The 913,548-nt window shown below is 64.6% G+C and carries 804 protein-coding genes, 8 tRNA genes and 21 pseudogenes (2 of these 833 only partly in view); 419 read left to right on the top strand and 414 right to left on the bottom strand.

Features of this window, described 5'->3' with window-relative positions; all coding sequences use genetic code 11:
• A pseudogene (locus ACVW1B_RS37690) lies at positions 1-2,049 on the top strand (efflux RND transporter permease subunit); it begins 1,120 nt to the left of the window's first position.
• Between the two features lie 225 nt (positions 2,050-2,274).
• Positions 2,275-3,261 (top strand): annotated as a pseudogene (locus tag ACVW1B_RS37685) (IS30 family transposase); the annotation flags it as partial.
• A 27-nt stretch (positions 3,262-3,288) separates the two neighbouring features.
• Here ACVW1B_RS37685 and ACVW1B_RS37680 read toward each other — a convergent pair.
• The 4 genes from ACVW1B_RS37680 to ACVW1B_RS37665 form a co-directional block, all read right to left on the bottom strand.
• On the bottom strand, positions 3,289-5,268 hold the full coding sequence (locus ACVW1B_RS37680) for an acetyl/propionyl/methylcrotonyl-CoA carboxylase subunit alpha (protein WP_253605104.1): 1,980 nt from the start codon (positions 5,266-5,268) through the stop codon (positions 3,289-3,291).
• Entirely contained in the window at positions 5,265-6,881 is a 1,617-nt protein-coding gene (locus ACVW1B_RS37675) for an acyl-CoA carboxylase subunit beta (protein ID WP_253605106.1), read from the bottom strand. The genes ACVW1B_RS37680 and ACVW1B_RS37675 overlap by 4 nt, the downstream gene beginning before the upstream one ends.
• Positions 6,881-8,479, bottom strand: coding sequence for an AMP-binding protein (locus tag ACVW1B_RS37670; protein WP_253605108.1), 1,599 nt, complete (start codon positions 8,477-8,479; stop codon positions 6,881-6,883). Before ACVW1B_RS37670 ends, ACVW1B_RS37675 begins: the two co-directional genes overlap by 1 nt.
• A 111-nt stretch (positions 8,480-8,590) precedes the next feature.
• Positions 8,591-9,457: a BKACE family enzyme gene (locus ACVW1B_RS37665; RefSeq protein WP_253605110.1), complete on the bottom strand. Its 867-nt coding sequence runs from the start codon at positions 9,455-9,457 to the stop codon at positions 8,591-8,593.
• A gap of 214 nt (positions 9,458-9,671) precedes the next feature.
• Between ACVW1B_RS37665 and ACVW1B_RS37660 the strand changes: the two genes are divergently transcribed.
• On the top strand, positions 9,672-10,895 hold the full coding sequence (locus ACVW1B_RS37660; protein WP_076834865.1) for an ABC transporter substrate-binding protein: 1,224 nt from the start codon (positions 9,672-9,674) through the stop codon (positions 10,893-10,895).
• 142 nt (positions 10,896-11,037) lie between these two features.
• Here the strand turns inward: ACVW1B_RS37660 and ACVW1B_RS37655 are convergent, their stop codons facing one another.
• The 4 genes from ACVW1B_RS37655 to ACVW1B_RS37640 form a co-directional block, all read right to left on the bottom strand.
• Positions 11,038-11,868 carry a helix-turn-helix domain-containing protein gene (locus ACVW1B_RS37655; protein ID WP_057021202.1) on the bottom strand — a complete coding sequence of 277 codons (831 nt, stop codon included), beginning with the start codon at positions 11,866-11,868 and terminating at the stop codon, positions 11,038-11,040.
• Positions 11,869-12,042: 174 nt separating this feature from the next.
• The gene (locus ACVW1B_RS37650; protein WP_253605112.1) at positions 12,043-12,699 is read right to left on the bottom strand and encodes a glutathione S-transferase family protein; all 657 of its coding nucleotides are present in this window, start codon (positions 12,697-12,699) and stop codon (positions 12,043-12,045) included.
• Positions 12,699-13,868, bottom strand: a complete 1,170-nt coding sequence (locus ACVW1B_RS37645; RefSeq protein WP_253605114.1) for an acyl-CoA dehydrogenase family protein — start codon at positions 13,866-13,868, stop codon at positions 12,699-12,701. Before ACVW1B_RS37645 ends, ACVW1B_RS37650 begins: the two co-directional genes overlap by 1 nt.
• A 246-nt stretch (positions 13,869-14,114) precedes the next feature.
• Positions 14,115-15,266 (bottom strand): acyl-CoA dehydrogenase family protein, encoded by a 1,152-nt coding sequence (locus tag ACVW1B_RS37640; RefSeq protein WP_456822833.1) that lies wholly within the window; start codon positions 15,264-15,266, stop codon positions 14,115-14,117.
• Between the two features lie 215 nt (positions 15,267-15,481).
• On the opposite strand from ACVW1B_RS37640, the gene ACVW1B_RS37635 reads away from it, so the two are divergent.
• Positions 15,482-17,023 (top strand): acyl-CoA synthetase, encoded by a 1,542-nt coding sequence (locus ACVW1B_RS37635; protein WP_253605118.1) that lies wholly within the window; start codon positions 15,482-15,484, stop codon positions 17,021-17,023.
• Between the two features lie 125 nt (positions 17,024-17,148).
• Entirely contained in the window at positions 17,149-18,369 is a 1,221-nt protein-coding gene (locus ACVW1B_RS37630) for an ABC transporter substrate-binding protein (RefSeq protein ID WP_253605120.1), read from the top strand.
• A 271-nt stretch (positions 18,370-18,640) separates the two neighbouring features.
• Here the strand turns inward: ACVW1B_RS37630 and ACVW1B_RS37625 are convergent, their stop codons facing one another.
• Positions 18,641-19,405, bottom strand: a complete 765-nt coding sequence (locus ACVW1B_RS37625; protein ID WP_253605122.1) for a helix-turn-helix domain-containing protein — start codon at positions 19,403-19,405, stop codon at positions 18,641-18,643.
• Between the two features lie 253 nt (positions 19,406-19,658).
• Here ACVW1B_RS37625 and ACVW1B_RS37620 point away from each other — a divergent pair, with 253 nt between their 5' ends.
• The 3 genes from ACVW1B_RS37620 (at position 19,659) to ACVW1B_RS37610 (ending at position 25,087) form a co-directional block, all read left to right on the top strand.
• Positions 19,659-21,878 (top strand): marine proteobacterial sortase target protein, encoded by a 2,220-nt coding sequence (locus ACVW1B_RS37620; RefSeq protein WP_375167119.1) that lies wholly within the window; start codon positions 19,659-19,661, stop codon positions 21,876-21,878.
• A 225-nt stretch (positions 21,879-22,103) separates the two neighbouring features.
• Positions 22,104-22,694, top strand: a complete 591-nt coding sequence (locus tag ACVW1B_RS37615) for a class GN sortase (RefSeq protein ID WP_253605127.1) — start codon at positions 22,104-22,106, stop codon at positions 22,692-22,694.
• 170 nt (positions 22,695-22,864) lie between these two features.
• Positions 22,865-25,087, top strand: a complete 2,223-nt coding sequence (locus ACVW1B_RS37610) for an acetate--CoA ligase family protein (RefSeq protein ID WP_253605129.1) — start codon at positions 22,865-22,867, stop codon at positions 25,085-25,087.
• Between the two features lie 163 nt (positions 25,088-25,250).
• On the opposite strand, the gene ACVW1B_RS37605 is transcribed toward ACVW1B_RS37610, so the two are convergent.
• Complete coding sequence (locus ACVW1B_RS37605; RefSeq protein ID WP_253605131.1) at positions 25,251-26,012, bottom strand: S1 family peptidase; 762 nt, start codon at positions 26,010-26,012, stop codon at positions 25,251-25,253.
• Positions 26,013-26,147: 135 nt separating this feature from the next.
• Here ACVW1B_RS37605 and ACVW1B_RS37600 point away from each other — a divergent pair, with 135 nt between their 5' ends.
• From ACVW1B_RS37600 to ACVW1B_RS37585, 4 genes are all read left to right on the top strand, one after another.
• Positions 26,148-26,780 (top strand): HAD-IA family hydrolase, encoded by a 633-nt coding sequence (locus tag ACVW1B_RS37600; protein WP_253605133.1) that lies wholly within the window; start codon positions 26,148-26,150, stop codon positions 26,778-26,780.
• A 167-nt stretch (positions 26,781-26,947) separates the two neighbouring features.
• Positions 26,948-27,265 (top strand): hypothetical protein, encoded by a 318-nt coding sequence (locus tag ACVW1B_RS37595; protein WP_253605135.1) that lies wholly within the window; start codon positions 26,948-26,950, stop codon positions 27,263-27,265.
• 295 nt (positions 27,266-27,560) lie between these two features.
• Positions 27,561-28,508: an AAA family ATPase gene (locus tag ACVW1B_RS37590; RefSeq protein WP_253605136.1), complete on the top strand. Its 948-nt coding sequence runs from the start codon at positions 27,561-27,563 to the stop codon at positions 28,506-28,508.
• Between the two features lie 6 nt (positions 28,509-28,514).
• A complete protein-coding gene (locus tag ACVW1B_RS37585) occupies positions 28,515-29,891 on the top strand; it encodes a vWA domain-containing protein (protein WP_253605137.1) in 1,377 nt (458 codons plus the stop codon).
• Between the two features lie 15 nt (positions 29,892-29,906).
• On the opposite strand, the gene ACVW1B_RS37580 is transcribed toward ACVW1B_RS37585, so the two are convergent.
• Positions 29,907-30,434, bottom strand: a complete 528-nt coding sequence (locus ACVW1B_RS37580; RefSeq protein ID WP_253605138.1) for a hypothetical protein — start codon at positions 30,432-30,434, stop codon at positions 29,907-29,909.
• 414 nt (positions 30,435-30,848) lie between these two features.
• Here ACVW1B_RS37580 and ACVW1B_RS37575 point away from each other — a divergent pair, with 414 nt between their 5' ends.
• Positions 30,849-32,069, top strand: coding sequence for a DUF2235 domain-containing protein (locus ACVW1B_RS37575; RefSeq protein WP_253605139.1), 1,221 nt, complete (start codon positions 30,849-30,851; stop codon positions 32,067-32,069).
• Positions 32,070-32,371: 302 nt separating this feature from the next.
• On the opposite strand, the gene ACVW1B_RS37570 is transcribed toward ACVW1B_RS37575, so the two are convergent.
• Genes ACVW1B_RS37570 through ACVW1B_RS37560 form a run of 3 tightly spaced genes read right to left on the bottom strand, consistent with a single transcriptional unit; the run spans position 32,372 to position 36,422 of the window.
• Complete coding sequence (locus ACVW1B_RS37570) at positions 32,372-34,594, bottom strand: xanthine dehydrogenase family protein molybdopterin-binding subunit (protein ID WP_253605140.1); 2,223 nt, start codon at positions 34,592-34,594, stop codon at positions 32,372-32,374.
• Positions 34,591-35,082, bottom strand: coding sequence for a (2Fe-2S)-binding protein (locus tag ACVW1B_RS37565; protein WP_076834854.1), 492 nt, complete (start codon positions 35,080-35,082; stop codon positions 34,591-34,593). Before ACVW1B_RS37565 ends, ACVW1B_RS37570 begins: the two co-directional genes overlap by 4 nt.
• The gene (locus tag ACVW1B_RS37560; RefSeq protein ID WP_253605142.1) at positions 35,079-36,422 is read right to left on the bottom strand and encodes a cytochrome c; all 1,344 of its coding nucleotides are present in this window, start codon (positions 36,420-36,422) and stop codon (positions 35,079-35,081) included. The genes ACVW1B_RS37565 and ACVW1B_RS37560 overlap by 4 nt, the downstream gene beginning before the upstream one ends.
• Before the next feature lie 132 nt (positions 36,423-36,554).
• On the opposite strand from ACVW1B_RS37560, the gene recQ reads away from it, so the two are divergent.
• Positions 36,555-38,423 carry a DNA helicase RecQ gene (gene recQ, locus ACVW1B_RS37555; protein WP_253605144.1) on the top strand — a complete coding sequence of 623 codons (1,869 nt, stop codon included), beginning with the start codon at positions 36,555-36,557 and terminating at the stop codon, positions 38,421-38,423.
• 67 nt (positions 38,424-38,490) lie between these two features.
• Here recQ and ACVW1B_RS37550 read toward each other — a convergent pair whose 3' ends face one another.
• Positions 38,491-39,438 carry a DUF1186 domain-containing protein gene (locus tag ACVW1B_RS37550; protein WP_253605146.1) on the bottom strand — a complete coding sequence of 316 codons (948 nt, stop codon included), beginning with the start codon at positions 39,436-39,438 and terminating at the stop codon, positions 38,491-38,493.
• Between the two features lie 211 nt (positions 39,439-39,649).
• Here ACVW1B_RS37550 and ACVW1B_RS37545 point away from each other — a divergent pair, with 211 nt between their 5' ends.
• Together ACVW1B_RS37545 and ACVW1B_RS37540 are read left to right on the top strand one after the other, a co-directional pair.
• Positions 39,650-41,398 (top strand): flavin-containing monooxygenase, encoded by a 1,749-nt coding sequence (locus ACVW1B_RS37545; protein ID WP_253605149.1) that lies wholly within the window; start codon positions 39,650-39,652, stop codon positions 41,396-41,398.
• An 82-nt stretch (positions 41,399-41,480) separates the two neighbouring features.
• On the top strand, positions 41,481-42,422 hold the full coding sequence (locus ACVW1B_RS37540) for a metallophosphoesterase (RefSeq protein WP_253605151.1): 942 nt from the start codon (positions 41,481-41,483) through the stop codon (positions 42,420-42,422).
• A 163-nt stretch (positions 42,423-42,585) separates the two neighbouring features.
• On the opposite strand, the gene ACVW1B_RS37535 is transcribed toward ACVW1B_RS37540, so the two are convergent.
• A complete protein-coding gene (locus ACVW1B_RS37535; protein ID WP_253605153.1) occupies positions 42,586-43,851 on the bottom strand; it encodes a S1C family serine protease in 1,266 nt (421 codons plus the stop codon).
• Between the two features lie 467 nt (positions 43,852-44,318).
• On the opposite strand from ACVW1B_RS37535, the gene ACVW1B_RS37530 reads away from it, so the two are divergent.
• The gene (locus tag ACVW1B_RS37530; RefSeq protein WP_225643050.1) at positions 44,319-44,630 is read left to right on the top strand and encodes a hypothetical protein; all 312 of its coding nucleotides are present in this window, start codon (positions 44,319-44,321) and stop codon (positions 44,628-44,630) included.
• A gap of 1,013 nt (positions 44,631-45,643) precedes the next feature.
• Here ACVW1B_RS37530 and ACVW1B_RS37525 read toward each other — a convergent pair.
• Together ACVW1B_RS37525 and ACVW1B_RS37520 are read right to left on the bottom strand one after the other, a co-directional pair.
• The gene (locus tag ACVW1B_RS37525) at positions 45,644-45,889 is read right to left on the bottom strand and encodes a hypothetical protein (protein ID WP_233475642.1); all 246 of its coding nucleotides are present in this window, start codon (positions 45,887-45,889) and stop codon (positions 45,644-45,646) included.
• A 502-nt stretch (positions 45,890-46,391) separates the two neighbouring features.
• Complete coding sequence (locus tag ACVW1B_RS37520; RefSeq protein WP_253605155.1) at positions 46,392-47,405, bottom strand: 1-aminocyclopropane-1-carboxylate deaminase; 1,014 nt, start codon at positions 47,403-47,405, stop codon at positions 46,392-46,394.
• 161 nt (positions 47,406-47,566) lie between these two features.
• On the opposite strand from ACVW1B_RS37520, the gene ACVW1B_RS37515 reads away from it, so the two are divergent.
• A complete protein-coding gene (locus ACVW1B_RS37515) occupies positions 47,567-48,031 on the top strand; it encodes an Lrp/AsnC family transcriptional regulator (protein ID WP_028335254.1) in 465 nt (154 codons plus the stop codon).
• Positions 48,032-48,209: 178 nt separating this feature from the next.
• Positions 48,210-49,367, top strand: a complete 1,158-nt coding sequence (locus tag ACVW1B_RS37510; RefSeq protein WP_253605157.1) for a LysM peptidoglycan-binding domain-containing protein — start codon at positions 48,210-48,212, stop codon at positions 49,365-49,367.
• Between the two features lie 20 nt (positions 49,368-49,387).
• On the opposite strand, the gene ACVW1B_RS37505 is transcribed toward ACVW1B_RS37510, so the two are convergent.
• The gene (locus ACVW1B_RS37505) at positions 49,388-49,768 is read right to left on the bottom strand and encodes a c-type cytochrome (RefSeq protein WP_253605159.1); all 381 of its coding nucleotides are present in this window, start codon (positions 49,766-49,768) and stop codon (positions 49,388-49,390) included.
• 153 nt (positions 49,769-49,921) lie between these two features.
• Here ACVW1B_RS37505 and ACVW1B_RS37500 point away from each other — a divergent pair, with 153 nt between their 5' ends.
• Complete coding sequence (locus tag ACVW1B_RS37500; protein WP_253605161.1) at positions 49,922-50,725, top strand: NAD-dependent protein deacetylase; 804 nt, start codon at positions 49,922-49,924, stop codon at positions 50,723-50,725.
• 157 nt (positions 50,726-50,882) lie between these two features.
• Here ACVW1B_RS37500 and ACVW1B_RS37495 read toward each other — a convergent pair whose 3' ends face one another.
• The 6 genes from ACVW1B_RS37495 to ACVW1B_RS37470 all read right to left on the bottom strand — a co-directional run bounded on the left by ACVW1B_RS37495 (position 50,883) and on the right by ACVW1B_RS37470 (position 54,009).
• Positions 50,883-51,179, bottom strand: a complete 297-nt coding sequence (locus ACVW1B_RS37495) for a hypothetical protein (RefSeq protein WP_057021179.1) — start codon at positions 51,177-51,179, stop codon at positions 50,883-50,885.
• Positions 51,176-51,454 carry a cell division topological specificity factor MinE gene (minE, locus tag ACVW1B_RS37490; RefSeq protein WP_026192121.1) on the bottom strand — a complete coding sequence of 93 codons (279 nt, stop codon included), beginning with the start codon at positions 51,452-51,454 and terminating at the stop codon, positions 51,176-51,178. The genes ACVW1B_RS37495 and minE overlap by 4 nt, the downstream gene beginning before the upstream one ends.
• The gene (gene minD / locus ACVW1B_RS37485; RefSeq protein WP_057021178.1) at positions 51,454-52,269 is read right to left on the bottom strand and encodes a septum site-determining protein MinD; all 816 of its coding nucleotides are present in this window, start codon (positions 52,267-52,269) and stop codon (positions 51,454-51,456) included. The genes minE and minD overlap by 1 nt, the downstream gene beginning before the upstream one ends.
• A 21-nt stretch (positions 52,270-52,290) precedes the next feature.
• Entirely contained in the window at positions 52,291-53,007 is a 717-nt protein-coding gene (minC, locus tag ACVW1B_RS37480; protein WP_028335249.1) for a septum site-determining protein MinC, read from the bottom strand.
• 179 nt (positions 53,008-53,186) lie between these two features.
• Entirely contained in the window at positions 53,187-53,528 is a 342-nt protein-coding gene (locus ACVW1B_RS37475; protein ID WP_456822832.1) for a hypothetical protein, read from the bottom strand.
• A 220-nt stretch (positions 53,529-53,748) separates the two neighbouring features.
• On the bottom strand, positions 53,749-54,009 hold the full coding sequence (locus tag ACVW1B_RS37470) for a hypothetical protein (protein WP_076834843.1): 261 nt from the start codon (positions 54,007-54,009) through the stop codon (positions 53,749-53,751).
• Between the two features lie 578 nt (positions 54,010-54,587).
• On the opposite strand from ACVW1B_RS37470, the gene ACVW1B_RS37465 reads away from it, so the two are divergent.
• Together ACVW1B_RS37465 and ACVW1B_RS37460 are read left to right on the top strand one after the other, a co-directional pair.
• Positions 54,588-54,824 carry a DUF6894 family protein gene (locus ACVW1B_RS37465; protein ID WP_028335246.1) on the top strand — a complete coding sequence of 79 codons (237 nt, stop codon included), beginning with the start codon at positions 54,588-54,590 and terminating at the stop codon, positions 54,822-54,824.
• A 621-nt stretch (positions 54,825-55,445) separates the two neighbouring features.
• Entirely contained in the window at positions 55,446-55,862 is a 417-nt protein-coding gene (locus ACVW1B_RS37460; protein ID WP_092079104.1) for a VanZ family protein, read from the top strand.
• Between the two features lie 52 nt (positions 55,863-55,914).
• Here the strand turns inward: ACVW1B_RS37460 and ACVW1B_RS37455 are convergent, their stop codons facing one another.
• The gene (locus tag ACVW1B_RS37455) at positions 55,915-56,571 is read right to left on the bottom strand and encodes a LuxR C-terminal-related transcriptional regulator (RefSeq protein WP_225162391.1); all 657 of its coding nucleotides are present in this window, start codon (positions 56,569-56,571) and stop codon (positions 55,915-55,917) included.
• 461 nt (positions 56,572-57,032) lie between these two features.
• Here ACVW1B_RS37455 and ACVW1B_RS37450 point away from each other — a divergent pair, with 461 nt between their 5' ends.
• The 8 genes from ACVW1B_RS37450 to ACVW1B_RS37415 all read left to right on the top strand — a co-directional run bounded on the left by ACVW1B_RS37450 (position 57,033) and on the right by ACVW1B_RS37415 (position 69,045).
• A complete protein-coding gene (locus ACVW1B_RS37450; protein ID WP_253605165.1) occupies positions 57,033-57,953 on the top strand; it encodes a LuxR C-terminal-related transcriptional regulator in 921 nt (306 codons plus the stop codon).
• A gap of 97 nt (positions 57,954-58,050) precedes the next feature.
• Positions 58,051-59,061 (top strand): UDP-glucose 4-epimerase GalE, encoded by a 1,011-nt coding sequence (gene galE / locus ACVW1B_RS37445; protein ID WP_253605168.1) that lies wholly within the window; start codon positions 58,051-58,053, stop codon positions 59,059-59,061.
• Positions 59,062-59,340: 279 nt separating this feature from the next.
• Entirely contained in the window at positions 59,341-61,956 is a 2,616-nt protein-coding gene (locus ACVW1B_RS37440) for an AMP-binding protein (protein ID WP_253605170.1), read from the top strand.
• Between the two features lie 378 nt (positions 61,957-62,334).
• Positions 62,335-63,498, top strand: a complete 1,164-nt coding sequence (locus ACVW1B_RS37435; RefSeq protein WP_229157720.1) for a GNAT family N-acetyltransferase — start codon at positions 62,335-62,337, stop codon at positions 63,496-63,498.
• 249 nt (positions 63,499-63,747) lie between these two features.
• A complete protein-coding gene (locus ACVW1B_RS37430; RefSeq protein ID WP_225643069.1) occupies positions 63,748-64,659 on the top strand; it encodes a 4'-phosphopantetheinyl transferase family protein in 912 nt (303 codons plus the stop codon).
• A 47-nt stretch (positions 64,660-64,706) separates the two neighbouring features.
• Positions 64,707-65,747 carry a thioesterase domain-containing protein gene (locus ACVW1B_RS37425; RefSeq protein WP_253605172.1) on the top strand — a complete coding sequence of 347 codons (1,041 nt, stop codon included), beginning with the start codon at positions 64,707-64,709 and terminating at the stop codon, positions 65,745-65,747.
• A 41-nt stretch (positions 65,748-65,788) separates the two neighbouring features.
• Positions 65,789-67,801 (top strand): non-ribosomal peptide synthetase, encoded by a 2,013-nt coding sequence (locus ACVW1B_RS37420; protein ID WP_253605174.1) that lies wholly within the window; start codon positions 65,789-65,791, stop codon positions 67,799-67,801.
• Positions 67,802-67,866: 65 nt separating this feature from the next.
• Positions 67,867-69,045: an acyl-CoA dehydrogenase family protein gene (locus tag ACVW1B_RS37415; RefSeq protein WP_253605176.1), complete on the top strand. Its 1,179-nt coding sequence runs from the start codon at positions 67,867-67,869 to the stop codon at positions 69,043-69,045.
• A 227-nt stretch (positions 69,046-69,272) separates the two neighbouring features.
• Here the strand turns inward: ACVW1B_RS37415 and asnB are convergent, their stop codons facing one another.
• From asnB to ACVW1B_RS37400, 3 genes are read right to left on the bottom strand one after another with little or no spacing between them, the layout of a single operon-like run.
• Positions 69,273-71,003, bottom strand: a complete 1,731-nt coding sequence (gene asnB / locus ACVW1B_RS37410) for an asparagine synthase B (protein WP_253641411.1) — start codon at positions 71,001-71,003, stop codon at positions 69,273-69,275.
• 22 nt (positions 71,004-71,025) lie between these two features.
• Entirely contained in the window at positions 71,026-71,244 is a 219-nt protein-coding gene (locus ACVW1B_RS37405) for a hypothetical protein (RefSeq protein WP_253610079.1), read from the bottom strand.
• Entirely contained in the window at positions 71,231-72,610 is a 1,380-nt protein-coding gene (locus tag ACVW1B_RS37400) for a polysaccharide biosynthesis/export family protein (protein ID WP_253605181.1), read from the bottom strand. The genes ACVW1B_RS37405 and ACVW1B_RS37400 overlap by 14 nt, the downstream gene beginning before the upstream one ends.
• A gap of 426 nt (positions 72,611-73,036) precedes the next feature.
• On the opposite strand from ACVW1B_RS37400, the gene ACVW1B_RS37395 reads away from it, so the two are divergent.
• From ACVW1B_RS37395 to ACVW1B_RS37380, 4 genes are all read left to right on the top strand, one after another.
• The gene (locus ACVW1B_RS37395; protein WP_456822831.1) at positions 73,037-74,290 is read left to right on the top strand and encodes an undecaprenyl-phosphate glucose phosphotransferase; all 1,254 of its coding nucleotides are present in this window, start codon (positions 73,037-73,039) and stop codon (positions 74,288-74,290) included.
• 121 nt (positions 74,291-74,411) lie between these two features.
• Positions 74,412-75,584, top strand: coding sequence for a GumC family protein (locus tag ACVW1B_RS37390; protein ID WP_253636010.1), 1,173 nt, complete (start codon positions 74,412-74,414; stop codon positions 75,582-75,584).
• 390 nt (positions 75,585-75,974) lie between these two features.
• A complete protein-coding gene (locus ACVW1B_RS37385; RefSeq protein ID WP_253605188.1) occupies positions 75,975-77,399 on the top strand; it encodes an oligosaccharide flippase family protein in 1,425 nt (474 codons plus the stop codon).
• 17 nt (positions 77,400-77,416) lie between these two features.
• Positions 77,417-78,424 carry an FkbM family methyltransferase gene (locus tag ACVW1B_RS37380; protein ID WP_253605191.1) on the top strand — a complete coding sequence of 336 codons (1,008 nt, stop codon included), beginning with the start codon at positions 77,417-77,419 and terminating at the stop codon, positions 78,422-78,424.
• Between the two features lie 114 nt (positions 78,425-78,538).
• Here the strand turns inward: ACVW1B_RS37380 and ACVW1B_RS37375 are convergent, their stop codons facing one another.
• On the bottom strand, positions 78,539-79,552 hold the full coding sequence (locus ACVW1B_RS37375) for a polysaccharide deacetylase family protein (RefSeq protein ID WP_229157725.1): 1,014 nt from the start codon (positions 79,550-79,552) through the stop codon (positions 78,539-78,541).
• Positions 79,553-79,887: 335 nt separating this feature from the next.
• On the opposite strand from ACVW1B_RS37375, the gene ACVW1B_RS37370 reads away from it, so the two are divergent.
• The 8 genes from ACVW1B_RS37370 to ACVW1B_RS37335 all read left to right on the top strand — a co-directional run bounded on the left by ACVW1B_RS37370 (position 79,888) and on the right by ACVW1B_RS37335 (position 92,618).
• Positions 79,888-81,108: a glycosyltransferase family 4 protein gene (locus tag ACVW1B_RS37370; RefSeq protein ID WP_253605192.1), complete on the top strand. Its 1,221-nt coding sequence runs from the start codon at positions 79,888-79,890 to the stop codon at positions 81,106-81,108.
• 9 nt (positions 81,109-81,117) lie between these two features.
• The gene (locus tag ACVW1B_RS37365) at positions 81,118-82,251 is read left to right on the top strand and encodes a radical SAM protein (RefSeq protein WP_225162373.1); all 1,134 of its coding nucleotides are present in this window, start codon (positions 81,118-81,120) and stop codon (positions 82,249-82,251) included.
• A 17-nt stretch (positions 82,252-82,268) separates the two neighbouring features.
• Positions 82,269-83,450: a glycosyltransferase family 4 protein gene (locus ACVW1B_RS37360; protein ID WP_253605195.1), complete on the top strand. Its 1,182-nt coding sequence runs from the start codon at positions 82,269-82,271 to the stop codon at positions 83,448-83,450.
• Between the two features lie 93 nt (positions 83,451-83,543).
• Positions 83,544-84,893: an O-antigen ligase family protein gene (locus tag ACVW1B_RS37355; RefSeq protein ID WP_253605197.1), complete on the top strand. Its 1,350-nt coding sequence runs from the start codon at positions 83,544-83,546 to the stop codon at positions 84,891-84,893.
• 64 nt (positions 84,894-84,957) lie between these two features.
• On the top strand, positions 84,958-86,166 hold the full coding sequence (locus ACVW1B_RS37350) for a glycoside hydrolase family 5 protein (protein ID WP_253605199.1): 1,209 nt from the start codon (positions 84,958-84,960) through the stop codon (positions 86,164-86,166).
• A 369-nt stretch (positions 86,167-86,535) separates the two neighbouring features.
• Positions 86,536-87,978, top strand: coding sequence for a hypothetical protein (locus tag ACVW1B_RS37345; RefSeq protein ID WP_253605200.1), 1,443 nt, complete (start codon positions 86,536-86,538; stop codon positions 87,976-87,978).
• 577 nt (positions 87,979-88,555) lie between these two features.
• Positions 88,556-91,204, top strand: a complete 2,649-nt coding sequence (locus tag ACVW1B_RS37340) for a type I secretion system permease/ATPase (RefSeq protein WP_244559016.1) — start codon at positions 88,556-88,558, stop codon at positions 91,202-91,204.
• The gene (locus tag ACVW1B_RS37335) at positions 91,191-92,618 is read left to right on the top strand and encodes an HlyD family type I secretion periplasmic adaptor subunit (RefSeq protein WP_253605201.1); all 1,428 of its coding nucleotides are present in this window, start codon (positions 91,191-91,193) and stop codon (positions 92,616-92,618) included. The genes ACVW1B_RS37340 and ACVW1B_RS37335 overlap by 14 nt, the downstream gene beginning before the upstream one ends.
• A 124-nt stretch (positions 92,619-92,742) precedes the next feature.
• Here the strand turns inward: ACVW1B_RS37335 and ACVW1B_RS37330 are convergent, their stop codons facing one another.
• From ACVW1B_RS37330 to ACVW1B_RS37315, 4 genes are all read right to left on the bottom strand, one after another.
• Positions 92,743-95,598, bottom strand: a complete 2,856-nt coding sequence (locus ACVW1B_RS37330) for a coiled-coil domain-containing protein (RefSeq protein ID WP_253605202.1) — start codon at positions 95,596-95,598, stop codon at positions 92,743-92,745.
• 123 nt (positions 95,599-95,721) lie between these two features.
• Positions 95,722-96,336, bottom strand: coding sequence for a DsrE family protein (locus tag ACVW1B_RS37325; protein ID WP_253605204.1), 615 nt, complete (start codon positions 96,334-96,336; stop codon positions 95,722-95,724).
• Positions 96,337-96,373: 37 nt separating this feature from the next.
• Complete coding sequence (locus ACVW1B_RS37320; RefSeq protein ID WP_253605205.1) at positions 96,374-96,967, bottom strand: hypothetical protein; 594 nt, start codon at positions 96,965-96,967, stop codon at positions 96,374-96,376.
• Between the two features lie 32 nt (positions 96,968-96,999).
• Complete coding sequence (locus ACVW1B_RS37315; RefSeq protein WP_057021156.1) at positions 97,000-98,004, bottom strand: TAXI family TRAP transporter solute-binding subunit; 1,005 nt, start codon at positions 98,002-98,004, stop codon at positions 97,000-97,002.
• A gap of 487 nt (positions 98,005-98,491) precedes the next feature.
• On the opposite strand from ACVW1B_RS37315, the gene ACVW1B_RS37310 reads away from it, so the two are divergent.
• Positions 98,492-99,676: an IS481 family transposase gene (locus tag ACVW1B_RS37310; protein ID WP_253605208.1), complete on the top strand. Its 1,185-nt coding sequence runs from the start codon at positions 98,492-98,494 to the stop codon at positions 99,674-99,676.
• Positions 99,677-100,501: 825 nt separating this feature from the next.
• Here ACVW1B_RS37310 and ACVW1B_RS37305 read toward each other — a convergent pair.
• On the bottom strand, positions 100,502-100,603 hold the full coding sequence (locus ACVW1B_RS37305) for a hypothetical protein (RefSeq protein ID WP_375167120.1): 102 nt from the start codon (positions 100,601-100,603) through the stop codon (positions 100,502-100,504).
• Positions 100,604-101,253: 650 nt separating this feature from the next.
• Between ACVW1B_RS37305 and ACVW1B_RS37300 the strand changes: the two genes are divergently transcribed.
• Positions 101,254-102,255, top strand: a complete 1,002-nt coding sequence (locus tag ACVW1B_RS37300; RefSeq protein ID WP_253605210.1) for a helix-turn-helix transcriptional regulator — start codon at positions 101,254-101,256, stop codon at positions 102,253-102,255.
• Between the two features lie 277 nt (positions 102,256-102,532).
• Here ACVW1B_RS37300 and ACVW1B_RS37295 read toward each other — a convergent pair whose 3' ends face one another.
• The 3 genes from ACVW1B_RS37295 to ACVW1B_RS37285 all read right to left on the bottom strand — a co-directional run bounded on the left by ACVW1B_RS37295 (position 102,533) and on the right by ACVW1B_RS37285 (position 105,701).
• Entirely contained in the window at positions 102,533-102,964 is a 432-nt protein-coding gene (locus ACVW1B_RS37295) for a hypothetical protein (protein ID WP_253605213.1), read from the bottom strand.
• A gap of 61 nt (positions 102,965-103,025) precedes the next feature.
• The gene (locus ACVW1B_RS37290; RefSeq protein WP_229189067.1) at positions 103,026-104,150 is read right to left on the bottom strand and encodes an HlyD family secretion protein; all 1,125 of its coding nucleotides are present in this window, start codon (positions 104,148-104,150) and stop codon (positions 103,026-103,028) included.
• Between the two features lie 111 nt (positions 104,151-104,261).
• Positions 104,262-105,701 (bottom strand): DUF1254 domain-containing protein, encoded by a 1,440-nt coding sequence (locus ACVW1B_RS37285; protein ID WP_253609824.1) that lies wholly within the window; start codon positions 105,699-105,701, stop codon positions 104,262-104,264.
• 389 nt (positions 105,702-106,090) lie between these two features.
• Here ACVW1B_RS37285 and ACVW1B_RS37280 point away from each other — a divergent pair, with 389 nt between their 5' ends.
• Complete coding sequence (locus ACVW1B_RS37280; protein WP_253605216.1) at positions 106,091-107,521, top strand: DUF1254 domain-containing protein; 1,431 nt, start codon at positions 106,091-106,093, stop codon at positions 107,519-107,521.
• Positions 107,522-107,719: 198 nt separating this feature from the next.
• Positions 107,720-108,157 (top strand): DUF2721 domain-containing protein, encoded by a 438-nt coding sequence (locus ACVW1B_RS37275; protein WP_076826362.1) that lies wholly within the window; start codon positions 107,720-107,722, stop codon positions 108,155-108,157.
• Between the two features lie 196 nt (positions 108,158-108,353).
• Here ACVW1B_RS37275 and ACVW1B_RS37270 read toward each other — a convergent pair whose 3' ends face one another.
• The 5 genes from ACVW1B_RS37270 to ACVW1B_RS37250 form a co-directional block, all read right to left on the bottom strand.
• Positions 108,354-109,010, bottom strand: coding sequence for a hypothetical protein (locus tag ACVW1B_RS37270; protein ID WP_310881711.1), 657 nt, complete (start codon positions 109,008-109,010; stop codon positions 108,354-108,356).
• Positions 109,011-109,098: 88 nt separating this feature from the next.
• Positions 109,099-109,845, bottom strand: coding sequence for an outer membrane protein (locus ACVW1B_RS37265; RefSeq protein ID WP_225164029.1), 747 nt, complete (start codon positions 109,843-109,845; stop codon positions 109,099-109,101).
• A 129-nt stretch (positions 109,846-109,974) separates the two neighbouring features.
• Complete coding sequence (locus ACVW1B_RS37260) at positions 109,975-110,841, bottom strand: helix-turn-helix domain-containing protein (protein WP_253605227.1); 867 nt, start codon at positions 110,839-110,841, stop codon at positions 109,975-109,977.
• Positions 110,842-111,052: 211 nt separating this feature from the next.
• Complete coding sequence (locus ACVW1B_RS37255; protein ID WP_076826357.1) at positions 111,053-111,406, bottom strand: HdeA/HdeB family chaperone; 354 nt, start codon at positions 111,404-111,406, stop codon at positions 111,053-111,055.
• Positions 111,407-111,605: 199 nt separating this feature from the next.
• Positions 111,606-112,325, bottom strand: a complete 720-nt coding sequence (locus tag ACVW1B_RS37250) for an outer membrane protein (protein ID WP_253605229.1) — start codon at positions 112,323-112,325, stop codon at positions 111,606-111,608.
• A gap of 48 nt (positions 112,326-112,373) precedes the next feature.
• On the opposite strand from ACVW1B_RS37250, the gene ACVW1B_RS37245 reads away from it, so the two are divergent.
• Complete coding sequence (locus tag ACVW1B_RS37245) at positions 112,374-112,601, top strand: hypothetical protein (protein WP_253605232.1); 228 nt, start codon at positions 112,374-112,376, stop codon at positions 112,599-112,601.
• A gap of 9 nt (positions 112,602-112,610) precedes the next feature.
• On the opposite strand, the gene ACVW1B_RS37240 is transcribed toward ACVW1B_RS37245, so the two are convergent.
• From ACVW1B_RS37240 to ACVW1B_RS37225, 4 genes are all read right to left on the bottom strand, one after another.
• Positions 112,611-113,552 (bottom strand): hypothetical protein, encoded by a 942-nt coding sequence (locus ACVW1B_RS37240; protein ID WP_456822830.1) that lies wholly within the window; start codon positions 113,550-113,552, stop codon positions 112,611-112,613.
• Positions 113,553-113,780: 228 nt separating this feature from the next.
• Positions 113,781-114,083, bottom strand: a complete 303-nt coding sequence (locus ACVW1B_RS37235) for a hypothetical protein (protein WP_253605236.1) — start codon at positions 114,081-114,083, stop codon at positions 113,781-113,783.
• A 54-nt stretch (positions 114,084-114,137) separates the two neighbouring features.
• The gene (locus ACVW1B_RS37230; protein WP_305884488.1) at positions 114,138-114,623 is read right to left on the bottom strand and encodes a helix-turn-helix domain-containing protein; all 486 of its coding nucleotides are present in this window, start codon (positions 114,621-114,623) and stop codon (positions 114,138-114,140) included.
• A 405-nt stretch (positions 114,624-115,028) separates the two neighbouring features.
• Positions 115,029-115,439 carry a helix-turn-helix domain-containing protein gene (locus ACVW1B_RS37225; RefSeq protein WP_253605238.1) on the bottom strand — a complete coding sequence of 137 codons (411 nt, stop codon included), beginning with the start codon at positions 115,437-115,439 and terminating at the stop codon, positions 115,029-115,031.
• A 267-nt stretch (positions 115,440-115,706) separates the two neighbouring features.
• Here ACVW1B_RS37225 and ACVW1B_RS37220 point away from each other — a divergent pair.
• Positions 115,707-116,174: pseudogene (locus ACVW1B_RS37220) on the top strand (AraC family transcriptional regulator ligand-binding domain-containing protein); the annotation flags it as partial.
• Positions 116,175-116,487: 313 nt separating this feature from the next.
• Here the strand turns inward: ACVW1B_RS37220 and ACVW1B_RS37215 are convergent.
• The gene (locus ACVW1B_RS37215) at positions 116,488-116,973 is read right to left on the bottom strand and encodes a DUF992 domain-containing protein (RefSeq protein ID WP_253605240.1); all 486 of its coding nucleotides are present in this window, start codon (positions 116,971-116,973) and stop codon (positions 116,488-116,490) included.
• Positions 116,974-117,389: 416 nt separating this feature from the next.
• On the opposite strand from ACVW1B_RS37215, the gene ACVW1B_RS37210 reads away from it, so the two are divergent.
• The 3 genes from ACVW1B_RS37210 to ACVW1B_RS37200 all read left to right on the top strand — a co-directional run bounded on the left by ACVW1B_RS37210 (position 117,390) and on the right by ACVW1B_RS37200 (position 119,774).
• Positions 117,390-117,659, top strand: a complete 270-nt coding sequence (locus ACVW1B_RS37210; RefSeq protein WP_375167038.1) for a hypothetical protein — start codon at positions 117,390-117,392, stop codon at positions 117,657-117,659.
• Positions 117,628-118,038 carry a hypothetical protein gene (locus ACVW1B_RS37205; RefSeq protein ID WP_375167039.1) on the top strand — a complete coding sequence of 137 codons (411 nt, stop codon included), beginning with the start codon at positions 117,628-117,630 and terminating at the stop codon, positions 118,036-118,038. Before ACVW1B_RS37210 ends, ACVW1B_RS37205 begins: the two co-directional genes overlap by 32 nt.
• A gap of 968 nt (positions 118,039-119,006) precedes the next feature.
• Positions 119,007-119,774 carry a LysR substrate-binding domain-containing protein gene (locus tag ACVW1B_RS37200; protein ID WP_253605241.1) on the top strand — a complete coding sequence of 256 codons (768 nt, stop codon included), beginning with the start codon at positions 119,007-119,009 and terminating at the stop codon, positions 119,772-119,774.
• A 136-nt stretch (positions 119,775-119,910) separates the two neighbouring features.
• Here the strand turns inward: ACVW1B_RS37200 and ACVW1B_RS37195 are convergent, their stop codons facing one another.
• From ACVW1B_RS37195 to ACVW1B_RS37160, 8 genes are all read right to left on the bottom strand, one after another.
• Positions 119,911-120,582 (bottom strand): NrsF family protein, encoded by a 672-nt coding sequence (locus tag ACVW1B_RS37195; RefSeq protein ID WP_253605243.1) that lies wholly within the window; start codon positions 120,580-120,582, stop codon positions 119,911-119,913.
• A 3-nt stretch (positions 120,583-120,585) separates the two neighbouring features.
• Entirely contained in the window at positions 120,586-121,149 is a 564-nt protein-coding gene (locus ACVW1B_RS37190; RefSeq protein WP_253636011.1) for a sigma-70 family RNA polymerase sigma factor, read from the bottom strand.
• A gap of 1 nt (position 121,150) precedes the next feature.
• Entirely contained in the window at positions 121,151-121,858 is a 708-nt protein-coding gene (locus ACVW1B_RS37185; RefSeq protein WP_253609825.1) for a cytochrome c biogenesis CcdA family protein, read from the bottom strand.
• Positions 121,859-121,896: 38 nt separating this feature from the next.
• Positions 121,897-122,298: a thioredoxin family protein gene (locus ACVW1B_RS37180; protein ID WP_253605246.1), complete on the bottom strand. Its 402-nt coding sequence runs from the start codon at positions 122,296-122,298 to the stop codon at positions 121,897-121,899.
• 164 nt (positions 122,299-122,462) lie between these two features.
• Complete coding sequence (locus ACVW1B_RS37175) at positions 122,463-123,200, bottom strand: SDR family oxidoreductase (RefSeq protein ID WP_309144999.1); 738 nt, start codon at positions 123,198-123,200, stop codon at positions 122,463-122,465.
• A gap of 75 nt (positions 123,201-123,275) precedes the next feature.
• Positions 123,276-123,497 (bottom strand): hypothetical protein, encoded by a 222-nt coding sequence (locus ACVW1B_RS37170; protein WP_375166738.1) that lies wholly within the window; start codon positions 123,495-123,497, stop codon positions 123,276-123,278.
• A gap of 62 nt (positions 123,498-123,559) precedes the next feature.
• A complete protein-coding gene (locus tag ACVW1B_RS37165) occupies positions 123,560-124,021 on the bottom strand; it encodes a RidA family protein (protein WP_253605259.1) in 462 nt (153 codons plus the stop codon).
• Positions 124,022-124,219: 198 nt separating this feature from the next.
• Positions 124,220-125,386 carry a multidrug effflux MFS transporter gene (locus ACVW1B_RS37160; protein WP_253605262.1) on the bottom strand — a complete coding sequence of 389 codons (1,167 nt, stop codon included), beginning with the start codon at positions 125,384-125,386 and terminating at the stop codon, positions 124,220-124,222.
• Between the two features lie 152 nt (positions 125,387-125,538).
• On the opposite strand from ACVW1B_RS37160, the gene ACVW1B_RS37155 reads away from it, so the two are divergent.
• Positions 125,539-126,411 (top strand): LysR family transcriptional regulator, encoded by an 873-nt coding sequence (locus ACVW1B_RS37155; protein ID WP_253605266.1) that lies wholly within the window; start codon positions 125,539-125,541, stop codon positions 126,409-126,411.
• 752 nt (positions 126,412-127,163) lie between these two features.
• Here ACVW1B_RS37155 and ACVW1B_RS37150 read toward each other — a convergent pair.
• The 5 genes from ACVW1B_RS37150 to ACVW1B_RS37130 form a co-directional block, all read right to left on the bottom strand.
• Positions 127,164-127,577: an MAPEG family protein gene (locus ACVW1B_RS37150; protein WP_253605268.1), complete on the bottom strand. Its 414-nt coding sequence runs from the start codon at positions 127,575-127,577 to the stop codon at positions 127,164-127,166.
• 45 nt (positions 127,578-127,622) lie between these two features.
• Complete coding sequence (locus ACVW1B_RS37145; protein WP_253605270.1) at positions 127,623-128,108, bottom strand: SRPBCC family protein; 486 nt, start codon at positions 128,106-128,108, stop codon at positions 127,623-127,625.
• On the bottom strand, positions 128,105-128,422 hold the full coding sequence (locus tag ACVW1B_RS37140; RefSeq protein WP_253605271.1) for an ArsR/SmtB family transcription factor: 318 nt from the start codon (positions 128,420-128,422) through the stop codon (positions 128,105-128,107). The genes ACVW1B_RS37145 and ACVW1B_RS37140 overlap by 4 nt, the downstream gene beginning before the upstream one ends.
• A 105-nt stretch (positions 128,423-128,527) precedes the next feature.
• A complete protein-coding gene (locus ACVW1B_RS37135; RefSeq protein WP_253605272.1) occupies positions 128,528-129,352 on the bottom strand; it encodes a nucleoside phosphorylase in 825 nt (274 codons plus the stop codon).
• A 20-nt stretch (positions 129,353-129,372) separates the two neighbouring features.
• The gene (locus ACVW1B_RS37130; protein ID WP_253605275.1) at positions 129,373-130,041 is read right to left on the bottom strand and encodes an ArsR/SmtB family transcription factor; all 669 of its coding nucleotides are present in this window, start codon (positions 130,039-130,041) and stop codon (positions 129,373-129,375) included.
• A gap of 73 nt (positions 130,042-130,114) precedes the next feature.
• On the opposite strand from ACVW1B_RS37130, the gene ACVW1B_RS37125 reads away from it, so the two are divergent.
• Genes ACVW1B_RS37125 through ACVW1B_RS37110 form a run of 4 tightly spaced genes read left to right on the top strand, consistent with a single transcriptional unit; the run spans position 130,115 to position 133,632 of the window.
• Positions 130,115-130,855: an MBL fold metallo-hydrolase gene (locus ACVW1B_RS37125; RefSeq protein WP_253605277.1), complete on the top strand. Its 741-nt coding sequence runs from the start codon at positions 130,115-130,117 to the stop codon at positions 130,853-130,855.
• A 4-nt stretch (positions 130,856-130,859) separates the two neighbouring features.
• Positions 130,860-132,119 (top strand): MFS transporter, encoded by a 1,260-nt coding sequence (locus ACVW1B_RS37120; protein ID WP_253605279.1) that lies wholly within the window; start codon positions 130,860-130,862, stop codon positions 132,117-132,119.
• On the top strand, positions 132,116-132,502 hold the full coding sequence (locus tag ACVW1B_RS37115; protein ID WP_253605284.1) for a GFA family protein: 387 nt from the start codon (positions 132,116-132,118) through the stop codon (positions 132,500-132,502). The genes ACVW1B_RS37120 and ACVW1B_RS37115 overlap by 4 nt, the downstream gene beginning before the upstream one ends.
• On the top strand, positions 132,499-133,632 hold the full coding sequence (locus ACVW1B_RS37110; RefSeq protein WP_253605286.1) for a cysteine desulfurase family protein: 1,134 nt from the start codon (positions 132,499-132,501) through the stop codon (positions 133,630-133,632). The genes ACVW1B_RS37115 and ACVW1B_RS37110 overlap by 4 nt, the downstream gene beginning before the upstream one ends.
• A 9-nt stretch (positions 133,633-133,641) precedes the next feature.
• Here ACVW1B_RS37110 and ACVW1B_RS37105 read toward each other — a convergent pair whose 3' ends face one another.
• Both ACVW1B_RS37105 and ACVW1B_RS37100 read right to left on the bottom strand, forming a co-directional pair.
• A complete protein-coding gene (locus ACVW1B_RS37105) occupies positions 133,642-134,259 on the bottom strand; it encodes a class I SAM-dependent methyltransferase (RefSeq protein ID WP_456822829.1) in 618 nt (205 codons plus the stop codon).
• 218 nt (positions 134,260-134,477) lie between these two features.
• A pseudogene (locus tag ACVW1B_RS37100) lies at positions 134,478-134,709 on the bottom strand (integrase); the annotation flags it as partial.
• Between the two features lie 68 nt (positions 134,710-134,777).
• Between ACVW1B_RS37100 and ACVW1B_RS37095 the strand changes: the two are divergent.
• On the top strand, positions 134,778-135,014 hold the full coding sequence (locus ACVW1B_RS37095; protein WP_375167121.1) for a zinc-binding dehydrogenase: 237 nt from the start codon (positions 134,778-134,780) through the stop codon (positions 135,012-135,014).
• A gap of 358 nt (positions 135,015-135,372) precedes the next feature.
• On the opposite strand, the gene ACVW1B_RS37090 is transcribed toward ACVW1B_RS37095, so the two are convergent.
• The 4 genes from ACVW1B_RS37090 to ACVW1B_RS37075 all read right to left on the bottom strand — a co-directional run bounded on the left by ACVW1B_RS37090 (position 135,373) and on the right by ACVW1B_RS37075 (position 139,892).
• A tRNA-Ser gene (locus ACVW1B_RS37090) sits at positions 135,373-135,462 on the bottom strand.
• A gap of 448 nt (positions 135,463-135,910) precedes the next feature.
• The gene (locus ACVW1B_RS37085) at positions 135,911-137,362 is read right to left on the bottom strand and encodes a trehalose-6-phosphate synthase (protein ID WP_253605292.1); all 1,452 of its coding nucleotides are present in this window, start codon (positions 137,360-137,362) and stop codon (positions 135,911-135,913) included.
• Positions 137,363-137,564: 202 nt separating this feature from the next.
• Positions 137,565-138,398, bottom strand: a complete 834-nt coding sequence (gene otsB, locus ACVW1B_RS37080; protein WP_375166737.1) for a trehalose-phosphatase — start codon at positions 138,396-138,398, stop codon at positions 137,565-137,567.
• Between the two features lie 3 nt (positions 138,399-138,401).
• Positions 138,402-139,892 carry an MFS transporter gene (locus ACVW1B_RS37075; protein WP_253605295.1) on the bottom strand — a complete coding sequence of 497 codons (1,491 nt, stop codon included), beginning with the start codon at positions 139,890-139,892 and terminating at the stop codon, positions 138,402-138,404.
• 184 nt (positions 139,893-140,076) lie between these two features.
• Between ACVW1B_RS37075 and ACVW1B_RS37070 the strand changes: the two genes are divergently transcribed.
• Positions 140,077-140,445 carry a DUF3175 domain-containing protein gene (locus tag ACVW1B_RS37070; protein WP_253605298.1) on the top strand — a complete coding sequence of 123 codons (369 nt, stop codon included), beginning with the start codon at positions 140,077-140,079 and terminating at the stop codon, positions 140,443-140,445.
• 167 nt (positions 140,446-140,612) lie between these two features.
• On the opposite strand, the gene ACVW1B_RS37065 is transcribed toward ACVW1B_RS37070, so the two are convergent.
• Positions 140,613-142,646 carry a methyl-accepting chemotaxis protein gene (locus tag ACVW1B_RS37065; RefSeq protein ID WP_057021126.1) on the bottom strand — a complete coding sequence of 678 codons (2,034 nt, stop codon included), beginning with the start codon at positions 142,644-142,646 and terminating at the stop codon, positions 140,613-140,615.
• Between the two features lie 465 nt (positions 142,647-143,111).
• Between ACVW1B_RS37065 and ACVW1B_RS37060 the strand changes: the two genes are divergently transcribed.
• Positions 143,112-144,284 (top strand): FIST N-terminal domain-containing protein, encoded by a 1,173-nt coding sequence (locus tag ACVW1B_RS37060; RefSeq protein ID WP_253605300.1) that lies wholly within the window; start codon positions 143,112-143,114, stop codon positions 144,282-144,284.
• Positions 144,281-145,654: an ATP-binding response regulator gene (locus tag ACVW1B_RS37055; protein WP_253605302.1), complete on the top strand. Its 1,374-nt coding sequence runs from the start codon at positions 144,281-144,283 to the stop codon at positions 145,652-145,654. The genes ACVW1B_RS37060 and ACVW1B_RS37055 overlap by 4 nt, the downstream gene beginning before the upstream one ends.
• A gap of 267 nt (positions 145,655-145,921) precedes the next feature.
• Here the strand turns inward: ACVW1B_RS37055 and ACVW1B_RS37050 are convergent, their stop codons facing one another.
• From ACVW1B_RS37050 to ACVW1B_RS37035, 4 genes are all read right to left on the bottom strand, one after another.
• Positions 145,922-146,662 carry a LuxR C-terminal-related transcriptional regulator gene (locus ACVW1B_RS37050; RefSeq protein ID WP_253605304.1) on the bottom strand — a complete coding sequence of 247 codons (741 nt, stop codon included), beginning with the start codon at positions 146,660-146,662 and terminating at the stop codon, positions 145,922-145,924.
• Between the two features lie 280 nt (positions 146,663-146,942).
• Entirely contained in the window at positions 146,943-147,623 is a 681-nt protein-coding gene (locus tag ACVW1B_RS37045; RefSeq protein ID WP_057021122.1) for a response regulator, read from the bottom strand.
• A gap of 135 nt (positions 147,624-147,758) precedes the next feature.
• Positions 147,759-148,964 (bottom strand): c-type cytochrome, encoded by a 1,206-nt coding sequence (locus tag ACVW1B_RS37040; RefSeq protein ID WP_309145045.1) that lies wholly within the window; start codon positions 148,962-148,964, stop codon positions 147,759-147,761.
• 26 nt (positions 148,965-148,990) lie between these two features.
• Positions 148,991-150,706: a PQQ-dependent dehydrogenase, methanol/ethanol family gene (locus ACVW1B_RS37035; protein WP_225643218.1), complete on the bottom strand. Its 1,716-nt coding sequence runs from the start codon at positions 150,704-150,706 to the stop codon at positions 148,991-148,993.
• Positions 150,707-151,110: 404 nt separating this feature from the next.
• Here ACVW1B_RS37035 and ACVW1B_RS37030 point away from each other — a divergent pair, with 404 nt between their 5' ends.
• The 4 genes from ACVW1B_RS37030 (at position 151,111) to ACVW1B_RS37015 (ending at position 156,186) form a co-directional block, all read left to right on the top strand.
• Positions 151,111-151,596, top strand: a complete 486-nt coding sequence (locus ACVW1B_RS37030; RefSeq protein WP_028335209.1) for a (2Fe-2S)-binding protein — start codon at positions 151,111-151,113, stop codon at positions 151,594-151,596.
• A 90-nt stretch (positions 151,597-151,686) separates the two neighbouring features.
• Positions 151,687-154,026 carry a xanthine dehydrogenase family protein molybdopterin-binding subunit gene (locus ACVW1B_RS37025; protein WP_253605309.1) on the top strand — a complete coding sequence of 780 codons (2,340 nt, stop codon included), beginning with the start codon at positions 151,687-151,689 and terminating at the stop codon, positions 154,024-154,026.
• 13 nt (positions 154,027-154,039) lie between these two features.
• Positions 154,040-154,840, top strand: a complete 801-nt coding sequence (locus ACVW1B_RS37020) for an FAD binding domain-containing protein (RefSeq protein ID WP_253605311.1) — start codon at positions 154,040-154,042, stop codon at positions 154,838-154,840.
• Positions 154,841-155,073: 233 nt separating this feature from the next.
• Complete coding sequence (locus ACVW1B_RS37015) at positions 155,074-156,186, top strand: CaiB/BaiF CoA transferase family protein (protein ID WP_253605313.1); 1,113 nt, start codon at positions 155,074-155,076, stop codon at positions 156,184-156,186.
• Positions 156,187-156,351: 165 nt separating this feature from the next.
• On the opposite strand, the gene hppD is transcribed toward ACVW1B_RS37015, so the two are convergent.
• The gene (hppD, locus tag ACVW1B_RS37010; protein ID WP_253605315.1) at positions 156,352-157,470 is read right to left on the bottom strand and encodes a 4-hydroxyphenylpyruvate dioxygenase; all 1,119 of its coding nucleotides are present in this window, start codon (positions 157,468-157,470) and stop codon (positions 156,352-156,354) included.
• 123 nt (positions 157,471-157,593) lie between these two features.
• Here hppD and ACVW1B_RS37005 point away from each other — a divergent pair, with 123 nt between their 5' ends.
• Together ACVW1B_RS37005 and ACVW1B_RS37000 are read left to right on the top strand one after the other, a co-directional pair.
• Complete coding sequence (locus ACVW1B_RS37005; RefSeq protein WP_253605317.1) at positions 157,594-158,070, top strand: Lrp/AsnC family transcriptional regulator; 477 nt, start codon at positions 157,594-157,596, stop codon at positions 158,068-158,070.
• Between the two features lie 81 nt (positions 158,071-158,151).
• A complete protein-coding gene (locus tag ACVW1B_RS37000; RefSeq protein WP_253605318.1) occupies positions 158,152-158,463 on the top strand; it encodes a DUF1272 domain-containing protein in 312 nt (103 codons plus the stop codon).
• A gap of 100 nt (positions 158,464-158,563) precedes the next feature.
• Here the strand turns inward: ACVW1B_RS37000 and fahA are convergent, their stop codons facing one another.
• From fahA to ACVW1B_RS36975, 5 genes are all read right to left on the bottom strand, one after another.
• Positions 158,564-159,835, bottom strand: coding sequence for a fumarylacetoacetase (gene fahA / locus ACVW1B_RS36995; RefSeq protein WP_253605321.1), 1,272 nt, complete (start codon positions 159,833-159,835; stop codon positions 158,564-158,566).
• A gap of 126 nt (positions 159,836-159,961) precedes the next feature.
• Positions 159,962-161,308: a homogentisate 1,2-dioxygenase gene (gene hmgA, locus ACVW1B_RS36990; RefSeq protein WP_057021113.1), complete on the bottom strand. Its 1,347-nt coding sequence runs from the start codon at positions 161,306-161,308 to the stop codon at positions 159,962-159,964.
• A gap of 2 nt (positions 161,309-161,310) precedes the next feature.
• Entirely contained in the window at positions 161,311-162,264 is a 954-nt protein-coding gene (locus ACVW1B_RS36985; protein WP_057021112.1) for an MBL fold metallo-hydrolase, read from the bottom strand.
• 231 nt (positions 162,265-162,495) lie between these two features.
• Positions 162,496-162,723, bottom strand: coding sequence for a DUF2783 domain-containing protein (locus ACVW1B_RS36980; RefSeq protein ID WP_050401747.1), 228 nt, complete (start codon positions 162,721-162,723; stop codon positions 162,496-162,498).
• A gap of 9 nt (positions 162,724-162,732) precedes the next feature.
• Positions 162,733-164,361: an FAD-dependent oxidoreductase gene (locus tag ACVW1B_RS36975; RefSeq protein WP_253605324.1), complete on the bottom strand. Its 1,629-nt coding sequence runs from the start codon at positions 164,359-164,361 to the stop codon at positions 162,733-162,735.
• Positions 164,362-164,530: 169 nt separating this feature from the next.
• Here ACVW1B_RS36975 and ACVW1B_RS36970 point away from each other — a divergent pair, with 169 nt between their 5' ends.
• On the top strand, positions 164,531-165,091 hold the full coding sequence (locus ACVW1B_RS36970; protein WP_375167041.1) for a MarR family winged helix-turn-helix transcriptional regulator: 561 nt from the start codon (positions 164,531-164,533) through the stop codon (positions 165,089-165,091).
• A 265-nt stretch (positions 165,092-165,356) separates the two neighbouring features.
• Here the strand turns inward: ACVW1B_RS36970 and ACVW1B_RS36965 are convergent, their stop codons facing one another.
• Together ACVW1B_RS36965 and ACVW1B_RS36960 are read right to left on the bottom strand one after the other, a co-directional pair.
• Positions 165,357-166,316 carry an NAD(P)-dependent oxidoreductase gene (locus ACVW1B_RS36965; protein ID WP_309145204.1) on the bottom strand — a complete coding sequence of 320 codons (960 nt, stop codon included), beginning with the start codon at positions 166,314-166,316 and terminating at the stop codon, positions 165,357-165,359.
• On the bottom strand, positions 166,313-167,119 hold the full coding sequence (locus ACVW1B_RS36960) for an N-acyl homoserine lactonase family protein (protein WP_253605326.1): 807 nt from the start codon (positions 167,117-167,119) through the stop codon (positions 166,313-166,315). Before ACVW1B_RS36960 ends, ACVW1B_RS36965 begins: the two co-directional genes overlap by 4 nt.
• 387 nt (positions 167,120-167,506) lie before the next feature.
• Here ACVW1B_RS36960 and ACVW1B_RS36955 point away from each other — a divergent pair, with 387 nt between their 5' ends.
• The 4 genes from ACVW1B_RS36955 (at position 167,507) to ACVW1B_RS36940 (ending at position 174,190) form a co-directional block, all read left to right on the top strand.
• Positions 167,507-169,066, top strand: a complete 1,560-nt coding sequence (locus tag ACVW1B_RS36955) for a caspase family protein (RefSeq protein ID WP_253605328.1) — start codon at positions 167,507-167,509, stop codon at positions 169,064-169,066.
• 142 nt (positions 169,067-169,208) lie between these two features.
• On the top strand, positions 169,209-169,859 hold the full coding sequence (locus tag ACVW1B_RS36950; RefSeq protein WP_253605330.1) for an OmpA family protein: 651 nt from the start codon (positions 169,209-169,211) through the stop codon (positions 169,857-169,859).
• Positions 169,860-170,106: 247 nt separating this feature from the next.
• The gene (locus ACVW1B_RS36945) at positions 170,107-171,024 is read left to right on the top strand and encodes an efflux RND transporter periplasmic adaptor subunit (protein ID WP_456822828.1); all 918 of its coding nucleotides are present in this window, start codon (positions 170,107-170,109) and stop codon (positions 171,022-171,024) included.
• A gap of 13 nt (positions 171,025-171,037) precedes the next feature.
• Positions 171,038-174,190 carry an efflux RND transporter permease subunit gene (locus ACVW1B_RS36940; protein ID WP_253588560.1) on the top strand — a complete coding sequence of 1,051 codons (3,153 nt, stop codon included), beginning with the start codon at positions 171,038-171,040 and terminating at the stop codon, positions 174,188-174,190.
• A gap of 403 nt (positions 174,191-174,593) precedes the next feature.
• On the opposite strand, the gene ACVW1B_RS36935 is transcribed toward ACVW1B_RS36940, so the two are convergent.
• The 6 genes from ACVW1B_RS36935 to ACVW1B_RS36910 all read right to left on the bottom strand — a co-directional run bounded on the left by ACVW1B_RS36935 (position 174,594) and on the right by ACVW1B_RS36910 (position 181,728).
• Positions 174,594-175,229 carry a pyridoxamine 5'-phosphate oxidase family protein gene (locus tag ACVW1B_RS36935; RefSeq protein ID WP_253605331.1) on the bottom strand — a complete coding sequence of 212 codons (636 nt, stop codon included), beginning with the start codon at positions 175,227-175,229 and terminating at the stop codon, positions 174,594-174,596.
• A gap of 107 nt (positions 175,230-175,336) precedes the next feature.
• Positions 175,337-176,638 carry an ArgE/DapE family deacylase gene (locus ACVW1B_RS36930; RefSeq protein WP_253605333.1) on the bottom strand — a complete coding sequence of 434 codons (1,302 nt, stop codon included), beginning with the start codon at positions 176,636-176,638 and terminating at the stop codon, positions 175,337-175,339.
• On the bottom strand, positions 176,635-178,323 hold the full coding sequence (locus ACVW1B_RS36925) for a dipeptide ABC transporter ATP-binding protein (protein ID WP_253605335.1): 1,689 nt from the start codon (positions 178,321-178,323) through the stop codon (positions 176,635-176,637). Before ACVW1B_RS36925 ends, ACVW1B_RS36930 begins: the two co-directional genes overlap by 4 nt.
• Positions 178,320-179,153 carry an ABC transporter permease gene (locus ACVW1B_RS36920; RefSeq protein WP_057021099.1) on the bottom strand — a complete coding sequence of 278 codons (834 nt, stop codon included), beginning with the start codon at positions 179,151-179,153 and terminating at the stop codon, positions 178,320-178,322. Before ACVW1B_RS36920 ends, ACVW1B_RS36925 begins: the two co-directional genes overlap by 4 nt.
• A complete protein-coding gene (locus ACVW1B_RS36915) occupies positions 179,153-180,154 on the bottom strand; it encodes an ABC transporter permease (RefSeq protein WP_456822827.1) in 1,002 nt (333 codons plus the stop codon). The genes ACVW1B_RS36920 and ACVW1B_RS36915 overlap by 1 nt, the downstream gene beginning before the upstream one ends.
• Positions 180,151-181,728, bottom strand: coding sequence for an ABC transporter substrate-binding protein (locus tag ACVW1B_RS36910; RefSeq protein WP_253605338.1), 1,578 nt, complete (start codon positions 181,726-181,728; stop codon positions 180,151-180,153). Before ACVW1B_RS36910 ends, ACVW1B_RS36915 begins: the two co-directional genes overlap by 4 nt.
• Before the next feature lie 185 nt (positions 181,729-181,913).
• On the opposite strand from ACVW1B_RS36910, the gene ACVW1B_RS36905 reads away from it, so the two are divergent.
• Complete coding sequence (locus ACVW1B_RS36905; protein WP_028335183.1) at positions 181,914-182,774, top strand: AraC family transcriptional regulator; 861 nt, start codon at positions 181,914-181,916, stop codon at positions 182,772-182,774.
• Between the two features lie 246 nt (positions 182,775-183,020).
• Here ACVW1B_RS36905 and ACVW1B_RS36900 read toward each other — a convergent pair whose 3' ends face one another.
• Positions 183,021-183,695: a Crp/Fnr family transcriptional regulator gene (locus ACVW1B_RS36900; protein ID WP_057021095.1), complete on the bottom strand. Its 675-nt coding sequence runs from the start codon at positions 183,693-183,695 to the stop codon at positions 183,021-183,023.
• A 211-nt stretch (positions 183,696-183,906) separates the two neighbouring features.
• On the opposite strand from ACVW1B_RS36900, the gene ACVW1B_RS36895 reads away from it, so the two are divergent.
• The 5 genes from ACVW1B_RS36895 to ACVW1B_RS36875 all read left to right on the top strand — a co-directional run bounded on the left by ACVW1B_RS36895 (position 183,907) and on the right by ACVW1B_RS36875 (position 192,134).
• Positions 183,907-185,955: an AsmA family protein gene (locus ACVW1B_RS36895; RefSeq protein WP_253605341.1), complete on the top strand. Its 2,049-nt coding sequence runs from the start codon at positions 183,907-183,909 to the stop codon at positions 185,953-185,955.
• 129 nt (positions 185,956-186,084) lie between these two features.
• Positions 186,085-188,532, top strand: coding sequence for an adenylate/guanylate cyclase domain-containing protein (locus ACVW1B_RS36890; protein WP_253605344.1), 2,448 nt, complete (start codon positions 186,085-186,087; stop codon positions 188,530-188,532).
• A gap of 188 nt (positions 188,533-188,720) precedes the next feature.
• The gene (locus ACVW1B_RS36885; RefSeq protein WP_076824845.1) at positions 188,721-189,824 is read left to right on the top strand and encodes an IS4 family transposase; all 1,104 of its coding nucleotides are present in this window, start codon (positions 188,721-188,723) and stop codon (positions 189,822-189,824) included.
• A 527-nt stretch (positions 189,825-190,351) separates the two neighbouring features.
• Positions 190,352-191,248, top strand: a complete 897-nt coding sequence (locus tag ACVW1B_RS36880) for an alpha/beta fold hydrolase (RefSeq protein WP_456822826.1) — start codon at positions 190,352-190,354, stop codon at positions 191,246-191,248.
• 7 nt (positions 191,249-191,255) lie between these two features.
• Positions 191,256-192,134, top strand: coding sequence for an efflux RND transporter periplasmic adaptor subunit (locus ACVW1B_RS36875; protein ID WP_456822825.1), 879 nt, complete (start codon positions 191,256-191,258; stop codon positions 192,132-192,134).
• Positions 192,135-192,342: 208 nt separating this feature from the next.
• On the opposite strand, the gene ACVW1B_RS36870 is transcribed toward ACVW1B_RS36875, so the two are convergent.
• Entirely contained in the window at positions 192,343-193,194 is an 852-nt protein-coding gene (locus ACVW1B_RS36870) for a caspase family protein (RefSeq protein WP_092090585.1), read from the bottom strand.
• A gap of 372 nt (positions 193,195-193,566) precedes the next feature.
• On the opposite strand from ACVW1B_RS36870, the gene ACVW1B_RS36865 reads away from it, so the two are divergent.
• From ACVW1B_RS36865 to ACVW1B_RS36845, 5 genes are all read left to right on the top strand, one after another.
• Positions 193,567-195,297 carry a hypothetical protein gene (locus ACVW1B_RS36865; RefSeq protein WP_253609826.1) on the top strand — a complete coding sequence of 577 codons (1,731 nt, stop codon included), beginning with the start codon at positions 193,567-193,569 and terminating at the stop codon, positions 195,295-195,297.
• Between the two features lie 248 nt (positions 195,298-195,545).
• Positions 195,546-196,271: a thermonuclease family protein gene (locus ACVW1B_RS36860; RefSeq protein ID WP_016845489.1), complete on the top strand. Its 726-nt coding sequence runs from the start codon at positions 195,546-195,548 to the stop codon at positions 196,269-196,271.
• Positions 196,272-196,415: 144 nt separating this feature from the next.
• The gene (locus ACVW1B_RS36855) at positions 196,416-197,249 is read left to right on the top strand and encodes an LssY C-terminal domain-containing protein (RefSeq protein WP_229191476.1); all 834 of its coding nucleotides are present in this window, start codon (positions 196,416-196,418) and stop codon (positions 197,247-197,249) included.
• A gap of 131 nt (positions 197,250-197,380) precedes the next feature.
• The gene (locus ACVW1B_RS36850) at positions 197,381-198,565 is read left to right on the top strand and encodes a pyridoxal-phosphate-dependent aminotransferase family protein (RefSeq protein ID WP_253605354.1); all 1,185 of its coding nucleotides are present in this window, start codon (positions 197,381-197,383) and stop codon (positions 198,563-198,565) included.
• 262 nt (positions 198,566-198,827) lie between these two features.
• The gene (locus ACVW1B_RS36845) at positions 198,828-199,136 is read left to right on the top strand and encodes a GIY-YIG nuclease family protein (protein WP_253605357.1); all 309 of its coding nucleotides are present in this window, start codon (positions 198,828-198,830) and stop codon (positions 199,134-199,136) included.
• A gap of 138 nt (positions 199,137-199,274) precedes the next feature.
• Here the strand turns inward: ACVW1B_RS36845 and ACVW1B_RS36840 are convergent.
• A pseudogene (locus ACVW1B_RS36840) lies at positions 199,275-200,111 on the bottom strand (IS5 family transposase).
• A gap of 244 nt (positions 200,112-200,355) precedes the next feature.
• On the opposite strand from ACVW1B_RS36840, the gene ACVW1B_RS36835 reads away from it, so the two are divergent.
• The 4 genes from ACVW1B_RS36835 (at position 200,356) to ACVW1B_RS36820 (ending at position 206,721) form a co-directional block, all read left to right on the top strand.
• Positions 200,356-201,408 (top strand): ABC transporter ATP-binding protein, encoded by a 1,053-nt coding sequence (locus tag ACVW1B_RS36835; protein WP_253609827.1) that lies wholly within the window; start codon positions 200,356-200,358, stop codon positions 201,406-201,408.
• A gap of 22 nt (positions 201,409-201,430) precedes the next feature.
• The gene (locus tag ACVW1B_RS36830; RefSeq protein WP_456822824.1) at positions 201,431-202,495 is read left to right on the top strand and encodes an extracellular solute-binding protein; all 1,065 of its coding nucleotides are present in this window, start codon (positions 201,431-201,433) and stop codon (positions 202,493-202,495) included.
• A 272-nt stretch (positions 202,496-202,767) separates the two neighbouring features.
• The gene (locus tag ACVW1B_RS36825) at positions 202,768-204,429 is read left to right on the top strand and encodes an ABC transporter permease (RefSeq protein ID WP_253605363.1); all 1,662 of its coding nucleotides are present in this window, start codon (positions 202,768-202,770) and stop codon (positions 204,427-204,429) included.
• Positions 204,430-204,612: 183 nt separating this feature from the next.
• Complete coding sequence (locus ACVW1B_RS36820; RefSeq protein WP_456822823.1) at positions 204,613-206,721, top strand: S9 family peptidase; 2,109 nt, start codon at positions 204,613-204,615, stop codon at positions 206,719-206,721.
• Between the two features lie 418 nt (positions 206,722-207,139).
• Here ACVW1B_RS36820 and ACVW1B_RS36815 read toward each other — a convergent pair whose 3' ends face one another.
• From ACVW1B_RS36815 to ACVW1B_RS36805, 3 genes are all read right to left on the bottom strand, one after another.
• On the bottom strand, positions 207,140-207,859 hold the full coding sequence (locus ACVW1B_RS36815; protein ID WP_253605368.1) for a ribonuclease activity regulator RraA: 720 nt from the start codon (positions 207,857-207,859) through the stop codon (positions 207,140-207,142).
• A gap of 101 nt (positions 207,860-207,960) precedes the next feature.
• Complete coding sequence (araD, locus tag ACVW1B_RS36810; RefSeq protein ID WP_253609828.1) at positions 207,961-209,700, bottom strand: L-arabinonate dehydratase; 1,740 nt, start codon at positions 209,698-209,700, stop codon at positions 207,961-207,963.
• 175 nt (positions 209,701-209,875) lie between these two features.
• The gene (locus ACVW1B_RS36805) at positions 209,876-210,508 is read right to left on the bottom strand and encodes a response regulator transcription factor (protein WP_018269422.1); all 633 of its coding nucleotides are present in this window, start codon (positions 210,506-210,508) and stop codon (positions 209,876-209,878) included.
• A 154-nt stretch (positions 210,509-210,662) separates the two neighbouring features.
• Here ACVW1B_RS36805 and ACVW1B_RS36800 point away from each other — a divergent pair, with 154 nt between their 5' ends.
• A complete protein-coding gene (locus ACVW1B_RS36800) occupies positions 210,663-210,971 on the top strand; it encodes a hypothetical protein (RefSeq protein WP_253605371.1) in 309 nt (102 codons plus the stop codon).
• Positions 210,972-211,110: 139 nt separating this feature from the next.
• On the opposite strand, the gene ACVW1B_RS36795 is transcribed toward ACVW1B_RS36800, so the two are convergent.
• The 6 genes from ACVW1B_RS36795 to ACVW1B_RS36770 form a co-directional block, all read right to left on the bottom strand.
• Positions 211,111-211,428, bottom strand: coding sequence for a hypothetical protein (locus tag ACVW1B_RS36795; RefSeq protein WP_028338017.1), 318 nt, complete (start codon positions 211,426-211,428; stop codon positions 211,111-211,113).
• A 3-nt stretch (positions 211,429-211,431) separates the two neighbouring features.
• Entirely contained in the window at positions 211,432-212,289 is an 858-nt protein-coding gene (locus ACVW1B_RS36790; RefSeq protein WP_253605373.1) for a CheR family methyltransferase, read from the bottom strand.
• 37 nt (positions 212,290-212,326) lie between these two features.
• A complete protein-coding gene (locus ACVW1B_RS36785; RefSeq protein ID WP_018269419.1) occupies positions 212,327-212,716 on the bottom strand; it encodes a response regulator in 390 nt (129 codons plus the stop codon).
• A gap of 43 nt (positions 212,717-212,759) precedes the next feature.
• On the bottom strand, positions 212,760-213,233 hold the full coding sequence (locus ACVW1B_RS36780) for a chemotaxis protein CheW (protein WP_456822822.1): 474 nt from the start codon (positions 213,231-213,233) through the stop codon (positions 212,760-212,762).
• 73 nt (positions 213,234-213,306) lie between these two features.
• Positions 213,307-216,066, bottom strand: coding sequence for a hybrid sensor histidine kinase/response regulator (locus tag ACVW1B_RS36775; protein WP_253605375.1), 2,760 nt, complete (start codon positions 216,064-216,066; stop codon positions 213,307-213,309).
• Positions 216,067-216,454: 388 nt separating this feature from the next.
• Positions 216,455-217,978 carry a flagellin N-terminal helical domain-containing protein gene (locus ACVW1B_RS36770; RefSeq protein ID WP_253605377.1) on the bottom strand — a complete coding sequence of 508 codons (1,524 nt, stop codon included), beginning with the start codon at positions 217,976-217,978 and terminating at the stop codon, positions 216,455-216,457.
• A gap of 550 nt (positions 217,979-218,528) precedes the next feature.
• Between ACVW1B_RS36770 and ACVW1B_RS36765 the strand changes: the two genes are divergently transcribed.
• The 3 genes from ACVW1B_RS36765 (at position 218,529) to ACVW1B_RS36755 (ending at position 220,552) form a co-directional block, all read left to right on the top strand.
• Entirely contained in the window at positions 218,529-219,239 is a 711-nt protein-coding gene (locus ACVW1B_RS36765; protein WP_253605379.1) for a Crp/Fnr family transcriptional regulator, read from the top strand.
• Between the two features lie 189 nt (positions 219,240-219,428).
• Positions 219,429-220,148 carry a Crp/Fnr family transcriptional regulator gene (locus ACVW1B_RS36760; protein WP_057020884.1) on the top strand — a complete coding sequence of 240 codons (720 nt, stop codon included), beginning with the start codon at positions 219,429-219,431 and terminating at the stop codon, positions 220,146-220,148.
• 155 nt (positions 220,149-220,303) lie between these two features.
• Positions 220,304-220,552 carry a hypothetical protein gene (locus ACVW1B_RS36755; protein ID WP_253605381.1) on the top strand — a complete coding sequence of 83 codons (249 nt, stop codon included), beginning with the start codon at positions 220,304-220,306 and terminating at the stop codon, positions 220,550-220,552.
• 117 nt (positions 220,553-220,669) lie between these two features.
• Here ACVW1B_RS36755 and ACVW1B_RS36750 read toward each other — a convergent pair whose 3' ends face one another.
• On the bottom strand, positions 220,670-221,272 hold the full coding sequence (locus ACVW1B_RS36750) for a helix-turn-helix domain-containing protein (protein WP_253605384.1): 603 nt from the start codon (positions 221,270-221,272) through the stop codon (positions 220,670-220,672).
• A 602-nt stretch (positions 221,273-221,874) separates the two neighbouring features.
• Here ACVW1B_RS36750 and ACVW1B_RS36745 point away from each other — a divergent pair.
• Entirely contained in the window at positions 221,875-222,270 is a 396-nt protein-coding gene (locus tag ACVW1B_RS36745) for a hypothetical protein (protein WP_253609829.1), read from the top strand.
• A gap of 97 nt (positions 222,271-222,367) precedes the next feature.
• Here ACVW1B_RS36745 and ACVW1B_RS36740 read toward each other — a convergent pair whose 3' ends face one another.
• Positions 222,368-222,550: a hypothetical protein gene (locus ACVW1B_RS36740; protein ID WP_092090013.1), complete on the bottom strand. Its 183-nt coding sequence runs from the start codon at positions 222,548-222,550 to the stop codon at positions 222,368-222,370.
• A gap of 96 nt (positions 222,551-222,646) precedes the next feature.
• Positions 222,647-223,648 carry a glycoside hydrolase family 3 N-terminal domain-containing protein gene (locus tag ACVW1B_RS36735; protein ID WP_253605387.1) on the bottom strand — a complete coding sequence of 334 codons (1,002 nt, stop codon included), beginning with the start codon at positions 223,646-223,648 and terminating at the stop codon, positions 222,647-222,649.
• A 182-nt stretch (positions 223,649-223,830) separates the two neighbouring features.
• Between ACVW1B_RS36735 and ACVW1B_RS36730 the strand changes: the two genes are divergently transcribed.
• Both ACVW1B_RS36730 and ACVW1B_RS36725 read left to right on the top strand, forming a co-directional pair.
• Complete coding sequence (locus ACVW1B_RS36730; RefSeq protein ID WP_253605390.1) at positions 223,831-225,876, top strand: acetoacetate--CoA ligase; 2,046 nt, start codon at positions 223,831-223,833, stop codon at positions 225,874-225,876.
• A 38-nt stretch (positions 225,877-225,914) separates the two neighbouring features.
• The gene (locus tag ACVW1B_RS36725) at positions 225,915-227,048 is read left to right on the top strand and encodes a threonine synthase (protein WP_253605393.1); all 1,134 of its coding nucleotides are present in this window, start codon (positions 225,915-225,917) and stop codon (positions 227,046-227,048) included.
• 27 nt (positions 227,049-227,075) lie between these two features.
• Here ACVW1B_RS36725 and ACVW1B_RS36720 read toward each other — a convergent pair whose 3' ends face one another.
• Both ACVW1B_RS36720 and ACVW1B_RS36715 read right to left on the bottom strand, forming a co-directional pair.
• Positions 227,076-228,269: a methyl acetate hydrolase AcmB gene (locus tag ACVW1B_RS36720; protein WP_253605396.1), complete on the bottom strand. Its 1,194-nt coding sequence runs from the start codon at positions 228,267-228,269 to the stop codon at positions 227,076-227,078.
• Positions 228,270-228,399: 130 nt separating this feature from the next.
• Positions 228,400-230,040 carry a flavin-containing monooxygenase gene (locus ACVW1B_RS36715; RefSeq protein ID WP_456822821.1) on the bottom strand — a complete coding sequence of 547 codons (1,641 nt, stop codon included), beginning with the start codon at positions 230,038-230,040 and terminating at the stop codon, positions 228,400-228,402.
• Between the two features lie 303 nt (positions 230,041-230,343).
• Here ACVW1B_RS36715 and ACVW1B_RS36710 point away from each other — a divergent pair, with 303 nt between their 5' ends.
• Positions 230,344-231,246: a helix-turn-helix transcriptional regulator gene (locus tag ACVW1B_RS36710; protein ID WP_253605401.1), complete on the top strand. Its 903-nt coding sequence runs from the start codon at positions 230,344-230,346 to the stop codon at positions 231,244-231,246.
• Positions 231,247-231,265: 19 nt separating this feature from the next.
• Here ACVW1B_RS36710 and ACVW1B_RS36705 read toward each other — a convergent pair whose 3' ends face one another.
• Together ACVW1B_RS36705 and ACVW1B_RS36700 are read right to left on the bottom strand one after the other, a co-directional pair.
• Entirely contained in the window at positions 231,266-232,300 is a 1,035-nt protein-coding gene (locus tag ACVW1B_RS36705; RefSeq protein WP_253605403.1) for an aldo/keto reductase, read from the bottom strand.
• A gap of 22 nt (positions 232,301-232,322) precedes the next feature.
• Positions 232,323-233,504 (bottom strand): MFS transporter, encoded by a 1,182-nt coding sequence (locus tag ACVW1B_RS36700; protein ID WP_253605405.1) that lies wholly within the window; start codon positions 233,502-233,504, stop codon positions 232,323-232,325.
• 100 nt (positions 233,505-233,604) lie between these two features.
• Here ACVW1B_RS36700 and ACVW1B_RS36695 point away from each other — a divergent pair, with 100 nt between their 5' ends.
• Entirely contained in the window at positions 233,605-234,561 is a 957-nt protein-coding gene (locus ACVW1B_RS36695; RefSeq protein ID WP_253605407.1) for a LysR family transcriptional regulator, read from the top strand.
• A gap of 7 nt (positions 234,562-234,568) precedes the next feature.
• On the top strand, positions 234,569-235,057 hold the full coding sequence (locus ACVW1B_RS36690; RefSeq protein WP_456822820.1) for an SRPBCC family protein: 489 nt from the start codon (positions 234,569-234,571) through the stop codon (positions 235,055-235,057).
• A 6-nt stretch (positions 235,058-235,063) separates the two neighbouring features.
• Here the strand turns inward: ACVW1B_RS36690 and ACVW1B_RS36685 are convergent, their stop codons facing one another.
• Together ACVW1B_RS36685 and ACVW1B_RS36680 are read right to left on the bottom strand one after the other, a co-directional pair.
• Complete coding sequence (locus tag ACVW1B_RS36685; protein ID WP_456822819.1) at positions 235,064-235,597, bottom strand: class I SAM-dependent methyltransferase; 534 nt, start codon at positions 235,595-235,597, stop codon at positions 235,064-235,066.
• Between the two features lie 23 nt (positions 235,598-235,620).
• On the bottom strand, positions 235,621-235,815 hold the full coding sequence (locus ACVW1B_RS36680; protein WP_456822818.1) for a hypothetical protein: 195 nt from the start codon (positions 235,813-235,815) through the stop codon (positions 235,621-235,623).
• A 340-nt stretch (positions 235,816-236,155) separates the two neighbouring features.
• On the opposite strand from ACVW1B_RS36680, the gene ACVW1B_RS36675 reads away from it, so the two are divergent.
• From ACVW1B_RS36675 to ACVW1B_RS36650, 6 genes are all read left to right on the top strand, one after another.
• The gene (locus tag ACVW1B_RS36675; RefSeq protein ID WP_456822817.1) at positions 236,156-238,531 is read left to right on the top strand and encodes a glucose/quinate/shikimate family membrane-bound PQQ-dependent dehydrogenase; all 2,376 of its coding nucleotides are present in this window, start codon (positions 236,156-236,158) and stop codon (positions 238,529-238,531) included.
• Between the two features lie 245 nt (positions 238,532-238,776).
• Entirely contained in the window at positions 238,777-240,096 is a 1,320-nt protein-coding gene (locus ACVW1B_RS36670; RefSeq protein ID WP_253605415.1) for an Hsp70 family protein, read from the top strand.
• A 132-nt stretch (positions 240,097-240,228) separates the two neighbouring features.
• The gene (locus tag ACVW1B_RS36665; protein ID WP_253605417.1) at positions 240,229-241,818 is read left to right on the top strand and encodes an ABC-F family ATP-binding cassette domain-containing protein; all 1,590 of its coding nucleotides are present in this window, start codon (positions 240,229-240,231) and stop codon (positions 241,816-241,818) included.
• A gap of 172 nt (positions 241,819-241,990) precedes the next feature.
• Positions 241,991-242,401 carry a hypothetical protein gene (locus tag ACVW1B_RS36660; RefSeq protein WP_253605419.1) on the top strand — a complete coding sequence of 137 codons (411 nt, stop codon included), beginning with the start codon at positions 241,991-241,993 and terminating at the stop codon, positions 242,399-242,401.
• A gap of 278 nt (positions 242,402-242,679) precedes the next feature.
• A complete protein-coding gene (locus tag ACVW1B_RS36655) occupies positions 242,680-243,318 on the top strand; it encodes a flavodoxin family protein (RefSeq protein WP_253605421.1) in 639 nt (212 codons plus the stop codon).
• On the top strand, positions 243,315-244,199 hold the full coding sequence (locus tag ACVW1B_RS36650; RefSeq protein ID WP_253605422.1) for a sigma-70 family RNA polymerase sigma factor: 885 nt from the start codon (positions 243,315-243,317) through the stop codon (positions 244,197-244,199). The genes ACVW1B_RS36655 and ACVW1B_RS36650 overlap by 4 nt, the downstream gene beginning before the upstream one ends.
• Positions 244,200-244,369: 170 nt before the next feature.
• Here ACVW1B_RS36650 and ACVW1B_RS36645 read toward each other — a convergent pair whose 3' ends face one another.
• On the bottom strand, positions 244,370-245,785 hold the full coding sequence (locus ACVW1B_RS36645; protein WP_253605424.1) for an MFS transporter: 1,416 nt from the start codon (positions 245,783-245,785) through the stop codon (positions 244,370-244,372).
• 251 nt (positions 245,786-246,036) lie between these two features.
• Between ACVW1B_RS36645 and ACVW1B_RS36640 the strand changes: the two genes are divergently transcribed.
• Together ACVW1B_RS36640 and ACVW1B_RS36635 are read left to right on the top strand one after the other, a co-directional pair.
• Complete coding sequence (locus ACVW1B_RS36640; RefSeq protein WP_253605426.1) at positions 246,037-246,792, top strand: ArsR/SmtB family transcription factor; 756 nt, start codon at positions 246,037-246,039, stop codon at positions 246,790-246,792.
• Between the two features lie 300 nt (positions 246,793-247,092).
• Positions 247,093-248,276: pseudogene (locus tag ACVW1B_RS36635) on the top strand (IS481 family transposase).
• Positions 248,277-248,516: 240 nt separating this feature from the next.
• Here the strand turns inward: ACVW1B_RS36635 and ACVW1B_RS36630 are convergent.
• The 16 genes from ACVW1B_RS36630 to ACVW1B_RS36555 all read right to left on the bottom strand — a co-directional run bounded on the left by ACVW1B_RS36630 (position 248,517) and on the right by ACVW1B_RS36555 (position 267,750).
• Positions 248,517-249,980 (bottom strand): serine/threonine-protein kinase, encoded by a 1,464-nt coding sequence (locus ACVW1B_RS36630; RefSeq protein WP_456822816.1) that lies wholly within the window; start codon positions 249,978-249,980, stop codon positions 248,517-248,519.
• 97 nt (positions 249,981-250,077) lie between these two features.
• Entirely contained in the window at positions 250,078-250,794 is a 717-nt protein-coding gene (locus ACVW1B_RS36625; RefSeq protein ID WP_456822815.1) for a hypothetical protein, read from the bottom strand.
• 230 nt (positions 250,795-251,024) lie between these two features.
• The gene (locus ACVW1B_RS36620; protein ID WP_456822814.1) at positions 251,025-252,845 is read right to left on the bottom strand and encodes a DUF3363 domain-containing protein; all 1,821 of its coding nucleotides are present in this window, start codon (positions 252,843-252,845) and stop codon (positions 251,025-251,027) included.
• Between the two features lie 827 nt (positions 252,846-253,672).
• Positions 253,673-255,064, bottom strand: coding sequence for an AAA family ATPase (locus tag ACVW1B_RS36615; protein ID WP_456822813.1), 1,392 nt, complete (start codon positions 255,062-255,064; stop codon positions 253,673-253,675).
• 56 nt (positions 255,065-255,120) lie between these two features.
• Positions 255,121-255,402 carry a helix-turn-helix domain-containing protein gene (locus ACVW1B_RS36610; protein WP_456822812.1) on the bottom strand — a complete coding sequence of 94 codons (282 nt, stop codon included), beginning with the start codon at positions 255,400-255,402 and terminating at the stop codon, positions 255,121-255,123.
• Between the two features lie 184 nt (positions 255,403-255,586).
• Positions 255,587-256,834 carry an anion transporter gene (locus ACVW1B_RS36605; RefSeq protein ID WP_456823086.1) on the bottom strand — a complete coding sequence of 416 codons (1,248 nt, stop codon included), beginning with the start codon at positions 256,832-256,834 and terminating at the stop codon, positions 255,587-255,589.
• 171 nt (positions 256,835-257,005) lie between these two features.
• On the bottom strand, positions 257,006-258,268 hold the full coding sequence (locus ACVW1B_RS36600) for an MFS transporter (protein WP_456822811.1): 1,263 nt from the start codon (positions 258,266-258,268) through the stop codon (positions 257,006-257,008).
• Between the two features lie 56 nt (positions 258,269-258,324).
• Complete coding sequence (locus tag ACVW1B_RS36595; protein ID WP_456822810.1) at positions 258,325-258,945, bottom strand: hypothetical protein; 621 nt, start codon at positions 258,943-258,945, stop codon at positions 258,325-258,327.
• A 44-nt stretch (positions 258,946-258,989) separates the two neighbouring features.
• Positions 258,990-259,727 carry a hypothetical protein gene (locus ACVW1B_RS36590; RefSeq protein WP_456822809.1) on the bottom strand — a complete coding sequence of 246 codons (738 nt, stop codon included), beginning with the start codon at positions 259,725-259,727 and terminating at the stop codon, positions 258,990-258,992.
• Positions 259,728-259,800: 73 nt separating this feature from the next.
• The gene (locus ACVW1B_RS36585) at positions 259,801-261,219 is read right to left on the bottom strand and encodes a sigma-54-dependent transcriptional regulator (RefSeq protein WP_456822808.1); all 1,419 of its coding nucleotides are present in this window, start codon (positions 261,217-261,219) and stop codon (positions 259,801-259,803) included.
• Positions 261,204-262,769: a sensor histidine kinase gene (locus tag ACVW1B_RS36580; protein ID WP_456822807.1), complete on the bottom strand. Its 1,566-nt coding sequence runs from the start codon at positions 262,767-262,769 to the stop codon at positions 261,204-261,206. Before ACVW1B_RS36580 ends, ACVW1B_RS36585 begins: the two co-directional genes overlap by 16 nt.
• A gap of 81 nt (positions 262,770-262,850) precedes the next feature.
• On the bottom strand, positions 262,851-263,507 hold the full coding sequence (locus ACVW1B_RS36575; protein WP_456822806.1) for a CHASE3 domain-containing protein: 657 nt from the start codon (positions 263,505-263,507) through the stop codon (positions 262,851-262,853).
• 12 nt (positions 263,508-263,519) lie between these two features.
• Positions 263,520-264,794: an MFS transporter gene (locus ACVW1B_RS36570; RefSeq protein ID WP_456822805.1), complete on the bottom strand. Its 1,275-nt coding sequence runs from the start codon at positions 264,792-264,794 to the stop codon at positions 263,520-263,522.
• 39 nt (positions 264,795-264,833) lie between these two features.
• Positions 264,834-265,976, bottom strand: coding sequence for a metallophosphoesterase family protein (locus ACVW1B_RS36565; protein WP_456822804.1), 1,143 nt, complete (start codon positions 265,974-265,976; stop codon positions 264,834-264,836).
• 286 nt (positions 265,977-266,262) lie between these two features.
• Entirely contained in the window at positions 266,263-267,498 is a 1,236-nt protein-coding gene (locus ACVW1B_RS36560; RefSeq protein ID WP_456822803.1) for a tyrosine-type recombinase/integrase, read from the bottom strand.
• A gap of 162 nt (positions 267,499-267,660) precedes the next feature.
• Positions 267,661-267,750: transfer RNA gene (locus ACVW1B_RS36555), tRNA-Ser, on the bottom strand.
• A 213-nt stretch (positions 267,751-267,963) separates the two neighbouring features.
• On the opposite strand from ACVW1B_RS36555, the gene ACVW1B_RS36550 reads away from it, so the two are divergent.
• Positions 267,964-268,839 (top strand): alpha/beta fold hydrolase, encoded by an 876-nt coding sequence (locus ACVW1B_RS36550; protein WP_253605428.1) that lies wholly within the window; start codon positions 267,964-267,966, stop codon positions 268,837-268,839.
• A 469-nt stretch (positions 268,840-269,308) separates the two neighbouring features.
• On the opposite strand, the gene ACVW1B_RS36545 is transcribed toward ACVW1B_RS36550, so the two are convergent.
• Positions 269,309-270,454: an ROK family protein gene (locus ACVW1B_RS36545; protein WP_253605430.1), complete on the bottom strand. Its 1,146-nt coding sequence runs from the start codon at positions 270,452-270,454 to the stop codon at positions 269,309-269,311.
• Positions 270,455-270,566: 112 nt separating this feature from the next.
• Positions 270,567-271,385 carry an SDR family NAD(P)-dependent oxidoreductase gene (locus tag ACVW1B_RS36540; protein WP_456793226.1) on the bottom strand — a complete coding sequence of 273 codons (819 nt, stop codon included), beginning with the start codon at positions 271,383-271,385 and terminating at the stop codon, positions 270,567-270,569.
• Between the two features lie 125 nt (positions 271,386-271,510).
• Here ACVW1B_RS36540 and ACVW1B_RS36535 point away from each other — a divergent pair, with 125 nt between their 5' ends.
• The 4 genes from ACVW1B_RS36535 to ACVW1B_RS36520 all read left to right on the top strand — a co-directional run bounded on the left by ACVW1B_RS36535 (position 271,511) and on the right by ACVW1B_RS36520 (position 274,308).
• On the top strand, positions 271,511-272,461 hold the full coding sequence (locus ACVW1B_RS36535) for a GlxA family transcriptional regulator (RefSeq protein WP_253605435.1): 951 nt from the start codon (positions 271,511-271,513) through the stop codon (positions 272,459-272,461).
• Between the two features lie 255 nt (positions 272,462-272,716).
• Positions 272,717-273,178: a 50S ribosomal protein L21 gene (gene rplU / locus ACVW1B_RS36530; RefSeq protein WP_253605436.1), complete on the top strand. Its 462-nt coding sequence runs from the start codon at positions 272,717-272,719 to the stop codon at positions 273,176-273,178.
• Positions 273,179-273,270: 92 nt separating this feature from the next.
• Entirely contained in the window at positions 273,271-273,540 is a 270-nt protein-coding gene (gene rpmA, locus ACVW1B_RS36525; protein ID WP_016847848.1) for a 50S ribosomal protein L27, read from the top strand.
• 171 nt (positions 273,541-273,711) lie between these two features.
• Complete coding sequence (locus tag ACVW1B_RS36520) at positions 273,712-274,308, top strand: GNAT family N-acetyltransferase (protein ID WP_310882757.1); 597 nt, start codon at positions 273,712-273,714, stop codon at positions 274,306-274,308.
• Positions 274,309-274,487: 179 nt separating this feature from the next.
• Here the strand turns inward: ACVW1B_RS36520 and ACVW1B_RS36515 are convergent, their stop codons facing one another.
• Positions 274,488-275,402 (bottom strand): DMT family transporter, encoded by a 915-nt coding sequence (locus ACVW1B_RS36515; RefSeq protein ID WP_253605440.1) that lies wholly within the window; start codon positions 275,400-275,402, stop codon positions 274,488-274,490.
• A gap of 154 nt (positions 275,403-275,556) precedes the next feature.
• Here ACVW1B_RS36515 and ACVW1B_RS36510 point away from each other — a divergent pair, with 154 nt between their 5' ends.
• From ACVW1B_RS36510 to ACVW1B_RS36455, 12 genes are all read left to right on the top strand, one after another.
• Complete coding sequence (locus tag ACVW1B_RS36510) at positions 275,557-276,036, top strand: MaoC family dehydratase (RefSeq protein WP_137484028.1); 480 nt, start codon at positions 275,557-275,559, stop codon at positions 276,034-276,036.
• A gap of 101 nt (positions 276,037-276,137) precedes the next feature.
• Positions 276,138-277,187: a GTPase ObgE gene (gene obgE, locus ACVW1B_RS36505; RefSeq protein WP_038384668.1), complete on the top strand. Its 1,050-nt coding sequence runs from the start codon at positions 276,138-276,140 to the stop codon at positions 277,185-277,187.
• Between the two features lie 82 nt (positions 277,188-277,269).
• Positions 277,270-278,412, top strand: coding sequence for a glutamate 5-kinase (gene proB, locus ACVW1B_RS36500; protein WP_456822802.1), 1,143 nt, complete (start codon positions 277,270-277,272; stop codon positions 278,410-278,412).
• A gap of 121 nt (positions 278,413-278,533) precedes the next feature.
• Positions 278,534-279,826, top strand: a complete 1,293-nt coding sequence (locus ACVW1B_RS36495; protein WP_253605444.1) for a glutamate-5-semialdehyde dehydrogenase — start codon at positions 278,534-278,536, stop codon at positions 279,824-279,826.
• Positions 279,827-279,871: 45 nt separating this feature from the next.
• Positions 279,872-280,495 carry a nicotinate-nucleotide adenylyltransferase gene (locus tag ACVW1B_RS36490; protein WP_080583350.1) on the top strand — a complete coding sequence of 208 codons (624 nt, stop codon included), beginning with the start codon at positions 279,872-279,874 and terminating at the stop codon, positions 280,493-280,495.
• 186 nt (positions 280,496-280,681) lie between these two features.
• Positions 280,682-281,050: a ribosome silencing factor gene (rsfS, locus tag ACVW1B_RS36485; protein WP_256558599.1), complete on the top strand. Its 369-nt coding sequence runs from the start codon at positions 280,682-280,684 to the stop codon at positions 281,048-281,050.
• Between the two features lie 50 nt (positions 281,051-281,100).
• Positions 281,101-281,583: a 23S rRNA (pseudouridine(1915)-N(3))-methyltransferase RlmH gene (gene rlmH, locus ACVW1B_RS36480; protein ID WP_092087094.1), complete on the top strand. Its 483-nt coding sequence runs from the start codon at positions 281,101-281,103 to the stop codon at positions 281,581-281,583.
• Between the two features lie 40 nt (positions 281,584-281,623).
• Entirely contained in the window at positions 281,624-283,033 is a 1,410-nt protein-coding gene (locus tag ACVW1B_RS36475) for a murein hydrolase activator EnvC family protein (RefSeq protein ID WP_253605445.1), read from the top strand.
• The gene (locus ACVW1B_RS36470) at positions 283,030-284,397 is read left to right on the top strand and encodes a S41 family peptidase (protein WP_018269401.1); all 1,368 of its coding nucleotides are present in this window, start codon (positions 283,030-283,032) and stop codon (positions 284,395-284,397) included. Before ACVW1B_RS36475 ends, ACVW1B_RS36470 begins: the two co-directional genes overlap by 4 nt.
• 150 nt (positions 284,398-284,547) lie before the next feature.
• Entirely contained in the window at positions 284,548-285,762 is a 1,215-nt protein-coding gene (locus tag ACVW1B_RS36465; RefSeq protein WP_253605447.1) for a divergent polysaccharide deacetylase family protein, read from the top strand.
• An 83-nt stretch (positions 285,763-285,845) separates the two neighbouring features.
• Positions 285,846-286,349 carry an RNA pyrophosphohydrolase gene (locus ACVW1B_RS36460; protein WP_028336325.1) on the top strand — a complete coding sequence of 168 codons (504 nt, stop codon included), beginning with the start codon at positions 285,846-285,848 and terminating at the stop codon, positions 286,347-286,349.
• Between the two features lie 33 nt (positions 286,350-286,382).
• Positions 286,383-286,883: an RNA pyrophosphohydrolase gene (locus ACVW1B_RS36455; protein ID WP_092087086.1), complete on the top strand. Its 501-nt coding sequence runs from the start codon at positions 286,383-286,385 to the stop codon at positions 286,881-286,883.
• Here the strand turns inward: ACVW1B_RS36455 and ACVW1B_RS36450 are convergent.
• From ACVW1B_RS36450 to ACVW1B_RS36420, 7 genes are all read right to left on the bottom strand, one after another.
• A complete protein-coding gene (locus ACVW1B_RS36450) occupies positions 286,841-287,836 on the bottom strand; it encodes a helix-turn-helix domain-containing protein (RefSeq protein ID WP_253605449.1) in 996 nt (331 codons plus the stop codon). The two genes, ACVW1B_RS36455 and ACVW1B_RS36450, sit on opposite strands and share 43 nt — an antisense overlap.
• Before the next feature lie 104 nt (positions 287,837-287,940).
• Positions 287,941-288,165 carry a hypothetical protein gene (locus ACVW1B_RS36445; protein ID WP_253610080.1) on the bottom strand — a complete coding sequence of 75 codons (225 nt, stop codon included), beginning with the start codon at positions 288,163-288,165 and terminating at the stop codon, positions 287,941-287,943.
• Positions 288,166-288,301: 136 nt separating this feature from the next.
• Positions 288,302-288,709, bottom strand: a complete 408-nt coding sequence (locus ACVW1B_RS36440) for a F0F1 ATP synthase subunit epsilon (protein ID WP_028336321.1) — start codon at positions 288,707-288,709, stop codon at positions 288,302-288,304.
• A gap of 116 nt (positions 288,710-288,825) precedes the next feature.
• Positions 288,826-290,268 (bottom strand): F0F1 ATP synthase subunit beta, encoded by a 1,443-nt coding sequence (gene atpD / locus ACVW1B_RS36435; protein WP_016843821.1) that lies wholly within the window; start codon positions 290,266-290,268, stop codon positions 288,826-288,828.
• 25 nt (positions 290,269-290,293) lie between these two features.
• Complete coding sequence (locus tag ACVW1B_RS36430) at positions 290,294-291,172, bottom strand: F0F1 ATP synthase subunit gamma (RefSeq protein WP_057020916.1); 879 nt, start codon at positions 291,170-291,172, stop codon at positions 290,294-290,296.
• 91 nt (positions 291,173-291,263) lie between these two features.
• Complete coding sequence (atpA, locus tag ACVW1B_RS36425) at positions 291,264-292,793, bottom strand: F0F1 ATP synthase subunit alpha (protein ID WP_225645261.1); 1,530 nt, start codon at positions 292,791-292,793, stop codon at positions 291,264-291,266.
• Complete coding sequence (locus ACVW1B_RS36420; RefSeq protein WP_028336317.1) at positions 292,793-293,353, bottom strand: F0F1 ATP synthase subunit delta; 561 nt, start codon at positions 293,351-293,353, stop codon at positions 292,793-292,795. Before ACVW1B_RS36420 ends, atpA begins: the two co-directional genes overlap by 1 nt.
• Before the next feature lie 629 nt (positions 293,354-293,982).
• On the opposite strand from ACVW1B_RS36420, the gene ACVW1B_RS36415 reads away from it, so the two are divergent.
• Positions 293,983-294,471: a septal ring lytic transglycosylase RlpA family protein gene (locus ACVW1B_RS36415; RefSeq protein ID WP_253605451.1), complete on the top strand. Its 489-nt coding sequence runs from the start codon at positions 293,983-293,985 to the stop codon at positions 294,469-294,471.
• Between the two features lie 247 nt (positions 294,472-294,718).
• Here the strand turns inward: ACVW1B_RS36415 and ACVW1B_RS36410 are convergent, their stop codons facing one another.
• Complete coding sequence (locus ACVW1B_RS36410) at positions 294,719-296,929, bottom strand: primosomal protein N' (RefSeq protein ID WP_253605453.1); 2,211 nt, start codon at positions 296,927-296,929, stop codon at positions 294,719-294,721.
• A 235-nt stretch (positions 296,930-297,164) separates the two neighbouring features.
• Here ACVW1B_RS36410 and ACVW1B_RS36405 point away from each other — a divergent pair, with 235 nt between their 5' ends.
• Positions 297,165-298,136, top strand: coding sequence for a tyrosine recombinase XerC (locus ACVW1B_RS36405; RefSeq protein WP_253605455.1), 972 nt, complete (start codon positions 297,165-297,167; stop codon positions 298,134-298,136).
• Between the two features lie 144 nt (positions 298,137-298,280).
• Positions 298,281-298,871, top strand: a complete 591-nt coding sequence (locus ACVW1B_RS36400; RefSeq protein ID WP_028336314.1) for a DUF4337 domain-containing protein — start codon at positions 298,281-298,283, stop codon at positions 298,869-298,871.
• A gap of 144 nt (positions 298,872-299,015) precedes the next feature.
• Here the strand turns inward: ACVW1B_RS36400 and ACVW1B_RS36395 are convergent, their stop codons facing one another.
• The 12 genes from ACVW1B_RS36395 to ACVW1B_RS36340 form a co-directional block, all read right to left on the bottom strand.
• On the bottom strand, positions 299,016-299,555 hold the full coding sequence (locus tag ACVW1B_RS36395) for a hypothetical protein (protein WP_225163860.1): 540 nt from the start codon (positions 299,553-299,555) through the stop codon (positions 299,016-299,018).
• Positions 299,556-299,595: 40 nt separating this feature from the next.
• A complete protein-coding gene (gene lpdA / locus ACVW1B_RS36390) occupies positions 299,596-300,996 on the bottom strand; it encodes a dihydrolipoyl dehydrogenase (protein WP_253605457.1) in 1,401 nt (466 codons plus the stop codon).
• A gap of 84 nt (positions 300,997-301,080) precedes the next feature.
• Complete coding sequence (locus ACVW1B_RS36385) at positions 301,081-301,830, bottom strand: SDR family oxidoreductase (protein WP_028336311.1); 750 nt, start codon at positions 301,828-301,830, stop codon at positions 301,081-301,083.
• Between the two features lie 72 nt (positions 301,831-301,902).
• Positions 301,903-303,144 carry a 2-oxoglutarate dehydrogenase complex dihydrolipoyllysine-residue succinyltransferase gene (gene odhB, locus ACVW1B_RS36380; protein ID WP_253605459.1) on the bottom strand — a complete coding sequence of 414 codons (1,242 nt, stop codon included), beginning with the start codon at positions 303,142-303,144 and terminating at the stop codon, positions 301,903-301,905.
• Positions 303,145-303,311: 167 nt separating this feature from the next.
• A complete protein-coding gene (locus ACVW1B_RS36375; RefSeq protein ID WP_225645265.1) occupies positions 303,312-306,272 on the bottom strand; it encodes a 2-oxoglutarate dehydrogenase E1 component in 2,961 nt (986 codons plus the stop codon).
• Positions 306,273-306,527: 255 nt separating this feature from the next.
• Positions 306,528-307,409, bottom strand: coding sequence for a succinate--CoA ligase subunit alpha (gene sucD, locus ACVW1B_RS36370; protein WP_028340814.1), 882 nt, complete (start codon positions 307,407-307,409; stop codon positions 306,528-306,530).
• 95 nt (positions 307,410-307,504) lie between these two features.
• Positions 307,505-307,981, bottom strand: coding sequence for a DUF1579 family protein (locus ACVW1B_RS36365; RefSeq protein ID WP_057020925.1), 477 nt, complete (start codon positions 307,979-307,981; stop codon positions 307,505-307,507).
• A gap of 2 nt (positions 307,982-307,983) precedes the next feature.
• Positions 307,984-309,180 (bottom strand): ADP-forming succinate--CoA ligase subunit beta, encoded by a 1,197-nt coding sequence (sucC, locus tag ACVW1B_RS36360; RefSeq protein WP_253605461.1) that lies wholly within the window; start codon positions 309,178-309,180, stop codon positions 307,984-307,986.
• Positions 309,181-309,341: 161 nt separating this feature from the next.
• Positions 309,342-310,310 carry a malate dehydrogenase gene (mdh, locus tag ACVW1B_RS36355; protein ID WP_028336306.1) on the bottom strand — a complete coding sequence of 323 codons (969 nt, stop codon included), beginning with the start codon at positions 310,308-310,310 and terminating at the stop codon, positions 309,342-309,344.
• Between the two features lie 236 nt (positions 310,311-310,546).
• A complete protein-coding gene (zapE, locus tag ACVW1B_RS36350) occupies positions 310,547-311,734 on the bottom strand; it encodes a cell division protein ZapE (protein ID WP_456822801.1) in 1,188 nt (395 codons plus the stop codon).
• Between the two features lie 222 nt (positions 311,735-311,956).
• Positions 311,957-312,493: an RNA 2',3'-cyclic phosphodiesterase gene (gene thpR, locus ACVW1B_RS36345; protein ID WP_057020928.1), complete on the bottom strand. Its 537-nt coding sequence runs from the start codon at positions 312,491-312,493 to the stop codon at positions 311,957-311,959.
• A gap of 166 nt (positions 312,494-312,659) precedes the next feature.
• Complete coding sequence (locus ACVW1B_RS36340) at positions 312,660-313,319, bottom strand: arylesterase (protein ID WP_375167123.1); 660 nt, start codon at positions 313,317-313,319, stop codon at positions 312,660-312,662.
• A 55-nt stretch (positions 313,320-313,374) separates the two neighbouring features.
• On the opposite strand from ACVW1B_RS36340, the gene ACVW1B_RS36335 reads away from it, so the two are divergent.
• The 3 genes from ACVW1B_RS36335 to ACVW1B_RS36325 all read left to right on the top strand — a co-directional run bounded on the left by ACVW1B_RS36335 (position 313,375) and on the right by ACVW1B_RS36325 (position 317,687).
• Complete coding sequence (locus ACVW1B_RS36335) at positions 313,375-314,094, top strand: ABC transporter ATP-binding protein (protein ID WP_028336302.1); 720 nt, start codon at positions 313,375-313,377, stop codon at positions 314,092-314,094.
• Complete coding sequence (locus ACVW1B_RS36330) at positions 314,091-316,661, top strand: ABC transporter permease (protein WP_253605465.1); 2,571 nt, start codon at positions 314,091-314,093, stop codon at positions 316,659-316,661. Before ACVW1B_RS36335 ends, ACVW1B_RS36330 begins: the two co-directional genes overlap by 4 nt.
• Before the next feature lie 234 nt (positions 316,662-316,895).
• A complete protein-coding gene (locus tag ACVW1B_RS36325; RefSeq protein WP_021078796.1) occupies positions 316,896-317,687 on the top strand; it encodes a Bax inhibitor-1/YccA family protein in 792 nt (263 codons plus the stop codon).
• A gap of 220 nt (positions 317,688-317,907) precedes the next feature.
• Here ACVW1B_RS36325 and ACVW1B_RS36320 read toward each other — a convergent pair whose 3' ends face one another.
• The 3 genes from ACVW1B_RS36320 to acnA form a co-directional block, all read right to left on the bottom strand.
• Entirely contained in the window at positions 317,908-318,279 is a 372-nt protein-coding gene (locus ACVW1B_RS36320; protein WP_028336300.1) for a DUF2794 domain-containing protein, read from the bottom strand.
• 527 nt (positions 318,280-318,806) lie between these two features.
• The gene (locus ACVW1B_RS36315) at positions 318,807-319,568 is read right to left on the bottom strand and encodes a DUF1223 domain-containing protein (protein WP_057020930.1); all 762 of its coding nucleotides are present in this window, start codon (positions 319,566-319,568) and stop codon (positions 318,807-318,809) included.
• Positions 319,569-319,794: 226 nt separating this feature from the next.
• The gene (gene acnA, locus ACVW1B_RS36310) at positions 319,795-322,515 is read right to left on the bottom strand and encodes an aconitate hydratase AcnA (protein WP_253605466.1); all 2,721 of its coding nucleotides are present in this window, start codon (positions 322,513-322,515) and stop codon (positions 319,795-319,797) included.
• Between the two features lie 240 nt (positions 322,516-322,755).
• Here acnA and ccmA point away from each other — a divergent pair, with 240 nt between their 5' ends.
• The 5 genes from ccmA (at position 322,756) to ACVW1B_RS36285 (ending at position 325,661) form a co-directional block, all read left to right on the top strand.
• Positions 322,756-323,358, top strand: coding sequence for a heme ABC exporter ATP-binding protein CcmA (ccmA, locus tag ACVW1B_RS36305; RefSeq protein ID WP_253605467.1), 603 nt, complete (start codon positions 322,756-322,758; stop codon positions 323,356-323,358).
• Positions 323,355-324,023, top strand: coding sequence for a heme exporter protein CcmB (gene ccmB, locus ACVW1B_RS36300; RefSeq protein ID WP_168857728.1), 669 nt, complete (start codon positions 323,355-323,357; stop codon positions 324,021-324,023). The genes ccmA and ccmB overlap by 4 nt, the downstream gene beginning before the upstream one ends.
• 75 nt (positions 324,024-324,098) lie before the next feature.
• Positions 324,099-324,887: a heme ABC transporter permease gene (locus tag ACVW1B_RS36295; RefSeq protein ID WP_092087037.1), complete on the top strand. Its 789-nt coding sequence runs from the start codon at positions 324,099-324,101 to the stop codon at positions 324,885-324,887.
• A 4-nt stretch (positions 324,888-324,891) separates the two neighbouring features.
• Positions 324,892-325,071: a heme exporter protein CcmD gene (gene ccmD / locus ACVW1B_RS36290; protein ID WP_092087034.1), complete on the top strand. Its 180-nt coding sequence runs from the start codon at positions 324,892-324,894 to the stop codon at positions 325,069-325,071.
• Positions 325,068-325,661 (top strand): DsbE family thiol:disulfide interchange protein, encoded by a 594-nt coding sequence (locus ACVW1B_RS36285; protein WP_057020936.1) that lies wholly within the window; start codon positions 325,068-325,070, stop codon positions 325,659-325,661. The genes ccmD and ACVW1B_RS36285 overlap by 4 nt, the downstream gene beginning before the upstream one ends.
• Before the next feature lie 223 nt (positions 325,662-325,884).
• Here ACVW1B_RS36285 and ACVW1B_RS36280 read toward each other — a convergent pair whose 3' ends face one another.
• A complete protein-coding gene (locus ACVW1B_RS36280; RefSeq protein WP_253605468.1) occupies positions 325,885-326,487 on the bottom strand; it encodes a septation protein A in 603 nt (200 codons plus the stop codon).
• A gap of 82 nt (positions 326,488-326,569) precedes the next feature.
• Positions 326,570-327,517, bottom strand: a complete 948-nt coding sequence (gene ftsY / locus ACVW1B_RS36275) for a signal recognition particle-docking protein FtsY (RefSeq protein ID WP_038384709.1) — start codon at positions 327,515-327,517, stop codon at positions 326,570-326,572.
• A 49-nt stretch (positions 327,518-327,566) separates the two neighbouring features.
• Between ftsY and ACVW1B_RS36270 the strand changes: the two are divergent.
• Positions 327,567-328,269: pseudogene (locus ACVW1B_RS36270) on the top strand (RluA family pseudouridine synthase).
• A 104-nt stretch (positions 328,270-328,373) separates the two neighbouring features.
• A complete protein-coding gene (locus ACVW1B_RS36265) occupies positions 328,374-329,513 on the top strand; it encodes a DUF2336 domain-containing protein (RefSeq protein ID WP_253605469.1) in 1,140 nt (379 codons plus the stop codon).
• Between the two features lie 262 nt (positions 329,514-329,775).
• Here the strand turns inward: ACVW1B_RS36265 and mtaB are convergent, their stop codons facing one another.
• Together mtaB and dapF are read right to left on the bottom strand one after the other, a co-directional pair.
• A complete protein-coding gene (mtaB, locus tag ACVW1B_RS36260) occupies positions 329,776-331,050 on the bottom strand; it encodes a tRNA (N(6)-L-threonylcarbamoyladenosine(37)-C(2))-methylthiotransferase MtaB (protein WP_253605471.1) in 1,275 nt (424 codons plus the stop codon).
• Positions 331,051-331,068: 18 nt separating this feature from the next.
• Positions 331,069-331,956 carry a diaminopimelate epimerase gene (gene dapF / locus ACVW1B_RS36255; RefSeq protein WP_253605479.1) on the bottom strand — a complete coding sequence of 296 codons (888 nt, stop codon included), beginning with the start codon at positions 331,954-331,956 and terminating at the stop codon, positions 331,069-331,071.
• Positions 331,957-332,139: 183 nt separating this feature from the next.
• Here dapF and ACVW1B_RS36250 point away from each other — a divergent pair, with 183 nt between their 5' ends.
• Together ACVW1B_RS36250 and ACVW1B_RS36245 are read left to right on the top strand one after the other, a co-directional pair.
• A complete protein-coding gene (locus ACVW1B_RS36250; RefSeq protein ID WP_028340834.1) occupies positions 332,140-332,850 on the top strand; it encodes a GyrI-like domain-containing protein in 711 nt (236 codons plus the stop codon).
• A 5-nt stretch (positions 332,851-332,855) separates the two neighbouring features.
• Positions 332,856-333,596, top strand: a complete 741-nt coding sequence (locus ACVW1B_RS36245; protein WP_456778436.1) for an SIMPL domain-containing protein — start codon at positions 332,856-332,858, stop codon at positions 333,594-333,596.
• A 248-nt stretch (positions 333,597-333,844) separates the two neighbouring features.
• Here the strand turns inward: ACVW1B_RS36245 and ACVW1B_RS36240 are convergent, their stop codons facing one another.
• Positions 333,845-334,909: an MBL fold metallo-hydrolase gene (locus ACVW1B_RS36240; protein WP_253605483.1), complete on the bottom strand. Its 1,065-nt coding sequence runs from the start codon at positions 334,907-334,909 to the stop codon at positions 333,845-333,847.
• Positions 334,910-335,335: 426 nt separating this feature from the next.
• Between ACVW1B_RS36240 and ffh the strand changes: the two genes are divergently transcribed.
• The 3 genes from ffh to rimM all read left to right on the top strand — a co-directional run bounded on the left by ffh (position 335,336) and on the right by rimM (position 337,840).
• Entirely contained in the window at positions 335,336-336,883 is a 1,548-nt protein-coding gene (ffh, locus tag ACVW1B_RS36235; protein WP_253605485.1) for a signal recognition particle protein, read from the top strand.
• A gap of 85 nt (positions 336,884-336,968) precedes the next feature.
• Entirely contained in the window at positions 336,969-337,301 is a 333-nt protein-coding gene (rpsP, locus tag ACVW1B_RS36230) for a 30S ribosomal protein S16 (protein ID WP_016847621.1), read from the top strand.
• A 17-nt stretch (positions 337,302-337,318) separates the two neighbouring features.
• Positions 337,319-337,840 (top strand): ribosome maturation factor RimM, encoded by a 522-nt coding sequence (gene rimM / locus ACVW1B_RS36225; protein WP_225163579.1) that lies wholly within the window; start codon positions 337,319-337,321, stop codon positions 337,838-337,840.
• 13 nt (positions 337,841-337,853) lie between these two features.
• Here rimM and gcvA read toward each other — a convergent pair whose 3' ends face one another.
• Entirely contained in the window at positions 337,854-338,765 is a 912-nt protein-coding gene (gene gcvA, locus ACVW1B_RS36220) for a transcriptional regulator GcvA (protein WP_253605489.1), read from the bottom strand.
• Positions 338,766-338,936: 171 nt separating this feature from the next.
• On the opposite strand from gcvA, the gene ACVW1B_RS36215 reads away from it, so the two are divergent.
• The 6 genes from ACVW1B_RS36215 (at position 338,937) to ACVW1B_RS36190 (ending at position 344,744) form a co-directional block, all read left to right on the top strand.
• Positions 338,937-340,142, top strand: coding sequence for an MFS transporter (locus tag ACVW1B_RS36215; protein WP_456822800.1), 1,206 nt, complete (start codon positions 338,937-338,939; stop codon positions 340,140-340,142).
• 128 nt (positions 340,143-340,270) lie between these two features.
• On the top strand, positions 340,271-341,353 hold the full coding sequence (locus ACVW1B_RS36210; RefSeq protein WP_456822799.1) for a zinc-binding dehydrogenase: 1,083 nt from the start codon (positions 340,271-340,273) through the stop codon (positions 341,351-341,353).
• A 9-nt stretch (positions 341,354-341,362) separates the two neighbouring features.
• Positions 341,363-342,124: a tRNA (guanosine(37)-N1)-methyltransferase TrmD gene (gene trmD / locus ACVW1B_RS36205; protein WP_253605495.1), complete on the top strand. Its 762-nt coding sequence runs from the start codon at positions 341,363-341,365 to the stop codon at positions 342,122-342,124.
• Positions 342,125-342,233: 109 nt separating this feature from the next.
• A complete protein-coding gene (gene rplS, locus ACVW1B_RS36200; RefSeq protein ID WP_018269387.1) occupies positions 342,234-342,614 on the top strand; it encodes a 50S ribosomal protein L19 in 381 nt (126 codons plus the stop codon).
• A gap of 344 nt (positions 342,615-342,958) precedes the next feature.
• On the top strand, positions 342,959-344,365 hold the full coding sequence (leuC, locus tag ACVW1B_RS36195; RefSeq protein ID WP_038387216.1) for a 3-isopropylmalate dehydratase large subunit: 1,407 nt from the start codon (positions 342,959-342,961) through the stop codon (positions 344,363-344,365).
• Positions 344,366-344,534: 169 nt separating this feature from the next.
• The gene (locus tag ACVW1B_RS36190; protein ID WP_016847629.1) at positions 344,535-344,744 is read left to right on the top strand and encodes a hypothetical protein; all 210 of its coding nucleotides are present in this window, start codon (positions 344,535-344,537) and stop codon (positions 344,742-344,744) included.
• Between the two features lie 115 nt (positions 344,745-344,859).
• Here the strand turns inward: ACVW1B_RS36190 and ACVW1B_RS36185 are convergent, their stop codons facing one another.
• The gene (locus ACVW1B_RS36185) at positions 344,860-345,426 is read right to left on the bottom strand and encodes a hypothetical protein (protein ID WP_456822798.1); all 567 of its coding nucleotides are present in this window, start codon (positions 345,424-345,426) and stop codon (positions 344,860-344,862) included.
• Positions 345,427-345,584: 158 nt separating this feature from the next.
• On the opposite strand from ACVW1B_RS36185, the gene ACVW1B_RS36180 reads away from it, so the two are divergent.
• A complete protein-coding gene (locus tag ACVW1B_RS36180; RefSeq protein ID WP_253605496.1) occupies positions 345,585-345,878 on the top strand; it encodes a DUF1330 domain-containing protein in 294 nt (97 codons plus the stop codon).
• Positions 345,879-345,953: 75 nt separating this feature from the next.
• On the opposite strand, the gene ACVW1B_RS36175 is transcribed toward ACVW1B_RS36180, so the two are convergent.
• Together ACVW1B_RS36175 and ACVW1B_RS36170 are read right to left on the bottom strand one after the other, a co-directional pair.
• Positions 345,954-346,289, bottom strand: a complete 336-nt coding sequence (locus ACVW1B_RS36175) for a hypothetical protein (RefSeq protein ID WP_253605498.1) — start codon at positions 346,287-346,289, stop codon at positions 345,954-345,956.
• 127 nt (positions 346,290-346,416) lie between these two features.
• Entirely contained in the window at positions 346,417-346,650 is a 234-nt protein-coding gene (locus tag ACVW1B_RS36170) for a hypothetical protein (protein WP_057020951.1), read from the bottom strand.
• Positions 346,651-347,044: 394 nt separating this feature from the next.
• On the opposite strand from ACVW1B_RS36170, the gene ACVW1B_RS36165 reads away from it, so the two are divergent.
• On the top strand, positions 347,045-347,206 hold the full coding sequence (locus tag ACVW1B_RS36165; protein WP_253605500.1) for a hypothetical protein: 162 nt from the start codon (positions 347,045-347,047) through the stop codon (positions 347,204-347,206).
• Here the strand turns inward: ACVW1B_RS36165 and ACVW1B_RS36160 are convergent.
• On the bottom strand, positions 347,203-347,529 hold the full coding sequence (locus ACVW1B_RS36160) for a hypothetical protein (protein ID WP_057020952.1): 327 nt from the start codon (positions 347,527-347,529) through the stop codon (positions 347,203-347,205). The genes ACVW1B_RS36165 and ACVW1B_RS36160 overlap by 4 nt on opposite strands.
• Positions 347,530-347,644: 115 nt before the next feature.
• Between ACVW1B_RS36160 and ACVW1B_RS36155 the strand changes: the two genes are divergently transcribed.
• The 3 genes from ACVW1B_RS36155 (at position 347,645) to ACVW1B_RS36145 (ending at position 349,615) form a co-directional block, all read left to right on the top strand.
• On the top strand, positions 347,645-348,043 hold the full coding sequence (locus ACVW1B_RS36155) for a metallopeptidase family protein (RefSeq protein ID WP_016847635.1): 399 nt from the start codon (positions 347,645-347,647) through the stop codon (positions 348,041-348,043).
• An 87-nt stretch (positions 348,044-348,130) separates the two neighbouring features.
• Complete coding sequence (gene leuD / locus ACVW1B_RS36150; protein WP_028336269.1) at positions 348,131-348,733, top strand: 3-isopropylmalate dehydratase small subunit; 603 nt, start codon at positions 348,131-348,133, stop codon at positions 348,731-348,733.
• Between the two features lie 93 nt (positions 348,734-348,826).
• A complete protein-coding gene (locus ACVW1B_RS36145; RefSeq protein WP_253605501.1) occupies positions 348,827-349,615 on the top strand; it encodes a glycosyltransferase family 32 protein in 789 nt (262 codons plus the stop codon).
• 130 nt (positions 349,616-349,745) lie between these two features.
• Here ACVW1B_RS36145 and ACVW1B_RS36140 read toward each other — a convergent pair whose 3' ends face one another.
• Positions 349,746-350,624 (bottom strand): HpcH/HpaI aldolase/citrate lyase family protein, encoded by an 879-nt coding sequence (locus ACVW1B_RS36140; RefSeq protein WP_253605503.1) that lies wholly within the window; start codon positions 350,622-350,624, stop codon positions 349,746-349,748.
• A gap of 143 nt (positions 350,625-350,767) precedes the next feature.
• On the opposite strand from ACVW1B_RS36140, the gene ACVW1B_RS36135 reads away from it, so the two are divergent.
• Positions 350,768-351,424: a carbonic anhydrase gene (locus tag ACVW1B_RS36135; protein WP_168858194.1), complete on the top strand. Its 657-nt coding sequence runs from the start codon at positions 350,768-350,770 to the stop codon at positions 351,422-351,424.
• Position 351,425: 1 nt separating this feature from the next.
• Here the strand turns inward: ACVW1B_RS36135 and ACVW1B_RS36130 are convergent, their stop codons facing one another.
• Both ACVW1B_RS36130 and ACVW1B_RS36125 read right to left on the bottom strand, forming a co-directional pair.
• Positions 351,426-351,986 carry a TIGR00645 family protein gene (locus ACVW1B_RS36130; RefSeq protein WP_253605505.1) on the bottom strand — a complete coding sequence of 187 codons (561 nt, stop codon included), beginning with the start codon at positions 351,984-351,986 and terminating at the stop codon, positions 351,426-351,428.
• Between the two features lie 40 nt (positions 351,987-352,026).
• Positions 352,027-353,061, bottom strand: a complete 1,035-nt coding sequence (locus ACVW1B_RS36125) for an aspartate-semialdehyde dehydrogenase (RefSeq protein WP_028337877.1) — start codon at positions 353,059-353,061, stop codon at positions 352,027-352,029.
• A 116-nt stretch (positions 353,062-353,177) separates the two neighbouring features.
• Between ACVW1B_RS36125 and ACVW1B_RS36120 the strand changes: the two genes are divergently transcribed.
• Complete coding sequence (locus ACVW1B_RS36120; protein WP_253605507.1) at positions 353,178-353,972, top strand: hypothetical protein; 795 nt, start codon at positions 353,178-353,180, stop codon at positions 353,970-353,972.
• A 176-nt stretch (positions 353,973-354,148) separates the two neighbouring features.
• The gene (locus tag ACVW1B_RS36115) at positions 354,149-354,553 is read left to right on the top strand and encodes a hypothetical protein (RefSeq protein ID WP_253605509.1); all 405 of its coding nucleotides are present in this window, start codon (positions 354,149-354,151) and stop codon (positions 354,551-354,553) included.
• 160 nt (positions 354,554-354,713) lie between these two features.
• Here ACVW1B_RS36115 and leuB read toward each other — a convergent pair whose 3' ends face one another.
• On the bottom strand, positions 354,714-355,826 hold the full coding sequence (gene leuB / locus ACVW1B_RS36110; RefSeq protein ID WP_253605511.1) for a 3-isopropylmalate dehydrogenase: 1,113 nt from the start codon (positions 355,824-355,826) through the stop codon (positions 354,714-354,716).
• A 262-nt stretch (positions 355,827-356,088) separates the two neighbouring features.
• Between leuB and ACVW1B_RS36105 the strand changes: the two genes are divergently transcribed.
• Positions 356,089-356,952 carry an EamA family transporter gene (locus ACVW1B_RS36105; RefSeq protein WP_253605513.1) on the top strand — a complete coding sequence of 288 codons (864 nt, stop codon included), beginning with the start codon at positions 356,089-356,091 and terminating at the stop codon, positions 356,950-356,952.
• 89 nt (positions 356,953-357,041) lie between these two features.
• Positions 357,042-358,220: a YbfB/YjiJ family MFS transporter gene (locus ACVW1B_RS36100; protein ID WP_253605514.1), complete on the top strand. Its 1,179-nt coding sequence runs from the start codon at positions 357,042-357,044 to the stop codon at positions 358,218-358,220.
• 93 nt (positions 358,221-358,313) lie between these two features.
• Here the strand turns inward: ACVW1B_RS36100 and ACVW1B_RS36095 are convergent, their stop codons facing one another.
• The 3 genes from ACVW1B_RS36095 to ACVW1B_RS36085 all read right to left on the bottom strand — a co-directional run bounded on the left by ACVW1B_RS36095 (position 358,314) and on the right by ACVW1B_RS36085 (position 360,479).
• A complete protein-coding gene (locus ACVW1B_RS36095; protein WP_253605516.1) occupies positions 358,314-359,099 on the bottom strand; it encodes a molybdopterin-binding protein in 786 nt (261 codons plus the stop codon).
• Between the two features lie 11 nt (positions 359,100-359,110).
• The gene (locus ACVW1B_RS36090) at positions 359,111-359,743 is read right to left on the bottom strand and encodes a cytochrome b/b6 domain-containing protein (protein ID WP_253605518.1); all 633 of its coding nucleotides are present in this window, start codon (positions 359,741-359,743) and stop codon (positions 359,111-359,113) included.
• Between the two features lie 181 nt (positions 359,744-359,924).
• Positions 359,925-360,479: a fasciclin domain-containing protein gene (locus tag ACVW1B_RS36085; protein ID WP_253605520.1), complete on the bottom strand. Its 555-nt coding sequence runs from the start codon at positions 360,477-360,479 to the stop codon at positions 359,925-359,927.
• 327 nt (positions 360,480-360,806) lie between these two features.
• Between ACVW1B_RS36085 and ACVW1B_RS36080 the strand changes: the two genes are divergently transcribed.
• A complete protein-coding gene (locus ACVW1B_RS36080; RefSeq protein WP_456822797.1) occupies positions 360,807-362,234 on the top strand; it encodes an MFS transporter in 1,428 nt (475 codons plus the stop codon).
• A gap of 231 nt (positions 362,235-362,465) precedes the next feature.
• Here the strand turns inward: ACVW1B_RS36080 and ACVW1B_RS36075 are convergent, their stop codons facing one another.
• Positions 362,466-363,227, bottom strand: a complete 762-nt coding sequence (locus ACVW1B_RS36075) for an SDR family oxidoreductase (RefSeq protein WP_456822796.1) — start codon at positions 363,225-363,227, stop codon at positions 362,466-362,468.
• 86 nt (positions 363,228-363,313) lie between these two features.
• Here ACVW1B_RS36075 and ACVW1B_RS36070 point away from each other — a divergent pair, with 86 nt between their 5' ends.
• Together ACVW1B_RS36070 and ACVW1B_RS36065 are read left to right on the top strand one after the other, a co-directional pair.
• The gene (locus ACVW1B_RS36070) at positions 363,314-364,843 is read left to right on the top strand and encodes a malonate--CoA ligase (protein WP_253605526.1); all 1,530 of its coding nucleotides are present in this window, start codon (positions 363,314-363,316) and stop codon (positions 364,841-364,843) included.
• 26 nt (positions 364,844-364,869) lie between these two features.
• Positions 364,870-365,394: a DUF3658 domain-containing protein gene (locus ACVW1B_RS36065; protein ID WP_253605528.1), complete on the top strand. Its 525-nt coding sequence runs from the start codon at positions 364,870-364,872 to the stop codon at positions 365,392-365,394.
• On the opposite strand, the gene ACVW1B_RS36060 is transcribed toward ACVW1B_RS36065, so the two are convergent.
• Positions 365,372-366,232 carry a sulfite exporter TauE/SafE family protein gene (locus tag ACVW1B_RS36060; RefSeq protein ID WP_253605530.1) on the bottom strand — a complete coding sequence of 287 codons (861 nt, stop codon included), beginning with the start codon at positions 366,230-366,232 and terminating at the stop codon, positions 365,372-365,374. The two genes, ACVW1B_RS36065 and ACVW1B_RS36060, sit on opposite strands and share 23 nt — an antisense overlap.
• A gap of 13 nt (positions 366,233-366,245) precedes the next feature.
• On the bottom strand, positions 366,246-366,494 hold the full coding sequence (locus ACVW1B_RS36055; RefSeq protein WP_253605532.1) for a hypothetical protein: 249 nt from the start codon (positions 366,492-366,494) through the stop codon (positions 366,246-366,248).
• 104 nt (positions 366,495-366,598) lie between these two features.
• On the opposite strand from ACVW1B_RS36055, the gene ACVW1B_RS36050 reads away from it, so the two are divergent.
• From ACVW1B_RS36050 to ACVW1B_RS36030, 5 genes are all read left to right on the top strand, one after another.
• Complete coding sequence (locus ACVW1B_RS36050; protein WP_168858183.1) at positions 366,599-367,519, top strand: LysR family transcriptional regulator; 921 nt, start codon at positions 366,599-366,601, stop codon at positions 367,517-367,519.
• Between the two features lie 229 nt (positions 367,520-367,748).
• On the top strand, positions 367,749-368,147 hold the full coding sequence (gene sdhC, locus ACVW1B_RS36045; RefSeq protein WP_028337891.1) for a succinate dehydrogenase, cytochrome b556 subunit: 399 nt from the start codon (positions 367,749-367,751) through the stop codon (positions 368,145-368,147).
• 14 nt (positions 368,148-368,161) lie between these two features.
• A complete protein-coding gene (gene sdhD, locus ACVW1B_RS36040) occupies positions 368,162-368,536 on the top strand; it encodes a succinate dehydrogenase, hydrophobic membrane anchor protein (RefSeq protein ID WP_085964893.1) in 375 nt (124 codons plus the stop codon).
• Positions 368,537-368,539: 3 nt separating this feature from the next.
• A complete protein-coding gene (gene sdhA, locus ACVW1B_RS36035) occupies positions 368,540-370,378 on the top strand; it encodes a succinate dehydrogenase flavoprotein subunit (protein ID WP_229192491.1) in 1,839 nt (612 codons plus the stop codon).
• Positions 370,379-370,396: 18 nt separating this feature from the next.
• Complete coding sequence (locus tag ACVW1B_RS36030) at positions 370,397-371,182, top strand: succinate dehydrogenase iron-sulfur subunit (RefSeq protein ID WP_028337893.1); 786 nt, start codon at positions 370,397-370,399, stop codon at positions 371,180-371,182.
• 31 nt (positions 371,183-371,213) lie between these two features.
• Here ACVW1B_RS36030 and ACVW1B_RS36025 read toward each other — a convergent pair whose 3' ends face one another.
• From ACVW1B_RS36025 to ACVW1B_RS36015, 3 genes are all read right to left on the bottom strand, one after another.
• Positions 371,214-373,964 carry a bifunctional acetate--CoA ligase family protein/GNAT family N-acetyltransferase gene (locus ACVW1B_RS36025; protein ID WP_253605536.1) on the bottom strand — a complete coding sequence of 917 codons (2,751 nt, stop codon included), beginning with the start codon at positions 373,962-373,964 and terminating at the stop codon, positions 371,214-371,216.
• A 128-nt stretch (positions 373,965-374,092) separates the two neighbouring features.
• On the bottom strand, positions 374,093-375,967 hold the full coding sequence (gene feoB / locus ACVW1B_RS36020) for a ferrous iron transporter B (RefSeq protein WP_253605538.1): 1,875 nt from the start codon (positions 375,965-375,967) through the stop codon (positions 374,093-374,095).
• Positions 375,964-376,251 (bottom strand): FeoA family protein, encoded by a 288-nt coding sequence (locus tag ACVW1B_RS36015; protein ID WP_026192088.1) that lies wholly within the window; start codon positions 376,249-376,251, stop codon positions 375,964-375,966. Before ACVW1B_RS36015 ends, feoB begins: the two co-directional genes overlap by 4 nt.
• A gap of 333 nt (positions 376,252-376,584) precedes the next feature.
• Between ACVW1B_RS36015 and ACVW1B_RS36010 the strand changes: the two genes are divergently transcribed.
• From ACVW1B_RS36010 to ACVW1B_RS35985, 6 genes are all read left to right on the top strand, one after another.
• Entirely contained in the window at positions 376,585-378,729 is a 2,145-nt protein-coding gene (locus ACVW1B_RS36010) for a hybrid sensor histidine kinase/response regulator (RefSeq protein ID WP_253605544.1), read from the top strand.
• A 159-nt stretch (positions 378,730-378,888) separates the two neighbouring features.
• Complete coding sequence (locus tag ACVW1B_RS36005; RefSeq protein WP_253605546.1) at positions 378,889-380,940, top strand: ABC transporter ATP-binding protein/permease; 2,052 nt, start codon at positions 378,889-378,891, stop codon at positions 380,938-380,940.
• A gap of 30 nt (positions 380,941-380,970) precedes the next feature.
• Positions 380,971-381,828, top strand: a complete 858-nt coding sequence (locus ACVW1B_RS36000) for an FkbM family methyltransferase (RefSeq protein WP_253605548.1) — start codon at positions 380,971-380,973, stop codon at positions 381,826-381,828.
• A 186-nt stretch (positions 381,829-382,014) separates the two neighbouring features.
• Positions 382,015-382,401: a VOC family protein gene (locus tag ACVW1B_RS35995; RefSeq protein WP_253605550.1), complete on the top strand. Its 387-nt coding sequence runs from the start codon at positions 382,015-382,017 to the stop codon at positions 382,399-382,401.
• A 109-nt stretch (positions 382,402-382,510) separates the two neighbouring features.
• On the top strand, positions 382,511-382,801 hold the full coding sequence (locus ACVW1B_RS35990) for a hypothetical protein (protein WP_233475705.1): 291 nt from the start codon (positions 382,511-382,513) through the stop codon (positions 382,799-382,801).
• A 172-nt stretch (positions 382,802-382,973) separates the two neighbouring features.
• The gene (locus tag ACVW1B_RS35985) at positions 382,974-385,307 is read left to right on the top strand and encodes an OmpA family protein (RefSeq protein ID WP_253605552.1); all 2,334 of its coding nucleotides are present in this window, start codon (positions 382,974-382,976) and stop codon (positions 385,305-385,307) included.
• 298 nt (positions 385,308-385,605) lie between these two features.
• On the opposite strand, the gene ACVW1B_RS35980 is transcribed toward ACVW1B_RS35985, so the two are convergent.
• Positions 385,606-387,363 (bottom strand): alkaline phosphatase, encoded by a 1,758-nt coding sequence (locus ACVW1B_RS35980; protein ID WP_253605554.1) that lies wholly within the window; start codon positions 387,361-387,363, stop codon positions 385,606-385,608.
• A 119-nt stretch (positions 387,364-387,482) separates the two neighbouring features.
• Positions 387,483-387,848, bottom strand: a complete 366-nt coding sequence (locus tag ACVW1B_RS35975) for a nuclear transport factor 2 family protein (RefSeq protein WP_253605556.1) — start codon at positions 387,846-387,848, stop codon at positions 387,483-387,485.
• Positions 387,849-387,945: 97 nt separating this feature from the next.
• On the opposite strand from ACVW1B_RS35975, the gene ACVW1B_RS35970 reads away from it, so the two are divergent.
• Positions 387,946-388,533 (top strand): TetR/AcrR family transcriptional regulator, encoded by a 588-nt coding sequence (locus ACVW1B_RS35970; RefSeq protein ID WP_225163120.1) that lies wholly within the window; start codon positions 387,946-387,948, stop codon positions 388,531-388,533.
• Between the two features lie 178 nt (positions 388,534-388,711).
• On the opposite strand, the gene argG is transcribed toward ACVW1B_RS35970, so the two are convergent.
• The 6 genes from argG to ACVW1B_RS35940 all read right to left on the bottom strand — a co-directional run bounded on the left by argG (position 388,712) and on the right by ACVW1B_RS35940 (position 394,655).
• Positions 388,712-390,049, bottom strand: coding sequence for an argininosuccinate synthase (gene argG, locus ACVW1B_RS35965; protein ID WP_253605560.1), 1,338 nt, complete (start codon positions 390,047-390,049; stop codon positions 388,712-388,714).
• Between the two features lie 90 nt (positions 390,050-390,139).
• A complete protein-coding gene (locus ACVW1B_RS35960; RefSeq protein ID WP_253605562.1) occupies positions 390,140-390,922 on the bottom strand; it encodes a phosphatase PAP2 family protein in 783 nt (260 codons plus the stop codon).
• A 157-nt stretch (positions 390,923-391,079) separates the two neighbouring features.
• A complete protein-coding gene (locus ACVW1B_RS35955; protein ID WP_456822795.1) occupies positions 391,080-391,580 on the bottom strand; it encodes a hypothetical protein in 501 nt (166 codons plus the stop codon).
• 150 nt (positions 391,581-391,730) lie between these two features.
• Complete coding sequence (gene rlmN / locus ACVW1B_RS35950) at positions 391,731-392,945, bottom strand: 23S rRNA (adenine(2503)-C(2))-methyltransferase RlmN (protein ID WP_092087850.1); 1,215 nt, start codon at positions 392,943-392,945, stop codon at positions 391,731-391,733.
• A 125-nt stretch (positions 392,946-393,070) separates the two neighbouring features.
• Positions 393,071-393,631 (bottom strand): invasion associated locus B family protein, encoded by a 561-nt coding sequence (locus ACVW1B_RS35945; protein WP_253609830.1) that lies wholly within the window; start codon positions 393,629-393,631, stop codon positions 393,071-393,073.
• A 187-nt stretch (positions 393,632-393,818) separates the two neighbouring features.
• Positions 393,819-394,655, bottom strand: a complete 837-nt coding sequence (locus ACVW1B_RS35940; protein WP_253605566.1) for an SDR family oxidoreductase — start codon at positions 394,653-394,655, stop codon at positions 393,819-393,821.
• A gap of 105 nt (positions 394,656-394,760) precedes the next feature.
• Between ACVW1B_RS35940 and ACVW1B_RS35935 the strand changes: the two genes are divergently transcribed.
• Positions 394,761-395,741, top strand: coding sequence for an NADPH:quinone oxidoreductase family protein (locus ACVW1B_RS35935; RefSeq protein WP_253605567.1), 981 nt, complete (start codon positions 394,761-394,763; stop codon positions 395,739-395,741).
• Positions 395,742-396,096: 355 nt separating this feature from the next.
• Here the strand turns inward: ACVW1B_RS35935 and ACVW1B_RS35930 are convergent, their stop codons facing one another.
• Entirely contained in the window at positions 396,097-396,474 is a 378-nt protein-coding gene (locus tag ACVW1B_RS35930) for a YkvA family protein (protein ID WP_253605571.1), read from the bottom strand.
• A 91-nt stretch (positions 396,475-396,565) separates the two neighbouring features.
• Positions 396,566-396,872: pseudogene (locus ACVW1B_RS35925) on the bottom strand (4a-hydroxytetrahydrobiopterin dehydratase).
• Between the two features lie 212 nt (positions 396,873-397,084).
• Here ACVW1B_RS35925 and ACVW1B_RS35920 point away from each other — a divergent pair.
• From ACVW1B_RS35920 to ACVW1B_RS35910, 3 genes are all read left to right on the top strand, one after another.
• The gene (locus ACVW1B_RS35920) at positions 397,085-398,488 is read left to right on the top strand and encodes a TAXI family TRAP transporter solute-binding subunit (RefSeq protein ID WP_253605573.1); all 1,404 of its coding nucleotides are present in this window, start codon (positions 397,085-397,087) and stop codon (positions 398,486-398,488) included.
• Positions 398,489-398,726: 238 nt separating this feature from the next.
• The gene (locus ACVW1B_RS35915) at positions 398,727-400,289 is read left to right on the top strand and encodes an alkaline phosphatase D family protein (protein WP_253605575.1); all 1,563 of its coding nucleotides are present in this window, start codon (positions 398,727-398,729) and stop codon (positions 400,287-400,289) included.
• 547 nt (positions 400,290-400,836) lie between these two features.
• Positions 400,837-401,598, top strand: coding sequence for an N-acetylmuramoyl-L-alanine amidase (locus ACVW1B_RS35910; protein WP_375167124.1), 762 nt, complete (start codon positions 400,837-400,839; stop codon positions 401,596-401,598).
• A gap of 22 nt (positions 401,599-401,620) precedes the next feature.
• Here the strand turns inward: ACVW1B_RS35910 and ACVW1B_RS35905 are convergent, their stop codons facing one another.
• On the bottom strand, positions 401,621-402,742 hold the full coding sequence (locus ACVW1B_RS35905) for a hypothetical protein (protein ID WP_456793269.1): 1,122 nt from the start codon (positions 402,740-402,742) through the stop codon (positions 401,621-401,623).
• 92 nt (positions 402,743-402,834) lie between these two features.
• Positions 402,835-403,209 carry a response regulator gene (locus ACVW1B_RS35900; RefSeq protein WP_225163131.1) on the bottom strand — a complete coding sequence of 125 codons (375 nt, stop codon included), beginning with the start codon at positions 403,207-403,209 and terminating at the stop codon, positions 402,835-402,837.
• A 201-nt stretch (positions 403,210-403,410) separates the two neighbouring features.
• Here ACVW1B_RS35900 and ACVW1B_RS35895 point away from each other — a divergent pair, with 201 nt between their 5' ends.
• Positions 403,411-404,175 carry a Crp/Fnr family transcriptional regulator gene (locus tag ACVW1B_RS35895; RefSeq protein ID WP_225163132.1) on the top strand — a complete coding sequence of 255 codons (765 nt, stop codon included), beginning with the start codon at positions 403,411-403,413 and terminating at the stop codon, positions 404,173-404,175.
• Positions 404,176-404,211: 36 nt separating this feature from the next.
• On the opposite strand, the gene ACVW1B_RS35890 is transcribed toward ACVW1B_RS35895, so the two are convergent.
• Positions 404,212-405,561 carry an IS701 family transposase gene (locus ACVW1B_RS35890; RefSeq protein WP_225648232.1) on the bottom strand — a complete coding sequence of 450 codons (1,350 nt, stop codon included), beginning with the start codon at positions 405,559-405,561 and terminating at the stop codon, positions 404,212-404,214.
• A gap of 265 nt (positions 405,562-405,826) precedes the next feature.
• On the opposite strand from ACVW1B_RS35890, the gene ACVW1B_RS35885 reads away from it, so the two are divergent.
• Together ACVW1B_RS35885 and ACVW1B_RS35880 are read left to right on the top strand one after the other, a co-directional pair.
• Positions 405,827-406,411, top strand: a complete 585-nt coding sequence (locus ACVW1B_RS35885; RefSeq protein ID WP_244559035.1) for a hypothetical protein — start codon at positions 405,827-405,829, stop codon at positions 406,409-406,411.
• Positions 406,412-406,616: 205 nt separating this feature from the next.
• A complete protein-coding gene (locus ACVW1B_RS35880; protein WP_253605580.1) occupies positions 406,617-407,387 on the top strand; it encodes a response regulator transcription factor in 771 nt (256 codons plus the stop codon).
• Between the two features lie 15 nt (positions 407,388-407,402).
• Here the strand turns inward: ACVW1B_RS35880 and ACVW1B_RS35875 are convergent, their stop codons facing one another.
• From ACVW1B_RS35875 to ACVW1B_RS35860, 4 genes are all read right to left on the bottom strand, one after another.
• Positions 407,403-408,875 carry an HlyD family type I secretion periplasmic adaptor subunit gene (locus ACVW1B_RS35875; RefSeq protein WP_253605582.1) on the bottom strand — a complete coding sequence of 491 codons (1,473 nt, stop codon included), beginning with the start codon at positions 408,873-408,875 and terminating at the stop codon, positions 407,403-407,405.
• The gene (locus tag ACVW1B_RS35870; RefSeq protein WP_456823085.1) at positions 408,872-410,611 is read right to left on the bottom strand and encodes a type I secretion system permease/ATPase; all 1,740 of its coding nucleotides are present in this window, start codon (positions 410,609-410,611) and stop codon (positions 408,872-408,874) included. The genes ACVW1B_RS35875 and ACVW1B_RS35870 overlap by 4 nt, the downstream gene beginning before the upstream one ends.
• Positions 410,612-410,768: 157 nt before the next feature.
• On the bottom strand, positions 410,769-411,227 hold the full coding sequence (locus ACVW1B_RS35865) for a hypothetical protein (RefSeq protein ID WP_225163137.1): 459 nt from the start codon (positions 411,225-411,227) through the stop codon (positions 410,769-410,771).
• Positions 411,228-411,491: 264 nt separating this feature from the next.
• On the bottom strand, positions 411,492-412,871 hold the full coding sequence (locus tag ACVW1B_RS35860) for a hypothetical protein (protein WP_253605586.1): 1,380 nt from the start codon (positions 412,869-412,871) through the stop codon (positions 411,492-411,494).
• A 303-nt stretch (positions 412,872-413,174) separates the two neighbouring features.
• Between ACVW1B_RS35860 and ACVW1B_RS35855 the strand changes: the two genes are divergently transcribed.
• The 7 genes from ACVW1B_RS35855 to ACVW1B_RS35825 all read left to right on the top strand — a co-directional run bounded on the left by ACVW1B_RS35855 (position 413,175) and on the right by ACVW1B_RS35825 (position 419,633).
• Positions 413,175-413,894: a prolipoprotein diacylglyceryl transferase gene (locus tag ACVW1B_RS35855; RefSeq protein WP_253605588.1), complete on the top strand. Its 720-nt coding sequence runs from the start codon at positions 413,175-413,177 to the stop codon at positions 413,892-413,894.
• The gene (locus tag ACVW1B_RS35850) at positions 413,875-415,320 is read left to right on the top strand and encodes a radical SAM protein (RefSeq protein ID WP_253605590.1); all 1,446 of its coding nucleotides are present in this window, start codon (positions 413,875-413,877) and stop codon (positions 415,318-415,320) included. The genes ACVW1B_RS35855 and ACVW1B_RS35850 overlap by 20 nt, the downstream gene beginning before the upstream one ends.
• Positions 415,317-415,598 carry a hypothetical protein gene (locus ACVW1B_RS35845; RefSeq protein WP_253605592.1) on the top strand — a complete coding sequence of 94 codons (282 nt, stop codon included), beginning with the start codon at positions 415,317-415,319 and terminating at the stop codon, positions 415,596-415,598. Before ACVW1B_RS35850 ends, ACVW1B_RS35845 begins: the two co-directional genes overlap by 4 nt.
• Positions 415,599-415,616: 18 nt before the next feature.
• A complete protein-coding gene (locus tag ACVW1B_RS35840; protein ID WP_253605594.1) occupies positions 415,617-415,868 on the top strand; it encodes a hypothetical protein in 252 nt (83 codons plus the stop codon).
• Positions 415,869-415,881: 13 nt separating this feature from the next.
• Positions 415,882-416,118, top strand: coding sequence for a hypothetical protein (locus ACVW1B_RS35835; RefSeq protein ID WP_456822794.1), 237 nt, complete (start codon positions 415,882-415,884; stop codon positions 416,116-416,118).
• A 276-nt stretch (positions 416,119-416,394) separates the two neighbouring features.
• Entirely contained in the window at positions 416,395-418,221 is a 1,827-nt protein-coding gene (gene typA / locus ACVW1B_RS35830; RefSeq protein WP_016847242.1) for a translational GTPase TypA, read from the top strand.
• A gap of 164 nt (positions 418,222-418,385) precedes the next feature.
• Entirely contained in the window at positions 418,386-419,633 is a 1,248-nt protein-coding gene (locus ACVW1B_RS35825) for a flavin monoamine oxidase family protein (RefSeq protein WP_253605599.1), read from the top strand.
• Positions 419,634-419,654: 21 nt separating this feature from the next.
• On the opposite strand, the gene ACVW1B_RS35820 is transcribed toward ACVW1B_RS35825, so the two are convergent.
• The 5 genes and pseudogenes from ACVW1B_RS35820 to ACVW1B_RS35800 all read right to left on the bottom strand — a co-directional run bounded on the left by ACVW1B_RS35820 (position 419,655) and on the right by ACVW1B_RS35800 (position 423,033).
• Positions 419,655-420,008, bottom strand: a complete 354-nt coding sequence (locus ACVW1B_RS35820; protein ID WP_253609832.1) for an HNH endonuclease — start codon at positions 420,006-420,008, stop codon at positions 419,655-419,657.
• Positions 419,951-420,559, bottom strand: a complete 609-nt coding sequence (locus ACVW1B_RS35815; RefSeq protein WP_253610081.1) for a hypothetical protein — start codon at positions 420,557-420,559, stop codon at positions 419,951-419,953. The genes ACVW1B_RS35820 and ACVW1B_RS35815 overlap by 58 nt, the downstream gene beginning before the upstream one ends.
• A gap of 85 nt (positions 420,560-420,644) precedes the next feature.
• Positions 420,645-421,052 (bottom strand): thiol-disulfide oxidoreductase DCC family protein, encoded by a 408-nt coding sequence (locus tag ACVW1B_RS35810; protein WP_253605601.1) that lies wholly within the window; start codon positions 421,050-421,052, stop codon positions 420,645-420,647.
• Positions 421,053-421,110: 58 nt separating this feature from the next.
• Positions 421,111-422,440: pseudogene (locus ACVW1B_RS35805) on the bottom strand (SDR family oxidoreductase).
• A gap of 125 nt (positions 422,441-422,565) precedes the next feature.
• Positions 422,566-423,033, bottom strand: coding sequence for a DUF2269 family protein (locus tag ACVW1B_RS35800; RefSeq protein ID WP_253605604.1), 468 nt, complete (start codon positions 423,031-423,033; stop codon positions 422,566-422,568).
• A 374-nt stretch (positions 423,034-423,407) separates the two neighbouring features.
• On the opposite strand from ACVW1B_RS35800, the gene ACVW1B_RS35795 reads away from it, so the two are divergent.
• Complete coding sequence (locus ACVW1B_RS35795) at positions 423,408-423,917, top strand: GNAT family N-acetyltransferase (RefSeq protein ID WP_028343770.1); 510 nt, start codon at positions 423,408-423,410, stop codon at positions 423,915-423,917.
• A gap of 165 nt (positions 423,918-424,082) precedes the next feature.
• A complete protein-coding gene (gene ppa, locus ACVW1B_RS35790; protein ID WP_028337382.1) occupies positions 424,083-424,613 on the top strand; it encodes an inorganic diphosphatase in 531 nt (176 codons plus the stop codon).
• A gap of 154 nt (positions 424,614-424,767) precedes the next feature.
• Here the strand turns inward: ppa and folD are convergent, their stop codons facing one another.
• Genes folD through ACVW1B_RS35775 form a run of 3 tightly spaced genes read right to left on the bottom strand, consistent with a single transcriptional unit; the run spans position 424,768 to position 426,302 of the window.
• Positions 424,768-425,649 (bottom strand): bifunctional methylenetetrahydrofolate dehydrogenase/methenyltetrahydrofolate cyclohydrolase FolD, encoded by an 882-nt coding sequence (gene folD / locus ACVW1B_RS35785; RefSeq protein ID WP_456823084.1) that lies wholly within the window; start codon positions 425,647-425,649, stop codon positions 424,768-424,770.
• A 5-nt stretch (positions 425,650-425,654) separates the two neighbouring features.
• Positions 425,655-425,990 (bottom strand): DUF167 domain-containing protein, encoded by a 336-nt coding sequence (locus ACVW1B_RS35780; protein ID WP_016847251.1) that lies wholly within the window; start codon positions 425,988-425,990, stop codon positions 425,655-425,657.
• A 21-nt stretch (positions 425,991-426,011) separates the two neighbouring features.
• On the bottom strand, positions 426,012-426,302 hold the full coding sequence (locus ACVW1B_RS35775) for a YggT family protein (RefSeq protein ID WP_016847252.1): 291 nt from the start codon (positions 426,300-426,302) through the stop codon (positions 426,012-426,014).
• A gap of 297 nt (positions 426,303-426,599) precedes the next feature.
• On the opposite strand from ACVW1B_RS35775, the gene ACVW1B_RS35770 reads away from it, so the two are divergent.
• Positions 426,600-426,675, top strand: a tRNA-Ala gene (locus ACVW1B_RS35770).
• Positions 426,676-426,785: 110 nt separating this feature from the next.
• Here ACVW1B_RS35770 and ACVW1B_RS35765 read toward each other — a convergent pair.
• From ACVW1B_RS35765 to ACVW1B_RS35735, 7 genes and pseudogenes are all read right to left on the bottom strand, one after another.
• The gene (locus ACVW1B_RS35765; protein WP_253605611.1) at positions 426,786-427,595 is read right to left on the bottom strand and encodes an enoyl-CoA hydratase; all 810 of its coding nucleotides are present in this window, start codon (positions 427,593-427,595) and stop codon (positions 426,786-426,788) included.
• A 116-nt stretch (positions 427,596-427,711) separates the two neighbouring features.
• A complete protein-coding gene (locus ACVW1B_RS35760; protein WP_456822793.1) occupies positions 427,712-428,521 on the bottom strand; it encodes a glutamine amidotransferase in 810 nt (269 codons plus the stop codon).
• Between the two features lie 146 nt (positions 428,522-428,667).
• Positions 428,668-429,448: pseudogene (locus ACVW1B_RS35755) on the bottom strand (SDR family NAD(P)-dependent oxidoreductase).
• 226 nt (positions 429,449-429,674) lie between these two features.
• Positions 429,675-430,178 (bottom strand): tellurite resistance TerB family protein, encoded by a 504-nt coding sequence (locus ACVW1B_RS35750; protein ID WP_016847256.1) that lies wholly within the window; start codon positions 430,176-430,178, stop codon positions 429,675-429,677.
• Positions 430,179-430,455: 277 nt separating this feature from the next.
• Positions 430,456-431,865: an adenylate/guanylate cyclase domain-containing protein gene (locus tag ACVW1B_RS35745; protein ID WP_225642287.1), complete on the bottom strand. Its 1,410-nt coding sequence runs from the start codon at positions 431,863-431,865 to the stop codon at positions 430,456-430,458.
• Between the two features lie 41 nt (positions 431,866-431,906).
• Positions 431,907-433,292, bottom strand: a complete 1,386-nt coding sequence (locus ACVW1B_RS35740) for a cytochrome P450 (protein WP_456822792.1) — start codon at positions 433,290-433,292, stop codon at positions 431,907-431,909.
• Between the two features lie 84 nt (positions 433,293-433,376).
• Positions 433,377-434,738 carry a hydrolase gene (locus tag ACVW1B_RS35735; RefSeq protein ID WP_456822791.1) on the bottom strand — a complete coding sequence of 454 codons (1,362 nt, stop codon included), beginning with the start codon at positions 434,736-434,738 and terminating at the stop codon, positions 433,377-433,379.
• 171 nt (positions 434,739-434,909) lie between these two features.
• On the opposite strand from ACVW1B_RS35735, the gene ACVW1B_RS35730 reads away from it, so the two are divergent.
• Positions 434,910-436,589, top strand: coding sequence for an MFS transporter (locus ACVW1B_RS35730; RefSeq protein WP_456822790.1), 1,680 nt, complete (start codon positions 434,910-434,912; stop codon positions 436,587-436,589).
• Positions 436,590-436,726: 137 nt separating this feature from the next.
• On the opposite strand, the gene ACVW1B_RS35725 is transcribed toward ACVW1B_RS35730, so the two are convergent.
• On the bottom strand, positions 436,727-436,942 hold the full coding sequence (locus ACVW1B_RS35725) for a cysteine rich repeat-containing protein (RefSeq protein WP_016842076.1): 216 nt from the start codon (positions 436,940-436,942) through the stop codon (positions 436,727-436,729).
• A 312-nt stretch (positions 436,943-437,254) separates the two neighbouring features.
• On the opposite strand from ACVW1B_RS35725, the gene ACVW1B_RS35720 reads away from it, so the two are divergent.
• Together ACVW1B_RS35720 and ACVW1B_RS35715 are read left to right on the top strand one after the other, a co-directional pair.
• A complete protein-coding gene (locus ACVW1B_RS35720; protein WP_057021319.1) occupies positions 437,255-438,307 on the top strand; it encodes a polysaccharide deacetylase family protein in 1,053 nt (350 codons plus the stop codon).
• Between the two features lie 599 nt (positions 438,308-438,906).
• On the top strand, positions 438,907-439,932 hold the full coding sequence (locus ACVW1B_RS35715; protein ID WP_456822789.1) for a hypothetical protein: 1,026 nt from the start codon (positions 438,907-438,909) through the stop codon (positions 439,930-439,932).
• Between the two features lie 160 nt (positions 439,933-440,092).
• Here the strand turns inward: ACVW1B_RS35715 and ACVW1B_RS35710 are convergent, their stop codons facing one another.
• The 8 genes from ACVW1B_RS35710 to ACVW1B_RS35675 all read right to left on the bottom strand — a co-directional run bounded on the left by ACVW1B_RS35710 (position 440,093) and on the right by ACVW1B_RS35675 (position 448,464).
• On the bottom strand, positions 440,093-440,491 hold the full coding sequence (locus ACVW1B_RS35710; RefSeq protein WP_456823083.1) for a very short patch repair endonuclease: 399 nt from the start codon (positions 440,489-440,491) through the stop codon (positions 440,093-440,095).
• 47 nt (positions 440,492-440,538) lie between these two features.
• On the bottom strand, positions 440,539-441,612 hold the full coding sequence (locus tag ACVW1B_RS35705) for a DNA cytosine methyltransferase (protein WP_456822788.1): 1,074 nt from the start codon (positions 441,610-441,612) through the stop codon (positions 440,539-440,541).
• 12 nt (positions 441,613-441,624) lie between these two features.
• Positions 441,625-443,571 carry a Z1 domain-containing protein gene (locus tag ACVW1B_RS35700; protein WP_456822787.1) on the bottom strand — a complete coding sequence of 649 codons (1,947 nt, stop codon included), beginning with the start codon at positions 443,569-443,571 and terminating at the stop codon, positions 441,625-441,627.
• Positions 443,558-444,079, bottom strand: a complete 522-nt coding sequence (locus ACVW1B_RS35695; RefSeq protein ID WP_456822786.1) for a hypothetical protein — start codon at positions 444,077-444,079, stop codon at positions 443,558-443,560. The genes ACVW1B_RS35700 and ACVW1B_RS35695 overlap by 14 nt, the downstream gene beginning before the upstream one ends.
• A 277-nt stretch (positions 444,080-444,356) precedes the next feature.
• A tRNA-Thr gene (locus ACVW1B_RS35690) sits at positions 444,357-444,432 on the bottom strand.
• 108 nt (positions 444,433-444,540) lie between these two features.
• Positions 444,541-446,322 carry a heme biosynthesis HemY N-terminal domain-containing protein gene (locus ACVW1B_RS35685; protein WP_456822785.1) on the bottom strand — a complete coding sequence of 594 codons (1,782 nt, stop codon included), beginning with the start codon at positions 446,320-446,322 and terminating at the stop codon, positions 444,541-444,543.
• 20 nt (positions 446,323-446,342) lie between these two features.
• A complete protein-coding gene (locus ACVW1B_RS35680; protein WP_456822784.1) occupies positions 446,343-447,602 on the bottom strand; it encodes a hypothetical protein in 1,260 nt (419 codons plus the stop codon).
• A 112-nt stretch (positions 447,603-447,714) separates the two neighbouring features.
• On the bottom strand, positions 447,715-448,464 hold the full coding sequence (locus ACVW1B_RS35675) for a uroporphyrinogen-III synthase (RefSeq protein ID WP_253609833.1): 750 nt from the start codon (positions 448,462-448,464) through the stop codon (positions 447,715-447,717).
• A 174-nt stretch (positions 448,465-448,638) separates the two neighbouring features.
• Between ACVW1B_RS35675 and tsaD the strand changes: the two genes are divergently transcribed.
• From tsaD to ACVW1B_RS35655, 4 genes are all read left to right on the top strand, one after another.
• Entirely contained in the window at positions 448,639-449,712 is a 1,074-nt protein-coding gene (tsaD, locus tag ACVW1B_RS35670; RefSeq protein ID WP_253609834.1) for a tRNA (adenosine(37)-N6)-threonylcarbamoyltransferase complex transferase subunit TsaD, read from the top strand.
• Between the two features lie 188 nt (positions 449,713-449,900).
• Positions 449,901-450,878 carry an NAD(P)H-dependent glycerol-3-phosphate dehydrogenase gene (locus ACVW1B_RS35665; RefSeq protein ID WP_253605640.1) on the top strand — a complete coding sequence of 326 codons (978 nt, stop codon included), beginning with the start codon at positions 449,901-449,903 and terminating at the stop codon, positions 450,876-450,878.
• A gap of 117 nt (positions 450,879-450,995) precedes the next feature.
• Complete coding sequence (locus ACVW1B_RS35660; RefSeq protein ID WP_253605642.1) at positions 450,996-452,108, top strand: alpha/beta hydrolase; 1,113 nt, start codon at positions 450,996-450,998, stop codon at positions 452,106-452,108.
• An 86-nt stretch (positions 452,109-452,194) separates the two neighbouring features.
• Complete coding sequence (locus ACVW1B_RS35655; protein WP_057021328.1) at positions 452,195-452,608, top strand: EVE domain-containing protein; 414 nt, start codon at positions 452,195-452,197, stop codon at positions 452,606-452,608.
• Positions 452,609-452,767: 159 nt separating this feature from the next.
• On the opposite strand, the gene ACVW1B_RS35650 is transcribed toward ACVW1B_RS35655, so the two are convergent.
• On the bottom strand, positions 452,768-453,946 hold the full coding sequence (locus tag ACVW1B_RS35650) for a DNA topoisomerase IB (protein ID WP_076835000.1): 1,179 nt from the start codon (positions 453,944-453,946) through the stop codon (positions 452,768-452,770).
• Positions 453,947-454,673: 727 nt separating this feature from the next.
• Between ACVW1B_RS35650 and acs the strand changes: the two genes are divergently transcribed.
• Together acs and ACVW1B_RS35640 are read left to right on the top strand one after the other, a co-directional pair.
• Positions 454,674-456,626, top strand: coding sequence for an acetate--CoA ligase (acs, locus tag ACVW1B_RS35645; protein ID WP_253609835.1), 1,953 nt, complete (start codon positions 454,674-454,676; stop codon positions 456,624-456,626).
• A gap of 339 nt (positions 456,627-456,965) precedes the next feature.
• Complete coding sequence (locus ACVW1B_RS35640) at positions 456,966-457,481, top strand: L,D-transpeptidase (protein ID WP_168858081.1); 516 nt, start codon at positions 456,966-456,968, stop codon at positions 457,479-457,481.
• Between the two features lie 80 nt (positions 457,482-457,561).
• Here ACVW1B_RS35640 and ACVW1B_RS35635 read toward each other — a convergent pair whose 3' ends face one another.
• Positions 457,562-458,158 carry a thermonuclease family protein gene (locus ACVW1B_RS35635; protein WP_253605643.1) on the bottom strand — a complete coding sequence of 199 codons (597 nt, stop codon included), beginning with the start codon at positions 458,156-458,158 and terminating at the stop codon, positions 457,562-457,564.
• A gap of 40 nt (positions 458,159-458,198) precedes the next feature.
• Entirely contained in the window at positions 458,199-458,426 is a 228-nt protein-coding gene (locus tag ACVW1B_RS35630; protein ID WP_057021331.1) for a DUF1674 domain-containing protein, read from the bottom strand.
• Positions 458,427-458,601: 175 nt separating this feature from the next.
• Between ACVW1B_RS35630 and ACVW1B_RS35625 the strand changes: the two genes are divergently transcribed.
• The 3 genes from ACVW1B_RS35625 to purH all read left to right on the top strand — a co-directional run bounded on the left by ACVW1B_RS35625 (position 458,602) and on the right by purH (position 463,698).
• Complete coding sequence (locus tag ACVW1B_RS35625) at positions 458,602-459,948, top strand: RsmB/NOP family class I SAM-dependent RNA methyltransferase (RefSeq protein WP_253605645.1); 1,347 nt, start codon at positions 458,602-458,604, stop codon at positions 459,946-459,948.
• A gap of 140 nt (positions 459,949-460,088) precedes the next feature.
• Positions 460,089-461,840 carry a heparinase II/III family protein gene (locus ACVW1B_RS35620; RefSeq protein WP_253605647.1) on the top strand — a complete coding sequence of 584 codons (1,752 nt, stop codon included), beginning with the start codon at positions 460,089-460,091 and terminating at the stop codon, positions 461,838-461,840.
• A 265-nt stretch (positions 461,841-462,105) separates the two neighbouring features.
• Positions 462,106-463,698 carry a bifunctional phosphoribosylaminoimidazolecarboxamide formyltransferase/IMP cyclohydrolase gene (gene purH, locus ACVW1B_RS35615; protein ID WP_253605648.1) on the top strand — a complete coding sequence of 531 codons (1,593 nt, stop codon included), beginning with the start codon at positions 462,106-462,108 and terminating at the stop codon, positions 463,696-463,698.
• Between the two features lie 227 nt (positions 463,699-463,925).
• On the opposite strand, the gene ACVW1B_RS35610 is transcribed toward purH, so the two are convergent.
• On the bottom strand, positions 463,926-465,305 hold the full coding sequence (locus ACVW1B_RS35610; protein WP_310883104.1) for an MFS transporter: 1,380 nt from the start codon (positions 465,303-465,305) through the stop codon (positions 463,926-463,928).
• 126 nt (positions 465,306-465,431) lie between these two features.
• Between ACVW1B_RS35610 and ggt (ACVW1B_RS35605) the strand changes: the two genes are divergently transcribed.
• From ggt (ACVW1B_RS35605) to ACVW1B_RS35595, 3 genes are all read left to right on the top strand, one after another.
• Entirely contained in the window at positions 465,432-467,177 is a 1,746-nt protein-coding gene (gene ggt, locus ACVW1B_RS35605; protein ID WP_456822783.1) for a gamma-glutamyltransferase, read from the top strand.
• 321 nt (positions 467,178-467,498) lie between these two features.
• Entirely contained in the window at positions 467,499-468,797 is a 1,299-nt protein-coding gene (locus ACVW1B_RS35600; protein WP_456822782.1) for an MFS transporter, read from the top strand.
• A 111-nt stretch (positions 468,798-468,908) separates the two neighbouring features.
• A complete protein-coding gene (locus ACVW1B_RS35595) occupies positions 468,909-469,784 on the top strand; it encodes an SDR family oxidoreductase (RefSeq protein ID WP_076833615.1) in 876 nt (291 codons plus the stop codon).
• Position 469,785: 1 nt separating this feature from the next.
• Here ACVW1B_RS35595 and ACVW1B_RS35590 read toward each other — a convergent pair whose 3' ends face one another.
• Positions 469,786-470,121: a GIY-YIG nuclease family protein gene (locus ACVW1B_RS35590; RefSeq protein WP_456822781.1), complete on the bottom strand. Its 336-nt coding sequence runs from the start codon at positions 470,119-470,121 to the stop codon at positions 469,786-469,788.
• A 102-nt stretch (positions 470,122-470,223) separates the two neighbouring features.
• On the opposite strand from ACVW1B_RS35590, the gene ACVW1B_RS35585 reads away from it, so the two are divergent.
• Positions 470,224-470,652: a DUF1330 domain-containing protein gene (locus ACVW1B_RS35585; protein WP_253605651.1), complete on the top strand. Its 429-nt coding sequence runs from the start codon at positions 470,224-470,226 to the stop codon at positions 470,650-470,652.
• A gap of 8 nt (positions 470,653-470,660) precedes the next feature.
• Here ACVW1B_RS35585 and ACVW1B_RS35580 read toward each other — a convergent pair whose 3' ends face one another.
• Positions 470,661-471,326, bottom strand: a complete 666-nt coding sequence (locus ACVW1B_RS35580) for a glutathione S-transferase family protein (RefSeq protein ID WP_076833619.1) — start codon at positions 471,324-471,326, stop codon at positions 470,661-470,663.
• Between the two features lie 131 nt (positions 471,327-471,457).
• Here ACVW1B_RS35580 and ACVW1B_RS35575 point away from each other — a divergent pair, with 131 nt between their 5' ends.
• From ACVW1B_RS35575 to panE, 4 genes are all read left to right on the top strand, one after another.
• Complete coding sequence (locus tag ACVW1B_RS35575) at positions 471,458-472,042, top strand: DUF2239 family protein (RefSeq protein ID WP_057021341.1); 585 nt, start codon at positions 471,458-471,460, stop codon at positions 472,040-472,042.
• 116 nt (positions 472,043-472,158) lie between these two features.
• Complete coding sequence (locus tag ACVW1B_RS35570) at positions 472,159-473,508, top strand: MATE family efflux transporter (RefSeq protein WP_253605652.1); 1,350 nt, start codon at positions 472,159-472,161, stop codon at positions 473,506-473,508.
• A 110-nt stretch (positions 473,509-473,618) separates the two neighbouring features.
• Positions 473,619-474,224, top strand: a complete 606-nt coding sequence (locus ACVW1B_RS35565; RefSeq protein WP_253605653.1) for a 2-hydroxychromene-2-carboxylate isomerase — start codon at positions 473,619-473,621, stop codon at positions 474,222-474,224.
• A 111-nt stretch (positions 474,225-474,335) separates the two neighbouring features.
• A complete protein-coding gene (panE, locus tag ACVW1B_RS35560) occupies positions 474,336-475,256 on the top strand; it encodes a 2-dehydropantoate 2-reductase (RefSeq protein WP_253605654.1) in 921 nt (306 codons plus the stop codon).
• A 106-nt stretch (positions 475,257-475,362) separates the two neighbouring features.
• Here the strand turns inward: panE and ACVW1B_RS35555 are convergent, their stop codons facing one another.
• From ACVW1B_RS35555 to ACVW1B_RS35530, 6 genes and pseudogenes are all read right to left on the bottom strand, one after another.
• Positions 475,363-475,944, bottom strand: a complete 582-nt coding sequence (locus tag ACVW1B_RS35555) for a c-type cytochrome (RefSeq protein ID WP_092081280.1) — start codon at positions 475,942-475,944, stop codon at positions 475,363-475,365.
• 198 nt (positions 475,945-476,142) lie between these two features.
• Positions 476,143-477,417 (bottom strand): annotated as a pseudogene (locus ACVW1B_RS35550) (PQQ-dependent sugar dehydrogenase); the annotation flags it as partial.
• Between the two features lie 268 nt (positions 477,418-477,685).
• Positions 477,686-478,198 (bottom strand): DUF2865 domain-containing protein, encoded by a 513-nt coding sequence (locus ACVW1B_RS35545; protein WP_253605655.1) that lies wholly within the window; start codon positions 478,196-478,198, stop codon positions 477,686-477,688.
• Positions 478,173-478,409: a hypothetical protein gene (locus ACVW1B_RS35540; RefSeq protein WP_253605656.1), complete on the bottom strand. Its 237-nt coding sequence runs from the start codon at positions 478,407-478,409 to the stop codon at positions 478,173-478,175. Before ACVW1B_RS35540 ends, ACVW1B_RS35545 begins: the two co-directional genes overlap by 26 nt.
• Positions 478,410-478,619: 210 nt before the next feature.
• A tRNA-Gly gene (locus ACVW1B_RS35535) sits at positions 478,620-478,694 on the bottom strand.
• 160 nt (positions 478,695-478,854) lie between these two features.
• Complete coding sequence (locus tag ACVW1B_RS35530) at positions 478,855-479,346, bottom strand: SRPBCC family protein (protein ID WP_253605657.1); 492 nt, start codon at positions 479,344-479,346, stop codon at positions 478,855-478,857.
• Between the two features lie 221 nt (positions 479,347-479,567).
• Between ACVW1B_RS35530 and trxA (ACVW1B_RS35525) the strand changes: the two genes are divergently transcribed.
• Positions 479,568-480,488 carry a thioredoxin gene (gene trxA, locus ACVW1B_RS35525; protein WP_026192069.1) on the top strand — a complete coding sequence of 307 codons (921 nt, stop codon included), beginning with the start codon at positions 479,568-479,570 and terminating at the stop codon, positions 480,486-480,488.
• A gap of 30 nt (positions 480,489-480,518) precedes the next feature.
• Positions 480,519-481,193 (top strand): LON peptidase substrate-binding domain-containing protein, encoded by a 675-nt coding sequence (locus ACVW1B_RS35520; protein WP_456822780.1) that lies wholly within the window; start codon positions 480,519-480,521, stop codon positions 481,191-481,193.
• Positions 481,194-481,263: 70 nt separating this feature from the next.
• Here the strand turns inward: ACVW1B_RS35520 and ACVW1B_RS35515 are convergent, their stop codons facing one another.
• The 6 genes from ACVW1B_RS35515 to ACVW1B_RS35490 all read right to left on the bottom strand — a co-directional run bounded on the left by ACVW1B_RS35515 (position 481,264) and on the right by ACVW1B_RS35490 (position 486,629).
• Complete coding sequence (locus ACVW1B_RS35515; protein ID WP_253605658.1) at positions 481,264-481,818, bottom strand: cytochrome b/b6 domain-containing protein; 555 nt, start codon at positions 481,816-481,818, stop codon at positions 481,264-481,266.
• A 10-nt stretch (positions 481,819-481,828) separates the two neighbouring features.
• Complete coding sequence (locus tag ACVW1B_RS35510) at positions 481,829-482,125, bottom strand: PepSY domain-containing protein (protein WP_092081268.1); 297 nt, start codon at positions 482,123-482,125, stop codon at positions 481,829-481,831.
• Between the two features lie 220 nt (positions 482,126-482,345).
• Positions 482,346-484,880: a bifunctional diguanylate cyclase/phosphodiesterase gene (locus tag ACVW1B_RS35505; protein ID WP_253605659.1), complete on the bottom strand. Its 2,535-nt coding sequence runs from the start codon at positions 484,878-484,880 to the stop codon at positions 482,346-482,348.
• A 161-nt stretch (positions 484,881-485,041) separates the two neighbouring features.
• Positions 485,042-485,464 (bottom strand): PaaI family thioesterase, encoded by a 423-nt coding sequence (locus tag ACVW1B_RS35500; RefSeq protein WP_225161889.1) that lies wholly within the window; start codon positions 485,462-485,464, stop codon positions 485,042-485,044.
• A complete protein-coding gene (locus tag ACVW1B_RS35495) occupies positions 485,461-486,267 on the bottom strand; it encodes a crotonase/enoyl-CoA hydratase family protein (protein WP_253605661.1) in 807 nt (268 codons plus the stop codon). Before ACVW1B_RS35495 ends, ACVW1B_RS35500 begins: the two co-directional genes overlap by 4 nt.
• Before the next feature lie 11 nt (positions 486,268-486,278).
• Positions 486,279-486,629 carry a hypothetical protein gene (locus ACVW1B_RS35490; protein ID WP_018269338.1) on the bottom strand — a complete coding sequence of 117 codons (351 nt, stop codon included), beginning with the start codon at positions 486,627-486,629 and terminating at the stop codon, positions 486,279-486,281.
• Between the two features lie 94 nt (positions 486,630-486,723).
• Here ACVW1B_RS35490 and ACVW1B_RS35485 point away from each other — a divergent pair, with 94 nt between their 5' ends.
• Both ACVW1B_RS35485 and ACVW1B_RS35480 read left to right on the top strand, forming a co-directional pair.
• Positions 486,724-487,260, top strand: coding sequence for a TetR/AcrR family transcriptional regulator (locus ACVW1B_RS35485; protein ID WP_253605663.1), 537 nt, complete (start codon positions 486,724-486,726; stop codon positions 487,258-487,260).
• Between the two features lie 46 nt (positions 487,261-487,306).
• Positions 487,307-487,504, top strand: a complete 198-nt coding sequence (locus tag ACVW1B_RS35480) for a Trm112 family protein (protein ID WP_018269337.1) — start codon at positions 487,307-487,309, stop codon at positions 487,502-487,504.
• A gap of 144 nt (positions 487,505-487,648) precedes the next feature.
• Here the strand turns inward: ACVW1B_RS35480 and ACVW1B_RS35475 are convergent, their stop codons facing one another.
• Positions 487,649-488,869 carry a ubiquinone biosynthesis hydroxylase gene (locus ACVW1B_RS35475; protein ID WP_253605665.1) on the bottom strand — a complete coding sequence of 407 codons (1,221 nt, stop codon included), beginning with the start codon at positions 488,867-488,869 and terminating at the stop codon, positions 487,649-487,651.
• Between the two features lie 206 nt (positions 488,870-489,075).
• Here ACVW1B_RS35475 and tesB point away from each other — a divergent pair, with 206 nt between their 5' ends.
• Positions 489,076-489,939, top strand: a complete 864-nt coding sequence (tesB, locus tag ACVW1B_RS35470; protein WP_016841424.1) for an acyl-CoA thioesterase II — start codon at positions 489,076-489,078, stop codon at positions 489,937-489,939.
• Positions 489,940-489,982: 43 nt separating this feature from the next.
• Here the strand turns inward: tesB and ACVW1B_RS35465 are convergent, their stop codons facing one another.
• Positions 489,983-490,873, bottom strand: a complete 891-nt coding sequence (locus ACVW1B_RS35465) for a DUF4339 domain-containing protein (RefSeq protein WP_225161893.1) — start codon at positions 490,871-490,873, stop codon at positions 489,983-489,985.
• 330 nt (positions 490,874-491,203) lie between these two features.
• Here ACVW1B_RS35465 and ACVW1B_RS35460 point away from each other — a divergent pair, with 330 nt between their 5' ends.
• The 5 genes from ACVW1B_RS35460 (at position 491,204) to ACVW1B_RS35440 (ending at position 494,534) form a co-directional block, all read left to right on the top strand.
• Positions 491,204-491,542, top strand: coding sequence for a P-II family nitrogen regulator (locus ACVW1B_RS35460; protein WP_028335836.1), 339 nt, complete (start codon positions 491,204-491,206; stop codon positions 491,540-491,542).
• Positions 491,543-491,689: 147 nt separating this feature from the next.
• A complete protein-coding gene (locus tag ACVW1B_RS35455; protein WP_253609837.1) occupies positions 491,690-493,009 on the top strand; it encodes an ammonium transporter in 1,320 nt (439 codons plus the stop codon).
• 178 nt (positions 493,010-493,187) lie between these two features.
• Positions 493,188-493,502 (top strand): ArsR/SmtB family transcription factor, encoded by a 315-nt coding sequence (locus ACVW1B_RS35450; protein WP_253605667.1) that lies wholly within the window; start codon positions 493,188-493,190, stop codon positions 493,500-493,502.
• Positions 493,499-493,855 carry an SRPBCC family protein gene (locus ACVW1B_RS35445; RefSeq protein ID WP_225161894.1) on the top strand — a complete coding sequence of 119 codons (357 nt, stop codon included), beginning with the start codon at positions 493,499-493,501 and terminating at the stop codon, positions 493,853-493,855. The genes ACVW1B_RS35450 and ACVW1B_RS35445 overlap by 4 nt, the downstream gene beginning before the upstream one ends.
• 52 nt (positions 493,856-493,907) lie before the next feature.
• Complete coding sequence (locus tag ACVW1B_RS35440; protein WP_092081250.1) at positions 493,908-494,534, top strand: ATP-dependent Clp protease proteolytic subunit; 627 nt, start codon at positions 493,908-493,910, stop codon at positions 494,532-494,534.
• Positions 494,535-494,561: 27 nt separating this feature from the next.
• Here the strand turns inward: ACVW1B_RS35440 and ACVW1B_RS35435 are convergent, their stop codons facing one another.
• From ACVW1B_RS35435 to ACVW1B_RS35410, 6 genes are read right to left on the bottom strand one after another with little or no spacing between them, the layout of a single operon-like run.
• On the bottom strand, positions 494,562-496,367 hold the full coding sequence (locus ACVW1B_RS35435) for an alpha/beta fold hydrolase (RefSeq protein WP_253605670.1): 1,806 nt from the start codon (positions 496,365-496,367) through the stop codon (positions 494,562-494,564).
• Entirely contained in the window at positions 496,364-498,874 is a 2,511-nt protein-coding gene (locus tag ACVW1B_RS35430) for a glycoside hydrolase family 2 protein (protein WP_253605672.1), read from the bottom strand. Before ACVW1B_RS35430 ends, ACVW1B_RS35435 begins: the two co-directional genes overlap by 4 nt.
• A gap of 44 nt (positions 498,875-498,918) precedes the next feature.
• A complete protein-coding gene (locus ACVW1B_RS35425) occupies positions 498,919-499,917 on the bottom strand; it encodes a DUF1839 family protein (protein WP_253609838.1) in 999 nt (332 codons plus the stop codon).
• 1 nt (position 499,918) lies between these two features.
• Entirely contained in the window at positions 499,919-500,842 is a 924-nt protein-coding gene (locus ACVW1B_RS35420) for an amino acid--[acyl-carrier-protein] ligase (RefSeq protein WP_253605673.1), read from the bottom strand.
• A gap of 1 nt (position 500,843) precedes the next feature.
• On the bottom strand, positions 500,844-502,046 hold the full coding sequence (locus ACVW1B_RS35415; protein ID WP_253605675.1) for an acyl-CoA dehydrogenase family protein: 1,203 nt from the start codon (positions 502,044-502,046) through the stop codon (positions 500,844-500,846).
• 4 nt (positions 502,047-502,050) lie between these two features.
• Positions 502,051-502,296 (bottom strand): acyl carrier protein, encoded by a 246-nt coding sequence (locus ACVW1B_RS35410; RefSeq protein WP_057020315.1) that lies wholly within the window; start codon positions 502,294-502,296, stop codon positions 502,051-502,053.
• 660 nt (positions 502,297-502,956) lie between these two features.
• Between ACVW1B_RS35410 and ACVW1B_RS35405 the strand changes: the two genes are divergently transcribed.
• The 3 genes from ACVW1B_RS35405 to ACVW1B_RS35395 all read left to right on the top strand — a co-directional run bounded on the left by ACVW1B_RS35405 (position 502,957) and on the right by ACVW1B_RS35395 (position 505,419).
• Positions 502,957-503,295 carry a P-II family nitrogen regulator gene (locus ACVW1B_RS35405; protein WP_024583097.1) on the top strand — a complete coding sequence of 113 codons (339 nt, stop codon included), beginning with the start codon at positions 502,957-502,959 and terminating at the stop codon, positions 503,293-503,295.
• A 40-nt stretch (positions 503,296-503,335) separates the two neighbouring features.
• Complete coding sequence (locus tag ACVW1B_RS35400; RefSeq protein ID WP_057020316.1) at positions 503,336-504,784, top strand: ammonium transporter; 1,449 nt, start codon at positions 503,336-503,338, stop codon at positions 504,782-504,784.
• Positions 504,785-505,014: 230 nt separating this feature from the next.
• Positions 505,015-505,419: a GFA family protein gene (locus tag ACVW1B_RS35395; RefSeq protein ID WP_253605677.1), complete on the top strand. Its 405-nt coding sequence runs from the start codon at positions 505,015-505,017 to the stop codon at positions 505,417-505,419.
• Positions 505,420-505,583: 164 nt separating this feature from the next.
• Here the strand turns inward: ACVW1B_RS35395 and ACVW1B_RS35390 are convergent, their stop codons facing one another.
• Positions 505,584-506,099 (bottom strand): NUDIX domain-containing protein, encoded by a 516-nt coding sequence (locus ACVW1B_RS35390; RefSeq protein WP_253605679.1) that lies wholly within the window; start codon positions 506,097-506,099, stop codon positions 505,584-505,586.
• Positions 506,100-506,229: 130 nt separating this feature from the next.
• Here ACVW1B_RS35390 and ACVW1B_RS35385 point away from each other — a divergent pair, with 130 nt between their 5' ends.
• The 4 genes from ACVW1B_RS35385 to ACVW1B_RS35370 all read left to right on the top strand — a co-directional run bounded on the left by ACVW1B_RS35385 (position 506,230) and on the right by ACVW1B_RS35370 (position 511,935).
• On the top strand, positions 506,230-507,456 hold the full coding sequence (locus ACVW1B_RS35385; protein WP_253605681.1) for an aminotransferase class I/II-fold pyridoxal phosphate-dependent enzyme: 1,227 nt from the start codon (positions 506,230-506,232) through the stop codon (positions 507,454-507,456).
• A 16-nt stretch (positions 507,457-507,472) separates the two neighbouring features.
• Entirely contained in the window at positions 507,473-509,953 is a 2,481-nt protein-coding gene (locus ACVW1B_RS35380; protein ID WP_253605683.1) for a DNA translocase FtsK, read from the top strand.
• A gap of 100 nt (positions 509,954-510,053) precedes the next feature.
• Positions 510,054-510,872 carry an outer membrane lipoprotein carrier protein LolA gene (locus ACVW1B_RS35375; RefSeq protein ID WP_028335823.1) on the top strand — a complete coding sequence of 273 codons (819 nt, stop codon included), beginning with the start codon at positions 510,054-510,056 and terminating at the stop codon, positions 510,870-510,872.
• A gap of 247 nt (positions 510,873-511,119) precedes the next feature.
• The gene (locus ACVW1B_RS35370) at positions 511,120-511,935 is read left to right on the top strand and encodes an exodeoxyribonuclease III (protein WP_253605685.1); all 816 of its coding nucleotides are present in this window, start codon (positions 511,120-511,122) and stop codon (positions 511,933-511,935) included.
• Between the two features lie 145 nt (positions 511,936-512,080).
• Here ACVW1B_RS35370 and ACVW1B_RS35365 read toward each other — a convergent pair whose 3' ends face one another.
• A complete protein-coding gene (locus tag ACVW1B_RS35365; protein WP_076833662.1) occupies positions 512,081-512,521 on the bottom strand; it encodes a cyclic nucleotide-binding domain-containing protein in 441 nt (146 codons plus the stop codon).
• A gap of 57 nt (positions 512,522-512,578) precedes the next feature.
• Positions 512,579-513,265, bottom strand: a complete 687-nt coding sequence (locus ACVW1B_RS35360) for a response regulator transcription factor (RefSeq protein WP_016841446.1) — start codon at positions 513,263-513,265, stop codon at positions 512,579-512,581.
• A 241-nt stretch (positions 513,266-513,506) separates the two neighbouring features.
• On the opposite strand from ACVW1B_RS35360, the gene ACVW1B_RS35355 reads away from it, so the two are divergent.
• A complete protein-coding gene (locus ACVW1B_RS35355; protein WP_253605687.1) occupies positions 513,507-514,046 on the top strand; it encodes a L,D-transpeptidase family protein in 540 nt (179 codons plus the stop codon).
• Positions 514,047-514,149: 103 nt separating this feature from the next.
• Positions 514,150-514,935 carry a 2-keto-4-pentenoate hydratase gene (locus ACVW1B_RS35350; protein ID WP_253605689.1) on the top strand — a complete coding sequence of 262 codons (786 nt, stop codon included), beginning with the start codon at positions 514,150-514,152 and terminating at the stop codon, positions 514,933-514,935.
• A 336-nt stretch (positions 514,936-515,271) separates the two neighbouring features.
• Here ACVW1B_RS35350 and ACVW1B_RS35345 read toward each other — a convergent pair whose 3' ends face one another.
• Entirely contained in the window at positions 515,272-515,976 is a 705-nt protein-coding gene (locus ACVW1B_RS35345) for a YggS family pyridoxal phosphate-dependent enzyme (protein ID WP_253605691.1), read from the bottom strand.
• A 109-nt stretch (positions 515,977-516,085) separates the two neighbouring features.
• Here ACVW1B_RS35345 and ACVW1B_RS35340 point away from each other — a divergent pair, with 109 nt between their 5' ends.
• The 4 genes from ACVW1B_RS35340 to holA all read left to right on the top strand — a co-directional run bounded on the left by ACVW1B_RS35340 (position 516,086) and on the right by holA (position 522,455).
• Positions 516,086-517,777 carry a sensor domain-containing diguanylate cyclase gene (locus ACVW1B_RS35340; protein ID WP_253605701.1) on the top strand — a complete coding sequence of 564 codons (1,692 nt, stop codon included), beginning with the start codon at positions 516,086-516,088 and terminating at the stop codon, positions 517,775-517,777.
• 350 nt (positions 517,778-518,127) lie between these two features.
• Positions 518,128-520,764, top strand: a complete 2,637-nt coding sequence (gene leuS, locus ACVW1B_RS35335; RefSeq protein ID WP_253605703.1) for a leucine--tRNA ligase — start codon at positions 518,128-518,130, stop codon at positions 520,762-520,764.
• Entirely contained in the window at positions 520,751-521,308 is a 558-nt protein-coding gene (gene lptE, locus ACVW1B_RS35330) for an LPS assembly lipoprotein LptE (RefSeq protein WP_253605705.1), read from the top strand. Before leuS ends, lptE begins: the two co-directional genes overlap by 14 nt.
• Positions 521,309-521,423: 115 nt before the next feature.
• Entirely contained in the window at positions 521,424-522,455 is a 1,032-nt protein-coding gene (gene holA, locus ACVW1B_RS35325; RefSeq protein ID WP_172646191.1) for a DNA polymerase III subunit delta, read from the top strand.
• Between the two features lie 107 nt (positions 522,456-522,562).
• On the opposite strand, the gene ACVW1B_RS35320 is transcribed toward holA, so the two are convergent.
• The 5 genes from ACVW1B_RS35320 to mnmE form a co-directional block, all read right to left on the bottom strand.
• Positions 522,563-523,453 (bottom strand): ParB/RepB/Spo0J family partition protein, encoded by an 891-nt coding sequence (locus ACVW1B_RS35320; protein WP_057020329.1) that lies wholly within the window; start codon positions 523,451-523,453, stop codon positions 522,563-522,565.
• 144 nt (positions 523,454-523,597) lie between these two features.
• A complete protein-coding gene (locus tag ACVW1B_RS35315; protein ID WP_028335813.1) occupies positions 523,598-524,449 on the bottom strand; it encodes a ParA family protein in 852 nt (283 codons plus the stop codon).
• Positions 524,450-524,480: 31 nt separating this feature from the next.
• A complete protein-coding gene (gene rsmG / locus ACVW1B_RS35310; protein WP_253605707.1) occupies positions 524,481-525,146 on the bottom strand; it encodes a 16S rRNA (guanine(527)-N(7))-methyltransferase RsmG in 666 nt (221 codons plus the stop codon).
• 133 nt (positions 525,147-525,279) lie between these two features.
• Positions 525,280-527,163 (bottom strand): tRNA uridine-5-carboxymethylaminomethyl(34) synthesis enzyme MnmG, encoded by a 1,884-nt coding sequence (mnmG, locus tag ACVW1B_RS35305; protein WP_253605709.1) that lies wholly within the window; start codon positions 527,161-527,163, stop codon positions 525,280-525,282.
• A 234-nt stretch (positions 527,164-527,397) separates the two neighbouring features.
• A complete protein-coding gene (mnmE, locus tag ACVW1B_RS35300; RefSeq protein WP_253605711.1) occupies positions 527,398-528,723 on the bottom strand; it encodes a tRNA uridine-5-carboxymethylaminomethyl(34) synthesis GTPase MnmE in 1,326 nt (441 codons plus the stop codon).
• Here mnmE and ACVW1B_RS35295 point away from each other — a divergent pair.
• Complete coding sequence (locus tag ACVW1B_RS35295) at positions 528,659-528,889, top strand: hypothetical protein (RefSeq protein WP_456822779.1); 231 nt, start codon at positions 528,659-528,661, stop codon at positions 528,887-528,889. The genes mnmE and ACVW1B_RS35295 overlap by 65 nt on opposite strands.
• A 52-nt stretch (positions 528,890-528,941) precedes the next feature.
• A protein-coding gene (locus ACVW1B_RS35290) for an IS5 family transposase (RefSeq protein ID WP_256558577.1) occupies positions 528,942-529,699 on the top strand; the annotation gives its coding sequence in 2 pieces (ribosomal slippage) (positions 528,942-529,278 and positions 529,278-529,699; 759 coding nt in all).
• Between the two features lie 177 nt (positions 529,700-529,876).
• On the opposite strand, the gene rho is transcribed toward ACVW1B_RS35290, so the two are convergent.
• On the bottom strand, positions 529,877-531,142 hold the full coding sequence (rho, locus tag ACVW1B_RS35285) for a transcription termination factor Rho (RefSeq protein WP_028341998.1): 1,266 nt from the start codon (positions 531,140-531,142) through the stop codon (positions 529,877-529,879).
• Positions 531,143-531,394: 252 nt separating this feature from the next.
• A complete protein-coding gene (gene hemJ, locus ACVW1B_RS35280) occupies positions 531,395-531,817 on the bottom strand; it encodes a protoporphyrinogen oxidase HemJ (protein ID WP_028335809.1) in 423 nt (140 codons plus the stop codon).
• A gap of 473 nt (positions 531,818-532,290) precedes the next feature.
• On the opposite strand from hemJ, the gene ACVW1B_RS35275 reads away from it, so the two are divergent.
• Genes ACVW1B_RS35275 through dnaQ form a run of 4 tightly spaced genes read left to right on the top strand, consistent with a single transcriptional unit; the run spans position 532,291 to position 535,142 of the window.
• Positions 532,291-533,127, top strand: coding sequence for a pyruvate, water dikinase regulatory protein (locus ACVW1B_RS35275; RefSeq protein ID WP_016841463.1), 837 nt, complete (start codon positions 532,291-532,293; stop codon positions 533,125-533,127).
• Positions 533,128-533,137: 10 nt separating this feature from the next.
• Positions 533,138-533,746 (top strand): Maf family protein, encoded by a 609-nt coding sequence (locus tag ACVW1B_RS35270; RefSeq protein ID WP_253605715.1) that lies wholly within the window; start codon positions 533,138-533,140, stop codon positions 533,744-533,746.
• 40 nt (positions 533,747-533,786) lie between these two features.
• Entirely contained in the window at positions 533,787-534,386 is a 600-nt protein-coding gene (gene coaE / locus ACVW1B_RS35265) for a dephospho-CoA kinase (RefSeq protein ID WP_057020333.1), read from the top strand.
• 30 nt (positions 534,387-534,416) lie between these two features.
• Positions 534,417-535,142, top strand: coding sequence for a DNA polymerase III subunit epsilon (dnaQ, locus tag ACVW1B_RS35260; protein ID WP_050383510.1), 726 nt, complete (start codon positions 534,417-534,419; stop codon positions 535,140-535,142).
• Positions 535,143-535,309: 167 nt separating this feature from the next.
• Here dnaQ and secB read toward each other — a convergent pair whose 3' ends face one another.
• Positions 535,310-535,798 (bottom strand): protein-export chaperone SecB, encoded by a 489-nt coding sequence (secB, locus tag ACVW1B_RS35255; protein ID WP_069279084.1) that lies wholly within the window; start codon positions 535,796-535,798, stop codon positions 535,310-535,312.
• 412 nt (positions 535,799-536,210) lie between these two features.
• On the opposite strand from secB, the gene ACVW1B_RS35250 reads away from it, so the two are divergent.
• From ACVW1B_RS35250 to ACVW1B_RS35240, 3 genes are all read left to right on the top strand, one after another.
• Positions 536,211-536,915 (top strand): Tim44/TimA family putative adaptor protein, encoded by a 705-nt coding sequence (locus ACVW1B_RS35250; protein ID WP_057020336.1) that lies wholly within the window; start codon positions 536,211-536,213, stop codon positions 536,913-536,915.
• 148 nt (positions 536,916-537,063) lie between these two features.
• Positions 537,064-538,509 (top strand): murein transglycosylase A, encoded by a 1,446-nt coding sequence (gene mltA / locus ACVW1B_RS35245; RefSeq protein ID WP_456823082.1) that lies wholly within the window; start codon positions 537,064-537,066, stop codon positions 538,507-538,509.
• Positions 538,506-539,099: a Smr/MutS family protein gene (locus tag ACVW1B_RS35240; protein WP_168856142.1), complete on the top strand. Its 594-nt coding sequence runs from the start codon at positions 538,506-538,508 to the stop codon at positions 539,097-539,099. The genes mltA and ACVW1B_RS35240 overlap by 4 nt, the downstream gene beginning before the upstream one ends.
• A 2-nt stretch (positions 539,100-539,101) precedes the next feature.
• Here the strand turns inward: ACVW1B_RS35240 and ACVW1B_RS35235 are convergent, their stop codons facing one another.
• From ACVW1B_RS35235 to hslV, 5 genes are all read right to left on the bottom strand, one after another.
• A complete protein-coding gene (locus tag ACVW1B_RS35235) occupies positions 539,102-540,226 on the bottom strand; it encodes a hypothetical protein (RefSeq protein ID WP_456822778.1) in 1,125 nt (374 codons plus the stop codon).
• 157 nt (positions 540,227-540,383) lie between these two features.
• Positions 540,384-541,688: an ATP-dependent protease ATPase subunit HslU gene (gene hslU, locus ACVW1B_RS35230; RefSeq protein ID WP_253605718.1), complete on the bottom strand. Its 1,305-nt coding sequence runs from the start codon at positions 541,686-541,688 to the stop codon at positions 540,384-540,386.
• A 61-nt stretch (positions 541,689-541,749) separates the two neighbouring features.
• Positions 541,750-542,346 carry a DUF2585 domain-containing protein gene (locus ACVW1B_RS35225; RefSeq protein ID WP_253605720.1) on the bottom strand — a complete coding sequence of 199 codons (597 nt, stop codon included), beginning with the start codon at positions 542,344-542,346 and terminating at the stop codon, positions 541,750-541,752.
• A complete protein-coding gene (locus tag ACVW1B_RS35220; protein ID WP_253605721.1) occupies positions 542,343-542,828 on the bottom strand; it encodes a GNAT family N-acetyltransferase in 486 nt (161 codons plus the stop codon). The genes ACVW1B_RS35225 and ACVW1B_RS35220 overlap by 4 nt, the downstream gene beginning before the upstream one ends.
• Before the next feature lie 2 nt (positions 542,829-542,830).
• Positions 542,831-543,388, bottom strand: coding sequence for an ATP-dependent protease subunit HslV (hslV, locus tag ACVW1B_RS35215; RefSeq protein WP_057020343.1), 558 nt, complete (start codon positions 543,386-543,388; stop codon positions 542,831-542,833).
• 245 nt (positions 543,389-543,633) lie between these two features.
• On the opposite strand from hslV, the gene hisB reads away from it, so the two are divergent.
• From hisB to coaA, 7 genes are all read left to right on the top strand, one after another.
• On the top strand, positions 543,634-544,227 hold the full coding sequence (gene hisB / locus ACVW1B_RS35210) for an imidazoleglycerol-phosphate dehydratase HisB (protein WP_016841476.1): 594 nt from the start codon (positions 543,634-543,636) through the stop codon (positions 544,225-544,227).
• A gap of 86 nt (positions 544,228-544,313) precedes the next feature.
• Positions 544,314-544,844, top strand: a complete 531-nt coding sequence (locus ACVW1B_RS35205; RefSeq protein ID WP_057020344.1) for a DUF2628 domain-containing protein — start codon at positions 544,314-544,316, stop codon at positions 544,842-544,844.
• Positions 544,841-545,491 (top strand): imidazole glycerol phosphate synthase subunit HisH, encoded by a 651-nt coding sequence (hisH, locus tag ACVW1B_RS35200; protein ID WP_028341984.1) that lies wholly within the window; start codon positions 544,841-544,843, stop codon positions 545,489-545,491. The genes ACVW1B_RS35205 and hisH overlap by 4 nt, the downstream gene beginning before the upstream one ends.
• A complete protein-coding gene (gene hisA / locus ACVW1B_RS35195; protein WP_028335795.1) occupies positions 545,488-546,216 on the top strand; it encodes a 1-(5-phosphoribosyl)-5-[(5-phosphoribosylamino)methylideneamino]imidazole-4-carboxamide isomerase in 729 nt (242 codons plus the stop codon). Before hisH ends, hisA begins: the two co-directional genes overlap by 4 nt.
• 9 nt (positions 546,217-546,225) lie before the next feature.
• Positions 546,226-547,002 (top strand): imidazole glycerol phosphate synthase subunit HisF, encoded by a 777-nt coding sequence (gene hisF, locus ACVW1B_RS35190; protein WP_038382736.1) that lies wholly within the window; start codon positions 546,226-546,228, stop codon positions 547,000-547,002.
• 150 nt (positions 547,003-547,152) lie between these two features.
• The gene (locus ACVW1B_RS35185; protein ID WP_028335793.1) at positions 547,153-547,476 is read left to right on the top strand and encodes a phosphoribosyl-ATP diphosphatase; all 324 of its coding nucleotides are present in this window, start codon (positions 547,153-547,155) and stop codon (positions 547,474-547,476) included.
• A 35-nt stretch (positions 547,477-547,511) separates the two neighbouring features.
• On the top strand, positions 547,512-548,468 hold the full coding sequence (gene coaA, locus ACVW1B_RS35180; RefSeq protein ID WP_026192056.1) for a type I pantothenate kinase: 957 nt from the start codon (positions 547,512-547,514) through the stop codon (positions 548,466-548,468).
• Positions 548,469-548,834: 366 nt separating this feature from the next.
• Here coaA and ACVW1B_RS35175 read toward each other — a convergent pair whose 3' ends face one another.
• The 3 genes from ACVW1B_RS35175 to ACVW1B_RS35165 all read right to left on the bottom strand — a co-directional run bounded on the left by ACVW1B_RS35175 (position 548,835) and on the right by ACVW1B_RS35165 (position 553,367).
• Entirely contained in the window at positions 548,835-551,084 is a 2,250-nt protein-coding gene (locus ACVW1B_RS35175) for a PAS domain-containing hybrid sensor histidine kinase/response regulator (RefSeq protein ID WP_253605724.1), read from the bottom strand.
• Between the two features lie 103 nt (positions 551,085-551,187).
• Positions 551,188-551,709, bottom strand: a complete 522-nt coding sequence (locus ACVW1B_RS35170) for a protease-associated domain-containing protein (RefSeq protein WP_253605725.1) — start codon at positions 551,707-551,709, stop codon at positions 551,188-551,190.
• A gap of 119 nt (positions 551,710-551,828) precedes the next feature.
• Positions 551,829-553,367 (bottom strand): YifB family Mg chelatase-like AAA ATPase, encoded by a 1,539-nt coding sequence (locus tag ACVW1B_RS35165; protein WP_456822777.1) that lies wholly within the window; start codon positions 553,365-553,367, stop codon positions 551,829-551,831.
• Positions 553,368-554,089: 722 nt separating this feature from the next.
• Here ACVW1B_RS35165 and ACVW1B_RS35160 point away from each other — a divergent pair.
• Together ACVW1B_RS35160 and fsrB are read left to right on the top strand one after the other, a co-directional pair.
• The gene (locus ACVW1B_RS35160; RefSeq protein WP_253605729.1) at positions 554,090-556,081 is read left to right on the top strand and encodes a TonB-dependent siderophore receptor; all 1,992 of its coding nucleotides are present in this window, start codon (positions 554,090-554,092) and stop codon (positions 556,079-556,081) included.
• 26 nt (positions 556,082-556,107) lie between these two features.
• Positions 556,108-557,398: pseudogene (gene fsrB, locus ACVW1B_RS35155) on the top strand (siderophore utilization protein FsrB).
• A 95-nt stretch (positions 557,399-557,493) separates the two neighbouring features.
• Here fsrB and ACVW1B_RS35150 read toward each other — a convergent pair.
• The 4 genes from ACVW1B_RS35150 to rsmI all read right to left on the bottom strand — a co-directional run bounded on the left by ACVW1B_RS35150 (position 557,494) and on the right by rsmI (position 560,954).
• A complete protein-coding gene (locus ACVW1B_RS35150; protein ID WP_456822776.1) occupies positions 557,494-558,465 on the bottom strand; it encodes an MBL fold metallo-hydrolase in 972 nt (323 codons plus the stop codon).
• Between the two features lie 187 nt (positions 558,466-558,652).
• Positions 558,653-559,600 (bottom strand): glutathione synthase, encoded by a 948-nt coding sequence (gene gshB, locus ACVW1B_RS35145; protein ID WP_253605733.1) that lies wholly within the window; start codon positions 559,598-559,600, stop codon positions 558,653-558,655.
• A 30-nt stretch (positions 559,601-559,630) separates the two neighbouring features.
• Positions 559,631-560,014, bottom strand: coding sequence for a YraN family protein (locus tag ACVW1B_RS35140; RefSeq protein ID WP_028335783.1), 384 nt, complete (start codon positions 560,012-560,014; stop codon positions 559,631-559,633).
• Positions 560,001-560,954, bottom strand: a complete 954-nt coding sequence (gene rsmI / locus ACVW1B_RS35135) for a 16S rRNA (cytidine(1402)-2'-O)-methyltransferase (RefSeq protein ID WP_253605735.1) — start codon at positions 560,952-560,954, stop codon at positions 560,001-560,003. Before rsmI ends, ACVW1B_RS35140 begins: the two co-directional genes overlap by 14 nt.
• 220 nt (positions 560,955-561,174) lie before the next feature.
• Here rsmI and ACVW1B_RS35130 point away from each other — a divergent pair, with 220 nt between their 5' ends.
• Complete coding sequence (locus ACVW1B_RS35130) at positions 561,175-562,380, top strand: penicillin-binding protein activator (protein ID WP_092081173.1); 1,206 nt, start codon at positions 561,175-561,177, stop codon at positions 562,378-562,380.
• A gap of 119 nt (positions 562,381-562,499) precedes the next feature.
• Here the strand turns inward: ACVW1B_RS35130 and hemW are convergent, their stop codons facing one another.
• The 3 genes from hemW to rph are packed head-to-tail and all read right to left on the bottom strand — an operon-like array spanning position 562,500 to position 565,004.
• On the bottom strand, positions 562,500-563,657 hold the full coding sequence (gene hemW, locus ACVW1B_RS35125; RefSeq protein WP_253605737.1) for a radical SAM family heme chaperone HemW: 1,158 nt from the start codon (positions 563,655-563,657) through the stop codon (positions 562,500-562,502).
• Positions 563,644-564,279 carry an RdgB/HAM1 family non-canonical purine NTP pyrophosphatase gene (rdgB, locus tag ACVW1B_RS35120; protein ID WP_253605739.1) on the bottom strand — a complete coding sequence of 212 codons (636 nt, stop codon included), beginning with the start codon at positions 564,277-564,279 and terminating at the stop codon, positions 563,644-563,646. The genes hemW and rdgB overlap by 14 nt, the downstream gene beginning before the upstream one ends.
• 11 nt (positions 564,280-564,290) lie before the next feature.
• Positions 564,291-565,004: a ribonuclease PH gene (gene rph, locus ACVW1B_RS35115; protein WP_016841497.1), complete on the bottom strand. Its 714-nt coding sequence runs from the start codon at positions 565,002-565,004 to the stop codon at positions 564,291-564,293.
• A 182-nt stretch (positions 565,005-565,186) separates the two neighbouring features.
• On the opposite strand from rph, the gene hrcA reads away from it, so the two are divergent.
• Both hrcA and grpE read left to right on the top strand, forming a co-directional pair.
• On the top strand, positions 565,187-566,275 hold the full coding sequence (gene hrcA / locus ACVW1B_RS35110; RefSeq protein ID WP_016841498.1) for a heat-inducible transcriptional repressor HrcA: 1,089 nt from the start codon (positions 565,187-565,189) through the stop codon (positions 566,273-566,275).
• Positions 566,276-566,440: 165 nt separating this feature from the next.
• The gene (grpE, locus tag ACVW1B_RS35105; protein ID WP_028341763.1) at positions 566,441-567,046 is read left to right on the top strand and encodes a nucleotide exchange factor GrpE; all 606 of its coding nucleotides are present in this window, start codon (positions 566,441-566,443) and stop codon (positions 567,044-567,046) included.
• 48 nt (positions 567,047-567,094) lie between these two features.
• Here the strand turns inward: grpE and ACVW1B_RS35100 are convergent, their stop codons facing one another.
• From ACVW1B_RS35100 to ACVW1B_RS35085, 4 genes are all read right to left on the bottom strand, one after another.
• The gene (locus ACVW1B_RS35100) at positions 567,095-567,520 is read right to left on the bottom strand and encodes a VOC family protein (protein WP_253605741.1); all 426 of its coding nucleotides are present in this window, start codon (positions 567,518-567,520) and stop codon (positions 567,095-567,097) included.
• Between the two features lie 68 nt (positions 567,521-567,588).
• A complete protein-coding gene (locus ACVW1B_RS35095) occupies positions 567,589-568,443 on the bottom strand; it encodes a helix-turn-helix domain-containing protein (RefSeq protein ID WP_253605743.1) in 855 nt (284 codons plus the stop codon).
• Between the two features lie 22 nt (positions 568,444-568,465).
• Positions 568,466-569,176, bottom strand: a complete 711-nt coding sequence (pncA, locus tag ACVW1B_RS35090) for a bifunctional nicotinamidase/pyrazinamidase (protein ID WP_253605745.1) — start codon at positions 569,174-569,176, stop codon at positions 568,466-568,468.
• 84 nt (positions 569,177-569,260) lie between these two features.
• Complete coding sequence (locus ACVW1B_RS35085) at positions 569,261-570,196, bottom strand: hypothetical protein (RefSeq protein WP_253605746.1); 936 nt, start codon at positions 570,194-570,196, stop codon at positions 569,261-569,263.
• Between the two features lie 92 nt (positions 570,197-570,288).
• Here ACVW1B_RS35085 and ACVW1B_RS35080 point away from each other — a divergent pair, with 92 nt between their 5' ends.
• The 9 genes from ACVW1B_RS35080 (at position 570,289) to ACVW1B_RS35040 (ending at position 577,883) form a co-directional block, all read left to right on the top strand.
• The gene (locus tag ACVW1B_RS35080) at positions 570,289-570,558 is read left to right on the top strand and encodes a hypothetical protein (RefSeq protein ID WP_253605748.1); all 270 of its coding nucleotides are present in this window, start codon (positions 570,289-570,291) and stop codon (positions 570,556-570,558) included.
• A 205-nt stretch (positions 570,559-570,763) separates the two neighbouring features.
• A complete protein-coding gene (gene dnaK / locus ACVW1B_RS35075; RefSeq protein ID WP_026192053.1) occupies positions 570,764-572,665 on the top strand; it encodes a molecular chaperone DnaK in 1,902 nt (633 codons plus the stop codon).
• A gap of 170 nt (positions 572,666-572,835) precedes the next feature.
• Positions 572,836-573,963, top strand: coding sequence for a molecular chaperone DnaJ (gene dnaJ / locus ACVW1B_RS35070; protein WP_050383491.1), 1,128 nt, complete (start codon positions 572,836-572,838; stop codon positions 573,961-573,963).
• A gap of 99 nt (positions 573,964-574,062) precedes the next feature.
• Positions 574,063-574,665 carry a class I SAM-dependent methyltransferase gene (locus tag ACVW1B_RS35065; protein WP_026192052.1) on the top strand — a complete coding sequence of 201 codons (603 nt, stop codon included), beginning with the start codon at positions 574,063-574,065 and terminating at the stop codon, positions 574,663-574,665.
• Positions 574,666-574,713: 48 nt separating this feature from the next.
• Positions 574,714-575,292: an NADPH-dependent FMN reductase gene (locus ACVW1B_RS35060; RefSeq protein ID WP_253605750.1), complete on the top strand. Its 579-nt coding sequence runs from the start codon at positions 574,714-574,716 to the stop codon at positions 575,290-575,292.
• Between the two features lie 6 nt (positions 575,293-575,298).
• Positions 575,299-576,009: an orotidine-5'-phosphate decarboxylase gene (gene pyrF, locus ACVW1B_RS35055; protein WP_253605751.1), complete on the top strand. Its 711-nt coding sequence runs from the start codon at positions 575,299-575,301 to the stop codon at positions 576,007-576,009.
• A gap of 21 nt (positions 576,010-576,030) precedes the next feature.
• The gene (locus ACVW1B_RS35050; protein WP_028335765.1) at positions 576,031-576,333 is read left to right on the top strand and encodes a DUF1330 domain-containing protein; all 303 of its coding nucleotides are present in this window, start codon (positions 576,031-576,033) and stop codon (positions 576,331-576,333) included.
• A gap of 66 nt (positions 576,334-576,399) precedes the next feature.
• Entirely contained in the window at positions 576,400-577,212 is an 813-nt protein-coding gene (dapB, locus tag ACVW1B_RS35045) for a 4-hydroxy-tetrahydrodipicolinate reductase (protein WP_016841511.1), read from the top strand.
• A gap of 47 nt (positions 577,213-577,259) precedes the next feature.
• On the top strand, positions 577,260-577,883 hold the full coding sequence (locus ACVW1B_RS35040; RefSeq protein WP_253605753.1) for a 2,3-bisphosphoglycerate-dependent phosphoglycerate mutase: 624 nt from the start codon (positions 577,260-577,262) through the stop codon (positions 577,881-577,883).
• 62 nt (positions 577,884-577,945) lie between these two features.
• Here ACVW1B_RS35040 and ACVW1B_RS35035 read toward each other — a convergent pair whose 3' ends face one another.
• Together ACVW1B_RS35035 and ACVW1B_RS35030 are read right to left on the bottom strand one after the other, a co-directional pair.
• The gene (locus ACVW1B_RS35035; protein WP_028335763.1) at positions 577,946-578,842 is read right to left on the bottom strand and encodes a methylated-DNA--[protein]-cysteine S-methyltransferase; all 897 of its coding nucleotides are present in this window, start codon (positions 578,840-578,842) and stop codon (positions 577,946-577,948) included.
• Positions 578,843-579,115: 273 nt separating this feature from the next.
• The gene (locus ACVW1B_RS35030; protein ID WP_253605755.1) at positions 579,116-579,676 is read right to left on the bottom strand and encodes a DUF2244 domain-containing protein; all 561 of its coding nucleotides are present in this window, start codon (positions 579,674-579,676) and stop codon (positions 579,116-579,118) included.
• 22 nt (positions 579,677-579,698) lie between these two features.
• On the opposite strand from ACVW1B_RS35030, the gene nth reads away from it, so the two are divergent.
• The 6 genes from nth to ACVW1B_RS35000 all read left to right on the top strand — a co-directional run bounded on the left by nth (position 579,699) and on the right by ACVW1B_RS35000 (position 586,628).
• Positions 579,699-580,484, top strand: a complete 786-nt coding sequence (gene nth / locus ACVW1B_RS35025; RefSeq protein WP_253605757.1) for an endonuclease III — start codon at positions 579,699-579,701, stop codon at positions 580,482-580,484.
• Positions 580,485-580,590: 106 nt separating this feature from the next.
• Positions 580,591-581,736 (top strand): HlyD family secretion protein, encoded by a 1,146-nt coding sequence (locus ACVW1B_RS35020; RefSeq protein WP_168856183.1) that lies wholly within the window; start codon positions 580,591-580,593, stop codon positions 581,734-581,736.
• On the top strand, positions 581,723-583,351 hold the full coding sequence (locus ACVW1B_RS35015; RefSeq protein WP_253605758.1) for an MFS transporter: 1,629 nt from the start codon (positions 581,723-581,725) through the stop codon (positions 583,349-583,351). Before ACVW1B_RS35020 ends, ACVW1B_RS35015 begins: the two co-directional genes overlap by 14 nt.
• A gap of 153 nt (positions 583,352-583,504) precedes the next feature.
• The gene (locus ACVW1B_RS35010) at positions 583,505-584,557 is read left to right on the top strand and encodes a type III polyketide synthase (protein WP_253609840.1); all 1,053 of its coding nucleotides are present in this window, start codon (positions 583,505-583,507) and stop codon (positions 584,555-584,557) included.
• A complete protein-coding gene (locus ACVW1B_RS35005; protein ID WP_253605759.1) occupies positions 584,554-585,066 on the top strand; it encodes an isoprenylcysteine carboxyl methyltransferase family protein in 513 nt (170 codons plus the stop codon). The genes ACVW1B_RS35010 and ACVW1B_RS35005 overlap by 4 nt, the downstream gene beginning before the upstream one ends.
• Before the next feature lie 59 nt (positions 585,067-585,125).
• Positions 585,126-586,628 carry a DHA2 family efflux MFS transporter permease subunit gene (locus ACVW1B_RS35000; protein ID WP_310880949.1) on the top strand — a complete coding sequence of 501 codons (1,503 nt, stop codon included), beginning with the start codon at positions 585,126-585,128 and terminating at the stop codon, positions 586,626-586,628.
• Here the strand turns inward: ACVW1B_RS35000 and ACVW1B_RS34995 are convergent.
• The 3 genes from ACVW1B_RS34995 to ACVW1B_RS34985 form a co-directional block, all read right to left on the bottom strand.
• Positions 586,625-587,377, bottom strand: a complete 753-nt coding sequence (locus ACVW1B_RS34995; RefSeq protein ID WP_057020368.1) for a sulfate transporter family protein — start codon at positions 587,375-587,377, stop codon at positions 586,625-586,627. The genes ACVW1B_RS35000 and ACVW1B_RS34995 overlap by 4 nt on opposite strands.
• Before the next feature lie 104 nt (positions 587,378-587,481).
• Positions 587,482-588,894, bottom strand: coding sequence for an MFS transporter (locus ACVW1B_RS34990; RefSeq protein WP_253605760.1), 1,413 nt, complete (start codon positions 588,892-588,894; stop codon positions 587,482-587,484).
• A 184-nt stretch (positions 588,895-589,078) separates the two neighbouring features.
• The gene (locus ACVW1B_RS34985) at positions 589,079-590,002 is read right to left on the bottom strand and encodes a LysR family transcriptional regulator (RefSeq protein ID WP_092081141.1); all 924 of its coding nucleotides are present in this window, start codon (positions 590,000-590,002) and stop codon (positions 589,079-589,081) included.
• Between the two features lie 169 nt (positions 590,003-590,171).
• Between ACVW1B_RS34985 and ACVW1B_RS34980 the strand changes: the two genes are divergently transcribed.
• Positions 590,172-591,341 (top strand): CaiB/BaiF CoA transferase family protein, encoded by a 1,170-nt coding sequence (locus tag ACVW1B_RS34980; RefSeq protein WP_456778307.1) that lies wholly within the window; start codon positions 590,172-590,174, stop codon positions 591,339-591,341.
• A 7-nt stretch (positions 591,342-591,348) separates the two neighbouring features.
• A complete protein-coding gene (locus tag ACVW1B_RS34975) occupies positions 591,349-592,296 on the top strand; it encodes a hydroxymethylglutaryl-CoA lyase (protein WP_253605762.1) in 948 nt (315 codons plus the stop codon).
• A gap of 112 nt (positions 592,297-592,408) precedes the next feature.
• Here ACVW1B_RS34975 and nikR read toward each other — a convergent pair whose 3' ends face one another.
• A complete protein-coding gene (nikR, locus tag ACVW1B_RS34970; protein WP_225642498.1) occupies positions 592,409-592,846 on the bottom strand; it encodes a nickel-responsive transcriptional regulator NikR in 438 nt (145 codons plus the stop codon).
• 189 nt (positions 592,847-593,035) lie between these two features.
• Here nikR and ACVW1B_RS34965 point away from each other — a divergent pair.
• Positions 593,036-595,203: pseudogene (locus ACVW1B_RS34965) on the top strand (TonB-dependent receptor).
• 3 nt (positions 595,204-595,206) lie between these two features.
• Here ACVW1B_RS34965 and ACVW1B_RS34960 read toward each other — a convergent pair.
• The gene (locus ACVW1B_RS34960) at positions 595,207-596,088 is read right to left on the bottom strand and encodes a YiiX/YebB-like N1pC/P60 family cysteine hydrolase (protein ID WP_253605764.1); all 882 of its coding nucleotides are present in this window, start codon (positions 596,086-596,088) and stop codon (positions 595,207-595,209) included.
• A gap of 199 nt (positions 596,089-596,287) precedes the next feature.
• Between ACVW1B_RS34960 and ACVW1B_RS34955 the strand changes: the two genes are divergently transcribed.
• Entirely contained in the window at positions 596,288-597,697 is a 1,410-nt protein-coding gene (locus ACVW1B_RS34955) for a flavin monoamine oxidase family protein (RefSeq protein WP_253605765.1), read from the top strand.
• 268 nt (positions 597,698-597,965) lie between these two features.
• Here the strand turns inward: ACVW1B_RS34955 and ACVW1B_RS34950 are convergent, their stop codons facing one another.
• The 4 genes from ACVW1B_RS34950 to pheS form a co-directional block, all read right to left on the bottom strand.
• The gene (locus ACVW1B_RS34950; protein ID WP_253605766.1) at positions 597,966-598,910 is read right to left on the bottom strand and encodes an MBL fold metallo-hydrolase; all 945 of its coding nucleotides are present in this window, start codon (positions 598,908-598,910) and stop codon (positions 597,966-597,968) included.
• 35 nt (positions 598,911-598,945) lie between these two features.
• A complete protein-coding gene (locus ACVW1B_RS34945; protein ID WP_456822775.1) occupies positions 598,946-599,722 on the bottom strand; it encodes a sulfite exporter TauE/SafE family protein in 777 nt (258 codons plus the stop codon).
• Between the two features lie 215 nt (positions 599,723-599,937).
• On the bottom strand, positions 599,938-602,346 hold the full coding sequence (gene pheT, locus ACVW1B_RS34940) for a phenylalanine--tRNA ligase subunit beta (protein WP_253605768.1): 2,409 nt from the start codon (positions 602,344-602,346) through the stop codon (positions 599,938-599,940).
• Positions 602,347-602,509: 163 nt separating this feature from the next.
• The gene (pheS, locus tag ACVW1B_RS34935; protein WP_253605770.1) at positions 602,510-603,592 is read right to left on the bottom strand and encodes a phenylalanine--tRNA ligase subunit alpha; all 1,083 of its coding nucleotides are present in this window, start codon (positions 603,590-603,592) and stop codon (positions 602,510-602,512) included.
• Positions 603,593-603,799: 207 nt separating this feature from the next.
• On the opposite strand from pheS, the gene ACVW1B_RS34930 reads away from it, so the two are divergent.
• A complete protein-coding gene (locus tag ACVW1B_RS34930) occupies positions 603,800-604,210 on the top strand; it encodes a hypothetical protein (RefSeq protein ID WP_057020377.1) in 411 nt (136 codons plus the stop codon).
• A 15-nt stretch (positions 604,211-604,225) separates the two neighbouring features.
• Here the strand turns inward: ACVW1B_RS34930 and rplT are convergent, their stop codons facing one another.
• The 3 genes from rplT to infC form a co-directional block, all read right to left on the bottom strand.
• Entirely contained in the window at positions 604,226-604,585 is a 360-nt protein-coding gene (gene rplT, locus ACVW1B_RS34925; protein WP_018269297.1) for a 50S ribosomal protein L20, read from the bottom strand.
• A 74-nt stretch (positions 604,586-604,659) separates the two neighbouring features.
• Positions 604,660-604,860, bottom strand: a complete 201-nt coding sequence (gene rpmI, locus ACVW1B_RS34920; protein ID WP_008539890.1) for a 50S ribosomal protein L35 — start codon at positions 604,858-604,860, stop codon at positions 604,660-604,662.
• A 378-nt stretch (positions 604,861-605,238) separates the two neighbouring features.
• Positions 605,239-605,778: a translation initiation factor IF-3 gene (gene infC / locus ACVW1B_RS34915; RefSeq protein ID WP_253609842.1), complete on the bottom strand. Its 540-nt coding sequence runs from the start codon at positions 605,776-605,778 to the stop codon at positions 605,239-605,241.
• A gap of 229 nt (positions 605,779-606,007) precedes the next feature.
• On the opposite strand from infC, the gene ACVW1B_RS34910 reads away from it, so the two are divergent.
• Positions 606,008-606,802: an alpha/beta hydrolase gene (locus tag ACVW1B_RS34910; RefSeq protein ID WP_253605772.1), complete on the top strand. Its 795-nt coding sequence runs from the start codon at positions 606,008-606,010 to the stop codon at positions 606,800-606,802.
• Between the two features lie 178 nt (positions 606,803-606,980).
• On the top strand, positions 606,981-607,448 hold the full coding sequence (locus ACVW1B_RS34905; RefSeq protein WP_253605773.1) for a nuclear transport factor 2 family protein: 468 nt from the start codon (positions 606,981-606,983) through the stop codon (positions 607,446-607,448).
• Between the two features lie 150 nt (positions 607,449-607,598).
• Here ACVW1B_RS34905 and ACVW1B_RS34900 read toward each other — a convergent pair whose 3' ends face one another.
• The 3 genes from ACVW1B_RS34900 to ACVW1B_RS34890 are packed head-to-tail and all read right to left on the bottom strand — an operon-like array spanning position 607,599 to position 610,262.
• Entirely contained in the window at positions 607,599-608,396 is a 798-nt protein-coding gene (locus ACVW1B_RS34900; protein WP_253605775.1) for an acyl-CoA thioesterase domain-containing protein, read from the bottom strand.
• 34 nt (positions 608,397-608,430) lie between these two features.
• Positions 608,431-609,621, bottom strand: coding sequence for a tRNA epoxyqueuosine(34) reductase QueG (gene queG, locus ACVW1B_RS34895; protein WP_253605777.1), 1,191 nt, complete (start codon positions 609,619-609,621; stop codon positions 608,431-608,433).
• Positions 609,570-610,262 (bottom strand): glutathione S-transferase family protein, encoded by a 693-nt coding sequence (locus ACVW1B_RS34890; protein ID WP_092081119.1) that lies wholly within the window; start codon positions 610,260-610,262, stop codon positions 609,570-609,572. Before ACVW1B_RS34890 ends, queG begins: the two co-directional genes overlap by 52 nt.
• Positions 610,263-610,525: 263 nt before the next feature.
• Here ACVW1B_RS34890 and ACVW1B_RS34885 point away from each other — a divergent pair, with 263 nt between their 5' ends.
• Complete coding sequence (locus ACVW1B_RS34885; protein ID WP_028341730.1) at positions 610,526-611,332, top strand: undecaprenyl-diphosphate phosphatase; 807 nt, start codon at positions 610,526-610,528, stop codon at positions 611,330-611,332.
• 299 nt (positions 611,333-611,631) lie between these two features.
• Here the strand turns inward: ACVW1B_RS34885 and ACVW1B_RS34880 are convergent, their stop codons facing one another.
• Entirely contained in the window at positions 611,632-612,600 is a 969-nt protein-coding gene (locus tag ACVW1B_RS34880) for a complex I NDUFA9 subunit family protein (RefSeq protein WP_092081117.1), read from the bottom strand.
• Between the two features lie 146 nt (positions 612,601-612,746).
• Here ACVW1B_RS34880 and ACVW1B_RS34875 point away from each other — a divergent pair.
• Positions 612,747-612,833, top strand: a tRNA-Leu gene (locus ACVW1B_RS34875).
• A gap of 387 nt (positions 612,834-613,220) precedes the next feature.
• On the opposite strand, the gene ACVW1B_RS34870 is transcribed toward ACVW1B_RS34875, so the two are convergent.
• Together ACVW1B_RS34870 and styA are read right to left on the bottom strand one after the other, a co-directional pair.
• A complete protein-coding gene (locus ACVW1B_RS34870) occupies positions 613,221-613,748 on the bottom strand; it encodes a flavin reductase family protein (protein ID WP_253605779.1) in 528 nt (175 codons plus the stop codon).
• A 129-nt stretch (positions 613,749-613,877) separates the two neighbouring features.
• On the bottom strand, positions 613,878-615,128 hold the full coding sequence (gene styA / locus ACVW1B_RS34865; protein ID WP_253605781.1) for a styrene monooxygenase subunit StyA: 1,251 nt from the start codon (positions 615,126-615,128) through the stop codon (positions 613,878-613,880).
• A 93-nt stretch (positions 615,129-615,221) separates the two neighbouring features.
• On the opposite strand from styA, the gene ACVW1B_RS34860 reads away from it, so the two are divergent.
• Complete coding sequence (locus ACVW1B_RS34860) at positions 615,222-616,118, top strand: LysR family transcriptional regulator (protein WP_456822774.1); 897 nt, start codon at positions 615,222-615,224, stop codon at positions 616,116-616,118.
• A 256-nt stretch (positions 616,119-616,374) separates the two neighbouring features.
• A complete protein-coding gene (locus ACVW1B_RS34855; RefSeq protein WP_253605783.1) occupies positions 616,375-617,586 on the top strand; it encodes a GNAT family N-acetyltransferase in 1,212 nt (403 codons plus the stop codon).
• 40 nt (positions 617,587-617,626) lie between these two features.
• Here the strand turns inward: ACVW1B_RS34855 and ACVW1B_RS34850 are convergent, their stop codons facing one another.
• Entirely contained in the window at positions 617,627-618,892 is a 1,266-nt protein-coding gene (locus ACVW1B_RS34850) for an MFS transporter (protein WP_253605784.1), read from the bottom strand.
• Positions 618,893-619,335: 443 nt separating this feature from the next.
• Between ACVW1B_RS34850 and ACVW1B_RS34845 the strand changes: the two genes are divergently transcribed.
• The 11 genes from ACVW1B_RS34845 to ACVW1B_RS34795 all read left to right on the top strand — a co-directional run bounded on the left by ACVW1B_RS34845 (position 619,336) and on the right by ACVW1B_RS34795 (position 629,927).
• A complete protein-coding gene (locus ACVW1B_RS34845; RefSeq protein ID WP_456822773.1) occupies positions 619,336-621,174 on the top strand; it encodes a hypothetical protein in 1,839 nt (612 codons plus the stop codon).
• Between the two features lie 4 nt (positions 621,175-621,178).
• Positions 621,179-622,120, top strand: coding sequence for an autotransporter family protein (locus ACVW1B_RS34840; protein ID WP_456822772.1), 942 nt, complete (start codon positions 621,179-621,181; stop codon positions 622,118-622,120).
• 231 nt (positions 622,121-622,351) lie between these two features.
• Positions 622,352-622,966 carry a ribonuclease D gene (locus ACVW1B_RS34835; RefSeq protein WP_253605786.1) on the top strand — a complete coding sequence of 205 codons (615 nt, stop codon included), beginning with the start codon at positions 622,352-622,354 and terminating at the stop codon, positions 622,964-622,966.
• Positions 622,967-623,120: 154 nt separating this feature from the next.
• A complete protein-coding gene (gene lptC, locus ACVW1B_RS34830; RefSeq protein WP_225161448.1) occupies positions 623,121-623,843 on the top strand; it encodes an LPS export ABC transporter periplasmic protein LptC in 723 nt (240 codons plus the stop codon).
• Between the two features lie 5 nt (positions 623,844-623,848).
• A complete protein-coding gene (locus ACVW1B_RS34825) occupies positions 623,849-624,571 on the top strand; it encodes an LptA/OstA family protein (protein ID WP_253605787.1) in 723 nt (240 codons plus the stop codon).
• Between the two features lie 341 nt (positions 624,572-624,912).
• On the top strand, positions 624,913-625,890 hold the full coding sequence (gene lptB, locus ACVW1B_RS34820) for an LPS export ABC transporter ATP-binding protein (protein ID WP_253605788.1): 978 nt from the start codon (positions 624,913-624,915) through the stop codon (positions 625,888-625,890).
• A 205-nt stretch (positions 625,891-626,095) separates the two neighbouring features.
• Positions 626,096-627,751, top strand: coding sequence for an RNA polymerase factor sigma-54 (gene rpoN / locus ACVW1B_RS34815; RefSeq protein WP_168856202.1), 1,656 nt, complete (start codon positions 626,096-626,098; stop codon positions 627,749-627,751).
• Between the two features lie 185 nt (positions 627,752-627,936).
• Positions 627,937-628,536, top strand: a complete 600-nt coding sequence (gene hpf / locus ACVW1B_RS34810) for a ribosome hibernation-promoting factor, HPF/YfiA family (RefSeq protein ID WP_456822771.1) — start codon at positions 627,937-627,939, stop codon at positions 628,534-628,536.
• Between the two features lie 231 nt (positions 628,537-628,767).
• Positions 628,768-629,229, top strand: coding sequence for a PTS IIA-like nitrogen regulatory protein PtsN (gene ptsN / locus ACVW1B_RS34805; protein WP_016843543.1), 462 nt, complete (start codon positions 628,768-628,770; stop codon positions 629,227-629,229).
• Positions 629,230-629,284: 55 nt separating this feature from the next.
• Positions 629,285-629,581: a nucleotidyltransferase family protein gene (locus ACVW1B_RS34800; protein ID WP_057020394.1), complete on the top strand. Its 297-nt coding sequence runs from the start codon at positions 629,285-629,287 to the stop codon at positions 629,579-629,581.
• A gap of 70 nt (positions 629,582-629,651) precedes the next feature.
• Complete coding sequence (locus tag ACVW1B_RS34795) at positions 629,652-629,927, top strand: HepT-like ribonuclease domain-containing protein (RefSeq protein ID WP_456822770.1); 276 nt, start codon at positions 629,652-629,654, stop codon at positions 629,925-629,927.
• Positions 629,928-630,036: 109 nt separating this feature from the next.
• Here ACVW1B_RS34795 and ACVW1B_RS34790 read toward each other — a convergent pair whose 3' ends face one another.
• On the bottom strand, positions 630,037-630,642 hold the full coding sequence (locus tag ACVW1B_RS34790; RefSeq protein WP_026192040.1) for a TetR/AcrR family transcriptional regulator: 606 nt from the start codon (positions 630,640-630,642) through the stop codon (positions 630,037-630,039).
• Between the two features lie 372 nt (positions 630,643-631,014).
• Here ACVW1B_RS34790 and ACVW1B_RS34785 point away from each other — a divergent pair, with 372 nt between their 5' ends.
• The 4 genes from ACVW1B_RS34785 (at position 631,015) to ACVW1B_RS34770 (ending at position 635,096) form a co-directional block, all read left to right on the top strand.
• Positions 631,015-631,818 carry an SDR family NAD(P)-dependent oxidoreductase gene (locus tag ACVW1B_RS34785; protein ID WP_092081097.1) on the top strand — a complete coding sequence of 268 codons (804 nt, stop codon included), beginning with the start codon at positions 631,015-631,017 and terminating at the stop codon, positions 631,816-631,818.
• Between the two features lie 36 nt (positions 631,819-631,854).
• A complete protein-coding gene (locus ACVW1B_RS34780) occupies positions 631,855-632,985 on the top strand; it encodes a DUF5938 domain-containing protein (protein ID WP_253605790.1) in 1,131 nt (376 codons plus the stop codon).
• Positions 632,986-633,109: 124 nt separating this feature from the next.
• On the top strand, positions 633,110-634,642 hold the full coding sequence (locus ACVW1B_RS34775; protein WP_253605792.1) for an AMP-binding protein: 1,533 nt from the start codon (positions 633,110-633,112) through the stop codon (positions 634,640-634,642).
• Positions 634,643-634,748: 106 nt separating this feature from the next.
• Positions 634,749-635,096 (top strand): DUF6665 family protein, encoded by a 348-nt coding sequence (locus tag ACVW1B_RS34770; RefSeq protein WP_253605794.1) that lies wholly within the window; start codon positions 634,749-634,751, stop codon positions 635,094-635,096.
• Positions 635,097-635,175: 79 nt separating this feature from the next.
• Here the strand turns inward: ACVW1B_RS34770 and ACVW1B_RS34765 are convergent, their stop codons facing one another.
• The 8 genes from ACVW1B_RS34765 to ACVW1B_RS34730 all read right to left on the bottom strand — a co-directional run bounded on the left by ACVW1B_RS34765 (position 635,176) and on the right by ACVW1B_RS34730 (position 642,489).
• Complete coding sequence (locus tag ACVW1B_RS34765) at positions 635,176-635,445, bottom strand: BQ00720 family protein (protein WP_016843536.1); 270 nt, start codon at positions 635,443-635,445, stop codon at positions 635,176-635,178.
• Between the two features lie 50 nt (positions 635,446-635,495).
• Positions 635,496-635,921, bottom strand: coding sequence for an Hsp20 family protein (locus tag ACVW1B_RS34760; protein WP_021082592.1), 426 nt, complete (start codon positions 635,919-635,921; stop codon positions 635,496-635,498).
• 170 nt (positions 635,922-636,091) lie between these two features.
• Positions 636,092-637,174 (bottom strand): sn-glycerol-3-phosphate import ATP-binding protein UgpC, encoded by a 1,083-nt coding sequence (locus ACVW1B_RS34755; RefSeq protein WP_253605796.1) that lies wholly within the window; start codon positions 637,172-637,174, stop codon positions 636,092-636,094.
• On the bottom strand, positions 637,174-638,022 hold the full coding sequence (gene ugpE / locus ACVW1B_RS34750; RefSeq protein WP_253605798.1) for a sn-glycerol-3-phosphate ABC transporter permease UgpE: 849 nt from the start codon (positions 638,020-638,022) through the stop codon (positions 637,174-637,176). The genes ACVW1B_RS34755 and ugpE overlap by 1 nt, the downstream gene beginning before the upstream one ends.
• Positions 638,022-638,903 carry a sn-glycerol-3-phosphate ABC transporter permease UgpA gene (gene ugpA, locus ACVW1B_RS34745; RefSeq protein WP_225161440.1) on the bottom strand — a complete coding sequence of 294 codons (882 nt, stop codon included), beginning with the start codon at positions 638,901-638,903 and terminating at the stop codon, positions 638,022-638,024. Before ugpA ends, ugpE begins: the two co-directional genes overlap by 1 nt.
• Positions 638,904-639,060: 157 nt before the next feature.
• A complete protein-coding gene (gene ugpB, locus ACVW1B_RS34740) occupies positions 639,061-640,377 on the bottom strand; it encodes a sn-glycerol-3-phosphate ABC transporter substrate-binding protein UgpB (protein ID WP_253605799.1) in 1,317 nt (438 codons plus the stop codon).
• 290 nt (positions 640,378-640,667) lie between these two features.
• A complete protein-coding gene (locus tag ACVW1B_RS34735; RefSeq protein ID WP_076833791.1) occupies positions 640,668-641,873 on the bottom strand; it encodes a CaiB/BaiF CoA transferase family protein in 1,206 nt (401 codons plus the stop codon).
• Between the two features lie 190 nt (positions 641,874-642,063).
• Positions 642,064-642,489, bottom strand: coding sequence for an organic hydroperoxide resistance protein (locus tag ACVW1B_RS34730; RefSeq protein WP_026192038.1), 426 nt, complete (start codon positions 642,487-642,489; stop codon positions 642,064-642,066).
• A gap of 168 nt (positions 642,490-642,657) precedes the next feature.
• Between ACVW1B_RS34730 and ACVW1B_RS34725 the strand changes: the two genes are divergently transcribed.
• Positions 642,658-643,119 (top strand): MarR family winged helix-turn-helix transcriptional regulator, encoded by a 462-nt coding sequence (locus ACVW1B_RS34725; RefSeq protein ID WP_057020441.1) that lies wholly within the window; start codon positions 642,658-642,660, stop codon positions 643,117-643,119.
• 15 nt (positions 643,120-643,134) lie between these two features.
• Here ACVW1B_RS34725 and ACVW1B_RS34720 read toward each other — a convergent pair whose 3' ends face one another.
• The 3 genes from ACVW1B_RS34720 to ACVW1B_RS34710 all read right to left on the bottom strand — a co-directional run bounded on the left by ACVW1B_RS34720 (position 643,135) and on the right by ACVW1B_RS34710 (position 644,210).
• On the bottom strand, positions 643,135-643,374 hold the full coding sequence (locus ACVW1B_RS34720) for a GIY-YIG nuclease family protein (protein ID WP_225642551.1): 240 nt from the start codon (positions 643,372-643,374) through the stop codon (positions 643,135-643,137).
• Between the two features lie 257 nt (positions 643,375-643,631).
• Positions 643,632-643,707: transfer RNA gene (locus ACVW1B_RS34715), tRNA-Ala, on the bottom strand.
• Positions 643,708-643,802: 95 nt separating this feature from the next.
• The gene (locus ACVW1B_RS34710; RefSeq protein ID WP_057020408.1) at positions 643,803-644,210 is read right to left on the bottom strand and encodes a TIGR02300 family protein; all 408 of its coding nucleotides are present in this window, start codon (positions 644,208-644,210) and stop codon (positions 643,803-643,805) included.
• A 145-nt stretch (positions 644,211-644,355) separates the two neighbouring features.
• Here ACVW1B_RS34710 and aroA point away from each other — a divergent pair, with 145 nt between their 5' ends.
• The 12 genes from aroA (at position 644,356) to ACVW1B_RS34650 (ending at position 656,880) form a co-directional block, all read left to right on the top strand.
• Positions 644,356-645,693 carry a 3-phosphoshikimate 1-carboxyvinyltransferase gene (aroA, locus tag ACVW1B_RS34705; RefSeq protein ID WP_253588355.1) on the top strand — a complete coding sequence of 446 codons (1,338 nt, stop codon included), beginning with the start codon at positions 644,356-644,358 and terminating at the stop codon, positions 645,691-645,693.
• Positions 645,690-646,319: a (d)CMP kinase gene (cmk, locus tag ACVW1B_RS34700; protein WP_057020410.1), complete on the top strand. Its 630-nt coding sequence runs from the start codon at positions 645,690-645,692 to the stop codon at positions 646,317-646,319. The genes aroA and cmk overlap by 4 nt, the downstream gene beginning before the upstream one ends.
• A 394-nt stretch (positions 646,320-646,713) precedes the next feature.
• Positions 646,714-648,423 carry a 30S ribosomal protein S1 gene (gene rpsA, locus ACVW1B_RS34695; protein WP_028337539.1) on the top strand — a complete coding sequence of 570 codons (1,710 nt, stop codon included), beginning with the start codon at positions 646,714-646,716 and terminating at the stop codon, positions 648,421-648,423.
• Positions 648,424-648,890: 467 nt separating this feature from the next.
• On the top strand, positions 648,891-649,868 hold the full coding sequence (gene sppA, locus ACVW1B_RS34690; protein WP_168856666.1) for a signal peptide peptidase SppA: 978 nt from the start codon (positions 648,891-648,893) through the stop codon (positions 649,866-649,868).
• A 174-nt stretch (positions 649,869-650,042) separates the two neighbouring features.
• Positions 650,043-650,372 (top strand): integration host factor subunit beta, encoded by a 330-nt coding sequence (locus ACVW1B_RS34685; RefSeq protein ID WP_016847379.1) that lies wholly within the window; start codon positions 650,043-650,045, stop codon positions 650,370-650,372.
• An 84-nt stretch (positions 650,373-650,456) separates the two neighbouring features.
• Positions 650,457-650,843, top strand: coding sequence for a lipopolysaccharide assembly protein LapA domain-containing protein (locus ACVW1B_RS34680; RefSeq protein ID WP_253605800.1), 387 nt, complete (start codon positions 650,457-650,459; stop codon positions 650,841-650,843).
• Positions 650,844-650,918: 75 nt separating this feature from the next.
• The gene (locus ACVW1B_RS34675) at positions 650,919-651,578 is read left to right on the top strand and encodes a phosphoribosylanthranilate isomerase (RefSeq protein ID WP_253605801.1); all 660 of its coding nucleotides are present in this window, start codon (positions 650,919-650,921) and stop codon (positions 651,576-651,578) included.
• On the top strand, positions 651,575-652,792 hold the full coding sequence (gene trpB, locus ACVW1B_RS34670; protein ID WP_057020413.1) for a tryptophan synthase subunit beta: 1,218 nt from the start codon (positions 651,575-651,577) through the stop codon (positions 652,790-652,792). The genes ACVW1B_RS34675 and trpB overlap by 4 nt, the downstream gene beginning before the upstream one ends.
• Complete coding sequence (gene trpA, locus ACVW1B_RS34665; protein WP_253605802.1) at positions 652,789-653,625, top strand: tryptophan synthase subunit alpha; 837 nt, start codon at positions 652,789-652,791, stop codon at positions 653,623-653,625. The genes trpB and trpA overlap by 4 nt, the downstream gene beginning before the upstream one ends.
• A 104-nt stretch (positions 653,626-653,729) precedes the next feature.
• Positions 653,730-654,671: an acetyl-CoA carboxylase, carboxyltransferase subunit beta gene (gene accD / locus ACVW1B_RS34660; RefSeq protein ID WP_057020415.1), complete on the top strand. Its 942-nt coding sequence runs from the start codon at positions 653,730-653,732 to the stop codon at positions 654,669-654,671.
• 95 nt (positions 654,672-654,766) lie between these two features.
• Entirely contained in the window at positions 654,767-656,011 is a 1,245-nt protein-coding gene (locus ACVW1B_RS34655) for a bifunctional folylpolyglutamate synthase/dihydrofolate synthase (RefSeq protein WP_256558884.1), read from the top strand.
• A 128-nt stretch (positions 656,012-656,139) separates the two neighbouring features.
• Positions 656,140-656,880 (top strand): metallophosphoesterase family protein, encoded by a 741-nt coding sequence (locus ACVW1B_RS34650; RefSeq protein ID WP_253605805.1) that lies wholly within the window; start codon positions 656,140-656,142, stop codon positions 656,878-656,880.
• Positions 656,881-656,993: 113 nt separating this feature from the next.
• Here ACVW1B_RS34650 and ACVW1B_RS34645 read toward each other — a convergent pair whose 3' ends face one another.
• The 6 genes from ACVW1B_RS34645 to ACVW1B_RS34620 all read right to left on the bottom strand — a co-directional run bounded on the left by ACVW1B_RS34645 (position 656,994) and on the right by ACVW1B_RS34620 (position 666,751).
• Entirely contained in the window at positions 656,994-657,452 is a 459-nt protein-coding gene (locus tag ACVW1B_RS34645; RefSeq protein WP_253605807.1) for a DUF2231 domain-containing protein, read from the bottom strand.
• A gap of 83 nt (positions 657,453-657,535) precedes the next feature.
• Positions 657,536-658,600 carry an ATP-dependent DNA ligase gene (locus ACVW1B_RS34640; RefSeq protein WP_256558610.1) on the bottom strand — a complete coding sequence of 355 codons (1,065 nt, stop codon included), beginning with the start codon at positions 658,598-658,600 and terminating at the stop codon, positions 657,536-657,538.
• Positions 658,601-658,696: 96 nt separating this feature from the next.
• Entirely contained in the window at positions 658,697-659,017 is a 321-nt protein-coding gene (gene trxA / locus ACVW1B_RS34635) for a thioredoxin (protein ID WP_016847387.1), read from the bottom strand.
• Between the two features lie 116 nt (positions 659,018-659,133).
• Positions 659,134-662,610, bottom strand: coding sequence for a double-strand break repair helicase AddA (gene addA / locus ACVW1B_RS34630; RefSeq protein ID WP_456822769.1), 3,477 nt, complete (start codon positions 662,608-662,610; stop codon positions 659,134-659,136).
• Positions 662,604-665,750: a double-strand break repair protein AddB gene (gene addB / locus ACVW1B_RS34625; protein WP_456822768.1), complete on the bottom strand. Its 3,147-nt coding sequence runs from the start codon at positions 665,748-665,750 to the stop codon at positions 662,604-662,606. Before addB ends, addA begins: the two co-directional genes overlap by 7 nt.
• Before the next feature lie 80 nt (positions 665,751-665,830).
• A complete protein-coding gene (locus ACVW1B_RS34620; RefSeq protein WP_456822767.1) occupies positions 665,831-666,751 on the bottom strand; it encodes a LysR family transcriptional regulator in 921 nt (306 codons plus the stop codon).
• A 90-nt stretch (positions 666,752-666,841) separates the two neighbouring features.
• Between ACVW1B_RS34620 and ACVW1B_RS34615 the strand changes: the two genes are divergently transcribed.
• A complete protein-coding gene (locus ACVW1B_RS34615) occupies positions 666,842-667,765 on the top strand; it encodes a hypothetical protein (RefSeq protein WP_253605817.1) in 924 nt (307 codons plus the stop codon).
• Positions 667,762-668,775: a DUF2891 domain-containing protein gene (locus tag ACVW1B_RS34610; protein WP_456822766.1), complete on the top strand. Its 1,014-nt coding sequence runs from the start codon at positions 667,762-667,764 to the stop codon at positions 668,773-668,775. The genes ACVW1B_RS34615 and ACVW1B_RS34610 overlap by 4 nt, the downstream gene beginning before the upstream one ends.
• Positions 668,776-668,787: 12 nt before the next feature.
• Here the strand turns inward: ACVW1B_RS34610 and ACVW1B_RS34605 are convergent, their stop codons facing one another.
• The 8 genes from ACVW1B_RS34605 to ubiE all read right to left on the bottom strand — a co-directional run bounded on the left by ACVW1B_RS34605 (position 668,788) and on the right by ubiE (position 679,013).
• Positions 668,788-669,510: a nucleotidyltransferase family protein gene (locus ACVW1B_RS34605; RefSeq protein ID WP_092081309.1), complete on the bottom strand. Its 723-nt coding sequence runs from the start codon at positions 669,508-669,510 to the stop codon at positions 668,788-668,790.
• 125 nt (positions 669,511-669,635) lie between these two features.
• On the bottom strand, positions 669,636-669,956 hold the full coding sequence (locus ACVW1B_RS34600; RefSeq protein WP_028337556.1) for a PilZ domain-containing protein: 321 nt from the start codon (positions 669,954-669,956) through the stop codon (positions 669,636-669,638).
• An 87-nt stretch (positions 669,957-670,043) separates the two neighbouring features.
• Positions 670,044-671,567, bottom strand: a complete 1,524-nt coding sequence (tsaE, locus tag ACVW1B_RS34595) for a tRNA (adenosine(37)-N6)-threonylcarbamoyltransferase complex ATPase subunit type 1 TsaE (protein ID WP_253605821.1) — start codon at positions 671,565-671,567, stop codon at positions 670,044-670,046.
• Positions 671,564-674,074 (bottom strand): ATP-binding protein, encoded by a 2,511-nt coding sequence (locus ACVW1B_RS34590; protein ID WP_456822765.1) that lies wholly within the window; start codon positions 674,072-674,074, stop codon positions 671,564-671,566. The genes tsaE and ACVW1B_RS34590 overlap by 4 nt, the downstream gene beginning before the upstream one ends.
• Before the next feature lie 518 nt (positions 674,075-674,592).
• Positions 674,593-675,051 (bottom strand): dUTP diphosphatase, encoded by a 459-nt coding sequence (dut, locus tag ACVW1B_RS34585; protein WP_076833820.1) that lies wholly within the window; start codon positions 675,049-675,051, stop codon positions 674,593-674,595.
• Positions 675,052-675,102: 51 nt separating this feature from the next.
• A complete protein-coding gene (gene coaBC, locus ACVW1B_RS34580; protein WP_253605824.1) occupies positions 675,103-676,569 on the bottom strand; it encodes a bifunctional phosphopantothenoylcysteine decarboxylase/phosphopantothenate--cysteine ligase CoaBC in 1,467 nt (488 codons plus the stop codon).
• Positions 676,570-676,680: 111 nt separating this feature from the next.
• Positions 676,681-678,255: a 2-polyprenylphenol 6-hydroxylase gene (ubiB, locus tag ACVW1B_RS34575; RefSeq protein ID WP_253605825.1), complete on the bottom strand. Its 1,575-nt coding sequence runs from the start codon at positions 678,253-678,255 to the stop codon at positions 676,681-676,683.
• On the bottom strand, positions 678,252-679,013 hold the full coding sequence (gene ubiE, locus ACVW1B_RS34570; RefSeq protein WP_028337562.1) for a bifunctional demethylmenaquinone methyltransferase/2-methoxy-6-polyprenyl-1,4-benzoquinol methylase UbiE: 762 nt from the start codon (positions 679,011-679,013) through the stop codon (positions 678,252-678,254). Before ubiE ends, ubiB begins: the two co-directional genes overlap by 4 nt.
• A 162-nt stretch (positions 679,014-679,175) precedes the next feature.
• On the opposite strand from ubiE, the gene mutM reads away from it, so the two are divergent.
• The 3 genes from mutM (at position 679,176) to ggt (ACVW1B_RS34555) (ending at position 682,423) form a co-directional block, all read left to right on the top strand.
• Entirely contained in the window at positions 679,176-680,057 is an 882-nt protein-coding gene (gene mutM, locus ACVW1B_RS34565; RefSeq protein ID WP_253605826.1) for a bifunctional DNA-formamidopyrimidine glycosylase/DNA-(apurinic or apyrimidinic site) lyase, read from the top strand.
• 1 nt (position 680,058) lies between these two features.
• A complete protein-coding gene (locus ACVW1B_RS34560) occupies positions 680,059-680,622 on the top strand; it encodes a GNAT family N-acetyltransferase (protein ID WP_253605827.1) in 564 nt (187 codons plus the stop codon).
• Positions 680,623-680,743: 121 nt separating this feature from the next.
• A complete protein-coding gene (ggt, locus tag ACVW1B_RS34555; RefSeq protein ID WP_456823081.1) occupies positions 680,744-682,423 on the top strand; it encodes a gamma-glutamyltransferase in 1,680 nt (559 codons plus the stop codon).
• Positions 682,424-682,584: 161 nt separating this feature from the next.
• On the opposite strand, the gene ACVW1B_RS34550 is transcribed toward ggt (ACVW1B_RS34555), so the two are convergent.
• On the bottom strand, positions 682,585-683,943 hold the full coding sequence (locus ACVW1B_RS34550) for a serine protease (RefSeq protein WP_253605830.1): 1,359 nt from the start codon (positions 683,941-683,943) through the stop codon (positions 682,585-682,587).
• Between the two features lie 225 nt (positions 683,944-684,168).
• Between ACVW1B_RS34550 and ACVW1B_RS34545 the strand changes: the two genes are divergently transcribed.
• Positions 684,169-684,972 carry a HesA/MoeB/ThiF family protein gene (locus ACVW1B_RS34545; protein ID WP_456822764.1) on the top strand — a complete coding sequence of 268 codons (804 nt, stop codon included), beginning with the start codon at positions 684,169-684,171 and terminating at the stop codon, positions 684,970-684,972.
• Positions 684,973-684,981: 9 nt separating this feature from the next.
• Here the strand turns inward: ACVW1B_RS34545 and ACVW1B_RS34540 are convergent, their stop codons facing one another.
• Positions 684,982-685,989, bottom strand: coding sequence for an aldo/keto reductase (locus ACVW1B_RS34540; protein ID WP_253605832.1), 1,008 nt, complete (start codon positions 685,987-685,989; stop codon positions 684,982-684,984).
• 120 nt (positions 685,990-686,109) lie between these two features.
• On the opposite strand from ACVW1B_RS34540, the gene ACVW1B_RS34535 reads away from it, so the two are divergent.
• Positions 686,110-687,021 (top strand): LysR family transcriptional regulator, encoded by a 912-nt coding sequence (locus ACVW1B_RS34535; RefSeq protein ID WP_253605833.1) that lies wholly within the window; start codon positions 686,110-686,112, stop codon positions 687,019-687,021.
• Between the two features lie 577 nt (positions 687,022-687,598).
• Here the strand turns inward: ACVW1B_RS34535 and ACVW1B_RS34530 are convergent.
• The gene (locus ACVW1B_RS34530) at positions 687,599-688,603 is read right to left on the bottom strand and encodes a 2-hydroxyacid dehydrogenase (RefSeq protein WP_253605834.1); all 1,005 of its coding nucleotides are present in this window, start codon (positions 688,601-688,603) and stop codon (positions 687,599-687,601) included.
• 347 nt (positions 688,604-688,950) lie between these two features.
• On the opposite strand from ACVW1B_RS34530, the gene ACVW1B_RS34525 reads away from it, so the two are divergent.
• Complete coding sequence (locus ACVW1B_RS34525; RefSeq protein WP_092081303.1) at positions 688,951-689,478, top strand: SH3 domain-containing protein; 528 nt, start codon at positions 688,951-688,953, stop codon at positions 689,476-689,478.
• Positions 689,479-689,550: 72 nt separating this feature from the next.
• On the opposite strand, the gene irrA is transcribed toward ACVW1B_RS34525, so the two are convergent.
• Positions 689,551-690,042 (bottom strand): iron response transcriptional regulator IrrA, encoded by a 492-nt coding sequence (irrA, locus tag ACVW1B_RS34520; RefSeq protein WP_026192029.1) that lies wholly within the window; start codon positions 690,040-690,042, stop codon positions 689,551-689,553.
• A gap of 327 nt (positions 690,043-690,369) precedes the next feature.
• Between irrA and fabA the strand changes: the two genes are divergently transcribed.
• The 3 genes from fabA (at position 690,370) to fabV (ending at position 693,409) form a co-directional block, all read left to right on the top strand.
• A complete protein-coding gene (gene fabA / locus ACVW1B_RS34515) occupies positions 690,370-690,891 on the top strand; it encodes a 3-hydroxyacyl-[acyl-carrier-protein] dehydratase FabA (protein ID WP_057015289.1) in 522 nt (173 codons plus the stop codon).
• A gap of 43 nt (positions 690,892-690,934) precedes the next feature.
• Positions 690,935-692,158: a beta-ketoacyl-ACP synthase I gene (fabB, locus tag ACVW1B_RS34510; protein ID WP_092081034.1), complete on the top strand. Its 1,224-nt coding sequence runs from the start codon at positions 690,935-690,937 to the stop codon at positions 692,156-692,158.
• A 78-nt stretch (positions 692,159-692,236) separates the two neighbouring features.
• On the top strand, positions 692,237-693,409 hold the full coding sequence (gene fabV, locus ACVW1B_RS34505; protein ID WP_253605835.1) for an enoyl-ACP reductase FabV: 1,173 nt from the start codon (positions 692,237-692,239) through the stop codon (positions 693,407-693,409).
• A gap of 121 nt (positions 693,410-693,530) precedes the next feature.
• Here the strand turns inward: fabV and ACVW1B_RS34500 are convergent, their stop codons facing one another.
• The 11 genes from ACVW1B_RS34500 to rimP form a co-directional block, all read right to left on the bottom strand.
• Positions 693,531-694,127 carry a glutathione S-transferase family protein gene (locus ACVW1B_RS34500; protein ID WP_253605837.1) on the bottom strand — a complete coding sequence of 199 codons (597 nt, stop codon included), beginning with the start codon at positions 694,125-694,127 and terminating at the stop codon, positions 693,531-693,533.
• Positions 694,124-694,600: a GNAT family N-acetyltransferase gene (locus ACVW1B_RS34495; protein ID WP_253605839.1), complete on the bottom strand. Its 477-nt coding sequence runs from the start codon at positions 694,598-694,600 to the stop codon at positions 694,124-694,126. The genes ACVW1B_RS34500 and ACVW1B_RS34495 overlap by 4 nt, the downstream gene beginning before the upstream one ends.
• Positions 694,601-694,723: 123 nt before the next feature.
• The gene (locus tag ACVW1B_RS34490) at positions 694,724-695,458 is read right to left on the bottom strand and encodes a superoxide dismutase (protein WP_092081026.1); all 735 of its coding nucleotides are present in this window, start codon (positions 695,456-695,458) and stop codon (positions 694,724-694,726) included.
• 203 nt (positions 695,459-695,661) lie between these two features.
• The gene (gene pnp / locus ACVW1B_RS34485) at positions 695,662-697,824 is read right to left on the bottom strand and encodes a polyribonucleotide nucleotidyltransferase (RefSeq protein WP_050383431.1); all 2,163 of its coding nucleotides are present in this window, start codon (positions 697,822-697,824) and stop codon (positions 695,662-695,664) included.
• 314 nt (positions 697,825-698,138) lie between these two features.
• Positions 698,139-698,408, bottom strand: a complete 270-nt coding sequence (rpsO, locus tag ACVW1B_RS34480) for a 30S ribosomal protein S15 (protein WP_016844725.1) — start codon at positions 698,406-698,408, stop codon at positions 698,139-698,141.
• Between the two features lie 2 nt (positions 698,409-698,410).
• On the bottom strand, positions 698,411-699,520 hold the full coding sequence (gene truB / locus ACVW1B_RS34475; protein ID WP_253609844.1) for a tRNA pseudouridine(55) synthase TruB: 1,110 nt from the start codon (positions 699,518-699,520) through the stop codon (positions 698,411-698,413).
• Positions 699,520-699,930, bottom strand: coding sequence for a 30S ribosome-binding factor RbfA (gene rbfA / locus ACVW1B_RS34470; RefSeq protein WP_253605841.1), 411 nt, complete (start codon positions 699,928-699,930; stop codon positions 699,520-699,522). The genes truB and rbfA overlap by 1 nt, the downstream gene beginning before the upstream one ends.
• Before the next feature lie 174 nt (positions 699,931-700,104).
• Positions 700,105-702,801, bottom strand: a complete 2,697-nt coding sequence (infB, locus tag ACVW1B_RS34465) for a translation initiation factor IF-2 (protein WP_225164079.1) — start codon at positions 702,799-702,801, stop codon at positions 700,105-700,107.
• A 107-nt stretch (positions 702,802-702,908) separates the two neighbouring features.
• Positions 702,909-703,595, bottom strand: coding sequence for an RNA-binding protein (locus ACVW1B_RS34460; RefSeq protein WP_069278999.1), 687 nt, complete (start codon positions 703,593-703,595; stop codon positions 702,909-702,911).
• Positions 703,596-703,610: 15 nt separating this feature from the next.
• Positions 703,611-705,227 (bottom strand): transcription termination factor NusA, encoded by a 1,617-nt coding sequence (gene nusA / locus ACVW1B_RS34455; RefSeq protein WP_057015297.1) that lies wholly within the window; start codon positions 705,225-705,227, stop codon positions 703,611-703,613.
• A 3-nt stretch (positions 705,228-705,230) separates the two neighbouring features.
• A complete protein-coding gene (rimP, locus tag ACVW1B_RS34450) occupies positions 705,231-706,019 on the bottom strand; it encodes a ribosome maturation factor RimP (protein WP_253605842.1) in 789 nt (262 codons plus the stop codon).
• Positions 706,020-706,366: 347 nt separating this feature from the next.
• Between rimP and ACVW1B_RS34445 the strand changes: the two genes are divergently transcribed.
• Positions 706,367-707,437, top strand: a complete 1,071-nt coding sequence (locus ACVW1B_RS34445) for a DUF2336 domain-containing protein (RefSeq protein ID WP_076824503.1) — start codon at positions 706,367-706,369, stop codon at positions 707,435-707,437.
• A gap of 217 nt (positions 707,438-707,654) precedes the next feature.
• Complete coding sequence (locus tag ACVW1B_RS34440) at positions 707,655-708,497, top strand: phytanoyl-CoA dioxygenase family protein (protein ID WP_253605846.1); 843 nt, start codon at positions 707,655-707,657, stop codon at positions 708,495-708,497.
• 92 nt (positions 708,498-708,589) lie between these two features.
• Here ACVW1B_RS34440 and trmB read toward each other — a convergent pair.
• The 16 genes and pseudogenes from trmB to murJ form a co-directional block, all read right to left on the bottom strand.
• Positions 708,590-709,331, bottom strand: a pseudogene (gene trmB, locus ACVW1B_RS34435) (tRNA (guanosine(46)-N7)-methyltransferase TrmB).
• Positions 709,328-710,452 carry a M20 family metallopeptidase gene (locus ACVW1B_RS34430; protein WP_253605850.1) on the bottom strand — a complete coding sequence of 375 codons (1,125 nt, stop codon included), beginning with the start codon at positions 710,450-710,452 and terminating at the stop codon, positions 709,328-709,330. Before ACVW1B_RS34430 ends, trmB begins: the two are co-directional and overlap by 4 nt.
• A gap of 179 nt (positions 710,453-710,631) precedes the next feature.
• Positions 710,632-711,048 carry a helix-turn-helix domain-containing protein gene (locus tag ACVW1B_RS34425; protein WP_028335515.1) on the bottom strand — a complete coding sequence of 139 codons (417 nt, stop codon included), beginning with the start codon at positions 711,046-711,048 and terminating at the stop codon, positions 710,632-710,634.
• A gap of 261 nt (positions 711,049-711,309) precedes the next feature.
• A complete protein-coding gene (lnt, locus tag ACVW1B_RS34420) occupies positions 711,310-712,923 on the bottom strand; it encodes an apolipoprotein N-acyltransferase (protein ID WP_253605852.1) in 1,614 nt (537 codons plus the stop codon).
• A complete protein-coding gene (locus ACVW1B_RS34415; protein ID WP_253605854.1) occupies positions 712,920-714,032 on the bottom strand; it encodes a hemolysin family protein in 1,113 nt (370 codons plus the stop codon). Before ACVW1B_RS34415 ends, lnt begins: the two co-directional genes overlap by 4 nt.
• A 1-nt stretch (position 714,033) precedes the next feature.
• Positions 714,034-714,531: an rRNA maturation RNase YbeY gene (gene ybeY, locus ACVW1B_RS34410; RefSeq protein ID WP_212057937.1), complete on the bottom strand. Its 498-nt coding sequence runs from the start codon at positions 714,529-714,531 to the stop codon at positions 714,034-714,036.
• 68 nt (positions 714,532-714,599) lie between these two features.
• Positions 714,600-715,670 carry a PhoH family protein gene (locus ACVW1B_RS34405; RefSeq protein WP_375166712.1) on the bottom strand — a complete coding sequence of 357 codons (1,071 nt, stop codon included), beginning with the start codon at positions 715,668-715,670 and terminating at the stop codon, positions 714,600-714,602.
• 5 nt (positions 715,671-715,675) lie between these two features.
• The gene (gene miaB / locus ACVW1B_RS34400) at positions 715,676-717,064 is read right to left on the bottom strand and encodes a tRNA (N6-isopentenyl adenosine(37)-C2)-methylthiotransferase MiaB (RefSeq protein ID WP_253605860.1); all 1,389 of its coding nucleotides are present in this window, start codon (positions 717,062-717,064) and stop codon (positions 715,676-715,678) included.
• Positions 717,065-717,242: 178 nt separating this feature from the next.
• Positions 717,243-717,923 carry an HAD family hydrolase gene (locus tag ACVW1B_RS34395; RefSeq protein WP_253605861.1) on the bottom strand — a complete coding sequence of 227 codons (681 nt, stop codon included), beginning with the start codon at positions 717,921-717,923 and terminating at the stop codon, positions 717,243-717,245.
• 5 nt (positions 717,924-717,928) lie between these two features.
• Entirely contained in the window at positions 717,929-718,381 is a 453-nt protein-coding gene (locus ACVW1B_RS34390) for a Fur family transcriptional regulator (RefSeq protein ID WP_016840396.1), read from the bottom strand.
• A 77-nt stretch (positions 718,382-718,458) separates the two neighbouring features.
• The gene (gene rimI, locus ACVW1B_RS34385) at positions 718,459-718,944 is read right to left on the bottom strand and encodes a ribosomal protein S18-alanine N-acetyltransferase (protein ID WP_057015309.1); all 486 of its coding nucleotides are present in this window, start codon (positions 718,942-718,944) and stop codon (positions 718,459-718,461) included.
• Positions 718,941-719,636 (bottom strand): tRNA (adenosine(37)-N6)-threonylcarbamoyltransferase complex dimerization subunit type 1 TsaB, encoded by a 696-nt coding sequence (gene tsaB / locus ACVW1B_RS34380; RefSeq protein WP_253605863.1) that lies wholly within the window; start codon positions 719,634-719,636, stop codon positions 718,941-718,943. Before tsaB ends, rimI begins: the two co-directional genes overlap by 4 nt.
• 88 nt (positions 719,637-719,724) lie before the next feature.
• Positions 719,725-720,294, bottom strand: coding sequence for a NifU family protein (locus ACVW1B_RS34375; RefSeq protein ID WP_253605865.1), 570 nt, complete (start codon positions 720,292-720,294; stop codon positions 719,725-719,727).
• 201 nt (positions 720,295-720,495) lie between these two features.
• Entirely contained in the window at positions 720,496-720,990 is a 495-nt protein-coding gene (locus ACVW1B_RS34370; protein ID WP_028335525.1) for a universal stress protein, read from the bottom strand.
• Between the two features lie 88 nt (positions 720,991-721,078).
• Positions 721,079-722,131, bottom strand: coding sequence for a tryptophan--tRNA ligase (trpS, locus tag ACVW1B_RS34365; RefSeq protein WP_076824511.1), 1,053 nt, complete (start codon positions 722,129-722,131; stop codon positions 721,079-721,081).
• A gap of 66 nt (positions 722,132-722,197) precedes the next feature.
• Entirely contained in the window at positions 722,198-723,736 is a 1,539-nt protein-coding gene (murJ, locus tag ACVW1B_RS34360) for a murein biosynthesis integral membrane protein MurJ (protein WP_253605866.1), read from the bottom strand.
• 266 nt (positions 723,737-724,002) lie between these two features.
• Between murJ and ACVW1B_RS34355 the strand changes: the two genes are divergently transcribed.
• Positions 724,003-725,004 (top strand): adenosine kinase, encoded by a 1,002-nt coding sequence (locus ACVW1B_RS34355; RefSeq protein ID WP_253605868.1) that lies wholly within the window; start codon positions 724,003-724,005, stop codon positions 725,002-725,004.
• 170 nt (positions 725,005-725,174) lie between these two features.
• On the opposite strand, the gene ACVW1B_RS34350 is transcribed toward ACVW1B_RS34355, so the two are convergent.
• Together ACVW1B_RS34350 and ACVW1B_RS34345 are read right to left on the bottom strand one after the other, a co-directional pair.
• The gene (locus ACVW1B_RS34350; protein WP_253605870.1) at positions 725,175-726,887 is read right to left on the bottom strand and encodes an AMP-binding protein; all 1,713 of its coding nucleotides are present in this window, start codon (positions 726,885-726,887) and stop codon (positions 725,175-725,177) included.
• A 316-nt stretch (positions 726,888-727,203) separates the two neighbouring features.
• Entirely contained in the window at positions 727,204-728,397 is a 1,194-nt protein-coding gene (locus ACVW1B_RS34345) for a serine hydrolase domain-containing protein (protein ID WP_092080985.1), read from the bottom strand.
• A gap of 345 nt (positions 728,398-728,742) precedes the next feature.
• Between ACVW1B_RS34345 and ACVW1B_RS34340 the strand changes: the two genes are divergently transcribed.
• The 3 genes from ACVW1B_RS34340 (at position 728,743) to ACVW1B_RS34330 (ending at position 733,493) form a co-directional block, all read left to right on the top strand.
• Positions 728,743-729,066, top strand: a complete 324-nt coding sequence (locus ACVW1B_RS34340; protein ID WP_092080983.1) for a hypothetical protein — start codon at positions 728,743-728,745, stop codon at positions 729,064-729,066.
• 241 nt (positions 729,067-729,307) lie between these two features.
• On the top strand, positions 729,308-730,804 hold the full coding sequence (locus tag ACVW1B_RS34335) for an NAD-dependent succinate-semialdehyde dehydrogenase (RefSeq protein WP_253605871.1): 1,497 nt from the start codon (positions 729,308-729,310) through the stop codon (positions 730,802-730,804).
• 622 nt (positions 730,805-731,426) lie between these two features.
• Positions 731,427-733,493, top strand: coding sequence for a TonB-dependent receptor (locus tag ACVW1B_RS34330; protein WP_253605872.1), 2,067 nt, complete (start codon positions 731,427-731,429; stop codon positions 733,491-733,493).
• A 102-nt stretch (positions 733,494-733,595) separates the two neighbouring features.
• On the opposite strand, the gene ACVW1B_RS34325 is transcribed toward ACVW1B_RS34330, so the two are convergent.
• A complete protein-coding gene (locus tag ACVW1B_RS34325; RefSeq protein WP_253605873.1) occupies positions 733,596-734,492 on the bottom strand; it encodes an amino acid ABC transporter substrate-binding protein in 897 nt (298 codons plus the stop codon).
• A 143-nt stretch (positions 734,493-734,635) separates the two neighbouring features.
• On the opposite strand from ACVW1B_RS34325, the gene ACVW1B_RS34320 reads away from it, so the two are divergent.
• Together ACVW1B_RS34320 and ACVW1B_RS34315 are read left to right on the top strand one after the other, a co-directional pair.
• The gene (locus ACVW1B_RS34320) at positions 734,636-735,337 is read left to right on the top strand and encodes a GntR family transcriptional regulator (RefSeq protein WP_253605874.1); all 702 of its coding nucleotides are present in this window, start codon (positions 734,636-734,638) and stop codon (positions 735,335-735,337) included.
• Positions 735,338-735,391: 54 nt separating this feature from the next.
• Positions 735,392-736,768 (top strand): NAD(P)/FAD-dependent oxidoreductase, encoded by a 1,377-nt coding sequence (locus tag ACVW1B_RS34315; RefSeq protein WP_253605875.1) that lies wholly within the window; start codon positions 735,392-735,394, stop codon positions 736,766-736,768.
• 120 nt (positions 736,769-736,888) lie between these two features.
• Here the strand turns inward: ACVW1B_RS34315 and ACVW1B_RS34310 are convergent, their stop codons facing one another.
• From ACVW1B_RS34310 to ACVW1B_RS34295, 4 genes are all read right to left on the bottom strand, one after another.
• A complete protein-coding gene (locus ACVW1B_RS34310) occupies positions 736,889-739,042 on the bottom strand; it encodes a SulP family inorganic anion transporter (protein ID WP_456823080.1) in 2,154 nt (717 codons plus the stop codon).
• Positions 739,043-739,384: 342 nt separating this feature from the next.
• The gene (locus tag ACVW1B_RS34305; protein WP_253605876.1) at positions 739,385-740,191 is read right to left on the bottom strand and encodes a crotonase/enoyl-CoA hydratase family protein; all 807 of its coding nucleotides are present in this window, start codon (positions 740,189-740,191) and stop codon (positions 739,385-739,387) included.
• Between the two features lie 198 nt (positions 740,192-740,389).
• Positions 740,390-741,304, bottom strand: a complete 915-nt coding sequence (locus ACVW1B_RS34300) for a phosphoribosylaminoimidazolesuccinocarboxamide synthase (RefSeq protein ID WP_253605878.1) — start codon at positions 741,302-741,304, stop codon at positions 740,390-740,392.
• 84 nt (positions 741,305-741,388) lie between these two features.
• Positions 741,389-742,306, bottom strand: a complete 918-nt coding sequence (locus tag ACVW1B_RS34295) for a pirin family protein (RefSeq protein ID WP_028335539.1) — start codon at positions 742,304-742,306, stop codon at positions 741,389-741,391.
• Between the two features lie 293 nt (positions 742,307-742,599).
• Here ACVW1B_RS34295 and ACVW1B_RS34290 point away from each other — a divergent pair, with 293 nt between their 5' ends.
• The 4 genes from ACVW1B_RS34290 to ACVW1B_RS34275 all read left to right on the top strand — a co-directional run bounded on the left by ACVW1B_RS34290 (position 742,600) and on the right by ACVW1B_RS34275 (position 746,456).
• Complete coding sequence (locus ACVW1B_RS34290; RefSeq protein WP_253605880.1) at positions 742,600-743,175, top strand: GNAT family N-acetyltransferase; 576 nt, start codon at positions 742,600-742,602, stop codon at positions 743,173-743,175.
• Positions 743,176-743,206: 31 nt separating this feature from the next.
• Positions 743,207-744,280 (top strand): helix-turn-helix domain-containing protein, encoded by a 1,074-nt coding sequence (locus ACVW1B_RS34285; RefSeq protein ID WP_456822763.1) that lies wholly within the window; start codon positions 743,207-743,209, stop codon positions 744,278-744,280.
• 328 nt (positions 744,281-744,608) lie between these two features.
• Positions 744,609-746,036, top strand: coding sequence for a serine hydrolase domain-containing protein (locus ACVW1B_RS34280; RefSeq protein WP_456822762.1), 1,428 nt, complete (start codon positions 744,609-744,611; stop codon positions 746,034-746,036).
• Positions 746,037-746,165: 129 nt separating this feature from the next.
• Positions 746,166-746,456: a DUF1330 domain-containing protein gene (locus ACVW1B_RS34275; RefSeq protein ID WP_253605886.1), complete on the top strand. Its 291-nt coding sequence runs from the start codon at positions 746,166-746,168 to the stop codon at positions 746,454-746,456.
• Between the two features lie 273 nt (positions 746,457-746,729).
• On the opposite strand, the gene ACVW1B_RS34270 is transcribed toward ACVW1B_RS34275, so the two are convergent.
• A complete protein-coding gene (locus ACVW1B_RS34270) occupies positions 746,730-748,100 on the bottom strand; it encodes an MmgE/PrpD family protein (RefSeq protein WP_253588327.1) in 1,371 nt (456 codons plus the stop codon).
• 162 nt (positions 748,101-748,262) lie between these two features.
• On the opposite strand from ACVW1B_RS34270, the gene ACVW1B_RS34265 reads away from it, so the two are divergent.
• The gene (locus tag ACVW1B_RS34265) at positions 748,263-749,402 is read left to right on the top strand and encodes an FUSC family protein (RefSeq protein ID WP_253605888.1); all 1,140 of its coding nucleotides are present in this window, start codon (positions 748,263-748,265) and stop codon (positions 749,400-749,402) included.
• A gap of 14 nt (positions 749,403-749,416) precedes the next feature.
• Here ACVW1B_RS34265 and ACVW1B_RS34260 read toward each other — a convergent pair whose 3' ends face one another.
• The 9 genes from ACVW1B_RS34260 to rpsT all read right to left on the bottom strand — a co-directional run bounded on the left by ACVW1B_RS34260 (position 749,417) and on the right by rpsT (position 761,582).
• Positions 749,417-749,890: a DUF2867 domain-containing protein gene (locus ACVW1B_RS34260; RefSeq protein WP_310882974.1), complete on the bottom strand. Its 474-nt coding sequence runs from the start codon at positions 749,888-749,890 to the stop codon at positions 749,417-749,419.
• Complete coding sequence (locus ACVW1B_RS34255) at positions 749,887-751,284, bottom strand: MATE family efflux transporter (protein ID WP_092080955.1); 1,398 nt, start codon at positions 751,282-751,284, stop codon at positions 749,887-749,889. Before ACVW1B_RS34255 ends, ACVW1B_RS34260 begins: the two co-directional genes overlap by 4 nt.
• A 57-nt stretch (positions 751,285-751,341) precedes the next feature.
• Positions 751,342-752,634, bottom strand: a complete 1,293-nt coding sequence (murA, locus tag ACVW1B_RS34250; RefSeq protein ID WP_016842674.1) for a UDP-N-acetylglucosamine 1-carboxyvinyltransferase — start codon at positions 752,632-752,634, stop codon at positions 751,342-751,344.
• A gap of 322 nt (positions 752,635-752,956) precedes the next feature.
• Positions 752,957-755,392 (bottom strand): DNA topoisomerase (ATP-hydrolyzing) subunit B, encoded by a 2,436-nt coding sequence (gene gyrB, locus ACVW1B_RS34245; protein ID WP_018269243.1) that lies wholly within the window; start codon positions 755,390-755,392, stop codon positions 752,957-752,959.
• Between the two features lie 228 nt (positions 755,393-755,620).
• Positions 755,621-756,757: a DNA replication/repair protein RecF gene (gene recF / locus ACVW1B_RS34240; protein WP_456822761.1), complete on the bottom strand. Its 1,137-nt coding sequence runs from the start codon at positions 756,755-756,757 to the stop codon at positions 755,621-755,623.
• A 73-nt stretch (positions 756,758-756,830) separates the two neighbouring features.
• Complete coding sequence (locus ACVW1B_RS34235) at positions 756,831-757,196, bottom strand: endonuclease domain-containing protein (RefSeq protein WP_076824746.1); 366 nt, start codon at positions 757,194-757,196, stop codon at positions 756,831-756,833.
• A gap of 78 nt (positions 757,197-757,274) precedes the next feature.
• The gene (gene dnaN, locus ACVW1B_RS34230; protein WP_074126563.1) at positions 757,275-758,393 is read right to left on the bottom strand and encodes a DNA polymerase III subunit beta; all 1,119 of its coding nucleotides are present in this window, start codon (positions 758,391-758,393) and stop codon (positions 757,275-757,277) included.
• 264 nt (positions 758,394-758,657) lie between these two features.
• Complete coding sequence (gene dnaA / locus ACVW1B_RS34225) at positions 758,658-760,088, bottom strand: chromosomal replication initiator protein DnaA (protein WP_057015334.1); 1,431 nt, start codon at positions 760,086-760,088, stop codon at positions 758,658-758,660.
• Between the two features lie 1,227 nt (positions 760,089-761,315).
• Positions 761,316-761,582: a 30S ribosomal protein S20 gene (rpsT, locus tag ACVW1B_RS34220; RefSeq protein ID WP_057015335.1), complete on the bottom strand. Its 267-nt coding sequence runs from the start codon at positions 761,580-761,582 to the stop codon at positions 761,316-761,318.
• 373 nt (positions 761,583-761,955) lie between these two features.
• Here rpsT and ACVW1B_RS34215 point away from each other — a divergent pair, with 373 nt between their 5' ends.
• The 3 genes from ACVW1B_RS34215 to ACVW1B_RS34205 all read left to right on the top strand — a co-directional run bounded on the left by ACVW1B_RS34215 (position 761,956) and on the right by ACVW1B_RS34205 (position 764,000).
• Complete coding sequence (locus ACVW1B_RS34215; protein WP_016842666.1) at positions 761,956-762,273, top strand: hypothetical protein; 318 nt, start codon at positions 761,956-761,958, stop codon at positions 762,271-762,273.
• Positions 762,274-762,403: 130 nt separating this feature from the next.
• Entirely contained in the window at positions 762,404-763,060 is a 657-nt protein-coding gene (gene msrA / locus ACVW1B_RS34210) for a peptide-methionine (S)-S-oxide reductase MsrA (RefSeq protein WP_069278970.1), read from the top strand.
• A 184-nt stretch (positions 763,061-763,244) separates the two neighbouring features.
• Positions 763,245-764,000, top strand: coding sequence for a polysaccharide biosynthesis/export family protein (locus ACVW1B_RS34205; protein WP_168856621.1), 756 nt, complete (start codon positions 763,245-763,247; stop codon positions 763,998-764,000).
• Positions 764,001-764,131: 131 nt separating this feature from the next.
• On the opposite strand, the gene ACVW1B_RS34200 is transcribed toward ACVW1B_RS34205, so the two are convergent.
• The 3 genes from ACVW1B_RS34200 to ACVW1B_RS34190 all read right to left on the bottom strand — a co-directional run bounded on the left by ACVW1B_RS34200 (position 764,132) and on the right by ACVW1B_RS34190 (position 766,066).
• Complete coding sequence (locus tag ACVW1B_RS34200) at positions 764,132-764,806, bottom strand: dienelactone hydrolase family protein (protein ID WP_253605896.1); 675 nt, start codon at positions 764,804-764,806, stop codon at positions 764,132-764,134.
• A gap of 139 nt (positions 764,807-764,945) precedes the next feature.
• Entirely contained in the window at positions 764,946-765,281 is a 336-nt protein-coding gene (locus tag ACVW1B_RS34195; RefSeq protein WP_253605897.1) for a hypothetical protein, read from the bottom strand.
• On the bottom strand, positions 765,278-766,066 hold the full coding sequence (locus tag ACVW1B_RS34190; protein ID WP_253605899.1) for an alpha/beta fold hydrolase: 789 nt from the start codon (positions 766,064-766,066) through the stop codon (positions 765,278-765,280). The genes ACVW1B_RS34195 and ACVW1B_RS34190 overlap by 4 nt, the downstream gene beginning before the upstream one ends.
• A gap of 309 nt (positions 766,067-766,375) precedes the next feature.
• On the opposite strand from ACVW1B_RS34190, the gene ACVW1B_RS34185 reads away from it, so the two are divergent.
• The 4 genes and pseudogenes from ACVW1B_RS34185 to ACVW1B_RS34170 all read left to right on the top strand — a co-directional run bounded on the left by ACVW1B_RS34185 (position 766,376) and on the right by ACVW1B_RS34170 (position 772,073).
• Positions 766,376-766,867 carry a (2Fe-2S)-binding protein gene (locus ACVW1B_RS34185; protein ID WP_026192016.1) on the top strand — a complete coding sequence of 164 codons (492 nt, stop codon included), beginning with the start codon at positions 766,376-766,378 and terminating at the stop codon, positions 766,865-766,867.
• Positions 766,864-769,150, top strand: a pseudogene (locus tag ACVW1B_RS34180) (molybdopterin cofactor-binding domain-containing protein). Before ACVW1B_RS34185 ends, ACVW1B_RS34180 begins: the two are co-directional and overlap by 4 nt.
• Positions 769,151-769,441: 291 nt before the next feature.
• Entirely contained in the window at positions 769,442-770,539 is a 1,098-nt protein-coding gene (locus tag ACVW1B_RS34175) for an HD-GYP domain-containing protein (protein WP_092080939.1), read from the top strand.
• A gap of 244 nt (positions 770,540-770,783) precedes the next feature.
• The gene (locus ACVW1B_RS34170; RefSeq protein WP_456793381.1) at positions 770,784-772,073 is read left to right on the top strand and encodes a cytochrome P450; all 1,290 of its coding nucleotides are present in this window, start codon (positions 770,784-770,786) and stop codon (positions 772,071-772,073) included.
• A gap of 102 nt (positions 772,074-772,175) precedes the next feature.
• Here the strand turns inward: ACVW1B_RS34170 and ACVW1B_RS34165 are convergent, their stop codons facing one another.
• Both ACVW1B_RS34165 and ACVW1B_RS34160 read right to left on the bottom strand, forming a co-directional pair.
• Positions 772,176-773,756: an AMP-binding protein gene (locus tag ACVW1B_RS34165; protein WP_253605905.1), complete on the bottom strand. Its 1,581-nt coding sequence runs from the start codon at positions 773,754-773,756 to the stop codon at positions 772,176-772,178.
• Between the two features lie 209 nt (positions 773,757-773,965).
• On the bottom strand, positions 773,966-774,385 hold the full coding sequence (locus ACVW1B_RS34160; RefSeq protein WP_057015344.1) for a VOC family protein: 420 nt from the start codon (positions 774,383-774,385) through the stop codon (positions 773,966-773,968).
• A gap of 204 nt (positions 774,386-774,589) precedes the next feature.
• On the opposite strand from ACVW1B_RS34160, the gene ACVW1B_RS34155 reads away from it, so the two are divergent.
• From ACVW1B_RS34155 to ACVW1B_RS34095, 13 genes and pseudogenes are all read left to right on the top strand, one after another.
• Positions 774,590-775,561, top strand: a complete 972-nt coding sequence (locus ACVW1B_RS34155) for a Bug family tripartite tricarboxylate transporter substrate binding protein (protein WP_057015345.1) — start codon at positions 774,590-774,592, stop codon at positions 775,559-775,561.
• Positions 775,562-775,733: 172 nt separating this feature from the next.
• Positions 775,734-776,021, top strand: coding sequence for a DUF3551 domain-containing protein (locus ACVW1B_RS34150; RefSeq protein WP_375166783.1), 288 nt, complete (start codon positions 775,734-775,736; stop codon positions 776,019-776,021).
• A 130-nt stretch (positions 776,022-776,151) separates the two neighbouring features.
• Positions 776,152-776,607 (top strand): ArsR/SmtB family transcription factor, encoded by a 456-nt coding sequence (locus tag ACVW1B_RS34145; protein WP_310882975.1) that lies wholly within the window; start codon positions 776,152-776,154, stop codon positions 776,605-776,607.
• A pseudogene (locus ACVW1B_RS34140) lies at positions 776,592-776,954 on the top strand (SRPBCC family protein); the annotation flags it as partial. The gene ACVW1B_RS34145 and the pseudogene ACVW1B_RS34140, both read left to right, overlap by 16 nt.
• 18 nt (positions 776,955-776,972) lie before the next feature.
• Complete coding sequence (locus ACVW1B_RS34135; protein ID WP_310882976.1) at positions 776,973-777,710, top strand: DUF899 domain-containing protein; 738 nt, start codon at positions 776,973-776,975, stop codon at positions 777,708-777,710.
• A 113-nt stretch (positions 777,711-777,823) separates the two neighbouring features.
• On the top strand, positions 777,824-778,180 hold the full coding sequence (locus tag ACVW1B_RS34130; protein ID WP_456822760.1) for a DUF1428 domain-containing protein: 357 nt from the start codon (positions 777,824-777,826) through the stop codon (positions 778,178-778,180).
• Between the two features lie 128 nt (positions 778,181-778,308).
• Positions 778,309-778,926: a hypothetical protein gene (locus tag ACVW1B_RS34125; protein ID WP_057015349.1), complete on the top strand. Its 618-nt coding sequence runs from the start codon at positions 778,309-778,311 to the stop codon at positions 778,924-778,926.
• Entirely contained in the window at positions 778,913-779,335 is a 423-nt protein-coding gene (locus ACVW1B_RS34120) for a transcriptional regulator (protein WP_057015410.1), read from the top strand. Before ACVW1B_RS34125 ends, ACVW1B_RS34120 begins: the two co-directional genes overlap by 14 nt.
• Before the next feature lie 30 nt (positions 779,336-779,365).
• On the top strand, positions 779,366-780,106 hold the full coding sequence (locus ACVW1B_RS34115; RefSeq protein ID WP_057015350.1) for a di-trans,poly-cis-decaprenylcistransferase: 741 nt from the start codon (positions 779,366-779,368) through the stop codon (positions 780,104-780,106).
• Between the two features lie 113 nt (positions 780,107-780,219).
• Positions 780,220-781,746, top strand: coding sequence for a magnesium-protoporphyrin IX monomethyl ester anaerobic oxidative cyclase (gene bchE / locus ACVW1B_RS34110; protein WP_456793382.1), 1,527 nt, complete (start codon positions 780,220-780,222; stop codon positions 781,744-781,746).
• Positions 781,747-781,957: 211 nt separating this feature from the next.
• Complete coding sequence (locus ACVW1B_RS34105; protein ID WP_456793383.1) at positions 781,958-782,281, top strand: aminoacyl-tRNA deacylase; 324 nt, start codon at positions 781,958-781,960, stop codon at positions 782,279-782,281.
• Between the two features lie 54 nt (positions 782,282-782,335).
• On the top strand, positions 782,336-782,491 hold the full coding sequence (locus ACVW1B_RS34100) for a response regulator (protein WP_225162097.1): 156 nt from the start codon (positions 782,336-782,338) through the stop codon (positions 782,489-782,491).
• A 318-nt stretch (positions 782,492-782,809) separates the two neighbouring features.
• Positions 782,810-784,033, top strand: coding sequence for a threonine ammonia-lyase (locus ACVW1B_RS34095; RefSeq protein ID WP_253605914.1), 1,224 nt, complete (start codon positions 782,810-782,812; stop codon positions 784,031-784,033).
• A 139-nt stretch (positions 784,034-784,172) separates the two neighbouring features.
• Here the strand turns inward: ACVW1B_RS34095 and ACVW1B_RS34090 are convergent, their stop codons facing one another.
• The 3 genes from ACVW1B_RS34090 to ACVW1B_RS34080 form a co-directional block, all read right to left on the bottom strand.
• On the bottom strand, positions 784,173-784,694 hold the full coding sequence (locus tag ACVW1B_RS34090) for a DUF1697 domain-containing protein (protein ID WP_253605916.1): 522 nt from the start codon (positions 784,692-784,694) through the stop codon (positions 784,173-784,175).
• Positions 784,695-784,697: 3 nt separating this feature from the next.
• The gene (locus ACVW1B_RS34085) at positions 784,698-785,003 is read right to left on the bottom strand and encodes a hypothetical protein (RefSeq protein WP_092080911.1); all 306 of its coding nucleotides are present in this window, start codon (positions 785,001-785,003) and stop codon (positions 784,698-784,700) included.
• A gap of 153 nt (positions 785,004-785,156) precedes the next feature.
• The gene (locus ACVW1B_RS34080; protein ID WP_253605918.1) at positions 785,157-786,269 is read right to left on the bottom strand and encodes a helix-turn-helix transcriptional regulator; all 1,113 of its coding nucleotides are present in this window, start codon (positions 786,267-786,269) and stop codon (positions 785,157-785,159) included.
• 669 nt (positions 786,270-786,938) lie between these two features.
• Between ACVW1B_RS34080 and ACVW1B_RS34075 the strand changes: the two genes are divergently transcribed.
• The 4 genes from ACVW1B_RS34075 to greA all read left to right on the top strand — a co-directional run bounded on the left by ACVW1B_RS34075 (position 786,939) and on the right by greA (position 793,329).
• Positions 786,939-788,075: a hypothetical protein gene (locus ACVW1B_RS34075; protein ID WP_253605920.1), complete on the top strand. Its 1,137-nt coding sequence runs from the start codon at positions 786,939-786,941 to the stop codon at positions 788,073-788,075.
• Positions 788,076-788,387: 312 nt separating this feature from the next.
• A complete protein-coding gene (locus ACVW1B_RS34070; protein WP_375166536.1) occupies positions 788,388-789,623 on the top strand; it encodes an efflux RND transporter periplasmic adaptor subunit in 1,236 nt (411 codons plus the stop codon).
• A complete protein-coding gene (locus ACVW1B_RS34065) occupies positions 789,620-792,766 on the top strand; it encodes an efflux RND transporter permease subunit (RefSeq protein ID WP_225646657.1) in 3,147 nt (1,048 codons plus the stop codon). Before ACVW1B_RS34070 ends, ACVW1B_RS34065 begins: the two co-directional genes overlap by 4 nt.
• Positions 792,767-792,846: 80 nt before the next feature.
• Entirely contained in the window at positions 792,847-793,329 is a 483-nt protein-coding gene (greA, locus tag ACVW1B_RS34060) for a transcription elongation factor GreA (protein ID WP_057015361.1), read from the top strand.
• 228 nt (positions 793,330-793,557) lie between these two features.
• On the opposite strand, the gene ACVW1B_RS34055 is transcribed toward greA, so the two are convergent.
• A complete protein-coding gene (locus ACVW1B_RS34055) occupies positions 793,558-794,196 on the bottom strand; it encodes a GntR family transcriptional regulator (protein WP_168856607.1) in 639 nt (212 codons plus the stop codon).
• 124 nt (positions 794,197-794,320) lie between these two features.
• Here ACVW1B_RS34055 and bioB point away from each other — a divergent pair, with 124 nt between their 5' ends.
• The 4 genes from bioB (at position 794,321) to ACVW1B_RS34035 (ending at position 798,424) form a co-directional block, all read left to right on the top strand.
• Positions 794,321-795,316, top strand: a complete 996-nt coding sequence (gene bioB / locus ACVW1B_RS34050) for a biotin synthase BioB (protein WP_253605921.1) — start codon at positions 794,321-794,323, stop codon at positions 795,314-795,316.
• Between the two features lie 65 nt (positions 795,317-795,381).
• Entirely contained in the window at positions 795,382-796,536 is a 1,155-nt protein-coding gene (locus ACVW1B_RS34045) for an 8-amino-7-oxononanoate synthase (protein WP_253605923.1), read from the top strand.
• Complete coding sequence (gene bioD, locus ACVW1B_RS34040; RefSeq protein ID WP_253605924.1) at positions 796,533-797,165, top strand: dethiobiotin synthase; 633 nt, start codon at positions 796,533-796,535, stop codon at positions 797,163-797,165. The genes ACVW1B_RS34045 and bioD overlap by 4 nt, the downstream gene beginning before the upstream one ends.
• The gene (locus tag ACVW1B_RS34035) at positions 797,162-798,424 is read left to right on the top strand and encodes an adenosylmethionine--8-amino-7-oxononanoate transaminase (protein WP_253605925.1); all 1,263 of its coding nucleotides are present in this window, start codon (positions 797,162-797,164) and stop codon (positions 798,422-798,424) included. Before bioD ends, ACVW1B_RS34035 begins: the two co-directional genes overlap by 4 nt.
• A 115-nt stretch (positions 798,425-798,539) precedes the next feature.
• Here ACVW1B_RS34035 and ACVW1B_RS34030 read toward each other — a convergent pair whose 3' ends face one another.
• Positions 798,540-799,691, bottom strand: a complete 1,152-nt coding sequence (locus ACVW1B_RS34030) for a YXWGXW repeat-containing protein (RefSeq protein WP_253605927.1) — start codon at positions 799,689-799,691, stop codon at positions 798,540-798,542.
• Positions 799,692-799,989: 298 nt separating this feature from the next.
• Here ACVW1B_RS34030 and ACVW1B_RS34025 point away from each other — a divergent pair, with 298 nt between their 5' ends.
• Positions 799,990-801,399, top strand: a complete 1,410-nt coding sequence (locus tag ACVW1B_RS34025; RefSeq protein ID WP_253605934.1) for an MFS transporter — start codon at positions 799,990-799,992, stop codon at positions 801,397-801,399.
• Here the strand turns inward: ACVW1B_RS34025 and ACVW1B_RS34020 are convergent.
• A complete protein-coding gene (locus ACVW1B_RS34020; protein ID WP_253605936.1) occupies positions 801,396-802,298 on the bottom strand; it encodes a LysR family transcriptional regulator in 903 nt (300 codons plus the stop codon). The two genes, ACVW1B_RS34025 and ACVW1B_RS34020, sit on opposite strands and share 4 nt — an antisense overlap.
• 94 nt (positions 802,299-802,392) lie before the next feature.
• On the opposite strand from ACVW1B_RS34020, the gene ACVW1B_RS34015 reads away from it, so the two are divergent.
• From ACVW1B_RS34015 to ACVW1B_RS33995, 5 genes are all read left to right on the top strand, one after another.
• Positions 802,393-803,094: a haloacid dehalogenase type II gene (locus ACVW1B_RS34015; protein WP_456822759.1), complete on the top strand. Its 702-nt coding sequence runs from the start codon at positions 802,393-802,395 to the stop codon at positions 803,092-803,094.
• On the top strand, positions 803,081-804,319 hold the full coding sequence (locus ACVW1B_RS34010) for a CaiB/BaiF CoA transferase family protein (RefSeq protein ID WP_253605940.1): 1,239 nt from the start codon (positions 803,081-803,083) through the stop codon (positions 804,317-804,319). The genes ACVW1B_RS34015 and ACVW1B_RS34010 overlap by 14 nt, the downstream gene beginning before the upstream one ends.
• 137 nt (positions 804,320-804,456) lie before the next feature.
• Positions 804,457-805,269, top strand: a complete 813-nt coding sequence (locus ACVW1B_RS34005; RefSeq protein ID WP_168856595.1) for a pentapeptide repeat-containing protein — start codon at positions 804,457-804,459, stop codon at positions 805,267-805,269.
• A gap of 120 nt (positions 805,270-805,389) precedes the next feature.
• A complete protein-coding gene (locus ACVW1B_RS34000; RefSeq protein ID WP_176937234.1) occupies positions 805,390-805,860 on the top strand; it encodes an aminoacyl-tRNA deacylase in 471 nt (156 codons plus the stop codon).
• A gap of 251 nt (positions 805,861-806,111) precedes the next feature.
• The gene (locus ACVW1B_RS33995) at positions 806,112-806,531 is read left to right on the top strand and encodes a CBS domain-containing protein (protein ID WP_057015376.1); all 420 of its coding nucleotides are present in this window, start codon (positions 806,112-806,114) and stop codon (positions 806,529-806,531) included.
• 191 nt (positions 806,532-806,722) lie between these two features.
• On the opposite strand, the gene ACVW1B_RS33990 is transcribed toward ACVW1B_RS33995, so the two are convergent.
• Positions 806,723-808,531, bottom strand: coding sequence for an NAD(P)/FAD-dependent oxidoreductase (locus tag ACVW1B_RS33990; RefSeq protein WP_253605942.1), 1,809 nt, complete (start codon positions 808,529-808,531; stop codon positions 806,723-806,725).
• Between the two features lie 283 nt (positions 808,532-808,814).
• On the opposite strand from ACVW1B_RS33990, the gene ACVW1B_RS33985 reads away from it, so the two are divergent.
• The 3 genes from ACVW1B_RS33985 (at position 808,815) to ACVW1B_RS33975 (ending at position 816,282) form a co-directional block, all read left to right on the top strand.
• Positions 808,815-810,746 (top strand): sigma-54-dependent Fis family transcriptional regulator, encoded by a 1,932-nt coding sequence (locus ACVW1B_RS33985; protein ID WP_253605944.1) that lies wholly within the window; start codon positions 808,815-808,817, stop codon positions 810,744-810,746.
• Positions 810,747-811,066: 320 nt separating this feature from the next.
• A complete protein-coding gene (locus ACVW1B_RS33980; protein WP_456822758.1) occupies positions 811,067-815,890 on the top strand; it encodes an NAD-glutamate dehydrogenase in 4,824 nt (1,607 codons plus the stop codon).
• Between the two features lie 71 nt (positions 815,891-815,961).
• A complete protein-coding gene (locus ACVW1B_RS33975; RefSeq protein WP_253605948.1) occupies positions 815,962-816,282 on the top strand; it encodes a hypothetical protein in 321 nt (106 codons plus the stop codon).
• A gap of 54 nt (positions 816,283-816,336) precedes the next feature.
• On the opposite strand, the gene ACVW1B_RS33970 is transcribed toward ACVW1B_RS33975, so the two are convergent.
• Positions 816,337-816,413: transfer RNA gene (locus ACVW1B_RS33970), tRNA-Arg, on the bottom strand.
• Between the two features lie 130 nt (positions 816,414-816,543).
• Here ACVW1B_RS33970 and ACVW1B_RS33965 point away from each other — a divergent pair.
• The 3 genes from ACVW1B_RS33965 to ACVW1B_RS33955 all read left to right on the top strand — a co-directional run bounded on the left by ACVW1B_RS33965 (position 816,544) and on the right by ACVW1B_RS33955 (position 819,126).
• Complete coding sequence (locus ACVW1B_RS33965) at positions 816,544-817,623, top strand: LLM class flavin-dependent oxidoreductase (RefSeq protein ID WP_253605950.1); 1,080 nt, start codon at positions 816,544-816,546, stop codon at positions 817,621-817,623.
• A gap of 95 nt (positions 817,624-817,718) precedes the next feature.
• A complete protein-coding gene (locus ACVW1B_RS33960; protein WP_253605951.1) occupies positions 817,719-818,759 on the top strand; it encodes an alpha/beta hydrolase in 1,041 nt (346 codons plus the stop codon).
• Positions 818,760-818,868: 109 nt separating this feature from the next.
• Complete coding sequence (locus ACVW1B_RS33955) at positions 818,869-819,126, top strand: GCG_CRPN prefix-to-repeats domain-containing protein (protein ID WP_156436045.1); 258 nt, start codon at positions 818,869-818,871, stop codon at positions 819,124-819,126.
• Positions 819,127-819,308: 182 nt separating this feature from the next.
• Here ACVW1B_RS33955 and ACVW1B_RS33950 read toward each other — a convergent pair whose 3' ends face one another.
• Positions 819,309-819,713, bottom strand: a complete 405-nt coding sequence (locus ACVW1B_RS33950; RefSeq protein WP_016843571.1) for a YccF domain-containing protein — start codon at positions 819,711-819,713, stop codon at positions 819,309-819,311.
• A gap of 219 nt (positions 819,714-819,932) precedes the next feature.
• Here ACVW1B_RS33950 and ACVW1B_RS33945 point away from each other — a divergent pair, with 219 nt between their 5' ends.
• The gene (locus ACVW1B_RS33945; protein WP_253605953.1) at positions 819,933-820,571 is read left to right on the top strand and encodes a carboxymuconolactone decarboxylase family protein; all 639 of its coding nucleotides are present in this window, start codon (positions 819,933-819,935) and stop codon (positions 820,569-820,571) included.
• A 168-nt stretch (positions 820,572-820,739) separates the two neighbouring features.
• On the opposite strand, the gene ACVW1B_RS33940 is transcribed toward ACVW1B_RS33945, so the two are convergent.
• The gene (locus tag ACVW1B_RS33940; RefSeq protein ID WP_253605954.1) at positions 820,740-822,512 is read right to left on the bottom strand and encodes a putative bifunctional diguanylate cyclase/phosphodiesterase; all 1,773 of its coding nucleotides are present in this window, start codon (positions 822,510-822,512) and stop codon (positions 820,740-820,742) included.
• A gap of 204 nt (positions 822,513-822,716) precedes the next feature.
• The gene (locus tag ACVW1B_RS33935) at positions 822,717-823,679 is read right to left on the bottom strand and encodes a sensor histidine kinase (protein WP_253605956.1); all 963 of its coding nucleotides are present in this window, start codon (positions 823,677-823,679) and stop codon (positions 822,717-822,719) included.
• 179 nt (positions 823,680-823,858) lie between these two features.
• Here ACVW1B_RS33935 and ACVW1B_RS33930 point away from each other — a divergent pair, with 179 nt between their 5' ends.
• Positions 823,859-824,701 carry an SDR family NAD(P)-dependent oxidoreductase gene (locus ACVW1B_RS33930; protein WP_225648490.1) on the top strand — a complete coding sequence of 281 codons (843 nt, stop codon included), beginning with the start codon at positions 823,859-823,861 and terminating at the stop codon, positions 824,699-824,701.
• Positions 824,702-825,165: 464 nt separating this feature from the next.
• Here the strand turns inward: ACVW1B_RS33930 and ACVW1B_RS33925 are convergent, their stop codons facing one another.
• Complete coding sequence (locus tag ACVW1B_RS33925; RefSeq protein ID WP_253605958.1) at positions 825,166-826,407, bottom strand: LLM class flavin-dependent oxidoreductase; 1,242 nt, start codon at positions 826,405-826,407, stop codon at positions 825,166-825,168.
• Between the two features lie 271 nt (positions 826,408-826,678).
• Here ACVW1B_RS33925 and ACVW1B_RS33920 point away from each other — a divergent pair, with 271 nt between their 5' ends.
• Together ACVW1B_RS33920 and ACVW1B_RS33915 are read left to right on the top strand one after the other, a co-directional pair.
• Complete coding sequence (locus ACVW1B_RS33920) at positions 826,679-828,085, top strand: MFS transporter (RefSeq protein ID WP_253605960.1); 1,407 nt, start codon at positions 826,679-826,681, stop codon at positions 828,083-828,085.
• A gap of 209 nt (positions 828,086-828,294) precedes the next feature.
• On the top strand, positions 828,295-829,470 hold the full coding sequence (locus tag ACVW1B_RS33915; RefSeq protein ID WP_253605962.1) for an extracellular catalytic domain type 1 short-chain-length polyhydroxyalkanoate depolymerase: 1,176 nt from the start codon (positions 828,295-828,297) through the stop codon (positions 829,468-829,470).
• Here the strand turns inward: ACVW1B_RS33915 and ACVW1B_RS33910 are convergent, their stop codons facing one another.
• Entirely contained in the window at positions 829,471-830,139 is a 669-nt protein-coding gene (locus ACVW1B_RS33910; RefSeq protein ID WP_057015387.1) for an MBL fold metallo-hydrolase, read from the bottom strand.
• A gap of 175 nt (positions 830,140-830,314) precedes the next feature.
• On the opposite strand from ACVW1B_RS33910, the gene ACVW1B_RS33905 reads away from it, so the two are divergent.
• Positions 830,315-831,127, top strand: coding sequence for an RMD1 family protein (locus tag ACVW1B_RS33905; protein ID WP_057015413.1), 813 nt, complete (start codon positions 830,315-830,317; stop codon positions 831,125-831,127).
• A gap of 120 nt (positions 831,128-831,247) precedes the next feature.
• The gene (locus ACVW1B_RS33900; RefSeq protein ID WP_253605963.1) at positions 831,248-832,855 is read left to right on the top strand and encodes an alpha-amylase family glycosyl hydrolase; all 1,608 of its coding nucleotides are present in this window, start codon (positions 831,248-831,250) and stop codon (positions 832,853-832,855) included.
• Here the strand turns inward: ACVW1B_RS33900 and ACVW1B_RS33895 are convergent.
• Positions 832,843-834,543: pseudogene (locus tag ACVW1B_RS33895) on the bottom strand (alpha-amylase family protein). The gene ACVW1B_RS33900 and the pseudogene ACVW1B_RS33895 sit on opposite strands and share 13 nt — an antisense overlap.
• 217 nt (positions 834,544-834,760) lie before the next feature.
• Between ACVW1B_RS33895 and ACVW1B_RS33890 the strand changes: the two are divergent.
• Positions 834,761-835,246, top strand: coding sequence for an MmcB family DNA repair protein (locus ACVW1B_RS33890; protein ID WP_253605965.1), 486 nt, complete (start codon positions 834,761-834,763; stop codon positions 835,244-835,246).
• A gap of 328 nt (positions 835,247-835,574) precedes the next feature.
• On the opposite strand, the gene ACVW1B_RS33885 is transcribed toward ACVW1B_RS33890, so the two are convergent.
• Positions 835,575-836,129 (bottom strand): ActR/PrrA/RegA family redox response regulator transcription factor, encoded by a 555-nt coding sequence (locus tag ACVW1B_RS33885; protein ID WP_016845514.1) that lies wholly within the window; start codon positions 836,127-836,129, stop codon positions 835,575-835,577.
• Positions 836,130-836,263: 134 nt separating this feature from the next.
• Positions 836,264-837,583 carry an ActS/PrrB/RegB family redox-sensitive histidine kinase gene (locus tag ACVW1B_RS33880; protein ID WP_253605971.1) on the bottom strand — a complete coding sequence of 440 codons (1,320 nt, stop codon included), beginning with the start codon at positions 837,581-837,583 and terminating at the stop codon, positions 836,264-836,266.
• A gap of 141 nt (positions 837,584-837,724) precedes the next feature.
• Between ACVW1B_RS33880 and ACVW1B_RS33875 the strand changes: the two genes are divergently transcribed.
• The 4 genes from ACVW1B_RS33875 (at position 837,725) to ACVW1B_RS33860 (ending at position 841,847) form a co-directional block, all read left to right on the top strand.
• Positions 837,725-838,531, top strand: coding sequence for an ABC transporter ATP-binding protein (locus ACVW1B_RS33875; protein WP_253605972.1), 807 nt, complete (start codon positions 837,725-837,727; stop codon positions 838,529-838,531).
• Positions 838,528-839,352, top strand: coding sequence for an ABC transporter permease (locus ACVW1B_RS33870; protein WP_253605973.1), 825 nt, complete (start codon positions 838,528-838,530; stop codon positions 839,350-839,352). The genes ACVW1B_RS33875 and ACVW1B_RS33870 overlap by 4 nt, the downstream gene beginning before the upstream one ends.
• 128 nt (positions 839,353-839,480) lie before the next feature.
• On the top strand, positions 839,481-840,809 hold the full coding sequence (locus ACVW1B_RS33865; protein ID WP_028341465.1) for a polyhydroxyalkanoate depolymerase: 1,329 nt from the start codon (positions 839,481-839,483) through the stop codon (positions 840,807-840,809).
• A gap of 198 nt (positions 840,810-841,007) precedes the next feature.
• Positions 841,008-841,847, top strand: coding sequence for a M48 family metallopeptidase (locus ACVW1B_RS33860; protein ID WP_253605974.1), 840 nt, complete (start codon positions 841,008-841,010; stop codon positions 841,845-841,847).
• Between the two features lie 149 nt (positions 841,848-841,996).
• Here ACVW1B_RS33860 and ACVW1B_RS33855 read toward each other — a convergent pair whose 3' ends face one another.
• Positions 841,997-843,100, bottom strand: coding sequence for an IS5 family transposase (locus ACVW1B_RS33855; RefSeq protein ID WP_456822757.1), 1,104 nt, complete (start codon positions 843,098-843,100; stop codon positions 841,997-841,999).
• A gap of 189 nt (positions 843,101-843,289) precedes the next feature.
• Positions 843,290-845,545: a transglycosylase domain-containing protein gene (locus ACVW1B_RS33850; protein WP_253605976.1), complete on the bottom strand. Its 2,256-nt coding sequence runs from the start codon at positions 845,543-845,545 to the stop codon at positions 843,290-843,292.
• 247 nt (positions 845,546-845,792) lie between these two features.
• Between ACVW1B_RS33850 and ACVW1B_RS33845 the strand changes: the two genes are divergently transcribed.
• Positions 845,793-846,218 carry a DUF1330 domain-containing protein gene (locus ACVW1B_RS33845; protein WP_253605977.1) on the top strand — a complete coding sequence of 142 codons (426 nt, stop codon included), beginning with the start codon at positions 845,793-845,795 and terminating at the stop codon, positions 846,216-846,218.
• A 211-nt stretch (positions 846,219-846,429) separates the two neighbouring features.
• On the opposite strand, the gene ACVW1B_RS33840 is transcribed toward ACVW1B_RS33845, so the two are convergent.
• The 3 genes from ACVW1B_RS33840 to ACVW1B_RS33830 all read right to left on the bottom strand — a co-directional run bounded on the left by ACVW1B_RS33840 (position 846,430) and on the right by ACVW1B_RS33830 (position 849,823).
• A complete protein-coding gene (locus ACVW1B_RS33840) occupies positions 846,430-847,656 on the bottom strand; it encodes an ABC transporter substrate-binding protein (RefSeq protein WP_018269220.1) in 1,227 nt (408 codons plus the stop codon).
• Between the two features lie 380 nt (positions 847,657-848,036).
• On the bottom strand, positions 848,037-849,257 hold the full coding sequence (locus tag ACVW1B_RS33835) for an ABC transporter substrate-binding protein (RefSeq protein WP_076824752.1): 1,221 nt from the start codon (positions 849,255-849,257) through the stop codon (positions 848,037-848,039).
• 203 nt (positions 849,258-849,460) lie between these two features.
• The gene (locus tag ACVW1B_RS33830) at positions 849,461-849,823 is read right to left on the bottom strand and encodes a DUF1304 domain-containing protein (protein WP_028335620.1); all 363 of its coding nucleotides are present in this window, start codon (positions 849,821-849,823) and stop codon (positions 849,461-849,463) included.
• A gap of 189 nt (positions 849,824-850,012) precedes the next feature.
• On the opposite strand from ACVW1B_RS33830, the gene ACVW1B_RS33825 reads away from it, so the two are divergent.
• Positions 850,013-850,537 (top strand): methylated-DNA--[protein]-cysteine S-methyltransferase, encoded by a 525-nt coding sequence (locus ACVW1B_RS33825; RefSeq protein ID WP_310882210.1) that lies wholly within the window; start codon positions 850,013-850,015, stop codon positions 850,535-850,537.
• A 423-nt stretch (positions 850,538-850,960) separates the two neighbouring features.
• Here the strand turns inward: ACVW1B_RS33825 and ACVW1B_RS33820 are convergent, their stop codons facing one another.
• The 4 genes from ACVW1B_RS33820 to ACVW1B_RS33805 form a co-directional block, all read right to left on the bottom strand.
• The gene (locus ACVW1B_RS33820; RefSeq protein WP_253636014.1) at positions 850,961-851,266 is read right to left on the bottom strand and encodes a hypothetical protein; all 306 of its coding nucleotides are present in this window, start codon (positions 851,264-851,266) and stop codon (positions 850,961-850,963) included.
• Between the two features lie 40 nt (positions 851,267-851,306).
• A complete protein-coding gene (locus ACVW1B_RS33815; RefSeq protein ID WP_225164070.1) occupies positions 851,307-851,681 on the bottom strand; it encodes a response regulator transcription factor in 375 nt (124 codons plus the stop codon).
• A gap of 103 nt (positions 851,682-851,784) precedes the next feature.
• On the bottom strand, positions 851,785-852,459 hold the full coding sequence (locus ACVW1B_RS33810; RefSeq protein WP_168858259.1) for a response regulator transcription factor: 675 nt from the start codon (positions 852,457-852,459) through the stop codon (positions 851,785-851,787).
• Positions 852,453-854,147 (bottom strand): PAS domain-containing sensor histidine kinase, encoded by a 1,695-nt coding sequence (locus tag ACVW1B_RS33805; RefSeq protein WP_456822756.1) that lies wholly within the window; start codon positions 854,145-854,147, stop codon positions 852,453-852,455. The genes ACVW1B_RS33810 and ACVW1B_RS33805 overlap by 7 nt, the downstream gene beginning before the upstream one ends.
• A gap of 425 nt (positions 854,148-854,572) precedes the next feature.
• Between ACVW1B_RS33805 and ACVW1B_RS33800 the strand changes: the two genes are divergently transcribed.
• The 3 genes from ACVW1B_RS33800 (at position 854,573) to ACVW1B_RS33790 (ending at position 858,526) form a co-directional block, all read left to right on the top strand.
• Entirely contained in the window at positions 854,573-854,839 is a 267-nt protein-coding gene (locus tag ACVW1B_RS33800; RefSeq protein WP_225649284.1) for a hypothetical protein, read from the top strand.
• A gap of 388 nt (positions 854,840-855,227) precedes the next feature.
• The gene (locus tag ACVW1B_RS33795; RefSeq protein ID WP_253605982.1) at positions 855,228-856,583 is read left to right on the top strand and encodes an HlyD family efflux transporter periplasmic adaptor subunit; all 1,356 of its coding nucleotides are present in this window, start codon (positions 855,228-855,230) and stop codon (positions 856,581-856,583) included.
• Positions 856,580-858,526, top strand: a complete 1,947-nt coding sequence (locus ACVW1B_RS33790; protein ID WP_253588291.1) for a glycosyltransferase — start codon at positions 856,580-856,582, stop codon at positions 858,524-858,526. Before ACVW1B_RS33795 ends, ACVW1B_RS33790 begins: the two co-directional genes overlap by 4 nt.
• A gap of 247 nt (positions 858,527-858,773) precedes the next feature.
• Here the strand turns inward: ACVW1B_RS33790 and ACVW1B_RS33785 are convergent, their stop codons facing one another.
• Positions 858,774-861,566 carry a [protein-PII] uridylyltransferase gene (locus ACVW1B_RS33785; RefSeq protein ID WP_253605983.1) on the bottom strand — a complete coding sequence of 931 codons (2,793 nt, stop codon included), beginning with the start codon at positions 861,564-861,566 and terminating at the stop codon, positions 858,774-858,776.
• 199 nt (positions 861,567-861,765) lie between these two features.
• Between ACVW1B_RS33785 and ACVW1B_RS33780 the strand changes: the two genes are divergently transcribed.
• The 5 genes from ACVW1B_RS33780 to ACVW1B_RS33760 all read left to right on the top strand — a co-directional run bounded on the left by ACVW1B_RS33780 (position 861,766) and on the right by ACVW1B_RS33760 (position 866,212).
• Positions 861,766-862,740 carry an aliphatic sulfonate ABC transporter substrate-binding protein gene (locus ACVW1B_RS33780; protein ID WP_253605984.1) on the top strand — a complete coding sequence of 325 codons (975 nt, stop codon included), beginning with the start codon at positions 861,766-861,768 and terminating at the stop codon, positions 862,738-862,740.
• A 230-nt stretch (positions 862,741-862,970) separates the two neighbouring features.
• Positions 862,971-863,804 (top strand): ABC transporter permease, encoded by an 834-nt coding sequence (locus tag ACVW1B_RS33775; protein WP_253609849.1) that lies wholly within the window; start codon positions 862,971-862,973, stop codon positions 863,802-863,804.
• Positions 863,804-864,589: an ABC transporter ATP-binding protein gene (locus tag ACVW1B_RS33770; RefSeq protein ID WP_253605985.1), complete on the top strand. Its 786-nt coding sequence runs from the start codon at positions 863,804-863,806 to the stop codon at positions 864,587-864,589. The genes ACVW1B_RS33775 and ACVW1B_RS33770 overlap by 1 nt, the downstream gene beginning before the upstream one ends.
• Before the next feature lie 157 nt (positions 864,590-864,746).
• Positions 864,747-865,256, top strand: coding sequence for an OsmC family protein (locus tag ACVW1B_RS33765; RefSeq protein WP_076824652.1), 510 nt, complete (start codon positions 864,747-864,749; stop codon positions 865,254-865,256).
• Positions 865,257-865,414: 158 nt separating this feature from the next.
• Entirely contained in the window at positions 865,415-866,212 is a 798-nt protein-coding gene (locus ACVW1B_RS33760; RefSeq protein ID WP_253605986.1) for a hypothetical protein, read from the top strand.
• Positions 866,213-866,304: 92 nt separating this feature from the next.
• Here ACVW1B_RS33760 and mutS read toward each other — a convergent pair whose 3' ends face one another.
• Complete coding sequence (mutS, locus tag ACVW1B_RS33755) at positions 866,305-869,034, bottom strand: DNA mismatch repair protein MutS (protein ID WP_253605987.1); 2,730 nt, start codon at positions 869,032-869,034, stop codon at positions 866,305-866,307.
• A gap of 213 nt (positions 869,035-869,247) precedes the next feature.
• Here mutS and pcaF point away from each other — a divergent pair, with 213 nt between their 5' ends.
• The 3 genes from pcaF (at position 869,248) to pcaG (ACVW1B_RS33740) (ending at position 871,866) form a co-directional block, all read left to right on the top strand.
• A complete protein-coding gene (gene pcaF, locus ACVW1B_RS33750) occupies positions 869,248-870,456 on the top strand; it encodes a 3-oxoadipyl-CoA thiolase (protein ID WP_028337987.1) in 1,209 nt (402 codons plus the stop codon).
• A gap of 105 nt (positions 870,457-870,561) precedes the next feature.
• Positions 870,562-871,263 (top strand): protocatechuate 3,4-dioxygenase subunit beta, encoded by a 702-nt coding sequence (gene pcaH, locus ACVW1B_RS33745; protein WP_253605988.1) that lies wholly within the window; start codon positions 870,562-870,564, stop codon positions 871,261-871,263.
• Complete coding sequence (gene pcaG / locus ACVW1B_RS33740) at positions 871,264-871,866, top strand: protocatechuate 3,4-dioxygenase subunit alpha (RefSeq protein ID WP_456822755.1); 603 nt, start codon at positions 871,264-871,266, stop codon at positions 871,864-871,866. It begins immediately after the preceding gene.
• Between the two features lie 8 nt (positions 871,867-871,874).
• Here the strand turns inward: pcaG (ACVW1B_RS33740) and ACVW1B_RS33735 are convergent, their stop codons facing one another.
• On the bottom strand, positions 871,875-872,852 hold the full coding sequence (locus ACVW1B_RS33735; RefSeq protein WP_076824662.1) for a LysR family transcriptional regulator: 978 nt from the start codon (positions 872,850-872,852) through the stop codon (positions 871,875-871,877).
• 232 nt (positions 872,853-873,084) lie between these two features.
• On the opposite strand from ACVW1B_RS33735, the gene ACVW1B_RS33730 reads away from it, so the two are divergent.
• From ACVW1B_RS33730 to ACVW1B_RS33685, 10 genes and pseudogenes are all read left to right on the top strand, one after another.
• A complete protein-coding gene (locus ACVW1B_RS33730; protein WP_456822754.1) occupies positions 873,085-874,314 on the top strand; it encodes an ABC transporter substrate-binding protein in 1,230 nt (409 codons plus the stop codon).
• The gene (locus ACVW1B_RS33725) at positions 874,290-875,018 is read left to right on the top strand and encodes a nitroreductase (RefSeq protein WP_092090654.1); all 729 of its coding nucleotides are present in this window, start codon (positions 874,290-874,292) and stop codon (positions 875,016-875,018) included. Before ACVW1B_RS33730 ends, ACVW1B_RS33725 begins: the two co-directional genes overlap by 25 nt.
• 13 nt (positions 875,019-875,031) lie before the next feature.
• Positions 875,032-875,571 carry a 4-hydroxylaminobenzoate lyase gene (locus tag ACVW1B_RS33720; RefSeq protein WP_028344386.1) on the top strand — a complete coding sequence of 180 codons (540 nt, stop codon included), beginning with the start codon at positions 875,032-875,034 and terminating at the stop codon, positions 875,569-875,571.
• Between the two features lie 38 nt (positions 875,572-875,609).
• Positions 875,610-876,311, top strand: a complete 702-nt coding sequence (pcaH, locus tag ACVW1B_RS33715) for a protocatechuate 3,4-dioxygenase subunit beta (protein ID WP_456822753.1) — start codon at positions 875,610-875,612, stop codon at positions 876,309-876,311.
• Positions 876,312-876,914, top strand: a complete 603-nt coding sequence (gene pcaG, locus ACVW1B_RS33710; RefSeq protein WP_456822752.1) for a protocatechuate 3,4-dioxygenase subunit alpha — start codon at positions 876,312-876,314, stop codon at positions 876,912-876,914. It begins immediately after the preceding gene.
• A 140-nt stretch (positions 876,915-877,054) separates the two neighbouring features.
• On the top strand, positions 877,055-877,378 hold the full coding sequence (locus tag ACVW1B_RS33705; protein ID WP_456822751.1) for an ArsR/SmtB family transcription factor: 324 nt from the start codon (positions 877,055-877,057) through the stop codon (positions 877,376-877,378).
• A gap of 11 nt (positions 877,379-877,389) precedes the next feature.
• Positions 877,390-877,584 (top strand): annotated as a pseudogene (locus ACVW1B_RS33700) (SRPBCC domain-containing protein); the annotation flags it as partial.
• An 88-nt stretch (positions 877,585-877,672) separates the two neighbouring features.
• On the top strand, positions 877,673-877,855 hold the full coding sequence (locus tag ACVW1B_RS33695; RefSeq protein WP_456822750.1) for an SRPBCC domain-containing protein: 183 nt from the start codon (positions 877,673-877,675) through the stop codon (positions 877,853-877,855).
• A gap of 21 nt (positions 877,856-877,876) precedes the next feature.
• Complete coding sequence (locus ACVW1B_RS33690) at positions 877,877-878,728, top strand: shikimate dehydrogenase (protein WP_456822749.1); 852 nt, start codon at positions 877,877-877,879, stop codon at positions 878,726-878,728.
• Between the two features lie 16 nt (positions 878,729-878,744).
• Positions 878,745-879,914 (top strand): Gfo/Idh/MocA family protein, encoded by a 1,170-nt coding sequence (locus ACVW1B_RS33685; protein WP_456822748.1) that lies wholly within the window; start codon positions 878,745-878,747, stop codon positions 879,912-879,914.
• 443 nt (positions 879,915-880,357) lie between these two features.
• On the opposite strand, the gene ACVW1B_RS33680 is transcribed toward ACVW1B_RS33685, so the two are convergent.
• The 4 genes from ACVW1B_RS33680 to ACVW1B_RS33665 all read right to left on the bottom strand — a co-directional run bounded on the left by ACVW1B_RS33680 (position 880,358) and on the right by ACVW1B_RS33665 (position 885,251).
• Complete coding sequence (locus tag ACVW1B_RS33680; protein ID WP_456822747.1) at positions 880,358-881,668, bottom strand: ABC transporter substrate-binding protein; 1,311 nt, start codon at positions 881,666-881,668, stop codon at positions 880,358-880,360.
• Positions 881,669-881,952: 284 nt separating this feature from the next.
• Complete coding sequence (locus ACVW1B_RS33675; protein WP_253606006.1) at positions 881,953-883,509, bottom strand: MDR family MFS transporter; 1,557 nt, start codon at positions 883,507-883,509, stop codon at positions 881,953-881,955.
• A 97-nt stretch (positions 883,510-883,606) separates the two neighbouring features.
• Positions 883,607-884,779, bottom strand: a complete 1,173-nt coding sequence (locus tag ACVW1B_RS33670) for an HlyD family secretion protein (protein WP_253606008.1) — start codon at positions 884,777-884,779, stop codon at positions 883,607-883,609.
• Entirely contained in the window at positions 884,772-885,251 is a 480-nt protein-coding gene (locus ACVW1B_RS33665) for a MarR family winged helix-turn-helix transcriptional regulator (protein ID WP_085970781.1), read from the bottom strand. Before ACVW1B_RS33665 ends, ACVW1B_RS33670 begins: the two co-directional genes overlap by 8 nt.
• A gap of 167 nt (positions 885,252-885,418) precedes the next feature.
• Between ACVW1B_RS33665 and ACVW1B_RS33660 the strand changes: the two genes are divergently transcribed.
• Both ACVW1B_RS33660 and ACVW1B_RS33655 read left to right on the top strand, forming a co-directional pair.
• Positions 885,419-885,907, top strand: coding sequence for a Fur family transcriptional regulator (locus ACVW1B_RS33660; protein ID WP_026191999.1), 489 nt, complete (start codon positions 885,419-885,421; stop codon positions 885,905-885,907).
• A 231-nt stretch (positions 885,908-886,138) separates the two neighbouring features.
• Positions 886,139-887,095: a DMT family transporter gene (locus ACVW1B_RS33655; protein ID WP_028343556.1), complete on the top strand. Its 957-nt coding sequence runs from the start codon at positions 886,139-886,141 to the stop codon at positions 887,093-887,095.
• Between the two features lie 187 nt (positions 887,096-887,282).
• On the opposite strand, the gene ACVW1B_RS33650 is transcribed toward ACVW1B_RS33655, so the two are convergent.
• Entirely contained in the window at positions 887,283-888,551 is a 1,269-nt protein-coding gene (locus tag ACVW1B_RS33650) for a DUF805 domain-containing protein (RefSeq protein ID WP_253606010.1), read from the bottom strand.
• 164 nt (positions 888,552-888,715) lie between these two features.
• Between ACVW1B_RS33650 and ACVW1B_RS33645 the strand changes: the two genes are divergently transcribed.
• Entirely contained in the window at positions 888,716-888,904 is a 189-nt protein-coding gene (locus ACVW1B_RS33645) for a hypothetical protein (protein WP_253606011.1), read from the top strand.
• Between the two features lie 201 nt (positions 888,905-889,105).
• On the opposite strand, the gene ACVW1B_RS33640 is transcribed toward ACVW1B_RS33645, so the two are convergent.
• Positions 889,106-889,981: a sulfurtransferase gene (locus ACVW1B_RS33640; RefSeq protein ID WP_253606013.1), complete on the bottom strand. Its 876-nt coding sequence runs from the start codon at positions 889,979-889,981 to the stop codon at positions 889,106-889,108.
• A 259-nt stretch (positions 889,982-890,240) separates the two neighbouring features.
• On the opposite strand from ACVW1B_RS33640, the gene ispG reads away from it, so the two are divergent.
• The 3 genes from ispG to ACVW1B_RS33625 all read left to right on the top strand — a co-directional run bounded on the left by ispG (position 890,241) and on the right by ACVW1B_RS33625 (position 894,139).
• Positions 890,241-891,530 (top strand): flavodoxin-dependent (E)-4-hydroxy-3-methylbut-2-enyl-diphosphate synthase, encoded by a 1,290-nt coding sequence (ispG, locus tag ACVW1B_RS33635; RefSeq protein WP_028338143.1) that lies wholly within the window; start codon positions 890,241-890,243, stop codon positions 891,528-891,530.
• Between the two features lie 271 nt (positions 891,531-891,801).
• Positions 891,802-892,695: a TauD/TfdA dioxygenase family protein gene (locus tag ACVW1B_RS33630; RefSeq protein ID WP_229192010.1), complete on the top strand. Its 894-nt coding sequence runs from the start codon at positions 891,802-891,804 to the stop codon at positions 892,693-892,695.
• A 103-nt stretch (positions 892,696-892,798) separates the two neighbouring features.
• Positions 892,799-894,139 (top strand): Rieske 2Fe-2S domain-containing protein, encoded by a 1,341-nt coding sequence (locus ACVW1B_RS33625; protein WP_253606014.1) that lies wholly within the window; start codon positions 892,799-892,801, stop codon positions 894,137-894,139.
• Positions 894,140-894,286: 147 nt separating this feature from the next.
• Here ACVW1B_RS33625 and ACVW1B_RS33620 read toward each other — a convergent pair whose 3' ends face one another.
• Entirely contained in the window at positions 894,287-895,894 is a 1,608-nt protein-coding gene (locus tag ACVW1B_RS33620; protein WP_253606015.1) for a Na+/H+ antiporter, read from the bottom strand.
• A 108-nt stretch (positions 895,895-896,002) separates the two neighbouring features.
• A complete protein-coding gene (locus ACVW1B_RS33615; protein WP_016847513.1) occupies positions 896,003-896,377 on the bottom strand; it encodes a nuclear transport factor 2 family protein in 375 nt (124 codons plus the stop codon).
• A gap of 165 nt (positions 896,378-896,542) precedes the next feature.
• On the opposite strand from ACVW1B_RS33615, the pseudogene ACVW1B_RS33610 reads away from it, so the two are divergent.
• Positions 896,543-897,014: pseudogene (locus tag ACVW1B_RS33610) on the top strand (GFA family protein).
• A gap of 78 nt (positions 897,015-897,092) precedes the next feature.
• On the opposite strand, the gene ACVW1B_RS33605 reads toward ACVW1B_RS33610, so the two are convergent.
• Together ACVW1B_RS33605 and ACVW1B_RS33600 are read right to left on the bottom strand one after the other, a co-directional pair.
• Positions 897,093-897,773: a DUF1345 domain-containing protein gene (locus tag ACVW1B_RS33605; protein WP_253606017.1), complete on the bottom strand. Its 681-nt coding sequence runs from the start codon at positions 897,771-897,773 to the stop codon at positions 897,093-897,095.
• A gap of 18 nt (positions 897,774-897,791) precedes the next feature.
• Entirely contained in the window at positions 897,792-898,712 is a 921-nt protein-coding gene (locus ACVW1B_RS33600) for a polyprenyl synthetase family protein (RefSeq protein WP_092090496.1), read from the bottom strand.
• A gap of 198 nt (positions 898,713-898,910) precedes the next feature.
• Between ACVW1B_RS33600 and mtgA the strand changes: the two genes are divergently transcribed.
• The 3 genes from mtgA (at position 898,911) to ACVW1B_RS33585 (ending at position 900,707) form a co-directional block, all read left to right on the top strand.
• Positions 898,911-899,582, top strand: a complete 672-nt coding sequence (gene mtgA, locus ACVW1B_RS33595) for a monofunctional biosynthetic peptidoglycan transglycosylase (protein ID WP_253609851.1) — start codon at positions 898,911-898,913, stop codon at positions 899,580-899,582.
• A gap of 157 nt (positions 899,583-899,739) precedes the next feature.
• Entirely contained in the window at positions 899,740-899,925 is a 186-nt protein-coding gene (rpmF, locus tag ACVW1B_RS33590) for a 50S ribosomal protein L32 (protein WP_021077536.1), read from the top strand.
• A 143-nt stretch (positions 899,926-900,068) separates the two neighbouring features.
• Positions 900,069-900,707: a hypothetical protein gene (locus tag ACVW1B_RS33585; RefSeq protein ID WP_057015581.1), complete on the top strand. Its 639-nt coding sequence runs from the start codon at positions 900,069-900,071 to the stop codon at positions 900,705-900,707.
• A gap of 7 nt (positions 900,708-900,714) precedes the next feature.
• Here the strand turns inward: ACVW1B_RS33585 and ACVW1B_RS33580 are convergent, their stop codons facing one another.
• Entirely contained in the window at positions 900,715-900,999 is a 285-nt protein-coding gene (locus ACVW1B_RS33580) for a hypothetical protein (protein WP_069279792.1), read from the bottom strand.
• Between the two features lie 219 nt (positions 901,000-901,218).
• Between ACVW1B_RS33580 and ACVW1B_RS33575 the strand changes: the two genes are divergently transcribed.
• Positions 901,219-902,910, top strand: a complete 1,692-nt coding sequence (locus tag ACVW1B_RS33575) for a bifunctional diguanylate cyclase/phosphodiesterase (protein WP_253606018.1) — start codon at positions 901,219-901,221, stop codon at positions 902,908-902,910.
• A 212-nt stretch (positions 902,911-903,122) separates the two neighbouring features.
• On the opposite strand, the gene ACVW1B_RS33570 is transcribed toward ACVW1B_RS33575, so the two are convergent.
• On the bottom strand, positions 903,123-904,577 hold the full coding sequence (locus ACVW1B_RS33570; RefSeq protein ID WP_253606019.1) for an acetamidase/formamidase family protein: 1,455 nt from the start codon (positions 904,575-904,577) through the stop codon (positions 903,123-903,125).
• 385 nt (positions 904,578-904,962) lie between these two features.
• On the opposite strand from ACVW1B_RS33570, the pseudogene ACVW1B_RS33565 reads away from it, so the two are divergent.
• Positions 904,963-907,342: pseudogene (locus ACVW1B_RS33565) on the top strand (acetamidase/formamidase family protein).
• A 76-nt stretch (positions 907,343-907,418) separates the two neighbouring features.
• Here ACVW1B_RS33565 and phaR read toward each other — a convergent pair.
• On the bottom strand, positions 907,419-908,009 hold the full coding sequence (gene phaR / locus ACVW1B_RS33560; protein ID WP_057015574.1) for a polyhydroxyalkanoate synthesis repressor PhaR: 591 nt from the start codon (positions 908,007-908,009) through the stop codon (positions 907,419-907,421).
• Positions 908,010-908,322: 313 nt separating this feature from the next.
• Here phaR and ACVW1B_RS33555 point away from each other — a divergent pair, with 313 nt between their 5' ends.
• From ACVW1B_RS33555 to yddG, 3 genes and pseudogenes are all read left to right on the top strand, one after another.
• Positions 908,323-909,501 (top strand): acetyl-CoA C-acetyltransferase, encoded by a 1,179-nt coding sequence (locus tag ACVW1B_RS33555; protein ID WP_016841132.1) that lies wholly within the window; start codon positions 908,323-908,325, stop codon positions 909,499-909,501.
• A 268-nt stretch (positions 909,502-909,769) separates the two neighbouring features.
• Positions 909,770-910,496, top strand: a pseudogene (gene phbB, locus ACVW1B_RS33550) (acetoacetyl-CoA reductase).
• A 187-nt stretch (positions 910,497-910,683) separates the two neighbouring features.
• Complete coding sequence (yddG, locus tag ACVW1B_RS33545; protein WP_253606025.1) at positions 910,684-911,556, top strand: aromatic amino acid exporter YddG; 873 nt, start codon at positions 910,684-910,686, stop codon at positions 911,554-911,556.
• A 201-nt stretch (positions 911,557-911,757) separates the two neighbouring features.
• Here the strand turns inward: yddG and ACVW1B_RS33540 are convergent, their stop codons facing one another.
• Positions 911,758-912,210, bottom strand: a complete 453-nt coding sequence (locus ACVW1B_RS33540) for a cupin domain-containing protein (RefSeq protein ID WP_253606026.1) — start codon at positions 912,208-912,210, stop codon at positions 911,758-911,760.
• On the bottom strand, positions 912,210-912,977 hold the full coding sequence (gene gloB, locus ACVW1B_RS33535; protein ID WP_253606027.1) for a hydroxyacylglutathione hydrolase: 768 nt from the start codon (positions 912,975-912,977) through the stop codon (positions 912,210-912,212). Before gloB ends, ACVW1B_RS33540 begins: the two co-directional genes overlap by 1 nt.
• A 185-nt stretch (positions 912,978-913,162) precedes the next feature.
• Between gloB and ACVW1B_RS33530 the strand changes: the two genes are divergently transcribed.
• Positions 913,163-913,548 carry the 5' portion of a class I SAM-dependent methyltransferase gene (locus tag ACVW1B_RS33530; protein ID WP_028343579.1) on the top strand. 367 nt of this gene lie beyond the right edge of the window, so only the first 386 of its 753 coding nucleotides appear in the window; the start codon lies at positions 913,163-913,165; its stop codon lies off the right edge, out of view.

The following is a 913,548-nucleotide window of genomic DNA, read 5'->3' as shown; positions in this document are numbered from 1 at the left end:
TGCCGGTCACGATCATCGGCGCGTTCGCGGCCATGGCCGCGCTCGGCTTCACCATCAACCTGTCGACGCTGTTTGCGATCGTGCTGGCGATCGGCATCGTGGTCGACGACGCCATCGTCGTGGTCGAGGGCGCGGCGCACAATATCGAGCGCGGCATGTCGGGCCACGACGCCGCGATCAAGGCGATGGACGAATTGTTCGCGCCGATCGTCGGCATCACGCTGGTCTTGATCTCGGTGTTCCTGCCGGCGGCGTTCCTGCCCGGGCTGACCGGGCGGATGTACGCGCAATTCGCGCTGGTGATCGCCGCCACCGCGCTGCTCAGCGCCGTCAACGCCGCGACGCTGAAGCCGACACAATGCGCGCTATGGCTGCGTCCTCCCGCGCCGCCCGAGCAGCGCAATTTCTTCTATCGCGGCTTCAACGCGGTCTATGACCGGCTGGAGCGCGGCTACACACGGCTGGTCAGCGGCATCGCCGGGCATGCCAAGACCTCGGTCGCCGTTGCGCTTGTCATCATCGGGCTTGCCGGCTACGGCCTGTCGCGGGTGCCGACCGGATTCATTCCGATCGAGGACCAGGGCTATCTGCTCGCCGCGGTGCAATTGCCCGACGGCGCGGCCCTCGACCGCACCCCAGCACGTGCTCGACGAGGTCACCACGATCGCCGGCAAGACCCCCGGCGTCGACCAGGTGATCAGCATCGCCGGCATCTCGGCGCTGGACAATTCCTCGAGCCTCGCCAATGCCGGCGTCGCCTATCTGATCCTGAAGGACTGGAGCGCGCGCGGGCCGGGCGAGGACCTGCGCTCGCTGGTCTACGGGCTCAACGACAAGCTCGCGGTGATCCCGGAGGCGCGCATCCTGGTGATCCCGCCGCCGCCGATCCAGGGCATCGGCAACGCCGCCGGCTTTGCCATGCAGATCGAGCTGCGCGACGGGAATGCCGACTACGGCAAGCTGCAGGCGGTCACGGGGGCGATCGTGGCCAATGCGCAGACCCAGAGCGCGCTGCAGCGGGTCCAGTCGTCGTTCCGCTCGATGGTGCCGCAGTTCGACGTCGACGTCGATCGCATCAAGACGCAGACCCTGCACGTCACCCCCGACCAGATCTTCGCGGCGCTGTCGTCCTATCTCGGCGCCAGCTACGTCAACCAGTTCACCAAGTTCGGCCGCACCTTCCAGGTCTATACCCAGGCCGAGGCACAGTACCGCCTGAGCCTGCGCGACATCGAGAATATGATGGTGCGCAACAGCAACGGCGACATGATCCCGCTCGGAACGGTCGCCAAGATCACGCCCTCGATCGGACCGTCGCTGATCAGCCTCTACAACCTCTATCCGTCCGCCTCCATCATCGGGCTGCCGGCGCAGGGTTACTCGTCCGGCCAGTCGATGGCGCTGATGGAGGAGATCGCGGCAAAGACGCTGCCGCCCGGCTCGGGTTTTGAGTGGACGGCGATGTCGTACCAGGAGAAGGAGGTCGGCAGCCAGATCTACTACGTGTTCGCGCTGGCGCTGCTCCTGGTCTATCTGGTGCTCGCCGGGCAATATGAGAGCTGGTACGCGCCGATCTCGGTGATCCTGGCCGTACCGCTGTCGCTGCTCGGCCCGACGCTGGTGCTGCTGAGCCTGAATATCGAGAACAACCTCTACACCCAGATCGGCACCATCCTGCTGATCGCGCTGTCGGCCAAGAACGCGATCCTGATCGTCGAGGTCGCGCTGGAACGTCATCTGCGCGACGGACGGTCGGTGCTGGATGCGGCGATCGACGCGGCACGCGCGAGATTCCGGCCGATCCTGATGACGTCGTTTGCCTTCATCCTCGGCGTGCTGCCGCTGGTGATCGCGACCGGCGCCGGCGCCAACGCCCGCAAGTCGATCGGCATCACCGTGTTCTCCGGCATGATCGCCTCGACCTGCCTCGCCGTGCTGTTCGTGCCGGCGTTCTTCGTCGTGGTGCAGAGTTTTGAGAACTGGCGCAAGGCGAAGAAAGGCAAGACGGCGCCGCAAGCCGCTCCACAGGCGTCGGGTACGGCGCATTAGGGCTGCGCATTCAAACCTATCAGCGTGCCCCTGAGAGGCCGTGAATGTATGACTCTCGATGACGCAACATACTCGATGTCGTCCCGGCGAAAGCCGGGACCCATAGCCACCGAAGGTCATTGTTGCACGACGCTGGGGCCACAGCTTTCTAACGACTCAACCCTGTGGTTATGGGTCCCTTGAGTTCACAAACGAAGTGCAACACTTCCTTGAGGAGGTGTTGCCATGGGGCGGACTTACAAGCAGCTCTCTCTGGACGACCGATGCGAGATTGCCTGCCTATCGGCCAATGGCAGCTCGGTCCGGCAAATCGCGGCAGCTCTGGATCGCTCGCCATCAACGATCTCGCGGGAACTGAGGCGCAATCGGGGGAGCCAGGTCGGCTACAAGCCGAGCTATGCCCAGCACCAGATGCGAGCGCGGCGCTGGACGGGCGGACGCCTCGAACGGGAGCCCGGCCTGCGCCGCGCGGTGTTGCAACGCCTTCGCCGCGGCTGGTCGCCCGAGCAGGTCGCTGGCCGGCTGGCCCGCGAGCACGGGCGCAAGGTGATCTCCCACGAGACCATCTACCGCTTCATCTATGGCCAACTCAGGCGCACCACGGACTTCAACTGGCGGCGCTATCTGCCGCGCGCCAAGAGCAAGCGCGGCTGCCGCGGCAAGCGGGGCGGCAGCCCCGCAAGCTTCATCGAAGGCCGTGTATCCTTGGCAAATCGGCCGCTCGAAGCGGCCGACCGCAGCGTGCCCGGACACTGGGAGGCCGACCTGATGATGTTCTCGAAATACGGTCAGGCCGTGCTGACCGTGCACGAGCGCACCTCGCGGCTGCTGCTCGGCATCCGCCTTGCCAGCAAGGTCGCGCGCGGTGTCGCCCGCCATCTCGTGGGCTTCTTCGCGCCCCTTCCACAAGAGCTGCGCCAGAGCGTTACCTTCGACAACGGCACCGAGTTCGCCGGTCACCTGGCGCTGCACCGCCTCTCGATCGCGACCTTCTTCTGCGATCCCCATGCCCCCTGGCAGAAGGGTGGCATCGAGAACGCCATCGGCAGGATGCGCCGCTTTATTCCCCGCAAGACGGATCTCGTAACCCTCTCGACCGCCAGGTTCCGCCAGTTCATCGCCGCCTACAACAACACCCCGCGCAAATGCCTTGACTACCGCACGCCTGCCGAGTCCTTTGCTCAAGTGTTGCACTTCGAATGTGAATCCACCTCCCGGCTTTCGCCGGGACGACAGTCTTTATGCCGCCGCCTCGATCTCCACCACGATCTTCCCCGTCGTCACCTGCTCGCCCTCGGCGACATCGATCGACGACACCGTGCCCGCGACGCCGGCGGTGTGGACATGCTCCATCTTCATCGCTTCCAGCGTCATCACCGGCTGGCCGGCCGCGACCTTGTCGCCCGGCTTCACCAGCACCGCGACGACCCGGCCGTTCATGGCGGCGCGGACCTTGCCGTCACCGCCGGCCGCCGTCGCGCTCTCCGGCGGCGCGAGGGTGAGATCGCGCACCGACAGCGTGACGCCGCGATGCAGGATATAGAGCCGGTCGCCATCGCGCAGAAATTGGGCATGCTCCATCACCCCATCGTGGTGGAAGCGGATGCTGTCTTGACCAAGCTCGTCGATCACGAAGCTGAAGCGATCGCCGTTGCGGGTCGCGATGTAGCTGCCGTCGCGCTCGCGGACAATCTCGATCTCCTGCACGCCGTGGCCGAGATCGATCCGCAGGCCGAGCGGGAATGTCGCTGCGAGCGACCGGCCGCGCTGCCATGGCGGAGCGTGGGGATTGGTGACGTAAAGCAGCAGCGCCGCAAGCGCGAGATCGCTGCCGCGATCGGGCCGGACCGCCAGCAGTGCATCGCGGTTGTCGCCGATGAAGGCCGTGGTCGCCTCGCCCCTGGCAAAGACCGGATGGCGCAAGCAGTCGATCAGAAAACCCTGGTTGGTGGTGACGCCGAAGGCCGTGAGCTGCTCCAGGGCGCAGATCAGCTTGCCGCGTGCCTCCTCGCGGGTCGTGCCATGGCTGATGACCTTGGCGATCATCGAATCGTAGAACGGCGGAATCTCCGAGCCGGACTGCAGCGCGTGCTCGACGCGGATGCCATCAGGCATCTGCCACCGCGCCATCCGGCCGGATTGCGGCATGAAATCATGCCCGGCATCCTCCGAGCAGAGCCGGACCTCGATGGCATGGCCGGAGAACTTGACGTCCTCCTGGGTCAAGCCGAGCGGCGCGCCACTGGCGACACGCAGCTGCAATTCGACCAGATCGAGCCCGGTGATCGCCTCGGTGACGGGATGCTCGACCTGCAGCCGCGTGTTCATCTCCATGAAGTAGAAATTTCCGGCGCGATCGAGCAAAAATTCCAGCGTGCCCGCACCCTCGTAGCCGATCGCCTTGACCGCCTGCACCGCGACCGCGCCCATCCGCGCGCGCAGCTCCGGCGTCACCGCCGGCGACGGCGCCTCCTCGACCAGCTTCTGGTGCCGCCGCTGCACCGAGCAATCGCGCTCGCCGAGATGGATGGCGTTGCCATGGCGGTCGCCGAACACCTGGATTTCGATGTGGCGGGGATTGACGATCGCGCGCTCCAGAATGACGGTGGGATCGCCGAACGCGCCCTGCGCCTCCGACCGCGCACTGCGCAGCCCGTCGGGAAATGCCGCCGCATCGGTGACCAGCCGCATGCCGCGGCCGCCGCCGCCGGCGACCGCCTTGATCATGACCGGAAAACCAATGGCCCTCGCTTCCGCCAGCATCACGGCATCGCTCTGGTCGGCGCCCTGATAGCCGGGCACGCAGGGCACGCCGGTCTTCTGCATGATCTCCTTGGCGCCGGCCTTGTTGCCCATCGCAAGGATCGCTTCCGGCGACGGACCGATGAACACCAGACCCGCATCGCGGCAGGCCCGCGCAAAATCCTCGTTCTCGGCGAGGAAGCCATAGCCGGGATGCACTGCGCCGGCGCCGCTCGCCTTGGCGGCGGCGATGATCGCGTCGATCTTCAGATAGGATTGCGCCGGCAGCGCCTCGCCGATCCGCACCGCCTGGTCGGCCTCGCGCACATGCAGCGCGTCACGGTCGGCGTCCGAATAGACCGCGACGACGCCATGGCCGAGCCGCCGTGCCGATCGCATGATGCGCAGCGCGATCTCGCCGCGATTGGCGATCAGGATCTTGAAGAACGGCGTCCGCTTCACGATTGCCCCGCTCATGGCCGCGCCACCGAGAACTGCATGCGCTGCGGGCTGCGGGCCTCGGCCTCGCGGCAGATCGAAAGCACCTCTGACAGCACCGTCCGCGTGTCGCGCGGATCGATCACGCCGTCGTCGAGCACCCGGGCGCTGGTCGAGAACACGTCCATCTGGCTGTCGAACACCCCGGTGATCTGCGCCTTCATCGCGTCCAGCTTCTCCTTCTCGATCGGCTTGCCGCGCCGCGCGGCGGCGGCCTCAGTCACGATCGCCATGGTTTCAGCGGCCTGCTCGCCGCCCATCACGGCGGTCTTGGCGTTGGGCCAGGAGAAGCAGAAGCGCGGGTGGAAACCGCGCCCGCACATGCCGTAATTGCCGGCGCCGAACGAGGCCCCGCAATACAGGGTGATCTGCGGCACCGTCGCCGAGGTCACCGCCTGGATCATCTTGGAGCCGTGCTTGATCATGCCGGCCTCTTCATAGGCCTTGCCCACCATGTAGCCGGTGGTGTTGTTCATGTAGAGGATCGGCGTGCGCGACTGGCAGCAGGCCTGGATGAAATGCGTCGCCTTGTTGGCGCCGGGCACGTCGAGCGGGCCATTATTGGTGATGATGCCGATCGCTTGCCCCTGGATGCGGGCTTGGCCGCAGACCGTCGCCGGACCGTAATTGGCGCCGAACTCGGTGAAGTCGGAATCGTCGACGAAGCGCGCGATTGTCTGGCGCATGTCGACGGGACGCTTGTGGTCCATCGGCATGATGCCGAGCAGTTCCTCCGCGTCGTAACGCGGCGGTTTGAACGCGGCCGGCGCCGGTGCCGGCCGGTCCCAAGGCAACTTGGCCATGATGTCGCGCGCGATGCGCAGCGCGTCGCGGTCGTCCTCGGCGAGATAATCGCCAAGGCCCGAGACCTGGGTGTGCATCTCGGCGCCGCCGAGCTCCTCCTCGGTCGCGATCTCGCCGGTGGCGGCCTTGAGCAGAGGCGGCCCGGCGAGGAAGGCGCGGGTGCGGCCGCGCACCATCACGATGTAGTCGGACAGGCCCGTCTGGTAGGCACCGCCCGCGGTCGAGGAGCCGTGGGTGACGGTAACGACGGGAAGCCCTGCCGCCGACAGCCGCGCCAGGTTGCGGAAGATGTTGCCGCCACGGACGAAGTCCTCGACGCGGTAGCGCAGCAGATTGGCGCCGGCGCTTTCGACCAGCTGCACATAGGGCAACTTGTTCTCCAGCGCGAGCTCCTGCACCCGCAGCGTCTTGTCGAGGCCGTAAGGCTGCAATGCGCCCGCGTCGATGCCCGCATCATTGGCGCTGACCATGCAGCGGATGCCGGAGACGAAGCCGATGCCGGCGACCAGTCCGCCGCCGGGCACGCTCTTGTCCGCATCCGCTACGTCGAACATGTAGCCGGCGAGCGTCGACAGCTCGAGGAAGGGCGAACCGGGATCGAGCACCAGCGCGACGCGCTCGCGCGGCAACAGCTGGCCGCGCTTGTGGAACCGGTCCTTTGCCGCGGCGGAGGCTGCGCGCGTCCGCTCCTCCAGGGCGCGCATCCGGGCGATCAGCGCCAGCATGCCGTCGCGATTGCCCTGGAAGGCGGCGCTGCCGGTGGAAATCGTGTTCTCGATGATGGCCACTAGGCGCGCTCCACAAAATGCCCACTGTATTGCTGCCGCAGCTCGACCTTGCGCAGCTTGCCGGTCGCGGTCATCGGCATCTCCTCGAGGATACGCACCAGCTTCGGCACCTGGAAGCCACCGAGATGCTTTCTGCAATGCGCCTCGATGCCGGCCTCGTCGGCCACCGCGCCGGGCTTCAGCTTGACGAAAGCGGAGACCGCCTCGCCCCATTGCGGATGCGGCAGGCCGACCACGGCGGCGTTCTGCACGGCGGGGTGCGCCAGCAACGTCTCCTCGATCTTGACGGAGGCAACGTTCTCGCCGCCCGACTTGATCATATCCTTCTTGCGGTCAAGGAACAGCACCTCGCCATTGCCGTCGATCAAGGCTAGATCGCCGGTATGGTGCCAACCGAACTTGCGCGCCTCCTCGGTCGATTTGGGGTCCTTGTAGTAGCCCATCATCACGTTGGGCCCGCGATGCACCAGCTCGCCGATCTCGCCGCGCGGAAGCAGGTTGCCATTGTCGTCCATGATCGCGGTCTCGTTGACGATCAGCGATTCGCCCCAATAGTTGCCGTAGCGGTCGAGCTGCACCTCCGGGCGGGACATCGTCGTCGCCGGATACATCTCGGTCTGGCCGCTGGACAGCACGAAGTTCGGACAGAGATCGGCCATGGCGCGCTCGAGCAACGGCTTGCCCATCGGCGCCATGGTGTAGATGCAGCAGCGCAGGCCCGACAGGTCGTAGTCGCGGCGGCGCGGATGATCGAGGATCGCCTGATACATCAAGGACAGGCCAACGAACACGGTGAGCTTGTCGCGGACGATCGCCTCCATGCAAACCACCGGATCGAAGCCGCGCATCAGCGCCATGCGGCCGCCGACCGAGAGATAGCTGAGCAGCAGCACGTGGCCGGCGCAGTGGAACAGCGGAAACTGCCCGGTGATTCCGTCATCTCGCGAGAGCTGCATCTCGATACAGTTGCTCATCACGGCCATGACAACGGCGAGGTGGCAATGCATCGCGCCCTTCGGCCGCGAGGTCGTGCCTGACGTATAGATGATCATCGCGAGGTCGCGGTCGTTGATCTCGATGTCAGGCTCGATATCGGACTGTCCCTCCAGCAGACCGTTGAACTCCTGCAATCCGGTCTTGCCGGCATTGCCGGTCAGATCGATCGCGATCATCTCCATGCCGCGCGCTTCCAGCGCGGCGCGGCGGTCGGCCTGGGCATGAAGGGCGTCATCGATGATGGCGAAACGCACCTCGGCATGGCCGAGGATGTAGTCCATATCAGCCGGTCCGAGCATGGTGTTGATGGGCACCCAGACCAGCCCGGCGCGGTGAATGCCAAACAGCGCTTTGACGAATTCGACAGAGTTGTTGCAGATGGTCGAAATCTTCTCGCCCGGCTTCAGCCCGCGCTGCACCAGATGATTGGCGAAGCGATTGGCGTCGCGCTCGAGTTCGGTGAAGGTGACCTGCCTGCTGCCGTCGGTCAGCGCGATGCGATCCGGAAACCGCCGCGCGGCGCGCTTCAACAGGTCGCCGATCGCGACCCGGCCGATACGACCCGGCCCGGTGACGCCGCCGGTTGCTGCGAGATTGTGCATGCGTTTCTCCTCCCGGGCTCCGTCATTCCGGGATGCGCGAAGCGCAGACCCGGAATCCAGAGGTGTGGCGCGAGATTCCGGGTTCACGCTTCGCGTGCCCCGGAATGACGGTCAGTGTCGCGTTCCAAAAATCTGCCGAGCTTCCGCCGGGCTCGCAATCTCGCGGCCGGCGCGGCGCGCGCAGGCGGCGAGCCCTTCGACGAGTTGCCCGTTCGACGTCACCTTGGTGCCGTCGCCGAGATAGAACGTATCCTCGAGCCCGCTGCGCAGATGGCCGCCGAGGTCGGCGGCGCGCTGGTGCAGCGGCCAGATCTCGGCGCGGCCGATCGCGGTGACCTGCCAATGCGCCTCCGGCACCTTCAGCTTCAGGAGGATCGGCAACAGCTCCGGATCGGCCGGCATGCCCGAGGCGACGCCCATCACGAAATTGTATTCGAGCGGACCGGAATACATCCCGGTCTGCCGGTACATGCCAACGCAACGCACGATGCCGACATCGAAGCACTCGAATTCGGGAATGGTGCCGGCCGCCTTCATCACGTCGAGATAGTCCTGCACCTTCTCGACCGCGTTATCGAACATCATGGGCGGCCAGGCCCAGGTGTTGTCGGCCTTCACCTTCAGATAATTCAGCGAGCCGGCGTTGCAGGCGGCGATCTCGGGCCTGGTCTCGCGCACGCAATCGAGCGCGCCCTGGTAGTTCGGGCCAGAGGTACCGGTGGTGTGGTTGATGATCACGCCGGGGCAGGCCTCGCGGATCGCCTGCTGGATCTCCTTGCTGACGCCGACATCCCACGACGGCAGGTGGCCCTTGTTCGGCTCCTGCTGCCGCAGATGGATGTGCATGATGCTGGCGCCGGCGTTGAACGCGGCCTTGGCCTCGCGCGCCATCTGTTCCGGCGTCACCGGAACGTTGTGCTGCTTCGGGTCGGTAAGCACGCCGTTCAGCGCGCAGGTGATGACGGCCTTGTCGCTCATGGGTCTCTTGTCCGCTTTGCAGCGCACATGCGCTGCTGATTTCGCCATGATGAGAACTTTGCCTTCGCGCCATCTTGCGTTGACTGGCTAAGTGGATGCGCTCACGGCACAATCCGTCGCCAGCCGGTTAACACAAGACGCGGCACAAGCGTCATGCCTAACCTTGGTTCTAAGCAGAAGCGGCGCAACAAGCCGGCATCACGGGGAGAACGTCATGGTCTCGATCAACCGGCGCACATGGCTCACCGGCGCGGCAGGCGCGGGACTTGCCGCGGTCGCGGGTCTTAAGCCGTCGCTGGCCGACGACACGCCAGGCGTCACCGCGACCGAGATCAGGATCGGCAGCACCACTTCGCTCAGCGGCCCGGTGTCCGCGCTCGGCGTGCAGGCGCGCTGCCAGGAAGCCTATTTCAAGATGCTGAACGAGCAGGGCGGCATCGCCGGCCGGCAGATCAAGTACATCTACTATGACGATGCGTTCAACCCGGCGAAGACGGTCGAGCAGGTGCGCCGACTGATCGAAAGCGACAATGTCGCCTTTCTGTTCAACATGCTCGGCACCGCGCCGAACTCGTCGGTCGTCAAATACATCAACGCCGCCAAGGTGCCGCACTTGTTCCTGTCGGTGAATGGCGACAAATGGGGCGACTACAAGACCTATCCCTGGACCATGGGCTTTGCGCCGAGCGCGCGGACCGAGGCGCAGGTGTTCGTCAAGTATGCACTGAGCCAGAACAAGAACGCGAAATTCGCGGTGCTCTACCAGAACGACGACCTCGGCAAGGATTTCGTCGCCGGAGCCAAGGACGTGCTCGGCGAGCGGTTCGCGACCGCGGCCGTGGTGGCCTCGCACGAGGTTACCGATCCCACGATCGATTCCCAGATCGTTGCGCTGCGCGGCGGCAACCCAGATGTGCTGATCTCCGGCACCACGGCAAAGTTCTGCGCGCAGTCGATCCGCAAGATCTATGAGCTCGGCTGGAAGCCGATGCACTTCATCGCCAGCGGCGCCGCCTCGATCTCCTCGACCATCGCGCCTGTCGGCCTCGACAAGTCGCAGGGCACGATCTCGTCGGCCTATGTCAAGGACGTCGCCGATCCCGCCTGGGCCAATGATCCCGGCGTGAAGAACTTCCTCGCCTTCATGGAGAAGTACTTCCCCGACGGCAATCCGAAGGAAGGCTACAACCTCTACGCCTACACGGTGGCGCAGGTGCTGAAGATCGTGCTCGAGCAGTGCAAGGGCAATTTCACGCGCGACAACATCATGGCGCAGGCCAACAACCTGAAGGACATCGAGGTGCCGACGCTGTTGCCCGGCATCCGCGTCAACACCAGCCCGACCAATCATCACCCGCTGCAGCAGCTTCAGCTGCAACGGATCGAAGGTCCGGGCTGGCTGCGGTTCGGCGAGGTGATTCAGGGCGCGAACTTGTGAACGCAGAACAACCCAAGTGTCATCCCGGCGAAAGCCGGGACCCATAACCACAGCCGTCAATTGCTTCGCGAGATCTCTGCCATCCCGCGTCACGGATAGATCACGCGGTATGGGTCCCGGCTTTCGCCGGGACGACGGATGGTTAAGTCAGCGCGCGCTCGCTCGCGGTTTGCCCGGTGCGGTAGATCGCAAGGTCCCGCGAGCCGGAGAAGATCGCGCGCGGCTTCAAGCCATAGAAGCGGCGGATCGAGTGGCTGAAATGCGTGCTATCGGGATAGCCGATATCCTGCGCGAGATGCGCGAGGTTGATGTCCTGGTTGGCGAAGTGCAGCAGATGCCGCGCGCGCTTCCAGGCGCGGAAGGAGCGGAACGAGATCCCGGTCTCCTCCTTGAACAGATGCAGGAAGCGCGAGGGCGATAGCCCGGCCTCGGCGGCGCAGCCTGCCGCGGTCACCGGCTCGCCGGAGAATTGCCCGATGCGGCCGATCGCGCGCACGACACGCGGATCGAGCACGCGCTGCGGCAGCGCGTCGCCGAAGCACATGGTGTCGAACTCGGCATTCGCGATCGCGTCGCGATGCTGCATCTCGGCGAGCGTCGCATAAGCGTTGCGAATGCGATTGGCGAACAGATGGGAGTCCGATCCTTGCAGACGGCGGGCGACGGCTTCGAGCGTGCCGTCGGGCACGCTTTCCGGCTCGATCGCGACGCAGATCGCCGAGCGATATTCGCTGGTGATGGTGTGGCGCAGGTTCGGCATCGTCACCGCGAGCTCGCCATGCGACTCGCGGCCTTCGCTGGTCGACAGATGCAAGCCGTCGCGGATCGCGACATAGACATGGAATGCACCGGGACAGCGCTCGCGCGGGCGTCCAAGCAGCCCGGCATAGAACACCCGTTCCGGCGTGATCAGCATCCGGTGACCGGATTGCTGGCTGGAGCTCTGGCACTTCGCGTCCACGATCGCGTCCATGGCGGTTCCTCCTCGCGCGGCTCTTTGGGCCGCTGCGGCGGAGCTACCATAACGCAAATTCGCACGCTGTCACTGCAACGAAACGTCGTCATTCCGGGGCGATGCGACAGCATCGAACCCGGAATCTCGAGATTCCGGGTCTGGTGCTAACGCACCATCCCGGAATGACGAGCGCTAAAGCCGCGCCCGCGGCGCAACGTTCTGTTCCTGACCGGCTTTTTGCTCCGCCGCGACCGCGCGCTGGTAACCGTCGCGCTGCTGCAGCCGCGCCCAATAGGCCGCGACATTCGGCCCGAAATCCTTGGCGAGGCCGATATTGCTGGCGAGACGGAGCGCATAACCGTTGGCGATGTCGGCCGCGGTGAAGCGTTCCGCGCAGAGGAATTCCGACTTCGCGGCGGCGGCCTCGACCGCGCGCAGGCGGCCCAGGAACCATTTTGCATAATCGCCCGAGACCTGCGGGTTGCGCCGCTCCTCCGGCTCAAGCTGGCTGTAGCGGAGCACCAGCGTCTGCGGGAAGGTCAGCGTCGCGTCGGAAAAATACATCCAGTTCAGGAACGCGCCATAGGCCGGCTCGTCGACGCCGACGATCAGCGGCGTCGGGCCGTATTTGGTGCCGAGATAATGGCAGATGCCGGAGGACTCCGTCATCCTGGTCTCGCCATCGATCATGAACGGGATGGTGCCGAGCGGATTGATGCCGAGATATTCCTTGGCGAACACGCGCGGCGGGAACGGCAGCATCTTGAGCTCATAGGGTAGCCCGAGCTCCTCCAGCATCCACAGCGGACGGAACGAGCGCGCGGCGTCGCAGTGATAGAGCGTGATCATCAGGCGTTTCCCTTTTGCTTCAGGCCAGGCAGCGTGCCCATCATCTTGCACAATACCATGAGCATGACCTCGTCGGCGCCGCCGCCGATCGAGGTCAGGCGGCTGTCGCGATAGGCGCGGCTGACCGGCGTCTCGTTGGTGAAACCCATGCCGCCCCAATATTGCAGGCAGGCATCGGTAAGCTCGCGGCCGAGCCGGCCGGCCTTCAGCTTGGCCATGGTCGCGAGCCGCGTCACGTCCTCGCCGGCCACCAGCGCCTCGCCGGCACGATAGATCAGCGAGCGCAGCAGCTCGACCTCGGTCTGCATTTCCGCGAGCTTGAAGTGCACCACCTGGTTGTCGAGGATCGAGCCGCCGAACGCCTTGCGGTTGCGAGTGTAGTCGATGGTCTCGTTGATGATGAATTCATGCGCCTTCAGGCAGGCGGCCGCACCCCACAGCCGCTCCTCCTGGAACTGGATCATCTGGTAGGTGAAGCCCCGGCCCTCCTCGCCGATCCGGTTACGCTTGGGGACCCGGACATTGTCGAAGAAGATCTGCGCCGTATCCGACGAACGCATGCCGAGCTTGTCGAGCTTGCGCGCGATCTGCACGCCCTTGGTCTTCATGGGCACACAGATCAGCGACTTGTTGCGATGGACCGGGCCGTCGCTGGTGTTGGCGAGCAGGCAGATCCAGTCGGCCTGGGTGCCGTTGGTGATCCACATCTTGCCGCCATTGATGACGTAGTCGTCGCCGTCGGCGCGCGCACTGGTCTTGATCGACGCGACGTCGGAGCCGGCGCCGGGCTCGGAGACGCCGATGCACGCGACCTGATCGCCGGCGATCGCCGGCACCAGGAATTCGCGCCGCACCTCGTCGGAGCCGAACCGCGCCAGCGCGGGCGTCGCCATGTCGGTCTGCACCCCGATCGCCATCGGCACGCCGCCGCAGGTGATAGCCCCCAACTCCTCGGCCATCATCAGCGCGTAGGAATAATCCAGGCCCTGGCCGCCGAACTCGACCGGCTTGTTGAGGCCGAGGAAGCCGAGATCGCCGAGCTTCTTGAACAGCTCATGCGCCGGGAAGATGTCGGCCTTCTCCCATTCGTCGACATGGGGATTGATCTCGGCCGCGATGAACTTTTGTAGAGCGCGGCGCGGTTCGTCGTGGTCGGCGGTGAAGAGCATGTTCTCGAACCATCCTTTGTCATTCCGGGGCGATGCGAAGCATCGAACCCGGAATCTCGATCCATTACCTCTGGATTCCGGGTTCGCGCTGGCGCGCGCCCCGGAATGACCTTTCCTTCTCACCCCCCCCTGAAAGGGGGAGGTCGGAACGCAAGCTAGCAGTCGAACGCGCGGCTTGACCCCCACCCTGCCCTCCCCCTTTCAGGGGGAGGGTTCACAATCCGCCTTTTCGCCGCGACCACATCATCACCTGACGCGATCACAACCCCCCATCTGCCGGCTCGCGAGGTCCTTCATGATCTCCTCGGTGCCGCCGCCGATGGCGTTGACCTTGACCTCGCGGTAGATGCGCTCGACCTTGACGCCGCGCATGAAGCCGGCGCCGCCGAAGATCTGCACCGCCTCGGAGGCGCAATGCGCCATGGTCTGGGTCGCCTGATTCTTCATCATGCAGATCTCGGCGACCGGGCTTTCGCCCTGGCCGAGCCGCCATGCCAGCATTTCCAGCATCGCCTGCGAGGCCGCGACCTTCTGTGCCATGTCGACGATCTTGTGCCTGATCACCTGGTGCTGCGCGATCGGCTTGCCGAACGTCTTGCGCTCCTTGGCATAGGCGACCGCCTCGTCGAGGCAGACGCGCGCATAGGCGGTGCAGCTCGCCGCCATGCCCATGCGCTCGCTGTTGAAGTTCTGCATGATGATCTTGAAGCCCTGGCCTTCCTCGCCGATCAGGTTCTCGACCGGCACGCGGCATTCGTCGAAGTGAAGCGTCGCGGTATCCGACGCCCACCAGCCCATCTTCTTCAGCTTGGTGCGGGACAGGCCCGGCGTATTGCCTTCGATCAGCAGCAGGCTGACGCCGCCGGGACCTTCGCCGCCGGTGCGCACCGCGACCGTCAGATAGTCGGCGCGCATGCCCGAGGTGATGAAGGTCTTCTCGCCGGAGACGACATAATGGTCGCCGTCACGCCGCGCCCTGGTGCGCAGGTTCGCGACATCGGAGCCGCCGCTCGGCTCGGTGATCGCGAGCGCGGAGATCTTCTTGCCAGCGAGCACGTCCGGCAGCACCCGGGCCTTAACCTCGGGCCGCGCGGCGCGCGCGATCGGCGGCGAGCCGATGGTGTGGCTCATCAGGCTCGAGGAGACGCCGCCGGCGCCGGCCCGCGCCAGCTCCTGCGAGGCCACGATCTTCATGAACTGGTCGGCGGCGATGCCGCCATATTCTTCCGGGAAGCCGAGGCCGAGCAGCCCGATCGCAGATGCCTTGGCATAGAGCTCGCGCGGAAACTCGCCGTCTTCGTCCCATTGATGGGCATAAGGCTCGATTTCTTTGGCAACAAAGCGCCGCATCACCTCGCGAAAGGCCTCATGCTCGCCGGTGTAGAACGGGTTTGCCATCCGCGTGCTCCGTTGATTCTTCCCTCCGACGATGTCCGGATTTCTCCCGGTTCACTTGCGTCGAGTGGCTGCCATCGGCGCCGACGCCCGATCCGGCGATTTGCCAGCCACTAAACGCAAGACAGTATCCTTATACGCCCCCTCCACTGCCAATTCATGGCATCAATTGAGCCAGGAACAGGCGGCGCAAGACTGCCGTTCCGGAGGAGGGAAATTTGCCGGTTCGTTATTACGACTGGATCGCGCATCATCGCCGGCGCACGCCGGACAAGATGGCGCTTGTCGATCTCGCCAGCGGACGCCGCTTCAACTATGCGGAGCTCGACGCCCGCGTGTCGCGGCTCGCGGCCTGGCTGCGCGATGGGCTCAAGGTTGCCAGCGGCGACCGCGTCGCGGTGCTGGCGCTGAACACGACGGATACGCTGGAGGTGCAGTTCGCCTGCTTCCGGATCGGCGCGATCTTCCTGCCGCTCAACACCCGCCTCACCGTTCCCGAGCTGCGCTACATCACCGACGACGCCGCGCCGAAGGTGATGATCCACGACGACGATCTCGCCGAGACCGCGCTTGCGGTGGCAAGGCTCTGCAATGTCGCTGCGACCGTGAGGCTCGGCCCGGGCGGCGCCTATGAGGCCGGCATCGCGGCAGCCACGCCGCTCGAACGGTTCGAGGAGGTCATGCTCGATGACATCTCGACCATCATGTACACCTCGGGGACGACGGGCCAGCCCAAGGGCGCGATCATCACGCATGGGATGACGTTCTGGAATTGCGTCAATCTCGGCGGCCCCGCCTACATCTCGCCGGCCTCGGTGCTGCTGACGGTGCTGCCGCTGTTCCACACCGGCGGGCTGAATTGCTACACCAACCCGGTGCTGCATGCCGGCGGCACTGTGCTGATCATGCGCGCCTTCGATCCCGGCGAGGCGCTGAAGCTGATCGGCGACCCGGCGCAAGGCATCAACGTATTCTTCGGCGTGCCCGCGATCTACCAGTTCATGGCGCAGCATCCCTCCTTCGCCACAGCAGACTTCAGCCGCCTCGTGATCGGCGGCGTCGGCGGCGCGCCGATGCCGGTGCCGCTGCTCAAGACCTGGGAGGCGCGCGGCGTCGCGCTGCAGCAGGGCTACGGCATGACCGAGACCTCGCCGGCGGTGATGGTGCTCGACCGCGAGGATGCCGCGCGCAAGGCCGGCTCCTCCGGCAAGCCGGTGCTGCACACTGAGGTCCGCATCGTGCGGCCCGACGGCAGCGACGCCGCAGTCGGCGAGCTCGGCGAGCTCTGGGTCAAGGGCCCGAACATCACGCCGGGCTACTGGAACAGGCCGGACGCCAATGCCTCCTCCTTCACCGACGGCTGGCTGCACACCGGCGACGCCACGCGGATCGACGAGGAAGGCTTCTACTACATCGTCGACCGCTGGAAGGACATGTACATCTCGGGCGGCGAGAACGTCTATCCGGCCGAGGTCGAGAGCGTGCTGCATCAATTGGCCGCCGTCGCCGAAGCCGCCGTGATCGGCATCCCCGACGAGCAATGGGGCGAAGTCGGCATGGCGATCATCGCCGTGAAATCCGGCCATTCGCTGACCCCGGCCGAGGTTCACGCGCATTGCCAGGCCAATCTGGCGCGGTTCAAATGCCCCCGCCTGATCGAATTCATCGAGGTCCTGCCGCGGAACGCGACAGGCAAAATTCATAAGCCGACGCTCCGGCAACAATTCAGCCGGCCGAAGCCAACCGATACCGCGGCGTGAGCCAGACGCGCGCCGCGCGTTCCGGGATTCGCCCCGACAAGGATTGCCCCGCTGCCGTCTGCCGGGACCGGCTGCGGGTTCGTTGCGTAAGTCCCCAACCAAGATCAATCGAGGAAATTGCCTTTATGAAAACAACAACACTGTCGCGGCTGGCAGCCGCCACGGCGCTCTGCCTGCTCTCCACCCAGGCCGCCTTTGCACAAAAGAAGTATGATACCGGCGCCTCCGACACCGAGATCAAGATCGGCAATGTCGAGGCCTATAGCGGTCCCGCCTCCGCCTACGGCGTCATCGGCAAGACCGAAGAAGCCTATTTCAAGATGATCAACGACCAGGGCGGCATCAACGGCCGCAAGATCAACTGGATCTCCTATGACGACGGCTACTCGCCGCCGAAGACCGTGGAGCAGATCCGCAAGCTGATCGAGAGCGACGAGGTCTTCCTGGTGTTCAACGCGCTGGGCACGCCGACCCAGACCGCGGTGCAGAAGTATCACAACGCCAAGAAGGTGCCGCAGTTGTTCCTCGCCACCGGCGCCAGCAAGTGGAACGATCCGAAGGATTTCCCGTGGACCATGGGTTTCCAGCCGAGCTATCGCGTCGAGGCGCGGATCTTCGGCAAGTACATCCTGAAGGCCAAGCCGGATGCCAAGGTCGCGATCTTCTACGCCAATGACGACTTCGGCAAGGACTACCTGGTCGGCTTGAAGGAGATCCTCGACAAGTCGAGCGTCAAGATCGTCGCCGAAGAGAGCTACGAGACCACCGAGCCCTCGATCGACTCCCACATCGTCAAGCTGAAGGACACCGGCGCCGACGTGTTCGTCAACATCTCGACGCCGAAATTCGCGGCGCAGGCGATCAAGAAGATCGCCGAGCTCAATTGGAAGCCGATGCAGGTGATGACCGACGTCTCGATCTCGATCGGCGCGGTCATGAAGCCTGCCGGGCTCGAGGCCTCGGAAGGCGTGCTGTCGGCCGGCTATCTGAAGGACGCGTCCGATCCGCAATGGAAGAACGACGAGGGCATGAAGAAGTTCATGGCCTTCGCCGAGAAGTACATGCCGGGCGCCAACCTCGCCGACGCCAATCTGGTCTATGGCTACGCCGCGGCCCAGACCATGGTGCAGGTGCTGAAGCAGGCCGGCGACAACCTGACGCGTGAGAACGTGATGAAGCAGGCCGCGAGCCTGAAGGATTTTGCGCCCGACACGCTGATCCCCGGCATCAGGATCAACACCAGCGCGACCGACTTCGCGCCGGTCGAGCAGCTCAAGATGATGCAGTTCAAGAACGGGCAGTGGGAGCTGTTCGGTGACATCATCAGCGCCGAGACCGGCGGCTAGCGCGACGCGCACCGCCACCAAACATCAGCCATCGCGAAGCCGCCCATCCGGGCGGCTTCGTTGCTTTTTGCGGATCGCGGGTGAAGCCGAGCGACGCGCAAGCTATCTCACCGTCACCCTGAGGAGCCGCGAAGCGGCGTCTCGAAGGGTCGACGGCCGGGCTCTCTCCCGAGTCGATGCATACGGGCCGTGCATCCTTCGAGGCTCGCCCAGCGGCGTAATCGCGCCGCAAGGCTCGCACCTCAGGATGACGGACCTAACTCTGCCGTTGTCATCCCGGCAAGAAAATCGCGAACGGCTCATCGATCGTTCGACGCAAATGCTCGCGATAGGCGGCGTAGTTCGCATCATCCGCCGACACCCGGCCGAGGCTTGGCTTGGGCACGTTCTTCACCGGCAGGAACGCGATCGGCGCGGCGACCGGCGTCAGCAGCGAGCCGCGGCCGGCGAGCAGCGTCGTGATGATGCCGTACATCTCGCCGGAATTGCGCGGGCGCGACACCGTGATCACGCGATGCTGGCCATGCCTGTTTGTGACGAGGTAGACGAAGCCGGATTCGTTGGGCACCGCGACTTCGCCGTACTGCGTATAGTCGGCGTCCTGCCGCTCGCCTTCGCGGAAGCCGAGCGACGACGACGCCTCGTCCCAGGTGATCTCCGTCCGATAGGCATAGAGCGCGCCCTGCTCGCCGAACGACGGCCGCACCGTGATGTAGGTCCCTTCGATCCGCGCCACCGCGCGGCGCGAATAAGACCCGAGGCTGTCGGGTGCGATCCCGCCATTGGCGGGTGCGGCCACCGTGATCGTCTCCGGCAGCTTGCGTAAGGACACACCCAGCGCCTGCTCCAGCCGCACGGTGGTCGCCAGCGTGAACGGGCGGCGGCCGCCGAGCACCTTCTCCAGCGTCGAGAGGCTCAGCTTCGCCTGCTCGGCCAACGCCTGCCGCGAGATGCGGCGGCGCGCGATTTCCTCGCGGATGGTCTCCGCGACCTGCTGGCTCTGCTCGGCGGATAGCTGCTTGTCAGGCGTCGGCATCCAGATTCCTGCCCGGTTCCCCTTGATTCCGCGCAGTCTAGCAGACCGGACAATCCATCACCAAACCGCACAAACCCGCCTCCCGCGGCGGCGGGCCGCGCCGGACGGCGGCCAATCATTGCCGATCATTCTGCTCGCGCCAAAACCGCCGTTCTCCATGATCGCGAGGCAGCGAAAGCCTCGCTCGGGAGTGACGAAAATGACGATTTACGATGCATGTGAGAGCAGCCCGCAGATCCGCCTGTCGCGCAGGATGCGCATTGCGCTGTTCTTTCTGGTGGAAGGTGTGGCCGCGCTGGCGATCGGCTTTGCAGCCTTGTTCGTGAGCTTCGATCCGGTGTGGTCGGCCGAGCTGCCGCGACAGGCGGTGCTGCGGCCGAGCGATGCGCGTTCCGGCTCGCTGCTGTTCAAGACCGACGACGGCTATGCCGACGCGACCAGGCTCGGCATTGACGTCGACCTCACGGTGTCGGGTCCGACGGTCCGCGCCCGCGTCACGCAGATCTTCCGCAACCCGACCAAGGACTGGGTGGAGGCGACCTATGTCTATCCGCTGCCGGCGGGCGGCGCGGTCGACACGCTGAAGATGGTGGTCGGCGACCGCGTCGTGGTCGGCGACATCAAGGAGCGGCAACAGGCTCGCGCCGTCTACGAGCAGGCCAAGCAGAACGGCCAGAAGGCCGCACTGACCGAACAGGAGCGGCCCAACATCTTCACCAATTCGGTCGCCAATATCGGCCCCGGCGAAACCGTGCTGGTGCAGATCGAATATCAGGAGCCGGTGCAGCAGAACGGCAGCGAATTCTCGCTGCGGGTGCCGATGGTGGTCGGCCCGCGCTACAATCCGCGCCCGGTGGTGCAGAGCGTCGACCTTCGCGCCGACGGCAACGGCTGGGGCGCCACGTCAACCGATCCCGTGCCGGACCGCGACCGCATTGCGCGCGAAGTGCTCGATCCGGCGGAAAATGCGCCGGTCAATCCGACCAACATCACGGTGCACCTGAACGCCGGCTTCGCGCTCGGCGAGGTGAAGAGCCATTTCCACCAGGTCAGGATCGAGAGCCCCGACGGCACCACGCGCATCGTCAAGCTCGCCGAAGGCCCGGTGCCGGCCGATCGTGATTTCGAGCTGACCTGGAAGCCGGCCGCCGAGAAGGCGCCGTCGGTCGGGCTGTTCCGCGAGCATGTCGGCAATTCCGACTACCTGCTCGCCTTCGTCACCCCGCCGTCGGTCGAGCAGGCGCAACAGAAGCCGTTGCCGCGCGAAGTGATCTTCGTGATCGACAATTCCGGCTCGATGGGCGGCACCTCGATCATCCAGGCCAAGGCGAGCCTCATTTACGCGCTCGGCCGCTTGCAGCCGACCGATCGCTTCAACGTGATCCGGTTCGACGACACCATGGACACGCTGTTCCCGTCGCCGGTCGCGGCCAACAGCGCCAATATCGGCAATGCGACGGCGTTCGTCAGCGCGCTGCAGGCCCGCGGCGGCACCGAGATGGTGCCGGCGATGCGCGCGGCGCTGTCCGACACCAACCATGGCGACGCCAATTACGTCCGCCAGGTCGTGTTCCTGACCGACGGCGCCATCGGCAACGAGCAGCAATTGTTCGAGACCATCGGCGCGCTGCGCGGCCGCTCGCGCGTCTTCATGGTCGGCATCGGCTCGGCGCCGAACACCTATCTGATGACGCGCGCCGCCGAACTCGGCCGCGGCACCTTCACCCATATCGGCTCGGTCGAGCAGGTCGACGAGCGCATGCGCGGCCTGTTCGCCAAGCTGGAAAATCCCGCGGTGACTAGCCTCTCCGCGAAATTCTCCGAGGCGACGGCCGACCTGACGCCGTCGGCACTGCCTGACGTCTATCGCGACGAGCCGCTGGTGCTGGCCGCCAAGCTCGACAAGCTGGCCGGCTCAGTCGAGATCAAGGGCCGCATCGGCGACCGCTCGTGGAGCGTGACGCTGCCGCTCGCGAATGCCGCTGAGGGCAAGGGCCTGTCGAAACTATGGGCGCGCCGCAAGATCGCCGATGCCGAGGTCGCGCGCACCACGCGGCAGGAGAGCCCCGAGGACGCCGACAAGACCATCCTCGCGCTGGCGCTGGAGCATCAGCTCGTGACGCGGCTGACCAGCCTTGTCGCGGTCGACAAGACGCCGAGCCGCCCGGAAGGCGAGCCGCTGAAGTTGAGCGAACTCCCGCTCAACCTGCCCGCCGGCTGGGATTTTGCGAAGGTGTTCGGCGAGCGTCCGAGTCTGCCGGCCGTACCGGGCGAGCGGCGCGCCGACGGTGGCGACGGCAAGGTGCAGCTCGCTGCGCTGAAGCGGTCACCGGTCGCCACACAAGGTCCCGGCACGATCCAGCTGCCGAAGACCGCGACCGATGCGGAGCTGAAGATGATCGCGGGCGTGATCCTGCTCACGGTCAGTCTTCTCCTCCTGGTGTTCAACCGGCGTCAGACGTCGCCCCAATGACGTCGGATGAAAGGAGGAGGTGTCCCCCAGCCTCCTCCTTCAAGAGCGCGCGCGGCCTTCCACCCGTCCCCCAGGGGCCGCGCGCGCAACTCTTCCTCAACCCGCAATGTCATTCCGGGGCGATGCGCAGCATCGAACTATGGTGCGCGCTTGCGCACCTGAGAATCTCGAGATTCCGGGTCTGGTCCTTCGGACCATCCCGGAATGACAGCAACAGGCGCAACAATGCCCCGCTTCATCCCAGCCCTCGGCTTCGCCCTCATCGGCCTGATTCTGTTCGGCCAGGGCGCCTATATCCATGCCAAGGCGCTGCTCGCGCAGGTGCTGCTGGAGCGCGCCTTCGCGCAGAGCATCGCGACCGGCCAGCCGGTGAAGCCGTGGAACTGGGCCGATACCTGGCCGGTGGCGCGGATCGAGGTGAAGCGCCTGCACGCTTCCGCGATTGCGCTTGCCGGCAGCAGCGGCCAGGCGCTGGCGTTCGGCCCCGGCCATGTCGAACAAACTGTCGATGCCGGCGAGCGGGGCGTCGCGGTCTATTCCGCGCACCGCGACACGCATTTTCGCTTTCTGAGGGATGTCACAATCGGCGACGAGATCGACGTCACGCGCAGCGACGGCAAGATGTTTCGCTATCGGGCCGATCGCAGCTCGGTGGTCCGATTCGATCAATCCGGCATCGATCCGATGACTGACCGACATGAACTGGTGCTGTCGACCTGCTGGCCGTTCGACGCGCTGACATCGGGGTCCGAGCGTTACTTGCTGCACGCGACCTTGATCGAAACGGATTCGCGCCCGCGCGAATCGGGTTCCTGATAGGCAATCAATTTTGCGCCTGCCGGGATATTGCGCGCGGTGCCCTGACCTGCGCCAGCATGAGTTGCTACCCCCTTTCCCTCGCCATAAAAACAATGAAAAATCGCGCGCCTCACGGTGATCCGCCGTGGCCAGAGGAAACAAAGACAACAAGGATAAGGGCAGGCTCCATGGAAGCTTTCGCAAGCACCGCGTCTCATGTGTCCCACGAATGGGCGCCGCCCGCTGACGCCAGCGATATCGTCAAGAGCATCCACGCGATGCTGCATCCGCGCAACATCGTGCTGGTCGGTGCCACCGACAAGCCCGGCAATTACGCCGAACGGATCTGGAACAATCTGGTCAAATACGGCTACGCCGGCGGCCTCTATCCGATCAACGCCAAGCGCGAAGCGATCTGGGGCGTCACCTGCTACAAGGACTTCGCCAGCCTTCCCGAAAAACCCGACCATGTGCTGGTGCTGGTGCCGGCCCGGTTTGCGGTGCAGGTGATCCGCGATGCGGCCGCGGCCGGCGCACGCTCGGCGACCATCGTCACCTCCGGCTTCAGCGAATTGCAGGATGAAGAGAGCCAGCGGCTCGCGGTCGAGCTGAAGCAGGCGATCAAGGAGACCGGGCTTGCGGTCACCGGTCCGAATTGCCTCGGCAATCTCAGCGCCGGCGAGAACCTGTTCACCAATATCGACGACCGCATCGTCACCATGGAGCAGGGCGCGGTGGCGATCGCCGGCCAATCCGGCGCGATCGTGATGGCGATCCGCCAGGCGCTGGAGGATCGTGGGGTCGGCGTCGGCTACATGGTCACGACTGGCAATGAATCCGGCCTCGAGACCCCGGACCTGATGAGCTATTTCGCCGCCGATCCGAGCATCCGTGTCATCGTGGTCTATCTCGAAGGCGTCAGGAACACGAAGGTGTTCCGCGATGCCTGCAAGGCCGCGCGCGCCGCCGGCAAGCCGGTGATCGCGCTCAAGCTCGGCGCCTCCGAAGGCGGCCGCGCGGCGGCGATGGCGCATACCGGCGCGCTCGCCGGCTCGATCGAGACCTTCGATGCGATCTCGACCCGCGAAGGCGTGATCCGGGTGCGTGGGCTGGATGAACTGATCGAAACCACCGAGTGCTTCGTGCATGCCGATCCGCCGAAGGGCAATCGCCTCGCGGCGGTGTCGCTGTCGGGCGGCAAGCGCGGGCTCCTGATCGACGCGTTCTATTCCGCCGGGCTGAACTTCGCGCCGCTGAGTCCGAACGCCTCGGAGCAGCTGGCGAAGATGCTTGGCCCCGGCAGCATCGTCGGCAATCCGCTCGACGCCGGCTTTGCCGCGGTGGTCGATCCCTCCGTCTACATGAAGTCGATCAAGATCATGATCGACGATCCCGACACCGATATCGTCATCATCGATGCCGAACTGCCGAAGGCGCCGCACGAGCTGCGCGAGCGCAATTTGCGAATCGTCAACGAGATGGCGGGCGAGGCCAACAAGCCGGTGATCTATATCAGCGCGATGTCGATCGGCTTCACCGAATTCACCAAGGGACTGCGCAAGTCGCTGCCCGATATCGCGGTCATGCAGGGCCTCGACCGCGCGGTCGGCGCGATCAAGTCGCTGATCGAATATGCCGGCCTGCGCAAGGAGGTACCCGATATCGCCTCGAGCTCGAAGGCATCGGCGCGCGCGGTGCTGGAGAAGACGCTGAAGGCCGCCAACGGCGCCGCCGCGCTCGACGAGGTCGCCTCGAAGAAGCTGCTCAAGGCCTACGGCATCCCGATCTCAAAGGAAGAGGTCGCGCAGACCGCGGCCGAGGCCGTGAAGATCGCCAAGCAGATCGGCTTCCCGGTGGTCGCCAAGGTGGTCAGCCCCGACATCCTGCACAAATCCGATATCGGCGGCGTGGTGCTGAATCTCGCCAATGCGGCCGAGGTGAAGAAGGCGTTCAACGACATCACTGCGCGGGCGAAGAAGCTGAAGGGCAAGCCTAAGCTCGAGGGCATCCTGATCGCGCAGCAGGTCAAGGCCGACCTCGAGCTCGTGGTCGGCGCCTCGCTCGACGCCGAGATGGGCCCCGTCGTGCTGTTCGGCACCGGCGGCGTCGACATCGAGCTGATGAAGGACGTCGCGCTCGCCGGCGCGCCGCTCGACGCCGCCGAGGCCAAGGAGCTGATCGCCAGGACCAAGGCCGGCGTCAAGATGAAGGGCTATCGCGGCAAGCCCGCGCTGCACGAGCCGTCGGCAGTGAAGGCGCTGGTCGGGCTCTCCAACCTGATGGCGGACGCCAACGGCCGCATTGCCTCGATCGACGTCAATCCGTTCCTGATCAACAGCAAGCTCGGCGTCGCCGTCGACGGCCTGATCGTGCTGAACAACGCCGCCGCGAACAAGGCCGCGGGGCATTAGGTTCATCGCAAATTCATCACCGTCATCCTGAGGTGCGAGCGAAGCGAGCCTCGAAGGATGAATCGGCCCGGCTCTGGGCCGTTCATCCTTCGAGACGCGCTACGCGCTCCTCAGGATGACGGAACTGCGAGTGTGCGGTCTGTCCGAAGCATGCATCTTGGGGCTAAAAGCTCGCACCCCACTGCCGCGCGGTCTGCATCACCCAGTCGCGATAGAGTGTCAGCGGCGTCACGCCGGTGATGCCGCCGCAGCCGGCGGCGCCGTTCGGTCCCGTCGACCAACTCACCACGCCGACGATTGCGGGGCCGCCTTGCTTGTCCTCGAACACCGGCGCGCCGGAATCGCCGGTGCAGGCCCCGAGCCCGTCGCGCACGCCCTGCCCGACCGGATCGACGAGACGGATCTGCAACGTGCCGGGCTTGCCGCTCGCGATCAGGCCGGCGACGCGGGTGGCGCCGCCGCTTTTACCGTCACCACGCAGGGTGACGCCGACGCCCGCGATGGTGAAGCGGCCGCCGACCTGGATCGGAATGTTTGGCATGCCGAGCGCGGCCGGCGCCTTGCCTGCGGCCGGCGCCGCGAGCTGCAGCAGCGCGACATCGGCGGTCGCGACATGATTGGTCATCGCCTGCATCCGAAAACCGGGATGGATCGCAACCGTCCTGACGTCCTGCAGCTTCGGCTGCCTGTCCGCGCCATATTCAACAATCTTGTAATCGGCGCCGGGCTGCACGCAATGTGCCGCGGTCAGCACGACCTTCGGCGCGATCAGCGCGCCGGTGCAGAAATTGCCACGCGAGCCGACGATGGTGACGACGGAGCGCGCAACGCCATCCGTCGACGGCGCGCCGCCGCCGACGATGGCGAAAGCCGGAGGGCAGACCAGCGACACGAGAACGGCGAGGATCAGGCGGGATGTCTTCATCGGCGAAGCAATAGCCCGCTCCGCGCGGGTCGCCAAGCGCCGAACGAGCACCGAACAAGCGCCGGGATCGGGCTGGTCCCGGTCTGCGATCCGTGTTAGCCGCTCCTCAAGCAACGCATCATTGGGCAGGAAAGCATGATCGAGGCAGTGATCTGGGATTTCGGCGGCGTGTTGACCACCTCGCCGTTCGAGGCGTTCGCGCGCTATGAGACCGAGCGCGGCCTGCCGATCGACATCATCCGCCGCACCAACGCCGCCAACCATCTCGAGAACGCCTGGGCCAAGTTCGAGCGCGCCGAGATCGATATCGACGCATTCGACGCGCTGTTCGCCACGGAATCGAAGGCGCTCGGCGCCGAGGTGCGCGGCAAGGACGTGCTGCCGCTGCTCTCCGGCGACCTGCGCCCCGAGATGGTCGAGGCGCTGAAGCGCACCAAGGCGAAATTCAAGACCGGCTGCATCACCAACAACTTGCCGGCGAACGCGATCGGCAGCCGCAGCGGACGCACGCTCTACGTCGCCGAGGTGATGGCGCTGTTCGACCACGTCATCGAGTCCGCGAAGATCGGCCTGCGCAAGCCCGACCCGCGCATCTACCAGATGATGGTGGAGACGCTGCAGGTGAACCCGAAGAACTGCGTTTATCTCGACGATCTCGGCGTCAATTTGAAGCCGGCGCGCGAGATGGGCATGACCACGATCAAGGTCGGTAATGCCGCGCAGGCGATCGGCGAGCTTGAAGCCGCGACCGGCCTCACGCTGAGGTGAAGCGGGCTACGCGCCTGTTCATGCCGCATTCACGCGGCGGCTTCTAATTGTCGGCCTCCCCCCGGGTCACGGCGCGATCGCATCGTGACCCCTTTCCTGGTCTGAGCATGACGTTCCGGAAAACCGACGTCCACTTCTCCGGATCATGCCTCGCGGAGGCACTTCCCATGAAACGTCTTGTCGTCGCCCTTGTCTCCGCTGGTTCGCTGCTGATCCCGGTCGCAGCGCTCGCGCAGACAACACCAGCCCCCACAACAGCGCCGGTGGCAGCTCCCGCGCAACAGAGCGCGTCGACGGCGGCGCCCGTGCCCGGCGCGAAGCGCGCGGCCTGCCAGAGCGCGGCGAAGGCGCTGAAGGGTCAGGAGCGGCACGACCAGATGCAGCTCTGCATGGCGCAGGCGCATCTCGACTGCCTGAAGCAGGCCATCGACCAGAAGATCACGGGCCCTCAGCGCAAGGATTTCGTGAAGAGCTGCGCGGGTTGACGGTAGCCGGGCTACGAGATTCTTCTCCTTCCCCCTGAAAGGGGGAAGGTCGGGATGGGGGTCAGCCGCAGACGCCGGCGTTGATGGAGAGAGTAGATCCCCACCCGCTTTGCTCTGGCGAGCAAAGCGACCTCCCCTTGGGGAGGTTCGAACTACACGCTAACAAGCGTAGCCCGTATTGCGCTTGGCGGAATACCCCGGAACCATGCGCTATGCGGGCCAAACGAGCCTTGTGCTTTGTCCGCAACGGGCGCAGAACAGATCCGAGTTCAAGGCAAATTCGGAGCTGATCCTCGTGGCTGACACTAGGCCCACCGCCTCGATCGAGGCCGTGGAAAGCGGCCTCGCCGCGCAAGGCTATATTGCGAACCGGCAGATCGCGACCGCGGTCTATCTGTCGCAGCAGATCGAGAAGCCGATCCTGGTGGAGGGCCCTGCCGGCGTCGGCAAGACCGAGCTGGCGAAGGCGATCGCCGCATGGCGCGGCATGAAGATGATCCGCCTGCAATGCTATGAGGGCCTCGACGAGGCCAAGGCGCTGTATGAGTGGAAATATGCCAAGCAGCTGCTCTACACCCAGATCCTGAAGGACAAGCTCGGCGAGGTGCTCGGCGGTGCGCAGTCGCTGGCGGCTGCGCTCGACCAGCTCCACACCTTCGGCGATGTGTTCTTCTCCAAGGAATTCGTCGAGCCACGGCCGCTGTTGCAGGCGCTGGAGCAGCCGGCCGGCTGCGTGCTCCTGATCGACGAGATCGACAAGTCGGATGCCGAATTCGAATCGCTGCTGCTGGAAATCCTCTCGGACTTCCAGGTCACGATTCCCGAGCTCGGTACCGTCTCCGCGGTGGCGCCGCCGACCGTGATCCTGACCTCGAACAGCGAGCGCGATCTTGGCGACGCCTTGAAGCGGCGCTGCCTGCATCTGCACATCGGCTTCCCCGAGCAGAAGCTGGAGGAGCGCATCGTCGAGAGCCGGGTGCCCGGCATCTCGCAGACCCTGCGCAAGCAGATGGTCGGTTTCATCCACGAGATCCGCTCGCTCGACCTGAAGAAGCTGCCCTCGGTCAGCGAGGCGATCGACTGGGCGCGCGTGCTGGTGCTGCTGCAGGCGAGCGAGCTCGACCACGAGATCGTCAGGGACACGCTCAACGTGCTGCTGAAATACGAGGCCGATATCGAGGCCGCGACGCCGCAGATTTCGTCCTTCATCGCCAAGGCGTCGCGCCAGGGCGTGTTCAGCTAGACCAAGATGCGCGAGAACCTGCATCGCTTCTTTCGTGCGGCGCGGGGGGCCGGGGTCCGGGTCTCGCCCGCCGAAAGCATCGATGCGATGCGGGCGGTCGCCCAGGTCGGCTTTGCCGATCGCGACATCCTGCGCGACACCTTCCTGCTGACGCTGGCCAAGACGCAGGACGAGAAGCGCGCACTCGGCGAATGCTTCGATCTGTTCTTCAGCCAGCCCGAGCCGCAGCAGGACAACGCCGAGCAGGACAAGACCGACGACGGCAGCGAATCCGGCGCCAACCCGTCGGCCGACGAGCATGGCGATGCGTCGGGCGGCGCCGCCAGCGAGAACGTCGGGCCGCTGGCGCAGATGCTGCTGTCGCAGGATCGCTCCGCGATTTCGAGCGCGATCGCCAATGCCTCCGGCGCCGCCTCGCTGCCGGATATCCGCTACTTCACCCAGCGCGGCATCTTCCAGACCCGCATCCTCGATGCGATGGGAATCCAGCGCCTGCGCGACGACATCGACGACCAGACCACGCGCAATCCCGCGCTCGCCGAACGGCTGCAGGAGGCGCTCAACGGCCTGCGCGGTACCGTTCGCGACGCCGTCTCGCAGGCCCTGCTGCTCTACGGCCGCGAGGAAGCGGAGAATCTGCGCAACGAGATCCTGCGCAATGCGCCGCTGGCGCGGATCGAGCCGCGGCAGGTCGAGCAGATGCGCGCGCTGATCCGGCAGATCGCGCGCCGGCTGCGCGAGCGCTATTCCAAGCCGCGCAAGCGCCCGCGCCGCGGCCATCTCGACGTCCGCCGCACGCTGCGCCGCAACGCGGCCTGGGGCGGCGTCCCCTTCCTCACCGCCTGGAAGCGCAAGCATCGCGACCGGCCGAAGATCGTCGCGCTGTGCGACGTCTCGGGCTCGGTCGCCCGCGTCTCGGACTTCTTCCTGCTCCTGATCCACAGCCTGCACGAGGTGGTCGACGACGTCCGCTCATTCGCCTTCTCGGGCCACCTGATCGAGGTCAGCGACATCCTGGAATCGAAATCGCCGGAAGAGGCGATGAAGGAGATCATGTCCAAGGTCGGCTTCGGCTCGTCCGACTACGGCAATTCCTTCGCCGATTTCGAGGACAATTGGATGAGCGCGATCACGCCGCAGACCACGGTGATCGTGCTCGGCGACGCCCGCAGCAACAATCTCGATCCGCGCGCCGACATCCTGCGCCGGATCGACGAGCGCTCCAAACGGCTGGTCTGGCTCAATCCCGAGGGCCGCATGGTCTGGGGTTTTGGCGATTCCGAGATGCCGCGCTACGCGACCTTCTGCAGCGTGTTGCGGCAATGCGCGACCGCGCAGCAGCTCGAGCGCGCCGTGTCGGATATCGTCGCGACGTATCAATAGGCCGCTAGCCGCGCTTTAGATGGCAAGCGACTCGCCGTGGAACAGCCATCCGACGAATGCAGCCAATGTCAGCGCGATCGAGGCGAAGATGCCGACCAGCTTGATCGTCGTGATCGCCTTCAGGATAGAGACCGATCGCGCCGCCGCATGCGGGTCGCCGTGCAGCAGCAGCCATGCCAGGAGACAATCCTCGATCAAATCGCTGAGCAGGTACACCGCCGGCACGACCAGGCCGAGCCACGCCGCGGACGGATAGATCCGGCTGAGCCAGTGCGATGACGCCGCGCCCATCGCGCCCGCCAGCGCCAGCATGACGATCAGATCGAACGGAAACAGGATCGGAAAGACATATTTCATCCGCAGATCCGACTGCACCAGCTCGCCAAGCTGGTCGCCGGTGTAGCTCAGCGTCTTCTCCGGAAAGCGGGTTCGGAACCTGTTTGCGAACACGCGATCGGAATAGCTGCCGACCCACCAGAACAGTCCGAACGCCGCCACCACAAGTCCTAGGAGAATGGCCGTCACGAGAGCTTGAGGGCTCATGCCGACCTGTTCCTGTTGTTGCTGAGGAAGCTGCGGCAGGCAGCCGGAAAGATGATCGCGTGCACCGCGGAGTCCCTGAAAGGGAGAAAATGCCGACGCATATAGCAATGATCGACGAGCAGATTTCCATCTTTTCCGAAGTGTTGCAATGGATCTCTCACGGAAACTCCGTCATAGCCGGACATCGGCGAGCCGAAGTGACGCGCTCCTCGGTGCAGCCTTGGCCGGCCGTGGCGAGATTCAATTCGAGAGCCAACGGCAGGCAGCGTCGACGCGCGCTCGCGCTTCGGCTACCCGGCACCACCGGCGGTCACGCCGCCGCCACAGAACCGTCTTCAATTGGAGATTGAATTTTCACCACGTTCTGCCGTACATAGAGGCCGCGAATTTTCACGGCGGCCGCGAGGGCAACGGATGCCGAAGGATATTGTGATTTGTTGCGACGGCACCGGCAACGAGATCGGTGACAATATCTCCAACGTGCTGAAGCTGTTCCGCGTCGCCGACAAGAATGACCGGCAGCGGATCTACTATCATCCCGGCCTCGGCACCATCGGCCTGCAAAACGCCTGGGGCCGCTTCAAGCAGCAGATGCGCGGCTTGTTCGGGCTGGCCTTCGGCGCCGGTCTCGACCAAGACACACTCGGCGCCTACCTGTTCCTGTGCCGAACCTGGGAGCCCGGTGACCGGGTCTGGATGTTCGGCTTCAGCCGCGGTGCCTACACGGTGCGCGTGCTCGCGGCCTTCGTCCATGTGATGGGCCTGCTGCCCGTCGACCAGCTCGACCTCGCGAGCTACGCCTTCGGCACCTACAAGAAGGCCAGCTCCGACGCCCAGAAATCCGACGGCACGTTCGACTATGCTCCGTTGAAGGAGGCCTGGCATTTCAGCCAGATTGCCGGCGGCCGCAACATCGACATCGAGTTCGTCGGAGTCTGGGACACCGTGGCCTCGATCATCGTGCCGCGACAGGACAATTTCCTGTTCGACTTGCAGACGCTGCTGTTCACCCGCACCAATTCCAGCGTCAAACGGTTCCGCCAGGCGATCTCGATCGACGAGCGCAGGCGCATGTTCCGACTCAATCGCTGGATCGAGCCGCAGAAATTTCGCTCGGATCCATTCGATCCGGCAACGGAGGTGGAGCAGGACATCCGCCAGGTCTGGTTTGCCGGCGTGCACTCCGACGTCGGCGGCGGCTATCCGGAAGACCAGAGCGGGCCGTCGAAGTTTCCGCTGATCTGGATGCTCGAGCAGGCCAAGGCGGCCGGACTGCACATGGATCAGGCGCTGATCGATCATCTCGCCTGGGGGATGCCGTTGCCGCCGCACAAGCACGAATATGTGCCGCCGAGCGCGACCGCTCCGCTGCACAATTCGCTGACCGCCGCCTGGGAAATCCTGGAATGGATTCCGAAGAGCGACAAATGGAAGGAATGGCCGGAGCGGAAATCCTTCCTCGGCTTCTATCTGCCACGCGGCGAGCCGCGGCCGATTGCGGACGGCGCGACCATCCATGCCTCGGTGCTGGAGCGCATGGAGAAGGATCCAGCTTACAAGCCGATCAATATGCCGAAGACCTACAAGATCGAGCCGATGACGCCGCCCCCGGCGCCACCCGCGCCGACGGCTTGACGGCCAGAGTTGAATTTATTTGAGGCCGGGCAACGGCCTCTGCTTCACCTCGCCCCGCATGCGGGGAGAGGCATAGGCCGCCTTTGGCGGCCGTTCTCAAGAACGCCGAAGCGGAGCTTCGGCTATGACGCATCGCTAGATGCGTTCCGGGTGAGGGGAGTCTCCGCAAACGCAACTATCACGGTATGCGCGGAGAAGGCCCCTCACCCCACCCTCTAAGAGCGAGCTTCGCTCGTCTCGACCCCGTAAGCACGGGGAGAGGGAGCGTAGCGCCGTCGCATTCGACCTAATCTCGCCACGCGCTACGTATCGATCGCGTCCTTGATTCGCTTGCGGCTGAGCGGCAGCTCGCGCAGCCGCTTGCCGGTTGCGTGCGCGATGGCATTGGCAAGCGATGCGGCGGCCGGGCCCTGCCCGGTCTCGCCGCTGCCGAGGAACGGCTGGCCGGGACGGTTGATGATATGGACGGCGATGCTGTCGGGCACCGCATTGAAGCGCAGGATCGGGTAGGTCTGCCAGTCGATGCTGGTGATCCTTGTCTCATCGAAGGTGACACTTTCATAGAGAGTCCAGCTCGTCGACTGCACGATCGCGCCCTCGATCTGGTTGGTGATGCCGTCCGGATTGACGACCTGGCCGGCATCGACGGCGGCGACCGCGCGCACCAGCCGGGCCCGCCCGGTTTCGCGATCGACCTCGACCTCGGACGCGATGGCGCAATAGGCAGCGAGATTCTTGTAGCGCGCGAACGCGAAGCCGTAGCCGCGATTTCGCGGCGGCTGCTGCCCGCGCGTCCAACCGAACTCCCCCGCGGCCTTCTCGACCACCGCCCGGCCGCGCTGGTCGTCGAGATGTTTGAGACGAAACTCGACCGGATCGGCGTCGGCGAGATCGGCCAGTTCATCCATGAAGCTCTCGGTCGAGAACACGTTGTGATAGGCGCCAAGCGCGCGCATCGCGGAGATCCGCAGCGGCATCGCGGGGACGAAATGATGCATCACATGCGCGTTCGGAAAATTGTAGATCGGGATCGCGTTGCGATCGCCGCCACCCTCCGGCAGCGGCAACGGCTTTGGTGCCGGCACCGCGAATGATCGCGCCATGTGCTGGGCCGCAAGCAGCGCGCCGGCGCCGCCCGGCCGCATCGAATGGGTATTGCTCCACACCGCGAAATTCCAGTCGGCAATCTTGCCGTCGGCCGTGAGCGACGCGCTCAATTTCGTCACCATCGCCGGACCATACGGCTCCCAGCCGTGCTCCTGCTCGCGCATCCACTGCACCCGAATCGGGCGCCCTGGCAGCGCCCGGGCGATCAGCGCGGCGTCGGCCGCGGCATCGTCGGCGCCATTGTGGCCGTAGCAGCCGGAGCCTTCGACATGGATCAGGCGGACGCTGGTGGGCGTCATACCGAGCATCTCGGCGATCGCCTGCCGGTCGGGATAGACGCCCTGCGTGTGCGTCCACACCGTCATCGCACCATCGACGAATTGCGCGACCGCGCAGGACGGCCCGATCGAGCCGTGCGACTGGTAAGGTCGCGTGTAGGTCGCTTCGAGCGACCGCGCGCCGCTCACCGTGGGATCGCTACGCTGCAAGATCGCGAAATCCTGAGAGGGCAGCGTGGTCAGCACGTTGGCCAGATCGTGCTGGTTCGGCAGCTTCGCGCTCTCCCGCCACTTCGCCGCGGCGGCCAGCGCGTGCATGGCCTTGACCGCCGAAAATTCCTTCTCCGCCACCACGGCCAGGAAGTTGCCGTCGCGCACGATTTGAATCACGCCGGGCATTTTCTTGATCGCGGCCGTGTCGCATTCCACGAGCTGCGCGCCGTAGCTCGGCGGGCGCACCACGCGCGCATGCACCATGCCGGGAAGCCGCATGTCCTGCACATAGGCGGCGCCGCCCGTGACCTTGGCCGGAATATCGACGCGTGGCACCGGCTCGCCCATCACCTTGAAGCTCGCCGGATCCTTCAGGCTCGATGTCGGTTGCGCCTGGACGTGCAACATGTCCGCGGCGACAAGCTCGCCATAGCCCAGACGCCGGCCATCGGGAGCAACGACGGCCGCATTCTCGGTTCGCAAGCCGTCGGGCGGCAAGCCGAAACGCTTTGCCGCCTCCGAAACCAGCAGCGCGCGCGCCTGCGCCGCGGCATGCAGGATCGCCGTGCCGCTGTCCTGCATCGAATGACTGCCCGATGTGTAGCCCTCATTCGCCGTGAGCTTGGTGTCGGCGGTGATCACCTTCAGCGCATCGAAGGGAATATCGAGTTGCTCGGCCGCGATCTGCTGGAACGCGGTGCGGAATCCCTGGCCGAGTTCGGCCTTGCCCGTGAAGGCCGTGACCTGGCCGTTGGCATCGATACGGATCCAGGAATCCAGATTGGGCGATTTGGCCAGGCTGCCCGGCAACGCCGGGCTCTGTGGCTTCTGCTCCTGTGCGATCGCGCCGCGCAGCGAGAAGCTGACGATCAGCGCGCCGGCGCCGGCCAGCACGCTGCGGCGGTCGAGAACCACCGGCGCGGTCATCGGACGCTCCTGTCGCTTGCGGCGTCGGCCGTATCCATCAACCTGGCGGCGCGGTGCACTGCGCGCAGGATGCGCATATGGGTGCCGCAGCGGCAGAGATTGGGCTCCAGCTCGGCGCGGATCTGCGCATCCGATGGCTTCGGGTTGCGCATCAGCAGCGCCTGCGCGCGCATCATCATCCCGGCGATGCAGTAGCCGCACTGCGCCGCCTGCTCCTCCATGAAGGCGCGCTGGATCGGCGCCGGCGCGGCCACGGTGCCGAGCCCCTCGAGCGTCGTCACCTGCTTGCCCTCGACCAGGACCAGCGGCGTGACGCAGGACAGCACCGCCTTGCCGTCGACGATCACCGTGCAGGAGCCGCATTGCCCGAGCCCGCAGCCGAACTTGGCGGCGTTGAGCGCCAGATCATTGCGCAACACATAGAGCAGCGGCGTATCCGGCTCCGCATCGACCTGATGATCCCGGCCATTGACCTTCAATGTCATCATGGCTTGCCTCGCTGTCTGGATTCCGCCGGCGCGTCGCGCGCTGCAAGCGACGTCGACTGCACCGCCCGCGCATCGCGCACCGCCTTGTCGAGATTGGCCCACGCCGGCCGCTTGCCGAACCGCTCGCGCAGATAGGCCATGAGCGCGACCATCTGCGCATCATCGATGCTGCTGGCGAAGCCCGGCATGATCGGGCTGCGCTCGCCTTCGACGGCGCCAACGCCCGACAGCACGATATTGAGGAGGTTGCGCGGGTCGGGGCTTGCGATCGCCGTGCTGAGCGCGAGATTGACGCCGCCATAGGGCAGCGCGCGGCTCCCTTCATGGCAGGAGGCACACGCCGCGGCATAGATCGCTGCGCCGGCCGAATGGGTCTGTGCCGCATCATCGGAAGACGATTGCGCGATGACGTCGGCCGGCCGTTTGCGATCCGGCGCCGGCGTACCCGAAATATCGGCCATGTACACGGCGATGGCCCGCACGTCGCTGTCGGGCACCGTCGCCAGATTGCCGACCACTTCAGCCATCGGCCCGCGCGCGGTGCCATGATCGGCCTGCCAGCCGTGGCGCAAATAGGCGTAGAGCGCGTCGGCGGTCCAGCGCACCGGGGCGTGCGAGGTGTCGTTCAGCGCGTAGGCGTGCCAATTGTCGACCTCGCCGCCGGAGAACTGCGCATTCACCCGCTCGGCGCCGAGCGCGTTGCGCGGCGTGTGGCAGGCGCCGCAATGCGCGAGCCCCTCCACCAGATAGGCGCCGCGGTTCCATTCCGCGCCCTTCGCCGAGTCCTGAGGGGCATCGCCGCTGCGCAGATACAGCAGCTTCCACCCTGCAATCAGCGGTCGATAGTTCAACGGAAACGAAAGCTGATTCGCCGGCGGCGACGCGTGGACCGGCTGTCGCGTCATCAGGAACGCATAGAGTGCCCGGTCGTCCGCATCCGAGACGTTGGTGAAATGGTCATAGGGAAAGGTCGGGTAGAGATGCTGGCCATCGCGCGCCACGCCCGAGCGCATCGCGCGGACGAACGCCTCTTCCGGCCAGCGCCCGATGCCGGTTTCGGCATCCGGCGTGATGTTGGATGAGAAGACGATGCCGAACGGCGTTGGAACCGGGAGCCCGCCGGCATAAGTCGCGCCGCCCTGCACGGTGTGGCAGGTGTTGCAATTGCCGATCGCGGCGAGTTCGCGGCCGCGTTTGACCACATCAGGGTCGAAGGTATCGGCCCGCGGCGGCGCAATGGCGGCAATCTGCGGCCGCCAGGCGACGGCAAAGGCTGCCGCCGCGCCCGCGACCAGCACGATCGCGGCAATGCCTGTGATGATCCGCAGCTGACCAGTCATGCTGAATTGAGTTTGTTGTTGGGACGTGTATTAACACCTTTCATTCCGGTATCGTTCGGCCAGAAGACCTCGATCACCGCCTGTTGACCTCAAGGAATCCTGGAAAATCCCAAAGGGATCGCGCAAGGGATCATGACCGCCCAGCCCGCCCTCGATCGCGCCTCCGCCCCGTCTCGCGATGCGCTGTCCGTGCTCAGTTCCGTGTTCGGCCTGTCGGGCTTCCGCGGCGCGCAGGAAAACATCATCCGTCACGTCACCGATGGCGGCAATTGCCTGGTGCTGATGCCGACCGGCGGCGGCAAGTCGCTGTGCTACCAATTGCCGTCGCTGCTGCGCGACGGCTGCGGCATCGTGGTATCACCTTTGATTGCGCTGATGCGCGACCAGGTCGCGGGCCTCACTGAAGCCGGCGTCAACGCCGCGGTGCTGAACTCGACGCTGTCCTATGAGGAAGCCTCCGAGGTCGAGCGGCGGCTGATCGCGGGCGATCTCGACCTGCTCTATGTGGCGCCGGAGCGGCTGCTGACGCCGCGCTGTCTCGGTTTGCTCGGCCAGGCGCAGATCGCGCTGTTTGCGATCGACGAGGCGCATTGCGTCTCGCAATGGGGCCATGACTTCCGCCCGGAATATATCGGCCTGTCCGCACTCGCCGAGCGCTTCCCCAAGGTGCCGCGCATCGCGTTGACCGCGACCGCGGACGCGCTGACCCGGAGGGAGATCGCCGAGCGGCTGCAGCTTACCGACGCACCGCAATTCGTCGCGAGCTTCGACCGGCCCAATATCCGCTACGAGATCGTCGACAAGCAGAATGCGACCACGCAGCTGAAGAACTTCATCAAGGAGCGGCATGCCGGCGACGCCGGCGTGGTCTATTGCCTGTCCCGCGCCAAGGTCGAGGATGTCGCGGCGGCGCTCAGCGAGGCCGACATTCCGGCGCTGCCCTATCATGCCGGGCTCGATGCCGGCGTGCGCGCCCGGCACCAGGACCGCTTCCTCAACGAGGATGGGCTCGTGATCGTCGCCACGATCGCCTTCGGCATGGGGATCGACAAGCCCGATGTGCGCTTCGTCGCGCATCTCGATCTGCCGAAGAGCATCGAAGCCTACTACCAGGAGACCGGGCGTGCCGGCCGCGACGGCAAGCCGTCGGCGGCATGGATGGCCTACGGCCTGTCCGACATCGTGCAGCAGCGCCGCATGATCGATGAATCGACCGGCTCCGACGCCTTCAAGCGCGTCTCGGTCGGCAAGCTCGACGCGCTGGTTGCGCTCGCTGAAACGGTGCATTGCCGCCGGCAGCGCCTGCTCGGCTATTTCGGCGAGAGCCGCGCAGAAGAAAGCTGCGGCAATTGCGACAACTGCCTGACGCCGCCGCGCGTCCGCGACGGCAAGGTGCTCGCACAAAAGCTGCTGTCCTGCGCCTACCGCACCGGGCAACGTTTCGGCGCCATGCACCTGATCGACGTGCTGGTCGGGCGGCTGACCGAACGGGTCAAGCAGTTCAACCACGACCAGCTGTCGGTGTTCGGCATAGGACGCGAGCTCAACGAGAAGCAATGGCGCGCGGTGCTGCGCCAGCTAGTGGCGATGGGCCATCTGCGTGCCGACAGCGACGCCTTCGGCGCGCTTGTTCTGACCGACAGCGCCCGCGGCGTGCTGAAGGGCGAGACCGCGGTGATGCTGCGCGAGCAGCCGGAAGGCGCGCGCAACCGCGCGGTCCGCGGCAAGTCGCGCCGCGGCGAGCTCGTGCCCGCGGCCGACAGCCCGGGTGGCGTCGCAAATCCCGCCCTGCACGCGGCGTTGCGCGCCTGGCGCTCGGACGTCGCGCGCCAGCGCGGCGTGCCGGCCTATGTCGTGCTGCACGATTCCACCATCGACGGCATCGCCGCGATGCGGCCGGACACGCTCAGCGAGCTGCGCAACATCGCAGGGATCGGCGACAAGAAGCTCGAGCATTACGGCGACGAGCTGATCCGCATCGTGAAGACGACAGGAGCGTGACCGGTCCTCTCTACGCCGAAGCGACGACAGTCGCTTTGGCCGGCGCTGAGACCGAGGGAGCCGCAGCTCAACGCTGGTCAGCGAGACAGCATTTCTTGTATTTCTTGCCGCTGCCGCACGGGCATGGGTCGTTGCGCCCGACATGGCGCAAGGGATTCCTCACGGGTTCGGTGTGGCTCCACAATGTATCGAGATCGTCCCCAAAGGGGGCATCCAGATCGTCGAAGGTCTCGTTGTAGCCGTAGTCGGTCCCTTCCATTTCCTGGACCGCATCCTTGATATAGCCGAGGCCAACTTCCTCGAATCGTGCGATTTCCTCGGGTCGCTGCTCGGCATCGACGAGCATCTCGTCGAACTCGCGGCGTTCTGTCATCCAATCGGGTATACGCCCGTCATCGAAAGCGCGATACGCCAACGGCGCCAGCTCGCGCAGCCCCAGGAGGGCAATTGCCTGCTGCCACGCGTACCAGGCATGGTTCTCGTCATCCGCCAGGTTTTGCTCGTGGAATGCTTTGAGCAGGCGCTGCATGCGCTCCCGCCCGATCATCCCATTCCATGTGAGGAAGGTGGCCGCGCCGAGAACCTGCTCGCGCGCAAATTGATCGACGGACTGATCCACGACCAGACTCAACAAGGCGTCGACATCCCCGTCAAAGACACCCGCGACAATGCGCGCCATGCTTTCGGTCAGGCAGTCACCCAACAGGTCATCAAGTTCGCTTTCGGGTCTGCGCAGCAGTCGCAGCAGGTCGCGGCAAACATCCGTGTCACGAGCTCCACCGAGGATGTAGACACCTCGGAACAGCAGCCTGGCCTCATCGTCGGACAGTTCCTCGCCGTTCCCTGCCCGGGCGACGATGGCGCGCAGCGCGGGGGCCGCTTCTTCCATTCTGATCAGGCACATTCCGACTGCGGCCGCAGGCAATTGTTCCTCGGTCGCGACGGCCTCAAGATAGTCTTCGATCGGCCCCAAATCGCCCCGCTCGAAGATAGCTTCTACTTCTTCCTTCTTCATGGGACCTCGATCTTTGCGGGCAGATGAACGGTCACGACAGAACAACTACCCGATCACCGCCTATCCTCATCCTCTCCCAGAGACAGCATAGGAGCTATTCGCTGGACGGCAATACGCTTGCTTGCGGGCCGCGCCGCCCTCGCCCTAATCTTTGCCCATCGCGTCCAACGAGACGCGGGCAAGACATAACGATATAGGGAAGAGACGGCCCATGGCTCAGGAGAGCACCGCGCGCAAGGCTGCGCGCCCTGCCGAGACCGGAACGTTCGATGCCGTGGTGATCGGCGCCGGGTTCGCCGGCATGTACATGCTGCATCGGCTGCGCGGACTCGGCTTCACCGCGCGGGTCTATGAAGCCGGCGGCGGCGTCGGCGGCACCTGGTACTGGAATCGCTATCCCGGCGCGCGTTGCGACGTCGAGAGCCTGCAATATTCCTTCTCGTTCTCCGAGGAACTCGATCAGGACTGGAGCTGGTCGGAGAAATATTCTCCGCAGCCCGAAATTCTCGCTTACGCCAATCACGTCGCCGATCGCTTCGACCTGCGCGGCCAGATCGTGTTCGACACCCGCGTCACCGCGGCGACCTTCGACGAGCAGGCAGGCGCATGGCTGATCGAGACCGACCGCGGCGACAGGGTCACTGCAAAGTTCTGCATCATGGCGGTCGGCTGCCTGTCGGCGCCGAACCGGCCGGCTTTCCCAGGCATGGCGGATTTCCGCGGGCCGATCTATCACACCGGCGAATGGCCGCATGAGGGCGTCGACTTCACCGGCCTGCGCGTCGGCGTGATCGGCACCGGCTCATCGGCGATCCAGTCGATTCCGATCATCGCGCAGCAGGCCTCCGAGCTCACCGTGTTTCAGCGCACCGCGACCTGGTCGGTGCCGGCGTGGAACGAGCGGCTGTCGGCCGAATATCTCAAGGAAGCGAAGGCGCATTATCCGGAGCTGCGCGCCAAGGCCCGTGCGCGCCCGACCGGCTTCTATTTCCAGTTCAACGCCCAGCCCGCCTTGCAGGCGAGCGAGCGGGAGCGCGAGCAGCAATACGAAGAAGCCTGGCAGCGCGGCGGCCTGCCCTTCCTCGGCGCGTTCGGCGATCTCCTGTTCGAGAAGGCCGCCAACGACACCATCGCCGATTTCGCGCGCGAGAAGATCCGCGGCATCGTCAAGGATCCCGCGACGGCCGAGCTGCTGTGCCCGCGAAACGTGTTCGGCTGCAAGCGGCTCTGCGTCGACACCAATTACTTCGAGACCTACAATCTGCCGCATGTGAAACTGGTCGACGTGTCGACGACGCCGATCGATCGCTTCACGACGGAAGGCATTGTCGTCGACGGCACCGAATACAAGTTCGACGCGATCGTCTCCGCCACCGGCTTTGCCGCCATGACCGGCTCGTTCGACAAGATCGCAATCACCGGCCGCGGCGGGCAGACGCTGGCCGAGAAATGGCGGGCGGGCCCGCGTGCCTATCTCGGCCTTGCCTCCGAGGGCTTTCCGAACCTGTTCATGATCACCGGGCCCGGCAGCCCGTCGGTGCTCGCCAGCATGATCCAGGCGATCGAGCAGCATGTCGACTGGCTGGCGGATTGCATCAGTCATATGCGCGACATCGGCGCCGGCACGATCGAGGCGGTCCGCGACGACGAAGACGCCTGGGTCGCCCATGTCAACGACGTCTCCACGGTCTCGCTGCGCTCGACCTGCAGCTCGTGGTATGTCGGCGCCAACATCCCGGGCCGTCCCCGCGTGTTCATGCCCTATATCGGCGGCTTCCCGATCTATGTGCAGAAGTGCAATGAGGTGATGAACTCGGGTTACGACGGCTTCGTGCTGCAGGGCGGGCGCAACGGCAATGCGCCGCCGCAGGTGCGCTTCACCGAGCGCTGGCAGGTGCCGCTCGACATCGAGGTGATCTCGCCGGCCGCGGTCGCCGCGAAGCGGGTTCCCGTGGTCTGAGGGCCGGCGGTATCCCCACCGGGATTGCGCATGATAGTGTCGCGTCGGTCCGCGCTTCGCATCGCGGACCGCACGGGAGACGATGGCCGACACGGCATTGCAGGGACTGGTCGAGCGGATCGGCGCGGATCACGTCGTGCGCCGGCTTGGGATCGAGGCCGCGCATGAGAAGCAGGTGTTCGGCCAGGGCACGCTGCTGTTCAATGTCGAGAACTGGAAGCTGGCGCCGCGGATCATCGAGACTGCGCTCAAGGTGACCGGCCTGCACGGCCGCGCACGGCGCAACGCCGACCAGGTTGAGGTGCGGCACAATCTGGTGACGTCGGCGCGCCTGCCGGCGGCGTTCGACGGCTTCGCCATGCTTCAGCTCAGCGATCTCCATGCCGACATCAGCCAACGCGCGATGCGGCATCTGATGGACATCGTGAGCGATATCGCCTGCGATATCTGCGTTCTCACGGGCGACTACCGCGGCAAGACCTATGGTCCGTTTGAAACGAGCCTCATGTTGATGCGGGATCTGTGCGCGCGGATCAAGCTGCCGCGCTACGGCATCCTCGGCAATCATGACAGCATCCGCATGACGCCGGCGCTGGAGGCGATGGGCATCAGGATGCTCTTCAATGAGCAGGAGCCGATCACGCGCGATGGCGCGACGATCCATCTCGCCGGCGTCGACGACGCGCATTTCTACCGCACCGACGACATCGCAAAGGCTGCCGCGGCGATCCCGCGCGACGCATTCTCGATCCTGCTGGCGCATACGCCGGAATCCTACCGCGCGGCAGCCGCGGCCGGCTTCGACCTGATGCTGAGCGGCCATACCCATGGCGGCCAGCTCTGCCTGCCCGGCGGCATCGCGATCAAGCTGGAGGCGCGGCTGCCGCGCCGGATGGGCCGGGGCGTATGGCGGTTCGGTGAACTTGCCGGCTACACATCGGCCGGCGCCGGCACCAGCCTGGCGCCGGTGCGGCTGAACTGCCCGGCCGAGATCACGGTGCATACGCTGCGGCGGCTCGGTTGAGCATACTCCGCTCGTACGTCGCAGGCGCCCATTGCCAAAATATCGAAAACAACCCCATGCAAAGGAGTCGGCGGCTGCCCGGACGTCGCAAGGAAAGACGTGTGGCCGGTAGCCAGATGCAGTCGCCCTGCCGTAAGGACGGGAAGAGGGCGTAGCGGAGGTCTCAATTGCCCTTCTTCGCACTCGCGCTCTGCTCGTTCACCGTGCAGGTGATCAGCAGCGTGTAGCCGCGCGCATTCTTGGCAATCTCGGCGGTTTCCTTCTTCATCTCCTCGCGCCACTCGGCGGTCCGGTACGCCACCGCGCTGTTGTCGAGGAAGTCGCGCAGCGCGCCGGTCTTGATCGCGAAATTGATGTTCTCCGGGATGGTCCCCGTCGCCCGCGCCATCCTGACCGCGTCGAGCTTGGCAGCCACCACGCCGACCACCGCGCCGGTGAGGTCGAACAGCGGACCGCCGCTGTTGCCCGGCTGCACGGCGGCGCTGATCTGCAGATGACGGGTATCGTTGAGGATGCCACTCAGCGAAGAGACAATGCCCGTGGTGACCGTGAAATCGGATGTCAGCAATCCGTGATAGGGATAACCGATCGCCACCACGCCGTTGCCGACCAGGATGGGGTTTTGCCTGAGGCTGACGACATCCTTGAACGGGGTCGGCGCCTGCAGCAACGCGAGATCGTTGGTCTCGTCATCGGACACCAGGCGCAGCTTGACCGGCGCCTCGCCGCTCAGGTTGCCCGTGATCTCGCTGCAGCCGCCGACGACATGGTGATTGGTGACGACGTGGCCGCTGCTGCTGACCACAAAGCCGGTCCCCGTCCCCGATCTCGCCTGCTTCGCCGGCGGCGCGCTGGGTGCTGCCGCCTGCTGCGGCGGCGCCGCCGCAGGCTTTGTCGCGACCGCGAACTCGCCGGCATTGGAGACGCCGTTCTTCTTCACCGAGACGACGCAGTTGAGCAGTGCCGGCAGCAGCTGCGCGGTCTGATTGAGGTTGAACTGAAACAATTGTCCCTGCGCGAATGCCGTCATCTGGCGCGCCTTGCGGAACTGGTTGATCAGGCTGGAATTCACCGGCATCTCAACATTCACGAGCTGGGTGCCGAGCGGCATGCCGTAGACGTTGAACGCCGGCTGGCCGTCGAAGGTCAGCGCCAGCGGAAAGGCCTCGCCCGGCGTCAGACGCCAGCTGTCATGGGCAAAGCCGAGCCGCCAGCTGCCATTCTCGGCGATCGACACCATGAAGAAGATGCCGCTTTGATACGTGGTGCCCGCCGAGCAATGGGTGAAGGCGCCATTCTTGTCGTTGGTGAAAGCACCGCCCTTCCAGTTGCCAACCGTGATCGAGCCGTAGGGACCGCGGGCGCTCGACGGAGTTGCAGACGCAAACAGCCACGCGGCCGCAACGGCCGCCCAGATCGCAACTCTCATGACGCGCACTCCCCCAGCCACAACCCATCATAGGAGGCGGCGAAATTCATCCGCAAGTGGTGCGCGGCTTGGTCTTTGGTCCTGCGGCCACGCAAGTCCGCCGCGGATGAGGCGATCGCCACACCCTCAGGTTACAGAACCTATGTTCCTATTATGTTCCTATGTCAACCGAGGTACTGGCCGTATTTAAGCCCCGTGTCCCAAGTTGAATCTTGGAGTGTCTTAATTCCGATTAAGCGAACGAAAACCGTAACTTGGCCGATGTTCTCGGCAAGACTACTGAGTCGCGGGCCAGATGTTCTGGCTTTTGCAATCCGCCAAGTGTTCTCCCTCCACAGGGCAGAAGTGTTACCGGGGTTCTCCGTGGGTGAACGGAGTTCCAGCCTCCGCTACCGTCCCGCTTAGCATTCCGCATGGAATAAGCCCGCCATCGCAGGGGTTGGAAGCTGAGGGAGGTCGAGCAAGCCATGGAAAGCGAAAGCGCGCCTTCAGGGCCGGGTGAAGCCGCATGGGAAGCGTTGACATTCGATGAGCCGGTCAACGTCGCGCTAGCCATCTGGGCGGCGCTATTGGTGGCCCACGTCATCGCGGCGTCGGTGTATTATTGGCGGGAGCAGCGCAGCCCGGAATGGTTGGCCGCTCTTGCGATTTTGGCATACTTGCCGATCTTGGTGCCGATCGTCTGTCTCGGCCTAATTCTAAAATATCTGATCCGACCGCTGATCGGACAAATAAAACTGTTCCGGCGAAGGTCCGATATCAAAGGCGTCGTTGAGTAAGGCCGCCTCAGTTGGCGGCCTCTCCGTTTATGATCTCGATCCATCGGCGCAAGCTCGATTCAAATCGCTCGCGCACTTCTGCTTCCGAGTTAGCCGTCACGCCAAATGAGAGCGGCGCGTCCCTTCCTGTGGTTGCGATCCATTCTCCGCAAGCTCGCGGCTGAATCTCCGGCACAATCCCCAGCTTGGGGCTGAAACATGGGCAAATGCAGCCCCGGTCGAAGCGCCCTCTAATACGACAGCATGACGTCGGAAGAGATGCGAGCGATGGCAGCGCAGTGTGATGATGTGGCCTTGAAGCTACTCGCTCCCGAGCGCGCCATTGTCCGGAACGTCGCAGCCCAATCGCGTATGCTGGCACACCAATCCGAGACGGCGACGTAGAGAGTGGCGATCAATCAGGCCCTCCAGCGAAACTGTTCCCCGTGACGCCCTCAAGGAAACGGCCCCAGCACTCGGGCAAGGAGGCTGAGGCCGAGGAGCGCCCGTGGGGTAGGGAAAGATTATGGACACCCCCGCGTGAGCTAGAACCTCGATGGTACGGAAGGGCATTTGCATATGTGAATGAGTGTCCTGATTTCCCCAAGCGAATGTCCTAACTGGGACAGCATCTCAACCGGGGTGCTGTCCGCATTTAGGCCCCGTGTCCCAAGTTGATTTTGGAAGTGTCCTGATTAGAAAACGGCCCCAGCGCCGGGAGAGCGCTAAGGCCAAGTTGACGTTTCCAATGAGCTACGGCAGTTCAGCCGATCAGAAGCCAGCCTAAGCTGATGATGAACGCGACGAGCGATATCCCCGCCAAGCCTATGAGGCTGAACTCGACGCCATCTAAATCGGTCCTGAACATAATGTTCAAAGCATTACACGTCGGATCGGCGGGCGCTTTAGCGTATGTCAGTCAGCGGCTGTGTCCAATTTCCAGATTCCACCGGGCATCAGATGTCCGAATTCCCCTCTCCGAGTGCCCTAACCAGGACAGCACCTCAACCGGAGCATTGCCGCCAAGGCGGACGCTACTGCGGCTCCCCGACCGAGGAGCGCGCCGGCGGATTTGGATCGCTGAACCAGTACCAGGATGCGAGGGCATGGACGCCGACGCCGATCAGGAAGATGCCGGCGTAGAGCTCGACCGCATGATTCATCGCCAGCAGGCGGGGATGCGGCGCGGCACCCTGGCCCTGGTAGGTCCAGACCCAGTGCCCCACGGCGACGATGCCAACGCCGAGCGCGGCGATGGCTCGGCCGGCCGCATTCATCATCCTCACGCGATGGTCTCCCAACTCGCCCGGCCCAGTGAAATTACCGGGCGAAGCTGACGCGGACCTGACGTGGGAAATGGAACGTAGCCCGGATGGAGCCAACGGGTCGCGCGAACGCGTGCCCGACGACAGGCTCCGCGAAATCCGGGACTTTCTATCCGCGCTGCTGAAGCCTGCCGGACTACGCTTTGCTTCATCCGGGCTACGGACTTCTCTTCCCCTTCCCCCTGAAAGGGGGAAGGTCGGGATGGGGGTCAGCTACAGGCGACGCTGCAAGCGGAGAGAGCAGATCCCCACCCGCTTTGCTCTGCGAGCAAAGCGACCTCCCCTTTTCAAGGGGAGGTAAGAATGCATAGCCCGGATGCAGCCAACGGGTCGCACGAACGCGCGCCCGATGACAGGCTCCGCGAAATCCGGGGATCTCGCGCCGCCGAGAGACCTACCCGGATTGCGCTTCGCTTCATCCGGGCTACGAAGCCACGAAATCAGAGGCCCGCCCGCCTCAGCCGTTCCTGAACGCGTAGGCGTAGCCGTTGAGCGCAGGTGCGCCGCCGAGATGGGCGTAGAGCACCTTCGATCCGGCCGGGAAATAACCCTTCTGGACCAGATCGATCATGCCCTGCATCGACTTGCCCTCATAGACGGGGTCGGTGATCATGCCCTCGAGCCGCGCGCTGAGGCGGATCGCCTCCTTGGTCTCCTCCGACGGCACGCCGTAGGCGGGATAGGCGTAGTCCTCGATCAGCACGACATCATCCTCGACAATGTCGCGGCCGAGCTCGACCAGCTTTGCGGTGTTCTGCGCGATCGACAGCACCTGCGCCTTGGTCTGCGCGGGCGTGAACGAGCCGTCGATGCCGATCACGTTGCGCGCGCGCCCATCGGCGGCGAAGCCGACCAGCATGCCGGCATGGGTCGAGCCGGTCACCGTGCAGACGATGATGTAGTCGAACTTGACGCCGAACTGGCGCTCCTGCGCGCGCACCTCCTCGGCGAAGCCGACATAGCCGAGCCCGCCAAATTTGTGCACGGAGGCGCCGGCCGGAATCGCGTAGGGCTTGCCGCCCGCCGCCTTGACCTCCTCGATCGCCTGCTCCCAGCTCTTGCGGATGCCGATGTCGAAGCCTTCGTCGACCAGCCGCACATCGGCGCCCATCACGCGCGAAAGCAGGATGTTGCCGACGCGATCATAGACCGCGTCCTCATGCGGCACCCAGCTTTCCTGCACCAGCCGGCACTTCATGCCGATCTTGGCCGCGACGGCCGCGACCATGCGGGTGTGGTTCGACTGCACGCCGCCGATCGAGACCAGCGTGTCGGCATTGGAGGCGATCGCATCGGGGATGATGTATTCAAGCTTGCGCAGCTTGTTGCCGCCATAGGCGAGCCCGGAATTGCAATCCTCGCGCTTGGCATAGAGCTCGACCTTGCCGCCGAGATGCTTTGACAGCCGATCGAGCTTCTCGATGGCGGTCGGCCCGAATGTGAGTGGATAGCGCGCGAACTTCTCCAGCATGCTGGCATCCTCTTTGGTGGTCTGAAACGGCGGCCACAGCTATCACCCCTGGCGCGAAAGGTGCTCTCTAACTCAGCTCACGTAGTTCCTGAAGATTGCTGGATTTGGCCAAGATGATATGTTTTCTTTCATGAAATTCGCCACTGATGAGAGATTCTTCCATGCCCGCCCGGCTCGACCGCATCGACCTCAAGATGTTGAGATTGCTGCAAAAGAACGGCCGGCTCAGCAATGCCGAGCTGGCCGATCAGGTCGGCGTCAGCCCCGCCACCTGCCATCGCCGGACGCAAGCGCTGTTCGACGAGGGTTATCTCAGCGGCGTCCGCGCCATGGTGGCGCCGCGCAAGCTCGGCAAGGGCACGTTGGTGATGGTCGGCGTCGTGCTCGACCGCTCGACGCCGGAAAGCTTTGCGAGCTTCGAGCAGGCGGTGGCAAAGCTGAAGTGCGTGCTCGACTGCCACCTCGTCGCCGGCGATTTCGACTACTTCCTCAAGATCCGCGCCGGCGACGTCGACGACTTCAAGCGCATCCATGGCGATCAGCTGATCGCGCTGCCCGGCGTGCGGCAGACCCGCACCTTCTTCGTCATGAAGGAGGTGGTGGACAATGCGGCGCTGGAGTTCTGAACCTGACGTGATCCCGCCGCGGGCCGAGCGCCGTGAGCCGCCAGGGCCTGCCCGAGAGAAGTAATCCCTTCATCCGACTTGATGGCCGGCGCAAACCGGCGCAGTCTCTCACTAAATCCCCGCGGGGGGCGGGGGTCGCGCGCGGATGCGCGGGGGACATCATCCGCGGATGACAATCATGAACGCCACGGCGATCCGACTGGTCATTCCGTTGCTGGCACTTGCCGCCGGCGGCACGGCGGCGCTCGTCTTCGGCATCCGCCAAACCCAGCAAATCCTGGGCGGGAGCACGCCTTTGACGGCGACGGCACCATCCGCGCCAGCGGCTCCGGCGCGAGACCAAAACAAGACCGCGCTGGCAAAGGCGCAAACCGAGACCGCGGCCCTGGCCGACGTGCTGGCAGGACCGGCGCCGGCACCAGGCGGCGACGCGGTGCCGGAGTTCGACGTCGTCAACATCGAGCCGACCGGCGAGACCGTTGTCGCCGGCCGGGCGCTACCGGGCACGACGGTGGAACTGCTGCGCAATGGCGAGGTGCACGATCGCGTCGTGGTGGACAAGTCCGGCCAGTTCGTCATGGTCCCGCGCCCGCTTCCGCCGGGAAACTATGACCTCACCCTGCGCATGACGCGCGACGGCAAGCAGGTGACCTCCAAGCAAAGCGTGGCGGTGGCGCTCGAGGCTGCGACGAGGGAGCGGCCGATGGTGGCGCTGATGGCACCGGACAAACCGGTCCGCGTGCTGTCGCAACCTGCTGCCACGGCGCCGGCGGCTGGGAAAGTGGCCATCGAGGCCGTCGAGACCGAACCGGACGGCAAGCTCCATGTGAGCGGTCAGGCAGCTCCCGGCGCGACCGTCAGGCTCTATCTCAACGGCAGCTTGATCACGTCCGCGACGGCCGACGAGGCGGGGCACCTCTCGGTCACGATCAACAAGGGCGTGACCGTCGGCAACTATCAGGTGCGGCTTGACGACGTCGACCCCACTTCCGGCAAGGTCCGCGCGCGGGCCGAGGTGCCGTTCAACGTTCCGGACACGATGACGACCGCATCGATCCCGGCATCGCCAACCTCGTCCGGCCGTGCGGATGTGGCCAAACCGCAGCTCGCCGCGGCGGCAACCGCCACCGCATCTGATGTGAAGTCCCCCTCCGCTGTGATCGTGCCGAAGATCACCACGACCACCGTCGCCCGCGGCGACAGCCTGTGGCGGATCAGCCAGCGCGCATTCGGCGCCGGACAGCGCTACGCCGTGATCTATCGGGCCAATTCGCAGCAGATCCGCAATCCCAATTTGATCTATCCCGGCCAGGTCTTCGTCGTGCCGGCAAAGTGAGACCGGCCTACCGCCAACGGTCACTTGCCGGGAGATTTCAAGAACGCCACGATCCTGGCGCGATCTTCCGCCGAGCGCACGCCGGTATACGGCTTCATGCCGTTGCCCGACACCACGGCCTCGGGATCTTCGATGAAGCGCAGCAGCGTGCTCTCATCCCAGACGATGTCGGATGATTTCATCGCCTCCGAATAAGGAAAGCTCGCAACCGATCCGGCCTTGCGGCCGACGACATTGTGCAGGTTCGGGCCAACGCGGTTGTCGCCGTCCTTGACCGTATGGCAGGTGCGGCAGGAGTTGTTGAACGCCTGCTCGCCGGACACGCCCGCATCCTGACCATGGGACGGCGATGACGCCAACGACACCAGTCCGCAAACGACGATGATGAATCCCGGCCGCATCGATCACTCCGTCGGCAATTGCGCCAGGCAAACGGGCGCGCGCAGCACCACGTCTCGGATGCCATGCCGTCAACGCAGAGGCGGCGTGAAAGGTCCGCTCGCGGCAGGCCCCACATCTGGCGCAGGTGCGTGCGCCGCACTAGATGTGCTGCCATGCCACACCCCGCCCTCGAGGATTTCGTCGCCGGCCACCAGCGCCTGTTTGTCCTGACCGGAGCCGGCTGCAGCACCAATTCCGGCATTCCTGATTATCGCGACAGCGACGGCAACTGGAAGCGGACGCGCCCGGTCACCATCCAGGCGTTCTTGGGCGAGGCGGCGACGCGGCAGCGCTACTGGGCGCGCAGCATGGTGGGCTGGCGGCGGTTCGGCCGCGCCGCGCCGAACGGCGCGCATCGCGCACTGGCCAAGCTCGAACAGCAAGGGCGCTGCGAGCTGCTGCTGACCCAGAATGTCGACCGCCTGCACCAGGCCGCCGGCAGCCAGCGGGTGATCGACCTGCACGGCCGGCTCGACGTAGTGCGCTGCCTCGGCTGCGGCGCGACGATGCCGCGCGAACAATTCCAGGACGAGCTGGTGCGGCGAAACCCCGCCTGGCTCACGCTCGATGCCGCCGACGCACCCGACGGCGACGCCGATCTCGATCTGGATTTCTCGTCGTTCGTGGTGCCGGCCTGCGAGGCCTGCGGCGGCGTGCTGAAACCCGACGTGGTGTTCTTCGGCGAGAACGTGCCGCGCGATACGGTCGCGTCGGCGCAGGCGCATCTCGAGCAGGCCGACGCCGTGCTGGTGGTCGGCTCCTCGCTGATGGTCTATTCCGGCTTTCGCTTCGTCCGGATGGCAGAGCAGCGCGGCCTGCCGATTGCCGCCGTCAATCTCGGCCGCACCCGCGCCGACGAGCTGCTCACCCTCAAGATCGAGGATAGTTGCGAGAGCGCGCTGGCTTTTTTGCTGTAGGCCGCTGCTCTCTCCACGTCATTGCGAGGAGCGATAGCGACGAAGCAATCCATCGAGCCGCCTATGCGGAAAAATGGATTGCTTCGCGGAGCCTGTCATCCGGCGGCGCCTTGCGCCGACCGGGTGGCTCGCAATGACGATGGGCCAGGTTATCGCACTACGCGCGGTGGCGCGGCGCCTTGGCCATCGGCATATTGGCGTTCCAGTGCGTCCAGCTGACGCTGGCGAGGCTGCCGAGATCCGTCGCCAGCGGGCGACGGGTGCGGCGCTCGTACTCCGCGATGCAGCGGCCCGACTCGCCGATCTTGCGCTGCAATTCGTCGATCGTCATCTGCGTCGCGCGGCCGCAATTGGCCTTGCCGAGCTGATCGGCCTCGATCGCCCTCAACGCCGCCCGCAGCTTCTTGAGCTGCGCGCGCTGCCAGGCAATGTGACTATCGCTGTCTGCCGTCATGTGGCCGCCACCATCTTCGATCGTTGCACGCCATTGGGAACCTCGATGTCGACCTCGAGCATCGAGACGAACTTGCCACGGTCCATCCGGACCACGACCTTGTCGGGGTCGACGTCGATATGCTTGGAAACCACGCTCAGGATTTCCGAGCGAAGTGTCTCCAGGAGATCTGGCGCGCCGGTCCGGCCACGCTCATGCGAAAGCAGGATCTGCAACCGCTCCCGCGCGACGGGCGCCGATGCGGCGCGGCCGCCGAACAGCCGCATTACGTTCATCATGCCGCCCTCCGTCGCAGTAGCCGATCCATCAACCCCTTGCGTTGAACCGGCACGGTCATCTCCACGGCCTCGCCCATCAGGCGGCGCACCGCATCGGTATAGGCCCGCGCCGGCGCGCTGCTTGCTGCGTTCAGCGTGACCGGGCAGCCGACATTGGAGGCGCGCAGCACGTCCTGGCTTTCCGGGACGATGCCGAGCAAGGGAGTCGCAAGGATCTCCAGGATATCGTCGATCGAGAGCATCTCGCCGCGCGCCGCGCGGCCGGCATCATAGCGGGTGACCAGAAGATGCTTCTCGACGCGCTCGCCGCGCTCGGCGCGGACCGTCTTGGAATCGAGCATGCCGATGATGCGGTCGGAGTCGCGCACCGACGACACTTCCGGATTGGTGACGATAACGGCCTCGTCGGCGTAGCGCATCGCGAGCGTCGCGCCGCGCTCGATGCCGGCCGGGCTGTCGCACAGGATCCAGTCGAACTTGGTCTTGAGGTCGGCGATCACGTGCTTGACGCCCTCTTCGCTCAGCGCGTCCTTGTCGCGGGTCTGCGACGCCGGCAGCAGCCAGAGATTCTCCAGCCGCTTGTCGCGGATCAGCGCCTGCGGCAGCTTGGCGACGCCCTGCACCACGTTGATGAGGTCGAACACCACCCGACGCTCCGCGCCCATCACCAGATCGAGGTTGCGCAGGCCGACGTCGAAATCGATGACGACGACGTTCTGACCCATTTGCGCGAGCGCCGCGCCGAGCGCGGCGGTTGAGGTCGTTTTGCCGACCCCGCCCTTTCCAGACGTCACGACCAATACCTTGGCCATTCTCTCTCTCCTTGTGGTCGGTCAGTTCAATGGTGTAATGCGCAGCATTTCGCCCTCGAGCCACGCCTGGGCGGGCCGGTTGCGCAAGCTGTCGGCGATTTCTTCCGCAGTCTGGTAGTAGCCGTCGATCGCGAGCAGCTCGGCCTCGATCCTCTGGCAGAAGATGCGGGCCGCCGAATTGCCGTTGATGCCGGCCATCGCGCGGCCGCGCAGCGTGCCGTAGACATGGATCGAGCCGCCGGCGACGATCTCGGCGCCGGAGCCGACCGAGCCGAGCACGGTGACGTCGCCCTCGGCAAACACGATCGACTGGCCGGAACGGACCGGGCTCTCCAGCAGCAGCGACGGCAACTTGGTCTTGTCCTTGTCCTTGTTTTTTTCCTGCACCTGCGGCTTCTGCGGCTCGACATGGGTGATCGCGCAGGCCCTGCCGCCGGTCAGAAGCGGCGGCATGTTGGCGCCGAGCTTCGATTCGTCGACGCCCTCGATGCCGAGGATGCGGATGTTGCGCTCACCGAGGCTGCCGATCAGATGCGCGATCGCGGTCTGGCTGAGATCGACCGCCGAGAGGTCGAGCACGATGGGCTTTCCGGTGAAGAAGCCCGGCGACTTGGCCAGCGTCGCGTCGATCTCGGCCAGCCAGGACACGACCGGCACGACCGGCGAGAAAACGAACGCAACGTAGGAACGGCCGCGCATGCGGACCTGCTGACGTGCGACCTGTTGAGTTGCGTCCATCGCCCCTGACTCGGTTGTCTTGTCGAATGGTTAACAATCGGACCGCATGGTTAATCAAAGGTTAACGCGGTCAGGGTTTTCACCGATTTGGACAGCGCTCGCCCCGGGGCCTCGAAACGCGCTTTGGCGTTTGAACAGATGTGAAATTGGGGGAGATACGGCCGCGTTTTTGAGCTGGATCAATTTTCGTCGCGCCAGACGGGGTTATCATTCCGCGAGCGTTTGCAGACGACGCCATGACCCACTCCAGCTGGATTGAGATCCTGCGGTGCCCGAAATGCCGACGCACGGGCCACGCTGAGCTGTCCGAGGTCGCCCCGCTTCGCAACCGAATTGTTCGGGTTTCGGAGGAATTCGAAGTTCGCGCCGACGAGCGCGGCGACGATTTCCAATGCCGAGCCTGCAAGCTGCCAGCCCTGCCATGACAGCGGATGCCTTAACGCGCATCTGCCGATCACGCCGAAAATCATCGTTGTAGCTATTCCGCCTTGATATTCGCCGACTTGACGATCGGCCACCATTTCTCGACCTCGGCGACTGCCTCAGGTCGATCACCCGGACGAGGTCGACGCCGCAATCAAACTCCACCTGCGGGAGTTCGCGCCAACGGCGTGAGGCGCCACTTGGCGGCGGCGAGCGGCACGAGCTTGCGTCGGACGCAGCTGAGCGCGCGATGTATTTGCTCTACGCCCGAGGGAGGCCCGCGCTTCGTCGCGGGCCTCCCGGGAACGGCTATGCCGATCAGTGGACCGAACGGTCGGTGCGGGCAGCGGCCCGCGCGGTCGTCATCTTGTTACGGGGCGTCAGAACGCTGAGCTGATGCGGCGTCGCCGAAGTGGTCGCAACAGGCGCCTGCTCGCGGGCATTGGCGGCGCCAATCACGCCGGCCTGCACCGCCGAGATCGGCAGGCCCGCAGCCTCATAGGTCGGAAGTTCCGCAGCGGACGCGGCGGTTGCGATCGCGAGAGCGGCGGCAAGGGTGGAGAGGGAAATCTTGATCACGGAAGGCTCCTCAATGGCACGTGAGAAGCAGAGTTAGTCAGCTATTATTGCAATGCAATATTAATATTGCCGCACCGCACAAATAATTGATCGCCGACGTCCCTGGCGAGCACCGGGGGCCGTCGTGAAATGCTGCTCGTTAGCTTCGGCTGTTAGGTAGTGCCGCATGCTTCCCTGACCATCCGAGAGATCTCGGCGCGACCGGTGGGCCGCAGCCGTTTCCTGCTGGTCGGCCGCCTGCCTCAGCTTCTGTAATGGCGTGATTGTATTCGCGGTGACGAGCGGCGCTCTCTGCTTCCCGCCGGCCGCTTGCCATTGTCTCGAAATCACGATGACCGAATCGCTGGCTCATTGCCGACAAGCCCGCACGAATTCGGCTGGTCTCCTCTGTCGACCCGATGCGTCGCTCGACCTTCCGAACCGATGATGGTGCAGGTCCACGTCGGGGTACCCAACAATGATGATCCGCCCTCCTAGAATAGCGGCTTGCCGTCCGCCTCACCGTGGTGCGATGACACCACTTTGATGCGTCGAGCTCGTCGCAGTCGTCGGAATGTTCGCCTCATCCGGAGACACCAATGCCGCGGTATTTTTTTCATATCCACGGCGGCCATTCAGTGCTCGATGATGTCGGCCTGGATCTTCCCGACATTTTCGCCGCACGGACGACGGCGATTGAACTGAGCGGCGAGATACTCAAGCACGACGTGACGGAGCCATTCTTGCGTCATCTTCGCTGGCATGTCGAAATCAGCGACAGCCCCGAGCCGGGCGGCCAGTCACTGTTCGTCCTTCAGTTTTCCATTGCGGCATGAATAGCAGCGAACGCAGCGCTCGCTTGCGGCGCCTCGTGGCCATCTTAAAACTTCGCGATGGAACGAAGCGTGCAAGCTTGATGTCCAGGAGGAGTACTCTGAAAGCCCCGGCGACACGCTGAGCGAAAGCTGCAATTCCCGTCCATTGTGGACGGACCAATCGCCGGCCTGCTTTGGCTCGCAGAAACCAATCACGACTCCACAATGGAGAAGAAGCTTTCTGCCGATTCGCTTTCAGGTATCACCGCCTGGTGTCTCGAATTTGTATTCGCGCCTAGACCTGACCTCGGAGGTCCCGCATGACAGCAAGGCACATCTGGTACGTCTCCTTCATTGATCAACGCGATGCTCCGCCCGACAGGCACGCACGAAGGACTGCGACATTCGTATCCGAACAGGATGCGAAGCAGTTCACAAGGAAACTGGCGGAGGACCAGCGCATCGAGAGACTTTCAGCTGGAACGATCAACCCGTACCGGCCCAAACGGGTCATCGGATCCAGAGACATTGGCCAGTGGCTTGGCAAAACCTAGCCCGCCATGGTGATCGGCAATTGAGCTTGACCCCATCGTGCAACGACGATCCATCTTTAAAACGGCCACGCCTGAAGAGTAGTTGCGAATGCGAATGATGAAACCAGGTTACTGCGCTCTTGCCGAACCACAAGGGATGACGCAAACCGTATTCCGATGCTTGGCCTGGGGTTTGATCCTAGGCCTCTTCATCGTCACCGACACACCGCTGGCATTCCGTCCGCACACGTTGATATCGGCGAACATCGATCGTTTTGCAGCTCTGTTCATTATCGGGGTCGCCTTTTCGCTCGCCTATCCGAAGCATGTGCTGCCAATCCTGCTCGTCCTTCTCGCTATAGTCGTCGGCTTCGAACTCATCCAAAGACTGCTCCCCGACAGACATGGATACGTAAAGGACATGTTCGTCAAAGGCGCCGGCTGCTGTGCAGGCGTTTTCATCGCAACTGCCTTGCGACGCTCGTTTTCTGTAATCTCCAGGCGTACAGACAGCCCGTTGGCCTAGCGGGGATGATCATCGCGCACGAAGCTCGATGAAAAACGCCGGTCCGTCGCCGCTATTCGACGGATGGAGACCCGGTCGGCCCGGAATATGAGACGGCAAGCGTAGCAAGGACGGTCCTGTTGCTGATCTCGAGCTTGCGGAAGATGTGGTGCAGATGAACCTTGATGGTACCGTCGGCCACCTTCAGACGGCGGCCAATCTCCTTGTTCGACAAGCCCTCCGACACCAAGCGCATGATCTGACGCTCGCGGTCCGTCAGCACCGCAAGATATTTCTCCGGGATCGTCGTTTGCGCATAAGGGATGGCTTCTTCGTACGAGGGCGGAGGCAATGTCTTCTGGCCGTCGGCGACTTGCCGCAACGTCTGCAAGAGCGTTTCGGGCTCCTCCTCGCTCAGAAGAACACCGCAAGCTCCCGCTGCTGCGAGCATGGCGAGATCGCGATCCTCAACCGAGGCGGCAAGAAACACGAGCCGCACACCAAGCGCCCCGGAGTTTGCGACCTCGAGCATGGCCTGCCCAGAAATGTCAGGCATCGACATGTCCAAAATGGCGATGTCGGGCGCGAGGCTCTGTATTGCCTTGAAGCAGCTCGCAATATCATTGCAGCGAGCAACAACTTTGAAATCACGCTCTGCTTCGAGCAGGCAGTTCAGACCCAATAAAACGACTGGATATCTACTGGCAATGACTACACGACTGAAATGCATTTCCGATCAACCCTCAGTCCCCCTCAGTTCAGATCGGCGCCCATGTCATTAATAAGTTACTCCAATATGAGACATTTCAGTAAGGTTTTGTTGTCGCTTGGTCCCGTGAATCTACCGCCTGGAGCGCGCCGACAAACATGATTCCACAACGCGTAATCGCGGCGACGATCCAACACACCCTCAGCGCGTACCTGTCGACCAGGACCGAGAGACCACCCTCGTCAGTTTGGCGGCCCCAAATGCCTATAACCAACGGTATATAGGGATATTGGGGATTAGCATCTAACATTCTTAAATATTTTGAGAGTGGGTTAAGCGCTTTTCGTCCCAGGTTTGTTCTATCGACCGAATCTGAGGAAGCTTGTTTTTACGTCGTTCTTTTCAGCTGGGCGGGCCACCAAAAATGAACCGGGTTCAACCCTTCAACCGCTTGTATCATTGTAGCGTCCGGGAGAGTTTCCATGAGACGACGATATCCTTTTGCCATTGCACTGGTTGGTGAAAATAGTCTTCGCAAAGAAGGCCTTGCAAGAATTCTAAATTCGGAGAATTTCGTCCTAACCTCGATATACGACGCCGATGATTGGCCCAGCGACGAGGCGCTTCAGAAAGCCCCCGCCAGTCCGGCATTGTTCCTCATAGTTCATAGTGGCGATGATTTTCGCCCGACAGTCGAGCAAATCGACTCGTTCAAGCGCCGTCACGCGGAAGCACGTGTCGCAGTTGTAGCGGATCACTTTCATCTGAATGATCTGGTTGCCGCATTCCGAGCCGGCGCCACCGGATATTTCATCGACGTGATGAACTGCGACGCGTTCATCAAGTCCATCGAACTCGTCATGATGGGTGGGACGGTATTCCCGCCGGCATTCTTGGAGTCCGCTCTCGAGACCGAGAAACGCGAGGTGGACGATGCTCCTGTACCCAACGATGACGATCATGCCGTCGCAACGGCAGATGACACGCTGGCTCAGCAACTATCGCCGCGCGAAGTTTCAATTGTGCAGTGCCTGATTGAAGGCGATTCCAACAAGTGCATTGCGCGCAAGATCAAGATTGCCGAAGCCACGGTGAAGGTTCACATCAAGGCGATCCTTCGCAAGATCCGGGTTCAAAACAGAACGCAGGCAGCAATCTGGGGATTGAACCATCGATCTGCGGCTTGGTCGAGAAACAGCAGTTCGGCGCATCAGATCGTTGACGTGACCGAGCGGCTCCTCCCACCTGGCCGGGAAATTCCCAAGATTGCGAGAGCGGGCCGGCCGGCGCCACTTGGCGCGATCGACCATGCGGAGAACTACTTCGAAGTCTCCCTCGCCAACGGCCATACCCGCAAGGACATGAGCTCAAAAGTCGACGGGGCGATCCGACTGCGGAAATAGCTGAGACTCGTCCGGTCTGGCGCATCGACATCACCGCGCGGGATGATTTCCCGCGCGCGGCGAGCATTGACCACGCAGACGCGAAACGGAAGCGGAAATGATCTTGTTGACCGGCGGTGCCGGCTATATCGGGTCCCATATCGCTGTCGCGCTACTCGACGCCGGGCTCGATGTCGTCGCGGTCGACAATCTTTCCAACAGCAACAGCGCCTCCCTCGAACGGATACGAGCCATCTGCGGACGATCGGTCGTTTTCCGGCATGCCGATATCCGCAATGAAGAGGCGATCTACCAGATCCTGCGCGCCCACGACGTGACCGCGGTCATTCATCTCGCCGGGCTCAAGGCGGTGGGCGAGTCCAGCGCTCAACCCATCACCTATTACGACAACAACGTCGTGGGAACGATGCGGCTCGTGTCGGCCATGACGCGAGCATCCGTCAAGACGCTGGTCTTCAGTTCATCCGCAACCGTTTACGGGACACCCGCGTACCTGCCGCTGGACGAGAAGCATCCTGTCGCACCGATCAATCCGTACGGCCGCACAAAATACTTCATCGAAGAAATCCTGAGGGATCTTCATCGGTCCGACAAGGATTGGCGGATTGCCATCTTGCGCTACTTCAATCCGGTTGGCGCCCACGAAAGCGGACTGATCGGAGAAGATCCCCTGGATGTGCCGAACAATCTGCTGCCGATCGTGGCACAAGTGGCGATCGGACGACGTCCGACGGTGCATGTTTGGGGAAACGACTATGATACGCCTGATGGCACCGGGATCCGTGACTACATTCACGTTGTCGATCTTGCATCCGGACATCTGAGCGCGCTGCGCCAACTGAGACAGCCCGGCCTTCTGACGGTCAATCTCGGAACAGGAAGCGGCAGTAGCGTCATGGACGTGATCCGGACATTCAAGGAAGTGAGTGGCCGACCAATTCCGCATGTGATCGACCAACGCAGGGTCGGTGACGTCGCAATCTGCTATGCCGATCCAACTCTCGCGAAGAACCTGTTGGGCTGGACATCAACGCGATCGCTGACGCAGATGTGTGCCGACCATTGGCATTTTCAGATGAAGAACCCGAATGGCTATCGCGGCGCCTAGTCGGCGAGAGCCGTCTGCGCCTTCGAGAATTTCAGTCCTGTTCGAGGCCTGCTCAATCCCGCGCAAGCCAGACGACTGCTCGCATCGGCAAGCTCAAGTCGCGCCGCTGCCTGTTACGCCACCACTCACCAATGGTCGCGATCGGCAGGATGGCAGGATGACGCACCGACTATTGGCTAATCCCTAATTGCTGCCATCACTTGCTGTACAGCAAGGCATCTTCGGGAGCGGCGCGCTATGGTTGTGCGAGCCGACTTACGTTGTTCAAGGTAGGACGGAATGCTTCTGGACAACGAGACGCCTGGCGCCACCATGTGTTCCGAGAGCTTCCACGCTCGCGACCATGGGGAGTCGGAAGCCCGACTCACGATAGGCCAGGTCATCGGTCGAACTGCCAGTCGGTTTCCGAACCAGCCGGCGATCGTCTCGAGCGCTTTCGAGCCTCTGACATACAACGGTCTTGAACGCCAGTTGAACGCAATCCGCCGGCGGCTGCGCCTGGCCGGCTTCGATTGCAATACCCGGATCGGGGTCTTGATGCCGAGCGGCCCGGAGGCGGTTCTCGCCATCGTGGCAGTCGCCTGCTGTAGTGTCGCGGTGCCCCTCGACCCACGCCTCTCGCAGCCTGAGATCGAGCAGCGTCTCGACATGCTGAACCTGAGCGCGCTCGTTGTGCTGCAGGGCAGTGCCCCTGAAGCTCGCGAGGCCGCAGCCCGCAGAACGCTTGCGATCGTAGAAGCCGCGCCGATCGGACAGGGCCAGCTTGGACTCGAGATCGCCGTGCAAGTTGCTGGCTCCCCTGCCATAGACGCCGAGCCGGATCCGCACTCCCCCGCCTTCATTCTGCAGACGTCGGGCACGACCGCGCAGCCGAAGCTCATTCCGTTCAGTCATGACAATATGCTGGCGGCGGCCGAACGCCTTCAGGCCTGGTTCGGCCTCACATCCCGGGACCGATGCCTGAGCGTGTCGCCCCCGTACTATTCCCATGGGCTGAAAGTGACGGTCTTCACGCCGTTGCTGACGGGAGGCAGCATTGCGATCCCGGCGAACAGTGCGATCGTCGCACTCGATGAGTGGTTCGATGTCCTGCGGCCGACCTGGTACTCGGCAGGCCCGACGCTTCACGCCACGGTGCTCGACAAGGCACAGAGCCTCGAGAATGCGCAGGCTGCGCACACTCTACGGTTCGCCATGTCAGGCGGCGCGCCGCTCCCGAGGATCGTGCAGGAAGACCTGCAACACGCTCTCGGCGTGCCGGTGCTGGAGCATTACGGCTCCAGCGAGGCGGCGCAGATCGCCGCCAACCAACTGCCGCCCGGTCCGAACAGACCGGGCACCTGCGGGAGACCCTGGCCCGATACCGTGGCGATCGTTGGTGAAGATGGACATCCCCTGGCAGCCGGCGAGCGCGGAGAGATCTGGATTCGTGGACCGACCGTGACGTCGGGCTATCTCGATGAGCCGGAACTCAATCAAGCCGCTTTCACGAAGGGTTGGTTTCACACCGGCGATATCGGCAGCCTCGACGAAGACGGCTTCCTTTCGCTGCACGGCCGCCTGAGCGAGCTGATCAATCGCGGCGGTGAGAAGATTTCTCCCGCCGAGATCGAAGCCGCGCTATTGCGACATTCGGCCGTCGCCGAAGCTGCGGCCTTCGCGATCTCACATCCGCGCCTGGGCGAGGACGTCGCAGTCGCCATCGTCCCTCATTGCGGGGCGCAGCCGACCGCTGCGGAGCTTCGCCAGTTCCTGCAACGCGAGTTGGCCTCGTTCAAGATTCCGAGACACATTCTGACGCTCGACCATCTGCCAAAGGGGGTGACGGGAAAGGTTCAGCGGCGACGTCTGCGCGAGTTGGCCGACCGGCCACGGGGTCATCTGGCGCCGATGCCGGCGTCCGTCGCGAACGGGCCGTTGAATCTAGAAGCCGAGTTGCTGACGCTCTGGCGCAGGCTGCTCAAGAACCAGGCCGTGACCGTTGACAGCGATTTTTTTGCCAGCGGCGGAGACTCCCTTCTCGCGATGGAGATGCTGATCGAGGTCGAGCGGCTCGTCGGCTATCCCGTGCCGGAAACCATCATGTTCGGGGCAGAAACCATCCGGCAATTTGCCGCAAGGGTTTCCGCACAGACGGACACGTGGGCGACGGCGTTCTTCCAGCCCCATGAGTGTGGCACGCGGTCTCCGCTGTACTTTTTTAACGGCGACCTTGTCAGCGGCCACGCGAGTGTGCGGCGGCTGGTAGAGCTTCTGGGGCCGGATTATCCGATCATCTCGATCAATCCCCACGGTCTTCATGGGGAGCCGATTCCGGCCTCGATCGAGGCGATGGCCGCCGACCGCCTGCCGTTCATCCTGGCAAGGCAAGCGAGCGGTCCCTTTCTTCTGGGCGGCAAGTGCAATGGCGCCATGGTGGCGTTCGAAGTGGCCCGCCAGCTGATGGCAGCCGGCCACACGGTTGATTTGGTCACGATGGTGGACCCGCCGACTGTCAGTGCCCGTCCGATGCCACGGGCGATCCTGGGGCTGCTGAAGCCGCTGGTTTCCCCTTATCTCTTGCGTTGGACCTTCGAGCAAATGGTGAGACTGGAGCGATATCTGAAGCTCCCCGCGAACGGACAGACTGCGAGCGCCAAGGTCGCAATTCCGACGGCGTTGTGGGACGCTCATTCAATCGCAATGGCGCAGTATTGTCCGGCACCGCTCGAGATCCCTGTGGCCTTTTACGCGGCCGACCACGATGGCCGAGCGTGGCGGCATCTCAGCTCTCAACTGGAATTGATACAGGTGCCTGGCGGACACCCAGGCTGCCTGTTGATCGGTGCGGAACGGCTCGTGGATCACCTGCGGCGGAGATTTGAAAAACTCACCTCTGGATCGAGCGCCACGTGACAAACCGGACGTCAGCCATGGCAGGCCCTGGTGAGCGGGCGAGGGATCAAGGCCGTCGGACGCCGAAGGCTGGAGCGCGCTGCACCAGCCCTGAGCCCGGTCGATCACAGCTTCACCTCGGCACAGTTGCTCGGCCGGCACAAGAGGCTAGCGTGGGTACTCAGGAAGGGTCCGCACCTCGATCAAATTCCGGATATAGTTCGCGTTATCGGGTTCCGCCGAGGCAACGGTCGGAGACGCCCAATCACGACGTGTCCGTCAGAGGGATGCCTGTGTGTGACCAGCCACCCGTCGGATCTTGCGCGAGCGTTGCAGCTTGGTCCTTCGGTCTTCCCGTCGCGGCGCGCGTTCGGTCCTCTGGCGTTGGAACGGGAAAGCATGCCTGAGACGGTTACCGATGTCAGCCTGGATGCCCTGGAGAGCATTGCGTGGCTTGAAGCCTCCTGGAAGGAGCTCGAAGCGCGAGTGACTCACTCGTTCTTCCTGTCCTGGCTCTGGATCGGCACCTGGCTACGGCATATCCCGAAGGGCGCGCAACCACACGTCCTCGTGGCCCGGTCATCAGGCAAGATCGTTGGCCTGGCGATTATTTGCCGGCGGAGAACGTGGAGTCTCGGGCCGCATGCACGGACGCGCTGGCTGCTCAATGAAACGGGAGATACCCGTTTCGACCGATTGTTCATCGAGTACAACGGTATTCTTGCAGAGCAATCCGATGCCATCATGTCGGCAGGTCTCAATGCGTTGACGTCCCGCCTGCGCCGCTCGGATCAGTTGGTGCTCTCCGGAATTGATCCGGACCTTGAGGCGACTGCCAGTCGCGCCGCAGGCCGGGCTGGGCTCGTGACCGAGGTGAAACAGGCTGATGCGGCATTGTGGGTCGATTTTGCCCCGGTCCGCCAGCGCGGGGGCGATTATCGCGCCACATTGGGCCGCAGCACGCGCCAGGCCGTGAGCCGTGCCATGCGGCTGTATGCCGAACGCGGCCCCGTTGAACTCCGCATCATGGAAACGACGACGGAGGCCCTCGCCGCGTTCGATCTGCTGAGCGACTTTCATCGGTCGCGATGGGGACGCAGGGGAGCCTTCGCCAATCCCGGCTTCCGTCCGTTTCACGAGGACCTCATTGCGCGCGGCGTCCCCACGGGGGCCGTTCGCATCTCACGGACGTTGGTTGGGAACGAGACAATTGGGGTCGTGTACAATTTCGTGCATGACGGCCGTGTCCTGAACTACCAGAGCGGCTTTCTCTATGAGAGCGACAGCCGGCTCAAGCCCGGGCTCGTCAGCCATGTGCTGGCTATTGAGGACAGCATTGCACGCGGGGAAAGCGGCTACGACTTCCTGGCTGGTGGCGGCGGGCACAAGTCCCATCTGGCCAATCGGGAGCAAGCCATGACGTGGATCGCTGTAGGCAAAGACAGTCCGGAGCGCCACATCGAGGCCAAGCTGCGCAGCGCCAAGCGGATGCTACGGACCATTGCCACGAATCTTCCAAAGAAGACTGCGGCTCTGTATTCCGTATTCGGGGCTGGTTCCTAGCCGGTCGGTTTAGGCTCCTTGGCGAGAACCAACGTCCGGTCGGCGATGTGGCCATGTCGGTGCTGCCCCTTTTTGACCGCCGACCCGGGGCAGGCGCTGACACCCGGACTGCATCCATTGACCGGCTAGCGGTCCATTCCCCTAGGAATATTCCCCCGTTTGCGCTCTTGGCGGAAGAACGCTGCGCTTGCCACCGGGTCACTCAACCCGAGCCGTACAATCCGGGCACGGGATGGGGACTGGCAAAAAATGGGTAATTACGATGGTCCATTGAGCCATGGCGGTGCGCGATTAAAATTTCAATCAGCAGTCCGCTCGAATGCCCATCGCAATACCGTTCGCAACCTACCGGCGGCAATCCGGATCGAGGCTAATAGAAAGCAAGTTGTGATGGCTTTTCGCACAGGTGCCTGTGAACAGAGCGAGTGGGAAAATAGTCGTTCCTTTGACGGGCCAGGCTATCGCAGACTTGAACGCGGGGCTCGCGGAGCCTCCACCGCCCCTTCGAGCTTTCTGGACAAAGCAGTCGAGCTGAGACCCGAGGTCATCACGCCGGTTGTCGAGAATGATGGTCTGGAGGTCCTGGCATTCATGCTCCATGTGGAGCGGGACGCCATCCGGGAGCTAAGCGCATGCCTCAACGAAGAGGAACATCGGCGCGCCGCGGGATTGAGATTGGAGCGCGATCGCCGCCGCTTCATTGTTAGCCGCGGGCAGCTGCGCCGGGTCCTCGCTTCCAGACTGGGAATTTCACCTTCAGAGATCGAGCTGGAATATGGACGGCTGGGCAAACCCCACCTCTCTCGCCGCATGCCCGCCCGCGACTTGCGCTTCAGCGTCTCGCGATCTGGAGAAGTAGCGGTCATCGCCCTCTCGATCAGGCAAGAGGTCGGGGTGGACGTCGAGGCGGTTCTCCCTGTGCCCGAAGCGGACGAGATCGCAGCGCTCTGCCTTTCCACCTCCGAATACGAGTCCTACGCCGCCCTCGATCCGGAAGACCGGCTGGAAGGCTTCCTCCAGCGCTGGACCCGGCTGGAGGCTGTCTCCAAGGCGCTGGGGTGCGGCTTGGGACAGCCGATTTCCTGGGATGAAAGGGATTGGGCTGTCCGAAGCTTCGTACCGCAACCTGGATATGTTGGGAGCGTGGTCGTCCGTAAATGAACTGTCATCCGGAGTCGAAGTCACCGCGATGGCGCACGGAACAGGAAATGTCAGCTTCATCGATGAAAAGCCCGATGTCAGCGCACGTGATGCAGTTTTCGGAGCTGCTCGCAGACCTCGCGGTCAAGGACATCAAGGTCTGGGTGGATGGCGACCGGCTGCGCTGCAACGCCCCGGCCGGCGCGCTGACGGCGGAGCTTCGCGATCAGTTGCAGGGTCGGAAAGGCGAGATCATCGCGTTTCTGAACATGGCCACGGCGGCGGCCACCCAACCGCCTGCAATCATTCCGTTGCAGTCTCGCGGCACACGCACGCCCATTTACGCCGTACCCGGTCATGTCGGGGCACCGTCCTCATTCCTGGATCTCTCGAAGCACCTGGGCGGCGATCAACCGTTCTACGCCCTCCAACCGCCTGGCTTCGATGGGCAGAGCGAGCCGATGGATCGCGTCGAAGATATCGCCGAGTACTTCGCCCGCCAGATCGTCGAATATCAGCCGAGCGGTCCGTATATCATCGTTGGCTATTGCTCGGGCGCTCCAACAGCTTTTGAACTGGCGAAAATCCTGGGACAGCGCGAGTCCGAGGTCTCATGCGTTGCGCTGTTTGGCCCGCTTCACCCCACCACCTATGGGGAATGGCCGCGCCGGCTGTATTTTATTGCCAGGGGCAAGGCGGAATCGTTCCTGCATGAGACAGCGAAGCTGCCGACATTCGGCGCCCGTCTCCGATATTTCGGCAGTCGCCTGCGCGAGCACGTCCGCGCCCTCGTACCCCTCGTTGGCAAGAGCAATGAGCCTGTCGCGACAGACCCGGTATTGGCGAGCAGGGCTCTGCTCAAATCCACGGCGATCGCGGCCTTTCAGCGGTACACTCCCACTCCGTATTCGGGTCGGGTTTGCATCATCCTTCCCAACAAAGCCTGGCTGCGATCGGGTGCCGCGCCACACCGATGGCTGCGAGTAGTGCCGCATGCCGAATTTTACTTCGGGCCCGATGACTGCAACGAAGCCTCGATGCTGATGGAACCTGACGCACCTGCCATTGCGAACCTCTATCGCCAGGCAACCCAAAAGCAGAACGATTGACGTGATTTTCGTTTTTAGTTTTCCCGACGGGAGCGTATTTCATGAACGAAGTCCTACCTAGCGCGCCGGAGGGCGTAGCGCTTCCCCTGCTGAAGGATTCCGATCATCAGGCGCTGGTTGTCGATTACAACGCCACGGCGGCACGCTATCCGTCGGACAGGACGATCATCGATCTCTTCCGCGACCAGGCGACGCGTAGTCCCGACGCTGAAGCGATCCGCTTTGGCGATGCAACGCTGACCTACCGGCAGCTCGACGAACGCTCCAACCAGATGGCCGCGTATTTGAGCTCGACCGGCGTGGGCCCGGGCCGGATTGCCGTTGTCTTCATGGAGCACTCCATTGAAGTCGTCGTTGCGATCCTGGGCGTCCTGAAGTCCGGCGCAGCCTACGTGCCGGTGGATGCGGCAACGCCGAAGGGGCGTATCACAACAATCCTGCAGGACATTTCCAACGGGACCGACGGGCGGGCGCCCGTGGCGATCACCCAATCGCGCATGCGTTCGGGCATCGCCTCGAACCTTGCCGACATTTTCGTACTCGACGCCGATCTCGAGTCGATCTCGAATCAGCCGGCCTCGGCCCGACCGTCCGCTGCGACGCCGGACGGCGCCGCCTATATCATCTTCACCTCCGGCTCGACCGGCACTCCCAAGGGCGTCGAGATCGAGCATCGGAGCCTGGTGAACTACATCTGGTGGGCCGCCCGGGTGTACAGTTCCGGCGAAAGTCTCGCATGGCCCCTTTTCTCATCCCTCGCATTCGACCTGACCGTCACAACGCTCTTTACGCCACTCATCACCGGCGGCCGCATCGTGGTCTATCTTGGTGATCCCGGAGTGCAGAGCATGGTCGTGCTGAAGGTGATCGACGACAATGCGGTGGACATCATCAAGCTGACGCCGGCGCATCTCGCGATGATCCGCGACCGCAATCTCGAGACCACAAGACTGCGCAAGTTCATCGTGGGCGGTGAGGACTTCAAGGCCGCGCTGGCTCGCGATATAACCAGCGCTATTCCCCATCCTATCGAGATCTACAACGAGTATGGACCAACCGAAGCCACGGTGGGCTGCATGATTCACCGTTTCGACACCGATCGGGATCAATCCGCATCGGTGCCGATCGGCGTTCCGGCCGCGAATGCAGGAATCTACGTCCTCAGCATAGAATATCAGCCCACCGGCCCCGGAATCATCGGTGAGATGTTCATTGCCGGCGACGGTCTCGCGAGAGGCTATTTCAATCGCCCCGATCTGACCGACGAGCGCTTCCGCACGGTCGCCGATCCCCGAGATGGGCGCTCGAAGCTGCGGCTCTATAAAACGGGCGATCTCGCCCGCTGGAACTCGGAAGGACGCCTGGAATTTCTCGGCCGCGCCGATCATCAGGTGAAGGTCGGCGGCACCCGTATCGAGCTCGGCGAGATCGAAGCACGGCTTCTCAAGCACCCGGACGTTCACGAATGCGCCGTCACCACCTCGATGACGAAAGCAGCGACACAGAAAACGACCCAGATCGGCCATGGCGAACCGTCGACGCCCGAAGACGGCATCGCACGACTTGTAGCCTACTATGTCGCGTCGAAACCCCTGACCGTGGCGGACCTGCGCGCGCACCTCGCCGAAGAACTGCTGGAGTCCATGATTCCGACCCACTACGTTCGCCTCGAGCGGATGCCGCTCACGTCCAACGGCAAGATCGACCGCTCATCGCTTCCCGAGCCGACGGCGGAAAACATCCAGCCGGCGCAGGTCTTCGCCGCCCCCGCGACAGAGACCGAGAAGGCGCTAGCCGCTCTATGGTGTCAACTCCTGAAGCTCGAGTCGATCGGACGCCACGACAACTTCTTCGAACTGGGCGGGGAGTCGCTGCTGGTGGTGCGGGCGGTGTCGCGCATGCGAAAGATCTTCGGCGTCGACGTGCAGCTTCGCAACCTCTTTGAGCGGCCGACACTGGCCGAACTGGCGGAAGTCATCGACGGAATGCGCTGGGTGGCCGATTCCAATGCCCCTTCCCTCTCGGAGGGACCGAGAGAGGAGGTCGAACTCTAGCCGGAAGGTCTCCGCCTGGTCTTGGGCGGGACAGGAGCCTTTGAGTCAGGCTCACAGCAGATCGGATGAAGATGATGGACAAAGCTTGGAACGCGGCGCGAGAGCCGGAGCTGCCCTGGATGGCGGCGGAGTATGAGCTCTTGCGGGACCAGGTCCGCCGGTTCGTCAAGGAGGAAATCAAGCCCTGCGCGGATCACTGGGAAGAGAACGGGTTCATTCCCCGTTCGATCCTGCGCCGCATGGGCGAACTCGGTTTCTTCGGCATCCGCTACCCGGCTGAGTATGGTGGCGCCGAAATGGATGCTGTCGCGTCAACGGTCTTCGCCGAGGAGCTCGGGCGCTCGACCTATGGCGGCGCCGCCGACGCGATGCTCGTGCATGCCGACATGGCTTCCTCGTACGTCTTTCACGACGGGACCAAAGCCCAGCGGGCGCGCTGGATGCCGGGCATTATCAGCGGCGAGGTGATCACCGCGATCGCCATTACGGAGCCGGATGCGGGCTCCGACGTGAAGGCCATCCGCACGCGCGCGGTGCGAGATGGCGACTCTTACGTGCTCGACGGCACGAAGCTCTACATCACAAACGGCGTCCACGCGGATCTCTACTGCGTCGCGGCCAAGACTGATCCCTCGGCCGGAAGCAACGGGATCACGATGTTCCTCGTCGAGAAGGGAACGCCAGGCTTCAGCGTCGCGCGCGAGCTGGACAAGCTCGGCTGGCGCTCCTCCGACACGGCGGAACTTGTCTTCGACGGTTGCCGCATCCCCGCCGAGAACGTGCTCGGCGCGGAGGGACAAGGCTTCTACTCAATCATGCGCAACTTGCAGAACGAACGCCTTGTCCTCGCCGCCATGGCGATAGGGATGGCCGAGGCAGCGATCGACATGACCCTCACCTACGTGAAAACCCGCCGGGCATTCGGGGGCGTCCTTTGGGACATGCAGGCGATCCGTCAGCGGCTCGCGATGCTTTCTGCGAAAGTGGAGGCAAGCCGCGGGTTTCTCTATGCCACCGCTTGGCGCATGGCGGCCGATGACGATTGCCTGCGCGAGATCTCGATGCTGAAGGCCATCTGTGGCGAGCTCGTCAACGAGGTCGCGTATGATTGCGTGCAGTTCCACGGCGCCATGGGCGTCATGCGCGAGAGCGCGATCGAGCGCGTCGCGCGTGACGCCCGCGTCCTCTCCATCGCCGGCGGCGCGACTGAAGTGATGCTTGAGGTGGTCGCGTCGATGTCATGATCCTGACGCGGCGTTGAGGCGTCGCTCTGGCGTTGCTTGCAGAAAGGCCAAGTGCCGGCGCTTCGCGCGGCGGGCCGGGCTTTGAATGGTCTCGGCATCCGGGCCGGGTCGCGGCGACCGACGCAGCATACGGCGCGCCGGATTCACCCACGAAATCCGGCAGGCGTCATTGCCGCCGAACACCGGGCGACGCTGTGTGGAATCCGAAATTCACTTGAAGGACGATTTCACTCCGCCGCTGCAACCCGTTCGCCCGATGGGGCCTTCGAACTGTTGAGGTTTTCAACTGACCGAACATGATCAATGGCCTGAACGTGGATCCCTTTCACTGCCCTTCCGGATGGGTCATTCATGCTCGCAAATTGCTGAGACCAAAGAAACGCGGTCGGCGTGGAGCATGCGATCGAAGGACCGACGGGCACAGTCAGGCAGGCTGTCGGGTTGTTGAAAATGCCATCAAAGATGGTCCTGTAGAAATAGCCTTCCTTGGACGTCGGCGTTTGCCGCGGAAAGCGCTTGCTCGCCTCTGCGAGCATCTGATCCGAGACTTTATTCTCGGCTTGATGCTTCAAGCTTTCAATCCAGCTGTACCCTACCCCGTCGGAAAACTGCTCCTTTTGACGCCACAAGATCGCTTGCGGCAACAGATCGGTAAATGCTTCCCGCAATATGCCCTTCTCGATTTTCTCGCCAGGGCACATCTTCTCGGCGGGGTTTATCGACATTGCGTAGTCCAGAAATTCCTTGTCCAGGAAGGGCACACGGGCTTCGACCCCCCACGCCGCCATTGCCTTGTTCGCGCGACAGCAATCATACTTGCTGAGCGCAAAGATCTTTCGGACAGTCTCGTCGTGGAATTCTTCTGCTGACGGCGCCATGTGGAAGTAGAGATAGCCGCCGAATACCTCGTCAGCGCCTTCTCCGGACAACACCATTTTGATGCCCATTGATTTGATTTTGCGCGCCATGAGATACATCGGCGTGCCGGCACGAATGGTGGTGACGTCAAAGGTCTCCAGGTGCCGGATCACGTCCGGCAATGCGTCCAATCCTTCCTGCACGGTAAAAACAATCTCGTGATGGACCGTGCCGATGTGAGCCGCCACGTCTCGCGCATGCCTCATGTCGGGTGAGTTTTCGAGGCCGACAGAGAACGAGTGCAGCCTCGGCCACCATGCTTCCTCGGTTTCTCCCGACTCGATCCGCTTGAAGCGGTGGCGCGCTGCAAGCGCCGCGATAAGCGACGAGTCGAGCCCGCCGGAAATAAGCACCCCGTAAGGCACATCGCACATCATCTGCTGCTTGACCGCAGCTTCGAGCGAAGATCGGAGCTCCTGCAGGGACACCTTCCTGCTTGGAAGAGTATGTGCCCATTGTGGATCATACCACTTGACGAACTTTCCGGCCTTAGCGCTGTAATGATGTCCCGGAGGAAACTCCCGGATCGTCTCGCATACGCCATCGAGGGCTTTCATTTCGCTCGCGACGTAAGTCGTGCCGTCGCTGCCCCATCCGATGTAAAGCGGAACAATGCCGATGTGGTCTCGGGCGACGAAGAAATCGCCACTGCGCTCATCGAAGAGGGCAAATGCAAAGATGCCACTCAGCATATTGCACACGGCAGGACCGTACTCATCGTAGAGATACAGGATGATTTCGCAGTCGGACTTCGTTTTCCATGCGTGCGGCAGCTTCAGCGCCGCGCGCAAACCGACATGATTGTAGATCTCTCCGTTCACGGCCAAGGCGCGACCCGCGGTCACGTCGAGAAGGGGTTGAGCGCCGTGCTCCACGTCGACGATGGAAAGGCGCTCGTGCGCGAGCACTGCGCCGTCGCTGGAATAAATGCCGCTCCAGTCCGGCCCGCGGTGCCTGACCGTCTTGGCCATCTCGAGTGCCCGGCTGCGCGCCGACTCAAGCGATTCTTTAAATCCAAAGATGCCAACGAAGCCGCACAAGGAGGTTGCCCCTTCTGTAAGTTCAGATCGCAGCGAAGCGGAACAGCGGATCGAGAACGGCAAAAGTCACAAAATATTCAAGGTTCAGATCAAGCGGAATTACCTTATGCCTAAGCGGCGACACCGTCGCATAGGCTAAAAATATACGGACAAGCGGCATCAAACTCCGTGGCTGCTCGTGTCTTCTCGACGTGCCAATCCCGATCACTCTGCCGCTTCCGGCTTTGTCACCTGCTGTCACGCCGCGAGTCTGCCGCGGTCACGTCGGTCCGGCCTATCACGACCGGAACGTTTGAACTGCTCAGCTTTCGGGGTGCCGCGTCGGGACCATCCTGATATCGCAGCGAGACCTCAATGGTGTCACCGGGCTGCAACTCGGCATCCTCGTTCACGACAATCCGTTCCGGTCCTTTCTCGCTCTTTCTAATAATAGCAATATCGGGCTTACTGCCGGCTCCCCGTGCGAGCTGCGATCGAACCATCGAAGTGTATTGAAGCTTCTCACCGACGCTCTGCAGTTTCTCGCGAATCTGATTGAGCTTTAAGCTGGTCTCTTGCAGCTCACGGAACAGATCAAGCTTCCGCTGATCGTCGAGCTTTGCCAACCGTCTGGCGTACTCGTCCTGCAATTTCTTGACCTGGAGCAATTGCGCAGAGGTTTGCAGCCTCCGGGTCGCCGACAGCAGAACCGCGCGACGCGCATCCGTCACGCGAGGGCTGATCAACGATCCCTTGCCGAACAGGTCGGTCGCCTTCTGAAGGTCCTCGACGTCGGACTGAAGTCCCTCTTCATCTTTCTTTTGCTGCTCCGATAGCACGCGGACCTCGTCGTCTCCCTGCCGAACGCTGCGCTGCAAGTACGCCTTTTCCTGCTGATAGTCGCTCTGCTTCGTCTTCAGATATTCGGCTTCCGCATTGACGATTTCCGAAACCGCCGACCGGGCTATCGGCAGGTCGGCAAGAGACGCGCTTGGATTGATCTGCGTCCCCTCCCCGAGCTCGCTCTTGATGCGCCACATCCGCGCCTGTTCCTTGGCGAGTTCTGTCCAAAGCGAACCATACTCGCTTCTCAGGTCGGCTGACTCGAGATACGGGTTGTTCATCCTGATATGCATGATGTCGTAGCCACCCGCCATGGCGATGAGCTGGCGCGCGGTGCTCGCCGGACGATAAGGGTACTCCCCCGGCTTCGACACGTCCCCGTTGACGTAGACAGGCCTGTACTCCGCCACGATCGCCGTGACCTGATCTGCATCTATCACGACCACGACCTCGCGGCCGTCCACGGTCCTCTGTCGAAAGACCTTGCTCGTCATTGCGGCCCCGACCTTGGCCCGAATCTCCTGCAACGGCAGGCCGGCGACCGGGACCATCCCGACCAGCGGCAACGAGATATTGCCATCGACCTGGACGGGCGCGCGCTGCCGCAGCTCCGGCACGCCGGCCACCGCGACCTCCAGAACATCTCCGACGCTCACTCGATATTCGGCTTTCGCCTGCGCGGAAATCGTCAGGCCAACAGCCACCAGGCCCCACCTGACGCAATGGCCTGGATGACCGCGACGGTTGTCAAGACGGAGGAAATTACGCAGCTTGGCGTGCGGCATGGCGTGCTCGATGGCTCGGTCTCACGGATTGATCGACAATCTAATCCCGCAGCGCCTCGGCTCAACTGACCATCGTAGTTACTCCCGGCTACCCATTTATTGCCAATCCGCCTCCTGACCCGAATGCTATGTTTTTGTCAGGGGGACGGACTGCGTGACGGACTGCTTGGGAGTAACCGGTGAGTTATGCGTTTTTCACCAATTCGCCGGCCCCTACCGAGCGTTCGGCGCATTCGGTCACTGGCCGCAAGGCAATTGCGGCTGACCTTGGCAAGAACAGATTGGCCGCCTTGCTGGTGCTGGCGGCAGGCGCCGAGTTCCTCCTCGTAGCCGTTGGGGCTTTTGCCGCTGCCGTCCTCTATTATCGGCTGGTCCTTGCCCTCGACTATCCGGACACTCCCAAATACATCCTTGAATCTCTTCTGATTGCCACGTTGCAACTGCTCGTATCCGTTGGGCTCCGGCAGTATTCGCGGATCCAGACGCAGCCCCGGCACATCTTCCTATGGAGCGGCGTCAGCGCCGTCTCTCTTCGTATTCTCCTTCTTCATCTCAACGATATTTCTTCTCAAGATCTCGGACGGCTACTCGCGCGCGACCGTGATGGCCCAGGCGGCAAGCGTTATCGTCATGGTGCTCTTCGCGCGGGCAGTATGCTTCTCGTTGCTGCAACCTGCCATCGCATCCGGACTGATCGACGCCAGGCGCGTCATCCTCATAGGTGAACCGAGCCACTGCCTGGATTTTTCCGCACGAGTAAGCGCCACCGGAATCCGGACCATTCGCTCGTTCGAGTTGCCGACCTTTCGCAAGGGCTCTTCGGCATCGGAGCATTTCGGGGCGGTCGAAGTGCTATCCCATGTCCGCGAACTGATCGCAGAGTGCCGGCCCCTGCGAGCGGATGACATTGTCATTCTGACTTCGGAGTCGGATGTTCGGGCGGCCCTCGCGCTCGCCGGCGCCCTGTCAGAGCTCCCGGTCGACGTTCACGTCGTCCCGGTCGGTGCAATCGACCTCATGGCCGTGTCGCGCATCACGCAATTCGGCAACATGGTGACGATGCGCATCTTCCAGTCTCCCCTGACGCCGTTCCACCGGGCGATCAAACGAGCCTTCGACATCGCGGCCGCAATTGCCGGACTTGTCATCATCAGTCCCCTCTTCGTCATCATTCCAATCGCAATCAAGCTCGATTCGCCCGGGCCGGTGCTATTTCGTCAGACGCGGCACGGCTACAACAACGAGACTATTCGCGTGTTGAAATTCAGATCGATGACCGTGACGGAGGACGGCGACAATTTCAAGCAGGTGACCAGACACGATCCACGTGTGACCCGGTTGGGACGCTTCATGCGCCACACCAATATCGATGAGCTTCCACAGCTCTTCAACGTGCTGGTCGGCGATATGTCACTCGTCGGGCCTCGTCCGCACGCGACCTCGCAGAACGAGAGCTTCGCCCGGATGATTTCGTCATTCTCCCGCCGCCACAACGTCAAGCCCGGCATTACCGGCTGGGCACAGGTCAACGGCTATCGTGGCGAAACCGACACCCTGGAGAAGATGCAACGTCGTGTCGAGCATGACCTCTATTACATCGACAATTGGTCATTCCTTCTCGATCTCAAGATCATCGTCATGACCCTCTTCTCCAGAAAGGTCTATTGGAATGCCTTCTAGCGCGATGACGATTGCTGCATGCAGTCCGTACAGCAAGATCGCAAGGGCATTGCAGTCGATCCCGTTCCCGTTTGATCGGCGGAGGCTTCGGTAGGCCACCAGTAACTGCAGGTTCGAGACAATGCTGCAAACTCACAGAACTGACAATTCGGCACCTCAGGACACGATGCCGCCTGAATTTGGTTCGCCGGCCGAATTCGTGGCGGAGGGTCTCGCCTTCTTGCGCCGCCGCCTCTCGGTCATACTGCTGACGTGTTTCGTGATGTTTGGCGCCGGCTTGCTCTATCTCGTTGTCGCAGTTCCGACGTTTACGGCAACCGCGCAACTCATCGTCGACGCCAAGACGACTTCTTCCAACGACACGGCCTCGGCAACGACAGCCGTCGAAAGTCAGGTCGCAATCTTGAAGTCGGAGAGCGTCGCTCGCGCAGCGATCGCGAAGCTCGGTTTGGCGGGAGACCGGGAATTCTCCGGCGGCGCCCTGCACCACCTCAGTCGGTCGACATCCCGGTTGCTCGGCTGGAGCAGGCAGGACACGGACGTCGTCACGCGTGATGCGATGGAAGCATTCGCGCGCAAGCTCTCGGTGAAGCGCGCCGGTCTCACCTACATAGTCGATCTCGCCTTCAGCTCCGCCGACCCCGATCGGGCCGCGCAGGTCCTGGACACCGTCGTAGAGACCTACATCACGACGCAAATGGACGCGAAATACAAATGGGGCCTGCAAAACGAGAAATGGGTCAAGGAACGTGTCAACGAATTGAGCAACCAGGCGTCGACTGCCAAAAAGGCCGTAGCGGATTACAACAGGGCCAGGAATGGCATCGCGGCTCCTGCGAACACCGCCGAGGCAGGTCCACCCTCGTCGCAGTCGACCGGAACGGCGCAAGACGAACTCCGCGAACTGGAAGCCACGGCTGACGCCGCCACCAGAACGTACGACAATTTCCTCCGGATGTTGCGTTACATGGACGCCATGCAGCAGCAATCCGCGCCGGTGTTCGAGGCTCGTCTGCTCACCGGGGTGTCTCATCCCTACACGGCCAGTTCGCCGAACGCCCGTTTGATACTTGGATCAGCGATCCTCGGCGGCATGCTTCTGGGGATAGGAATAGGATTGCTGCGTGACAGGTCGGACCGGGAACGCGCGCACGCGCGCAGGTCTGCAGCCACCGCATCCGGAGGAACTGCAGTCGTCCAGGGACTCAAGGCGAACGGCGTGAAGCCCCATTTCGATGGTTCGTTCAAGGTCGAGAAACAACACACCTACAAGGAGGCCAATCCTGACTTATAGTCGCATGAATTGGCTCCCGATCGCGATACCGCAAGCTCGATTGAAACGCCCCGTACATCACCCGTCGAACAATGCTCGTCGGCGAACCGCCTTCATCGCGACGAAGGCAGCATGTTTCTCGTTACGGCCACCGGAGTGGGTAATCCAGAAGGGCCGGACGCTCTCCCCAGCCGTGGGGTTATATTCGACCCTGCGACAATGTGCCGATTTGACAATGTGTAACATTTGAACGCTCAGCCTCCGCGCAGTCCGCTCCTCCGCCCACGAGGTGCGCCGAACCGGGAATTCCGGGCAAGAGCTCGATCACAATTACTGGGCGCCGCGTGGCGTCCACCAACGTTGGCTTGAGCAATGACGAGCTTTACTCGACCGTCCGGCGGACCGGCGACCATGTTCAGCAATGTCTTCCGGCAGTCATGGCTGGCTTTGGCATACCGATGCTCGGGCGCCGTCGTCTCCCTCCTCTTCGGCGTAAGTTTTGCGCGGATGATGAACATAGAGGAATACGGTGCGCTCATGTCGTTGATGACGTTCGCGCTCGTAGCCTCCACGGTCGGCCTCATCGGTCAGCAATTTCGCGTGTTGCGGGAAATACCAAGCATCGCCGCCCGGAAAGACTACCCGGAGATCGGCTCGATTGTCGCGAAGCGGGTTCGCGTGGCATGTCTGGGCAGCGTTGCCGTGGCCGTACTCGCCCTCCTTCCGTTCGTCGCCGCTCACGGCCGCGACGGAATATTCGGAGGCTGGCAATATGCCACGAGCGTGCTCCTGATATTGCCGTTGTCCTTGATCGAAATGCAGAGCTCGCTGGGGCGCGCGCTCGGCTCGGTCAATCTCGCACTCGTGTCGAAGGATGTGCTGTGGAGATTTCTCATCATATTGTTGGGCGCCGTTCTCTTCGCGACGTCTGGCCATCCGCTGCCGGCTGAAGACGTTCTGCTGATTGCGACTGGAATCCTGATCGTGTTGATCGCCGCCCAGAACATCTACCTGCGGCATCTCGCGGAGGGGTGTAAGGTATTCACCATGGCGGTGGGGCGATCGAATGACCGGCTCCGCGACATCGTTTCCACTTCGGGACCGTTCTGGGTAACCAGCGTCACGAGCATCATGGGCGGCACGGTCGACCTCGTCGTCATCTCGGTCATGGTCGGCCCGGAAGCCGGAGGATATTACTACGCTGCCAGCCGGATCGCGCTCCTTCTCGATTTCTTCCTGGCGACCTTTTGTATTCCCGCGGCGCCCCTCATCGCACGTCTGTTCGATGAGAATCGTCATGCGGAAATCACGCGCGTCACGTCGGGAGCGTCATTGGCTGCGTTTGTCGCTGTCCTCGGCTGCGTTGCGACGTTGGCGCTTGGCGGCGACCTCGCGCTGATGGCGTTCGGAGCGACTTTCACCCGCGCCTACGGCGTCCTGATGGTCCTGGCAACCGGCATGCTGGTGTCGACATATTTCGGGATCGGCCCCATCGCCCTGAATATGACAGGCCATCAGCGCGCCGCGATGCACATCGTGGTGATCACTTGGGTGTCGGGGATCCTGGCCATGGTCGGCGCGACTTGGGCCTTCGGGACGATAGGAGCAGCGGTTGCTGGCTCCTGCGCGGGCATCGCAACCAGGGTGTGGACTGCGGCCTACATTTATTCGGCGGAAGGGATCGATATCACCGCCACCACGGCGCTCCGCGCGTTGGTTAGGCGCGCAACGAGCCGAGGAGTATCCGAACCGCGTAGCGAGGCAATACGGCCAGAAGCCAGCGGCACCATTCTTGACCTGCAGCCTGCTCGCGGCAGTCGGGACACACGTACATGAATTGGGGAGATAGTTGAATGCGTTCGCTGTCATCCGAGGACGCGACTGCTGCAATTGGATTTACGCGCGGGAGGCGGTACCTGATGGGCCGGTCTACATTCGATTACGAGGTGTCAGGAAGCCGGCTTTCCATGGGGCTGGTGAGGCTTCTGCACACCGTTGTTGCGCGGAGTACCGGGCGCGGTATGGGACTTGCCATGCGGGCGGTCAAGCCGCTTCTGCATTCCCAGCTGTCTTGCGTCCATTTCGCCGACGGTAGCCGCTTGTACTTCGAGCTGAACGACGTCTATTGGAATGCGTTCTTCATCGGCCAGCCCGGCATGACCTACGAGCCGGACATAGCGACGCTTCTGCTGCGGCTGAAGGATACCGACTATACGTTCTTCGATTGCGGTGCAAACATCGGATACTGGTCCGTTCTCGTCACGTCGGAAATGCTGGGTCGCAAGCGCGCGATTGCCGTCGAGGCTTCACGGGAGACGCTTGCAATTCTCGAGCAGAACCGTGACGCGAATGATCAGCGCTTCGAGATCTGCCGAAGGGCATTGTTCGAGTACGACGGGCGCAGCCTGTTCTTCTCCGACGACGGACCTCATTCGGCCCGGCACATCGTAACGTCGCAGAGCAGCCGTCCGTCACACACCGAACCCGTCATGTCGATAACGATCGATGCGTTGGCAATGGACCAGCAGCTGACCGACAGCGATCGGCTCGTCATCAAGCTCGACGTCGAGGGCCAGGAGGTTGCGGCCCTGAAGGGCGCTCGGCAGGCTCTGAAGCGCGACACGCTGATCATCTACGAAGATCATGGCCAGGATCGCAGCCACGCGACCACGAGGTATGTGTTCGAGGCACTTGGACTTCCGGTGTTTGCTCTTGCTGCAGACGGATCAATCACGAAGGTCAGTGACCTCGGCACACTGGATCGCCTGAAGGTGAACCCCAAAATCGGCTACAATTTCGCGACCTGCCCACCCGGATCCGGCTTCCACCGCTGGATATCAGGTATCGCCAGTCAGGCCTGATCGTGTCGGGCGCCGATCCTGGCGCACGAGATCGCCGGCGGCTCAACCTACTTCGCGTGCCCGAGCCAGAATTCGCGTGCCCTCGACTCTTCGACGCGATCGGAATGCACGATATCAGTCGCCGCGGCCGAACAGCATCTGGACCGCCGACTGGACGCCATTCATTCGCCCCTCGAACGGAATTCTCCCGTCGGAAGGACCTCCGACCGCGATGCGGGGGAGTCCAAAAGGATTCAGCTTCCGATCAGATATCTGTCCATGCCGGGTTGTGACTGCGGTCGAAAAACCGACCTCCACCGCGAGATGTTGTTCTCGATCACCGCATGCCCTGGAGTTGCCGTAGGGAAAAGCGACGTGCCGAACCGGGCGCTGAAGCAGTCTCTCCAGATAGGTGCGATTACCCGCCATTTCGGCGCGCGCTGAAGCTGCATTCAGGTACGCGAGCGCTGGATGCGATTCCGTATGCCCGCCAATCGTAGCCAGGGGGTGTCGTGCCAGGAGCTGAAGCTCCCGCTCGTTGATGAAATAGGCGTCGTTCAAGGCCTCCAGCGACAGATCGGCCTTGCTGAACGTAGGGGCGAGCATCTCGACTCGTTGGTAATCTTCATGGACCCAGTTGCTCACCTTCTCCAGGGCCGATGCTTTCTCGTCAAAATCGCGACAGCTGAATCGCATGTTCATTGCGTCGATCGCAAGACTGTCTCTCGAGCGAAATAGGTCGCGCAAGCCCAGCCACCACGGTTGCAGCGTCCGCTTCACCGCACCCGTTGGAACATATACGGTGAAGGGCGCGTTATTTCGCTCAAGGATCGGCAATGCCGTCGTGACGTTGTCCTTGTAGCCGTCGTCGAAGGTAAGCACCGCATAGCGGCGGGGTTCAGGATCCACCGCCAGCCGCTCGAGACATGCATCGAGACTGACAATCTCCCATCCTTGCTGGCGTAGCCACTTCAGGGTGTATTCAAAGAAATCAGGCGATGCACCGGTCTTCAGCTCCGAGCGCCAATCCGGCTGAATCTCGTGGAACATCAGGATAGTGGCCCTGCCGGCAAATGCCATGCGCAAAGCAGGCGCAAGTCCCGCCCAACTTGCCGCATGGAATATCGTTCGGCTGAGTAGTCGCTTCACGCGAAATCACCACCGGACAGGTTGATTGCGCGCAAGCCGACCAAGCGTCTTCGGTGCTCATGTGATTGCGTGCGCGATCTGCCCATGCTCATCTCAAATAGCCCTCGTGAACACAGCAGTGTTTCCGATGGGAAACACCCCTCCATTTATCGACAAACCGCGGCGCTCTGGCAACCACGGCGCTGGTACTCACTACTGGGTACCCCAGATTTCATCGCCTCCACTCTGAATGCGCCGCCTGCATCGAACTGCTTTCACGGTAGCTTTTCGTCAGACACAGAGTGCACCGGCCACTGGTGATGCCGGCCTTCGTGATGCGCGTGTCGAGGGCCTCAATGAAAGTACTGCTCGCCAATAAGTTTCTGTTCAACAACGGTGGCGCAGAGGCAGTGCTGCTTCAGGAAAGAATGTTCCTGACGAGCAGCGGGGCAGACGTCATTGACTTTGCGATGCAGCACGAGCGGAACATCGAGTCCCGCTACGCAAATCACTTCGTGTCTCGCCAGGAATACCGGACCGGCGGCCATCTCGCCAAAATCAAGAGCGCGCTCTCATTGATTCACTCGCGCGAAGCCGTGAGCAAACTCGCATCTCTGATCGAGGAGACCCGACCGGACCTGATGCACTGCCACAACATCTATCATCAGCTGACCCCGTCGATTGTCGGCGTCGCCAAGTCGCGCGGGATTCCGGTCGTGCTCACACTGCACGATTCGAAGCCGGTGTGTCCGGTGCACACCCGCATGCGAGAGGACCAATTGTGTTCATCGTGTCTCTCAGGCGATTTCCATCACGTGCTGATGCACCGTTGCGCTGACGGCTCGATCGCACAGAGCGCCACGCTTTACATGGAAGCGGTCATTCAGCGCTGGTTTGGCAGCTACGAGAAGGTGGATCGCTTCCTCGCGCCGAGCCGGTTCATGCGGGAGTCGGTGTTGCCTCGGTTCGCCGCGGACCGGGTACAGGTGCTCTACAACGGCGTGGATGTCAGCGGCATTTCGGCGAGCGATCGGGACAAGGGATACGTGCTTTATTGCGGCCGGCTCGCGCCGGGAAAAGGTGCGGAGACGCTGTTGCGCGCCCACGAAGCAGCGGACTGCCGGTGGCCTCTCGTCATCGCAGGCTCCGGCCCGCTGGCGGATAGTTTGAAGACGCAATTCACCCGGAATGTGCGTTTCGCGGGCCAGCTATCCGGCGAGACTTTAAACGAGACGATCGCCGAGGCTTCCGTGGTGGTTGTGCCTTCGGAGTGGTGCGAGAACTGTCCGATGTCGGTGCTGGAGGCGATGGCCTATGGCAAGGCGGTCATAGCGACCCGCGTCGGCGGCATTCCGGAGCTTGTGGACGATCAAGTGACGGGGCTTTTGTTTGAGCCCGGCAATACGGACGAGCTTCGTCAGCACCTCGACTGCCTGATGAACGACGCCGCACGCCGTGCAGGCATGGGGGCAGCAGGAAGAAGTCGCGTCGAAGCGGACTTCTCCCTCGAGAAGCATAACACCGAGCTGATGGCCGTCTACCGATCACTGGTGAGCGAGCGGCATTCATCGCATTGAGGATTGCAAATGGACCTCACCGTAATCTCCACGTTTCGTTGCAACTCGAGATGCCAGATGTGTTACATCTGGAAGAATCCGACCGATCCAAAGGAAGAGGTCACGCTCGAGACCCTCGCGAAACTTCCTGCGGGGTTCGACAATCTCAATATCTCCGGCGGAGAGCCGACCCTGCGGAAGGATCTGGCCGAGATGGTGGACCTGCTCCACCCAAAGGCCCGGATCATAGAGATCAGCTCGAACGGCCTGCATCCCGAGCGTCTCCTGCCCATCGTCAAGAAGCACCCGAAGATCAAGGTTCGTTTCAGCCTCGAGGGTGACGCGACCACCAGCGACTGCATCCGCGGCGAGAAGGACGGCTACGCCACGAAGGTCGCCGGACTTCGCATGCTGCAGGAGGCAGGCGGGCAAGACCTGGGATTCGCCTTCGTCATCCAGGACGAGAATGTGGCTCAGCTCGTTCGGACCTATGAACTGGCGCGTTCGATGGGGTTCGAACTTGCGACCTCGACGCTGCACAACGCGTGGCAGTTCTACAAGAACGACAATTATTTCTATGAACGCGTCGCGGTGGCCCGGCAAGTCGAAGGGCTTATCACTGCGATGCTCAAGAGCAACAAGCCGAAGAACTGGTTTCGCGCCTACCTGAATCTGGGCTTGATCGAAAAGATCCTCGGCCACCCGCGGTTGATCCGCTGCAGCGCGGGGACGGATTTCGCATTCATCGACCCATGGTCCGATGTGTGGGCCTGCAATGTGCGGTCGGACCTGCCGCTGGGCAATTTGGCGCGCCAGTCCTGGAGCGAGATCATGGCCAGCGACACGGCCAAGAACTCCGTCGCCAAGGTCCACGCTTGCCAACAGAACTGCTGGATGGTGACGACCGCGCGCACGGCAATGCGCTCAACGCTGATTCCGCAGGCACCGAAGATGGGACCGCTCATCTGGGTGCTGAAGAACAAGCTGAAGGTCGAGCTCGGCCGGCCGATCTGTTTCGATCAATACATTGATTATTCCAACGTCGCGCCTACTCCGCGCGTCCAGCGAACGTCATTCCTCAACGAAAAGCAAAAGGCACGGTTGGTGCGCGGGAGAGACACGGCCGACGCCCGATATCCACTCAAGGAATTTATCAATAACTAATTCGACAGGAGGGTGCAGTGAGTGCGGATCATCTGGTACTGCGGGTGATCATGCTTGGCTTGCGTGGATTTCCCAATGTGCAGGGAGGAGTGGAAGTTCACGCGGAGCACCTGTGCCCCCATCTCAAGGAACTGGGCTGCGATGTCGAGGTGATCGTTCGCTCCTCCTATATGCCACCTGATCGCGGCGACGAGTGGCACGGTGTACGCTACCAGCGGGTATGGTGTCCGAAGACCTCGGGTCTTGAGACAATCGTCCATTCGTTCCTCGGAGTGCTTGTCGCTGCATGGCAGCGGCCGGACGTGTTGCACATCCAGGCCATCGGGCCAGCCTTGATGGCGCCACTCGCGCGATTGCTGGGACTGCATGTTGTGGTGACGCACCACGGCCCGGATTACGAACGGGAGAAGTGGGGCCGATTGGCCAGGATGGCCCTGCGCGCCGGCGAGGCCTGGGGCATGCGATTTTCCGACGGCCGCATCGTCATCTCCCAGACCATCCGAAAGCTGGTGCGGGAAAAGTACGGCCTGAATTCGGACCTCATTCCAAACGGCGTCACCTTGCCCGACGTGCCGAAAAGCACTTCGGTGCTGGACAAGCTTGGGCTTACGCCGGGACGATATGTGTTGATGGTGGGCCGGCTGGTGCGGGAGAAGCGGCACACCGACCTGATTCAGGCCTTTGCCGATGCCAGGCTCACCGGATGGAAGCTCGTGTTCGTCGGCGCCTCCGAGCATCCAGACGCCTATACCGAGATGCTTGCGGCACGCGCTGGGGCGACCGCTGGGGTCATCATGGCGGGCTTCCAGTGCGGCCTCGCACTGCGGGAGCTATACGCCCACGCGGGCATTTTCGTTCTGCCATCCTCGCACGAAGGCTTGCCGATCGCGCTGCTGGAAGCTCTGAGCTTCGGTTTGCCCGTGGTGGCCAGTGACATTCCCGCTCACCTGGAGATCGGATTGAATGACGCGCACTATTTTCATGTGGGAGATGTATCAGGGCTCGCGGATCGCCTGGCATCGTTTGCACACAGTCCGTGGCCGTTGGAGTTGCGCGAGAAGACACGCAACTGGTTGGCCGAACGGGAAGACTGGCGCTCGATCGCAGAGCGCACTCTCGGATGCTATCGCAGGGCGATTGAACCTCGTCGAGGCGGTCCTCATGCGCGGTCCCGGACGGCGCCGCCCAGCACCGCCTAGCGAGCTGCGCACGCGGCGCATCGGCCAACGCGCGATTTCCGTCCCGCAGTTGAGGTATCGCCTCAAACCGATCGAACCAAAGCGACGTTCAAGATGAATATGCTTTTGCTGTATTTCCTCATCTATACGTTCTTTCGATCGATCTCCAACGGCCTCGACCGTCTGTCCGGGACGAGCTTTTCCATGATCCTGTCGCTCACCGTCATCGGGATCGGTGTTGTGGCCGCCTGGCATGCGCGACATGTCAGGATACATAAAAGACTGTTCGTGCTCTTGATAGCCATGTCCGTCTTTGTTGCCGCTTGCATCCTGTCTTTTGTCACCAATGGCTTCGGAGCCGGCAAGATCGTCAACCAGTATGCCGCCTTGTACGAGATGTTCAGGTACGTGCACCTGATCATGTTCGTCACACTACTTGCTGCCTTTTATCGTCATCCGGATTTTTGCCCGCGCCTCCATCGTGTTTATATGTGGCTGTTGTTCGTCATTTCCGCGGTGGGGCTCGGTCAATACCTGACCGGTCATGCAGAGCTCGTCACGCAATACGACAAGTTTGAACGGGTGGCGGGTCTTTCCTCGCACCCCGTACCCTACAGCCTGGAGATCGTGCTGACCTTTTTCGTTTGCGAGCTGTCGCGCCGGAAAATGCGGCTTCCCATTCAGCACGTTCACCTCGCGGTGTACTTGCTGTTTGTTGTTGCCCTGGTCCTTTCTGCTTCAAGGACCGGCGTCGCGCTGCTCGGGGTGGCCCTCAGCGTATACCTCTTCATCCAGAGGCCCGGCCTCCTTCCCGCGTTCGCGGCAGCATTCGCGATCCTCCTATGGCTGTCTCCATTTGGAGAGCTGTTTTCGGACCTGAAAACCGTTCCGGACTACATCATGAACGGCGAATATGTGGTGTGGGACTGGCAAACCGCAGTGACCTCGGTCCATTGGCGCATTCACCACTGGTACTATCTGTCCACGCTTGGGTTGGAACGAGCATGGATCGGATATGGCCCCGGTCAAACCCCGATCTACAGTCCGTTCCTTCTGCAGGCACACAATCAGTTCGTGGAGATATTCTTCGATACGGGCATGGTAGGCCTGATCTCCTTTGCCGCGTTTTGGTTCAGCCTTCCGCTGGCTGCAATGTCCGACCGGCGACGGATCATCAACACATTCGGAAAGAAATCAGCGGAAGCCGGAATTCTGCACTTCTGGGTTGCCATCTTTGTCGGCGTGACGCTGGTTGCATTGCTCGATCAAAGCTTTAACCGGGAAACAGTGGCGTTCTCGCATTTGATCGTCACCGTTTTCATCGTCCTGTCTCAGCCGGAAGCGGTCACCGCGCGAAACCCCGGATGGTCCTTCCGCCAGCTTTTGATGACTGCCGGTTCGCCGGCCGGCGCAGCATTTGGAGAACGTAACCTTGCAGTCGCGGAAGAACGGCGTTCCACCTAGATCTCGACCTGGATTGAGCCGGCGTCACGCACTTCGGGCCGCCGCCTGCGCGGCTGCGTACGGCGTGACGCGATCGTTCGGACAGCCAACCGCCGCGCCGTCCCTTGATCGCCAGTCGGACGTCGCGTTCACGTCGTCGCACGACCGCCTGCGCGGCATAAACATCCAGCAGCCTTTCGCGCATTGGCAGAAAGGTGAGCCCTGGAACATCCGCAGGGGCTGGGACAGCTGGATGCCGAAACAGCGGCTCGAAAGAATCGCTGCCAGCGGAGTCGACTTCCTGCGCATCTGTGTCGATCCAGCGCCGCTGCTCGCTGTCGAGACCAAGGCCGATTTGACCTCGGGCATCGAAACTGTCCTTCGATCGGTCGACGCCGTCCTTCAGGCCGGCATGAAGGTGCTATTCGACGTTCACGTCAGTACGGAGCACGAGGACTGGAACATTCAGACGTTGACCGATGGAATCGCAGGCCCGCATTTCCTGCGTCTTGTCGAAGTAGAGACGAGCATCGCAGCGGCATTGCAGACGAGATATGACCCCCAGTCGGTCGCGTTGGAGCTGTTCAATGAACCGCCGCCGCCGTCGGATTTCAGCTCCAAGACGGCTTGGGCGGAACAGCTCAAACATCTTTACGACGCAGTACGATCAGCCGCTCCGAAACACACGCTGCTACTTTCAGGAATGAATTACGCGAGCATCGATGGTCTGCTCTCGATCGACGTAAAGGCCTTCGACGCAAATACGATATTCGTTTTTCACTACTACGAGCCGTTCATATTCACTCTTCAGGGCGTCAATCTATCCTATAGCAAATATTTGCATCGCCTCCAGTTTCCTCCGCAACCCGGCGACCGCGCTCGGGCGATCGAGCGAGCGATAGGTCTGTTGAAATCGGATGAGCAAACCTCCGTGTTGCGAAAGGAGTACCTTGTCCAGCAGCTGATGAGCGGCGCCGATCAATATTTCAATGTCCCTCAGGATATCGAGTTCGTCCGTCGCAGAGTGGGCGAGGTCGCCGCTTGGTCCGACCAGAACAAGGTCGATCGCAAGCGCATCATGTGCGGTGAGTTCGGATGTTTTGGCGACTTCGCCGGTCGCACCGGTGCCGCGTTATCGGATCGGGCGACGTGGTTGCAGTCGGTGCGTCAGGCCGTCGAGGACAACGGATTTGGCTGGTGCGTTCACGACCTTGATGAGTCGTTTCGCATCACCAGCGACAACGGTGCATTTATCCCAGAGCTCTTGGCAGCGCTCGGTCTGCGCAAGCCATGAGACCGTAGGCTGAGCCAAGCGAAGCCGACGCGACCTTGCAGAAATCAAATATGGCGTGAAACCGACCACCGCGGCAAATGTCAGCGGAAAATCGTCCGTGTGGAGTAAATGCCGGTCAGGTATACGTGTGTATAAATCACACTTTGAAAGTTTTTTTGCCATTTTTGATTATTAACCAACCGGCTCAGCAGTCGGGGGGGCCAACTTCCAAGAAACCCACTGCTTGAAATCTCCTCGCGGTTCGAGGCTGCAATTCTTTGGAATCTGTTCGCGACTACTGAAGTTGCGAGCATGCAATATGTCGCACATCCCTGATGCGCGGCAGCGGAATTTCACGTCCTTAAATCTGGTCTGCAATGGAGAACAAAAGTGGCGCTGACCGATGTCACCTATCAAAACACGCCTGGCAACAGCGAAGGGTTTCCGCTTGGCGTTCCCACAAGCTATTCCTGGTACGGCGGGAGCACCGGCCATACAGGTAGCACCCCGCCCTCCAATTTCACCGCCGTCACAGGGTGGGGACAGGTCTATCCCCAATCCGGGGCAAGCAACGATTCTAATCCGGCCAACGTCCAGATCGCGAACTTCCAGACGTGGGTGCATCTGAAAACTGGCGGCTGGTCTCTCGTGCAAGATCAGGCGACGGACCCGATCGCCGGATCTCAGTTTCTCGCTGACTTTTCCGGAAACACGAACTCTGCCTGGAGCGTGACAAGGCAGGCGGACGGCAGTGCGATGGGCGCTGCGCCCCTCAGCGGATACAACGACCATTTCTGGCCGGGCTCGCGCGGCACCTATTCTGCCGGAACGGTCGATGGCGTCTATGTCCAGGCCGATATGAGGACCACTGATCCGAACGAGCATCTCGTTGCCGATCTGGGAGCTGATTGGTGGTCGAACTCGACGGCCGCATATGTCGACGGTTTCTCCAACAATCCCGGTGCCGGGATGAGCGATTGGGTCGCACTGACGACGAACTACAAGACCCTTTACTTCACCTCGATGACTACTGCGCAGTTGCAGGCCGATCTTCCGCCTCCGCTGAAGGGCACCTCTTCGCCGACGACGCCCACGACACCGACGACGCCGACGACGCCGACCGATCCCACGATACCGGCGCAGCCGACGACGCCGACCGACCCCACGACGCCGACAACCCCCACGACTCCAAGCGTGACCGCACCGGTGCTCGACGTCGCGGACAAGTCGCTCTGGGTGGCCGGCAGAGGCGGTCAGGTCGACCTGGGGACGACCGTTACAACGACCGACCCCAACGATAACCTCACCCTCAGTATCATGGGATTGCCGCGATACGAGACGATCACGACCGGCGACGGCACGACGCTCAGGGGCAACAACATCACCCTGACGTCCGCGCAGGTCGACAGCGGACTGACGCTGACATCGTACTACAAGGGCAATGCTCATCCGGTCGCGAACCTCACGCTGACCGCGAGCGCTATGGATCCGACCACCGGCGCTGTGATGTCGTCGGACCCGCAGACGATCCGCGTGACGGATCCCCGGCCGTCCAGCTGGACTGGCGGAAACGCAGGGAGCTGGGCAAACCACGGCTTTGCGCAGTTGCAGCAGCAGATGGGCGACACCAGCACCCTGGCGAACACAGCATCGCAGACGACCGGTTGGGCCGATCAAGGCGCGCGAGCGTCCCAGGCAAGCCAGGGCTTTGCGCTGCTGAACCAGTATCTGGCCGGTAGCACCGGTCGGGTCGACGCTGGTCAGATCGTGGCGGCGATGTCGAATGGGACCGGCTGGACGCACAACTCGTTCTTGAGCAAACCTCAAGGTTGATCCGGCTACTGCACCCGGGGGCTCTGCGCCCGGGTGCAGTACCATCAACGTGTTGGGAGTCGGAAACGGGCGGTCGATCGCGGACGGTAACGGCGAAGGGACTGCCACGCGCGGGTCCTGGTCTCGGTTGGCTTCATCGCTCGCATCTGTTTCCAAGCGATCAAAATGCGTGCTGGCGCAACAGCTTCGGGTATGCGGCAAATTTGCGCGCAACATAACGGTGCAAAAATCAAGATTTGAAACTTTTTTCGCCATTTTTGCGCATTAACGAACCGGTTCAGCAGTCGGGGGGCAGGTCTAAAATCCCACTGCTTTGAAATCCCCTCGCGGTTCGAGGCCCTAGTGCTTTGATGTTGCTTGCGCCTTTTTGGCTGCGAGCAAGCGGTATGTCGCATGCTCTGTCGATGCGCGGCATTGGAATTCCCAGTCTTTGGAAATGCATGAGAAGGAACACTAACGCGGCCGGGTAGCCGCGAAGGGTTGAGTAAGAATGGCGATCCAGAACGGAAATGCCCCCGCCGCAGATCTAGGGCTTCGCGCGCTAGCTCTGTTCCTGCGCCTCCATGGCGTGAATACTGTGCCGGACCAGCTCCGCGATCGTTGCGGGAGCGACGAGATCGGCGTCCGCGCGATGCTTCGCTGCGCGCGCGAATTCGGGGTCAAGGTCCGCTCGCGGACAATGGATTGGACCCGCCTTGCGGGTATCCAGCTGCCCGGAATCGCCTCGCTGCGTGACGGCGGATTTCTGCTGCTGGGCAAGATCGACGACCAGGTGGCGCTTGTGCTGCACCCGACCTCGCCGCATCCGAGCCGGATGACACGCGCGGAATTCGAAGCGATCTGGGATGGCGGTTTGATCTGTGCTGGATCACAGAGCCTCGCGCAGCGCGCACGTCATGCATTTGCCGGCATCCGCACGCGCTCGTTTGACCTTGGCGCCGGCCTGATGCACCGCGCCGGCGAGGGCCTGATGCGTGCCCGTGACGGCCTCACGAAGAGCTTCTTGGCGATGAGACCTGGCATCCTGATGCGCGGGCCTCGCGACGAGGCCGCAATCCATCCGGCGAACACAAACACCGAATCCCCGGCCGCCGGCGTCGAATCCGAACATGACGATGAATCCGGGCTCATTGCGCTGGCGATCTTGCTGCGTTGCCATGGCATCGCTGCCGACCCCGGCCAAATTCGCCACCGGATCGGCGCAGCGCGCCTCGGCGTTACTGAAATCCTGCGCTGCGCCAAGGATTTCGGACTCAAGGCAAAGGTGCAGAGGACGAGCTGGAACAGGCTTGCCGTCACCCCGCTGCCGGGAATTGCGGTGCTGCGCGACGGCAGCTTCCTGATCCTCGGCAAGGTTATCGACGACAAGCTTCTCGTTCAGCGCCCGCTGTCTCCGCGCCCCGAAGCAATCACCCAGGCGCAACTCGAGGCGATCTGGGACGGCGGCATCATCCTGATGGCCCGGCGCGCCAGCCTGACCGATCTCGCGCGGCGCTTCGATATCTCCTGGTTCGTCGGCGCCATGCAAAAGTATCGTCGCCTGCTCGGCGAGGTGCTGGCGGCGTCGTTCTTCCTTCAGATCTTCGCCGTTGTCTCGCCGCTGTTCTTCCAGGTGGTGATCGACAAGGTGCTCGTGCATCGAAGCATGAGCACGCTCGACGTGCTGGTCGTCGGGCTTGTCGTACTGACCGTGTTCGAGGCCGTCCTCGAGACGCTGCGCGTCTATCAGTTCGCGCATACGACAAACCGTATCGACGTCGAGCTCGGCGCCAGGCTGTTCCGTCACCTGCTGGCGCTGCCGATCGCCTATTTCCAGACCCGCCGCGTCGGCGATTCGGTGGCGCGCGTCCGCGAGCTCGAGAACATCCGCCAGTTCCTGACCAGCTCGGCGCTCACGCTGGTGATCGATCTGCTGTTCACCGTCGTCTTCCTTGCGGTGATGTTCTATTACTCGACGACGTTGACGTGGATCGTGCTGGCGTCCTTCCCGCTCTACATCGGCATCTCCGCGGGAGCCGCGCCGCTGTTCCGTCGGCGCCTCGACGAGAAATTCAATCGCGGCTCCGAGAACCAGGCCTTCCTGGTCGAGAGCGTCACCGGTATCGAGACGCTGAAGGCCATGGCGGTCGAGCCGCAGATGCAGCGCCGCTGGGAGGAGCAGCTCGCCGGCTATGTGTCCGCAAGCTTCCGCGTGCTCAGCCTGAACAACACGGCGAGCCAGGCGGTCCAGATGATCAACAAGCTGGTCATCGCCGCGACCCTTTACTTCGGCGCCCGCCTGGTGGTCAGCGGGGACCTGACTGTCGGTGAGCTCGTCGCGTTCAACATGCTGGCCGCGCGTGTCAGCGCGCCGGTTCTGCGACTCGCGCAGATCTGGCAGGACTTCCATCAGGCCCGCCTGTCGATCGATCGTCTCGGCGACATCCTCAACACCATTCCCGAGCCGAGCTTCACGCCGGCCCGCGCGGCGCTGCCACCGATCCGCGGTCAGGTCACATTCGAGCACGCGACTTTCCGCTACCGCATCGACGGCCCCGAGGTGCTGCACGACGTGTCCTTCAGCGTCGAGCCAGGCCAAGTCATCGGCATCGTGGGTTCGTCGGGTTCGGGCAAGAGCACCATCACCAAGCTGATCCAGCGTCTCTATGTCCCGGAAAGCGGGCGCGTGCTGGTCGACGGCGTCGACCTCGCGATGGTCGATCTGAGCTGGCTGCGGCGCCAGATCGGCGTCGTGTTGCAGGAGAACGTACTGTTCAACTGCACGGTTCGCGACAACATCGCGCTGGCCGATCCGGCGATGCCGATGGAGCGCGTCATCGAAGCGGCAGAGCTAGCCGGCGCTCACGACTTCATCCTCGAACTGCCGGAGGGTTACGACACCGTTGTGGGCGAGCGCGGCAGCAGCCTGTCCGGCGGGCAGCGCCAGCGAATCGCAATCGCACGTGCACTCATCACCGATCCACGCATCCTGATCCTGGACGAGGCGACCAGCGCGCTGGACTACGAAAGCGAACGCGCGATCCAACAGAACATGAGGCGGATTTCCGCCGGACGGACCGTGTTCGTCATCGCTCACCGGCTCTCGACCGTGCGCAATGCAAGCCGGATCATCACCCTCGAGCATGGCCGCATCGTCGAGGACGGCAGCCATGACGAGCTGATCCGCACCAACGGCCGTTACGCCAACCTCCATTATCTGCAGGCCGGTATCCATGACGTCCGCTAGCCGCAATGTCGTCGCGTTCCCGAGACGCGAACCTCGCCGCCGCGAGCACGAAATCGCCTTTCTGCCGGCGGCGCTCGAGATCGCCGAATCGCCGCCATCGCCGATCGGGCGCGCGATCGGGGCCTGCATCATCGCCGTGTTCTGCATCGCGCTGGTGTGGGCGACGCTCGGCAGCGTCGATATCGTCGCCAGCGCGACCGGCAAGATCGTGCCGGGCGGGCGCACCAAGCTGATCCAGCCGTTCGAGACCGGCGTGGTCCGCGCCATCCGCGTCCGCGACGGCCAGAGCGTCAAGGCCGGCGACGTCCTGATCGAGCTGGACCCGACAATGACGGAAGCCGACCAGGAGCGCCAGAAGAGCGATCTGCTTGCAGCCGAACTGGACGTCGCGCGGCTGCGCGCCGCGCTGGCCGCGGACCCGCTCGCGGCCTTCCAGCCGCCGCAAAACGCAAGTGCAGCCGAAATCGAGATGCATCGCCAGTTCCTGATCAGCCAGCGTGCCGAGCAGAGCGCAAAGCTTTCTGAAATCGAGCGCCAGCAGGGGCAGAAGGAAGCGGAACGGGCGACCACATCGGCGAGCGTCGCCAAGCTGGATGCGACGATCCCGGTGCTGAAGGAGCGCGTCGACATCCGCAAGGGTCTCGTCGAAAAGGCATTGGCGTCGAAGGTCGTCTATCTCTCGGAGTACCAGGAGCTGGTCGCCATGCAGCAGGATCTCGTCCTGCAGCAGAGCCGGCTGCGCGAAGCCGATGCGGCGATCGCGCTGCTGAAGGAGACCAAGGACAAGACTGCCGCGGAGTATCGCCGCGCGACCTATGATGCCCTTGCGAAGGCCGAGCAGAAGGCTGCGAGCGCAGCCCAGGAGGTGGTCAAGGCGGATCGGCGAACGAAGCTCCAGCGCTTGACCGCACCGGTCGACGGCGTCGTGCAGCAGCTTGCCGTTCATACGGTGGGCGGCGTGGTGACGCCCGCTCAGGCGCTGGCCGTCGTGGTCCCGAGCGAGAGCCAGCTCGAGATCGAGGCCATGCTGTCGAACCGCGACATCGGCTTCGTGCATCCCGGCCAGAAGGCGGAGATCAAGGTCGATACGTTCAACTTCACCCGGTACGGGCTGCTTCATGGCGATGTGCTCAGCGTGTCGACGGATGCCATCACGCGCGACAAGCAACAGGGCAACCCCAATGACCGGACATTGGGCGCGGCGCAGAGCAGCAGCGAGCCTAAAGGTCAGGAGCTCGAATATGCCGCGCGCGTTTCGCTCGACCGGACGCACATGCAAATCGAGGACAAGCTCGTCAAGCTCGGGCCGGGCATGGCGGTGACGGTCGAAATCAAGACCGGCACACGCAGGATCATCAGCTATCTGCTTTCGCCGCTGGCACGGTACCGGCAGGAGGCCCTGCGCGAACGGTAAAGCGAAGCCCGTCGCCGGACATTGCGGTCGGGCGGGGCGCCACTCGCGTGAGAGCGAAGGTCATCGCGGTGGTGCCCGTCGTTAGGACGATGGCGGTGAAATTGCCGGTGGATTGGCACATGCGCTATCGGCGCAGCGCTTCCAGACGCGATTTCGCCTCCTGGACTCCCGCGGCGTTGGCCTTGGCGTAGAGGTCTTGCGCCCTGCGCTCGTCACCGCGCGTGCCGTAAGTCCCCCACTTCGCAAGAATCAGGGGATCGTAGGTTTCTGCCAGCGCGAAGCTCGCCTGGGCGCTGCCCATTTCCACGGCGCGCTCGAGCACAAGCCGCGCCGCGCCTATGTCACCCTGACGCAGCAAGGAGCTCGCCCGCGCAACCAACCCTCCCGCTTCCGCCGCCTGCTCGGCAGCAAGCTGGGCAACCGCGCGAGCAGGCGCCGCTCGCGTCTGTTCGGCGGTTGGATTGGTGGCGACTTCGATGGACTTGTCCCGCGCCGTCGCACCGGTCGTCAACGCCGCGCCGTGCGCCTTGCGATCCTCGGCCTCATACGCATGGATTGCGCTCCGCGACAAAGGGAGGTGCTGTGGCTGCACGTCGATCCTGGCGCGCAATTGCCTCAATTCGGCAGCGCTGGCTTCCGCCGCCTGCTTCTGCAGCAAGGTTTCCTCGCTTGCCTTTGCCGCCCGCGCCGTCTGGGTCTCGCTGTCGCGATGCGCTGCCGCCAGATCTTGCTCCAGCCGCGCGGACCGCTCACGCTCCTTTTGCAGGTCCGCCGCAGCGCTCTTTCCCACAGCTTGCAGCCGGGACGTTTCCTTGCCCGCTTCGGTCACCAGCACGACCTTGCTCTCGACATCACGTCGCGCCGCCGCAAGATCCTGCTCCAGCCGGGCGAACCGCTCACGCTCCTTTTGCAGCTCGGCCGCACCGCTCTTCTCCGCCGCCTTCAGCCGGGACGTTTCCTTGCCCGCTTCGCTCACCAGCACGGCCTTGCTCTCGATATCACGTCGCGCTGCCGCAAGATCCTGCTCCAGCCTGGTGGACCGCTCATGCTCCTTTTGCAGCTCAGCCGCACCGCTCTTCTCCACCGCCTTCAGCCGGGACACTTCCTCGTCTGCTTTCGTCGCCAGCGCCGTCTTGGTCGCGACATCGCGCCGCGCTGCTGCAAGATCCAGCTCCAGCCGGTCAGCCCGCGCCGCTTGCAGTGAGCTCTGCAACTCAGCCGCACCGCTTTCCCTTTCCCGCTTCAGTCGGGCGGTCTCCTCGCTTGCTTTCGCCGCCAGCGCGGTCTGCGTCTCGACATCGCTGCGGGCAGCCGCAAGATCCTGCTCCAGCCGCACCAGTCGCTCACGCTCGTCCGGTGTGGCTTTGTGAGCTGCGCCGTTCTCAGCCGCCTGCCTGAGCTCCGCCGCTTCTTCACCGGCTTTGCGGGCCTGCGCCTCGAAGGCGTAGATCGTGCTTCGCGTCTGGGAAACCTCCTGTGCCAGCGCGTCGGCCCTCGCGCGCGATTCCCGCAGCTCGGCGGCCCCGGCCTCCACCGTCCGCTTCTGCCGCAGGGCTTCATCGGCCGCCTTTGCCGCCAGCGCGGTCTGGGCCTCGACATCACGCCGCGCGACCGCAAGATCCTGCTCCAGCCTTGCGGACCGCTCTCGCTCCTTTTGCAGGGAGCCCTGCGACTCGGCCGCTCCGCTTTCGCTTTGCTGTTTCAGTCGGGAAACCTCCTCGCCTGCTTTGGTCGCCAGCGCGGCCTGGGTCTCGACATTGCTGCGGGCAGCTGCAAGATCCCGCTCCAGCCGCGCGAACCGCTCACCTTCGTCGGGCGTGAATTTGCTGACCGAAGCCGTGCAGCTTGCAACCGCCTGCCTGAGCTCCGTCGCTTCGTCTCCGGATTTGCGGACTTGGGCTTCGTATGCGTAGATCGAGCTCCGTGACAGCGAGAGGTCTTGTGCCAGCGCCTCGGCTCGTTCGCGCAATTGCCTGAGCTCGGCAGCTCCGACGTCCGCTGCCTGCTTCTGCCGCAGGGCTTCTTCCTTCGTCGTTGTCGCCAACGCCATCTGGGTCTCGACATCGCGCCGCGCTGCCGCCAAATCCTGCTCCAGCTGCGCGCTCCGCTCGCGCTCCCGTAGCAGGGCCGACTGCAGCTGCGTAGCGCCGCTTTCACGCATCCCCTTCAGCCGGGAAACCTCCTCGCCTGCCTTTGCCGCCAGCGCCGTCTGAGTCTCGACGTTGCGGCGCAATGCCTCGAGATCCTGCTCGAGCCGCGCGGACCGCTCGCGCTCCCGCTGCAGATCCGCCCCACCGCCTTCCGCCGCTGCTTTCAGCCGAGACGCTTCCTCACCTGTTTTTGTCGCCAGCACAGTCTGGGTTTCGACATCACGCCGCGCTGCCGCCAGGTCCCGCTCCAGGCGCTCCGCCCGCTCACGCGTCTCTTGTAGGGAGTTCAGCAGCTCCGCTCCGTCCTGCGCGGCCTGCTTCTCTTGGACCGCCTTGCCCGCCAACGCGGCCTGGGCCTCGATATCGCGGCGCGCCGCCGCGAGACTCTGCTCCAGCGACTCGGCCCGATAGCGCTCCTGCTCGAGACGTTGCAGCAACTCGATGTCACGTCTTGCATTCGTCAGTTCGCAGGAGAGCGACTCCGCCCAGTTGTATTCCCGTTTCGAGGCCTGCCCCGTGTCGCCGACGCTCGCTTGGGCGACCTGCACCGGTCTGTCATTGCCGCCTCGACCCGGCGGCAAGGCTTCGGGAGCGCCGTTCCTTGCCGCTTCGATGAAACCGGGACTACCGGCAGCCGCCGAATGCTGCGGTTGCGTCGAAGGGCGGGCCGGATCTGGGGAAGCCCGTGTTTCCGGCGCGCACACCATTGCGAGCATGGCAGCAGTCGTCCACGACAGCGCGGACCGTCCCGCCTTGGGCAGCAGGCGGCGCGACGAATCTGCGATGTCGCAGCCGGCAACTGCCTTGTCCTTGAGGATCACCGGGCCCATCCGCAATCACCTGTCGCGTGGCGACACGATCTGTTGAGGTACGGCATTATGCGCCGTACCGCAGCGCGAAGCCTACAGCCCGCATGGAGGACCCCACCCACCCCTTTCGGGTTAGGCCACAGGTCACGGCTTCACATAGGACCAGCCCTTCTCCTGCAGTTCCATCACGCGCACGACGCCTGACTTCACCACCTCCGCCTGGCGAACAATCGGGATGTCCTTGTTCTCGGCCTTGTGCATTTTTTCCTGGGTATTGCCACAGGCCTTGAACGAGACCTCCGGCGTGCTCAGCGCCATTTCCTCGAGACGGGCTTTCACCGGCGAGGTGTCGTCGCGCAGCATGTGCAGCCCAGGCCCGAAGGTGACCACCTCGATCTTCACCCTCTCGCCGAGATCCTTGTAGTATTGCGCAACGTTGACGGCGTTGTTGAGCGCGAGATTCATGGCTGCGGGATCGTTCGTGTTCACCTGCAGGATCAGGTTGTGCGACTTGGCGTTGGATGGAAGCCGGGCGTTGGCGTTAAGAGGCGATCGTTCCCTCTTGTGGGTGGTCGCCTTGCGCGAGACATGAACCCTTTGGACCTTTTCTGAAACGTGCCGATAGTCCGCAGCGGGGTTCGTTGTTGTCGGTGTCCAGTACCGTCCGCCGCCTTGCTCCGCCGCAGCGTATGAAGCGGACAGCAGCACCGTTGCGGCTCCGATCATGGTTACCTTCGCAATTTGCTGAAACACGCGCATGGATACCTCTCCTGTTAAAGACACGTTATTGAAATCCCTAGCCGTTGGGTTTTGCGGTCGGTTGTGGCCACCTGCAGGCAGCGGTGATCTTCGCGCGCACCACATCCATGCCGCCCAACGGAAACACCGCATCCAGCGCCGGTCCGGTACGGGGTGCGAGGTGAATACTGAGACCTCCGCCGTCCGGAAGGGACTGCAGCAAGCGAATCACGTCGCCGCCGAACGCAACGCCGGTCCCGGACGCAGGCACAGCCGCCGCGACTTGCTGCGGCGGACCGTCGTTGATGCGGTAGGAAATCGCATATCCATCGCCGCGACCGGACACACGGGGTCCGGCGACGATCAGTTCGCTCCGCCCGCCATGGCAGCGAATCGAAAGCGTCATTGCGCTTTCGCCGGCACCGTCGCGCGATGACGTCGTGGCGGTGGCGACCGGTGAATAGTCGAGCGGTGAAGTCGTCAGGCTGACGACCCAGCTGTTACCCAGGTTCGCCTGGGGCAGCGCCGACGCCCGCGGTGTCTTCTCGGAGCACTCCGGCCGTTCGGAGCGTTCCTTGGCGGAGCAATCGCGGAGCTGAGCGATCTGGCGATATCCTGCCGCCTGCGCCGAAGCAATGCCGCTTGCGAGCAAGACTCCAGCCACCGCGCAGGTCGCCGCGCGTCTCATTGCGATGTATTTGCGGCGGCGCGCGGCTCGCGATCGAGCCACGCCTGCGCTGCGGGGAAGCGCGTCAGGCCGGGAACGGTCGCGGCGAGATTGATCGTCTTCCACTTTTGGTCGAAGCCCGGCTGCTGCAGCTTGTCGATCCGCGAGAACAGATACTCCACGAAGCGCGCAAGGCGCTCATAGCGGTTCGATTTGGCCGGAAAGTTGAAAGCCACCAGGGCGGTCGGCACGGCGATTGTCGTGACGCGCTCGCCCTGCTTGATGAGATTGGGATACTCCGTGGCCTCGAGCGAGGCGGGAAGATAAAAGTCTTCGAACCTCCTGTCATAGGGAACAGGCAGGAACTTGAACCCCGGGTCCCAGCGGCCGCGCACGAAGGCATCCACCGGCTTCGAGGTGATGAAGACGACCGCGGCCATCTCGCCCTTGCGCATCTGCTCGAGCGCGACCTGATGGGGGATGAAGGTTTTTTCCACATCGAGGCCCAGGCGGCTGAAGATCAGCGGCCCCGAATAGGCCGCCGCGGTGCCCAAATTATTGAAGTTCACCTTCTTGCCGGCGAGATCGCTCAGGCTTTGGATCTCGGGACGAACGAAGATATGCAGTTCGGACGGAAACAGGTTCAGCACGAAAGCCAGCCGTTGCTGGATATCCGGCACCTGGCTCCTGTATTCCTCGAGCACGTCGGAATTGATGATGGCGGCATCGATGCCGCGCAAATACAGCAGTGAGTTCACATTCTCCGTCGGCCCGCGCGTCACGACCGGCAACACATGCAGCTTGTCGCCATCGTCTACGACGCGGGCGATTTCGGCCGCGAGACGAATGGGCGCGCCCTCGAGCAGGCCCCCGGCGAGGCCGATCGTCCAGGCATTCATCGTCACCTGCGGCTTTTGCGGCGGCGGCTCACGGCGCAATTGACGCGGTGCAGCAGGTTGCGCCTGTGCATCCACGTTTGACAGCGGAACGGTCGTGAGCAGCGGAATCAGCAGCGCCAGCATGCGCAACGGGTGCAATTTCCTTTTTGCGGTCTGTCCCATGGGATCTCCGCCCTCGCCGATCGGTGATTTTGTCGTAGTTTCATGCAGTTCATCGGCGCGCGCTATTTCTCCCCATGGGGGAGCCCACTACTCCTTCCGGATTATCCATTGTGCGTGTCCTACGCCGCAGCAGCGAGGGATCGACGTCTCGTACGGTTCTGTCGCGGTTTGAAATTAGGCCGGCATCGGCGATGGCGTTTTGCCGCGTTGTTGTCGTTCTGCCGACGACGGGCGGCTTCGGTGCGGCGATTCTTTACATTCCGCCCCGACCAGGTCTCATAAACGGCTTCTGTTGTTGCCTTGGCCATGGGCGTGCATTCAGCACAACTTGCCAACCCAAGCGGGCGCAATCGTCGTTTGGCGTGCAATGAGCGGCCCGAGACATAGGTGACATTTCGTACCGGACACATGGGTTACACTTTCCGCTTTTGTTCTGCGGGAGGTGTGGATGCCGTGGAAAGCGAGTTCGGTGATGGAAGAGCGCCTTCGCTTTGTCGCCCGTCTGCTGGACGGGGAGGCCATGACGGACGTCTGCCGGGAGTTCGGCGTGTCCCGCAAGACCGGCTACAAGATTTTCGATCGCTACAGGGAACAGGGCGCGGCGGCGCTATGCGATCGGTCGCGGCGACCGGTGCGCTATGCCAATCAGCTCCCCGAGCCAATCGAGGGCCTGATTGTTCGTCTCAAAGCCGAGAAACCGCACTGGGGCGCGCGCAAGATCCGTGAGCTCTTGGTCCGGCGGCTCGACGGCGATATCCGGGTTCCGGCCAAGAGCACCATCCATGCGGTTCTCGATCGCCATGGCCTGGTCAAGCGCGCAGGCGTGCCGCGCCACCGCGCGCGCGGCACGCCTCTGTCCGCGGGGGCCGGACCCAATGATCTGTGGTGCGCCGACTTCAAGGGCGAGTTCAAGCTCGGCAATGGCCGTTATTGCTACCCGCTGACCGTCACCGACCATGCCTCGCGCTTCCTGCTGTTGTGCGAAGCGCTCGATTCCACCCGCGAGGAGCCGGCCATTGCGGCCTTCGAGCGGTTGTTCCGTGAGCGCGGCATGCCGCGCGCCATTCGCTCCGACAATGGCGTGCCGTTTGCCAGTCCCAACGCCTTGTTCAATCTCTCAAAGCTCTCGGTGTGGTGGCTGCGGCTTGGCATTGCCATCGAACGCATCAAGCCCGGCCATCCGCAGCAGAACGGCCGTCACGAGCGCATGCACCTCACGCTCAAGCAGGAGACCACTCGGCCGCCAGGCTCCAACGGCTTGCAACAGCAGGAACGCTTCGACGCCTTCGTCCGCGAGTTCAATGCTGAACGCCCGCACGAGGCCCTCGATATGAAGTGCCCCGCCGAGCGCTACACCGCCTCAACGCGCGGCTATGCCGGCCTGCCGGAACTGACTTATCCGTTCCACGATCGCGAGGTGCTCGTCACCGCCTGTGGACGGCTCTGCCTGCATCGCAAGCGCATCAACCTCTCCACCGTGCTGGCTGGACAAAAACTCGGCATCAAGGAGGTCGACGACGGCATTTGGCTCGTCAGCTTCATGCACTACGACTTGGGATACTTCGACCTGGAGCAGAAAACCCTGCAACCCCTCGACAACCGGTTCGGCACGAGGCTGTCACCCATGTCTTAGGTACGACCTGTGACCCATGTCTCCGGGCTGGACACAAGGTCAAATGGCGGAGAGAGTGTCAGTCAATCCACATTGAAAGATAAAGGATTTTCGACTTTCGTCGACTAAAACCCACCAATTCAGCTACGGGAAAATGGAATTTCGTAAGCGTGAACACGTCCAGTTTGCGACCGCAACGCAAGGGACCGGCATATATCAGAAATGGATAGCGCTTCATCGGGACGGGTCAAAGCCAATTTCTCAGCTTGTCCTACCGGATCGCGCCAGACCTCTCGCTGTCACGCGATACCATTTCCAGAAGGGGCCGGGGGTCGATGACGCCTGGACAATCAACCTATCCCATGTGCCAGGCACACCACTGCGATCGCCTCGACAATGCGCTGGTCGAGACTGGCGTAAGCGCCCAGATAGGTCTGTGCATGCGCCGATTGGGCGATCTCGGGGCTCGCCGACGCCGCTACGACGGTCGTCTGGCGGATAGCCCCAGCTCCTCCTGATTGTCGCGAACGGGTGGAGCTGGTTCTGCGGTCAGCCGCTCGTGCTCGGCGACGTGATTGCATGACGCGGGGCCTACCGTGCTCGCCAGCTTGCGCCGCTCTGTTTTTGCTTCGTCCGGCCCAGATAGCTCACCATAGCGTCCCAGCGCTTCAGTTGAACGTCAAAAACAAAATGGCTCCTTGCGGAGCCCGGAAATCTCGCCAACCGTTTCGCTCCAATTCAAATCGTGCGTCTTGCCATTTCACGCCAACCTTGTGGAATAATTCAGCTATCGATCACGCAAGGTCGTCTGCGATGGAGCGCTTGCCGATGTTTATCGGCAAGTTGCTATCGCCTGTAGACAACGGGCTGAACTTTCATCAAACGCGCGAAAGTGCGGCTGAAACTGCTCGCATTGGAATAACCGAGGAATTTTGCGACGTCGGACAGGGGCTTGCTCGAGTCCCCGAGGAGCTCGGCAAGCCATACTCAAGCGAACCTCCGCAAGCATTGCGCGGTAGCTTGTTCCCATACGGCCGAGATGACGCTGCAACGTCCGCGTGCCGATCTTGCAGGCGCGGGCTGTACCATTTATGGTTGCGTCACCGTGTCGCAGCGACGCGACAATGGCCGCGCGGACCGCCTCGGACGAAGGCAAACGGACGGCTCTCATCTGTTGGTGTGGGACACGAAGTCTATGCTCCGTCTAGAGAATACCAGATGCTTGAAGGCCATGGGTATTCCGGCTCCCGTGTGGCCGACTGCCCGGGAAAATCAGGCATCTGTCGATCACGCAGCAGCTCTCGTTCGACATTGTCGAGCGCACGTAATATTGCGAGGATATGGTGAGAGAATTCATCGAAACGCAGCACTAAGGGCTCAGCTTTCCTCCATTCCGGTCGTAGTTTTGGTGTCGGTAAGCCTATGCAGCGAATTGTTGGCCGTCTGGCCATAAGCCGCCAAAAGAGCCGGCAAGACACGCATCGCAGGCCGGGAGGGGGGCTGCGAACTCTTCCATTTTTGCCGGCAACGCCGACGCTCGGGCCCATCGAAATTCCCGCCGACATGCAGCATCCATTTTACGATCGAGAGGCAGCCCGGTGGCAAATATCCATTTGACGCGCTGCCAATTCCTCATTCCCTTCGCTGATATCCTTAGCGAAATCGGCGCGTCGACCGGTTCGTTTCTGGCAAAATTTCAGCTTCCGACATCATTGGAAGAAAAGGCCGATCATTATGTTCCGATTCTGCGAGCAATCGACTTCGCGGAAATCACCCGAAGATCACAAGGCATTCCGGATTTTGGATTCCTCGCTTCCCAACGTCTGCACTATTGTCACCTGAGCGAGAAAACCCGGACTCTGATCGGCCATGCCCCAACGCTGTTGGTCGCGCTGCAACAGGCTTGCAAATGGGCATCGATCGAGGACTCGAACTTGAAGAATTGGATCGAGCGCCACGACGGTCACGTGAAGTTTTGCAGCAGTCTCACTGGAACAAAAGGACGCCTGCATCTCGAGCATTCACAATGGCTTCAGAATATTTTCCCCATATATATCGTCCGGCAATTCGCCGGACCGGATTGGGCTCCTGCTACAATCGCGTTTGAAGCCCGGTATACGCCGAGCCCCGCGTGTCAATCATTCTGGCCAAACACGCGTTTCCTGTCGGGACAAGACGCATCGTGGATCGACGTGCCGATCTCGCTCCTCAGCCTTCCCAATCGCGCAAAGGAGCAAGTGCTCTCCTTGCAAGACGATCAGGCTGGCCCGTCAGGTCATGACATCATCGCAACGCTCAAGTTGATGTTGCCGTCCTACCTCGACCAGGGACTTCCGGCTCTCGCTCAGGTTGCGGAGATGGCTGGCGCGAGCGCGAGGAGCTTGCAACGTAAGCTCGCGTACGCCGGCATGACATACTCGGATCTGCTCGACACCATCCGGTTCGAGAATGCCAGCAAGCTCTTGCGCGACACGGATTCCAAGATCATCGAAATCGCATTCTCCTCGGGCTACACTGATCCAGCGCATTTTACGCGCGCCTTCCGCCGAATTACCGGCGTTACGCCGCGACAGTTTCGTGCGCAATCGCGGCCGGGATAAGCGCGTTCTGCCTTGGGCGCCATGCCGCCCGAATGGTTGAAGGTATCCCTTCATTCGACACGCCTTGTCATTGGCCCGACCTCACCGTCGATCGATCGGACCCGGTTTCGCCGTATGGGAGCGCCACGAGTTCGGATGGGATCGATCTCTCCTCCTTTGCGCAGAGGAGCTGGAAGCGCCGGTCTCTATCAACACAACGCTGCCGACGGTCAGGTCGGTGCGGCGCGTCTGCCAACAGCGCGCAGAACCGTCATGCTCGAAAGCACATCAGGCAAACCTAAAAATCCGGACCAAATACGTCATCGTTGAACTGGGCTGAGGCGTCATCGTTTTCCATGCTGTTGATCAGGTTTTGCTCGGGATTCGTAAAGCCGCCTGCCGAGAGCGTAGTTGCCGGCAATGCACCATAACTGGCGCGATATTTGTCCATCGCGGCCACGCTGCCGACATACGCACAGGTACATCCGGAGGGATCCGCGTAGACGTAGTAGGGACGTCCGCTCCTCTGCCGTAGCTGAAACTGATTGGGCGGGAACGACATCAGCCGATTCAACAGCTCCGGCGTGGTCGCAGCGACAGGGCTGAATCCCGATGAGATCAACAATTGACCAGTTGATTGCTGGGCGTAACCGCGAGCACCCGAGCACAACTGGACAAGAAGAGTGACCGAAACGAGGGCTGCAATACTGCCTGCAGATCGAAGACCCATTTTTTCTCCGAAGATATCTGGATGAGCTACCAATTGGAGCCGAGAGTGAAATGGAAGGCGGCTATAAATATGCCGTATACGAGCCGATCCAGACCAGGATCGACATCAACAGGCCGATGACGCCGGCGTTGTCCGCGAACACGGTGGCGGTGCCCGGCATTCCGAGCCGGAGTTGGCTACGGTCGATGGTCTTCGGGATCGAAATAGCAGCCGGATAAGCCTTCGCGCCTCCGATCGAGCCGACCCGCGCCAGCGTACCTGAGACCGCGATCTGGCCCTGCCCCACGCCTTGGGGGATAGCCATGACCGTCGCTTCGTGGATGCGGCCAGGGTCGTCGTCGAAGACGAGCTTGACCCGCGCGCCGGGCTTGATGGTCCGGAATCCGTTCGGCGGGAACATGCCGGTGATGACGATATCGTTTGCGACGATGAACGACATCACCGAGCGCGCCGGCATGGCGCGGTCGCCGACCGACAGCGCCATGATCGTAACGACACCGTCGCCGATGGCGCGGATCGTCGTCTGCTCGAGCTCCCACTTCGCATGGTCGAGCTGGGCCTGGATCTGTGCGACGGTTGTGTTGACGCCGCCGATTTCCGACTCCATCGCCAATTGTGCGCTCAGCTGTGCGGCCTTGGCCGCCTGAAGCTGAAACTCGACCGTGTCGTATTGCACCTGGACGTCCTGCAGACGAAACGCGGTCTGCGCCTCCTCGCTGACGAGCTTGCGGTAATCGGAAAGCCGCTGGGTGTGAAAGGCGAGCTGCTTGGTCAGTCCATCGACATTCGCCGTCGCCTGCTCGTAACTGGCCTTCAGTTGCTTGACCTGCTGCCGTGCCTGGGCAAGCGATGCCTCGAGCTGGTTGACCTTGTACTGGAACGGTGCCGGATCAATGCGAAACAGCACCGCGCCAGCCTTCACCGGTTCGTTTGGCTTGACCGGGATTTCGATCACCTCGCCGGAAACATTGGGCGCGACCTCCATGACGCGGGAAATCACGACTAAGCTTCCCGACGGGGTCAGGTAGTTGAACATCGCGAGGAATACCGCGAGGATGAACGCGCCGAGCAGCACGGTGACGGTGCCGGACGCCCAGCCCCATCGGACCAGCTTGAGCCTCGAGAAGACGAGCCAGACCAGGACCAAATAGAGCGTCAGGATGATGAGCACGATGATCTCCTGCATCTGTCGTGCACCGGGATTGAACACTCACAAGGGCGGTGCCATGCCCGTGCCGGCCGGATGCGTGCAATTGCGACTCTGTCGCCGCGCATCCGGCCGATAAAAATCCGATCTCTAGGACGCGCGCTTGAAGCCGGGAGGCTTCCACGTCCCTTCACCAGCTGGCAGAATCGATGGCGGCGTGGTTTTCGGCCAGTACAGTCGCATCACCACATAGATCGGGCCATCCGGCGCCGGCAGCCAGTTTGCCTCCTTGTCCGCTCCCGGAGACTTGTTCTGGACGTAGATCGTCAGCGAGCCGTCGGAACCGAGCTTCATGTGCGGCAGCATCGGCGAGTTGATCAGGTAGCGGTTGATCGGGTTCTTCACCAGTAGCTGCGTCTTGCCGTCATACATCGTCACCGACCAGAAGGCGTTGACCGGCGGCAGCTGTCCCGCCGGGAAGGTCAACGTGTAGCTCGACTTCGAACAGTCGAGTTCTTTGCCATCGACATCCACTTTGCCCAAAGGATACATGGCCTCCACCGCGTCGTTGCCATAGATGCCGGCCTTCGCGGCTGCCGCGCGCATAAGCCAGTCGCCATGGAAGAATGCGGCATCGCCGAACGACGCGCTGACGCGCCAGCCGTTGATGTCCTTGCCGAGGGTCGCAACGGCTTCGGTGACCTTGCGCTCACCCTCCTTCATTCCGAGCAGGATCTCGGCCTTGTCTTCAAGCGACAGGCTGCGGAAGTCAAAGCTCTTGCCCGGCCCCACGCCGATCCGCGCCAGCTGCTCGCGGATCCAGCGATCCTCCGGCAGCGCCGGCGCGAATTGAAGCGCGAAATCAAGGTATTCGAAGAACTCCGTGCGGACGAGGTCCTTCTCGAATTTGGGGAAAGAAAGCGCCGGTGCCGGCGAGGGCGCAGGCTGATTCAGGAAGCTGGAAAGCGGCTGCGCCTTGTAGCCGGCCTGAATCTTCTTGACGGCCTCGATATCGGCCGGGTCGAACAGCTGCGTGCGTAAGAGTCCCAGGCAAAAATCGGTGGTCGACCGGAATACCTTCTTGATGCCGGCCGGTGTCACGCCGGTCCATCGCGGGCCGACGACCATATAGCTCCCGGCATCGCTGCCGGTGGCGCGCGTGCCGGCATAGCCAAAATTATACGTGTTGAGGTCGTTCAGCTGCAGTGCGTAGTAGCGCTTGGGATCGATCGCCGGCACCGAAAAGACGAGCGGCTCGGCCCGCAGATCCAGCCATGCGAACGAATACGGCGTGTCGCTGTTGGGCGTGATCACGGCGGTATCTTCGTATGTGAAGACGCGCGCCACGTTGAACAGCGTATTGAACGGCGCCTTGTACTGCCCTGATGACTTGTCGACCGCGTACTCATACATGATGCCGTATGCCATCACGATCGGCAGGCCATAAATGAAGCCGGCCTCTGCAATGTCCTTGGCCTTGAAGAATCCCGGGCGCTCGGACCACTGGGCCAAGGCCTGGCTCGATTTGGTACCAGCAGCGGCGACGCTTGCCAGTGCGGCAGATCTCAGCAAATCGCGCTTGGTCAGCAAGTACGGGCTCTGGGTTGATCGCTTCTGCATCAAAATACTCCATTTCCACGGTGGACGAGGCTGACACGCCAAGCGTCTTCTCGTCCCCTTACCAACCTAACGAAAACGCGGCGGCCCACTATGCAGATTCGGCAATCTCCAGCCTCGTGCGAAGCAATGGTCTGCAGCCGAATTCAGTTTGTTGCCTGCGCGGGGTCTTCGACTTCGGCATGCGCCCGCCAGGCGAGCCCCGATTCGCCATTCAATTGATCGGACGGCCCCGATCTAGGTCAGAAACTGCATAGCGGATGCTGGGAAGTAGAGACTAGCCTGCCTTGCGCGGCACAAAATGGAGCGCCGCAACGCTGCCAAACAACCGTCTTGAACGAAACCAATCCCAGGAAAGAACGATGGACATCACCCGCCGTTTTGCGCTGAAGACCGGACTTGCCGCCGCTTCCACCGCACTGACCCCGTCGATCCTCCGAGCGCACGAAGGCCCAGTATTTGATATCGTTGAAGGGGCGGAAGATTTTTGGCTCGCCACCGACGCCTATGTGTTCGGTTATCCACTTGTCACAATCGAGATGACCCGCCGGGTCTTCACCAACGTGGTCAAAGCGGAGGGCACGCGCGCTCCCATGGGGCAAATCATCAGGCTGCGCCAGTATCCGGATGCCTCGTTTCGCGATGTGACAGCACCGAACGCCGATACGCTCTACACCACTGCATTTTTCGACGTCGGCAAGGAGCCATGGGTGTTGAGCATTCCCGACATGAAGGACCGGTATTTCCTGCTGCCGATGCTCGACGGCTGGACCAATGTGTTCGCCGTGCCCGGAAAACGCACAACCGGCACCGGGGCGCAGACCTATGCAATCACGGGTCCGGGCTGGAGCGGCACGCTTCCGTCCGGCGTCAAGGAATTGAAGGCCCCAACCAACATCGTCTGGTTGCTCGGCCGGATCTACTGCACGGGCACTCCGGAAGACTACGCAGCCGTCCACGCCTTGCAGGACCAGTTCAAGCTGGTGCCGCTGAGTTCCTACGGAAAGGACTACACGCCGCCCTCGGGCAAGGTCGATCCGTCCATCGACATGAAGATGGCCGTGCGCGAACAGGTCAACCGCATGGATGCGGCTGAATACTTCAGCCTGCTCGCCCAGCTGATGAAAGTGAACCCTCCCTCTGCTGCTGACGCGCCCGAACTCGCGCGGTTCGCCAAGATCGGTCTTGTCCCGGGCCAAGACTTCGATGCCAGCAAGCTGGACGCGGATTTCGTCAAGCGCATTCCCCGCGCCGCTTTCGATCGCATCATGCTCCAGCTCAAGGTCAACGACGCCATCAAGAAGGTCAACGGATGGATCTACGACACCAAGACCGGCGTCTACGGGACCGACTATCTCAACCGTGCGCTGGTCACCGCGATCGGGCTCGGCGCGAACCGCAACAGAGACGCGGTTTATCCGCTTTCGCTAAAGGATGCAGACGGTAGCGACTATCACGGCTCGAACAAATACGTCATGCGTTTTCCAAAGGGCCAATTGCCGCCGGTGAGCGGCTTCTGGTCCGTTACCATGTACGATGCCAACTACTTCTTCGTCTCCAACCCGATCAATCGGTACTCGATCAGTCCGCGACAGAACCTCAAGGTCAATCCGGACGGCTCAACGGACCTGTACATCCAGAATCAATCCCCGGGGGCCGACAAGGAGTCGAACTGGTTGCCTGCGCCGACCGGCAAGTTCATCCTGATGCTGCGCATGTATTGGCCGAACGAGGACGACCCGTCGATCCTCGACGGCACTTGGTCGATCCCGGCGGCCAAAAAAGCGACGTAAGTTTAAGCGGCGGGCAAGGGGACGCTTCGCGGCGTCCCCTTGCCCGTCACGCTACGCAGCGATTATCTTGAGCAAACGATCTCACATCGTTGTAAAAAGCTCCCCGTGACCAACGATGCGCTAAGCTTTCGTTGCGAGCGCTCGCCCTGACTCCAATGTAGGCGGCGGCGCAGGTACCGGTCGCGGAGAAAAGTAGCCATGCTGATCGACACACCGACCGCCGCGCACCTGTCGCAGGTCATTTCGCAAGTAGCGGCGCCCGCATTTCTCCTTGGCGCAGTTGCGGCCTTCGTGTCGCTTTTGATAGGGCGCATGAATCGCGTCGTCGACAGGCTACAGGCATTGCACGCTACGGCCGACGACGACCGTTCCGGAACGCACCCTGATATCCCACACCTCAGGCGTCGCGCTGTGCTTCTGAACAAGGCAATCGTTCTCGCGACGGTCAGCGCAATCGTCACCTCGCTGCTGGTGATCCTGGCGTTCGTGTGTACCTTCTTTCGATTCCAGCATGAGTACGGCGTTGCACTGCTCTTTGTTGTCGCTCTCAGCTTCTTCACGCTCTCGCTTGTAGATCTGGTGCGCGAGGCCCGCCTTTCACTGCATGACCTCAGTCATCACAAGCCCAATCCGTAGCAAGCGGCCGGCTCAGCCGGGCTCTTTCGCGTTGTAGCGCCAAGACTCGAAATCGGCTCGTTTCTGGACGGGCCGGCGCTTCCTCGAGTCGAGAGAATCATCGTCCAGTGCCGGCTGGACGCAAATGGTACACAAGGCGCATCAGCCAGAGGCTGGCCCGGCGCAAGGACGCCAGGCCAAACTCCGCGCGGTCCCGCTAGTAGCACGGGGGATAGGGATAGTACCCGCAAACCGGCGGCCGATAGTAATACGGGTGGTACGCGTAGGCAGCCGCAGCGCCAGCCGCCGCGGCGGCTCCGGCATAATACGCACCTCGATAGGCCGTGCGTCGCGCAACGCCCGCGAATGAAAGCGGCGTAAACGGAAGGCCGATGATGTCGATGAAGACAGAGGCAGGACCGTCGGCGCCCTTGATGTCACCTTCGAGAATATCGACATCGAAGGCAAGGTTATCACCTTCGAGCTTGGGATTCTTCAGTGTGACAACGACATCGCGCACGGTGCTGCCGTCCTTCTGGAATACGGACACTGTGGCGTTGGGCGGATTCTTTGCAAAATTGTCGCTGCCGGTTCCCCAGTCTTCGACGATATGGCTGATCAGATCGTGACCGGCCGAGCGAACCGGCCGATCCGCAAATATGATCGCATTTGGCGCGACGCCAGTGAGGACCAGCTTGCCGGGCTGCACGTTCGCGCCCCTGGAGTTGAAGACGATCAGTGATGGAACGACCTGGGGTTTGGTGGCCCCGATCGTCTTCAGCGGCGCATGGGACGCCGTGTCTTGCGCCAAGACCATGTTTGTGGCCGCCAAAGCACCGAGAAAAGCAATCGCACGCATCGTATTCGACAGCATGATCAACTCCGGAATAGTGGATTACCTGGACCCAGGCATGATGAAACAAGAATGGAGGCCGGCCGAATTGGACGACCTCCTTTCTTCACTAGTAACCGAACTTATAGTTGAGGCGGAGCGCCAGCAGACTCGCGTCCGTCTTGGTGTTGGCGGTGATCGACGTGATGCGCCCGAGTGACGGCGTCAGGAACGTGTTGCTCTCGTTTACCCGCCACAGATAGTCGTACTCGATGCCGGCCGTCCAATTCGGAGAGAAGCCGTACTCGAAGCCGACACCCACGACGCCACCCCAGCGGGTCCGGTTCGCGAAGGCGAGGCCCGTGCCGGTCACATTGTCGATGATGGCAAAGTCCTGGCTGCCAACCGCGCCGCCGCCCTTGACGTAGAACAAGGCCTCGTTGGCCGCGTAGCCCAGTTGAGCCGTGAAGAGGCCCAGGCCGGCGAGGGTCGACTTGTAAGTACGTGTCGGGTCCTGCGCACTGATGCGCGTGTTGCGGATGTTGGCCCAGTCGCCCTGCGCTTCCAGACCGTACACCAATTGTCCGGCCTGCCAACGATAGCCAAGCTGGCCACCGATGATGCCGCCGCCCTTGCTATTGCAGCCTTCCGCGAAGACGCCGCCAATTCCATTGATTGCGGTGATATCGATGCACTGGTTGCTCCAGCCATATCCGCCGTTGATACCGAGATAGAAGCCGGACCAGTTGTACATCATGGGCGCTGCGATCGGCGCCGCCTTGTACGCCGGCCGCTGCGGAAGATCGGCGGCCTTTGCAATACCCGTGAACGCAACGGACATCACCGCCGCTGCGGTAAGTAAACTGATTTTCTTCATCGCCTGCAAGCCTCATTGAACGTGGAAAACACATGAGCCACTTGCCATCGACCTTGTCTCAGTCGGTATGCAGAAACTGTCACCGCCGACCAATTCTTAGCGGTGTTGCACCAAAAACCCACTTCGAGGTCACGGCACGTTGCCAGACCTCAATGCGCGAGACCGGCGATATGTCTCGGATGGCAACTCGCCGAACAGCGACCGGTAGTGGCCGGCAAATCTGCCGAACTCGGTGACGCCGTGTGCCGACAGGATATCGACGACTCTGACCGATGCGCCGTTGTCGCGACTGATCTCGTGATAAACCAGGTTTAGCTGCCGAAGCCTCAGATAGAGCTTTGGCGAGAAGCCGAGATAGCGCTCGAAAGCACGCAGCAAGGTGCGGTATTCCACCTTGGTCGCTTTCACGATGTCCTTGATATGGACGATGCTTTCCGACCTGGTCCCAACGAACTCAAGCGCCTCCAGAACGATTCGCTCGTACGAGAGGGTGTACTTGTTGGGCAGGAAGCTTTGGCTCAGGCGATTATCCCGGATGCAAGCCAGCTGATCCATCAGGGCGTCCTCTGCCTCCCGCGCCATCATAGGCCGGTCAGCGAAGGCAGAATCGGAGAAGGAACGCAGAGCCTGCCTCGACACCTCGATCAGCTTCGATTTGATCGGCTCTGGCAACCGGACGAGATGCTTGGCGGTCTTCGGCGAAGCCTGAGTTGTGGCCGCAGGGAGCATGTTCCTCGCGATGCTCTCCTCATTGGGCAGCGACCACGCCACCCATTCGACATGACCGGAGCGGACAAAGGTGAAGTGACAGTTCGGAGGGAAAATGACCAGGTCAGAGGCCTGGCATGGCACACCATCGAGCACGACGCGATCGTCGAAGTTGGACGACTGGACGATCAACGTCGTAAAATTCGGGTCGGTGACGCCATGCGCAATCCCGGGGCCGCCGTCGGTGCCAAACTGAAGGATCGTGCGATTCAATGCGAGAGACTTCACGCCCCAATCGTGAGAGGACGGAGCGGATTTCAGAAATGTCACCCTCGCGCCTCTAACGGCGTCGGTGTATTGCCCGAAATCATTCAATTCAAAATATCCCGCCCGTCTGAGCGGCAATTCAAGAGAAAAATAGAACAGGCTATGCCGCTCTTAGTAACAGTGCGCACAGCGGATCGGTCGGCAACGTGCGACCGATCCGCCCTCAGACAATCTACTTCATCTGGATTCCCATCATCTCCCGCTCCGCCTTGAACACGACGGCAATAGCGTCGATGATGAGCTTTTCGGGATGCGCCTTGCAGTAGACGATGACTTCGTGCTCCACGAGCTTGCCCTTGCGCAGGTCGAGGAAATGCTTCTTGGCAAGGCCGTTGTACCAGCCGCTGTACCAGGCCGTCAGCGCATCGGCGTCCTCCTGGTAGGTCCCGGCGAGTTGCGCGCAGGTCAGCTTCTGAACATCGATGAATCCATTCGCGTCGACATAGGCCGACAGCGGGGTCTGGGCCCTGGCAGACACCATTGTGGCAACCAGCAGAGCTACGGAAAGCAGCAGTCTCGAACGCATTGGGGATCCCATTGTGATGAATCGGATGTAGAAAGATCTCAGACGACTTTAAGAGGCCGGGCGCCTTCGCGCGCGACTGGCATCCGAGCTGAAAAGCATCGGCTCGGATGCACGATCAGGATCAAGACAGTCCTATCGGACGTTCGAGGCGGCGCATCGTCCGTCGAACAGGACCGAATATGTGATCGATGTCCCTTGTTCAGAACCGGTAGTTGATGCCGCCACGCACGACATTCAATTCATCCGTGCTGACTCCGGTGCCGACGACTTTCGTGTAGAGATACTCGGCCTTCACGGACCAGTTCGGTGTAAAGCCGTATTCCACGCCGAAACCCGCGGAGATGCCCGGACGCCAGGACGAGGCTGAACAATCCGGCAAGACGCCAACCGTGCCGCAGGGCACGCCGGCGATGGTTGATGCGCTGGCGGTCGACTTGACGAAGGCTCCGCCGCCGGTGGCGTAGATCAGGACGTTGTTCATGGCGATACCGACCCGGGCCCTCACCGTCGCCAGCGCGCTGATGTTTGACGAGGTGTTCAGCGTGACGCCCTGTCCGATGCCGAGAATGCTCGGCGTTACGACGGAGGACCCGCTGATGTTGGCCCAGTCGAGGTCACCTTCCAGGCCGAGCACGACGTATCCCTGCTGAATCTGCCCACCAAACGTGCCGCCGATCATGCCGCCACTGATGTCAAAACCGGCTCGATCGAACCTGTTGGCGAACAGCACCATCGGGTCCTGGTTGCCCCAGCCGTACCCGGCGTTGCCGCCGACATAGAATCCCGTCCAGTTGTAGACGGCGGCAACCGGAGCCTGCGCCTTGTAGGCGGGCGCCGCCGGCAAATCCGCCGCGACCGCATAACCGCCCATCATCAGCGAAGCCGCGATCGCAACCCCAAACTTTCCAATCTTATTCATTGCCGCACCTGATTGATTGAAGAAATCGTGTAGCGGTGATCGCATCGAATGCGCGCAACCCACTATGCAGAATCTGACGCGCGCGTTCTGTTTTCCCGACTGTGGCCAAGTTGCCGCAGCGAAAGCATCGGCGCGCAGTCGGTGTTGAGCGCCAATGGTCTCTCGGTGTCAGGCGAGCAGGCTGACGAATATGCAAATTCTGACAATCCGGTGGTGTCGAGCGATGACCGGTCGCTCCTGGCCTGGTTCAACCTTGCCGAAACTCCGTCATGCTGATCGGAAGCCCTAGTTGCGTGCGAAATAGAGCGGCGTCCTGAGCGTGATCTGGTAAGCAGGCTTTGGTACCCACATGATCTGCGCCGTCACGCCAAACAGGCGGTTGTCGTTGTCGTCCATCCGGTCAAGGTCCAGTCGCACGATCGGTTGGGTAAAGGAGGAGACCGACGCGCGGCCCAAGAGCTCGGCGCCGCCGAAAACCTGCACGCCCGCGCGGCCCGTAAACTTCCAATTGTTCGGCCATTGGTAGTAACCGCCGACATAGCCCATGATATCGGAATGGATGGCCGCGAGCGGACTGCCGATGACAACCCGTGTGTCCTGCACGCCCGCGAGCAACCCACGAGTCTCGTCCTGGTCGAACGCATAGTCGAACTCGAAAATGTTCGTAAAACTCGTGGTAGCAAACGGTCCATTCGGAATCGCCTGGGTAATGGTCGATTGCCAACTCAAGGTCGGAATCGAGCCGCCGTTCTGATTGTAGAGATCGGCCTGAAATCCAAGATTCCAGCTCGTAATCGCCACGGACGACCAGCCGGTCATCGGAGTGCTGGTCGAGCTGGCCGATACGCCGGCATAGAGCGAGACGTTATCGTTCACGTCGATCGTCATTGGAAGATCGACCACGACGCTCTGGGCGCCCGGCAGCGTCGCACCGCCCGCAATTGCAGCCAGGCTGCCGGCGTTCGAGATGGCAGCGGATTGCAACGCCGCGAGCAAGGACGAATTGCCGAAGCCGACCGCCAGCGCACCGGCGGGCACCCTGGCGTAGGTGGTTCTCATGTCCAGGTAGACGTTCGGCGCGCTCGACGCCCCGTTCGAGGAATCATCGTCTTCATCTCCAGCACGGGCAATTCCGCTGGAGAGGCAAATCAAGACGGCCAGCACCAATCCCGGGAAACCAACGCAATTGCGCGCGTTCAGCGCTCCAACCTTCCCCGTAACCTGCAAGACACTCTCCTCGAACGGGGTCCTTATCGGCGATGTCTGACAGTGGTGATGCGGCCAAGCTGATCGATCGAGGGAGCGACAGGCACTATCTCGGTCATCGCCCACTATGCGCCATCCGGTGAACCCGGCACATTCCGGGAAAAGATCGTTGAAACGATATCGGCAATTCGTCGGAACGGTCTATGCAAATTCTGCCAATGCACAGGCGCACCGTATCGCGGCAGGCTCCTACGGCAGATCCGGCTCCTTGGTGTCCTCGAAGAAGGCTGGCTCGCCCAACGGCGGCGCGGACGTTTCTGCAAACCAATGGTGAATGACCGCCGAAGGTATCGCCCGTCGCGGCGTGCAGGGGTTGATGGTGCCCGCAGTCACGATGTATCCTTGCTCGAACTTCTGGCGGGCAAACCTCTGGGCGTCGAGTTCGGTCGGAAAGCTCTCACTCTGTCTCGGCTGTCGTTGCGCGGATGCCTTGCGCATCCTTTTCGGCACCTCGAACGAAACATACCAGGCCTTCGTCAGGTCAATCGACACGGCGCCCTTCCGATTGGTTTTCCCTGCGGGCTCGTCTCGGCCAGCCCGCTGCAGCTATACGCTTTCGACATCACGATCTTGAGTCGCGTCCATCACGCCCGCGCTGAAAGCCCTCGACAATGGATTCTGGTAATCGATCCTGACGTTGCGCAGTCCAGCTCTGCCGTCGTGCGACATCTCGCTGTCCCGGCCCGCCGCTCGAAGCGTCTGCGAAGGGCTCTCGCCGAACAGCTTGCGATACTCAACCGAAAACCGTCCAAGCTCGAAAAAGCCGAAGCAGATCGCAATTTCCGTCACCTTTGCTGTCTCGCCGTTCACCGCGAGAAGTGCCTGCCTTGCCTGATTCAGTCGGAGCACACGAATTCGACGGCACGGCGACTGGCCGTAAACGCTCCTGAACGCCTTTCGTAGAGTACGCTGGCTCACCGAGAGCTGGTGGCATATCGCGGGGATGCGAGTCATTTCTTCGGCATCCCCCGCAGCGATGGCCTCGGCCCGCGCGACAAGAACGCGATATCGATCGCTGGCACCGCCAATCATTGGTCGGCACCTTTCGATTGCATCCAAAAAGCCGATGAAGTGAGGAAGCTACCCCGAATATGGCAACGCAACCCGTTTGCATGGCCCCCTGACGGACCGCTTCGCGCGGGCGTGCAGATCAGATCGGCAGCAGCAATGGCAATAAGAGCGGCGCAGTACATAATAATGACCTCAACGTCTGGCTTTACCTCTGCATCTCGCGTCTTTCAGCGCGAAGCGTCTTGCCATTTCGCGCCAATCATTGATGCACGGTCTTCCGGGCCGCCTTGCCGCCGAAAAACACAGCTCGAATACTGGTAATATGCTAGCGCGACGCTCGTTTGCGGGGCGACGCGAGCCGCTACCTGCGTCGTGGCCCGGCGCATTTGCGCCTACCGTGACCGCTCAGTGCAAGCCGCCCATGCGCTAACTTTTGCCGGCGCGGGCCTTGCCATTCCCTTTGGCGGCCTGCTGCTGCCGATATGCGATCGGCGGCATTTTCATCAAACGCGCAAAGCTTCGGCTGAAACTGCTCGCTCCGGTGTAGCCAAGACGTAAGGCGATGTCCGAAATGCGCTCGTTGGACTCCGCAAGGAGGCGGCAGGCCGTATCGAGGCGGACTTCGGTGACCAATTCGCTGTAACTCGTCCCCATACCAGCGAGGTGTCGCTGCAATGAGCGCACGCTCACGCCCAGTTGGCGCGCAGTGCACTGCACAGATGCGGTATCCTGACGCAGCAACACCGAAATCGCCGCGCGGACAGAGTGTCGGGATGGCGAAGAGACGGGTTTCATGTGCACGTCATGAAAGATTGCAAGCGTGATCTCCTTACTCAAACCGCTGCTTACGATCTTCTTATAATGTGATCGAACTGGTGGGCCCGTCTGGCCATGAGCCGCCTAAATTGCAATTCTGGAATCAAGATCAATTGCACACGTCCCAACCTCGCATGCGCCGCTGCAACGCGACACCCGATGCACCCGGCGAGCAAATTTCGAGATCGCTCCTCATAGTTCCGCGACGACAAAGTACGACCGTAAAAATGAACGCCGCAGGCAGGGGACGAGCAACATGAGCGGATTTCCCTAACCCGCTGCCAATTCGTGATTCCGTTTGCAGACATTCATAACGAGGTGGGAGCTCCCACCGCGACGCTCCTGTCGAAATTTGGTCTCCCGACAGCGCTGCAAGAAAAAGCCGATCATTATGTTCCGATATTGCCTGCCATATTGTTTGCACAAGCCGCGCAGAGATCGCAGGGCATCACGGATATTGGCTTTCACGCTTCGCGGCGGCTGCAGTTCTGCCACCGGAGCGATAAGCTGCGAACCATCATCAGCTACTCTCCGACGCTGTACGTCGCCCTGCAGCAAGTGTGCAAATGGGCATCGCTCGAAGACACGAACCTGTACATGTGGCTGGAGCGCTGCGATGATCGTGTAAGAATTTGCAGCAAGCTGGGCGGGACTGCCGGCATGCTCCATCTTGAACACTCACAATGGCTGCAGAACGTCTTTGTCGTCCACATCGTTCGACAGTTCGCCGGATCGGAGTGGACTCCCTCAACGATGGCCTTCGAGGCAAATTATGCGCTAGGCTCGGAGGCTCAGGCCTTCTCGCCGAATACGCGCATTCTGCCGGGCCAGGAAGCCTCCTGGATTGATGTGCCCGTGGCGCATCTCGACCTACCCAGCCTGACACGCGATACGGCAATGGAGACCGCGGTAGGCGCGGCCGCCCTCGGACAATCGCTTCCGTTTCGACAGCAGCCCCCTCCGATTGGCACGGAGGCAATTTCCCCCGGCGCAAGCCCGCTATGGAAAGCGCGCCACGCATTCGTCGCGCAATTCGGGACTGCACAAACGGCAGTCGGACGGCGGCGCGTCAATAGATCGGACGCAGTTGGAGCCCGGAGAGGCCGAGGGTCACATCGACGGCTACCGAGCCCTCCACCGAGACGGGCTGCAACGCAAATGACCGCCCCGAGCCACCGACAAGAACATTGACGCCGGCGCCTAAGCCGAGGCCGATGTCGCCTGACGCCCCGACATATTCGCCGGCGAGAGCTCCGGGCGGAGGGCCTGCCGTCGGGGCAAACACCGCCCAGGCGAGTGCGCCTCCGGCCGAAACGCCGATATCGATTCCGATGGTGTTGAGGGCACCTTCATAGAGTTGTGTCGGCAATGGTGGGTTTTGTGTAAAGCGACATGACATCGATTGATGGCCGAATATGACAAACCCGACGCTAGGGTCGAGCTTGCAAGCCAGCATGCCGATCTGGGTCCACGATGCCTGTTGGGCGCCTGCGGAGGACACAGAGCCGGACCATGCGCAGACGATGCAGAGAACAACCAGAATTCGTGCACGCATTTCGCTTCCCTATCATCTCGCAAAGACTCGTTGATCGCGGTCGGCGCTTGGTTCCGACCGCGTTCTGTTTTCGTAGATGAGCATGTGCAGAGCCGACGAGGCTATGCAAAATCGGCAATCCGAACCCGCCGTCAGGCCTTTTTGTCGCGTTAATCGGAAGCGGTTTGCGATGTTGGACGCTAGCCCTCCGTTACTTTTTGAAGACGGCGTTACTTGCGAAACCGCGCGAACGTTATTTGCAAGGACATCCCGACACCTGCCGCATGTCGGGCCGTCAGCTCAATGCGCGCCGGGCCATGCTGAAAACGTCACAATTGGACCGCTGCCGATTTTGCATAGGCGACGGGTTTTGCGCTGTCTAGGGTCCGCACCGACCAACCTGCCGGAAGCTTCCGGCCGATCGCAAGGAGAACGAGATGCGCAACAGGAAGGGCGTGCAGATTTGCTTGGCATTGCTGGCGACGGCGTTACTGCTCGACACCGGGACCGCGCTGGCGCAGAGTGCTACGCACGGAAACCTGAAGACGATCGGCACGCCTTCTGCCGCACAAGCCCAAATTGTGCCGTCGCTCATCGTTCTCAATTCGCGGGGCGCAACGTTGCAGGGCGACAGCCTTGTCCTCGCCGAACTCGATCATATTCGCCGACCGACCCGTGCGCGCTGCGGGCCATCAGCTCACGGCTGATATCATTGCGGACTGGAGCGCAGGCAAGGACAGCTTTGCCAGCGATCCTCCGAACGCGACTGTTTCAGCCTTCAACAGCAAGGACGGCTCCGTCAAGGACGCCGTCGTCGTTCTGAAGAATCCGAAGCTGGACGAGGACAAGCTGACCTTCACCGTTCAGACACTCGAGGGCGATCTCACCGGCGCGGACGGCGCAGCCTCGATCTTCATCGATATCATCGGTCGACCCTTTACACCGCTCTCCTTTGCGGGCGTCGCGCGACGCACGGCATACCGAGGCGCAATGTATGCCGGCGCTGCTGCTGTCGGAGCTGCCGCCGTCGGAGCCGCCTACGCCCGGCCCTATTGCGGCTATTATCCCTATCCTCCTTGTTACTGAACAGATCTCGCGCCGGGCGGCGCCTATCCGCCGCCCGTGCAAGGACCAGCGATCACTCTGCGTCGCAACAGCCACCCCTTTTGGCGTTCCTCCACATCAGCGCAGTTCGCGGAACCGCATCGCCGTCGCGTCCCTCTTAGCTGGGGCCGATGAGACCAAAGCGTTCCGAGCGACGTCGGCGCGCACGGGTTTGCGTGAGGAAAGCGCGTCAGGACGACAAGCCAGGAATTCCGGTCCTGCGGTCGCAACCCAAAACGAGGCGTGGTGAAAAAGTTGAAAAAGTATTGAGGGGCGAGATTCGGACAAGGACCGGCAGCGGCGCCCCGCGTTGGGCCACTATCGGGCGTGTGAAATCGCGGAAACTCGTAGTTTGGCGCGCAAAATCGTACGATTGGTAGCGGGGAGCGAATCGAACCCTGGTTCTGCAGCAAGCGATAGCCTGCGGCGGCGAGCAGAGCAGATTGGCCGTTTTCCTCGCCCCTAGTATCCCATCCGTTTTGCCGCCCTAGTATCCCATTCTACGACGAGCACGTAATCGACCTGTACCATCGGATCTGCGCGCTGTATCGAATGGGGTGAAGATATAGATACTGCAACCAGAAGTGGCGGAGAGAGTGTCAGTCAACTCCCTATGAAAACTAAGGCATTTTCGACTTTCCTAGGCCAAAACCCACCGCTTGAGCTACGGCCGGAGAATCAGGCTCGCCTTAGACAAAGCCTAATTCTGGCTGGCCACACGTTCGAATCGCCTCGGCGAGGCACTCTGGGCCAGAGCTCGCCACGTTGCTCGATTCCTACGACCAACGCATTAGGCTTCCCTTTGTCCTAGATCCAGCCAGCCAGTGAACCAGCATCTCGACGAAGAGCCGGGTTCGCACCTGTCAATCGGCGCTCAAATTTGAACGCCGATTGACGTCTAATGCACTACCGCGCCAATTCCACGTGACATGGAGGCACGTCTTGGGGTCGTGCTGCTCGAACGCAAACGGCACGGCATCGTCCTGACGCCGGCCGGGCGTGTTTTGCTGGCGCGCGGGCGAGCGCTGTTGGCGGAAACTGATCGGTTGCGGGAAGAACTCAGCCTGTTTCAAGGCGGGCTTGCAGGGCAAGTGCGCCTTTTTGCCAACACCAACGCCTACACCAGTTTCTTACCTGATCTGTTCAGCGGCTTTCTGCTTCAGCATCCGCAGATCGACATCCGTATCGCCGAGCGTACCAGCGAGGCCATCATCGGCTTGGTTGCCGACGGCACCGCCGATGTCGGAGTGGTGGCGGCGGAGACGGACCTTGGCGGCCTCGACGCCAGGCCATTCGCCACAGATCGCTACGTTGTGATCACGCCAGTCGGCCATCCCTTAACCGAATGCGCCGCGGTCGATTTCAGCCGCATCCTCGATTTTCCATTCGTCGCCGGTCCCAGCCATGGCCTCTTCACCGCGAAGGCCCAACGCCTCGGGCGCCAGATCAAGACCCGGATCAAGATGCGTGACGACGCCCAGGTCTGCCAACTCGTCTCAGAGGGCGTCGGCATCGGCATCGTGTCGCTGTTGAACGCCCGCCGCGCTGCGGGGTCGTGGTCGATCGGACAAGTTGCATTGACCGATCCCTGGACCGAGCGTCGCATGTTTGCCTGTGTTCGCGCAAAGGACTCGCTGTCGCGCCCAGCGAAGCTTTTGTTCGAGCACCTCACAAAAGTCGACGCAGTCGTGGCTCAAGCGTTATCGGATGCTCAGTGAGCAGCAGCATGATTCCGGCTTGCAGGCAAGGTCGTCGATCTGGCCATTGCCATCGTTTGCACCCTGCTTCGCAGGGCGCCGGCACAAAGACAATTCGCGGTGTTACCGCCCGGCCAGCTTCGGAGGTGGACGCATTTCACCGGTCGGACCGGGGGCCGGCCGAGACCGCCATCCTCGTCAGGACACGCCGACCAACGATAGCCTCAATGATCACAATCACCACTGCCGTTCCAAGATTCCACATCAGGTTCATGATGGTGGCGTCGAGGCGATAAAGCAACGACATGGCCGTCGAAGTCATGCCCGCAACGGCCAGTCCGGCTGCCAACGTCACCAGGGCCGGGCGCAGGCGGGCGGCGTGACGTAACATCACAAAAATCGATGCCGACAGTGGTAGGCTGACGAGAAGCACCGTGGCGAAGCACTGAAAAGCCGCGCCCATCCGCAGGCTGCCCGCGTCGTAACTGACCCAGTCTGTCAAGCAACCATAGCCAAGGGTCGCCATCCACACCGCAAGCGGCGGCAGCGGAAGCATCAGCCAGGACCGCGAACGGTCGGGCAGGCTTGCCATCAGGCAACTCAAGGCGGCCAGCGCGCCCGTCAGAAAGGAGGCCGTAGTCCCAACGACGAAAGACGGGTTGCGCAGCTGGATTGCGATGTCCGACCGAAGACCATATTCGACGGCGAGCAGGACCACGACGACAAGTGCGATCAGGAGCCAACAGGCGGCCCGGAAGAGCGGAGGACGAATGACGCGCACTGGCCGCACGGCGTTCGCCAAGCTCTGGATGAGGTCGGTGGTATCCATCTTCTAGTTGCCTCCCTCGCCCAGGAGGCGCCTGAGCGCCTTGATGCCCCGATGGGCAGAAACCTTCAAAGACGCAATCGACATTCCGCTCTGTTCGGCGGCCTCCTTCAATGACCTCTCCTGCAACTTCAAAAGCGTGATGGCCTGGCGCTGGCCCTGCGGAAGTGCCAGTAGGGCGGCGTCCACAGCTCGACCATCCAGTGCCAGCTCACTATGCTGGTCGGGGGCGGCAAAGGCTTCGTGCTCGGTTTCCAACATCACTTCTCCTGCCGCCACGCGCCCCAGGGCGCGCAAGCGATCCGCAACACGATGCCGCGCGATACCAGCCAGCCAGGGCTTGAACGGGCGTGACGGGTCGTATGTGTGCCGAACCTCATGCAGTGTCAGCAGGATATCCTGGACGGTATCTTCGGCATCGCTCGCGTTGCGATGCGCCCGGTTCGCAATCGTTCGCAGATAGGGCGTGATCCCGAGCAACAGGCGGTGATAGGCATTTGTGTCTCCACGTTGCCCCAGCACCATGAGTGCCGTCCATTCCTGCGGGTCCGCCGCACGCAAACCGGACACGTCAAAACCGCGTGGTGAGGTCGGTCAGCCAGGCAGGTGACGCGGCGACAAGCGCGGCTTCCAGTGCGTGATCCGCGCCGGTCAGGATGAGAACTGCAACGGTCACCGCGCTTCCGCCTAGCAAGAGCTTGCCCGCCTTTCCAGCATTCATCATTTTGCCCCGCCAGCGCATCATCGCCGTTCGGGAAAGCGATCCAACGATGAGCAAGGGGACACTCGTTCCCAACCCGAATGCGACCATGACGGCTGCCACGCTTACGAGATCGTGGCCCTGGGCCGCAAGCACCGACGCAGCGCCGAGCGTCGGTCCCACGCAGGGGCTCCAGACGGCGCCCAGCAGAACGCCCACCGCGAACTGCCCCTTGACACCGGTCGGGGTCACGCGGGCGATGAGCCGGCTTCCGGCATTGCTGACGCCGCCAGTGACCATCGCGAAGCGTTGCTGCAATGCGCCGCTCAGCAGGAGGACCCCCAATCCGGCCAACAGGACGGCGGAAATGTTGCGAAACACATCGCCGTCGAGGCCGATAGCGAAGCCCATCGTGGCAACGAACAAACCGATGCTGGCGAAAGACAGCACAAGGCCCGCGACCAACGCCGGGACACCTAAGCGATGCACGGCCAGCGCAGGCCCGAGCACGAGCGGCAACAGTGGCAGGACGCATGGGGACAGGGTCGAGAGTATGCCCGCGATGAATCCGAACCCCATGCTGGCGAATGGCAAGGTCACGACGATATTCCCTGGGTCTAGTCGTTCGCCTTTTCGAGGAGCGTCTTGACCGAATTGGCATCGGTATCACCGGTTGAGCGCCCCTTTTCGGCGGCACCGTGGAACACGATCAGTGTGCTTTGCTTCTGGGCGCCCATGGCCCGGACAATGTCCTTTTGAGTGTCGAAATCGACGTTGTACACGACCAGATCCTTGAACGCGGCTTCGTTCTCGAGGCTGCTCAGGATCGGCCTCTGCTTGGCACAATACGGGCACCAGGGGGCGGTGATGTGGACCAGGATCGGCTTACCCTGATGCTGGGCGGCATCGAACGCCTGCTGCGTAAACGGCACCTCTGTCGCAGCGAAAGCGGCGGAGCCGATACCCGCAGAAAGACCCAGAGCCAACACGGCCACAGCCATCATCCTCGTGAAATGCATCGCAATCTCCTGGCAGCTTATGAACGTCCCGGCAAACGCTGCCAGGCTCGTGATCTAAGGTTCCGATCTATCTGCCAAAAGGTTACAGCGTCGGTGGCCAAAATTCGTGTTGGCACGTAGCCCTCGGCTGCGCAGATGATCTCACGAGACAGCCTCGGCATTTGCTAGCGGCCACCACCGACCGGAAGGATCGCACCGGTCACATAAGAAGCGGCGGGCGACATGAGCCAAATGATGGCCGAAGCGACCTCTTCTGCGGTCCCAGCTCTTCCCATCGGAATGCCTTTTGCGAGGCGATCGAGGCGATCAGGCGCTCCAGCCGCCGCATGTAGCCCAGTCTCGATCAGTCCGGCCGCAACCGCATTGACACGAATCCCCTCACCCGCGACTTCCAGCGCCAACCCCACGGTGAGAGTATCGAGTCCGCCCTTACTCGCGGCGTAGTGGATCCACTCGCCCGCTCCGCCGAGTTTCGCAGCGATGGAAGAGACGTTGACAATATTCCCCCCTCTGCCGCCGCGCCGTGTCGAAAGGCGTCGGACGGCTTCCCTTGCGCAAAGGAATGGACCGGCGACATTGACCGCCAAAACATGGCGCAAAACGTCGTCCCGAAGGTCCTCAAGGCGCGCAAAGCCGCCTGTGACCCCAGCATTGTTGACCAAGCCGGCTAGTGGCACCTCGAGCCTATCAGCAACCCCGAACATCCTCAGAACGCCGTCTTCATTGGCGAGATCAGCCTGGATCGAATGCAAGGTGAGGCCCTCGTGCCGCTGCTCTTGCACAAAGGCGTCTGCGGCCTGCGAATCTGTTGAGAAATTGATGAGGACCGGGTGACCAGCTTGCGCGAAAGAGCGCGCCACGACCGCGCCGATGCCGCGCGAACCGCCCGTGACGATAATCAAGCCCTTGCGTGAATCCTCTCTGCTCATTGGGGGAGTGTGGACCAAGGCTCGACGGATTGGCCAATACGACTTGCGTTATTTTTCAGACGCAGTGCATATGGTCCCGACATGAGACGCAAGCTTCTTCCGTTCGACGTCGGTCACGGCGAGGAACTCGCGAAGCGCTGGCGAGATGTCCTCCTCGCGCCAAACAACTGTGAGAGGCGCCATCGGAACAGGCGGCGAGAGCGGAACGAACGTCACGCCGCGCCGCCGTTGGCCGTCAGCGGCAGCCTGGGGCACAAGCGAGACGCCCACGCCCGTAGTCAGATCGCCTTCCAAGTTAAGGGTTACGTGGAGAACTAGTTGAGGACGAGTTGCTACTTGAGTGCCACAACAACCTCAACCTCAACCGCGGCACTTCGGGGCAACTGAGCAACCCCAACACTGGTCCGCGCGTGGGCGCCGCGATCTTTGCCGAACAATTCGAAGATTAGCTGTGACGCACCGTCGGCTACGGAGCTCTGCTGGTTGAAATCGGCAGCGCTATGCACAAAGACTGTCAACTTGAGTATTTGGTCGACTCGATCCAGCGTTCCCAACTCTCCACGGAGGGCAGCCAAGGCGCGAATGAACGCGATCCGAGCTCCTCGCTTGCCCTCCTCTAAAGTTACATCCCGCCCGACTTGGCCCACGACATGGACAAAGTCTCCATCCCGTGGAAGCTGTCCGCTGACATAGGCTACCCGATCATGGACAACGACCGGCGTGTATGCCGCGCCTGCAGGTGCCGATGTTGGCAACTCGATACCGAGATCCTTAAGACGATTCTCAACGCTCATCGTATCTCTCGACGTTTGGGCCGAAGCCTTGATAAAGTAGCCAGCGACGTCAGCGCAGCACACAAATGCTGCGCTCGCGCTATCGTGATGGGCGCCCACACAGCCGAGCGCGGAACAACTATCAAGACCGCATTCGGATTTTCCCGGCGAGTGCGACCGTTGATTGGCCGCAACCTCGCCTGGCACACAGTTGTTGGACTAGAGTCTTCTGCGCGCCTCGATCCAGTGGGGGATGATCGCGGTCGCGGCGATGATCGAGAAGACAAGGATGGCTATTGCCAATACCGCCCTCCCGGTTCCGAAACAGGCGCTCACCCCCAGCGCGGCCAGCGACGCGCTTCCGATCTGGAAAAACCCCACCAGCCCGGACGCGGTGGCGGCATGTTTTGGTTCGCTGGCAATAGCGCCCGAGACAGCCAATGACAGTGACGAGCCGTTCGACAGGCTAACCAGAAACATCGGTGCGACAATGGTGGCGGCGCACATGACTGGCGAGGCCAAGGTCAACACGAAGGTCAGACCACCGAGACAAAAAAAGCATACACCACCGGCAACAATGCCATCGTAGGACAGGTGCTCGATCAGCCGCTTCGAGACGAAGTTGGCCAGAATGATCCCGCAAGTGAGCGGCAGATAAAGCCACCCGCTGACTGTTTCCGGCAAGCCGAGGCGCTCGAAAAGAAAGGGGGACTGGGTCAAGTACACGAACCAGGCGCAGTAGATCGCGCAGACCACGAGGGCGTAGCGAATAAACGCGCCGTTGCGCAACACGACGGTAAATCCGGCCAAAAAAGCGCCGTCGTGACGCTTCTTCGGACCCGTTTCGTTGAGCAGCATCAAAGTCAGACATAGCGCGATGGCACCAAACACAGCGACAAAGATAAAATCGGCCCGCCAGCCGAATGCGGCCGCAAGGTAGCCACCAATGGCAGGAGCGAGCGCGGGCGACAGCGACACCAGCGGATAGACCACGCTATATACCTTTGCGGAGGCCTTCTTGTCGCATGTGTCGGCGATGACGGCACGACCAATGACCAGCCCCGAAGCCGCGCCGACAGCCTCGACCATGCGCCAGCCTAGGAAACTCGTGAAGCCAACGGCCAAGGCGCAACCGATCGATCCAGCGATGTAAAGAAGGATGCCCGCGACGAGAACGGGCTTGCGGCCCCACCGATCCGACAGCGGACCATAACAGAGCTGCGCCGCCGCGAGCGCCATCAGATAGACCGCCACCGTCTGTGGCATTTGCCAACCCGCAATCCCAAGTTGCTGCGCCATCACGGGCATTGCGGGCAAATAGACGTCCGAGGCAATGAGGCCGAAAGCGCTCAGCGCTGCGACGACAAGAACCAGTGTGGGTCGCATGAATAGCTCCTGCGCTCGGACGCGGTTGAATTGCGCCGAAATTGACGAACGGCGTCCGCCGCCGGCAGAGCGGATTGCTAAAGAGGATTGCGACGTGCGAAAATGCATAGAAATGCAGGCAATGGCTGCAAAATCGCATTCAGTCGGTGGACATGAACTGGGACGATGTTCGAATCTTTCTCGCGATTTATCGCGCTGGCACGCTGGTTGGGGCCGGGTTGGCGCTGAGTGTCGACCAAACCACGGTAGGACGACGCCTCGCTGCGCTCGAGAAGCGCCTGGGCTCAACACTCTTCCTGCGCACCAATGCGGGCTATGTGCTGACGGCAAGTGGCGAGGAAGCCTTGCAAGCGGGCGAGGCAATGGAGCGCCTTGCGGTCTCCTTCGAACACCGTAGCGCAGGATCGGATGCGCGCGTGGCGGGTGATGTCCGGGTCACAACTACGGACTCTCTCGCGATCGACTTCGTGATTCCCGCGATCGATCGGGTCCGCATCAACCACCCGGACATCAGAGTCATTCTCACCACGACGACGAAGCTGCTCGATCTCGGTCGAAGGGAAGCGGATATCGCTGTCCGCACCCTGCGCCCGGCACAATCGGATCTGATCGTGCGCAGACTGGCCGAGTGGGAGGTTGGCCTCTACGCATCCCGGAAATATCTCGATGCACGCGGTAGACCTCGACAGAGCTCGGCGTTCGCTGGCCACGATCTGGCGATCTACCAGCCCGGCATCACGAACAGGCAGGGCGCGACGCTGGCGGGCGAGTCCATCGCGGAAGGGAAGATCGTCGCGGAATTGGATTCCAGCCTGATGCTAGCGAGCGTCGTCCGGGCGGGGCTGGCGTTAGGGGAATTACCGACCTATCACGCCCAGCGCGATCCGGATCTTGTTCGGATCTGGCCTATGCGCAAGCGAGCCGCACCCTACGAAGTGTGGCTTGTGCTGCATGCGGATCTGGCACGCACGGCTCGCGTGCGCGTCGTTGTCGAAGCGATTGCCGCGCTGTTCGAGCAGGGCTAAGCGGAAAGTAGCGGTGGTCTCGTAGCTTGGCTTGTGATGGTCGATATTGCCATGCCAACAAACGCGTATGGCGTTCGCACCGCTGCTCCGCGGCATGCCGGACGGGAGGAACTCAAGCGCCACCGATTCAGCGAACGCGATCGCCGAAGATCGGAGTTTGGCGTAGAAAATCGTAGGATTGGTAGCGGGGGAGAGACTCGAACCCCCGACCTTGGTGCTGTTCTTTAACGATCAGTCGCCGGACGACCGGTAGACTCAACGTTTTCCATAGCCGTTTCAACACCAGCCCGCCGTTGCAGACTTAAGTTTCTGCCAACGCACTCCTAGATGATGATCTTCTGATCGGTGCAGATGTCCGATTTGCGCGCCCGAATATCCAAATCTACGACGCCCACGTAGCCGACCTGTTCCAATGGGTCTGTGCGCGGTATCTCGTTGGCGTGCTTACAGAAACAAACTGGCGGAGAGAGTGTCAGTCAACTCCCTTTGAAAGACAAAGCATTTTTGACTTTCGTCCGCCAAAACCCACCAATTGAGCTACGGCCGCAAACGAGCGTTTCGCCTCCAATCTTTTCAAGAAATCATCATGGCGCATCACGCACGCGCTCAGTTTCCGCCGGCCGTGGACCGCAGGTTGATTGGCGTTTGCCTGCTCCGAATGCAAAGGTCACACGTTCGAATCGTGTCGGGTGCGCCAGTTTCCCTTAATTCTATAGGATTATCGCGTCGTCAGGCGGCCCACTGTTAATACCCTAGCGGATGGCAGCCACGATGGTCACTACAATGAGAATGATAGTAACGACCGCACCTGAAACATAAAGAATGGTTCTGATGCTGCCGCCTTTGGCGGCCTTGCCGCCGCGCAAATAGACAGCAACGTGGATCAGACGAATTGCGATATAGATCCATACGAGCGCTGCAAGTGTGACGGGGCTAATCCCCACCATCATAGCCAGCACAGCCGGAACCACAAAAGGCGGCAGCGCCTCCACCGTGTTCAAGTGAACGCGATCGATCCGGTAAAGCAAGTTGTCGTCATCCAACGGCAAGACAGGTCCAGAGAGTGCCCCAGCCCTACCTTTGGACGATCCCGAATAGACCGCCAGCCCAATTGACACGAGGCAAAGGAAGAGCACTCCGACGATGCTAAACGAGTAGGCTGCCATACAGAACTCCGCAAATTGCGATCACGTCGCATGGACACGCGAGCATCATGCCTCGCGGGCGGTGCGCTCGGCGTACCGTTTCAGATAGAGCGGCCAACCCTGATCACCCTCAACGCCGTCGCGCACGCCTTCCCAACCGTGGCCATGACGTTCGAGGTGACGGTGCTCCAGTTCCAATCGCGTCCGGCCTGGCGTCTCGGCGATGAACCGCACCTCCCACTCACTGGTCTTGTCGGGATCTGTTTCGATTTGCCAACGCGGGCTGATGTCCCAGCTTAGAACCACGCGATCTGGCGGCTCAAAAGCCAACACACGCGCCCAGCGGCATTCGCTGCCATCGACACCTCGATCATAAACGTGACCCCCAACCCGGGGTTCGAACACAGTCTCTGCGATGGGGACGGAGAGCAAATTGTGCTCGCGAGGCTTGAAGCTGCCGAAGTCTTCAGTGAAGACCTTGAACGCACGCTCGATAGGCGCCTCGACCACGATGGATTGTTTGATGGGCGCGGCCGATACACGTTTGTTCATTGCTGGTCCTCCACTGATTCTTCGACGGCCACTTTGTAGGCCGCCAGTGTGCTGCTCCAGAACCGGTCAAGCCAGGCGCGCATCTGGCCGAGCCCCGCCGGATCGATGTGATAAATGTTGCTGGCCCCCTTTGGCTCGGCACGAACCAAACGAGATTCGCGCAGCACCTTCAGATGCTGGGAGACGGCTGACTGGGAGACCGTCAGTTCTCGAGTGAGTTCAACGACAGTCCGAGGCCGCGCGCCCACCAGTTCGAAAATTCGTCTGCGAGTGGGATCGCCGAGAGCGGCCAATTGCACGCTGTCTTTAGGCATGGCTGGCCGACGTCCGATCATTAGTCATAACTAATGATTAGCGTAGACTGATGATTACGTCAAATGGAGATGTAGCCAAGCTTTCGCATGCCGATCACAGGCAGGTCATGACACGGAACTTCGCCACCCCCGAGCCGCACCGGCGACCACGGCGAGAGTGGCCTTGGCGCCGTCCGCCTCGCCCTTCTCGAAATCGCCTTCGGTCTGCGCCATCGAGTTCGTGACGTGAGCGAAGCAGACGATCGAGTTGCCGCTAGTCGTGCCGAAAGCGTAGAGCGCTGCGGCCTCCATCTCCACGGCGAGAGTCCCCAGATCGCGCGCTCGCGAGATCGCCGCTTCGGTCTCGCGATAGGGAGCATCCGTCGTCCAGGTCGAGCCGCGATGCAGTTTCTCCGGCAGCGAACGGCCCGCGCGCTCGACGCGATCCAGAAGCGACATGTCGGGTGCCGCCGCAAAAACCGAGCCAGGCAGGTAGTGATAGCTCGTCCCCTCGTCGCGCAGCGCGCGGTCGATCAGGACGAAATATGGAGTTGGTCCTATAGCATTGATCTGGCCCGCCGAGGTGACGCTGACCAGCAGCCGGCAGCCCGACGCGAAGAGCTGCTCGGCGACCAGGACGGCGAAGGGGGCGCCGACCGCGCAGCCGACAATCCCGACCTCGCCGATGCCGTCGAGATCGAAGGCCATAAGTTCGGTGTGGTAGCAGGCCCAACCTTCGTGGATCCGGCCGGCGCCGGTCCGCTTGAGGTGGCGGACGACGTCACCGTCCGGATCGAGCACGCAGATTTCGGGCACAGCGACGAGCGGCAACTGCCTCTGTCGGCGCGCCTCCCTCAACAGGGATTCAGGCCGGAACACCGAGGGCGCCTTGTGATCCTTGATGCCGACGATCGGCCACGCGGGTTCCGCGCGATGAGACTTATCATCCATGATGCACCTGACGAGTTGTCTCAAGCCGCGGATTCGACCGGCAGGCCGGCGGCTTTCCATTCGGGGTAACCGTCCTCAAGACGGCGAACGCGATAGCCGCGCGCCCTCAAGGCTGACACGGCTTCGAACGAAAGGACGCAATAGGGACCGCGACAGTAGGCGATCACCTCGCGCCCCTTCGGAAGTTCGCCGAGGCGTCGTTCCAGTTCGGCAAGCGGAACGTTGAGCGCGCCCGGTAGATGGCCCAGCGCGAACTCGTCCTCGGGGCGCACGTCGAGCAACGTTACCACTTCGTCCCGCAATCGCGCGACCAAGTCGTCACGCGAGACGGGCTCAAGCGCATCACGGGCCTGGAAGTAATCGGTCACAACACGACCGATCTCGGCGACATTCCGTTCGCCGACGCGCCCCAGCGCTTTGATCAGCGTGACCACTTCGGCGTCGCCGGCGAGACGATAGAGGATGTGTTTGCCGCGACGCTCGGTCTCGACGAGACGCGCGCGCCTCAGGATCTGCAGGTGCCGCGACGTGTTGGCGAACGTCAGATGTGCCCGAGCCGACAGCTCCTCGACGGTGCGTATCCCCTGCGCAAGGTGCTCCAGGAGCTCAAGCCGGTGGGCATGGCCAAGCGCCTGTGCCACCTGGGCAAGGTTTTCATAGATCGCCTGTTTCGGTCCCGAGCTTGACACGGCGCCCTTTCAATATATCATTCAGCAGATCGATTGAATGTTTTTAGCGTTTCTCAAGAGGGAGTGCAAGTCCATGATTCTCCGCCAGTTCTTGCATAGCGATCCGGTCGGTATCTCCTACCTTTTCCGCTGCGGCGGCAAAGCCGCCGGCGCGGTCGTCGATCCGGTCGGCGATATTCAGCCCTACCTTCAGGCCGCCGACAATGCCGGCATGCGGATACACTACGTCATCGACACCCATGTCCATGCCGATCACCTGTCGGCGGGCCGGGCACTCGCCGCTGCAGCGGGAGCCGAGTACGTGCTCTCGACGGAGGCTGGCGTATCGTTCCCGTACAAGCCAGTGAACGACGGCGATGTACTTCCGCTCGGCAACGTTTCCGCCACCGTGCTGCACACGCCCGGTCACACGCCCGAGCACATCTGCATCCTTGTGACGGACCGCACCCGCGCCAACGAGCCGTGGTTCGTCTTCACCGGACACACGCTCATGGTCGGCGATCTCGGCCGCACCGAGCTTGCGGCGAGCGCGGAGGAAGGCGCAAGGCAATTGTTCAAGAGCGTGCGAAGGCTGAAGGAGCTTCCTGACTACGTCGAGGTGCTGCCGGGCGCCTATGCGGGCTCGGTCTGCGGCCGCCGCCTGAGCGGCAAGCCATCGTCCGCGATCGGCTTCGAGAAGCGGCACAATCAGGCGTTCACGATCGAAGACGAAGCCGAGTTTGTCCGGTTCATGGTCGCCGAAATTCCGCCGGCGCCACCGGAAGCCGCGAAGATCAGGGCGGCAAACTCTGGCACGGCGGCGGCCGCGGCCTGATCTCATGACCGAGGCTGTAAGCGGTCCACAGACTGCGTCGTCTGTCCGGCTGGGGCTGAAAGAGAACTGGCCGCAGTTCGCGATGCTCGTCCTGATCAACGCCTTCGTCGGGGGAATGGTCGGAATCGAGCGGACGGTCGTGCCGCTGATCGGATCCGAGGAGTTCAAGATCAGTTCGACGACCCTCGTCGTTTCCTTCATCGTCAGCTTCGGCGTCGTGAAGGCATGCGCCAACCTAGTCTCCGGCCAGCTCGCCGACGCCTGGGGACGCAAACGTGTTCTGATCCTCGGCTGGCTTGTCGGGCTGCCGGTGCCGTTCATGATCATGTGGGCGCCGAGCTGGGGATGGGTCATCGCAGCGAACGCCCTTCTCGGCATCAACCAGGGTTTGGCCTGGTCGATGACGGTGATCATGAAAATCGATCTCGTCGGGCCGAAGTCGCGCGGGCTTGCTGTCGGACTGAACGAGTTCGCCGGCTATCTCGCGGTCGGCGTGACCGCCTTCCTCACAGGGTATCTTGCCTCGAAGTACGGACTGCGGCCGGCGCCGATCTACCTCGGCGTTGCCTATGCGGTGTTGGGCACAGTGCTGTCGATCCTGCTGGTGCAGGATACCCGGGAGCACGTCCGCCTGGAGACTGCGGCGCATGCACGTCAAGCGTCTCCGATCAGCTTCCGGGAGATATTCGTCCTCACGTCGTTCGGGGATCGCAATCTGTTCGCCGCGTCGCAGGCCGGGCTCGTCAATAATCTCAATGATGGGATGAGCTGGGGAATCTTCCCGCTGTTCTTCGCCTCGTTCGGCCTCCACGTCGATCGGATCGGCATACTGAAGGCTGTCTATCCGGCCACCTGGGGCATCCTGCAGATCGCCACGGGCCCTCTTTCCGACCGTTGGGGCCGCAAGGGCTTGATCGTGGCCGGCATGTGGGTGCAGGCCGCGGGTCTCTTCCTGACCGCAGCAACAAGCCATTTCGAATGGTGGCTGGTCGGCAGCCTTTTGCTCGGACTTGGCACGGCCATGGTGTACCCGAGCCTGATCGCCGCCGTGTCCGATGCTTCGCATCCAAGCTGGCGCGCACGCTCGCTCAGCGTCTACCGCTTCTGGCGCGATCTCGGTTACGCGATCGGGGCGCTGTCGGCCGGCATCATCGCCGACCTGTTCGGCATGACCTGGGCGATCGGAGTGATCGGCGCGCTCACTTTCCTCTCGGGGGCGATAGTGTTCGTCGCCATGGAGGGCCGGCCCGGAGCACAACAATGAACGAGACCTTTTCAGGACGCTGCCTTTGTGGGGCGGTACGCTTCGAGGCGCGAGGTCGACCGAAGGGAGTCTTCTGGTGTCACTGCGATAGCTGCCGCCGCCATTCCGGCGCCCCCGTCAGCGTGTTCGTCGGGTTCGAGAACGACGCTGTCGCGATGATCGAGGGTACCATCGCCACGTTCAAATCATCGCCAGGAACCACACGCGGCTTCTGCGCCCGCTGCGGCTCGACGCTGACCTGCGCTACGGTGCATTTTCCGACGGAGACTCACTACCACGTCGGCGCTTTCGATCGGGCGGCGGAGCTCCGACCGGGGAAACATTTCTTCGCCAGCGAGCAGCTTCCCTGGTTGCAGCTTGACCACAGCGAGCAAAGCAAATGACTGCGACGACGCGGCCGATCTATCTCGATTACAACGCGAGCACACCGCTTGATCCAGCCGTGGCGGAGGCAATGCGGCCATTTTTGGACGACGCGTTCGGCAATCCTTCTAGCGGCCATTGGGCCAGCGCGCCGGCGAAGGCCGCGCTCGATCGGGCCCGCAGCCAGGTCGCCGGCCTCCTCGGCGCAGCACCCGACGAGATCGTATTCACCAGCGGTGGCAGCGAAGCGAACAATCTGGCGATCAAGGGCACATTCTTTGCACCGAACCGCCATGGCGCGCACATCGTCACCTCGGCCATCGAGCATCCAGCCGTCCTTGCTCCGTGCCGGTTTCTCGAACGGTTCGGCGCTACTGTCACGTATGTTCCGGTGGACGCGACAGGCTTGATCGATCCAGAGGACGTGCGGCGCGCCATTACTCCGCAGACGCTGTTGATCAGCATCATGCACGCCAACAACGAAGTCGGCACCATCCAGCCGATCGCCGAAATCGGCGCGATCGCGCGAGAGCATGGAATCCGCTTCCACACCGACGCGGCTCAATCGGTCGGAAAAATTCCGACCAAGGTAGACGAACTCGGTGTCGATATGCTGACGATCGCCGGTCACAAGCTCTACGCCCCGAAGGGCGTCGGCGCGCTGTATGTCAGGCGAGGCCTCGAACTTGAGCCGTTGATCCACGGCGCCGGTCATGAATCAGGCCGACGCGCCGGAACCGAGAGCGCCCTGCTCGCAGTCGGGCTTGGGGCGGCATGTGCACTGGTCACGGACCTTGCACCCATGAACAAAGTCCAAGTCCTGCGCGATCGCTTATGGCAGGCGCTGCAAGGCGGGCTCGGTGAAGGGGTGGCGCTCAACGGACACCCCACGCATCGCTTGCCCAATACCCTCAACGTGTCGTTCGTCGGCAGAATCGGTTCGGGCATTCTCGCGCAATTGTGCGATGTCGCGGCATCGACAGGTTCGGCATGCCACTCGGGGCAGATCGAACTCTCGCCGGTTCTCGCGGCCATGCGCGTGCCCGAAAGGACTGGAATGGGTGCGATCCGCTTCAGCCTGGGAAGGCACACGACAGTCGATGAGATTGACCAAGTCGTCGCACGCCTAGCCACGATTGCGATGGTCTGATCGCTTCACCTACCGCTTTGTCGCCAGCACAAGAGCAGGTTGGTTCGCACTAACCTCCGCGAGGTGGACATCCATGCCGGCGCGTTCGAGCGCGGCGGATACGTCGGACAGCGCGGGGAATGTGTAGATTTCCGGTGGGAACGACGCGATCGCTTTCGGGTCTGCATTCGTCCGGAACAGCAGTCCGAGACGGCCGCCCGGCTTCAGCACGCGCGCGATCTCGCGCAGCGACTTCTCAATGTCCTTCCAGAAATAGAGCACGTGCACGCACACCGCCTTGTCGAACAAGGCATCAGGGAACGGCAGCGATTCCACGGTCGAAAGGACAACCTCCACACGAGCAACTTCGATGAGCGGCAGGTTTCGTTGCGCCGCGATCTCGACCATCAGTTCGGAGGAGTCCATCCCCACGATGTGCCCCCGAGGAGCCCGTGCGGCGAGTTCCGTCAGGCAGCGGCCATGACCGCATCCTATGTCGAGCACATGATCGCCTAGTTTGATGCCGAGCGCATCCATCGCGCGCAGATTCTCGCGCCAGGTTTCGCGCGCCATGATGAAAGCAACGAGCCGGCCCAAGAGGCCGTGCGCATTACGCGCCTGTTCGGCAATGAACTGAGGACGACGCATCCAGCTTACCATGGCTCGACAATCTGGGTGGCAGGGTGCCTCAAATCCGCAGGACCGGCTCGCCGGAAATGGAACACGTCTCGCCTTTTTTTAAACGCCGCGCCAGATCAATGCGTTGCGGCTAGATCGCCAAGGGCGCGGGTCCGCTCAACAGCGTCGTTCAGCGCCAGGCGCGATTCGCCGAACGCCTGCCTTGCAACGGTGGCTGTGTGCAGCACCTAGGCGGCCAAGCGGCGTTCCTTTTTGTCCGCCTCTCGGTAGTCCCCCGATGCCCTCTTCAGGAAGCGCCAAAGCAGCCTTTCGTGAATCACGATCCGAGGCATAGGCAGTCTGCTTGAACTCGACGCCGTCAAGGGGCCCTCGAATATAGCCCGAGATCGTGTCCGCAGCCATGATGAGCACCGTATCAAGTGTATGGATAAATTTGCTTGTCACCGAACCCTTGGCATGGAGAGGTCGGTACGCTCAACGAATCAATCCGTGCAATCCCTATCGGCGGGACCATCGCGTTCATCGGCGTGCTCACCGGTCCACCGCCAACCGAACTGCGCTTGCCCTTGATGTTACTGCAGCAGCGCCTGCAGGGCGTAACCGTCGGATCTGTGGAAGACCTGCAGGCGATGTGCGACGCGATCGCCATCAACGGAATGAAGCCGATCATCGACAAGACATTCCCGTTCGACCAAGTTGCTCAGGCATTCCGTCACATGGCAAGTGGCGCGCACTTCGGAAAGGTGGCCGTCGCCTTCGGATGATGGAGAAAACTGGGCGCGCGCGCGAACGCGTTGTCCCCTCCTTGCTCCCGGAAGGCGTATGGCCGCACGCAGCGCGAGCAGTGCGGCCGCTGCTCCCTCGCAAAATCCATCCTCCGAACCCACAGCCAAAACCTACGGTTTGAGCGGCGATTAGGGGTACCATCGCGGACTAGCCCAACAGCCCTTATCGCACGACCCATTGTTTTTGCTTTCGATTCGACCAATGAGATAAGGAGGAGAAAGTGTATTGGCGGAAGAAGCCTCCTCCGAACCCACGATCAAAAAGTGCAGTTTGCCGGATGATAGCTCGTTGATTTTGCTACCGATTCGGAAAATCGGATGCTGGGAGACTGTGGCATGGCGGAGAGAGTGGGATTCGAACCCACGGTACGGTTTCCCGCACACACGCTTTCCAAGCGTGCGCCTTAAGCCACTCGGCCATCTCTCCGGGAGGCCCTCTCTTGAAGGGCTGAGGCGGATTTTGCAAGGGAGCGCAGGCCGGGAGCGCGAAATTTCCACAACAGATTGAAAACATTGGGTAAATTGATAGCGACGGCAGCCGCGCGCTGCGGCCTTGCGCGCGGACGCGCGCGATTTTGGCCGGCGGTCGGTCAGGGACCGGCGCAAATCAATGGATGCATCCGATCAGCCCGCCTCTTCGTCCGGAGGCTCGCCGCAGGCGCGGGTCAGGAATCTATTGGGCCGCATCGTTCCTGGAAGAACGGATGCCGGATTCCCGCTTTCGCGAGCCCTGTCGCGAGAACGCGAAGTTATGACCACTAGCCGCGCAACACATTCAGTGTCGTCCCTGCCTAGTGCCCAATTGCGCACTAGGCAGGGACGACAGAACCGCGGATGGGCGAACTAACGCACCCACCCTGCATCGTCATGCTCGCTCAGTGATAGCGCGCGGCAAAATCCGCCGTGCGGCGCGGCCACAGGGTTGGTGGCTCCGGCAGCGCCGCGTTTCCCGCATTGTGCGTATCCTGCAGCGCCTCGATGAAATCGGCGAACCATTGCTGGATGGTGCCGCTGTTGAGCTTCTCCATCATCGCTTCCCAGCGCATCCGCCGCTCGGTCAGCGGCATCGCGAGGGCCGTCGCCAGGGTGCGCGCCATGCCGTCGATATCGTGCGGATTGACCAGCAGCGCGGCGTCGAGCTCGTTCGCCGCTCCGGCGAATTTCGACAGCACCAGCACGCCGGGGTCCGCCGGGTTTTGCGCGGCGACATATTCCTTGGCGACGAGGTTCATGCCGTCCTGCAGCGGCGTCACGACGCCGACCTGCGCGGTGCGGTAAAGGCCTGCGAGCACGCCCTGGCCAAAGCCCTTGTTGAGGTAGCGGATCGGCGTCCAGTCGACCTCGCCATGCACGCCGTTGACGTCGGTGACGAGCTTCGCCACCTCGCTCTGCAGATTGCCGTAGGCTTCGATCGCGCCGCGCGAGGGCGTTGCGATCTGCAGCAGCGACACCGAACGTTTCAGGTTCGGATGCAGCGTCCACATCTTGTCGAACGCCTTGATGCGGTTGACGAGGCCCTTGGAATAGTCAAGCCGGTCGACGCCGATCGCGAGCGTCTCGCCATTGAGGCTGCGCCGCAGCCGCGTCACGTCGGGATGCGTCATCGCCTTGGTCGCCTGCTGCGCGAACTTGCCGGGATCGATGCCGATCGGAAACACCGCGGCGCGGGTGCGGCCGAACGACGAATTGATCACGCCGTCGCGCACCTCGAAGTCGAGATCGTGCTGCACATAGCTCAGGAAGTTCTCGCAGTCCTCATCGGTCTGGAAGCCGATCAGGTCATAGGACAGCATCGCCTCGATCAGCTCGCGATGATTGGGCACGCCCGCGATCACCGCGCGCGCCGGCCATGGCGTGTGCAGGAAGAAGCCGATCGGCTGCGTGACGCCGAGATCGCGCAGCTCGGCGCCGAGTGCGAGGAAATGATAATCTTGGACCCAGAACACGGAATCCGGCTTGCGGAAGCGCAGCAACGCGCGCGCCATGAACGCGTTCACTTCGCGATAGCTCGCGTAGTCCTCGCGAGACGCACGAATCAGATCGGCGCGCGAATGCATCGCGGGCCACAGCGCCGAATTGGCAAAGCCTTCGTAATAGCCGCCATAGTGCGCGGCCGGCAGATCGAGCATCGCCAGCGCGCCCGCCCCGAGCGCTTCGACCTCTGCGAAAGGTTCCTTCAGGTTCCCGTCGCGGACGCGTCCGCTGGAACCAACCCATATTGCCCCTGTCTTTTCCACCACCGGCAACAATGCCGCAGCCAGCCCCCCCGTCATGGGTTCATTGGGTTTTCCGCGCGAGACGCGGTTCGATACGACGACGAGGTTCACCAGGTCCCCTCCTGTTGGTCAACTCGCGTATTAACAACCATTCATCAAGATGGTTCCTGATCAAGGAATCTCCCAATTGAAACCAAATTCTGGCGAACACGCACGGAACTCGCGGGAACTCGCGAAAAGAAAATTACGCGCGAGGTTGACGCCACGACGCAAAAGCACCGTATTCGATTCGGCTGCGATGAATGCGTTTCGGTTAGGACAGGCTAACGTCCCTATCAACGTCGAGCAGATGCGCGAGGAATTCGCGCACATCGCTCGGTCCGTCGAAATGTCCGGCGACGCCGGTTGCGCGACGGCCGACGGAGAACGCTAGACCGTCGAAATCGGGCATGATCGCGAACACGGTCTCGTCGGTGACGTCGTCACCGATGAAGAACGGGCGCCGTCCCTTGAACGGCTCATGCGTCATCAGCTCGAGCACGCCGGTCGCCTTGGTGAAGCCGGAATGCTTGATCTCGCAGACGCTCTTGCCCGGCAGCACCTCGATCGGCGCATTCGGCAACTCCGCGCGGATCAGCGACACCGCTTCATAGATCGCCTTCTCCGCCTGCGGCGCCAGCCGATAGTGCAGCGCCAGTGAATAGCCCTTGTCCTCGAGCAGAATGCCGGGGCTGAGCTTCGCGATCGCGGCAAGACGGCGCTTCAATTCCTTGTCGAGCGGCGGCGCGTGTGCGGCAACCGCCTCGCTGTCCGGCTGCAGCCGCATCTCGGCGCCGTGGCCGCCGATCGCAGGAAACACTTCCGGCGCGAAGATCAGGTCGATGTCATTGAGGGAGCGGCCGCTGACCAGCGCCAGCGCGCCGTGGGTGCGCTCATGCAGCTGCTTCAGCGTGGTCGACAGTTCGGGCGGCACCCAGACCTCGCGCGGCGTCGGCGCGAAATCGAGCAGGGTGCCGTCGATGTCGAGCAGCACCGCGGCCTGGCGGAGCGGCGGAATCAGCGACGCCGGCGTCGGCACGCTGTCCGTCCTGGCGTCAGGGGCGATGTCATCATCCATGGGCATCTCGGCCACGTCATGTTTCGTCATAGTCTACTCCACACATGCCAGTGGTCGCGCGACAGATTCGAGCGATTTCCGCTCGGCCGCGACGGCGTAGCGCCATGCGACCGCTGCGGCGACCATCATGAGCGCCGACCCCAGCAGGTAGCCGGCGAAGACGCTGTTGCGCGATCCGGTGTCGATCAGCACGCCGAACAGCGCCGGTCCAATCACGCCGCCAATGCCGGTGCCGATCGCATAGAAGGCGGCGATCGCGAGCGCGCGGACCTCCAGCGGAAACGTCTCGCTGACGGTAAGATAGGCGGCGCTCGCGGCCGGCGAGGCAAAGAAGAAGATCACCATCCAGGCGATGGTCTGGGTCTGCGCACTGAGCACGCCGATCGAGAACAGATAGCCGGACAGCGCCAGCAGCACGCCCGAGATGCCATAGGTCAGCGCGATCATGGTGCGGCGGCCGAGCGTATCGAACAGGCGGCCGAGCAGCAGCGGCCCGAGGAAGTTTCCGGCGGCGAAGGGGAGGATGTACCAGCCAACATTGCTGGCGGCGACACCGAAGAAGTCGGTCAGGATCAGCGCGAAGGTGAAAAAGATCGCATTGTAGAAGAACGCCTGCGCGGCCATCAGCGTGAGCCCGACCAGCGAGCGCTGCCGGTAGGTGGAGAACAGCGTCACCGCGACCTCACGCAGCGGCGTGTGATCGCGCATCCGCAGCCTGATCTTCTCGAAGTCTGCGCTCGATTGTTCGTGGCCGAGCACGGAGGTCTCGATATCGGCGACGATCTTGTGGGCCCGGTCGGGGTAGCCGTGGATCATCAGCCAGCGCGGGCTTTCCGGAATCCACATCCGCATCAACAGCACGACGAGGCCGAGCACCGCGCCGGTGAAATAGGCGATCCGCCAGCCGTGGTCCGGCGCAAGGAACGCGGGATCGAGCAGGATGATAGCGCTCAGCGCACCGATCGCCGCCCCGATCCAGAAGCTGCCGTTGATGACGAGATCGGTCCAGCCGCGATAGCGGGCCGGCACCAGTTCCTGGATGGTCGAGTTGATCGCGGTGTACTCACCGCCGATGCCGGCACCGGTGAGAAAGCGAAACAGCGCGTAGCTCGCGACATTCCACGACAGCGCGGTCGCGGCGGTCGCCGACAGATAAAGCGCGAGCGTGATGAAGAACAGCTTCTTGCGCCCGATCCGGTCGGTAAGCCAGCCGAAGCCCAGCGCGCCGAGCACGGCGCCGGCGAGATACGCGCTGCTGGCAAGACCGACATCGGCATTGGAGAAGCTCATCGTCGGGCTGTCCTTCAGCGCACCCGACAATGCACCCGCGAGCGTCACTTCCAGCCCGTCGAGGATCCAGGTGATGCCAAGCGCCAGCACGACGCGGGTGTGAAAGCGGCTCCAGCTGAGATTGTCGAGCCGGACCGGAATCGAGGTCTCGATGATGCGGTCATCGTCCGGCGTGACCGGAGCCACGGCCTCTTGCGTCGTCGCGGAACTCAATTGTGTCGGCTGCACTGTCATCAGAATCGACCAATGAGAAAAACCCCGGAACGATCTGTTCCAAGGCTCACTCACCCGGAATTGCGGCAAACGGAGTGCCCGCCACGCGACGTCAACGCCGCAGGCCGGCAAGGGTTCCCGCGATGCGGCATAGGAACCGCGATCGCGGCGAACTGTTCTCGGCTCAAAAGACACGGAGGCATCGATGGCCGCACACAAGAAAGCAACGCGCAAGACGGTAAGGACATCACCGGCACGGTCCACGAGCACGACGCGTCGCAGGCGTGGCGCAAGCAAGAGGACGGCGAAGCGCTGGTCGCAGCGGGTGACCAAGGAGAGCGACGCGCTCGACCTCAAGCACGGTGTGTTCAAGCAGACCAGCGCGAAGAAGATCGCATCATCGCTGAAGCAATCCGCCCAGCACAGCGCGCGCCGCAAGAGCGGCGCCTATCGTTCCGCGCTCTCGATGCTGACCTTCTATATCAACCGCGCCGGCAAGACGTTGCCGAAGATCGAGCGGTCGCGGCTGGAGCGCGCCAAGGTCGAGTTGAAGCACCAGTTCGGGCGGGACTAGTCGCATCATCCCGCCAACCAACAGCGTCGTCCCGGCGCAGGCCGGGACCCATACGCCGTGGCCATCGGAAAGGGCAAGCGGCTAGTTGTTGGTACGCCAACCAGCGGTGGTGGTTATGGGTCCCGGCCTGCGCCGGGACGACGATAATTGATTGGCTGGCGTAAACGTTACGCGGCGCGGATATTGGCCATAAAGCGGTCGAGCTCCTCGCGCAGCCGCGAGCTCTCGACCGACAGCGAACGGGCCGAGTTCAACACCTCCTCGGAGGCAGCTCCGGTCTCGGTGGCGCCGCGATTCACCTGGGTGACGCTGGACGCCGCTTCCTGTGTGCCCTGCGCGACGTTCTGCACGCTGCGCGCGATCTCCTGCGTTGCCGCGCTCTGCTGCTCGACGGAGCTTGCGATGTTGGTCGCGATCCCGGAGATCTGGCCGATGGTGCCGCCGATCTCCTTGATGGCGGCAACCGATTCCTGCGTCGCCGCCTGCATGCCCGAGATGTGGGTGGAGATCTCGTCGGTGGCCCTGGCGGTCTGGCTCGCCAGCGACTTCACCTCGGCGGCGACCACGGCGAAGCCGCGGCCGGCGTCGCCGGCGCGCGCGGCCTCGATGGTGGCGTTCAGCGCCAGCAGATTGGTCTGCTCGGCGATCGCGGTGATCAGCTTGACGACGTCGCCGATCTCCTGCGCAGCGCGCGAGAGCTTGCCGATCCGCGCGTCGGTCTGCTCGGCCTGACGCACGGCGGAATCGGCGATCTGGCTGGATTCCTTGGCGCGACGGCCGATCTCGTCGACGGACGCCGACAGCTCCTCGGTCGCGGAGGCGACCGACTGCATGTTGCTGGAGGCTTCCTCCGAGGCGCCGGCGACCTGGCTCGACAGGTTTTGCGTGGTCTCGGCAGTCCGCGTCAGCGTACCGGCCGCGGATTCGAGCTGCACGGCGGAGGCCGACACGTTGGAGACGATCGAGCCGACGGCGGATTCGAATTCGTCGGCAAAACGAATCAGCTCGTTGCGCCGCGCGGTCGCACTCGCCTTGTTCTGCGCTTCCTGGGTCGCGGCATCGCGTTCGGCCTTGGCGATCGCCTGGACCTTGAATTCCTCCACGGCGCCGGCCATCTCGCCGAGTTCGTCGCGGCGGCCGAGGCCCGGCAGCACGACGTCGAAATTGCCCGCCGCGAGCTCGCGCATCGCCGCACACATCGCCGCGATCGGTCGCGAAATACCCTTGCCCAGCAGGAACGCCCAGACCAGCCCGAGCACGAAGCTGCCGGCGGCGAGCATCAGGATCAGCTGCTCGGTCTCGCCGATCATGGTGTGCGATTCGTTTTCAAGTCGCTTCTGGTCGGCGAGCAGATCGGACTTCATCGCCGCCGCGCCCTGGCTGATAGCGGCCGCGGACTCCGTCATCTCGACGGTCAGTTCGTCGATCGACTTCGCGTTCGCGATCAGCTTGGCGAGCGCCTCGCGGTACTCTTCGAGCAGCGCGGTGATGTCCTTCACGCTCTGGGTGATCCGCTCGTTATTCGAGGTGATCGCCTTCACGAGATTGTCGGCGAATTTCAGCCGGGCGAGCGCGCTCGAAGCGACCGTCTTGTCGCCGTTGACGACGAAGGTATTGACGGCCCCGGTGATCGACTGGAGCTGGTCGGCCACCTTCTTGGCGCCGAACTGGATCGACTGCAGCTCGGAATCATCGGCGTTGCTCGGGAGATCGTCGAGCTTGTAGCGCATCGAGGTCGCGCTGCGGGTCAGCTTGTTCTGCGCGGTCTGTGCGCTGTCGTTCTTGATGCGGACGATCTCGGCGAAGATCTTGGTGAAGGCGCGGAATTCGCGCTCCAGCTTGGTGATCTGCTCGAGCCGGGCCGGGTTGGTGGTGCCCTTCATCGACGCCATGATGGCATCCTTCAGGCTGCCCTCGGCGGCGAGCGCGGCCTTGGCGTCGTCCTCCTTGCCGGTCGCAACGAAGTAGCGCGCCAGCGAACGGTAGGAGATCAATTCGCGATCGATGTTGCGGGCCAGATCGGCTTCCGCGACGCTCTGGCGATAGGAGCCGACGCCGGCGGAGACCCGCTCGAAGCCCATATAGGCAAAGCCCATGGTGGCTGCCGAAAGCGCCAGCGTGACGGCAAAGCCGAGCATGATCTTGGCGCGAAATCTGAGGGTTGGGATCCTGATCGACAACGATCGCTTCAGCCCCGGCATTCCAACCCCCGTCTTCATTCTGAAAACCACGCGGGGTCCGGCAGCAACCCGCCCCAGACCCCGGAGCGCAAAACTAAGGCAGAATCGATAAGGCCCGGTAAATGGGCAGCGGCCGCCGGGCCCGGCGCGATACTACCTTGGTCGGGCTAGGCGGGTGGGTAAGGTGATTGACGCGGGGGTCCGGCCCGATAGTTTAGAACCGATCAAACCTGTCCCTGCCCGGGCCAGGAGAACACACATCGGGAGGTGTCCCATGTCATCGCGTCGACCGGCGCCATTGGCGCTTGCGGCGAGCGTAGCTGCCGGCGCAATAGCCCGGCCAATGGCATTTCCCCTCACGACCTGAAAGACACGGGCAAGCCGGAACGCGAGCCATCGCGCCATTGTCCGGATGCCCTCACGACCCGCGCGGGTTCAACCGCCCGCGCCAAGAAAAGCAAAAGATTCTGGTCAGGGAGAGCGCCTTTGGCGAAGCAGAACGGTGGCACCGCCGACAGTATTGTCGTGGTGCAGGCAAAGACCGACGGGCCGCGGGAAGCAGCCGACGAGATCGCGCGCCAATTGACGGCGGCTGATCTCGCGATGCTCGTGGTGTTCGTGTCGCCGGTCTACGAGCCGCAGACATTCATTGCCGAACTGTCCAGCCGGATGCCCGACGTACCGATCTTCGGCTGCACCACGGCCGGCGAATTGTCGCCCGGCGGTTGGGACGAGGACAGCGTCGTCGCGATGGGCTTCAACGCGGCCGATTTCGTCATCGCGGCCCGGCCGCTGTTCGACCTTTCGACATTTCGGGTCGATCACGGCCGCTCGATCTGCACCGAATTGCAGAACGAATTCGCGCAACGCACCGAGCATTGCGATCACACCCATGATTCCTTCGGGCTGCTCTTCATCGACGGCATGTGCCAGCGTGAGGAGACCATCATGTCGGCGATCTATGCGTCGCTCGGCGACATCCCGGTGGTCGGCGGCTCCGCCGGCGACGGTCTGCGCTTCGAGAAATCGTGGGTCTTCCATGGCGGCGAGGCCTTTACCGATGCCGCCGTCCTGATCCTGATCCGGACCCGGCTGCCGTTCCGCCTGTTCAAGTGCGATCACTTCGAACCGACCTCGACCAAGATGGTGGTGACCGAGGCCGACATCGAGCACCGCATCGTCAAGGAATTGAATGCCGAGCCGGCGGCGCTGGAATATTCCCGCGCCGTCGGCCTCAGCGACAGCAAGCTCGAATTGTTCTCGTTCGCCGCGCATCCCGTGCTGGTTCGCGTCGGCGGCGCCTATTACGCGCGGTCGATCCAGCGCACCAACCCGGACGGATCGCTGCAATTCTTCTGCGCCATCGACGAGGGCATGGTGCTGACGGTGGCGCGCGAGCGCGACCCGATCGACGTGACGAGCCGCCTGCTCAAGGAGCTGACCGAGGATCTCGGCGAGGTCTCGATGTTCATCGGCTTCGAATGCGTGCTGCGCCGGCTCGACGTCGAGCAGCGCCAGCTGTCGCGGGAGATGTCGGAGCTCTATCGCCGCAACAAAGTGATTGGCTTTCAGACCTATGGCGAGCAGTATCGCTCCATGCATGTCAACCAGACGCTGACCGGCATCGCCATCGGCAAGCGGGCACTCGCGCCGCAATGACGGATACCAAGACCACGCGAATTGCGGCGCTCGAACGCGAGGCCGAGAAGCTGCGCAAGATCAACGCGGCGCTGATGTCGCGCGTCGAGCGCTCGACCGATCAGCAGCTCAACGCCTTCTCGCTGTTCGAGACCGCGATCGCGCTGGATCAGCAGGTGCGCGACCGCACCCAGCAGCTCAAGCAGGCGCTGCAATCGCTGGAGAAAACCAATGGTCGCCTGCTGCAGGCCAAGCAGCAGGCCGAAGCGGCGAGCTCGCTGAAATCATCCGTGCTGGTCTCGGTCACCCACGATCTGTTGCAGCCGCTGAATGCGGCGCGGCTGACGCTGTCCGCGCTGACCGAGATGGCAACCGAGTCCAAGAGCGTCGCGCTGACCGATCAGATCGACCGTTCGCTGGCGACGCTCGAGGACATGCTGCGGACGCTGCTCGACATCTCCAAGCTCGATGCGGGCGTGCTCAGGCCCGAATTCGGACCGGTCGCGATCGCCTCGCTGTTCGAGCCGCTGGAGCAGGAATTTGTCGCGACCGCCGCCAAGCGCAATCTCGGTTTCCGGATCATGCCGTCGTCCGCGGTCGTTCGCTCCGATCCGCTGATGCTGCGACGGATTCTGCAAAACCTCGTCGCCAATGCGCTGCGCTACACCCAGCGCGGCAGCGTGCTGATGGGATGCCGTGCCAGGGGCGATGACATCTGCATCGAGGTGCACGACACCGGGCCGGGCATTCCGGAAGCGCAGCGCGAAGCCATCTTCGTCGAGTTTCAGCGCGGCGAAACCAGCGCCGGCGACAAGGCCGGCATCGGGCTTGGTCTTTCGATCGTGCGCCGGTTTGCCGACTTGCTCGGACATGACATCAGGCTGAGCTCGCGCGCCGGCAAGGGCTCGGTGTTCTCGGTCACCGTGCCCCGCAGCCAGGATCCGGTTGCGATCCCGGTGCGCGAACAGGCCAGCGTCGACTATCGCTATGGCGGCATGGAGGGCGCCAAGATCCTGCTGATCGAGAACGACCTCTCGAGCGCCGAGGGGCTCGCCCATTTGCTGGAGAAATGGGGCTGCGACGTCGCGGTGACGATCTCCAAGACCGAGGCGCTCGAGCGCATCCACGCGCTCGACGGCATTCCCGACGCCATCATCGCCGATCTGCATCTCGACAATGGCGAGACTGGCATTCAGGCCGTCGATGTCATCCGCGGCGCGATCAACGCCAAGGTGCCGGCGATCATCGTGACCGCCGACTACTCGGCCAAGGCCGCCTCCGACGTATCGGCCTTCGGCCATGAGCTGTTGAAGAAGCCGATCAAGCCCGCCGAGATGCGCTCGCTGCTGTCGTTCCTGCTGGCGGCGGAGCAGTCGGGTGCGCGGTTATGAGCAGAGCGTTTTCGAGCGAAGTGGATACCGGTTCGCATGAAGAAAACGCGTCAAGACAAAAACCTGGAGCCTTTCCCGTTGCGATTCCATCGAAACGGGAAAGGCTCTAGTGTCCCGAATCCGAAGTTCGCATCATTTGCCGCACCTTCGGAGCGAACTTCGGATTCGATAAGGACACTAGCAAACTTATGATTCTAGTGTGCATTATGAATGCGAAGTTCGTGAACGTGGCTGCCGCGAAATCGCACGAACTTCGCATTCAGCACACTAGGCGCCATGCGACGACGGCGAGGCCGTCACCGGCGCGTGGTCGTGCTTGCCGAAGTCCAGCTTCGACAGCGCGATGATGGCCTCGGTGCGGCTGCGCACGCCGAGCTTGCGCAGGATCTCCGAGACATGCACCTTCACGGTGGTGACCGAGATATCGAGCTCATAGGCGATGTGCTTGTTCTGCAGGCCGCGGCAGATCATGTCGAGCACGCGAAGCTGCTGCGCGGTGAACTGGCCGAGCTGCTGCACCAGCTCGCGCGTCTCGGCCTGGGCCTTCCGCGCGGCGGCGGTATCGCGAAAGCGCGGCGGCAGGCACACCGCGCCTTCGAGAATGCCGCGCAACAGCCGCGCCAGCTCGAGCTTCGGCGTCGACTTCGGGATGTAGCCGGAAATCCCGAGCGAGATCGCGCCGCCGACGATCCGGGGATCGTCGTGCGCCGACACGATCACCAGCGCGCTGCGCGGCGCGGCGGCACGCACCCGGTAGGCGCCGAGCAGGCCCGTGGTGCCGGGCATCGACAGATCGAGCAGGATCAGATCGAGGCCGTCGCGCGCCGCGATCACATCCAGCGCACCGTCGATCGACGTCGCCTGCAGCACCTCGGCATCGGGAAACTCGGCCCCGATCACGCCGATCAGGGCGGCACGGAACAGCGGGTGATCCTCGACGATCAGCAGTCGAGGCGTACCCGCCTTGCCGAGCGGCGGCTCGTCCGCCAGGGGCGCGGTCGTGGTCAATGCTGCGCCGTCCTCCCTCGGATGCTCATAACAGCCATTGTGCGCACGACGTTATCTCAAAGCCGGATGGCAGCCTATAGGCAGGATTTCCAATGCGCCCGCCTCGCAGTGCAGCACGGCTAGTGTCCCGAATCCGAAGTTCGCATCATTTGCCGCACCTTCGGAGCGAACTTCGGATTCGATAAGGACACTAGCAAACTTATGATTCTAGTGTGCTTTATCAATGCGAAGTTCGTGAAAGTGGCTGCCGCGAAATCGCACGAACTTCGCATTCAGCACACTAGGGCGCCTTCTCCGGCTTTGCGCCCGAACAGGCCTCCGGGACCGGAAGCGGAATCTTGCCGAGCTCGATGATCGCCTTGTTGCGGCTGAACAGCTTCAGCTTGCGCAGGATCTCGGTGACATGCGCCTTCACGGTGGATTCCGCGAGCTTGAGCTCGGCGGCGATCTCGCGGTTCTGCAGGCCGCGGATGATCAGATGGAGCACGCGGATCTGCTGCGGCGTCAACTTCTGAATGCGTTCGCGCAGCGTCCGCGCCGTCTCGGACTGTTCCAGCGCACCGACCGCGACGAAATCCCGCGGCGCGGAGACCGACCCGCTCAGCACACGCGCGATCGCCTGCGAGAGCTCGCCGAGCGAGGTCGACTTCGGCAGATAGCCGACCGCACCCATCTCGAGCGCCTCGCGGATGGTGTGCTTGTCCTCCTCGCTCGAGACGATGGCGATCGGCAGCCGCGGATAGCGATCCCTGATCTTCTGGAAGCCGGAGAAGCCGACCACGTCGGGCAGCAGCAGATCGAGCAGCGCCAGGTCGATATTCGGCTCGCTGGCGAGGATGCCAAGGGCCCCCTTGATCGAGGTGGCCTCATAGATCCGGGCATCGGGATGCGAGATGCGGATGGCGTTGCCAAGCGCCTCCCCGAACAGGGGGTGATCGTCGATGATCAGGAACCCCATCATGAGGACCCTCGCACTGCCCAAGCCTCCGTTCCGATTGGATCGGAACGGGACTCTCGATTCATGTTCTGACGCGTTTTCTTCACGCGAACCGGTATCCACTTCGCTCGAAAACGCTCCTCTTGCGGACCGCAGCTTCTAGTTCGATCCGCCAGTATCCTGCACGCTCTGCAGATAGACATATACGTTTCTGAGCTCGTCGTCGCTGAAGACGTCCTTCCAGGCCGGCATGCCCTTGGCCGGCCGCCCGTCATGGACCGTCTTCCAGAATGTCGATTCCATGTCGTCAGCATAGCGCTTCTTGAGCAGCCTGAGATCGATCTTTCGCTCGGCTTGCACCGCGTCCGGGCCGTGGCAATGCGCGCAGGTTCCGTTGAAGACCTCCCGCCCGGCGGTGGCATCCCCCTTGGCGTCGCCGGCGGTCGCGGCGGTCTGAACCGGTTTCTCGGCCGCCGCGGCCGCCTGCCCGACCGTGACGGGCTCGCTGGCGCCGACGGACGACGTCGTCGCGCGGTCGGCCTCGCCGAACTTCACCGGTGCGCTGTTCGGCACGCCATATTTGGCAAACAGGGCGGCAATCTCCCCCTGCAGCCCCGGCAGCACGCCGTCGACTTCATCGCGCAGCGCGCCGGACGCCTTGGCGAAACCGATCGCGGTCGCCCAGAGCAGGCCGTCGCCCTCGGTCGACACGATCTGATATTTGTCGCCGTAGCTGGTCTTGTTGAGCCAACCCGCCACCGGCGCCCAGATGAAGGCGATGTCGACCTTGCCCTGTGCGAGCGCCGCCATACCCTCCTCCGGGCTGAGCACGGTGACCTTCCGGATGTCGTCGCGCAGCGCGAGCAGGTTCTGCGGCGTCGATTGATACTGCACCGCAACCCGCAATCCCCTGAGGTCGTCGAGGCCGGCAAGCTTGCGGTCCTTGCTGCCGACCAGCGCATAGCCCTCATGGGCGATCGGCTTCGAGAAGATCACCGCCGGGCCCATGAAATCGTCGATCAGCGGCAGGCCGACCATGGCGTCGCACTGTTTGCTGAGCAACGTCTCCCGCACCGTGCGCTTGCCGAAATAGGACTTGTACCAATTGGTGCTCACCGTGCGGCCGAGCTTCTGCGCCACCGCCTGGCCGATCTCGAGATAAAGGCCGGGCTTGCCCGGGTCGTCGCTCGAGAAAGGCAGGTTGCTCGGATCGGCGCAGAGCCGCAGCGGCGGCTTTGTCTCGTCGGCGCCGGCCGCCAGGGCCGGCACCATGAGCAGGGCGGAGAGCAGCACGGTCCGGATTGCATGTTCCAACCGCGTGTTGCGCGAGGGGGTGCGCAGTTCGTTTCGGGCGATGCAAGACACGGGCAATGCTGCCTCCTTGACGATCGTTACTGCAGGGCGAACACGAACAGCGAGCCGCCTTCGGGCGCCGCGGCGACCATCTTCTTGCCGATGTCACCGAGGAAGGCCGGCAGCGCCGCGGTGCGTCCGACCACGATCGCGACATACTGCTTGCCGTCGACCGAATAGGTCACTGGACCTGCACCGATGCCGCTGCCGAGGTTCTTGCTCCACAGCACCTTGCCGTTCTTGGCATCGATGGCGCGGAAGTCGCCATGCAGGTTGCCGGAGAACACCAAATTGCCGCCGGTCGTCAGCGTGCCGCCGTTGAAGGGCAGGTCTTCCTTGATGCTCCACACCTTCTTGTTGGCGATCGGATCCCAGGCCACGAGCTCGCCGAGGAAGCCGCCGGGGCCCGGCTTGGTCGGGAATTCGGCGCCAAGATAGAACACGCCGCGCTTGTAGTTCACGTCAGAGACCGACCAGTCCATGCAGACATTGTTGCTCGGGATGTAGACGAGGCCGGTCTGCGGGTTGAACGACATCGGCTGCCAGTTCTTGCCGCCGATCAGGTTCGGGCAGATGTCCTTGGCGGGATGGCCCGGGCCCGGACGCTTGTCCGGATCCTCTTCCGCCCGCATCGTGTTGACGTCCCACTTCTTGGCCCAGTTGGCGAAGACGTATTTCTCCGCGGAGATCACCTTGCCGGTCTCGCGGTTGGCCACGAAGAAGAAGCCGTTGCGGTCCGCCTTCATCAGCACGGGCGTCTCGGTGCCCTTGATCTTGAGGTCGGCGAGCAGCAGCTCGTTGACGCCGTCATAGTCCCAGGCATCGGCCGGCGTGCCCTGGATATGCCACTTGATCTTGCCGGTGTTGGGATCGATCGCCAGCGTCGAGGCCGTGTAGAGGTTGGTCAGCTTGCCGAAATTGCCGTCGCCGGTGGAGCGCACCGCGGTATTCCACGGCCCCGGATTGCTGGTACCCCAGTAGACCGTGTCGGACTTGGCATCGTAGGAGCCGACCAGCCAGGCGGCGCCGCCGCCGTGCAGCCCGGTGTCGCCCTTCCAGGTGTCGCTGCCGGGTTCGCCCGGCGCCGGCACCGTGTAGGTCTGCCAGAGCAGCTTGCCGTCCTTGAGCGAGAACGCCTGCAACGCGCCGCGGACGCCGTATTCGCCGCCGCCGAAACCGGTGATGACCTTGTCGCGGACGACGAGCGGCGGCGAGGTGATGACCGAGCCCTGCTTGTAGTCGACGACCGTCGAGGTCCAGAGCTCCTTGCCGGTCTCGGCGTCGAGCGCGGTCAGCTTGCCGTCGAGCCGGCCGACGAAGATCTTGCCGTCGGCATAGGACACGCCGCGATTGTTGACGTCGCAGCAGGCGTATTGGAGCACGTCATCCGGAATGTCGGGCTGCCAGGTCCATTTGCGGGCGCCGGTCGCGGCATCGATCGCATAGACGTATTTCGGGCCCCACGAGGTCGACACATACAGGTTCTTGCCGATCACAACCGGCGACGACTCGTTGGAGCGGAGCGAAGCCAGCGACAGCGAATAGACCAGCTGCAGCTTGCCGGCATTCTCGGAGTTGATCTGCTTCAACGGGCTGAAGCGCGTATTGCCGTAATCGTGGCCGGCGATTGCCCATCCGTTGGGATCGGACGCCGCCTTCACGACGGAATCATTAGCTTTCGACGCACCAATGCCTGCCAGCACCATGGCGACCAGCGACACGCCGGCAAAGAAAATCCCGCTCCTCAGCTTCATTGGCTTCCTCCAATATGGTTTCGTTGCCGCGATGGGTGCATCGCGCGCGCGTCTCTCGACCCAATTTCGTGAACCAGCGATCTTCCGTCGCTGCGTCGGCGATGAAAATGACAGCAACGCTTTTGCGTCGTTATAGGCGGAAGGTAGTAGCGATCGCGGCGACGATTTTGGCGTGCGGCGAGCACCGTCAGTTTGCCGAAAACCGCTTGCGCTGCCGGGCAATTTCGTCGCGCCGGAGCACGCCGCCGGCTGCTTGCAAATTGCCCATTGAACGGCCGCCTGCTAGGATCGCAGGCACTGCCCGGCGCCTTCATGACAGGGCCGCGACTACGACTTTGATCGCGGTTACGACCCACATGAAGCGTGGTCTACTGGGCCCATAACGAAGCTATTGGGAGAAACGCGTGTCTACAGTCAAACTGACGGTAAACGGCAAGGCGGTCTCGGTCGACGTTGAGGACCGAACCCTCCTCGTGCACCTCTTGCGCGAAAACCTGAACCTCACCGGCACCCATGTCGGCTGCGATACCAGCCAGTGCGGCGCCTGCGTCGTCCATGTCGATGGACGGGCGGTCAAATCCTGCACCATGCTGGCCGGCCAGGCCGCGGGCTGCAACGTCACCACGATCGAAGGCCTCGCCAAGGGCGACGAGCTGCACCCGATGCAGGCGGCGTTCCGCGACAATCACGGCCTGCAGTGCGGCTATTGCACCCCCGGCATGATCATGTCCGCTGTCGACATCGTGCACCGCCATGGTGGCAAGCTCGATGAGGAAACGGTTCGCCACGAGCTCGAGGGCAATATCTGCCGCTGCACCGGCTACCACAACATCGTCAAGGCGGTGCTCGACGCAGCCGGCCGCATGAAGGTTGCGCAGGCCGCCGAATAGCGCGCCACGCACCGCACACGATCAAGCTCACCACCGCCGGTCTCGATGGAAACGGCGGCAAATCGAATCTCCGGTCGGGAGGACTAGACAATGGGTGTTGAAGGAATTGGCGCACGTGTCGTGCGCAAGGAAGATCGCCGGTTCATCACCGGACAAGGACGTTACGTCGACGACGTCAAAATGGTCGGCATGAGCTACGCTCACTTCATCCGCAGCCCGCATGCCCATGCCAAGGTCAAGGGCATCGATTCCGCCGAGGCCATGAAGATGCCCGGCGTGATCGCGGTGCTGACCGGACAGCAGATCGTCGACGACAAGGTCGGCAATTTGATCTGCGGCTGGGCCATCACCTCGAAGGACGGCTCACCGATGAAAATGGGCGCGTGGCCGGCTATGGCGCCGGAGACCGTGCGCTTTGTCGGGCAGGCGGTCGCGGTCGTGATCGCCGAGACCAAGAACCAGGCCAGGGACGCCGCCGAAGCGGTCGTCGTCGATTACGAAGAACTTCCCGCGGTGCCTGACATCAAGGCCGCGATCAAGCCGGGCGCCGCGCAGCTTCATCCCGAAGCTCCCGGCAACATCGTATATGACTGGCATCTCGGCGACGAAGCCGCGGTCAAGGATGCCTTCGGCAAGGCGGCCAATGTGGTGACGCTCGACCTCACCAATAACCGCCTGGTGCCGAACGCGATGGAGCCGCGCGCGGCGATCGCGCATTACGACCAGGCCGAAGAGCACTACACGCTCTACACGACGTCGCAGAATCCGCACGTCGCCCGCCTCGTGCTGTCGGCGTTCTACAACATCGCGCCCGAGCACAAGCTGCGCGTGATCGCGCCCGACGTCGGCGGCGGCTTCGGCTCCAAGATCTACATCTATCCCGAAGAGATGGTGGCTCTGTGGGCCTCGAAGAAGGTGGGCCGCCCGGTGAAGTGGACCGGCGACCGTTCGGAAGCCTTCCTCACCGACGCGCATGGCCGCGACCATGTCTCGAAGGCGGAGTTGGCGTTCGACAAGGACAACAAGATCCTTGGTCTGCGGGTAAAGACCCACGCCAATTTCGGCGCCTATATGTCGCTGTTCTCCTCGGCCGTCCCGACCTATCTCTACGCGACGCTGCTGTCGGGCCAGTACGTGATTCCGGCGATCTATGCCGAGGTGATCGGCGTCTACACCAACACCACGCCGGTCGACGCCTACCGCGGCGCCGGCCGCCCCGAGGCCAGTTTTCTGATCGAGCGCATGATGGAGACGGCGGCGCGGCAGTTGAAGGTCGATCCGACCGAGCTGCGCAAGAAGAACTTCATCACCCAGTTCCCGTATCAGACGCCTGTAATCATGGCGTATGATATCGGTGACTTCCACGCTTCGATCGATGCCGCGATGAAGGCGATCGACTATGCCGGCTTCCCGGCCCGCAAGGCCAAGGCCAAAGCCGACGGCAAGCTGCGCGGCATCGGCATCTCCTGCTACATCGAGGCCTGCGGCATCGCGCCGTCGAAGGCGGTCGGCAGTCTCGGCGCCGGCGTTGGCCTGTGGGAATCGGCGGAGATCCGCGTCAACCCGGTCGGCACCATCGAGGTGCTCACCGGTTCGCACAGCCACGGCCAGGGTCACGAAACGACGTTCTGCCAGATCATCGCGGAGCGGCTCGGCGTGCCGATCAGCCAGGTCTCGATCGTCCATGGCGACACCGACAAGGTGCAGTTCGGCATGGGTACCTACGGCTCGCGCTCGCTCGCGGTCGGCGGTACGGCGATCGTGAAGGCGATGGAGAAGGTCGAGGCCAAGGCCAAGAAGATCGCGGCGCATGCGCTCGAGGCGTCCGAGAGCGACATCGTGATCGAGAACGGCGAGTTCAAGGTCACCGGCACCGACAAGTCGATCGCGCTGCCGATGGTCGCGCTCGCCGCCTACACCGCGCATAATTTGCCTGACGGCATGGAGCCCGGCCTGAAGGAGACGGCGTTCTACGACCCGACCAACTTCACCTTCCCGGCCGGTGCCTATATCTGCGAACTCGAGGTCGATCCCGGCACCGGCAAGACCTCCTTCGTCGACTTCGTGGCGGCCGACGACTTCGGCCGGCTGATCAACCCGATGATCGTCGAAGGCCAGGTCCACGGCGGCCTTGCGCAGGGCATCGGCCAGGCACTGCTCGAAGGTGTGGTCTATGACGGCACCGGTCAGCTCATGACCGCGTCCTTCATGGACTACACCATGCCGCGGGCCGACGACCTGCCCTCGTTCCAGCTCTCCCACACCACGACGCTGTGTCCGGGCAACCCGCTCGGCGTCAAGGGCTGCGGCGAAGCCGGCGCGATCGGCGCCTCGGCTGCCGTGATCAATGCGATCACGGACGCGATCGGCAACAACAAGCTGGAAATGCCGGCGACGCCCGATCGCGTCTGGCACGCCATTCACGGTTGAGGGAGGAAGAGCCATGTACGAGACAAATTATCACCGCGCTTCCTCGGTCGCTGACGCCGCCGCAACCTTCGCCAAAGGCGCGGAATCAAAATTCCTCGCCGGCGGACAGACCCTGCTGCCCGTGATGAAGCAGCGTCTTGCCGCGCCTTCCGACGTGATCGACCTCTCCAAGGTGCAGGAGATGATCGGCATCGAGGTGTCGGGCGACACGGTCACCATCAAGGCCGCGACTCCGCATTACGATGTGGCGCAAAGCGACGCGGTGCAGAAGGCGATCCCGGCGCTCGCCAATCTGGCGTCGATGATCGGCGATCCCGCCGTGCGCTATCGCGGCACGATCGGCGGCTCGCTCGCCAACAACGACCCGGCGGCGGATTATCCGGCGGCGGTGCTGGCGCTCGGCGCGACGGTCAAGACCAACAAGCGGTCGATCGCGGCGGATGATTTCTTCAAGGGCCTGTTCACGACGGCGCTCGAGGATGGCGAGATCATCACCGCGGTGTCGTTCCCGATCCCGGCCAAGGCGGGCTACGCGAAATTCCCGAACCCCGCCTCGCGCTTCGCACTGACCGGCGTGTTCGTCGCCAAGACCAAGTCGGGCGACGTCCGCGCCACCGCCACCGGTGCGTCGCAAAGCGGCGTCATGCGGGTCGCGCCGATCGAGCAGGCGCTGAAGGCGAACTGGGCGGCCTCGGCGCTCGACAGCGTCAATATCCCGGCGAGCGGCCTGCTCGCCGACATCCACGGCTCGGCGGATTACCGCGCCAACCTCGTGAAGGTGATGGGACAGCGGGCGGTGACGACCGCGGGCTGATAGCGCCTAAACACAAGTCTGCAACGGCGCGCAGCGATGCGCGCCGTTCGCGTTTTACCGGCGGCACAGGACAAAAGGTGCTTGCCACATCCCCCATTAGGCGAGACAATTTAGCTAATCAGCTAATTAAAAATACCGTCCCACGGACGGCTGGGAGAACGCATGAAGTTCGGCAACCAAGCCAGCCGTGACATCTCAGCCGCCCAGCGCCCCGCAACCAACGGAAGAACAACGTGCTCGATAAACCCGCCTCCCAGACCGCCGCTCGCACCTCGGGCCCGCTCGCCGGCTTCCGCATCGTCGAATTCGCCGGCATCGGCCCCGGCCCGTTCGCCTGCATGCTGCTCGCCGACATGGGCGCCGAGGTCATCACGCTCGATCGGGTCGGCGCCGGCAAGAATCTGAAGGCGGTCGCAACCCGCGGCCGCAAGGTCATCGAGCTCGACCTCAAGAACAAGGTGGCGGTTGCTGAAGCGCTCGACCTGCTCGGCCATGCCGACGCGCTGATCGAGGGCTTTCGTCCCGGCGTGATGGAGCGCCTCGGCCTCGGCCCCGATGTCGTGCTCGCGCGCAATCCAAAACTGGTCTATGGCCGCATGACCGGCTGGGGCCAGGAAGGCCCGCTGGCCAATGCCGCCGGCCATGACATCAACTACATCTCGATCACGGGTGCGCTGGCTGCGATCGGCACCAAGGAGAAGCCGGTGCCGCCGCTCAACCTGGTCGGCGATTTCGGCGGCGGCGCGCTCTACCTCGTGGTCGGCGTGCTCGCAGCGCTGCTGGAAGCGCAGAAGTCCGGCAAGGGCCAGGTGGTCGATACCGCGATGTGCGACGGCGCGGCCTCGCTGATGTCGATGTTCTACGACATGGCCGCGCAGGGCCGCTGGAGCGGCGGTCGCGACCAGAATTTCCTCGACGGCGGCGCGCATTTCTATGGCGTCTACGAATGCTCCTGCGGCAACTTCATCTCGATCGGCTCGATCGAGCCGCAGTTCTACGCGCTGCTGCGTAAGCACGCCGACCTGACCGACGCCGACTTCGACGCGCAGATGGATCGCAAGGCCTGGCCGGCGCTGAAGGAGAAGCTGACCCGGGTGTTCAAGAGCAAGTCGCGCGCGGACTGGTGCAACATCATGGAAGGCACCGACATCTGCTTCGCGCCGATCCTGACCATGGAGGAAGCGCCGAAGCATCCGCACATGGCGGCCCGCCAGGTGTTCGTCGAACGCCACGGCGTCACCCAGCCCGCCCCCGCGCCGCGTTTCTCGCGCACGCCGTCGACAATCCGCGAGCCGGAGCTGGCGAATATCGGGGATGTGACCAGCGCGTGGAAGGCGGGGAAGTAATTCACCGTCGTCCCGGCGAAGGCCGGGACCCATTACCCCAAATGCCGGCTATTGTGCGACGTTGGGGCCGCTATCCCTTCTACAACTAGACTCGGTGGTTATGGGTCCCGGCCTTCGCCGGGACGACGACTGAGAGTTGTGAGCGAACGCGCTCCCCTCCAAGGCCTACGCCGCGTGATCGACCTTCAGCACGCCGCGGCGGATCTGGTCTTCCTCGATCGATTCGAACAGCGCCTTGAAGTTGCCTTCGCCGAAGCCGTCGTCGCCCTTGCGCTGGATGAACTCGAAGAAGATCGGCCCGATCGCGTTGGCCGAGAAGATCTGCAGCAGCACCTTGGTCTGGCCACCGTCGACCACGCCCTCGCCGTCGATCAGGATGCCGTTGGTCCTGAGCCGCGCGACGTCCTCGCCATGCTTGGGCAGCCGGGCGTCGATCCGCTCGAAATAGGTGTCGGGCGGCGACGGCATGAACGGCAGGCCGTCGGCGCGCAACCTCTCGACCGTCGCGTGGATGTCGCGCGCGCCGCAGGCGATGTGCTGGATGCCCTCGCCGCGGTAGACGTTGAGATATTCCTCGATCTGACCGGAATCGCCGGCGTCCTCATTGATCGGAATCCGGATCTTGCCGTCCGGACTGGTCAGCGCACGGGAGAACAGGCCGGATGCGCGGCCCTCGATGTCGAAGAAACGGATCTGACGGAAGTTGAACAGTTTTGCATAGAAGCCGGTCCAGACATCCATCCGGCCGCGATGGACGTTATGGGTGAGGTGATCGACGTAATACAGGCCCGAGCCTGCGGGGCGCGGGTTGGCCGCGCCGAGCCACTCGAACTCGGCATCATAGGCCGAACCCTTGGCGCCGTAGCGGTCGACGAAATAAAGCAGGCTGCCGCCGATGCCCTTGATCGCGGGCACATCGAGCGTCTTCGCTGCAGGCGAGACATCCGCCGGCTCCGCGCCGAGCGCGATCGCGCGTTCATAGGCATGCTTGGCATCGACGACGCGGAATGCCATCGACGGCGCGCAGGGACCGTGCGCGGCGACGAAGTTGAAGCCGTGGCTGCCCGGCTCCTCATTGACGAGATAGTTGATGTCGCCCTGGCGATAGACCGTGATCTGCTTGGTCCGGTGGCGGGCGACCGCGACGAAACCCATCAGCTTGAACAGGGCGTGCAGCTCCGCCGGATTCGGATGGGCATATTCGACGAACTCGAAGCCGTCGGTGCCCATCGGGTTCTCAGTGCTGATTTCGGCCGGCGGCGCATCGTGCGGAAACGGACCCATGGCGGCAACTCCCTGATTTGTCTGGAGATCAGTTTCCGTCATTTTCTGCACAACGTGCGTGCAAAATAGGTCCCATTTTGCTAGCCTTGCGCACGATCCGTGCACGAAATGGATATTTGACGCATGCCTGAAGTGGACGCCTTCGACCTGAAAATGCTCGCCGCCCTGCAGGACGACGGCCGGCTGACCAACCAGCAGCTGGCCGACCTCGTCGGGCTGTCGGCATCGCAATGTTCGCGGCGGCGGATGCGGCTGGAGGAGGAGAAGGTCATCGCCGGCTACCACGCCGACCTCGCCGGCGAGGCGCTGGGCTTCGGTCTGATCGCCTTCATCCACATCACGCTTGCGACCCACTCGCCCGACAACGCCAAGCGGTTTCGCGAACTGGTCAACCGGGTCGATGATATCCAGGAGGCCTATGCGCTGACCGGGGATGCCGACTACGTGCTCAAGGTGATGCTGCGCGACCTCAAGAGCCTGTCCGACATCGTCAACAACGTGCTGATGCCGCACCAGAGCGTGGCCCATGTGCGCTCCTCGATCGTGCTCGACCGGCTAAAGGAGAGCATCAGGCTGCCGCTGAAGTCGCTACAGGCGTGATGGCTCGAATCGAGGGAAATCCGCCATTCGCTTTTGCGGCTTGGCTTGCGATCATTCCGACAACGGCAAGAGAGACGAACCATGGCGCTGCAGCTGCGACCGAACTGCGAATATTGCGACAAGGACCTGCCACCCAGCGCCATCGACGCGCGGATCTGCTCCTATGAATGCACGTTCTGTGCGGATTGCGCCGAGACCAGGCTCGGCAATGTCTGCCCGAACTGCGGCGGCGGTTTTGCGCCGCGGCCGATCCGCCCGGCCAAGCCGTGGCGGCCGGGTGTCTGCACGGTCAACCAGCCGCCGTCGGACAAGCGGGTGCATTTGAAGTACAGCCTCGAGGACGTCGCGGCGAATACGGCGCGCTTGAGGGATGTCAGGCCCGAGGAACGGTAGCTGGCCAACCCGTCATTCCGGGATGGTCCGAAGGACCATACCCGGAATCTCGAGATTCCGGGCTCGATGGCTACGCATCGCCCCAGAATGACAGCGCGAGCTACTCCGCCGCGATGATCGTGCCTTCGACCTCGCCGAAGCCGACGCGATAGCCGTCGCCCTGGCACCAACCGCGCATGACCAGCGAATCGCCGTCCTCCAGGAACGACCGCGTCACGCCGCTGGCAAGTTCGACCGGCTCGGTGCCGTTCCAGCTGATTTCCAGGAGACTGCCGCGCTGGTGCTTTTCGGGGCCGGAGATCGTGCCGCTGCCGAGGAGATCGCCGACATTCATCGCGCAGCCGCTCGAGGCATGGTGCACGAGCTGCTGCACCGACGACCAGTACATGTATTTGAAGTTGGTGCTGCAGATTGTCTTCGCCTCGTTCATTGCACCAGCGCGCAGCGCGACGTCGAGCTGCATGTCGTAATTGTTCGGCTGGGTCTGCTTGAGGTACGCCAGCGGCTCCGGCTGCTGCGCCGGGCCCTGCATGCGGAACGGCTCGAGCGCCTCGCGCGTCACCACCCACGGGCTGATCGAGGTCGCGAACGCCTTGGCCTGGAACGGGCCGAGCGGCACATACTCCCACTGCTGGATGTCGCGCGCGCTCCAGTCGTTGAGGATGACGAAGCCGAAGATCATCTCCTCGGCCTGCTTCTCCGTCAGCATCTCGCCCATCGGCGAGGCCTGGCCGACGACCACGCCCATCTCGAGCTCGAAGTCGAGCCGCTTGCAGGCGCCGAAGCTCGGCACCTCAGCGGTCGGCGGCTTCAGCTGGCCGCGGGGGCGGCGCACTTTGCTGCCCGACACGACCACCGTCGAGGCGCGGCCGTTGTAGCCGATCGGCATATGCAGCCAGTTCGGCTGCAGCGCATTGTCCTTGCCGCGGAACATGACGCCGACATTGGTGGCGTGCTCCTTCGACGAATAGAAATCGGTGTAGCCCGAGACCGCAAACGGCATGTGCAGCCTGACGTCGGCCATCGGCACCAGCGCCCGCGCCCGCAATTCCCTGTTGTCGCGCAGCTCCGGATGATCCGAGCGGAGCAGCTCGCTGATCCGCGCCCGCGTCGCCGACCACACTTTCGGCCCGAGCGCCATGAAGGCGTTGAGCGACGGCTGCGAGAACACGCCGAGCGGCCCGACATCGAGCCGCGAGTCCTGCTCGAGCTCCCAGAGGTCGAGCACATAATCGCCGATCGCAACGCCAACGCGCGGCGCAAGGCCATCCTTCGACGAGAACACGCCGTAAGGCAGGTTCTGGATCGGGAAGTCGGAGGTCGGTGCGACGTCGATGAAGGAGCGGAGCGTTGGGTCGTTGGGATGGGGCACTGATTCCTCCAATCAGAAAGTCGTCATGCTCAGAAAGCTGTCATGCCCGGGCTTGACCCGGGCATCCATCTTCGGAAAGCGCGATGGATCGCCGGGTCAAGCCCGGCGATGACGAGGGACACAAATTCACGGCTTGTTCGGGTCGAACTTCTTCTCCAAGCCCTTCCAGCAATCCGAGTAATCGTCCTGCAGCGTCGACGATTTCGCCGCATGTTCGGTCACGCGCTGCGGGAAGCGGGTCTCGAACATGAAGGCCATCGTGCCGGTCAGCTTCACCGGCTTCAGCTCGCTGTTGCTGGCGTGCTCGAAGGCTTCGCGGTCGGGGCCGTGCGGCAGCATGCAATTGTGCAGGCTGATGCCGCCGGGCACAAAACCCTGCGGCTTGGCGTCGTAGACGCCGTAGATCAGGCCCATGAACTCCGACATGATGTTCATGTGGTACCACGGCGGGCGGAAGGTGTTGTCGGCCACCATCCAGCGCTCCGGGAAGATCACGAAGTCGATATTCGCGGTGCCCGCGGTCTCCGACGGCGAGGTCAGCACCGTGAAGATCGAGGGATCGGGATGATCGAAGGCGATCGCGCCGACCGGCGAGAAGGTACGCAGATCGTATTTGTAGGGCGCGTAATTGCCGTGCCAGGCGACCACGTCGATCGGCGAATGCGGCAGCGTGGTCTTGAACAGCGAGCCGCCCCATTTCACGTAGAGCTCGGTCGGCGTGTCCTTGTCCTCGTAGCTCGCGACCGGCGTCAGGAAGTCGCGTGAATTGGCGAGGCAATTGGCGCCGATCGGGCCACGCTCCGGCAGCGTGAACGCGCCGCCGTAATTCTCGCAGAGATAGCCGCGCGCCGGGCCGCCGGGAATTTCGACGCGGAACTTGACGCCGCGCGGGATCACCACGATCTCGCCCGGCTCGGCGTCGATCCGGCCGAACTCGGTGACGAAACGCAGATTGCCCTGCTGCAGCACGAACATCATCTCGCCATCGGCATTGTAGAAATGCTGATCGACCATCGATTTGGTGATGAGGTAGATGTGTGCCGCCATGCCGGCCTGGGTGTTGGCATCACCCGCCGTGGTCATGGTCTGCACGCCCTGCAGGAAGGTCATGTCCTCCTTCGGGATCGGCGCGGGGTCCCAGCGCAGCTGTGCGATCGGCATGTCGTATTCGTGGCACGGCGCGGTGCGCCACAGCCCGCTATCTGCCTTGGCGAAGCGGCCGGAGTGCCGCACCGACGGGCGGATGCGATAGAGCCAGGAGCGCTCATTGGTGCCGCGCGGCGCCGTGAACGGCGAGCCGGACAATTGCTCGGCATAGAGCCCGTAGGCGCAGCGCTGCGGCGAATTGCGCCCCATCGGCAGCGCGCCGGGCAAGGCCTCGGTCTCAAAACTGTTGCCGAAGCCGGACATGTAGCCCGGGGTGACCTGCCCTGAGCTGCGCACGATCTGATCAGGCGAGGTATTGATGTTCATCGCTATCCTCCTTGCAGGGCGGCCCACATTTCCTGGTCGCGCTTGTCGGTCCAGATCACGGGATCGTCGATCCCCGACGCCTCGTCATAGGCGCGCGAAACGTTGAACGGCAGGCAGTGCTCGTAGATCGCAAACTTCGAGAACTTCGGATCCATCACCTCGCGCGTCGCCGCCATCGATTCCTTCAGGCTGCGGCCCTTGGCGACGGAGGATTCGGCGGCGCCGTAGAGCGTGGTGACGAAATCGCGCGTCATCGCGATCGCATCGCGCCCGGTGGCAAGCCCCTTCAGCGCGTCGCCGCGGCCCGGCGCGATCGCCTTCGGATTGAAGGCGCGGATCTCGTTCAGGGTCGTCGGCCATTCGCGCAAATGCGCATCGCCGCAATAGCAGGCCGAGTGATATTCAATCAGATCGCCGGAGAACATCACCTCGGCATCCGGCACCCAGGCGACGATGTCGCCCGAGGTATGGCCGGCGCCGAGCTGCATCAGCCGCACCTCGCGCTTGCCGAGATAGATCGACATCTCGCCTTCAAAGGTCAGCGTCGGCCAAGTCAGGCCGGGGATGCTCGCGGCATCCTGGAACAGCCGCGGGAAGCGGCCATATTCGGAATCCCAATCCTGCTGGCCGCGCTCCTCGATCAGGCGATAGGTTTCCTGCGAGGCGACGATGCCTTGCGCGTGATAGGCGGAGGCACCGAGCACACGCACCGCATGATAGTGCGACAGCACGACATATTTGATCGGCTTGTCGGTGACGGTCTTGACCCGCTCGATCACCTTGTTGGCCATCGCCGGCGTCGCCTGCGCGTCGAACACCAGGCAGCCGTCGTCGCCGACGATCACGGCGGTGTTGGGATCGCCCTCGGCGGTGAAGGCATAGAGGTCGGTGCCGATCTCGGAGAAGGTGACCTTCTTCTCCGAAAGATCCGTGGTCGATGCGAAACCTTTGGCCATCAGTTCAATCCTGTCCGTTCAAGAGCATTCGCCCCCTCTCCCCGTTCTTACGGGGAGAGGGTTGGGGTGAGGGGCTGTCTCCGCATACACGGCGACAGATGTGTCTGCGGAAGCTCCCCCTCACCCGGAACGCATCTGACGATGCGTTCCGACCTCTCCCCGCAAGCGGGGCGAGGTGAGGCGGAGGCTGCTGCGCGACTTGATAAAGATCCATCCTGATTCAGCTCGTAACTATTGTTGTTGCTGCTGTTGCTGCTGGCTTGCATCAAGCATCCGCCGCTTCGCCAGCGCGATCGCCTCGCGCAGCACGTCGAGATCGCCGATATGGTTGGCGAGCACCAGAACCAGCGCAGCATCGAGATCGGCGCTCTGCGCCTCGGTGAGGCCGCGATGGGCCTCGACGATGGCGCGGAAGGCGTCGTCGGGCTTTGCGAAATTCGAACTGGTCGACAGCGCCATGACTGCTCCTCAGTTCAGGCCGGCTGCGCGTGCCAGCGCCGCATCAAGTGCCGGCCGCGCCGCGTTGCGGAAACGTGCCGCGACATAGCCGTCCGGCCGCAGCAGATAGGCGGTGCCGGGCTCGGCATCGTAGCGCTTGCCGGCAAGGCCCTGCGCGTCGACCAGCCCATCCTCGCCGCCGATCCGGATGCTGCCGACGCCGTCCGGGACATCGACCGCAGCGCCATTGCCAAACTCCAGCAGCGTGAAGCGCGTTCCCTGCCTGATGAAAACGTCGGTCAGGTAGGTGGAACCCCCGCCCTGCTCCGTCACCGGCGCATCCAGCATCGAGGCGCCCGGCCGCGGACCGCCGCGCCAATCGTCGCGATCGCCGCTCGACAGCGGCGTATCGTAGACCGACGGCACCGACAGCCGCCCGCCATTGACCATGCGCTTGCCGAACTCGGTATCCTTGGCGAGCGACAGCACCGCCTGGCGCAGCCGTGCTTCCTGTTTCGTCACCGGCGCCATGAAGTCAGTCGAGCGGGTGGACTCGCGGATGTTCTCGTCCGCCGCCGCGCTGCGCTCGATGTGGTAGCTCTCCAGCAAGCCCTCCGGCGACAGCCGGCGCAGCACGCGGTCGAGCTTCCACGCCAGATTCTCGGCGTCCTCAAGCCCGGAATTGGCGCCGCGTGCGCCGAACGGCGAGACCTGGTGGGCGGAATCCCCGGCAAAGATCACCCGGCCGTGGATGAACTTGGCCATCCGGCGGCACTGAAACTTGTAGAGCGAGATCCATTCGAACTCGAACTTGTCATGGCCGAGCATGCGCTCGATCCGCGGCCGGACATTCTCGGGCTGCTTCTCGGCCACCGGATCGGCATCCGGGTTGAGCTGCAGATCGATCCGCCAGATGTCGTCCGGCTGCTTGTGCAGCAGCGCCGAGCGTCCGGCATGGAACGGCGGATCGAACCAGAACCAGCGCTCGGTCGGGAACGCCGCCGTCATCTTGACGTCGGCGATCAGGAACTGGTCCTCGAACACCTGGCCCGCGAACTCCGCGCCGACCATCTGCCGCAGCGAGGAACGAGCACCATCGCAGGCGACCACGAAGGTCGCGTGCACCTGGTAGGAGCCGTCAGGGGTTGCGATGGTCAGCGCAACGCCATCGTTGCGGCTCTCCAGCGCGATCACCTTGTTGCGCCAGCGCAGGTCGATTTCAGGCAGTTGCCCGACCCGGTCGACCAGATAGGCCTCGGCGTAGAACTGCTGCAGATTGATGAAGGCGGGCCGCTTGTGGCCCTCCTCGGGAAGCAGATTGAACTGATAGAGTTGCGAGGCGCCGTGGAAGATCTTGCCTACGCTCCACACCACGCCTTTCTCGACCATGCGGTCGCCGACCCCGAGGCGATCCCAGAACTCAAGCGAGCGCTTCGAGAAGCAGATCGCGCGCGAGCCTTCGCCGATCCGGTCGGCATCGTCGAGCAGCACCACGCGCTGGCCGCGCTGCGCGAGATCGATCGCGAGCGACAGTCCCACCGGCCCGGCGCCGACCACGACGACGGGATGCTCCGCGACGTTGGCACCCGAGCGCTCCTGGTCGGGGTGACGGCGATAGCCGAACTGGGTTTTGGCCTGTGCCGTGTTGGCGTGTGCCATTGCGTGACCCTGGATGTTTCCCTTGCGCCGCGGCCTCTGGCTGCGGTTCTGTGTGACCGGCTTGCGACCGGGACCTTGCGAGCCGGCCGCGACCTTGCTAAATTAGTCTCACTTGCAACTATCTTAAACCCCCAGTCGGGGTTGCCGTCAACTCAAATTGGAGGGATTTTTGGCACGGACCTCTGCAAGCCAGCCTCCAGCCCGGCCGCGCAGTGCCGTGGAAGCGGAGCTGCGCGACACTATCGCGCCGACCAAGAAGCGCCTCGATCTCTTCCATTTCATGCCGTTCCGCCTGAACCGGCTGGCGGCCGAGGTGTCCTCGGCGCTGTCGAGCGAATATCAGGCGCGCTACGGCCTCGACATTCCGGAGTGGCGCGTGCTCGCAACGCTCGGCTTCCGCAGCGATCCCTGCAGCGCGCAGTACATCGCGCACTGCACGCGCACCCATAAATCCACCATCAGCCGCGCGGTGTCGGCGCTGATGGAGCGCGAGATCGTCGAGCGCGTCGAGAACGCCGACGACCGCCGCGAATTCCGCCTGCGACTGACCAAAACGGGCCAGGCGCTCTACGAGGAACTGATCCCGCGCCTGCTGCGCAAGGAACAGGAGATCTTGTCCTGCCTCTCCGCACAGGAACGCCGCGACCTCGGCCGCTTGCTCGGCAAGGTCGAGAACAGCCTCGAACTGGTGCAGACCAGCGAAGAGGCCGACGCCAAGGACGTGTATTAGGCTCACTCAACCCGTCATCCTGAGGAGCGCGCAGCGCGCCTCGAAGGATGCACGGCCCGGCTGGTGGCCGTCGACCCTTCGAGACGCGCGCAAGAGCGCGCTCCTCCAGCGACAAAGGCGAAGCCTTTGCGCGGGGGTGACGGTGATGGAATTTTGTGCGCGGCCCCCTCGATCGTCATTGCGAGCGAAGCGAAGCAATCCATACATCCCAGCATGTGGGACGATGGATTGCTTCGTCGCTACGCTCCTCGCAATGACGGTGCCGTTACGCCCTGTCGATATGTGTCGCGATGACAGGGAAATAATTGTCCTTCGATCCTTTGTCGATCGCTTCCTGCAGCACCGTGCCGATCAGCTCCGCACCGCGGATCTTGATGCCGGCATCGGCGGCGAGCTCCAGCGCGTAGGACAGATCCTTCAGCGCATATTCGGTCGAGAATGCGCGCTCGGGAAACACGCCGGGCACGATCGCCTTCATGCCATGGTTGCGCAGCGCAAAGCTGTCGGCCGAGCCCTTCGACAAGGTTTCCAGCAGCAGCTTCGGATCGACGCCGTTATGCTTCGCCACCGCGACAGCCTCGGCCAGCGCGTTCACGGTCTCGAACAGCACCATGTTGTTGAGGATCTTGGTCACCTGCCCGGCGCCGACGTCACCGCAATTGGTGACATCGGTGGCGAAGCAGCGGATCAAGGGCTCGATCGCGGCATAAAGCGCGGGCACCGCGCCGACCATCACGCTGAGCGTGCCGTCCTGCGCCGCCTGCCGCGTGCGCGCGATCGGTGCGTCGACCCACGCCGCGCCCTTGGCCTGCAACTGCGCGGCGAAATCGCGGGTCTGGCTGACTGAAGACGTGCCGAGATCGACCACGATCTGGCCGCTTCTCGTGTTCTTCAAGATGCCGTCGCCTTCGAACACCGCGCGCACGTGCCTGGCGCTCGGCAAGCAGAGGAACAGCACATCGCTCTGCTTGATGACGTCGGCGACCGACGCGGCAACCTCGGCACCGTCGGCGCGCAACCGCTGCAGCGGTTCGGCCGAGAGGTCGAACACGACAACGCGCTTGCCGCTCTTCTTGACGAGGTTGCGGCAAATCGGCTCACCCATCACGCCGAGGCCGATGAACCCGAGAGTCTTGGTGTCAGTCGTCTTGGTGTCAGTCATATCGCTTCTTTTTGACGTTTCTTGACGTGCTGCAGACGTGCCTCGCCCAACCGGCGAGGCTATTTCGCGAACGATCGCGACGGCGCCAGATGCAGCGCGAACGCGTCGACCTTGTCGCTGACGCGCGGATAGATCTCGCTGACGATCGGATCGTGACCGGGAATGAAGCGGTCCGGATGACCGGCGAGCCGCTCGACGGTTTCCCAGCCCTGCGCCATGTCGCCGACATTGTAGACGATCGGGAACGGGCTGCGCTTGTGCAGGTTCGCATAATAATGCGCGGCATCCGACGCCAGCACGACCGGGCCGCGCGCGGTCTCGATGCGTACCACCTGCAGGCCGTCGGAATGGCCGCCGACGCGATGCACGGTGACGCCGGGTGCGATCTCGCCGTCGCCGGAGTGGAAGGTGACGCGCTCGCCATAGACGTGGCGCACCATCTGCGTGACGTGCTCGATGGAGAACGGATGGCGCAGCATGCCGTTGCACATGCAGCGGCCGGTCGCGTAGCTCATTTCGCGTTCCTGCAGATGGAATTTGGCGTTCGGGAAGCGATCCAGATTGCCGGCGTGGTCGTAATGCAGGTGAGTGACGACGACATCCTTGATGCTGTCGGCACTGACGCCGAAGCCGGCCAGCGCGTCGACCGGGTTGAGCGTCAGCTTGCGGGCGCGCGCCTTGGCCTCCTCGGCGTTGAAGCCGGTGTCGACCAGGATGTCGCGGCCATGGCCACGGATCAGCCAGACGAAATAATCCAGGTCCTGCGCGGTGGTGTCGTGCGGATCGGGCACCAGGAAGTTGAGGTGGGGCGTGCGCGGCGACATCGTCGCATAGCGCAGGGCGTAAATCTCGTAGGCGTTTCCCATCGGTTTCGCTCTTGTTTGCAAGGCCTGTTTGAACGGCTTGTCTTTGAATGGCTTGCCGTCCCGAACACAAAGCCATCGCCTCGCGCAAAGGTCAAACCGTGCGGCGTGCGACGAGCGCATGACAGGGTGGCGACAGCCTTCGTGAGTGCAGGCACGTTATCGGCCCGCAGGAACCAGCACCGTGCCGGATGACGATGGCCGCCATGACCGCATGCTGCTGCACTGCGGTCTGGCTGGTATCACCGCGATAAACGATGCTGCCGCAAGCCGTTGACGGGGGCTTGGCCGTGGTTTGATAATGGATTTTCGCTAGAGTAAGGTTCCCGAGGCGCAGGCTGGAAGCGGCGCCATTTCACTGGAATGCCGCGATCTGGATTTGCTGCGATTATGAAAATCCGCCTTGCCTTGCTCGCCACGCTGATTTTTTCAATCGCGGCGCCCACTTTGTCCTTTGCCGCCGGCGACCGTTTCGCGCTGGTCATCGGCAATGCCAAATATCCCGACGCCGACGCACCGCTAAAGGAGCCGGTCAATGACGCACGTGACGTCGCCGACGAGCTCAAGCGCGACGGCTTCACCGTCGAGGTCGGGGAGAACCTGACCGGCGACGGCATGCGCCGCGCCTTCGACCGGCTCTACGGCAAGATCAAGCCGGGCTCGGTCGCCCTGATCTTTTTCTCCGGTTACGGCATCCAGTCGAACCGGCAAAGCTACATGATCCCGATCGATGCGCAGATCTGGGCCGAGGCCGACGTGCGCCGCGACGGCTTCAGCCTCGAGACCGTGCTCGGGGAAATCAACAGCCGTGGCGCCGGGGTGAAGATCGCCTTGATCGACGCCTCGCGGCGCAACCCGTTCGAGCGGCGCTTCCGCAGCTTTTCGGCAGGGCTCGCCCCGGTGATCGCCCCCAACGGCACATTGGTGATGTACTCGGCCGCTCTGTCGTCCGTCGTCTCCGACAATGGCAGCGACCACAGCCTGTTCGTGCGGGAACTCCTGAAGGAGATCCGCACCCCCGACCTGATGGCCGAGGAAACGCTGAACCGCACCCGCGTCGGCGTCACCCGCGCCTCGCGGCAGGAGCAGGTGCCGTGGATCTCGTCGTCACTGGCCGAGGATTTCTCGTTCATTCCGGCCGGCGCAGGCGGGCCGTCGAACGCCGCGTCAGCACCCGCCGCGTCGCCGTCACCGGAGGTGGCAACGGCACCGCCGGTCGCGCCTCCGCCGGCTCCGCCCGCCGCAACGCCGACACCGCCTGCGGCAACCCCGACGCCACCTGCGGCAACAGCGCCGACACCATCACCGGCGCCGCCGACGCCTCCGGTTGCGGCAGCGCCGACTGCACCGCCACCCCAGCCCAAGGCGCCCGAGATCGCCCTGCCGCCGCCCGCCGCTCCGCCGCCGGTGGTGATCCAGCCCACGCCGGCGCCGAGCAATTCGCCCGTGCTCGCCGATGATCCGACGATCAAGAGCCTGAGCGAAAAGCTGGACAAGAATCCCGACGACGCAGCGGCGCTGTATCGCCGCGGCCAGGTCTATGCCAGCAAGGGGGCCTACGACCTTGCGGTGAAGGACTTCACCAATTCGCTGCGGCTGAACCCGAAGGATGTCGAGGCCTACAACAACCGCTGCTGGGTCCGCACCGTGATCGGCGACCTGCAGGCAGCGCTGAAGGACTGCAACGAGGCGCTGCGGCTGCGTCCGAACTTCGTCGATGCGCTCGACAGCCGCGGCTTGATGAACCTGAAGGGCGGGCAGAACAAGAACGCGATCGCCGATTTCGACGCCGCGCTGAAGATCAACCCGCGTCTGACCTCGTCGCTGTACGGGCGCGGGCTCGCCAAGCAGCGCAACGGCGCGGTCGCGGAGGGCGATCTCGACATCGCCAACGCCAAGGCGATGGACCCGAACATCGTCAAGGAATTCGCCGACTACGGCGTGCAGTGACAGACCGACGAAGACCTGCCCGCGGCTCGAACCGCGGACGGAATTGCGCGACTAATCAGAGGGTGCGTGCCGGGGCAGCAACGCCGGCGATCAATCTGAATAGTTGCCTGGAACCGCGCCAGCTTGCGCAAGAGGGACCGAAATGTTCAAGCCGTCGGCAAAGGCCGCGATCGTTTCAATCATGACCGTTGGCGCCGCGCTGTCGTTCGGCATGGCCGTCGCCCATGCCGGCGACGTCACCGAAGATCAGATCATCAAGGCGCTGACGCCCGACAAGAAGCCGCTGACCCGCGGCCTTTCGGCCGGCCCGCAGACCACCTCGCCGGAGCTGAATGCCGACCAGGCCAAATTCGTGCAGAGCGTCCGCGGCCGCGCCACCCGCTCGCTGTCCTCGGCGGAACGCGAGGAAATCGCGACCATCGTCCAGGACAAGCCGAAGATCGATCTCGAGATCAACTTCGACTACAACTCCGCCGACATCAGCGCGAAGTCGCTGCCGTCGGTGCAGGCGCTCGGCCGCGCGTTGACCAATCAGGACCTGAAGGGCTCGACCTTCGTGGTCGCCGGCCACACCGACGCCGCCGGCGGCGAGGACTACAATCAGGGGCTTTCGGAGCGCCGCGCCGACGCCATCAAGCGCTATCTCGTCGACAAATACGGCATCAACGGCACCGATCTCGTCACCGTCGGCTATGGCAAGAGCAAGCTGAAGGACCCGAACCATCCGATGGCGGAGGTGAACCGGCGCGTGCAGGTCGTGAACGTGGAAAACAAGGCCACCGCCGCCAAGTGATGGGCGGTGGCGTGGCCCCTTTTTGAGGCTACAATGCGTCCCGCACCCCGGCGGGGCGCATTTGCTTTAGGGCCAATGCTGTTGGGCCGAGCCCCAACGCGGCCCACAGGTGACCCGCCTCACATGACGTCAGGGCATGATCCGGAACAATGGCACCGGCCTTCCGAATGCCCAGGCAATACGATAGCGAGCATGATGAGACTTCGACCAACACCGATGACGCGCCAAGCTCTGGATTGATCAGGCGATGATTTTTTCCCAATACCTCAAGCCTGCGCTCGGCACGGTGTTCTTCCTCGCCCTCGCGATCGCCTATTACGCGTTCGAGCACCGCTCCCATCCGGAGGAGAAGGAGACGCCGGGCCAGGCGCTGGTCGTGGTGACGAAGTCGACCAATGCCTGCTTCTCCGACATGGTCCGCGTCACCGGCTTCATCGTGCCGCGCCGCGAGGCGCAGGTGAATGTCGACCAGGATGGCTCCAAGGTCACCGACGTGCTGGTCCGCGAAGGCGACACCGTCACCGAAAACCAGGAACTGGCGCGGCTGACCCCGCCGCCGCAGCAGGCCGCACAGGCCAATGCCAAGCCGCTTGTGCTGCGGGCGCCGGCGGCCGGCCTCGTCACCGAAGTGCGCACCGCGCCCGGCGCGCCGGCCTCGCCGCAGGCGCCCCCGATGTTCAAGATCTCGATCAACAACGAGATCGAGCTCGACGCCGAGGTGCCGGGCTTCCAGCTCCTGAAGCTCAATCCCGGCGCCAATGTGCGGATCAGCCGCGACGATGCGCCCGACATGGTCGGCAAGGTCCGCCAGATCTCGCCGCAGATCGACCGCACCACCCAGCTCGGGCATGTCCGCATCACCATCAACAACAATCCGACGCTGAAGGTCGGCATGTTCGCGCGTGCCAATATCGACGCCAAGCGCTCCTGCGGCGTCGCGGTGCCGCGTACCGCGATCGACCGCCTGACCCTGCAGGTCGTGAAGGGCAACACCGTCGAGACCCGCAGGGTGCGCGTCGGGCTGACCTCCGACACCTCGACCGAAATCCTTGAAGGCCTCGACGTCGGCGAAATCGTCGTGGCCGACGCTGGCACCTCGCTGCATGACGGCGACCAGATCAAGACCATGTTCGCCGACGAACTCGATCGCACGCGATCACGGTAATTCGGGCACGCTAATGGCTTTGAACATCTCGGCATGGTCGATCCGGAACCCGCTTCCCTCGATCGTCTTCTCGATCATCCTGCTCGTGCTGGGCTGGGTCTCCTTCACCAAGCTCGCGGTGACGCGGCTGCCGAGCGCCGACATTCCGGTGATCTCGGTCGCGGTCTCGCAATTCGGCGCCGCGCCGTCGGAACTTGAATCGCAGGTCACCAAGACCATCGAGGACGGCGTCTCCGGCGTCGAGGGCGTGCGCCACATCTCCTCCTCGATCACCGACGGCCTGTCGGTGACCACGATCCAATTCGCGCTGGAGACCAACACCGACCGCGCGCTCAACGACGTCAAGGATGCGGTGACGCGCGTGCGCGCCAACCTGCCGCAGAATGTCACCGAGCCGTTGATCCAGCGGGTCGACGTGATCGGCCTGCCGATCGTGACCTATGCCGCGATCTCGCCCGGCAAGACGCCGGAGCAGCTGTCCTATTTCGTCGACGACGTGGTCAAGCGCGCCCTGCAGGGCGTGCGCGGCGTCGCCCAGGTCGAGCGCATCGGCGGTGTCGAGCGCGAGATCCTGGTCTCGCTCGATCCCGACAAGCTGCAGGCGGTGGGACTGACCGCGGTCAATGTCAGCCAGATCCTGCGCGGCACCAATGTCGACGTCGCCGGCGGCCGCGCCGAGATCGGCAAGAACGACCAGGCGATCCGCACGCTGGCCGGCGCCAAGACGCTGAACGAGCTCGCCGGCACCATGATCCCGCTGTTCGGCGGCGGCGAGATCCGGCTCGACGATCTCGGCACCGTCACCGACACCATCGCCGACCGGCGCACCTTCGCCCGCTTCAACGGCGAGCCGGTGGTCGCGCTCGGTATCAAGCGCTCCAAGGGCGCCAGCGACGTCGTCGTCGCGGCCGCGGTGCAGAAGCGGATCGACGCGCTGAAGGTGGCCTATCCCGATGTCGACCTGAAGCTGATCGACACCTCGGTCGAGTTCACCAAAGGCAATTACGAGGCCGCGATCTCGACCCTGTTCGAGGGCGCGATCCTCGCCGTCATCATCGTGCTGCTGTTCCTGCGCGACATGCGCGCCACGATTATCGCAGCGGTCTCGCTGCCGCTGTCGATCTTCCCGGCGTTCTGGGCGATGGACCTGCTCGGCTTCTCGCTCAACCTCGTTTCGTTCCTCGCCATCACGCTTTCGACCGGCATTCTGGTCGACGATGCCATCGTCGAGATCGAGAACATCGTCCGCCACATGCGGATGGGCAAGACGCCCTATCGTGCCGCTCTGGAAGCCGCCGACGAGATCGGCCTTGCGGTGATCGCGATCTCGCTCACGATCATCGCGATCTTCGCGCCGGCGAGCTTCATGTCCGGCATTGCCGGGCAGTTCTTCAAGCAGTTCGGCATCACCGTGTCAGTGCAGGTGTTCTTCTCGCTGCTCGCCGCGCGCTTCGTGACGCCGATGCTGGCCGCCTATTTCCTCAAGCATCATGACCACGACGATCCACCGCCCGGCCCGATCCTGCGCGGCTATCACAGCCTCGTCACCTGGTCGGTGAAGCATTACTTCGTCACCGTGCTGATCGGCTTTGCGATCTTCGCCGCGTCGATCTGGAGCATCACGCTGCTGCCGCAGGGCTTCCTGCCGGCGCAGGACACCGCACGCTCGCTGCTCGCGATGGAGCTGCCGCCCGGCTCGCAGCTCGCCTACACCGAGAAGGTCACCGAGGAGATCGTGGCGCGGCTACGCAAGCGGCCTGAGGTACGGAGCGTGTTCGTCGATGGCGGCCGGGTGCCGCCGGGCCTGCAGGAGGTCCGCCGCGCCGCGCTGATCATCAACTACACGCCGAAGGCCGACCGCAAGATCACCCAGCGCGAGCTCGAACTGTCGATCGGCAAGGAGCTCGATAACGTTCCCGACATCAGGTTCTGGTTCCTCGACGAGAACGGCCTGCGCGCGATTTCGCTGGTCGTCACCGGTACCGACAGCAACATCGTCAACAACGTCGCCAGCGAACTCGCGACGCAGATGAAGCGGATTCCGATCATCGCCAACGTGATCTCGGAGACCGCGCTCGACCGGCCCGAGCTGCGCATCCGTCCGCGCGCCGAGCTCGCGGCGCGGCTCGGCGTCTCGACCGAAAGCCTGTCGCAGACCATTCGCGTCGCCACCATCGGCGACGTCGGCCCGGCGCTGGCGAAGTTCGACGCCGGCGACCGCCAGGTGCCGATCCGCGTCCAGCTCGAGGACAATGCGCGCAGCGATCTGCAGATGCTGGAGCAGTTGCGGGTGCCGCTCGGCCAGCGCGGCGAGCGCGGCGGCGTGCCGCTCTCCGTCGTCGCCGACATCCAGCTCGACCAGGGCCCGACCAGCATCAACCGCTACGACCGCGAGCGGCAGGCCACCGTCGCCGCCGACCTTGTCGGCAATGCCGCGCTCGGCGACGCCACCAAGCTGATCTACGACCTGCCGGTCATGAAGACCCTGCCGAAGGGCGTGAGGGTCAGCCCGTCCGGCGACGCCGAGAGCCTCGCCGAGCTGTCCGACGGTTTCGCCACCGCGATCACCGCCGGCCTGATGATGGTCTATGCCGTGCTGGTACTGCTGTTCGGCACCTTCCTGCAGCCGATCACCATCCTGTTCTCGCTGCCGCTCTCGATCGGCGGCGCGATCGGCGCACTGCTGTTGACCGGCAAGCAGCTCACCACGCCGGTGTGGATCGGCATCCTGATGCTGATGGGCATCGTCACCAAGAACGCCATCATGCTGGTGGAGTTCGCGGTGGAGGCGATCCGCGACGGCAAGGCGCGCGAGGAAGCCATGATCGACGCTGGCATGAAGCGCGCCCGCCCGATCGTGATGACCACGATCGCGATGGCCGCCGGCATGATGCCGTCAGCGCTTGCGTTCGGCGCGGGCGGCGAATTCCGCTCGCCGATGGCGCTCGCAGTGATCGGCGGCCTGATCTTCTCGACCGCGCTGTCGCTGGTGTTCGTGCCGGCGATGTTCATGGTGATGGATGATATCGGCGGCCTGATCTGGCGCTTCGGCAAGCGGCTCGTGGTCTCGCATGCCGACCACGAGCTGACCCCGAACGAGCACCAGTCCGACGACACCAAGCGCCCGCCCGGCCCGCCGAACATGATCTCGCCCGCCGCGGAATGAGCTGAGGCCGCGCCTCGCCAGCGGTGCGACCCGTACGAGATGACGTACTCCAAAATATCGAAAACAACCCCATGCAAAGGAGCCGACGGCGGCCGGAATTCGACACGGCGACTTGACACGTCGGGCAAATCAGCGATATTTTTCCATTATTCCGAAATCATGGTGTGAGTCTACAACTCCTCCAACACGTCGTCCCTGCCTGGTGCGCAATTGCGCACGGGAGCAGGGACCCTTACGCCGCGGCGGACCTTGTTGCAGCGACTCGTCGTTCCAGCATCGCCCAACAATTGGCAGCTGTGGTTATGGGTCCCTGCTTCCGCAGGGACGACGGTGAGGAAGGATATCGATTCAGGGCGTTACACCAGGCGGTGTCATCGCCTGCGCATGCGGGTGATCTCAAGTTCTAATACAGCCGCGTCCGATAGGCCTCTTCCATCGCCTTCTCGGCGACCTCGACCTCGATCGCGGCGGTCTGCTCGGCGATGATTCGGCCGAGCGTCGGAAAGCTGTGGCGCTCGACCTGCGCGGCGGGATTCCAGAGCTTCGAGCGCATCAGCGCCTTGCCGCAGTGGAAGTAGGTCTCGTCGACATGCACCTTGAGCCCGATGATCGGCGTGACGTTCTGCACCGTCAGCGGCGTCAACAGATCGACCTCCTGCGAGATCTCGGCGCGCCCGTTGACGCGCAGCGTCTCGTTGATGCCGGGCACCATGAAGATCAGCCCGATCCCGGGTGACGCGATGATATTGCCGAACGTATCGACCCGGTTGTTGCCGCGCCGATCCGGGATCAGCAGCGTCTTGTCGTCGAGCACGGAGACGAAGCCCGGCGCATCGCCGCGCGGGCTGGCGTCGGCATGACCTTTGCCGTCGCTGGAGGCGATGACGAGGAACGGCGACAGCGCGATGAAGTCGCGGCAGAACTTGTCGAGATGGTAGAGCACCTTCTTCTCGGCGAGCGGGCTCAATTGCCCGAAATGCGCACGAAGATCCTCCTGCGATTTGACCGGCGGCTTGCCGCCCGCACTCTGGTCACCCATAGCGAACCTCCCGTTTGGTTTGTCTCAATTCGTTGAGCATGATCTCCGCGCAAACGCTCCGCGTTTGTCGCGAGGGAAAACCGCGTCGCACTTTTCCGGATCATGCTCTATACCGCGTCGATGCCGCACCAGCTCGCGACGAAGAGGGCGTAGGCCTTGGTCACCTTCTTCAGCGAATCGAGCTGGACCCGTTCATTGAAGCCGTGCGCGTTCTCCATCCTGGCGCCGAAGCAGAATGCGGGAACACCATAATCCAGGCCATAGAAGCGCGCATCCGTCAGCGCGGTCGAGGGAAAATCCGTCAGCTTGCGCCCGAACACATGCTCGTAGACCGAGCCGAGGACCGCCTCGCTCTCCTGCACCTCGGTCGCTTCATAGCCCGGCGACAGGAAGCCGGACCAGACGATCTCTGGCGGATTGTTGGCGAGGAACGGATGGGCCCTGGCAGCCTTGGTCACGCACGCGACGATCTCGGCCTGGCAGTCGGCGATTTTCCATCCCGGCAGGATTCCGATCCGGCAATCGACGTCGCACCACGCCGGCACGCTGGAGGCCCAATCGCCGCCCTTGATGATGCCGGGATTGAAGTTGAGCGGGTGATGCACCGCGCCGAAATGGCGATGCGACTTGGCACGCTCGTTCCACTCCGCCTCGAGCGCGTCGAGGTGGCCGATCAGATGATAGGCGGCGCGGATAGCGTTGGAGCCGGTGCCGGCGCGCGCGACATGGACCGGGATTCCGCGAACCTTCAGGCGAAACCAGATCACGCCGACCTGGGCTCGCATCAGCCGTTCCTCGGTCGGCTCCGGCAGCAGGCAGGCATCGGCACGGTAACCTCGCTGCAACGTCGAGAGCGCGCCGAGACCGGTGCTCTCCTCCTCGATCACGGATTGCAGATGGATGCGGCCCTTCGGCGCAAAGTCCGCGGCCTTCACCGCATCGAGCGCGTAGAGCGCAGCAATGGTGCCCGACTTCATGTCGCCGGTGCCGCGGCCATAGAGCCAGCCGTCCTCGACCACCGGCTGGAACGGCGGCCGCTCCCACATGTCGAGCGGCCCGACCGGTACCACGTCGCAATGCCCCTGAAGGATCAGCGAACGTCCCTCCTCGCGCGCCGGCCGATAGGTGCCGACGACGGTCCGCGCGCGGGAGAAGTCGGTCTCGACCGGCCCGTAGCCGGGTAGCGTCTTCAGCTCGTCCTGATTGATGACCCAGTCGTCGACCTCATAGCCGCGCTCGCGCAGCAGCTTCGCGAACATGTCCTGGCACGGACCTTCCTGGCCGCGCGTGCTGGGAATCGACGAGAAGGCGATCGTGGTCGCGAGTTGCTGCTCGAAGGCGGCGTCGACAGCCGCCTCGATGCGCTCGCGCGCGCCGGCCGGAAGGGGAACTGAACGGCTGTCGGTCATGAATTGATCCTTGCTGTGGGGCGTGCATCGGCCGCGGCCGCAAAGCCCGGCTGGTCGAAGAAATCGCGCCCGGGAATCGCGTCGAGCAGATCGCGAGTGTAGGCCTGGCGCGGCGCGGTGAACACTTCGGCGGTGGTGCCTTCTTCCACGATACGCCCCTTCTGCAGGACGATGACGCGGTCGGCGATCTCGGCGGCGATCCGCAAATCGTGTGTGATGAAGATCATCGCAAGCCGCATCTCCTGGCGCAGCTCGGCGAGCAGCGCCAGCACCTGGGCCTGCACCGAGACGTCCAGCGCCGACACCGCCTCATCGGCGATCAGAACCCGCGGCTTCAGCGCCAGCGCCCGCGCGATGCAGATGCGCTGGCGCTGGCCGCCCGAGAACTCGTGCGGGTAGCGATCGGCGGCGGTCGCCGACAGGCCGACCCGCACCAGGAGCTTGTTCGCCTGGGCCATCGCCTCGGCCCGCGACGTCCCATAGGCCATCGGTCCGCGCGCGATGGCATCGCCGACCTTCTGGCGCGGATCGAGACTGGCAAACGGATCCTGGAACACGATCTGGAGCTGGCGCCGCGCCTGGCGCAACGCCTCGCCGCGCAGCTGCCGGAGATCCGCGCCGCCAAAGCGGATGGCGCCGGCGTCAGGTTCGGTGAGCCGCATGATCATGCGCCCGAGCGTCGACTTGCCGGAACCGGATTCACCGACCACCGCAAGCGTCTCGCCCTCGTGCAGCGTCAGTGAGATGCCATCAGCGGCGGTCACCTCGCGTGGCGGCTGCAGCCAGCCGCGCTTGACCCGAAAGGTCTTTTGCAGGCCGATGACCTCGAGCAGCGGCTCGGGACGCAGGATGGCCTCGTGGATGTCGGCGAGGCGCGCCTTCGGAACCGCGTCGATCAGTTCGCGCGTGTAGGCGGCCTGCGGATTGCGAAGCACCTCGCTGGCCGTGCCCTGCTCGACCACCTTGCCATGGCGCAGCACCACGACGCGATCGGCAACGTCGGCGACAACGCCGAAATCATGGGTGATCAGCAGCACTCCCATGCCGCGCTCGCGCCGGAGATCGTCAATCAGGCGCAGGATCTGGCGCTGGGTCGTGACATCGAGCGCGGTCGTCGGCTCGTCTGCGATCAGGAGCGCGGGGCGGTTGGCCATCGCCATCGCGATCATCACGCGCTGGCGCTGGCCACCGGAAAGCTCAAACGGGTAGCTCTTTTCCAGCAGCTGCGGATTCGGCAGCCCGACCTGGGTCAGCAGCGTCAGCACCCGCTCGCGGAGTTCGGTCGCCGAGGGCGCAGGCCGCTGGTGCGCCAGGATCATCTCCTCGATCTGCCTGCCGACGCGCTTCAGCGGATTGAGCGAAGACAACGGCTCCTGAAAGATCATCGCGGCGTTGCCGCCGCGCAGCTTGCGGAGAGCGCGGCCGTCGAGCTTCGACGGATCCTGCCCTGCGACCGCCACGGCGCCGGACGCGATGTCGACGCCCCGCGGCAACAGCGACAGCACCGCATGCGCGATCATCGACTTGCCGGAGCCGGACTCGCCGACCAGGCAAACCACTTCGTTTGGCTTGATCTCAAAGGAGACGTTCTCGACCGCGAAGGGCCGATCACCGCCCTTGGGGAGCGCGATCGAGAGACCATCGACGGCAAGAACAGGCGCACCGGACTGCATGGCTTCGCTCATGAGCGGCGCCTCGAGACGCGCGGGTTGAGGACATCAGACAGTCCCTCGCCGAACAGGTTGATCGCCAGCACGGTGACGAGGATGGCGAGGCCGGGAAACACGCTCATCCACCACGCGTTCCGGATCACGGTGCGGCCCGCGCCGATCATGAAGCCCCACGACATCAGATTGGGATCGCCGAGCCCCATGAAGGACAGCGCGCTTTCCAGCAGGATCGCAGTGGCAACCGTCAGCGACGTCACCACCAGGATCGGCGAGATCGCGTTCGGCAGGATATGGCCGAGCACGATGCGCCAGGTGCGTTCGCCCTGGCACAGCGCGGCCTCGACGAATTCGCGGTGCCGCAGACGGAGGAATTCGGCGCGCGTGAGCCGCGCCAGCGGCGGCCAGCTCACCGCGCCGATGGTCAGGATGATCGTGAGCAGCGACGGATTGAAGGTCGCGACCAGCAGGATGGCCAGCACGAAGGCTGGAATGGTCTGGAACAATTCCGTCATCCGCATCAGCACCAGATCGACCTTGCCGCCGAAATAGCCTGAGATCGCGCCGATCACGACGCCGATCGCCATCGCCGCGAGCGCTGAGGCGATGCCGATCAGGAGCGACACGCGTGCGCCATAGGCGACGCCGGCGGCGACGTCGCGGCCGAGCGTATCGCCGCCGAGCCATAATCCGTCCTCGCCGGGCGGCGTGAACGGCGCGCCGACCATCTCCCAGGGCGAGACCGGAAACGCGATCGGCGCAACGATCGCGACGACAACAACGACGAGCAGCAGGACGAGGCCGATCATTCCGCTCGGATGACGCAGGAAGGCGCGCACCGTGTCCATCACGCCGCTCCCGTGGTCATGCGGGGATCAATCAACCGGTAGACCAGGTCGGTGAGCAGGTTGAGCGCGATCACGACGATCGAGAGGATCAGGAAGATGCCGAGCAGGACCGGATAGTCGCGCTGCAACAGTGCCTCGAAGGTCAAGCGGCCAAGGCCCGGCCAGGCAAACACCGTCTCGATCACCACAGCGCCGCCGACCAGCGCGCCGGCCTGCATGCCGGCGACGGTGACGACCGGCACCAGCGCATTGCGCAGCATGTGGCCGACCACGATGCGCGTTCCGGACAAGCCCTTGGCGCGCGCGGTCTTGATGAAATCCTGCTGCGCGACCTCGATGATCGAGGATCGCATCAGCCGCGCATAGATCGCCAGATAGATCGCCGCCAGCGACGTGACCGGCATGATCATGTGTTTTATGATGTCGAGCGCATGCTCGACCGGCGAGAGCTGGACGTTGATGGTCTCGTAACCGAACGGCGGCAACCAGCCGAGCGTCACCGAGAACACCAGCACCAGCATCAGGCCGAGCCAGAACACCGGCGTCGCGTAGAGCACGAGCGAGAGCACAGTGAACACCGTGTCGAGCACGCTGCCGGCCGCGAGCCCGGCCAGCGCGCCGAGCGCGGTGCCGATCAGGAGCGCGAGGCAAAACGCCGTGACGGTCAGCAGCAGCGTCGCCGGCAGCCGTTCGAGGATCAGATCAACGACCGGACGACGCTGGCGATAGGAATAGCCGAGGTCGAGCCTGATGACGCGGCCGAGGTGGCTCACGAGCTGCACGAAATACGGCTTGTCGAGGCCATACTCCTTGCGCAGGTCGTCGAGCAGTTTTGGATCGGACGCGCCGGATTGCCCGGCCATGACCTGGGCCGGATCGCCGGGCGCGGCGCGCACCAGCACGAAATTGAACGTCGCGATGACGAGGATCACGGCGACGAGTTGGGCGATGCGGCTGACCGCCTGAAGTCCGATCGTCGCGGCGCTGCCGAGCCGGGTCACGATTTGTAGACCGACCCGAAGGTTTCGTGCGAGCCGATGCCCGTCGTCACGATGTTCTTGAACGCCTTGTCGTAGATGATGGGATATTCGATCTCGAGCGTCCAGGCCACCGGCACATCCTCGACCAGGATCTGCTGCACCTTGCTGTAGAGCTCCTGGCGCTTGGCTTCATCGAGCGTCACCGCGGCCTCGTCGAACAGTTTGTCGACTTCGGGATTCGAATAGCCTTGCGTGTTGGAGAACAGGATGCCCTTCTTGATGTTCGACGAAATATAGGTGCGGGCGACGCCCAGCGCGGGATCGCCGAGCTGGTAGAGCAGATTCTGGGTCATCTCATAGTCCCAGTTGCCGACCTTCTCGGCCCACCCGGCCATGTCGGTGCCGACAAGCACGAGATCGATGCCGACCCGCGCAAAACTCTGGCGGAAGAATTCGCCGGCCCGCTGATAGGACTCGCCATAGGGCGGCACGATATACTTGATCTCGGCGCGCTTGCCGTTGGCGCCAGGCTTCAGTCCCATGTCGTCGAGCAGGGCCTTGGCCTTGTCGACCGAAAACTCGTAGCGCTTGACGTTCGGATCATAGAACCGCGTCTTCGACGAGATCGGCCCGGTCGCCACCTTGGCATTGCCGAAATAGACCCGCTTGCTGAACGCCTCGCGATCGATCAGGTGCATCACCGCCTGCCGGAACCGCTTGTCGTTCATCGGCGCGATGCGGTTGTTCATCTCGAGCCACTGATGGGGCGCGAAATACTCGTAGCCCTTGGTGGTGAATTCGAGGTTCTTCTGCGCCTTGAAGCGCTGCACGTCATAGAATTCGACGTCGGACCATTGCACGAGCTGCACCGTGCCGTTCTCGAGCGCCAGCGCGCGCGAGGCCGCATCCGGAATCACGCGATAGACGATCTCGTCGAGATAGGGCTGGTCCTTCTGATAGTAGCCATCGTGGCGGACGAGATGAACGTGCGAGCCGCGCACCCACTCCTTCAGCTTGAAGGGGCCGGTGCCGATCGCCTTGTCGTTCTCCGGGTTCTTGCGGTAGTCGGTGCCGTCATAGATGTGCTTGGGCACGATCGGGGCGGACGTGCAATCGAAGCAGCCGATGAAGGGCGCGAACGGCTGCTTCAATTTGAACACGACGGTGAGCGGATCGGGCGCCTCCGCCGTCGCCACGCGGGCGAAGTTTTGCCGTGCGCGCGGATGCGTCTCCACCAGCAGCTTCATGCAGCTGAAGACCACGTCCTCCGAGGTCATTGGCTTGCCGTCGTGGAAGGTGATGCCGGGAAACAGCTTGAACGTATAGGTCAGGCCGTCGGGCGAGATCTCCCAGGACTGCGCCATGCCGGGCATCGGCTTGAGATCGGCGCCGTATTTCAGCAGGCCTTCGTAAATCTTGCCGCCGAGCGTCAAGGTCGGCTGCTGCTGGTTCAGCGCGGTCACCAGGACCGGTGGCTCGGGCTGGATGATGGTGTTGAGCGTCCCACCGCGGGTCTGGCCCGCCGCCCGCGTGATGCCGAACGGGATGGCTGCACCGCAGGCCAGCATTGCCTTGGTGAATTCGCGTCTGTTCATCGGACCTCTCCGTCTCCGCGCTCTCACATTCGATTTCGGCGAATGCCGCGGGGTGAGGCATTGTTGCCAAACGCCATATCCCGCGCTACCTGAAGGGGGACAACAACCATCGCGATCGGGCCAAGTGGCCCGGAAGATGCATGAGCACCCTGCGAAAACGACGATCGATCAGGAGCTCACGACACTTGAAAGTCGCAGCGCGACGAAATGACACCACCGGCTTGCGCGTTTGCCGCAAGCAATCGGGTCCCGCAGCCGCCGCGCACTATGCCGGACAGCTGCAACAGGTCGAACGGCCGCTCGCGGCGATGGCGGCCTCCTATCCGAACGAAAGCACCAGCGCGCGACACGCGCACCGACGCGATCAATTCATCCTGCAGACCGCGGGCGTGACCTCGATGATGACCGAGCGCGGCCATTTCGTCGTGCCGCCCGGCCACGGCCTGTGGATTCCAGCCGGCGTCGCGCACCAGTCGCGGGCATGGGGCGAGGTCGAGATCCAGACCATCTATGTCACGCCTGACCGCATCAGGAATGCTCCGGCGACATGCCGCCTGATCAAAGTCTCCGCGCTGGTCGAGGCGTTGATGGAAGAAGCGGTGCACATGCCGACCCGTTACGATCCGGAAGGGCGCGACGGCAGGCTGGTCGATTTCCTGCTCGACGAGATCGGCAGGATGCCGGAAGTGTCGCTGCACGTGCAGGTGCCGCCCGATCCGCGGCTCGCCGCGATCTGCGAAGCCGTGCTGGTCGATCCGAGTTCCGATCTCACGCTCGACGAATGGGCCGATCGCTGCCAGCTCAGCCGGCGGACGCTGACGCGTCTGTTCCGGCGCGAGACCGGCCAGAGCTTTGCGGCCTGGCGCCAGCGGGTGCGGCTGCTCGAAGCGCTGGCGCGGCTCGGCGCCGGCGAGGCCGTCACCTGCGTTGCGCTCGACGTCGGCTATGAAAGTCCGAGCGCTTTCGCCGCGATGTTCAAGCGCGAGCTCGGCGCCGCGCCGCGCCAGTATCTGCGCTGGGCCGATCCCGAAGTGGTGATGCGGTAGGCGCCCTCGCGTCACGCATCTATCGAAATGCAAAACCCCTGCGGTCAACGGGAGAGACCGCAGGGGTTTGCAGGTGGATGGCGTGAGGCCAGCAAGGCTGGGTGTCACCCCAAGGACCGGCGGCCGGATGAAAGCGGTACCGGCCTCATCATGCAAGCACGTCTTTTAGGCAGGAGTGCGTCAACATCCGCAAGCAAAGCGCGCGAGAGGATTGAATCTTCCCGCGCGCGTTGCATGCAGCTCGCTCTAGTCGTTGCGGGCGACCGCGGTCAGCTTGGTCATGTTGTGCAGCATGATCCGGCCGCGTTGCAGGTCGACGATGCCGTCCTTGCGCCACGTCTGCAGCTGCCGGTTGACGCTTTCGCGCGCGGCGCCGACGAAGATACCGAGCTGTTCCTGCGAGATGTGCACCTCGGAACCGAAATCTTCGGCCAGCGCGCACAGCCGCCGTGCGAGGCGGACCGGCAATGGCTGCAGCACGGATTCTTCCATCCGCTCGCTCTGCCAGCGAATCCGCTGGCACAGCAATTCGATCAGCCTGACCGCAACCTTCGGCTCGCGCTCGAGGAAGCCGAGGAAATCCTGCCGCCGCAACACGAATAATTCGCTGGGCTCGCCCGCGGTCGCATCCGCGGTGCGGTCCTGACCGTCGAGCACGGCGACTTCGCCGAACAGGTCGCCGGATCCCATGAAGTTCAGTGTGAGCCGGCTGCCGTCGGAAGCACCGGTCTCGATCCGAATCTGGCCGCGGCGGACCCCAAACAGGGCATCGCCGGGATCGCCTTTCTGGAACAGCACCTCACCGGTCGCGAGCTGCTGGGTGTGGCAGAGGCCGGAAAGCCGCTGCAACTCGTCCGCACCGAGATCGGCGAACATCGGATTCATCTTCAGAATGACCGCAAATTCGGCCTGTTTGCTCATTGTACTGCCTTCCAAATCCATCCGAGCAGTCCCCTGACGCCCGGTTAGCAAAAATCACCCTCATAAGAGTGTGGGAGAGGTCACATAAGTTCATGCGGTAACGGATTATTTTTCCAGTCATTGGAGCCAGATCCCGCTTGCGGGATAAACTCGTGTGATCGGCCGTGACTTTCTGCAACGGAACCCCGCTTGCCCGGCCTGGAACAACGACATGAGAGCACTGAAATTCGCCGGGGCCGCCATCGCTGCCGTGATCGTGATCATCGCATTGGTGGCCGTGGTCGGGATCCCGTCCTCGTTCCTCACATCGACCGTCACCGATCGGGTCGAGCGCGAGACCGGCTACAAGCTCACCATCAATGGCGGCGCCAAGATTGGCCTCTGGCCGAACGTCAATCTGACGCTGAGCGACGTCGTGTTGCAGGACCCGCGCGGGCGCGACGTCAACAACCGGTTCGCGGCAAGCAGCGTCGAGGCCGAGATGACGCTGTCGAGCCTGTGGTCGGGCCGGCCCGACATCACCGACCTTTCGATCGTCAAGCCGGTGATCAATCTGCCACTGCAGCGCGAGCGCACCCGCGACCACAATCCGCCGGCGAAATCTTCCGCGTCCGATAGCAGCGGCATCACGATCCGGCATGTCAGCGTCAGCGGCGGCACCGTCGTCTTCGCCAATGTACGCGACCGGATCGAGAGCCGGATCGAGACGCTCAATGCGGACGCGACCATCGGCGACGACCGCAAGATCGTCGTCACCGGTGACGCACACGCCGGCGACAAGCCGCTGAAATTCGAGATCCGCGCCACCGCGCCGCAAGCAGCGCTGGAGCGTCAGAGCGTGCCGGCCGAATTCAGCATCGATGCGCCCGGCTTGTTGCCCGCGGCGATCAAGGCGAATGCGGAAGCGCGGCTGAACGGCACGGTGGTGATGTTCAACGGCGTCTCCGGCACGCTCGGCGATGGCGGCTTCACCGGCTGGGCCTCGGTCGATTTCGCCAGCAACAAGCCGCTGGTGAAGCTCGATCTCGACTTCCAGCGCATTGCGATCGCGATGCCGCCGGGCCAGTCCGGCACCACGCAGCCGCTCGGCACCAATACCTGGAGCAACGCGTCGGTCGATCTTGCCGGGCTCAACTATGTCGACGCGCAGGCGCGCATCTCGGCGGCGGAGCTTATGATCGGCGACGGCCGCTTCACACAGGCGGCAATCGATGCGTCCATCGACAGCGGCGTGCTGAAGGGCCGGTTCGCCAATCTCGGCGCCTATGAGGGCACCGCCGATGGCGACGTCACCATCGACGCGCGAGCTACGAATCCAACCTACGCGCTGCGGCTCGACCTCGCCGGCGTGCGCGCGCTGCCGGTGCTGAAGAATCTTGCCGAGTTCGACAAGCTCGACGGCAAGATGCAGGCCAAGATCGCGCTGACCTCGCAAGGCGGCAGCGAGCGTGCCATCGTCGGCAATCTCGCCGGCACCGCCTTCGTCGTGTTCCAGGACGGCAAGATCCTCGGCCTCAACGTGGCGCAGATGATCCGCAACCTCACCACCAGCACCTTGTCGGGCTGGCAGGAGAGCCAGGAATTGTCGACCGATCTCAGCCAGCTCTCGGCGTCGTTCAAGGTCGACAAGGGCCATGCCGTCACCACCGATCTCAACCTGATCGGCCCGCTGGTGAAGATGACCGGGGTCGGTACCATCGACCTCAACACCCGCCAGATCGGGTTCCGCGTCGAGCCGCAGCTCGTGATGACCACCGAAGGCCAGGGCCGCACCGGCAATCCGGTCGGCCTCGGCATCCCCGTGATGGTCGAGGGACCCTGGGTATCGCCGCGCATCTATCCGGAGATGCAGGGCATCCTCGACAATCCGCAGGCGGCCTATGCCAAGCTCAAGGAGATGGGCAAGGGCCTGTTCGGCGCGAACGGCCAGGGGCTGAGTCAGGGCATCAACGGGCTGACCAATCTGCTCAATGGCGTGCAGGGCGGCGCGCAGCCCGGCAGCAGCGGCCAGGGCGGCGGTGCCGCCGGCCAGAGCAACCCGCTCGGCGGGCAGCTTGGCGACACCATCGGCAATTTGCTGCAGCAAGGCCTTTCCACCCTCAACCAGGGCAACGCATCGCGCCCGAGCCGCGACCTGAGCCAGCCCGCGCCGCCGGCCCCCGACCAGGCCCCGCCACCGCCCCCTCCGCCCGGCGAGACCGCCGAGCAGCACGACAGTCCGGCGATGAAGGACGTGCTGCGTCAGCTGTTCAATCGCTGATATTCCCGGATATCCCTCGCCGATATGAAGGGATAACCATGCGGCCCGAGCGGCCGCCCCGCCCCGCCGATCCGTGCTAAATAGCGGCGGATCATGCGGCGCACCCGATTGGGGGCCGGACGAGGCTGGATGAACGCGGCTACGGACAAGGGCAAGAACTGGTTCCTGCGCGGCGGCCTGTTCGCCAAATATGTCCTCGCGCTGGTCGGCCTCGTCGTGTTCGTGCTGGCGGTCAACGGCGCGCTCGAGACCTGGATCAGCTACCGCGGCATCAAGGGCACGCTGACGGATGCGATGAGCGAGAAGGCGGATGCGACCGCCAAGCGCATCGAACAGGCGATCTCCGATCTCGAGCGCCAGATCTCCTGGGTGACCCGAGCCTCCTCCAACACGATCGAGCTGCGCCGTGCCGACTATGCCCAGTTGCTCGGTCAGGTGCCGGCGGTGAGCCAGCTCAGCTTGATCAGCGGCCAGGGCCGCGAGCTGCTGCGGCTGTCGCGCCAGACCACCACCGTGAACTCCAACGCCGACTTCTCCCGCGATGTCAGATTCACCGAGACCATCGCCCGCGGCACCGCCTACGCGCCGGCGTATTTCCGCGACGGGCGGCCCTTCATGTCGATCGGCGAGCAGCATTCCGGCTTCAATGCCGGCGTCACCATGGCCGAGATCGACCTGCGCTTCCTCAATGACTATTTCGGCGATTCCCAGGTCGGCCGGCTCGCTCATGCCTATGTCGTCGACGGCAAGGGCCGCGTGCTGGCGAGCTCGTCGAAGGGGCCGGAGGTCGGCAAGGACCTCGCCGCGCTGCCGCAGGTCGCCGCGGTGCTGTCGCCGAGCGGCAGGCCGATCGCCTCCGGCAAGGATGTCGACGGCAACGCGGTGCTGACGACAGCAACGGCCGCGCCGAGCCTCGGCTGGCACGTGTTCTATGAGCAGCCGACGGCACAGGCGCTGTCGCCGATCCGCGACCAGCTGGTGCGCATTGCGCTCTTGATCGCGCTCGGCCTCGTGGTCGCGATCATCGCCGGCACGATTTTGGCGCGGCGCATGCTGGAGCCGATCACAGCGCTGCGCACCGGCGCGCGGCGGTTAGGGGCCGGCGATTTCGGCCATCGCATCGAGGTGAAGACATCCGATGAGCTGGAGGAGCTCGCCGGCCAGTTCAACAGCATGGCCACCCAGCTTGCCGAGACCTATTCCGATCTCGAAGCCAAGGTGAAGGAGCGCACCCGCGACCTCGCGCAATCGATCAACGAGCTGAAGGTGCTGGAGGAGGTCGGCCGCGCGGTGGCGTCCTCGCTCGACCTCAATGCCGTGCTGCCGACCGTCGCCGCCCGCGCGCTCGAGATCACCCATGCCGACGCCGTGCTGATCTATGGCTATGACGCGGCACGGCGCACGTTCAACCTGACGCAATCGATCGGCATCGACGCCGGAGCCGAAGGCCATCATCGCGCGATCGATGCGGCAAACGGCCCGCTCGGCGACGCCGCGGCCAAGGGCGAACCGCTCGCCTTCCCCGATCTCACGACAAGTACCGATTATCCGCCCGATCATCCGCTGCGCGATGTCGTCGTCGGCGCCGGCTTCCACTCGGTGCTTGTGGTGCCGCTGGTCGACCAGAAGGGCGTGCTCGGCGCGCTGGTGGTGCTGCGCAAGGCGGCCGGCGATTTCCCGTCGAGTTTGATCGGACTGATGAAGACCTTTGCGCACCAGGCGGTGCTGGCGATGCGCAACGCGCGGCTGTTCACCGAGGTCGACCAGAAGAGCCACGCGCTGGAAGAGGCCAACGCCACCGTGCGCGAGCAGGCCGACAAGCTGCGCGAGCAGACCGAAGCACTCAAGGACTGGAACAAGTCGCTGGAGCAGCGGGTCGAGACCCAGCTCGGCGAGCTCGAGCGCGTGCGAAGGCTTGAGCGCTTCCTGGCGCCGCAGGTGGCGCAGCTGATCGCCTCGTCCGACAATCCCGAGGGCCTGCTCGACAGCCACCGCCGCGAGGTCACCGTGGTGTTCTGCGACCTGCGCGGCTTCACCGCCTTCACCGAGGCGACCGAGCCGGAAGAGGCGATGAACGTGCTGCGCGAATATCACGCCGCGCTCGGCAAGCTGATCTTCAAGTATGAAGGCACCCTCGACAAATATGCCGGCGACGGCGTGATGATCCTGTTCAACGCGCCGATCCAGCTCGCGGACCACACCGCGCGCGCCGTGAAGATGGCGGTGGAGATGCGCGACACGGTCGGCCCGCTGACCGAGAAGTGGCGCAACCGCGGGCACAGCCTCGGCTTCGGCATCGGCATTGCGCTCGGCTACGCCACGCTCGGCCAGGTCGGCTTCGAGCAGCGGCTGGAATACGCCGCGATCGGCAGCGTCACCAACCTCGCCTCCCGCCTGTGCGGCGAGGCCAAGGCCGGCCAGATCGTGGTGAGCCGCCGCGTCTACGGCATGGTCGAGCCCTTCGTCGAAGGCCGCGCCATCGACGACCTCGTGCTGAAGGGATTCAACCATCCGATCCTCGCCGCGGAGATCCTCAGCTGGAAGGGCGAGCCATCAGCGGAAGCGGCCGCGGAGTAAGCGGCACACTCTCTCCCACGTCGTCCCGGCGAAAGCCGGGACCCATAACCACAGGGTGAAATTGGTGCGCGACTCTGCGGCCCCAGCTTCGCACCACAACCATCATTCGGGGTAATGGGTCCCGGCTTTCGCCCATAGGCGCTAAAATAGGATTTGCGCCTTGGATTCGCTTGTGATTCCAAGATGGAATGGCACACGAATCGCTTGTGAACAAAGATTGGGCGCGCGTTGTCGCCCGACTTGGCGGAGCCGAGGCTCTGAACATTAGCGCGCGCAAGACGAAGGCGTTTGTCCGTCCGCGGGAGATCAGCAATGCGGTCGACTTGCTGCGCCTGATCTTGGCTTATTGCCTTGGTGAGAAAGGGCTGCGGTTGACGGCGGCATGGGCCACGTCGGTTGGGCTTGTCGATATCTCCAACGTGGCTCTGTTGTATCGCTTACGTCAGTGCGGAGATTGGCTGGCAATCTTGGTCGAGCAGGCGCTTGCCGCCGCGGCGCCGAAGGCGAGCCGCGGTCGTCTGATCCGTATTGTTGACGCCACGACGGTCCCCAAGGCTGGGACGAGCGGCAGGAACAAGAACGCAGTGTGGCGTATCCATAGCGCGTTCGATCTTCCGCAGGAGCGCTTTGGTCACTTCGAACTGACCGATCAGCGAGCGGGCGAGACGCTGGATCGGATACCGGCGGTTGCCGGTGAGATCCGTCTTGCCGATCGCGCCTATCTGCAACCGGAGCGCATGGCGCATCTCGTCGATGCCGATGCGGACTTCGTGATCCGGGCCGGCTGGAAGAGCGCGCGCTGGCTCGATGCCGAAGGTAATCTTGTTGACCTCACTGCCGAACTGCGCAACGCCTCGGCGCGTGGCCTGATCGATCGGCCGATTTGGATAAAGCGCAAGTCAGGTGCGCCGCCGCTCGCAGTGCGTCTGGTTGCCGCGAAGAAGCCGGCGCAAGCTGCTGCGGCTGCGCGACGCAAGGCGCGCCGGACTGCACAAAAGGGAGGTCATCAGCTCTCCAGGCAAACACTTGACGCCGCAGATTGGGTGATCCTGGTGACCTCACTCAGGCCAGAGGACTTCACGACTGCAGATATCCTCGCCCTCTATCGGCTGCGATGGCGCATTGAGCTCGGCTTCAAGCGGCTGAAAAGCCTGATTGGCCTGAAGGGACCTCCCGGAACCGACGAGCGGTCCGCCAGACCCCATATCCTCGCTCATCTGCTGATCATTCTATTGCTCGAGCCGCTCGTCGACGAACTCGAAGACTCTCCCCGCTTGGCCGACGCCGCCTGACCCACCCAGTGACGTGGCGTCTGCTGCGCCAGCTCGTAGCTTCGCTACGGCAAGCGATCATTCCACAGCCCGCAATCGCTCTACTCTGCAGAGCCAGTCACGCTCTCCGGCGACATCTACGCGAGCCACCCAGACATAAGCGCCACTATCAGACTATGATCAAACTATCTTAGCGCCTATGGGCCTTCGCCGGGACGACATTGAATATGTGGCCCCGTTCCTGATTCAACAATCAAATAGCCAAGGGAGAGACCCGAGGGGAGAAGCACACGCCCGCATCCCGCGACGCCACCGCGCCCGAGTCATGCGATCAACCACCCTCATATAGGAGAGGGCGCAGGGAAGCGCCGGGCGCCGACTGCCACGAGCCTCAACATCACCATCCAGTGAATCCTGTTGCCTCCCCAATCACGATCACGACCGCCCCCACCCCTCCCAGGAATAAGCCCTCCCCCGCCTCGCTCGCGTCATGACGGGCGCGTGCGAACGCGCGTCCGGCGACAACAAGAACAAGAAGGAAGGGTTTGATGACGGGTTTGGATGGGACGCACGCGGCGGCGTCGGTGGTGGCGCTGCATTGCTCGCTGGGGTCGGGACGGCAATGGACCAAGCTTGCGACGGCGCTCGGCGGCGACCGGTTCATGGCGCCGGATATTTCCGGCTATGGCGTTGCGGCCTGCGGGCGCGACTGGCCGCGGACGCTGGACGGCGAGATCGCGCGGCTCGAGCCCTGGCTCGCCAGGGCCGACGGGCCGATCCATCTGATCGGGCATTCCTATGGCGGGGCGATCGCGTTTCGGCTGGCGACCGCCTCGCCTTATGCGCAGCACATTCGCAGCCTGACGCTGATCGAGCCGGTGTTACCCACGTTGCTGCGCGACACGCCCACCGATGCGCGGCTGTACGACCGCTTCGCGCGGATCGCGCAGATCGTCTCAAGGGATATTGTCGACGGCGCCGTGATGGAGGCGGTCGAGGCGTTCACCGCGTTCTGGGCCGGCTCCGGGCCGCGCGAGCAGTTCTCGCCGAGCGGGCGGCTGCGGATGATCGAGCAGGCCGACAAGCTGCCGTGCGATTTCAGCGCCGCGCTCGACCTTAACGGAGTGGCGGAAGCCGCGCGTACCTTGAAGGTGCCGACGCTGCTGATCTCTGGCGGGCTGTCGCCCTATGTGACGCAGCGCATTGTCGCGAAACTCGCCACGCTGATCGATGGCGCCGAGTTGCGGCATCTGCCGGGTGCCGGCCACATGCTGCCGGTGACGCATGCCGATCGGGTCAACCCGGAAATCCTGCGGCACATCTGGCGCGCCGAGGAGTTGGCGAAGCTGGAGCTGGCGGCGGATGCGGGGCCGGCCGAGGCAGTGCAGGCGGCTGGCTCGGCCAGGCGGCATCTGGTATTCAGGAGGCCCTCATTTTGGGAATAGTTTGCCGATGATTTTGCCTCGCACGCGCGCCTCAGCCCTTGCCGCCTCCGCGCTGCTCGTGCTCGCGGCCTCTCCCGCGCTTGCCGCGGGCGAGGCCGACGCCGTGCCGAAGGGCGCGGCGGTGACGGTGCTGAAGGCCTCGAAATTCTGCTTCGGCAATATCGTCGAGGTTTCGGGCATCGTGCTGCCGCGCGACGAGCAGCAAATCCGGCCCGACCGTTTTGGCTTGAAGGTGGCGGAGGTGATGGTCGATCCCGGCGACACCGTCACCGCAGGGCAGGTGCTGGCGAAGCTGACCGACGGCGCCAACTCGGTCAACGTCACGGCGCCGGTGGCGGGCACGATCTCGGGCTCAACGGCGATCGTCGGCGCGCCGGCCTCGGGCAAGGACGCGCTGTTCTCGATCATCGCCAAGAGCGAGTACGATCTGGTCGGCATGGTGCCGACCCGCGACATCGCCAAGCTGAAGACCGAGCAGACGGCGCAGCTCAAGGTCCTCGGCGCCGGCGATCTCGACGGCAAGGTGCGGCGGATCGCGCCGACGGTCGAGCCGAACAGCCAGCTCGGCCAGGTGTTCATCGGCATCGGCGCGAACAAGCGGCTGCTGGTGAATTCGTCCGGCCGCGCCCAGATCAAGACCGGGCAGAGCTGCGGCGTCGCGGTGCCGCTGACCGCGATCCTCTATTCCACCGCGGGCACCGTTGTGCAGGTGGTGCGCGGCGGCCGCGTCGAGACGCGGCGGGTCGAGACCGGATTGATGTCGGCCGGGCAGGTCGAGATCCGCGACGGCATCCAGGAAGGCGACATCGTCGTCGCCCGCGCCGGCGCGCTGCTGCGCGAGGGCGATCCGGTGCGGCCGGTCGGCGCCAGCGCGGATGCGAAGTAGGCGGCGCTACATCCACGGTGTCGTCCCGGGCAAGCCAACGGGTCGGCGCAAAGCGCCGCCCGATGACAGGCTCCGCGCGACCCGGGACCCATAACCACCAATGTGAATTGTCTGAAGAGCTGTCGCCACAGCGCGCTTCAACAATGCGGCCCTGTGGTTATGGGTCCCGGCTTTCGCCGGGACGACGTGTGGATAGAGCAAAGGAAGCTCAGCCGCCGAGCTTGATGTCTTCCAGCAGCGACGACGACACGCTCGGCACCTGCTCGCCTTCGCTGGCACGCGAGATCGCGACGCGGGTCTTGTTGAAGGCGCTTTCGGCGCCGGCCTGGGCGTTGAGGTTGTTGAGCAGCTCGGAGACCAGCACGCTGTTCGGCGCCTTGCTGTCGTCGGCGACCTTGCCCGGCGTCGCCGAGCTCAGCACGATGGTGTTCTCCGGCGGGCTGATCGGGGCGAGACCGTGCGAGAACGCCCGGAAGCGGCGCTCATAGGGATTGCGGCGCGAGGCGTCGAGCACGACGAGCTTGGCCTTGGCGCCGCGCTCCTTCATCGCATCGAGCACGGACTCGACGCTGACGCCGGTGCGCTTGACGTCGGCTTCCTTCCAGATCGTGGCATCGACCGGGATCATGTAGCTCTCGCGGCCGACCTGCACGCCGTAGCCGCCGAAGAACAGCATCACGACGGTGTCGGGGCGAATCTTGGCCTTCATGCGCTCGACCGCGCGGAACATGTCGTCCTTGGTCGCATCCTCGACCACGTCGACGTCAAAGCCCTCGCGGCGCAGCGCCGACGACAGGGTGCGGGCATCGTTGATCGGCTGGGCCAGCGGCGCCGCGGCGTCCGGATAATGGCCGTTGCCGATGATCAGCGCGAGGCGGGAAGTGCCTGCCGGAATGCTGCCGGTCAGCTCGGTGGAGGCGACCTTGTCGCCACCCTTGGCGACATCGAGGGTGCGCTTGTTGAGCGCGGCATGGGCGCCAATCGCCAGCGACACCGTGCCGGCCACCGCGACGCAGACGGCGATGGTGCGGCGGGAAATGCGAAGCTGCCTAAGGTCCATAGCGTTCCTAAGTCCCAATTCTTATCCCGATGGCGCTCAAGCGAAGATCGCGCCAGTTAGTCGCGTCAAAGACGTTCAGGTTTAATGGGGTTGAGGTGTGTGTGCCGTTGAATTGAGCTCAATTTGCGGCGCCGCAACAAACGCTCCTTTAACCCGGACGGCCGCCCGGGGCAACCCGAATTGCCGCATGCTGCCGCCCGGCAGAGGCCATTGACGCCGTTAAGATCCCGTTACGTGACCTCAGTCACATTTGTGTTTTGTGGCGATTCATGTAGCTTTCCAAGGGCTTGCGAGTTTGGGGCAGAGCGACAGGAAACTCCGTCGGGCGGCGGCGTTAACCGGTTCCTCGGGAAAGGGGATTCTTTGAGCTTCTTGGGCCTTCACGAGATCGCAGGCGCAGTGTGCCGGTCGCTGACCGCCCAAAAGGACGGCCCGTCGCTGTACGAGGTCTGCGACCCCGTGCTGCAGGCCTATCGCGGCGGCGATGCCCATCTCGGAAAATTCTACCGGACCGCGCTCGGCAATCCGCCGCTGCGCGCGCTGCTCCGCCGCACCGGCCTGCCCGCGCTCAACGATCCCGACCGTCTTGCCGGCCTGCGCGCGGCGCTCACTGCGGCGCGCGACGTCGCGGCGCCGGACTGGGCCGCGATCGGCACGCCCGTCGCGGCATTGATGGACGGTATCGGCGTGCGCCATCCGGCACCGCCCGCCGCGACCGCACCTGGCCGCCCGCCAGAGATCGCCGAGATCGACCGCGTGATCCGCCTGACCGGCGCGCATCTGTTGCGCTCGTTCGGCAGGAACGGCTTCATCCCGACCTATGCCGCCTTCAACCTGATCGGCGACCCCGACGTGGGCGGACGTGAGCTGCTGATGGCGCTGACCGGGCTGAACGCACGCGGCTACAAGAACTCGACCTTGCTGTTCAATCTGGCGCGGATATTCATCGCGCATTCGCCGGCGCGCGCACTGATCAATCCGGCCTGGCGCGGCATCGCCGAGCCGATGTGGGAGCCGGTGCAGATCCGCCACCGCTCGGCCTATTACGACGCCTTCTTCACCGAGGCGCTGCTCGGCTTCGTCGAGACCGGGCTCGCCTCGCCGGATGAAGCTGTTACCGCGCGGCGCGCGATCGCCGACATGGTGGATTTCTGCCTCAAGACCAGCGCCGAGGAGGTGCCGTCGCATGACGGCTCGACGGTGAAGGTCATCACCGCGCTGGCGCCGGGCCCGCATCCGCGCTTCTCGCGCTTCTTCGCCCAGATCAAGCAGGATCTCGGCTTCGGCATCTATGTGCCGGACTGCGACACCACGGCGTGCTCGTTCTCGGCCGCGACCCAGGCCGGCTCCGACGATCCGATCCTGCAGCAGCCGCTGCTCGACTTCTACCGCGGCTACCAGGTGCGATCGGGCGCCAACGAGCCGCGCGTCACCGTGCCGCTCAACGACAACATCGATTACGAGGGCGGCGTCGTCACCTGGATCGACAATCTCGCCGGCGAGCGGCCCTATGGCAACGACCTCGATCCGACGCTGAACCTCGACATCCTCGAGGTCTCGTTCCGCAACCTCGCCCGCTGGCAGATCATCGAGACGCCGCAGCGGCTGGAGACCGTGCATCGCATCATCGCCTTCCAGAAGAATCTGGTCGAAAGCGGCGCGTTTAAAAATCCGCGCTCGCACATCTATTATCTGCCCGAGCTCTATTCGGCCTATTTCGGCCGCTGCTATGCCGCCTTCGTCGCGCTGCCGCTGGCGGCGCAGCGCATCATCGATCCCGGCAACGTGTTCGCGCTGATCCGCGCCCGCGTGCTCGGCTATGTCACGCACGAGCTGATCGCCCACGAGATGAACCCGTTCGACGCCGCGCTGGCGCTGATGGCGCTGGCGCATCTCGGCGCCGAGATCTCGACCTTCACGCCGGCGCTGCACTGCATCGTGCAGGGCCTCGGCGAGGGCGGCCGCAAGGGGCCCTACCGGGCCTATGAGTGGAATAAGATGAAGACGCCGACCCGCATCCTGGTCGGCGGGCCGGAGGTGACCTCGGCGTTCGTGCTGATGGCGCTGGCGCTGGCCCGGAAGCGAATGGCGAACGTTTCGTAGCCCGGATGGAGCGCAGCGTAATCCGGGGCCGCCTCACCGGAAAGACCATCCCGGATTGCGCTTCGCTCCATCCGGGCTACAGAATTTCGGAAGGCGAATAGCGCATTCGCAGGGCAATGACGCGAAGTTGAAACTGGCGGAAACGCAACAGCACTGGCACGGTTGCCCAATTGCCCGCACAATCGTTGGGCACTGACCTCTGCACGCTAAAAGCCATTTGTACGACAAGAACCTGGCCGGGAACGCCGATGTTCAAGACGCTGCTCACCGCGGGCCTGCTGCTCTCGCTGCCGACGCTGGCTGTCGCCGCCGACATCACCGGCGTGCCGAAGATCCGCGACGGCGACCAGCTCATGATCGGCAGCGTCCGCATCCGGCTCGCAGGCGTCGACGCGCCGTCGACCGACCAGCTCTGCCTCAACACCAAAGGCGAGCGCTGGACCTGCGGCGTCGCGGCGCGCGACGAGCTGATCAAGCATGCCGGCAGCAAGAGCTGGACCTGCCACGCCCGCTCGGTCGATCGTCGCGGCCGCACCATCGCGCGCTGCGAGGTCGACGGCGAGGACATCCAGAAATGGCTGGTCGCGAGCGGCTGGGCGCTGGCCTACACCCGCGCCTCGCATGACTACGAAGCCGACGAGAAGGCCGCGCGTGAGGCAAAAGCCGGGATGTGGCAGGGCGCCTTCATCGCGCCGTGGGACTGGCGGGTGCGCAACAAGAAGACCACCGTGCTCGGCGCGGTGAAGCCGCCGGATGGCGCCAACGCGATCCTGCTCGCCTCGGCCTCCGGCCCGGTGGCGCCCTCGCCCGACTGCACCATCAAGGGCAACGTCAACCGCTCCGGCGAATGCATCTTTCACCAGCGGACCAGCCGCTGGTACGCCAAGATCGAAATGAAGATCAGCAAGGGCACGCGCTGGTTCTGCTCGGTCGAGGAGGCCGAAGCCGCCGGCTGCCGCGAGACGCGGCGCTAGTCGGAAGTGCGATTGAGTTGTAGCTTGCGACGCTCTTTATGAGGAGAAAGCCCCCACCCGGATTGCATCTTCGATACAATCCGACCTAAGAGCGAGCTTCGCTCGTCTCGACCCCCGCAAGCGGGAGAGGTGAAGGACCACGGCATGACCGATGTCGAGATCGATCCGCCTTCCGTGCGCCGGCGCAGCCGCCTCAGGCAAGCGCAGATGGCATTGCTGCTCGTCCTGGCGATCTACCTGATCGCAGCCTATCTGCTGCTGCCGGCACTGTGGACGCATTACGAGCATCAGAAGGGCCTCGCCAATCTGCCGATGGTGACGCGCACCGCGCAGGGCATTCCCGGCGATCCGATGAATGTCGGGCTGATCGGCGACACCAAGGATGTGGTCTGCGCGATGCACGAGGCCGGCTGGTTTCCGGCCGATCCGGTGACGCTGAAATCCTCCATCGAGATCGTGGGCAGCGTGCTGCTCGATCGTCCCTACAAGGATGCGCCGGTGAGCAACCTGTTCTATCTAGACCGCCGCGAGGATCTCGCCTTCGAGCGGCCGGTCGGATCGAGCGCGGACCGCCGCAACCATGTCCGCTTCTGGAAGGTGCTCGACCAGGGCGAGGAGAAACGTCCGGTCTGGCTGGGCGCTGCGACGCTCGACCGCAGCGTCGGCGTCAGCCACTACACCGGCGCGGTGACGCATCACATCGCGGCCGATCTCGACGCCGAACGCGCGCTGCTTGCCACTGACCTCGAGTCCGCCGGCATGGTCACCGCGAAATATCAGGTCACCGGCATCGGCCCGACCTTCAACGGCCGCAATGGCGGCGGCGATCCCTATTACACCGACGGCGAAATCTGGGTGCTGCGGCTGGTCGAGGCCTGCCGCAAGAACAACGGCACCGTCGAGCAGCTCCCGAGCCCCGCCGCGACCGAGTTGAAGGACCAGATCTGGCGCGCGGTCGTCGAATCGATCGGCAAATAGCATCGTGTCCCGCGGTTTTGGAAACGCTGGATTGCTTCGTCCTGCTCGCAATCGAAGCCGCGATGGAATAGTCTCCGCGCTTGACCCCTCACACGCATGATTTGCGCGCTTTATCCAAAAGGAACAGGACGATGACCGTTCGCGCGGGCCGGGAATTTCTGGCCATCCCCGGGCCCACCACGATGCCCGATCAGGTGCTGCAGGCAATGCACCGCCCGGCGCTCGACATCTACTCCAACGAGATGGTCGAACTGACTGAGAGCCTGCTGCGCGACCTCTCGAAGCTGTTCGTCACCCAGGGCAAGTCCTACATCTACATCTCCAACGGCCACGGCGCCTGGGAGGCGACGCTCTCCAACGTGCTGTCGCGCGGCGACAAGGTGCTGGTGCTGGAGAGCGGGCGTTTCGCGATCGGCTGGGGCCAGGCTGCGGCCGCGATGGGCGCCGAGGTCGAAGTGCTGAAGGGCGACTGGCGCCGCGCGATCCGTCCGGCCGAGGTCGAGGAGCGGCTGCGGCGCGACAAGGAGCACACGATCAAGGCGATCCTCGTGGTGCAGGTCGACACCGCGTCCGGCGCCTATAACGACATCGAGGCGATCGGCAGGGCGATCAAGGCCGCCGGCCATCCTGCATTGTTCATGGTCGACACCGTGGCTTCGCTCGGCTGCATGCCGTTCGAGATGGACAAATGGTATGTCGACGTCGCGATGTCGGGCTCGCAGAAGGGCCTGATGACACCGCCCGGCCTCGGCTTCGTCGCCGCCAGTGACCGCGCCTGGGACGCCCACAAGAAAGCCAATCTGCGCACGCCCTATTGGGACTGGACCGAGCGCGAGGGCAGCGAGCACTACCGCAAATATGCAGGCACCGCGCCGGTGCATCTGCTGTTCGCGCTGCGCGAGGCGATCAACATGCTGCACGCCGAAGGCCTGGAGAATGCGCATCTGCGGCATCGGCTGCTCGGCGAAGCCGTGCGCCGCGCGGTCGCGGTCTGGGCCGAGGGACAGGTGCTCGGCTTCAACATCACCGAGCCCGCCGAGCGTTCCAACACGGTGACGACGGTGACCGTGAAGGGCGCCGACCCCGCCGCGATCCAGCGCTACGCCAAGGAGAAATGCGGCGTGGTGCTCGGCACCGGCATCGGCGATTTGCAGGGCCAGGCCTTCCGCATCGCGCATATGGGCCACGTCAACGCTCCGATGATCCTCGGCACCCTCGGCGTCGTCGAGGTCGCGCTGACAGCGCTGAACATCCCGCACGGCAAGGCCGGCGCCGACGCGGCCATCCAGTGGCTCGGCGAGAACGTGAAGGCGTAGGCCGAGGCGGTCTGAGGCTTTAACCCGTCATCCTGAGGAGCCCGCCAAAGGCGGGCGTCTCGAAGGATCGACGGCCGCGCTCCCGCCGCGAGCGAATCGGAGTGCGCGGAAATAGCCGGGCCGTGCATCCTTCGAGGCTCGCTCCGCTCGCACCTCAGGATGACGGGATAGGCGTCCGCGGGATCAGAGATAGACGCTCATCCTATTGACCGTGGCGATGATTGCACCATGATGCCCTCGCGCGGTCTGCATGGATTATCGCATGGGCATCTACGTCTACATGCTTCGCTGCGCCGACGAGTCCTTCTACGTCGGCAGTGCCACGGGCGACGATCTCGCGCCGCGCATCGAACAACACGATACGGGTGCTTTCCCAGGCTACACTCATAATCGCCGACCGGTCGTCCTCGTCTGGTCGGAGTATTTCGAGCGCATCACCGATGGCATCGCGGCCGAGCGGCAGATCAAGGGCTGGAGTCGGGCGAAGAAGGAAGCATTGATTCGGCTGGATTGGGCCACGATCAGCCGACTGGCTCATCGACGCAGAACGACCCCTTCCCCGTCATCCTGAGGAGGCCGCGGAGCGGCCGTCTCGAAGGATCGGCGGCCACGCCCCCGCCGCGAGAGAATCGGAGCACGCCGAGAGATCCGGGCCGTGCATCCTTCGAGACGCGCGCAAGAGCGCGCTCCTCAGAGTCTGACTCATAAATCACCCAACCTTAGCTGCAGCCGCGAGTCTGCGGGTCAGGAGCCTGATGTGTGCAATCAGCAGCCAGGCAGCTTCGGTTGCCACCGTCGCCTCGAAGTCCTTGGCGAGGCGGCGGCATCTGCCGAATCAAGCGAATGTGCGTTCAACCACCCACCGCCTCGGCAGAAGCTGGAAGCCTTTGACGCCTTGAGGCCGCTCGACGATCTCGACAGTCCATGGACCGCAGTCTGAGAGCGCGTCGAGGAGTTGATTTCCGCGGTAGACCCGGTCGGCAAAGACGTGGCGCAGCCGGGGGAAGTTCATCCGCACGTTCTTCAGCAGCGGTACGGCGCCATGGCAGTCCTGAACGTTGGCGGGATGAACATGAACCCCGAGGAGGAGGCCATTGGTATCCGTCACAATGTGCCGCTTGCGGCCGTAGATGCGCTTGCCTGCATCGTAGCCGCGCGGTCCACCAGCTTGGGTGGTCGGCGCACTTTGACTGTCGATCACGGCTGCCGTCGGCTTCGGTGTCCGTCCAAGCTTTTTTCGCGCCCGTCGGACAAGCACGCTGACAATCCTCTGCCACCGGCCTGTATCCCGCCATCTATAAAAATAGCCCTGCACCGTCGAATAGGGCGGGAACTCCTGCGGCAACGCCCGCCACTGGCAGCCGGTCGAAACGATATAGAGGATCGCTTCGATCACACGACGCAGCTCCGTCTTACGCGGCCGGCCGCGCCGGTTCGCTCGCGGCAACAGGCGTCTGATCAGCGCCCACTCCGCATCGGTCATATCGCTTGCATAACGCAGATCGTCCCGCCGATATTGCTCCCGAGTGATCTTGGTCCAGGGCATCGTGCTCTCCCTCGAATCTTTGCAAATCCGATGGAATCACACCCCACTGAGATCACTCACCCATTTTTCAGTCAGGCTCTCAGGATGACGGAAGAGTGGTCGGGGAATAACGCAACGAAGAGGTGCCACGACTTTTTGACGGGGCACGAGCACTTTTCGTCGCCATCATTTTCCGCTTTACTGCCGGCAACAGCCGGGCACGGATCCCTGCGACACAACAAAATGGAGGGACCGCTTGGCATCGGTGGAATTGCGCGGCCTGGTCAAGCGGTTTGGATCGTTTGTCGCGGTTGATGATGTTTCGCTCACGATCGATCATGGCCAGTTGGTCTGCCTGCTCGGGCCGTCCGGCTGCGGCAAGACCACCACGCTGCGGCTGATCGCCGGGTTCCTCGAACCATCCGACGGCGAGATCCGCGTCGGCGAGCGCGTGGTGTCATCGAAGGCGCGCACGCTGCCGCCCGAGCAGCGCAACATGTCGATGATCTTCCAGAGCTACGCACTGTGGCCGCATATGACGGTGGCGGAGAACATCGTCTACGGCCTGCGCTTGCGCAAAATGGATCGCGACACCATCGCCAAAAAGCTCGCCGCGATCCTGGCGACCACCAAGCTGGAACCACTGGCGCAGCGCTATCCGGGCGAGCTTTCCGGCGGCCAGCAGCAGCGCGTCGCGCTGGCGCGCGCGCTGATCGTCGGTCCCGAGACGCTGCTGCTCGACGAACCGCTGTCGAATCTCGACGCCAATCTGCGCGAGGAGATGCGGTTCGAGATCCGCCGCCTGCACGACGAATATCGCTACACCACGGTCTACGTCACCCACGACCAGTCCGAGGCGATGACGACCGCCGACCTGATCGCGGTGATGAATGCCGGCAAGATCGACCAGCTCGGCGCGCCTGAGGACATCTATGCGCGGCCGGAATCCGAATTCGTCGCGCGCTTCATCGGCGCCGCCAATGTGATCAAGGGCACCGCGCGCGATGCGAACCACGTGGAGTTCGCCGGCGCAACGCTCGAGGTGGTCGGCGCCACGCTGACGACCGGCCAGAGTGCGCCGGTCGCGATCCGCCAGCACGAGATCCAGCTCGCGACGCAACCGCCCGCGGCAGCGCAGAACACGCTCAAAGCCATCGTGACGCGGCAGGTCTATCTCGGCATGAACCGCGACTACATGGTGGAGACCGCCGACGGCACGGCGCTGCGGGTAACCACGCCGACGGAAACCGCAGTCGAGAAGGGCAGCGAGGTGTGGCTGACCTTGCCGCCCGCGCGCTGCCGGGCGCTGAGCCGATGATAACAAGAAACGGAGCGACGCGATGCGGAAGCCGATTTCCAGACGCGATGTCCTGAAAGGCTCTGCAGCGCTTGCGGTCGGCCCGGTGTTCGCGTCACCGGCACGCGCCGCCGCACCCGAGCCGGTCGCGATCACGCCCGATCTCGTCGCCGCCGCGACCAAGGAAGGCAAGCTCGTGTTCTATTCGTCGATGGACCTGCCGGTCGGCGAAAAGCTCGGCAAGGCGTTCGAGGCCGCCTATCCCGGCATCACCGTACAGATCGAGCGCTCAGGCTCGGAGCGGCTGTTCCAGCGCGTGGCGCAGGAATTCGATTCCAACATCCACGCCGCCGACGTCGTCAACAGCGCCGATGCCTCGCATTTCATCCCCTGGAAGAAGAGCGGCTGGCTGATGCCGTTCGTGCCCGAAGACGTCGCGAAGCATTTTCCCGACAACTATCGCGACCCCGACGGCATGGCCGTGACCACGCGGCTGTGGCTGTCGTCGATCGCCTACAACACCAATCTGGTGAAGGTGGAGGACGCGCCGAAGAGCTTTGCCGACCTGCTCGACCCGAAATGGGTGGGCAAGATGGTGAAGGGCCATCCGGCCTATAGCGGCACCATCATGACCACCACGTTCCAGATCGTGCGCGAGCTCGGTTGGCCGTATCTTGAGAAACTATCCAAGCAGCGCGTGATGCAGGTGCAGTCCTCCACCGATCCGCCGAAAAAGCTCTCGCTCGGCGAGCGCGCCGTGATGGCCGACGGCAATGAATATGGCATCGTGCTCCTGAAGGAAGCCGGACAACCGGTCGAGCCGGTCTATCCGACCGAGGGCACGCCGACGATCTCGGGTCCCACAGGCATCTTCGCCGGTGCGCCGCATCCGAACGCCGCAAAGCTGTTCCAGGCCTGGCTGCACACCCGCGCGACCCAGCAATTCTTCGTCGACTTCACCGGCCAATATTCGCTGCACGCCCAGGTGCAGCCGAAGGCCGGCCGACGCAAGCTTTCCGACATCAAGCTGATGAAAGAGGATCCGGCGGGGGTGGAAGCAATGACCGAAGAGATCAAGACGCGCTATGCGCGGCTGTTTCGGGTGTGAGCGATGAAGGTCGCGGCGCACGCTTTTTTGCCTCGCCCCGCTTGCGGGGAGAGGCCGACGCGCATCGCAAGATGCGCGGCGGGTGAGGGGGACTCTCCGCGCATCCGGTATCCGCGGAAGCGGCCCCTCACCCCAACCCTCCAAGAGCGAGCTTCGCTCGTCTCGACCCCGCAAGAGCGGGGCGAGGGAGCTGAGACAGTTCACCGCGGGTCAACATGACAACAACAACCACCTCCCCCGCCTCCCGCCCCCGCATCGACTGGACACGCCCCGTGCTGTGGCTGTTCGCGGCGGTGCTCATCCTGCTGATCCTGCTGCCGCTGTCGTGGCTCGCGGTGTTCGCCTTCACCGACAAGAGCCGGCATCCGACGCTGCAAAACTTCGTCACGCTGTTCAGCAATCCCGATTTCCTCGATCCGCTGCTGACGACGGCGATCATCGCGACCACGTCGGCGCTGATCTGCTGCATCGTCGCGGCGCCGATCAGCTGGCTGGTGTCGCGCACCGACATGCCGGGGCGGCAGACCATCCGCGCACTGGTCACGGCCTCGTTCGTGACGCCGCCGTTTCTCGGCGCGGTCGCCTGGGAACTGCTGGCGGCGCCGAATTCCGGGCTATTGAACCAGCTCTACCGGCTGTTCGCCGGCGAGGACGCCGACGCGCTGTTCAACATCTATTCGATGACCGGGATCATCTTCGTGATCTCCTGCTACACGTTCCCGTTCGTGTTCGTGCTGGTGGCCAATGCGCTCGACACCATGCCGGGCGAGCTGGAAGATGCCTCCGCGATCCTCGGCGGCAATGCCTGGACCACCGCGCGGCGGGTGACGATCCCGCTCGCGCTGCCCGCGCTGGTCGCGGGCGCGCTGATCGCGTTCCTGCAGGCGATGACGCTGTTCGGCTCGCCGGCGATCCTGGCGCTGCCGGCCGGCTTCCACACCATGACGACCAAGATCTGGAGCCTGTTCCAATATCCGCCGAAGCTCGAGCTCGCGGCCGCCGCCGCGGTGCCGCTGCTGGTGCTGACCATCCTGCTGCTGCAGGGCCAGAAGGCGCTGCTCGGCCGCCGCGGCTATTCGGTGATCGGCGGCAAATATGGCGCGCCGCGCCGGGTGGAATTGCGCGGCTGGCGCTGGGCGGCGCTCGGCTTCTGCCTCTTGGTGCTGCTCAACCCGGTATTCCTGCCTTACCTCGCGCTGCTCAACGCCGCATTCTCGCCGAACGCGACCACGCTGGTGACGCCGTCGACGGCGACGCTGCACAACATCGTCTTCGTGTTCACCGAGCTGTCGTCGACCCAGCTCGCGCTCAAGAACACCGTGATCCTCGGCACCGCGACCGCGACGATCGGCACCATCCTCGCGCTCGTCATCGCCTATGTCACGACGCGCAAGGTGATCGCGGGCCACCGCGTGCTCGGCTTCCTCGCCACCGCGCCGGTCGCGGTGCCCGGCATCGTGCTCGGCGTCGGCCTGTTCCTGAGCTACACGCGGCCGCCCTTCGTGCTCTACGGCACGCTGTGGATCCTGCTGCTGGCGTTCCTCACCATCAATTTGCCGTCCGCCTATCAGCAATTGCAGGCGGCGTTCGCAACCATCCATCCCGAGCTCGAGGAGGCAAGCCGCATCCTCGGCGCGACCCGGCTGCAGGCGCTGCGCCAGATCACCGCGCCGCTGCTGCGCACCGGCGTGATCGCGACCTGGTGCTTCATCTTCATCGGCGTGATGCGGGAACTGTCGGCGGCGATCGTGCTGTTCACCTCGCAGACCAAGGTGCTCTCGGTCCTGATCTACGACCTCAACGAAGGCGGCGACCTCGCCGCGATCGCGGTGCTCGGCATCGCGATGCTGGTGATCACCTTCGCCGTGGTGCTGGCAGTGAACCGGATTCCGATGTCCGGCGGCAATGCCGGCGCGCGGCTGCGGAACGGGTAGCTCGCCCTAACCACGTCGTCATTGCGAGGAGCGAAGCGACGAAGCAATCCATTCTATCCCTTCGGGGAACGATGGATTGCTTCGCTTCGCTCGCAATGACGAGGCAACCAAGGATGCCCGCCCCATCTGGCAATTGCCACATTCATCCCGATATAGAGCGGAACCCCGCACCATGAGGATCGTGTGACCAAATCCGCCACCACAACATCGCCCCCGGTCGCGCCGCGCCGGCCGCATTCCTTCACCACCCACGGCATTGCGGTGACCGACGACTATGCGTGGATCAAGGATCCGAAATGGCAGGAGGTGCTGCGCGATCCCTCGATCCTCGATCCCGATATCCGCACCTATCTCGAGGCCGAGAACGGCTACACCGAGAGCCTGCTCGGCCATACCGACGCGTTGCAGAAGCGGCTGGTGAAGGAGATGCGTGGGCGGATCAGGGAGGATGATTCCAGCGTGCCGTCGCCGGACGGCCCGTTCGCCTATTTCCGCAAGTTCCGCGAGGGCGGCCAGCACGAACTGTACTGCCGCACGCAGCGCGACGGCGGCGAGGCCCATGTCGTGCTCGACGGCGACGCGCTGGCGAAGGACCACAAATATTTCAAGTTCGGCGGCAGCCGGCATTCCAGCGATCACCGCCTGCACGCCTGGAGTGCCGACACCAAGGGCTCCGAATATTTCTCGATCCGGGTGCGCGACTGGGCCACCGACGGCGATCTCGACGATCTCGTCGAGGAGACCGACGGCGGCGTGGTGTGGGCCGCGGATTCCAAAAGCTTCTTCTATGTCAAGCTCGACGACAATCACCGGCCGATGCAGGTGTGGCGGCACAAGCTCGGCACCAAACAGGCCGACGACATCCTGATCTATGAGGAGCAGGATTCCGGCTGGTTCACCCACCTGCACGAGAGCGCGAGCGGCCGCTTCTGCGTGATCGCGGGCGGCGACCACGAGACCTCGGAGCAGCGGCTGATCGATCTCTCCAATCCCGACGCGCCGCCGCGGCTGGTCGCGGCACGCGAGGAAGGCGTGCAATATTCGATCGCCGACCGCGGCGACGAGCTGTTCATCCTGACCAACGCCGACGACGCCATCGACTTCAAGGTCGTCACCGCGCCGCTCACCGCGCCCGAGCGCAGCAACTGGCGCGACCTGATCCCGTATCGCGAAGGCGTCTATGTGCTCGACGTCGAGCTCTATGCCGGCCACATGGTGCGGCTGGAGCGTGCCAATGCGCTGCCGGCGATCATCATCCGCGACCTCAACAGCGGCGCGGAGCATGCGATCGCCTTCGACGAGGCGGCCTATTCGCTCGACACCATGGGCGGCTACGAGTTCGACACCACCAGCTTGCGGTTTGCCTATTCGTCGATGACCACGCCGTCGGAAGTCTATGACTACGACATGGCGACGCGGACGCGGGTGCTGCGCAAGCGCCAGGAGATCCCGTCCGGCCACAACCCGGCCGACTACGTCACCACGCGCATCATCGCGACCTCGCATGACGGCGCGCAGGTGCCGGTCTCGATCCTGCATCGCAAGGACTTTGTCCGCGACGGCAAGGCGCCGCTCTTGCTGTATGGCTACGGCTCCTACGGCATGGCGATGCCGGCGTCGTTTGCCGCCAACCGGCTGTCGCTGGTCGACCGCGGCTTTGTGTATGCGATTGCGCATATCCGCGGCGGCGCCGACAAGGGCTGGGGCTGGTATCTCGACGGCAAGCGCGAGAAGAAGACCAACACGTTCGACGATTTCGCCGCCGCCGGGCGGGCGCTGATCGAGGCGAAATATACCGGTGAGAAGCGCATCGTCGGCCATGGCGGCTCGGCGGGCGGCATGCTGATGGGCGCGGTGGCCAACCGCGCCGGCGAGCTGTTCGCCGGCATCGTCGCCGAAGTGCCGTTCGTCGACGTGCTCAACACCATGCTCGACGACACGCTGCCGCTGACGCCGCCGGAATGGCCGGAATGGGGCAATCCGATCGAGAGCGAGAAAGATTTCCGCACCATCCTGTCCTATTCGCCCTACGACAATGTCGCGGCCAAGGACTATCCGGCGATCCTGGCGATGGGCGGGCTCACCGATCCGCGCGTCACCTATTGGGAGCCGGCGAAATGGATCGCGCGGCTGCGCGCCACGATGAGCGGCGGCGGCCCGGTGCTGCTGCGTACCAACATGGGCGCCGGCCACGGCGGCGCCTCCGGCCGCTTCAACCGCCTCGACGAGGTCGCGATCGTCTACGCGTTCGCGCTGTGGGCGGTCGGGATGGCTGAGAAGGCTGAGGTGTAACTTCTCCCTCGCCCCGCCCTTGCGGGGAGAGGGTGGGGGTGAGGGGCCGCCTCCGCAAACTCGGTGAAAATGAATTTGCGGAGACTCCCCCTCACCCGGCTCGCATCTGGCGATGCAATCCGACCTCTCCCCGCAAGCGGGGCGAGGTAAGCAAGAACCCCGGATTGAGCTTCGCTCCATCCGGGCTACGGATCGCAGTTAATCGCCGCACTCCCTCCCCATCGTCGTCCCGGCGAAGGCCGGGACCCATACCGCGTGATCTATCGAGCAAGGCAGTCACAGTACCACGGCACACAACGCAACTGCCAGTCTTCGCCAAACTCCTCCCTGTGGTTATGGGTCCCTGCTTTCGCAGGGACGACGGCGGGATGTATGGCGATCGCTTATCAAGGACGACAGCGTACTGTGAGACGACGAGCTATCGCCCCTTCGCCTTCCGCCACGTCGCGAAATCCTTCAGCGTCTGCTCGTCGGTCGCAGGATAGAGCCCGAAGATGCCGCGGCCGTTCTGGACCTGCTCGGTGACGAAATCCTCGAACGCGGTCATCTCGAACGTCTCGTCGGCGATCTCGTCGGCGAGATGCGCCGGGATCACGATGACGCCGTCGCTGTCGCCGAGGATGACGTCGCCGGGAAACACCGGCGCATCGCCGCAGCCGATCGGAACGTTGATCTCGATTGCCTGGTGCAGCGTGAGGTTGGTCGGCGCGCTCGGGCGATGATGAAAGGCCGGGAAGCCGAGCCGCGCGATCTCGGCCGAATCCCGGAAGCCGCCGTCGGTGACGACGCCGGCGCAGCCGCGCTTCATCAGCCGCGTCACCAGGATCGCGCCCGCCGATGCCGCGCGCGCATCCTTGCGGCTGTCCATCACCAGCACCGCGCCCACGGGGCACTCCTCGATCGCCTTGCGCTGCGGATGCGCGCGATCGCGGAACACCTCGATCTTGTTGAGGTCCTCGCGCGCCGGCATGTAGCGCAGCGTGAAGGCCTCGCCGACCATGGTCGGCTGATCCGGGCCCAGGGGATGAACATCCTGGATCATCTGGATGCGGAAACCGCGCTTGAACAGCGCGGTCGCGACCGTCGCGGTGGAGACGGATTTCAGCTTGTTGCGGGTGGTGTCGCTGAGTTTTGACATGATGATTTGTCCCCGGCTGTCATTCCGGGGCACGCGAAGCGTGAACCCGGAATCTCGAGGTTCCGGGTTCGCTTCGCGCCCCGGAACGACGGTGTGATGAACTAATAAATCGACGGCTCGCCAACCGGCTTGCCAAAGCCGGTCTCGAGGAAATCGAAGTCGCAGCCCTCATTGGCCTGCTTGATGTGCTTCGAGAACATCCAGCCATAGCCGCGCTCGAAGCGCTGCTCGGGCTGTTTCCATTCGGCGCGGCGCCTGGCCAGCTCCGCCTCCGGCACATCGAGATTGATGGTGCGCGCGGCGACGTCGAGCGTGATGCGGTCGCCGTTCTTCACCAGCGCCAGCGGGCCGCCGATATAGGATTCCGGCGAGACGTGCAGGATGCAGGCGCCGTAGCTGGTGCCGCTCATCCGCGCGTCCGACAGCCGCACCATGTCGCGCACGCCCTGCTTCACCAGCTTGGTCGGGATCGGCAGCATGCCCCATTCCGGCATGCCCGGCCCGCCCTGTGGACCGGCATTGCGGAGGATCAGCACGTGATCGACTGTGACGTCGAGATCGGGATCATCGACTGCCTTCTTCATCGACGGATAGTCGTCGAACACGAGCGCAGGCCCGGTGTGCTTGAGGAAACGCGGATCGCAGGCGCTTGGCTTGATGACGCAGCCATCGGGCGCGAGATTGCCCTTCAACACCGCGAGCGCGCCCTCCTTGTAGATCGGGTTGTCGACGGTGCGGATGACGTCGTCATTGTGGACCTCGGCGCCATCGATGTTCTCGCCGAGCGTCCTGCCTGACACGGTCATGCAGTCGAGATGCAGATGCGGCTTGATGCGGTTCATCAGGCCGGGCAGCCCGCCGGCATAGAAGAAATCCTCCATCAGATAGAGGTCGCCGCTCGGCCGCACATTGGCGATCACAGGCACCTTGCGGCTCGCGATCTCGAAATCGTCCAGCGAAATGTCCTGGCCGGCGCGGCGCGCCTGCGCGATGAGGTGAATAATGGCGTTGGTTGAGCAGCCCATCGCCATCGCGACCGTGATCGCGTTCTCGAAGGCCTTGCGGGTCTGGATCTTCTGCGGCGTGAGATCCTCCCACACCATCTCGACGATGCGGCGGCCGGCCTCCGAGCTCATGCGGATGTGGTTGGCGTCGGCCGCGGGGATCGACGAGGCGCCCGGCAACGTCATGCCGATGGCTTCGGCGATCGCGGTCATCGTCGAGGCCGTGCCCATGGTCATGCAGGTGCCATAGCTGCGGGCGATGCCGGCCTCCATGTCGACCCAATCCTTGTCGGAGATCTTGCCGGCGCGGCGCTCGTCCCAGTATTTCCAGGCGTCGGAGCCGGAGCCCAGCGTGCGGCCCTTCCAGTTGCCGCGCAGCATCGGTCCCGCGGGCAGGTAGATCGCCGGCAGGTTCATGCTGGTGGCCCCGAGCAGCAGGCCGGGCGTGGTCTTGTCGCAGCCGCCCATCAGCACCACGCCGTCGACCGGGTGACCGCGCAGCAGTTCCTCGGCATCCATCGCCAGCATGTTGCGGTAGAGCATCGTGGTCGGCTTCAACAGCGATTCCGACAGCGACAGCGCCGGCAGCTCGAGCGGAAAGCCGCCGGCCATCAGCACGCCGCGCTTGACGTCGTCGACCCGGCTCTTGAAATGCATATGGCAGGGCTGCGCATCCGACCAGGTGTTGATGATCGCGATCACCGGCCGGTCGCGCCACTCCTCCGGCGCGTAACCCATCTGCATCGCCCGCGATCTGTGGCCGAAGGCGCGCAAATCATCGGGCGCAAACCAGCGCGCGCTGCGCAATTGATCCGGGGTCTTGTTCTTCTTCGTCATCGCCATGGGTCTCGACATTGCTCGCACGCGCGCGGTCCCGGCGCGCTTGCCCTGCGTCAGGCATACACTCGATTTTCAGACATGTCGTCCCGCCCCCGGCGCAGACGTGCCGTTCGCTGAACGTGCGCCGCACACGCTCCGCAATGTGGCAATCGGAACGTAAACCGGCCCTAGGTTATTTTTGCTGCGCCGTCATCACGATGCGGACCAGATCGGCGGCGTTGCGCGCGCCGAGCTTCTTCATGATGTTGGCGCGGTGGTCCTCGATCGTGCGCGGACTGATCCCGAGATGGCGCCCGGCTTCCTTGTTGGAGGCGCCCGCGGTGAACTGCTCGAGCACCTCGCGCTCGCGGCGGGTCAGCGGCTCGCGACCCGGGAAGTGCAGCGCGGCGATCCGCGACGCGGAGGTCTCGGCCTGGCGCCTGGTGTAGGCGTCGATCGCCTCGTTCAGACGGCTCACGATCTCGTTGCCGCGGAACGGCTTCTCGATGAAGTCGAGCGCGCCGTTCTTGATGGCACTGACCGCCATCGCGATGTCACCCTGACCGGAGATCATGAAGATCGGCGCCGGATAATCCTCGCCATGCAGCTCTCTCAGGATATCGAGGCCGGATTTGCCGGGGATATGCACGTCGAGCAGGATGCAGGCTGGCGTCCTGCTGCGCGCCACCGCGAGCAACGCCGCGCCGTCCGCAAAGCAGATCACCTTGTAACCAGCGGTCGACAGGACCACTGAAAGCGTCTCGCGAACGGCAGGATCGTCGTCGACTACAAAGATTTCCCCGCGCGGAGCGCCATTTTCAACCATATGCATCGTCCATCAGTGGTGAAGCGTGCTGCCCTGACCGCACAAGAACTAACTCGACCATCTCGATCAATGGACCCGTATTTGTACGGGACGTCCGCTTAACGCACAAGTAGCACCGCGTTCCCTAAAAGTGGGGGGCAGTGGAGAAACATGCATGGAAAATGCAGCGTCGGACCGCGTTGCAGCGCGCTTGGACGAGGGCCATGATCCCTACGGTCTGATCGTGACGGACCTGGTCGCGCTGATTGGCCATGTCCAGGCGAGCCTGCGGCTGATCGAAGCGGCGATCGCGCGCGAGGCCGTGCTGGCCGAGCGGCAGGCCGACGTCGACACCGTCGTTCTCGACGACGTTACCCCGCACTATCTCACAGCATCTACCGCCCTGAAGGCATGCGATGCCGGCCTCGACGCGGCGCTCGACCGCCTGCGCGATTCCGGGGCAGCTGCGCGTCTGCTGAACTGACCCGCCGCCTCCGACAGGTTCGGCCCAATCACCTCGATCGTCCCGACGACGCCCAACCCATCAGGCGGCAATCTGTTCCACGCATCGTCCGGATTGGCCGCGGGCCTTGCCCGCCCGGTCGGATCAGTCCCTCTTGACGTCAGGCCCTGGCCCGCTCTTCGTCCGCGGACGATCGCCGTTTGCTCGGCTTGCCCTTGAGGAAACTGACGTCCATTTCGGTGCCGTTGACGCGGACCAGTTCGCAACGGCGATAGGCAAGTCCGGTCGAGGACAGCAGCAGGAAAAACTCCTTCAGGTTGAGCCCCTGAATGGAACCTTCGACCGTCAGCGAGGCATCGGTGTCCGAGATGGCATTGAGCTGGCAGTCGCGCCGCCAGGTGCCGTCGATGGCCATGATGCAGACATCGACGCCCCGGCTGAAGGTGACCCGCTCAATGGATTTGCCGTCCTCGGTCATTGCTCAATATCCGACCGCCATGGCAGGCTTCGGCATGGCGAGCCCGCTCCGCGGCCCGCTCGGCCGGTACAGGCCACGCCGCTCGGGAAGCGGCTTGAACGTGTCGGTCAGGCCGACCACGGTTTCGGCGGCGCCCAGCACCAGGAAGCCGTCGGCCTCCATCGACCGGGCGAGACGGTTGAAGATGTTGATCTTGGTGTCCTGATCGAAATAGATCAGCACGTTGCGGCAGAAGATCACGTCGAACGTGCCGAGCTGGGAGAAATCGTGCAGCAGATTGAGCTGGCGGTGCTGGACCATCGCGCGCAACTCGGGATTGACCTGCCAGAACTCACCCGACTGCTTGAAGTACTTGACCAGCATCTGGATCGGCAGTCCGCGCTGCACCTCGAACTGGCTGTAGATGCCGGCCTTCGACTTCTCCAGCACCTCCTGCGACAGATCGGTCGCGATGATCTCGACACGCCATCCGGCAAGCGCCGCGCCCATTTCCTTCAGGCACATCGCCAGCGAATAGGGCTCCTGGCCGGTCGAGCCGGCGGCGCACCAGATCCGGACGCTGCGGCGCGCGGCGCGTGCCTTCAGCACCTCCGGCATGATGGTGTCGCGGAAGTGCTCGAACGGCACCTTGTCGCGGAAGAAGAACGTCTCGTTGGTGGTCATGGCCTCGACCACCTGAACGGTGTGCGTGGACGAGCCCGCCTTGATCTTGGCGACCAGGTCGGGAATGCCGGACAGGCCGCTTTTGCGCGCCAGCGGCAGCAGGCGGCTCTCGATCAGATATTGCTTGTCCGCGGACAGATCGAGACCGGACTGGTCCTTCAGGAGCTTACGCAGATACTCGTAGTCGGGGGGCGTCACGGGAGCCTCACAAGGGACTGAATGGTGAAACTGGGTGTCAGGCTTCGGCCGACGCGTCGAGCGCCAGCAGGCCCACTTCCTGGAATTTCGCGATCACGATGTCCTTGTCGAACGGCTTCATGATGTATTCGTTGGCGCCGGCATGCAGCGCCCGCGAGATGTGGTCGATGCCGTTCTCGGTGGTGCAGAACACGACCTTGGGCTGATCGCCGCCGGGCATGCGGCGAAGCTGCACGAGGAATTCGAAGCCGTCCATGACGGGCATGTTCCAGTCGAGCAGCACGGCATCCGGCAGAGCGCGCTTGCAGGCTTCGAGCGCGACCGCACCGTCCTCGGCCTCGATGACGGTGAACTCCATTCCTTCCAGGATGCGGCGCGCGATCTTTCGCACCACGCCGGAATCGTCGACGACGAGACATGTCTTCATGTGTTGGCCTCCTTGTGGAATCCACCGTCTCCGCGGTGGAGTGTTACGCTGCAGCAGCTGTTTTGGGCACCAGTTCGAGCACGCGATCGATATCGAGGACGACCATGAGCTGGCCGTCGAGGCGGTGGACGCCGCCGGCGAGCTTGGCCATGCGGGGATCGAGGTTGACCGGGTTGTCCTCGCGGCTGTCGTCGGAGAGCCGCAGCACCTCGCCGATCTGGTCGATCAACAGGCCATAGGATTCGCCGCGCTGGTCGACGCCGACCGCCATCGGAGGCTCACCGTCGTCGGCCTTCGGCAGCCCGAGCCGGGCGCGCATGTCGACCACGGTGACGATACGGCCGCGCAGATTGAGCACGCCGGCGATCTCGCTGGAGGCCAGCGGCACCCGCGTCAGCCGCTCCGGCATGAACACGTCCTGCACCCGCGAGATCGGCAGGCCGAACAGCTGCCCGCCGATCACGGCGGTGACGTATTCGGCCATCGCGCCTTCGCTTGTCTCGGTCTTGCTGGTCATCGATGAACCTTTTGTTTGAGCATGATCCGATCGGAAAACCGCTTCACACTTTTCCGGATCATGCTCTCTTCCCTCAAGCCGCCCGGCGCAGTTCGGCGGTCTGCTCTTTCAGCGCCGCGATCAGCCCGGGACGGTCAAACTTGGCGACATAGTCGTGGAAGCCGGCCTGCCGGCCGCGCTCGATCGCCGCCGGCGACACCATCGCCGACAGCGCGATGATCGGCAGCCCGATCAGATTGTGGTCGCTTCGGATGTTCTCGGCGAACTCAAAGCCGTTCATCTCGGGCATCTCGATGTCGGTCAGCACGACGTCGAAGCTCTGTCCCGAACGCAGCGCCGCGAGCCCTTCCTGCGCGCCGCCCGCGGTCCTGACCTTGTAGCCGGCGGCTTTGAGCACCGGCGCCAGCATGTTGCGGAAGAACGCACTGTCATCGACCAGCAGCACCGACTGCGCCGAGGTCGACGGGCGCATCTCCTTGCGCGAGAACCAGTCGGCGAACGCCATCGGCAGGAAGTGGCCGACGTCGATCACCTCGGTGGCCTGCCCCTTGATCACGGCCGAACCCAAAATGCCGTCCTGCGAACCCGCGACCTCGATGTTGAGCCGCTCCTCGACGATGTCGATGATCTCGTCGACCACGAGCCCCATCGAGCGGCCGTCGTCGGCGAACACCAGGATCGGCTGCGAGCCCTGCGACTGCACCTCGACCCCGGCCATCTGCACCAGCGGCATCAGCTGCTCGCGGTACTGCACCATGTAGCGGCCGTTCGAGAGTTCGATCTTGTCGGTTGCGATCTCCTCCAGCCGGGTGACGAGGCCGAGCGGCACCGCCTTGGGCTGCGAGGAGCCGGCGCGGAACACCAACAGCGAGGTCAGCTGCTCGCCGCTTGCGGCGTGGGCGTTCGCATTGTCGTCGGCGAGGTCATGGGCCGAGGAGCCGGACGCGCCGAGGGCTTTTGCGATCCCGTTGGGGTCGATGATCATGATCACGGCGCCATCGCCCAAGATGGTGTTGCCGGAGAACATGTCGATGTGCCGCAGCTTGGTCGACATCGGCTTGACCACGATCTCCTCGGTGTGGAACACGCCGTCGACCACGATGCCGAAGGTCTGGCTGCCCACCTGAGTGACCACGATGAAACCATTCTCGGCATCCGTAGTCGTCGCGCCGTCGTCGATCTTCAAGAGCTTCTTGAGGTGGATCAGCGGCAGCAGCTTGTTGCGCAGGCGCAAGACCGCGGTGTCCTTGATCCGCTCGATGCGGTGCTCGGAGTTGGCGCGGGCCCGCACCAGCTCGACGACAGACAATTGGGGAATCGCAAAGCGGTCGCCGCCGGCTTCCACGATCAAAGCGGAGACGATCGCCAAGGTCAGCGGGATCTTGATGGTGACCGAGGCGCCCTCGCCGGCCACGCTCTTGATGTCGATGGTGCCGCCGATCTGGTCGATATTGGTGCGCACCACGTCCATGCCGACGCCGCGGCCGGACACCGAGGTGACTTGGGCGGCGGTCGAGAAGCCCGGCGCGAAGATGAACTTGTGGATCTGGGCCTCGGTCATCTTCTCGAGTTCGGCCTCGGTGACGAGACCGTTCTGGAGCGCCTTGGCCTTGATCCGCTCGGTGTTGAGCCCGCGGCCATTGTCGGCGATGCAGATGATGATGTGGCCGCCTTCGTGGTAGGCGGAGAGGCGAATGGTGCCCTGTTCCGGCTTGCCGGCTGCGAGGCGCTCGGCGGTGGTCTCCAGCCCGTGATCGGCGGAGTTGCGCACCATGTGCGTCAGCGGATCCTTGATCAGGTCGAGCACCTGGCGGTCGAGCTCGGTGTCGGCGCCGTGCATCTCGAGCTCGATCTGCTTGCCGAGTTCGCCGGAGAGGTCGCGGACGATGCGCGGCAGCTTCTGCCAGGCATTGCCGATCGGCTGCATGCGCGTCTTCATGACGCCTTCCTGCAGCTCGGCGGTGACGTTGGAGAGCCGCTGCAGCGGCACCTTGAACTCGGTGTCCTCGTTGCGGCGGGAGATCTCCAGCAGCTGGTTGCGGGTCAGGACCAGCTCGGAGACCATGGTCATGAGGTGTTCGAGGGTGTCGACATTGACCCGGATCGACTGGTTGGCGATCTTGTCGCCTTCCTGGACCTCCTCACCGGCGGCCTTGCGGGCCGGCTTCTTCACAGCCTCAGCCGGCTCGGCGGCGGCGGCAGCAGGTGCAGGCTTCACGGCCGGCGCCGGTGCGGCGACTTCGGTCTCGGTCTCGCGGAAGGCGCGCTCGAGCTCGTCGAGCGAGACCTCGCCCGGACGCAGCGGACGCTCCAGCGTCTGCACCACCAGCGTGCCTTCGGTCATCGCCGCCTGCACCGACGGAGCTTCGACGACCGGCACGTCTTCTTCAGCAGCAACCGGCATCGACTGCGTCGAGCCTGACGATATCGACTGCGTCGAATCGGACATCGCCGCCATGCCGTGCTCGACCATCGCTTCCAGCTGATCGATCAGATCGCGGTCGTTGCCCTCGGGCTCGGCCTCGGTCGCCTCGAGCCCGCCGAGGATCTCCTTGATGCGGTCGATCGAGGACAGGATCAGCGTCACGGCTTCCGCCTTCACCGGCATGCCGTCGCGGAATTTGCCCATCAAGGTCTCGCCGGCATGCGCCAGCGCCTCGAGCCGCGGCAGCCCGAGGAAGCCGCAGGTGCCCTTGATGGTGTGCACAAGCCGGAAGATGTTATCCAGGATCTTCGCGTTGTTCGGATCCTGCTCGAACTGCACCAGCTGGTTGTCGACCGTATCCAGGCTCTCGCTGCTCTCCGTCAGGAACTCGCGCAACAGATCGTCCATGAATAGGTCCCCTCAAGGTGCTACGGAGCGCTCGCCTTGCATCGATAACTTGGCCGGCTTCACGGCGACGTTAATTTTGCCGTCCGTGCAAATACGGACGATGAAGCCCTTCTGCAGTTCGACGACGCATCACGACAACACGGCCGGTCTCACAAGGACAGGCCTTACCACCCGGACGGGAAAGAGCCCGTTCCATCGGTCATCGCAATTTGAACTAATTGGAATTGAGGACCGCTAAGTCTAGCAAAACGTTCGCGACATGACGACCGCCTGCATCCGAACGCGATCGCTCATTGGTTGAACCCGGCGGGATGGCTAAGCGCAGCCAAAGAAAAGGCGGCGGAGTTTCCTCCGCCGCCTCGATAGTCGATGCCTGTCGCGGCTACGCTTAGCGGAGCAGCTGCAGCACGCTCTGCTGCGACTGGTTGGCCAGCGCCAGCGCGGACACCGCGATCGACTGGCGGGTCGACAGCGCCTGGCTGTTGGCCGCTTCCTCGTTGGTGTCTGCCAGCGTCAGGTTGGACGAGCCGGTCTGCAGCACGTTGATCAGGTTCTTCGAGAAGTCCTGGCGGATCTGCACGATCGACAGGTTCGAACCAAGGGTCGAAGCCTGGGTGCGCAGCAGGCCGCTCGCGCTGTTCAGCGTCTTCAGCGTGGCGTTGGCCGAAGCGTTGTCCACGAAGTCCGTGCCGGCGGTCAGCTTGGTGAGGTTGAGGCCGGTGGCGTCGAAGGTGACGCCCTGGATCTTCAGCGTCGAGGAACCCGTCTCGTTGAAGGTCAGCTTGAGCTGATCGCCATTGAGCAGGTTGATGCCGTTGTACGACGCGTCCTGGGCGGTCGTGGTGATCTGGTCCAGGATGTTGTTGTACTGGTTGACCAGGTTGGCGCGGTTCGCCAGCGCAGTCGGGTCCTGCACCGGAGCGCTGCCCGCGAGGCCGTTGAACAGCTTGCCGGCGCCGGCCGCCGTGCCGCCGATCGTGCCGATGGTCGCCGAAGCGGCATCGTTGGTGGTGCTGATGGTGAGCGCACCGGCCGCGCTGAGCGAGGCCTGCAGGTTGTTGGCCGCCAGCGCAGCGTTCAGGTCGTTGAGGGACTTCACCTTGCCGGCACCGGTGCCGAAGGTGATGTTGGTCGCGGTGCCGTTGCCGGTCGCGCCGATGGTCAGCGTGAGCGTGTCCAGCGGGCTCGCGCCAGCCGTGCCGTTCGCGGTTGCCGTCGCACCGGCCGGGAGGCCGAGCTGCGTCGCGTCGCCCGAGCTGAACGTACCGACCGTGAGCGAGTCCGCGGCGCCGGCGGTGTTGGTGCTGGTCAGGACCAGCTTGCCGGTGCCGTCGATCGAGGCGGCGACCTTGGCGCTGGCGCCGACCTGCGTGTTGATGGCGTCGCGAACCTGGGTGGCGGAGTAGTTCGTGCCCGAGTTCAAGGTCACAGTCTGGCTGTTGATCTGGAACGTCAGATTCGCGCCGGCCGCGGTGAGGTCGATGCCGGTATAGGCGGCGGTGCTGGTGAGGGTTGCGTTGGTCGGGGTCGCGGTGCCGAGCAGGTTGTCGGCGGTCGCGCCGGGGATCGCGGCGGTCGTCACCGACGACTTCGCGGAATAGCCGACCGCGGCCTGCAGGGCCTGGTTGGCGACCGACTTGGCGCTGTCGACGAGCTTCTGCAGCGAGGTGATGCCGGTGTTGGCGGCCTGCAGCACCTGCACGCCGTTGCCGATGCCGTCCAGCAGGTTGTTGATGTCGCTGGCGCGGTTGTCGAGCGACTGCGCCGTGAAGAAGTTAGTCGGATTGTCGAGCGCAGTGTTGACCTTCTTGCCGGTGGACAAGCGGTTCTGCGTGGTGGCGAGCAGGTCAGCGGTCGACTGCAGCGAAAGCAGGTTTTGACGGACCGATGCCGAAAGAACGATGCCGGACATACTGGATACCCTTCTGGATGAACACGATTGACGCGACGCCGTAAATTTCGCACGGCGACCCACGTCACACTGGTCCGTCCGCGCTACCCGTTCGTTAAAGGGCTGGTCCGTACAAATACCCAGGACGGCCTTGCCGGTGATTCGACGAGCGGCCGGCGCGATGGCTGGCCGCGGCAGCGCGCGGTCGGCGCCGGACCGACGTCATGGCCGTGAATTTCCTGCGCATGTGCAGGACTTGCGACATCCCGGCGCGGCGGGCCCGGCGCGGCGATAGCCGGCGTTGCAAGTCACCACGATGCAAAGTCCGGCGAGGAACAGAGTTAATGGAAATCAATAAATGAGAGACAAAGTCGCGCTCGGATCTCGCGCCGCGCGGATCGACGTCGATCACCGGTGCCGGCGGCGGCCACGCCGTCTGCCCTCCAGAGGGTATAGTTTCAACACCACAACCCTTGTGCAATTGGACAGGCAAGCTATGTTCGCAGTCCTTCCACACGCCAAGAGTAGGTGATGCGAGACCGTAGTGCTCCCGCCCTCGGCAGGAGCAGCAATGTCCGCGGTATCGCGTCCGCCCAATCGTCTGTTGCAAGCACTTCCCCCCACGGAGTACGCGCAACTTCATCCCCTCCTGGAAACCGTCGACCTGACCAAGGAAACGGCGCTCGCCGATGCCGGCGCGCCGGTGCAGCGGGTTTATTTTCCGCATAGCGGCGTGGTCTCGATGATGATCAATCTGTCCGACGGGCAATCTGTCGAGATTGCAACCGTCGGTCGCGACGGCGCCGTGGGCGCGTCCGCCGCCCTGCACGAGCGGCCGCTGCTTGCCGATGCGATTGTCGTGGTGCCAGGCTCAGCCTCGATGATGCGGGCGGAGGATTTCCGCGAGGCAGCAAATCGCAGCGCGGATTTCCGGACCCTGGTTGCGCTCTATGAGCAGGCGCTGATGGCGCAGACGCAGCAATCCGTCGCCTGCAACGTTTCGCATCCGGTGGAGGCACGGCTGTCACGATGGCTGCTGCGCGCACGCGATCTGTGCGGCAGCGAGGCGTTGCCGCTCACCCAGGAGATGCTGGCGCAGATGATCGGCGTCCGGCGCAATGCGGTTTCGATTGTCGCACATGGGTTTCAGCAGGCCGGCATCCTGCGTTACAGCCGCGGTCATATCGAGATCACCGATATCGACGGGCTGCGGAAGGCGGCGTGTGAATGCTATACGACGGTCAAGGCGCACGCCGAACAATTGATCGGGCCGGAAGACTGACCGGCGCGCCGCCCAGCCCCAACTGTGACCGACCACACAACCCGAATGTGCGGCGATAGGTCTATTCCTATTGGAACCAAGACATGTTTCCATTGGAACCCTGACGTGCCAGAATAGGTTGCAAGGACGTCCAGCCGCACGTCAGCCCTGGGCCCAGAGACAAGCTTTGCCGGCAGGCTGGAGGTTGCTTTGGAAACGGTTCCTCGATCACCCAACGGCTTCCTGGCGTCGCTCTCGGCGAGCGATTTCGAATTGATTCGGCCGCATCTGCGGACGGTCGACCTCGCGGCCGACTCGGTCCTGGTCGAGACCGACGAGATGCTCAAGCGGACATACATGCCGCACAAGGGCGTGATCTCGCTGGTGGTCAAGCTGGCAAGAGGCGAGCGCGTGCAGGTCGCGATGGTCGGCCGCGACAGCATCTATGGCGCATTCGCCCCGCTCGTCGAAGGGCCTGTCCTCAACAACGCCACGGTGCTGGTGCCCGGCGTCGCCTCGACTGTGGAACTCGAGCCGTTGCGCGCAGCTGCCGGCCAGAGCCCGACGCTTCGCGCGAGGTTGATCCGGCACGGGCTCGCCGTCTATGCCCAGATCCAGCAAACCGCCGGCTGCAACGCCGCGCACACCGTGGAGTCACGGCTGGCACGATGCCTGCTGCACACGCGCGATCTCTCCGGCAGCAACAAGATCGTCCTGACGCAGGAGGCGATGGCGCAGATGATCGGCGCGCGCCGCAACAGCGTGTCGCTGGTCGCGCATACCCTGCAACAGGCCAATTTCATCCACTACAGCCGCGGGCACATCGAGATCACCAACGCGGATGGGCTGATCAAGACCGCGTGCGAATGCTACGCCGCGGTCAAGGCGCAATATGCCGGACTGCTGAATTGTCAGGAAGTCGGCCGCTAGAGTTCTTTATCTTGCCGAGTTGTCGTCGCGCGAACCGGCACCCGCTTCGCTCAAAAGCGCTCTGACCGCTGTGCAAGCCGTACTTCTACGGCGTGCGATCTTCATCGTCGGATAACGCTGTTTCCTCACATTCACGTGGACGCACGGGGGAGCCGATGTTCACGTTCCAGACGACCGACCGGAAGGAAGCCCGGCGCTTCCGCATGGCCCAGTTCAACGGCCGGACCGCCACCATACGGTCGGCCGACGCCACCGTTACGGGACGCGTGCGCGCGATCGTCGAAAGCAAGTCTGGCGCGACGGCGGCGTGGGTGGTCACGATCGTTCCGGATGAACCGAAAACATCCGCGCCGGCCGCTCGGCTCGCGCCGCGCCTGTGCTTCGCCGCGGAAGACGATTTCTGAGAACCGGGTTCTAACGAACCGAACACCGCTCAGAGCGTTCCGATGGAATCAGAATGCGGCCCTGGATTTCAGTTTTGACGCGTCTTCTTTACGCGAACCACTTCGCTTGAAAACGCCCTATGCTGAATGCAGCAAGGCCTTGCGGACGAGATCGGCGGTGTTGCGCGCGCCGAGCTTGCGCATCGCCTCGGCGCGATGGCTCTCGAACGTGCGCGGGCTGATGTTCATCCGCAGCGCGCCCTGCTTGTTGGAATAGCCGTCGCTGATCAGGCTGAGGACTTCACGCTCGCGCTTGGTCAACGGCTTGCGGCCGGCTTCCGGCGCGAACATGACATCCGGCGACCGGGAGCCTGCCGGCTTGTCGTCGCCCGGCGGCTTGAGGTCGGCGGGCGGGACGGCATTGGGATAGAGGTCGGAAATCTGCTTCAGCATCGCGGACACGCGCTCGGTCTGCTCGAGCGCGTTCTCGATCACCTGCCGCAGATAGACGCCATTGCCGGGCGCGTGCGCGAATTGCTGACTGTGCTGCTTGAGCTCGTTCATATAGAGCAGCAGCGCCGTCACCGGCCCATTGAACTGCCGGACGATCGCGGCACCGGCGTCCGCCCGCGGCCGCGGCGCTGCGGGTCCCTGAGCCTCAAGCGGCTGCGGCTCGAGCGTCGCGGTTCCACCCGTCCATGCCGGAAGGCGCGCCTCGGCTCGGTTGTCATGTTGCGTCATAAGTATGGTTTACCAAAGGTGAACTTGTGGCCGCGTTAACACGGGACTCCGTAGAACTACGGGTGACGCAACTGTGACCTCGGGCCCCGACCTGCCAAGCAGGCGCAGATTACCGCTGATTTGGCAACGAATCTCGCATATTTGAGTCGAATTACAGTATTCTTACGGGACGGATGGGCGAGGCTGCCACCGGCGGGATTCTCCGCCAGGCATCGACCTTCAACGGTTCGGCCAGCCATTTCCGGCCCCCTGGTTCCGGATTGAAAAAGGTCGGAATTCGCGGCCCGACATCGCCTCAGGGGCGCCGGAGCCGAAGGAATTTCTGCAGGAACCGCCCCGAAAGAACGAACCTGAACCACCAATACGCCATTCGCCGGGTCGTCATCGATCATCCCTCTGGGCATCGGGATGGCCTCGGCATACCGCACGCGGGCGCGCGCACCTATGAGACGGTTCACATCAACCGAGAAGCGTCGGGCAGGCACCGGATCAGGCGAATGTCAATTTACAGCCCCGGCAGGCGTCGCGATGATCGCCGCCTCTCGATCAGCAATAAGGGCGCGGGCATGAAGCGAGGGCGGAACGGATTCTGGATTTCCTTGATGACGATTGCGGCGCTCGCCGCGGCACTGCTGCTTGGCGCAGGCGCGCAGGCCCAGACCCCGCCGACCAGCGATGCAACGCCGACGCCCGACACCGCGGTCATGCTCACCATCTTCTTCAAGCATGATCAGTCACGACCGCTCGGTGAGCTCAATGCCCAGCTTGAGCGGCAGGGCTTCTACAAGGCGTTTCCGCCCGAGGGTGTCGAGGTCGTCAGCTGGTACGTGATGATGGGGATCGGCCAGGTGGTGACGCTGCGGCTGCCGGCATCGCGGCTGCGCGAGGTCAACCGCGTCATCGAGAACAGCGCCTGGGGCGCCTACCACACCGAGTTCTACCCGACCTATGACTACAAGGCGGTCGGGATCGGCAATCATGAAAAAGCAAAGCAGTAGCCGGTCGCATCGAGACCGATGTCGGGAGTCACGGCCGCGCGCCGGAGTTGCCGGTTTTGGCCGAAGACCGGGCTAGCGATTGGATCCGATCCACCGCCTATGCGTGGGCCCGCGAGCGCTGGCTCAATCGCTTTGCCAGCGTCCGCAAATCCTCGGCGCGCCCGCTGCAAAGCAGGCGGCTGAATTCGTCAGGATCGATGGAGGCAGGCGGAAAATCGGCTGGGTTGCGTGCGACACGGCGTAGCCAGGTCAATCGGAAGAGACGCTTGAGCATCTTCATGGTTGTCAGCCCCGATGAGCGTCATTGTTAAATCGCGGCAATGAAATTTGGTTCCACACCTTGTGGTCGCCCGACGCAAAATTTGGTTCAACGCCGTCAGGCGAACAGCGCCTTGCGCTTTTGCACGCGCGCAATGGATCGCCGCACCGCGGCCTGATCGAGTGATCCATCCTGCACCGCACCCGCGACCGCCGCGGCGATGCCGGCCATCTCCTGCTCCTGGTCGAACAGATTGTTGCCGATGCAGATCATGTCCATGCCGGCGGCGATCGACTGCAGGCTGGCCGCGCTTGTGCCGAGCGCCTTCTGCAGCCCCTGCATCTGCATGTCGTCGGTGATCAGCAGCGTCTCGGGCAGACGACGGCGAAGCCGGCCGAGCCCGGCCGATGACAATGTCATCGGACGCTGCGCGTCCCACTGCCGGACAATGGCGTGGCTGACCAGCACCGCATCGCCATAGGTGCGCGGCGCCAGCGCGTAGAACAGCTCCTCCTGCTCGGGACGCAGCGCATCGGAAATGTCCATGAACTCCAGGTGCGAATCGACGCTTGCACCGCCGATGCCCGGAAAATGCTTCAGGCAGAGGCCTACTCCCGCCTGCCGCGCCGCAGCGTCGACCAGCCGGGCATTGGCCTCGACCTCACCGATATCGGGCGAATAGGACCGCTTGATCCTGCCGATGTTGGGATTGTCGGGATTGTAGTCGACGTCGATGACGGGCGCGAAATTGTAGCGGATGCCGAGCCGGCGCAACTCGCCGTAGCTTGCGGCCAGGACCGTCTGCTTTTCCGCGCGCGCGAGCAGATTGAACTGCTTCGCGCTCGGCAGCGGCTGAAAACCGCAGCTGTCCTTGAGCCGGCGCACCAGGCCGCCCTCCTGGTCGATGAAGACCAGCGGCCGCGACGGCAGCGCCGCGATCTCGGCGCAAAGCGATTGCACCTGCGCGGGCGAAGCGATGTTGTTGTCGTACTGCCGGGTCTGGCAGGAATAGTCGAACAGGATCACCCCGCCGAGCCCGAATTGCGCGGCAAATTCCTTCAGCCAAGGCGGAACGACCTTGCCGTAGAAGCCGAGGATGAAGAGTTCGCCGACGGACATGGCCACTCGATTCGGTTGCCGCATGGAATCAGCCGCGCCCGATGGAATAGCATGCTGCGGCGGCGGTAAGAATATGACGCAGGCAGCAGTTCGACTGCGTTCCCCGTGCTCGCATCACTATGTTAAGACACGCCGGCGGGCCTCGATCGCCTGCCACGACACAAGGACTTTCGGAAACGCCCATGACAGCAGCTTACGTCCCGCAAATGGCCCTTTACCGCCAATGGCTGAAGCAGACGCGCGGCCTTGAATTTGCGGATTTCGAGGCGATGCGGCGTTGGTCGGTCACCGATATCGACGGCTTCTGGCAGAGCGTCTGGGATTATTTCGACCTGCGCTCGCCGACGCCGCATTCGGCGGTGCTGGCCGAGCGCAAGATGCCGGGCGCGGTGTGGTTTCCCGGCGCTGCGGTGAACTACGCGCGCCAGGTCTTCCGCCATGTCGCGCCGGCGCATGCCGCGGGACTGCCGGCCTTGATCTCGAGCGGCGAGGACGGCAAGCTCTCGGAGACGAGCTGGCCCGAGCTGCAGCGCAAATCGGCAGCGCTGGCGCTGCATCTGAAGGCCAACGGCGTGCGCGCCGGCGACCGGGTCGCCGCCTACTTGCCGAACATTCCCGAGACGATCATCGCGTTCCTCGCGACCGCGAGCCTGGGCGCGGTCTGGAGCGTCTGCGCGCCCGACATGGCGGCGCCCGCGGTGATCGATCGCTTCAAGCAGATCGAGCCGAAGGTGCTGATCGCCTGCGACGCCGTGACCTATGCCGGCCGGCGCCACGACCGGCAAGGTGTGATCGAGGAATTGCGGCGCGCGCTGCCGACCGTGCAGCATGTCATCCTGCACAGCGACGCCGCGCCGTCCGAGACGCGATTGTCAGCGATCCTCGCGGGCCGGAGCGCGGCGATCGACGCCTTCGAGCCGGAATGGCTGCCGTTCGATCATCCGCTCTGGATCGTCTATTCCTCGGGCACCACCGGCTTGCCGAAGCCGATCCTGCACAGCCATGGCGGCATCATCGTGGTGGCGCTGCCGCTCTCGACGCTGCACAACGACATCGGTTGCAGCTATCAGCCAAACTCGTTCGGCGAACGTTTTCACTGGTACTCTTCGACCGGCTGGATCATGTGGAATTGCCAGGCCAACGGCCTGCTCAACGGCACGACCTGCTGCATCTTCGATGGCAGTCCCGGCGGCACCAAGGACAAGCCGGACTGGACAACGCTGTGGCGCTTCGTCGCCGACGCCAAGGCGACCTTCTTCGGCGCAGGCGCGGCGTTCTTTGCCAATTGCACCAAGGCGGAAATCGATCTCGCTGCCGTCGGCGACCTCTCGGGCCTGCGCACGCTCGGCTCGACCGGCTCGCCGCTCAGCGCCGACACCCAGGCCTGGTTCAACGAGCGCTTCGCCGCGCTTGCGAAGCAGAACGGCAACGCCGCGCAGGTCGATATGTGGTGGGCCAATATTTCCGGCGGCACCGACTTCGCCGGCGCCTTCATCGGCGGCAATCGCGAATTGCCGCAGACGCCGGGCATCATGCAATGCCGCCTGCTCGGCTGCGCGGTGGAAGCGTTCGACGAGCAGGGCCGCGCGGTGATCGACGAGGTCGGCGAGCTCGTCTGCACCGAGCCGCTGCCCTCGATGCCGCTGCGCTTCTGGAACGATCCCGGCAACGCGCGCTACCTTTCCAGCTATTTCGAGACCTACCCCGACAATTTCGACGGAAGTGGCCGCGGCCCGGTGTGGCGGCATGGCGACTGGCTCAAGATCAACCCCGACGGCTCCTGCGTGATCTATGGCCGCAGCGACGCCACCATCAACCGCCATGGCTTGCGGATGGGCACCAGCGAGCTCTATTCCGCGATCGAGGCGCTGCCGGAGGTGCTGGATTCGATGGTCGTCGACCTCGAATATCTCGGCCGCGACAGCTACATGCCGCTGTTCGTGGTGCTGCGCGAGGGCATCGCGCTCGATGCCGCGATGAAGGCGAAGATCAACAAGGCGGTCGAGGCCGGGCTGTCGCGCCGCTTCCTGCCCAACGACATCTTCGTGGTGGCGGAGATTCCGCGCACGCTGTCCGGCAAGAAGCAGGAGCTGCCGGTCAAGAAGCTGCTGCTCGGCCACCCCGTCGAGAAGGTCATCAATCGCGATGCGATGGCCAATCCAGGATGCCTCGACTGGTATCTCGATTTTGCAAAGAGTTATCTGAGCAGGCAGGCCGGCGCGGCGTAACGGCCGCTGAATGCCACTCGCGTTTGGGATTTCACGACATGCCTTCACCCAGCTACATCGACCCGCTCAACGGAAAGCTCTATCCGCTGGATAATCCGCGCTGGTGCTCCGACGAAGGCAAGCCGCTCCTGATAACGCCGCTGCCGGGCATCTCCCGCGACGACATCGATCGCGCGACGCGGTCGCTGTGGCGCTACCGCGCGGCGCTGCCGGTCGAAATCGGGCAGCCGATCACGATGGGCGAAGGCTGCACGCCTGCCGTCGAGAAGGCGTGGGATGAGCTGCGGCCGCATTTCAAGCTCGAATGGTTCAATCCGACCGCAAGCTTCAAGGATCGCGGCACCACGGTGATGCTGTCGTTCCTGCGACAGCTTGGCGTCGATGCGGTGCTGGAGGACTCTTCCGGCAATGGTGGCGCGTCGGTCTCTGCCTATGGCGCGGCGGGCGGGATGCGGGTCAGAATCCTCGCGCCGGCGACGACGTCGCCGATGAAGGTGGCCCAGATGCACGCCTTCGGCGCCGAGGTGCAGCTGGTCGAAGGCCCGCGCGAGGAATCCGAGGCGGAAGCGATCCGCCAGTCGAAGCAGATCTTCTACTCCAGCCACAACTGGCAACCGTTCTTCCTGCAGGGCACCAAGTCGCTGGCCTACGAGATCTGGGAAGATTTCGGCTTCACCGCGCCGGACAACGTCATCATGCCGGTCGGCGCCGGCAGCAGCCTGCTCGGCTGCTATATCGGCTTCAAGGAACTGCTGGCGGCCGGGCAGATCGCGCGCCTGCCGCGCCTGTTCGCGGCACAGCCGCTCAACTGCTCGCCGGTCGATGCCAGCTTCGCCGCCGGCGTCGACACGCCGGTCGATCGCGCGGTCCGCAAGACCATCGCGGAAGGCACCGCGATCAAGCATCCGCTGCGGCTGAAGCAGATGATCGCGGCGCTGAACGAGAGCGGCGGCGGCACCGTCGCAATTCCCGAAGACGGCATCGTCGCCGCGTTGAAGCGGCTGGCGCAGACCGGCCTGTTCGTCGAGCCGACCTCGGCCTCGGCCGCCGCCGCGCTCGATGTCCTGAAGGCGCGCGGCGCGATCCGGCCGGCGGAGCGCACCGTCGTCATCATCAGCGGCACCGGGATCAAGGCAGCGGGGCTGATCACGGAGCTGCTCGGAGCGAGCTAGCCTTTAGCGCGCTCCGATTGGCTGTCCCTATCCCGCCTTGCGCAGCCTCAGGGACTCGTAGAACGCGGTCTCGAAATTGATGTAGCCGATGAAGGACGTCGGATCGCCAAACGGCAGGATCTGCGTCGCCCAGTATCCGCCAAAACCGTTCTGCCGATCGATCCAGTAGAACAAATTGGCGAGACCGGCCCAGCCGAGCGCACCGGCGGGGCGGCCGGTCGGAGCCTGCTCGTCATTGATCATGAAGCTCAACGCCCAGGACTTCGACTGACCGGGGAAGAACTCGGCGTCGTTGGCGAGCGAGGTGATCACGCCGGTGATCGCGGTGACCTTGTTGTTGCCGAGATGATTCTTCTCCGCCATCCGCACGGTCTCCGCCTTCAGGACACGCCCGTGCTCGCCGGCGCCGTCGTTCAGCCACATCCGGATGAAGCGCATGTAGTCGCCGATGGTCCCGTAAAGCCCGTGGCCACCCATGTGGATTTCGGGATTGGCCGGCAGCTCGAAATCCATCGGCGTGAGCGAGCCGTCGGCGTTGCGGGCGTGGATGCCGGCGAGCTTGCGGCGCATCGCGTCGGTGAGCTCGAACGTCGTGTCCATGATCCCGAGCGGCTCGAAGATCCGCGTCCTGAAGACCTCGCCGAGCCGGCGGCCGGTGATGGCCTCGACGATCTGGCCGCACCAGTCCATGTTGGTGCCGTACTCCCAGCGCTCGCCCGGATCGAACAGCAGCGGCGTCATCAGCGAAGCCTTGGACGCCGTGATGACGCTGGGCTGCCCCTTCTCCTGCGCCAGCCGGTTATAGGTGTGATTGATGAAGTCGTAGCTCAGACCCGCGCTGTGGACCATCAGCATGCGGGTGGTGATGTCGCGCTTCGGCGGACGCAGCCGCGGCTCGCCCTTGTCGTCAAAACCCTCGATCACCTGGAGCTTGCCGATGTCGGGCGCGTAGGTCCTGGCGGGTGCGTCGAGATCGAGCTTGCCTTCCTCGACGAGCTGCAAGACGGCCGTCCCGGTGATCGCCTTGGTGGTCGAGAAGATCGCGAACACGCTATCGGCCGTCATATCGGCGGGCTGGTCGAGACGGCGCTTGCCGGCGGCACCTTCGTAGATGTTGCGATGGCGGTCGGTCACCATCGCAACGACGCCGGGAACGCGCGGGTTTGAAGTCACGACGCCGTCGAGAATCGCATCTGCTGCTGCACTGAAATTCGTGCTCATTGTCTTCCTCCTGTGTTTTGTGATGCCCGGATGGAGCGGAGCGAAATCCGGGACCAGCGACGCCGGGCGGCACAAGCCCCCGGATTACGCTTCGCTCCATCCGGGCTACGAGGTCCGAATGCGGTCGGCCCTACTGCGTGGCGAAACCGCTATAGCCGCTCGCGGCGACCTCGTCGCATTTCTGGCGATAGGTGCCGACACCGCCGCAATAGGACAGCACCCGGCGCGGCTTGCCCTCGACATTCGAGCCCAGGTACCAGGAGTTGGTCTTCGCGATCAGCGTTGCGTTGGCGGTCTCATCGTGATGCGCCACCCACTGATCCTCAGTATCCCTGGTCGGCTCGATGACGTTCAGGTTCTTGCCGCGCAAATATCTGATACAATCGGCAATCCACTCCACCTGCTGCTGCAGGCAGGTGGTCATGTTGCAGAGTGCGGCCGAGGGCGCGAGCGGCACCGCTGTTGTGAACAGGTTCGGATAGCCATGGACCTGCAACCCCATCGTGGTACGGATGTCCCTGCCCCAATCGTCCTTCAGCGATCGCCCGTCGCGGCCGCGGATATCGATCCGCGTCAACGCTCCCGTTCCGGCGTCGAAGCCGGTCGCCAGGATGATGACGTCGAACTCGTGCACCGTGCCGTCGGCGGTCTGGATACCCTCAGGCGTGATGCGGGCGATCGGATTGTTCTTCACGCTGACGATCTCGACATTGGGCCGGTGGAAAGCCTCGAGGCAATTGCTCTCCAGCGGCACGCGGTGCGTGCCAAAGCCGTAGTCAGCGGGAATCAGCTGTTCGCACAGCTTGGGGTCCTTGATCCGCTCGCGCATCCTCTCGCGCACGAATTCGGTGATCTCGGCATTGACGGCTTCGTCGAAGAACAGTTCGGCGAAGGACGAGACCCACAGCTTCAGGGATCCGTCGTTCCAGCAGTCCTCGATCACCTCGCGGCGCTGCTGCGGCGTCAGGTCGGCCCAGGCGTGCTCGAAGTCGAATTCGAAGCCGGTGAACGTTTTCGGCAGCCGCTCGGTGAGGAACTTGAACTTAGACTTGTAGGCCTCGGCATCCGACGCATCCCATTTCGGATTCTTCATCGGGATGATGTATTGCGGGGTGCGGATGAACACCTTGAGGTGGCCGACCTCACCGGCGATCGACTGGATCACCTGGATTCCGGTCGCGCCATTGCCGACCACGCCGACGCGTTTGCCGGCAAGCTCGATCGGCCCCTTGGGCCAGCGCGCGGTGTGGAACAGCTTGCCCTTGAACGTCTCCTGTCCCGGGAAGGACACGTGCGGGGCCGAGAGCATGCCGCAGCAGGTGACGAGGAACTGGGTATCGATCACGTCGCCCTGGTCGGTCGCGACCAGCCAGCGTTGCGTCGCCTCATCGAAATGCGCGCTCTTCACCGTGGTGCCGAACTGGATGTCCTTCCTGAGATCGAGGCGGTCGGCGACGTAGTTCAGCCAGCGCTCGATTTCCGGCTGGCCCGGGAATCGCTCGCTCCAGCTCCAGCCTTTGTAAAGCTCCTCGGAGAACAGGTACTGATAGGTGTGGCCTTCTGAATCGAAGCGTGCTCCGGGATAGCGGTTCCAGTACCAGGTGCCGCCGACACCAGACCCGGCGTCGATCGCCTTCACACTCAATCCCTGCTCACGCAGGCGGAACAATTGATAGAGACCGGCGACGCCGGCGCCGACGACCACGGCGTCGAGCTTGGTGGTTGCATGCGCACCATTGCTTCCATTCGACCTTGTGACGGTCTCGGTCATGATTTCCTCCTGTGTCTGGCTTCTCGCACGCACCTTCCCATCCGCGGTGTCGCCGGATGATGGTGCGTTGCGTCAATTTGGGTCTCGACCGCTCGCGCTGTCGCCGAAACGCAGAGCAGGCTACGGGCCGTTCGGCCGCGCGGCTTGGACGAAACCGACAATCTCTGGAACGCCGCCGTTCAATTGCCCGACCGGCCATTGGTCTCCTTGGCAAATGGCGAAAGCGGCCTATTCTGCGCTCAGCCGTCCGGCCAAGAACAAGCGGTCAACCGCGCCACGAATCCCAGGGAGGAGGCTCGCGCGATGGGCCAGTTGATCACGGTCGAGGAGCTGCCGCGCTACGCTCCCGGCGAGCTGAAGCTGGATAGCGCCTCAGTCGGGAGGAACGATTTCCGGCTGCGCATCTTCCGCTATGCGCCGTCCGACATCTGGGTCCCGCCATCGGAGAACTTCCTCCTCGTGCTCTATCGCGACGGCACGACGTCGATGAACCGCCGTGTCACCGGCGCATGGAAGCAGGATCACGTCGGTCGCGGCGTCACGTCACTCCTGACCCGCGCAGAGCCGTCAAGCTGGCACTGGAAGAATGACATCGAGGTCACGCACTTCTATATCTCCCCCGCCCTCATGATGAAGACGGCGAGCGATGCCTTCGACCGCGACGCCGAGGCGATCGAGCTGCACGATCTGCTCAAGGCCGAAGATCCGATGCTGACCTGGATCAACGACCAGATGGTTCAGGAGGTTGCCTCGGGAGGTCCGGGCGGACGCCTCTGTTATGACGCGCTGGCGCTGCAGGCGAGCGTGCATATTCTGCGGAAATATGCGGCGATCGAGTTCAAGATGCCCTGCGCGCAAGGACGCTTTCGCCCGGCGCATGCCCGGCTGATCGAGGACTATATCGAGCAGAACATCTTCCGGAACATCACGCTGGAGGAGCTCGCGAACATCTGCAATTGCACGCCGGTCCAGTTCGCCCGCAAATTCCGCGTGCATTACGGCATGCGGCCGCATGCCTATGTCCTGCGGCGCAAGGTGGAGCATGCGTGCCAGCATCTGCGCAAGGACCGCGTCGCACTGAAGGAGATCGCGCTGCTCGCCGGCTTTGCCGATCAAAGCCACCTCAATCGCGTGTTCCGGCAGCACATGAACGTCACGCCGGCGGAATATCGCCGGCAGGTCTGCGAGCACTCCGTCCAGGCGTGAGACCGGGCCAGCGACGGACTCACACTGGCGGCGGATTGAGGCGCGCGAAGCCTTCCTGGATCCGGTAGGGATAGTACGGATAGGCCGGCATCACCGCGCTCGCGCGATCGAGACGCGCGATCTGGTCCGCCGAGAGCGACCATCCGACCGCGCCGAGATTGTCGCGCAACTGCGCCTCATCGCGGGCGCCAATGATTACGGACGACACGCTCGGCCGCGCCAACAGCCAGGCAATCGCGATCTGCGGCACGCTGCGGCCGGTCTCCGTGGCTACCACGTCCAGCGCGTCGACGATCGCGTAAAGCTTCTCGTCGTCGACCGGCGGCCCGAACTGCGCGGTCTCGTGCAGGCGGCTGTTGGTCGGCAATGGCTGCCCGCGCCTGATCTTGCCGGTGAGACGGCCCCAGCCGAGCGGGCTCCAGACCAGCGCGCCGACGCCCTGGTCGAGCGCAAGCGGCATCAGCTCGGATTCATAGTCGCGGCCGACCAGCGAATAATAGACCTGGTGCGCCACATAGCGCGGCCAGCCGTGCCGCTCGGCGACACCGAGCGATTTCATCAGATGCCAGCCGGAGAAATTCGAGGCGCCGACATAGTGCAGCTTGCCGGCACGCACCAGCGCGTCGAGCGTCGACAGCACCTCGTCGACCGGCGTGAAGGCATCGAAGGCATGAAGCTGCAGCAGGTCGATATAGTCGGTGCCGAGCCGGCGCAGCGCGGCGTCGACCGCGGCGACCAGGCGATACCGCGACGTACCGGCATCGAGCGGGCCGTCGCCCATCGGCAGGCCGGTCTTGGTCGAGATCAACACCTTGTCGCGGCGGCCCTTGATCGCGGCGCCGAGGATCTCCTCCGACGCGCCGTTCGAATAGACATCGGCGGTGTCGAACAAATTGACGCCGGCCTCGAGGCAGATGTCGATCAACCGTCGCGCCTCGCTGGCGTCGCTGCGGCCCCAGGCCGAGAACAGCGGCCCCTGGCCACCGAAGGTGCCGGTGCCGAAGCTGAGCACCGGGACTTTCAGGCCGGACGCACCGAGATTGCGGTATTCCATGGTCATGCTCCCTTGATCCGATTCATTCCGCCGGGCACTGCGCGGCGAGCGCGATCGGCCGATCGAGGCGCAGGCTCCACAGCGCAAGCAACAGGCCGATTGCAGTGATGACGGCGGCTACCAGCGGCAGCGCGCCGAGGCCGAGGCCGCGATCAATGGTGACGCCGCCGGCCCAGGCGCCGAGCGCGTTGCCCAAATTGAACGCCGCGATATTCAGGCTCGAGGCCAGCGTCCGCCCTTCGACGCCGGCGGCTTCGAGCACGCGGAGCTGCAGCGGCGCGACGGTCGCGAACGCGGCGATGCCGAGAATGAACAGCAGCACGACCGCCAGTGCCTTGATCGAGACGACCGCCGTCAGCGCGACGAGCACGGCGGCGAGGCCGCCGAGCGATGCCAGCAGCGCCCGCGCCAGTCCCTTGTCGGCGAGCCGTCCGCCGGCGACGTTGCCGATCGCAAGGCCGGCACCGAACACCAGCAGGATCGGCGACACCGCGGCGTCGGAGAATCCGGTGATCCGCGTCAGGATCGGCTGCACATAGGTGAAGACCGCGAACAGCCCGCCGAAGCCGAACACCGTCATCGCAAGTCCGAGCAGCACCTGCGGGCGGCCGAGCACGCCGAGCTCCTCGCGCAGCGGCGCAGGCTTGTCGTTGGCGCCGACATGGCCGGGGACCAGCACCGCCAGCACGATGAACGCAATCACGCCGATCGCGGCCACCGCCCAGAACGCCGCGCGCCAGCCGAGCATCAGGCCGAACCAGGCGCCGAAGGGGACGCCGAGCAGGGTCGCGACCGTGAGCCCGATGAACATCGTGGCGATCGCCGATGCGCGCTTGTCTTCCGGGACGAGGCTTGTCGCCACCACGGAGCCGACGCCGAAGAATGTGCCGTGCGCCAGCGAGGTGAGAATGCGTGCCGCCATCAAAAGCCCGTAGCTCGGCGCCAGCGCACACGCCGCATTGCCGAGCGTGAAGATCGCCATCAGCGCCAGCAATACCGCCTTGCGCGGCATCCGCCGTGTTGCAAGCGTCAGGATCGGCGCGCCGACGAACACGCCGAGCGCATAGCCGGAGATCAGCAAGCCTGCCGCGGATACGGATACCTGCATGTCGGCGGCGACCTGCAGCAGCAGTCCCATGATGAGGAATTCGGTGGTGCCGATGCCAAAGGCACCGGCGGTCAAGGCAAGGACTGCAGCAGGCATGTGTCGCTCCGGACAAAAGGATTCCGCAAAGCGAGATAGCGGTCCGGGCGGGGAAGGATTAGAATGGCCGCAATCCAATCATTTGTGACTTGAATTCAATATGGCCCGCACAGATACCAACCGCTCCGGCGAGATGGACGTATTCGTTCGCGTCGTCGATCTCGGCGGCTTCACGGCTGCCGCGAACAGCCTGCGCCAGACACCGTCCGGCGTCAGCAAGCTGGTCTCGCGGCTCGAGACCCGGCTCGGCACGCGGCTCGTCAACCGCACCACGCGCAAGCTGCAGCTCACCGAGGAAGGCCAGGCGTTCTACCAGCGCGCCCAGCGCATCCTCGCCGATATCGACGAGGCCGAACGCGAGGCCGCCTCATGCGTGCCCCGCGGCCATCTCACCGTGAACAGCAACATCCCGTTCGGCATGCTGCATGTGATGCCGCTGCTGCCGCGCTTCATGCGCGAACATCCCGACATCACGCTCGACATCGTGCTGACCGACACGCTGGTCGATCTGATGCAGGCGCGCGCGGACGTCGCGATCCGGGTCGGTCCGCTCGGCGCCTCGCGGCTGATCGCACGCAAGCTTGGCACCAGCCGCATGGTGGTGGCCGCCGCGCCGTCCTACCTCGCCCGCTTCGGCACGCCGAAGACGCCGGCCGACCTCGCCGCCCATCGCGGCATCGGCTGGACCTTTCCGCGCAGCATCCGCGGCTGGCCGTTCCGCCGCGCTGAACGGATCGAGGAAGCGCTGCCGCCGCCGGTCGCCCGCGTCAGCGACGGCGAAGCCGCGCGTCAGCTCACGCTTGGCGGTGTCGGGCTCGGCCGGCTGGCGCTGTTCCACATCGGCCCCGATATCGAGGCCGGGCACCTGGTGCCGGTGCTGCAAAACCTCAATCCCGGCGACCGCGAGGACATCCACGCGGTCTACGTCGGCCACGCCGGCCCGCTGCCGGCGCGGGTCCGCGCCTTCATCGATTTTCTCGCGCAGCACATCCGCATCGGCGATCCCTCGCTGCGGCGCGGCGCCGATGGAAAATGGAAAGTCGTGGGCGACAAGTGAGCATTCAATGACGCACGAGCCCCCGGCCTTCCTGTCCGTCACCGAAACGATCCGCATCGCCGCGGAGCCAACGCATGTGTGGGACGCGATCATGGACCCCAAAGCGGGCGAGAGATGGCGCAACTCGCATTTCAGGACCGATTGGCGGATCGGCACGCCGGTCGACATCGAGGCGGAGATCGGCGCAAAGCGCTATCGCGACAAGGGCCGCGTCCTGCATGTCGAGCCGCCGATGCGGCTCGAATACTCCTATTGGTCGCAGGTCTCCGGCCTGCCGGATGTTCCGCAATCCTATGCGACGATCACGATGGCGCTTGTGCCTGACGGCGGCGATACGGTGCTGACCGTCACCCAGCAGGCGCCGCCGTCGCCGATCCGCCGCGGAAGCGGCTGGGAAATCGGGCCCGACTCAGGCGCCAAACACGTTGCCTTTTACTGGCGCATGACGCTGCCGCGCCTGAAGCAGGCGGTCGAGCAAGGACGCGCCGCGCAATAGCGCGGTCTAGGCCCGCGTCAGCAGGAAGAGCTGCGTGACATAGGGGAACACCACTTCGTCGGCGTCGCCGAGACCGGCCTCACGCAGGATATTGTCGGTTTTGTCGCGAAGAGCCGCCTTCTCCGCATGGGGCAAATTGGCGACATAGCTCGTCGATGCGATGCGCTCGAAGACGTCCTGTCGCTTCATCCGGTGCGGATGGTCCTGCACGATTTCCCTCTCAAGCACGAAGCGCGGGTCCTTCAGGATCCAGCGCCAGCGTCCGGTCCGCTGCCGGGGCGTGTCGCCCGCATAGCCCTCGATCATGACGGACAACGCGTCGACCCACGGCGTGCGGTCATCCCTGTTGTTCCAGACCAGCGCAAGCGTCCCGCCGGGACGCAGCAGTCGCGCGATCTCGGCGACCGACGGCTCGTTGTCGAACCAGTGGAACGCCTGGGCGCAGGTGACGAGGTCGACGCTGCCGGTATCAAGATTGATCGCATCGGCGCGCGTGTTGATGACCTCCACCCCGGCTTCCCTGGCCAGCCTGGCCGACATCTCGGCGACGGGCTCGACCGCGATCAGGCGCGCAGCCGCGGGGGCAAATGCTGCAGCAGCAGGCGGGTGAACTTGCCGGTTCCGGCACCAAGGTCGACGACGCAGCGCGCGGCCGCAAGCGGCAGCGCGGCGACGATCTCCGCAGGGTAGCTCGGCCGGCCCGCCTCGTAGGCGGCGACCGCGACACGATAATTCTCGGCAGTGGGGTTCAGTGTCATTGTTGCTTCTCCTGCGCGCCAACCATCCGCGGTGCGATCCGCGGAACGGTATAGAGCAGCGCCTGCACAGGACTGGAAGAGCGCGTCGATTCAAAATTCGCTGAAGATCTCTCACCTTTGCGTCAGCCCCGCAGCTCCACTGCTCCCCGTTGAAGATGCGCGCATTTTGAATGATTTGCTTCGGCGGGTTTCGCATAGCAACCTTACGCGCTTGTGGCATATCAACATCGCAGTTCCAGGTTGCAAGTTGCGGTTGGCTGAACGACAGTCCGCGATGGCGGACGCGGTCTGTCGCGCTTGTGCGGGACAAGCCCGATCCCTCCCCCGCACCGGAGCGACCATGCAGCGATCCAGGGCAGTCTTCATCACGGCTATCGTCTACGCCCTGATCGGCCTGGTCCTCGCGGGCGGGGGCATTTGGCTCGCCGCACTAGGTGGATCGCCCTTCTACATTGTCCTCGGCGTCGGCATTCTCGCCACGGCTGCGCTGTTGCTGGCGCGGCGCCATCAGGCGCTCTGGCTGTTTGCGATCGTGCTGCTCGGCACGCTGGCGTGGGCCGTCTATGAGGTGCGGTTCGACTGGTGGCCGCTCGCGGCGCGTGGCGACATCATCTTCCCCATGGCGCTTTGGCTGCTTACGCCGGTGATCGTCCGTGCCCTGACACGAAGCGGGCCGGTGCCTTACATGCGCGCGACGGCGCCACTCTGGATCGGCGTCGTCGCTGCTGCGGCGGTGCTCATCGCCGGGCTGCTGTCCAGCTATCACGACATCAACGGCACGATTGCCGAGTCCGGCTCTGCCGTGCCGCAAAGCGAAGCCGACCCGCAGCCGGACGGCGACTGGCGCGCCTATGGACGTACGCAGTTCGGACAGCGCTATTCGCCGCTGAAGCAGATCACGCCTGACAATGTCGGCAACCTCAAGGTCGCCTGGACCTTCCGCACCGGCGACGTGAAGACACCAGAGGATTCCGGGGAGACCACCTTCGAGGTCACCCCGATCAAGGTGCGCGATACGCTCTATCTCTGCTCGCAGCACCAGGTGCTGTTTGCGCTCGACGCCAAGACCGGCACGGAGCGCTGGCGCTACGACCCCAAGCTCGTGCACAACAAGACGTTCCAGCACATGACTTGCCGCGGCGTCTCCTATCACGAAACCGCGCAGGGCGCCGTCGACTCTGGCGGCAATCCGGCGCCGGCCGAATGCCCGCGGCGGATCTTCCTGCCCGTCAATGACGGCCGCATGATCGCGCTCGATGCCGACAGCGGCAAGCTCTGCGATGGTTTCGCCGATCACGGCATCCTCGATCTGCAGCAAGGCATGGGGATCAAGACCGCCGGCTTCTTCGAGCCGACGTCGCCGCCGGTCGTCAGCGACAAGATCCTGGTCGTGGCCGCCGCGGTGATCGACAATTATGCGGTCGAGGTGCCGTCGGGCGTGATCCGCGGCTTCGATGTCTATACCGGCAGGCTGGTCTGGGCCTGGGATTCCGGCGCGGCGGACGAGAACGCATTGCCGTCGCCGACGCGTCATTACACCAACGGGTCACCGAATTCCTGGATCACCGCCTCGTTCGATCCGAAATTGAATCTGGTCTACATCCCGACCGGCAACAACGGACCTGACATCTGGGGCGGCAATCGCGATGCGCTGGTCGAGCGCTATTCCAGCGCCATCGTCGCGCTTGACGTCAACACCGGCAAGCGCGCCTGGTCGTACCAGACCGTGCATCATGATCTCTGGGACATGGACGTTCCCTCGCAACCGAGCCTGGTCGATGTGACGACGGCCAAGGGCGTCGTTCCCGCGCTGATCCAGCCGACCAAGGTGGGCAACATCTTCGTGCTCGACCGCAGGACCGGCGAGCTGATCGTGCCGGCGCCGGAACGCGCGGTGCCGCAAGGGCCCGCGCCCGGCGACCGCTCCGCAGCGACGCAGCCGTTTTCCGAACTGACCTTCCGCCCGGAGGCGAAGCTGACCGGCGCCGACATGTGGGGCGGCACGATCTTCGACCAGTTGCTGTGCCGGATCATGTTCCACCGCTTGCGCTACGAAGGCACCTTCACGCCGCCGTCGTTGCAGGGCACGCTGGTCTTCCCGGGCAATCTCGGCATGTTCGAATGGGGCGGCATCGCGGTCGATCCGGTCAGGCAGATCGCCATCGCCAATCCGATGTCGCTGCCGTTCGCCTCCAGGCTCATTCCTCGCGGTCCGCTCAATCCTCCGGCGCCGACAGCCGAGAAACCGGTCGGCAGCGAGGTCGGGGTGCAGCCGATGTACGGCACGCCGTTCGGCGTCGGTATCTCGAGCTTCCTCTCGCCGCTCTCCGTGCCGTGCTACCGGCCGCCATGGGGCTCGATGGCCGCGATCGATCTGAAGACGATGAAGATCGTCTGGCAGCATCCCAACGGCACGATCCGGGACACCACGCCGCTGCCGCTTCCATTCAAGATGGGCGTGCCGATGCTGGGCGGGCCGATCACCACCGCCGGCGGCGTTGCGTTCTACACCGGGACCTATGAGTACACGATCCGGGCCTACGATGTCCGCAACGGCAAGGTGCTCTGGGAGGATCGACTGCCGGCCGGCGCCCAATCGACGCCGATGAGCTACGAGGCTGGCGGCAAGCAATACGTCGTCACCGCGGCCGGCGGCCACGGCTCGTTCGGCACCAAACGCGGCGACTACGTCATCGCCTACGCGTTGAAGGATTGAGCCGCGTCATTGAGGCCGTCATCTTCCTTCCCCCTGAAAGGGGGAAGGTCGGGATGGGGGTCAGCCGCAGGCAATGCTCTCTGCGGAGGGCGCGGATCCCCACCCGCTTTGCTCTAGCGAGCAAAGCGACCTCCCCTTTCCAAGGGGAGGTGGAACTGGCCCAACTGGATAGCTCCAGACGGGTTGGCAAATCCGGCCAAAGCCGCTAAAGGTCCGCCCCCTTTCACAGACAATCCGAGCATGACATGTCGAGCGCCCCGCCCGCCGTCTCGATTGGCGTCGATTTTGGCACCAGCAACACCGTGGTCGCGCTGTCCGACGGCGATGGCCGCGTCGAGGCTGTTCGCTTCGACCACGGCGGCCGCACGCATAGCGTCTATGTGTCCGCGCTGTGCTTCTGGGAGGAGCGGCCGGGCGCGGGCCTGCATCCGCGCGCCGAGGGCGGCCCGTGGGCGATCGAGCAGTTCCTCGAGGGACGCACGATCCATCGCTTCATCCAGTCGTTCAAGACGTTCGCGGCAAGCTCGGCCTTCAACACCACCCAGATCTTCCGGCAACGCTACAAGTTCGAGGACCTGCTCGCGGCGTTCCTGCGCACGCTGACGCGCCATGCCGGCGAAGGATTCGATCTCGGCGCGCCGACCATCATGGTCGGCCGGCCGGTGAAGTTTGCGGGCGGCAATCCCAATGACGAGCTGGCGATGCAGCGCTACCGGGCCGCGTTCGAGCGGCTCGGCGCCGGCCATGCGCGCTATGTCTACGAGCCGGTCGGCGCGGCGTTCTCCTTCGCGCGCACACTGGACCACGATGCCACGGTGCTGGTCGCCGATTTCGGCGGCGGCACCAGCGACTTTTCCGTGATGCGGTTCTCGCGCAAGGGCGGCGTACTGCGCGCCGAACCGCTAGGCCACGCCGGCATCGGCATCGCCGGCGACACCTTCGATTACCGCATCGTCGACCACATCGTCTCGCCGCGACTCGGCAAGGGCACCAGCTACCGCTCGTTCGACAAAGTGCTGCCGATCCCCAATCACTATTATTCGAGCCTCGCCCGCTGGCATCAGCTCGCGATGATGCGGGGCAATGGCGATTTGCGCGAGTTGCAGCAGCTCGCGCGCACCGCGCTCGATCCGGCGCCGCTGCACGATTTCATCACCATCGTCGACCACGATCTCGGCTTCGCGCTTTACCGCGCCGTGTCGGACACCAAGGTCGCGCTGTCGAGCCGCGACCGTGTCGAGTTCCGCTTCGCCCGCGAAGGCATCGATATCGGCGCGACCGTGACGCGCGACGATTTCGAATCCTGGATCGCCGACGACATCGAACCGCTCGGCGCGACGGTCGACGAGGCGCTGGCCAAGGCGGGCATCACCGCCCGCGACGTCGAGAAGGTGTTCCTGACCGGCGGCACCTCGTTCGTGCCCGCCGTGCAGCGCCTGTTCGCCGAGCGTTTCGGCGCAGCGCGGCTGACCTCGGCGGATCAATTCGAATCGATCGCCTACGGCCTCGCTTTGATCGGCCACACGCCCGATCCCGACCGCTGGACCTTCGCCGAAGCCGCGTGACGGCCGGCTTCGCGCCTTGATCCCGGCTCAATCGACGACTACATCACGTCAATCATCAATCCCTGAGGATGCCGACGGCCATGGATTTCACCCTGACAGCAACGCCCATCAGCCTTGCCCTCGGGGATATTCATGCCTGCATCGATCGCGCTCTCTCATCTGACCCTGTCCGCGCCTGACGGCCGGGTTCTCCTTTCCAACATCGATCTGAACTTCGGACCCGAACGCACCGGTCTTGTCGGCAGGAACGGCGTCGGCAAGACGACGCTGCTCGGCCTGATCGCGAGGGTGCGCACGCCGCAATCCGGCACGGTCTCGGTTCAGGGACGCGTCGGGATGCTGCATCAGACGGTTCAGCTAGAGCCGGATGAACGCGTCGTCGACCTGTTCGACGCGCGCCGCGCATTGGCCGCGCTACGTCGTGCCGAACAGGGCCTTGCGAGCTCCGAGGAGATTGCCGACGTCGACTGGACGCTCGATACGCGCATCGCGGCCGCGCTCGAGCGCGTCGGACTGAGCGATGCACTCGACGCGCCGCTGGCAGCGCTGTCCGGCGGCCAGGCCACCCGGGCGCGCCTCGCCGCCCTGACCTTCGCGCAACCTGATTTTCTGCTGCTGGATGAGCCGACCAACAATCTCGACCGCGCGGGACGCAAGGCGGTGATTGACCTGCTCGCCGACTGGCGACATGGCGCCATCATCGTCAGCCACGACCGCGAATTGCTGGAGACGATGGATGCGATCGTCGAACTGACCTCGCTGGAAGTCAGGCGCTACGGCGGCAATTGGAGCCAGTACCGCGCGCGCAAGACCATCGAGCTGTCGGCAGCACGACACGATCTGGCCGATGCCGAGAAGCGCATCGCCGAGATCGACCGTAACGCCAGAGAAGCCAACGAACGGAAGGCACGCAAGGACGGCGCGGGTGCAAGGAAGCGCGCCAAGGGCGATTTGCCGCGCATCGCCGCCGGGCTGCGCAAGGACCGCAGCGAAGATAGCGGCGGCGAGAACGCCCGTCTCGCCGAACGACGGCGGACGCAAGCGCTCGAACTTGCCACCGCGGCGCGGCAGCGCATCGAGGTGCTGCAACCGTTCTCGGTGCAATTGCCCTCGACGCATCTGCCGGCGAGCAGGATGGTGCTGCGGATCGACGCGGCCGATGTAGGCTACAGCACGGACGCGCCGATCCTGCGTGATCTCACCTTCTCCATGTCAGGTCCGGAGCGCGTCGCGATCACCGGCCCCAACGGCGCCGGCAAGACGACGCTGCTCAAGCTCGTCAGCGGCGAATTGACCGCGGCGCGGGGCACCGTCGAGGTGATGACCCGGTTCGCCATGTTCGATCAGGCGGTCAGCCTGCTCGATGCGTCGGCCTCCATCCTGGAGAATTTCCGGCGCATCAATCCGGATGCCGGCGAGAACGCCTGTCGCGCGGCGCTGGCGCGATTCGCGTTCCGCGCCGATGCCGCGCTGCAGCCCGTTGCGAGCCTCTCCGGCGGCCAGTTGCTTCGCGCAGGTCTTGCTTGTGTGCTGGGCGGCGTGATGCCGCCGCCACTCCTGATCCTCGACGAGCCGACCAACCACCTCGACATCGAATCGATGGAAGCGGTCGAGGCCGGCCTGCGCGCCTATGACGGCGCGCTGCTGGTCGTCAGCCACGATGAGGCCTTCCTCGAGGCCATCGCAATCACGCGCAGACTGGATCTCGTGTCGTGGAGGTGATGCGGAGAGCGGAGCAATTGCCCTTACGCAATCAATGCGTCGAACGGCGAAGATTGGTCAGGAATTGAACAGCCGAGCACGCGTCGCCTTGGGGTAGGTCGTAAGGCGCGGTGCTCGGCTGTCAGGCCGCGCGGCGGTGCGGCCATCCCGACAGCCACGCTCGCTCGTCCCCGTGAGCGAGGCCGCCGGATCTCAATCTCGACTGTTGCTAAATCCGCGCCGTCGAATGGAGCGCGTTTCTCCAAAGGGCAAATGCGACGAAGCCAGCCAGCAACAAAAAGCCGCCACCGGCCGCGATCAGGACATGCGCGAGCGTCATCTTGGAACATCCCAATTGAAAGGCTTCATGCGGAGCGATATGCGCCGCAACCTGGCAATCAAAAGCACTTCAAAATTGATTTGCCCCGCCGGCCGCCGCCGAACAGCCCGAAAGGTGGCTGGCACTGCGCTCTGCCCACCCTTCGATTTCAGAGCGGTCGTCCAGCCACTCGGCTGTTGCCGCTCATCGCGCGGTTCGTCACACCGCTCAATGGCCACGAGGATAATCGATAAAACTTTATCGACAATCGAAACGAAAAATTAAGGTTACCGGCGCGACCGCTCCAGGTTCGACCCCGGTGCCGGTACCCGGTGACGATGGATGGGATTGTCGGGGTCATCCTTCGGCGAGGCTCGCCCGGTGGCCGCGGCTCCCGCCAAAATATCGAAAACAACCCCATGCAAAGGAGCCGGCGGCCGCCGCTCCCGGCCTGCGTGGCGGTCAATTGGAGCAACATCCTCCGGACGAAAATTCGCAGGGCATGTCACGTTTCGACGCGCTGTCTTGTCTTGGCTTCTGCAAGGGCAGCAGCAGAGGACAGCATGCACACACTCGGAACCGGCGGCGGTCGCACCCTGATCGCAATCGTCTATCATAGCGCCTACGGTCATACCCGGCGTCAAGCGGAGGCCGTCAGGTCCGGCGTCCAGGATATCGATGGCGCAGAGGCGCTTCTGGTGCCTGTCGAGCACGTGGAACAGAACTGGGATCGGCTGATGGATGCGGAAGCGTTGATCTTCGGCACGCCCACCTACATGGGCGCCGCCTCCGCGGCCTTCAAAGCCTTTCAGGAAGCAACTTCACGCGCGGTGATGTCCAAAGGCTATCGCTGGAAGGACAAGCTCGCGGCAGACTTCACCAATTCGGGGGCACACGCCGGCGACAAGCTGTCCACATTGATCCAGCTTGCATTGTTCGCCGCGCAGCATGGGATGCATTGGGTCAATCTCGATCTGCCCCCGGGGAACAACTCCGCATCGGGATCGGAAGCCGATCCGAACAGGCTGGGGTTCTGGCTCGGAGCCGGCGCACAGTCGAACACCGACGAGGGCGCGGACACCGCCCCGCCCGATTCCGATCTCGCAACCGCCCGCCACCTGGGACAGCGGGTGGCAAAGGCGGCACTTCAGTTTGTACGCGGCCGTGACGCGGCCTCGGTGCCCGTTCCGGCGGCGTCATGACAGATGCAGCTGAACCGTCAGCTGCCGAGATCTTCGCCGAGTTGCGGCCACGTCTGATCCGGCTGGCCTATCGGATGCTGGGCTCGGTCGCCGACGCAGAGGATGTCGTCCACAGCGCCTGGGTGCGTTGGCTCGCTGCCGATCGCGACCAGATGCGCGATCCCAAGGCAGTCCTGCACACCATCGTCACCCGACTATCCCTCAACGAATTGAAATCCGCGCGGCGCCAGCGTGCCGCCTATGTCGGACCGTGGCTCCCCGAACCGTTCTTCGACCCCGAAGCAGAGGAAGCGGCGGACGATCTGACCCTGCCGCTGATGATTGCGCTGGAACGCCTGTCGCCATTGGAGCGGGCGGCCTTTCTGCTGCATGACGTGTTCGGATTGGGGTTCGATGCCGTATCCGAGACGATCGGGCGTGAGCCTGCGACCTGCCGCAAGCTTGCCAGCCGCGCACGCACGCATATCCACGATGCCAGGCCGCGATTCGTCGTCGGCAATGAAGAGGGCCTGCGGCTCGCCAACGCCTTCTTCACCGCCACACGCACCGGCAACCTCGCCGCGTTGCGCGCGATGCTCGCCGAAGATGTCGTGGTCTATGCCGACGGCGGTGGCCAGGTCCCGGCGCCGACGCGACCTCTGGTCGGACTGGAAGCCGCGATGGAGCGTTTCGCGGGGCTCGCCCGCCTGTTCGCCATGCATCCCTCACGATTGATCCGCTACGCCACCATCAACGGATTGCCGGGCTTCATCACCATCGAGGACGACCTCGTTCAAACGACAGCGTTGCATGTCGAGAATAAACGGGTCGTCGCTGTCTATGTGACCCGCAATCCCGACAAGCTGCACAACGTGCCTGATGTGACGGGATGGCGGAATTGAGCGCGCCGCGCGCGTCCCCGCTCAGCGCGGCCGATAGCGATAGACCAGATCGCGGGGGTCGCCTCGCGGCGCTGACGGATCGAGCGCTTCGCGCCAAACTGAGAAGAACTCAGCGTGAGCAGATCTAGACCGCTCCACCGGGATCACCACATGAGCTCGACCTGCCCCTGTCATCGTCCCTCCTTTGCTCGGCCCTGCCAGATCGCGACCGCACCTGCGAGCAACACAGCGGCCGATATCACGAGCGAGGCATGCACGCCTGCCATGAACGCGTTGTTCCCTGCGACCAGCGAGCCGAACAGGGCAACGCCAAGCACGCTGCCGGTCTGCCGCGTCGCGTTCAATACACCGGCGGCGATGCCGGATCGCGACTTCTCGACACTGCCGAGCAGCGTCGAGGTCAAAGACGGCACGAGCAGGCCGAGCCCGCCGCCGAGGATGAGCAGTTGAGCGCCGATCGCCCCGTAGCTGGTGCCTGAGGCCATAGGCAGCAGCGCAACGCAGCCCGCGGCGGTAATCATACAAGCCAGCGCAATGGTTTGCGGCGCGCCGAGGCGCTCGCTGGCCGACGCGGTGATCAGGTTGGCGGGCAGCACCATGGCCATCATGGGCACGAAGGCGAGGCCCGTTGCGAACGGCGACCAGCCGTTGACGTTCTGGAAGTAGAGACTGAGTACGAAGATCAGGCCGTAGAAGGCGATGTTGAAGAGAAGCCCGACCAGAGCGGTCAGCGCGAACATGTGATGGCGGAACAACGACAGCGGCAGCATCGGTTGCGGCGCGCGCGCCTCGCGCCATACGAACAGGAGTCCGATTACGGCCGCCCCCGCGAAGCCCATGATGACGAGCGGATGGCTCCACCCCAGCGCGCCGCCCTCGATCAGGGCGCCAGCCAGCGCGCCGAGGGTTGCAATCGCCGCGATCTGTCCCGGCAGATCAATCTCGCGCTGCGCGAGCCGCGGCGTCTCCTCGGCGTAACGCCAGGCGAGCCAGAGGCCGGCGGCGCCAATCGGCAAGTTGACAAGAAAGATCGCACGCCAGCTGACCAGCGCGATCAGCGCGCCGCCAACTAGCGGCCCCGCAGTCAGTGCGACGCTCGCGCCTGCGGCCCAGAAGCCGACCGCGCGGCCGCGCGCCTTCGGATCGGTATAGGCGTGATTGAGTAGCGTCAGCGAGTTCGGCACCAGGATTGCCGCCGCCAGGCCCTGCACGGAGCGAGCAACGATCAGGAACATCGCCGACGGAGCCAATGCGCAGGCGAGCGAAGCCAACGTGAAGATCGCGAAGCCCCCTATAAATATCCGTTTGGCGCCGACGCGATCACCAAGCGCACCAGCGGTCAAAATGAAGGCAGCGAATGCGATGGTATAGGCGGTCACCACCCATTGCAGCTCGGCCACGCTGCCGCCGAGCGAGGTGCTGATGCTGCTCAGCGCGGTATTAACGATGGTGATATCCAACTGCACGACGCCGAGGCCGAGGCTCGTGGCGGCAAGCGCCAGCGCCGCGGCAAGAGGCGAACGGGATAGCGCGCTGTCAGAGCCGGCTTGTTCCGGCTGCCTTGTGTCGAGCGAAGTTGTTTGCATTGATCACACTCGGTTGTCTGTGAGATTTTGATGGCTCAGACCAGCCCGTTTTGCGATTATCATTCGATGCCAATCGAATACTTGGAGCCGCGAGACGATCTTTCGTCCCGTCGCGGCGATGCCTTTCGCTTGGGCTTAGTGGTGTCCAGACAACCTATGTCCCGCGATTGAATCGGTCTCGCAGAAACACTACGGTCTTGGCCGAAGTATCCGTGCTTGGCACTGCGTCCTCATCGGCGTAGGAGAAACACATGGATACGGGACCCAAAATCGCCCAAGTCGCGGCAATCATCGGCGATCCGGCGCGCGCCAACATGCTCAGTGCGCTGATGGATGGCCGAACGTTGACCGCCTCGGAGCTCGCCTATGTGTCTGGCGTGGCGCCGCAGACAGCGAGTGGCCATCTTGCGAAACTCAGCGACGCCGGATTGCTTGCGCTCGCAAAGCAGGGCCGACGACGATATTTTCGCCTGGCCTCTCCGCACGTCGCACGCGTGCTGGAAGGTCTCATGGTGGTGGCGCAGGACGGCCCCGCCCGGCAGCGCAATCTCTGGCGCGGCGGAGAGACGCTTCGACACGCGCGGACGTGCTATGACCATATGGCCGGCCGCATCGCTGTCGCGATCGCCGACCGGTTGGTCCAACAGTCGTTCATTCTGCTCGACGAGGATGGCGGACAACTCACCGATGCCGGTCGGTCATTCTTCGATGAGTTAGGCGTCGATCTTCGCCTCGCCTCCAAGCGCCGGGTGTTCTGTCGCCCCTGTCTCGACTGGAGCGAGCGCCGGCCGCATCTGGCCGGGGCGCTCGGCGCTGCCATTCTTCATCACGCTCTCGAGCACGATTGGGTCGAGCATGTCAGGGATAGCCGTGCGCTCGTCGTGACGCCTGCTGGTGTTAGAGGACTCGCCACAACGTTCGGCATCGAGGGCGCACTCCCGAGGGATGGACGCGAAGGGCAGGTTGCATCACTGTCCCGCGGACGGGTAGCGGTTCTCTCGGGTTGAGTCAGCTCCAACGCGTCCAATACCCGGAGCCGGCGGACCGGGACGAAGCCAGGAACGCCTGGTAGGCGGGGAAGTCATGGACAACCTGCGCACGAAGCGTCAGGCGAGCGGTCGAGATCGTTGGAATGTCAGGGGGCATTGGCCCTACGCTTCTCCGAAGCTTCGGGAGACTCCCTTCGCGCTGGTCTGAAAGGGTGGCCTTCCACCCGAAGCCCGGCAGTGAGCGGCCCGAGACATAGGTGACATTTCGTACCGGACACATGGGTTACACTTTCCGCTTTTGTTCTGCGGGAGGTGTGGATGCCGTGGAAAGCGAGTTCGGTGATGGAAGAGCGCCTTCGCTTTGTCGCCCGTCTGCTGGACGGGGAGGCCATGACGGACGTCTGCCGGGAGTTCGGCGTGTCCCGCAAGACCGGCTACAAGATTTTCGATCGCTACAGGGAACAGGGCGCGGCGGCGCTATGCGATCGGTCGCGGCGACCGGTGCGCTATGCCAATCAGCTCCCCGAGCCAATCGAGGGCCTGATTGTTCGTCTCAAAGCCGAGAAACCGCACTGGGGCGCGCGCAAGATCCGTGAGCTCTTGGTCCGGCGGCTCGACGGCGATATCCGGGTTCCGGCCAAGAGCACCATCCATGCGGTTCTCGATCGCCATGGCCTGGTCAAGCGCGCAGGCGTGCCGCGCCACCGCGCGCGCGGCACGCCTCTGTCCGCGGGGGCCGGACCCAATGATCTGTGGTGCGCCGACTTCAAGGGCGAGTTCAAGCTCGGCAATGGCCGTTATTGCTACCCGCTGACCGTCACCGACCATGCCTCGCGCTTCCTGCTGTTGTGCGAAGCGCTCGATTCCACCCGCGAGGAGCCGGCCATTGCGGCCTTCGAGCGGTTGTTCCGTGAGCGCGGCATGCCGCGCGCCATTCGCTCCGACAATGGCGTGCCGTTTGCCAGTCCCAACGCCTTGTTCAATCTCTCAAAGCTCTCGGTGTGGTGGCTGCGGCTTGGCATTGCCATCGAACGCATCAAGCCCGGCCATCCGCAGCAGAACGGCCGTCACGAGCGCATGCACCTCACGCTCAAGCAGGAGACCACTCGGCCGCCAGGCTCCAACGGCTTGCAACAGCAGGAACGCTTCGACGCCTTCGTCCGCGAGTTCAATGCTGAACGCCCGCACGAGGCCCTCGATATGAAGTGCCCCGCCGAGCGCTACACGCCTCAACGCGCGGCTATGCCGGCCTGCCGGAACTGACTTATCCGTTCCACGATCGCGAGGTGCTCGTCACCGCCTGTGGACGGCTCTGCCTGCATCGCAAGCGCATCAACCTCTCCACCGTGCTGGCTGGACAAAAACTCGGCATCAAGGAGGTCGACGACGGCATTTGGCTCGTCAGCTTCATGCACTATGATTTGGGATATTTCGACCTGGAGCAGAAAACCCTGCAACCCCTCGACAACCCGTTCGGCACGAGGCTGTCACCCATGTCTTAGGTACGACCTGTTACCCATGTCTCCGGGCTGGACACAGGGCAAATGGCGGAGAGGGAGTCAGTCAATCCCCATTGAAAGGCAAAGCATTTTCGGCCTTGCCGGGCAAAAAACCACTTTTTGAGCTACGGCCAGAAGGTGGGCTGCGGCTCCATACGTCGCAAGCCGGACCACGGCCCAATCGAACGCGCTAGCGAAATCAGTTGCCTGAGCGATCATCGACGTACCAGCGTTTATTCAAGTTCATTTTCGACGCCAATTTTCTAGAATTGGTCTTTCCGGCATCGTTGAGGGGGGCTGTAATCGGCCTTGCGCGGCATCTGCCAGCCAATTGGCCCAGCGATCTATGAACGCATCGGCTTGTATCGGCTCGATTGGCCAAGCCAATTGAAAGTCGGCCAGCCCCACCCAAAGCGCCTGCGCTGCCTCAATACCAGGATCAGCCATGAAGGGCCGCATGACGGTCATTTTTTGCGCCATAGGCGATACCATGAAGGCTGTTTCGATCCATCCATACCGGCCTGCTTCGAAGGCGTCACAGTACCAAAGCGAATGGCTCCGCCCTTCGAAATTGTACCTGTCTCGCGGTACGCGAAGGATGATGCCGGCATGGGCAACAACATCGAACGCAGGCGCTTCCCAGTCCCAGGGGCTCGGAGGTGTTTTGGCGATCGGCACCAGTTCGAGCTGAACTGCACCAATCGAAATGGTGATCCCGTTCCTCTTGCCGGCTTTGCCTCGCTTGGCGATTGGTGCAGCTTCCAAGATGGCTTCGGACAATTCACCATACAAACCGTCAAGCAAGGCCGAAGCACTTAGAAACAAGCTATCACGTTGTTCGGCTGCGGAACGAGCCGCCGATTGTAACCGCTCGCTCTCGCTGCGCTTCGCTACCTCACCGAGATGCGCCTCGCTCAGCTTGGCGAGGCCGCCGGATCGTTGTTGTTGCGAACGCTTTAAGCGAGCGAGCAAATTGGCAGGTGATGGCCGGGCGCCGGGAGCTTTGAAGAGGGTCTCCGTGACGATCGCCTTCAGCGCAGCGGTCCCTGCATCAAGGACCGGCGGCTCTGCATGAAGGTGCTGCTCTCGAAAGTCCTCGAAGTTGGGACCGAGGAAAGGTCTGCTTCCACGCAACATTTCGAATGCCATCACGCCTAGCGCGTAGACGTCTGCAGCGCCAGTTGCTCTCTCAGCGCGCCAGCGTTCCGGCGCAGCATAGGGTGCACTGAGGGAATACTTTTGCGTGTCAGGCGCAGTTGTAGCTTCGGCGTATCGAGAGATGCCAAAGTCCGAGAGACGCCACATTCCATCCAGATAAAGAACGTTCTCTGGCTTCAGATCGCGGTGGACAACTTTGCCGTCCAATTCCGCGAGAGCTGAAGTAAGGTCAATCAAGATCACCGTGGCATCAGCAGGCTGGATTGGTCCGGCGGCGCCCATCAAGTGCTGCCGAAGAGATTCGTCTGCTCGCGGCATCACCAAGACCCAGTGATCGTCATGTTCACCGCTATCTATGACCGGAACAATCCCGCGAACGCCCTTTAGGTCGACGAACAACAGTTCCCTATCGGCTCCGGGTGCTTTTGGCACCAGTTTGACGGCTGCCTTGAGGCCATCCTCATTCTCGGCCGCAAACACTTGGCCGAACCCGCCGGATCCAATGCGGGCGCCAAGAATCCAGTTTTGCGTAAGCTTAATTGCTGTCAAGGGAACACGCCCGTCCGTTAGAAGCTTAGGATGTCTATAACCACTGAAACCATCGCCTCACGGCTTGCGCGGTGTTGCTGGTTGAAGATGCCGAACCTCACGCATGACCTTGCATCGCGCTGTCGCTCGCGCTGTAGAGCTTGCCCTTCCAGAGCACGGAGATATCTCGAAAGTGATCGCTGTATCGGATCATCATCTCAATGATGACCTGCTCGATCTCTCGCTGCCGAACCCCCCACTCATCGATGTTCAGATATACGACGAGCCAGCAGTCGGAGTATCGAGCACCATACCGGCTGACCTTCTCTCGGATGGCAGTGTCCAAATAGCCCGGGATCGAGTCGGCACGAGCGTGCCAGTCCTCAACGGGATCGAACCGCATGCCGCGTGGTTGTCGGTATTCCTCCCCGAGCTTGCGGCCACCGTGAGTGCTAGTCACTTCGACTTTGATGGTGCGCTTGCTGATCCTGACAAAGCCGTCCGGCCACTGGTCGCGACGATCGGCGAGGCGAACTTGATCGGCGCCGATCCTCGCTGCGAACTTGGCGAGCACGTAGGCATCGTGCAGGAACTTGAGCTGGGGCTGGACGAAGAAGTCCGGGTCAGCGTTGCGAAGGCGGAGCGCCCGCTCTGTGCGGTTGAACGTTTCCACCGATTGCCAGCGCCCCAACTCCACGCATGCGGCTTCTATCTCTTTCGGCGTGAGTGTAAGCCCAGTTGGGATCGATTCGTCGTCCTCAAGGTCGAAATCGTCCGGGAGCGGGTCCGCTTCGCAGACCTTGTCGATCCATTCGTCGGGGAAATTGTCTGCCACGGGACGACTCAGGTGGATGAGCATGGTGAGTTATGGGGCCGTTGAGCGAGGCGTTCAAGACGATGTCGACGAACCTTCCCTCTAACCTGCACGGCGAGCCCAGGCCGGGCCGCCGACGGCCTGTCAAGGCCGCCAGCCGCGAAGCGGGGGCGCGGCACGCGCCCGCCTTTGGCAGGGCGGCGGCGGTCCGACCCAACGCTGGGAGCAGACGCGCCTTCATCGGGGCTGCATTACAAGCTGAGCCCCCTGTTTCTTCCAAATGTCCACTCGATGCCACCGTCGTCGCGCTGCAGGCCGCCGATGTGCTGGCCGATGCGCTTCTCGAGGAGGGGGTGCCAAGGCACGAGTTGGAAGCCGAGCCCGTTGTCGATCATGGCGAAGCGCCCGCTGACGAGGCTGGCGACGCCGGCGAGGCGGCCACTGACATACTCGCCAGCGTTTGCTGGCATGTAGGCTAGCCCGCGCTCTCTCGCCATCTGATGGCCGACACGCTCAACCTCCCGTCGCTCAAGAGTCGCCACCGTGTCCACGGGGACGCGAACGTTGCCATCCTTAGCGGTCGCAAGGCCCATCTCTACAAGTCGCCGAGCCCGACGGCTGATAGCTTTGTTGACCTCTCTGCCAAACCCACTGTCCCTGATTTCCGAGCGGTCCTCGGCGATAATCTGTCGGTCGAGCCAAGTCGCACCATCGCTGGCAATCTGGCGGTCGAGGCCGATGGCCGAGAGGGCCCGTATTCTCAGCCCGTCACCGCCCTGGCTGAGGTCGTAGGCCTGCCCACGCTCGACGATGTCCTTCGGAACCTTCCAATTATCGGCATCGATGCGCTCGACCTGGGCCGCCCGGCGCAATGCCTCCAGTCGGCGGACATGGGAACGCACGAAAGCTTCGGGATCCTTGCCCTGCCGCTCAAAGCTGTCGCGGACGCGCTCCAAGTGCCGGCTCGGCCGGTAGATGCCGTTGTCCTCCTCGGCGTTGCTGGCGATGTTCCGATCTGCGGGTCTTGGACCGGAGGCGACTGAGGCCGCTTCGACGATCATGTCCCGCCCGACCTCCTCGATCCGGCTCGCGTCCTTGAATTCCATGTGGTGGACGCGGCCATCGATGCCGTCGACGACCAGATATACCCGCTCGCCCATCTCGTCTCCAGCCAGGCCCTTGGCCAGGACCCGGCCCACGATCTTCTCACCGGAGCCTCCGCCGTGAAGGGCGAATTGGCTGATACCACGCTCTTCGGCGAGACCATTCTTGGTGAGCGCCCGGTCGATCGAGTTGATGGCTTCATTCCGGTGGTCCAGATCCTTCAGGACTTGCTCCGCGCGGTCGGAGAGGGTCCATCGTCCCGGCTCAAGCTCGGTGGCCACGCCGTAGCGCTCCAGGTGCCTGATCCGGCCGATCATGAGGTTACGGTTCTCGCGCACGAGGAAGGTCGCGCCCTCCCCGGGTCGCAGGTCGATCACGCCCTGCCCCTGCTGCTCGCTCAACAGCATCTTGTCGAGCCGGGTCACCCGCTCGGCCTCGACCTCGTTTTGCAGCTTAGTCTGAAGCTCGATCTCACTTTGGTGACCCAATTCCCGGGTGACCAACTCGCTCGCGCGGTGGCGGATACCGTGGGCGATATAGTCGCCCGCGATATTGAGGATGCGGTCGTCATCGAGCACGCCGCGGACGATGATGTGGGTGTGGGGGTGGCCGGTGTTGTGATGGTCGACCGCGATCCAGTCGAGGCGGGTGGCGAGATCCAATTCCATCTGGCGCATCAGGTCCCGCGTGAAGCCACGAAGGTCGCCCATCTCGGTTGCATCCTCGGGAGCGACGATGAAGCGAAACTGATGGCGATCTCCCCGGCCGCGCTCCACGAAGGCCTTACCGTCGGCCTCGTTTTCGAAAGCGGAATAGGCCTTGCCCCGATCGCCGTCACGCGTAACACCATCCCGTTCCAGGTAACGCAGATGGGCATCGACGGCCTTGCTCATCGTCCCGCGCATCTTCAGACCCGGTGCGCCACGCCGCTGCGGATTGAGCCGGACCACCCTTGCCTTGACCACCACTCGCCGAGCCCGGAAGCGGCCTGCGGAATCTCTCTGCCACCCACCGTCACCGCCCTGCCGAGCAAACGAGGCAACGACCTTCGCGCCTCGGCCCCGCGCGTTGAACCGGCCCGTCCTTCCTCCTTCCCGGCTGCCGCCCGATCGCGCTCCAGAACCTATCCGCCGAGGATCACCACCCGCTTTGCGGACCGCGATCTGGACCTGTTTGAGGAATGGCTGCGTCCGCGGATTGATCCGTGCTCCGCCGTTGCGTGACCGACCAGGCCTGACCCTAAAACTCTCACCGTCATCGCGTGCCATGACGCGACGATTGACATCGGAAGGAGGCGACACAAGCACTGCCAAACATCGATCGCATCACATCGCATCAGCGCGCACGATAGCGAACGAACAGCGGGACTCGTCCTACGCGCACATTGCGAGCGCCATCGTTGGGAAGATTGAAATCGAAAAGGAAAATTCGAAGGGCGCCACCTGCACACGTTGCGCAGCACCGCTTTGGCACCACGACAACTTGCAAAAACCAATGTGCAGACAACCCTTTGCGATCGGAGGGAGCTGGCGAACGCCAGTTCGCTTTATCTTGCCGTCACTCCGAGTGATCGTCGGCCAGCCAGTGCCTCTCGCCGCCCTCTCCAAATTGCATCGAGGCTCTGTGAGCGCCTGCGCAGCACCAGCGGAGCGGCGCGTTCCATCGCTGCAGGGGTGTGGGGGGATGGAACACCGCCGATGGAAGGAGCGATGGTAGGCGATGGGATAGGCGTTGGGAGAGGCGCTCGAATAGGCGATAGAAGCAATCGAAGACCGATCGAAGGGGCGATGGAATGTCACCGGTGCGCTCGCTCGATGTGCTTCCGGCGCTTCGATGCGGGACCAGTTTCCACGCTCATGATCCTGCCGGCCGTAAACAATCGCTCCATGGCGGCACGAAAAGCGTCTGCCGATACGCCGTTCGCCTCGGGGTCGCCAGCCAGCTCAAATGGCGCACTTCCGCGGCCAGTGCTCGGTCGGACGGGTCGGCCCTGAGCGATGCGCTTGTCGAGTAATTTGAGGAAAAGCTCGTCGACATCGCGTTCGGCCGCAGCCCGGTAAGAAGAGCTTTCCGCCGACGTTGCCGGAACGAATGTCAGGCCATTCCAGCGCAGCTTGATCTTTTCGCCAGCGCGCCCGTAGTTCGACTTCTTTACTTCAAGTTCTCGAATGTCCGGATCATTTTTGTCGGCATCCGAAAGATGCAACATGGCACGAACGGAGTTGCGCCAATCGACAGAATTTGCAGTTCCGGAACCGTCAGCCATGCCGCGCACCGACGGGTGATCAAGCAGCACGATCGCTGCCTCGTTCTCGCGCGAGATCTTCCGCAACATTGCAAGAAAGCTGCGGACCTGCCGCCGCGCGATAGCTTCGCCGTCGAACACCGCAGCTATCGAGTCAATAACGACCAAGATCGGTCGATGCGCGTTGATCCAGGCCTCGACCTGCTGAAGAAGCGCAGTTTTCGTGATCTTGCCTAGCCGGTCAGCAGTCGCGAGCCAGGTCGCTTCAAGGTCGGGAAAATGCAGGTGCAGATCCTCGAGCGCATGCGGGTCGATGTGACGATGGGTGCAAATGCGTTCGATCCGGTCACGAACATTGACCTCAGGCTCTTCGCAGCTGAGGAACAACGCCGGGCCACTCTCGACAACGCAACCCAGCCAGTCGCCGAGCCCAGCGGTTACCGCGACCAACAGCTGCACCGCAGTTTCCGTCTTGCCGGCGCCACCATTGCCTGAATAGAGCGTGAGATCGCCGCAGGGAATGCGCGCTGCCGCTAACCAGCGCTGTTTGAGCGGCTCGGTCCCCCTCCAGGCTGCCGGCGTCTTGGTTTCAAGCGACGGCGTGGTAGGCAACGCATTGCTGTTAGACCTACCGTCGGGCCGCATGGTTGGATACAGCTCGATAGGCAGATTTGCCGACATCGCGATTTGCATCACTGCCGCTTCTTCGTCGCTCCCTGGTTCGCCATTCAGCCCATGCAATTCCGCGACCTCGAAAATCTTGTCCGTAACGGTCGCTGGATTGAGCCAGCCGCCCTGCACATACTGGCGTAGGTGATCGGCCATTTTCTGCAGAGCATGGAGTCGCCCAGATGGTGTAGCTGTTGCTACGATGCGAGCGGCGAGCGAGAGCGCCTTCTGCGCATCCCTTATCGGCGTTGAGATGCTTGCGTCACGGTTCATCCGATCAAGTCCGGAGCATGGCCGACCGGCTCGCAGCCGCAAGCCGCGCTTTGTGCTTAAGAACGAGATTGATCGGATGCAGCGCGGCCGCGGCGAGCCGCTTCGGTGGCTAGTCGTCGCTCTATGTATTCGTTGATCGATCTAACCGTGATCCGGCGCGACTTGCCTTCCGTGTAACTCTCCAACTCGCCAGTGTTGATAAGCTCGTACAGCTTTTTGCGCGAGACCTGGATAGCCCTCATCGCCTGGTTCGGCGATGCTACAAGCGGCGCTTCCAACGCGACAGAATTAGGAGACATGCGCGAAACATCCTGTTGTTTCCGGATGTTCCAGAGCATGCTCGATTCGATCTTGGCCGCAACGCAATCATTCGACCGCGCGTATTTCCGGGTGCGCCGGCGCACAATTGGGCGCTTCGTGCGCCGTGGGTGGCTCCTCCAATACCGATGAACCGCGTTCGCTTTTCAGCTCGTCGCGAACCACAAGGCACGAATCCCAAACGTACATGCTGCCCTTTACACTTCAGCCAACGGCGGACTGGAGCCACCACGCGCCGAACAGAATCGTTAGTACCGTCAACGGGGCGCCCACTTTGAAATACGCCCAGAACCCAAGCGTGACGCCGTGGCTGCGCGCGCGCTGTGCAACGATCAGATTGGCGACCGATCCAACCAGCGTCAGATTGCCGGCAAGGGTGGAAGCCATAGCAACAAGAAGCCACGCCCGCTCCGGATCCTGCAGGTTGGTAACGAAGGGTTTCAGGACCAGGACGGCAGGCACGTTGCTGACAAGGTTCGACAGGCCAGCAGTGATGAGTGACAAGACTGGCGCCGCGTCGAGGTGAAGCCGACCGATTCGTTCGACCACTTCCTGCGTAAGGACGGTCGCCTCCAAGCCAGCCACCACGATGAACAGCCCGACAAACATCAGCAACAACGTCCAATCGATCTCGCTGTAGACCTTTTCGGGCTTTAATCGCCGCGTGAACAACAGCAGCGCACCGCCCACGATTGCCACCTTGGCGACCGGCTGGCCGGCAAAAAACAAGATGACCATGGCGACCGTCACCAGACTAGACTTCACGACGAGGGGCCGATGGAAGCGCATGGGGCCCGCAACAACGGCGGGGAAATGCTCGCGCGTGAAGAATTCACCGCGATGTATGAAGGCGATCAATAGCGCCGTAAGGAAGAGGCCCACGGCCGCAACCGGCCACAGGGCGCATGCGAACGAGCCATACGGAATGTGCGAAAGCCCACCGATGATCATGTTTTGTGGGTTGCCAGTAATAGTTGCTGTGCTTCCCACGTTGGACGCCATTGCGATCGCCAGCAGGTATGGAATTGGATCGCGCTTGAGGCGGGTGACGAGGTCGAGCACGAGCGGCGTCATCACCAGGCAGATCGTATCGTTAACCAGGAAGGCCGAGAGCGCGCCGGCAACCAGCACGATCGAGGTAAGCAGCACCAGCGGATGGCGGGCACGCGTTACGACCCAGCTATTCACTAACCGGAAGAAGCCGGAGAGTCGCAGGTTGGCGACGACGATCATCATTCCGAGCAGGAGCGCGATCGTATCGAAATCGATTGCTCGGTACGCCTGATCGAGCGACATCACGCCCGCTCCAACCATGAGGCTCGCGCCGAGCAACGCCGCGCCGGCGCGATCGAGGTGATAGCCGGGCAACTTGCCGATGGCGATGACCAGATAGGTGCCCGCGAAGATCGCGACCGCGACGATTGCCGTTGCGTTGGCCCGCAAGGCTTCCATGGAGGGGAGCTGCAATCCGAAATATCGTGCGCCAAGAATCCCGAGGACGATTGCCACGCCGGTCAGCGCGACTGAAATCCATCTGAACAAGCGGGCTCGAACAGCCCCACTGCTCGTGGCTGCCGATTGGACAGGGGCTTGTCCGCGTGGGGTTTCGATCGACACCATGATTCACTCCGCTGGGACGCGCAGCCCGACCAGCATCGGTTGGACGGGCGTACGCGGCTCATCGACTTCAGTTTCAATAGACTTGCCTCGCTCGCCGGTCTCGGGAACAGCAATCCAAAAGAGGATGACGGCGGCAAGTGCGACCGCGGCAAGGAACAGGAATGCCGCATTGTATCCAGCCAAATCGACGATGACGCCGGCGACTGAATTGCTCAGCGCGGCTCCGAGCCCCCAAGCCGCGGCGGTCGCCCCTTGGGCGAGATTGTAACGACCGGTGCCCTTCGTCAGATCGGCGACGACGATGTAAAATAGCGCGCCGAAGATGCCGGCGCCGATGCCGTCCAGAATCTGGATCGACACGAGGGCGTATGCGTTCTGCGTTAGTGTGTACAGGACACCGCGCAAGGGCAGCACGACGAAGCCGGCAAGGAAGATCGGCCTCCGGCCCCAGGCATCGGCCTTGCGGCCAACCAGGATAGCCATCGGAACCATCGCGATCTGGGCTGTGGTGATGCAGGCAGCCATGAACAGCGTCGCGGTCTCCTGGTTGCCGAGTGCGAGCTTTTCGCCAAGTAACGGCAGCATGGCGGCGTTGGCGAAATGGAAGAGCGAGATCGCGGCGGTGAACGCAAGAAGCGGCTTGGATCGCAGGAGGCTGCGCCAGTCACTGTGTTGCTCTTCATGTCCACTCTCTGCGCCGCGCGCGAGCGCGTGATCGATTGCCCGTGAGTCGATCCGCAGCGTGGCCCAGATGCTCGCAAGCGCGAGCGCGGCGATGAACCACAGGACGGCGCTGGGCGTGATCAGCCACCCGGCCACCCCTGCCGCGACCGCCGTCGATGCCGTGCCCGCGTGGGTGAACGCTTCATTCCGGCCAACGCGACGCGTGAAGGCCTTTGGGCCCACGAGGCCCAGCGAGATCGCAGCGATTGCTGGCGGGAAGGCGGCATCTGCGATCCCGATCGCAATTTGGACGACGGCAACCGGTATGAGAGCTGGAAATAGCGATATCGCCAATGCGCCGATTGCGACGGTCGCGGACGCCGCGACGATCAGTCCGCGCTTCCAATGGGTCCAGTCGACGAACGCGCCCAGTGGGGCGCGAGCGACCACGGTTGCGACACCAGCGATCATCATAACGATGCCAATCGTGCCGGCGTCCCAATGCTGGCTAGCCAGCAGGTAAACGGCGAGGAAAGGACCGAGTCCATCCTTGACGTTTGCGAGCAGGAAGTTGACCCAATCGAGCGCAAATCGGCTTTTCATCGTCCTCTCCGCCTTGAAAAAGCGGGAGCGTCGCAAATGCGACGCTCCCGCGTTCCTCACGCGACCGCTCCGGCCGCGTCGGGCTCCGCAGCTTTGGCGTCCTCGTGCTTGGGCTTCTTGGTCGGTTCGAAGCTTCCATCCGGATTGGCGATCTCGCGGACTTCAATCACGCGGCCGTGCTCGTTGACGAGACCTTCGCCACGCACGGAGACTTCCGAGCCGGGTCGCAGCTGATCGGAGCGCCGCTGCGCTTCCTTGTGTCCAAGGCGGAGAACGGTACCGTCTTGGAGCAGAGCGCCGCGAGCCTGGCCTTTCGGAGCGAAGAGGGTCAGTCGCACGATCCCCGACGCCTCGATCGCCGTGCGTTGCGTCCTGGACGGCTTGTCCCCGCTATCCGCCTCTTTCTCTTCACGCCCCTCATCGATCACCACCGCGCCATCGGCATTTTCGATAGAGACAGCGGCGATAAGATCGGCACCACGCGGTTTCACGCCGCGGACATGAACAGAGTCGCCCGGGCGAACAGCTGCCTTCAACTGATCCGACAGATGCGGTGGAGTGTGGATGAGTTTCTCGTCGCTGAGCACAAAACCATCAATATCGCCATCGAGATTGATGGTGAAACGCTCAACGACGCCAGTCGTGACCGGAAGGTAGTCGGGATCAAGCCAATGCATAGTTTTCTCCTGTTGAATGGGTGATGGGGCAGGATTTGTTAGTTTCAGGGACGCGGACCTTTCTTACCGGGCGGCTCCGGGCGCTGAATGAAGCTGAGCTGTGTCGGCGATGGTCCGATCGCCTGCACGTCGACGACGCGCCCCATCGGCGTCGTGATCGCATCACCCTGGGCGGTGATGGCCTGGCCGGGAGCCAATTGCGTCGCAAACCTTTCGGCCTCAGGCGGAGGCAAACGCAGGATCGTGCCATCCTCAATCAGCACTCCGTTCACGTCGCCTCGCGGCCCATGCAGCGCCATCTGAATACGGCCTTGGACGGTCACGGGTTGACCTGCCTGGCGCGGACCTTTGGGTCCGGGACCGAAGCCAGGGCCGTTGTCGGTGACCGTCTGACCCGAGCGGTCATTGGTGATGGAGACCGCGGCAACAAGCGGGATGCTCAGCGCCTTGAGGCCACGCACCGTCACCGCGTCACCCGGCTTGATCGCATACACGAGTTGCGTCGAGAGATGGGGTGGGAAATGCACCTCGGTGCCGTCGGCGAGAATCAGACCGTCGACGTCGCCGCGAGGGGTCAGCGTGTAACGGTTCACCGTCCCGTTGATCGCCGGCAATTGCTGGGGATCGTAGATTGCGCCGGGGGCTGCGATAGCCGCAGGAGGCGGAGGTGGAGCCGCGCCCACCGAGGGTGGTGGCGGCAAGGTTTGAGCGTGGAGCAAAACCGGGACGGCGCTTGAGACAAGCATTCCGGTAACGAAGAGAAGACGCAGCGATTGTTTCATGGTTGGCACTCCCTGTTTGCCCCCGGAACGACATGTCCTCCGCAAGGGCCGTGCCAATCATGATCGTGTTGATCTATTTGATGTTTTCAGGAGGAGGCCGACGCGCGTCGTCCGGCTTCACGACATCGCCCGTCCGATCTGCGGACGGTTCATCGACGGCGATCCCGTACTTCTGCACCTTCGCGTAGAGCAACTGGCGATGGATCCCCAGGCGCCGGGCCGCCTCTGTCCTGTTGCCGCCCGCTTCGCGCAACGCCCGCGCAATCATGAACTCTTCCAGGCGGCCGACCGCCGAGGCAAGGTCGCCATCCGCCCAGTCCGGAGCGGCGGCAGGCCCATGAGCGCGCGTCGCCGTCGACAGGAAGTCGAAATCCGACGCCGTAATGGTGTCGCTTCGGCAAAGAATCGCGACGCGTTCAATCGCGTTCTTGAGTTCACGAACGTTGCCAGGCCAGGAATGCACCAACAGGCGCGAGTCAGCTTCGGCGCTCAGACGCTTAGGCGGGTCCGTTGCTTGAATCAGGAAATATTTGACGAGCTGTAGAATGTCGGAGGGGCGTTCACGCAGTGGCGCCAAGTGAATCGGCACCACGTTGAGCCGATAGAACAGGTCCTCGCGAAACTTTCCCTCCTGCGCGGCAGCCGCGAGGTCACGGTGGGTTGCCGCCAGCACGCGCACATCGACGCGAACCGAACGACCACCAACTGGTGTGATCACTCGCTCCTGCAGCGCACGCAGGATCTTTGCCTGCATCGTAAGATCCATATCGCCGATTTCATCCAAGAACAGCGTGCCCTTGTCGGCGTCGCGAAAAGCGCCACTGCGCTCGGCGAGAGCGCCGGTGAAAGCACCGCGCACGTGGCCGAACAGCTCGCTCTCAAGCAGGTCCGCGGGAATGGCGGCGCAGTTTACAGCGACGAACGGCCCGCTACTGCGCCGTCCGTGCCGGTGAATGGCGCGAGCCACCAGCTCCTTCCCGGTTCCGGTCTCGCCGGTGATCAAAACAGTTGCATCGCTGTCGGCGACGAGACCGATCGTCTTCTGAACCGCGCGCATCACGTCGCTTGAGCCGACCAGGTCCTCATCTTGCAGCAACGCGCGGGTCGCAAGCGTCGGATCGGAAGCCGTCCGTGCACGCAGCATCCGCGACATCAGGAAATCGAGATCGGCGCGAGCGATCGGCTTCGTCAAATGGTCGAACGCGCCCAGCCGCATCGCCTCAATGGTGTTCGCAGCGCTCGCGTAGGCCGTGAGGATAGCGACAGGCGGCGCCTTGGCGGAGTCGGAGCGCATTCGTCGAAGGATTTCCAACCCGTCCATTCCCGGCATGCGAAGATCGAGCAGGACAGCATCGATCGACTCACGGTCGACGATATCGAGCGCGACCCGTCCGGTTGGCGCCTCGATCGCACGGTGGCCGAGATCATTAAGGGTCTCGGCCAGGCCTTCCCGCAGCGCCGCATCGTCATCGACGATCAGGATGGTCGCCATGGCAGCTCCAATACAAACGTGGTCCCGTCATTTCTGTGAACGGCGCGCACAGCCCCACCATGCGCCTCGGCGATCTCCCGTACAACGGCGAGGCCGAGACCGGTACCGTCAGAGCGTCCAGTCACGAAGGGCTCAAAAAGGTGGGCTCGTACGGCTTCAGGGACTCCTTGGCCCGTGTCAGCGACAGATAGAACCAAACGATCTCCCTTCCTTTCCGAAGAGAGCGTCACGCGACCGCCCATCGGCGTGTTCTGGATGGCGTTCAGGATCAGATTGTCGATCGCTTGCGCGATCCGTGCGGGGTCAAAGCGCGCCTCTGCGTCGTCGCCTCGCGCCTCGAGTTCGACCTCTTGCGAGGCCGCCTGCTCGCGGAACAGCTCGACACGTTCTGTAAGGAAGGCAGCGACGTCCTTGATCGGCACAGCAACCAGCGGCGCACGCTGTACCGAGCTCAAGAGATTGCGCAAGAGGGTTTCCAGGCGGCCAATCTGCTCAACGATGACCCGGAGCGCGTTGTCTTTGCGTGTGAGATCAGGTCCGGCAGCGACAGCGTTCTCGGCTTTGAGGCGCATTGCCGCGATCGGATTGCGGATCTCATGTGCGATGCCGGCAACGACGCGCCCTAGTGTCGCGAGACGGTTGGCCTCGGCCATTTGACGCACCAATGCCTCGGAGGTGCGACGAGCATCGGCGAGCCGGGTACCGGCGAGGTTGATGGCCTCGACAATCCGATCGAGATCGTGTTGCCCAGTGAGTTCGAGCTTGGGCAACTCATCGTTGCTGGTGGCGAGTGCCGATTCCAGCCGCCGCAGCCGTCGCGACCAACTAAGGAGCAAGCGTCCAAGCCAGGCGGCGGACCCCAGCACGACAAAGAGCAGAAGGCCGAGCCCAGCCATAGCCTGGATGTAGGCCTGTCCGCCCGTCGTTGGGACGCGGGCCATGGTCCAGGCAGACAGGCCCGCAATCGGTCCCGGCAGAGGGCAAGCGTGGAGCAGCAAGGTCTGTGCGCGTCCTTCCCGACGTCGGTCGTAGGGCGCGCCGTCGAGCGCCGCGGCCTCGGCTGCCTCGCGTATGCTCGGCCGCTCAGCCTCGGGCAGGTCGGTCTTCTGTCCGGTCCCCTCGTAAGTCGGGAACGCGTAGGCAAGCGCGCCTTCGTCCCTTTGCCAGATACCACCCTCTACGCCATAGAGGTCGTGCAGCGCGATCTGAACCACTCCGGTCAACCCACGTGTGAAGTCAGGGTCGTGAAGATCAGCCGGCGCGCGCGCCACACCGGTGGTGAAGAAGTGGTAGCGCGCGGCGATCGCGTCGCAGCCATGAGCAACAGCCGCCGATGCCCGCCGCAGTTGTTCGGTGGTCGATTGGTCGTAGAGTGACAACAGGAGCGCGCCCACGACGACGGAAGCCAGCAGAAAGCTGCTCCAGCAGACGACGAACCAACCGATGATCGACCGCGGTACGGCTCTGCCCACAAGGTGCGAGATGCCGCGACGAATCCTGTTTAGGCGCATGACCGACGCCTTTGTGTCATAGGCAGCGGCAGAGCGCATAACAATCTCCGAGCAGCCTAGCCATCCCTTGGTTCACGGATACGGGTCTCCACTCGATCATCCTCGCCGAACGCTGCTACTTCAAGCCACTTCATGGCCCCCTCTCCAGCGATGAACCGTGAACCCGACGACAATCCGGGTTATAATCGATGCCACGGCGGCAAGAACCGCAATCAGAAGAACATTGCGTTCATCGCGCGCCACTCTGCCTGTCCGATCGGCGAGCAGCTCTTGTTCCGTCGAGGTCATCAGTGCGACGATCGCACGGATGCGGTCCATTGTGGCCTTTCCGTCGGCTTGTGCAATCGCCTCCCGCGCCGCCTCGAAACCCTTGTTGCGTCGCGCCCATATTGTTGCGTTCAACTCGTTTAGCTTGTCGCGCAATGCCACCTCAAGATCACCCAATCGATCGAGCTGATCCGCTCGGTCGGCAACAAGCCGCCGAACCTTGCCTAGCGATTCGGGGCTGATGTAGACAGCGCGCTCATAGGGCTCAAGATACTTGGCGTCGCCCGTAATGATGAACCCACGCTGCCCCGTTTCGGCATCCTTAATATCGCTGAACGCATGTTCGACGCTGGAGATGACCTCGTGGGTGTGAACGACAAGATCGCGATTGTCCTTCAGGATCATGTTGTAGCGGTACGAGAGGTATCCACCGAGGACAACGACAATCGCCAGCGGAATGGCGCTGATCACCACCTGGTTCTTGATCGCCGTGCAGATGCTAGACCACATGGCTACCCTCGACTAGCCATTGGGACCGATCGCGAGATCAATCGTCGAGGCTGGCGCTGGCTCGACTGACACCGTCGCGTTCCTGTTTTCGCTCCGCTTGGTCCCTGCCGTCTCAGGCATGGCGACGACGAAGACCATTAATGCCGCAAGCGCGATGCCGGCAAGCGTCAGGAAGGCAGCGCTGTAGCCAGCCTTAACGACGATGAGACCCGCGACAGTGTTGCTGAGCGACGCGCCGATTCCTTGCACAGTTGCGACCGCACCCTGGCTCACGTTGTAGCGGCCCGTGCCGCGCATGAGGTCGGCCAGCACCAGCGGCGTCAACACGCCGAAGATGCCAGCGCCGACACCGTCGAGAAGTTGAACGGCGACGAGCCAGGCCCGATCGTCCGAGAGTGTATAGAGTGCGCCGCGGATCGGCAGGATCGCGAATGCGACGAGGAAGATCCGCTTGCGTCCCCAAGTATCGGCCTTGGCGCCTGTGAAGAGGGCCATTGGCAACATGACGATCTGGGCCGCCACGATGCAGGCGGACATCAATGGCGTCTCCGCGCCCTTGTGCGCCAGCGCGAGCTTCTGCCCGACTAGCGGCAGCATCGCGGCGTTCGCAAAATGAAACAGCGCGACACATGTGGCGAAGATCAGCAAAGGCTTGCATGTGATGAGCACGCTCAAGCCGGACGGCTGTTCACCGTCGACAGGACCAGTCCCGTCGAGACCGCGCGCCCGCGCGTGATCGATGGCGCTGGCGGGGATCGACAGCACCGAAAGAGCCGCCAGCACGGAAAAGATCGGGACCAAGAAGAAGACCGCGCTCTTAGAGAACCACCATCCGACGCCGCCGGCTATGATGGCGATCGAAACGTTGCCGGCATGATCGAAGGCGGCGTTCCGGCCCATGCGGGAAGCGAGACCATGTGACCCGAGAATGCCGAGGGTGATTGCCGCAATCGCCGGGCCGAAGCCGGCCCCGGCCACCGCCATCATCGTCTGCGCCGTTAGTACGGTGGGAAAGTTTGGCGCAGTCGCGACGGCTAGCGCGCTTGCAGTCAACACCCCGAGCCCTGCAACCACCACTCCACGCTTCCAACGCGTCGCGTCGATGAAGGCGCCAATTGGTCCGTGAACGACTAGGCCCACAATTCCTGCGGTCGTCGCCACGATGCCGATCGTCGCCTGATTCCAATGCTGCTCGGTCAGCAGGAAGATTCCGAGGTACGGCCCCAAGGAGCCCCTGACATCGGCAAGGGTGAAGTTCAACCAGTCAAGCGGTGCTCGATATCGCATCGTGGGCTCCTGGTCCGAGAGTGACTTGGGCCCGTGGGTTCACCATTTGCGGCCGTTCTTGTTAGGTCCGAGTTGCGTTCCGAGGATGCCTTTCTCCGGATAGGCTCCGATCGCGTTGACGTCATCGCCTGGCCGGCACAGCGGCATCTCGTATCGGCCTGATTGGCTGGTCAGCGCCGAGATCGTATCGGAAGCCTTGCGACCATCCGCAGTCCTGACCTGGACCGTGAGGTGATGAACGCCATCCGCCGCCTCGCTTGAGTCCCAGGCGCAGCCCCAAGCTGAACTCGTCCCGATCCTTCGCATCGGCCACGCCGGCCCGTCATCGATACGGCACACCGCCGACACGACTCCCAGGGCGTCCCAGGTCTTGGCGCGCACCTCGGTGACGCCGCGCACCACCTGGTTGGGTCGGTCTGGATCGATGATGAAGGCTCGATCTGCCGGCGACGTGACCATGACGAACGGCCAGGTGCCGAGCGGCTTGAACTTCCAACTCACCACGACTTCGTCGAGATTGGCGATGGAGAAGCCGACCGGCCCTTCTTCGATCTGGCCGGTCGAGCGTGTGGCCGCGTAAATCGTCCGGCCGTCATTGGCGATTTCGTTGTAGTGTGTGTGTCCCATGTCGACCATGACGACGTGATGGTTCAGCATCAACGCCTGTATCGCCGCCGCACTGCTTCCGAGCTCGCTCGGATAGGTATGCATAAAGAGGACTGGCCATTGCTCGCTTGCGTCGGCGGCGCGCAACTCCCTTGCGAGCCACTCAGTTTGAGCAGGGCCTATACCAAAACCCTTCTGGCTTCCATTGTCCCTGGCATTGAGAAACAAGCAGCGATAGGAGCTGATCGACCGGCTGCGCCAAGGCTCGGGCTCCAAGCAGCGGCGATAGAGGTCGAGGCTGCCGGTCTTCGTGTCGTGATCGCCGGGAATGATCTCCAGCGGAATGGTGAGGCGCTCGATCGCTTGCTTAACGAGGAGAAACTGCTCCTCGCTTCCATCCTCGGCATTGTCACCCGGCAGGACCGCGAAGTCGATTCCAGCAGCGAGGTTTGTATTGGCGTGCGCAATGAGCGTCAGGAAATCTTGATAGTTTTGCTCGTCACGATGAGTGATATGCAAATCGCCAAAATGAACCCATGAGAGCACGTTGGATTGGTCGTGAACATTGGTGGACATTGTCATTTCCTCGTCTGAAAGCAAGCCGTCGTTGTCCCAGGCCGTTGCATCGCCTCCGCAAGGCTCATGCCAACCGGAAAGCACGCATCCGTCAGCGTTTTTCGCGCGCGCTTGACTGTGAATTGTCCGAATTCACGACAGCGGCCGTCCGATCGGCGGACGGCTCGCCGTATTCCCGCGCAACTGCACGTTGTCGCTCGAGTTTGTGATGAAGAATGCCGCGAGCGGTGGTGGAGCGCAGCGTGTGAGTGCGCCACCACCGCTCGTCCATTCGTGATGACGACCGTCAGTCTCCGGATCCGGCGCCTTGCCGAAAGCGGATCACGTTTGATCCCGCCAGGAATTGCGCCCAATCTTTCATGAGCGCGCGGCGCTTCTCGAGCTTTTGCCCGCGCTGGTATGCGGCCGTGGTCTCAGACTTGTATTTGTGCGCAAGCGCAGCCTCCCGTACGCCGTCAGGATAGTCCGTGCACTCCTCGGCCCAGGTTGCGAACGTCGAGCGGAAGCCGTGCACCGTGACACGCCCATAGCCTAGGCGATCAAGTACAGCGAGCATCGCATTCTCTGAAAACACTCCGCCATCAGGGTTCGGAAAGATCAATTCGCCTTGGGCGCCATCGCGCACCTTCTCCAAGATGGCCAGTGCCGGATCCGACAACGGCACGACATGGTCCTGGTTCATCTTCATGCGTTCGCCAGGGATCCTCCATGTCGATGAGGACCGATCGATCTCGGACCAGCGGGCATCCACCACTTCGTTGGTGCGGCAGGCCGTAAAAATCAGAAAGCGGAGCATCGAAGCTGCGGTGCCGCCCGCCGCTAATAGGTCAGCGATGAACTGCTGTGCTTCGGCGTAGGGTAACGCAGGATGATGCTGCACGACGCGTTTCGGCCGCCTTGGGAGCTTCTCGCGTAGCTGTTTGGTGAGCTCGGCGGGATTTCGAGAATCGGCATCGTCAACATCGACGTTCTTCGCAATGATCGTTTCAATCCGCCCGCGGACACGATTGGCTGTCTCGCGCTTCTCAACCCAAATTGGCCGAAGCAGTTCGTAGATGTGGCTTGGCTTGATCGCCGGGATCGTGAGTTTTCCGATCGTCGGGTAAGCGTACCGTTTAAGCGACGACGGCCATTGATTGCGGTGCTTCTTGCTCCAGATCGACCAGTGCTCGCGAATGTAGGCTTCGGCGCACTGCTCGAAGGTGGGCAGAGTGACCTTGATCTCTACGGTTTTCGCGTCCTCGCGCGCCGCTCGCTTCTCCTGCACGATGTCGATGCCGGGTGCGCTGCGATCGCCTTTGACGCGAAGACGTGCTGCATCGCGGGCAAGCCGCGCGTCCTTAAGCGACACGTCCTTCACCGAGCCCAGGCCGAGCCAGCGCTCCTTACCGTCCTTGCGATATCGGTAAATCCAATTCCTCGACGTCGCGCCCTTCACGACAAGATAGAGACCATCGCCGTCGAAATATCTACCGGGCCGCGTCTCACGTTCGACGTCGAGCGGCCTGAGCTTGCCCGCCATGTGCTTCCCCTAGCAAACCGTCCTCCGAACCCACGGGTAAAACCCCCGGGTGGCGCGGTGACTAGGGGTAACGTCGCAGAACTAGCCGCAACAGCCTTCGTCGCGCTACTCGTTGTTTTACCTGCAGAATCGAACAGTCGGATACAAAGGAGAACAGTGTAGTGGCGGAGAGGGAGGGATTCGAACCCCCGATAGGCTTGCACCTATGCCGCATTTCGAGTGCGGTGCATTCAACCACTCTGCCACCTCTCCGATGGCCCGGGTGATTTGCGCCACCCGCGGTCGGGGCGTGTTCTAGGCGAGGATGGCGGGACAGACAAGGCGCTGCAATAATATTTCCGTCACGGCCGCCTCGCCCCGTCAAAGCACCGGGACGGCCGGAGAAAGCGCGCGGAAACAAAGCGCTAGCAGAACGGTTCTGGCTCGATCGGCGCGCGAGCGAACCAGCCGGAGCAGGAGCGGGCCATGGAGCATGTGACGATTCGAGCCAATGGCGCGGCGTTCCACGTCGCGCGGACCGGCACTGGGAGACCGCTGCTGCTGTTGCACGGCTGGCCGGAATTCTGGCTGACCTGGAAGCCGGTCATGGCGCGCCTCACAGACCGCTACACCCTGATCGCCCCCGACCTGCGCGGCTTCGGCGACAGCGACAAGCCGCAAGGCTCACATGGAGGCGCCTATGGCCCCGATCAGCATACCGACGACATGCTGGCGCTGCTGGACGCGCTCGGCGTCGACAAGGCCGGCGTGGTTGGTCACGACGTCGGTGGCGCCGTGATGCAGCCCCTCGCCCGCAAGGCGCCCGAGCGCATCGCCGGATTGTTTTTCTTCGATTTCGTCTATCCCGGCATCGGGCCGCGGATGGCCGCGCCCGACCGGCTGAACCACATCTGGTACCAGTCGTTCCACCAGATGGAGATGGCGCCCGCGCTGGTCGGCGCCAGCAGAGACAGCTGCCGCACCTATATCGGCCATTTCCTGCACAACTGGTCGCACCGCAAGGCCGCGTTCGACGACGTGATCGAGGACTTCGCCGACAATTTCTTCAAGCCCGGCAATCTCGCCGGCGGCTTTGCGCATTATCGCGCGTCACATGCGGCGCGCGTGAAGATGATGCAGGGCGAAGCCCCGGCGCTGCCGCGGATCGATGTTCCGACCTGCATCCGCTGGGCCGAGCACGATCCGCTGTTTCCCTATGCCTGGACCGACCGGTTGGGGGAGACCTTCTCCAATCTGGACCTCGAGATGTTTCCCGATGTCGGGCATTTCCCGCATCGCGAGGACCCCGACCGCGCGGCCGCCGAGATCGCCGGCTTCTTCGAGCAGATCAATTGGAAGTAGAAGTGGTGGGACCGCCAGGACGCGACAAAAACTGGCGGTCCCGTGCCGCTTCTTAATATTGCTGGCCGGGAAGTGCGGCTTCGCCGGTCGGCGGGAGCGACACGAGCCACGGTAGCGAGCGACGTCGAAACGGCAACGCGAACCCGATCTTAACCTAACCGATCAACCTTACCGTGCGTAATCCGGGGCCGCTGGATCTGCGGATTGGAGGTGCCCCGGATTTCGCGGAGCCTGTCATCGGGCGCGCATTCGCGCGACCCGTTGGCTGCATCCGGGCTACGCATGCTTACCTCCCCTTGAAAGGGGGAGGTCGCTTTGCTCGCCAGAGCAAAGCGGGTGGGGATCTGCTCTCTCCGCAAACAGCATCGCCTGCGGCTGACCCCCATCCCGACCTTCCCCCTTTCAGGGGGAAGGAGAAGGCAGACCGTAGCCCGGATGGAGCGCGCACGAACGCTGCAGCCCGCGCGGCTCAGGCATCGGCCTTCCTGGCTTTTTTGGCCTTTTTCTCGTTCTTTTCGTTCTCGTCGTCCTTGTCTTTCTTCTCGTCCTTGCCGTTATCCCGCTTGCGATTGGTGTAGCGGGCATTGCCAAGCCCGGTTCCGATCGTCAGCACGCCCCAGCGCGCGACATCCTGCATGAACGGGACCTCGGCCAGCCCCTGCACCACGCCGTCATTGTGCATCACGATCGCGGTGTCATGATCGCCGATCTGCGGGATCGCCTCGACCAGGCTCGCCGGCAAGTTGAATTTGCTGCTCTCCCAATTACCGGGCAGGTTCTGCGCACCCTTTTCGATCGATCCGTCCTCATTGATGACGCCGGGACAGGCGATGCCGATGAACGGCGCAAGCTTGAGGTTCTCCTTCTCGGCGGCGGCGATCAACTCCTTCAGCATCTTCACCAGCCGCTTCACCGCGCCTTCGCGCGTCGGCTCGTCATCGGCGTGGCGCCACAGCTCCGATTTCCAGACCGCCGCCTTGGAGAGATCGGGCGCCTTCTTCCAGCGCGTCTCGACCACGCCGCAGCGGATATTGGTGCCGCCGATGTCGACGGCGAGGACGCCGTCATGGGCCTCGAAAATCCACGATGGCGCGAGATGCAGCGTGCCGATCAACCCGGCATCATCGGGGTGAAAGCGGATCGGCACCATGTCGACCTTGAAATCCTCCGACTTCAAGATGATCTCGGTGCGCGCGATGGCGAGCTCGCCGAGCCTGGAGTCGCGGAAGCCGCCGCCGACCACGATGCGCTCGGTCTTGGCCCAGGCCTTGGTGTTGAGGAAGCGCCGCGTCACATAGGCGAGCTCCTGGGCAAACTCCTCGATCGCGCTGTGCACGACCGCCGAGGCCTCGGTGTCATCGCCGACCAGCAGCTCATCGAGCTTCTTCTTGCTGATCTTGTCCGACGGCTCGTCGCCGAACGGATCCTCGTCCGACTTGCGCAGCGGCTTGCGCCAGCGGTCGAGGATCTTGCGGAACGCGCCCTTCGAGGCGCGATCGCCGAGAAAGCCCTCGTCGTCCTTCAGCTCGATGTTGAAGCTGTCGATGTCGACGGATGGCAGCCGCGTGGCACCGTGGTGCGCGATGCCCGTGCTCAGTCCAGAGTCGTCAGCCATGCGCGCTTGCCCTGCCCGCCTGAGGTTCCCAGCACTAACGGCCGGGAACTCAAATGGTTGCGTCCCGCGCTGCGGCGCTTCGGCTGGCGCGGGACGCAATTTCGCAAAAGCGTCAGGCGGCCTTTATTACGGCGTAACGCGCCGCGGGCGTGTTGCGCGACAGGTTCGGCATCAGCTTCTGACGGGCGGTCTCATAGGCCTGCCAATCGGCGGCATCCGGCAGCGACGGCACGGTGATGACTTCGCCCTGGTCGAGGCCGGCGAGCGCGGCATCGACCAAGTCTTCCGCCTTCATCACGATCGCGCCGGGCAGATGCTCGACCGGCGTACCGGCCACGCCCCAGAATTCAGTCGCCGTGGCTCCCGGCAGCACCGCCTGGACCCGGATATTCTTGTCCTTCAGCTCATGCTGCAACGACTGCGTCAGTGCGAGGACGAAGGCCTTGCTGCCGCCGTAGACACCGTTGAGCATTTCCGGCGCGACGCCGACGATCGAGGCGATGTTGACGATGGTGCCGCCACCGCGCGCGACAAAGCCCGGCACCGCCGCATAGGTCAGGCGCATCAGCGCGTCGACGTTGAGTGCAATCATGTCGCTCATCTTGTCGACATCGGATGCGAGCAGAGGCGCGGTCGCACCGACGCCGGCATTGTTCACCAGCACACTGATGCCGGCATTGCTGCGCAGAATGGATTCGATCCGTGAAACGTCGCCGCGCTTGCTGAGGTCGGCGGCGACGATCTCGATCGATCGGCCTGTCTCCGCCGCGAGACGCTTGGCGAGCCCATCGAGGCGCTCGCGGTTACGTGCGACGAGGATCAGATCGTAGCCACGCCGTGCGAGCCGGTCCGCATAGATGGCACCGATTCCGGACGACGCGCCGGTGACGAGCGCCGTGCCGGGCGTGGTCCCTTTGGCTGACTTGGTCATGTTGGTCTCCTGTTTGACCTGAACGGCCGGTTTTGGCCGCTGCTCAGGTACTACAGGCCCCCTTGCATGTCTCAAATGTCATATATACACCTTTTTAGGACACGAATTTGTCGCGGGAGAGTTCCATGCAGGAGATCGGCTTCGTTGTCTTCCAAGGCTTCCAGGTGATGGGCTTCACCGCCATCACCGCGTTCGAGATCGCCAACCTGGTCGCCGGTGAAAACTTTTACGCGGTCACGCTGCTGTCGGAGCATGGCGGTCCGGTGCGGTCATCCGCCGGCTTCAATGTCGAGACCGAAGCGTTCAGCGAGCGCAGCTTCGACACGCTGTTCGTCGGCGCCGGCACCGAGCTGCATCCGGCATCACCGAAGCTCACCGACTATGTGCGCCGCGCCATGACAGCGTCGCAGCGCATTGCCGCCCCTTGCGTCGGCGCCTTCTCGCTGGCCGAAGCCGGCCTGCTCGACGGCCGCCGCGTCTCGACGCATTGGCAATACGCCGCCGAATTGCAGGCACGCTTTCCCAAGCTGAAGGTCGAGCAGGACCGCATCTACATCATCGACGGGCCGATCTGGACCTCAGCCGGCATGACCGCGACGATCGATCTGGCGCTGGCGATGGTCGAGCATGACCTCGGCGTCGAGGTCGCGCGCTCGGTGGCGCGCAAGCTCGTGGTCTATCATCGCCGTGCCGGCGGGCAGTCGCAGTTTTCCGCACTGCTGGAGCTCGACCCGAAATCCGACCGCATCCAGAACGCGCTCAACTACGCCAAGGCGCATCTGCGCAACGAGCTCTCGGTCGAGGAATTGGCCGCCGTTGCACGGCTCAGCCCACGCCAGTTCAGCCGCGCCTTCCGCGCCGAAACCGGCCAGTCGCCGGCCAAGGCGATCGAGCATCTCAGGGTCGAGGCCGCCCGCGAATTGATCGGCGACGGCCGCCATTCGATGGACGAAATTGCCGGCGAGACCGGCTTTGCCGACCGCGAACGGATGCGGCGGGCGTTTTTGCGGGTGCTGGGCCAGCCGCCGCAGACCATTCGCCGCCATGCCCGCGCCGCCGCGCAGGCCGCGGCTTGAGGACCAAACCAGGCCAAAATCACACCAAACCATTCATTTTTGGCCGGTTTTTGCCCTGCTTTACCTTGACTCTGCGGGGTTTGCGGCTATAAGTCCCGTCCATCCGGCGCGGGGATTTCTCGCGCCGATTGTCTTTGTGTGATCAATTTGGGAATTCATTCCCTTCGCGCAAAACATGCAACCCATAGCGACTGAACAAAAAGCCGACCCGGGCGATCCGTCCGAGGCCGGGATCGAACACGAAGGAATCAAACGATGTTCGCAGTCATCAAAACCGGCGGCCGGCAGTACCGTGTCGTTCCGAATGATGTACTCGAGATTGGCAAGATCGCCGGCGATGTCGGCACGATCGTGCAGCTAGGCGAAGTTCTGGTGCTCGGCGGTGACACGCCGGTGCTGGGAACGCCCACCGTGGCAGGCGCCACCGTTGCGGCCGAAGTGCTGCAGCACAAGCGCGGCGCCAAGGTGATCGCGTTCAAGAAGCGTCGCCGCAAGAATTCACGCCGCAAGCGCGGTTATCGCGACGAGCTCACGGTGCTTCGCATCACCGAGATCCTCGCCGATAACGCCAAGCCGACAATCGGCCCGCGGCCGAAGAAGGAAAAGGTCGCAGCGCCCGCCGATGGCGAGGACGCAGCGCCGAAGGCGGCCAAGAAGAAGGCACCCGCAAAGGCGCCGGCCGCGAAAAAGGCTCCGGCCAAGAGCGAGAAGAAGTGATCGTCGCGCTTTCAGATTTGAAGCGTGACAAAACGTGAAATGATTCCGTCAAGGAATTGATCTAGAGATCAAAGCGAAGTCGGAGACGAGCTATGGCTCACAAAAAAGCAGGCGGTTCATCGCGCAACGGACGTGATTCCAAGGGCAAGCGCCTTGGCATCAAGGCGTTCGGTGGCGAGCGCGTGATCCCCGGAAACATCATCGCGCGTCAGCGCGGCACCACCTGGCATCCTGGCCTTAATGTCGGCATGGGCACCGATCATACTCTCTTCGCCAAGGTCGAGGGTCATGTCGAGTTCCGTGCCAAAGCCAACGGCCGCACATTCGTATCGGTCATTCCGATGGCAGAGGCGGCCGAGTAGACGGTGGACACACATGAGTCCGCCGGGTCCTGTTGAACCGGCGGAGTCGCAAAGGGCTCCAAGGGGAGGCGGGATGACCGGCCTCCCCTTTTTGTTGCGCGCGTTCCAGTTCGACCGCGCGTGACGTTCCAAGCGTTGCGTACAGATTTTTTCGCATCACAGGAGCTCGACATGTTGCAGGACATCCCGACGCCGACCTTGCGTGAGGCAAGAGCTTGCGTCCTCGAGACCGAACGGCTGACATTGCGCAAGCCGACGCTCGCGGACGTAAAAGCAATCGCACGCCTCGCCAATGACCGCCGCATCGCGGAGAACACCCGCCGCCTGCCGCATCCCTATACCCAGGACGACGCCATCGACTTCGTGCGCGCGCTCGGCGCAGGCGGCCGCGAAACCGTTTTCCTGATTGAGGATAATCACACGCCGATCGGCATGGTCGGCATCGACTGGCGCGAGGAGACATCAGCCGAACTCGGCTACTGGCTCGGCGTCGACTATTGGGGCCAGGGCTTCGGCACCGAGGCCGCGCGCGCGGTGATCGATTACTTCTTCGAGGAATTCGATCTCGACCAGCTGATCTCGGGCGCCCGCGTCGTCAACCCGTCGTCGCGCAACATCCTCGAGAAGTGCGGCTTCCAGTGGGGCGGCGTCGAGCTGCACCGCTTCGAGGCGCTGGGCTCCTCGAGCCCGGTCGACTGCTTCCGCCTGTCGCGCGGCGTCTGGGCGTCGCTGAAGAGCTGGAACAACTCGACCCGGCGGGAGAGCTGAGGCTTTTGGCTTCACCCTCCCCTGGAGGGGGAGGGTCGTTGCGCATGAAGCGCAGCGGAAGGCGCAACGGGGTGGGGTGATCTATCCACTCGGGCACCGTTGGATGAGGAGAGACCTTCACCCCACCCCGCCGCTCATTGCATTCGCGTCGACCCTCCCCCTCCAGGGGAGGGTAAACATCACGCCGGCGGATTCACCGCGGAGTCCGGGCGTCCAAGCTGTTGCTCGCGGACGAAGATGTAGAGGCCGGCCGCGATGATAACAGCGGCACCGATGATGGTGGCCCAGGACGGCACGTCGCCGAACACCACGAAGCCGAAGATCACCGCCCAGACGATCATCGAATACTGGTAGGGCACCACCACGCTCGCCGGCGCGAGCTTCAGCGAACGATTGACGCAAAGCAGCGCCGCGACCGAGATGATGCCGGCAGTGAAGAACAGCACGAGGCTGCCGGCTGACGGCGTCACCCAGCCGAATGGCGAGAGCACGAGGCCCAGGATGAAGGTGCCGCCGAATTGCGACGTCGCCAGCACGATATCGGGGGTCGCGCGCAGCGAGCGCGTGATCAGCATCAGCACCGCGAACGACAGGCTGCCGCCGAGCGCGATCATCGCCGGCCAGCTGATCGTCTGCGCCGACGGCCGGAGCGCGATCAGCACCCCGCAAAAGCCGACCAGGATCGCGGTCCAGCGCCGCCAGCCGATATGCTCGCCGAGCACGAGGCCCGACATCGCGGTGACGAAGATCGGTCCGGCGAGGTAGTAGGTGATGACGTCGGCGAGCGGCAGATAGACGGTCGCCAGGAAGAACGCCGCAACCTCCACGGTCGACAGCGTGACGCGCAGCAATTGCAGCCACGGCCGTTCCAGATGCAGAAAATCCGCGCGTCGCTGCCATACGATCGGCAGCAGCACGAGCAGCGCCGCGCAGGCGCGCAGCCACAACAATTGCCCGACCGAATAGGTGGCGACGATGAATTTGCCCATCGCGTCGCCGAACGAGAACATGAAGATCGACAGCAGCATCAACCCGATGCCGGCGAGCCGCGCCGACCGGTCGTCGTAGGAGGACAGCTTTGCGAACAGGCTCATGAGCAGACTTGCGCTTTTGTTCCGGAGTCGTCCGGTTTTAAAGACGTGGATGCCCGGGACAAGCCCGGGCATGACGAATTGAACGGATTGCCGCACCTGCGTCGCTGCGATACCGGTAGCTGATCCCGGCAACAAAAAGAGCAGGAAACGCCGCATGAGCGACTTCGATCCCACCCAGCATCGCATGGTCCCCGCGCAGCGCTGGTTCGAGGATTTCGTGCTCGGCGAGCGCTTCGTGATTCCGAGCCGGACCCAGACCTCGGCCGTGTTCGCGGCGTTCCAGACCGCCAGCGGCGACACCCATCCGATCCATTACGACGTCGAATATTGCCGCGCGCGCGGCATGCCTGATCTGCTCGCCCACGGCTTCCAGACCCTTGTGCACACCGCGCCCGGCGCCGGATTGTTTCCCTACGTCGTGGAGGAGTCGCTGATCGGCTTCCTCGAGCAATCGAGCAAGTTCCTGAAACCGGTCTATGCCGGCGATACCATCTACCCCGCGCTGGAGGTGATCGAGCTGTCGCCGGGCAAGACCACCGGCGTCGTGACGCTGCGCTCGACCGTGCACAACCAGCGCCGCGAGCTGGTGCTGGAGGGGATGCAGAAATTCCTGGTCCGGAGACGGCCTGCTTAGCCGCTTGGGCCGCAAAAAGGCCCGAAAATTAAGGCTTTTCGCTGAAGTCAGGGCCTTTCCGGGTTGCCGCAAAGGCCACCCTGCCCTAACTAGAGCGGATCATGAAATTCCTCGATGAAGCCAAGGTCTATATTCGCTCGGGCGACGGCGGCAACGGCTGCGTCGCGTTCCGGCGCGAGAAGTTCATCGAGTTCGGCGGTCCCTCCGGCGGCAATGGCGGTCGCGGCGGTGACGTCATCATCGAGTCCGTCGACGGACTGAACACGCTGATCGATTACCGCTACCAGCAGCACTTCAAGGCACAGAAGGGCACCAATGGCATGGGCAAGGACCGCCATGGCGCCAACGGCAAGCCGATCGTGCTGAAGGTGCCGGTCGGCACCCAGGTGTTCGACGAGGACCGCGAGACCCTGCTGCACGACTTCACCGAACTCGGCGAGAAATTCGTGCTGGCTGAAGGCGGCAATGGCGGCTTCGGCAACGCGCATTTCAAATCCTCCACCAACCGCGCGCCGCGCAACGCCAATCCCGGCGCGCCCGGCGAAGAGCGCTGGATCTGGCTGCGGCTGAAGCTGATCGCCGATGCCGGCCTGGTCGGCCTGCCCAACGCCGGCAAATCGACCTTCTTGTCGGTGGTCAGCGCGGCACGGCCGAAGATCGCCGACTATCCCTTCACCACGCTGCATCCGCAGCTTGGCGTGGTGAATTTCGGCGGCCGCGAATTCGTGCTCGCCGACATCCCCGGGCTGATCGAAGGCGCGCATGAAGGCGCCGGGCTCGGCGACCGCTTCCTCGGCCATGTCGAGCGCTGCCGCGTGCTGCTGCATCTGGTCGACGCGACCTGCGAGCATGCCGGCAAGGCCTACAAGACGGTGCGCACCGAGCTCGAAGCCTATGAGGGCCATCTCGCCGACAAGATCGAGATCGTCGCGCTCAACAAGATCGACGCGGTCGCGCCCGACGAACTGAAGAAGCAGAAGGACCGCCTCAAGCGGGCGGCGAAGAAGACGCCGCTGTTGCTGTCAGGCGCGACCGGCGAAGGCGTGCAGGACGCGCTGCGCGCGCTGGTCGACGTGATCGGCGAGGCGCCGGTGTCCAACAAGGCCAAGGGTCAGGCGGAGCCGTGGGCGACGCCGGTGCCGCAGGGTTGAACGGCACAAGCCGCGCAACGCCTGGACTTCCCAAGCCACATTGTGGCGTCTATTGCTTCCACCTTCCTGCCAGACCGAATCCATGAAACGCCCCGCGCTCAAGAACTTTCGCCGCATCGTCGTCAAGGTCGGCTCGTCGCTGCTGGTCGACTCGCAGGCTGGCGAGGTGCGCGCGTCCTGGCTCGCCGCGCTGGTCGACGACATCGCAAAGCTCCACAAGCGAGGCTGCGAGGTCATGGTTGTGTCGTCGGGCTCGATCGCGCTCGGCCGCAGCCGCCTGAAGCTGCCGCGCGGCCCGCTGAAGCTCGAGGAGAGTCAGGCTGCCGCAGCGGTCGGCCAGATCGCGCTGGCGCGAATCTGGTCGGAGGTGCTCGGCCATCACGGCATCGGCGCCGGGCAGATTCTGGTGACGCTGCAGGACACCGAGGAGCGCCGCCGCTATCTCAACGCGCGCTCGACGATCGCAAAGCTGCTGGAATGGGGCGCGGTGCCCGTGATCAACGAGAATGACACGGTCGCCACCACCGAGATCCGTTATGGCGACAATGATCGCCTCGCCGCCCGCGTCGCCACCATGGCGAGCGCGGATCTTCTGATCCTGCTGTCCGATATCGACGGCCTCTACACCGCGCCGCCCGCGCTCGATCCCGACGCCAAGCTGATCCCGGTGGTCGAAAGCATCACCTCGGAGATCGAGGGGATGGCCGGCTCGGCCGGGTCCGAATTGTCGCGCGGCGGCATGACCACCAAGATCGAAGCCGCGAAGATAGCGACCACGGCCGGCACCCATATGCTGATCGCGTCCGGCAAGATCGAGCATCCGCTTGCTGCGATCGCCGATGGCGGCCGCTGCACCTGGTTCCTGACCCCCGCCAATCCGGTCACCGCGCGCAAGCGCTGGATCGCGGGCTCGCTCGAGCCGAAGGGCACGCTGACCATCGATGCCGGCGCGGTGGCGGCGCTGCGCGCCGGCAAGAGCCTGCTGCCGGCCGGCGTGACCCGGGTCGACGGCCAGTTCGCCCGCGGCGATGCCGTGGTGGTGCGCGGCCCCGACACCCACGAGATCGGCCGCGGCCTGGTCGCATACGACGCCGAGAACGCCGAGAAGATCATGGGCCGCTCCTCGCCCGACGTGATGACCATTCTGGGCATCAGCGGCCGATCCGAGATGATCCATCGCGACGACCTCGTGATCGGCCCGGCCGGGGCGATCCCGCCCAAATAGGCCCAAATAACCTGCTGGGCCGAGCGGACGGCCTGCCGCCCACCTGCCATGTCGGTTCCGCGCCTCGCCACCCTTCAATTGCCATGCTAGAACATGGCCTTAGTCCAAAGCTGGTAGTTTCATGAGCGCCCCCCTGAAGGCGATCGACGGCAACGCCGATCTTACTGCCCTGATGACCGACCTCGCCGCCAAGGCGCGCGCCGCGGCGCGCGTGCTGGCGCTGGCGCCGCCGGAGCGGAAGGACCGGGCGCTCGCCGCGATCGAACGCGCGATCCGCGCCAACGCGCCGGCCATCCTCGCCGCCAATGCCGAGGATGTCGCCGAGGCGCGCGCGAGCGGCATGACCTCTGCCTTCGTCGACCGCCTGACGCTGACGCAGGCGCGCGTCGCCGGCATGGCCGATGGCGTTGCGACCGTGCGCGAGATCATCGATCCGGTCGGCGCCGTCACCGAAAGCTGGCAGCGGCCTAACGGCATGACCATCGAACGCGTCCGCGTGCCGCTCGGCGTCATCGGCGTGATCTTCGAGAGCCGCCCCAACGTCGCCGCCGACGCCGGCGTGCTGTGCCTGAAGTCCGGCAACGCCGTGATCCTGCGCGGCGGCTCGGACAGTTTCCGCTCCTGCCGCGCGATCCATGATTGCCTGGTGCAGGGCCTGCGCGAAGCCGGCCTGCCTGAGGCCGCGATCACCTTGGTGCCGACCCGTGACCGTGCCGCCGTCGGCCTGATGCTGACGGGATTGAACGGCGGCATCGATGTGATCGTGCCGCGCGGCGGCAAGAGCCTGGTCGCACGCGTCGAGGCGGAGGCACGCGTTCCGGTGTTCGCGCATCTCGAGGGCGTCAACCACATCTACGTCGATGCCAGCGCCAGGCTCGATATGGCCAAGGCGGTCGTGCTGAACGCCAAGATGCGCCGTCCCGGTGTCTGCGGCGCCGTCGAGACCCTGCTGGTCGATCGCAAGGCTGCCGGGACGCAGCTGAGGCCGCTGGTCGAGCTGTTGATCGATGCCGGCTGCGAGGTGCGCGGCGATGACGTCGTGCAGGGCGTCGATGCCAGGGTGAAGCCCGCATCCGACGAGGACTGGGACACCGAATATGAGGACGCGATCATCTCGGCGAGGATCGTCGACGGTCTCGATGAAGCGATTGCGCATATTCATAATCACGGCTCGCATCACACCGATGCGATCGTAACGGAGGATGCCGCTGCCGCGGAAAGATTTCTCAACGAGGTCGATTCGGCGATCGTGCTGCACAACGCCTCGACCCAGTTCGCCGACGGCGGCGAGTTCGGCTTCGGCGCGGAGATCGGAATTGCCACCGGCAAATTCCACGCCCGCGGGCCGGTCGGCGCCGAGCAGCTGACGAGCTTCAAGTACCGCGTCCACGGCACCGGGCAGACGCGGCCGTGATCATTGTCGCACGCGCACGGTAAGCCATTGCAGCAAGCATCGAGCGTGTCGTTATCCGCAGCCCAAGCGCTTCCGTTCTATACCAACGGCATGCGCATCGGGCTGCTTGGCGGCTCGTTCAATCCACCGCACGCCGCGCATCGCGCCATCAGCCTGTTCGCGCTCAAGCGCCTGCAGCTCGACCGCGTGTGGTGGCTGCTGACGCCGGGCAATCCGCTGAAGAACCATGATGGCCTGCACGCGCTCGCCGAGCGCGCCGAGGCCGCGCGCCGCGTTGCCGACGATCCGCGCATCGACATCAGCTGTCTCGAAGCTGTCATTGGCGTCAGCTACACTGTGGACACGATCATCCACTTGCGCCGCCGTGTCTCCGGCGTGCACTTCGTCTGGATCATGGGCGCTGACAATCTCGCGCAATTTCATCGCTGGAAAGATTGGCGGCGCATTGCGTCCGATGTGCCGATTGCCGTGATCGACCGTCCGCCCCAAAGTTTCCGCGCCCTTGCCGCACCGGCGGCGCAGGCGCTCGCGCGCTATCGCATGCCCGAAAATCAGGCGACACGGCTAGCCGACCAGCAGGCGCCGGCCTGGGTGTTCCTGACAGGAATGAAATCCAATTTGTCTTCGACCGGACTTCGGAACCCGGACGGGAGCTGGAGAACGGCATGAAGCGCAAAAGGGTTACTGGAATATTGAAACCATTAACCCCACATGCGTAGTATGGCGCGTGGGGCCGAGGATTCGGCACCCGCGATACAGTGAAAGGAATGGTCCCTGGCCACATCTGTATTGTCAAAGTCTGTTTTACCCAAGGTTCCAAAGACTGCGCGTAAAACATCGACGAAAACCGCGGCCTTGCAGGCGCAACCGGACGCCGCCAAACCGGATGCCAACAAGACGCTGAGCCTGATCCTCTCCCGCCTCGAGGACATGAAGGCGGAAGAGACGGTCACCATCGACCTTCGGGGCAAATCCGCATATTCCGACTACATGATCGTCACCACCGGCCGGGTTAACCGGCACGTTGGCGCGATCGCGGAAAATGTGACGAAGAGCCTCAAGGAGAACGGGGTCAAGAACATCCATGTCGAGGGCTTGCCCAACTGCGACTGGGTGCTGATCGATTCCGGCGAGGTGATCGTGCACGTGTTCAGGCCTGAGGTGCGCGAGTTCTACAACCTCGAGCGGTTGTGGACTCAGAACCCGGCGGTCGCGGCGGTCTAAGGGGGTTCGAAGCCGATGCGAATCGGCTGCAGCGCAGCTAGTCTGCGTTGATGCGCCTTGTCGTGATCTGCATCGGCCGTCTGAAACAGGGCCCTGAACGGGAGCTCGCCGAGCGTTACCGCGAGCGCTTCGAGGATATCGGCCGCAAGCTTGGGTTTCGCGGCCTCGATATCCACGAGATCGCGGAAAGCCGCGCGCGCGACACCGCCGCGCGCATTGCCGAAGAAGCCGCGGCGATCTCGGCGCTGCTGCCTGAGAAGCACGCGCTGGTCGCGCTCGACGAACGCGGCAAGAGCATCGACAGTGCGAGCTTTGCCCGGCAGCTCGGCCGCTGGCGCGACGAGGGAACAGCACATACTGTCTTCGTGATCGGCGGCGCAGACGGACTTTCGCCTGAATTGCAGCGCAAGGCTTTGTTGCGAATTGCATTCGGCTCCGCGACCTGGCCGCATCAAATGGTCCGCGTCATGCTTCTGGAACAGATTTATCGCGCCGCAACCATTTTGGCCGGCCACCCCTATCATCGCGCGTAAGGCGTGGTGACGGACAGTCGAAACCACTGAACTCACGCGAATGCAGCACAAGCGGGACACAGCTTCGTATTCGGCTTCGCATCTCGGCACCGCCGCGCGCCGCCGCCGGCTGCCGGCATCGCTGCCGCTGTCGCTCGCGATGTTCGCCGCCTATCCGCTGGCCGCGGCGCACGCGCAAGCGACACCACCAGCGCAGCAATCCGCGCCGCCGGCGCAGCAGGCCGCAACCGCGGAGACATCGCCCGATGCGATCAAGCAGCGCGAGCAGGAACTCGAGGCCGCGCGCGAGCAGCAGCGCAAGGCGACCGAGCTGCAGGAGAAGCTGAAGGCCGACATCGCCGCGATCGGCCAGGACCGCAGCAAGCTCAATCAGCAGCTGATCGATATTGCCGGCCAGGTCCGCGGCGTCGAGACGCGGATCGCTGACGCCGAGGCACGCCTGCAGCCGCTCGACGGCCGTGAGCGCGAAATCCGCGCCTCGCTCGATTCACGCCGCTCCGAGGTGATCGAGGTGCTGGCCGCGCTGCAGCGCGCCGGACGACGCACGCCGCCGGCGCTGCTGGTGCGGCCCGAGGATGCGCTGCAATCGCTGCGCACTGCGATGCTGCTCGGCGCCGTGGTGCCGGAGTTGCGCGTCCGCGCCGAGAAGCTTGCGGCCGATCTCGGCGAGCTGGTGGCGCTGCGCAAGACCATCTCGACCGAGCGCGACGCGCTGGCGGCCGACCGCGACAAGCTGAAGGAAGACCAGACCCGGCTGGCGGCCCTGGTCGACGAACGGCAACGGCAGCAGAGCGCGGCCGAAAAGGACATGGAGGCCGAAGGCGCCCGTGCCATCGCGCTGTCGAAGCAGGCCGACAATCTGCAGACCCTGATCGCCAAGATGGAGCAGGATCTCAAGAGCGCGGCCAAGGCCGCCGCCACGGCCAGCCTCCAGGGAGCGCCGGCGACGGTTAATGGCAAGCCGAATCTGGGGGCGCTCAAGGACCCGGCCCGCATGAGCCCGGCGGTCGCTTTCGCCTCGGCCAAGGGCCTGTTCTCCTATCCCGTGAACGGCACCAAGATTCGCGAATTTGGCGGTTCCGACGGCGCGGGGGGCGTACAAAAAGGCATTTCTTTGGCAGCCAAGCCGGGCGCGCAGGTCACAACCCCGTGTGACGGCTGGGTTGTTTACGCTGGTCCTTTCCGTAGCTATGGACAACTCTTGATCCTCAATGCCGGGGGCGGGTATCATGTCCTGATCGCCGGGATGGAGCGTATTTCGGTAAACATCGGCCAGTTTGTACTTACGGGGGAGCCGGTTGCGACCATGGGGTCGACGTCCCAAGTTGCATCCATTCTCGCGACAAATGCGAGCCAGCCAGTGCTCTATGTCGAGTTCCGGAAAGACGGCACTCCAATCGATCCAGGTCCATGGTGGGCCGCAAATGAAGGCGAAAAGGTTCGCGGATGATGCGCAAGACTTCGGTAATTCTCCTTAGCGCCGCCACCGGCGCGGCCCTGACGCTTTTCGTCACGCAGCCCCGCGCTGTGCTGATGGGATCGAGCGCGCGCGCCGCGACGTCGGACACCTATCGCCAGCTCAATCTGTTCGGCGACGTGTTCGAGCGGGTGCGCAGCGACTATGTCGAGAAGCCCGATGACAGCAAGCTGGTCGAGTCCGCGATCTCCGGCATGCTGTCCGGCCTCGACCCGCACTCGAGCTACATGGACGCCAAGAGCTTCCGCGACATGCAGGTGCAGACCCGCGGCGAGTTCGGTGGCCTCGGCATCGAGGTCACGATGGAAGACGGCCTGATCAAGGTCGTCTCGCCGATCGACGACACCCCGGCCTCGAAGGCCGGCATCATGGCCAACGACATCATCACGACCCTCGACGACGAGGCGGTGCAGGGCCTGACCTTGAACCAGGCCGTCGAGAAGATGCGCGGTCCGGTCAACACCAAGATCAAGCTCAAGATCATCCGCAAGGGCCAGGACAATCCGATCGACGTCACGCTGGTGCGCGACAACATCCGCGTCCGCTCGGTGCGTGCGCGCGTCGAGGCCGATGACATCGCCTATATCCGCATCACCACCTTCAACGAGCAGACCACCGAAGGCCTGAAGAAGGAGATCACCAATCTGCAGGGCCAGATCGGCGACAAGCTGAAGGGCTACGTCATCGATCTCCGCAACAACCCCGGCGGCCTGCTCGAAGAAGCGGTCACGGTGTCCGACTCCTTCCTGGAGCGTGGCGAGATCGTCTCGACCCGCGGCCGCAACGCCGAGGAAACCCAGCGCCGCGCCGCCCATCCGGGCGACCTGACCAAGGGCAAGCCGGTGATCGTGCTGATCAACGGCGGCTCGGCCTCGGCCTCCGAAATCGTCGCCGGCGCGCTGCAGGACCACAAGCGGGCGACGCTGGTCGGCACCCGTTCGTTCGGCAAGGGCTCGGTGCAGACCATCATCCCGCTCGGCTCGGGCAATGGCGCGCTGCGCCTGACCACCGCGCGCTACTACACGCCGTCGGGCAAGTCGATCCAGGCCAAGGGCATCGTGCCCGACATCGAGGTGCTGCAGGACGTGCCGGAAGAGCTGAAGGCGCGCACCGACACCAAGGGCGAAGCTTCGCTGCGCGGCCATCTCAAGAACGACGGCGACGAGAAGACCGGCTCGCAGTCCTACGTCCCGCCGGACGCCAAGGACGACAAGGCGCTGAAGATGGCCGACGACCTGCTGCACGGCATCAAGTCGACCTCCAGTGCGCCAGCGGCGCCGGAGGCCGCGCGCGACAAGGCCGCGGTCGACAAGCCGGGCAACAAGGCCGCGAACTGATTTAATCCGATCGATTCGGCGAACAGGGCGGCCCGCGGGCCGCCCTTTCTGCTTTCGGTGTCCACCTGTAACCGTGCTTTGCCGGGCAGGCCGGCGCGCGGGATTGCACCGCATCGTGCTATCGTTCGCGCTGTTGATTCGGGGAGGGTCATGGCAGAAGCGGCCGACGAACTGAGCACGCCGCTTGGGCAGACGACCGTGGGCAGGACGCGCCGGTTTCGCCTGCCATTCACGGCGATGCAGGCGCTCGCCGTGCTGCTCGGGCTCGTGCTGGTCGGCTTTGTCGGCATCGCGCTGTTCAACGACAACCCGCTCGGGGGCGAGCCGATCGCCCGTGTCACGCTCCGCAATCCTCCGCCCGCCGCCGCTGACGACAAGCACGCTCCAGCCGCCCAGGCGGCGGCCGAACCGGCGGCCAAATCCGCCGCCAAGGCCCCGGCCGCAGCCAGCGACGCGAGAACCGTCACCATCATCGACGGCTCCAGCGGCAAGCGCCAGGACGTGGTGATCGGCGCCGGCGATCCGGGCGACAAGGCCGACGGCGATACGCCGCCACTTGCGATGACTGGCATCGATCCGCGCCTGCTGGAAAAGTCACGCTACGGCATGATCCCGGTGATCGCCGACGGCCTGAAGCCGTTCACGGTCTACGCGGCCGAGGCTGACCGCGCCAAGGCCGCCCGGATGCCCGTGGTCGCCATTGTGGTCGCCGGCCTCGGCGTCGGCGCCGCCAAGACCACCGACGCCATCATGAAGCTGCCGCCGGCGGTGACGCTGGCCTTCACGCCCTATGGCTCCGATCCGGGCAAGCTTGCAGAACGTGCCCGGACCCAGCGTCACGAGATCCTGCTGCAGATCCCGATGGAGCCGTTCGACTATCCCGACAACGATCCCGGGCCGCAAACCCTGCTGACCACGCTGAGCAGCGAGCAGAACCTCGACCGCTTCTATTGGCACCTCAGCCGCCTGCAAGGCTATGCGGGGATCGCCAATTTCATGGGAGGCCGGTTCGTCGCGGCCGATCCCGTGATGCAGCCCATCGTCCGCGAAGCGGCCAAGCGCGGCCTGAGCTATTTCGACGACGGTTCCACCCCACGTAGCGTCGCGCAGACCCTCTCAGCGGGCCAGTCATTGCCGTTCGCCAAGGCCGATTTCGCCATCGACGCGGTGCCGACGTCGGCGGAAATCGACCGCGCGCTGGTCAAGCTGGAAACCATCGCCAAGGAACGCGGCACGGCGGTGGGCGTCGCCTCGGCGTTGCCGGTCTCGATCGAGCGGCTCGGCGCCTGGCTCAAGACACTGGACTCCAAGGGCATTATGCTTGTGCCATTGACAACGGCGATGCTGAAATCAAAATCGGGCTAAAGATTCAATCCGTTGGTGCAGCTCGAGACCTTGCCGGGGGGCCGGGTCGGGCGGCTCCAGAAAATGTGCGAGGTAGCGGCAGCATGGCACGTTATGAAGACCTGCCCTATCGAACCTGCGTCGGCATCATGCTGCTGAATACAGCGGGGCTGGTCTTCATCGGACGACGCGCGGGCGGCATCGAGCATGTCGACGACGCGCATGTCTGGCAGATGCCGCAAGGCGGCGTCGATCCCGGCGAGGATACGTTTCAGGCCGCGCGGCGCGAGCTCTATGAGGAGACCAGCATCAAGTCCGTGGAGAAGCTCGGCGAGGTCTCGGACTGGCTGATCTACGATATCCCGCGCACCGTCGCCGGCCGCGCCTGGAAGGGCCGCTATCGCGGACAGCGGCAAAAGTGGTTCGCGTTGCGCTTCACCGGCGATGAGAACGAGATCAACGTCGCCAATCCGGGCGGCGGCCACAAGGCCGAGTTCATCACCTGGCGCTGGGAGCCGATGAAGAATCTGCCGGGGCTGATTGTGCCGTTCAAGCGTCCGGTCTATGAGCGCGTCGTGAAGGAATTCGCCGGTCTGGCGGCCAAGTAGCCGACCGGGTCAACGCGCGACGTACCCACCGAGATGTCATCAGATAAGCCCTATCGCCCCAATGTGGGCATCGCGCTGTTCAACGCCGACGGACGCGTGCTGATCGGCCACCGGATCAAGGACGACGGTCCGGAGATCGTGCTGCCCGGCCTCGAATGGCAGATGCCGCAGGGCGGCATCGACGCCGGCGAGGATCCGCGCCAGGCCGTGATGCGCGAATTGTGGGAGGAGACCGGGGCGGTCAATGCCGACTATCTCGGCGAGACCGACTGGATGACCTACGAATTCCCCGCCTATGACGGGCCGGCATCGCACCGGCTCGCCAAGTTCCGCGGCCAGCGGCAGAAATGGTTTGCGCTGCGCTTCACAGGACGCGACGAGGAGATCGATCCATTGACGCCGCGCAACGGCCAGCCCGCCGAATTCAATCAATGGCGCTGGGAGCGCCTCGACCGCGTCGCCGATCTCGTGGTGCCGTTCCGCCGCGATGTCTATCGCGCGGTCGCGACCCGGTTCGCGGAATTCGCCGGCTGATCCTGCGGCGGTGTGCGCCGCGCGTCGCCCGGTGTCATGCCGTAGGTCGAACGGAAGACGCGATAGAAGGTCGCGATGCTGTCGAAGCCGCACGAGAACGCGATCTCGTCGATGCTGCGTTCCCGTATGGCATAGAGCGCACGCCTCGCCGCCTTCAACCTTGCCGCCGTCAGCGTCCGCGCAAATGACAGGCCGGTCGGCTCGAACAGCGCATGCAATTGCCGCAGTGAAATGCCGAGCTCGGCGGCAACCGCGGCCGGCGTGAGCGAGGCGCGATGCAGGTCGCGGTACAGAATTTCGCGGGCGGCATGAAGGTAGCCCGCGTGCAGCGCGGCACGGATCTCGTCCTGGCGTGGCCGCACGCGTCCGCGCGCGAGCAGCGCCAGGCGCACCATATGCGCAACGTCGTCGGCGAACTGCCCGGCTCGCGCGAGATCTCGCGTCATCGAGCGGAACATGGCGCCGACAAGCCGGGTCAGGCTCGCATCACGCGCCAGCGCGACCGGCGGCGCATCCTCGATCCGCGCGCCGAGCACGAGCTCGTCGGTGACCGGGATCTTGAGGCTGAAGAAGTCAAAGCCGTCGGTCCGTTCGGGTGTCGAGGCAAACGGAAGATTGGAGTGGCCGAACACCAGGTCGCCGTTGCGCACGAACTGGACACGATCGCGACCGATATTCATGTGGCCGGGGCCGCGCACCTGCCAGGCGAGATGCAGGCTGTTGCTCGGAACGCGCGCGATGTCGGATGCGGTCCGGCTGACGCGATAGGAGGAGGCCGACATTTGCGCAAGTACGGCACCGCCCACCGGCGTCGCCGAGAAGTGTCCGCGGAAATCGGCTCTCTTGTCGCGCTCGAGCTCGATCGTGACCCCGAACAGGCTCTTGCCGCGCACCTCGCACCAGTGCTCGAAACGGTCCTGCGGGCGGAGAGCGTCGGTGGTGAAGGTCAGCACGGCAGCTTGTCCGTTATGTCAGGAATGAAATCGCGATGCGGTCGGGCCAAATCGTCATCGTGCTGCAGCTTGTCATTTGTGCACGATCCCTGCTGTAAGCTGCTTCACATATTTGCAGGTCGTTCGTTCGGGCCGACCGCGAAGAAGCGGACTTGTCGAGAAGAGGCGAGCCGCCGCAGCGTTTCTTCCTCATCGTCGGCAACCAATCGGCTCTGACCTGCGATATCGGCCGCGAGGATCGCTGCGACCTTGCGCTTCATGAGTACCAGCCCCCGAACCCAGATATGCCGGGGAGAATCCCGCCAGACGATCCCGCGCGCAATAAGCATTGAACGCTCGCCAGGGCGTGGCGAGCGTTGAATTATTCAAGCCTTCTCAGGCAATGATCGAAAAAGTGTGAGCTGTTCCACTAAGGGGGTCGGCTCACTCGACATGGCGGCGCGATCGCCGGTCGGCAACCGCGCCTTAGTGCATAGCCGTCGTGTTGAGCTCTTGCTGGATGCTCTTGAAGTGGTCGAGCCGCTCGATCGCGTGGTCGAGCTCGGAGCCCTCCTTCTCGGCGAGCTTCTCCTGCATCTCGTTGATCGTCTCGGCGAACTTCGCGCGATCGATGTCCGCAAGCGCGGTCGCGACGTCGGCGAGCACGGTGAGGCCCTTGTCCGACACCTCGGCAAGACCGCCGAGCACGATCACCTTCTCGCGCTTGCCGGCGGTCGTGATCGTCAGAATCCCCGGACGAACCGTGGCGATGACCGGAGCGTGTCCAGCGAGCACACCGAAATCACCCTCCACACCGGGGACGTCAACCTGATCGACCTCGCCGGAGAAGGCGAGCTTTTCGGGAGAGACGAGATCGAAGTGGAAGGTGGCCATGGTGTTTCCGTTCTTTGCGCTGTCACCCGCGGGCTCGACCCGCGGGTCCATCAGTCAAAATACTTCACGTGCGATGGATCGCCGGATCAGGTCCGGCGATGACGACATCCCAAAGCTTAAGCGGCTTCGGCCGCCAGCTTCTTGCCCTTCTCGACGGCTTCTTCGATGGTGCCGACCATGTAGAACGCCGCTTCCGGCAGATGGTCGTACTTGCCCTGGCACAGATCGCGGAAGCCCTTGATGGTGTCGGCGAGGTCGACGAACTTGCCCGGCGAGCCGGTGAAGACTTCGGCGACGTGGAACGGCTGCGACAGGAAGCGCTCGACCTTGCGGGCGCGGGCGACCGTCAGCTTGTCCTCTTCCGACAGTTCGTCCATGCCGAGAATAGCGATGATGTCCTGCAGCGACTTGTAGCGTTGCAGGATCTGCTGGACCATGCGCGCGGTGTTGTAGTGCTCATCACCGACGACGAGCGCCGACAGCATGCGCGAGGTCGAGTCGAGCGGATCCACCGCCGGATAGATGCCCTTCTCCGAGATCGCGCGCGACAGCACCGTGGTGGCGTCCAAGTGCGCGAACGAGGTGGCGGGCGCCGGGTCGGTCAAGTCGTCGGCCGGCACGTAGATCGCCTGCACCGAGGTGATCGAGCCCTTCTGCGTGGTGGTGATGCGCTCCTGCAGCGCGCCCATGTCGGTGGCGAGCGTCGGCTGATAACCCACCGCCGAAGGAATACGGCCGAGCAGCGCCGACACTTCCGAGCCCGCCTGGGTGAAACGGAAGATGTTGTCGACGAAGAACAGCACGTCCTGGCCCTGGTCGCGGAAGTGCTCGGCGACCGTCAGACCGGTCAGACCGACGCGGGCGCGGGCGCCCGGCGGCTCGTTCATCTGGCCGAACACCAGCGCGCACTTCGACTTCACGCTCGGATCCGGGTTGTGCGGATCGGCGTTGACCTTCGATTCGATGAACTCGTGATAGAGGTCGTTGCCTTCGCGGGTGCGCTCGCCGACGCCGGCGAACACCGAGTAACCGCCGTGTGCCTTCGCGACGTTGTTGATCAGTTCCTGAATCAGCACGGTCTTGCCGACGCCGGCGCCGCCGAACAGGCCGATCTTGCCGCCCTTCGCGTACGGAGCAAGAAGGTCGACAACCTTGATGCCGGTGACGAGAATTTCGGCTTCGGTCGACTGGTCGGTATAGGTCGGCGCTTCCTGATGGATGGCGCGCAGGCCGTCGGACTTGATCGGGCCGGCTTCATCGATCGGCTCGCCGATGACGTTGATGATGCGGCCGAGCGTGCCTTCGCCGACCGGCACCCGGATCGGTTCGCCGGTGTCGGTCACTTCCTGGCCGCGCACGAGGCCCTCGGTGATGTCCATCGCGATGGTGCGGACGGTCGATTCGCCGAGATGCTGCGCGACTTCGAGGACCAGGCGGTTGCCGCCGTTCTTGGTCTCGAGCGCGTTCAGAATCGCCGGAAGGTGGCCTTCGAACTGCACGTCGACCACGGCGCCCGTGACCTGGGTAACGCGACCGATCTGGTTGGCTGCTGTAGCCATGGACTGTTCTCCTTCGAAATCTGCCTTAGACCGCCTCAGCGCCGGAGATGATCTCGATCAGCTCCTTCGTGATCTGGGCCTGACGGGTTCTGTTGTAAATCAGGGTTTGCTTGCGAATCATCTCGCCGGCATTGCGGGTCGCGCTGTCCATCGCGCTCATCTGCGCGCCATAGAACGAGGCGTTGTTCTCCAGCAGCGCGCGGAAGATCTGCACCGCGAGGTTGCGCGGCAACAGGCTGCCGAGGATCTGGTCTTCCTCAGGCTCGTATTCGTAGGACGTGGAGGGCGCCGCATTGGCCGCGGGCGCAGCCACCTCCAGCGGGATGATCTGCTGCGCGGTCGGGATCTGCGCGATCACCGACTGGAAGCGCGAGTAGAACAGCGTGCAGACATCGAACTCGCCGGCCTCGAACCGAGCCAGCACCTTGTTGGCGATGTCCTCGGCATTGGCGAAGCCGATCTGGCGCACCGAACGCAGGTCGAGGTGCTCGACGATGCGCTTCTCGAACGTCCGGCGCAGCTGCTCGTAGCCCTTGCGGCCGACGCAGAAGAATTTGACTTCCTTGCCCTGCGCGAGCAGCGCGTTCGCCCGCTCGCGCGCCAGGCGCACGATGGCGGAGTTGAACGCGCCGGACAGGCCGCGTTCGCCGGTGCAGACCAGAAGCAGGTGCACCTGATCGTTGCCGGTGCCGGCAAGCAGCGCCGGCGCGCCGGGCGTGCCGTTGGCTGCCGCGGCGATGTTGGAAATCACCGCATCCATCTTGGTGGCATAGGGCCGCGCCGCTTCGGCGGCGTTCTGCGCGCGACGCAGCTTCGAGGCTGCGACCATCTGCATGGCCTTGGTGATCTTCTGCGTCGCCTTGGTCGAGGCGATGCGGACCCGCATGTCTTTTAGTGACGCCATTCTTCGTTCACCCCGGCGATCCGACCACAATGGTCAGATCGCAAGCCTCCGTTCGTCACGCCCGGCGGCGAGCCGGGCGACGCCCCATTCGTTATGCAAACGTCTTGGCGAAACCTTCGACCACCGTCTTCAGCTTGGCGGCGGTGTCGTCGGACAAATCGCGGCTGGTGCGGATCGCATCGAGGATCTCGGCGTTCTTGCCGCGCAGCAGCGACAGCAGGCCGTCCTCGAACGCCTTGACCTTGTTGAGCGGCAGCGGATCGAGATAGCCGTTGGTGCCGGCCCAGATCACGCAGACCTGCTCTTCCATCTTCAGCGGCGAGAATTGCGGCTGCTTCAGAAGCTCGGTCAGGCGCGAGCCGCGGTTGAGCAAGCGCTGGGTCGAGGCGTCAAGGTCTGAACCGAACTGCGCGAACGCCGCCATTTCGCGGTACTGCGCGAGCTCACCCTTGATCTTGCCGGCGACCTTCTTGGTCGCCTTGGTCTGCGCCGACGAACCGACGCGCGACACCGACAGACCGACGTTCACGGCGGGACGGATACCCTGGAAGAACAGATCGGTTTCCAGGAAGATCTGGCCGTCGGTGATCGAAATCACGTTGGTCGGAATGTAGGCCGACACGTCGTTGGCCTGGGTTTCGATGACCGGCAGCGCCGTCAGCGAGCCCAAGCCATGCTCCTTGTTGAGCTTGGCGGCGCGCTCGAGCAGGCGGGAATGCAGGTAGAACACGTCGCCCGGATAGGCTTCGCGGCCCGGCGGACGGCGCAGCAGCAGCGACATCTGGCGATAGGCGACGGCCTGCTTCGACAAGTCGTCATAGATGATCACGGCGTGCATGCCGTTGTCGCGGAAGTATTCGCCCATGGTGCAGGCGGTGAACGGCGCGATGTACTGCATCGGCGCCGGATCGGACGCGGTGGCCGCGACGATGATCGAGTATTCCAGCGCGCCCTGCTCTTCGAGCACTTTCACGAACTGCGCGACGGTGGAGCGCTTCTGGCCGATCGCGACGTAGACGCAATACAGCTTGAGGTTCTCGTCCGGCTGGGCGTTGAGCGGCTTCTGGTTCAGGATGGTGTCGAGCGCGATCGCGGTCTTGCCGGTCTGGCGGTCGCCGATGATCAGCTCGCGCTGGCCGCGGCCGATCGGGATTAGCGCATCGATCGCCTTGAGGCCGGTGGCCATCGGCTCGTTCACCGACTTGCGCGGAATGATGCCGGGCGCCTTGACGTCGACGCGCTTGCGTTCGGTGGCCTGGATCGGGCCCTTGCCGTCGATCGGGTTGCCGAGCGCGTCGACGACGCGGCCGAGCAGGCCCTTGCCGACCGGCGCGTCCACGATCGCGCGGGTGCGCTTGACAGTCTGGCCTTCCTTGATCTCGCGGTCGGCGCCGAAAATCACGATACCGACATTGTCGGTTTCGAGGTTGAGCGCCATGCCGCGCGTGCCGTTCTCGAACTCGACCATTTCACCGGCCTGAACGTTGTCGAGACCGTAGACGCGGGCGATACCGTCACCGACCGACAGCACCTGGCCAACTTCGGTGACCTCGGCTTCCTGGCCGAAATTCTTGATCTGGTCCTTGAGGATCGCAGAAATTTCTGCGGCGCGGATGTCCATCAGCCTGCCTCTTTCATCGCGTTCTTGATCGAATTGAGTTTGGTGCGAAGCGAACTATCCACCATGCGGCTGCCGAGCTTGACCACCAGGCCACCAATAATGGAGGGATCGACCTTCACGTTGAGCGCGACGTCCTTGCCCGTCACTGATTTCAGTGCGGCCTTCAGCGCGTCGAGATTCTTATCACTGAGCTGCTCGGCGACGGTGACTTCCGCAGTCGCCTCGCCCTTGAACTTCGCCACCAGCGCGCGATAGGCGCGGATCACATCGGCAACGGCGAACAGCCGGCGATTGGCGGTGAGCACCTTGAGGAACTTGGCCGACGTGCCGGCGATGCCGGCCTTGTCGAGCACCGCGGTCAGCGCCTTCAGCTGGGCGTCCGCCGCGAACACCGGACTGCGGACGAGGCGCTTGAGATCGGCGCTCTCGTTGAGCATGGCCTCGAACTTGTCGAGGTCGGCCCGGACTTGATCGACGGATTGCTCGTCGCGCGCCAACTCGAACAGGGCCGTTGCGTAACGACCGGACACTCCCGAAACGGACGGATCTTCAGCAGCCACGAGCTCGCTCTTTTTTGCTGTCAAATTCGCAAGGGAAAAACCGTCGCCACCAAAGCAGCGCCTAGCGATCCAAGCCCTTGGAATTCAAGCGGGACTTCGATTTTCGACCGGCACAGGACGTGCCGGGACCGTTAAAATCGCGGCTTTGCTAACATAGCAATCGCGCAGGTGCAACATGACGGCATCGTGAGTGCCGCCTTGTCGCATGCGCTTTTTGCCGACCGCAGCCGGTGGCCGAACCGGAAAATTTGGCGCGCGGAAATTCGGCGCGTCGGCTCCGATTCGCGCCGCCGCGATTTTGTTCCATCGAAATTTGCATAGGCCTATGGCCGAGCGCGCAGGGAACTCCGGACCGGTTGCGGTTTCATTTGGCGATTACTTACCGAAAACTTACCGTCCGCCCGATAATCAGTATTGGCAAGTATATTGGTCGTTAAAAATTGGTTAAATAGCAAGATTACGGAACCTTGATCGACTACCCCAAGGCGGTAACAAGATATTTCAGCACGAGATAATCCGGATTTACTGCCCAATTCGTGCCTCATTGGGAAACCAAACGGCCTTGGTCAACGAAGGGACGGGGGTTCCACTTGCCGCGTTAGCGGCAATACTGTCTGAGGGTCTTATCAATGCTGAATATCAAGAAGGCGGCGGGCACCGTAACCCGCTCGCGTACGGCGCTTGCTTTTGTAGCCGCAACTATTCTGGTCGGGGGCAGCGTGACCGAGGCGTCCGCGAAGTCCCGGCACCACCATCATCGCCACCATCATCACCACGCCCGCGCCGAAGGCTCGTCCTGGCGCGACGCCAATGCATCGATCCAGCCGTCCGGCGGCCACTCGTTCTCGGGGATGGCCTCCTTCTACGGCAATGAGTCGGGCAGCCGCACCGCTTCCGGCCAGCGCTTCAACCAGAACGCCATGACCGCGGCCCACCGCTCGCTGCCGTTCGGCACCAAGCTCCGCGTCACCCATGGCGGCCGCAGCGTCGTCGTCACCATCAACGATCGTGGCCCGTTCATCCGCGGCCGCGTGCTCGACCTCTCCACCGGCGCAGCCCGCGCCATCGGCCTGACCGGTGCCGGCGTTGGCCGCGTCACCGCCGAGGTCGTCTCGTAAGCGCCTTCAGTAAGCGTTGCGTTGCGTAACGGCCGCGAGGCCTGCTTCGCGCCAAAAAGGCCTGCCGTCGCAAATGACGGCAGGCTTTTTCTTTTGCGGGACGTGCTACCAGCCGCCGTCATTGCGAGCCACCCGGTTGGCGCGAAGCGCCGCCGGATGACAGGCTCCGCGAAGCAATCCATGGGCCCGCATGCGCGGAGCGATGGACGCTTTCGCTCCTCGCAATGATAGTCAAGATTGAAGCTGCTTACAAAAAGCTCTGCGGATCGACGTCGACCTCGAGCTTCAGATTGCCCTTGGTCTTGGGACCGGATTCCAGCCATTCGCGCAGATATTGCGACAGGTCGACATTGCGCAGCGACTTCACCAGCAGGCGGAAGCGATAGCGGCCCTTGATGACGGCGAGCGGCGCCTCGGCGGGGCCGAGCACCTGGATCCGCTCATCGAGCGGCGCCACCGCGGCGAGCTTGCGGGCGAAGCCTTCCGCGGTCGGACGGTCGCCGGCGGAGACGATCAGGCTCGCCAGCCGGCCGAACGGCGGGTAGCCGGTGCGCTCGCGAATCTCGATCTCGCTGGCATAGAACGCCTCGCGGTCATTGGCGATCAGGGCCTTGATCACCGGATGCTCCGGCTGGTGGGTCTGCAGAAAGCCGACGCCGCGGCCCTGCTCGCGGCCGGCGCGGCCGACCACCTGGTTCAGCAGCTGGAACGTCCGCTCGGCAGCGCGCGGATCGCCATTGCTCAAGCCGAGATCGGCGTCGATGACGCCGACCAGATTGAGCCGCGGGAAGTTGTGGCCCTTCGCCACCAGCTGGGTGCCGATGATGATGTCGACGCGGCCCTCGGCGATCTCGTTGAGCTCGCTACGCATGGTCTCGATCGAGGTGATGAGATCGCTCGACAGCACCATCGTCCGTGCCTCGGGGAAGATGTGGGCGGCCTCCTCCTGCAGGCGCTCGACGCCGGGCCCGACCGCGACCAGCGATTCCTCGGCCGCGCAATGCGGGCAGATATTCGGGCGCGGCATCGAGAAGCCGCAATGATGACAGACCAGCCGCTGCCGGAACCGGTGATCGACCAGCCATGCATCGCAGATGGTGCAGGCGAAGCGGTGGCCGCAGGCGCGGCACAGCGTCAGCGGTGCGTAGCCGCGGCGGTTGAGGAACAGCAGCGCCTGCTCGCGGCGCTCGATGGCATGGCGAATCTGCTCGGCCAGCACCGGCGAAATGAAGCGGCCGCGCGGCGGCGGGGCGCGGCGCATGTCGATCGCCTCGATATGTGGCATGTGCTGGCCGCCGAACCGCGACGGCAGCGCCACGCGCTGGTAGCGCCCCTTGCGCGCATTGACCTCGCTCTCGACCGACGGCGTCGCCGACGCCAGCACGATCGGAATCTTTGCGATATGGGCGCGGACCACCGCCATGTCGCGCGCGTGATAATGCGCGCCGTCGTCCTGTTTGTAGGCCTGGTCGTGCTCCTCATCGACGATGATGAGACCGAGATCGGCATAGGGCAGGAACAGCGCCGAGCGGGCGCCGACCACGACCGGCGCCTTGCCCTCGGAGATCGCGGCCCAGTTGCGCGCGCGCGCGCGCGGCGTCAGCTCCGAATGCCACTCCAGCGGCCGCACGCCGAAGCGCTGCGCGAAACGGTCAAGGAACTGGCCGGTCAGCGCGATCTCCGGCATCAGGATCAGCGTCTGCTTGCCGCGGCGGATATTCTCGGCGATCGCCTCGAAATAGACTTCGGTCTTGCCGGAACCGGTGACGCCGTCGAGCAACGCGACGTGAAAGCTGCCGCTCGCGGCCAGCGTCCGCATCACGTCGACGGCGCTGCGCTGCTCGCGCGAAAAATCCGGCTGCGCGTAGGAGGGATCCGGAACGGGCGGCGGTGCCGGCGGCGGCATCGCCTCAACCGTCAGGGTGCCTTCGTCGACCAGGCCGTCGATCACGCCGGAACTGACGCCGGCCTCCCGGGCCGCCTCCGACTTGCCGTGCAGCAAGCGGTCCGACAGCACCTCGATCACCCGCCGGCGTGCCGGCGTCAGGCGCCGCGGCGGCTCGCCGACCAGCCGGACGCCGAGCCGCATCCGCTCCGGCCCGAGATTTTCGCCCATCCGCAGCGTCATCCGCAGCACCATGCCGCGTGCCGACAGCGTGTAATTGGAGACCCAGTCGACCAGCTGGCGCAGCTCCGGTTTCAGCGGCGGAACATCGAGCTTCTCGCTGACGTCCTTGAGCCGGTTGTGCAGCCGCGGATCCGGATTGGCATTTTCCGCCCACACCACCGCGACGACCTCACGCGGCCCGAGCGGAACGCCGATCACGTCGCCCGGCGCAAGCTCCATGCCGCGCGGAACGCGGTAGGAATAGGTCTGGTTCAGCGCGACAGGCACCAGCACGTCGACGACACGTATCGTCGATGCAGAGGCTGGGCCGGGGCGCGTGGTATGGTCCATTGAATCAGAAACCTTGAACCCGAGCGGGCTAGAGATTTGGTTTCTGATCGAATCAGAACCAAATCTCCAGCTTCTTGTTTTGACGCGTTTTCTTCACGCGAACCGGCGTCCACTTCGCTCGAAAACGCTCTCCCACCGCTTCGCGCTCTTAGCGAACGGTAAACGAAGGCAGTGCGATATAATCAGGAGATTGGCAGCGCCAATAGCCCTTAAGACACGGACTTAAGACACGGACATGGCCCGGACCGATCAGCCCATCCCACCGCTCGAGCCCGACTGCGCCGACGCATCGGTCACGCAGGAGATGACGCGCTGGCTGTCGCATCTGCGCGCGGAGCGGCGGCTGTCGCCGAAGACGCTCGAGGCCTATGCCCGGGACGTGCGCCAATGCCTCGCCTTCCTGGCCGGGCACTGGGGCGCGCGGGTGACGCTCAAGGCATTTTCCGCGCTCGAGGCGAGCGACGTGCGCGCCTTCATGGCGATGCGCCGGACCGTGGAGATCGGCGGACGATCGCTGATGCGGGCGCTGGCGGGCCTGCGCTCGTTCGGCCGTTTCCTGGAACGCGAGGGCAAGGGCAAGGTCGGCGCGCTCTCGGCGATCCGCGCGCCCAAGGTGGCGAAGAGCCTGCCGAAGCCGATTCACATGGAAGCAGCGAAACGCTTTGCCGACGCCGACGAGCGCGCGGACGAAACCCGCGAGACCTGGATCCTGGTGCGCGACGCCGCCGTCATGGCGCTGCTCTATGGTTCGGGCCTGCGCATCTCCGAAGCGCTGGGGCTGAAGCGCCGCGACGTGCCGAAGCCCGGCGAAGGCGACGTGCTCGTGGTGACCGGCAAGGGCAACAAGACCCGCATGGTGCCGGTGCTGCAAAACGTGCTGCAATTGATCGCGGACTATGCCGCGATCTGCCCGCATCAGCTCAGCCCGACCGGGCCGATGTTCGTCGGCGCGCGCGGCGGCCCCTTGAGCCCACGCATCATCCAGCTCACCATGGAGCGGCTGCGCGGCGCGCTTGGCCTGCCCGACAGCGCAACGCCGCATGCGCTGCGGCACTCCTTCGCCACGCATCTGCTCAGCCGTGGCGGCGATCTGCGTGCGATCCAGGAATTGCTCGGCCACGCATCGCTGTCGACCACGCAGATTTACACCGGCATCGACAGCGAGCGCCTGCTCGAAGTCTATCGCTCCGCGCATCCCCGAGGTTGAACGTTCGGTTCTGAAAAAATAAAGCGCGGGCTTTGGCCCGCCGTCATGCGCCGTTCATCTTCAGACGGTTACCCAAAACCGTTCGGCCCTTGCCTTGTGCACCGCATTCGGCAATCGTGGCGCGGTCGCATCCGGAGGGGAATCATGAGCGCACATGAAAGTATGGAGCACGCGGAGCATGCCGAGCATGCTTCGGGCGAGAACAAGAAGATCGCGCTCCTGATCGCCGTGATCGCCCTGTGCCTGGCGCTGTCGGAAACGCTCGGCAAGGGCGCCCAGACCGAATCGATCAGCAAGAATGTCGAGGCCTCCAACCTGTGGGCCTTCTTCCAGGCCAAGAGCATCCGCCGGACCGCGGTGCAGACCGCGGCCGAACAGGGCAAGCTGAACCTCGCGACCACCACCGACGAGGCGGCCAGGGCCGCGCTGCAGAAGCAGATCGACGATTGGCAGAAGACCGCTGCGCGCTATCGCTCGGAGCCGGAAACCGGCGAGGGTTCGGAGCAGCTCTCCGAACGCGCCAAGCACGCCGAGCATGAGCGCGACGAGGCCACCGCGAAATATCATCATTTCGAGCTTGCCTCCGCCGCCTTCCAGATCGCCATCGTGCTGGCATCGGCGACCATCATCACGGGCATCATCGCGCTGGCCTGGGTCTCCGGCCTGGTGACGCTCGCCGGCATCGTGATGACGGCGCTCGGCCTGTTCCAGCCGCACTTGCTGCATCTGCATTGAGGCGCAGCGCGCCGCTTTCGAACCGTCATCCTGAGGAGCGCGCCCTTGCGCGCGTCTCGAAGGATCGACGGCCACCGGCCGGGCCGTGCATCCTTCGAGACGCGCGTTCCGCGCTCCTCAGGATGACGGAATAGAAAGTTTTGATCAAAGAGGCTTGCTGGTCTGATGCACGCTTTTGCGGAAGCGCGCGATCACGCGCAGCGTGCGCGCCGCCCAGCCCTCGCCGTCGCCACTGATCATCTCGCGAATGCGCCGCTTGATCGGCTCGACCAGCGCCGTGGCCTTGGCCCGCAGCGCCATCACGAAATTATAGAGCGCCTCGAACCAGGGCATCTCCAGCAGTTTCGGCCGCGTCACGTCGAACAGGAAGGCCGTCACGCCGACGCCGACGAACTTGGCGAACAGGATCAGCGAGACCGCACTGAACCAGTATTGGTTCGCCAGCAGCCAGAGCCCGATCAGCTTGAGCGGAAACAGCGGGATCACCGGCACGACGAAGACAATCAGGGTCATCGCCGGCGACAGCGAATCGACCCGGTCGGCAAGCCATTGCTTGAGCGCGCGGAGCGGAATCCACGCCACCGCTCGCGCCACGATCGGCTCGAGATGGTCCCATAGCCAGGCCTCGACCAGGAAGATGATCGCAAGCAGGACCCAGAACGGCTGAAGCAGGCGGCGCAGCATCGCTATGATCTCAACCCGGCTGACGCCGGACTTTCGATCATCACATATGGATGGCGCGCTTGCCCACCGCAAGCGCGGCTTCCTTGATCGCCTCCGAACGGGTCGGGTGCGCGTGGCAGGTGCGTGCCAGATCCTCGGCCGATCCGCCGAATTCCATCAGAACGCAGGCTTCGTGGATCATTTCGCCGGCTTCGCGGCCGACAATGTGGACGCCAAGCACCCGATCCGTCTTCGCATCTGCGAGAATTTTCACGAAGCCGTCGGTGGTCTGATTGACCTTGGACCGGCCGTTTGCCGTGAACGGGAATTTGCCGACGGTGTACGCGACGCCGGCCTGCTTGAGATCTTCCTCGGTCTTGCCGACCGACGACACTTCCGGCGTGGTATACACAACACCTGGAATGACGTCGTAGTTCACGTGGCCGGCCTGGCCCGCGATGATCTCCGCACAGGCAACGCCTTCGTCTTCCGCCTTGTGCGCGAGCATCGGCCCGGCCACGACGTCGCCGATCGCGTAGATGCCCTTCACGTTGGTCGAGAAGTGCGCGTCGATCTCGACGCGGCCGCGATCGTCGAGCGCAACGCCGGCTTCCTTCAGCCCGAGGCCCTCGGTGTAGGGCACCCGGCCGATGCAGACGAGCACGACGTCGGCTTCGATGGTTTCCGCAGCGCCGCCGGCGGCCGGCTCGACCTTGGCCTGCAGCGTCTTGCCGGAGCTATCGACCGCGGTGACCTTGGCGCCGAGCTTGAAGACGAAGCCCTGCTTCTCGAGCATGCGCTGAAATTGCTTTGCCACCTCGCCGTCCATGCCGGGCAGGATGCGGTCGAGGAATTCCACGACCATGACGTCCGCACCGAGACGCCGCCAGACCGAGCCAAGCTCGAGCCCGATCACCCCCGCGCCGATGATCAGCAATTTCTCCGGCACCTTCTCCAGCGACAGCGCGCCAGTCGAGGACACGATGCGCTTCTCGTCGATGTCGATGCCCTTCAGGCGGGCGATATCGGAGCCGGTGGCGATCACGATGTTCCTGGTCTCGACGGTCTCGGACTTGCCGTCGCCGGAGACCTCGACCTTGCCGGCGCCCAGGATCTTGCCGGTGCCCTTGAGCACGTCGATCTTGTTCTTCTTCATCAAGAACTCGACGCCCTTGACGTTGCCGTCGATGCCCTGCTGCTTGAAGTTCATCATCGCGGGCAGATCGAGCTTCGGCGCCGGGACACTGACACCCATCTTGGCAAAGGAGTGCCCGGCTTCCTCGAACATCTCGGAGGCGTGCAGCAGCGCTTTCGACGGCATGCAGCCGACGTTGAGGCAAGTGCCGCCCAGCGTCGCGTCCTTCTCGACGACGGCGACCTTCATGCCGAGTTGCGCCGCGCGGATCGCGCAGACATATCCGCCCGGGCCGGTGCCGATGACGACGAGATCGTAAGAAGCCATGATAGAAGATCCTGTAGCTAAGCTCTGTGACAATTGCGCGGGCGCGATCGTGACGGCAGACCGCCGCCCGCTCTTGATCGCGTGCTAGCGACCGCCCGACACGTCGAGGATCGCGCTGGTGACATAGGAAGCCTCGTCCGAGATCAGCCAGACGATGGCGTTGGCGATTTCATCGGCGGTGCCGACACGCTTCATCGGCACCATATGGGCAAGCCGGTGGGCGCGATCGGGCTCGCCGCCGGCGGCGTGGATGTCGGTGTCGATCAGTCCGGGCCGGATGCCGGCGACGCGGATGCCCTCATTCGCGACTTCGTAGCCGAGGCCGATCGTGAAGGAATCGATCGCGCCCTTGGAGGCGGCATAGTCGACATAGGTGTTGGGCGCGCCGAGCTTCGCCGCCACCGAGGACAGGTTGACGATGACGCCGCCCTTGCCGCCGTGCTTGGTCGACATGCGCTTCACCGCCTCGCGCGCACACAGGATGCTGCCGGTGACATTCACTGCCATCATCTGCTGGATACGCTCGGCCGACATCTCGTCGACACGCACGCCGCTCTTGCCGACGATGCCGGCATTGTTGACGAGCGCGCCGAGCGTGCCGAAGCCGTCGGCCGCCTTGAACAGCGCCAGGATGTCCTGCTCGCTGCCGACATCGCATTTCACCGCGATCGCCTTGCCGTTCCTGGCTTCGATCGCGGCGACGACCTCGTCCGCCGCGGTCTTGTTGGATGCATAGCCGACCACGATGCGATAGCCGCGCGCGGCGGCAGCGAGCGCGGTGGCGCGGCCGATGCCGCGGCTGCCGCCGGTGATGACAACGACCTTATCCGTCACTTTGATCCCCAAATGTGAGCAACCAACAGATCGCGGCGCCCGAGCCGATCGGACGCCGCGCGCGATACGACCTTAGAGGTCCAGCACCAGGCGGGCCGGATCCTCCAGGCTCTCCTTCACACGCACCAGGAAGGTAACCGCTTCCTTGCCGTCGATGACACGGTGATCGTAGGACAGCGCCAGATACATCATCGGGCGCACCTCGATCTTGCCGCCGACCACCATCGGCCGCTCCTGGATCTTGTGCATGCCGAGGATGCCGGACTGCGGCGCATTCAGGATCGGCGTCGACATCAGCGAACCGTAGATGCCGCCATTGGTGATGGTGAAGGTGCCGCCCTGCATCTCGTCGATCTTGAGCTGGCCGTCGCGGGCGCGGCGGCCGTAGTCGGCGATCGACTTCTCGATCTCGGCGATCGACTTGTGGTCGCAGTCGCGCACCACAGGCACCACGAGGCCGCGGTCGGTGCCGACCGCAACGCCGATGTGATAGTAGTTCTTGTAGATCAGGTCAGAGCCGTCGATTTCGGCGTTGACCGCCGGAATGTCCTTTAGCCCCTGCACGACCGCCTTAGTGAAGAAGCCCATGAAGCCGAGCTTCGAGCCGTGTTTCTTCTCGAACGTGTCCTTGTAGAGGGCCCGCAGCTTCATCACCTCGGTCATGTCGACCTCGTTGAAGGTCGTCAGCATCGCGGCGGTGTTCTGCACGTCCTTGAGGCGGCGCGCGATGGTCTGGCGCAGCCGGGTCATCTTCACGCGCTCCTCGCGCGCGGCGTCGTCCGCCGGCGACGGCGCACGAACCTGAACGGCGGCGGCCGGCTGGTTGACCGGGGTCGGCGCCGAGGCGGCCTTCTCGATCGCGGCCAGCATGTCGCCCTTGGTCACGCGGCCGTCCTTGCCCGAGCCCGGAACGGCGGACGCATCGATGCCGCTTTCAGCGGACAGCTTGCGGACCGAGGGTGCCAGCGGCGCATCCGGCGGCGGCGCCTTCGGCGCAGCGGCAGCAGCCGGCGCAGCAGCGGCAGCCGGTGCGGCGGCCTTGGCGGGAGCCGCAGCAGCCGGCTTGGCGGCCGGAGCGGCGCCGTCATTGATCTGTCCGAGCAGCGCGCCGACGGCGACCGTCTCGCCGTCCTTGGCGATGATCTCGCCGAGCGTACCGGCCACCGGCGCGGGCACCTCGATGGTGACCTTGTCGGTCTCCAGCTCCACCAACGGCTCGTCCACCGCGACGGCTTCACCGGCCTTCTTGAACCAGCGGCCGATCGTGGCCTCGGTCACGGATTCGCCGAGCGTTGGAACGCGAATTTCAGTCATGGTCTTTTCCTCGATAACCCTGCGGTCGCAAAATTTGCGGTCGTGAAACTTGTCCGCCACCGCCCGCAAAGCGAGCGATCCGGTACTCCGTGACGACAGCACTTCTGCTGGATGACGCGGGATACCGGATGCCCCGCATTCGCGGGGCATGGCTTCAATGAAAGTCGTTAGTTCAGTGCGTCGTCGAGCAGCGCCTTGAGCTGCGCCAGATGTTTCGACATTAGGCCGGTCGCCGTTGCCGCCGATGCCGGACGGCCGGCATAGCGCGGACGCCTGTTGGGTGCGTGGATCTGGTTGAGCACCCATTCCAGATAGGGCTCGATGAAGTGCCAGGAGCCCATATTGCGCGGCTCTTCCTGGCACCAGACCACCTCGGCGTTCTTGAAGCGGCCGAGCTCCTGCACCAGCGCCTTCAGCGGCACCGGATAGAGCTGCTCGACGCGCATCAGATAGATGTCGTCGATGTCGCGCTTCTCACGCTCCTCGTAGAGATCGTAGTAGACCTTGCCGGAGCACAGCACGACGCGGCGGATCTTGTCGTCCGGCACCAGCTTGATCTTCTCGTCCGGCAGCATCTGCGCGTCATCGTACAGGATGCGATGGAACGTGGCGTTCTTGCCGAGCTCCTCGAGCTGCGACACGGCGCGCTTGTGGCGCAGCAGCGACTTCGGCGTCATCAGGATCAGCGGCTTGCGGATCTCGCGATGCAGCTGGCGCCGCAGCACGTGGAAGTAGTTCGCCGGCGTGGTCGGATTGACCACCTGCATGTTGTCTTCGGCGCACATCTGCAGGTAACGCTCGAGGCGCGCGGAGGAGTGCTCCGGCCCCTGTCCCTCGTAGCCGTGCGGCAGCAGGCAGACGAGGCCCGACATGCGCAACCACTTGCGTTCGCCCGAGGAGATGAACTGGTCGAACACCACCTGCGCGCCGTTGGCGAAGTCGCCGAACTGCGCTTCCCAGAGCGCCAGCGCATTCGGCTCGGCCAGCGAGTAGCCGTATTCGAAGCCAAGCACCGCCTCTTCCGACAGCAGCGAGTTGATGACCTCGTAGTGGCCGGTGTCTTCGCCGCCGAGATGGTTGAACGGCGTGTAGCGGCTCTCGTCCTCCTGGTCGATCAGCACTGAATGGCGCTGCGAGAAGGTCCCGCGCTCGGAATCCTGGCCGGACAGCCGCACATGATGGCCTTCCTGCAGCAGCGTGCAGAATGCCAGGGCCTCGCCGGTGGCCCAGTCGATCCCGACACCGCTATCGATCGCCTTGGCGCGATTGTCGAGGAAACGCTGGATGGTGCGGTGGACGCGGAAGCCGTCCGGCACCTTGGTGATCTTGCGGCCGATATCCTTGAGAACGGCGACATCGACGCCGGTGACGCCGCGGCGGGCGTCTTCTTCCTGGTCAGCAATCTTGAAGCCTGCCCACTTGCCGTCGAGCCAGTCGGCCTTGTTCGGCTTGTAGCCGGCGCCGGCTTCGAGCTCGGCGTCGAGCCGCGCGCGCCAGTCGGCCTTGGCCTTCTCGACCTCGCCCTCGGTCAACACGCCGTCAGCGACCAGCCGCTTGGCGTAGATCTCCAGCGTTGACGGGTGAGAAGCGATCTTCTTGTACATCACCGGCTGGGTGAAGGCCGGCTCGTCGCCCTCGTTGTGGCCGTGGCGCCGGTAGCAGAACATGTCGATGACGACCGGCTTGTGGAATTTCTGCCGGAACTCGATCGCGACCTTGGCCGCGAACACCACGGCCTCCGGATCGTCGCCATTCACGTGGAAGATCGGCGCATCGATCATCTTCGCCACGTCGGACGGATAGGGCGACGAGCGCGAATAGCGCGGATAGGTGGTGAAGCCGATCTGGTTGTTGACGATGAAATGCAGCGAGCCGCCGGTGCGATAGCCCTTCAGGTCGGACAGGCTGAAGCATTCAGCCACCACGCCCTGGCCCGCGAATGCCGCATCGCCATGCATCAGCAGCGGCAGCACGGAGATGCGCATATCCGGCGGATCGCCGTGCTGGTCCTGCTTGGCGCGCACCTTGCCCATCACGACCGGATCAACGATCTCGAGATGCGACGGGTTTGCGGTCAGCGACAGATGGATGTTGTTGCCGTCGAACTCGCGGTCCGAGGAGGCGCCGAGGTGATACTTGACGTCGCCCGAGCCTTCGACCGAGTCGGGGTTGGCCGAACCGCCCTTGAACTCATGGAACAGCGCACGGTGCGGCTTGCCCATCACCTGGGTCAGCACGTTGAGACGGCCGCGATGCGGCATGCCGACCACGATCTCCTTCACGCCGAGATTGCCGCCGCGCTTGATGATCTGCTCGAGCGCCGGGATCAGCGATTCACCGCCGTCGAGACCGAAGCGCTTGGTGCCGGTGAACTTGGTGTCGCAGAACTTCTCGAAGCCGTCCGCCTCGATCAGCTTGTTGAGGATCGCGCGGCGTCCCTCGGGCGTGAACGAGATCTCCTTGTCCGGCCCCTCGATGCGCTCCTGGATCCACGCCTTCTGCGCGGCGTTCGAGATGTGCATGAATTCGACGCCGAGCGTCTGGCAGTAGGTGCGTTCGCAGATCTGCACGATCTCGCGCAGCGTGCCGTATTCGAGCCCGAGCACGTGGTCGAGGAATATCTTGCGATCGAAGTCCGCCTCGGTGAAGCCATAGGAGCGCGGATCGAGCTCCTCGCGGTCGCGCGGCGCCTCGATGCCGAGCGGATCGAGCTTGGCGTGGAAATGGCCCCGCATGCGGTAGGCGCGGATCAGCATCAGCGCGCGAACCGAATCGCGGGTGGCCTGATGGACATCGGCATCGGACAGCTCGACGCCCTTGGCCTGCGCCTTGGCCGCGAGCTTGGTGCCGACCGCCTTCTCGACCTGGGCCCAGTTGCCGTCGAGCGCCGAGGTCAGCTCGTCGCGCGGCGTCACCGGCCAGTTGTCACGGCCCCACGAGGCGCCCTCGGCGTTCTTCTGGACGTCGGCCGGAGCGTCCTTCAGGCTTTTGAAGAAATCCTGCCATTCGGCGTCGACCGACGACGGGTCCTGCTCGTAGCGGGCGTAGAGGTCGTCGATGTAGGCGGCGTTGGTGCCCTGCAGGAATGATGAGAGTGCAAAAGCGGCGTTCGCGTCTTGGCGAGACATGGGCAGTCCTGGTGATTTTTTTCGGTTCGCGCGTAGAAGACGGCGCTGGTGCCGGTCTGGAAGTGCGCCGGCTGGATTGATACCCTTTACCCTATCTAGGACAGATATTCCTGCCTAAAAGAACTAAGAAATGAATACATTTTCATTTTTTATTGATTGGCATTTCGGCACCAAAACGCAATAAAAAAGCGGGTTCCCCAAGGAGAACCCGCCCCAAATCACGCCAAACCTCGAAGGGAACTCGCCGGACGGCGGTTACTTCAGCATCTCCGCGAGCGTATGCCCGAGGCGCGCCGGCGACGGCGACACCCTGATGCCGGCGGCTTCCATCGCCGCGGTCTTGGAACCGGCGTCGCCCTTGCCGCCCGAGATGATGGCGCCAGCATGGCCCATGCGGCGGCCGGGAGGTGCGGTGACACCGGCAATGAAGCCGACCATCGGCTTCTTGCGGCCGCGCTTGGCCTCGTCCTTGAGGAACTGGGCGGCGTCTTCCTCGGCGGAGCCGCCGATTTCGCCGATCATCACGATCGACTTGGTCTTCTCGTCGGCCAGGAACATCTCCAGCATGTCGATGAACTCGGTGCCCTTGACCGGGTCGCCACCGATGCCGACCGCGGTGGTCTGGCCGAGGCCCTCCTGGGTGGTCTGGAACACCGCCTCATAGGTCAGGGTGCCGGAGCGGGAGACGATGCCGACCGAGCCGGGCTTGAAGATGTTGGCCGGCATGATGCCGATCTTGCATTCGCCGGCGGTCATCACGCCGGGGCAGTTCGGCCCGATCAGCCGCGACTTCGAGCCCGACAGCGAGCGCTTCACGCGCACCATGTCGAGCACCGGGATGCCCTCGGTGATGCAGACGATCAGCGGGATTTCCGCATCGATCGCCTCGCAGATCGCGTCGGCTGCGCCCGGCGGCGGGACATAGACCACGCTGGCGTCGGCGCCGGTCTTCTCGCGCGCTTCGGCGACGGTGTCGAACACCGGCAGGTTGAGATGGGTCGAGCCGCCTTTGCCCGGCGCCACGCCGCCGACCATCTTGGTGCCGTAAGCGATCGCCGCTTCCGAATGGAACGTGCCGTTCTTGCCGGTGAAGCCCTGGCAGATGACCTTGGTGTTCTTGTCGATCAGAATGGACATGGTTCGAGATGCTTTCGCGAGACGATCGGTGATGGGACTCTATGGTTTGAGCATGATCTTGTCGGAAAACCGGAGACCACTTTTCCGGATCATGCTCAGTGAATACGCCGGTACACGCCGGTGAGCACGTCGGCCCACCCTTCCGCGTCAGGCGAGAACTGGATTTTCATGTTGTAGGTGTTGTCGTCGACGACCTCGTAGACGTGACGGGCATTGCCGCGCAGCGAGCCGCGCACCAGGATCAGCGACTTGCCCGCCCAGCCACCGGACGCCGGTGATGGCGGGTAGTAGCCGAGCGAGTCGTGCCAGAACAATTTGTAGGCCCGATCGTCGCGGTCGTAGGTGAACACGCCGTGGGTGGCGAAGCTCTCCTTGCCGTCGCGGGTCTGCACGCTGTCCTGGATCAGGTAGAAGCCGTTGAGCGCGATGCGCGCAACGACCTGCGAGGTGGCCGGACCGCCCGCGGTCCAGCGCGACGGATAGACCATCTCTTCGCCGCTCCACTCGCCCGCAAACGCCGCGAGCTTGCGGTGTTCGTCCAGCGGTGTCGGAGCGTCGAGATGATCGGCCATCGTTAGCCTCCCTTGACGGCTTTCACGATCTTCTGTGCAGCGTCATCGAGGTTGTCGGCGGGCAGAACGTTGAGGCCGCTCTCGCGGATGATCTTCTTGCCCTGCTCGACATTGGTGCCTTCGAGGCGCACCACCAGCGGAACCTTGAGGCCGACCTGCTTCACCGCGGCGACCACGCCCTCGGCGATCACGTCGCACTTCATGATGCCGCCGAAGATGTTGACCAGGATGCCCTTCACGTTCGGATCGGCGGTGATGATCTTGAACGCGGCCGCGACCTTCTCCACGCTGGCGCCGCCGCCGACGTCGAGGAAGTTCGCCGGCTCCATGCCGTACAGCTTGATAATGTCCATGGTCGCCATGGCGAGGCCGGCGCCGTTGACCATGCAGCCGATCGTGCCGTCGAGCGCGACGTAGTTGAGGTCGTATTTCGACGCCTCGATCTCCTTGGCGTCTTCCTCGGTCTCGTCGCGCAGCGCGACCACGTCCGGATGACGATAGAGCGCGTTGCTGTCGAACGACACCTTGGCGTCGAGCACGCGGAGCTGGCCCTGCTTGGTGACGACGAGCGGATTGATCTCGAGCATCGCCATGTCCTTGGCGGCGAAGGCGGCATAGAGCTGGCCGGTCAGCTTCTCGGCCTGCTTGGCGAGATCGCCGGTCAGCTGCAGCGCCTTGGCAACGGTGCGGCCGTGATGCGGCATGATGCCGGTCGCGGGATCGACCGAGAACGAGACGATCTTTTCCGGGGTCGAATGCGCGACCTCTTCGATATTCACGCCGCCTTCGGTCGACACCACGAAGGAAATTTCGGAGGTCTCGCGATTGACCAGGATCGAGAGGTAGAACTCCTTGTCGATGTCGGAGCCTTCCTCGATGTAGAGGCGATTGACCTGCTTGCCGTGCGGACCGGTCTGCACCGTGACCAGCGTCGCGCCGAGCATCTGCTTGGCGAATTCGGCGACCTCGGCGGCCGACTTGGCGATGCGGACGCCGCCCTTGTCGCCGGCCGATGCTTCCTTGAACTTGCCCTTGCCGCGGCCGCCGGCATGGATCTGGCTCTTCACCACCCAGATCGGGCCGGGCAGCTGCTTGGCCGCCGCGTCGGCCTCTTCCGGCTTCAGCACCGGCACGCCGCGCGAGATCGGCACGCCGAATTCATGCAGCAAAGCCTTGGCCTGGTATTCATGGATATTCATGGAAAGACGCTCCCAAACCCTCGTGCGGCGACCTTTTACGTCAGCCTTGAGACTGGCATACCATATACCAAAGCTCGCGCAACTAAAAAATCCGCCGGAATTTCATCGCCTTGCACCCGACAGGCGATTGAAACCGCCTATCGGGTCATTGCCAATCGAGATTACTTGCCGAGCAGATCGGGCGCGATCTTCTTGCAGGCGTCGACCAGGCCCTGCACCGCACCGACCGACTTGTCGAAAGCCTCGCGGTCCTTGCCCGCCAGTTCGATCTCGACGATGCGCTCGACACCCTTGGCGCCGACCACGACCGGCACGCCGACATACATGTCCTTCACGCCGTACTCGCCGTTGAGATAGGCGGCGCAGGGCAGCACGCGCTTCTTGTCCTTCAGGTAGCTCTCGGCCATCGCGATCGCGGACGCAGCCGGCGCGTAGAAGGCGGAGCCGGTCTTGAGCAGGTTGACGATCTCGGCGCCGCCGTTGCGGGTGCGATCGACGATCTCATCGATGCGCGCCTGCGAGGTCCAGCCCATCTTGACGAGGTCCGGCAGCGGAATGCCGGCGACGGTCGAGTAGCGCGTCAGCGGCACCATGGTGTCGCCATGGCCGCCGAGCACGAAGGCGGTGACGTCCTCGACCGAGACGTGGAATTCGTCGGCCAGGAAATAGCGGAAACGCGCGGAGTCGAGCACGCCGGCCATGCCGACCACCTTCTTGTGCGGCAGGCCCGAGGCCTTCTGCAGCGCCCACACCATGGCGTCGAGCGGGTTGGTGATGCAGATGACGAAGGCGTCGGGCGCGTACTTCTTGATGCCGGCGCCGACCTGCTCCATGACCTTGAGGTTGATGGAGAGGAGATCGTCGCGGCTCATGCCGGGCTTGCGCGGCACGCCGGCGGTGACGATGCAGACCTTGGCGCCGTCGAGCGCTTCATAGGAATTGGCGCCGACCAGATTGGAATCGAAACCGTCGACCGGCGACGACTGCGCGATGTCGAGCGCTTTGCCCTGCGGCACGCCCTCGGCAATATCGAACAGCACGACGTCTCCGAGTTCCTTGAGGCCGACGAGGTGCGCCAGCGTTCCGCCGATCTGTCCGGAGCCAATCAGAGCAATCTTGTCGCGTGCCATGGGAAATCAGTCCTTTGAACTGTGTACGGGAGGGAGGGAAGTCGGTTGCAAGGGTGGTTATCCCTTTCGAATGATCCATTCAAGTCGCGGCCTGCCCGATTGCGGGCCCTGCCTGGAATTCGATCAGGCATGCCACGGCATCGTCGTTCCGGGGCGCGCGAAGCGCGAACCCGGAATCCGGAGATTGGGGCGCGAGATTCCGGGTTCGGTGCTGCGCACCACCCCGGAATGACAGCTTAGGTCTCGACCAGGCCGGTCGACGCGCCGCTCGCGGAGGAGTCCTTCCGGCCGTGCGGCAGCGCCAGGTAGGATTCCGAGCTCATTTCGATCAGGCGCGAGGACGTGCGCTTGAACTCCATCGCCTCGACGCCTTCGGTCGCAAGGTACAGCGACACCGGATCGGCCTCGGCCGAGGCCATCAGCTTCACGGCATTGTCATAGAGCGTGTCGATCAGCGAAATGAAACGCTTGGCGGCATTGCGCTCGGCGTAGTCCATCACCGGAATGTGGTCGATCAGGATCGTATGGTAGTCGTGCGCGAGCCTGAGATAGTCGGACGCGGCCAGCGGCTTCTCGCAGATGTCCATGAAGCTGAAGCGCGCGACGCCGTGCGCCGAGCAGGGCACGTTCAGGATGCGTCCCTTGATCGGAATGAGGCGCGCCTTGCACGGCGCATTGCCGGTCATCTTGCGCCAGGCCGCGTTGAGCGCGGCATCGGCCGCGTCATCTGCGGGCACCAGCCACATCTTGACGCCGACGAGTTTCTCCAGCCGGAAGTCGGTGCGCGCATCGAGCCGCAGCACATCCATGTGGTCGGAGATCTGCGCGATAAACGGCAGGAACAGCGCGCGATTGAGCCCGCCCTTGTAGAGATCGTCAGGCGCAACGTTCGAGGTCGCGACCACGACGGTGCCGAGTTCGAACAGCTTTGCGAACAGCCGGCCGAGGATCATCGCATCGGCGATGTCGGTGACGTGAAATTCGTCGAAGCAGAGCAGCCAGGCTTCGTCGAAGATCGCCTGCGCGGTGAGCGCGATCACGTCGCCGTCCGAGATCTCGCCGCGCGCGATCTGCTGACGGCAGCCGTAGATGCGCTCATGCGCCTCGGCCATGAATTCGTGGAAGTGCGCGCGGCGCTTGTGCTCGACCGGGCTCTGCTGGAAGAACAGATCCATCAGCATGGTCTTGCCGCGGCCGACCTCGCCATGCACGTAGAGCCCGCGCGGCGGCTTGTCGTCCTTGTCGCCGCCGAACAGCCGCCCGAACAGGCCTTGCTTGCGCTGCGGCTTGTAGCTCGCGAGCCGCTCATCCAGCGCGCCGAATGCCTCGACGGCGCGGGCCTGGGCGGGATCGGCCTCGATCGCGCCGGAGGCGACCAGGGATTTGTAGAGCTCGAGAAAGGAACTGGGCGAGGTGGACAGCATGAGCCCACCTTACGGCCCTAGTGTGCGGCAAATTGCAAGCCGTGAATTGTGCCAGTGGGGTATGCACTTTCCTCTCCCTCGCCCCGCTCTTGCGGGGAGAGGGCTGGGGTGAGGGGCTCTCACCACCCGACGCGCTCTATCGACGGACCCGTACCCCCTCACCCGGATCGCATCTTCGATGCGATCCGACCTCTCCCCGCAAGCGGGGCGAGGTGAAGAGGCTCACGCGCAGAGCGCGTAGGAATCCTCGACCACATAGGGTCCGCCGCCTGTCGACGCGCGCGACGAGAACAGCACGAAGCGGTCCGCCAGGAAGCTGCGGCTCGGGAAGTAGCCGCGCACGGACAGATAATCCGCGACGTCCTGGCTCGAAGCGTCATGCAGACGCGCGAGCGTGACATGTGGCGTGAATTTCCTGCCCTCGGGATCGAGCCCCATCCGCTGCATCATCCGCTCGAGTTCGGCCTGCAGTTCGATCAACGGCCGGCTCGGCTCGACGGCGGCAACCACCGCGCGCGGCTTGCGTCCGCCGAAGCTCGACAGGCCTTGCAATTTGACCTCGAACGGTTTGCGGTTTACCCGAAACAACATCGTCGCGATCTCGTTGGCCCACATGCCATCGATATCGCCGATGAAGCGCAAAGTGACGTGATAATTTTCGGGATCGATCCAGCGTGCGCCGGGAAGGCCGCCACGCAAGCTGGAGAGGGTTTGGCCGATATCGGCCGGAATTTCCAGTCCAGTGAACAGACGCGGCATCGCAATAATCCTCGATGCTTGGCGCGGGTTTTGGGAGCCCGCACCCTGTAACGGCCCGGCGACGAATCACCGATGCCTATTTGTACCCGAGATATGTGACTCTGCGAAGCATGACCCGTTAACAGCTCGTAAACCTACGGACACGGCACGGCTCACTGCCTGCGCTTCAACTGCGTTGCCCTGATATTGCGCCGAGAAATGCCTCCACTGTGGGCAGGATATTTTTCACAACGATGTCCACACCTGCTGCCGTCGGATGCATGCCGTCGGCCTGGTTGAGCTTCGCGTCGGCGGCAACCCCATCGAGGAAGAACGGATAGAGCGGCACGCCAAGGGTCTTCGAGAGATCCGGATAGATCGCGTTGAACTTCGCTGCATACTCACTGCCATAGTTCGGTGGCGCGAGCATGCCGCACAAGAGCACGGCGATCTTGCGCGCCTGCAACTTTGTGATGATGTCGGAGAGCGCGGCACGCGTGACGGCGGGATCGATGCCGCGCAAGGCATCGTTGGCGCCGAGCTCGACCATCACGGCATCGGTTCCATCAGGCACCGACCAGTCGAGCCGCTCGCGGCCGCCCGAGGCGGTGTCGCCGGACACCCCGGCATTGCTCATCTCGACCTTTATCCCCTTGGCTTCCAACGCCTTTTGCAGCCGGATCGGGAATGCCGCCGGGCCCGGGAGGCCGTACCCGGCGCTCAGGGAATCGCCCAGAACCACCATCTTGATCGGCTTCGCCGGCCCCTTCTCCGGGCCATTCTCCAGCCTTGGCGTCTGCGCGCTGGCCGCCGTCATCAAGCCCATAAGCAACACGAGTATGTGCACGAAGATTCTCAACCGGCCCTCGACCGCAGACGCGGAAGTGCCATATGACCGAACCATGGACAGTCTCATCGAATCCTCTTCACTGACCGACGTCGAGCCGGACACCATTGCCGTCAGGAACGTCAATCTCTCGCTCGGCACCGGCGCGGCACGGGTCCATATCCTCAAAGATATCAGCCTTCGTGTGGCAGCGGGTGAGGCCATCGGCCTGATCGGCCCGTCGGGCTCGGGCAAGTCGACCTTGCTGATGGTAATGGCGGGGCTCGAACGTCCTGACAGTGGAGAAGTGGTCGTCAACGGCACCTCGTTCAATGCCCTCGACGAAGATGCGCTGGCGCGCTTCCGCGGCCGCCAGGTCGGTATCGTCTTCCAGTCATTCCATCTGATCCCGACCATGACGGCGCTGGAGAACGTGGCGGTGCCGCTCGAGCTCGCCGGCAATCCCGATGCCGCTGCGCGCGCCGCGCAGGAGCTGCAATCGGTCGGGCTCGGCGAGCGCCTGCATCATTATCCGACGCAACTCTCCGGCGGCGAGCAGCAGCGCGTCGCGATCGCGCGCGCGCTCGCGCCCGATCCCGCGATCCTCGTTGCCGACGAGCCGACCGGGAATCTCGACGAGACGACAGGCAAGCAGATCGTCGACCTGCTGTTCACCAAGCACGCCGAGCGCGGCATGACGCTGGTGCTGGTGACGCACGATCTCGCGCTCGCGCAGCGCTGCGACCGCGTCGTGCGGCTGCGCTCCGGCCGCATCGACGGACAATCCACGACATGAGCATCGCGTCCGAAGTCGCGGTGCAGGGCCGCGCGTCGTCGCTTGCCTTCCGTTATGCGCTGCGCGAATTGCGCGGCGGCCTGCGCGGCTTCTACGTGTTCATCGCCTGCATCGCGCTCGGCGTGATGGCGATTGCCGGCGTCGGCTCGGTCGCCGCGAGCCTTGGCGACGGCCTGTCCCGCGAGGGACGTACGCTGCTCGGCGGCGACGTCGCATTCTCGCTGATCTCGCGCGAGGCCAAACCCAACGAGGTCGCCTATCTGCGCACGCGCGGCGAGGTTTCGATCGCGGCCACGCTGCGCGCGATGGCCCGCAGCAATGACGGCAAGCTGGCGCTGGTCGAGCTGAAGGCCGTCGACGGCAAATATCCGATGCTCGGCGAGCTGACGCTCGAGCCGAACATGCCGGTCGCCGATCTGCTTGCCGAACGCGACGGCGTCTACGGCGCGGCCGCCGATTCGACGTTGCTGGCGCGGCTCGACCTGAAGCTCGGTGACCGCGTCACCATCGGCAGTGCGACCTACCAGATCCGCAGCGTGGTGGTGGCCGAGCCCGACAAGCTTGCCGGCGGCGTCGGCCTCGGCCCGCGCTTCCTAATCAGCGAAGCCAGCCTGCACGCCACCGACCTGCTGCAACCGGGCAGCTTGGTGCGCTGGATCTACCGCGTGAAGCTGCCTGACGGCGCCAACGACGATCGCGCCACCACCGCGCTGATCGACGGCGCGCGGACCGCCGCGCCGGAGGCCGGCTGGGAGGTCCGCAGCCGCAGCAATGCCTCGCCGCAGCTCGAGCGCACCATCAACCGCTTCACCCAGTTCCTGACCCTGGTCGGCCTCGCGGCGCTGCTGGTCGGCGGTGTCGGCGTCGCCAACGCGGTGAAGAGCCATATCGACCGGCGCCGCGACGTCATCGCTTCGTTCAAGGCGCTCGGCGCCACCGGCCGCGACGTCTTCACGATCTACTGCACGCAGGTGGTGGTGCTGGCCGGGATCGGCTCGGTGATCGGGCTCGTGCTCGGCGCCGCGCTGCCCTTCGTCATCGTCGGCCTGTTCGGCAAGCTGCTGCCGCTGCCGGTGGTGCCCGCGCTGCATCCCGACGAGCTCGCGCTGTCCTTCCTCTACGGCCAGCTCACCGCGCTGGCGTTCGGGCTGTGGCCGCTCGGCCGTGTCCATGACGTGCCGGTCGCCGCGCTGTTCCGCGAGACCGTCGCCAGCGAGTGGCATCGCCCGCGCTGGAGCTATCTGGCGCTGATGGCCGCGGTGATCGCGCTCCTGATCGGAGTCGCGATCGGGCTTGCCTATGACAAGCGGGTCGCTGCCGTGTTCGTCGCCTCGTCGATCGCGGTGTTCCTGCTGCTGCGCGGAATCGCCGAGCTCCTGATGGCGGTGGCGCGGCGGCTGCCGCGCAGCCGCATGACCATGCTGCGGCTCGCGATCGCCAACATCCACCGGCCGGGCGCGCTGACGCCGTCGGTGGTGCTGTCGCTGGGGCTCGGGCTGGCGGTGCTCGTTACCATCACCCAGATCGACGGCAATCTGCGCCGGCAATTCCTGGCCGCCCTGCCGGAGCGGGCGCCGTCGTTCTTCTTCATCGACATCCCCTCCACCGAGGCCGACCGCTTCAATGCCTTCCTGGCGAAGGTCGCCGCCGGCTCGACCGTCGAGGATGTACCGATGCTGCGCGGACGGATCGTGGCCGCGCGCGGCGTCAAGGCCGACCAGCTCAAGCCGTCGGTCGATTCGGAGTGGGTGCTGCAGAGCGACCGGGGCCTGACCTACACCGGCGAAATCCCCAAGGGCTCGAAGATCGTCGAGGGCGAATGGTGGGGGCCGGACTACAGCGGGCCACCGCTGGTCTCGATGGAGAAGAAGATCGCCGACGGCCTGTCGTTGAAGATCGGCGACGAGATCGTCGTCAACGTGCTCGGACGCGACGTGCCGGCGAAGATCGCCAACCTGCGCAACATCGACTGGCAGGGCCTCGGCATCAATTTCGTGCTGGTATTCTCGCCGAATGCCTTCAAGGGCGCGCCGCACAGCCATGTCGCGACCCTGACGGAACCACACGCCGATTCCGCCGACGACGCGCGCATCATCAAGCAGGTCGCCGACGCGTTCCCGATGGTGACCAGCGTGCGGGTCCGCGAGGCGCTGGAGACGGTCGGCAGCGTGGTCAGCAATCTGGTGCTGGCGATCCGCGGCGCCAGCGCCGTGACGCTGATCTCCGCGATCCTGGTGCTCGGCGGCGCGCTCGCCGCCGGACACCGCCACCGCGTCTATGACGCCGTGATTCTCAAGACGCTCGGCGCCACGCGGGTGCGACTGCTCGGCGCCTACGCGCTGGAGTATCTGATGATCGGTTTTGCAACCGCGGTGTTCGGGGTGATCGCCGGCTCGATCGCGGCCTGGCTGATCGTGACTAGGCTGATGACGCTGAGTTTTATCTGGCAGGCCGGCAGCGCCGCGCTAGTCGTGGTCGCCGCGCTGGTCGTCACGGTCGGACTGGGGCTCGCCGGGACGCTGCTCGCGCTAAACCAGAAGCCGGCCTCAGTATTGCGGAATTTGTGACAAAATGTAGCGGCGCGAGCGCCGTTTTTGCCTATGATGCTAGGGCAGAGCGACATTCGGCCGCGCGTGGAAGCTTGCGTCGGATGTGTTAATTTCCCACATACCAATCGGGTCGGATAGTCGGTTTGAATGACACGGAATTAATGTTCCGCAAGCCGAGCCATCTGAGATAGATTTACGACCGGCGCCGCAAATCCCTTGCGCTCCACCGGGACCAACCACGGGAATTCGACCATGTCGGACCTAGACCGCAACTACGCTTCTCCTTTCGGCCGGGCCGCCGGGCGCATTGACGCTGCGGCCGTCGACGCCGGTCTGCGCGCCTACATGCTGCGCATCTACAACTACATGAGCATCGGCCTGGCCATCACCGGCCTCGCCGCGCTCGGCGTCTACATGGGTGCGGTGACGACCGACCAGTCGGCCGCCGTCGCCAAGTTCGGCAACGCCTATCTGACGCAGTTCGGCTACGCGATGTTCGTGAGCCCGCTGAAGTGGCTGTTCATCCTCGCCCCTCTGGCGATGGTGTTCGTCATCTCGGCCGGCATCAACCGCCTGCAGCCCGCGACCGCCCAACTCCTGTTCTGGGTGTTCTCGGCGCTGATGGGTCTGTCGCTGTCGTCGATCTTCCTGGTGTACACGCACACCTCGATCGTGCGCGTGTTCTTCATCACCGCGGCAACGTTCGGTGCGCTGAGCCTCTACGGCTACACCACCAAGCGTGACATGAGCGGCATGGGCTCGTTCCTGTTCATGGGTCTGATCGGCATCATCATCGCGAGCCTGGTCAACCTGTTCCTGGCGAGCTCGGCGCTGCAGTTCATCGTGTCGGTGGTCGGCGTGCTGGTGTTCGCGGGCCTCACCGCCTGGGACACCCAGCGGCTGAAGAACGACTACATCTACGGCTACGCCTCGCAGGGTGGCGTGATGGCAGAGCGTGCGGCAATCACTGGTGCGCTGTCGCTCTACCTGAACTTCATCAACCTGTTCACGCTGCTCCTGCAGCTGCTCGGCCAGCGCGACTAAGCGCCTCGAGCGAGCCGATCAAATCCAAGCCCCGGCCATTCCGCCGGGGCTTTTCTTTTGGGCGAGGCGAGATGTGATGTAGCCCGGATGAAGCGCAAGCGAAATCCGGGATAGGCTCATCCGCGGCTTCAACGGCCCCGGATTACGCGGAGCCTGCCATCGAGCGCGTTCGCGCGACCCGTTGGCTCCTCCGGGCTACAAGCAGACTGACCTGACGCGCTTAGACCAGCGACAGCTTGCGGTCGATCACGAACAGCACGCGTTCGAGTTCATGGCCGCGGCGCAGGATCAGGCCGGTCGCGGAAATCACGCTGTACATGCCCTGCTTGCGCGCAAGCCGGGGGTCCTTCTCGATCCGGTAGATCGGCATTTCGGATGCGCGCCGGAACACCGAGAACACGGCACGGTCCTTCAGGAAGTCGATCGCATAGTCGCGCCACTCGCCGTCGGCGACCATACGGCCGTAGAGATTGAGAATGCGGTTGAGCTCAAGTCGATTGAATGTCACGCGGTTGGGCTGAGGGGTCGCGGCGGCGGTGCGCGCCGCGGCACGACTCCCGCTCGGATCAGTGTCCTCCGAGATCAAACTCATCGAGCGCCTCCTGTCACCTCGGTGACGATCGGGTTCCGAAGGCCCCTCTCCGGGATCGTCACGAGAGTGACATGATCGCGCTAAGCGAGGGGGCCCGCAAGGGGCCAATCGCAATGCAACCGGGCCTTAACCACCGCCGCGCGCGGCGGATTGTCCGAAAAACCGCAGAGTCACGGGAACGTTAGCGGAATCATATTGCTGCCCCACTTCCGCCCATCGCCCGCCCCGCTGCCCTGCGAAAAGAAAACCCTGCGTTGGCCCGGTCCTTTCGGTTCCGGATTCCTCAGCCCCCAGCCCCCCGGGGCCGTCGGGATCGGGCCTGTTCGCAGGGGAGTCAAATCCCAACACTGGGCCAACGAAAGTTGGTCCTTTTTGTTTTGGGACCTGCGCAAGCAAGACGCGCGCGCCAAGCACCGGCGCCTTCCTTTCGGCAGATCACTGAATGCAGGTTTGTCGCCATGCGGCTGCACGAAAACATGCGTGCGACCGGCGGAAGCCGGCGCATCGCGCCTTACCGCAGCGAGGCGCTAGTGAAGTGAGGTGAAGGCAGCGCCGAGCATCGGGCCCGGCTTGTCGCGGTTGCCGTCCTGGACGTACACCGCCGCAGCATCGACACCGTCACGCGTGATGTTCTCCAGCGGCACGGTCCAGCTCCCGGACGAACCGTTCCAGTCACCGACCTTGAGGAGATTGCGCACGACGTTGTGGTAGGTGATCTCGCGGCCGCGGTTCTCGCCGCGCGCGATCGAGATCGGCACCGACTTCGAGATCGAGCAGATCCAGACCTCGCCGCGCGACACGGCCGGCGACTTCGATGCGGCGACCGACACGTTGATCTGCTTGCCGCTCAGCGTCATCGTCACGGGCACCGACATCACGCTGCCGCTCCTTTCGGTGTCCTTGATGGCGTCCTCGATACTGGCGCGATCGCTGCCGATCACATGCGCGGAGCCATTGATCACGGCTTGCGGCGTGTAGACGTCGCGGTCGCCGCGCACATGCGAATAGGCCTTCTGGCGCGCGCTGAAACGGGAATCGGCCAGCGTGTCCTTCCAGCCGAGATAGTCCCAATAGTCGATCGGCATGCTCAGCGCGATGACGTTGGGGTCCTTCGCGAGGTCACCGATGATCTTGTCCGCGGGCGGACAGGACGAGCATCCCTGCGAGGTGAAGAGTTCGACGACGGCACGCGGATCGGCGTGGGCGGGGCGGATGATCGCGACGATTGCGCAGATACCAAGGGCGCTCGACCATCGCGAGATACAGTTATAGGCCATCATCGCTGTCATACTGCGAACCAGTCGTGATGATTTCCATCCGTAATTGTACGGAGCATGAAGTCTGTCCCTGAACTTGCGTGCCCCAAAACGCGAGAAAGCGGCCTTTTCATAGGCCGCCTTCTTTTTAGCCGCTACTCACTAAGCAGTGAGGCACCGATCACAAATCCGCGTTGGAGCATGGTCCGGAAAAGTGTGAAGCGGTTTTCCGGACAGACCATGCTCAAACAAAGGGGCCTTAGGCCGCCAGTTTGCGCAGCACATAATGCAGGATGCCGCCGTTGCGATAGTAGTCGAGCTCGTCCAGCGTATCGATGCGGCAGAGCAGCGGGACATCCTTTTTGCCGCCGTCAGCGGAGACGATCTCGGCCGTTAGCGTCTGGCGCGGCTTCAGGTCGCCCTGCAGCCCGCGGATCGTGACCTTCTCGTCGCCCTTGAGGCCGAGCGAGGACCACGACGTGCCGTCCTGGAAGGTGAGCGGAAGCACACCCATGCCGACCAGGTTGGAGCGATGGATGCGCTCGAAGCTCTGGCAGATCACCGCGCGCACGCCGAGCAGGCGCGTGCCCTTTGCGGCCCAGTCGCGCGACGAGCCGTTGCCGTATTCGGCGCCGGCGAACACCACCAGCGGCACGCTCTCCTGCTGGTACTTCATCGCGGCGTCGTAGATCGACATCTGCTCGCCGTCGGGCCAGTGCCTGGTCAAACCGCCTTCCGGAATATTGCCGTCCGCGCCCTTCAGCATGAAGTTCTTGATGCGGATGTTGGCGAAGGTGCCGCGCATCATCACTTCATGGTTGCCGCGCCGCGTGCCGTACTGGTTGAAGTCGGCGGGGCGCACCTGGTGCTCGCTGAGGAACTTGCCGGCGGGCGAGGTCAGCTTGATCGAACCGGCCGGCGAGATGTGGTCGGTGGTGATCTTGTCGCCGAACATCGCGAGGATCCGCGCGTCGACCACGTCCGTGACCGGATCGGGCTGCTTCTTCATGCCTTCGAAATAGGGCGGGTTCTGCACATAGGTCGAGCTCATGTTCCAGCGATAGGTCTCGCTTTCCGTGGTCTTGATCTTGCGCCAGTTGGTATCGCCCTTGAACACGTCGGCGTACTTCTTCTTGAAGATCGTCGCGGTGACGTACTTCTTCATGAAGGCGTTGATCTCCTTGGCGGTCGGCCAGATGTCCTTGAGGAACACCGGCTTGCCGTCCTTGCCGATGCCGAGCGGCTCAACCGCGAGATCCTTGGTCACGGTGCCGGCGAGCGCATGCGCGACGACGAGCGGCGGCGAGGCGAGGTAGTTCGCCTGCACGTCGGGCGAGACGCGGCCTTCGAAGTTGCGGTTACCCGACAGCACGGCGGCGGCGACGATGCCGTTTTCGTTGATTGACTTCGAGATGTCTTCCGGCAGCGGGCCGGAATTGCCGATGCAGGTCGTGCAGCCGAAGCCGACGAGGTTGAAGCCGACCTTGTCGAGATCGGCCTGCAGGCCAGAATTGGCGAGATACTCCGCCACCACCTGGCTGCCCGGCGCGAGCGAGGTCTTCACCCACGGCTTGGCCTTGAGGCCCTTGGCGGCCGCCTTGCGCGCCAGCAGGCCGGCACCGATCAGCACGCTCGGATTCGAGGTGTTGGTGCAGGAGGTGATCGCCGCGATCACGACGTCGCCATGGCCGAGATCGAAGTCACGGCCCTCGACCGCATAACGCTTCTGCTCGCCCTCGGGCTTCTTGTATTCGCCGACCAGCGCGGTCGCGAAACCGGTCGACACCGCCGGCAGCGCGATGCGGCCTTCGGGGCGCTTCGGTCCGGCCATCGACGGCACGACGTCGCCGAGGTCGAGCGTCAGCGTGGTGGTGAACACCGGGTCAGTCGACTTGGCGGTACGGAACAGGCCCTGCGCCTTGGCGTAGGACTGCACCAGCTTGACGCGATCGGCCTTGCGGCCCGAGGTCTTCAGGTAATCGATGGTCGCGGCGTCGACCGGGAAGAAGCCGCAGGTCGCGCCATATTCGGGCGCCATGTTGCCGATGGTCGCCTTGTCCGCGACCGAGAGATAGTCGAGGCCCGGGCCGAAGAACTCGACGAACTTGCCGACCACGCCGAGCTTGCGCAGCATCTGGGTGACGGTCAGCACGAGGTCGGTGGCGGTCACGCCTTCCTTGAGCTGGCCCTTGAGCTTGAAGCCGACCACTTCGGGCAGCAGCATCGACAGCGGCTGGCCGAGCATGCAGGCCTCCGCCTCGATGCCGCCGACGCCCCAGCCGAGCACGGCGAGGCCGTTGACCATCGTGGTGTGCGAGTCGGTGCCGACCAGCGAGTCGGGATAGGCGACCTCGAAGGTGCCGGTCTTCCGGCCGACCGTCATCTTCTCCTTCTTGGTCCACACTGTCTGCGCGAGATATTCGAGATTGACCTGGTGGCAGATGCCGGTGCCGGGCGGCACCACCGAGAAGTTCGAGAACGCCTTCTGGCCCCACTTCAGGAACTCGTAGCGCTCCTGGTTCTGCTTGTATTCCTCGGTGACGTTCTTCGCGAACGCCTTGTTGTCACCGAAGAAGTTGACGATCACCGAGTGGTCGATGACGAGATCGACCGGCACCAGCGGGTTGATCTTCTCGGCATCGCCGCCGAGGTTCTGCATCGCGTTGCGCATCGCCGCGAGGTCGACCACGGCCGGGACGCCGGTGAAATCCTGCATCAGGACGCGCGCCGGGCGGAACGCGATTTCGTGCTCGAGCTGGCGCTTCTTCAGCCACTTCGACACCGCAACGATGTCTTCCTTCTTGACGGTGCGGCCGTCCTCGTTGCGCAGCAGGTTCTCCAGCAGAACCTTCATCGAATACGGCAGCTTCGAAATCCCCTTCAGTCCGTTCTTCTCTGCCTGGGGCAGGCTGTAATAGACGTAGGACTTGCCGCCGACCTTCAGGGTCTTGCGGCATTTGAAGCTGTCGAGCGAGGTCATGCGAGGAATCCCAATTCTCAGTTATACCCGGCAAGGGTAACTAAACACCGGCGATCGACACTGGCCAAGGGATGGCCTGGGGTGGGTTGCGGCCGCCGACTGTGTGTGCTGCATCAAGTTCCGGGCTTATAGAACCTTTCTAGAAGCGCCGCCACACCGACAAGCGTGCGACAGCGTTGCGCGACCCAAAAATTCTCACGCGGTAGCGAAAGATTTCAGAGGGCTGTGACAAGACGAACCATGCGGCTCTCGGGACGAAATCTGAAATGTGTGCGCGGCGGGCGCGAGGTGTTTTCCGGCCTCGATCTGTCGGCCACCGCCGGCGAGGCGCTTGCCATTACGGGCCCCAACGGCGCCGGCAAGACCTCGCTGCTGCGCGTCCTCGCCGGGCTATTGGTTCCCGCCGAGGGTGTGGTCGCGCTCGAAGGCGGCGACGCCGAGCTCAGCCTGCCTGAGCAGGCCCACTATCTCGGCCACCGCGACGCCCTGAAGCCGGCGCTGAGCGTTGCGGAAAATCTGTCCTTCTGGCGGGAATTTCTCGGCGGCGAGACCAAGGATGCCGGGCAGTGCCTTGCCGCCGTGGCGCTCGACCACGCCGCGCACCTGCCGGCGGCCTATCTTTCCGCCGGCCAGCGCCGCCGCCTGTCGATCGCGCGCCTGCTCTCGGTGCGGCGGCCGGTGTGGCTGCTGGACGAGCCGACATCGGCGCTCGACGCGGCCGGACAGGCGCTGTTCGTCGGGCTGATGCGTGACCATCTCGCACAGGGCGGCCTGATCGTCGCGGCGACGCACCTGCCGCTCGGCATCGACGCGCGCGATCTGCGGATGGGAGGCGCGGCATGAGCGCGCTTGGCGCCTTGATCCGGCGCGACATCCGCATCGCGCTGCGCGTCGGCGGCGGTGCGCTGATCGGCGTGCTGTTCTTCCTCACCGTCACGGTGCTGATGCCGTTCGCGGTCGGACCGGATCTCGCGCTGCTGTCGCGGCTCGGCCCCGCCATCCTCTGGCTCGGCGCGTTGCTGGCGAGCCTGCTCACGCTCGACCGGCTGTTCACGGCCGACCACGAGGACGGCTCGCTCGACCTCATCGTGATGAGCCGGACGCCGCTGGAACTCGCCTGCGCCGCCAAGGCGCTGGCGCATTGGCTCGCCGCCGGCCTGCCGCTGATCATCGCAACCCCCGTGCTCGGCCTGCTGCTCAATCTCGACGGCACGGCGACGCTCGCGGTCGCGGCGACGCTGCTGGCGGGAACACCGGCGCTGACCTTCACCGGCATGATAGGCGCGGCCCTGGCGGTGACGCTGCATCGCGGCGGGCTATTGCTGGCGGTGCTGGTGCTGCCGCTGTCGATCCCGGTGCTGATCTTCGGGGTTGCGGCCTCGCAGGCGGCGATATCGGGCCCCCTGCCCTTTGGAACACCATTCTCGATCCTCTGCGCGCTGTCACTTGCCAGCCTCGTGATCGGCCCCTTTGCCGCCGCCGCGAGCCTGCGGCACGGGCTGGACTGAGATGAGCCAGATCAAATCTCGCCGAGAGGAAATCGGCCAATTGCCTGCGACACATCGGACGATTATCAGGGTGTCATGACGCTGACCGACCTCGCCAACCCGACCAAGTTTCTGGCGCTGACCGCGCGCATCCTGCCGTGGCTCGCGGGCGTGACCACGATCCTGCTCGCGATCGGGCTCTACCAGTCGGCGATGGCGCCCGACGACTACCAGCAGGGCGCCACGGTGAAGATCATGTTCATCCACGTGCCGAATGCGTGGTTGTCGATGTTCGTCTGGGGCGTCATGAGCGTGGCCGCGCTCGGCACCCTCGTGTGGCGACATCCCCTCGCCGACGTCGCCGCGAAAGCCGCAGCTCCGATCGGCGCCGCCTTCACCTTCCTTGCGCTCGTCACCGGCTCGCTGTGGGGCCGGCCGATGTGGGGCACCTATTGGGAGTGGGATGCACGCCTGACCTCGGTCTTGATCCTGTTCCTGATGTATCTCGGCCTGATGGCGCTGTGGCGCGCGGTGGAGGACCCGTCGCGTGCGGCGCGGGCGGCGGCGGTGCTCACGCTGGTAGGCGCGATCAACATCCCGATCATCAAGTTCTCGGTCGACTGGTGGAACACGCTGCATCAGCCGGCCTCGGTGTTTCGCGCGGGCGGGCCGACGCTCGACAAGGCGTTCCTGTGGCCGCTGCTGGTGATGGCGATCGCGTTCTCGCTGCTGTTCATCACCTTGCACCTGGCGGCGATGCGCAACGAGATCCTGCGCCGGCGCGTGCGCAGCCTGCAGATGATGCAGGCGAGCCGCGTCTCGTTCACGAGCGAGGTGGGCGGCGGTTCGCAAGCAACCGCGTCAAACGAAATTGGAGCGGCGTGATACGATGGCGCTTGGTCCCTACGCCTCCTTCATCGTGACGTCCTACGCGCTGGTCGCGGCGGTTGTGCTGCTGCTGATCGTCTGGATCATCGCCGACTATCGCCGGCAACAGGCGCGTCTCAGGGAGATCGAGGCCAGCGGCGTGACGCGCCGCTCCGGCCGCAGTGCGGCGGATATAGGATGAGCGATCAGGCGACCAACAGCCCGCCGCAAGCCCGCCGCCTGCTGGTGGTGCTGCCGCTGCTGATCTTCCTCGGCCTCGCCGGGCTGTTCCTGCTGCGGCTCTATGGCGGCGATCCCTCGAAAATCCCGTCGGCGCTGATCGGCCGGCCGGCGCCGCAGACCGCGCTGCCCGCGCTCGACGGCCTGGTGCGGGACGGCGCGCCTGTCCCCGGTCTCGATCCCGCCGCCTTCAAGGGCAAGGTCTCGGTCGTCAATGTCTGGGCGTCGTGGTGCGTGCCCTGCCACGACGAGGCGCCGCTGCTGACCGAGCTCGGCAAGGACAAGCGCTTCCAGATCATCGGCATCAACTACAAGGACTCGCCCGAGAATGCCCGGCGCTTCCTCGGCCGCTACGGCAATCCATTCGGCATCGTCGGCGTCGACGGCAACGGCCGCGCCTCGATCGAATGGGGCGTTTATGGCGTGCCCGAGACCTTCCTGGTCGGGCGCGAGGGTACCATCGTCTACAAGCTGGTCGGCCCGGTGACGCCGGACAACGTCAACCGCGTGCTCAAGGCCGAGATCGAGAAGGCGCTCGCGGCGGGCAGCTAGCGACAGCGGCTTATTGGCCCTCCCTCTCCCCGTCCTTTACGGGGAGAGGTCGAAATTCGCGCGAAGCAGGAATTTCGGGTGAGGGACTTTGGACGGTGTTTGTAACAAACTCCGAGCCTATCCGTGGAGAGACCCCTCACCCCAACCCTCTCCCCGCATCCGCCTTCGCCCGAAGGCGGGCTTCGGCGGACAAGAGAGCGGGGGCGAGGGAGCAGAGTGCTGATCACCCCTTCCGCACGTCGCCCGCGTCGGCCTCGCTCGCCTCCAGCGAGACCGGCTCGAGGTGATAGCGCTTGGTCAGCGGCATCTGGGCGATGGCGAAGATCATGGTCAGCGGCGTCACGCCGAACACCTTGAAGTTCACCCAGAAATCGGTGGTCTGCGTGCGCCAGACGAGCTCGTTGAGCACCGCCATGCCGGCGAAGAACAGCGCCCAGCGCATGGTGAGGATGCGCCAGCCCTGCGGCGTCAGGTTGAACACCTGGTCGAACATGATGGCGATGAAGGACCGGCCGAACAACAGCCCGCCGCCGAGCACGGCCGCGAACAGCCCGTAGATGATGGTCGGCTTGACCTTGATGAAGGTCTCGTCGTGCAGCACCAGCGTCAGCGTGCCGAACACCAAGACGATCGCGCCGGTCACCAGCGCCATGATCGGCACGTGCCTGGTCACCACATAGGATGCGATTATCGCGGCCACGATCGCCACCATGAACGCGCCGGTCGCGACGAACAGATGGTACTTGGCGTTGGCGATAAAGAACACGAGCAGTGGCCCGAGTTCGGTCGCCAGCTTGAACAGCGGATGCGGCTGGGTCTTGTCCATCAACTCTCTACTTTGATTTGAGGCATGACCCGATCCGAAAACCGGTGTCCACTTTGCGCTAACGCGGCCCTTCGGGTCGGGGTCATGCCTCGATTCCAGCAATTGCCTTGGCAAAATCCTTCGCCGCGAAGGGCGCGAGGTCCTCGACGCCTTCGCCGACGCCGATGAAATGTACCGGCAGCTTGTGCTTCTCCGACAGCGCGACAAGGATGCCGCCGCGCGCCGTGCCGTCAAGCTTGGTCATCACGAGCCCCGTGACGCCTGCCGTACGATGAAACGCCTCGACTTGCGACAACGCATTTTGTCCCACCGTGGCGTCGAGCACGAGCAGCACCGCGTGCGGCGCCGACGCATCGACCTTCCTGATGACGCGCACGACCTTTTCCAATTCGTTCATCAGCTCGGACTTGTTCTGCAGGCGGCCGGCGGTGTCGATCAGCAGCACGTCGCGCTGCTGCTCCTTGGCCGCGGTCAGCGCGCTGAAGGCAAGGCTCGCCGAATCCGAGCCCTGGGCGCCTGATATCACCGGCGACTTGGTGCGCTCGCCCCAAACCTTGAGCTGCTCGATCGCCGCGGCGCGGAAGGTGTCGCCGGCGGCCAGCATGACCTTGCGGCCCTCGGCGGAGAATTTCGCGGCCAGCTTGCCGATCGTCGTGGTCTTGCCGGAGCCGTTGACGCCGACCACCAGGATGACGAACGGCTGCTTCGCGGTATCGATCTCGAGCGGCTTCGCCACCGGCGACAGCACCTTCTCGACCTCGGTCGCGACGACGTCCTTGACCTCGTCGGCCGAGATCGCCTTATCGTAGCGCCCCTTGCCGACAGCCTCCGCAATGCGGACCGCGACATCGGTACCGAGATCGGCGCGCAGCAGCACATCCTCGATGTCATCGAGCATGGCCGAATCGAGCTTGCGCTTGGTGACGAGGTCGGCGACCGCGGTCCCGATCGAACTCGAGGTCCGCTTCAGGCCGCCCTTCAGCCGCTGCCACCAGCTCTGTTTTGGAGTTCCCGCAGTGGTATCGTTCATGGCGCGGACGTGTTAGCCGTTTCGGCCCATAAACGAAAGTCTCGACGAATTGATCGATGTTCCCCAATTGACTGCGGAAGAAATCCTGGGCCGGGTGCTCCACCGCGACGGGCTGATGCTGGTGATCGACAAGCCGGCCGGCCTTCCGGTGCATCGCGGTCCCAAGGGCGGCCCCAATCTGGAGGCCTCGTTCGACGCGCTGCGGTTCGGCCTGCCGCGGCCGCCGGTGCTGGCGCATCGGCTGGACAAGGACACCTCGGGCTGCCTCGTCCTGGGACGTCACCGCAAGGCAACCGCCTCGCTCGGGCTGTTGTTCAAGCACAGCAAGATCTCGAAGACCTATTGGACCGTGGTCGAGGGCGGCCCTGCCGAGGATGAAGGCACCATCGACATGCCGCTCGGCCGACTCAACGCCGAGCGCGGCTGGTGGCAGAAGCCGGACCCGAATGGCCAGAAGGCGATCACCAACTGGAAGGTGCTGGGGCGTGGCGACGGCCTGACCTGGCTCGCGATGGAGCCGGTCACCGGCCGCACCCATCAGCTGCGGGTGCATTCGGCGGCGATGGGCTGGCCGATCGTCGGCGACAATATCTATGGCAATGGTCCGCGCTTCGGTGAGCCGAACCCTGCATCTGCATTCCCGCGAGATCGGCATCCCGATCTCCAGGAACAAGGACCCGGTGCATGTGGTCGCGCCGGCACCCGAACACATGCGGGAGCGGCTCAAGGCCTGCGGCTGGAACGGGCAGTAGCCTCCGTGATTTTACGGAGAATTATCCTTTACGGAACATTCAGGCCCATCCGCTAGTCCTGAAGGCGGCTTAGAAAAGCGCGCCGCGACGGCTCAGGACGAGCAATGCTGAATGATGGACAAGCAATTGTCGACGAGGTCGAGGCTGCGATACGCGCGGGCTCCGCCGATAAATGCCTGGCCACGGCAAGGCGCGTCACCAGCCTCTTCCTCGCATCCGCCGGCAAGTTCAACAGCGAACAGATCGAGCTGTTCGACAACGTGCTCGAGCGTCTGGTGAAGACCATCGAGTTGCGCGCGCTCGCCGACATCAGCGCTCGGATGGCGCTCACCGACATCAGCGAGCAGCTCGCACCGGTTGCCCAGGCACCGCCCGCGATCATTCGCCGTCTCGCCAGCAATGACGAGATCAGGATCGCGCGGCCGATCCTGCAGGAATCGTCGCGGCTCAGCGCGGACGATCTGGTCGAGATCGCACGGACCAAGAGCGAGCAGCATCTGCTCGCCGTCGCCGGCCGCTGGTGGCTGAAGGAGGCCGTCACTGACGCGCTTCTGGCGCGTCGCTTTGCGAGCGTGAGCCACCGCCTGGTCACCAATCCCGGCGCCAAAGTATCGCCGGGCGGATTTGCCGTCATCCTCGCGCAGGCCGAGCACGATCCGGTCCTTGCGGTCGAGACCGGCATTCGCGCGGACCTGCCGTCGGAGCTCCGCCTTCAACTCCTGCGCCGCGCGACGGAAGAGGTTCGCGGCCGTCTGCTGGAGCGCGCCCCGCCCTATCTGTTCGAAGAGATCCGGCATGCGATCGCCGCGGTCGCCGCCGGCGTCGAGCGCGACATGTCGCAAGTCCGCGACTTCACCGCGGCCAAGCACCACGTCGCGAAGCTGAAGGACGACGGCAAGCTCAACGAAGCCTCACTGCTCGGTTTCGCCAGGCAGCGAAAATATGAAGAGACCATCGTTGCGCTGGCGTATCTTGCGCAGTCGAACATCGAGGTCATCCGCTCCTTGATGCAAAGCCTGCGCAGTGAAGGTCTGCTGGTGCCGTGCCGGGCGGCAGGCCTGAGTTGGGATACCACCGCCGCGGTAATGGAATGTCGCTATACCACCGGCTCCATGGGACCGGTCGAACTCGCCCATGCGAAGAGCCAGTTCACGAAATTGACCCGCGAAAACGCCGATCGCCTGCTGCGGTTCTGGCAGGTTCGCGCGTCGCAGCCGGCAAGGCTGGGCGGGCGCACGCACTGAGTGCGTCATGCACGATGACGCGATGGGTATCGAGCAACCCGTCAAACAGCTGGTTCAGTGTCATCACCCGCGAATGCCGGCGATCCGCTGCTCCGGAAGCGCCATGCGCGACTCCCCACATTCGTCGTCCCGGCGCAGGCCGGGACCCATAACCACCGCATTCGGTGACCGTGCGAGATCGCGGCCCTAGCGTCGCTCAGCAATTGAGATCTGGGGTAATGGGTCCCGGCCTGCGCCGGGACGACAATGGGAGCGAACTTTCTCAGCAGCCCGATGCAATGAGCCGCGCACCGTCATGGCCGCGGATAGTCATCGCGCGCACCATGCCCGGCACATCTCTCTCGATCGCGACCGGCAGGAAGTGCTCGGTGCGGCCCTGCCGCTCGCTCTCGATCAGCACCTCGCGCGTCGCGCCGACTTCCGCATCAAGCCGGCGCAACAGCGCGGCTTCGCCGGCCGCGCGCAGCCGCCTGGCGCGCTCCTTGATAGCCCCGCCGGCAACTTGCGGCATTCGCGCGGCGGGCGTTCCCGGGCGCTTCGAATAGGGAAACACGTGCAGGAAGGTGAGATCGCATTCCGCGACCAGATCGAGCGAGCGCGCGAACATTTCTTCAGTTTCGGTCGGGAAGCCCGCGATGATGTCGGCGCCGAGAGCGATGTCCGGCCGCAGCCGCCGGACCCGCGCGCAGAAATCGATCGCGTCCTTCCGCGAATGCCGGCGCTTCATCCGCTTCAGGATCATGTCGTCGCCGGACTGCAACGACAGATGCAGATGCGGCATCAGCCGCGCATCGTCGGCGATGACATCGAGCAGGTCGCGATCCGCCTCGATCGAATCGATCGACGAGATGCGCAGCCGCTTCAGCTCGGGCACATGGCGCAGGATCTGCCGGGTCAACTGGCCGAGTTTCGGCGCGCCGGGCAGGTCGGCGCCATAGCTCGTGAGATCGACGCCGGTCAGCACGATCTCGGCATGGCCGCGCTCGACCAGCGCGCGGACCTGATCGACCACCGCGCCCATCGGCACCGAGCGCGAATTGCCGCGGCCGTAGGGGATGATGCAGAAGGTGCAGCGATGATCGCAGCCGTTCTGCACCTGAACGAACACCCGCGGCAGGCCGCGCTCGAAGCCGTCGAGCAGATGCGGCGCCATCTCGGTCACCGCCATGATGTCGGCGACCGCGACCTTCTCGCTCGCATCGATGCCGAACGGCGCCTCGAAAGCTGCACGCGTCGCCTGCCAGGCGTCGCCACGCATCTTCTCGTCATTGCCGACGACGCGATCGACCTCGGCCATCTCGGCGAACATCCGAATTTGCGTCTGCGCCGCACAGCCGGTGACGACGATGCGCGCATGCGGGCGTTCGCGTTTCAGCTTGCGGATCGATTGCCGCGCCTGCGCCACCGCCTCGTTGGTAACGGCGCAACTGTTGATGACGATGGTGTCCGAAAGCCCCGCCTGCTCCGCCTCGCGGCGGATCACCTCAGATTCGAAGGAATTGAGGCGGCAGCCAAAGGTGACGACATCGACGCCCATAACCGATCTCACGCCCGATCAAGCAATGCTGGCGAACAGCGCCGGATCGAAGCGGCCCTCATATTCGAAATCGGCGGTGCCGGTCATCAGCACGTGATCGTCGCGCTCGCGCCATTCGATGCCGAGCTTGCCGCCGGGCAGCGTGATCTCGACGATGCGATTGGCACGCTTCAGCCGCGCCGCCGCAACCGCCGTCGCGCAGGCCGCCGAGCCGCACGCTCTGGTGAGGCCGGCGCCGCGTTCCCAGGTGCGGATCGTGATGTGGTCGCGATCGACGATATGGGCGAGGGTGATGTTGGCGCGTTCCGGAAAGATCGGGTGGTTTTCCAAAAGCGGGCCGAAACGTTCGAGATCGTAGGCATTGACGTCATCGACCCAGAAGATCGCATGCGGATTGCCCATCGAGACCACCGAGGGCGAATGCAACACCGGATTGTCGATCGGCCCGACCTGCAGCTCGATGTAGCGGGTGTCGCGAAATTCCTCAGCCAGCGGAATGTCCTGCCAGCCGAACTTCGGCGCGCCCATGTCGACGGTGTAGAGATCGGGCGCCGGCCCCTGCCAGCAACTGAGCAGGCCGGCGCGGGTCTGGAACGTCGCTGATGTCTGGCCGGTCTTCTCGAAAATCCGCCGCACCACGCAGCGCATGCCGTTGCCGCAGGCCCCGGCCTCCGAGCCGTCATTGTTGTAGATCGAGATGAACGCTTCGGTGCCGTCGAGCCGCGGCGGCTGCAGCACCATCAGCTGGTCATAGGGCACGCCGCCCGCCGGCGAAGCCACGGCGCGCGCCTCCGCTGCCGACACCTGTGCCCGACCTTGTGCCGCTGAATCGCGCAGGTCGACGACGACGATCTCGTTGCCGATGCCGTTCATCTTGGCGAATGCGTGATTGGCGAGCGCGCTCATCGATTTTCCCAAATTCTGCCCGGTTATATGGCGAGTGGTGGCCAGTTAGCCAGCCTGAATGGCCCCATGACACATCTGTCATGGGACGAATGCAGAACTTGCGTGTTAGGAATATCGCACCTCGCGGACCGCGCGCCGGGACAGATCGAGCGGCCGTTCGAGGCAGGGGATGGAGAAAAACCAATGAACCGTATCAACACGCTCCGCGCCGCCCTGGTCGCGCTGCTGCCCTTGGCCGCGATCGCACTGGCAAGCCCGGCCCCTGCCCAGTCGCCGTCAGCCTCGCCCGCTCCCGCAGCGAGCCCGAGCCCGACCCCTGCCCCTGCACCGTCGGCGACGCCGGTGCCCCCGCCGGCCGAGACCAAGTCGCCGGCCGACAGCCCGGCCGCAGCGCAGACCCCGGCGCCGGCGCCGGCCGCCCCAGTGCAGACCGCCGATCCCTTCGGCGAGCCGTTCACGCTGGAGCCGAAGAAGGTCGTGATGCTGAAGGGCACCGCCAATTGGGATTCCGCCTTCGACGCGCTGATCGAGGCGTTCAAGCAGCTCACCGCGCTGCTCGACAAGGACGGCGTCAAGGCAGCGGGCAATCCGATGATCGTCTACACCTCGACCGACGACACCGGCTTCACCTTCATCGCCGAGATCCCGGTCGATCAGGACGTCAAGAACCTCGGCAAGAACATGAGCATGGGCAATTCGCCTGACGGCAAGGCGCTGAAGTTCGTCCATCGCGGTTCCTACGACAACATGGACAACACCTATGAGGCGATCACCAACCACCTCGACGACAAGAAGCTCGAAGCCAAGGACACCTTTATCGAGGAATACATCACCGATCCGCTGAAGACCGCGGAGGACAAGCTTGTGATCAACGTCTACGTACCCCTGAAGTGAGCCAGATGACCCATCGCCTTCTCCTTGGCCTCCCCTTCGGCCTCTCCTTCGCCGTCCCCCTGATCGCGACCACGCTGCTGGCTGCGCCCGTACTGGCCAATGACGACTTTCCGCCGGCGGTTTCGGTCACCGGCGAGGCGACCGTGTCGGCGCCGCCCGACCAGGCGCAGCTTGACGCGGGCGTCACCACCGACGCCAAGACCGCACGCGAAGCCGCCGAAGCCAACAATGTGACGATGGGCAAGGTGCTGGCCGCGCTGAAGGGCGCCGGGATCGCGGAGAAGGACTTTCAGACCTCGCGGCTGTCGCTGCAGCCGCAATTCGCCAATCGTGGGCCGTCGTCGCCGAACGCCCCGCCCAGCATCGTCAGCTACCATGCGAGCAATCGCGTCACGATCAGGCTGCACGATGTAAGCAAGGTCGCCAGCGTCATCGACGTGCTGGTCGGCGCCGGCGCCAACGATATCGGCGGGCTCAATTTCTCGGTGTCGCAGGCCTCGAAGCTGCTCGACGAGGCGCGCGAAAAGGCGATCGCCGACGCCCGCCGCAAGGCCGAGATCTACGCCAAGGCCGCCGGCGTCACGCTCGGCGCACCCGTGAATATTGCGGAGGTCGGCTCGGCGCCGGTACCGGTGTTCCGTCCCAAGATGGCAACGGCCGGCTTCGCCGCGCCGACGCCGGTGGCGCAAGGCGAGGAAACGCTGACGGTCAATGTCAGCGTCTCCTGGGCGATCAAGGAGAAGTAAGAGGCTACAGATCTCTCGTCTCCTTCCCCCCTGAAAGGGGGAAGGTCGGGATGGGGGTCAGCCGCAGGCTCCGCTGCAAGTGGAGGGAGCAGATCCCCACCCGCTTTGCCCTGACGAGCAAAGCGACCTCCCTTTTTCAAGGGGGGTGAAATCGTAGCCCGGATGAAGCGCAGCGCAATCCGGGGCCGACTTCTCCGCGGATGGACTTTCCCGGATTACGCTGCGCTTCATCCGGGCTACTTATCGCTCTAAATCTCGAACACCTGCCCGGGCTTCAACGTCAGAAACTTCTCGCGCGGCACGCTCGCCGCATCGAGCGCTTCGCCAAGCGCGATCGCGGGCGCGTCGATCGCCTCGTCGGTCAACTGGAATGTGCCGTGGTGATGCGCCAGCGCCTGGGCGGCGCCGCAATCGGCCAACGCCTTCACCGCATCCTCCGGGTTCATGTGCTGGTCGCGCATGAACCAGCGCGGCTCATAGGCGCCGATCGGCAGGATCGCGAGCTGCAACGGTCCATACGCCTCGGCCACCCGGCGGAAATGTCCTCCGTCGCCGTAGCCGGAATCGCCAACGATGTAGAGCTTGCCGGCCGGCGTCTCCAAAACAAAACTCGCCCACAACGCCTTGTTGCGATCGAACAGCCCGCGCGCCGACCAGTGCCGCGTCGGCACCAGTGTCACGGCAAGGCCATTGCCGAGCTCGACGCGCTGATGCCAGTCGAAGGCCTCGGCTTTGATCGCGGCATCGGATGCGCGCATCGTGACGTCGTTGCCGAGCGGTGTGATCACGCGAGGACCAAATGCCCCCGCGAGCTTCGACAGCGTCGCGACGTCGAGATGGTCGTAGTGGCCGTGCGACACCAGCACGACATCGATCCTGGGCAGTTTATCGAATGCGATGCCGGGATCGTTGTGCCGCTTCGGCCCGGCGAAGCTGAACGGCGAGGCCCGCATCGACCACACCGGATCGAACAGGATGTTGAGGCCCGCGGTCTGGATCAGCCAGCTGGCATGACCGACGAAACAGAGCCGCACCTTGTCGCCCTCGACGCGGGGCGGCGGCGTATCGGCATGGGGGCTCGGCGCCCATTCCGGCCAGACTGCGCGCTTCCGGCCGCCCCCGAACTGCCAGCGCAGCACCTCACCAAGCGATTTCGGTGGCGAGCCGTCCGGATCGAAGAAGTGCAGGCCGTCGAAATGATCGGACACGGGGCCGTCGTAGGTTTTCATGGTCGTCATCCAGATCGAGGGCACACCGATCGCTGCGGCGGCTCCGGTCAAGGTTGCGAGAAGGCGGCGGCGGGTGATCAGCACGCGGGTTCCGGAATAGGAGGCAGGCTCCGGTTATATGGGTGGCAGCGGCGAATTCGGAACCAATAGGGCAAATCGACGTGATTTCAGTACCTTACTGTCCAGACTGAGCGGATTTCAGCGAAACTTTCCTTGACTTTGCCGCCCCGGCAGCGTTTAACCCGGCCACTTTCTCGGAAAGCTCCGTCTTTTCGACCCGCCGACTGGTCCTGGAGGCCAGAGGCCAACGCCCGACAGCGCGATGCGCCCTCGGGCGCGAAAGTGTTTGGATTTCCTTCTCCCTCGCCCCGCTCTTGCGGGGAGAGGGTCGGGGTGAGGAGCTCTCTCCGCGCACTGTGCGTGTGGATTGCCCTGTACCCCCTCACCCGCCGCGCAAATGCGCGGCGACCTCTCCCCGCAGGCGGGGAGAGGTAAAAGAGGACAACGGCATTGTTCGACAATCTGTCGGAACGGCTTGGTGGCATTCTCGATCGTCTGACGGGGCGCGGTGCGCTGACCGAAAAGGACGTCGATGCCGCAATGCGCGAGGTGCGCCGCGCGCTGCTCGAGGCCGACGTCGCGCTCGAGGTGGTCCGTACCTTCATCGACCGGGTCCGCGAGCAGGCGATCGGCGCCACCGTCGTCAAGTCGGTGACGCCGGGCCAGATGGTGGTGAAGATCGTCCATGACGAGCTCGTCGCCACGCTCGGCTCCGACGGCCAGACCATCGATATCAACTCCGTGCCGCCGGTGCCGATCATGATGGTCGGTCTGCAAGGCTCCGGTAAGACCACCACCACCGCAAAGCTCGCGCGCCGCATGGTCCAGCGCGACAAGCGCAAGGTGCTGATGGCCTCGCTCGACGTCTACCGCCCGGCGGCGATGGAACAGCTCGCGGTGCTCGGCCGCGACCTCGACATTCCGACGCTGCCGATCGTCGCCGGCCAGATGCCGCCGCAGATCGCAAGGCGCGCGTTGGAGGCCGGCAAGCTCGGCGGCTACGACGTCGTGCTGCTCGACACCGCCGGCCGCACCACGCTCGACGAAGACATGATGAAGGAGGCGGCCGAGATCAAAGCCGCCGCCAACCCGCACGAAGTGCTGCTGGTCGCGGATAGCCTCACCGGCCAGGACGCGGTCAACCTCGCGCGCTCGTTCGACGAGCGCGTCGGCCTCACCGGCATCGTGCTGACGCGCGTTGACGGCGACGGCCGCGGCGGCGCCGCGCTGTCGATGCGCGCGGTCACCGGCAAGCCGATCAAGCTGATCGGCACCGGCGAAAAGACCGACGCGCTGGAAGACTTCCATCCGAACCGCATCGCCGGCCGCATCCTCGGCATGGGCGACGTCGTCTCGCTGGTCGAGAAGGCCGCCGCCAATATCGACGCCGAGAAGGCCGCGCGCACCGCCGAACGCATGCGCAAGGGTCAGTTCGACCTCAACGACATGCGCGAGCAGCTGCAGCAGATGGCCAATATGGGCGGCATCGGCGGCCTGATGGGCATGATGCCCGGCATCTCCAAGATGAAGAACCAGATCGCGGCGGCCGGCATCGACGACAAGATCTTGAAGCGCCAGGTCGCGATCATCGACTCGATGACGCGGCAGGAGCGCAAGAACCCGGACCTCTTGAAGGCGAGCCGCAAGAAGCGCATCGCGGCAGGTGCTGGCCAGAGCGTCGAGCACGTCAACAAGCTGCTGAAGATGCATCGGAACATGGCCGACATGATGAAGGCCATGGGAAGCGGCAAACGCGGCCCGCTCGCCGGCATCGCGCAGGCGATGGGATTCGGCGGCGGCATGAAGCCGCCCTCGGCCGAGGAGATGAAGGCGCTCGCCGAGAAGATGCAGGGCGGCGCCGGCGGCGGCCTGCCCAATCTGCCGAAGGATTTGCCGGCCGGGCTGCGCGGCGGCCTGCCGAACGTGCCGGGCCTGACCGGCCTTTCCGGCAAGCCGATGCTGCCGGGCCTCGGCGGCTTCCCGGGCAAGAAGAAATGAGGAATTCGTCGCGACGGCTCGCATACGGCCGGCGCGACGCGGAATGCCAATCAATCGAACACATCGACCTTTGAAGGAGAACTGAATGTCCGTTGTTATCCGCCTCGCTCGCGCAGGCACCAAGAAGCGTCCGGTCTATCACGTCGTCGTCGCCGACTCGCGCTTCCCGCGCGATGGCCGCTTCATCGAGCGTCTCGGCCACTTCAACCCGCTGCTGCCGAAGGACAACGAGTCGCGCCTGAAGCTCGACATGGACAAGGTGAAGGCCTGGCTCGCCAAGGGCGCGCAGCCGTCGGATCGCGTGACCCGCTTCCTCGACGCCGCCGGCGTCAAGAAGCGCGCGCCGCGCAACAACCCGGAAAAGGCCGTGCCGCGCAAGGAGCGCAAGGCGCAGGCCGAAGCCGCCGCCAAGGCCTAAGCTGAACGGCGACCACGGTGGCTGCACCGGTCTGTGTCGCCCGTATCGGCGCTGCGCATGGCGTGCGCGGCGCCGTCAGGCTTTGGACCTTCACCGAAGATCCGCTGGCCGTGAAGGACTACGGTCCGCTGATGACCAAGGACGGCACGCGCCAGTTCGAGGTCACGCATGTGCGTGAAGCCAAGGACCATCTGGTGGTGACGCTGAAGGGCGTCGCCAGCCGCGATGATGCCGAACGGCTCAACGGGCTCGAGCTCTACGTTCCGCGCGACCGGCTGCCGGACACCGACGACGGCGAATACTACCACACCGATCTGATCGGGCTCGCCGCGGTGACGACGACGGAGCAGCCGCTCGGCAAGGTGATCGCGATCCATAATTTCGGCGCCGGCGACATCATCGAGATCGCCCCGCCGCAGGGCGCGACGATGCTGCTGCCGTTCACCAATGCCGTGGTGCCGACTGTCGATCTCGACGGCGGCCGCGTGGTGATCGACCTGCCCAAGGAAATCGACGGCGACGATCCGTCGGCCGCCTGACCGAGAATAATTTTCAACCCGTCATCCGGCCCTGCTGCTCGAGCCAGTCGCAGAACACCGCGCTGTGCGGATCGTTGCTGCGCCCCGCCGGGAAGTAAGCGAAGTAGCTCCGCGCCGGCAGGCTGACATCCGGAAACGGCGTCACCAGGCGCCCGGCCGCGAGATCATCCGCGATCAGCGCGGTCGGTCCCATCGCGACGCCGAGACTGTCGAGCGCGGCCTGGATCGTCAGATAGAAGTGATCGAAGGTCAGCGCGGCCGCCGGCTCCAGCGCGGATTGCCCGGCCTCGGTGAGCCAGTCGCGCCACAGCCGCGGCATCGACGTGACATGCAGCAGCGTGTGCCTGGAGAGGTCCGCGATCTCATTGAGCGGCAGCTGCGCCAATACCGACGGACTGCACACCGGCAATCTCCGCTCCGACACCAGGAAGCGCGACGAGAAGCCGTGGAAGGTGTCGGGGCCGCCGCGGATCACGACGTCGAAGGACTCCGGCAGCGCATCCACCGGATCGTTCGACGTGCTCAGGCGTACCTCGATATCCGGATGCTCGGCGCGAAACCGGCTCATCCGCGGCAGCAGCCAGCGCAGGCTGAAGGTCGCGAGCGCATTGACGCGCAACACCGCGACCGCCAGATCGCCGCGCCGCTCGCGATGCTGCTGCACGGCGGTGGAAATCCGGTCGAGCGCGGGCGCGAACTCTGCCAGCAATGCCGCGCCTGCCGGCGTCAGCACCACGCGCCGCACCGATCGCCGAAACAGCGACGGCGCCCCCAGCCATTCCTCGAGCAGGCGGATCTGCTGACTGACCGCGCCATGGGTCACGCTGAGCTCAGCGGCGGCTTCCTTGAAGCTGCCGAGCCGGGCGGCGGCCTCGAAGGCACGCACCGCATTGAGCGGCGGCAGGCTGCGGCGTGGGACGAACATGATCCCTCAATGCAAGATTTTCTAACGCATGATCCGACTATTACTGATTTGTGACAAGCGCCTTGGCGGCGCATACTGCCATGCAAGCTCCTTGTATAGCTTTCTTTTCTGAGGCCCCCTCCTGATGCTCGCCCGCCCAATCTTTAGATTTTCTTGCATTGAAGGGCGGCAATGAGCGTGTCGGCCGAAACCGGCACGACGCGGCCCGACCGTGCCCGGTCAACCCGCACCCTGACCGTGACCGGGCTCAACCACGCCCTCCACGACGGCTACACCGACGTCATCTACGTGCTGCTGCCGATCTGGCAGGCCGAATTTGCGCTGAGCTACGGGCTGCTGGCGCTGCTGCGCGGGCTCTATGCCGGCGCCATGGCCGGGCTGCAGATTCCGGTCGGACGCATCGCGGAGCGGATCGACGGCAAGGTGATCCTGATCGCGGGCACGGCGCTGTCGGCAGTCGGCTACGCGTTTGCTGGATTCTCGGGCGGCGTAATTGGCCTCGGCCTAGCGCTCGCGCTCTCCGGCGCGGGGTCGAGCACGCAGCATCCGATCGCGTCCGCCGCGGTGTCGCGCGCCTACGGCACGGCGGCGCGCGGGCCGCTCGGAATCTACAATTTCTCGGGCGATCTCGGCAAGGCGGCGATCCCGGCCCTGACCTCGATCCTGCTGGTGATCATGTCGTGGCGGCACACGCTGCTCGTGCTCGCTCTCGCAGGCTTGCTCGTCGCGGTCTGCATTGCGCTCTGGATGCCGGCCGTCGGCAGGGGCGCCGAGCAAAAGGCGGCATCAGCATCGCGCGGCGCCAGCACAGGCGGCGGCTTTCGCTGGCTGCTCGCGATCGGAATTCTCGACACCGCGGTCAGGATGGGCTTTCTCACCTTCCTGCCGTTCCTGTTGCGCGACAAGGGCGCCTCGCTGCCGACCAACGGCCTTGCGCTGGCGCTGGTCTTCATCGGCGGCGCGGCGGGAAAATTCACCTGCGGATGGCTCGGCGCGCGGGTCGGGACGCTGCGCACGGTGCTGATCACCGAAGGTGGTACGGCGGCGCTGATCGTGGCCGTGCTGGTGTTGCCGCTGGCGTCGGCCATCGTGCTGCTGCCGCTGCTCGGCGTGATGCTCAACGGCACCTCCTCGGTGCTCTACGGCACAGTGCCCGAGCTCACGCCGGCACACCAGACCGAGCGCGCTTTCGCGCTGTTCTACACGGGCACCATCGGATCGGGCGCCGTCGCGCCTGTTATCTACGGCCTGCTTGGCGACGCGCTCGGCCCGTCGCTCGCCACCGCTGCGACCGCGCTCACGGCGCTGGCGATCTGTCCGCTCGCGGTGGCCCTCGCGCGACATCTCGTTGACGATCCGAAGGCGGCGTTACCATAACGTGGGTTAGCCCGTAGCCCGGATGAAGCGCAGCGCAATCCGGGGCCGCTCGTCATTGCTTGCACGATTCCCGGATTGCGCTTCGCTCCATCCGGGCTACCTAAGCAATGGTCTCACGGAGCATCCCAATGACAAGCACGCACAAGGCCTGGCGGCTGCACGCCCACAACGATCTGCGCTTCGAGGATGTTACGACGCCGATGCCCGCGCCCGATGGCGTCGTGGTGCGGATCGAGGCCGGCATGGTGCTGTCCTACACCAACAAGCTGCTGTCCGGCGCGCTGCCCTACAGCCTGCCGCCGATGCCGTTCGTGCCGGGCACCAACGCGATCGCGCGCGTCGTCGCCACCGGCGACAACGTCACGCATGTGCAAAGCGGCGACCGCGTATTTCTCAGCCCGCATCTGCGCGGCGACGTGCCGGATCGCGATCCGCCGCAGATCCTGATCGGCCTCACCGCCACGGTGACGACGCCGGAGGCGTTCGCGTTGCAGGCGCGCTGGCGCGACGGCGTGTTCGCGGAGATCGCACACTGGCCGGCCGCCTGCGTCACACCGCTCGCCAATCTCGACGACAAGCCGGCGACCGAACTGATCGGGCTCGCAAAACTGATCGTGCCGTTCGGCGGCTTGCAGCGCTCCGGCCTGCGCGGCGGGCAGACCATCATCGTCAACGGCGCGACCGGCTATTTCGGTTCGGGCGGCGTGATGCTCGCGGTCGCGATGGGCGCGGGCCGCGTCGTCGCCGTCGGCCGCAAGGAGGCCGCGCTCCAGCAGTTGCGCGACGCGTTCGGCCCGCGCGTCATTCCCGCCGTCGTCAGCGGCGATGCCGCAGCCGACCTTGCGGTCATCCGCCGCGCCGCTGGCGGCAGCGCCGATGTCGCGCTCGATTTGCTCGGCGCCGCCAAGAGCACGTCGACCACACTGTCCTCTCTGCGCGCGCTCAGGCGTGGCGGCCGGATGGTGCTGATGGGCAGCGCCGAGGTGCCGTTCGAACTCTCGTTCCGCGAGATGCTGGCGAATGACTGGGAGGTGGTCGGGCAATTCATGTACGACCGCACGGCACCAGGCCAGCTCGCCGGCCTCGCCGCCGAAGGCCTGCTTGATCTGCGCAAGATCAATGTCGCGAGCTTCGGACTCGCCGACTGCCGCCGCGCGGTGGACGCGGCCGCGATGATGCAGAGCCTCGACCTCACGGCCGTGGTGCCGTAACCAGAGGCCATGACATCGCAAGAGACACCAGCCCAGTCGACACCGTGGCGCGCCACCGTGCTGACCCTGTTCCCGGACATGTTTCCGGGGCCGCTCGGCGTCAGCCTCGCCGGCAAGGCGCTGGCTGGCGGGCTCTGGGCGCTGGAAGCGCGCGACATCCGGACCTCGGCGACCGACAAGCACCGCAGCGTCGACGACACGCCGGCGGGCGGCGGTCCGGGCATGGTGCTGCGGGCCGATGTCCTGGCGGCGGCGATCGACGCCGCCGATATCGCGCCTGACCGTCCGCGCCTCTTGATGAGCCCGCGCGGTCGGCCATTGACCCAGACCCAGGTCGCGGCACTGGCGGCCGGGCCCGGCCCCCTGATCGTCTGCGGCCGCTTCGAGGGCATCGACCAGCGGGTGATCGAGGCCCGGGACCTCGAGGAGGTCTCGATCGGCGATTTTGTGCTGTCCGGCGGCGAAATCGCCGCGATGGCCCTGATCGACGCCTGCGTCCGCCTGTTGCCGGGGGTGATGGGCAAGCAGGCCTCGGGAACCGAGGAAAGCTTTTCCGAAGGACTACTGGAATACCCCCAATACACCCGCCCGCAGGAGTTCGAGGGCCGGCCAATCCCGGAAATCCTGATTTCCGGCGATCACGCCAAGGTCGCGGCCTGGCGGCTGGCCCAGTCCGAGGCCCTGACGGCGGCCCGGCGGCCTGATCTCTGGGCCCGCAAGGCCGGCCAAAAAGCCGCTCGGCGAGGGACAAAAAACAAGACAGACGGGTGACAAACCCTGCGCTTTGCCTTATACGGGCGGCCAAATCCGCACCCGCGCAGGATAGATGGACGTTTGCGCAGCCCGCGAAAGGCTGGGCGCGCCGCCGATGGAGATTTCAATGAACCTTATTCAGCAGCTCGAAAAAGAGCAGTTCGACAAGCTCGCCGCCACCAAGGATATCCCGGAATTCGGACCCGGCGACACCGTCATCGTCAACGTGAAGGTGGTCGAAGGCGAGCGTACCCGCGTGCAGGCCTATGAGGGCGTTTGCATCGGTCGTTCCGGTCAGGGCCTCAACGAGAGCTTCACCGTGCGCAAGATCTCCTACGGCGAAGGCGTCGAGCGCGTCTTCCCGGTGATGTCGCCGATGATCGACTCGATCAAGGTCGTGCGTCGCGGCAAGGTTCGTCGCGCCAAGCTTTATTATCTGCGCAACCTGCGCGGCAAGTCGGCCCGCATCGTCGAGAAGCAGGACCGCCAGACCGCCGTCGGCGAGTAACGTTTCCCTCAGGGGATGTGACCGAAAGCGCGGGGCCTGCCCCGCGCTTTTTTGTTGCGGCATACCTATCTGACGTGCAGGCCCGCGCATGGATCGATTGTCGTGGGCGCGAGCCCTGTGTTAGAAATTTAGAATGGTTCCGGATCGAGCAAGCCAGCCCTGCCAGCGCGTCGTGATCGACGATCGCTCGCGGCTGCCCGGCCGCTTCTTCGGGCGCTTTGCGACGTCGGCAACATCAGAGCTTAGACGCGCAGCGTAACGCTGCCTCGACGCTTTCGCCTGTCCGCGCGCTTAAGACGCGCTCATGCCATTCCAACACTAAATTTCTTCTGGAGCTGAAGCTCATGTCCAAACCGACAACGCTGTACGACAAGATCTGGAACGACCATCTGGTCCACGAGGCCGACGACGGCACCTGCCTGCTCTATATCGATCGCCACCTGGTGCACGAGGTGACCTCGCCGCAGGCGTTCGAAGGGCTGCGCGCCGCCGGCCGCAAGGTGCACGCGCCCGAGAAGACACTCGCCGTCGTCGACCATAACATCCCGACCACCGACCGCTCGAAGCCGAACCCCGATCCTGAAAGCATCGAGCAGATGCGGGTGATGGCGGAGAACGCCAAGGAATTCGGCATCGAGTATTACAACGAGTTCGACAAGCGTCAGGGCATCGTTCACGTCATCGGCCCGGAGCAGGGTTTTACGCTGCCCGGCACCACCATCGTCTGCGGTGACAGCCACACCTCGACGCATGGCGCGTTCGGCGCGCTCGCGCACGGCATCGGCACCTCCGAGGTCGAGCATGTGCTGGCGACGCAGACCCTGATCCAGAAGAAGGCCAAGAACATGCGCGCGATCGTCGACGGCAAGTTGCCCGAAGGCGTGACCGGCAAGGACATCATCCTGGCGATCATCGGCGAGATCGGCACCGCCGGCGGCACCGGCTATGTGCTGGAATATGCCGGCGAGGCGATCCGTGCGCTCTCGATGGAAGGCCGCATGACAGTCTGCAACATGTCGATCGAAGGCGGCGCGCGCGCCGGCCTGGTTGCGCCCGACCAGAAGGCGTTCGACTTCCTGCGCGGCCGCCCGAAGGCGCCGAAGGGCGCCGCCTGGGACGCCGCGATGCGCTACTGGGAGACGCTGCGCTCCGACGAGGGCGCGCATTTCGACCACGAGATCCGGCTCGATGCGGCCAAGCTGCCGCCGATCGTCACCTGGGGCACGAGCCCTGAGGACGTCATCTCGGTGACCGGCTTCGTACCCGATCCCGACAAGATCGCCGATGAGGCCAAGCGCATCTCCAAGCATCGCGCGCTGAAATATATGGGCCTGTCCGCCGGTACGAAGATCACCGACATCAAGCTCGACCGCGTCTTCATCGGCTCCTGCACCAACGGCCGCATCGAGGATCTGCGTGCCGCTGCGAAGATCGCCGAGGGCAAGACCGTCAACGCCAACGTCAACGCGATGATCGTGCCGGGCTCGGGCATCGTGAAGGAGCAGGCGGAAGCCGAAGGCCTCGACAAGATCTTCATTGCGGCCGGCTTCGACTGGCGCGAGCCGGGCTGCTCAATGTGCCTTGCGATGAACCCGGACAAGCTGAAGCCGGAAGAGCGCTGCGCCTCGACCTCGAACCGCAACTTCGAGGGCCGCCAGGGCTTCAAGGGCCGCACCCATCTGGTGTCGCCCGCGATGGCCGCGGCCGCCGCGATCGCCGGACACTTCGTCGACGTCCGCGACTGGCGCTAAGGCAAGCGTCAGATTTTTTTTGACGCGTTTTCTTCACGCGAACCGGGACACTTCGCTCGAAAACGCTATTGCTTCGTCTCAAGCTCGAGCCGTTTCGGAAACGGCTCGTTAACGGGGCGCACGCACACTACCTCCTTGCGAAAACAAGCCTTCGCAAGGAGCGCGTGCCGTGGCCGATAAACCCGAATTCGTCGACATGATCAGCGACGCGACGCGCCAGAAGCGCCGTCGTGCCGTGGCGCGCATCATCGATCCGCTTCCCGAGGTGAAGGAAACCTCACGCCTCAGCCACTGGCCGCCGGAGCGCTGGACGCAATGGCGGATGGAAAACCTGACGCCGTGGAAGATAAAGTCCTGGAAGCTGAAGAACTGGGACTAACGCCCCTTTCTTGACGCGTTTTCTTCACGCGAAGCGGCGCTCGAACACGCTCCAGCGCGCAAAGAAAGGGACCCAACAAGACGGGCGCCGGAGGCGCCCGCTGTCATTTCAAACTTTACCAATAGACCCCGTACGGCCGCCAGTAGTGGCGGTGGTGCCACCACGGCCGGCAGATCCGGCGCGGTCCGTAATAGGTCCAGACCACCCGGCAGCGGCGGTGATGGTAGTAGGCCGGGTAATAGTAGGACGATCCGTAGAAGAAACGCCGGTGATGGAAGTGTCGGCGGTAATAGGGCCGATAGCCGTAGCGATAACCGCCGCCGTAGAAGCGGTGGTAGCCACCATAATGGCGATGGAAGCCGCCATAGCGATAGCCGCCATGGAACGCCGGCGCGGCGCGGAAGCCGCCACCACGGAAGCCGCGGCCGTGAAATCCGCCGCCGTGGAATCCACCACCGCGGAAGCCGCCACCATGAAAACCTCCGCCGCCGTGGCCGCCACCGCCGTGCCGGACCTGGGTCGTCATGGCATCGGCCGCAGACCTTGCCGCGGGCGCGGCGGCCGGGCTCGCCAGCGACAGCGCTTCGGCGCGCTGCTGCGAAGCAACCGACAATGCGAAGACAGCGGCCGCCGCAACGCCGAGACGGCGCACCAATCCGCGCCGCAAATAGCTCTCCCTCATCTCTGAACCTCCCTGACAACGGCAACGAGCACCAAGCTGCATGGCAGCCGGTTTCATTGCGTTCATTGCAGTCGCTCCCGGCATGACGCTAGAAATCGCTGAGTGAATGCGCCATGAACGCGCAAAACGCTGCGGCGAAACGTCCGGGAGAAACGTCAGTGACTGTCTATGTGATCGTGCAACTCAAGATGACCGATCGCGCCGCCTATGATCGGTATCAAGCGCGCTTCTTCGACGTATTCAGGAAATTCGACGGACGCCTGCTGTCGGCCGACGAACAGCCCGCGGTGATCGAGGGCAGCTGGGATCGCGACAAGCTGGTGCTGATGTCATTCCCTGACGAAGCCGCATTCCGTGCCTGGTCGGAGTCGCCCGAATATGTCGAGATCTCCAGGGATCGCAAGGCGGGTGCGCAGGGCATTGTGCTGCTGGCGAAGGGCTTCGCGCCCTGAGACGGATGGAGCAGCTCCGATCGGAGCTGCTCTCTTGTTGCACGGCTGATGTCGCGCACGGCGCGACTGCGTGCATCACCAGAACGGGCCGAACCCGAAGCCGAAGGTGAATGGCGCCGGCGCAGCATAGGGGTACGGCCGATAGTAATAGGGCCGCCCGTAATAATAGGAGCCGTACGGCCGATAATAGGAATAGGGCCGGTAGTACGGCCGGTAATAAGGACGGTAGCCGTAGTGATAGTGGCGACGATGGTAATGATGATGGCGCTGCGCGCTGATATCCGTTGCCTTGCCTGCTTGCCGCTGCGGTGCCGCGGCCTGCGGCTTGGCTGATGCCGCGGCGGTTGCCGATGCCGGCGCCGTCAACGCGAACGCACACGCGACAGCCGCAACACCGATCCATCTCATCATGATCAACTCCTGCAGATTGCGATTGATATCATCTCGCGTGGGCGAATCTGCCGGTTTGATGGCTGAGAACGACAACAGGCCCGCTGCTCACGGGCCTGTGTCTCATCTGCGCTGATACGCCGCGCGATCAACGGCGCCAGTGGCGACGATGCCCCCAGCCGCGGTGATGTCCGCGATGCCAGCCACGATGCCAGCCGCGCCCACCCCAGCGTACCTGCGTGGTCGCCTGGTTCGCGTTGTCCTGAACCGTGGCGGCTGTGCCCGGCGTGGCGAGCGACATCGCGCTTGCACGCTCGGCCGGCGCCGCCAACACCAACACGGCACCGACAGCCGCGAGCCCCAGAACCTTCATCGCCTTCATGAATTGTCTCCTGATCCCTTGAAGTCACGTCTTGCAACGACGACTCGAACTTCTGCTTGACGCGTTTTCCTCACGCGAACCGGTGTCCATCCCGCATCACGTGCGGGACAGGCTCCGCTGGAAACGCCTGGGCTTTCGAATCGACGCCGTTGCCGCGACGCAGATCGCTAGCAGAATGCGGACGACGTGAATGGGAAGTGAATGACTGCGCCACGAACATGAATGCTGCCGGCGCAATCAGGTTCCAGCACTGCGCGCGATTTTTCGCGTTCGTGTGCAAACGACATAGACGATGGTCGTATCTCGCGTTCTGTCCGTTGCGGGATTGCCATGACACAAACGCGCACGCAGGTGGCTGCTTCGAACAGCCCTCGCGGCGCTCTGCGGTTCCATCATGCTCGGCGATGTCGCGCTCGCCTCGCAAGGACCGGGCGACGACATCGGCACCGCGAGCCATCGCACGCAGATGCTGATGGCGGCGGCGGTCTATGGGGCGACAGGTTTGATCGCGGCTGTTGCGATGATCGGCGCAACGCGCCGACATACGCGTAACTAGCCCGGCCGCCAGAAGCAGTTCATGCGCGGCGTGATCACGGTACCGCTCGGCCGGTGCTCCTGCACATAGGTCGCGGTGCAGTCGCGCACGGCGTTCGGACCGGGGTTGTAGCGCGGGATGACATCGGGTTCCCAATGATCGGGCCGGGACCGGTAGATCGGCACGCGCTTCAGCCGGCGGCGCTCGACGACGCGCGTGCGCGCGACCGGTGCCGCCTCGCCGACGCGCGCCTCAGCCGCCGCGCTCTGTGCCTGCGCCTTTGTCGCCGGGAGCGAGAGCCCGACTGCTACAGCCAACAGCGCTGTCGCCACGATCCGTTTCATTACGCCCACCCAAGCTCGATTCTTGAGCCCCATTCGTGGGCGGCACGGTCTCCCATTGCGCCGCCAAGGTCAACTGCGCTGGCGCCGCCGATAGCACTCGCGCTAAAGGAGTGTCATGTGGACCACAGAAAAAGCCCCCTCGCTGGCCGAGATGGAGGCCATGGCGCACGAGGTTTTCGAGCGCCTGCCCAAGACGTTCCGGGCCCTCTGCGAGGGCCTGATCATCCGCGTCGACGACTTTCCGACCGACGAGGTGCTCGACGAGATGCAGGCCGAGAGCGAGTTCGACCTGCTCGGCCTGTTTCAGGGCATCGGCCTGCCGCAGCAGAGCCATAGCGACGTGGCCCGGCTGCCCAACCTGGTCTGGCTGTACCGCCGGCCGATCCTGGATTACTGGGCGGAGCACGACGAGACCCTCGGCCACATCGTTCGCCACGTGCTGATCCATGAGATCGGGCACCATTTCGGCCTCTCCGACGCCGATATGGAGGCGATTGAGGCCGATGCGGGCTAGCCCTGCAGAAATGGCCCTTTTACCGCTGTCACATTCGCGATAAACATCCGGCAGATATCCGCTATTTTTTGCCCGGGAAGAGCACCGATGGACAAGTTCACCACGCTGGAAGGCGTCGCGGCGCCGCTGAAGATCATCAATGTCGACACCGACATGATCATTCCGAAGCAGTACCTCAAGACCATCAAGCGCACCGGCCTTGGCAAGGGGCTTTTCTCCGAGCAGCGCTACAAGGATGACGGCAGCGAGAACCCGGATTTCGTCCTCAACCAGCCCGCCTATCGCAACGCGAAGGTGCTGGTCGCCGGCGACAATTTCGGCTGCGGCTCGAGCCGCGAGCACGCGCCCTGGGCACTGCTCGACTTCGGCATCCGCTGCGTGATCTCGACCTCGTTTGGCGACATCTTCTACAACAACTGCTTCAAGAACGGCATCCTGCCGATCCGCGTGTCGCAGGAGGACCTCGACAAGCTGTTCGACGACGCCGAGCGCGGCGCCAACGCGACGCTGACCATCGACCTCCCCAACCAGGAGATCCGCGGTCCCGACGGCGGTAAGGTCAAGTTCGAGATCGACCCGTTCCGCAAGCACTGCCTGATCAACGGCCTCGACGACATCGGCCTGACGATGGAAAAGAAATCGTCGATCGACAGCTACGAGACCAAGCTTAGGGAACGCGCCTGGGCTTGAGGCTCAGCCCATCATCGTGCCCCGGTGCCGTCAGGCGCCGGGGCTTTTCTTTGCCGAATTCGCTCGCCGCAAACCCGCCGATAGCTGACGCGCATGCTGCCTGACATCGTCACCTTCTGGCACGGCTCGATGGACGCGCTGCGCCAGACCTGCCTGCGCTCGCAGGCGGCGGCGGGGCACAAGGTCACCGTCTACAGTTTCGATCCGATTCCCGGCCTGCCCGACGGTATCGGCAATGCCGAAGCCGAAGCCGTGCTGCCGCATTCGTTCGCGGAGAAGCTGCGCCCGGCGGAGCCCGACGGCTCGTGGCGCGACTGGACCATGCTGCAGTTCAGCGACTTCTTCCGCATGCGGCTGATGGCGCGGCGCGCCGGTCTCTGGCTCGACGCTGACGTGCTGCTGCTGAAGGGCGTCGAGCTCGATCCGGCCAAGCCCTATTTTGCCTGGGAGCGGCCGCGGCAGCTCGGCAACTCCGTGCTGTATCTGCCGCCCGACGATCCGATCGTGCGCGCCTTCGATGCGCTGATGCAGCAGGACGAGCTGATCCCGGACTGGCTGGCGCTGCGCCATCGCCTGACCTTTGCGATGCGCCGGCTGCGCGGCAAGTCCAATCGCCTCGCCGACATCCGTGTCGCGATCTACGGCCCGGCGGCGCTCACCGCGCTGGCGCGCCGCGCAGGCGAATTGCAGCACGCGCTGCCGAAGCGATCATTCTACGCCGTGCACGCCGAGCCGAGACTGTTCTTCGAGCCATCGGATTTTTCGAAGTACCTGAACGATCCCGGGATCATCGGCCTGCACATCTCGCCGAAGGGACGCGGCAAGGAGGCGCCGATCCCGGGCAGCCTCTACGCGTGGGCGGCGGAGAGGTTTGGAGCGTAACGCAAACACCGCTGCACCCTCTCCCCTTGTGGGAGAGGGTGGCTTCGCGAAGCGAAGCCGGATGAGGGGTTCTCTCCCCACGGGAGAATCCCAGAAGCGGAGACAACCCCTCATCCGGCGCTTCGCTGGGCTAATGCCCCATCGCGGCGATCGCATCGGCGATCGCGATGGTGCGCCTGGCCATCTCGGCGTGCAGGCGCTCGACCATGCGGCCGTCGAGCTGGATCGCGCCGCGCGAGGCGTTCTCCGGCTTCTCGAAGGCGGCAATGATCTTGCGCGCCTCGGCGACCTCGGCCTCCGGCGGCGTGAAGATCGCGTTGCAGGCATCGATGTGGCTCGGATGGATCAGCGTCTTGCCGTCGAAGCCGAGATCGCGGCCCTGCGCGCATTCCTCCGCGAAGCCGTCGACATTGCTGATGTCGCTATAGGGCCCGTCGAGGATCTCGAGCCCGTGCGCGCGGGTCGCCAGGATGCAATGCGTGATCATCGGAATCATCGCCGCGCGGCCCGGCTTCATCCGGATCCGGGTTTCGCGGGCAATGTCGTTCGGCCCGAACACGAAGCCGGCGAGCCGGGTTTCGGAATCCTTCGATGCCGCGGCCAGCTTGTCGGCGTCGAGCACCGCGCGCGCGGTTTCGATCATCGCCCAGACCCGGATCGAGGCAGGCGCACTGATGTCGCTGAGGCGATCGGCGACGGCGTTGAGATCGTCGACGGTCGAGATCTTGGGAACCAGGATCCCGTCCGGCTGCGACTTGCCGGCCATGCCGATGTCGTCGACCCACCAGGGCGTGTCGAGCGCGTTGATGCGGATCAGAACCTCGCGCTTGCCAAAGCCCTTGGCCGCGACCGCCTTGGCGATCTGCTCCCGCGCCGTGGCCTTGGCGTCAGGGGCGACCGCATCCTCAAGGTCGAGGATAATGCCGTCCGCCGGCAGCGTCCGGGCCTTTTCCAGCGCCCGTGCATTCGATCCCGGCATGAACAACAAGCTGCGGCGCGGACGGATCATCGACATTCTCCTGGGGGCTCGGGCTCCGCCGGTGTCCATTGTTTGGGCATCGGGCGGGAACCATTCTTCAACGCTGCCGTATCATCTCAGGCCACACGCCGAAAGTCTTGTTCCCGTTACCCGCATGTGGTTAGCCAGAGACCATGAAATTCTTTCCGAAGCAGTTGATCGACGGCTACCGGACGTTCGCGACCCAGCGGCTGCCGACCGAGCAGTCGCGCTACCAGGACCTCTCGGAGCGCGGCCAGTTTCCCGAGACCATGGTGATCGGCTGCTGCGACTCCCGCGTCTCGCCGGAGGTGATCTTCGACGCCGGCCCCGGCGAGTTGTTCGTGGTCCGCAACATCGCCAATCTGGTTCCGGTCTATCAGCCCGACAGCAACGCCCACGGCGTCTCGGCCGCGCTGGAATATGCCGTGACCGTTTTGAAGGTGAAGAACATCGTGGTGCTGGGCCACGCGCAGTGCGGCGGCATCCGCGCCTTCGTCGACAAGATCAAGCCGCTCACGCCCGGCGACTTCATCGGCAAATGGATGCAGATGTTCATCAAGCCCGGCGAAATCGTCGAGCAACGCGAGCATGAGACCATGCAGGATTTCGTCGTCCGCATCGAGAAGGCCGCGGTGTTCCGCTCGCTGGAGAACCTGATGACCTTCCCGTTCGTGCGCGAACGCGTCGAGAGCGGCGAGATGCAGCTGCACGGTGCCTATTTCGGCGTCGCCGAGGGCTCGCTGTTCGTGCTCGACCGGGTCGCGAAGGAATTCATCAGCGTCCGCGACGAGCTGAAATCAGACCAGTAATCTACTCGTCGCCGTGATGGCCGCTGCCCCAGCGGTCGGAGATCGCGAGCATGAAGGACGACACCACGAATACCAGGTGCACGCCGACCAGCCAGGCGAGCTTGCTGGGGTCGAACGCGGTATCGAGGTTCATGAACGCCTTCAGCACCTGAATCGCCGAGATCGCGACGATCGACGCCAGCAGTTTTTGCTTCAGGCCGCCGAAATCGACCTTGGTCATCCAGTCCGGCCAATCCGGATGCCCTTCCGGATCGATCTTCGAGACGAAGTTCTCGTAGCCCGAGAACACCACGATCAGGATCAGATTGCCGGTCAGCGAGATGTCGATCAGCGCCAGCACGCCGAGAATGATGTCGGATTCCTTGGCATCCGGCACATGCAGGATGAAGTGCCACAGCTCCATGCAGAACTTGAACAGCAACGCGGCGAGGCTGATGACGAGGCCGAAATAGAACGGCGCCATCAGCCAGCGGCTGTTGAACAGCAGGTTCTCGAAACGGCGTTCGACCCGCTTCAGCGTCGGATTGGGCCGATAGGTCCCCGGTTGTTCCGCTTCCGCCATGCCACGCGCTTCCTGACGCCGTATTCCCGCGGCAGCTTTTTTATGCCGCCTTCTGCTTGGCGGTGATCAGCTTGCGGTTGATCAGGACTTCGGCGATCTGCACGGCATTGAGCGCCGCGCCCTTGCGCAGGTTGTCCGACACGCACCAGAACGACAGGCCGTTCTCCACTGTCGCGTCCTCGCGGATGCGGCTGATATAGGTCGCGTCCTCGCCGGCCGCCTCATAGGGCGTGACGTAGCCGCCCGGCTCGTGCTTGTCGATCACGAGGCAGCCCGGCGCGCGGCGCAGGATGTCGCGCGCCTCGTCCGGCGTGATCGGATTGGCGAACTCGACGTTGACGGCTTCGGAGTGACCGACGAAGACCGGCACGCGTACGCAGGTCGCGGCGAGCTTGATCTTCGGATCGAGGATCTTCTTGGTCTCCGCCATCATCTTCCACTCTTCCTTGGTGTAGCCGTCTTCCATGAAGACGTCGATCTGAGGAATGACGTTGAAGGCGATGCGCTTCGGAAACTTCTTATTGACCAGCTCGTCGTTGGTGTAGACGGCCTTGGTCTGCGAGAACAATTCGTCCATCGCGTCCTTGCCGGCGCCCGACACCGATTGATAGGTCGAGACCACGACGCGCGTGATCGTCGCCTTGTCGTGCAGCGGCTTCAGCGCGACGACGAGCTGCGCGGTCGAGCAGTTCGGGTTGGCGATGATGTTCTTCTTGGTGAAGCCGGCGGTCGCATCCGCGTTCACTTCGGGCACGATCAGCGGCACATCCGGGTCCATGCGCCAGGCCGAGGAGTTGTCGATCACGACCGCGCCGGCGGCGCCGATCTTGGGCGACCATTCCTTGGAGACCGAGCCGCCGGCCGACATCAGGCAGATGTCGATGTCGGAGAAGTCATAGTGCTCGAGCGCCTTCACCTTCAGCGTGCGGTCGCCATAGGAGACCTCGATGCCGACGCTGCGGCGCGAGGCCAGCACGACGACCTCGTCGGCGGGGAATTTGCGCTCGTCGAGAATGTTGAGCATTTCGCGCCCGACATTGCCGGTCGCTCCGACCACCGCGACTTTGTAACCCATCGTTCACTCTCCGACGAAAAATGCCCGTTCCCCCGCAAGCTGCGGAAAGGGAAGAGGCAGCGCTTCTATGCGAGAAACCCCGTCAAGACAACGTTGCGTAGCTTTTGAGCGTTTTGATGCGTTTATTTCGGGCCGATCCGGCCGCGCCCCATCATACGAGAATTCCGTCAGCGCTGACGAGCTTCGTCGACGAGGTGTACGCCACGCTCTCCCGGCTGTTCGCCTATGTCGCCGTGCTCGCGCTGTTCGTCGTCCTCGGCAACTATCTATGGAAGCAACTGCCCGACGCAACGGCGATGGCGGCCCCTGCCGCCGCAGGCTGGAGCCCGGCCGGCCGCACGGCGCCGGCCTTTGCCCTGAGCCGGCTCGATCTGCGAGATAAAACAGAGACTTACGAGATCCTCCGGCACCCCGAGGGCGGCCGCAAGGACGTCTTCCGTTGGGCCGATGCCAACGGTGCAACAGTCGCCGAGCTGGAAATCTACCGCCCCGGCGGCGAGGCCCTGGGGCCTGCGGCCACCGAGATTGCCGGGCGGCTCGCCCCGGGCGGCGTCCGCGAGCTCGAGGCGGCCGGCATCGTCGACAGCAAGTTCGGCAGCGTCACCTTGCTGCGCCCGGCGCGGCAGGACGGCGGCCGCGCCTGCCTCGGCTTCCTGAAGCAGGCCGACGCGCCTGACCTCCGGATCTCCGGCTGGACCTGCCAGGGCGCCAGCCTGCCGGCCCGGCGCGCCGCGATCATCTGCATGCTGAACCGCCTGACCCTGCTGGCCGCGGGCAACGATCCGCGGCTCGCCGCCCTGTTCGCGCATGCCGAGCTCAAGCGCACCGACTGCGTTACCTCCGGCGCGCCGGCCCTGTCGGCCGACTGGGTCATGGGCAGCGAGAACCCGCGCCTGCGCGGCGCCCTTTGATGGCGAGACCGTGGCAAGGCACTGGTTTTCATGAAACTTTTGCGCTTGGACACGCATTATCTCGGCCGGTGTGGCGCAATTGACCTAGTGACGGCCTCCCCACCATGGCTACAATGTGTTCCGAGTGATTTTGGCGGACGCGCCAGCCCCGACGGGGCCGTAATGACGAGGATGCGATGACCCTAGAATTCCCTGCCGCGAACAAGCTCGTGGTGTTGCTTGCCGCGGCTGCCGTCACCGCAACCGCGTTCGGCATGACCGCGGCCAGCGCGCAGAGCCCGAGCACGCGCAAGCAGCAGGAGCAGTATGACCGCGACGGCCGCCGCTATTACGGCGCGCAGGGTCCGAACCGGGTCTATCAGCAGGGTCCGCGCACCCGCGTTTACGTCACCACGCGCTCGTGGCTCGACGCCGGCACCGAAGTGCTGCCCGGCGACCGCAAGTTCAACGACTACGCGTATCCGCCGGATATCGGCTATCCCTCGTTCGCGCGTGAGAACAACAACCGCCCGATCGATCGCCAGCCGCTCAGCCCGCCGGCCGATCTCGGCGGCTATCCGCGGAATTTCCCGCTGTACTGAGACGTCTCACCCGGCGTCGTCCCGGCGAAGGCCGGGACCCATACGCCGCGGCCTCTCGATCTGAAATGATTGTTCGCCGATCTTCGTAACCATCGACATCGGTGGTTATGGGTCCCGGCCTTCGCCGGGACGACATCGTGTTTGTGTCAGCCGCGCGCCATCACGCGTGCAGCTTCTGCAATTCCTTCAGGATCGCCTCGCCCATCTGGCTCGTGCTGGCCGGCGTGGTGCCTTCCGACTTGATGTCGGCGGTGCGCAGGCCGCTGGCGAGCACGGCCGCGATCGCGGCGTCGACCTTGTCGGCGAGCTCGCCCATGTCGAAGGAATAGCGCAGCGCCATGCCGAACGACGAGATCATCGCGATCGGGTTGGCGAGGCCTCGGCCAGCGATATCGGGCGCCGAGCCGTGCACCGGCTCGAACAGCGAGCGCCGCTTCTTCGTCTTCGAGTCGACTTCGCCGAGCGAGGCCGATGGCAGCATGCCGAGCGAGCCGGTCAGCATCGCCGCGATGTCGGACAGCATGTCGCCGAACAGATTGTCGGTCACGATGACGTCGAACTGCTTCGGCGCCTTGACGAGGTTCATGCCGCCGGAATCGGCGAGCTGGTGCTCGAGCGTGACGTCCTTGTATTCGCGCGCGTGGACCTGGGTCATGACCTCGTTCCAGAGCACGCCCGACTTCATGACGTTGCGCTTCTCCATCGACGTCACCTTGTTGCGGCGCTTGCGCGCCAGGTCGAAGGCGACGCGGCCGATGCGCTCGATCTCGTAGGTGTCGTAGACTTGGGTGTCGACCGCGCGCTTCTGGCCGTTGCCGAGATCGGTGATGGTCTTCGGTTCGCCGAAATAGACGCCGCCGGTGAGCTCGCGGACGATCATGACATCGAGACCCTCAACCACGTCGCGCTTCAGGCTCGAGGCCTCGGCGAGCGCCGGGTAGCACACCGCCGGGCGCAGATTGGCGAACAGGCCGAGATCCTTGCGCAGCCGCAGCAGGCCGGCCTCGGGACGCACCTCATAGGGCACGCTGTCCCACTTCGGGCCGCCGACCGCGCCGAAGATCACGGCGTCCGCCGCCGTCGCCTTGGCCATGTCGCCCTCGGAGATCGACACCTTGTGGGCGTCATAGGCGGAACCGCCGACCAGGCCCTGCTCGGTCTCGAACTTCGCGATGCCCTGCGCATTCAGCCAGTCGATCAGGCGCTGCACCTCGGCCATCACTTCGGGGCCGATGCCGTCGCCGGGGAGAAGCAGCAGTTTATGGGTCGCCATGGTGTTACCTCGAGCTAATCGTTGTTGTCGTTGCCGGGCAAGAGCGCGAAGCGCGTCCTCGCACAGATGACCCGGCAATCCATCCCGCTTCGAAAGGCCTTTGAAGATGGATGGATGCCCGGGTCGAGCCCGGGCATGACGAGCGGGGGAAATCCGGCCGGAGTGCTAAAACGCCGGAGCCGGATTGGCAAGGCACCCTGGATCGGCCCAGAATGGTCCCAACGGGCAACCCGCGCCTTCAGAAGCCAACAAGACGGACCTCATGACCGCAGCCATCGTCTACGCCTTCGCCTCGGCCATTTTCCTCGGCGCCGGGGTGGTGCTGGCGCAGCTTGGCCTGCGCACCGTCGAGCCGCTGTCGGGCGCCGCGATCAGCGTGCCCACTTTCACCCTGCTATTCCTGGTGCTGTCGCCGCTGATCCTGCATGGCGAGCCGGTGGTCTGGCGTGCGCTGCCGATCTTCATGGCGATCGGGCTGTTCTTCCCGGCCTCGCTGACGCTCCTGACCTTTGCGTCAAACCGGGCGCTGGGACCGGTCATCACCTCGACGCTGGGCAATCTGGCGCCGCTGTTTGCGGTCACCGCCGCCGTGGTGCTGCTGCACGAGCCCTTGCTGCCGCAGCAGCTCATCGGCCTCGTCGTCGCGGTCGCGGGCGCCGCCATCATCACCGTGACGAGGCCGCGCGACCTCGGCCATTGGCGCAGCTGGGCGCTGCTGCTGCCGCTCGCGAGCGCGCTGGTGCGCGGCATCGTGCCGCCGATCGCCAAGCTCGGCCTTGCGATCTGGCCGAGCCCGCTATGGGCCTGCCTGGTCGGCTACGTCATGTCCTCGCTGGTGGTGCTGACCGTGCAACGGGTCCGCAAGGGCAGCTTCATGGTGCAGGCGCCGCGCGAGGGCCGGTTCTGGTTCGCGCTGACCGGGATCAGCAACGGGCTCAGCGCGCTCAGCCTGTTCGCCGCGGTCCGCAACGGCCCGATCACGCTGGTGGCGCCGCTCGCCGCTATCTACCCGCTGGTCACCGTGACGATGAGCGCGGTGGTGCTCAAGCATGTCGAGATCACCGCGCGGATCGTCGGCGGAACCCTGCTGACCGTGATCGGCGTCGCGCTGGTCCTGATCGCCTGATTGCCTGATACGCAAGACAGTGTTGCGGGCATCGGCGCTGGGCAGCGCCGCCGCGGCCTGTCACAATGGCCGCATTGCCGGAGTGAATTGTGAGAGCCCCCGCCCCGTCCTACCCGCATGCCGCGCGGCTGATCCTTATTCTGTCGCTCGCACCGACGGTCGGTCTCGGCATCGGCCGGTTCGCCTATTCGCTGGTGCTGCCCGACATGCGCGACTCGCTGGCCTGGTCCTATTCGGCCGCCGGCTTCATGAACACGATCAACGCCGCCGGCTATCTGGTCGGCGCGCTGCTCGCCTCACGCCTGATCGAACGCTTCGGACTTGCCGCATCGGTGCGCTGGTCGACGCTGGCCTGCGCGCTGTCGCTGGCGCTTTGCGCCCTCACGGGCAATTTCGTGGTGCTGAGCTTTGCCCGCCTGCTGGTGGGCTTCGCCGCCGCGATCGGCTTCGTCGGCGGCGGCGCGCTCGCGGCAACCATCGCGCAATCGCGACCCGAACGCGCGAATTTCCTGCTCAGCCTGTTCTATGCCGGGCCGGGCGTCGGCATCCTCGCATCGGGCTTGATCGCGCCCTTCGTGCTGCAGGGCTTCGGCGCCGGCTCGTGGTGGATCGTGTGGTGGGCGATGACGCTACTTTCCGCGATCATGACCGTGCCGCTGATGCTGGCGCCGCTCCACGCCAACACCGCCGCCGGCGGCATCGTGCGGACCCAATTCGCTGTCATGCCGGTCCTGATCTACCTCGCCGCCTACTTCCTGTTCGGCGCCGGTTACATCGCCTACATGACTTTCATGATCGCCTATGTCCGGGACGGCGGCGGCGGCGCAGCTGCACAGAGCGCGTTCTGGAGCCTGATCGGCGTCAGCGCATTCGTGACGCCCTGGGTCTGGGGGCGGGTGCTGGCGCTCGACCGCGGCGGGCTCGCCACCACCATCATCCTCGGCGTCAACGCGCTCGGCGCCAGCCTGCCGATCTTCGGGCATTCGCCGCTGCTGCTGGCGATCTCGGCCCTGGTGTTCGGCGTCGCCTTCTTCGCCGTGGTCGGCTCGACCACCGCCTTCGTGCGTTTCAACTACCCGCCGCAATCCTGGCCGACCGCGATCGCGGCGATGACCATCGCCTTCGGCATCGGCCAGACGCTCGGACCGATCGTGGTCGGCGCCATCACCGACGCGGTCGGCAGCCTGTCATTCGCGTTGAACGTCTCGGCCGCGATGCTCGCGCTCGGCGCGCTGCTGTCGGCGTTTCAGAGGAAGGTGACTCCCTGAGTCATTCCGGGGCGATGCAATAGCATCGAACTATGGTGCGCGCTTGCGCACCTGAGGTCTGGTCCTTCAGCCATCCCGGAATGACGCTTCGCGTCAGCTCCCGCTGAACGAATTGTAGCCCTGGTCTTCCCAGTAGCCGCCCTTGTAGTCGTTGGTGACTTCCATCGAGAGCACGTATTTCGGGTTCTTGAAGCCGAGCTTGGTCGGGACCCGGATCTTCATCGGAAAGCCGTAGGCGCGCGGCAGGATCTCGTCGGCGAATTTGAACGTCATCTGGGTCTGCGGATGGAGCGCCGAGCGCATGTCGAGCGGCGAGTTGTAGCCGTCCTTGTCGGCGCACTGGAACCAGACATATTTGGCACGGGTGTCGGCGCCGACCAGCTTGAGGAAGTCGCGCAAGGGCGTCCCGGTCCAGCTGCCGATCGCGCTCCAGCCCTCGACGCAGATGTGGCGCGTCACCTGCTTGACCTGCGGCAACTTGTACAATTCGTCGAGCGTCCACGACTTCTTGTTCTCGACCAGCCCGCGCACCTCGAGCTTCCAGTCAGCGCCTGCGATCTCAGGCGCGTCGTCGAGATCGTAATAGGCGTTGAACGGGAACGGCTTGGTGATCATGCTCTCGGGGAAGGTCGGCGCCAGCGCATCCGGATTGAACATCCAGGCCTGCACCGCATCGTTGAACTTCGAAACGTGTTTCAGCATTTCCTCGGCCGACGACGAATCGACCACATCGCAGCCGGTCAATAGCGTCAGCGCGCCGAGGCTGGTGCCCGCCGTGATGAAGCGACGGCGCGTCAGCTCCGGCATCGCCTTCACCGCATCGCGCACGAGCAGCTTCTTGTCGACACCGGGGATCAGGAGCTTGCGGAGACGACCCATGACTACCTCCCTCAGCGTCCGATGATCATGGCGCGCAGGCTCTTCGGCATCAGCAGCGCGAGCGCGACATGGATCACCAGGAAGGCGACGATCAGCGCCATGCAGGTGAAGTGAACATAGCGGGCGAAATCGTAGCCGCCGAACAGCGACACCAGCCAGTGCAGCTGCACCGGCTTCCACATCGACAGGCCGGACAGCACGATGACGACGCCGACCACGATGATGCCGGCATAGAGCAGTTTCTGCACCGAATTGTATTTGCTGAGATCGTCATGCGACAGCTTGAAGGTCAGCGCCGCCTTGGTGTCGGCAATCACGCCGCCGGGGGTGATCGGCAGCAGCTTCTTGCGGAAGCGGCCGGTGGCGAAACCCAGCGCCAGATAGACCAGGCCATTGACCATCAACAGCCACATCGCGGCGAAATGCCAGAGCAGCGCACCGCCAAGCCAGCCGCCAAGCGTGATGCTCCGCGAGAAGGTGAAGCCAAACAGCGGCGAGGCGTTGTAGATTTGCCAGCCGGACATGATCATCAGGATCATCGCGAAGGCGTTGATCCAGTGCACCATGCGCACCCAGACCGGCTGGATCGCCTTCGCGGGCGCCGCGGTCTCTGCCTGGTGGTCGCTGACGGCAAGGCTCGTCATGGGATATCTCTGCTCGTGGTCGTTACCGGGTTATACGCCCGGAACCGGCGGTCCGTTACGGGGTCGCGCATCATCAGTTTGATATAGGCTGCTTCATACGGTCACAAAGATGCGAGCCGGGGCGAGGCGCCGGCTCGCTATGTCGCGGGTCCTTTGAGGGACTAAAGCAGGCCGCCAGGTGTTACGTCGCCGGCATCAGCACGGTATCGACCACATGGATGACGCCGTTCGACTGGTTGACGTTGGAAATCGTCACCATCGAGCTGCCGCCCTTGGCATCGACGATCCAGACCTTGCCGTCCTGCTTCTTGACGGTCAGCTCCTCGCCCTCGGCGGTCTTCAGCCTCTTGCCGTCGGTGAGGTCGGAGGCCTCGAGCTTGCCCGGCACCACATGGTAGGTGAGGATCTTGGTCAGCGTCGCCTTGTTCTCGGGCTTGACGAGGGTGTCGACGGTTCCGGCCGGCAGCTTGCCGAACGCGGCATTGGTCGGCGCGAACACCGTGAACGGGCCCTTGCCTTCCAGCGTGCCGACCAGGCCCGCGGCCTTCACCGCGGCGACGAGCGTGGTGTGATCCTTCGAGTTGACGGCGTTCTGCACGATGTTCTTCGACGGGAACATCGCGGCGCCGCCGACCATCACGGTCTTTTCCTCGGCGCGGACCGGCGCCACGACAGTGGCCGTGATCGCGAGCGCGCTGAAGGCGGCGGCGGTGAGATAGGCAATACGCTTCGACATGGTTTCATCTCCCGATGAGTAGGCCGACCGGCGAGGCTTCGCCGGCGTTGAAGGGGCAACAACGGCGCGTGCTGGTTGATCAGTGCGTCGTCGTTGGCTGAGCTACGGCAGGCTTTCCGGACGGTTTCCGGAAATAATTCTTTGTGATTGTTGAAACCGGCCGGCGCGCGCTGCGTACACGCGACGCCTCGCGCTGCCCCGGCATGCATTCCATTCAGCGGAATGGACGCGTGCGCTGCCGCGAGCAATTTGCTTGCCGCAGTCAGCTGATTGGTTCAGCTTGAGGTTGCGGCACAGCTTCGCAGAAAGCGGCCACGGGGAGGCATCATGAGCAGCATCACGGCTGACGGCCACGCCGCACCTGCGGTGAACGATGCAAGTATCGACATCGGTCCGCTCGAGCAGAAGCACCTGCAATACGCCAACTACCGCGCGGTTGCGGACACAACCGAGATCACGAAAACGCATTGGCACATCGCCACCGCCAACGCGCTCGGCTGGGGCTTCGACGGCATGGACGGCGTGATCTTCGCGCTGATCTCGCCGATGGTGATCAAGGAATTTTCGCTGAGCCTGCCGGAGTACCGCTCCGGCATGCAGATCGCGCTGTTCATCGGCATCGCGGGGCTTTACTTCTGGCCATGGCTCGCCGACCGCTACGGTCGCCGCACGCTGCTCGCCGTCAATATCGCGCTGTTCTCGCTTCTGATGCCGGTCGCGGCGATGTCGCCGACCTTCGCGGTGTTCGTGATCGCGCGCTCGCTATTGTTCTTCGCGCTCAACGGCGAATGGTCGCTGGGCTCGATGCTGGTCGCGGAGACCTGGCCGGCCCGGCTGCGCGGCCGCGTCATCAGCATCACCCGCTCGGCCTGGTGCCTCGGCGCCACGCTCGCCGGTGCGATCACGGGCCTCGTCGCCGCGAATTTCGGCTGGCGCATCGCGGTCATGGTGCCCGGCGTGATCGCGCTGCTCGCGATCTATATCCGCTCCACCTGCCCGGAATCGCCCTATTGGGTGCGCGCGCAGGACCGCAAGCGGCGCATCTCGGAGACGCTGGCGCGCGGCGGCACGGTCAGCGCCGAGGACAGCGCCTGGTTCGGCAAGGCCAAGTCGGTCGGCATCCGCCAGGTGTTCATGCCCGACGTGCTGCCCGCCACGCTGGTCGCGCTGTTCGTCGCCTGCGCCAGCACATGCATCTACGGCACGGTCGGCGCCTGGATGCCGCTGTATCTATCGACCGAGAAGCACTGGTCGACCGCCGAATACAGCCTGTTCTACGTGTTCTACGGGCTCTGCGGCTTCCTCGGACTGTGCCTGGTCGGCTGGCTGATCGACAAGATCGGCCGCCGCCGCACTTTCATCATCACCCTGATCGAGGGTGCGATCTTCATGACGCTCTGGGTCTATTCCGAGGACCGCGTGCTGCTCTGGGCGTTCGGGCTCGCCTGGTGTCTCGGCTTTCTCGGCTTCTGGGGGGCCGAGCACGACGCTGACCGCGGAGATCTTCCCGACCCGGATCCGCGGCGCCGCCAACGGCGTGGTCTGGGCGATCGCCTATTTCGTCGGCTTCGTGCTGTTCCCGTTCGTCTCGATCGCGCTCCAGCAGCACACCGGCTCGTTCGCGCTGGCGTTCCTCTGCATCCCCGTGCTGATGATCGCGATGGCGATCGGCGTGTACCTGTTCGTGCCGGAGCATACCGGCAAGGAGCTGAACGAGATCATCGAGTGAGTCGCGCGGGACTCCGTCGTTTGTAGCCCGGATCAAGCGCAGCGAGATCCGGAACCAGCCTCTCCGCGGGAAGACCGTCGGATTACGCTTCGCTCCATCCGGGCTACGGAGCTCCAACCTCCCCTTGAAAAGGGGAGGTCGCTTTGCTCGCAGAGCAAAGCGGGTGGGGATCAGCGCTCTCCGCATACAGCATCGCCTGCGGCTGACCCCCATCCCGGCCTTCCCCCTTTCAGGGGGAAGGAGAAGACGGACCTCATCTAATCCCGGTTCGCCGGTGTCTGGATGAAGCCGCGGTTGTGGGTCGGGCTGATCAGGATCTCGTTCATGCACACCCGCGCCGGCATGCTGGCGACGAAGGCGATGGTGCGGCCGCAATCCTCGGGCTGCAGCATCTTGGCCTGCTCGACTTCGCTCGGCACCACCGGCCGCTGCTTCAGGATCGAGGTGGCGACCTCGCCCGGCGACAGGCAGCAAGCGCGCAGGCCGTTGACGCATTCGTCCATGTTGAAGGAATGGGTCAGCGCCAGCACGGCGTGCTTGGTCGTGGTGTAGGCCGGGCCCGGCATCTTCGAGACGTGGCGGCCGGCCCAGGAGGCGACGTTGATGATGCAGCCGTCCTTCTGCTTGCGCATCGTCGGCAGCACCGCGCGCATGCAGTAGAGCACGCCGTTGAGGTTGACCTCGACGAGCTTGTCCCAGCCTTCCAGTTCCATGTCGGCCCAGCTGCGCTTCGGCACATTGATGCCGGCGCTGTTGACCAGGAGGTCGATGCGGCCGTGCTTGCCGACGATCGTCTCGGCGGCCTTGTTGACATCGGTCTTGTTGCTGACATCGAGCGGAATCGCCTCGGCCTTGCCGCCCTTTTTGGTGATGTTGGCCACCACGCGGTCGAGCTCTTCCTTGCGGCGGCCGGAGACCACCACCGTCCAGCCGTCCGCAGCCAGGAACTCCGCCCCGGATTCGCCGATTCCAGTGCCGCCGCCGGTGACCCAGGCCACGCGTTTCCCATTATTTGTCATGCAAACTGTCTCCGTTGCTTTCCGAAGGGCGTTTTTGCTAATCCAGCCGAAATCTTCCGGCCCTTCGCCCCTCGGGGAATCTTTGCATGAACACGACCACCAACGCCAATCTGTTTTCCCGCCTGTTCGACGGCCTCGACGACCCCAGCCGGCTCGCGATCGAGCAGCTCGACGGCAGCCGCATCTCCTATGGCGATTTGATCGCGCGCGCCGGCCAGATGGCGAACGTGCTGGTCGAGCGCGGCGTCAAGCCGGGCGACCGCGTCGCGGCGCAGACCGAGAAGTCGGTTTCGGCCCTGGTTCTGTATCTCGCCACCGTGCGCGCCGGCGGCGTCTACCTGCCGCTCAACACCGCCTATACGCTGAACGAGCTCGAATACTTCATCACCGACGCCGAGCCGGCGCTGGTGGTCTGCGATCCTTCCAAGCAGGACGGCATCAAGGCGATCGCCGCCAAGGTGGGCGCCAAGGTCGAGACGCTCGGTGCCAACGGCAAGGGCTCGCTGACCGAAGCCGCCGACAAGGCGGCGAAGGAATTCGCCACCGTGCCGCGCGGCAACAATGATCTCGCCGCGATCCTCTACACGTCGGGCACCACCGGCCGCTCCAAGGGAGCGATGCTGTCGCACGACAATCTGGCCTCGAACTCGTATTCGCTGGTCGACTACTGGCGCTTCACCGACAAGGATGTGTTGATCCACGCGCTGCCGATCTATCACACCCACGGCCTGTTCGTGGCCAGCAACGTGACGCTGTTCGCGCGCGCCTCGATGATCTTCCTGCCGAAGTTCGATCCGGACGTGATCATCAAGCTGATGTCGCGCGCCACCGTGATGATGGGCGTGCCGACCTTCTATACCCGCCTGCTGCAGAATCCCGGCCTGAACAAGGACGCCACCGGGCACATGCGGCTGTTCATCTCGGGCTCGGCGCCGCTGCTCGCCGACACCCACCGCGAATGGTCTGATCGCACCGGCCACGCCGTGCTCGAGCGCTACGGCATGACCGAAACCAACATGAACACGAGCAACCCCTATGACGGCGATCGCGTGCCCGGCGCGGTCGGCTTCGCGCTGCCCGGCGTCTCGGTGCGGGTCACCGATCCCGAGACCGGCAAGGAGCTTGCGCGCGAGACCATCGGCATGATCGAGGTCAAGGGCCCGAACGTGTTCCAGGGCTACTGGCGCATGCCGGAGAAGACCAAGGCCGAATTCCGCGCCGACGGCTTCTTCATCACCGGCGATCTCGGCAAGATCGACGACAAGGGTTATGTCCACATCCTCGGGCGCGGCAAGGATCTCGTGATCTCCGGCGGCTTCAATGTCTACCCGAAGGAGATCGAGAGCGAGATCGACGCCATGCCCGGGGTGATCGAATCAGCCGTGATCGGCGTGCCGCATGCCGATTTCGGCGAAGGCGTCACCGCAGTCCTCGTCTGCAGCAAGGGCGCCGATGTCAGCGAGGCGTCAGTGCTGAAGGCGCTCGACGGGCGGCTGGCGAAGTTCAAGATGCCGAAGCGCGTCTTCGTCGTCGACGAATTGCCGCGCAACGCGATGGGCAAGGTGCAGAAGAATATTTTGCGCGATAGGTATAAGGATATCTACGCAAAGGGATGAAGCCGCAAGAACGTCGTGGGGGGTAGATGAAGCGGGAGCAGGCTATCCAGATTAACGATCAACTCGTCATCGCGCACGAGGCGATGAAGAAGGCTCGAATCGCGATTGCGGAGCTCGGAAAGCAGGAGCGGCTTGAATTGGATGGCCGGCTTTACGACCTCCTGCTCGAACTGGAATGGCAGGTGATGCTACCGCTCTACGAACAGTTTCGCGACCTGATGAAGCTGGAGCTTCACGAAGAACTGCCTCCCCCGACCTCCGAACTGAAGTGGAGTGACGTGCGTCTTCCCCGTGGCGCTACGGAAGCTGCGCTCGACGACGTCATCATGTCGGCCCTGACATCGCGATGGCAAAAGGTCGCGATGATTATAGGGGTCGCGATGGCAGACTGCGAGAAACTGAAATTGCCGATAGCTCCTGAAATGATCGGAGCACGCTTGCGATTCCTGTCCCACGCCGATCGGATCGAGGGCGTCGGAGACCTCCGACGGTGGGGTCACAGCGAAGTACGGCTGAAGGACGAGCCGATCAGTGCCCGCCCAGCAGGCTAATCACGAACCGTCCGCCGACGATGAAGAGATAGGCCCCGAACGCCACCTCCAGCGCCCGCTTCGACAGCGCGTGCGCAACCTTGACGCCGAGCGGCGCGGTGACGAGCGTGGTCGGCATCACCAGCAGCGCCCCGATCAGTGAGACGTAACCGAGCGCGAACGGCAATTGCAGCGCGGCGACGTCGGGGAAGCGCGCGGCCGCGGGCCAGCCGGCATAGACGTAGCCCAGCGCGCCGGGGATCGAGATCAGCACCGCAAGCGCGGAAGAGGTCGCGACCGCCTGATGGATCGGCCGGCCGTAGAAGGTCATCAAGAGGTTGGCGAACAGGCCGCCGCCGATGCCCATCAACGTCGACAACAGGCCGACGAAGAAGCCATAGACGCGCATCAAGAAGCCCTTCGGCACGTCGTCGCCGAACTTCCAGGTCTCGCGCGCCAGCAGCAGGCGCGCGGCCGCCGACCACGCCACCATCACGAACACGATCTTGAACAGCCGCTCCGGCGCGAACCGCGCGGTGACGCTGCCGGCGGCGACGCCGATCACGATCGGCAGCCACCAGCGCTTCAGGATCTCCATATCGACCGCGCCGCGGCGATAATGGGCGCGGAACGAGCTCAGCGAGGTCGGGATGATGATCGCGAGCGAGGTGCCGATACACAGCGGCATCCGCACCTCCAGCGGCACGCCCGCCAGCCGGAAGCATTCGTAGAACACCGGCACCAGGATCGCGCCGCCGCCGATGCCGAACAGGCCGGCGAGAAAGCCGGACAGCGCCCCGACCGAAATCAGCAGCAGCGCAAGTTCGAGCAATTCCTTGGGATCGAGGCCGGCCATCATGTCCTTCGCATCGTCAGGAGGCGCCTGCCTCGGTGCGATCGGCCAACCACAGTGCGACCAACGCTGCCACGGGAGCAGCGACCGCAATCAAGGCAAAGCGGAGTGGGATCGAGGACGTCGCGCCCTGCATCGGCAACGTCAGCACGTCGATTAACAGTCCGACGCAGGAGAAAACAAGCAGGATGGCCGGATCGTCGGCACCGGCGCGGCCGGCACGTCCGCGCCGCTCGAGCGAAGTTGGACGGATGGACGTTGAGGCCATGTCGAGCTCCTCAAATCGTGGAGCCGTCAGGCTAGACCCTTCTGAAAGACGGGGGTATTGCTGCAGATGAGCAGGCTCTCTTGCGAAATGCGGAAGGATCGGGCTTGGACCGGCTTGCGGCGATGGCGGCCTTTGTCCGCGCGGTCGAGAGCGGCAGCCTGTCGGCGGCCGCGCGCTCGCTGCCGAGCTCGCTGACCTCGGTGAGCCGGCAGATCAGCGCGCTCGAGGAGCATTTCGGCACTCGCCTGCTGCTGCGCACCACCCGCCAGCTCGCGCTGACCGACGACGGACGCATCCTCTACGAGCGCGCGAAATCGATCCTCGGCGAAGTCCGGGAGATCGAGGCGGCGCTGGCGCGCGACCCGCATCAGCCATCGGGACGGATCCGCGTCAGCTCGCCGAGTCTGATCGGACGGCTCGTGATCGCGCCGCTGCTGGTCGAGTTTCTGCGCCGCTATCCGGCGCTGTCCGTCGACCTTCTTCTGGTCGACCGCGCCGTCGACATGGTCGAGGAGGATATCCATCTGGCTATACGCATCGGCCGCTTGCGCGACTCGCAGCTGGTAGCGCGCAAGCTCACCGATCTGCAGATGATTGTGTGCGCGTCGCCGGACTACCTGGCCCGGCGCGGCGCGCCGCAGACACCGGTTGATCTTGCCGGGCATGACTGCCTGGTGTTTTCCGATTCGCCCGGGAGCGCGGAGTGGCGCTTTGCCGACGGCAGCAAGACGGGTCGCAAAATCCGCATATCCGGTCGGCTCTGGATGAATAGCCTCGACGCGCTGGTCAGCGCGGCGCGGGAGGGCGCCGGCATCGTCCGCGTGCCGTCCTGGCAAGTGCAGTCCGAGCTCGCCGACGGTCGCCTGACGCGCCTGTTGATCGACCATGAGCCGGCGCCGACGCCGCTACATCTGATGCTTCAGCCGTCACGTCTCGCATCGCCTAAGATCAGGGCATTTGTCGATTATCTGGTGGAACGCTGGGGCAAAATCGACGCCTTGCGCCCCCCGTTTGCGGGCAGCTGAGCGCGCCAATCGATCCTCGAACATCTCGATTCACTACTTGGTTCGCTCAACCTTGCATCTGGTATACCACACTGCGGATCAACCAGAATTCGGCAACTCTAACAATGAACTTCGGTTCGACCGAAGGCTATTTGGCCGTTGCGCGGGGTGATCCGACTCCGTAAATAGAACTCCTCTACCGCGTTCCCCGATGGGCCGGCCGCGGTCCCTCACAACATAAAGCCCGCCGATGACCGCCAGGATCGAACGACCGCTTTCACCCCATTTGCAGACCTACCGGTGGACGCTGACGATGGCGCTGTCCATCGTCCACCGCGCCACGGGTCTGGCCCTCTATTTCGGCACCCTGCTGCTGGCCTGGTGGCTGATCGCCGCCGCTTCCGGCCCCTCGGCTTACGCCAACGTCCAGGCCTTCACCGGCAGCGCGATCGGCAAGCTGATCGTGTTCGGCTACACATGGGCGCTGATGCACCATCTGTGCAGCGGCATCCGGCATTTCGTCTGGGACCTCGGCTACGGCTTCAAGGCCAATGAGCGCGAAGCCCTGACCTGGGGCGCGCTGGTCGCCGGCATCGCGCTGACCGTTTTGGTCTGGATCATTGCCTACGCCGTGGGAGGTGGACGATGAGCGGCCCCTCCTCGATGCGCACGCCGCTGGAGCGCGTCCGCGGCCTCGGCTCCGCGCACACCGGCACGGGCGATTTCTGGCGCCAGCGCCTCACCGCGGTTGCGATGACGCTGCTGATCGTTCCCGTGATCGTCGTGGTGATCACGCTGATCGGCCGCAACCATGCCGGCGCGGCGCAGATCCTCGGCTCGATCCCGATCGCCATCATCCTGCTGCTCTTCATCATCGCCAGCACCTGGCACATGAAGATCGGCATGCAGGTCGTGATCGAGGACTACATCCACAACGAGAAGCTGAAGATCGCCAGCGTGATGGCGAACAACTTCTTCTGCGTCGCGGTCGCATTGGCCTCGATCTACGCAATCCTCAAATTGTCGTCGGGAGTTTGATCCATGGCCGGTGAAGGAAACGGCAAGGCCACCAACGGTGGCCCGGCCACGAACGGCAAGGCCTACCCGATCCAGGACCATACCTACGACGTCGTCGTGGTCGGTGCCGGCGGCGCCGGCCTGCGCGCCGTGGTCGGCTGCTCGGAAGCCGGGCTGCGCACCGCATGCATCACCAAGGTGTTCCCGACCCGCTCGCACACCGTTGCGGCGCAGGGCGGCATCTCGGCCTCACTCGGCAACATGCATCAGGACGACTGGCGCTGGCACATGTACGACACCGTGAAGGGGTCGGACTGGCTCGGGGACCAGGACGCGATCGAATACATGGTGCGCAACGCGCCCGACGCGGTCTACGAGCTCGAGCATTGGGGCGTGCCGTTCTCGCGCACCGAGGACGGCAAGATCTATCAGCGCCCGTTCGGCGGCATGACCATCGACTTCGGCAAGAGCCAGGCACAGCGCACCTGCGCCGCCGCCGACCGCACCGGCCACGCCATGCTGCACACGATGTACGGCCAGTCGCTGCGCCACTCGGCCGAGTTCTTCATCGAGTTCTTCGCCATCGACCTGATCATGGACGACCAGGGCGTCTGCCGCGGCGTGATCGCGCTCAAGCTCGACGACGGCACACTGCACCGCTTCCGCGCCCAGAGCACGATCCTGGCGACCGGCGGCTATGGTCGCGCCTACGCCTCCTGCACATCGGCGCACACCTGCACCGGCGACGGCGGCGGCATGGTGCTGCGCGCCGGCCTGCCGCTGCAGGACATGGAATTCGTCCAGTTCCATCCGACCGGCATCTACGGCTCGGGCTGCCTCGTCACCGAAGGCGCCCGCGGCGAAGGCGGCTATCTCGTCAACTCCGAGGGCGAGCGCTTCATGGAGCGCTATGCGCCGTCGGCCAAGGACCTCGCTTCGCGCGACGTCGTCTCGCGCGCGATGACGATCGAGATCCGCGAAGGCCGCGGCGTCGGCAAGAAGAAGGACCACATCTTCCTGCACCTCGACCACCTCGATCCGAAGGTGCTGCATGAGCGGCTGCCGGGCATCTCCGAATCGGCCAAGATCTTCGCCAATGTCGACGTCACCCGCGAGCCGATCCCGATCGTGCCGACCGTGCACTACAACATGGGCGGCATCGCCACGAATTATCACGCCGAGGTGCTGACCAAGCGCAATGGCGACGACAATTCGGTGGTGCCGGGCCTGATGGCGATCGGCGAAGCGGCCTGCGTCTCGGTGCACGGCGCCAACCGCCTCGGCTCCAACTCGCTGATCGACCTCGTGGTGTTCGGCCGCGCCGCGGCGCTGCGCCTTGCCGACAAGCTGACCGCGAACGCCAAGCAGCCGGAGCTGCCGAAGGATTCCGCCGACCTCGCGCTCGGCCGGCTCGATCATTTCCGCCATGCCTCCGGCGGCACGCCGACTGCGAAGCTGCGCGACAGCATGCAGCATGTGATGCAGAACAATTGCGCGGTGTTCCGCACCGGCGACGTGCTGCAGGAAGGCCAGAACCTGATCCACAAGGTTTATGGCGGCGTCGGCGACATCTCGGTGTCGGACCGCTCGCTGGTGTGGAATTCCGATCTGGTCGAGACGCTGGAATTCGACAATCTGATCGTGCAGGCGGTCGTGACGATGGATTCGGCGGCCAACCGCACCGAAAGCCGCGGCGCGCATGCGCGCGAGGACTTCCCGGACCGCAACGACAAGGACTGGATGAAGCACACGCTGACCTGGATCGATCCGGCCGGCAAGACCGCGATCGAGTACCGTCCGGTGCACAGCTACACGATGACCAATGACGTGCAGTACATCCCGCCGAAGGCGCGGGTCTACTGAGAACGAAGGCGAGCAAGCATGGTTGAATTCGCACTTCCGAAGAATTCGAAGATTTCCGGCGGCAAGACCTGGCCGAAGCCGGCCGGCGCCACCGAGACGCGCGAATTTCGGGTGTATCGCTGGAACCCAGACGACGGCAAGAATCCGAGCGTCGACACCTATCATGTCGACACCAATGATTGCGGTCCGATGGTGCTGGACGGCCTGATCTGGATCAAGAACCACATCGACCCGACGCTGACCTTCCGCCGCTCCTGCCGCGAAGGCGTCTGCGGCTCCTGCGCGATGAACATCGACGGCCAGAACACGCTGGCCTGCACCAAGTCGATGCACGACGTCGGCGCGGGCGGCGCGGTGAAGGTCAATCCGCTGCCGCACCAGCCGGTGGTGAAGGACCTCGTTCCCGACCTGACCAATTTCTACGCCCAGTATGCCTCGATCGAGCCGTGGCTGAAGACCACGACGCCGACGCCGCAGAAGGAGTGGAGGCAGAGCCACGAGGACCGCGAGAAGCTCGACGGCCTCTACGAGTGCATCCTGTGCGCCTGCTGCTCGACCTCATGCCCGAGCTACTGGTGGAACAGCGAGCGCTTCCTCGGCCCCGCCGCGCTACTGCAGGCAAACCGCTGGGTCACCGACTCCCGCGACGAGGCGACCGGCGAGCGGCTCGACAATCTCGAGGATCCGTTCCGCCTCTATCGCTGCCACACCATCATGAACTGCGCCAAGGCGTGTCCGAAGGGCCTCAACCCCTCCGAAGCGATCGCCGAGCTCAAGTTCAAGCTGGTCGAACGCCAGATCTGATCCGTTGCAGCCGCGGCTGGCGCTGCTGTTATCAGCGGCCAGCCGCAGCGGGCCGGATCAGGATATCGGCGCCGACCGCATCGACGCCGGATCGATCGAGGTCGAGTACGACATCGACGATGCTGTGATCGTCCGGATCCATCGTCACGGTGAAGCCGAGATCGCGGCACATCCCGATCATCGTGGTGTTCTCGGTCAGCACCTGGCCGGACAGACGCTTCAATCCCTCCGACCGCGCATAGTGGATCAGGAGCTGCATCAGCGCCCAGCCGAGGCCTTTGCCCTTGAGATCGGACTGCAGCAGGATCGCGTATTCGGCATTCTCGTACAGCGAGTCCGAATGCAGCCGGACCGCACCCATCATCTCGCCGGTGTTCGGATCGAGCGCCACAAACGCCATCGCCCGCGCATAGTCGAGCTGGGTCAGGCGTGCGATGAAGGCGTGCGAGAATTCCTTCATCGCATGGAAGAAGCGCAGCCTGAGGTCTTCGGCGGTGACACGCTTGAAGAACTCGCTGACCATCGGCTCGTCTTCCGGCCGCATCGGACGCACCGTGACACGCGAGCCGTCGCGCAGCGCAAGCTCGCCTTCCCATTGCGACGGATAGGGCCGCACCGCGAGCCGGGTGTGGCCGGCAAACAGCCGGGTGGGTTTGCGGATCGCGACCCGCGCATCGAGCGCGAGCACGCCGCTCTCGTCTGCCAGCATCGGATTGATGTCGAGTTCGGCGACCTCGGGAATGTCGGCCGCCATCTGCGCCAGCTTGACGAGGGTGAGCGGCACCACATCGGCCGGGACCGCCGGCACATCGCCATAGCCGCCGAGCAGCCGCGAGACGCGGGTGCGTCCGATCAGCTCGCGGGCGAGATTCATGTCGAGCGGCGGCAGCGCCAGCGCCTTGTCGTTGATCACTTCGACCGCGGGGCCGCCGCGGCCGAACACGATCACCGGACCGAAGGTCGGATCTTCGGCGATGCCGAAGATCAGCTCGCGCGCCGCGCGCCGCACGATCATCGGCTGGATCGTCACGCCCTGCAGGATGGCGTCGGGCCGGGCACTCCGTGCCCGCGCCATGACGGTCCGGGCGGCCTCGATGACGCTGTCTTTGGTGCGCAGATCGAGGATCACGCCGCCGACGTCGGAGGCGTGCCGGATGTCGCGCGAGAACACCCGGACCACGATCGCATGTCCTTCGGCGAAGAGCGGCGCCGCCTTCTCGGCAGCGTCCTCGGCACTGTCGGCGACGAGCGTCGTCACGATCGGAATATGATAGGCCGCGAACAGGGCGACGATCTCGGCCGGATCGAGCCAGGCGCGCCCTTCCGACAGCGCGTTCACGACGACGTGGCGCGCCGCCGCCGTCTCCGGCGTGAACACCGATGCGACGCCAGGCGGGGTTGCGGCGAGCGCGGTCGAGGCCTCGCGATAGCGCACCAGATACATGAAGGCGCGCACCGCATCGTCCTCGGTCGGGAAGTGCGGAATCCGTGCCGCCTCGAAGATCGCGCCGGTGCGCTCGTCGGCGCCGACCCAGGCCGCGAGCACCAGTGCGGCGACCGCACACCGCTTCGTCCTGCGGTCGCGGACGCATTGCGCCACCGCCTCGGCAATTCCTTGGGCCGGCGCAACCGCGGTTTCCACATTCGCGACCAGCACCGCATCGCTGTTCGCATCATCGAGCAGTGCGCTGAGCGCTACCACGTAGCGGTCGGCATCGGCATCGCCCGCGATGTCGACCGGATTGGCATAGGACCAGCCCGGCGGCAGCACCTTGTCGAGCCGTTCGATGGTCTCCGCCGTCAGTGTCGCAGGAACGCCGCCGAGCTCGGCCAGCCGGTCGGTCGCGAGGATGCCGAGCCCGCCGCCATTGGTCAGGATCGCCAGTCGGTTGCCGCGCGGAACGAAGCCGCGGCCAAGCAGTTCGGCGCAATCGAACAGCTGACGCAGGTCGTAGACGCGCAGCATGCCGGCGCGACGGAATGCGGCGTCGTAGACCGCATCGGAGCCGGCCAGCGCGCCGGTGTGGGTCGCGGCGGCCTTGGCGCCCTGCGCCATCCGTCCCGACTTGACGATGACGACCGGCTTCAGCCGCGCCGCGGCGCGCGCCGCCGACATGAACTTGCGCGCGTCCTTGACGGCTTCGAGATAGATCAGGATCGCGCTGGTGTGGTCGTCGAGCGCGAAATAATCCAGGAGGTCGGCGACGTCGACATCGAGCTGGTCGCCGATCGACGCGATGCCGGAGAAGCCGAGCCGCCGCTCCGCCGCCCATTCGATCATCGCCGACGCGACCGCGCCGGACTGCGAGATCAGAGCAACGTGCCCGTCGGACGGCTGATGCGAGGCGAAGCTCGCATTGAGCTTGGCGCGCGGCACCATGACGCCGAGGCAATTCGGCCCGATCAGGCGCATGCCATGCCGTCGCGCCGTCTGCCCCGCAGTCTCCGCGAGCGAGCCCGCGCCATGGCCAAGACCGGCCGACAGGATCGCCGCACCGGCAACGCCGGCCGAAGCCGCCTCCGCGACGATTTCGGGAACCGCCGCCGCCGGTGCGCTGATGACGACGAGATCCGGAACGAATGGCAGCGACTTCAGGTCGGGGACGGTCGGCGCGCCATCAACGTCGGCATAGTTCCGATTGACGACGCCGACGCGGCCGGTGAAGCCGCTCGCTCTGATGTTCCTGAGCACCGCCGCGCCGAGCGACGACGGACGCGGGCTGCCGCCGACGATTGCGATGCTTCGAGGCGAAAATAGCCGCTCCAGGCCGTACGTCGACATTGCAGGGTCTCGCAGGGAACACGCGGAGGGGCCTGCCGCTTCACGCGCCCTCGACCAACTCTACCGCTTCGCTTGGCTGCGTGCACCTGCCGCAGTTTCGAGTCGAAATGATGAAACTGCGTTGCCGATCAATGCAGGCCCAGCGCCTGCGCGAGGTTGAAGGTCAGGAAGCTCGCGACATAGGCCAGCGCGAGCATGTAGATGAACGTCACCACCATCCACTTCGCGCCGCCGGTCTCGCGGCGGATCACCGCGAGCGTCGAGGCGCATTGCGGGGCGAAGATGTACCAGACCAGCAGCGACAGCGCGGTCGCCAGCGTCCATTTCTGCGCCAGCACCTGGCCGATCTGGTCCGCCGCCTCCTTGCCGCCCTCGATCGAATAGACCGTGCCGAGCGCCGCGACCGCGACCTCGCGCGCCGCCATGCCGGGGATCAGCGCCACCGCGATCTGCCAGTTGAAGCCGATCGGCCGCAGCAGCGGCTCGAGCGCATGGCCGATCATCGCGGCAAAGCTGTAATTGATCGCCGGCCCCTCGGCACCGGCCGGCGCCTGCGGGAACGAGGCCAGGAACCAGATCAGCACCATCATCGAGAGGATCGTGGTGCCGGCCCGGTACAGGAACATCTTGGCGCGGGTGAACACGCCGATCGCGATGCTCTTCAGCCGCGGCATCTTGTAGTCCGGCAATTCCAGCATGAACGGCGCCGGCGCGTGATCGCGCCACAGGAAGAATTTCGCGATCGCCGACACCGTCAGCGCGCTGGTGATGCCGGCGGCATAGAGGCCGAACATCACGAGCCCCTGCAGGTTGACGAAACCCCACAGCGTGGTCGCCGGAACGAAGGCGGAGATGATCAGCGTGTAGACCGGAATGCGCGCCGAGCAGGTCATCAGCGGCGCGATCAGGATCGTGGTCAGGCGGTCGCGGCGGTTGTCGATGACGCGCGTCGCCATGATGCCGGGAATTGCGCAGGCAAAGCTCGACAGCAGCGGAATGAAGGCGCGGCCATGCAGCCCAGCGCCGCCCATGATGCGGTCCATCAGGAACGCGGCGCGCGCCATGTAACCGAAATCTTCCAGCAGCAGGATGAACAGGAAGATGATGATGATCTGCGGCAGGAACACGATCACGCTGCCGACGCCGGAGATCACGCCGTTCTGCAGGAAGCTCTGCAACAGGCTCCAGCTTTCGGGCAGCAAATTGTGGATCAGCTGCCCGAGCGCGGCGAAGCTGTCCGACAGGAACTCCATCGCGGGCTGCGCCCAGGTGAACACCGCCTGGAACATCACGAACAGGATCACGGCCAGGATCACGAGACCCCAGACCGGATGCAGCACGACCGAATCGATCCGGTTGGTCAGCGTGTCGGGCTTGGTCGGCAGCGTCACCGCCGCCGCGATGATGCGGTCCGCCTCGCGCTGCGCCGCCTTGAGGTCGGCGATCGTCGGCGTCGCCCACTCGCTGGCCGCCGCCTCATGCGACTTGGCCAGGAATTCGTCGGTTCGCTTCAGGAGCTCGTCGATGCCGCCCTTGCGGACCGCGACCGAGGTCACGATCGGCAGGCCGAGCTCCTGCGACATCCGGTCGATGTCGATCGTGACGCCGCGGCGCTTCGCGATGTCGATCATGTTGAGCACGAGCATCATCGGCCGGCCGACCCGCTTCAGCTCGAGCACCAGCCGCAAGGTCAGCCGCAGATTGGTGGCGTCCGCGACGCAGAGCACGAGATCGGGCACCGCCTCACCGTCGAAGCGGCCGAGCACGATGTCGCGGGTGATCTCCTCGTCCGGGCTGCGGCCGCGCAACGAATAGGTGCCGGGCAGGTCGAGCACGGTCACGCTGCGGCCCTCGGGCGTGACGAAGCCGCCGGACTTGCGCTCGACCGTGACGCCCGGGTAGTTGGCGACCTTTTGACGGCTGCCGGTCAGGCTGTTGAACAGCGACGTCTTGCCGGTGTTCGGCGCGCCGACCAGCGCCAGGCGCAGGGATGCAGTGGTCATTCGACGATCACAGCCATGGCTTCGCTCCGGCGCAGCGCGATCGTGATGTTGTCGACGCGCACCGCGATCGGGTCCTTTCGGATCGTGCCTTCATGCAGGATTTCCACGCGCGCGCCCTCGACAAATCCCATCTCAACCAGGCGCTGCTCCAGCTCCTGCGGAGACAGCGATGAGCCCGTCACGAGCGCATCGAGCCTGATGATCTTTCCGACAAAACCGCGATCCGCATGTCCGAGCCGGACGTCCTGCAAATTATCCCGGGAGCTGTTTGGATCGCCTGTCATGCGGCCTGTTTTTCAGCAGGTAGTCACAGGGTCAAGCGTTTGCCCGTGAGAGGTTTTAGAACTCCTAAAAACAGCGCCCGGAAGCGCCGTCCAGGCCGATTTTCCGCTTGACTGCCGGCGAGCGGCTAACGAGGTCGTGATGCCACCGCGCCGCAGCCGCCCCGTGGGGCCCCGGACGCGAGCCGGCTGCGAATTGATCGATCCGGGTTGGCCTCCGGTAACCTTGACCGATCGCGGAATGGCGAATGAGCGTCCGCGCCGCGCCCGGCGGCGCCGTTTTGCTTCCTCCCGCGCAACGGTTTGCGTTATGGTCCGCGCGGAGCCGGAGCGCCCGTGCAGACCGCACAACGCAATTCGCTGAGACTGCTGCAATGGATGATGGCCGCCGCGCTGGCCCTTCCGCTGGCGCTGTTCGTTTTTGCCTCCGCAATGTCCTGGATCTCGATCAGCGAGGCCGCCGACCGGGAGATCCAGCGCACGCTCGATGTCGCCCATGAGCATGCGCTGAAGGTGTTCGAGACCATCGATCGGGGCCTCGCCGAGGTCACCGAGGTCGTCCGCGGCATGGGCGATGCCGATATCGGCGCGCGCGAGAAGAGCCTGCATGAGCGGCTGCGGCAGGTCGCCATGGCGCTTCCCCAGGTGAAATCGGTCTGGGTGTTCGATGCCAACGGCCGTGCCCTCGTCAACAGCCTGGTGCAGCCGGCCCCCGACGTCGACTTCTCGGACCGGGATTACTTCCGGATCCATGCCCAGGGCGACATCGGCACCTATATCGGCGAGGTGCTGACGCCGCGGCCGCCCTATCAGGGCTCGCGGTTCTTCAGCGTCGGCCGGCGCCGCAACGGCGACGACGGCAGCTTTGCCGGCGTGATCCAGGCCTCCGTGCTTCCGGAATATTTCGAGAATTTCTACGCCAGGATCGGCCGCGAGCCGGGCAGCTTCCTGGCGCTGATCCGGACCGACGGCGCCGTGCTGGCGCATTTCCCTGCCGTTGGCCACGATGTCCGGTTCGAGCCGAGCGGCCCGCTCGGGCGGCAGATCGTCGCCAATCCCGAGGCCGGGACGATGACGATCCGATCCCCAGCCGACGGCATCGAGCGGCGCATGCGCTATCAGCGGCTGGCGGAATACCCGGTCTATGTCAGTGCCGGCCTTGAAACCTCGGCGATCCAGTCGCGCTGGATGTCGACCATGGCCCAGCACCTGATCTTCGGGATCCCGGCCACCGCCCTGCTGTTCGGCCTGCTCGCACTCGCCTTCCGACGAACCCAGCGCCTGCAGGAGGAGGCCAACCGGCGCATCGAGGCCGAGGAGGCGTTGCGGCACGGCCAGCGGCTCGAGGCACTCGGGCAGCTCACCGGCGGCGTCGCGCACGACTTCAACAACCTGCTCACCGTGATCCGCGCGTCGGTCGACATGTTGCGGCGGCCGGACCTGCCGGAGCCGCGGCGGCAGCGCTACATCGATGCGATCTCCAACACCGTGAACCGTGCGGCCAAGCTGACCAACCAGCTGCTTGCATTCGCGCGGCGGCAAACCCTCAAGCCCGAGGTGTTCGACGCCTGCCAGAATGTCCGCACCCTGAGCGAGATGATCGCAACCCTGATCGGCGCGCGCATCGAGATCACAGCGCAGGTGCCGGACGAGACCTGTCTCGTCAACGCCGATGCCGGCCAGTTCGAGACCGCCATCATCAACATGGCAGTGAACGCGCGCGACGCCATGGACGGCGTCGGCCGGCTCACGATCGCTGTCCGCGCCGTGGACAGACTGCCGTCCGCGACCAGCACGCCGCCGAACTCGCCCGGCCATGTCGCGGTGTCGGTGATCGACACCGGCGTCGGAATTCCGCAGGAGCTGTTCGGCCGCATCTTCGAGCCGTTTTACACCACCAAGGAGGTCGGTCACGGCACCGGCCTCGGCCTGTCGCAGGTGTTCGGCTTCGCCAAGCAGTCCGGCGGCGAGGTGACCGTCACCAGCGAGATCGGCAAGGGTGCGACATTCACGCTGTATCTGCCACGCGTCGTCGGCGGGCATGGCGCGCGAGCGCCGCGCACCGACGACGCGCCCTCGGTCGATCGGACCGGCGCATCGGTCCTGATCGTCGAGGACAATGCCGAGGTCGGAAAGTTTGCCGCCGACACGCTGACCCAGCTCGGCTGCAGCTGCGTGCTGGTGGACAACGCCACCCACGCGCTGGAGGAACTCGCCGTCGACGCCGACCGGTTCGACCTGGTGTTCACCGATGTCGTGATGCCTGGCATGAGCGGCATCGAGCTTGCGGAAGAGATCCGCCGGCAGCGCCTCGATCTTCCGATCGTGCTCGCCTCCGGTTACAGCCAGGTGCTGTCGCAGCAGGGCAGCGGCGGCTTCGAGCTGCTGCAGAAGCCCTATTCGGCCGAGCAGCTCGCGCGCGTGCTGCACAAAGCAACGCGCTCGCGCCGGCTGAAGCGCGATCAGGCGCCGGCGGGGTGAGGTAGTTGCGCGGCACATCTCAAGCACGCTGTCGTCCTGGCGAAAGCAGGGAGCCATACGCCGCGGCGGATGTTGTGGCGGGGACTCGTCGTTGCAATCCGCGCGACTGACCGCCGGTCCCAGTGCGGAACCGGGTAATTTGCCTGGCGTTATCGTGCCATGGGCAAAGCTGAGGCAAAATCCAAATCGTCGGACGGGCCGTCGTCGGCCAGGACTGCATCGTCCCGGAAAGCGAGCGCAAAGGCGGCCGGTCAAGAGCGCAAGGATCCCGCGCCAAGCGAAGGGGATGAGAAGTCGGAATTCGTCGAGGTGATTGCCGAAGGCGGCGAGGATGTCGAACCGCCGCCGCCGGAAATCGTCGAACCCGATCCCGAATTGTCGGCCGAAGAGGCCGAACAGGCGCGCAAGGACTATTTGCTGACGCGGTTCTGGATCAGCGCGCGCGGCTATTGGGGCCGGAGCGGCGACCGGCTGGCGTGGCTGTTCACGATCGGCCTGCTGCTGCTGATCGTCGCCAATGTCGCCGTTCAGTACGGCATCAATGTCTGGAATCGCTCGATCTTCGATGCGATCGAAAAGCGCGACGCGGCCAGTGTCTTCCACCTGACGGCCATCTTCTTTCCGCTGGCGATCGGCAGCGTGCTGCTGGGGGTCGCGCAGGTGTTCGGCCGCATGGGCATCCAGCGGCGCTGGCGCGCCTGGCTGACCAACGCCGTCGTCTCGCGCTGGCTGACGAACGGCCGCTACTACCAGCTCAACCTCGTCGACGGCGATCACAAGAATCCGGAGTACCGGATCGCGGAGGATCTGCGGATCGCGACGGATTCTCCGGTCGACTTCGTCGCCGGCGTGACGTCGGCGCTGCTCTCGGCCGTCACTTTCATCGTCGTGCTCTGGACCATCGGCGGCGCGCTGACGGTGACGCTCGGCGGCTCGTCGATCAGCATCCCGGGCTTCCTGGTCATTGCCGCCATCATCTATGCGGCGATCGCGTCGGGCTCGATCACGGCGATCGGCCGCAGCTTCGCGCAGATCTCCGAGGACAAGAACCAGGCGGAAGCGGAATTCCGCTACATCCTGACCCGCGTACGCGAGAATGGCGAAAGCATCGCGCTGCTCGGCGGCGAAACCGAGGAGCGCGACGGCATCGACAAGACGTTCTCGAACGTGTTGCGGCAATGGGCGCGGCTCGCCGGGCAACACATGCGCACGACGCTGGTGTCGCAGGGATCGAATCTCATTGCGCCGGTGGTACCCTTGCTGCTGTGTGCGCCAAAATTCCTCGACGGCAGCATGTCGCTCGGTCAGGTGATGCAGGCGGCCTCGGCCTTCACCATCGTGCAGACCGCGTTCGGCTGGCTGGTCGACAACTATCCGCGGCTCGCCGACTGGAACGCCTGCGCACGGCGCATCGCCTCGCTGATGATGTCGCTTGACGGGCTCGAACGCGCCGAGACCGGCGACGGCTTCGGCCGCATCGAGCGCGGCGAGACCGAGGGCGAGGCCATGCTGAGCCTCAACGACCTTTCCGTCACGCTGGACGACGGCACCGCCGTGGTCGGCGAGACCGAAGTGGTGATCGAACCGGGGGAGCGGCTATTGGTCGCCGGCGAATCCGGCACCGGCAAGAGCACGCTGGTGCGCGCCATCGCCGGCCTGTGGCCGTGGGGCGGCGGCAGTGTCGGCCTGCACGCGGACCGCCGCCTGTTCATGCTGCCGCAAAAGCCCTACGTGCCCTCGGGCACGCTGCGGCGCGCGGTGGCCTATCCCGGCGCGGCGGAGGATTGGAGCGTCGATGAGATCAGCGATGCCCTGCACAAGGTCGGCCTCGACCATCTCAAGGACAAGATCGAGGAGGACGCGCCGTGGGACCAGACCCTGTCCGGCGGCGAGAAGCAGCGGCTCGCCTTTGCCCGACTGCTGCTGCACACCCCCGACATCGTCGTGCTCGACGAGGCGACGTCCGCGCTCGACGAGAAGAGCCAGGACAAGATGATGGAGACGGTGACGACGGAACTGCCGAAGGCGACCATCGTCAGCGTCGCCCACCGCGTCGAGCTCGAAGCGTTCCATAGCCGCAAGATCGTGCTGGAGCGCCGCAAGGGCGGCGCCAAACTGGTCAGCGACGTCGATCTGATCCCGCGCAAGGGTAAGCGAAGGCTGCTCGGCCGCTTCCTGCGGCAACGGCAGGCAGCGGGCAAGGCGGCGTAACGGGCGTTGGCGCTGCCGGCAAAACCGGCTATGCATGCCGCGCTTTTGACGAGGCCATGCGTGATCCCGAGCAACGACATATCGCCGGCGCCGTTCGGCGCCTTCGCGCCCAATGCGGCGCAGGCCGCCATCATCCGCCTGGCGCATGGCTCAGGATTGAAGCGCGGCGCATTCCGGCCCTGGCTGTCGAAACTGGTCAATCTGTTCGGCGCGGGTCCGCTCGACGTGACCTATCAGGGCGCATCGTTCCGATTCTATCATCAGCAAAGCGCGACCGAGCGCGGCGCGCTGTTCAATCCCGATTACAACCTTGAAGAACTCGCCTTCCTGCGGGCGCATGTCGGCGCGGATGGCACCTTCGTCGATCTCGGCGCCAATGTCGGCACCTATGCGCTGGCGCTGGCGCGCGATGTCGGGCCCGGTGGCAGGGTGATCGCGATCGAGCCGCATCCGGTGACGCATGCGCGGCTCAAGTTCAACACCCAGGCCTCCGGCTTTCCGCAGGTGCGCCTGGTTGCGGCGGCTGCCGGCCCGACCGATGGCGAACTGATGATCGAGACCGACGGCGACAATCTCGGCGCCAGCCACATCGTCACCGGCACGCCGACGGGCAAGGCGTTCAAAGTGCCGTCGCTGCGGCTGCAACGCATCCTCGACGAGGCCGGAGTGAGCAAGGTCGACGCGCTCAAGATCGACGTCGAGGGTTTCGAGGACCGCGTGCTGATCGGCTTCTTCCGCGACGCGCCGCAGTCACTGTGGCCGCGCGCGGTGGTGATCGAGCATCTGTCGAAGGACGAATGGACCGACGACTGCATTGCGGACATGCATGCGCGCGGTTACGTCGAGCAGGGCCGGACGCGCAGCAACACGCTGCTGGTACGGAGTTGACAGCCCTGTCTTCTCCTTCCCCCTGAAAGGGGGAAGGTCGGGATGGGGGTCAGCCGCAGGAACGGTGCCTGCGAAGAGAGCAGATTCCCACCCGCTTTGCTCTCGCGAGCAAAGCGACCTCCCCTTTGCAAGGGGAGGTGACACGAGAACGCGGATGCAAGTGCATCACAACAAGGGAGGCTCGCGATGATCGACCATATCGGCTTTTCTGTCTCCGACTATCAACGCGCGAAGGCTTTCTACCAGACGGCGCTGGCGCCGCTCGGCTACGGCCTGATCATGGAAGTGCCCGCAGAGGTGACCGGGCACGCGCCCGCCGCGGGCTTCGGCGCCGAGGGCAAGCCGGACTTCTGGATCGGCGGCGAAGGCGCGATGAACAAGCCGGTGCATATCGCCATCACGGCCAGGGACCGCGCTACCGTCGACGCCTTCTACAAGGCCGCGATGGCGGCCGGCGGCCGTGACAACGGCGCGCCCGGCATTCGCGCGCATTACCATCCGAACTATTACGGCGCATTCGTGCTCGATCCCGACGGCCACAATATCGAGGCGGTCTGCCACACGCCCGGGTGAAACATCGGAACGCCGCGGCGCGCGATCCGTTGTCGCTGCGAACTTCGATGGAGCGATCAATGCGCGCGACGCGATCTGGCATCGGCAACCGCCGCGGGGCCTCGATATGATGCCGATCGAGCCTCCCGAGATTCCGCCGACGACGCCGGGCACACCGAGCGAACCGCCGCCGGGAATTCCGCCCGGCAGTCCGCGCCCCGAGATTCCGGAGCCGGTGCGCGAACCCGGCGAGCCGCCGCGACCGGACGAGTTGCCCGGCAAGACACCTGACGAATCACCGGTGCGTGGACCGCCTGGACCGTCCGGCCCGCCGCCTGCGACAGATCGACTCGCCGCCGGTGAGTCGCCCTTGCGCCCAAGTTCCACGTCGATCGCAAATGTGTCGGCGCGTTTCTTCTGAACGCGCGGTGAACAACCACACATGCAACCCGTTATAATGTCGAAATAAACTTCGCCGATGATTCGTGGCTCGCCACAATCCGGCCTAACGGCTGGCGGTTCATCGTCCTGCCGAATTGTTCGGTTCTCACTTTGCTTTCCTGCCCAGACTTTCCGCCGGGGACTCCTAGACAATGACAAAGCTTCGTCTCGTGCTGCTTGCCACGACTGCGCTGACGGTGATGCAATTCGCCACCTCAGCGTCGCACGCCCAAACTTCGCCTCTGGTCGTCGCACAGGCGCAGCAGAAGGAAGAAACCGGACCTGACGGAAAGCCGAAGGCGCGGCCAGCGCCGGGCGCGCCGGGTGCTCCTGCACGTCCCGCACCGCCGGCCGCAGCACCGCATCCGCAGGCGCCACCTCCCGCCGCGGCACCCGCACATCCTGCTCCGCCGCCGGCCGCAGCGCCCGCGAAGCCGACCCCGCCTGCAGCCCCTGCCCGGCCCGAGCCGCCCGCAGCTGCACCGGCAAAGCCGACGCCGCCTCCGGCAGCCGCACCGCATCCGGCACCGCCGCCGGCTCCCGCACGGCCCGAGCCGCCTGCCGCGCGCCCGACGACGCCTCCGCCGTCGGCTGCTCCCGCACATCCCACACCGCCGCCGCCCGCGGCCGCACCCGCGAAGCCATCGCCGTCACCGGCACGGCCGGAGCCGCCCGCAGCAGCGCCTGCGAAGCCGACCCCGCCGGCGGCCGCCCCCGCACATCCGACGCCGACGCCACCGCCGCCGGCCGCAGCACCGCAGCGACCCGGCACGCCGCCGCCCGGCGCAGGACCCGCGCACACGCCGCCGACGCCGGCGCCCGGCGCCACGCCGAATGCCGCGCCCGCAGCACGTCCCGGCACCCCGCCCACGGCGGCAACGCCGACTCCGACGCCCGCAACGCCGGGAGCTCCGACAACGGCGCCGGCCGAACGCCGCCCCGGCGATCGTCCGGGTGGCGAACGCGGTGAACGTCCTGGCGGCGCCAAGCAACCGCCCGGCACGCCGCCCGCGGCGACGTCAACGCCCACGCCTTCGGCAACGACAACGCCTCCGGCAGCAGGGGCACGACCGGGCACGCCGCCCGCCGCGACAGCTCCCGGCGCGACACCGACGCCGACGCCTCCGGCAGCCGGCGCACAGCCCGCGCGTCCAGGTACCCCGCCTGCCGCAACAACGCCTCCGGCACCCGGCGCGACGCCGACGCCACCGGCGCCAGGTCAGCAGGGACGTCCGGCGACACCGCCCGGAACGCCGGCGACCCCGGGCGCGGCAATGGGCGCGCCCGGCGCGACCCCGGCTCCGGGTCAGCCGGCAGCACGTCCGGGCGTCGCGCCCGGCGTATCGCCAGCCCAGGGAGCAGCTATGGGCGCGCCGGCACCGTCGGTCGTCCCCGGCTCGGCCGCCGCAACGCCGCCGCCCGGCCGCGCGCAATATGCGCCGCCGACGGTTGCGCCCGCCTTCCGCGCCGCGCCTGCCGTCGCAGCGCCGCTGCCGCCGCCACCGCGCCATGACAACATCAAGCCGCTCGCGATCGGTGCCGCCGTCGGTGCCGGCGTGGTCGCCGGCGCCATCATCGGCGGCAGCATCGCCGACCTGCACAGCCAGCGGCAGGAGGTCGTCGAGGGCGGCCGCACCATCTACACCGAGCCGGACCGCGTCATCATCCGCGATCCGGGCGGCCAGGCCTATGTCCGCGGCGACGACGTCTATCGTTTCCGCTATGGCGCGCGCGATATCCGCACCGAGACGATCGGCGGCGAAACCCGCACCGTGGTGGTTCGTCCCGACGGCAGCGAGATCATCACGGTGGTCGGCTCCGACGGCCAGATGTTGCGCCGAATCCGCAGGGATACTGGCGGCCGCGAGGTCGTCATCATCGACAACAGCTATCGCGATCCGCGGGCGGTCGGCGGCTTCTATGTCGACGCGCCACCGCCGGTGGTCAACATTCCCTACGATCGCTACATCGTCGATGCTCAGGACGCGTCGCCCGACGTGATCTACGAGACCATGGAGGCACCGCCGGTGCAGCGGATCGATCGGCGCTACTCGCTCGACGAGATCCGCTACAGCCCCAATGTCCGCATGCAGATGCCGAGCATCGACGTCAACACGATCAACTTCGACTCCGGATCGTGGACCATCCCGCCGGATCAGGCGGCGAGGCTGCAGGTGATCGCCGACGGCCTCAACCGAGCTATCCAGCGCAACCCGCGCGAGGTGTTCCTGATCGAGGGCCACACGGATGCGACCGGCAACGACACCGACAATCTGTCGCTGTCGGACCGCCGTGCGCAATCCGCCGCCGAGCTCTTGACGCAGCAGTTCGGTGTGCCGGCTGAGAACCTGACCTCGCAGGGCTATGGCTCTCAATATCCGAAGGAGCAGACCGACGGACCGAGCCGCATCAACCGGCGCGTCACCGTCCGCCGCATCACCCCGCTGCTCAACGGCGGCACCGCCTCGGCCGCGCCGCCGCGCTGAGCCGGCGCGACATCACGATACGAAATGGCCGGGAGCGATCCCGGCCATTTTTGTTTGTTCTCCTTCCCCCAGAAAGGGGGAAGGTCGGGATGGGGCTCAGCCGCAGGTGACGGTGGCTGCGGAGAGAGCAGATCCCCACCCGCTTTGCTCTCGCGAGCAAAGCGACCTCCCCTTTTCAAGGGGAGGTCGGAGAAGCCTCGCCGCTCACACCAACCCTCCAACAGCAAACTTTGCTCATCTCGACCCCCGCAAGCGGGAGGGGTACAGCGGGCATGCCTCGTCTCAATCTCATCATGCGTTACTTGCCCGCGCCCAGTCCCAGCGCCTCGACCATCACGCGGAACACTTCGGTGTTGTCCATCGAGCCGTGGACGCGCTCGCTGCCCGGGCCCGTCGCGGTGAGAATGACGTCCTCGCCGGAATGCACGCTGGCGCCGATCATCGCCGGCAGATTGCCGAAGCGCAGCACGACGCCGGGGACATCCTTGTACTTGTCATTGGCCTTGAACGTGTCGGGCTGGTCGCCCTTCACGGTCGGCTCGTTCGGATCGTCGAGTTTCGGGCGGAACGTCTCGTAGTGATCCGGCAGGCTGGCGGAGAAGATTGCAAGCCGCCGGCTGACATCGACGCGTGACGGATAACCTTCGGCGTCCGGCGCCGGATAATTCGGGAACCCGGCTTTCTCGTAGACACCGACGCGCTCGCGCAGCGGCACGTTGGGTGTCGCCGCCATGTCGTCATTGATGGTGCCGACCAGGCTGTTCGGATGGTTGTGATCGGCCACGACCAGGATCAGCGTGTCGTCGTTGCGCGCTTTCGCCCAGTCCTTTGCCAGCCGCACCGCATTGTCGAGCATGATGGTGTCGTAGACCGCGCGCTCCATGTCGAGCAGATGGGCGTATTTGTCGATTAGGCCGGACTCGACCATCAGGAAGAAACCGGCCTCGTGTTTCGACAGCACCGTGAGCGCGGCCTGAATCTGCTCGGTCAGGTCCGGCTGCTCGGGGAATTTCCTGACGCCGCCGCCCCTCAGGAACTTGCGGTCGAGCGCGCCGTCCATGTTGCCGGCGGCGAACAGGCCGAGCAGTTGGCGGGTGTCCGGTTTGGCCGCGAGCGTGGCGAGTTCGCCTGCGGTCGTCGCGACCGGATAGCCGGCGTCGCGGAAGCGCGCGAGATAGTCGACATCGTCCTTGCGTTTCGATCCGGACGCGGATTGCGGCAGGAAGTTCGCGGAGCCGCCGCCCATCAGCACGTCGGGCTTCGCGTCGAAATATTGCGCGACGATCGCGTCATAGGCGGCGCGGCGGCGGGTATGCGCAACCATCGCCGCCGGGGTCGCGTCCTCGACCTCGGTGTTGGTGACGATGCCGACGGCGAGGCCCGCCCGGCGCTTGGCAAGACTCGCGATGGTCTCGACCCTCGGATCGTCAAGCGGATCGGGCGTGCGATCGGCGTAGACGCCGAGCGCATTGACCGCGGCCTTGTGGCCGGTGGCGTAGGCGCTCGCGGCATTCGCCGAATCGGTGATGATCGAGTCCGAGCCGGCGGTCGCGACCAGCGCCATATGCGGCATGTCGTCGATCGCGAGCTTGCCGCGGCCCTTGCCCTCCGCGATTCCCTTGGAGAGGATTCGCGCGGCGACGCGATGCGACGGCGACATCCCGTCGCCGATGAACAGGATCACGTTCCTGGCCTTTCGCGCCTTGGTGTCGTAGACGGTCCAGGTCACCTTCCGGCTCTGCGTGCCGTCACTGACTTCGACGGCGACCTGCCCGGGCTTGACGAGCGAGACATCGCGCAGCACCAACGCCGACTGCTCCCGGCCGGCCTCGTGCGCGGTGAATGTGCCGCCCTGGCCGAACACCGCGGCATAGTCCGCGCCGTTCAGCGTGACCTTGAGCTTTGCTTGATCGACCACCCCCGGAAGCTCGACCTTGAAGTCGAATTTGGCGCCGACGAGGATATCGGCGCGATCGATCGGATAGATCGTCTGGGCGAACGCCGGCGCTGCCGACAACGCCAGCGTGACGGCCATACCGGCAACTTGCTTGATCATGATCGATGCTCCGCTCTCGCGCATCATGCGCATCATGCGCATCGGAGCGGAGGCTAGTTGCGGCGGATGACGGCGCAATGAGGCGCGCCGGGGCGTATTGCCGCAAGGCCGGCGTGATTTCAGCGCGCCATCTGCTGCGGATCGTAGAAGAAGCGCTCCTCGACCAGCTCCTCGCCGCGCCAGGTCTGCCAGGCGACCTCCTCCATGCTGCGGACCTTGCCGTCCTTGCCGGTGAATTCGAAGCGCCAGCAGATCGCCGAATGATCGCCGTCAAGCAGGAGCGGCCCGAGCCGCGTGGTCTTGACGCCGGCGACCGCGGCCAGCACCGCCGCCTCGCGCGCCGCCAGCGCGCCGCGGCCGACGCGCCACTCACCGTCATTCTCCTGGGTGCGGGCATCGACTGAATAGAAATTCCTGATCGCGCCGACATGGTCGTTGGACTCGACCGTGTCGGCGAAGGCTTGCAACGTCCTAAGCGAGGGCATCGGGCATTCTCCATTTACCGACTTATAGTCGGTATTTATCGACTGGTAGTCGGTAAGTCAATTGGCTTGCGTCTGGAACTGGGCTAGAGATGCGCCCATGGCAACCCAGGCCGAACGGCGCGAGAAAACCAGAGCCGCCATCGTCAAGGCGGCGCGGCGCATTTTTGGCGAGCGCGGCTTCGCCGCTGCGACGATGGACGACATCGCCGCCGGCGCGCGTGTCGCCAAGGGCGCGGTCTATCATCACTTCGCGACCAAGGAGGCGGTGTTCGAGGCGGTGTTCGAGCAGGTGTCGATCGACCTTGTTGCCGATCTCGACCGCATCTCGCGCGCCGAGAACGATCCGCTGGCGGCGATGGCGGCGGGCACGCAGGGCTATTTCGCGGCGTGCTCGAAAGGCCCGACCGGCCAGATCATCTTGCGCGACGGCCCCGCCGTGCTCGGCTGGGAACGCTGGCGCGAGATCGACGCGAAACATTTCGGCGGCAAGTTTCCGCGCGCGCTGGCCGCCGCGATGGACGCCGGCGTGATCGCCAGGCAGCCGATCGAGCCGCTGGCGCGGCTGCTGCTCGGCGCGGTGACGGAAGCCGCGGTTGCGGTCTCCGCGGGGCCGGACATCGGCAAGACCGGCACCGATTACGCGCGCGCGTTCCGCTCGCTGCTGGATGCGCTCAGGGTGAAGTAGGCAGGCCTCTCTCCCCACGTCGTCCCGGCGAAGGCCGGGACCCATAACCACAGGGAGGAGTCGTGGAAGCGCGCTGGAGCACCAGCGTGCTTCATAACCATGGCCGGTGGTTATGGGTCCCGGGTCGCGCTTCGCTTGCCCGGGACGACACCGAGTTTGTGTCTACCCGCCCACCATCTCAGTCCTTGTCGTTCTCGAGCTGGAAGATCTGCGAGCCTTCGTCGCTCGAGATGAGGCCGGTCTTGTTGTACAGGCCGAGCTTGGCGCGGGTGTCAGCAATGTCGAGGTTGCGCATCGTCAGCTGGCCGATGCGGTCGGCCGGCGTGAAGGCGGCGTCCTCGACCTTCTCCATGCTGAGCCGCTCCGGCGCGTAGGTCAGGTTCGGGCTCTCGGTGTTTGATATCGAGTAGTCGTTGCCGCGGCGCAGCTCGAGCGTCACCTCGCCGGTGACGGCGCGCGCCACCCAGCGCTGCGCGGTCTCGCGCAGCATCAAGGCCTGCGAATCGAACCAGCGGCCCTGATAGAGCAGGCGGCCGAGCCGCATGCCGCTGATGCGGTACTGCTCGATCGTATCCTCATTATGGATGCCGGTGACGAGACGCTCATAAGCGATGTGCAAGAGCGCCATGCCCGGCGCCTCATAGATGCCGCGGCTCTTGGCTTCGATGATGCGATTCTCGATCTGGTCGCTCATGCCGAGGCCGTGGCGGCCGCCGATCGCATTGGCCTCGAGGAACAGCGCGACCGGATCGGCAAACGTCTTGCCGTTCAGCGCGACCGGCTGGCCTTCCTCGAACCGCACCACGACCTTCTCGGCCTTGACGTCGCAATCGGCGCGCCAGAACGGCACGCCCATGATCGGATTGACGATGGTGATGCCGCTCGCAAGGCTCTCGAGATCCTTGGCCTCATGCGTCGCGCCGAGCAGATTGCTGTCGGTCGAATAGGCCTTCTCCGCGCTCATCTTGTAGGCGAAGCCTTGCGCGGTCATGAACGCCGACATCTCGGCGCGGCCGCCGAGCTCGTCGATGAACTGCTGGTCGAGCCAGGGCTTGTAGATGCGCAGGCTCGGGTTGGTCAGCAGGCCGTAGCGATAGAAGCGCTCGATGTCGTTGCCCTTGAAGGTCGAGCCGTCGCCCCAGATGTTGACACCGTCCTCCTGCATCGCCGCGACCAGCATCGTGCCGGTCACCGCGCGGCCGAGCGGCGTGGTGTTGAAATAGGTGATGCCGCCGGTCGAGATGTGGAACGCGCCGGACTGGATCGCGGCGATGCCCTCATGGACCAGCTGGGTGCGGCAATCGACCAGGCGGGCCTTCTCGGCGCCGAAATCCATCGCCTTGCGCGGGATCGCGTCGTAGTCGGCCTCGTCGGGCTGGCCAAGATTGGCGGTATAGGCGAAGACCTTGGCGCCTTTCAGCTTCATCCAGAGCAGCGCCGCCGACGTGTCGAGCCCGCCCGAGAACGCGATGCCGACTTTTTCGCCAGTGGGCAGGCTTTTCAGAATCGTACTCATGGGACGGTCCAATCGGTCGAAATCAATGATGTTTCCGGGGTGGCGATATCAAATTTCCGAAGGCTGAGCACGCCTTTAATCAGGCCCAAATCAGGCCTCGGGCTGGCTGGACGCCGCCTTGCCGCCCCGGCGCCAGCGCTGCATCCACCGGTAGCCGGGCATCGCAAGGCGGGTCAGCGTGGCATCGACCTGGGCGTCGGTCAGCCGGGTCGCTGCCCAGCGGTAGATCAGCGCGTAGAACAGCCAGACCGTGAAGAACGACACCAGGCCCGCGATCGCCACATCGGTGAAGAAATGGCCGCCAAAGGCCATGCGAAGCCCGCTGGTGACGATGCCGAACACGGTGGCCCCGGCAAAGGCCAGCGGCCGCCACGCGGGCGGCGTCAGCGCCGCCGGTGCATAGGTCCAGAACGCGGTGGCGCCCTCGCCGGAGAAGAACGAGCAGTTGCGCGGGCAGCCGCCGCGCGGGTCCCACCACGGCATGAATTGCAGGTCGCCGCCGAACTGCGTCACGAACACCGGCCGCGGCCGGCCCCAATAATTCTTGAAGGTGAGGTTGGTGAGCACGCCGGCCGAGAGCAGCATCGTGGTGAGCAGGAACACCGCGGCGCGGCCGGACATCAGCATCGGCCGGTCGGGCCGGATGAACTTCCAGACGATGGTCACGATCGCCGGCAGCACCAGCGCCCAGGCGATCCACATCGCCGCATCGCGCGCAAACGACGCCACCGCGTCGAGCTTCAGCGGGAAGGTTTTCTGCGCCACATCGTAGAACAGCGCCGCCAGCTTCAGGTCGAGCTCGGGATAGATCCCGAACAAGATGCCGACGATGAGCGCCAGCGCCAGCGCGATGAAAAGTCCGGTCCGGTTCATGGCGCGCGGTTTAGCCGACGCGGATGAGCATGGGAAGTGACGTCATCCCCGCGCAACGGCTTCGCCGTTGTCGCTGGAGGTGCGAGCTCTTGCGAGCCTCGAAGGATGCGGTCTTGCTGCGGCCCATCCTTCGAGACACCGTGCTGCGCACGGTTCCTCAGGATGACGGCGGTGTTTGCGGCCGCCGTTGCGACGGCAAGGGCGGGGGCGGCGGCAACGGCCGCGACGGCTCGCGCCAGGCGCCGGCGGTGCGGCCGGCGATCAGCCAGTAGACCAGGCCCGCGACGATGCCGGCGCCGGTCATGATCTCCATGTGCCGGCGCACGATGCCGTGGAATTGCATCGTATCGGGATCGAACGGAACCAGACCGAGATAGCAGGCCGCGCCGACGATCGCGCCGCCGACGGCATAGGCCAGCACGCTCCTGATGAAGAACGCCTCGGTGATCAGCACCACGATCAGCGCAGGCAGCAGCGCAAAGCCCGAGATGAAGATGAAGCCGAAACCGAGCACGACATTGATCGCGCTCTGGTCGATCTGCCCGCCGAAATCGCTGATCTCGGGATACAGCACCGCGACGACCACGATGATCCCTGCCACGAAGCAGGCCATCAGGAAGCCGAAGGCGACGACGAACAGGCGGCCGATCAGGGCCATCGGGTCATTCCATCATCGAACATCAAGCCAGGCACTAGCCTCTCCTCCGTCATGCCCGGGATTGTCCCGGGCATCCACGTCTTCTCGCGGAGAAAGCCAAGACGTGGATGGCCGGGACAAGCCCGGCCATGACGAAATATGGAAACACACTCAATCCGTCATCGCCATCGCGCGCAGCGCCTGGCGCTCGCGGGCCGAGAGCTTTTCGGTCTCCGACTTGAGCTGGCCGCAGGCGGCGAGGATGTCGCGGCCGCGCGGCGTGCGCACCGGCGAGGAGTAGCCGGCGTTGAAGATGTATTCGGAGAATTTTTCGATCTGCTCCCAGTCCGAGCATTCGTAGGCGGTGCCCGGCCACGGATTGAACGGGATCAGATTGATCTTCGCCGGAATGCCCTTGAGCAGCTTCACCAGGAGCTTGGCGTCATCGAGCGAATCGTTGACCCCCTTGAGCATCACATATTCGAAGGTGATGCGCCGGGCGTTGGAGGCGCCGGGATAATCGCGGCAGGCCTGCAGCAATTCCTTGATCGGATATTTGCGGTTCAGCGGCACCAGCTCGTTGCGCAGCTCGTCGCGCACCGCATGCAAGGAGATCGCGAGCATCACGCCGATCTCGTCACCGGTGCGCTGGATGTTCGGCACCACGCCCGAGGTCGACAGCGTGATGCGCCGGCGCGAAATGCCGATGCCCTCATTGTCCGCGACGATCAGCAGCGCATCGCGCACCGCGTCGAAATTGTAAAGCGGCTCGCCCATCCCCATCATCACGATGTTGGTGACGCGGCGCGTGCCGTCCTCGCGGTCGGCCCAGTCATTCAGCCGGTCGCGCGCCACCATCACCTGGCCGACGATCTCGCCGGCGGTGAGGTTGCGCACCAGCCGCTGCGTGCCGGTGTGGCAGAACGCGCAGTTCAGCGTGCAGCCGACCTGCGAGGAAACGCACAGCGTGCCGCGATCGGTCTCGGGGATGTAGACGCACTCGACCTCGTGCGGCCGCTCGACCTTGTCGCCGCTCGGCAGCCGCAGCAGCCATTTGCGGGTGCCGTCGTTGGAAATCTGCTCGGCGACCACCTCGGGACGGTCGACGGTGAAATGCTTCTCGAGCTCGGCGCGCATGTCCTTCGAGACGTTGGTCATCTCGGCAAAGCTCTTGGCGCCGCGGAAATACATCCAGTTCCAGAGCTGCTGGGTGCGCATCTTGCGCTGGCCGGCCTGCACCCCGATCTCGCCCAGGCGCTCGGCGATCTCGGCGCGCGACAGCCCGATCAGCGACGGTTTGGCCGGCGGCACATAGGTCTCGAGCGGAACCTTCTCGACCAGCGCGCTGGCGCCGGAGACGGCATGGGTGGTCACGGTGTCGGTCATGAAACCTCAAATAGGCCTTCCAGCCGGTGCTGGAAAGCCACCAAATACCTCGATTTCAGGCCTTAAGTCGATTTTTAGAGCATGATCTTTCCGGAAAACCGCTTCACACTTTTCCGGATCATGCTCTAGCGCCGGCAGTCCTGCCCGAGCCGGTCGAGCGCCTGCGCCAGGCCCTTCAGCGAGAAGGTGTCTGTCGTCTCGGTGCCCTTGGCCGAGACGGCTTTTACCGTCAGTTCGGCCGATTTGCGCATGGATTCCACCATCCGCTCCTCCTCGGCCGCATTCTTGATCCAGAGGCCGTCGCCCTGCGTGTACATCGCATAGGTCCCGCCGCCGACCTGAAGCGTCGATTCGGAGCCCGGCTTCACCGTGTAGCCGATCATGATCGAGACCTCGTTGACGACCTTCTCCGCCGGACGGGTGGAGATGAAGGCATAGGCCGGATCACGCGGCCGGTTCGCCGGATTGGTCTTCGACGACGACGGCTTGGCGAGCGCAAAGCACACCTTCTTGCCGTTGGGCGATGCCGTGTACGCGCCCCAGGTCCCGAATTGGCCGATCAGCGTCGGCTCCGCGCCGCCGGCGGCAGCCGCGGCGGCCGAAGGCGCCGGCTTGGCTGCTTCCTTGGCCGCATCTTTCTTGGGCGCAGCCTGCGCCGGCGCGAGGGTGATGAACCCGCACAGGATACAAGCAACCAGTGATGTCAGAATCTGCCGCACGGCCAACTGGTTCCCCCATCATTGTGACTGCAAGATGGCCCGGCGATTCCCCTCCGCCGGCTCGGATGGATAACCGGGAAACGCTTTTTTGGGAAGGCAGTTAGGCCGAAACACGAACGCCGCTCACCGTCGGGCGCGTAATCGCGACGCGTTATCACTTGGCGCGCGCAGCGCGCTGCTTCTCCCACTGCGCATCGGTCCATTGCAGCAGGTCCTCGGCACCGGAACTGCGTAAGTGCGAGCCGCCATCCTGCACCACCATCTCGCCGTTGATGTAGCCGGCCTGATCCGAGATCAGGAAGGTCGCGAGATTGGCGAGCTCCGAATGCTCGCCGGCGCGGCCGAGCGGATTGCGATGCGCCCAGCTCTCGCCGCGCCCTTCGGGGCGCAACTGTCCGGTCGCGCCTGCGGTCGGGAACGTGCCGGGCGCGATCGCGACGGTGCGGATGCCCTTCGGGCCCCACTCCACCGCCAGGCTCTTGGTCATCGCCAGCACGGCGGTCTTGGCCATGGCGGACGGCACCGTGAACGCGCGGCCGGTGATGGTCGAGGTCGACAGGATCGAGAGCACAACGCCCTTGTGTTTGCCGTCGATCCAGCGGCGGCCGGCGGCGAGCGTGCAGTACATCGTGCCATGCAGTGTCGGCGCGAGGATCGCGTCCGCCGCACGGAATGACAAATGTTCGCTCTGCGCAATAAAGGTTGCGGCAGCATTGTTGACGAGCACGTCGATCGGCGCGTCCTGCCAGACCTGATCCATCATCGCTTCGACCGCCGCGCCGTCGCGGATATCGCATCGCGCGGTAGAGACCTTCGCGCCGAGTTCGCTGCGGAATTTCGCTGCGGTTTCCTCCAGCAGCCCCTCGCGCCGTCCGCAGATGATCAGTTCGGCGCCGAGTTCGGCAAAGCGGCGGCCCATCGCCGCGCCGAGGCCGGAGCCGCCGCCGGTGATCAGGATGCGCTTTTTCGCTAGCAGGCCTTTTTCAAACATAGTTTGATCCCTCCGCACTGTATTGTCGCTCCGCCGCAAATCCGGCATGAAGCTTGTAGTCCAAGATCTTGCAACTCTTTCTGCGTCCGAAACTCAGGTGTGTCCATGAAAGCCATCCTCTGCTCGCAATACTGTCAACCTGACGATCTCGTGCTGGCTGATGTGCCCGATCCGGTGGCGGCTCCCGGCGAAGCCGTGATCGCGATCAAGGCGGCGGCGCTGAATTTCTTCGACATCCTGATGATCCAGGGCAAGTACCAGATCAAGCCGCCGTTCCCGTTCTCGCCGGCTGCCGAAGTTGCCGGCGTGATCGAAAGCGTCGGCGCCGGCGTCACTGATTTGAAGGTCGGCGATCGCGTCGTCGCGTCCTGCGGCCACAACGGCGCGCGCGACAAGATCGCGCTGCCGGCGAATTCGATCGTGAAGATTCCCGACAATCTCGATTACGACCGCGCCGCCGGCATCATCATCATCTACGGCACCGCGCTGCATGCGCTGGAAGATCGCGCGAGCCCGAAGCCGGGCGAGACGCTCGCGGTGCTGGGGGCCGCCGGTGGCACCGGCCTTGCTGCGTGCGAGCTCGGCAAACTGATGGGGTTGAAGGTGATTGCCTGCGCCTCGTCGGACGAGAAGCTGGCATTCGCCAAGCAACACGGCGCCGAGCTGACGCTGAACTATGCGAAGGAAGATCTCAAAGAGGGCCTGCGCAAGCTGACCGACGGCAAGGGCGCCGACATCGTGTTCGATCCGGTCGGCGGCGCCTATGCCGAAGCCGCGTTGCGCTCGACCGCGTGGGAAGGCCGCTTCCTGGTGATCGGCTTTGCCGCCGGCGACATCCCGAAGATCCCGCTCAACCTCGCACTGCTGAAGGGCTGCGATATCCGCGGCGTGTTCTGGGGCGCCTGGGCGCGGCAGAATCCGGACAAGAACCGCAAGAACCTCGAGAAGCTCGTGCAGTGGACCGCGGAAGGCAAGATCTCCTCGCATGTCGACCGCACCTTCCCGCTGTCGCAGACATCAGAAGCCCTGAAGGTGCTCGCCGGCCGTAAGGCGATGGGCAAGGTGATCCTGCACCCGGGAAGCTGAACCGAGATTGCGCAGCCCGGAAGGAGCCGAACGGATTACCATGGCGCTCCCTACCGTCTCCGTCACCCTGAGGAGCGCGCTCTTGCGCGCGTCTCGAAGGGTCGACGGCCCCGCTGGTCGCCGTACATCCTTCGAGACGCGCTTCGCGCTCCTCAGGATGACGGATCGAAAGTTTCGTAGCCCGGATGGAGCGCAGCGAAATCCGGGATGCATCATAACCTTCCCTTGAAAAGGGGAGGTCGCCTTGCTCGCGAGAGCAAAGCGGGTGGGGATCAAATCTGCCGGCTTGCAGCGTCGCCTGTGGCTGACCCCCATCCCGACCTTCCCCCTTTCAGGGGGAAGGAGAAGGCAGATCTCACTCCTCGTCCGGCACCCCGCGCTTCAGCGCGGCGCGGGCGGCATCGCGATGCTCGGGCGTGATGTGGCTTGCCACCATGCGGAGCGCGGTTGCGAGCACCGCGGCGTCATCGGTGAAGCCGAGAATCGGCAGCATGTCGGGCACGAAATCGAACGGCAGGATGAAATAGGCGATCGCCCCGAGCAGCGCCGCCTGCACATGGCGCGGCGTCTGCCGGTCGAACGCGCAGTAATAGGCGGCCAGCAGGTCCTCCGCGAAGGGCAGGCTCGCCACCACCTTCTTGAACTTGATCCAGAAACGGCGGCGCACGCTTTCAGCGTCCTGCGCCAGCCGATCGGCAGGCCCAAATCCCGCGCCGTGTTCGCTCGATGTCATCGCAAGGTTCCTCGACGCCGCGCCAATTCGGCGGCGGACGATGCGAATCTGGGGATATCGGCGGACCCGCGCAAGGTTCCACGCGCCGGGGTCAACTGACCCCAAGCTGCCTTGCGATCGCGTTCATGGCCTTGGCGAGGTCGATGTCGCGCTTGGTCACCCCGCCGGACATCATGGGTCGACAGCACCACCTCGACGGTCTTGTAGACGTTTTTCCACTCGGGGTGATGGTCGCTCTTCTCGGCGACCAGGGCGGCGCGGGCCATGAACCCGAAGGCCTCGTTGAAGTCCTTGAACACGAAAGTCTTGGCGATCGCCTCGCGGCCGGACGCCTCCGACCAGCCGGCCAGTTCCCAAAGGGCGGCCTTCCTCGCCTCCGCTGACAGCCGTTCGACCATGGTAAACTCTCCCGTTTGACGCCGACTTTAGCCTAACAACGGCCTCCGGGATGGGATCCACGCCCAAATTAAGGCCGAAATCGCGTCCTATCGCCGCTGGTAACCATGACGGAGTTGTAACATCTGTCCATTCAGTAATTTGCTACACATAGAGGATGTATGCGCGTTGGTAGTTTTGCGAGATTGAGCCCCGACGATTGTTTGCGAGATCGATGACAGACGGCTCCGCCAGCATGTCGCCCAAGCCGCTGCGTTCGGCAAAGCGGCGGCTGATGTTCGTTTTGATCGCGGGCGCGCTGGCCATCATCGGCACGTTGCTGGCCGGCTATTATTTCGCCGTGCGTCCGGTGACGCTGCGGATCGCGGTCGGTCCCGCCAACAGCGATGACGTCAAGGTCGTGCAGGCGCTGGCGCAGGCCTTCAACAACCAGCAGAACACCCAGGTCAAACTGAGGCCGGTGCAGACCGAGGGCGCTACCGCCAGCGCCCAGACGCTGGCCGACGGCAAGGCCGATCTCGCCATCATCCGCGGCGATCTCGAGGTGCCGAAGAATGCCCAGGCGGTCGCGACCCTGCGCAAGAATGTCGTGGTGATGTGGGTTCCGCCCGCCAAGGGCAAGGTTCGGAAATCCGCGCGGATCACCAAGATCGCGCAGCTTGCCGGCCGCAAGATCGGCGTCGTCGGCCGCACCCCGGCCAATGTCAATCTGCTGAAGCTGATCCTGACGCAATACGGCGTCGACCCGATGAAGGTCGAGATCGTTCAATTCCCGGCCAATGAGGCGGCGGAAGCGATCAAGAACCTCAAGGCCGACGCCTATCTCGCCGTCGGCCCGGCCAACAGCAAAATCACGATCGATGCGATCACGGCGTCGGTCCGCGACGGCGGCGAACCCAGCTTCCTTGCGATCGACGCCTCCGAGGCGATCGCGCAGAACCATCCGGCCTATGAGGCCGCGGAAATCCCCGCGGGCTCGCTCGGCTCCGCCGACCGGCCCGACGATGAGGTGAAGACGATCAGCTTCTCGCACCACATCGTTGCGCGGAAGGGCCTGTCGGACTCGACGGTCGCGGCATTCACGCGGCAATTGTTCGCGATCCGGCAGTCGCTCAAGACCGATTTCCCGCTCGCCGCCAAGATCGAGACGCCGGACACCGACAAGGATGCCACCATTCCGGTGCATCCGGGCGCCGCCGCGTTTGTCGACGGCGAGGAAAAAACCTTCCTCGACCGCTACAGCGACTACATCTGGTGGAGCCTGATGGCGTTCTCGGCGATGGGCTCGGCCGGTGCGTGGTTCGCCGGCTATCTCAAGCAGGACGAGCGCAACACCAACACCTCGCAGCGCGAACGCCTGCTGGAGATGCTGAAGACCGCACGGCAAAGCGATTCGATCGAGGAACTCGACCAGATGCAGGCGGAGGCCGACGACATCCTGCGCCACACGCTGGACTGCTTCGAACACGGCGCCATCGAGGAAGGCACGCTGACCGCGTTCAACATCGCGCTCGAGCAGCTTCATAACGCCGTCGCCGACCGCAAGGCGCTGCTGTTCAGCATGCCGCAGAATTTGCAACGGACTGCCACGCAGTTCAGAGCGGCGGGCACGGCGTAGAATCGCCGCTACTCTATCCGCGAGATGCCTTCGTCTCTCCCGCTTGCGGGTAGGGGCTCTCTCCTCGCCATGATTCGTCGAGAGACCCCTCCCCACCCTCCCCCGCAAGCGGGAGAGGGAGCCTGACAGACGTGCCCACCTCACGCGACGCCCGCCGCTGTAATGTCTCCGTCATGGAATTTTTCTAGGTCTTGGCGCGCCTGCGGCGCATTGTCGCTGTGACCTGAGGAGGCTCCCCATGACGATCCGGTTCTCGCGAAATCTCACCCGCCGACGCTTTCTCTCCACGGCGGCTGCGGCCGGCGCCGGCGTGATTGCGATGCCCTATCTGTCGCGCGCCGCCGACCGTCCCGTGATCACCCATGGCGTGCAGTCCGGCGATGTCGGCGTCGACGGCGGCGTGGTGTGGGCGCGTGCGGACCGGCCGTCGCAGATGATGGTCGAGGTCGCGACCACCGAGTCCTTCAAGGACACCCATACGCTGCCGCCGATCACGGCGCTGCCCGAGAGCGACTTCACCGCCAAGATGCTGCTGGAGAACCTGCCCTCCGGCCAGGACATCTTCTATCGCGTCCGCTTCCGCGACCTCGCCCATATCGACATCGTCGGCGAACCGGTGGTCGGCCGCTTCCGGACCGCGCCGAGCGACCGCCGCGACGTCTCCTTCGTGTGGGGCGGCGACGTCGCCGGCCAGGGCTGGGGCATCAATCCCGACGACGGCGGCATGATCACCTTCGCCGCGATGAAGAAGCACGCTCCGGATTTCCTTCTGCACTCCGGCGACACGATCTACGCCGACGGCGTGATCCCCTCCGAGGTGAAGCTTCCCGACGGCAAGGTCTGGAAGAACGTCACGATCCCCGAGAAGGCCAAGGTCGCCGAGACGCTCGACGAATACCGGGCCGCCCACAAGTATAACTTCCTCGACAACAACGTCCGCGCCTTCAATGCCGAGGTGCCGATCTTCGTGCAGTGGGACGATCACGAGGTGACCAACAACTGGTCGCTGTCGAAACAGCTGCCGGCGGCCTACAAGGAGCGCGACATCAATGTGCTCGCGGCGCGCGCGGCAAAGGCCTTCCACGAGATGTATCCGATGCGCGAGAGCATCGTCGAGCCTGGGCGCGTCTATCGCACGCTGAGCTACGGTCCGCATCTCGACGTCTTCATGCTCGACGAGCGCAGCTATCGCGGCCCCAACGGCCCGAACCTGCAGGAGCAGTATGGCCCCGACGCCTATTTCATCGGCCCGGACCAGATGGCCTGGCTGAAGCGCGCGCTGCTCAACTCGCGCGCCACCTGGAAGGTGATCGCCTCCGACATGCCGCTCTCGCTGATCGTCTATGACGATGCGGCCAACAAGAAGGGCTCGGAAGCCTTTGCGCAGGGCGATGGTCCGGCGCGCGGCCGCGAGCTCGAGATCGCCGACATCCTGCGTTTCATCAAGACCGCGGGAATCGTCAACACGGTGTGGCTGACCGCCGACGTGCATTACGCCGCCGCGCACTACTACAACCCAAATAAGGCCCAGTTCCAGGAGTTCGATCCGTTCTGGGAATTCGTCTCCGGCCCGCTGCATGCCGGTACGTTCGGTCCGAACGAGCTCGACAACACCTTCGGCCCCGAGGTGAAGTTCATCAAGGCGCCGGGCGAAGGCAACCAGAACCTGCCGCCGTCGGCGGGCATGCAGTTCTTCGGCCACGTCAAGATCGACGGCAAGAGCGGGCAGATGACGGTGAGCCTGCGCGACCGCGTCGACGCCGAGCTGTGGGCGATCACGCTCGACCCGAAGCCGGTCTAGTGTGCTGAATGCGAAGTTCGTGCGATTTCGCGGCAGCCACTTTCACGAACTTCGCATTCATAAAGCACACTAGAATTATAAGTTTGCTAGTGTCCTTATCGAATCCGAAGTTCGCTCCGAAGGTGCGGCAAATGATGCGAACTTCGGATTCGGGACACTAGTTCGGTCACAGCCACGACGGAACCGGACTCTTTGTCTTGACGGCCTTGCCTCCAAGGCGAGGCAACGCGATTGCCGGGGGATGGACCTCCCCGGCATCTTCCGGTACCGATGTCAGAGCCGTTATGCTGGGGGCCCGGAGGGGCGGAGCATGAGGCGCTGCGAATTCTTTCGCGTGCTCGGTGGTAGCGTTGCGAGGTTTCGGCCTCGCCGCTTGTTGGTCGTCGCGATCGCAGTGTTCGCGCTGCTGCCGATCGAAGTCAGCGATGCCGGCTGGCTGCCCGATCTCTTCAAGAGCTCACCCAAGCATGCCAAGTCGCCGAAGCGCGCGAAGGCGACAAGGGCTGCCAAATTGGCAAGGCACCGCGCTCCGCCCAGGCACCGCGCCATGCGGCTGGCCGCCCTTGGGCCAGTCACCCTGCCGCTTTCAGCTCTCAAGCCAGCCGCTGCCAAATGCGATCCCGCGACGTTCCGGATCGTGCTGGATGTCGGACATACAGCGCAATCGGAAGGCGCGATCAGCGCGCGGAATGTCGCCGAGTTCACCTTCAACCTGCGCCTTGCGCGGCTGATCGAGGAGAGGTTGAAGGCCGAAGGCTTTGCCGAAACCAGGCTGCTGCTGACCGAAGGCAAAGCGAGACCGAGCCTCTTCAAGCGGGTCGCAGCCGCCAACAATCTGCACGCGGATCTGCTGATGTCGATCCACCATGACTCCGTGCCCAACAAGATGCTCGAGGACTGGGAGTTCGAGGGCAAGAAAAGCCACTTCAGCGACCGCTTCAGCGGCTACTCCGTGTTCGTCTCCCGGGACAATCCGGACTTCAAGACCAGCCTCCGGTTCGCCGAACTGGTCGCCGGGGAAATGAAGGCCCAGGGCCTGCATTATGCCGAGCAATACAGCCAGGCCATCATGGGTCGTTACCAGCACCCGTTGCTGAACAAGGATACCGGCGTCTACAGCAATGATGAACTCATCGTGCTGAGAAAGACCGCGATGCCCGCGATCCTGCTGGAGGCGGGCTCGATCATCAACCGGGACGAGGAACGCGAGATGGACTCGCCCGAGCGCCAAAACCTCATCAGCAGCAGCGTCGCTTCCGCCGTGAAGGAATTCTGCGAGCCGCGATGGGCGCTGCTCGGTCCACCCTGACGGCCGAGCGATCAACTCCTCCTCAGCCCGGCTTGCCCGACTTGATCTCCTTGAACTTGGCAAGCGCCTGCTCGAACTTGGCGTTGAACAGCCACATCGCATCGAGGATCTCGCGGAAGGTCGCGGATGTTCTTGCCCGGTCGGCCCGGCCGAACGCGAAGACGCTGTTGTTGCGCAGATATCGCATGATCCTGGGATCGGAAATTCTGTAGCCGACGAGGTTGCCCGATTTGAGCGCTGCTCTGGTCGGCGTGGGAATGATCTGGATCAGCTCAAAGACCTTCATCTGATCGATCGGGTCCGGCAGCGCTTTCTGGATCGCCGCGACCTGCGGGAAAAGTTCGGCGTGTGCGTTCATGAGGCCGTCCCGCACGGCGGTCCAGTGATTGAACCTGTGGTCGAGGTTGCCGACTCGCGCCTCTTCCCGGTCGTCGCGACGGCTCAGCGCAGGATCGAGTGTCGCGATCGACCCCTTGATGGCGGCCCATTTCCTTCGGCCGTCGCGATCCTCGGACGGGCCGGTCTGCAGGCTTCCTTTATAGGTGTTCGATCGTGCATTGCCCGCATTCTGCTTGCCGTTCGTCTCGGCAAAGAAGAGGCCGAGGCTGATACGGCCCGCGACGGCGGCGTCGGCGGCGTCAAGACCCTTGGCGCGCGCGATCACCGTCGCCAGATCGACCACGTCCTTGAATGGCGTATTGGATGTTTGCGCACCGGCGGGCGGCGCCTCCATGACGTCGAAGAGCTTCCTGTACTCATCGAGCAGCGGCTCATTGTCGGCGTTGAAGTAGGCCGGGGGGATTCCGAATCTGTTGGGTCTGCCAATCCTGGACGGAAGCGCATCGGTGAGGTCCTTGTAGGCGCTCATCATCTCGACACGGGCCAGATAGATCGCCTGGCCCGGCAAGTCGGGCAGCGGCTGCTTCGAATCGATCTGCGCGCGGCGCTGGCGCAGGATCGACTCGAAGCCCTTCAGGGCTTTGTCGTAGGTCTCAAGCGCGGCCGATTGCTCGCTCGAGAGTGCGGCCGGCGTAGCGAGAGCTGGCGACACGAAGCGACCGACGACGGCCGAGCCGAACGGCGGCGCTGGCAGCAGCCCGAGAGCGAGCGCGGCTGCGGGCGCAGCAAATATCCTGATCACCATGACGCTTTCCCGAAGCGTTTGCGTCACCGAATCCGACAGGCTGGATGGTAGACGACGAACGCGCCGACGGCGAGGCCGAAGCCGGCAATGCGTCAACGTCCGTTTCGCAGCGCCGCTTCCAGCGCCTCGCTCGAGCACGGCTTGGTCAGCCGCGGCTTGCCGGCGAGCGATGCCGGCAGCCGGATATCCGCACCGTAACCCGTGACGAAAGCGAACGGCACCTTCAGCACATCCAGCCGCTCGGCGATGGCGAACGTCTTCTCGCCCCTGACGAGGCCGACGTCGAGCAGCGCGAAATCCGGCGCGCGTTCGGCGATCAGCTCGAGCGCCCGGGCGACGTTCGTGGCGGTGCGCACCGTCCGAGCGCCGAAGCCGAGGATGGTGTCCTCGAAATAGAGCGAGATGATCGGATCGTCCTCAACCACGAGGACGTCACCGGGCATGCCGGCATTGGGGGTGAAGTCCATGGCGCGCCAGTTTCCGTTTTTAAAGCATGGATGAAAGACCGGATTAGTCCGGCCGGATTGGCCCGCGACCGGCGCCTGAAAGCACGCCGGCTGTTCCCGAGGTGAAACCCATCACATCGCGGGCTGCCGCGTCTGTTCACTAGTGAACATAAATCCGGGAACTTTCCGATTATGGTCCGCGTTGGGTTCTCAGGATTTCCAATGATCACGAAACGGACCGAGTTGGCCGGGACGAGTGACCGGCCGTTCAACAATCTTTTGCGCCGGCTGAACGCCGCCGATTACGAACTGATCGCGCCGCACCTTGCCTTGGTCGAGGCCGCGGCCGGCGATCTGCTCTACAATCCCGGCGACGACGTCCAGACCGTGCATTTTCCATGCGGGCCGAGCCTTGCGTCCTACATGGTGCCCAATGAGGACGGCCGCGATGTCGAGACCATCCTGGTCGGTCGCGAGGGCGCGGTCGGCGGCATCGTCAGCCAGGGCTTCCTGCCGGCCTATACCCGCATCACCGTCAAGTTCGGCGGCCCGTTCGCGCGGCTGCCGGTCAGCAAGCTCGACGCCGCCAAGCTGACGTCGATCTCCGTGCGCAACATCTTCGCGCGTTATGCCGACTGCATGCTGGCGCAGATTTTCCAGTCGACCGCCTGCAATGCGATCCACTCGATCGAGCAGCGCGCGGCGAAATGGATCATCTCGGCGATGGAGCGCACCAATGGCAACGGCATGGTGCCACTCACGCATGAACAGCTCTCGACTTTGCTCGGCGTCGGCCGCAGCTACACCAGCCGCGTGATCCAGAACTTCAAGGCGGAAGGCGTGCTGGAGACGCGCCGCGGCGCGATCGTGATCCGCGACCCGGACAAGCTGCGGCAGCGCTCCTGCCTGTGCAACGACGCCGTCAAGGATCATTTCGAGGAAGTGCTGCGCGGCGTGTATCCAAGCGAGGACAACCCGCAGAACTAGCACTACTTTGGCAGATTGTGTTTTCGCCGCTGTTTTTCAGGGATTTCCTTTCGGCAATATGGGCACTGCTGAGGCGGCGGCCGAAGGATGAGATCGACGATGGCGTGACGTACGGCTGGCATGGTTGGCTGAGGCGGAGGCCCGTTGATTCTTTTTTTTCCGCCCCGCGTATGCGAGGCGACGATGTTGCAGGAAGGCGTAGGCAATCATTGTCATCAAGGCGTGGCGATGAAGACCTTGCCATGACCGCCCTTCGAAGTGATCAAGTCCAAGCTCCTCCTTCAGCTGTTGATGCGCCTGCTCACAAATCCACCGTGCCTTGATGGTGGCGGCCAGCGTGCGCAGATCCGTCGCCGCCGGAAGATTGGCGAGATAGTATTTCTTCTCCCCGGAGGCACGTTGCTCACCAATGAGCCAGGCTTCGTCGCCTGGGAGATGCTGCTGACCTTTATCCCATATTCGCTGCGGAGGGCCGTCGGCGGTGCGGACACGGAGAGCAGCAAATCGAGCTTTGAGCCGACCTTTCGTCCCGCTACGCCAACTCAGGGTTTTCCATTTGGCGCTGGCCAGCATTTGTTCGGCCGCAATCGATAAGATATCGGGCACGTGGTGCTTTCGTGGTTTGCCACGGACTTTGGTGATCGGCCAAATGAGCTTCACATCGACCGGATACACTTTCTGGTGCCGAGGGATACCGACAGCCCAGGTCAGCCCGCGCTCTGTTAGCCCTTGTCGAAACGGTGCGCTGAGGCCGTATCCTGCATCCGCCAGCACACATCCAAAGCGCATGTTGGCTGCCATCGCGCGGTCAATCTCGGCCAAAGCGATCTCCGGCTTGGACCGTGGCGTTCGGTGTTCGACTGGCACGCGAGCGCGCTTCAAACGAGACATGTCGCTTGTCCAGCTGTCAGGCAGAAAGAGACGTAACGCGACCATCACTGGCACTTCGCCGCGTGCAAGCGTTAAAGACACCAGCGTTTGGCAATTTGCGGTTTTACCGAGAGCCGACGCGTATTGAGCCGCAACACCGACCGATCGCTCACCCTTCTTGGGAAGTGAGGTGTCATCGATAACCAGCATCGCATCCCTGCCGCCGACAAGTCGGTCCGCCTGGTTGAGCAGCTCCGTCTCCAGCGGCGTCGCATCCCAGACACCGTCCGCAATGAAATGGTGCAACTGGTCGTAGTTGCTCGTGGCAAGGCGTTCCGCCATCGGCTGAACGCTCTTGCGATCGCCCGGACCGATCAATCCCGCAACATACAGAGGACACATCCGCTGCCGGGTCTTATGACCCAGCCGGTCCAAGAACGGCATTAGCCAGCGTTCGAGTTCGTCTTCCCATCTCGGCATGGTCAGCCCTCCAAGAGCCGACCACCCATGAATCATTGAAAAATTGATTCGGGAATCCTATAAAACGCGGCAAAATCAACAATCTGCCAAAGTAGTGCTAGGGTGTGTACTCATTATTCGTCGCATCCGCCATGCTTCCGGAAGCCGACGCTAAACCCGACATCGCCGTAGGGGTTCGTCCTATCGCCCCAACCCCGCGCGCTTAATGAGCGCTTAACGCTTTTGCGCAACAGATAGGATCACCAGCGCGGAATTAGTCCTAGTTATGAGTGCGAGCCGAGCTCCCGAGGAGGGGAATCGGATGGGACTGCTTTTTGTCGGAGCGCTGGCAGGAATCCTGATCGGCTTTGGCTGGTTCGCGCCTTCCCGAGGGGATTTCCTTGGGTGTGAGTCAAGACCCTGTTTCGACAAGGTTGCAGTCGCCCGACCCACAGAGCCAGTGCCGGCGGCGTTAGCGCCTGCGCCTGCGATCGTCAAATCGAATTCTGCAACCCCGGCAAAATCCGGCAGGAGACCATCATCGAAGAAACACGGACCGCCCGACCTCGCCAAGGCGGCGTCCCCGCGGACGAGGATCAACGTCCCGACACCCGAACACGCCGCGGACATGGCAGATCCTGTCCTCACCAAAGCGAAGGTCACGATTGCAGCGCAGATTGAGGATCCGGGATCGGCCGAATTCAGCGACATGAAGCGCGCCATGCGAAAGAACACGTTCGGACGCGCCGTGGATACGATTTGCGGGCGCGTGAAAGGAAGAAGTGCGTCGGGCGGAGAGACTGGAGGGAGGCCGTTTCTGTATCTTGTGAAGGAGGATGAAGCGTATGTCGTCGACGGCAAGTCAGGGTCGGCGGCGTCAACGGCGTATCGAAATATCTGCAAATAGGGGATGCGTCGACCGCGCCGCGGCGCGCGTCCAAATGATTTGAGCGGAAAGAATTTCCACCGAGGCGCCAGGCTATCCCGCAATGGATGCGATCCTGATGTCGGGGCTGCGCGTGATGATGCATTCAGGATGAATGCCGCAACGGTAAATGCGCAATACGGATCGATGGGACTGTCGCAGAAATTCTTTTCATTCCGAGGAAATCATGGACGACATAACCTCAAAACGGCTCAATGGAGCGCTTCACGTACCGGTTCTGGTGATCATCGAGCCGCACCTGTTGCCGCGCACATGTATTCTCAACGTCCTCAGACGGGAATTGGCCGACTTCGAGATCCTCGACATGGCAACGGTCCAGGGCCTGGACTGCATGTCGGCCCGCGACGTTCGTCTGGTGCTGCTGAGCATCGCGGACAAGCCCATCGGCGATCCCTCGGTCGAGGACGATCTCGCCTTCGTGGCCGAGCACTGTCCCAATGCCGCCGTCGCAATCCTGTCAAACCATGACGACGAGCCGACCGCGCAAGCCGCGATGCAGCGGGGTGTTCGCGGCTTTCTTCCCACCTCGCTACCAATCGAGGTCGTCATAGCCGGCCTGCGCCTTGTTCTTGTCGGCGGCGTCTACAGGCCGTTGCCGGTCGCCGAAATGAACAGGATGCCGGGTTTCGATCCGCCGGACGCGCGCGGGCTTGCGTCCGCATATCTGATGAACGAGGCAGCCAGGGCGGCCATCGACAGGAGCGATCTCACGCCCCGAGAGCAGCACGTTCTGGCGGAATTGGAGCTCGGCCTGCCCAACAAGCTGATCGCAGCCAAATTGAAACTCTCGGAAAGCACCGTCAAAATGCACATTCAGCATATCATGAGGAAATGTGCCGCTCACAATCGCACGGAAGCGGTCCTCCGCTGGCGCGGCCGGTCGCTCGCGCAGAATCGCGATCACGACCCGGGCACAGCCCCAATGCCGGAGACCTAGTCACGCTGAGCGGGATCAATCCTCTCTGAATGCACCGCGGAAGCTGTCGAGCAGGGGCCTGAGCGCGTAAAGTGCGACGGTACCGCGCCCCGTGGTGATGAACACCTGAACCGGCATACCGGGGACGATCTGGAAGTCGTTTGCGGCGATCTGCGCGTCGTCGATCCGGATCTTGGTCGCGTAGTATGGCTGGTCGGTACGCTTGTCGAGTAGCCGGTCTGCCGATACGTGCACGACGGTTCCCTTCAGGCGCGGTACGCGACGCTGATTGTACGGCACGAGATGCACCTCGGCATTGAGGCCGGGATGAACCACATCAATGTCCTCGGGCCTCAGGCGGGCGGTCACGATGAGGCGGTCTTGCCGGGGCACCAGCTCCATGAGGGGAGCACCCGCCCCGATGACGCCGCCCGCTGTATGAATCCGCAAGTCGGTTATCACGCCGTCCTCAGGCGCCTTCACCTCCGTTCGCGATAGCTGATCCCTGGCCGCAAGCAACCGCTCGCGGAGCTGGAATATCTGGTTCTGTGCTTCACGAAACGACTGTGCGATCTCGTTCTGCCTGTCGCTCTCGAGCTTGAACAATGTGGCCTGCTGCTCGCTGATGACCTGCCCGGCGCGAGAAATCTGCGCCGTGATCTCGCCGCGGCGACCCTCAACGTCGGCCAGTTCACGTTGCAGGTTCAGAAGCCGCGGCCGCCGTTCGAGTCCCTTGTTCACGAGCGTCGTAACCATATCCAGTTCTTCCCGGACGATGTCGACCCGCTGCCCGGTGGCGTTCTGCTGAGCCTTGAGACCTTCGATCTCCCTCTCGACTTGAAGCCTCCGTTCGCGAATGACCGCAAGCTGCGACTCATGAACCTGCCGGCGCGCCTGAAAAATGAACTGCTGCGCCGATACCGCGGCGGCGGCCACCCCATTTCGCTTGCTGTCCTGCCCCAGCGCGCTCGGGATTGCGATGCTCTCCAAGTTCTGCTGCTCGGCCTGAAGCCGTGCGGCACGAGCAATTGCATCCCACAACTGGCCTTGAAGGCTTTGCACCTCCGAACCGGGCCGGGTGTCGTCCAGCGCGATCAGCGTCTGTCCGCTTCGCACGATATCGCCGTCCGCAACCAGGATCTTCCTGACGATCCCGCCTTCCAGGTGCTGAATCGTCTTGCGGCTCGATTCCGATTCCACGACGCCGGAAGCGATCGCGGCGCTCTCGAGAGGCGCGAGGCACGCCCATGTGCCAAGCCCCAGCATGAAGCAGAGCACCAGCAGGTTGCCCGCCAGGGTGATACCGCGAAGCCGTCCACGCGGAGAGAGGGGTGTCGGGCTCGCACACCATGGATATTCGAGGGGCTCGAAATCGTCGATCGCGGTAACCACGACTCCGAGCCGTCCGGCGAGCGGGGGGCTTGCCGGCGTTCGCACGAGCTGGTCCCAGATCGCGGGTAACCTCGATATCGTCGGAAGCTTCCAGATGGTGAGAGGGTTCCGGATCATGGCGCAGTCCGCGATGTAACCTGGGGTCGGCTCAGGTGCCGCTCAAAGATTTCCTCGCTGTCGCCGAAAGCGACGACCGCCCCCTCTTCCATAATGGCAATCTTGTCTGTGGCTGCGAGGAGACCCATACGATGAGTGACGACGACCAGGATGACACCGGCGAGCTTCATGCGCTCGATAGCGTCCAGCAGCATTCGCTCGCCCCCGTAATCGAGACTGGCATTCGGTTCGTCGAGAACGATCAGGCGTGGACCGCCGAAAAAGGCCCGGGCAAGACCGAGGCGCTGCCGATATCCGCGCGAGAAGGATTTTTCACGGTGAATCACCGTGTCGTACCCGTTCGGCAGGCGCATGATCGCCTCATGAATTCCGACCAGCTTGGCCGCTTCCACGACCTTCCGCCGATCGGCATCATCAAGCCGTGCGATGATATCGCTTATCGTATCGCCGAGCAGGTCGATGTCCTGGGGGAGATAACCGAGACGGTGACCGCTAAGGCCCTCGCGAAGCAGCGAGACGTCGGTATTGTCGAGCAGGACACAGCCATGAGTTGGCATCGACAGCCCGGCAATCACCCGGCCAAGCAGGGACTTGCCTGACCCGGACGCACCGATAATGCCAAGGCATTCTCCGTTCGCGAGCGTGAACGAGACACCATTCAGCAGCAGGTGATTGGTCCCCGATAGCCTCACGCCGACGTTGTCGACAACGAGACCGCTCGACGCCTGCCGCTGCGAAACCTCCGGATCCTGCCGTCCGGCGGCGGCGGGGGACGCGGCGAGAACCGCGCCGAGCCGCTGGCAGGCACGCACGGCCGACCTGAGTGACTTCCAGCCTGCGATCGCACTTTCGACCGGCGCGAGCGCGCGGCTGAACATCAGTGTCGAAGCAAAAATGATCGCCGGACTCTTTCCGTGCTCGAGGACAAGCCACGCGGCAGCCCCCATTATCAATACCTGCGACAGCGCGCGGACCGGCTTGGTGACCAGCATCACGATCTCGCTTCGCCGGATTGCAACGTTGTGCTCTCTGCGTGCCTCCTGCGCGTCATGATAGATCGCGCGCGCAGCGCTATCGAGCATTCCCATGGCGCGGATCATGTGGATGTTGCCTGCGGCGGCCTGGAGGCGGCCGTAGCTTCTGGACAGCGCGGCGCCGGATCTGAGCAGAACGTCTTCGGTAACCAGATCTCCGGCAACCGTGAGAGCGAAGAGGAAAGCCACACAGCAGGCGCCCACGACGCCAAGCAGGGGATGGATGAGAAAGAGGACCAGGAGGAACAGGGGCGCCCAGAGTGCGTCGAACAGCATCGGACATGCGCCGGAATCGATGAACTGGCGCAACACGGTGAGATCCCGATAGGCGTCCGACACCCGCGTCCAATCGCTGCGAAACGCGGATTCGAGGCTGGCCGAAAGCACGCAAGGACGGAGCCGATCGTCGAGCCAGGCGCCAAGGCGACCCAGGACAGCGCGCCGCAAGGCATCGAACACGCCGCCGACCACGACCGTGATCGCGACAATGAGCGTGAGCAGGAGCAGCGTGTCGCCGCTCCGGCTCGACAACACCCTGTCGTAGATCTGAAGAAGGTAGATGGAGGGCGCAAACAAAAGCAGGTTGTAGCTGCAGCTATACGCGAATACGAGACCAAGCGGTCCCGCACAGGACCAAAGGGCCGCGTGCAGTGGCGTCGAGATCTGCGGCAGGACAGGCAACCGAATGGGCGGCATCAGCATGATCGTCACCGCCTGAAATCGAAGTCCGGCCGCACTTGCCCGACGGCCAACGCGATCTGCCAAGAAGCGCATCGGCAGGGCATCGGCGGGTATCGGCTTGAACTGCGGGACCGGCAGCAATGGCCGCCGGTCCCGCCACGGTCGGACGAGCCGATGGTCAGAATGTATCGAGGTGGAAGCTCACTTCTCCACCCAGCGCGGCGTTGCCGTCTCCGCCATTGCCGCCGATGCCAGCCAGGACATCCTGGTGCTGGTCCACCGAGAGCTTGTTGATCTGGGTGGCATCCGTATTGGCATATACCTTGGAGGTATCGTGGCCGCTGTAGGATTTCTGGCTTCCGTTCGACTCGGCGCTTCCGCCATGGGCCTTCGCAAACACCGAGGCCGTCGCGTTCGCGCCGCCGGCGTCCCAATCTGCCGTCTGAGTGACGTGGTCGCCGGTGTTCACATGCACATCGGCGCCTTCTGCCTTGTTGGTTGGATCGAAGTTGAGGGTCGGCTTGCTGATGATAGCTCCCTTGAAGGTACCGTCGCCGCCATTTCCGACACTTTGACCACCGGTGTTGATCGATTTGAATTCGATCGAATCCGAGATGCTGATCGCCTTGGGCAACATTTGAGCCTCCGTCCTTGTGTTGGCTGTCGTGCATCATCCATCCCGATCAGGCGGACGCGCACGGGCGAGTCTGATCCGGCGATGCGCGCTGCCGATAGATGTCAAATCGGACACCATCCGGGTTGGTCGACCTACGTACGAAAGTATGACATTCGTCGCGCAACATCGGAGCTCGAAACATCGGGAGGCGCCCCTGCGCGAGATTTGCATGCGCAGGGAGTCCGCTACCTTGCGACCGGCCTGCGCGAGCGGCTCGATGCTTCGCTATGCCAACAGGTGAAGATCCGACAGAAGATGGGCGGAAAGATCGCCACCCAGCGCGAGATTGCCGTAGCCGCCGTCCCCACCAAGTCCGGCAATCTGGACCGCACTCTGGTCGATGTGCACGTTGTTGACCTGATCGGCCACGGCCGTCGAATGGGGCCCCGCGATTGCGATATTGACGGGTGCATAGATCGCGACGCTCACATCGATCAGGCTGCCGGCAAAATAGCCGTTGCCGCCGTTGCCTGCGCCGTTCGAGCCGGTCGCAATCGTGTCGGAGCCGCCCCACAAGCCGTGGGAAAGAAGGCTTGCATGGCCGCCCGTCGCGGCGTTGCCATTGCCGCCATACCCGCCCATGGCGGCGATCTGAAGTACGGATTGATCCACGCCGGCGTCATTCGTCTGGACTGAATGAACGTTGGAGCCATAGCCCGCGACCGCGATGTTGATCGGGTCGTACACCAAGATCGAGGAATGCACGAGACTCCCGTGGAACGCGCCGTCGCCGCCATTGCCGGCCTGACTCCCGCCCGTTTGAACGTCCCAGACACTCCCTCCATTACTTGATCCCCAACTGGGGTCGAGCGTGATGATGCTGCCGCCGAAGGCCACATTGCCATTTCCGCCACTGCCGCCGACGCCCGCGACCTGCGTAGCCGATTGATCGATGTCGACTGTGTTCGATTGGCTTGCATAGGCCGTGCCGCCTGAGCTCGCCACCGCAATATTGATCGGATGATAGATCACCACGGGAGCGTCCACCAACGCACCCGAGAAATAGCCGCTGCCGCCGTTTCCGGCGCCGTTGTCGCCGCTCCCGATCACGCCGGAGCCCAAGGAAGCACTGATGCTGCCTCCCGATGCAAGGTTGTCATTCCCACCATGTCCGCCGACGCCGGCCATTTGAAAGGCGGATTGATCGACATTCAAATCGTTGGACTGGTTGGCCACGGCGGCCGAGCCGTATCCCAAACTCACCGAAATGTTGATCGGTTCATAGATCAACAGGGATGCGTGAATGATACCTCCGTAAAAGTAACCGTCTCCGCCGTTTCCGGCGGTGTTCGCCCCGCTCTCGATCGAAGCGATACCCGTCGCGGAATGGGATGCGTCGGCAAGAGGCTTCGTTGCCGGAGCATCCAGGCTCGCCGCAGTGTGGTTGCCGACGTGGGCGTACGTGTCGACCCCCGACGCGGTGGGATGGTCGGATTGGCCCGGGCCAGAGTCATAAGGCGGGGAATTCGCGGTCACGGTATGCGCATCGAGCCCTGCAAACGGGCTGCTCGGTGCCGGACCCGACTCGTCGTCGCCATCGTGCCCATCGTGGCGATGAGAGGCGTGATGCAGCCGGATCCCATCCGACATCCGCGAAAAATCCATCGTAGCCTTCCTCATCGCAATCGCTCCGCGCAATCGGGACGGGTTTTGCACTCCGGACAGAATGTCATCCTGGGAAGGTCGAAAGCCCAGCCGTCAGTTCGGATATAGCGCTTCGGATGGACGCCGTAACATCGGCTATATCCGTTCTGGCGCGGTTACAGCCTTTGTCGTTTTGCGCGGGCCGGCGTCGCCGGCGTGCTCCATCAGCCCGCCGCTCCCACGAGGACGGTTGATAATCTGGCCCCGCCATTGCAATCGGGAAGCCGCTATCGCGGACCGCGAAAATCAAGCTACACTCGCCTCATGAGTGGGGCTGAACTTCACGCCGTCTTCGACGTTGCAGCATGGGGCGCGGCCGCGCTCGCCATGTGGTGGCTGTCGCGCCGGCGCGGGCTGCAATTCCCCCGGCAATCCTTCGAGCTGCCCTACATCGCCGCGCTGGTGTTCGGCGCCGGGATCGGCGCCTACATTTTCGGCACGCTGAACCTGTGGTTCTCTGGCATGGCAGGCGTCGCCCGCTCGGTCGAGGGCGCGCTGGCCGGCGGCATCGTCGCGATCGAGCTCTACAAATGGCGACACGGGATTTCGCTGCGCACCGGCGCGCGGTTCGCGCTACCGCTTGCGATCGGCGTCGCGGTCGGCCGTCTCGGCTGCTATTTCGCGGGGCTCGAGGATTTCACCTATGGCACGCCGACCACGCTGCCCTGGGGCCATGATTTCGGCGACGGCGTGCTGCGCCATCCGGTGCAGCTCTATGAAAGCCTGGCGATGGCGGCGTTCGCGGCATTCTATGTCTGGGCGGTATTGAACCGAAATGCCGCCGTCATCACCAACGGATTCTACCTCGTGCTGTTCTACTACGGGCTGCAGCGCTTCCTGTGGGAGTTCATCAAGCCCTATGGCGCGCTGATCGGACCATTCTCGCTGTTTCACCTGCTGTCGCTGTTTGTCATGATTTACGCCGCCGTCATGCTGGCGACGGCGCCGAATGTGAGCTTGAAGCATGAACGCGCCGCTGCGTAAGGCCCGCCCTTACATCTTCTGGGGCCAGACCCAGTCGCTATGCGAAACCTGCCTGGCCCTGGTGCCGACCAAGATCCAGATATCAGGCAACGAGGTCTGGTACGAGAAGCGCTGCAAGCAGCATGGCGTGCAGTCGACGCTGGTCTCGACGGATGCGGCCTATTGGCGGCTGTGCAAGGACTTCATCAAGCCCGGCGACCGGCCGCTCGCGTTCCAGCGCCACACCGAATTCGGCTGCCCCTATGATTGCGGGCTGTGCCCGGACCACGAGCAGCACTCCTGCCTGGCGCTGATCGAGATTACCGAGCATTGCAATTTGACTTGCCCGGTGTGCTTTGCGGATTCCTCGCCGACGCGGACCCGCTTCACGCCGCTGGCGAAGATCGAGAAGATGCTGGACGCACTGGTGGCGAGCGAGGGCGAGCCCGATCTGGTGCAGATATCCGGCGGCGAGCCGACGCTGCATCCGGATTTCTTCGCGATCCTGGATGCGGTGCGCGCCCGCCCGATCCGCCATGTCATGATCAACACCAACGGCCTCAGGATCGCGCGCGAGCCTGATTTCGTGGCCAAGCTTGCCGAGAACAAGCGCGGGCTGGAAGTCTACCTGCAGTTCGATTCGCTGCAGCGCAAGGCGCTGGTCAATCTGCGCGGTGCGGATTTGCGAAAAATCCGCCAACAGGCACTGGAGAGTCTCGAGCGACACGGCGTCTCGACCACGCTGGTCGCGACCATCAAGCGCGGCATCAACGACGGCGAGATCGGCGACATCGTCCGCCACGCGCTGACCTGGAAGTGCGTCCGCGGCGTCACGCTGCAGCCGGTGCAGGATGCCGGCCGTAACGAGCATTTCAACAAGGACACCGACCGCATCATGCTGTCGGAGATTCGCCGGCGCGTGATCGAGACCGGGGTGTTCGGCGCTGACGACATGATCCCGTTGCCCTGCAATCCCGAGAGCATCTCGATCGGCTACGGCCTGCGCAACGGCGACAAGGTGTTGCCGCTGACGTCGCTGATCCCGCAGGAGCAGCTCATCGCCGTGATGCCCAACACCATCAGCCCCGAGAAATATCCGGTGTTGCGGGAGAAGTTTGTCGACCTGTTCTCGCTGTCGTCGGGGCCGCTGAACACCTCGGAGCGGGTCTGCGAATTGCTGTGCTGTCTCCCGAGCTTCGAGGTGCCGGAGGGGCTGACCTACGAGAACGTGTTCCGCGTCACCATCGTGCAGTTTCTCGACCGCTTCAATTTCTGCGTCGGCAACGTCAAGCGAAGCTGCATCCACTTCGTCACCGAGAGCGGCGCGATCATCCCGTTCGACACCTACAATCTGTTCTACCGTGACGGAAAGATCGACGGCATCCGCGCCGCGCTGGCCGGCCAGACCTACCGTGAAGCCCGGCAAGGCGAGGAGGTGCCGCGATGAGCGAGACCAATCCACCGCCCATCCCGCCTGCACCATCGGAGCCACCCTACAAATACGTCCCGCCGCCGCCGTCGCCACGCAGCGGCTGCGCCACCGCGTTCATGGTGGTGTTCGGGCTGATCCTGCTGCTGCCCGGGCTCTGCGCCCTGCTGTTCGGGTTCGGCGTCCTGAGCGAGTCGAAGACCGATCCCTCCATTCTCTTCCTGATTCTGCTTGGACTCGCGGTCTGCTTTGCCGGCGTGATGCTGATCCGCGCCGCGATCACGGGAAGGCGCTGACGGACCATTCGACGACGCATGTCCGACACCGACGACACGCCCCCGGAACGACCACCAACGCCGCCTTCGGCGGCGGAAGGCTGCCTGTCGATGCTGATGCTCCTGGTCGGCATCGTGTTGTTGCTTCCCGCCTTATGCGTCGTGATGGCCGGCCTCAAATCCGGCATATCGTTCAGAGCGGCCGACCTCCCTATCCTGCTCGTCATTCTCGCGATCGCCCTCGTTGGTGGCTGGCTGGTCTGGTTGGCGACGCGTCCGCGAGAGCGCTAGATCGGCAAATCCCGTGAGCAATTCCGACACACCCCCGCCATACAGGCCTCCGGAACCCGGGCAGCGCAACGGCTGCCTGACCGCCCTCATGCTGGTGGTAGGGGTGATCCTGCTGATCCCGGGGGTCCTGTGCGCCATTCTCAACGCCAAGATGAGCGCCGGCGCCGGCGGCGACCCCATCACCATGTTCGTGATGTTGGTGGCGCTGGGCGGGCTTGGCCTGATCGTGTTCGCGATTACCCGGAAGTAAGACCTGAAAGCCCCTCGAAAACCGCCTTTGGAACCAAAATCAGCCCTCCAAACAGCCAATAAATCATTGTTTTTTGGCGTTTTCTGACTATATTGCGCCGCAACGCGCAAGGTGCCCGGTCCTCTGACCGGGCTTCCTTTTTGGGGTGATGCGTCCCCGTCAAATTTCTTGGGTATGAGCGTGATCCGGGCCCGAATGGGCCACGCGAGCGAGCGGCCGGCCAAACTGGTCCGGCGAGATCGCGCATCTGACCATTGCACGACCAGAAGAAGAGCCATGAACCTTCGCAACGTCGCCATCATCGCCCACGTCGACCACGGCAAGACCACCCTCGTCGACCGCCTGCTGCAGCAATCCGGCACCTTCCGCGAGAACCAGAAGGTCACCGAGCGCGCCATGGACTCCAACGACCTGGAGCGCGAGCGCGGCATCACCATCCTGGCCAAGGCCGCCTCGGTGCAGTGGAAGGACATCCGCGTCAACATCGTCGACACCCCCGGCCATGCCGACTTCGGCGGTGAGGTCGAGCGCATCCTCAACATGGTGGACGGCGCGCTGGTGCTGGTCGACGCCGCCGAGGGCCCGCTGCCGCAGACCAAGTTCGTGGTGTCGAAGGCGCTCAAGATCGGGCTGAAGCCGATCGTCGTGATCAACAAGGTCGACCGTCCCGACGCACGCCCGACCGAAGTCATCAACGAGGTGTTCGACCTGTTCGCAGCGCTCGACGCCTCCGAAGAGCAGCTCGACTTCCCGATTCTGTACGGGTCGGCCAAGCAGGGCTGGATGGCGGAGAGCCCGGAGGGTCCGAAGGACCTCGGCATGCAGCCGCTGTTCGACCTGATCGTGCGCCATGTCGAGCCGCCGAAGGTCGAGGAAGGTCCGTTCCGCATGATCGGCACCATCCTCGAGGCCAACCCCTATCTCGGCCGCATCATCACCGGCCGCATCTCCTCGGGCTCGATCAAGCCGAACCAGCAGGTCAAGGTGCTGTCCGCCGACGGCAAGCTGATCGAGAGCGGCCGCCTGACCAAGATCCTCGCCTTCCGCGGCCTTGAGCGGACCCCGCTCGAGGAGGCCGAGGCCGGCGACATCGTCGCGATCGCGGGCCTCACCAAGGGCACCGTCGCCGACACCTTCTGCGATCCCACCGTCGAGACGCCGCTGCCGGCGCAGCCGATCGATCCGCCGACGGTGTCGATGTCGTTCATCGTCAACAACTCGCCGCTCGCCGGCACCGAAGGCGACAAGGTGACCTCGCGCATGATCCGCGACCGCCTGATGCGCGAGGCCGAGGGCAATGTCGCGCTGCGCGTCGTCGAGGCCGCCGACAAGGATTCCATGGAAGTCTCCGGACGCGGCGAATTGCAGCTCGCGATCCTGATCGAGACCATGCGCCGCGAGGGCTTTGAGCTCTCGGTGTCGCGCCCGCGCGTCGTGCTGCAGAAGGACGAGGCGACCGGCGCCTGGCAGGAGCCGATCGAGGAAGTCGTGATCGACGTCGACGAGGAGCATTCCGGCGTCGTCGTGCAGAAGATGAGCGAGCGCAAGGCCGAGATGATCGAGATGCGCCCCTCCGGCGGCAACCGCCTGCGGCTGGTGTTCTACGCGCCGACCCGCGGCCTGATCGGCTACCAGGGCGAACTGCTCACCGACACCCGCGGCACCGCGATCATGAACCGCATCTTCCACGGCTATGCCGCTTACAAGGGCGAGATCCAGGGCCGCCGCAACGGCGTCCTGATCTCCAACGACCAGGGCGAAGCGGTGGCCTATGCGATGTTCAAGCTGGAAGACCGCGGCCCGATGATGATCGAGCCGGGCTGGAAGGTCTACAAGGGCATGATCGTCGGCGAGCACACCCGCGACAACGACCTCGAGATCAACGTGCTGAAGGGCAAGCAGCTCACCAACATCCGCACCACCTCGAAGGACGAGGCGGTGCGCCTGACGCCGCCGATCCGGATGACGCTGGAAAAGGCGCTCGCCTATATCGAGGACGACGAGCTCGTCGAGGTGACGCCGAAGTCGATCCGACTGCGCAAGAAGCACCTCGACCCGAACGACCGCAAGCGCGCCGAAAAGGCCAAGGAAGCGGTGGCGTAAGCTGTCATGCCCCGGTTCGACCGGGGCATCCAGTACGCCGCGGCCCATCAGTTCAATCGCTACTGTCTCTGGAATACTGGATCACCCGCCTTCGCCTGCGCGGGTGATGACAGTCATGCATGTGGCGGCTTCAGGCCCGGCGGCGGACGTGCTAGAGCCGGGACATGACTTCCCCTCCCTCCACGGTCGATGTTGCCATCATCGGCGCCGGCGCCGCCGGCCTCGGTGCCGCGAATGCGCTGAAGGACTCCGGCCTCTCCACGATCGTGCTGGAAGCCCGCGACCGCCTCGGCGGCCGCGCGCATACGATTCAGGCCGCGCCTGACGTGGTGTTCGACGTCGGCTGCGGCTGGCTGCACTCGGCCGACCGGAACAGCTTTGTCGGCATCGCCCGGCAACTCAACTTCGAGCTCAACAAGGACTTGCCGCCGTGGCGCGAGCGCGCCTATGGCGAGGCGTTCCCGCAGGCCGCTCGCGACGACTTCACGCACGCACTCGACCAATTCTACGACCGCATCGAGCAGGCGGCGCGGCACGGCAAGGACTGCCCGGCCAGCCTGTACCTCGAGCCCGGCAACCGCTGGAACCCGATGATCGATGCGATCTCCACTTATGTGAACGGTTGCGAGCTCGACCAGGTCTCGATCCTCGACGTCGACGCCTATGAGGACACCGACATCAATTGGCGGGTGCGGCGCGGCTATGGCGCGCTGGTCGCGGCCTATGGCGCGCAGGTGCCGGTGGCGCTGAACTGCGAGGTCAGCCTGATCGATCACTCCGGCAAGCGGATCCGCATCGAGACCTCGCGCGGCGCGCTTGAGGCGGACAAGGTGATCGTCACCGTGCCGACCAACCTGATCGCCGACGAGGCGATCCGCTTTTCGCCTGCGCTGCCGGACAAGCTCGACGCCGCGCGCGGCCTGCCGCTCGGCCTCGCCGACAAGGTGACGCTGGCGCTCGCCGAGCCCGAGGCGCTGCCGAAGGAAGGCAATCTGCGCGGCGCCACCATGCGCACCGAGATGGGCACCTATCACATCCGCCCGTTCGGCCAGCCCTGCATCGAAGGTTTCTTCGGTGGCCGTTTTGCGCAACAGCTTGAAGATGCCGGCGACGGCGCCATCGCCGCGCACAGCATCGACGAGATCGTCTCCTTCCTCGGCAATGATTTCCGCCGCAAGCTGAAGCCGCTCAGCGAATCCCGCTGGGCCCACGACCCGTTCGCCCGCGGCTCCTATTCGCACGCACTGCCCGGCCACGCGGACAAGCGCGCCGTACTGGCCGCGCCGGTCGACGGCCGGCTGTTCTTCGCCGGCGAAGCGACTTCGCCGGAGTTTTTCTCGACCGCGCACGGCGCGCGGGATTCGGGGGAGCGAGCGGCGAGGGAAGTGGTGGCGACCAACCGACCAGAATAGTTGCCCGGCAGTGAGGCCGTCTCACTTCTTGAAAACAACGTCTCTGTGGAATTTCAGATAGTGCGGGTTTGGATAAAGGGTCTGATCTTTCGGAAGATTGATCAATCCGCTTTGATTGAGAAGCCTAACGGCATCTTCGGGAACGTGATTCTTGGAAACTAGTATCTTGTAATCGTCGCCAATCGAGATCAGTCCTCGATCAAACATCCAGTGCACTGTTCCGGACAACGCCAGCCCGTTTCGAACTGAGTCAGGTCCGTTTGACGCCACTGGCTGAATGTGTGCGGCCTGCACTTCGGGCCGGCCCCCGCCGTTGATCAACCGCAAACCTGTAATGGCACATCTATTGGAATAGGCCGCTCGTACACTGTGCATAAATGATTTTTCTCGAAACGGCCGGGAAACAACCATTTCGACAACTGGTCGTTCGAACGGTGTCGGCGGTTCAGAATATCCAAGTGGCGACGGCGCCTCCGGCGAAGGCACCTCGCCAAGAATTGGCGCAAACCCAGCTCGCAAGATCCGGTCGAATTCATTATCGGGGATGAGCCGTACAGCTCGACCAAACGCTCCTTGTTGGTGCTGCCATCATCCTTCTCGAGTGCACTCTCGTAGTATTCGCCCTGCTCCTGAAACGGGACGACCGTGTCGAAATCCAGATACGTCGCGCCATCGATAATTGCAAAGTAATGGTCTGGTAATTCGACGTCTTCAATCACTGAACTAACGCGAGCGACACCGAAATAAGATTGACGACCTCCCCTACTTGAAAGGTCAGAGCTCGATCTTCGTGGTTCGTAGTAGACGATGTAGTCGCCGACGGTCTGCTGGACATAATTTAGGTATGTGCGCGGAAAGTGATACCTCTCTTCGGGCAGATCCTTGTAGCTCGGTGTAACTTTTGAAGTAAAAACTGCCTTGGTCATAAAAGAAACCTTCGCGCACAACTATCTCAACGCCATTCAATCTAAAGTAGCTCTTACTATTTGAATAGTCTCCGACCTTCGGCCTCTACTCCAGCACTCTCGCCCGCATATCCGCGTCGGGCACGAAGCACGTCTCGTATTTCCCGAAGATCTTGTACCGGTGGCGGGCGATGAGGCTGTAGACGGCGTCGCGCAGCGGCTTGGGGACCGCGAACAGCGTGCGGGTCCAGCCCCAGCCGGGCAGATGGCTCAGCACCGTCAGCGCCGCGTCGGATTTCATGTAGGCGACGCCGCCATGGACGACGGCGTTGGTGTCGGGGTCGTCAGGATCGATGCCGAAGGTCTTCGCCAGCCGCGTGCCGTAGCCGGACTGGATCGGCGTGAAGCGAAAGCGGCGTGCCGTGTCGCGGGCGATGACGAAGCGGACCCAGCGCGAGCAGAAGATGCAGACGCCGTCATAGAGGATCACGTCGTCGTCGGGCCAAGTGCTCATCTCGATTCCCTCAACGCGTTTTCTTCACGCGAACCGGTTCCCACTTCGCTCGAAAACGCTACCGGTTATCCAGGATCAACAGCGCGACCAGCATCAGCACGATCGCAGGTCCCGTCTTCACCAGCGCGCCGAGCGGCTCGATCCAGAGATCCGGCGTCAGGATCGCCGATCCCGCCATGTAGCCGAGCGAGGCGATGATGCCTGCGATCAGACCGAACGCCGCGGTGCGGCGGATCGCGATCAGCACCCCAATGCTCATGTCCATCAGGCTGGTCAACACCGTCACCGGCCCGACCAAAGCCGGCGGGAAATGGTGCGCACGCAAAATGCCTGCCGCGGCGTCATAGGAGATCACCAGCGCGATGAAGCCGGATGCGACCCAGAACAGCACGAGGCTTACGAAGATCAGCGCTTTGATCAAAAACAGCCGCGCGAACCATTTGTCCTGAATGGTCGCGGGGCGCCCGCCGACCGCTTGCGCGATTGTCTTCGGCACGATGCCGGTCGCTTGCATCCAGCCTGCGGGATCGCCGGTGACGCCGCGGCGCAGCTCGGCGATCGCGGTGGAGCGCAGCGGCGGCAGCCAGCCGAGCCGGCTTGCGAGATCGCCTAGACGGGCGCCGAGATCGATCAGGAACGGCGGCGTCGCGATCCGGACATGCTTTGCCGTGCCGAACGACCGGCGGAACTGGGCGATGACGCCGCCGAGCGAAATCGGCTGCTTCTGCATCAGGTCCCAGGTCACCGATCGCACCGCTTCATCGGCGACATCGCGCGCCGCAAGCCAGGCGATGGTGGCGGCGATATCCTCGACTGCGACCGGCTGGAACGGCGTCGCGGTCTCATTGGCCGGCAGATCGACCGGCAGCGCCGCCAGCGCGCGCAGCATGGCGCTGCCGCCATAGGCCGACGGCGCGATCACGAAGCCCGGACGCAGGATTGCATGGGGAATCCCGGACGCCACGATCAGCCGTTCGGCCGCGCGCTTGGTGGTGCTGAAGGCGGTGCGGTCCGCATCGGCCGTGCCGGGAATCGAGATGTGGACGAGACGGATGGCGCGGTGGCTGTCACCGATCGCCTGCAACAGCCGGCGCGACGAGGTCGCAATGCACCGCGCTTGTGTCGCTGCCCGGGCCATCCTGCAGCACGCCGAGGCAGTTCACGACGATGTTGACCTCATGCGTGCGAAGCAGCTGCGTCAGCGCCGCGGCATCCATCGACATGACAGGCAGCTCGAGGTCGGTCGCGCTGATTTTCTGCGCCGGCGTGAAATGCCGCGCGACCCCGATCACGTGAAAGCCGCGCGCCCTCAGATCGTCGGTGATCGTGCGCCCGATCAGGCCCGAGGCGCCGAGCACGAGGATGTTGTGTGATGCGTCGTCACTCATGAGGCCCCAGACTATTTGGCGTCATTCCGGGGTGCGAAGCGAACCCGGAATCTCGAGATTCCCCGATGCGCAATTGCGCATCTGCGGTTCGATGCTTCGCATCGCCCCGGAATGACGACACTGCGCTAAAATGGTTTCGCGATCATCAGCCAGAGGATGATCATCACGGAGCCGAAGCCGGGAATACCGAACAGGAACCAGCGGCGAAACAGCGCAAAATAGCGCGGCGGCAGCGGAAGACCTTTTTCGACGGCCGCCTGCGCGAGATTGCGCATCTCCATCTGCATGAAGACGACGGGAACCCAGAACACGCCGGCCAGCGCGTAGAGCGCAAGCGAAACCGCCAGCCAGCGCTCGGTGATGCTCGTTGCCGACAACAGCATCAGCAGTCCGCCGCTCACCGGCTGAAGCAGCACGGCACTCAGCGTGAAGATCATGTCCGCGATCACGACGGTCGCCGCTGTGCGCGCGATGAACGCCACATCCTGCGTGCGATGCGCCGCCAGCATGAAGAAGGCGATGCCGGTCCCGGTGCCCAGGATCACGATGGCCCCGAGCACGTGCAGATATTTGATCAGGAAGTAGAGCGTCATCGCAGTCCGCTCGTAATCAGGCCAACTTCGGCGCGCACAAATACCGCCGCTGCCATAGGCCGGTCGGGCGCGAAAATCCACTGCGGCGGCGCAGGCGTGGCGCGGTCGGAGTACCCACATCGCGTCTGGATTCGCCCGCAGAATCCTGGCCGCGAATCAGCCCCCGAATGAGCTTTTTCCAACTATGGCAGTGTCATATTGCGCTCGCGATACACGCTTTGCACAGCTCCGGATCGGCGGTTGGCCGCTTGAACTCCGGCAAGTGTCCTCTTTCGGAACAAGTTCTCACGACACTGATGCAAAAAATCCACAGATTAACCGATAATTAACGATGGACCTTGAAGGCGGCCCGCCGACTTGCTTTGATTACAGGCATGAGCACAACGCTAATCGAGGTCCGGCCGGCCAAAGCTGCAGACGCGGCGGCGGTGGCGTCTACCCATGACGAAGCCTGGCGCTCGGCGTATCAGGGAATCATCCCCGGCGCCGAACTCGAAAAGCTGATCAATCGCCGCGGCCCGCAGTGGTGGGACAGCGCCATCCGCAAGGGCAGCCGCGTCAGCGTGCTGGTGTTCGGCGACCGGGTCGCAGGCTACGCCAATTACGGCCGCAACCGCGCCCGCAGCCTGCATTTCGAAGGCGAGATCTACGAGCTCTATCTGCGGCCGGAATTCCAGGGGCTTGGCTTCGGCCGGCGCCTGTTCGCCTCCGCTCGCCGCGACCTGATGCAGAGCGGCCTCAAGAGCATGGTGATCTGGGCGCTCTCCGACAACGAGCCGGCAACCGAGTTTTACCGTGCGCTGGGCGGCCGGATGGTGGCGCGCTCCTCGGAGCGGTTCGGGCCCAAGTCGCTCGACAAGGTCGCTTTCGCCTGGGCCAACTGAAAATCCTGCTTCTCTCGCAGCTGCAGCAAGGCTAAACCAGCCTCAAGCGCTGCGCGCGTCGGCCAGCCCGGCCCCAAGGCCGGGCCGGGAGCCGTTTCGCGGCCCGGCGGCGCCAACCAAAAAATCACATCGTTCTCAACTTCCAGAGGCCACGCGGAGCAATCCATGCGTATCGACGCCATATCGATCGGAAAAAATCCGCCCCACGACGTCAACGTCATCATCGAGGTTGCCGTCGGCGGCGAGCCAATCAAGTACGAAATGGACAAGGAAGCCGGCACGCTCGTGGTGGACCGCTTCCTCTACACGCCGATGCGCTATCCCGGCAATTACGGCTTCATCCCGCACACGCTGTCCGGCGACGGCGATCCCTGCGACGTGCTGATCGTCAACACCCGCGCGATCGTGCCGGGCGCGGTGATGAGCGTCCGGGTGGTCGGCGTGCTCCTGATGGAGGACGAGGCCGGCGGCGACGAGAAGATCATCGCGGTGCCGTCGTCGAAGCTGACCCAGCGCTACGACAAGGTGCAGAACTACAGCGACCTGCCCGACATCACGCTGCAGCAGATCCAGCACTTCTTCGAGCACTACAAGGACCTCGAGAAAGGCAAGTGGGTGAAGGTGCTGCGCTGGGGCGACGCCGACGAAGCCCGCAGGCTGATCCTCGAAGGCATCGAGCGCGCGAAGAAGAAGTGACTAACCTCGCCCCGCTTGCGGGGAGAGGTCGGATCGCATGTAGCGGAGCGGAATGCGATCCGGGTGAGGGGGTACAGGTCTTTCGACAATCCCACCTCGGAGAGGGGCCCCTCACCCCAACCCTCTCCCCGCAAGAGCGGGGCGAGGGAGCATTTCACACCGCCGGCGCCGGCAGGCCGGCAATCGCGCAGGCGGCGCGCAGCGTGTTGACCAGGAGGCACGCCACCGTCATCTGCCCGACGCCGCCGGGCACCGGCGTGATTGCGCCGGCGACATTGAGCGCTTCCTGGAACGCGACATCGCCGACCAGCTTCGGCTTGCCGCCGGGCACCGGAATGCGGTTGATGCCGACATCGATCACCGTCGCGCCCGGCTTCAGCCAGTCCCCCCGCACCATCTCGGGCCGGCCGACCGCGGCATAGACCAGATCGGCCTGGGCGCAGAGCTTTGGCAGATCGCGCGAGCGCGAATGCGCGATCGTCACCGTCGCATTCTCGTTCAGCAGCAATTGCACCAGCGGACGGCCGACCAGATTGGAGCGGCCGATCACGATCGCGTTCATGCCTTCGAGCGAGGCGTGCACGCTCTTGGTCAGGATGATGCAGCCGAGCGGCGTGCAGGGCGACAGTGCCGCCAGGCCCCCGGCGAGCCGGCCGGCATTGTCGGGGTGCAGGCCATCGACGTCCTTGGCCGGATCGATCGCGTTGATGACGGTCTCGGTCTGCAGCGACTTCGGCAGCGGCAGCTGCACCAGGATGCCATGCACCATGCGATCGCGGTTGAGCCGCGCGATCAGCGCCAGCAGATCGGCCTGCGACACATCCTCCGGCAGCTTGTGCTCGAACGAGGCCATGCCGGCGGCCTGGGTCTGGGTGTGCTTGCTGCGGACATAGACCTCGCTCGCGGGATCATGGCCGACCAGCACGACGGCGAGCCCCGGCGTGAGCTGGTGGTCGCGCTTGACGCGGGCGACCTCGTCGGCGACGCGGGCGCGAAGCTCGGCGGCGATGGCTTTTCCGTCGATGATGCGCGGCAGTCATGTCAGTCCCTTGTCTGCTGGTTCGGCTTGGCCGCCGTCAGCTTCCTCAATGTATCGCCGAGCCCTTTCGGATCGCCGTCCACCGCGACCTGCTTGAGCCGCGAGGTGGCGCCGGACAACAGCTTCACCCTGGCTTTCGGCACGCCGAGCGCCTTGGCCAGCAGCTCAGTCACCGCACGGTTGGCCTCGCCGCCCTCAGCGATGGCGCGCACCCGCACCTTCACCACCGAACGGCCGTTGGCCAGCGTCTCGATCCCGTCGATGTCGTCGCGGCCGCCGCGCGGCGTCACGCGCAGCGCGATGCTGATGCCCTCGGTGGAATAGCGCCACGGATCCATCAAGGCCCCGTCGAGAAAGGGTCAGATCACGTTGGGATAGATGTAATAGGCGATCACCCGCTGGATGAACATGATGATCAGGATCACGATGATCGGCGAGATATCGAGCCCGCCCAGATTCGGCATCACGTTGCGGATCGGCCGCAGCACCGGCTCGGTGATCCGGTAGAGGAACTCGGCCACCGCGGAAACGAACTGGTTGCGCGTGTTGACCACATTGAAGGCGACCAGCCAGGACAGGATGGCGGAGGCGATCAGCAGCCAGACATAGAGGTCGAGGATGATGATGACGATGTCGAGAACAGCGCGCATATGAGGGGGGCTCGCGGGTAAGACAACCGATTGAGGCGCAACGAGACCGGACTGAGCCGCCATCGCGCTTCTTGTTTGAGCGGGATCGTTTCGGAAAACCGCTATGCGCTGGGCGCTCGCGCGGTCCGCCGGGTCGGGATCACGCCCTAGATATCGGTTCATCCCCCCGCAAACAAGGGAAGTTCCCGGCGGGACGGGCCGAAAACCGCGCTTTCACCGTTCTTGACTTGACCTTGGGCGGGACTGTAAATGGCGCCCGACTGACGGCCGGGATACTCAGCAACACCCGGCCGCGATGGGGCCATAGCTCAGCTGGGAGAGCGCGTCGTTCGCAATGACGAGGTCGGCGGTTCGATCCCGCCTGGCTCCACCACGCTTCGCCCTTCGGGCTACGCGTGGCGCAGCCGCGCAGGAGCCTGGAGGGCGAAGCGTGGTGTCCGGCGAAGCCCAAAGGGCGAAGACGGACTTTGTCCGTTAGCCCCCTCACGTCCCCGTAAACCTTGGCGGCCGCTTCTCCACAAAGCTCGCGACGCCTTCCCTGAAATCATTGCCCTTCAGCGCGATCTGCATCTCGCGGTTGGCATCGATGGTGGCTTCGGCGAGCGTCTGGAACGGCACGTCGTAGATCTGGCGCTTGATCACAGCGATCGCGCTCGGCGAGACGAAATCGGCGAGGTCGCGGGCATAGGCATAGGTCTCCTCGCGCAGCTTCTCCGGCGAAGAGAGCCGGTTGACGAGGCCGATGCGCAGCGCCTCCTCGGCCGACACCCGCCGCGCCGACATCAACAGATCGAGCGCATTGGCGTGGCCGACGATACGCGGCAGCATCCAGCTGATGCCGTGTTCGGCGATCAGGCCGCGCCGCGCGAAGGCGGTGGTGAACACCGCGGTGTCGGCGGCGAAGCGCAAATCGCAATAGAGCGCGTGAACCAGGCCGATGCCGGCGGTGGCGCCGTTGAGCATCGCGATGATCGGCTTCCTGATCGCGGGGTAGTAGGCGTAGCGCGTCTGCCAGTCGGCGCGCCGGTTCATGTCGAACGGGATATTCTCGCCGCGCCTGACCTCGTTGGGATCGATTCCCTTCAGCGCGTCCATGTCGGCGCCGGCGCAGAAGCCGCGGCCCGCGCCGGTCAGCACGATGACGCGAACGTTGTCGTCGTTGGCCGCCGCCTCCATCGCGTGGCGCACGTCGCGCTCCATGATCGCGGTCCACGCATTCATGCGATCGGGGCGGTTGAGCGTGATGGTCGCGATCCTGTCGCTGACCTCATAGAGGATGTGCTCGTAGCTCACGGCGATCTCCCTGTGCCTTGTTGTTATTGATACGCGCGGCGATGCGGCCTGCGCGCGGCGGCCGACAGTAGCACATTCACCAGAACGAAAAGCCGGCGCGAAATTCCGCGTGGCGGCTATTCCGCGGCCTGCAGCAGCTGCCGCTGCGGCACGCGCGCGATCCAGCCGTCGATGAAATGCTTCAGCCACGCGCGCTCGGCGGCATCGTGGACGGCACGCTCGGCGAAGTGCAGATGGCCCGGCTGTGCGCCCGGCGAATCCATCCGCGCGCAACCGAGCGTGGTCCAGCGATGCATCATCGCGTAGGTCACGTCGGGGTGGAATTGCAGGCCGAAGGCGTTGTCGAACTCGAACGCCTGCACCGGGAAATCATCGCCCGCCGCGAGCAGGTCGGCGCCGGCGGGCAATTGAAATCCCTCGCCGTGCCAGTGATAGACCCGCGCTGGCCAGTCCGGGCAGAGCGCGCGGCCCGCCTCGGTCGGCCTGACCGGATAATAGCCGACCTCGACACGGCCTTGCGGATGCGGCGCGACCTCGGCGCCGAGCTGCCGCGCCAGCATCTGCGCGCCGAGGCAGATGCCCAGAAACGGACGCTGCTCGCGCAGCGGAACGGCGATCCAGTCGATCTCGCGCCGCACATAGTCGTCGCCATCATTGGCGCTCATCGGACCGCCGAAGATCACCGCGCCGGCATGCGCGTCGAGCGTTTCGGGCAGCGCGTCGCCGAAGCGCGGGCGGCGGATGTCGAGGCGGTAACCCAGCGCGCGCAGGGCGTTGCCGATCCGGCCGGGAGTCGATGTCTCCTGATGCAGCACGATCAGCACCGGCCGCAGCGGGGTCTGGTCCGAGATCTCAGCCGTGACCGCGGTCGGCCTTCGGCTGGCGAAGGGCACCACGACACGGCTCTGGTCAGTCCGGAACGACATTGCCTCTGCTTAAAGTTTCGGCACGTAAGGCGCGATCATAGCTAAGTGGTCGTTAACATCGTGTGAGTTTGCGCACACCCAGGCGAAGCAAATCCCGGGCCAGAAACAGCCTTAATGGCGACGAGTGGGACGCTTTTCAGGGACAGCTAGCGCTTGCGGAGCTGAAATCCGCCGACCGCCGTCAGGATGAAGGAGCGCGGAAACAGCCGGAGCAGAAACGGCACCAGCTTGATGAAGGCGCCGGGCAGCACCGCGCGCTTGTTGGCCATCAACCCGCGATAGGCCTGGCGGGCCACCTCTTCCGGCGTAACGTTGAGGATGGCGGAATCGAATCCGGGGGCAAACCCGGCGCGATCCTGAAACTCCGATGGTACCGGGCCCGGGCAACACACGGTGACACGCACGCCCTGCGGCGCCAGCTCACAGCGCAACGCCTCGGTAAACGACAACACATAGGCCTTGCTGGCGTAGTACACGGCCATGCCGGGGCCCGGCAGAAATCCGGCGATCGAGCCGAGATTGAGGATGCCGCCGCGGTTGCGTATCAGCTGGTCGGCAAAGCGCAGCGTCAGATCGGTCAGCGCGCGGATATTGACATTGATGATGTTGAGCTGCTCGGCGCGGGTCGCGCTCGATGGCGCGGCCGAACAGGCCGAAGCCGGCATTATTGACGAGAAATTCGACCTCGACCCCGGCGTCGGTCAGGGCCTGCGCGATCCGGTCGCCCGCATCGGCGTGCTGGAGATCACAGGGGATCACAATCGGCGCTGCGCCGCCCTTGGCCCCGAGCTCGTCGGCGAGCGCCTTCAGGCGGTCGGCGCGCCGCGCCACCAGCGCCACACGGTGACCATTCGATGCAAACACGCGCGCCAGTTCGGTGCCTATGCCCGCCGATGCCCCGGTTATCAGCGTCACACGCTCGGTCACGTTTCAAACTCTTACTGCAAATTCTAGTGAGGTCCCCAACAAGCCGACGAGAGCATAGGCATGCGGTGGGACGCAAGCCGTGTGTAAGCTTGTGGACAGCGGCGAGGCACTGGTTTTGTGATGAAACGCCAGATTTTCAGTCGGATCGCCCACAATCGCGGCGGACATTAAAATTTCGTCATCCGTGATACCGGTGACGATGCGTCCGCCGGCGCGGGCAATCGCGTCAGATTGCGGCGTCCGCCGTGCCCCATGGGCCCTTTGGCAGCGCCGCCTGCTTCTCGGCGACCCGATGCTTGAGATCGATGCGGTCGCGCGAGGAAATGCCGAGCAGATCGGCGGCGCGCCAGACCACATTGTCCTCGAACTCGCTAACCTGACCGTCGGCATAGACCAGCTCCCACATCATCTCGACGATGCGCAGCCGTCCCTCCTCGTTCACCGAGCGCATGATGACGCTGGTAAAGTGATAGAGATCGACGGCCTCGCCCTCGACGCGCATGGCAGAGGCGATCAGCTTGTCGGCCGCGCCGCGGTCGAGCTGGAAACGGCTCTCGATCAGGCCGTGCAGCTTGCGCGTCTCGGCAGGCGTCGGCTCGCCGTCCAGCGAGACGACGTGCACCAGCAGCGCGGTCGCCGCCAGGCGATAGTCGCCGTCATCGAAGGTGCGGTCGGCCTGGGCGTCGGGGGAAACGATATCGGCAATGAATTGGCGAAGTCCGTCGAGCATCGTTCTCTCTGTGGAATGAAGCCTGCCTGAATTGAGCGTGATCTTTCCGGCTATCAAGTTTTCCCGGATCCCGCTCCGTTGAAATCTATATGGCGTGGAAACAGAACCGGTGCAATCCGCGCAGGTTCCCGCTGCGACATTACGTTTCGGCAACATGGATTGAGTCATTCCGGGGCGATGCGAAGCATCGAACCCGGAATCTCGAGATTCCCCGATGCGCAATTGCGCATCTGAGGTCTGGTCCTGACGGACCATCCCGGAATGACGATGTGCTCAACTACGGTATCTCGTACACCACGAGCTTGTCGGCAATGCCACGCAGTGCCGCTTCCTTCTGGATCGGCTTGATCGCGGCGCGATCGAGGATGCCCGCGACCTCAGCCGATTCCATCACCGGCTGGGTCAAATGGATTTCCTGCGACGTCGACAGGCTCTGCACCCTGGCTGCGATATTCACGGTCTGGCCGAAATAATCCTGCCGCTCGTTGAGCGTCACCGCGAGGCACGGCCCCTCATGGATGCCGATCTTGACGATCAGATCTTCCTTGCCGCGCGCGGTGTTGAGCTGCTTCATCGCCGCCCGCATGCGCAGGCCCGCCGATAATGCATGCTCTGGCCGGATGAAGGTCGCCATCACGGCATCGCCGATCGTCTTCACCACGGCGCCGTGCTCGGAAGCGATGATCTCGAGCAGCGCGTGGAAATGCGCGCGCACCAGATCGAATGCGGCGAGATCGCCGACCCGTTCATAGAGCGCAGTCGAGCCTTTGAGGTCGGTGAACAGGAAGGTGAGCGCGGTGATCTTCAGCCGCTGGTCGACCGTGAGGTTGTCGGCCTTGAACACATCGCGGAAGGTCTGGTTCGACAGCATCCGCTTCGCGGTGAGGATCGGCTTGCGCTTGCCGAGCAGCTCATGCAGCGCATCGGCCGCTACCCAAACAGCGGGCAGCACGCGGGTGTCGGTCTGGTTGTCCAGCGACAGCCGGAGCGGCCCCGGCCGCAGCACCGTGGTGCCGGTCGGCGCCTGCAGCTTGTTGAACACGATCGAGAACTGTTGGCGCTCGGTGGTCGGCTCGCCCTGCACGTCGAAGAAATGCGCCGAGTGCGTCACCGGCTCGAACACGATCAGGAACTGCTTCGGCAATTGCAGCGATAGCAGCGCCTTCTCGCCGGCCGGCAACTCCAGCGATTCCAGCGTCACCTCCTTGAGCAGGCGCTCCAGCGAGTCTTCGTTGAGCTCGATGCCCGAGCTCCAGAACATCTGGCGGACATACTCCCAGATCGGCAGCGTATTCGGATCATGCGCGCCGATGCGGCGCACGCGCGGGCTGACGGTGAAGGCGACCTCGACCAGATCGTCGACGGACGCTTCGTATCCGGCCGCGCACAGCGCACAATTGTAGTCGTCATGGCGCAACGACTTCAGCGTCGAATGCGCATCGAGCACGCCGCCGCAGCCCGGGCACAGCACATTCCAGCTCATGTCGAACAGGCCGAGCCGCGACGCATGCAGGAAGCCGGAGATTACCTTCTCCTGGTCGAGCCCGGTGCGGTTCGAGAAATCCAGCAGATTGATGCGATTGAGATCCCGGTCATGACCGTCCGCGATCAGCTGCTGCATGGCATCGACGACGGCCGGATCGGTCGTCTGCCTGAGGACTGCGAAATGGGCCTGCGTATCGCTCATGGTGAGCCCCTAGATGAGCATTGGGACACCGCCGCGCAAGATCAGCGCGGCTTGATCGTAAACACCGGCGAGCGGTTCGGCTGTGTCGTCACCACGCCGATCGGCAACACCGGATCCTTGTCCGCCAGCGCGACGCGGAATGCGCCGATGATCTTCGCAAGCGCGAGCGTCGCCTCGACCAGCGCAAAATGCGCGCCGATGCAGACCCGCGCGCCGACGCCGAACGGCAGATAGGCAAACCGATCGGGCGGCGTTCCCGTCATGAAACGCGACGGCACGAACGCGTTCGGATCGCGCCACAGCTTCTCATGCCGGTGCAACAGCCACGGCGCGATCAGGATTACGTCACCCTTCCTGACCGGACGGCCCGCGATGGTATCGGGACCGCCTGCCGCACGCGCGATCAGGAACGCCGGCGGATAAAGCCGCATGGTTTCGTCGATCACCGCGCGGGTGAATTTCAGCCGCTCGATGTCGAGCGCGCCAGACGTCGCCGCGCTCCCGACTTCTGCTGCCAGCTGTTCCTGGGTCAGGGGATCGAGCGCCAGCAGATAGAGCGCCCAGAACAGCGCGGTCGCAGTTGTCTCGTGGCCGGCCAGGATCATGGTGGCGACCTGGTCGCCGAGTTGGGCATCGGTGAAGGCCTCGCCGGTTTCAGGATCGCGCGCGGCGCCCATCAGGTCGAACAGGTCGCGGGCCGGCGCGTTGTCATCCTTGCCGGCCGCACGTCGCTCGGCCATCAGCATGCCGACGAACGCGGTCCAGCGCTTGCGGAAACGGGCGCGCCGGAAATCCTGCGGCGTCGGCCAATTCAACGGCAGCACCAGATCGAGCATGTGCGGCCGCGCCAGCGTGTCGCCATACTCCATCACGAAGTCGCGCAGCGCGGCGCCGTGGCGATCCATGCCGAACGAGAACATGGTGCGGCCGGCGATCTCCAGCGTCATCCGCTGCATCGCCTCGCGCAGATCGACCGGGCCGCCGCTCGCCGACTTCAGCTTGGCGATGGTCTCGTCGACCGCCGCAATCATGTAAGGCACCAGCGTCGTCACCGCGCGCGGCGTGAACGCCGGCGCCAGCGTGCGGCGCTGGTGTTTCCATGCACGCCCTTCGGCGATCAATAGCCCCTCGCCCAGCATCGGACGCAGCACGCGAAGGCCGGCCGGCGTGCGGGTGTAGTTCTCGTAATTGTCGACCAGCACATGGCGGATCGCATCCGGCGTGTTGAGGATGAAGCTCGAGTGGCCGAGAAAACGGCCCTGGACAATGTCGTCCTCGTAGGCGCGCTGGCCCCAGGTCTCGATCGGCGAGTTGCGCATCACCCGCATGCGCTGGAACGCGCCCATGTCGTCCGGCGCGCGCGGCGGGGCCGGCGGGACCAGGGGCCGCCGCGTGACCGTGATATCGTAGACCTCGGCTATGCTCATGGTCCTCGCTTCCCTGCCTCACGCGACGGCCGATCCGGCCATGCGATCCCGGCGCCAAGAAGGCGCGCGGACCCTGCACCAGACCTAATAAGTCAGCTCGGCAACCGCAATCCGATTTTCCGATGCCGGCCAGGCCCGCATCATAATGCGTTCCCCGTTGAAGATCGCGGCGACCGGACGGCCGACATCGTCCGCGGCGAGCCGCAGCGTCGTCACCGAATCGGTCGGCACACCGGGCTTTACATCGGCCGGCTCCTTGCCGTCGAACAGCACGATGTCGCGCGGCAGGCCGAAATAGCCGCGCGGCCGCGACATCAGCACAACCGCGCCTGCGCCGGCATCGGCCGGTCCCAGCGGCCGCGACGCGCGCAGATGCACGATCTCGGACGAGCGCACAAACGGCGAGCGATAGATGTGCGTCGTCGCCGTACCGGGTGACGTCAGCGCGAATTCGAGCGGCCACGACGGATCGACCTGCGCCGGACCCCAGCGACCGTCGGCGCCGGTCTGCGAGCTGTGCAGCGGGCCGCCGATGCGCTCGCCGGTCTCCGCCGCGACACGATAGATGTCGACCGTGGCCCCCGGCACCGGCCGGTTGGTCGGCACGCCGCCGGGCGTGCCTGTGACGAGGCCGCTCAGCCTCACCGCCGTCTCCGGCACGATCTCGATCCGCGACGGCTCGTGCCTTGCGATGAATTTGTAGATCTCGCGAAAGGCCCGCGGATGAAAGGCGGTCTCGCGATGATCGACCGCGCCGAGCACCAGATTGGTCGCACCTTTCAGCGCCGGGCCTTCCGTCGTGACGTTGGTCGGCGTGCCCGGCTTGCCGACGAAGCGGCCGTCGGCTTGCGCATATTTGTCCAGCCCATCGCTGCGCAGCGTCAGGAACAGGGTGCCAACAGTCACTTCGCTGTCGCCATCGTTCAGTCCGCGCAGGAACGGACCACGCCCGTTGAATTCGTTGCCGAGCCCGTCGTCCCACGCGTACACACCGTGATTGGGCGTGCCGCACAGCACTGCGTGGCTGATGTCGCCGCCGCCGCCATTCTTGATGTAATTGCGGATCGCATTGCCGCCGCGCGAACTGCCGACCAGTGCGACCCGCGGCGCACCGGTCTTCTGCTTCAGCTCCCTGATCGCCTCGGCGAGCTCGCGGCGCTGGTCCTCGGTCGAGGAGCGGCTCGCCTGCTCGATCTTGTCGTCGGTGCGTGCCAGCGGATCGGTGAAATTGATCGCGGCCATGCGCTCGCGCGGCACCCCGTTGCATTCCATCCGCCACAGCGTCGTCATCCAGAGCGCGGCGTGATCGCCATTGCCGTGCACGAACAGAATCGGCGGGGTGTCACCGGCGGGCGCCGGCTGAGCCAAGGCCGGGGCGCCGAGGCGGCCGGCCAGCAGGGACAGGGCGCCGGCCCCTTGCAATATTCTCCGCCGCGACAGCGCCATTGGCCCCTTCCCCCGACTTTCCTCGGCCTTCCTCAGGTCTTTCAGTGCCTTAGCTGTGCCCTGTCCCCGCCAAGGATGCCGTAATCGCTGGACAGAACACGCGTTTCGCGGGCATCAGTTGGTGCAGCCGGAATCGTCCAACAAGCCATAGCAGGCCAACCGGAACTGGATATGACCGAACCGCGCGATCGCTCCGACAGTATCACTGCACCGTTGCGGCATTCAATCTTCAGGCGAATCTGGCTCGCGAGCCTGCTCTCCAATCTAGGCATCCTGATCCAGGGCGTCGGCGCCGCCTGGGCGATGACGCAGATGACCGCGGAGGCCGACAAGGTCGCGCTGGTGCAGACCGCCTTGATGCTGCCGGTAATGCTGATCTCGATGCCGGCCGGGGCCATCGCCGACATGCACGACCGCCGCATCGTCGCGCTGGTGTCGCTGGCGATCGCGCTGACCGGCGCCACCATCCTGACCGTGCTGGCCTGGCTCAATCTGGTAACGCCGAACATCCTGCTCGCGCTGTGCTTCGTCGTCGGCAGCGGCATGGCGCTGTTCGGCCCGGCCTGGCAATCGTCGGTCAGCGAGCAGGTGCCGCCGGAGACGCTGCCCGCCGCGGTCGCGCTGAACGGCATCAGCTACAACATCGCGCGCAGCTTCGGTCCGGCGATCGGCGGCATCGTGGTGGCGTCCGCGGGCGCCGTCGCGGCCTTCGCCGCCAATGCCGTGCTGTATCTGCCGCTGCTCGTCGTGCTGTTCCTGTGGAATCGCGTCAGCGAGCCGTCGCGGCTGCCGCGCGAGCGGCTGAACCGCGCCATCGTCTCCGGCGTGCGCTACATCACCAATTCGCCGTCGATCAAGATCGTGCTGACCCGCACCATGGTGACCGGCATCATCGGCGGCTCGGTCTCGGCGCTGATGCCGCTGGTGGCGCGCGACCTGTTGCATGGCGGCGCGCAGACCTACGGCATCATGCTCGGCGCCTTCGGCATGGGCGCGGTGATCGGCGCGCTCAATATCAGCGAGATTCGTAGCCGGCTCAGCGGCGAAGCCGCCATACGGGTCTGTGCGTTGACGATGGGCGCGGCGATCGCCGCGGTTGCCGTGAGCAAGCAGCCGGTGATCACCGCCGCCGCGCTGGTGGTTGCCGGAGCGGTGTGGATGCTGGCGATCGCGCTGTTCAATATCGGCGTGCAGCTCTCCGCACCGCGCTGGGTCGCGGGACGTTCGCTTGCGGCCTTCCAGGCCGCGATCGCCGGCGGCATCGCAATCGGAAGCTGGTGCTGGGGCCGCATCACGGATGTGGGCGGCGTCGAGATGGCGCTGTTGATCTCCGCCGGTCTGATGCTGCTGTCGCCGCTGCTCGGCATCTGGCTCAGGATGCCGCCGATCGGCGCGCGCAACGAGGACGCGACCGATACGCTGGCCGATCCCGAGGTGCGGCTGCAGCTGAGCGGGCGCAGCGGGCCGCTGGTGGTCGAGATCGAGTACCGGGTGGCGCAGGACAATGCCCGCGCCTTCCACAATGTGATGCAGGACGTGCAGCTCAGCCGCCAGCGCAACGGCGCCTATGGCTGGTCGATCGCCCGCGACATCGCTGATCCCGAATTGTGGACCGAGCGCTACCATTGTCCGACCTGGCTCGATTTCCTGCGCCAGCGCAACCGCGCCACGCAGATCGAGCGCGAACTGCATCAGAAGGCGGCCGACTTCCACATCGGCGCCGAGCCGATCCGCGTGCGCCGGATGCTGGAGCGTCCGTTCGGATCGGTGCGCTGGAAGGACGAGACCCCGGACCGCGCCGCCAAGGAGGTGATCCCGGTGGTCGCGACCGCAGCGGGGAGTAGTACGTAGTCTCTCCATTGTCATTCCGGGGCGCGCGAATAGCGCGAACCCGGAATCTGGAGATTATTAGCTCGAGATTCCCCGATGCGCAGTTGCGCATCTGAGGTTCATCGCTCCGCGATGCCCCGGAATGACAGTTGATGGGTCTACTGCCCGTGATCGGCGAGCGTCTGCTGGCAGGCCTTGCTGAGGCGGCTGCGATGCTCCTTCAGGCACGCCAATACGACCTGATCGCCCTCGCTGAGATGGGCGCGGCAGAACCGCGAGGCATCGCGTGAACAGGCATCGCGCCCCTGCTGCTGCGCCGAGGCGGCCGACGTCAACAAAACCAGCGGAACGACGGCAAACAGAAATCGGGTCATCTCTCAAAGCCTCTCAAGCGTTTTCGCGCGAAGGGGTGCCGGGTCGCGTGAAGAAAACGCGTCAAATAGGAAATCCGGAGCCCCGTTCCGATTTCATCGCAGCGGAAACAGCTCCAGGGAATGCGACGCCGGTTCTATAGCGTTTCCGTGCCGCGAAGAAGCTTGAAACCGACTGTGACGGTCATCACGCATGGTAACGCCCGCTTTTTCTTGTCCTTCCGGCGCCTTGTTGGGATCGCGTTAAGACCTTGTTGGCATTAATCGCTCGTTACGGCTGTGGCGTATCCTTAAGTTCCGAGAGAGTGTGTAGCGATGCGTAGTGCGTTGGGCCTGATGCTGGCCAGTGTTGTAACGGCGATCGTGATCGCCGGCGTGTGGTTCTGGACCTCCTCGCCGCGTGCCGACGCGGCTCCTCCGCAAACCACGGCTGCGGCCAAGGCCGATCCGCTGCCTGCGGCGGCAAAGCAGGCCGCCAGGGACGATGTCGAGACGACCGCCGCGCTGTCGAAGCGCGCCGATGCCACCCAGGCCGCGGCACCGGCCGCCACTCCTGCGCCGGCGCCGGCCCCCGTCGCGGCCGCGGCCAAATGCGCCAATCCCGATGCGCTCGGCATCAGCCGCACCGTCGTGGTCGACACCAATGGCGGCCCGGGCTTCGGTTTCCTGCAGTACAAGCAGTATGACTTCCTGACCGACAAGGAGGTCGTGCTGACCTTCGACGACGGTCCGTGGCCGACCACGCCGGCCGTGCTCAAGGCGCTGGCTGACGAATGCACCAAGGCGGTGTTCTTCCCGATCGGCCTGCACACCACCTATCACCCGGACATCCTGCGCCAGGTCGCCGCCGCCGGCCACACCATCGGCGCCCATACCTGGTCGCATGCGCATCTCGCCAGCAAGAAGCTCACCGAGCAGCAGGCCAAGGACGAGATCGAGAAGGGCTTTAGCGCGGTCAAGCTGGCGCTGGGCGCCAACCCTGCTCCGTTCTTCCGCTTCCCGGCGCTGGCGCACACCCCGGCGACAACCGCCTATCTCGGCACCCGCAACATCGCGATGTTCTCGGTCGACGTCGACTCCAACGACTTCAAATCCAAGAGCGCGGACGAGGTGATCAACAACGTGATGACCAAGCTCGACAAGGAGCACAAGGGCATCATCCTGATGCACGACCTGCAGAAGCACACCGCGCAGGCGCTGCCGACGCTGCTCCGCAAGCTCAAGGCCGGCGGCTACAAGGTGGTCTGGATGAAGGCCAAGACCCAGCTCGAGACGCTGCCCGAATACGACGCGATGATGGCAAAGACCGAGAAGCCGATCGCAACGGGGCGGCCGATTGGCAACGTCGTGCAGACGGTCGCCGAGTAACCCTGCGAATACACTCTCAACGCAAAGCGCCCCTGGATCGGATCCAGGGGCGCTTTCGCTTTCTGCTCGCAGCCACCTTCTGCGCCTATGCGCCTTCGAGAGTGGCCCCATCGCGCCCGGTGGCTGCGCCTCCCACCAAAATATCGAAAACAACCCCATGCAAAGGAGCCGGCGGGTGCTGGCGATCGACAAGGCAACTTGACCCGTCGGGCAAATCAAGGATACATTTCCAATATTCCGAAATCACGCATCCCTCGCCCGTTGGTGGGGGAGACCAGCCACGTCGAGCCCATTTTGTGAGATGCATCACGCTGTCAGCACAGCAGTTGCCGACGGGTTGGCGTGGTCCAGTCGGATTGTTGGAACTTGGTCCTGTCAGTGGGCCCGTATCGCTGTAGTTTTTGAGCCTTGAAACAGGGTCTCGGCGCAACGCCGCGCTCGTACACACCAGCATCCACAGCACCAGCCTGTGTGCCGCGCCTTCGACGATGACTCGGGAATAGATTCGTCGGTCTGGCCCTCTCTTGCACGATGCCCGAACCCTGGAGAGTTTTGTGAGCGCATTCGAACAAGGTCGCGTACGGTCGGGCGACGATGGCTTGGCGAATACGGCCGCCGAAAAGCTCCGTTCGATGATCCCGGCGGCTGGAGCGATGGCTTATCCGTTCCTGCTCGATGCATTTCATCTCGCGGTCTCTCCCGCTGCTGGTCCGATGTCGTTTGGGCGACTAATCCTGGCAGCGCTTTGCCTGTTGGCCGCGACCGCCGCGCCGTTGCTGGGTCTTGCCTGCGCGTACTGGATGACCAAGGCCGCACCTTCATCGTTCGCGCTGCGCGCCCGGCGGCTCGCCTATTTCAGCATCGGCGCACCGCCCTTGTTCGTCCTGACCGGCGTCGGTCTCGGACTGCTGCATATTCGTGTCAGCGACGAGCTCGTATGGGTCGCGGGCTGGTTGGCCGCTTGTCTCTACATCCTGTTCGGTAGCGAGCAGACCGAACGTGCGCCAACCTCAGCCGCGGTTGCTCCATCCATCGCCAAATGGCGCGTGACGCACGGCGTCGCCGCAGCGGTCATCCTGCTCTACGTCGCGTTTCACCTCACCAATCATCTGCTGGGTTGGCTCGGCCCCGAGGTTCATGCCGCCGTAATGAAGATGGGGCGCTCGGTCTATCGATCGTCCCTCGTCGAACCCATCCTCGTCGGCCTGATGGTGTTCCAGGTCGCGGTCGGCGTGCGGCTCGCCTGGCGCTGGAGCTCGCTGCCGGCGGATGCCTACCGCGTGTTCCAGATCGGCTCCGGCATTTATCTCGCGGCGTTCATCCTCACCCATCTGAATTCCGCGTTGGTCTCGGCGCGCGCCGTGCACCACATCGACACCAATTGGGCCTGGGCGTCCGGTGCGCCGATCGGCCTGATCCACGACGCCTGGAGCATTCGCCTGGTGCCGCACTACGCACTCGGCGTGTTCTTCGTCCTCGCGCATCTGGCGTCAGGATTGCGCGGAGTCCTGATCGCGCATGGCGTGGCTGCCGCGCTCGCCAACCGGATCTGGGCGAGCGGGCTGGTGGCCGGCGGGCTGCTCGCGATTGCGATCATGAGCGGACTGTGCGGAGCGCGAATCTAGGCTTCGGCCGAGGCGGCAAGAGCGACCCGGCCGGACTTTCGCGAAGATCATTCCGCCCCGATAATAGCTGGTTCACTTGAATTCAGATGCCGGGCTACGCTTCGCTCGCTGCGCAGAAAAGCGGGATGCGATTATGCCCTTCGCCGCTTTGACGCGCCGTCTATCGTCCACGTTTCCTTATCATTCGTTGCCGACTTAACGTCCGAATCACGCGCTTGCCGACCTTCTCTGGATGGTCTCGAAGATCATGCTGCCATATCCTAAGGACACTCCATCCATAAGCATTGAGCGTTCTACGAACGACGGCATCGCGTCGAACATTTCTGACAATCTTGTTTGACCAAAAGATCGTGTTAGACTTTGGGATACTCCCGTGGATTTTACAGCCATGCCAGAAGCAGCCATCCACAAAGACTGCCAGTCGCCCGTCGTAAAAAACGAAATCCGGCTTTCCGAAAACCTTCTGATTTCTTCTCCATCCGCGCAGGCCGAACTTGCGAAAAATGCCGATCAGACGAAGCTCGGTCGCAAGATTGCCGTGATCTCGCACCTTAGACATGATTTCAGAGCGCTTGCGCTTGGAAAAAACGTCTGACATCTAGTGATTTAGTTTCTTGCTCTCGACTTGATGACTGAGGCCGAACGTAAGGACCTCAATATGACCAGCGCGTGGCGGCGGATGAATTCAGGAGGCAATGCGTTCCCGATCATCAGCGCGACCGCTTCTTTTCCAGCACCTCGCGAGAATTTGTACCGCCTAGGAAAGGACTGCAGTAGTGCAGCTTCGCGCATCGTTATGGCGCGGTCCCTTACGGGATGAAGAAACCGTCCTTTCGACGGATTGAAACAGCCGCCCGTAATGGTTGGCGACACTGTATCCCAAGCCATCCTTCCATAGATGTCTCTGAAGCCATTGCTTCGCTGATGGCAAGGTAGTTGCCGTGCTTCCGAAAGATCAGTTCTGCTTCCTCCATCCTTCGGGATGTCCCGGATGAGTCGTTGGACCTTCTCGCTGCGTCGCTTCTCCAGAAAGTTGTGGAGCGCATCCTTCGAGCTTCCGGGCTCTTCTAAATCTCCGATAGCAGAGCGAACCGTTCGAATGACCCGAGCCTCCTTCGCAAAGGGAACGCTGAATCCCTTCCCGGCAAGGAGAATCAGCCGCCGCCTCCGCTGTGGAACGCCGTAGCGGGCAGCATCTTTGATCTGAACGTCAACAGTGTAGCCGAGATCAGCCAGTTCCTGACAAAGCTTCTTGAATGGGCCATATTCGATAAGCTTGGGGACGTTCTCCATCATAATTGCCTTGGGCTCGAACGTTTTGGCAAACCGAAGCATTTGGTTCACCAAATCATTGCGCCGGTCCCTGTTGCGCTTCCTGCCATTGCGCGTGCGCAGTGACGAGAAGCCCTGACAGGGAGGACATCCTGCCAATAGATCAAGTTCGCCTTTGTGCAATTTGAGTTCTCGCCGCAACCGCAACGGGGACACGGCTCGAATGTCACGTTCCTTCAGGATTACGTCACGATGATTCGACCTAAAGGTTTCCGCAGCTAGCGAGTTGAATTCAACAGCAGCCAATACGTTGAACCCTGCTTGTTTCAGACCGACGGTCAGACCGCCGCAGCCGGAGAACAAGTCGAGCGCAGTTGCCTTCCTTGGCTTTTTCGCTTGGGATGTCATCTTGGCTTGGGTTCACACCGAAAAAGCAAACGCATAGCGGCCGTCAGGAAAGCGAACCTGGGGCCACCACGCGGCCTGCCCACCGCGGGTCGCGCGAACACGCAACATGAAGAGGCAGATTTTGTCGGCCGGGACAGTCCTTATTTCGCCGCCGTCTAGAATTCCTTGAGTTTCGCGACGGCTCTCTTGGAGGCCGCGATCTCGGTCTACGTACACGTATCCAGTACTCTGATCCTTGACCTTCGCGAATTGTCCGATAGACGAACTCATTGCCGTCGCATTCCAAACGCTTTCCGACTCTGCTTCATCAGGTCGAGTTAGAGATATCAGTTGCTTTATCGTCTCGATGGGAATTTCCAGATAGGATTTGCCTTCTATCGATTCTAGAAGCTTGTCGATCTTTTGGGTCTGCGCACGAACGGAGCCATCACGCAGTACTTGAGCAGGGTTGTAGTTGCTCCCAGCGGAATAGACACCTACTGCGCCGGGCGCGAGTATATTTTTTCGCGTCGGGCTCAATCCGCTCTCAACATAGACGCCTCGGAACTCCTCATTTGGATTCCTCGCGATCAAATCTCGAAGACCCTGCTCCATCTTATTGATCGCCTGAAAAACGATGTGCAGCTGACGGGGAAGAAACAACCTAAGCAGGCCTATATCTTTGCGACGATAGCCATACATTCGAGCATGCTGGAGAACCGTATCTGCCTGCGGTCTGCGTGGATGCCGGCCGTAGTAGCTCACAAGCAGATTCTTGATCGTCACTCCACGACCAAGCTTATTTCCGCCAACGAAGAGATTATAAGGTGACTTGACTTCGACATCTTCGTCAGTCTCACCGTTAACCAGCTTTACTGCTATCCCAGGCGAAAAAAACTTAATCCCTTCGATCAGTTCGTCGAAGGAACTGTTTTTGATTCCCTCATGCGTTGAAGCCAAATCTTCGTATGCGGCCCTTAGGCGTTTGACTACCGCCGACCGGCCGGATGCTAAATCGCGAGCTAGATTTGTCTTGTATGTCCTGAGGAGGTCTACGATATGCTGGTGATCGCTAGTTCGAGTACTGACATGGCACAAGAACGCGCAGTTCTGATCCGCGTCCTTGGCGCGCTTGAATGTCGCACCCACAAGAAACGTGTCCAGCGCCTTGAGGAGAGATGTGGGAATGTCCTGCGCTGGAGCGGGTTGCGGACCTGGAGCAAGAGCCGCGATATCATTCAAGTCAAATTCTTTGACTAGTTTTGATCCATCCGAAAAAAAGTCGTTGCCACCGACATAATCCTTACCTGGATGGCTCAGCACGGTGAATTTTGGCCGGAAGCTGTGGCCCATAGGCTGCAAGAACAATGCCTGCGGCGTTGCCGTTACCTGAAGGTACGTGTTCTTAGCAAAGAAAGCGCGTAGCTCTGATATCTTCTCGTTGATGGCGCTGAGCGTACCGTCATCCAAGCTTGCCCTGGTGTTGGGACTCGCCTGATCCGCCTCGTCATCTATTATGAGACAGCTGAGACCTTTGACATTTCCCTTCTTAAAGTTCTCGATCAGGGTCTTCAGCAATCGCGAATTTTTCGTTGTTACGATCGCGCATGTTCCGCTCTTCACCCGTTGTAAGAAGGCATCCACGTCCTTGAACTCAGATTTGCCAATGATGTCGATACCTGGAAATGCCTCTCGTACGCGCCCCAGGGTCTGATCGTAGAGGGGATCACTGTCGGAGGTAAGGACGATAAGTGTGCGATACCCTTCATCGGCGCCCATTGCACCGGTGACGGACAGAACACCTGTCTTGCCGCTTTGAACAAGCCCATAGACCAACCCATTAGTTTCTTCCACGCCGCCACTGAGTGGATTGACCCATCTTTTGACGACGTCCTCAGCAGTTCTCTGGATTTCCTGAACTTCGCTGTCATTGCCGATTTGCTTGCGCAGCAGTTTTAGAACTTGCTCACTGTGCTTCATTCGCCGTCCCATCTTCCAAAATGCGCTGCCAGCTCGAAGGTGCCACCTTGCGTTTGAGCGGGCCGTCTGGGCCACTGACTTCATAGTGCTCGCCATAGTCTCGGTAACAGGAGACATACGCGGAAGCCGCTCGCATCGACGCAATTGCTGAGTAAGAGTCGTACGGGAGCGCGACAATGCCATCTGATCCGCAGACGAGACCAATTACGGTCGATTGTCGGAGCGCCATTGACGACAGCTGTTGCTGTTCATCTTCAGTGAACGTAAATCCCCAGGGCGATCGAACTTTCGTGCTGTACTTGAGCAGCAGGGTTATTCGTTCGTTCAAGAAAAAGAAGGGAGGATCGTAACGAATGCTCTTTACGCGACCCGACCTAATAATCAGGTGAAGAGCGGCCCCCTCATAAAATTCTTGTTTCTTAATTGCCATCAGTGAAATACGAATCGCCCGACCACCCAAGAGTACAATTCGCGGTTGAGCGCTGCAATTCGACTTGCGGACGATCAATCAGCTTTCGCGGGGATTTCTTCGTGAAATTGCGGTCGGTGGTCTCGCCGTGCGTCAATTGCGAAAGCGGCCACTGGGGTTTTGCACACCCGGACGGCCGACGCCGTGATTGGTGCTGTGGCCTGAGAAGCGCTCGCCATTCGCCGGGTGGCCGGCCTCGGCGGGAGGTTTGGAAGGTCGAGCTTCAAGTTGCAACACGATGGGATCGGCGCCGCACTGTCCCGCACCGAAGGACAATTGGTATCAGTCGATCCTCGAGCTAACTTATTGAAAAAACTGGTGCCGCAAGAGGGACTCGAACCCCCGACCCCGTCATTACGAATGACGTGCTCTACCAACTGAGCTATTGCGGCGAACCGTTCGGCAACGGCCGGATCACGCGGCCACCTGATATCGGGCATGACCCCGATTGGCAAGGACAACGCGGTTATCGAACCATACAGCCGTTACCTAACCCCGAATTAGCTTCCCAAACGTGACAGAAATCCGCGCCAGCCGCCCACTTGCGCCTTGGGCGGGCCGATTTGTTCCGCAAATTCGTCCACCGGGCCGTCCTCGTCGACCCCGGGGTCGTCGGGGGCCCGGATGATCGGGATCACGGCCGGAATCGGCGCCGGTGCGGCCTTGGGCAGGTCGGCCCTCGACCGGAACAAGGGGGCCGGCGCCGGGGGCGCCGATTCGGCGGCCGGCGCGGGAGCTGGTTCCAGAGCGGCGGGTTCGGCCGGGACCGGGGCGGGCTCGGCCTCGATGGCCGCCGGGAGTGGGGCGTTGTCCTGCACGGGCGGTGCGGCCGGCTCCACGGGCTTGGCGTCGACTGGCTTGGCCTCGACCTGCTTCACCTCGACCGGCTCGGCCGGCTTGGCGTCCGCCGGCTCGCTGGCGACTTCCCTTGGCGGCTCGACCCGGCGCGGCGCCAGCATCGCCTCCTCGAACGGCGACGACTCGATCGCATGGCCCTTGTCGGACGGCAGCGCCGCCACCGGGGTCTGCCACTGGAAGGCATCGAGCCGGCCGCTGACCGGCGAGACCGGACGCCAGCGGTCCGAGACATAGCCGTCGGCGGTCCAGACCGGATCGTGCAGCGCGCGCACCGCGCGCAGGGTCCAGGCGCGCGCCCGGCCGCTGTCGCCATGCTCGGTGCGCTCGATCTCGGCCATCAACAGCGCGACGCGTTGCGTCGGCGCCGCGACAAACGGCTCCAGCGCCGCGCGCGCCTTGGCGAACTCGGCGGCGTCGATCGCGGCGCGCGCGATCGCCAGCGCGCCCTCGATATGTCCAGGCGTTTTCGCCGCCAGCGTCTCGACCCGCACCAGGCGCTGGCGCGCGGAATCGCCGAGCCGCACATGCGAATAGGCGTCGGCGAGATCGGGATGCGGCTGCACCAGCCACGCGGTCTCGACGATGCGCATCGCGCGGCGCACCTGATGCGCCTCGCTCTCGAACTTCGCCGCGAGCACGGCGGCCGGGATCAGCGTCGGCGCCAGCTTGACCGCCTCCATCGCGCTCGCGCGCGACAGGTCGCGATCGACGGTCTCGAACTCCAGCGCCCGCGCGGTCAGCAGCACGCCGCGCTGCCGCCGATAGGTCGCCTTGTCGATCAGTCCGGCGCTCTGGTTGTTGTCGATGATCGACAGCGCGCCGGCCCAATCGCCCTTGGCGCAGCAGAAGCCGAGCACCGCATGCGAGGCCCATGACGACGACGGCGACATCTTCAGCGCTTCCTCGGCGATCATCACGGCCGCCACCGGATCGTCGGCGCGCTGCGCCTCGATGAACAGACCGCGCAATCCAAGCAGCCGCGTGTCCTCGCGCTCGGCCATGGCGCGGAAGGCGCGCTGCGCGCCGTCGCGATCACCGTCGAGCTGCGCCGATTGCGCGTGCAGCAGCAGTGCCAGCGGATCGCCTCCGGCGTGGCGCCGCGCCACTTCGGCATGCGCGCGCGCCGCGGAGGAGTCGCCATGCCCGATCGCAAGCAGGCCTTGCGTGATGGCGTGGCGGCCGCGGGCGTGACGGCGCTCGCGCCGGCCACGGCGGATGTGCGAGGGAATCTTCCAGAGCCCACGCAGGATCACGCCGCCGACCATCGCGACGACGACGACGAGGCCGAGCAGGTACATCGGCTGCTTGGACGTGAAGCGCAAGCCGCCCCAATTCAGCACGAGATCGCCGGGCTGATCGGCCAACCAGGCCGCACCCGCTGCAGCGAGCGCGATCAGCAGCAGGAACAGAATGATCCGGATCATCAAAGACCTATTGCAAAGACTTACTGGTTGACCGTGGCGAGCGCCGCCATGGCGTTGTCGGCGAATTTACGCGACGCGTCGAGCGCGGCGCGGCGCGCGTCCACCTTGGCGAGCCAGGCTTGCGCCGCCGTGCGATCCGCCGGCGGCAGCGACTTCAGTTCACGCTCGGTCAGTGCGAGGTCATTATGCAGGGCGGCCGATGTCACGCGCGCGACGATGCTGCCGCGATCGGTCCCCGTGCCGTCGGTCCGCTCGATCTGGATCAGCGTGGAGGCACCGGCCTTCAGACGATCGACCAGCCCGGCGCTGGCCGCCGCAGCCTCAGGCGGAGGCGGCGCAAGTTTCGGCACGATCTCGATCAGCTCGCGGCACAGCGCGTTCGGGTTCGGCACGCCCGACGTCGCAAACGTCGCGAGCGGCTTCAGCACCTCGGCATCATCCGACAGCGCCTTCGCGGCCTCGAGCGCGGAGGCATAGGGATCGCCGTGACGCACCGCGACGTCGAGCAGCGATGCCGCGACGACGCGGCGCAGCGGCACATCGTCCGCCTTCGCCTCGGCCTTGGTGTCGGCGATCTTGCCGTCCTGCCTCGCGATCGCCGCACCCTGCGCCTTCACCGCGCCTTCGACCTTGTCGATGCGCGCCGTGATGCCGGAGAGATCAGGCGCAGCCGCGCCATCGCGCGGCGCGGCTTTCGCGTCATTGACCGCCGCCGCAAGCTTGTCGGATTGCGCCCGCGTCGCGGCGAGTTCGGTGCGCAGTGCGGCGATCGATTTGTCGAGCGCCTCCAGCCGCGCCGTCGCCGCGGGATCGGCGGCCGCCGCGACCGGCCTGCCGGCTTTCGATTCCAGCGCACTCAGGCGCGTGCCGAGCTCGTCGATGGCGGCACTGGGTTGCGGCGCCGGGACCGGCTGCACGACGGGCCAGCCGAGCAGCCAGCCGACCCCGATCACCAGGGCCGCCGCGACGGCGCCGGATAGCGGAGCCACCACCCAGGGCGACACCGGCCGCGCCGGTTCGGCGTCCGGCGCCGCGGAGGCGGTCTCTGGCTGCGGCTCCGCTTGCGGTGCGGCGTCGCCTTGGGGCTCGGCCTCAGGCGTCGCCGCGTCCGCGGACGCCTTGCCGGCATCCTGGTCAGCCTCCTTGGCGGCTTCCTCGGCCCCCTCCGCCTTCGACGGTTCGCTGGAGATTTCGGTCGCCTGAAGATCGATGGTCGGCGGCGCGCGCTTGGGCCGGGAATCCGGCGAAGATCCTGGGTCGTCTGGCCTTTCTTCAGCCATCGCGGGGGGTCCTCAAAACTACTGGCCGCATATTGTACCAGAATCGGCCCAGGTTCTTAGAGCACGATCCGAATAACCGAGCATTGCCTAACATCATGGTCAGACGAAAGAATTATTCCGGTCTCGGCCGCAGGGTGCGGCTGAGCGCCTCCAGCAGGGCATTTTCGTCGGGCCGCGCCGCCACCACCACCTTGGTCGCGCCGGCGTCATGGAGCACCGCGGCGACGGCCGCCGAGATGCAGCATTGCGGCAAGGCGAGCGCCGAAATCTCGATCCCGTCGGCTCGGACCGTGTCCAGAAAGGCCTGCGCGCTGCGGCGGGAATAATGCAGCACCGCGGTGATCCGGTTCGCCATGAAGGCGTCGCTGACTTCCCTCGGGAAGCCGGCCACCGGCGCCATCCGGTAGGTGGTGTGGGTGACGACGCTGAGCCCGCGCTCGCCGCGCTCGCCGAGCTCGCCGGCGAGATCGCGCGACAGGTCGGCGCCGGCGAGATAGAGCAGCGTCGCAGACGCCGGCAGCTCGCCGGCCTCGACCCGTGCGAGCACGAGATTGCGCAGCGAGACCGCATCGCCCTTCGCCACGATTACCTTGTCGAAGCCGGCGGCGCGCGCCGCATCGGCGGTGTGTGCCCCGACCGCAAACAGCGGCAGCCGCAACAGCGGGCTGGTCGCGAGATCGACCGCGCGCAGCGCATTGGCGCTGGTCAGGATGACAGCATCATAATCCGCATCGTCGTCGCCGCGGAACGGCACCGGCTCGAAGCGCAGCACCGGCGCCGACAGGGCGTCAAAGCCGCGCTGGCGCAGCGTCGCGAGCGTCGCGTCATTATCCGGATGCGGTCGTGTGACAAGGATTGTCAGGGTTTCAGGCCTCCAGCCGTATAAATTGGACGTTGGCGACCGATTGCACTTTAAGACCTCGCAATGCTACCCCGGAGCGGACGTTTTGATGAGCATCATCTTGCCGGACACCGGTTCCGGCCTGTCCGGATCATGCTCGTAGCACAAGGACCGAAATTGGGACACGAACCACCGATGCTGGTGCTGGGGATCGAGACCACCTGCGATGAAACCGCGGCCGCCGTGGTCGAGCGCCAGGCTGACGGGCAGGCGAAAATCCTCTCCAACGTGGTGCGCTCGCAGACCGACGAGCACGCCCGCTTCGGCGGCGTGGTGCCGGAGATCGCGGCGCGCGCCCATGTCGACCTGCTCGACGGCATCGTCGCCACCGCTATGAAGGAGGCCGGCGTCGGCTACCGACAATTATCGGCGGTCGCCGCAGCCGCCGGACCTGGCCTGATCGGCGGCGTGATCGTTGGTCTCACCACCGCGAAGGCGATCGCGATGGTGCACGATACGCCCCTGATCGCGGTGAACCATCTCGAGGCGCACGCGCTGACGCCGCGGCTGACCTGCGCGCTGGCGTTTCCCTATTGCCTGTTCCTGGCCTCGGGCGGACACACCCAGATCGTCGCCGTGGTCGGCGTCGGTGAATATGTGCGGCTCGGCACCACGGTCGACGACGCGATGGGCGAGGCGTTCGACAAGGTGGCGAAGATGCTGTCGCTGCCCTATCCCGGCGGACCGGAGGTCGAGCGCGCGGCCGCCGGCGGCGACCCGACGCGGTTTGCCTTTCCACGCCCGATGCTCGGCCGCCCCGATGCGAATTTCTCGCTGTCGGGACTGAAGACGGCGGTGCGCAATGAGGCCAGCCGGCTGGAGCCGCTGGAGCCGCAGGACGTCAGCGATCTCTGCGCGAGTTTCCAGGCCGCGGTGCTGGAATCGACCGCGGACCGGCTGAGCGTCGGCCTAAAGCTGTTTCAGGAGCGGTTCGGCACGCCGCGCGCGCTGGTCGCGGCCGGGGGCGTCGCCGCCAACCATGCGATCCGCAGCGCGCTGCAGGAGGTTGCGGCGAAGGCGCAGACCACGCTGATCATCCCGCCGCCGGCGCTCTGCACCGACAATGGCGCGATGATCGCCTGGGCCGGCGCCGAGCGGATGGCGCTTGGCCTCACCGACACGATGGAGGCGCCGCCGCGCGCGCGCTGGCTGCTCGACGCCAGCGCCAAGGCGCCGGCCGGCTACGCCAACAGCCGCGCCGGATATTGAACAATGTACGACGGAGCGCGCATCAGGCACCGTCGCACCTCGCCCCGCTTGCGGGGAGAGGTCGGATTGCGCAGCAATCCGGGTGAGGGGGTACAGGTCTCGACACTCGGCTCGCTCGCGGATAAAGCCCCTCACCCCAACCCTCTCCCCGCAAGAGCGGGGAGAGGGAGCGAAGACAGGCCCGCCTGATGCCCGCGCATATGTCCGTGAGCGTGATCGGTGCCGGCGCCTGGGGCACGGCATTGGCCGATGTCGCGGCGCGCGCCGGGCGCAAGGTGACGCTGTATGCGCGCAATGCCGAGCATGCCGCGCAGATCCAGGCGACGCGGGTCAATCCAAGGCTGGCTGGTGTCCAGCTTCATCCCGGCATCGCCGTGACGTCGGATATCGCCGCCGCGGCGCGCGCCGACATCATCCTGGCCGTGACCCCGGCGCAGCATTTACGCGCGGCGGTCGGGTATCTTGCGCCGTATCTCAGACCCGACACGCCTGTCATCGCCTGCGCCAAGGGCATCGAGCACGGCACGCATAAATTCATGACCGAGGTGATCGCGGAAGCCGCGCCGCGCGCGGTCCCCGCGATCCTGTCGGGGCCGAGCTTTGCCGACGACGTCGCGCGCGGATTGCCGACCGCCGTCACGCTGGCCACCGGGGACGAACCGCTCGCACGCGCGCTCGTCCAGGCGCTCGGCTCGGCGACCTTCCGGCCCTATCACACCACCGACGTGCGCGGCGTCGAGATCGGCGGCGCGGCCAAAAACGTGCTGGCGATCGCCGCCGGCATCGTGGTCGGCAAGAATCTCGGCGCCTCCGCGCTCGCCGCACTGACCACGCGCGGCTTCAGCGAGCTCGCAAGATTGGGCCGCGCCTGCGGCGCCCGCGCCGAAACACTCTCCGGCCTGTCGGGATTGGGCGATCTCCTGCTGAGCTGCTCGACCGCGCAATCGCGCAATTTCGCACTCGGCCTCGCGCTCGGTCGCGGCGAAGCCGCGCCGATCGGCAAGCTCGCCGAAGGCGCGTTCACCGCGCCGGTGCTGTGCGAGCTCGCCGCTGCGCAAAAGGTCGACATGCCGGTGTCAAACGCGGTCGCCGCGATCCTGGGCGACCGGCTGACCATTGACGCGGCGATCGAAGGCCTGCTGACGCGGCCGTTCAAGGCGGAGTAACGCACGTCACGGTCGCGCGTGGCGAAGCTTCACGATCCGTGCGCGGCATACTAGCGTGGCGGCGAACCGTCGGATCCCGGTCCAACAAATCGAAAAACGGATCCCAAGGGAAAACCCATGCGTCAACCGCATCGCGCCATCCTTTCGATCAGCCTCGCCGTCGCCCTCACCGCCTCATCCGCCATAGCCCACGCCCAAACGGCCGCCACCTACGACGACCTTGCCAAGAGCGAGGCCGCCGCCAATGCGGACAACGGCAAGCGGGTCGCGCCGCTCAAATCGATCGGCAACCCAACCGCCGACGTGTCTGCCGAGATGCAGGCAATGATCGGCGCGCCCTATCCGCCGCATTTCAATGCCGACCCCAAAACCCCGGCGGAATGGAAGGAGTTGATCGATCGCCGCGCCAAGCTTCTGATCGCGGGTATTCCGGCGCTGAAGGCGAAGCTCGGCGTCAAGGTCGAGGAAACCAGGCTTGCCGGCGTGCACTGCTACATCGTCACCCCGAACAAGATCGCGCTCGAGAACAGGCGACGCCTGCTGATCCACGTCCATGGCGGGGGTTACGTGTTCGGCCCCGGCGAAGCCGCGTTGCCGGAAGCCATCATGATGGCGGGCTTTGGCGGCTTCAAGGTCCTCTCGGTCGACTACCGGATGCCGCCGGACTTCCCCTATCCGGCCGCGATGGACGACGCGACGGCGGTCTGGAAGGAAGTTCTGAAATCGCACGAACACCGCCGGCTGGCGATCTTCGGCACCTCGACGGGCGGGGCGATGACGCTTGCGATGGTGTTGCGGGCGAAGGATGAGAAGCTGCCGCTGCCCGCCGCCATCGCGCCGGGCACGCCATGGTCCGATATCGACAAGATCGGCGACAGCTACGCGAGCAATGAGTGGGTCGACAATGTGCTGGTGACCTGGGACGGCTGGCTCGGCCGCGCCGCCAGGCTTTATGCAAACGGCACCAGCCTGAAGAATCCCTACATTTCGCCGATCTATGGTGACTTCAAGGGTTTCCCGCCGACCATCCTGACATCGGGCACGCGCGATCTGTTCCTCAGCAACACGGTTCGCACGCATCGCAAATTGCGCCGCGCCGGCGTGATCGCCGATCTCAATGTCTATGAGGGACAGTCGCACGCCCAGTACCAGTTCAACGTCGACGCGCCCGAGACGAAGGAGGCGTTCACCGACATCGCCAAGTTCTTCGATCGATATTTGAAGCAGTAGGTGCCGCGCCGGGATCAGATGGCCGTGCTTGTCGCGGGCATCCACGTCGCTATAGATTGCAGCGCAATCGAACGGGGTGAGTTGCGATGAATTACTGGCTGGTGAAATCCGAACCGTCGGTCTGGTCGTGGGACCATCAGGTCGCCAAGGGCGCGAAGGGCGAAGCCTGGACCGGCGTGCGCAACTTCACGGCACGGCAGAATCTCGTCAACATGAAGAAGGGCGACAAGGCGTTCTTCTATCATTCCAACGAGGGCAAGGAGATCGTCGGCATCGCCGAGATCATCAAGGAAGCCTATCCCGACCCGACCGACAAGACCGGCAAGTTCGTCTGCGTCGACATCAAGGCCGACAAGCCGCTGAAGACGCCGGTGACGATGGCCGCGATCAAGGCGGACAAGAAGCTCGCCGACATGGCGCTGGTCAAATATTCGCGGCTTTCGGTGCAGCCGGTGACCGCGGAGGAGTGGAAATACGTCTGCAAGATGGGCGGGCTGTGATGTCTCGTCCAACTCTACTATCGTCCCGGCGAAGGCCGGGACCCATTACCCCAAATGTCGATTGCTGAAACGAGCTGGGGCCCCACAGCGAATTCTAATCACAGGCGGCTGTGGTTATGGGTCCCGGCTTTCGCCGGGACGACGATAGGGGACGCGGACCTACGCCCCGGCCGCCATCACCACCTGCGCCAGCAATTGCTCGCGCTTGGACTGGGTGCGGTAGCCTCCCATCGTCGCGGCGAAGCGCTCGAGGATGCCGTCCTCGAAGGCTGTGACGATGGTGTCGTGGACATAGCTCTTGCGGCAGATCGCCGGCGTGTTGGACAGCTGGTCGGCGGCGGCACGGATCGCATCCAGCACCTGGCGCTTGCGGCCGCGCTGGCTGGTGGCCGGCGTGATCCGGGACAGCGATTCCACGACGACGGCCGACGCCATCAGGGTGCGGAAATCCTTCAGCGAGATCTTGATGCCGGCGATCTCGCGCAGGAACGCGTTCACCGCCGTGGTCGAGGCGGCCCGTACCACGCCGGAGCGGTCGTAATACTGAAACATGCGCTTGCCCGGGACGCCGCGCAGGATGCCGATCGCACGCACCAGCTTGGCCGCATCGCATTCCTTGCGCACGGCCTTGCCGCCCTTGGCCTTGAAGGTCAGCACCAGGGAATCGTCCTCCAGCGTGACGTTGGACTTCAAGAGCGTGGTGGCGCCACGGGTGCCGTTGAGGCGCGCATAGGATTCGTTGCCGGGCCGGATCGCGGTGCGCGCGATCAGCTCGATCACCGCCGACAGCGCGAACTCGCGCGTCGGCTCGTCGCCGGACAGAAACGCCGAGACCTTGCGCCGGATCTTCGGCAGCGCGGCCACCAGCTTAGCGAGGCGATGCGCCTTGCGCTGCTCGCGGACCTTCTCCCAGTCGGCGTGATAACGATATTGCAGCCGGCCCGCGGCATCGCGGCCGACCGCCTGCAGATGCGAGCTCGGATCGCTGGAATAGCGCACCTGGCGATAGGCCGGCGGGACCGCCATCGCGTGCAGCCGGCGGATGGTGCGCGCATCGCGGACCCGCGAGCCATTGGCACGGACGAATGAATAGGTCTTGCCGCGCTTGATGCGGCGGATGGTCAATTCGTTCTGGTCGCCGAGCCGCAGGCCCAGATCGCGCGCCAGTTCTTCAACCGTCGTTCTAATGGCAGCGGGCGCGTCGAGCTTGAGTTTTGCCGGCGGCTGCAGCCTGGCCCGCGGCGGCTTGGACGGCCACTGGCCCAGTGCCTTTGCCAAGGCGACAGCGGGATCGGCGGAAACGGGCCGCACAGCCGCGATATTCTGCTGATCCATCATTACTCTCGCAAGACGCCTTGTTCCGCTGCCTGGCCTCGGAAACGCGATTTAGGGCGTCGGGGCCGACATTGCGAGTCGCGAATCAGTTATTGACTGTATTAAATTACCCTTCATGGGTGCCATTCGCCCGCTAACGTTGATTTTGGGCTGCCCGGGATCGGACAAAATGACGCGAGCGCGGTGCCGGAAACCGGCGTTTGAACGCCCGGAGGTCCACCGCGGTCCCCCAGATCAGGTCAGCGACCTTGCCCTTTCGCGCGCCGCTCTCGCCGGGGCGCGGCTCGAGCTCGGCAGCCACGGGACGGTCCAACCGCTGGCCGCAATCAAGGATTATGCGGTCACGAACGTGTTGACGCAGCTCATCGCGGCGGCGTCCGACAATTCGTTCAATTGTGCCTGAAGCCGTCCATCAAATTCAGCGTCAGCGCATCGTCATCGCACGCGGCACTGCTGCGGTGGTGGCGAACGGCGCAGAGGACCACACCACTACGACCAAGAGACCAGTGACCCCGAGCAAGCGATGGCGCATAGGTTTCTCTCGTCGATGCGTTGCGGTAAGCCGTCCTATCACAAGCGGAAGCCGGCGGACTATCCGGCGGCTTTAACGCGACGAAAGTGACAGTCCTTTTTCCTTGCCGGGCCGGAATGCGGCAACGCATAATCGCGGCAATGATCAAGACGGCTTGCCGTCGCGTCGTGCGCGATCGGCAATGAGTGGAGGAAAATGATGTCCGAGAAGATCTATGACGTGTCGGCCGACTGGGCCAAGCGCGCCTATATCGATGACGCCAAATATCGCGAGATGTATGCGCACTCGGTCAAGGACCCGAACGGCTTCTGGGCCGAGCACGGCAAGCGGATCGACTGGATCAAGCCCTTCACCAAGGTCGAGAACGTCTCCTTCGCACCGGGCAACATCTCGATCAAATGGTTCGAGGATGGCGTGCTGAACGTCGCCTGGAACTGCATCGACCGCCATCTCGACAAGCGCGGCGACCAGACCGCGATCATCTGGGAGGGCGACGATCCCTCCGAATCCAAGCACATCACCTACCGCCAGCTGCACGACGAAGTCTGCAAGATGGCCAACATCCTGCGCACGCGGAACGTCAAGAAGGGCGATCGCGTCACGATCTATCTGCCGATGATTCCGGAAGCGGCCTACGCCATGCTGGCCTGCGCGCGGATCGGCGCCATCCATTCGGTGGTGTTCGGCGGTTTCTCGCCGGACAGCCTCGCGCAGCGCATCAAGGACTGCGACTCGAAGGTGGTGATCACCGCCGACGAGGGCCTGCGCGGCGGCAGGAAAGTGCCGCTGAAGGCCAATGTCGATGCCGCCATCGCCAAGACCGGCGGCGTCGATTGGGTCGTGGTGGTGAAGCGCACCGGCGGCAAGATCGACATGAACCCGACGCGCGACCTCTGGTATCACGAGGCCGCTGCCATGGTGACGACGGAATGCCCGGCCGAGCATATGCACGCCGAGGACCCGCTGTTCATCCTCTACACCTCGGGCTCGACCGGAACGCCGAAGGGCGTGCTGCACACCTCGGCCGGCTACCTCGTGTTCGCGTCGATGACGCATCAATACGTGTTCGATTATCACGACGGCGACATCTATTGGTGCACCGCCGACGTCGGCTGGGTCACCGGCCACAGCTACATTCTCTACGGGCCGCTCGCCAACGGCGCGACCACGCTGATGTTCGAGGGCGTGCCGAACTATCCGGACAATTCGCGCTTCTGGAACGTGGTCGACAAGCACAAGGTCAACATCTTCTACACCGCACCGACCGCGATCCGCGCGCTGATGCAGGGCGGCGACGAGCCGGTGAAGAAGACCTCGCGCAAATCGCTGCGCCTGCTCGGCTCGGTCGGCGAGCCGATCAATCCGGAAGCCTGGGAGTGGTATTACCGCGTGGTCGGCGACGACCGCTGCCCGATCGTCGACACCTGGTGGCAGACCGAGACCGGCGGCATCCTGATCACGCCGCTGCCCGGCGCGACGAAGCTGAAACCCGGTTCGGCGACACGGCCGTTCTTCGGCGTGGTGCCGGAGATCGTCGATGCCGACGGCAAGACGCTGGACGGCGAGACCTCGGGCAATCTCTGCCTGACCAGGTCATGGCCGGGCCAGATGCGCACGGTCTATGGCGACCATGCGCGGTTCGAGCAGACCTATTTCTCGACCTACAAGAACAAGTATTTCACCGGCGACGGCTGCCGGCGCGATGCCGACGGCTATTACTGGATCACCGGCCGCGTCGACGACGTCATCAACGTCTCCGGCCACCGCATGGGCACCGCCGAGGTCGAGAGCTCGCTGGTCGCGCATGAGGCGGTGTCGGAAGCCGCTGTCGTCGGCTACCCGCACGACATCAAGGGCCAGGGCATCTACGCCTATGTCACGCTGATGAAGGGCACCGAGCCGACCGAGGCGCTGCGCAAGGAGCTGGTTGCCTGGGTCCGCAAGGACATCGGCCCGATCGCCTCGCCGGACCTGATCCAGTTCGCGCCCGGCCTGCCCAAGACCCGCTCCGGCAAGATCATGCGCCGCATCCTGCGCAAGATCGCCGAGGACGAGTCGTCGAGCCTCGGCGACACCTCGACCTTGGCCGATCCGGCGGTGGTCGACGACCTCGTGCAGAACCGTCAGAACAAGAAGGGCGCGCCAGCGTAAGGCCAGCAGCAGCAAGGATCAGAAGACCAAAGAAGGGCCGCGCGCGATCACCGCCGCGGCCCTTCCCCGTTTGCTGCAACGGGCGCTTCACGGGATTGTCATAGGCAAGGCATGATTGAGGCGCGTTTGTGGCCAAGTGTTGTTTCCAGGTCATTTACTTTAATCCGAACTTTTCATTCTCTCCCGCCATCAGGACGTGTCTCGCGGCCGGTGTGAAACCACCCGGTTAACACACGCAGTTAATGTTGCATGCGTGAGACCGGCAGGCCCGGTTTTTCAAGGGCTCTGCATCTTCGTTTTTGGCTTCCTTGCGGGAGCTGTTGGGAAGTGGAGAGGTTGATGTCGAGGAAGTTTGCGGTGGCGCTGGCTGCCACCCTTGGTGCGGTTGCTTTGATGTCGCAGGCGGCCGAAGCCCGGCCGGAAATGGTGGGAATACACGCCGACAACTATGAGCCAGGCACCATCGTCGTGAAGACCAACGAACGGCGGCTCTACCTCATTCTCGATTCCGGCCACGCGATGCGTTACCCGGTCGGTGTCGGCAAGTCCGGCAAGCAGTGGGCCGGCACCACGAAGATCGACGGCAAATATCGCAACCCGGCCTGGTCGCCGCCCGCCGAGGTCAAGCGCGACAAGCCCAGCATCCCGAACGTAATCGCCGGCGGCTCGCCGCATAACCCGATGGGCGTCGCTGCGATGACGCTGGCCGGCGGTGAATATGCGATCCACGGCACCAACGTGCCGGGCTCGGTCGGCGGCTTCGTCTCCTACGGCTGCATCCGCATGCTCAACACCGACATCACCGACCTCTATTCGCGCGTCGAGATCGGCACGACGGTCGTCGTCACCCGCTGATCAGGTAGAACGCTTCGCCGATCGAAAAGCCGCGCAACTGCGTGGCTTTTTGTTTGCCCAGTCCGGTTTGACACTGTCGCCTAGCGCGCAAAAAATCCGCACCAGCCGAACCGGTGGCCGCCGTTGTAGGCACGCGCATGGCCGGCGGCGAGCAGCGCGGCCGAGACATTATCGGTCTTCCTGGTCGCGACGTCGGCGACGACACGTCCCTGATATTTGTCGGGACCGACATTGTAGATCGCGACGTCGCCCTGGCCGAGCAGGTCGCGCAGCGCCACCGTCGCCGCTTGCGCCATTTGCAGTTCGCGCGCACAGGACGCCTTCAGCTCCGGCGCATCGATGCCGCGCAGCCGGACTCGCGTGTAAAGATCCGGGCCCGGCGAGAAATGCACCCGCGCCTCGAATGTATCGCCGTCGATCGTCCTGATCACATCAACGTTGTGCCTGATGTCGGGCGCGCCGGCCCGCTGCCAGATCACGTCGGTGTCGCGCGACCTGCCGAGCGACCAATGCGGCGGCAGATGCACCCATTGTCGGATCGGCAGCGTGCTGCCGACGGCAATGCCGAGCACGAACACCCATGGCAGCGCCGCCGAGACGCGGCGGCCCCAAGGTGATCTTCGGAAGGGCGGACGTCCCGTCCCACGATAAGCATTTATTCTTTCGTATGGGGACATTTTCCCAGACTGGCGCGAGTCGAGCCGTCAGGCAAGGCTCTCAGAAGTCCGAGGCGATGCCCTTGGTCTCCCAATCGCCGTAACGCGTCGGTTCCGGCCCCTTCGGACCCTGGAACTCCTTCGGCCGCGCCGCCGCGTTCTGCGCGGCCGCCTCCTCGGCAGCCCTGCGCCGCGCCGCGGCCTCGGCGAGCGCGCGTTGCGCGGCTGGCGTCAGCGGCTTGCGCGGCGCGGCCTCCAGCGGCGATGACAACGGCGATTTATCAGACATGGCAAAACTTTCTGCCTGCGGATTCCGTATCTCTGTACTGGCTCAGTGACGACATCACGATCACGAAATCCCGCAAGGCGATTCTTACATTTGGCATATTCGCATGCCAGAGGTGGTATGGAGTTGATGGGCATGAGCCGAATGTAACTCAGCACCTTCGAGATATCTCCGCTTCATGCCTCCTTCAAGATTTGCAGTACCTGCCGAAGTCCCCGGTCTCGCGGCTCGCCGCATCGCGGCCGACATCCTCGATGGCGTGCTGCACAAGCACCGCACGCTCGACGACCAGCTCGACGGCGCCGGCGCGCATCCCGGCCTGAAATCGCTCGCCGATCGCGACCGTGCGCTGATGCGCCGGCTGGTGTCGACCATCTTGCGCAAGCTCGGCACGCTCGGCCATCTGCTGTCGCGCCTGCTCGATCGCGGCATCCCGACCGATGCGCCGCGCGCGCAGAGCGCGCTCCTGATCGGCGCGGCACAGATTCTCTGGATGGACGTGCCCGACCATGCCGCGGTCGATCTCTCGGTGCGGCTGGTGCAGTCCGACCGGCGCGCCGCGAAATATGCCGGGCTCGTCAACGCCGTGCTGCGCCGCTGCGCGCGCGAGGGCCAGGGCCTGATCGACGAGATCAGCATGCAGACCCTGGACCTGCCGCCATGGATGCTGGCGCGCTGGAACGCGCACTACGGCGAAGCTACCGCGCGCGACATGGCGCTTGCGCTCGGCCACGAGCCGTCGCTCGATCTGACGGTGAAGTCGGACGCGGCGCAATGGGCGGCCCGCCTGCACGGCGAGACGCTGCCGACGGGAACCGTGCGCACGCTGCTGCAGGGTTCCGTCACGATGCTGCCCGGCTTTGCCGAAGGCCAGTGGTGGGTGCAGGACGCTGCCGCCGCGCTGCCGGTGCGGCTGTTCGGCGACATCAAGGACAAGGCGGTCGCGGATCTCTGCGCCGCGCCCGGCGGCAAGACCGCCCAGCTCGCGCTGGCCGGCGCGCACGTCACCGCAGTCGACCGCTCGCCGGCGCGTGTGGCGCGGCTGCGCGACAATCTCACGCGTCTGGCCTTGCAGGCCGAGACCATCGTTGCCGACGCCGCCGAATGGCCCGCCGAGGCCGCAAGCTTCGACGGTATCCTGGTCGATGCGCCCTGCAGCTCGACGGGAACCATCCGCCGCCACCCCGACGTCGCCTGGCTGCGGCAGGAAGGCGACATCGCCGCGCTGTCGGCGCTGCAGAAGCGGCTGCTGCAAAAAGCCGCCAATCTGCTGAAGCCCGGCGGCACGCTGGTCTACTGCACCTGCTCGCTGGAGCCGGAGGAAGGCGAGCACGCGATCGCCGCGCTGCTGGCGAGCGAATCAGGCCTGCGCCGTGCGCCGGTCGAGACAAGCGAGGTCGCCGGCCTCGACGACATCATCACCGCCGACGGCGATCTGCGCACTTTGCCGAGCCATTTGCCCAATGCCGACCCGCGGCTCGGCGGGCTGGATGGATTTTACGCGGCCCGGCTGGTTAAATCCTGATTTTAAACTTCAGTCCTCTAAGCTCGAAGTGATTCGTGCGGTATCAAGAGGGTGCCTGGGCAGGTGTCTTGGCAGTGTCTTGGCCGCGTTTCCGGATTAAATAAGGATTCGTTGAAAATTCCCTCCCCGCAAGGTTAGGCGTGTCGGTCGCTCAAAGCAGACGCATCTCGACGCTGATTGCTGGCCGCTTTGCCCGCAGCATGCTCGCACGCGCCAGCGGGAGCACGATTGCGCTGTCGCGGCTCTGGCCCGGCCGCACCGACCGGCTGGTCATCGCCCCGCACGATCTGCGGACCGCCGACGCCACCCGCGCGGCCGAGATCTATGCCGGACGATTCGTCTTCGCCGGCAAGATCGTCACCTGCCACGGCCGCTCGATCTTCGATCTCGAACCACCGTCGGAGGATTGGGAAGCCGCCCTGCTCGGCTTCGGCTGGCTGCGCCACCTGCGCGCCGCCGACACCGCGCTGACCCGCGCCAACGCCCGCTCGCTGGTCGACGACTGGATCTCCAACCAGGCCCGCAAGCGGCCGCTGGAGCGCCGCGCCGATGTGCGCGCGCGGCGGGTGATCTCGCTGCTGTCGCAGGCACCGCTGGTGCTCGGCGACACCGACGGAAAATTCTACCGCAAATATCTGCGCGGGCTGGCGCGCGAGATCCGCTATCTGCGCCACGCGACGCTCGACAATGACGGCGTTCCGCGCCTGCAGGTCTTGATCGCGCTGTGCTACGCCTCGCTCTGTCTCGCCAACCAGGCGCGCAACATCAAATCGGCGACGCGCAAGCTGTCCGACGAATTGCAGCGCCAGATCCTGCCCGATGGCGGCCACATCTCGCGCAATCCCGGCGCGCTGGTCGAGCTGCTTAGCGATCTCCTGCCGCTGCGGCAGACCTTTGCCGCACGGAATATCGCGCCGCCGCCGGCGCTGCTCAACGCCATCGACCGCATGATGCCGATGCTGCGCTTCTTCCGGCACGGCGACGGCAGCTTCGCGCTGTTCAACGGCATGAGCACCGCGCCGTCCGATCTCGTCGCGACGCTGCTCGCCTATGACGACACCCGCGGCGTGCCGATGGCGAGCATGCCGCACACCGGCTTTCAGCGGCTCGATGCCGGCAACACCGCCTTGATCATCGATACCGGCCCGCCGCCGCCGGCAAGCGTCAGCCAGGACGCGCATGCCGGCTGCCTGTCGTTCGAGCTGTCCTCCGGCGTGAGCCGCATCGTCGTCAATTGCGGCATGCCGAGCACCGGCCGCGACAATTGGCGGCCGTTCGCGCGCTCCACCGCGGCGCATTCGACGCTGACCTATCGCGATACCTCGTCATGCCAGTTCGTCGAGCTGTCGGCGATGAAGCGGCTGCTCCGCGGCGCGCCCATCACCAGCGGCCCGAGCAACGTCGAGAGCTACCGCGAAGCCGTTCCCGACGGCGACGTGCTTACCGCCTCGCATGACGGCTATCTCTCGCGCTTCGGCGTGATCCACCGCCGCGTGCTGATGGTCTCCCAGGACGGCACGCGGCTGGAGGGCGAAGATTCGCTGTCGCCGGCGCCGGGCGGCCGCATCAAGGGCAGCGAGGCCGATTTCGCGCTGCGCTTCCATTTGCATCCCTCGGTGAAGGCGAGCCGGCTGTCGGATGCCCGCGGCGTGATGCTGGTGCTGCCCAACCGCGACGTCTGGACCTTCGAGGCGATGGACGACAAGGTCGATCTCGAGGACAGCGTGTTCCTGGCCGGCAATGACGGCCCGCGCCGGACCTCCCAGATCGTGATCCGGCAGGACGCGAGGCAGGCCGGCACCATCCGCTGGAGCTTCGTGCGCTCCTCGACCTCGGCCTCCGCCACCAACGCACGCCGCAACGCACGCCGCGAGCCGGAACTGCCGCTGTAGGCGGCGGAACGTGCGTTCCGCATGCAGGCCGTGCCAGACCCGTCATCCTGAGGTGCGAGCCTCTTCGGCGAGCCTCGAAGGATCGACGGCCACCAGCCGGGCCGTGCATCCTTCGAGGCTCGCTCCGCTCGCACCTCAGGATGACGGGGAGACAGGATTTCAACCCAATCCATCCGGAATTTCAGGGGAATCGACCTCGGAGACCGGTTTCGTACGGCACAAAACCATGCTACCCGGCTGCCTTAACAGCCAGGGATTTTCCGATATGACCGAGCAGCTTCGCCGCGTGACCCGCGCTCTGTTGTCCGTTTCCGACAAGACCGGACTGATCGATTTCGCCAAGGCGCTGGCCGACCATGGCGTCGAGCTGGTCTCGACCGGCGGCACCGCCAAGGCGATCGCGGCGGCCGGGCTGAAGGTCAAGGACGTCTCCGAGCTCACCGGTTTTCCGGAGATGATGGATGGCCGGGTCAAGACGCTGCACCCGAAGGTGCATGGCGGCCTGCTCGCGATCCGCGACAACAAGGAACACGCCGCGGCGATGGCCTCGCACGGCATCGCGCCGATCGACCTTCTGGTCGTCAACCTCTATCCGTTCGAGGCCACCGTCGACAAAGGCGCCGGCTTCGAGGAGTGCATCGAGAACATCGACATCGGCGGTCCCGCGATGATCCGCGCCGCGGCCAAGAACCATGACGACGTCGCCGTGGTGGTCGAGGCGAACGATTATCAGGCTGTGCTCGACGAGCTCGCCGCGCACAAGGGCGCGACCTCGCTTCAGTTGCGCCGCCGGCTCGCCGCCAAGGCCTATGCGCGCACGGCGGCCTATGACGCCGCGATCTCGAACTGGTTTGCCGTGCAGCTCGACACCAAGGCGCCGGATTTCCGCGCCTTCGGCGGCAAGCTGATCCAGTCGCTGCGCTATGGCGAGAACCCGCACCAGACCGCGGCGTTCTATGCCACGCCGGAGAAGCGGCCGGGCGTTGCGACCGCACGCCAGCTGCAAGGCAAGGAACTGTCCTACAACAACATCAACGACACCGACGCGGCCTATGAATGCGTCGGCGAGTTCGACCCGCAACGCACCGCGGCCTGCGTCATCGTCAAGCATGCCAATCCCTGCGGCGTTGCCGAGGGTCCCGATCTCGCCACCGCCTATGCCCGCGCGCTCGCCTGCGATTCCACCTCGGCCTATGGCGGCATCATCGCGGTCAATCGCACGCTCGATGCGGACGCCGCGCGCGCCATCATCGGCATCTTCACCGAGGTGATCATCGCGCCCGACGCGACCGAGGAGGCGATCTCGATCATCGCCGGCCGGCGCAATCTGCGCCTGCTGCTCGCCGGCGGCCTGCCGAACGCGCGCGCGGTCGGCCTCACCGCCAAGACCGTCGCCGGCGGCCTCTTGGTGCAGAGCCGCGACAATGCCGTGGTCGAGGACATGAACCTGAAGGTCGCGACCAAGCGCGCGCCGACCGACGCCGAGCTGCGCGATCTCAAATTCGCCTTCCGCGTCGCCAAGCACGTCAAGTCGAACACCATCATCTACGCCAAGGACCTCGCCACCGTCGGCATCGGCGCCGGCCAGATGAGCCGGGTCGATTCCGCGCGCATCGCCGCGCGCAAGGCACTGGACGCGGCGGCCGAGCTGAAGCTCGCCGAGCCCCTGACCAAGGGTTCGGTGGTCGCCTCCGACGCCTTCTTCCCGTTCGCCGACGGCATGCTCGCCTGCATCGAGGCCGGCGCCACCGCGGTGATCCAGCCCGGCGGCTCGATGCGCGACGACGAGGTGATCAAGGCCGCCGACGAGCACGGCATCGCTATGGTGTTCACCGGCGTGCGGCATTTCCGGCATTGAGTACGACCTGTAGCCCGGATGGAGCGTAGCGAAATCCGGGGCGGTTTCTCCGCGGACCAAAGACCCCGGATTGCGCTTCGCTCCATCCGGGCTACAAACCTGTCGTCCCTGCGAAAGCAGGGACCCATAACCACCCATGTTGCTTGGTGAGGGACAACTAGCCCCAGCGCGCCTTCGATGGATCACGCGGTATGGGTCCCGGCCTGCGCCGGGACGACGGCGGTAGTTTACTCCCGGACCTTCGCCAGTAGCGCCAGTCCCGCCACGAAGAACGCCACCAGCACCGCCATGCCGGCCTTTTGGCTCGCGGTCGCCGCGGTGATCGCGCCGATCAGGAGCGGGCCGATGAACGACGTCACCTTGCCGGTGAGCGCGAACAAGCCGAAATACTGCGCAATGCGATCCTTCGGCGCGAGGCGGATCAGGAGCGAGCGCGAGGCGGCCTGCAGTGGCGCACCGGTGGCGCCGATCAGGCAGCCCAGCACGATGTAGGCGCGCTCGGCGGCGCCCGCGAACAACGCACCGCCAGGCACCGGCGGCGCGACCTGGATGAACAGGACGGAATCCTTGTTCACGGTGAGGATCACGACGATCGCAAACAGCAGGATCAGCAAGCTGGCGGTGATCACGCGCTTCGGTCCGAATGCATCATCGAGCTTGCCACCGATCCAGCCGCCGAACGTGCCGGCCACCGCGAGGATGATGCCGAAGGTACCGATCCGGATCGTGTCCCAGCCGAACGTGCCGGCGGCATAGATGCCGCCGAACGCAAACAGCGAGACCAGCCCGTCGGTGTAGATCATGTTCGCCAGCAGGAAGCGCGCCAGTGACTTCTGCTTCGGCAGGCTCGACAACGATTGCCTGAGCTCGCGCAGGCCTTCGCCGAGCGCCGCGCGCATCGGGCGCTTCGCCGGATAGTCCGGCGTGAACAGGAACATCGGCGTCACGAAGATGATGAACCAAAGCCCGGTCAGCGGCCCGGTGATGCGGTCGCCTTCATGCATGGCGGGATCGAGACCGAACAGCGGCGTGAAGCCGAACAGCGTCTTGCCGGTCTCGGCATTGGCGGCAAGGAAGCCGAGCACGAGAACAAGACTCAGGATGCCCCCGACATAGCCGGTGGCCCAGCCGGTGCCTGACAGTCGCCCGATCCGGTCCGGCGGCACCAGGGTCGGCATCATCGCATTGTTGAACACGGTCGCGAACTCGACGCCGACGCTCGCAATCGCATAGGCGAGCAGCAGCGCCGGGATGATGTCGGGATTGCCGGGCTTGCCGATCCACATCGCGCTGGCGCCGATCACGAGCAGCGCGCCGAAGCCCGCGATCCACGGCTTGCGCCGGCCGCTGGCATCGGCGATCGCACCTAGCACCGGGGACAGCAGCGCGATCGCAAGTCCGGCCGCCGCGGTGGCAAAGCCCCACAGCGCCTGGCCGCTCGCGGCATCAGGCGCGACGAAGCTCGCGAAATAAGGCGCGAACACAAAGGTCGTGATCAGCGTAAAATATGGCTGCGCAGCCCAATCGAAGAAGATCCAGCTGATGACGGCGGCGCGGCCAGGATAAACCTTGGTGGTGGCCTTCGCGTCACCGGCGCCCGTCTGCATTGTTGCCGTCATCGCGAAAGATATTCCCCAACTCGAACCACAGGCAGGCTTTTGCCGCTCCAATCCGCTCCCATATAGCATGGGCCGGTTTGACTGATACGGCGATGAACAGGGCAGGACATTTCGATGGCGCTGACGGCAACGATGTCGCGACGGCTGTTTGCCGCTCTCCTGGTGATTGGTATCGCGACGCCTGCCCTCGGCCAGGTCCAGCGCCGCTTCTATGAACCTTTAGCCGCGGACACGATTCGCAGCATTCACGCCGAAAACGGCATGGTGGTGGCGCAGGAGAAGCTGGCTGCGCAAGTTGGCGCCGACATCCTGCGACAGGGCGGCAACGCGGTCGACGCCGCGGTCGCCACCGGCTTCGCGATGGCGGTGACCTATCCGCGCGCCGGCAATATCGGCGGCGGCGGTTTCATGGTGATCCATCTCGCCGGGCGCAATGAGGATGTCGCGATCGACTATCGCGAGACTGCGCCGCAGGCCGCTACCCGCGACATGTTCCTGAACGCCGACGGCAAGCCCGATCCCGACAAGTCGCGCAACTCCGCGCTCGCGATCGGCGTGCCCGGCACGGTCGCGGGCCTTTCGCTGGCGCTGGAGAAACACGGCTCCGGCAAGTTCACGCTGGCGCAGATCCTCAAGCCCGCGATCGATCTCGCGCGTGACGGATTCATCGTCACCGACGACACATCGGACACGCTGAACGACATGTATCGCCGCATGTCGCGCTGGCCGAATTCGGCCAAAACATTCTCGCACGCCGACGGCACGCCGCTGCGCGAGGGCGACCGCCTGATCCAGGGCGATCTCGCTGGCGTACTGACCGCGATAGCCGAACAAGGCCCGCGCGGCTTCTATCAAGGCGCCGTCGCCGAGAAGCTCGTCGGCGGCATCAAGAACGCCGGCGGCATCTTCACCCTCGAGGATCTGAAATCCTACCAACCGGTGATCCGCACGCCGATCCGCGGCAGCTATCGCGGCTACGACATCGTCTCGATGCCGCAGCCCTCCTCCGGCGGCGTCGTGCTGCTGGAGATCCTCAACATCCTCGAAGGCTTTCCGATGTCCGACATGAAGCAGGGCTCGGCCGCCTCGCTGCATGTGATGATCGAGGCGATGAAGCGGGCCTATGCCGATCGCGCGCGCTATCTCGGCGATCCCGCCTTCGTCGACGCGCCGACGCAATTGCTGATCGACAAGGACTATGCCGCCAAACAGCGCGCGACCATCGATCTTGCCCGCGCCACGCCCTGGACCGATGTGCGCAACGCCAAGCAACCGCACGAGGGCGACAACACCACGCATTATTCGGTCGTCGACGCCGGCGGCAACGCCGTCAGCAACACCTACACGCTGAACTTCCCCTACGGCGTCGGCCTCGTCGCCGACGGCACCGGCGTGCTGCTCAACAACGAGCTCGACGATTTCACCGCAGCGCCCGGCGCCTCCAACGCCTTCGGCCTGGTCGGCTTCGAGGCCAATCTGCCGGGACCCGGCAAGCGTCCGCTGTCGTCGATGTCGCCGACCATCGTGCTGAAGGACGGCAAGCCGGTGCTGGTGACGGGCTCGCCCGGCGGCAGCCGCATCATCTCCGCCGTGACGCAGATCATCGTCGACGTGATCGACTACAAGATGGACATCGCGGCCGCGGTCGCCGCGCCCCGCATGCACCATCAATGGCTGCCCGACGAAGTCCGGATCGAGCGCGGTTTTCCCGACGCGGTGCTGGGCGATCTGCGCGCCAAGGGCCACAAACTGGTCGAGCCGCTCGGCTACTCCTCCGCGAACTCGATCCTCGTCACGACCAGCGGTCTGCTCGGCGCGCCGGATCCGCGCACGCGCGGCTCGGAGGCCGCGGGATACTAGAACGTGATGGGATCCGGTTGAGCTGGAGCGGCGGTGCAGGCTCACCTCTCCCTTGGGAGCGGTCGGTGCATAGCGCCGGGTGAGGGGTTCCGCTCTCTCGTTGGAGCTGCAGTCCCTCACCCGATTTGTTGCGCAAATCACCTCTCCCCGCCGGGGAGCGGTGAGCGTGCGCGGGGCCAATTCGATTCAATCTTCATCTCGTTCTAAGAGCCTTGCAAACGCGGCTTTGCCCCGCCTGCAACATCGCGATAGATTGGCGGTCCGCGCACCTCCGGCCGCGGATCGCAAACAGCCGGTGAAAGATTTCTCCGGGGAACGCGCATGAGCACGGCCGAATCCAAATCGATGGAAGTCGCAGAGATCGAGGACACCAGCCTCCTCGCCTTCTATCGCGACATGAACCTGCAGGAGCGGCGCACGTTCTGGGCCTGCGCGTCGGGCTGGACGCTCGACGGCATGGATTTCATGATCTATCCGCTGGTCATCGGCACCATCATCACGCTCTGGAAGGTCGACCCCGGCACCGCCGGCCTCGCGGGCACCGTGACATTGCTGGCCTCCGCCGTCGGCGGCTGGCTCGGCGGCTATCTGTCCGACCGGATCGGCCGGGTCAAGACGCTGCAACTCACCATCATCTGGTTCTCGTTCTTCTCGCTGGTCTGCGCATTGGTGCAGAATTTCGACCAGCTCCTGATCGCCCGCGCGCTGCTCGGCCTCGGTTTCGGCGGCGAATGGGCGGCCGGCGCGGTGCTGATCGGCGAAGCGATCCGGCCGCAATATCGGGGACGCGCGGTCGGCTCGGTGCAGTCGGGCTGGGCGGTCGGCTGGGGCCTCGCGGTGCTGGCGCAGGCGATCCTGTTCTCGGTGCTGCCGGCGGAGAACGCCTGGCGCTGGATGTTCGTGATCGGCGCACTGCCGGCGCTGCTCGTGTTCTACCTGCGCCGCTACGTCACCGAGCCGGAAATCTCCGCCGCGACCATGGCGCAGGCGCAGGCCTCCGGCAGCGGCCCCGCCGCGTTGTGGGAGATCTTCCACGGACCGATCCTGAAGACCACGCTGCTGGCCTCCCTGGTCGGCACCGGCATGCAGGGCGGCTATTACGCCATCACCTTCTGGGTACCGCGCTTCCTCACCACCGAGCGCAAGCTCTCGGTGGTCGGCTCGACCGGCTATCTCGCGACGCTGATCATCGGCTCCTTCATCGGGTATCTCGTCGGCGCCTGGCTCGCCGACCGGATCGGCCGGCGCAACCTGTTCCTGATCTTCTCGATCGGCGCGATCGCAGTGGTGCTGCTCTACACCCAGCTGCCGCTGTCCAACGAGGTGCTGCGGGTGCTGGGCTTCCCGCTCGGCTTCTTTGCCTCGGGCTATTTCTCCGGCATGGGCGCGTTCCTGACCGAACTGTATCCGACCCGGCTGCGTGGCTCCGGCCAGGGCTTCTGCTACAATTTCGGCCGCGGCATCGGCGCGCTGTTCCCGTTCCTGGTCGGCGCGCTGTCGACCACGACCACGCTCGCCAACGCGATCGCGATCTTCGCGGTGGCGGCCTACGGCGTGTTCTTCATTGCCGCCTACGCGCTGCCGGAAACCCGCGGCCGCGTGCTGCATGCGGATGGGTAGGCGGAAAAATACTCCTCACCCCAACCTCGAGAGCGAGCTTCGCTCGCCTCGGGCTCCCACAAGGGGAGAGGGAGCCTGACAATGGTGCGTCCCTAACTGGAGGCCATTCTCATGACATCGCTTAAGGGCAAGACGCTGTTCATCTCGGGCGCGAGCCGCGGCATCGGGCTGGCGATCGCGCTGCGCGCCGCGCGTGACGGCGCCAATGTCGCGATCGCGGCGAAGACCGCCGAGCCGCACCCGAAGCTGAAGGGCACGATCTACACCGCCGCCGACGAGGTCCGCGCCGCCGGCGGCAAGGCGCTGCCGGTGCTCTGCGACATCAGGGACGAGGCGCAGGTGATGGCGGCGATCGAGCAGACCGTCGCCGAGTTCGGCGGCATCGACGTCTGCGTCAACAATGCCAGCGCCATCAGCCTGACCAATTCGCAGGCGACCGACATGAAGCGGTTCGACCTGATGATGGGGATTAACACCCGCGGCACCTTCATGGTGTCGAAATACTGCATCCCGCACCTGAAGAAGGCGGAGAATCCGCACATCCTGATGCTGTCGCCGCCGCTCGACATGAAGACGAAATGGTTCGAGCACTCGACCGCCTACACGATGGCGAAGTTCGGCATGAGCATGTGCGTGCTCGGGCTCGCGGGCGAATTGAAATCGGCCGGCATTGCCGTCAACGCGCTGTGGCCGCGCACCACGATCGCGACCGCCGCGGTCGGCAACCTGCTCGGCGGCGACGCCATGATGCGCGCGAGCCGCACGCCCGAAATCATGGGCGATGCGGCCTACGCGATCATCACCCGGCCGTCGCGCGAATTCACCGGGCATTTCTGCATCGACGACAAGGTGCTCTATGCCAATGGCGTCCGCGACTTCGAGCGCTACCGCGTCGATCCCTCGGTGCCGCTGATGTCGGACTTCTTCGTGCCCGACGACGACGTGCCGCCGCCCGGCGTCACCGTGCAGCCGCTGCCGTCACACTAGGCTACACCGCGAACGCATTCAGCTCCGCGCGCCAATACTGCACGCGCTCCTTCAGCAGCGTGTCGCGCACATAGGCGAGCTCCTCGTCCTCGATCCGCTCCAGCGTTTCGAGCGAGAGATTGTCCGCGCCATGCCCCCACCAGGCGCGCTGCAGCTCGGCGTTGCGATGACTGCCCATCCGCAGCGTGAACCAGATGCGGTTCTCGATCTTGTCGAGGTCGAGCGCCTGCCCGACCCAGACCTCGCCGGTCGCGCGGCAACGGATCGCGAACACGCCGGCGACGCTCGCGCGCTTCTTGTAGTCGGCGATGGCTTGCTTGCGGTCCTCGGTCTTCATGGTGACTCCTGTCGTTCCGTCGGGCTATTTATATCCGGGTATTATTGACAAAGAAATTATGCCCGGGTAAAAAGTGCCATCAACCTTCGATGGGGCACCGACATGGACACCGCCGCCTGCTATCTCGAGCCGACCTGGAACGCCGGGCGCGACTTTGCCCAGCGCGAGATCGCGGGCGAGCTGGTGATGCTCAATTTGTTGCGCTTCCGCGCGATCGCCGACTATTCGCAAAGCCCGGAGCTCGCCCCGCCGCAGCCGATCACGGGGGCGGAGGCCTACGACTGCTATGTCGCGCACACGCTGCCGCATCTGCGGAAGAGCGGCGGCGATATCCTGTTCATGGGTGAAGGCGGCCCGTTCCTGATCGGGCCGGAGGGCGAGCGCTGGGATCGCGCGATGCTGATCCGGCAGAAGAGCCGTGGCGCGTTCCTCGCCTTCGCGGTGGCGGAGGCCTACCTCGCAGGCATCGGACATCGCACCGCGGCGCTGGCGGATTCGCGGCTGCTGCCGCTGGTCGAGCTGCCGCGATGAGCGCGAATTTACCGGCCGACCTGGTACGGCCCGCCCTTCTCCAGCGCCCGCGCATAGGCCGGGCGGGCGTGAATGCGCTCCAGGAACGCGACACACTTGGGATGGCCGTCCTCGAGCCCGCCGCGCGCCGCGGCGGCCTCGAGCGGAAAGCTCATCTGGATGTCGGCGCCGGAAAACTCGCTGCCGGCGAACCATTCGCTCTTGCCGAGTTCGCCTTCCCAATAGGCCATGTGCTGCTTGAGCTGCGGATTGACCAGCGTGGACAGCGCCGTGTTGGACACCTTGCGCACCAAGGGCCGCAGCAGCGCCGGCGCGCGCTTCGGCATCAGCGTGAACAGGAGCTTCAGCAGCAGCGGCGTCATCGCCGAACCCTCGGCGTAGTGCAGCCAATAGGTGTAGCGCAGCCGCTCCGGCGTATCGGCCGGCGGGATGAGGCGCCCGTTGCCGTAGGTCGCGATGATGTATTCGAGGATCGCGCCGGATTCCGCGATCGTGTGGCCGTTGTCGGTGACGACGGGCGACTTGCCGAGCGGATGGATCGCGCGCAGCTCCTTCGGCGCCCGCATGTCGGGCTGCCGCTGGTAGCGCACGATCTCGTAGGGCACACCCAATTCCTCGAGCAGCCACAGTACGCGCTGCGAGCGGGAATTGTTGAGGTGATGAACCGTCAGCATGGGCATCCTCTGAAAGATCAGCGCAATCGGGCGACGTTTGGTGCCAGCGGGAAACCAGAAAGTCGAGATCCACGCGCCGCGATTGCCAAGAATTATCCGGGCAGTATGTCGCGCAATCTGAGAGGTCTACCATGAATCCTGCCTATGTCGCGTTCGAAGGCGAGCACCGCATCGGGGCCGGCGACCTCCCGGAGGTTGCGCGCGCCGCCAAGCAACACCTCGACCAGCGCAAGGACGCCGCGATCCTGGTGTTCAACGGCCGCACCTCGGCGCTGGTCGATATCGATTTCCGCGGCTCGGTCGACGATGTGCTGGCGCGGCTGCCGCAGCCCGCACCTGCGCGCGACGAGGAGCCGACGCCGACCGCGCCGCGCGGCCCGGGACGTCCGAAGCTTGGCGTCGTCGCGCGCGAGATCACGCTGTTGCCACGGCATTGGGACTGGCTCGCGCAGCAGAAGGGCGGCGCGTCGGTTGCGATCCGCAAGCTGGTCGACGAGGCGCGCCGCGCGAGCGGCGACAAGGATCGCACGCGCAGCGCGCAGGACGCCGCCTATCGCTTCATGACTGTCATGGCCGGCAACCGGCCGAACTATGAAGATGCGATCCGCGCGCTGTTCGCCCACGACCGGCGCCGCTTTGCAACGCTGATCGCCGACTGGCCGGCCGACATCCGCGATCACGCGATCCGGCTCGCCTATAGCGATCAAGCGGACTGACCGGTTTTCGAGTGACATGGATGGCGGCCCGGCCTGCCGGCGATTCGGTTCTGATCGAACTGAACCCAGCCCCGGTCCGCCGCCGTCCCTGACGTCGCAATTTTTGGAAGTTGAACGTGTCCAACCCTCGCTCCCTGCGCAAAGCCTTCCTCGCCTTCCTCGCGCCGATGCTGCTCAGCAACGTGCTGCAGTCGCTGTTCGGCACCATCAACGGCGTCTATCTCGGCCAGATGATCGGCGTCGACGCGCTCGCGGCGGTCTCGGTGTTCTTTCCGGTGATGTTCTTCTTCATTTCCTTCGTGATCGGCCTGAGCGCCGGTGCCTCGGTCATGATCGGCCAGGCCTGGGGCGCCGGAGAGCCCGACCGGGTGAAGGCGGTTGCCGGGACCACCATGACCGTGACGCTGCTGCTCGCGCTGGCGATCGCGATATCAGGCGGCCTGTTCGCCCGCCCGCTCTTGATCGCGCTCGCGACGCCATCCGACGTCCTCGACGCCGCGGCGGCTTATGCGCGGATCATGATGATCACGATGCCCATCACCTTCGCATTCCTGCTGCTGACGGCGATGATGCGCGGCGTCGGCGACACCGTGACGCCGCTGGTTGCGCTGACGGTCTCGACCATCGTCGGCCTGGTGGTGACGCCGGCGCTGATCCGCGGCTGGCTTGGCCTGCCGATGCTCGGCGTCGCCAGCGCTGCCATCGCCTCCGCGGTCTCGGGCGTCGTCACGCTGCTGTGGCTGCATGTCCATATGCTGCGGCACCGCCATGCGCTGGCCTTCGACGCCGCGTTTCTGCGCGCGATGCGGCCGAACGGCGCGCTGCTGCGCATCGTGCTGCGGCTCGGCATTCCGACCGCGATCGGCATGGTGGTGGTCTCGCTCGCCGAACTGGTGCTGCTCGGCCTCGTCAACGGCTTCGGCTCGGACGCCACCGCGGCCTATGGCGCGGTCAACCAGGTGATCGGCTATGTGCAGTTTCCGGCGATCTCGATCGCGATATCGGTGTCGATCTTCGGCGCGCAGGCGATCGGCCGCGGCGATTCCGCCCGGGTCGGCGCCATCGTCCGGACCGGGATCGAGATGAATCTCGCGCTGACCGGCGGGCTGGTCGTGCTCGGCTATCTCTTCGCGCGGCCGCTGATGGGCTTCTTCATCGTCGACAATGCCGTGCTCGGGCTGGCGCAGCAGCTGTTGTACATCGTGCTGTGGAGCATGGTGCTGTTCGGCATGGCGACGGTGTTTTCGGGCGCGATGCGCGCCGGCGGCACGGTGTGGATGCCGCTGTTGCTTTCGACGCTGGCGATCGCGGTGGTCGAGGTGCCGGTCGCGATCCTGCTCAGCCGCACCATCGGCGTCAGCGGCATCTGGATCGCCTATCCCGTCACTTTTGCAACCATGTTCGTGCTGCAGATGGCCTATTACGCCCTGGTATGGCGCAAGCAGACCATCAAGCGGCTGATTTGACATCGCGCGCCGCGGCTCACATGATGACTATCATATTCTACTGATGGCGCCTGCGACAGCAGGTCCATGCTAAACAAGCCCAAACGAGACAGGCCGAGGGAGAGACCGCAGTGAGCCAAAATCCGCAATTCCTGTTCGATTTCGGCAGCCCGAACGCTTTCCTCAGCCATGAAGCGATCCCGGCAATCGAAAAGCGCACCGGCGTCAAGTTCGAATATGTCCCGATCCTGCTCGGCGGCATCTTCAAGGCCACCAACAACAAGTCGCCGGCCGAGACGCTGGCGGGCGTCAGGAACAAGCCGGAGTTTCTGAAGATCGAGACCGAACGCTTTCTCAAGCGCTTCAACGTCAAGCCCTACACCTGGAACCCGTTTTTCCCGGTCAATACGCTGAACCTGATGCGCGCGGCGGTCGCCGCCCAGTTTGAGGGCGTGTTCGAGAAGTATATCGAGGCCGCCTTCCACCACATGTGGGTCGAGCCCAAGAAGATGGACGATCCTGAGGTCGCCGGTAAAGCCATCGCCTCCTCCGGCCTTGACGCCGCGAAACTGTTCGCCCGCGCACAGGACGCGGATGTGAAGGCCAAGCTGATCGAATATACCTCATCCGCCGTCGAGCGCGGCGCGTTCGGCTCGCCGACCTTTTTCGTCGGCAACGAGATCTTCTTCGGCAAGGAGCAGCTGCGCGAAGTCGAGGAAATGGTATCGGGAAAGTGAGATGAGCGAATGGCCAATAGCGAGTAGCGAATAGTCGAACAGTATCCTTATCTATTCGCTACTCCCTATTCGCTCGCCTCCTCGGGCAACAACAAAGAAGGACAAATTCCCATGCGCGTTCTCGTGGTCGGCGCCGGTGCGATCGGCGGTTATTTCGGTGGCCGGATGCTTCAGGCCGGCCGCGACGTCACTTTCCTGGTGCGCCCTCGCCGCGCTTCCGAGCTCGCCTCCGCCGGGCTAGTGATCAAGAGCCCGAACGGCGATGTCACGCTGAACAACCCGCCGACCGTGCAGGCCGACAAGCTGTCGGACAAGTTCGACGTCGTGCTGTTGAGCTGCAAGGCGTTCGATCTCGAGGATGCGATCAAGTCCTTTGCGCCCGCCGTCGGCGACAAGACCGCGATCATCCCGCTGCTCAACGGCATGCTGCATCTCGATGCGCTCGACAAGACGTTCGGCGCTCAGCATGTGCTCGGGGGTCTGTGCGCGATCGCGGCGACGCTGAACGAGAAACGCGAGGTGGTGCAGCTGCAGCCGATGCAGTCGCTCGGCTTCGGCGAGCGCGCCGGCGGCCTGTCGGACCGGGTGCGCGCGATCGCTGAAACTTTCTCGGCGATCAACGGCGCCAACGCCAGCGAGCATGTGATGCAGGATATGTGGGAGAAGTGGGTGTTCCTGGCCTCGCTCGCCGCCTCCACCAGCCTGATGCGGACCTCGGTCGGCAACATCCTGGCCGCGCCCGGCGGCAAGGATTTCCTGCTCGGCATCCTCGACGAATGCAGCGCGATCGCCGCCGACGCCGGCCATGGCCCGGGCGGCCCGTTCTTCCAGCGCACCCGCGGGCTCCTGACCACCGAGGGCTCGCCGATGACCGCATCGATGTTCCGCGACATCAAGGCGGGGCTGCCGGTCGAGGCCGATCACGTGATCGGCGACCTGATCGTGCGCGCCGACGCCGCCAAGATCCCGGTGCCGAAGCTGCGCACGGCCTACACGCATCTCAAGGCGTATGAGAAGCAGCGGGCTGGGTGATCTTGTAGCCCGGATGGAGCGGAACGAAATCCGGGAATCATCTCGCGGCAGATAGAGCGCCCCGGATTGCGCTGCGCTCCATCCGGGCTACGCACATTTTTTGTGGCTACAGATGCGCCAGATAATGCGCGAGCGCGGTGATCTCTTCGTCGCTCAGCGGATAGGCGACATCGGCCATCGCGGCCTGGGCGCCGCCGGAGCGCTGGCCCGACTTGTAATCGTGCAGCGCCTTGACGAGATATTCCTCACGCTGCCCGGCGATGCGGGCCACCGCCTTGGTACCGGCAAACGTATCGCCATGGCATGAGGCGCAGCGGCGGCCGGCGGCGGCCTGCTTGCCCTTTTCGGACAAGTCCGGATTGTCGTCCTTGCCGCCCTTGAACGGCGTCAGCGACGCGAAATAAGCGCCGAGATTTCGGATGTCGTCGTTGTTGAGCTGCTCGACGATCGGCTGCATCTGCTCGTTCTTGCGCGCGCCGGCGCGGAAGAACACCAGCTGCCATTGAACGTACTGGTCGAGCTGGCCGGCGAGCGAGGGAATGTTCTCGGTCTGCGAGATGCCGTTGTCGCCGTGACAAGCGGCGCAGAGTTCGGCCTTCGCCTTGCCGGCGGCGACATCGGCGGCGTTGGCGGACGACGCAACTGCGATCACCGCCGCGAACAGGATTGCAAAGAACGCAACACGCATTGCCAGTTTTCTCCACGGGTCATTGCCGGGCCTGGCCCGGCAATCCATCTGGCTTGCAGAAGGGTTTTTGTTTGGATGGATGCCCGGATCAAGTCCGGGCATGACGAGTCTGTTCCGTCGTTGGGCTTGCCGAACCACGTAAACGGGGCTGCGGCTGCCTGATCGGCCACCGCAGCCCCGCATTGTTTCAACCGTTACTTTCTTGCTGTAGCTGATGCGATAGATCGCACCGGCCCAGTCGTCGGCGACGAGAATCGAGCCATCCTTGTCGAGCAGGATGTCGGCGGGACGGCCGAGATAGCCCTGGTCACCCTCGATCCAGCCGTCGGCGAAGATCTCCTGCTTGGCGTTCTTGCCGTCAGGGCTCGCGGTGATCTTCACGATGCGGCCGCCCTGGTACTTATGCCGGTTCCAGGAGCCGTGCTCGGCGATCAGGATGCTGTTCTTGTACTCGGCCGGGAATTGGCTGCCGGTATAGAACTTCATGCCGAGCGGCGCGACGTGCGCACCGAGATTGTACACCGGCGGAGTGAACTCCGAGCACTTGTGACCCATCGCGAACTTGGTGTCCGGCAGGTTGCCCTGGTGGCAATAGGGATAGCCGAAGTGCTCGCCGATCTTCGAGATCATGTTGAGCTTGTCGCTCGGCAGATCGTCGCTGATCCAGTCGCGGGCATTCTCGGTGAACCAGTACTTGCCGGTGCGCGGATCGACGTCGCCGCCGACCGAGTTGCGCACGCCGAGCGCCCAGATTTCCGCGTTGCCGGTCTTCGGATCGACGCGGCGGATCTGCGACACCGAGGTCGGCGGAATGCCGATGTTGAAGGGCGGTCCGAACGGAATGTAGAACCAGCCTTCCTTGTCGACGGCGATGTATTTCCAGCCATGCGCCGCGTAGGACGGCATGTCGTCATACACCACCTTGCCGCTGCCGAGATTGTCGAGATTGGCTTCGGCGTTGTCGTACTTGATCAGCTTGTCGACCGCGATGACGTAGAGCGCGCCGTCGCGGAAGGCGAGGCCGGTCGGCATGTTGAGGCCCTTGAGGATGGTCTTGACCTCTTTCTTGCCGTTGTTGTCCTTGATCGCATAGACGTTGCCGAGCCCGAACGAGCCGACGAACAGCGTGCCCTTGTCACCCCAGGCCATCTGCCGCGCGGCGAGCACGTTCGAGGCATAGACCTCGATCTTGAAGCCCGGCGGCAGCTTGATCTTCTTCATCATCGTCGCGAGCTCGGAATCGGACGCGCCGGTCGGCGGACCGGACGGCGGGGCAAGGCCCTTCTGCGCTTCGGTCTCGTCGCCGAGGAACCAGTCATCCGGCGGATGGGTCCAGAATTCCTTGGTGCCCGATTCGTACTTCTTCAGCGCACGATTCTTGTCTGTCTGTTGCTGCGCACTGGCGAAGGTCGTCCCCGCCAGCAGCGCGATCGCCGCGAACGCAAGTATTGATCGATTGAAAGCGGATTTCATCGCGTCACTCCCCTACGCAAGCCGTTGCAGCTTGCCTGTTATTGATTTTGAACGCCCTGAGAGATGATGGTGGCGGTCTGTGAGGTAGGTCAGACGGCAAAATGGTAGCACATCCATCGACGCTGAAAAGCGCGTCCGCCGGTGTGCGCTGCGTCAAAACTAGTTGAGACGATATTTGAGACGAAATTTTCCTGAGCAGCCTGCCTGATAACAAGGCATTCTGCACCGCAGCGTGATATTCGAATGAAGCTAACGTTCGTGATCGCCTCTATCGCGACGACAGGCGCGCCAGACCGAGCGCTTGCGCCTTGGCCTTCGACAGCGGCCTGAACAACACGCTGCGCCGCTGTCCGCTCGTGATCGCCGCGATCTTGAAGCCGTCATCGGCGGCGACGATGTCGCCGGTCCGAAGCGTCATGTCGTCCTCGATCGCAATCGGCGACAGGCCGGTGGACGCGCCGGCGCTGCACGAGCATTGCGGCACCATCTCGCGCTGGAAGCGGAATGCATTGGCGAGCGTCTTGTAGGTCTCGCCGGCTTCGGTTCTGGCGCTGTCGATATCGGAGCCGGAGTACAGCTTCACCTCGGCAGCTGGACAGGCCGCCTCGCATACCTTGACGTCGGCCGTCTCGCTGACGCGCGGCAACGGAAAGAAGCGGCCGTCGCAAGTCCTGACGCAGAAGTTTTGCTGGCCGCCCCGGTGCGACCGCGTCGTGATGTAGACCCGCGCTCGCGGCCGTTCGGCCGGCTCGAAGTCAGGCGCCGGCCCAAAGCCAGGCATGGGAGAGAAGCTGGGCGCCGGGGCATACGCCGAGTCGCTCGGCAATTGCTGCGCTGATGCGCCCGAACATGTCCAGACGCCGACCAGCACGATCAGCGCAGCGACGTTTGCGCGAGCCAAGCGGCGATTTAACCCGGGAGCCGGCTTCCAACAGATCGACATCGTTCACGCGCTTGCCGCCCGGCAAAACCGGCGGCAACCATTCCAACACCAACACAACCACAGATTTCTATCAGTTTTGAGAATGCAACGTTTGCCGGTTAACAAAAGCCGGAAACCGCCACGGCGGGCCGCGGCATCTTGACCTCGCAATCGCGGCCTGGAGATGCGACCTTGGGCCGGACAGCAAAAAGCCCGCGCCAGTGGGCTGGCCTCATCAGCGGGCCTTCATCAGACTGTCAGCTCGGTCAGCGAGAAGTTTTGGAGCGGGCGAAGGGGCTCGAACCCTCGACCCCGACCTTGGCAAGGTCGTGCTCTACCACTGAGCTACACCCGCATCCGAAATGGCGGCGATCGCTCGCCGGCAACGGCAGACCTATGCCAAAAGCTGTCTGTGAATGCAACACAAGAGCGCGGTCCGAACCCCACGAAATCGCACGGTTTCTCTAAAAATTGACCCCGAATCGGCCGAAACCGGCTGCGCCGCCGATTTCTTTTTAGATTTCCGCCGGAACCGGCCTCAGGGCCATCTCGTCCCGGAGCGATTCGAGCCAGGTCTCGAACCAGCCGGTTAGCGTCTGCGTCAGCTCGACGCGGCAGGTCGGGTCGCAATCGAACACGGCCCACCATTCGATAAAGGCCCGGTCGCCGTCGATCACCGGGGTTACCTGCAGGGTCGCGCTGAAATCCGTCACCGGCAGGGTCGGGGTATCGACAAATTCGTAGGTCTGGAAGCGTTCGACGTCGGACTGCGCGAGCAGCCGCTGCCGGATCCGCCGCCCCCGGTACAGCACATTGCGCACGGCCCCGACGGTATCGCCGGATTTGCCGTCCTCGATCTCGCTCGCCCCCGCGCCCTGGACCCAGACCGGGTAATTGTTGAAATCGCGGATGATTTTCCAGACCTCGCCGGCCGGCTGCTCGAACACCGTGCTGTAATAGGCCTTTGCCACGAGCGCTCCCCTGCTGTCATGAATGATCGCCATCATCGGCCGTTCCGCGGCACCAACCCACCCGATCTCCGATGGAACGGGACGGGCGGCCAAGCGATTGAATTTTGCTGGCTGACTGCCATTTACGGAGCATGATCCCGGAAACCGGTTCCCACTTTTCCGGGATCATGCTCTAGCTGACAGAACGGCTGAACGTGCCGTTCCGGGCGTGCTAGAACGCCCCCGGATTTCCGACCTCAGAAGCAGGCGAGGACAACGTGACGATAATGGAGCAGGGCGGCCCCACGCCCGAGGCAGCGCCCGATCTGATCAAGGAGACGACGACCCAGACCTTCGTCAAGGACGTCATCGAGGAATCGCGCCGTCAACCGGTCATGATCGACTTCTGGGCGCCGTGGTGCGGTCCCTGCCGCCAGCTCACGCCGATCCTGGAAAAGGCGGTTCGCAACGCCAAGGGCCGGGTCAAGCTGGTCAAGATGAACATCGACGAGCATCCGCAGATCCCCGGCCAGATGGGCATCCAGTCGATCCCGGCCGTGATCGCCTTCGTGGGCGGCCAGCCCGCCGACGGCTTCATGGGCGCGGTGCCGGAGAGCCAGGTCAACGCCTTCATCGAGAAGATCACCAAGGGCGTGCCGGCCGCCGGCGAGCCCAACCTCACCGAGATCCTGGCCGAGGCCGACGCCGTGCTTGCCGAGGGCGACGCCGCCCAGGCCGCGCAGATCTATGCCGAGGTGCTGGCGCACGACGCCACCAACATCGCGGCGCTCGCCGGCCTCGCCAAGTGCTATGTCACGTCGGGTGCGATGGAGCAGGCCAAGCAGACGCTGGCGATGGTTCCGGAATCCAAGCGCAACGACGCCGCGGTGAAGGCGGTGCAGGCGGCGATCGATCTCGCCGAACAGGCGGAAGCGGTCGGCCCGGTCGCGGAGCTGGAACAGAAAGTCGCCGCAAACCCGCTCGATCATCAGGCCCGATTCGATCTCGCCACCGCGCTCAATGCGATGGGCAAGCGCACGGAAGCGACCGAGCAATTGCTCGCCATCGTCAGGCGTGACCGCAAGTGGAACGACGACGGCGCGCGCAAGCAGCTGGTGCAGTTCTTCGAGGCGTGGGGCGGCACCGATGAGGCAACCGTCGAGGGGCGCAAGCGGTTGTCGACCATCCTGTTCTCGTAAAGCACGCCCGTCACAGCAGCGGGACCGCAGATGCCGATCAATGCCGAATATCGCGGACCCGGCGAGCTCCCGGAGGTGATCCCGGTGTTCCCGCTGCCCGGCGCGTTGCTGCTGCCGCGCGGCCAGATGCCGCTCAACATCTTCGAGCCGCGATATCTCGCGATGATCGACGACTCGTTGCGCGACGGCCATCGCCTGATCGGCATGATCCAGCCCGACGTGGTGCATTCGCAGAAAGAGGCGAAGCCGGCCCTGTTCCGGATCGGCTGCGTTGGCCGCATCACCCAGCTCGCCGAATCCGGCGACGGCCGCTACATCCTGGAGCTGACCGGCGTCGCGCGCTTCAAGGTGGTCGAGGAGCTCACCGTGCAGACGCCGTACCGGCAGTGCAAGGTCGACTTCTTCTCCTTCGTCGGCGACTTCACCGCGCGCAAGGGCGAGGAGGCCGTCGACCGCAAGGCGCTGCTCGAAGTGCTGGCCGATTTCCTGGAAGCCAACAATCTGAAGGTCGACTGGGAAGGTATCGAGTCCGCGCCCAACGAGGCGCTGGTCAATGCGCTGGCGATGATGTCGCCCTATGGTCCGGCCGAGAAGCAGGCGATGCTCGAGGCGCCGGACCTGAAGACCCGCGCCGAGATCCTGATCGCAGTCACCGAGATGGACCTCGCAAAGAAGCGCACCTCGGGCGACCCGCCGGTGCAGTAAGGCGCTTTCGAGCGAAGCGGCTACCGATTCGCGTGAAGAAAGCGCGGCAGACCAAAAAGCGTCTCGCCCATCAGCGATTGCGCAGTTGCTTGCGGCCGGTGAACATTGCGCGCACCAGATTCTGACGCTGCAGCAAGCCGACCACGATGACCCCGAGCACGTGCAGGGCGACCAGGATGATGACCGCATCCGAGGCATAGGCGTGGGTGTCCTCGACCCACCAGACACCGAAGAAGGTCACGGTGACCTCCATCGCGCCCGTGATTGTCGAGATCGCAAGCAGGAACAGCAGCGCCACCAGCATCACGGTGCCCGCCGGATTGAGCCCGATATAGCGCCCGGTGATGCCGCGGCGGAGATTCCAGATGTAGCGCGGCGCCGCGCGCAGGCGAACGCCGAGCCTGCCGAAACGCGCGTAGCGCGTGCCGGCAAAGCCCCAGATCAGCCGGAACGCCAGCAGCCCGATCACCGAATAACCCGCCAGCCGGTGCAGCCGGTCGTAGGTGCTGGGCGTCACCCAGGCGACCAGGACGAGGATGGCGAGCGCCCAGTGCCACAGCCGCAGCGGCAGGTCCCAGACCTGCACGCTGGTCGCGCCGCGGGCGCCCGGCGCCGCCTCCGTCATCGCGCCTGCTTCACTTCGCGATCGTGTGCTTCAGGCTGAGGTCTTCCGGGCTGTAGAACAGCTCGTAGAGCTTGCCTTCCTTGACGCCGTACACCTCGTAGCAGGAGCCCTCGATTTTCGACCGACGCACCTCGTAGCCGAGCGCCTTGGCCTTGGCTTCGGCCTCGCTTGCCGGCTTCCACGACGCCTTGTCGAGCTTGGTGCAATTCTTGTAGCCGTCGGCGAACGCCGCCGATCCGGTCAACCCAAGAACGCTCCCAAGGACGCATGCTGCAAGCGCAGCACTCGAAATCACTCTCACGCGCATATCCCCTCCGTTGACAATCATACCCACAGCGCCTTCGCGCAGGGCACATGCGTGAAGAATGCTGAGGCGATTGCCAAGTCAAGGAAGCGCCGCGACGGCTGGCTTTAGAGGAATTCTAACGGTCGCCAAAACCGCTTTGCGCTCCACGCGCAGTTCGGTTTTGACGGCGTGCTGCGGCCTTACGCCTCATGCGTATCGGGGCCGCCGGCGCAGCCGTCGATCAGGACGCGGCACCCGCCATTGCAAGACGGACCGCAGGCCGTTCGGCCGCTGCCGGGGTTCGCCCGCCGATCATCTGTGCGACCTTCTCGCTCTGCACCGGCGGGCTGAAGTGGAAGCCCTGCACTTCCACGCAAGCATCGGCGCGGAGAATGTCGAGCTGCTCCCTGGTTTCAACGCCTTCGGCCGTCGTGGTCTTGCCGAGGCTGACGGCAAAGCGCACGATCGCGCGCGCGATCCGGCGCGACTCGTCGCTCGCTCCCGAGAGCTCGGACACGAAGCTGCGGTCGATCTTGACCTTGTCGAACGGAAACTTCTGCAGAAAGCTCAGCGACGAGTAGCCGGTGCCGAAGTCGTCGAGCGCGATCCGCACCCCGAGATCGTGCAGTTGGCTCAGCGCGGTAAACACCGCTTCGCTGTCCTGAATGATGGCGGTTTCGGTGACCTCGAGCTCGAGGCGCTCCGGCGAAATTCCGGCACTCGCCAGCGCGCGCACGATCACCGGGACCAACTCAGGGCTCCTGAACTGCACCGGCGACAGGTTGATCGCGATCTTGAGGTCGCCCGGCCATTTGGCGGCTTCCGCACACGCGGTGCGCAGCACCCATTCCCCCAGCGGCACGATCAGGCCGGTCTCTTCCGCCAGCGGAATGAACTGCGCCGGAGATACCATGCCGCGGTGCGGATGGTGCCAGCGGAGCAGCGCCTCGAAGCCGCAGGTCTCCCCGCTCGCGACGTGGATGAACGGCTGGTAATGCAGCTCGAACTCGCCATTGGCGAGGGCACTGCGCATGTCGCGCTCGAGGCTGCGCCGGGCCTGCAGCAGCCGATCGAGCTCCGGCTCGAAAAAGCGGAACGAGCCGCGCCCGCCGCTCTTGGCCGAGTAAAGCGCGAGATCGGCGCTGCGCAGCACCTCGTCCGAATCGGTGCCGTCGCGCGGTGCGATCGCAATGCCGATGCTGGTCGTGGTGGTCACCCGATGATCGCCGAGATCGATCGGCTCGCTGAGCGCCTTCCTGATCTTCTCGGCAAGCAGGCCCGCTTCCGTGACCGGATCGCTGACATGGTCGATCACCGCGAACTCGTCGCCGCCGAGCCGCGCGACCAGCGTCGTATCGCTGACGGATCTGCGCAAGCGCGCGGCCACCGACTTCAGCAGCGCATCGCCCGCCGGATGCCCGAGCGTGTCGTTGACGTCCTTGAAGCGGTCGAGATCGAGCATCAGCACCGCAAGGCTCGGTCCGCCGCACCTTGCACCGGACAGCGCGCGCTCCATCCATTCCTTGAGCAGCACGCGATTCGGCAGATCGGTCAGCGCGTCGTGCTGCGCCATATAGGTGATCTTGGCCTCGGAGCGCCGCTGCTCGGTGACGTCGCGATGCGTCGCCACCCAGCCGCCGCCGGGCATCGGCTGCCGCGTCACGCAGATCAAGCGGCCGTCGGCGAGCTCGTCGACCCGGCTGTTGATCTCGCCGGCCGGGAGCGCGTTCAGTGTCGCGAGCACCTGCGTCGCGGCACTGTCGCTGGTCTCGCCCTTGAGAATGCCGTTGGCGATGCGATGCCTGATGATCTCGCGATGGGCCGTGCCGGGCAGCAGCAGTTCCGGCGGCAGCCGGTACATCTTGGCGTAGCGATCGTTGCAGACGACGAGGCGCTTCTCTGCATCGAACATGCAGAGGCCCTCGCCCATGTGGTTGATCGCGGTATCCAGCCGGAACCTCTGCTCCTCCAGCGCCTTCTGCGACGTCTCGACCTGCTGTCGCGCCGACGAAAGCTGGCTGATGATCTCCTCGAAGCGGCGGGTGCGAAGCGCCAGCCGGCGATCCGCGAGCACGCCAACCAGGCTCATCCCGAGCACCGACAGCGCCACACCGGCGATCACGATGGCGAGGAAGGCAGGCGAGAGCGACAGGGCCGCCGGAGCCTGCAACGGATCCGGAACGATCTCGACCGCGCCCATCGCGGTGAAATGATGCGACACGATCGCGAGCGTCAGCAGCAGCGCCGCGACGAGCGACATCCAGCGGTCCTGACGGCGGACCGCGATCGCCAGCGCGGCGTAGCCGAACAGCATGCCGAGCACGACGGAGGCCGCCACGAGATCGAGCGACCAGACCACGTGGCCCGGCACCTCCAGCGCCCACATGCCGAGATAGTGCATGCTGGCGATGCCGGCTCCGATCACGGCGCCGCCGACCGGCGCGCGCCAGCGGCTGGAGTCGCTGGCGGCAAGGCCGAGGCCGCCGGATGTCAGCATCATCGCCGCGGCGAGCGACAGCGCGGTGAGGACGATACCATAGCCGGTCGGGATTCCCGGCTCATAGGCCAGCATGGCGATGAAATGCGTTGCCCAGATGCCGTAGCCGATCGCGGCTCCCGCGATCGCAATCCAGATCAGCCGCGTCCTCGCCTGTGATGCAATTGCGCGATGAAAAATATTGACGGCCACAATACTGGCAACGAAGCAGACCAGTCCGGCGAGCAGAACGAGCCGCCAGTCATGCTCACCTGAAAGGCACGTAAGAACACGAAACATGCGTCGGTCCATGGTTGTCCGTGCGCACAGGCTAGGCTGATTGAATTGTCTTCTCGATAATATTCTGCAACTTTCAGTGGCATGGTTATCCGCGCGTAAGCCGATTCCGCACCGAAATTGATGGCTCCATAAATTTCACAACGATGCGCGATCCGCGCGGCTCAGCCTGCCAGCGGAACGAGTACGGTTTCACCGGTTGCAACCAGCGAGGTCTCACCCTGCTCGTTCTCCGCAAAAAGTTCCGCGCGCGCGAAGACCTGCCTGCGTCCGGCACGCAATGTGGTTCCTTTGGCGATGAAGCAGCGGCCCAGCGCGGGCTTCAGGCAATTCATCGAGAAATGCGATGCGGTGACGGAACCTGCGATCGATGCCGCGGCAAAGCCGCAGGCGGTGTCGAGCAGCGCCGCGATCACGCCGGCGTGCAGGTGTCCCGCATATTGGGTGAGATCGTCGCGCCAGGGCATCCGCAGTTCCACCGTGCCGGTGCCGGTGGAGACGATCTCGAAGCCGGCAAGCCGATTGAAGGCCGCCGACGCATTGGTCGCAACGAGACGTTCGAGATCGAAGCCCGGGCCAGTCGTCATGTAAAGCTCCATTGCGGGGGCCGCCGTTCGAGATTCGCCCTGACGGACTCGATGTGATTGGGCGACCCGAGCAGAAGCGCCTGTTCGGCCGTTTCGGCTGCAAGTCCGGTCGCCGCATCGCGATCGGCTGCAAGATTGAGCAGCCGCTTGGCGGCGCGGATCGCATCCGGGCTGCGGTCCGCGATCGCGCGCGCCGTCTCCAGCGCGGCCTCGCGCGGCTGTTCGACGATCCGGGTGGCGAAGCCATGACCAAGCGCATCGTCCGCGGAAAAGACGCGCGCGGTGTAGGTGAGTTCACGGACCACATCCTCGCGCGCGAGATGGCGCATCAGCTGCGTGCCGGCCATGTCGGGCACCAACCCCCATTTGGCCTCGATGATCGCAAGGCGCGTGCCGGGTGCGAGATATCTGATGTCGGCACCGAGCATCAGCTGAAAGCCGCCGCCGAACGCAACGCCATGAACGGCGGCGATGACCGGCACCGGCAGCTCGCGCCAGAGCCACACCAGATGCTGCGCGAAGTTGGCAATGCCGTGGGTTTGCCGGCCGAGATCGGCGAAGGGCAGGATGGACTCGCCCTCCGTCGTTGCGACCAGACGCTCCATGTCGAGGCCTGCGCAGAAGGCCTGCCCTTCGCCCGAGAGCACCACGGCGCGGAGCTTGCGGTTGTCCGCGAGCTGCGCACCGATCTCGGCGATCGCGGCGAACATCGCCGGATCGAGCGCATTGAGCTTGTCCGGGCGGTTGAGCCTGACGTCCGCGACGCCATCGGCGATGCTGAGGCTGATGCGATCAGTCGTCATGATCGCCCTCGCTAGTAGCCGGCGGCGGCGAGCGCCACCACGGCGCTCATCGCCATCCAGCCGAAGTGGCGGAAGCGGGTCGCCACCGCGTTGGCGAGTGCCGCGACGCCGAACACGACGCCGAGCGTCGCCACGATCCAGTGCCGCGCGGCATCGGAGGCCATTGCGGGCGCGGCGAGCAGCAGCACGCCGCCGCCGATCCAGGCGACGGTGCCGGCCTGATAGACCAGGCGAAGCAAGAGCCGCAGCCGCGGCGGCTCGACGGTGGCGCGCGCGAATATCCTGGTCTCGCCGAGCACGCCGTGGATCAGGCTGACCAGAATGGCGACGACACCGGCGCCCTGCAGCAGAAGATCACGCATCGCGATGCCTCCATACACTACTGTATGGATATGATACCGGCCGCTGGCGCCTGTCAATACACTTGTGTATGGTGAGCGGCGTGGACGGGGAACCATGACGGAACAGCTCTCGGTCAAGGACTGGCTCGATCAGGGCCTGAAGACGCTGGCGCGCCGCGGCTTCACGGCGCTCAAGGCCGAGCCGCTGGCCAAGGCCATGGGCGTCTCGCGCGGCAGCTTCTACTGGCATTTCGCCGACATCGGCGCCTACCGCGCGGCGATCCTGACCCATTGGCGCGAGGTCGCGGCCGAGCAGGTGATCGCGGAGCTCGAGACCATTCCGGAAGGCGGCGACGCGCTGGCGCTGTTGCTGCGCCGTGCCTTCTCGGCGCGGCTGGCGCTGGAACGCGCGGTGCGCAGCTGGGCCACCGCCGATGCCGTGGCGCGCGCCGCCGTGCTCGAGGTCGACCAGCGCCGGATCGGCTATATCGAAACCCTGCTGCGGCAGGCCGGATTCCCGGACGACGTGGCGCGCGGCCGCGCGCAGATCTTCTACTGGGCGTTCATCGGCTACGCGCTGTCCGAGCAGGCGCTGCCGAAGCCGCGTCAGCAGGCCGCGATCGATGAACTGCTGCGGATGGCCAAGCGCTGACAGCTGACATTTGGATGTGCTACATCACGGCGAGCCGGAGACTCCCATGAATTCCACGACCGATCATCTCGAGAGCACCGCCGACCCAAAACTGCTGGAAATCCTGGTGTGCCCGATCACCAAGGGGCCGCTGGAGTTCGACGCCGCGCGGCAGGAGCTGATCTCGCGCTCCGCCAAGCTCGCCTATCCGATCCGCGACGGCATTCCGATCATGCTGCCGGAAGAGGCGAGGAAGATTGATTGAAGACGATGTAGCCCGGGTGAAGCGCAGCGCAATCCGGGAAAGTCTCACCGCGGATAGTCTGCCCCGGATTTCGCGGAGCCTGTCATCGGGCGCGCATTCGCGCGACCCGTTGGCTTCATCCGGGCTACGGAACCTCCGCAACCGCTACAGCGCCTCGCCCTTTAGCAGCCGCGGCACCTCGCCTGATAGTCCCGCCGCCTGGCGGATGAACATCTCCTTCAGCGGCGGCGCGCGATCGACGAGCCCGAGGCCAATGTCGCGCACGGTGCGCAGCAGCGTCGATTCGTTGGAGAACAGGAAGTTCAGCGAGTTGGTGGCGACGCCCATCGCCATCGTGTCGAAGCGCCGCCAGCGCTGGTAGCGCTCGAGCACGTCGGCCTGGCCGAGGTCCATGCCGAGCCGCGCCGCATCGACCACGACCTCGGCGAGCGCAGCGACATCCTTCAGGCCCATATTGAGCCCCTGCCCCGCGATCGGATGGATCACATGCGCGGCGTCGCCGATCAGCGCCAGCCGTTCGGCGATGAACGAGCGCGCGACGAAATAGCCGAGCGGGAAGGCGCGCGGCTTGTCGAGCGGTTTGATCTCGCCGAGATGCAGGCCGAAGCGCTGCTCTAGCTCGGCGTGGAATTGCTCTTCGTTCAAGGCGACAATGCGCGCGGCATCGTTGCGCGCCTCGGTCCACACCAGCGACGAGCGATTGCCGGTCAGCGGCAGGATCGCGAACGGCCCGACGGGCAGGAAATGCTCCTCGGCGCGGCCGTGATGTTCGCGCTCGTGCCCGACCGTGACCACGATGCCGGACTGGTCGTAGTCCCAGCCATGGGTCGCAATCCCGGCGCGCTCGCGCAGCTTCGAGCGGGCGCCGTCGGCGGCGACCAGCAGGCTCGCATCGATCACGGTGCCGTCGGCCAGCGTAACGCTGACGCCGTCGGGCCGCGACGCGAAGCTCGACACCGCGGCGGCGCGCAGCTCGACGCCCTCCGCCTCGGCACGGCTCGCGAGCGCATCGATCAAATAGCGGTTTTCGACCATATGGGCGAACGGCTCGCCGGGCGCGACATTGCCGGCGAAGGTCAGGAATACCGGGCGCATCGCGTCCTCCAGCTTGGAGTCGGTCACGACCATATCCGTGATCGGCTGCGCCGTCGGCGCCACCTGGCCCCAGACACCGAGGGTCTCGAACAGCCGCCGGCAGGCCGCCACGATCGCGGTCGCGCGCGGATCGCGGCTCGGGCGCTGGCTCAGCGCCGGATCGGCCACGATGACCGGGATGTCGGGCCCCAGCCCCTGGCGCAGCGCCACGGCCAGCGCCAACCCTGCAAATGCGCCCCCGCAGATGACAATACTTCGCTGTGCCGGCATTGCCCTTCCCTTACGCGCCTCACGCTCTCAGACTATGCTTGCTACCTGATAATAGCTGGGCGAAACAGGGGCCAGAAACAAGGTCACGAACCTAACGGACGTCATTCCGGGGCGATGCGTCAGCATCGAACCCGGAATCTCGAGATTCCGGGTTCACGCTTGCGCGTGCCCCGGAATGACCGTTCAAGTCAAACCGAAAGCCGCCGATGTCCAAGAGCCTGATCGACCTGCTGTCCATCCTCGATCTCGAGCAGCTCGAGGTGAATTTGTTCCGCGGCAACAGCCCGAAGACGAGCTGGCAGCGCGTGTTCGGCGGCCAGGTGATCGGCCAGGCGATGGTGGCGGCCTGCCGCACCGTCGAGGGCCGCCTGCCGCACTCGATCCATTGCTACTTCATCCTGCCCGGCGATCCGCAGATCCCGATCATCTACCAGGTCGAGCGGCTGCGCGACGGCAAAAGCTACACCACCCGCCGCGTCACCGCGATCCAGCACGGCAACGCGATCTTCTCCATCATGGTGTCGTTCCATGCCGAGGAGGAGAGCAACTTCAATCATCAGGAGAAGATGCCCGACGTGCCGCCGCCGGAGAAGCTGACCGCGGAGGAAGTGTCGAAGCAGCCGATGTTCAAGGAGATGCCGGAGTTCATCCGCCGCTATTACGAGAGCGACCGGCCGATCGAGCTGCGCCCGGTCGAGCTCGGCCGTTATTTCGGCCAGAAGATCGACGACGGCCGCATCCATGTCTGGATCCGCACCGCGGCCAAGCTGCCCGACGATCCCGCGCTGCATCTGTGCGCGCTCGCCTATGCGTCGGATTTCTCGCTGCTCGATGCCGTGATGGCGCGCTACGGCCGCACGCTGTTCGACAAGCGCATGATGCCGGCGAGCCTCGATCACGCGATGTGGTTTCACCGCCCGTTCCGCGCCGACGAATGGCTGCTCTACGCGCAGGATTCGCCGAGCGCGCAGTCGGGCCGCGGCCTGACGCGCGGCCTGATCTTCAAGCCCGACGGCACGCTGGTGGCGTCCGTCGCGCAGGAAGGATCGGTGCGCGAGCGAAAGGCGTAGCGCTCACGCCCGAACAGAGCCGGTCGGCACGATGCGATCGCGCTTACTGGCCGGCGTAGGCACCGCGCTCGGTCAGCGCGAATTGGGAGACGAACCAGTTGCCGTACCAGCGCAGCACCCACGGAATCGGGATCAGGAAGCCGCAGGCGATCGTGAACACGATGGTTCGCCACAGCACCTCGATGCCGGACGCATTGAAGCTGACCTCGCGGCGCGTGCCGTCGATGTTGCGGCAGATCCAGCGCATCCAGGCGGTCAGCACCCAGGCCCAGCCGATGATGGTGATGGCCGAGACCACCATCGCCACGTACCAGCCGACATAGGCGACCGGGCTGCCCTTGAACGAAATCGGCAGGTCCTGGCCGCTCGAGCTGAGATGGCCGATGATCCAGCGCACAATCATCCAGCTCAGGAAGCCCTGCAACAGCAGCGAGAGCAGCGTCACGATGTTGCTGTTGGCCGCGCCGGCATAGGTCAGAAGGCCAAGCACGATGAAGACCCACCAGATGTCGAGCGGCTGTCCAGTGAAGGCGAAATGCGGCCGGCCCGGCACGCGGATATAAGGGATCGCAAAACGGTACAGGCCGGTCGCGGTCCACGGCGCCGGGATGACGAGAATCTGGCCGATGAACATCAGGAGGCTGCGGCCGAACAGGCCCCAGATCGGGAAGTCGGCGGACAGCGTGCCGCCGCTATAGCTTCCGGACGCCACCACCGGCGGCGGTCCGCCGGCCTGCGGAAATGCCGGCGGCGCGCCGGCGCTCGGGACGAGGCCCGGAATCTCCCCGGCCTTCTGCCAGCCGGCCATGCCCTCGGTCCACACCAGGGTGTCGGCCCCCACCGTGCCCCGGGTGATCAGGTCGCGGAGCTGGGTTTCAGGCAGGGGGCCCTTTTGCTGGCCTTCGGATGCATAAAACCAGTTTCGGTTCGACATTTCTTGTTTCCTCGGGGCGCGCGCACAGGGACACGCGATAGGCGAAACGAACCAGCAAGAGCGCTGGCCGGGGCGGGAAAGCCACATTGTGGCCGAGCGTTTCCATTCCGTACAGTGAGGGAGCACACGCGCTGCGCATGTTTTCCGCTTCAACCTGCAAGTTTTTTATGCCATTTGCCCAGAAAGCTGCCAGATTTGGCGGACGCGAAGTGCCGCTCGGGGATGGCAAATTGCCGCTCCGGGAGGCAGCAGGTGCCGGCTCGCGGGACGGCAAGTGCCGCTCCGGGACGGGCGCACACGGAAAACCTCAAGGGAATGAAGGCCTGAACCATGAAACTCGTCGTCGCGATCATCAAACCGTTCAAGCTCGATGAGGTGCGCCAGGCGCTGACCGCGATCGGCGTCCACGGCATGACTGTGACCGAGGTGAAGGGCTATGGCCGCCAGAAGGGCCACACCGAGATCTATCGCGGCGCCGAATATGTCGTGAACTTCCTGCCCAAGCTTCGGATCGAGATCGCCGTCGATACCGAGCTCGCCGACAAGGCGGTCAGCGTCATCACCGAGCACGCCCGCACCGGCCAGATCGGCGACGGCAAGATCTTCGTGACGCCGATCGATCATGCGCTGCGCATCCGCACCGGCGAGACCGACAACGACGCGCTCTGAACCCTGGAGCCTGATCCCTCGCGACAAACGCGGAAAGCGTTTGCGCGGAGATCATGCCCAAACAAAACGATCGAGATCATCGCCGGCAACGACGCCGGCGCACGCCACAACCGCACACCAAGAAACGACGACCGCCGGGGAATGATGATGGGGGCACGAGCTCTTCGTGCAGCGATATCAGCTGCGCCGATCACTGCTGCAATCCTGTTCGCGCAAGCCACGCCGGCTTTCGCGCAAGACTCGGCATCCAGCTCCGGCGTCAACGCCGCCGACACCGCCTGGATGATCGTCGCCACCGCGCTGGTGCTGATGATGACGATCCCCGGACTGGCGCTGTTCTACTCCGGCATGGTGCGCAAGAAGAACGTGCTGGCGACGATGGCGCAGAGCCTCACCGCCGTTGCGCTCGTCTCGATCCTCTGGGTCACCTTTGGCTATTCGCTGAGCTTCGTCGGCGACGGTCCTTGGCTCGGCTCGCTCGATCGCTGGTTCCTGGCCGGCATCACCATGGACAGCATCAATCCGGCGGCGAAGACCATCCCCGAAGCGCTGTTCATGCTGTACCAGATGACGTTCGCGATCATCACGGTAGCGCTGGTCGCAGGCTCGGTCGCCGACCGCATGCGGTTCTCCGCCTATGTGCTGTTCTCGATCGGCTGGTTCATCTTCGCCTATGTGCCGCTGGCGCATTGGGTGTGGGGCGGCGGCTTCCTCGCGTCGGCGGGCGTGCTGGATTTCGCCGGCGGTCTCGTGGTGCATCTCTCCGCCGGCATCAGCGGCCTGGTCGCGGCCAAGGTGATGGGCAACCGCCACGGCTATGGCCATGACAATCTTTCGCCGTTCGATCTGTCGCTCGCGGTGGTCGGCACCGGCCTGCTCTGGGTCGGCTGGTTCGGCTTCAACGGCGGTTCGGCGCTCGCGGCCAATTCGCGCGCGGTGATGGCGATCACCGCCACCCATCTTGCGGCCTGCGCCGGCGCGCTGACCTGGGGCGCGATCGAATGGGCGACGCGCCGCAAGCCGTCGGTGCTCGGCATGATCTCGGGCGCGGTCGCGGGGCTCGGCACCATCACCCCGGCATCCGGCTTCGTCGCGCCGTGGCACGGCGTCGTCATCGGCATCATTGCCGGCCTGGTCTGCTTCTGGGCCTGCACCTGGCTGAAGCATCGCTTCAAGTATGACGACTCGCTCGACGTGTTCGGCGTGCACGGCATCGGCGGCCTGACCGGCACGCTGCTTGCCGGCGTGTTCGCGGCCTCGGCAATCGGCGGCACGTCCGGCCTGCTCGAGGGCAATCCGAAGCAGCTGCTGATCCAGCTCTACGGCGTCGCGGCCACCTTTGTCTGGTGCGGCGGGGTCACCTTCGTGCTGCTCAAGCTGGTCAGCGCCTTCGTCCCGCTGCGCGTCTCGATGCAGCAGGAGCTCGAAGGTCTCGACATCTCCCAGCATGGCGAGGCGCTGCAGTAAGTAGCCGAGGCGGCGGTGGCAGCCGGACTCACGGGGCCAGGACGACGACACCGGCCACCGCGAGGGCGAATTTGTAAAACAACCCCATGCAAAGGACCCGAGCGCCGCGACGTCACGAAGTACGGCGCGAGCAAGGTTCGGGCTTGCACGACACATAAGTGTATGCTTATGTATCGTCATGGTCGACACCGACATCTTCAAGGCGCTGGCCGATCCGACCCGCCGCAAGGTCTTTGAGAAGCTGGCCGGCGGCAGCCTGAACGCCAGCGCCTTGCGCGACGGACTTGAGATCAGCCAGCCGGCAATGTCGCAGCATCTGGCGGTGCTGCGCGCGGCAGGGCTGGTGCGCGAGCAGCGACAGGGCCGCTTCGTGAATTATGAGGTCGACCCGAACGGCATCGCCAGCATCGGGACCTGGCTCGCCCGCTACCGCGCCTATTGGCCGAAGCGCATCGAAGCGCTCTCCGATCTGCTGAAGGACATGGATCAATGAGCGACACAGTTGAGCCTGATCATGCCGACGCCGACCTGGTGCTCGAATACGAGCTCGATGCACCGCCTGAAAAAGTGTGGCGCGCGGTGACCATTCCGGCCCTGCGCGAACGCTGGCTCCCGGATTGCGATCTCGCGGACGCTGAACCCCTGTCATCGATCGCTGGCGAAGAGGTGCGCTTCCGGCTGCGCGAGTCCGAGCCGCCGTTTCGCGAAAGCCATGTCACCTTCCGGATCGAGCCGAACGAGGCCGGCGGCACCCGCTTTCGCATCATCCAGCAAGCATGCGACATCAGGGGAAAGCAGCCGCAACCGGCCAACAGCAACAACCGCACAATGATGCGCGCGGCCTGATCCCCAACCTCACCTACCGAGACTTCATCACCTGCAGCAATGGAGGTCGCCGATGCGCGACATGATGCAACTCGTCCCTATGGTCGTCGAACAGTCGAGCCGCGGCGAACGTTCCTTCGACATCTATTCCAGGCTGCTGCGCGAGCGCATCATCTTCCTGAACGGCGAGGTCAATGATGCGATGTCCGGACTGGTCTGCGCGCAGTTGCTGTTCCTCGAAGCCGACAACCCCAACAAGCCGATCAACCTCTACATCAACTCCTATGGCGGCGTGATCACCAGCGGGCTTGCGATGTACGACACCATGCAGTTCATCAAGGCGCCGGTGCACACGCTGTGCATGGGCACGGCGCGCTCGATGGGGTCGTTCCTCTTGATGGCCGGCGAGCCCGGTCACCGCGCCGCGCTGCCGAATGCGAGCCTCCACGTGCATCAGCCGCTCGGCGGCTTCCAGGGCCAGGCGTCCGACATCCTGATCCATGCCACCGAGATGCAGGAGACCAAGCGGCGCATCATCCGGCTCTATGCGCAGCACTGCGGGCGCACCGAAACCGACGTGGAACGGACCCTGGATCGCGATCACTTCATGTCCGCGCAGCAGGCGCTCGAATGGGGACTGATCGACAAGGTCTTCGCCGAACGCGACGCCGCCGAAAAGCATGATCCGGTGCCGCGCTGATCTTCGTCGCTGGAGCGGCCAAACCGTTCATGACAGCGCCATCGATTTAGACTTCACCTCGGCATGCTGCACCGTGACCCGCACGGTATCGGGACGGTTCGATCCTCCGCGCCTGCCGCCGCCGCGGTGGTCGATCAGGCGCGCGACGACAGCGCGCCGCGCATGACGAGACGTCAGCGAATGGTCGGCATTCGGCAGCGTCAACCGCGTCACTCCAGGGATGCTTGTGAGCCGTTTGCCGTCCTGACCGAAATGCCGTGCGATCTCCTGCAGGCTGAGATCGCCGTCCGAGGTGACCATGAGGACGCGCACGCCGCGGCTACAAAGCTCGCGCATCCAGCGCTCGACGCGGTTACGGCCAAGCAAGGCGGACGGATGCATCGCCGATAGCGTCGACTTGACGGCTTCCAATCCGCGCCGCACCAGCCGCCTGGCGCTATCTGACACTGACAGCTTCCAGGCGGACCTGGTCGTCATCGCAGGCCCGTCCGCCGGACCGATCTGTTGCTGGCTTCCGCGATTCGCCTTGGAGGTTTCGTATGCTTTCCAGGCCGTAAGCTCCAGCGCGTAGGAACTGTTCCAGGCAAAGCAGAGCGGGTTGATCATGGTCAGGGCGCGGACGCGGCGGTCCGCGCGCGCAGTGTGAAAGGCCTGGAAGGCGCCCGAGCATGTGCCCACAAGCTCGACTTCGGCAAAGCCCGCCCGCTGCATCCAGTCAATCGCCGCGCTGACGTCGAAGCGGGTGCGGGAATCATAGAGGAACAGACGATTGCTCCCGGCATCGTCGCTCAGGCCGAGGCCCGGCAGGTCAATGCGAAGCGACGCCACGCCGGCGGCGGCAAGCTCGCGCGCCGCCTCGACCGTGCCGCGCGCCCAACCGACATGCGGCACCCCGCCGGAGTTGAGGAAGATGACCGGATCGGCCGCAGCATGGCCGTCACGTGGCCGGGTCAGCACGCCACAGATCAATGGCGCCTGCCTGATCACAACCGGCTCTTCCGTGTAGTGCGATCCCTCCATTAGCTCGCGGCCGGTCAAGGATACGACGCCCCGAGCTACGCCGGCGACGGCCCGGTCGGACAACCAATCCGCCCAGCAATCGACAACGTCGGCCGGGATCCGGTTCGCGGTCGGGTCGCACATGAGCAGGTGATAGTCCTTGAACTCCGCGATTGTCGCGCCTTCGAAAGAAGTTCGACCGTCGCGGATTTCAGAGCCTGCCAACGGCTTTCCGTTCGCGATCAAAAGCATCGGCAGGGGCGGAAGGGCCGCGACGGCCCGCCGCCAATCCAGCCTCGACAGATCGGCGAGCGTCTCATGCGAAAGCCGGAAGCCGACGGCCTCGCGGCCCTCGGCGAACGTCGCGTCGCTTGCGGCGCTCTTGGCGAGCGACCCATCGATCACGCGCGACATCGCGGTGATTTCGCGCACATAGGTTTTGCCGGAACTCGGTGGCGCGAGCAGCGCAAGGCCTGCGACGTCGTCCCGCCCCGCCGCAGCGAGCGGGGCCAGCAGCGCGCCGAGACGGAAGCCGGCGAGGATGACATCCTCCACGCCGCAATCCCGCTTCAACCGGTCGATCGCCGCGCCGATGCTTGCGGTCCAGGCCATCACCCGGCCCGGCGCCGAATCGTCGCCGGCGGCGTCGCCGCAGCCGGGATAGTCAAACAGCAGGACAGGCAGGCCCGCCGCGGCCGCCCTGTCGGACAACAGCTTCAGGAATCGGCGACTGCACAGATCCTCATGACCATGCGCGCCGGCGATGACAACGCCCCGCCGCCCCTTCGCTACGTTCAGCCAGCCGATGGTATCGGCAAAGACAACTGGTTTCATGTCATGCTCCCGGCGGACTCCTTTGTCCGCACGACTTCCAATGCTTCCGCTCTCGGCACCTCGTAGCTCGCGTCGCGATCGGCATTGAGCGCTGTCACCGCGCCGCCAGGTGTCGCCAGGCGCGGACCGTCAAGGCCGACCTCCCGCTCGATGCCCGGCATCAGGTGGAAATTGTTCTCCGTTGGAACGAACCGATCGTCCTGGATGGAGACGTGGTAGGCCGCGCGTTTGCAGGCCAGCCGCAGCCGCCACGCGTCCTTCCGACGCACCAAACTCACAGTCAGGCCGACGTCGCGCTGCGCGGTCATGACACCCGGCAGCACATGGAAGGCCTCGGCAAAGACCTTCCCGTCGTCGCCTTCCAGCCTTGCAACGGTGACCTCATGTCCGGGCGGCCCGAAGCGATAGGCGTAGGAAATATCGAAAAAGGCGCCGAGTACCGAGAAGGCCGAAAGCGACAGGCCGCTGTGCGCCGGCACGCTGATCGGTTGGCGCGCCGACACCACCGGCGTGACGCCGTCCCGCAGACAGGTCAGCGATAATGTCGCCCGAACGGTCTTCGCGGTATCGTTGATAGCATGGACGGTCAGCCCGTTGACGCCCTCGTCGCTCAGGATCAGCCGTAGCGGGGCAAATGCGCGCCTCAGCCCGTGCCAGACCGGCTTAGGCCGGCCGGTCGAATCGACCACGCCCCAACCCGCGCCCGGCCGCAAGTCCTTCCAGAAGAACAGCAGCGCTCCAGCCGTCGGCGAACAGGGTCTGCGCCATTCGTCGATGGTGCGCTCCACTATCTCGGTCGTCACCGCACGGGAGAGCTCGAGATAGCGTCTGGTATTTTCGATGCGCAGCCGGCGCGCGTCGACGGAAAAAAGCGTTTCCAGATAGTGCTCGCGCACATCCTCGAAGTCCCACGACGCGCCGACGTCGCGCGGCGCACCCGCCTTCCAGCGCGGATCGTGCACCGGCGGCACCGGCAGATGCGCATCCAGCGTTGCCTGGTCAGGCACATTGGCAAAGGCAAGGCATTCGCTCGCGAAGCGTACTTCGGCGCGGCGCGCGTCATCCAGCGGGCGGCAATAGGCGCCGACCCCGTAATAATGCATCGGCCCGCCATCAGCCGTGAAAGGCAGGTTGCCGCCGGATGGCGATGACGTCACAAGCACCAGGTCGGGACGCTGCGCTTCGGCGATGGGGCGCACCACCTTGTCGAACCAGGGCGTCGGATCCATCGACATCGGCATGCCCATCATCGCCGCCTGCTGCGCCACCTCGCTGCCGCCGCACAGAACGGCGAGTGATGGCGAATGCCTGAGCCGCGTGAGCAGGTCCTCGACCTCGCGCGAGAGCAACGCGCACCAGGCCTCGTCCTTCGCCGGATAGTCGAAATTGGCGAGCATCAGGTCCTGCCAGACCAGGATGCCCATCTCGTCGCAGAGCTCGTGAAACGCGTCGCCCTCGTAGACGAACGTGCCGCCGACCCTGAGCATGTTGACGCCCGCCCGTCGTGCAAGATCGAGGTCGCGCGCGATCTCTTCGCGTGAGGACGGCAGCCGCACCGGGTCGGACGGCGTCCACACCGCGCCGCGACAAAAGACGGATACGCCGTTGACGACCAGCCGAAAGCCGCGTCCGTCGGTGCCGCGATCGATCTCGATATGCCGGAAGCCGACGCGGCCGAGCGTTACTCGCATCGAGCCGAGCGTGACGACAACCTCGTGCAACGCCGGATCGCCATGGCTGCTCGGCCACCATGGCGCAACGTTCGCAATATCCAGTTTCGCCGTCAGCCGCGTCGCTGTCTCTAAGGTCAATGCGGCGACAGCGCCCGCACAGGCGACCGTGGCCGGCGCGTCATCAAACGGCTCGACCAGCGTGATCGCGATGGAAAGATGCCCTGTTGTGCCGGCGAGGTCGGCCTGCATTTGCACATCGCGCACGCCTTGCCGGTTGGTATCGCGGATCAGCTTGATCGGTCGCCACGGTCCGACGATGTCGAAGCCAGGGGACCAACCCGGCATATGGCCGATCAGCGTGGTCCGTACGAGCCTCAGCCGCTGATCGTCGATCATGCGCGGCCGCCAGCGCGCACGCGGACCGGTCAGGGTTTCCAGATGGCGGTCGAGGCTGCGGAATGCGATGGCCAGTTGCTCGCCGCCGGCAAGCGTCAGGGCCACATCATGGCGCTCGAACATCGAGGTCGAGGACAGCACGAGGCGATCGTCGAGCCAGACCTCTGCAACCGTCGCCAAGCCGTCAAATACGAGACGGGCCGGGCCGGTGACGTCGAGCCGGCGACGATACCAGACGTCCTGGTCGTGCAGCGGAGTGGGATGGTTGCGGTCCCAGCGGCCGAGCCGCTCCAGCGCAGCAGCGGCCGTGCCGGGGCACGCCGCCTCCAGCCATTCGGCGCTGCCGTCGATCGCCGCCGGAGACGCCCACGCGCCGGCCGGCGAGACGACCATGCACCAGCCGCTGTCCAGAGGCTCGGCCGTGTCGGTCGTCGACACCAAAGCGTCCATACACATGCATTCCCATGACCGGCAGGCCGGTCCTACGCTGCCTTGCTGGCGAGATCCGCCATGCGACCGTCCAGAGCGTCCATCACCGTTTGCCAGGCCTTGGCCATCGGCCCGATGGCGTCCGCGAGCCCATCGAACCGATGCCGGGCCATGGCGCGGGCGAGCTTGAATTGCATGACCTTGGCGCCCTCGGCGATTGCCGCGGCGGCTTCGATCGCCTCGGCCAGACCGGCCTCGCCGTGCCGTCCCAGCCATTCCAGATGACTGGAGAGGAGTTCGAAATTGGCGCCCACCTGCCGCAACGTGTTGAAGGCGTAGACGTGAAAATACTCCGGTGACCGGGCGGCCAGTGCCTCGGCATGGCCGCCGAACACGGCCGCGTAGGCATCGAGCGGATTGCGCTTCGGCCTCCGCCGCAGATGCTGCGCGAGGATTTCCGTGGCCGCACTGACCGGATCGCGCGAGGGGCGCATGGTGTCGAACTTGACGAACTCGGCATAGGGAAATAGCGGCAGGCCGCCGGCCGGCGCGTCGTTGCGCTGCCCGAAAATGCCGTCATAGTCCTCGCCGTCCAGGGCGAAGTAGCCGTCGTTGTGGAAGTAGGCCATGTGGCGGCGCCCGGGAACGAGCACGTTGACGCCGATCGTCGTCTTGGAATGGCCACTGCGATAGGTGATGCCCTTCGTGTCGGGCAGGTAGAAGGCATCGACCTCGACCAGCGGCAGCCGCCCGCGCTCGATCTGATTGAGAACGTGCGCCTCCAGACGATCGAACACGGACAGTTCCTGGATATCCAGGCCGGCCAATCGCTGCAGGTCGGCCGTCGGGAACTTGAAGAACGTGAACTGGTCGCCTTCGAAATCCTGCGCCACGGTGAAGCCGAGCGCAGCGACCGGGTCATTCCCGTTCGCATGCATGACTTCGATCAGAAGATCGACATAGCAGTTGGTCTGCGGCCATCGTCGCTCCGCGTCGTGTAGCAGGTGCGGCTTGTAGTCGGCCGGATCGAGCCCGGCGATGGCACTCTGCATTTCAGTTGCCCCAAAGCGTGTCACGCACGGAAGCCGGCCATGCCTCGACCTCAGGGCCGTGATGGCGGAACAGCGCGAGCGCCACGCGCTCCAGCCCGAAGCCGACGCAGGCCGAGTGGCACAGGCTGCCATCCGCGAACTTCAGGCCCCAGGTCTGGCCAAAATGGTCGCGATGATAGTTGAAGGACAAGCAGGCCGTCGGTTTCTCGATACTGGTTACCGGGATCAGCAGCTCGAACTTGAGTCCCTCGTCGCGCTGGTTGTTGGCCATCATCTTGCCGCCGCGACCGAAGAACGGATCGTTGGCGAGATCAACCTCGCAGGGCAGGTCGAGGGATTCGATCATCGCCTTGCCGCGCTCCAGCCAGCTTTCGCGGAAGGCGCACACCTGCTCGGCCGTACCGATGCGGACGAATTCGCGCATACGGAACAGCTGCATGCGCGCGGGATCCTTGGAAGGCTCATGACGGAAGCAATAGGAGGAAAGCTCGAACAGCACACCGTCATCGGGCACCGGACCGCGCGCGGCAACGGTCGGATAGAGCGGATAGCAGGCGGCTGGCGTCAGCACGACGTTCGTCGCCTGCTGCAGCTCGGTCCAGTCCTCTCCCGCAGCCATCATGCCGAGAAGCCGCGCATGCTCGCGCTCGCCGCCCATGAAGGAATGTACGCAGCCTGCAAGCTGCGGGAAGCTTTTCATATAGCCACTGCCTTCAAGCGTGGCGCGGCTCATGCCCGGTGGGAAGTGGATGCGGGTTGCCTTGTCTGGCGCTCCGATGCTGGTCACGAGCCGCTCAAAGCGCTCGATCACGTCTTCGAAAACGCCGGAGCGGCCATAAAGCCCGTCTACTCCGGTCTTGAACAGGATGCTCTTGTCGAACAGGGTGTCGAGCAGGCTCTTGGCATCGAACGTCTTGGCGTCCATCTCAACCTCTCAGGCTGGTGTCAAAGCGGCTCATCAGCAGGAGCGTCGCGGTGTTGGAAAGAATACGGTCGTTCGAAATCATCAGCGGCGCTGAGCTCACATCGCGCAGGTGTCTGCCGACGCTGAACGGCGTGCCGTTCTTGTAGCCGACGATGCCGTTGATCAGCATGGCGAGCCGCACGATCGCCCCGGCCTTCTCGCTCGCAGCGACCTTCAACGCGTTGATCTCGGCGGTGAAGCCAATCGAGGAGAGCGCGTCGTCATTGCCCTTGGCCGCATCGAAGCGGTCAATGGCGGCCGTGAGGTGACCCTTCATCTCCTGAAGCAGGGCGGCCGCCTCGGCGAGCCGAAGCGCGCCCGGCGGCAGACTTCCATCCGCCTGCTTGCGCGCCGCAGCCTTGACGAATGCTTGCGCGCGATTGAAGGCATCGGTGGCGATACCGAACCAGGTCGCCGCCCAGAAGATATGCGAGCTCGCCAGCATCGACTGTGCCGCGATCTCCGAGAACGGCTTGGGGAAGATCTGCGCCGCGTCACCGTGCGCGACGAGATGGAAACCGTCCGAACAGGTGCCGCGCATTCCGAGCGTATCCCATACGGAGGTGCGCTCCAGCGTGCGGTTCAGGTCCGCGGGAATGACGACCATCACCTGATCGGAGCTTGCCGCGTCGGGAGCGCGCCGCGCCGTGGCAAGAATCGCGTCGGCGTGGCGGCCGTAGGAAATAACGGTTGCTTCCTTTGTCAGCGAGAAGCGGCCGTCTGCCACTTCGACCGCACAGATCGAATTGCGCAGATTGCCGCCGATGCCGGCTTCCGTGGTCGCCGAGGCCATCAGCAACTGCTCCGCCGCAATGCGGCGCATATAGGCCAGATGCCAGTCGCTGGCGCCGCCATGGCTGACGAAGCTCGACGTCTTGATCTGGTGCATGGCGTAGATCATGGCGCTCGAGCCGCACGCCTGGGCGAGCTGAACGATCAGCTCCGCGATCTCCATGGTGCCCAATTCCTCCCCGCCATGCTCGACGGGAATCGCGACGCCGAGCAGGCGCTCGCGCTTCAATGCTTCGATGGTATCGGCCGGGAAGCGGCCCTCACGGTCTACCGCATCGACCTGCTGCGCCGCGACCTTGGCGACCCGACGCATGCGCTCGGCCGGCGTGGCGGCAGAGGCCGGCACGGGCTCTATCTTTCTCACCACGCTCATGGTTTTACGCCGCCCGCTGTGTCAGCCGTGAAACGGCGTCCGCGACGTTGGCGAGCGACGAGAAGGTCCGTCGCGTGAGCATCGCCTCGGGAAATTCGATGTTGAACTCTTCCTCAAGCGCCAGCATCACCTGCACCGTGGCGAAGGATGTCAGTCCTGCGTCATAGAGATTCGTGTCGTCGGTGATTGTGTTGAAATCCAGCGAAATCATCGGCTGCTGCTCGAGCAGCGCGCGGATACGATCAATCATTGGTTGCCCCACCTGTCATTGAAGTTCTTATGCGGCGGCAATAGCGCAACGACGGCAACCGCGGCGTTAACGCCGGAACGACAATGTTACAGACAGCTAACGATCGGTAACGAGCGCCGGCAAAAGTCCAGCATTTGCTGTCCGGGCGGGCGTACCTGATGCGAGCCCTTGTCCGCTTCGCACAGAACGACGCGGCGAGGCTGCCCGCAACTGTCGTCGCGCCGGTCCCGTTTCGGGTGGGAACCCAAACAAGCCGATGAAACCCAACATCAAATTCCCATCGCGCGATCGTCCGACAGACGCGAACGGCGAAATGATCGAGAGGGCGTTCGCGGACCGCGGGGGCGGGCCCAGAAGCCTTCGCCGGATACCGCCTGCTGCCCCGCGGCTGAGCAGAATTGTGTCCGGAGTTAGCCGTGCCTGCGTTCTAGACAGGCCTGACCATATTTTAGGCGCGGCGGAATAGCGCAGGGGCACCTCCCACCCGTAAAGCGGGAAAAGATCCGGATTCATAATCCATTAGCGAACTCCGGCCGTTTGGCACGGCATTTGATTCTAAGGGTCCAGGCTGTGCCCGCGTAGTGGATGTCCTCCGCGTGGTGAACCTCAGTCGAAACTCCCGGTGTTGATTCGCACCGGGCCCAAGCGGGGATAGGACTCATGAAAATTGTTATGGCGATCATTAAGCCATTCAAGCTCGAAGAGGTCCGTGACGCCCTGACCGCCATTGGCGTTCACGGTCTCACGGTGACGGAAGTCAAAGGCTACGGCCGTCAGAAAGGCCACACGGAAATCTATCGCGGCGCCGAATATGCCGTGAGCTTCCTGCCGAAGATCAAGATCGAGGTCGCGGTCAATTCCGATCAGGTCGACAAGACCATCGACGCCATCACCTCCGCCGCCAAGACCGGCCAGATCGGCGACGGCAAGATCTTCGTCATCAGCCTCGAACACGCCGTGCGCATCCGCACCGGCGAGGCCGATGCCGCGGCCCTCTGATTTCGCGCTCAAACCTTAAAGACCTCAGGAGTGAAATAACATGACGTTCAAGCGTCCCTATGGCGCGGGACTGGCGGCCCTTGCAGTCGGCCTGTTCGCCGCGACCGCCGCCTACGCCGAGCCGACCGTCAACAAGGGCGACAACGCCTGGATGCTGACCTCGACGGTGCTGGTGCTGCTGATGACCATCCCGGGCCTCGCGCTGTTCTATGGCGGCCTGGTCCGCTCCAAGAACATGCTCTCGGTGCTGGCGCAGGTGTTCTACACGGTCTGCCTCGTCACCGTGCTCTGGGCCCTCTACGGCTACAGCCTCGCTTTCACCGGCGGTTCCGACTTCATCGGTGGCTTCTCCAAGGCCTTCCTGATGGGCGTCACGCCGGACTCGAAGGCGGCGACCTTCTCGGTCGACGCCAACATCTCGGAACTCATCTATATGTGCTTCCAGATGACGTTCGCGGCGATCACGCCGGCCCTCATCGTCGGCGCCTTCGCCGAACGCATGAAGTTCGCGGCGATCGCGCTGTTCATCCCGCTCTGGGTGACGCTGATCTATTTCCCGATCGCGCACATGGTCTGGTACTGGCCGGGCCCGGACGCGATCCAGGATGCCGCCAAGGCGCTCGCCGCCGCGGCTGACGGCGCGGCCAAGACCGCGGCGCAGGCCAAGCTCGACGAGATCAACGCCGATGCCGGCTGGATCTTCAAGAAGGGCGCGATCGACTTCGCGGGCGGTACCGTCGTGCACATCAACGCGGGTATCGCCGGCCTGGTCGGCGCGCTGCTGATCGGCAAGCGGACCGGCTACGGCAAGGAGCTGATGGCTCCGCACTCGCTGACCATGACCATGATCGGCGCCTCGCTGCTCTGGGTCGGCTGGTTCGGTTTCAACGCCGGCTCCAACCTCGAAGCCAATGGCGGCGCGGCGCTCGCCATGACCAACTCCTTCGTGGCCACTGCCGCGGCGGCGCTGGCCTGGATGTTCGCGGAATGGATCATCAAGGGCCACCCCTCGCTGCTCGGCGCGCTCTCGGGCGCGGTCGCGGGCCTCGTCGCGGTGACCCCGGCGGCCGGCTATGCCGGTCCGATGGGCGCCATCGTGCTCGGCCTCGTGGTCGGCGTGGTCTGCCTGTTCTTCTGCACGGTCGTGAAGAACGCGCTCGGCTATGACGACTCGCTCGACGTGTTCGGCGTCCACTGCGTCGGCGGCATCGTCGGCGCGCTCGGCACCGGCATCCTGGTCAACCCGGCGCTCGGCGGTGCAGGCATCATCGACTACACCGCGATCCCGCCGAAGGTCGCCGATTACGACTTCGCGGCGCAGATGATCTCGCAGGTTTGGGGCGTCTGCACCACGCTGGTGTGGTCGGGCATCGGTTCGGCGATCCTCTACAAGATCGTCGACGTGATCGTCGGCCTGCGCGCCAACGTCGAGACCGAGCGTGAAGGCCTCGACATCACCGAGCATACGGAGCGCGCCTACAACATGTAAAATTAACGGCCCTTGAGGGCCGTTAATTTGGGTTCTCCCGGGACTCTGGCTCCCTCCGGGGCCGGGTCCAGAACTACGGTTCGGGCACATACCCGGCAATGTCCGGACCGTTGAGGGGCTCCAGCGCAAGCTGGGGCCCCTTTCTTTTTTCCGCGGCTTGAGAAAATATTGTCGGAATTGCCTGCCATTGTGGAATGACAGGCCACAAACAACGAAAACGGGAGGACGTCATGAAGGTGCAGGGCAGATGCTATTGCGGCAATGTGCGCTATGAGGCCGAGGGCGAGCCGATGATGGCGGCGCAGTGCCTGTGCCGGGAATGCCAGTACATCACGGGCGGCGGACCGAACATGTTCATGGCAATGCCGACCACCGGCTTCAAATACACCGCCAGCGAGCCCAAGCAGTTCACCCGCAAGGATCTCGACCGCGCCGTGACGCGGGAGTTCTGCCCGGAGTGCGGCACGCATCTCGTGACCAAGGTGCCGGGCCTGCCCGCCACCATCCTGAAGGTCGGCACCTTCGACGACCCCTCGGTGTTCGCCCCGCAGATGACGATCTACACCTGCGACAAGCAGACCTTCCACCACCTGCCCGAAGGCAAGCCGTCGTTCGAGAAGCTGCCGGCGCGGTAGAGGTCACCCATCGCGCGCGTAGCCCGGATGGACCGGCAAATTCGAATCGTCATGGCCGGGCTTGCCCCGGCCATCCATCCCGCTTCGCAAGATTCTGGCCTAGTCGATGGATGCCCGGGTCAAGCCCGGGCATGACAAGTTGTGGGTCACGCCATCGAGCCGCGTCAGTTGATCAAAACTTCCTCATCCGGCAGCTCGCTCGGTGCACCGTCGCGCAAATAGCATTCGAGAATGTCTGCAAGCGACAGCGGCGTGAGGCGCTCGCTCGCACCGGATAGGTCGGCGATCGGCCACCAGCGGAAGCAATCGAGCACCTTTGCCTCGGCCTCGTCGGCCATCACGGGAGTGAAGCGATCCGCGTGAACGATCCGGTATTCCTCTTTCTGGGAAATCCGCCTGCCGCCCCAGTTGAAGGTGTGGTGCCGCCGCCAGACGGCGGGCCCGGGCTCGAAATCGATCAGCCCCAACTCCTCGGCCAGTTCCCGCTGCAGCGTCGCTTCAGCCGTCTCGTCGCCCTCGACGCCGCCGCCCGGCGCGATCCAGAAGCAGTCGCCGCCCTGCGAATCCGCATCAGCAGGACTTCGCGCTCGCCGGTGATGATGAGCGCCCGGACGGCGCGGCGGTGGATCATGTCTCGGAGCAATTTCGATGCGGTGCCTTGGGATCTGCGCTGATATCACGCGTCGGCCGATCGTGCCGCGCCGCCGATGGTTAATCGCGTCTTAACCTCGCCCTATCTATGGTGATTTGATCGGTTTACGGTCGGCGCCCCTACCCTCCGACCGCAGTGAAAGTGCTGGCATTTCAATCATGGCAATGACCGCCTCATCCGGCTTGGCGCAGGGCGCCGGCGATGTCGCATCCGCCGGCCAGGCCGAGCGTTCCCCTTTCCTGCGTACGACCGAGCTGCTGGCGCCGTATCAGCCCGCCAAGCCCTTGATTACGTTGTCATTAGGCGAGCCGCAGCACCCGGTGCCCGATTTCGTCGGGCCGGTGCTGGCAAAACATACCGCCGAGTTCGGCCGATACCCGATCGCCAAGGGCATCGAACCGTTCCGCCGCGCCGTCGCGACCTGGCTGGGAAGCCGGTTCCAGTTGCCGCGGCCGGTCGATCCGGAGAGCGAAGTGATGGTGCTGAACGGCAGCCGCGAGGGGCTGTTCTTTGCCGCGATATCAGCCTCGCGCTACGTCGCGCCGCGCAAGGGCCGGCCGGCGATCCTGATGCCGAACCCGTTCTATCCGGCCTATGGCGCCGGCGCCCGCGCGGCCGGCTGCGAGCAGATCTACCTGCCGACGACGCTCGGCAACGGCTTCCTGCCCGACCTTGATTCGATCGACGAGGCGACGCTGGCGCGCACCGTCGCGTTCTTCATCGCCTCGCCCGCCAATCCGCAGGGCTCGGTCGCCTCGCGCGCCTATTTCACGCGACTGAAGGAACTCGCCGATCGCTTCGGCTTCATCATCCTGAGCGACGAGTGCTATTCGGAGATCTACACCCGCGAGGCGCCGGGCAGCATTCTGGAATGCGCCGGTCCCGACTTCAGCAATGTCGTGGCGTTCCAGTCGCTGTCGAAGCGCTCGAACCTGCCGGGCATGCGCGTCGGCTTCGCCGCGGGCGATAGAAAGTTTCTGGCCGCATTCCACGAGCTGCGCAATGTCGCCGCACCGCAGGTGCCGGTGCCGCTGCAGCATGTCGCGGTCGCCGCCTATAGCGACGAGGCGCATGTCGAGGAGAACCGCCGGCTCTATCGCATCAAGTTCGATTTCGCCGACCAGATCCTCGGCAACCGCTACGGCTACAAGCGTCCCGCCGGCGGCTTCTGCGTCTGGCTCGACGTCTCCGAGCGCGGCGGCGACGAGGCTGCGGCGGTCAGGCTCTATCGCGACGCCGGCGTGCGCGTGATTCCCGGCAGCTATCTGGCGCGCCAGCAGACCGACGGTTCCAATCCGGGCGCGGGCTATATCCGCCTCGCGCTCGTCTCCGACAGTGAATCGACGGCCGAGGCGATGCATCGCCTGGTCGAAACCCTGGGTTAATCGCGAAGCGCGAAGATTGAGTATGCCAGCGATCGAACGTGTCATCCCCCTGGTCGGCCATCTGCCGCTCTCGCTCCGCGAGGCGCTGGCGCGACGGCTGCGCGAACTCACCGGGCTCGGCCTGATCGCGCTGTCCGGCGCCATCACGGCGGCGCTGATGACCTGGTCGGTGCAGGATCCGTCGCTGAGCCACGCCACCTCGCGCGCGATCCGCAACGTGCTCGGCTATCCCGGCGCGATCGGCGCCGACCTCCTGATGCAGATTCTCGGCCTCGGCGCGATCATGCTGGTGCTGCCGGTCGCGGTATGGGGCTGGCGGATGCTGACGCATCGCCCATTCGACCGCGAGGCGTTGCGGCTCGGCTGCTGGATCCTGTGCACCGTGATCGCGGCAGGCTTCGCCAGCTGCTGGCCGCACAACACTGCGTGGCCGCTGCCGACCGGGCTCGGCGGCGTGGTCGGCGACGCGCTGCTGCGTGCACCGGCCGTCGTGTTCGGCCCGCCCGGCTTCATCTATCGCGTCGTGCTCGGCCTGATCCTGTTCGTCGCGATGGCGGCAAGCTTCCTGTTCGCCTGCGGCTGGGGCGCCAAGGAGCAGGACGACGAGCTGACGCCGATCTCCGACGATGACGAGCCGTTCGTCGAGGACGAAGACAACGACCGCAGCTCGGTCTCGCTGGGCTGGCTGTTCCATGCGCTGATGAGCGCGAAAGCGCGGCTCGGCTGGCTGCTGACCACCGCCTACAAATCGCTGGTCTCGAGCGGAGCCCAGGGCCGCAGCGCCGCGTTCGAGCGCCAGGAGCCGAATATCGGCGGCGGCCGCTCGGCGCCCTCGATCGCGCCCGCGCATGAAGACCATGATGAGGACGAAGCTGAAGCTTTCGACGACGATGAGGAAGAGGAGGACGAGGAGGACGAAGCTCCCGCCGCCCGCGCCCCGCGCAAGAAGGCCGAGCCGAAGCCGAAGAAGAAGAATTCCGACAAGTTCGAGCTGCCCTCGGTCTCCGTGCTCAGTGCGCCGAAGGCCAGCGATCGACAGCCGCTGAGCAAGGCCGAGCTCGAAGCCAATTCGCGCTCGCTCGAGGGCGTGCTGCAGGACTTCGGCGTGCGCGGCGAGATCGTCAAGGCCAATCCCGGCCCGGTGGTCACGCTGTACGAGCTCGAGCCGGCGCCCGGCATCAAGTCGTCGCGCGTGATCGGGTTGTCCGACGACATCGCGCGCTCGATGAGCGCGCTGTCGGCCCGCGTCGCGGTCGTCGCCGGCCGTAACGCGATCGGCATCGAGCTGCCCAACGCGCATCGCGAGAAGGTCTATCTGCGCGAGCTTCTGGTCGCCAAGGAAAGCGTCGATTCGGTTGCGAAGCTGCCGCTGTGCCTCGGCAAGACGATCGGCGGCGACCCCGTCATCATCGATCTGGCGCGCACGCCGCATATGCTGATCGCCGGCACTACCGGCTCCGGCAAATCGGTCGCGATCAACACCATGATCCTGAGCCTGGTCTACCGGCTGCGGCCGGATCAATGCCGCCTGATCATGGTGGATCCGAAGATGCTCGAACTCTCCGTCTATGACGGCATCCCGCATCTGTTGACGCCCGTCGTCACCGATCCGAAGAAGGCGGTGGTGGCGCTGAAATGGGCCGTGCGCGAGATGGAAGAGCGCTACAAGCGGATGGCCAAGCTCGGCGTGCGCAACATCGACGGCTACAATGCGCGCCTCGTCGAAGCCAAGGCCAAGGGCGAAGAGCTGACGCGCACCGTCCACACCGGCTTCGACAAGGAGAGCGGCAAGGCGATCTACGAGGAAGAGAAGCTCGACCTCGAGCCGCTGCCCTACATCGTCATCATCGTCGACGAGATGGCCGACCTGATGATGGTCGCCGGCAAGGACATCGAAGGCGCGGTGCAGCGCCTCGCGCAGATGGCGCGCGCCGCCGGCCTGCATGTCATCCTCGCCACGCAGCGTCCGTCGGTCGATGTCATCACCGGCACGATCAAGGCGAACTTCCCGACCCGGATCGCCTTTCAGGTGACGTCGAAGATCGACAGCCGCACCATCCTTGGCGAGATGGGCGCCGAGCAGCTGCTCGGCCAGGGCGACATGCTCTACATGGCGGGCGGCGGCCGCATCAGCCGCGTGCACGGCCCGTTCGCCTCGGACGAGGAAGTCGAGAAGGTCGTGCGTCACCTCAAGACGCAAGGCGCACCGGAATATCTCGAAGCCGTCACCGCGGAAGAGCCGACCGACGAGGACGGCGCCGTGTTCGATGCCACCGGCATGGGCGGCGACGGCGGCGGCGATCTGTTCACGCAGGCGGTTGCGATCGTCAAGCGCGACCGCAAGGCGTCGACCTCCTACATCCAGCGCCGGCTGCAGATCGGCTATAACCGCGCGGCCTCGCTGATGGAGCGGATGGAACTTGAGGGCATCGTCGGCCCGGCGAATCACGCCGGAAAGCGCGAAATCCTGGTCGGGGAGGAAGAAGGCCAGTTCTGATCGGGGGCGATCATCACGGAAAAACCATATCTCCCTCGGAAGAGGCGGGATAAAATCCGGCGCAGCGGGACGAGCGTCGAACAGAGACCTGACATATCTGATGGCAAAACACCTCATTGACCGCGGCACGCGCACCGCGCTGGCTCTTCTCGTCACCGCCGCGATCGCCGGCGCTGCGACTGCGCAGAATGCGCCGCCCCCGAAGCCCGCACCCAACGCCGGATCCAAGGCTGCGCCAAAGAAGGACGCCGGCGCGCAGACCAATGCGGACAAGGGCCCGACCACGACGGGCGCCACCCAGGCACCGCCGAACCCGGTGATTCCCGATCCGCGCCGCAACGTGCCCGCCAACATCTTCCAGACCTTCGACGCCAACCAGAAGGCGCAGGCCGCCAAGGTCTCGGCCTATCTCTCGTCGCTGCAAACGCTGGTCGGAAATTTCGTCCAGGTCGGCCCCGACGGCACCAAGACCAAGGGCGATTTCTACATCCAGAAGCCCGGCAAGCTGCGCTTCGAATATGACGATCCGAGCCCGATCGAGGTGATCGCCGACGGCTCCTCGGTCGCGGTGCGCGACCGCAGGCTCGCCACCCAGGACGTCTATCCGCTGTCGCAGACCCCGCTGCGCTATCTGCTGTCGGACCGCATCGACCTGATGAAGGACACCAACGTCATCAGCGTCACCGCCGACGACGTGTTCGTCAGCATCACGATCGAGGAAAAGCAGGCGCTGGTCGGCACCAGCCGCTTCCTGCTGATGATCGGCGCCAAGGACGGCAAGCTCAAGCAGTGGACCGTTACCGACCCGCAGGGCTACGACACGACAGTTGCGGTCTACAATCTCGACGCGACGCAGAAGCCCGATCCGGCGCTGTTCAAGATCGACTTCACGACCTATCCCGGCACCTCGCCGGGCTGACCGCCTTTCCTTCTCCCTCGCCCCGCTCTTGCGGGGTCGAGACGAGCGAAGCTCGCTCTTGGAGGGTTGGGGTGAGGGGCTGCCTCCAGGAATCCGAAAGACGCGAGTACGCGGTGAGTCCCCCTCACCCGGATCACATTGCGCTTCGCTCCATGCGATCCACCTCTCCCCGCAAGCGGGGCGAGGTGGGAGCCTCCCTGTGGACAATTGAAATCCGCACCGAGAACCGTGCTAAGACGCACCTCTCATGCGGTTCTCCGTCACCACCTGGAATATCAACTCGGTGCGCCTGCGCATCGACACCGTCGCCAAGTTCATCAAGAGCGCGCGGCCGGATGTGCTGTGCCTGCAAGAGACCAAATGCATCGACGATGCGTTTCCGCTCAAGCGCTTCAAGCGGCTCGGCTATGAGCACGTCGCGCTGAACGGACAGAAGGGCTATCACGGCGTCGCCATCGTCTCGCGCCTGCCGTTCGAGACGACCGACATCAGGACGTTCTGCGACAAGATCGATTCACGACACATCTCGGTGTCCTTCGGCGAGAAGGCGCAGCTGTCAAAGCCACTGGTGCTGCATAATTTCTACGTGCCGGCCGGCGGCGACATTCCCGATCCCGCGCTCAATCCGAAATTCGAGCACAAGCTGCAATTCCTCGACGAGATGAAGGCCTGCGAGCCGCTGCATCCGCGCGGCGACGACCGTCACATCCTGGTCGGCGACCTCAACGTCGCGCCGCATGAGAACGACGTGTGGTCGCACAAGCAGCTGCTCAAGGTGGTCTCGCACACGCCGGTCGAGACCGAGAAGCTGCTCGCCGCGCAGGCGCATGGCGAATGGTTCGACATCGCGCGCGAGCGGATCCCGATGTCGGAAAAGGTCTACACCTGGTGGAGCTACCGCGCGGCGGACTGGACCGTCGGCGATCGCGGCCGACGGCTCGATCACATCTGGGTCTCGCGCGCGCTGAAGGATCAGGTCAGCGATTTCAAGATCACCCGCGACGCCCGCAGCTGGGAGCGCCCGTCGGACCACGCGCCGGTGACGGCGGTGATGGAGGTCTAGAGTTGTCGTCCCTGCGAAAGCAGGGACCCATAACCACAGGGTCCTGAAATTGGCAAAGCCGTCGACCCGCGTGCCCAAAGATGGGCCGCGGCGTATGGGTCCCGGATCGCGCTCGCGATGCTCGCTTGTCCGGGACGACGAGGCACTACGTGCTCAGCTTCCCGCCCGCCATCAGGATATCGCTTGCGAGCTGGCTGGTGCGCAGCGCGAGCTCGTCGCGCAGCCGAAGGGCCGCGGCGGGATCGCTTTCCAGCACGCGCTGGAACAGGCTGCGCGCGACTCGGATCACCGAGCCGCGCTCCAGCGCGGTGGCGGTCGATGGCCGCTTCATCGCGACGATCAATGCGAGCTCGCCGATCAGCGCGCCGGGACCGGCGATGATCTCGGCGCCGCCTTCCTCGACGCGGAAGGTGCCGCGCTGCACGACATAGCCGGCGTCCGCGGCGTCGCCGGCCTTGAACAGCACGTCGCCTGCGTTGAAATCACGTTGCTCGGAGCCGATCGCCAGCATGCGCAAGGAGCTTTCGCCCAACAGACGCATTGTCGGGACCCGCTCGAGCAGGGCTACGTCATCATCGATCGACATTCAGGTCCGGTAACCGCGGTGCGCCTCGATTTCACGAATCGTTGAGCGCAAAGCGTATCACGGCACCAGCTTGTAGCCACCGGCTTCCGTCACCAGGATTTCCGGGTTGGCGGCGTCCTTCTCGATCTTCTGGCGGAGGCGGTAGATGTGGGTTTCCAGCGTGTGGGTGGTGACACCGGAATTGTAGCCCCAAACTTCCTGGAGCAGCGTCTCGCGCGACACCGGCATCTGGCCGGCGCGGTAGAGGAAGCGGAGGATCGCGGTTTCCTTCTCGGTCAGCCGCACCTTCCTGGCATTGGCGCCGGTCAGCATCTTCGAGCCGGGCCGGAACGAGTACGGACCGACCGAGAACACCGCGTCCTCGCTGGCCTCGTGCTGGCGGAGCTGCGCCCGGATCCGGGCCAGCAGCACCGCGAACCGAAACGGCTTCGCCACATAGTCGTTGGCGCCGGATTCGAGCCCCAGGATCGTATCGGAATCGGTGTCGTGGCCGGTCAGCATGATGATCGGAGCCTTGAAGCCGCCCTTGCGGAGCGAGCGGACCACTTCGCGGCCGTCGGTGTCGGGCAGGCCGACGTCCATCAGGACCAGATCGGGGGAATTGGCTTTGGCGGCAGTGGCGCCCTTGGCGCCGGTGTCGACTGCGGAGGCTTCGAATTCCTCGTGCAGCGACAGCTGCTCGACCAGCGTATCGCGCAGATCGGTATCGTCATCCACGATCAAGATCTTGCGGGCATTGGCCATAGGTACAATCCTTCGGGGGCGGGCGGTCAGAAGCAGAGGACGCTTATGGCCGTAACATCGGCTAGATATGTGTTCAGGTAGGCGATTGTTACCGATTCACAAGGCAACGCAGTCTACCTCAAATCCGGCGGGGCAGGACGTGAATGTCCTGTAATGCCGGGAGATAGGATGTTCTGAACCTCCAAGGCAAGCTCAGTTTGGAACGATTCTTAGGGGAAGGTCAGCTATTTCAATCACTTATATGACAGCCAAACGTGATCGCCCGCTCTCCATCATCGAGGTCCGAGCAGCCGCCGGCGACCCGCGCCGGGGCTGGCTGTCGGCCGACGGCTGGACCGTGCCGGTGGCGCTCGGGCGCGGCGGAATCCTCGCCAACAAGCGCGAGGGCGACGGCGGCACGCCGCGCGGCGTCTTCCATCCGCGCCAGCTCTGGTGGCGCGCCGACCGGCACCAGCGTCCGGCGACTTTCCTGCCGACCCGGCCGATCCGCCGCGAGGACGCCTGGTGCGAGGACCCCGCCGACCGTCACTACAACCAGCCGATCCGGCTCGATCGGATGCAAGGCGGCGACCGCCTGACTCGCGAGGACCATCTCTACGACTTCATTATCGAGATCGACCACAACGCCGCACCGCGCGTCGCCGGCCGCGGCAGCGCCGTATTCCTGCATCTGGCGCGGCCGAACTTTTCGCCGACCGCGGGCTGCGTCTCGATGACAAAGGCCTCGATGCTGCGGCTGTTGCGGCGGATGTCGCCGCAAACCCGGATCGTTATTGGGTAGGGTGGTGGAGTAGCTCAGCATCGGTTTTCCCACGCGACAGGCGCGACGCGTTTGTGCTGAGATTGCACACAACAGAAAATAATTCCCGCGGGAGTGAAAAAGCATGCTCGACAACGAAAAAATCGCGGCCGCCGCAAAAGTCCTGCACGATCACTGGCACGCGGGAACAAAACTCGGCGCGCTCGATGGCGCAATTCGGCCGCGCGATCGCGCCGAGGGCTATGCGGTGCAGGCCGGGCTGGAAAAGAAGTCGCGCGAAAAACTGTTCGGCTGGAAGATCGCGGCGACCAGCGCGGCCGGCCAGAAGCACATCAATGTCGCCGGACCGCTCGCCGGGCGCATCCTTGCCGAGACGGTGATACCGGATGGCGGCACCGCGTCGATGCAGGGCAACGAGATGCGCGTCGGCGAGCCGGAATACGCCTTCCGCATGGCGCGCGATCTCGCGCCGCGCACGACGCCTTACAGCGTGCAGGAGGTGTTGGAGGCCGTCGGCACGCTGCATCCGGCGATCGAGATTCCGGATTCGCGTTTCGCCGATTTCGCCTCCGCCGGCGAAGCGCAGCTGATCGCCGACAACGCCTGCGCGCATCTGTTCGTGCTCGGACCCGCAACGACAGCTGACTGGCGCGCGATCGACCTGGTCGAGGACCGCCCGGTCATCACGCTGCGCGGCGAGCGCTATATCGGCCATGGCAAGAACGTGCTCGGCGATCCCCGCGCAGCGCTCGCCTGGTGCGCCAACGAACTCTCCGCACTCGGGTTGACCTTGCGGGCAGGCGAGGTCGTCACCACCGGTACCTGCCACCCGCCGCTGCCGATCACCGCCGGCGATGAATTCGCCGCCGATTTCGGCGCGATCGGAAAAGTGTCGGTGCGGTTCGTGTAGGCCGCGCACGCGCCACACACACCGCTGTCGTCCCTGCGAAAGCACTAGCGTATATACATATCCTCCGCAGTCTTTCCGGAGTCTTCTCAAAGAGTTGGCCGAAAACCGCAGAGAACTTACTCATCTGCACTAGGGTTGCGCCCGCCGATTTCGGCTCTCGCCTAGTAGCTAACCCCTTGATGATGAGTCGGTTTTCTAGCCTCGAAGAGATGTGTAAATGCCCTAGTGCGAAAGCAGGGACCCATAACCACCGAAGTGAATTGTTGTCCGCCGATCTGGCCGCGTGTCCCATGCAATGGCCGCGGAGTATGGGTCCTGGCTTTCGCCAGGACGACACTAGTTATGCGGCACCGTCCGCGTCCCGAAGATCGCCGAGCCCACCCGCACGTGGGTCGCCCCCATCTGGATCGCCACCGCGAAATCCGCGCTCATGCCCATCGAGAGATTCGTCAGCCCGTTGCGCGCGGCGATCTTGGCGCAGAGCGCGAAGTGCGGCGCCGGCGCCTGGTCGACCGGCGGGATGCACATCAGTCCTGATATCTGCAGGCCGTAGGTGTCACGGCATGCCGCGATGAAGGTATCTGCGTCCTGCGGCGCGACGCCGGCCTTCTGCGGCTCCTCGCCGGTATTGATCTGGACGAACAGTTCCGGGTGCTTGCCTTGATTTTTGATTTCCTTGGCTAACGCTTCGCAAATGCTGGCGCGATCGACCGAATGGATCGCATCGAACAGCGCGACGGCCTCCTTGGCCTTGTTCGACTGCAACGGTCCGATCAGATGCAGCTGCAATCCCGGATGAGCCTGGGTTAGCGCCGGCCACTTGCCCTTGGCCTCCTGGACGCGATTTTCGCCAAATACGCGCTGTCCGGCGCCAATAATCGGCAAAATTGCGTCGGCCGCGAACGTCTTCGACACCGCGATCAAGGTCACCGACGCGCGGTCGCGCCGCGCTTCCTTGCAGGCATGCGCGATCTCGCGTTCGACGGCGGCTAGGCCATGTGGTGAATCGGCCGGTAACGGCGTGGTCGGGCTTTGCGTCATGCTTGTGCCGTTCTCTGACAGGTGCGGGGGGTTGGCTCGAATTTTACCAAATTCGGGAAAGGCTTTTTGAAGCCCTGCATTCTAACTTGCGCACGGGCAAGGGAATAGAATGTCGGGCGTCACTTTCAACCGCAACCGGGTCAGGCTCAAGAAGGTTCTGGGAATTCGTGCCCGGCTGGCCTTGCTTGCGCTGATGCTGGTCGCGCCCCTGATGCTGGACCGCGTCCGCACGCTGGAGGATTCCCGCAGCAAGCAGATCGCGCAGGCCGCGGCCGGCTATGCCAGCCTCACCGCGCATGCCGCGGAAACCCAGCGCGAGGTGGTCTCCTCGGTCGAGACCATGCTGAAATCCGCCGCCTATATCCGCGCCTCCGGCGGCATCGCGCAGAGCTGCGAGGTGCTGCGCGCCAGCCTGCCGACGGTACTGCCCTGGATCCGCAGCATCATGTTCGTCTCCAGGGACGGGCTGGTGCAATGCTCGACCCTCAACGTCCAGGTCGGCCTCAATGTCGGCGACCGCGAATATTTCAAGAAGGCGCAGGACAACCGCGGCTTCGTGTTCAGCGACTATCTGCGCGGCAGGACCAACGGCCGCCCGATGATGATGGCCGCCTATCCGGTCGCCGCGATCAATCCGGAGCAGGATGCCGTGGTGGTCGCCGGCATCAATATCGACTGGCTGTCGCAGATCATGGCCAATCTCGGCGGCCAGCCCGGCATGTCGGCCGTGCTGGTCGACTCTACCGGCGTCGTGATCGCCGCGCCCGCCGATCATGCGAGCCTGATCGGCCGCTCGCTCGACACCATCCCGCTGATGGCCGCGATCGCCGAGAAGGCGCTGAGCTATGACGAGCCGTCCGGCTCGGTGTCGTTCACGGCGTCCGACGGCGCACAGCGCACGCTGAGCTTCGCGCGCATCGCCGGCACGCAGTCCCGGCTGATCGTGAGCATGGACGAGGCCAAGGTGACGGCGGCGATCAACCGCGAGATCCGAACTGCCTATCTGCAGCTCGGCTTTGTCTGCCTGTTCGTCTTGTTGGGTGCGCTGGTCGGCGCCGAGCGGCTCGTCATCCATCCGATCGAGCTGATGACCGGCATGGCGCGGCGGTTCGGCGAGGGCGACTGGTCGGCGCGCGTCGCCAAGCACAAGCTGCCGGCGGAATTCGTGCCGCTGGCGCGCGCCTTCAACGCCATGGCGGCGCAGCTCAGCCAGCGCGAGCGCGAGCTCGTCGCCTCCAACGATCGTCTCACCGTGATGGCCTCGATCGACGCGCTGTCCGGCCTCGCCAACCGCCGCGGCTTCCAGAGCCGGCTCGACTTCGAATGGATGCGGGCGCAGCAATATGAATGCGAGCTGTCGCTGATGATGATCGATGTCGATCACTTCAAGCTCTACAACGACACCTACGGCCATCCCGAAGGCGATGCCTGCCTGACCCGAATCGGCGAAGCGCTGTCCGGGATCGCCGCCGACGCCATGGGCTTCGCCGGCCGCTATGGCGGCGAGGAATTCTGCCTCTTGCTGCCGAACACCGACGCCGCGCATGCGCTCGCGATCGGCGAGACGGTGCGCACCGCCGTGCTTGGCCTCGCCGTGCCGCATGCATCCTCGAGCCATTGCGTCGTCACCGTCAGCGTCGGCGTCGCGACGACCAGGCCGAACGAGACCCAGCGCCCCGGCGACCTGATCGAAGCTGCGGATGCCGCCCTCTACGCCGCCAAGCGCCGCGGCAGGAATGCCGTGATCGAGCACGGGTTCCTGCAGACGCTGGACGAAGCCGGGATGGCGCTGGCGAGTTGAGATCGTGCGTGATCGAGCCGCGCCATGAGCGCGGAACCATGACCATCGGCGACGCCGCATATTCAGCGTCGTCCTGGCGAAGGCCAGGACCCATTACCCCCACCGTTTATTATTGCGCGAAGCTGGGGCCACGATCCCTTCCTCGACAAAGCTCTGTGGTCCAGGCCTTCGCCAGGACGTCGAGAAGGCTGCAGACGGCGCCCCTGCGACAGCGGCAGGGCGGCTGCGCGAGGGGATGGGACGTTTGGAGGCCCAAGCCGTTGACCGCGCAGGCGCTTTTGTGGCCTAGTCCGCCGTCCCCGGACGGGGCCCGAAAATCACCCAGAGCCACCCAAAATCCCTGCGATTTCATGACCGCCGAACGCTATAACGCCCGTGAATCCGAGCCCCGCTGGCAGCGCCTGTGGGACGAAAAGGCGATCTTCGCCTCCAAGAACGACGATCCGCGGCCGAAATACTACGTGCTCGAGATGTTCCCCTATCCGTCGGGGCGCATCCATATCGGCCATGTCCGCAACTACACGCTCGGCGACGTGCTGGCCCGCTTCATGCGCGCCAGGGGCTACAACGTGCTGCACCCGATGGGCTGGGACGCGTTCGGCCTGCCGGCGGAGAATGCCGCGATCGAGCGCAAGGTGGCGCCGAAGGCCTGGACCTACGACAACATCGCCGCGATGAAGAAACAGCTGCGGTCGATCGGGCTGTCGCTCGACTGGTCGCGCGAGTTCGCGACCTGCGACCCCAGCTACTACAAGCATCAGCAGAAGATGTTTTTGGACATGCTGCGCGCCGGCCTCGCCGAGCGCGAGAAGCGCAAGCTGAACTGGGATCCGGTCGACATGACCGTGCTCGCCAACGAGCAGGTGATCGACGGCCGCGGCTGGCGCTCGGGCGCCGTCGTCGAGCAGCGCGAGATGAGCCAGTGGGTCTTCAAGATCACGAAGTACTCGCAGGAGCTCCTGGAAGCGCTGGATGGTCTCGACCGCTGGCCCGACAAGGTGCGGCTGATGCAGCGCAACTGGATCGGCCGCTCCGAGGGCCTGTTGATCCGCTTCGCGCTCGATGCGGCGACCACGCCGGCCGGCGAGAGCGAGCTGAAGATCTTCACCACGCGGCCGGACACGCTGTTCGGCGCCAAGTTCATGGCGATCTCGGCGGATCATCCGCTGGCGGTAGCCGCCGCCGCGAAGAACCCGAAGCTCGCCGAGTTCATCACCGACATCAAGAAGATCGGCACCGCACAGTCGATCATCGACACCGCCGAGAAGCAGGGTTTCGACACCGGTATCAAGGCGGTGCATCCGTTCGATCCGAACTGGAAGCTGCCGGTCTATGTCGCGAACTTCGTGCTGATGGAATACGGCACCGGCGCGATCTTCGGCTGCCCGGCGCACGACCAGCGCGACCTCGACTTCGTCAACAAGTACAATCTCGGCAATGTGCCGGTGGTCTGCCCCGAGGGCCAGGACCCGAAGACGTTCGTCATCACCGACGTCGCCTATGACGGCGACGGCCGCATGATCAATTCGCGCTTCCTCGACGGCATGACGATCGACGCGGCCAAGGAAGAGGTCGCCAAGCGCCTCGAGGCTGAGCTGCGCGGCAATGCGCCGGTCGGCGAACGGCAGGTGAATTTCCGGCTGCGCGACTGGGGCATTTCACGCCAGCGCTACTGGGGCTGCCCGATCCCGGTGATCCACTGCCCGACCTGCGACGTGGTGCCGGTGCCCGACGACCAGTTGCCGGTGACGCTGCCGGAGGATGTCAGCTTCGACAAGCCGGGCAACGCGCTCGACCATCATCCGACCTGGAAGCACGTCAGCTGCCCGAAGTGTGGCGGCAAGGCGGTGCGCGAGACCGACACGATGGACACCTTCGTGGACTCGTCCTGGTATTTCGCGCGCTTCACCGACCCGTGGAACGAGACCGCGCCGACCACGCCCGCGGTCGCCAACCGGATGATGCCGGTCGACCAGTATATCGGCGGCGTCGAGCACGCGATCCTGCATCTGCTCTACAGCCGCTTCTTCACCCGCGCGATGAAGGCGACCGGCCACGTCGACATGAGCGAGCCGTTCGCCGGCATGTTCACCCAGGGCATGGTGGTGCACGAGACCTACCAGAAGGCCGACGGCAGCTGGGTCACGCCGGCCGAAGTGAAGATCGAGGTTGGCGGCAATGGCCGCCGCGCGGTGCTGCTGGCGACCGGCGAGGACGTCGCGATCGGCCCGATCGAGAAGATGTCGAAGTCGAAGAAGAACACCGTCGACCCCGACGACATCATCGCGAGCTATGGCGCCGACGTCGCCCGCTGGTTCATGCTGTCGGACTCGCCGCCGGACCGCGACGTGATCTGGAGCGACGAGCGCGTGCAGGGCGCCTCGCGCTTCGTGCAGCGGCTGTGGCGGCTGGTGAACGAATCGGCCGAGATCGCCAGGACGGCGCCGGCGGCCCGGCCGGCGACGTTCGGGCCCGACGCATTGGCGTTGCGCAAGGCGGCCCATGGCGCGCTCGACAAGGTGTCGTCCGGCATCGAGCGGCTGCATTTCAACGTGTGTCTCGCCCATATCCGCGAGTTCGCCAATGCGCTGTCCGAGGTGCTGGCGAAAGGCGACAAGCCGGCGCCGGACCTTGCTCCAGATGTTTCTTGGGCCGTCAAGGAGGCGGCGACCATCCTGGTGCAGCTGTTTTCGCCGATGATGCCGCATCTGGCCGAGGAGTGCTGGGTGGTTCTGGGCCAGACCGGGCTGGTTTCCGAGGCCGATTGGCCGCAAATCGAGCGCGATTTGCTGGTTGAAGACAGCGTGACCCTGGTCGTCCAGGTCAACGGTAAAAAACGAGGTGATGTTACCGTGCCACGGGCGGCCCAAAATGCGGATATAGAGGCTGCCGTTTTGGCGCTCGATGCGGTAAAAGCCGCCTTGGGCGGCAAACCCGTCCGCAAGGTGATCGTGGTGCCCATGAGGATCGTCAATGTTGTCGGCTAGGATCAGGATCGCCGCCCGGCTCGTGGCCGTGGCCTCCTTGGCCGCGCTGACGGCCGGATGCTTCCAGCCGATGTATGCCGAGCGCACCCTCGACGGCCAGTCGTCCGCCCTGCGCGAAAAGCTGCTGGGCGTCGAGGTTCCGCCGGTCGACAAGCCGAACGCCTCGCGCGAGGCCCGGGTCGGCGTCGAGGTCCGCAACGCCCTCGCCTTCAAGCTCTACGGCACCGCCACCGGCGCACCGCCGACGCATCGGCTGGTGCTGCGGTTCAACACCAGCCGCTCCTCGCTGATGATCGATCCGGCCACCGCGCTGCCGACCAGCGAGAACTACGGCATCGACGCCCAGTTCAACCTGATCGAGATCGCGTCGAACAAGTCTGTCATGACCGGCACCACGTTCTCGCGCGTGTCCTACGACATGCCCGGCTCCTACCAGCGCTTCGCCCGCGCCCGCGCCTTCCGCGACGCCGAAGACCGCGCCGCGCAGGAGATCGCCGACAACATCCAGACCCGGCTCGCCTCCTTCTTCTCCACCGGAACCTGAGGCGGGAGGTCATTCCGGGGCGCGCCACCGGCGCGAACCCGGAATCTGGAGATGATGGATCGAGATTCCGGGTTCGCCTCTGACGAGGCGCCCCGGAATGACAGTTTAAGGCGAGATGGTCGCGCTTCGCGGAAAAGAGATCGACAGCTTCCTCGCCCGGCCTGACGCCGGCCGTCCGATCATCCTGCTGTACGGCCCGGACCTCGGGCTGGTGCGCGAGCGCGCCGACGCGCTGATGGCCTCCGCGGTCGACGATCCCAACGATCCATTCTCGCTGGTGCGGCTCGATGGCGACGAGCTCGCCGCCGAACCATCGCGGCTGGTCGACGAGGCCATGACGGTGCCGCTGTTCGGCGGCCGCCGCGCCATCCGCGTCCGCGCCGGCTCGCGCAACTTCTCAAGCGGCGTCGAGACGCTGACCGAGACCACGGCGCTCAGGGATTGCCGCATCGTGATCGAGGCCGGCGAGCTCAGGCCGGAATCGCCGCTGCGCAAGATCTGCGAGCGCGCCAAGAATGCAGTGGCGATCGGCTGCTATCCCGACACCGAGCGCGATCTGACCAAGCTGATCGAGGACGAGCTGCGCGTATCGAATCTGCGGCTCGCGCAGGATGCGCGCGCGGTGCTGATGTCGCTGCTCGGCGGCGACCGCATGGCCTCGCGCAACGAGCTGCGCAAGCTGGCGCTATTCGCGCACGGCAAGGGCGAGATCACGCTCGAGGACGTCATGACCGTGGTGTCCGACGCCTCCGAGCTGAAGCTCGATCCGATCGTCGACGGCGCCTTCGCCGGCAACGCCGCGCTGGTCGAGAGCGAGTTCACCAAGGCAATGGTCGCCGGCACCTATCCCGGCGTGATCATCTCGGCCGCGCAGCGCCAGGCGGCATGGCTGCACAAATCAGCGCTCGCGATCGCGGACGGCACGCCGGCGTCAGCCGTGCTCGAAGGCGGATTCCCGCGGCTGCACTTCTCGCGCAAACCCGCGGTCGAGATCGCGCTGCGCAATTTCACGCCGCCGCGGCTGGTGAACGTGATCGATCAGCTCGCCACCGCGGCACTCGACATGCGCAAGCAGGCCTCGCTCGCCGCCGTGATCGCGCAGCGCGCGCTGCTCTCGATCGCGGCGAATGCGAAGCGGCGGGGGTAAATTGAAGAAGTCATTCCGGGGCATGCGAAGCATGAACCCGGAATCCAGAGATGTTGAAAAAGAGATTCCGGGTTCGCGCTGACGCGCGCCCCGGAATGACGAAACCGCTAGCCGCCCTCGAGTCGCCGCACCACTTCGTCGAGCTGCTCGAGGTTGCGGTAGCTGATCTGGACGGTGCCGCCGGGATCGCGATGGCTGACGGTGACGGCAAGGCCGAGCGCATCGCTGACGCGCTTCTCGAGCGCCAGCGTGTCGGCATCCTTGTCGACCTTGGCCGCGCTGCCACTGCGCGCCTTCTGCGGCTTGCGCTCCGGCACGCCCTCCTCATGCGCCAGCGCCTCGGCCTGGCGAACGTTGAGACCCTCGGCGACGATGCGCTTCGCTGCAGCGAGCGGATCCGGCACGCCGATCAGCGCGCGGGCGTGGCCGGCGGAGAGATCGCCTTTCGAGATCAGCGCCTGCACCTCGACGGGCAGCTTGGTCAGCCGCATCATGTTGGCGACATGGCTGCGGCTCTTGCCGACGATCTTGGCGATGTCTTCCTGGCTGCGTTTGAACTCGTCGGCGAGCGCGTGATAGCCCTGCGCCTCTTCCATCGCATTGAGGTCTTCGCGCTGGACGTTCTCGATGATCATGATCTCGAGCGCGTCGGAATCAGAGACCTCGACCGGCACGATCGGCACTTCGTGCAGGCCGGCGAGTTGCGAGGCGCGCCAGCGGCGCTCGCCGGCGATGATCTCGTAGCGGTCCTGCGCGCCCTTGATCGCACGCACCACGATCGGCTGGATCACGCCGCGCTGCCTGATCGAATCGGCAAGCTCGCCGAGCTCGGTGTCGGCGAAGGTGCGCCGCGGGTTACGCGGGTTGGCCTTGAGGAATTCGATCGGCACCTTGCGCTGGTTGCGCGGCCGCTCGACATGCGCGGCCGCCTCGCCGCCGACATCTCCGATCAGGCTTGCCAGCCCGCGCCCCAGTCGCGAACGCGCTTCATCGGCCATTGTTGCGAGCTCCCTTGGATTCACACGCAGTACTCCAGACTTGAATTTCAAAAGAAACGTAGGATGGGTAGAGCGAAGCGAAACCCATCGCGGCTCGCAATGAGAGTGATGGGTTTCGCTTCGCTCTACCCATCCTACGCAACGTCAATGCGTGCGCAGCTCGCGCTCGCGCTGGATCACCTCGGTGGCGAGCTTGAGATACGCATCGCTGCCGGCGCATTTGAGATCGTAGACCAGGACCGGCTTGCCGTAGGAGGGTGCTTCCGAGATGCGCACGTTGCGCGGGATCATGGTGTCGTAGACCTTGTCGCCCATGAACTGGCGCACGTCGGCAACCACCTGGTTGGAGAGGTTGTTGCGCGAGTCGAACATGGTCAGCACGATGCCGTGGATCGACAGGTTCGGATTGAGCGTCGAGCGCACCTGCTCCACGGTCTGCAGCAACTGCGACAGACCTTCGAGCGCAAAGAACTCGCATTGCAGCGGCACCAGGATCGCGTCCGACGCCGCCATCGCATTCACCGTGAGCAAATTGAGCGAGGGCGGGCAGTCGATCAGCACGTAGGTGTAGTCGGCTTCCGGCGAGACATTGTTGTTCAATCCTGCGATCGCATCGCGCAGCCGGAACGCGCGGCCCGGCGTGGTGCCGAGCTCGAGCTCGAGGCCGGAGAGGTCCATGGTGGAAGCCGCGATGTGCAGCCGCGGCACCGCGGTCGCGACCACGGCATCGCGCAGCGGCGCTTCGCCGATCAGGACGTCGTAGGTCGAGCAGCTGCGGTTGCGGCGATCGATGCCGAGGCCGGTCGAGGCGTTGCCCTGCGGATCGAGATCGACGATCAGGACGCGCTCGCCAATCGCAGCGAGTGCGGTCCCAAGATTGATCGCTGTGGTGGTCTTGCCGACGCCGCCCTTTTGGTTGGCGAGCGACAGGATGCGCGGATGGCCAGGCGGCTGGGACGCCTTATCCTCTTGATAAACCTCGTCCATCACAGTCATACCAAAATACCATTTGCTCTCGCGGAGTCCCCTAGCGCCGCTCGATTGACCCGAGTTCGACGATCCAGCCCTGTCCGCCGGTCCGGCTGGAGTGTAGCTTTGGCTCAATAATCCAATATTTAGTGGCCTCGGTCAATTCGGCCTCTACATCTTGACCCTTCAAAAACAGCGCCTTGGCGCCCTTTTTGACCCACGGCTCCGCAAAGCCGATGAGTTGATGTAACGGAGCCAGCGCCCGCGCGGTGACGCAATCGATGGGCCCCGGGATTCTATCCACAGTATCCCCGATATCAGCCAGATGCACCGCCCCCGGGGACTCCGTCACCCGTATCGCCTCGCGCAAGAATGCCGCCTTCTTGGCGATTCGCTCAACCAAATGAATCGACGCGCCCGGAGTCTCGGCCAGCGCGCAGGCGAGCACGACACCGGGGAAGCCGCCGCCGCTGCCGAGATCGACCCACGACTTCGCCGTCGGCATCAGACTCAGGAGCTGCAGCGAATCGGAGACGTGGCGGGTCCAGAGGGTCGGCAGCGTCGATGGCGCGACGAGATTGGTCTTGGCCTGCCACGTGAGGAGGAGGGCGATGTAGCGGTCGAGCCGCGCCTCTGTTTCACGTGAAACAGGCGTCAGCGCGAGCGCCGCGGCCTTGTCCTTGGCGGAGACACTGAGTTCGGCGGATTGCGAAATTGAAGCCATTCTCTGGAATGCCGGTCGGGCTCGTCATTGCGAGCGAAGCGAAGCAATCCATAGTGCCATCTGGGAAAGCGATGGATTGCTTCGTCGCTTCCGCTCCTCGCAATGACCGGGGCCTGCCGTTTCACGTGAAACGCTAGGCGGATGCCTTCGCAGTCTTCCGCCGCGCTTCCCGCCGGAGATAGGCCGCCAGAATACCGAGCGCCGCCGGCGTCATGCCGTCGATCCGGCCGGCCTGGCCGACCGTCCGCGGCTGCGCCTTCTGCAACTTGGCGCGCGCTTCGTTCGAGAGACCGGGGACATCGGTATAGTCGACGTCGGTCAGAACCAGACCCTCGTCACGCCGGAAAGCATCAACATCGGCGGTCTGGCGCTTCAGATAGACATCGTATTTGGCATCGATCTCGAGATGCACCGCGATTGCAGGGTCAATGGCCGACAGCTCCGGCCAGATCGCCCGGACCACGGGCCATTCGATCTCCGGATAAGCCAGAAGCTCGAAGGCGGAGCGGCGATTGCCGTCACGATTGAGGGCAAGCCCGTGCTTGGCGGCCTCATTCGGTGTGATCGCGAGCGACTTCGCCAGCCGCTTGGCCGCCTCCAGCGCCGCCATCTTGGTCCGATGGCGCTCGGCCCGCGCCGTTCCGACGCATCCGAGTGCAATGCCCTTGTCGGTCAGGCGCTGGTCGGCGTTGTCGGCACGCAAGGTCAGCCGATATTCGGCGCGCGAGGTGAACATGCGATACGGCTCGGTGATCCCGCGGGTCACGAGATCGTCGATCATCACCCCGAGATAGCCGTCGGCGCGGTCGAACACGATCGGATCGGCATCGCCGGCCGCGAGCGCGGCATTGAGCCCGGCGACAACGCCCTGCCCCGCCGCCTCCTCATAGCCCGTAGTGCCATTGATCTGGCCGGCCAGGAAAAGCCCGCGCAGACGCTTGGTCTGCAGCGTCGGATCGAGCTCGCGCGGATCGACGTGGTCGTATTCGATCGCATAGCCCGGCCGGACCATCGTCACCCGCTCGAGGCCGGGGATGCTGGCGAGGATCGCAAGCTGGACCTCTTCCGGCAGCGAGGTCGAGATGCCGTTCGGGTAGACCGTGGTGTCGTCGAGCCCTTCCGGCTCCAGGAAGATCTGATGGCCGTCGCGGTCGCCGAAGCGGACGATCTTGTCCTCGATCGAGGGGCAATAGCGCGGTCCGGAGCTCTTGATCTGGCCGGAATACATCGGCGAGCGATGCACATTGGCGCGGATCACCTCATGGGTCGTCGGCGTGGTCCGGGTGATGCCGCACTGGATCTGCGGGGTCGTAATCCGGTCAGTCATGACCGAAAACGGCTCCGGAGGCTCGTCTCCGGGCTGCATTTCGACCGCGGACCAGTCGATCGTGGTGCCGTCGAGGCGCGGCGGCGTCCCGGTCTTGAGCCGGCCGAGCACAAACCCTGCCCGTTCGAAGGAAGCAGACAGGCCCATGGCCGGCGCCTCACCGACCCGGCCCGCCGGCCAATTCTTTTCCCCGAGATGGATCAGACCACGCAGGAAGGTGCCGGTCGTGATGACAACCGCCCCCGCCGACAGCCGACGGCCATCGCCCAGGCAAATGCCGGTCACGCGGCCATCGACGACGACCAGTTCATCCGCCTCGCCTTCGATGACGCTGAGGTTCGCGGTCTCGGTGATCGCGGCCTGCATCGCGGCCGCATAGAGCTTGCGGTCGGCCTGCGCCCGGGGGCCACGAACCGCTGGACCTTTCCGACGATTCAGCATGCGAAACTGGATGCCGCCGGCGTCGGCCACCCGGCCCATCAAACCGTCCAAGGCATCGACTTCGCGGACCAGATGGCCCTTGCCGAGCCCGCCGATGGCGGGATTGCACGACATCGCGCCGATCGTCGCGAAACGATGGGTCACCAAGGCGGTCTTTGCGCCCATCCGGGCAGAAGCGCTCGCGGCCTCGCAGCCGGCATGGCCGCCGCCGATGACGATGACGTCAAATGAGTCTGCCCTGGAAGTCATGCCGGGACTTCTATCGTGGAGTCATGAAAGCCGGAAGAACGAAGTTGGGATCGCCGCTCTGAGACCGAAGCCCGAGGCAAATATGGACTGCTTCGCTTCGCCCGCAATGACGGATGGGACCGTTTCACGTGAAACAGTGCGGCTGTATGATCGGCAATTGTTTCACGTGAAACAGGATGAGGGTTCCTTAACCAGATCGAAACCATGTTTCACGTGAAACAGATGGGGCACCCGCTACTTCCCGACGCAGAATTCGCGGAAGATGACGTCCAGGATGTCTTCAACATCCACCCGGCCGAGCAGACGACCGAGTGAGTAAGCGGCCCGCCGGAGTTCCTCCGCCGCCAGTTCCTCGCCCTGCCCGACCACGTCCATGCTGCGCTGAAGGGATTCGACGGTCTCCTGCAACAATCCGCGCTGCCGCGTCCGACTGATCAAGCCGCCTTCGCTGGTTCCAAAATAGTCCTGAGCGAACCCGATCAGCGCGGCGATCAGCTCTGACAACCCATCGCCACGAGCAGCCGAGATCCTGAATTCGGGGTAACTGCCACCCTCGCCCGTCATGGTCCTGACGAGGTCGATCTTGTTCCGCACCAGCCAGGTCGGCGTCGTTCCGCCATGTCCCGCCCTTGCATCGCCGCTGTCGGCCAGCCACAGCACGAGGTCCGCCTCCACGGCGCGGGCGCGGGCGCGGCGGACGCCCTCCTGCTCCACCGGGTCGTCGGTCTCGCGAATGCCGGCGGTGTCGATGACCGTCACCGGATAGCCGTCGAGGTCGAGCTGCACCTCGATCACATCGCGGGTCGTGCCGGCATGCGGCGAGACGATCGCGACCTCGCGCTTGGCGAGCTGATTGATCAGGGTCGATTTGCCGACATTCGGCGGACCGGCGATCGCGACCACCAGGCCGTCGCGCAGCCGCTCGCCTTGCCCCTGCCCCGCAAGGACTTGCCTGATCTCCTCATGTAGCGCGCGGATCTTCTCGAGCGCCGGTGCGATCAGCTCGGCCGGCACATCGCCTTCATCTGAGAAATCGATGCCGGCCTCGATCAGCGCCGACGCCGCGATGATCCGCTCGCGCCAGTCGCGCGCGCGGTCGCCAAGCAACCCCCTCAACTGGCGCAATGCTTGGCGCCTTTGACGGTCAGTGTCGGCGTGGATCAGATCGTCCAGGCCCTCGGCCTCGGTCAGGTCGAGCTTGCCGTTCTCGAAGGCCCGCCGGGTGAACTCGCCCGGCTCGGCCGGCCGCACATTGTCGAATGCCGCGATCGCATCGAACATCGCCGCCAAGACGGCCCGTCCGCCATGGACATGAAATTCGGCGACGTCTTCGCCGGTGGCACTGGCCGGGCCTGGAAACCACAGCACGACCCCGTCATCGATCGGTTGATGGTTCGAATCGCGGAGCAGCGCGCGGGTCGCCAGCCGCGGCACCGGCGTCTTGCCCGCCAGTCCTGCAATGACCGACTCGGCCATTGGGCCAGACAGCCTGACAATGGCGATCGCACTCGGCGGCCGCCCCGAGGATAACGCGAAAATAGTCTGGTCGCGTGGATGCATCGCCTATTTCTTCCAGCAAATCGGCAAAGGCAATGCCGCTTCGATTTCGCACTCCATACCGCAAAATACTGCGATGCAGCATGATCTGATTTCACTGCAGCAGCCGCGCAGCAATTTTGCTGCGGTGTCGTCAGCTAGGACCAATCCACATTCAGGATTCCCATAGCTGAATGATGCTGAATCAATGCGTTCCGGACGTTTTGATTCGGAGCGTGCTGATGGGTGTGAAGCGCTATGAGCTAAGTGATGCGCAATGGGCTCGGATTGCGCCTCTGCTGCCAGGCAAGGTGGGCGATCCCGGCCGCAGCGGTGTCGACAATCGCCTGTTCGTGAACGGGGTTTTGTGGGTTCTGCGGTCCGGCGCCTACTGGCAGCACCTGCCGGAGCGCTACGGCAAGTGGAAGAGCGTACACGCGCGTTTCACCCGCTGGGCCAAGGCTGGCGTTTGGGAGAAGGTGTTTGCCGAGCTGATCAAGGATCGCGACAACAAATACCTGATGCTCGACACCACTCTGGTTCGTGTCCACCAGCAGGCTGCGAGCGGAAAAGGGGGGCCAAAACTCAGGAACTGGGGCGTTCCCGAGGTGGTTTGACCACCAAGATCCACATGCTCTGCGACAGCCTCGGTCGGCCGCTGCGCTTCATGCTCACCGCCGGACAACGACACGACAACCTCACCGCAAAAGCCCTGCTCGAAGGCTTCAAGGCCGAGGCCGTGTTGGCCGATAAGGCCTACGACAACAATGATCTACGCACGACCATCGCGGACATGAACGCCGAAGCGGTAATCCCCTCAACCCGCTCTCGTAAGATCCCCATCCCGCATGACGAGACGATCTACAAGCTACGCAACCGCATCGAGCGTTGCTTCAACAAGCTCAAACACTTCCGCCGCTTTGCCACGCGATATGACCGACGAGCAGACTACTTCCTCGCATTCGTCCACCTCGCCGCAATCTGCATTTGGCTCCGCTGAATGTGGATTCGTCCTAGATCACCAAGCTATGATAGAAATATAAATAATATCAGATAGTTAACTGGAAACCCAGTGCGGAGAACGGCTCCTTTTATGCTGCACTTAGCCGCAGCAAATCCGCAGCATGAAAAAGGCGCCCCGTTTGTGCGGAGCGCCCTGTTCTTTTCGGCCGTGGCCTCAGGTGTTCATGGAATCGAAGAATTCCGAGTTGCTCTTCGTATTGCGGAGCTTGTCGAGCAGGAAGTCGATGGCGTCCATGGTGCCCATCGGATTGAGGATGCGGCGCAGGACGTACATCTTCTTCAGCACCTGCGGATCAGTGATCAGCTCCTCCTTGCGGGTGCCGGAACGGGCAATATCGATCGCCGGGAAGGTCCGCTTGTCCGAAACCTTGCGGTCGAGGATCAGTTCGGAGTTACCGGTGCCCTTGAACTCTTCGAAAATGACTTCGTCCATGCGGCTGCCGGTATCGACCAGCGCGGTCGCGATGATGGTCAGCGAACCGCCCTCCTCGATGTTGCGCGCGGCACCGAAGAAGCGCTTCGGACGCTGCAGCGCGTTGGCGTCGACACCGCCGGTCAGCACCTTGCCGGATGACGGCACGACGGTGTTGTAGGCGCGGCCGAGGCGCGTGATCGAATCGAGCAGGATCACGACGTCGCGGCCGTGCTCGACGAGGCGCTTGGCCTTCTCGATCACCATCTCGGCGACCTGGACGTGACGCACCGCAGGCTCGTCGAAGGTCGACGACACCACCTCGCCCTTCACCGAGCGCTGCATGTCCGTAACTTCTTCCGGACGCTCGTCGATCAGCAGCACAATCAGATAGCAGTCGGGATGATTGGCGGTGATGGAGTGCGCGATGTTCTGCATCAGCACCGTTTTGCCGGTGCGCGGCGGCGCCACGATCAGCGCGCGCTGGCCCTTGCCGATCGGCGCGACGATATCAATGACGCGGGCGGAAAGGTCCTTCTTGGTGGAATCCTCAAGCTCCATGCGGAAACGCTGATTGGGAAACAGCGGCGTGAGGTTGTCGAAATTGACTTTGTGCTTGGCCTTCTCGGGATCCTCGAAATTGAGCGTATTGACCTTCAGCAGCGCGAAGTAGCGTTCGCCTTCCTTCGGGCTGCGGATATGGCCTTCGATGGTGTCGCCGGTGCGCAGGCCGAAGCGGCGGATTTGCGAGGGCGAAACGTAGATGTCGTCGGGGCCGGGCAGGTAGTTCGCGTCAGGCGAACGAAGGAAGCCGAATCCGTCGGACAGCACCTCCACGACGCCCTCGCCGACAATGTCGGTCTCGGCGGCGGCGAGGTTTTTGAGAATTGCGAACATCAGCTCCTGCTTGCGCATGGTGCTGGCATTCTCGACCCCATTCTCTTCCGCGAACGAGACGAGCTCGGCCGGCGTTTTCGATTTGAGGTCCTGGAGTTTGATTTCCCGCATTGGGGTCGTCCTGTGAGGAAGTAGGTAGGGAAGGGGTGCGAGGTGGCTCTGGAAAAAGCGGACGCCAAAGGAAGGTCCGCAGGTCTCAGCCAGGAAAGTGCCGTTTGGGCTTTCAAACCTGATGCGGCGCCGGTCCGAAAAGAACCGGAACGCGACCACATCCGCCTGCGTGGGGTGGGATAAATCCTATATAGAAAATCGATTCGTCCTTCGCAAGAAGGACTGAAGCATGCGTCTTGACCATCGTGATGTCTAGAACGGCTTCACCACCACCATGATCACGATCAGGATCATCAGGACCGTCGGCACCTCGTTGATAATACGATAGAATTTCTGGGTTCGCTGATTCCGGTCGGCGGCGAAATCCTTCACGCAACGGGACAAAAAGCCGTGGATACCCGACATGGCGAGCACCAGCGCAAATTTGACGTGAAACCAGCCGGATAGGTACCAGTGTCCGGCCCAGACCAGGAAAAGTCCGGCCAGCCAGGTCACGATCATCGCGGGGTTGATGATCCCCTTCAAAAGCCGCCGCTCCATGACCTTGAAGGTCTCGGACTGCCTGGAGCCGACCTCGGCCTCGCAATGATAGACGAACAGCCGCGGCAGATAGAGCATGCCGGCCATCCACGAGATCACGGCGACGATGTGCAGGGCCTTGACCCAGGCATAGATCGGCAGGGCGTTGATCCAGTCGAACATCGCAGTGATGCCTTTCGGGGAACAGTTCGGGAGGGCTCAGCGCTGCGCGCAAGGCTTCGCCGGCGAGGGACGGATACATATCCGCACACACGGCTCTCCTAAACCTAATTAATTTTAGAATCTAAGGTTTGAGTCTTAATGGCAGTGAATTTGACTCATGCAATCCGGTCCAGCGGTTGCTGCGCGCTTGTTCACATCCCTCAACATTCCGGTCGGCGGCGGCGGATATCCGGAATCTGTCGCAGGACTCAATTGGTTGCGCGCCTCTGTGGCCAGCTTATGAAGAGACAAATCCACACTGCTTCACTATCATCCCCGCCATGACGTCGACTTATCCTTTTGCGACGTGCTGTGAAGAATGGGGCGAGATATACAGGGGCCTGGCCATGGACCCGGATTCTTCTCCTCGACCTCCACAGGGATTCACAGGATAGACAGGGGCTCTGGTGCCGACGACTTCCAATTATTTCCACCTGCATCTGGTGTCGGACTCGACCGGCGAGACGCTGATCACCGTGGCGCGCGCGGTCGCCGCGCAATACGCCAATGTGACCGCGGTCGAGCATGTCTATCCCCTGGTGCGCAGCCAGAAGCAGCTCGATCGCGTGCTCGACGAGATCGAGGAATCGCCCGGCATCGTCCTGTTCACGCTGCTGGAAAAGGATCTGGTCGGCCGGCTCGAGGGCAAGTGCAAGGAGATCAACGTTCCGAGCCTGTCGATCATCGGGCCTGTGATGCAGTTGTTCGAGGCGTATCTGGGTGCCGCGACGACCGGGCGCGTCGGCGCGCAGCACGTGCTGAACGCGGAATATTTCCGCCGCATCGATGCGCTGAACTACACGATGATGCATGACGATGGTCAGCATGTCGAAGGCCTCGAGGAGGCCGATGTCGTGCTGGTCGGGGTATCCCGCACCTCGAAGACACCGACCTCGATCTATCTCGCCAACCGCGGCATCCGAACGGCGAATGTGCCGCTGGTGCCGGGCATCCCGCTGCCGCACCAGCTCGAGACCTTGAAGAAGCCGCTGGTGGTCAGCCTGCATGCGACGCCCGAGCGCCTGATCCAGGTCCGGCAGAACCGCCTGCTCACCATGGGCGACCGCGACAATGACACCTACATCGACAAGCAGTCGGTAGCCGACGAGGTTGCCTTTGCCCGGCGCCTCAGCGCGAAATTCAACTGGGCGCTGCTCGACGTCACACGGCGTTCGATCGAGGAGACCGCGGCCGCGGTGATGAAACTCTTCAACGACCGCCAGCGCGCGCGGCCGTCGGAATGATTCCCACGTCATGAGCATCTGGCGCGGCCCACAGAAGCTGATCCTCGCGTCGCAGAGCCGGACGCGAAAGATGCTGCTTGAAAATGCCGGCCTCGATTTCGAGGCGCTGCCGGCCGACATCGACGAACGCGCGGTGCAGAAGAATTCCGGCCTTTCGGCCCCGGGCGAGATCGCATCGCTCCTGGCGCGCGAGAAGGCGCTGTTCGTGTCCAGGCAGAGGCCCGGTCAATATGTCGTCGGCGCCGACCAGACGCTGGCGCTGGGGCAGCGCATGTTCAGCAAGCCCGCCGGCCGCACGCAGGCTGCCGAGCAACTCGCTCTGCTCGCCGGACGGACCCATGAGCTGCATTCCGCCGTCTCGGTCGCACGCGATGGAAAGGTCCTGTTCGGCGATGTGAGCGTGGCCCGCATGACGATGCGACGGCTCGCTGCCGGCGAGATCGAGAGCTATCTCGACCATGCCGGGGAGGCGGTGACGACCAGCGTCGGCGCCTACCAGCTCGAGGGCCTCGGCGTGCATCTGTTCGAGCGGATCGAAGGTGACCATTTCACCATCCTCGGCCTGCCGCTATTGTCGCTGCTGGCGTTCCTGCGCGGCGAGAAGCTGCTCGCGGTGTGAGGCGTGGCGACGGGAGAGATGCTGAACCGATGTTGATGCGATGCTGATTGTTGGACTGACCGGCTCGATCGGGATGGGGAAATCCACCACGGCCAAACTGTTCATGGAGGCCGGCGTGCCGGTCTATGACGCCGATGCGGCCGTGCATCAGCTCTACGAAGGCGAAGCTGCGCCGGCGATCGAGGCCGCCTTTCCCGGCACCACTGCCGGCGGCAAGGTCGATCGCGCGAAACTGTCGGCGCGCGTGGTGCACGATCCTGCTGCGATGAAGCAGCTCGAGCAGATCGTGCATCCGATGCTCGGCGCGTCGCGCCAGAAATTCTTCGCCGATGCGGAAGCCGCAGGTAACCCGATCGTCGTTGTCGACGTGCCGCTATTGTTCGAGACCGGCGGCGAGAAGCGTGTCGATGCCGTCGTTGTCGTCACCACGTCGCCGGAACTGCAACGCGAGCGGGTGCTGGCCCGCGGCACGATGGATGCCGCCAAGCTCGACGCCATCATCGCCAAGCAGATGCCGGACGCCGAGAAGCGCAAACGCGCGGATTTCATAGTGGATACCTCGCACGGCCTCGATCCGGTGCGGGCGCGTATCCGCGACATTCTGGCCGAGGTTGTTAAGATGCCGAAGCGGCGCGCCTGATTCGCCCGCCTTTTCGGATTCCATCACGTCATGCGCGAAATCGTTCTCGATACCGAAACCACTGGCCTCGATCCGCTGCGCGGCGACCGGCTGGTGGAGATCGGCTGCGTCGAGATTTTCAACCGCATGCCGACGGGACAGACCTACCACGTCTACATCAATCCCGAGCGCGACATGCCGGCGGAAGCGTTCGCCGTGCACGGGCTGTCGACCGAGTTCCTTGCTTCCAAGCCGCTGTTCACTGAAGTGGTCGACGAGTTCCTGGCCTTCATCGGCGATACGCCGCTGGTGATCCACAACGCGTCGTTCGACATCAGCTTCATCAACGCCGAGCTCGACCGCATCAAGCGGAAGGCGATCCCGAAGGACCAGCTGGTCGATACGCTGCTGCTGGCACGGCGCAAGCATCCCGGCGTGTCGAACCGGCTCGACGATCTCTGCTCGCGTTATCAGATCGACAATTCCCGCCGCACCAAGCACGGCGCCTTGCTCGACGCCGAGCTGTTGGCCGAGGTCTATATCGACCTGATCGGCGCGCGGCAGTCGCAGCTGATCCTGGCATCGGAAACGTCGGATGCGCGCGCGGGCGGCCATAGTGGTGACACGCCGCGGCGGCAGCGCGAGACCCCGCTACTCGCGCGGGTCAGCGACGCCGATCGGGAGGCCCACAGGGCCTTCATTGCCACGCTCGGCGACAAGCCGATCTGGAACGATTACCTGCCGCCGCCAGCGCCTGCTGCAGCACCGGCGGCCTAATCAAGATTGCTCTATATCCCCGTCATCCTGAGGAGCGCGGAACGCGCGTCTCGAAGGATCGACGGCCCGGACTGTGGCCGTCGATCCTTCGAGACGCCCGCAAGCGCGGGCTCCTCAGGATGACGGATCACACTTCCGCGCGTGTTACATTTTTTCGAGTTTAGAACTCAGCTCGGCTTGACGCCGGGAGCGGCCTGGGCGGCCGCCTGCCGCTCCATGTTCTGGCGGTAGAGACCGAGGAAATCGACGGGGTCGAGCAACAAGGGCGGGAAGCCGCCGTCGCGGACCGCGGTCGCGACGATCTCGCGTGCGAACGGGAACAGCAGCCGCGGGCACTCGATCATGACCAGCGGGTGCAGGTTCTCCTTCGGCACATTCACGATCCGGAAGACGCCGGCATAGGCGAGGTCGAAGCTGAACATCACCTTGCCTGCGGTCTCGGCCTTGCCCTCGATCGAGAGGATCACCTCGTACTCGTTCTCCGACAGGTTGTTGGCGGAGACGTTGATCTGGATGTTGATCGCCGGCTGCTGTTGCTGCTGGCCAAGCGAGGCTGGCGCATTCGGGTTCTCGAACGACAGGTCCTTGGTGTACTGCGCCAGTACGTTGAGCTGGGGAGCGGGTTGTTCGACGGGGGCGCCGTTGCCATTGGTCATGAAAATGTCTCCTGGAGCAGCGCTCGATGGACAGAATGTCCGACGGCACGCGTTAAGGTGTTGAGAATGCCGATGCCGGGCGAGTGGCTATCATAGGCCCGGCTCGGTCCACAAGGACGACGAAAGGGCGGGCCGGCGGCGAATTCTCCCGGCAAAGGGCAGCGCGCGCAAGCCTGCCCAATCTCTTAACAGCTTCCTAAATTATTGAAGATGCGCGATTTCCTGAAAGGAACGGGTTTCCCCCAGGGGTCAAAACGCGCTAGACTTGCCCGTGCCAAAAAGCGCCATTGGCCGGGCATAGTTTCGTGCCTACATCTGCGGACTCTATCGGTGATGTAATCTCTGCTGTTCCCGACCGGGAACGCTTTGACGGCCGGCCCGTTGCCGGCAGAGACCAGAAAGCGAATTCGACGTGGATATTTACACCATCATCTTCCTGGCGCTGGCCGTGTTTATCTTCCTGCGCCTGCGCAGCGTTCTCGGACAGCGCACGGGAAGCGAGCGGCCGCCTTATGATCGCGCCGCGCCCAACGTCGTGCAGCGCGGTCAGGACAACAACGTCGTTCCGATCCCGGGATCGGTAATCGACCAGCCGGCCTCGGCGGCGCCCGCCGAGCCGGTCGAGCCCACGGAACGCTGGAAGGGCATCGCCGAGCCCGGCACGGCGCTGGCGCAGGGTCTCGACGCGGTGGCCGTCCAGGATTCCTCGTTCGATCCGCGGCATTTCCTCTCAGGTGCCCGCTCGGCCTATGAAATGATCGTGCTGGCGTTCGCCAATGGCGATCGCCGCGCGCTGCGCGATCTGCTGTCGACCGAGGTCTATGAAAGCTTCGAGGCCGCGATCAAGGATCGCGAGAAGCACGAGCAGAAGACCGAGACGCGGTTCGTCTCGATCGACAAGGCTGAGATCGTCAGCGCGGAGACGCGTGACCGCTCGACCCAGCTCACCGTCCGCTTCGTGTCGCAGATGATCTCGGTCACGCGCGATAAGGCCGGCACCATCGTCGACGGCAGCCCGGACAAGGTCGCCGACATCACCGATATCTGGACATTCGCCCGCGACTCGACTTCCCGCGATCCGAATTGGAAGCTGGTTGGCACTGGAAGCGCTCACTAAGCATCTCAGCTACGGGCGGCTCGCGGTCGCGTGCTGCGCGCTCGCGGTGCTGTGCTCCACCGCAGCGATCGCCGCGCGCTACAGATCAAGCCGGCACCCTCCGCCGCGACACGAGCATAGCCACCCGATCCCCTATCCCAATCTGGAAATGCCGCTGCAGGTCAGCGGCAGCCAGTATGAGCCGTTCGCCTGGTCCAACGTCGCCGGCTGGAGCGCCGACGATCATCTCGCGGCCTACCAGGCGTTTCGTACCAGCTGCAAGCCGATCGCGGCCCAGCAGGGCGCGCCTGCCGATTCGAAAGCGCTTGGAAGCTCGCTGCGCGACCCCTGCCGGATCGCCAAGGGGCTCACGCTGAGCGACGGCGTCAAGGCGAAGGACTTCTTCGAGCAGAATTTCGTGCCGTTGCGCATCTCGCGGCTCGGCGAGGACGCCGGCTTCGTCACCGGTTACTACGAGCCGGTGCTCGATGGATCGCGGACCCAGACCGACGTCTACAACGTGCCGGTCTATCGCCGTCCGTCCAACCTGTTCGTGCGCGGCAAGACGCAGAATTCGGTCGGCCTGCCCAATGGCGGCGCGGTGTATCGCAAGATCGGCCGCCGCAAGCTCGTGCCCTATTACGACCGCGGCCAGATCGAGGACGGCGCGATCGCCGGCCGCGGGCTCGAGATCTGCTGGCTGAAGAGCCAGACCGATCTCCTGTTCGCGCAGATCCAGGGCTCGGCGCGGATCAAGCTCGAGGACGGCACCACGCTGCGCATCAATTACGACGCGCATAATGGTTATCCCTATACACCGGTCGGACGCGTCCTGATCGACCGCGGCATCATCCCGAAGGATCAGATGTCGATGCAGAAGATCAGGGAGTGGATGGAGCAGAATCCTGACGGCGCCAAGGACCTGCGGCGGCAGAACCGTTCCTACGTCTTCTTCCGCGAGGTCCCGCTGTCCGACAAGGACGAGGCCGTCGGCGCGCAGGGCGTGCCGCTGACGCCGGGCCGCTCGATCGCGGTCGACAAGGCGCTGCATGTCTACGGCACGCCGTTCTTCATCGCCGGCGAGCTGCCGATCGAATCCGAACAGTCGAAGACGCCGTTCCACCGGCTGATGATCGCGCAGGACACCGGGTCGGCGATCGTCGGCCCGGCGCGCGCCGATCTTTATTTCGGCGCCGGCGCGGAAGCCGGAAAGGTCTCGGGCCGGCTGCGGCACAACATGCAGTTCGTCATGCTGGTGCCGAGCGGTCTCGACCCCGTCGCGCGCGGCCACAAGCTGCCGGTTCCGGATGAGCGGCCCTCGGCCAAGATCGCAAAGCTGTTTCCGCAGACCGAGCCGCCGAAGGACAAGCCGGCGGCGAAGGCTGCGGATGTGCCGACCGCCGGCATCGCCAAAAGCGCGGCGAAAGACTTAGGCAATAGCGCCGCCAGGAACCCTGCCGCGAAGGATGTCGCGCCCGCAGCGCCGGCAGCAACGACCCCTGTCGCGCAGGCCGCGCCTGTGGCAGAACCGGTGCCGTTGCCGGTCGCCCGGCCCGATATTCCGCAACCGGAGAAGCGGCGCTTCCGGCGCTATCGCCATTACCGCGATCAATGAAACGACCCGCGCCGATCCCCGATCTGTCCGCTCCGTCGCGGCGCAAGCGCGCGCTGAGCGAAGAGGAGCGCGCGCTCTGGGAGAGCGTGGCAAAGCAGGTCAAGCCACTGCGCAAGCGGCCGGTCGCCGCGAAGGCCCCCGCCGCCGCCTCTGACCCGGCCACCCATCACGCGATTGCCAAACCCATCCCGGTCAAGCCGGCGACAGCGGTCAAGGCTGCGCCGGCGCAACGCCCGCACGCGCCGCCGCTGGCGCCGATCGGCCGTCGCGAACGTGCAAAGCTCTCGCGCGGCCGGCAGGAGATCGATGCGCGGCTCGATCTGCACGGCATGACCCAGCTGCGCGCGCATCGCGTGCTGTTCACCTTCCTGCAGCGCGCGCACAGCGACGGGCTCACTTTCGTGCTCGTCATCACCGGCAAGGGCAAGGTCGGTGGTCTCGATTCCGAACGCGGCGTGCTGCGCCGCCAGGTTCCGGAATGGCTCAGCTTGCCGGAATTCCGCTCGCTGGTCGTCGGCTTCGAGGAAGCGCATATCGGCCATGGCGGCGAGGGCGCGCTTTACGTGCGTGTCCGGCGCGCGCGAGCCTAAAGCTAAAACGGGCGGACGATCCCGACGCGCGGGATCAGCGTTACGATCCAGCCTGATATCGTCGTCTTGCGGTCGTCCGACGGGATCGACGGCACGTCCTTCGACGCCGGCAGCATCCTGGTGGCATGCAGCATCAGGAAGATGCAGACCGCCCAGTTCGAGATCCAGCGCGAATAGTCGAACACGGTCACGAACATCACGAAATAGCCGGCGCTGATCACAACGAGCGCTCCGAGCACGATCCGGCGATGCAGTTCACTCGCGAGCGCGCCAATCAGTCGCGCGAAATAGCGCCACAGCGGCGTGTGCAGCCAGATCAGCAGCGCAAACACCGGAACGCCCAGGATGTTCGAGGGCATGCGCGCCCAGGTGTCGGCGAACTCCTTCGACAGCGGCTGGTACCAGATGTAGCCGAACTGAAGCAGGTCGGTGCGTGACGGATCGGCCATCCGGCTCTGCAGATGACGGATGAATTCGTCATAGGGCACGTCGACCGTGCCAGCGAATTGCGCGACCAGGAACAGGATGCCGACCGCGGCGAGCGCTGCGATGCCGAAGACGGCGTTCCGCGGCGTCACGCCCTGCACCAGATAAAAGCGCAGCACCACGATCGCCGTGATGGTCGGCACATACATCAAGACGAAGATGTGATGGACCAGGATCAGCAGGATCGAGAACAGCGCGGCAATCAGCACATACACCATTGATCGCGCCGGGATCAGCAGCAGCACGATCGTCAGCGCACAGCCGTAGATGTCGAAATGGCCGAGCGTGTGCATGAAGTTCTTCAGGAAGAACGGCGAGCCCGCGATGAAGACGAACAACGGCCAATGCGCGTCGTTGAAGCCGAATGTGCGGCGGAACAGTTTGATGAACAGCCCGAGCGTCACCAGCCAGATCGCGCCGGCCAGCGCGAACACCAGCCATACGGGCACCTTGTCGGTGAACAGCGACACGATCGCCCCGACCAGCGCGCGCTTGGTGAAGCCGTAGTGATAGTCGACCAGCAGATGGATGTAGGGAACGAAGGGCGGCAGCGCGATCTTGTGCAGGAACACGCCGACCAGCACGGCCGCATTGACGGCCAGCATCAGGCGCCAGGGGTTTTGCCACACCCGCAGATTCATCGATCGCCCACTCTCGTCGTCCCGGGCAAGCGAAGCGCGACCCGGGACCCATAACCACCGAAGGTAGTTCTAGAAGGAATGTCGGCCCGAGTCTTTGTCACCGCGGACTGTCGGGGTTATGGGTCCCGGCTTTCGCCGGGACGACTATGGTGGCCGCCTACAAAATAAATCGGCTCAGGTCGGCGTTCTTGGCGAGGTCGCCGACATGCTTGGTGACGTAGTCGGCGTCGACCTGGATGGTCTCGCCGTGGCGATCGGGCGCGGTGAAGGAGATCTCGTCCAGCACCCGCTCCATCACGGTCTGCAGCCGCCTTGCGCCGATGTTCTCGACCGTGGAATTCACCGCCACGGCGACATCGGCCAGCGCGTCGATGGCGTTGTCGGTGATGTCGAGCGTGACGCCCTCAGTCTTCATCAGCGCGACATATTGCTTGATCAGCGACGCCTCCGGCTCGGTCAGGATCCGGCGCATGTCGTCGCGGCTCAGCGCTTGCAGCTCGACGCGGATCGGCAGGCGGCCCTGCAGCTCCGGCAAAAGGTCCGACGGCTTGGCGATATGGAACGCACCCGAGGCGATGAACAGGATGTGGTCGGTCTTGACGGCGCCGTGCTTGGTCGAGACCGTGGTGCCTTCGATCAGCGGCAGCAGGTCGCGCTGCACGCCCTCGCGGGAGACGTCGCCGCCGGCGCGGTTCTCGCGCACGCAGATCTTGTCGATCTCGTCGAGGAACACGATGCCGTTGTTCTCGACCGCGTTGATCGCCTCCTGCACCAGCTGATCGGTGTCGAGCAGCTTGTCGGATTCCTCGTTGACGAGGATTTCGTGCGAGCCCTCCACCGTCAGGCGGCGGGTCTTGCTGCGTCCGCCCATCTTGCCGAAGATGTCGCCGAGCGAGATCGCGCCCATCTGGGCGCCCGGCATGCCGGGGATTTCAAACATTGGCATGCCGCTGCCGCCCGACTGCGTCTCGATCTCGATCTCCTTGTCGTTGAGCTCGCCGGCGCGCAGCTTCTTGCGGAACGACTCGCGCGTCGCCGGGCTCGATCCCGGGCCGACCAGCGCGTCCAGCACGCGTTCCTCGGCGGCAAGCTGGGCGCGGGCCTGAACGTCCTTGCGCTTGCGCTCGCGGGTCTGCGCGATCGCGACCTCGACGAGGTCGCGGACGATCTGCTCGACGTCGCGGCCGACATACCCTACCTCGGTGAACTTGGTGGCCTCGACCTTGAGGAATGGCGCGCCAGCGAGCTTGGCCAGCCGCCGCGCGATCTCGGTCTTGCCGACGCCGGTCGGCCCGATCATCAGGATGTTCTTGGGCAGAACCTCCTCGCGCAGGGAACCGGCGAGCTGCAGCCGCCGCCAGCGGTTGCGCAGCGCGATCGAGACGGCGCGCTTGGCGTCGGTCTGGCCGACGATGAAGCGGTCGAGTTCAGAAACGATTTCACGGGGAGAGAAGTGAGTCATTGGCTCTAGCTAGGTTGGAATCGCGGTCTCGGCAAGCGGCAGTCCTCCAAGGCATGGTCCCCTAAAGAATCGGCGGCCCGGCCTGCCACTGCCTGATCGCCTCGAACGGGTGGATCAGCATGATGATGTTCAGTGTCAGATTGTCGCGAATGTGAAGCAGCAGCACGGTTTCGAACAACACGCCGAGCGCGACGGTCGCCGCGATCGGCAGCCTGCGCGCCAGCAGGAAGCCGACAACCATCGCAAGCGTGTCCGACACCGAATTGACGATGGTGTCGCCGTAATAATCGAGCGAGATCGTGCCGGCGCGGTAGCGCTCGATGATCCAGTTGGAATTTTCGACGAGCTCCCAGCTGCCTTCGATCAGCATCGCGACAATCAGCCGCCCGGGCCAGGCGAGGCGCGGCAGCAGGAGGAAGGTCAGACCGTAGAACAGCAGGCCATGCAGCACGTGCGACAGCGTGTACCAATCGGCGATGTGCTGCGAGTTCTCCGAGCTCTGAACCGAGCCATGCCAGAGCTTGACGTAGCCGCAGGCGCAGATCGGCAGACGGCCCATCGCATAAAGCAGCGCCGCCTGCAGCACGAGCAACGCTGCCGCGATCGCCAGCCAATGCCACGCTGAAATGCCGGTGATAGGCTTGTGCGCGATCGTCATGCGTCGCGCGCCATCAGCAGCGCCGGCCCGTCCGGCGTATCGACCATACCCACCTTCTGAAAACCCGCCTTCTCATAGGCGCGGATCGCGCGCGCATTGGCCGGATCGGGATCGGTGACGATGCGTGGCGCGCCCTGCGCCAGCCGGTCGTCGACAAAGGCGCGGATCAGCGCCGAGCCGTGGCCACCTGCCATCATGTCGGGCTCGCCGATGAAGAGGTCGATCCCGCGCGTGCCCTTCGGCTGGGCCCCGAAGCCGGAATTCCAGGCCGTCAGGTCGTAGCACTGGATATAGCCGAGGTCGCCGCCATCGGCCGCGACGATGAACTGGTCCATGGCCGGCTCGTCGAGGTCGCCGCTGACCAGCGCGTATTGCTCGGCCGGATCGCCCCACCATTCCCGCACATGCGGCAACGCCAGCCACCGCTTGATCAGCGACAGGTCGGCCGGCGTCATCGGGCGGAAATGATAGGGGCGGGCCATGCTCAGCCGCCGATCGTCTCGATCGTCACGTTCCGGTTGGTGTAGACGCAGATATCGGCGGCGATATCCAGCGCGCGGCGGACAATGGTCTCGGCGTCCTTGTCGGTATCGACCAGCGCGCGGGCCGCGGCGAGGGCGTAATTACCGCCGGAACCGATCGCCATGACCCCGGATTCGGGCTCCAAAACGTCGCCGGTGCCGGTCAGCACCAGGGAAACGTCCTTGTCGGCCACGATCATCATGGCCTCCAGCCGGCGCAGGTAGCGGTCGGTCCGCCAGTCCTTGGCGAGCTCGACGGCCGCCCGGGTCAGCTGCCCCGGATATTGCTCCAGTTTGCTTTCCAGTCGCTCGAACAGGGTGAAGGCGTCGGCGGTGGCGCCGGCAAAGCCGCCGATCACGTCGCCCTTGCCGATCCGGCGGACCTTCTTGGCATTGGCCTTGATCACGGTCTGGCCGATCGAGACCTGCCCGTCGCCGCCAATCACCACCTTGCCGCCCTTGCGGACCGTGCAGATCGTGGTGCCATGCCAGACCGGCAGCTCATTTGGGGATGCTTGCATAGGTTACCTCTCTTCCGGGCAGATTTAGGCGGTCGGGCAGGGGGTTACAATCGGGACGAAATCGGCGTGTTTTCAGGCGAAGTGGGCACCGGTTCGCGTGAGGAAAGCGCGGCAGAACCAGATCGACAACGAATTCCGGTCACCATGGCCGGAAGTTGGGGCGTTTCGAGGTCATCCCGCAGTAGCGAAGGTGACATCAGCCTGTTAAAAGACCGGCGTTTTCGGCACGGGAAAGCTTAATTTTCATGCGCACCGCAACCATCAAGCGCAAGACCAAGGAGACCGACATCGAGGTGACGGTCAACCTCGACGGAGCAGGCGTATCCACGGTTTCGACCGGGATCGGCTTCTTCGACCATATGCTCGACCTCCTGGCCCGGCATTCGCGCATCGACATCACGGTGAAGGCGGATGGCGATCTCCATGTCGATTACCACCACACCACCGAAGACGTCGGGATCGCGCTCGGACAGGCCGTGAAGCAGGCGCTCGGCAACATGGCCGGCATCACCCGCTACGCCTCGATCCACATGCCGATGGACGAGACGCTGTCGCGCGTCGTGATCGACATTTCCGGCCGCCCGGTGCTGGTGTTCAAGGCCGAATTCCCGCGCGACAAGATCGGCGAGTTCGACACCGAGCTGGTGCGCGAGTGGTTCAACGCCTTCGCGATGAACGCCGGCGTGACTCTGCACGTCGAGACCCTATATGGCGAGAACAGCCATCATATCGCCGAATCCTGTTTCAAGGGTCTGGCGAGGGCGCTGCGGACGGCAATTGCGATCGATCCGCGTGCCCAGGGCGAAGTGCCCTCGACCAAGGGTCAGCTCGGCGGCTGATCTCTGGAGCATGATCCGGAAGAGTGGATGCCGGTTTTCCGAAAGATCATGCTCTAAATAAGAGTCCATCCTCGGCGGAGCGTTCGATGCCGGTCTATACAGTGCATGCCCCCGTGGCCAATGGCGCCGATCTCGCGGCGACCGACAAGTTCGTCTTCGTGCGCGACGGCTTCCATTTCTGGGCCGCGGTTGCGGGCGTGATCTGGCTGGCCTGGCATCGGCTCTGGCTGGCGCTGATCGGCTGGTTCGTTCTTACTTTCGTGATCGATTACGCGCTGGCCAAGCTTGGCGTCGGCCGCAGCGCGATCTTCTTCGTCGACCTGGTGCTGATGGTGTTGCTCGGCCTCGAGGCCGCGACCCTGCAGCGCTGGACGCTGTCGCGGCGCAGGTGGCGCCAGATCGACATCGTCGTGGGTGACGACGTGGAGGCCGCCGAGCGCCGTTTCTTCGCGCGCTGGACCGCGCGGCATCGCGGCGCCGTCAACGACCAGCGGTCGGTCGATCGCGGCGCGCCGCCCCCGACCCGCGACGTTCCGGGTCAGTCGTTTTCAAAAGCCCCGCCGATGCCGCAGGGCGGCATCATCGGATTGTTTCCAGAGCCAGGAGGATCGCGATGACCGTTGCAATCATCGATTACGGCTCCGGCAATCTGCATTCGGCGGCCAAGGCCTTTGAGCGCGCCGCGCGCAGCATGGAGGATCCGCAAGCCATCAAGGTGACGCGCGACCCCGATGCGGTGTATCGCGCCGATCGCATCGTGCTGCCCGGTGTCGGCGCCTTCGCCGATTGCCGCCGCGGCGTCGACGCGGTCGACGGCATGCTGGAGGCGCTGACCGAGGCGGTGCGGGTCAAGGCCCGGCCGTTCTTCGGCATTTGCGTCGGCATGCAGCTGATGGCGACGCGCGGCAAGGAGCACGTGATCACCGAGGGCTTCAACTGGATCGGCGGCGATGTCGAGAAGATCGAGCCGCGCGACGAGAGCCTGAAGGTCCCGCATATGGGCTGGAATACGCTCGACATGGTGCGCGAGCATCCGGTGCTGGAGCGGCTGCCGCTCGGGCCGAAGGGACGTCACGCCTATTTCGTGCACTCCTATCACCTCAACGCCGCCAATGAGGCGGACGTGCTCGCGCGCGCCGACTATGGCGGGCCGGTGACCGCGATCGTCGGCAAGGACACCGCGATCGGCACCCAGTTTCACCCCGAGAAGAGCCAGCGCTTCGGCCTCGCTTTGATCGCCAATTTCTTGAAGTGGAAGCCGTGATTCTCTTTCCAGCGATTGATCTGAAGAACGGCCAGTGCGTGCGCCTGGAGCAGGGCGACATGGCGCGCGCCACCGTGTTCAATCTCGATCCGGCGGCGCAGGCGGCGAGCTTCGCCGCGCAGGGCTTCGAATATCTCCACGTCGTCGATCTCGACGGCGCCTTCGCCGGCAAGCCGATGAATGCGCATGCGGTGGAGGCGATGCTGAAGGCCGTCACCATGCCGGTGCAGCTCGGCGGCGGCATCCGCGACCTCAAGACCATCGAGGCCTGGCTCGACAAGGGCATCACGCGCGTCATCATCGGCACCGCCGCGGTGCGCGATCCCGAGCTGGTGAAGGGCGCGGCGAAGACATTCCCCGGCCGTGTCGCCGTGGGCCTCGATGCGCGCGACGGCAAGGTCGCGGTCGAAGGCTGGGCCGAGACCTCGCATGTGACCGCGCTCGAGATCGCGCAGCGCTTCGAGGATGCCGGCGTCGCCGCGATCATCTTCACCGACATCGCCCGCGACGGCCTGCTCAAGGGCCTCAACCTCGACGCCACCATCGCGCTTGCCGACCGCATCTCGATTCCAGTGATCGCCTCCGGCGGCTTTGCCTCGATCGACGACGTCAAGGCGCTGCTGGAGCCGCGTGCGAAGAAGCTGGCCGGTGCGATCGTCGGCCGTGCGCTCTATGACGGACGGCTCGATCCGGCCGCTGCCCTTCAGCTGATCCGCGGCGCGTAGGAGGAGATCATGTTCAAGGTTCGCGTGATCCCGTGCCTCGACGTCAAGGACGGCCGCGTGGTCAAGGGCGTCAACTTCGTCGATCTGCGCGACGCCGGTGATCCGGTCGAGGCCGCGATCGCCTATGACGCCGCCGGCGCCGACGAGCTCACCTTCCTCGACATCACCGCCACCCATGAAAACCGCGGCATCATGCTCGACGTGGTGCGGCGGACCGCGGAAGCCTGCTTCATGCCGCTGACCGTGGGCGGCGGCGTCCGCACCGTCGACGACATCAAGACCCTGCTGCGGTCCGGCGCCGACAAGGTCTCGATCAATTCGGCGGCCGTCAGCCGGCGCGAATTCGTTAAGGAAGCGGCCGAGAAATACGGCGAGCAATGCATCGTGGTCGCGATCGACGCCAAGCGGGTCAAGCGCGCCGGCGGCTCGGACCGCTGGGAGATCTTCACCCATGGTGGACGGAATGCCACGGGGATCGATGCCATCGAATACGCCCAGGAGGTCGTCTCGCTCGGCGCCGGCGAAATCCTGCTGACCTCGATGGACCGGGACGGCACCAGGCAGGGCTTTGACCTGCCGCTGACCCGGGCGATCGCGGACAGTGTCCCCGTACCGGTCATCGCGTCCGGTGGTGTCGGCAATCTCGACCACCTGGTCGATGGCGTCCGCGAGGGTCACGCCACCGGCGTGCTGGCAGCGTCGATCTTCCACTTCGGGGAATTCACCATCCGCCAGGCCAAGGATCACATGGTGCGCGCCGGCCTGCCGATGCGGCTCGATCCCTAGCGTGAGCGTGGTCAGGAAAAGTGGAAACCGGTTTTCCGTGAAGTCCACGCTCAAACAGGGAGAGCTGGGACTCCTTGTCACAAAAATGCTAAGTCCCCACCTAAGGGGTGGCACCCGTGCGGTGCCGCCGTGCATGCTTGAGTTGAGTTGATGTCGCGTTTCACGGTCCACGATCTGGCCGCCACCATCGACGCCCGCGCTGCAACGGGCGGTGAGGCGTCCTACACCCGCAAGCTGCTCGACAAGGGCGCGGAGCACTGCGCCAAGAAATTGGGCGAGGAAGCGGTCGAGACCGTGATCGCCGCGGTCGAGAATGACCGCGATCACCTCATCGCGGAAAGTGCCGATCTCGTGTTTCACCTGCTGGTTCTGTTGAAATCACGCGGCGTGAGGCTGGAGGACGTCGAGGCCGCGCTGGAGAAGCGCACCTCGATGTCGGGACTGGAAGAGAAGGCGTCGCGCAAGCGCGACTAGCGCAAATGATCGAGCGCATCGAGAGGGGCGGCCTCATGGACATCCGGGCACCAGATCAACAATACAACCCCTACCGCATCTTCACGCGCCAGCAATGGTCGCATCTGCGTGACGACACGCCGATGACGCTTGAGCCGGGCGAGTTCGATCGCCTGCGTTCGATGCACGATCGCCTCGATTTGCAGGAGGTCGAGGACATCTACCTTCCGCTGTCGCGGCTGCTCTCGATCTATGTCGATGCGACGCAGCGGCTGTATTACTCGCAGCGCCAGTTCCTCAACATCCGCGACCGCAAGATGCCCTACATCGTCGGCGTCGCCGGATCCGTCGCGGTCGGCAAGTCGACCACCGCCCGCGTGCTGCAGGCGCTGCTGGCGCGCTGGTCGCCGCGGCCGAAGGTCGACCTGATCACGACCGACGGTTTCCTGTTTCCGAATGCCGTGCTCGAGCGGCAGGGCATCATGCAGAAGAAGGGCTTCCCGGAAAGCTACGACCTGCCGACGCTGCTGTCGTTCCTCAGCGACATCAAGGCGGGGCGGCGCCGCGTGCGCGCGCCGGTCTATTCGCATCTGACCTACGACATCGTGCCGAACAAATGGGTCGAGATCGACCAGCCGGACATCCTGATCGTCGAGGGCGTCAACGTGCTGCAGACCGGGCGGCTGCCGCGCGACGGCAAGGCGGTGCCGTTCGTCTCCGACTTCTTCGACTTCTCGGTCTATATCGACGCCGACGAGGCCGTGCTGCGGGAGTGGTACATCAAGCGCTTCCTGGCGCTGCGCGACACCGCGTTCACCGATCCGAGGTCCTACTTCCATCGCTACGCGCCGCTGTCGGACGAGGAAGCAACGGCGACCGCGATCGCGATCTGGGAGCGCACCAACCTCGCCAATCTCGAGGACAACATCCTGCCGACCCGCCCGCGCGCGACGCTGATCCTGAAGAAGGGCGCCGACCACGTGGTGCAGTCGGTCGCGCTGCGCCGGCTGTAAGCATCACCGCATCTCTGCGAACGAGCCACATCACGGCTGTCGTCCCCGCGAACGCGGGGGACCCATAACCACAGGTACTTGTGATTTGCAGCGCTGTAGCCCCAGCGGGCGCAAAACTGGCTTCGGTGGTTATGGGTCCCTGCTTGCGCACTAGGGCATTTACACATCTCTTCGAGGCTAGAAAACCGACTCATCATCAAGGGGTTAGCTACTAGGCGAGAGCCGAAATCGGCGGGCGCAACCCTAGTGCAGATGAGTAAGTTCTCTGCGGTTTTCGGCCAACTCTTTGAGAAGACTCCGGAAAGACTGCGGAGGATATGTATATACGCTAGTGCTTGCGCAGGGACGACACCGAGGTTTTGGCTGCTACGCCGCGATGTGCCGCGCGGCGGCGAGGCCCGCGAGCGCTTCTTCCAGCTTCTCGCGGTCGAGCGGCTTGATCAGAAAGCCGTCCATACCGGCTTCGAAGCAGGCATAGCGGTCCTCCACCAGCGTATTTGCCGTCAGTGCCAGGATCGGGGTCCGGCGGACGGATTGCGCCGCTTCATGGGTGCGGATCTGCTTGGTGGTCTCGATGCCGTTGAGGCGCGGCATCTGGATGTCCATCAGCACGAGATCATAGGGCGTGCCGGCTGAGGTCGCCGACAGCCAGGACTCCATCGCCTGCTCACCATTGGTGGTGATGACCACGTTGTGGCCGAGCCGGGTGAGCAGCGAGCGCATCAACAGCGCGTTGATCTCATTGTCCTCGGCGACCAGGATCGAGAACCCCTTGTCCGGCAGCGCGGATGCAAGCGCAGCGGGCGCGGACTCGGCGGCCGCCTCGATCGCAAGGCTCGGCGCAGCGACTTCCGGCGATGCGGTCAGGCGCGCGGCGAGCGACGACGCGCGCAATGGCTTCACCAGGTAACCGGTGAACATGGCTGACTCGGAAGCCGAAAGGTCCTGCCGCGTCGCCGGCGTGAACATTACGATGCGATGGGTTGCATGGAGGCGGGCGGCGTCGGCAAACGCCTCCATCGCCGGCGTGCCGAGCGTGTGGTCGATCAGCACCGCATGCCAGCTCCGCTCCGGCAGCAGCGCCTCGGCGACACCGGCATCCGACACGATGCAGGTCTGTGCGCCCCAGCGCTGCAACCGCCGCGAGATCAGCGAGACCTCGATGCTGTGTGGCGCCACCAGCATGATCGACTGTGCCGTCAAGTCGGGCGCGGCGAAGCCGTTGGCCTCGCCGGCATCGGCGGCGACGAGCGGGATCGACACCTCGAAGGTCGAGCCTGCGCCCGGCGTGCTTGCGAGCGTGATGCGGCCGCCCATCCGCTTGACGATGCGGTCGCTGATCGAGAGGCCGAGGCCGGTGCCGCCATAGCTGCGCGCGATCCGGTCGTCGGCCTGCTCGAACTCCCGGAAAATACGCTGCTGCGCTTCCGGCGCGATGCCGATGCCGGTGTCGCGAACCAGGAAGCTGATCTCGTTCGGCCAGATGCTGGGCTCGACGATCAGCGCCACGCCACCGGTCGCGGTGAACTTGATGGCGTTGCCGGCGAGATTGAGCAGCACCTGACGCAGCCGCGCGGCGTCGCCGGTCACCTGCATCGGCAGCCGTTCGTCGACATAGGCGGCGATCTCGATGCCCTTGGTCTGCGCACGCGGCGCCAGCAGCTCGGTGATGTCCTCGATCAGGCCGGACAGCGCGAACGTGCGGTGTTCGAGATCGATCTTGCCGGCCTCGATCTTGGAATAGTCGAGCAGCTCCTCGATCAGCGCGAGCAGCGCGTCGCCCGATGTCTTGACCGCCTTGACGTAGGTCATCTGCTCCAACGTCAGCTGCGTATCCATCAGCAATCCGCTCATGCCAATGATGCCGTTCAGCGGGGTGCGGATCTCGTGGCTCGCCATCGCAAGGAAGCGCGACTTGGCGCGGTTGGCGGCGTCGGCCTGATCGCGCGCTTCGGCGAGCGCGCGCTCGCTCTCGGTGCGGTCGGTGACGTCGCGGCCGACGCTCTGCATCTCCGCCGGCGCGCCGGCATCGTTGCGCACGAGGCCTTCACGCCAGGCGATCCAGCGCGGCCCGAGCGGGCCCTCGATCTTCTGGTCGTAGACCCGCGTGCCGTTGGATTCGAGCGCGGTGTCGCCCTGCTCGAGCACCTTCAGCGTTGCGGTGCTGCCGATCAATTCGCTGCGGGGCCTCTGCGCCAGCTCGCAATAGGCATCGTTGGCATAGGTGATGAGGCCGTCGAGGTCGCGCAGCACGATCAGATCGTCTTGCGCCTCGAACAGGGTGGAGGCGCGCTGCTCGGCCTCCTGCAGTTCCCAGTTGCGGTCGGCCATCGCTTCATTGTGCATGGCGATGGTACGCAGCCGCTTGCGCATCAGCCGCAGGCGGATGCCGAGCGTCACGATCCAAAGGCAGGCGATCGCGAACAGGAAGCTGACCCCGATCGCGAATGCATTGGGATCGTAGCCGCTCTGTTGCGAGAGCGCGCCCGAAATGAACCCGAAGGCGCTGCCGAACGCGACAGAGAAGATCGTGAACGAGCGCACGATCGTCGCGAGCCAGGAATGGCGCCGGAGGAAGCGGCGAAGGCGCAACTTGATCCGGAAGAAACGCCCCATCAATGATGACCCTAAGACAGCTTGATCTGGCGCTGACGATGCGTCGGCCAGCTTGCAAAGTGCTTGAAATTGGTGGCCATTTCGCGCTGCCCTCAGAACAAGGTTAGCGGGAGGTTAATTCCGCCATGACCCGGTTCGGGACGCGCTTGTCAGGTTCGGGCGTTGCGGCTTCAAGGCGGCGGTGTCCACCGCGGGCGCTGACGATCAGGGCCGCGGCATCCCGCGCTGAGAACGTCTTCGACTGCACGAAGACACGATAGTCGGACGGGCCAGCATCACGCGTCAGATAGATGACGGGGCCGGTTGCCGAGGCATCGCCGGAAATCCCGATCAGCTGCGCCGTCGCGCTGCTCTCGCAGGCGCCGGCCTCGGCGTCGTCGATGTCGTCGATCACGGTGAAGTCGGCGGCGTCGGCGCTGTCGGCGATCTGGACCCGGACGGTGGCCTGGCTGGGGTCGTCAGTGAAGTTGACGTGAAGCTGCGCCAGCCAGGGGATCGATGCGATCTGCATCGTGGCGCCGCCCACCTCGATGCAGGGCCGCGGGCCCGGCAGGAATTCGGCGCGGGCAAGGACCGCGGCCACGGCAAGGGGGACCACCGAGGTCAGAATCTTCAAACGCAACATGACACAACTCGCTCGACCCAAGCTTGCCGCCGATCGCGGTGCTTATGGTTTGCGGAGCGTAAATGAGAGTGGTTACTGTCACGTTGACGCGGCGGGCACCGGGCGGAAAGCGGCGGAGATCACGCGGCGCGACGCAAATCGTCGGCCAATGCACGATAGGACAGCGCTTCGGCGAGATGCAGCCGGCCGATCGTCTCGGCGCCGTTGAGATCGGCAAGCGTGCGCGCCACCCGCAGCACGCGGTGATAGCCGCGCGCGGTGAGGTGCATGTTGTCGGCCGCCTCGCGCAGCAGCTTCTGCCCATGCGCGTCGGGCTGCGCGATGGTCTCGAGCAGCGAGCTCGGCGCTTCCGCATTGGTGCGGACGTGCGGCATGCCGGCCGCCGCGTAGCGCGCGAGCTGGATGTCGCGCGCGGCCGCGACGCGGGCGGCAACCTCGGCCGAGCCCTCCGCCGGCGGCGGCAGGATCAGATCCGCCGCGGTGACGGCGGGCACCTCGATCCGCAGGTCGATGCGATCCATCAGCGGACCGGAGATCCGCATCTGGTAGTCGGCGGTGCAGCGGTCGAGCCGGCCGCGCTTGCAGGAATAGCCGGGCTCATAGGCGTGGCCGCAACGGCACGGGTTCATGGCCGCGACCAGCATGAAGCGCGCCGGATAGGTGACGCGGTGGTTGGCCCGGCTCACCGAAACCTCGCCGTTCTCCAGCGGCTGGCGCAGCGAATCCAGCACGCGCGGATCGAACTCCGGCAATTCGTCGAGGAACAGCACGCCCTGATGCGCCAGCGAGATCTCGCCCGGCTTGGCGCGCATGCCGCCGCCGGTCAGCGCGGCCATGCTGGCGGAATGATGCGGGCTGCGGAACGGGCGTCGCGCGGTCAAGGCGCCGTCGCGGATCTCGCCGGCAACCGAGGCGATCATCGAGACTTCGAGCAGCTCGGACGGCGACAGCGGCGGCAGGATCGAGGGCAGTCGCGCCGCCAGCATCGATTTGCCGGCGCCGGGCGAGCCGATCATCAGCAGATGATGCCCGCCGGCGGCGGCGATCTCGAGCGCGCGTTTCGCGCTCTCCTGGCCCTTGATGTCGCGCAGGTCCAGAAGCGCTTCCTCGCGCTCATGCACCTTCGGCTGCGGGCGTGACAGCACCTGCGTGCCCTTGAAGTGGTTGGCGATCTGGATCAGCGAGTGTGCCGCGATGATCTGGATGTCCGGACTGGCCCAGGCGGCTTCCGAACCGCAGGCGGCCGGGCAGATCAATCCCTCGTCGCGCGAATTGGCGCCGATTGCCGCGGGCAGCACGCCCGCCACCGGCGCGAGCGAGCCGTCGAGCCCGAGCTCGCCGAGCACGGTGAAGCCGTTCAGCGCATCCGGCGGGATCGCGCCGATCGCCGCCATCAGGCCGAGCGCGATCGGCAGGTCGTAATGGCTGCCCTCCTTGGGCAGGTCGGCGGGTGCGAGGTTGACGGTGATGCGGCGGGCGGGAAGCGCGAGGCCGGAGGCGATCAGCGCCGAACGCACGCGTTCGCGGGCTTCCGACACCGCCTTGTCGGGCAGGCCGACGATCGCGAATGCAGGCAATCCCGGCGCAACCTGGACCTGCACGTCGACCGCGCGGGCCTCGATCCCCTCGAATGCGACGGTGGAAACGCGCTGAACCATGCTGCCCCTATCTTCCGCAATCGAAGGTAGCGGAACCGGGCGACAAGTGCAAGAACATTACAGGAACGTTCGCGACACCGAGGGCTGGTCGCCCGGTACCAATTCACCGCGCGGCGCATCCGCTTCCGGCCGGTGCGGAGGCGTCGGGCGTCGCGCGCGATGACGCGCGCCTCGCGCGATCGAACACAGCTCGCATCGTCGACAACTGCAGGAATCATTTTCAAGAATCATTCCAGCTCGATGAGCATCGCGCGCTTATTGTCGCAGCGCGTCGTCGATTTCCCCGCTGTTTCAGCGATCGCACACTGATCGCGCGCGCAGTCTCGATCTATTCCAACTGCCGAGGTCTGTACTCGCGAGCCCCGCGCTGTAGAGCCGGATCACAAATCCATCCAGGCTGACATCAGGGGCGCCTTCGCGTGATCGATCGACTTGCTTCGCATTCCACCCGTCAACATCCAGCGCTGCGAACGATCGGTCTGTGTACCGCCGCCGTCCTTGCCGCAGGAGTCACGACCGAACGCGCCGACGCGCAATCGGAACTGCCGCCGGTGAGCGTGGACGCGCCTCAGCAGCGCGCGATCACTGCGAATGCAAAACCGGTTCGTCGTCCGGTGGCCGCACGCGCAAGCCGCGCCAACCGCGTGGCTCGATCCCAGCAGGCGACGCCGCCAGCGGCGGCACGATCCGGTGCCGGCGCCGGCGAGCGAGCCGGCGGTCCAGTGGACGGGTTCGTTGCCACGCGTTCGGGCACGGCGACCAAGACCGACACGCCGCTGATCGAAATCCCGCAATCGATCTCGGTCGTCACGACGGACCAGATCAGGAACCAGGGTGCGGAATCGGTGGGCGCGGCATTGCGCTACACCGCAGGCGTCAGCGGCGACGTGAATGGCGGCTCGGACACCCGCTTCGGCGGCCTGCAGATCCGCGGCTTCGACATGACGATGCCGGGCCTCTATCTCGACGGCCTGCGGCTGCCGAGCAGCAACTATGTGCACTTCCTCGGGCTCGATCCGTACGGCGCCGAGCGCCTCGAGGTCCTGAAGGGGCCGTCCTCCGCGATGTTCGGCGGCAGCGGCACCGGCGGCATCCTCAACTATGTCAGCAAGCTGCCGACCGCGCGCGAGTTCGGCGAAGTGTCGCTGTCCGGCGGCAGCTTCAACCGCTATCAGGGCGAGTTCGATATCGGCGGCCGCGCCAACAAGGAAGGAACGGTGCTGTGGCGCCTGACCGGCGTCGCGCGCGATGGTGAGACCCAGGTCGACTACACCAAGGACAATCGCGTCTTCATCGCGCCCGCCGTCACCGTGAAGCCGAACGAGGACACCACGATCACTTTCCTCGCGAACTACCAGAAGGAACGCACCGGCTGGGGCCTGCAATTCCTGCCGCCGTCCGGCACCGTCTGGGCCAATAACGGCCACTACATTCCGAACACGCGCTTCGTCGGCGAGCCCGGCTTCAACCAGTTCGACACCGAGCAGTCCTCGGTCGGCTACATGCTGTCGCACGACTTCAACGAGGCGCTGACCTTCCGCCAGAACCTGCGCTATTCGTGGATGCACAACGAGCAGAAGAGCTTCTACGGCACCGGCTATGCGTCGGCCACCGACGAGGCTGCGGGCCTGCTGTCGCGCGGCGGCGCCGGCGGCAGCTCGACGATCGGTTCCTTCGCGGTCGACAACCAGCTGCAGGGCAAGTTCGTCACCGGCCTGCTGAGCCACACGACGCTGTTCGGCGTCGATTACCGCAACACCTCGTTCCGCGACATGGCCTCGAGCTACAGCACCGGCAAGCTCAACGTCTTCGCGCCGGTCTATACCAACAGCTGGACCAACAACGGACCGTATGACGACACCGGCATCAAGCAGTCGCAGGCCGGCCTCTATCTGCAGGACCAGATCCGGCTCGGCCGGCTGTCGTTCCTGCTTGGCGGGCGGCAGGATTTCGTCACCACGGACCTCGACAACAATCTCGCGAAAACGTCGACGTCGACCGACGCCTCGGCATTCACCGGCCGCGCCGCCGTCATGTACAATTTCGACAACGGCGTCGCGCCCTATTTCAGCTATTCGGAATCATTCCTGCCGGTGCTGAGCGTCAACGCCGCCGGCGACCTGCTGAAGCCGGAGTCCGGCGTGCAGTACGAAGTCGGCGTCAAGTACCAGCCGGTCGGCATCAATGCGCTGATCACGCTGGCCGCGTTCGACTTGACCCGATCCAACGTCGTCACCTACGCCCCGCCGTTCTATTTCGCCGAGCAGACCGGCGAAGTCAGGTCGCGCGGCGTTGAACTCGAAGGCACCGCGACGCTGGTCGAGGGCGTCAACATCCGGGGCGGCTACGCCTATGTCGACGCTGAAGTCACCAAGGATCCCGTCAATGTCGGCAAGGCGCCGACCACGGTGCCGCTCAACCGTTTCTCGCTGTGGGGCGATTACACCGTTCAGGGCGGTCCGCTCGCCGGGGTCCAGTTCGGGGCCGGCGTCCGCTATGTCGGATCGACGTTCGGTGACGATGCCAACACCTTCAAGGTGCCGGCGTCGACGGTCGTCGATGCGCTCGTCGCCTATACCAGGGACAATTATCGCCTCTCGCTCAACGTCACCAACCTCGCCGACACGCGCTACGTGGCAGCCTGCTACGGCAACACCAGCTGCTTCTACGCCGAGGGCCGCAAGGCGATCGCGAAGCTGACCTATCGCTGGTGATCACCCCACAACTTGCTGAAATCCCCATGAGACCCATCTTCGGACGACTGCATCGCTGGGCGGGGCCTTCTCACCGCGGCCTTCCTGTTCTTCTCGGGCGTCACCGGCGCGATCATCTCGTGGGATCACGAGATCGACGATGTGCTCAACAGGAAGCTGTTCGAGGTGACGAGCTCCGGACCGGCGATCCCGTCGGTCGAGCTCGCCCGGCTGATCGAGCAGCGCGATCATCGCGCCCGCGTCGTCCACATGTTCATGACGGCGGAGAAAGGCGAATCGTTGTGGTTCTTCGTGCTGCCGCGGATCGATCCGGCGACCGGCAAGCGCTACACGCTCGACTACAACCAGGTCTTCCTCGATCCCAACACCGGCGTCGAGCTCGGACGCCGCTATTGGGGCGCGGTCTGGCCGGTGACCCGCGAAAACTTCGTCTCATTCCTCTACAAGCTGCATTACACGATGCACATCCCCGAATTCTGGGGCAGCGATCGCTGGGGCATGCGCTTCCTCGGTGTCATCGCCGTGATCTGGACGATCGATTGTTTCGTCGGCTTCCACCTGACCCTGCCGTCGCGGCGGCGCGCAAGGGCTGAGCGGGCGTCGGCGATACCGGGCCCGCGCGGCAAGAGTTTCTGGACCCGCTGGGCACCGGCCTGGAAGATCAAGACCTCGGGCAGCGCCTATCGAATCAATTTCGACATTCATCGCGCCTTCAGCCTGTGGACCTGGGCGTTGCTGTTCGTGATCGCATTCACGGCATTCTCGCTCAACCTATATTTCGAGGTGTTCTCGCCGTTGATGAAGACCGTGTCCAACTACACGCCGACACCCTACGAGCAGCGGCCATACCGTCATCTCGACGATCCGATCGAGCCAAGGATGGCCTATGCGGAAATCGCCACGCGGGCCGCGGCCGACGGCAAGGCGCGCGGCTGGACCACGCCGATCGGTTCGATCAATTATGGTCCGGCCCACGGCGTCTATGCGGTCGCATTCTTCGAGCCGGGCGACGAACATGGCGCCGCGGGAGTCGGGCCGGCGCAGCTCTACTACGACAGCGAGGACGGCCGTCCGCTCGGCGAGCGGCTGCCATGGGTCGGCACCGCGGCCGACGTGTTCGTGCAGATGCAGTTTCCGTTGCATTCCGGCCGGATCGCCGGCTTGCCCGGGCGCATCCTGATCTCGCTGATGGGATTGGTGGTCGCGGCGCTGTCGGTGACGGGCGTCGTGATCTGGTGGCGCAAACGTCGTGCGCGGATTGGCGCGCGAGAGACGATGCGCACTCGCTCCGCGAGCCGCCTTGCGCCGGCGGAATAGGCCGGGCGCCCCGTGCACTCCTTACACCGGGCGGCAAATGCATTCGGGAGCGGCGGCGGCCGCTCCCGAGGCAGTCCGTCTTCGCAATCAGTCCGTCACAGGTTCATCTGCATCGGCTCCGGATAGTAGTGGAAGCCTTCGCCGACCTTGGCGACGTGGCCGTAGCCCGGCCAGGCGAAGTGATAGGACATCACGGCCGTCTTGTTCGCGGCCAGCATCTCCAGCAGCTTGACCCGCGAGTTCGCCGCCTGCTTCGGATCGGTGTCGTAGGAGAACTCCATCCGCGGACGCTCCAGCAGCAGCACCGCGTGATGCGAGAGGTCACCGAGGAAGGCGAAGGATTTGCCGCCCGAGCTCACCATGAAGATGGTGTGGCCCACGGTGTGGCCGGGCGCTGCGATTGCCGTCACGCCGGGCAGGAATTCCTGGCCGTCCTTGAAGAACACGATGCGGTCGCGCACCGGCAGCAGGTTCTTGCGGGCATGCACGATGAAGTCCTTCAACGGACTGCCCATCTTGCCTTCGTCGGTCCAGAATTCGAGATCGCTCTGGGCGATGTAGTACTGCGCATTCGGAAACAGCGGCTTGTCGTCGGTGCCGACAATGCCGCCGATATGATCGATGTGCGCGTGCGACAGCACGACGGCGTCGATGTCCTCCGGCTTGATGCCGGCTTCCTTCATGCTCTTCTGCTGCCGGCCGGTGGTCGGACCGAAGGCCTTCGAGGTGCCCATGCCGGTATCGAACAGGATCAGCTTGTCGCCGGTATTGACGATCGGCGAATTCTGCTCGAGCACGACATTGTCGGGCGAGAGGAAGTTGTCGGAGAGCATCTTCTTCACCTCCTCCTTCGGCACACCGGTGAAAGTGCCGGAGGGATCGCCGAGCGGAAGCGGCCCGTCGGATACGACGGTCACTTCGGCTTCGCCGAGCATGAAGCGGTGCCAGTAGGGTGTCTGCGTGCCGAGCTTCGGCGCGCGTGCCTGTGCGGTGCCCCCGAGCAGGGTGCTGGCGCCGAGACCGGCACCGAGCGCGAGCAAGGATCGTCGTGAGACATTGAGCGTCATAACGTCTTCCTCCAGAATTTTTATAAGATTTTCGCGTTGTTGCCCGCGCGTTGACCCGCCGCTTGACCTGACGCAGGCGAGAGGATGCTGCCCTCGCCTGCGCAAGCTGGCAAGAAGAATAAGGAGAACGCATGCGTGATCGAACGCTGGCTAAATTTCAGCCAGCTGTGCGGCGCACAAGGGAGGATTATTTCGCGGCGCGCTTCTTCTCGATGGCATCCCAGATCATCGCCGCGACGTCGGGGCCATTGAGCCGCTGGATTGCGCGGATGCCGGTCGGCGAGGTGACGTTGATCTCGGTGAGGTTGCCGTCGATCACGTCGATGCCGACAAACAGCAGGCCGCGTTCGCGCAGCGCAGGTCCGAGCGTGGCGCAGATTTCGCGCTCGCGATCCGAGAGTTCGGTCGCCGCGGCTGCGCCGCCACGGACCATGTTGGAGCGCAGATCGTCAGCCGCCGGCACGCGGTTGACGGCGCCGGCGAACTCGCCGTCGACCAGGATGATGCGCTTGTCGCCATGCTTCACCTCGGGGAGGAAGCGCTGGATCACCCAGGGCTCCTTGAACGTGACCGAGAACATGTCGAACAGCGAGCCGAAGTTCATGTCCTGCGGCATCACGCGGAAGACGGCGGCGCCGCCATGGCCGTGCAACGGCTTCATGACGACGGCGCCATGCTGGTCGCGGAATGCGTTGATCTCGTCGAGATCGCGCGAGATCAGGGTTGGCGGCATCAGCTGCGGGAAGTTCATCACGAACAGCTTTTCCGGCGCGTTGCGCACGCTGGCCGGGTCGTTGACGACCAAGGTCTTCGGATGGATGCGCTCGAGGAAATGGGTCGAGGTGATGTAGGCGAGGTCGAACGGCGGATCCTGGCGCAGCAGCACGACGTCGAAGCCGTTGAGCGCCTCGCGCTTCGGCTCGCCCAGCGTGAAGTGATTGCCGACCTCGTCGCGCACGGTGAGAGGCTGCACCGGCGCCACCAGCTCCTCGCCGCGCAGCGACAGCTTGTCGGGCGTGTAGTAGGAAATGCCGTGGCCGCGCTTTTGCGCCTCGAGCAGCAGCGCAAAGGTTGAATCGCCGCGGATATTGATGCGCGCGATGGGATCCATCTGGACGGCGATCTTCAATTTCATAGGCATGTTCCGCGAGGTCTGAGGATAACGTTAAGGGCTTGCATCGAATGCCGCTAACAGATGGCGCGGCAGGCTCTTCGGTGCAATCAGCACGGCGTCGAATCTGAGCTCAAATTCGGCATGTTCGGGATGCGCCATCAGCCAGGCCTGGGCGGCATTGATGATGCGCAGCTGCTGCCGCGGCGTCACCGCATAGGCGGCGTCGTCGAGGCTGGCACGGGCCTTGACCTCGACGAAGGCCAGCAGATTGCGCCGGCGAACCACCAGGTCGATCTCGCCAAAGGGGGTACGAAAGCGTCGTGCCAGGATGCGATAGCCCTTGGCGATCAGAAGGGCTGCGGCGCGGCTCTCCGCCGAGATGCCGGTCCGGAACGCCGCGACGCGCTCGGGCGAGGCGCTGTCAGTCTTCGCCATTGCCGTCCCCGATGATCTTCGCAAGCTCGAGGGCGCGGGCATAGACCTCGCGGCGCGGCCGGCCCGACAGTTCGACCGCATGGGCGACCGCATCCTTGACGCTGCCGCGGCCGAGCTGCGCCCGCAGCAGATCGTCGAGCGCATCCTGGTCCATCACCCCGGCATCATCGGCCGGAGGTCCGATGACCAGCACGAACTCGCCGCGCGTTTCCAGCGCGTCCGCGCCTGCCGCCAGCTCGGCGACCGGCGCGCGCGTGATCTCCTCGTGCAGCTTGGTCAGCTCGCGGCAGATCGCGGCATCGCGGCCGGCCATGATCGCGGCGAGATCGCGCAGCGTGTCCTGTACGCGATTGCCCGATTCGAACATCACGAGCGTCGAATCGACCCTCGCCAGCTCGTTGAGCCGTGCGCGACGCGCGTGCTCCTTCGCGGGCAAAAATCCCTCGAAGAAAAACCGGTCGGTCGGCAATGCCGCGACCGACAGCGCCGTCAGCACCGATGATGGCCCCGGCACCGCGATGACGGCATGCCCGGCGGCGCAGACGTCGCGCACCAGCTTGAAGCCGGGATCGGAGATCAGTGGCGTGCCGGCGTCGGAAACCAGCGCGATCGCGGCGCCCTGCGCCAGCCGCTCCAGGATTTTTGGACGGGCCTGGGCCGCGTTGTGCTCGTGGTAGAGCGCAAGCTCCGCGGCGATCGCATAACGCTCGGTCAGCCGCCGGGTAATCCTCGTGTCCTCGCAGGCGATGACGTCGACACCGGCCAGCGTTTCCAGCGCGCGCAGGGTGATGTCGGCGAGATTTCCGATCGGGGTCGCGACCAGATGCAGCCCGGGTGCTGCCCTTGGCGCGGCCAATCGCTGGCCGCCGATCGAAAATGTTCTGGCCGCAGCGCCTGTCGTGGCATCCGAACTGTGGAGGGAACTGGCTTTTGCGCGCATAATGCCAATCTAGAGGGATGGCGGCGCTTGCGCCACATCCGCAAACGGCGGTGACGGAACGCTGGCTGACGGGGGAAATGGAGGCCGCGGCAAGGGCGCCGCGGGGCCATAATCCTTTTGTTTTAGTTAACTATTCGCCGAGAATATGCCTGAATCCACCCGCCTCATCAGAGCTGGATGGAGTCCTGGCTGATCACGGTCGGCCAAGAGAAGAGAGACGATGGAAGGCCCGCATCACCGCAAGTCCCCGCCGTCGGGCACCACCCGGCGGACCGCGCTCGGCCTCATCGTGGGCGCGCCGTTGCTGACGGCCTGCTCCGGCATCCAGCAGAGCTTGAGCCAATTTTCCAGCAGCAACCCGGAAGCTGGTCCTGCCGGCCCGCAGCAGCAGCCGCAGGCGGTCGGAACCGGGCAGGTCAAGATCGGCCTGATCCTGCCGCTGTCGGCGTCCGGCAATGCCGGGCTTGCCGCCCAGTCGATGCGGAACGCGGCCGAAATGGCGCTGGCGGAATTTCAGAACCCGAACATCCAGCTCCTGATCAAGGACGATGGCGGCAGCCCGCAGGGCGCATCGCAGGGTGCCCAGCAGGCACTGTCCGAAGGCGCCGAGATCATCCTGGGACCGCTGTTCGCAGGCTCGGTGCCGGCCGTCGCGCAACTGACGCGGCCGCGCGGTACCTCGGTGATCGCGTTCTCCACCGATTCGAGCGTGGCCGGGCGCGGCGTCTATCTGCTGAGCTTCCTGCCGGAGTCCGACATCAACCGCATCGTCGACTACTCGGCGGGGATCGGAAAGCGCTCGTTCGCCGCGATGGTGCCGGACAACGCCTATGGCAACGTGGTCGAGGCCGCGTTCAAGCAGGCGGTCGGCCGCAAGAACGGCCGCGTCGTCGCATTCGAGAAATATGGCGCCGATCGCGCGACGCCGGCGCGAACCGTGGCGCAGGCGCTCGGCCAGGCCGATGCGCTGCTGATCGCCGACGATGGTGATTCGGTGGTCGCGACCGCCGATGCCTTGACCGCAGCCGGCGCCAATCTGCGCAACATCCAGCTGCTCGGCACCGGGCTGTGGGACAATCCGCGGGTGTTCGCGAGCCCCGTCTTGCAGGGCGGCCTCTACGCCGCGCCCGATCCGTCCGGCTTCCGCAGCTTCGCCGGCCGCTACCGCAGCAAATATGGCGGCGAGCCCGTGCGCACCGCGACGCTTGCCTATGATGCCGTGGCGCTGATGGCGGCGCTCGCGCGCACGCAAGGGGCGCAGCGCTTTGCGCCGGAGACATTGACCAATCCGTCCGGCTTTGCCGGTATCGACGGTCTGTTCCGCTTCCGCTCCGATGGCACCAATGAGCGCGGCCTTGCGGTCATGAAGGTGGCCTCAGGCGGCAGCACGCCGGTCGCAGGCTCGCCGAAGAGCTTTGGCGCTTGATTTTCGTCGGGCGGTCAAGCTGCCTTGTCGAGCGCCGGCACCCGCCAGCTCCTTTGCATGGGGTTGTTTTCGATATTTTGGCAGCGTGCCGTTCCGATTCAATTGGAACGGGGTAGGCTCTAGGCGGCGAGATCCGCAACGACCGCGTCGAGCACCGGGAATCCCGACGTCGTCACCCGCAGTCGTCCGTCGGCGTCGACGGCGATCGCGCCTTCCTCGCGCAGCATCGCGATCCGGTGCGGGTCGAGCTGGCGGCCGGAGAGCTTCGCATAGCGCTTGGGATCGATGCCCTCGGCGAGCCGCAGCCCCATCAGCAGAAACTCGTCGGCGCGTTCTTCGCTGTTGAGGCTGTCATCGCTGACGACGCCGTGACCGCGCTCCTCGACGTTCAACAGCCACGCCTCGGGGCGCCGCTCGGTTGCGGTCGCGTGCCTGACGCCATCGATGTCGAGCCTTCCATGTGCGCCGGGGCCGATGCCGGCATATTCCTCACCGCGCCAGTAGACGAGGTTGTGCTTGCACTCCGCGCCGGCGCGGGCGTGATTGGAGATCTCATAGGCCGGCAACCCCTCGCGGGCGCAGACCTCCTGCGTCACGTCGTAGAGCGCGCGCGCGGTCGCTTCATCCGGCGTCTGCAATTTGCCGGCAGCATGCAGCCCGAAGAACGGCGTGCCTTCCTCGATCGTGAGCTGGTAGAGCGACAGGTGCTCGGCCGCTTCCGAGATCGCCTGCTTCAGTTCATCGGCCCACATCCGCGGCGTCTGGTCCGGGCGGGCATAGATCAGATCGAACGAGTAACGGTCGAACGCAGAGCGCGCGATCGCGACCGCGTCGAGCGCCTCGCGCGCGGTGTGCAGGCGGCCTAGCGCTTTCAGCGAGGCGTCATCGAGCGCCTGCACGCCGAGCGAGACGCGGTTGACGCCGGCTGCGCGATACCCGCGAAAGCGCGTCGCCTCGACGCTGGTCGGATTGGCCTCGAGCGTGACCTCGACATCGCGCGAGACCTGCCAGTGCTTGCCGATGGCATCGAGCACGGCGCCGACGGTCTGTGGCTGCATCAAGGACGGCGTGCCGCCGCCGAGGAAGATCGAGGACACCTGCCGCCCCGGCACGCGCGCGGCCGTCGTCTCGATCTCGCGGGCGAACGCGCGCACGAAACGCTCCTCGTCGACCGGCGCATGCCGCACATGGCTGTTGAAATCACAATACGGGCATTTCGACAGGCAGAACGGCCAGTGCACGTAGACGCCGAAGGCTTCTCGGTCAGCGTGGCTCAAGGCAGATCTCCGCGAGCTTCACGAAGGCGCGGGCGCGATGCGACAGGCCGAGCCCGAGCGGCGGCAGGCCGTGCTTCTCGATGCTGGTCATCTCGCCGAAGGTCCGCGTGTAGCCGTCGGGCAGGAAGGCCGGATCGTAGCCAAAGCCGGCAGTGCCACGCGGCGGCCAGACCAGGGTTCCATCGGCGCGGGCCTCGACCTCCTCGAGATGATCGTCGGGCCAGGCCACGCACAACGCCGACACGAAGTGCGCCTTGCGCCGGTCCGGTGCGGTGGCGCCGCGTTCCTGCAGCAGCCGCTCGATCCGCGTCATCGCCGCCATGAAGTCCTTGCCCTCGCCGGCCCAGCGCGCCGAGTAGATCCCGGGCGCTCCGTCGAGCGCATCGACCACGAGGCCGGAATCGTCGGCGAAGGCGGGCAGTCCGGTCGCCTTCGCTGCCGCAATCGCCTTGATCGCCGCGTTGGCGCGAAAATTGTCTCCGGTCTCCTCGGGCTCGGCGAGGTCGAGCTCGCCGGCCGACACCACCTCGACGCCGTGCGGCGCCAGCAATTCCCGCATCTCGGCAAGCTTGCCGGGATTATGGGTGGCGATGACGAGCCTTCCGGTGATTCGGCGGTGCATGACCAATCTGACTACGCCACCGCGATCTTTTGCAAGTCGACCAGACGCGCGACACCTTTGCGCGCCAGCGCCATCAGCGCCAGGAATTCACCTTCCGAGAACGGCGTCTTCTCGGCGGTGCCCTGCACCTCGATGATCCGGCCGTCGCCGGTCATGACGAAATTGGCGTCGGTGTCGGCTTCGGAATCCTCGGCATAATCGAGATCGAGCACCGGCGTGCCCTGGTAGATGCCGCAGGAGATCGCCGCCACATTGTCGCGCAACACATTGGTCTTCAGCATGTTGCGGGTCTTCATCCAGTTGATGCAGTCGGCCAGCGCCACCCAGGCACCGGTGATGGAGGCGGTGCGGGTGCCGCCGTCGGCCTGGATGACGTCGCAATCGACCGTGATCTGGCGCTCGCCGAGCGCCTCGAGATCGACCGCCGCGCGCAGCGAGCGGCCGATCAGCCGCTGAATCTCGACCGTGCGGCCGCCCTGCTTGCCGGCCGAGGCCTCGCGGCGGGTGCGTTCCAGGGTGGCACGCGGCAGCATGCCGTATTCGGCGGTGACCCAGCCGCGGCCCTGGCCCTTCAGCCACGGCGGCAATCGCTCTTCCAGCGTGGCGGTCACCAGCACATGGGTGTCGCCGAACTTCACCATGCAGGAACCCTCGGCATATTTGACGACGCCGCGTTCCAGCGACACGGGACGCAGTTCATCGGGTGCACGGCGGCTTGGCCGCATGAAATCCTCCAGAAATCCGAGAAAATTGGCTGGCCGTGCTTGTAGGAGCGGGAAGGGGCAGCGGCAAGGGTTTTGGCGAGGGTTTTCGGCCCCGGTATGGTCCGGTACGAGGGGGCAGAATGCATGCTTGTCATCGGCCTCCCGGATCGACAAATTATGCAGTAATTGTGAGGGACTGGAGTGTGACTCACCACGATCCGATTGGCCTGATCGCGCCGCATGCCGGGCTCGCCCAGCTCAACGAGCGTTCGCGCGACATTTTTCGTCAAATCGTCGAAAGCTATCTCGCGACCGGCGAGCCGGTCGGTTCGCGCAACATCTCGCGCCTGATTGCATTACCGCTGTCGCCGGCCTCGGTCCGCAATGTGATGTCGGATCTCGAGCAGCTCGGCCTGATCTATGCGCCGCATACCTCCGCCGGCCGGTTACCGACCGAACTCGGGCTGCGCTTCTTCGTCGATGCGCTGATGCAGGTCGGCGACCTCACCGAGGCCGAGCGTCAGTCGATCCAGACCCAGCTTGCTGCCGTCGGCCGCGCGCAATCCGTCGAGGCCGCGCTTGGCGAAGCCTTGACGCGGCTGTCGGGACTGACCCGCGCCGCGGCGGTGGTGCTGACGCAAAAGTCGAATGCGCGGCTGAAGCATATCGAGTTCGTCCGGCTGGAGCCGGAGAAGGCGCTGGTCGTGCTGGTCGGCGAAGACGGCCAGGTCGAAAACCGCGTCCTGGCGCTGCCGCCGGGTGTTCCATCCTCGGCCCTGACCGAAGCGACCAACTTCCTCAATGCGCGGATCCGCGGCCGCACGCTGGCCGAAGCGCGGCTCGAGCTCGAGACGGCATTGACGCAAAACCGCGCCGAGCTCGATCAGCTCACCCAAAAGGTGGTCGCGGCGGGCATCGCAAGCTGGTCCGGCGGCGAGAACGAGGACCGCCAGCTGATCGTGCGCGGTCACGCCAATCTGCTCGAGGATCTGCATGCGCTCGACGATCTCGAGCGCATCAAGTCGCTGTTCGACGATCTCGAAACCAAGCGCGGCGTGATCGATCTGCTCGGCCGCGCCGAACGCGGCGAGGGCGTGCGGATCTTCATCGGCTCGGAGAACAAGCTGTTCTCGCTGTCGGGTTCCTCCACCATCATCGCGCCCTACGGCGACGCCCAGGGGCGGATCGTGGGCGTCCTCGGCGTGATCGGACCGACGCGGCTGAACTATGCGCGGGTGATCCCGACCGTCGATTATGCCGCGCGCATCGTCAGCAAGATGCTGGGCGGCTGACCGGAGGGCGATTTCGCTTTCATTTGACGGGTTTTCTTCACCCAAGCCGGAGATTCCTGTTCCCGAGACCGGTATGTTGCGCTTGATTTTCGCCGGCCAAAGCACGATATCCCGGCAAGCAATCCCCAAGATTTGAACCGACGCGAGTTTTCGAGAAGGCAAGCCATGACCGATCCGAACCGGGCCAATGACAACACCGAGAATTCGGCGCCGACGGGTGAGCCCGTGGTCTCGAAGCCGTACATCATGCCTGACGAGCCCGAGGCCGGATCGGCGGAGGCGCTGACCAAGGAACTCGCCGAGGCGCGCGACCGGACGCTGCGCACCCTGGCCGAGATGGAGAATCTCCGCCAGCGCACCCGCCGCGAGGTCGCCGACGCCAAGACCTACGGCATCACCGGCTTTGCCCGCGACGTGCTCGATATCGCGGACAACCTGCAGCGCGCGCTCGATGCGGTGCCGGCCGAGACCAAGGAAGCCGCCGATCCCGGCCTGAAGGCGCTGATCGAAGGCGTCGAGCTGACCGAACGTTCGCTGCTCAACGCGCTGGAGAAGAACGGCGTCAAGAAGTTCGACCCGATCGGCGAGAAGTTCGATCCGAACTTCCAGCAGGCGATGTTCGAGGTGCCAGATCCGTCGGTGCCGTCGGGCACCGTGGTGCAGGTCGTGCAGGCCGGTTACATGATCGGCGAGCGCATCCTGCGTCCGGCGCTGGTCGGCGTCTCCAAGGGCGGCGCCAAGGCCGCCCCGACCGCCGACATCACCGCCTGATCCGTCCGATCCCGGCTGCCCCTTTGCGAGTTCGCGGATTGCGCGGGCTCACGGTCGCGGCTTCTCGTGTGCCTTCGGCCAATAGGTGCCGAAGCTCCAGAGATTTCCCTCCGGATCGCGGCAGGCGAAGTCGCGGCTGCCATAGTCGGTATCGCGCAGTTCCATCTCGATCTTGGCGCCGGCAGCCTTGACCTTCGCGTGCAGCGCGTCGGGATCGCCGACGGCGATATAGATCGAGTCGGTGCGGCGGTGGTCGAGGTCGCCGACCAGCTTGCCATAGGCGTCGTCACGGCTCTGACCCAGCATCAGCATCGAGGAACCATAGGCGAGCTCGGCGTGATGGATCACGCCACCGTCGCGGTAGACGACGTGTTCGGTGAACCCAAGCACCGTCGTGAGCCAATTGGTCATCGCCTCGGCGTCCTTGCAGCGCAGGGTCGGGTAGATGCGGGGCGGTTCGATGTCGTGCGTCATGGTCGCTCACCTCCTTGGCTGACGGCGCCATCCTGCACGAGGCAACGCGGCGTCGGCTTGAAGGTTTGTTACCAGTCCGGCAGCCCATTGTCGGAATGGACCAGCCGGCGGTCGGTCAGCGCCTGGCGGCGCGCCCAGGCGGTTGGCGGTTCGCCTGCGAATTCGACGAACTCGCGGGCGAGATGGGCCTGGTCGGCATAGCCGCTTTCCGCCGCGATCCCCGCCCAGCCGAGCGCGGCGCCGCTTTGTGCCAGGCTGCTCGCTCGGTGAAACCGCATCATGCGCGCCAGCGATTTGGGGGCGAGGCCGAGCTCGGACCGAAACCGGCCGGCAAGATGCTTGCGGCTCCAGCCGATCTCGTCGGCCAATGCCGTGATGCTGATGGCGCCGGCCGAACGCGCCAGTTTTCGATAGGCGAACGCGATTTCGGGAGACGGCATGTGGCCGGCGCGGCGCAGCACGAACGCCTCGATCAGGTCGAAGCGGCGCTGCCAGCACGTCACGGCGCCGAGCTGTTCGCGCAGACGACGGCCATCATGGCCGAGCACATCGTCGATATCGACCATGCGCCCGACCAGGTCGGTCACGGCGCCGCCGAAGAAGCCGTAGGCGCCGAGCGGGGTGAAATCGACCTGCACGCAGGCAGCGTGGCCGTCGGACTCGATGTAGACAGGCCCGGCATGCAGGCCGGCGGCGAAGCTGAGCTGACGGTCGGCCGCATCGGGCTCGCGCGACAGCGCGATCAGGAACGGCGAGCCGAAACTGATGATCAGCGGGACGATCAGCGGCGCGGTCTGCCGCTGCGCGAACCGGCCCGTTGCGGTCTCGCGATAACCGGTGATCCGGACGATCAGGCCGGCCATGCGCGGCGACGGCAGGCGCTGCGCGAGATCGAATGCATGAGGTGACGCAGGCTCGGCCATGCGAATCTCGCGAGGCTGCGTCTTACGCGATATCCGAGGACTGGATGCGCTTGACGCCGGCCTTGGCCATGTCGTCCCAGGCCTTGGCGAGCGATCCCTGGGTGTCGATGCCGCGGCAGGCATCTTCCACCACATAGGTCTCGAAGCCGGCCTTGCGCGCATCGAGCGCGGTCCATGCCACGCAGAAATCGGTGGCGAGCCCGGCCACGAAAACCCGCTCGACGTTGCGCGCCTTCAGATAGGCGGCGAGCCCGGTGGTGGTCTTGCCGTCGGCCTCGGTGAAGGCGGAGTAGCTGTCGACGTCCTTGTGAAAACCCTTGCGGATGATCAGCTCGGCCTGCGGGATCGCGAGTTCCTTCGACAGCGAGGCGCTGTCGGTACCCTGGACGCAGTGGTCGGGCCACAGCACCTGCTTGCCATAGGCAAGGTCGACGATCTCGAACGGCTTCTTGCCGGAATGGGTCGAGGCAAAGGAGATGTGTCCGGGCGTATGCCAGTCCTGCGTCATCACCACATTGGCAAAGCTCTTGGCGATCTTGTTGATCACCGGCACCACCTGCTCGCCGTCCTTCACGGCGAGGCTGCCGCCGGGCAGGAAGCAGTTCTGGACGTCGATCACGAGCAGCGCGGAGCCGTCGTCGGGCTTGATCGCAGCCGCCCAGAGGTGCTTTGGAACCAGCGCCGCGAGCGCCAGCGTACCGAGCCCTGCAACGACCTGTCGTCGATCCAACATCGCGCCCCTCCTCGCTCTGATAACCGTGCGCGAAGGCTAGTTCCGTTCGTGGAGCTGCGAAAGTCCGATTTTTCGGCGGCCCTGTCAGCCGCGCGGCTGGATGCCGTCGCGCACCGCGCGGAAGCGCGGGAAGGCCTTCTCCCAATCGGTGCGCGGGGAGCTGCCGATGATACGCATCGATGTTTGCGCGCCGAACCGCAGCCACTGCACGATGGTCACCGGGGTATTGTCCTTGCCGCTGACGGCTTCGATGCGCGTCTCGAAGCCGGGCTGGCCGTCGATCCGGATCGGTTCGGACATGGTGATCCGCCCGTCGCGCACGCCGGGGATGGTGGTGGCGATCTGCTGGGCGAAGCGGCCGCGATCATCCGGTGTGGCCGGGGCCGAGCCGATGAGGCCAAGCAGCATGAAGGGCTTGGTCTCAAGGCCCTTGTCGTCGCCGTCGGCCATCAGCAGCGCCGCGCCCGGCGCCAGCATGCGGACATTCTTGAAGCTGCTGAGCTCGGTGACCTTGAACGGCATCATGCCGAGCTGTTCGTCGACCGGCACCTCGTTGCGGATCTGGGCGGTGGCGAACATCTGTCGCACGGCGTCGTCGGTGTAGATCTTGCTGGCGTTCTCCGGCACCTGGACCGCGACATAGCCGGAGAAGGTCGGTCCCGGCAGGATCATGGAATAGCGCCGCACATTGGTGGTGCCGTCACGCGCGCTCTCCACGGTGTAATAGGCGAGGCCGGCCGGCGTCTCGAGGCTCTCCGGCTTGATGTTTCCGCTACCGGCCGGGTTGGCCTTGAAGGCGCTCACGACCTCGTTGTAGGCGTCCGCGGGCAGATCGGCGATCAAGACCTTCACGCCCTGGTCCTCGGTCTCGAAGCCGATGAACGACTTGGCGCGGTTGAGGCCCATCAGCGGCTTCATCCCGACATGCGCGCCCGGCGGAAACACCACGTCGGCGGCAAAGCCACGACAGGTGGCAGCAAGCAGCAAGGCAACCGCAACGAGAAGTCGAAAAGGCGTCATGGGGGATCTACCGGTTTTGCTTGGTGGCCGCGCAACGGGGCCGGTGCAGGGCTGGATGGCCTCTTTCAGTCGGACCGCTTTTAGCGGTTTTGATGACCCTGCAACAGGCCGCCAAAGCCACGCTCCGGGCCTGCAGGCCCGATTCCATGGGCTTTTCGTCCCGATTGGCCGGCACTTTCCAGTTTCCCGACGTTTCCGACGATCGGCCACCAGCGGCCAAACAGCGCGCCCTCGGCCTGTGCGCCGCTCTCGCATACGACGTTTGTGAGTGTTCACTCAACAGCGCGGACGTCGTGCAGCGGATGTTCGCGGTCGCCAGCGGGCCGCATCATTGCCGATTTGTTAACTTGGATCGGGCTTGAACCGGCGCTGCAGCCGGGCTGACACAATCTTTCAAACGTCAGTCTTTTCAGGCCTCAACGTTGCGTCCAGTCCTTGCGGGCAGGACCCTCTCTCCTATATCAGGCTCACCGTCGCAATATCGCGAGTATGTGAACGTCTGGGGGTTCGGTACGGAGCGCCGTCAGGGCCCAACCAACCTGCCGTAGCAAAGAGGATATCAAAACCATGGGTAAGGTCATTGGGATCGACCTCGGCACCACGAATTCGTGCGTCGCCGTAATGGATGGCAAGAACGCCAAGGTGATCGAGAATGCCGAGGGCATGCGAACGACGCCGTCGATCGTTGCTTTCACTGACGATGGCGAGCGCCTCGTCGGCCAGCCGGCGAAGCGCCAGGCGGTGACCAATCCCGAGCGTACGTTCTTTGCGGTGAAGCGCCTCATTGGCCGCCGCTATGACGACCCGATGGTCGAGAAGGACAAGAAGCTCGTTCCCTACAAGATCGTCAAGGCATCGAACGGCGACGCCTGGGTCGAAGCCGATGGCAAGACCTATTCGCCCTCGCAGGTCTCGGCCTTCATTCTGCAGAAGATGAAGGAGACCGCTGAGGCGCATCTCGGCCAGAAGGTCGAGCAGGCCGTCATCACGGTTCCCGCCTATTTCAACGACGCGCAGCGTCAGGCCACCAAGGACGCCGGCAAGATCGCCGGCCTCGAAGTGCTGCGCATCATCAACGAGCCGACGGCTGCCGCGCTCGCCTACGGTCTCGACAAGTCGAAGTCCGGCACGATCGCCGTGTACGACCTCGGCGGCGGCACCTTCGACGTCTCGATCCTCGAGATCGGCGACGGCGTGTTCGAGGTGAAGTCGACCAACGGCGACACCTTCCTCGGCGGTGAAGATTTCGACATGCGCCTGGTCGGCTATCTCGCCGACGAATTCCAGAAGGAGCAGGGCATCAACCTGCGCAACGACAAGCTCGCCCTGCAGCGCCTGAAGGAAGCTGCGGAGAAGGCCAAGATCGAGCTGTCGTCGACCACGCAGACCGAAATCAACCTGCCGTTCATCACGGCTGACCAGACCGGTCCGAAGCATCTGACGATGAAGCTGACCCGCGCCAAGTTCGAGGCGCTGGTGGCCGATCTCGTCGAGAAGACCATCGAGCCATGCCGCAAGGCGCTGAAGGATGCCGGCCTGACCGCCGGCGAGATCGGCGAAGTGGTGCTGGTCGGCGGCATGACCCGCATGCCGAAGATCCAGGAAGTCGTGAAGCAGTTCTTCGGCAAGGAGCCGCACAAGGGCGTCAATCCCGACGAGGTCGTCGCGATCGGCGCTGCGATCCAGGCCGGCGTGCTGCAGGGCGACGTCAAGGACGTGCTGCTGCTCGACGTGACCCCGCTGTCGCTGGGCATCGAGACGCTGGGCGGCGTGTTCACCCGCATCATCGACCGCAACACCACGATCCCGACCAAGAAGAGCCAGGTGTTCTCGACCGCCGAAGACAATCAGGGCGCCGTCACCATCCGGGTCTTCCAGGGCGAGCGTGAAATGGCGGCCGACAACAAGATGCTCGGCCAGTTCGACCTGATGGGTATTCCGCCGGCTCCGCGCGGCATGCCGCAGATCGAGGTGACCTTCGACATCGACGCCAACGGTATCGTCAACGTCTCGGCCAAGGACAAGGCGACCGGCAAGGAACAGCAGATCCGGATCCAGGCATCCGGCGGTCTGTCCGAAGCCGACATCGACAAGATGGTCAAGGACGCCGAGGTCAACGCGGCCGAGGACAAGAAGCGCCGCGAGGCTGTCGACGCCAAGAACCATGCCGACGGGCTGGTTCACTCGACCGAGAAGGCTCTGGCCGAACACGGTTCGAAGATCGCCGACACCGAGCGCCGCGCGATCGAAGACGCCGTCAGCGACCTCAAGGAAGCGCTGAAGGGCGACGACGCCGAGGCGATCAAGGCCAAGACCAACACGCTGGCGCAGGCTTCGATGAAGCTCGGCGAGGCCATGTACAAGCAGCAGGCCGAGGCCGATGCGGCCAAGGACGCTGCTAAGGATGACGTTGTCGACGCGGAGTTCACCGAGGTCGACGACGACAAGAACAGCAAGAAGTCTGCTTAAGCGGATTTGCGATCATGACCCTCACACCAATGAGCACGCGCCGCGTCTCGGAGGAGTGGGGGTCATTTTTCTTTAAGGCGATCGCTGCATCTTCCAGACAGGCGCAATCCTTGACGCAATCGTCAGCGCAATCTTTGGCGATCGCGATGAACTTCGGACGGAATTGAAGGATGTCCACCAAGCGCTGCTATTACGAGACCCTCGAGGTTGAGCGGAACGCGGACGAGACCAAGCTCAAATCGGCTTTCCGCAAGCTCGCGATGAAATGGCATCCGGACAAGAATCCGGGCGACGCCACCAGCGAAGTCCGATTCAAGGAAATCAACGAAGCCTATGAGGTGCTGAAGGACGGCGACAAGCGCGCCGCCTATGACCGCTTCGGCCATGCCGCTTTCGAGCAGGGCATGGGCGGTGGCGGCCCCGGCTTCGGCGCCGGCTTCGCCTCATCCTTTTCCGACATTTTCGAAGACCTGTTCGGCATGGCCGGGCAGCGTCGCAGCGGCGGCCGCGAGCGCGGAGCCGACCTGCGCTACAACATGGAGATCACGCTCGAGGAGGCCTTCCAGGGCAAGACCGCGCAGATCGAGATTCCGGTCTCGGTCACCTGCGAATCCTGCTCGGGCACCGGCGCCAAGGCCGGCACCAAGCCGAAGACCTGCTCGCATTGCGGCGGCGCCGGCCGTGTCCGGCAGGCCCAGGGCTTCTTCACGCTGGAGCGGACCTGTCCCGGCTGTCAGGGTCGCGGCCAGATGATCGAGGATGCCTGCACCTCCTGCGCCGGTTCCGGCCGGGTGACGCGCGAGCGCACGCTGTCGGTCAACATTCCCCCGGGCGTCGAGGACGGCACCCGCATTCGTCTCGCCGGCGAAGGCGAGGCCGGTGTCCGCGGCGGACCGCCCGGCGACCTCTACATCTTCCTGTCGCTGACCACGCACCAGTTCTTCCAGCGCGACGGCGCCGACCTGCACTGCCGCGTGCCGATCTCGATGGTGACCGCAGCGCTCGGCGGTGAATTCGAGGTGCCGACCATCGACAAGGGCAAGACCAAGGTGAAGGTGCCGGCCGGCACCCAGTCCAGCCGGCGATTCCGCATCGCATCAAAGGGTATGCCGGTGCTCCGTTCGCGCCAGACCGGCGACATGTATGTCCAGGTCGTGGTCGAAACGCCGCAGAATCTGACCAAGAAGCAGCAAGAACTGCTGATGGAGTTCGAAAAGCTGTCGTCCGGCGCAACCCAGCCGGAGGCCGCGGGTTTCTTCTCTAAGGTCAAGGACTTCTTTGGCAATCGCTCCGTCTAGCCGCAGTCGTTATGCTTGACCGTAACGACTTCGACCTATACGTCTTTGTGACTGTTTTCTGACAACCGCTCGATTGTGCGGTCCCCGCCTGGTAGCGACATGCCTTTGCAATCGTCCGTGCGTGCGTCGAAGAAGCCCCTCCGTCTCGACGACGAGGTTCGATTTCTCCGTTCATGGATGGAGAAGCCGCTGCATATGGGCGCGGTGATGCCGTCCGGACGGCTGCTCGCCCGCACCATGGCGCAATATGTCGATCCCGACGCCGAGGGGCCGGTCGTCGAACTTGGACCCGGCACCGGGGCGATCACCAACGCGCTGATCGAGCACGGCGTGGATCAGAAGCGTCTCGTCCTGGTCGAATACAATCCCGGCTTCTGCGCCTTGCTGCGCGAACGCTATCCGCACGCCAGGGTCGTCCAGGGGGATGCCTATACGCTGCGCGATACGCTGTGGGAGGTACTTAAATCTCCCGCCTCAGCCGTGGTCTCCGGCCTGCCGCTCGTCACCAAGCCGATGCTGACCCGCCTGAGGCTGGTCCGTGACGCCTTCCTGGCGCTCGCACCCGGCGCGCCGTTCATTCAGTTCACCTATTCGGTGGTGCCTCCGATTCCGAAGTCGCTGCCGGGCGTGTCCACAGAGGCCTCCGAGCGGATCTGGATGAACCTTCCGCCCGCGCGGGTCTGGGTGTATCGCAAGGGCTGACCACCCGGCGCCGTCGCGCCGGGCGTGCGCCATACCTGCGATTTCAAAATGTCCGCGCTGAAAATCCTCGTGATCCCCGGATCGCTTCGGTCAGGCTCGCTCAATGCGAAGCTGGCTGCCGTGCTGGCGCACGAACTGGCGCAATCCGGCGCCGACGTCACCCGCATCTCGCTCGGCGATTTTCCGCTGCCGATCTATGACGGCGACCTGCAGGCGAAATCCGGCGTGCCGCAGCATGCCGTGAATCTGAAGCGGATGATCGGCGTCCATCATGGCGTGCTGATCGTGACGCCGGAATACAATTCCTCGGTGCCGGCGCTGGTGAAGAACACGATCGACTGGGTGAGCCGCGTGCAGGATCCGCATGAGGTGCGAGGTCAGGTGTTCCACGGCCGCGCGTTCGCGATTTCAGCCGCATCCGGCAACCGGCTCGGCGGCACCCGCGCGCTGGCTGCGCTGCGCCTGATCCTGACGGCGTGCCGCGCCACCGTGATCCCAAACCAGCTCGCGCTGTCATTTGCCGAGCAGGCCTACGACGATATGGATCATCTGAAGCACCAAGCCGACATCGACGCGATGCGCGCGCTGGTACGGCAGCTGATCGACCATTCTCAACGCATGATGTGAGGTGACATGCAGCCAGCCAGGATCGCTCCAAGAGACCGGTTGATCGTGGCGCTCGATCTGCCGTCCGTCGCCAGCGCCGAGGCGATGATCGACCGGCTCGGCGATGCCGTCAGCTTCTACAAGATCGGCTATCAGCTCGGTTATGCCGGCGGCCTCATCCTGGCGAAGCAGCTTGCAGGCAGCGGCAAGAAGGTCTTCCTCGATCTGAAGCTGCACGACATCGGCAACACCGTCGCGCGCGGGGTCGAAAGCGTCGCCGGGCTCGGCGCGACCTTCCTCACCGTGCATGCCTACCCGCAGACCATGAAGGCGGCGGTCGAGGCACGCGCCGGCTCCGGCCTGAAGATCCTCGCGGTGACGGTGCTGACCTCCTACGACGACACCGATCTGCATGCGGCGGGCTATCGCCTCAACGTCTCCGATCTCGTCGAAGCGCGCGCCAAACAGGCGCAGGCGCTTGGCGTTGACGGCCTCGTCAGCTCGCCCGAGGAGGCCGCCGCCTTGCGCAAGATCGTCGGCGATCAGATGAACCTGGTGACGCCGGGTATCCGACCCGCGGGCTCGGCAACCGGCGACCAGAAGCGCATCATGACGCCGGCTCGCGCCATTGCCGCCGGCGCCGACTATCTCGTGGTCGGACGTCCGGTGATGGAAGCCGCCGACCCGAAGGCATCAGCCGAAGCCATTCACGCCGAAATCGCCCAGGCGCTCGCCTGAACAACAAGAGGGAGAACAGAGATGGCGAAGGGATACTGGATTGGACGCGTCGACGTTCACAATGACGAGGGCTACAAGCCCTACGCGGTGGCCAACCTTGCGATCTTCAAGAAGTTCGGCGGCCGTTACGTGGTGCGCGGCGGCCAGCTCAACTGCGTCGAGGGAGAGAGCCGCTCCCGCAATGTCGTGATCGAATTTCCCGACTACGCAACCGCGATGGCCTGCTACAACTCCCCGGAATACCAGGCCAACATCAAGGTGCGGCAGCCGCATTCGATCGCCGACCTCATCATCATCGAGGGCTATGACGGCCCGCAGCCCTGATCGCGGGTTGGCCGGTTCGGTTGCCGGAACAGCCTTGGCTCGCTATATCGCGTGGAGAGGTGAGCCATGGCTGACATGCGTCTGATTGTTGCGGGAGCCGGCGGCCGGATGGGCCGCACGCTGACGCGGGTGATTTCCGAAACCCCGGGGGCGGTGCTGGTCGGTGCGCTGGAAGCACCGGGCTCGGAACTGCTCGGCAAGGACGCCGGTGTGCTCGCCGGCCTCCCCGCCAATGACGTCAAGCTGTCGGCCGATCTGTGGTCGATGTCGGCCGGCGCCGACGGCATCCTGGATTTCACCGTGCCGGCCGCGACCATCGCCAACGTCGCGATCGCGGCCGAGCGCGGCCTCGTTCACGTCATCGGCACCACCGGGATGTCGCCGTCCGACGATGCGGTGATCCGCAGCGTGACCAATCGCGCCATCGTGGTGAAGTCAGGCAATATGAGCCTCGGCGTCAATCTGCTCGCCGCGCTGGTCAAGCGCGTCGCGCAATCGCTCGACCAGAGCTTCGATATCGAAATTCTCGAGATGCACCACAAGTCCAAGATCGATGCGCCGTCGGGCACCGCCTTGATGCTCGGCGAAGCCGCGGCCGCGGGACGCGGAATCGCGCTCGATCAGCATTCGGCGCGCGGCCGCGATGGCCTCACCGGTGCGCGGCGCGCGGGCGATATCGGCTTTGCCTCGTTGCGCGGCGGCACTGCGGCCGGCGATCACAGCGTGATCTTTGCCGGCCCCTCCGAGCGCATCACGCTCTCGCACCATGCAGAGGATCGCGCGCTGTTCGCGCAGGGCGCGCTGAAGGCAGCGCTGTGGGCGCATGGCAAGAAGCCCGGCATGTATTCGATGGCCGACGTCCTCGGGTTGAGCGACTGACACCGCTCGACGGAATGAAATCCAGCTAAGCGAAAACGGAATCTGAAATGAGTGATCGTCTCCTTGTGCTCGTTCGTCACGGTCAGAGCGACTGGAATCTGAAGAACCTGTTCACCGGGTGGAAGGACCCTGATCTCACCGAGCAGGGCGTCAACGAAGCGAACGAGGCCGGCCGCAAGCTGAAGGCGCAGGGCCTGTCGTTTGATGTCGCGTTCACCTCCGATCTTACCCGTGCGCAGCACACGCTGAAGCTGATGCTGGAGCAGATCGGCCAGACCGGTTTGCCGACCACGAAGAACCTTGCGCTCAACGAACGCGATTACGGTGATCTCTCCGGCCTCAACAAGGACGACGCCCGCAAGAAGTGGGGCGAGGATCAGGTTCTGATCTGGCGCCGTTCCTACGACGTGCCGCCACCCGGCGGTGAAAGCCTGAAGGATACGCTGGCGCGCACGCTGCCCTATTACGTGCAGGAGATCCTGCCCGGCGTGCTGCGCGGCCAGCGCACGCTGATCGCCGCCCACGGCAATTCGCTGCGCGCGCTGATCATGGTGCTGGAGAGGCTGACGCCGGAGCAGATCCTCAAGCGCGAGCTCGCCACCGGCGCGCCGGTGGTCTATCGGCTCAATGCCGATTCCACCGTTGCGTCCAAGGTCGATCTCGCGGGGTAGAGGTTTGATGTTGTCATTCCGGGGCGATGCGCAGCATCGAACCCGGAATGACGAGATAGAGGTTAGTGCAATCCGACCTGGCCGGCTTCCCAGCCCAGCATCGCCTGCTTGCGGGTGATGCCCCAGTGATAGCCGGTCAGCGCGCCGCTTTTGCCGAGTGCGCGATGGCAGGGCACCACGAACGACACCGGGTTGCGGCCGACCGCGGCGCCGACCGCGCGCGAGGCTTTCGGGCTGTTGATCTTGCAGGCGATGTCGGAATAGCTGACCGCGCGGCCCATCGGGACCTTGAGCAGCGTCTCCCACACCCGCACCTCGAAGTCGGTGCCGATCAAAACGACGCGCAGCGGCTGGTCCGCCCGCCACAACCTTGTATCGAACACGCGCTGCGCCAGCGCGGTGGTGCCGTCGGTGTCCTCGACATAGGTCGCGTTCGGCCAGCGCCGCTTCATGTCGGCGAATGCGGTCTGCTCGTCGCCGTGATCGGCGAAGGCAAGCCCCGCAAGCCCGCGATCCGTTGCGATCACGATCGCGGTGCCGAACGGCGAGGGATGGAAGCCGTAGCGCAGCGTCATGCCGCCTGCGCCGGTCTTCCATTCGCCCGGCGACATCGCCTCATGCGTGACGAACAGGTCGTGCAGCCGTCCCGGCCCTGACAGGCCGGAGTCGAGTGCCGCATCGAGCACGCTGGCGGAATCGCGCAGCAGGTTCTTGGCGTGGTCCAGGGTCAGCGCCTGCATGAAGGCCTTCGGCGTCAGCCCGGCCCAGCGGCGGAAAAGATGGTGCAATTCATCCGGCGTGACGGCGGCGGCATCGGCCATCGCTTCGATGGTCGGCTGTGTGCGCCAATGCTCCGAGATGAACGCGATGGCGCGCCGAACCGAGTCATAGTCGCGCAGCGCGGCGCTCTGGAGGCCCGGCTTGGCCAGGCGCTGGTCGTGTATGGCGAGTGTCATCATGGTGTCTGATTTAGGAGCCATGGCGCGTCCAAACCACCCGATTTCTGACAAGCATGATCCGGAAAAGTGGGGACCGGTTTTCCGACGAGATCATGCTCAAAAGTAAGCTCGACTAGTGTCCCGAATCCGAAGTTCGCATCATTTGCCGCACCTTCGGAGCGAACTTCGGATTCGATAAGGACACTAGCAAACCTTTGATTCTAGTGTGCTTTATGAATGCGAAGTTCGTGAAAGTGGTTGCCGCGAAATCGCACGAACTTCGCATTCAGCACACTAGCGGATGGGGTTGTAAGTCGGGCCGCGTTTCGCGGCGTTGAGCGCCGCCGTCAAGGCCTTGGAGAAGCTGGCTTTTTCGTCCGGGCCGAGGAAGCTGCCGACGCTGACCCGGCGGCCCCGGGAGACCAGATAGAGCCGCTCGATACCGAACTCCTCATGCGAGATCTGTTCGAACCGCACCCAGAGCGGATTGAGCACCCATTCGGCCACATGGCCGCGATGGCTGATCCTGCGCACCCGCAGTTCCGACGGTGTGACGGTGATCTCCTCGCTCGCCTTGGCGGAGCGGAAATTGACCTTGAACGCCCAATAGATCACCAGCGCGTCGAGGCCGAAGAAGCCGAAGATCGGCCAGGCGCCCAGCCACCAGAACACCGCGCCGGCGATGAAGCTGACCACGGTGACGAACGACATCAGCACGATAAAGCCGGTGCGATTCAGCGAGCGGTGCGGCGTCAGCAATGCCGAGAACAGTTTGGGCTCGGCCTCAGCGGCATCATCCGCGAGGTCATCGGCCCTGAGGTCTTCGCCCGGATCAAAGTCGTTGCCTGCGGTCATGGCGTCTCAGTATATCCGGTTCATGGCCAAAATCATCCGCTCTCAACGCGCCAGCACATCAAGCGTTCGATCTGCTCCGAAGAAGAAGCCTGCGAAAGCGGCAAGGCTGCTGCCCAAACGCGAGGCAAAGAAGGCGGCCAAGACGGCCGCCAAGCGAACGGTAAAGCCGAAGCCATGGACATCGGAGGAGGTCTACGAGGCTTTCGACCGGTTCCGCCAAGCCAATCCCGAACCCAAGGGCGAACTCGAGCACCTCAACCCCTACACGCTGCTCGTTGCGGTGGTGCTGTCGGCGCAGGCGACCGACGCCGGCGTCAACAAGGCGACGCGAGCGCTGTTCGCGGTCGCCGACACGCCGGCGAAGATGCTTGAGCTCGGCGAGGACAGGGTGCGCGACTACATCAAGACCATCGGGCTCTATCGCAACAAGGCGAAGAACGTCATCGCGCTCTCGCAGAAGCTGATCGCCGAGTTCGGCGGCGAGGTGCCGCGCACGCGCGCCGAGATCGAATCGCTGCCCGGCGCCGGCCGCAAGACCGCGAATGTCGTGCTCAACATGGCATTCGGCGAGCACACGATGGCGGTCGACACCCATGTGTTTCGCGTCGGCAACCGCACCGGGCTCGCGCCCGGCAAGACGCCGCTCGAGGTCGAGCTGGGATTGGAGAAGGTGATCCCGACCGAGTTCATGCTGCACGCCCATCACTGGCTGATCCTGCATGGGCGCTACACCTGCCTCGCCCGCGGTCCACGTTGCGACGTATGTCTGATCAATGATCTCTGCCGGTGGCCGGAAAAGACCGTCTGAGGCATGATCGTCGTCATGTGCTATCAGGGCGTTTTCGAGCGAAGTGGATATCGGTTCGCGTGATAGGTTCGTCGGTTGTTCCGGTGCGTGATTGAGGGAGTGCGGTGTGGCAGAGCAGGTTGAAGATGGTCCGTCACCCGCCAGCCAGACCGCGCCTGCTGCGGCACCTGCCAAGCCGCAACCTTCGGCAAGCGGCTTCTGGAGCCGTTTCGCGATTCCGCTGTTTGCCGTGCTCGTCGCGCTGGTGTTCGTCGCGGTGGCGACCAGTCGTTGGGATGCCTGGGTCGGCAGCGCCACGATCCAGACCACCAATGATGCCTATGTGCGCGCCGAATTGACCCAGCTCTCCAGCCGCGTGTCCGGCGAGGTGCTCACCGTCGCCGTCTCCGATTTCCAGCACGTCAAGGCCGGCGATCTCCTGGTGCAGATCGATCCGGCCGATTACCAGGCGCAGGTGGCGCAAGCCGAGGCCGGCGTGGTCGGTGCGCAGGCCGTGCTCGACAACCTCAACAACCAGGTCGAGCTGCAATATGCGACCATCGCGCAGGCCGAAGCTGCGCGGCTGTCCGCGGAGGCGCAGCAGACTCTGGCACGCCAGGAGGAAGAGCGTCAGCAGTCGCTGTCGCAAACCGACGCCGGCACGCGGCAGCGGCTCGAGCAGGCGACCGCATCCTACGCCAAGGCGGAGGCCGACGTGCGCGCCAGCCGCGCTGTCATCGCGGCACAGCGCCATCAGCTCGAGGTCCTGCAAGGCACCAAGAAGCAGCGTGCCGCCGACCTCGACGCCGCCAAGGCGCTATTGGCATCGGCCAAGCTCAAGCTTGGCTACACCAAGATCGTCGCGCCGTTCGACGGCGTCACCGGCGAGCGCCAGGTCCAGCCGGGCGACTACGTCAACATCGGCGCCAATCTGATCAACGTCGTGCCGCTGCCGAACGTCTATGTGATCGCCAACTACAAGGAGACCCAGCTGACCAACGTCAAGCCGGGCCAGCCGGTCGAGGTCACCGTGGATACGTTCGCGGGCCAGAAGCTGCGCGGCGTCGTCGAGCGCATCGCGCCGGCGAGCGGATCGCAATTCGCGCTGCTGCCGCCCGATAACGCCACCGGCAATTTCACCAAGGTGGTGCAGCGCATTCCGGTGCGGATCCAGTTCGACAAGGGCCAGCCCTTGCTCGAGCGCCTGCTGCCGGGCATGTCGGTCGTCACGCGGATCGACACCGGCGAGGCGGTCGCCAATGGCGGAAAGTGATGACCGCGACCGTGGTCCGGTCTCGCGCGGCGACGTTGCGCGCTATCCGCTGTTCGCGGTCGTCGCCGTGCTGCTCGGCGCGTTCCTGGCGAATTTCGACAGCCGACTGACCTCGGTCGGCCTGCCCGATCTGCGCGGCGCGTTCTCGCTCAGCTTCGACGAGGGCGCCTGGCTCTCGACGGCTGCCATCGGCTCGCAGATCTTCGTCGCGCCTGCGGTGGCCTGGCTTGCCACCGTGTTCGGCCTGCGCCGGGTGCTCGGCATTCCGAGCCTGGTCTATGCCGCGGTCTCGCTGACTATTCCGTTCGTGCGCGACTACACGACGCTGATCGCGCTCAGCATCGCCCACGGCATGCTGCTCGGCACCTTCGTGCCGGCGACGCTGATGATCATCCTGCGCAATTTGCCGATCCGATGGTGGTTGCCGGCGATTGCGATGTACTCGATCCGCGTCGGCTTCGCGCTCGACTCCTCGAGCTCGCTGGTCGGTTTCTATGTCGAGCATCTCGGCTGGCAGTGGCTGTATTGGCAGGGCGTGGTGATCGCGCCGCTGATGGGGCTGATGGTGTATCTCGGCACCCCGAAAGAACCCGTCAATCGCGACCTGCTGCACCATGCCGATTGGGGCGGCATGCTGCTGCTCGGCGCCGGGGTGTCGATGGTCTATGCCGGGCTCGATCAGGGCAACCGACTGGACTGGCTGTCGTCGGGCACGGTGATGGCGCTCTTGATCGGCGGCGGGCTGTTGATTGTCGCCTTCATGATCAACGAAATGGTCGCGCGCCGGCCGTGGGCGCATTTCAACGTGCTGTTCTCGCGCAATATCGGCCTCTCGCTGGTCGTCATCCTGCTGTACACACTGACCAGCCTGTCGAATTCGTCGCTGGTGCCGAACTTCCTCGGCACCGTCGGCGCGCTGCGGCCGGAGCAGTCGGGCGTGCTGCTGTTCACCTACGGCGCGCTGCCGATGTTCGTGCTGGTGCCGATCTCGATTCTGCTGCTGCGCCACCTTGATCCGCGCATCGTCGTGGTACTCGGCTTCTCTGCATTCGCGGCCGCCAATCTGTGGGGCACGCAGCTGAGCCATGTCTGGGCACGCGACGACTTTGTCGGCATCGTCCTGCTCACGTCGATCGGGCAGGCGTTCACGCTGCTGCCGATCATCATCATGGCGCTGTCGAATTCCGATCCGTCGCGGGCGACGGCGTTCGCGGCCTATATCCAGATCATGCGCCTCGGCGGCGCCGAGATTGGCGTCGCGCTGATGGGGACCTGGCTGCGGGTCCGCGAGCAGATCCATTCGAACTATCTCGGACAGCACGTCCAGAATGGCGATATCGACGTCGTGAACCTGCTGAAGCGGCTGGCAGGTGAATTTTCCGGCCACGGCATCGGGACAGCGACGGGGCGCGCCGTCGGCACGCTGGCGGCGCTGGTGCAGCGCGAGGCCAACACGCTCGCCTATATCGACGGCTTCTGGCTGTGCTTCTGGCTCGCGATCCTGGCGCTGGTCCTGGTCGCCCTGATCACGCGCGCGCCGCAGGGCCCGTTGTCGCCGCTGCCGCTCGGCTTGGTGAAGAGCGTGATGCGCAGGCTGGGCGCCACCGCTTCCTGATTTGCGAAGAGGCGGCGCGGATATCGGCGCCAGGTCAACTTATCGGGTCAATTTATAGTGAATGCGGCGCTCGCGCTATGTCGCAGGCGTGTTGAAATATTTTGCTCATCGCGCGGTTCCAAGAGCGGGGGAATTGGAGCCACGATGATCGAGATGAAGCAGACGGCCGCGCTTGTTTCCCTGGCGACGGCGGTTCCACCGCATCTATTCCATCAGGGACAGGTCCTGCAGGCCGCGCGCAATCTCCTCGCCGACCGCTATGCCGAGTTCGAGACGCTCTCCAGCCTGTTTGCCAACACCGGCATTCAGCATCGCTACGGCGTCAAGCCGATCGAATGGTATCTCGAACGGCGCGGCTGGCCGGAGCGAACGCTGGCGTTCCTGGAGGGCGCGGAGACGCTGTACGTCGACGTGGCCCGCAAGGCGATTGCGCGCGCCGACCTGACCGGCCGGGACATCGATATCGTGGTCACGGTGTGCTCGACGGGTATAGCCACGCCGACGCTGGAGGCGCGCGTCGCCGGCAAGCTCGGTCTGCGGACGGATGTGTCGCGCGTGCCGGTGTTCGGCCTGGGCTGCGCGGGCGGCGTGTCGGGCCTGTCGATCGCGGCGCGGCTGGCCGAAGCGCGGCCGGGAGCGAACGTGCTGCTGGTTGCGCTCGAACTCTGCACGCTCGCGGTCCGGCACGACGAGCTCACCAAGGCAAATATCGTTGCGGCCAGCCTGTTCGGCGATGGCGCGGCCGCGATCGTGCTGCGTGCCGGGGACGGTGGTGCGACTCGGATCGAGGCGACGGGCGAAAAGCTGTGGCCGGATACGCTCGACATCATGGGCTGGACGGTCGATCCCGAAGGATTCGGCGTGGTCTTTCAGCGAACCATTCCGGATTTCGTCCGCGACCATGTTGGACCAGCCGTCGCCGAAATCCTGGCGCGGATGCAGCTGACCGCCGATGACATCGACCGCTTCCTCTGCCATCCCGGCGGCGCCAAGGTCATCGCCGCGCTGGAGCGGGCACTCGCGCTCGATCAGGGCACGCTCGATCACGAACGCGACGTCATCGCGGCTTGCGGCAACATGTCAGGCCCGACGGTTCTCTTTGTTCTCGAACGAGCCTGCGCCAAGGGATTGCCGCCGCGCTCGCTGCTCACGGCGCTCGGGCCGGGCTTCACGCTCAGCTGCGTTGCGCTCAGGCACGCGGCGTGAGCTTCGCGTCGGTCATCCTCGCGCTGGTCACGCTGCAGCGTCTCGGCGAGCTCGTGCTGTCACGTCGCAACACGGAGCGGCTTCTCGCACGGGGCGCGGTCGAGGTCGGCGCCAATCACTACCCGCTCATTGTCCTGGTTCACGCCGGCTGGCTGACCGCGCTGTGGATCTGGGGCCGCGACCAGGACGTCAATCTGGCCGCGCTGGCGGGTTTTCTGCTGCTGCAAGGCTTGCGGGTGTGGATCCTCGCCGCGCTCGGGCCGCGATGGACCACGCGAATCGTCGTGCTGCCGGGCGCGCCACTGGTCGCATCCGGGCCCTACCGATATTTCCCGCATCCAAACTACGCCGTCGTGGTTGGTGAAATCGCGCTGCTACCCCTCGCGCTGCACCTGCCGCGATTGGCGCTGATCTTCACCCTCCTCAATCTCGCGCTGCTTGCGGTCCGGATTCGGATCGAGAACCGCGCGCTCACCGTTTCCGAATGGCCACGCACAAGCACGCCATGAGCAAGGCGGATCACCGAACCGACAGCCCATCGGCTGCGACCTGGGCCGGCTTCCTCCTGATGTGCTTCGGCATGTTCATGGCGATTCTCGACATCCAGGTCGTCGCAACCTCGTTGCCGACGATCCAACGCGCGCTAGCGATCTCGCCGGCGGCGATGAGCTGGATCCAGACCGCCTATCTGATCGCGGAGGTGATCGCGATCCCACTGACCGGCCTCTTCACGCATGCGCTGTCGTTGCGATGGCTGTTCGCGCTTGCGGTGAGCCTGTTCACTGCCGCCTCGGTCGGCTGCGCCCTCAGCGGCGGCTTTGCCGCGCTGCTGGCGTTTCGCGTGCTGCAGGGATTTTCCGGCGGCGTGCTGATCCCCGCAGTGTTCTCCGCCGTGTTCACGCTGTTCCCGGCGCGGCTTCATCCGGTGGCCACCACGATCGGCGGCGTCGTCGCGGTGCTCGCGCCGACCGTCGGACCCGTCGTCGGCGGCTGGATCACGCAGACATGGTCCTGGCCATGGCTGTTCCTGATAAACGTGGTTCCGGGAACGGTGGCAGCCACGGTCACGCCGTTGCTGCTTCCGAGGGAAGGCGTGCAGCTCCGTGCGTTCTCCAGACTGAATAAATGGTCGCTTGTCCTGCTCGCAGCGACGCTCGCAAGCTTCATGATTGGTCTGAAGGAAGCGCCGCAACGCGGTTGGGCGTCGATGCCTTGTCTCGGCCTGCTGATCGGAAGCATTGCCGGGATGGCGCTGCTGATCCGGCGCACGCTCCGCGCGGTGGATCCGATCGCGCAATTGACGCTTTTCAAGCGGCGTCCGTTCGCGATCGGTTGCGCACTGAGCTTTTGCCTCGGCATTGTGCTGTATGGATCGACCTATCTGATGCCGGTATTCCTCGGTTTCGTCCGCCGCCATGATGCCTTCGAGATCGGCACGGTCATGCTGGTCACGGGAGTTGCGCAGCTCGTCGCGGCGCCGCTCGCGGCGGTCCTGGAGAGCCGCGTCGGCGCGCGGCGGTTGACCGGCGCGGGCTTCGCCTTGTTCGCGCTCGGCCTCGGCTGGAGCGCCATTCAGCCGCGCACGGCGGATTTTGGCGAGATGTTCTGGCCACAGGTCGTGCGCGGCGTCGCGATCATGTTCTGCCTGCTGCCGCCGACGCGCATTGCGCTGGGCGCGCTGCCGGAGGCGGAAATTGCCGACGCCAGCGGACTGTTCAATCTGATGCGCAATCTGGGCGGCGCGATCGGGATCGCCCTGATCGATACCATCCTCTATGGGCGAAGCCCGATCTATGGCGAAGATTTCCGCGTGCGCCTGCTGGCGGGGGATGTCACCGCGGCGCAGGCGATCGGGCTCGATCCGAAGTTGCTGATCGATCGCCCGCCAGGTCTGCCAGACGACGCCACGGTGGCGTTCATCCGGCCGTTGGTCGAACGGGCCTCGCTCGCACTCACCGCGAACGAGGCATGGGCGATGCTCGCCTGCGTGGCGATCGTCGGACTGCTGCTCGTGCCCTTCGCAAGCGATCGGGTGCCGGCATCGCCGCCCGAGCTTCCGGATACCACCTAGACCGAGGACACGTTGGTTCGCCGCGCCGGCTCGATCAGCTCGCGCCGCGGGCCCGACAGCCGCTTGTACATGTGCACCATGAAGGCCATGCCGAACAGCGGCGTCGCCAGGTTGACGATCGGGATCGAGACGAAGGCAGCGATGAACAGGCCCGCTGTAAAGACTGTCGCCGCGTTCTCCTTGCGCATCGCCTTGGCGTCATCAGGCGAGCGGAACCGCATCGCCGCAAGCTCGAAATATTCGCGGCCGAGCAGCCAGGCGGTCGCGAGGAAGAAGATGATGAAGCCCGCGCCCGCGAACAGCACGAACGGCAGCGCGACAAGATAGACCAGGATCGTCAGCAGCGCGGTCTTGACGCCCTCGATCGTCGCGAGCGTGACCGGCAGCGCCACGCCGGGATGGTCGGCCGGATAATGCTCGCGCTCGACATGGTCGGCGACGTCGTCGACAAACAGGCTCGCCACCAGCGAGGTGATCGCGGGCATCAGGAAGATGCCGCCGAGCACGACGCCAAGGCCCGCCGAGATCGAGACGATCCAGGACAGCACGTGCAGCGTGGAATGGAAGTTGGGGCCGAGCATGCCTTCGGCCCAGACCTCTCCATAGTCGGCAAACCAGCTCAGCAGCCGCTGCAATCCGATCGCCAGCACGGTGATCAGCACCAGCGCAAGCCCGATCGAGCGCCACAGGATCGAGCGCATCGGCGGCGACAGGATTTGCGAAAGCGCCTTGACGGCGGCGGCTAACATGACTGGGCTACCTCTGCACAAATGACCCGCGAGAGGTAGACACCCAATATGGCTTCGGCAAGTGCCGTTTGTGCCGCGGTGAGAGCGTTTTCGAACGAAATGCTCTAGGCGTCGAGCGGCCTGCCGCGGACGTTCGGCCCCCAGACACCGATAGCAATGATCACGATGACCATGGCCGCGGTGATCAGCCCGAACACGCCGCCGACGCCGGCCTCCTTCAGCATGAACGCCACGATGAAGCCGGAGAAGGTCGCGCTGAGCCGGCTCATCGAATAGACGAGGCCCGCGGCGCGCGCCCGGATCGCGGTCGGGAACACCTCGGTCTGGTAGGCGTGATAGGCGTAGGACAGCGTCATGTTGGCCCCCGTCACCAGCACGCCGCTGGCGATCAGCAGCACCGGCTCGGTGAGCTGCGAGAAGGCGAGGCCGAACACCGAGATCGCCGCGGCCGCGCCGCAGATGATCCATTTGCGCTCCAAGCGGTCGGCGAAGGTCGCGGCCAAGAGCGGCGCGAGCGGATAGGCGAAGGCGATGATGAAGGAATATTGCAGGCTCTTGGTGACGTTGATGCCCTTCTGCACCAAGAGCGCCGGAACCCAGTTGGAGAAGCCGTAGACGCCGAATGCCTGGCAGAGATTGAAGATCATGAACAGCACGACGAGCGAGGCGTAGGGCGGCCTGAACAGGTCGGCATAGCCGGTCTCGGCCGGCGCACGTGCCGGCACCATCGCCGCCGTGGCGATCGGGCGCGGCGCCGCCGTCGGCGATGCGGCTTCGAGCGTCCGCATGATTGTCTCGGCTTCGGCGGCGCGGCCATGGCGGGCCAGCCAGAGCGGGCTTTCCGGAACGTAGAGCCGCAGCACCCAGATGATCATGCTGGCGGCGGCGCCGATCAGCACGACCCAGCGCCAGCCGTCGATGCCGTGCGGCGAGAGCGGCACCAGCCACCACGACAGCGCGGCGACGATCGGCACCGCCGAAAGCATGACCGCCTGGTTGATCGCAAACGCCCGGCCGCGCATCCAGCTCGGCACCAGCTCGGTGATGTAGGCGTCGATGGTGATGACCTCGATGCCGATCCCGATCCCGGCGATGAAGCGCCATAGCAGCAGGCCGCCGGGTGTGGTCTGGCACGCCATGATCACCGATGCGGCGCTGTAGAACAGCAGCGACCAGGTGAAGACCGCCTTGCGCCCGAAGCGATCGGCGAGGAAGCCGAGGCAGAAGGTGCCGATGAACAGGCCGGCGAAGGTCGCCGCGACGAAGGCGCCGATCCCGGAGAAGCCGAAGAACGCCTGCGTCGTCGTGGTCATCAATCCGCTGCGAGCAAGGCCCGGCGCGATATAGCCGGTGAAGAACAGGTCGTAGATTTCGAAGCAGCCGCCGAGCGAGAGCAGGATCACCAGCCGCCAGACGTAGCCGGACGTGGGCAGCGCCTCGAGCCGTCGCGAAATCTCGTCGGGTCCGCTTGTCGTGGTGGCAAGATCGGCGACCGAGCCGAGTTCGACGGCGCTCATGATGGTCCTCCCCGAATGGTGCAACGGCCGCCCTTCTTGCGAAGGCGTACCGGTCGCGCATGTTTGGCAGCCGGAAGCCAGAAATCCAGACGAACATATCGAAGGAATCGTTCGATATTTTCGATGGCGCTGTTTCTGACGCGCTTGCTTCACGCGAACGGTGCCCGCTTCGCTTGAAAGCGCTTCAGATCAGAAGCGTCGCCTCCCAGGCGCCGCGGCCCACCTGGTCTGCGATCAGGGCGCGGATCAGGCGGCACATCTCCTCCATGACGTAAGTCATCGGGCGATTGCGCAAGCGGCAAAGATAGAGCGTGCGGGTCAGTTTTGGTTCGATGACTTCGCGCGCGACCAGCAATCGTGCCTTCAACGGCTCACTGACGAAATGCGTCGTCGCGATCGTGCAGCCCAAACCCGCGGTCAGCGCGCCGATCATGCCGCTGGTCGAGTTGAGATGCATGATCGCATTGGCCTCGAGCCGCTTCAGCAGCACGGGATCATCCAGCAGTGCGCGCGCCGATAGTCCGTACCGCAACAGGATCAGCGGCAGCCGCGTCACCTCCTCGAAGGGAATTGGCGTCTTCTTGCCGATCAGCTTCTCGGTGCCGACGCAGAACATCTGTTCCTCCAGCACCGGCTCGGCGATCAGGTCCTTTTCCGACGGCGGATTGTAGACCAGCGCGAGGTCGACCTCGGAGCTCAGCAGATGCAGCAGCGTCGCGCCGGAGAGACTCTCGGTCAGCGACAGCTTCAGGTTCGGATATTTCGTCAGCACGGTGCGCATCAGCGGCACGCCGATCGCCTTCATTCCGGAATTGGCCATGCCGATCGAGATATCGCCGGCGATCACGCTGGCGCCTTCCTTGATCTCGCGCTCGGCCGCCGCCATCGCGCGCAGGATGATGCGGGCATGTTCATAGAGCCGCTCGCCCGCCGCGGTCGGTTCCATGCCGCGTGGCTTGCGCTCGAACAGCGGCGTGGCGAATTCAGCTTCCAGATTGGCGATGTGGTGGCTGAGCGCGGATTGCGCGACGTTGGCCTGATCCGCCGCCCGCGACAGGTTGCGCTGCTCGTAAACCGCGATGAAATAGCGAAGCTGGCGCGAATCCATGAGGGTTCAGCGTTCTAGAACCACGAATACTCTATTCGACAGATTATATTTTTCAGATAGCGTGCGGAAGCCTAACCTGCGCCGATCACAAAGCGTTTTCGAGCGAAGCGGTACCGGTTCGCGTGAAGAAACGCGTCAGAACAAGAGCGCAACGAGCACGGAGAAACCGATGACCGGGAACGGACTGCCGCTGGAAGGCGTGAGGGTCGTCGAGATGACCCACATGGTGATGGGGCCGACCTGCGGCATGATCCTGGCGCAACTCGGCGCCGAGGTGATCAAGGTCGAACCGCCCGCCGGCGACAAGACCCGTTCGCTCGGCGGCATGGGAGTCTCGTTCTTTCCGTTGTTCAACCGCGGCAAGCGCAGCGTGGTGCTCGACTTCGCCAAGCCCGAGGACCGTGACACGATGCACCGGCTGCTTGCCAGCGCCGACGTGTTCCTGGAGAATTTTCGCGACGGCCAGCTCGACAAGCAGGGGCTCGGCGCCGAGGAGCTTCGCCAAAAATATCCGCAGCTGATCATCGCCGGCCACAAGGGCTTTCTGTCCGGTCCCTATGATCATCGGCCGGCGCTCGACGAGGTCGTGCAGATGATGTCGGGGCTCGCCGCGATGACCGGCACGCGCGACAAGCCGCAGCGCGTCGGCTCCTCCGCCAACGACATCATGGGCGGCATGTTCGGTGTGATCTCGATCCTCGCCGCGCTCTATCAGAAACGCGGCGGCGACAGGAGCGGCGCTGACATCCGCATCGGCCTGTTCGAGAACTGCCTGTTCCTGGTCGCCCAGCACATGGTCGAGTACGAGATGACCGGACGCAAGCCGCGCTCGATGCCGGAACGCGAGCATGCCTGGCCGATCTACGACATCTTCGATACCGCCGGCGGCGATCGCATCTTCATCGGCGTCGTCACCGAAGGTCATTGGCAGAGCTTCTGCCGCGAGTTCGGCCTCACGGAATTCGCGGACGATCCGACGCTGCGCTCGACCACGGACCGCATCATGGCGCGCGACCGGATCATTCCGCGCGTTGCCGCGGTGGTTAAGGATTGGAACGTGGCGGATCTCTCGGCGAGGCTCGACGCGCTTAACATCTGCTTCTCGCCGATCAACCGGCCGGAGGATCTGCTCGGGGATCCGCATGTGCTGCGTCCCGGCGGGCTGGTCAACAACGTGAACGCCGACGGCAAGCCGTTCCGCGTCCCCGCGCTGCCGCTCGAATGGAACGGCCGCAATATCGGCGAAGGTCTGAAGGTGCCGGTGCTCGGTGCCGATACCGAAGCGGTGCGCGCCGAGCTCGCACAACAGAAGATTTCATCAACCGGAAACGCTGCGTGAGGCTGACATGACCCGTGTCCACGATATCTATCCCACCGACAAGGTGAGCCTGCGCGAGGTCGGCCTGCGCGACGGGCTGCAGCTCGTGAAGACGTTCCCGTCGACCGCGGCGAAACAGCGCTGGGTGCGCGATGAATACGCCGCCGGCGTGCGCCATTTCGAGGTCGGCTCGTTCCTGCCGGCCAAGACCTTCCCGCAATTCGTCGATGTCCGCGACGTGGTCGCCTCCATCGCCGCGCTGCCCGGGGCGCACGGCGTCGCGCTGGCGCTGAACGAGCGCGGCGTCAACGAGGCGCTGGCCACCGGCGTTGCCGAGATCGCCTCGGTGATATCGGCGACCGAGGAGCACAGCCAGGCCAACGCCAACCGCTCGCGCGAATCCGCGATCGAGAACATCAAGCGGCTTTGCGAGCTGCGCGATGCCAGCGCGCACAAGCCCCTGGTCAATGCCGCGATCTCGATGGCACTGGGCTGCTCGATCGTCGGTCCCGTCGATCCGAACGAGGTGCTGCGCCTCACCGAGAAGCTCTACGAGGTCGGCGTCGACATGGTCGCGATTGCGGACACGGTGGGTTATGCCGGGCCGAAGCAGGTCGGCGAGCTGACGCGGGGCGCGGTGAAGATCGCGGGATCGAAGCCGGTCTGCGTGCATTTGCACGACACCCGCGGCATGGGCATCGCGAATGCTTCCGCCGCGCTCGATGAGGGCGCCCGCGTGCTCGACGGCTCGCTCGGCGGCCTCGGCGGCTGCCCGTTCGCGCCGGGCGCCACCGGCAATGTCGTGTTCGAGGACCTCGTCTTTCTCTGCGAGAGCAAGGGATTTCCGACCGGCATCGATCTCGATCGCCTGGTCGAGGTGCGCGCGATCCTGAAATCGGAGATGCCGAACGAGGCGCTCTATGGCGGCCTCGCCCGCGCCGGCCTGCCGCGCGGCACCAAGGCGAGGGCGGCGTAGCGTACTCATTGCGTAGCCCGGATGGAGCGCAGCGCAATCCGGGGCCTCGCGCCCGCGGACCGAGCTTCCCGGATTTCGCTGCGCTCCATCCGGGCTACGAGACGACACGCTCTCAATCGTGCCCGTGCCCCCGCTTGCGCGGCTTCTTGTCCGGGGCGGTCGGGATCATCACGACGCGGCCGTAACGCACGCCGCGTTCGGCGATGACGTGATCGGCGAGATGGCGGACCTCGCTGCTGGCACCCTTCAGCGCCGTCACCTCCATGCAGCTGTCGTCGTCGAGATGGACGTGCAGCGTCGCCAGCGACAGGTCGTGATGGCCATGGAAATTCTGCACCAGCCGCTTCGACAGATCGCGCGCGGCGTGGTCGTAGACATAGACCAATGCGGCGACGCACTGCCCTGACGGCGCGTTCTCCGTGCTCTGCTGCAAGCCAGCGCGTGCGAGATCGCGGATGATCTCGGAGCGGTTCTGATAGCCGCGCGCCTCGGCGGCGGCGTCGATCTCCGCGAGCAGGTCATCCTCGATGGTGATGGTGATGCGTTGCATGGATTATCCGTGGTGGCTCGATTGCCTGGCGGTATGACATTTTTCTTGTAACGTCATACTGTGCTTGCTAGCGTCGCTTTGCCGGGGTTGGTTGGACTGGTGCGGTCGTCGCGTGACTGTAACAGGTATCATGCGGGGGCATGGGCGTTGCGTCGTACTGCATTGCGGATATTTCCCGCCGCCGCCTCCATTGCAGCATTCGCGCCGGCCGCCGAAGCGCAGACGGTCGCCACCGTGCCCGGCCAGTTGCCGCCGGTGACGGTAACGTTGCCGGACCAGGGGCCACCCAGGCACGCCAGACCGTCCCAGCGTCCGCGCCGTGTAGCCGGCGGCGGCCGCAAGCCCGCAGCGCTCCAACCGAGCCAGCCCACCGCTGCGAGCGACGGAATCACCGGCGGCTCGGCGACCGTGTCCGCGTCCGATCTGCAACCGACCGCCGCCAGCGCGCGGCAGATCAGCGGCGACGAGGTGAATGCGCGGCCGATCTCGCGCGTCGGCGAAGTTCTGGAGGTGGTGCCGGGTCTGATCGTCACTCAGCATTCCGGCGAGGGCAAAGCCAATCAATATTTTCTGCGCGGCTTCAATCTCGATCACGGCACTGACCTCGCCATCACCATCGACGGCATGCCGGTCAACATGCCGACCCACGGTCACGGCCAGGGCTATGCCGATATCAATTTCCTGATCCCGGAGCTGATCCGGTCGATGGACGTCCGCAAGGGTCCATACTACGCGGACAAGGGCGACTTCGCTTCCGCCGGCGCGGTCGACATCAATTATCTGAACGGACTGCCGAAGAGCATCGCCGAGCTGACGGTTGGCAGCTTCGGCTATCAGCGCGCGATGGCAGCCAGCTCGGCCAAGGCCGGCGATGGCACGCTGCTCGCAGCCTTCGAGGCCAACAAATACAATGGCCCGTGGGACGTGCCCGACGACATTCGCAAGCTCAACGGCGTACTGCGCTATAGCCAGGGTACCGCGACCGACGGCTTCTCGCTGACCGCGATGGCCTATTCCAACGGCTGGAATTCGACCGACCAGGTCGCGCAACGTGCGATCGACCAGGGCCTGATCGGCCGTTATGGCACGCTCGATCCGACCGATGGCGGCACCGCCAGCCGCTTCAGCCTGTCCGGCAACTGGGCGCAGTCCAGCGACTACGGGCAGAGCAAGCTCAACGCCTATGTGATCCGCTCCTCGCTGCAGCTTGACAACAACTTCACCTATTTCCTCGACGACCCCGTCAACGGCGACCAGTTCAGCCAGACCGACAGGCGCACCGTCTATGGCCTCGACGCCAGCCATGCTTTCGACCTTCGCTTCGCCGGCATCGATACGCAGACCCGGGTCGGCGTGCAGACCCGCTACGACGACATCAATGTCGGCCTGTTCAAGACCGCGCAGCGCGAGATCCTGTCCACCGTGCGCAACGACCAGGTGCAGGAGGGCAGCGTCGCGCTGTGGGCCGATACCACCGCGCGCTGGACCGACTGGCTGCGCACCACGGTCGGCATCCGCGAGGATTATTTCGCCGGCCATGTGCTGAGCGACACGCCGCAGAATTCCGGCAACGCCCGGGCGGCGATGACGAGCCCGAAGGCCGGCATCGTGCTCGGCCCCTGGTCCAGGACCGAGTTCTACGGCAATGCCGGCTTCGGCCTGCATTCCAACGACATCAGGGGCGCGACCATCACCGTCGATCCCAATGACAAGGTGACGCCGCTCGAGCGCGTGCCGCTGCTGGTGCGCTCGAAGGGCGCCGAGCTCGGCATTCGCACCAGGGCGATCGACGGCCTCACCTCGTCGCTCGCCGTGTTCGTGCTCGATTTCGATTCCGAGCTGCTGTTCGTCGGCGATGCCGGCACCACCGAGCCGAGCCGGCCGAGCCGGCGCGTCGGCGTCGAGTGGACCAACCAGTACAAGCTCCTGCCGTGGGTGAGCCTCGATTTCGACCTCGCCTATACCCGCGCCCGCTTCACGGATGTCGATCCGGCCGGCAATTTCATTCCGGGTGCGGCGGCACGGGTCGCCAGCGGCGGCGTCACCTTCGGCCGCGAGACCGGCTGGTTCGGCAGCCTGCGCGCCCGCTATTTCGGCCCGCGCCCGCTGATCGAGGATGACAGCGTGCGCTCGCTGTCGTCATTCATCGTCAACGCCCGCGCCGGCTACAAATTCGACAACGGGATGCGGCTGCAGCTCGACGTCCTCAATCTCTTCAACGCGCAGACCAACCAGATCGAATACTACTATCTGTCGCGGCTGCCGGGCGAGCCGATCGATGGCGTCGCCGACCGCCGCCGCATGTGCATCCTGCCGAGCCGCTTGCCGTTCGGCTGACGCTTGCGGCAACATTCTGATCGTCACACCGGCGCGCGACCTTCCGCGGTCATTTCCGCAGCCGGAAGCGCCGTCTCTTCGTCAATCGCTTCAGGAACAAGCGGCGGCGACTTACGTTCTGGAAACACACCGAATTCGCCCGCCACCTCCTGGAGCGGCTTCTGCTTGTCGGCCCAGTGCAGGGCCGTGTAGTCGAAACCGTGCACGATGGTGGGTTTGACGACTTCGAAATAGGGCGAGATGTCGAAGTCGCGCGGCATGTAGAGCGAGGAATCGCGGATATGCAGAATCTCGCGGCGCGCCTTGCGGCTGGCGGCGCGCGTGATCTTGGGCAGGATCGGATAGCGCACGGCGTCGAACGCCTGCGCGATCAGCGCCGAGCAGATGATCTTGGTCGGATCGCCGGAGCCGAACGCGATCATGCGGCGGCGCCAGCGCTGCGGGATCGGCAGCGGAAACAGATAGCGCGCGAGATCGACGATGTTCTTGGTGTCGTAGCCGAAGCCGATGCGGTTGATGGCGTAGCGGCACACCGTGGTGCGGTCCTCGAACGACAGGCCGACCGGACGGCAGAGGCGGGTGTGGTAAGCGAGATATTTCGACAGCGGCGCGGAGGTCACGCCTTCGCCGATATTGGCCTCGATCAGCACATGCTGTTCGCCGTCAGGCTCGACCGCGCCGTCGATCGGTCCGACAAACAGCGCGGCGTGCGACCAGGTCGACTGCGTGAGGTATTTGATGATGCCGGAAATCCGGTTGTTGCCTTCGACCAGCAGCACGTCGCCGGGCTGCATGATGCTCCGCAGATGGTCCGGGTCGCTCGGCGTGAACGGCTCGTAACCGGGCACTTCCTTCTGCAGGTACCCCGCGATCCATTTACCGACGGTATCGAGCATTACGCCCATGGATTCCCCCCAGCGGTTCTATGACCGCTTGTGTTTCACTTAATCATGGTCGCAAGCTGTTGCAATTTAGTTCATGCCATCGGCGGATCAATCATGATTGATTTACCATGATGGTTGCTGCGGTCGGTGAGATGCGGCACAGTTCGCGAAGCGTTCCCGTTCTCCGCAAGTCCCCGGAAACCATGCCAGAAGCTATGTCATGACAGTGACCCGCCGCGATTTCCTGTCGGCGTCCGCAGCTTTCGCGCTGGTGCCTGCGCTGGGCGGCCGGGTGCTTGCTGCGCCGCCGCCGCGCGAGGCCGACATCGTCGTGATCGGCGCGGGTGCCGCAGGCATTGCCGCGGCGCGACGGATCGCGGCCGCCAACCGCAAGGTGATCGTGGTGGAGGCGGCGGGCCAGGTCGGCGGCCGCTGCCAGACCGATGCGTCGACATTCGGCGTGCCGTTCGACCGCGGCGCGCGCTGGATGCACAATCCCGAGACCAATCCGATGATCCGGCTGGCCCGCTCCGCGGGCCTCGACATCGTCACGGCGCCTGCGGGGCAGAAGATTCGCATTGGCCGGCGCTACGCCCGTCCCGGCGAGACCGAGGAGTTTCTGGCGGCGCTGGTGCGCGCCAATCGCGCGATCGACGACGCTGCGCGCAAGGCCGATATTGCCTGCGCCGCAGCGATGCCGAAGGACCTCGGCGATTGGGCCGGCACCGCGGAATTCCTGCTCGGGCCCAGTTTCTGCGGCAAGGATCTGAAGGATCTTTCCGCCGTCGACAAGGTGCGCGCGCAGGATCGCAACACCGCGATCGCCTGCCGGCAGGGGCTCGGCGCGCTGATCGCAAAGCTCGGTGAGGGACTGCCGCTGGCGCTGTCGACGCCGGCGCAGCGTATCCTGTGGAGCAATCGCGACGTCATGGTCGAGACGCCCTCCGGCAAGATCACCGCGCGTGCCGCCATCGTCACGGTGTCGAGCAACGTGCTTGCGAGCGGCAATATCAAATTCGCGCCGGAGCTTCCGAAGCGCGCGCTCGATGCCGCCGCCAAGCTCAGCCTCGGCAGCTACGATCGCATCGCGCTGCAGATCCCCGGCAATCCGCTCGGGCTGTCGCGCGATGACGTCATCATCGAGCAGAGCAATTCGACCAAGACGGCGCTGCTCTACGGCAATATCGCAGGCTCTTCGCTGTGCACGATCGACGTCGCAGGCTCGTTCGGCCGCGACCTGTCGGCGCAAGGCGAGCAGGCGATGTCGGCTTTCGCGGTGGAATGGCTGACCAAGCTCTATGGCAGCGAGGTCGGCGCCGCCGTTAAGAAGACCAGCGCGACGCGCTGGAATGCACAGCCCTTCACTATGGGCGCGATGTCGGCTGCTGCACCCGGCGCACAATTCTCGCGCCGGATCCTGGCCGAGCCGATCGGCGCCATGTATCTCGCGGGCGAGGCCACCCATGAGACGCTGTGGGGCACGATCGACGGCGCCTGGGACAGCGGCGAGCGCGCCGCCGACGCCGCGCTGCGCAGGATCGGCGGGGCGAAGGAAGCGACACCGGCGCCCGCAGCGCCCGCCGCAAAACACAAGCGCCGCACGTCGCCTCGCTCCGGGGCGATGAATTGACGGTCGGGTGAGGTGACGGTTGAGCGCGGCCGGCCTTACCGTGGTGTGTGCGGCGATTGGTGGCGAGTGCTGCCGCACAACAGATGTCGTCCCTGCGAAAGCAGGGACCCATACGCCGCAGCAGATGTTGTGATCGGGACTCGTCGTTCCACCATCGTTCAGCAATAACCATTCGTGGTTATGGCTCCCTGAGTTCGCAGGGACGACACCGAGGATGTTGCGCAGCAGGTGGTCATGAATCCGCATTCTCGCGACATGATTTGTCTTTTCACACCGGCAGCTTCAGCTCCATCAGATCCTTGGCCACCACGATGCGGCCGGAATAGTTCTTCTTCACGTCCCTCGTCCAGTCATCGTCGGTGACCTGCCGATCGTCGCCGGGGACGAAGTGGCTCAGCACCAGCGTCTTCACGCCGGCGGCGGCTGCGATGCGGCCGACGTCCTCGGTCGAGGTGTGGCTGTCGAGCAGATGCTTCTTCAGCGTGGCGCCGTTCTTGGTCGTGGCAACCAGGCGATCGACCGCGGGGACGTAGAGACATTCGTGCACCAGCACGTCGACGCCCTTGGCAAATTCGGCGAGCTTCGGGTTGTAGGCGGTGTCGCTGGAGAACACGATGGTGCCGTCCGGGGTCTCGAACTTGTAGGCGAAGTTATCCGTGATCGGCGGGTGCGGCGTCCGGAACGCGGTCACGGTGACATCCGATGTCTTCAGCACCACGCCGTCGTCGCTGATGTCTTTCGCGATCAGCAGCTTGCGCGGGTCGGGCCGGCCTTCGTCCTCGATCCGGGTCTCGACGTCGAACTTGTTCAGCTCCCAATATTCTTTGGTCATCGCCTCGATGCCCTTGGGGCCGAACGAATGGATCGGCGTCGAGAGGCCGGCCGCCCAGGCGTTGTAGAACAGATTGCCGTATTCCAGATTGTGATCGGAATGATGATGGCTGATGAAGATGTACTTGACCTGCGGGATCGGCACGCCCGCGCGCACGAGCTGGCGGCTGACGCCCATGCCGCAATCGATCACGAACGGGGTATCGTTGACGACGACGAGATTGGCGGGGTTCGAAGCGCCGTTGCCGACGCGCGGCCCGCCCTTGGTGCCGAGGAACACGATGCGGGTCCGCGCCTTGTCGGTTTGCGCGCGCACGCCCGGTGCCGCGAGCACGGCGGCGCTGCCGAGCGCCAGTTTCAATGCGTTGCGGCGATCGATCATCGGTGTCTCCCTGGTCTCGTTTGAATGCTGCGACCCTAGCCGCCGCGCAGGATGCCATCAAGCGCCGGCAGGCCGACGATGACGGCAGCCGCGATCAGCGCGTAGCAGATCGCGCGAAACACCTTTTCGCTCGCCTTGCCGAACAGCGCGGCGCCGAACCAGACGCCGATGCCGTAGATCGGGCCGACGATCAGCGAGAACTTGACCGATTCGATCGTGATCAAGCCGGTGAACCAGTAGCTGACCAGCGAGAAGAAGTCCGAGGCGCCGAAGAACAGCACGATATTGGCGCGCGAGATCACCGACGAGATCGGGCGGCCCAGCCAGTAGGCGACGATCGGCGGGCCGCCGGTTTGCGCGAGGCCGCTGCAGAAGCCGGAGAGGCCGCCGACGCCGACGGAGAGGGCGACGTGCTCCTTGCCGTGATAGCGCCAGCCCGACAGCAGCAGTGCGAGCAGCGCCGCGACGAAGCAGGAGATGATCCAGCGCGTCGTGACAGGCTCGAGCACGGTCAGGAAATAGGTGCCGATGGGAACGCCGACCAGCGCGCCGGCGACCATGACCGCGGTCGCCTTGCGGTCGGCATGTGTCCACGCGTTCGGCAGCAGCGGCGTGTCGGCGATGAAGTCGATGATGAGCAGCAGCGCCGCCACCAGCCGCGGCGCCGCGACGCTGCTCGCGAGCGGCATGAAGATCAGCGCCGAGCCGAAGCCCGAGAAGCCGCGCGCCGTGCCCGACACGAAGGCGATCGCGCAGATCGCGAGCGCGATGCTGGTCGAGATGTCGGAGGGGATCAGGCTGAAGGAGGTCATGAAAGGATAACGAGATTCGACTAGCTGGCTGGCAACTCAAAGCGCCCCTACTCAGACCCGTCATCCCCGCGCAAAGGCTTCGCCTTTGTCGCTGGAGGTGCGAGCAGAGCGAGCCTCGAAGGATGCACGGCCACAGGCGGGGCCGTCGACCCTTCGAGACGGCCGCTACGCGGCCTCCTCAGGGTGACGGTGCAATAGACCGCCTGTGGTTCACATCACCCGCGCAGCGTGCCGCCGGTCTTCTTGGTCACATCGGCGACGACCTTGGCGGCGACCGCGTCGATCTCCTGGTCGGTCATGGTCTTCTCGCGCGGCTGGATCGTCACCGCGATCGCGATCGACTTCTTGTCGGGGTCGATGCCCTTGCCTTCGTAGACGTCGAACACGGTCACATCAGTGATCAGCTTCTTGTCGACATTCTGCGCCGCGCGGACGATGTCGCCCGCCTTGACGCTGCGATCGACGATGAAGGCGAAGTCGCGCGACACCGGCTGGAATGCCGAGAGCTCCAGCACCGGCTTCGCGCGCGTCGCCCGCTGCTTGCCTTGCGGGATGCGCTCGAGGATCACCTCGAACACGATCATCGGGCCGTCGGCGCCGAGCGCCTCGGCCGCACGCGGATGCAGCTCGCCGAAAGTGCCGAGCACGTTCTGCGGGCCGATCTGGATGGTGCCGGAGCGTCCCGGATGCAGCCAGGCCGGACCGCCGGGGACGATCTGCAGCGCCTGCATCGGCGCGCCGGCGGCCGCCAGCACGGCGAAGGCGTCGGCCTTGGCATCCATCGCATCCGCCACAGCCGAGCCGGTCCAGTGCCGCCCGATCCCCTTCGCCGAGGCGAAGCCATGGCGCACGCCGGAGGCGGCCACGAGCTGGTCCTCCGGGCGGTCGCCGCGGAACACCTGGCCGACCTCGAACAGCGCCACATCGGGATAGCCGCGGTTGATGTTGGCCTGAACCGCCGCAACGAGGCCCGGCAGCAGGCTCGGCCGCATGTCGGAGAGATCGGCCGCGATCGGGTTGGCGAGCACGAGCTCGCTCTGGCCGCCGCCGAACAGTTTTGCCGCGTCATTGGTGATGAACGACCAGGTCACGGCTTCCACCATGCCGCGCACGCCGAGCGCGCGCTTGGCACGGCGGGTGCGCAGCTGCATCGGCGTCAGCACCGGCTTGCGCGGCTCCTCGCCGCGCTCGAACGGCGTCATCGGCACCTTGTCGACGCCGACGATGCGCACGATCTCCTCGACGATGTCGGCCTTGCCGTGCACGTCGGTGCGCCAGGACGGGATCGCGATCTTCACCACGGGGCCGTTGCCGGCCAGCATGAAGCCGAGCCGGGTGAGGATCAGCTTCACCTCGACCAGCGGCACCTCGATGCCGGCGAGGCGCTTCACTTCACTGAGCGGGAAGTCGATGACGCGATCCTCGCCGAACTGCTTGCCGACCACGACGTTCTCGGACGGCGTGCCGCCGCACAGCGCCAGCACCAGTTTGGTCGCGAGCTCGAGCCCGGGCACCATGAAGGCCGGATCGACGCCGCGCTCGAAGCGATAGCGCGCGTCCGAATTGATGCCGAGCTTGCGGCCGGTCTGCGCGATGTTGATCTCGTTCCAGAGCGCCGATTCGATCAGCACGTCGGTGGTGTTGTCGTCGCAGCCCGAGGCTTCGCCGCCCATGATGCCGGCGAGCGATTCGACGCCGTGCTCGTCGGCGATCACGCAGATGTTGCTGTCGAGCGTATAGGTGCGGCCGTCGAGCGCGAGCAGCGTCTCGCCGTCCTTGGCGCGGCGGACGGTGAGGTTGCCCTGCACCTTCCTGGCGTCGAACACGTGCAGCGGGCGGGCGCGGTCGTAGGTCATGAAGTTGGTGATGTCGACCAGCGCGTTGATCGGGCGCAGCCCGATCGAGGTCAGCCGCTTCTGCAGCCATTCCGGCGACGGGCCGTTCTTCACGCCGCGCACCAGCCGCAGCGCGAAGCCCGGACACAGCGTGGCGTCTTCCACCTTCACCTCGACCGGGCAGGGGAATTCGCCCTTGATCGGCCTGATGCCGGGGTCTTTGAACTTGCCCATGTCGGCGGCGGACAGATCGCGCGCGATGCCGTGCACGCCGGTGCAGTCCTGCCGGTTCGGCGTCAAATTGATCTCGATGGTGGGATCGCCGAGCCCGGCCCAGTCGGCATAGCCCTTGCCGAGCGGCGCGTCCGCCGGCAGCTCCATGATGCCGTCGTGATCCTCGGAGATCTGCAATTCCGCCGCCGAGCACAGCATGCCGCGGCTCTCGACGCCTCTGATAGTGCCGACGCCGAGGGTGATGTTCTTGCCGGGGATGTAGGTGCCGGGCGGCGAGAACACGCTGATCAGCCCGGCACGCGCATTCGGCGCGCCGCAGACCACCTGCACCGGCGCGCCGCCGTCGCCGGTGTCGACCATGCAGACACGCAGCCGGTCGGCATTCGGATGCTGCTCGGCCGAGATCACACGCGCGATGGTGAACGGCGCCAGCGCCTTCGCCTTGTCCTCGATGTTCTCGACCTCGAGCCCGATCATGGTGAGCTTGTCAGCGAGCTTGTCGAGCGGCTCGTCGGTCTCGAGATGTTCCTTCAGCCAGGAGAGGGTGAACTTCACGGCTGCATGCCTCGGTTCTTGTTGGTGTTGACTAGCGTGCTTGCGACGGCGGCAGGGCTCCCTCCCCCTTTGCGGGGGAGGATTGGGGAGAGGCGTAAGCCACTTGCTCGGAAGGACGTTGCGCTGTCGGAGAGAGCGCGACGTAGGTCAAGGAGAACCTGACTCACGTACTCAGCCCTCCCGCGATCGACGGGATGTCGAGCGGCTTGAAGCCGTAGTGGCTGAGCCAGCGCACGTCGCTGTCGAACAATTGGCGCAGGTCGGCGATGCCGTATTTCAGCATCGCGATGCGGTCGATGCCCATGCCCCAGGCAAAACCCTGGTAGACGTCGGGATCGAGGCCGCAGGCGCGCAGCACGTTGGGGTGCACCATGCCGCAGCCGAGAATCTCCAGCCAGTCCTCGCCCTCGCCGAAGCGGATCTCGCCCTTGTCGCGGCGGCACTGGATGTCGACCTCGAGCGACGGCTCGGTGAACGGGAAGAACGACGGCCGGAACCGCATGTTGATGTGGTCGACCTCGAAGAACGCCTTGCAGAACTCGTGCAGGATCCATTTGAGGTGGCCGAGATGCGAACCCTTGTCGATCACGAGGCCCTCGACCTGATGGAATTGCGGCGTGTGCGTCGCGTCGGAATCGATGCGATAGGTGCGGCCCGGGCAGATCACGCGGATCGGCGGCTGCTGGGTCAGCATGGTGCGCACCTGCACCGGCGAGGTGTGGGTCCGCAGCAGCATGCGCGAGCCGTCCTCCTTCGGGTTGAAGAAGAAGGTGTCGTGCATCTCGCGCGCCGGATGGCCTTCGGGGAAGTTCAGCTTGGTGAAGTTGTAGTCGTCGGTTTCGATGTCGGGACCTTCGGCGACCGCAAAGCCCATGTCGGCGAAGATCGTGGTGAGCTCGTCCCAGACCTGGCTCAGCGGATGGATGCGGCCGGTCTCCGCCGGCGCCTCGCGCAGCGGCAGCGTGACGTCGATGGTCTCGGCGGCGAGGCGCGCATCGAGCGCGGCCGCTTTCAGCACGTCGCGCCTGGCCGCGAGCGCCTGCGTCACCGCATCCTTGGCGAGGTTGATCTTGGCGCCTTCGGTCTTGCGCTCGTCCGGCGACATCTTGCCGAGGGTGGCGAGCAAGGCCGAGATCGAGCCCTTCTTGCCGAGCGCCGAGACGCGGACCGCCTCGAGGGCGGCCTCGTCAGCGGCTGAGGCGATCTGGTCGAGGATGGATTGTTCGAGCGTTGCGAGGTCGGACACGGTCAATTCCTGCGCTTGAGCGGAGCATGATCCGGTGGGAAGAACCGCTGCCCGAACCGGTACCATGCGCCAAAATTCGGCTGGGTTGTCGCCGCCCGAAGGCGGTAACGTCAAGCAAAAAGCCGGTCATTTCGGGCCGATGGCCGGCAGCATTGAACCCCGCGCGGAGGCCGGGCTACCCAAGGGGAGTTCAAGGAGGCCCACGCGATGTTGCTGCGATCTTGCCTGGCCGTGCCGGCGGTGCTGTTGATGCTCACCACGGCGCATGCCGCGACCGAGGAATGTCCCGCCAAATCGACCCAGATGGACGACATCATCGCGGAGCTTCAGAAGGCGCCGAGCTGCAACCGCGCGATGAAGATCTTCGAGGCGTGCGAATACGGCGCCAGCGGAGACGTCCAGTTCGGCGCCGTGGTCGAGAAGAGGTGCGAGGGGGACTTCCTGTCCGGCCTCGGAGCGTCGCAGAAGAAGGCCTATGCCGGCCAGCTCAAGCGCTGCGACCACAAATACGACCACGAAAGCGGCACCATGTACCGCTCGTTCACGGCGTTCTGCCGGGCGATCGTCGCCCAGCGCTATTCGCAGAAGGCGCTGAAGGCGGGCCCCAAATCGCGTTAGGGCCGCCCGCTAGGATCAGGCGGCCAGCGCGGCCTTGGCCTTCTCGGCGATCGCCTGGAACGCAACCGGCTCGTGGATCGCGAGATCCGACAGCACCTTGCGGTCGACGACGACGCCCGACTTGGAGAGGCCGTTGATAAACACGCTGTAGGTCATGCCGAACGGACGGACCGCGGCGTTGATGCGCTGGATCCAGAGCGCGCGGAAGGTGCGCTTCTTGCGCTTGCGGTCGCGGAAGGCGTACTGGCCGGCCTTTTCGACGGCCTGCTTGGCGACGCGGATGGTGTTCTTGCGGCGGCCGTAATAGCCCTTGGCGGCCTTGTAGACTTTCTTGTGCTTGGCGTGAGCGGTCACACCGCGTTTGACGCGAGACATGACGGAAATCCTTGATCTGGAAGAGGTGACGGGGCGCCGCGCAGTCGCGGCGAGGGTTCAAGCGATCGGTGCGATCAGGCGTTCGGCAAGAAGTACTTCTTGACGTTGTCGCCGTCGGTCTTGAACAGCACGCGGGTGCCGCGGAGCTGACGAATCTGCTTCTTCGTCCGCTTGATCATGCCGTGGCGCTTGCCGCGCTGGGCGTGCATGACTTTGCCAGTGGCGGTCACCTTGAAGCGCTTTTTAGCGCCCGACTTGGTCTTCAACTTGGGCATTTGGCTCTCCTGTCGCACAGCACGAAAATCGCCCCGAGAGGCGTCCGGCCGGCTAAAATGCTCGTTAGAGCGTTGAAAGTGCTAAGGTTTTTTCCGAATTGAAAGAACCTGCACGAACCGTCGCCACGGCAGCCCTTGATCAGCCGGGCGGCGAAGGCCCGGCTTATGACAGAGGATCGGCGGTTTTGCAACGTTTCAGGCGGGGAATCGGGGCCGGAACCGGGTAGCCCGGATGGAGCGCGGCGCAATCCGGGGCAGGTCGCGCCGCGGACGCACCGGCCCCCCGGATGTGCTGCGCTCCATCCGGGCTACGGAAACGAAACAGCCCGCCAGATCGCCTGACGGGCCATTTCATTTCAACAAAGCGACAAATTCGAACTAGCGTGGCGCCAGAACCATCACGACCTGGCGGCCCTCGAACTTCGCGTCCTGCTCGACCTTGGCGAATTCGGCGACGTCGGCCTTCACCTTGTCCAGCAGCTTGGTGCCGATCTCCTGGTGCGCCATCTCACGACCGCGGTAGCGCAAGGTGATCTTGACCTTGTCGCCTTCCTCGAAGAAGCGCTGCATCGCGCGCATCTTCACGTCATAGTCGTGATCGTCGATCATCGGGCGGAGCTTGATCTCCTTGATCTCGACGACCTTCTGCTTCTTGCGAGCTTCGGCAGCCTTCTTCTGCGCGGAATACTTGTACTTCCCGTAGTCCATGATCTTGCAGACGGGAGGGCTGGTATTCGGCGAAATCTCGACGAGATCCATGCCGGCATCCATGGCCATCTTGATGGCCACCATGGTTTCGACGGTGCCCTGATTGACACCCTCCGCATCGATCAGCTGGATCTGTGCGTTGCGAATCTCGTCATTGGTGCGCGGCCCTTCTTTGGCGACTGTGGGCGGGGCTCTATTGGGACGGCGAATGGGTAACTCTCCAAAGTTGTGAAAGGGAAGGCGGATATTTTGAAGCAAGATGCTGCAACGGGCAAGCGAACTCGCTTCTTTAAGCGGCAAAACCGCCAATTGCGAGGCATTTTGGCCACGCCCGGCACATATAGCGGGCGCGTCTGCTCCGCAAGGCAGGGGTCGCAGCCGTTGACCGGTGCCGCGCGACAATTGAAAAGCAGATGTCTGACACGCGAGTGACCGAACCATGAGCCAAACCGCCGCATCGGAACAGGAACCTGCCTTCATCGAGGTCGGCGAGGGCAGCGAGGCGCGCCGGATCGCGGTGCGGGCCCGTGCCGGCAGCAATCCCGGGCTGTTCTGGCTCGGCGGCTTCAAGTCCGACATGGCCGGCACCAAGGCGCTCGCGCTCGATGCGTGGGCGGCCGAGCACGGCCGCGGCTGCGTCAGGTTCGACTATTCCGGCCACGGCGAATCCGGCGGCGATTTCGCCGACGGCACCATCGGCCGCTGGCTCGAGGAGAGCGTGGCCGTGTTCTCGCAGTTCTGCAGTGGGCCGCAGGTCGTGATCGGGTCCTCGATGGGCGGCTGGATGGCGCTGCTGCTTGCGCGCGAGATCATGCGGCGCGGGAACGCGAAAGCACAGCTCGCCGGCCTCGTGCTGATCGCGCCGGCGCCCGACTTCACCGAGGAACTGATGTGGAAGGCCTTCTCGCCGGAGGTCCGCGCCGAGATCGAGGCCAAGGGTATGTGGCTGCGTCCGTCCGAATATGGCGACGGCACGCCCTATCCGATCACCCGCAACCTGATCGAAGAGGGCCGCAATCATTTGCTGCTCGGAAGCAAGATCGACGTCGGCTGCCCGGTGCGCATCCTGCAGGGCGCGCAGGATCCCGACGTGCCGTGGAAGCACGCCTTCGCGCTGGTGCACCGCCTGCCGGCCGAGGACGTCGTGCTCACCATGATCCAGGACGGCGACCATCGCTTGTCGCGTCCGCAGGACATCGCCCGCATCATCGCCGCGGTGGCGGAGATCGGCTAAGCTTTTTTCCTTCTCCCCTTGTGGGAGAAGGTGGCGCGGACGATGTCCGCGCCGGATGAGGGGTTCTCTCCGCGGACACAGACCCCTCACCCGTCTCGAATGAGCTCTCGCTCATTCGATCCACCCTCTCCCACAAGGGGAGAGGGAAGAAGAAGCGAGGAGCCGGGAGAGAATACCAATGGACACCACGACAATGCTGCGCGCGTTCTGCGACGCGGTCGAACAGCGCAACGGCAAGGCCTTTGCAAATCTCTTCACCGAGGACGGCGTCTATCACGACGTGTTTTACGGTGCCTTCAAGGGCCACGGCAAAATCGCCGAGATGATCGACGACTGGTTCTACCGGACCGCGACCGATTTCCGCTGGGTGATGCATGATCCCGTGAGCGATGGCACGACGCTCTACGCGCGCTACACGTTCAGCTACCGCTCGACCTTGCCGGAAGCCAAGGGCGCGCGTGCGATGTTCGAGGGCGTCGCGATCATGCGGCTGCGCGACGGCAAGATCACGGAGTACCACGAGGTCGCCAACACCGCGCCGGCCTTCGTCGATTTGAACTTCGCGCCGGAGCGGATCGCCAAGATCGTCGGCAAGCAGGGCGCGGAGCTGAAAGCGCGGCCGGAGATGCAGCGGCATCTGGCTTAGTCTAAGCCTCAATCCCCCCGTCGTCATTCCGGGGCGCGCGAAGCGCGAACCCGGAATCCATTTCTCCGTTGGTCTTTACGGCCCGATGGATTCCGGGTTCGATGCTGCGCATCGCCCTCAGGTGCGCAATTGCGCACCGGGGAATGACAATCATGGCGGTGGCGGATTGGTCATCGGCTTGCGCTGGGCGAGCGCCGCCACCGTGGAGGTGCCGATCGGACCCTTCTCGTCATAGAGCCAGCATTCGCCGATCGCGATGCCGTCGGTGGCGTGATGGTTGACGACCTCGAAGCCGATCCAGTTGGTCACCGGCAAGCGATGCAGATAGATCGTGACGTCGCTGTTGATGTAGCCGAGCCCCTGGTCGCCGGCATTGGCGAAGGGGCTGGCGAAATCCGCGCCGGTCGCGACATGGACGAACGGCGTCATCTTCACGCCCGCGACGAGCTCGCGCACCTCGCTCATCCAGAGCCGGCGCTCGCCGAGCGAGCCCATATGGCCGACGATCGGCCGCGTCTCCCATTTGCCGTTCATGCCGAGCCTCGGATCGGTCGGCTTCGGAATGTCCGATGGCGCCGGCACCTGCCAGTTCGGCGGCGACCACACATTGCCGGGCGCATTTTCCGTCCTGCGCAACAATTGGCAGGAGGCGCGCGCCATGCTGGTGCCACCGGAGACAAACTCGGCCTCGATCATCTTGATGCGCATGCCGTCGCGCACGAGCCTTGTCGTCACCTCGATCGGCGTCGTGATGTTGGGCAGCCGGAACATGTCGATTGTCAGCCGCGCCGGGACGAACTCGTCGGAGCCGTGGCGCTCCTCGATGACGAAGGCGAGCAGGCCGATCACGACGCGGCCGTGCAGGGATTCCGGACTCCACGGTCCGTTCGCAACGGATGTCGGCATGAAGCCGTCGCCGTGCCTGGTGAAGAAGGGCTGGTTTGTCATGGCGTACGACCATGACGGGAATGGCGCGATGAAATCAAGAGGCGGTGGCCGCGCGCCACTCCTGCTGCACGGTGACGTCAGGCTCGCCGCCGGCGCGCGACGCCAGCGCCGCGAACGCATCGCGCGTGATCAGCTGCGACAGCGCCCACACCGCGGCGCCGCGTACCAGCGGGCTCGCGTCGTCGAGCAAACGCCGCGCTTCGCCGACAAGGCTTGCGTCACCGGAGTTGCCGATCGCGATCAGCACATTGCGGATGAAGCGGTCGCGGCCGATGCGCTTGACCGGCGACTTTGTGAACAGCGCGCGGAATGCGGCATCATCGAGCCGTGCGAGATCGGCGAGCGCGGGCGCCCGCAACGCATCGCGCGCGGCAAGCTTCTGCTCGCGCCCCGCTTGCGCGAACTTGTTCCACGGACACACCGCGAGGCAATCGTCGCAGCCATAGATGCGGTTGCCGATATTCTTGCGGAATTCGTGCGGGATCGGACCCTTGTTCTCGATCGTCAGATACGAGATGCAGCGCCGCGCATCGAGCTTGTAGGGCGCGGGAAACGCCGCGGTCGGACAGATGTCCTGGCAGGCGCGGCAGCTGCCGCAATGATCGGCCTCGGCATCATCGCGCGGCAGCTCGGTGGCGGAATAGATCGCGCCGAGAAACAGCCACGAGCCGAATTCGCGCGACACGAGGTTGGTGTGCTTGCCCTGCCAGCCGATGCCGGCGGCCTGGGCGAGCGGCTTCTCCATCACTGCGGCGGTGTCGACGAACACCTTCACCTCATCGCCGGTGATCGTGGCGAGCCAGCGCGCCAGGACCTTCAGCCGCTTCTTGATCACGTCGTGATAGTCGTCGCCCTGCGCATAGACCGAGATCGCGCCATGCGACCGTCGCGCGAGGATGTCGAGCGGGTTGTCGTCGGGCCCGTAATTGACGCCGAGCATGATGATCGAGCGCACGCCGCCCCACAGCACGCGCGGGTCGGCGCGCCGCTCCGGATTGGCCGCGAGCCAGTCCATGTCGCCATGGCCGCCGGAGCCGAGGAATTCGAGGAAATATTTTCCGGCCTCGCTGGTCGCATCAGGCGCGGTGAAGCCGATGGCATCGAAGCCGAGCGCATGCGCCTCGCGCTGAAGCGCTGCCTTGAGATCGGAAGGGGAGAGCCTGACCGCCGGGTTCAGAAGTCGAGGTCCACATAGGTGCGCGACGCCGGCACCCCCGCCAGCCATTCGCTGAGCAGCGGGCGGAACGACGGGCGGGACTTCACCCGCGCGTACCACGACTTTGCCGCGTCGTCCTCGCTCCATGGCACGTCGCCCAGATAGTCGATCGCCGAGAGATGCGCCGCGGCGGCGAGATCCGCGTAGGTCAGGCGGTCACCGGCGAGATAGTTCCGCGTCTTCGCCAGCCAGCCGATATAGCTCAGATGATAGCGCACATTGACCTTGGCGGCGCGCATGATGTCGGGCGCCGGCGGGCCGCCGCCATTGTCCTCGCTCATGAAGCGCTTGTAGATCCGCTCGGTCACCAGCGGGTTGGAGGCTTCCTCGAAGAATTTCTCGTTGAACCACGCCATCAGCCGGCGCACCTCGACGCGCTCGGCCGTCGACGTCGGCAACAGCCGCCGGTCGCCGGCATCGAGGCCGTGCGCCTCGTCGACATATTCGGCGATCACAGGCGCACCCGGAATCGGCGGAAAGCTCTCGGCGATCAGCACCGGCGTGGTGGCTGCCGGATTGAGCGCCAGGAACGCCTCGCGCCGTTCCCACACCCGTTCCTCCACAAGACGCAAATCGAGCCCATACTCGCCGAGCACGAGGCGAATGAAGCGCGAATGCGGACAGAACGGATGGTGATACAGCGTGTACATGAAGCCCTTGGTAGTTTCGCGGCACTTAAGAAATCATCAACCTGTGCGGCCTGGACCTGTGCTTTGGCCAGACCAGTTCCGGTCGTCTCTATGTCGCGTCAGCACGCAAACCGGTAGCCACCCCCGCAGATGGTGCGGGTCACAAAAACGCTATAGCTCAGCAAATCGGCCGGGTAACCCATTGTTTGACGATTTTTTGCGATTGCGGCCAATGTGCGAATAAGCGAGAAGAATCCCGTTTTCCACACAGGGCAGGCCACAACATGATGACGGATATGCTGCGGGCGGTGATTCTCGGCATCATCGAGGGCGTCACGGAGTTCCTGCCGGTCTCCTCGACAGGCCACCTGCTGCTTGCGGAGCGCTTCTTCAATCTGGGCGAAGGCAATTTCTGGAAGAGCTTCGCGATCCTGATCCAGCTCGGCGCGATCCTCGCGATCCTCGCGCTCTATTTCGTCAAATTGTGGCGCGTGGCGCTCGGCATGTTCACCAATCCCGACGACCGCCGCTTCGTGATCGGCGTGCTGGTGGCGTTCCTGCCCGCGGTCGTGATCGGCCTGATCGCCGGCAAATACATCAAGGAGTTCCTGTTCAATCCTTGGGTGGTCTGCTTCACGCTGATCGTCGGCGGCGCCGTGCTGCTGTGGGTCGATCAGCTCGATCTCAAAGTGTACGAGGACGATGCGACCCGCTTCCCGCTGCTGATGTATTTCTGGATCGGCGTCGCGCAGTGCCTGGCGATGATTCCCGGCGTGTCGCGCTCGGGGGCCAGCATCGTGGCGGCGATGCTGCTCGGCGCCGACAAGCGCTCGGCGGCGGAGTTCTCGTTCTTCCTCGCGATCCCGACCATGGTCGGCGCGTTCGCCTATGATTTCTACAAGAACCGCGCCGACTTCACCTCCGACAATCTCAGCGTCATCGCGGTCGGCTTCGTGGTGTCGTTCATCACGGCGATGATCGTGGTGCGGGCCTTCCTCAACTTCGTCACCCGCCGCGGCTTCACCTTCTTCGCCTGGTGGCGCGTGATCGTCGGCACGCTCGGCCTGATCGCGCTGGCGATGGGACGGTAAGGCGCGACGGACACCATCCCATCACCGTCACCCTGAGGAGGCCGCAAAGCGGCCGTCTCGAAGGGCGACGGCCCCGATCTCGGCCGTTCATCCTTCGGGGCTCGCCCAGCGGCGCAATTGCGCCGCAAGGCTCGCACCTCCAGCGACAAAGGCAAAGCCTTTGCGCGGGGATGACGGGGAAGGGCTTGGTAGCGTGGGAAAAGCGTAGTGGTGCCGTGCCGGCTCGCGCGGAGCCTGTCATCGGGCGCGCGTTCGCGCGACCCGTTGGCTTGGCCGGGACGACAGGTGGAGAGAGCTGCCTACGCGCTCTTCTTCTGGAACTGACCCGTCGCGCGGAAGCGCCAGAGATATTGCGGGGCGATCGCTTCCATCGAATCCGGCGAGATGCCGAGGCCTGCGAAGGTCAGGCCGGCGGCCTTGGCGGCGTCGGACACCACATTGTCCGAACGCAGCATCTCGACCTGGTCCGGCGTCAGCGTGAACGGCCCCGGCGCGAACTGCAGGAAGTACGACTGGAACTTGGCGAGGCCGAACGGTAGCGGCGCCAGCATGCGATCGCGCTGGGTGATCTTGAGGATGATCTGCATCACCTCGCGCATGGTCAGCACTTCCGGCCCGCCGAGCTCGTAAGCTGCGCCCTGCTTCGCCTTGCCGTCCACGGCATGGACCACGGCGTCCGCGACGTCGCCGACATAGGCCGGCTGCACCGTGTTGACCCCGCCGCCGACCAGCGGCAGCACCGGTGACATCCGTGCCAGCGCCGCAAAGCGGTTGGTGAACTGATCCTCGGGCCCGAACAGCAGCGACGGCCGCATGATGGTGGCCGACGGCAAGGCCGCCAGCACCGCTGCCTCGCCGCCCGCCTTGGCGCGGAAATAGCTCGAGGGCGAATCCGCGTCGGCCCCGATCGCCGAGACATGGACCATCCGCCCGCCGGCCGCGGCCGCCGCCTTGGCGATGGTCTCGGCGCCCTTCACCTGCACGGCATCGAAGCTCTGCCCACCGCCCTCGGCCAGGATGCCGACCAGGTTGATGGCGATATGCGAATCACGCATCGCCGCCTCGACCGAGGCCGGGTAGCGCACATTGGCCTGGACGGCATGGATCTGCCCGACCCGGCCGAGCGGCTGCAGATGGCCGGCTAGCTCGGGCCGCCGCACCGCGACTCGGACGCGGTAATCGCGCTTGCAGAGCGCCCGGACCACGTTCCGCCCCAGAAAACCCGATCCGCCGAAGACCGTGACCAGCGTGTCCAGGTTCGATGCCATGGGGTGATTCCTGTGGGATTCGAGAGCGATTGACGTAGGTTAACCGTCTGGCGATACGCCATCGGCCTTATCCTGTACAGGGTATTTGAATTTCCAATCGCGAATTTGACAAGCGCGCAACCGATCCTTACTAAGCCGCTCCACATGCCCAGGTGGCGGAATTGGTAGACGCGCTGGCTTCAGGTGCCAGTGGCTTAACGGCCGTGAAGGTTCGAGTCCTTTCCTGGGCACCACCCCCTTTTTAAGCGATTGAAATCGCTCGCGTTCGGTGTGCCATGTGCCATCCGTGAGCCTTACGTCGAAGCCTTCCAGCATGATTCTGGCTCGAAGGGTGATGCAGCAGGGCCGCCTCGGGCGGCCCTTTCGCATTTGGGCATGTCGTCCGGCCGCGCGGCGACCCGCAAGGTCAACTGGCTGACCTTCAAACTCGAACCGGAGCCGCAAACGCCGGTCGCCGCCCAGCTCGGCTGCATCGGCCTCGGTTGGGGCTTTTGAGACGAGCTTGGCAGGCATCCTGCTCAGCTGGCGCTTGCGATCGTTCTCCCGTGTGGCCACCGCTCCAGTGCGCCGCAAATTTCGGGTTCTCCAGGGGTCGTCGCGCGAAGGCTTCGCGCTTCGCCTTAGATCGCCCATCCGTCGGCGGGATAGGCGATTGTCTCCGCGGGCATGATCGCTGCACCGAGCCCGTTGCAGAATCGGCTGGAATAAAAGGCGAGCGGGGAACCGTCTCGCTGCCGGCACCAGCGGACCTCGCCAATGAACAGCGTGTGGTCGGCGACGTCAATTGACCGGACCACGTCGCAAGCGAACTGGGCGATCGCTTGCGACAGGACGGGAAACTCTTCCCGGTTGACCAGCGATGGCGAGCCTTCGGCCCGCGGCCTGCCGGAGAAGTGCGCGCAGAGTGCGAGATCTTCCGCGTGAAGGACATTCACGGCGTAACGCTTCGAATCCATGATCGCCTGCCAGGTCCGCCCTCGCATCACCGAGACCAGCACGGTCGGCGGTTTGGTGGAGACGGTCGTGAAGCTGTTGGCCGTCATGCCGACCGGAGTGCCGTCGCGGTCGATGCTCGCCACGACTGTCACGCCTGTGGGGAATCGCGCAGCGGCCGCCCGGAAGCTCGCCGGATCGGGATGCGGGTTCATCGATCGCGCTCCATGGCGAAACGGCAAGAGGTCGCGCCTTTCGGCGTGTGGCTCGAGAGATGGTTTGTCGGCACGCAGTCGCGGCCTGGTGCAAGTGGACCGTACGGCCGGCTCGCGATCATTGTTGCGTCAGGCGGCGAGCGGCGCGCGCCTGTCGATCCAAGCGTGGATGCGCTTGTCGGTCGCGACACGATCCCACTGACGCTCCGGGTAGTTGAAATTATCGGTGAACTCGTCGCAGAGTTCTCGGTCCTGCGCCATGGTGAGGATCAGCCGACCCATCGCCTCGGACGGCGGCCGCAGCATCAGATTCGTCCAGCGCGCAGCCGCGAACACGCGATTTTCGCGGGCGCGATCCACCTCCTCAACGAAGCGTGCGTCGAAGGCCACCGTTTCCACGATCGCCTTGCCGAGTTCGAAGGCGGCGTAGGAGGCGATGTTGGCACCTTGGCCCATCAGCGGATCGACCACTGAATGTACGTCGCCCAGCGCGACGGCGAATTTCTCGCCATCGAAGGCGACCGACGATTGCCGTACGGTCGGCACCACCGCGCCTTGCAGCAGGTCGAGCGGCTGGGCAAGCCCGAAGCGATGGGTGTCGATCCGGTTGTAGGTGTGCGGATGATGCTTTTCCAGCTTGTCGAGAATCGTCTGGCGGAAGGCTGCAGGGTCCGCGTCGTAGCTCAGCGAGACCAGATTGGCCATGTCGCCGCCGGGAATGTTCTCCATCAGGAGCGCTGTTTTCATGCCGCTGAATGACAGCGTCGGAATGACGATCATCTCGCCATGTCCGGGCGACACCGAGAGCGTGACACCGCGCGGGTCGTCACCGTCCGGGCTGCCGTGATCGACGCCGTCATAGAGGCCCACGCAGAGCAGGCGCTGTGGCTGGCTGTAGGGGGACAACTCCGGCCGATGGGCGAACATTCGCCCGAGCGCACCTTTGCCGGTCGACACGACGAGAAGGTCAAAGCGTGAAACCAGAGCCGGGATGTCGTCGTCCTGGATGCTGGCATATTCGATGCTGCCGCCGCGATCCTCGAAATCCTTCATCAGCGCGGGCAGGTACATGCGGTAATCCACTGCCCGGCTCGGCTTCTTGAACGCGCCGCGAAACAGCAGCCCGTTGCCCGGGAAATTAAAGAAATGGTCGTGGTGATGGTAGATCGTGGCGGCGTCATCCCAATGGTTCACGCCTAGTTCGTTCTCACGCGCGATGGTGACGCTGTGATGGGCGACCGTGTTCATCAGCCGCGCCGAGGCGTACTGCTCCGGAGTGCGGTCGGTCAGCACCGTCGCCTGGATCCCATGCTGTTGGAGATAAAGAGCCAGATGCAGGCCCCCGATTCCGGCGCCGACGATCCCGATCGATTTGTTCATTGTTGATCCTCCCTGGTTACCGAGAGGCTAGACCGGATCGACTGTGTCCATGTAGGGAATGATAAGAATATTACAAATTCCTGGGAGGAATGCATGGATCGGATCGATGCGCTGCAAACCTTCATTCGCGTGATGGAGGCCGGCAGCTTCAGCCAGGCCGCGAGCGATCTGGGCCTCGGACAGCCGGCCATCAGCAAGCGCGTGGCGTTGTTGGAGGCGGAGTTCGGCTGCCGGCTGTTCGTCCGCACCACGCGCAAGGTTCGTCCGACGTCGGAGGCCGATCGCGTGCTCAAGCTCGCCAAGGATATCGTCGCGCTGCTGGAAAGTGCCAGCACGCCGGCGCAGAGCCGGGTTCGCAGTCCGTCGGGGACCTTGCGGATCACTGTGCCGACCTCGTTCGGTCGCTATTTTTTCCGCGGCATTTTCGCAGAGTATCTTCGCCGCTATCCCGACGTGCGGCTCGATGCGAGCTTCACCGAGCAGTTCGTAGACCTGGTGGAGACCGGGACGGAGCTGGCAATTCGGATCGGAATGCTGAACTCCAGCTCGCTGGTGGCGCGGCGCGTCGGCACCATCAAGCGCCTCCTGGTGGCGGCCCCTTCACTGCTCGCACGGCATCAAGCCCCGCTCCTCCCCGACCATCTGCGCCGCATGCCGAGCGTAACGTATTCACGCTTGTCGCCGCGGAATCAGTGGACGTTCGAAGCCGAGACCGGCCGCCATGTGGTCGAGATCGCGCCGTCGATGACCTGCGACGACGCCGACGTGATGACGCTCGCGACGGTTGAGGGGCTCGGCGTCGCGGTGCTGCCAAGCTGGTGCGCCGTCGAACACATCGCCGCAGGCCGGCTTGTTCATCTGCTGCCGGATTATGCGGTACCATCGCTACCGATGCATCTCGTCTATCCTGACCCGCATTGGATGTCGCACCGCGCGAGACTATTCCGCGATCTGATCATTGAGCGTGCCGACATGTTTGCGATTGGCTGAACACGTCGGCCGATGCGGGGAATTTGAGAACGCTGGCGATCGCCGCCGCAGCCCCTGCCGTCACACGATTCGCCGGCCCGCGCGTCGCGCGAAGCGACAGCTTCATGACCAACGAATAAACGATGGAGGTAATCCCAGTTCTCTCGTCCTGCGGCATTTTGCCAATTTTGTCCCGACATCGAATTACGCTCAGATCGGGAGCCGACTGGACGGCCTCCAGCCGCGCTCCGACTATGCACCCTGACAGAGCTTGGCGATGATCGCGATCGAAAGCCGGACGGCGCGAGCTCCATCAGCGCGCATCACCGCCGTCGACGTCGTCCACGATCTCGACGCCGCCGAGACGATCTGGCGGAGTCTTGAGAACTCGAGCCATTCCATCACGCCCTTTCAGCGGTTCGACTTCCTCGCCCCGTGGCAGCGTGAGGTCGGTGAGCGCGCGGGCCTGTCGCCTTTCATCGTCATCGCGCGTGACGGCGATGGCCAACCACGGGGCTTGCTGCCGCTTGCTCTGCAAACGGCTCTCGGCGTGCGCCGCGCGAGCTTCATGGGCGGCGAGCACGCAACCTTCAATATGGGCCTGTGGGAGCGTGGGTTCGCCTTGGGTGCCACGAAGGCCGATCTCCACGCATTCATGGCGATGCTCGCCAAGCGTGACAAAGTCGACGTGCTGGCGTTGCGCCAGCAGCCGGCGCACTGGCGCGGCGTGCAAAACCCGCTGGCGCTGCTGCCTCATGAGCCCCTGGTCTTGAACTGCCCGATGCGCACAATCGAGCCGGGCGCAACGGCCGCGAACCTGATCGGCAATCCCTCCCGCCGCATGAAGCTCAAGCAGCGCAAACTATTGGAGCTGACCGGCTACCGCTATCACGTTGCCTCCACTGATGCCGACATCGCCCGCCTGCTCGACTGGTTTTTCCGCGTGAAGTCGGAGCGGTTGGCCGAGCGGAAGGTGTCCAATGTGTTCGCCGAACGCGCGGTGGAGAAATTCATTCGCGCCGCCTGCACGACAAGGCTGTCCCACGGCGGCCGCGTCATCGAAATCCATGCGCTCGAATGCGACGAGGAAGTGATCGCGATCTTCGCCTTGGCTGCCGATGGCCACCGCTTCTCGACGATGTTCAACACCTACACTCTGTCAGACAACGCGAAATTCAGCCCCGGCCTGCTCTTGATGCAGGAAATCATCCATCATTTTGCCGGCCGGCACTATCGCGCCTTCGACTTCGGCCTCGGCTCGCATGAGTACAAGCGGCTGTTCTGCAAGGACGACGAGCCATTGTTCGACAGTTTCATTCCGCTCACCAGGCTCGGCCGACAGGCCGCCGGAGTGATGTCCGCGGTGGACCGCACCAAGCGGTTGGTGGAACACCACCCGAAGCTCCGCGGTGTTGCGCAGCGCCTTCGCAAGGCCTTGCTTGACAAGGCATTCTGCGCAATTCCTCTCGTTTCCTTGCTTCAAGTGTAGCTGCCGAAGCCGGCTTAGCCGGAACGAGCGGCCTCTGCCGTCACACGATCCGCCGGCCCGCGCGTCGCGCGATCGACCGCTGCACGAAATACATCGCGATCATCGAAATAATGGTCGTTGCGACGACGATGTAGCCCAGCCGGTCGAAATGCAGCAGCGAACCGTCGGGATTTTCCGCGATGATCGCCGCCGCAAAGACCGAGCCCAGCCCGCCCGACAGCTGCTGCACCGAGGCCGAGATCGCGCTGAACGATCCGCGCTGGCTGGCGTCGGGAATCGCCGACATCAGGGCCTGGGACGGGATCATGCGCGAGAAGATGCCGATGAACATCAGCACATTGACCAGGATCGCGGTCAGCAGCGAGACGTGGCCAAGGTTGGTGTAGATCAGCACCATGATGACGGACACCACGCAGCCGAACACGAAGGTCGGATATTTGCCGAACGCATCGCTGGCGCGGCCGACCAGCGGCCCGATGATGATGCTGAACAGGCCCGAGACGAGATAGATCGTCGGCAGGTGGACGATGTCGATGCCGAGATTATGCACCGTGAAGGCGCTGCCGAACGGCATCAGCATGAAGCCGCCGGTCGCGAGCAGCGTGGTCACCAGGAAAGCCAGCGTGTAGCGCGGCTGCCCCACGGTTGCGATCAGATGGCGGAACGGATTGCTGTCGTGCTGCAATTTGAGATGGGCATCGACCGGGTGCATCGCGATCGCAATCGCCGCGATCGCGGCAATCGACAGGCCGACGATGGCCACGAAGCAGATGTGCCAGTTCCAGTGATTGGCCAAAAACAGGCCGGCCGGGACGCCGAGCACCTGGCTCGCGGCGAACGCCGTCTGCAGGATGCCCATGGCGCGGCCGCGCTGTTGCAGCGGGAACAGGTCGGTGACGATGGCAAGCACGACGGAGCCGATCACCCCGCCGAACACGCCGGTGACGATGCGGCCGAGCAGCAGCACGTGAAAATTCTGCGCCAGCGCGCAGAGCACGGTGCCGAGCATGAAGCCGACATAGAAGAACAGCAGCAGCCGCTTGCGGTCGAAGCGATCGGCAAAGCCGGCGGCGAGGACGCCGGAAATCCCGGCCGCGAACGCGTAGGCCGAGACCGCGACGCCGAATTGCCCGGCCGTGATGTTCAGCGACGGCATCAGGATGGCGCCGAGCGGCGACATGATGATGAAGTCGAGGATCAGCGTGAATTGCGTGAAGGCGAGCAGCGCGATCAGGAACGATTGGTAGCGCGAGAAGCCGCGCTCCTGCTGGTCGTCGATCGGCGCGGCGATGGTCTGATCGGACATAAGGCTCATTTCATTGGGAAAGCGGGTTCGGGCTGGCAACAGATGGGGTCGGCGCGGCCCGATTTCATGGGGCGCGCGGGCAACAGTTCCCTCGAAATTGAACGCGTAGCGGCAATGACTTGGCCCCGACTTGGCCGTGCGACCACGTCGAACTTGGCGAGAAAATGGAGACAGCGGCGCACCCGAGGCGCCATGGCGATTGTTTCCGGTTGTGTCGGTCGATAACTGCAACGGGTGAATGCTGTACTTCACAACCTTGGAAGCGTACGCACGTCAAGGGTGTGAATCGTGCGGATGCATCTCATGGTTCCGTCTGTGGCGACCGCGCAACAGGTCGCTGCAAATCGTTTCAAGCTTGAACGGAGCGGAGCTGAGAGCGGGGCGGGGGTAGCAGGTGGCGCGGGGCCGGGGGCTCGGCTTCGCGCCGACTTTGGAGTAAGGGCATGGTTTCCTCGCGGCTCGCGGCGATCCTGTCGTGCACGGCTCTAAGTGGCGGTTGCCTGTTGTCCACGTCGCCGGCGTTGGCCGCCTGCGACAGTCTCGCGCCGGCGAGCGGGCAGACGGTAACCTGCTCCACCGCAGCGCCGAATCCCTCGCCGGCCGGCGTGCAGGCCGCTGCCGGCAGCTCGAACGTCACCGTGAACGTGCTGCAGGGCGCCGGCATCACGCCCGGCGCCGGAGCGACCGCGATCGGGCTTGTCTCCGGCAGCGCCGCCACCAACAACGGCACGCTGACCGTCAGCGGCGGTGGGACCGGTATCTTCGGCAGCGGCGACGGCAACGTCTTCACCAACGGCGCGTCGGGCGTGATCACGACCTCGGGCGCCGGCAGCAATGCGATCGCCGCCAGCAGCAATGGCAACACGCTGATCAACAACGGCACGATCACGACGCAGAACGGCACCTCGCGCGGCCTTGCCATCACCGGTCTCACGCAGCACAACAACAACACGCTGATCAATACCGGGACGATCACCACCCAGGGCCCGCAATCGCACGGCCTTTATGTGCAGACCGGCGACAGCAACACCTTCACCAATAGCGGCACCATCACCACGGCCGGCGCAGGCGCCCGTGCGATCTTCTCCGCCGGCCAGTTTGCGACCATCACCAATACCGGCACGCTGCTCACGACCGGTGGCGACGCGGGCGGCACCGCCAACAACACCGTGTTCATGCAGGGCAATGCCGGCGTGTTGCGCAACAGCGGCACGATCGAGGCGCGCGGCGTCAATGCCGACGGCGTGTTCTCCAACACCGCCGGATCGTCGTTCACCGCCCGCATCGAGAACCTCGCCGGCGGCAAGATCATCAGCCAGGCGGGACCCGCGATCCGCACGCTCAACGGCGCCACCACCATCGTCAATGCCGGCCTGATCGCCGGCAACAGCGGCACGGCGCTCGCCGGCGGCGGCGGTGCGGTGAGTTTGATCCTGCAAACCGGCTCGCAGATCGTCGGGCTTGCCGATGGCGGCGGCGGCAACAACCAGGTGCGGCTGCAGGGCAGCGGCACGGCCGACAATGCGTTCGCGCGATTCCAGACGCTGACGATGGAGGGCAATGACTGGACCTGGGCCGGCACCGGGATCTTCGCCAACACCTTCGTCAACAGCGGCTCGCTGAGGCTGCAGACGTCGCTGACCGGCAATGTGACGATCGCGGCCGGCACCAGCCTGCTGGCAGGCAACGGCGCCAATCCGTCGATCACGCCGTTTCCGGGCGGCCCGCCGATCACCGTCACCAATGCCGGCGTCATCAACCTGACCAATGGCGGCGCCACCGCGGCGAACAGCCTGACCATTGCCGGCAACTATGTCGGCAATGGCGGCGGGCTCTATCTGCGCACCGTGCTCGGCGGCGATGGTTCGCCGTCGGATCGGCTCGTCATCTCCGGCGGCAATGCGTCGGGCTCGACCGCGGTGACCGTCACCAATGCCGGCGGCGCGGGCGCATTGACCACCGCCGACGGCATCATGGTGGTGCAGGCCGTCAACGGCGGCACCACGGCTGCGGGCGCATTCGGCCTCTCCAACGCCGTCGTAGCGGGCGCGCACGAATATCTCTTGTTCCGCGGCGGCGTCTCCGCCGGCAGCGCCGACAACTGGTATCTGCGCTCGACATTGTTGCCCGGCACGGCCTCGCCTGCGCCGCCGGCAGCGCCTGCACCGGCGCCGCCCTCATCGCCCAACGTGGTGCCGCCGCCTCTGGGGCTGCCTGCGGAGGATCTGTCGTCGCTGACGCCGCCGCCGGCGGGGCGCCGCGCCGGTCCAGCTCTACCGTGAGGAGGTGTCGGTCTATTCGGCGCTGCCGCAGGTGGCGCAAAAGCTCGGGCTGGCGACGCTCGGCACCTTCCATCAGCGCCAGGGCGATCAGGCCTTGCTGACCAGCGGCGGCGAACAGCCGGCGGCGTGGGCGCGTGCCTATGGCTCGCACAGCTCGCAGAGCTGGGCCGGCACGGTCAGCCCCGCCTTCGACGGCACCATGGCCGGGGTGCAGGTCGGCGTCGACATCCTGCGCTTCCAGTCCGCGCCCGAGCATCATGATCGCGCCGGCTTCTTCTATGCGTATGGCTGGGCCAGCGGCAACATCAGCGGCTTCGCGCTCGGCCTGAACGACGTCCGCACCGGCACGCTCTCGATCGACAGCCAGAATATCGGCGGCTACTGGACCCGTGTCGGCCCGTCGGGCTGGTATGTCGACGCCGTGCTGATGGGCAGTTTCTACGGCGCAAGCCCGCAGTCGGATCGTCAGGTCGGCGCACGGGTGTCGGGCACCGGCGTCGCTGCATCGCTGGAAGCCGGCGCGCCGATCCCGCTGAACAGTTTTCTCGCGATCGAGCCGCAGGTGCAGCTGATCTGGCAACGGCAGTCGTTCGACAGCTTCAACGACATGTTTTCGAGCGTCACGCTCGGCAGTGCCGATACGCTGACCGGGCGGCTCGGCGTGCGCATTCCCTCAACCTTCGTCGTCGGCACGGCCGAACTGCGTCCGTATCTCGAGGCCAATCTCTGGCACACGGCCGCGAATGACCGCAGCATCGCGTTCGCGACGACGGACCTGATCGGCGTGCAAAGCCGCGGCACCGCCGTCGAGATCGGTGCCGGCATCTCCGCGCAGCTCAATCGCACGATCAGCGCCTATGCGAGCGCCGGCTACACGACCTCGGTGGACAGCCTCCATCGCGAGGATATCACCGGCCGCTTCGGCCTCCGTGTCAGCTGGCAATGATGGCGCGCCCCCGTGGGGCGCGCGGCGGGGACAGCAACCCATTGTCTCCGCTGCACAATGGCGGTACACCCTGAACTATCTGTGCCGGCAGAATTAAGGATTCCTGCCGCGGGTGTCCGGCCCTTACGGGGCCCGATACCAATGCGCGATCCGAAGACCGGCGCATGCTCGCCTGTCGGCGGATTGGACGGTAGTTTATTCCGACAGCGATTCGACGAGGTTTTTGACAGCATGACCATCCGCCTGCATCGCGGCGACCTGCCCGATCTGTCCCGCTACACCGACTCGGTGGCGATCGACACCGAGACCATGGGGCTGCATCCGCACCGTGACCGGCTCTGCGTGGTGCAGATGTCGAACGGCGACGGCACCGCCGACGTGATCCAGATTCCGAAGGGCCACACCGATTCGCCGAACCTGAAGGCGCTGCTCGCCGATCCCAAGATCACCAAGATCTTCCATTTCGCACGGTTCGACGTCGCGGTGCTCTACAACACGTTCGGCGTGATGCCGACGCCGGTCTATTGCACCAAGATCGCCTCGCGGCTGTCGCGCACCTACACCGATCGCCACGGCCTGAAGGATCTGGTGCGCGAGGTGCTGAACGTCGAATTGTCGAAGCAGCAGCAGTCGAGCGACTGGGGCGCGCAAAGCCTCAGCGAGGCCCAGCTCGCCTACGCGGCCTCCGATGTGCTGCACCTGCATGCGCTGCGCGACAAGTTGAACGTCATGCTCGCGCGCGAGGGACGGACCGATCTCGCCCAGGCCTGCTTCGATTTCCTTCCCGCCCGCGCCAGGCTCGATCTCGACGGCTGGGAGGCCGAGGACATTTTCGCCCATTCATGATGAGCGCCGAATTCGTCGCGGCCGGGGCAGTTCCGCCCCGTTTCGGCCAAACTGTTCACGCGTGGTCCGCTGCGGGGGCGCGAGGTGAGGTCCGGGCTGCATATTTGGGCGGCTCCGGCTAGAATAGGGGCAGTTTCGCGCCTCTGGAGCTCAGGTGAATTCGGTTCAGAATCCAGCCTATGTCACGGGCCTCGAGGCGCGCTTTGCCGCCGCCGCGCGGCACAGTCGCATGGTGCGGATTCTGCGCGTCGCGGTTCCCGCGATGGTCGGGCTGGCGATGGCCGTGATCATCTACATCGCACTCTTCAATCCGTTCCACGACCTGATCCCCAAGCTGCCGCTCGAGATGGATAACCTCGTCGTGTCCGGCACCAAGATCACGATGGAAGCGCCGCATATCGCCGGCTTCTCCAACGACGGACGGCCCTATGAAATGTGGGCCAAGGCGGCGATCCAGGATGTCACCGATCCCGACCATGTCGAGCTGAAGACGATCCGCGCCAAGGTGGCGCAACAGGATCAGTCGACGGTGACGATGGATGCGCGCACCGGCTTCTTCGACAACAAGAAGCAGCTGCTCGACTTGCGCCAGGACATCTTCCTGCAGTCGTCCACCGGCTATGAGGCCAGGCTGACGCAGGCCTTCGTCGACATCAACAAGGGCAACGTGTCGTCGGACGAGCACGTCGACGTCAAGCTGCTCGACGGCACGCTGACCGCCGACAGGCTCCGGATCTACAACAGCGGCGAGCTGGTGCGGTTCGAAGGCAATGTCGTGATGAATCTCGACAAGCTTGGCGACAACAATGCTGCCCCGCCTGCCGAGCCCGCTCCACCGCCGCCGCCGAAGCCGCGCAAATCCGCCAACACGAAATGATTTTGATGATGAGACGTTTTCCGCACGGCATGGCAATTGCGGCGTTCCTGCTCGCGCTTTTCGCCGCGGGCGCTGCGTCCGCGCAAGGCTCGATGAGCGGCGTGCCCAACGCCATGCAGGGCTTCTCGCAGAACCGCGACCAGCCGATCCAGATCGAGGCCGCTTCGCTCGAAATGCGCGACAAGAAAAAGGAGGCGACCTTCGCCGGCAATGTGAAGGTCGTGCAGGGCGACACCACCATGACGTCGAAGACGCTTGTCGTGTTCTACGAGGATAAATCGACCCAGGCGCCGGCGCCCGCCCCGGCCGGCACCAAGGGGGCAGCCGCCAAGGGCGCCGCGCCGATGCAGACGGCAACCCCGGGCCCCGGCGGCGCCTCCTCGATCAAGCGGCTGGAGGCGAAGGGCAATGTCGTCGTGACCCAGAAGGACCAGGTCGTCACCGGCGAGACCGCGATCTTCGACACCAAGACCAATTTGATCACGATGCTCGGCGGCGGCGGCAGCCAGGTGGTACTGACCCAGTGCCAGAATGTGCTGCGCGGCGACCGCCTTTTGGTCGACATGACCACCGGCGTCTCGCGCGTCGAAGCCGACAATGGCAAGGTGCAGGGCCTGTTCATCCAGTCGCCGGGCGGACAGAGCGGCAAGTGCGGCACGCCGGCCGCCCCCGGCTCAGCCCCGGCCCCGTCGCCGATGCAGCTGCTTCCGGGCGGCAAGTCCAAGTAAGCTTCACGTAAGGTCAAGCAGAATCAATCAGTTAGATAATATTCTGCGGCCGCGTGGTTGAAGCCGGCGGGGCGAGACTGTATCTACTGCAGCGGCCCGGCCGAACAATGCGCCTCGAGGGGAATATGTTGGCCGGGACAGGGGCATCCATTCATTCAAGGCGCGGGTGATCGCGCTTTGCCGTGTTGTTCGAGCATGATCTCCGCGCAAACGCGTCCGCTTTTGTCGCGCGGGAAGGCCGGTATTCAGATTTCCGGCTCATGCTTGCGGCTTCGCACGCGAATCGATCGATGCGCAGGCGAGGTCGCGGGATCACCGTGAAAGGCTGAAGCGAAGCGGGGATGGTGGATTTTCTCGGCATGTTCCGGCGGCGCTCTGCGAAACGCAGTACCGGATTTGCGCGCTCGCATGACGACATCACGGCGCTCGACGACCAGTTCGGCGAGATGCTGACGTCTCCGGTGAGTGATGCGCCGATGGCGCGCGCCGCGTCGGCTCCCGGCGTCGAGCTGCCGCGATCCCAGCCGGCAGCAGCGCCGGCGCGGGCGAGGCCGGCCAGGAACAGCGCTCCCGCCGCGCCGCAGCTCATCAAGCGGCCGGGTTATCTGGCTGTGCATAGCGTGGAAAAGAGTTTTGGCAGCCGCCAAGTCGTGCGCGGCGTCAGCATCTATGTGCGCCGTGGCGAAGCGGTCGGCCTGCTCGGGCCCAACGGCGCCGGCAAGACCACCGTGTTCTACATGATCACCGGGCTGATCAAGGCCGATCGCGGCGCGATCGAGCTCGATGGCCACGACGTCACCAAGCTGCCGATGTATCAGCGCGCGCGCCTTGGCATCGGCTATCTGCCGCAGGAAGCCTCGATCTTCCGCGGCCTGTCGGTCGAGCAGAACATCCGCGCGGTGCTCGAGGTGGTCGAGCCCTCGAAGAAGAAGCGCGAGCACGAGCTGGATTCGCTGCTCGACGAGTTCAACATCACGCGGCTGCGCAAGAGCCCGTCGATCGCGTTGTCCGGCGGCGAGCGCCGCCGCGTCGAGATCGCGCGCGCGCTGGCGACGCGCCCCAATTACATGCTGCTCGACGAGCCGTTCGCCGGCATCGACCCGATCGCGGTCGGCGACATCCAGGACCTCGTCCGCCATCTCACCAACCGCGGCATCGGCGTGCTCATCACCGACCACAATGTCCGCGAGACGCTCGGGCTGACCGACCGCGCCTATATCGTCTATGCCGGTGAAATCTTGACTGAGGGAAGCCCGGAGGAGATCGTTAATGATCCCGATGTACGTCGGCTTTACCTTGGCGAGGAATTCCGCCTGTAGCGCATGATCCGCCAAAGTGTGAAGCGGTTTGGCGATAAGATCATGCGCTAATTAAGGAATTTGACGCGCGATCGGACGCAAAACCGGGACGTCCACTTTTGCTGATCGCGGTTATCGCTATTTTCCAATCCGTCAAGCCGTGTACAAGGGCTTCGGACTAATATAAGCAAGAATCGAGCCAACTTTTAGGATCGTTCTTGCCTCCATGGCGCTGACCCAAAGACTAGAGTTCCGCCAGTCGCAGTCGCTGGTGATGACGCCGCAGCTGATGCAGGCGATCAAGCTGCTGCAACTGTCGAACCTGGATCTGTCGGCCTTTGTCGAGGAAGAGCTGGAGCGCAATCCGCTGCTGGAGCGGGCCGCCGACGGACCGGAGCCGCCGGTAGCCGGCGAGCCGGCCATGGAGCGGCCGGACTACGGCGATTCCGACGGTTCCAGCAGCTATGGGGACGATGGCGACGCCTCCGACATGGCCGCAGGCCCAGGCGGTGAGGCCGGCTTCGAGCCCGGCCAGGAGGAATGGCTGAACCGCGACCTCGGCAGCCGCGCCGAGATCGAGCAGACGCTCGATACCCGCCTCGACAACGTGTTTTCCGAGGAGCCGGCGGAGGCGGCGGCGCGCGCCGCACAGGATGCGCCGCCATCGGTCTACACCGAATGGGGCGGCGGCGCCTCCAGCGACGACGAGTACAATCTCGAAGCTTTCGTGGCCGCCGAGCTGACGCTTGCCGACCACCTCGCCGAACAGCTCGCGGTGGCGTTCTCGGCGCCGGCGCAGCGCATGATCGGGCAGTATCTGATCGACCTGGTCGACGACGCCGGCTACCTGCCGGCCGATCTCGGCCAGGCCGCCGAGCGGCTCGGTGCGTCGCAGCAAGCGGTCGACGAGGTCGTCGCCGTGCTGCAGAAGTTCGATCCGCCGGGCGTATGCGCGCGAAACCTGAGCGAATGCCTCGCGATCCAGCTGCGCGAGCTCGATCGCTACGATCCCGCGATGCAGGCACTGGTCGAGCATCTCGACCTGCTCGCCAAGCGCGACATCGCGGCCTTGCGAAAGCTCTGCGGCGTCGACGACGAAGACATCACCGACATGATCGCCGAGATCCGCCGGCTCGACCCGAAGCCCGGGCTGAAGTTCGGCACCGCGCGGACGCAGACCATGGTGCCCGACGTCTATGTGCGTCCGGGTCCCGACGGCGGCTGGCATGTCGAGCTCAACAGCGACACTCTGCCACGCGTTCTGGTCAACCAGACTTATTACGCTGAGCTGTCGAAGACGATCCGCAAGGACGGTGACAAGTCGTATTTCACCGATTGCCTGCAGAATGCGACCTGGCTGGTCCGCGCGCTCGATCAGCGCGCCCGCACCATCCTGAAGGTCGCGACCGAAATCGTCCGCCAGCAGGATGGTTTCTTCACTTATGGCGTCGCGCATTTGCGGCCGCTCAATCTGAAGGCGGTCGCGGACGCGATCCAGATGCATGAATCGACGGTGTCGCGCGTCACCGCCAACAAATACATGGCGACCAATCGCGGCAGTTTTGAATTGAAGTATTTTTTCACCGCCTCGATCGCGTCGGCCGACGGCGGCGAGGCGCATTCGGCCGAAGCGGTGCGTCATCACATCAAGCAATTGATCGACGGAGAGGCCCCGTCGGCGATCCTGTCCGACGACACGATCGTGGAACGTTTGCGCGCCTCGGGCATTGATATCGCCCGCCGTACCGTCGCGAAGTATCGCGAGGCGATGCGGATACCATCCTCGGTGCAGCGCCGCCGTGACAAACAGAGCATGCTCGGTAATGCCCTTTCGGCTCCTGCCTCCTCGTCCGACCGGTCGCGCGATACAGCCTCCGTTTAGGTTACTTCTTGAGCGTGACCCCGTTCGGGTACGGACCGGGCCATGCGCTCGTTGCGTTCGCGCCAAATCGGGATAGTCTCAATCTTTCCAGGTCGAGCGTCGTCCAGAAAGGGAGGTAACCGGAAGCCCAGCAAGCATCATGCTCCTGCAAGAGTGATCGAGGCATCCAGCAATTGAGGCATCAAATGACCCTTCGAATCTCGGGAAAGAGCATCAGCATCGGCGAGGCGCTTCGCGCGCGCGTCAGCGAGCGCACCGACGAGGTCCTGCGAAAGTATTTTGATGGCAACTATTCGGGTCACATCACGCTGAGCAAGGATGGCTTCGGCTTCCGAACCGATTGCGCGCTGCATCTGGATTCCGGCATCACGCTGGAAGCCGAATCCAACGCCACCGACGCCTATGCCAGTGCGGACGCCGCGCTCTTGATGATCGAGAAGCGCCTGCGCCGCTACAAGAGCCGGCTCAAGGATCGCTCCGCCCGCAAGACCTATGCCGCGACTGCCGCGCTTGCCGAATTGAACGGCGTCGGGCTCGACGCGCCGAGCTACGTCATCGAGGCGCCCGAGAACGAGGACGAGGTCACCGAATACAGCCCGGTGATCATTGCCGAGGCAACCACCGCGCTGAAGCGGCTGTCGGTCAGCGAAGCCGTGATGGAGCTCGATTTGACCGGCGCCTCCTGCCTGGTGTTCCAGCATGGCGGCAGCGGTCGGTTGAACATCATTTACCGCCGTACGGACGGCAATGTCGGCTGGGTCGATCCGCCGGCAGTGAGCTCTTGAGGATAGTTGGCAGATGGCATTGACGTCCGAAGCCGGCCCTGCTTATGGTCCGCCGCCTCCAGGAACAAGGGAGGCGGAACAGGGTTCGCAGGTGTTGGCACCGCCGATACGTTGGAGTAGAAGCCCTGCCAACTGGACCCGGGCTAAGCCCGCATCCCACCTCATCTTCTTGACGCCGCCGCTGTAAAGCCTATTTCGCAACCTGACGGTCATTCACCTCGGAACGTCCCAATGCCGATTACCGATTTGGTCGCACCCGAGGCGATTCTCCCGGCTTTGAAAGTCATCAGCAAGAAGCAGGCGCTGCAGGAACTCGCCGCGCGTGCCTCCGCTCTGACCGGGCAGAATGAGCGCGCCATCTTCGAGGTGCTGCTGCAGCGCGAGAAGCTCGGCACCACGGCGGTCGGCTATGGCGTCGCCATTCCGCACGGCAAGCTGCCCAAGCTGGAGAAGCTGTTCGGCTTCTTCGCCCGCCTCGAGCGCCCGATCGATTTCGAGGCGATGGACGGCCAGCCGGTCGACCTGATCTTCCTGCTGCTCGCACCGGAAGGCGCCGGCGCCGACCATCTCAAGGCGCTGGCGCGGATCGCCCGCCTGCTGCGCGACCAGGACGTCGCCAAGAAGCTGCGTGCCTCACGCGACGCCCAGGCGATCTACTCGGTGCTCGCACTGCCGCCGGCGAGCGCGGCGTAAGGCCGCCTGCCGTACGATTTTGCGGGCGCTTGGCGGCCCGTGGTATAGTTCGTTCATGACGCGAACCGAAGCCCTCAGGAAGCTCCGTGACCAGGCCGATGCCATCAAGGCACTCGGGGCGACTTCGCTGTATCTATTTGGTTCGACTGCGCGCGACGAGGCTCGTGCAGGGAGTGATATTGATCTTTTCGTGGACTACGATCCTCGCAGCCGGTTCAATGCTCTCGACCTGGTCGCGACCAAGCGACTGCTCGAAGAGAGTCTCGGCGTCGAAGTCGATCTCACCACACGCAAAGGACTTCATCCACTGATTCGAGAGCGGATCGAGGCGGAGGCAACGCGGGTTTTCTGAATGATCGTGCGCTCCCCCTTGCTTCGTATCCACGACATGCTCGAAAGCATCCGTGGCATCGAAAAGGACGTTGGCAGGAAAATCCATCCGCGACTACGAGCGCTCGTGGCTGCTGCGCTCCGCAATTGAATGCGGAATCGAAGTCATTTCGGAAGCGAGCCGCCACCTCGGCAGCGAGTTAAAGGCTCAGCACGAGAATGTCCGCTGGAAAGACATCGCAGGCATAGGCAACATCTTGCGGCATGATTACCAGCGCGTTGACGCCACGATCATCTGGAAAGCGGTCAAGGATGATCTACCACCGCTGAAGGCCGCGCTGTTGGCGCTCAAGGCTTCATTGGAGTAGTCCGTAGCCCGGATGGAGCGAAGCGCAATCCGGAGCTACTCTAACTGCGGATAGTTCAGTCCCGGATTACGCTGCGCTCCATCCGGGCTACGGAGCGTTCGCAAACCTCTCAGCAGATCGTCGGCAGCAGACGGCGAACCTCGTCGAGCAGATCGGGGATTGCCTTCTCGTCATTGGCGAGATGCCGGAGCAGCGCGCTCTGGAACAGGCCGTCGAACAGCGCGTACAGCGCCGCCGGTGACGATGCCGGCCGCTTGTTGCCGAGCTCGGCGTAGCGCGTGGCGATGCGCCAGATCATCGCTTCCAGGCTCTTGTCGATCTCGAGCACGTCCTTGCGGAACGCCGGCTCGAACATCGCCTGCGAGCGCAGATCGTACCAGAGCCGATGCATGCGCGCTTCGTTCTCGAGCGTTGCCGCGAGCTTGGCGAGGAAGCCTTCGGTCAATTCGTCGCGGCTGCGTGCTGTCGTCACCACCTCGTCATAGCGCGTCACGCATTTCGCCTTGTAGTGGCGGACGCAGCAGCAGATCAAATCGAGCTTGTCGCTGAAGTAGTAGTGAAACACGCCGTGCGTGAATGCGGAGTTTTGCGCGATCTCGCGCAGGCTGGTGCGCGCGAAGCCGAGCTCGCCAAGCGTCTCCAGCGCGGCCTCCGCGAGCTCGACGCGCCGCGCGTTGAACTTCTCGTCGCGCAGCGCCTCGGCCGCTACAGCCACCCGTTGGGCCGCTCCTGTCGCTTGCCGCGCCATTCCGTGCCTTCCCTCTGCTTCTTCCCTCGAGCAACTATACCGCGGCGACCGCGGCGCGCTCCATCTCTTCACAATCATCCTCTTTGACAGTTGTCAAATTCAGACTTGACAAGTGTCAAGTTCCTGGACGAGGGTTGGCGCAATAATTTGGACAACCGTCAAGACGGCTGACCAATCGAGAAACAGGAGGAGATGCACCGCCGCCGGGCGCGCCAACGCTGCGCCCCCGCTGACGCCGGCCGCCACCACCAGTGCACCCAGAATGCGCAGACCGCCGGCCCATCCTGCCGCGGCCAACGGCACGCCGATCAAATCACCAAGCAAAGGGAGGACTACGTCATGAGTGGGAAGAGCCTTGAAGGCAGGAAAGCCCTGGTCACCGGCGGCGCCCGGGGGATTGGCGCGGCGATCGCGCAGGCATTGGCGCGGTCCGGCGCCGCGGTGATGATCGGCGATATTCTCGACGACGCCGGCGAGGGCAGTGCTGCCGAGATCGCCAAGGCCGGGGTCAAGACCGGCTTCGTCAAGCTCGACGTCACCGACGATGGGCAATGGGAGCGGGCCGCCGCAGCGACGGTCGAAACCCTCGGCGGCTTCGACATCCTGATCAACAATGCCGGCATCGAGATCACCTCGCTGGTCGCCGACATCAAGGCCGAGGATGCGCGCCGCATGTGCGACGTCAACATCGTCGGCACCGTGCTCGGCATGAAGCACGCCTTCCGTGCGATGCGGCCGGGCGGCGCCGCGGGCAAGGGCGGCGCGGTCGTCAACATCGCTTCGGTCGCGGCGACGATCGCCTTCCCGAGCATCGCGGTCTATTCCGGCACCAAATCCGCGGTCGACCGCATGACGCGGGTCGGCGCGATGGAAGCCGGCAAGCTCGGCTATGGCGTGCGCGTCAACTGCATCTATCCCGGCCTGATCCCGACCGACATGGGCCTGCAGCTCGCCAACGACATCGTGAAGATCGGTCTCGCGCCCGACGTCAACGCCGCTGTCGGCTCGGTGGTGGAGCAGACGCCGCTCGGCAAGCTCGCGGAGGTCTCCGACATCGCCGACGCCGCCGTGTTCCTGTGCTCGAACGATGCGCGCTTCATCACCGGCATCGGCCTGCCGGTCGATGGCGGCATGGGCATGTAGCAACAAAGCCGACAACAAGCATTTCGGAGGATCGCAATGAGCGAGAAGAAGCCCGTCATCGTCTATGGCGCTTCCGGCTATACCGGCCGGCTGGTCTGCGAATATCTGCGCGAGTACAACATCCCCTTCATCGCCGCCGGCCGCAGCGCCGAGAAGCTCAACGCCGCGATGAAGTCGAACGTGGCCGGCATCGAGACTGCCGACTATGAGGTCGTGTCGGTGCCGCACACCGTGGCCGCGCTGACTGAATTGTTCAAGGGCGCCTCGGTGGTGCTCAACACTGTGGGCCCCTTCGCCAAGTTCGGCGGCGAGGTGGTACAGGCCTGCCTGGCTGCCAAGTGCCACTATACGGATACGACCGGCGAGCAGGACTGGCTGATCACGCTCGAACATGAGTTTGGCACGAAATTCGCCAATGCCGGCCTGCTGCTGGCGCCGGGCATCGCGCAGATGTACACCACCGGCGAGATCGCTGCGCAGCTGTGCCTGGAAACGCCCGGCCTCGACACGCTCGATATCGCCGTGTTCTGGGGCGGCAGCCCGACCATCGCCTCGACGCAGACCATCCTGGTCAACGCCGCGATGGCCAAGGCGTACTACCTGGAGCAGAACAAGTACGTCGAGCATCAGCCCGATGCCGGCCTCTACAACCTCGCCATCCCCGGCCAGCACGAGCTGGCGCTGGCGCTGCCCTGGGGCGGCACCTCGCACCCGGTGTGGTTCAAGCAAGATCCGCGCGTCGCCAATGTGAAGGTGCTGGGCGGCGTGTTCAATCGCGCGCTGATGCTGGGCGTGCCGCAGATCGTCGCCGCGGCGCTGGAGGCGACCAAGGACATGAAGCCCGACGAGCGCTACGCCGCGCTGGCGCAGACCGCTGCCGGCGTGATGAACACCATGCCGCCACGCGAGAATCCGCGCGTCAACAAGTCGCTGGATTCGGTGTATGCCTCCGGCCCGCTGGGGCGCGCGCACTGCGTCATCTACGGCAACAGCAACTACAAGCAGACCGGCATGCTGCAGGCCTATGCTGCCGCGCACCTGCTGCAGCAGCCGCCAAAGCGCCTAGGCTTCGCCTCCGGCTGTCAGGCGTTCGGCCATCGCGAGCTGCTCGGGCAGTTGCGCAGTTTCGGCCTGGTCGGCAAGCCGGTTCTGACCGTGCATGATTGAGCTTGAGCCCCGCTCGGATCGGGGCTCGACACTCCGTTCCCTGAAGCGTTTTCGTTTTGCTCGAAGACGCACCTTCCGCGGGTGACGCAGTAGCGCGTCACCCGCCTCTTGCGCGAGACCTGCCATGCGCTTCATCGATTATCTCGACAAGGGTGCCTCGCTCGGCGCCGACGCGCCGTGTCTCACGATGGACGGCCGCGATCTCAGCTATGGCGAGGTGCAGCGGCTGAGCTATCGCATCGCGCGCGGGCTCGACCGGTCGGGCATCGCTCCCGGCGAGAAGGTCGCGATCCTGTCCGGCAACGATCCGCTCGCCTTCGCTTGCGTGTTCGGCATCTCGCGCGCGGCTGCCGTGTGGTGTCCGATCAATCCGCGCAACGAGGCGCCTGAGAACAAGTTCATCCTCGATCAGTTCGATTGCAGCCTGCTGCTGTTTCATTCGAGCTTTGCGCCGATGGTCGAAGTTGTCCGGCAGGACCTGCCCAAGCTGCGCGCGCTGGTCTGTCTCGACGCCGAGCTGCCGTTCGCGCCGTCGTTCGAGCGCTGGCTCGACGGGCTTACTGACGATGTCCATCAGCGCGCCACGATCGACGATCTCGCGATGATCCCGGGCACCGGCGGCACCACCGGCAAGCCGAAGGGCGTGATGCTGTCGGGACGCAACATCGAGGCGATGACCGCGCTGACCCTGATGGGCTATCCGTTCAAGGGCCGTCCGATTTATCTCGCGCTGGCGCCGCTGACGCATGCCGCCGGCGTGCTCTGTTTCCCGATCATGACGCTGGGCGGCCGCGTCGTGATCATGCACCAACCTGACATCGGCGAGTTCCTGGCGCTGATCGAGCGCTACCGCGTCACCCACACCTTCCTGCCGCCGACCGTGATCTACATGCTGCTCGATCATCCCGGGCTCGATGCGGCCGATCGCAGCTCGCTGCAATGTTTCTGGTACGGCGCGGCACCGATCTCGGCGACGCGGCTCGCCGAAGCCCTGCGGCGGATCGGTCCGATGGCGCAGCTGTTCGGCCAGACCGAGGCGCCGATGATGATCTCGATGATGCCGCCCGCCGATCACTACAATCCGGACGGCACCATCGCGATGGAGCGACTCTCGTCGGCCGGGCGGATCGGCCCGCTGGTGCAGGCCGGCATCATGGATGGCGACGGCAAGCTGTTGCCGGCGGGATCGCGCGGCGAGATCGTGGTGCGCGGTTCGCTTGTCATGGAAGGCTACTACAGGAACCCCGAGGCCACGCGCGAGGCTTCGGCGCATGGCTGGCACCACACCGGCGATATCGGCTACATCGACGGCGACGGCTATCTCTATATCGTCGATCGCGCCAAGGACATGATCATCACCGGCGGCTTCAACGTGTATTCGATCGAGGTCGAGAACGCGTTGCGCACCCACGAGGCGGTGCAGGATTGCGCCGTCATCGGATTGCCCGACGACAAATGGGGCGAGCGGATCGTCGCCGTGGTGCAGCCGCGCGCCGGCCACACTGTCGATGCGACCGCGCTCGCCGCCTTCGTCAAGCAGCAGATCGGCAGCATCAAGACGCCGAAGCAGATCGAGGTCTGGGACGATCTTCCGCGTTCCAAGGTCGGCAAGGTGCTGAAGCCGGACATCCGCGCGCGGCTCGAGCCGCGGTTCTGATCCGCTTCGCGCGAAAGTGCCTTGTCCTGAACATGTATTGACAACCAGCCGATGACGCCGGAAGACGGACGCGCGCAACATTGCGCGTGCGAACCAGGGATGACTGATGTCCCGCGATTTTCGCCTTGATCGCGTTCCCGTCGACGTTCTCGCTTACGAGCTCGCCGAAGAGAGGGCGAGTGCGCTCGGGCGCATGGGTCGCGCGCTGGAACAGGCGCTCGCCAAATTGCGCGAGTTCGATGCCGCCCATCCGCGCGATGAAGCGCCTGCGTCCACACAGCAGGCACGGCGCCTCCTGGTGCGGGAGGCCGGCCATGCGCTCTGGATGTTCGTGGTGCAGCGGGAGGCGTGCGGGCTGCGCAACAACCGCATGCTGATGCGCGACTACAACGTGCCCGGCGAGGTGCAGCTCAGCATGGGCCCGATGCTCGCCACGTCGACCTCATCGCCATAAAAAATGCGCAGGCCCCCTCGGTGACGAAGCAGGCCCGCGCATTGAATTCGCGGATGCTGAATTCAGCCGTAGATTTGCGTCAGTGGACGCTGACGGCTTGCAGCTCGTTGCTCCACGCATTCGCGACCGCGGCTTCGCGGCTGTCGGTCAGCATGATCGGCGTGCCGTCGGCGGCGTGCAGTGCGAACAGCTTGAGGCCCGGCGCGATCTTCGGCGCTTGCGGAAAGAGATCCGGCACGTCCTCGGAGCGGACCTGCTTCACGTAGGCGATATGACCTTCGCCCAGATGGGCCAGCGCTTCCGGCGTGACGCTCTCGGATTCGATGGTGGTGGTACTCAGTTCACTCATGGTCTCGACTCCTCAGTCAGATAAGCGGTCGAGTCCGCTCGTTGTTTCTATTATTCGTGCTCATTGATAGCGATTGTCTTAATGACCCGTTCAGGTTCCGGCCTGGCCAGATCAATCGACAACAACCCGTTCTTCAGATCCGCGCCCAGCACCTGCATCCCCTCCGCCAGCACGAAGGTGCGCTGGAAGTGGCGCGCGGCGATGCCGCGATGGATGTATTGCCGAGCCTTGTCGTCCTGCTGGCGGCCGCGGATGACGAGCTGATTTTCCTCAATAGTTACATCGAGTTGGTCGCGGGTGAAGCCCGCCACCGCCAACGTGATGCGCAGCCGTTCAGGCTGCCCGTTGGTACGGTCGCACCGCTCGATGTTATACGGAGGATAGCCGTCGGCGCCCTTCACGACGCGGTCGAGCGCACGCTCAATCTCGTCGAATCCCAGAAGGAACGGACTGGACAACGATGGAACACGAGACATTACAAAGTCCTCTCGAAGCGACTTTGAGGGGCCCTTGCGGCGCCCCATGCAACCGGCGGGCCGTCTGGCCTCCGGTCAGTGAGGGATATGGGGGCGATCTGGATAGCGTTCAAGCAGCCCCGAAACCAGCTTAAACGCCCGCAACATGGGGGTAAATTCTTCCCGATCGGTTACTCCCCGACGCGCTTGCGGCCGTCGGCGGTAAAAAGATGCAGCTTGTCGCGGGGGGCGACGGCCCGGATCCGCTCGCCGATGGCGGGACCCGAGACGCCGGGAACCCGGACAATCACCTCGCCCGGCGGCAGCTCGCCCGGATTGGCGGCAACGCCCTGCTCCTCGCGCTGGCGGCTGCCATAGACGAAGGTCTCGGCGCCGACATGCTCGATCGCCTCGACCGTAAGGCCAAGCGCGATGCAGCCGGATCTGGTCTCGCTCGAGATCACGAAATCCTCCGGCCGGATCCCGACAATGCCGGCGCCGTCGGCGCCCGTGATCTGGGACTTCAGCTCGTCCGCGCGCAGCGGCATCAGGTTCATCGGCGGCGCGCCGATGAAGGAGGCGACGAAGGTGGTCGCCGGCTTCTGGTAGATGTCCAGGGGATTACCGATCTGCTCGACCTGCCCGCCGTTCATGACGACGAGGATGTCGGCGAGCGTCATCGCCTCGAGCTGGTCGTGGGTGACGTAGATCGACGTGGTGTTGAGCCGGCGCTGCAGCTTGCGGATCTCGACCCGCATCGCGATGCGCAGCTTGGCGTCGAGGTTCGACAGCGGCTCGTCGAACAGGAACACTTTCGGTTGGCGCACGATGGCGCGGCCCATCGCGACGCGCTGGCGCTGGCCGCCGGAAAGCTGGCGCGGCTTGCGCTCCAGCATCGGCGAGAGCTCGAGGACGCGCGCGGCTTCCTCGACGCGGGTCTTGATCTCGGCCTCGGCCATGCCCCGGTTGCGCAGGCCGTAGGCCATGTTGTTGTAGACGCTCATATGCGGATAGAGCGCGTAGTTCTGGAATACCATCGCGATGTCGCGATCGGCAGGCTCGACCTGGTTGACGACGCGGCCGCCGATGTCGATCTCGCCGCCGGTGATGGTCTCGAGCCCCGCGACCATGCGGAGCAGCGTGGACTTGCCGCAGCCGGAAGGGCCGACCAGCACGCAGAACTGGCCGTCGCCGACGTCGACATTGACGCCCTTGATGGCCTCGAAGCCGCCGGGATAGGTCTTGCGGACGCTGCGCAGCGTGACGTTAGCCATTACTTTTCCGTCTCCACCAATCCGCGCACGAACAGTTTCTGCATCACGACGACGACGAACACCGGCGGCAGCATCGCGAGCAGCGCGGTCGCCATCACGATCGGCCATTCGGTCAGCGCGTCCGTCGTCGTGATCATCTTGCGGATGCCGACCTGGATGGTCTGCATGTCGTCGCGCGTCGTGATCAACAGCGGCCAGAGATATTGATTCCAGCCGAGGATGAAGAGGATCACGAACAGCGCGGCCATGTTGGTGCGCGACAGCGGCAGCAGCGTATCCCAGAAGAAGCGGAACGGGCCTGCGCCGTCGATGCGGGAAGCTTCCAGCAATTCATCCGGCACGGTCATGAAGAACTGGCGGAACAGCAGCGTCGCGGTGGCTGACGCAATCAGCGGCAGCGACAGGCCGGCATAACTGTCGAGCAGATGCAGATCAGCGACGATCTTGTAGGTCGGATAGATGCGTACCTCGACCGGCAGCATCAACGTGATGAAGATGATCCAGAAGATCGCCATCCGGAACGGAAACCGGAAATACACGATCGCGTAGGCCGAGATGATCGAGATCGCGATTTTGCCGACCGCAATCAAGAGCGCCATGACCAGCGAGTTCAGCATCATGTTCAGCACCGGCTCGCGGGTCGAGCCGCTCGTGCCGACAAACAGCGTCTGGTAGTAGGTCTGGAGGAAATGGCCGCCGGGCAGCAGCGACATCTGGCCGTTGGCGATGACGGCGTTGTCCTGGGTCGAGGCGACCAGCGCGAGATAGACCGGGAAGGCGACGATCGCGATCCCGATCCACAGGATGACGTGAGCCAGATAGCGCTGGAAGCCTTCTTCCTCGACCATCAGTAGGTCACCTTGCGCTCGACGAAGCGGAACTGGATCGCCGTCAGCATGACGACGATGACCATCAGGATGACCGACTGCGCCGCCGACGAGCCGAGATTGCCGCCGAGCAGGCCGTCCGTATAGACCTTGTAGACCAGCGTCTCGGTCGCCTTGCCGGGACCGCCCCGGGTCATGGTGTCGATGATGCCGAAGGTGTCGAAGAAGGCGTAGACGATGTTGATGACCAAGAGGAAGAAGATGGTCGGCGACAGCAGCGGGAAGATCACGGTCCAGAACCGCCGCATCGGACGGGCGCCGTCGATCGCGGCGGCCTCGATCACGCTTTTCGGGATGCTCTGCAGCCCGGCGAGGAAGAACAGGAAATTGTAGGAGATCTGCTTCCAGGCCGCGGCGAGGATGATCAGGGCCGCCGCCTGGTCGCCGTCGAGCAGCGGATTCCAGTCGATGCCCATGGCGCGCAAATAGCGCGACAGCACGCCGAGCGAGGGGTGCAGCATGAACACCCAGAGCACGCCGACCACCGGCGGGGCCACCGCATAGGGCCAGATCAGCAGCGTGCGATACAGCGTCGAGCCGCGCAGCGGCCTGTCAGCCATCACAGCGAGCAGCAGCGCGAAGGACAGCGAGGAGACCGCGATCGCGAACGAGAACACGAAGGTCCGGACGATCGCCGCGAAATAGGCCGGCTCCTTGAACAGCTCGAGATAGTTCTCGAACCAGACGAAGCTGGTGGAGAGACCGAAGGCGTCCTGCAGCAGGAAGGACTGGATCACCGCCTGTACGGCCGGCCAGTAGAAAAAGATCAGGACGATCGCGAGTTGCGGGGCAACCAGCGCGTAAGGCAACAGCTTTGATTGGAAAATCGCTTGCTTTTGCATGGGCTCGGAAGAAGGGCAGGCCGCGGATGCGGCCCGCCGGTTGATCGCCCTAAAGCGCGATGAGATGAGGTTGGATCGTCATCGCGCCTTAGCTTGTCGTCTGGGCATGGTGGAAAACCGCTTCGCGCTTGTCCGGTTCATGCCCGAAGGCATCATGTCAGCGGACGGCGGTCTTTTCAAACTGCCGCAGCATCTGGTTGCCGCGCTCGACGGCGGCGTCCAGCGCCTGCTTGGCGGTCTTCTTGCCGGCCAGCGCCTGCTCGATCTCCTCCGACCACATGTCGCGCAGCTGCACCATGTTGCCGAGGCGCAGGCCGCGGGAATTCGCGGTCGGCTCCTTGTTGGTGAGCTCGAGCAGCGGGGTCTCGAGATAGGGCTGGTCCTTGTAGAAGCCTTCTTCCTTGGCCTTGGCATAGGCGGCCTTGGTGATCGGCAGATAGCCCGAGGCCTTGTGGATCCAGATTTGGCGATCGGTGTCCGAGAGGAAGGTCAGGAACTTGGCCACGCCCTTGTATTCCTCGGCCGACTTGCCGCCCATCACCCAGAGCGAGGCGCCGCCGATGATCGAGTTCTGCGGCGCGCCCTTGGCGTCGGGATAATACGGCATCGGCGCCGCGGTGAAGTTGAACTTGGCCTGCGCCTTGACGTTGCCGAAGAAGGCCGAAGAGGTCAGGTAGATCGGGCATTCGCCCGAGGTGAAGCGGCCTTCGCCGGTGTTGGTGCGACCGGCATAGTCGTAGGTCTTGTCCTTCTGCAGCTCGACGAGGTTCTCGAGATGCTTGACCTGCAGCGGGCCGTTGAATTCGAGCACGGTGTCGAAGCCGTCGAGGCCGTTGGCCTTGCTGGCGAGCGGCACATTGTGCCAGGCCGAGAGCTGTTCGAGATTGACCCAGGTGACCCACGAGCCGGAGAAGCCGCAGGTGTTATAGCCGGCTGCCTTCAGCTTCTTGGCGTCGTCGAACACTTGCGGCCAGGTTTTCGGAATCTCGGCGATGTTGGCCTTCTTCAGCGCATCGAGATTGATCCACATCACCGTCGACGACGAGTTGAAGGGGAACGACAGCATCTCGCCCTTGGAGGTCGAGTAGTAGCCGGTGATCGCGGGCAGATAGACGCCCGGATCGAACTTCTCGCCGGCGTCGGCCATCAGCTTGTAGACCGGTTTGACGGCGCCGGTGGCGGCCATCATCGTCGCGGTGCCGACCTCGAACACCTGCATGATATGCGGCGCGTTGCCGGCGCGGAACGCGGCGATGCCGGCGTTCATGGTGTCGGCGTAGCCGCCCTTGTAGGTCGGGATCACCTTGTAGTCGGATTGCGAGGCGTTGAAGTCGTTGGCCAGCTTGACGATGACGTCGTTGTTGGCGCCGGTCATCGCGTGCCACCACTGGATCTCGGTCACCGCGAACGCGGGCGACGCGAATGCAAGCGCGGCAGCGGCTGCCGCGGCAGCGCCTAGTCGTCGAAAGAACATCAAAACCCCTCCCAATTGGAACATCATCTTTCGTTGCGCGCGTTATCAGCGCCGGATGACGTTCAAATGACCGTATAAACGAAAGTCATGGTAGGGGGGAAGCCGAAGCGAAGGGAAGCGGTAAAAAAGGCGAAGACCGCAGCCGGCTCCGTGCGGTGCAGCGCCAAACGCGACGTTGCACCGCAGTGCTGATGTGTCGGCCGGTTCGATACGGGCCGACGCTCCAGCTTTGTCCTGACGCGAACCGGTGCCCATCCCGCATCACGTGCGGGACAGGCTCGAAAACGCCTTTAGCGCTTGCGCTGGGGACCGCAGACCACGCCCTTTTCAACCAGGCCGTTGATCTCGTCCTTCGAGTAGCCGAACTCGCCGAGCACTTCCGCGGCGTGCTGGCTGAACTTCGGCGGCGTGCGGCGCAGGTTCGGCTTGGTGCGTTCGAGGCGGATCGGCGAGGCGACGCCCTTGTACCAATCCTTCTCGATGACGTCGCCGCGATGGATGGTGTGCGGGTTGGTCAGCGCCTGGTCGATCTTCTGCACCGGGCCGGCCGGCAGGCCGGCGGCGAGCAGCCGGTTGCACAGCGGCTCGGCCTCGTGCTGGCTGAACACCGCTGCCAGCTCGACGCGGAGCGCATCGCGGTTGGCGATGCGGTCCTTGTTGCGGGCAAAGCGCGGGTCGGTGCCGAGCTCGGGCTTGCCGATCTCCTTGGCGAGCTTGCGGAAGGTTCCGTCATTGCCGACGCCGATGAAGATGTTGTCGGTCTTGGTCGGGAAGATCGCGTACGGCACGAGGTTGGGATGCTCGTTGCCGGTGAGCGACGGCGGCTTGCCGTGCATGAAGTAGTTCGCGGTGTGCGGGTGCATGATCGCGAGCCCGGTCTCGTACAGCGTCGTCTCGATGAACTGGCCGAGCCCCGAGCGCTGCCGCTCCGACAGCGCCATCAGGATGCCGATCGTGGCGTAGAGCCCGGTGGTGATGTCGACCAGCGGCACGCCGATCCGCATCGGGCCGCTCTCCGGCGAGCCGGTCGCCGCGATCATGCCGGTCATCGCCTGGATGATCGCGTCATAGCCGGGATTGCCGCCGCGCGGGCCGTCGGCGCCGAAGCCGGAGATCCGGCAATGCACGAGGCGCGGAAATTTCGCGCGCAGCACGTCGTTGCCGATGCCCCATTTGTCGAGCGTGCCCGGCTTGAAATTCTCGATCAGCACGTCGGCGGTCTCGAGCATCTTCATCAGCACCGCGCGTCCGCCCTCGGAAGCGAGGTCGAGGCCGATCGAGCGCTTGTTGCGGTTGATGCCGACGAAATAGGCCGCGTCTTCTTCGTGGAAGGGAGGACCCCAGTCTCGCACCTCGTCGCCGGCGGGCGGCTCGACCTTGATCACGTCGGCGCCGTGGTCGGCAAGAATCTGGGTGCAATACGGACCGCCGAGCACGCGCGTCAGATCGATCACGCGCAGGCCGGTCATCGCGCCCGTAGCCGCTGGGGTATTCATGGAAACAACCTTCGCTCAGTTGGGATCAGATAAACGAGGGTCCCAGAGCTAACGGTCTTCAGCCGACCCAGCAATGCTTCCGTCGGCGCAGGCCCATGCAGCAGGCGGCGCATGCGTTCGCCAAGCGAACCAGCCGCTGAAAGAGCAATGGTCCGCCACGTGTTGCGGCGGACCATTGCGTGATGTGGAATTAGACGACGCTCAGCTTGACGTCGACATTGCCGCGGGTCGCGTTGGAATAGGGGCACACCTGGTGGGCCTTCTCGACCAGCGCTTCGGCATCGTTGCGCGCAAGGCCGGGCAGCGACACCGCGAGCTCGACGGCGAGGCCGAAGCCGCCTTCCGAGCGCGGGCCGATGCCGACCGTCGAGGTCACCGAGGCGTCGGCGGGAACCTTGGGGCCGCCCTGCGAGGCCACGAACTTCATCGCGCCGATGAAGCAGGCGGCATAGCCGGCCGCGAACAGCTGCTCCGGATTGTTGCCGGCACCGCCGCCGCCACCGAGCTCCTTCGGGGTCGTGAGCTTGACGTCGAGTGCGCCGTCAAGCGTCGCCGCATGGCCGTCGCGGCCGCCGGTTGCCTTGGCGCTGGTCTTGTAGAGCACGTTCACAGACATCGTGGTCTCCCTTGGTGGGTTGGGCTTGAATTCGATGACACATGTATTGCACGCAAATAGATTGCGCACAATATAAAATATGCGGTCTCACATTTAATTGTTCGCAATTGAATCCGCGGTCCCGTGAGCCCAGAATGACCCGGAAACGAGATGGATTCGATGGGAATCATGGCCAGGAAACCGACGGCCGCGGATCAGGCGCTGCGGCTCGACAATCAGATCTGCTTTGCGGTCTATTCGACCGCGCACGCCTTCAACCGCGTCTACAAGCCGCTGCTCGACCGGCTCGGGCTGACCTATCCGCAGTATCTCGTGATGCTGGCGCTGTGGGAGCGCGACGACGTGGCGGTGAAGGACCTCGGCGAGCGCCTGTTCCTGGATTCCGGCACGTTGACGCCGCTCTTGAAGCGGCTGGAGGCGGCGGAGTTGATCAAACGGACCCGCAGCACCGCGGACGAGCGGGTGGTGCTGATCGCGCTGACGCCGCAGGGCCACGCGCTGCGCGAAAAGGCCAAGGCTGTGCCGCAGTCGATCCTCGCGGCCTCGGACTGCACCGTCGGCGAACTGATGGCGATGAAGGACGAGATCGTCGCGCTGCGCGACCGGCTGAATGCGGTGCTGGGGGAGTAGGGGCGGTCGGGGCGGTTAGAGGCGCTTCTTGGCGAAGGCGCGGCCGGAGTGGGATTTGAGATATTTCTCGAAGGCCAACGCTTTATACTTGTCGGGAAATGCGCAGTACCAGACCAATTCCCACGGCATAAATTTTGAGGTGTGCGCCGATTTGCCGGCGTTGTGCTCAGGAATCCGGCGCTTCAGATCTTCGGTCGCGCCGACATATTCTTGATCAGGGAAGTTGATGCTGCGGATGATGTAGACGTACCACATTCGCATCCACGGATGGCCGGACGGGCAACAGGACCTTGGCGGTCCGTCTTCGCCCTTCGGGCTACGCCGGACACCACGCTTCGCCCTTCAGGCAACTCGTGGCTGCGCCACGCGTACCAGTGGCGCATCGCAGTTACTGATAAGATAAGTCGGCTAGTTGATCCAGTCCGTCTTCGCCCTTCGGGCTACGCCGGACACCACGCTTCGCCCTTCAGGCAACTCGTGGCTGCGCCACGCGTAGCCCGAAGGGCGAAGCGTGGTGGAGCCAGGCGGGATCGAACCGCCGACCTCTTGCATGCCATGCAAGCGCTCTCCCAGCTGAGCTATGGCCCCTTATCCAGTTGGGATGATCCTGGGGGATCGATCCCGGTCCGCGCGGCCTGGACGACTCGCGCGGCAGCACCGTTGATCATAGATCGGCGCCGATCTCAAGTCTCTTCGTCGCCTCCGACGTCACCAATGATGTCGGTGACGTCCTCATCGCCCTCTTCCTCGTCGGCGATGAAGGTCGAATCGTCGTCGTCATCGTCGTCGATGGTCTCATCGACCTCGATATCGTCCTCGGATTCGGGAACCTGGGCCTTGACCTTCCCGGTGTTCTCCTCGGCATCGGCCTCCTCGAGCGAGACCATCTCCTCGGCCTCGGCGGGCTCCGGCATGTCGGCTGCGGTCGCAGGCGAACTGACGGTGGCGCCACGGCCCCGCGGCGGGGCGATCGGCGCGATCGGCACGACTTCGCCGGTATAGGGCGAGATCACCGGATTCTTGTTGAGGTCGTAGAACTTCTTGCCCGTGGTCGGGCAAATGCGCTTGGTTCCGAGCTCGGACTTGGCCACGTGGTAATCCCAGAATTTTCCTGAAAAACGGAGCTTCACTTGGCTAGTTGAGGAGCCGCTGTCAATAGCGGTCTGCGCGCATTTGACGGGCGCGTGACGCGGTGTTGCCTATGTGATACCTGCCGCGACGCGAGAGGACACAATCTTGGCCCATTCTGACACCCCGACCTCGCTGGAATCGCGCGCGTGCGGCCCCCTGGCCGGCACGGTCCGCGTTCCCGGCGACAAATCGATTTCCCACCGCGCCCTGATCCTGGGGGCGCTTTCGGTCGGCGAAACCCGCATTTCCGGCCTCCTGGAGGGCGAGGACGTCCTCAATACCGCCAAATCCATGCGCGCGCTCGGCGCCAAAGTGGAGCGGACGGCGCCGTTTACCTGGTCGGTGTCCGGCGTCGGGGTCGGCGGCTTCGCCCAGCCTGCCGCGCCGCTCGATTTCGGCAACTCCGGCACCGGCTGCCGGCTGGTGATGGGCGCGGTGGCCGGTTGCCCGATCGCCGCCATTTTCGACGGCGACGCCTCGCTGCGCTCGCGGCCGATGCGCCGCATCCTCGACCCGCTGGAGCTGATGGGCGCCCGAACCAGCGACATAAGGGAGGGCGGCCGGCTGCCGCTCACCCTGCACGGCGCCCGCTATCCGGTGCCGATCGTCTACAAGACGCCGGTCGCCTCGGCCCAGATCAAGTCCGCGGTGTTGCTGGCGGGGCTCTCCGCGCCCGGCATCACGACGGTGATCGAGCAGGAGGCAAGCCGCGACCACACCGAGCTAATGCTGAAGCATTTCGGCGCCGAGATATCCTCCGAGCAGGAAGGCAGCCACGGCAGGCGAATCTCGCTGCACGGCGAGCCCGAGCTGCACGGCGCCAACGTCGTGGTGCCCGCCGATCCGTCCTCCGCGTCATTCCCGATCGTGGCCGCACTGATCGTCGAAGGGTCCGATGTCGTGTTCTCAGACGTGATGACCAATCCGCTGCGCACCGGCCTGTTCACCACGCTGCGCGAGATGGGCGCCTCGATCGAGGAGAGCGATGTGCGCGGCGATGCCGGCGAGCCGATGGCGCAGCTGCGTGTGCGCGCCTCGAAGCTGAAGGGTGTCGAAGTGCCGCCGGAGCGCGCGCCGTCGATGATCGACGAGTATCTGGTGCTGGCGGTCGCGGCCGCCTTCGCCGAGGGCACCACGATCATGCGCGGCCTGCAGGAGCTGCGCGTCAAGGAATCCGACCGCCTTGAAGCCACCGCCGACATGCTGCGGGTCAACGGCGTCAAGGTCGAGGTCTCCGGCGACGATCTGATCGTCGAGGGCCGCGGCCATGTTCCAGGCGGCGGCCTCGTTGCCACGCATATGGATCACCGCATCGCGATGTCGGCGCTGGTGATGGGCTGCGCCTCCGATCGGCCGGTGAAAATCGACGATACCGCCTTCATCGCCACCAGTTTTCCGGATTTCATCCCGATGATGCGCGCGCTCGGAGCTGATTTCGCATGATCATCGCCATCGACGGACCCGCCGCCTCGGGCAAGGGCACGCTCGGCAAGCGGCTCGCCCACCACTACGGCTATCGTCATCTCGACACCGGCGTGATCTACCGTGCGGTGGCCTATGCGATGATTCAAGCTGGTGCCGAGCTCAGCAACGAGGTGCTGGCCGTGGCCGCGGCGCTCGAGCTCGACCCCGAAAAGTTCGGCAATCCGATCCTGAAGACCCAGAAGGTCGGCGATGCCGCCTCCGTGGTGTCGGCGATTCCGCAGGTTCGCGAGGTGCTGGTGAATTTTCAGCGCCAGTTCGCCGCCGATCCGCCCGGTGCGGTGCTGGACGGACGTGACATCGGCACCGTGATCTGCCCCGATGCCGACGTGAAGATCTTCGTGGTCGCCGACCCCCGCGTGCGAGCACGGCGGCGCACGCTGGAGGCGCGCGCCCGCGGCGAGGACGCCGACGAAGAGGCGGTGCTCGCCGACATCCTCAAGCGCGACGAGCGGGACAAGAACCGGGCGATTGCACCCTTGCGGCCGGCTCCGGACGCCCACACGCTGGACAATTCAAATCTGGACATCGAGGCCGGCGTCCGTGCCGCCATCGCCATCGTCGAGGCCGCGCGCGCCAGGCGCTAGAATCGCGGGCCGTCGCGTCGCTTTCGGCCCGAAAACCCAGCAAAATGGGGCATTTCCTGCTTGCCGAAAGTCGCATGCAGGGCTATATCAGCGCCGTTCGGAGCAGCATCGACGATGTCGAGGCCGTGTCTGAGCGGGCCGGCGATGGGTTTGAACTATTCCTCAAACGAAACCAACGCCGCATCTGGAGGAACGCCCGCTCCCAGGTCTTGCAGTCGATATTTTCGTTTCAGGCTCCGGATCAATCATACGTACCGAACGTGCAGTCTTGCTGCCGGCCCGCTGTTGCACCTCCTGCAATGAGCGGTCGTCAGGGTTTGCGGAACCCCGACACTTCACGCACGGTGCGCCCATCAACCCGAACGGCCGGCGAGATCCCGCATCTGGAGAACAAATGGTTTCGAATTCTGCGTCTTCCTATACTCCCACCCGCGATGACTTCGCGGCGATGCTTGATGAGTCCTTTGCCGGCGGCAATTTGCAGGAAAGCTCGGTCATCAAGGGCAAGGTGGTTGCAATTGAGAAGGACATGGCCGTCATCGACGTCGGCCTGAAGACCGAAGGTCGCGTTGCGCTGCGCGAATTCGCCGGCCCCGGCCGTGAAAGCGATCTCAAGGTCGGTGACGAAGTCGAGGTGTTCCTCGACCGTATCGAGAATGCGCTCGGCGAAGCCGTGCTGTCGCGCGACAAGGCGCGCCGCGAGGAAAGCTGGGGCAAGCTCGAGAAGGCGTTCCAGAACAACGAAAAGGTCAACGGCGTCATCTTCAACCAGGTCAAGGGCGGCTTCACGGTCGACCTCGACGGTGCGGTGGCCTTCCTGCCGCGCTCGCAGGTCGACATTCGTCCGATCCGCGACGTTGCGCCGCTGATGAACAATTCGCAGCCGTTCCAGATCCTCAAGATGGACCGCCGCCGCGGCAACATCGTGGTGTCGCGCCGCACGGTTCTCGAAGAGACCCGCGCCGAGCAGCGCCAGGAGCTGGTGCAGAACCTCGAAGAGGGTCAGGTGATCGACGGCGTGGTCAAGAACATCACCGATTACGGTGCGTTCGTTGATCTCGGCGGCATCGACGGCCTGCTGCACGTGACCGATATCGCCTGGCGCCGCGTCAACCACCCGACCGAGGTGCTGACCATCGGCCAGACCGTGAAGGTCAAGATCATCAAGATCAACCACGAGACGCACCGCATCTCGCTCGGCATGAAGCAGCTCTTGGATGATCCGTGGCAGGGCATCGAAGGCAAGTACCCGCTGGGTGCCCGCTTCACCGGCCGCGTCACCAACATCACCGACTACGGCGCGTTCGTCGAGCTCGAGCCGGGCATCGAAGGCCTGATCCACGTCTCCGAGATGTCGTGGACCAAGAAGAACATGCACCCCGGCAAGATCGTTTCGACCTCGCAGGAAGTCGAAGTGCAGGTGCTGGAAGTGGATTCGGTCAAGCGCCGGATCTCGCTCGGTCTCAAGCAGACCATGCGCAATCCCTGGGAAGTCTTCGTCGAGAAGTTCCCGGTCGGTTCGGTGGTCGAGGGCGAGGTCAAGAACAAGACCGAGTTCGGTCTGTTCCTGGGTCTCGAGGGCGATGTCGACGGCATGGTCCACCTCTCCGACCTCGACTGGAAGCTTCCGGGCGAGCAGGTCATCGACAACTTCAAGAAGGGCGACATGGTCAAGGCCGTGGTGCTCGATGTCGATGTCGAGAAGGAGCGCATCTCGCTCGGCGTCAAGCAGCTCGAAGGCGACCCCTTCGCCGAGCCGGGCGACGTCAAGAAGGGCGCGGTCGTGACCTGCGAAGTGCTCGAAGTGAAGGAGAGCGGCATCGAGGTCCGGATTTCGGGCACCGAGTTCACCACCTTCATCAAGCGGTCCGAGCTGGCCCGCGACCGCAACGACCAGCGCGCCGAGCGCTTCGCCGTCGGCGAGAAAGTCGATGCCCGCGTCATCCAGTTCGACAAGAAGGCCCGCAAGGTGCAGGTCTCGATCAAGGCGCTGGAAGTCGCCGAAGAGAAGGAAGCCATCGCGCAGTACGGCTCCTCCGATTCGGGTGCGACGCTTGGCGATATCCTCGGCACCGCGCTGAAGAACCGCGGCACCGACAAGTAAGCGTTCGCGCGATTTGAGGCGAACAATCGGGGCCCCGGCGCAAGCCGGGGCCCTTTGCTTTGGGGCATCCGTGGCCCGGATGAAGCGAAGCGAAATCCGGGACTTTCTATCCGTGCTGCTGAAGCCTCCCGGATTACGCTTCGCTTCATCCGGGCTACGGATTTGTCTTCCCCTTCCCCCTGAAAGGGGGAAGGACGGGATGGGGGTCAGCCACAGGCGATGCTGCTCATGGAGAGAGCTGATCCCCACCCGCTTTGCTCTGGCGAGCAAAGCGACCTCCCCTTTTCAAGGGGAGGTTAGGGCGCGGCTGGGATGAAGCGCACGTGCACCCGGGCTACGAGTGCCTCCGAATACCGGGCCTTGTTTTCTTCATATTGCGTCGCAATTGATGTATTTGGCTAAGCTGATAGTGACGCTGCGACTGCAAAACGCGCGGATTGCGCGCTGACCATTTCTGGAGAGATCGGATGTCGCTGGATTCAGACGTGATCGTCGATCGTCGCCGCATCAGGCGCAAACTGACGTTCTGGCGCGTCGCCGCCGCGGTCATTGCGATCGCGGCCATCGTCGGTGTGGGCGTGATCGCCGCCGGCGGGCGCGGCACCTTTTCGACATCGAACACGATCGCGCGGGTCAATATCGATGGACTGATCCGCAGCGACCAGGATCGCGTCGAGGCGCTGGAGCGGCTCGGCAAGTCGAGCTATGCGGCTGTTGTCGTGCACATCAATTCGCCCGGCGGCACCACTGCGGGCTCCGAGCAGCTTTACGACTCGCTGATGCAGCTGAAGGCGAAGAAGCCGCTTGTCGTCGTGGTCGAGGGATTGGCCGCCTCGGGCGGCTACATCACGGCGATCGCCTCCGATCATATCGTCGCCCAGCAGACCTCGCTGGTCGGCTCGATCGGCGTTCTCTTCCAGTATCCGAACGTTTCGGAATTGCTCAAGACTGTCGGCGTGAAGATGGAGGAGATCAAATCTTCCCCGCTGAAGGCCGCGCCCAACGGCTTCGAGCCGACCAGCCCGGAGGCCCGCGCCGCGATCGACGGTCTCGTCAAGGACTCCTATGCATGGTTCCGTGGATTGGTGAAGCAACGGCGCGGCATGGACGATGACCTGCTGGAGAAGGTCGCGGACGGTCGCGTCTTCACCGGCCGGCAGGCGGTCGATCTCAAGCTGGTCGATCAGCTGGGGGACGAGAAGACCGCGATCGCCTGGCTGGTTGCCGAGAAGAAGGTCAAAAGCGACCTGCCGGTGCGCAATTACAAGCTTAATCCGCGGTTCGGCGACCTGACCTTCCTGCGCACGGCGGCGTCCGTGACGCTCGATGCGTTCGGTCTTGGCGCGATCGCGCGGCGGATCGAGCAGGGCGGCGTGGCCGAGGCGGTCGACCGGTTCGGGCTTGACGGCATGCTGGCGCTGTGGAGCCCGGCTGGAACCAACTGATCGGCTGCCAAAGGCGTGCTCGTCAGGCTATTCCCGCTTTGCGGGAATCGCCGCATGCCCCAATTGGGCTATTTGTCACGTGATTTCACGACGCCCTAAATCGATTTAGCGTCTTGACAGTGCACGGCATTTTCACGGAAATGGGTTTCCGCAAGAGCCCGGATCCCATTTTCGATGATCAAATCCGAACTTGTTCAGCGTATCGCCGAGCACAACCCGCACCTCTATCAGCGGGATGTCGAGAACATTGTGAATGCGATTCTCGATGAAATCGTCGCAGCGCTGGCACGTGGCGACCGTGTCGAGTTGCGCGGTTTTGGCGCATTCTCGGTGAAGCACCGCCCGGCGCGCGCCGGCCGCAATCCACGCACCGGCGAGCATGTGCCGGTCGACCAGAAGAGCGTGCCGTTCTTCAAGACCGGCAAGGAAATGCGCGAGCGCCTCAACCGCGACGTGACCGAGGCGGGCGCCGCCAAGGTCGATGCGCCCAAGGCTGATGCTTAAGGCCGACGCCTAAGGCGCGACGTCAGGCGTTGCCGTGCTGCGGGCGATATGCCCGCATTTGCTCCATCGCTGCGAGAGATGGTCATGCGAAAGTTCTTCACGGCAGTGGTCGTCGTTCCGCTCGGTCTGATCTTCATCATTTTTGCAGTCGCTAACCGTCACTGGGTGACGGTGTCGTTTGATCCCTTCAATTCGGTGACCCCGACGGTTGCGGTCACGCTGCCGTTGTTCGTCGTCATCATCGCCTCCGCGATCCTGGGCGTGATCGCGGGCGGCATCGGAACCTGGTTCAAGCAAGGGCGCTGGCGCCGCGCGGCCCGGCAGCGCGAGGCTGACGCCCGCCATGTCCGCGCCGAGCTCGCCGACCTCAAGGCCGCCGCCTCCCGGGACGACGCGCAGCGCCGTTCGGCCCCGGCGCAACTCGGCTTTTACGGGGCCGCCGGGCGAGACAAGCAGGGCGCGACGTTGTAGAACCCGCCCCACCGGACCAGGGTTCACCCCGGTTCCGGTCGCCCGACAACCCGTTTTGAGACCCGTTTCGAGACCATGCCCCTGCTCGTCAAAATCTGCGGCCTGTCCACGCGCGAGACGCTCGACGTCGCGCTTGAAGGCGGTGCCGATATGGTGGGGTTCGTATTCTTTCCGCCGTCGCCGCGTCACATCAGCCTCGAGACCGCGCGCGAGCTTGGCAGCCGCGCCAAGGGCCGCGCCGTCAAGGTCGCCCTCACCGTCGATGCCGACGATGCGATCCTGGAAAACATCGTCGAGACGCTGCGGCCGGATATCCTGCAATTGCATGGCAAGGAGACCACGGCGCGGCTGCGCGACATCAAGGCGAAGTTCGGCCTGCCGCTGATGAAGGCGCTGCCGGTCGAGACGTCGGCCGACCTTGCGCCGCTGCCGGGTTATGCCGGTGTCGCCGATCGCATCCTGTTCGATGCCCGCGCGCCGAAGGATGCCACGCGGCCGGGTGGCCTCGGCGCGCCCTTCGATTGGCACGTGCTGGAAAATCTCGATCTTGCGCTGCCCTACATGGTCTCCGGCGGGCTCAACGCCGACAACGTCACTGAAGCCGTCCGCGTCACGCGCGCCGGCGGCGTCGATGTCTCGTCGGGCGTCGAGCGCACGCCCGGTGTCAAGGATCCCGAATTGATCCGCGCCTTCATCCGCGCCGCGCGCGCAACCCAAGAACTGATGGTTCGATGAATCCAAATCTGCCCAATTCCTTCCGCAGCGGTCCCGACGAGCGCGGGCATTTCGGCATTTTCGGCGGACGCTTCGTTGCGGAAACGCTGATGCCGCTGATCCTCGATCTCGAAAAAGCCTATGCCGACGCCAAGGCCGATCCGGCGTTCCAGGCCGAGATGAATGTCTATCTGAAGGATTATGTCGGCCGGCCCTCGCCGCTCTATTTCGCCGAGCGGCTCACCGAGCATCTCGGCGGCGCCAAGATCTATCTGAAGCGCGAGGAGCTCAACCACACCGGTTCGCACAAGGTCAACAATGTGCTCGGCCAGATCATGGTCGCGCGCCGCATGGGCAAGAAGCGCATCATCGCCGAGACCGGCGCCGGCCAGCATGGCGTGGCGACGGCGACGCTGTGCGCGCGGTTCGGGCTCGAATGCGTGGTCTATATGGGCGCGGTCGACGTCGAGCGGCAGCAGCCGAACGTGATCCGCATGGAGATGCTGGGCGCCAAGGTCGTCCCGGTGCAGTCGGGCGCGCGCACGCTGAAGGACGCGATGAACGACGCGCTGCGCGATTGGGTCACCAACGTGCACAACACCTTCTATTGCATCGGCACGGTGGCGGGTCCGCACCCCTATCCGATGATGGTGCGCGACTTCCAGTCGATCATCGGCCACGAGACACGCAAGCAGATGCAGGAGGCCGAGGGCCGCCTGCCGGATTCGCTGATCGCCTGCATCGGCGGCGGCTCCAATGCGATGGGCCTGTTCCATCCGTTCCTCGACGATCCCTTGATCGAGATTTTCGGCGTCGAGGCTGCCGGTCACGGACTGACGCAGCTGCATGCCGCTTCGCTCGCCGGCGGCCGTCCCGGCGTGCTGCATGGCAACCGCACCTATCTTTTGATGGACGCCGACGGCCAGATCGAGGAAGCGCATTCGATCTCGGCGGGCCTCGATTATCCCGGCATCGGCCCGGAGCACGCCTGGCTGCACGAGACCGGCCGCGTGAAGTATCTCTCGGCGACCGATGAGGAGGCGCTGGCCGCATTCCAGCTGCTGTCGCGGCTCGAGGGCATCATCCCCGCGCTGGAATCAGCGCACGCCATCGCGAAACTGTCCGAGCTCGCACCGCAGCGGCCGAAGGATCACCTGATGGTGGTCAACCTCTCGGGTCGCGGCGACAAGGACGTGCCGCAGGTCGGCGACATCTTGAAGGCGAGGAAGAAGTGACCACCCGTATCGACGCACGTTTCGCCGAGCTGAAGCAGCAGGGCCGCTCCGCTTTCGTCACCTTCGTGATGGCCGGCGATCCCGACGCCAAGACCTCGCTCGACATACTGAAAGCGCTGCCGAAGGCCGGCGCCGACGTTATCGAGATCGGCATGCCCTTCACCGACCCGATGGCCGATGGCCCCTCGATCCAGGCCGCCGGACTGCGCGCGCTCAAGGGCGGCATGACGCTGCGCAAGACGCTGGCGATGGTCCGCGACTTCCGCAAGGAGGACAACGCCACGCCGATCGTGCTGATGGGCTACTATAATCCGATCTACATCTACGGCGTCGACAGCTTCCTGGCCGACGCCAAGACCGCCGGCGTCGACGGCCTGATCATCGTCGACCTGCCGCCGGAGGAAGATACCGAGCTCTGCATCCCCGCGATGAAGGCCGGGCTGAACTTCATCCGGCTGGCGACGCCGACCACCGACGACAAGCGGCTGCCGGCGGTGCTCGCCAACACCTCGGGCTTTGTCTATTACGTCTCGATCACCGGCATCACCGGCGCCGCGACGGCCGATTCGAAGGTGGTCGCGGAGGCCGTGGCCCGCATCAAGCGGCACACCAAGCTGCCGGTCTGCGTCGGCTTCGGCATCCGCACCCCGGAGACGGCGCGCGCGATCGCCGAGAACGCCAACGGCGCGGTGGTCGGCACCGCAATCGTCGATGTGGTGCGTGCCAACCTCGATGCCGAGGGCCGTGCGACGCCGAAGACCGTGAGCGCGGTGGCGGACTTGGTGTCGGCGCTGGCGCAGGGGGTCCGGGGCGCCAAGCAGGCCGCGGAATAAGCCACATTTTGCGGCAACAAGGCCGCCGATGGCGGCTTGCCGGGCTCGCCCGGCCCGCCATATATCCAGCTGGTGCGGAACCGATCCGCATTTCGGAGCGAACCATGAATTGGCTCACCAACGTCGTCCGGCCGAAGATCCGCAACATCCTGCGGCGCGAGACGCCGGAAAACCTCTGGATCAAGTGCCCGGATTCCGGGCAGCTCGTGTTCTACAAGGACGTCGAGGCCAACCAGTTCGTGATCCCCGGCTCGAACTACCACATGCGCATGGGCGCGGTGGCGCGGCTGAAGTCGATCTTCGACAACGAGACCTGGTTCGACGTCGCGCTGCCCGAGGTGACGGCGGATCCGCTGAAATTCCGCGACGAGCGCAAATATGTCGACCGTATCAAGGACGCCCGCACCAAGACCGGGCTGAACGACGCGATCAAGGTCGGCTACGGCAAGTTAGAAGGTGCCGGCGTCGTGGTCGCCGTGCAGGATTTCGATTTCATGGGCGGCTCGCTCGGCATGGCCGCCGGTGAAGCCATGGTGCGCGGGCTCGAACTCGCGGTCGAGAAGAAGTCGCCCTTCATCGTGTTCGCCGCATCCGGCGGCGCGCGGATGCAGGAAGGCATCTTGTCGCTGATGCAGATGCCGCGCACCACCGTCGGCGTGCAGATGCTGCGCGAGGCGCGCCAGCCCTACATCGTGGTGCTGACCAATCCGACCACCGGCGGTGTCACCGCGTCCTATGCGATGCTCGGCGACATCCAGATCGCCGAGCCCGGTGCGCTGATCGGCTTTGCCGGCGCGCGCGTGATCGAGCAGACCATCCGCGAGAAGCTGCCGGACGGCTTTCAGCGCGCCGAATATCTGCGCGAGCACGGCATGGTCGACATGGTGGTGCACCGCCACGAGATGAAGGCCACGCTGGCGCGGCTGTGCCGCCTGCTGACCAAGGCGCCGGCGCTTGAATCCGCATCGAAGCCCAAGGCCGCGGTCACCGAGCCGGCCCAGATCGTCACGGCGCCTGAGACGGTGCCGGCCGCGCCGCACGCGTGACCGCAAGCGCCGCCTCACCGCAAGCCTCGTTCGAGGCGTTGATCGCGCGGATATCGGCGCTGCATCCCAAGCGCATCGATCTCAGCCTCGATCGCATGCGCGGCCTGATGGAGCGGCTCGATCATCCCGAGCGCAAGCTGCCGCCGGTGATCCATGTCGCCGGCACCAACGGCAAGGGCTCGACCATCGCCTATCTGCGCGCGGTTCTCGAAGCCGCCGGCCTGCGCGTGCACGTCTTCACCTCGCCCTATCTGGTGCGGATCAACGAATGCTATCGGCTGGGCGCCGTCGGCGGCGGCAAGCTCGTCGGTGACGATGAGCTGCGCGAGACGTTCGAGCACTGCGAACGCGTCAACGCCGATAGTCCCATCACCATCTTCGAGATGGAAACGGCGGTGGCGTTCTGCCTGTTCGCCAAGCATCCGGCCGACGTCGCATTGCTCGAGGTCGGGCTCGGCGGCCGGCTCGATTCGACCAATGTGGTCGAGGCGCCGCTCGCCTCGGTGATCACGCCGGTCAGCATGGACCACATGGAATTCCTCGGCGACAATCTGACGGCAATCGCCGGCGAGAAGGCTGCGATCATCAAGCGCAAGGTGCCGGTGGTGTGTGCCGAGCAGGCGCCGGATGCGATGGCCGTGATCGAGGCGCAGGCGAACCGCATGCGCGCGCCGCTGCATGCGGCCGGCCAGCAATGGCATGTCGGCGTCGAGCGCGGCCGGCTGGTCTATCAGGACGAGCGCGGCTTGCTGGATCTCGCCGCGCCGAAACTGTTCGGCCGGCACCAGTTCGACAATGCGGGCCTTGCGATCGCGACGCTGCGCGCGATCGACGCATTCAAGCTCAACATCGCGGCCTTTGAAGCCGGCATCGTCAATGCGGAATGGCCGGCGCGAATGCAGCGGCTGGTTTCCGGCGCGCTGGTTGGCCAGGGGCCGCAGGGCTCCGAGGTCTGGCTCGACGGCGGACACAATGCCGAGGGCGGCCGCGTCGCGGCCGCGGCGCTCGGCGATCTCGAGGAGCGCGTGTCGCGGCCGCTGGTCGTGATCGTTGGGATGATGGCCAACAAGGATGCCAACGCATTCCTCGCCAATTTCGCCGGGCTGACTCGCCACATCATCGCGGTCCCGGTTCCCGGCCGCGACAACGGCATGGCGCCGGACAGACTGGCTGACGCCGCGCGAGCGCTCGGCATGCGGGTCGAGATCGCTGATGGCGTCGCCGCCGCGCTGCAACGGCTTGCGGTGCTGGCCTATGAGGTGCCGCCGCGGATCCTGATCACGGGCTCGCTGTATCTGGCCGGTCCCGTGCTTGCGGCCAACGGCACGCCTCCTGCATGATGGTCGCGTTGTAGCCCGGATGGAGCGAAGCGAAATCCGGGACGGCTCGATCTGCGGAAGCAGGCTCCCGGATTTCGCTTCGCTCCATCCGGGCTACTGGATGCCGCGCTTGAGGACAGGACAATACAATGCGTTTTGCTGCGATCGCCGACATCCACGGCAACCATCTCGCGCTCGAAGCCGTGCTGTCGGACATCCGCGCGCAGGGAATTTCCGACATCGTCGACCTCGGCGACATGGTGAGCGGGCCGCTCGACGCCCGGCCCACCATCGATATGCTGATGGCGCTCGATGCGGTCCATCTGCTCGGCAATCATGACCGCTACCTGATCGACCGTCCGCACGAGAAAATGGGCTCTTGGGAGCGGCTGACCTATACCCAGCTCGAGCCGCGGCATCTCGACTGGCTGCGCACGCTGCCGGCGAATTCGATCTATCGCGACGAGGTTTTCCTCTGTCATGCAACGCCCCAGGATGACGAGACCTACTGGCTCGAGACGGTGCTGCCGGGCGGCGAAGTCTGCATGTCCTCGCTGGAAGCGATCGAGGCGAGAGCGGCCGGCGTGCCGCAATCGCTGATCCTCTGCGCCCACACGCACACTGCGCGCGCCGTGCGGCTTCGCGACGGCCGGCTGATCGTCAATCCCGGCAGCGTCGGCTCGCCCGGCTATCGCGCCGGCAAACCGCATCCGCATGTCGTGGAGGCCGGTTCGCCCGATGCGCGCTACGCGATCCTCGAGCAGGTCGATGGTGGCTGGGACGTAACCTTCCGCCACATCCCGTACGACCACGCGGCAATGGCGGCGCTGGCGCGCCAGCACGGCCAGGCCGTACTCGCCTCGGCGCTGGCGACGGGGTGGATACGGTAATCGGTAGTTCGTAGCCCGGATGGAGCGAAGCGAAATCCGGGACGGCTCGATCCGAGGCGCACAGGTCCCGGATTGCGCTTCGCTCCATCCGGGCTACATGGCGGACCCGCGAGCTAATGGATATGCGCCTCATCCGAGACGCCGACATGCTCGCGATAGACCATCTCCCAGCCCTTCCAGCCGGTGAACAGCAGGATCAGGACCACGATGAACGATAGCGCAAGACCGGTCGGCACGATGGCGGATGTGCCGTGCTCGAAGCGCGAATACCAGTTGTACAGCTCGATCAATACCGCGATGACGTTGCCGCCGGCGTGCTGCCATGCATCGGAAAGATTGCGGACCTGATCGTCTCCGAGGAGATCGATCACGCCGGCGATGGCGGCGAGCGCGGCCATGATCAAGCCGATGCCAAGCAGCCAGAGCGAGGCGCTGGCCCAGAAGTCAGTGCCCGTCTTCCAGAAAGCGAGATCGGCAACGAAGGTCAAAACAAAGCATACGACTGGAAACGGAATAAGCATCGGATGGATAGGATGTCCCGCGACCTGCGCGGTTGATCTGGGGTTCGACATGGGTCCCTCCTGAGGGCCATTTGATCCCTCAACATGGACTGCCTGTCCGGGTTCCTATTCGCTGCACCGCAACGGCAGTGCCGTTATCCCCTCAACAGCTTCATCGGGTCGGCCGCCTTCTGCTTCAGTTGCTCGAACGAGCATTGCTTCGGCGCCTTGTCCGGACGCCAGCGCAGGATCGAGGTGCCGTGGCGGAAACGATCGCCACTGAAATGGTCGTAGCAGACCTCGATCACGAGCTTCGGCTTCAGCGGACACCATTGCGCCGAGCGCTCGGTCGACCACCGGCTCGGGCCGCCCGGCGCATTCCCGGTAAAGCCGGGCTTTGCAATCAACGGCTCGAGACGGTCGATCAGCGCCAGCTTCTCCTGCTGCCTGATCGCGGAGGTGAAGCCGACATGATGCAACAAGCCGTCGTCGTCATAGAGGCCGAGCAGCAGCGAGCCGACCACTTGGCGGCCGCCGGTCCTGTTGGTGGCGTAGCGAAAGCCGCCGACCACACAGTCGGCGCTCCTGAACCTTTTGATCTTCTGCATGCCGTCGCGATTGCCGGCCTGATAGGGCAGGTCCAGGCGCTTGGCGATTACGCCGTCGAAGCCGCCGCCGGATCGCGCCAGCCATTTCCTGGCAAGCGCGTAGCTCGTCGTCGCGGGAGATAGCCGAAAGCTGGAATTGGATTTCAATTGCGACTTGGCGAACGCCTCGAGCTGCGGTCGTCGTTTGCTCAAGGGCTGGCCGGAAAGCTTCTTCATGGTTGGCGCGGCCAAGAGATCGAACGTCAGAAACAAGGCGGGCGTTTCCTGTGCGAGCCGCGTCACCCGGCTGGCGGCAGGATGGATGCGCTGCAGGAGATCGTCGAATGAGAATGTCCGGCCGTGCGGCACCACGATCTCGCCGTCGAGCACGAATGACGTTGCCTTCACGCTCAGCGCCGCGGCGACCAGCTCCGGGAAATAGCGGCCGAGATCTTCGCCGGATTTCGAGCGCAGGTCGACTTTGCGGCCTTCGCGTTTCAGCAGGCAGCGGAAGCCGTCCCACTTGGGTTCGTACTGCCACTCCTTCCCGCGCGGGATGGCATCGACCGAGCGCGCCTCCATCGCAACGAGCGGCGTGGACCTGGAAGCGGGCTTTTGACGCGGGGAGGGCAAGTGCCGGGACCTTCAAACGCAACACACACGGTCCCAACGCAAACGGCCGGCGAATCCGCCGGCCGTGCACGAATTTATTAATCAGAAGAAGCAGGATCAGACCGCAGCGGTGATCCACTGCTGCAGCTTGGCCTTCGGCGCGGCGCCGACCTGGCGGGACGCCATCTCGCCGCCCTTGAAGATCATCAGGGTCGGGATCGACATCACGCCATACTTCGATGCGGTCTTCGGGCTCTCGTCGACGTTGAGCTTCACGATCTTGACCTTGTCGCCCATCGCGCCGGAAATCTCATCGAGAGCGGGCGCGATCATGCGGCAGGGGCCGCACCACTCGGCCCAGAAGTCGACGACCACCGGCCCGGTCGCCTTGAGCACTTCGGCTTCGAAATCGGCGTCAGAAACCTTGCCAACGGCCATGTGAGTACCTCGTTCGGTTGAGACAAAAGGGCGCGGTTGGGAATCGCGCCCGGGAGCATGGATCAAACCTATGAACGCCCCCTTGCCGGGTCAAGCTTGCTCACGCCGACATGAACTTATGCCAGGGCGGCGTCCAGCGCGGGGGCGGAAATCTCCATGATTTCAGTCGTTTCGGTCCAGAGCAGGGCGGCCCGCACGGGCAGCTGGGGATAAAGCCTGGCGAGCACCGCGCGGTACAGCGCGAGCTGCCGGACATAGCCCCTGGGCGCCTCGGCTGCCGTCTTGGGCGGAGCGTGGTTGGTCTTGAAATCGACGATCAGGACGTCGGTCGGCGTCACCACCAGGCGGTCAATCTGGCCCGAAACCAGCGCCTTCGGCTGGCCCGGCCGCTCCAGCCGCCCGACGATCGAGACTTCCGCGCGGCTGCCGGGCGCGAACACGGCGGCAAAGCGCGGATCGGCGATCAGGCCGAGCACCTGATCGGCGAGCGCGACCTGCTCCTGTTCGCTCCAGCCGTCGGCATTGCGCGCGAGGTAGCCGAGCGCGGCGGCGCGCCGCCGCTCGAGGGCGACGTCGGGCAGCGATTGCAGCAGGCGATGCACCAGCGTGCCGCGTTGCAGGGCGCGGGCGCGCAGCAGCACCGATTCGCCGGTTCGGATCGGATGGCTGTCATCATCAGCCGGATCGGACGGACGCAGCATGCTCGCCGCCGATGCTTCCGGTGCGGCCGCAGCACGCAGCCAGGACGGCAATGCGATCGGCACCGCGGCCGCCGACGCAGTCGCACCGGTGAGATCGGCGACGTCATCCGGCCGCGAATAGCGCATCACCTTGCCGCCTGGCGTCTCCAGCTCCTCGAGCTTGAGCCCGGAATTGGCGAGCCCCTTGGTGATCAGATCGTACCAGGACGATTTCCGCACCGTGTTCATGTTGCCGGGCATGCAGCCGCCGACGATCAACCGGTCGGCGGCGCGGGTCATCGCGACATAGAGCAGGCGGCGATACTCGTCCTCGGTGTCGCCGAGCATCGCCTTGCGCGCCTCGGCGACGCCGGGCGGATCCTCGGCCTTCTTGCCGGCCCACACCACGACGCCGGGCGCGTTCGGCGCGGCATTGCCCTGCGGCAGATGGATCAGCCGCAGCCGCTGCGTGTCCGACGGCGAGGTCGTGGTGTCGACCAGGAACACCACCGATGCTTCGAGGCCCTTGGCGCCGTGTACGGTCATGACGCGGACCTCGTCGCGCGAAATCTCCATGTCGCGCTTCACCTCGGTGTCGGCGGCGCGCAGCCAGGCGACGAAGCCCTGCAGCGAGGCCGGCGCCTTGCGCTCATACCTCAGCGCAAGCTCGAGGAACTCGTCGAGCGCGTCGTTGGCCTCATGGCCGAGCCGGCGCAGGATGCGCGCCCGCCCGCCGTCGCCGCCGAGCAGCCAGGCGTAGAACGCGAACGGCGTCTCCTCGGTGAAGCGGCGCTCGCATTGTTCGAGACGGCGGCGCGCGGCCGAAAATCGCTCATCGGTCGGCGCCTGCGCGGCCAGTGCCTCGCGCAGCGAGCCGCGACGCTGATACGCCAGCTTGAACAAATCGTCGTCGTCGAGGCCGAACAGCGGGCTCTTCAGCGCCACCGCGAGCGCGAGATCGTCCTGCGGCAGCAGCAGCGCGTCGGCGAGGTTCATCAGGTCGATGATCGCGATGTGCTCGGTCAGTTTCAGCCGGTCGGCGCCGGCGACCGGGATGCCGGCGTGCTTCAGCGCCTGGATCACCGCATCGAAGGCGTTGCCGCGCCGCCGCACCAGGATCAGCATGTCGCCGTAGCTGAGTGGCCGCCGCCCGCCAGTGCTGCCGGTCATGGTGCCGCTGGTAACGAGGCGCTTGATCTCGGCCTGGATGCGCCTTGCCAGCTTCACCTCGGGGCTCGTCACCGACACGCCGTCGAACGGCGCGCGCCAGCCCTCGATGTCCTGGCGATCGTCGGCAACCGCGAGATCCCAGAGCTCGATCAGGCTGGGGCCGGCATCGGCCATCGCGTTGTGGATCGGGTAGCCGTTCTCGACCGCATGAATGCTGCGAAAGATGTCCTGCTCGCGGAACACATGGTCGACCGAGTGCAAGATCACCGGCCCCGAGCGGAACGAATAGGTGAACGACACGGGGTCGAATTTCAGCCCGGCTTCCTCGAACCGCCGCTTCAGCTCGCGCCGGCGCAGGTCGAATTCGCGCGGCGCCGCGCCCTGGAACGAGAAGATCGACTGCTTCTCGTCGCCGACCGCGAACACGGTGCGCACCAGGCCGTCGCGCGCGCCGGCGCCGGAGGTGAATTCCGAGATGATGTGCGCGACGATGTCCCATTGCCGCGGGCTCGTATCCTGCGCCTCGTCGATCAGCACGTGATCGACGCCGCGGTCGAGCTTGTAATGCACCCAGCCCGAGGAGACGCGGTCGAGCATCGCCAGCGTCTTGTCGATCAGATCGTCATAGTCGAGCAGGCCGCGTTCCAGCTTCTCGCGCCGGTAATGCGCGGCCGCCGCGGTCGCGATGTGGATCAGCGCCTCGGTGCGGTCGCGCGCGACCACGGCGCGGCGGCGCTCGATCAACGGACCGAGCCGATCGATCTCCGCCTCGAACCGATGGCCTGCGACCGCATTCTTCTTGATGAAACTGTTGGTGACGACAGACGCGCGCGGGGCGCGTTCATCGGTCAGGAAGACGCCGAGATATTCGTCGGTCTGGGCTGCACCGGTGAAGGTCAGCGCGCTCCGCAGCCGTTCGGCCTGCTTCTGATCCGCCTTGCTGCTGGTATCGAGGAGCGTCGCCATCTCCTTCCAGCTCGCGCGCGGCAGGTTCGGGCCGTCGACGATCTCGCGCTCGACCTCCTCGATGCGATCATCGGCGGAGACGCCGAGCGCGGCCGACATCTGCGCGGCGGCGGCCGCGGCGTTGCCGGCGGCATCGGTCCAGGCCATGAAGTGGTCGCGGCTGAGGCAGGCTTCGCGGACCACCTCCTTGAAGGTGACGTCGGCGGCATTTGCCATCGCCGTCCGCAGCGCGCGGCCGATGGGACTGTCGGGAATCCGCGACGCCTCGAGGAACACCGCGAGATTGGCGCGCTCCATCATCTCGTTCTGGTCGCGGTCGTCGAGCACGGCAAAGCGCGCCGGCACGTTGGCCTCGAACGGAAACTGCTGCAGCAGGCGGGTGCACAGCGCGTGGATGGTCTGCACCTTCAAGCCGCCGGGCGTCTCCAGCGCACAGGCAAACAGCTTGCGCGCCTCGCGCCGCAGCGTGGCGGAAGGATGGGCAATGCCGGCTTCGCGGATCGCGGTATCGAGCCCGGCGTCGTCGAGCGTCACCCAATGGCCGAGCGTTGTGAAGACACGCTCGGCCATGTTCGCGGCAGCCGCCTTGGTGAAGGTGATGCAGAGGATCTTTTCCGGCGGCACGCCCGACAGCAGCAGACGGATGACGCGCTGGACCAGCACATGGGTCTTGCCCGAGCCGGCATTGGCCGACACGAAGGTCGACGCTTTCGGATCGGACGCACGCGCCTGCGCGTCGCGCACGGCGGGCGGGATGGGCCTGATAGCCTTCACCATTCCTCGATTCCCAGGCCGCCGGCGGCGGACCATTCCTTGATACGCGCGAGGTCGTCATAGGCGCCGTAGCGGTTCGCCCACATCGAGAGGTTCAGCGAGGTGTAGGCCTGCTGCTCGTCGTCGAAGGCGCGGATCAGGGCCTCCAGCTTGCGCCGCGCGCTGTCGGCGGCCTCATCGGGCGGTTGCGGCGTGTCGCTGGTCTTGATCTTCAGCTCCAGCGAGCGCTGCTCGCCCGGCGGGTTGTTGCCGCTCAGCCTGACATAGACGAGGTCGCCGATCGAGGAGTCGGCCGGGATGTCGGCGAAGCCGCCCTCGCGCAGGATCGCGGCTTCCAGGGTGAGCTGCGGCGACAGGCCCATACGCACCTGCTTGCCGGTCGGCGGCTGGCCGGTCTTGTAGTCGAGGATCGCAAAGCTGCCGTCATCGCGACGCTCGATGCGATCGGCGCGCGCCGAGAGCGTGAAGGTCCTGGCATCGTCGAGCGGGATGCCGATCTCGCCGCGGATCTCGGCCTTGATGGCCTCGATCTGGCCGCGCCGGGCCTGCTCCCATTCGGCAAACCATCCTGCGATGCGCTGGAAGCGCGGCCACCACAGCGCCCGCGCCTCGGGCCGCTCCATCAGCGGCGCAAAATATTTGGCCCCGATCTCGCGCAGCGTGCGCAGGGTGTCGGCAGGCAGCGCGTCGGCATAGACCTGCGTGAACTCGCCGAGCGCCTCGTGAATCGCCGAGCCGCGATCGGCCGCCGACAGCGGCATGTCGACGGGGTCGAGCGGATCGAGCCGCAGGATGTAGCGCGCATAGATCGTGTAGGGATCGCGCAGCCAGTCCTCGATCGCGGTGACAGACATCTTCAGCGGACGTGCCTCGCGCGGCGGCCGCGGCTCCGGCTGCGGGATCGGCTCGACCTTGTCGGGCCGGTCGAGCTCGGCGGCATATTGCACGTAAGTTTCGCCGGCCGATGTCGCGGCCTTCCAGCGCGCCTCGCCGGCGACCGCTTCGAGCCGATGCAGGAAGCGCGAGGCGACCGCCGGCGCACCGCCGACTTTTGCGGCGTGGGTGAGGATCACCTCGTCATGGCCGAGCAGCTGCGCAAAGTCGTGCGCGGAAAGCCCGATACGCCGCTCGGGAAGATCGAGCCCGAGCTCGTGCCGCATCGGCCGGCTCAGCCACGGATCGATCCGCGGCGCCGGCGGCCAGACGCCCTCGACCAGGCCGCCGAGGATGACGCGATCGGATTCGGTGAGACGTGCTTCGAGCTGGCCGAAGATGTTGAGCTGCGCGCGCGCCGATTCCGGTCGCCGCACCATGCGGTCGGCGAACGCGGTCTGGAACACCTCGGGATAATCGGCGAGCGGCGTCATCAGCCGACTCGGCTGCTGTTTGGCGAGCAGCTCGTCGATTGCGGACGCCAGCGACGCACCGGCGCGCTCCTCGAACACGACCGCAACGCCGTTCTGGTCTCCGGACAGCGCGATCAGCGCCTCGCGGTGGCGCGCGGCGAGCTCGGCGAAATCATAGGGTCTTGACGACGCCATGCCTTCGAGCGGCGCCAGCGCTGCCTGCAATCTGGCGATCAGGTCCTGCGCCTGGTTGAGATCGTTGTCGCGCAGCCGGGCGCGCGGCTCCATGGCATGCAGCGACGAGGTCTCGCCGCCATGCAGCTTGACCAGCTCGGCGCGGAAGCGCGCGAAGTCGCGGGCGAGGCCGCCGGTCCCGGCTTGCGGCCGCGTGCCGCGGAGCAGCGCGATCTCCAGCACCTCGATCGCGCGCCGCAGCGCGCCATGCGAACGGCCGAGCCGGAACAGCGGATGCTTGAGCAGCGCGAGCAGCGTCGGCGGCTCCAGCTCGTTGGCCGCCGCCTCCGCGGTCAGGCGCGCGAACACGCCAGCCGGCGTCTCGATCAGCGCATCGCCGCCGGAATCGTCGAACTCGAGCTTCCAGCGTGTCAGCGACGCCATCACGCGGCGCGCCAGCGCGCGGTCCGGCGTCACCAGCGCGGCCGATTTGCCGAGATGCCGCGCCTCGCGCATCGCAACCGCGATCGCCAGCGCCTCCATTTCCGGATTGGGCGCCTCGACCACGGTGAGATTGGTCATCCCGGCGGAAATCCGCGCCACGATCTCCGGCCGTTCCAGCCGGTCGTGCCACTGCGCGGTCGCGGTCGAGGGACGCATCGTCTCCGACACCAGCACCTCGCGGCCGAGCGGCGCCGGCTCGGCAAGGCTCTCGACGTCGCGGCGCTTGATGCCGAAGCGGTCGAGCAAGGCGTGCATCGCGAATTGCGGATGGTTCGACGAGGGCGGCGTTACGAACCTGCCGTCGTCGCCGCGCTCGCCGCCGATCGTGTCCCAGGAGTCCTCGTCGAGATCGGTGTCGAGCCCGGGCAGCACCACGGCACCGTTCGGCAGCTTCGCCACCGCGTGCAGGAATTTCGCCGTCGCCGGCATCGAGCCGGTCGAACCGGCGGCGATCACCGGGCCCGCGTGGTGTGCGGTCAGCCGCGCCGCCTCCGCCTCGATCAGGAGATCGCGGCGCGCGGAGGGTTCGATCCGGCCGATCTCCTTGAGGTAACTGGGCCAGGCGTCGCGCGCGATGCGCAGGAAGTCGAGCGAGTGCTGCCAGTATTTGTCGAGCTGGTCCGGCACCAGGCGGTCGAGCGCGCGCCAGTCGACGCGGCGCGTCACCATGTCGTCCATCAGCCGCGCCAGATCGCCGGCGAGTTGCAGCGTCGAGGCCGGCCCGCCGACCACCAGCGGCGCCGACACCGGCGTCTTCGCCCAGGCCGCGACCAGATGCGCCAGCGTCAGCCGGCGCTCGAGCTCGCCGAGCCTTGGCGGAATCTCCAGCGGCGCGGCGCCGCCGACGTCCTCGCTTTGGTCGGCGAAGGCGAGTTCGTCCTCATCGATGTCGCCAAGCGCGACGATGCGCGGCAGCACCGCGGCGTCCGACTCGAGCACATCGAGGAAGATTTCCCGCGCCAGCCGCCCGGCACGGCGGGTCGGCAGATACAGCGTGGCGTTGGCGAGCCTTGCCGGATCGCTCTGCGCCTCGAATCCCGCGACCAGCCGGCCATCGACCAGCGCCGAGATGACGGTCCGCAGGAACGGCGCAGAAACGGGAACACTGAAGACGCGCATGGGCTGCCTGATTCGAATCCGGCGCCAATATAGGGAGCGGCGACCGTCGTTAGCCACCCCTGTCGGAGAACAGTCACCGCTCAATATCGCAATCGGCCGGCGCAGCGATCGGCGGCATCCAGGAACCAGCGCAGCGCCGGATCCCGGGCGGCGCGGCTCGTATGGATCAGGTCGATCGCGAAGGCGGGGATGTCGATCGGCGGCGCGACGACGGCAATGTCGGCCAGATGCGTGAAGCGCCGGGCGATGCGCTCGGACATCGTGGCGATCAGATCGGTGCCGGCCACGGCGAACGGAACGGCCACCACATGCGCAAGCGTCACCGCCACCCGTCGCTTCAGTCCATGGCGCGCCAGCAGCGCGTCGATCACGCTCGGCAGGCCGTCGCCGCCGGCCGCCGAGAACAGCGCGTGCGGCAAGGTCGCGTAATCTTCCAGACTGAGGCGCTCCGATCGGTTCGTGCGTGCATCGCGGGCGCAGACGAAGCGTTCCTCGAACAGCCGGTGCCGGACACAGCGCGGCGAGTCCGGCAGGTGCCCGCCGATCAGCGCATCGAGCTCGCCGCGCTCCAGCTTCGCCAGCGCCACCGTCGCATCGGTGAGCGGGCGCACGGCAAGGTCAATGCCGGGCGCTTCGACGCGCAGCAGCCGGGTCAGTTCCGGCACCACAACGAGATCGCTATAGTCGGTCGCGGCGATGGTGATGCGCCGTCGCGCGATCGCCGGATCGAAGCCCTGATCGGGCGCCAGCGCGCTCCGGATCTGCCGCAGCGCTTCCCCGATCGGCCCGGCCAGCGCCAGCGCCTTTTCGGTCGGCTGCATGCCCGCGCCGGCACGCAGGAACAGTTCGTCCGCAAACAGCGCACGCAGCCTTCGCAACGCGCTGCTCATGGACGGCTGGGCGAGCCCGATGCGCTCGGCCGCCCGGGTGACGTGGCGCTCCTCCATCAGCGCTTCGAAGGCGACCAGCAGGTTGAGATCGACGGCGGATAAATTCATCATAGCAATAATGCTTATAAGAATAATCGATTTCAACAATCATTTGCCCCGGCCTATGCTCGTTGGTCGGACATGACGACGGGACCCAGGAATTTGGCGAGATTTGCGAGGCTGGTGCCAAGCGGGCCGACACTGCTGATCATCGGCGTGCTGGCAGGATTGGCTTTCCCCGCCTTGGCGGACGGCGCCCGCCCGCTGATGGCGGCGGCGATCTTCGTTCTGGTGCTAGGCACCTTCCTCCAGGTCGACGGCACGGCGTTCCGGCGCGCGTTGCGGCGGCCGCTGGTCTGGCTGCTGTTGCCGGCGCTGGCCATGCTGGCGAGCCCGCTTGCAGTCGGCCTTGCCGCGCGCGGCGCCGGCTTTCGACCCGAGCTGATCGTCGCATTGGTGCTGTCGGTGTGTGCGCCACCGTCGAGCGGCACGGCGGCCGTCGCGCGCATGCTCGGCTTCGATGCGACCATTCCGCTTGCCGTGACGCTGCTGTCGATGGCGCTGGCGCCGGTTACCGTGCCGCTGATCGCCGCGGGATTTGCCGGTCTCGCGCTCGATCCGCTGGCGCTTGCGACGCGGCTGGTCCTCCTGGTTGGCGGCGCCGGCGCGTTGGCGTTGCTGTTGCGCCGTCAGGCCGCTGCACGATTGGTGCAGCATGCGCGCATCATCGACGCGCTCGTGCTGGCCTCGCTGCTGCTGTTCGCGATCGCCACCATGGCCGGGGTGCGTGCTCAGATCGAAGCGCAACCGGCCGCCGCGTTCACCTGCGTCGGCCTTGCCTTCGCCTGCAATCTTGCCCTGCAATTGTGTGGCGCGCTGCTCACGCCGGGCAATCTGGCTGCACGGCTGACAAGTGGCCTCGTTCTCGGCAACCGCAATGTCGGACTGGTCTGGTCGGCGATGGGCGCCGCGGTGTCGCCGATGACGGCGTTGTTCTTCGCCGCCACGCAGTTTCCGATCTATATGACGCCGCGGCTGATCGAAATGCTTGTTCGCCGCGAGTGCAAGGAGAATGCCTCACCATGAGCGCGACGATCCTGACCGAAGACCTCGCCGTCCGTTTCGCGCGCATCGCGCTCGGCCATGTCACGCGCGAATATCCGAACAAGCCCGATCACGTGCTGGCGGGGCCGCAGGATGCGCGCACGCCGCGCGAGCTGCATCCGGTGTTCTTCGGCAGCTACGACTGGCATTCCTGCGTCCACAGCTATTGGATGCTTGCCCGGCTGTTGCGCCGCTATCCCTCATCCGAGGCGGCGGACGATATCCGCGCGCTGTTCGACGCGCAGTTCGTTGCGGAGAAGACCGTGGCCGAATGCAGCTATCTCGCCGCCCCGACCGCGCGCGGCTTCAAGCGGCCTTACGGCTGGGGCTGGCTGTTGAAGCTCGCCGCAGAGCTCTCGCTCGTCGAGAACACCAACTGGCGCGATCGGATCGCTCCGCTCGCCGAGATCTTCGCGCAGCGCTACCGCGATTTCCTGCCGCTCGCCACCTATCCGGTGCGGGTCGGCACCCATTTCAACACCGCGTTCGGACTGCGCATGGCAGCCGACTACGCCGCGGTGACACAGGACGATGCGTTCGGCGCGCTGTTGCGCGACACAGCGCTGCGCTGGTACGGCGCCGATCAGGACTGCCCCGCCTGGGGTGAGCCGAGCGGTGATGACTTCCAGTCGTCCGCGCTGATCGAAGCGGAGTGCATGCGCCGGCTGCTGGCACCGGGTGACTTCCTGCCCTGGTTCGACCGCTTCCTGCCGCGGCTCGAGCTGCGCGAACCCGCAACCCTGTTCCGGCCCGCCACGGTCACCGATCGCTCGGATGGCAAGCTGGCACATCTCGACGGGCTCAATCTCAGCCGCGCATGGTGCTGGCGGGCGCTGGCCGGTGCGTTGCCGGCGGCCGATGCGCGCCGTCCGATCCTGCAGGATGCCGCGCGCCGGCATCGCGACGCCGGCCTGCCGCATATCGCCAGCGACTATATGGGTGAACACTGGCTTGCGAGCTTCGCGGTGCTCGCGATCGACGCCGATGGCTGACGAAGGCGCCGCCTACGCGACGCTTTCCAGGTAAGCTTCTTCCGCAGCCTGGATCGCGTCCGGAGTCCCGACATGCATCCAGACGCCGTCGAGGCGCAGGCCGAACAGCCGCTCCTGCTCGTTGGCGCGGTCGAATATCTTGGTCAGCGAGAACTCGCCGGCCGGCGCGTCGGCGAACAGCGCAGGCGACATGATCGCGGCGCCGGCATAGACGAACGGCACCACCTGGTGCTCGCGCCGCTTGCGCAACGCGCCATCCGGCAACATCGAATAGTCGCCGCGCCCGCCATAGCCGATGCTCGTAGCGGTCGGCGCCATCAGCAGCAGGATATCCATCCGCGCGGGATCGAAGGTTTCCGCGAGCCGCGCCAGATTGGAGCGCACGCCGTCGATCCACATCGTGTCCGCGTTCAGATGATAGAACGGCGCATCGCCGAGCAGCGGCAACGCCTTCACCACCGCGCCGCCGGTGCCGAGCACCTGGTCGCGCTCGTCGGAGATGATCACGCGCGGACGGCTGCGGGGCTTGACGTGCTCGATGATCTGGTCGGGCAAATAGTGCACGTTCACGACCGCTTCGCTGACGCCGGCGCCGGCGAGCTTGTCGAGCACATGGTCGAGCAGCGGCTGGCCGGCGACGCTGACCAGCGGCTTCGGCATCGTGTTGGTCAGGGGGCGCATGCGCACGCCGAGGCCCGCAGCGAGCACCATGGCTTTATGGGGAGTGACGGGCATCTTCCGGATATTCTCGGTCATCATCTCTCATGCGCCGATCATATCACGGCGATTCGGCAAGCACATCAATCAGACGCCATAGTCACGAGACATGACGGCCGTAAGACGGCAATGACGACCCTGGCCTAGACGTCGGCAGCTTGCGTGCCGCGCCTGGCGGTTTTCTTCTTCTTGTCGCCTTGTTTGAGAAAGTTGACGCCGATCTGGTCGCCATTGACCCATGCCAGCTCGCAGCGGCGATAGGCCAATCCTGTGGACGACAGCAGCAGAAAAAACTCCTTCAGGTTCAGGCCCTCGACCGAGCCGTCGACGGAGAGCTTGGCGCCCGTCTCCGACACGTCTTCCATGGTGCAGTCGCGCCGCCAGGTGCCGTCGATGCCCATCATGTGCGCTGCTATGCCGCGCTCAAACGTGACACGATCGCCCTTGCGTCGTTCCGTCCCCATCGTGTGGTCCCGCTCCAGATCCGGCCGCGCCATGGATCAGGTGCGGGCTCCGCAACCTTAGGGGAGGCGAGGCTAATAACCCGTAAACTACGGTACTGGAGGAGGGACGTTGGCTGTGTACCAGATGCGGAAGCTGGTCAGCGCCGGATGCGCCAGCGACCGCTCGAGATAGGTCCAGATCCGCGGCTGGTGCTTGAGATATTGCGGCTTGCCGTCGCGGCGGTTGAGTCGCGCAAAGGTGCCGAGCAGGCGGGTGTTGCGCTGCGCCGACATGATCGCATAGAGCTCGGCGAAGCCGGCCGGATCGAAGCTTTCATCGGTCGCGCGCCGCGCCTTGATGTAGCGGGTCAAGAGCGACAGCTCGAGCTGCTCGGGCACATCGATCCGCGCATCCTGCAGCAGCGACACCACGTCATAGGCCGCGGGGCCGAGCAGCGCGTCCTGGAAATCGATGACGCCGACGCGCAGGATGCCGGTGCGTTCGGCAAGCCAGATGATGTTCGGCGAATGGAAGTCGCGGATCACCCAGGTCTGCGGTGCGGCTGCGGGCTTCTCCAGCAGGCCGCGCCACATCCCGAGAAATTCGGCGCGAAGCTCCTCGCTCGGCTGCGCGCCGCGGTCTGGCAGGTACCATTCCAGCATCAGCCCGATCTCGATCAGCCAGGCGTCGATGTCGAACACCGGGATGTCGTAGCTCTCGTCCGACGTCAGCGGCAATTGCTCCGGCAGCACCTCGCGGTGCAGCGCCGCCAGCATGTCGACGGCGGCCTCGTAACGCTCGGCGATCGGCTGCGGTGGGTCGCCCTCGATGACGCCCTCGGCGCCGAAATCCTCGGTGACGAGGAAGCCGGATCCGAGATCGATGTGACGGATCGCGGGCGCCGAGAAACCATGCTTGCGCAGGCCGTTTCCGATCGCGACGAACGGCCTGACGTCTTCGGCGAGATGCACCGCTGCGCTGTAGGACTGGCCGCTGTAGATCGCCGGGCCGTCGGGACGGCGCGGCGAGTTCATCAGGATGACGGTGCCGTCGTCGTTGCGCAGCCGCGCATAGGAGCGCGTCGAGGCATCGCCCGGCATGCGTTCGCGCCGGGCATTGAGAAAGCCCGCGCGGTCGAGGAACTGGCGCAGCTCGTTGAGCCGCGCGACCTTCGCCGCGCCCTTGCCATGGCCGGTGATCTCGGCCGCGCGTGCCGCCGATCCGAGCGCCGGGCGATGGCTGAACGCGATATCGATGCGGTCGGCGGGCATCGCGTCGGGCGCGCGCTCCGGCCACTCGATCAGCGCCACGACGTCGTCGGGCAGCGGCGACAGCCCAATCTCCTCGAGCTCGCCGGCGTCGTTGATGCGGTAGAGGTCGGCATGGACCAGCGGAAACGACGGCAGCTCGTAGCTCTGCGCCAGCGTGAAGGTCGGGCTCGGCACCTCCAGCGCGTCGTCGTCGGCGAGGTAGCGGATCAACGCGCGCGCGGCCGTGGTCTTGCCGGCGCCGAGGTCGCCGGACAGCGTGATGACGTCGCCGGCGCCGATCAGGAGCGCGAGGTCGGCCATCAGCTCTGCTGTCGCGGTCTCGTTCGCGAGTGCCACCGAGAATGTCGAGGTCGCCGTCATTCAGCAGCGTTGCGATGTGCGGTCTGGTCGATCGGGAAGTCGCAGGTCACGGTCGTGCCGCGGCCTACGGTCGAATCGACGCGCACCCGTCCGCCATGGAGTTCGACGAAGGAGCGGACCAGCGACAGGCCAAGGCCCGCGCCGCGGTGCCGCGAGCCGTGCGAATGGCTCTCGAACCAGTTGAACACCTTGTCGCGCATCTCCGCCGGAATGCCGGGACCGGCGTCGGTCACCGCAAACACCACGCTGTGCTCGGTGCGGTGCGCGCTGATCGTGACGGTGGCGTCGTGCGGCGAGAAGCCGACCGCGTTGGCGAGCAGATTATAGAGCACCTGCACCACGCGCCGCTCGTCGCCGACGAAGGCGCCGATGTCGGGCTCGATATCGACCTTGAGGGTGATGCGGTCGGTCGCGAGGCGGTCCTGGATGCCTTCGGCGGCGGCCTCGATCGCCTGGCCGATATTGACCGGACCGAGCTCGAGCTTCATCGCGCCGGCGTCAATGGTGGCGAGATCGAGAATGTTGTTGGTCAGCGCCAGCAGCGCGTTGGTCGATTTGGTGACGTAGTCGAGATATTCGGCCTGCTTCGGCGTCAGCGGTCCGGTCGAGGGATCGCTGAGGAAATGCGCGAAGCCGATGATGGTGGTGAGCGGCGCGCGCAGCTCGTAGGAGACGTGGTGGACGAAATCCACCTTCATCTGGTCGGCGGCTTCCAGCGCCTCGTTGCGCTCGCGCAGCGCCCGCTCGACATTTTCGGTGTCGGTGATGTCCTGGAAGGCGAGCAGCGTCTTGCCGTCGGGCAGCGGGATGGTCATGCAATTCAGCACGCTGCCGTCCTTGCGCTCGAGCTTGAGCGCGACCTGGGCGCGGTTCTCGATCGCGGTGATCTGCTCGCGCAGCGTGCGCCAGGTCAGGGCGTCGTCGAACAGCGGCCGGCACAGCGCTTCCACCGCCTCGATATGCGGCTCGCCCTGCAGCGCGTCGGCCGGCAGCTTCCACATCTTGGCGAAGGGCGGGTTGAACAGTTCCGCGCGGCCGTTGCTGCCGAACACCGCGACCGCCTCGCCGAGATTGTCCAGGGTCTCGCGCTGCACCCGCGTCAGGCGGTCGTAGCGGCGGGCGAGGTCGAGGCTCTCGGTGACGTTGTCGAACAGATAGGTGACGCCGCCCTCGAGGTTCGGCGTGGTGACGACGCTGATGGCGCGGCCGTCGGGCAGGAACCAGGTATAGGTCTCGGATTCGACCGCGCGATAGGCCTCGTGCAGCTTGGCCTTCCAGGCGCGGAAATCCGGCTGCTCGGGCAGCTTGCGGTTGGCGCGCAGCCGGTCCAGCACGCTGGAATCGTCGGGGTTGCCGTCGAGGAAGGCCTGGTCGAGGCCCCACAGCCGCCGATAGGACTCGTTGTAGAAGGTGAGCCGCCGGTCGGCATCGAACACCGCGACGCCCGAGGACAATTGGTCGAGGGTGCGCCGGTGCGCTTCGACCATCCGAGCGATCGCCGCGCGCAGCGCCGCAGCTTCGCTGGCGTCGATCGCGATGCCGGCGCTGCCGCCGGAGAGCTTGAGCGCCTGCACGTCGTAGATCCGCCGCTCGCCGCTGACCACGATCGGCAGCCGCGCGGCATAATTGGCGTTGTCGTTCAGCGCGCGGGTCAATTCGCCGCGCTGGTCGCTTTCGAGCAGTTCGAGATTGCGCTGCAGCGCATCCGACACGCTCTTGCCTTCGGTGGCGCGGACATAGGCCGCGTTGGCATAGCGCAGATTGCCCTCGAGGCTCTTGGCCCAGATCGGCCACGGCGCGGCGGCGGCGAAATCGCGCAGCAGCTCGGTTTCCTCCTGCAGCGTCTTGTAGCGCAGGTTGGATTCGGCGAGCTCGCGGCGCAGGCCGCCGAGCTCGCGGATCCGCACGATGGCCTGGCCGCCGATCGCGCGGCCCATCGCCTCGATGGCGCGGCCGGCCGAGGTCGAGAGGTTGAGCAGGAACGCCTCGCCCTTCTCGCGCAGCGCGTCGACGGCGTGATCCATCTGCAGCGCCGGCTCGGGCGGCAGCCAGGTTCCGAAGGCGAGGACGCGCTGCGGCGAGCCTTCCTGCGACATCACCAGCGAGATGTCGCCCGAGATCTGCGGCCGGTTGTCGCCGGCGGCCCAGGAGATCAGGACCTGCGGCTCGACGAACAGCAGCGCGCGCAGCCGGTCCGATTGCGCCTGCAGGTCCGTGATCTCGGACTGCAGCTGCTCCTCGTTCCGCGTCGCGCGCACCCGGGTGCGCATCAAGAGGATCGCGGCGACGGCCGAGAAGCCGACCAGCGCAAGCGACGTCGCGAGGACCGCGACCTCCTGGTGATTGAAGCCGAAATGATCCGACATCGCCTGGGCGACCGGGTTCTCGGCGGCCAACGCGGTGCGGGCCGGCAGCAATGCGGTGATGGCGAGCCCAATCATGCCGTCGCGCGCCAGTGAGGTGCATGACAGCAGGGTTCGACGCATTGCCGCGACTACGCCCGACATATGTTGCCCCAGAACGCACAAACCCCGGGCATGATCCGGAAAAGAGGAGACCGGTGTTCCCTCACGGCAAACGTACGACGTTTGTCCGCCGATCATGCCCAAGCAGGACCAGTCAGCCCGACGAAGACCCCCCGTCGCGCTCGAATCAAAACAGAATAGTCCCAACGGGACTCGGCGAGTAAGAGTCCAGACCGTGAACGCAGAATCCCCTGTGAAAAAATGCCGCCGGGAGGCGTGGATTTTACGCGAATTGACTCCGTATTGGTGCGGAGAGCGCGCACGAAGCGTGATCTTCCCGAGCTCGTCCGCACACTTCTCCGATGCGAAGGCGCTTGGCTCCCTCTCCCCGTTCTTACGGGGAGAGGGTTGGGGTGAGGGGCCGTCTCCGCATATCCGGTGATAGCTGCGTTCGCGGAGACTCCCCCTCACCCGGAACGCATCTGACGATGCGTTCCGACCTCTCCCCGCACGCGGGGCGAGGTGAAGTGGCGCCGCCGCTCGAGTGAAGTCGTCGCGCACTAGCGTCCGGTCGAGCCGAAGCCGCCGCTGCCGCGCCCGGTCGCCGGCAGCACGTCGACCGGAACCAGCTCGGCCCTGGTGACCGGCGCGATCACCATCTGCGCGATGCGCTCGCCGCGCCGGATCGAGAACACCTCGTGGCCGTGATTGATCAGCAGCACGTTGATCTCGCCGCGATAGTCGGCGTCGATCGTGCCGGGCGAGTTCAGCACCGTGACGCCGTATTTGGCGGCAAGGCCGGAGCGCGGCCGCACCTGCGCCTCGTAGCCCGGCGGCAGCGCGATCGTCAGTCCGGTCGGAACCATCTCGTAGCGGCCCGGGAGCAGCAGCAGCGGCGCCGACTGCGGCACCGCCGCGAGCAGGTCGAGCCCGGCCGCGTCGGCGGTCTGATAGATCGGCAGCAGGAGATCGGCGCCGTGCGGCAGTTGGTGGACTTCGACCTTGATGGTGGCGCTCACGATGCGGTTCCTACGGCTCTAGAGCATGATCCGATTGAATCGGATCATGCTCTAATCCTTTTGTTTGGTCGCGTTTTCTTGACGCGAACCGGTGACCACTTCGCTCGAAAACGCTCTTGCGATGCGCGACACCAGCGCGGTCGCGACTTCCTCCTTGGTCATGACAGGCCAGGAGTCGACGGTGACGTCCTTGCCCTCGCGCGAGAGCAGGTGAACGGTGTTGCGGTCGCCGCCCATCACCCCGGTCGCCGGCGAGACGTCGTTGGCGACGATCCAGTCGCAGCCCTTGCGCGCGAACTTCGCCTTGGCGTTCTCGATCAGATGCTCGGTCTCGGCGGCGAAGCCGATCACCAGCGGCGGCCGCTGCTCCTTCAGCTTGGAAATTGTCGCGAGGATGTCGGGGTTCTCGACCAGCTGCAGCGGCGGCATGCCGGCCGCGGTCTTCTTCAGCTTCTGGCTGCCCTCGGTGGCGACCCGCCAGTCGGCGACCGCGGCGGCGAAGATCGCGACGTCGACCGGCAGCGCCGCCTCGACCCGGTGCAGCATGTCGCGCGCGGACTCCACGCGCGTCACGGAGATGCCCTGAGGGTCGGCGAGCTCGACCGGGCCGGTCACCAGCACCACCTCGGCGCCGGCGGCGCGCGCGGCGGCGGCAATGGCAAAGCCCTGCTTGCCGGACGAGCGGTTGGCGATGTAGCGGACCGGATCGATCGCCTCATGGGTCGGGCCCGCGGTGATCAGCACCCGCTTGCCGGCTAGCGGACGTGGCTGCGGCGGGCGCAGCATGCGGTCGGCGGCGGCGGCGATCTCGGTCGGCTCGGCCATCCGGCCGACGCCGGCCTCGCCGGCTTCCGCCATCTCGCCCGCATTGGGGCCGACGGTGTGGACGCCGTCGCGGCGCAGCTGCAGCACGTTGCGGCGGGTGGCCGGATTGTTCCACATCAGCGGGTTCATCGCCGGCGCCAGCAGGATCGGCCGGTTGGCCGCCAGCAAGGTGGCGGTGGCGAGATCGTCGGCATGGCCCTGCGCCATCTTGGCCATCAGGTCGGCGGTCGCCGGCGCCACCACGATCAGGTCGCAGTCCCGCGCCAGGCGGATATGGCCGGCGTCGAATTCGCTCTCGGCGTCGAACAGGTCGGTGTAGACGCGCTCATGCGACAGCGCGCTGGCGGCGAGCGGGGTGACGAATTGCTGGGCCGCCCTGGTCAGCACGCAGCGGACCTGGATGTGCCGTTCCTTGAGCCGCCGGATCAGATCCAGCGCCTTGTAGGCCGCTATCCCCCCGCCGATGATCAGGGTGACGCGCGGCTCGCCGGCGGCGCTGGCGGCCCGTGGAGCAGGGGCGGCAACCGCCGCGGAACCCGCCCCAAGCGTCTCGGCGGGCTCCGGACCGCCGTCCGCGAGCTCCCGGAGGATCACCCGCACCTCCTCCTCGACCGAGCGGCCGTTTTTGGCGGAGCGCAGCCGCAGATAGGCCTTCAGCGTGTCGTCGAGTTTGCGGATGGTCAGGCTGGCCATGGCGTGCTGCCCTCAAAGCATGATCCGGAAAAGTGTGAAGCGGTTTTCCGGGAGCGATCATGCTCAAATAAAGTGTGATAGCGATGCTATCACATGGTGCATGCATTGCAATCAGTGTGCCCGGATGGCGAAAAAGATCGCGATGGAGGCGATCGCAATGACCCAGAGGCCGACGGTCTGCACCCGCGCCTTGCGGGCCTCGGCGCGGGCCATTTCGTCGATCGAGTCCGACGACAGCATGTGGCCCTCCAGCGTCATGGTCTCCAGCTGCTCGAGCACCGTGACGGCGCGGTTGGCGATCGACGGCAGGTTGGCGAGGATGCGGCCGAGCTCGCCCGCGCCCGAGATCGCGCCCTGGATGCGGCCGGCCGGGCCGAGATTCTGCGTGATCCATTCGCGCACCACGGGGTCGGCGATCTTCCAGATGTCGAGCTTCGGGTCGAAGCCGCGCGCCACGCCCTCGACCACCACCATCGTCTTCTGCAGCAGGATCAGCTCGGGGCGCGTCTGCATGTCGAACAGGCCGGTGACCTCGAGCAGAAGCGTCAGCAGCTTCGCCATCGAGATTTCCTCGGCGGTGCGGTTGTGGATCGGCTCGCCGATCGCGCGGATCGCCTGCGCGAAATTCTCCACCGAATGGTGGCCGGGCACGTAGCCGGCCTCGAAATGCACCTCGGCGACGCGGCGATAGTCGCGGGTGATGAAGCCGAGCAGGATCTCGGCCAGGAAGCGCCGCTCCTTCAGCCCGAGCCGTCCCATGATGCCGAAATCCACGGCAACGAGCCGGCCGGCCTCGTCGAGGAACAGATTGCCGGGATGCATGTCGGCATGGAAGAAGCCGTCGCGCAGCGCGTGGCGCAGGAAGCTCTGGATCACCTTGCGGCCGAGATCGGGCAGGTCGACCTTGGCCTGCGCCAGCCGGACGTGATCGTTCAGCGCGATGCCGTCGATCCACTCCATCGTCAGCACGCTGTGCGCGGTGCGATCCCAATCCACCGCGGGGACGCGGAAGTCCGGATCGTCGCGGGTGTTCTCGGCCATCTCGGACAGCGCGGCCGCCTCGAGCCGCAGGTCCATCTCCATCGCGACCGAGCGCGACATCGTGTTGATGACCTCGATCAGGCGCAAGCGCCGCGCCTCGGCGGAATGCGCCTCGGCCTTGTGCGCGACAAAGAAGAAGTCGCTGAGGTCGCGGCGGAAGCGCGCGGCGACATTGGGCCGGAGCACCTTGACCGCAACCTGCTGCCGGACGCCGTCGCGCTCGATTTCGCCGCGATGCACCTGCGCGATCGAGGCCGCGGCAACCGCAGGGCCCAGATGCACAAAGGCCTGCGCCAGCGGCCGTTCTAGCGATTGCGTGATGACGGTTTCGGCCGCCTCCTGCGCGAACGGCGGCAGCCGGTCCTGCAGGCTTTCGAGATCGCGCGCCATCGACACGCCGACCACGTCGGGGCGGGTGGCGAGGAATTGCCCGAGCTTGAGATAGGCGGGTCCGAGCCGCGTCAGTGCACGCGACAACCGCGGACCTGACTTGGCCGAGCGGCGCTCGATCAGCCGCGCCAGCTTCAGCGCGAGCTGCCCGGGCGGCGGCACCAGCGCGGGATCGACGACGCCGAACACGCCCTCGCGCGCAAACACGAAACCGGCGCGGGCGAGGCGCGTGATGTGGGTCAGTGCAGAGATCACAAACGCCAGCCCGAATGCAGCGCCACGATGCCGCCGGAGAGGCTCTGCCACTTCACGCGGGCAAAGCCGGCGGCGCCGATCATCTCGGCGAACGCGTTGGGCCGCGGGAATTTGCGGATCGACTCGACGAGATATTGATAGGACTCGGCGTCACCGGTGACGGCGCGGCCGAGCGGCGGGATCACCTTGAAGGAAAACAGATCGTAGATCTTGTCGAGGCCGGGCACGTCGACGGTGGAGAATTCCAGGCACAGGAAGCGGCTGCCCGGCTTGAGCACGCGATAGGCCTCGCGCAGCGCAAGGTCGATCTGCGGCACGTTGCGGATGCCGAATGCGATGGTGTAGGCGTCGAACGCGCGGTCGGCAAATCCCAGCGTTTCGGCGTTGCCCTCGACGAACGACACCCGGTCATCGAGGTGCTGCTTGGCGGCGCGCTCGCGGCCGACGGCGAGCATGTCGGCATTGATGTCGCAGACCGTGGCATGAAAGCCCGCGCCCGCGGTCTTGGCGGCCCGGAACGCGATGTCGCCGGTGCCGCCGGCGACGTCGAGCAGCGCGAACGGCCGGTCGCCCTTCGGCGGATCGAGCGTCGTGATCATGACGTCCTTCCAGGCCCGGTGCAGGCCCGCCGACATCAGATCGTTCATCAGGTCGTAGCGGGACGCCACGCTGTGAAACACGTCGTTCACCAGCGTCTGCTTCTCGCCCAGGGGGACGTCCCTGAAGCCGAAATGGGTGGTTTGATCCGGCCGATCCATCACTCAGAACTCTTACCCTTTTTGGTCGCGCTTTCTTCACGCGAACCGGTAGCCGTCCCCATCAAGTGCGGACGGGCTTCGCTCGAAAAACGCTCCAGCCAAACCATAGCGCGGCGGCCGCAATGGCGCTATCACGTCACTTCCAAAAGGTGAATGCCTGCTATGCCGGAATTACCCGAAGTCGAGACCGTCCGCCGCGGCCTGCAGCCGGCCATGGAGGGGTCCAAGATCCTCAAGGCCGAGGCCCGCCGCAAGGATTTGCGTTTTCCGTTTCAAAAGGACTTTATCGCCCGGCTGGAGGGCCGGACCATCACCGGGCTCGGCCGCCGTGCCAAATATCTGATGGCGGACCTGAACTCCGGCGACGTGCTGCTGATGCATCTGGGCATGTCGGGCTCGTTCCGCGTGCTGAAGGGCGAGGGCGCGGCGACGCCGGGGCAATTCCACCATCCGCGCAGCGAGGATCGCGCGCATGATCACGTGGTGTTCCACATGTCGTCGGGCGCGGCCGTCGTCTTCAACGATCCCAGGCGCTTCGGCTACATGAAGATCATCGCGCGCAACGCGATCGAGGATGAGCCGCTGCTGAAAGGGCTCGGTCCCGAGCCGCTCGGCAACGAGTTCGACGCGGCGATGCTGGCGCGCTCCTGTCACAACAAGAAGACCAGCCTGAAGGCCGCGCTGCTCGATCAGCGCGTGGTGGCGGGACTTGGCAACATCTATGTCTGCGAGGCGCTGTTTCGTTCGCATCTGTCGCCGCGGCGATTGGCCGCGACGCTCGCGACCAAGAAGGCAGAGCCCACCGACCACGCCAGGCGATTGGTCGACGCGATCCATTCGGTGCTCAACCAGGCGATCAAGGCCGGCGGCTCCTCGATCAGCGACCATCGATTGACCAATGGCGATCTCGGCTATTTCCAGCATTCGTTCCAGGTCTACGACCGCGAGGGCGAGACGTGCCGCACGTCAGGCTGCGAGGGCATCGTCCGGCGCTTCACCCAGAACGGCCGTTCGACGTTCTGGTGCCCGAAGTGTCAGAAGTAACATGTTCGAGACCCCGCGCATCGAGACGCAGCGCCTGATCCTGCGGCCGCTCGCGCTGTCGGATGCCGCGGCGATCCAGCGTCACTTCAACAATTGGAACGTGATCAAGACTCTCGCCACGGTGGTGCCGTGGCCTTATCCGGGCGACGGCGCGGATAGCTTTGTCAGGCGCGAGTTCGACAAGATCGCGGCCGGCGAGGAAAGCTATCAATGGGTGCTGGTGTTGCGTGCCGGCGACGGCGAGGCGATCGGCAACATCAATTTCCGGCCGCGTGCCGATGGGCGCAAGGGCAATCGCGGGTTCTGGCTCGCTGAGCCGTACTGGAATCAGGGCCTCATGACGGAGGCGATCGCTGCGGTGAACGATTTCGCCTTCCTGACGCTCGGCCTCGATCACTTCCATGTCTGCAACGCGCCGTCCAACGCCGCCTCGCGCCGGGTCAAGCAGAAGACCGGGGCCGAATTCGTCGGCTTCGTCGAGCTTCCGCACCACAATGGCGAATCCAGAGCGGAGAAATGGAAGGTCGCGCGCGAGGCCTGGCTGCGCGATCGCGCGAAGCGGTGACCTTATTTGCGAATACCGCCGTGAGGAAAAACGCCGTGTCTTGACCGCGCATAAAGGGTTGGCGAACATGGCCCATCGCTCCATCAAGAACGAGAACACAATGGCGATGAACGGCATGTCGATGAATGACGCCTGGCGCGACCGCGCCGCGACAAGTTTTCAATGCGAGAAGCAGCCGGCCACCAGCAGCCGCGGCATGGTGGTGAGCAATCATCCGCTGGCATCGAGCGCGGGCGCCGAGATGTTGGCTGCCGGCGGCAATGCGATCGATGCGGCGATCGCCACCTTGTTCACGCTGACCGTGGTCGAGCCGATGATGGTCGGCATCATCGGCGGCGGCATGGCGCATATTCGTCTCGCCGACGGCAGCCATCGCTTCATCGACGGCCAGAGCACGGTGCCGCAGGCGGTAAAGCCGGATACCTACACCTCGAAGCCCGGTTCGGCACATGACGTCTTCGACACCGTCGGCAACGAGAATTTGAACGGGCCGAAAGCGGTCGCGGTGCCGGGCTCGCTGAAAGCCTGGTGCGAAACGCTGCGCCGCTTCGGCACCATGAGCCTTGCCGATGTGATGCAGCCCGCGATCAAGCACGCCGCGCGCGGCTATGCGGCGACGCCCTATTTGCATGAATGCATCACCGACGGCGCCGAGGAGATGCTGAAGGATAAACCGATCTCGGCGATCTATCTGCCTGATGGCACGCCGCTGAAGCCAGGCGAGCGCGTGGTGCAGGCGGAATATGCCGAGACGCTGAAATACATCGCGGATCATGGCGACAACGCGCTCTACCAGGGACCGCTCGGCGACATCCTGGTCGACTACATGAAGAAGAACGGCGGCTTCATCGCACAACAGGATCTCGCGACCTACAAGACCGTCGAGCGGCAGCCGATCCGCTGCGACTACCGCGGCTGGGAAATCCTCGGGCCCCCGCCGCCGGCGGCATCAGGCGTGCACATCACGCAGATGCTCAACATCCTCGAAGGCTATGACATCGCGCGCCTCGGCTTCGGCACGGCCGAGACCATCCATTACCTTGCCGAGCTGCTGAAGATCGCCTTTGCCGACCGCGCGGCCGCGAGCGGCGATTCCGCCTATATCAACGTGCCGGTGGAACGGCTGACCTCGAAGGCCTATGCCGAGGAGCGCCGCCGCGCGATCGATCCCGCCGCTGCACAAGCCTGGAGCGCCGGCGTCACCCAGGTCGAAAGCGCGCACACCACGCACATGACCGCGGCGGATGCGATGGGCAATGTGGTCGCGACCACACAGACCATCAACAATCTGTTCGGCGCCAAGATCCTGATCCCCGGACTCGGCACCGTGCCGAACAACTACATGAACCTGTTCGATCCGCGGCCGGGGCACGCGCTGTCGCTGGCCGCCGGCAAGCGCGTCACCACCTCGATGTCGCCGATGATGGCGCTGCGCGACGGCAAGCTGGTTTACGCGCTCGGCCTGCCCGGCGGCAAACGCATCTTCCCGAGCGCGATGCAGGCGCTGATCAACCTGATCGACCACGGCATGAGCCTGCAGGAGGCGGTCGAGGCGCCGCGGGTCTGGACCGAGGGCAACGCGCTGGAGGTCGAGCAGGCAGTGCCGGAGGCCGTCCGCGCCGCGCTATCAGCCAAAGGCCACAAGGTGCAGGTCGTGCCGACGGTAGCCGGCGGCATGAACGCGATCCAGTTTCACGCTGACGGCACGATGTCGGGCGCAGCCTGCTGGCGCGCCGACGGCACCCCGGTCGGCATTGCCGGCGGTCTCGCCCGCGCCGGGGTGCGGTTTGCGCTGAGGTGAGGTGAGGTGGTTAGGCTCCCTCGCCTCGCTCTTGCGGGGAGAGGGTGGGGTGAGGGGCTCTCTCCACGAGGTGGTGTCCATTGATGGACCTGTACCCCCCTCACCCGGATTGCATCTGGCGATGCAGTCCGACCTCTCCCCGCAAGCGGGGCGAGGTAACTCTACTTCCTGACGCAGATCACGCGGACCACGGCGGCCTTGGCGTCCGCCGAGTCGCCCGACGCGGTGACGCCATGCGCCTTCAGGAAGCTGCGCACCGTGTCGGCCGGCACCAATGCGGCCTGCGACGGCGGCGCAGCGTTTGCGGGGCCCGCGACGATAACGGGTTTCAGCGTCGCGATGCCGGCAAACCGGCCGCCGCCGTCGAGTGCCGCCGCGCCGGAGAATCCGAGTGCCGGCGCCGGCGACAGCGCCTGATCGCCGCCGCCGATCTGTGCAACCGAAGCCTTCACGCTGCTCGCGGCCGCGCCGCCGCCCTGGTTCTGCGGATCGGCGATCCCGGTGATGTCGAGCGCGGTCTGCGTCGCCTGGCCTGCGATATTGAGCGGCTTCAGCCCGCGCGCGCCATAGATGCGCAGCAGCGCGAGATCGTGATCCCTGTCCTCGGCGACCCGATCGGCATTGCCGTAGCCCGGGATCGTCAGCGTGATGCAGTCGTCGGTCGCCACGCGATCGGTCACGATGGCGCCGTCGTCGCTGACCACGACGCCGGTGCCATATTCGACGGTCTTGCGCGGCGGCGGACCGGCCTGCACGGCGGACGGAAAGGCGTTGAAGGCGCTCGACATCGCGATCACCACCGGATCGACCGTGGTCTGCATCGCCTGGTCATAGAGGATGGTGAGGATGCGGACCTCGTCGCCCTTCAAGGTGCCGCGCAGATAGAACTTCTTCAGCCCCTGCATGCCCGACAGCACGAAGAAATCCGGCTTCACCACCGTGTAGTCGATGGTGCGGCCGGCCGGTTCCTTCTTTTCCTGCTCGGCAAGCTTTGCGGTGGTCGGGCTCGCTTCCTTGCGCCGGGTCAGCAGCACCTGGACGGTGCCGGTCGGCGAGGTCCATTTGGCCCCGGCGGCATCGCTGGTGAGCTGCGGCACCAGCTTGGTTGGAATGCCGAGCCGCGCCCCGGTGGCCGGCTCGGTGACGATCTTCCAGCCGACACCTTCCTGCTTCCGCCGCGCCGTGTCGGCGAGCACGCCGCGCTCCTGCGGATTCAGCACCCCGGTCGGCTTGCCGCCGCGCTTCTTCTGGAATTCCTTGATCGCATTGACCATGCGCTCGCTGACGTCGCCGGTAATGGCGCCGTTATATTCGCCGACCCAGGCGAGGTCGGATTGCAGCGCCAGCCGCTCGGCCTGCGCCATCGCGCCAGCGGTATCCTCCGGCTTCTGCAGCCCGGGGCGTATCGGCACCGTCGCCACGGTTTTCGGCTTCGCCCCCGCCGTCGAGGGCGGCGTCATCTGGGCCTGCGCCATGCCCATGGAAGCGGCCATCAATGTTGCCGAAAGCACCGATCTCATGACAAATCCGGGGGGAATGACTGACACCATTGACGTCCAGGCAATTAATCACATCTGCTTGGTCGGCAACAACCGCGCTCCGGTTCAGGGAGCGCGTCAACCCTCATCCTGAGGAGCGGCGAGAGCCGCGTCTCGAAGGATGAGGGCCACGGACCGGGCCTCATGGTTCGAGACGCGCGTGCCGCGCTCCTCACCATGAGGGTCACGGGTAGGATAGATGAGACAATGCTGAGTGCCGACGAGCTTGAACGTTATGCCCGCCATATCGTGCTGCGCGAGGTAGGCGGCCCCGGCCAGAATGCACTGAAAGAAGCGTCGGTGCTGGTGATCGGCGCCGGCGGCCTCGGCGCGCCGGTGCTGATGTATCTGGCTGCCGCAGGTGTCGGCCGGCTCGGCGTGATCGATGACGATATCGTCTCGCTCTCCAATTTGCAGCGCCAGATCATCCATGCGACGTCTGACATCGGCAAGCGCAAGGTCGACAGCGCGGCGGCGCAGATCCATGCACTCAATCCGCATGTGACGTTCGAGGCGCATCCGATGCGGCTCACCGCCGACAATGCGATGGCGCTGATCGCGAACTACGACCTCGTGCTCGACGGCTCCGACAATTTCGAGACCCGCTATCTCGTCGCCGATGCCTGCTTCCTCGCGAAGCGGCCGCTGATCACGGCCGCACTGGGCCAGTTCGACGGTTCGCTGACCACGATCCGCGCGCATGAGAAGAATGCGGAGGGCGAATTCAACCCGACCTATCGCTGCCTGTTTCCCGAGGCGCCGCCGCCGGGCACGGTGCTGGCCTGCGCCGAGGCCGGCGTGATGGGCGCGCTCGCCGGCGTCCTGGGGTCGATGATGGCGCTGGAGGCGATCCGCGAGATCGTCGGCTTCGGCGAGGGCCTGGTCGGCCGCCTCCTGATGGTGGATGCGCGCGCGATGCGGTTCGAAACCCTGCGCTACGCGCGCGATCCGCAGAACCCGCTCAATGGCGATGGGCCTGTCATCACTGACCTCAGCGCCCATCGCACCTGATTGCTGCCGTTATCTGCTGGCCGGCTTCTCGCTGTCGAGATGCGCCATCTGCTCGGCCGCATAGCGCGTGCCGGCAGCGATATCCGGCGGGAAGGCTTTCGCCAGCGCCGCGAGATGAGCTTGCGTCAGCGTCAGCCTGGTCGCGCCGAGCGCTTCGGCGAGACGGTTTCGGGTGCGGGCGCCGACCAGCGGCACGATCTCCTTGCCCTGCGCCGCGACCCAGGCGATCGCGACTTGAGCCGGCGTTGCTCCGATCTCGGCGGCAATGGCGCGCAACTGCTCCACTAGCGCGAGATTGGCATCGAGGTTCGCGCCCTGGAAGCGCGGCGTCATCAGCCGGTAGTCCCTGCCGATCTTGCCGGAATCCTTCGACCAGTGGCCGCTGATCAGTCCGCGCGACAGCACGCCGTAGGCTGTGATGCCGATGCCGAGCTCGCGGCAGGTCGTCAGGATATCGCGCTCGATGCCACGCTCGATCAGCGAGTATTCGATCTGGAGATCGACGATCGGATGCACGGCATGAGCACGGCGGATGGTGTCGGAGCCGACCTCGGACAGGCCGATATGTCTGATGTAGCCGGACTTCACCAGATCGGCGAGGCCGCCGATCGTCGCCTCGATCGGAACGTTGGGATCGAGACGTGCCGGGCGATAGATGTCGATGTAGTCGGTGCCGAGACGTTGCAGCGAATAGGCGAGAAAATTCTTCGTCGCGCCCGGCCGGGTGTCCATTCCGGCGAATTCACCCGCGGGGCCGCGGAGCGCGCCGAACTTGACGCTGATCTGCAGCCGGTCGCGCGCGACGTCCTTCAGGGCTTCCTGCACCAGCATCTCGTTGTGGCCCATGGCGTAGAAGTCGCCGGTATCCAGCAGCGTGATGCCGGCATCGAGCGCCGCGTGCACGGTGGCGATGCTCTCGCCGCGATCGGCCGGCCCATAGACCTCGGACATGCCCATGCAGCCGAGGCCGAGGGCCGCGACGGTGGGCCCGGTTGAGCCGAGTTTGCGTGTGTCCATGTGGATGTTCCTCGAACGTTGGCGGCGGAAATCCGTCGCTAAATGCCGAGGTGATATGGGCCGGACGGTTTCGGACGATAAGCTGGACAATCGCGAATGGCTTGTTCACTATATCGAACAATGCAGGATTTCGACCTTCGCGACCTCGACGCCTTCGTGGCGGTGGCGCGCACGCGCAATTTCCGGCGTGCGGCGCTCGAGCAGCGCGTCTCGGTTTCCAGCCTCAGCCAGCGCCTGCGCGACATGGAAGAGCGGCTCGGCGTCCGCCTGATGAACCGCACCACCCGCAGCGTCGCACTGACGGAAGCCGGCGAATTGCTGCTGGCCCGCGTCGCGCCGGCCATGGTCAATGTTGCCGATGCGATCACCGAGGTGCGCGGCCTGCGCGCCGAGCCGTCGGGACGCTTGCGCATCAACGCGCCGCCGCCGGCGGTCGATCTCGTGCTGGCGCCGATGATCGCGCCGTTCCTCGCCAGATATCCGCGGGTCGAGCTCGACGTCGTTGCGGAGAGTGCGTTCGTGGACATCGTCGCGCAGGGCTTTGACGCCGGCGTGCGTTACGGCGAGCACCTGGCACAGGACATGGTCGCGGTTCCGCTTGGCGCGCCGCAACGTTACGCGATCGTGGCGTCCAGTGAGTATGTCGCAAAGCACGGCCGGCCGATGCATCCGAAAGATCTGCTGGCGCACCCCTGCATCCGCAGCCGCTTCAGCAACGGTGTGATGTTCGATTGGGAGTTCGAGAAGAACGGCCGCGTGGTGAAGATTTCGCCGCCGGCCAGGCTGACCGCGACCCATCTCGGCCTCGCGCTGCGTGCGGTTCATGACGGCGTCGGCTACTGGGCGACGTTCGAGGGCTATGTCCGCTACGGCGTCAAATCCGGCGCGCTGGTCAGCGTGCTCGACGACTGGTGCCCGCCGTTCGACGGACCGTTCCTCTATTATCCGAGCCGCCGTCAGCCGCCGCCGGCGCTCGCCGCGTTCGTGTCGTTCGTCGCCGACTGGCGCAAGCAGGCGCGACGGAAGAAGTAGAGCAGGACCTCGCCACATCGTCGTCCCGGCGAAGGCCGGACCCATAACCACAAATACAGATTGCCTTGCAGCGCTGGGGCCACGGCCTTTGCAGCAACAAGGCCCTGCGGTTATGGGTCCGTGCGTTCGCAGGGGCGACACCGAATGCGTGATCGCAGCATGCGCCTCGCCGGCCGCACCGGCTCCTTTGCATGGGGTTATTTTCGATATTTTGGCAGCTCGCCCCTGCGACGGCAGGGCTGTCGCATGTGACTACCCACGTCTCGTAGCCCGAATGGAGCGAAGCGTAATCCGGGGCGGCCTGTCCGCGGATACAGGCCCCGGATTTCGCTGCGCTCCATCCGGGCTACAGATCTCTCTTCTCCTTCCCCCTGAAAGGGGGAAGGTCGGGATGGGGGTCAGCCACACGCACCGTCTCTCGTGGAGAGAGATGATCCCCACCCGCTTTGCTCTGGCGAGCAAAGCGACCTCCCCTTTTCAAGGGGAGGTTATGGAAAGAAGCGGTCCCGGATTGCGCGGAGCCTGTCATCGGGCGCGCGTTCGCGCGACCCGTTGGCTCCATCCGGGCTACGAGCGCTTACAGCATGCTCGGCAGCACGCGATCCGGCGGCTTGTGGGCGTCGAGGAAGGTTCGGATGTTGATGATCACCTTCTCGCCCATCTCGACGCGGCCTTCGATGGTGGCCGAACCCATATGCGGCAGCAGCGTCACCTTGCCGGCCTTGGCGAGCCGCACCAGCTTGGGGTTCACCGCCGGCTCGTGCTCATAGACGTCGAGGGCTGCGCCGCCGATATCGCCGGCTTCGATCAGCTTGATCAGCGTGTCCTCGTCGATCACCTCGCCGCGCGCGGTGTTGACGACATAGGCCTCTTTGCGGATCAGCTTGAGCCGCCGCGCCGAGAGCAGGTGATAGGTGGCCGGCGTGTGCGGGCAATTCACCGAGATGATGTCCATCCGCGCCAGCATCTGGTCGAGGCTTTCCCAATAGGTGGCCCCTAGCTCTTCGGCGATCATGGGCGCCACCGGGCGGCGGTTGTGATAGTGGATCTGCAGGCCGAAGGCCCGGGCGCGGCGCGCCACGGCCTGGCCGATGCGACCCATGCCGACGATGCCGAGCCGTTTGCCGCCGATGCGGTGGCCGAGCATCCAGGTCGGCGACCAGCCCGCCCAGTGCTGCCTGCCTTCGGTCAGGATCGAGGCGCCCTCGATCAGGCGCCGCGGCACCGCAAGGATCAGCGCCATGGTCATGTCGGCGGTGTCCTCGGTCAACACCTTCGGCGTGTTGGTCACCGTGATGCCGCGGGCATGCGCCGCGGCGACATCGATATTGTCGACGCCGTTGCCGAAATTGGCGATCATCTTCAGCTTGCAGTCGGGCTGATTGATCACGTCCTCGCGGACCATGTCGGTCACGGTCGGCACCAGCACGTCGGCGGTCCGCGCCGCCTCGGCGATCTGCTCCGGCGTCATCGGCGTGTCGTCGAGATTCAATCTGGCGTCGAACAGCTCGCGCATCCGGGTCTCGATCGAGTCCGGCAGCTTGCGGGTGACGACGACGAGAGGCTTTTTCTTCACCGACATGTCCTGCTTTCATGGGGCGCGCGGCTTGCCAAAAAACAAACCGTTCAGGCCTCATTAACCCGGTTGTTCGACACTGCTGATAGCCGCGCTGTCCCGGCGTTTCCTTCGCGTTTCCTAGGGTTCCCCGATACTTGCCCCGGCTTTTCGCCAAGGCGAAACGACGGGAAATTCGGGTGTTCTGGCTCTCAGGCGTTCCGTCCTCTCTAGCAGAAGGCCGGGCCAAGACAAGAACCCCTCGGGCATGCAGTGCGGGAGCGAACGGGCGCGGGCGCTGGGGCCTTCGGGCGTGGTTTGGGTTGCGGTTCGCCGAATGCGGGTTGGGCATCTCGGCAGGAGACGGGTTGATGGTGGCGTTCTGGCGTTTCGGTTCATTGGTGGCGCTGGTCGGAAGCATGCTGAGTGCGTCGGTCATGCCCGGACATTCCGCCAAGGATTTGAGCCCCACCACCAGCGGCCTGCCGATCCCACGCTATGTCAGCCTGAAGTCGGATCACGTGAACGTCCGGGCCGGCCCGACCAAGGACAATGACGTCGCCTGGGTCTACACGCGGTCGGGGCTGCCGGTCGAAATTACCGCCGAGTTCGAGAACTGGCGCCGGGTGCGCGATTCCGAGGGTGCCGAAGGCTGGGTTTATCATTCCCTGCTGTCCGGCCGCCGCACCGCCGTCGTCACGATGAAGAACAAGGACGATCTGGCCTCGCTCTACGATCGTCCCGATGCCACCAGCGCCGTCGCGGCGCGCCTGCAGGCCGGCGTCGTCGCGCAGGTGAAGAAATGCGCCAATAACTGGTGCCGGGTCACCGGCAGCGGGTTCGACGGCTGGATCGAGCAGCAGCGCCTCTGGGGCGTCTACGCCGACGAGAAGGTGGACTGAGTTTTCCTCGTCCCGAACGACAATGGCCGGGACGAGCCCGGCCATCACAACTCAAATCGACGGTAAGACGATTCAGCGCTTCTTGCGCAGCCGCACCACCATGTCGACGCGGGAGATCTCGTAGCCTTCCGGCACGTCGGGCATCTTCGACAGCACAAGGTTCGGGTCGGGAATGTCGACCAGCTCGTGGTTGTGCTCGAGATAGAAGTGGTGGTGCGTCGACACGTTGGTATCGAAATAGGTTTTCGTGCCGTCGACGCTGACCTGGCGCAGCAGGCCGGCATCGGTCAGCTGGTTCAGGGTGTTGTAGACGGTCGCCAGCGATACCGGAACCTTGGCCAGCGTGGCTTCCTCGTACAGCATTTCAGCGGTCAGGTGGCGGGCACCCTTGCCGAACAGCAGCCAGCCCAGCGCCATGCGCTGGCGGGTCGGCCGCAGACCGGCAGACTGCAACATCTCGTTGACGTCATGCCACGGACAGCCGGTCAGGGCAGGGTGGTGCCCAGCGCCCCGGGCAGCCGGGTGCACGGCATCATCGTTCACAGCCGGTACTTCCTCGTTCATATCCACTCTATGCACCCAACTCAGGCAATATTCCTCATAAATATAAAAAGGATGCCTATCAGATGCAAGTTTTTCGCAACTAGAACGAATCCAAGCTGCGGTAGAAACCTAAGGAGAAGCGGTCATTTATCCTCGGAATGCCGCTTTGCCGCCCAGTTGGCGCTATGTTAGAGAGCGCGCGGACCACATATGCGCTTTCGGCAGAGATAACAGGCCGTAGCGTACCCAGGTAGCGCCAAGATGCGGGACGGGTTATTCCGGTTCCCGTGGGTAGATCAAGGTCCGACCAAGCAAAGCGCTCATCGGGACATCAGAGGTGGAAAGAGGATGCTGGATCGGCGCGGCGGTTACGAATACGAGGATTTGCTGGCTTGCGGGCGGGGCGAGCTTTTCGGTCCCGGCAACGCCCAGTTGCCGCTGCCGCCGATGCTCATGTTCGATCGCATCAGCGAGATTTCGGAGAATGGCGGCGAGTTCGGCAAGGGGCTGGTGCGCGCCGAGCTCGAGGTGAAACCGGATCTCTGGTTCTTCGGCTGCCATTTCAAGAATGATCCGGTGATGCCGGGCTGCCTCGGCCTCGATGCCATGTGGCAAATGGTCGGCTTTTACCTCGGCTGGATCGGTGGCGAAGGTCGTGGCCGCGCGCTCGGCCTCGGCGAGCTGAAGTTCTCCGGACAGGTGCTGCCGCAAGCGCGCAAGGTTGTGTACAACATCGATATCAAGCGCGTGATGCGGTCAAAGCTCGTGCTTGGAATTGCCGACGGGTGGCTTTCCATGGACGACGAGATTATCTATCGCGCCAAGGACTTGAAGGTCGGGTTGTTCAAGCAGGGCACGGCTCCATCTTGAGCAGGATCATCATGCGGCAACATAAAGGCAGGGCGAGGCGAACATGAGGCGGGTTGTCATCACGGGGATGGGTATTGTCTCGTCCATCGGTAACAACACCCAGGAAGTGCTTGCGAGCCTCTACGAGGCGAAGTCGGGCATTTCGCGCGCGGAGAAGGCCGCCGAACTCGGCTTCCGTTCGCAGGTGCACGGTGCGCCGACACTCAATCCTGCCGAGGTGATCGATCGCCGCGCGATGCGGTTCCTTGCCGAAGGTGCGGCGTGGAATCACGTTGCGATGGAACAGGCGATCCGCGACTCGGGCCTCGAGGAAAGCGAAGTCTCCAACATCCGTACCGGCATCATCATGGGATCCGGCGGTCCGTCGACGCGCACGCTGGTGGAGGCCGCCGACATCGCGCGCGCCAAGGGCCCGAAGCGCGTCGGTCCGTTCGCGGTGCCGAAGGGCATGTCCTCGACCGCGTCGGCGACGCTCGCCACCTGGTTCAAGATCAAGGGCGTGAACTATTCGATCTCGTCGGCCTGCGCGACGTCGAACCACTGCATCGGCAACGCCTATGAGACGATCCAGATCGGCAAGCAGGATGTCATCTTCGCCGGCGGCTGCGAGGAACTCGACTGGACGCTGTCGGTGCTGTTCGACGCCATGGGCGCGATGTCCTCGAAATACAACGACACGCCCGCCACCGCCTCGCGTCCCTACGATCTCAACCGCGACGGCTTCGTCATCGCGGGCGGCGCGGGTGTCGTGGTGCTGGAAGAGCTCGAGCATGCCAAGGCGCGCGGCGCCAGGATCTATGGCGAGGTCGTCGGCTACGGCGCAACCTCCGACGGCTACGACATGGTGGCGCCATCGGGCGAGGGCGCCGAGCGCTGCATGCGCATGGCGATGTCGACGGTGAACACGCCGGTCGACTACATCAATCCGCATGCCACTTCGACGCCCGCCGGCGATCCGCCGGAGATCGAGGCGATCCGCAAGGTGTTCGGCACCGGCGACAAGTGCCCGCCGATCTCGGCGACCAAGGCGCTGACCGGCCACTCGCTCGGCGCCACCGGCGTGCAGGAAGCGATCTATTCGCTGCTGATGCTGAACAACGGCTTCATCTGCGAGAGCGCGCATATCACCGAACTCGATCCGGTGTTTGCCGACATGCCGATCGTGCGCAAGCGCATCGACAACGCCAAGCTCAACACCGTGCTGTCGAACTCGTTCGGCTTCGGCGGCACCAACGCGACGCTGGTGTTCAGGCGGCTTGACGCGTGATTTCGCCTCTCCTCGCTTGCTGAGGGAGGTCCGCGGGCAGCGAATGGGAACATTGCAACGATCCGGAATGGGGTGGGAATGATTATTGAACCGCGCGTGCGAGGCTTCATCTGCACGACGGCACATCCCGTCGGCTGCGCCACGAATGTCCGCGAACAGATCGCCTATGTTCTGAAGCAGGGCCCGGTCGCCGACTGCCCGAAGCGCGTTGCCGTGCTGGGCTGCTCGACGGGGTATGGCCTCGCGAGCCGCATCGTCGCGACCTTCGCCGGCGGCGCCGATACGATCGGCGTGTCGCTGGAGCGCGAGCCGTCGGAAAAGAGAAGCGCCAGCGCCGGCTGGTACAACAACCGCGCCTTCGAGATCGAGGCCCAGAAGATCGGACGCTCGCCGCTCACGCTCGAAGGCGACGCCTTCTCCGACGAGCTGAAGGCGACCTTCATCGAGCGCGTGCGCGAGAAATTCGGACAGCTCGACCTGCTGGTCTACAGCATGGCCGCTCCGGTCCGGACCGATCCCGACACCGGCAAGACCTATCGTTCGGTGATCAAGCCGCTGGGCGCCCCGGTCGAGATCAAGACGCTCGACACCGAGACCGGTGAGGTGTTCCAGACCACGCTCGAACCGGCCAGCGAGGAGCAAACCGCGGCCACCGTCGCGGTGATGGGCGGCGACGACTGGAAGCGCTGGATCGATCAGCTGGCGGATGCCGGCGTGCTGGCGCCGGGCTTCCGGACGCTCAACTACACCTATATCGGCAGTGAACTGACCTGGCCGATCTACTGGAACGGCACGCTCGGCCGCGCCAAGGTCGATCTCGACAGCAAGGCGGAAGCGATCCGCGGCCGGCTCGGTGCGGACGTCGCCCGCGTCGTCGCGCTGAAGGCCGTGGTCACCCAGGCGAGCTCGGCGATTCCGGTGGTGCCGCTCTATGGCACGGTGCTGTTCAAGGTGATGAAGCAGCTCGGTCTCCACGAAGGCTGCATCGAGCAGATCGATCGCCTGTTCCGGACGAAGCTCGGTAAGGGCGTCGAGCTCGATGACGCGCAGCGCGTCCGGGTCGACGACTGGGAGCTGTCGCCCGAGGTGCAGACGGAAGTGTCGCGGCGCTGGCCACTGCTCACCACCGAGACGCTCGGCGAGTTGGCCGATCTCGGCGAGTACAAGAGCCAGTTCCTGCGCCTATTCGGCTTCGGCATCGACGGCGTCGACTACACGCAGGATGTCGATCCCCGCGTCGTGCCGGGTTAGGCCGTTCGGGAAACATCGCAATCACAGCTTCGTAGCCCGGATGGAGCGAAGCGCAATCCGGGACAGTCCCTCTGTGGCAGAGAGCCCCGGATTTCGCTGCGCTTCATCCGGGCTACATGTCTCACCCCGCCGCGATCTTCTCTGCGCGCTGGAACGCGGGCCGGGCCACGCAGCTGCCGATATAGGCCTCGAATGACGGCCGCGACGGCACCATCTTGAACACACGTACCGCAAAGTTCAGTCCCGCGCCGATCGCGATGTCGGCAGCGGAGAATTGATCGCCGAGGATCCATGGCCCCTTCTGCAACTCGGCGTCGAGCACGTCGAACACCTGCGCGGCGCTGCCCCATGCCGCGGTGCTGGTCGGCACCTCGAGCTTGGTGAAGAGCTGGATCAGCGCCGGCTCGATGCAACTCGGCGAGAAAAACAGCCACTGCAGATAGCGCGCCCGCTTCGGGTCCGTCGCTGCCGGCGCGAGTTTGGTCTCGGGATAGCGGTCGGCGATATAGGCGCAGATCGCGGCGGCCTCGGCGAGCTGCGCGTCGCCGTCGGTCAGCGCGGGCACCTTGCCCATCGGGTTGATCTTGAGGAAGTCGGGCGATTTCTGCGCCCCGGTGCTGATGTCGGTCAGCACCCGTTCGTATGGCAGGCCGGATTCCTCCAGCAGCCAGATGGCTGAGAACGAGCGCGAGCGCGGCGACCAGTACAGCTTGATCATGGCTTAGCCTCCGATGTGCGGTTTGTTCTCATCCACCGATAGTGCTTCATCATGAAGCCGGTGACCGGATGGGGCGCTTCCTTCTCGAAGATGAAGCCTTCGCGCTCGTACCAGCGCCACGCCTTCTCGTTCTCCCGGACGCATTTCAGCCAGATCTCGTCGGGCATCTGCCGGCGCGTGAAGGCAAGCAGCGCGCGTCCCAGGCTCCGGCCCTGATAGGCGGGGACCACCATCAGCTGATCGAGCAGCGAGGTCGGCAGGTGCAGCGCCAGCATGGCGGCGATGGCGCCGCGATCGTCGACGACGAACAGGCTCCAGCCACCGGCGATCTCGCGCGGCAAGCGGACACGCAGATCGTTCAACAGGTTGTCGCTGGCTTGCGAGAGCCCGGTCGAAACCCAACTAGCCATCCAGGCGCGCGCGATCGCGTCATGTTCGTCGGGACGAGCGGGGCGGATGATCGGCAGCGTCATTGTTCCCTATCGCGTTCGACGCCGGCGGCGCGACGCTGTGGGTGCATAAAGGTGAAAGCCCGCGAGCGCCTCGCGGAGCTTTCAACTCTAGCGTAGTTGTTTGCGACCGGCGAGCCCGGCGGCTCACACGCCGAGCGTGCCGGCCTTTGCTGCCGCATAGCGCTCAGCCACGGCCTTCCAGTTCACCGTATTCCACCACGCCTTGAGATAATCGGGGCGGCGGTTCTGGTAGGTCAGGTAATAGGCGTGCTCCCAGACGTCGTTGCCGAGCAGCGCGCGCTTGCCGTCCATGATCGGATTGTCCTGGTTCGGCCGCGTCTCGATCGCGAGCTTGCCGTCTTTGGTCACGGTGACGAACACCCAGCCGGAGCCGAACACGCGCCCGCCGGCAGCGTTGAAATCGGTCTGGAATTTTTCCATGCCGCCGAGGTCGCGATCGATTGCGGCGAGCACCTCGCCGTCCGCCTTGCCGCCGTTCGGTCCCATGATCTGCCAGAACATCGTGTGGTTGGCGTGGCCGCCCATGTTGTTGCGCACGCCGGTGCGGATCGCCTCCGGCACGCTGCCGAGATTGGCGAGCACCTCGACGACCGGCTTCTCGGCGATCTGCGGATTGTCCTTGGCGAAATTGTTGAGGTTGGTGACATAGGCCTGATGATGCCGGTCGTGATGGATTTCCATCGTCTTGGCGTCGATATGCGGCTCCAGCGCATTGGTGGGATAGGTCAGCGGATCGATCTTGAACGGTCCGGCGGGGGCCTGCGCCGTGGTCTGCGCGAACGCTGCGCGCGATGTGGCGGCGGCCGCGGCGATGCCGCCTGCTGCGATGATCAAATGGCGTCGGGACATCGAGGACATCGTGGTTCTCCGTGCTGGGAAAGCTTCCTGATGTTAGGCCCGAGTTGTGAACGGGTTCCAGCGAATCCGGTCACAATGCCGGGTCAAAACCGCGCATGCCGATCAGCGGAGATTGATTTGCGTCCGATCTCGGCAAACCAAAAAGGGCGGCCACAGGGCCGCCCTTTTCGTAACAGTCGATTTGCAAGTCGATTGGCCCTGGCTTACTCGCCGGCAGCTTCGCGCGGCGCCGCAGCCGGCGCTTCGGTCTTCTGCTTGGCCTCGAGATCCTCGCCGGTCTCCTGGTCGACCGCCTTCATCGACAGGCGGGTCTTGCCGCGATCGTCGAAGCCGAGCAGCTTGACCTTGACCTTGTCGCCTTCCTTGACGACGTCGGAGGTCTTCTGCACGCGGTTGGACGCGAGCTGGCTGATGTGGACGAGGCCGTCCTTGGCGCCGAAGAAGTTCACGAACGCGCCGAACTCCATCACCTTGACGACGGTGCCCTCGTAGATCTGGCCGACCTCCGGATCGGAGGCGATCGACTTGATCCACTTGATCGCAGCCTTCATCGCCTCGCCATCGTTGGAGGCGACCTTCACGGTGCCGTCGTCCTCGATGTTGACCTTGGCGCCGGTCTTCTCGACGATCTCGCGGATCACCTTGCCGCCGGTGCCGATCACTTCGCGGATCTTGTCGGTGGCGATCTTGAAGGTCTCGATGCGCGGTGCGTATTCGCCGAGCTCGGCGCGCGCCGCGGTCAGAGCCTTGGCCATCTCGCCGAGGATGTGGATGCGCCCTTCCTTGGCCTGGCCAAGCGCAACCTTCATGATCTCCTCGGTGATGCCCTCGATCTTGATGTCCATCTGGAGCGAGGTGATGCCGTGGTCGGTACCGGCGACCTTGAAGTCCATGTCGCCGAGATGATCCTCGTCACCGAGGATGTCCGACAGCACCGCGAAGCGCTGACCTTCGAGGATCAGGCCCATGGCGATACCGGCGGTCGGCCGCTTCAGCGGCACGCCGGCGTCCATCAGCGACAACGAGGCGCCGCACACCGAGGCCATCGAGGACGAGCCGTTCGACTCGGTGATCTCGGAGACCACGCGGATCGTGTACGGGAACTCGTGATGCGGCGGCAGCACCGGGTGGATCGCGCGCCAGGCGAGCTTGCCGTGGCCGATTTCGCGGCGCTTGGTGCCGCCGAGGCGACCGGTTTCACCGACCGAGTAGGGCGGGAAGTTGTAGTGCAGCAGGAACGTTTCCTTGTACGTCCCCGACAGTGCATCAATGTACTGCTCGTCCTCGCCGGTGCCGAGCGTGGTCACGACCATCGCCTGGGTCTCCCCGCGGGTGAACAGCGCCGAGCCGTGGGCGCGCGGCAGCACGCCGGCTTCGGCGATGATGTTGCGCACGGTCTTGGCGTCGCGGCCGTCGATGCGCTTGCCGGTGTCAAGGATGTTCCAGCGAACGATCTTGGCTTCCAGTTCCTTGAACACGCCGGCGACGCGGAGCTTGTCGTATTTCGGCTCCTGGCCTTCCGGGAAGAAGTGCGCCAGCACCTTCTCCTTGACGGCGCCGACCGCGGCATAGCGTTCCTGCTTGACCGGGATCGCATAGGCCTTGCGGAGCTCCTGTTCGGCGATGCCGAGCATCTCCTTCTCGATCTCCGAATTGTCGATTGTGGTGACTTCGCGCGGCTCCTTGGCGGCCTTCTCGGCGAGCTCGATGATCGCGTTGATGACCGGCTGGAAGTGGCGGTGGCCGAACATGACCGCGCCGAGCATCACGTCCTCGTTGAGCTCCTTGGCTTCCGATTCGACCATCAGCACGGCGTCGGCGGTGCCGGCGACGACGAGGTCGAGCTGGGTCTCGGTCATCTCGTCCAGCGTCGGGTTGAGCACGTATTCGTCATTGGCAAAGCCGACGCGTGCGGCGCCGATCGGGCCCTTGAACGGCGCGCCCGACAGCGTCAGGGCGGCGGAGGCGGCGACCAGCGACACGATGTCCGGATCGTTCTCCATGTCGTGCGAGAGCACGGTGACGATCACCTGGGTCTCGTTGCGCCAGCCGTCGACGAACAGCGGACGGATCGGGCGGTCGATCAGGCGGGAGACCAGCGTCTCCTTCTCGGTCGGACGGCCTTCGCGCTTGAAATAGCCGCCGGGAATGCGGCCCGCGGCGTAGGTCTTCTCCTGGTAGTCGACCGTGAGCGGCAGGAAGTCGACGCCCTCGCGCGGCGCCTTCGCCGCAACGACGGTGGCAAGCACCACGGTCTCGCCGTAGGTGGCCATCACGGCGCCGTCGGCCTGGCGGGCGATCTTGCCGGTTTCAAGTTTGAGGGGACGTCCACCCCAGTCGATTTCGACGGAATGCGAATTGAACATTTCGGTTTTCTTTCATGGTTTCACGAAAGCACGGCGCCCTGAAACACAAAGACCATGCCAAGACGGCGAGACACTGATGCGCTGTCGCGATCAGCATCCGGCGATCCTGCCATGGTCCCTGGATTTCGGATGGCGTCCATCCTTTCGGTCATCTGGGCATCTTGCCCGGTCCAGCGGCCGGATTGCTGCTGGACGCTAGTGTGCATGGCGCGACTGCCATGCTGCGCATGATCATCTTTCGACAATTCGAAAGCCCGAGTTCACGGACGATCATGCGAAAACGCGCGCGAACCCTCGCGCGCGTGCTTCTCAAATCAACGACGGATGTTGTGCTTTTCGAGCAGCGCCTTGTAGCGCGCCTCGTCCTTGCGCTTGATGTAGTCAAGCAGGGAACGACGCGTCGACACGAGCTTCAGGAGGCCGCGGCGTGAATGGTTGTCCTTCACATGGCTCTTGAAGTGCTCGGTGAGGTTATTGATGCGTTCCGACAGGATCGCGACCTGAACCTCGGGCGAGCCGGTGTCGCCGGCTTTGTTGGCATTCGTCTTGATGACTTCCGCTTTGCGTTCGGCGGTAATCGACATCGTCAGTTACTTTCATCGTTGCGAGCCGGACCGGCAGTCAGTCCGTTCAGGTTGAACACGCGCTTGGGGATGAGTTCGCCATTGCCAATTTCGGCAAGCGCGAGAAGCCGGCCTGCCACCGTGACATAGACTGTGCCGCTGGTATTGGGCGCATCCCGTCCGCGCAACAAAACGGCCTGGCCCCTGTGGAGCCTTGCCGCATCAGCCCGTGTGACGGCCAGTGCCGGGATGTCGTCCAGCGCGGTCTCAACGGGCAAAAGCGCGTCGGCGAGGCTGCCCTCGCCAGACGCGGCTCTATTGCATAAAGCCTCCAACTGTTCCAGCGGAATCATGTCCCGTTCGGTAAACGGACCGACAAGGGTCCGCCGCAGGGCGCAGATATGGCCGAAACAGCCCAGAATCCGGCCCATATCGCGGGCCAGCGCCCGGACATAGGTTCCCTTGCCGCACTCGGCCTCGAACACGGACTGACCGTTATCGCCATGTTCCACGAGGGTTAATTCGTGGATCTCGACCGGGCGGGGCTTCAGTTCCACGGTCTCGCCGTCGCGCGCCAGATCATAGGCGCGCTCGCCCTGCACCTTGATCGCCGAATATTGCGGCGGGATCTGCTCGATCACCCCGGTAAAGCGCGGCAACAGGTCCCTAATCGAATCGGCGGTCGGCCGGCTCTCGCTGGTCCTGACCGGCCGTCCCTCGGTGTCGTCGGTGTCGCGCTCCTCGCCCCAGCACACCGTGAAGCGGTAGCGCTTGCGGCCGTCCATCACGAACGGCACCGTCTTGGTGGCCTCGCCCAGCGCGATCGGCAAGCCGCCGGAGGCGAGCGGATCGAGCGTGCCGGCATGGCCGGCGCGCTTGGCCTGAAACAGGCGCTTGAGCACCGCGACCGCCTGCGTCGAGGTCATGCCGATCGGCTTGTCGAGCACCACCCAGCCGTGGACGTCGCGCTTGTCGCGGCGCGGCTGCTGGTTCTGCCTGCCCTGCTTCTGGCGCGGGTCGTTGTTGGTGCGGCGCGCATCGTCGGTGCGCTGGCCGGCAAAAGCATCCCGCTCAGCGTCGCGCGCGTCGGCATCCTTCGCGTCGACAACGCTGTTGGTCGTCATCACAGTCATCACTCGTCGTCCGAATCGGGTGCAAGGTCTCGCTGCACCGCAGGTGTCCGCAGTAGTTTCTCGATGCGCTCCGCCTCGTCGAACCGCTCATCGACGCGGAAGCGAATGTCGGGTGCAAATTTCAGGTTGACGCGGTGCGCGATCTCGCCGCGAAGGAATTTCTTGTTGCGCTCGAGCGCGGATATCACCGTGTCGGTGTCGTGGCCGCCGAGCGGCATCACGTAGATCGTGGCGAGCTTCAGATCCGGCGACATACGCACCTCGGGAACGGTGATGATGTGGCCTTCCAGATCGGGATCGTGAACCTCACCCTGTGACAGAATCTCGGCAACTGCATGGCGAATCGTTTCGCCGACGCGCAGCTGACGTTGCGATCCGCCGGGGCTGGAACTCTTCTTTTGACGGGGCATGACCTTTTTCCAAAACCGTCGCGCCCGCCGGCCGTGGCCGCGGGCATCAATGTCCTTGCTTTGCTTTCAATCGGACGATGCGCTGGTGGCCGGACCAAAGTCCGGCCACGCCGTCGCATTTTCAGTTAAATGGACCCAACGCCTAGCAAGATCTGCGCTTCGTAAGATTTGGACTTACAGAGAGCGCTGGATCGTCTCGATGCGGTAACATTCGATCACGTCGCCGACACGCATGTCGCCGTAGTTCTCGAACGCCATGCCACACTCCTGGCCGGCGACCACTTCCTTCACTTCATCCTTGAAGCGCTTCAGCGTCGACAGCTTGCCTTCGTGCACCACGACGTTGTCGCGGATCAGGCGAACATTGGCGCCGCGTTCCACGGTGCCGTCGGTGACGCGGCAACCCGCGACCTTGCCGACCTTGGAAATGTTGAACACTTCCAGGATCTGCGCGTTGCCCAGCATGGTTTCGCGCAGCGTGGGCGCGAGCAGGCCGGACATCGCCTTTTTGATGTCATCCACGAGGTCGTAGATGATGTTGTAGTAGCGGATTTCGATGCCGTTGCGCTTGGCCGCAGCCGCCGCTTCCTTGTTGGCTCGGACCGAGAAGCCGATGATCGCGGCGTTGAAGCCTTCCGCCAGCGTGACGTCGGACTCCGAGATGCCGCCGACGCCGGCATGCAGGATGCGGGCGGCGACTTCGTCGGTGCCGAGCTTCTCGAGCGAGCCCAGGATCGCTTCCAGCGAGCCCTGCACGTCGGCCTTGACGATCAGCGGGAACTCCTTGCGGCCCGCGGTCTTGAGCTGCGACATCATCTGCTCGAGCGAGCCGCGCATGCCCGAGATCGAGGCCGCGGCATTCTCGCGCTTCTGGTGCGCGCGATAGCTCGTGACCTGACGGGCGCGGGCTTCGTTCTCGACAACAGCGAGACGATCGCCGGCTTCCGGCGGACCGTTGAAGCCGAGCACCTCGACCGGCACCGAAGGGCCGGCCTCTTCGAGATTCTCGCCCTGGTCGGAGATCAGCGCGCGGACGCGGCCCATCTCGGCGCCGGCCACGATGATGTCGCCGACGCGCAGCGTGCCGCGCTGCACCAGCACGGTCGCGACCGGACCGCGTCCGCGATCGAGCTTGGCTTCGATCACGGTGCCTTCCGCCGGACGCTCCGAGTTGGTCTTCAGGTCGAGGATTTCAGCCTGCAGCGCGATCATCTCGAGCAGCTTGTCGAGATTGGTCTTGTTCTTGGCCGAAACCTCGACGTCGACGACGTCGCCGCCGAGCGATTCGACCTGCACCTCGTACTGGAGCAACTCGGTGCGCACGCGCTCCGGCCGCGCATCCGGCTTGTCGATCTTGTTGATCGCCACGATCATCGGCACCTTGGCCGCTTTGGCGTGATTGATCGCCTCGATCGTCTGCGGCATCACGCCGTCATCGGCCGCGACCACCAGCACGACGATGTCGGTGACCTTGGCGCCGCGGGCGCGCATCGCGGTGAACGCGGCGTGGCCGGGCGTGTCGATGAAGGTGATCTTGGTGCCGCTCTCGGGCGACAGCACCTGGTAGGCGCCGATATGCTGGGTGATGCCGCCGGCTTCGCCCGATACGACGTTGGCGTGGCGCAGCGCGTCGAGCAGCGAGGTCTTGCCGTGGTCGACGTGACCCATGACGGTGACTACCGGCGAGCGCGGCTCGGTGTCGGTGGAATTGTCGACGACGTCGAACAGGCCCTCTTCCACGTCGGACGCCGCGACGCGCTTGACGCTGTGGCCGAGTTCTTCGGCGATCAGTTGCGCGGTGTCGGCATCGATCACGTCGGTGATCTTGTGCATCGCGCCCTGCTTCATCAGCATGCGGATGACGTCGACCGCGCGTTCCGACATGCGGTTCGCGAGTTCCTGGATCGTGATCGCTTCCGGAATGGTGACTTCGCGGATCAGCTTTTCCTTCGGTTCGTTCGACGCATGCCCCTTCAGGCGCTGGGTGCGGCGGCGGAACGAGGCGATCGAACGCTCGCGCACGTCGTCGGCGTTGAGCGCAGTGGTCAGAGTGAGGCGGCCGCGCTCCTTCTGCGGACCGGGCTTGTGGGTGGTCTTCGGAGCCGCGGCGGGGCGCACGGCGCCGCCGGGGCGGCGCACCAGGCGCGGACCTTCGTCTTCGTCCGGCCCGGCCGCAACTGCCGCCGGCCGCGGCGCAGAGGCTGGTGCGCGCGCGGTTGTCGTGGTGGTCGGGCGTGCTGCGGGCGCGCGGGCAGGCGGAGCAGACGCAGGTGCGGCTGTCGCGGGCCTGGCCGCTGTTGTGGCCGGAGCGCCGGGTTTGGCTTCGCCCTCGCCAAAGCGGCGCTTGGCCTCGACCTCGGCCTTGCGCTTGGCCTCTTCCTCGTGGCGGTGGCGCTCCTCTTCCGCCTTGCGGCGGGTTTCGGCGGCCTCGCGCTCGGCCTTCTCGGCAGCCTCGCGGACGGCGCGGCGCTTGGCTTCCTCTTCGGCCTGGCGGCGTTCCTCGATGTCGCGCTGACGGGCGTCGGCCAGCGCGCTGGCGCGCGCGGAACGCTCGTCCTCGGTCAGGGTCGGCAGCACCACGCCGGAGCGGGTGTTACGCTGCTGCTGGCCGGGGGGCGGGCCTGAGGGGCGGCCGAGCGGCGGCCTGGCGGCCGGCGCCGCAGGCTTTGCAACCACGGGTTCCGGCGCGTGCGCCTCGCCGGGACCATCGCCACCGACGCGACGCTTGCCGCGCTTCTCGACCACGACCTGCTTGGTCCGGCCGTGGCTGAAGCTCTGGCGCACGGTGCCCGTCTCGACGCGCGGCTTCAGCGACAACGTCTTGCTCGGGACACTCAAAGTCTTGTCGCCAGGGGTCTTGGTATCAACCATTCAGCAGTCCTAATCTCGTTTCGCTGTGCGTTTGCCGCACAAATCCTTCAACGTGTCGTCGTTTGCTGAGCATGACCGGTCGGAAAGACGGCGTCCGCCTTCCCGGATCACGCTCTGGAATTTCTGGCCGCTTCGGCGGTCTTGTCGTCGTCGGCCATCCGGTATCGGACCAGCATCTGGCAGCGCGACAGGAACGTCTTGCTCGCCGGGCCCGCGAGCAGCGCAGCATGTATCACATTTGACCGCCCAAGTGCCAAATCCAATTCTTCCGACGTCAAAACATTGACGACGGTGATTACCGGCGATTCACCACGTTTTTCGCCCCTTTGCCTCACGATCGCGTCCAATTTGCGGATTCCGTCCGCCGCGCCGTCGGAAGCGTGGATCAGGGCTGCAGTTTCGTTCCGGTTGAGTGCGTCCTCGACCTTGCCGAAGCCCGAAACCACCTGACCGGCCTTGGCGGCCATCGCCAGGGCCTCGGTGACGCTGCGCACCAGGAGGGTGTCGGTGTCGGTGGGAAGGGTCGGCGCGACGCGGACATCGCGCTTGAATCCCTTGCTAAATTGGTGACGGCGGACCGCTTCCGCAACGCTGCGCCGCGATGCGGAAACCCATAATCCGCGGCCGGGCAGCTTGCGCTTGAGATCCGGGATCACCTCGCCCGTGGGCGCAATGACGAACCGGATCAGCTCGTCGATCGGACGCACCTCGCGGCTGACCGCGCACATCCGCGTGGTCGCGGACTTCTGCGTCCGCGGCCCATCGTCGAGATCGGGGTCAGCCTGAGCCAGCATCCGTGGGGCATCTCCTTACGAAGCCGTCGTTTCTGCTTCGGCGGCCTCGGCCTCCTCGGCAGGCTTGGCGAGGTCGGCCTCGGTGATCCAGCCGGCCTTCAGACGGGCCTGCATGATCACGGCCTCGGCCTCGTCGCGCGAGATCTCGATGCCGTCGAGGAACCCGGCATGCTTGGTCGGCTCGCCGCCTTCCTTGCGCTCGGTCCAGCCGACCAGGTCGTCGGTGGCGCAACCGGCGAGATCCTCGACCGTCTTCACGTCGTTCTCGCCGAGCTTCACCAGCATCTTGCCGGTGATGCCGGGCACGTCCTTCATGGCGTCCTCGACGCCGAGTTCCTTGCGCTTGGCTTCCAGTTCCGCCTCAAGCTGTTCCAGATATTCGCGGGCGCGGGTCTGCAGCTCGGTGGCGGTCTCCTCGTCGAAACCCTCGATGCCCGCGAGTTCCTTGACGTCGACCAGCGCGAGTTCCTCGACCGAGGTGAAGCCTTCGGAGGCGAGCAGCTGGCCGACCACCTCGTCGACATTGAGCGCTTCCATGAACACGCGGGTCGAGTTCTCGAAGTCGGCCTGGCGGCGCTCCGACTCTTCCTGCTCGGTCAGGATGTCGATGTCCCAGCCGGTCAGCTGCGAGGCGAGGCGGACGTTCTGGCCGCGGCGGCCGATCGCAAGCGACAGCTGGTTATTGGTGTCGGGAACCACGACCTCGATACGCTCGCGGTCCTCGTCGATCACGACCTTGGCGACTTCAGCCGGCGCCAGCGCGTTGACGACGAAGGTCGCAATGTCGGGCGACCACGGGATGATGTCGATCTTCTCGCCCTGCAGCTCGTTCACCACGGCCTGCACGCGCGAGCCGCGCATGCCGACGCAGGCGCCGACCGGGTCGACCGAGGAATCGCGCGAGATCACGCCGATCTTGGCGCGCGAGCCCGGATCGCGGGCGACCGCCTTGATCTCGACGATGCCGTCGTAGATCTCCGGCACTTCCTGTGCGAACAGCTTCGCCATGAACTGCGGATGGGTGCGCGACAGGAAAATCTGCGGACCGCGGGTCTCGCGGCGGACGTCGAAGATATAGGCGCGGACGCGGTCGCCGTTGCGGAACACTTCGCGCGGCAGCATCTCGTCGCGGCGCACGATCGCTTCGCCACGGCCGAGGTCGACGATCACGCTGCCATATTCGACGCGCTTGACGATGCCGTTGACGATGTCGCCGATGCGGTCCTTGAATTCCTGGTACTGCCGGTCGCGCTCGGCCTCGCGCACCTTCTGCACGATCACCTGCTTGGCCGACTGCGCGGCGATGCGGCCATATTCCAGCGGCGGCAGCGTGTCGGCGATGGTGTCGCCGACCTGGGCGCCCGGATTGGCGCGCTGCGCGTCGTGCAGCGAAATCTGGTTGGAGGAGTTTTCGACGACGTCGACCACCAGCATGTGGCGGGTCAGCCGCAGCTCGCCCTTCTTGGCATCGATCTCGGCATGGACGTCGGTCTCGCTGCCGTAGCGGGCACGCGCGGCCTTGGCGATGGCGTCTTCCATCGCCGCGATCACGATGGAGCGGTCGATCGACTTTTCGCGCGCAACTGCGTCTGCGATCTGCAGCAGTTCGAGTTTGTTGGCGCTGACTGCCATGGCTTAGTCTCCTTCGGATGGATCGATCTCGCCACGGCGCGCGCGCTCGGCCGCCAGGCGGTGCTTTTTGGTGTTGGTCGGGGCCGGCTTCTTGCCGGGCTTGTGAGCAGGCTTATCACCAGGCTTGGGTTTCGGCTTCTGGCTCTTCGCCGGATCGCTCTTCTTGGCGTGGGCCGGCTGCGGCGGCGCGAGGCCGAGCTCGCGGCGCAGCTCGCGCTCGGCGGCCTTGCCGCGGCGCATCGATTCCTCGATCAATTCGTCGGTCAGCACCAGCCGCGCGTCCGAGATGTCCTCCATCACCAGGAGAACCTCGGCGTCCTCGTCGGGACGCGGATCGTCGCGCCTGATGCGCACCGCATCGCCCTCGACGCCGGCAAGCAGGCCGCGGAACCGCTTGCGGCCCTGATGCGCCACCGCCATCTCGATCTTCACGAGATGCCCGGTGTAGCGCTCGAAGTCGGAGCGGCGCACCAGCGGGCGGTCGATGCCGGGCGAAGAGATTTCCAGCCGGTAGGCGCGCTCGATCGGGTCGGCGACATCGAGCACCGGCGACAGCGCGCGCGAGATCGCTTCGCAATCCTCGAGCTGCATCGAGCCGTCGGGGCGCTCCGCCATGACCTGCACGGTGCAGCCGGCATCGCCCGAGACCTTGATGCGCACCAGGCGATAGCCCATGCCCTGCAGCACCGGGACCGCGACCGCGGCGACGCGCGCCGCAACCCCGGGCTCGACGACGAGACGCGGCTCGGCGAGCAGTTCGGTGTCCACGGACGTGGCGGTCGGTTCGGTCATATCCAGTGTCAAAGGCTGTCTAGGGTCTTAAAGGCTGCTGAGGTCTGTTGTGTTGTTCAGGTGGCCTTAAGGGGCCGCTAACGCTACCCAAACCGGACCCGGCCTCGTTGGGTCCCGTCAGGTAATAAAAAAGAGCGGGTCCCGGGGGGCCCACTCTCCTACGCGATCGTATGAGATACCATAAGTTGCGCCGGATATAGCTCTTTTGCCCGGGTCCGGCAAGGCCCTCGGGTCCGGCGGGAGGCGATTTTACGGCTCTCCGGATGCCGGATTGATCTAACCCTCCGTTTACGAACGGGACCATAGATTGCCGAAAATCGGCAGAAGTCGCCGGTTGGACAAGGCCCATGACGACAGCCCCTGCGCTGATCCCGGAACTCGACGATATCGTTCGCCGCGGCGACCCCAAGCGCCGCGCCGAGGCCGCGCGGCGGCTCGGCGAGCTGTTCCTGCAGGGCGCCGCGAGCTTCCGTCCCGACCATATCGACCTGTTCGACGGGGTGCTGACCAGCCTGGTCCCGCATGCCGAGCTTGCTGCGCGGGTCGATCTCGCCGAACGGCTCGCGCTGCTCGCCAATGCGCCGCGGCATCTGGTCGGGCAGCTCGCCCGCGACGACGAGGTCGCGATCGCGGGGCCGCTGCTGCGCCGATCGCCGGTGATTGACGAAAAGGTGCTGGTCGAGATCGCCAATGCCAAGGGCCAGGGCCATCTGCTCGCGATGGCCGAGCGATCGAAGCTCTCGACTGCGCTGACCGACGTCCTCGTCCGACGCGGCGATCGCGACGTCATCCGATGCGCGGCCGGCAATGCGGGCGCGGCGTTCTCGGACGCCTCCTTCACGACGCTCGTGCAACGCGCCAGCCAGGACGGCGTGCTGACGCTGCGGATCGGCCGCCGCGATGATCTTCCGCCCGAGCATCTGAAGGGCCTGCTCGCCGGCTCGATCGACGTGATCCGCCGCCGTCTGCATGCCGTCGCCAAGCCGGAACGCCAAGCCGAGATCAAGCTGGCGATGACCGAGATCGAGGGCGTGATCGTTCAGGTCGAGGGCCGCGATTTCACGGCCGCGCAGCGCGCCATCCTGGCGCTGCATCGCGCCGGCGAATTGAACGAGGCCGCGGTGGCCGGCTTCGCAAAGGCCTTCAAATATGAGGAATGCGTGGCGGCGCTCGCCGCGATGGCCGGCGTGAAAATCGTCACGCTCGATCGCCTGATCTCCGGCGACCGTTACGATCCGATCCTGATCGCCAGCAAGACGATCGGCTTCGAATGGCCGACCGTGCGCGCCCTGATCCTGATGCGGCTCGGGCCGAACCGCGTGCCGTCTCCTGCCGATATCGAAGGTGCGCGGGTGAATTTCGTGCGCCTGATGCCCTCGACGGCGCAGCGCGTCGTGGAGTTCTGGAAGTCGCGCTAGTTCACGCTAACTGCTCTTGGCTCCGTCATCCTGAGGAGCGCCGCAGGCGCGTCTCGAAGGATGCACGGCCACGCTGTTGCAGCCGGGCCGTCGTGCTTCGAGACGGCCGCTTTGCGGCCTCCTCAGCATGACGGATCATAGTGCACACTTCTCAAACCCAAAATCGTTCCGCTATGCTTTCCGCAAGGCGCGACACAGCGCCAACGGGGAGATTGCCATGCTGACGGACGCCGACATCCAATCGCAAGCCGCGCGGATCCGCGACGACGGATACACCGTGATCGAGCGCGCCGCCTCGCCCGATTTGGTCGAGGGGTTGAAGGCGGCGGTGCTGAGAATCGAGAGCGAGCACAATCTCGCACCTGCCAGGACGTCGTTCGAAGGCTTCAAGACGCTGCGCATCAACAACCTCCTGACCTATGACGATCTGTTCTGGGAGGTGCCGCTGCATGACAACGTGCTGCCGGTGGTCGAACGCGTGCTGGACAGGGAATGCCTGCTGTCGTCGTTCTGCTCGCTGGTGCTCGGGCCCGGCCAGGAAGCGCAGCCGATTCACGAAGACACCCAATTGATCCCGTTGCCGCGGCCGCACATCCCGATCACGATCAATGCGATCTGGGCGCTGTCCGATTTCCGCGAAGATAACGGCGCGACGCGGATCATCCCGCGCAGCCACAAATTCGATTCGTCGCCCGAATATGGCAAGGAGTACGACGCGGTCACCGCGACCATGCCGGCCGGCAGCGTGATGCTGTTCGACAGCGCGCTGTGGCATGGCGGCGGCGCCAACAGCAGCGACGCCAGGCGCTTTGCCTTCTCCTGCGCCTATTGCTGGGGCTGGATGCGGCAGCAGGAGAACCTGCAGCTCGGCATTCCGCGCGAGACCGCGGCCCGCTTTCCGCGCCGGCTGCAGGAATTGTGCGGCTACAGCGTCTACAAGGGCCAGTTCGGCCACATCGACAATCACGATCCGATCGAGCTGCTCGGCCGCGAGCGCGGCAAGCGGATGGTGTGGGAGGCGACCGACGTCAGGAAGGCGCGGCTGGCGGGGCAGGCGTGAAGATATCCGTCGTTCCGGGGCGATGCGAAGCATTGAACCCGGAATCTCGAGGTTCCGGGTTCGATGCTGCGCATCGCCCCGGAATGACGGCGTCAAGGCAAGCGCTTGAACCTCAAATACGCCGCCTTGCGCCCCTCGCGCTCGGCTTTGGGCGCCGTAGCGCGTCATCGTGTAGTTCAGCCATGGCTGTTGCCAGTCGATCGCGCGCTCGGCGAGCCAGGCGAAGTCGGGCGAGCGCATCAGATGCGCCAGCGTCCAGGCGCAATAGTCGTCGATGTCGCTGACGAAGCGGAATTCGCCGCCCGGCGGCAGCAATCGTGTCATCGCAGCGACCGTCGCATCCTGCACGAAGCGCCGCTTCCAGTGCCGCCGCTTCGGCCAGGGATCGGGATGGATCAGGTCGATGCGCGCAAGCGAACGCGTCGGCGCCCAGGCCAGCAGTTCGGCCGCGTCGCCGGCGAACAGGCGGATATTGCCGATATTCAGCGCCTCGATCTGGGTCAGGATCTTCGCCATGCCGTTGACATAGGGCTCGCAGCCGATGAAGCCCGTGGTCGGAAAGGCCTGCGCCTCCGCGATCAGATGCTCGCCGCCGCCGAAGCCGATTTCGAGCCTGACATTCTCGATGCCGTCGTCGAACAACTCGGTCAGCGCCTCGGGCGCGGGCGCCGCGATGTCGACCGCCAGATGCGGCAGCAGAGTGTCGATCAGGTCGGCCTGGTGCGGGCGCAGCTTGTGGCCCTTGCGCCGTCCGAAGAACGAGCCGCGCGCATGCGTCATCGCGCCGTCGTCGGGGGAATCGCGATCGCCGCGGTCGCCTGGAGCCGGTGTCATCGCAGCGTTTGGTAGAGACGGTGGAGCAGCCGCGCGCGCGGCTCGATCGACGAGATGTAGAGCTGCTCGTAATGGGTATGCGCGCCCTTGCCGTCGACGCCGAGGCCGTCGAGGGTCGCGGTGTGCGGCGCGGTGAAATTGCCGTCGGAGCCGCCGCCGGTGAACACATCCGCCAGCTCGAAGCCGAGCTCGGCGGCCAGCCCCCTGGCGTGCTCGTAGAGTGCGGCGCCGGCGTTGCTTTTCTCATAGGGCGGACGGTTCAATTCGCCCGATATCTTCACGCTGACGCCCTCGGTGCGCGAGGTGATCCCGAGGATCTTCGGCACCAGCTCGTCGGCGTCGGCCATGGTCGGCACGCGCATGTCGACTTCCGCATAGGCCTCTTCGGCGATCACGTTCGGCTTGGTGCCGCCGCGGACGACACCGACATTGACGGTGACGCCGCGCTTGAGATCGTTCATCGCCTCCAGCGCCTGGATCACATTGCCGAGCTCCCGGATCGCGCTGCGGCCGTCCTCGGGGCGCGTGCCGGCATGCGCCGGCGCGCCCTTGATGAACACGTCGAAACGCGCAACGCCCTTGCGTCCGGTGACGATCTTGCCGCCGTCGCGCGCCGGCTCCGTCACCAGCACGTATTTGGCCTTGCGGCCCTCGGCCTCGATCAGCGCCCGCGAGGTCGGGCTGCCGATCTCCTCGTCCGATACGTAGAGCTGGGTGATGCCGAGCGGCGGGCGCGCGTCGTCGGCGCAGATCTGCCTGAACGCATGATGGGCGAGGTAGGCTCCGCCCTTCATGTCGTAGATGCCGGGGCCGAAGGCGCTGTCGCCGTCGACCTTGAATGGTAACCGTTCGATGAATCCCATCGGATGAACTGTGTCGAGATGGCTCAGCACCAGGATGCCCGGCGCGTCCTGGCCCCAGGACGAGCGCGTCACCAGGTGATCGCCGCAGCCGTCGCGTCCCGCAATGCGCTCCACCGTGGCCGGCAGGTCGCGATAGCCCGACGCGACGAGATCAGCCAGCTTGTTGACCTGATCGGGCCGCTCGGTCGGAGATTCGATCTCGACCCAGCGGCGGATGCCGTCGAGAATCACGGCGGTTTCGAACGGATTGCTGGACATGCTGTTGTCGTCGCCTGTGAATTCGCTTTGTCATTGCGCGCACGCGCCGAAGCACGATCAGGAATCATGCTCAAAGGAGGCGCTCAAGCGCGATGATGCTCAAGCTGAGCTCATCGCGTTGGCGCGCGCCGGAATGGCATATTCCAGATTTGACGATCTCTCAAACGGATATGGCTGAATCAGGCCTGCTCGGCCGCCTCGCGCGCCGCGATCTGCTCGACAAGTTCGACGATGCTGCGGCGGAGCTTGGCGTCCGCAATCCGCGTGAAGGCGCGGGTCAGGGCCAGGCCCTCGGCGGTTGCCAGAAAATCGGAGACGTAGGTCGGCGAGGCACCCTCGCTGAAGCCGTCGGCGGTCTTGACCCCGCTCGGGCCGCCGTCGAACAGGAAGGAGACCGGCACCTGCAGGATTTCGGAGATCTGCTGCAGCCGGCTGGCGCCGACGCGGTTGGTGCCCTTCTCGTATTTCTGCACCTGCTGGAACGTCAGGCCTAGCGCCTCGCCCAGCTTCTCCTGGCTCATGCCGAGCATGATGCGTCGCATACGGACGCGGCTGCCGACATATTTGTCAACAGGATTGGGCGCTTTGGTGGACATCTCCAACTCTCCTAAGGGATTGCGCGCCCGTGGATGAGGCAAGTTGGAAGTGGAGTATGCCTCAGGCGCCGGTGCCGTCAAATCCTGCAAGGAGGATCGGGACGAAATGCGGACAATTTGCGCAAAGGGGCTGACTTGGCTTGTGATTTCGCGTGGACCCGTACAATGCGAAGTGCACGGTCGATCTGTCAACTGGTGGAATCATACTGAGGTAAATTTCGACGTTTTTTCGGGTTCGCGACAACCGGCGATATGCGGTCGTCAGGGTTTTCGCCTCACAAACCGCCGCCGCAACACGAACGCCAGGGCTGTGATCACAATCACAGCGGCGGGGACGTTCCCGACACGCGCATAGATCGTCGGCGCGATGGCCGCCGGCAGGCCGACATCGAGCACGCCTTCGATGCCGAGCCCGAGTTGCGCGACGATCCGGCCAACCGGGTCGATGACGGCCGAGACGCCCGTATTCGCGGCGCGGACCATCGGCAAGCCTTCCTCGATGGTGCGCAGCCGGGCCTGTTGCAGGTGCTGGTAAGGGCCCGTCGAAATTCCGAACCATCCGTCATTGGTGACATTGACGATCCAGCCGGGACGGTCGTCGCGGCTCACGACGTTGCCGGGAAAGATCGCCTCGTAGCAGATCAGCGGCAGGGCGCGTGGTGCATTCGGAATATCGAGCGTCCGGCGAATCGTGCCGGGAATGTAGCCGCCCTGCACCTTGGTGAGCTGCACGAAGCCGAGCCTCTCCATCCAGTCCTGGAACGGCAGATATTCTCCGAACGGGACAAGATGCAGCTTGTCGTAGACCGCGAGCACGCTGCCGTCGTGGTCGATGACGTAGACGGAATTATAGGCGCGCGTGACGCGGACGCCGGGCGGCAGATCGGGCGCGCGCACCGAACCGGTGATCAGCACGGTTCCCTTCGGCAGCAGGTCGGCGATCTGCGCCATCGCGTCGGCTTCCTTGGTCAGGAAGAACGGAAACGCGGATTCCGGCCAGATCAGGATGGTGGCATCCTTCACGCCGGTGGCATGCGGCCCGGAGGCGCGATCCGACAGAGTGAGATATTTCTGCATCACCGCCGCCCTGGCGGAGTAGTTGAACTTGGCGTCCTGCTGCAAATCGGGCTGCATGATGCGCAGCTTGACGCCATCGACCATCCTGGTCGGCTGCTGCGCGAGGCGGATCACGCCGAACGCCAGCATCGCCACCAGCACCAGCACCGCGGCCACCGGCGCGCGCCACGGCTTGCGGCCGCGCGAGCCGCCGTCGATCAACACGGCCGGGCTTGCGAAGATCGCGACGGCCAGGAACGTCATGCCCCACAGCCCGATCAGTGACGCAGTTTGTGCCATCGCCAGCGGCTCGGTCAGTGCGTAGCCGAACGCATTCCACGGAAAGCCGCTGAGGAGATGGCCGCGCAGCCATTCCGAAATCGTCAGGCTGACCGCGAGCGCCAGCACGCGCGAGGCATCGCGCGGCCAGATCAGCCGCGCCAGCCCGAAGCCGAACGCGGTGAACAAAGCGAGATAGGCAGGCAGGCCGAGCACCGCGAACGGCGTCAGCCAGGCGAAGGTGTCCGCATCGACGAAGAAGGCGTAGCCGATCCAGTACAGCCCCGGCACGAAATAGCCGAGGCCGAACCAGAAGCCGGACAGCGCCGCGGCGGGCACGCCGCGCCAGCGGCCGGCCGCGCTGCCGTCGATCAGCCAGACCGCGATGGAAAAGGTGAGAAACAGAACCGGCCAGGCGTTGAACGGCGCCATCGCCAGCGCAGACAGCGCGCCGGCCGCGAGCGCGAGGACGGCGCGTTTCCATCCCCAGGTCAGGATGATTGCAAGGCCGATCGATCGGAGCTTGTCGGACAGCCTCACTGCGGACCGGCTCCCTCGCCGGGCGGCGGCAGGTTGTCATTCGCCTGCGGGTTTCCGGAGTCCGGCGCCTGCTCGCGGCGCCGCTCGCGCTCCTTGCGTGGCGTCGGCCGTTCCTTGCGCGCGCTGATGCGCACGCGCTTGACCCGCCGCGGATCGGCGTCGAGCACCTCGACCTCGTAATTGCCGGGTCCCGAAATCACCTCGCCGCGCACCGGCAGGCGCCCGACGAACGATACGAGATAGCCGCCGAGCGTCTCGACCTCCTCGCCGGCGTCGCCGATCACGAAATCCTCGCCGATCACCGAGCGGACATCGTCGAGGCTGGCGCGTGCATCGGCGATGAAGGAGTTGTCCGGCTGGCGCACGATGGACGGCGGCTCGTCCGAATCGTGCTCGTCGTCGATCTCGCCGACGATCTGCTCGACGATATCCTCGATCGACACCAGCCCGTCGGTGCCGCCATATTCGTCGACCACCAGCGCGAGATGGATCCGCGAGGCCTGCATCTGCGCCAACAGGTCGATCGCGCGCATCGATGGTGGGATATAGAGCAGCTTGCGGATGATATTGGCTTCCGACAGCGGCAGCGCGAGGTCGACGCTGCGCAGATCGAGCCCGGCCGGGAACGGCTTCTTGCGCTTCGTCTTGGTCGCGTCGGTGACGCGGGCCTTCACAGTCATGAAGGCGAGCAGGTCGCGGATGTGCACCATGCCCTCGGGGTCGTCGAGGGTCTCGTTGTAGACGACGAGCCGCGAATGCGCCGCGCTCTCGAACAGGCTCATCAATTCGCCGAGCGGGATGTCGCGCTTGACCGCGACGATGTCGGCGCGGTGCACCATGACGTCGGCGATCCGCCGCTCGTTCAGCGACAGGATGTTGCGCAGCATGGTGCGCTCGATCGCCGAGAAGCCGACATCGTCGGGCGTCGAGGCGTCGAGCACCACCTGCAAATCGTCGCGCACCGAGCCGGCCTTCCAGCCGAACAGCGTGCGGATCGCGCGCACCAGCCAGCCCTCGGCCGCCGGGCGCTGCACCTCGCCCTCGTGCACCACGGCGGGCAGGTTGCTCACGTTGCGCGGGTTGTCGTGGGTCGGTTCGGAATCCGGCATGTCAGGCGATCCGATCCGCATAGGGGTCGGGAATGCCGAGAGAAGAGAGGATCTCGCGCTCGAGCGCCTCCATGTCCTCGGCATCGTCGTCGTTCTCGTGGTCGTAACCGATCAGGTGCAGGAAGCCATGCACCGCGAGATGGCTCAAATGGTGGTCGAACGGTTTCTGCTCTTCATCGGCTTCCCGCCGCGTCGTCTCATAGGCGATCGCGATGTCGCCGAGCATGCGCGGGGCGTCGTCAGGTCCGCCGGCGCCTTCGGGCTGCAGCGCCGGAAACGACAGCACATTGGTCGGCTTGTCGATGCTGCGCCAGTTGGCGTTGAGGGTGCGGATACCGGCATCGTCGGTCAGCATCACCGCAAGCTCGGCGTCGGCGACATCGGCATCGGCGATTTCAGCGGCAGCCTCGATGGCGCGGTGGATCACCGCGTCGGCATTGGGCTCGGCCTGCCAGCATTCGGCGGTGACGAGAACCTCGGTGGCAGGAAAAGCGGACACGTTGGTTTCAAAATCTGCGTTATGGCCGGATCCCGCATCGTGCGGGCTCGCGGCCGAAGCTATTGGTCTCAAGATCTGGCGTTTGCCGGCTTTTGCGGCAATCCCTCATAGGCGGCCACGATGCGCGCCACCAATTCATGGCGGATGACGTCTTCGGCCTTGAAATGCACCTGGGCGATGCCCTCGACGCCGTCGAGCAGCTTCACGGCTTCCGTGAGCCCCGAGGCCTGGCCATGCGGCAGGTCGACCTGCGACGGGTCGCCGGTGACGATCATCCGGCTGTTCTCGCCGAGACGCGTCAGGAACATCTTCATCTGCATCGTCGTGGTGTTCTGCGCCTCGTCGAGGATGATGGCGGCATTGGTCAGGGTGCGGCCGCGCATGAAGGCGAGCGGGGCGATCTCGATCTCGTTGCCCTGCAGCGCGCGCTCGACGACGCGGGCGTCCATCAGATCGTACAGCGCGTCATAGATCGGGCGCAGATACGGATCGACCTTCTCCTTGAGGTCGCCGGGCAGGAAGCCGAGCCGCTCGCCGGCCTCGACCGCGGGCCGCGTCAGGATGATGCGATCGACCTCCTTGCGCTCGAACAGCTGCGCGGCATGGGCGACTGCGAGCCAGGTCTTGCCGGTGCCGGCCGGGCCGATGCCGAACACCAGCTCATGCCGCTTCAGGGCGCGGATGTAGGAATCCTGCGCCGCGGTGCGGGCGCGCACCGGACGCTTGCGCAGATTGATGGTCTCGAAGGTCGGCTTGGCGGTCTTGTTGTCGAATTCGAACAGCGAGCCCTGTGCGATCACGGCGCGGATCGCGCCTTCGACCTCGCCCTGATCGAGGTCGTGTCCTTCGACGGCCTGCGCGTAGAGCGTCTCCAGCACGCGACGCGCCGCGTCGCAGCCGTCGCGGGAGCCTGCGATGGTCAGATGATTGCCGCGGGAATCGACCACGATGCCGAGCCGCCGCTCGATCAGCGCCAGATTTTGTCCGTAGGGGCCGACCAGCGCGGATGCCGCGCGGTTGTCGTCGAAATCGATGACGACCTGAGTTTCAGGGGGCCGGGTCTCAGGTGGCATTTGCATGTCGCGGTCAGGTTTGCGGCTGGGAGCGAGCGAAGACGAATCCGATGCGCTTTTGGGCAAGGATTTCAGGCTCCAATGGTCTGCGAAATGAGGCCGGGCGCGGGTCGCGTCGCGAGCTCGCCGATCATGCTGTAGCGCTCGAGGCTGTCGATCCTCACCGGGAGGACCTGGCCGATGATGTCGGGCGATGCCATCACATGGGCGGGCTGCAGATAGGCGGTGCGGCCGACGATCTGGCCCGGATTGCGCGCGGCGCGCTCGAACAGCACATCGACCGTTGTGCCAATCGCAGCCCGGTTGAAGGCCGATTGCTGGCTGTCGATCAATTCCTGAAGCCGCCCCAAGCGCTCGTCCATCTCGGCTGCTGACACTGTCTCCCGCATCTCCGCCGCCGGCGTGCCCGGCCGTGGCGAATATTTGAATGAATACGCCGCAGCGTATCCGATTTGCGTGACAAGCGCGAGGGTGGCGGAAAATTCTTCCGCGGTCTCTCCGGGGAAGCCCACGATAAAATCTGATGAAAAAGCAATGTCTTGCCGCGCGGCGCGGAACCGGTCGATGACGCGCCGGTAGTCATCGGCGGTATGTTTGCGGTTCATGGCGGCAAGGATCCGGTCCGACCCCGATTGCACCGGCAGGTGCACGAACGGCATCAGTTCGGGCAAATCGCGATGTGCCGCGATCAGGGCGTCGTCGACGTCGCGCGGATGGCTGGTCGAATAGCGCAGCCGCGCGACGCCGGGGATCTCGGCGAGGCGCTGCAACAATTTGCCGAGCGGCCAGACGCGGCCGTCGGCGCCTTCGCCATGATAGGCGTTGACGTTCTGTCCGATCAGCGTGAATTCGCGCACGCCATTGTCAGCGAGCTGCTTCACATCGTCGATGATCCTGGCGACCGGACGCGAGACTTCCGCGCCGCGCGTGTAGGGCACCACGCAGAAGGTGCAGAACTTGTCGCAACCTTCCTGCACCGTGACGAAGGCGGAAATGCCGCGGGCGCGGATCGCATCCGGCTTCGGCTGCGGCAGGAAGCCGAACTTGTTCTCGACCGGGAATTCCGTTTCCAGCGCGCGGCCGTTTGCCTTGGCGCGCTTCAAGAGCTCCGGCAGATGATGATAGCTCTGCGGCCCGACCACGATGTCGACGGTCGGCGCGCGATGGATGATCTCGGCGCCTTCGGCCTGCGCGACGCAGCCGGCGACCGCGATCTTCATTTCGCGGCCCGCCCGCGCAGCCTCGTCCTTGGCGACGCGCAGCCGGCCGAGCTCGGAATAGACCTTCTCCGACGCCTTCTCGCGGATGTGGCAAGTGTTGAGGATGACGAGGTCGGCGTCTTCGGCGCTCGCGGTCTCGACAAAGCCCTCGCCGGCCAGCGTGTCCGCCATGCGTTGCGCATCGTAGACATTCATCTGGCAGCCATAGGACTTGATGTGCAGCTTGCGCGGCGTCGTCATGGAACCCTGAGTGGAATGGAAACGGCGCCATCCGGGCGCCGGAGCTGAAATATAGCCTAAACCGGCGAAAATCCAGCTCTTCACCCGGTCATTCCGGGATGGTCCGAAGGACCAGACCCGGAATCTCGAGATTCCGGGTTCGCTCCCTTCGGTCGCGCCCCGGAATGACCTCGCAGGGTCAGTCAGCGCTCGCCGTGGCCCCCACCCGGGCGATCAAATCGGGCAATTTCCGCATATCGGCGAAGGTGACGGCCGCGCCGGCCTGGCGGAGCATCCCCTCGTGTTCCGCCGTGCAATGGCTGCCGCCGTAAAAACCGAGCACGGTCATCCCGGCGGCGCGGGCGCCGGTGACGCCGGCCACGCTGTCCTCGATCACGACGCAACGCGCGGGGGTGGCGCCCATCTGCGCCGCCGCGAACAGGAAGAGATCGGGCGCCGGCTTGCCGCGCTTGACCTGGGTGGCGGAGAAAATATGCGGCGCGAGCTGGTCGTAGAGCCCGGCGCAGGTCAAGCCGTGATGGATCTTTTCCGGCGTGCCGCTCGACGCCACGCATTTCGGTAAGCCGAGCGCGGCGATCGCCTCGCCGACATGCGCGATCGCGATGAGATCGTCGGCATAGAAGCTCAGCGTCGCGTGCTTGACCTCGGCCTCGAAGGTCTCGGGCAGCGCGCGGCCGATCTCGCTCTCGACGATCCGCCGCGCCTCGCGGTCGGACACGCCGAGGAAGCGCTTCAGCACGCCGTCGGGTGTAATCGGAAAGCCGTGCCGCGTCAGCGTCTCCGCATGCGCGCGACAGGAGATCACCTCGCTGTCGACCAGCACGCCGTCGCAATCGAAGATGACGAGGTCGAAATTCACCCGGCTTACGACTTGCTGTCTTCGTCGAGCGGGACGCAATACAGCTCGAGACGGTGATCGACCAGCTTGTAGCCGAGCTTGCGCGCGATCTCGGCCTGCAGCTTCTCGATTTCCTCGGAGGTGAACTCGATCACCTTGCCGTCGCGCAGATTGATCAGGTGGTCGTGATGGCTCTCGGGCATCTGCTCGTAGCGCGCGCGGCCCTCGCGGAAGTCGTGGCGCTCGATGATGCCGGCATCCTCGAACAGCTTGACGGTGCGATAGACGGTCGAGATCGAGATCTTGTCGTCGACCGCCACGCAGCGGCGATAGAGCTCCTCGACGTCAGGGTGATCCATGGCCTCCGCCAGCACGCGTGCGATCACACGGCGCTGTTCGGTCATGCGCATGCCGGTCGCGGCGCAGCGCGCCTCGATGCCGGTATTCTTCTGCGCAGGCGTGATTTTCACCGTCGTCATGGGTCCTTGGCAGGTCCTTGGCCAGTCCTTGGGCCTTGGATGGCAGAGCAGGGGGCTGTTCTGCCATCGCGCCGATGTTACGACAAGTCGCGGCGCATCAGAAGCGCGTTCAAATGTTCCCCGCCGGGCTGCTTGTAGTAGCGTTCGCGGCGGCCGATCACGCCGAATCCGGCCTTTTCGTAGAGCCGTCGCGCCGGCTGATTGTTCTCTTCCACCTCGAGGAAGATGGTGCGGATGCCGCGGCCGGCAAGATGGCCGAGATGGGTCAGCAGCAGGTCGCGCGACAGGCCGCGGCCGCGCTGATTGGAATCGATCGCAATCGACAGAATTTCGGCTTCGTCCGCTGCCATCCGTGAGACGGCAAAGCCGATCACCTTGCGTCCCTGCCGCAGCCGGTGCACCAGCGTGTTGCGCTCGGTCAGCATCGCCTCGAATTCGCCCTCGCCCCAGCCGCGATGAAACGACGCGCCGTGCAATTGCGCGAGCCGCGCCGCATCGCGCAGCGATGCAGGCTCGACCGCGGGCGGACCGCCGCCCCACCATCGTGACAGCCAGCCGATCATGTCGATCGCGGCGTGCTGATTTCGAGCCGGTCCTTCGGCGGCTTGGCGTCGGGCGCGCGCAGATAGAACGGCCGCGGCGGCGCGGTTTCAGGATCCACGGCCGCGCCGATCCAGGCGACCCAGGTAATATCGGGCGCGGGCTGCCGGTCGACCTTGACCGGCGGTGCGGCGTCGGCGGGCCAGCGCTCGGCGAGGATATCGGCGGCGTTGCCGACCAGATGCAGCGCGCCGTGTTGGGAGGCCTCGAGCGCTTCCGCGATCGGCGCCACCTTCGGCTTGATGATCGGACTGCCGTCGCCGCCGACCAGCTGGAAATAGACGTGATCATGCCGCGCATCGATCGCCGACAGGATCGCAGCCGCGCCATTCTCGGCGACGACAGGCGCAGCGTAGGCGGCGAGCGTCGACAGTCCGACCACCGGCTTTTCTGCGGCCAGCGCCAGGCCGCGCGCCGCCGAGAGGCCGACGCGCAGGCCCGTGAAACTGCCGGGGCCGGTGGTGACGGCGATGCGGTCGAGCCCGGCGAAGCCGATGCCGCTCTCTTTCATCACCCGAGCGATCAGCGGCATCAGCGCCTCGGCATGGCCGCGCTGCATCGCCTGCGATTCAATGGCGATTGTATTGCCGGAGGTGGTGTCGAGCACCGCCGCGGAGCAGGCGTCGAGCGCCGTATCGATGGCGAGAATCATCATGGGAGGGCGAATAGCGAATAGGGAATGGCGAACAGGGGTCTTGCGGAGAATGCTATTCGCGATTCGCCACTCGCCATTCGCCGCTCCATCACATCGGCCGGACTTCCTGCACGTCGGGCACGAAGTGCCGGAGCAGGTTCTGGATGCCGTGTTGCAGGGTTGCGGTCGATGACGGGCAGCCGGCGCAGGAGCCCTTCATGTTGAGGTAGACGATGCCGTCCTTGAAGCCGCGGAAGGTGATGTCGCCGCCGTCATTGGCAACCGCGGGACGCACGCGGGTCTCGATCAGGTCCTTGATCTGCTCGACCGTCTCGGCGTCGGCCTCGTCGAAGAACTCGTCTTCCTCATCGCGGGCGTCGTCGCTGGCCGCGGTGCCGTCGGCGAGCAGCGGCGCGCCGGACATGTAGTGCTCCATGATGGCGCCGAGGATCGCGGGCTTGAGGTGCTGCCAGTCGCCGTCCGCCTTGGTCACGGTGATGAAGTCGCCGCCGTAGAACACACCGGTGACGCCGGATACGGCGAACAGCCGTTCGGCGAGCGGCGAGCGCGCGGCGGACTCGGGCGAGGGGAATTCCATCGTCCCGCCGTCGAGCACCATGCGGCCCGGGATGAATTTCAGCGTGGCGGGATTGGGCGTGGCTTCGGTCTGAATGAACATCTGCTGTCTCCGGCGTCGCCGGTTCAAGGCCGGCGCGTTGGGTTCCATTATAGCGTTTTCGAGCGAAGTGACACCGGTTCGCGAAGAAAACGCGTCAAATCAAGGAGTCAGATGGCAACTAAAAAGCCCGCGATCAAGCCGCAAAACCGCGGTTCCAGGCGCATACCCATGCCCGGAAGCGGGTCCGGCGCCGGTAACGCGCTAGGACAGGGCGTCGATCTCGGCGTCGGTCAGGCCGCCGGGTACGATGGTCACCGGGATCGGGAATGCCCCCATGGTCTTGGCCATGGTGGTAATGATCGGCCCGGGCCCCTCGGCACCCGGGTTGGCGGCCAGCACCAGCGCTGCGATATCGACGTCCTTGTCGATCACGTCGAGGATCTGTTCGATCGGGTCGCCCTCGCGAATCACCCGCTCCGGGGTGATCGCGGCGATGCCGTTGGCGCGGCCGGCGGCGCGGTCGAGTGCCTCATTGGCGGCCTCCTCGGCCTCCGCGCGCATGATGTCGGCGACCCCGAGCCATTGCTGGTTCTGGTCCTCGGTCTCGATCACCCGCAGCATCACGACGCCGCCGCCGACCCGGATCGCCCACCGGCTGGCGTAATAGACCGCGCGGTCCCATTCCGCAGTGTCGTCAACGATGACGAGGCATTTCGGCTTGTGACCTGACTCGTAGCTGCGTCGCTGGGTGGTCATGCATGTCCCGGTGCTGAACCAAACCAACCCATGGTGCCATACTCCCTCGCCGTTTGGGAGAGGGAGCGCGCACTTCCTGCCTCGCGCGTCAGCGCGGGCGGATGAAGCCGACGATGTCCTTGGTGATGCGCATGGTCTCGTCGGCGATGCCGCGGGCGCGGTTGGCGCCGTCGGCGAGGACCGCGTCGACATGGCCGGGATCGGCGACCAGCTTCTTCATCTCGGAGGCGATCGGCGCCAGTTTCGCGACGCAAACCTCGACCAGCGCGTTCTTGAAGCTGGAGAACTGCCCGCCGCCGAACTGCGTCAGCACCTCCTGCTTGGAGATGCCGGCCAGCGCCGCGTAGATGCCGACCAGGTTGTCGGCCTCGGGGCGGGTTTCCAGACCCTTCTCCTCGGACGGCAGCGGCTCCGGATCGGTCTTCGCCTTGCGGATCTTCTGCGCGATGGTGTCGGCGTCGTCGGTGAGGTTGATGCGCGAATTGTCCGACGCATCCGACTTCGACATCTTCTTGGTGCCGTCGCGCAGGCTCATCACCCGCGTCGCCGGCCCCGTGATCAGCGGCTCGGGCTGCGGGAAGAACAGGCCGTCGGCGAAACCATGACCACGAATTGAATCAGCGAAATCGTTGTTGAACTTCTGCGCGATGTCGCGGGACAGCTCCAGATGCTGCTTCTGGTCCTCGCCGACCGGCACATGGGTCGCGCGGTAGAGCAGGATGTCGGCGGCCATCAGCACCGGATAGTCGTAGAGGCCGACCGAGGCGTTCTCGCGGTCCTTGCCGGCCTTCTCCTTGAACTGCGTCATGCGGTTCAGCCAGCCGATCCGCGCGACGCAGTTGAAGATCCAGGTCAGCTCGGCATGGCCGGCGATCTGGCTCTGGTTGAACACGATGTGCTTCTTGGCATCGATGCCCGCGGCGATGAAGGCCGCGGTGACCTCGCGGGTGTTGCGGGCGAGCTCGGCCGGGCCGCCCCAGACCTCGACGCCCTGCGTGATCGCATGCATGTCGACGACGCAATAGATGCAGTTGTGGGTCTGCTGCATCTTCACGAAGTTGACGATAGCGCCGAGGTAGTTGCCGAGGTGCAGATTGCCCGTCGGCTGGACGCCTGAGAAAACCCGTTCAACGAACGCCATGGTCTCGATTCCCGGAAATGGCTAGTTTTGCCGCGTCGTTTGCCACTTAAGCTCCGCGCGCGCAAGTCAGGCGGGGCGCCTTTGCCGGACGGCGTTAACCGCCTCGCGCCAGCCGGTGACGCCGAAAAGCTGCAAGAACAGCCCGTAAGCGGCGATACCTGCCGCGATCAGCACGAGCAGGGAGGCTGCCTGCACGAAACCGTGGCTACCGGCCGACGGCAGCCCGCCCTCCGCGAGCCAGAGCAGGGCGCCCATCGCGAGCGCCGCGGCCAGGATGCGCGGCAGCCGGCGGCGCGCATCGGCGTCGATCGAGAAGCCGAAGGTCGCGGCCCCCTTGCGGATCAGTGCCAGTGCGTTGCTCCAGGCGCCGAGCGCGATGCCTGCGGCAATTCCGCTCGCACCGAAGATCTGCCCGAGCAGAAAGGCCGCCGCGATCGTCACCACGACCGCCTTCAGCGTCGCGAGCAGCGGCGTCAGCGTGTCCTCGCGCGCAAAGAATGCCGGCGACAGCGCCTTCACCAGCACATGCGCCGGCAAGGCCAGCGTCAGCCAGATCAAGGCTTGCGCGGTTGCCGCGCTATCCTGGGCGGTGAACGCGCCGTGCTCGAACAGCATCCGCACGATCGGTTCGCTCAGCACCATCAGGCCGAGCGTCGCCGGCAGCGCCAGCCCGACCGCGAGCTCGAGGGCACGTGATTCCGCATGCGCGATCGCGCTGGATTCGCCGCTGCGCACGGCGCGCGTCATCTCCGGGATCAGCACGGTGCCCATGGCGACGCCGACAATGCCGAGCGGCAGCTCGAGCAGGCGGTTGGCGAAATAGAGCCAGGACACCGCCGACGGCGAGGTCGATGCGATCACCGCGCCTGCCACCATCAGCCATTGCGGCGCGCTACTCGCGACCATGCCGGGGATCGCGCGGCCGAGAAAGCCGCGCATGTCAGGATCGAAGGACACGCGGAGCGGCGAGGCGAGCCTTGCGCCGCGCAGCGCCAGCATCGACAGTTGCAGGAAGCCGGCGATGCCGATCGTTGCCGCCATGACAATCGCGGCCTGCGCCGGCTCCTGCTGCCGCACCAGCAGCACGGCCATCACGGATATCAGCGCGATGTTGAACAACAGCGGCGAGAACGCGGTCAGCGCGAAGCGCCCCTGCGCGCTGAGCAGCGCCATCATCACGGTGACCGGGCCGGCGAAGGCGAGATAGGGCAGCATCAGCCTCGCGTCGTCGACGGCGAATTGCAGCGTGTCGCGGCCGACGAACCCCGGCGCGATCGCCGCGATCACCAGCGGCATCAGCACGCCGATGACGAGCGCGGATGCGATCACCGCGGCGCTGACGGTGCCGAGCACGCGGCCGGCAAAGGCGGTCGCGGCGTCCATGCCGCCGGCATCGCGCGCCTTCAGCCAGGCCGGCACCAGGGCGGCATTCAGTCCGCCCTCGGACAACAGCCGTCGCACAACATTCACAAGCTGGAATGCCGCCAGGAAGGCATCCGCCACCGGTCCCGTGCCCAGCAGCGCCGCGATCACGGAATCGCGCACGAAGCCGAGCAGTCGCGAGGCCAGCGTTCCCGAGGAGACCGTGAGGAATGAGCGGAACATTGCGTCTCTATAGCAGCAGCCTGCGTTGCTGCCAGCGGTGTCAGTCCCGTCATCCTGAGGTGCGAGCCTCTTCGGCGAGCCTCGAAGGATGAATCGGCCAAAGTCGGGCCGTTCATCCTTCGAGACGCGCTACGCGCTCCTCAGGATGACGGGTTGGCAGAGCGCAATGCTGACAGGGTTTCGCCCAAATAGCTTCCCTTGCTGCCCCGAGGCGTAACGTGATAGGCCGCCACTCTTGTTGGGTGGCGTTAACACAGGGCAGGTCTATGGCTGACGCAAAATACGACGTTCTTGGGATCGGCAACGCGATCTTCGACGTGCTGGTGCAGACCGACGAGGGGTTCCTTGCCCGTCACGGCATGACCAAGGGCTCGATGCAACTGATCGACGAGGCGCGCGCCACCGCGATCTACAGCGACATGGGGGTGGCGACCGAAATGTCGGGCGGCTCGGCCGCGAACACCATCGTCGGCGTCGGCAATCTCGGTGCCCGCGCCGCCTATGTCGGCAAGGTCAAGGACGACCAGATCGGCAAGCTCTACGTCCACGACATCCGCGCCGCCGGCGTCGCCTTCGACACCGCGCCGGCCAGGACCGGACCGGCCACCGGCTGCTCCTACATCCTGGTGACGCCGGACGGGGAGCGCACCATGAACACCTATCTCGGCGCCGCGCAGGATCTGACGCCGGACGATATCGATCCGAACCAGATCGCAGCCGCCAGCATCATCTATCTCGAGGGCTATCTCTGGGATCCGAAGAACGCCAAGGACGCTTTCGTGAAGGCGGCTGATATCGCGCATGGCGCGGGCCGCCAGGTCGCGCTGACGCTGTCGGATTCGTTCTGCGTCGATCGCTACCGCGACGAATTCCTCGATCTGATGCGCAAGGGCATCGTGGACCTGGTGTTCTCCAACGAGTCCGAGCTGCACTCGCTATACCAGACCTCGGATTTCGACACCGCGCTGAAGCAGTTCGGCAAGGACACCAAGCTCGGCGTCGTCACTCGCAGCGAGAAGGGCTGCGTCGTGATATCAGGCGACAGCGTCGTCGCGGCGCCGGCCTCGCCGATCGACAGGCTGGTCGATACCACCGGCGCCGGCGATCTGTTCGCCGCCGGCTTCCTGGTCGGTCTCGTGCGCAATGTCGGCCATGAGAATGCCGGCCGGCTCGGCGCGCTCGCCGCCGCCGAGGTGATCCAGCACATCGGCGCCCGGCCGCTGGTGTCGCTGCAGGATCTGGCGAAGCAGCAGGGGCTGCTGGTTTAAGGGCGCCGCTCTTTCTCGCCTCGCCCCGCCTGCGGGGAGAGGCCGGATCGCATCGCAAGATGCGATCCGGGTGAGGGGGAGTCTCCGCGTACTCATCTTCATCCAGTTTGCGGAGGCGGCCCCTCACCCCGACCCTCTCCCCGCAAGAGCGGGGCGAGGGAGAAGAGAGATCACGCCGTCTTCGCCGCCTTCAATCCGAGCCGCTGCTCGACCGCGTCGCGCATCACGAACTTCTGGATTTTCCCCGTCACCGTCATCGGGAATTCCTCGACGAACTCGACATAGCGCGGGATCTTGTTGTGGGCGATCTGGCCATGGCAGAAGGCGCGGACCTCGTCGGCGGTGAGCGTTTCACCCTGCCTGATCCTGACCCAGGCGCACAGCTCCTCGCCATAGCGCTCGTCGGCGACGCCGAAGATCTGCACGTCCTGGATCTTCGGATGGCGGTAGAGGAATTCCTCGATCTCGCGCGGATACAGGTTCTCGCCGCCGCGGATCACCATGTCCTTGATGCGGCCGACGATGTTGCAGTAGCCCTCGTCGTCGATCACGGCGAGATCGCCGGTGTGCATCCAGCCATTGGCGTCGAGAACATCGCCGGTCTTTTCCTTCTCGTCCCAATAGCCGAGCATGATGCTGTAGCCGCGGGTGCAGAGCTCGCCGCGTTCGCCGCGCGGCATCACCTTGCCGTCGAGATCGACCACCTTGACCTCGACATGCGGATGGATGCGGCCGACGGTCGAGACGCGGCGCTCCAGCGGATCGTCGGTCGCGCTCTGGAAACTCACCGGGCTGGTCTCGGTCATGCCGTAGGCGATCGTCACCTCGCGCATGTTCATCTCGGTATTGACGCGCTTCATCACCTCGATCGGGCAGGGCGCGCCGGCCATGATGCCGGTGCGCAGCGACGACAAGTCGAAGCGCGCGAAGTCGGGATGGTCGAGCTCGGCGATGAACATGGTCGGCACGCCGTACAGCGTCGTGCATCTCTCCTGCGCGACCGTCGTCAGCGTCGCCAGCGGATCAAAACCTTCGCCGGGATAGACCATGGTGGTGCCGAGCGTGACCGAGGCGAGGTTGCCCATCACCATGCCGAAGCAGTGATAGAGCGGCACCGGAATGCAGATGCGGTCCGCTTCGGTCAGCCGCATGGCGAGGCCGGTGAAGTAGCCGTTGTTGAGGATGTTGTGATGGGTCAGCGTCACGCCCTTGGGCGAGCCGGTGGTGCCGCTCGTAAATTGAATATTGACCGGATCGTCGAACTGCAGGCTTGCGCCAAGCGCCGCAAGCTGCTCGCGAGGGCGATCGCCGCCCATCTGCGATACCGCATCGAACGGAATGGTGCCCGGCGCCGCCGGTCCGCCGATCTGGATCACGGCGCGCAGTTGCGGCAGCCGCGCCGAGCGCAGATGGCCGGGCTCGGAGCTCGCAAGCTCGGGCAGCAGCGTGTTCAGCATCTCCATATAGGCCGAGGTCTTGAATGCGGTCGCCGTCACGATCGCGGCGCAGCCGACCTTGCCGAGTGCGAATTCGAGCTCGCTGAGGCGATAGGCCGGATTGATGGTGACGAGGATCAGTCCGGCTTTCGCGGCGGCGAATTGCGTCAGCGTCCATTCCGGGCGGTTCAGCGACCAGATGCCGATCCGCTCGCCGCGTTGCAGCCCGAGCGCGATGAAGCCCGCCGCCAAGGCATCGACGCGCTCGGCGAATTCGTTCCAGGTCCAGCGCACATGGTGACTCGGCGAGACCAGCGCCTCGCGCTCGCCCCAGCGCGCCCGTGCGCGGTCGAGGCTGCGGCCGATGGTCTCACCGAGCAGCGGCGTATCGGAAATGCCGCAGACATAGCTGTCGGCCTTGCTGTCTCCCTTGGGTGTGGGTGCCAAGCTCGTCCTCCTCGTGGTCGTGTTCGTGTCGTCACGCTTTTTGCGCGATCTTAGTCGTTTGGCGCCGATCGGACAGGCCCGACCTATGGCGGGTGTGGTTTTCGATTGTAGCGGCGACGGGTTCCGCTTCACCTTGCCCCGCGTGCGGGGAGAGGTCGGATCGCATCGAAGATGCGATCCGGGTGAGGGGGAGTCTCTGCGAGTCCAATTGCGACCGTCTGCGCGGAAGCAGCCCCTCACCCCAACCCTCTCCCCGTAAGAACGGGGAGAGGGAGAGGAGTCCCGTCACGGCTGGTACGACTTATCTCATCGAGCCTTACGCCGCCCTCTGCCCGCTGCCGGCATCCAGCCCGGCATAGATGCCCTTCTCGAAGCCTGCGAAGGCTTCCAGGCTGTGCTTGTCGGCGAACGGCAACAGCTGGGTCAGGATCACGCCGCAGACGTCGCGCGACGGATCGATCCAGTAATAGGTGTTGGCAAGGCCCGCCCAGGCGAGGCTGCCGGCGCTGCGGCCTTCCGGCGTCTTGGCGGTGTTGATGAGGAAGCTCAAGCCCCACTTCTTGACGATGTCGGGATAGAGATCGACATCGTTGGTGTACATCGGCAAGGCCGTCGTCATCTTGCCGACGGTGAGCTCGCCGATGTGATTCTGCCCCATGGTCGCGACCGTCTCGGCCTTCAGCACCTGATTGCCGTTGCCTTTGCCCTTGTTGAGGATCATCTGGCAGAACTTGATGTAGTCGGCCGCGGTCGAATACAGGCCGCCGCCGCCCATGTGGAATTCAGGATTCTGCTCGAGCTCGAACGGGATTGCCGCCAGCGTGCCGTCCTCGCCGCGGGCGTGCATGCCGACCAGCCGCTTGCGCATGTCGTCAGAGATCTTGAAGGCGGTGTCACTCATGCCGAGCGGCGCGAACACGTTGTCGCGCAGATAGGCATCGAGCTTCTTGCCGGATGCGGCCTCCACCGCCTTGCCGACGAAGTCGATATTGGTGCCGTATTCCCAGCGCGTGCCGGGGTCGGTCATGATCGGCGTCTTCAGCGCGGCATTCAGGCAGGTGATGATGCCGGGCGTGCCGGTCTTTTCCAGATACTTGCCGAGATTGCCGTCCCACATGTCGTAGGCGAAGCCGGCGGTGTGGGTCATGAGCTGGCGCAGCGTGATCGGCTTTTTCGCCGGCCGCAGTTGCGGTTCGCCCTTGGCGTCGAAGCCGTCGAGCACCTGCACCGCGGCGAGATCGGGCAACAGCTTGCCGATCGGCTCGTCGAGCGAGAGCTTGCCCTGCTCGACGAGCTGCATCGCGCCCGCCGAGGTCACCGCCTTGGTCATCGAGGCGATCCAGAACACGCTGTCCGCCGTCATGGGATCGCTCTTGGAGAGGTCGCGCTGGCCGAACGCGCCTTCGTAGATCACGTCCTTGCCGGTGGCCGCGATGGCGACCACGCCGGGAATTTCCTTTGCCTCGCTCTTCTGGCGCAATACCTGATCGATCTGAGCCTTGCTCTGCATTGGGGGCTTCCTCCGGTGGGGTTTATTGTTTTGAAGTGGGCGGATCATCCTCCCGCTTTTCCGCTCCCGCAAGGCGGGCGCGATGCGACGACGTCGCGATGTCGTGAAGGCCGGCCGCCAGGAACGGCCTTGGTCGGGAGGCGTTCACCACGCGCGCAGATTTTGCAGGGGACTTCGAGCAAGTCCCGGTGACCTTCGCGGGTGGCCACGGTAACGTGATCAAGGAATGATTTTCGTACCTGATTATTTGCATTAACGCATTCAGATCGCTGCACAAACGGTGCGGCGGATTGGACCGGATTTGACGAAAAGATTCGTCATTTCCCGCCTTGCGGGGGCGCAGCAATGATTTCGACATGGAGTGAATGGAAGCGCTATCCGCGGCCGGGCCGCGGCGAGAATATCGAAGCGCCGATCAGCCCAGGTCTCTACGAAGTCCGCTACGCAGGTACCGGCGCGCTGCACTCGTTCGAGGCCGTCGAGAATGTCGCGCGGGCGCTGGCGCTGCTGCAGACCGGCGCCAAATCCTGGTTCGGCCGCCGCGATGCGCGGGCCCAGGCCGACCTCGAATACCGGACCTGCGCGACCTCGACCAAGGCGGACGCCAAGGCCGCGGCCGAGCGCATGATCGGGCGTCGTGAAACCTATATGTCCGGCGGCGCGGTCTGATCAGAGCCGTCATTCCGGGGCGATGCGCAGCATCGAACCCTCAGGTGCGCAACTGCGCACCGAGAATCTCGAGATTCCGAGTTCGGCTCTTAGAGCCGCCCCGGAATGACAACCCTCCAACAATCGCGCCGCGTTTGCGTCCAAGCAGGGTCGCGCCCGGCGCCGGTGCATCGCAGCGGCTTTCCGCTTATATAGGCGGCGAACACCCCCAAGAAATTCCAGAAATGACAGGAGTAACGCCATGACCCCGCCCGTTGCCGCACGCGCCACCCAATCCGCAGCATCCTCCCTGCAAAGCCGCCTGAAGGACCCCTCGCTGCTGCGCGACCGCTGCTACATCGACGGCGCCTGGGTTGGTACCCCCGAATTCGCCGTCAACAATCCGGCGACCGGCGTCGAGCTGATCAAGATCCCGCAGCTGAGCGCCGATGACGCGACCAAGGCCGTCGAGGCCGCCGAGCGCGCGTTTCCGGCCTGGGCCAAGCTGACCGCGAAACAGCGCTCCAACATCCTGCGCAAATGGTTCGATCTGATCATCGCCAACCGCGAGGACCTCGCGCTGATCCTGACCTCCGAGCAGGGCAAGCCCCTGGCGGAAGCGCTCGGCGAGGTCGATATCGGCGCCGCCTATGTCGAATTCTTCGCGGAAGAGGCGCGGCGTGTTTACGGCGAGACGATCCCGACCCAGCGTCCGGACGCGCGTCTGCTTGCGATCCGGCAGCCGATCGGTGTCTGCGGCGCCATCACCCCATGGAATTTCCCGAACTCGATGATCACCCGCAAAGTCTCGCCGGCGCTGGCGGCCGGTTGCACCGTGGTGCTGAAGCCCGCCAACGAGACGCCGCTGTCCGCGCTCGCGCTCGTTGCGCTGGCCGAGAAGGCCGACGTGCCGAAGGGCGTGTTCAACATCATCACCGGTGATGCGCCGCCGATCGGCAAGGTGCTGTGCGAGCATCCGGCGGTGCGCTTCGTCGGCTTCACCGGCTCGACCGAGGTCGGCAAGATCCTGTACCGGCAGGCGTCGGTCGGCGTGAAGAAGCTCGGCCTCGAGCTCGGCGGCAACGCGCCGTTCGTGGTGTTCGACGACGCCGATATCGATGCCGCCGTCGAAGGCGCCATCGTCTCGAAGTATCGCAACATGGGCCAGACCTGCGTCTGCGCCAACCGTCTCTATGCCCAGGACAAGATCTACGACGCGTTCGTATCGAAGCTGTCGAAGAAGGTCGCGGAGATGAAGATCGGCGACGGCACGGAGCAGGGCGTGACGCAGGGGCCGCTGATCAACATGGAAGCGATCGAGAAAGTCGAGCGGCATATCGCCGACGCTGTCAAGGGCGGCGCCAAGATCGTGACCGGCGGCAAGCGCTCGTCGCTCGGCCGCAGCTTCTTCGAGCCGACGGTGCTGTCGGATGTGCGGCCGGACGCGCTGGTCTCGCACGAAGAGACCTTTGGCCCGCTCGCGCCGGTGATCCGCTTCAAGGACGAGGCCGACGTGATCGCGATGTGCAATGCCTCACCGTTCGGCCTTGCCTCCTACTTCTATTCGCGCGACATCGGCCGCGTCTGGCGCGTCGCCGAGGCGCTGGAGTCGGGCATGGTCGGCGTCAACTCCGGCCTGATCACGACCGAAGTGGCGCCGTTCGGCGGCGTCAAGGAATCGGGCCTCGGCCGCGAAGGCTCGCGCCACGGCATGGATGAATATGTCGAGATCAAATACGTGATGATGGCCGGCGTCTGATCGCCGGGCTGCGTGTCCCTTCGCCCTGGCGGGCGAGGGGACGCATGCCCGTGAATTCATCGATTGTCGTTGTCGATCGCTCCGTCCGCCGGCATTCGCGGTCTGCGACAATTCATCACGACGATTGGATGTATCGCGCGGAGCGCAGCGACGATCGCATCAAGAATCTCTCTAACCTCGAGAGCGTCTGTCGGGCGATCGAACCGCGTACGCGCCTCGCCATTTCAAGGACGGAATAAGCGAAACGCGGAATCTGCCGCATCAATGTCGTCTTGCGCGGCAAGCTTTATCCCCGTCGCTTAGATGCGTTCTAGTTGGCCTCACAACGCATGCTGCTTATGCCCCGGTGGTCGTGCTCGAACCCTGATGATGTTCGAGGCGAAGCCAGGAAGAATCCGGGGACCTCATGCTCGTCAGTTCAAACGCTCCACGCGCATTCCAATTCGCGTGCGCGTCTCTCCTCCTTTCCGCGGTCCCTTCGCTCGCCCAGTCTCCGGAGCAACCACCCGCGAGCAGTGTTGCGCCGCTGCCTCCAGTCGTCGTCACCGCCCCGCAGCATCGAGCCACGCCGGTTCGGAGGCCGTCGTCGTCGCACTCAGTGCGCTCGTCGGCATTGCGTCAGGTGAGCAGGCGCGAGCACGCGACGCAGGCTGCGGCCACGCCGACGGCCGGCGCGCAGCAGGCGGCGTTACCTGTGCCCTATATCGGCGGCCAGGTCGCGCGCGGCGGGCAACTCGGCCTGCTCGGCAACAAGGACTATATGGAGGCCCCGTACAGCCTGACGAGCTACACCGCGAAGACGATCCGCGATCAGCAGGCAACAAGCGTTGCGGAAGTGCTGACCAATTCCGATCCGTCGGTGCGTGCTGCGATCGGCAGCAGCAACCGTTACGACGCATTGACCATTCGCGGCTTCCGGGTCGAGAACAGCGAAATCGCCTTGAACGGACTCTACGGCCTCGTTCCAGCCTACCGCGTCAATCCGGCTCCCATCGAGCGCATTGAGCTGCTCAAGGGGCCGGGTGCCTTTCTCAACGGAATGGCTCCGCAAGGCAGCATCGGCGGCACGGTCAATGTCGTGACGAAGCGGGCGGCGGAGGACATCACGCGCCTGACCGCCGGCTACATCTCGGATGGACGTTTTGGAACGGAGCTGGACCTCGCACGCCGCTATGGCGAACAGAAGGAATGGGGCGTTCGCTTCAACGGCGGGATCGATGGCGGCAACACCACGATCGATCGGCAGTCGGCGCGCAACGGCGTGGGCTCGCTCGGCGTGGACTATCGTGGAGAGCGCTTTCGCTGGTCGGCGGACATCATCTCCCAGGACGACTGGATGAAGGCGGCCCAGCGCGGCTACACGCCCGTGCCCGGCATCGCCATGCCGAGCGCCCCCGATCCGCGCATCAATCTCGCGCAGCCGTTTGACTATGCGCGGTCGCAGAGCCTGACCGGCTTGACCAGGGCCGAATACGATCTCAGCAACAGCGTCACCCTGTTTGGTGCGATCGGCGGCAACCAGTTCCGCTACGACAAGCAGGAAGATCCCGGTGCCACGCTGCTCAACACCGCAGGCGATGCCCTGGGCACGTCACGGTTCCAGACCGGCAAGTCGGAGGGCGCCTCCGGCGAGGCGGGTATACGCGCGCGTTTCGACACGGGTCCTGTCGGCCACGAGGTCGTGGTCAGCGGCAGCGCGCAAAACCGGACGGACTGGCTCGGCCAGACCAACTACGCGACCTACCTGACCAACATCTACAGACCGACCTTGCTGACGACCGCCGGCACGCCGGTATCGACATTCGCGGAGGGCAAGTCCGGCTTCCTCGGGCTGCGTAGCGTCGGTGTTGCCGACACCATCACGACTATGGGGGGCCTGTTGCAGGTGATCGTGGGCGCGCGCCAGCAGCAGGTGATCGCGAACAGCTTCAATCCAGTCAGCGGCCTGGAAACAACGCACTACGACGATAGCGCGACGTCGCCTTCGATCGCCTTGGTGGTGAGGCCGATCAAGCAACTCTCGCTTTATGCCAATTACATCGAAGGGCTGACGCCGGGGCCGACGCCGCCCTCTGGCGCGGTGAATACCAATGCGGTGTTTGCGCCGTTCAAGACGCGACAAGTCGAGGTCGGCACGAAGCTCGATCTCGGAGGCTTCGGTGCGAGCCTTGCGGCGTTCCAGATCAGCCAACCGAGCGGTGTGATCGATCCCGTCACCAAGATCTACAGTCTGGATGGCGAGCAGAGAAACCGCGGTATCGAGCTCAATACCTTCGGCGAGGTCACGCCCGGCGTCCGCGTTCTCGGTGGCGTGACCTGGCTTGATGCCCGGCTTACCCAAACGCAGGGCCACCTCTACGACGGCAATCACGCGATCGGCGCGCCCGACCTGCAGGGCAATCTCGGTGTCGAATGGGATACGCCCTTCGTGCCCGGCCTCACCGCGACGGCGCGCGCCATCTACACCAGCCGGGCCTATGTCAATGCCGACAACGTCCAAAGCGTTCCCGCCTGGGCGACCTTCGACATCGGTGCGCGCTACGCGACGACCCTCGCGGGGCGTCCGACCACCTTCAGGGCGTCACTGACCAATCTGTTCGACAAGCACTACTGGATCGGCAATCCAACCTGTTATGTAATCAGCGGCATGCCGCGGACGCTGTGGCTTTCCATGACAGTGGATTTCTAGCAGAAAAGCCGAGGGCCATCGCGCGCCACACGCTGGTGTGCGGTGGCCGCTCAGTCGTCCCGGCTGTGTTGCGAAAGATCCGCCGCCGATCCGGCGATTGCGTCACACGCCCTTGTCGTTCGGGTTGGCGACGGCATCCCTCAGCGGCGCCGTCATCGGAAAATTCAGGTTCACGTTCTTCGGCGGGATCGGCCGCGTGAACCATTTTGCGTAGAGCTCCTGGAATTCGCCGTTCTTCATCATGGCGACCAGCGTCTTGTCGACCAGCGTCTTGAACTCCGGATCGCCCTTGCGGATGATCAGCCCGTAGGGCTCGGTGCGCAGGCTGTCGTCGATGATGCGCCAGTCCGCAGGGTTGCGGCTGCCGGCGATCAGGCTCGCCAGCAGAATGTCGTCCATCACGAAGGCTTCGCTGCGTCCGGTGGTCAGCGCGAGGAACGATGCGGCGTGGTCCGCCGTCAGGATGTTCTTGGTCTGAAAGTTCTTCTCCTGGGCCCGTGCACTCAACAGTCCGATCGAGGTCGAGCCCGAGGTCAGCGAGACCGGCCGGCCGCCGAGATCCTCAAAGGTCTTGATCGGCGCGTCCTTCTGCACCACCGCGCGGATGCTCGACACGAAGATCGTGTTGCTGAAGGTGACGACCTTCTGCCGCTCCAGCGTATTGGTGGCGGGACCGCAGACGATGTCGATGGTGCCGTTCTCGATCAGCGGGATCTGGGTGGAGAGCTGGATCGGCTGCAGCCTGGTTTGCAGCGCCGGCAGCTTGAGCTCGGCCTTCACCGCATCGACGATCCGGGTGCAAAGGTCCATCGCAAAGCCGACCGGCTTCTGGTTGTCGTCGAGATAGGAGAACGGGACCGAGACGTCGCGGTGGCCGAGCCGGATTTCGCCGGCATCGCGGATCTTGGCCAGGGTGCCGCCGGACGATTGGGCCTGTGCCGGGGCGGACGCCGCCGCAAGAAAAGCTAGGCAGATCAATCGCTTGGTGGCTTGATGCATCGGGTGCTCGCGAACGTTGGCAATATTGGATATGATAAGGCGAGATTTTATACACAGCATTGCATAATCGGCAAACTGATTTTATACAATCGGCTAGGCTGGATATCCTGGCCGCCGCCGCCGCACAGCGAGAGAGAAGCCGGATGGAGCCCGCAACCGTCACCAGCCATCGAGGGGCCGGACCCCACGGCTCCGCACCGGACGCCGTGCGCGAGGCATTGCGGACCGCGATCAGCTCGGGCGAGCTCGCACCGGGATTGCAGCTGCGTCAGGACGAGCTTGCCGCGCGGTTCGGGACCAGCCGCATCCCGGTGCGCGAGGCGCTGCGCCAGCTCGAGGCCGAGGGCTTTGTGACCTTCCTGCCCAATCGCGGCGCGGTGGTCTCGGATTTGTCGATCGACGAGGTGATCGAGCTGCTCGAGATCCGGATCGCGCTCGAATGCCACGCGCTGCGCCTGGCGATCCCGGCCATGGGCGAGATCGATCTCGATGAGGCGACGAAAATCCTCCGCGCCTACGATGCCGAGCCCGATCCGGCGCAATGGGGCGCCTTCAACTGGAAATTCCACGCCACGCTCTACGCGCCGTGCAATCGCCCGCGCCTGCTCAGTATGATCGAGGCGAATTACGGCCATGTCGGCCGCTTCACGCGGGCGCTGGTGTCGCAGGCGACCGGAAAGGAGCGGCCGCAGCGCGAGCATTACCGGCTGCTCGAATTCTGCCGCGACGGCGAGGTCAAGAAGGCGGTCCGGCTGCTGCGCGATCATATCGAGGAGACGCAGAAGACGCTGCGCTCGGCGCAGCGCCAGGCGCTGCGCGATGCAGGCGAGGGTCGCCCTGCCTGATCGTCGTTCAGACAATGTGAATGATCGCGGGCTGCGCTGCGCGGCCGCAGGAGAATGCGCGTGAAGACCAATGACGTCGAAATCCTGGTGATCGGTGCGGGCATCGTCGGCATCGCCACGGCCTATTACCTCGCCGTTCAGCACAAACGTTCGCGCCTGCTGATCGTCGACGAAGGCCAGCCGATGGCATTGACCTCGGCGCAGTCGGGCGAGAACTACCGCAACTGGTGGCCGCATCCGACGATGGCCGATTTCACCAATCATTCCACCGACCTGATGGAGGCGATCGCGCGCCGCAGCGACAACCGCATCCACATGACCCGGCGCGGCTATCTTCTGGTCACGCGCGAGGAGAAGCCCCAAGAGCTGCTGCAGCAACTCCATGCCGGTTATGGCGCGCAGGCCGAAAAGTTGATCCGCATGCATGAGGGCGCCAGCCGAGGCTATCTGTCGCCGGATTCGGCGGACTGGCAGAGCGCGCCCGACGGGGTCGACGTCCTGCTCGGCCGCGACCTGATCCAGGCGCACTATCCGAGCTTCGACAAGGGGGTCGCGACCGCGCTGCATATCCGCCGCGCGGGCGACATCAGCGGCCAGCAGCTCGGCCAGTACATGCTGGAGACCATGCGGCCGCTCGGCGCGCAATTCCAGCAGGCCAAAGTGCTCAGCATCGCGAAGACCGACCGCTTCTCCGTCGAGGTGCTGGCCGATGGCGCGAGGCAGATCATCAAGGCGGACATCATCGTCAACGCCGCAGGCCCGTTCGCGGCGCATGTCGCGGCGATGCATGGCGAAGAGCTGCCGATCTTCAATGTGCTGCAGCAGAAGATCGCGTTCGCCGACCGCAACCGCGCGGTCGATCGCAAAATGCCGTTCGCGATCGATCTCGACGGCCAGACGCTGGGCTGGTCCGATGACGAGCGCGAGGCGCTGTCAGCAGCGCCGGAATTTTCGCGTCTGCTGGCGCCGATGCCGGGCAGCATCCATTGCCGGCCCGACGGCGGCGATCACGGCGAGTGGATCAAGCTCGGCTGGGCGTTCAACGCGGAACAGACCACCGAGCCGGTTCGCGAGCCGGAGCTGAATCCCTATTTCCCCGAAGTCGTGCTGCGCGCGGCGATCCGGCTGCAGCCAAAGCTCGCGCAATATCTCGGCGCGCTGCCGCGCGACCGCGTGCATTACGGCGGGTACTATCCGATGACGAGAGAGAATTGGCCACTGATCGGGGCGGCGAAGACGCCAAGCGTGTTCCTCGCCACCGCGCTGTCGGGCTACGGCACCATGGGCGCCTGCGCCACCGGCGATCTCTGCGCCCGCGCCGTGGTCGGCGCGCCCGTGCCGGCCTTCGCCCGCAGTCTTTCGCTCGCGCGCTATCAGGATAAGGCGCTGATGGCGGAGCTCGCGGCGAGCGAAAGCCGCGGGTTGCTGTAGCGTATCCGCGTCCTCGCTTCAGCGTCGTAGCCCGGATGAAGCGAAGCGAAATCCGGGACCCATATTGCTGGGGGGCGATAACCCCGGATTGCGCTGCGCTCCATCCGGGCTACGCCTTGTCTAGCGCCGCAGCACCGCAATCGTGCGATTGGCAAACGTCAGCCGCTCCGCCATCACCGACACGAAATAGGTCAGCAGCTTGTGGCTGAGCTCGGGGTCCTCGTCGCGGATCGCGGCGAACTGGTGGGTGTTCAGCACATAGAGCACGCTCGCCATCTCGGCCTGGATGGTGGCGCTGCGCGGGGCCTGCGAGACGAGGCCCATCTCGCCGATCGTGGTGTAGCGGCCGAGGCTGCGCACCCGGGTGGAGCGGCCGTCCTCGGCGGGCACCATGATGCCGACGCGGCCGTCGAGGATGAAGTGCATGGAATCGGCGGCGTCGCCGGCGTGCACAATGACCTCGCCGGCGTCGACCTCGATGCGCTGGCAGCGCCGGATCAGCGCGTCGGCGTCGTTCTCGCTGTCGAGCATTCCCGCGAACCAGCCGCGCAGGTCGGCCTCCTCCTGCGCGAGCTCCTGGTGCTGCGCGATGATCTCGTTCTCGCACCACTCCAGCGCGCGATCGAGCTCGTCGATCACGGTAACGCCCTCGGCGATGAAATCGCTGGAGCGGAGCACCTGCTCGGCCTTGGCCGACAGATGCACCAGCACCAGCTCGACGCCGACCTCGTGCGCGCTGCGCTTGATCTGCGCAAAACTGTAGGCCGCCGATGAATCGACGCCGGTAACGAGCTTGAAGTCGAACAGCAGATAGCGGCACTCCGGGTGCTCGCGCAGCAGCGCCTTGACGTGCTGGTACAGCCGGTTGGCGGAGCCGAAGAACAGATAGCTTTGCAGGGTCAGCCCCTGGATCTTGCCGCCATGGGCCGACAACACCTCGCGGTCGTCGCGCGAGCGATCCAGCGAGCTGCGATATTCCGAGCCGTCGAAACCGTATTTGATCGCCTCGACCCGCGCCGCGCTGAGCGCAAAGGTGGCGCAGCCGATGATGATGCCGATCAGGATGCCGGGCACGAAGCCCCAGGTCACGATGATGGCGATGATCGCGAGCAGCGACACATATTCTGTCTGCGACAGCCGCTTGCGCGATTCGATTATCCATTTATGCAGCTGGTCGGCGCCGAGATAGATCAGGAGGCCGCCGAGCACGAATTTCGGCATGTAGCCGAGCAGCTGCGGCGCCGCCGCCAGCATCAGCAGCGAGATCGCAGCGACCGTCAGCCCCGAGAGCCGGCTGCGTCCGCCGCTGGAGAAATTCAGGATCGAGCGGCTGACCGAGATGCAGCCGGCATAGCCGGCCAGCGCGCCGGTCAGGATGTTGGCGAAGCCGGTGATATTGAGCTCGCGCTCGAGATTGGCCTCGCGATGTACCGCGACCTCGATGCCGGTGGTGTTGAACAGTGTACTCGCCGCGGTGACGAACACGACGGCGATCATGTTGCCGAGCAGGTCCGGCACCGCCGACCACGGATATTGCGCAAGCTCGGCCATGTGCCACGGCAGCATGAAGGTCGATGCCGGCGGCGGCTCGAAGGTCCAGCCGGTCAGATGCGCTTCCTCGGGCGTGATGCCGATGATCCAGAATACGAGGTGCGCCACGATCACGCCGCCGATCAGGATGATCGGCAGACCGAACGGGGTGCGCGAGCGATGCCAGGTCAGATACAGCACCAGCGCCATCGCGCAGGCGGCACTGAGCTCGGAGATCGTGATGATGTTGGTGAAGTGGAAGAGGGTGCTGAGCTGCACAGGGTAGCCGGTGATCACCCTGATCGCGCCCAGCACGATCAACAGGCCGGTCGCCCCGAGGAATCCACCGACGACAGGGTAAGGCACATAGCGGATGGCGCGGCCGAACCGTGTCAGCCCGAGACAGCACAGCACGATGCCGGTGACGATGGTCGAGAGCCCGAGCGTGATCAGCACCGGCGCAAGCAGCAGCGCCGTCGGGTTGGCGGCACTGACGCGCTCGACCAGCGAGGCCATCAGGATTCCCGTCACCGCCGCGGTGGAGGTGTCGGGGCCGGCGACGGCGAAGGGCAGCGAGCTACCGAGCGCGATCAAGGTCGCGAGCACGGCCGAGGAAATGAATGTCGCCGCCACGCCGTATGACAGATAGGGCGACAATGGCCCGGCGAAGATCAAGAGCGCGTAGGACAGGCCGAACGTGATGCCGAGCACACTGGCAGCGCCGCCGCCGAGCACGTCGTGCATGGCTCGCCGCGCTTGCGAGCCGAAGTAGAGCGATCGACCAATCACGTTAAAAAATGTCCTGAACTTTCGCCGCCAGTCGTAGACGAGCCCGGCGCAGGACGACAACAGGATTTTTGTGACAGTCGGTTCTCAACGCGGGCATTTCGCTTCTCGCGCAGAGCGCGGCGAAACCCAGCGCCGCAGAATTGCGTCAACCTCCCCTTGAAAAGGGGAGGTCGCTTTGCTCGTCAGAGCAAAGCGGGTGGGGATCTGCTTTCTCCGCACAGAGCGTCGCCTGCGGCTGACCCCCATCCCGGCCTTCCCCCTTTCAGGGGGAAGGAGAAGTCTAGCGAGACGTGATCTTCAGCCGTGGCCGCCCTCACTGCCGAACGCGCCGTGACGGCCGACGCCGGAGGCAAAGCGCGCCGCGCCCGACAGCGTTTCGCCTGACGCTATCACGTCGAGCCCGCCGCGCATCTCGTTCCTGATCGCCTCTTCCTCGTCGAGGTCCCACTGCCGCAGCGCCGACAGCCGGTCGGCGCGCAGGCAGTTCTGCGGGAATCTCGCGATGTCCTTGGCGAGCGAGATGGCGTGCGCGCGCGTCTCGCCCTTCGGCACCAGCCGGTTCGCGAGCCCCATGCGATGCGCCTCGGGCCCGGCAACCGGGCGTCCGGTGAGGATCAGGTCGATCGCCTGCGAATGGCCGATCAGTCGCGGCAGGCGGATGGTGCCGAGATCGATCAGCGGCACGCCGAAGCGGCGGCAGAACACGCCGAAGGTTGCGTCCTCGGCCACGACGCGCATGTCGGCCCACAGCGCGAGCTCCATGCCGCCGGCGACCGCAAAGCCTTCGATCGCGGCGATCACCGGCTTCGACAGCCGCAGCCGGCTCGGTCCCATCGGCGCGATCGTGTCGTGGCCGCCGACCTCGCGCTTTTTCTCGGGATCGCCCGCCGCCACCGCCTTCAGATCGGCGCCGGCGCAGAAATAGCCGCCCGTGCCGGTGAAGACCGCGACGGATGCGCTCGCGTCCGCATCGAAGGCGAGAAACGCGTCATACAGCTTGCGCGCGGTGGCGCCATCGACGGCGTTGCGGTTGTGCGGACGGTTGATCGAGATGATGGTGACAGGACCGTCGCGCTCGACGAGCACGGTATCGGCATCGGACATGGGGCGCTCCCTGGGCTGTTCTTGTTGTGCCCGGAGAGTGGCATCAGAGGTGAGTTCGTTGCAACACCTCAGCCGTCATTGCGAGGAGCGTAGCGACGAAGCAATCCATGCCTCGGCTTGTGGCGCCATGGATTGCTTCGCCGAGCCTGTCATCGGGCGCGCCTTCGCGCGACCCGTTGGCTCGCAATGACGCTGCGGCTAAACCTTCAGCTCGCTTCCCGTCACGCGGCGATACGCTTCCAGATACCGCTTGCTCGTCGCATCCACCACGCTGGCCGGCAGCGGCGGGGCCGGCGCGTCGCCGTTCCAGCGGCCGGCGCGGCGCTCGACGTCGAGATAGTCGCGCAGTGGCTGCTTGTCGAAGCTCGGCTGCGACTGGCCGGGCTTGTAGGCATCGACCGCCCAGAACCGCGACGAATCCGGCGTCATCACCTCGTCGATCAGGATGATGCGGCCGTCCTTGTCGCGGCCGAACTCGAATTTGGTGTCGGCGATGATGATGCCGCGGGCGCGGCTGGTCTGCTCGCCGTAGCTATAGACGTCGCGCGCCATCTTCTCCAGCGTCGCGGCGACGTCGGCGCCGACGATCTCGCGCACCCGCTTAACCGTGATGTTCTCGTCATGGCCGGCCTCGGCCTTGGTCGCCGGGCTGAAGATCGCGGGTTCGAGCTTCTGGCTCTCGACCAGGCCGGCCGGCAGCTTCTCGCCGGCAAGCGTGCCATCGGCTGCATACTCCTTCCACGCCGAGCCGGAGATGTAGCCGCGGATCACGCATTCGATCGGGAACACGGTGGTGCGCTTGCACAGCATCGCGCGGCCGAGGATGTCGGCGCGATGATCCTTCAGTTCAGGCACCGCGCGGATGATCTCGTCGGCATCGGCGCTGATCATGTGATGCGGCACGGTGCCCTCAAGCTGCCGGAACCACCAGGCGCTGATCTGGGTCAGCACCGCGCCCTTCATCGGAATGGTTTCCGCCATCACCACGTCGAATGCCGAGATGCGATCGGTGGTCAGCAGCAACACGCGATCGTCGCCAACGGCGTAGATATCGCGCACCTTGCCGCGGCCGATCCGGGGCAGGGGCAAATCGCTGGATAGCATCGCGGTCATGGGCGAGGGTCTTTCTAGGTGGCTTTGCAAAGACGAGCGCCCGCACGAGGCGTGCGGGCGTTCGAGGTTATCACAGGAAATAGCTCACTCCGGTAGCGGAATGAACTCGTGTTCGTGCGGAACCTGCGCGAAACGCCCGGTTTTCCAGTCCTGTTTGGCCTGCTCGATCCGCTCCTTGGATGACGAGACGAAATTCCACCAGATGTGGCGCGGCCCTTCCAGGGCGTCGCCGCCGAGGAACATCATGCGGGTCGGCCGCAGCGTCTTGACGGTGATGCGGTCGCCGGGCCGGAAGATCAGGAGCCTCGGCCCCTCGTGGCGGTCGCCCGCGATCTCGACCTCGCCGTCGACGAGGTAGATCGCGCGTTCCTCGTGATCGGGGTCGAGCGGCACCGAGGTGCCGGCCTTTGCGGTCACCTCGGTGTAGAACCAGGGCGAGACCATGCTGACCGGCGAGGTGATGCCGAACGCGGAGCCCGCGATGATGCGCGCGGTGAAGTCGCGCTCGGAGATCATCGGCAGATCGCCGGCGCCATAGTGCTGGAACGACGGCGCGATCTCCTCCTTGCCCGCCGGCAGCGCGATCCAGCTTTGCAGGCCCAGCATCTTCTGGCCGTCGCGGCGCTGCACGTCGGGGGTGCGCTCGGAATGCGCGATGCCGCGGCCCGCGGTCATCAGGTTCATCGCGCCGGGCTGGATCTCCTGGATGTTGCCCTCGCTGTCGCGGTGCATGATGCTGCCGTCGAACAGATAGGTGACGGTGGCGAGCCCGATATGCGGATGCGGCCGCACGTCCATGCCCTTGCCGGCGAGATACTGCACCGGCCCGAAATGGTCGAAGAAGATGAAGGGCCCGACCATCTGCCGCTTGCCGTGCGGCAATGCGCGGCGCACCGCAAAGCCGTCGCCGAGATCGCGGGTGCGCGGCACGATGATCAGATCCAGCGCGTCGCAGGTCTTGGGATCGCCGAGTTCGGGATCGGTCGAGGGCTGCCAACTCATGTCGGACTCCTTACAGTAGTGTAGCGATGATACTCTCTTGCCGTGATCATACTCTCTATCCGTCGTCCCGGCCAAGCCAACGGGTCGGCGCGAAGCGCCGCCCGATGACAGGCTCCGCGCGAGCCGGGGCCCATAACCACCGATGCTAGTCTTGCGAAGGCTGCGGCCCCAGCCCTGCTCATCAAGTGTTATCGGTGGTTATGGGTCCCTGCTTTCGCAGGGACGACGAATTACTTGTGGCTTGCACCTGCTCTCGATGGCAGCAAGTTCAAACTTGGAAACCGGAGACAGTCATGGTTTCTCTGATCAAGCCAGGCGCAAGACTGCTGCAGGTCGATGGTCCCGTGATCGAGACCGCGCGGCTCATCCTGCGGCCGTGGCGCGCATCCGATGTCGCTGAGAACACGAAAATGCTGTCCGATCCCGAGACGGCGCGCTTCATCACGCCGGATCATCAGCCGGTCACGTCGGCGCTGAAGGGCTGGCGCAATGCCGCCGTCATCTCGGGCCACTGGGCGCTATACGGCTTCGGCATGTTCGCGGTGGAGGAGAAGTCTTCCGCCCACTACATCGGGCGCGTCGGCCCGTATTATCCGCCGGAATGGCCCGGCTTCGAGGTCGGCTGGGGCATCGCCAAAGAGCATCGCGGCAAGGGCTATGCGGTGGAAGCGGCGCGTGCCGCGATCGACTTTGTGTTCGCGAACTTCACGGTCGACCGCATCATCCATTGCATCGATCCGGCCAACGCAGCTTCCCAGGCCGTGGCGCGGCGGCTCAGTGCCGTGAATGATGGGCCGGGCCAGCTCGAGGGTGACGTCGTCGATATCTGGGTGACGTCGCGTCAGCGCTGGCAGCGCGAGCCATCTTGAAAAACCACGTCCGACCGACGATTGTTCGGCGATGACATCGGCTGCTTCACATTGGGCCGCACTTGAACTCTGCCTGCGCAGCGCCAGCGTGGCGCTGCTGCTGGTGCTTGCCGCCTTGCTGCTCACTGACTTTCGCAAGGCGCTTTCCGGGCGCCTTGCAGCCGCCTTCGCGCTCGGCGCGGCCGCGCATGCGGTGACCGCCTCGATCGGCGCCGGGCCGCCGGTCTCGGACTGGCATGCGCCACTGATCGCGCTCTCGACCGGCGATATCGTGGTGTTCTGGCTGTTCACGCGCGCGCTGTTCGATGACGCGTTTCAGCTGCGCTGGTGGCACGGCCTGATCTGGGCCGCGGTCGTGGCCTACAGCTTCGTCAGTTGCATGTGGATTGCACCCGCCGGTCACGCGCAGATCGCGATCATCATGGTCAATTCGCTCACGCTCGCCTTCGTTGCGCTCGCGGTGGCGCAAACCATCGGATCGTGGTCGGCGGATCTGGTCGAGCGTCGCCGACGTGTCCGCGTCTTCATCGTCGCCGCGTCTGCGCTGTACGGCGGATTGAACGCGCTGCTGCAGATTGCCTATGCCGGCAGCCGCGTGACCGTGGAATGGGCCAACCTGGTGAACGCGGCCGTGCTCACCGCCATCGTGGCCGCAACCACCTGGGCGATGATGCGCGTCGACGGCGCCGACCTGTTCACGGTGCCGGCGGAGGCTGTCGTGCTGACGAAGCCAGCCGCGGCCGAGGAGGCAGCCGACCGCAAGCTGGTCGATGCCCTGATGCGGCTGATGGCGGACGAGCGGGTCTACCGCCACGACAACGTCACCATCGGCACGCTGGCGACCCGGCTGAAGATTCCCGAATATCGTCTCCGGCGGCTGATCAACCAGCGGCTCGGCTACCGCAACTTCAATGTCTTCTTGAACAACCACCGGATCGAGGAGGCCAAGGCGGCGCTCGCCGATCCTTCCCAGGCCGAAGTCCCGGTCATCACCATCGCCATGGATGCCGGCTTCCAGTCGCTCGGCCCCTTCAACCGCGCCTTCAAGGCGACCACCGGCGTGACGCCGACGGAGTACAGGAAGCTGAAGGCAAGCGCGGTGTAGATGTCCTGCTTGCGGCGGATACCGCTGCACCCTCTCCCCTTGTGGGAGAGGGTGGATTCGATGCGGTAGCATCGAAGCCGGGTGAGGGGTTTGTCTCCGCGGATAGAGACCCCTCATCCGTCGCGGACTTCGTCCGCGCCACCTTCTCCCACAAGGGGAGAAGGTAAGGGGCGTCGTGATTACAGGCCCTTGTAATCGCTGTAGAATTCCAGAATCGACCAGTCGCCTCCAATCCTCGGCCAGCCCGATTTCCAAATCCGGCGAGCGCTCTCCCGCCACCTGCGGCCTGATCCGGCCACGCGCCCATTGCGCCATGCCGGAGGATTCCGTGACCCGTCGAAAGCTCTTTCTCATTCTCGCCGCCACCACCGCCTTCGGTGCGTTGGCGCTGTCCGCCGCCCGCGCCCGCGATGTGCCTGAGGTCGCGACCGGCTTTGTCGCCAATGTGATCTGCTCGGAGACCTTCGTCAGCGGGCTCGACCCCAGGCGAAACCTGACCGAGACCACTGACGCGATGCCGGGGGCCGGCCTGATCACCTGGGCGATGGACACCGAGGTCGACCTCGACCGCAAGGACGTCACCGTGACGCTGTTCGGGCTTGGCCGCAGCCATGCGGTCTATCGCGAGGGCATGGGCTGCACGCTCGAACATGGCGAGACGCTGGCCGGGACTGCGCTGCCGTCCGCCGAGCGGCAGGCCGCGCTGCTGCCCGAGATCGCGGGTCCGGAGCTCGTCCCGCCGCAGACCCCGCAGCTTGCGGCTGCGCTCGACCGCGCCTTTGCCGAGCCGGCCGAGCCGCCGTTCCGCCGCACCCGCGCTGTCGTCGTGATGAAGGATGGCCGCATCGTCGCCGAGCGCTACGCCAACGGCATCGGCATCGACACGCCGCTGCTCGGCTTCTCCATGAGCAAGTCGGCGATCTCGGCCCTGATCGGAATCCTCGTCCGCGAGGGCAGGCTGACGCGCGACCAGCCGGTCCCGATCGCGGCCTGGCGGAATCCCGACGATCCGCGCCACGCGATCACGGTCGACGAGCTGTTGCGCCACACCGCAGGGCTTGCGCTCGGCAGCTCGCTGCAGGCGTCGCTGGCATCCGTGCTCGAGCCGGTCAACCGCATGAAGTTCATGGAATCGGATATGGCCGCCTTCGCCGCGAGCGCTCCGCTGGAGAGCGCGCCCGGCCGGGTCTGGAACTATCACGACGGCAACTACCTGATCCTCTCGCATCTGATCCGCAACGCCGCCGGCGGGCATGCGGCTGATGTGATGCGCTTCGCGCGGGCCGAATTGTTCGATCCGCTCGGCATGCGCAATGTCGTGATGCAGTTCGATGCTGCGGGCACACCGGAAGGATCGGGTGCGATGATGGCGAGCGCGCGCGACTGGGCGCGCTTGGGTCAGCTCTATCTCAATGACGGCGTGGTCGGCGGCAAGCGCATCCTGCCAGAGGGCTGGGTGAAGTACTCGGCATCGCCGACGCCGAATGCCTGGGTCGGCTATGGCGCGGGCTTCTGGACCAATCTCGGCGACAGCTTTGGCGCTCGCTTCCGTGTCGAGCACGGCTGGCCGCGCGATGCCTTCTTCGCCAAGGGCACGATCGGGCAATATGTGATTATCGTGCCGTCACAGCGGCTCGTCATCGTGCGCCTCGGCCGCTCGCCGAACATGCCGCCCGAGGCGGACGGCGTGTTCGATCTGGTTCGCGATGTGGTTACATCGACTTCCATAAGTCCGCGGCTCGCGGGCGGCAATTGACCGGCACGTCACACAGCGCCCGCGCGATCGTGAATTGAATCTCGGCCTCCGGAATTTTCTGATGCGATGGCGCATCTCGTGAGGAGGTGCGCCACAGTTTCTTGAACCACGCGTCAGCCGGAGACCATCATGCCGAAAGCCTACTGGATCGTGCACGTCACGGTTCACGACGAAGCGCGCTATCCCGAATATCTCGCCGCCGCGATGCCGGTATTCGCCAGATACGGCGCCAATTTCATCGTGCGCAATGGCCCCTATGAGGTGATGGAAGGCACAACGCGCCAGCGCAACTTCGTCATCGAGTTCAGGGATCACGCCACTGCGATGGACTGTTACACCTGCCCGGAATATCAGGCCGCGAAGGCGATCCGACAGAAATATTCAGAGGGGGATTTTGTGATTATCGATGGAGCGGAGTAAGGCGCGCCGTCATTCCGGGGCATGCGAAGCATGAGCCCGGAATCCATTTCGCCACGCGGGCGATGACACCGCGCTGTTTGACTTCTTGAATTACGACGCATCCCCGCCGTCGTCGTCCCGGCGAAGGCCGGGACCCATTACCCCAAATGAGACTTGTTGCGCGACGCTGGGGCCACGATCCCGTTCATGATCAAATGCGGTGGTTATGGGTCCTGGCTTTCGCCAGGACGACAGCTGTGGGCGTGGCGTGCAGCCTGCGCCTCGACGGCCTGCTTACTGCCTTCCCAGCTGCGTCGCCTTCTCCACGCGATCGAAGCGCTCCAGCGTCAGGATGGCGTCGGCGAGCTGGTCGGCGCGCTTGTCGAGCACCGGGCGAGCCAGCGTCAGGAATTTCTGCTGCATCGCCTTTGCGTCGGGGAAAGAGGTCGGCTCGCCGGAGGGATCGGCGTAGAGGCGCTCATGGGTACCGTCGTCTGTCGTGATCGAGACGCGGGCGCCGAACGGATGGGTGCGGCCGACCTCGAGCCGGTCGTCCTGCACCACGTCGAACTTGTCGGCGAGCGCGTCGATGGCCTTGTCGCCCAGCCGGTCGTAATCGTCCCAGCCGAAATGGCCCTGGTCGAGCGCGATCGCGCCGGTGAAGAACATCGAGAACTGGCCGCCGACCACCGAGGTCGGGTGGCGCTTGGTGGCGGCGTCGCCGGTCAGCGTGATGCCGTTGCGGTGCAGGCCGATCTCGACCTTCCTGATCTGGTCCGGCGTCAGATTGTGCTCGCGTCGCATCGCGATCAGCGCGTCGATCGCGGCGTGAGTGTAGCGGCAGCTCGGATACGGCTTCACGCCGATCTTCAGCGTCTCATAGGTGTGGCCCAAGTCCGCCACCGCCTTGTCCGGATGAGCGTCATCGGTATAGCCGACCAGAAGGCCGTGCTTGCCTTCGACCGACTCGCTCGAGCCGATGAAGTCGTTGCGCGCCAGGGTCGCGGCGATCACGCCGTTCATCGCGGCGGCGCCGACCTGGTAGCGCTTGTTCCAGGCGCCGTTGACCAGGAACTGCAGCGAGCCCGCGGCCTGGCTGCCGGAGACGCCGAAAGCGGAGACGATCTGCTCCTTCGACAAGCCGAACAGCTTGGCCGCCGCCGCGGCAGCGCCATAGGTGCCGGCGGTCGCGGTCGGATGGAAGCCGCGGGCGTAATGCGAGGTCGGGTCGAGCGCGTTGCCGAGCCGGCAGCACACCTCATAGCCGGCGACGATCGCGGTCAGCACGTCGCGGCCGGAGGCGCCGACCATCTCGCCGACCGCGAACGCGGCGGGCACCACCGGTGCGCTCGGATGCAGCGAGGAATCGGCATGGGTGTCGTCGAAGTCGAGCGAATGGCCGAGCGCGCCGTTGAGCAGCGCCGCGACCGCCGGGGTCCAGGTCTTGGTGTCGCCGAATACGGTGGCTTCGCCCTTGCCGTCGAGCGCCAGCGCCTCCAGCATCTTCATCAGCGACGGCGTCGATTCCGCATCGCGCCGGGCGCGGATGGTGCTGCCGAGGAAATCCAGCGTCAAAACCTTGGCGCGCTCCAGCACCTCCGGCGGAATGTCGGAATATTTCAGGTCGGCGACATAGGCGGCGAGCGTTGCGGTTTCGTGGGCCATCGTGTTTCCTCAATTTTGCGGCGCAGGGTAGGCGGGCAGGTCAGGCCTTTCAAGCCACCTTGCCGCCGCGGGCAGCTGCCATGCTCCAAATCGGTTAGCTTCAGGTCGGTTAGCTTCAAGTCATGTAACACGGGCCTTTCCTTTGATTGCGGATCACGGTGCATGAGGACCTTCGCAAAACGCATGTTCGACCAGCTCTGGGCTCGCAAGACGCAGCTGGCGCTGGCGGTCCGGATCGCGTCCGCCGGCGTGGCGGCCTATACCATCGCGCTGGCGTTCAACCTGATGCTGCCGCTCTGGGCGGTGCTGACCTCGCTGATCGTGACCCAGATGAGCGTCGGCCGCTCGCTGAAGGCCAGCCGCGACTACATGCTCGGTACCATCGGCGGCGCCGTCTATGGCGGCGCGATCGCGGTGCTGATCCCGCATTCCGGCGAGGGCAGCCTGCTGGCGCTGCTGGTGCTGGCGATCGTGCCGCTGGCCTTCATCGCCGCGCTCAATCCGAGCCTGAACTCTGCGACCGTGACGGCAGTGATCGTGCTGCTGCTGCCGACGATGCATCACTCCAACCCGCTGGATTCCGCGATCGACCGCGTCCTCGAGGTGACGGTCGGCGCGCTCACCGGGCTTTTGATCTCGTTCCTGGTGCTGCCGTCGCGCGCGGTCAGTCAGATCAGGGTCAATGCATCGAACCTGCTGGAGCTGCTGTCGGCGGCGTTCGCCGAATTGCTCGCCGGCCTGACCCGCGGCCTCGACAACGACGCGCTGCACCGGATCCAGGACGGCATCGGCACCGCGGTGAGCAATCTGCACGCGACCGGCCTTGAGGCCGAGCGCGAGCGCTCGATGCATCTGTCGTCGGGACCGGACACCGGGCCGTTGCTGCGAACCATCCAGCGGCTGCGGCACGACGTCGTGATGATCGGGCGTGCCTGTGTGGTGCCGCTGCCGGCCGATATCCAGGCGAGGCTGGCGCGGCCATTGGCCGACGTCAGCAAGGCGATCGTGACTTACATGGTGGCGGTCGCGACCGCGTTGCGCGCCGGCAGCGGCCCGGCCGACATGGTGCCGGTCGATGCCGCGCTGCATGCGTATAGCGAGGAGGTCGCCGCGGTGCGAAGGGATGGGCTGATCCGTGGCCTGCCGGTCGATGCCGCCGAGCGCTTCTATGCGCTTGGCTTCTCGCTCGACCAGATGCGGCAGAATCTCAACGACCTCAAGCGCTGCCACGGCAATTGGTGTACCAACGCCGAGGCCTCCGAGAAGATCGTCGCCGACACGCCGGAGAAGAGCGCGGCTTGAGATCGAGTAGTAGTTCAGCCTCCGGCCTTGCGCAGCATCGCGGGCACGATCAGGCGGTGGAACGGCAGGATCACCGCGAGATAGGCGCGCCCGAACCAGTTGTGGGTGAGCACCAGCGAAGTCGCGGTGATGCTGCGCACAGCTCCCGCGGAGGCGACGTCGACGACGAGCCTGAAGTCGAGATGCTTGTCGTTGAAGCCCGCGACCAGCCGCTCCGGCGTCTCACTGACCACCGGAAAGATCCCGATCATGTCGCGTGTCGCGCCGTCGGCTGCGCCCGAGGTTTTCAGGCCAAGCGGCGCGACGATGAAATTACGCAGGGCAAGCAGCCATTCGATCCAGCGCGGCTGCCGCGCCACCATCGCCTCGGCGGCGTGCCGCGCATCGAGGTCGGGGCGCGCGGTCGCGATGCGGAACGCGTCGACGAACTGCGCGCCGGCGAGCAGCGCGGCGGAATCCACGTTCGGCGTGACCTCGTCGACCCTCATTTGCCCAGTCTGCGTGCCAGCAGGCGGAAACGCAAGACAAGGAGGGTCGCATAGACCGCCGTCCCGAGCGACAGCCCGATCCAGACACCGGCGGCGTCGAGCTTCACCCAGAAGGCGAGCGCGGAGGCCGACGCGAAGCCGATCAGCCAATAGCTGATGACGGCGAACAGCAGCGGCACCTGGGTGTCGTTCATGCCGCGCAGCGCGCCCGCGGTGGTGGTCTGGATGCCGTCGGCGATGAAGAAGGTCGCCCCGATCAACAGCAGCGCCGCGGTGAGCTGCGCGGTGGTGTCGGAGGCCTCGCCGAGGAACAGCGCTGCGATCTCGAAGCGCGCCAGGATCACCGCGAGCGTCATGACGCTCATGAAGATGCCGCTGAGCGCGATCGCGACAAAGCCGGCACGCTGTACAGCGTCGGTATCGCGGCGGCCAACGGCCTGGCCGACCCGCACGGTGGCGGCCATGCTGACGCCGAACGGCACCATGAACAGGATCGCCGCGATCTGCAGCGCGATCTGGTGCGCGGCCAGCGCCGTGGTGCTGATCAGCCCCATCAGCAGTCCGGCCGCGCCGAACAGGCCGTATTCCAGCAGGAAGGCGATCGAGATCGGCGCGCCGACGGCGACCAGCTTGCCCATCAGCGGCCAGTCGATGCGCCAGACGCGGCTGAATACGTGGTACTTGCGGAACGGGCGGCGGCGCGCCGCGAACCACACGCCGGCAAGGAAGGTGCCGAGATTGACGATCGTGGTCGCAAGTCCGGCGCCGAACATGCCGAGTTCGGGCATGCCCCATTTGCCGTAGAGCAACAGGTAGACCATCAGCGCATTGGCCGGGATCGCCGCGAGCGTGATCCATAGCACCGGCTCCGGCCGGTTCACCGCGCTCATGAAGCCGCGGAGCGCGATGAACCACAGCGCCGGCAGGATGCCCCAGGCGAGACCGAACAGATATTGCTGCGCCAGATGCGCGGTGGCCTGGGTCTGGCCGAGCGCGAGCAGGATGCGCTCACCCTGGAACGGCAGCGCCATCAGCGGCAGCACCATGAAGAAGCCGGCCCACAGGCCGACGCGGAGCGCGCGCCGCATCACGCGCGGGTTGCGCGCGCCGAACGCCTGCGCGGCCAGGGGCGAGACCGCCGACATCATGCCCATGCCAATGGTGAAGCTGACGAAATACACGGTGTGCGCCAGCGCCGCGGCGGCGACGTTTTCGCTGCCGAGCCGGCCGATGAAGGCGAGATCGGTCGTCATCATCGCGATCTGCCCGAGCTGCGTCAGCGCGAGCGGCACCGCGAGCTTCAGCGTTTCCGCGAGCTCGGCCGTGAGCAGGTTGCGAGGGACGACAACGGCCGCGTTCGGCGCGGCCGGGTCGATCTTGTCGATGCAGGTCATGACGGCACGCTTAGCACGGCAAACCGGCCGGAAGGATGGCCAAGCTGCCGCAGGGAATCACGATCGCGCGGGAATCCGCTTGATCTTGGCGCCGAGGGCGTTGAGCCGCTCATCGATCCGCTCATAGCCGCGCTCGATCTGGTCGGCGTTGTTGATGGTGGAGGTGCCCTCGGCACACACCGCGGCCAGCAGCATCGCCATACCGGCCCGGATGTCGGGCGAGTTCATCGGCGCGCCGCGCAGCCGGCTGGGGCCGGCGACGATCGCGCGGTGCGGGTCGCACAGCACGATGCGGCCACCCATCGCGATCAGGTTGTCGACGAAGAACATCCGGGATTCGAACATCTTCTCGTGCATCAGGATGACGCCGTCGCACTGCGTCGCGGTGACGATCGCGATCGACATCAGGTCGGCCGGGAAGGCCGGCCAGGGCTGGTCCTCGAGCTTCGGCACATGGCCGCCGAAATCGTCCTGGATCTTCATGGTCTGGCCGGACGGGACGACGAGGTCGTCGCCCTCGACGCCGCAGACGATGCCGAGCCGCTCAAAGCCCATCCGGATCGAGCGCAGATGCTCGACGCCGGCGCGCGCGATGCGTAGCGGCGAGCGGGTCACCGCGGCGAGCCCGATCAGCGATCCGACCTCGATATGGTCGGGCTGGATCGCGAAAGTCGTGCTGCCGAGCGTTGCCGGCCCGTGCACGATGATGGTGTTGGTGCCGACGCCTTCGATCTTGGCGCCGAGCGCGATCAGGAAATTGGCGAGGTCCTGCACATGCGGCTCGGAGGCCGCGTTGCGCAGATAGGTGGTGCCGCGCGCCGCGACTGCGGCGACCAGCGCGTTCTCCGTCGCGGTGACGCTGGGCTCATCGAGGAACACGTCGGCGCCCTTCAGCCGCGTGGCGCGGAATTCCAGCCGGTGCGTCGCGGTGACGGTGGCGCCGAGCTGCTCGAAGGCCAGGAAGTGCGTGTCGAGCCGGCGGCGGCCGATCACGTCGCCGCCGGGCGGCGGCAGCGCGACCTCGCCGCAGCGGGCGAGCAGCGGGCCTGCGAGCAGGATCGAGGCGCGGATGCGCGCGCACAGCGCCGGATCGAGATCGGCGGCGCGAATCTCCTTGGCATGAATCTGCAGCGTGTTGCGCTCGGTCCATTCGGCGGTGGCGCCGACCGAGCGGCACAATTCGACCAGCGTTTCGGTGTCGCGGATGCGCGGCACGTTGGTCAGTGTGACCGGATGCTCGGTGAGCAGTGCCGCGGCGATGATCGGCAGCGCGGAGTTCTTGTTGCCCGACGGCTCGATGGTGCCCGAAAGGCGGCGGCCGCCTTCGACGATGTATTGGATCGGCGGCACGCGGAATGTCCCCTAACGCATCATTCAGACTGGGGCCATTGGAAATTCCACAACGGAATCAACGGCCGTCCGGCACCGTAACACAACTGGCGGCGCTGCTTCCACACGAAAGGTAGCGCCGCGACGGCGCCGGTCGCGCTGTGACGGAGATGTCACCCGTCAGGACGGTTGCTCGCCTCCAGGGTAATGGAAGTAGTGTGCACTGTACGATCCACGTCATTGCGAGCGGAGCGAAGCAATCCATCGCGCCGCAAGCTGAAAAATGGATTGCTTCGTCGCTTCGCTCCTCGCAATGACGGTGGTGTAATGCGCCGCAGGCCTCCTAGATGTCGATGGTGGCGCTGAGCGAATTGTCCTGGATGAACTCGCGGCGCGGCTCGACCACGTCGCCCATCAGCTTGGTGAAGATATCGTCGGCCTCGTCGACCTCCTTGATCTTCACCTGCAGCAGCGAGCGCGCCTCGGTGTCCAGCGTGGTCTCCCAGAGCTGTTCCGGGTTCATCTCGCCGAGACCTTTGTAGCGCTGCAGCGAGATGCCCTTGCGGGCGGCGTCGGTCACGGCCTCGAACAGGTCGATCGGGCCGTGGATGATCTGCTCGGCATCCTTGCGCCGCAGCTTGCCCGCGCGCACGTAGATCTCCTGCAGTTCGGTCGCGTATTCGTCGAGCTTGCGGGCGTCGGCCGAGCCGAGGAAGGCGTCGTCGATCACGGCGAATTCCCTGACCCCGCGCACGGTGCGCTCGAACTGGAACCCCTGGCCTTCCGTGAAGGTGCCGATCCAGCCGCGCTCGACCTCTTCGGCCACGGCGTCCAGCCGCTTGGCGATGTATTCGGCCGCCGAATTGGCGGTGGCGATATCGCCGGTGATCCTGGGATTGAGCACGCCCGCGATCGCGGCCTGCTCGATGACGGCGCGATTATAGCGGCTATGCAGGTTGCGCAGCACCGAGCGGATGACCCGGGCGTCTTCGACCAGCGACAGCAGGTCACGGCCCGAGCGGTCGTCGCCGGAGGCCGGCTTGAAGACGCATTCGTCGAGTCCGGTCGAGATCAGATAGTCCTCGAGGGCGCGCTCGTCCTTCAGGTATTGCTCGGACTTGCCGCGCGAGACCTTATAGAGCGGCGGCTGGGCGATATAGAGATAGCCGCCATCGATGATCGAGCGCATCTGACGATAGAAGAAGGTCAGCAGCAGCGTGCGGATATGGGCGCCGTCGACGTCGGCGTCGGTCATCACGATGATCTTGTGATAGCGCAGCTTGTCGACCGAGAAATCGTCGCTGATGCCGGTGCCGAGCGCGGTGATCAGCGTGCCGATCTGCTCGGACGACAGCATCTTGTCGGGACGGACGCGCTCGACATTGAGGATCTTGCCGCGCAGCGGCAGCACCGCCTGGAATTCACGGTTGCGGCCCTGCTTGGCGCTGCCGCCTGCCGAGTCGCCCTCGACGATGAACAGTTCGGACTTGGCCGGGTCCTTCTCCTGGCAGTCGGCGAGCTTGCCGGGCAGCGAGGAGACGCTGAGCGGATTCTTGCGGGTCAGCTCGCGCGCCTTGCGCGCGGCCTCGCGGGCCGCAGCGGCCTGGATCACCTTGCCGACGATCTCCTTGGCTTCCTTCGGATTCTCCTCGAACCAGGCGGCGAGCGCCTCGTTCAGGACGTTCTCGACCACCGGTCGAACCTCCGAGGACACCAGCTTGTCCTTGGTCTGCGACGAGAATTTCGGATCGGGCACCTTCACCGACAGCACCGCGGTGAGGCCTTCGCGGCAATCGTCGCCGGTCAGCGCGATCTTTTCCTTCTTCGCATTGGCCTCGGCATAGCCGTTGACCTGGCGCGTCAGCGCGCCGCGGAAGCCGGCCAGATGGGTGCCGCCGTCGCGCTGCGGGATGTTGTTGGTGAAGCACAGCACGTTCTCGTGGTAGCTGTCGTTCCACCATAGCGCCGCCTCGACGCCGATGCCGTTGGCTTCCGAGCGCACCATGATCGGCGCCGGCACGATCGCCTTCTTGTTGCGGTCGAGATATTTGACGAATTCCTCGACACCACCGGAATAGTGCATCTCCTCGCGCTTCTCGACCGCATGACGCATGTCGGAGAGCACGATGTTGACGCCGGAATTGAGGAAGGCGAGCTCGCGCAGCCGGTGCTCCAGCGTCGCGAAATCATATTCGATGTTCTTGAAGGTCTCGACCGAGGCGAGGAAAGTGACCTCGGTGCCGCGCTTGCCAGGGGCATCGCCGACCACCTTGAGCGGCGCCACGGCATCGCCGTGCGCGAATTCGATGTAGTGCTCCTTGTCGTCGCGCCAGATCCGCAGCGCGAGCTTGCTGGAGAGCGCGTTGACGACGGAGACGCCGACGCCGTGCAGACCGCCGGAGACCTTGTAGGAGTTCTGGTCGAATTTTCCGCCGGCGTGCAGCTGGGTCATGATGACCTCGGCTGCCGAGACGCCCTCCTCCTTGTGGATGCCGACCGGAATGCCGCGTCCGTCGTCGTACACGGTGACGGAATTGTCGGCGTTGAGGGTGACCAGGACGCGGCTGGCATGGCCCGCCAGCGCCTCGTCGATCGCGTTGTCGACGACCTCGTAGACCATGTGGTGCAGGCCGGAACCGTCGTCGGTGTCGCCGATATACATGCCGGGGCGCTTGCGGACGGCGTCGAGGCCCTTCAGCACCCGGATCGATTCCGCGCCATATTCGGCCGGAACGGGATGCTCAGATTCGGCAGGGGTCTGCCGGGCAGGTTCAGTCATGTGAGGCCTTCGAGGATATCCGAATCAGCTGCGCAATATGAGGCGCTGATTCCGCTATTTGTGCCATGAAAGAGGGGTTGCGCCTAGCGCAAAGTCTCCATCTACAAACTATTGAATAAATAGGATTTTTTAGGCCTGTTTCAAGGCTTTCAAAGGCCGATTCCGGCGGTCTCGAAAAGCCCGTTTCGAAGGCGGATTCGGGCCCCTCTCGGAGCAGATTCCGCACCCTCAGCCGCGCCGCGTCGCGCGGCCGGATTCGACGTCGAAAATCTCCCCCAGCGGGCCGATATCGACGAACGCCGCGGGATCGGCGCCGGTCATCCAGACCTGCGCGCCGAGCTTGGCGAGCTCGTCAAACAGCGCCTTGCGGCGGTTCGGATCGAGATGGGCGACGACCTCGTCGAGCAGCAGCAGCGGTACGATGCCGGTCATCTCCGCGACCATCGTGGCGTGCGCCAGCACCAGCCCGATCAAAAGCGCCTTCTGCTCGCCGGTCGAGGCGTCACGCGCCGGCATGCTTTTCGGCGCGTAGATCACCTGCAGATCGGTCAGATGCGGGCCGTCGAGCGTGCGGCCGGCGGCGGCATCGCGCGGCCGGCTCGCGCGCAGGATCTCGCGGTAGCGGTCCTCCACCGCCGTTGCGGGCTCCTGCAGCAGTGCGTTCTCCATCCAGCCGTCGAGCATGATCTCGGCGGAGGGGAAGGCCGAGGCAGCGCCGCGCTCGCGCAGCATCACGGCGAGCTTGGCGGCGGTCTGGCCCCGCGATGCGGCGACCGCGACCGCAAGCTCGGCGGTCTCGCGCTCGATCGCGTCACACCAATGGTCGTCATAGCTGCGCACCTCGAGCAGCCGGTTGCGCGAGCGCAGCGAGCGCTCCAGTGCCGAGACGCGGCTGGAATGCTCGGAATCGATCGCCAGCACCAGGCGATCGAAGAAGCGCCGCCGTTCCGAGGCGGCGCCCATGAACAGGCCGTCCATCGCCGGCGTCAGCCACACGATGCGCAGATGATCGCCGAACGCGGTTGCGGACCCCACCGGTTCGCGGTCGATGCGGCAGCGCCTTGTGTTGCCGGCGTCACCGGTCGGCGGATCGATACCGGTGCCGAGCGTCGCAAGGCCGAGCGCGCCCTCGACTTCGGCCGAGACCGCCCAGGAGCCGTCGCCCTGGTTGTCGGCGATGTCCTCCAGCGTCGCGCGGCGCAGGCCGCGGCCCGGCGACAGAAACGAGACCGCTTCCATGCAATTGGTCTTGCCGGCGCCGTTCGGCCCCACCAGCACCACCATGTCGCCGGCGACCTGCAGCGTCGCCGTCCGGTAATTGCGGAAATGCGTCAGCGACAGGCGGTGAATGCGGGACGGGGTCATCTCTCTTCCTTCCCCTCTCCCCCTGTGGGAGAGGGTGGCGTCTCACGAAGTGAGGCGACGGGTGAGGGGTATCTCACAGCTCGGCAAGCTTGGCGACAATGTCTTCCAGCACCGCCCCGGGCGTCCGCAATACGTCATTGTTCCAGTAGCGCAAGACCTGAAAGCCTTCCGCCGCAAGCGCGTCAGTCCTGGATGCATCACGCGGCGACGAAGCGTGCTGACCGCCATCGATCTCGATGGCGAGGCGCTTCTCGAAACACGCGAAGTCGAGAATGTAATTTCGAAATGGAACCTGCCTTCGAAATTTCAAGTGCGACAGGCGCCGATCGCGCAGCAGGCGCCACATCTTCGCTTCCGCGTCAGTCGGCTCCCGGCGCATCTTCTTTGCGAAGCTGCGGAGGCGTTCATCGGTCGGTCGATGGTGCGGCGTTCGCGGCACCAACCCCTCACCCGGCGCCTGCGGCGCCACCCTCTCCCACAAGGGGAGAGGGTGCAGTTGCTCGTGAAGAGAGGGTCATCACACCCGCATCGGCATCAGCACGTAGAGCGCGCCCTTGCTGTCGCGGTCCTGCACAAGGGTCGGCGAGCCGGGATCGGCGAGCTTCAGCACTGCGACCTCGCCTTCAATCTGGGCGGCGATGTCGAGCAGATAGCGCGAGTTGAAGCCGATATCGAGCGCGTCGGAGGCGTACTCGACCTCGAGCTCCTCGGTGGCGCTGCCGGAATCCGGGTTGGTGACCGAGAGCACCAGCTTGCCCGCGGACAGTGCGAGCTTCACCGCGCGGCCGCGTTCGCTGGAAATCGTCGAGACGCGGTCGACGGCGGCCTCGAAATCCTTCTTGTCGACGACGAGTTCCTTGTCGTTGTTCTGCGGAATGACGCGGCCGTAGTCCGGGAAGGTGCCGTCGATCAGCTTCGAGGTCAGCACCACATTGCCGAGCGTAAAGCGGATCTTGCCGTCCGACAGCTCGATCGAGATCTCGGCGTCGTCGCCCTCGATCAGCCGCTGCACCTCGCCGACCGTCTTGCGCGGGACGATCACGCCGGGCATGCCGGTTGCGCCCTTGGGCAGCGCGAGGTCGATCTGCGCCAGCCGGTGACCGTCGGTCGCAACGCCGCGCAGGGTCGCCGCCTTGGCGCTGCCGGCCGCGTGCAGATAGATGCCGTTGAGGTAGTAGCGGGTCTCTTCGGTCGAGATCGCGAACTGCGTGCGGTCGATCAGGCGCTTGATGTCGGACGCCGGCAGTGAGAACGAATGCGTCATGTCGCCGGCGGCAAGGCCCGGGAAGTCGCTCTCGGGCAGCGTCTGCAGCGTGAAGCGCGAGCGGCCGGCACGCACGGCCAGCACCGAGCGGTCGCCGTCGGCTTCCAGCACGATCTGCGAGCCGTCGGGCAGCTTGCGGACGATGTCGTAGAACATGTGCGCGGGCACCGTGGTCGAGCCGGCGGTTCCGGTCTCGGCGGCCAAGGTCTCCGTCACCTCGAGGTCGAGGTCGGTCGCCTTCAGCGACAATTTGGCGCCCTCGGCGCGGATCAACACGTTGCCGAGGATCGGGATGGTGTTGCGGCGCTCGACCACGCGGTGAACGTGACCCAGCGATTTCAGGAGTTGCGCGCGCTCGACGGTGACCTTCATTGCAATACCCGCCAGATCCCTCAGATGGAAAAGCCGGGCGGCCGTTCAGGGCAGCACCGCGGCATTGGAAACCCGAAAAGCCGGATCAATACCGGATTTGATCAAACCCACGGGGGGACCGCAAGGTGGCGCGGATGGGCGGCCGGTGCAAGGGATACGGGCGCGAAACGAGCCCCGTTCCCCACGTTTTGGGTCGGAAAAAAGTTTAGCCCTCCCCTTTGGCGAGGGGAGGGCTATGGAACGATCCGGCCGGATGAAGCGGCCCTATTCCTGCAGCTGGCGCTTCAGCGATTCGACTTCCTCCGACAGCGCCGTGTCCTTGGCGACCAGTGCCTCAATCTTGCGCACGGCGTGCAACACCGTGGTGTGGTCGCGGCCGCCGAAGCGCCGGCCGATCTCCGGCAGCGAGCGCAAGGTCAGCGTCTTCGCCAGATACATCGCGACCTGGCGCGGGCGCACCACATTGGCGGTGCGGCGGGACGACAGCAAGTCGGAGCGGCTGACATTGTACTGCCGGGCGACCACGCGCTGGATGTCCTCGATCTTGATCCGCTTCGGCTCCTGCGGGCGAATCAGGTCGCGCACCTCGCGCTCGGCCATCTCCAGCGTCACCGGCTGGTTGTTGAGCTTGGAGTGCGCCAGCAGGCGATTGATCGCGCCTTCAAGGTCGCGGCCGTTATGGGTGATGGTGCGCGCCAGATAGTCGAGCACTTCCTCCGGTACATCGAAGCTCGCATGGTGGGCGCGGGCGGCGGCGACGCGCGACTTCAGGATGCCGAGCCGCAGCTCCTCGCCGAGCGAGCCCATCTCGACCACGAGGCCGCCCGCAAGTCGCGAGCGCACGCGGTCGTCGAGGCTTTCCAGATCCGACGGCGGACGGTCGGCTGCGATCACAACCTGGCGGCCGGCATCGATCAGCGCGTTCAGCGTGTGGCAGAACTCGGCCTGCGTCGACTTGCCCTGCAGGAACTGCAGATCGTCGATGACCAGCACGTCGATGCCGCGCAGCGCCTCCTTGAAGGCCAGCGCCGTCTGCGTCTTCAGCGCCGCGACGAAGCCGTACATGAACTTCTCGGCGGTGAGATACAGCACCTTGCGCTCGCCGCCGGAATTGCCGGCCCAGGTCACCGCCTGCAGCAGATGCGTCTTGCCGAGGCCGACGCCGGCATGAATGTAGAGCGGGTTGAACATCACGGGATCGCCGCGGCGACCTTCCGCGACCTGGCGGGCCGCCGCATGAGCCAGCGTGTTGGACCTGCCGACGACGAAGCTGGCGAAGGTCAGGCGCGGATCGAGCGGCGAGCCGCCGAGCGCGTCGTGGCTCGCGGACACCGGCGCGGTCGCAACCGAGCGCAGTTCAGGCACGAGCCGGCCGTCAGTGCGCTCGATGCGGCGCACTTCGACGGGCGCAACCGTTTCCTTCACCGGAGCCGTCGCGCGGATCGCCGAGCGCACGGTGAGGTCGATGCGATGCACTTCGGGCATCTCGGCCTGCCAGCAGGAGAGCACGCGTTCGGCATAGTGCGCCTGGATCCAGCTCTTGAGGAACCGGGTCGGAACCGACAGGTGCACGCTCTCGTCGTGCACGCTCTCCAGATCCATCCGAGCGAACCAGCTCGTGTAGACGTCCTCGCCAACGCTCGTCCGCAAACGTCCCTTCACCCGCGACCAGCGATCCTGTTCCGTGTTCGTCATTGCCTTCGTACTTCCAAGTCTGAGAGATGATCGTTGCGAAAGCGCCGTGCAGGTTTCCTGCCGCGGCGCGACCTCTAGCGGGCGCGGTCTGCTCCGGACAAAGCTCTCCCGTGTGGCGTCCATGCGCCACCCGACAGATCAGCTGTTTGGAGAAGATGCGCCCCGCGAGGTCAGCGCGTACTCGACGGACGCTTCGGGTGGGAGCTGACGTCCGAGGGGTTGATTACGGCACCACTGGAAATTTGCGCTTCGGCTGTCGTTGGTTCGACTGCAGTGATGATACCGTAAGCCATATGACCTCCCCCTCCCGCCGCGACGTATCGCGGCAAGTTGTCAGCTTGCTCGTGTCTTCAAATTCGAACTGCTGCTACCGAACACCGAAATGCCCGGCGCTTCGCCGCCGCCGTGTCGTCGTCAACCCGTTCACTCGCTCCGCGTTCCCGCTGCCAAATTCCGACTGACGTCCTGGTCTCTCTTGTTCGATCCCCCAAATTGCCGGGGACATCGCCGGAGAAATTTTGACACAGGTCGACCGTCCTCATATCGCTATGAGCCGTCAATTCAGCTTCGCTTGGAAAGCGTCGCTAACGCACACACCGCCGCCGATTTGTGCGTCCGCCCCTGGGTCTCAAACCGCGCTGATCTGGAGAGCCGTGGGCGTCGCGAACAAGAAATAAATACACCAAGCTGATTTTCTGACAATCCGTGGATTCGACGGGGATCGAGACTCTTCGCGACTGTTGCGGCGTTGCCGATGCTGAGTTGCGAAAGCAAGTTTTTGAATCAGCGCACAGATTCACGCGTGTCACAAACGACGGTGCAATACCAAAAATTTTTCATAGAAAATTTACATTTGGTCTCGCGCCGGTCATTTTTCCAATCGCTGTTCGGCGCTATGTGCATAAGTAATTCGCGAGACGTCATTTTTCTCGATTACTTTTGCAGGGTAACCCCGCTTCGCAAGTTTCGTCCGCGAAATGCTCGCGCGCTATTCCATCTATCTAGCTTAGCGAAGAACAATCTGTGGGCGAGTGCGGCGCGTTAAGCATGTCGAGCCGGTAGAACTACGGACGCGACGAAACATGACACGCAGTTCGTTGCGCGGCAACGCGAAGTGTTCTCGCGCTATGAAACTTCCACGACAAAAGTCGAGACAAAAACAAAAAGCCCGGCGCGAGCCGGGCTTCGTGACAAATGTGTTTTCCAGTCAGCTCTGGTGGCAAGCCGTTACTTCGCGAGCTTGGCGATGCTCTGCGTGAGGCGCGACACCTTACGGCTCGCGAGGTTCTTGTGAATGATGTTGCGCTGCGCTGCCTTCATCAGCTCGGGCTCGGCGCGGCTCATCGCCTTCAGTGCCGCCTCGCGGTCGCCGCTCTTGATCGCTTCCTCGACGGTGCGCACCGCGCCACGCATCTGCGTGCGGCGCGACTTGTTGACGATGGTGCGGCGGGCAATCTTGCGGGTCGCCTTCTTGGCGGAGGTGGTGTTGGCCATGGTTCTCTAACTGTCCTTCGGCGGTGATCGCTCGGTGGTCGGGCTTGCGCGCACCGGCCGGTTCAAATCTCAACTCTGATGTATTTGTCCAAGGTGGTTTTCTTGGGTGTCCTTGAGGCGGCCATGCGAAGAGCGCAAAATGCTGCCTCCGCATGCGGCACTGTCCAAAGAACAGCGGCGGCAGGATTGCGCCCGCCGCCATCGGTCGGTCTTATAGATGGCGCGGGCTTAAGCGTCAACGCTTTCGGGACCCCAAAAGGGCCCGAAATCGTCCCTGCGGGGGCCGGATAAGCCGCTGAAGAGGTTGAATTTCCGGGGGGCGCCCGGTAAGGCCTGACGACGCGTGGGGCGCGACTGGGAGTTAGGGTGACGCATGATCCGCGGCTTTTTCCGTCTGATCGGCCTTCTGCTGCTGGCCGGCAGCTTCATCTTCATGGTCTATGACGGGGCCCGCTACGTCGCCGACCAGAGCCTGCGGTTCACCCAGTTCGGCCAGTTCTGGAACGACATCCACCAGTCGAGCCAGCAGGCATTCCATGCCTGGGTGGATCGCTTCGCGCCCTGGCTCTGGAATGACGTGATCCGCCTGCTTCTGGAGCAGCCGGTATTCGCGGTGCTCGGCATTGCCGGCATCCTGCTGATGATCCTGTTCCGGCCGCGTAAGCCCCTGATCGGCTACGCGCGCGACTGACTTGTCGGCAGCCCGCCTTGGCTGCAGCGCCCCGTAACGGGGCTGCCATCATCCGCGTAAGGACATATATAGGTGACAGCCGGCCCGCAGGCCGTTGCCGCGTCGGCCGATGTCCCGCCTGGAGGTGTCCATGTTGTTCATGCGCAAGACCACCGCGTTGCCGAGCGCCGCCGAGGCGCTGCCGGGCCGCGCGACGCCGATCCCGACCGCGACCACCCATTTCGTCAATGGCAGCAAGTTGCAGCCGCCTTATCCGCAAGGCCTCGAGCAGGCGGTCTTCGGGCTCGGCTGCTTCTGGGGCGCGGAGCGCAAATTCTGGGAACTCGGCGAGGGGATCTACACCACTGCGGTCGGCTATGCCGGCGGCCACACGCCGAACCCGACCTATGAGGAAGTATGCTCGGGGCGCACCGGCCACACCGAAGTGGTGCTGGTCGTGTTCGACCCGAAGAAGATCTCCTACGAGAAGCTGCTGAAGACGTTCTGGGAGAACCACAACCCGACGCAGGGCATGCGCCAGGGCAACGACATCGGCACGCAATATCGCTCCGCGATCTACACGTTCAGCGACGCGCAGCGCAAAGCCGCCGATGAGTCGCAGGCGATGTATCAGAAGGCGCTTGCCGCCAAGGGCCTCGGCGCCATCACCACCGAGATCGCGCCGGCCGGTGAATTCTACTTCGCCGAGGACTACCACCAGCAATACCTCGCCAAGAATCCGGCGGGCTATTGCGGGCTCGGCGGCACCGGCGTGTCCTGCCCGATCGGCGTCGGCGTCACCGCCTGACCGCCTTGCTGAGGTCTTGTTGAGAAAGAGCTCGCTCCGGAAAACCGGTTTGCGCTCTTCCCGGGTACGGCTCCAAGCCAATGGGAGGCCGGCTTTTCCGGCCTCCCGCTCGATCCTCGAAAACCTTTTGTTAACCATAAGTGGTGCAAGACTGGGCCTGTCTCGCCGTTGAGGGATAGGTCCGGTGCCGGTTGCACGCGCGTTACGATTGCCGATCACTGCCGTTGTGGCTGCGCTCGCGCTGTCTGGCTGCATGAGCACGTCCGGTCCCGTCGCCGTCGGCCCGCAAGGCGTCGATGCCGTCACCTACGGCCCGGCCTACGCACCCGCTCCGGTTGCCGATGCAGGCGGCGGCGGTGCGATCAGCGCATTGCGTTCCGCCTTCGCCAGCACGTCCCCTGGTTATGGCTATGCCGCACCGGCCGCCGCCCCGGTCGTCTATGCCGCCGCCTCCCCGGGTGGACCCCCCGCCGGTTACGACAACGGCTATCACCTTGGCCCCGGCGACAAGCTTCGCGTGGTGGTCTACGGCCAGGAAGGCCTGACCAATTCCTATGCGATCGACGCCGCGGGCGCGATCACCATGCCGCTGATCGGCTCGGTGCCGGCGCGCGGCCGCACGCCGGCCGGGCTTGCCGGCGAAATCTCGGCACGGCTGCGCAACGGCTATATCCGCGAGCCTTCGGTGGCGGTCGAGATCGAGTCCTATCGTCCGTTCTTCATCCTCGGCGAAGTCCAGGCCCCCGGCCAATATCCCTACGTGCCGAACATGACGGTCGAGAGCGCGGTCGCGATTGCCGGCGGCTTCTCGCCGCGTGCCCGCCGCGACAGCGTGACGCTGACCCACACCGATGCGTCCGGCTCCGGGCGCTTTGTGGTGCCGCTGGGCACGCCGATGAGCCCGGGCGATACGGTATTCGTCGGCGAGCGCTGGTTCTGAAGAAGGATAGTGTCCTTCTTCATTCCGGGATGGTGCGTTAGCACCAGACCCGGAATCTCGAGATTCCCCGATGCGCAATTGCGCATCTGTGGTTCGATACTGGGCATTGCCCCGGAATGACGCTTGCAGCGTCACTTCTTCAGATGCTTTGCGAAAAACTCCATGCTGCGCGGCCAGGCGATGTCGGCGCTTGCCTTGTCGTAGCTGGCGCGCTCGTCGCAATGGAAGCCGTGCTGCGCGCCGGGATAGATGAAGACCTCGACCTCGGGCCGCTTCGACTTGATGGTCTCGACATCGCTCAAGGGAATGCCGGCATCCTTCTCACCGAAATGTAGCTGCGTCGGCACCGCCGGCTTGTCGTCGGCGAAGCGCACGACGGCGCCGCCGTAATAGCCGACCGCGGCGGACAGCCCGGCCAGCTTGGTGGCGGCAGCATAGGCGACGCTGCCGCCGAGGCAGAAGCCGATGATGCCGACCGGACCGACCGACTTCACAGCGTCGATCGCCGCCTGGGTGTCGCGCAGCATTGCGGCCCAGTCCGGATTGGCGACGAACTTCCGCGCCTCGGCGATCTCGTCGGGGGAATAGCCGCTCTGGAAGTTCGGCGTGATGCGGTCGAAGATCGAAGGTGCAACCGCGGCATAGCCTTCCTTCGCCAGCCGGTCGCAGACCGAGCGGATGTGGTGATTGACGCCAAAAATCTCCTGGATCACGACGACCGCGCCCTTCGGCGCGCCGGCAGGATCGGCGCGGTAGGCGCCGAGTTCAAATCCGTCGGAAGCTTTCAGTTTGATGTCTTGTCCCATGGTCCATCCTTGTCAGTTTGGGGGTTGCATGAAGCTTTCGATGATGAGGTCCAAAGCGCGATGACATCGTCATCGCGCTTTAGCTCTCGTTTGAGCATGGCCTTTCGGAAAACCGCTTCGCACTTTTCCGGACCATGCTCTAGCGCCACATCCAGTTCTCGCCCCAGTCGGCCTTCCAGCCGGTCAGCCGGTGTTTGCGGAATTGGAGGAAGAGACGGTCGTGGTGCGGAAACAGCCCGCTGCCGCCGAGGTCGCGGAAGGTCAGGAATATCTCGTTGCCGGGCCGTCCGCTGACATAGGTGAGCGGCGTGCCGAGCGCGCGCTGCGCGTCCGCAACGCCCATGCCGAACGCCAGCGGCGTGGTGTTGGACAGCGTCGCGGTGAAAGTGGACGGGGCTGTGACGAACGGCAGCTTCTGCGCGTTCGCCCCTGTCGTGGCCGCAGTCAGCAACAAGGCAACGGCGACTGACTTCATGGCGCGGTCTTTCCCGGCGCGCCGGCCTCAAGGCCATCCAGGAACGGCAGCACCGCGGTGATGAAGGCCTGCGGCTGGTCGATGTTGACGGCATGGCCGGCGTTCGGAATCACCGCCTTCTGTGCACCGGGGATCTTCGCCGCCATGTAATCGGACGCCGCCAGGAACGGCGTGTCGTCGGCGCCGACCACAACCAGCGCTGGCGCCTGGATCCCGGGCAGCGATTCGATCACCCGTGCATCACGCTGGGCCAGCATGCCGCGCGCCGCGAGCGCGAGGCCCCTGGCGTTGCGATGGGTGACCGACGCGCGCTCGGCGCTCAACGATCTAAGCACCTCGAGCCCTTCGCGGTCGAAGCGGTCGCCGGTCTCGCGGGCGCGCTTGTTCCAGACCTCACGGGCGTCGTCCTTCTTGAAGCCCGGGCCGGTGTCGATGATCAGCAGCGCCCGCACCCGTTCCGGATGGGCGCGATGAAAGGCAAGCGACATGTAGCCGCCGAGCGACAGCCCGCCGACGATCGCCTTGTCGGCGCCGGCGGCGTCGAGCAGAGCGGCGATGTCGTCGATCGTCAGCGCTTCGCTATAGGCATCGGGATCGTCGGGATAGTCGGACTGGCCGTGCCCGCGCATGTCCCACAGGATCAGCTTGTGCCGCCGCGACAGCGCCTCGATCTGGCCTTGCCACATCGCCGAGGTCGAGGAATAGCCGTGGGTCAGGATCAGCGGCGGGCCGCTGCCGTGAACCTCGTAGTAGATCTCGACGCCGTTGCGGTTGAGCTTGGCCATTGACGGGCTCCTTGTGTTTCTCTCGCCGCTGTCGTCGGACGGCGTTGCCGGCGCTTGCTGCCGACGCTTTGAGCAAGCGCCTGGCGATTAGACACCAACGCTGCCATTCCAAAAAGCGTCATGCCGTTGCCGCATCGCACAACAGTCATCTTCGGAAATTTATTCTTTTCGAGCAATTCCAAATTGGATTGCCTCCAGCCGGGAACCGGATCATTGTTTCGGCAACTGTCGCTTACCCGGTGGGCGCCGGCCAAGACCCAACAGTGAGTTGCCGCCGTAAGCGGCTTCCTACACCGGAAGGGGAGAGAGATGCCAAATCTCAATATCAACGGACGGAATATGTCCGTCGAGGCGGCCAATGACACGCCGCTGCTTTGGGTCATCCGCGAGCAATTGCAGATGACGGGCACCAAATTCGGTTGCGGCGCCGGTCTGTGCGGCGCCTGCACGGTTCACGTCAACGGCGAAGCGGTGCGGTCCTGCCAGACCTCGGTCGCCGACGCCGTCGGCAAGAAGATCACTACCATCGAAGGCCTCTCCGCCAAGGGCGATCATCCCTTGCAGAAGGCCTGGGTCGCCGAGCAGGTGCCGCAATGCGGCTACTGCCAGTCCGGCCAGATCATGCAGGCGGCGGCGCTGCTGTCGAAGAACACCAACCCGACCAAGGAAGAAGTGGTCGCGCATATGGACGGCAATCTCTGCCGTTGCATGACCTATTCACGAATCCAGAAGGCGATCATGCGCGCTGCGTCCGACATGCGCACCGCATCGGCCACCGGATCCGAGCGGAGGGCCACATGAACAAGCACGTGAAAAACCTCGCGCCAGAGACGACCGATCTCAGCCGCCGTTCCTTCCTGGTCGGCACCGCTGCAACCGGCCTCGTGCTCGGCTACTCCGCGTCCGGCATCGACCAGGCGCTCGCGGCGCCCGCACCCGCCAACTTCGAGCCGAGCGTCTGGTATTCGATCGCGCCCGACGGCCTCGTCACCGTGACCTGCGGCAAGGCCGACATGGGCCAGCACGTCGCCTCGACCATGGCGCAGATCGTGGCCGAAGAGCTCGGCGCGAACTGGAAGGACATGCGGGTTCAGCTCGCCTCCAACGATCCGAAGTTCAACGATCCCGTGCTGGGCGCGCAGATCACCGGCGGCAGCTGGTCGACGATGATGAACTTCGATGCGATGAGCCGCGCCGGCGCAGCTGGCCGCATCGCATTGACCGAGGCGGCGGCGGCCTCCATGGGCGTGCCGGCCGGCGAGCTGGTGGTGCGCGATTCCAAGATCAGCCACGCGAAGTCGAAGAAGTCGATGTCGTTCGCCGAAGTGGTGAAGAGCGGCAAGGCGACCAAGACCTTCACGGCGGATGACCTGAAGGCGATCAAGCTGAAGACGCCCGACCAGTACACCATGATCGGCGTCTCGGTGCCGCAGCTCGACATCCCGTCGAAGACCAACGGCACGGCCAAGTACGGCATCGACGTGATGGTGCCGGGCATGGTCCACGGCGCGCTGGTCACCCCGCCGGTGCGTTACGGCGCCACCGTGAAGTCGGTCGACGATAGCGCGGCCAAGAAGCTGCCCCGGCTTCATCAAGGCCGTCACCCTCGACGACAAGACCACAACCACGACCGGCTGGGTCGTCGCGGTCGCCAACACCTATGCGCAGGCGAAGAAGGCCGCGGCGGCGCTGAAGATCAGCTATGACGGCGGCCCGAACGCAAAACTGTCGAGCGAATCGCTGTTCGCCGAGGCCAAGCGGCTGCAGGGGCTCAGCGATTCCGGAGAGTTCTTCGTCAAGGACGGCGATCCGAACGCGGCCTTCGGCTCGGCGGCCAAGCTGTTGGAGGCGGAATACACCACCAACATCAACATCCACGCGCCGATGGAGCCGATGAACGCCACCGCGGAGTTCAAGGGCGACATCCTGCACATCTATTCCGGCAACCAGTTCGCGACGCGCTCCGGCGCGATCGCGGCCGGCGCCGCCGGGATCGATCCGAAGTTCGTGGTGATGCACCAGATGTGGCTGGGTGGCGGCTTCGGCCGGCGTCTCGACGCCGACATGATGGTGCCCGCGGTGCAGGCGGCGAAGGCCGTCGGCAAGCCGGTCAAGGTCATCTACACGCGCGAAAACGACATGACGATGGATTTCTCGCGTCCGCTGACCTACCAGAAGGTGAAAGCCGGCATGGATGGCGACGGCAAGATCGTCGCGATGAGCCACGACGTGGTCTCGGCCTGGCCGACCGCGCGTTGGGGAATCCCCGATTTCCTGACACCGTCGGTCGACAAGAAGGGTCCGCTCGACTCCTTCACCGTGAACGGAGCGGACTTCTTCTATACCGTGCCCAACCACTATGTGCGGGCGATCAAGAACGAGATGGCGCACAACGCCACCCCGTCGGGTCAGCTCCGTTCGGTGGCGCCGGGCTGGACGTTCTGGGCGGTCGAAAGCATGATCGACGAGATCGCGCATGCGACCGGCAAGGACCCGGCGCAGCTGCGCATCTCGTTGCTCGACGGCAAGGGCAAGAATGACGGCGGCGCGCAGCGTCTCCGCAACACCTTGCTCGCTGCGATGGGTCTTGCCGGCTACGGCACCAAGCAGCTGCCCAAGGGCGAAGGCATGGGGGTCGCCTGCGTGTCGTCGCAGGAGCGCGCCACGGCGAGCTGGACCGCCTGCGTTGCCCATGTCGCGGTCGCCCCGTCGGGCGAGGTGACGGTGAAGAAGCTGACGGTTGCGACCGACGTTGGTACGCAGGTGAATCCCGACGGCATCCGGGCCCAGGTCGAGGGTGCGGCGCTGTGGGGCATGTCGCTGGCGCTGTTCGAGAAGGCGACGTTGAAGGACGGCGGCATCGAGCAGACCAACTTCGACAGCTACACACCGCTTCGGATGAGCCAGCTGCCGGAAGTCGCGGTCAACGTCATCGCCAATGGCGAGAAGGCGACGGGCGTCGGCGAGCCCGCGGTGACGGTGGTGGCGCCGGCGATCGGCAACGCCGTCTTCAACGCGGTCGGTGCCCGCGTTCGCGGCCTGCCGATCACCGCGGAAGCCGTCAAGGCTGCGATGAAGGCGTAACGGCCTGAACGAACAAGAACGCCGGAGAGCACGAGCTCTCCGGCGTTTTTCTTTGCTTCGCGCGTCGGCCGGGCAGTGACGGCATCAACTTCGACGCCGCAAAAATTCATGATTCGCTGCCGATCTGCGCAACTGCATCGATTTCCGGCCGGCCTGATTTTGCTGGCGGATTCGGCGATCCCTCAAATTGTATCCATTGCGCTTAAGCGCCGTTCAGCATCCCCATTAAGTCGGAGGGAACGCATCGTCAGGTAGCGTCCCGGCGTCGGTCGTTACCGCGACGGGGATTTCATGACAGCCTTAGCCAACAACCAGACTTCGAAGCGCCGCCTCCTGCTGGCGTCAGATCGAAGCGATCAGAGCAACGAGCTCGCCAACATCCTGCGTTCGGTGGGCGAGGTCGATACCGTTCCGACCTCTGACATTCCCGAGCAGCCGGCCCGCGATCTCTCCGGCATCGTCGTCGACATCAACCTGCGCTCGCCCGAAGCCGTGCAACTCGTCCGCGCCAAGCTGCAGGCCGACGCCTATCGCGAGATGCCGCGGCTGTTCGTGCTGGCGGATGCCTTGCATCACGCCTCGATGCAGGCCTGGGCGCTCGGCGCCACCGACACGATCTCGCGGCCGTTCGATGCGCGCGGCATCCTGCAGCGCATCCGCGCCGCCTTCCCCGACGACAGCGGTTATGACGAGACCGATCGCGGCAAGGCGCTCAACCGCGGCGTCGAAGCTGCGCACGGCGTGATGGTCAAGATGTTCGAGCGGATGCGCGCCGGCGAGCCGCTCAAGTTCGAGGACATCGTCGCCGCCGAGAACAAGATCCTCAAGGCGATCAAGCACAACTCGCTGCGCGAGTGGCTGACCACGGTCGGCTGCCATCACCAGGAGACCTATCGCCACTGCCTGTTCGTGACCGGTTTTGCGGTCGCCTTCGCGCAGCATCTCGGCATGCGCGACGACGATCAGCGCCGGCTCGCCCGCGCCGCGCTGCTGCACGACGTCGGCAAGGCCTTCGTGCCGGTCGCGCTGCTCGACAAGCCCGGCGCGCTGACGGTGGAGGAAATGGCCGAGATGCGCGAGCATCCGCGCCGCGGCTACGAGGCGCTGTCCGCGCAGGGCGGCTTCCCGCCGGAAATGCTCGACGTGATCCTGCACCATCACGAATTCCTCGACGGCACCGGCTATCCCAACGGCCTCAGCGGCAACCAGATCAGCGACATCGTCCGCGTCACCACGATCGTCGATGTCTATGCCGCCTTGGTCGAGAAGCGCGCCTACCGGCTGCAGTTCACCCACGCCAAGGCATTCTCCATGATGGAGGAGATGGGCGGCAAGCTCGACCAGCAATTGCTGCAGGCGTTCCGCCCGGTGGCGTTCGGGCATTATTGATCTCCAACGGTTTTCGCCGTCATTGCGAGCGAAGCGAAGCAATCCATTGCTCCGCGTGAGCGGGCCGATGGATTGCTTCGTCGCGGAGCCTGTCATAGGGCGCGCGTTCGCGCGACCCGTTGGCTCCTCGCAATGACGCCATTTGGCGGGGATCCTAGCCAATCAACGCAAGTCGTGCTCCTTACCTCCGCCTAGATTCCGGTGATCATCGGCAAGACCGATGCTTTGACGGGTGAGGACGATCATGGATACGGCAACGACCGGGGATTTCGACATCCCCGCCGACATCGCGGCAACCGTCGTCGATCCCGTCGCCTATGCGGACGACCGCATCCACGACAGCTATCGCTGGCTGCGCGCCAACAATCCGCTCGGCATCGCGCGGCCCGAGAAGTTCGATCCGTTCTGGGTGGTGACCAAGCACGCCCATATCCAGGCGATCAGCCGGCAGAACGAGCTGTTCCACAACGCCGATCGGCCGACCACCCTGACGACGCAGGCGCTCGAGGAGCGCGTTCGCAAGATCACGGGCGGGCCCAATTTGGTGCGCTCGCTGGTGCAGATGGACGCGCCCGATCACCCGAAATATCGCGCGCTGACGCAGGGCTGGTTCATGCCGGCCAATCTCGGCAAGTTCGAGGCCCGCGTCCGCGAGATCGCGCGCGCCACGGTGCAGCGCATGCTCGCGAGGGGCGGCGCCTGCGACTTCGTCGAGGACGTCGCGCTCGGCTATCCGCTGCACGTCATCATGGAGATCCTCGGCGTGCCCGAGGCGGACGAGCCGCGCATGCTCAAGCTGACCCAGGAGCTGTTCGGGCCGCAGGATCCCGACACCGCGCGCGTCCGCGACGCGCTGAGCGCGGAGCAGGTCTCCGCGATGCTGCAGGCGATCATCGCCGACTTCTCCGCCTACTTCCGCAAGATCACCGAGGATCGCCGCCGGAACCCGCGCGACGATCTCGCCACCGTCATCGCCAACGCGAAGATCGGCGGCGAGTACATGCCGGAGCACGATCAGACCAGCTATTACATGATCGTCGCGACGGCGGGCCACGACACCACCTCATCCTCGACCGCCGGCGCGATCTGGGCGCTGGCCAGGGACCCCGCGGAATTCGCCAAGGTGAAGGCCAACCCGGAGTTGATCCCGGGCCTGGTCGACGAGTCGATCCGCTGGATGACGCCGGTCAAGCATTTCATGCGCTCGGCCACCGCGGATACCGAGCTCGGCGGCCGCAAGATCGCCAAGGGCGATTGGCTGATGCTGTGCTACGCCTCCGGCAATCGCGACGAGGAGGTGTTCGAGGACCCCGATCGCTTCCGCAGCGATCGCAAGCCCAATCGCCATGTCGCGTTCGGCTATGGCGCGCATCTCTGCCTCGGCCAGTACCTCGCCAAGCTCGAGATGCGCATCCTGTTCGAGGAACTGCTGCCGCACCTGAAGTCGCTGTCGCTCGACGGCGAGGTGAAGATGACGCAGGCCTATTTTGTCAACGGCCCGAAGAAGCTGCCGATCCGGTTCGAGGTGAATTGAGTACTTGTCATTCCGGGATGGTCCGAAGGACCAGGCCCGGAATCTCGAGATTCCGGGTTCGATGCTAACGCATCGCCCCGGAATGACGCGATCAAGTCCGCCTCACTCCAGCATCTTCCTGAGCTCCGCCTTCGCGACCTTCTCCAGCGTCGAGCGCGGCATCTCGTCGACGAAGCGGATTTCGCGCGGCAGCTTGAAGTCGGCGAGGCCTGCACGGCAAGCGGCCATGATGTTGTCGTGGAGGTCGACGGGCAACGCGGCGACGCCGGCTTGCGGGATGATGAAGACGACGGGCACCTCGTCCAGCATCGGATGCTTCTTCGCCACCACGGCGGCTTCGCGTACGCCCGGCACCACCGCGATCACCTGTTCGATCTCGGAGGCCGCGACATTCTCGCCGCCGACCTTCAGCATGTCCTTGGAGCGGTCGCCGAACTTGATGTAGCCGCGCTCCAGCATCGTGACGCGGTCGCCGGTGATGAAGTAGCCGTGCTCGTCAAAACTCTCGCGCGTGGCCGTCTCGTTGTGTAGATATTCGGCGAACAGCGACAGGCCGGGAATGCCCTTGATCAGGAGATTGCCGGTCTCACCGACGCCGGTCGGCGCGCCGTCGTCATTGACGATGCGGATTTCGTATTCGGGGGCGGCGCGGCCGATCGACATCGGCGTGTTGGGCTGATCGACCTCGCCGATGATGCCGTGGGTGATGGTCTCGGTCATGCCCCACCAGCCGATGATCTTGATGCCGAACACCGCGAATGCCGGCGGCTCGTTCACGGCAGTGCCCCAGAGCCGGAATTTGTGCTTCTTCGGCACCTCGTGCTCGAGCAGCGCCTTCATGCAGAACGGGATCGTCGAGGTCCAGGTCGAGCCGTGCTCCAGCGCCACCGGCCAGAAGCGGCTCGCCGAGAAGCGCGGCTGGATCACACAGGTCGCTCCGACCCACAGGCTCGCCAGCATCGAATAGGCCAGCGCGTTGGTGTGGAACAGCGGCAGATAGGTCTGGTGCACGTCAAAGGCGTGCAGATCCTGATGCGCGGCGTTGATCTTGGCGCCCCACAGCGCGTTGGCGTGGGTCCATAGCACCGCCTTCGGCCGCGACGTGGTGCCGGAGGTGTATTGTACACTGCAGGGGGCGAGTGGATCGGTTGGGCGACGTGGCCGGTCGGCACCGTCGGCAAACAGCGCGTCAAAACTGTCGCCGCGCGCGGGCGGTTGTGCCGGCGTTTGCCCGGCGTCGTGCGAGGTCACCGCGATCCAGCGCAGGCCCTTGCAGTTGGCCGATATCAGCTCGGCATAGGCCGGCTGGGTGATCGCGGCGACCGCGCCGCAATGGCCGGCAAAATATTCGATCTCGGCGGCGGCGGAACGGGTGTTGGTGGTGACCGCGATGGCGCCGAGCTCGACGCAGGCGAACCACGACATGATCGCCTCGACGCAATTGTCGAGATGGATCAGGACGTAGTCGCCTTGCCGGATGCCGCGCTTCGCAAGGCCCGCAGCCAGCGCGCCGACCCGCTCATGGAATTCGCCGTAACTCCAGCGCCGTGCCGGCGCGTCGAACGGCGCCCAGATCAGGAATGGATGGTCGCGGCGCACCTCGGCGCGCATCCGCAGCAGCCATGGCACGTCGAGCCCCGCAAACGGTCCCACGACGCCTGGTGCTGGATTCGAGTTGGCCATATGTCCTCCCGCGCAGCCTTGTCGGCCGCCATTGGTCTTGGTTGGGAGCAGTTCTGCCATCGGTGTGCGCCGAGAGCAAATCGGGATTTGCAAAGCGGTTTTGCGCTGAAGCAATCTGTTCCGCCGCGCGGAAGAGTTCGACTTATTCGCGGCATCCGTCATCGGGCGCGCATTCGCACGCCGCGCCGGCTCGCAAGGACGAACGAGAGCTAGGTCGCGTTCTTCTCGTACGACGAGATCTCGATCAGGCTGCCGTCGGGGTCGCGGCAATAGACCGAGCGCAGCGTGCCGCGCGCGCCCTGCTTCGCCACCGGGCCTTCCTCGATCCTGACGCCATTGGCCTTCAGATGTGCGACCACTTCCTCGGGCGTGCTCGAGGTGAGGAAGCAGAGATCGTCGCTGCCGGCCGCTTCGTGATCGGCGGTGAACCAGTCCACCTTGTCGGCATCGCGCGGCCGCACATTGATCTTCTGGTTGCCGAACACCAGCGAGGTGCGCGGTGTCTTGCCCTTGCCGGGGTCGAACACCTTCACCTCCATGCCGAGGATCCTGCTGTACCAGGCAACCGAGCGCACGACATCGGTGACGTTGATCACGAGATGGTCGAGGCCATTTACCTTGACGGACATGATCGATCCTCTTCGGTCCAGAGTACTTTCGAGCGATGTGGTCGCCGGTTCTGGTGCGATCAGAGCCGAAGCTTAGTCTTTCGTCGCGGTCGGCGGCGCACGTGTCGCACTGGTCGCTTCAGGCATTGTTTGTTAAAACCGCGCCGCACGCAACGCAACAGAAACGGGCAGGGCGCCAAACCCTGCTGGATTGGGAGAAGCTTCATGATTTCACGCCGTACCGCGCTGGGCCTGATCGGGTCGGGGATTTCGACATTCGCGATCGGCCGCGCTTCCGCTGCCGACTATCCGGCGCGGCCGGTGCGCTGGATCGTGGGTTATCCGCCGGGCGGCGCCACCGACATCATCGCGCGCCTGGTCGGGCAGCGGCTGTCGGAGAGGCTCGGGCAGCAATTCGTGATCGAGAACAAGCCGGGCGCCGGCAACAATATCGGCACCGAGGCGGCGATCAATGCCGAGCCGGACGGCTACACCGTGCTGCTGGTCAATCCGGCCAATTACATCAACGCCTCGCTTTACGCCAATCTGAAGTTCAACTTCGTGCGCGACGTCGCGCCGGTTGCTTCCTTCAATCGCGTGCCGAACGTGATGACCGTCAACAAGGACGTGCCGGCCAAGACCGTCGCCGAGTTCATCGAATATGTGAAGGCCAATCCCGGCAAGGTGAACATGGCCTCTTCCGGCAACGGCACCTCGGTGCATCTCTCCGGCGAGATGTTCATGGCGATGACCGGCTGCAAGATGCAGCACGTGCCGTATCGCGGCGCCGCGCCCGCGATCACCGACATGCTCGGCGGCCAGGTGCAGGTGATCTTCGACAACATGCCCTCGATCATCCAGCACATCCGCTCCGGCGCGCTGCGCGCGCTGGCTGTGACGTCAACAGAGCGATCCTCGCAACTGCCCGATGTTCCGTCGGTCGCCGAAACCGTGAAGGGCTACGAGGCGAGCGCGCTGTTCGGCATGGGCGCGCCGAAGAACATGCCGAAGGAAGTTATCGCCAGGCTCAACACCGAGATCAACGCCGTGCTCGCTGAACCCGACATGAAGAAGCGCCTGGTCGAGCTCGGCGGCGATCCGCTGATCCAGACGCCGGAAGCCTTCGGCAACGACATCAAGGCCGAGACCGACAAGTGGAAGAAGGTGGTCGAGTTCGCCGGCCTCAAGGTAGAGTAGGCCCCGCAAGAGGCGCGATGCTGGATCGCGCGGGACAAACGTGGCCCGCGTGGTACAGCCGGTCCCTGGCCGAAGCCGGATTCGTCGGCCCTTGACGCGGAATAAAATGACCTTCAGGAACCTTATCAAAGATGCCGCACCTGGCTAACTGCGGCGTCCGAGGAGCCGGATCATGCGCGCATCGGGATTGGCAATGCTTGTTCTGGGAACGATGACGCTCGCAGGCGCGGCGGGTATCACGCCCGCTTCCGCCGATCCTTATGACTACCCATGGTGCGCGCAGGGCCCGAGCCTGGGTTATCCCGGCGAATGCGCTTACCGGACCTACCAGCAATGCCTCGCGAGCGTGTCCGGCCGCTATCTCTATTGCGGCGAGAATCCGCGCTTCCTGTTCAGCGAACCGCCGCCGCCACCACCGGGCCGCTATCAGCGTCGGCACCGGACCGTATATCCCGACTAGCGTTGCGGCATCACTGCAAGGCAGTCTGTCGCCACTGTTCCTGACGTTCGTCCCTCGCGTCGGGTCCATGCTGACGTGATCGTGAAGCCGCGCACTTGACGTCACGCCGTTTGCGCCTATACTAAACCACATGGTTAAGTATCAGGACGAGACGCTGGACCGCACCTTTGCGGCGCTTTCCGATCCCACCCGTCGCGCGCTGCTGGCGCGGCTCGGCGACCAGGAAAGCCTGTCGGTGAGCGAGCTGGCGCAGCCATTCGCGATGTCGCTGCCGGCGATCATGAAGCATCTCGACGTGCTCACCGATGCGGGTCTCGTCGCGCGCGAAAAGACCGGCCGCACAGTGGCGTGCCGGCTCACCGCACAGCCGATGGAGCAGGCGATGAACTGGCTCAATCGCTATGCGCAATTCTGGTCCGACAATCTCGACCGCCTTGCCGCCTTTGTGGAGGAAGAACCATGGCAAACCAATCCGCAGTCGCCGCCGACGCCGGCCTCGCCGCGCGCCCAAGCCTCACCCTCACGCGGCGCCTCCGCGCGCGGCCGGAAAAAGTCTACGCCGCGTGGACCGAGCCGGAAAATCTAGCGCAGTGGTTCGGACCGGGTGGGGTCAAGCCGGCCACGACGCGTGCGGAGCTCGATGTCCGCGTCGGCGGACGCTATCGCATCGGATTCATCGGCACCAACGGCGAATATCACGAGGTCGGCGGCGTCTATCGTGAGGTGGTGCCGAACGAGAAGCTGGTGTTCAGCTGGGCCTGGCATTCGACGCCCGAACGCGAATCCGAGGTGACGATATCGATCAAGCCCGATGCCGGCGGTACGTTGCTCACCTTCCATCACGCGCAGTTCGTCGATGAGACCGCCCGCGACAACCACCAGCGCGGCTGGACCGCATTCCTCGGCAATCTGGAAAGCTTCGTCGACGCCTGACCTGCAAAGGAGCATCCCATGCAACAGCACATGATCGTCTCGCGCGAAGAATGGATCGCAGCCCGCAAGGCATTGATGGCCGGTGAGAAGGAACTGACCCAGGCCCGCGAAGCGCTCAGCCGGCAGCGCCGCGAACTGCCCTGGGTGAAAGTTGACAAGGACTATGTCTTCGACGGCCCTGGCGGCAAAATGACCCTCGGCGATCTTTTCAGGGGCAGGCCGCAACTCGTGGTGCAGCATGTGATGTTCGCGCCGGAGTGGGACGCGGCGTGCAAGAACTGCTCGTTCTGGGCCGACGGTTTCGAGCGCATGGTTCCGCATCTCGCCGCACGCGACACCACTATGATCGCGATCTCGCGGGCGCCGCTCGTCAAGCTCGACGCATTCAAGGCGCGGATGGGCTGGACCTTCGATTGGGTCTCCTCGGGAGAGAGCGACTTCAACTACGATTACGGCGTGTCGTTCACGCAAGGGCAGATCGATGCGGGGGACGCGAAATACAATTATGGAACGACGCCGCTCTATGGTCCCGAACTGCCCGGCATCAGCGTGTTCTTCCGCGATGAGACAGGGAGCGTGTTCCACACTTACTCGACCTTCGCGCGCGGCCTCGACATGATGAATGCCGCCTATCACTATCTCGACCTGACGCCGCTCGGCCGCCACGAGGAAGGATTGCCCTATCCGATGGATTGGGTGCGGCTACGTGACCAGTACCAACCGGCGCCGGTTCAGGCATCCTGCTGTCACTCCTGATCGTCATTGCGAGCGCAGCGAAGCAATCCATCGCGCCGCAAGTGTCGAGATGGATTGCTTCATAGCTTCGCTCCTCGCAATGACGGGGAGCCAAACAGCAGGAAGTCATCCGCATGCCTTACGTCGATGGATTCATCGTCGCCGTGCCGAAGAAGAAACTCAAAGCCTATGCGCAACTCTCGAAGAAGGCCGGCAAGGTCTGGCGCGAGTATGGCGCGTTGGATTATCGCGAATGGGTCGCCGACGACGTCAAGCCAGGCAAGCTGACCTCATTTCCGCAGAGCGTGAAACTGAAGGTCGGCGAAACCGTCGTGTTTGCCTGGATCACCTACAAGTCGCGCGCCCAGCGCGACCGGATCAACGCCAAGGTGATGGCCGATCCGCGCCTGGCATCGATGAGCATGGGTGACGTGCCGTTCGACGGCAAGCGGATGATCTATGGCGGCTTCGCCAGCCTGGTGAAGGTCTGACGCGGCACGGTTTCGCCGCAATCCGCGCAGTAACCGGCTGTTAAACATCACGCTCGGCAAGCCGCGCGATGCCGCTTGCGTTTACTTGGTGATCCCGTATACTTTGCAATACAAAGTTCGGGCGAATCATGCGTGACCTCGACAAGGCGTTGGCCGATATCCTCGCCATCCGCAGCCAGATTGCGGCCGGAACGGCGTTCCGCGGCTACGGTCCGGCGACCGTCGCCGCCACCAGCGGCATCGCGCTGGTCACGGCGCTTGCGCAATATCTCTGGCTCGCCGATCCCACCGCTCATCCGATCGCGTTCCTCGCAGGCTGGGCGGCGGCCGCGTTGGTCTCCGCCGTGCTGATCTGGATCGAGATGCAGGCGCGCTCGCGGCGGCATCATTCCGGCCTTGCGGACGCGATGGTCCAGCAGGCGATCGAGCAGTTCGTTCCCGCGGCGATCGCCGGCGTGCTGCTCGCGATCCTGCAATGGAAGTTCGCGCCCGAGACGTTGTGGATGCTGCCCGGCCTGTGGCAGGTGCTGGTCAGCCTCGGCGTGTTCGCTTCGGTCCGCCTGCTGCCGCGCACGATCGCGCTCGGCGGCGCCTGGTATTTCCTGTCGGGCTTCACGGTGCTCTTGATCGCAAGCCAGAGCCACGCGCTGTCGCCCTGGACCATGGGACTGCCATTCGCGATCGGCCAGTTGCTGCTCGCAGCGCTGCTCTATTTCGCTTCCGGAGGCCATGATGCCGAAGACTGACCTGACCACCGCGCCGTTCGCCTATGACGGCCTCGACCGCGTCATCCACGAGAAGGCGCGGCTCGGCCTGCTGACCTCGCTGATGGCGCATCCGAAAGGGCTCGCCTTTGCCGATCTCAAGCAGCTCTGCGGCCTGACCGACGGCAACCTCAGCCGGCACCTGCAGGTGCTGCAGGAGGCCGGTCTCGTCGACGTCATCAAGGGCTATGAAGGCAATCGTCCGCACACCACCTGCCGCCTGACCAAGAGCGGTCGTCGCCGCTTCCTCGACTATCTCGCCGTGCTCGAGCAGCTGGTGCGTGACGCGGCCAAGGCCGCCGGCACGGCCGAGAGGGCCGCCGGCACGGCAGAAAAGGCCGCCGGCAAGGACGACCGCGCAGCTGGCCGCCTCGGTATCCAGCCGGTTTGAACCATCTCATTTTTGTCCGGAGACTTTGTGATGCAAAGTAACGTCGCGCTCAAGCCGGAAGCCGCCTTCAGGCTCCATGTCGGCATCATCATGGATGGCAATGGCCGCTGGGCAACGCGGCGCGGCCTGTCGCGCCTGCGCGGACACGAGGCCGGCGTCGAGGCGATCCGCCGCATCGTCGAGGCCGCACCGGACCAGGGCGTCGGCACGCTAACGCTCTACGCCTTCTCGAGCGACAATTGGCGCCGTCCGAAGGCCGAGGTCGCGGCGCTGATGGGGCTGCTGCGGTTCTATCTCGCCAATGAGATCGCCGCGCTCGTGCGCAACGGCGTTCGCCTCACCGTGATCGGCCGCCGCGACCGGCTGCCCGACGGCATCGCCGCCGCGATCACGCGCGCCGAGGCCGAGACCGCCGGCGGCACCACGCTGCATCTGCGCATCGCGATCGACTATTCGGCGCGCGACGCCATCCTGAACGCCGCCGCGCGCGCGGCCGGCGCCGGCGAGCTCAGCCGCGAGACGTTCTCCGATCTCATTACCGGCGAGGCCGGGCTGCGCGACGTCGACCTGATCATCCGCACTTCGGGCGAGAAGCGGCTGTCGGACTTCCTGCTCTGGGAGGGTGCCTATGCCGAGCTGCATTTCACCGAGCGGATGTGGCCCGAATTCGATGCCGACGATCTCGCCGACGCACTCGGCTCCTTCCATCGCCGCGAGCGCCGCTTCGGCGGACTGACCGCGATCGCGCCGGCGGAGGTGCCGAACCTCTAACGCGTCAAGCCGCGCCAACTGCTCTCTTCCTAAAGCCCGGCCGGGGGGTTGGGCTCTCTCTCACAAGATGCGGGGACGAACGATCACGCCAACCAAAGCGGGAGCGATCATCCATGCGCATTCTTCTCATCAACGTGCCGCACCCGGCGATCGGCAGCCGGATCCCCGACGACCATCTGCCGCCACTTGGCCTGTTGTCGATCGGCGGCCCCCTGATCGATGACGGCCACGACGTCGGTCTTATCGATGCCGAGTTCGGGCCGATGCCGGTCCAAGCCATCGTGGCGGAGGCATCGAGATTTGCACCGGATGCGGTGCTGTTCGGCCATTCCGGCTCGACGTCGGGCCATCCGGTCATCGCCGAGGTGGCGCAGGCGATCGTCAAGGCCGTGCCCGGTGTGCGGATCGTCTATGGCGGCGTGTTTCCGACCTATCACTGGCGCGACATCCTGCGCGAGGAGCGCTACGTCACCGCGATCGTGCGCGGCGAGGGCGAAGAGACGGCGCGGCGTCTGATGCGAGCGCTGGAGGCCGGCGAGGATCTCCGTATCATCAACGGCATCGCATTCCGTGACGATTACGGGCCGCGCGTGACGCCGCCTGCGCCTGTCATCCGTGACCTCGATGCCTATCGCGTCGGCTGGGAATTGATCGATCACGCGCGCTACAGCTATTGGGGCGGGCTGCGTGCCGTCGTCGTGCAATTCTCGCGCGGCTGTCCGCATCTCTGCAATTACTGCGGCCAGCGCGGCTTCTGGACGCGGTGGCGGCACCGCGATCCCGTGCGCTTTGCGAAGGAGCTGGCGCGGCTCCATCGCGAGCACGGCGTCAAGGTGATCAATTTCGCCGACGAGAATCCGACCGTCTCGAAGAAGGCGTGGCGGGCCTTTCTCGAGGCCCTGATCGCGGAGGATGTCGATCTGATCCTGGTCGGCTCGACCCGCGCCGACGACATCGTGCGCGACGCCGATATCCTGCATCTCTACAAGAAGGCGGGCTGGCAGCGCTTCCTGCTCGGCATGGAGAACACCGACGAGAAGACGCTGGAGCTGATCCGCAAGGGCGCGACCACCACGATCGATCGCGAAGCCATCCGTTTGATGCGCCAGCACGGCATCCTGTCGATGGCGACGTGGGTGGTCGGCTTCGAGGAGGAGACCGATCGCGATCATTGGCGTGGTCTCAGGCAGCTGTTGTCCTATGATCCCGACCAGATCCAGATGCTCTACGTCACGCCGCATCGCTGGACGCCGTATTTCCGTCTCGCGGCGGAGCGGCGCGTCATCCAGACCGATCGCAGGCTCTGGGACTACAAGCATCAGGTGCTGGCGACCCGGCACATGCCGCCATGGCGCGTGCTGCTCTGGTTCAAGTTCACCGAGATGGTGCTGCAGTGCCGCCCGAAGGCGCTGCTCCGCGTGCTGCTCCACCGCGACGCCGGACTTCGTCACGCGATGCGCTGGTACACGCAGATGGGCCGCCGGGTCTGGCCGCACGAAATCCTCGGCTTCCTGCGCGACAAGAGGTTGAAGAACGGGCCCACCGTGCAGGAATTTTGGGGCGCGCCGCAGGATATGGAGGAGGAATCGATGTCGTCGCACCGGCCCGAGCGCCGCGTCGGCACATCACGCGCGGCGTAAGTCGATACCGTCTTGTCGGGTTCTGGATATCTGGCGCTGATGACTGGACGCCTCAGTCATCAGCGCGATAATTTCCAGGTCGGCTGCGCAGAACAAAAAGAACCGTGGCGGTCGAGGCGTCGAGTTGAGCATACAGGTTGCGATCTTAAAAATATTGGCCAGTCACGTCCGCGGCAAAGCCACAATCAATTCACTTAAGCACGATCTCGCCGTGCTCTCATCGAGCGGCGACGATTGGCATGCGCGGATCAAACGTCTGGCGTCGCGGGTCCCCGAACTCGACATCTTTAGCCATGGCTATGTGCTCCGTGACGTCGAAGGCTGGGAGATCACATCGGCCGGTCGCGAGTTCCTGCGTGCACTGGAAGCGGTCACGCAAGACAATCTGCCGTCCGCGCCATCGGCCGATACCGTAATCCACGCCGAGGGCAGGCTGATCGTGGTCGGTCACCGCTTCAAGAATCAGGTGCGGGCACCGAGTGATCCCGAACAGAGCACATTGGCGCGCCGCCGGCCGATCCGCGAGCCGCATTGAACCTCACTGCGCTGCCCGCGACCTACCTTCGGGACGTGGCTCCGGAGGTCGCAAATGACTGCTTTGGCTCAATCGATCGCACGCGCGTTTCCGGCCAATTCGCTTCGGAGCAGCATCGCCCGGCATGTCCTGCTGCTTGCCTCCGCGGTCCTGTTCGTCGCGGCGCTCAGGGCAAGCTACGGCCTCGATCTCAGCGCTGGTCTCTTCTAGCCGCGCGACAAATTATCCGGCCTCAAGTCATATTGGGTTAACCGGACCGAGGTAGCCGGGCGCACGCTTTCCTTGCATCTCTAACCCGGGCCGGTCTTCCATGGATAAGCCGATGCGCTGCCAGTGCGGCAGGACGCGAACCATTGTGCTCGACAAGCATTTCCGCACCGCGCTGGTATGCCCGAAATGTGATGAGGTTCAACTGACCGGGCCGGCGAGGCCGGAGGAACGGGTGTTGACCGCACGCTAAAGCGCGGTCGTGTTCGGCGCCGAAACCCGCTAGGTTCCGTCTGACGAAACGGACCAAAGCGAAACCCGATGCCGCAGCCTGCCCATACCGCCGCCATCACCCTTGCCGACATACGCCGTGCCGCGGATGTGATCCGGGATGCGGTCATGGTCACGGCCTGCAACGAGAGCCGCACGCTGGGCGAGATCTGCGGCTGCCGCCTGTTCCTCAAATTCGAGAACCTGCAGTTCACCGCGACGTTCAAGGAGCGCGGCGCGCTGAATCGCCTGCAGGCGCTGTCGCCAGAGGAGCGCAAGCGCGGCGTGATCGCGATGTCTGCCGGCAATCACGCCCAGGGCGTGGCCTATCACGCCAAGCGGCTCGGCATCCCCGCTACCATCGTGATGCCGATCGGGACGCCGATGGTGAAGATCGAGAACACCAGGCGGCACGGCGCCGAGGTCATCATCACCGGGCAGACGCTGGAAGAATGCTTCGCGTTCGTTGGCTCGCATGCTGCGCAGAAGGGCCTGATCCTGATCCATCCCTATGACGATCCGTTGATCATTGCAGGGCAAGGCACGATCGGACTTGAAATGCTCGCGACGGTGCCGGAGCTCGATATCCTGGTGGTACCGATCGGCGGCGGCGGGCTGATCTCGGGCATCGCCACGGCCGCGAAGGCACTGAAGCCGTCGATCCAGGTCGTCGGCGTGCAGGCCCAGCTCTATCCGTCAATGTACAATGCGGTCAAAGGCGAGCAGCTGCCGATGCGCGGCGACACCCTCGCCGAGGGCATTGCGGTCAAGGCGCCCGGGCAGATCACCACGAAAATCGTGCGCGAGCTCGTTGACGACATCATCCTGGTCAGCGAGGACCAGATCGAGCGCGCGGTCGCGACCCTGATCTCGATCGAAAAGACGGTGGTCGAAGGCGCCGGCGCCGCCGGTCTCGCGGCGGTGCTCGCAGCTCCCGAGCGCTTTGCGGGCAGCTCAGTCGGCCTGGTGCTGACCGGCGGCAATATCGACACCAGGCTGATTGCCTCGGTCCTGACCCGCGAGCTCGCGCGCGAGGGACGACTGACGCAACTGGCGCTCGACATCGTCGACCGGCCCGGACAGCTCGCGGCGGTGTCGATCCTGCTTGCCGATGCCGGCGCCAATATCATCGAGGTCTCGCATCAGCGCACCTTCTCCGACCTTCCGGCGAAGGCGACGCTGCTCGAGCTCGTGATCGAAACCCGCGACCGCGCCCATCTGGAGGACGTGCTGGCAAGGCTCAGCTCCGAAGGATTCGCGGTCCGGGAAAGTTAGCTGTCAGACTGCTTGACCGTCATCCTGAGGCGCGAGCGGGGCGAGCCTCGAAGGATGAATCGGCCACCAGCCGGGCCGTCGATCCTTCGAGACGCGCGCAAGTGCGCGCTCCTCAGGATGACGGATTTCAATGGGCGAACTAACCCTCGTTGTCACCCGCCGCCAGCTCGGCGAGCTTCGCGATGGTGTTGATGTTGCGCGCGGTACCCTTGGCGGCGGCGGGGATCTTCAGCTTCGAGCGGCCCATGCCGCTGCCATAGGCGACATAGATCTCGCGCTTGCCGAGCCGCACCTCTTCGTCCTGCTGGCCCTTGATGTCCTTCAAGGCATCCTTCGGCGGCGGCTCGTCGAGGAAGATCGCGACAGTATAGTTCGGCGGCGCTTTCGGAAACGGATTGGCCCTCAGCACCGCGGCGATCTCGTCCGCGCTGCGGATGACGATGCCGACCGGCTTGCCGGCATAGGCCTGCAGCCGCCGCTCCAGCGCGGCCTTGACCTTGGCCGCGCCGAGCTTCGAGGAGAATACGACATTGCCGCTGGCGATATAGGTCTGCGCGTCGGCAAATCCCTCGTCGACGCACATCGCCTTCAACTCGGTCATCGGCAGCTTGCCGGTGCCGCCGACATTGACCGCGCGCAGCAGGGCGACGTAACGCGGCATCGACTAGCCGTCGGCTTTCTTCTTCGTAGGCTTCTTGGCCGGCGGCGGCTCTTCCATCGCCTTCTTCATGGCGCGCGCATAGGCGTCGGCGGCGTTCTCGGCCGAATTCTGCAACCGCTTGGCGGTCGCGGTTGCGTTCATCATCGTGCTCTTGGCCAGGAAGCGGAAGCGCGCCTTGGTCTCCTTGTCCTTGGCCTTGGCGGCGCGCGTGACCCAGACGGCCTGGCGTTTCTTGGCAGCCGCCATCACGGCCTTGGTCTGCGCTTTTGCGGTTTGCCGGATGACGGCGTCGAGGTCGGCTTCGGCCATTCAGATGCACTCATTGACTGGACATGCGCCGGGAGGGCGCACGGAGGGACGGGAGCTACCCCTAGCGTAACCGGTGCCGTTTGAACATGCGATCGTTTTGCGAATTCCCGGAGGATCGCATCGACCCCTGTACCGAGGCTTGCGCGGCGTGCGCTAGTCTCCTGACGACCCCGGCGGCACCTTCGCGCCGGCGAGCAGTCTGGCCAGCTCGACCTGCCGGCCCAGTCCGGTCTTGGCCAACACCGCCTTGAGCTGGTTGCGAACCGTTTCGCGGGAAATGCCGAATGCGCCGGCGATTGCCTCGACGGTGCGTCCTTCGCCAATGCCGCGCGCGACGCGCGCCTCCGCCGGCGTCAAGTCGAACAGGCCCTGCAGCACCTCCGCGGTCGGCACCTCGGCCGGCACCACCGGCGTCACGATCACGATCGCCGCCGCGCGATCGAACAGGTCACGCGCTGCGCCGTGGATCGGGACCAGATGCACGATCAGCGGCGGCCGATCCTCCTGCGCCGCGATCGGCACCGAGCGTACCTCCACGCCGATCAGTCCCTGATCAAGTGCGGCCAGCGCCTGGGCGAACAGCGCGTCGGCAGTGGTCGCCGCCAGCGTCAGGCGCTCGCCGCGATCCTGCATCACGTCGGGCACGAGGCGGTCGAACAGCGCGTTGGCCGCCATCAGGCGGCCGCCGCGCCGCAGCACTGCCGCGGGCAGGCCGAGCATCGCCAGCGATTCGGTTGCCGCCCTGGCGCGCTCCATCCCGAGCCGTGCCGACAGCAGCGCGGCACGCGCCAGATGCGGCCGCAGCGCGTCGAGCTGCTCGATTGCTTCCCGCTCGATCGGTCCGTGCTGGTATTCGCGCTCGACGCTGTAGATCAGCACGTCGCCGCTCGGCACCGCGATCGCAGTACCGGCGCCCCATCCGAGCCCGCGCGGGCGGAAGAATTCGCGGATCTGGAAGTCCTGCTGCACCTCCTCGGGCGTATCGAACACGTCGATGTCGCGCAGGAAGCCGGCATGGTTGGCCGCGAGCAGGCGCGGCAATCGCCCGTTGCGCTCGTGCCAGCCGCCCTCGACATAGGCCACCGTGTCGTCGTGCATGTCGGGCGACGCGACCCAGCGGACGTCGTGTGGGGCCGCCGTCAGCAGCACGATACCGCGCGCACGCGCGATTGCACCGACCTGATGCAGGACATTCGGCCACAATTCGGGGATGACCGCGGCCTCATAGGCCAGTTCAATCAGATGCTCGTGCAGGTCGTTCGCCATCGGTCATCCCAAAAACCGTTGTTGCCCAATAGATAAACCCGGCTACCCCGGAAATATTGCGTAAAGCAATTCAGCCCGAGCCACGAGTCCGGGTTATTCCGGTGCGCGTTCACGCGCATCAGGAGGGAATTACGACGTTTTCGCCGCTCTTCTTCGCGATTTTCGCGCGGGCGCCTGGAGCCTCGCTCGCTCGGCTGCGACCCGGCGCGCGGCCGCCGGCGCCCGGACGACGCATTCCAAGGCCGATGCCAGGTCGGCGGGGCAGGCCCAAGACTTGATAGAGACTCGATAGAGACTTGATGAAGACCCGATAATCAGGGCCCGACGATCATCGCCGCGTGTGGCAAAATCGAAGCTGCGTGACAGGTGGAAATATTCGGAAGCATCTCGAATCCCGATTGGCGTGACTGGCGCTGCGCCAGCCCCGCCGGCGTCACACATTTGCAACGCTGCACGCGATCGTTCGAGCATGAACATCCTTTAATTTGTATCCGCGCAACCCGTGGCGCCAGCTAGGGCATGATCCGGAAAAGTGCGAAGCGGTTTTCCGAAAAGGATCATGCCTAAGGGGCGGCCTTAAGCGCGATGACGATTCAAACCGGGTCTCATCGCGCTTGGAGCGGCCACCTCTGACATTCATGCGAGCCATCGTCGGCTCGGGGAGAGTCGATGATCAGTCGCAGGGCTCTTTCCGGATTGTTGATGACGCTGGTCGGCCCCTCGTCGCGGACCGGCAACGACAGGCTGGCGCTGGACCATTGCCAGGGATCATGCGCGAATGTCGACTTGCCGACCCTTGGCTACGATCAGTTCTGCCGGTCGTTGTTCGATATCGCGGCAAGCGGCAGGCTGCATGCGGTCGCAACCGGTTCGGAGATTCGCGGAGAGATGCGATCTCTGTTCCGGGCGCGGCGGCTTTATCGGCCGTCGCACGACGAGATCCGGGTTCACTGGCGCGCGCCCGCGGATGGCTTCTCGGTCGTGAAGGTCGAGTTCGATCTGGAATGCGGCGTGCCGGTGCGCGGATGTCTTGGAATTCCCGACGGAGAATTCAAGGGGTTGATCCTGCTCGGCCACGGCATGGCGAGCACGCCGGAGCGCTGCTTCGACGATGCCGACAAGGACTACATGAACGCGCTCGGCAAACGGCTATGTGGGGACGGCTACGTCGTCTGGTGTCCTTACATCATCCAGATCGGAAATCAGGAGAGCCAGAACAACATCGCCGCGATGCTGGCATCCCACGGTGTCTCCGCGCACAACGTGTCATGCGCATCGCTTGACGCCGGCGAAATCGTTTGCAGGAAGCTCACCGGCGTGTCGGGTTTGAATGTCGGCGTCTACGGGGTGTCCTGGGGCGCCTTTCTCGCGCTGCATCTGGAAGCCGCGACGGGGCGGATGCGGCCGACTGTCGTGTCCGGATATATGCGCGACGAGAAGAAGTTTCTGACGTCATCCGTGATCACCAGGAATCTCGGCGTCGAACTTGCGGCTTACATTCATTTCAGCAACGGCCGCGCCAAGTACGCCGGCGCGGAGCTGGCGTACTTGCTCTGCCCGTGCCCGCTGTTCGTCGAGATCGGGAGCCGTGACGGTGCAAACGCGCTGGAACTTGGGCGGGATGAAAAGTTTTCTCAAATGCAGTCGATCTACGCATCGTCAGGCCATCCGCATTTGATCGACATGGACATCTTCGACGGTGTGCACGAGGTCAGCGGCAAGCGCGCGCGGCCGTGGCTATCCGAACGTCTGGCGTCGCCAGCCTATCAAGACACCTCTCGCTTGAAGAACGCCATCGCGTTGTGAGCGCAGCCTGACCTCGAGGGTACCGAGAGTGCGCTCGTGTGGGATCACATTGACGGGAGCTTTCGGCGCCGGCGGCATGCACTGAGCTGGTCCGCGCGGCCGCAATGGCTGTGTCATGGTGGCGTCGCAGCGCTTCACAAAGCTGGCTGTCGTCGGGATCGGCGCAACGATCGCGATCAGCTTACAGCATTGTCGGATTGGCCGCGTTATGATCTGCTGCAACGCACCTGCCCATCCTGACCTTCGGGTCTGAGGGAACTCGACGTCATATCCGTCTCGTAGCGTCTGTTGGTAGCCGAAGGGTTGGACTGCATGAGTGGTACGGAACGCATGCTCGGTGGCTTGGCAGGGTTTCTCGTATCGGCGGGACTAATGGCGGCGGGAGTATCGGCGGCCCATGCCCAGGCGGGGCCACCCGGGCCTCCTGCCGTGGGCGTGTTCGAGGCGGTGAAGCGGCCGATCACCGAAACCAATGAATTTCTCGGACGCATCGAAGCCCCCAACCGCGTCAACGTGGTGGCGCGTGTGACCGCGTTCCTGGACAAGCGGAACTTTGTCGAGGGCTCCGAGGTCAAGGCCGGTGATCTCTTGTATCAACTCGAGCGCGGACCGTTCGAAGCCGATCTCGCATCGAAGAAGGCACAGGTCGCTCAGTTGCAGGCGACGCTGGTCAACGCCAAGCTGACCACCGATCGCGCCAAGGCTCTGATGGGCGGCCCGGCCGGCCAGCAATCCAATGTTGATGCGGCGGTCGCCAACCAGCAGAGCCTCGAGGCGCAGGTGCAGGCCGCGCAGGCGCAGGTCGACCTGTCCCAGATCAATCTCGACTACACCATGATCCACTCGCCGATCGACGGCAGGATCGGACGCACCGCGGTCACCGAGGGCAACGTCGTGACGCCGAGCTCGGGAACCCTGACGACAATCGTCAGCCAGGACCCGATGTACGTCACCTTTCCCGTGCCGGTGCGCGAGGCGCTCGATCTGCGCGACCGTTATGCGACGCGCGGCGGCTTCAAGGCCGTCGTCATCCGCCTGCGGTTGCCGGACGGCCGGCTCTTCGACAAGACCGGCGAACTGAACTTCGTCAACAACACGATCGCGCAGAACACCGATACCATCTCCCTGCGCGGCACCATCCCCAATCCGCCGACATATACTTCCGTCGCGGCCGGCGGCTCGCTCCGCGAACTCACCGACAATGAGTTCGTGACCGTTCTCCTCGAAGGCGTGCAGCCGGTCGAGGTGCTCGCGATCCCGCGTTCGGCGGTGCTGTCGGACCAGCAAGGCGAATATGTCTATGTCGTCGGCGCGGACAACAAGGCCGAGCAAAGGCGGATCCAGCTTGGGCAATCGACAGCAACGATCGCGGCGGTGACGAGCGGCATCTCGCTCGGCGACAAGGTCGTCGTCGAGGGGTTGCAGAAGGTCAAGCCGGGCGAGGTGGTGGCGCCGGGGCCCGTCAGCGCGCTGATCCAGTCGAGCATGAAGGTTTCGGCGGATGGCGCCGCGAGCAGCGCGCCGAAATCGACGGGTAATAACCCATGATTTCTGCCGTCTTCGTCGATCGTCCGCGGCTTGCGATCGTCATCGCGTTCGTGATCACGATCGCGGGCGCGCTGGCGCTGATGCAGATTCCGGTCGCGCAGTTTCCGGACATCGTGCCGCCGCAGGTCACGGTCTCCGCCGTATTCCCCGGCGCATCGGCCGAAGTGGTGGAATCGAGCGTCGCCCAGCCGCTGGAAGCGCAGGTCGTGGGCGTCGACAAGATGCTCTACATGAAGTCGACCAGTGGCAATGACGGCAGCTACACGCTGACGGTCTCCTTCGCGCTCGGCACCGATCCCGATATCAACACCGTCAACGTCAACAACCGCGTGCAAAGCGCGCTCGCGCAATTGCCGACCGAGGTGCAGGCGCAGGGCCTGACCGTGCAGAAGAAATCCTCGGCGGTGCTGCAATTCATCGTGCTGTACAGCAAGAGCGGCGATCAGGATCCGCTGTTCATCACCAACTACGCCATCATCAACGTGCTGGACGCGATCTCGCGCACGCCTGGTGTCGGACAGGCCTCGCTGTTCGCGAAGCTGAACTATTCGATGCGGATCTGGTTCGACACCCAGCGCCTGACCAGCCTCAATCTGGCGCCGTCGGACGTGATCGCCGCGATCCGGGCCCAAAGCGTGCAGGCGCCGGTCGGCCGCATCGGCGCGCGTCCGATCAGCAATGACCAGCAGTTCCAGTTCAACGTGCAGACGCAGGGCCGCCTGACGACATCCAAGCAGTTCGGCGACATCGTGCTGCGGGCCAATCCGGATGGATCGGTGCTGCGGATCAGGGACGTTGCCCGCGTCGAGATCGGCGCGCAGAACATGGATTCGGAGTCGCGGATCGACGGCAATCCCGGCGTGCCGATGGGCATCTATCTCGCGCCCGGCGCCAATGCCGTGACCACGGCCAAGGCGGTGCAGGCCACGCTTGCGCGGCTGTCGGAGCGGTTTCCGCCGGGGCTGACCTATCTCGTGCAGTACGACTCCACCACCTTCGTGTCCGATACGATCAAGGAGGTGATGAAGACGCTCGGCGAGGCCTTCGTGCTCGTCGTGATCGTGGTGTTCCTGTTCCTCGGCAATCTGCGCGCCACGGTGATCCCGGCGGTCGCGGTTCCGGTCAGCCTGATCGGCGCCTTCGCGGTGCTGCTGGCGCTCGGCTATTCCGCCAATACGGTCTCGCTGCTGGCGATGGTGCTGGCGATCGGCATCGTGGTCGACGACGCCATCGTCGTGGTCGAGAACGTCGAGCGCGTCATGGAGGAGGAGCCGGAGCTGTCGCCGGCCGACGCCACCAAGAAGGCGATGGCGCAGATCACGGCGCCGATCATCGCGATCTCGCTGGTGCTGCTCTCGGTGTTCGTGCCGATCGCGTTCATCCCCGGCATTTCCGGCACGCTGTTCCGCCAGTTCGCGGTGACGATCAGCGCCGCGATGGTGATCTCGGCGCTGAATGCGCTGACCTTGTCGCCGGCACTGTGCGCCGTGTTCCTGCGTCATGGCGGGCCGCGCCGCGGCATCATGGGACGGGTGCTCGGCAGCATCGACTGGGTACGCGACCGCTACGCCGGCGTGGTGCAACGGCTGGTTCGTGTGGCGGTGCTGTCACTGGTTGCGGTGCTGGTGTTTGCCGGCGCGGTGTTCGGCGTGTCGAAGATCACGCCGACCGGCTTCCTGCCCGAGGAGGATCAGGGCGCCTTCTTCATCGCGGTGCAATTGCCCGACGGCGCGTCGGTGGCACGCACCAGCGAGGTCACCAAGCAGGTCGAGGCGCTCTTAAAGAAGAATCCGGCGATCGACCATGTGCTGTCGATCATCGGCTTCTCGCTGCTCGACGGTGCCAGCGAGCCGAATTCGGCATTCATGGTGGCGCGCATGAAGGCGTTCGCCGACCGCAAGGCCGTCACCGACTCGGTGCAGGCGGCGATCGGGCAGACCTTCGTCGGGGGATCGCAGATTCGCCAGGCTTCGGTGCTGCCGTTCAACCTGCCGCCGATCATCGGGCTTTCGACCTCCGGCGGATTCGAATATCAGCTCGAGGCGCTCGAAGGGCAGGATCCGGCCTCGCTCAGCAGCGTGATGGGCGGGCTGATCGGTGCTGCCAACCGCAATCCGAATCTGGCCCGCGTGTTCTCGACCTTCACCGCGACCAACCCGTCGGTCTATCTCGATATCGATCGCGCCAAGGCGCAGGCGCTCGGCCTCAACATGGCCGACGTCTTCACCGCGCTGCAGGCCACGCTCGGCGGCATCTACGTCAACAACTTCAACCTGTTCGGCCGCACCTGGCAGGTCAATGTGCAGGGCGATGCAGCCGATCGCCGCGACATTCCCGACATCTGGCAGATCTATGTGCGCAACAGCGGCGGCGAGATGGTGCCGATCCGTTCGATCGCAAGCCTGCGCATCGTGACCGGACCGCAGGTGATCACGCGCTACAACAATTATCGTTCGGTCACCGTGAACGGCAGCCCGGCGGCGGGCGTGTCCTCGGGCACCGCGATCGCGACGATGGCCGAGCTCTCCAAGTCGACGCTGCCTTCCGGCTATTCCTACGAGTGGACCGGCACGGCCTATCAGGAGCAGGCGGCCTCCGGCCAGACCGGCATCATTCTCGGCCTCGCGGTGCTGTTTGCCTATCTGTTCCTGGTCGCGCTGTATGAGAGCTGGACGATCCCGATTCCCGTGCTGCTATCGGTCACGGTCGGCGTGTTCGGTTCCTATCTTGCGATCAAGCTCGCGGGCCTCAACCTCGATCTCTACGGTCAGATCGGCCTCGTGGTGCTGATCGCGCTCGCCGCCAAGAACGGCATCCTGATCGTCGAGTTCGCCAAGGAGCAGCGCGAGGCCGGCAAGCCGATCGCGGAGGCCGCGACGATGGGCGCGCAAATGCGCTTCCGCGCCGTCATGATGACATCAATTGCCTTCATCCTCGGCCTGGTGCCGCTGGTGGTCGCGACCGGTGCCGCGGAAATCAGCCGCCGTGCGGTCGGCACCGCGGTGTTCGGCGGTATGCTCGCCGCAAGCTCGGTCGGCATCTTCCTGGTGCCGATGCTGTTCGTCACCTTCCAGGGCTGGCGCGAGGGTGTAAAGAACCGCTTCGGCAGACGGACCAAGGCGGAACAGCCTGCCTCGCATTAGATCCTGCCTAATCCCTTCGCGCATTAGGGAGGCGCGTGGGGGCGGGTCTATGCTACTGGCCTCATCGATGGAGTTCTGGATTGAGCGTTGCCTTCACCAAGGAAGAAAGTGCCGAGACCGCGTCCGAAACGCTGTTGCCGGACCGCCCCATTTCGCCGCATCCCAACCTGGTGACCGAAGCAGGACGCAAGGCGCTGGAGCGTGAGCTCCAGGCGGCACGCGAGGCCCTTGAGGCCGCGCAGCAGCTGGACGATATCAACGAACGGCGGCGGCAGTCGGCGGTTCCGTTGCGCGACGCGCGCTATCTCACAGAGCGGCTCCGCACCGCGCAGGTCGTGCCTGACCCTGCTTCCACCGAAACTGTTGCCTTCGGCAGCACGGTGACTTTCAGCCGCGCCGACGGGCGGGTGCAGACCTATCGCATTGTCGGCGAGGACGAAGCCGACCCAAAGGCAGGCTCGATTTCCTTTGTCTCGCCGGTAGCGAGGTCGCTGATGGGCAAAGCCCTGGGCGACGTCGCAGGCTCGGGCGATCAGGAGCTGGAGATCGTCGCGATCGCTTAGAGAGTGATGGGATTAGATTGAATGGCGGTCGCAAAGGCGACGCGTCCCTCGCCCCGTTCTTACGGGGAGAGGGTTGGGGGTGAGGGGCTGCCTCCGCACACGCGGAGACAGATACTCTCGCGGAGACTCCCCCTCTCACCCGGAACGCATCTGCCGATGCGTTCCGACCTCTCCCCGCACGCGGGGCGAGGTGAACCGGAGTCCGCCGCTCGATTCGGAGCAAAGTGATCACGCTGCCGGCAGGGCAAGCCGCTCGATAGTCTGAATATGCCGCGCCAGCAGGCTGCAGGCCTGTTCGATGTTGCGTGCGCGCAGCGCCTGCAGGATCACGCGATGATCCTGGCTCGGCCGCGGCCGCCAGCCGGCGTTGCGCGCCATCGCGAACACCAGTCGCGAATTCGCAAGCTGCAGGCCGTCGAGGCTGGCAAGCAGCCGCGGCATCGCGCACGGCGCCACCAGCGCATGGTGAAAGGCGCGATTGGCCATCTCGAAATCCTGCACCGTCTCGGCATTGTCGCCTTCGATCATGGCGAGTTCGATCCGTGCCAGATGGGCCGATGTGAGCCTGGGGGCGGCATTGCGCAACGCGACCACCTCGAGCGCGGCGCGCATCTCGGCGATTTCCTTCACCGACCTGGTGTCGAGCGGCGCGACCCGCACCCCGCGTCGCGGCACCGCAACAACGAGATGCTGCGCCTCCAATTGCCTGAAGGCCTCGCGCACCGGCACGTGGCTCGAATGGAATTCGCGCGCGACATGATCCTGCCGCAGCGGCGCGTCCGGCAGCAATTCGCCGTTGATGATGCGCTCGCCGATCGCTTCGGCGATGCGCCCCGCGGTGGTCGTGTTCTCGCCTTCGCTCGTCATAGATTATCTATCGTAAAAACGGGTGCGCGCGCGTACTGGCTCGGCTAGCATCGTTCTAAGTCCACAGATCATAGATAATATACCAGATTATCTATGATCCACAGCAAACGAGAAAGCAAGCCATATGGTTGATGTCGTGGAAATCGAACGGACCGACAGCGGCACCAGTGCAGCGCCCCGCAAGACCTGGGACCGTACCGAGGCTGAAGCACTCTACAATTTGCCGTTCGCGGATTTGATGTTTCAGGCGCAAGGCGTGCATCGCGCCAACTTCAATCCGAACCATGTCGAAACCGCGAGCCTGCTCAGCATCAAGACCGGCGGCTGCCCGGAAGACTGCGGCTACTGCTCGCAAAGCGCGCATTACGACACCGGCCTGAAGGCCACTCGCCTGATGCCGCGGGACGAAGTGGTCGCGGTCGCGCAGCGCGCCAAGGACGCTGGCGCAACCCGCTTCTGCATGGCTGCGGCCTGGCGCAGCCCGAAGGACCGCGATCTCGATCAGGTCTGCGACATGGTCAGCGCGGTGAAGGGCCTCGGCATGGAAACCTGCGTCACGCTCGGCATGCTGACGCCAAAGCAGGCCGAGCGTCTCTCTGACGCCGGGCTCGATTTCTACAACCACAACGTCGACACCTCGCCCGAGTTCTACGACAAGATCATCACCACCCGCACCCTGCAGGATCGCATCGATACGCTCGCGCATGTGCGCGACGCCGGCATCAAGGTCTGCTGCGGCGGCATTATCGGCATGGGTGAACAGGTCGATGACCGGCTCGGCATGCTGATGCTGCTTGCCAATCTCCCCAGCCATCCGGAGAGCGTGCCGATCAATCTGTGGAACGAGGTCAAGGGCGTTCCGGTCAACGACACCGCGGAACGGCCCGATCCGATCGCGCTGGTGCGTCTGGTTGCCACTGCGCGGATCATGATGCCGAAGAGCGTGGTGCGGCTGTCGGCCGGACGGCAATACATGACCGACGAGCTGCAGGCGATGTGCTTCCTCGCCGGCGCGAATTCGATCTTCATCGGCGATGTGCTGCTGACCACCAGGAACCCGCAGCGCGATCGCGACGCCGATTTGCTGGACCGGCTCGGCATCAACTCCGCCCTCGCCTGAGCGCAACTCCGGCACGCGCGCGGCGGGATTCGCCGCGCGACCAACTACAAATCTGAGAGAGAAGCATGAGCGCAATCCATGCGGCCAAGGTCGCTGATTACGCCGCGGCCTTGCACGCCCTGAGCAAGGACGATCGGCTGCGCGGTCTTAAGCCGCGCGCGGGCATCGATTTCGTCTCGAACGACTATCTGGCGCTCGCGAACGCGCCGCGCATCAAGAATGCGGTCTCGGCCGCGCTCGAGGCCGGCACACCGATCGGCGCCGGTGGGTCGCGGCTGCTGCGCGGCAATTGCGAGGAGCACGAACGGCTAGAGGCCGAAGCCGCCGCGTTCTTTGGAGCCGAGACGGCGCTGTTCTTCGGTGGCGGCTATGTCGCCAATTTCGCCGTGCTGACGACGCTGCCGCAGCGCGGCGACCTCCTGGTGCTCGATTCTCTCGTGCACGCCAGCATCCATGAAGGCGCGCGCGCCGGCCGGGCCGAATTCCGGATCAGCGCGCACAATGATCCCGGGTCGGTCGAAGCCACCATTCGCGGCTGGCGCGCCGAGGGTGGCACGGGCCGGGTCTGGATCGTGGTCGAAAGCGTCTACAGCATGGACGGCGACGTCGCGCCGCTCGACGACCTCGTCGCCATCGCGGACCGGCACGACGCGTTCCTGATGGTGGACGAGGCGCATGGCACCGGCGTCTATGGCGAGCAGGGGCGTGGGCTGACGGCGTCCTATGAGGGGCGCGAGAACCTCGTGATCGTTCATACCTGCGGCAAGGCGCTGGGCGCCGCCGGCGCGCTGGTCACGGCTTCGACCGTGCTGCGCGACTTCATGGTCAATCGCTGCCGCCCGTTCATCTTCGCCACTGCACCGTCGCCACTTGTGGCCGTCGCCGTGCGCGAGGCGGTGCTGATCCTGCAGCAGGAGCCCGTGCATCAGCAGCGCCTGGCAAAACTGGTCGCGTTCACGCATCGCGAGCTCGACCTGCGCGGTTGGCGCAGCCCGTCGCGCTCGCAGATCGTGCCCTATATCGTCGGCGACAATGCGCGTGCGATGCAGCTGGCGTCTGCGCTGCAGGCGCGCGGCTTCGATATCAGAGGCATCAGGCCGCCGACCGTGCCGGCAGGCTCTGCCCGGTTGCGGATTGCGCTGACCCTTAATGTCGACGAGGACGACGTGCGCGCGCTGCTCGACGCGCTGGTCGACGAGACCAAAGGCTGGTCGCGATGACGAGCCGGATCGTGATCACCGGCACCGATACCGGGATCGGGAAGACGGTGTTCTCCGCGGGCCTCGCCGGCTTCCTCGGCGCGCGCTACTGGAAGCCGGTTCAGGCCGGCCTCGAGGAGGAAACCGATGCGCAACTGGTCGCACGGCTTGGCGGGCTCCCGGCGGATCGCATCGTGCAGGAGCGTTACCGGCTTCGAACGCCGGCTTCGCCGCATCAGTCTGCCGCACTCGACGGCGTGCGCATCGACGCTGCCGCGCTCGGCGTGCCCGATGCCGGGGACCGTCCGCTGGTGATCGAGGGCGCCGGCGGGCTGATGGTGCCGCTCGACGGCAACACGCTCTATATCGATATCTTCGCGCGATGGCGCCTTCCGGTCGTGCTGTGCGCCCGCACCGCGCTCGGCACCATCAATCACTCGCTGTTGTCGGTCGAGGCGCTGCGCACGCGCGGGATCGACATTCACGGGATCGCATTCATCGGCGAGAGCAATCCCGAGAGCGAGCGCGCGATCTGCGAGATCGGGCAGGTGCGCCGGCTGGGCCGGTTGCCCTGGCTTGCTCCGCTTGCGGCAGACACGCTGAAGGCAGCGTTCAAGGCGTCGTTCCGGCGGGAAGATTTCAATCCATGACATCCGCTCGGAAGTCGCCGATCTGGCACCCGTTCACCCAGCACGCGCTGCACGGCGAGATGACGAGGATCGTGCGTGGGGAGGGCGCCTATCTCTACACCGCGGATGATCGCCGCATCATCGATGCGATCGCATCCTGGTGGGTCGTGACCCACGGCCATTGCCATCCGCACATCGTGCGCGCGATCCAGGACCAGGCGGAGCAGCTCAACCAGATCATCTTCGCGGGCCATACCCACGATCCGGCCGAGCAGGTCGCCGCGCAGCTGTTGAAGCTGGCGCCCGACGGGCTCGATTACGTGTTCTTCTCCGACTCTGGCTCGACCAGCGTCGAGGTGGCGCTGAAGATGGCGCTCGGCTACTGGCACAATATCGGCGCGACGCGCACGCAGATCATCGTGATGGAAAATTCCTACCATGGCGACACGGTCGGGACGATGTCGGTCGGCGCGCGCGGCGTCTTCAACAGGGCTTACGAGCCGCTGCTGTTCGACGTCGCGTCGATCCCGTTTCCGGCGCCTGGCTATGAACAGACGACGCTCGACGCGCTCGAAGCCGCGTGCAGGAAGGAATCCGCGGCAGTGTTCATTGTCGAACCGCTAATCCTGGGTGCGGGCGGGATGCTGATGTATCCGCCCTGGGTGCTGAAGGAAATGAAACGCATCTGCGCAGCCGCTGGCGTGTTGTTCATCGCCGACGAGGTGATGACCGGCTGGGGCCGCACCGGCACCTTGTTCGCCTGCGAGCAGGCGGACGTTAGGCCCGATATCGCCTGCTATTCGAAGGGCCTCACCGGCGGTTCGCTGCCGCTCGCGGTGACGCTCTGCCGGGCCGAGATCTACGACGCACATTATTCCAGTGATCGTTCGCGCACCTTCTTCCATTCCAGCTCCTACACGGCAAACCCGGTCGCCTGCGCTGCTGCAAAAGCAAACCTCGAGCTCTGGCAACACGGTGCAGGCGCGCGCGTCTCCGCGGTGGCTGCGATGCAGGAGCGTCTGCTCGCCGCGTTCCGTGCCGACGCGCGCTTCGAGAACGTCCGCCGCACCGGGACCATCACCGCACTTGATCTGAAAACAAGCGATGCAGGCTATCTCGCCGGCATCGGCCCAAAGCTTCAGGCCTTCTTCGAACGCCGCAACCTGCTGCTGCGGCCGCTCGGCAACACGATCTACGTCATGCCGCCCTACTGCGTCACGGAGGCGGATCTCGAGGAGATCTACGACGGGATCAGGTGCGCGGCTGACGCGCTGGCTTGACGACGCGCGTCGCGCCCAAAAGTCAGGGATTGATCATTGCATCGCGGGCCGTGGTGCCCGCGATGGGGGCTCATACGAAATCGGCGTGCCCTTGCAGGCACGCCGATGAGCCCGATCATGAGTGCTGGCGTGGCGCCGGATGCGGCCTCGTAGCAGGATGCGGCCGTGGCGCCGGTCGTGACACATGCGGCGGCGCGGGCCGATGCACAACCGCTTGCGCGACGCGCGGTGCCGGTGGATGCGCGACCGCGCGTGGCTGCGGCGGTGCATGCTGCACGAGCTGCGGTCTTGACGCCGGCGGAGCGACGTGCGGCGCGGGTGCGGGATGTGCGCTGGTGCCGGGGAGAGCATGCGCAGTCGGCAAGGCGTGTCCCGGCGGCAAAGCGTTCCCCGTCGGTAGAGCGTGTCCGGCCGGCGAAGCGCTTGCTGTCGGCAGGGCGTGTCCTGGCGGCGGAGCATTCCCCGTCGGGAGTGCATGTCCCGTTGGCAAGGCGTGTGCGGCCGTGGGTTGCGCATGTCGGGGCGGCGGCGCCGCGATCGGCTTGCCCGGGCGCGCGGCCACCACGCCGGCGCCGCTGAACCGTGCTGCGTGCGCGGTCGCGGCGACCGCCGGATGACCATGGTTGTTGGCGAGCGTCAGCGCCGGATTCTTCATCGCCGCTTCCGCGTGTCGCGTCTGCTCGCCGGTCGCGGCCACGTGGTGCGCGCTCTGGGCCGCGAGCTGCTGTGGCGTCGGCTTCACCGTAGTGCCGCCGGTGCCGCCGTTGTAGCTGACGTTGGTCGTGTTGTTGACGACGGTCTTGTTGTAGACGTTGGTGACCGAGACGTTCGAGATGTTGTTGACGGAACTGTTGTAGAAGAAGCTGCCGCCGCGCCAGTAGCCGCCCTCATAGCCGACGCCGGTGTAGCCGAAGCCATAAGAGATGCCGCCGTAGAAGCCGACCGTCGCGCCCCAATATCCGGCGTGGAAGCCGTAGGCGCCGTCGCTCCAGCCCCAATAGCCGGGAGTCCACAGCAATTCGGGCGCTGGCGGAAGCACCCATGTGCCGGGCACCCAGTAGTAACCGGTGTCGTCGTTCCATGCCCAATAGCCCGGAGTCCAGATGTAGCCGGGCGCGGGGATCGGCGGCTGGACATAGACCGGCAATGGCGGCGGCGCCGCATTGACGGTGATGCCGATGGCAAGCTGCCCGCGTGCTGGCGCGAGCGGTGAGAGACAGCAGAGGCTGAGAGCCAAGGCGAAAGGCAGTCCGGCGATGCGGCGCATGGCACATACTCCAATCTTCTTCCCCCAGCGTTGGAGTCGAATAGTGGCGGCGACATGAACCCGTTGTGAATGTTTGTGCTGACACCGTGATTTCGAGATCGCGCGACGGCGGGATCGTTAACGACGGCGAATGCAAGTCAGCTCGGTGTCAGGATGGAACGCGACGGTGCGGTCGCGTCAGCTTCATCACTGCGCCAAATAGTCGAATTTTCGATTTGAATTGGACGACGACCCCCTGCGCGTCATCAATCGGTGCCTGGAGCATCCGGCTGCCAAAGGCCGGGCAGGGAGGTTTGGCATGGCGCGATCCGCCGACATCGACATCAACGCGGGTGCGCGCCTCGACAGGCTGCCGATCTGCGGATTCCACTGGCGCATCCTGGCCCTGATCGGCGCCGGCATGTTCCTCGACGCGTTCGATATTTATCTGGCCGGCGGCGTGCTGGGCGCCGTGCTCAAGGAAGGCTGGTCGACGCTCGAGCTCAACGCCGCATTCGTCTCCGCGACCTTCGTCGGGATGACGATCGGCGCGTGGTGCTCCGGCATCCTCGGCGATCGGTTCGGCCGCCGCTTCTCCTATCAGATGAACCTCGCGATCTTTGGCCTCGCCTCGATCGCCGCGGCCTTCGCGCCGAACATGATCGTCCTGATCGGCCTGCGTTTCATCATCGGCATTGGCCTCGGCGCAGAGATCGTGGTCGGCTACGCGACGTTGACGGAATTCGTGCCGGCTTCCTCGCGTGGGCGCTGGATCGGGCTGCTGGCCGTGATCACCAATTTCTCGCTGTTCGTCTCGTCGATGGTCGGCCTGTGGCTGATCCCGACGCTTGGATGGCGCTACATGTTCGGCCTTGTCGGTTGCCTTGCGATGGTCGTCTGGATTCTGCGCAAGTCGATGCCGGAATCGCCGCGCTGGCTCGCCGCCAACGGACGCGCCGATGAAGCCGAGAAGATCCTGTCGGCGATCGAAGCCGAGGCCGCGCGCAAGGCGACACTGCCTGCCGTCGCTGCCCGCGCGCCGGCGCAGGAGTCTCCCGGCGCCGTCTGGCGTCTGTTCCAGCCGCCGTATCTCGCGCGCACGCTGCTCGGCAGCCTGTTGCACATCGTCGTCGGCTTCAGCCTCTACGGGTTCATCGGCTGGCTGCCGACCTTCATGGTCAAGGGCGGCCACAGCGTGGTTTCCTCGCTGGGTTATACCACGGTGATGGCGCTGGGCGGCCCGGTCGGCTCGCTGATCGGGCTCGTGCTGGCGGACCGGCTCGGACGCAGGCTGTCGATCGTCTGTTCGTCGATTGCGGCAGCGGCGCTCGGTATCGCCTATCCATACATGCCTGATGGTGTTGCGCTCGCGGCCGTGGGCTTCCTGCTGATCACCGCAATCTACGTCATGCTGGCGACCGGGTTCGCGATGCACGTCCCCGAACTGTTTCCGACGCGGTATCGGCTTCGCGGCACGGCGATCTGCGCCACGTCCGGACGCATCGCGACCGCGCTGGTTCAATACGTCGTGGTTGCGATCTTCGCCTGGCAGGGGCTGACCGGCGTGCTGACGACCTTGGCCGGCATCCTCGTCTTCCAGGCCGTGGTCTTCCTCGTGTTCGGTTTCGAGACCAAGGGGCGTTCTTTAGAGGACGCATCGGCCGTCACGGACGCCGAGGCAGCACGTCAATCGCCCATGGCGCGGAGGCCGGCGGACCTCGGCGCCTAGTTCAGGTCGGAGCACGCCGCCCTGATCCGGTCGCGGAGCCAGCCGTTGGCGTTGCTCTGATCGTATCTGCGGTGCCAGTACAACATCCAGTCGAACGGCGCGGACTCGAACGGCAGTTCCTCCATCCTCAGATCGTCGTCCATCAGCACGGTCGCGAGGTGCCTCGGCATCACCGCGAGCAGATCGGTCTTCTTCAAGACGTGAGGCACGACCAGCCAATGCGGCACGTTCAGGGCAATGCGTCTTCGATGGCCGCGTTCGGCGAGCACGTCGTCGACGAAGCGAAGATCGGTCGGGCTCATCGAGACCTTCATGTGCTCCTGCGCGATGAAGCGCTCAAAGGTCAGCCGTGCGCGCTTGATCTGGTGTCCGCGTCGCATCAGGCAGACCATGCGGTCGCGCAGCAGCGTCTCGGAACGGATCGATGCGGAATGCTCGAGCCCCATGCTCACCGCGACGTCGATCTCGTCCCGCTCCAGCGCATCGATCGTCAGGGCGGGTGGCAGATGGATCGTGTTGTAGGAAATTCGGCCCTCCGGCGGCCGCGCTGCGGCGAGCCGCGGCAGCAGCAGGCACGCGAGAATGTCCGACATCCTGATCGTGAAGGTGCGTTCGGTCCGGGCTGGATCGAAGCCGGCGTCGCTCGCCATCACGCGCTCGACCTGGCGCAGGACCTGGCGCAGCGGCTCCGCCAGTTCGGTGGCGCGGGGCGTCGGCTTCATCCCGGTCGTGGTCCGCACCAGGAGTTCGTCCTTGAACATCGCGCGCAACCGGTTGAGCGCATTGCTCATCGCCGGTTGACTGAGGCCGACGCGATCCGCCGCCTTGGTGACGTGACGCTCGGTCAGCAGTGCGTCCAGCGCGACGAGCAGATTGAGGTCGATGGATCGAAGGTTCATCCATCATTCATATCGTGAATGACGAAAGATAACAAATCCATTTCATCCATGATGGTGCAGCGCGTATCAATCGATCAGGACCAAGGAGGCATCAATGAGCTTTGAGACGATCAAGCGCGACGTGAAGATCTGCATGTTCGACCAGTACGGCACGGTCGTCGACATGCAGGGCGGCCTGACCAGGATCGCGGCGCGGTTCCTCGAGAAGAAGGGCTGGAAGGGCGATCCGGATTCCTTCGTCACGTGGTGGCGTCGCACGCATTTCGAGAACTCGATGATCGATGCGCTGCTGCATCGCGAGCACACGCCCTATCGCGAGATCGGGCACCGCGCGGTTGCCCACGTCATGGACCGAGCGAAGATCGACTATACGATGGACGATGTGCGTTACCTCGTGGGCGAGATCGAGAAGCTGGTGCCGTTTCCGGAGGTGCCGGACGCGCTCGCGCGGCTGCAACGCAAGTACAAGCTCGTCGTGCTCTCGAACGGCGATCCGGACATGCTCGAGACGGCGAAGCAATACCACAAGGTCCCGTTCGATCGCGTGATCTCGGTGGCGGAAGCCAATTCGTTCAAGCCGCATGTCGCGACCTACACCAAAGCGGCCGAGATCATGGGCGTGAAGCCGGCGCAGGTGCTGTTCGTGGCCAATCATGCCTTCGACTGCATCGGCGCCAAGTCCGCCGGCATGCGGACGGCCTTCATCGATCGGCGCAGCCGCCCGTTCGGCATCACGCCGCATCAGCCTGATATCCTGGTGCCGTCGATGAAGGACCTCGCCGATGCGATCGTCTGATCGCGAGCCGCTGTCGGGCATCAGGGTCCTCGACCTCTGCCGAGTGGTCTCTGGCCCGTTTGCCACGATGCAGCTCGGCGATCTCGGCGCCGACATCGTCAAGATCGAGGATCCGCGACAGGGCGACGAGAGCCGCCGCTACGGGCCGCCGTTCATCGGCGGCGAGAGTGCGTATTTTCTGTCGGTGAACCGCAACAAGCGAAGTTGCGCCGTCGATCTGAAGTCGCCGGCCGGGCGCGACGCGGTGCTCGATCTTGCATCCGTCGCCGATGTCGTCATCGAGAACTTCCGCCCCGGTACCCTGGACAAATGGGGGCTCGGCTTCGACGCGCTGCGCGCCCGCAAGGCCGACATCATCCTGTGCAGCATCTCGGGATTCGGTCGCACCGGCGCCGACGCCGCGCGGCCCGGCTACGATCTGATCCTTCAAGGCGAATCCGGCGTGATGGACATCACCGGCGATCCGGACGGACCGCCGACCAAGGTCGGCACGTCGATCGCCGACCTAGTCACGGGCCTCTATGCGTCGCATTCGGTGCTGGCCGCCCTGATGCGCAAGAGCCGCACCGGCGAGGGCGGCCGGGTCGACGTCTCCATGCTCGACGCCATGGCATCGCTGCTGACGTTCAACGCCGGCATGTACTTCGCCTCGGGACAAAGCCCGAAGCGCCGCGGCAATGTCCATCCGACCATCAGCCCGTATGAACCGTTCGAGGCGAGTGACGGCTGGATCAATGTCGGGGTCGCGAACGACAAGTTCTGGGCGGCGTTTTGCGGCGTCGTCGGCCGGCCGGAGCTGCGCGAGGACGGCCGCTTCGCAACAGCTCCGAAGCGTGCGGCGAGCCGCGATGAGCTCGTCGCGATCCTTTCGCCGATCTTTGCCCGGCGAAGTCGCGCCGACTGGCTGCAGGCGCTCGGCGCGGCGGGCATTCCGTGCGGCGCGATCAAGTCGGTCGGCGAGGTCTGCGAAACGCCTCAACTCACGCAGCGCGGAATGGTCCAGACCATCAGCCATCCGGCCGCGGGAGATGTGAAGTTCATCGCGAGGCCGACGCGGTTCGGCGACGAACCGCCGGCGCCGTCCACGCCGCCGCCAATGCTCGGCGAACACACGCGCGAGGTGTTTGCGGAATGGCTCGGCTGGAGCGACGATCGGCTGGAGAGATTCGCCGCCGAGGGCGCGTTCGGCGACTTTGGACGGACGCTCGTGCGATCGTCGATGTGAGGTCACTGGCATTGCCAGGATCGATATCCGGTTTCATACTCTGGCATAGGCCGGAGCCGGCCAGCTAACCTGACGGCGCGGCCAACCCGGAGAATACAAGAGACAATACCGGGTTTCTGAGCGGCGGAGAGACGGCGATGTCGTTTCGTCTCGCATTTGCCTTTGTGTCGATAGCGGCGCTGCTGGTTGATTCGACTGACGCCGTGTCGCAGGACATGCTGCGGAGTGTCGACCTCAACAGTCCGGAAATGACGGCGTCGGAGATGACGCGCGCCGAGGTCGATGCGCTCCTCAAGTCGATCCCTCAAGGGGACGGACGCACTGCAGATTTGGATGGAAAGCGACTGTCGCACCTCGATCTCTCGGGCCTCGACTTCTCCGGCGGCAACCTTCATCTCGTAAAGCTCAACCAGACCAATCTGAAAGGCGCCCGCTTCGATCGGGCTATCTTGAACCAGGCCTGGCTGATCGACGCAGACTTGACGGGGGCGTCCCTCGTCAAGGCATCGCTGCTCGGCACGCAGATGCAACGCGCCAAGCTTGGCGGCGCCGACTTGAGCGGCGCTCGGATAACCGCCGATCTTTCCGGTGCCAGCCTGATCGGGGCCAGGCTTGCGGGCGCCGATCTGAGCGCTGATATGCGCAACCAATCGATGGGCCTGATGCGTGGCGTGCTCAAATCCGCCGATCTGCGGAACGCGGATTTAAGCGGCGCCAATCTCTCGCGCGCCGATCTCGAATTTGCGCAACTGCAGAATGCCAATTTGGCGAACTGCAGCCTCCATAGAGCTGACCTTGCGGGAGCCGACCTATCCGACGCCAATGTCGCCGGCGCAGATTTCACCGAGGCCGACCTTGCGTCGGCCCTGTTGCCGAGCGCGGCGGCGCTGGCCGAGGCCCGCAATCTGGACAAGGCCCGGAACTTGAACTTGGCGCGGCGCCCCCGTTAGGGATCGAATTGCAGTGTCCTGCGACAAGACCTATGTTCTGTCTTGAGAACCACGCAGCCGCTCATCGTGCGGCGGGCAGGACCACGGTGGATGGTTGCATGTCGCACCGGAGGTGACGCCATGACCATTTCTCCCAAACTGCACAATTATCTCGCTGCAGAAAACATCGAGTACGACGAAATCCCGCACGTACTGACGATGTCGTCAGCCCTTACCGCCCAGGCTTGTCACGTCTCGGGCGATCGCTTGGCCAAGGCCATTGTGCTGCGCCGCAACGACGGGTACCTGCTCGCCGTGCTGCCGGCATCGCATCACCTCAGGCTGGCGGATCTCAGGGCGAGATTCGGTGACGATATCGCCATGGCCGCTGAAGGCGAGATCGATCGGCTGTTCACGGACTGTGCGCACGGGGCGGTTCCCGCCGCCGGTAGCTGCTACGGGCTCGACGTTATCGTTGATGACAGCATCCGGATGCAGCCCGAGATCTATATCGAAGCCGGCGATCATGAGACGTTGCTTCATCTCGGTCGTGCGCAATTCGCACGCCTGACCGCCGGTTCCCTGCATGGCAGCTTCAGTGCGCATGACTGAGGCGGCGTGACAGCGGGACCATCTATCTGTGCGCCCCGACTGGAGCATGATCCGGAGGGGTGCGAAGCGGCTCTTCCCCGAGACAAGGGAGGAACGCGCTTGCGCGGAGATCATGCTCAAGCAAGGGGCTCGAGCGCGATAACGCTTCGACCCGGTTTCATCGTGCCTTAAGGCGCAGCACGCATGCAGTCGCGCCAGCTCTGTTGTATAATTGCGAGCGAGGGGGTGCTGCCTTGGACGGGAGGTCCTCCATGAAAGTCAAGGACGTGATGCACAAGGGCGTCGATTGGGTGAGCCCCGACACGCCAATCACCGAAATCGCGAAATTGATGCAAGGGCACGACATCGGCTGCATTCCGATCGGGCAAGACGATCGTCTGATCGGGATGGTGACGGATCGCGACCTCGTCTGCAAAGGTCTCGCGAGCAAGGACTTCAACTCTGCGCGCACCACAGCGCGGGATGTGATGACCGAAGGCATCCACTGCTGCCGGGAAGACGACGATCTGACGAAAGCTATACATCACATGGAAACGCTGAAGATTCGCAGACTGCCTGTGATCAACAAGAGCAAGCGGATGGTTGGCATGATCAGCTTGGGCGATGTAGGCCACTTTGCCGGTGCCGATCTCTTGTCCCAATGCATGAAGAGCGTGTCGGCTCATCATTGAGGCGAGGCCGGTCTGCGGGAAGCTGGCAGACCGGCCAGTATCGTGGTCAACCGGGAAGGCAACCGGTGCCGGCTGTCTCGCAGGCATCGGCCCGAAGCTGGACGGCGATCGGCACAGTTCGATCTCCATCCGATCTGTCGAGGGGCGGATCGCACGACGATCCGCCCGACATCTCGTTAGCGCCCGGTCGATCAACCGAGGTGATGAACCTTCTGCAAGCCGTAGACCGGGGTTGGGATGCCTTCCATCCGCGCCTTCAGTTGCAGCGCCAGATACTGGGAGTAATGCCGCGACTGGTGCAGATTGCCGCCGTGGAACCAAAGTGCCTCCTGCTGGGTCGGCTTCCACATGTTGCGCTGCTCGCCCTCCCACGGGCCGGGGTCCTTGGTGGTGTCGGATCCAAGACCCCAGACCTTGCCGACCTTGTCGGCGACGTTCTTCGAGATCAGGTCGGCGGCCCAACCGTTCATCGAGCCATAGCCGGTGGCATAGACGACGAGATCGGCGGGGAGTTCGCTGCCGTCCACGAACCTGACGCCGGTTTCGGTCAGTTCCCGCACCGCAGCGCCCTTGCCGCTCTTGAGCTTGATCGAACCGTCGATCACGAGATCGCAGGCGCCGACGTCGATGTAATAACCCGAGCCGCGGCGCAGGTACTTCATGAACAGGCCGGAGCCGTCGTCACCCCAGTCATGCATGAAGCCGACTTTGTCCAGCGCGGCGTAGAAATCCTTGTCGCGCTCGCGCATCTGCTCGTAGAGCGGGATCTGGAATTCATGCATGATCTTGTAGGGTAGCGAGGCGAAGATCAGGTCGGCCTTGCGTGTGGTCACTCCGCTCGCCACCGCCTGCTCCGAATAGAGCGCGCCGAGTCCGATATCCATCAGCGTGTCGGACTTCACGATATGCGTGGATGAGCGCTGCACCATGGTGACGTCGGCACCACCTTCCCACAGCGCCGCGCAAATGTCGTGGGCTGAGTTGTTGGAGCCGATCACCACCACCTTCTTGCCGCGATACTTCTCCGGCCCCGGGTGGGTCGAGGAATGCTGCTGCTCACCCTTGAAGATGTCCTGCCCCCTGTAGGTGGGCCAATTCGCCTTGCCCGACATGCCGGTCGCCAGCACGAGCTGCTTCGGCTTGAGCGTGATCTCCTTGCCGTCGCGCTCGACCACGACGGTCCATTCCCCGGCCTTCTCGTCATACTTGGCCGACTTCGCCGTGGTTGAGCTCCAGTAGTTGAGCTCCATCACCTTCGTGTACATCTCCAGCCAGTCGCCGATCTTGTCCTTCGGCGCGAACACCGGCCAGTTCTTCGGGAAGTCGATATAAGGCAGATGGTCGTACCAGACCGGATCGTGCAGGCAGAGCGACTTGTATCGCTTGCGCCAGGAATCGCCGGCGCGTTCGTTCGTCTCGATGATGATGGTCGGCACGTTCAGTTGCCGCAGCCGCGCGCCAAGCGCGATGCCGCCCTGCCCACCGCCGATGATCAGCGCATAGGGTTGTTTTGCATGACCCAGTTCGGTGATTTCCTGGTCGCGTTCCTCGCGCCAGCTCTTACGGTCCTTGCCATGGCCGTGCTTGGCGCCGAGCGGACGGGTGAAGCCGGACTTCTCCTCATGTCCCTTGAGCTCGGCCATGGTGGTGAGCAAGGTCCAGATGCGTCCATCCTTCATGCGCAGGTGACCATAGCCGCGCGCGACATCGGTCTCGAACTCGATCCAGCTCTCGATGATGCCGCCGGCTTCGCTCGCAACTTCGCCATCGGCAATGCGCCATCCCGACGGTTTGCTGTCCGCAAGCCGCGCCTTCAGCATGTCGCGGATCTGATCCTTGCCTTCCATGGTCTTGATGTTCCAGGTGAAGGTGACCAGATCGCGCCAGTAGCAATTGGTCTGGAACAGCGCGATCGCGCGTTCGATGTCACCCGACGACAATGCGACGTTGAACTCGTCGAGCAGCGCGGTGATCTTTCCGTCCGGGGCCTTCGTGAGCATGGTTTCATTCTCCCATATGCCGGCGTCGATCGCCTTTGCGTCGTGGGTCCGGCGCGTTTGTTAGCGAGGTCGGATCTTGCCTCGACCACCATGTCAGCAAGCCTCATGCCACCGCGGCGAATCTCGAAAACGCTCGGCATTTCCTCGCGTTAACAGCCAAGGCGAGGCTGCCTCACTTGTTGCGCCATGCAACAGGTGTTGCACGCAACAAACTTGATCGGCGGCACAATCCGAGTGACACTTGAAGCAACAACGTGCGGGGAAACATCCAGGAGCATCAGCCGTGACGACGGAGCGGGCTGCGCACATCGACGAGTTGGTTCGCGTTGCGGACGGCCAGACCAGCGCGCGTGACGCAATCATCCATCAGTCGTGGGTACGATGCGTCTCCGAACACAAGCTCGATCCGTTGGTGCTGCGCGACGCTCATATCGTGACATCCGGGCGGCTGCGCGAGCATCGCGACGCCATGGACGAGTTCCTCCACACGGCGCGCTTCGGCGTCGAGATGCTGTATCGTCAGATCGCCGGACTCGGCTACGTGCTGCTGCTCACCGATGCCAGGGGCATCACGGTGGATTTCATCGGGGATCCGACATTCAACAACACGCTTCGCAGGGCCGGCCTCTATCTCGGCGCCGACTGGAACGAGCCGCATGCCGGCACTTGCGCGGTCGGCACCTGCATCGCGACCGAAGAAGCCCTGACGGTGCATCAATCCGACCATTTCGACGCCACCCATATTCCGCTGACCTGCACGGCCGCGCCGGTCTTCGATCCCAGCGGCAAGCTCGCTGCGGTCTTGGATATCTCCGCGCTGCGCTCGCCGGAACCGAAGGCCAGCCAGTTCCTGGCGCTGCAACTGGTCAAGTCGTTCGCCCACAAGATCGAGAATGCGAACCTGCTGAACCGTTTCCGGCAGGAATGGATCATCAAGCTGTCCGGCTCCGCGGAATTCGCCGATGTCGATCCGGATTATGTGATGGCCGTCGATAGCAGCGGCCACATCATCGGTTTCAACAACCGCGCAAGGCAGCTGCTCGCCCGCGAACTGGCCAAGCGTCCGGACCTTCGCCTGCGGGCCGACGGCTTCGGCGTGTCCGACATCTTCGAATGCACCATCGACGATCTGCCGCGCTTCGCCCACTCGCGGCCCACCGGCCAACGCACGCTGCGGCTTGCCAACAGCGGCGCGACGCTGTTCGCGCAGACCTTGCCGCCCCCGAACAAGCTGGCGGCACCGGCCTCCTCCCGCAGCGAGTCGGCGCTTCCGGCGCCGTTACGCAACCTGTTCCGCGGCGATCCCGCCATGCATTACGTGGTGACGCGCGCCGCCAAGCTCATCAACACCCAGATGGGCTTGCTCATCACCGGCGAAACCGGCACCGGCAAGGAGCACCTGACGAAGGCGCTGCATTCGGTCAGTGCGCGGGCAGGCAGGCCGTTCGTCGCGGTCAACTGCGCCGCGCTGCCGGAAAGCCTGATCGAGAGCGAGCTGTTCGGCCACGAGGCGGGCGCCTTCACCGGAGCGGCGGCCAAGGGCAAGAAGGGTCTCGTGCTCGAAGCCGACGGCGGCACCCTGTTCCTTGACGAGATCGGCGACATGCCGATCTCGTCGCAGACGCGCCTGTTGCGCGTGCTCGCCGAGCGCGAGGTGACACCGGTCGGCCGCACCCGGCCGGTCCCGCTCAATGTCCGCGTCATCGCTGCCACCCATCGCGACCTCGTCGCGCTGGTGAAGGCGGGGCAGTTCCGCGAGGATCTCTATTTCCGCCTCAACGGCGCGGTGCTTGCGCTGCCTCCGCTGCGTCAGCGCACCGATATCGAGTGGCTGATCGATCAATCCCTGCATCGGCTTTCGACGGAGCACAAGGCCAACTATGCGCTGACGGCAAGCGCGCGCAGCGCGCTGCTCAAGTACCAATGGCCTGGCAACATCCGCGAGCTGATCAACGCGCTCGATCATGGTTGCGCGCTGTCGAACGACGGCACGATCGATCTTGCCGATTTGCCGGACCGGATCGCTCATCCCCTGGGTCAGGAGCCGGCACGTGGCAGAGCGGCGACGTCGCGGCAAGCCGATGCGCTACTTGCGGCGTTGCGCAACACTCGCTGGAATGTCTCGCAGGTGGCACGCGAACGCGGCGTCGATCGTTCGACCATCCATCGCCAGATTGTCCGCTTCGGCATCACGATGCCGAAAGACCTGACCTGAGTGCAGTCGCTGCCCGCCGTCGCTGACCGCCACCGTCAGATACGACATCCCTGCCGAACGGTGGCACGAACCCATACATAATTGAAATTGCATGTGATTTTTCCTGCCCCAGGCGTTCGGCCGCCGTCTTCGGCCCAGCCGCCGTCGCAAGCGAAATTAAGCACGCCTCACGACAGCGTGCGCCGTTCGCTGCGGGATCGTAGTATTGTCGTCGGCAGCCGTCGAAGCTAGGATTTCGCGTGGCATTCGATCGCGACGCACGAAGAGATGCACTCCAGAATCAAGCGGATGGTCGCGGCTGCGATCGGACGGCACGGCAAATGGAGGACATTATGGCGTGGCGTGACGACAAGGCCCGGGCAGCCCTGATCCGCGATGCAGCGGGCAGCGTGCCAGCGGGCAAGAGCCCCCGGGCCTTTGCCGAGCCCTTGTTCGGCTACACCAATATCGAGGATCTCGCCAATTACGATGCCGCCTCGCTTGCCCAACTGGCGGAGCAAGCCTGGGAGCACGTGCAGCGGCGCACGGCCGGCAGCGCCGATATCCGCGTCGTCAATCCGACGTTGCCGAACGGGCGCGAGATTTCCGTGCTCGAAATTCTCAACGACAACATGCCTTTCCTGTTCGATTCCACCATGGCGGAGCTCGCCGAGCAGGGCCTCGAGGTCACCCTGGTCGCTCACCCGATCATCGCGGTGGAGCGCGACGATGGGGGCAAGCTGCTGCGATTCTACGGGGAAGCACTGCCGGACGGAGCAAAGGGCGCCCGCGAAAGCCTGATTCATCTCCACATCACCCGCCTGGATGCGGATTCCGATCGCCAGAAGCTGATCGACGGCCTGACCAGGACGTTGAACAATGTCCGCGCCTGCGTTGCCGACTGGCGCGTCATGCGTGACAGTGTCGAGGAAGCGATCAAGACGTTCTCTTCCAATCCGCCGCCGCTGCCGATCGACGAACTCGCCGAAGCCAATCAGTTCCTGCAATGGCTCTGCGCGGACAATTTCACTTTCCTCGGCGTGCGCAAATATCGCTTCTCGCCCGATAGCGACGCGTCGGACGACATTACAACCGGCGAAGGCCTCGGCATTCTGCGCGATCCGGACGTGAAGGTCCTGCGTCGCGGCAGCGAAATGGTGGTGATGACACCGGAAATCCGCGAGTTCATGCACGAGCCGACCCTGCTGATCGTCATCAAGGCCAATGTCTCCAGCCGCGTCCATCGCCGCACCCGGATGGATTATGTGGGCATCAAACTCTACTCGCCCGACGGCCGGCTCGAAGGCGAGCTGCGCGTCGTCGGCCTTTTCACCTCGGGCGCCTATACTCGCTCGGTACGGCAGATCCCTTATGTCCGCCACAAGGTTTCGCGGGTGCTGCAGCGCGCGGGCTTCGACCCGAACGGCCATTCCGGCAAGGCGCTGATGCATATTCTCGAAGATTATCCGCGCGACGAGCTGTTCCAGATCGACGTCGACACGCTCTACAACTTCGTCATCGAGATCCTGATCCTCTACGAGCGTCCGCGCGTCCGGGCGCTGCCGCGGGTCGACAAGTTCGATCGCTTTGTCTCCATCCTCACCTTCATTCCGCGCGACAAATACGACACCGACGTCCGCACGCGCGTCGGAACCTTTTTGGCGCAGGCCTACAAAGGGAAGCTGTCCGCCTCCTACGTGTCATTCCCTGAAGGGGCGCTTGCGCGCGTCCACTTCATCATCGGACGCTATGAAGGCAAAACGCCCGTCGTCGACCGCGCCCTGCTCGAAGCCGGGATCAGCGCCATTGCCGCGACCTGGGCCGACAAGCTGAAGGCCGCGCTCACCGCGTCGACCGATGGCATGCGGGCGCGCATGCTCACCAACCGATATGCCCAGGCCTTCAGCGGCGGCTATACCGAGGTGTTCAGCGCGGAACAGGCGATCGCCGATATCACGACCGTCGAAAAGCTGACGCCGGCCCGCCCGGTGACGATTTCGGTTTACCGCATCGAAGGCGACGATCCGAGGCGCTTCGGCCTGAAGGTGTTTTCGGACGCCGTACCGCTGTCGTTGTCCTACCGCGTGCCGGTGATCGAAAATCACGGCCTGCGCGTGGTCAACGAACGCACCTATCAGATCGTGCCCGGTACCAGGGCTGCGCCGGTATGGCTGCACGACATGACGATCGAGACCAGTGACGGCCAGCCCATCGAGATCAACCCGGAATTCAGCCATCGCCTGGAAGCCTCGATCATGGCGGTGGTGACCGATCGCGCCGAATCCGACGGATATAACGGCCTGATCCTGCGCACCGCCCTAAGTTGGCGGGAAGTCTCGACCATCCGGGCGCTGTCGCGTTATTTGCACCAGATCCGCGCTCCGTTCACCCAGGATTACATGTGGGAGACCTTGCGCAAGAACGCCGCGATCACGGCCAGCCTGGTCGCGATGTTCCAGACCCGCCTCGATCCGCGCCTCGCCTTGACGGACGCCGAGCGCGCGGCGCGCGAGACGGCTTTGCTTGCCGAGGTCGAGGAACAGCTCAAATCCGTCGCCTCGCTCGATGAAGACCGCATCCTGCGCCGCTTCACCAATCTGGTGCAGGCTACCGTTCGCACCAATCTGTGGCAGATCGGCGAGGATGGACACCCGCGTCCGGTGATCTCCTTCAAGTTCGAGGCGCGCCGGATCGACGACTTGCCCGCTCCACGACCGCTCTACGAGATCTTCGTCTATTCCCCTCGTGTCGAAGGTATCCACCTGCGCTTCGGCAAGGTTGCGCGCGGTGGCTTGCGCTGGTCCGACCGGCCGCAGGATTTCCGCACCGAGATCCTCGGCCTGGTGAAAGCGCAGCAGGTCAAGAACGCCGTGATCGTGCCGGTCGGAGCCAAGGGCGGCTTCGTGCCCAAGCGCCTGCCGTCGCCTTCCAAGCGCGACGCCTGGCTCGCGGAGGGCACCGAAAGCTATCGCATCTTCGTTCGCTCGCTGCTCGAACTCACCGACAATCTCGACGGCGACATCGTCGTGCCGCCTGAATCCACCGTGCGCCACGACGGCGACGACCCCTACCTCGTCGTCGCCGCCGACAAGGGCACCGCCACCTTCTCCGACGTCGCCAACGCGATCTCGGCCGAGAAGAATCATTGGCTCGGCGATGCCTTCGCATCCGGCGGCAGCCAGGGTTACGATCACAAGAAGATGGGGATCACGGCGCGCGGCGCCTGGACGGCGGTCAAGCGCCACTTCCGCGAGCTCGGCACCGACATTCAGACCATGCCGTTCACCGTGGTCGGCGTCGGCGACATGTCGGGCGACGTTTTCGGCAATGGCATGCTGCTCTCGCCGGCGACAAGGCTTGTGGCGGCTTTCGATCATCGCGACATCTTCATCGATCCTTCGCCCGATCCATCGACCAGCTTCGCCGAGCGCAAGCGCCTGTTCGATCTGCCGCGATCGAGCTGGCAGGACTACAACAAGTCGCTGATCTCGCAGGGCGGCGGCGTGTTCTCGCGCTCGCTCAAGGCGATCCCGCTTGCGCCGGAGGTGCGCACGCTGCTCGATCTCGACAAGCCGCAAGCCACGCCTTTCGAGGTGATGACGGCGATCCTGAAGGCTCGCGCGGACCTGCTGTGGTTTGGCGGCATCGGCACCTATGTCCGCTCCTCCGGGGAAAGCGACGATCAGGTCGGGGACCGCGCCAACGATCCGATCCGCATCGCGGGTGGCGACGTGCGCGCCCGGGTGATCGGCGAAGGGGCCAACCTCGGCGTTACCCAGCGCGGCCGCATCGAAGCGGCGCAGAAGGGCGTCAAGCTCAACACCGACGCCATCGACAATTCGGCCGGCGTGAACACGTCCGACGTCGAGGTCAACATCAAGATCGCGCTGGCGCGTCCCGAACGCGAGGGACGCCTCAGTCCCACTGACCGCAACAGCCTGCTTGCCGCGATGACCGACGAGGTCGGCGTGCTGGTGCTGCGCAACAACTATCTGCAGACGCTGGCGCTCTCGCTGGCCGAGCGCAAGGGTGTGGCAGAGACCGGTTTTCTCACCCGTCTGATGCAATCGCTCGAACAGCGCGGCTTGCTTAGCCGCGCTGTTGAGTTCTTGCCCGACGACGCAGCGCTTACCGAGCGCACACGGCGCGGCCAGTCCCTCGCGCGGCCCGAGCTTGCCGTGCTGCTCGCCTACGCCAAACTGACCCTCTACGATGACCTGCTCGTCACCAGCGTGCCCGATGACCCCTATCTTGCCCGCGAACTATCCCAGTATTTTCCGCGCGAGGTTCAGGACAAATTCCCGACCGCGGCCGGATTGCATCGCCTGCGGCGGGAGATCATCGCGACCAGTCTCGCCAATGCGGTGATCAATCGCGGCGGCCCGGCCTGCGTCGTGCGACTGATCGACGAGACCGACGCCGATATCCCGACCATCGTCATGGCCTATGTGGCGGTCGATGAATGCTTCGGCCTGAAGTGGCTCAATGACGCGATCGACGCGCTCGACGCCTGCATCGACGGGCAGCTGCAGCTGTCCCTCTACGCTTCGGTGCAGGACCTCCTGCTCTCCCGCATGGTCTGGTACGTGCGCAATGTCGATTTCAAGGACGGGCTGGAGGCCGTCGTCGCGCGCTTCGGCCCGGCGATCCGCCAGATCGTTGCCGGCCTCGACACTGCCTTGCCGCCGGACTTGCAAGCCGCGCGCGTCAAGCGGCGGCAGGAACTCGCCGACGCCGGTGTCCCGGCCGGCCTCGCCGGCGAGCTCGCCGATCTTGACGCTTTGGTCTCGGCTCCCGACATCGTGACGGTTGCCGAGCGCACCGGGCGCCCCATCGGCGATGCCGCCGCAACCTTCTACGCTGCCGAGGCGAATTTCCGTCTCGATCGCATCATCGCCGCCGCACGCAGTGTGCCGGCCAACGATTATTTCGAACGCATGGCCATCGATCGCGCCGTCGAGCAGATCGCCGGCGCCGAAAGGAGACTGGCCGCCGATATGCTGGCAACCGGCCAGTCTGGCCAGCAGGCCGTCGAGACCTGGCTCGCGGCTCACCCCGAGGCGACGCGTATCCGCCGCTCGGTCGAGGAGATCGCTGCCAGCGGCCTGACCCTCGCCAAGCTGACGGTGGCGGCGAACCTGCTGGGGGACTTGGTCAAGGCCTGACGGCGTGTGAGGCAGCGATGTGAGAAGCGCGATGCTGGCGCAGGTCGTTAGCCGGCAAACGGAGGAATCCAATGATCCACGCCACTTGTCATACCGCCGACAATGTTCGCTGCATCGAGTTCGATGCCACACCGTGGTTCAGCGAGGCTGACGCTCCGAGCATTATCGATTTGGCCCAACGAGGATGGACCAGCACTGCGATTGCAGATTCCCTCGAGCGCAGACAAGGATATGAACGTCTGCACGACCTCGTTGAGTATGCGGCGAAGCGACTGCAACTGGAATCTCTGGAGGACCCAACCTGGGAAACCTTCGAGTGTGTCGTCGATGGATCCGAGGCCGTCGCCTGGCTCGAGAAAAACCGGCCCAACGTTGTGGAAAGAATCCCCTAAGCTGGGGGAATCGCAGCAAAGGCTACAATTGAACGGCGGCGAACGAAGCGGAAATGGCGCACCCGACACGATTCGAACGTGTGACCTTTGCCTTCGGAGGGCAACGCTCTATCCAGCTGAGCTACGGGTGCGTGCAGGGGTTCATTTAGCTGATTGGCTCCGCGTCGGCAACGGCGTTGTCCAACTGGTTAAGGGCTGTAAACTGCCTCCCGACAATATGACAGGCCGCGAAAAAAGGCCGTCTTTCGAGGGAGTTTGCCCATGCGTCCGCTGGAATTCGGCTGGTATCTGCCCACGCATGGCGACACCACGGCCTATGGGCTGATGGAGGCCCAGATCGCCGGTTCGCCGGAACTCTGCGAGCGCGTGGTCGCGGCCGCTGAGGACGCCGGCTTCGAGTATCTGCTGATCCCGGTAGGCTCGGTGTGCTGGGAGGCCTGGATCACGGGCGCCTTCATGGCGGCGCGCTCCAGCCGGATCAAGCCGCTGATTGCGGCGCGGCCCGGCTATATCAACCCGGTGCTGATGGCAAAGATGATCTCGACCTTCGACCAGATGTCGGGCGGGCGGATCTGCATCAATCTGATCGCCGGCCAGAACGAGAGCGAGGTCGAGGCCGAGGGCGTGCGTCAGCCCAAAGAAGAGCGCTACGCGCTGATGGAGGAGGAGGTCTCGATCCTCAAGGCGCTGTGGACGACGCGCGGCCCGGTCCATTTCCAGGGCAGGTTTCACACGATCTCCGGCGCGCATATCAGGCCGCGTCCGTTGCAGCAGCCGTTTCCGAAATTCTATCTCGGCGGCGGCTCGCGGCAGGCCTGGGAGGTGTCGGCGAAGCATTCCGACGTCCATCTGTTCTGGGGCGACCTGCCGGAGCGCATCGCGGAGAATATCGCCGAGATTCGGCGGATGGCGCGGGCGCATGACCGCGAGGATGCGATCGGCTTCGGCATGCGGCTGCAGGTAATCTGCCGCGAGAACGAGACAGATGCCTGGGAGGCGGCCGACCAGCTGGTGCGCCACGCCACCGAGCGGCAGAAGCAGGAGATGAAGACGCTTTACAATCGCTCGGAGGCCAACCAGCGCGTGCAGCAGCTCGCGCGCGACTACGGCGATCTCCTGATGCCGCATCTGTGGACCGGCATCACCAAGGTGCGGCCCGGCGCCGGCATCGCGGTGGTCGGCGATCCCGCGCAATGCGCCGCGACCTTGCAGCAGTTCATCGATGCCGGTTGCCACTCCTTCTGCCTGTCCGGTTATCTGCACGACGAGGAGGCCGAGCGGTTCGGCCGCCTGATCCGCCCGATCCTCGCCGCCAACAATCATGGACGGCTCGTGGCCTGAGGCGCGGGTGCGGAAGCTTTCCGAAAATTCACGGGTGAATCTGCGCCTGACGCGCCATGATCCAGCCGAGCTCGCGGCAGCAACGGAGTCGAACCATGCATCACCGGGCCTGGCTTGCGGCCGCGGCATTGCTCGTCGTGGCGGCGGCGCACGTACCCGCGGCGTCCGCGACGCAGGCACAGACCGAGCGCGACCGGAAACCGGTCAAGGAGATCGCCAATGCGCGGATTGCCGTCGGCAAAGCGAGCTTTCCGCTCTACCTCTCGGCCGACTGGTCCAACCCGCTGCCGGATGTTACGCGCGCGGTGCTCGTGCTGCATGGCGTGCTGCGCAATGCCGACGACTATTTTCGCGCGGCGCTGAGCGCGCAGGCCGCGGCCGGCGATGCCGGCGAGCATGCGCTGATGATCGCGCCGCAATTCCTGATCGAGTCCGACGTCGAGGCCTTCAAGCTGCCGGCGGAGACGCTGCGCTGGAGCCTCTATGGCTGGCAGGGCGGCGAGCCTGCGCTCGCGCCGAGCGCGGCGAGCTCGTTCGAGGCGCTCGACACCATCCTGGCGAAGCTCGGCGACCGCAAGCTGTTTCCGAACCTGCAGCAGGTCGTCGTGTTCGGTCATTCCGGCGGCGGCCAGGTGGTGCAGCGCTATGCGATCGCGGTGAAGGGCGACCAGGCGCTGCTGCGCGAGGGCATCGGCGTGCGCTATGTGGTCGCCAATCCGTCCTCCTACGCCTATTTCACCAAGGAGCGGCCGGAGCCCGCGATCGCGGCGAACTGCCATGGCTATAACAGCTGGAAATTCGGTATGGACGACCGCCCGCCCTATCTTGCCGAGCCTTCGCCGGCTGCGCTGGAGCAGGCCTATGTCGCGCGCCGCGTGATCTATCTGCTCGGAACGCTCGACACCAACCCCAATCATCCCGCGCTCGACAAATCCTGCATGGCGGAGGCCGAGGGGCCGTACCGTTACGCGCGCGGGCATTCCTATGCCGCCGTGATGCAGGCCCGCGACGGCGGCGCGCCAAACCACAGCGTGTGGGATGTGCCCGGCGTCGGCCATGCGGGCGGCAAGATGCTCAATTCGCCCTGCGGCCTGACCGCCGTATTCGACATCCCCGGCTGCGAAGCAGCGCGCTGAGCCCCCGACACCAGAATTTGTGCGCGGAATCGGTGGCAAGCGGCACAGAGATCGCCTACGCTTGTGCCGCGAATGGAGCAGCACGACCGACAGCTCGATGGAGAACATCATGAGAGCAGGTTTGATCACGCTTCTGACAGCCGGTGCCTTCCTCGGCTTGACCCCGGCCAACGCCGCAGAGGGATGCGGTGACGGTTGCCACAGGACCTCACGAGGTGCCTGCGTGATCGACGGCTGGGGCACCGCCGCGCGGGTCAGGAATGAGTGTCCCGCCACCTCGCGCCCGCGCCCGCCGTGTGGTGGCGCTGGCTTCGTCTGGCGGCGCGACTACCAGGCTTGCAGCCAGACCACGAAGGATTGGCTCTAGTGTGCTGAATGCGAAGTTCGTGCGATTTCGCGGCAGCCACTTTCACGAACTTCGCATTCATAAAGCACACTAGAATCATAAGTTTGCTAGTGTCCTTATCGAATCCGAAGTTCGCTCCGAAGGTGCGGCAAATGATGCGAACTTCGGATTCGGGACACTAGCCGTCGACGGCCTGGCCAGCGTCACGCCGGCACGATCACCTTGCCGATCGGCCACAGCGCGATGCCGGCAAGCTTGAGATGCGCCCAGGCGAACGGGATGCCGATGATGGTCACCGCCAGCAGGATCGCGGTGATCACATGGCCGATCGCGAGCCACCAGCCGGCCAGGATGAACCAGATCAGATTGCCGATCACGCCGAGCGGTCCGGTACCGATGTCGGACGTGCCGGTCACCTCATCGCGGCGCACCGCACGCGAGCCGAACGGGAGCAGCGTGTAGACGGCGATGTTGAAGGCGGCGCGCGCCCAGGGCAGCCCGATAATGGTCACAGCCATGATCACGGCGGCGACCAGCCAGCCGAACGCCATCCACGCGCCGCCGATCAGGATCCAGAGGATGTTCAGGAGGATAGATACAGGCTGCATGGCTGACACCTTCGCGCCGCTTGGGACTGCTCTTTATATACGCCGCCGCCCGGCGCTGCGGTAGGTGTGGCCTAACCGCGCGCCTGCCGTGACGAGGCGCTTCACCGGCTGCCGGCGCCGAACGACAGCTGGCACCTCATTGCATCCATCGCGACGGCAACTAATCTCGCGCGACCGGGCAGGGCGCAAAGACGCCTGCACCGAAAAGGGAGAACAACAATGAGAACAATATTCGGAGCAGCGATCTTGGCGGCGCTGGCATTGTCGGTTTCGGCCGTGCGGGCCGAAGACGCCGTGCGCTTCGCGCCGCTGAAGGCGGAGGAGCTGTCGCCGGCGCAAAAGGCCTGGGCCGACATGATCAGCGCGCCGCCGCGCAATGCCAAATTCACCGCGCCGCCCTACCGCGCCTATATCCGCAATCCCGATCTGGCGCCGAAGTTGTCGAACCTGTCGGAGTACCTGCGCTGGAATACCTCGCTGCCGGCACGGCTCAGCGAAATGGCGATCCTGATCACGGCGCGGCACTGGACTGCGCAATATGAATGGTCCGCGCACCATCCGCTGGCGATGAAGGGCGGGCTCGATCCGAAAATCGCGGACGCCATCGCCAAGGGCACGCGGCCCGAGAGCATGAAGGACGACGAGGCCGCGCTGTACGATCTCGGCATCGCGCTCTATCGCGACAAGAAAGTCAGCGACGCTGTCTACAAGGCGGCGCTAGATAAATTCGGCGAGCGCGGCATCACGGATATCATCGCCATCATGGGCTATTACGACATGGTCTCGATGATGCTGATCACGATGCAGGCCGGCCCCGCAAATAACGGCGTGCAGCCGTTGGCGGTGCTGGACAAGTAGCCGCATCTGCAGCGGTCTCAGGTTCTTACCTCTCCCGCCTGCGGGGAAGGTCGACGTGCGCGCAGCGCGCGGCGGGTGGGGGCTCTCTCCCCAGTTTTGACTCGTGGTGAAACCCCTACCCCAACCCTCCGCCGCAAGCGGGAGAGGGAGCGCAGTCACATCGCGCCCTTACCGCCGGAAGCCGCTGGCGCGCGAATAGCCCTGGCGGCCTTCCTGGGCGGGGCGCGCGGCCATGCTGGCGCGCGTTTCGCTGGCGACCGGCGTCGCCGGCTTCAAATCCTCGAGGAAGATCGGCTTGGCGAAGTAATAGCCCTGGGCATAGCGGATCTTGGTCGCCGCCTGCAGATAGGTGAGCTCCTCGTAGGACTCGATACCCTCGGCGATCACGGTCATGCCGAGCGCCTCGCTCAGCGATTCGATCGCGCGCAAGATACCCTGGCTGCGCGGCCGCTGATGGATGTCAGTGATGAAGGAGCGATCGATCTTGATCTCGTCGGCGGTGATATCGGCGAGCGCCGATAGCGACGAATAGCCGATGCCGAAATCGTCGATCGAGATGCCGACGCCGATGCCGCGCAGGATCGGCAGGATCTGGTCCTGGAAATGCGACCGCGTCACGAACGCGTCCTCGGTTACCTCGATCATGAAGCGTTTGGGGAAGCCGGTCTCCTCGAGCGCGCGCGCGAACCGGCGCATGAATTCGAGGTTGGAGGCCTGCTTGGCGGCGACATTGATGCTGATCGTCGCCGTCGGACCGAACGTGTCGTTGATCAGGTCGATCGACTTGACGATCTCCGCCAGCACCAGGAACGTCAGCTCGTCGATCAGGCCGAGCTCGACCGCGAGATCAATGAAGGTGCCCGGCGCCTGGATCACACCCTCGTCGTCGCGCAGCCGCACCAGCGCCTCGATGCCCTTCACCTCCTGGGTGCGGATATCGACCTTGGCCTGGAACGCGCAGCAGAAACGCTTTTCCAGGATCGCCAGCCGCAGCGACTGCTCGATCTTCATCCGCGCCAGCGCCTCGCGCTCCATGCTGTTGTCGAAGAATGCGGTCGAGCCCTTGCCGTTGTTCTTGACGCGGTACATCGCGATGTCGGCGTTCTGGCGCAGCGACTCGTAGCTCCGGCCATGCATCGGATAGAGGCTGACGCCGATCGAGGTCGAGGCGAAGATTTCGGAGTCCTCGATGAAGAACGGCGCCTTCAGCCGCTCCTGCATGACATGGATGAATTCGGCGACCTCGTCATTGCCGCTGATCGGGTTGAGCAGCAGCAGGAATTCGTCGCCGGAGATGCGCGACAGGATATCGGTGTCGCGCAGCGCGTGGCCGAGTCGCTTCGACAGTTCAACGAGCAGCGCATCGCCGATCGCGTGGCCGTAATAGTCATTGATGTGCTTGAAGTTGTCGACGTCGAGGAAGGCGAGCGCGAAATGGCCTTGCGAATCGTCGCGGATCAAGCCGTTGACGCGGTGCTCGATCACCCGGCGGGTCGGCAGGCCGGTCAGCTCGTCGTAATAGGCCGAGCGGAACAGCTGGTCCTCGAACGCCTTCTGCTCGCTGATGTCGGTCGAGGTCGAGATCAGGAGATTGCGACCGGCGATCCGGACCGGCCGGTGCGAGGTCAGGAACACGTATTTGGATGCGCCGCAGGAGAGCGTTTCCTCGAGCACCACCGGACGGCCGCTGCGCAGCAGGTCCAGGTTGGCGGCGTGGCGCTCGTCGACCGGGGACGGCTGGCTCGCGCTGGCGGCCAGCTGCAGCTGGCTCGCGGCTGCTTCATTCACCAGGATGATCTGGCCCTGCTCGTCCTGGACGGTCACTCCCGCCGGAAGGAGTTGGAGAAGGTCGCGCAGGATACGCAATTCATTGCCGGAAATATCGTCTTGGCCGGGCACTGCCGCGCCCGCCTGAAAATCGTGTCTGGTGAGACTGTGCATGCGCCGACCTTGGCAAAGTCCGTTGTAGTTTTGGTTAAGCGGACCTGCGAAATGCCGTGACAGAATGAGACCGCGACGGCTTTCGCAAGCCGTCGCGGCAATCGTCATTAACAGAGTATCAATGTCGGCTGCGACCGCTGCTGAAAGCGATTGCGCAGCGCGCGGTTGCATCAACACATGCGCGTGTGCCGGAAAGCCGACTTATCAACAGCTCGGAAGCTTGCACTGCATGGTGCAGTGAACACCGGTCTTCAGGTAACTGATCTCGGTCTTGCCGTCGAACGGCCGCAGCGCCGACTTGAGCAGCTTGGTGCCGAAGCCGGCTTCGCCGATCGCCTCGACCACCGGTCCCTCGGTCTCGTCCCAGATCACGTTGAGACGTCCGTCGTCGACGGTCCATGACACTTGTAAAAATCCGCGCGGCGAGGAGAAGGCGCCGTATTTTCCGGCGTTGGTTGCGAGCTCATGGAAGATCAGCGCCAGCGAGACGGCGAGCTTGGCGGGCAGGAACAGCTGCTCGCCATTGAGGTTGAACCGCACGTGGCCGTAGGGCCCGAGTTCCGAGCGCAGCAAATCCTTGATATCGCAGCCATAGCCGTCGACCCGCGCGATCAGATCGTCGGTTGCCGAGAGCGCGCGGATGCGATGGTCGATGCGCTGCCAGACATCGGGCCGGTCCTGCAGCGCCTGATGCAGCACGGCGTGAATGGTCGAGGACTTGTTCTTCAGCCGGTGCTGCAATTCGTCGACCACCACCTTGCGGTACTGCTCTTCCTCGATCAGCCGTTTGGAAACTTCGCGCTGCTGTGCGACCAGGGAACGGTAATGCTCGACGCCCCAGATCGCGATGCCGCACACAACCCAGAAGATCATCAGCAGCGCAAAGCGCGCAGGATCGGCGTGCGAGCCGCTGAAATTGAGCACGACGCCGAGCAGGCCGCTCGCCAGCGCGGTCGCGATCCCGATCCGGAAACCGCCAAGGGCGGTGGCAAAGAACACCGCCGGGAAATAGGGCGTGAAGAACACATCCGGCCGGATCTGGGCGAGCCCGAAGCGCGCGGCCGTGGCCAAAACGAGACAAAGCACCGCGAAGGCGACCGCAAGCCGCACCGACGGCTGGGCATCGCCCCGCCAACACGCCCTGAAATCGTCGATCCACTTCGCCATCGGTCGTCCCAGTTCACGTGAACAGGCGACCCAAAATAAGGCCGCTGCGACCGAAAAACCGCAGTTGTGGCCTTCTGGCCACAGGCGGACCTCGCGACCGTGGCGGCTTGCAAGTGCTTGTATTGGCAGCAGGAGCTGGGGAATATCCGCAACATCATACGTAAGTTGAGGGGACCGACATGGGACGGCTGGACGGCAAGGTCGCGGTGATCACAGGGGCGACCAGCGGCATCGGGCTGCGCACGGCGGAGATCTTTGTCGCGGAGGGCGCGAAGGTCGTGATTGCCGGGCGCCGAGCGCCGGAGGGCGAGGCACTGGCGCAACAACTCGGCGAGACCTGCGTGTTCCGTCAGACGGACGTCACGGTCGAGGAACAGATGCAGGCGCTGATCGCGCTTGCGGTCGAGAAGTTCGGCCGGATCGACTGCCTGTTCAACAATGCCGGCGGCCCGGCGCAGACCGGGGGCATCGAAGGCCTCGACGTCGAGCGGTTCGACGCCGCGATGGCGACGCTGGTGCGCAGCGTCATGCTCGGCATGAAGCATGCCGCGCCCTACATGCGCAAACAGGGCTCCGGCAGCATCATCAACAATGGCAGCATCGCCGGACGGCTCGCCGGCTTCTCCTCATCGATGGTCTATGGCGCCGCGAAGGCCGCGGTCATCCATTTCACCAAATGCGTGGCGATGGAGCTCGGCGAGTCCGGCATCCGCGTCAACTCGATCTCGCCCGGCGCGATCGCCACCGGCATTTTCGGCAAGGCGCTCGGATTGTCGACGGAAGCAGCCGAGAAGACCGCAGCCGTGATGCGCGAGGTCTACAAGGCGGCGCAGCCGATCCCGCGCGCCGGACTGCCCGACGACATCGCGCATGCCGCGGTGTTCCTGGCGAGCGACGAATCGAGTTTCATCAACGGCCATGACCTCGTCATCGACGGCGCCATCACCGGCGGCCGCAACTGGAGCCAACAGCAGGCCGGCTACGTCGCGCTGCGCAAGGCGTTCGATCAGGGGGCGGGGTAGCAGCATCCGTCATTGCGCGCGGAGCGACTTGTCCGCTGAATCCTTGGCGAAGGCGGGAGTAATCCATCGCGTGCACTGCCGATTCCTTCAGGGCGAGGAAAAAGTATGAAGCGCGTCTTGATCACGGGCATGTCTGGAACGGGGAAATCGTCCGCGATCGAAGAGTTGGTTGCGCGAGGTCATCAGGCTTACGACCTTGACACACCCGAATGGTCTCACTCGCACGCGGCATGTGCGGGTGATGACGCCGCATTGTTTGGCGTCTTGAAGCGCAAACCATCCCCGCCGTCGTCCCGGCGAAGGCCGGGACCCATTACCCCGATTGGTCATTGTTGAGCGATGCTGGAACGACGAGTCCCGTTCACAACACCCGCCGCGGAGTATGGGTCCCGGCCTTCGCCGGGACGACGGCGGTGGATGTGGCGCGGGCTGGCGTTCTTTCTTCCTCCAGGAAGGGTCGCAAATCACGCCTTCTGTTTCGCCGCGGCCTTCGCAAGATCCGGCGCATTCACCGCGGGGATCGCGACGCGGCCGGGGCCGGTTTGTTGAAGCGCGGCGGCGGCCTTGTCGTTCTGCATGATCTTGGCCATCACAGCCTGGCCGGCGCGTTCGAACACGGCGCGGTTGTCGATCAGGAACTGGCGCGACTTGCGCAGGCCGTCGATATAGCCGTTGATCTCGGGCACGACATAGCGCGCGACCATGTCCCAGCTGCGGCGGGTGTTTTCCGGATTGGCCCAGTCGTGCGCGAAGCCGATGATCGAGCCGACGCCGCCCGACACATCGACCAGATTCTTGATCATCTTGATCAGATCATCCGGCGTGCCGATGGTGGACGCGGCGCCTTCGACGAACGCGGTCTTGTCGACGGCCTCATCGGGCGAGGAGAATGCGGTCAGGCCCGGCCGCATCAGGGTGCCGACGTTATATTCGTTGTGCCAGCGCATCAGCCCGGCGCCGGCCTCGCGCCGCGCCTGCTCGCGGGTCTCGGCGATGTGCCAGGACAGCAGCACGCGCCAGTTGGCGCGGCTCACCGTGGTGCCGGCCTTCTTGGCGGCGTCCTCGGCGAACTGCCATTGCTGCGGCAGCGCCATCAGGCCCTGGGTCGACATCGAGCCCAGCGAGATGATGCCGATGCCGTATTTGCCGGCGAGCGTCATGCCCGACGGCGAGATCTGCGAGGCCACCACGAACGGCATGTCCTCCTGCAGCGGCAGGATCTGCAGCGCGGCGTCGTGCATCTCGAACCAGTCGGTCTTGGCGGTGACGCGCTCGCCGTTGAACAGGCGGCGGATCACCGCGATCGCCTCGTCCTGGCGATCGCGCTGGGTCATCGGGTCGATGCCGAGCGTGTGGGCGTCGGAAGCGAGCGCGCCGGGGCCGGAGCCGAAGATGGCGCGGCCGCCGGTCATGTGGTCGAGCTGCACCATGCGCTGCGCGACGTTGAAGGGGTGGTGATAGGGCAGCGAGACCACGCCGGTGCCGAGCTTGATGCGCTTGGTGCGCTCGCCGGCGGCGGCCAGGAACATTTCCGGCGAGGCGATGGTCTCCCAGCCCGAGGAGTGGTGCTCGCCGCACCAGAATTCGTCGTAACCGAGCGCGTCGAGCTGCTCGACGAAATCGAGGTCGCGGCGGAATTGCAGCATCGGATGCTCGCCGATCGGGTGATGCGGGGCGAGGAAGGCTCCGAACTTGAGGCGCGCCATGGGTCGTTCTCTCCGGACTATTGTTATCGGGGCTTTCCGCCAACCTACGGGGTGGCCCGGGGCAAGGCAATGCTCCGAGGCTGCGGCGCCCGCATGGTTGTTGCGCAAATCGGCGGCGATTGCCGCCGTCCGGAATGTTTCCCAGCGCGTCAACGCAAATTGGCAGCCGGGGCTCGAGCGTCTGTGATCCCGGGCTTACCTCGCAGGTAATCGAAGCGATGACCGGAATCTGCTGATGTCCGCCGTAACGTCATTTCGGGCAGGACAGGACATGCACCAGATCGTTTCGACGCGAGCGGACACGTCCCGCCGCTGGTGGGTGCTGGCGATCGTGGTGTCGGCGCAATTCATGTTCGGGGTCGATGCCTTCATCGTCAACGTCGCGATCCCGACGATCGCGGCGGAGCTGCACGCGACGCCGGCGCAGATCGAGGCCGTGATCGCGATCTACCTGATCGCCTATGCCACGCTGGTGGTCACCGGCGGCCGGCTTGGCGACATCCATGGCACCAGGAACGTGTTCATCGCCGGCGTCGCCGGATTCTCGGTGACCTCGCTGTGGTGCGGTCTCGCGCAGTCCGGCCCCGAGCTCATCGTCGCGCGGCTCGCGCAGGGCGCAACCGCGGCGCTGATGGTGCCACAGGTGCTGGCGACGCTGCATCTGTTGTTCTCAGACGCCGCCCGCGCGCGGGCGTTCGGCATCTACGGCATCGTGCTGGGACTTGCGGGCGCCGCCGGCTTCATGCTCGGCGGCGTGCTGGTGACGCTCGACCTCGCCGGGCTCGGCTGGCGCGCGGTGTTCTTCGTCAACGTGCCGTGCGGCGTCGTCATCATCGCGGCGGCGCTGAAGATCATGCCGACGGTGCCGCGCCGCGCCGGCACGCGGCTCGATATCCCGGGCGCGATCGTGCTGTTCGCGGGCCTGCTGTGCCTGATCGGTCCGCTGCTGTTCGGCCATGATCTCAACTGGACGGCATGGGTGTGGCTGGTGATGGTCGTGGGCATCGCTGTGATCGCGACCTTCGTGCGGCTCGAGCGGTCCGTCGCGCGCCGCGGCGGCATGCCGCTGATCGATCTCTCGCTGCTGTCGGATCGCGCCTTCATGCGCGGGCTGGTCGCAGTGTTTTTCTTCTTCTTCGCCAACCTGTCCTTCTACCTCATCATGACCATGTTCATGCAGAAGGGCTTGCAGATTCCCCCGCTTCAGGCCGGGCTGGTGTTCGTGCCGCTGGCGCTGACCTTCGTGGTTGCCTCGCGTCACAGCGGCGTGCGCGCAAGGCATCGCAGCACGCTGGTGCTGATCGAGGGCTGTGCGCTGCAGATCGTCGGTCTCGCCGTGCTCGTCGCGACAATTGAGGTGGTCGCGGCACCGTCGGCACTGCTGCTCGCGCTGGCGCTGATGATCTTCGGCTACGGCCAGGGGCTTGTCATGGCGCCATTGTCGAGCGCGGTGCTCGCGAGCGTGCAGCCCGCGAGCGCCGGTGCCGGCTCCGGCATGTACGGCACGACGACGCAGATCGGCAACGCGGCCGGCGTTGCCGGGATCGGCGCAGTCTTCTTCGCAATCGAGAGCACGATGTCAGCACGTCTGGCGCTGTTTGCGGCATGCGCATTGTTTGTGCTGTCGATCGCCATTTCAGCCGCATTTCTGTCATGGATGCGCCGCGCCACGGCGTGAATCCGACTGCACGCGGCGCGCATTCCTGAAAAGTTGGTGCTCAAACAAGGTGCTACGGCAACTATTTCGGCCAGCCCGCGGCGCGATCACGCATTAACGCCGATTCTCACAATTCCGCAGGGAAAGACAGCACACGGCCTTTTCATTTTGCAGTGCAGCAATTATCTGATCGGGTGACACAGAAGACCAAATCACCTCAGGAGTTGCTGTTGTCCCTGATCAACAACGTCGAATTTCTGCGTCATCTGCCGAAGATGAACGCGTTCAGCGGCCTTGGCGCACTCGCGCCGGCCGTGCCGACGCCGCTCGTCGAGACGACCGAATTCGGCGTCAACCCCGGCGATCTGAAAATGTTCTCGTTCGTGCCCGCGCAGCTGGCGCGGTCGCCCGCGCTCGTCGTGGTGCTGCATGGCTGCGGCCAGACTGCAGCGTCCTACGATCACGGTGCCGGCTGGTCGGCGCTTGCGGCGCATTACGGCTTCGCACTGCTGATGCCGGAGCAGCAGTCTTCCAACAACGGCAACACCTGCTTCAACTGGTTCAACCCGCAAGACATCGCGCGCGGGCAGGGCGAGGCCGCGTCGATCAGGCAGATGATCGCGCATCTGGTCGGCACGCATGAGATCGACCCGCGTCGCATCTATGTGACGGGACTGTCCGCCGGCGGCGCGATGGCCTCGGTCATGCTCGCGACCTATCCGGACGTGTTCGCGGCCGGCGCCATCATCGCCGGCCTGCCGTACGGCGTCGCCACCGATCTGCGCGAAGCGCTGCACGCGATGATGCATGGCAGCGCGCTGTCCGCGCCCGAGCTCGGCGGTCTCGTGCGCAACGCGTCCACGCATGGCGGCGCCTGGCCGAAGATTTCGGTGTGGCACGGCAGCGCCGACCGCACCGTGCATCCGGGCAACGCCGATGCGATCGTCCGGCAGTGGCTCGACGTGCACGGCCTGCCGCTTGCCGCGATGTCGACGGCGGATGTCGACGGCCATCCGCGCGAGGTGTGGTGGAACGCCGACGGCGAAACGCTGGTCGAGTCCTACACCATCGCCGACATGGCGCATGGCACGCCGCTCGGGCTTGCCGACAATGACGAGCGCTATGGCGTGGAGGGCGCGTTCCTGATCGAGGCCGGGATCTCCTCCTCCTATCACATCGCGAGCTTCTTCGGCCTGACCGACAAGGTCCGTCAGCCGCATATTGCGCCGACCGGAATTCCGCGTGAGCGCGCCGACACGGTCTCGATGACGGTACCGGTGCCCGCGGCCGAGCCGGAGGTGGCGTCCGGCCGCAAGAGCGATCGGCAGCGCAAGCGACGGAGCAAGGGTGTCGATGTCGGCGGTGTCATCACGCGGGCGCTCACCGCTGCGGGGCTGATGAAGTAGCTACATCTCGCCGGTCAGAAACGGATTCGTCATCCGCTCCTGGCCGATGCTCGATCCGGCGCCATGGCCGCAGATGAAGCCGACATCGTCGCCGAGCGGCAGCAGCTTGTCCTTGATCGACTGGATCAGCGTCGGATGGCTGCCGCCGGGCAAATCGGTGCGTCCGACCGAGCCGGCGAACAGCACGTCGCCGACATGGGCGAAGCGCAGCTCCTTGTTGAAGAACACCACGCTGCCCGGTGAGTGGCCGGGGCAGTGCAGGATGTCGAAGGTGAGATCGCCGATCGAGACCTGATCGCCCTCATCGAGCCAGCGGTCTGGCCCGAAATTGCGTACCCCGGTCATGCCGAAGCGCGCGCCGCTCGAGACGACATTGTCGAGCAGATATTTGTCGGCGATGTGCGGGCCCTCGATCTTGACCTGCAGCGCGTCGCGCAGTTCGGCGGCGCCGCCGACATGGTCGATATGACCGTGGGTGAGCCAGATCTTCTCGACCGTCACGCCGGTCTGCTTGATCGCAGCCTGGATCTTCGGCACGTCGCCGCCGGGGTCGATCACCACGGCCTTCTTGGTGGGCTCGTGCCAGATGATGGTGCAGTTCTGCTCGAACAGCGTCACCGGTACGATGATCGCGCCGGCCTTCGGTTTGGTGTCGGTTGTCTCGTTCATGGGGGCACCATAGGCTTCCGGGAAACGTCGTCAACACGCGCTGGAAATGCGGCTGCCCCGGCGTGTGATCCCAAAACGGACCGTGATAAGGTCACCTCCAGCAGAAGAAGTTCGTGAGCGGGCCGGTACGCGGCTGCTCTCGATCATGATTCAAGTCATCGCAGTCCGGAACTTCATGACCCAGGCTTCCAAATCACCGCTCGGCGGACCCCGGACCACCGCGCGAGCCTTCTTCGTCGCAGACCGCATCAACACGTCCGGTCTCGAGCGCGGCGACGTGCTGGCCACGACGCCGCTGGCGTTTCGTGTCAATGAAAACGGCGTGGCGATCCTGTTCCGCTACGGCGTCGTCGTGCTGATCGGCCTCAATGCGCTGGAGGAGGATGAATTCCTGCGCAGCCTGCAGTCGCGCATGACCGGCCTGTTCACGCGGCGCGAGGAGGAGATCGCAATCATCGAGCTCGCCGCCGAGAAGGAGGATCAGATTCCGCCGGGCGGCCCGATCTATCTGCAGGGCCTCTCGCCGGAGCGGCTGATCCTGGTCGGCGAGGCGTTGGCGAAAAGCGTGGTGCTGGCGCGGCACGAGCGCGAGGTCCGGGCAGTCTTCGACACGACCGAGCCGCTTGCGCGTGAGCTCGCCAAGGGCGGCCGCGTCCATCGCGGCCGCGTTGCGATCCTCAAGCACATCGGCAACGCGCTGCTGGTGCGGCATCGCGTAGCCGGACCGGTCGAGGTATCGGAGAAGCCGGACATCCTCTGGGACAAGCCGCAGCTCGAGCGCCTCTACGCCAGGCTCGAGGACGAGTATGAATTGAAGGAGCGTGCGGAGTCGCTGAACCGCAAGCTCGCAGTCGTCGCCGAAACCGCGCAGGTGCTGACCGACATCATCGACACCAGCCGCTCGCTGCGGCTGGAGCTGATCATCGTCTTCCTGATCCTGTTCGAGGTGCTGATCACCATCTATCAGCTGGCGATGGCCCGGCATTGAACGGGCTACAGCGGCCGAATCCGGCCATCTTTCCGTCCCGAATTGTGCGTCATCCCTGAACCGATCGGCCACTCCGGGCGCGGAGCGGCCTAGGCCGGGCTGCGAGCTTGGGGGGACGGGATGGATCAGGACAACAGGGACTGGTGGCGACGCGGCATTTTCTATCAGGTCTATCCCCGCTCGTTCGCGGATAGCGACGGTGACGGCGTCGGCGATCTCAAGGGGATCATCACGCGGCTGCCCTATCTGACGCGGCTTGGCGTCGACGCGGTCTGGCTGTCGCCGATCTTCCCGTCGCCGATGGCCGATTTCGGCTACGATATCTCCGATTACACCGGCATCGACCCGCTGTTCGGGACGATGGAGGATTTCGACGCGCTGGTCGCGGCCGCGCACGATTCCGGCCTCAAGCTGATCCTCGATCTGGTGCCGAACCACACATCCGACCAGCATCAATGGTTCATCGAGGCGAAGAGCTCGCACGATAACCCTAAGCGCGACTGGTACATCTGGCGCGATCCGGCGCCGGACGGCGGCCCGCCCAACAACTGGCTGTCGGAGTTCGGCGGCAGCGCCTGGGCGTATGACGAGGCCTCAGGCCAATACTATTATCACGCCTTCCTCGCGCAGCAGCCCGATCTCAACTGGCGCAATCGCGAGGTCAGGGACGCGATCTACGACGTGATGCGCTTCTGGCTGCGCAAGGGTGTCGACGGTTTTCGCGTCGACGTGATCTGGCACCTGATCAAGGATGCCGACTTCCGCGATAACCCGACAAACCCGCACTATCGCGAGGGCCGGCCGCCGCACGAAAAGCTGCTGACGCAATATTCGACCGATCAGCTCGAGGTGCACACCGTCATCACCGAGATGCGCAGCGTCACCGAGGAATTCGACAACCGCGTGCTGATCGGCGAGATTTATCTGCCGCTGCATCGGCTGGTCGCCTACTACGGTAACGATCTACGCGGCGCGCAGATGCCTTTCAATTTTGCGCTGCTGTCGACCTTGTGGAGCGCGCGAGCGGTCGAGATGATCATCGCCGACTACGAAAAGGCGCTGCCGCCGGGGGCGTGGCCGAACTGGGTGCTCGGCAACCACGATCGGCCGCGGGTGGCGAGCCGGGTGGGGCCGGCGCAGGCGCCGGTCGCGGCGATGCTGCTGCTGACGCTGCGCGGCACGCCTACGCTCTATTACGGCGACGAGATCGGCATGCGCCAGGTTGCGATTGCGCCGGATCAGGTGCGCGACCCCTTCGAGAAGAACGTGCCGGATATGGGCGTCGGCCGTGACGGCTGCCGCACTCCGATGCAATGGAGCGCCGAGCGCCATGCCGGCTTCTCGACGGCTCCGCCGTGGCTGCCGCTGGCGCAGGATTTTGCCAGCGACAATGTCGCAAGTCTCGAAGCCGAGAGGACGTCGATCCTCAATCTCTACAAGGCGCTGATCGCGCTGCGGCGAAGGCTGCCGCAGCTCGTCCATGGCAGCTATGAGCCGGTGGCGGCGCACGGTGATGTGCTGCTCTACCGGCGGCGCAGCACTGAGGGCGTGGCCGTGATCGCGCTGAACTTCGGCGCGGCCGCCGCGTCGGTCTCCTCGAGCGCGATCGGCTTCAGCAATGAGGTCCTGCTGTCGACCTTGATGGACCGGCAGGGCGAGAAGGTCGAAGGCGTGCTCGATCTGCGCGCCAATGAGGGCGTGATCCTTGGGCCGCATCAGGACGATTGACGCCGGGTGCGGGGCTCCATGGTATCGATGTCGCTGCGCTTGAGCAGATAGTCGAGCCCACCGACCCGATACCAGCGATAGCCGTAGGCCTCGATCAGAAGCTTGTGGCGACCGGCCTCGTCGGCGCGGCTGTGGTCCTCGGTCAGGAGATTGACGAGGAGTTTGCCGGCGTCGTCGGGCAGCCCGACGTTGAACGATATCTCGAGCGGCTTTTCCGCGAAGTTGTGCACGAACAGCACCGAGTTGTTACGCCAGTCGTACCGGATGATCAGGATGGCGGGGTTTCGGCTTGCGATAACCTTGAAATCTCCCCAGCCGACCTCGGGGACTTCCTTGCGCATGCGGACGATGCGCTCGGTCCAGTTCAGCATCGAATTGGGGTCGCGCCGTTGCTTGGCCGCGTTGACGTGCTCATAGCCATACGGTCCATTGTCGATGACGGGCACACATGGCCGATCGCTCTCGGTGAAGCCGGCGTGTGGCTCGGTCGACCATTGCATCGGTGTGCGCGCGCAACCGCGTTCGGGCAGGTCGAGATTGTCGCCCATGCCGAGCTCATCGCCGTAGCGGATCACGGGCGTGCCGGGAAGCGTGCACATCACGCTGTAAGCGAGCTCGATGCGCCGGCGGTCGCCGCCCACATGGGCGCAAGCCGTCGCCGGATGCCCCGGTCGTAGAGCTGCATGCTCTTGTCGGCACCGAATGCCTCGAACACCGTCTCGCGCTGCGGCTTCGACAGGCGGCCGAGGTCGAGTTCATCATGATTGCGCAGGAACAAGCCCCATTGTGCGGTCGCGGGCCGTGGCTTGGTCGCCGTCAGTGCCTTCGCCAACGGCTTCGTATCCGCCGACGCCAGCGCGTAGAACAGATGCTGATTGACATGGAAGTTGAACATCATGTGCATCCGGTCGCCGTCACGCCCGAAATATTCCATGTCCGTCTCGGGCAATACGTTGGCTTCAGCGAGGATGATCGCGTTGCCCTGGCGCCATTGCAGGAATTCCCGAAACGATCGCAGCATGTCGTACTGCTCGACCGGCTTGCGCCTGGAGGCGACCCTTGGTCGCGATCACGAAGGGCACGGCGTCCATGCGGAAGCCCGAGACGTCGAGCTGAATCCAGAACCCCATGATCTTGAGGATCTCGGCCTGCACATGCGGGTTCGATGTGTTGAGGTCCGGCTGGAAATCGTAGAAGCGATGAAAGTACCAGGCGCCGGCTTGCTTGTCGCGCGTCCAGGTCGATTTCTGAACGCCGGGAAACACCATGCCGGCGTTGGCATTGGCGGGCTTCCTGTCCGACCAGACATACCAATCGCGGTACGGCGAGTCCTTCGAGCTGCGCGCCGATCGAAACCAGTCGTGCTGATCCGAGGTGTGATTGACGACGAGGTCGATGATGACGCGGATGCCGCGCTGCTGGCAGCCATGGGTAAATTCAACGAAATCGCCCAGCGTGCCGTAGCGCGGATCGACGTCGTAATAATCCGAGATGTCGTAGCCGTCGTCCCTGTTGGGCGAAGGCTGAAACGGCATCAGCCAGATCGCGGTGATGCCGAGCCCGTGCAAATAGTCCAGGCGCCGGAGCAGACCGCTGAAATCACCGATGCCATCGCCGTTGGCATCCATGTAGGTGCCAACCGACAGGCAGTAGATCACTCCGTTCTTGTACCAGAGGTCGTCGATCACCAGGCAATCCTCACCAGTCCACCCGTGGCGGCGGCCGGGAGGATAAGCGGTGAGGCGGCGACGGGTTCCTGTGGAGCGCCGTCCCACAACGGAGACGGACGACGCTCCGTGCCGGCCTGACGCTGCCGCGTTGTATCGGTTGGAGCATGATCTCCGCGGAAAGCCGGCTTCCACTTTTCCGGATCATGCTCTCGTGGAATCGGCTAATCTTCGCGCAATGGACTCATCCGCCCGCCAGATCGCGCTTGTGCCCGCGCCCGACCGACGCCAGTCGGAGACCGCGCTTGCGATTGCGCGCGGCACGGCGAGGCTTCTGAGATCGCTGGGATTTTCCTGCATCAGCGAATTGCCGCTGCCGTCCGGCCGAAGAGCCGATCTGGTCGCGCTGAACGAGCGCGGCGAGATCTGGATCGTTGAGATCAAGTCGTCGGTCGAGGATCTGCGCACCGACCAGAAATGGCAGGACTACCGGATGCATTGCGACCGGCTGTTCTTCGCCTTCACGCAGGATCTGCCGTGCGAGATCTTTCCCGTCGACACCGGTTTGATCATCGCCGACGCCTATGGCGCGCATCTGTATTGCGAGGCGCCGGAGCACCGCCTGCCGGCGGCAACCCGCAAGGCGATGACGGTGCGCTTTGCCATGGCCGCGGCGCAGCGCATCAATCGGCTGGTCGATCCGCAGGGGCACGCCGAGTTTTAGCGAAGAACATTGCTGTTGCCCCGTCATCCCGCGCAAAGGCCTCGCCTTTGTCGCTGGAGGCGCGAGCGGAGCGAGCCTCGAAGGATGGTTCGGCCGGGCTGGTGGCCGTCGACCCTTCGAGACGCGCGCAAGGGCGCGCTCCTCAGGGTGACGGACAGCTTGTTGGATTCCGTAGGATGGGTAGAGCGAAGCGAAACCCATCAGCTTCGGGACACCGGGAGAGAGGATGGGTATCGCTTCGCTCCACCCATCCTACGAAGCTGCCCACCCTACAAAAGCAAATGGCCGGGACGAGCCCGGCCATCGCGAAAACAAATGAAGCGATCGCTTAGCGCGGTGCGCGCTTGGCGAGGATGCGCTGCAAGGTGCGGCGGTGCATGTTGAGGCGGCGCGCGGTCTCCGAGACGTTGCGGTTGCACATCTCGTAGATGCGCTGGATGTGCTCCCAGCGCACACGGTCCGCCGACATCGGATTGGCCGGCAGCTCGGACTTCTCGGTGCCGGTCGCGAGCAGCGCGGCGACGACGTCATCGGCGTCGGCGGGCTTCGAGAGATAATCGACGGCGCCCATCTTCACCGCGGTGACGGCGGTGGCGATGTTGCCGTAGCCGGTCAGCACGATCGCGCGCGCCTCGGGGCGCTTGCGCTTCAACGCCGAAACGACGTCGAGGCCGTTGCCGTCGCCGAGGCGGAGATCGACGACCGCGAAAGCGGGCGCGGCGCGGCCGATCTCGGCGAGACCATCAGATACCGTGTCGCATGACTTCACCGCGAAACCCCGCGTCTCCATCGCGCGCGACAGGCGTTCCAGGAACGGCTTGTCGTCCTCGACGATGAGGAGCGAGCGGTCGGCATGGTCATTCAGTTCAGTGATGGCGTTCACGATCCATTTTTCCCTGTGGCAGACCCCTATTATATGGGGTCCTACTGCGGCGCTGCCAAGGCAGCCGAAAGTCGCGTGCTTGTCTGGAAAGAGCAATGCATCCGTAATGCCAGGGTCGCGATTAAGAATCGTTCTTAGGATTCGGTTTCGTCGCCCGGCGCGGCTTCCTCGAAGCGCTCGCGCGGCCAGACGATCTGCACCACGGCGCCGTGATCGGGAAAGGTGCGATTGGTAAACGACACCTTGGCGCCGGCGCGTTCCAGCAACGTCCGTGCGATGAAAACGCCCAGACCCAGGCCCCCACGTGGGTTTTGGGCCTCATCCGCACCTCGGCGACGCGACAGATACGGCTCGCCGATCCGCTTCAGCATGTCGGGCGCGATGCCCGGACCGTCGTCGGAGACGACGACTTCAACGGTCTCGGCGTTCCACCACGCGTTCACCTCGACGGTCTGGTGCGCGAAATCGACCGCATTTTCGAGAATGTTTCCGACGCCATAGAGGATCGCCGGATTGCGCGCGGCGACCGGTTCAGGCGTTGCTGCGACAGCAAGCCGCACCTTGATGTTGATGCCGAAATCGCGATGCGGCGCCACCGCCTCCTCGATCAAGGTCGACAGCTTCATGGTGTCGAACGGCGCACCGCTCGATGACAATTGCGCGATCTTGCTCAGGATGTCGCGGCAGCGCTGCGCCTGCTCACGCAGGGTCTTGAGGTCGCCGGCGATCGCCGCGTCATGCACCGTCTTCTCGAGCTCGCGCGAGATCAGGAAGATCGTCGACAGCGGCGTGCCGAGCTCATGCGCGGCGGCGGCGGCGAGGCCGTCGAGCTGAGTCAGGTGCTGTTCGCGTGTCAGTACCAGTTCAGTCGCGGCCAGCGCATCGGAGAGCTGGCGCGCTTCCTCGGTCACCTGGAATGCGTACAGACTGGTGACACCGATCGCGAGCAGGATCGAAAGCCAGACGCCGATCAGATAGATCGGCGGCAGTACCAAGGGATCGTCGGCATCCCAGGGCAGCGGCAGATGATAGAAGAACAGCGCCGAGGCGCAGGCGACCGCAAGGCAGCCGAGCGCTATCGTCAGCCGGATCGGCAGCACGGTGGCCGAGATCAGGACCGGCGCCAGGAACAGGAACGAGAACGGGTTCTGCAATCCGCCGGTGAAGTACAGGAGGCCGCCGAGCTCGACGATGTTGAACGCGAGCAGGGCCGCGGCATAGGCCGGCTCCAGCCGCTGCATCGGGTTGAAGGCGATCTGCAGCGCCAGATTGAGCAGCGCCGAGAACGTCACGATGGTGACGCAGGGGACGATCGGAACGTCGAATTCCAGTCCCTGCGCCACGATGAAGATGGCGACGAGCTGGCCGAGCGCGGCGAGCCAGCGCAGCCGCAGGATCGTATCCAGGCGGACGTAGCGGCGGGGTTGGCGGAAATCGGAGGCGACGTCGGTCATGCCGGGACCTTAGCTGTGCCGTGGGCGGCGCACAAATTCGCGACTTAGCGCAACGATGCAGGGCGAGCCTTTAATTACCGCCAAGCCTTTAATTACCGCCGAGCCTTGCGCTTATTGTCGCAATGGCTCAATGACGGCCATATGCAACAGGTCGGGACAGGTCAGAGGCAAGCTCCGGCGGCTGAACAAGGCGAGTCGGCCGCGATCGACGTTGCGCATCTGGTCAAGGTCTACAAGACCACCCGCGCGGTCGACGACATCTCGTTCCGCATCGCGCGCGGCAGCATTACCGGCCTGCTCGGCGGCAACGGCGCCGGCAAGACCACGACGATCGCGATGATCATGGGCCTGGTGCTGCCGACCTCGGGCAGCGTCGAGGTGCTGGGTGCACGAATCCCCGAGCAGCGCTACGACGTGCTCGGCCGGATGAATTTCGAAAGCCCCTATGTCGACATGCCGATGCGGCTCACGGTGCGGCAGAACCTGACCATTTTCGGGCGCCTTTATGCCGTGCAGCGTTTGCGTGAGCGGATCGACCAGCTCGCCGACGATCTCGATCTCAAGGAATTCCTCGACCGCTCCAACGGCAAGCTCTCCGCCGGGCAGAAGACCCGCGTCGCGCTGGCGAAGGCGCTGATCAACGAACCCGATCTCTTGCTGCTCGACGAGCCGACCGCCTCACTCGACCCGGATACCGCCGACTGGGTGCGGCAGCATCTCGAGACCTATCGCAAGACCCATAACGCGACCATCCTGCTGGCGTCACACAACATGCTGGAGGTCGAGCGCCTCTGCGACCGCGTCATCATCATGAAGCGCGGCAAGATCGAGGACGACGACAGCCCCGAGCGGATCATGGCGCGCTACAACCGCGACACGCTGGAAGAGGTGTTTCTCGACGTGGCGCGCGGCCGCCTGCGCGAGGGCGCGCCAGAGGGCACACCATGAGTGAACTCGTCAGCCAGCACCAGCACACCATTTCACTGCAACGCATCAACGCGATGGTGCTGCGCTATTGGTACCTCTTGATGTCGTCGTGGCCGCGGCTCCTGGAGCTGGTCTACTGGCCGGCATTGCAGATCATCACCTGGGGCTTCCTGCAGAATTACATCTCGCAGGCATCCGGCTTCTTCGCCAAGGCGGGCGGCACGCTGATCGGCGCCGTGATCCTGTGGGACATCCTGTTCCGCGGGCAGCTCGGCTTCTCGATCTCGTTCCTGGAGGAGATGTGGGCGCGCAACCTCGGCAACCTGATGATGAGCCCGCTGAAGCCGATCGAATTCCTCCTCTCGCTGATGATCATGAGCCTGATCCGGCTCGCCATCGGCGTGATCCCGATGACGCTGCTGGCGCTGTTCTTCTTCGGCTTCAACTTCTACGCCATCGGGCTGCCGCTGATCGCGTTCTTCTGCAATCTGATCTTCACGAGTTGGTCGGTCGGCGTGTTCGCCTCCGGCCTCGTGCTGCGCAACGGGTTAGGGTCGGAAAGCATCGTCTGGACGCTGATGTTCGCGGTGATGCCGCTCGCCTGCATCTACTATCCGGTCGAGGTGCTGCCGGCCTGGCTGCAAGCTGTCGCCTGGACGCTGCCGCCGACCTATGTGTTCGAAGGCATGCGCTCGCTGTTGATCGATCACGTCTTCCGCGCCGACCTGATGGCGTGGGCGCTGGTCATCAACGCGGTCCTGTTCGCTGCCTCTTTTGCGATCTTCCTTGCCCTTTTGCAGAGCGCCAAGCGCAACGGGTCGCTGCTCGGCGGTGGTGAATAAATGTCACTTTCTCGTGGATTCTCGGCCTTTTAGCCCGATATCGCCCCCAGATTCGGCTCGCGGCGCATTGACGCATTGTTACGCATTGGTCAGTATGCTGCGGCGCAAAACAGGGGTCTGAAACTACTATGCCCATCGGTGAATTTGGCGGTGCCCCGCCACTAGCGGCGGAAGGCAGCCCGGCACTCACGACGCCGTTGTACTGGATGTACGAGATGGCGCATGCGTCGCTCAACCCGGTGCGCGCGGTGACCGACGCCACCAAGATCCTGTTTCAGAACCCGCTCAATCCGTGGACCCACACCGAGTTCGGCAAGTCGATCGCCGCCGGCTGTGAGTTGTTCGAGCGCACCACGCGCCGCTACGGCAAGCCCGAATGGAACCTGCCGACGACCGAGGTCAACGGCATCCGCACCCCAGTCGAGGTCCGTTCGATCTGGGAAAAGCCGTTCTGCCGCCTGCTGCATTTCGATCGCAAGCTGACGCGCCCGCTGCGTTCGCCGCAGCCGCGCGTGCTGATCGTGGCGCCGATGTCGGGCCACTACGCGACGCTGCTGCGCGGCACAGTCGAGGCGTTCCTGCCGACGCATGAGGTTTACATCACCGATTGGGCCGACGCGCGCATGGTGCCGCTCGCGGCCGGCCGGTTCGATCTCGAGGACTATGTCGACTACCTGATCGAGATGTTGCACGCGCTCGGCGGCAACATGCACGTCATCGCGGTGTGCCAGCCTTCGGTGCCTGTCGTGGCAGCTGTTTCGGTGATGGAAGCCAACAACGATCCGTTCGTGCCGCTGTCGATGACGCTGATGGGCGGCCCGATCGACACCAGGCGCAATCCGACCGCGGTCAACAACCTCGCGGAAGAGCGCGGCATCGAGTGGTTCCGCAACAATGTCATCACCAAGGTGCCGTTCCCGCATCCGGGCGTGATGCGTGACGTCTATCCGGGCTTCCTGCAGCTCAACGGCTTCATCAGCATGAACCTCGACCGGCACATGGACGCGCACAAGGCGCTGTTCGCCAATCTGGTCAAGGGTGACGGCGATCTCGTCGACAAGCACCGCGAATTCTATGACGAGTATCTCGCGGTGATGGACCTCACCGCCGAATATTACCTGCAGACCGTCGACCTTGTCTTCGTCAAGCACGCGCTGCCGAAGGGCGAGATGACCCATCGCGGCAAGCCGGTCGACCCGTCGAAGATTCGCCGCGTCGCGCTGATGACGGTCGAAGGCGAGAAGGACGACATCTCAGGTCTTGGCCAAACCGAGGCGACGCACGCACTCTGCACCGCGATCCCGAACCATCGCCGCGTGCATTACGTGCAGAAGGGCGTCGGGCACTATGGCGTGTTCAACGGCTCGCGTTTCCGGTCCGAAATCGTGCCGCGGATCTCCGATTTCATGGTTTCGGCGGCCAATACGCGGCTTTCGCTGGTCGCCGCCGCCGAATAGGTATCGCCCCGGCCGCGATTTTCGCGGTCGCGCAAGTCGCTGATTTAACTAAAAGAATCTCAAATCAGACCAGGCTCAAAGGGTGAATATAATTTCATTCTTTCGGCCTTTTTCGTAACCTTGATTCATCGGAAAAATTCCGGTTCCAGCCCCTGCCTGTAGAGGTCAATTAACGTCCAGCCCCTGTATATTGGGCAAATGATTTGTTTTTGCGCCGAGCGCTTTCCCTGGCGGCGGATATGGCAAAGTTCGGGCGAACTCCTGCTCCCCGGACTCTCAGAAATGGCTACTCGCGCGCTCCTCTATCGGCGGCCTGCCGAACCCGCGACCGTATTGGTCAGACACGGCTCCCAGTTTTTCACCATCAGGTTGCGCCGGCACAGGCGCGCGCGCCGCTACACACTCAGGATACATCCGACCGATCGCGAGGCGATCCTGACGATGCCGCCGCGCGGCACGATTCCCGAAGCCAAGGAGTTTGCCAATCTCCATGGCGGCTGGATCGCTGCCCGTCTCGGCCGTTTGCCGAAGGCGGCGCCGTTCCAGCCCGGCACCGTGGTGCCGTTGCGCGGTGTGCCGCATCGCCTCGTGCACCGCTCGGGCGAGCGCGGCACGGTGTGGACCGAGGCGCGCGACAGCGGCGAGAGGATCATTTGTGTTGCCGGCGGCGTCGAGCACATGGATCGTCGCGTGCACGACTTCCTCAAGCGCGAGGCGCGCAAGGACCTGCAGAAGGCGGCGCAGCTTCACGCCGCGGAACTCGGTGTGCGGGTACGCCGGATCTCGATCCGCGATCAGTCAAGCCGCTGGGGCTCGTGTACCTCGGCGGGTTCGCTGTCGTTCTCATGGAGGCTAATCCTGGCGCCGCCCTTCGTGCTCGATTACCTCGCCGCGCATGAGGTCGCCCATCTCGTCGAGATGAACCACTCGGCGCGGTTCTGGCGGGTGGTCGACAAGGTCTGCGCGTCGGTGACGCGCGCCAAGAACTGGCTCGACACCTACGGCAACGACCTGCACCGCTACGGAATTCAGGAGTAGGGCGCGCTGTTCGCCCCGACCGTTGCTGTCATCGCCCGCGAAAGCGAGGGCTTTGCGAAAGTCGAGCAATCGACAGGGGCGGGCGCTGGTTGTTTGGGCCTGTTAGTGGCTTGGATGGGTCAGCCATGATGGCTGGATGGCTGGTTTGGTTAGGCGATCTGGGGTGGCGTCCTGGCCCATCGCTGGAGATTGATCGCAGTCGCGGCGAGCTGGAAAGCTGCGGCATTGCGCATCAGGCCCCGATAGCGGGCACGCGCCAGACCGTAGACGCGCTTGAGCAATGCGAACAACGGCTCGATCGGCGCGCGTCGATGCGAGATGACCGCATTACGACGCACCGCCCAAGGTCCCAAGCGAAGCCAGCGGTTGTGTCTGCGCATGATGCCGTCGCGAATATCCATCTCCTTCAACCGCACGCGTCGCGCGATGGTATCGTAGGCTTTGTCAGCGTAGACCCTTGCCTCGTCGCCGCAGATCAGCCCGTCGGCGGGCACGGTGTCGTTGACATTGGCTGGCGTAAAGGCGAGGCGCCGGATGATGCGACTGCCTTGGTCCATCGCCACGTGCATCTTGTAGCCGAAGGCATATTTGCCGTCCTTCTTGGTCCAGGCAGCGTCAGGATCGTGCGCGCTTTTGACCAGTTTGCTGGCCGGCCGCCCGTCCGCATCCGGGGGCAAATCGGGATCCGGTGGTTCGGGTGGATTTACCGCCGAGCGGATCAGCGAAGCGTCGATCAATGTGCCGCGCTTCAAGACGAAGCCGGACTTCTCGATCTGCGCCGTAATCAGGGCGAAAGCGCGCTCCGCCAGCCCGCTCTTGGCCAGTTGTTCGCGGAAACGCCACAGCGTGGAATGATCCGGCACCGGCTCACTCAGCGACAGGCCCAGAAAGCGCCGGAACGACAGGCGGTCCACCAGTGCTTCCTCAAGTCCCGGATCCGACAGACCATACCATTGCTGCAGCAACAGCGCCTTAAACAGCGCCAGCGACGGGTAAGCTGGCGCCCCCATCGACCCGCTGCGCAAGCCGCTCAGCAGCGCTTCAATCGCGTTCCAGTCGACCAGTTCCGACACTCGCTGCAATGGCGCATTGGCCCTGGCCGCGTCATTCATCAGCCCATCTGTAAAGCTCAATTGACCAATCTGGCGCTCCGCCATCCGACCCTCCGGCGAATCCTTCACCAAAAGAGAATCATCCCGGGCGACTTCTGCAAAGCCCTCGCGAAAGCGGGCGATCCAGTATTCCAGAGGCATTTGTCTTCAATCGATGGGCCGCGGCGTACTGGATCCCCCGCTTTCGCGGGGGATGACGGCTTGAGTGCGTAGCCCGGATGGAGCGTAAGCGTAATCCGGGGCAGTTTTCACCGATGGCGCGACTGGTCCCGGATTACGCTTCGCTTCATCCGGGCTACGGAGCAACGCGATCCGTCCGCCTACCGACTTCTATCGAAACAACCGATCCGCCAGCCAGCCGTCCAGTCCGGCCGCTGCCTCCGGCCGCGCGTTGGGATTGGGTGGCGCCGAGGCGCGGGCCGGCGTCGGCGATGGCGGGCGATAATAGCCGCCGGATGGCACCGGCGCGGGCGGCTGCGATGCCTGCATCGGCGGCTGAATCTGCATCGGTCCCGCAGGCGCTGACGGCGCGGTGACCTGCGACGAGATCTGCATCAGGTTCGCCGGCCCCCAGCTGCCTTGCGAGTTCGGGATCGCCGCGACCGGCACGCCCTGATGCGCCGCCTTCATGAAGCGGGTCCACACTTCGACCGGCAGGCCGCCGCCGGTCGCCTTCTTGGTCGGTGAATTGTCGTCATTGCCGAGCCAGACGCCGGTGACGAGCTTGGCGGTGTAGCCGATGAACCAGGCGTCGCGATAATCCTGGCTGGTGCCGGTCTTGCCGGCGGCTGTCCAGCCCGGGATCTCCGCCTTGCGCGCGGTGCCCGAGATCAGCGTCTCGCGCATCATGCTGTTCATCATCGAATCATAGCGCGGCTCGATCACCTGGTTGGGCGGATCGGTCGGACGGTCATAGAGCAGCTTGCCCGAACTGGTCTTGATCTTGGTCACCACATGCGGCGACACCACGTAGCCGCCATTGGCGAACGGCGCATAGGCGCCGACCAGCTCGATCACCGAGACTTCCGAGGTGCCGAGCGCGATCGAGACGTTGGGCTCGAGCTTGGAGGAGATGCCGAGCCGGTGCGCGGTGCGCACCACATTCTTGGCGCCGACCTCGACGCCGAGCCGCACCGCGACCGTGTTCAGCGACATTGCCAGCGCCTGGGTCAATGTCACCGAGCCGAAATATTCGTGGGTGTAGTTCTCCGGCTTCCAGCCCTTGATGTCGAGCGGCGCGTCGGTGCGGATGGTGTCCGGTGTCAGTCCTGCTTCGACCGCGGTGAGATAGACGAACGGCTTGAACGCCGAGCCCGGCTGCCGCTTCGCGGTGACCGCGCGATTGTACTGGCTCTCCGAGTAGTTCCGGCCGCCGACCATGGCGCGCACCGCGCCGTCCGGTGTCATCGCCACCAGCGCGCCCTGGCTGACATTGAACTTCACGCTTTTGGCGGCGAGCTCATCGATGATGGCGGCTTCGGCGACATTCTGCAGCTTCGGATCGATCGTGGTCTGCACCACGATGTCCTGGTCGATCTGGCCGACCAGATCGTCGAGCACTTCGCCGATCCAGTCGGCGACATAGTTCACGGTGCCGGCGCCGGCCGGCTTCACCGCAATCGAGGGCTGACCGATCGAGGCCTTGGCCTGCGCCTCGGTGATGAACTTGGCATCGGCCATCGCCGCCAGCACGACCTGCGCGCGCTGCTCGGCGCCTTCAGGGTTGCGGTTCGGCGCCAGCCGCGACGGCGACTTGACGAGGCCGGCCAGCATCGCGGCTTCCGGCAGCGTCACGTTCTTCGCCGACTTGCCGAAATAGCGCTGCGCGGCGGCCTCGACGCCATAGGCGCCGGAACCGAAATAGACCCGGTTGAGATAGAGCTCGAGGATCTCGTTCTTGGAATGCTTGCGCTCCAGCCAGAGCGCGAGCTCGGCCTCCTGCAGCTTGCGCTGCATGGTGCGCTCCTGGGTCAGGAACAGGTTCTTGGCGAGCTGCTGGGTCAGCGTCGAGCCGCCCTGCGAGACGCCGCGGTGCAGGAGGTTGGTCACCGCCGCGCGCAGGATGCCGACCGGGTCGACGCCGTAATGCGAATAGAAGCGGCGGTCCTCGATCGCGATGAAGGCCTTCGGCAGATAAGGCGGCAGATCCTTCAACGCGATGTTGGCGCCGGCCATTTCGCCGCGCTGCGCCAGCACGCTGCCGTCGATGCCGACGATCTGGATCGTCGGCGGACGCTTGGGAATCTCCAGCGACTGGATCGGCGGCAGATGCGCGCCGACCCACACCACGACACCGATCACCGCAATGCCGGCCCACAGGCCGAGCACCGCGGTCCAATAGAACAGGCGGCCGATGCCAAAGCCCCGCGGCTTGCTGCGCCGCTTGCTGACGCTGCGCGACGGGCGCGGTTTCTCGCTACCGGAATCGCTGCCCTTGTCGCTGCTTTTGGGTTTGGATTTGGCGGGCTTGTCGTCGCCGCCGCCGGGAATGCGGTCGGACGGCGACAGTCGGAGGTCGGCAAGCGCGGCCGGAAGCCCGAACAGCGGCTCCTTGCGCGCACCGCCTTTTTTCCGTCCCCACGCCATCCGCAACGCTCACACCCTGACAGGGACGCACGCTAGCGTTCCCGGTTTAAGGGGCGGTTACGCAAAGCTTAACGGGGCATTAGGAGGTGAGGCAGCGCGTGCTACATAAGGAGCATGATCAGGAAAAGTGGGCACCGGTTTTCCCTCGCGACAAACGCGGAGCATTTGCGCGGAGATCATGCTCAAACAGGATGGAAGAGCGCGATAGAGCGATCGCGCTAGGGAACAAGAAACGAAGGAGCACCGCATGGGCCATATCGATCCGACCAAGGACGTTTTCGTGCAGTTCCGGGACAACAACCGGCCGGGCCCGATCCACATGCTCAACCTGGTGCGCCTGCGCGAATGGGCCGCCTATCCCGACGGCCGCAAGGCCACCGGCGCGGAGGCTTATGCGGCGTATGGCCGCGAGAGCGGGCCGGTGTTCGAACGGCTCGGCGGCCGCATCGTCTGGCAAGGCCGCTTCGAGCTGATGCTGATCGGACCGCAGGAGGAGCGCTGGGATCACTGCTTCATCGCGGAATATCCAAGCGTCGCCGCCTTCGTCGAGATGATCCGCGATCCGGTCTATCGCGAGGCGGTGAAGCACCGCCAGGCCGCGGTGGACGATTCCCGCCTGATCCGCCATGCCGTGCTGCCGGTGGGGAAGAATTTCGGCGAGATTCCGAAGTAGGCGCGTAAAAATCGATGGGTCGCGGCGATCTCCATCCCCGTCATGCTGAGGTGCGAGCGGAGCGAGCCTCGAAGCATGCACGGCCCCGCTGGTGGCCGTCGACCCTTCGAGACGCGCCTCGCGCTCCTCAGGGTGACGGTGATAGGACATCCCCGCAAACAAATCGGCGGCCTGGAGGCCGCCGATTGCATTTCAAACCTGCGCGAACCGGCTAGCCGGCCGGGCCGGCGTCCTCGAGGATCGGGCCGAACAGCTCCCAGCGCTCGCCGTTGAAGCGCATCATCTGCAGCTGCTTGTTGACGCGATAGTCGTTCGGCGCGGTGTTGCCTTTGATGCCGGGCAGCGCCATGTCGAGCTCGACATTCTTCAGGTTGGTGGCCTGCTTCAGCACGTTGTCGCGGGTCAGGTCGTCGCCGCACTGCTTCAGCACATGCACCATCAACTGGGCGGTCGAGTAGCCATAGGTGTTGAAGTTCGAGTTCTTGTCGCCGTCGGGATAGTACTTGGCCATGAAGTCGAAATAGCGCTTCATGCCCGGATCGTCCTTCCACTGCGGATCGGCCGGATCCTTGCCGTAATTGGTGCTGATCAGGCCCTTGGAGGCTTCCAGGCCCGCCGGCTGCAGCACGGCGCCGACCGAGGTCGCGTTGATGTCGACGATGTGGATCGGGTGCCAGCCGAGCTCGGCGATCTTCTTGATCGCCTGCGCCGCCTGCTTCGGCGTCGAGGCCGAGAAGAACAAGTCGGCGCCGGCGTCCTTGATCTTGATCACCTGGGAATCGATGGTCGGGTCGGAGACCTCGTAGGAGGCTTCGGCCACGATCATCTTGGCGGCCTTGTCGCCGAGCCCGGCCTTGATGCCGTTCAGATAATCCTTGCCGAGGTCGTCGTTCTGATAGAGCACGCCGATCTTGGCGTTGGGGTGCTCCTTCAGGATGTACTGGCCGTAGATGCGGCCTTCGACGAAGTAGTTCGGGTTGAAGCCGAGCGTCCAGGGGAAGTTCTTCGGGTCGGTGAACTTCGAAGCGCCGGTGGCGGCAAACAGCTGCGGCACCTTCTTGGCGTTGAGATACTTCTGCACGGCGGCGTTCGACGGCGTGCCGACGATCTGGAAGGTCAAGAGCACCTCGTCGCTCTCGACGAGCTTGCGCACCTGCTCGACGGCCTTCGGCGGCGAATACGCGTCGTCATACTGGATCAGGTTGATCTTGCGGCCGTTGATGCCGCCCTGATCGTTGATCATCTTGAAGTAGGCCGCCTGGGTCTTGCCGATCGAGGCATAGGCGGAGGCCGGCCCGGAGAAGGGGACGGTCTGGCCGATCTTGATCTCGGTGTCGCTCGCGCCGGGATCGTACTTCTTCTGCGCAAAGGCCGACGTTGCAGACAGCGCGATCGCGAGCGCCGTTCCCGTGACCAAGTGAAAAATCCCGTTCCTCATAATGCTGTTTCCCTCACGTGACTGATGGTTGGCCGATGATCTTGTCCGCGGGTTCAAGGTCCCGCGGTCGCCATCGCTGGGCCGGGATACTGGAGGAACCGTTATTGCAACGCAAGACGAGCGCTGCCGAAAAGGTGAGCGATTTCAGTCAACCAAAGTAGGGGGCGTTGCGAAAAGGTGGGTGGAGCGGCGCGAAGGTTGGGGCCCGCTTTACCTCGCCCCGCCTGCGGGGAGAGGTCGCATCGCATCGAAGATGCGATGCGGGTGAGGGGGAGTCTCCGCGGGCGCAGCTAATGCAGCGGTGCGCGGAAGCAGCCCCTCACCCCGACCCTCTCCCCGTAAGGACGGGGAGAGGGAGTGGAGTCTCGTCCCGACCGCGGCTAGCCCGCCGGTCCGGTGTCCTCGATGATCGGGCCGAACAGCTCCCAGCGCTCGCCGTTGAACTTCATCATCTGCATCTGCTTGTTGATGCGGTAGTCGTTCGGTCCCGTCGTGATCGACATGCCCGGCAGCGCGAGGCTCGGCACGAACTTCTTCAGGCTGGTCACCTGCTTCATCAGGTTCTCGCGGGTGAGGTCGTCGCCGCACTGCTTGAGCACCTGGATCAGCAGCTCGGCCGTCGAGTAGCCGTAGGTGTTGACGGTGTTGAGCTTGTCGCCTTCCGGATAATACTTGTCCATGAACGCGAAATAGGCCTTCACGCCGGGATCGTCCTTCCATTGCGGGTCGGCGGGGTCCTTGCCGTAATTGGTCGAGATGATGCCCTTGGAGATGTCGAGACCGGCCGGCTTCAGCGTCGCCGACACCGGGCTCGCATTGATGTCGAGGATGTGCACCGGGTTCCAGTTGAGGTCGGCGATCTTGCGGATCGCCTGCGCGGCGAATTTCGGGGTCGAGGCGTCATAGACCAGATCGACGCCGGCGGCCTTCAGCTTCACGATCTGGGAATCGACCGTCGGATCGGTCAGCTCGTAGGACACCTCGGTGACGATCATGCTCGCGGCCTTGTCGCCGAGCCCGCTCTTCAGGCCGGTGATGTAGTCGCGGCCGAGATCGTCGTTCTGGTAGAAGATGCCGATCTTGGCGTTGGGGTGATTGGCCAGGATGTATTTGGCGTAGATGCGTCCCTCGGACTGGTAGTTCGGGTTGAACGCGATCGTCCACGGCGCGTTCTGCGGGTCGGAGAAGCGCGAGGCGCCGGTGGAGGCGAGCAGCTGCGGCACCTTCCTGGCATTCAGATATTTCTGCACGGCGGCATTTGACGGCGTGCCGATGATCTGGAACGTGAACAGCACCTCGTCGCCCTCGACAAGCTTGCGCACCTGCTCGACCGCTTTCGGCGGCGAATAAGCGTCGTCATACTGGATCAGGTTCAGCTTGCGGCCGTTGATGCCGCCCTGATCGTTGATCATCTTCATGTAGGCCGCCTGGGTCTTGCCGATGCCGGCATAGGCGGATGCGGGGCCGGAGAACGGCACGGTCTGGCCGATCTTGATCTCGGTGTCGGTCGCGCCGATGTCGTATTTCTTCTGCGCGGTGGCCGATGTAACCGACAACGCGATCGCAAGCGCCGTCGCAGCGAGCAATTGCACGCTTCTCATGTCCGTGACCTCCCTGTTGCCGGTGATCTTGTCCGCAAGCTCAGGCCGGCGGATGTCACCGTTGCACGGGATGATGGAGGAACGGCTGGGCCATTGCAAGACGATGCACCCTGCGCGCGATGTCGCGTTTGAGCATGATCCGGAAAACTGTGAAGCGGTTTCCGAGCGGATCATGCTCAAGAAAACAAAAGCGCGCCCGCGCGTTAGGCCAGCCAGAGCTGGATCAGTGCCAACGCAGCGGGAGCCGCCTGCACATAAAGAATGCGGCGGCTGACGGTGGCGGCGCCATAGGCACCGGCGACAATCACGCAGAGCAGGAAAAACGTCTTGATCTGGAACGCGAAGGCCGGATTGCCATGTATGAGGCCCCAGATCAGTCCGGCGGCGAGGAAGCCGTTATAGAGCCCCTGATTGGCGGCGAGCACCGCAGAATCGTTTGCCTTCTCGATCGAGTTGCGAAACGTCTTCAGCCCGAGCGGCTTGGTCCACAGAAACATCTCGAGCACAAGGAAATAGACGTGCAGCATGGCCACCACCGCGACCAGAACATTGCCAAGCAACAGCATATTGCGGTCCCCCAGAGCTTCGGTTCTGATTGAATCAGAATCGAAGCTCAAAATTGTTGTTTTGACGCGTTTTCTTCACGCGAACCGGTGTCCACTTCGCTCGAAAACGCTTTAACCGGAATTCGGGTGGACGCTAGCATGCGGGCGGTGAATTGTATGCCGACCGATCTGCTTGCCCGAGATATGACAATGGCCGACCGCAGGACTGCACAGACCTTCAACCTCGACCGCCACAAGACCCCGATCGGCACCGCGCTGCTGGTGACCGATGACGACGGCGTGCTGCGCGCGCTCGACTGGGACGACTATGAAGGGCGCATGCTCGACCTGCTGCGGCTGCATTATGGCGCCGTGACGCTGCGGGGCGGTCGCGCGCCGGCTGCGATGCGCAAGGCGCTCGGCGATTACTTCAAGGGCGATCTCGATCGTCTCACCGATGTCGAATGGCGCGTCGCTGGCACGCCGTTCCAGCAGAAGGTCTGGCACGCGCTGCCGAACATTCCGCACGGCACCACCATGAGCTACGGCGCGCTGGCGGCGAAACTGAACGCGCCGAATGCGATGCGCGCGGTCGGTCATGCCAACGGCTCCAACCCGATCAGCGTCGTCGTGCCATGTCATCGCCTGATCGGCGCCAACGGCTCACTGGTCAAATATGGCGGCGGGCTGGAGCGCAAGCGCTGGCTGCTGCGCCACGAGGGCGTGGAGGTCTAGAGTGATTTCGAGCGGGAACCGGTTCGCGTGAAGACGCGCGTCAAGACAACGATCCAGCAATCCGCTTCGGCCGCCAGTGTGGCGATCAATCGAGATCTTCGCGGGGCATGTTGCGCAGATCGCGCACGATATAGAGGAACACGACGAGCGAAGGTACCCACGCGAGTATCGCTCCCACCAGCATCGCATCGACCGTCGTCATGTGAGACTCCTTGCGCGCTATTGGCCAACGTCGTCAGATCGGCTTTTTCGATGGGGCGCCGGTTCTGGGGAAGGGATACAGCCACTTCCAATAGGCCTTGTTGCGCTCCAGCTGCCGCTTGTGGATCTCGCGGCACTTCGTCGAGCAAAACTGCTCAAAATACCAATTATGCCGGATCAGCCCGAAAGGCCGCTTGCAGGCCGGATTTCCGCAACGAGCTGTCATGACGCTGCCTCCGCATTCGCGCGCCAAAGCCAGCGGATGAAATCCTCCTGGCCTTTGTAGAAGCAGAGGCGTCCGCAGTAGCGTTCGCCCGCCGGATTTCGCAAACAGATGATCTTGGGGTCTTCGCTGTCACACTGGGCGCAGCGCGGTTCCGCACGCATGGCGACCTCCCTCCGAGGAATTGCCATTTGCCAATCAAAATGTCTGGTGCTGTCCTTGCCGTCGATCTTCCCGAAGGACGACGATGCGAAATCTCGCGCCGCCGCCGTCCATGCGCAACTTGTCCAGATGTTTTGTCGCATCATCCTTGCGTATAGCCGGCCCGGTGATGGCTGATCCAACTCACGCACCCGGCGCCGCGCTGCGCTGCGCGAGGGCGGTATCGAGGCATTTGATCAGGACGTCCCCGTCGCAGGGCTTGCTCAGAAAGCAGATCGCTCCAGCCTTCAGCGCGCGGACGCGATCGCTTTCGACCGAGAACGCCGTGACGAAAATGAACGGAAAGCGGTGTCCGCTGGCAATGAGGTGGCTCTGCAGGTCGAGCCCGCTCATGGCCGGCATCCTGACATCCGCGATCACACAGGATGTGTCATTCAGGCGGGGCGAGTGCAAAAATTCCTCGGCCGACGCGTAAGTCTCGACCGCGTAGCCCAGCGATCTGACGAGATTGTCGGTCGCGGTGCGAACCGACATGTCATCGTCGATGATTGATATCACTGGCGGGTTGGGCAAGGAGGTTTTTCCCGGGCCGGAAGGGCCTCTGGCGTGTGCATCATGTGGGGACCACAGTGCGTCGCCAATCGGGGCCGGAGAATCATACTTAGGTTTGCGCCCCGCCGGCTGCCGGTCCGATCTGAAGCATCTGTGCCATCCTGACCAGATCGGGTAATGACTTCGCCGCCATTTTCCGCATGATGTGCCCGCGGTGTATCTTCACTGTGATCTCGGCCACACCGATTTCGGCGGCGACCTGCTTGTTCATCAACCCCGCCGTGACGAGCGTCATCACCTGGCGTTCACGCGGCGTCAGGGTCGCGAAGGCGGCGCGCAGGTTGGCAAGAACCTTGGCCTCATCGCGACGGTTCCTGTCGCGCTCGATCGCCGTCGTGACGGCATCCAGCATGTCCTGATCGCGAAATGGCTTGGTCAGGAAGTCCACAGCGCCGGCCTTCATGGCCCTGACCGTCATCGGGATATCGCCGTGGCCGGTCATGAAGATGATCGGAATATCGATGCCCGCCTTCGCCAGCTCCCCCTGAAAGTCCAGCCCGCTCACCCGCGGTAACCTGATGTCGAGGATCAGGCAGCTCGGGACATCCGGAGGCTTGCGCTGCAGAAATTCATGGGCCGAGCCGAATGCTGCGGTCCGCAAGCCGACCGACCGGAACAGATTGCTCAGCGCGTCCCGCACGGATGCGTCGTCGTCGACGACGAAGACGACGGGATCCTCGGCGTTTGCCAGACCAGAAGGCGATGCCGCGCGCCCGGTCACCATGCATGATCCTCTTCGTGCAGTGGCAAGGTGAACTGGAACGTCGCGCCGGGGCCGATGTTTCCGGCCACGGACAGGCGGCCTCGGTGAGCTTCGATGATCGATCGGCAGATCGACAGCCCCATCCCCATGCCGCTGGCCTTGGTGGTGTAGAACGCGTCGAACAGCCGTTCGGCATTCTCGGTCGCGATTCCGACGCCGCAGTCGGTGACCGTGACCACGATCTGCCCGACCTCGTCATGGCGCGTCCGGATCACGAGTTCCCGTGGCCGGTCCGTGACCGGCTGCATGGCCTCGATACCGTTGAGGACCAGGTTGAGGATGACCTGCTGCAGCTGGATTCGGTCGGCGACAACAGACGGGAGCGCGGGAGCGAGGTCGAGTTGCAAGGATACCAGGTGACGCTGCAGTTCATGCTGCACCAGCCCGATCACCTGGTTGATGACTTCATTCACGTCGAGCGGCGCCTTCTGACCGGTCGTCTTGTTCACCATCGCGCGGACGCGCTGGATGACCTCGCCCGCCCGGTTGCCGTCGCTGATGATCGACCTGACCGCGCCGCGAGCCTCGTTCAGATCGGGGGCCGCCCGGTTGAGCCACCGCAGGCATGCCGCGGCATTGGTGACCACGGCGGCAAGCGGCTGGTTCACTTCATGGGCGATCGATGCGGCGAGCTCGCCGAGCGCCGTCACGCGTGTGACGTGCGCGAGGTTGGTCTGCGCTTCGTGCAACTCCGCCTCGGCTCGCTTGCGGGCGGTCACGTCGGTGACCGCTCCGATGAATTCGGTGTCGCCGGAAAGATTCGTCACCGCATGCGCCCTGGCGTGAACAAATTTGATCGCCCCATTGGGCATCAGCAATCGGTAGCCGTGCTCGAAGTCCTTGCCGTCGAGCGAGGCCCGGTCGATGGCCCGTTGCACGCGGGCGCGATCATCCGGATGGACGCGCTGCAGGACCGTGGCATGTGTGATGGAAGGAGCTCTGTCGAATTCGAAGATCCTGAACGTCTCTTCCGACCAGATGATCTCGCCGCTGGCGACGTGCCAGCCGAAGCTGCCGGTGTGGCTCAATCGCTGGGCTTCGGTCAGGTACATTTCACTCTGCTGCAGCGCATTTTCGGCGTGCTTGCGCTCGGTGATGTCCTCGCATGCGATCAGCACGATCAGCTGATCGCCCAGCCGCCGCACCGCCTTGGCGTTTTCACGAACCCAAATCCTTGAACCGTCCTTGCGGACCTTCCGGATTTCCCAATTGTGGGTCTGGCCGATGTTGTCGAGGCATGCCGCGACGTTGCGTTGGACCATATCCCGGTCTTCGGCGGCAAAGACCCGCAGCACCGATTGTCCGAGCAGCTCGTCGACGGTGTAGCCGAGCTGTGCCGCGCCGAACGTGTTGACCGACAGCACGAGGCCCGTTGCGTCGACCATGAAGTACATGACCGGGTTGTGCTCGAATACCTCCTTCCATTGCGCTTCGCTGTTGCGCAGCGCCTCCATCGCGCGCTCCTCGCTGCTGGCTCGGCCGCGCAACATGGCTTCCATCCGCCTTTGCGAGCGGCCAACCAGGCGGATCATCAGCAATGCGGCGGTCAGCGACGCGACGAGCAGCGCCAGGGCAACCAGATGGGCGGAAGCTGCCGGCTGCGGACCCAGCAACAGCCCGATGCAGGTTGCCGCCAAGGCCAGCACCATGCCGCCGAGCAGCCATTGCTCGGCCGACCAGGACTTCGTGGTCGGGTCTCGGATCATCGGCAGCCCAGCACTTGACCATCATCATGGGCCGCGCTGCGTCGCTAGGTGACTGCTACCATCAGCGGCGACAACGTCGCCCTCCCAATAGACTGTATATTAGCAGCTTTCTTGCCGCCCGGGCGGGATGACGCCGGCCTTTTTGGCGGTCCAAACCCGTGAGATCGCGCAGAAAGCGAAGCCATTGAGCGCGCTCAGGTCCAGGTTGCGACCTAAACTCAAGTATGAGTCGTCTCCACCGAATGTAACGGTCGGATCAACCTCCGTTCAATGGCCCGTTCCATCCCGGCGACTACGCTTATTGGGTAACTCGATGACGGTAGAGATTTCCGGGGTTCAGCAATCGCCAATCAGTGACGGAGATTGAAATGCCCAGCGCGCGCCTGCATCTGATCGTTTGCTCCGACGACGTCGACCACGAGGCAAGGCCTCAGAGACGCGATCGCAGCTTCCAGCCTTCCGTCATCGATGGTGGCAAGCAAACAGCAAGCACGCCGGCCGACAACCCGTGGATCGATCTGCTGGACGCATTCGATCTCGGCGTGGTGGTCTGTCAGGCCAGCTACCTGGCCTTGCTGGGAGCGAGCCTGGCGGCGCTGCAGCCGCAATTCGACGTGCCAGATTCAGTGCGGTAGCCGGCCCTGAATTCCAAGTCCGGCAGGCTGCCGGGACCGAAGCGCTGGCTGCTCACGCCTGGGTCGCGCAAGACGGGTCCGATCACAGCCTCCGTGAGAGCCCGGAATCCATTCCCCGCCTAGCCCCGGCCCTGATGGATTCCGGGCTCAGTTTTGCAGACGCCCTCGGCTGCGCAATGGCGCACCGGAATGATGGGCGGAGCAGGTCGACGGCGCGGCTCCCGCGCCAAGCTCCCGACGACGGCAAATTGCAGCAATTTTTTCGAAAGATGCCCGGTTCGCTTTAGCCGCTTTTGAAGCACCTGATTATTGTGATCTGTCCGGCAACGGCATCGCTCTGCAGAGCTGTGCGTTGGTTCGCGCACTGACAGATCAGGGGCCGGTCATTATGAATCAGGCACAGCAGCACAAGCCGCTTCCCGAAGACAATAATTCCGTCACCAGGAATGAGGCCGACGGCGCACGGGGATTGCAGCGCGATCTGCAGGAACGGCTGCAGCCGGAGCACGACGAGCCAGTCAGCGATAGCGCTCCCCATCCCGAAGCGCCCGCCGGATCAGGCCGGATGGTTCGCCGCCTGCTCAAGGTCGGCATTGGCCTTGCCATCGTGGCCGTCTTCGGATGGCTGCCGCTCAGGGCTGTGTTGCAGACCTCGAGCGTGGAGGCCGTGGTCAACGCCAGGATCGTGACCTTGCGCTCGCCGATCGACGGCACCGTGAGCGCGAAGCCGCAGAAATCCACGCAGCTCAGCGTGGTTCACGAGGGCGATGCGATCCTTCACGTCGTCAACGCACGCGGCGATCGCGCCCGGCTCGATGATCTCCGGCGGCAGATGTCGCGGTTGGAAAATGAGCGCCCGAGTCTGGCGGCCAAGCTTGCGGCCGCCGAGACGGCGCAACAGGACCTTGCCCGCCAGGCCGGCCAGTTCCGTGACGGCCGCATCCTCCAGCTCGAGGCCCGGATCGCCGAAATCCAGACTGCGATCGAGGCCGCCGCCGCACGGCGGGAGGAGGCCGTGGCCGCCGTCGAGCGGGCGTCGTCGCTGATCAAGTCGGGCAGCGTGTCGACGGTCGAAATGGCCCGCCTGACGCGCGAGCAGGCGATCTCGCAGCAGACCGAAATCGGCGCTCGACGGCGTCTCGACGCCGCCAAGGTCGAGCTCACCGCCGCAAGGAATGGCACTTATCTCGGCGACAGCTACAATGACCGGCCGAGCTCCGTGCAGCGCGAAGAGGAGATGCGCCAGCGCGTCAGCGACCTGCGCGCCGATCTGGCGCATGCCGATGCCGAGATCGACTGGCTGACCCACGAGATCGCCGCCGAGCAGCTGCACTACGTCAACCGGGCGGAAGCCGACATCAAGGCGCCGGTCGGGGGGCGCATCTGGGAGATGATGACGTCGCCCGGCGAGGACGTCAGGGCCGGGCAGCCCTTGCTCAAGCTGCTCGATTGCAGCGGCGCAGTGGTCACGGCGAACGTCACCGAGAGCGTCTACAACGGTCTGAAACTGGGCGAGCAGGCGAGCTTCGAGCCGAATGACGGCAGCGCCGCGCTGCAGGGCGAGATCGTCAATCTCACCGGCGCGTCGGGCGCGCCCGCGAACCTTGCGATCAATCCGGATGCGCTGAACAAGGAACCCTATCGGGTCACGGTCTCGATGCCGGCGCTCGATACCACGGGCAAGGATTGCGCGGTCGGCCGCACCGGGCGCGTGGTGTTCAACGCGGACGTGGCAAAGTCATGATGGCGGCATTTGCGCCCGGGCTGGTCGCCTTCGGCGCCTGCCTTGCCATCCTGCCCCTGCTCCGCCGCGAGCAGACCCTGGCCCGCGTCATGATGACCGGCATGTCGTTCGTCCTGCTGGTCCACTATTTCGCGTGGCGGGTGACCCACACCTTGCCGCCTCCGGGCCTCACCGCCGACGCGCTGGTCGGCTATCCCTTCATGCTGGCCGAGGCGGCCTCGATGATCGCGGTGTGCCTGTCGCTGCTGTTTCTCAGCCGCACGATCGACCGGTCGCCTGAGGTCAATGCGATCCTGCGCCGATCGAGGTTGCCCGCAAACGCGCCGCTCGTCGACGTCTTCATCTGCACCTACAACGAGGAGAAGGCGATCCTGGAGCGCACCATCATCGGCGCGACCGGGCTGAACTATCCGAACTACCGCGTCTGGGTGCTCGACGATGGGCGGCGGCTCTGGCTGCGCCGGCTCGCCCAGGAGCTCGGCTGCAACTATCTGGCCCGTCCGGACAACCGCCACGCCAAGGCCGGCAACATCAATCATGCGCTCCAGCACGTTTCCGGGCTGGCCGAGCGGCCGGAGTTCATCTCGATCCTCGACGCGGATTTCGTCCCGATGCCGGACTTCCTGACCCGGGCGATGAGCCTGATGCAGGACGGCAGCGTCGGCGTCGTGCAGACGCCGCAGCACTTCATCAACCCGGATCCGATCCAGACCAATCTCGCGGCGACCGATGTGTGGCCCGACGAGCAGCGCTTCTTCTTCGATATTTTGATGCCGGCCAAGGATGCCTGGGACACGGCGTTCTGCTGCGGCACCTCATCGCTGATCCGCTTCTCCGGCCTGATGCAGATCGGCGGCTTCCCGACCGATTCGGTGACGGAGGATTACCTCGTCACACTGCGGCTGAAGGAGAAGGGACTGCGCACGGTCTATCTGAACGAGCGCCTGACCATCGGACTCGCGCCGGAGGGACTGAAGGAATACATCACGCAGCGCGGACGCTGGTGTCTCGGCTTCATGCAGATCTTCCGCGGCCGCAGCGGGCCGTTCTCGCGGCAATCGAAGCTCGCCTTCATGGACCGGCTGTCGCTGGTCGACGCCTTCATGAGCTGGGCGGCGGTCTACGGCACCAAGGTGTTCGGCCTGGTCGTGCCGTGGCTTTATCTGCTGTTCGGGATCAAGGCGGTCCATGCCGACCTGTTCGAGCTGCTAAAATATTTCCTGCCGTTCTATGTCTGGCACGCCTTCACGATGGCGTGGATTTCGCGCGGCCGCTCGCTCGCGATCATGACCGACGTGTCGCAATACATCGCGGCGCCCGCGGTGCTGAAGGCGGTCGTGACCGGCCTCGCCAGGCCGCAGGGCCACAAATTCAAGGTGACGGCCAAGGGCGGCGACCGCAACCGCCGCTTCATCGAGTGGCCGCTGCTGCGGCTCTACGGTGCCGCCCTGCTGATCACGCTGTTTGCGATCGCCTACGCCTTCATCCTGCATCTGCGCGGCGAAAACATCGCCTATGGCGGGCTGGCGCTGGCCTGGAGCCTGTACAATTGCGTCGTGCTCGCGATCGTGTGCTTCATCTGCATCGAGCAGCCGCGGCGCCGCAAGGCCGAGCGGTTCGAACGCGACGAGCCGATCCTGATCCATCAGGACAGCGAGATGCGGCTGATCCGGATGGCCGACATCTCGATCTCCGGTGCGCGCTTCATCGATCCTGTCCCGCCCGCCATCGGTTCGCTGATCAAATGCAATGTCTACGGACAGAACGTCGCCGCGACCGTGGTCCGCCGCACCCGCGACGGCTTCGGCGTCCGCTTCGAGGACGCGGTGGCGACGCGGGTCAATGTCGTGCGCGCATTCTATGCCGGCGAATATGTCCGCGCTTTCCAAGGCGTGCGCGCGGCGCCGGTCGGCAAGGCGTTGCTGATGCGGCTGTTCGGCTGATCCGCCACGGGATTGGGGCTTCGCTCCTTCGGTGGAAACAGCTTTCGATCCCGTCATCCCCGCGCAAAGGCTTCGCCTTTGTCGCTGGAGGAGCGCGGAACGCGCGTCTCGAAGGATCGACGGCCCGGCCGCTTCCGCATACTCCCACTCTCTTGGGGAAGGAACGTGGCCGTCGATCCTTCGAGACGGCCGCTGCGCGGCCTCCTCAGGATGACGGGACAGGCGTGTACGCTTCTTACGATTCGATCTACGCCGCCGGCTTTGCTGCCTGGTCCTCGCTCGCCAGCAGATGCAGCAGCGCGCTCTTGATCGCGGCCTGCCGGGTCGGCGCCGTGATCTGGGCGCCGAGCAGGTCGGTGACATAGAACACGTCGCGGGCACGTTCGCCGAAGGTCGCGACATGGGCGGAGGCGATGTTGAGGTTGAGCTTCGAGATCGCGGTGGTGAGCTGGTAGAGCAGGCCCGGCCGGTCGAGGCCGGAGACCTCGATCACGGTGTAGCGGTCGGACCACTGGTTGTTGATGGTCACCTCGGGCTCGACGATGAACGGCCGCGCCTTGCTGCGGACGGTGCGCTTGGCGACCGCCTCGGGCAGCCGCAGCTTGCCTTCCAGCACGTGCTCGATCATCTCGCCGATCCGTGTCGCGCGGCGGCCCTCGTCCTCGTCGCGGTCGTATTCGCGCGAGATCGAGATGGTGTCGAGCGCGCGGCCGTCGGTCGTGGTGTAGATCTGGGCGTCGACGATGTTGGCGCCGGCCGACGCGCAGGCACCCGCGATGATCGACAGCAGCCAGGGATGGTCGGTCGCCAGGATCGTCAGTTCGGTGACGGCGCGGACCTCGTCGAAGCCGACATTGATCGCAAGCTTGTGGCCGGCCTGCTCGCTGGCGCGGATGAAGCGGGCCTGGCGGATCTTGCGCGCCAGCTCGACCTTGAGCCAGTAGGCCGGATAGTGCCGGCCGATATAGGCGTTGAGCTCCGCCTCCGGCCATTCGGTGAAGGCGCGGCGGAATTCGGCTTGCGCCACCGCGATGCGCTGGGCGCGGTTGACCTCGGAGAAGCCGCCGGTCAGCACCGGCTCGGTCTCGTAATACAGCGTGCGCAACAGCTGCGCCTTCCAGCCGTTCCAAACGCCCGGGCCGACGCCGCGGATGTCGGCCGTGGTTAGGATCGTGAGCAGCTTCATCTGCTCGACCGACTGGACCACGGCGGCGAAATTCTCGATGGTCTTGCGGTCCGACAGGTCGCGCGATTGCGCCACCGTCGACATCGTCAAATGCTCCTCGATCAGCCACGCCACCAGCTCGGTGTCGGCCGCCGAGAAGCCGAGCCGCGGGCACAGCCGCCGCGCCACCTTGGCGCCGGCGATCGAATGATCCTCAGGTCGGCCCTTGGCGATGTCGTGCAGCAGCGTCGCGATATAGATCACCGGGCGGTGCTCGGGGCGGATCTTGCGAAACAGGTCGCTGGCGACCGCGAACTCCTCGTTGCCGCCGCGCTCGATGTCCTGCAGGAAGCCGATGCAGCGGAGCAGATGCTCGTCCACCGTGTAGTGGTGGTACATGTTGAACTGCATCATCGACACGATCTTGCCGAAGGCGCGGATGAAGTGGCCGAGCACGCCGGTCTCGTTCATCCGCCGCAGCACGATCTCCGCATTGTCGGAGGTCAGGATCTCCATGAACAGGCGGTTGGCTTCGTCGTTCTCGCGCAGCTGGGTGTTGATCAGCTTGAGCGAGCGCGTCACCGTGCGCATCGCATCGGGATGGAAGGCAAGGTTGTTCTGCTGCGCGAGGCGGAAGATCCGGATCAGATTGACCGGATCGTGCTTGAACACGTCGGGCGCGGCGAGGTTGATGCGGTTGTTGTCGACGATGAAGTCGTCGCTGCCGTTAACCCGCCGCCGCTTGGTGCCGGGCCGCAGCCGCGCCACCATCCGGCTCAGCACAGGCGCCGGCTTGTTGTGCTCTTCCTCGAGCTTGGCGCACAGGATCGCGGTGAGGTCGCCGACGTCTTTCGCGATCAGGAAGTAGTGCTTCATGAAGCGCTCGACGTCCTGCATGCCGGGATGCGAGGTGTAGCCGAGGCGGACCGCGATTTCGCGCTGCATGTCGAATGACAGCCGTTCCTCGGCGCGTCCGGCGAAGAAGTGCAGATTGCAGCGCACCGACCACAGGAAGTCGGCGCAGCGGCGGAAGGTGCGGTATTCCTGCGCGTCGAACACGCCGCGTTCCAGCAGCTCGTCGGTCTCGCGCACGCGGTAGACGTATTTGGCGATCCAGAACAGCGTGTGCAGGTCGCGCAGGCCGCCCTTGCCGTCCTTGACGTTGGGCTCGACCAGATAGCGCGACTGGCCGGCGCGGCGATGCCGCTCCTCGCGCTCGGCAAGCTTGGCGGTGACGAATTCCGACGCGGTGCCCTGCACCACGTCCTTGTCGAAGCGCTCGACCAGCTCGTCATAAAGCGGCTGGTCGCCGGTCAGGAACCTGGTCTCCAGGATCGCGGTGCGGATCGTCATGTCGCCGCGCGCCTGACGGATCGATTCATCGACCGAGCGCGTGGCGTGGCCGACCTTCAGCCCCATGTCCCAGAGGCAATAGAGAATCGCCTCGGCAACCTGTTCGCCCCAGGCGGTCTGCTTGTAGGGCAGGATGAACAACAGATCGATGTCGGACTCCGGCGCCATCAGCCCGCGGCCATAGCCGCCGGTCGCCACCACGGCCATGCGTTCGGCGCCCGAGGGGATCGGCGAGTGATAGAGGTGGCGGGTCGCCGCCGCGTAGAGGATGCGGATGATCTCGTCCTGCACGAAGCAGAGCCGTTCGGCGCAGCGCCGGCCGTGACGGTCCTTGAGCAGCAGCGCCTGCGCCGTGGCGCGCGCCGCGATCAGCTCGGCCTTGAGCAGCTGCGCCATCGCGGCGCGGAACTGGTCCTCGCGGCCGGCATGCCGTTCGGCAAGTGCATTCACCGCCGCGGTGATCCGCTCGGTCTCGAAACGATCATCCGCTTCAGGGCGGGCCTCGGCTACGACGCTGTCCATAGGTTCATCCGATATCGGACGGAGCCGTTGCTGTCACTGACCAAAGTATAACGACAGCAGCTCCATGCTTTCATGGCGGCGCTTCGAGCAAGATCGTTCTCGCGCCATCCCGTAAAGGGTAGAGATTTTCTCGTTGACCGCAAGGCTAACTCATTGAAATAAAAGATTGTTTCTTAAAACTGATCGAGGGGGTCGACGAATGCAAAAATTTTCCCGGCGCACGTTCGCTGCGCTGCTCGCGGTCTCGACCTTGCTGCCCGGCGCGGCGCGCGCCGCCGACGCGCTGAAGGAGATCCGGATCGACTGGGCGACCTACAATCCGGTGTCGATGGTCCTGAAGCAGAAGGGCCTCCTGGAAAAGGAATTCGCCAAGGACGGCATCAGCATCGTCTGGGTGCAGTCGGCCGGCTCCAACAAGGCGCTCGAATTCCTCAACGCCGGTTCGATCGATCTCGGCTCGACCGCGGGTTCGGCGGCGCTGGTCGCGAAGATCAACGGCAACCCGATCAAGTCGATCTATGTCTATTCGCGTCCCGAATGGACCGCACTGGTCACGACCAAGGATTCCAGGATCGCGTCCGTCGCCGACCTCAAGGGCAAGCGCGTCGCGGTGACGCGTGGCACCGATCCGCACATCTTCCTGGTTCGTGCGCTGCTCGGCGCCGGTCTCACCGAAAAGGACATCACGCCGGTGCTGTTGCAGCACGCCGACGGCAAGACCGCGTTGATCCGCGGCGACGTCGACGCCTGGGCCGGTCTCGATCCGATGATGGCGCAGGCGGAGGTCGAGGACGGTGCAAAGCTGTTCTACCGCAAGGCGGAAGCCAACACCTGGGGCATCCTCAATGTGCGCGAGGAGTTCCTGAAGGCGCATCCGGATATCGTCCGCCGCGTGCTCGCGACGTACGAGGAAGCGCGGAAATATTCGCTGGCCAACTATGACGAGCTGAAGAAGACCTTCATCGCCGTCACCAAGCTGCCGGATGCCGTGGTCGACAAGCAGCTCAAGGAACGCACCGAGCTGACCCACAGCCGGATCGGCAGTGCCCAGCGCGAATCGATCCTCGCCGCCGGCCTCGCCTTGCAGCAGGCGGGCGTGATCGACGCCAAGACCGACGTCAAGGCCGCGCTGGATTCCTTGATCGACGATCAGGTCCCGCTGCCCACCAACTAACCGCTGTCGTCAAGCCAACCTCCGTCGTCAAACTAACCTTCGTCGTCCCGGGCAAGCGAAGCGCGACCCGGGACCCATAACCACAGGGCTCTATTGCTGGACAAGGCTGTGGCCCCAGCTCGCTTGATTACCATGCCCTGTGGTTGTGGGTCCCAGCCTTCGCCGGGACGACGTGGATGGAGTTGGCCCCACCTTGCGATCCCGCCGGAAGAATAGTTCTTGCTATGGCCATGACCGTTGACCTGCCCGCGCTGGAACAGACGGCCCCGCCCGGTGCACCTGCGCGGTGGTCGCGCTATGCGCGGCCGGTGCTCGGGCTTGTGCTGCCGGTCGCGCTGGCGCTGGGCTGGGAACTCGTTGTTTCTCTCGGCTACTCCAACGGCCGCCTGGTGCCGCCGCCGTCAAAGGTGTTCGAGACCATCATTGAGCTCGCCAAGAGCGGCGAGCTGTCGCGCCATATCCTCGCGACGCTGTGGCGGGTCGGCGCGGGCTTTGCGCTTGGCGTCGTCGCCGGCACCATCATGGGCGCGATCTCCGGCTACTGGGATTTCGCCAAGCGGTTGCTCGATCCGACGGTGCAGGCGTTGCGCGCGATCCCCTCGCTCGCCTGGGTGCCGCTGTTCGTGCTCTGGCTCGGCATCTTCGAGACCTCGAAGGTCGCGCTGATCGCGGTCGGCGTGTTCTTTCCGATCTATCTCGGCGTGATGGGCGCAATCCTGTCGGTCGATCGCAAGATCGTCGAGGTCGGCCGCGTGTTCCGCCTGTCCGGACCGGCGATGATCCGCCGCATCCTGTTGCCCGCCGTGCTGCCGGCCTATGTGGTTGCGCTGCGGGTCGGGCTCGGTTTGGGGTGGATGTTCGTGGTCGCGGCCGAACTGATCGGCGCCTCCGAAGGCCTCGGCTACCTTCTGCTCGACGGCCAGCAGCTCGGCAAGCCGGCGCAGATCCTCGCCGCGATCGTGATCTTCGCGATCCTCGGCAAGCTCACCGACTGGCTGATCGAGGTCGCCGCCGCACCGCTGCTGCGCTGGCAGGACGCGTTCGGCGCGCGGGGAGGGCAGTGATGCTGGCTCTCAAGGACGTCGGCAAGACCTATCCGAACGGTGTCCACGCGCTGGAGCGGTTCTCGGCCGAGATTGCGTCCGGCGAGATCATCGCGATCATCGGCGGCTCGGGTTGCGGCAAGTCGACGCTGCTGCGCGCCATCGCCGGCCTCGACCGCGCCAGCACAGGCAGCGTGACGCTCGACAATGCGGTGATATCATCGCCGCACGCCAAGATCGGGATCATCTTCCAGGAGCCACGGCTGCTGCCCTGGCTCAGCGTCGCCGACAATATCGGCTTCGGCCTCGGCGGCCTTCCGGCCGAGGCGAGGCGCGCGCGCGTCGTGGCGGCGCTCGCCCGCGTCGGCCTTGCCGACAAGGCCGCGGCCTGGCCGCGCGAATTGTCCGGCGGCCAGGCGCAGCGGGTCGCGATAGCCCGCGCGCTGGTGCCGCAGCCCGAAGTGCTGCTGCTCGACGAGCCGTTCTCGGCGCTCGATGCCTTCACGCGGCGCGATCTGCAGGATCATCTGCTCGATCTGTGGGCCGACACGCGGCCGACCCTGATCCTGGTCACCCACGACGTGGACGAGGCCGTGGTGCTCGCCGACCGCGTGCTGGTGATGCGGCCGCGGCCGGGCCGGCTGTTCGAGGAGATTACCATCAACCTGGCGCGGCCGCGCGACCGCAAATCGGAGCTGTTCGACACCTTCAAGCGCCGCGTGCTGACCGCGCTCGACCGCTCGCTCGACCGTTCGGTGCGGGACGTCACCGACAAATCCAGCGCCGGCGAGGCGATGTGGTGGTGACATCCGCTCGTTAAGGCCTTACATCGGCTAGAGCATGATCCGGAAAAGTGTGAAGCGGTTTTCCGAAAAGATCATGCTAAAACAAGAATCTAAAGCGCGATGACGATTTCAGCCTGAGTCTCATCGCGCTTTAAGAAGAATAGCCGGGAGCAGACCCATGGACTCCGCCGAACTCCGCGCAATGCAGGCTCCGATCAAGGAGCGCTACAAGACCGACCCCCAGGCCGCCGTGATCACGCTGAAGGCCAAGGGATCGATCGACAATGAGAGCATCGCCTGCAAGGTCGAGACTGGCCGTGCGCTCGCGATCGCCGGCCTCCACCCCGCTACCGGCGGCTCCGGGCTCGAGCTTTGCTCCGGCGACATGCTGCTGGAAGCGCTGGTCGCCTGCGCCGGCGTCACGCTGAAATCGGTCGCCACCGCGATCGACGTGCCGCTGAAGCCCGGCAATGTCTTCGCCGAGGGCGATCTCGATTTCCGCGGCACGCTCGGCGTCGACAAGGAGACCCCGGTCGGCTTCCGCGAGATCCGCCTCCGCTTCGAGATCGGCACCGACGCGCCGCAGGACAAGCTCGATCTCTTGCTGAAACTCACCGAGCGCTATTGCGTGGTCTATCAGACCATCAAGAACGGCCCGAAGGTTTCGGTGACGATGCAGCGGGTGTAGCCGCTTTCAACGGTGTCGTCCCGGCCTAGTGCGCGATTGCGCATGGAGCCGGGACCCATACGCCGTGTCTTCTCGATTCAAGCCCCGCTGCCCGACGGCTTTCGCTCCTCACGAACAGCCGTGGTTATGGATCCCGGCCTTCGCCGGGATGACGCAGAATGTCCCCCGAACTCCACTTCGTCCTGATCCTCGTGTTGCGCATGGCGGTTGCGGCCGCATTCGTGGTCAGCGCGTCCATCATCACGGAGCGTTCGGGACCGGTGATCGGCGCGCTGATCGCAACCCTGCCGATCTCGGCCGGGCCGTCCTACACCTTCCTCGCGCTCGACCATGACGCCGCCTTCATCGCCGAGGGGGCGCTGGCGAGCCTGCCGGTCAACGCCGCCACGATCTATATGGGCCTGACCTACGCCGTGCTGGCGCAGCGCTTCAGCATGTGGATCAGCGCGGGCAGCGCGATCGCGGTGTGGCTGGTGCTCGCCACCATCATCCGCCAGTTCGAGTGGTCGCTCGCCGCCGGGCTGATCGTCAACGCCATCACCTTTGCGATCTGCATCCCGCTGCTCCGGCCCTATCGGCACGTCGCGAAAATGCCGCTGATCGCGCGGCGCTGGTACGACATTCCGCTGCGCGCCGCGCTGGTCGCAAGCCTGGTCGGCACCGTGGTCACGGCGTCAGGCTGGGTCGGCCCGCGCGTCACCGGCGTGATGGCGCTGTTTCCGATCGTATTCTCCTCGATGATGCTGATTCTGCATCCGCGCATCGGCGGCCCCGCCACCGCCGCCGTGCTCGCCAACAGCGCCTGGGGCCTGATGGGCTTTGGTCTCGGGGTTGCGGTGCTGCACGTCGCGGTGCTGCACTTCGGCTCGCCAATCGGCCTCTGCTGCGCGCTCGCCACCTGCATCGTCTGGAATCTGGTTCTGTGGCAGATCGGGCGGAGGAAAGTAAAACGTTGACGCCGTCATTCCGGGGCGATGCGAAGCATCGAACCCGGAATCTCGAGATTCCGGGTCTGGTCCTTCGGACCATCCCGGAATGACGACAGGAGCTACCCCTTCGGCAGCTTCGCCCTTAGCGCATACAGCGCATCCAGCGCCTCGCGCGGCGACATCTCGTCGGGGTGCAGCGCCTTCACCGCCTCGACCAGCAGATCGGCTTCGCTCGGCGGTTTGTCCTCGCTGGCGGCGCGGGAGGGGACGGCGAACAGCGGCAGATCGTCGACCAAGGCGCGCGCGGTCTGGCCGCGGTCCTGCGCTTCCAGTTTTGCCAGCACCGATTTGGCGCGTGTGATCACGGCCGGCGGCAGGCCGGCGAGTTTTGCGACCTGGATGCCGTAGGAGCGGTCGGCGGAGCCGGGTAGCACCTCGTGCAGGAACACGACGTCGCCCTGCCACTCCTTGACCCGCACCGTGGCGTTGAACATCCGCGGCAGTTTCGCCGAGAGGGCGGTCAGTTCGTGGTAATGCGTCGCGAACAGCGTGCGGCAGCGGTTGCTCTCATGCAGATGCTCGATCGCGGCCCAGGCGATCGACAACCCGTCGAACGTCGCCGTGCCGCGGCCGATCTCGTCGAGGATCACCAGCGACCGCTCGCTCGCCTGGTTCAGGATCACCGCGGTCTCGACCATCTCGACCATGAAGGTCGAGCGTCCGCGCGCCAGGTCGTCGGCGGCGCCGACGCGCGAGAACAGCCGGTCGACGATGCCGAGCCGCGCGCGCGACGCCGGCACGTAAGAGCCGATCTGTGCCAAGAGCGCGATCAGCGCATTCTGGCGCAGGAAGGTCGACTTGCCGGCCATGTTCGGACCGGTGATCAGCCAGAGCTGACCGGATTTCTGGCCCGGCGCCGGCGACAGGTCGCAGGCATTGGCGATAAACGGCTGGCCGTCGCGCTTCAGTGCCTGCTCGACCACCGGATGCCGTCCGCCCTCGATCGCAAAGCCGAGCGAGCCGTCGACATCGGGCCGCACGTAATTGTCGTCGATCGCAAGTTTGGCCAATGACGTCGCGACGTCGAGCATCGCAAAGGCATGCGCGGCGTTGCGCAGATCATCGCTCGCCGCGAGCGCCATCGCGCTCAGGCGTTCGAAGATCTCGAGCTCGAGATTGAGCGCGCGCTCGCCGGCATTGGCGATCTTGGCCTCGGTCTCGCCGAGCTCTGCGGTGGTGAAGCGGACCTGCCCCGCCAGCGTCTGGCGATGGATGAAGGTTGCATTCAGTGGCGGCGCGAACAGCTTGTCGCCGTGCTGCGCGGTGACCTCGACGAAATAGCCGAGCACGTTGTTGTGCCGGATCTTCAGCGTCTTGATGCCGGTATCCTCGGCATAACGCGCCTGCATCGCGGCGACGACGAGGCGCGAGGCGTCGCGCAAATTGCGGCTTTCGTCGAGCGCGGCCTCATAACCCTCGCGGACGAAACCGCCATCGCGCTTGATCAGCGGAAGCTGCTCGTCGAGTGCGCGGGAGAATTCCTGCGCCAGATCGCGCGAGGGACGCTGTAGCGCCGCCATCACGGTCGAAACCTCGGCCGGCGGATTGGAAAGCTGCGCCAGCAGCTCCAGCGCCTGGTCGGCGGCGAGGATGCCGTCGCGCAGGCTGGCGAGGTCGCGCGGGCCGCCGCGGCCGACCGAGAGCCGCGCCAGCGCGCGCGACATGTCGGGCGCCGCGCGCAGCACGGTCCTGATGTCCTCGCGCGCCGCGGAATCCGCGACGAAGGCCGAGACGGCGTCGAGCCGCCGCGCGATCACGGCGACATCGGTCAGCGGCGCGGCAAGACGCTGCGCCAGGAGGCGCGAGCCGGCCGCGGTGACGGTGCAGTCGATCGCATCGAGCAGCGAGCCGCGGCGTTCGCCGGCCAGCGTGCGCGTCAGTTCGAGGTTGGCGCGGGTCGCCGGATCGATCGCCATCGTGGTGCCGGCAGCCTCGCGCGCCGGCGGCGACAGCGGCGGACGCTTGCCGACCTGGGTGCGGTCGATATAGGTGACGGCCGCGGCTGCGGCGGTCGCCTCCAGCCGTGACATCGCCGACAGGCCGTCCATGGTCGCGACCGCGAAATAGTCGCACAGCCGCCGCTCGGCGGTGGCGCTGTCGAACACGTCGCGCGTCAGCGGTGTCACCGACGGCAGTTCGCGCAAGGTCGGCGCGAGCTCGCTGTCGCTGTAGAGCGCATCGGTGACGATGGCCTCGTTCGGATTGATGCGCGCCAGCGTCGCCGCGAGCTCCGCGGTCGCACACTCCGTCACCATGAATTCGGAGGTCGAAATGTCGATCCAGGCAAGGCCAAGACGATCCGCACCGGCCGAGCCGCGGGCGCGCGCGATCGCGATCAAGTAATTGTTGGTGCGGGCGTCGAGCAGGGTGTCTTCGGTCAGCGTGCCCGGCGTCACCAGCCGCACCACGCCGCGGCGGACCACGCTCTTGTTGCCGCGGGCTTTGGCCTCCGCGGGATTTTCCGTCTGCTCGCACACCGCGACACGATGGCCGGCGCCGATCAGGCGATGCAGGTAATCCTCGGAGCGTTCGACCGGAACGCCGCACATCGGGATGTCCATGCCCTGATGCTTGCCGCGCTTGGTCAGCACGATGCCGAGCGTCCGGGAGGCGATCTCCGCATCCTCGAAGAACAGTTCGTAGAAGTCGCCCATCCGGTAGAACAGCAGCAGGCCGGGATGGGCGGCCTTGATTTCCAGATACTGTTCCATCATCGGCGTGACGCGCGACGGCGCCTCGGCGGCAGGAGCGGGCTCGGGCGGAACGGGGATGGGCTGCTGGACTGTCATGAGGGGGCGGAAACTACAAAATTTCGTCGCGCGGTCCTATCCGCGAAGTCGGGGTTTTCCACCCTGTCCACGGCGCCAATTATGTCAGCCCTCACGGCAATGCGTGCGGGGCGCGCAGCCGCATCAATTGACCTGCCGCGGGCACGCTCCTAAAACCGATCTCAAGTTCCAGCAGATCCAGCGCCTAAGTCGCGGCATTCAGGGAGAGATTCAATGCGTGATGTGTTCATTTGCGATGCCGTCCGGACCCCGATCGGCCGTTTCGGCGGCTCGCTCGCCAAAGTACGCGCCGACGATCTCGCGGCGGCCCCGATCAAGGCGCTGATGGCCAAGCACCCGACGCTCAATTGGAACGAGGTTGACGAGGTCTATTTCGGCTGCGCCAACCAGGCCGGCGAAGACAACCGCAACGTTGCGCGCATGGCGCTGCTGCTCGCAGGCATGCCGGAGTCGGTTCCCGGCCAGACCCTGAACCGGCTCTGCGCCTCCGGCCTCGATGCAGTCGGCGCTGCGGGCCGCGCCATCCGCGCCGGCGAGATCGATTTCGCGATCGCGGGCGGCGTCGAATCGATGACGCGCGCGCCGTTCGTGATGGGCAAGGCCGCGGAAGCCTTCTCGCGTTCGTCCGAGATCTACGACACCACAATCGGCTGGCGCTTCATCAATCCGCTGATGAAGGCGCAGTACGGCGTCGATGCGATGCCGGAGACCGGCGAGAACGTCGCCGAGGAATTCCAGGTGTCGCGCGCCGATCAGGATGCGATGGCGATCCGCTCGCAGCAGCGTGCGGGCGCGGCGATTGCGTCGGGCTATTTCGCCGAGGAGATCGTTCCGATCCAAGTGCCCGGCGGCAAGGCCGGCCCGATCACCGTCGACAAGGACGAGCATCCGCGTCCGGAGACCACGCTCGAAGGTCTCGCCAAGCTGAAGCCGATCGTGCGCAATCCGGGCACAGTGACCGCGGGCAACGCGTCCGGCGTCAATGACGGCGCCGCCGCGATGATCCTCGCTTCCGAAGCCGCGGTGAAGAAGCACGGCCTGACGCCGCGCGCAAAAATCCTCGGCCTTGCCTCGGCCGCGGTGCCGCCGCGCATCATGGGCATCGGTCCGGTGCCGGCAACGAAGAAGTTGGTCGAGCGCCTCGGCATCAAGGTGTCGGACTTCGACCTGATCGAGCTCAACGAGGCCTTCGCCTCGCAGGGTATCGCCTGCCTGCGCCAGCTCGGCGTCAAGGAAGACGCCGATTTCGTCAATCCGCATGGCGGCGCGATCGCGCTCGGCCATCCGCTCGGCATGAGCGGCGCGCGGCTGGTCTTGACCGCCGTGCACGGCATGGAGAAGCGGGGCGGGAAGCTTGCCTTGGCAACTATGTGCGTCGGAGTTGGTCAGGGCGTTGCGGTCGCGATCGAAAAACTTAATTAAGCCAATGGCTTGGAGGGGCTGAAAACAGCCCTTCCCCAATTTGGTTATGCATTATAATGATCTGACGTGAGCTCACCGGGCGCGTGGGCCGCGGAGGAATTCGCCATGACCTTGTTGTACCCGCTGCAATCGCTTGCGGCCCATCCGGCGCGGCTGTCGCCGGACTATCGTTCCACCGTGAAGCGTTCGCCGCAGAAGCCGCTGATCCCGCTGCGGCACACGCTCTCGGAGCTGACCGGCCCGGTCTATGGTCATGAGACGGTGCGCGCGCACGACAACGACCTCACCATCCAGGCCAAGGGCGAGCCGCTCGGCGAGCGCATCATTGTGCACGGCCATGTGCTCGACGAGGACGGCCGCGGCGTGCCCAACACGCTGGTCGAGCTGTGGCAGGCCAATGCCTGCGGCCGCTACATTCATGTCGTCGATCAGCACCCGGCGCCGCTCGATCCCAACTTCACCGGCGCCGGCCGCACGCAGTCCGATGCCAAGGGCTATTACAAGTTCATCACCATCAAGCCCGGCGCCTATCCCTGGGGCAATCACCATAACGCCTGGCGGCCCGCGCATATCCACTTCTCGGTGTTCGGCCACGCCTTCGTCTCGCGGCTGGTGACCCAGATGTACTTCCCGGGCGATCCGCTGTTCCCGTTCGATCCGATCTTCAACTCGGTGACGGACGAGAAGGCGCGGGCGCGGATGATCTCGTCGTTCGATCTCGACAACACCAAGCCGGAATGGGCGCTGTGCTACCGCTTCGATATTGTGCTGCGCGGGCAGAGTGCCACGCCGATGGAGACCAGGTAAGTGTCGAACCCGCGTCCTGATGGAATCACGCCTTCGCAGACCGTCGGCCCCTATTTCAAGTATGGCCTGACGCCGAACGGCGAATATGAATGGAACGACGCTTTTACCAACAACCTTCTGACGCCTGACGTCTCGGGTGAGCGCATCCGCGTCGAGGGCAAGGTCTATGACGGCGACGGCGCCGTGATTCCGGATTGCATGCTGGAGATCTGGCAGGCCGACGCGCAAGGGCGCTTCTCCGATCCGCAGGATGCGCGCGCGCTGCCCAATTCGAGCTTCAAGGGCTTTGGTCGCTGCGGCACCGACAAGAGCGGTGGCTACGCCTTCGACACCATCAAGCCGGGCGTGGTGCCGGATGCCGACGGCAAGCCGCAGGCGCCGCATATCGGGCTCGCGGTGTTCGCGCGCGGCATGCTGCTGCACCTCTACACAAGGATCTATTTCGACGACGAGGCCGGCAACGCCGCTGATTCTACGCTCGCGCTGGTGCCGGCGGAGCGCCGCGCGACGCTGATCGCCAGGCGCAAGGCCGGCGCGGGCAACGTCTACACCTTCGCCATCCATCTGCAGGGCGACAACGAGACGGTGTTTTTCGACGTCTAGCCCGGCCGCTAGCCGCCGCGCCGCAGCTCTTCGGTGGCGCGCCGGAGCACCTCGTGAAGCCATTCGTGCGAAGGCTCGTCCTCGACGCGTTCGTGCCAGAGCAGCCGAACCTCCACGGGCGTCGTGGTGTAAGGCAGTTCATAGGTCGTGATCGCATGTGCCTGCTCGAGTGCACGCGCCAGCGGCCGCGGGACGATCGCAGCCAACTCGGAATCGATCAGCAGTGCGGGCAGGGCAAGGAAGTGCGGCAGCGAGACCGCGATCCGCGGCGGCCGGTCGCTGTCGGACAGCGCCCGTTCGAGCGCGGGGCGATCGTACATCTCCGAACGCCTGGCGAGTCCGCGCTCGGAGATGAAGCCGCCAATCGCGCCTTCCTGCTCGCCGCCAAAGGACACCACGACCAACGGCAAGGTCGCGAGCTTTGCCTTGTCGAGCCGGCCAAGCTTGCGCCTTTTGCCGACGATCAGCACATCATTATATTCGAACAGCAGCGCCGTGCGGAAACGGCTCGGCGGCGACGAGAACACGCCGATCGCGACGTCGATGCGGCCGAGGTCGATCTGCTCGGCAAGATCGATCCGCGTCACCGGCTTGATGGTGAGGTCGATCGCAGGAGCTTCCCGGCCCAGGATCTTCAGGAGCGGCGGCGCCAGCACCATCGTCGTGAAGTCGTTGGCGGCCAGCGTGAACGGCTTGGTGGAGGCTGCTGGAGCGAAGGTCGGCAGCTCGACCGCTGCCTCCAGCGATCGCAGCGCCTGGCGAACCTGCGGCGCCATCGTCAACGCGCGCGCGGTCGGCTGCATGCCGGTGGCCGTGCGCACGAACAGGTCGTCATCCAGCATCTCGCGCAGCCGCGCCAGAGAGTGGCTGACAGCGGATTGGCTCAGCGCGACCTTCTGGCTGGCCCGCAGCACGCTGCGCTCCTCCATGACGGCGTCGAATACCTTGAGCAGATTCAGATCCAGGGTCTTGAAGGAAACGGACACGTTGAGAGTCCCCGTCTATGGCAGATCGCTCGCCTCGGCAAAATTCCGCGATCGACGGCAGTTAAGGCCAGGCGTCTGGCGGATGCAACCGAGCGGATTCTCCACGAGCGTATAGCCGTGTCGTCACCACCTGCCATCTGAAGCCGGTTCAGGATCACTCTGCAAGACTTTCACTTCCGCAACGCGGCGTTCTGGCCAAGATTGCCGGCACCGGGTTGGGAGGAGAAAAGCGATGAAGGCCTGGGTGATGTTGGCCCGAAGTGGCGCGCGTAAATCAATCGGACTGGCGTTGATGCTGGTGGCGACGGCGACGTCGGCGATTGCACAGAACGGGCCGGTCAGGCTCGGCGTGCTGACCGACATGTCGTCGCTGTACGCTGACAATGGCGGCCAGGGCTCGGTGGTCGCGGCGCAAATGGCGGTGGACGATTTCAAGGGCAAGGTGCTCGGCCGCCCGATCGAGATCGTTGCCGGCGATCATCAGAACAAGGCGGATATCGGCTCGGCGATTGCCCGGCGCTGGCTGGAGAACGACAATGTCGAGGCCATTCTCGATGTCCCGAATTCCGCGGTCGCGCTGGCGGTGCAGGGCATCACGCGCGACAAGAAGAAGCTGTTTCTCGCCACCGGCGCGGCAACGTCCCGGCTGACCGGCGACGAGTGCTCGCCGACCGGCATCCACTGGACCTACGATACCTATGCGCTGTCGCAGGGGACGACGAGGGCGATTTCGCGCCTCGGCGCCAGGTCCTGGTTCTTTCTTTCGGCCGACTACTCGCTCGGTGCGCAGCTTGAGGCCGACAGCCGCAAGGTGATCGACACGACCGGCGGCAAGGTGGTCGGCGCCGTGAAACACCCGATCAACACGCCCGATTTCTCGTCCTTCCTGCTGCAGGCGCAGGCCTCCAGGGCCGACGTGATCGCGCTCGCCGACGCCGGCGGCGACTTCATCAACGCCGTGAAGCAGGCCGGCGAGTTCGGGGTGACGCGCGGGCAGAAGCTTGCCGGCCTGATCGTCTTCATCGCCGACATTCACAGCCTTGGGCTGCAGAGTGCGCAAGGCCTGATGCTGAGCTCGGCGTTCTACTGGGACCTCAACGACGAGACGCGGGCGTGGTCGAAGCGCTTCATCGAGAAGACGAAGAAGGTGCCCACCATGATCCACGCCGGCACCTATGGCGCGGTCATGCACTACCTCAAGGCGGTCGAAGCCGCCGGCACGCTCGATGGGCCGACTGTCGCCGCCAAGATGCGCGAATTGCCGGTGAACGATTTCATGACCCGCAACGGCAGGATCCGTCCCGACGGCCGGCTGGTCCGCGACATGTATCTGTTCCGCGTCAAGTCGCCGGCAGAGTCGAAATACCAGTTCGACTACTACCAGCTGCTGGCCACGATCCCGGGTGAAGAGGCCTTCAGACCGATGGAGGACGGCGGATGCTCGCTCGTGAAGAAGTCGTGATCGACCGGGACGCGGCGTGCGGCGTTGCGCGCAATCCGATCGACGAGGTGATCGCCGGCCGGCTGTCGTGCCGCGAGTTCTCCGGCAGTCCGGTCTCGCGAGCGACCGTCGAGCAGATCCTGCGCGTGGCGCGGTTCGCGCCGAGCGGCGCGAACATCCAGCCCTGGCACGTCTATGTGCTCGCCGGCGCCGCCAAGACCGAGGTGTCGGCTGCGCTTCTGCATGCGTATGAGAACGAGCCGAGCGAGCACGTCTCCGAATATCAGTACTACGCCAGCGCCTTCCCCGAACCGTATCTCGGCCGTCGCCAGGAGTTCGGGCGATTGTTCTATAACTCGCTCGGGATCGCGCAAAGCGACACTGCGGCGAGGAGCCGGCAGACCGCAAAGAACTTCGTGTTCTTCGGCGCGCCGGTTGGATTGATCGTCACCATCGATCGGCGTCTCGCGATGGGAAGCTGGCTCGATCTCGGCATGTTCATCCAGAACGTGATGCTGGCGGCGGTCGGACGCGGGCTGCAATCCTGTCCGCAGGAGACCTTCGCCAGATTCCATCGGATCTTGCGTCCGCTGCTGTCGATCCCCGCCGAGCAGATGGTGGCCTGCGGGATCTCGATGGGCCACCCCAGGGAGCGGTCGCGCACGCGGCTGATGCCGCGCGCGGAACTGGAGGCATTCGCCTCCTTCAAGGGTTTCGAGGATTAGACAGGAGAAAGTCATGGGAAGCCGGGAACAGCTTATCGAACGCAGCATTCCGTTTCTGCGCGAGGTCAAGGACATGACGCCGAGCGCGGCGATGGAGCGATGGCTCAACGAGACCTATGGAGAGGACAGCGCGCTGTACCAGGATCTCGCCCGCCTCATCAAAATGGGAGTCGAGGAGGGCTGGGCGGCGAACCAGGAGGTGGAAGGTCCGAACTATCGGCGCAGCCGCATCCTCGAGCCGGTCCCCGAGACGTTCCAGTTCAGCATCACCGCGGTCTACATGAACAGCACCGATCCGCGCCGCTTCAAGGACGAGGACGATCACGACGTGCTGCGCGGGCAATATCATGGTCACCCCTATGGCGAGCTCAACCTCGTCGTTCCCCTCGACAAGGGCGCGCAGTTGAAGGGGCTGCAGGGCTGGCAGGGGCCGGGCTGGACCGCGCCGGATCCCGGCAGCCGGCACTATCCGGAGGTCAGGGGCGGCGCGGTCATCGCACTGTTCTATCTGCCGGCTGGGCGCATCTCCTACGATTTCAAGGCGCCGGCCTGATATCCGGCGCGGGCGGCAATCCGGTCTGGAGAAAGCTCATGACGTTGATCTACCCTGTCGCTTCGAACAGCGTCCATCCCGCGCGCCTGTCGCCTGCGTACCGGAGCGCGATCAAGCGTTCGCCGCAAAAGCCGCTGATCCCGATGCGGCACACGCTCTCGGAACTGACCGGGCCGGTCTACGGTCATGAGACCGTGCGCGCGCACGACAACGATCTCACCATCCAGGCCAAGGGCGAGCCGCTCGGCGAGCGCATCATTGTGCACGGCTATGTGCTCGATGAGGACGGCCGCGGCGTGCCCAACACCCTGGTCGAGCTGTGGCAGGCCAATGCCTGCGGCCGCTACATTCATGTCGTCGATCAGCACCCGGCGCCGCTCGATCCCAACTTCACCGGCGCCGGCCGCACGCAGTCCGATGCCAAGGGCTATTACAAGTTCATCACCATCAAGCCCGGCGCCTATCCCTGGGGCAATCACCATAACGCCTGGCGGCCCGCGCATATCCACTTCTCGGTGTTCGGCCACTCGTTCGTCTCGCGGCTGGTGACCCAGATGTATTTCCCCGGCGATCCCTTGTTTCCGTTCGATCCGATCTTCAACTCGGTGACCGACGAGAAGGCGCGGGCGCGGATGATCTCGTCGTTCGATCTCGACAACACCAAGCCGGAATGGGCGCTGTGCTACCGCTTCGATATCGTGCTGCGCGGGCAGAGTGCCACGCCGATGGAGACCAGGTAAGTGTCGAACCCGCGTCCTGATGGAATCACGCCTTCGCAGACCGTCGGTCCCTATTTCAAGTACGGCCTGACGCCGAACGGCGAATACGAATGGAACGACGCCTTCACCAGCAATCTGTTGACGCCTGACGTCTCGGGTGAGCGCATCCGCGTCGAGGGCAAGGTCTATGACGGCGACGGCGCCGTGATCCCGGACTGCATGCTGGAGATCTGGCAGGCCGATAGCCAGGGCCGCTTCTCCGATCCGCAGGATGCGCGCGCGCTGCCCAATTCGAGCTTCAAGGGCTTTGGCCGCTGCGGCACCGACAAGAGCGGTGGCTACGCCTTCGACACCATCAAGCCGGGCGTGGTGCCGGATGCCGACGGCAAGCCGCAGGCGCCGCATATCGGGCTCGCGGTGTTCGCGCGCGGCATGCTGCTGCACCTCTACACCCGGATCTATTTCGACGACGAAGCCGGCAACGCCGCTGATTCCACGCTGGCGCTGGTGCCGGCCGAGCGCCGCGCGACCTTGATCGCCAGGCGCAAGGCCGGCGCGGGCAGCGTCTACACCTTCGACATCCATCTGCAGGGCGACAACGAGACCGTGTTCTTCGACGTCTAGCTGCGTGCCGCCAGCGGCGCGCAATTCCAGCATTGAAGGGGACCGAAATCCGCTGCGCGCGTTCGCCGCAGCGGATTCTGCTTGATCATGCGTCATCGGTTATATAACAATAGTATTATATAACCGATGCGAGATGAAGCATGGCCAACCTCGATGCCGCCTTTTCCGCGCTCGCCGACCCGACCCGCCGGGCGATCCTGGCGCGCCTCGCGCTGGGCGAGGCGACGGTCATGGAGCTGGTCGAGCCGTTCGACATGACCCAGCCCGCGATCTCCCGCCATCTCAAGGTGCTCGAGGGAGCCGGCCTGATCGTGCGGCGCATCGAGGGCACCAAGCGGCCATGCCGGCTGGCGCCATCGGCGGTTGCCGAGATCGATCGATGGCTCGGCATGCTGCGCCGTGCGCTGGAAACCAATTACGACCGGCTGGACGACGTGCTGGCCGCAATGAAGCCTGAGCAGTGAAGGGTATCCCCATGAGCAAGTTGACGCTGAAGACCGAAGGCGACCGCTATGTCGTCGTGACCAGGCGCTTCGTCGCGCCGCCGGAGGCGGTGTATCGGGCGCATACCGAGCCGGAGCTGTTGCAGAAATGGCTGCTCGGTCCCGACGGCTGGACCATGCCGGTCTGCATCAGCGAGGCGAAGCCCGGCGGCAGGATCCGCTACGAATGGACCGACGGGAAGGGCGGCGGCTTTCATTTGACCGGCGAATATCTCGCGCTCGAACCGTTCAGCCCGCATCGTGCATGTCGAGCGCATGCATCTGCCGGATCCGACGCCGGACAATCATGTCGAGACGCGCTTTGCGCCCGACGGCGACGGCACCTTGATGACGATGCGGATGACCTTGCCGGATGCCGAAACGCGCGCAGCGATGCTCGCGACCGGCATGGAGCACGGCATGGAAGACAGCTATGCTCGGCTCGACCGCATGAGCTGAACGCGACTGACGTGAGGGACAATGCGCGACCGTTTCCTGACGGGGCTGATTGGCTATCCGATCGCGCATTCGGCGGCGCCTGCGATGCACGAAGCGGCCGCAGCAGCGCTCGGCGTTCGCGTCCACTACCAGCTCATCGAGGTCAACGGCGCCGGCCGCGACGAGCTGCGCGCGATGCTCGACGGCATCCGGCGGCTCGGCTTTGCCGGCGTCAATGTCACCTTTCCCTACAAGGAGGCGGTGGTCGAGCTGCTCGACGACCTCGCACCCGATGCGCGTGCGATCGGCGCGGTCAACACCATCGTCGTCGATCGCACGCGGCTGGTCGGACACAACACCGACGCGACCGGCTTTGCGCGCGCAATCGCGCCGCTGCTTGCGTCAGCGCCGCGCGGCCCGATCGCGCTGATCGGTGCCGGCGGCGTCGGCAAGGCGATCGCCTTCGCGCTCGCCGGCCTCGGTGTCGGTGAAATCAGGATCTTCGACGCCGATGCTGCCAGGGCGGCACAGCTTGCGGCCCAGTTGCGGGATCGCCATGCGGTCCGCGCCGCTAGCGTCGAGGCCGCGGTCGATGGCGCGACCGGCGTCGTCAACGCAACGCCGGTCGGCATGCTGCCGAGCCGCGACAGTCCTGTGCCGGACGGCTTGTTGCATCCGTCGATGTGGGTCGCCGACGCCGTCTACACGCCGCTGTGGACGCCGCTGCTGTTGGCGGCCAAGGCCAAGGGCGCCAAAGTCCTGACCGGGCGCGATCTTGCGATCTACGCAGCAGCGGACGCGTTCGAATTGTTCACGACGATGATGCCTTCGACTGATGTCATGGCAAATGCGTTCGACGCGGTGATGGCCGCACGCTACTCTCCGCCCGCCTGAAGGGCGGAGACATCACATGACAAAAATCAGGATCGGGCTGGCCGGCTGCGGCTTCGTGTCGGAGCTGCACATGGTTGCCTACCGGCGCGTCTATGGCGTCGACGTCGAGGTGAGGGCGGTCGCGGCGCGCGGCGATCATGTCAATGCGTTCGCGTGCAAGCACGCAATCCCGAACGCCTATCGCAGCTTCGCCGAGTTGGTCGCCGACCGCGAGCTTGACGTCATCGACATCTGCACGCCGCCCAATCTGCATGCCGGGATGATCGTCGAGGCGATGCAGGCGGGCAAGCACGTGATCTGCGAGAAGCCGTTCAGCGGTTATTTCGGCCGCGACGGTGACAAGGCGCCGATCGGCAGGTACGTGCCGAAAGCGCTGATGTACCAGCGGGTGATGGAGGAGATGGAGGTGACCCGCGCCGCGATCGAGCGAAGCGGACAACTCTTCATGTATGCCGAGGACTGGATCTACGCGCCGGCGGTGACCAAGACCGCGGAGATCATCCGCGCGACAGGCGACAAGATCCTGTTCATGAAGGGCGAGGAGAGCCATTCCGGCTCGCATGCGGCGCATGCCGCCGAGTGGGCGATGACCGGCGGCGGCTCGCTGATCCGGATGGGCTGCCATCCCTTGTCGGCGGTGCTCTATCTCAAGCAGGTCGAGGCCAAAGCCCGCGGCGAGGCCATCACGGTCGCAAGCGTCACCTGTGACGTCGGCAATGTCACCGCCGGCCTCAAGCCGGAAGAGCGCGCCTACATCAAGGCCAAGCCGGTCGATGTCGAGGATTGGGGCACGCTGACCGCAACCTTCTCCGACGGCACCAAGGCGACGGTGTTTTCCGGCGACATGATCATGGGCGGCGTGCGCAACCTGATCGAGACGTATACGAGCGGCGGCTCACTGTTTGCCAACATCACCCCGAACACGCATCTGACCAGCTACCAGACGAGCGAGGAGAAGCTCGCCTCCGTCTACATCACCGAAAAGGTCGATCGCAAAACCGGCTGGCAATATGTCTGTCTCGAGGAAGAATGGACCCGCGGCTACCTGCAGGAGATCCAGGACTTCATGGAATGCGTGACGACCGGCCGGCAGCCCCTTGCGGACCTCGCGCTGGCGTATGAGACGACCAGGGTGAACTACGCCGGCTACTGGGCGGCGGATGAGGGCAGGCGGGTGGTGCTGTAGGGTGGCGGGAGGAGCAGCGTGATTGCTCTCGTCCCATAGTGCGTATGCCGGGCCGTCCATCCTTCGAGGCTCGCTCCGCTCGCACCTCAGGATGACGGAGTCGAGAGCAGCATGTGAGTCTGGTACGTCGTCGCACTCCTTTTGGTTACCCTGCGGCTGCTCTTCCCTTCTCCCCTTGTGGGAGAAGGTGGCGCGCACAGCGCGCCGGATGAGAGGTTGTCACCGCGTCATTCGCTCGAGCGGCGAGGCGACATCTCACCTCACCTCGCTCCGCTTGCGGGGAGAGGTCGGATTGCATCGCCAGATGCAATCCGGGTGAGGGGGTACAGGTCTCATCGCGATCGCATTCGCGGAGAGAAGCCCCTCACCCCAACCCTCTCCCCGCAACAGCGGGGCGAGGGAGCGCAGCCCCGATGCGGCGGCAGTCTCGCCTCGTCGCCACGCTACGCCGCGTAGACCGAGCCCTTCGGCAGCGGGAACACCGGATCCTGCGTGCGGATATTGGTCGGCCACACCACGGTGATGCGCTCGCCGGCGTTCTGCATCACGACCGGCGTCGAGCGCTCGTTCTGGCCGGACAGCGGCGTGCCCGGCGGATAGAACTTCACGCCATAGCCCTGGATGGTGCCGCCTGCGGGGATGTCGACGTCGAGCGCCGCCTTGCGGATCGCCTCGGGATCGAAGCCGCCGTACTTCTCCTTGGCGACCGGCAGCACATTGTTGAGCAGGATCCAGGTCTGGTTGAAGCCCATCGAGCAGTGCGGCGGCACTTCGGTCGCATTGGTCTTCTCGCGGTAGCGCGCGACCATGGTCTTGGTGAGGTCGCCGATTCCCGGCGCGAGCTTGGCGGGATCGAGCAGCTGCGCCGGCACCGGATCGATGTTGCAGAAATTGTCGATGTCGGCGCCGAAGGTCGCGCGCAGCTTGTCGAGCTGGCTGTAGCCCGCGCCGGCGCCGAACAGCATCTTGAACTTCAGCCCGCTCTCGCGTGCCTGGCGCAGGAACAGCGTGATGTCGGGATTGTAGCCGGCATGCGAGATCACGTCGGCCTTGGCGCGCTTCAGCTTGGTGACCAGCACCGAGAGATCGGGCGCGGAGGCGGAATAGCCCTCCTTCAGCGCGACCTGGAGCCCGACCTCCTTGGCGAAGGCTTCGTCCGCGGCGGCGACGCCGACGCCATAGGGTCCGTCCTCATGGATCAGCGCCACCTTAACGTCCTTCGGCTCCATGCCGAGCTTGGCCTTGGCGTGCTCGTTGATGAAGCTCGCGAAGGCCTGGCCGTACTGGTCGGAATGGATCTGCGCGCGGAATACGTATTGCAGGTTCTTGTCCTTGAACACAGCGGTCGAGACTGCGGTCGTGATCCACAGGATCCGCTTCTGCTGCTCGACCTTGGCGGCGAGCGGCACCGCGTGGGAGCTTGCGAACACGCCGTTGAGGATGTCGACCTTCTCCTGGTCGATCAGGCGATTGGCCTCGTTGATCGCGACATCAGGCTTGCTCTGGGAATCGACGTTGACCGGCGCGATCTTGTACTTGCCACCGATGCCGCCCTTCTCGTTGACGAGGTCGATCGCGATCTGGGTGCCGATCGAGGAGGCGACCGAGCCGCCGGCGGCGAACGGGCCGGTCAGGTCGTAGATCACACCGATCCGGACCGTTTCGGCCTGCGCCCGCGCCCGTGTCCAATCCAAGCTGAAAGCAGCGGCGGCAGCCGCTGAAGTCTTCAGCAGCGTCCTGCGTGAAGTCGGCATCGCGTCCTCCCCTGAAACCGTCAGTTGTGTGACGGGTCCTGCTTGTTTTCGCGGAGTATTGGGAGGCGAGGTCGGAAAGTCAACGCGGCTCGCGGCTGCGGCGTCTTGCGCTTTCGGAGGGGCGTCCTCACTCTTTCACCGTCACCCTGAGGAGCGCGTAGCGCGTCTCGAAGGGTCGACGGCCACCAACGGGGCCGTGCATCCTTCGAGGCTCGCAAGTGCTCTCGCCTCAGGATGACGGTGTGACCAATCGCCCCGACACTCGGAGAACGTAGGGCGAAAACCTACTCCATCACCGCGGCATGGTCCGACGGCGTGGACTGCGAGCGCAGCGTGGCCTTGGTCGAGCCGATCATCAGCGCGAGCGGGATCGAGACCAGGATGAACAGCATCACCAGCTGGTAGTCGTGCGAGAACGCGATGATCTGCGACTGCGCCGCCACCATCTTGTCGGCCATCGCGCGGCCGGCATCGGTGTTGAGGTTGATCATGCCCGATACGTCGGGCATCTGCAGCGCGTGGTTGAACGGATTGATCTGCTCCGACAGCTTTGCGTAGATCCGCCGTCCGCCTTCCGTCAGCTGCGCGATCACGATCGAGATGCCGACCGAACTTGCCACGTTGCGCAGCAGCGTCAGCATCGAGGTGCCGTCGGTGCGCAGATGGTTGGGCAGCGACATGAACGCCACCGTCGACAGCGGCACGAACACGAGGCCGAAGCCGAAGCCCTGGACCACGCTGACGACGATGATCTCGTTGGCCTGCGTCATGTCGGTCCAGCCGGTCATCTGGAACAGCGAGGCCGCGGTCAGCGCCAGGCCGGAGATGATCAGCGTGCGCGCCTCGATATAGCGCATCATGCGGCCGACCAGCATCATCGCGACGAAAGTGCCGGCGCCGCGGGTCGCCAACAACAGGCCCGCGGTGATGATCGGGTAGCCGACCACATTCTGCAGATAGGGCGAGGACAGCGCCATGGTCGAATACAGCACGAGGCCCATGACAGTCATGAACACGCAGCCGCCGAGGAAGTTTTTGTCCTTGAACAGCGCGAACTGGATGAACGGCCGGCTGGTCGTCAGCGAATGGGCGAAGAAATAGTAGAAGCCGACCGCGGAGACGATGAATTCGATCATGATCTCGTTGGATTCCAGCCAGCCAAGCTGCTCGCCGCGGTCGAGCGCGAGCTGCAGCGAACCGATCGCAACCGCGAGCGCGCCGAACCCGAACCAGTCGAAGCGCAGATTGAGGTCCTGCTTGGTCTCGTCCATGAAGACCGCGAGCCCGAGCACCGTGATAGCACCGAACGGGAGGTTGACGAAGAACACCCAGTGCCAGGAATAGGTCTCGGTCAGCCACGCGCCCAGTGATGGTCCCATGATCGGGCCCATCATCACGCCCATGCCCCAGATCGACATCGCTTTCGCGCGCTCATGCAGCGCGTAGGAGTCGAGCATCACCGCCTGCGACAGCGGCACCAGCGCCGCGCCGAACACGCCCTGCAGCAGGCGGAACAGCACCATCTGGTTGATGTCCTGCGCCAGGCCGCAGAACACCGAGGCGACGGTGAAGCCGGCCGAGCAGATGATGAAGATGCGCTTCCGGCCATAGCGGTTGGCGATCCAGCCGACCGGCGCGGTCATGATCGCGGCCGCGACGATGTAGGAGGTCAGCACCCAGTTGATCTGGTCCTGCGAGGCCGACAGCGAGCCCTGCATATAGGGCAGCGCGACGTTGGCGATCGTGGTGTCGAGCGCCTGCATGATCGTCGCGGTCATCGCGCAGATCGTCACCATGTTCCGGCGCATGCCGGGTACGGCGGATGGTGACGGTGCATTCATTCAGGTCGGTCCTGTTCGAGCGTTGGAAACCCCCTCCCCCGCAAGCGGGAGAGGGGGCGCACTGTCTCTGCGGTCGATGATCGACCGCTTCTTCTCTCTACTCGTGGTCCGGGTGCGCCGAGGCCGGCGCCAGCCCGAGCAGGCCGGCCAGCGTACGGCGGTGGTTGGTGTCGATCGTCGCGTAGACGCTCATGCCAGCTTTCAGCTTCTTCACGAACGGATCGTTCTCGTCGAAATAGATCCGCACCGGCACGCGCTGCACCACCTTGACGAAATTGCCGGTCGCGTTCTGCGGCGGCAGGATCGCGAACTGCGCGCCGGTGCCGGGCGACAGCGAGCCGACCTTGCCCTTGAACCGATGGTTCGGGAACGCGTCGACGTCGAGCTCAACCGGCTGGCCGACCGCGACATAGGTGAAGTCGCTTTCCTTCGGATTGGCGTCGACCCAGGGATGGTCGACATCGATGATCGAGAACACCGGCGAGCCGGCGGCGACGAAGCGGCCGAGCTGGATCTGGTCGACTTGGGTCGCGACGCCATCCATCGGCGCGCGCAGCACGGTGTGGTCGAGATTGCGCTGGGCGTCGTCGAGCTTGGCCTTAGCCTGGGCGTAGGGCGGGAACTGCTCGATCGGCAGGTCGACGTCGCCGAGCAGCTGCGTCTTGTCCTTGGAGATCTGCTGCCTGATGTATTGCGCCAGGCTCTCGGCTGTCACTTGCGCGTTCGCCGCGTTGTCGAGGTCGAGCTGCGAGCCGAAATTCTGCTTGGCCAGCGTCGACTTGCGTTCGACGTCGCGCTTCTTCAATTCGATGCTCTGCTGGGCGAATTCCAGCATCCTGCCGTTGATCTTGATGTTGTCGACTAGGTTGTCATAGGTGGTCCTGGTCTGGTCGAGCGCGGCCTTGGCCTGCGCCACCGCGAGGCGGAACGGCACCGGATCGATCTCGAACAGTTCGTCGCCCTTCTTGACGTGCTGGCCTTCCTTCACGACGATCTTGTCGATCTTGCCGGAGATTTCCGGCGTGATCAGCACCTTCTGCGCCCCGACATAGGCATCGTCGGTGCCGACATAGCGGCCGCCATTGAGATAGAACACGATGCCGCCGATCGCAGCGAGCGTCGGCAGCACGACCAGCAGCAGCGTGCGGCGATAGCGCCGCAGGCCCGCCATCAGGCGACGGCGCGGCGCGCGGCTGGCCTTGCCCGACGGGCTGGGCTCGCCCGGATTGCTCTTCTGCTCGGGCGCCAGCTTGAGGACGGGTTCAGCCATAGCGCTGTTCCTTTCGGGAGGGCTCGCCGGCTGGGGTCTGGACGGCATTGCGAACGTTTTCCTTGATCGATTCCAATTGGGTGAGCAGGCGATACGCGTCAGCGGGGCTGATGCCCTCGAGCGCGGTCGCGGTGAGTTCGGAGCGGAGGCCGGCGAGCTTGCCGAGCAGCGGGCGGGCGGCCTTCTTCAGATAGAGGCGGTTCACGCGGCGATCGTTCTCGTCGCTGCGGCGTTCGATCCAGCCATTGTCGCAGAGCTTGTCGATCAGCCGCGTCAGCGTGATCGGCTGCACCTCGAGCAGCTCGGCGAGCTCGGTCTGTTTCAACCCTTCCTGGCGTTCCACCTTGGACAGCACGGCCCATTGCGCGCGGGTGATGCCGTAGCGTGCGGCCTCCTTGTCCGCATAGACGCGGATCAGCCGGAACACTTCGCCCAGCGTAAACAAGAAATCGGTGTCCACGGAACCGCGCATCGATCCTGCCTCCATAAGCTTAGGATATAATAAGCTTGCTTATGATTTCTGCATGCCCGGTTAACGCGAGGCTGCCCCGCATTGCGGGCATGGCTGCAACGCGGCGACGGACCGGGGTTTGGAGCCGGGCTTTGGGAACGGGCGCGCAAATGCTACATATCGAGGCAATGAGCTTGGCCAAGCCGACATTTCCTGCCCCCGACCACGATCACGGCCGCTGCGCCGCGGACGCGATGGCGCATGCCGAGCAGGTTTGTGCGCGCCGCGGCCAGAAATTCACCCCGATCCGCCGTCAGGTGCTACAGGCGCTGCTGTCGAGCCATCGCCCGCTCGGCGCCTATGAGGTGATCGACGAGCTGGCCAAGACGATGCCGCGGCCGGCACCGATTACCGTCTACCGCGCGCTCGACTTCCTGATGGAGAACGGCCTCGTCCACCGCATCGAGAGCCGCAACGCCTTCCTCGCCTGCGCGCATGACCATGACGAGACCTCGATGGTGGCGTTCCTGATCTGCGACCATTGCGGCTCGGTCGGCGAGATCCCGGCCGCCCCCGTCGCGCAAAGCCTGACCGCGGCGGCGCGGGCCTCGGGGTTCATCCCGAAACTCTCCGTCGTCGAGATCGCCGGCACCTGTGCGCACTGCCAGAAGACGTGATGGCGCGATGGTTTCAGCTAACTCGCACTGCTTTCGAGCTACCTCGCCCCGCTTGCGGGGAGAGGTCGAAATTCGCGGTAGCGAATTTCGGGTGAGAGGGACTCTCCGCACGCTCGCCTCTATCGAATTTGCGGCGACGGCCCCTCACCCCAACCCTCTCCCCGCAAGAGCGGGGCGAGGGAGCCCAACCGGCAATTAACAACACGGCACCAAGCCGGCCCGCGAGGAAACATGTCGACCCAAGCGATCTCCGCCAGCGTCACAAGGCCCGTCAGCGTCGGACACGGGCTGCCGCCCGGCGCCATCGCCGTGATGCTGATGCTGTGCGTGAGCTGGGGCTTCAACCAGCTCGCGGTCAAGCTTGCGCTGCCCGACGTGCCGCCGATGCTGCAGGCGATGATCCGCTCCGCCGGCGCGCTGCCGGTGATGCTGATCGTCGGCCACCTGCGCGGGGTCAAATTCTTCGAGCGCGACGGCACGCTCGTGCCCGGGATCATCGCCGGGCTGATGTTCGGCTGCGAGTTCGTGCTGATCTTCACCGGACTGGTCTTCACCTCGGCCTCGCGCGCCTCGGTGTTCCTCTACACCGCTCCGTTCTTCGTTGCGCTCGGCTCGCACCAGTTCCTCGGCGAGCGTCTCTCGACCGTGCAGTGGAGCGGGCTTGCGCTGAGCTTTGCCGGCGTCGCGCTCGCGATCGGCGTGCCGCAGCCGAACGTCGATGCCAAGGTGCTGCTCGGCGACCTCATGGTGGTCGGCGGCGGCGCGCTGTGGGCGGCAACTACGCTGGTCGCCAAGGGCACGGGCTTGCGCAAGGCCGCGCCGGAAAAGGCGCTCGGCTACCAGGTCGCGATCTCGATTCCGATCCTCGGCCTCGCCGCCTGGATCGCGGGCGAGCGCATCGAGCATGTGCCGAGCGCGCTGTCGATCTCGCTGCTCGCCTATCAGGCGGTCTGGGTGGTGGGCTGCACGTTTGTCATCTGGTTCGCGATGGTGAAAACCTACTCCGCGAGCAAGCTGTCGGCCTTCACCTTCGTCACGCCACTGTTCGGCGTCGTCGCGGCCTATTTCATCATGCACGACACGCTGACGGCGGTGTTCGGCGTCGCCGCGCTGCTGGTGATCGCAGGGCTCTATCTCGTCAACAAGCCCGACCCGAAGGTGACGCCGGATCCCAACGTGCCGGCGTGAGGTTAACCTGGGTGCCGTGCGCTCAACTCTCTCCCCGTCATGCTGAGGAGCGCGGAACGCGCGTCTCGAAGCACGACGGCCCAGCCGGCAGCCGGGCCGTTCATCCTTCGAGGCTCGCAAGAGCTCGCGCCTCAGGATGACGAGCAAAGAGGAGCGGAATGCCGCAGACAACCGGAGCGCAGTCCCGTTACATCATCCGCTCATGCATCTCGAAATCGACGTAGACCGGCGGAAGATGCAGCCCGCGGCCGGCAAGCATTTTTGCGCTCCCGGCTCCGAGTTCGGTGACCTCGAGTGAGATGCCGAGTCCGTCCCGGTAGAGGATCGGCTGATAGCCCTTGATGATTCTCTGGCCGAACGCGGGATAGGGCGGCGCGCCATCGGAGAACGCGTGGCGGAATGCCTGGTAGAGCGTCGACGATCGCAGGGTCTCCATCGCGGCGCGCCCATGCCCTTCGGCAAGGCAGATGCGGATTCGGAAATAGGTGTTGTAGCTTTGACGCAGCTTCTCGATCGCAATGAATCCGGCTGCGCCCGCTCCGTCGAGCGCGTAATAGGCCGTCGTCCGATCCTGTTCCGGCGTCGCCGTCTCGGCCGCCTGCAACTGCTCTTTCTCCTTGTGCAGCAGGCCGGCAATGTCGGTCTGTCCCGCGTCCTTGCGCAGTTCAACTGCGCAATTGCGCACGATGCTGGTGCTTGCGCGATGGTTCAGGTCGATCTCCGCGCCGCCGTCCGGTAGGGCGTGCCAGCCGGCGGCCTCAAGTCGCGCCCCTGATCCGGAAAACAGCGCGTTGAATGGCGGTGAGGTGATGCCGTGTCCGTAACGCGCGCAGAGATCGACGACGATCCCGCACGCGGCAGTGACGCCGGGGTCGGTTTTGTCGGCGACGGCCGATGTCCCGCCATCCGCCGGGATCGCGAATACGGCCATGACGGCTTTGGAAAAACCGGAGACCTTGCGTTCCGCCTCTCGCCTGGCGAGCACGGCCGGATCAGGCGGAGGTGCTTCCGATGAATCGACGCCGGACGTCGCCCGTGCCGTCGAAGCGGTCTGCAGGCTTCGGCGGCCGAGTGCGGCGAGGAAGCAGAAGGCAGAGAAAGCAAAGGCGCAGGTCGCCGGGATCGCGGCGATCAATCCATACGGCACGTGCACGCCAAACCATGCCTCGATGCGATCCTGGACAGCGGAAAAGAAGTAGAAGATGACAAACGGCGCAACGGCGAAGAACACCGCAAGGCCGGTGGTCAGGCCACTGTCGTGGAAGCGCCGGGCCGTCACGGCAAACAGCGGCAGCGCTATTGCGACGGCGGCGTAGACCGTCTTGTCGAGCTGATGGGCTGCGAGCAGGAGCAGCAGACAAAAGCCGAAGAACCACCAGAACTCGGCACGCGAAGCCCGTCCGGTGAAATCAGCGAACTTCCTGAAACAGGTGGCGATCGACGCGGTGGGATGCACGACCATCTCCGGCAGACGGCAGCACTCTAGCGGCGAAGATTTACGTTTCCCTATTGCTGAGCGGACAATTGTGGCCTTCAGGCGCAATTGCGGACGGTATCGATTTACGTCAACATCGCCTCCACGAAGGCTCCCATGCGAGGGATGCCGTTGGAGGCGCGCCGATGCCAACCGATGCCACCGATGCAATTGAAGCCGGAATCCGGTCCGCGTTCACGGCATACTCCAAGGAGGATGATCCGGACTGGCGGAGCGCGTGCTGGATCAAGCCGGATGAGTGCTCCCACCTCGCACGGAGCATATTGAAGGAATTGGCGGCCCGCGGCCTTGAGATCGTCAAGAAGCCGGCTTGATCGCCTCAAGACTCCGACGATTCATGTCACGAGAATGCGGATGTATGCCTCATCGGCGCGCCAAACATTCAGCGTCGTCCTGGCGAAGGCCAGGACCCATTACCCCAACTGTCGGTTGTCGCGCGACGCTGGGGGCCGCTTTCCCGTTCACAAGCAAATTCGCCTTCGCCAGGACGACGGTGGAGACATCGCGCTTCCCCACTAACCCCTCTCGATTGGCAGGGACTCATCCTTCGCCCATTCGCCCATCGAGCCGTCATAGAGCGTGAGATTGTCGTAGCCGAGCCGATGCAGCTGGAACAGGTCGATGGTCGCGGAGATGCCGCCGCCGCAATAGGCGACGACGCGCTTGTCCTTGGTGATGCCTTGCGCAGCAAACGTCGCTTCGGCCTCCTCAAGCGGCACGAACGTCTTGTGCTTGGGATCGATCAAGGTCGCCGCCGGCACGCTGACGCTGCCGGGGATGCGGCCGGGTCGGCCGTAACGGCTCGGCTCCAGTCCCTTGTAGAATTGCGGGCCGAGCGCGTTGACGATGACGGTGTCGCCCTCCGTGGTCGCGGCGAGCACGTCATGCTTGTCGACGAACATGCCGTCCTTCGGCCGCGCCGGAAACGTCGCCGGCGGATAGCCGCCGGCAAGTCCGGTCTCGATGTCGCGTCCTTCGGCGGTCCATTTGTCGATGCCGCCGTCGAGCACGGCGGCACCCTCGAAGCCGAGCGAGCGCAGCATCCACCAGAACCGCGTCGCCCACATTGCGGTGCCGATCGAATAGAGCACGACGCGGCTGCCCGCCGAGATGCCGTGGCGGCCGAACGCGGCTTCGAGCTGCGCTGTCGGCGGCATCATGAAACGCAGATGGGTATTGGCCTCGGAGAATTCGGCCTGCAAATCCAGGAAATTCGCGCCCGGGATGTGGCCGGCCTCGAACGTCTGGCGGCCCGAGACGACAATATAGGGAACGTTGCTGCCGGCGGGAGCCGGCTCCAGATAGGTCGTGCAGTCGAACAGGCGAAGGTCCGGCCGGGTCAGTATCTCGGCAAGTTCCGCCGTGGTGATCAGCTCGCTGTTGCCGGCCATTTTGCGTCCTCCCGGTGTGTGTTTAACGGGATGCTAAGATGCGCCAGATCACATGAAAAGCTGTCACTTTGCCCTTTGATTCACCCCAATCCGGTCCAATATAGCGGGGCATGCAGGACGCCGCTGCATGGCTTGCGTTTGGCCTCAATCGGCGCCATAAGCTATTGAATTCACTCCGAAACACGATCGTTTGGCCCGCCGCGCGCGAGGCCCATCGCCCCCTTGGTGAATGTCACCAAAACCTGATATTCGAGACGCCATGAACAAGCCCGAGATTTTGCCGCAAGACGACGTCGCCGGCCCCGCGCCGCGGCACCAAACCACGCAGGTCATGGTCGGCAACGTCGCCGTCGGCGGCGGCGCGCCGATCGTCGTGCAGTCGATGACCAACACCGACACCGCCGATGTCGACGGCACCATCGCCCAGGTCGCCGCGCTCTCCCGCGCCGGCTCCGAGATGGTCCGCATCACCGTCGACCGCGAGGAAGCCGCCGCTGCCGTGCCGCACATCCGTGACGGCCTGCGCAAGCGCGGCATCACCACGCCCCTGATCGGCGACTTCCACTATATCGGCCACAAGCTGCTCGCCGAATATCCGGCCTGCGCCGAAGCGCTCGACAAGTACCGCATCAATCCCGGCAATGTCGGCTTCAAGAACAAGCGCGATACGCAGTTCGCCGACATCATCGAGATCGCCAACAAGAACAACAAGCCGGTGCGCATCGGCGCCAATTGGGGCTCGCTCGACCAGGAGCTGCTCACCAAGCTGATGGACGAGAACACGGCGTCTGCGAATCCGCGCGATGCCCGCGCCGTGACGCGCGAGGCGATGGTGCAGTCGGCGCTGCTGTCGGCGGCGCGCGCGCAAGAGCTCGGCATGCCGAAGAACCGGATCATCCTGTCGGCGAAGGTCTCCGCCGTGCAGGACCTGATCGCGGTCTATCAGGAAGTCGTGCGCCGCTCGGATTATGCGATCCATCTCGGCCTCACCGAGGCCGGCATGGGCTCGAAGGGCATCGTGGCCTCCTCGGCCGCGCTGGGCATCCTGCTGCAGCAGGGCATCGGCGACACCATCCGCATCTCGCTGACGCCGGAGCCCGGCGGCGATCGCACGCTGGAAGTGCAGGTCGCGCAGGAATTGCTGCAGACCATGGGCTTCCGTACCTTCGTGCCGCTGGTTGCGGCATGCCCGGGCTGCGGCCGCACGACCTCGACCACGTTCCAGGAGCTGGCGCGCTCGATCCAGGATTTCATCCGCGACGAGATGCCGGCCTGGAAGACCAAGTATCCGGGCGTCGAGCAGCTCAACGTCGCGGTGATGGGCTGCATCGTCAACGGCCCGGGCGAATCCAAGCATGCCAATATCGGCATCTCGCTGCCCGGTACCGGCGAAGCGCCGGCCGCGCCTGTCTTCGTCGACGGCAAGAAGTTCCGCACCCTGCGCGGTCCGGGCATCGCCGCCGACTTCAAGGCATTGGTGATCGACTATATCGACCAGCGCTACGGCAACGGCGCCAAGCTGCCGGAGCAGGCCGGCGCCGCGGAGTAGTTTCACTCCGCGCGTGACCCACACTCAACCGTTGTTCCTGCCTAGTGCGCAATTGCGCACGGGAGCAGGGACCCATAACCACAGGATGTGGTTGTGGCGCGAGATGCGGGTTACCAGCCTTCGCAAAACCCGATCCTGTGGTTATGGGTCCCGGATCTGCGCTCCGCTTCGCTGCGCTTGTCCGGGACGACAGATATGTTTGAGGCGCAGATTGCGCTTCCGTCGATGCGCGTTACCATGCTCCCAATCAAGAATGATTGGGAGAACGCCCATGAGCTCGCTATCCGGCAAGCAGGGTCCGCGCTATCGCCACCTCGCCGACCAATCCGAGCCCTATGAGACCATCGGCGTCGAGAAGCTGACGCCGATCATCGGCGCGGAGATCTCCGGCGTCGATATCGGCAAGCTCGTTGGCGACGATGCGCGCTCCAACCGCCAGATGGACGAGATCCATCGCGCGCTCGCCGAAAACCTCGTCATCTTCTTCCGCGACCAGCACATCAGCCCCGACCAGCATCTCGCCTTCGGCCGCAAGTTCGGCGAGCTGCATGTGCATCCCGCCGCGCCCAATGAGGGCGATCCGGCGCTGATGAAGATCTACGCCGACAAGGATTCCCCACGCGCCAATGGCGAGGGCTGGCACACCGACGTGTCCTGCGATCTCGAGCCGCCGATGGGCTCGATCCTCTACATCAAGCAGTGCCCGCCGCGCGGCGGCGACACCCTGTTCGCCAACATGTACGCCGCCTATGAGGCGCTGTCGGACCGCATGAAGGCCTATCTCGACGGGCTGACCGCGCTGCATGATGGCGAACAGACCTATCGTGGCCTGTATGCGAACTACGGCGTCGCCGACAAACGGGAATATCCCCGCGCCGAGCATCCGATGGTTCGCACCCATCCGGTGACCGGCAAGAAATCGCTCTACGTCAATCGCGGCTTCACCCGCTTCATCGTCGGCATCCCGCGCGACGAGAGCGACGCCATGCTGGCCTATCTCTACCAGCACGCCGAGAATCCGCTGTTCCAGTGCCGCTTCCGCTGGACCGAGAACGCGATCGCGTTCTGGGACAACCGTTGCGCCCAGCATCGCGCGATGTGGGATTACTGGCCGCACACCCGCTCCGGCACCCGCGTCACCGTGAAGGGAGAGCGGCCGGTGTGAGATTTCGTAGGATGGGTAGAGCCAACGGGTCCGCGCAACGCGCGGCCCCGTTGGCTCCACCCATCCTACGAACTACAACGAAAATAAACTCGGGAGACCGCCTATGCTTCGCGCCGAGGACAACAAATTCCTCACCGAATCCGGTGAGGGGACCGGCATGGGCGAATTGCTGCGGCGGTTCTGGATTCCGGTGCTGCTGTCGGAGGAGTTGCTGGAGCCGGACAGCGATCCGAAGAAGATCGTCGTGATGGGCGAGGAGCTGCTCGCCTTCCGCGACACGAGAGGCGTGGTCGGCGTCATCGACCAGTACTGCCCGCATCGCGGCGCCAATCTCTGGCTCGGCCGCAACGAGGAATGCGGCATCCGCTGCGTCTATCACGGCTGGAAGTTCGACACCGACGGCCGCTGCGTCGACATGCCGACGTCGTATCCGGACCTCAACGCAAAGGACCTGATCCGGATCAAGTCCTATCCGGTGCGTGAATGGGGCGACATGATCTGGGCCTATATGGGCCCGGCCGATCAGATGCCTGAACTGCCGGCGCTGGAGATGGCGCTGCTGCCGGCCTCGCACCGCTTCGTCACCAAGAAGTGGCAGGACTGCAACTGGGTGCAGGCGGTGGAAGGCTCGATCGACACCGCGCATTTCACCTTCGCACACCTCTCCTTCGAGAAGGAGGAGAACGAGATCCTCGACATCAAGAAGCATTTCGTGAACCCGCTGACGCGGGTCGCGACCGATCACATGCGCTGGATCGCCGAGGATCCGCGCCCCGTCATCAAGATCAATCCGCATGAGGCCGGCCTCACGGTGGCGGGCGGACGGCTCACCGGCAGCGACAACATCTACTGGCGCATCGCCCAGTTCCTGATGCCGTTCCACAGCTACGCGCCGAGCTCGATGCCGGGCGAGAACATGTTCGGCCAGACCTTCGTGCCGGTCACCGACACCAATTGCTGGATCTACACCTATGCGTGGAATCCCCACCGGCCGCTGACCGATGCCGAGCGCGAAGGCTACGCCAACGGCAACGGCGTGATGGCTGTCGTCGACGAGAACTACGTGCCGCTGCGCAACAAGGCCAACGACTATCTGATCGACCGCAAGCTGCAGCGGACCAAAAGCTACACCGGCATCAAGGGCGTCTCCGAGCAGGACGCCGCGGTGCAGGACAGCCAGGGCCCGATCGCCGACCGTACCCGCGAGCATCTCGGCCCGACCGATCTCGGCATCATGCATTTCCGCAAGCTGGTCATGGAGGCGGCCCGCGCGCTGCAAAAGGGCGAGGCGCCGCCGCATGCTCAGCATCAGGACCGCTACACCGTGCGCTCCGGCGCCTGCGTCACCAGCAAGACCAAGGACCTCACCGCCGTCATGATCGAGCGGTTCGGCGACCCCGCCGGCTTCGTCGGCGGTCCCGGCCAGAACGCCGCGGCGGAATGATATCCACTGTCGTCCCGGCGAAGGCCGGGACCCATAACCACAGGGTTGCGTTGTTGAAGCGCGGTGTGGCTCCAGCCCGCAAACCAATTGGTACTTGTGGTAATGGGTCCCGGCCTTCGCCGGGACGACGGGTGGAGATACCGCGCGCTACAAAGGAATCCTGCGATACTCGCGGTTCGACAGGCTCGCCTCCTCCAGATCCAGGTCGCGCTCGATCCGCCGCCTGGTCTCGTCGGTGATCTTGCCGTCGCGCAGCAGCATATGGATGAACTTGCGCTCGGAGGCGATCAGCTCCCGCGTCAGCTCGGTGCCGGTGGCGGAGACGTCGTGCGTGTCGGGATTGAGCGAGTCGGGCAGCTGGTTGATCCGGATCTCGTGCCGCGAGCGCAAGAGCTTGATGACCTCGTCGGAAAGCTCGCGGTCGTCGGTGATGGCATCGAGCGACTTCAGCGCGGCGTTCAGCGCCTCGCGCCGCGCCGCGATCTCCTGCTCGTGCTCGGCGATGTGCTCGCTGCGCCCGTCCCTGGCGAGGCCGAGCCAGCGCACCACCGGCGGCAGAGTGAGGCCGAGCCCGACCAGCGTCACGAAGATCACGCCGAAGGCGACGAACAGGATCAGGTCGCGATACGGGAAGGCGTCTCCGCTCGGCAGCGTCAATGGCAGCGCCAGCGCCGCGGCGAGCGAGACCGCGCCGCGCACGCCGGTGAAGGCGACCACGAACACCGCCCGCCACGACGGCAGCGGATCGCGCTCGCTCACGCGTCGGCTGATCCAGCGCGGCAGATAGGTGCCGGGAAACACCCAGACGAAGCGCGCCACGATCACGATGACGGCGACCAGCACGGTCGCGGTGAGGATGTCGTGCAGCGGGAACGACTTCGACTTCTCGTACAGCGAACGCATCTGGAAGCCGGTCAAGAGGAACAGCAGGCCCTCGATCAGATAGATGATCAAGTCCCAGAAGAAGATGCCCTGCAGGCGCGTCGCGGCCGAGATCAACAGCGGTCCGTTCCAGCTCATGTAGAGGCCGCAGGCGACGGTCGCGATCACGCCGCTGCCGCCGAAATGCTCGGGGATCCAGTAGGCGAGATAGGGCGTGATCAGCGACAGCGTGATCTCGACCTGCGGATCCCTGGCGCGGCGGCGGGCGCGCAGGCTGAGCCAGCCGACCGCGGTGCCGAACGCGATCTCGCCGGCGACGATGACGAGGAAAGTGCCGGTCGCCTTCGGCAGCGAGAACAGCCCGGTGGTGATCGCGGCGAGCGCGAAGCGGTAGAGAATCAGCGCGGTCGCGTCATTGGCGAGCCCTTCGCCCTCGAGCACCACCAGGATGCGGCGGGGCATGCCGAGCCTGCGGGCGATCGCCAGCGGCGCGACCACGTCGGGCGGCGCGACGATGGCGCCGAGCAGGAAGCCGATGCTCCAGGGCAGGCCGATCAGATAATGGGTCGCGGTTGCGACCATGAAGGCGGTGAAGATCACGCAGCCGACCGACAGCAGGATGATCGGCCGCAGATTGGCCTTGAACTCGCGCCAGCTCATCGCGACGCTCGCCGAATAGATCAGCGGCGGCAGCACCACCAGCAGCACGAGCTCGGGCGGCAGTTCCAGCGACGGCATGCCCGGCACGAAGGCGAGCACGATGCCGACCAGCAGCAGCAGGATCGCGGGCGCGATATCGGTTCGCCGCGCCACCAGGGCGGTTCCCGCCAGCACGCCGAGCAAAGTGAGAAAAATCTGAAACTTGGCTTCCATAACGGGCTCAATTCGCCCGGAAACCAGCGCCAGTCAATGCGGTCCGGCCGGAGCCGGACCGCAGGGGGCGCGTCACAAAGCCGTCGCGGGCGCGCCGCGCCCGGTCGATCAATCCCTGAGGTCGTAGCGGTACGACTTCGAGACGATCTGCCAGCCGTCGGCGAGCTTCATCGCCACCAGATAGTCGGTGAAATAGCGCGGCGGCAGCTGGCAGCGCACCTTGATGAAGGCGGTGTTGTCGTCGGAGCGGTCGATGGTGACGATAAAATCCTCGCGCGGCTTGCCTTCGGCCTTCGCCGAGGTGCGCTTGCGCACCAAGGCAAGCCAGTCCGGCACGGTCAGGACCTTCAGCTCGCCCTTCTCCACCCAGCGCAAATCGGCGCTCGGATGAAAAGCCTCGGCGAGCTTGTCGGCATTGCTCTCGTAGAGACCGTCGAAATAGGTTTGCACGACGCTTTCGACGCTGGATCGATCTTGGCTCATCGGTTGGTCCTCCCGGCAGGATTGGATCGGCTGGAGCGTTTTCGAGCGAAGCGGGTGCCGGTTCGCGTGGAGAAAACGCGTCAGGCTCGAATCTAGAGCCCGCGTTCCGATTCAATCGGAACGGAAAGGGCTCCAGGATTTAGCCATGAACCGCTAGATTGCGCCATGGCCGGCGACAAAATTCTGCGTGAGGGACGAGTTGTGACCGCATCTGCAAATTCGAACGAACATATCCTGACCGGCGAATGCTTCTGCCGCGACGTGCGCTACGAGGGTGGCTGACGCGTTTGCCTATGCGCTCAATTGTCACTGCTCGAACTGCCGGCGCACCACGGGATCGGCGTTCAAGCCGTTCGCGGGAATCGCGCGCGACAAATTCACCGTGGTCGGCGGCGCTAACGAGCTCCTGATCTATGGCGATGAACTCACCCACGACGCGCATTGCGGCCGCTGCGGCTCGCTGCTCTATTCGCTGGTCCGCGACGGCGCCTATGTCCATGTCGCGATGGGCACGCTGCGCGATGCGCCGGCGATCCGGCCGACCGCCCATATCTTCGTCGGCTCCAAGGCGCCGTGGTACGCGATAACGGACGATCTGCCGCAATATCAGGAGCACGTGACGCAAGGCGGGGAATAAATCCGCGCGACGTCATCGGCGTGCTGCTTGTCGTCCTTGCCGACCGCCTTGCGCACGGCATCTCATCAGGCGGCGCAGCTAGATCGCGCTCGCGGCGATGTTCACCATCAGGGCGAGCAGCGCGGTGTTGAACACGAACGAGATGATGCCGTGCACGGTCGCGGTGCGGCGGATGATCTTGTCGGTGATGCCGACGTCTGAGACCTGCGCCGTCATGCCGATCACGAACGAGAAATAGACGAAGTCCCAGTAATCGGCGTCGGCATGTTCCTCGCCGCTCGGAAACTGCAATCCGCCGGGCGTCTCGCCGCGGTAATACTCATGGGCGTAGTGCAGCGCGAACGCGGTGTGCACCAAGGCCCATGACAGCGTGATGGTGACGATTGCCAGCGCCAGTCCGGCCGGGCTGCCTTTGGATGCGCCGAGCTCGAACACGATGGCGGCGAGGCTCGCCAGCGCGCCGAACGCGGTCAGCAGCAGGATCAGGAAACGTCCGTCGTCCTGCAGGATGGCGCTTCGCTTGATATGGGCGACGCCACAGCGCAGCATCATCACATAGGCAAGCACGAGATACAGCGCGGCGAAGGCATCCCAGCCCGCGAGCAGGCGGGTGACGAGGCGCGGTGCTCCCGGCACCAGCAGCGCAGCCAGGATGCCGAAAGCGATCGAGCCGAAGGTGCGCGGCCGGCCCACGACGACGCGGACCGGCAGCGGCAGCTTGCGGAAGCGAACAAGGCGGTCGTCGATCTCCCTGTTCATTTCGCGCGTTGCTCTCGGCTAGTTCTTGCGCTCGGCGACGAAGCGGGCGGCGGCGCGCAGCACGTCGCCTCGGTCGCCGAACACCGACAGCGCGGCGTCGGCACGCGCGAGGAGATCGCGCACGCGCTGCTTGGCGCCATCGATGCCGAGCTGGGTGACGAACGTGGTCTTGCCGAGCGCGGCGTCAGCGCCGGCCGGCTTGCCGAGCGCGGCAGCATCGCCCTCGACGTCGAGCAAATCGTCGGCGATCTGGAAGGCTTCACCGAGTGCTTTGCCGTAATCGTCGAGCGCCTGGTACTCCTTTTGTGAGGACTGGCCGAGGATCGCGCCGGCGATGCAGCCGAAGCGGAGCAGCGCGCCGGTCTTCATCTGCTGCAGGCGCGCGACATCGACCGGCTCGCGGTCGCCGAAGCGGCCTTCGCCGGCGAGGTCGAGGATCTGGCCGCCGGCCATGCCGCCGACGCCGGAGGCGCGCGCCAGCGCGCGGGTCAACAGCAGGCGGACCTGGGCGTCCTTGTGGATCGCATCACGGGTGATGATGTCGAATGCGATGGTGAGCAGCGCGTCGCCGGCGAGGATTGCGGTGGCGTCGTCATAGGCCTTGTGCAGGGTCGGGCGGCCGCGGCGCAGATCGGAATTGTCCATCGCCGGCAGGTCGTCGTGGATCAGCGAGTAGCAGTGGATGCATTCGAGCGCGGCGCCGACCAGCAGGGCGGCTTCGCGCGGGATGCCGAACACCGCGGCACTCTCGACCGCGAGGAACGGCCGCAGCCGCTTGCCGCCGCCGAGGCTCGAATAGCGCATCGCCTCGATCAGCCGCTTCGGGCGCACGATCTCATCGCTTTCGGTCGCGTCGGACAGCAGTTTGGCGAGCAGGGCTTCGGTATCCTCCGCGGTCTGGTCCAGCCGCTTGGAAAACTCTGCAGTACCGGTCGTCATTAAGAATTGCTCCAGATCGATTTTCGGCCGGACAATCGTTGATGGCATCGGCTTCGTCAATTCCCGCCCTGCGACGGAATGCGCCTTAAAAGTGCTGGAAAAACCGTGAATTATCCCGCAGACGTCGACGGCGCCGGCCGTGTTCTGGCGGGCGGGTCCCAAATCCTTCCTGGAATGGTCCTCCCCGGAAACCCTGCTTTGCGCATCGTCCGAATTTTGTTGCTGCTTTTGCTGGCCCTGCTGTTGCTGCCGTATCTGGTGGCGCCGTTCTACCGTACCGGCCATCCGGTTTCGGCGCTGATGGCCTGGCGGACCCTGCGCGGGGCCCCGGTGACGCGGCATTGGATCGATTTCGGCGCGATGTCGCCCTATCTGGCGCGGTCCGTGGTCGGCTCGGAGGATGCTCATTTCTGCAAGCATCGGGGCATCGACTGGGGCGCGCTGCGCGAGGTGCTCGACGACGCCGAGGATGGCGAGGTGGCCCGCGGCGGCTCGACCATCACCCAGCAGGTCGCCAAGAACCTGTTCCTGTGGTCCGGCCGCAGCGTGATCCGCAAGGGGCTGGAACTGCCGCTGGCACTCTGGATCGATCTCGTGTTGCCCAAGCAGCGGATCCTGGAAATCTACCTCAATATCGCGGAAATGGGCCCGTCCGGCCAGTTCGGCGCCGAAGCCGGCGCCCAATATGCCTTCGGCCGGTCCGCCGCGGGGCTGTCAGCCCGCGAGGCCGCGCTTTTGGCGGCGATCCTGCCGAATCCGGCCAAGAGGAGCGCCCGGAACCCCGGCCCGGGGGTCCGCAGGCTGTCCGCCACCTATATGGTCCGGGCCAACTCCGTGACGCGCTGCTGGCGCGAAAATCGCGGCTCCTGAGGCCGATTTCGGGCGCTTTTTGCTGTCTCCGGCCCTAGCTTTACGCAGTGCCTTCCTCTATAAGCGCGGCCTTACCGGCATCGCAGCTTGCGCTTCGAAGCGCTGAGCCGTCCGCATTTCGGACGATGCCTCCGCAACACCCCTAGAGGACACCGTCATGGCCGTTCCCAGAAGAAAAACCTCGCCGTCGCGCCGTGGCATGCGCCGTTCGGCCGATGCGATCAAGACCCCGACCTATGTCGAGGACAAGGACTCCGGCGAACTGCGCCGTCCGCACCACCTCGACCTGAAGACCGGCATGTACAAGGGCCGTCAGGTCCTGAAGGCCAAGAAAGAGTCCTGATCGGACATTCGGTCCACGCGCCGCAGCCATGCGGCGCGGCGCCTGAATTCGGTCAACGAGTGCGGCCAAGACGGGCGCGTCCGCGGCGAGGCCAATGAGCGTCGCCGCATTGCTGGTTCTCCCTGAATAAGGCGCAAGCCCCGATGGTCGGTTTTCCGCTGCTGCTCGTTCCGCTCGCGGTCTACAACATCATCGCTTTCCTGATGCCCGGCGTGTCGTTCACGGACCCGCTGATCAGGCTGACATTGCTGTCGGGCGAGCAGTGGCAGATCACGCTCAGCGACATGCTGCTCGCCGCCGCCGTACTGCTGTTGCTGCTCGAGGTCATCAAGGGCGCGCGCCCCGGCGCGAAATATCTCACCGACCATCTGCTGTCGCTGATCGTGTTCGGCGCCGCCGCTGCCGAATTCGTGCTCTGGCCGAAATTCGGCAACTCGACCTATGGCCTGCTCACGCTGCTGGCGCTGGTCGATTTCATTTCCGGAATTGCGCTGCGCACCCGCCGCCGTGCGGTGGTCGCACCGGCGCCCAGCGCCGGCAGGGCGCACCCTGCGGCAGCTGAGGCACCGCAACCTGCACCCGTAGCGGAGCCGGCACCCCGGCCTGAGCCCGCGCCTGTCGCCGCGCCGGCGCCTGCCGCGCCGCCACCGGCCGCACCGGTCCCCTCGGCGACGTCGGTTGCGGAATCCGTGCTACTCGATCAGTCCGCGCCAAAGCCGACGGTGACCTCGCCGGATTTGCAGCCGGGCGGCCATCCGCCGTCGGACGCGCCGCAGCGCTGATATTTTCCTAGATGATCTGCCGGGTCCGCCGCGCCACGCTGCGGCGTTCGTCGACATGCGGGCCGTAAGCGCTCTGCGCGTCGGCCAATGACCCACGCCGCTGCCCGCGCGTCTGCGGTTCGTGTGCGGCGGTCGCGATCAGATGAGCCACAAACGACGGATCGGCATGCGGCAGCGGGATCTTGGGCGCCCAATGGGTGGTCGCGGCCAGCGGCACCAGCGCCGTGCTGGCCGCCGCAGCATCGCCGGTGCACTCGCCGTCGAGGATTTCCGATTGATCGATATCCGGCATCGTCTGCGACCCGTTGGAGCGTCATAGTTTGGGACGTTGCGGCCCTCCGCAACACCCCTGTGGCAAGGGTCATGCCCGCCGTCCCCAGTTCGTTCCCGGACAGTCGAAAACGTGGTTTCCAGATTATTTATCAACTTCACCTAGCGTTGGATTCGCCGGAACCACTATCTTGAGAGCGTGTAGAATCACCGGGCGCCGTCCCAAATCGAGACATGTTCGATGCCCCCTGTCCCGCCAGCTGCCAGCATCCTCGCCTCGCTCGGCCAAGCGACATTCGCCTGGGACCTCGCGAGCGATGCGATCGCCTGGAGCGACAATGTGGCAGCGGTCTTCCCGGATATCCCGGTCGCGGCGCTGGCGAGCGGCGCCGAGCTTGCAAAGCTGATCGAGCCATCGCGCTCGGTGCGATCCGATGCGCTCGGCGCGCCGGCGCCGGTACGCGGCGGGGAGGGCGTTCCCTACCGGATCGAATATGGCGTGCGGGCCGTCACCTCGGCGCCGGTGATCTGGATCGAGGAGACCGGCTGCTGGTTTGCCGGCGCCGACGGCAGGCCGGCGCGCGTGCAGGGCGTCGTCCGCATCAACAATGAGCGGCATGCCCGCGACGAGCAGCTGCTGAAGCTGTCGCGGCACGACCCGCTGACCAATGAGCTCAACCGCACCCATCTGATCGCCTCGCTCGCCGAGACGATGGAGGAGTGCGCGCGCTTCCGCTCCTCCTGCGCCTTCATGCTGATCGGCATCGATCACCTCGCGCGCGTCAACGATGCCTTTGGCTTCGATGTCGCCGACGCCGTCATCGCCGAGGTCGCGAAGCGGATTCGTGCGCGGCTGCGCAGCGGCGACATGCTCGGCCGCTTCTCCGGCAACAAGTTCGGCCTGATCTTGCGCAACTGCACCGTCGACGACACCAATGTCGCGGCCGAGCGCTTCCTGGCCGCGGTGCGCGACGAGGTGGTGCCGACCAAGTCCGGCCCGGTATCGGTGACGGTCTCGATCGGCGCCGTCACCATTCCCCGCCATGCGCGGTCGGCGGAGGAGGCGGTCAATCGCGCCCAGGAGACGCTGGACGCGGCCAAGAGCCGCCGCGCCGGATCGTTCGCGCTGTGGAAGCCGAATGTCGAGCGCGACGCCCAGCGCCGCGTCAACATCCGCGTCACCGACGAGATCGTCACCGCGCTGAACGAGCGCCGCATCGTGATCGGCTTCGAGCCCGTGGTCGATGCGTGCCTGCGGCAGCCCGCGTTCTACGAGTGCCTGGTCCGGATGGAGCAGGACGACGGCCGCGCGCTGCTCGCGCCCGATATCGTGCCGGTCGCCGAGCGGCTCGGCCTGATCCGGCTGGTCGATCACCGTGTGCTGGAGCTCGCCATCGCCGAGCTCGCTGCCGCTCCCGGCGTACAGCTCAGCCTCAACATCTCGCCCGACACCACGATGGATCCGGACTGGTGGGCCACCATCGAATCTTTGATGCGCGCGCATCCCGGCGTCGGCGAGCGGCTGATCGTCGAGATCACCGAGACGGTGGCAATCCAGGATATCGACGACGTGCGCGGCTTTGTCACGCGCCTGAAGAACTTCGGCAGCCGGATCGCGATCGACGATTTCGGCGCCGGCTACACCTCGTTCCGCAACTTGCGCAAGCTCGGCGTCGACATCGTGAAGATCGACGGCGCCTTCGTGCAGAACATCGTGCGTTCGGCCGACGACCGCGCTTTCGTGCAAACGCTGATCGATCTCGCCCGCCGCCTCGAGATCAGGACGGTCGCCGAATGGGTGCAGGACGAGGAAGCCGCCGTGATGCTGCGCGAATGGGGCTGCGACTTCATCCAGGGCCGCCTGATCGGCCTCGCCTCGCCGGACCGCCCGTGGAACGCGCCGGCGGAGAAGCCCGTGCCCGCCACGGGCTGATCTGTTCGTCAAATCAACGGTGTCGTCCCGGCGAAAGCCGGGACCCATACGCCGCAGCCTCTCGATGAAGCGATCTGGCAGACGTTTGCTTCAAACAACCGACATTTGTGGTTATGGGCCCCGGCTTTCGCCGGGGCGACGTTGGGTGAGGTGCGCGGCGCAAAGCCATGCTCGTCCTTCTTCGGCTGACCGCCACGCTTCAGGCCTTTTCTTCAGCTCTCGCCGCCGGCGAAGATGTCCTTGCGGATCACTGCATGGACGCCCCAATTGCCGTCGACCACCTGGGTGACGCCGAAGTCGACGCCGAGCGAGATCAGCGAGATGGCCTCGTCCTCGGTCAGCTTCTTCGTCGTCATCAGGAATTTGCGCATCTTGCGGAAGGCGTCGCGCAGAGCGAGGTCGACCGACGACTTCTTGTAGATCTCGGTCTGCGCGCTGGAGCCGAGCTCGCTGAGATAGTTGGCATAGCTGAAGCCGTGCACCAGCCATTCGTCCTGGGTCTCCAGCATCGGGTAGTCGAGCGCTTCCAGCGCGGTGCCGGCGAGGTCGGCCTTCTTGTGCAGGATGATCTGGAAGGTGCCGTTGAGCGAGCATTCGATCGCGGTGCCGCACAGTTCGGAATCGCCCTGCGAAGCATGGGAGTCGCCGACAGAGAGCAGCCCGCCCTCGACCGCCACCGGGTAATACATCGTGGCGCCCTTGCCGATACGCCAATTGTCGATGTTGCCGCCGGTGTAGCTCGGCGGGATCGAATCGACGAACTCGGCCTCCTTCGGCGCGAGCCCGATCACGCCGAAATGCGGACGCACCGGGATGCGCACGTTCTTCAGGATGCCGTGGTTCTCCTTGACGGTCGAATGATCGACCGGGACGCCGGGATAATCGATCGTCTTGTGCACCACGCCGGACGGATCGGTCTGCGGCGTCCAGGTGAAATTGTAGACGGCGCGCGCCCAGTTGCGCTCGCCGGTCGCGTCGACCTCGTAGATGGTGACCACCTCGCGCGGCTTCGGCTCGGTGAGCAGATCCTTGTAGTGGAAGCCCCACGATGCCGCGGCGTTGCTGCCGAACGCCTTGCCGGAAAATTTCGGGTTGGCGCAGGGCCGCGGCGCGACGTCGATGATGCGCAGCTCGAGCACGTCGCCTTCCTCGGCGCCGCGCACGAACACCGGCCCGGTGCAGATATGCACCCCGAGGCCTTCGCCGGCGCCGCGTCCGAACAGCGAGGCATCCATCGGGCCGGCGCCGCGCCGGTTCACGCCCTTCTTCTCCTTGGTCCAGAGATAGACGCTCTCGACGCCGGGATCGCCCTTGACCATGCGCTCGGCATCGTCATTGGCGTGATGCGTCAGCGCCTCGATGGTGATGAAGTCGCCGGAATTGATCTCGACGCGCGGCTTCAGCGATTTGCTGAAATAGCCCCAATGCACGGTGTCGGCATTCGCTGGCAAATGGTGATAGGCGCGCTGCGCCGGCTGATGCTTCTCGGCGGCGGCCGCCATTTTCGGCGTCACCAGCGAGATGCCGCCGGCGGTCATTGCCGCGGCGCCGCCCGCCGCCGCGAAGCTTGAGCGCAGGAACGAACGGCGTTCGCGGTCGAGCGTCTCCTTGAACTGGCGATGATGCAATTCGAAGTCCGGGCAGTTCTTGTCGTCACCTGCGCACATCTTGAGCTCCTCCTTGGATCGAAAGTGCGCATGAGAGTGCATGGTGCCGCGCCGCTCCGACATGACCGGGCGCGCCCAATAATTTGTCGGCGCGCTTGCTGTCGTCGCGGCGCAAAGGCCTGTGCAACAGCGTGCAAGGCATCTGCGGCGGCCGTCTTCGCATCGCGGCATGGCCGGAGCGGTCAAGAATTTGGGCGCATTCGATCAAGTTGCACTGCGTTCGCCGCTGATAGCGCTGCCACGCGAAAGCGGCCGCTTCCGCGCGTTGCACGCAGGCTGGGCAACATGTGCCGTCGCAACACGCTTGCCGCCTGCCTGCAATCGGTGCAGGCTGCGTTCACGGCTCTGTGAGTGGAACGCTGCGGTGCTGCGGCCTGGAGGGGTGATGGTCGCGACGACCTATCGGGTTTCGGTCGATGCGATCCCGCGGCAAAACCGGCGGGAGGTCTGGCGCGAGGCGCTGGCCGGTTTGCAGCTCGATTGCGAATTGCCGGAGGCCGGCCAATTCCAGTTCGGCGAATTGACCGCGAAGCGCTCGACCAGCGGCGGCCAGCTCGCGCTGCTGCGTTCCACCGAGCAGCAGATCGTCTGCAGCGGTCATGCGGCCTCGCCGGGAATGCCGGCGCGGGTCGCCATCATCTTCCACGGATACGGCCGCGGCAGCATCACGTCCGGCCAACGCAGCTGCGAGTTTGCCGACAACGACGTCTCGGTGTGTGACCTGCAATCGCCGTGGCGGATGACCTTGCGCGAGGATTTCGAGATCCTGTTGCTCGAACTGCCACGTGAGCGGCTGCTCGGCCGGCTCGGGCATAATCGCTTGCGTTTGCCGGCCGTGCTCGGCGCGACGATCGCCGCTGCGTCCGTGCGTCCGGTGATGCGGACCCTGGGCGGCAATTTCGCGATCCTGGACAAGGCCGATCTCGTCACCGCCGAGGTCGCGGTCACCGAACTCGTCGCCGGCGCGCTGCTCGGCGAGACGCGGCTCGATGCAGAAGCGATGACGCAGGTCCAGGCCGGCCATCTGCGCCGGGTCGATGCCGCGATCGAGGCCCAGCTCGGCAATGCCGGCCTGACCATCGCCGACATCGCGCGGCAGGAAGGGCTGTCGCAACGCTATCTGCAACGGCTGTTCGAACGGCAGAACACGACGTTCTCGGCCTATGTGCGTGAGCGGCGGCTGGAACGCTGCTGCAATGATCTGATCGATCCGAACTATGCTGACCAGCGCATCGCCGAAATCAGCTACCGCTGGGGCTTCACCGATCAGGCGCATTTCAGCCGGATGTTCAGCGCGACCTACGGCACCTCGCCGCGCGACTTCCGCAAGGCGGTGCCTCGTGATGTGGAGGGCGAGCGCACGCGCGGCCGGCCGCGGCTGGCGCGTGGCACCGCAACGGTGCTGCGGCTCGCGCCAAATCTCGCGTCAAGCCCGGTTGCGCGCGAGACGGTTGCGCCGCTGGAGCCGATCGTACCGGTTGAACCGGCGGGGGCTGTGCCGGAAGGGCGGGGCGCCTCGCATCACCATCTCAAGGTGTCCAGGGAGACCGCGCATTGGGGCTATCTCAGCCGCGCCCATCCCGCCCGTCATGAGCGTGCAGTCGGGCGCGGTGGTGACGATCGAGACGCTGACCCAGCATGCCTTCGATGATTACGAGCGCATGATCAAGGGTGATCCCGGCGCGGAGAGCGTGTTTCGCTGGACCGCCGAGGGCAAGTCGGTCGAACGGCGCGGCGCCGGTCCGATGGACGGTTCGATCTTCGGCCGCGGCGCCGGCGAAGGGTTCGGCGTGCACATCTGCACCGGGCCGATCTATGTCTGCGGTGCGGAGCCGGGCGATGTACTCGAGGTGCAGATCCTCGACATCTGGCCGCGGCCATCAGCCAATCCGGCCTACGCCGGCAAGTCGTTCGGCAGCAATGCCGCGGCCTGGTGGGGCTTTCAGTACAACGATCTGATCGATCCGCCGGCCAAGCGCGAGACCATCACGATCTTCGAGACCGATGCGCAGGCCGAGTGGGCCCACGCCGTCTATTCCTACCGCTGGACGCCGCAGACCGATCCGTTCGGCGTGCGCCACGAGACGATGGATTATCCCGGTGTGCCGGTCGATCACGCCACCGTCGAGAAACAGCCCGGCGTGCTCGCCGGCGTACGGATTCCGGCGCGGCTGCATTTCGGCTTTATGGCGGTGGCGCCGCGCGAATCCGACATCATCGATTCGATTCCGCCCGGCTATTTCGGCGGCAATGTCGACAATTGGCGCGCTACTAAGGGCACCACGCTCTATCTGCCGGTCGCAGTATCAGGCGCGCTGTTCTCGATCGGCGATCCGCATTTCGCGCAAGGCGATGGCGAGGTCAACGGCACCGCGCTCGAGCTTTCGCTCACCGGCCAGTTTCGCTTCATCCTGCACAAGAGCGGCAGGGCGACCAAGCCGCATGTCGAAGGGCTGGCGCATCCGCTTTTGGAAACGCCGGAGGAGTGGATCCTGCATGGCTTCAGCTACGGCAATTATCTGCGCGAGCTCGGGCGCAACGCGCAGTCGGAGATCTACCAGCGCTCGTCGGTCGATCTGGCGCTGCGCAATGCGTTCCGGGCGACGCGCAAATTCCTGATGGAGTGCTACTGTCTCAGCGAGGACGAGGCGCTGGCGCTGATCTCGCTCGGCGTCGATTTCGGCGTCACGCAGGTTGCCGACGGCAATTGGGGCGTGCACGCGATCGTCCGCAAGAGCATGCTTCCCGGGGCAAGCGGCGCCTGACGCCGGCAGAGTTGCCGCCGTCAGGATTGCGCGAAACGATAGCGGCCGGTGCGTCCGGCCGATCGGCGATAAGGACCTACTCGTCCTTCTTCGTCGGCTGCGACATGCGCTCGAGGCGTTCCTGCATGTCCTTCATCTGGCGGCGAAGATCGTCGATGTTGCCGTCATCGGGCGTGGGCTCCGGCGCCTTGTCGGCCTCGCCGCCACCGCGTTGCGGCACGAACGGCTTGAACATCGAGAAGGTCTGCTGGAACAGCTCCATGTTGCGGCGGACCTGTTCTTCCAGCGGCGCAAACGGTGTGCCGCTCAGCGCGCCCGCGATCTGCTTGCGGAATTTTTCCTGTTCCTTGGTCAGCGTCTCGATCGACTGTTCGAGATACTTCGGCACCACCATCTGCATGCTGTCGCCGTAGAAGCGGATCAGCTGGCGCAGGAAAGTGGTCGGCAGCAGGTTCTGCCCGGCCTTGTTTTCCTGTTCGAAGATGATTTGCGCGAGCACGGAGCGGGTAATGTCGTCGCCGGTCTTGGCGTCATAGACGAGGAAATCCTCGCCTTCCTTCACCATCGCCGCGAGATCCTCGAGCGTGACATAGGTGCTCGTCCCGGTATTATAGAGCCGCCGGTTCGCGTATTTCTTGATCGTGGTCGGTTGTTCAGATTTTGCCATGGGCTCTCACTTCAACACCGAAGAACCTGGAACCCCACGGCATCGCCGCAGGGCAAAATGCAACGCATCGCAGCAAAGGTAAGCATTTTCAAAGCGGTTCGGCTACAGTTTTGTGCTGTGCGGTTAATTCCAAAGCATAGGATTTGCTCAGGAAAGTGCCAAGGGCGTCATTTTGAGTGCGTCGCGGCGCGATTTGCCCGACAGTGCGATTGACATGTCTCAACGAGGTTTACAGGATAGCCGTCAAGAGACAGGCCCGCCAAATCGGCCGCCCGCCGTCGAGAAACCCAGCTACAACCCATAGGAGATGTCCATGTCAGACGATGTCGTCATCGTCAGCGCCGCCCGCACCCCCGTCGGTAGCTTCAACGGCGCTTTCGCCACCACGCCGGCCCATGACCTCGGGGCCATCGCCATCAAGGCGGCGCTGGAGCGTGCCGGCGTCGAGGGCGGTCAGGTCTCCGAAGTCATCATGGGCCAGATCCTCACCGCCGCGCAGGGCCAGAACCCGGCCCGCCAGGCCTCGATCGCGGCCGGCATCCCGGTGGAAAGCCCGGCCTGGGGCGTCAACCAGCTCTGCGGCTCGGGCCTGCGCACCGTGGCGCTCGGCTACCAGGCGCTGCTCAACGGTGATTCCTCGATCGTCGTCGCGGGTGGCCAGGAATCCATGAGCATGGCCCCGCACGCGCAATATCTGCGTGGCGGCGTCAAGATGGGCGGGCTCGAGCTGATCGACACCATGATCAAGGACGGGCTGTGGGATGCCTTCAACGGCTACCACATGGGCAACACCGCCGAGAACGTCGCCAAGCAGTACCAGATCACCCGGTCGCAGCAGGACGAGTTCGCGGTCGGTTCGCAGAACAAGGCCGAGGCGGCGCAGAAGGCCGGCAAGTTCAAGGACGAGATCGTCCCGGTCACCATCAAGTCCCGCAAGGGCGATATCGTGGTCGACGCCGACGAGTATCCGCGCCATGGCGCCACGCTCGACGCGATGGCCAAGCTCCGCGCGGCTTTCGAGAAGGACGGCACCGTGACCGCCGGCAACGCCTCGGGCATCAATGACGGCGCCGCTGCCGTCGTGCTGATGACCGCCAAGGAAGCCGCCAAGCAGGGCAAGAAGGTGCTGGCCCGCATCGTGTCGTGGGGCCAGGCCGGCGTCGACCCCAAGATCATGGGCACCGGCCCGATCCCCGCCTCGCGCGCCGCGCTGAAGAAGGCCGGCTGGAACATCGCCGACCTCGATCTGATCGAGGCCAACGAGGCGTTCGCGGCGCAGGCTTGTGCGGTGAACAAGGACCTCGGCTGGGATCCGGCCAAGGTCAACGTCAATGGCGGCGCGATCGCGATCGGCCATCCGGTCGGCGCGTCGGGTGCGCGCGTGCTGGTGACGCTGCTGCACGAGATGCAGAAGCGCGATGCCAAGAAGGGCCTCGCGACGCTGTGCATCGGCGGCGGCATGGGCATCGCTATGTGCGTTGCACGCGACTGAACAAAAGGCAGCGAGGCCGGTTAGGTGATGAAAAGATCATCTGTCAACCGCGAAGCGAGCTGATAAATAAGATGCCCGGCTTTGCGCCGGGCATTTTTGTTTCGACAGCATGATCCGGAAAAGTGTGAAGCGGTTTTCCGAGAAGACCATGCTCAAAAAAGGGAGCCAAAGCGCGATGACAATTCAACCTGATCTCATCGCGCTTTGTTGAGTGAGTGCGTAGGCCGGAGTTATCCGGTTATAAAAGACGGCCAAGGAGGAAACGGACATGGCACGTGTTGCATTGGTGACGGGCGGAACGCGCGGTATTGGAGCTGCGATCAGCAAGGCGCTGAAAGCGGCGGGCTACAAGGTGGCGGCGAGCTACGCCGGCAATGACGCCGCGGCGGAGAAGTTCAAGGCGGAGAGCGGGATTCCGGTCTACAAGTGGGACGTCGCCTCGTTCGACGCCTGCGCGGCCGGCGTCAAGCAGGTCGAGGCCGATCTCGGCCCGGTCGACGTGCTCGTCAACAATGCCGGCATCACCAAGGATACCGCGTTCCACAAGATGACGGTCGAGCAGTGGAATGCCGTGATCAACACCAACCTCGGCTCGCTGTTCAACATGACGCGCCAGGTGATCGAGGGCATGCGCGCCCGCAAGTTCGGCCGGTGTCATCTCGATCTCTTCCATCAACGGCCAGAAAGGCCAGTTCGGCCAGGTCAACTACTCCGCGGCCAAGGCCGGCGACATCGGCTTCACCAAGGCCTTGGCGCTGGAGAACGCCAAGGGCGGCATCACCGTGAACGTGATCTGCCCCGGCTATATCAACACCGAGATGGTGCAGGCGGTGCCGAAGGACGTGCTCGAGAAGAACGTGATCCCGCAGATTCCGGTCGCCCGGCTCGGCGAACCCGAAGAGATCGCGCGGGCCGTGGTCTTCCTCGCCGCAGACGATGCCGGTTTCATCACCGGCTCGACGCTGACCGTGAACGGCGGCCAGTATCACGCCTGACGCGAGCAGCGTCGTCGCGTCGCAGGCGCGCACAATCAAGTAGCGAATGCCCGGCCTTGTGCCGGGCATTTTCGTCTTTACAACGCGCCACACGCGAAGGAAGACGTGGCCGGCCGGGACATCGGCGAGCGGTTGCAGACGGCCATCCTTTGGACAGTCATGCCCGGCCACGACGGATTGAATTGAGATGACGACCCGAACTGCCACCCTTGTCGGACTGACCGCCATCCTGATGTGGTCGCTGCTGTCGGTCATGACGGTCGCGACCGGGACTATCCCGGCGTTCCAACTCGCGGCCATGACGTTTGCGATCGGCGCCGCGTTCGCGTTCGCGAGCTTCCTGTTGCGTCCGTCAGCCTTCGGCGCGTTGAAGCAGCCGCTGGTCGCCTGGGTCGTCGGCGTCGGCGGGCTGTTCGGCTATCACGCGCTGTATTTCCTGGCGCTGCGCTTCGCCCCGCCGGCCGAGGCCGGCCTGCTCAATTATCTCTGGCCGCTGTTGATCGTGCTGTTCTCGTCACTGCTGCCGGGCGAGCGGCTTGCGGTGCATCACATCGTCGGCGCGCTGCTCGGGCTCGCCGGCACCGTGCTGCTGTTCGCCGGCAACACCGGCGCCTTCACAAAAGAGCAGATTCCAGGCTTCGCGGCCGCCTTCGTCGCGGCTTTCGTCTGGGCGTCCTATTCGGTGATGTCGCGCCGGCTCAAGGCGGTGCCGACCGATGCGGTGGCAGGCTTCTGCCTCGCGACCGCCGTGCTTGCGGCGCTCGTGCACATGATGGTGGAGACGACGGTGTGGCCCGCGACGCCGCTGCAGTGGCTTGCCGTCGTCGCGCTCGGCATCGGTCCGGTGGGGGCCGCGTTCTTCGCCTGGGATATCGGCATGAAGCGCGGCGACATCCGCGTGCTCGGTGCCGCATCCTACGCCACGCCGCTGCTCTCGACCGCGTTCCTGATCGCAGCGGGCTTCGCCAAGCCCAGCGCCAATATCGCGATCGCCGCGATCCTGATCGCCGGCGGCGGGCTGATCGCGGCAAAGGACATGGTGCTGAGAAAAAGAACGTAGGATGGGGAGAGCGAAGCGAAACCCATCGCCTTTGGTCCACGCGGCGAGATGATGGGTTTCGCTGGGCTCTACCCATCCTACGAAGAAGGTTGTTGCTACTGTTTCACCGTCACCCTGAGGAGGCCGCAACGCGGCCGTCTCGAAGGGTCGACGGCCCCGTCTGTGGCCGATTCATCCTTCGAGGCTCGCTCCGCTCGCACCTCAGGATGACGGGGAAAGACCCTGCGACGCCGGCTCCCAGCCCTTTGGCGCTAGCTCGAATTTCGCGAACTCGAATCCCGGCGCGACGGTGCAGCCGACCAGCGTCCAGTCGCCACAGCTTTCGGCGGCCTGCCATGCGTGCGCCGGCACGATCGCCTGCGGCTGCTCGCCGCGCGCCACATCCGGCCCGAGCGTGATCGAATGTGGGCCGCCGTCCTCCGCAATCCGCAGCGTCAGCGGCGCGCCGGCGTAATAGTGCCACATCTCGACCGCATCGATGCGATGCCAATGCGAGCGCTCGCCGCGCGCCAGCAGGAAATAGATCGCGGTCGAGTGCGCGCGGCCATTGGCGTCGCAGCGCGCGTCGCGAAACGTCTCGCGATAATGTCCGCCTTCGGGATGCGGCTGCAGCGCGAGCTGCGCGATGATGTCGGCAGCCGAGAGGTCGGCCATCACGACTTGTTCTTGCGCTCGCGGAGCTCGCCGAACACCAGCGCCGGGTCGGCGCCCTTCATGTGCAGCTTCGCCGCCACCGCGGACTCGTCGGCGCGCAGGAACACGTTGGCCTTCTTCTCGTCGCCGAGCAGCACCGGAATCGTCGGCTTGTTCTCGGCGCGCAGTTTTGTGACCTCTGCTGCGCGCGCCTGCAGGGCCGGATTGTCGGGCTCGATGGTGAGCGCGAATTTCACATTCGCAGCGGTATATTCATGGCCGCAATAGAGACGGAAATCGTCCGGCAGCGAGCGCAGCTTCAGCAGCGAATCCCACATCATGGGGTAGGTGCCCTCGAACACCCGGCCGCAGCCGATCGAGAACAGCGTATCGGCGGCAAACACCGCCTTCTCGCCGTCGAACACATAGGAGATGTGATCGAGCGTATGGCCGGGCGTCTCGACCACGCGTGCGAGCAGGCTGCCGACCTTGATGACATCGGCATTGGCGGCGCGCAGATCGACATTGGCGATCTTGGCCGACTGGTCGTGCGGGGCGACGACGCGGCAGCCGTATTTCTGCTTCAGCTCGGCGACGCCGCCGACATGGTCGCCGTGGTGATGGGTGATCAGGATATCCGTCAGCGTCCAGCCTTCGCGCTCCAGCGCCTTGATGATCGGGCCGGCTTCCGGCGCGTCGATCGACGCGGTCGCCTTAGTCGCGGGATCGTGGATCAAATACCCGAAATTGTCGGTGAGGCAGCTGAAGGTGCGAATTTCGGCGGTCATGATATCTCCACGAACAAACGGGACGGACATTTTCAAAGCATGATGTATTCGAAAGACCGGTATCGACTTTCCCGGGTCATGCTTTTAACGCGCCCAATATAGGGGTGAAATATGGCGTTAACGCTCCGGCGGCAATGCAATTTTCGGCGCACCCGGGCCGCAGGGGGCGTGTTAGGCTAAACACCATGGACGTCATCGACCTGCGCGACTTCTATTCGCAGCGCCTCGGCATCGTGGCGCGGCAACTGATCAACCGGGGCATCCGCGCGCGGTGGCCGAACGCGGAAGGCCAGCGCGTGCTCGGCCTCGGCTATCCGACCCCCTATCTCGGCCTGTTCCGTGAGTCCTGCGAGCGCTGCATTGCCTTCATGCCGGCGGCCCAGGGCGTGCTGAAATGGCCGACCGGCCGGCCGGCGCTGGCCACCCTGATTGACGAATTCTCGATGCCGCTGCCGGATGCCGCGGTCGACCGCGTGCTGCTGGTGCACGCGCTGGAGATGTCCGATGACCCGGAGCGGTTGCTGCGCGAGGTGTGGCGGGTGCTCTCGCCGTCGGGGCGGCTGATCGCGAT

This window comes from Bradyrhizobium sp. USDA 4502 (assembly GCF_054063355.1).
Note: the sequence above shows the minus strand (reverse complement) of the source record. Positions and strands in the feature narration are given on the sequence as shown.

Excerpts from the sequence above, each read along its gene's own strand:
- ACVW1B_RS37680 (WP_253605104.1), bottom strand. The coding sequence starts at position 5,268 with ATGAGCGGGGCAATCGTGAAGCGGACGCCGTTCTTCAAGATCCTGATC.
- ACVW1B_RS37670 (WP_253605108.1), bottom strand. The coding sequence starts at position 8,479 with ATGCACAATCTCGCAGCAACCGGCGGCGTCACCGGGCCGGGTCGTATC.
- ACVW1B_RS37665 (WP_253605110.1), bottom strand. The coding sequence starts at position 9,457 with ATGAGCGACAAGGCCGTCATCACCTGCGCGCTGAACGGCGTGCTTACC.
- ACVW1B_RS37660 (WP_076834865.1), top strand. The coding sequence starts at position 9,672 with ATGGTCTCGATCAACCGGCGCACATGGCTCACCGGCGCGGCAGGCGCG.
- ACVW1B_RS37655 (WP_057021202.1), bottom strand. The coding sequence starts at position 11,868 with ATGGACGCGATCGTGGACGCGAAGTGCCAGAGCTCCAGCCAGCAATCC.
- ACVW1B_RS37650 (WP_253605112.1), bottom strand. The coding sequence starts at position 12,699 with ATGATCACGCTCTATCACTGCGACGCCGCGCGCTCGTTCCGTCCGCTG.
- ACVW1B_RS37645 (WP_253605114.1), bottom strand. The coding sequence starts at position 13,868 with ATGCTCTTCACCGCCGACCACGACGAACCGCGCCGCGCTCTACAAAAG.
- ACVW1B_RS37640 (WP_456822833.1), bottom strand. The coding sequence starts at position 15,266 with ATGGCAAACCCGTTCTACACCGGCGAGCATGAGGCCTTTCGCGAGGTG.
- ACVW1B_RS37630 (WP_253605120.1), top strand. The coding sequence starts at position 17,149 with ATGAAAACAACAACACTGTCGCGGCTGGCAGCCGCCACGGCGCTCTGC.
- ACVW1B_RS37625 (WP_253605122.1), bottom strand. The coding sequence starts at position 19,405 with ATGCCGACGCCTGACAAGCAGCTATCCGCCGAGCAGAGCCAGCAGGTC.
- ACVW1B_RS37620 (WP_375167119.1), top strand. The coding sequence starts at position 19,659 with ATGCGCATTGCGCTGTTCTTTCTGGTGGAAGGTGTGGCCGCGCTGGCG.
- ACVW1B_RS37615 (WP_253605127.1), top strand. The coding sequence starts at position 22,104 with ATGCCCCGCTTCATCCCAGCCCTCGGCTTCGCCCTCATCGGCCTGATT.
- ACVW1B_RS37610 (WP_253605129.1), top strand. The coding sequence starts at position 22,865 with ATGGAAGCTTTCGCAAGCACCGCGTCTCATGTGTCCCACGAATGGGCG.
- ACVW1B_RS37605 (WP_253605131.1), bottom strand. The coding sequence starts at position 26,012 with ATGAAGACATCCCGCCTGATCCTCGCCGTTCTCGTGTCGCTGGTCTGC.
- ACVW1B_RS37600 (WP_253605133.1), top strand. The coding sequence starts at position 26,148 with ATGATCGAGGCAGTGATCTGGGATTTCGGCGGCGTGTTGACCACCTCG.
- ACVW1B_RS37595 (WP_253605135.1), top strand. The coding sequence starts at position 26,948 with ATGAAACGTCTTGTCGTCGCCCTTGTCTCCGCTGGTTCGCTGCTGATC.
- ACVW1B_RS37585 (WP_253605137.1), top strand. The coding sequence starts at position 28,515 with ATGCGCGAGAACCTGCATCGCTTCTTTCGTGCGGCGCGGGGGGCCGGG.
- ACVW1B_RS37580 (WP_253605138.1), bottom strand. The coding sequence starts at position 30,434 with ATGAGCCCTCAAGCTCTCGTGACGGCCATTCTCCTAGGACTTGTGGTG.
- ACVW1B_RS37575 (WP_253605139.1), top strand. The coding sequence starts at position 30,849 with ATGCCGAAGGATATTGTGATTTGTTGCGACGGCACCGGCAACGAGATC.
- ACVW1B_RS37570 (WP_253605140.1), bottom strand. The coding sequence starts at position 34,594 with ATGACCGCGCCGGTGGTTCTCGACCGCCGCAGCGTGCTGGCCGGCGCC.
- ACVW1B_RS37565 (WP_076834854.1), bottom strand. The coding sequence starts at position 35,082 with ATGATGACATTGAAGGTCAATGGCCGGGATCATCAGGTCGATGCGGAG.
- ACVW1B_RS37560 (WP_253605142.1), bottom strand. The coding sequence starts at position 36,422 with ATGACTGGTCAGCTGCGGATCATCACAGGCATTGCCGCGATCGTGCTG.
- recQ (WP_253605144.1), top strand. The coding sequence starts at position 36,555 with ATGACCGCCCAGCCCGCCCTCGATCGCGCCTCCGCCCCGTCTCGCGAT.
- ACVW1B_RS37550 (WP_253605146.1), bottom strand. The coding sequence starts at position 39,438 with ATGAAGAAGGAAGAAGTAGAAGCTATCTTCGAGCGGGGCGATTTGGGG.
- ACVW1B_RS37545 (WP_253605149.1), top strand. The coding sequence starts at position 39,650 with ATGGCTCAGGAGAGCACCGCGCGCAAGGCTGCGCGCCCTGCCGAGACC.
- ACVW1B_RS37540 (WP_253605151.1), top strand. The coding sequence starts at position 41,481 with ATGGCCGACACGGCATTGCAGGGACTGGTCGAGCGGATCGGCGCGGAT.
- ACVW1B_RS37535 (WP_253605153.1), bottom strand. The coding sequence starts at position 43,851 with ATGAGAGTTGCGATCTGGGCGGCCGTTGCGGCCGCGTGGCTGTTTGCG.
- ACVW1B_RS37530 (WP_225643050.1), top strand. The coding sequence starts at position 44,319 with ATGGAAAGCGAAAGCGCGCCTTCAGGGCCGGGTGAAGCCGCATGGGAA.
- ACVW1B_RS37525 (WP_233475642.1), bottom strand. The coding sequence starts at position 45,889 with ATGATGAATGCGGCCGGCCGAGCCATCGCCGCGCTCGGCGTTGGCATC.
- ACVW1B_RS37520 (WP_253605155.1), bottom strand. The coding sequence starts at position 47,405 with ATGCTGGAGAAGTTCGCGCGCTATCCACTCACATTCGGGCCGACCGCC.
- ACVW1B_RS37515 (WP_028335254.1), top strand. The coding sequence starts at position 47,567 with ATGCCCGCCCGGCTCGACCGCATCGACCTCAAGATGTTGAGATTGCTG.
- ACVW1B_RS37510 (WP_253605157.1), top strand. The coding sequence starts at position 48,210 with ATGAACGCCACGGCGATCCGACTGGTCATTCCGTTGCTGGCACTTGCC.
- ACVW1B_RS37505 (WP_253605159.1), bottom strand. The coding sequence starts at position 49,768 with ATGCGGCCGGGATTCATCATCGTCGTTTGCGGACTGGTGTCGTTGGCG.
- ACVW1B_RS37500 (WP_253605161.1), top strand. The coding sequence starts at position 49,922 with ATGCCACACCCCGCCCTCGAGGATTTCGTCGCCGGCCACCAGCGCCTG.
- ACVW1B_RS37495 (WP_057021179.1), bottom strand. The coding sequence starts at position 51,179 with ATGACGGCAGACAGCGATAGTCACATTGCCTGGCAGCGCGCGCAGCTC.
- minE (WP_026192121.1), bottom strand. The coding sequence starts at position 51,454 with ATGAACGTAATGCGGCTGTTCGGCGGCCGCGCCGCATCGGCGCCCGTC.
- minD (WP_057021178.1), bottom strand. The coding sequence starts at position 52,269 with ATGGCCAAGGTATTGGTCGTGACGTCTGGAAAGGGCGGGGTCGGCAAA.
- minC (WP_028335249.1), bottom strand. The coding sequence starts at position 53,007 with ATGGACGCAACTCAACAGGTCGCACGTCAGCAGGTCCGCATGCGCGGC.
- ACVW1B_RS37475 (WP_456822832.1), bottom strand. The coding sequence starts at position 53,528 with ATGGTGGCCGATCGTCAAGTCGGCGAATATCAAGGCGGAATAGCTACA.
- ACVW1B_RS37465 (WP_028335246.1), top strand. The coding sequence starts at position 54,588 with ATGCCGCGGTATTTTTTTCATATCCACGGCGGCCATTCAGTGCTCGAT.
- ACVW1B_RS37460 (WP_092079104.1), top strand. The coding sequence starts at position 55,446 with ATGCGAATGATGAAACCAGGTTACTGCGCTCTTGCCGAACCACAAGGG.
- ACVW1B_RS37455 (WP_225162391.1), bottom strand. The coding sequence starts at position 56,571 with ATGCATTTCAGTCGTGTAGTCATTGCCAGTAGATATCCAGTCGTTTTA.
- ACVW1B_RS37450 (WP_253605165.1), top strand. The coding sequence starts at position 57,033 with ATGAGACGACGATATCCTTTTGCCATTGCACTGGTTGGTGAAAATAGT.
- galE (WP_253605168.1), top strand. The coding sequence starts at position 58,051 with ATGATCTTGTTGACCGGCGGTGCCGGCTATATCGGGTCCCATATCGCT.
- ACVW1B_RS37440 (WP_253605170.1), top strand. The coding sequence starts at position 59,341 with ATGCTTCTGGACAACGAGACGCCTGGCGCCACCATGTGTTCCGAGAGC.
- ACVW1B_RS37435 (WP_229157720.1), top strand. The coding sequence starts at position 62,335 with ATGCCTGAGACGGTTACCGATGTCAGCCTGGATGCCCTGGAGAGCATT.
- ACVW1B_RS37430 (WP_225643069.1), top strand. The coding sequence starts at position 63,748 with ATGGGTAATTACGATGGTCCATTGAGCCATGGCGGTGCGCGATTAAAA.
- ACVW1B_RS37425 (WP_253605172.1), top strand. The coding sequence starts at position 64,707 with ATGTCAGCTTCATCGATGAAAAGCCCGATGTCAGCGCACGTGATGCAG.
- ACVW1B_RS37420 (WP_253605174.1), top strand. The coding sequence starts at position 65,789 with ATGAACGAAGTCCTACCTAGCGCGCCGGAGGGCGTAGCGCTTCCCCTG.
- ACVW1B_RS37415 (WP_253605176.1), top strand. The coding sequence starts at position 67,867 with ATGAAGATGATGGACAAAGCTTGGAACGCGGCGCGAGAGCCGGAGCTG.
- ACVW1B_RS37400 (WP_253605181.1), bottom strand. The coding sequence starts at position 72,610 with ATGCCGCACGCCAAGCTGCGTAATTTCCTCCGTCTTGACAACCGTCGC.
- ACVW1B_RS37390 (WP_253636010.1), top strand. The coding sequence starts at position 74,412 with ATGCTGCAAACTCACAGAACTGACAATTCGGCACCTCAGGACACGATG.
- ACVW1B_RS37385 (WP_253605188.1), top strand. The coding sequence starts at position 75,975 with ATGTTCAGCAATGTCTTCCGGCAGTCATGGCTGGCTTTGGCATACCGA.
- ACVW1B_RS37380 (WP_253605191.1), top strand. The coding sequence starts at position 77,417 with ATGCGTTCGCTGTCATCCGAGGACGCGACTGCTGCAATTGGATTTACG.
- ACVW1B_RS37370 (WP_253605192.1), top strand. The coding sequence starts at position 79,888 with ATGAAAGTACTGCTCGCCAATAAGTTTCTGTTCAACAACGGTGGCGCA.
- ACVW1B_RS37365 (WP_225162373.1), top strand. The coding sequence starts at position 81,118 with ATGGACCTCACCGTAATCTCCACGTTTCGTTGCAACTCGAGATGCCAG.
- ACVW1B_RS37355 (WP_253605197.1), top strand. The coding sequence starts at position 83,544 with ATGAATATGCTTTTGCTGTATTTCCTCATCTATACGTTCTTTCGATCG.
- ACVW1B_RS37335 (WP_253605201.1), top strand. The coding sequence starts at position 91,191 with ATGACGTCCGCTAGCCGCAATGTCGTCGCGTTCCCGAGACGCGAACCT.
- ACVW1B_RS37330 (WP_253605202.1), bottom strand. The coding sequence starts at position 95,598 with ATGGGCCCGGTGATCCTCAAGGACAAGGCAGTTGCCGGCTGCGACATC.
- ACVW1B_RS37325 (WP_253605204.1), bottom strand. The coding sequence starts at position 96,336 with ATGCGCGTGTTTCAGCAAATTGCGAAGGTAACCATGATCGGAGCCGCA.
- ACVW1B_RS37315 (WP_057021156.1), bottom strand. The coding sequence starts at position 98,004 with ATGCTGGCGCTGCTGATTCCGCTGCTCACGACCGTTCCGCTGTCAAAC.
- ACVW1B_RS37310 (WP_253605208.1), top strand. The coding sequence starts at position 98,492 with ATGCCGTGGAAAGCGAGTTCGGTGATGGAAGAGCGCCTTCGCTTTGTC.
- ACVW1B_RS37295 (WP_253605213.1), bottom strand. The coding sequence starts at position 102,964 with ATGGGTCTTCGATCTGCAGGCAGTATTGCAGCCCTCGTTTCGGTCACT.
- ACVW1B_RS37290 (WP_229189067.1), bottom strand. The coding sequence starts at position 104,150 with ATGCAGGAGATCATCGTGCTCATCATCCTGACGCTCTATTTGGTCCTG.
- ACVW1B_RS37280 (WP_253605216.1), top strand. The coding sequence starts at position 106,091 with ATGGACATCACCCGCCGTTTTGCGCTGAAGACCGGACTTGCCGCCGCT.
- ACVW1B_RS37275 (WP_076826362.1), top strand. The coding sequence starts at position 107,720 with ATGCTGATCGACACACCGACCGCCGCGCACCTGTCGCAGGTCATTTCG.
- ACVW1B_RS37270 (WP_310881711.1), bottom strand. The coding sequence starts at position 109,010 with ATGCTGTCGAATACGATGCGTGCGATTGCTTTTCTCGGTGCTTTGGCG.
- ACVW1B_RS37265 (WP_225164029.1), bottom strand. The coding sequence starts at position 109,845 with ATGAAGAAAATCAGTTTACTTACCGCAGCGGCGGTGATGTCCGTTGCG.
- ACVW1B_RS37255 (WP_076826357.1), bottom strand. The coding sequence starts at position 111,406 with ATGCGTTCGAGACTGCTGCTTTCCGTAGCTCTGCTGGTTGCCACAATG.
- ACVW1B_RS37250 (WP_253605229.1), bottom strand. The coding sequence starts at position 112,325 with ATGAATAAGATTGGAAAGTTTGGGGTTGCGATCGCGGCTTCGCTGATG.
- ACVW1B_RS37245 (WP_253605232.1), top strand. The coding sequence starts at position 112,374 with ATGCGCGCAACCCACTATGCAGAATCTGACGCGCGCGTTCTGTTTTCC.
- ACVW1B_RS37230 (WP_305884488.1), bottom strand. The coding sequence starts at position 114,623 with ATGATTGGCGGTGCCAGCGATCGATATCGCGTTCTTGTCGCGCGGGCC.
- ACVW1B_RS37215 (WP_253605240.1), bottom strand. The coding sequence starts at position 116,973 with ATGCGTGCACGAATTCTGGTTGTTCTCTGCATCGTCTGCGCATGGTCC.
- ACVW1B_RS37210 (WP_375167038.1), top strand. The coding sequence starts at position 117,390 with ATGCGCAACAGGAAGGGCGTGCAGATTTGCTTGGCATTGCTGGCGACG.
- ACVW1B_RS37195 (WP_253605243.1), bottom strand. The coding sequence starts at position 120,582 with ATGGATACCACCGACCTCATCCAGAGCTTGGCGAACGCCGTGCGGCCA.
- ACVW1B_RS37185 (WP_253609825.1), bottom strand. The coding sequence starts at position 121,858 with ATGGGGTTCGGATTCATCGCGGGCATACTCTCGACCCTGTCCCCATGC.
- ACVW1B_RS37180 (WP_253605246.1), bottom strand. The coding sequence starts at position 122,298 with ATGCATTTCACGAGGATGATGGCTGTGGCCGTGTTGGCTCTGGGTCTT.
- ACVW1B_RS37165 (WP_253605259.1), bottom strand. The coding sequence starts at position 124,021 with ATGAGCGTTGAGAATCGTCTTAAGGATCTCGGTATCGAGTTGCCAACA.
- ACVW1B_RS37160 (WP_253605262.1), bottom strand. The coding sequence starts at position 125,386 with ATGCGACCCACACTGGTTCTTGTCGTCGCAGCGCTGAGCGCTTTCGGC.
- ACVW1B_RS37155 (WP_253605266.1), top strand. The coding sequence starts at position 125,539 with ATGAACTGGGACGATGTTCGAATCTTTCTCGCGATTTATCGCGCTGGC.
- ACVW1B_RS37150 (WP_253605268.1), bottom strand. The coding sequence starts at position 127,577 with ATGGCAGCCTACTCGTTTAGCATCGTCGGAGTGCTCTTCCTTTGCCTC.
- ACVW1B_RS37145 (WP_253605270.1), bottom strand. The coding sequence starts at position 128,108 with ATGAACAAACGTGTATCGGCCGCGCCCATCAAACAATCCATCGTGGTC.
- ACVW1B_RS37140 (WP_253605271.1), bottom strand. The coding sequence starts at position 128,422 with ATGCCTAAAGACAGCGTGCAATTGGCCGCTCTCGGCGATCCCACTCGC.
- ACVW1B_RS37135 (WP_253605272.1), bottom strand. The coding sequence starts at position 129,352 with ATGGATGATAAGTCTCATCGCGCGGAACCCGCGTGGCCGATCGTCGGC.
- ACVW1B_RS37125 (WP_253605277.1), top strand. The coding sequence starts at position 130,115 with ATGATTCTCCGCCAGTTCTTGCATAGCGATCCGGTCGGTATCTCCTAC.
- ACVW1B_RS37120 (WP_253605279.1), top strand. The coding sequence starts at position 130,860 with ATGACCGAGGCTGTAAGCGGTCCACAGACTGCGTCGTCTGTCCGGCTG.
- ACVW1B_RS37115 (WP_253605284.1), top strand. The coding sequence starts at position 132,116 with ATGAACGAGACCTTTTCAGGACGCTGCCTTTGTGGGGCGGTACGCTTC.
- ACVW1B_RS37110 (WP_253605286.1), top strand. The coding sequence starts at position 132,499 with ATGACTGCGACGACGCGGCCGATCTATCTCGATTACAACGCGAGCACA.
- ACVW1B_RS37105 (WP_456822829.1), bottom strand. The coding sequence starts at position 134,259 with ATGCGTCGTCCTCAGTTCATTGCCGAACAGGCGCGTAATGCGCACGGC.
- otsB (WP_375166737.1), bottom strand. The coding sequence starts at position 138,398 with ATGACGAAACATGACGTGGCCGAGATGCCCATGGATGATGACATCGCC.
- ACVW1B_RS37075 (WP_253605295.1), bottom strand. The coding sequence starts at position 139,892 with ATGACAGTGCAGCCGACACAATTGAGTTCCGCGACGACGCAAGAGGCC.
- ACVW1B_RS37070 (WP_253605298.1), top strand. The coding sequence starts at position 140,077 with ATGGCCGCACACAAGAAAGCAACGCGCAAGACGGTAAGGACATCACCG.
- ACVW1B_RS37065 (WP_057021126.1), bottom strand. The coding sequence starts at position 142,646 with ATGCCGGGGCTGAAGCGATCGTTGTCGATCAGGATCCCAACCCTCAGA.
- ACVW1B_RS37055 (WP_253605302.1), top strand. The coding sequence starts at position 144,281 with ATGACGGATACCAAGACCACGCGAATTGCGGCGCTCGAACGCGAGGCC.
- ACVW1B_RS37045 (WP_057021122.1), bottom strand. The coding sequence starts at position 147,623 with ATGATGGGGTTCCTGATCATCGACGATCACCCCCTGTTCGGGGAGGCG.
- ACVW1B_RS37035 (WP_225643218.1), bottom strand. The coding sequence starts at position 150,706 with ATGAAGCTGAGGAGCGGGATTTTCTTTGCCGGCGTGTCGCTGGTCGCC.
- ACVW1B_RS37025 (WP_253605309.1), top strand. The coding sequence starts at position 151,687 with ATGGGTGTTGAAGGAATTGGCGCACGTGTCGTGCGCAAGGAAGATCGC.
- ACVW1B_RS37020 (WP_253605311.1), top strand. The coding sequence starts at position 154,040 with ATGTACGAGACAAATTATCACCGCGCTTCCTCGGTCGCTGACGCCGCC.
- hppD (WP_253605315.1), bottom strand. The coding sequence starts at position 157,470 with ATGGGTCCGTTTCCGCACGATGCGCCGCCGGCCGAAATCAGCACTGAG.
- ACVW1B_RS37005 (WP_253605317.1), top strand. The coding sequence starts at position 157,594 with ATGCCTGAAGTGGACGCCTTCGACCTGAAAATGCTCGCCGCCCTGCAG.
- ACVW1B_RS37000 (WP_253605318.1), top strand. The coding sequence starts at position 158,152 with ATGGCGCTGCAGCTGCGACCGAACTGCGAATATTGCGACAAGGACCTG.
- hmgA (WP_057021113.1), bottom strand. The coding sequence starts at position 161,308 with ATGAACATCAATACCTCGCCTGATCAGATCGTGCGCAGCTCAGGGCAG.
- ACVW1B_RS36985 (WP_057021112.1), bottom strand. The coding sequence starts at position 162,264 with ATGGCCAAAGGTTTCGCATCGACCACGGATCTTTCGGAGAAGAAGGTC.
- ACVW1B_RS36980 (WP_050401747.1), bottom strand. The coding sequence starts at position 162,723 with ATGGCGCTGTCGACCAGTTCGAATTTCGCAAAGCCCGACGACGCCTTC.
- ACVW1B_RS36975 (WP_253605324.1), bottom strand. The coding sequence starts at position 164,361 with ATGGCACACGCCAACACGGCACAGGCCAAAACCCAGTTCGGCTATCGC.
- ACVW1B_RS36960 (WP_253605326.1), bottom strand. The coding sequence starts at position 167,119 with ATGGGAAACGCCTACGAGATTTACGCCCTGCGCTATGCGACGATGTCG.
- ACVW1B_RS36955 (WP_253605328.1), top strand. The coding sequence starts at position 167,507 with ATGAAAATCCGCCTTGCCTTGCTCGCCACGCTGATTTTTTCAATCGCG.
- ACVW1B_RS36950 (WP_253605330.1), top strand. The coding sequence starts at position 169,209 with ATGTTCAAGCCGTCGGCAAAGGCCGCGATCGTTTCAATCATGACCGTT.
- ACVW1B_RS36945 (WP_456822828.1), top strand. The coding sequence starts at position 170,107 with ATGATTTTTTCCCAATACCTCAAGCCTGCGCTCGGCACGGTGTTCTTC.
- ACVW1B_RS36940 (WP_253588560.1), top strand. The coding sequence starts at position 171,038 with ATGGCTTTGAACATCTCGGCATGGTCGATCCGGAACCCGCTTCCCTCG.
- ACVW1B_RS36935 (WP_253605331.1), bottom strand. The coding sequence starts at position 175,229 with ATGGGTGACCAGAGTGCGGGCGGCAAGCCGCCGGTCAAATCGCAGGAG.
- ACVW1B_RS36930 (WP_253605333.1), bottom strand. The coding sequence starts at position 176,638 with ATGACCGACAGCCGTTCAGTTCCCCTTCCGGCCGGCGCGCGCGAGCGC.
- ACVW1B_RS36925 (WP_253605335.1), bottom strand. The coding sequence starts at position 178,323 with ATGAGCGAAGCCATGCAGTCCGGTGCGCCTGTTCTTGCCGTCGATGGT.
- ACVW1B_RS36920 (WP_057021099.1), bottom strand. The coding sequence starts at position 179,153 with ATGGACACGGTGCGCGCCTTCCTGCGTCATCCGAGCGGAATGATCGGC.
- ACVW1B_RS36910 (WP_253605338.1), bottom strand. The coding sequence starts at position 181,728 with ATGAACAGACGCGAATTCACCAAGGCAATGCTGGCCTGCGGTGCAGCC.
- ACVW1B_RS36900 (WP_057021095.1), bottom strand. The coding sequence starts at position 183,695 with ATGAGCAAACAGGCCGAATTTGCGGTCATTCTGAAGATGAATCCGATG.
- ACVW1B_RS36895 (WP_253605341.1), top strand. The coding sequence starts at position 183,907 with ATGAGAGCACTGAAATTCGCCGGGGCCGCCATCGCTGCCGTGATCGTG.
- ACVW1B_RS36890 (WP_253605344.1), top strand. The coding sequence starts at position 186,085 with ATGAACGCGGCTACGGACAAGGGCAAGAACTGGTTCCTGCGCGGCGGC.
- ACVW1B_RS36885 (WP_076824845.1), top strand. The coding sequence starts at position 188,721 with ATGGCACACGAATCGCTTGTGAACAAAGATTGGGCGCGCGTTGTCGCC.
- ACVW1B_RS36880 (WP_456822826.1), top strand. The coding sequence starts at position 190,352 with ATGACGGGTTTGGATGGGACGCACGCGGCGGCGTCGGTGGTGGCGCTG.
- ACVW1B_RS36875 (WP_456822825.1), top strand. The coding sequence starts at position 191,256 with ATGATTTTGCCTCGCACGCGCGCCTCAGCCCTTGCCGCCTCCGCGCTG.
- ACVW1B_RS36870 (WP_092090585.1), bottom strand. The coding sequence starts at position 193,194 with ATGGACCTTAGGCAGCTTCGCATTTCCCGCCGCACCATCGCCGTCTGC.
- ACVW1B_RS36860 (WP_016845489.1), top strand. The coding sequence starts at position 195,546 with ATGTTCAAGACGCTGCTCACCGCGGGCCTGCTGCTCTCGCTGCCGACG.
- ACVW1B_RS36855 (WP_229191476.1), top strand. The coding sequence starts at position 196,416 with ATGACCGATGTCGAGATCGATCCGCCTTCCGTGCGCCGGCGCAGCCGC.
- ACVW1B_RS36850 (WP_253605354.1), top strand. The coding sequence starts at position 197,381 with ATGACCGTTCGCGCGGGCCGGGAATTTCTGGCCATCCCCGGGCCCACC.
- ACVW1B_RS36845 (WP_253605357.1), top strand. The coding sequence starts at position 198,828 with ATGGGCATCTACGTCTACATGCTTCGCTGCGCCGACGAGTCCTTCTAC.
- ACVW1B_RS36830 (WP_456822824.1), top strand. The coding sequence starts at position 201,431 with ATGCGGAAGCCGATTTCCAGACGCGATGTCCTGAAAGGCTCTGCAGCG.
- ACVW1B_RS36815 (WP_253605368.1), bottom strand. The coding sequence starts at position 207,859 with ATGTCAAAACTCAGCGACACCACCCGCAACAAGCTGAAATCCGTCTCC.
- araD (WP_253609828.1), bottom strand. The coding sequence starts at position 209,700 with ATGACGAAGAAGAACAAGACCCCGGATCAATTGCGCAGCGCGCGCTGG.
- ACVW1B_RS36805 (WP_018269422.1), bottom strand. The coding sequence starts at position 210,508 with ATGGTTGAAAATGGCGCTCCGCGCGGGGAAATCTTTGTAGTCGACGAC.
- ACVW1B_RS36800 (WP_253605371.1), top strand. The coding sequence starts at position 210,663 with ATGGAAAATGCAGCGTCGGACCGCGTTGCAGCGCGCTTGGACGAGGGC.
- ACVW1B_RS36795 (WP_028338017.1), bottom strand. The coding sequence starts at position 211,428 with ATGACCGAGGACGGCAAATCCATTGAGCGGGTCACCTTCAGCCGGGGC.
- ACVW1B_RS36785 (WP_018269419.1), bottom strand. The coding sequence starts at position 212,716 with ATGAAGACATGTCTCGTCGTCGACGATTCCGGCGTGGTGCGAAAGATC.
- ACVW1B_RS36780 (WP_456822822.1), bottom strand. The coding sequence starts at position 213,233 with ATGACCAGCAAGACCGAGACAAGCGAAGGCGCGATGGCCGAATACGTC.
- ACVW1B_RS36775 (WP_253605375.1), bottom strand. The coding sequence starts at position 216,066 with ATGGACGATCTGTTGCGCGAGTTCCTGACGGAGAGCAGCGAGAGCCTG.
- ACVW1B_RS36770 (WP_253605377.1), bottom strand. The coding sequence starts at position 217,978 with ATGTCCGGCATCGTTCTTTCGGCATCGGTCCGTCAAAACCTGCTTTCG.
- ACVW1B_RS36765 (WP_253605379.1), top strand. The coding sequence starts at position 218,529 with ATGTCCGCGGTATCGCGTCCGCCCAATCGTCTGTTGCAAGCACTTCCC.
- ACVW1B_RS36755 (WP_253605381.1), top strand. The coding sequence starts at position 220,304 with ATGTTCACGTTCCAGACGACCGACCGGAAGGAAGCCCGGCGCTTCCGC.
- ACVW1B_RS36750 (WP_253605384.1), bottom strand. The coding sequence starts at position 221,272 with ATGACGCAACATGACAACCGAGCCGAGGCGCGCCTTCCGGCATGGACG.
- ACVW1B_RS36745 (WP_253609829.1), top strand. The coding sequence starts at position 221,875 with ATGACGATTGCGGCGCTCGCCGCGGCACTGCTGCTTGGCGCAGGCGCG.
- ACVW1B_RS36740 (WP_092090013.1), bottom strand. The coding sequence starts at position 222,550 with ATGAAGATGCTCAAGCGTCTCTTCCGATTGACCTGGCTACGCCGTGTC.
- ACVW1B_RS36735 (WP_253605387.1), bottom strand. The coding sequence starts at position 223,648 with ATGTCCGTCGGCGAACTCTTCATCCTCGGCTTCTACGGCAAGGTCGTT.
- ACVW1B_RS36730 (WP_253605390.1), top strand. The coding sequence starts at position 223,831 with ATGACAGCAGCTTACGTCCCGCAAATGGCCCTTTACCGCCAATGGCTG.
- ACVW1B_RS36725 (WP_253605393.1), top strand. The coding sequence starts at position 225,915 with ATGCCTTCACCCAGCTACATCGACCCGCTCAACGGAAAGCTCTATCCG.
- ACVW1B_RS36720 (WP_253605396.1), bottom strand. The coding sequence starts at position 228,269 with ATGAGCACGAATTTCAGTGCAGCAGCAGATGCGATTCTCGACGGCGTC.
- ACVW1B_RS36715 (WP_456822821.1), bottom strand. The coding sequence starts at position 230,040 with ATGACCGAGACCGTCACAAGGTCGAATGGAAGCAATGGTGCGCATGCA.
- ACVW1B_RS36710 (WP_253605401.1), top strand. The coding sequence starts at position 230,344 with ATGGGCCAGTTGATCACGGTCGAGGAGCTGCCGCGCTACGCTCCCGGC.
- ACVW1B_RS36705 (WP_253605403.1), bottom strand. The coding sequence starts at position 232,300 with ATGGAATACCGCAATCTCGGTGCGTCCGGCCTGAAAGTCCCGGTGCTC.
- ACVW1B_RS36700 (WP_253605405.1), bottom strand. The coding sequence starts at position 233,504 with ATGCCTGCTGCAGTCCTTGCCTTGACCGCCGGTGCCTTTGGCATCGGC.
- ACVW1B_RS36695 (WP_253605407.1), top strand. The coding sequence starts at position 233,605 with ATGGCCCGCACAGATACCAACCGCTCCGGCGAGATGGACGTATTCGTT.
- ACVW1B_RS36690 (WP_456822820.1), top strand. The coding sequence starts at position 234,569 with ATGACGCACGAGCCCCCGGCCTTCCTGTCCGTCACCGAAACGATCCGC.
- ACVW1B_RS36685 (WP_456822819.1), bottom strand. The coding sequence starts at position 235,597 with ATGTCGGCCAGGCTGGCCAGGGAAGCCGGGGTGGAGGTCATCAACACG.
- ACVW1B_RS36680 (WP_456822818.1), bottom strand. The coding sequence starts at position 235,815 with ATGACACTGAACCCCACTGCCGAGAATTATCGTGTCGCGGTCGCCGCC.
- ACVW1B_RS36675 (WP_456822817.1), top strand. The coding sequence starts at position 236,156 with ATGCAGCGATCCAGGGCAGTCTTCATCACGGCTATCGTCTACGCCCTG.
- ACVW1B_RS36670 (WP_253605415.1), top strand. The coding sequence starts at position 238,777 with ATGTCGAGCGCCCCGCCCGCCGTCTCGATTGGCGTCGATTTTGGCACC.
- ACVW1B_RS36665 (WP_253605417.1), top strand. The coding sequence starts at position 240,229 with ATGCCTGCATCGATCGCGCTCTCTCATCTGACCCTGTCCGCGCCTGAC.
- ACVW1B_RS36655 (WP_253605421.1), top strand. The coding sequence starts at position 242,680 with ATGCACACACTCGGAACCGGCGGCGGTCGCACCCTGATCGCAATCGTC.
- ACVW1B_RS36650 (WP_253605422.1), top strand. The coding sequence starts at position 243,315 with ATGACAGATGCAGCTGAACCGTCAGCTGCCGAGATCTTCGCCGAGTTG.
- ACVW1B_RS36645 (WP_253605424.1), bottom strand. The coding sequence starts at position 245,785 with ATGCAAACAACTTCGCTCGACACAAGGCAGCCGGAACAAGCCGGCTCT.
- ACVW1B_RS36640 (WP_253605426.1), top strand. The coding sequence starts at position 246,037 with ATGGATACGGGACCCAAAATCGCCCAAGTCGCGGCAATCATCGGCGAT.
- ACVW1B_RS36615 (WP_456822813.1), bottom strand. The coding sequence starts at position 255,064 with ATGAACCGTGACGCAAGCATCTCAACGCCGATAAGGGATGCGCAGAAG.
- ACVW1B_RS36610 (WP_456822812.1), bottom strand. The coding sequence starts at position 255,402 with ATGCTCTGGAACATCCGGAAACAACAGGATGTTTCGCGCATGTCTCCT.
- ACVW1B_RS36605 (WP_456823086.1), bottom strand. The coding sequence starts at position 256,834 with ATGGAAGCCTTGCGGGCCAACGCAACGGCAATCGTCGCGGTCGCGATC.
- ACVW1B_RS36600 (WP_456822811.1), bottom strand. The coding sequence starts at position 258,268 with ATGAAAAGCCGATTTGCGCTCGATTGGGTCAACTTCCTGCTCGCAAAC.
- ACVW1B_RS36595 (WP_456822810.1), bottom strand. The coding sequence starts at position 258,945 with ATGCATTGGCTTGATCCCGACTACCTTCCGGTCACGACTGGCGTCGTT.
- ACVW1B_RS36590 (WP_456822809.1), bottom strand. The coding sequence starts at position 259,727 with ATGAAACAATCGCTGCGTCTTCTCTTCGTTACCGGAATGCTTGTCTCA.
- ACVW1B_RS36585 (WP_456822808.1), bottom strand. The coding sequence starts at position 261,219 with ATGGCGACCATCCTGATCGTCGATGACGATGCGGCGCTGCGGGAAGGC.
- ACVW1B_RS36580 (WP_456822807.1), bottom strand. The coding sequence starts at position 262,769 with ATGCGCTCTGCCGCTGCCTATGACACAAAGGCGTCGGTCATGCGCCTA.
- ACVW1B_RS36575 (WP_456822806.1), bottom strand. The coding sequence starts at position 263,507 with ATGTGGTCTAGCATCTGCACGGCGATCAAGAACCAGGTGGTGATCAGC.
- ACVW1B_RS36570 (WP_456822805.1), bottom strand. The coding sequence starts at position 264,794 with ATGCGATATCGAGCACCGCTTGACTGGTTGAACTTCACCCTTGCCGAT.
- ACVW1B_RS36565 (WP_456822804.1), bottom strand. The coding sequence starts at position 265,976 with ATGTCCACCAATGTTCACGACCAATCCAACGTGCTCTCATGGGTTCAT.
- ACVW1B_RS36560 (WP_456822803.1), bottom strand. The coding sequence starts at position 267,498 with ATGGCGGGCAAGCTCAGGCCGCTCGACGTCGAACGTGAGACGCGGCCC.
- ACVW1B_RS36550 (WP_253605428.1), top strand. The coding sequence starts at position 267,964 with ATGGAGCATGTGACGATTCGAGCCAATGGCGCGGCGTTCCACGTCGCG.
- ACVW1B_RS36545 (WP_253605430.1), bottom strand. The coding sequence starts at position 270,454 with ATGGCTGACGACTCTGGACTGAGCACGGGCATCGCGCACCACGGTGCC.
- ACVW1B_RS36540 (WP_456793226.1), bottom strand. The coding sequence starts at position 271,385 with ATGACCAAGTCAGCCAAAGGGACCACGCCCGGCACGGCGCTCGTCACC.
- ACVW1B_RS36535 (WP_253605435.1), top strand. The coding sequence starts at position 271,511 with ATGCAGGAGATCGGCTTCGTTGTCTTCCAAGGCTTCCAGGTGATGGGC.
- rplU (WP_253605436.1), top strand. The coding sequence starts at position 272,717 with ATGTTCGCAGTCATCAAAACCGGCGGCCGGCAGTACCGTGTCGTTCCG.
- rpmA (WP_016847848.1), top strand. The coding sequence starts at position 273,271 with ATGGCTCACAAAAAAGCAGGCGGTTCATCGCGCAACGGACGTGATTCC.
- ACVW1B_RS36520 (WP_310882757.1), top strand. The coding sequence starts at position 273,712 with ATGTTGCAGGACATCCCGACGCCGACCTTGCGTGAGGCAAGAGCTTGC.
- ACVW1B_RS36515 (WP_253605440.1), bottom strand. The coding sequence starts at position 275,402 with ATGAGCCTGTTCGCAAAGCTGTCCTCCTACGACGACCGGTCGGCGCGG.
- ACVW1B_RS36510 (WP_137484028.1), top strand. The coding sequence starts at position 275,557 with ATGAGCGACTTCGATCCCACCCAGCATCGCATGGTCCCCGCGCAGCGC.
- obgE (WP_038384668.1), top strand. The coding sequence starts at position 276,138 with ATGAAATTCCTCGATGAAGCCAAGGTCTATATTCGCTCGGGCGACGGC.
- proB (WP_456822802.1), top strand. The coding sequence starts at position 277,270 with ATGAAACGCCCCGCGCTCAAGAACTTTCGCCGCATCGTCGTCAAGGTC.
- ACVW1B_RS36495 (WP_253605444.1), top strand. The coding sequence starts at position 278,534 with ATGAGCGCCCCCCTGAAGGCGATCGACGGCAACGCCGATCTTACTGCC.
- rlmH (WP_092087094.1), top strand. The coding sequence starts at position 281,101 with ATGCGCCTTGTCGTGATCTGCATCGGCCGTCTGAAACAGGGCCCTGAA.
- ACVW1B_RS36475 (WP_253605445.1), top strand. The coding sequence starts at position 281,624 with ATGCAGCACAAGCGGGACACAGCTTCGTATTCGGCTTCGCATCTCGGC.
- ACVW1B_RS36470 (WP_018269401.1), top strand. The coding sequence starts at position 283,030 with ATGATGCGCAAGACTTCGGTAATTCTCCTTAGCGCCGCCACCGGCGCG.
- ACVW1B_RS36465 (WP_253605447.1), top strand. The coding sequence starts at position 284,548 with ATGGCAGAAGCGGCCGACGAACTGAGCACGCCGCTTGGGCAGACGACC.
- ACVW1B_RS36460 (WP_028336325.1), top strand. The coding sequence starts at position 285,846 with ATGGCACGTTATGAAGACCTGCCCTATCGAACCTGCGTCGGCATCATG.
- ACVW1B_RS36455 (WP_092087086.1), top strand. The coding sequence starts at position 286,383 with ATGTCATCAGATAAGCCCTATCGCCCCAATGTGGGCATCGCGCTGTTC.
- ACVW1B_RS36445 (WP_253610080.1), bottom strand. The coding sequence starts at position 288,165 with ATGCTTATTGCGCGCGGGATCGTCTGGCGGGATTCTCCCCGGCATATC.
- ACVW1B_RS36440 (WP_028336321.1), bottom strand. The coding sequence starts at position 288,709 with ATGGCCACCTTCCACTTCGATCTCGTCTCTCCCGAAAAGCTCGCCTTC.
- atpD (WP_016843821.1), bottom strand. The coding sequence starts at position 290,268 with ATGGCTACAGCAGCCAACCAGATCGGTCGCGTTACCCAGGTCACGGGC.
- ACVW1B_RS36430 (WP_057020916.1), bottom strand. The coding sequence starts at position 291,172 with ATGGCGTCACTAAAAGACATGCGGGTCCGCATCGCCTCGACCAAGGCG.
- atpA (WP_225645261.1), bottom strand. The coding sequence starts at position 292,793 with ATGGACATCCGCGCCGCAGAAATTTCTGCGATCCTCAAGGACCAGATC.
- ACVW1B_RS36415 (WP_253605451.1), top strand. The coding sequence starts at position 293,983 with ATGCTGAATATCAAGAAGGCGGCGGGCACCGTAACCCGCTCGCGTACG.
- ACVW1B_RS36410 (WP_253605453.1), bottom strand. The coding sequence starts at position 296,929 with ATGGACCATACCACGCGCCCCGGCCCAGCCTCTGCATCGACGATACGT.
- ACVW1B_RS36405 (WP_253605455.1), top strand. The coding sequence starts at position 297,165 with ATGGCCCGGACCGATCAGCCCATCCCACCGCTCGAGCCCGACTGCGCC.
- ACVW1B_RS36400 (WP_028336314.1), top strand. The coding sequence starts at position 298,281 with ATGAGCGCACATGAAAGTATGGAGCACGCGGAGCATGCCGAGCATGCT.
- ACVW1B_RS36395 (WP_225163860.1), bottom strand. The coding sequence starts at position 299,555 with ATGCTGCGCCGCCTGCTTCAGCCGTTCTGGGTCCTGCTTGCGATCATC.
- lpdA (WP_253605457.1), bottom strand. The coding sequence starts at position 300,996 with ATGGCTTCTTACGATCTCGTCGTCATCGGCACCGGCCCGGGCGGATAT.
- odhB (WP_253605459.1), bottom strand. The coding sequence starts at position 303,144 with ATGACTGAAATTCGCGTTCCAACGCTCGGCGAATCCGTGACCGAGGCC.
- ACVW1B_RS36375 (WP_225645265.1), bottom strand. The coding sequence starts at position 306,272 with ATGTCTCGCCAAGACGCGAACGCCGCTTTTGCACTCTCATCATTCCTG.
- sucD (WP_028340814.1), bottom strand. The coding sequence starts at position 307,409 with ATGTCCATTCTGATCGACAAGAACACCAAGGTCATCTGCCAGGGCTTC.
- ACVW1B_RS36365 (WP_057020925.1), bottom strand. The coding sequence starts at position 307,981 with ATGGCCGATCATCTCGACGCTCCGACACCGCTGGACGAACACCGCAAG.
- sucC (WP_253605461.1), bottom strand. The coding sequence starts at position 309,180 with ATGAATATCCATGAATACCAGGCCAAGGCTTTGCTGCATGAATTCGGC.
- mdh (WP_028336306.1), bottom strand. The coding sequence starts at position 310,310 with ATGGCACGCGACAAGATTGCTCTGATTGGCTCCGGACAGATCGGCGGA.
- zapE (WP_456822801.1), bottom strand. The coding sequence starts at position 311,734 with ATGCTGTCCACCTCGCCCAGTTCCTTTCTCGAGCTCTACAAATCCCTG.
- thpR (WP_057020928.1), bottom strand. The coding sequence starts at position 312,493 with ATGCCGCGTCTGTTCACTGGACTGGAAATTCCGGCCGATATCGGCCAA.
- ACVW1B_RS36335 (WP_028336302.1), top strand. The coding sequence starts at position 313,375 with ATGGACAGTCTCATCGAATCCTCTTCACTGACCGACGTCGAGCCGGAC.
- ACVW1B_RS36330 (WP_253605465.1), top strand. The coding sequence starts at position 314,091 with ATGAGCATCGCGTCCGAAGTCGCGGTGCAGGGCCGCGCGTCGTCGCTT.
- ACVW1B_RS36325 (WP_021078796.1), top strand. The coding sequence starts at position 316,896 with ATGTCGGACCTAGACCGCAACTACGCTTCTCCTTTCGGCCGGGCCGCC.
- ACVW1B_RS36320 (WP_028336300.1), bottom strand. The coding sequence starts at position 318,279 with ATGAGTTTGATCTCGGAGGACACTGATCCGAGCGGGAGTCGTGCCGCG.
- ACVW1B_RS36315 (WP_057020930.1), bottom strand. The coding sequence starts at position 319,568 with ATGACAGCGATGATGGCCTATAACTGTATCTCGCGATGGTCGAGCGCC.
- acnA (WP_253605466.1), bottom strand. The coding sequence starts at position 322,515 with ATGACCTCGCTCGACAGCTTCAAATGCCGCAAGACCCTGAAGGTCGGC.
- ccmA (WP_253605467.1), top strand. The coding sequence starts at position 322,756 with ATGCGGCTCTCGGGACGAAATCTGAAATGTGTGCGCGGCGGGCGCGAG.
- ccmB (WP_168857728.1), top strand. The coding sequence starts at position 323,355 with ATGAGCGCGCTTGGCGCCTTGATCCGGCGCGACATCCGCATCGCGCTG.
- ACVW1B_RS36295 (WP_092087037.1), top strand. The coding sequence starts at position 324,099 with ATGACGCTGACCGACCTCGCCAACCCGACCAAGTTTCTGGCGCTGACC.
- ccmD (WP_092087034.1), top strand. The coding sequence starts at position 324,892 with ATGGCGCTTGGTCCCTACGCCTCCTTCATCGTGACGTCCTACGCGCTG.
- ACVW1B_RS36285 (WP_057020936.1), top strand. The coding sequence starts at position 325,068 with ATGAGCGATCAGGCGACCAACAGCCCGCCGCAAGCCCGCCGCCTGCTG.
- ACVW1B_RS36280 (WP_253605468.1), bottom strand. The coding sequence starts at position 326,487 with ATGGACAAGACCCAGCCGCATCCGCTGTTCAAGCTGGCGACCGAACTC.
- ftsY (WP_038384709.1), bottom strand. The coding sequence starts at position 327,517 with ATGAACGATACCACTGCGGGAACTCCAAAACAGAGCTGGTGGCAGCGG.
- ACVW1B_RS36265 (WP_253605469.1), top strand. The coding sequence starts at position 328,374 with ATGCTGAATGATGGACAAGCAATTGTCGACGAGGTCGAGGCTGCGATA.
- mtaB (WP_253605471.1), bottom strand. The coding sequence starts at position 331,050 with ATGGGCGTCGATGTCGTCACCTTTGGCTGCCGCCTCAATTCCTTCGAA.
- dapF (WP_253605479.1), bottom strand. The coding sequence starts at position 331,956 with ATGAGCGCGCTCGCCAATCACGCATTCGCCAAGATGAACGGCATCGGC.
- ACVW1B_RS36250 (WP_028340834.1), top strand. The coding sequence starts at position 332,140 with ATGAACCGTATCAACACGCTCCGCGCCGCCCTGGTCGCGCTGCTGCCC.
- ACVW1B_RS36245 (WP_456778436.1), top strand. The coding sequence starts at position 332,856 with ATGACCCATCGCCTTCTCCTTGGCCTCCCCTTCGGCCTCTCCTTCGCC.
- rpsP (WP_016847621.1), top strand. The coding sequence starts at position 336,969 with ATGTCCGTTGTTATCCGCCTCGCTCGCGCAGGCACCAAGAAGCGTCCG.
- gcvA (WP_253605489.1), bottom strand. The coding sequence starts at position 338,765 with ATGTTCGTCCCACGCCGCAGCCTGCCGCCGCTCAATGCGGTGCGTGCC.
- ACVW1B_RS36215 (WP_456822800.1), top strand. The coding sequence starts at position 338,937 with ATGAGCGTGTCGGCCGAAACCGGCACGACGCGGCCCGACCGTGCCCGG.
- ACVW1B_RS36210 (WP_456822799.1), top strand. The coding sequence starts at position 340,271 with ATGACAAGCACGCACAAGGCCTGGCGGCTGCACGCCCACAACGATCTG.
- trmD (WP_253605495.1), top strand. The coding sequence starts at position 341,363 with ATGACATCGCAAGAGACACCAGCCCAGTCGACACCGTGGCGCGCCACC.
- rplS (WP_018269387.1), top strand. The coding sequence starts at position 342,234 with ATGAACCTTATTCAGCAGCTCGAAAAAGAGCAGTTCGACAAGCTCGCC.
- leuC (WP_038387216.1), top strand. The coding sequence starts at position 342,959 with ATGTCCAAACCGACAACGCTGTACGACAAGATCTGGAACGACCATCTG.
- ACVW1B_RS36185 (WP_456822798.1), bottom strand. The coding sequence starts at position 345,426 with ATGAGGGAGAGCTATTTGCGGCGCGGATTGGTGCGCCGTCTCGGCGTT.
- ACVW1B_RS36175 (WP_253605498.1), bottom strand. The coding sequence starts at position 346,289 with ATGATGAGATGGATCGGTGTTGCGGCTGTCGCGTGTGCGTTCGCGTTG.
- ACVW1B_RS36170 (WP_057020951.1), bottom strand. The coding sequence starts at position 346,650 with ATGAAGGCGATGAAGGTTCTGGGGCTCGCGGCTGTCGGTGCCGTGTTG.
- ACVW1B_RS36165 (WP_253605500.1), top strand. The coding sequence starts at position 347,045 with ATGCTCGGCGATGTCGCGCTCGCCTCGCAAGGACCGGGCGACGACATC.
- ACVW1B_RS36160 (WP_057020952.1), bottom strand. The coding sequence starts at position 347,529 with ATGAAACGGATCGTGGCGACAGCGCTGTTGGCTGTAGCAGTCGGGCTC.
- ACVW1B_RS36155 (WP_016847635.1), top strand. The coding sequence starts at position 347,645 with ATGTGGACCACAGAAAAAGCCCCCTCGCTGGCCGAGATGGAGGCCATG.
- leuD (WP_028336269.1), top strand. The coding sequence starts at position 348,131 with ATGGACAAGTTCACCACGCTGGAAGGCGTCGCGGCGCCGCTGAAGATC.
- ACVW1B_RS36145 (WP_253605501.1), top strand. The coding sequence starts at position 348,827 with ATGCTGCCTGACATCGTCACCTTCTGGCACGGCTCGATGGACGCGCTG.
- ACVW1B_RS36140 (WP_253605503.1), bottom strand. The coding sequence starts at position 350,624 with ATGATCCGTCCGCGCCGCAGCTTGTTGTTCATGCCGGGATCGAATGCA.
- ACVW1B_RS36135 (WP_168858194.1), top strand. The coding sequence starts at position 350,768 with ATGAAATTCTTTCCGAAGCAGTTGATCGACGGCTACCGGACGTTCGCG.
- ACVW1B_RS36130 (WP_253605505.1), bottom strand. The coding sequence starts at position 351,986 with ATGGCGGAAGCGGAACAACCGGGGACCTATCGGCCCAATCCGACGCTG.
- ACVW1B_RS36125 (WP_028337877.1), bottom strand. The coding sequence starts at position 353,061 with ATGGGTTACAAAGTCGCGGTGGTCGGAGCGACCGGCAATGTCGGGCGC.
- ACVW1B_RS36120 (WP_253605507.1), top strand. The coding sequence starts at position 353,178 with ATGCGTTTATTTCGGGCCGATCCGGCCGCGCCCCATCATACGAGAATT.
- ACVW1B_RS36115 (WP_253605509.1), top strand. The coding sequence starts at position 354,149 with ATGACCCTAGAATTCCCTGCCGCGAACAAGCTCGTGGTGTTGCTTGCC.
- leuB (WP_253605511.1), bottom strand. The coding sequence starts at position 355,826 with ATGGCGACCCATAAACTGCTGCTTCTCCCCGGCGACGGCATCGGCCCC.
- ACVW1B_RS36105 (WP_253605513.1), top strand. The coding sequence starts at position 356,089 with ATGACCGCAGCCATCGTCTACGCCTTCGCCTCGGCCATTTTCCTCGGC.
- ACVW1B_RS36095 (WP_253605516.1), bottom strand. The coding sequence starts at position 359,099 with ATGGGTCGTCTCCGCAAGCTCCTGATCCCCGGTGTCGACAAGAAGCTG.
- ACVW1B_RS36090 (WP_253605518.1), bottom strand. The coding sequence starts at position 359,743 with ATGACGAGCCTTGCCGTCAGCGACCACCAGGCAGAGACCGCGGCGCCC.
- ACVW1B_RS36085 (WP_253605520.1), bottom strand. The coding sequence starts at position 360,479 with ATGTCGAAGCGTATTGCCTATCTCACCGCCGCCGCCTTCAGCGCGCTC.
- ACVW1B_RS36080 (WP_456822797.1), top strand. The coding sequence starts at position 360,807 with ATGAGCAGCATCACGGCTGACGGCCACGCCGCACCTGCGGTGAACGAT.
- ACVW1B_RS36075 (WP_456822796.1), bottom strand. The coding sequence starts at position 363,227 with ATGACAAATAATGGGAAACGCGTGGCCTGGGTCACCGGCGGCGGCACT.
- ACVW1B_RS36070 (WP_253605526.1), top strand. The coding sequence starts at position 363,314 with ATGAACACGACCACCAACGCCAATCTGTTTTCCCGCCTGTTCGACGGC.
- ACVW1B_RS36065 (WP_253605528.1), top strand. The coding sequence starts at position 364,870 with ATGAAGCGGGAGCAGGCTATCCAGATTAACGATCAACTCGTCATCGCG.
- ACVW1B_RS36060 (WP_253605530.1), bottom strand. The coding sequence starts at position 366,232 with ATGATGGCCGGCCTCGATCCCAAGGAATTGCTCGAACTTGCGCTGCTG.
- ACVW1B_RS36055 (WP_253605532.1), bottom strand. The coding sequence starts at position 366,494 with ATGGCCTCAACGTCCATCCGTCCAACTTCGCTCGAGCGGCGCGGACGT.
- sdhC (WP_028337891.1), top strand. The coding sequence starts at position 367,749 with ATGACCGCCAGGATCGAACGACCGCTTTCACCCCATTTGCAGACCTAC.
- sdhD (WP_085964893.1), top strand. The coding sequence starts at position 368,162 with ATGCGCACGCCGCTGGAGCGCGTCCGCGGCCTCGGCTCCGCGCACACC.
- sdhA (WP_229192491.1), top strand. The coding sequence starts at position 368,540 with ATGGCCGGTGAAGGAAACGGCAAGGCCACCAACGGTGGCCCGGCCACG.
- ACVW1B_RS36030 (WP_028337893.1), top strand. The coding sequence starts at position 370,397 with ATGGTTGAATTCGCACTTCCGAAGAATTCGAAGATTTCCGGCGGCAAG.
- ACVW1B_RS36025 (WP_253605536.1), bottom strand. The coding sequence starts at position 373,964 with ATGTCGACGTACGGCCTGGAGCGGCTATTTTCGCCTCGAAGCATCGCA.
- feoB (WP_253605538.1), bottom strand. The coding sequence starts at position 375,967 with ATGACCACTGCATCCCTGCGCCTGGCGCTGGTCGGCGCGCCGAACACC.
- ACVW1B_RS36015 (WP_026192088.1), bottom strand. The coding sequence starts at position 376,251 with ATGACAGGCGATCCAAACAGCTCCCGGGATAATTTGCAGGACGTCCGG.
- ACVW1B_RS36005 (WP_253605546.1), top strand. The coding sequence starts at position 378,889 with ATGGGCAAAGCTGAGGCAAAATCCAAATCGTCGGACGGGCCGTCGTCG.
- ACVW1B_RS36000 (WP_253605548.1), top strand. The coding sequence starts at position 380,971 with ATGCATGCCGCGCTTTTGACGAGGCCATGCGTGATCCCGAGCAACGAC.
- ACVW1B_RS35995 (WP_253605550.1), top strand. The coding sequence starts at position 382,015 with ATGATCGACCATATCGGCTTTTCTGTCTCCGACTATCAACGCGCGAAG.
- ACVW1B_RS35990 (WP_233475705.1), top strand. The coding sequence starts at position 382,511 with ATGCCGATCGAGCCTCCCGAGATTCCGCCGACGACGCCGGGCACACCG.
- ACVW1B_RS35985 (WP_253605552.1), top strand. The coding sequence starts at position 382,974 with ATGACAAAGCTTCGTCTCGTGCTGCTTGCCACGACTGCGCTGACGGTG.
- ACVW1B_RS35980 (WP_253605554.1), bottom strand. The coding sequence starts at position 387,363 with ATGATCAAGCAAGTTGCCGGTATGGCCGTCACGCTGGCGTTGTCGGCA.
- ACVW1B_RS35975 (WP_253605556.1), bottom strand. The coding sequence starts at position 387,848 with ATGCCCTCGCTTAGGACGTTGCAAGCCTTCGCCGACACGGTCGAGTCC.
- ACVW1B_RS35970 (WP_225163120.1), top strand. The coding sequence starts at position 387,946 with ATGGCAACCCAGGCCGAACGGCGCGAGAAAACCAGAGCCGCCATCGTC.
- argG (WP_253605560.1), bottom strand. The coding sequence starts at position 390,049 with ATGAGTACGATTCTGAAAAGCCTGCCCACTGGCGAAAAAGTCGGCATC.
- ACVW1B_RS35960 (WP_253605562.1), bottom strand. The coding sequence starts at position 390,922 with ATGAACCGGACCGGACTTTTCATCGCGCTGGCGCTGGCGCTCATCGTC.
- ACVW1B_RS35955 (WP_456822795.1), bottom strand. The coding sequence starts at position 391,580 with ATGGCCCTGATCGGCCGCCTGTTCGTCGTCGCCTTCGGCTTCCTGATG.
- rlmN (WP_092087850.1), bottom strand. The coding sequence starts at position 392,945 with ATGACCGACACCGTGACCACCCATGCCGTCTCCGGCGCCAGCGCGCTG.
- ACVW1B_RS35940 (WP_253605566.1), bottom strand. The coding sequence starts at position 394,655 with ATGTTTGAAAAAGGCCTGCTAGCGAAAAAGCGCATCCTGATCACCGGC.
- ACVW1B_RS35935 (WP_253605567.1), top strand. The coding sequence starts at position 394,761 with ATGAAAGCCATCCTCTGCTCGCAATACTGTCAACCTGACGATCTCGTG.
- ACVW1B_RS35930 (WP_253605571.1), bottom strand. The coding sequence starts at position 396,474 with ATGACATCGAGCGAACACGGCGCGGGATTTGGGCCTGCCGATCGGCTG.
- ACVW1B_RS35920 (WP_253605573.1), top strand. The coding sequence starts at position 397,085 with ATGACAGACGGCTCCGCCAGCATGTCGCCCAAGCCGCTGCGTTCGGCA.
- ACVW1B_RS35915 (WP_253605575.1), top strand. The coding sequence starts at position 398,727 with ATGACGATCCGGTTCTCGCGAAATCTCACCCGCCGACGCTTTCTCTCC.
- ACVW1B_RS35910 (WP_375167124.1), top strand. The coding sequence starts at position 400,837 with ATGCGGCTGGCCGCCCTTGGGCCAGTCACCCTGCCGCTTTCAGCTCTC.
- ACVW1B_RS35905 (WP_456793269.1), bottom strand. The coding sequence starts at position 402,742 with ATGGTGATCAGGATATTTGCTGCGCCCGCAGCCGCGCTCGCTCTCGGG.
- ACVW1B_RS35900 (WP_225163131.1), bottom strand. The coding sequence starts at position 403,209 with ATGGACTTCACCCCCAATGCCGGCATGCCCGGTGACGTCCTCGTGGTT.
- ACVW1B_RS35895 (WP_225163132.1), top strand. The coding sequence starts at position 403,411 with ATGATCACGAAACGGACCGAGTTGGCCGGGACGAGTGACCGGCCGTTC.
- ACVW1B_RS35890 (WP_225648232.1), bottom strand. The coding sequence starts at position 405,561 with ATGATTCATGGGTGGTCGGCTCTTGGAGGGCTGACCATGCCGAGATGG.
- ACVW1B_RS35885 (WP_244559035.1), top strand. The coding sequence starts at position 405,827 with ATGGGACTGCTTTTTGTCGGAGCGCTGGCAGGAATCCTGATCGGCTTT.
- ACVW1B_RS35880 (WP_253605580.1), top strand. The coding sequence starts at position 406,617 with ATGGACGACATAACCTCAAAACGGCTCAATGGAGCGCTTCACGTACCG.
- ACVW1B_RS35875 (WP_253605582.1), bottom strand. The coding sequence starts at position 408,875 with ATGATCCGGAACCCTCTCACCATCTGGAAGCTTCCGACGATATCGAGG.
- ACVW1B_RS35870 (WP_456823085.1), bottom strand. The coding sequence starts at position 410,611 with ATGCTGATGCCGCCCATTCGGTTGCCTGTCCTGCCGCAGATCTCGACG.
- ACVW1B_RS35865 (WP_225163137.1), bottom strand. The coding sequence starts at position 411,227 with ATGTTGCCCAAGGCGATCAGCATCTCGGATTCGATCGAATTCAAATCG.
- ACVW1B_RS35860 (WP_253605586.1), bottom strand. The coding sequence starts at position 412,871 with ATGGATTTTTCGCGGATGTCGGATGGGATCCGGCTGCATCACGCCTCT.
- ACVW1B_RS35855 (WP_253605588.1), top strand. The coding sequence starts at position 413,175 with ATGAGTGGGGCTGAACTTCACGCCGTCTTCGACGTTGCAGCATGGGGC.
- ACVW1B_RS35850 (WP_253605590.1), top strand. The coding sequence starts at position 413,875 with ATGAACGCGCCGCTGCGTAAGGCCCGCCCTTACATCTTCTGGGGCCAG.
- ACVW1B_RS35845 (WP_253605592.1), top strand. The coding sequence starts at position 415,317 with ATGAGCGAGACCAATCCACCGCCCATCCCGCCTGCACCATCGGAGCCA.
- ACVW1B_RS35840 (WP_253605594.1), top strand. The coding sequence starts at position 415,617 with ATGTCCGACACCGACGACACGCCCCCGGAACGACCACCAACGCCGCCT.
- typA (WP_016847242.1), top strand. The coding sequence starts at position 416,395 with ATGAACCTTCGCAACGTCGCCATCATCGCCCACGTCGACCACGGCAAG.
- ACVW1B_RS35825 (WP_253605599.1), top strand. The coding sequence starts at position 418,386 with ATGACTTCCCCTCCCTCCACGGTCGATGTTGCCATCATCGGCGCCGGC.
- ACVW1B_RS35820 (WP_253609832.1), bottom strand. The coding sequence starts at position 420,008 with ATGCACAGTGTACGAGCGGCCTATTCCAATAGATGTGCCATTACAGGT.
- ACVW1B_RS35815 (WP_253610081.1), bottom strand. The coding sequence starts at position 420,559 with ATGACCAAGGCAGTTTTTACTTCAAAAGTTACACCGAGCTACAAGGAT.
- ACVW1B_RS35810 (WP_253605601.1), bottom strand. The coding sequence starts at position 421,052 with ATGAGCACTTGGCCCGACGACGACGTGATCCTCTATGACGGCGTCTGC.
- ACVW1B_RS35800 (WP_253605604.1), bottom strand. The coding sequence starts at position 423,033 with ATGACGCTCTACTTCCTGATCAAATATCTGCACGTGCTCGGGGCCATC.
- ACVW1B_RS35795 (WP_028343770.1), top strand. The coding sequence starts at position 423,408 with ATGAGCACAACGCTAATCGAGGTCCGGCCGGCCAAAGCTGCAGACGCG.
- ppa (WP_028337382.1), top strand. The coding sequence starts at position 424,083 with ATGCGTATCGACGCCATATCGATCGGAAAAAATCCGCCCCACGACGTC.
- ACVW1B_RS35780 (WP_016847251.1), bottom strand. The coding sequence starts at position 425,990 with ATGGATCCGTGGCGCTATTCCACCGAGGGCATCAGCATCGCGCTGCGC.
- ACVW1B_RS35775 (WP_016847252.1), bottom strand. The coding sequence starts at position 426,302 with ATGCGCGCTGTTCTCGACATCGTCATCATCATCCTCGACCTCTATGTC.
- ACVW1B_RS35760 (WP_456822793.1), bottom strand. The coding sequence starts at position 428,521 with ATGTCGTTCCGGACTGACCAGAGCCGTGTCGTGGTGCCCTTCGCCAGC.
- ACVW1B_RS35750 (WP_016847256.1), bottom strand. The coding sequence starts at position 430,178 with ATGCTCGACGGACTTCGCCAATTCATTGCCGATATCGTTTCCCCCGAC.
- ACVW1B_RS35745 (WP_225642287.1), bottom strand. The coding sequence starts at position 431,865 with ATGAGCGATACGCAGGCCCATTTCGCAGTCCTCAGGCAGACGACCGAT.
- ACVW1B_RS35740 (WP_456822792.1), bottom strand. The coding sequence starts at position 433,292 with ATGAGCATAGCCGAGGTCTACGATATCACGGTCACGCGGCGGCCCCTG.
- ACVW1B_RS35735 (WP_456822791.1), bottom strand. The coding sequence starts at position 434,738 with ATGGCGCTGTCGCGGCGGAGAATATTGCAAGGGGCCGGCGCCCTGTCC.
- ACVW1B_RS35730 (WP_456822790.1), top strand. The coding sequence starts at position 434,910 with ATGACCGAACCGCGCGATCGCTCCGACAGTATCACTGCACCGTTGCGG.
- ACVW1B_RS35725 (WP_016842076.1), bottom strand. The coding sequence starts at position 436,942 with ATGACCCGATTTCTGTTTGCCGTCGTTCCGCTGGTTTTGTTGACGTCG.
- ACVW1B_RS35720 (WP_057021319.1), top strand. The coding sequence starts at position 437,255 with ATGCGTAGTGCGTTGGGCCTGATGCTGGCCAGTGTTGTAACGGCGATC.
- ACVW1B_RS35710 (WP_456823083.1), bottom strand. The coding sequence starts at position 440,491 with ATGTCTAAGGTGCGAGATCACGGCAATCTTGCGACCGAGCTTCGTCTG.
- ACVW1B_RS35705 (WP_456822788.1), bottom strand. The coding sequence starts at position 441,612 with ATGACATCCCAAGCGAAAAAGCCAAGGAAGGCAACTGCGCTCGACTTG.
- ACVW1B_RS35700 (WP_456822787.1), bottom strand. The coding sequence starts at position 443,571 with ATGAAGCACAGTGAGCAAGTTCTAAAACTGCTGCGCAAGCAAATCGGC.
- ACVW1B_RS35685 (WP_456822785.1), bottom strand. The coding sequence starts at position 446,322 with ATGATCCGGATCATTCTGTTCCTGCTGCTGATCGCGCTCGCTGCAGCG.
- ACVW1B_RS35680 (WP_456822784.1), bottom strand. The coding sequence starts at position 447,602 with ATGGCTGAAGAAAGGCCAGACGACCCAGGATCTTCGCCGGATTCCCGG.
- tsaD (WP_253609834.1), top strand. The coding sequence starts at position 448,639 with ATGCTGGTGCTGGGGATCGAGACCACCTGCGATGAAACCGCGGCCGCC.
- ACVW1B_RS35665 (WP_253605640.1), top strand. The coding sequence starts at position 449,901 with ATGCCCGCGCATATGTCCGTGAGCGTGATCGGTGCCGGCGCCTGGGGC.
- ACVW1B_RS35660 (WP_253605642.1), top strand. The coding sequence starts at position 450,996 with ATGCGTCAACCGCATCGCGCCATCCTTTCGATCAGCCTCGCCGTCGCC.
- ACVW1B_RS35655 (WP_057021328.1), top strand. The coding sequence starts at position 452,195 with ATGAATTACTGGCTGGTGAAATCCGAACCGTCGGTCTGGTCGTGGGAC.
- ACVW1B_RS35650 (WP_076835000.1), bottom strand. The coding sequence starts at position 453,946 with ATGATGGATCAGCAGAATATCGCGGCTGTGCGGCCCGTTTCCGCCGAT.
- acs (WP_253609835.1), top strand. The coding sequence starts at position 454,674 with ATGTCCGAGAAGATCTATGACGTGTCGGCCGACTGGGCCAAGCGCGCC.
- ACVW1B_RS35640 (WP_168858081.1), top strand. The coding sequence starts at position 456,966 with ATGTCGAGGAAGTTTGCGGTGGCGCTGGCTGCCACCCTTGGTGCGGTT.
- ACVW1B_RS35635 (WP_253605643.1), bottom strand. The coding sequence starts at position 458,158 with ATGTCCCCATACGAAAGAATAAATGCTTATCGTGGGACGGGACGTCCG.
- ACVW1B_RS35630 (WP_057021331.1), bottom strand. The coding sequence starts at position 458,426 with ATGTCTGATAAATCGCCGTTGTCATCGCCGCTGGAGGCCGCGCCGCGC.
- ACVW1B_RS35625 (WP_253605645.1), top strand. The coding sequence starts at position 458,602 with ATGCCTCCTTCAAGATTTGCAGTACCTGCCGAAGTCCCCGGTCTCGCG.
- purH (WP_253605648.1), top strand. The coding sequence starts at position 462,106 with ATGACCGAGCAGCTTCGCCGCGTGACCCGCGCTCTGTTGTCCGTTTCC.
- ACVW1B_RS35610 (WP_310883104.1), bottom strand. The coding sequence starts at position 465,305 with ATGCAGACGGGCGCCGGTGACGCGAAGGCCACCACCAAGGTTTATCCT.
- ggt (WP_456822783.1), top strand. The coding sequence starts at position 465,432 with ATGGCGCTGACGGCAACGATGTCGCGACGGCTGTTTGCCGCTCTCCTG.
- ACVW1B_RS35600 (WP_456822782.1), top strand. The coding sequence starts at position 467,499 with ATGAGCACGGCCGAATCCAAATCGATGGAAGTCGCAGAGATCGAGGAC.
- ACVW1B_RS35595 (WP_076833615.1), top strand. The coding sequence starts at position 468,909 with ATGACATCGCTTAAGGGCAAGACGCTGTTCATCTCGGGCGCGAGCCGC.
- ACVW1B_RS35590 (WP_456822781.1), bottom strand. The coding sequence starts at position 470,121 with ATGAAGACCGAGGACCGCAAGCAAGCCATCGCCGACTACAAGAAGCGC.
- ACVW1B_RS35585 (WP_253605651.1), top strand. The coding sequence starts at position 470,224 with ATGGACACCGCCGCCTGCTATCTCGAGCCGACCTGGAACGCCGGGCGC.
- ACVW1B_RS35580 (WP_076833619.1), bottom strand. The coding sequence starts at position 471,326 with ATGCTGACGGTTCATCACCTCAACAATTCCCGCTCGCAGCGCGTACTG.
- ACVW1B_RS35575 (WP_057021341.1), top strand. The coding sequence starts at position 471,458 with ATGAATCCTGCCTATGTCGCGTTCGAAGGCGAGCACCGCATCGGGGCC.
- panE (WP_253605654.1), top strand. The coding sequence starts at position 474,336 with ATGCGCGTTCTCGTGGTCGGCGCCGGTGCGATCGGCGGTTATTTCGGT.
- ACVW1B_RS35555 (WP_092081280.1), bottom strand. The coding sequence starts at position 475,944 with ATGCGTGTTGCGTTCTTTGCAATCCTGTTCGCGGCGGTGATCGCAGTT.
- ACVW1B_RS35545 (WP_253605655.1), bottom strand. The coding sequence starts at position 478,198 with ATGCCTGGCTTTGGGCCGGCGCCTGACTTCGAGCCGGCCGAACGGCCG.
- ACVW1B_RS35530 (WP_253605657.1), bottom strand. The coding sequence starts at position 479,346 with ATGATGGCGATCATTCATGACAGCAGGGGAGCGCTCGTGGCAAAGGCC.
- ACVW1B_RS35520 (WP_456822780.1), top strand. The coding sequence starts at position 480,519 with ATGCCGATCAATGCCGAATATCGCGGACCCGGCGAGCTCCCGGAGGTG.
- ACVW1B_RS35515 (WP_253605658.1), bottom strand. The coding sequence starts at position 481,818 with ATGACGGAGGCGGCGCCGGGCGCCCGCGGCGCGACCAGCGTGCAGGTC.
- ACVW1B_RS35510 (WP_092081268.1), bottom strand. The coding sequence starts at position 482,125 with ATGCGCGTGAGAGTGATTTCGAGTGCTGCGCTTGCAGCATGCGTCCTT.
- ACVW1B_RS35505 (WP_253605659.1), bottom strand. The coding sequence starts at position 484,880 with ATGTTTCGTGTTCTTACGTGCCTTTCAGGTGAGCATGACTGGCGGCTC.
- ACVW1B_RS35500 (WP_225161889.1), bottom strand. The coding sequence starts at position 485,464 with ATGACGACTGGCCCGGGCTTCGATCTCGAACGTCTCGTTGCGACCAAT.
- ACVW1B_RS35495 (WP_253605661.1), bottom strand. The coding sequence starts at position 486,267 with ATGACGACTGATCGCATCAGCCTCAGCATCGCCGATGGCGTCGCGGAC.
- ACVW1B_RS35490 (WP_018269338.1), bottom strand. The coding sequence starts at position 486,629 with ATGCGTGATCTTCTGCTGCAGGGCGCCGGTGTCGTCGCCATTCTGGTC.
- ACVW1B_RS35485 (WP_253605663.1), top strand. The coding sequence starts at position 486,724 with ATGACGGAACAGCTCTCGGTCAAGGACTGGCTCGATCAGGGCCTGAAG.
- ACVW1B_RS35480 (WP_018269337.1), top strand. The coding sequence starts at position 487,307 with ATGAATTCCACGACCGATCATCTCGAGAGCACCGCCGACCCAAAACTG.
- ACVW1B_RS35475 (WP_253605665.1), bottom strand. The coding sequence starts at position 488,869 with ATGCCGGCACAGCGAAGTATTGTCATCTGCGGGGGCGCATTTGCAGGG.
- tesB (WP_016841424.1), top strand. The coding sequence starts at position 489,076 with ATGTCCAAGAGCCTGATCGACCTGCTGTCCATCCTCGATCTCGAGCAG.
- ACVW1B_RS35465 (WP_225161893.1), bottom strand. The coding sequence starts at position 490,873 with ATGTCGAACCGAAACTGGTTTTATGCATCCGAAGGCCAGCAAAAGGGC.
- ACVW1B_RS35460 (WP_028335836.1), top strand. The coding sequence starts at position 491,204 with ATGAAACTCGTCGTCGCGATCATCAAACCGTTCAAGCTCGATGAGGTG.
- ACVW1B_RS35455 (WP_253609837.1), top strand. The coding sequence starts at position 491,690 with ATGGGGGCACGAGCTCTTCGTGCAGCGATATCAGCTGCGCCGATCACT.
- ACVW1B_RS35450 (WP_253605667.1), top strand. The coding sequence starts at position 493,188 with ATGGTCGACACCGACATCTTCAAGGCGCTGGCCGATCCGACCCGCCGC.
- ACVW1B_RS35445 (WP_225161894.1), top strand. The coding sequence starts at position 493,499 with ATGAGCGACACAGTTGAGCCTGATCATGCCGACGCCGACCTGGTGCTC.
- ACVW1B_RS35440 (WP_092081250.1), top strand. The coding sequence starts at position 493,908 with ATGCGCGACATGATGCAACTCGTCCCTATGGTCGTCGAACAGTCGAGC.
- ACVW1B_RS35435 (WP_253605670.1), bottom strand. The coding sequence starts at position 496,367 with ATGAAACCAGTTGTCTTTGCCGATACCATCGGCTGGCTGAACGTAGCG.
- ACVW1B_RS35425 (WP_253609838.1), bottom strand. The coding sequence starts at position 499,917 with ATGCAGAGTGCCATCGCCGGGCTCGATCCGGCCGACTACAAGCCGCAC.
- ACVW1B_RS35420 (WP_253605673.1), bottom strand. The coding sequence starts at position 500,842 with ATGGACGCCAAGACGTTCGATGCCAAGAGCCTGCTCGACACCCTGTTC.
- ACVW1B_RS35415 (WP_253605675.1), bottom strand. The coding sequence starts at position 502,046 with ATGAGCGTGGTGAGAAAGATAGAGCCCGTGCCGGCCTCTGCCGCCACG.
- ACVW1B_RS35410 (WP_057020315.1), bottom strand. The coding sequence starts at position 502,296 with ATGATTGATCGTATCCGCGCGCTGCTCGAGCAGCAGCCGATGATTTCG.
- ACVW1B_RS35405 (WP_024583097.1), top strand. The coding sequence starts at position 502,957 with ATGAAAATTGTTATGGCGATCATTAAGCCATTCAAGCTCGAAGAGGTC.
- ACVW1B_RS35400 (WP_057020316.1), top strand. The coding sequence starts at position 503,336 with ATGACGTTCAAGCGTCCCTATGGCGCGGGACTGGCGGCCCTTGCAGTC.
- ACVW1B_RS35395 (WP_253605677.1), top strand. The coding sequence starts at position 505,015 with ATGAAGGTGCAGGGCAGATGCTATTGCGGCAATGTGCGCTATGAGGCC.
- ACVW1B_RS35385 (WP_253605681.1), top strand. The coding sequence starts at position 506,230 with ATGGCAATGACCGCCTCATCCGGCTTGGCGCAGGGCGCCGGCGATGTC.
- ACVW1B_RS35375 (WP_028335823.1), top strand. The coding sequence starts at position 510,054 with ATGGCAAAACACCTCATTGACCGCGGCACGCGCACCGCGCTGGCTCTT.
- ACVW1B_RS35370 (WP_253605685.1), top strand. The coding sequence starts at position 511,120 with ATGCGGTTCTCCGTCACCACCTGGAATATCAACTCGGTGCGCCTGCGC.
- ACVW1B_RS35365 (WP_076833662.1), bottom strand. The coding sequence starts at position 512,521 with ATGTCGATCGATGATGACGTAGCCCTGCTCGAGCGGGTCCCGACAATG.
- ACVW1B_RS35360 (WP_016841446.1), bottom strand. The coding sequence starts at position 513,265 with ATGGCCAATGCCCGCAAGATCTTGATCGTGGATGACGATACCGATCTG.
- ACVW1B_RS35355 (WP_253605687.1), top strand. The coding sequence starts at position 513,507 with ATGACAGCCAAACGTGATCGCCCGCTCTCCATCATCGAGGTCCGAGCA.
- ACVW1B_RS35350 (WP_253605689.1), top strand. The coding sequence starts at position 514,150 with ATGCTCGACAACGAAAAAATCGCGGCCGCCGCAAAAGTCCTGCACGAT.
- ACVW1B_RS35345 (WP_253605691.1), bottom strand. The coding sequence starts at position 515,976 with ATGACGCAAAGCCCGACCACGCCGTTACCGGCCGATTCACCACATGGC.
- ACVW1B_RS35340 (WP_253605701.1), top strand. The coding sequence starts at position 516,086 with ATGTCGGGCGTCACTTTCAACCGCAACCGGGTCAGGCTCAAGAAGGTT.
- leuS (WP_253605703.1), top strand. The coding sequence starts at position 518,128 with ATGACCGCCGAACGCTATAACGCCCGTGAATCCGAGCCCCGCTGGCAG.
- lptE (WP_253605705.1), top strand. The coding sequence starts at position 520,751 with ATGTTGTCGGCTAGGATCAGGATCGCCGCCCGGCTCGTGGCCGTGGCC.
- holA (WP_172646191.1), top strand. The coding sequence starts at position 521,424 with ATGGTCGCGCTTCGCGGAAAAGAGATCGACAGCTTCCTCGCCCGGCCT.
- ACVW1B_RS35320 (WP_057020329.1), bottom strand. The coding sequence starts at position 523,453 with ATGGCCGATGAAGCGCGTTCGCGACTGGGGCGCGGGCTGGCAAGCCTG.
- ACVW1B_RS35315 (WP_028335813.1), bottom strand. The coding sequence starts at position 524,449 with ATGACTGTGATGGACGAGGTTTATCAAGAGGATAAGGCGTCCCAGCCG.
- rsmG (WP_253605707.1), bottom strand. The coding sequence starts at position 525,146 with ATGGCTTCAATTTCGCAATCCGCCGAACTCAGTGTCTCCGCCAAGGAC.
- mnmG (WP_253605709.1), bottom strand. The coding sequence starts at position 527,163 with ATGACTTCCAGGGCAGACTCATTTGACGTCATCGTCATCGGCGGCGGC.
- ACVW1B_RS35295 (WP_456822779.1), top strand. The coding sequence starts at position 528,659 with ATGGCGATCGCACTCGGCGGCCGCCCCGAGGATAACGCGAAAATAGTC.
- mnmE (WP_253605711.1), bottom strand. The coding sequence starts at position 528,723 with ATGCATCCACGCGACCAGACTATTTTCGCGTTATCCTCGGGGCGGCCG.
- rho (WP_028341998.1), bottom strand. The coding sequence starts at position 531,142 with ATGCGGGAAATCAAACTCCAGGACCTCAAATCGAAAACGCCGGCCGAG.
- ACVW1B_RS35270 (WP_253605715.1), top strand. The coding sequence starts at position 533,138 with ATGAGCATCTGGCGCGGCCCACAGAAGCTGATCCTCGCGTCGCAGAGC.
- coaE (WP_057020333.1), top strand. The coding sequence starts at position 533,787 with ATGCTGATTGTTGGACTGACCGGCTCGATCGGGATGGGGAAATCCACC.
- dnaQ (WP_050383510.1), top strand. The coding sequence starts at position 534,417 with ATGCGCGAAATCGTTCTCGATACCGAAACCACTGGCCTCGATCCGCTG.
- secB (WP_069279084.1), bottom strand. The coding sequence starts at position 535,798 with ATGACCAATGGCAACGGCGCCCCCGTCGAACAACCCGCTCCCCAGCTC.
- mltA (WP_456823082.1), top strand. The coding sequence starts at position 537,064 with ATGCCGCTGCAGGTCAGCGGCAGCCAGTATGAGCCGTTCGCCTGGTCC.
- ACVW1B_RS35240 (WP_168856142.1), top strand. The coding sequence starts at position 538,506 with ATGAAACGACCCGCGCCGATCCCCGATCTGTCCGCTCCGTCGCGGCGC.
- ACVW1B_RS35235 (WP_456822778.1), bottom strand. The coding sequence starts at position 540,226 with ATGAATCTGCGGGTGTGGCAAAACCCCTGGCGCCTGATGCTGGCCGTC.
- hslU (WP_253605718.1), bottom strand. The coding sequence starts at position 541,688 with ATGACTCACTTCTCTCCCCGTGAAATCGTTTCTGAACTCGACCGCTTC.
- ACVW1B_RS35225 (WP_253605720.1), bottom strand. The coding sequence starts at position 542,346 with ATGACGATCGCGCACAAGCCTATCACCGGCATTTCAGCGTGGCATTGG.
- ACVW1B_RS35220 (WP_253605721.1), bottom strand. The coding sequence starts at position 542,828 with ATGGCCCGCCCCTATCATTTCCGCCCGATGACGCCGGCCGACCTGTCG.
- hslV (WP_057020343.1), bottom strand. The coding sequence starts at position 543,388 with ATGCAAGCATCCCCAAATGAGCTGCCGGTCTGGCATGGCACCACGATC.
- hisB (WP_016841476.1), top strand. The coding sequence starts at position 543,634 with ATGCGCACCGCAACCATCAAGCGCAAGACCAAGGAGACCGACATCGAG.
- ACVW1B_RS35205 (WP_057020344.1), top strand. The coding sequence starts at position 544,314 with ATGCCGGTCTATACAGTGCATGCCCCCGTGGCCAATGGCGCCGATCTC.
- hisH (WP_028341984.1), top strand. The coding sequence starts at position 544,841 with ATGACCGTTGCAATCATCGATTACGGCTCCGGCAATCTGCATTCGGCG.
- hisF (WP_038382736.1), top strand. The coding sequence starts at position 546,226 with ATGTTCAAGGTTCGCGTGATCCCGTGCCTCGACGTCAAGGACGGCCGC.
- ACVW1B_RS35185 (WP_028335793.1), top strand. The coding sequence starts at position 547,153 with ATGTCGCGTTTCACGGTCCACGATCTGGCCGCCACCATCGACGCCCGC.
- coaA (WP_026192056.1), top strand. The coding sequence starts at position 547,512 with ATGGACATCCGGGCACCAGATCAACAATACAACCCCTACCGCATCTTC.
- ACVW1B_RS35175 (WP_253605724.1), bottom strand. The coding sequence starts at position 551,084 with ATGGGGCGTTTCTTCCGGATCAAGTTGCGCCTTCGCCGCTTCCTCCGG.
- ACVW1B_RS35170 (WP_253605725.1), bottom strand. The coding sequence starts at position 551,709 with ATGTTGCGTTTGAAGATTCTGACCTCGGTGGTCCCCCTTGCCGTGGCC.
- ACVW1B_RS35165 (WP_456822777.1), bottom strand. The coding sequence starts at position 553,367 with ATGGTTCAGCGCGTTTCCACCGTCGCATTCGAGGGGATCGAGGCCCGC.
- ACVW1B_RS35150 (WP_456822776.1), bottom strand. The coding sequence starts at position 558,465 with ATGACGCTCAATGTCTCACGACGATCCTTGCTCGCGCTCGGTGCCGGT.
- gshB (WP_253605733.1), bottom strand. The coding sequence starts at position 559,600 with ATGAAATTGAAGATCGCCGTCCAGATGGATCCCATCGCGCGCATCAAT.
- ACVW1B_RS35140 (WP_028335783.1), bottom strand. The coding sequence starts at position 560,014 with ATGGCGAAGACTGACAGCGCCTCGCCCGAGCGCGTCGCGGCGTTCCGG.
- rsmI (WP_253605735.1), bottom strand. The coding sequence starts at position 560,954 with ATGCGCGCAAAAGCCAGTTCCCTCCACAGTTCGGATGCCACGACAGGC.
- ACVW1B_RS35130 (WP_092081173.1), top strand. The coding sequence starts at position 561,175 with ATGGAAGGCCCGCATCACCGCAAGTCCCCGCCGTCGGGCACCACCCGG.
- rdgB (WP_253605739.1), bottom strand. The coding sequence starts at position 564,279 with ATGCACCGCCGAATCACCGGAAGGCTCGTCATCGCCACCCATAATCCC.
- rph (WP_016841497.1), bottom strand. The coding sequence starts at position 565,004 with ATGCGGCCAAGCCGCCGTGCACCCGATGAACTGCGTCCCGTGTCGCTG.
- grpE (WP_028341763.1), top strand. The coding sequence starts at position 566,441 with ATGACCGATCCGAACCGGGCCAATGACAACACCGAGAATTCGGCGCCG.
- ACVW1B_RS35100 (WP_253605741.1), bottom strand. The coding sequence starts at position 567,520 with ATGACGCACGACATCGAACCGCCCCGCATCTACCCGACCCTGCGCTGC.
- ACVW1B_RS35095 (WP_253605743.1), bottom strand. The coding sequence starts at position 568,443 with ATGGCCGAGCCTGCGTCACCTCATGCATTCGATCTCGCGCAGCGCCTG.
- pncA (WP_253605745.1), bottom strand. The coding sequence starts at position 569,176 with ATGTTGGATCGACGACAGGTCGTTGCAGGGCTCGGTACGCTGGCGCTC.
- ACVW1B_RS35085 (WP_253605746.1), bottom strand. The coding sequence starts at position 570,196 with ATGACGCCTTTTCGACTTCTCGTTGCGGTTGCCTTGCTGCTTGCTGCC.
- ACVW1B_RS35080 (WP_253605748.1), top strand. The coding sequence starts at position 570,289 with ATGACCCTGCAACAGGCCGCCAAAGCCACGCTCCGGGCCTGCAGGCCC.
- dnaK (WP_026192053.1), top strand. The coding sequence starts at position 570,764 with ATGGGTAAGGTCATTGGGATCGACCTCGGCACCACGAATTCGTGCGTC.
- dnaJ (WP_050383491.1), top strand. The coding sequence starts at position 572,836 with ATGTCCACCAAGCGCTGCTATTACGAGACCCTCGAGGTTGAGCGGAAC.
- ACVW1B_RS35065 (WP_026192052.1), top strand. The coding sequence starts at position 574,063 with ATGCCTTTGCAATCGTCCGTGCGTGCGTCGAAGAAGCCCCTCCGTCTC.
- ACVW1B_RS35060 (WP_253605750.1), top strand. The coding sequence starts at position 574,714 with ATGTCCGCGCTGAAAATCCTCGTGATCCCCGGATCGCTTCGGTCAGGC.
- pyrF (WP_253605751.1), top strand. The coding sequence starts at position 575,299 with ATGCAGCCAGCCAGGATCGCTCCAAGAGACCGGTTGATCGTGGCGCTC.
- ACVW1B_RS35050 (WP_028335765.1), top strand. The coding sequence starts at position 576,031 with ATGGCGAAGGGATACTGGATTGGACGCGTCGACGTTCACAATGACGAG.
- dapB (WP_016841511.1), top strand. The coding sequence starts at position 576,400 with ATGGCTGACATGCGTCTGATTGTTGCGGGAGCCGGCGGCCGGATGGGC.
- ACVW1B_RS35040 (WP_253605753.1), top strand. The coding sequence starts at position 577,260 with ATGAGTGATCGTCTCCTTGTGCTCGTTCGTCACGGTCAGAGCGACTGG.
- ACVW1B_RS35035 (WP_028335763.1), bottom strand. The coding sequence starts at position 578,842 with ATGATGACACTCGCCATACACGACCAGCGCCTGGCCAAGCCGGGCCTC.
- ACVW1B_RS35030 (WP_253605755.1), bottom strand. The coding sequence starts at position 579,676 with ATGACCGCAGGCAACGACTTTGATCCGGGCGAAGACCTCAGGGCCGAT.
- nth (WP_253605757.1), top strand. The coding sequence starts at position 579,699 with ATGGCCAAAATCATCCGCTCTCAACGCGCCAGCACATCAAGCGTTCGA.
- ACVW1B_RS35015 (WP_253605758.1), top strand. The coding sequence starts at position 581,723 with ATGGCGGAAAGTGATGACCGCGACCGTGGTCCGGTCTCGCGCGGCGAC.
- ACVW1B_RS35010 (WP_253609840.1), top strand. The coding sequence starts at position 583,505 with ATGAAGCAGACGGCCGCGCTTGTTTCCCTGGCGACGGCGGTTCCACCG.
- ACVW1B_RS35000 (WP_310880949.1), top strand. The coding sequence starts at position 585,126 with ATGTGCTTCGGCATGTTCATGGCGATTCTCGACATCCAGGTCGTCGCA.
- ACVW1B_RS34995 (WP_057020368.1), bottom strand. The coding sequence starts at position 587,377 with ATGTTAGCCGCCGCCGTCAAGGCGCTTTCGCAAATCCTGTCGCCGCCG.
- ACVW1B_RS34990 (WP_253605760.1), bottom strand. The coding sequence starts at position 588,894 with ATGAGCGCCGTCGAACTCGGCTCGGTCGCCGATCTTGCCACCACGACA.
- ACVW1B_RS34985 (WP_092081141.1), bottom strand. The coding sequence starts at position 590,002 with ATGGATTCGCGCCAGCTTCGCTATTTCATCGCGGTTTACGAGCAGCGC.
- ACVW1B_RS34980 (WP_456778307.1), top strand. The coding sequence starts at position 590,172 with ATGACCGGGAACGGACTGCCGCTGGAAGGCGTGAGGGTCGTCGAGATG.
- ACVW1B_RS34975 (WP_253605762.1), top strand. The coding sequence starts at position 591,349 with ATGACCCGTGTCCACGATATCTATCCCACCGACAAGGTGAGCCTGCGC.
- nikR (WP_225642498.1), bottom strand. The coding sequence starts at position 592,846 with ATGCAACGCATCACCATCACCATCGAGGATGACCTGCTCGCGGAGATC.
- ACVW1B_RS34960 (WP_253605764.1), bottom strand. The coding sequence starts at position 596,088 with ATGGGCGTAATGCTCGATACCGTCGGTAAATGGATCGCGGGGTACCTG.
- ACVW1B_RS34955 (WP_253605765.1), top strand. The coding sequence starts at position 596,288 with ATGACAGTGACCCGCCGCGATTTCCTGTCGGCGTCCGCAGCTTTCGCG.
- ACVW1B_RS34950 (WP_253605766.1), bottom strand. The coding sequence starts at position 598,910 with ATGATCGATCGCCGCAACGCATTGAAACTGGCGCTCGGCAGCGCCGCC.
- ACVW1B_RS34945 (WP_456822775.1), bottom strand. The coding sequence starts at position 599,722 with ATGACCTCCTTCAGCCTGATCCCCTCCGACATCTCGACCAGCATCGCG.
- ACVW1B_RS34930 (WP_057020377.1), top strand. The coding sequence starts at position 603,800 with ATGTTGCTGCGATCTTGCCTGGCCGTGCCGGCGGTGCTGTTGATGCTC.
- rplT (WP_018269297.1), bottom strand. The coding sequence starts at position 604,585 with ATGTCTCGCGTCAAACGCGGTGTGACCGCTCACGCCAAGCACAAGAAA.
- rpmI (WP_008539890.1), bottom strand. The coding sequence starts at position 604,860 with ATGCCCAAGTTGAAGACCAAGTCGGGCGCTAAAAAGCGCTTCAAGGTG.
- ACVW1B_RS34910 (WP_253605772.1), top strand. The coding sequence starts at position 606,008 with ATGAGCCAAACCGCCGCATCGGAACAGGAACCTGCCTTCATCGAGGTC.
- ACVW1B_RS34905 (WP_253605773.1), top strand. The coding sequence starts at position 606,981 with ATGGACACCACGACAATGCTGCGCGCGTTCTGCGACGCGGTCGAACAG.
- ACVW1B_RS34900 (WP_253605775.1), bottom strand. The coding sequence starts at position 608,396 with ATGACAAACCAGCCCTTCTTCACCAGGCACGGCGACGGCTTCATGCCG.
- queG (WP_253605777.1), bottom strand. The coding sequence starts at position 609,621 with ATGGCTGGCGGGGGTGCCGGCGTCGCGCACCTATGTGGACCTCGACTT.
- ACVW1B_RS34890 (WP_092081119.1), bottom strand. The coding sequence starts at position 610,262 with ATGTACACGCTGTATCACCATCCGTTCTGTCCGCATTCGCGCTTCATT.
- ACVW1B_RS34885 (WP_028341730.1), top strand. The coding sequence starts at position 610,526 with ATGATGACGGATATGCTGCGGGCGGTGATTCTCGGCATCATCGAGGGC.
- ACVW1B_RS34880 (WP_092081117.1), bottom strand. The coding sequence starts at position 612,600 with ATGGCATCGAACCTGGACACGCTGGTCACGGTCTTCGGCGGATCGGGT.
- ACVW1B_RS34870 (WP_253605779.1), bottom strand. The coding sequence starts at position 613,748 with ATGAACCCGCATCCCGATCCGGCGAGCTTCCGGGCGGCCGCTGCGCGA.
- styA (WP_253605781.1), bottom strand. The coding sequence starts at position 615,128 with ATGAACAAATCGATCGGGATCGTCGGCGCCGGAATCGGGGGCCTGCAT.
- ACVW1B_RS34860 (WP_456822774.1), top strand. The coding sequence starts at position 615,222 with ATGGATCGGATCGATGCGCTGCAAACCTTCATTCGCGTGATGGAGGCC.
- ACVW1B_RS34855 (WP_253605783.1), top strand. The coding sequence starts at position 616,375 with ATGATCGCGATCGAAAGCCGGACGGCGCGAGCTCCATCAGCGCGCATC.
- ACVW1B_RS34850 (WP_253605784.1), bottom strand. The coding sequence starts at position 618,892 with ATGTCCGATCAGACCATCGCCGCGCCGATCGACGACCAGCAGGAGCGC.
- ACVW1B_RS34845 (WP_456822773.1), top strand. The coding sequence starts at position 619,336 with ATGGTTTCCTCGCGGCTCGCGGCGATCCTGTCGTGCACGGCTCTAAGT.
- ACVW1B_RS34835 (WP_253605786.1), top strand. The coding sequence starts at position 622,352 with ATGACCATCCGCCTGCATCGCGGCGACCTGCCCGATCTGTCCCGCTAC.
- ACVW1B_RS34825 (WP_253605787.1), top strand. The coding sequence starts at position 623,849 with ATGATGAGACGTTTTCCGCACGGCATGGCAATTGCGGCGTTCCTGCTC.
- lptB (WP_253605788.1), top strand. The coding sequence starts at position 624,913 with ATGGTGGATTTTCTCGGCATGTTCCGGCGGCGCTCTGCGAAACGCAGT.
- rpoN (WP_168856202.1), top strand. The coding sequence starts at position 626,096 with ATGGCGCTGACCCAAAGACTAGAGTTCCGCCAGTCGCAGTCGCTGGTG.
- hpf (WP_456822771.1), top strand. The coding sequence starts at position 627,937 with ATGACCCTTCGAATCTCGGGAAAGAGCATCAGCATCGGCGAGGCGCTT.
- ptsN (WP_016843543.1), top strand. The coding sequence starts at position 628,768 with ATGCCGATTACCGATTTGGTCGCACCCGAGGCGATTCTCCCGGCTTTG.
- ACVW1B_RS34800 (WP_057020394.1), top strand. The coding sequence starts at position 629,285 with ATGACGCGAACCGAAGCCCTCAGGAAGCTCCGTGACCAGGCCGATGCC.
- ACVW1B_RS34785 (WP_092081097.1), top strand. The coding sequence starts at position 631,015 with ATGAGTGGGAAGAGCCTTGAAGGCAGGAAAGCCCTGGTCACCGGCGGC.
- ACVW1B_RS34780 (WP_253605790.1), top strand. The coding sequence starts at position 631,855 with ATGAGCGAGAAGAAGCCCGTCATCGTCTATGGCGCTTCCGGCTATACC.
- ACVW1B_RS34775 (WP_253605792.1), top strand. The coding sequence starts at position 633,110 with ATGCGCTTCATCGATTATCTCGACAAGGGTGCCTCGCTCGGCGCCGAC.
- ACVW1B_RS34770 (WP_253605794.1), top strand. The coding sequence starts at position 634,749 with ATGTCCCGCGATTTTCGCCTTGATCGCGTTCCCGTCGACGTTCTCGCT.
- ACVW1B_RS34765 (WP_016843536.1), bottom strand. The coding sequence starts at position 635,445 with ATGAGTGAACTGAGTACCACCACCATCGAATCCGAGAGCGTCACGCCG.
- ACVW1B_RS34760 (WP_021082592.1), bottom strand. The coding sequence starts at position 635,921 with ATGTCTCGTGTTCCATCGTTGTCCAGTCCGTTCCTTCTGGGATTCGAC.
- ACVW1B_RS34755 (WP_253605796.1), bottom strand. The coding sequence starts at position 637,174 with ATGGCTAACGTCACGCTGCGCAGCGTCCGCAAGACCTATCCCGGCGGC.
- ugpE (WP_253605798.1), bottom strand. The coding sequence starts at position 638,022 with ATGGTCGAGGAAGAAGGCTTCCAGCGCTATCTGGCTCACGTCATCCTG.
- ugpA (WP_225161440.1), bottom strand. The coding sequence starts at position 638,903 with ATGCAAAAGCAAGCGATTTTCCAATCAAAGCTGTTGCCTTACGCGCTG.
- ugpB (WP_253605799.1), bottom strand. The coding sequence starts at position 640,377 with ATGTTCTTTCGACGACTAGGCGCTGCCGCGGCAGCCGCTGCCGCGCTT.
- ACVW1B_RS34735 (WP_076833791.1), bottom strand. The coding sequence starts at position 641,873 with ATGAATACCCCAGCGGCTACGGGCGCGATGACCGGCCTGCGCGTGATC.
- ACVW1B_RS34730 (WP_026192038.1), bottom strand. The coding sequence starts at position 642,489 with ATGTCTGTGAACGTGCTCTACAAGACCAGCGCCAAGGCAACCGGCGGC.
- ACVW1B_RS34725 (WP_057020441.1), top strand. The coding sequence starts at position 642,658 with ATGGCCAGGAAACCGACGGCCGCGGATCAGGCGCTGCGGCTCGACAAT.
- ACVW1B_RS34720 (WP_225642551.1), bottom strand. The coding sequence starts at position 643,374 with ATGTGGTACGTCTACATCATCCGCAGCATCAACTTCCCTGATCAAGAA.
- cmk (WP_057020410.1), top strand. The coding sequence starts at position 645,690 with ATGATCATCGCCATCGACGGACCCGCCGCCTCGGGCAAGGGCACGCTC.
- rpsA (WP_028337539.1), top strand. The coding sequence starts at position 646,714 with ATGGTTTCGAATTCTGCGTCTTCCTATACTCCCACCCGCGATGACTTC.
- sppA (WP_168856666.1), top strand. The coding sequence starts at position 648,891 with ATGTCGCTGGATTCAGACGTGATCGTCGATCGTCGCCGCATCAGGCGC.
- ACVW1B_RS34685 (WP_016847379.1), top strand. The coding sequence starts at position 650,043 with ATGATCAAATCCGAACTTGTTCAGCGTATCGCCGAGCACAACCCGCAC.
- ACVW1B_RS34680 (WP_253605800.1), top strand. The coding sequence starts at position 650,457 with ATGCGAAAGTTCTTCACGGCAGTGGTCGTCGTTCCGCTCGGTCTGATC.
- ACVW1B_RS34675 (WP_253605801.1), top strand. The coding sequence starts at position 650,919 with ATGCCCCTGCTCGTCAAAATCTGCGGCCTGTCCACGCGCGAGACGCTC.
- trpB (WP_057020413.1), top strand. The coding sequence starts at position 651,575 with ATGAATCCAAATCTGCCCAATTCCTTCCGCAGCGGTCCCGACGAGCGC.
- accD (WP_057020415.1), top strand. The coding sequence starts at position 653,730 with ATGAATTGGCTCACCAACGTCGTCCGGCCGAAGATCCGCAACATCCTG.
- ACVW1B_RS34655 (WP_256558884.1), top strand. The coding sequence starts at position 654,767 with ATGCGCGGCCTGATGGAGCGGCTCGATCATCCCGAGCGCAAGCTGCCG.
- ACVW1B_RS34650 (WP_253605805.1), top strand. The coding sequence starts at position 656,140 with ATGCGTTTTGCTGCGATCGCCGACATCCACGGCAACCATCTCGCGCTC.
- ACVW1B_RS34645 (WP_253605807.1), bottom strand. The coding sequence starts at position 657,452 with ATGTCGAACCCCAGATCAACCGCGCAGGTCGCGGGACATCCTATCCAT.
- trxA (WP_016847387.1), bottom strand. The coding sequence starts at position 659,017 with ATGGCCGTTGGCAAGGTTTCTGACGCCGATTTCGAAGCCGAAGTGCTC.
- addA (WP_456822769.1), bottom strand. The coding sequence starts at position 662,610 with ATGGTGAAGGCTATCAGGCCCATCCCGCCCGCCGTGCGCGACGCGCAG.
- addB (WP_456822768.1), bottom strand. The coding sequence starts at position 665,750 with ATGCGCGTCTTCAGTGTTCCCGTTTCTGCGCCGTTCCTGCGGACCGTC.
- ACVW1B_RS34620 (WP_456822767.1), bottom strand. The coding sequence starts at position 666,751 with ATGATGAATTTATCCGCCGTCGATCTCAACCTGCTGGTCGCCTTCGAA.
- ACVW1B_RS34610 (WP_456822766.1), top strand. The coding sequence starts at position 667,762 with ATGAGCGCGACGATCCTGACCGAAGACCTCGCCGTCCGTTTCGCGCGC.
- ACVW1B_RS34605 (WP_092081309.1), bottom strand. The coding sequence starts at position 669,510 with ATGCCCGTCACTCCCCATAAAGCCATGGTGCTCGCTGCGGGCCTCGGC.
- ACVW1B_RS34600 (WP_028337556.1), bottom strand. The coding sequence starts at position 669,956 with ATGGGGACGGAACGACGCAAGGGCGATCGTGTCACGTTTGAGCGCGGC.
- tsaE (WP_253605821.1), bottom strand. The coding sequence starts at position 671,567 with ATGACGGCGACCTCGACATTCTCGGTGGCACTCGCGAACGAGACCGCG.
- ACVW1B_RS34590 (WP_456822765.1), bottom strand. The coding sequence starts at position 674,074 with ATGTCGGGCGTAGTCGCGGCAATGCGTCGAACCCTGCTGTCATGCACC.
- coaBC (WP_253605824.1), bottom strand. The coding sequence starts at position 676,569 with ATGGCCAGCCTGACCATCCGCAAACTCGACGACACGCTGAAGGCCTAT.
- ubiE (WP_028337562.1), bottom strand. The coding sequence starts at position 679,013 with ATGGATCGGCCGGATCAAACCACCCATTTCGGCTTCAGGGACGTCCCC.
- mutM (WP_253605826.1), top strand. The coding sequence starts at position 679,176 with ATGCCGGAATTACCCGAAGTCGAGACCGTCCGCCGCGGCCTGCAGCCG.
- ACVW1B_RS34560 (WP_253605827.1), top strand. The coding sequence starts at position 680,059 with ATGTTCGAGACCCCGCGCATCGAGACGCAGCGCCTGATCCTGCGGCCG.
- ggt (WP_456823081.1), top strand. The coding sequence starts at position 680,744 with ATGAATGACGCCTGGCGCGACCGCGCCGCGACAAGTTTTCAATGCGAG.
- ACVW1B_RS34550 (WP_253605830.1), bottom strand. The coding sequence starts at position 683,943 with ATGAGATCGGTGCTTTCGGCAACATTGATGGCCGCTTCCATGGGCATG.
- ACVW1B_RS34545 (WP_456822764.1), top strand. The coding sequence starts at position 684,169 with ATGCTGAGTGCCGACGAGCTTGAACGTTATGCCCGCCATATCGTGCTG.
- ACVW1B_RS34540 (WP_253605832.1), bottom strand. The coding sequence starts at position 685,989 with ATGGACACACGCAAACTCGGCTCAACCGGGCCCACCGTCGCGGCCCTC.
- ACVW1B_RS34535 (WP_253605833.1), top strand. The coding sequence starts at position 686,110 with ATGCAGGATTTCGACCTTCGCGACCTCGACGCCTTCGTGGCGGTGGCG.
- ACVW1B_RS34530 (WP_253605834.1), bottom strand. The coding sequence starts at position 688,603 with ATGTCGGTGAAGAAAAAGCCTCTCGTCGTCGTCACCCGCAAGCTGCCG.
- irrA (WP_026192029.1), bottom strand. The coding sequence starts at position 690,042 with ATGAACGAGGAAGTACCGGCTGTGAACGATGATGCCGTGCACCCGGCT.
- fabA (WP_057015289.1), top strand. The coding sequence starts at position 690,370 with ATGCTGGATCGGCGCGGCGGTTACGAATACGAGGATTTGCTGGCTTGC.
- fabB (WP_092081034.1), top strand. The coding sequence starts at position 690,935 with ATGAGGCGGGTTGTCATCACGGGGATGGGTATTGTCTCGTCCATCGGT.
- fabV (WP_253605835.1), top strand. The coding sequence starts at position 692,237 with ATGATTATTGAACCGCGCGTGCGAGGCTTCATCTGCACGACGGCACAT.
- ACVW1B_RS34500 (WP_253605837.1), bottom strand. The coding sequence starts at position 694,127 with ATGATCAAGCTGTACTGGTCGCCGCGCTCGCGCTCGTTCTCAGCCATC.
- ACVW1B_RS34495 (WP_253605839.1), bottom strand. The coding sequence starts at position 694,600 with ATGACGCTGCCGATCATCCGCCCCGCTCGTCCCGACGAACATGACGCG.
- ACVW1B_RS34490 (WP_092081026.1), bottom strand. The coding sequence starts at position 695,458 with ATGTCCTCGATGTCCCGACGCCATTTGATCATCGCAGCAGGCGGCATC.
- pnp (WP_050383431.1), bottom strand. The coding sequence starts at position 697,824 with ATGTTCAATTCGCATTCCGTCGAAATCGACTGGGGTGGACGTCCCCTC.
- rpsO (WP_016844725.1), bottom strand. The coding sequence starts at position 698,408 with ATGTCGATTACCGCCGAACGCAAAGCGGAAGTCATCAAGACGAATGCC.
- truB (WP_253609844.1), bottom strand. The coding sequence starts at position 699,520 with ATGACTGTGATGACGACCAACAGCGTTGTCGACGCGAAGGATGCCGAC.
- rbfA (WP_253605841.1), bottom strand. The coding sequence starts at position 699,930 with ATGCCCCGTCAAAAGAAGAGTTCCAGCCCCGGCGGATCGCAACGTCAG.
- infB (WP_225164079.1), bottom strand. The coding sequence starts at position 702,801 with ATGGTTGATACCAAGACCCCTGGCGACAAGACTTTGAGTGTCCCGAGC.
- ACVW1B_RS34460 (WP_069278999.1), bottom strand. The coding sequence starts at position 703,595 with ATGCTGGCTCAGGCTGACCCCGATCTCGACGATGGGCCGCGGACGCAG.
- nusA (WP_057015297.1), bottom strand. The coding sequence starts at position 705,227 with ATGGCAGTCAGCGCCAACAAACTCGAACTGCTGCAGATCGCAGACGCA.
- rimP (WP_253605842.1), bottom strand. The coding sequence starts at position 706,019 with ATGACCGAACCGACCGCCACGTCCGTGGACACCGAACTGCTCGCCGAG.
- ACVW1B_RS34445 (WP_076824503.1), top strand. The coding sequence starts at position 706,367 with ATGACGACAGCCCCTGCGCTGATCCCGGAACTCGACGATATCGTTCGC.
- ACVW1B_RS34440 (WP_253605846.1), top strand. The coding sequence starts at position 707,655 with ATGCTGACGGACGCCGACATCCAATCGCAAGCCGCGCGGATCCGCGAC.
- ACVW1B_RS34430 (WP_253605850.1), bottom strand. The coding sequence starts at position 710,452 with ATGTCCAGCAATCCGTTCGAAACCGCCGTGATTCTCGACGGCATCCGC.
- ACVW1B_RS34425 (WP_028335515.1), bottom strand. The coding sequence starts at position 711,048 with ATGTCCACCAAAGCGCCCAATCCTGTTGACAAATATGTCGGCAGCCGC.
- ACVW1B_RS34415 (WP_253605854.1), bottom strand. The coding sequence starts at position 714,032 with ATGCCGGATTCCGAACCGACCCACGACAACCCGCGCAACGTGAGCAAC.
- miaB (WP_253605860.1), bottom strand. The coding sequence starts at position 717,064 with ATGACGACGCCGCGCAAGCTGCACATCAAGTCCTATGGCTGCCAGATG.
- ACVW1B_RS34390 (WP_016840396.1), bottom strand. The coding sequence starts at position 718,381 with ATGACGACGGTGAAAATCACGCCTGCGCAGAAGAATACCGGCATCGAG.
- rimI (WP_057015309.1), bottom strand. The coding sequence starts at position 718,944 with ATGATCGGCTGGCTGTCACGATGGTGGGGCGGCGGTCCGCCCGCGGTC.
- tsaB (WP_253605863.1), bottom strand. The coding sequence starts at position 719,636 with ATGATGATTCTCGCCATCGATACGGCGCTCGACGCCTGCTCCGCGGCG.
- ACVW1B_RS34375 (WP_253605865.1), bottom strand. The coding sequence starts at position 720,294 with ATGTTCATTCAGACCGAAGCCACGCCCAATCCCGCCACGCTGAAATTC.
- ACVW1B_RS34370 (WP_028335525.1), bottom strand. The coding sequence starts at position 720,990 with ATGACCACCCAGCGACGCAGCTACGAGTCAGGTCACAAGCCGAAATGC.
- trpS (WP_076824511.1), bottom strand. The coding sequence starts at position 722,131 with ATGGCGTTCGTTGAACGGGTTTTCTCAGGCGTCCAGCCGACGGGCAAT.
- murJ (WP_253605866.1), bottom strand. The coding sequence starts at position 723,736 with ATGTTCCGCTCATTCCTCACGGTCTCCTCGGGAACGCTGGCCTCGCGA.
- ACVW1B_RS34355 (WP_253605868.1), top strand. The coding sequence starts at position 724,003 with ATGGCTGACGCAAAATACGACGTTCTTGGGATCGGCAACGCGATCTTC.
- ACVW1B_RS34345 (WP_092080985.1), bottom strand. The coding sequence starts at position 728,397 with ATGCAGAGCAAGGCTCAGATCGATCAGGTATTGCGCCAGAAGAGCGAG.
- ACVW1B_RS34340 (WP_092080983.1), top strand. The coding sequence starts at position 728,743 with ATGATTTCGACATGGAGTGAATGGAAGCGCTATCCGCGGCCGGGCCGC.
- ACVW1B_RS34335 (WP_253605871.1), top strand. The coding sequence starts at position 729,308 with ATGACCCCGCCCGTTGCCGCACGCGCCACCCAATCCGCAGCATCCTCC.
- ACVW1B_RS34325 (WP_253605873.1), bottom strand. The coding sequence starts at position 734,492 with ATGCATCAAGCCACCAAGCGATTGATCTGCCTAGCTTTTCTTGCGGCG.
- ACVW1B_RS34320 (WP_253605874.1), top strand. The coding sequence starts at position 734,636 with ATGGAGCCCGCAACCGTCACCAGCCATCGAGGGGCCGGACCCCACGGC.
- ACVW1B_RS34315 (WP_253605875.1), top strand. The coding sequence starts at position 735,392 with ATGCGCGTGAAGACCAATGACGTCGAAATCCTGGTGATCGGTGCGGGC.
- ACVW1B_RS34310 (WP_456823080.1), bottom strand. The coding sequence starts at position 739,042 with ATGCACGACGTGCTCGGCGGCGGCGCTGCCAGTGTGCTCGGCATCACG.
- ACVW1B_RS34305 (WP_253605876.1), bottom strand. The coding sequence starts at position 740,191 with ATGTCCGATGCCGATACCGTGCTCGTCGAGCGCGACGGTCCTGTCACC.
- ACVW1B_RS34300 (WP_253605878.1), bottom strand. The coding sequence starts at position 741,304 with ATGACCGCGATGCTATCCAGCGATTTGCCCCTGCCCCGGATCGGCCGC.
- ACVW1B_RS34295 (WP_028335539.1), bottom strand. The coding sequence starts at position 742,306 with ATGAGTTGGCAGCCCTCGACCGATCCCGAACTCGGCGATCCCAAGACC.
- ACVW1B_RS34290 (WP_253605880.1), top strand. The coding sequence starts at position 742,600 with ATGGTTTCTCTGATCAAGCCAGGCGCAAGACTGCTGCAGGTCGATGGT.
- ACVW1B_RS34285 (WP_456822763.1), top strand. The coding sequence starts at position 743,207 with ATGACATCGGCTGCTTCACATTGGGCCGCACTTGAACTCTGCCTGCGC.
- ACVW1B_RS34275 (WP_253605886.1), top strand. The coding sequence starts at position 746,166 with ATGCCGAAAGCCTACTGGATCGTGCACGTCACGGTTCACGACGAAGCG.
- ACVW1B_RS34270 (WP_253588327.1), bottom strand. The coding sequence starts at position 748,100 with ATGGCCCACGAAACCGCAACGCTCGCCGCCTATGTCGCCGACCTGAAA.
- ACVW1B_RS34265 (WP_253605888.1), top strand. The coding sequence starts at position 748,263 with ATGAGGACCTTCGCAAAACGCATGTTCGACCAGCTCTGGGCTCGCAAG.
- ACVW1B_RS34260 (WP_310882974.1), bottom strand. The coding sequence starts at position 749,890 with ATGAGGGTCGACGAGGTCACGCCGAACGTGGATTCCGCCGCGCTGCTC.
- ACVW1B_RS34255 (WP_092080955.1), bottom strand. The coding sequence starts at position 751,284 with ATGACCTGCATCGACAAGATCGACCCGGCCGCGCCGAACGCGGCCGTT.
- gyrB (WP_018269243.1), bottom strand. The coding sequence starts at position 755,392 with ATGACTGAACCTGCCCGGCAGACCCCTGCCGAATCTGAGCATCCCGTT.
- recF (WP_456822761.1), bottom strand. The coding sequence starts at position 756,757 with ATGACCCCGTCCCGCATTCACCGCCTGTCGCTGACGCATTTCCGCAAT.
- dnaN (WP_074126563.1), bottom strand. The coding sequence starts at position 758,393 with ATGAAGGTCACCGTCGAGCGCGCGCAACTCCTGAAATCGCTGGGTCAC.
- dnaA (WP_057015334.1), bottom strand. The coding sequence starts at position 760,088 with ATGACGAACACGGAACAGGATCGCTGGTCGCGGGTGAAGGGACGTTTG.
- rpsT (WP_057015335.1), bottom strand. The coding sequence starts at position 761,582 with ATGGCCAACACCACCTCCGCCAAGAAGGCGACCCGCAAGATTGCCCGC.
- ACVW1B_RS34215 (WP_016842666.1), top strand. The coding sequence starts at position 761,956 with ATGATCCGCGGCTTTTTCCGTCTGATCGGCCTTCTGCTGCTGGCCGGC.
- msrA (WP_069278970.1), top strand. The coding sequence starts at position 762,404 with ATGTTGTTCATGCGCAAGACCACCGCGTTGCCGAGCGCCGCCGAGGCG.
- ACVW1B_RS34200 (WP_253605896.1), bottom strand. The coding sequence starts at position 764,806 with ATGGGACAAGACATCAAACTGAAAGCTTCCGACGGATTTGAACTCGGC.
- ACVW1B_RS34195 (WP_253605897.1), bottom strand. The coding sequence starts at position 765,281 with ATGAAGTCAGTCGCCGTTGCCTTGTTGCTGACTGCGGCCACGACAGGG.
- ACVW1B_RS34190 (WP_253605899.1), bottom strand. The coding sequence starts at position 766,066 with ATGGCCAAGCTCAACCGCAACGGCGTCGAGATCTACTACGAGGTTCAC.
- ACVW1B_RS34185 (WP_026192016.1), top strand. The coding sequence starts at position 766,376 with ATGCCAAATCTCAATATCAACGGACGGAATATGTCCGTCGAGGCGGCC.
- ACVW1B_RS34175 (WP_092080939.1), top strand. The coding sequence starts at position 769,442 with ATGACAGCCTTAGCCAACAACCAGACTTCGAAGCGCCGCCTCCTGCTG.
- ACVW1B_RS34170 (WP_456793381.1), top strand. The coding sequence starts at position 770,784 with ATGGATACGGCAACGACCGGGGATTTCGACATCCCCGCCGACATCGCG.
- ACVW1B_RS34165 (WP_253605905.1), bottom strand. The coding sequence starts at position 773,756 with ATGGCCAACTCGAATCCAGCACCAGGCGTCGTGGGACCGTTTGCGGGG.
- ACVW1B_RS34160 (WP_057015344.1), bottom strand. The coding sequence starts at position 774,385 with ATGTCCGTCAAGGTAAATGGCCTCGACCATCTCGTGATCAACGTCACC.
- ACVW1B_RS34155 (WP_057015345.1), top strand. The coding sequence starts at position 774,590 with ATGATTTCACGCCGTACCGCGCTGGGCCTGATCGGGTCGGGGATTTCG.
- ACVW1B_RS34150 (WP_375166783.1), top strand. The coding sequence starts at position 775,734 with ATGCGCGCATCGGGATTGGCAATGCTTGTTCTGGGAACGATGACGCTC.
- ACVW1B_RS34145 (WP_310882975.1), top strand. The coding sequence starts at position 776,152 with ATGGTTAAGTATCAGGACGAGACGCTGGACCGCACCTTTGCGGCGCTT.
- ACVW1B_RS34135 (WP_310882976.1), top strand. The coding sequence starts at position 776,973 with ATGCAACAGCACATGATCGTCTCGCGCGAAGAATGGATCGCAGCCCGC.
- ACVW1B_RS34130 (WP_456822760.1), top strand. The coding sequence starts at position 777,824 with ATGCCTTACGTCGATGGATTCATCGTCGCCGTGCCGAAGAAGAAACTC.
- ACVW1B_RS34125 (WP_057015349.1), top strand. The coding sequence starts at position 778,309 with ATGCGTGACCTCGACAAGGCGTTGGCCGATATCCTCGCCATCCGCAGC.
- ACVW1B_RS34120 (WP_057015410.1), top strand. The coding sequence starts at position 778,913 with ATGCCGAAGACTGACCTGACCACCGCGCCGTTCGCCTATGACGGCCTC.
- ACVW1B_RS34115 (WP_057015350.1), top strand. The coding sequence starts at position 779,366 with ATGCAAAGTAACGTCGCGCTCAAGCCGGAAGCCGCCTTCAGGCTCCAT.
- bchE (WP_456793382.1), top strand. The coding sequence starts at position 780,220 with ATGCGCATTCTTCTCATCAACGTGCCGCACCCGGCGATCGGCAGCCGG.
- ACVW1B_RS34100 (WP_225162097.1), top strand. The coding sequence starts at position 782,336 with ATGACTGCTTTGGCTCAATCGATCGCACGCGCGTTTCCGGCCAATTCG.
- ACVW1B_RS34095 (WP_253605914.1), top strand. The coding sequence starts at position 782,810 with ATGCCGCAGCCTGCCCATACCGCCGCCATCACCCTTGCCGACATACGC.
- ACVW1B_RS34090 (WP_253605916.1), bottom strand. The coding sequence starts at position 784,694 with ATGCCGCGTTACGTCGCCCTGCTGCGCGCGGTCAATGTCGGCGGCACC.
- ACVW1B_RS34085 (WP_092080911.1), bottom strand. The coding sequence starts at position 785,003 with ATGGCCGAAGCCGACCTCGACGCCGTCATCCGGCAAACCGCAAAAGCG.
- ACVW1B_RS34080 (WP_253605918.1), bottom strand. The coding sequence starts at position 786,269 with ATGGCGAACGACCTGCACGAGCATCTGATTGAACTGGCCTATGAGGCC.
- ACVW1B_RS34075 (WP_253605920.1), top strand. The coding sequence starts at position 786,939 with ATGATCAGTCGCAGGGCTCTTTCCGGATTGTTGATGACGCTGGTCGGC.
- ACVW1B_RS34070 (WP_375166536.1), top strand. The coding sequence starts at position 788,388 with ATGAGTGGTACGGAACGCATGCTCGGTGGCTTGGCAGGGTTTCTCGTA.
- ACVW1B_RS34065 (WP_225646657.1), top strand. The coding sequence starts at position 789,620 with ATGATTTCTGCCGTCTTCGTCGATCGTCCGCGGCTTGCGATCGTCATC.
- ACVW1B_RS34055 (WP_168856607.1), bottom strand. The coding sequence starts at position 794,196 with ATGACGAGCGAAGGCGAGAACACGACCACCGCGGGGCGCATCGCCGAA.
- bioB (WP_253605921.1), top strand. The coding sequence starts at position 794,321 with ATGGTTGATGTCGTGGAAATCGAACGGACCGACAGCGGCACCAGTGCA.
- ACVW1B_RS34045 (WP_253605923.1), top strand. The coding sequence starts at position 795,382 with ATGAGCGCAATCCATGCGGCCAAGGTCGCTGATTACGCCGCGGCCTTG.
- bioD (WP_253605924.1), top strand. The coding sequence starts at position 796,533 with ATGACGAGCCGGATCGTGATCACCGGCACCGATACCGGGATCGGGAAG.
- ACVW1B_RS34035 (WP_253605925.1), top strand. The coding sequence starts at position 797,162 with ATGACATCCGCTCGGAAGTCGCCGATCTGGCACCCGTTCACCCAGCAC.
- ACVW1B_RS34030 (WP_253605927.1), bottom strand. The coding sequence starts at position 799,691 with ATGCGCCGCATCGCCGGACTGCCTTTCGCCTTGGCTCTCAGCCTCTGC.
- ACVW1B_RS34025 (WP_253605934.1), top strand. The coding sequence starts at position 799,990 with ATGGCGCGATCCGCCGACATCGACATCAACGCGGGTGCGCGCCTCGAC.
- ACVW1B_RS34020 (WP_253605936.1), bottom strand. The coding sequence starts at position 802,298 with ATGAACCTTCGATCCATCGACCTCAATCTGCTCGTCGCGCTGGACGCA.
- ACVW1B_RS34015 (WP_456822759.1), top strand. The coding sequence starts at position 802,393 with ATGAGCTTTGAGACGATCAAGCGCGACGTGAAGATCTGCATGTTCGAC.
- ACVW1B_RS34010 (WP_253605940.1), top strand. The coding sequence starts at position 803,081 with ATGCGATCGTCTGATCGCGAGCCGCTGTCGGGCATCAGGGTCCTCGAC.
- ACVW1B_RS34005 (WP_168856595.1), top strand. The coding sequence starts at position 804,457 with ATGTCGTTTCGTCTCGCATTTGCCTTTGTGTCGATAGCGGCGCTGCTG.
- ACVW1B_RS34000 (WP_176937234.1), top strand. The coding sequence starts at position 805,390 with ATGACCATTTCTCCCAAACTGCACAATTATCTCGCTGCAGAAAACATC.
- ACVW1B_RS33995 (WP_057015376.1), top strand. The coding sequence starts at position 806,112 with ATGAAAGTCAAGGACGTGATGCACAAGGGCGTCGATTGGGTGAGCCCC.
- ACVW1B_RS33990 (WP_253605942.1), bottom strand. The coding sequence starts at position 808,531 with ATGCTCACGAAGGCCCCGGACGGAAAGATCACCGCGCTGCTCGACGAG.
- ACVW1B_RS33980 (WP_456822758.1), top strand. The coding sequence starts at position 811,067 with ATGGAGGACATTATGGCGTGGCGTGACGACAAGGCCCGGGCAGCCCTG.
- ACVW1B_RS33975 (WP_253605948.1), top strand. The coding sequence starts at position 815,962 with ATGATCCACGCCACTTGTCATACCGCCGACAATGTTCGCTGCATCGAG.
- ACVW1B_RS33965 (WP_253605950.1), top strand. The coding sequence starts at position 816,544 with ATGCGTCCGCTGGAATTCGGCTGGTATCTGCCCACGCATGGCGACACC.
- ACVW1B_RS33960 (WP_253605951.1), top strand. The coding sequence starts at position 817,719 with ATGCATCACCGGGCCTGGCTTGCGGCCGCGGCATTGCTCGTCGTGGCG.
- ACVW1B_RS33955 (WP_156436045.1), top strand. The coding sequence starts at position 818,869 with ATGAGAGCAGGTTTGATCACGCTTCTGACAGCCGGTGCCTTCCTCGGC.
- ACVW1B_RS33950 (WP_016843571.1), bottom strand. The coding sequence starts at position 819,713 with ATGCAGCCTGTATCTATCCTCCTGAACATCCTCTGGATCCTGATCGGC.
- ACVW1B_RS33945 (WP_253605953.1), top strand. The coding sequence starts at position 819,933 with ATGAGAACAATATTCGGAGCAGCGATCTTGGCGGCGCTGGCATTGTCG.
- ACVW1B_RS33940 (WP_253605954.1), bottom strand. The coding sequence starts at position 822,512 with ATGCACAGTCTCACCAGACACGATTTTCAGGCGGGCGCGGCAGTGCCC.
- ACVW1B_RS33935 (WP_253605956.1), bottom strand. The coding sequence starts at position 823,679 with ATGGCGAAGTGGATCGACGATTTCAGGGCGTGTTGGCGGGGCGATGCC.
- ACVW1B_RS33930 (WP_225648490.1), top strand. The coding sequence starts at position 823,859 with ATGGGACGGCTGGACGGCAAGGTCGCGGTGATCACAGGGGCGACCAGC.
- ACVW1B_RS33925 (WP_253605958.1), bottom strand. The coding sequence starts at position 826,407 with ATGGCGCGCCTCAAGTTCGGAGCCTTCCTCGCCCCGCATCACCCGATC.
- ACVW1B_RS33920 (WP_253605960.1), top strand. The coding sequence starts at position 826,679 with ATGCACCAGATCGTTTCGACGCGAGCGGACACGTCCCGCCGCTGGTGG.
- ACVW1B_RS33910 (WP_057015387.1), bottom strand. The coding sequence starts at position 830,139 with ATGAACGAGACAACCGACACCAAACCGAAGGCCGGCGCGATCATCGTA.
- ACVW1B_RS33905 (WP_057015413.1), top strand. The coding sequence starts at position 830,315 with ATGACCCAGGCTTCCAAATCACCGCTCGGCGGACCCCGGACCACCGCG.
- ACVW1B_RS33900 (WP_253605963.1), top strand. The coding sequence starts at position 831,248 with ATGGATCAGGACAACAGGGACTGGTGGCGACGCGGCATTTTCTATCAG.
- ACVW1B_RS33890 (WP_253605965.1), top strand. The coding sequence starts at position 834,761 with ATGGACTCATCCGCCCGCCAGATCGCGCTTGTGCCCGCGCCCGACCGA.
- ACVW1B_RS33880 (WP_253605971.1), bottom strand. The coding sequence starts at position 837,583 with ATGACCGACGTCGCCTCCGATTTCCGCCAACCCCGCCGCTACGTCCGC.
- ACVW1B_RS33875 (WP_253605972.1), top strand. The coding sequence starts at position 837,725 with ATGCAACAGGTCGGGACAGGTCAGAGGCAAGCTCCGGCGGCTGAACAA.
- ACVW1B_RS33870 (WP_253605973.1), top strand. The coding sequence starts at position 838,528 with ATGAGTGAACTCGTCAGCCAGCACCAGCACACCATTTCACTGCAACGC.
- ACVW1B_RS33865 (WP_028341465.1), top strand. The coding sequence starts at position 839,481 with ATGCCCATCGGTGAATTTGGCGGTGCCCCGCCACTAGCGGCGGAAGGC.
- ACVW1B_RS33860 (WP_253605974.1), top strand. The coding sequence starts at position 841,008 with ATGATTTGTTTTTGCGCCGAGCGCTTTCCCTGGCGGCGGATATGGCAA.
- ACVW1B_RS33855 (WP_456822757.1), bottom strand. The coding sequence starts at position 843,100 with ATGCCTCTGGAATACTGGATCGCCCGCTTTCGCGAGGGCTTTGCAGAA.
- ACVW1B_RS33850 (WP_253605976.1), bottom strand. The coding sequence starts at position 845,545 with ATGGCGTGGGGACGGAAAAAAGGCGGTGCGCGCAAGGAGCCGCTGTTC.
- ACVW1B_RS33845 (WP_253605977.1), top strand. The coding sequence starts at position 845,793 with ATGGGCCATATCGATCCGACCAAGGACGTTTTCGTGCAGTTCCGGGAC.
- ACVW1B_RS33840 (WP_018269220.1), bottom strand. The coding sequence starts at position 847,656 with ATGAGGAACGGGATTTTTCACTTGGTCACGGGAACGGCGCTCGCGATC.
- ACVW1B_RS33835 (WP_076824752.1), bottom strand. The coding sequence starts at position 849,257 with ATGAGAAGCGTGCAATTGCTCGCTGCGACGGCGCTTGCGATCGCGTTG.
- ACVW1B_RS33830 (WP_028335620.1), bottom strand. The coding sequence starts at position 849,823 with ATGCTGTTGCTTGGCAATGTTCTGGTCGCGGTGGTGGCCATGCTGCAC.
- ACVW1B_RS33825 (WP_310882210.1), top strand. The coding sequence starts at position 850,013 with ATGGCCGACCGCAGGACTGCACAGACCTTCAACCTCGACCGCCACAAG.
- ACVW1B_RS33820 (WP_253636014.1), bottom strand. The coding sequence starts at position 851,266 with ATGCGACAAAACATCTGGACAAGTTGCGCATGGACGGCGGCGGCGCGA.
- ACVW1B_RS33810 (WP_168858259.1), bottom strand. The coding sequence starts at position 852,459 with ATGGTGACCGGGCGCGCGGCATCGCCTTCTGGTCTGGCAAACGCCGAG.
- ACVW1B_RS33805 (WP_456822756.1), bottom strand. The coding sequence starts at position 854,147 with ATGGTGCTGGCCTTGGCGGCAACCTGCATCGGGCTGTTGCTGGGTCCG.
- ACVW1B_RS33800 (WP_225649284.1), top strand. The coding sequence starts at position 854,573 with ATGCCCAGCGCGCGCCTGCATCTGATCGTTTGCTCCGACGACGTCGAC.
- ACVW1B_RS33795 (WP_253605982.1), top strand. The coding sequence starts at position 855,228 with ATGAATCAGGCACAGCAGCACAAGCCGCTTCCCGAAGACAATAATTCC.
- ACVW1B_RS33790 (WP_253588291.1), top strand. The coding sequence starts at position 856,580 with ATGATGGCGGCATTTGCGCCCGGGCTGGTCGCCTTCGGCGCCTGCCTT.
- ACVW1B_RS33785 (WP_253605983.1), bottom strand. The coding sequence starts at position 861,566 with ATGGACAGCGTCGTAGCCGAGGCCCGCCCTGAAGCGGATGATCGTTTC.
- ACVW1B_RS33780 (WP_253605984.1), top strand. The coding sequence starts at position 861,766 with ATGCAAAAATTTTCCCGGCGCACGTTCGCTGCGCTGCTCGCGGTCTCG.
- ACVW1B_RS33775 (WP_253609849.1), top strand. The coding sequence starts at position 862,971 with ATGACCGTTGACCTGCCCGCGCTGGAACAGACGGCCCCGCCCGGTGCA.
- ACVW1B_RS33770 (WP_253605985.1), top strand. The coding sequence starts at position 863,804 with ATGCTGGCTCTCAAGGACGTCGGCAAGACCTATCCGAACGGTGTCCAC.
- ACVW1B_RS33765 (WP_076824652.1), top strand. The coding sequence starts at position 864,747 with ATGGACTCCGCCGAACTCCGCGCAATGCAGGCTCCGATCAAGGAGCGC.
- ACVW1B_RS33760 (WP_253605986.1), top strand. The coding sequence starts at position 865,415 with ATGTCCCCCGAACTCCACTTCGTCCTGATCCTCGTGTTGCGCATGGCG.
- mutS (WP_253605987.1), bottom strand. The coding sequence starts at position 869,034 with ATGACAGTCCAGCAGCCCATCCCCGTTCCGCCCGAGCCCGCTCCTGCC.
- pcaF (WP_028337987.1), top strand. The coding sequence starts at position 869,248 with ATGCGTGATGTGTTCATTTGCGATGCCGTCCGGACCCCGATCGGCCGT.
- pcaH (WP_253605988.1), top strand. The coding sequence starts at position 870,562 with ATGACCTTGTTGTACCCGCTGCAATCGCTTGCGGCCCATCCGGCGCGG.
- ACVW1B_RS33730 (WP_456822754.1), top strand. The coding sequence starts at position 873,085 with ATGAAGGCCTGGGTGATGTTGGCCCGAAGTGGCGCGCGTAAATCAATC.
- ACVW1B_RS33725 (WP_092090654.1), top strand. The coding sequence starts at position 874,290 with ATGCTCGCTCGTGAAGAAGTCGTGATCGACCGGGACGCGGCGTGCGGC.
- ACVW1B_RS33720 (WP_028344386.1), top strand. The coding sequence starts at position 875,032 with ATGGGAAGCCGGGAACAGCTTATCGAACGCAGCATTCCGTTTCTGCGC.
- pcaH (WP_456822753.1), top strand. The coding sequence starts at position 875,610 with ATGACGTTGATCTACCCTGTCGCTTCGAACAGCGTCCATCCCGCGCGC.
- ACVW1B_RS33705 (WP_456822751.1), top strand. The coding sequence starts at position 877,055 with ATGGCCAACCTCGATGCCGCCTTTTCCGCGCTCGCCGACCCGACCCGC.
- ACVW1B_RS33695 (WP_456822750.1), top strand. The coding sequence starts at position 877,673 with ATGCATCTGCCGGATCCGACGCCGGACAATCATGTCGAGACGCGCTTT.
- ACVW1B_RS33690 (WP_456822749.1), top strand. The coding sequence starts at position 877,877 with ATGCGCGACCGTTTCCTGACGGGGCTGATTGGCTATCCGATCGCGCAT.
- ACVW1B_RS33685 (WP_456822748.1), top strand. The coding sequence starts at position 878,745 with ATGACAAAAATCAGGATCGGGCTGGCCGGCTGCGGCTTCGTGTCGGAG.
- ACVW1B_RS33680 (WP_456822747.1), bottom strand. The coding sequence starts at position 881,668 with ATGCCGACTTCACGCAGGACGCTGCTGAAGACTTCAGCGGCTGCCGCC.
- ACVW1B_RS33675 (WP_253606006.1), bottom strand. The coding sequence starts at position 883,509 with ATGAATGCACCGTCACCATCCGCCGTACCCGGCATGCGCCGGAACATG.
- ACVW1B_RS33670 (WP_253606008.1), bottom strand. The coding sequence starts at position 884,779 with ATGGCTGAACCCGTCCTCAAGCTGGCGCCCGAGCAGAAGAGCAATCCG.
- ACVW1B_RS33665 (WP_085970781.1), bottom strand. The coding sequence starts at position 885,251 with ATGCGCGGTTCCGTGGACACCGATTTCTTGTTTACGCTGGGCGAAGTG.
- ACVW1B_RS33660 (WP_026191999.1), top strand. The coding sequence starts at position 885,419 with ATGAGCTTGGCCAAGCCGACATTTCCTGCCCCCGACCACGATCACGGC.
- ACVW1B_RS33655 (WP_028343556.1), top strand. The coding sequence starts at position 886,139 with ATGTCGACCCAAGCGATCTCCGCCAGCGTCACAAGGCCCGTCAGCGTC.
- ACVW1B_RS33645 (WP_253606011.1), top strand. The coding sequence starts at position 888,716 with ATGCCAACCGATGCCACCGATGCAATTGAAGCCGGAATCCGGTCCGCG.
- ACVW1B_RS33640 (WP_253606013.1), bottom strand. The coding sequence starts at position 889,981 with ATGGCCGGCAACAGCGAGCTGATCACCACGGCGGAACTTGCCGAGATA.
- ispG (WP_028338143.1), top strand. The coding sequence starts at position 890,241 with ATGAACAAGCCCGAGATTTTGCCGCAAGACGACGTCGCCGGCCCCGCG.
- ACVW1B_RS33630 (WP_229192010.1), top strand. The coding sequence starts at position 891,802 with ATGAGCTCGCTATCCGGCAAGCAGGGTCCGCGCTATCGCCACCTCGCC.
- ACVW1B_RS33625 (WP_253606014.1), top strand. The coding sequence starts at position 892,799 with ATGCTTCGCGCCGAGGACAACAAATTCCTCACCGAATCCGGTGAGGGG.
- ACVW1B_RS33620 (WP_253606015.1), bottom strand. The coding sequence starts at position 895,894 with ATGGAAGCCAAGTTTCAGATTTTTCTCACTTTGCTCGGCGTGCTGGCG.
- ACVW1B_RS33615 (WP_016847513.1), bottom strand. The coding sequence starts at position 896,377 with ATGAGCCAAGATCGATCCAGCGTCGAAAGCGTCGTGCAAACCTATTTC.
- ACVW1B_RS33605 (WP_253606017.1), bottom strand. The coding sequence starts at position 897,773 with ATGAACAGGGAGATCGACGACCGCCTTGTTCGCTTCCGCAAGCTGCCG.
- ACVW1B_RS33600 (WP_092090496.1), bottom strand. The coding sequence starts at position 898,712 with ATGACGACCGGTACTGCAGAGTTTTCCAAGCGGCTGGACCAGACCGCG.
- rpmF (WP_021077536.1), top strand. The coding sequence starts at position 899,740 with ATGGCCGTTCCCAGAAGAAAAACCTCGCCGTCGCGCCGTGGCATGCGC.
- ACVW1B_RS33585 (WP_057015581.1), top strand. The coding sequence starts at position 900,069 with ATGGTCGGTTTTCCGCTGCTGCTCGTTCCGCTCGCGGTCTACAACATC.
- ACVW1B_RS33580 (WP_069279792.1), bottom strand. The coding sequence starts at position 900,999 with ATGCCGGATATCGATCAATCGGAAATCCTCGACGGCGAGTGCACCGGC.
- ACVW1B_RS33575 (WP_253606018.1), top strand. The coding sequence starts at position 901,219 with ATGCCCCCTGTCCCGCCAGCTGCCAGCATCCTCGCCTCGCTCGGCCAA.
- ACVW1B_RS33570 (WP_253606019.1), bottom strand. The coding sequence starts at position 904,577 with ATGTGCGCAGGTGACGACAAGAACTGCCCGGACTTCGAATTGCATCAT.
- phaR (WP_057015574.1), bottom strand. The coding sequence starts at position 908,009 with ATGGCAAAATCTGAACAACCGACCACGATCAAGAAATACGCGAACCGG.
- ACVW1B_RS33555 (WP_016841132.1), top strand. The coding sequence starts at position 908,323 with ATGTCAGACGATGTCGTCATCGTCAGCGCCGCCCGCACCCCCGTCGGT.
- yddG (WP_253606025.1), top strand. The coding sequence starts at position 910,684 with ATGACGACCCGAACTGCCACCCTTGTCGGACTGACCGCCATCCTGATG.
- ACVW1B_RS33540 (WP_253606026.1), bottom strand. The coding sequence starts at position 912,210 with ATGGCCGACCTCTCGGCTGCCGACATCATCGCGCAGCTCGCGCTGCAG.
- gloB (WP_253606027.1), bottom strand. The coding sequence starts at position 912,977 with ATGACCGCCGAAATTCGCACCTTCAGCTGCCTCACCGACAATTTCGGG.